Origin of the sequence: Serratia sp. szju (genome assembly GCF_044594185.1) — a bacterium.
Taxonomy (GTDB): domain Bacteria; phylum Pseudomonadota; class Gammaproteobacteria; order Enterobacterales; family Enterobacteriaceae; genus Serratia; species Serratia bockelmannii.
In genome coordinates this window covers 508805-1426998 of the sequence record NZ_CP172576.1, presented here as the reverse complement: position 1 = coordinate 1426998, position 918194 = coordinate 508805, and the positions used below count along the sequence as shown (strand labels likewise).

The window sequence follows — 918194 nt, the reverse complement described above, 5'->3', positions numbered from 1 at the left end:
ATCACATTCTTCACCGCGCCGCCAAGCTGCACGCCGATAAAGTCGGGATTGCTGTAGACGCGGAAGCTCTTGCCGCAGTGCAGCAGCTGTTGCAGATCGTCGGCGAACTGCGCATCGGTCGCCGCCAGCGCGATCGCCGTCGGCAGGCCGGCGGCCAGCTCTTTGGCGAACGTCGGCCCGGAGAGCACCGCCAGCGGGATCGCCTCGCCCAACGCCTCACGCGCCACGTCCTGCAGCAATCGCCCGGTTTCCGCTTCCAACCCCTTGGTGGCCCACACGATGCGGGCGTCCGGGCGCAGATGCGGCTTCAGCTGACGCAGCACGTCGCCAAACACGTGGCTTGGCACCACCACCAGCACGTCGCGGCTGGCCGCCAGCGCACGCGCCAAATCGGCCTCAAGCAGCAGGGTATCGGGGAAAGGAACGTCGGGCAGAAACGCCTGATTGCAGCGATCTTGCTGCAACGTTTGAATTTGCGCGGGGTTATGCCCCCACAGCACCACGGCATGGCCGTTACGCGCCAGCGTAATGGCCAATGCGGTGCCGTACGAGCCGGCACCGATAACAGTCATTGAAGCATTGACGGTGTTCATCAGGCATCCTGATGTGGTGCGGCACCTTCGCCTTCCGCCTGCTGCTGCAGATAGTTCATGAACAGCGCGTCAAAGTTGACCGGTGCCAGGTTCAGCTGCGGGAATGTACCGCGGGAAACCAGGCTGGTGATGCACTCGCGCGCATACGGGAACAGGATGTTCGGGCAGTATGCACCCAGGCAATGCGCCAGCTGCGTGCCTTCGATACCTGCTACCGAGAAGATGCCCGCCTGTTGCACTTCGCACAGGAACGCGGTCTCTTCGCCCAGGCTCGCCGTCACGGTTACGCGCAGTACCACTTCATACACTTCGTCAGCCAGCTGGCTGGACGCGGTATCCAGATCAAGTTTAACTTCCGGCTGCCATTCCTGCTGGAAAACCTGCGGCGCGTTCGGCGCTTCGAAGGAGATATCCTTGGTATAGATACGTTGGATCTGGAAAGCCATTTCGGTGCTGTTTTGTTCTGACATGTGAGTAATACCCTTGGTTAAACGTCCTTATTGACACTCGGTGAGCCGGCAAGCTGCTTAAAGCAGCGGATCCAGGCCGCCGCGAGCATCGAGTTCATATAAATCATCACAGCCGCCGATATGCCGGCCATCGATGAAAATCTGCGGCACGGTAGTGTGCCCGCTGCGCTCGATCATCACTTCGCGCTTGGCGCTATCGCCGTCGATGGCGATCTCGTTAAACGCCGCGCCCTTGCTGTTCAACAGCGCCTTGGCGCGATGGCAGAACGGACAGGTCGCTTTGGTGTAGATATCAATGTTAGCCATGGATTGCCACCTCAAATAGGTTAAACGGTTACTTACCGCGCACCAGCGGCAGGTTTTCTCCGCTCCAGCCGGCGATGCCGTCTTTCAGCATCGTCACCTTTTCAAAACCGGCCTTGCTCAGGTTCTCCGCCGGCTCGCGGGAGGCGGTGCCGTTGGCGCACACGACGATGATCGGCTGCGCTTTGTGTTTTTCCAGCTCGCCCAGGCTGCCGCTTTTGATTTCGCTGGCGGTCAGGTTGATGGCGCTGGCCAGGTGACCACGGCGGAAATCGTCGCGGCTGCGGGTGTCGACCACCACGGCTTCTTCTTTGTTGATCAGGCGGATAGCTTCACCGCGAGCGATCTCTTTGACCTTGGAGAAACGGCTTTTGAAGGTCATGACGATCACGGCGACCAGCAGAGCGATCCAAGCCAGGCTCAGAATCGGGTGTCTGCTTACGAATGGCATAATTTCTTGCAGCATGGGGTGTAACAACTCCCGTCAGTTAAGGGATAAATAAGTCAAGGTTCCAGAGTATACCTGCCGAGTGCGGCAAATACAGCCAATAAGCAAGCGCGATTGTAGAAACTGCGGGCTGCGCTGAGAAATTCCCGAGGTCAGAGCATAAAAGCCCGCGCGATTCGCCGCAACCTTGATCTCTTTGGGCTATTTCTCGCCGGCGGCGATGTAAAATCAGCCGGTTTTTCGAGGGCGAACAGCCATGCTTGCGGCGGGCGCATGGCTATTCGCAGCTTAAAAAGTTCATAAGAGGTCAATGCAATGTCGAGCAACAAAAAACCGATGGTACTGGTGATCCTGGACGGTTACGGCCACCGTGAGGAGCGGCAGGACAACGCGATCCTGAACGCCGGCACCCCGGTGATGGACCGTCTGTGGCGGGAGCAGCCGCATACGCTGATCGCCGCCTCCGGGCTAGATGTCGGCCTGCCCGACGGCCAAATGGGCAACTCCGAAGTCGGCCACGTCAACCTGGGCGCCGGGCGCATCGTCTACCAGGATCTGACCCGGCTGGACAAAGCGATCGCCGACGGCGACTTCTTCGCCAACCCGGTGCTGACCGCCGCGGTCGATAAAGCCGTAGCGGCCGGCAAGGCGGTGCATATCATGGGCCTGCTGTCGCCGGGCGGCGTGCACAGCCACGACGAGCACATTCTGGCCATGATCAAGCTGGCCGCCCAACGCGGCGCCAAAGCCGTTTATCTGCATGCCTTCCTCGACGGGCGCGACACGCCGCCGCGCAGCGCCGAAGCCCCGCTGCAACGCTGCCGCGACGCCTTCGCCACGCTGGGCGTTGGGCGCATCGCCTCGCTGATCGGCCGCTACTACGCGATGGACCGCGACAACCGCTGGGATCGCGTGCAGCTGGCCTATGACCTGCTGACCGCGGCCAAAGGCGACTACGTGGCCGACGATGCGATCGCCGGCCTGCAGGCCGCCTACCAGCGCGGTGAAAACGACGAGTTCGTCAAACCGACCGTCATTCGCGCCGCCGGTGAGGCCGATGCCGCGATGCAGGACGGCGATGCGTTGATCTTCATGAACTTCCGCGCCGACCGCGCGCGCCAGATCACCCGCGCTTTCGTGAACGCGGATTTCGACGGTTTCCCGCGCGCCAAGCGGGTGCAGTTCGGCGATTTCGTGATGCTGACCGAGTACGCCGCCGACATCGCGACCGCCTGCGCCTATCCGCCGGCGTCGCTGGCCAACACCTTCGGCGAATGGCTGATGAAGCACGACAAAACCCAGCTGCGCATCTCGGAAACCGAAAAATACGCCCACGTCACCTTCTTCTATAACGGCGGCGTGGAAGCGCCGTTCAAAGGGGAAGACCGCGTGCTGGTCAATTCGCCGAAGGTCGCCACCTACGATCTGCAGCCGGAGATGAGCGCCGCCGAGCTGACCGACAAACTGCTGAGCGCCATCCGCAGCGGCAAATACGACGCCATTATCTGCAACTACCCGAACGGCGACATGGTGGGGCATACCGGCGTGTATGAAGCAGCGGTCAAAGCGGTGGAGACGCTGGATGCCTGCATCGCCCAGGTGGTTGACGCGGTGCGCGACGTCGACGGCCAACTGCTGATCACCGCCGATCACGGCAACGCCGAGCAGATGCGCGATCCGGCCACCGGCCAGGCGCATACCGCCCACACCAGCCTGCCGGTACCGCTGATTTACGTCGGCAAACCGGCACGGGCGGTCGAAGGCGGCAAGCTTTCGGACATCGCGCCCCCCCTGTTAACGCTGATGGGAATGGAAATCCCGCAAGAGATGACTGGTAAGCCGCTGTTCATCGTGGAATAATCCTTCTCCATGAGGGAGAAGGCGTTTTTTGCACTATCAAGGGTAACCCGAAGCGCAAACGCAGGCAGCCGGCCGCTGCCTGAACGCACCGCGCCAAGGACGTTCACCGCCATGTGCGCCAGCGTATTTTGCGCTGGCGTCTTGCTGTTGCCGCTCGCCGGCCAGGCGGCGGAAGACAATAAATCCCAGCTGAAAGACATCCAGCAGAGCATCGCCGAGAAAGAAAAAGCGGTGAAGCAGCAGCAGCAGCAGCGCAGCTCGCTGCAGGATCAGCTGCGTCAGCAGGAAAAAACCATCGCCCAGGCCAGCCGCCAGTTGCGCGACACCCAGGGCACGCTCACCCAGTTGAGCAAGGATATTTCCGGCCTGAACGCCTCGATAGCCAAACTGCAAAAGCAGCAATCGACCCAACAAAACCTCCTCGCCAAACAGCTCGACGCCGCCTTCCGGCAAGGGCAGCACAGCGCCGTGCAACTGATCCTCAGCGGTGAAGAAAGCCAGCGCAGCGAACGTATTCTGGCCTATTTCGGCTATCTGAACGAAGCGCGCCAGAAAACCATCGAAGAGCTGAAACAGACCCGCGCCGAGCTGGCGAAGCAAAAAACCACGCTGGTGGCCAAACAGGGCCAGCAAAAATCCTTACTGAGCGAACAACAAACACAGCAGCAGAAGCTGGAGCAGGCGCGCGGCGCCCGCAAGAAAACGCTGACCGCGCTGGAAGCCTCGCTGGAAAAAGACCAACAACGCCTGGTGGAACTGCGCCAAAACGAAGCCCGCATGCGCGACAAGATCGCCCGGGCGGAGCGCGAAGCCCGTGCGCGCGCCGAACGCGAAGCGCGTGAAGCGGCCAAAGTGCGCGAACAGGTGCGCATCAAGGAACAGCAGGCGAAGAAAACCGGCACCACCTACAAACCTAGCGAAGCCGATCGCTCGCTGATGGCGCGCACCGGCGGTCTCGGTCGTCCGGCCGGCCAGCTGATGTGGCCGGTACGCGGCCGCACGCTGCACGGCTTTGGCGAACAGCAGCAGGGCGAACTACGCTGGAAAGGCATGGTGATTGAGGCCCGCGAAGGTAGCGAAGTGAAAGCCGTCGCCGATGGCCGCGTGCTGCTGGCCGACTGGCTGCAAGGCTATGGCCTGATGGTGGTGGTCGAACACGGTAAAGGCGACATGAGCGTGTACGGCTACAACCAAAGCGCGTTGGTCAACGTCGGGGCGCAGGTGCGCGCCGGCCAGCCGATCGCTCTGGTCGGCACCAGCGGCGGCCAGGGAACGCCGTCGCTCTATTTCGAAATCCGTCGTCAGGGACAGGCGGTTAACCCACTGCCGTGGTTGGGAAGATAGATTTGCACTATGTCAAAACCCGTACAGCTCTGTTAATCGGCTGTCTGCTGCAGGTTTACGCTGCGCAGGCAGGAAAACTCTCCATCGTCATCGATGACGTGGGCTACCGCCCTCACGAAGAAAACGCAGTGCTGCAAATGCCAACGGCGATCTCGGTTGCGGTATTGCCCAACGCGCCGCATGCCCGCCTGATGGCCACTCGCGCCCACAGCCAGGGCCGCGAAGTCTTGATCCACATGCCAATGGCGCCGCTCAGCAAGCAGCCGCTGGAGCGCGATACCCTGCAGCCAGCCATGAGCAGCGACGAGATCCAGCGCATCATCCGCAACGCGGTGAACAATGTGCCTTACGCGGTCGGCATGAACAACCACATGGGCAGCGCCATGACCTCCAGCCTGCCGGGCATGCAGAAAGTGATGCTGGCGCTCGAAAGCTACCGCCTGTACTTCCTCGACAGCATGACCATCGGCAACAGCCAGGCGACCCGCGCCGCGGCCGGCACCGGCGTGAAAGTGATCAAACGCAAGGTGTTCCTCGACGATACCGCGAACGAAGCCGACATCCGCCGCCAGTTCAATCGCGCGGTTGAATTGGCGCGGCGCAACGGTTCCGCCATCGCCATCGGGCATCCACGTCCGGCGACGGTGAAAGTGCTGCAGCAGATGCTGCCGTCGCTGCCCGCCGATATCGTGCTGGTCAAACCGAGCGCGCTGCTGAACGAACCGCAGGGCAACGGCGGCGGCAGCTACGTTCCACCGCCGGTCAAACCGCAAAAACCGCAGCCGAAAAATCCGTTCAGCGGTGGCATCAAACAGTGCAAGGTCAAACCGCCGAAGGAAAAAGCCAACGCCAGCACCGCGCTGGGCGTCATCGCCGACAGCATAGCCACCTCGCCGCCGGTGACCTTCATCAAGCGTCATTGGCAACACTGGACGCAAGCCAAACCGCAAGCATAAAAAAAGGCCGGAATTCCGGCCTTTTTCACGTCTGCCGAGATTAATCCCAGCTCAGCACCACTTTACCCGACTTGCCGGAGCGCATGGCGTCGAAGCCCTGCTGGAACTCGTCGATCGAGAAACGGTGGGTGATGATTGGGGTCAAATCCAGGCCGGACTGGATCAGCGCCGCCATCTTGTACCAGGTTTCGAACATTTCGCGGCCGTAAATCCCTTTGATAAACAGCCCTTTGAAGATGACCTGGTTCCAGTCGATCGACATATCCGAAGGCGGAATGCCCAGCATGGCGATACGTCCGCCGTGGTTCATGGCATTGAGCAGCGTGCGGAACGCCGGCGGCGCGCCGGACATTTCCAGACCGACGTCGAATCCTTCGGTCATACCCAGCTCGGCCATCACGTCGTTGAGGTTTTCCTTACTGACGTTCACCGCGCGGGTCACGCCCATCTTGCGCGCCAGTTCCAGACGGTATTCGTTAACGTCGGTGATCACCACATGGCGGGCGCCGACGTGTTTGCACACCGCCGCCGCCATGATGCCGATCGGGCCGGCGCCGGACACCAGCACGTCTTCCCCGACCAGATCGAACGACAGCGCAGTGTGTACCGCGTTACCGAACGGATCGAAGATCGAAGCCAGTTCGTCGGAGATGTTATCCGGGATCTTGAAGGCGTTGAACGCCGGGATCACCAGGTATTCCGCGAAGCTGCCCGGACGGTTCACGCCCACGCCGACGGTGTTGCGGCACAGGTGCGTGCGGCCGCCGCGGCAGTTGCGGCAGTGCCCGCAGGTGATGTGACCTTCACCGGACACGCGATCGCCGATGCTGAAGCCTTTGACTTCCTGACCGATCGCCACCACTTCGCCCACGTATTCATGGCCGACCACCATCGGAACCGGAATGGTTTTTTGCGACCATTCGTCCCAGTTGTAGATATGCACATCGGTGCCGCAGATCGCGGTTTTGCGGATTTTGATCATGATGTCGTTGTGGCCCAGCTCCGGCTGAGGCACGTCGGTCATCCAAATCCCTTCTTCCGCTTTCAGTTTTGACAGTGCTTTCATGGTTTTACCTTATGCAATAACGCCAAGATCCTTACCGATACGTGTAAACGCCGCCACTGCGCGTTCGATTTGCTCCGGGGTGTGGTCGGCGGACATCTGGGTACGGATGCGCGCCTGGCCTTTCGGCACCACCGGATAGAAGAAACCGGTCACATAGATGCCTTCCTTGAGCAACGCATTGGCGAATTCCTGCGCCAGCTTCGCCTCACCCAGCATGACCGGGATGATGGCGTGATCGGCGCCGGCCAGGGTGAAGCCGGCGGCGGTCATTTTTTCGCGGAACAGACGCGCGTTGGCCCACAGGCGATCGCGCAGGGCGTCGCCCTCTTCCAGCAGTTCCAGCACTTTGATCGACGCGGCGACGATCGCCGGCGCCAGCGAGTTGGAGAACAGGTACGGACGCGAGCGCTGGCGCAGCCACTCCACCACTTCTTTCTTGGCGGCGGTGTAGCCGCCGGACGCGCCGCCCAGCGCTTTGCCTAACGTACCGGTAATGATATCGACGCGGCCCATCACTTCGCAGTATTCATGGGTGCCGCGCCCGTTGGCGCCGACAAAGCCCACCGCATGGGAGTCATCCACCATCACCAGCGCCTGATACTCGTCCGCCAGATCGCAAACCCCTTTCAGGTTGGCGATTACGCCGTCCATCGAGAATACGCCGTCGGTGGCGATCAGAATGTGCCGCGCGCCGTCGGCTTTGGCCTGTTTCAGCTGCGCGGCCAGCTCGGTCATGTCGTTATTGGCGTAGCGATAGCGCTTGGCCTTACACAGGCGCACGCCGTCGATGATCGACGCGTGGTTCAGCGCATCGGAGATAATCGCGTCTTCCGGGCCGAGCAGGGTTTCGAACAGCCCGCCGTTGGCGTCGAAGCAAGAGGAGTACAGGATCGCGTCTTCCATGCCCAAAAAGGCCGCCAGTTTCTGTTCCAGCTGCTTGTGGCTGTCCTGGGTGCCGCAGATGAAGCGCACCGACGCCATGCCGAAACCGTGGCTGTCCATCCCCGACTTGGCGGCGGCGATGAGCGCCGGATGGTTGGCCAGGCCCAGGTAGTTATTGGCGCAGAAGTTGATCACATGGCTGCCGTCGGCAACGGCGATATCCGCCTGCTGCGCGGAGGTGATGATGCGTTCTTCCTTGAACAGCCCTTCACTGCGAGTGGCGGCAAGCTGTTGTTCCAACTGCTGATAAAAAGACGCTGACATTCGGTTATCTCCAGGATTGGGCTATTTACGGCATATTTTACTGATTTGTAACCAAACTGACGAGAATGCGCGGGAGAGAATATTAAAATTGCAGCAGATATCACGGCAAAAAGCGGACTTCAATGGCAATGCGGGATATTCGGAGCCCTTCCGCTGTTTGCCGCGGCATGAAATGCTATGATAACCGCCATTGAGCGTGGGGCATTGTGCCCCGCCAGCAGCTTAGCAGGGGTAACCCAATGATTATCGTCACAGGCGGCGCCGGCATGATCGGCAGCAACATCATTAAGGCACTGAACGACAAGGGATATCGCGATATCCTGGTGGTGGATAACCTGAAAGACGGCACCAAATTCGTCAACCTGGTCGATCTGGACATCGCCGACTATATCGATAAAGAAGACTTTATCGCCAGCATCGTGGCCGGCGACGATCTGGGCGAAATCGAAGCGGTGTTCCACGAAGGCGCCTGCTCCGCGACCACCGAGTGGGACGGCAAGTACATGATGGACAACAACTATCAGTACTCCAAAGATCTGCTGCACTACTGCCTGGATCGCGAAATCCCGTTCCTCTACGCCTCCTCAGCCGCCACTTACGGCGGCCGCGAAGAGTTTATCGAAGAGCGTCAGTATGAAGCGCCGCTCAACGTGTACGGCTACTCCAAATTCCTGTTCGATCAGTACGTGCGTGAGATCCTGCCGGAAGCGGACTCGCAGATCTGCGGCTTCCGCTACTTCAACGTTTACGGCCCGCGCGAAGGCCACAAAGGCAGTATGGCCAGCGTCGCCTTCCACCTGAACACCCAGATCAACCGCGGCGAAAACCCGAAACTGTTCGCCGGCAGCGAAAACTTCAAGCGTGACTTCATCTACGTCGGCGACGTGGCGGCGGTTAACCTGTGGTTCTGGGAAACCGGCAAATCCGGCATCTTCAACTGCGGCACCGGCCGGGCGGAAACCTTCCAGGCGGTGGCCGACGCGGTGGTGGACTTCCATCAGAAAGGCGCGGTGGAATACATCGAGTTCCCGGAAAAGCTGAAGGGCCGCTATCAGGCGTACACCCAGGCCGATCTGACCAAGCTGCGCGCCGCCGGCTACGACGCACCGTTCAAAACGGTCGCCGAAGGCGTGAAAGAGTATATGGCCTGGTTGAACCGCACCGCATAAGCTGAAGGAATTAACGCTGGGTATGAAAATACTGGTTATCGGCCCTTCTTGGGTTGGCGACATGATGATGTCGCAAAGTCTCTATCGCACCCTGAAGGCCGAATACCCGTCGGCGGAGATCGATGTGATGGCGCCGGCCTGGTGCCGCCCGCTGCTGGCGCGCATGCCGGAAGTCAATCAGGCGCTGGCGATGCCACTGGGCCACGGCGCGCTGGGGCTCGGCGAACGCCGCCGCCTGGGGCGCGCCCTGCGCGCCAACCGTTACGATCGCGCTTACGTTCTGCCCAACTCGTTCAAATCCGCGCTGGTGCCTTTCTTCGCCGATATCCCGCAGCGCACCGGCTGGCGGGGCGAAATGCGCTACGGCCTGCTGAACGACGTCCGCGTGCTCGACAAGGCCGCTTTCCCGCTGATGGTGCAGCGCTATGTGGCGCTGGCCTATGACAAAGGCCGCGTTCAGCGCGCCGACGATCTGCCGCAGCCGCTGCTGTGGCCGCAGCTGCGGGTGAGCGACGAAGAGATCGCCGAAACTACTTCGGCCTTCAACCTGACCGACAGCCGCCCGATCGTCGGCTTCTGCCCAGGCGCGGAGTTCGGCCCCGCCAAGCGCTGGCCGCACTATCACTACGCAGCGCTGGCTCAACGGCTGATCGAGAGCGGCTATCAAATCGCGCTGTTCGGTTCGGCAAAAGACCACGAGGCCGGCGAACAGATCCGCGCCGCGTTGCAGGAAGACGCGCGCGATTTCTGCCTTAACCTGGCCGGAAAAACCCAGCTGGAGCAGGCGGTGATCCTGATCGCGGCCTGCCGGGCGGTGGTCAGCAACGACTCCGGTTTAATGCACGTTGCCGCAGCGTTGAACAAACCGCTGATAGCCTTGTACGGCCCAAGCAGCCCCGACTTCACGCCGCCGCTCTCCGACAAGGCGCGGGTTATCCGCTTGATCAGCGGTTATCACAAGGTGCGTAAAGGCGATGCCGAGCAGGGATACCACCAAAGTTTGATCGATATTCAGCCGCAGCAAGTGTTGGATGCGCTGACGCCGTTACTTGTCGCCAGCGAGGAATAGTCATGCAGGTGTTAATCGTAAAAACGTCCTCGATGGGCGATGTGCTGCATACGCTGCCCGCCCTGACCGACGCGCTGCAGGCCATTCCCGATATCCGCTTCGACTGGGTGGTGGAAGAAGGTTTCAGCCAAATCCCCACCTGGCATCCGGCAGTGGATCGCGTGATCCCGGTGGCCATTCGCCGCTGGCGTAAAAATTGGTTCGGCAGCGACACCCGACAGCAGCGCTGCGACTTCAAGCGCGCGCTGCAAGAACGCCATTACGACGTGGTGATCGACGCGCAGGGCCTGATCAAAAGCGCCGCGCTGATCACCCGCGTCGCCAAAGGCAACAAACATGGCCCGGACTGCAAGAGTGCGCGCGAGCCGTTCGCCAGCTGGTTCTACAACGTGCGTCATGAGATAGACAAACAGCAGCACGCGGTGGAACGCACGCGCGAGCTGTTCGCCAAAAGCCTCGGCTACGATAAACCGGGCAGCTACGGCGATTACGCCATCGCCGCGCGTTTTCTCAGCCAGCCGCCGGTCGATGCCGGTCAATATCTGGTGTTTCTGCACGCGACAACCCGTGACGATAAGCATTGGCCGGAGCAGAACTGGCGCGAGCTGATCGCGCTGACGGCCGACAGCGGGCTGAAGATCAAACTGCCGTGGGGCGCAGAGCATGAACATCAGCGCGCGCTACGCTTGGCGGAAGGTTTTCCACATGTCGAAGTGCTGCCGAAGCTCAGCCTACAGCAGGTGGCCGACGTGCTGGCCGGCGCCAAGGGCGTGGTCTCGGTCGACACCGGACTCAGTCATCTGACCGCCGCGCTCGACAAACCGAATATCACGCTGTTCGGGCCAACCGATCCCGGCCTGATCGGCGGCTACGGGCAAAATCAGCACTCGCTGATTTCGCCGGAAAAAAGCATGGCGACAATTGACGCCGATACGGCATGGCAGGCGTTGCAAAAGGTTATAGCATGAAAAAACTGCACATTATCAACCTGGGTAAAATGGGCGGCGTCGAGCGCCTGTTCCTGCAGTACATCAACGATACCACCGACGGCAGCAACCAGGTCCTGTGCATCAGCGGCGACATTGGCGAAGAGATCCGCCGCCAGTTGCCTGCGCATCAGCCCGTCACCTTCGCCAACCGCCTGATCAATGCGCTGCCGCTGCGCTGCCCGCAGTTCCTGCGCAAATTTTTGCTGAAGTGGAAAATCGAGCGGGCCAACGCCGACGTGGTGATCGTCTGGGACCTGGTGCCGGGGCTGGCGGCCAAACCCAAGCGCGGCAAGCTGGTTTACTACGATCACGGCTGCTCCTGGCGTTACCCCAAGAATAAAAAGACGCTGCGTTTCTTCGCCATGCTGGACGGCGTCATTTCCGCCTCACACGCGTCGAAGCGAGTGATGGAGCTGCGCTTTAATCTGCCTTGCCCCAATCACGTGGTGATCAACCGCATCAAGACGCCGGCAGGGATCGACAACACACCGAAAACGCTGTCGCAGCCGGTCCGGATCGGCACGGCCTCACGCCTGGTCAGCCTGAAAGGCATCAGCGTTTCCTTATTGATGATGCAGGAGCTGCTGCGGCGCGGGCATGACGTCACGCTGGAAGTGGCCGGCAAAGGGCCGGATCGCGCGGCGTTCGAGGCGCTGGCGGATCGGCTTCAGCTCGGCGACCGCGTCACCTTCAGCGGTTATCAGGATGACGTCGCCGGTTTCTTCAATCGCACGCACATCTACATGAGCACGCCGATCACCGAGCCGTTCGGCTTGTCCTGCATGGAATCGCTCTATTTCGGCGTGCCGGTCATCTTCCCGCAGGTCGACGGCCAGCCGGAAGCGGTGAAAGACGGGGTCTGCGGCATTGGCCTGACGCCGTCGGTCACCATCGAACAGCACCGGCAGCTCACCGATATCGAGGTCGACTTCCCGCATGAGGTCTACGACCCGTTGACCGACAGCCTGGTAGCGCCCAAGCTGCTGTCGCATATCGACTGTGCGGATGCCGTTGAGAAATTGCTGGAGCGAGAAACCTACCAGACTCTGAGCCGAAATGCGCAGCGCTATCCTGCGGAGCATTTCAACTATGCTCAGTTCAAAGTTGAGTTCGACGACACGCTGCGCTCCTTCATCGCTTAATTAAAACGTGAGCCGGAAAACACGCCCAATGTTAAAACACAGAACACCGCACCCTGCCTTCAGCTATCTGATCTATCTGGGGTGCGCCATCGCTTTTTGCACCATCCCTTTCGGTTCCGCGACCGGACGCAATCTGTTTTACGTTTCCAGCTACATCGCCTTTATCGCCGTTTGCCTGTATCCGCGCTACTACTTCAGCAACGTTAGAAATCTGCTGCTGCCCGCGTTGATGTTCAGCGTCGGTATGGGAACCATCCTCTGGATGCATCACTTCAAACAGCCGGGTGACTACATCAATATCTATCGCTCTTATATGTCGACCGGCAAACTGCAGCTCGCGACCGCTTTCATCTTGCTGATTGCGCTCAATGAGCGGTTGTGCGTGCAGCGCCTGTTGATCGTTGTGGCTCTCGTCACCGGTCTGGCGATCAACGGTTATTCGCTCTATCAAGGGCTGCGTCTGGATATCCCGCGCGTAGAGCTCAACTTCGATCGCGCCACGGTCGCCGCCTACCTGATGACCGCCATCGATCTGGTCATGATGCAAGCCATCCTGATGCTGCGCACCCGCTACCGTCTGGTGTTGTACATTGCGGCATTCCTGCTGTCCTTCTCTGCGCTGGTGCTCACCGGCACCCGCGCGGCGATGCTGGTCTACCCGGTGGCGATTTGTCTGTCGCTGCTGGCCACCAAGCAACTGGTTTCCAGAAAACACAAGCTCGCGTTGATGGCCTCGGTACCGCTGCTGCTCGTAGCCTGCGGCCTGGTGTTTAAACCGCAGATAGAAGAACGCATTCAGGCCTTTGAGACCGATATGCGTCTGATGGATCAGCCACAGACTGAAAACTCGATCATTTCACGGCTGTCGATGCAAACGCTGGCATGGCGTACCGGCTCACAAGCCCCCTGGGGCCAATCCGCCGAACAGCGCGGCGAAGAGATCCGTGCGATGGTCGCACAGCAACCTCGCCTGTCTGGCGTTATGCCCTATATCAACGTCCACCTGCACAACGAGCTGCTGGAAACCTATTCGCTCAAGGGCGTCTGGGGCGTACTGCTGCTGCTGGCACTCTATGTCTGCCTGTTCTTCTCTTCGTTCCGGCCGCAGCGCAACGCGCTGTTGCTGAGCGTGAGCGCCAGCCTGTTCGTTTACGGGCTGAGCGACGTCATCTTCTTCAGCACAGAAGGCACCGCCATGTTCTGTCTGGCGCTGATCGCTGGAGTGCTCTCCGTGGCGAGACAGACTTCCACACAGGAGCAGGCCGCGTGAACATTCAGCCACCGCTGCTCAGCGTTATCGTGCCGTTTTATAATAACGAAGCGTTCATCATCGCTGCGCTGGATTCGTTATTTACGCAGATTTCTGATGATATTGAGGTGGTGATCATCGACGATGGCTCTACCGATGCGTCGGGGGCGCTGGTCAGCCGGTATCTGGCGCAGCGGCAGCATCCGCAGGTGGCTTTTATTTCTCAGGCCAACGGCGGTATTGCACACGCCCGCAATGTCGGCCTGCAGCAAGCCACCGGGCGCTACGTCACCTTTCTCGACGGCGACGATCTGCTAAGCGACGACTATCTGGCGATCCTGCATCCCCTGCTGATCGCCGGTGAGTATGACCTGATCGATTTTAATTATCAGAAGTTCACCGAACAACCGCCGAAATCCGAGAACCGCGCGACGCAGCCCGTAGCCTACGACTTTTCACAGTTGGGGCTGAGCTGCCTGCAACCGCTGTTCGCGCGCTCAATGTGGCATCTCTGGAGCCGGGTATATAAACGCACGCTGCTGGCAGGGGAAGCGTTCGAAGACGGCAGGCGCTATGAAGACGTGATTTTCACGCCTTTTCAGTATTTCAAAACTCGCCGCATCGCCCATCTTGAGTGCGAACTCTACTTCTATCGGGACAACAGCCAGGGCATCACTCGCAATATCAAACCCAAAGATATTGACGATCTGTTGTTCGCTATGGAGAAAATGCTGCGCTTTGTGGCGCAGCATTCTGGGGATGAGCCGCTGCGCCGGTTGGCCGCCCTGATGCTGGCCAACTGCTTTTCCGAGGTGAAAAGCATGTCGAAAGCGGTGTACGGGTATTATCATTACGCGCCGGCAACGCTGCACATTTTGCGCCGCGCCGCCGCTGTCTGCCGCAACAGCGACGTGCCGGGCAAAAAAGTCCGTCAGATGCGCTATGCGCGAGTGGATACCTTGCTTTCGAAGCTGCGCGGGCGCAGGCCGCGCTAACCGCATCGGCCTCGCGGCCGATGCGTCGCCGCACCTTTAGCGCGCTAAAGGCACGTGCGCGACCAGTTCGTCATAAATCCGCTGCGGTTGAATAACCCCCATCGGGCTTTCCGCCTCCAGCGGCATCGTATAGCCGGTACGCGACACCTGAATGATGCGGTGCAGTTCAGGATCCTGAATCGGCCCGGTGGAGCGTGAATCGGCGGTCACGAACAGGCTGATGGTTTTCACCTTCAACGCCACCGCCAGATGCAGCGGCCCGGTGTCGCCGGTGACAAGAACATGGAAACTGTCGAGCAACGTCAGCAAGCCTTGCAGCCCCGTTTTGCCGATCTGGTTATCCACGCAGGCCTGCGTTTGCGGGCCGATCAAGCTCATAAACTGTTTGGCCTTGCCGTCGTCAAACGGTGCGCCAATCAGCACGATGCGTACATTGGGGTGCTTCGCCACCAGCTCATCGGCCAGCCGCGCATAGTGTGAAACCGGCCAGCAACGCGACTCCGTAGATGCCCCCAATTGAAACCCGATGGTGGGGTGGTCGCTGCTTTTGACGCCGCGCTGATAATCCACGGGAATTTCCATCGTCGGATCGTCGCTGCGGCAACCCAAAATGGAAATCAGCTCCAGCTTGCGGCGCACGAAGTGGCCGTAATAATGGAAGACATAGTTGGTCAGCCAAGGCTCCAGCCCGCAAATGCCCGAGCTGTAGTTATCGCGGATAATGTACTTCGCCCCGGCCAGTACGGCGCTGATGATGTCATAAGGCAGATGGGAGTGCAGGATCAGCGCCAAATCCGGCTGATGTTCGCGCAGCGATTTCAGCAACGGGCGTATCGTCTTGATCTTGCTGTCCCAATACACCACGCGATCGTAATAGCGGCCGTTTTCCACCAGCTCGCGGTTTTTCTTGTGCACCACCAGCGTGATGTGCGCGTTGGGGTAGCGTTCCCGCATCGCCCTCAATGCCGGCGTGTTGAACATGAAGTCGCCCAACGCCGTGGTGGAATAGATGACGATATTGTCAAACTGCTGGGCGCCGTCGAACGTCGCCTTGTCCTGAAAACGGCCGTACTTCGCCGTATAGCGCCGCAAGAACCAGTCGGCAACCTTGATTTTCCATTTCTTCGACATGTGCGTGCTTAGTTCGCTTTAAGTTGATAATACTCGGCCAGCGTCATGCCCACCGTGCGCTGCTGCAGCCAGTCAAACAGCTGCTCCAGATCGCGGTACAGCACTTCGATATCCTGTTCAGTTTTGAACGTCGGGCTGCCGCCCGGCATAAACTCGGAGGAGTGCAGCATAAACTCGACGTAGTCATGCCCCTGCGCCAGCGACGTCTCGGCCACGCTGATCATCTTGGCCACGTTGCCGCCACTCGGCCGCAGCCAGTTGACGGACGGCGAACGGCGCTTGCCGCGCAGCCGATCATAGCCCTGCTTGAACGCATTCATCAGCGCCGAATGCTTGTACTGGATGCTCATCGGCACTTCCAGCAGCGCCGAAGCGCCCGGCTTGGCGATGTTCTGCGGATCGATGAAATAGGCCTGCGACGGGAACCGGCTGTAATCGGTACCGCCGTTGCCCTGCGGGTTACCCGGCGAAAACTGCCAGTTGACCCGCGGCGTCACCGAACAGTCCACCTGATAGCCGTATTCCAGCAGCAGTGAGGCATAGTATTCGTTGAACGCCCAACGACCGGCGCGATGGCTAAGCATTTTGGTCTGGAAGGCATCTTCCAGCAACTTGGTCATGTGATCGACCTTGGCGCGGATCTGATCGGCGGGATACTCGATCAAATAAGGCTTGTGGCGCCAGTCATCGTCGGTCAGCGGCGTCAACGGCGGGCTGTTCCAGGCGTGCAGGTGCATGCCGACCTCGCCGGCGTCGCGGGCGATCACGTCGCGCGCGAACTCGACGTAAGCCGGGTCCATCGCCATTTCATAGTTGGTGAGATAAACCGGCTTGAAGGCGTATTTCTCGCACAACGCCTGAAAGCGCGGCAAGAAACGCGTGTTTTCGGTCGCGATGCGATCGTGGTTTTGCCACAGATTATCGCCTTCGGTATCAATGGTGATGAGAAACGCCGGTTTAGTCATGAATATCGAGCCTGATATCAACAGAATGCACTATGTTACGCAGGCCGTTTCGCCAGGGCAAACGACTTTGCTGCCTGGTTTGGACAACGTTGAAGCGCATTCGTCCCCGGCTCGGCGATTTTTTTGCGGCCCGGCAAGAAAACCGTGCAACAGTAGCCACATGCGATCGGGTCATTTAGAATCAAAGATTGGTTTCCCAGAAAGCGACTCATGATGAACGACGCGCCAGCACTAACTTCCGCCCCATCCGTACAGCGTATTTTGATCATAAAACTGCGCCATCACGGCGATATGCTGCTGGTCACGCCGGTCATCAGCAGCCTGCGGCAAAACTACCCGCAGGCACAGATCGATGTGCTGCTGTATCAGGAAACGCAGGAGATGCTGGCCAGCAATCCGGAACTGTCGACGCTGTTCGCCATCGACCGCCAATGGAAAAAACTGGGCGCCCGCGCGCATCTGGGGCACGAGCTGGCGCTGCTGCGCCGCCTGAAGGCGCAGCGCTACGATCTGGTGGTCAACCTGGCCGATCAGTGGCGCAGCGCCATCATCACGCGCCTGACCGGGGCGCGCATCCGTCTGGGCTTCGATTTTCCCAAACGCCGCGGCTTCCTGTGGCGCCACTGCCACACGCAGCTGGTGCCGGTCGACAATCACGCCCACTTGCATACCGTCGAACAGAATCTTTCGTTGCTGGCGCCGCTGAACCTGCCCACGCTCAATGAGCATGTCACCATGAGTTACGATCCGCAGGATTGGCAGACCTGTGAGCAACGGTTGCAGAAACAGGGCGTCGCCGGCAGTTATATTGTGGTGCAGCCCACCTCGCGCTGGTTCTTCAAATGCTGGAGCGAAGAGAAAATGGCCGCCACCCTCACCGCCTTGCAGGCCGACGGACACCAGTTGGTGATCACCTCCGGCCCCGACGCCAGAGAACAAGCCATGGTAGAGCGCATTTTGGCGCTCTGCCCGCCGCAGGGCGTAATCTCGTTGGCCGGCCAGCTGACGCTGCGCCAACTGGCCGCCCTGATTGATCACGCCAAGCTGTTTATCGGCGTGGATTCAGTGCCGATGCACATGGCCGCCGCGCTGCAAACGCCGTGCGTGGCGCTGTTCGGCCCTTCCAAGCTGACTTTCTGGCGGCCGTGGCAGGCTACCGGCGCCGTGATCTGGGCCGGCGACTTCGGCGAACTGCCCGATCCGGACGCCATTGATACCGGCACCGACGAACGATATCTCGACCTTATTCCTACAGACGCGGTGATTGCAGCCGCGCGGAGCACGCTGGCATGAAAGCATTTCGTTTGGCGATCGTTCGCCAAAAATACCGCCCGGACGGCGGAGCCGAACGTTTCGTTTCCCGCGCCCTGGAAGCGCTGGAACAACAGGATCTCGATCTGAACGTCATCACCCGCGAATGGCAAGGTGACGCCAATCCCAACTGGCACATTCACCTGTGCAATCCGTTAAAGCTCGGCCGCATCAGCCGCGAACGGGGCTTCGCCGTGGCGGCCAGGGCGCTGTGGCAGAAAGAGCGCTTCGATCTGGTGCAAAGCCACGAACGCATTCCCGGCTGCGACATCTACCGCGCCGGCGACGGCGTACACCGCCGCTGGCTGCTGCAACGCGCGCGTTTACTGCCGGAATGGCGCCGCAAGTGGCTGTTCTCCAACCGCTATCACCGCTATGTGATGTGCGCCGAACGCGCCATGTACGCCGCGCCGGAGCTGAAAGCCGTCATCTGCAACGCCGAGATGATCAAGCAGGAAATCATCGCCGACTTTGGCGTGCCCGCCGACAAAATCACGGTGATCTATAACGCCATCGACAACCAAAAGTTCCCGCCCGCCGACGAGGCCCAGCGCCGGCGTCTGCGCGAGCAATATCAGATCCCGCAACAGGCGCACTGCCTGGTCTTCGTCGGCTCTGGTTTCGAGCGCAAAGGGCTGGCCGCCGCCATCCGCGCCGTGGCGGTGACCGACAGCCACCTCCTGGTGGTCGGCAAAGACAAGGCCGAAAAACGCTACCGGGCGCTGGCGCAGTCGCTGGGCTGCGGCGATCGCATTCACTTTATGGGCGTGCAGAAACAGACCTTGCCGTTCTATCAGGCCGCGGACGCGCTGCTGCTGCCGACACTGTACGATCCGTTCCCGAATGTGATTCTGGAAGCGATGTCCTGCGGCCTGCCGGTTATCACCAGCACCACCTGCGGCGGCGCCGAGTTTATCACCCCGGGCCAGAACGGCTTCGTGACCGACGCGCTCGACGTGCCGGCCATCACGGAGGCCATTCGGGCGCTGCCGCGCCAGGCGCTGGGATCATCCATGGGCGAAGCGGCAAGATTGCGTATTATGACGGCTACGCCGGCGCATCTCTCCGAACAGCTCATTTCCCTCTATAACCGGTTACTGGATTAGCTATGCGTATTCTGATGATCATCGATGGCCTGCCGGGAGGCGGCGCGGAAAAAGTGGTGTTGACCCTGTGCCAGGGCATGCAGCAACAGGGGCATAAAGTTAGTCTGATCTCGCTGCGCGACGTCTGCAATTACCCTATCCCGCCGGGCATTGATTATCAGGTGGTGGCCGATCGCAGCCGGGCCCCCTGGCGCAAGCTGACCGAGCTCTCACGCCGCGCCGCCGCGCTGGATCGGGCAATAGCCGAACACGAGCGCCAACACGGCGCGTTCGATCTGGTGTTCTCCAATCTGCATAAAACCGATCGCATCGTCAGCCGCAGCAAGCGGTTGGCCGCGGATCGCCTGTGGTTCTGCATTCACGGCATTCTCTCCACTTCCTACCTCGGCCACCGCAAAGGCCTGGATCGCTGGCTCAAGCAACGTAAAATCGCCAACGTTTACCAGGGGAGAAATATCGTCGCCGTTTCACAGGCGGTCGGCGACGATCTGCAGCAGAAGTTGCCGATCCGCCCGCGCCGCCTGGCGGTCATCAACAATCCGTTCGATATCGACACCATTCATCAACAGGCGGCGGCACCTTGCGAACTGGCCGGTCAGGACTATCTGGTGCACGTCGGCCGCTTTCACGCCACCAAGCGGCATGACCGCCTGCTGAAAGCCTATGTGCAATCCGGTATTCAGGCGCCGCTGGCTTTGATCGGCACCGGGGATGACGCCCGCGTCGCCGAGGTCAAGCGTCTGGCGGCAGACTTGGGTATCGCAGAGCGCGTGCTATTCCTCGGTTTCCAGGCCAATCCCTATCCGTTTATCCGCCATGCCTCGCTGTTGGTGCTCAGCTCCGATAGCGAAGGGTTTGGCAATGTGCTGGTAGAATCGCTGTTGTGCGGCACGCCGGTGGTTAGCACCCGCTGTCCGGGCGGCCCTGCGGAAATTCTGGAAAAAGCCGGCATGGCTAACGCGTTGGCGGAATTAAACGAAGCGTCGCTGGCAGAAAAAATGGCGGAAATTTACGCCAATCCGCCACAGATAAATCAACAGCAATTGCTGAACTATGGGCTGGACCCTATTTGCCGTCAATATATTGAGCTGAAAGAAAAATAATAAAAAAATAAATAAGGCAGGTGATACCTGCCTTATTTTCTTCGTTAGCTGAGTGCCTGCATTTTCTGCCAAACCTCATCGACAGAAACATCTTCACAGTGCCCCGACTCACTCTGCAAAATATGATGGCGGCCAGTCCATGGATGCCAGGACGTTTTATCGGTATCGCCAAAGAACACCACCATGTCCTTATTCAACGCGGCGGCAAGATGCATCTGCCCGCCGTCGCTGCACAGCACCCGGTCGCATAAATCAAACCCGCCCAACAGCTCGCGCACCGACGCCGTCGGATAAAGCGCGACGCGTTCGTTTTGGCACAGCGCCAGCAGCTGTTCGGCGCGCTGCCGATCGCCGATGTCGTCCGGCGCCAGCGTGCCCTGCGGCGACCAGAAGATCAGCACGCCGGTGTGGGGATCGGCGGTCAGACGGTTGATGATTTCGGCATAGCGTTCAACCGGCCAGCGTCTTTTCGGGCTGCGGCTGCTGATATGCACGGCGCATACCCGTTCGACCAACGGCAGACGTTCCTGCAGCCGCTGCACCGCCAATTGCCGCTCTTCCGGCGTCAGGAATACCCGCACCGGCGGGATCGGAATGGCTTGATCGGTGATCGCCGATAAATAGCTGTAGGTGTGTTCAACCTGATGGAGGCCGCGGAAATCGTCCTTGCGGAACGGGCGCTGAATCTCTTTCGTGCCCAGATCGGCACCGATGATATGGGTGGCGCCGGCCATTTTTGCTAAACGCAGGCTGTATTTGCAAGGCACCGGGTTGGCCAGAATGACCGCATCGAACTTTATTTTGCGCAGCTTCAGGAAGATCATCAGACGTTCGAAATAAACGCCCAACGTCGTTTCATTTTTCGCCTTGTGCTTGGCCTTTTTATAGACAAAGACTTTCTCGAGATGAGGGTTGTTTTTAACAACGTCCTGGCTGACTTTATTGATCAGCAGATAAACTTTTGCGTCTGGATAGGCAATTTTCACCCCTTCAATCAAGGGCGTAGTGCAAACAAGATCGCCGATGTTGTCGCGGCGAATAATTAAAATATTCTTCATTCCGAGCCTATCGGCGAAATCGCTCGCCGGTTGTCTGAAACTGACACCCAAGGTTACCAAATTAGCGCCTTTCCCTTCCAGTTATGGTACTATTCCGAATAACCCATATAAATGAAATTGATAGAATGTTGCTGCGTTTATATCAGGTACTACTCTACCTCATCCAACCCCTGATCTGGCTCCGCTTACTGCTGCGCAGCCGCAAAGCTCCAGCCTACCGTAAACGCTGGGCGGAACGCTATGGCTTCTGCGCCGGGAAAGTCGTGCCGGGCGGCATTATGCTGCATTCCGTCTCCGTCGGCGAAACGCTGGCGGCCATCCCGCTGGTGCGGGCGCTGCGCCATCGTTACCCCGCTTTGCCGATAACTGTGACCACAATGACCCCGACAGGTTCAGAACGCGTCCAGTCCGCTTTCGGCAAAGACGTGCATCATGTCTATCTGCCCTACGATCTGCCCGGTTCCATGAACCGCTTCCTCGACCAGGTGAATCCCAAGCTGGTGATCATCATGGAAACCGAGCTATGGCCTAACCTGATCAACGCACTGCATCAGCGGCAAATCCCCCTGGTGATCGCCAATGCGCGCCTGTCGGCTCGCTCCGCCGCCGGCTACAAGAAAATTGGCGGATTCATGCGCGATATGCTGCGCCGCATTACGCTGATCGCCGCACAGAACCAGGAAGACGGCGATCGGTTTATCGAACTGGGCCTGAAACGCTCGCAGCTGGCCGTAACCGGCAGCCTGAAATTCGATATCTCCGTCACCCCGGAGCTGGCCGCCCGCGCCGTTACATTGCGCCGCCAATGGGCGCCGCGCCGCCCGGTGTGGATCGCCACCAGCACCCATGACGGTGAAGAAACCATCCTGCTGGAAGCGCACCGCAAACTGCTGGAAAAACACCCCGACCTGCTGCTGATCCTGGTGCCGCGTCATCCGGAGCGCTTCCCGACCGCCAAGGAGCTAGTGCAGAAGGCCGGCTTCAGCTACACCCTGCGCAGCAGCGGCGAAATCCCGTCCGGCAGCACCCAGGTGGTGATCGGCGATACCATGGGCGAACTGATGCTGCTGTACGGCATCGCCGATCTGGCCTTTGTCGGCGGCAGCCTGGTGGAACGCGGCGGGCACAACCCGCTGGAAGCCGCCGCGCACGCCATCCCGGTGCTGATGGGCCCACATACCTTCAACTTTAAAGACATCTGCGCCAAGCTCTCGCAGGCCGAAGGCCTGATCACCGTGACCGACGTGGATTCGCTGGTGAAGGAAGTGGAAACCCTGTTGACCGACGAAGATTACCGTCGCTACTACGGCCGCCATGCGGTGGAAGTGCTGTATCAGAATCAGGGAGCGTTGCAGCGCCTGCTGCAGCTGCTGGAACCGCACCTGCCGCCCCGGAGTCACTGAATGAGCAGCCGCAAAAGCCTGTCGGTGGTGATGATCGCCAAAAACGAAGCCGGGCTGTTGCCGGACTGCCTGCGCTCTGTCGCCTGGGCCGATGAAATCATCGTGCTGGACTCCGGCAGCGAGGACGACAGCGTCGCCGTCGCCGAAAGTCTGGGCGCCAAAGTCTTCACGCACACCGACTGGCAAGGATTCGGCAAGCAGCGTCAGCTGGCGCAAAGCTACGCCAGTCATGACTACGTTTTGATGATCGACGCCGACGAACGCGTCACCCCCGAGCTGCGGCAATCCATCGAGCGGGTGTTGAACGCACCGGACGACGGCGCCGTCTACAGCTGTGCGCGGCGCAACCTGTTCCTTGGCCGTTTCATGCGCCACAGCGGCTGGTATCCCGACCGCGTCAACCGCCTGTACGCCAACCAACGCTATCGCTATAACGACGATCTGGTGCACGAATCGCTGAACATCGGCGACGCCAAAGTGATCCCCCTCAGCGGCGATATGCTGCACCTGACCTGCCGCGACTTCTTCGCCTTCCAGCGCAAACAGCTGCGCTATGCCGAAGAGTGGGCCACGCAACGCCACCGGGCCGGCAAGCGTTGCGGCTATCTGTCCATCCTGACCCACACGCTCGGTGCCTTCGTCAAAACCTGGCTGCTGCGGGCCGGTTTCCTTGACGGTAAACAGGGGTTGCTGTTAGCGGTGGTCAACGCGCAATATACCTTCAATAAATATGCCGCATTATGGGCATTGGGCCGCAACTACTCAGAGAAGTGAATCATGACCAGCAAAGCCATCTATCCCGGGACCTTCGATCCCATGACCAACGGCCACCTGGATTTAGTGACGCGCGCGTCGCTGATGTTCGATCACGTGATTCTGGCCATCGCCGCCAGCCCGAGCAAAAAGCCGCTGTTCAGCCTGGATGAGCGCGTGGCGCTGGCGACGCAGGTCACCTCGCATCTGGACAATGTGGAAGTGCTGGGTTTCAGCGAGCTGATGGCGCACTTTGCCGCTCACCAGAATGCCAATATCCTGGTGCGCGGCCTGCGGGCGGTGTCTGACTTTGAGTACGAATTGCAGCTGGCGAACATGAACCGCCATTTGATGCCAACGCTGGAAAGCGTGTTCCTGATGCCTTCCGAAGAGTGGTCGTTCATCTCCTCTTCACTGGTGAAAGAGGTCGCGCGTCACGGCGGCGATATCGCGCCTTTCCTGCCTGACGTGGTTACGCAGGCACTGATGGCGAAGCTCGCCGCCGAGTGATGCTCAGCGCTGGCAGCGCCGGCAAAAGAAGGTGCTGCGCTGCCCGTGCTTGGCGGATTCGATCGGCGTGCCGCACGCGCGGCAAGGTTCTCCCGCCCGCCCGTAAACCTGCAACTCCTGCGCGAAATACCCCGGTTTGCCGTCCGACTGCAAAAAGTCGCGTAATGTCGTACCGCCCTGCTCGATAGAACGCTGCAACACCGCCTTGATGGTCTTCACCAGCAGTTCCGCTTCGGCTTTGCTCAACGATCCCGCCGGACGATCGGGCAGGATCCCGGCGCTGAACAGCGATTCGCTGGCGTAAATATTGCCGACCCCGACCACCAGCTTGTTATCCATCAGCCACGGTTTAATCAACGTGCGCTTATTGCGTGATTTTTCATACAGGTAGTCACCGTTGAACGCTTCGCTCAGCGGTTCCGGCCCCAGGTGCGCCAACACGCTGCTGGTCGCCAAATCTTCGCACCACAGCCAGGCGCCGAAACGGCGCGGATCGGTATAGCGCAGGATCATGCCGTTGCTGATCACCAAATCGACGTGGTCGTGTTTGCCCGCTTCATCTTCGTTCTCCTCGCGCAGCATGCGCAGGCTGCCCGACATGCCCAGGTGCACGATAATCCAACCGTTCTCCAGCTCGATCAGCAGGTATTTGGCTCGGCGCTGCACGCTGAGCACCGGCCTATCGCTCAGCGTCAGGATCTGCTCGGAAACCGGCCAGCGCAGGCGCGCGTTGCGCACCACCGCATACTGAATGCTGTGGCCGACAAGATAAGGCTCTATACCGCGTCTGCTCGTCTCAACTTCCGGTAATTCAGGCATCTGGCTTCCCCTCCGACGTTTTCTACCCTTTATAAAACAAAAAACCCGGCCAAGGCCGGGTTTTTCATTAATCCACTAAAATTATTTAATTTTAGCTTCTTTGTATACTACGTGCTGACGGACAACTGGATCGAATTTCTTCAGTTCCAATTTTTCCGGCTTAGTACGCTTGTTCTTCGTGGTGGTATAGAAGTGACCAGTACCAGCAGAAGAAACCAGCTTGATCTTCTCGCGAACACCTTTAGCCATGATTCAGTTCCTTAATACTTCTCACCACGGGCACGCAGATCGGCCAGAACCGTCTCAATACCCTTCTTATCGATAACACGCATACCTTTAGCAGATACACGCAGAGTTACAAAGCGCTTCTCAGCCTCAACCCAAAAACGGTGTGAGTGCAGGTTAGGCAGAAAACGGCGTTTGGTCGCGTTCATTGCGTGGGAACGGTTGTTACCGCTCACCGGGCGCTTGCCAGTAACTTGGCAGACTCGGGACATGTCTATTCTCCAAAAATCAAATCAGCTCGAGCTTCGTATAGGGTATGGCCGCCTCGTCAGGCTTTTAGAGCCCATCTCAGCAAACTTCATACTGAGGAGACTCTCGTCATCAGGTAGAAACCACACATCAGGTCAGAAACCTGCTGAGATAGGCTCTTGCGCCAAACCCAAGATTCTCAAAGGTGGCGTAGTATACGCTCTGAAGCGTAAGTGCTCAAGTCCCGAACAGCTAAAGATCCCACAAGGATCGCGAAAAAATCGCTTAAAGCCATCCGCGCTCGGCAAAAGAGACGCATTCACCCCGACCGATCACCAAATGATCGAGCACTCGGATCTCCAATAACTGACAGGCTTTCACCACCTGTTCCGTTATCAAACGGTCGGCATGACTGGGTTCAGCCTTACCCGAGGGGTGATTATGCGCGAGAATCAGCGCGGCGGCATTAGCCTTCAACGCTTCACGCACAATTTCTCTCGGGTAGACGACGACGCTGCTGATGGTACCAGCAAACATCTCCTGATGGCGAATAACCCGGTGCTGATTGTCTAAAAACAATACCAAAAAGACCTCTCGCTCACGATGGGCCAGCAGGCTTTGCAGATAATGCTGGGTGACGCGCGGATTGAGCATGGCGTTTTCCTGCGACAAATGGCTGGAAAAGAAGCGCAGTGCCAGCTCGGCAATCGCCTGCAGCTGCGTATAGCTGGCATCCCCCAGGCCTTTTTGGCTACAAAAAGCCTGATGATCGGCCGACATCAGGTGATAAAGCGAGCCGAACCGGCGCAGCAGCTGCTCCGCCAGCTGCATCACGTGCACGCCGGGCAATCCGGTGCGCAAGAAAATGGCCAACAGCTCTGCGTCGGACAGCGCCGCCGCCCCCTGCATCAACAGCTTTTCACGCGGCGCCAGCGCGCCCGGCCAGCACGCCACAATCGGGTTGCTCATCGTGTTCCTCCCTGAAAGGGCTACAGCATGCCATGTGCTGCCCGGCGCGTTCGACAGGTGTTTGATAACATTGCGAAGTGTTTCGCAAAGCACAATGTAACGCCCTGCAGCCATTGCGGAATCACTCACCTGAACGGCGGATATGCTAAAATGGCGCATCTTTCGGCTTTCAATCGGACAATGATGATGACGGGACTTTCCGGCAAACATATTGTGCTTGGCATCAGCGGCGGCATCGCCGCCTACAAATGCCCAGAGCTGGTGCGCCGCCTGCGCGACAGGGGTGCAGAAGTGCGCGTGGTGATGACCCACGCCGCCAAGGCGTTCATTACGCCACTGACGCTGCAGGCCGTTTCCGGCTACCCGGTGTCCGACGATCTGTTGGATCCCGCCGCCGAAGCCGCCATGGGCCACATCGAACTGGGCAAGTGGGCGGATCTGGTGATTCTGGCGCCGGCGACCGCCGATCTGCTGGCGCGCGTCGCCGCCGGCATGGCCAACGATCTGCTGACTACCGTCTGCCTGGCGACCGACGCCCCTATCGCCGCCGCCCCCGCCATGAACCAGCAGATGTATCGCGCCGCCGCCACGCAGGCCAACCTGCAAACGCTGCAGACGCGCGGCATGCTGCTCTGGGGGCCGGACAGCGGCAGCCAGGCCTGCGGCGACGTCGGCCCGGGCCGCATGCTGGATCCGCTGGACATCGTCGACCTGGCGAACGCGCATTTCTCCGCCCCGCAGGATCTGCAACATTTGCAGGTTATGATCACCGCCGGCCCAACGCGTGAAGCGCTGGATCCGGTACGTTTCATCAGCAATCACAGCTCCGGCAAAATGGGCTTCGCCATCGCCCGCGCCGCCGCCGCCCGCGGCGCGCAGGTGACGCTGATCGCCGGGCCGGTCAGCCTGCCGACGCCGCCATCGGTCACCCGAGTGGACGTCACCAGCGCGCTGGAGATGGAGCAGGCGGTGCAACAGCGCGCGGCGCAGCAGCAGATTTTCATCTCCTGCGCCGCCGTGGCCGACTACCGCCCCGAGCAGATCGCCGATGAAAAAATAAAAAAACAGGGTGATGAAATCGTCCTCAAGATGGTAAAAAACCCCGATATCGTCGCCGGCGTGGCCGCGATGACCAAAAATCGACCGTTTGTCGTGGGGTTTGCCGCCGAAACCCAGAATGTGGAAGAATACGCGCGGCAAAAACTGGCGCGTAAGAAGCTGGATTTGATTTGCGCTAACGATGTATCGCTTGCAGAGCACGGGTTCAACAGCGACACCAATGCCCTGCACCTTTTTTGGCAGGATGGAGAAAAGCGCCTGGCGCTGAGCGACAAGGCACTCCTTGGCCAACGTTTAATAGACGAGATAGTCAGCCGTTATGATGAAAAAAATCGACGTTAAGATCCTCGACCCGCGTATCGGTCAGGATTTCCCGCTACCGACCTACGCCACGCCGGGCTCCGCCGGTCTCGACCTGCGCGCCTGCCTGGACAGCGCGGTAGAGCTGGCGCCGGGTGAAACCACGCTGCTGCCCACCGGCCTCGCGATCCACATCGCCGACGCCGGCCTGGCGGCAGTGATCCTGCCGCGCTCCGGCCTGGGCCATAAGCACGGCGTCGTGCTGGGTAACCTGGTCGGCCTGATCGACTCCGATTACCAGGGCCAGCTGATGGTGTCCGTTTGGAACCGCGGCCAGAAGCACTTCACCATCGAGCCGGGCGAACGCATCGCGCAGATGGTCTTCGTGCCGGTGGTGCAGGCCGAATTCAACCTGGTGGAAGAGTTCGACAGTAGCGAGCGCGGCGAAGGCGGCTTCGGCCACTCGGGGCGCCACTAAGCGCCACCCAATGCACGATGGCCGGCAGGGAAACGTCGCCTGAACCTTGCCTTTCCGGGGAGAAGGATGTCTCTGCGGCAAGGTTTTACCGCGACAATTGCAGCGCACACCAGGCAGCGCGGAAAAAGGCCGTTAAGGCCGCTGACCCCAGCATCGTAAAAAAGCTATCACATAAGCCGCACAGAGCCTGCTCTGCAGCGGCCGGTGCCCGGGTTTCCGTCAGTTAAGTTTTAGCAAGGGTCTAATCAGACATGGCAGAAAAAGAAAATACGAAAAGGAATCGGCGCGAGGAAATATTGCAGGCGTTAGCCCAGATGCTGGAATCCAGCGACGGCAGCCAGCGCATTACCACCGCCAAGCTCGCCGCGAACGTGGGTGTTTCTGAAGCTGCGCTGTACCGGCATTTCCCCAGCAAGACACGGATGTTCGACAGTCTGATCGAGTTTATCGAAGACAGCCTGATCACCCGCATCAACCTGATCTTGCAGGACGAGAAAGAGACGTTTAATCGTCTGCGCCTGATTTTACTGCTGATTCTGGGCTTTGCGGAACGCAACCCGGGGCTGACGCGCATCATGACCGGCCACGCGCTGATGTTTGAACAGGATCGCCTGCAAGGCCGCATCAACCAGCTGTTCGAACGCATCGAGGCGCAGCTGCGTCAGGTGCTGAAAGAGCGCAAATTGCGCGAAGGCAAAGGCTTCATCGTCGATGAAACGCTGTTGGCCAGCCAACTGCTGGCCTTCTGCGAAGGCATGTTGTCGCGCTATGTGCGTTCGGAATTCCGCTATCGTCCAACGCAGGAATTCGACGCCCGCTGGCCGCTATTGGCGGCACAGCTGCAATAACGAAAACGCCGGGCATGCCCGGCGTTTTTATTTATACCCCGAACTGCTCGCGGTAAGCGCGCACCGCCGCCAGGTGGTCCGCCATTTCCGGTTTCTCTTCCAGATAAGCGATCAGGTCCTTCAGCGTCACGATCGAAATCACCTTGCAGTGATAGTCGCGTTCCACTTCCTGAATGGCGGAGATATCCGCGCGGCCGCGTTCCTGACGGTCGAGGGAGATCAGCACCCCCGCCAGCGAAGCGCCGCTGGCGCCGATGATTTCCATCGACTCGCGGATCGCGGTGCCGGCGGTGATCACATCATCCACCAGCATCACACGCCCCTGCAGCGGGCTGCCGACCAGCGAACCACCCTCGCCGTGGGTCTTGGCTTCCTTGCGGTTAAAGCAGTAAGGCACGTCGCGCTCATGGTGTTCCGCCAGCGCAACCGCCGTGGTGGTGGCGATAGGAATGCCTTTATAGGCCGGGCCAAACAGCAGATCGAAATCGATGCCGGAGTCCATCAGGGCTTCGGCGTAGAAGCGCCCCAACAGCGCAAGATCGCGCCCGGTATTAAACAGGCCGGCGTTGAAGAAATACGGGCTGGTGCGGCCGGATTTCAGGGTGAACTCGCCGAATTTCAATACCTGCTTGTTAAGCGCGAACTCGATAAACTGGCGCTGATAGGCTTTCATTACTGCTTCTCCTCGTCTGAATCTGCTTGGGTCTTGTCATTACTGCCGCCCGATCGTCGGGCATAAAAAAGGCGACTTCTCAGTCGCCTTAAAAAATCAGTCCGCCAGCGCCGCTTTCTGCGCCTGGAAGATGGTTTCGATGCCCCCTCGGGCCAGCGCCAATAGCGCCAACAGCTCATCGTGGCTGAACGGCTCGCCTTCGGCGGTGCCCTGCACTTCAATCATGCGGCCGTCTTCCATCATCACCACGTTCATGTCGGTTTCCGCCGCGGAATCTTCCACATACTCCAGATCGCACAGCGCTTCGCCGTTGACGATGCCGACGGAAACCGCCGCTACCATGCCCTTCATCGGGTTGGCTTTCAGCTTGCCGTTGGCCACCAGGGTGTTCAGCGCATCGGCCAGCGCCACGCAGGCGCCGGAGATGGAGGCGGTGCGGGTACCGCCGTCGGCCTGCAGTACGTCGCAGTCGAGGGTGATGGTGAATTCACCGAGCTTTTTCAGATCCACCGCGGCGCGCAGCGAGCGCGCGATCAGGCGCTGGATCTCCAGCGTGCGGCCACCTTGTTTGCCTTTGGCGGCTTCACGTGCGTTGCGGCTGTGGGTGGAGCGCGGCAGCATGCCGTACTCGGCGGTGATCCAACCTTGCCCCTGGCCTTTCAGGAAGCGCGGAACGCCCTCTTCTACCGTGGCGGTGCACAAGACTTTGGTATCGCCAAACTCAACCAGCACTGAGCCTTCAGCGTGTTTGGTATAGTGACGGGTCAGTGTCAGGGGGCGAACTTGCTGTGGTGCTCTGCCTGCAGGACGCATGGGCTCTCTCCGGCTTCAAATCAACTATTGGCTGCGCATTATACGGGCTTCGTGACGTAATGCCTATCCTGCCCGCAGTCGCGACGCTATAATCGCCCCATCTTTTCCTATTACGGGTACGCATCAATGATCCGCAGCATGACCGCCTACGCCCGGCGTGAAATCAAGGGTGAATGGGGCAGCGCAGCCTGGGAGCTGCGTTCCGTTAACCAGCGCTACTTAGAAACCTACATCCGTCTGCCGGAGCAATTCCGCAGCCTGGAGCCGGTGATCCGTGAACGTATCCGTGGCCGCCTGACCCGCGGCAAAGTCGAATGCAACCTGCGTTTCGAACTGGATCCAAGCGCGCAAAGCTCGCTGATCCTGAACGAAAAACTGGCCAAACAGCTGGTCGAAGCCGCCAACTGGGTGAAAATGCAGAGCGACGAAGGAGAAATCAACCCGATCGACGTGCTGCGCTGGCCGGGCGTGATGTCCGCGCAGGAGCAGGATCTGGACGCCATCAGCGCCGAGCTGATGCAAGCGCTGGACGGCGCGCTGGATGACTTTATCGTCGCACGCGAGAGCGAAGGCGCCGCGCTGAAGACGCTGATCGAACAACGCCTCGACGGCGTCAGCGCCGAAGTGGTCAAAGTGCGCGCCCAGATGCCGAACATCCTGCAATGGCAGCGCGAGCGCCTGGTCAGCAAGCTGGAAGAGGCGCAGGTACAGCTGGAAAACACCCGCCTGGAGCAAGAGCTGGTGCTGATGGCGCAGCGTATCGACGTCGCCGAAGAGCTGGACCGTCTGGAAGCGCACGTGAAAGAGACGCACAACATCCTGAAAAAGAAAGAAGCCGTCGGCCGCCGCCTCGACTTTATGATGCAGGAGTTCAACCGCGAATCGAACACCCTGGCCTCCAAGTCGATCAATGCCGACGTCACTGCTTCCGCCATCGAGCTGAAAGTGCTGATCGAGCAAATGCGCGAGCAGATCCAGAATATCGAGTAATTTATCAGCATGTATCATGCTATATAAAATATTCATAAAAGCCCGTCACTTACGGGCTTTTTTAGTCTCATTCAGTCCCACTCCACCTACTCAAATCTCACCATTTTGATGTACCATAGACTGTACCAACCATGAAAATGGTACATACACTTTTGGTACAAGGTAGTTATTGAGCGTGGGCAAACTTACGGATATACAGATAAAAGCTTGGGTAAAGGCGGGGGAACGCTTCGAAGGCAGGGCCGATGGTAATGGTCTCTATCTTTGCTACCGCGATAGCTTCGCAACACCAAAATGGCGCTTCCGCTACAGTTTGGCAGGTAAAGCCCGAGCTATGTGGATCGGGTCCTATGGGGAGCTTTCCCTTGCTAAAGCGCGTGAAACAGTCAGGATGCTTTCCGCAAGAGTAGCTCTAGGGTATGACGTGGCCGGTGAGAAAAAAGAGCGTAAGGCTTCCGCCATTGCAAAGATCGAGGCTGACAAAAATGCACGCAAGGTATCAGATCTAGCAACTGAGTATTTTGAACGCCAAATCCTTGGTCGCTGGAAACATCCTGATATTCTCCGTCGTCGTATCGATAAGGATATCAATCCGCATATTGGTAATCTCAAAGCCGACGAAGTTAAACCACGGCATATAGATGAAATGCTACAAAATATCGTTTCACGTGGCGCCCCAACCGTAGCCAACGATGTCTTACGTTGGACTAAAAGAATTTTCAATTACGGGATTAAAAGACATATTCTTGAGGTAAACCCTGCCGCTGCATTCGAACTTGCGGATGCAGGTGGGCAAGAGAAATCGCGGGAAAGATTTCTTACTGATGACGAACTATCCCAATTATTCTCGGCAATGAAAAAAGCCAAAGGATTCGGCCGACAAAATGAGCTCACGTTTAAACTACTTTTACTCCTTTGTTGTAGGAAAATGGAGCTATGCTCAGCTCGATGGGAAAACATAGACTTAAATAATGCCATTTGGCACCTAACCGGTACAAAAAATGGTGATGATATTGATATTCCCCTCCCCGAGAATGCCATATTATGGCTAAATGAACTCAAGATTATGTCATGCAACAGTGAATGGGTTCTTCCCGCAAGGAAAATGCAAAATCGTATGATCCCCCATATTGTAGAAAGCACCCTCCCAGTTGCTCTTGCAAAGCTACGACCTCACTTACATGGCATTGATAATTTCACTATTCATGATTTTCGACGTACAGCCAGAACACACCTCGCCTCGCTTGGCGTTGACCCTATAGTTGCAGAGCGCTGTCTTAATCACAGAATCAAAGGTGTTGAAGGTATTTATAATAGGCATCAGTACTTTGATGAGCGCAAAAAAGCATTACTATTATGGCAAGATAAATTAATTAAGTTAGATATGGACTCTGATTAAATGAAAAGTTTTCAGCGGATGACAGAATTCGAAAGATTCGCAACCTTACCGTCTATTACTATCGATGAGCTCTCTAAATGTTTGGTCGGAGTATCACCATACGCAAGAAGAAAAGACATAGATGGTGAACATCTTGAGATAATCACTCATATACGAGTGAGAATAAAAAGAACTCTAGAAGAGATTTTCAAAAACGAAAAAATACCCAGGGTTACAAACTATGGTGAATACAAACCGCATCCGCACCCAATAGATATGGATGAGAAGGTAAAATCAGACATTATATTCTCAGTCGGATTTAACTGTCGGGATGATGTGACAACGCCAAGTGCAATCATTGATAGATGTAAAGTTGCCATTAGTAGTTTAGCAATGAACTCCAAAACAAGGTCACTTCTTCAATTCATTGGTGGCGAAGCTGAATTGCTGGGTAAGCAATTAGTTGCTAATAATAGAGGGCTATACAAAAAAGAAGAGGAAGTTGTTAGCCTAAATAAAATTATTGGTATAACCGTAAGCTTACTTGCGCAGGAGAAAAATAAGTCCAATCCATCAAAATGGCTAAAAAAAGACAACACTGTATGTGTTGAGCATGTTAAAGACTTAATTGATGACTTTGTCGAAAAAAATGGAATTTCCAGTGATGGGTTAAGAGCCTCTTCGATCAGAAGTAAAATATCAGCAGCCATAAAGACAATTTACGACTAAAATCAATATATTAACACTCACAAAACATACATGTGAGTGTTTTACCACCTTAAAAACCAACTCATCACGCTCCATCACCCTCCATCCCCCTCCCTGCGTATCCATGCAGCTCCCAAAGATTACCCATAAAAATAAAAACAAATAAAAATCAATTAGATACAAACAAAACAACACCACACCAACTCAATGAAATTGGTTTTGTTTTATTGGAATTAACATTGATTTTATGTAATTCCATTTTCGCTGGAACTACAACGCCGTGGGTTTTAATCTCGCATCATCTCATGGCATCACAGGTATCAACATGCAAACAACTAATTGTAATAATTACGGTTTTATACCTCAGACGGGTTTTGTTAGACAAAGAACGCTTATGCCTTGTTTGCCTTTTTCACACGCAACACTTTGGAGAAGGGTTTCAGCAGGAACATTTCCAAAACCAGTAAAAATTTCAGCGAAGATTACTGCATGGAAAGCAGAAGAAATCAGGGAGTGGATCAATGCTCAAAACGATCTTGCCTGATGCGGCCAGAACGCCGCATCAAACAAAGAATCAACCTTTGGGCTCGATACCACGGCGTTTTAATTCGTTTCTGGCTAACTCTTTGAACCAGTTTCCGAGGCTCATCTCGTCTTTGGCTGCTTCGGTGTTTAGCTGTTCTCTTAGGTCTGGCGGGATTCTAATTTGAAAAGTCGGAGAAAAACCTTCGCCTTTAGGACTTTTGTCTCGTTTTGCAGTTGACATGTACGTACATAACCTCTTAGTATCATCACCGTTATGTACGTACACTATCACGGCGTGCGTATTAAACACAACGGCTCTGAACAGTGCGGTAACACTGCCAGAGCCTCACCATTCACGTAAATTGAGAGCAACGCTATGGCTACATCAAAGTGTACCTACATCTTTGCCGCAATCAACCGCACCCAGCGCAAAGTCCGTCCGGTGATGTTGCGTATTACTGCCGGTGACGAACGCAGCGCCCGCCGCCAGTTGGCCGGTGACTACGTACTCCTGTTCGCTGGTCGCCTGCCACAGGGAGGCTGCCATGCGTGAGTTTCCCCAGCACGGCGAGCGCTATCGCCATCAGCAAGGCAGAACGGTGCGTATCCTGAGCCTGTATCGCGCCGATGAGGCAACGGCCCGTAACAACCCGGAGTTCGCCTATGAAGTGGTGTTTGAGTATGACCTGTCCGGCAACATGACTTCCATGCCGCTGCCGTGGTTCAGTGAGGTGTACCGCAAAATCGCCGATGCGCCGCGCAACCTTGCTCCCCGGCCAGCCGCCGGTCAGTCGCCGCTCAGGCTGCACCCGTCTGTAAAGGTGGTCTACAGCCGCCCGCGAGAGACACGACGGCCGACGCCGGAGCACAACGACACCCATTATTCCCGCTTCCTGTAACGCGGTTTATCACGCTTCATTTTCTTCGATTCTGACGGACAAAAATCATGACTTCATCACATGGGCAATCATCAGCTCAGGGCACGCTGTTGCCGCCATCCTGCCGCTACCTGTCTTACGGCATGACCGAAGACGCCTTTGAGAAACTTAATCGCGCCAAGCAGGCGTGTTCGCTGCTGGATATGTTGTTCGCCGGGCAGGCCGCCTCTACGCCGTTCCCGACCGGCATCACCACGCAGGAAATGGCCGCCATGGTGGCTTACCTGTCGGAGGATTTGGCCTTCGTTCAGGCGCAGTGCGCCGCAATTAACGGGGAGGTGGTCGCATGACGCTGGATAACGGTTCTGCCTCCTGCATTCCACTGGAAGTGCGCACCGCGCTGTTTCGTCGCGCGGTGGCCGAAGCCTATCTCGCCGCCTGTGCGGCGCAGGGCATGGCGCTTCCCCACACGCTGGACAGCCTGCAGATGCTGATTGCCAGCGACATCGAAGCGCTGTTTGTGAATCTGCACGGCGTTGACGAAGGCATGGCGATTGCCTGCTCGTTGCTGGGCGATATGGTGGCCCCGGACATTCTGCTGGCGGCACCGCAGCTCACGGCACAGGGCTGCAACATCATGGCGGAGCTGTGCGGCGTGGCGGTCACGTCCGGCCATCCGGCACCGACGCTGCATTAAGGGGGCGCAATGACCAAGTTAGAACAGACCAAACAGGCCGCCCGCGGCCGCTGGGACGTTATTTTTCCGCTGCTGGGGGTCACTGTCCCCCCTCACGGCCAGCACGGCCCCTGTCCGTCGTGCGGCGGCACCAAGCCGTTTCGTATGGACGACAAGAACGGCGACGGCCGCTGGATTTGCACGCACTGCACACACGGCGACGGACTGGACTTGGTGGCGAAGGTCAACGGCCTCAGCCTCGGTCAGGCCGTCAACGAAGTGGCCGACGTGCTGCAACTGAGTCAGGTGCAGCAACAGCCGCCCAAGCCCGCCAGAAGAGAAGCCGCCAAACCGGCACCGGCGGTGGCCGACACGGTAGCGCAGTGGCTGGCCGCCTGCACGGAGGGGCAAAGCGAGTATCTTACCAGCAAGGGGTTTGCCAGCCTGCCGCAGCCGCTGACCACCACGGCCCGCAAGAGCGGCGGCGTGGATTTTCCGCCGGGGTCGTTGCTGCTGGCGCTGACGGACATCCACGGCGCCGTGACGGGCGCGCAGTTGATTTCTCCGCTGGGTGATAAGCGACTGTTGCCGGGGACGGTGCAAAAGGGGGCATTTATCGCTCTCAGCACGGCCCCACTGAGCGACACGCCGCCGACGCAGGTGATTATCACCGAAGGCTACGCCACCGCGCTGACGGCCGCCCAGCTCGCCGCAGGCTGGGTGGTGGCCGCCATCTCGGCCAGCAACCTGCCGAACGTAGCGCAGGCGGTGCACGCCCGCTGGCCGCAGGCCCGTATCGTCATCGCCGGAGACAATGACTTCTACGACGGCAAAGAGAACACCGGCAAGGTCTGGGCGGAGAAAGCCGCCAAGGCCGTCAACGGCTGCGTGACGCTGCCGCCGACCCGCCATAAGGCGGACTGGAACGACTTTATGCAGGAGAACGGCCCGGCACGCGCCAAGGAGGCATTTAACGAAGAGCTGGTGCAACTGGGTAAGTCGGCGGTGAAACTGCCGCAGGGCTTCCGGCTGACGCAGGAATACCTGTGGTTCGACAAGCAGGTGCAGAAGTCGGACGGCGACACCGAAATCCGCAACATCAAAATCAGCAACCCGTTGCGGGTGACGGCCATCACCTGCGATGCCGACGGCGGCAACTTCGGCCGTTTGCTGGAATGGGAGGACACCTACGGCCAGCCGCGTAAATGGGCGATGCCGATGGAGATGCTGAGCGGCAGCGGCGAAGAGCTGCGCCGTATCCTGCTGGTCAACGGCCTGTCGTACATCAGCACCACCGGCGAGGCCCGCGCCCGGCTGATGGAGTACATCTCCCTGTGCAAGCCTGAGCGCAAAGTCACCTGCGTGAACAAAACCGGCTGGCACGGCGACGTCTATGTGTTGCAGGACGAGGTTATCGGCGACGGTGCGGAAGCGGTGATACTGCAAACCGCCAGCGTGCAGGGCAAAGATTTTCGCGTGGCCGGGACGCTGGACGACTGGCAGGAGCAGATTGGCCGGTACTGTGTCGGCAACTCCCGCGTGGCCTTTGCGGTCAGTCTGGCGTTTGCCGCGCCGCTGCTGCGACTGGTGGGAATGGACGGCGGCGGGTATCACCTCAAGGGCGAATCCACCGACGGTAAGACCACCACCATGAAGGCGGCCACCTCGGTGTGCGGCGGCCCGGATTACTGGCACACGTGGCGCTCCACCGGTAATGCGCTGGAAGGTACCGCCAGCCGCCGTAACGACGCGGCGATGATGCTCGATGAAATCCGGGAAGTGGACGGCCGCGAGGCCGGAAACATCGCCTATATGCTGGCGAACGGCCAAGGCAAGGGGCGGGCGGGCACCGACGGCGAGTTACGCGCCCGCAAGCAGTGGCGGCTGTTGTTCTTCTCGACCGGGGAACTGTCGCTTACCGAGCACGCCGCCCGCGCCGGCGAACGGACGTTTGCCGGGATGGAAGTGCGGATGCTCCAGATACCGAGCGACTCCGGTAAATACGGCGTATTTGAAAGCCTGCACGGGTTCGACAGCGGCAAGGCGCTGGCGGAACATTTTGAAGTTGCCACCGCGACGGTGTACGGCACGCCGTTCCGCGCCTGGCTGAAAGCCCTCACCGCCGACCTGAACGGCATGACGGCCAGCGCCAAGGCGCTGATGAAGGAGTACACCCAACTGCTGATGCCGGATAACGCCGGTAATCAGGTCGGGCGGGCTATTAACCGCTTTGCGCTGGTTGCCATGGCCGGGGAGCTGGCGACGCGACTCGGCATCACCGGCTGGCCGGAGGGGGAAGCACTGCGGGCGACCCAGACCTGTATGCGCGCATGGCTGGCTGACCGAGGTCACAGCGCCAATCAGGAAGACATTGCCGCGCTGGAACAGGTGCGCACCTTCTTCACGGCCGGGCAGTTCAGCCGCTTTGCCGACTGGCATAACGAGATGAACCGCCCCGGCAACATGGTGGGCTGGCGCAAGGTGGAGAAAGGCAACCATGCCCGGCAGGTGGAGGCGGTGACGACGTTCTATGTGATGCCGTCCGGCTGGAAAGAAATCTGCAAGGGCTACGATGCGCGGAAGGTGGCAAGGCTGTGTGCAGAGGCCGGTTTTCTGGTTCCGGCCAAGGACGGCAAAATGCAAACGGCCACCCGCCCGCCAGAGATGGGCGTCAAGAAGCTGTATGTCTTCACCAGTGACGTCTTAGGGTAAGGCTTTACGCGAGTCTTATTATTGAGGGGTAACAGAGGTAACAGGGGTTACATCTTTGTAATCACTAAAGAAAATCTGTTACCCTTTTTATTTGGTTTGGGGTAACAGGGGTAACAATATCGGCGTCGTTTTATCCTGTTACCCGTTGTTACCCCAACAATTCTCGCCGGGGTAACACATTTTTCCCTTTAAAATCATATCTGTAACCTGTGTAACCCCTGTTACCCCGCAAATCGATAAAGGCATAGGCCGATTTACCGAAACGCCCCTTCTCTGGCGGGCCATTTCTTCCCCCAAAGTGTCACCTAACCCATTGAAAAAAGGCCACGTTGTGTAGCCGGAGTGACAACCGTGTTTGATTGAGCGGTTGTGCCGGTTATCGGACACTGTTCACACAACATAACGAACTGGAGTTTTTTTCGATGACCACCAAGACCCCGCTTGTCGCACTGTCTGAACGCTTGTTGCAGCAACAACCCGGCTTTGATGACGCACGTAGCGGCTTTTACAAAAAGAAAACGGAGCTGAATGACATCCGTCAGGTTATTGCGACCACACATGATAAGAAACGCGCAGCGGAAGAGCAGGCCGTCATGGACGACAAAGGCTGGCGTAAGCGGTTCCGCAAGGCAAAAGGCGAACTGACTCCGGAGATGCAAGACCTGCATACCCAACGCATCATCAAACGTGAACTGGTGAATGAATACGACGGGCTGCTGGCCGAACTGGAAGATGATAAGGAAGAGGCGATGGTTGCGGTCTGCAACGCCGCCAGTGCTTATGACCTGAAGCACCGCACGCTTTTGCGCACCTACTCCGAAATGACGCTGGAGGTTGCGTTGGATCAAGCCTCAATCCTGATCCGCGCGGTTGCTTTGCGACTCCATGCCCAGTCGCGTCTCGGCCACGATGAACAGCAGTTCCATAACAACAACCTGTGCGCGCGAGATCCACACGGTGTCGTGATGCAGGAAGTTATGCAGGCACTGGTTGAACGCGCCACTAATTTCCACCTGAGTACAGAGGGCGACCCTATTCTTGAGGCGATTGGGTTGTACGGCCCGGATTTCAGTGGCCTTGACCAGAGGCTAATTAACAGTCCGGCCGCACGGATCAAACTCGGCAAGGAAATCGCTGCCCGCAAACAAGCCAAAGCGGAAGAGGAGGAATAACCATGATGCGCTGTCCTTTCTGCCGCAGCGGCGCACATACCCGCACCAGCCGCTATCTGACGGAACAGACCAAAGAGGCTTATTACCAGTGCCAGAATATTGACTGCTCCAGCACCTTTAAGACGCGGGAGAGTATCGAACACGTGATCCGCCAGCCATTGCCGCCACAACCGCTCATGGCGCCGGTGTCACCGCCACCACAGCAGCGAACGCTGAACCGCTACGGAAGCCACCACTACGTACATTGATACCTCCCGACCCGCCCCCTTCCCGGTGCGGGTTTTTTTATTACTTCACCCCCTCCCGTTTTGCGGCTTTTTCTCTGGCGGGCCTCTCTTTTTGAGCGTGCATGCATAGGGTGCATGATTTTGCATGCAGAAAAATGCATTTTTCACCCCCTCCCGCCCCAGTACTGACGCGGTTTGGAGCCGGTCATGCAACTGCATGAAAAGCGGTACATGAAGCGGGCAGGCGAGGCGGGGATAGCATTGCGCGCCGAGAGGTTTGAACGACTTTTCGTTCGCGGTATCAGCACGTCACTGAACTATCTACTTATACAATCATCCCATCTCGAGCATTGACACGATACATGTTGTGGCAACCCTCTGACTACGCCTGTGATGTATGGATTGGGCGGCTCTGAGATAATATTGCACTTTATGTTACAGTATTGAGAATCCTCTTAGAAAGAATGCAGGCACTACATATAGATGAATCGCCATTTTAAATATCTATATGTGCTCTCCATCAAAAAATATCAATGCCTTTCCTTGCTGAATGAAACAAGGTGGTGTAAAGGGTATATACAGGAATTGAAAAAAAACGCCGTAAAGGTATAATCACGCGGTTTTTTACGTGTCAAACGTTAAGGGAAAAACCATGTTAAGCTTAGTGCAGGTGGTGGAAAAAGAAAAAAATGAAAAGGAATCAGTTGGTTCCGAAGCCAACCGCATGCCTTATAACAACAATAACAATGTTGAATGCTTAGTTACCAGAAGAAATAATAAGGCTTTATCCAAAGCTAGGGATAAGGTTCTAAAGGCTGCTACCAAATTAAATTGGTAGAAATACTTAACAAAGAAATAATAAGCATACGAACACTATTTAAAAGGCTAATTTTTTAGCCTTTTTATTTATAAAAACTCTGGAGACTTTCATGGCAGATACTGCAGAAAATATTATCCCTGTAAAAACAGAATTCACTTCAAATAGTGATAGCATCCACGATATTAAAGGTAGAAGATCACAAGAGTTAATTGTCGGTTTATGTGGTGCTATAGGCTCAGGAATAAAAAGTCTAAAAGACCAATTACTACATTGCCTAACTCAAAATGGATATCATGTTGAACACATTAGAATTAGTGATCTTATTTCTGATTTTGGAAAGGTAAGTACTATTCATTTAGATAGTTACCAGCGTTACGACACGCTACAAAATGTTGGTGACACTCTAAGAAAAGAGCATGGTAACTTTATCTGCGCAGAATTAGCCGTGCTTTCAATTCAGGAGCGAAGAGAAGCCATTTATGGTGGTGAATCATCTGAACTAACAAAAAATACAAAGAAAACCGCCTATATCATAGACCAAATCAAACATCCGTCCGAAGTTGAATTATTTAACCAAGTTTATAAAAGTAATTTCTACTTAGTTGGACTTTTGAGAACCGTATCCGAAAGAATACAAAACCTAAAAGATGAAGCAATAGGTAATGATAATATTTCGAAAATAATTGAGCGAGATAGAAAATCAAAAGAAAAAAATGGTCAGCAAGTTGAAGAAACACTACAACTATCTGATTATTTTATAAAAAATCTTGACACAGACGTTATGAGAAGGTCAGTTCAAAGGCTTATAGATCTCATCCATGGCGTTAACCATATTACTCCGTCCAAAGATGAATCCGGAATGTACTCCGCTTATTCCGCCTCGTTAGGATCCGCTTGCCTTTCCCGCCAAGTTGGTGCATCCATAATGGATATAGAGGGTAATGTGATCGCAACTGGCCGCAATGATGTTCCTGCTTTTGGTGGTGGGTTATATACGTCTGAAAGTAGTAAAGATAAACGATGCTTTAATAAAAATGGATGTCATAATGATAGGCACAAAGCATTATTGAAAAATGAAATAAAATCAATCCTTCAAGAAAATGGTTTATTAAATGCCAATGAGCTTGCAGAAACAATCATGAAGGAAACTAAAGCGAAATATCTTATAGAATATTCTCGCGCAGTACATGCAGAAATGGATGCTATTATTGCATTAGCAAGAAATACTAACATCGGTACAACTGGAAACAGTCTATACTGCACTACATATCCTTGCCATGTGTGTGCTCGCCATATTGTTGCTGCCGGAATTAAACGAGTTGTTTACATTGAACCATACGAAAAAAGTTTAGCCCTCCAATTACATGACGATACCATCTGCCAACCAGACCATGCTCCATCACATGATAAAGTCTTGTTTGAAAATTTTGAGGGCGTCGCACCTAAAAGGTATGCAAAATTCTTCGGGTATAATAGGAAAAGGAAAAACGCTAATGGTAAGCCCATAAATTATAGCATTGAAGAGTCTTACCACGTAGATACCCAATACCTTGATAGTTATGGTGAGTATGAGTCAAAAGTAATAAGCAACATACGTTCAAAATTCAATCTTGGAAGTTGAATTTCAGAATGTACCAAAACGTGTACAAAAAACAAGAGAAAGAATAAAAAACATTATAAATCAACAACATGAAAAAATAAAATCATATAGATCCAGAATATCGAGTGATCCTGCCCCTTATGTCATCAAGCCCGCGCCACGCGGGCTTTTTTATGGCTGCAAATCAGCGATAGGCGGCCACCAGCTCCTCACCGATCAACCCCATTTTCTGCAGCTGCACCGCAATGCTCCAGGTTGAGCGCTCGAACTCATCGCTCAGCGCTTCCAGCGTCGCCCCGGCCGCATGGCTCTCGCGCAGCCGCAGTTTTTCCTCTTCCGGCCAGGGGAAGTAGGCATTGGCAGGTCGGCCCTCGACCAGATTCTTCTGCCGTTTCTCCTCCGGCGTCAACCGGGCTTTTTTCTGCAGTTCAGCCTCACCTCCAAACTCGTTAGCTAACGCGAACAGCAGCCGGATAGCCTCCGGTGCGCAGGCCGCTGAAGCCGGTTTCAACAGCTCGCCGGTGTCGGGATTAACGCCGTTGGCCAGCGCCCTGAGCAAAGTGCCGGTATTCATCGTTCGCCTCCTTGTCCGAGAAAATGCGCGCCGGTCACGGCGCCTGTTCCAAACATGTTTCTCTTCCTCAGCCAAGAAAACCACGCTTTGCGCCATGAAAAATCGCCGATTGCGAACCAGATTCCAGGCGTTTGCACATAAGTAACGGGGATTACATCAAGTTGCGAGCCGGCAGGCCTCTGGGGAGCCGGCTCACCGGGGGCTTATGAAAAACTGCCGAGCAGCGCGTGCGGATGACAATCGGCAAGATATCCCGCATGCCATAAGTATTTTGTTCTAATTATCACGCAAGGTAATGAAAGGATGGCGATGCTGTGGCTAAATGTGTTTTTTTCCTGCCCGTGAACCGTACGGACCGTTTATGCCACAAATTCTGCAATTTATTATGGCCCTGGTGGTGATCATCGCCCTGGCGCTGCTGGTCAGCAATAATCGCAAGAAAATCCGCCTGCGCTATATCATCCAGCTGTTGGTGATCGAAGGCGCGCTGGCCTATTTCTTCCTGCACTCCGCCAGCGGGCTCAGCGTGATCAAACACGTCGCCGGCTTCTTCGACACCCTGCTCGCCTACGCTGCCCAAGGATCGGAGTTCGTGTTCGGCGGCATGAGCAAGGATGGTCTGGCGTTCATCTTCCTCGGCGTTTTGTGCCCTATCATCTTTATTTCCGCCCTGATCGGCATTTTGCAGCATTTCCGCATCCTGCCGCTGATCATCCGCCTGGTCGGCACCCTGCTGTCCAAGGTCAACGGCATGGGCAAGCTGGAATCGTTCAACGCCGTCAGCACGCTGGTGCTGGGGCAGTCGGAGAACTTTATCGCCTATAAAGGCATCATCGGCGATATCTCGCCGCGCCGCATGTACACCATGGCCGCGACCGCCATGTCGACGGTTTCGCTCTCCATCGTCGGCGCCTACATGTCGATGATCGACGCGCAGTACGTGGTGGCGGCGTTGATCCTTAATATGTTCAGCACCTTCATCATCCTGTCGATCATCAACCCGTATCAGGTTGAAGACGAGCCGGAGCTGAAGCTGAACAAACTGCATGAAGATCAGAGCTTCTTCGAAATGTTGGGCGAGTACATTCTGGCCGGCTTCAAGATTGCGATGATCATCGCGGCGATGCTGATCGGCTTTATCGCGCTGATCTCCGCCGTCAATGCGCTGTTCTCTGCGGTGCTCGGCATCAGCTTCCAGCAGATCCTCGGCTACGTGTTCTATCCGCTGGCCTGGCTGATCGGCATCCCGGCGGAAGAGGCCCTGAAGGCGGGCAGCATCATGGCGACCAAACTGGTAGCCAACGAATTCGTGGCGATGATTGAACTGAAGAAGATCGCGGCGGAGCTGTCGCCGCGCGGGCTGGGCATTCTGTCGGTGTTCCTGGTGTCGTTCGCCAACTTCGCCTCCATCGGCATCGTCGCCGGCGCCATCAAAGGGCTGAACGAGCAGCAAGGCAACGTGGTTTCCCGTTTTGGCCTGAAGCTGGTTTACGGCTCGACGCTGGTGAGCCTGTTGTCGGCGGCCATCGCCGGCCTGGTGCTGTAATCCCCACTCCCGGCCGCAGGGCCGGGAGTTCGTTTTAAAACGCCACGCACACCGGCGCATCCACCCGCATTACCGAATCCTGCGCGAACTGCTGCTTATAGCCGCTGCGCAGCGCCTCGATATTCGCCTCGCTCTCTTTGTCCGGCGCATGAATCAGCAGCAGCGCCTTGCTGTTCTCGCGCGCCAGCTTGCCGTCGTGACCCAGCCACTGTCCTTTGGCATCAAAGACCGTCAGCCCGTCTTTAAAACGCGGCGTCACCTGGCTATCAACGAAGGTTTGCCACTCGGCGGCAGTGATCGCCGGCCCCGCAGGGCGGTTCAGGCCGAAGTAGAGCGTTGTTTGCATCATCGGATCGCCGGTACGGCAAGCCGGGATGGGTGACACAGCCTGGTGGCCTGGCGCCACGCAGCCGCTCAGCAACAGGGCGGCCACCACGGCGCCGGCGGCCAGTTTCGGGGGGTTTTTCATCTGCAGTCTCGGTTTCTCGGTTGAAGGATTAGCTGCAAAAAGCATAGTCAGCGATGGAAACCAGCGCGAAATTTCTAATGCTTTTATTAACAGCAAGATGTTAAAAAAGGCTGGTTATCGGCAATAAAAACGGAGTTTGGATTAGCTAAATTAATCCGAAACGCCATCAGTGAAAAAAACTCAGTGGCGCGCGTCCTCGGCGGCGATTACCCTGCCGGCCATCATTCTGAGGCAAGTACGCTGTGAACCCCTTATGTTACTGAGCATCCTTTATATCATCGGCATCACCGCCGAAGCCATGACCGGCGCGCTGGCCGCCGGCCGCCGTCAAATGGACATGTTCGGCGTGATCATCATCGCCTCTGTCACCGCAATCGGCGGCGGGTCGGTGCGCGATATGTTGCTCGGGCATTTTCCGTTGGGCTGGGTCAAACACCCGGAATACATCGTCATCGTCGCGGTAGCGGCGATCGTCACCACCTGGGTGGCTCCTCTGATGCGCCATCTGCGCCGCCTGTTCCTGGTGCTCGACGCCGTCGGCCTGATCGTCTTCTCCATCATCGGCGCGCAGGTGGCCCTGGATATGGGGCACAGCGCCATTATCGCCGCCATCGCCGCGGTGATCACCGGCGTCTTCGGCGGGGTGCTGCGCGATATGTTCTGCAACCGCATCCCGCTGGTTTTCCAGAAGGAGATCTACGCCGGCATCTCCTTCAGCGCCGCCTGGCTGTATATCGGCCTGCAGCACCTCAGCCTGCCGCACAATCTGGTGGTGATCCTCACCTTGGTCGCCGGCCTGAGCGCGCGTCTTATCGCCCTACGCTTCCGCCTCGGCCTGCCGGTGTTCAACTACCAGCATCCGGATCACTGATCTCGGGGCGGCAACGCGCCGCCGCCGAGGCCAAAACTGCAAAAATGTCGCCCTTCGACGCGCAAATTCGCCCTTTCGACGCTTTTTCCACGCAAAGCCGCGGGCAAAATGCGAGCTAACGCTGCACCCGGCGCGTTAGCCGTGTATACTGTGCGGAGAAAATACACATCCGCTGTTTTTGGCATATCAACCGTTATCAACGAACATCATCATGGCTCAAGGCACGCTTTATATTGTCTCTGCTCCCAGTGGCGCAGGTAAATCAAGTCTGATTCAGGCTTTGTTAAAGACGCAACCGCTGTACGACACGCAGGTTTCGGTTTCGCACACCACGCGCGACAGTCGCCCGGGTGAAAATCACGGCGAGCATTATTTCTTCGTCTCGAAAGACGAATTCCGCCGGATGATCGAGCAGGACGCGTTTCTTGAGCACGCCGAAGTGTTCGGCAACTATTACGGCACTTCGCGCGCCGCCATCGAACAAGTCTTGTCGACCGGCGTGGATGTGTTTCTGGATATCGACTGGCAGGGCGCGCAGCAAATCCGCGCCAAAATGCCGCAGGCGCGCAGCATCTTCATTCTGCCGCCGTCGAAGGAAGAACTGGGCCGCCGCCTGCGCGGGCGCGGGCAGGATTCCGAAGAGGTGATCGCCAAACGCATGGCTCAGGCCGTGGCGGAAATGACGCATTACGCGGAGTACGATTACCTGATCGTGAACGATGATTTCGATCTGGCGCTGTCCGATCTGAAGACCATCATTCGCGCCGAACGCCTGCGTTTGGGCCGCCAGTTGCTGCGGCATGACGCTTTAATCAGCAAACTATTGGCAGACTGAAGGCAGTTTCAGTATCATGCCCAGTCTTTTCGTCACCTGTGGAGTAGCACAAATATGGCACGCGTAACTGTTCAAGACGCTGTAGAGAAAATTGGTAACCGTTTTGACCTGGTGTTGGTCGCTGCTCGTCGGGCGCGTCAGATCCAGACCGGCGGCAAAGATGCACTGGTTCCGGAAGAGAACGACAAGTACACCGTTATCGCCCTGCGCGAAATCGAAGAAGGCCTGATCACCAGCCAGATCCTCGACGTGCGTGAGCGCCAGGAACAGCAAGAGCAGGAAGCCGCAGAGATTCAAGCGGTTACCGCGATTGCTGAAGGTCGTCGTTAATTAGACTGCGAGTCCGCCTTGTACCTGTTTGAAAGCCTGAATCTGCTGATTCAACGTTACCTGCCCGAGGAGCAGATTAAGCGCCTCAAACAGGCATACCTCGTCGCGCGCGACGCGCACGAGGGCCAGACACGCTCCAGCGGTGAGCCCTACATTACTCACCCGGTCGCCGTGGCCTGCATCCTGGCGGAAATGCGTCTCGATCACGAGACGCTGATGGCGGCGTTGCTGCACGACGTCATCGAAGATACCCCAGCCACCTATCAAGATATGGAACAGCTGTTCGGCAAGAGCGTCGCCGAACTGGTTGAGGGCGTCTCCAAGCTCGACAAGCTGAAGTTCCAGGACAAGAAAGAAGCGCAGGCGGAAAACTTCCGCAAGATGATCATGGCGATGGTGCAGGATATCCGCGTCGTGCTGATCAAGCTGGCCGACCGTACGCACAACATGCGCACCCTCGGTTCGCTGCGCCCCGACAAACGCCGGCGCATCGCGCGTGAAACCCTGGAAATCTACAGCCCCCTCGCCCACCGTCTGGGTATTCATCACCTGAAAACCGAGCTGGAAGAGCTGGGCTTCGAGGCGCTGTACCCAAACCGTTATCGCGTGATCAAGGAAGTGGTGAAAGCCGCGCGCGGCAACCGCAAAGAGATGATTCAAAAAATCCTCTCCGAGATCGAAGGGCGGCTGACCGAGGCCGGCATCGCCTGCCGCGTCAGCGGAAGGGAAAAACACCTCTACTCCATCTACCTCAAGATGCACCTGAAAGAACAGCGTTTCCATTCCATCATGGATATCTACGCGTTCCGGGTGATCGTGAAAGAGGTCGATACCTGCTACCGCGTACTCGGCCAGGTGCACAGCCTGTATAAACCGCGCCCGGGGCGGGTGAAAGATTACATCGCCATTCCCAAGGCCAACGGCTATCAATCGCTCCATACCTCGCTGATCGGCCCGCACGGCGTACCGGTCGAAGTGCAGATCCGCACCGAAGACATGGACCAGATGGCTGAGATGGGGGTGGCCGCGCACTGGGCTTACAAGGAAAGAGAACAGGGCGAAACCGGCACCACGGCGCAGATCCGCGCCCAACGCTGGATGCAAAGCCTGCTGGAGCTGCAGCAAAGCGCTGGCAGTTCGTTTGAATTTATCGAGAGCGTCAAATCCGATCTGTTCCCGGATGAGATTTACGTTTTCACCCCGGAAGGTCGCATAGTCGAGCTGCCCGCCGGCGCCACGCCGGTCGACTTCGCCTATGCGGTGCATACCGATATCGGCCATGCCTGCGTCGGCGCGCGCGTCGATCGTCAGCCATACCCGCTGTCACAGTCGCTGACCAGCGGCCAGACCGTCGAGATCATCACCGCACCGGGCGCGCGGCCCAACGCCGCCTGGCTGAACTTCGTGGTCAGCTCGAAAGCACGCGCCAAAATTCGCCAGATGTTGAAGAATCTCAAGCGCGATGACTCCGTTGGCCTCGGCCGCCGTCTGCTCAACCATGCGTTGGGCGGCAGCCGCAAGCTGGCCGAAATCCCGCAGGAAAACATTCAGCACGAGCTGGACCGCATGAAGCTGGCGACGCTGGACGATCTGCTGGCGGAAATCGGCCTCGGCAACGCCATGAGCGTGGTGGTGGCGAAGAATCTGCAGGGCGATCAGTCCAGCCTGGGCACCACCTCCGGCGTGCGTAACCTGGCCATCAAGGGCGCCGACGGCGTGTTGATCACCTTCGCCAAGTGCTGCCGTCCGATTCCGGGCGACCCGATTATCGCTCACGTCAGCCCGGGCAAAGGGCTGGTGATCCACCATGAATCTTGCCGCAATATTCGCGGCTATCAGAAAGAGCCTGAGAAGTTCATGGCGGTCGAGTGGGATAAAGAGACCGAGCAGGAGTTCATCGCCGAGATCAAGGTGGATATGTTTAACCACCAGGGCGCGCTGGCCAACCTGACGGCAGCGATCAACGCGGCCGAGTCCAATATTCAGAGCCTGAACACCGAAGAGAAAGACGGTCGGGTTTATAGCGCCTTTATCCGCTTGACCACCCGCGATCGCATCCATTTGGCAAACATTATGCGTAAAATCCGTATCATGCCGGATGTGATCAAAGTTAACCGCAACCGAAACTAGCGCTTATGAGTCCTGAACGCTATGCGCGGATTTGTGAAATGCTCGCGACCCGGCAGCCGGATTTGACGGTCTGCCTGGAGCAAGTGCACAAGCCGCATAACGTCTCCGCCATTATCCGCACCGCCGACGCCGTCGGCGTGCATCAGGTCCACGCCGTGTGGCCCACCACCCGCATGCGCACCCTGGTTTCCTCCGCCGCCGGCAGCAACAGCTGGGTCAGCGTTAAAACCCATCCCACCATCGGCGACGCGGTCGGTCACCTGAAAGCGCAGGGCATGCAAATTCTGGCCACCAACCTGTCTGCGCGCGCGGTCGATTTCCGCGAAGTGGACTACACTCGGCCAACCTGCGTGCTGCTCGGCCAGGAAAAAACCGGCATCACCGAAGAAGCGCTGGCGCTCGCCGATCAAGACATCGTCATTCCGATGATCGGCATGGTGCAATCGCTCAACGTCTCCGTGGCTTCGGCGCTGATCCTGTATGAGGCGCAGCGCCAGCGGCAAAACGCCGGCCTGTACCGCCGCGACAACTGCATGCTGGACGAAGAAGAGCAGCAGCGTCTGCTGTTCGAAGGCGGCTATCCGGTGCTGGCCAACGTGGCCAAACGCAAGGGGCTGCCGCGTCCGCAGATCGACGAACAGGGCCAGGTGGTCGCCAGCGCCGAATGGTGGGCGGCCATGCAGGCGACGGTGCGCAAATGAAAGGCCGCCTGCTGGATGCTGTCCCACTCACCACGCTTTCCGGGGTTGGCGCCAGCCAGGCGGGCAAACTGGCCAAGCTTGGCCTCGAGACCATTCAGGATCTGCTGCTGCACCTGCCGCTGCGCTACGAAGACCGCACCCGCCTCTACCCGATCAACGATCTGCTGCCGGGCATCTACGCCACGGTAGAAGGGGAAGTGCTGCGCAGCGACATCAGCTTCGGCCGCCGCCGCATGCTGACCTGCCAGATCAGCGACGGCACCGGCATCCTCACCATGCGGTTCTTCAACTTCAACGCCGCAATGAAGAACAGCCTAGCCACCGGCCGCCGCGTGACCGCCTACGGCGAGATCAAACGCGGCAACCACGGCGCGGAGATCATTCATCCGGAATACCGTATTCAGGGCGAAGCCAGCGAGGTCGAGCTGCAGGAGTCGCTGACGCCGGTCTACCCCACCACCGAGGGGGTGCGGCAGGCCACGCTGCGCAAGCTGACCGACCAGGCGCTGGCGCTGCTGGATACCTGCGCCATCGCCGAACTGCTGCCGCCGGAGCTGAGCGGCGGCCTGATGAGCCTGCCGCAGGCGCTGCACACCCTGCATCGCCCGCCGCCGGACATTCAGCTGGCGGATCTGGAACTGGGCAAACACCCGGCGCAAAAACGCCTGATCCTCGAAGAGCTGCTGGCGCATAACCTCAGCATGCTGGCGGTGCGCGCCGGCGCGCAGAGTTATCAGGCGCAACCGCTGCTGCCGGACGATCGGCTGAAAAACCGTTTTCTCGCCCAGCTGCCGTTCTCGCCGACCGGCGCGCAAACGCGCGTGGTGGCCGACATCGAAGCCGACATGCAAAAAGACTTCCCGATGATGCGGCTGGTACAGGGCGACGTCGGTTCCGGCAAAACGCTGGTGGCGGCGCTGGCGGCGCTGCGCGCCATCGCGCACAGCAAGCAGGTGGCGCTGATGGCGCCGACTGAGCTGCTGGCCGAACAGCATGCCAACAACTTCCGCCAGTGGTTCGAACCGCTGGGGCTGCAGGTCGGCTGGCTGGCGGGCAAACAGAAAGGCAAGGCGCGCATCGCGCAGCAGGAAGCCATCGCCAGCGGCCAGGTATCGATGGTGGTCGGTACCCACGCCATCTTCCAGGAGCAGGTGCAGTTCAACGGCCTGGCGCTGGTGATTATCGATGAGCAGCACCGCTTCGGGGTGCATCAGCGGCTGGCGCTGTGGGAGAAAGGCGAAGAACAGGGCTTCCACGCCCATCAGCTGATTATGACCGCCACGCCGATCCCGCGCACGCTGGCGATGACCGCCTATGCCGATCTCGATACCTCGGTCATCGACGAGCTGCCGCCAGGCCGCACGCCGGTGACCACCGTCGCCATTCCCGATACCCGCCGCGCCGACATCATTCAACGGGTGAAAAGCGCCTGTCTGGAAGAAGGACGACAGGCTTACTGGGTATGTACGCTGATCGAAGAGTCCGAGCTGCTGGAAGCGCAGGCGGCGGAAGCCACCTGGGAAGAATTGAAAGCCGCGCTGCCGGAGCTGAAGGTGGCGCTGGTGCACGGCCGCATGAAAGCGCAGGAAAAGCAGGCGGTGATGCAGGCGTTTAAACAGGGCGAGCTGCAGCTGTTGGTCGCCACCACGGTGATCGAGGTCGGCGTCGACGTGCCCAACGCCAGCCTGATGATCATCGAAAACCCGGAACGGCTGGGCCTGGCGCAGCTGCACCAGCTGCGCGGCCGCGTAGGGCGCGGCGCGGTGGCCTCACACTGCGTGTTGCTGTACAAAACGCCGCTGAGCAAAACCGCGCAAACGCGCCTGCAAGTGCTGCGCGACAGCAACGACGGCTTTGTCATCGCCCAGCGCGATCTGGAGATCCGCGGCCCGGGCGAGCTGCTCGGCACCCGCCAGACCGGCAGCGCCGAATTCAAGGTGGCGGACCTGCTGCGCGATCAGGCGATGATCCCCGAAGTGCAACGCGTCGCTCGCCATCTCCATCAGCACTATCCGGAACACGCCCTGGCGCTGATTGAACGCTGGCTGCCAGAGAAGGCGCGCTACTCCAACGCATAAAAAAGGGCGCCTGCGGCGCCCTTTTCGTCATGACTCGCGATATCACCCCACCGCCGGGAACACCGGCAGCAGCAAATACAGCTTAATGACGATGGCGTTGGCGATATCGATAAAGAACGCCCCCACCATCGGCACCACCAGAAACGCCAGATGCGACGGGCCGAAGCGATCGGTGATCGCCTGCATGTTGGCGATCGCCGTCGGCGTGGCGCCCATACCGAAGCCGCAGTGGCCGGCGGCCAGCACCGCCGCGTCGTAGTTCTTGCCCATCACCCGGTAGGTGACGAAGATCGCGTACAGCGCCATCACCAGCGTCTGCACCGCCAGGATCGCCAGCATCGGTAACGCCAGCGAAGCCAGCTCCCACAGGCGCAGGCTCATCAACGCCATCGCTAGGAACAGCGACAGGCTGACGTTACCCAGCACCGATACCGCCCGCTCAAACACGGTATAGAAACCGGTGAAGGCCAGCGTGTTGCTGAGGATCACCCCGACGAACAGCACGCAAACGAAGTTAGGCAGCTCAAACACCGTACCGTTCAGCAAGCCGGCAATCAGCTGCCCCAGGCTCAGACAGATGGCGATCATGGCGATGGTTTCGATCATCACCAGCGAGGTGATCAGGCGGCCGCTTTCCGGCTTCTCGAAACCGCTCGGCTGCACGCTGTCTTCCGGCGTGCCTTCCGGCGTAGAGGAGTGTTTGACCAGATAGCGCGCCACCGGGCCGCCGATCAGGCCGCCCAGCACCAGGCCGAAGGTGGCACAGGCCATGGCGACTTCCGTCGCGTTTTCAAAGCCGTAGCGCTCGATGAACAGCTTGCTCCAGGCCGCCCCGGTGCCGTGGCCGCCCGACAGGGTGATCGACCCGGCGATCAGGCCCATCAACGGATCCAACCCCAGCATTTTCGCCATGCCGATGCCGATGGCGTTCTGCACCAACAGCAGCCCCAGCACCACGAACAGGAATACCATCAGCGCCTTGCCGCCGGCGCGCAACCGCGCCAGGTTGGCATTCAGCCCGATAGTGGCGAAAAAGGCCAGCATCAGCGGATCCTTCAGCGACATGTCAAAGCTGATTTCCCAGTTGGCGAACTTTTTCAGGGCTAACAACAGAAGGGCCACCAGCAAACCGCCGGCGACGGGGGCAGGAATGGTATATTTTCGCAGCAGAGGAATGCTTCTGACGCACTTGCCCCCGAGGAGCAAAACCAGCGTCGCGGCGACTAACGTGCCATAAGTATCAAGATGAAACATCCAGGTACTCCATGTAAGGGAAAAGATCCAAATAAAAATAATAAGTTATAGAAAACCACTGAGTTTTTAAACTTGATGAGTGCAGGATTAGAAGTAAAAAACGCTAAGATGACAAGAAAAAATGAATGAAAATGCGACATAAACAGGAAAGTTGACAATATAATATTTAGGCGCAACCGTTTGCTTTTGCGGGGCGGCGCATTAAAATGCCTGCTTTGCCGTATCTGGAAACGCCACACCATGAGCATGTCATCCTCCGAGCTTGATGCCACACGCCAAGCCGCCTCAGAATCCCGCGCCAGCGAACTGATTTATCGCCTCGAAGACCGCCCGCCGCTGCCGCAAACGCTGTTTGCCGCCGGCCAGCATCTGTTGGCGATGTTCGTTGCGGTGATCACTCCGGCGCTGCTGATCTGCCAGGCGCTGGGCCTGCCGGCGCAGGATACCCAGCACATCATCAGCATGTCGCTGTTCGCCTCCGGCCTGGCTTCCATTCTGCAAATCAAAACCTGGGGGCCGGTGGGTTCCGGGCTACTGTCGATTCAGGGCACCAGCTTCAACTTCGTTTCGCCGCTGATCATGGGCGGTCTGGCGCTGAAAAACGGCGGCGCCGACGTGCCGACCATGATGGCCGCGCTGTTCGGCACCCTGATGGTCGCTTCTTGCACCGAAATTTTGCTGTCGCGCGTGCTGCATCTGGCGCGCCGCATCATCACCCCGCTGGTTTCCGGCATCGTGGTGATGATCATTGGCCTGTCGCTGATTCAGGTCGGTTTGACCTCGATCGGCGGCGGTTATGCCGCGATGAACGATCACAGCTTCGGCTCACCGAAAAACCTGCTGCTGGCCGGCGCGGTGCTGGCGGTCATCATCCTGCTGAACCGCCAGCGCAACCCTTACCTGCGCGTCGCTTCATTGGTGATCGCCATGGCGGTCGGCTATCTGTTGGCCTGGGCGATGGACATGCTGCCCGCCGACGCTCCGGCGGCACCCACGGCGGCGATCACTATTCCCACGCCGCTCTATTACGGCCTGGGCTTCGACTGGAACTTGCTGCTGCCGCTGATGCTGATCTTTATGGTCACCTCGCTGGAAACCATCGGCGACATCACCGCCACCTCTGATGTCTCCGAACAGCCGGTCAGCGGGCCGCTGTACATGAAGCGTCTAAAAGGGGGCGTACTGGCCAACGGCCTGAACTCGATGCTGTCGGCGGTGTTCAATACCTTCCCCAACTCCTGCTTCGGCCAGAACAACGGCGTGATCCAGCTGACCGGCGTCGCCAGCCGCTATGTCGGCTTTGTGGTGGCGCTGATGCTGATCGCGCTGGGGCTGTTCCCGGCGGTAGCCGGCTTCGTGCAGCACATCCCCGAGCCGGTACTGGGCGGTGCGACCATCGTGATGTTCGGCACCATCGCCGCCTCCGGCGTGCGCATCGTGTCACGCGAGCGCCTGAACCGCCGCGCCATCATGATCATGGCGCTGTCGCTGGCCGTCGGCATGGGCGTCTCCCAGCAGCCGCTGATCCTGCAGTTCGCGCCGGACTGGCTGAAAACCCTACTCTCTTCCGGCATCGCCGCCGGCGGCATTACCGCCATCGTGCTGAACCTGGTGTTCCCGCAGGAACACGAGAAAAAGTAACCCGCCCATTTGCGTTCAAACGGCCGCTTGCGGCCGTTTTTTATTGTCTATCAGACCATTGCCCTTGAGATGCCCGGCCAATTGCGGCATAAACAGGGTATCTTTTTTGACCGATGCGGATGTAGACGATGAAATTTATCGGAAAGCTGTTGCTGACGTTGCTGCTGCTGATCGTGCTGGCGGTGGTGGTGCTGTACCTGGTCGGGCAAACCCGCTGGGCGGCAGGCCGCCTGAGTGCCTGGATCAGCGACAACAGCGAATACCGCCTGTCGATAGGAAAAATCACCCATTCGTGGAGCCAACCGGACCAGATCGGTCTGGAAGACGTGCAGCTGGCGCGCAGCGGCCAGCCGCAGGCGCTGGTTGCCAAACGCGTCGATCTCGGCCTCAGCCTGCGCCAAATCACCGAGCCGCGCTATTTTCACAGCGTCACGCTGCGCGACGGCACGCTGAACGTGCAGCCACAGGCGGCGGCGTTGCCTGTACAGGCCGACGTGCTGCAGTTGAGCAACATGGCGCTGCAGTCCAACGATAACGAGTGGCAGCTCAACGCGCAGCAGGTCACTGCCGGCATCACGCCGTGGCGCCCGCTGGCCGGCCATCTGCTGGGGGACAACAACCAGTTTCAGTTCAGCGCCGGTTCGATGACGCTGAACGGCATCCCCGCCTCGAAGGTGTTGGTGCAGGGGGAGCAAAAGCAGGGCCAACTGCTGTTGAACAACTTCGGCGCCGATCTGGCGCAGGGCGACCTGACCGGCGTGGCCAGCCGCGCCGACGACGGCAGCTGGCGGGTGGATCGCCTGCGGCTGAGCGGCGTGCGCCTGCAGACCCCGTTGACGCTGGCGGAATTCATGCAGCGCTTTACCACTCTGCCGCCGGTCACCCTCAAGCGTTTCGATCTCATCGACGCGCGCCTGGAAGGCAAGGCATGGGCGGTTAACGATCTCGATTTGTCGCTGCAAAACGTCAGCGTCGAAAAAGGCGACTGGCGCAGCGAAGACGGCTCGCTCAACTTCAACGCCAGCGACGTGATCAACGGCGGTTTCCACCTGATCGATCCGATCGCCACCCTACGGCTCTCTTCCGCCGGCATCGCCATTCAGCAATTCACCACCCGCTGGGAAGGCGGGCTGCTGCGCACCTCCGGCAACTGGCTGCGCGCCGGCAAACGCCTGCAGCTGGATGAAGTGGCCATGGCGGCGCTAGAGTACACCCTGCCGATAGACTGGCGCGAGCTGTGGCTGAAACCGCTGCCGGGCTGGCTGGCGGAGGTGTACGTCACCAAGCTGACCACCAACCGCAATCTGATCATCGATATCAACCCGGCATTCCCATTCCAGATCACCGCGCTGGACGGTTACGGCAGCAACCTGCTGCTGGCGCGCGACCACCAGTGGGGCATTTGGTCCGGTTCGCTAAACCTGAACGGCAGCGAGGCCACCTTCAACAAAATCGACGTGCGGCGCCCTTCGCTGGCGCTGAACGCCGACGCCAACCAGATCACCGTCACCGAGCTCAGCGCCTTTATGCCCAATGGGTTGCTGGAGGCCAAAGCGACCGTCGATCAGCTGCCGGGCAAGCCGTTCCAGCTGATGCTGCACGGCCGTTCGGTACCGATCAATACCTTGCAGCAATGGGGATGGCAGCCGGTGCCGCTGACGGGCGACGGCAACCTTGAGCTGCAGTTGAAAGGGCTGCTGAACAGCGACGGGCCGTTCAAGGCCTCATTGAAAGGCAATCTGCAGGCCACCGCCGGCGACGGCCAAGCGGTGAACCAACAACTGCCGTAATGCACTGCGCGGCCCGCCCTCAGGGCAGGGCCGCCACCCTACTCTTCCAGCGCTTCAGAGCCACCCTGATCCAGCGGCACATCCGGCTCAGCCGGCAACACCATGTAGGTGCCTTCGAATACCGCGCCCTTATCCTCGTCGCCGAACAGATGCACTTCGGCGTGCACGCGCGCGCGGCGGCCGCGCGCCAGACGCGCCAAATCGCCGCTCAGCGAGCCCAGATCCGCCACCGCACGCGGCCTGCCGGTAATCGGTTTGCTGTAGCGAATGTGCGCGTCCGCCAGAATGATGGTGCCGCCGAGATGGCGCTCGCGCAGCAGCAGCCAAATCAGCCCCCAGGCGGTCAGCGTCGCCAGCGAGAACAGGCTGCCGGCGAACAGCGTGTGGTGCGGATTCTGGTTGCCGATCTCCGGCATGGTGGTGACGAAGCGCTGGCCGGTGTATTGGCTGATGCGCACGCCCATCTTTTCGCTCAGCGGAATGTGTTCATACCAGGCCTGCTGCAATTGGCCGCACCAATCAGGGCGATGCAGGATATCGTCCAGCGTCGCCACCGGTTTGATCATTAAAAAGTGACGGATCGGGGTGGTCTGCGGCGCGGTGATCTCGCCCTGATTGACGAAGCCCAGCTTGGCGAAGAAATCCACCGCGTCTTCACGGGCGCTGCACACCACCCGCTTCACGCCTTCCTGCCGCGCGACGGACTCCAGCGTTATCGCCACCAGCGTTCCCAACCCTTTATCCTGCAACGTCGGGTCTACCGCTAGAAAACGGATCGCCGCCTCGTTGTCAGCATTGATATACAGCCGCCCGATGGCGACAATTTTACCGGCCTCGTCCACCACCATTTGGTGATGGGCCATGGCGTCATAGGCATCCTTTTCCGAACCCACCGGCTGGTGCAGCGGCTTGCGCAGCATTTCCCAGCGAAACTGGTAATACTCCTTCAGTTCTTGCTCTGTTACGGGTACTCGTAGGTGATACATAGACGCCTATTCTCCGAATGCTTAGACCTGTAGCCAGAATGTCACCGGACCATCGTTGACCAGCGCCACCTGCATGTCGGCGGCGAACTCGCCGGTCTGGGTCTCTACGCCGCGTTCACGGCATTGGCCTACAAAATATTGATACAACCGATCGGCTTCCTGCGGCGCGGCGCCGCGCGAAAAGCTGGGCCGCATGCCCTTCTGGGTGTCCGCCGCCAGGGTGAACTGCGAAACGACCAGCACGCTGCCCCCGGCCTGCTGGACGTTGAGATTCATCTTGTCGTTTTCGTCGCCGAAAATGCGGTATCCCAACACGCGTTCGCACAGGCGCTGCGCTTTTTGCTCGTTATCGCCCTGCTCCACGCCCAATAACACTAACAAACCGGGGCCAATCTTGCCTACTGTCTCGCCACCCACCGTGACGCTGGCGTTTAACACCCGTTGAATCAACGCAATCATTCCTGCTGCCCTTCTGGTTTTTGTTCCTGTTGCTCCGCCTTCTGCCGACGGTAGTCGCGGTATTCGCCGATGGTCACGGTGATTTCCGCACCGAGTAACACGATACACCAGCTCCAGTAGACCCACAGGAATAAAATCGGGATCACCGCCAGCACGCCGTAAATCAGCTGATAGGAGGGGAACATGGTGACGTACAGCGCGAATCCCTTCTTGCCCAGTTCGAACAGCAATCCGGCCACCACCGCGCCAATCAGTGCATCTTTGGGCGGCACGCGCACCGTCGGCACGATGCAATACAGCAGCCAGAAGGAGATGCACGACAAAATCAGCGGGAAGATGCGCAGCACCTGATCCACCAGGCCATTGACGCCGGTCTGCGCCAACCAGTTGAGCGACAGCAGGTAAGAACTGATGGCCATGCTGGCGCCCACCAGCAGCGGCCCCAGCGTCAGCACCATCCAGTACACGGCAAAGGAGAAGACGATCGGCCGCTTGTTCTTGCTGCGCCAGATAGTGTTCAGCACGCTGTCCACCGAGGAAATCAACAGCAGCGCGGTAACGATCAGCCCGCAGGTGCCGACGGCGGTCATCTTGTTGGAATTGGCGACGAACTGTTCCAGGTAGTTCTGGATCACATTGCCGGCGGCCGGCACGAAATTGGAAAAGATAAAGCTCTTCAGCTGTTCGCTGATGTCGGAAAACATCGGGAAAGCGGCGAACAGGGCGAACACCACGGTGACCAGCGGCACCAGCGACAGCAGGGAAACGTAGGCGAGATGGCCCGCCAACATCGTCAGGCCATCGTGGTCGATGCGTTGGTACAGCAGCCGTCCGAAGGTGACGCTTGGCTTAATCGCAGAGGGCAGCTTCTTGCGGCGGAAAAACGACATGGTCACTCCTTGATGTCCGTTGATACGCCTTAAGCTTAACGCGCCCTGTGCTCATTGAGCAAAATAGGCCGGCACCACGTCGCGATCGGTGACGTGCACCGTCTTGATCCCCAGCGCCTGCGCGGCGAGGACGTTCGCCGGGTGATCGTCAAAGAACACCGCGTCGGCGGCAGCGGTGTTTTCCGCGGCCAGCACATGCTGGTAGATGTTGGCTTCCGGTTTGCGCATGCCGAGATCTTGCGACAAATAGAGATGATCGGCGGCGGCAGCCACTTCAGGGTAATGCTGCGGCCAGTAGTTGCAGTGCAGACGGTTGGTGTTCGACAGCACCACCACCCGGTGACCTTCGTTGCGCAGGCGCTGCATGATGTCGATCACCTCCGGGCGCAGCGCGACGAATACCGCCTGCCAACCGGTGGCGAACTGCTCAAAGCTGAGCGCGATGCCCATTTCATCGCACAGTTTGCCGGCGAAGTCTTCATCGCTGATTTCACCGCGCTCATGCTGCTGGAACACCTCACCCATGGTGAAACGATCGGACAGCACCGCCAACGGCGTGCCGCTCAAATTGCTCCACACGCCCAGCACACGCTTGAAATCGATATCGACGATCACATTACCTAAATCAAAGATATACAGCATAGTCCTCTCCTATGGGCCGGTGAGATTTCACTGTAGCGGGAAAAGGAACAGCTGAACAGGGAGCGAACGGAAAAGCGCATAGCGCGCCGCACAAACGGGGAACAACAGAGGAAAAAACTCAGGGCGCGAGAACCGCGCCCTAAGCATGAGACACTCAATCAGCGATTAAGCGTCTTTAGGACCGCGGCTGGCACGCTTACGATCGTTTTCCGTCAGGTGACGCTTACGGATACGGATCGAGGTCGGCGTCACTTCTACCAGTTCGTCGTCATCGATGAACTCCAGAGCTTGTTCCAGGGTCATTTTGATCGCCGGAACCAGGGTAGTCGCTTCGTCAGTACCGGAAGCACGCATGTTGGTCAGCTTCTTACCGGTCAGGCAGTTTACGGTCAGGTCGTTGGAACGTGAGTGAATACCGATGATCTGGCCTTCATACACTTCCGCACCGTGGCCCAGGAACAGCTTGCCACGATCCTGCAGGCCGAACAGCGCGAACGCGACCGCTTTGCCCTGGCCGTTGGAGATCAGCACGCCGTTCTGACGCTGGCCCACTTCGCCCGGACGCACGTCGTCGTAGTGGCTGAAGGTGGAGTACAGCAGACCGGTACCCGAAGTCATGGTCATGAATTCGTTACGGAAGCCGATCAGACCGCGGCTTGGGATCACGTAGTCGAGACGCACGCGGCCCTTACCGTCCGGATCCATGTTTTTCAGGTCAGCTTTACGCTCGCCCATCGCCTGCATCACGGAACCCTGATGCTGCTCTTCGATATCCAGCGTCACGTTCTCGAATGGCTCCTGCTTGCGGCCATCGATTTCGCGGAAGATAACTTTCGGACGGGAAACCGCCAGCTCGAAACCTTCACGGCGCATGTTTTCGATCAGCACCGACAGGTGCAGTTCACCACGGCCGGAGACGCGGAAGGCGTCCGCATCGTCGGTTTCTTCAACGCGCAGCGCCACGTTGTGCACCAGCTCTTTGTTCAGACGGTCAAGGATCTGACGCGACGTCACGTACTTACCTTCTTTACCGCAGAACGGCGAGGTGTTGACGTTGAAGAACATGGTGACAGTCGGTTCGTCGACGGACAGCGCCGGCAGCGCTTCTACGGCATTGGTGTCGCAGATGGTGTCGGAGATGTTCAGCTCGCCCAGGCCGGTGATGGCGATGATATCGCCCGCTTCCGCCAGGGTGCTGTCGATACGCTCCAGACCCAGGTGACCCAGCACTTTACCCACTTTACCGTTGCGAGTTTTACCTTCGCTGTCGATGATGGTGACCTGCTGGTTCGGCTTCACTTTACCGCGCTTGATGCGGCCGATGCCGATAACGCCCAGGTAGTTGTTGTAGTCCAACTGGGAGATCTGCATCTGGAATGGCGCTTCCAGCTCAACCTGCGGCGCAGACACGTGGTCGACGATCGCCTGATACAGCGGGGTCATGTCTTCCGCCATGTCGGTGTGATCGACGCCGGCGATGCCGTTCAGCGCAGAAGCGTAGATGATCGGGAAGTCGAGCTGCTCGTCGGTCGCGTCGAGGTTCACGAACAGGTCGAACACCTGATCCACAACCCAGTCAGGGCGCGCGCCAGGGCGGTCAACCTTGTTGATGACCACGATCGGCTTCAGACCGTTGGCGAAGGCCTTCTTGGTCACGAAGCGGGTTTGCGGCATAGGGCCATCCATTGCATCCACAACCAGCAGCACCGAGTCAACCATCGACATCACGCGCTCTACCTCACCGCCGAAGTCGGCGTGTCCTGGGGTATCCACGATGTTGATACGGTAACCATTCCAATTAATGGCGGTGTTTTTTGCGAGGATGGTAATCCCACGCTCTTTCTCCAAATCGTTGGAGTCCATTACGCGTTCGGTGGCTTCCGCACGCTCTCCGAAAGTACCGGATTGTTGCAGCAGCTTGTCAACCAGGGTGGTTTTACCATGGTCAACGTGGGCAATAATGGCGATGTTACGCAAATTTTCGATCACAGCTTTGCCTCGGGCATTAGAAATAGCGCGCTATTGTACACGTATTAAGCGAGGGACTAAACAAGATCACAACCATCTCTTATAAACAACCGCGTACCGGTCAGTTTGTGATCCCTTTCACGGTGCAAAAAGCCGCAATCGTTGCACTTTTGCACCATTTCGGTGCCCACGCTCACCCCAATTGCACCATGACGGTGCAATTTATCGCTGATGGTGCATACTGTGGCTGGGTAAAACCCGCGCAGAAAGGCGATGAACGCCTTTTTAAAAAGTTGGCACGCTTTTCGCTTTAGTCTTTTCAAGGCGAAAAAAAGCCAGTTCCACAGATTCGTTCCACGACGACGACAATGATAAACCGGGAGAGTTAAGTATGTCCGCTGAACACGTTTTGACGATGCTGAATGAGCATGAAGTGAAATTCGTAGACCTGCGTTTCACTGACACCAAGGGTAAGGAACAGCACGTGACTATCCCGGCTCATCAGGTAAACGCCGACTTCTTCGAAGAGGGCAAAATGTTTGACGGCTCCTCTATCGGTGGTTGGAAGGGCATCAACGAATCTGACATGGTACTGATGCCGGATGCCAGCACGGCGGTTCTGGATCCGTTCTTCGAAGAACCAACGCTGATCATTCGCTGCGACATTCTCGAGCCGGGCACCATGCAAGGCTACGATCGCGACCCGCGCTCCATCTCCAAACGCGCCGAAGACTTCCTGCGCTCCTCTGGCATCGCGGACACCGTCCTGTTCGGGCCAGAGCCTGAATTCTTCCTGTTCGACGACATTCGCTTCGGCAGCAGCATCCGCGGTTCCCACGTGGCTATCGACGACATCGAAGGCGCCTGGAACTCCGGCACCCAATACGACGGCGGCAACAAAGGCCACCGTCCGGCGGTGAAAGGCGGTTACTTCCCGGTTCCACCGGTCGACTCTTCGCAGGATCTGCGTTCCACCATGTGTTTGACCATGGAAGAGATGGGCCTGGTGGTTGAAGCGCACCACCACGAAGTGGCGACCGCCGGTCAGAACGAAGTGGCAACCCGCTTCAACACCATGACCAAGAAAGCCGACGAAATTCAGATCTACAAATACGTGGTGCATAACGTGGCACACGCCTTCGGTAAAACCGCGACCTTCATGCCGAAGCCTATGTTCGGCGACAACGGTTCCGGCATGCACTGCCACATGTCGCTGTCCAAGAACGGCACCAACCTGTTCGCCGGCGACAAATACGGCGGCCTGTCTGAAACCGCGCTGTTCTACATCGGCGGCATCATCAAGCACGCCAAGGCGATCAACGCGCTGGCCAACCCGACCACCAACTCGTACAAGCGTCTGGTACCGGGCTACGAAGCGCCGGTGATGCTGGCCTACTCCGCCCGTAACCGCTCCGCGTCCATCCGTATCCCGGTGGTCGCCAGCCCGAAAGCGCGCCGCATCGAAGCCCGCTTCCCGGATCCGGCGGCTAACCCATACCTGTGCTTCGCCGCACTGCTGATGGCCGGTCTGGACGGCATCATCAACAAGATCCACCCTGGCGACGCCATGGACAAAAACCTGTACGACCTGCCGCCGGAAGAAGAAGCCGAGATCCCAAAAGTGGCCGGCTCGCTGGACGAGGCGATGGCCGCACTGAACGAAGACCGCGAGTTCCTGACCCGCGGCGGCGTGTTCACCGACGATGCGATCGATGCCTACATCGAACTGCGCAAAGAAGAGATGGACCGCGTTCGTATGACGCCACACCCGGTTGAGTTCGAACTGTACTACAGCGTCTAAGCCCTACCCGCGCCGTCTGCGCAGGCGGACGGCGCCCATATTTTTGTTATCGCTTTTTTGTTGCCGTGGAAACTTTCAGCCCATCTTCGGATGGGTTTTTTTCTCCACCGTATTTTCTGCAAAACTATTCCATACCGCGCCGATCCCGGATGGAGTAGGATAGATGCACTAAAAAGGTGCAGGAGTCTGCTGTATGGCAACTGGCAAGCTGCCCGATGCTGGGCAGATCCTCAATTCACTCATCAACAGCATCCTGCTGTTGGATGACTCTCTGGCGGTTCACTACGCCAACCCGGCGGCACAGCAGCTGCTGGCGCAAAGCTCCCGCAAGCTGTTCGGCACGCCGCTGCCCGATTTGCTCGGTTATTTTTCGCTGAACGTCTCTCTGATGCGTGAAAGCCTGCGCGCCGGGCAGGGCTTCACGGACAACGAAGTGACCCTGGTGGTCGACGGCCGCGCGCATATCCTTTCCCTGACCGCTCAGGCGCTGCCGGAAGGCTATATCCTGGTCGAGCTGGCGCCGATGGACAATCAGCGCCGCCTGAGCCAGGAACAGCTGCAACATGCCCAACAGGTGGCAGCCCGCGATCTGGTGCGCGGTTTGGCGCACGAAATTAAAAACCCGCTGGGCGGCCTGCGCGGCGCAGCGCAGCTGCTGGCCAAAGCGCTGCCCGATCCGGCGCTGACCGAATACACCAAGGTGATCATTGAGCAGGCCGATCGGCTGCGTAATCTGGTGGATCGTCTGCTCGGGCCGCAGCGGCCCGGCCAGCATATTACCCAGAGCATTCATCAGGTCGCGGAGCGCGTCTGCCAACTGGTGTCCCTGGAAATGCCGGATAACGTCACGCTGGTGCGCGACTACGATCCGAGTCTGCCGGAAATGGCTCATGACCCGGATCAGATAGAACAGGTGCTGCTGAACATCACCCGCAATGCGCTGCAGGCGCTGGGCGAGGCGGGCGGCACCATCACGCTGCGCACCCGCACCGCGTTTCAGATTACGTTGCACGGTACCCGCTACCGCCTGGCGGCACGTATCGACGTCGAAGACGACGGCCCCGGCGTGCCGGCGCAGCTGCAGGACACGCTGTTCTACCCGATGGTCAGCGGCCGTGAAGGCGGTACCGGCCTGGGATTATCCATCGCCCGCAATCTGATCGATCAGCATTGCGGAAAAATTGAATTCAACAGTTGGCCAGGTCATACCGAATTCTCGGTCTACCTGCCCATTCGTCAGTGAGGTTTGCTATGCAACGAGGGATAGTCTGGATCGTCGATGACGATAGCTCCATCCGCTGGGTGCTTGAGCGCGCGCTCACCGGCGCGGGCCTGAGCTGCGCCACCTTCGAAGGCGGCAATGACGTGCTGGAAGCCTTGGCCACGCAAACCCCCGACGTGCTGCTATCCGATATCCGCATGCCGGGTATAGACGGTCTGGCGCTGCTCAAACAGATCAAACAGCGCCATCCAATGCTGCCGGTGATCATCATGACCGCGCATTCGGATTTGGACGCCGCCGTCAGCGCCTATCAGCAAGGGGCTTTCGACTACCTGCCGAAGCCGTTCGACATCGACGAAGCAGTGGCGCTGGTCGAGCGCGCCATCAGCCATTATCAGGAGCAGCAGCAGCCGGTGCGCAGCCAGCCGGCCAGCGATCCGGCGGCGGACATCATCGGCGAAGCGCCGGCGATGCAGGACGTATTTCGCATCATCGGCCGGCTCTCGCGTTCGTCGATCAGCGTGCTGATCAACGGCGAATCCGGCACCGGCAAAGAGCTGGTGGCGCATGCGCTGCACCGCCACAGCCCGCGCGCCAAGTCGCCGTTCATCGCCCTGAACATGGCAGCCATCCCCAAAGACCTGATCGAGTCGGAGCTGTTTGGCCACGAGAAAGGCGCCTTCACCGGTGCGAACCAAATCCGTCAGGGACGCTTTGAACAGGCCGACGGCGGCACGCTGTTCCTCGACGAGATCGGCGATATGCCGCTCGACGTGCAAACGCGCCTGCTGCGGGTGCTGGCGGACGGCCAGTTCTACCGGGTCGGCGGCTATGCGCCGGTGAAGGTCGACGTGCGCATTATCGCCGCCACGCACCAAAACCTGGAGCTGCGGGTACAGGAAGGCAAGTTCCGCGAAGACCTGTTCCATCGCCTGAACGTGATCCGCGTACACCTGCCGCCGCTGCGCGAGCGCCGGGAAGACATCCCGCGGCTGGCGCGCCACTTCCTGCAGATCGCCGCCAAAGAGTTAGGCGTCGAGGCCAAGAACCTGCATCCGGAAACCGAAACCGCGCTGACCCGCCTGCCCTGGCCGGGCAACGTGCGCCAGCTGGAGAATACCTGCCGCTGGCTGACGGTGATGGCCGCCGGGCAAGAGGTGCTGATTCAGGATCTGCCGAGCGAACTGTTCGAAACCGCCGCGCCGGAGAGCCCCAGCCACAGCCTGCCGGACAGCTGGGCCACGTTGCTGGCGCAGTGGGCCGATCGCGCGCTGCGTTCCGGTCATCAAAACCTGCTGTCGGAAGCGCAGCCGGAGATGGAGCGTACGCTGCTCACCACCGCCCTGCGCCACACCCAGGGGCACAAACAGGAAGCCGCGCGCCTGCTGGGCTGGGGGCGCAATACCCTGACCCGCAAGCTCAAAGAGCTGGGCATGGAATAGGAGCGTGGGTGGATGATGAAAAACGCAGTCCGGCGCACAAAAAAACGCCAACCTCAGGCTTTACAGCCGGAGCGGGCGCAGTATGATCGTGTCGCACACTCTGGAGGTTGACGATGCTGGACTCATTCATCGTGTTCATTTCTCAGGGCGCGGAGCTGGGCTCCGCCGCCAGCCACACCCCGCAGGCGGCGGTCGCCGCGGTGTTGTGCGCCGCGCTGATTAACTTCTTCAGTTAAAAAAACAGCCGCATCAGCGGCTGTTTTTTCATCCTCAGATCACCCGAGAGAACTGCTGGCTGCGCGCCTGTTGACGCAGATAGCGGTCGAAGCACATGCAGATATTGCGGATCAGCAAGCGCCCGCGCGGCGTGACGCGAATGCCTTGCTCGTCGCGCTCCACCAGCCCATCGCGTTCAAACGGCGCCAGCAGCTGCAGGTCTTCGGCGAAGTAAGCGGTGAAATCGATGCCGTATTGTCGTTCAAGCGGCTGATACGCCAATCGGAAGTTACAGATCAGCGTTTTGATCAGATCGCGCCGCAGGCAATCGTCGTCCGTCAGCGCCAGCCCGCGCCACAGCGCGTTGCCCTGCGCCTGCACGCTGTCATAGTAACGCTTCAGCTCTTTCTGGTTCTGCGCATAGCTGTCGCCGAGCATGCTGATGGCCGACACGCCCAGCCCCAGCAGATCGCTGTCGCCCTGAGTAGTGTAACCCTGGAAATTGCGGTGCAGCTTGCCTTCGCGCTGCGCGATCGCCAGCTCGTCGTCCGGGCGGGCAAAGTGATCCATGCCGATGAACTGATAGCCGGCGTCGGTCAGGAACGCGATGCTCTGCTGGAGGATATCCAGCTTCTGCTGCGCGCCCGGCAGATCGGCGTCTTTGATTTTGCGCTGGGCGGCGAACAAGTTCGGCATATGCGCGTAGTTGAACACGCTGAGGCGATCGGGATTCAGTTCAGCCACCCGCTGCAGCGTGAAAGCGAAGCTTTCCGGCGTCTGTTTCGGCAGGCCGTAGATCAGATCGATATTGGTCGAGCGGAAGCCCAGCGCTTTGGCCCGCTCAATCAGGGCGAAAATAAAGGCTTCGTCCTGCTCGCGATTGACCAGCTGCTGCACCTGCTTGTTGAAATCCTGCACCCCCATGCTCAGACGGTTAAAGCCTTCTGCACGTAAATGATCGAGCACATCCAGCTCTATCTCGCGCGGATCGACCTCGATCGACATCTCCGCATCGGGCAGGAAATCAAAGTGTTCGCGCAGCAACGCCACCAGCCGGCTGATTTGCGCTTTATCCAGGTAGGTCGGCGTACCGCCGCCCCAGTGCATCTGGCCGACTTTACGGCCGGCGAACAGCGGCGCACGGCTGGCGATCTCTTGCGCCAAAACGTTCAGGTATTCGTCGGCCTTGTGCGTCTGGCGCGTCACCAGCTTGTTGCAGCCGCAGAAGTAGCACAGCTTATGGCAGAAGGGGATATGCACGTACAGCGACAGCGGTCGCTCAGGATAGCGCGCAGCGGCGCGTTGAAACGCCGCTTCGTCGTAGCACTGGTTAAACTCCAGCGCCGTGGGGTATGAGGTATAACGCGGCCCTGAGTAGTTATATTTTTGGATCAGGGCCAAATCCCAGACAATCGTCTGCTCTGACATGCTCACTCCTTCCGATATCTTTTTCTACCGGGCCGGGAGAGAGGCGGTTGTCTGCGCTGTCTGGCCACGGAAGCACTGCGAAAACGCGCTTTGCGCTTAGACAGCCGCCATAGTTTACCGAATAACCACAGCAGATAACACATCAAGAGTAGGGCTATTGTCGGGATTAGCCACATGGCGCGTTAAAAAGCGTCTTTCGGATTGCCGCCTTTCAGCAGCTTCAGAATATCTTCCTGCTTCTCTTCTTCTTCGTCGTCGTCTTCACCCAGTTCGATACCCAACACGTCCATCAGCACATCGATGCGATCCAGCGTTTTGTCGACATAGGTCTGCTCTTCCGCGTTCAGCGTTTCGCCGTCGTCGATGCGATCCAGCAGCGCGTTCAGGCGCTCGTCATTTTCCAGCTTCGCCAACTCTTCTTCCGGCGACAGGCGTGGTTTCGCTTCGGCCTTCGGCTTCGGCTGCGGTTTGGCCTTCACTTTGGTTTCGTCGACCACCAGCGCAACCGGCACTTTACTGCCGATACGTGGATCTTTGGCTTCTGCCGCCGATTTGTTCTTCTGGCTGCCGGACTCGACCTGGGTGCGCGAACCGGAAGCGAGGCCGCGGCGCTTTTTCAAGCGTTTGCGCTCACGCGCTTCCTGATCGAGCTCCATACGGCTTTTCTTTTTCGTTTTTGACTTCGCCGCGCTGCCGCGAGGTGCTTTTGATGGCTGGTTCATAGCGTGTGCTCTTAGGTATGTAGATTCAGTATAGAATTGCGGCGGAATCTAGCAGAAAGCGGACAAAGAAAAAAGGCGGCAGGTTAAACCTGCCGCCTATTTCGCACCTTCTTGCGAAGGGTATTCCTGTTACGCGCTCCTTGCGTACATGCAACATCCCGGTTTTTCCTTCTGCTATAACCGCATTCCCTGCCACTACGTCCTTCATCCTGAAAGGAAAATCGTCCATGGCGCAATCCATTCGCATCCGCTCTTCCCGAGCGCGCTTCCTGCGGGCATCCAAACTGCCGATACTTCACCATCCGATGTGCCTGCCGCCTGTTCCGGTGCGAAAGGGTCACTTCCTTTTGCGTTCATCCTGGCACTCATTGCACACCCTGTGCATTCCCTGAGATTTGTCATCCTTCCCGGATGTTCCCTAATCCTGCGCAACCCTGCGTTAACGACTACTTTACGTTATTGTTGCGAAGGCTCAAGGCACCTGACGCCAATTTGAACGACATTTCCCTACAACGAAAAAACAACGCTTTGTTTTTAAAACAAAAACAAAAATATCACTTTCGAATAAAGCGACATTACCCGCGATTCGAATGGCAAATGTCTCACAACGCACGCGCGGCATAACTGCCGTTTTATCGCGTCCCGCCGCTTAAAAACGGAGAAACACGCCATTTTTACCGCTGATGCAGTTATAATCGCCAACCAGTTAGCCATCCTCACGGAGACGAAAAATTTTGACCAGCAAGAACTACAACTATCATGTGACCCATTTCGTCACCAGCGCACCCGATATTCGCCATCTGCCGGGGGATGCAGGAATTGAAGTCGCCTTTGCCGGCCGTTCCAACGCCGGTAAATCCAGCGCGCTGAATACGCTGACCAACCAAAAAAGCCTGGCGCGCACCAGTAAAACGCCGGGGCGCACCCAGCTGATCAACCTGTTCGAAGTGGAAGACGGCATCCGCCTGGTCGACCTGCCGGGCTATGGCTACGCCGAAGTGCCGGAAGAGATGAAGCGCAAATGGCAGCGCGCGCTGGGCGAATATCTGCAGATGCGCAACAGCCTGAAAGGCCTGGTGGTGCTGATGGATATTCGCCATCCGCTGAAAGATCTCGACCAGCAGATGATCCAGTGGGCGGTCGACGTCGGCACGCCGGTGCTGGTGCTGCTGACCAAGGCCGACAAGCTGGCCTCCGGCGCACGCAAGGCGCAGCTCAACATGGTGCGTGAAGCGGTGCTGCCGTTTATGGGGGATATCCAGGTCGAAGCCTTCTCATCGCTGAAAAAGATCGGCGTCGACAAGCTGCGCCAGAAGCTGGACACCTGGTTTAACGAGATCCCGCCGGAAGTGCTGCCGGAAGACGAAGCCGGCGAATAAGCCCAGGCCTAACGCCAGAGCCGATGCCTCACCGCATCGGCTTTTTTATCCCCGTCGAACGGCCGCAGACGAAATTTTTTGTTATCTAATTACAGTTTTGAAATAAAGCCATCATAAAAACTTATCGCCAGGGCTGGCTTATCTCGCCGGATTACGCGAGTCGAAAGGATGGAAGCAGGAACGAAAAGCGGTGCGGAGCGATAGGAAAAACGTATGGTTTGCTGCTGTTTTTACAATAAAAAACGCCCCAGTCAATACTGACTGGGGCGGCTAAATATTCAGCCAAATCCGATTACGTGAAGTAAAAGGTCTGAAAGATAGAACATCTTACCTCTGTACCCTACGCCTGTAACTCTACATCATTTTTTCGCAGGGCAAAAGAATTTTTTGTAGTTTACTTACACAATTTGCGGCGCAAGAACGGCGAAGTTGGGGAAACTATCGCCGAATCTTGTAGCTTAATTACGAAAAGTGCTTAGGTTATCGCCAGTTAGCGCATCCGGCGATAACCCGACGATCAGTGCGCCTCATCCCAGTTCATGCCGACGCCCACGTCAACCTTCAGCGGCACCGCCAAGGTCATGCTGCCTTCCATCAATTGGCGGATACGTTGGCTGGCTTCTTCGAGCACCGACTCGTGCACCTCAAACACCAATTCATCGTGCACCTGCATGATTGCGCGCACCAACGGCTTCTCCTGCCCTTGCAGCCAGGCGTCGACCTCAATCATCGCACGCTTGATGATATCAGCTGCCGTGCCCTGCATCGGGGCGTTGATAGCGGCGCGCTCGGCCGCCTTGCGGCGCATGCCATTGCTGGAGCGGACGTCCGGCAGGTACAGACGGCGACCATCCAACGTGCTGACATAGCCCTGTTCTGAGGCCTGCTGGCGGGTACGCTCCATGTAGTCCAGCACGCCTGGGTAACGCTCGAAGTAGAGATCCATATAGCGCTGAGCTTCCCCACGCGGGATCCCCAGCTGACGCGCCAGGCCGAAGGCGCTCATGCCGTAAATCAGGCCGAAGTTAATCGCCTTGGCGCTGCGGCGCTGCTCGCCGGTCACTTTATCCAACGGCACGCCGAAAACTTCCGACGCCGTGGCGCGGTGAATGTCTTTCCCTTCGGCGAAGGCCTTCAGCAGCCCTTCATCCTGTGACAAATGCGCCATGATGCGCAGCTCGATTTGCGAGTAGTCGGCCGCGACGATGCGGTAGCCTTCCGGCGCGATAAAGGCCTGGCGAATGCGTCGCCCTTCATCGTTACGCACCGGGATGTTCTGCAGGTTCGGATCGCTCGAGGAGAGACGGCCGGTAGCGGTCACCGCCTGATGGTACGAGGTATGTACCCGGCCGCTGACCGGATTGATCATCAGCGGCAGCTTGTCGGTATAGGTGGTCTTCAGCTTCGCCAGGCCGCGGTATTCCAGGATCACCTTCGGCAGCGGGTAGTCCAGCGCCAGCTCGGCCAGCACCTCTTCGTTAGTGGACGGCGCCCCGCCCGGGGTTTTCTTCAGCACCGGCAGCTTTTGTTTTTCGTACAAGATAGCCTGCAGCTGCTTGGTCGACGCCAGGTTGAACGGCTCTTCCGCCAGCTCATGGGCCTGCACCTCCAGTTCCGCCAAACGCTTGGCCAGCTCCTGAGAGTGGGCCGACAAAATGGCCGGATCGATCAGCACCCCGGTGCGTTCGATATGCGACAGCACCGGCAGCAGCGGCATTTCAATCTCATTGAATACCGTCAGCAGCTCCGCGCTCTGTTTCAGCTGCGGCCACATCGCCAGGTGCAGCTGCAGCGTGACATCCGCGTCTTCGGCGGCGTAAGGCGCCGCCTGCTCCAGCGCGATCTGGTTGAACGTCAGCTGGTTTTTACCCTTGCCGGCGATCTCTTCGAAGGTGATGGTTTTGTGGCCCAGATAACGATCGGCCAGGCTGTCCATATCATGACGGCCACCGACGCTGTCCAGCACATAGGACTCCAACATGGTGTCATAGGCGATACCGCGCATCTCGATGCCGTAGCGCGCCAGCAGGCTCATGTCGAACTTCAGGTTTTGCCCGACCTTGAGCGCCTTCTCGTCCTCCAGCAGCGGCTTGAGCGCTTCCAGCACGTAGGTGCGATCCAGCTGTGGCGGTGCATCCAGATAATCGTGTGCCACCGGCAAATAAGCCGCTTCACCCGGCGCGATCGCGAAGGACAGGCCGATCAGGTTGGCGGTCAGCGTATCCAGGCCATCGGTTTCGGTATCGAAGGCAAATACGTCGGCCTTTTTCAGCCGCGCCAGCCAATCGGTAAAGGTCGTTTCGTCCAGGATGGTGACATAACCGTCCTGAGACAGCTTGGCCTCCGCCAGCGCTTTCGGCGTTTCCGCAGCGATGGCCGATTTGGCGGCGCCGGCAGCTTTCGCGCCCGCGCCTTTCTTGTTTTCCAGCCAGACGCCGGCCTCCACGTCCGCCAGCCAGCGTTTGAACTCGTACTGTTTGAACAGCTGTTGCAACGTGTCGACATCCGGCGCGGAGACCGTCAGGTCCGCACAGGTCAGATCCAACTCGACGTCGGTTTTGATCGTCGCCAGCTTATAGGAGAGATACGCGACCTCTTTGTTCTGTTCCAGCTTGGCCGCCATGGTTTTGGCGCCGCGGAAGCTCAGCGTGGCGATATTCTCCAGATTGCCGTACAGCGCATCCAGCCCGCCGATCCCCTGCAGCAACGCCTGGGCGGTTTTCTCGCCCACGCCCGGCACGCCGGGAATGTTGTCCGATGAATCGCCCATCAACGCCAGGAAGTCGATGATCAGCTCCGGCGGAATACCATATTTATCGCACACTTCCTGCGGGCCGAGGATCGTGTTGTTCATGGTATTGATCAGGGTGACGTTCGGCGTCACCAACTGCGCCATGTCTTTGTCGCCGGTGCTGATCAGCACCGCGTGGCCGGCCTTTTCGGCCTCCAGCGCCAGCGTACCGATGACGTCGTCCGCCTCAACGCCGGGCGTCACCAGCAGCGGCAGGCCCATCGCCTTGACCATGCTGTGCAGCGGCTCGATCTGCGCACGCAAATCGTCCGGCATCGGTGGCCGGTGTGACTTGTATTCAGCGAACAGATCGTCGCGGAAGGTCTTCCCTTTAGCATCAAACACCACGGCAACGTGGCTCGGTTGATACTGCAGCAGCAGGCTGCGCAGCATATTCAGCACGCCATACATCGCGCCGGTTGGCTCGCCCGCCGAGTTGGTCAGCGGCGGGAAGGCGTGATAAGCGCGGTAGAGGTAGGAGGAACCGTCAACCAGGATTAGTGGGTTTTCTGCAATCTGGGCCATAGCGTTTCTTTATCGTGATCGGACATAGGGGTAAGCATGCCATAGCTGGCCGCCGGAGACGAACCTTAGCGTGCATTGCGGACGAAAATGATGTGATGGTGCGCGAGGATCCGCAAGATCTTACCTGTGGATAACTTTGTGCATAGAAAAGAGACCGAATTATAACGCTGTGATTATCGTTATAACGGCGAATAAAATTCCTATTTAAATCACCGCGTTAAAAGAACGAATTCCGGCGACGCTTTATTACTGGCTTTTATTGAATTTGTGGATATAACTTTCGCCGGATTTTAATCGCACTATTAATCAAATTCGGCGCCTCAATTACCCTAGCACAAGCTGGGAAAGTTGCACGAAAACTCAGCAAATGGTTATCCGATGAGACGAAAAACAGTGATTTTTAGCGGCGCTTTACCCCGACGATCTCTGTTAAAATAGGCTTTTGTTCATGCGCTTTGGCATGCAACGATGTTCCCAACAACCGTCAGCCCATAACCATGCCAAGATTGTTAACGCCTGTTATCTTTATCATTTCCGTCATACTCACCATTCTGGTGACGGTGTTGTGTTCCATCCCCATCACGTTGGCCGGCATCGTGAAACTCCTGGTGCCCATTCCCGCCGTCTGGCGATATATCTCGGCTTTCGCCGATTTCATGATGTGGTGTTGGTGTCAGGGGCTGGCGCTGTTATTGCGTATTAACGGGCAATTGCGTTGGGATATTGAAGGGCTGGAAGGGCTGGATCGTAAAAACTGGTATCTGCTGATCAGCAATCACGAAAGTTGGTCAGACATTGTCGTGTTGTGCGTGCTGTTCAGAAATCATATTCCAATGAATAAGTATTTCCTCAAGCAACAGCTCGCCTGGGTACCTTTCGTCGGCCTGGCCTGCTGGGCGCTGGATATGCCATTCATGAAACGTTACTCCCGTGCCTATTTGCTCAAGCACCCGGAGAAACGCGGCAAGGATATCGAAACGACGCGCCGTTCCTGCGAAAAATTCCGCCAGCGCCCAACCACCATCGTCAATTTCGTCGAAGGTTCGCGCTTCACCGAAGCCAAGAAAATTAAAAGCAATTCACCCTACCGCAATTTGCTGGCGCCCAAAGCCGCCGGCATCGCGTTTACCCTTAGCGCGCTGGGCAATCAGTTCGACAAAGTGCTGAACGTTACCCTGCTCTATCCGGAAAATAACCAACGGCCTTTTCTGGACATGCTGTGCGGTCGTCTGACGCGTATCGTAGTAAGAATTGAGACGTTGCCGATCGATGAAACCCTGCACGGGGACTACTTCAACGACAAGCTGTTCAAGCGGCGCTTCCAGCTATGGCTGAATACGCTGTGGCAGGAAAAAGACCGGTTGCTGGATAAATTGAAGCGGCAATATGGATAAAAAAAACGCCGGCAATGCCGGCGTTTTTCATGTTGAATCAGGCTTATTTCTGCTGGCTGAGGAATTTAACCACGTCGGCGAACTGCTTCACGTAAGCGTCCATCGAGCTGGTATCCAGGCCATCGTTTTTAACCATGTATTTGCCGTTCACAAATACCGCCGGCACGCCGCGCAGCTGCAGATCTTCCGCGGCTTTCTCCTGTTGAACCACCAGAGATTTCACCACGAAGCTGTTCCAAGCTGCGTCATAATCTGCGGCGGTCACGCCCGCTTTTACGAAGACGTTACGGATATCGTCCGGCGTTTGCACGGTCTGGGTTTTCTGCACCGCTTCAAACATCAGCGGGCTTACTTTATCTTCCACGCCCAGCGCCATCGCCACCGCCCACGCCTGAGTCAGCTGTTTGCCCAGTGGCCCCAGGAACTCCACGTGGTACTTGGTCATTTTGGTGCCGGCAGGCAGCGCCTTTTTCACGTTTTCGGACACGTGATAGACCTGCTCAAATTGGTAGCAGTGCGGGCAGTAGAAGGAGAAGAACTCCAGTACCTGCGGCTCGCCGGTCACCGGCTTGTCCAAGGTCACATACTGAGTGCCATCGCTAAACTGTGCCGCCGAGGCACTGAATGCCATCACCATGCCAACGAGCGCCAACCATATTTTTTTCATAAGACTAAACTCTCCATTGTGTTAAAGCTTCAATACATTGGCGTCAGCTGCAGAGGAGGCTCCTGCAACAGCTTAACCTGTTCGGTGAAGGCCGCAGTCTGAGACAACCAGAAATCAGACTCCGCCATCCACGGAAAACTCTTAGGGAAGGCCGGATCCTGCCAACGGCGAGCGACCCAGGCCAGGTAATACACCATGCGCATCGCCCGCAGGGGTTCAATCAACGCCAGCTCGCGCTGATCGAACTCGGCAAATTCGCCGTACGCCTCCAGCAAGACATCCAGCTGCATCAGTTGATCGCGACGTTCACCGTGCAGCAGCATCCACAAATCCTGCACCGCCGGGCCGTTGCGCGCGTCATCAAGATCGACAAACAGCGGGCCGTCGCGCCACAGAATATTGCCCGGATGGCAATCGCCGTGCAAACGACGCGGCTGCCAGTTCAGATGCCAGTGCGGCTTGATCGCCGCAATCAGGTTATCCGTCGCCTGCAGGAACGCTTCACGCTGCGCTGCCGGCAACAGCTCGCAATCGGTCAGCGCCTGACGCGGGGCAATAAGATACTCTTCAATCCCCATGGTCGGCCGCTCAGCAAACAAACGCTCACCGCCGACCTGATGGATACGCCCCAGAAAACGGCCTACCCATTCCAACTGATCCAGATTGTCTATCTCATATTGCCGGCCCCCCACGCTGGGGAACAGCGTAAAGAAAAAACCGCCGTGCATATGCAGCGTAGTGCCTTGCAGCGCCAGCGGCGCCACCGCCGGGATCTCCGCGCCGGCCAGATCCAGAGCGAACTGATGTTCCTCACCGATTTGTGCGGCACTCCAGCGCTCCGGACGGTAAAACTTCACCACGTAGCGTCGGCGATCTTCGTCCATAAACTGATAGACGCGGTTCTCATAGCTGTTCAGCGCCGTCAGGCCGGAATCAACGCGCAGGCCAATCCCTTCTAGCGCGTCCATAATCAAATCGGGCGACAGGGTGTCGAAATTAAAAGCAGAGTTATTCATAACGTTCGTTTGATCGCTGACAGCATGGTGCCGGGAATGAGAAATAGTAGCATTAATGACGCATTTCACGCGCTATGCTTTCTCGCACCGCACGAGGATCAGTCCTTGATAACGCCGCGAGCGCGCAACAGCGCCGTTTTAAAATCTTCTTCGTAATCTTTCTTCAGACCCGGGATCTGATCCGTGCCGGCGCTACCGCGCATTTTCAGGTGGTAAATAAGAATATCATCGCTCAATTCGGACAACTCGCCCTGGAAGCCCGCTTCCTTCGCCAGCTTTTGCAAAAACTGCATCAAATTGAGATCGGGATCTTCCTGCCAGGCCGGGTGCAACAGCTCGATCAACTCGTTTACGCGATGCGTTTTCATCTCAATATCGTCCAATAGCATGAATAAACTCACAAAGTAACAGGCTTACCCACGCAGTGAAAGAACCGGCTTGTCAATAAAGGTAAATCCTGATGTCGCGCTGGCTTTAGCGCTACAATCAGCGCATCGACAAGGCGGGATAAACGAGATGCATAAAGAAATCAGCGGCGTCATTTTGGCCGGCGGACGGGCCACGCGCATGGGCGGTGAAGACAAAGGCCTAGTGTCGATTGGCGGGATCGCACTCTATCAACACGTATTGGCTCGGTTACGCCCGCAGGTGGCCTCCGTCGCCATCAGCGCCAATCGCAATCAGGTACGTTACCAGGCGAGCGGTTTGCCGGTGATTGGCGATCTGACGCCCGACTTCGCCGGGCCGTTGGCCGGGATGCTCGCCGGGCTCACACAGGCTCACAGCGAATGGGTGGTCTTTGTCCCCTGTGATGTCCCCGACTTTCCCGCCGACTTAGTCGCACAACTCTGGCGGCAAAAAGGCGCGGCGCAGGCGGCCTTTGCCAGCGATGGTGAACGAGATCACCCTACGCTGGCGTTATTGCATAGCCAAATAGCACCGCAGCTGGCTGACTATCTGGCCCGAGGTGAACGCAAGCTGATGCTGTTCCTGCATCAAATTGGGGCACAACGCGTGGCGTTCTGCGGACAACAAGCGGCATTTCATAACCTGAATACGCCGGAAGACTGTCGGAATTGGCAGCAAGCACGAGAGCTAAAGTAATGAATCGTTCATTGCCCCCTTTGCTGGCCATCGGTGCCTATAGCGGAACGGGAAAAACCACCTTGCTCAAACAGCTGATCCCGCTGCTGAAACAGCGCCAGGTGCGGGTTGGGCTGATAAAGCATACGCACCACGATATGGATGTGGATACACCGGGTAAAGACAGCTATGAGCTGCGCAAAGCGGGTGCCGACCAAACGTTGGTCGCCAGCGATCGCCGCTGGGCATTGATGACCGAAACGCCGGAGCAACAACCTTTGGATCTACGCTACCTGGCAGAGCGTTTTGATGCCGATAAGGTCGACTTGATTCTGGTGGAAGGGTTCAAACATGAGCCGGTCAGCAAGATCCTGCTTTATCGGGCCGAGATCGGTAGGCCGTTGGAAGACATGTTGGATCAGTTTGTCGTGGCGGTAGCCAGCGACCGACCGCTATCTATCACTGCTAAGCAGTTGGATCTCAATCAACCGGAAAGCATCGCCGATTTTATTGTCGAGTGGTTGAAAGGCGCAGCGTAGCTGCGCTTTTTTACGTTTTACGCACAACAAAAAGCCCTGAACGTCAGTTCAGGGCTTTTTGCTTTATTTGATGCCTGGCAGTGTCCTACTCTCGCATGGGGAGACCCCACACTACCATCGGCGCTACGGCGTTTCACTTCTGAGTTCGGCATGGGGTCAGGTGGGACCACCGCGCTATTGCCGCCAGGCAAATTCTGTTTCATTCCAACCGCCTCACTTCCATGAAGCCATCAGAACCAATCTCGGAACTTCGCTGAAAATCTCTCTAAAAACACCTTCGGTGTTGTAAGGTTAAGCCTCACGGATCATTAGTACTGGTTAGCTCAATGCATCGCTGCACTTACACACCCAGCCTATCAACGTCTTAGTCTTAAACGTTCCTTCAGGGGCCTTAAAGGCCCAGGGAAGACTCATCTTGAGGCAAGTTTCGCGCTTAGATGCTTTCAGCGCTTATCTTTTCCGCACTTAGCTACCGGGCAATGCCATTGGCATGACAACCCGAACACCAGTGGTGCGTTCACTCCGGTCCTCTCGTACTAGGAGCAACCCCTCTCAATCTTCCAACGCCCACGGCAGATAGGGACCGAACTGTCTCACGACGTTCTAAACCCAGCTCGCGTACCACTTTAAATGGCGAACAGCCATACCCTTGGGACCTACTTCAGCCCCAGGATGTGATGAGCCGACATCGAGGTGCCAAACACCGCCGTCGATATGAACTCTTGGGCGGTATCAGCCTGTTATCCCCGGAGTACCTTTTATCCGTTGAGCGATGGCCCTTCCATTCAGAACCACCGGATCACTAAGACCTACTTTCGTACCTGCTCGAGCCGTCACTCTCGCAGTCAAGCTAGCTTATGCCTTTGCACTAACCTCACGATGTCCGACCGTGATTAGCTAACCTTCGTGCTCCTCCGTTACTCTTTGGGAGGAGACCGCCCCAGTCAAACTACCCACCAGACACTGTCCTCACCCCAGATTATGGGGCCGAGTTAGAACATCAAACATTAAAGGGTGGTATTTCAAGGATGGCTCCACGCAGACTGGCGTCCACGCTTCAAAGCCTCCCACCTATCCTACACATCAAGGCTCAATGTTCAGTGTCAAGCTATAGTAAAGGTTCACGGGGTCTTTCCGTCTTGCCGCGGGTACACTGCATCTTCACAGCGAGTTCAATTTCACTGAGTCTCGGGTGGAGACAGCCTGGCCATCATTACGCCATTCGTGCAGGTCGGAACTTACCCGACAAGGAATTTCGCTACCTTAGGACCGTTATAGTTACGGCCGCCGTTTACTGGGGCTTCGATCAAGAGCTTCGCCTTGCGGCTGACCCCATCAATTAACCTTCCAGCACCGGGCAGGCGTCACACCGTATACGTCCACTTTCGTGTTTGCACAGTGCTGTGTTTTTATTAAACAGTTGCAGCCAGCTGGTATCTTCGACTGGCTTCAGCTCCATCCGCAAGGGACTTCACCTACATGCCAGCGTGCCTTCTCCCGAAGTTACGGCACCATTTTGCCTAGTTCCTTCACCCGAGTTCTCTCAAGCGCCTTGGTATTCTCTACCTGACCACCTGTGTCGGTTTGGGGTACGATTTAATGTTACCTGATGCTTAGAGGATTTTCCTGGAAGCAGGGCATCAACTACTTCTGCACCGTAGTGCATCGTCATCACGCCTCAGGGTTAGTATGCAACCGGATTTACCAGGTCACACCCCCTACACGCTTAAACCGGGACAACCGTCGCCCGGCTAGCCTAGCCTTCTCCGTCCCCCCTTCGCAGTAACACCAAGTACAGGAATATTAACCTGTTTCCCATCGACTACGCTTTTCAGCCTCGCCTTAGGGGTCGACTCACCCTGCCCCGATTAACGTTGGACAGGAACCCTTGGTCTTCCGGCGAGCGGGCTTTTCACCCGCTTTATCGTTACTTATGTCAGCATTCGCACTTCTGATACCTCCAGCAACCCTCACAGGCCACCTTCAACGGCTTACAGAACGCTCCCCTACCCAACAACGCCTAAGCGTCGCTGCCGCAGCTTCGGTGCATGGTTTAGCCCCGTTACATCTTCCGCGCAGGCCGACTCGACCAGTGAGCTATTACGCTTTCTTTAAATGATGGCTGCTTCTAAGCCAACATCCTGGCTGTCTATGCCTTCCCACATCGTTTCCCACTTAACCATGACTTTGGGACCTTAGCTGGCGGTCTGGGTTGTTTCCCTCTTCACGACGGACGTTAGCACCCGCCGTGTGTCTCCCGTGATAACATTCTTCGGTATTCGGAGTTTGCATCGGTTTGGTAAGCCGGGATGGCCCCCTAGCCGAAACAGTGCTCTACCCCCGAAGATGAGTTCACGAGGCGCTACCTAAATAGCTTTCGGGGAGAACCAGCTATCTCCCGGTTTGATTGGCCTTTCACCCCCAGCCACAAGTCATCCGCTAATTTTTCAACATTAGTCGGTTCGGTCCTCCAGTTAGTGTTACCCAACCTTCAACCTGCCCATGGCTAGATCACCGGGTTTCGGGTCTATACCTTGCAACTAATCGCCCAGTTAAGACTCGGTTTCCCTACGGCTCCCCTATACGGTTAACCTTGCTACAAAATATAAGTCGCTGACCCATTATACAAAAGGTACGCAGTCACACCACGAAGGTGCTCCCACTGCTTGTACGTACACGGTTTCAGGTTCTATTTCACTCCCCTCGCCGGGGTTCTTTTCGCCTTTCCCTCACGGTACTGGTTCACTATCGGTCAGTCAGGAGTATTTAGCCTTGGAGGATGGTCCCCCCATATTCAGACAGGATGTCACGTGTCCCGCCCTACTCATCGAACTCACGACCTGTGCATTTTAGTGTACGGGGCTATCACCCTTTGCTGCGCGACTTTCCAGACGCTTCCACTAACACACAAGCCGATTCAGGTTCTGGGCTCCTCCCCGTTCGCTCGCCGCTACTGGGGGAATCTCGGTTGATTTCTTTTCCTCGGGGTACTTAGATGTTTCAGTTCCCCCGGTTCGCCTCATGCCACTATGTATTCATGACATGATAGTGTGTCGAAACACACTGGGTTTCCCCATTCGGGTATCGCCGGTTATAACGGTTCATATCACCTTACCGACGCTTTTCGCAGATTAGCACGCCCTTCATCGCCTCTGACTGCCTAGGCATCCACCGTGTACGCTTAGTCACTTAACCTCACAACCCGAAGATGTTTCCATCGTTCGTGCTGCAAACATTTGAGAGACTCTATGACAGGTTACTCTTCATCCCAATACATCTACGGAGGGATAAATTTCAGCCGTCATGTTTCAATTTTCAGCTTGTTCCAGATTGTTAAAGAGCAATATCTTAAACATGACTCGCAAGTCATCTTTAAGATTTTTTCGGTTATCGCTAACCGGTGATAATGTCTTTCACTCATTATCGGAATGGCGTCCCCAAGGGGATTCGAACCCCTGTTACAGCCGTGAAAGGGCAGTGTCCTAGGCCTCTAGACGATGGGGACCCGAAAATCCGATTAAACTGAATAACTTAATCGGTTCGTATCAGCATGAATGACTCATGGCATCAACAGGTAGCGCTTTGCTCGTTACTTTTTCATCAGACAATCTGTGTGAGCACGCCACTCGAACTAATATCTTTAGGTAAGGAGGTGATCCAACCGCAGGTTCCCCTACGGTTACCTTGTTACGACTTCACCCCAGTCATGAATCACAAAGTGGTAAGCGCCCTCCCGAAGGTTAAGCTACCTACTTCTTTTGCAACCCACTCCCATGGTGTGACGGGCGGTGTGTACAAGGCCCGGGAACGTATTCACCGTAGCATTCTGATCTACGATTACTAGCGATTCCGACTTCATGGAGTCGAGTTGCAGACTCCAATCCGGACTACGACATACTTTATGAGGTCCGCTTGCTCTCGCGAGGTCGCTTCTCTTTGTATATGCCATTGTAGCACGTGTGTAGCCCTACTCGTAAGGGCCATGATGACTTGACGTCATCCCCACCTTCCTCCAGTTTATCACTGGCAGTCTCCTTTGAGTTCCCGGCCGAACCGCTGGCAACAAAGGATAAGGGTTGCGCTCGTTGCGGGACTTAACCCAACATTTCACAACACGAGCTGACGACAGCCATGCAGCACCTGTCTCAGAGTTCCCGAAGGCACCAATCCATCTCTGGAAAGTTCTCTGGATGTCAAGAGTAGGTAAGGTTCTTCGCGTTGCATCGAATTAAACCACATGCTCCACCGCTTGTGCGGGCCCCCGTCAATTCATTTGAGTTTTAACCTTGCGGCCGTACTCCCCAGGCGGTCGATTTAACGCGTTAGCTCCGGAAGCCACGCCTCAAGGGCACAACCTCCAAATCGACATCGTTTACAGCGTGGACTACCAGGGTATCTAATCCTGTTTGCTCCCCACGCTTTCGCACCTGAGCGTCAGTCTTCGTCCAGGGGGCCGCCTTCGCCACCGGTATTCCTCCAGATCTCTACGCATTTCACCGCTACACCTGGAATTCTACCCCCCTCTACGAGACTCTAGCTTGCCAGTTTCAAATGCAGTTCCCAGGTTGAGCCCGGGGATTTCACATCTGACTTAACAAACCGCCTGCGTGCGCTTTACGCCCAGTAATTCCGATTAACGCTTGCACCCTCCGTATTACCGCGGCTGCTGGCACGGAGTTAGCCGGTGCTTCTTCTGCGAGTAACGTCAATTGATGAACGTATTAAGCTCACCACCTTCCTCCTCGCTGAAAGTGCTTTACAACCCGAAGGCCTTCTTCACACACGCGGCATGGCTGCATCAGGCTTGCGCCCATTGTGCAATATTCCCCACTGCTGCCTCCCGTAGGAGTCTGGACCGTGTCTCAGTTCCAGTGTGGCTGGTCATCCTCTCAGACCAGCTAGGGATCGTCGCCTAGGTGAGCCATTACCCCACCTACTAGCTAATCCCATCTGGGCACATCTGATGGCAAGAGGCCCGAAGGTCCCCCTCTTTGGTCTTGCGACGTTATGCGGTATTAGCTACCGTTTCCAGTAGTTATCCCCCTCCATCAGGCAGTTTCCCAGACATTACTCACCCGTCCGCCGCTCGTCACCCAGGGAGCAAGCTCCCCTGTGCTACCGCTCGACTTGCATGTGTTAAGCCTGCCGCCAGCGTTCAATCTGAGCCATGATCAAACTCTTCAATTAAAAGCTTGATTTGCTTCCACTCGAGAAGCGATGCTCAAAGATTTACTGCATGAATTTTACTTCAGTTAGTCACTCTTCAAGACTTGATATTTTTTTGCATCCGAAGATGCTGGATATCGTCTTGTGGAGTGCCCACACAGATTGTCTGATAAATTGTTAAAGAGCAGTGAGTTAGGCGCTTTCGCTTGCTAACTCGAGGTGGCGTATATTACGCTTTTCACCCGGAGAGTCAAGCGTTTATTTCGCTTTTCTCTCGCTGACCCGGCGGCTTGTCAGTCGTTGTTCCCGGTCAGTGGAGGCGCATTATAGGGAGTTCTCGGCGGGCCGCAACCCCTAAATGCAAAAAACTTTTCAAGCGCGGATTTTTTCGGCAAAAGGGCGAAAAAGCGACGAATTTATGTCACTTTTTCAGGCAAACAGCCATAAAAGCTGGCGATCGCTGGAGTAAAATAGAAATAACGATGTCAGTAAGGACCCGCAGCCATGCCGTTAAATGCACAACAACAGGCCGCCCAACGCAATCTTTCTTATCTGCTTGCAGAGAAACTCGGCCAACAAATTCTGGCGGGCGATTATCAGGCCGGCAGCATCCTGCCCGGTGAAATGGAACTGGGCGAGCAATTCGGCGTCAGCCGCACCGCAGTACGCGAAGCGGTAAAGATGTTAGCCGCCAAAGGCATGTTGCTACCGCGCCCGCGCATCGGCACCCGCGTGATGCCGCAGAGCCAATGGAATTTCCTCGATCAGGATTTACTGACCTGGTGGATGACGCGGGAAAACTTCGATCAGGTGATGCAACACTTCCTTATCTTGCGCACCTCGCTGGAGCCACAGGCCTGCGCGTTGGCGGCAAACCACGCCAGCCCGCAGCAAACCAAGCTGCTGGCGGAACTGATGGCGGAAATGCGCGCGCTGCATACCCAGTTTGATCGCGAGCGTTGGATCCAGGTCGATACCCAATTCCACCAGCTCATCTATGAGGCCAGCGGCAACCCGTTCCTGACCTCGTTCGCCAACCTGTTCAGTTCGGTGTACCAAAGCTACTTCCGCGCCATCACCGGTAATGAAGTGATCAAGCTGCGCCATCATCAGGCTATCGTCGATGCGATACTCGCCGGGGACAGCGCCGGCGCGCTCGTCGCCTGCCAGGTGCTGCTGAAAGAGAAAGACTAGACACGCTCCCCGCTTATATATAGAAGAAAGAGACGAGGGACAGACGACCATTTAACCAGGACCGACCATGACCCAATCCGCGCGCAGTATGGCAGGGCTACCGTGGATCGCCGCAATGGCGTTCTTTATGCAGGCGCTGGACGCCACCATCCTCAACACGGCGCTACCGGCGATCGCCCAAAGCCTGGGGCGATCGCCGCTGGCGATGCAATCGGCCGTCATCAGCTACACGCTGACGGTGGCAATGCTGATCCCGGTCAGCGGCTGGCTGGCGGACCGCTTCGGCACCCGGCGCGTGTTCATCTTCGCCGTCACGCTATTCACCCTCGGCTCGCTGCTGTGCGCCCTCTCCCCCACGTTGAGCGCGCTGGTCGCCTCTCGCGTGCTGCAGGGCATCGGCGGCGCGATGATGATGCCGGTCGCGCGGTTGGCGCTGCTGCGCGCCTACCCGCGCAGCGAACTGCTGCCGGTGCTGAACTTCGTCACCATGCCCGGCCTGGTCGGGCCGATTCTGGGGCCGCTGCTGGGCGGGTGGCTGGTCACCTACGCCACCTGGCACTGGATTTTCCTGATCAATATCCCTATCGGCCTGCTCGGCATCTTCTATGCGCGCAAATACATGCCGGACTTCACTACGCCCAAACGCCGCTTCGATTTTCTTGGCTTCATGCTGTTCGGCCTGAGCCTGGTGCTGATCTCCACCGGGCTGGAGCTGTTTGGCGAGCGGGTACTGGCAAGCTACGTTTCGCTGGGTATTCTGCTCAGCGGCTTTGTGATGCTGTTCGGCTACATCGCGCACGCCCGCCGTCACCCTCAGCCGCTGATCGGTCTCGACCTGTTCAAAACCCGTACCTTCTCGGTCGGTATCGCTGGCAACGTCGCCTCCAGGCTGGGCACCGGCTGCGTGCCATTTTTAATGCCGCTCATGCTGCAGGTGGGATTCGGCTATACGGCGATCGTCGCCGGTTGCATGATGGCGCCAACCGCCATCGGCTCGCTGATGGCGAAATCCACCGTCACTCAGGTGCTGCGCTGGTTCGGCTACCGTAAAACGCTGGTCGGCATTACCGTTATCATCGGAGTGCTGATCGCCCAGTTCGCCCTGCAAAGCCCGGGCATGCCGCTGTGGCTAATGATCCTGCCGCTGTTCGTGCTGGGCATGGCGATGTCCACCCAGTTTACCGCCATGAACACCATCAGCCTGGCGGATTTGAACGACGCCAACGCCAGCGCCGGCAACAGCGTCCTGGCGGTCACCCAGCAGCTGTCCATCAGCTTCGGCGTGGCGATCAGCGCAGCGGTGCTACGCTTTTACGAATCCCTGTCGTTAGGCACCATGATCGACCACTTCCATTACACCTTTATCACCATGGGGATCGTCACCGTGGCGTCGGCGCTGGTGTTTATGTTGCTAAGAAGGAAGGATGGCCGCAATTTGATCAGCGGCCAGGAAAGCAAGAAAGAAGCCAAGGCGGCCAGTTAACGGCGGCCCACCGAGGCGCGTTCCACCAGCTCGGGCGTCAGCACCAGCACCTGGGGCGCGCGCTCCGGGTTCTGCAGGCGGTTGATCAGCGCATCGATCGCCAGTTCGCCCAGCGAATCCTTCGGCTGATGAATGGTGCTCAGCGGCGGCGCCAGATAACGCGCCAACTCAATGTCATCGTAGCCCATCACCGCCATATCCTGCGGCACGGAAAGCCCGGCCTGATACAGCGCCTGATAAACGCCTACCGCCACCGCGTCGTTGCCGGCAAATACCGCATGCGGCGGCTCGTTCAGCGCCAGCAGTTGGCGCATGGCGTTCACCCCGCCCTCAAACTCAAAATCGCAATGCACTTCATACCCTGGCGAAACCGGCAATCCGGCGCGACGCATTGCGTTGCGATAGCCTTCCAGTCGGTGACGAGCGGTGGTTTTATCCTCCGGGCCAGCAATGCAGGCAATCTTGCGGTAGCCGCGGGCGATCAGATGATCGGTCGCCATCTCGCCGCCCAGCAGCGAGTTATCCTGAATAATGTCGTTGGCGCCCTCGAACGGCGCCCAGTCCATCATCACGATCGGCAATGACGGGTAGCGGCTCAGGGCATCTTGCGATGGCCGGTGGTTTTCGGTGCACATCAACAACAAACCGTCGACGCGCTTTTGCAGCAGCGTCTCCATGCTGCGGTTCATGCGCGCGGCGTCTTCTTCGGTATTGCACAGGATTAAACTGTAGCCACGTTCATAGCAGCTGCGCTCCACGCCGCGCACCACTTCGGCATAAAACGGGTTGTTGCTGGCGGTCACCAGCATGCCGATGGTGCGCGTCTGATTGAGCTTCAGGCTGCGCGCCAGCGCAGAAGGCGCATAGTTCAGCTGTTCCACGGCCGCCATGACCTTGTCGCGCACGCTGTCGCTGACAAAACGATTATTGTTGACCACATGCGACACGGTAGAGGTTGAAACGCCCGCCAGGCGGGCGACATCTTTCATGGTGGCCAAAGGATCACCCCTGCTGCTGCAAGAAGGCGTCGATCTCTTCACGCCAGGGCACCGAAGGTTGCGCGCCGGGGCGGGTCACGGCGATCGCCGCCGCCGCATGGGCGAAACGCACCGCATCGGCCATGATCTTGCCTTCCAACAGGGCGGTCACCAGCGCACCGTTAAAGGTATCGCCGGCGGCGATGGTATCCACCGCTTGCACCTTAAAACCGGGCACCCGTTTGCCGTTGCCGTTTTCGCTCAGCCACACGCCGCGGCTACCGAGGGTGATGATCACCGTCGCGATGCCCTTGTCGTGCAGCGCCTGCGCCGCACGCGCCGCATCCGCTTCGTTGTCCACGGCGATGCCGGTCAGGCGCTGGGCTTCGGTTTCATTCGGGGTGATCATATCGATCATGCCCAGCAGCTCGTCCGGCAGCTCACGCGCCGGGGCCGGGTTGAGGATCACCTGCGTTTGATGTTGTTTCGCCAGGCGGGCGGCGGCGATCACCGTCTCCAGCGGCGACTCGAGCTGCATCAGCAGGGCATCGGCGTCGATCACTTTTTGTTGGTAGCGCGCCAGATAATCCGGCGTCACCGCGGCGTTGGCGCCGGCATCGATGCCGATCACGTTCTCGCCTTCGGCGTTGACGAAGATCAGCGCCACGCCGGTGGTGCTGTCGGCGATGGCTTCAATCGGTTGGGTATCAATGCGATCGCTCGCCAGCTGCCGGCGGATACGCTCGCCGATATCATCGGCGCCTACGCAGGCGATAAAGGCGATCTCCGCCCCGCTGCGCCCGGCCGCCACCGCCTGATTCGCACCCTTGCCGCCAAACGCCACCTTATACTGTTTCCCGATCACCGTCTCGCCCGGGTGGGGGAACTGTTCAATATTGAGGATATGGTCGGCATTGATGCTGCCAAGAACCACCAGCTTACCTGTTTCCATCGCATTGATTCCTGAATTGCGCGCCATCGTAAACGCCCCGTTCCGATGGCGCTGGTATGACTTACTGAGTGACCAGTTTCAAATCGACCGGGATGGTCGCCGGCACTTTTTCGCCTTTCAGCACTTTATCGGCGGTTTCCACGCCGATCACGCCGATCTGATCGGGACGCTGCGCCACCGTCGCCGCCAGCTTGCCGCCTTCGACCGCTTTCACGCCGTCAGCGGTGCCGTCGAAGCCTACCACGATCACGTCGGTTTTACCGGCGGTTTGCAGCGCGCGCAGCGCACCCAGCGCCATTTCATCGTTCTGGGCGAACACCGCCTGCACATCCGGGTGCGCGGTCAGCAGGTTCTGCATCACGTTCAGGCCCTTGGTGCGATCGAAATCGGCCGGCTGACTGGCCAACAGTTTGAATTTATTCTGATCCAGCGACTGCTTGAAGCCTTCACCGCGTTCACGCGCGGCAGAGGTGCCAGCGATGCCTTCCAGCTGAATCACCTTGGCATCGGCGCCCGCTTTCTTGGCGATGAAATCACCGGCCATTTTGCCGCCCACGCGGTTATCCGAAGCGATGTGGCTCACCACGTCACCCTTGCTCGCCACGCGGTCCAGCGTGATGACCGGGATCTTAGCCTGGTTGGCCATCTTGATGGCGTTACCCACCGCATCGGAGTCGGTCGGGTTGATCAACAGCAGCTTGGGCGCCCGCACCATCAGATCCTGCACGTTGGCCAGCTCTTTCGCCGGGTTGTTCTGGGAATCCAGCACCACCAGGTTGTAGCCCAGCTTGTTGGCCTCTTGCTGCGCCCCATCCTTCATCGAGACGAAGAACGGGTTGTTGAGGGTGGACACCACCAGCGCAATGGTGTCTTTGGCCATGGCATTGGCGCTCAGGGTGGCGCTCAGCGCGATGGCGGAAGCTAAGGTTGCCAGTTTTTTCATTTTCATCATCGTGATTCCTGTAGGGGGAGGTTACTTGTTGCTTTTGTTATCTACCAGAACCGCCAGCAGTATCACCACTGCCTTCACGATCATTTGGTAGTAGGAAGAAACACCCAATAAATTCAGGCCGTTGTTCAGGAAGCCGAGGATCAGCGCCCCGATCAGCGTGCCGACGATGCGCCCCTTGCCGCCGGCCAGGCTGGTGCCGCCCAGCACCACGGCGGCGATGGCGTCCAGCTCATAGCCGGTGCCGGCGGTCGGCTGCGCCGACGACAGGCGCGCCACTTCGATCACCCCGGCCAGCGCCGCCAGCAGGCCGCACAGCGAGTAGACGATAATCTTCACTTTATCGACGCTGATGCCGGACAGGCGGGTCGCCGCTTCGTTGCCGCCCAGGGCATAAATATAGCGGCCCAGGCGCGTATGGTGCAGCATATACCAGGCGGCGATGAACACGATCGCCATGATCCAGATCGGCGTAGGCACGCCCAGCGGACGGCCGATGCCGAACCAGCCGAAGGTGTCGGCCACGTCGGTGAAACCGGTGTTGACCGGGCTACCGTTGGTGTACACCATGGTGACGCCGCGCAGCAGCAGCATCATCACCAGCGTGGCGATAAAGGCCTGCACTTTGCCTTTGGCGACGATCACCCCGGTGCAGGCGCCAATCGCAGCGCCCAGCGCCAATGCCGCCGCCACCGCCACCAGCGCGTTGACCTCAAAGCCGACGATCGACGCCGCCACCGCGCCGGTCAGGGCCAACAGCGATCCTACCGACAGATCGATGCCGGACGTGAGGATCACCAGCGTCATCCCCACCGCCATGATGGCGTTCACCGAAGTCTGCTGCAGAATATTGAACAGGTTGTTCAGGGTGAAGAAGTTCGGGCTCATGGAAGAGACCACGGCGATCAGCACCAGCAGCGCAATCAACGACTTCTGCTCTAACAGCCACTCTTTACTGAACCAGCGCTTGGCTGCGATAGTCTGGGAACTCATATCTGATTACTCCTGCTTTACGCCGTATTGCTTGCCGACGGCTGCCGCCATCAACGCTTCCTGGGTGGCCTGTTCAATCGGGAACTCGCCGCTGAGATGCCCTTCGTGCATCACCAGAATGCGATCGCTCATGCCCATCACCTCCGGCATTTCCGAAGACACCAGAATGATGCTCAGCCCTTCCTGCTTGAACTGGTTGATTAACTGATAGATCTCTTTTTTGGCGCCGACGTCGACGCCGCGCGTCGGCTCATCGAGGATCAGCACTTTCGGCCGGGTCATCAGGCCGCGGGCGATCGCCACTTTTTGCTGGTTGCCGCCGGAAAGCAGGCCGATCGACTGCTCCATCGACGGCGTTTTGATATTGAACAGGCGGATGAAATCCCCCACCGCCTGCCGCTCATCGGCCTGTTTCAGGCTGCCGTCGGCGCGGCTGAAGTAGCGCAGCGCGGTCAGAGACATGTTTTCCTTTACCGACATGCCCAGCACCAGGCCGTCGCGCTTACGGTCTTCCGAGATATAGACGATGCCGTTCGCCAACCCGTCCTGCGGCGAGTGGGTGACCACGTCGCGGCCGTCCAGGCTGACGGTGCCGGCCTTACGCGGCGCGGCGCCGTACAGGATCTTCATCAATTCAGTGCGCCCGGCGCCCATCAGCCCGGCCACGCCGAGGATCTCGCCGCGGTACAGCGTAAAGCTGACGTCTTCAACGCCGGGTCCGGAAAGGTGGCTGACGTCCAGCCGCTTTTCCCCGCGCGGCAAATCAAGGCGCGGGTATTGTTCTTCCAGCTTGCGGCCGACCATCATCTCTATCAGCGAATCTTCCTGCAGCTCGCTCACCGGCCGCTCGGCGATGAACTGCCCGTCGCGGAACACGGTCACGTCGTCGCAGATTTCAAAAATCTCTTTCAGGCGGTGCGAGATATAAACGATGCCGCGCCCTTCGGCCTTCAGCTCGTTGATCACCTTGAACAGCGAGGCGGTTTCGGTGTCGGTCAGCGCATCGGTCGGTTCGTCCATGATGATCACTTTCGATTCGAAGCTCAGTACCTTGGCGATCTCCACCATCTGCTGATCGCCGATCGACAGCTCCCCCACCAGCCGGTGGCTGCTGTAGCGCAGGTTGAGGCGCGCCAACAAGCGATCGGCCTCGGCGTACATGCGCTTCCAGTCAATGCGGCCGAAACGGTTGACGAACTCGCGGCCGAGGAAGATGTTTTCCGCAATCGTCAGCTGCGGGATCAGGTTCAGCTCCTGATGAATAATGCCGATGCCCGCTTCCTGCGAATCTTTAGGCCCGTTGAATACCACCTCTTTACCGAGAAAATACTGACTGCCGGCGTCTTTCTGGTAGATGCCGGTCAGCACTTTCATCATGGTGGACTTTCCGGCGCCGTTTTCCCCCACCAGCGCCATCACCTTGCCGGGATAAACGCTGAGAGCGGCGCCGGAAAGCGCCTTCACGCCGGGAAAGGCTTTATCAATCCCTTTCAGTTGCAGTAAAGGTTGCATAAACGCCTCAGAAAGTTACGCCTGCGCACAGGATCACGTTCGCGTAAGGCGAACACTCCCCACTGCGGATCACCGCCCGGCTGTGCTCGGTTTGCGCTTTAAACGCCTGATGGCTGATATAACGCACGCCGATGGTATTGCCCTGGCGTTGGCCCAGTGCGGTCAGTTCAGCCAACAATGCCTCGTGGAGCGACGGATTTTGTTTCACGATTTCTTCCGCCAGGATGGCGCTTTCTACCTGCATCTCTTGCGTGACCGCCGCGAACACCTGCATGAAGGTCGGCACGCCCTGCGTCAGCGCCAGATCGATGCGCTGCGTCGCCGCCGGTATCGGCAAACCCGCATCGCACAAGGTGAGCTGATCGGTATGCCCCAGCCGGGCAATCACGGCAGACACGTCGGAATTCAGTAATACGCCTTTTTTCATCTTCTCACTCCGCTAGCGAAACGTTTCGCTCTCTGGAGGAGTTTAAAAAAACGGCAGGGGAAGGCAACCGGGACAATGCAGAAGTGTGATCGCTATCGAAACGTTTCGTTCGCGCGTGGAAAAAGTGCAAACAAAAGGGGCTCAGCCATGCTGAGCCCCTGTCAGACGGGTTAGATCTCGACCTGCGTGCCGAGCTCGATGACCCGGTTCGGCGGGATCTCAAACTGATCCGGCGCCCGCAGCGCGTTGCGGCTCAGAGCGACGAACAGCTTGCCGCGCAGGTAGAGGTACCATGGCCGCTTGGTGAGGATCAGCGATTCATGGGACATGAAGAACGACGTCTCCGACATGCGGCACGGCAACCCTTCCAGCCCGCAGCGGTGGAACACTTCCTCCACGTTCGGCGTTTCGCGCCAGCCGTAGCTGGCCACCACCCGCCAGAAGGTCGGCGACAGCTGCTCGATGGTCACCCGGCGCACGTTGTGCACGTAAGGCGCATCCTCGGTGCGCAGCGTCAGCAGCACCACGCGCTCATGCAGCACCTTATTGTGTTTCAGGTTATGCAACAGCGCAAAAGGAATGACGTTGGTGGCGCGCGACAGGAACACCGCGGTACCCGGCACCCGCACCGGCGGCGATTTCTCCAGCGAGGCAATCATCGCCTCCAGCGAGTTGCCGTGCTCATGCAGACGGCGCAACAGGCGGAAACGCTCGCTCTTCCAGGTAGTCATAATGATGAACATTACCAGCGCCAGGGTCAGCGGCAGCCAGCCGCCGGAGAACAGCTTCAGGGCGTTGGCGGAGAACATCGGCACGTCGATGATCAGCAAGATGGTTACGATGCCGATCGCCAGGAAGCGGTTCCAGTGCCAGTTATTAATCGCCACCGAAGTGACCAGAATGCTGGTCAGCACCATGGTGCCGGTGACGGCGATGCCATAAGCCGCCGCCAGGTTGCTGGAGTGCTCGAACCCGATGATCACCAGCACCACCGAGATGTACAGCGTCCAGTTGATCACCGGAATGTAGATCTGGCCAGATTCCATTTCCGAGGTGTGAATGATGCGCATCGGCGACAAATACCCCAGGCGCACCGCCTGGCGGGTCAGCGAGAAGACGCCGGAAATCACCGCCTGCGAAGCGATCACCGTCGCCAGAGTCGCCAAAATCAGCAGCGGGATCAGCGCCCAGTCGGGCGCCAGCAGGAAGAACGGGTTTTTGATCGCCTCAGGGTTTTTCAGCAGCAGCGCCCCCTGGCCGAAGTAATTGAGCACCAGCGAAGGCAGCACCACGGTGAACCAGGCCAGGCGGATCGGGAACTTGCCGAAGTGCCCCATATCGGCATACAGCGCCTCGACGCCGGTGATGGACAGCACCACTGCCCCCAGCGCGAAGAACGACACCTTCTTATATTCCATGAAGAAGTTGAGCGCCCATTTGGGGTTCAGCGCCTGCAGCACTTCCGGGTTCGAAATGATGCTGCGCGCGCCCAGCACCGCCAACACGATGAACCACAGCAGCATTACCGGGGCGAACAGCTTGCCGACGCTGCCGGTGCCGTGTTTTTGGATAACGAACAGCAGCGTCAGCACCAGAATGGAGAGCGGGACGATATAGGCGTCGAGCGCAGGCGCGGCGATTTCCAATCCTTCTATCGCCGACATCACCGAGATCGCCGGGGTGATCACCACCTCGCCATAGAAGAAGCTGCCGCCGATCAGGCCCAGTATCACCAGCACCGCGGTGGTGCGCGCCGAGGTGTTGCGCCCGGCCAGCGACATCAGCGTCAGAATACCGCCCTCGCCGGCGTTGTCCGCACGCATCACGTAGGTGAGATATTTGAGGGAAACGATCACGATCAGCATCCAGAAAATCAGCGACAGGAAGCCGAAAACCACGTCTGGACGAACATCGAAGCCGTAATGGCCGGAGAAACACTCTCTCAACGTATAGAGAGGACTGGTGCCGATATCACCGTAGACCACGCCGATGGCAGCCAGGGTTACCGCCGATAGGGACTGCTTATGCTCTGCGCTCATAATTCGTTTCTTTATCAGAACATCCGTTAGCGATGCATCCGCATCAGGCAAAATACGGGCTCAAAGATCCGTCACGCCCACCAGAAAGCCGCACAGTATGCACCATTTATACGGCTTGCCTACCCTTATATCAGAGCCGAAAAATAAACAAAATGTGAACCGGATATCCGACTCAACTGAGAAAAATTTTACTAATCAATAAGCTATACCATTAAAAATAATGGTGGTTTATCATCGAATTATCGACCAAGATTGGCTAACTCTCGGACAATACGACGATTATATGACGCCATCATCCCTTCTGGCAGAACGAATTTCCCGCCTCAGCAGCGCGCTGGAGAGCGGCCTCTATGAGCGGCAAGAGGCAATCCGCCTGTGCCTGCTGGCGGCGCTGAGCGGCGAAAGCGTATTCTTGCTCGGCCCGCCCGGCATCGCCAAGAGCCTGATCGCGCGCCGGCTGAAGTTTGCCTTCCGCAACGCCCGCTCCTTTGAATACCTGATGACGCGCTTTTCCACGCCGGAAGAGGTCTTCGGCCCGCTCTCGATTCAGGCGCTGAAAGACGAAGGGCGCTATCAGCGCCTGACCGCCGGCTATCTGCCGGAAGCGGAGATCGTGTTTCTGGACGAGATCTGGAAGGCCGGCCCGGCGATCCTCAACACCCTGCTGACGGCGATCAACGAACGGCGCTTTCGCAACGGCAACAGCGAAGAACCGATCCCGCTGCGCCTGCTGGTCACCGCCTCCAACGAACTGCCCGAAGCGGACAACAGCCTCGAAGCCTTATATGACCGTATGCTTATCCGCCTGTGGCTGGACAAGGTGCAGGATAAACAGAATTTCCGCTCGCTGCTGGTCAACCGCCAGAGCGAAAGCCAAAACCCGGTGCCGGCGGCGCTGAGCATCAGCGACGAAGAGTTTCTGCAGTGGCAGCCGCAGATCGACAAGGTGGCGCTGCCGGAAGCCTGCTTTGAGCTGATTTTCCAGCTGCGTCAGCGGCTGGACGCGCTGGAGCAGGCGCCATACGTCTCCGATCGGCGCTGGAAAAAAGCCCTGCGTCTGCTGCAGGCCTGCGCCTTCTTCAGCGGGCGCGATGCCATCGCCCCGCTCGACCTGATGCTATTGAAAGACTGCCTGTGGCACGATCTCACCTCGCTGAAGCTGCTGCAACAGCAGATCGATCAGCTGCTGACCGAGTCGGCCTATCAGCAGCAGTCGATGCTGATCCAGTTGCAACAGATCCATACCCGCTGGCTGCAGGACCAGCAGCAGCAAAGCGATCGGCAGGCCATCAGCCTGGTGAAAAAGGGCGGCATGTTCAGCCGCAAACCGCAATATGCGCCGGCCACGCCGTTCGCCGGCGGCACCCTCACCCTGCTGCTGCAAAAACCGCTGCAGCTGCATGACATTCAGGTCAACCATCTGAGCATTGAGAGCAGCGTGCTGGATAACTGGCTGCAAAAAGGCGGCGACGTGCGCGCCAAGCTGAACGGCATTGGCTTCGCGCAGCCGATCGATTTGGACGTCGATGACCAACTGCACCTGACGGTGCTGGACGTCAGCCGCCAGCCTTCGCTGCTGGCGCTGCCGGGCAAACAGGCCACCGCCACGCCGCAGGCGCTGCTGGATGAAATGGACGCGTTGGCCCAGCGCCTGGCGGAGCAGCGCCGCGCCTTCAGCCAACATCAGCCCTGTCTGTTCACGCCTGCCGCTGGCCTGGCCAAGATCGAAGCCAGTCTGCTGCAAGTGGCGGAACAGGTTAAACAGCAACAGCAGCAAATGCGCGGCCAGTAACCATGCTCAGTCTGGAGACGCTCGATCTGCTTCTGGCGATCACCGAAGGCGAGATGATCGAGGAGATGATCGTCGGCATGCTGGCGGCGCCGCAGCTGTCGGTGTTCTTTAAAAAGTTTCCGGCCCTTCGCCGGGCGCTGGATCGCGATCTGCCACGCTGGAAACTGCAGCTCAAGGAGCGTCTGCAGGAGGCTATGGTGCCGCCGGCGCTGGCGCAGGAGTTTTACCGCTACCAGCAGTGCCAGCTGGAGAACAACACCCAGTTCTATCACAACCTCAATGACACGATGGAGCTTCTGCGTCAGCTGGTCTCGCCGTTTTATGAACAGGCACGCGCGCTGGTGGACGCCGCCGATCTGCCCAACCACCCGCTGGACGACAGCTTCCAAACCCTGTTCCTGCAGCGCTGGCGCATCAGCCTGACGCTGCAGGCCACCATGCTGCACCACCAGCTGCTGGAACAAGAGCGCGAGCAGCTGATGGCGGAACTGCAGGAGCGTCTGGCGCTGAGCGGCGCGCTGGAGCCGCTGCTGTCGGAAAACGACACCGCCGCCGGCAGGCTGTGGGATATGAGCAAAGGCCAGCTGCAGCGCGGCGATTACCAACGGCTGGTGGAGTACGGCAACTTTTTGCAGCAGCAGCCGGAGCTGAAAAAGCTGGCACAGCAGCTGGGCCGCAGCTACCAGGCCAAGGCGGTGCAGCAACAAGACGCGCAGCCGGAACCGTTCAGGGTCATGGTGCAGGTGCCGGCCACGCTGCCGGAAGAAGTAAATGGCATTCATCAGAGCGACGACATCCTGCGCCTGCTGCCGCCGGAGCTGGCGACGCTGGGGATTGAAGAGCTGGAGTTCGAGTTTTATCGCCGCCTGCTGGAAAAGCGACTGCTGAGCTACCGCCTGCAGGGCGACGTCTGGCAGGAACAGGTTCTGATCCGTCAGGTCACCCACCAGCAGCAGGATCAGCAACCACGCGGGCCGTTTATCGTCTGCGTGGACACCTCAGGATCGATGGGCGGCTTCAACGAACAGTGCGCCAAGGCGTTCTGTCTGGCGCTGCTGCGCATTGCGCTGGCGGACAACCGCCGCTGCTACATCATGCTGTTCGCCAACCAGATCGTGCATTACGAACTCACCGCCGCCAGCGGCATCGAGCAGGCCGTGCGTTTTCTCGGTCAGCAGTTTCGCGGCGGCACCGATCTGGCGGCCTGCTTGAACGCCACCGTCACCAAAATGGCGGAGAGCGGCTGGTTCGACGCCGATGCGGTGATCATTTCCGATTTTATCGCCCAGCGGTTGCCGGAGGAGGTAATAAAGAAGGTGAAACAACAGCAGCAAAGCCACCAGCAGCGTTTCCATGCGGTGGCGATGTCCGCCTACGGCAAACCCGGCATCATGCGCATCTTCGATCATATCTGGCGCTTTGATACCGGGCTGAAAAGCCGTTTAATGCGCCGATGGCGGCGCTAGGCGGTTAGAGCAGGCCTTCGACCGCCCCGCGCACTTCCGGCGACCACACGCCGCACTGCACCTGGCCGATATGCGACAGCTGCAACAGCAGCATCACCAAACGCGACTGACCGATGCCGCCGCCGATGGTCTGCGGCATATCGCCGCGCAACAGCGACTGGTGCCATTCCAGCTTCATGCGTTCTTCATCGCCGGTCAGCGCCAGCTGATGTTTCAGCGCCGTGGCGTCGACGCGGATGCCCATGGAAGACAGCTCGAAAACGTCCTGCAGCACCGGGTTCCACACCACGATATCGCCGTTCAGGCCCGCCAGGCCATCCGCCGTCGGCGTGGTCCAGTCATCATAATCCGGCGCCCGCACATCGTGCGATTTGCCGTGCGACAGCTTGCCACCGATGCCGATCAGGAACACCGCGCCCAATTCTTTGGCGATCGCCCGCTCACGCCCTTTGGCGTCCAGATCCGGATAGCGCTGCAGCAGGGTTTCGCTGTGTACGAAGTGGATCTGTTCCGGCAGGAACGGGGTCAGGCCATGCTCACGGCTGACTTCCGCTTCCGTCGCCTTGATCGCGGCGTAAATGCTGCGCACGGTGCTTTTCAGGTAGTCCAGGCTGCGCTCACCGTCGCCCATCACCCGCTCCCAGTCCCACTGATCGACGTACACCGAGTGGATTGGCGTCAGGCGGTCCTCATCCGGGCGCAGCGCCTTCATATGGGTATACAGGCCCTCGCCGGCGCCGAAATCGTAGCTGCCCAGGGTTTTGCGTTTCCATTTCGCCAGCGAATGCACCACTTCGAAGGTGGCGTCAGGCAGAGTTTTGACCTTAACCTGCACCGCTTTCTCGCTGCCGGAGAGGTTATCCTGCGTGCCGTCGCCCAAACGGCTGAGGATCGGCGCTTGCACTTCGATCAGGCCGAGCTGTTGCTCCAGCTGGCGGGAGAAGAAGGATTTGACCTGGCTGATTTGTTGTTGTTTTTGGATAAACTGTTTTTTCATTGCCGTATCTCTTGTAAACCTGTCTCTGTTGCCATCGATTAAGCAACAAAATGACACGCCAATTCAATATCCATTAATCAATATTGCCTTTTCACTTTTAATCGTTCATTTTTACCCGGACAGAATTCAACAATCGTTAATTAATGGGGGATTAAATGGCGGAAATTTATCAGATCGATAATCTCGATCGTGGCATCCTCAACGCCCTGATGGACAATGCGCGCACACCGTACGCCGAACTGGCGAAAAACTTCGCCGTCAGCCCCGGCACCATTCATGTGCGGGTGGAGAAGATGAAACAGGCCGGGATCATCACCGGCGCGCGCATCGACGTCAGCCCCAAACAACTGGGCTACGACGTGTGCTGCTTTATCGGCATCATATTGAAGAGCGCCAAGGACTACCCTTCGGCGCTGAAGAAGCTGGAAAGCCTGGAAGAAGTGGTAGAAGCCTATTACACCACCGGCCACTACAGCGTCTTTATTAAGGTAATGTGCCGATCGATCGACGCGTTGCAACAGGTACTTATCAACAAGATCCAGACTATCGACGAGATCCAGTCTACCGAAACGCTGATCTCGCTGCAGAACCCCATTATGCGCACCATCGTGCCGTAACCCGCCAAATTGCATACCCACATTATCCACAGGTAGATCCCAGCCGATTCACAGCGTACAATGCAGCCACTTTGAGTGAGAAGGTTGGGATCGTTGGTTCATGGCAGACATTACTCTGATCAGTGGCAGTACGCTTGGCAGCGCCGAATACGTGGCTGAACATTTGGCTGAAAAGCTGGAAGACGCGGGTTTCTCTACCGAGATGCTGCACGGCCCTGAACTGGATGAACTGCCGTTGACCGGCCGCTGGCTGGTGGTCTCTTCCACGCACGGCGCCGGCGAACTGCCGGATAACCTTCAGCCGCTGTTGGAACAGCTCGCTGAACAGCAGCCGGATCTTTCCGAGGTGCAGTTCGGCGCCGTCGGTTTGGGCAGTTCGGAATACGACACCTTCTGCGGCGCGATCAAACAGATCGACGATCTGTTGATCGCCAGAGGCGCTAAAAGGATCGGCGATCGTCTCGAGATCGACGTGACCGAGCATGAAATTCCCGAGGATCCGGCCGAGGAATGGGTAAAAACCTGGATTAATTTACTCTAATTCGTCTAAAGATCGCGCGAACGATTGTGGATAACTAAGCTTAAAAGCAGGGTAAAAGCCGTAGTTATCCCAATAACAACCGTAGTGCGCTTTTTGCCCTGTGCATAACAAGCCTTTTAGATCCCAGCTTATCTGCGTCGGGATCACCGATCATTCACAGCAAACGATCCTCCTTAATCTGCTGATCTTCATCGTGAATAGTCACTTATCCACAGAGGATCGCGATCCTAATAAGAGATCTAATAAAGAGATCTTTAAATAAAAAAGATCTTCTTTTAATTACCGACGATCCTGACCACTTGGTCGATCGTCTAAACTTGAGTAGAATCCCCGACCCCAGGGCAAATACGATCGTTCGCAATACGGCGAGGTGCAGTTCCATGTTTTATCCAGATCAATTTGACGTCATCATCATCGGTGGTGGCCATGCAGGTACCGAGGCCGCCATGGCCGCGGCACGCATGGGACGTCAGACTTTATTATTGACACACAATATCGATACGCTGGGACAGATGTCCTGTAACCCGGCGATTGGCGGTATTGGTAAAGGGCATCTGGTTAAGGAAATTGATGCACTCGGTGGCCTGATGGCAACGGCGATCGACCACGCCGGCATCCAGTTTAGGATACTAAACGCCAGCAAAGGCCCAGCCGTTCGTGCCACACGCGCTCAGGCGGATCGCGTACTGTATCGCCAGGCGATCCGTACCGCGTTGGAGAACCAGCCCAACCTGATGATCTTCCAACAACCTGTTGAGGATCTGATCGTCGAAAACGATCGCGTAGTCGGCGCCGTCACCCAAATGGGCCTGAAATTCCGCGCCAAGGCGGTGGTATTGACCGTAGGCACCTTCCTGGACGGCAAGATCCATATCGGTCTGGAAAACTACAGCGGTGGTCGCGCCGGGGATCCACCTTCGATCTCGCTGTCACAGCGTTTGCGAGAACTGCCGCTGCGCGTTAACCGCTTGAAAACCGGTACGCCACCGCGCATCGACGCCCGCACTATCGATTTCAGCGTACTGGCGCCACAACACGGCGATACGCCGGTGCCGGTATTCTCGTTCCTGGGCGATGCCAGCCAACACCCGGAACAAATGGCGTGCTACATCACCCACACCAATGAAAAAACCCATGACGTGATCCGCAATAACCTCGATCGCAGCCCGATGTATGCCGGGATCATCGAAGGGATCGGCCCACGTTATTGCCCGTCGATCGAAGACAAGGTCATGCGCTTTGCCGATCGCAACGCGCACCAGATCTTCCTCGAGCCGGAAGGCCTAACCAGCAACGAGATTTACCCTAACGGGATTTCCACCAGCCTGCCGTTCGACGTGCAGATGCAGATCGTCCGTTCGATGGAAGGAATGCAAAACGCGCGTATTATTCGCCCTGGTTATGCTATCGAGTACGATTTCTTCGATCCGCGCGACCTGAAGCCGACGCTGGAAAGCAAATTCATCCAGGGGCTGTTCTTCGCCGGTCAGATCAACGGCACCACTGGATATGAAGAAGCGGCTGCGCAGGGCCTGCTGGCCGGTCTGAACGCTGGGCGTTTCGCCGACGAACAAGAAGGCTGGGCGCCACGCCGCGATCAGGCCTACCTGGGCGTGCTGGTGGACGATCTCAGCACCCTCGGCACCAAAGAGCCGTACCGCATGTTTACCTCACGCGCCGAGTATCGTCTGATGCTGCGCGAAGACAACGCCGATCTCCGCCTGACGGAAAAAGGCCGTGAACTCGGCCTGGTGGACGACGTGCGTTGGGCACGTTACAGCGAGAAGTTGGAGCGAATCGAACGCGAACGCCAGCGCCTGCGCGACATCTGGATGCACCCGCACGCCGAGAACGTCGAACAGGTCAATGCGCTGCTGAAAGCGCCGCTGTCGCGTGAAGCGAACGGCGAAGAGCTGCTGCGCCGTCCGGAGATGGATTACGCGCAGTTGACCGGCACCGACGCCTTCGCGCCGCCGCTGGGCGACGTACAAGCGGCTGAACAGGTTGAGATCCAGGTCAAATACGAGGGCTACATCGCTCGTCAGCAGGAAGAGATCGAAAAACAGCAGCGCAACGAGAATACCTTGCTGCCGTTGGATCTCGACTACCGTCAGGTTTCGGGACTGTCGAACGAGGTGATCGCCAAGTTGAACGATCACAAACCGAACTCCATCGGCCAGGCTTCGCGCATCTCCGGCATTACGCCGGCGGCGATCTCGATTTTGCTGATCTGGCTGAAAAAGCAGGGACTGCTGCGCCGCAGCGCATAAATCTTGCATCCAGGCGGCCGTTTGTTCATCTCGTAGCCAAACGGCCGCTGACATCACTTGCGCCCTGAATTATCATAGTCGCCTCATTGCGCCAGCTAACCATCCGCTGGTCGTTCAGCGCCTGCCAGAGGATCCGTTGTGCAAAAAAAATTAGACTCGCTGCTTGCGGCGGCAGGCATTGAGCTGCCCGATCAGCAAAAACAGCAGCTGCTGGGTTATGTCGGCATGCTGGATAAGTGGAACAAGGCTTATAACCTCACGTCGGTGCGCGATCCGCAGCAAATGCTGGTGCGCCACATCCTCGACAGCATCGTGGTCAACCCGCATTTGCAGGGCTCACGTTTCATCGATGTCGGCACCGGCCCCGGCTTGCCGGGCATTCCGCTGGCGATCGTGCGCCCAGACGCGCATTTCACGCTGCTCGACAGCCTGGGCAAGCGCGTGCGCTTCCTGCGCCAGGTGCAGCATGAGCTGGGCCTGAACAATATCGAGCCGGTGCAGAGCCGCGTCGAAGCGTTTCCGGCCGAGCCACCGTTTGATGGCGTGATCAGCCGCGCGTTCGCTTCGCTGCAGGATATGCTGTCCTGGTGTCATCATCTGCCGGCGAAAGGGCAGGGGCGTTTTTACGCGTTGAAAGGCGTGCGCCCGGATGAAGAATTGGCGCACTTGCCGGAAGGCGTCAGCCTGGAATCCATTGTGCGGCTTCAGGTGCCTGAATTGGAAGGTGAACGCCATCTGGTGGTGCTTAAGGCAAACTGAGTTTGTTTTTGATCAAACAAGCGTGAATTAAAGGTAGTACTAAGCGTAAAGATAAGCAGGCTAATTAATTGGTCGCTTTTTTTAGTTAATTTACTTTCTATTAACACAAAAAACGCGGCTAATTAGCGACAATAGAGTAATTGCATTTGGAAATAGTCACGTTAGCAATCATGTGCGAAAGATTGGCCTTTGCTGCTAATGTTAATTGGCTGTTGGAATATTGCCTCGCTGCTTGTCAATAAAAGGTTTTCGTCGGGTATACGGATTGTTTTTGAACAGTTAACTGATAATGTTTTGATTTATATAATCTTTTGATCGCTCAAATTGCTAAAGACGGTTTGGTTGACCATCGGCTATAAATCAGGAAGGGGTATTACTGTGATCGGCTTCGCGTTTCTAAACGCAACGCTGGAATAATCAGACAATTAAATGCGTCCTATTATTCCGACCGTTTTCTTGTGAAAATAGGCTGGAATAGGGAAATTTAAATAATTGTTCACCTTTTCGCTACTTATCGATTGAATTCGTTGGTATGCCCCGTATAATTTGCTCGTTTTTTGCTGCTTGACTCAGGACAGCAAAAACAGTTGTATACGTCACTCAGCATACCCCCTCAGGGGTACGGAGAGAACAAACGTCATGTCTGTGTCCCTTTACAGCGGGAAAGTCGCACGCAAACTGCTGTTTTTGCAGTTAATGACTTTTGTTCTGATCAGCGTTGCTTTCTGGCTGAAAAGCCCGGAATGGAGCGCTTCGGCGCTGGCAGGCGGTCTCGCCGCCTGGTTGCCGAGTGCAATGTTTATGCTGTTTGCCTTGCGCCATCAGGCGCAAACGCCGGCGCCCGGTAGGGTTGCCTGGTCGTTCGCCATCGGCGAGGGGCTAAAGGTCGTGATCACCATCGTTTTGCTGATCGTGGCGCTGGGGGTGTTCAAGGCGGAGTTTATACCGCTTGGCCTGACCTATTTAGCGGTGTTAGTGGTGCAGATAGTGGCACCGGCCGTGATTAACAGTTACCGAAATTAACTAAATAAAGGGTAGAGGCATCATGTCTGCAGAGGGATACAACAGTCCACAGGAGTATATCGGTCACCACCTGACGCAGCTTCAGGTCGGGACTGGGTTTTGGTCGATTAACCTCGACTCGATGTTTTTCTCCGTCGTCCTCGGGGTTTTGTTCCTGGTGATTTTCCGCAAAGTGGCTAAAAACGCCACCAGCGGCGTGCCGGGTAAACTGCAAACCGCCGTGGAGCTGGTGGTTGGTTTCGTCGACAGCAGCGTGCGCGACATGTACCACGGCAAGAGCAAGGTGATTGCGCCGTTGGCGCTGACCGTGTTCGTCTGGGTGTTCCTGATGAACCTGATGGACCTGATTCCGGTAGACTTCCTGCCGTTCATCGGGGCGCATCTCGGTCTGCCTGCGCTGCGCGTGGTGCCTACCGCTGACGTGAACGTCACGCTGTCTATGGCGCTGGGCGTGTTTATCCTGATTCTGTTCTATAGCATCAAAATGAAAGGCGTTGGCGGGTTCGTTAAAGAGTTGACCATGCAGCCGTTCAACCACCCTGTATTCATTCCTATCAACCTGATTCTTGAAGGTGTCAGCCTGCTGTCCAAACCTGTTTCACTGGGTCTGCGACTGTTCGGCAACATGTATGCGGGTGAGTTGATCTTCATCCTGATTGCCGGCCTGTTGCCGTGGTGGTCACAGTGGGTCCTGAGCTTGCCTTGGGCTATCTTCCACATCCTGATCATTACGCTTCAAGCCTTTATTTTCATGGTTCTGACGATCGTCTATCTGTCGATGGCGTCTGAAGAGCACTGATTTTCTTAAAACACTTGCACTTTTAAACTGAAACAAACTGGAGACTGTCATGGAAAACCTGAGTATGGATCTGCTGTACATGGCTGCCGCTGTGATGATGGGTTTAGCGGCAATCGGTGCTGCGATCGGTATCGGCATCCTGGGTGGTAAATTCTTGGAAGGCGCTGCTCGTCAGCCTGACCTGATTCCTCTGCTGCGTACACAGTTCTTTATCGTTATGGGTCTGGTCGACGCCATCCCGATGATCGCTGTAGGTCTGGGTCTGTACGTGATGTTCGCCGTCGCGTAAGTAGAGTAACCCTCTACGACGTAACCAAACTATTAACTTTTAAAGAGGCATTGTGCTGTGAATCTTAACGCAACAATCCTCGGCCAGGCCATCGCGTTCGTTCTGTTTGTCTGGTTCTGCATGAAGTACGTATGGCCGCCGATCATGGCTGCCATCGAGAAACGTCAGAAAGAAATCGCTGACGGCCTCGCTTCTGCAGAGCGTGCCAAAAAAGATCTGGACTTAGCGCAAGCCAATGCGACCGACCAGCTGAAAACTGCTAAAGCAGAAGCTCAGGTGATCATCGAGCAAGCGAACAAACGCAAAGCTCAGATCATGGATGAAGCGAAAGCCGAAGCCGAGCAGGAACGTAACAAAATCGTGGCGCAGGCTCAGGCTGAGATCGAAGCCGAACGTAAGCGCGCTCGTGAAGAGTTGCGTAAGCAAGTCGCGATGCTGGCAATTGCCGGCGCCGAGAAGATCATCGAACGTTCCGTGGATGAAGCTGCTAACAGCGACATCGTTGATAAACTGGTCGCTGAACTGTAAGGAGGGAGGGGCTGATGTCTGAATTTGTAACTGTAGCTCGCCCCTACGCCAAAGCAGCTTTTGACTTTGCCGTTGAGCACCAAAGCGTAGAGCGCTGGCAGGAGATGCTGGCGTTTACGGCTGAAGTCACTCGCAATGAACAGATTTCTGAACTGCTGTCTGGCGCGGTTGCGCCAGAAACGCTGTCCAAGACGTTCATCGCGGTTTGTGGCGATCGGCTCGACGAACATGGCCAGAACTTTATCCGTGTAATGGCCGAAAATGGACGTTTACTGGTTCTTCCTGCCGTGCTGCAGCAGTTCATCGAACTGCGCGCCTCGCTGGAATCCACCGTCGAAGTCGAAGTGCTCTCTGCGAGCGCGCTGAGCGACGAACAGCAGGCGAAAATCGCCGCTGCGATGGAAAAACGTCTGTCACGCAAAGTTAAGCTGAATTGCAAAATTGACAAGTCTGTACTGGCCGGCATCGTTGTTCGCGCCGGCGATATGGTGATTGATGGCAGCGTTCGCGGTCGTCTTGAACGCCTGACAGACGTCTTGCAGTCTTAAGGGGACTGGAGCATGCAACTGAATTCCACCGAAATCAGCGAACTGATCAAGCAGCGCATTGCTCAGTTCAATGTAGTGAGCGAAGCTCACAATGAAGGTACTATCGTTTCCGTCAGCGACGGGATCATCCGCGTACACGGCCTGGCCGAAGTTATGCAGGGCGAAATGATCGCGCTGCCTGGCAACCGTTACGCAATCGCATTGAACCTGGAGCGCGACTCTGTCGGTGCCGTGGTCATGGGTCCGTACTCGGATCTGGCCGAAGGCATGAAGGTTAAATGTACTGGCCGTATCCTGGAAGTTCCAGTCGGTCGTGGTCTGCTGGGCCGCGTAGTTAACACCCTGGGCGCACCTATCGACGGCAAAGGCCCGATTGAAAACGACGGCTTCTCTCCGGTAGAAGCTATCGCGCCAGGCGTTATCGAGCGTCAGTCCGTTGATCAGCCGGTTCAAACTGGCTACAAATCCGTTGACGCCATGATTCCAATCGGCCGTGGCCAGCGTGAGCTGGTGATCGGTGACCGTCAGACCGGTAAAACCGCGCTGGCGATCGATGCGATCATCAACCAACGCGACTCCGGCATCAAATGCGTTTACGTGGCTATCGGCCAGAAAGCGTCCACCATCGCTAACGTGGTGCGCAAACTGGAAGAGCACGGCGCACTGGCCAACACCATTGTGGTGGTGGCGACCGCTTCCGAATCCGCTGCACTGCAATACCTGGCGCCATACGCCGGTTGCGCAATGGGCGAATACTTCCGTGACCGCGGTGAAGATGCGCTGATCGTGTACGATGACCTGTCCAAACAGGCCGTTGCTTACCGCCAGATTTCCCTGCTGCTTCGTCGTCCGCCAGGTCGTGAAGCTTACCCAGGCGACGTATTCTACCTGCACTCCCGCTTGCTGGAGCGTGCAGCGCGCGTTAACGCCGAATACGTTGAAGCCTTCACCAAAGGTGAAGTTAAAGGCCAAACCGGTTCACTGACCGCTCTGCCGATCATTGAAACCCAGGCGGGTGACGTTTCCGCGTTCGTTCCGACCAACGTAATCTCGATTACCGATGGTCAGATCTTCCTGGAATCCAACCTGTTCAACTCCGGTATTCGTCCGGCAGTTAACCCGGGTATCTCCGTATCCCGTGTTGGTGGCGCCGCGCAGACCAAGATCATGAAGAAACTGTCCGGTGGTATCCGTACCGCGCTGGCACAGTATCGTGAGCTGGCTGCGTTCTCCCAGTTCGCCTCCGATCTGGACGACGCGACCCGCAAACAGCTGAGCCACGGTCAGAAAGTGACCGAGCTGCTGAAACAGAAACAGTATGCGCCGATGTCGGTTGCACAACAGTCTCTGGTGCTGTTTGCCGCAGAACGCGGTTACCTGAACGACGTCGAAGTCGCCAAAGTGGTGAGCTTCGAAGCCGCGCTGGTCGCCTATGCGGACCGCGAGCACGCCGAACTGCTGAACCACATCAACCAAACTGGCAACTTCAATGATGAGATCGAGGGCAAGTTGAAAGACGTCCTCGAGACCTTCAAGAAAACCCAGTCCTGGTAACGCCGAACGGTCCTGCTGTTGAAAGACAGCAGGCCGTCTGGCACTGAGGAGAAGCAGAGATGGCCGGCGCAAAAGAGATACGTAGTAAGATCGCTAGCGTGCAAAACACGCAAAAGATCACTAAAGCGATGGAAATGGTCGCCGCCTCCAAAATGCGTAAATCGCAGGATCGCATGGCGGCCAGCCGTCCTTATGCAGAGACCATGCGCAAAGTGATTGGTCACCTTGCGTTAGGGAATCTGGAGTACAAGCACCCGTACCTGGATGAGCGTGACGTTAAGCGCGTCGGGTATCTGGTGGTGTCTACTGACCGTGGTCTCTGCGGCGGCTTGAACATCAACCTGTTCAAAAAGCTGCTGGCGGAGATGAAAGCCTGGTCCGAAAAAGGCGTCGAAACCGATTTGGCGCTGATTGGCTCTAAAGCGGCCTCTTTCTTTGGTTCCGTGGGCGGCAACGTGGTTGCCCAGGTGACCGGCATGGGGGACAAACCTTCCCTGTCGGATCTGATCGGGCCGGTGAAAGTGATGCTGCAGGCCTACGACGAAGGTCGTTTGGACAAGCTGTACATTGTCAGCAACAAATTTGTTAATACGATGTCCCAAGAGCCACAGGTGCTTCAGCTGCTGCCGTTACCGCCAGCCGATGACGAAGAGCTGAAGAAAACGCCTTGGGATTACCTGTATGAACCCGATCCAAAAGTGCTGCTTGATACCTTGCTGCGCCGCTATGTGGAGTCGCAGGTTTATCAGGGCGTCGTGGAAAACCTGGCCAGCGAGCAGGCCGCACGAATGGTCGCGATGAAAGCCGCAACCGATAACGGCGGTAGCCTGATCAAAGAGCTGCAGTTGGTATACAACAAGGCGCGTCAGGCCAGCATCACTCAGGAACTCACCGAGATCGTTTCGGGAGCCTCCGCGGTTTAAGCTAGGTTTACGAATTACGTAGAGGATTCAAGATGGCTACTGGAAAGATTATCCAGGTAATCGGCGCCGTGGTGGACGTCGAGTTCCCTCAGGATGCCGTACCAAAAGTGTACGATGCCCTTGAGGTAGAAAACGGCACCGAAAAACTGGTGTTGGAAGTTCAGCAACAGCTGGGCGGTGGCGTGGTTCGCTGTATCGCAATGGGGACCTCCGACGGTCTGCGTCGCGGTCTGAAAGTGAACAACCTGGACCACCCGATTGAAGTGCCGGTGGGTAAAGCTACCCTGGGCCGTATCATGAACGTATTGGGCCAACCGATCGACATGAAAGGCGACATCGGCGAAGAAGAGCGTTGGGCTATTCACCGCGCGGCGCCAAGCTACGAAGAGCTGTCCAGCTCCCAGGAACTGCTGGAAACCGGTATCAAGGTAATGGACCTGATTTGTCCGTTCGCCAAGGGCGGTAAAGTTGGTCTGTTCGGCGGTGCGGGCGTAGGTAAAACCGTAAACATGATGGAGCTGATCCGTAACATCGCGATCGAGCACTCCGGTTATTCCGTGTTTGCGGGCGTGGGCGAGCGTACTCGTGAGGGTAACGACTTCTACCACGAAATGACCGACTCCAACGTTCTGGACAAAGTATCCCTGGTTTACGGCCAGATGAACGAGCCACCAGGTAACCGTCTGCGCGTTGCGCTGACCGGTCTGACCATGGCGGAGAAATTCCGTGACGAAGGCCGTGACGTTCTGCTGTTCGTTGACAACATCTACCGTTACACCCTGGCCGGTACCGAAGTGTCCGCACTTCTGGGCCGTATGCCATCCGCGGTAGGTTATCAGCCAACGCTGGCGGAAGAGATGGGCGTTCTGCAAGAACGTATCACCTCGACCAAGACCGGTTCCATCACTTCCGTACAGGCCGTTTACGTTCCTGCGGATGACTTGACTGACCCGTCACCAGCCACCACCTTTGCGCACTTGGACGCAACCGTGGTACTGAGCCGTAACATCGCTTCTCTGGGTATCTACCCGGCCGTTGACCCGCTGGATTCTACCAGCCGTCAGCTGGATCCGCTGGTTGTTGGCCAGGAGCACTACGACGTAGCGCGTGGCGTGCAGTCCATTCTGCAACGCTACCAGGAACTGAAAGATATCATCGCGATCCTGGGTATGGACGAGCTGTCTGAAGAAGACAAACTGGTCGTATCCCGTGCGCGTAAGATCCAACGCTTCCTGTCTCAGCCGTTCTTCGTGGCAGAAGTCTTCACCGGTTCTCCGGGCAAGTTCGTATCGCTGAAAGACACCATCCGTGGTTTCAAAGGCATTATGGACGGCGACTATGACCACCTGCCGGAGCAGGCGTTCTACATGGTTGGCACCATTGAAGAAGCAGTGGAAAAAGCCAAGAAACTGTAACGCCTTGAGAGGAGGGTGATATGGCTATGACTTACCATCTGGATGTAGTCAGCGCGGAAAAACAGATGTTTTCCGGCCTGGTGCAGAAGATCCAGGTGACAGGCAGCGAAGGTGAACTGGGGATCTTCCCTGGCCATGCGCCGCTGCTGACTGCCATCAAGCCTGGCATGGTGCGTATTGTTAAGCAGCACGGTGAAGAAGAGTTCATCTACCTGTCCGGCGGCATCCTCGAGGTGCAGCCGAGCGTGGTTACCGTGCTGGCGGACACTGCTATCCGTGGTACTGACCTCGACGAAGCGAGAGCGTTGGAAGCTAAGCGTAAAGCTGAAGAACACATTCGCAGCTCTCATGGCGATGTCGACTATGCTCAGGCATCCGCTGAACTGGCGAAAGCGATCGCAAAACTGCGCGTTATCGAGCTCACCAGAAAAGCGATGTAATGTTTGGGTGCTCTGCACCCAACTTTAAGAAAGCGGCCTATAGGGTCGCTTTTTTTTTACTTTAAAATAAGCATTTCAGCCCGGCGGGCGGTGTGGTGTATAACCCCTGATATCGGGAAAGAAACGTCGCCGAACGCCGACAGTTTTTTCGTCCTGAAGCCGAATCAGCCATGATGGCGGCAGGCCAAGAGGCGCGCGGCCTGCGCCGGGTTCGTGATGAGAAATATGTAGTAATATCGTCGCTAAACGGTTTTACTTTCGTCTATCAAAATGGAGTTATCAGGTTGCTTATGTCGAACAGCGCAATGAGCGTGGTCATCCTCGCCGCGGGCAAGGGTACGCGCATGTATTCCGATCTTCCCAAAGTGTTGCATCCGTTGGCCGGTAAGCCGATGGTGCAGCACGTCATTGATGCCGCGATGAAACTGGGCGCGCAACATGTTCACCTGGTATACGGCCACGGCGGCGATTTATTGAAAAGCACGCTGACGGACGGCGCGCTGAACTGGGTGCTGCAGGCGGAGCAATTGGGCACCGGTCATGCAATGCAGCAGGCGGCGCCGCATTTTGCCGACGATGAAGACGTTCTGATGCTGTACGGTGACGTGCCGTTGATTTCCGTGGATACGCTGCAACGCCTGCTGGCGGCCAAGCCGCAGGGCGGCATCGGTCTGCTGACGGTCAAGCTGGACGATCCGAGCGGTTACGGCCGCATCGTGCGCGAGCAGGGCAACGTGGTGGGCATCGTCGAACACAAGGACGCCAGCGAGGCACAGCGCCAGATTAACGAAATCAATACCGGCATCCTGGTGGCGAACGGGCGCGATCTGAAGCGCTGGCTGGGGATGCTGAACAACGACAACGCACAGGGCGAGTTTTACATCACCGATATCATTGCGTTGGCCCATGCCGACGGCAAGAAAATCGAGGCTGTACACCCGTCGCGCCTGAGTGAAGTGGAAGGTGTGAACAACCGCCTGCAACTGGCGACCCTGGAACGCGTATTCCAGTCGGAACAGTCTGAAAAGCTGCTGTTGGCCGGCGTGATGCTGCTGGATCCGGCGCGTTTCGATTTGCGCGGGGAACTTGTTCACGGCCGCGACATCACTATTGATGCGAATGTGATTATCGAAGGTCACGTCAAGTTGGGCGATCGGGTGAAAATCGGCGCCGGCTGCGTGCTGAAAAACTGCGTAATCGGTGATGATTGCGAGATCAGTCCTTACAGCGTGCTGGAAGACAGCGTGCTGGAAGTCGGCTGCACCGTGGGGCCATTTGCCCGCCTGCGCCCAGGCGCGGAGCTGGCGGCAGGGGCCCACGTCGGCAACTTCGTGGAAATGAAAAAGGCGCGTCTGGGCAAAGGCTCCAAGGCCGGCCACCTCAGCTACCTGGGCGATGCCGAAATCGGCGATGACGTGAATATCGGCGCCGGCACCATCACCTGCAACTACGATGGCGCCAACAAGCACAAGACGCTGATCGGCGATGGGGTGTTCGTCGGTTCCGATACTCAGCTGGTGGCGCCGGTGTCGGTCGGCAAAGGCTCCACCATCGCCGCAGGCACCACGGTGACGCGCGATATTGCCGAGAACGAATTGGTGCTGAGCCGCGTCAAGCAGGTGCACATTCAGGGCTGGCAACGTCCGGTGAAGAAGAAGTCATAGTGTGTTTTGCGTTGGGCTCTGTTCACGAGCCCAATACAAAACATAATAACCCCCACCATCTACAGGCTCGGGGGACGCACGGTAAAAACCGGCAAAAATCAGGTCAAGGCATCGAAAGCGCCCATGAAGGGCGTTCATTAGGAATATAACTGATGTGTGGAATTGTAGGCGCAGTAGCGCAACGTGATATCGCAGAAATCCTGTTGGAAGGTTTACGTCGTCTTGAGTACCGCGGTTATGACTCCGCCGGTCTGGCGGTGGTCGATGAAAAAGGCAACGTCAGTCGCCTGCGTCGCGTAGGCAAGGTACAAAAACTGGCCGAAGCGGCGGAGCAAACCGATCTGCACGGCGGTACCGGCATCGCTCACACCCGCTGGGCAACGCACGGTGAACCGACCGAAGCGAACGCGCACCCGCATGTTTCCGACTACATTACCGTGGTGCATAACGGCATCATCGAAAACCACGAACCGCTGCGCGAGCTGCTGATCGAACGTGGTTACCGTTTCAGCTCCGAAACCGACACCGAAGTGATCGCGCACCTGGTGCACTGGGAACAGTTGCAGGGCGGTACGCTGCTGGAAGTGGTTCAGCGCGTGATCCCACAGCTGCGCGGCGCTTACGGCACCGTGGTGATGGACAGCCGCGATCCGAGCGTATTGGTTGCGGCGCGCTCCGGCAGCCCGCTGGTTATCGGCCGCGGCGTTGGGGAAAACTTCATCGCCTCCGATCAGCTGGCGCTGCTGCCGGTCACCCGCCGCTTCATCTTCCTGGAAGAAGGCGACGTGGTGGAAGTGACTCGTCGCACCGTCAACATCTTCGACAAGCAGGGCAACGCCATCGAGCGTCCTGAGATCGAATCCCAGGTGCAGTATGACGCCGGCGACAAGGGCGCTTACCGTCACTACATGCAAAAAGAGATCTACGAACAGCCGCTGGCGCTGAAAAACACCCTGGAAGGGCGTTTCAGCCATGGCCAAATCAACCTGAGCGAGCTGGGCCCGCACGCCGACGAGCTGCTGGCCAAGGTGCAACACGTGCAGATCATCGCCTGTGGGACTTCTTACCACTCCGGGATGGTGGCGCGCTACTGGTTTGAAGCGTTGGCCGGCGTGCCGTGCGACGTCGAGATCGCGTCCGAATTCCGTTACCGCAAATCGGCGGTGCGTCCGGGTAGCCTGATCATCACCCTGTCGCAGTCCGGCGAAACCGCCGACACGTTAGCGGCGCTGCGCCTGTCCAAAGAGCTGGGTTATCTTGGTTCGCTGGCCGTTTGTAACGTTGCGGGCTCTTCGCTGGTGCGTGAATCCGATCTGGCGTTGATGACCAAAGCGGGCACGGAAATCGGCGTAGCCTCGACCAAAGCCTTCACCACGCAGCTCACCGTGCTGTTGATGCTGGTGGCGCGCCTGGGCCGCCTGAAAGGCATGGCGGAAAGCGTGGAGCAGGAGATCGTGCACGGCCTGCAGGCGCTGCCGGCGCGTATCGAGCAGATGCTGTCGATGGATAAAGAGATCGAAGCGCTGGCGGAAGGCTTCTCCGACAAGCACCATGCGCTGTTCCTCGGCCGCGGCGATCAGTATCCGATCGCCATGGAAGGGGCGCTGAAGCTGAAAGAGATCTCCTATATTCACGCCGAAGCCTATGCGGCGGGTGAGTTGAAACACGGCCCGCTGGCGCTGATCGACGCCGATATGCCGGTGATCGTGGTGGCGCCAAACAACGAACTGCTGGAAAAGCTGAAGTCCAACATTGAAGAAGTGCGCGCGCGCGGCGGCCAGCTGTACGTGTTCGCCGATCAGGACGCCGGCTTTGTCAGCAGCGAAGGTATGACCATCATTCCTCTGCCGCACGTCGAGGAAATTGTCGCGCCGATCTTCTACACCGTGCCGTTGCAGCTGCTGTCTTACCACGTGGCGCTGATCAAAGGCACCGACGTTGACCAGCCACGCAACCTGGCGAAGTCTGTCACCGTAGAGTAATTTGCCGCAGGTAAACTGCAAAAGCCGGCCTTTGCGCCGGCTTTTTCATGAACGATCTTAAAGATGACAGCGCGACCGATTCGGCGATAAACGTTGTCATATTCAAGCGGATAGGCCGCACCCAAACGGTTTATTTATTGCTTGGAAAATGTGCTGCTTCACAGCTAACTTTTTGATTTATAGATAAAACAACAGCCATCAAACGCACTGTAATATAACTGTCATATTGCGTACATTTTTCTGTCACCAAACTGTCCTATTTTCCCTCCTGCAGCAATACTTACTCTGATTAAAACGACTCGAAGTCGATTTTAAGTATCCCATTAGGAGGGATTATGAAACTGATGCGTACCACCGTCGCCAGTATTGTGGCAGCGACCTTCTCCCTGACCGCCGTGTCCGCGTTCGCTGCTGCCAGCCTGACCGGTGCAGGTGCGACATTCCCCGCTCCGGTTTACGCCAAGTGGGCAGATTCTTATCAGAAAGAAACCGGCAACAAAGTTAACTATCAGGGCATCGGCTCCTCTGGCGGCGTGAAGCAAATCGTGGCCAACACCGTTGACTTTGGCGCTTCCGATGCTCCGCTGTCTGACGACAAACTGGCGGCCGATGGCCTGTTCCAGTTCCCGACCGTGATCGGCGGCGTGGTACTGGCGGTGAATATCCCGGGCATTAAATCCGGCGAACTGACGCTGGACGGTAAAACCCTGGGCGATATCTACCTGGGCAACGTCAAAAAGTGGAACGATCCGGCTATCACCAAGCTGAACCCTGGCGTGAAACTGCCTGACCAGAACATCGCCGTAGTGCGCCGCGCCGACGGTTCCGGCACCTCGTTCGTGTTCACCAGCTACCTGTCCAAGGCCAACGCGCAGTGGAAAGAGAAGATTGGCGCCGGTTCTACCGTTAACTGGCCGACCGGTCTGGGCGGCAAAGGCAACGACGGCATCGCCGCCTTCGTTCAGCGTCTGCCTGGCTCTATCGGCTACGTAGAATACGCTTACGCCAAACAGAACAACCTGGCTTACACCAAGCTGGTATCCGCCGACGGCAAACCGGTTAGCCCGACCGAAGAGAGCTTCAGCAACGCGGCCAAAGGCGTGGATTGGAGCAAGACCTTCGCTCAGGATCTGACTGACCAGAAAGGTGACAACGTGTGGCCAATCACCTCCACCACCTTCATCCTGGTGCACAAAGAGCAGAAAAACCCTGCTCAGGGCGCCGAAGTGCTGAAGTTCTTCGACTGGGCCTACAAAACCGGTGCAAAACAAGCTAACGAGCTGGATTACGCCACCCTGCCGACAGAAGTGGTTGAGCAGGTGCGCGCGGCCTGGAAAACCAACGTAAAAGACAGTTCAGGTAAAGCGCTGTACTAACAACGCAGGGGCGCGGGTTCGCCGCGCCCCACACAGTTCTTCAGGCTCCGATCCCGGTTGGGGCTGCCAGGGTTCAAACAGAGAGTAATCTATGGCTGAGTACAAGCCGACCATCAAAGCACCGGGCAAAAACGGTGACATCATTTTCAGCGCGCTGGTGAGACTGGCTGCGCTGATTACCCTATTGTTGCTGGGCGGCATCATCGTTTCGCTGATCTTCGCCTCCTGGCCAAGCATGCAGAAATTCGGCTTCGCCTTCCTGTGGACCAAAGAGTGGGATGCGCCGGCGGAGCAGTTCGGCGCGCTGGTGCCTATCTACGGTACCGTGGTCACCTCGCTCATCGCGCTGATCATCGCCGTGCCGGTGAGTTTCGGCATCGCGCTGTTCCTGACCGAACTGGCGCCGAACTGGTTGAAGCGGCCGCTGGGCATCGCCATTGAGCTGCTGGCGGCCATCCCAAGCATCGTCTACGGCATGTGGGGCCTGTTTGTGTTCGCCCCGCTGTTCGCCGAATACTTCCAGACGCCGGTGGGCGACGTGCTGTCGGGCATTCCTATCGTCGGCGAGCTGTTCTCCGGCCCGGCCTTCGGCATCGGTATCCTGGCCGCCGGGGTGATCCTGGCGATCATGATCATTCCTTACATCGCTGCGGTTATGCGCGACGTGTTCGAACAGACGCCGGTAATGATGAAAGAGTCGGCCTACGGCATCGGCTGCACCACTTGGGAAGTCATCTGGCGCATCGTGCTGCCGTTCACCAAAAACGGCGTCATCGGCGGCGTGATGCTGGGCCTGGGCCGTGCGCTGGGGGAAACCATGGCGGTGACCTTTATCATCGGCAACACCTACCAGCTCGACAGCGCTTCGCTGTACATGCCGGGCAACAGCATCACCTCGGCGCTGGCCAACGAATTCGCCGAAGCTGAGTCCGGCGTGCACACCGCCGCGTTGATGGAGCTGGGCCTGATTCTGTTTGTTATCACCTTTATCGTGCTGGCGCTGTCGAAACTGATGATCATGCGTCTGGCCAAGAATGAGGGGCGTTAACATGGCGACGATGGATATGCAAAACGCAGTCGTTCTGGCGGAAAGCCGCCGCAAAATGCAGGCCTGGCGCCGGCAGAAAAACCGCCTCGCGCTGTTCCTGTCGATGGCGACCATGGCGTTCGGGCTGTTCTGGTTGATCTGGATCCTGATCGCTACCGTCACCAAAGGCTTCGACGGCATGTCGCTGGCGCTGTTCACCGAGATGACCCCACCGCCGAATACCGCGGGCGGCGGCCTGGCCAACGCCATCGCCGGCAGCGGCCTGTTGATCCTGTGGGCGACCCTTTTCGGTACGCCGCTGGGCATCATGGCCGGCATCTACCTGGCGGAATACGGCCGTAAATCCTGGCTGGCGGAAGTGATCCGCTTTATCAACGACATTCTGCTGTCCGCACCGTCGATCGTGGTGGGCCTGTTCGTTTACACCATCGTGGTGGCGAAGATGGAACACTTCTCCGGCTGGGCCGGCATCGTGGCGCTGGCGCTGCTGCAGGTGCCGATCGTCATTCGTACCACCGAGAACATGCTGAAACTGGTACCGGATACGCTGCGCGAGGCCGCTTATGCCCTGGGTACGCCGAAATGGCGCATGATTTCCGCCATCACGCTGAAGGCGTCGGTGTCCGGCATCATCACCGGCGTGCTGCTGGCGATTGCACGCATCGCGGGGGAAACCGCACCGCTGCTGTTCACTTCGCTGTCGAACCAGTTCTGGAGCACCGACCTGATGCAGCCGATCGCCAACCTGCCGGTGACCATCTTCAAATTCGCCATGAGCCCGTTCGCCGAATGGCAACAGCTGGCCTGGGCCGGGGTGCTGTTGATCACCCTGTGCGTACTGTTACTGAATATCCTGGCGCGCGTGGTTTTCGCCAAGAAAAAGCATTCATAAAATTTTGAGCGCCGCTTTGGCGGCGCTGATGAAAAGAGAGAAGTCTTGATGAGTATGGTTACTGACGCTTCCAGCAGCAAAATTCAGGTACGCGATCTGAACTTCTACTATGGCAAATTCCATGCGCTGAAGAACATCACGCTGGATATCGCCAAGAACAAGGTCACCGCGTTTATCGGCCCATCCGGCTGTGGCAAATCTACCCTGCTGCGCACCTTCAACAAGATGTACCAGCTGTACCCGGAACAGCGTGCGGAAGGCGGCATCCTGCTGGACGGCCAGAACATCCTGACCGACAACTCGGATATCGCGCTGCTGCGCGCCAAGGTCGGCATGGTGTTCCAAAAGCCGACGCCGTTCCCGATGTCGATTTACGACAACATCGCCTTCGGCGTTCGCCTGTTTGAAAAGCTGTCGCGCGCCGATATGGACGAGCGCGTGCAGTGGGCGCTGACCAAGGCGGCGCTGTGGAATGAAACCAAGGACAAGCTGCACCAGAGCGGCTACAGCCTCTCCGGCGGCCAGCAGCAGCGTCTGTGCATCGCCCGCGGCATCGCCATTCGTCCGGAAGTGCTGTTGCTGGATGAGCCTTGCTCGGCACTGGATCCGATCTCCACCGGCAAGATTGAAGAGCTGATCAGCGAGCTGAAGGCTGATTACACCGTGGTGATCGTGACGCACAACATGCAGCAGGCGGCGCGCTGCTCCGACTCTACCGCATTTATGTATCTGGGCGAGCTGATCGAGTTCAGTGATACTGATAACCTGTTCACTGCGCCGCAGAAAAAGCAGACTGAAGACTACATCACTGGCCGTTATGGTTGATAGGAAGCATCATGGATAACCTGAATTTAAACAAACACATTTCCGGCCAGTTCAACGCAGAGCTCGAGCATATCCGCACCCAGGTGCTGACCATGGGCGGGCTGGTGGAGCAGCAGCTGACCGACGCCATCACCGCGATGCACAATCAGGATGGCGAGCTGGCCAAGCGCGTGATCGAAGGCGACGCCAAGGTCAACATGATGGAAGTGGCGATCGATGAAGCCTGCGTGCGCATTATCGCCAAGCGCCAGCCGACCGCCAGCGATCTGCGTCTGGTGATGGCGATCATCAAAACCATTTCCGAGCTGGAGCGCATCGGCGACGTGGCGGACAAGATCTGCCGCACCGCGCTGGAGAAGTTCTCGCACCAGCACCAGCCGCTGCTGGTCAGCCTGGAGTCGCTGGGGCGCCACACCGTGCAGATGCTGCACGACGTGCTGGACGCCTTCGCGCGCATGGATCTGGACGAGGCGATCCGTATTTACCGGGAAGATAAAAAAGTCGACCAGGAATACGAAGGCATCGTGCGTCAGCTGATGACCTACATGATGGAAGATTCGCGCACCATTCCGAGCGTGCTGACCGCGCTGTTCTGCGCCCGTTCTATCGAGCGTATCGGCGACCGCTGCCAGAACATCTGCGAATTTATCTTCTATTTCGTCAAAGGGCAGGATTTCCGTCATTTGGGCGGCGACGCCCTGGAAAAGCTGCTCTCCCCGGGCGGTAAAGACGAAAAAGATGACTAACCCTTTCCGGGTAATATCCTTCCAAGGCGCGGTTTCCCGCGCCTTTATTCCATCTTAAACGCGTAAAGATAAAAAGGTTATAAATATAGCTTTTTATATTATTTCCTGACCTATGTGGCGCTTGCTAGCTTATCCGCCAGCAGGACATCAACCACTTAGGAGCTTTCTATGAAACATCGCGCTTTGGCCTTAACGTTGTTAGCCAGTCTGACCGGTTTCGCCGCCGGCGCCGCGCACGCGGACAAACTTGACGATATCAAGCAAGCCGGCGTGGTGCGCATCGCGGTGTTCGACAGTAACCCGCCGTTCGGCTACATCGATCCGCAGAGCAAGAAGCTGGTGGGCTACGATGTGGACGTCGCCGACGCGATCGGCAAAGCGCTGGGGGTGAAAGTGGAGCTGCGCGCCACCAACCCGGCCAACCGCATTCCGCTGCTGGTGTCGAAGAAGGTTGACCTGATTGCCGCCAACTTCACCATTACCGACGAGCGCGCCAAGGAAGTGAACTTCAGCGTGCCGTACTTCGCCACTGGGCAGAAATTCATCGCCCGCAAAGGCGTGCTGAAAACGCCGGAAGACATCAAGAAACTGCGCATCGGCGCGGACAAGGGCACGGTGCAGGAAATCACCCTGCGCGAGCGTTTCCCGACGGCGAAAGTGATCTCCTACGATGACACCCCGCTGGCATTTGTGGCACTGCGCAACGGCAACGTGCAGGCTATCACTCAGGACGACGCCAAGCTGGTCGGCCTGCTCGGCAACCTGCCGGCGGCGCAGAAGGCGGAATTTGAAATTTCGCCGTTCAGCCTGACCAAAGAATACCAGGGCGTCGGCATTCCCAAGGGCGAAGATCGCCTGACCGCCGCGGTGAACGAGACGCTGATCAAGCTGGAAAAAGACGGCGAAGCGGTTAAGATTTACGATCGCTGGTTCGGGCCGGAAACCCAATCCGCTCAACCGCGCGGCGATTTCAAAATCGCGCCTTTGGATCAGCAACCAAAAGCCTGACTTAACCGCTTGCGGTGAGATAGGCACGGAGGGGCGCAGCTTGCTGCGCCCCTGATGCATTCTGCAAGACAAGGATTGAACATGAACCTGGACTGGCTGCTGGCGCCGCAATACCTGAGCTGGCTGTGGCACGGCTTTCTGCTGACGCTGTGGCTTTCCGCCTGCGCGGGCCTGGCGGCCACGTTGCTGGGCTTTGTGCTGGCGGCGATGCGCGACAGCAGCCTGCGGCCGTTGCGTTGGCTGGCGATGGGGTACAGCTCGCTGTTTCGCAATACGCCGCTGCTGGTGCAGCTGTTCTTCTGGTACTTCGCCGCCGGGCAGATCCTGCCGTCCGCCGCCATGCAGTGGCTGAACAGCTCACATCAGGTCGGCCCGCTTGAGTGGCCGTCGTTCGAGTTTCTCGCCGGTTTCTTTGGCCTGACGCTCTACTCCACCGCCTTTATCGCCGAAGAGATCCGCTCCGGCATTCGCGGCGTCGCCGGCGGGCAGAAATATGCCGCTCAGGCGCTGGGACTGACCGGCTGGCAGGCGATGCGCTACGTGGTGTTGCCGCAGGCGCTGAAAATCGCGCTGCCGCCGCTGCTGGGGCAATACATGAACGTGATCAAGAACTCGTCGCTGACCATGGCGATCGGCGTTGCCGAACTCTCTTACGCCTCGCGTCAGGTCGAAACCGAAACCCTGCGCACCTTCCAGGCGTTCGGCGTGGCGACGGTGCTGTATATCGCCATCATCGCGCTGCTGGAAGGTTGGGGCATGTGGCGACAACAGCGTAAACCGCTGGGAGGACATTGAGATGGATTTCAGCGTGATTCACGACAACCTGGGTTACCTGCTGTGGGGCACCTGGCCGGACGGGCCGCTGGGTGGCGCGGCGCTGACGTTGGCGATCAGCCTGATGGCCGGCGTGGCCTCGGCGGTGCTCGGCACCTTACTCGGCGTGGCGCTGGCGATGTCACGCGGCGTCGCCGCCGGGCTGCTGGCGGCGGTGTTGGGCTTTTTCCGCGCCATTCCGGTCATCATGCTGATCTTCTGGACCTATTTCCTGCTGCCGATGGTCTTTGGCGTCGAGATCCCGGAAATCACTACCGTGGTGTGCGCGCTGGCGCTGATCGCCTCGGCCTATCTGGCCCATGCAGTGAAGGCCGGCATCGCCGCGATCGGCCCCGGCCAGTGGCAGGCTGGGCTTTCTCTGGGGCTGACGCGTTGGCAGACGCTGCGCATGATCGTGCTGCCGCAGGCGCTGCGCATGATGGTGCCGTCGTTCATCAACCAGTGGATCTCTCTGATCAAGGACACCTCGCTGGCTTATATCGTCGGCGTTGGCGAACTGACCTTCCTGGCGACCCAGGTCAACAACCGCAGCATGGTCTATCCGATGGAAGTGTTCCTGTTCGTGGCGCTGGTCTACTTCGTGTTCTGCCTGGCGCTCGATCTGCTGGCCAACGCGGTCAACCGCCGCTTCGGCGCGCAAACCCGCGCGCTGAAACGGTCCTGGCGCTGGTGGCGCAACAAGCCGCCGTTGCCGGCCAGTTAATCGGCCGTGAGCCGCCAGCCGCGTTCGCGCCACAGCGCGGGCAATTGAGCCAGGTCGTCAAACGTGGTCACCAGCGGATGGTCAATCGGCGGGTTATGCGGGTCGGCGCAGAAGTAAAAGACCGGGATGCCGGCATGGATGCCGGCCTGCGCGCCGGCGGGCGAATCGTCCACCAGGATGCAACGCGTCACCGGCACCTGCATCTGTTCGGCGGCGTGAAACACGATCGCCGGATCTGGCTTCCAGCGCTGAATGTCATAGCCGCTGAACAACCGGTCATCAAAATAAGGCAGCATGCCGGTCAGGCCGAGCGAGTGCTGCATCTTGCTGACCGGCCCGTTGGAGACGGTGCAGACAGGCACCGTTATCTGCGCCAGCAGCTCGCGGGCGCCGGCAATCTGTTGCAGCTCGCTGTCGAACAACCGCGCCACTTCCTGCCGATACAGCGGCTCCAGCGTCTCTTTGGCCAGGTCAGTGCCCTGCTCGGCGTTGACCCGATCGATGATCTCGTACAGCTTCACCCCTTTGTATTTCTTGAATACCTCTTCCAGCGACAGATGAATGCCGTAGTGGGCGAACATGTGCACATAGGCTTTGCTGCACAGCACTTCGCTGTCTACCAGCGTGCCATCGCAGTCGAACAAAATGCAGTCAATCTGATTCATGCGGGACAGGTTCCTTCGGGTTAACGCCGCTGAGGCCGCTCAGCGATCATTTGATCAGGTTACGCGCCTTGAGATCGTGCAAAATTAGCGCGGCGACGTGTGAGCACTGCGGCAGATCGCGACTGTCGCACCACTTCAGCTCGGCGATTTCGGCGGCCGGCTGCAGCTGCCCGGTAAAGTCGGCCTGGTAGCAGCGAATGCGCACCTGGGTGCCGTCCTGCTTGCCGTCCGCCGGGCCGGTGAATTCGCCGTAAAACGCGATGGATTGCGACAGCAGCGCAACGGTCAGCTCTTCGTCGATTTCGCGGCACAGCGCCTGTTCGTCGGTTTCGCCCGCTTCGCGCTTTCCGCCCGGCATATAAAACAGCGTCTTATTGTGTGAGCGCACCAGCGCCACTTTGTCATCTTTCAGCGCGATCAACGCCAGCTTATCGATAAAGGTCGAAGACATGCGGATTCCTGTTTTTAACGGATAGGGATAGAGGGGCGATAGGCCATTTTATCGGCCGTGCCGGCAAACGGCAACGCAGCGGGCGGCAAGGGGGATGAATGCCTGTAAATACAAGCCGTTGACGCGTTTAGCCGTAAAGACGGCGAAAAAAACCTGTGACCGACATCAAAAGCCCCACTTTTTGTTATAGGATAGCCGGCGACTGTCCATTCCCATTTTCGGAATTCTGATAATGACCAAACCAGTATCTGGCCTTGACGCTGAGCAAGGCTTGCTTGGGCGCGTGTTTAAACTCAAGCAACATGGCACGACGGCGCGTACGGAAACGATTGCCGGTATCACCACCTTTCTCACCATGGTGTATATCGTGTTCGTTAACCCGCAAATTTTGGGCGCGGCGGGCATGGATACCCAGGCGGTATTTGTCACCACCTGTTTGATCGCCGCCTTCGGCAGCATCTTTATGGGCCTGCTGGCGAACCTGCCGGTGGCGCTGGCGCCGGCGATGGGCCTGAACGCCTTCTTCGCCTTCGTGGTGGTCGGCGCGATGGGCATCTCCTGGCAGGTGGGCATGGGCGCCATCTTCTGGGGGGCGGTCGGCCTGCTGTTGCTGACCATTTTCCGCATTCGCTATTGGATGATCGCTAACATTCCGGTCAGCCTGCGGGTCGGCATTACCAGCGGCATCGGTCTGTTCATCGGCATGATGGGGCTGAAAAACGCCGGCATCGTAGTGGCTAACCCGGACACGCTGGTGACCATCGGCAGCCTGACCTCGCACAACGTGCTGCTGGGGGCGCTCGGCTTCTTCATCATCGCCGTGCTCTCTTCGCGTAACTTCCACGCGGCGGTGCTGGTGTCGATCGTGGTCACCACCCTGATCGGCTGGATGCTGGGCGACGTGAAATACGGTGGCCTGTTCTCCCTGCCGCCGAGTATCACCTCGGTGGTGGGCCAGGTCGACGTGGCCGGCGCACTGAACATCGGGCTGGCCGGGGTTATCTTCTCGTTTATGCTGGTGAACCTGTTCGACTCTTCCGGCACCCTGATCGGCGTTACCGATAAAGCCGGCCTGACCGACAACCAGGGCAAATTCCCGCGTATGAAGCAGGCGTTGTACGTTGACAGCATCAGCTCAGTGGCCGGTTCGCTGGCGGGTACCTCTTCCGTGACCGCTTACATCGAAAGCTCGTCCGGCGTCGCCGTCGGCGGCCGCACCGGTTTGACGGCGGTGGTCACTGGCCTGCTGTTCCTGCTGGTGATCTTCCTGTCGCCGTTGGCGGGTATGGTGCCGGCTTACGCTGCCGCCGGCGCGCTGATCTATGTCGGTGTACTGATGACCTCCAGCCTGGCGCGGGTGAAGTGGGACGATCTGACCGAAGCGGTACCGGCATTTGTCACCGCGGTGATGATGCCGTTCAGTTTCTCGATCACCGAAGGTATCGCGCTCGGCTTTATCTCCTACTGCGTGATGAAGCTCGGCACCGGCCGCTGGCGTGAAATCAGCCCGTGCGTGGTGGTGGTGGCGCTGCTGTTCGTACTGAAAATCGTCTTTGTCGACGGCCATTGACAGCCAAAGGGCCGACGTCTGTCGGCCCTGAACGCTAGACTCCCGGCGTCGCGTCCGGCGCCTGGTCCAACACCCACTGCAACGGCCGCCTGAAGCGCGCCTGCCAACTACCGGCGGCATCCTCGCCCTGGGCGAAGTGCAGCGTCTCTACCTGGTTATCCTCTCCAAACAGATTGGCGAAGTGCAACGCCAGCGCCTGCTCACTGAAGTTCTGCCGATCGTAATACGCCATCACGATTTTCTTTTGCGCCGCCAGCGACTGCTGGGCCGGCTTGATCTCCCCGTTGGGGGCGATCAGGAGCGCGCCGGCGTAAAACTGCGGGTACTTCGCGATCAGGTTGGCGGCGTGCAATGCACCCTGGCCGCGGGCGCTGAGGTAAATCCGTTGGGTATTCAGCTTTAGCTGCGGAGCCAGCTGTTGCAGCGTACGCTGAATGGCGGTTTGGGTGCTCTCATCGCTGTAATTCGACCAGCGGAAGCTGTTTTCCGACAGCATCTGCGTGCCGTTGATCTCGATGTAGGCTACGCCCATTTCGCCGAACAGCAGCCGTTCTTCGGGGCTGATAGCGGCGGCTTTGCCGTAGGTATGCAGGAAGATCACCGTTGGCCAGCCTTCGGGCGGCGCTTCGCCGTCCGGCATCGCGTAGCTGGCTTTGCCTTCATAGCGGCGAGCGTGCTGCAGATAGCGCGCTTTGGTGGCGGCCAAAATGGATTGGTAGGTGGCGGAATGTTGAATGCTGTTGAAGGCGTCGTCCTCCAGCAGGTTGTAGTAGTACCACAGGCCGCGGTCGGCGCTCAGCTGCAGGTAGCGTTCCGCCAGCTCGGTTTGCCCTTTCTCTGCCGACGACACCGCCAACTGGTAGGGCGCCCAGACATTGCGGCCGTCTTCGCGCATCAGCGTCAGGTACAGCGACATGGCGCCCAGCTTTTTGTCTTCCTGGTTTTGCGCGGATCGCGACAGCTGGGCGTTGAGCGCACTGTGTGCCGGCAGCTCCAGCGGTTCTTCACCGGCGGGATAACGCATGTCTGCGGCGAAAGCGGGACTGGTGATGGAAACAAAAAATAACGCTAAAATGAAAAAATACATGATGCTATGGCTTTAATTTTCAATGAATTGACGGACTTCATGTCCTGTTGCGGCGCCCGGTGGGCGCCGCGAGACGGTCACTCCACGCGGCGAATAAAATCGCTGAACGCGGACAGCTGGCCGGTCAGGAAGTCCAGCGTTCCCTGATCGCTCAGTTCACCGGCCTGTTCATCGACCTTGCTCTGGATCACGCCGCCCATAAACTCAGGCTTGTTCATTACCATCGCATCGAGGAATACCAGGATCTGGCGCAGATGGTATTGGCAGCGCGCGCCGCCGATCGGCCCCATCGAGCTGGTTTGAATGGCGACCGGCTTGCCGGCCAGCGGCTGATTCGGCAAGCGAGACAGCCAGTCGATGGCGTTCTTCAACCCGCCGGGCACGGAATAGTTATATTCAGGGGTGACGATGATCACGCCGTCGGCCTGGCGGATCTGTTCGGCGATCGCCTCGACAGCGGCAGGGAAGCCTTCACCCTGTTGCATGTCGGCGTCGTACAGTGGGATATCGCGGATGGATGGTAGCGCTTCAATGGTGACGCCCTGCGGAGCCAGCCCTGGCAGGGCGCGGGCCACCATGGCGTTGTAAGAGCCTTTACGCAGGCTGCCGAGCAGAGTGACGATTTTTAAGGCTTGGTCTGACATGATGATTCTCCCTTTCGAATGAGCAGATTCAGCGTACAACATGGGCGAATAGTAGGCTAAAGCGCGGGTCGAGAATAGGCGATTGCTCAACATTTAGCTGTCTTTACAATTTAATCCAGCGACTCGAGCGGTAAAGACAGCGTTATCCGCTTTGCGCCGCGTTAACCGGGCGTCTTCAGGCCCGTCAGTTTAACGAAGCGCGAGGACGCCGCCGGGCTGCGCGGTGAGATTTCCCCGTCTTTGTGCAGTCCACCGCGCTCTTCGTAGCGCCAGCACAGCAGGCGATCCAGCCCAGGGCTGCCGGCGCAGGCCCAGCTCAGGTATTCGTCGGCGTCGCTCATCACCTGAACGTCCGGCGTGGCACTGGAGCGCAGGTGGCCGGAGAAGGGATGCAGACGCAGCGTAGACTGGCCGCTGTTACCGAGGCCGGAAATTTTCAGCACGCTTTGCCGGATGCTCCACAGCTGAGTTTCTGCCTCCAGCCGATCGTCCTGCGCACCGATCCAGGCACTTTCTGCCGGTGTCTGATGCGCGTGTTGCAGCGCGCTTTGCCGGGTGCCGCGCGCCCGCATCACTTCGATATCCAGTCCGACCTTGCCCTCGTCGCTAAGCAGTACGCCCACGGTGTTGCTGGCGTAGGCGAGGCTAAAATCGGGCAGCTGATGATCGGCGAAACAGGGGCGGCCGGTCGGCGTGGTGGCTATAGGGGGGAGCGTCGGCAAGCCGTACAGGTAGAACATCATTTCGGCGAGCAGAATGCGCCCTTGCAGGTAGCGCGTGCGGCGCTTAACGGAAAAGGTGCGGGTGGCGGCTATCACTTCGTCGGAGAGTCTCTGGGTATCCAGGACAGCGGAGGCCGGGGTCCATCGGGCAAAATGACACGCCATTGTTCACTCCATGACAGAGGGTCGCTAAGAACGCAGGGGTGTTAGATTAAGACTAAGTTGAGGATTTATCATCAAAAAACACTATGCGGATTATCCTATTTATTAACGATGGAAGAGGTATCGTCCGACGCGGCATCGCTCCACCATTGGATCATTGATGCGTTCGGTGCCAAATCAAAGTATGGCTTGCCCAGCAAGTGATTGAGGATGCGCGCTGAACGCCAGGCCATCAGGCTCAGTCCGCCTTCTGCGCTGCCGTGGCTGTGTATCCCGGCATTTACCGCATAAATTCGATTTTGCTCCGGCCCGAGCCATTCAAGATTAAAATTCGGCAGCAGCGGTAGATGCTGCTTCGAATCGAGCGGGATGCGTGGCACCAAGGGTTTCAGGTACGCGGGCAGAGAGGCGCGATAACCGGTGGCGAGAATGACGATATCAGCCCTGAAACTTTCCCGGCGATTTTCCAGACCGTGAAGCGTGCGCAGATGAAAAGCCTCATCCATTGATTCGACGGTCAGTAGAGTACGATGGGGCAGTAAACGCACATTGCGTGTCTGGCGCATCACGTCAAAACGCATATAAAGCTCACGGTACAAGGTTCGCAGCGTATGATTGCTGATGCCGTCTGCCGGCAATTTCTGTGTTTTGATTTCACGTGCGCGGATCTCGGCCGGCAGCGTATAGAAATAGTCGACGTATTCAGGAGTGAAATATTCGTTGGTGAAGGGGGACTCGTCCAGCGGCTGAAAATTGGGACGACGCGAGAGCCAATCCAGCTGTGCCGGCTCGCCCCAGTGTCCCTGCAACGCGTTCAAAAAAACATCGGCGCCGCTTTGGCCGCCGCCCACCACCATAACCCGCTTGCCGCTGAAGTCTGGATTGCGCAGGGCTATTTCGGCGGCATGCATGCAGTTTTCACCCAGCGCCGGGTAAAATGCTTCCGGCAACCAAGGGTCATGTCCGGTACCCAGACAGATATTTTTCGCCCACAGGGTCTGGTTGTGGGTACATACCTTGAACAAACCTTTTTCATCGTCGAAATCAATACGCTCTACGGACTGTGAAAACTGTAGCCCGTCTAACCTTTCGCAGGCCCAACTCAGGTAGTCGGAAAATTCTTCCCGGCTGATAATTTGCTGCTCGGTGATTAAAAAACGATAAATTTTTTTCTGTTCGACCAAGTAATTAATAAATGAAAATTGGCTGCGTGGGCTGACGGCGGTAACCAGATCTTGAAGTACATAGGTTTGCATATAAGCTGAGGGCAGCAGCATACCGGGATGCCAACGGAAGCTGGCGTTACGATCGAGAAAGGTATAATTGACGGCGCCGCTTTCGGCGGCCAGAGCGGCCAGACTGAGATTGAAAGGCCCCAATCCCACGCCGATCAAGTCTAAAGGTTCGTTCATGTAAGCTTATCTCTCACGCAGCAAAATTGATGAGATAAGCTTAGGTGAGTTTTGATGCCGCCGGGAGAAGTAACATGCGGGCGCCGAGTAGGATACGGCGCTCGCAGTCGATTATTTCCCGATACAGAAGCTTGAGAAGATACGGCCCAGCAGATCGTCGGAGGTGAATTCGCCGGTGATTTCACTTAGGGCCAGCTGCGCCTGGCGCAGTTCCTCGGCCAGCAGCTCCCCCGCGTAAGCGCTCACTAACTGTTCTTTACCCTGCACCAGGTGCTGTGCCGCCAATTCCAGCGCCTGCAGGTGGCGACGGCGCGCCAGAAAGCCGCCTTCCATATTGCTGGTGAAGCCCATGCTCTGTTTAAGATGATCGCGCAGCACATCGACGCCTTCGCCGGTGCGGGCCGACAGGCGAATAAGTGAGTGGTTATTCACTTCCGTCAGACCCAGCGTTTCACCGGTGATGTCGGCCTTGTTGCGCACCACGGTGATCGGCAGCGTGCCTGGCAGGCGCGCCATAAACTCCGGCCAGATCGCCGCCGGCTCGGTGGCGGCGGTGGTGGTGCCGTCAACCATAAACAGCACTCTGTCGGCCTGTTCAATCTCGTTCCACGCACGTTCGATGCCGATACGCTCTACTTCGTCGCTGGCATCGCGCAGGCCGGCGGTGTCGATGATGTGCAGCGGCATGCCATCGATATGGATATGTTCGCGCAAGACGTCGCGGGTGGTGCCGGCGATATCGGTCACGATCGCCGCCTCGCGCCCGGCCAACGCATTGAGCAGGCTCGATTTACCTGCGTTGGGGCGCCCGGCGATCACCACCTTCATCCCTTCGCGCAGCAGGCTGCCCTGGCGCGCTTCGCCGCGCACGTTGTCCAGATCCGCCATTACGTCGTTGAGCTGCGCCTCGATTTTACCGTCGGACAGGAAGTCGATTTCTTCGTCCGGGAAGTCGATCGCCGCTTCCACGTAGATTCGCAGGTGAGTGAGCGCTTCCACGAGCTGGTGGATGCGGGTGGAAAACGCGCCCTGCAGCGAGTTCATCGCCGAACGTGCCGCCTGCTCGGAGCTGGCGTCGATCAAATCGGCAATCGCTTCGGCCTGCGCCAAATCGAGTTTGTCGTTGAGAAATGCGCGCTCGGAGAACTCGCCGGGCCGTGCGATGCGCACGTTAGGGAGCGCCAGCACGCGCTTGAGCAACAGATCGAGGATCACCGGCCCGCCGTGGCCCTGCAGTTCCAGCACGTCTTCGCCGGTAAAGGAGTTCGGCCCCGGGAACCACAGCGCGATGCCCTGATCGAGGGTGGCGCCCGTGGCGTCGCGGAACGGCAGATAGTCAGCGTAGCGCGGCTTCGGCAGCTTGCCGAGCAACGCCTGGGCGACGTCTTTGGCCTTGCTTCCGGAAATGCGCAGAATGCCGACGCCGCCGCGTCCCGGCGGGGTGGCTTGGGCAACGATGGTATCGGTGGTGCTCATAACGGTTCTCTCTGACGATTAAGATGCAAAAAGGCGGTCTAATGACCGCCTTTGGGGTGACTGCAAGGGTCGGCGCGCCGAACCCCTACAATACGCTTAGCTTTTTTTCTTGTCGCGGCTGTGCAGACCGCGTTTTTCCAGACCACGGTAAATCAGCTGCTGCTGCAGGATGGTCACCAGGTTACTGACGATGTAATACAGCACCAGACCGGACGGGAACCACAGGAAGAACACTGTGAAGATCACCGGCATGAAGGTCATGATTTTCTGCTGCATCGGGTCAGTCACGGTGGTTGGCGACATCTTCTGAATGAAGAACATCGTCACGCCCATCAGGATTGGCAGGATGTAGTACGGGTCTTGCGCCGACAGGTCATGGATCCACAGGGCGAACGGCGCGTGGCGCAGCTCGACCGAGCCCATCAGCATGTAGTACAGCGCCAGGAAGATCGGCATCTGAATGATCAGCGGCAGGCAGCCGCCGAGCGGGTTCACTTTCTCCGACTTGTACAGCGCCATCATCTCTTGGCTCATGCGCTGTTTGTCATCGCCGATGCGCTCGCGCATCGCCTGCAGCTTCGGCTGCAGCATGCGCATTTTCGCCATCGAGGTGTACTGCGCCTTGGTCAGCGGGTACATGATGCCGCGCACGATGAAGGTGATGATGATGATGGAGAAGCCCCAGTTACCGATAAAGCCGTGGATGAACTTCAGCAGTTTGAACAGCGGCTGGGAGATGAACCACAGCCAGCCGTAATCCACGGTCAGGTCCAGGTGCGGCGCCAACTGGGCCATCTGATCCTGCAGCTCCGGGCCGACCCACAGGGTCGCGTTCAGCTGCTGCTGAGCGCCCGGCTGCACCACGACCGGGGTAGATTTGAAGCCGATGGTGGACAGGTTGTCACCCGGTTTGGCGGTGTAGAAGGTGTTGTCACCCTTGGTCGCCGGTACCCACGCGGTGGCGAAGTACTGCTGCAGCATGGCGACCCAACCGTCTTTGGTGGTGACGCTCAGGTTTTCGTCTTTGTCGAACGCGTATTTCTGGTACTTGTCCTCGCTGGACGAGTACGCCGCGCCGCGGAAGGTGTGCAACGCGAAGTTGCTGCTGCCGGTGTCGCGGTGCTTAGGCAATTCGGTGGTCTGCTTCAGCTGGCCGAACAGGGTCAGCTCCAGCGGCGTCGCGCCTTTGTTGTCGATGCTGTAATCCACGCCGACCGCATAGTGATTGCGTTTGAGCACGAAGGTCTTGGTGTAGATCGCGCCGTCTTTATCGGTGTAGGTCAGCGGGATGCGCAGCTCGTCCTGGCCTTCCGGCAGGGTGTAGCTGTCCTGCGCCGCCTGATACAGCGGGCGCTCGCCGTTGGCCGGGTTGTCCGGGCCGTTTTTACCGGTCAGGCCGCTTTGTGCCTGATAGACGAACGACGGAGTGGTTTCCAGCAGTTGGAACGGAGTCGATGAACCCAGAGTATCCGGGTAGGCCAACAGTTTAGCCTGCTCGATATCGCCACCACGGGTGTTGATGGTCAGTGACAGCACGTCGGTGTTCACGGTAATCAGCTTACCCTGACCACTGGCTGGCACGGCCTGGCTGGCGGCATCACCGGCTACTGCGTTCGAAGTCTGTTGCGTGGTCTGTGCGGCCGGCTGCGGAGCGTTGTCCGTTTGCCATGCCTGCCAGATCATGAAAGACACGAACAGCAGAGCGATGAGGAGAAGATTGCGTTGCGAATCCATCGTTAGTGTTCTCTGTTATCGTCGGTTTTTGGCGGCACCGGATCATCGCCACCTGGGTTCAAAGGGTGGCATTTTAATACGCGTTTCAATGCTAACCAACTGCCTTTTATCATGCCAAACCTGCTTAATGCCTCAATTGCGTAATGAGAGCATGTCGGCTGGAAGCGACAACGAGGCCCTAGCAGCGGACTGATGACGAGCTGATAGGCCCGCACCAGCCCGATCAGGATGCGGGAGCCTGGCGACAGTGGCGACGCCATAATTTATCCAAAGCTTCCGTCAGCGCGCGGTTATCCAAATCCGCTATCCCCTTTTTGGCCACCACGACAAAATCCATCGCCGGTAATTCGTGCTGACGCAGGCGGAAACTTTCGCGGGTTAGGCGTTTGATCCGATTACGCTCGTGCGCGCGTTTGACGTGTTTTTTGGCGACGGTAAGACCGATGCGGGGATGCCCCAGCTGGTTCAGGCGGCCGAGGATGGTGATTTGCGGCGTGCCAGCCCGTTGTGGCTGCTGGAAGACGAAAGTGAAATGAGTGGGAGTTAACAAACGTAACTCCCTGGGAAAAGCGAGCTTAACCACTCAGCGGGTTAGCTTTATTACTTAGAAACAGTCAGACGAGCACGGCCTTTCGCACGACGGCGGGCCAGAACTTGACGACCATTTTTGGTGGCCATACGAGCACGGAAACCGTGGCTACGGTTGCGCTTCAATACGGACGGTTGGAAAGTGCGTTTCATAGCGATTTCTACCTAAACTTAAAATAATTACTGATCAGTAAACGCGTTTGGCTACTCGGCGTGAAGATGACCGACGCCTCAATCGCAATACATAAAGAAGCGGGATTGTAATAATTGTACAGTCCTGAGTCAATTCGCATCGCGCCAGCCTACCTGGTTGTCTGCCAATAACGGAACAAAATCCGGTCTTGGCCCGTGGTCACCGCAGAATCCTGTCTGGCTAATGACGCACCATAAGGAACCAGGTATCACACGTAGGGCGAAGATTATACGGACTCGGGGTGAAATCGCAAGGATCCCCGTGAGATCCTTTGCGCGCGATCCCAGGATCCGACGTGGATAACAGGGTATAACCGGTTGACAATGTAAAAAACGCGGCGCAGCGGCCGGGATCTGCGCGGTCATTCGGCGTTGGCGGTGAAAAGATCGCCGCCGGCCGCGGCCTGTGGATAAAATGGATCTAATCTGTGAGGAAGGGGAGGATCTCTTGCTCGGATTGCGCTATGATCCGTCATTCCGATCGCGATCCCTCATGCCGGGATCGTGAGGGACACAAACCGTGAAAGGCGGTTCGCATCCCCCACAGGCAAACAGCCGATGCCGGGTATGTGTCAAAAATCATGAGTTATAAAAAAGTTGCCCGTTTCTTTTCTTTATTGATCTTGTTCGAGTGGAGTCCGCCGTGTCACTTTCGCTTTGGCAGCAGTGTCTTGCCCGATTGCAGGATGAGTTACCTGCCACAGAATTTAGTATGTGGATTCGCCCATTGCAGGCGGAACTGAGTGACAACACCCTGGCGCTGTACGCGCCTAACCGTTTTGTGCTGGATTGGGTTCGCGATAAGTACTTAAACAACATCAATGGTCTGCTGAATGATTTCTGCGGCACGGACGCGCCTTTGCTGCGTTTTGAAGTCGGCAGCAAGCCGATCACGCAGGTGATCAGCCAGACCGTGACCGCCAGCGTCAGCAGCGCCCCTGCGGCCCCGGCGGCGCGTACGGCTGCACCTTTGCGCCCGAGCTGGGACAACGCGGCGGCGCAGCCCGAGCTCTCTTACCGCTCCAACGTCAATCCTAAACACACCTTCGACAACTTCGTCGAGGGTAAGTCCAACCAGCTGGCGCGCGCGGCGGCTCGCCAGGTGGCGGACAATCCGGGCGGCGCCTACAACCCTTTGTTCCTGTATGGCGGTACCGGCCTGGGTAAAACTCACCTGCTGCACGCGGTCGGCAACGGCATCATGGCGCGCAAGGCCAACGCCAAAGTGGTCTACATGCACTCGGAACGCTTCGTGCAGGACATGGTCAAAGCGTTGCAAAATAATGCCATCGAAGAGTTTAAGCGCTACTACCGTTCGGTCGACGCCTTACTTATCGATGACATCCAATTTTTCGCCAACAAGGAGCGTTCGCAGGAAGAGTTCTTCCATACCTTTAACGCCCTGTTGGAAGGCAATCAGCAGATCATCCTGACCTCGGATCGCTACCCTAAAGAGATCAACGGGGTGGAAGATCGCTTGAAGTCCCGCTTCGGTTGGGGGCTGACGGTGGCGATCGAGCCGCCGGAGCTGGAAACCCGCGTGGCGATCCTGATGAAAAAGGCCGACGAAAACGACATTCGCCTGCCGGGCGAAGTGGCGTTCTTCATCGCCAAGCGCCTGCGTTCCAACGTGCGTGAGCTCGAAGGGGCATTGAACCGCGTGATCGCCAACGCCAACTTTACCGGCCGGGCTATCACCATTGATTTCGTGCGCGAAGCGCTGCGCGATCTGCTGGCGCTGCAGGAAAAGCTGGTCACCATCGACAATATCCAAAAGACGGTGGCGGAGTATTACAAGATTAAAGTCGCGGATTTGCTGTCCAAGCGGCGTTCGCGATCCGTTGCCCGCCCGCGCCAGATGGCGATGGCGCTGGCGAAGGAACTCACCAACCACAGTCTGCCGGAAATCGGCGATGCGTTTGGTGGCCGCGACCATACCACGGTGTTGCACGCCTGCCGGAAGATCGAGCAGCTGCGTGAGGAAAGTCACGACATCAAAGAAGATTTCTCCAATTTAATCAGAACATTATCTTCATAGCGCTATGAAATTTATCGTTGAACGTGAGCATCTGCTAAAACCGCTGCAACAGGTGAGCAGCCCGCTGGGCGGCCGCCCGACCTTGCCGATCCTGGGCAACCTGCTGTTGCAGGTGACGGAAGGCTCCCTGCTGCTGACTGGCACCGATCTGGAGATGGAGATGGTGGCGCGCGTCGCCCTGTCCCAACCGCATGAGCCGGGCGCGACCACCGTGCCTGCGCGCAAATTCTTTGATATCTGCCGTGGCCTGCCGGAAGGGGCGGAGATCGCCGTCACGCTGGAGAGCGAGCGCATGCTGGTGCGGTCCGGCCGCAGCCGTTTCTCACTGTCTACGCTGCCCGCGGCGGATTTCCCGAACCTGGATGACTGGCAGAGCGAGGTGGAATTTACCTTGCCGCAGGCGACGCTGAAGCGCCTGATCGAAGCTACCCAGTTCTCGATGGCCCATCAGGACGTGCGTTACTACCTGAACGGCATGCTGTTTGAAACCGAAGGCGAAGAGCTGCGCACCGTCGCGACCGACGGCCACCGCCTGGCGGTGTGCTCGATGCCGATCGGCCAGCAGCTGCCGTCGCATTCGGTGATCGTGCCGCGTAAAGGGGTGATGGAGCTGGTGCGCCTGCTGGACGGCGGCGATTCGCTGCTGCAGTTGCAGATCGGCAGCAACAACATCCGCGCCCACGTCGGCGATTTCATCTTCACGTCCAAGCTGGTTGACGGCCGTTTCCCGGACTATCGTCGCGTCTTGCCGAAGAACCCGGATAAAACGCTGGAAGCCGGCTGCGATCTGCTCAAGCAGGCGTTTGCCCGCGCGGCTATTCTCTCGAACGAGAAATTCCGCGGCGTGCGGCTGTACGTCAGCCAGAACCAGCTGAAGATCACCGCCAACAACCCGGAGCAGGAAGAGGCGGAAGAGATCCTCGACGTCAGCTACGACGGCGCGGAGATGGAGATCGGTTTCAACGTCAGCTACGTGCTGGACGTGTTGAACGCGCTCAAGTGTGAAGACGTGCGCCTGCTGTTGACCGACTCGGTCTCCAGCGTGCAGATCGAAGACGGCGCCAGCCAGGCGGCGGCCTACGTTGTCATGCCGATGCGGTTGTAGTCTCGTTACCTTGAATTACAGCACCGTCATCGGTAAAGAGATTGCATGGCTCTGACGCGTTTATTGATTAAAGACTTCCGCAATATCGAGGCGGCGGATTTGGCGCTAGCGCCGGGATTCAACTTCCTGGTTGGCGCCAACGGCAGCGGCAAGACCAGCGTGCTGGAAGCGGTGTATACGCTCGGCCACGGCCGTGCCTTTCGCAGCCTGCAGGCTGGTCGGGTGATTCGCCACGACCAACCGGAGTTCGTGTTGCATGGCCGCATCGAAGGTGCGGAGCGCGAGCTGTCGGTAGGATTGAGTAAGAGCCGTCAGGGTGACAGCAAAGTACGCATCGATGGCAGCGACGGCCACAAGGTGGCCGAGCTGGCGCAGCTGCTGCCCATGCAGCTGATCACCCCCGAAGGTTTTACCCTGCTGAACGGCGGGCCGAAATTCCGGCGCGCCTTCCTGGACTGGGGCTGTTTTCATAACGAACCCGGTTTTTTCACCGCCTGGAGCAACCTGAAACGGTTACTGAAGCAGCGCAATGCCGCGCTGCGCCAGGTGAGTCGCTATGCGCAGATCCGCGCTTGGGATCAGGAACTGATCCCGCTCGCGGAGCGCATCAGCGAATGGCGGGCGGAATACAGCGACGCGATCGCCGCGGATATCACCGCGACCTGTGCGCAGTTTCTGCCTGAATTCGGCCTGAGCTTCTCCTTCCAACGCGGCTGGGACAAAGAGAGCGACTACGGCGAGCTGCTGGAGCGCCAGTTTGAGCGCGACAGGGCGTTGACCTATACCGCGGTGGGGCCGCATAAAGCGGACTTTCGCATTCGTGCCGACGGCACGCCGGTAGAGGATTTGTTATCGCGCGGTCAGCTTAAGCTGCTGATGTGCGCGTTGCGCTTGGCGCAGGGTGAGTTTCTCACCCGGCAGAGCGGGCGGCGTTGCCTGTATCTGATTGATGATTTTGCCTCCGAGCTGGACACCGGCCGTCGCCGGTTGCTGGCCGATCGCCTGAAAGCCACCCAGGCCCAGGTTTTTGTCAGCGCAGTCAGCGCTGAACAAGTGACCGACATGGCCGGTGAAAAGGGCAAGATGTTCCGCGTGGAACAGGGTAAAATAGAGGTTCAACCACAGGACTAAAATGAGCGAGAAACGTTGATGTCGAATTCTTATGACTCCTCAAGTATCAAGGTATTAAAAGGGCTGGATGCGGTGCGCAAGCGCCCGGGCATGTATATCGGCGATACCGATGACGGCACCGGTCTGCACCACATGGTATTCGAGGTTGTGGACAACGCTATCGACGAAGCGCTCGCGGGCCACTGTAGTGACATTCAGGTCACCATCCATGCCGACAACTCGGTATCGGTGCAGGATGACGGCCGCGGCATTCCGACCGGCATTCACCCTGAAGAAGGGGTTTCAGCCGCAGAGGTCATCATGACCGTGCTGCACGCCGGCGGTAAATTCGACGACAACTCCTATAAAGTTTCCGGCGGCCTGCACGGCGTGGGCGTCTCGGTGGTTAACGCCCTGTCGGAGAAACTGGAGCTGGTGATCCGCCGCGAAGGCAAAGTGCACGAACAAACTTACAGCCACGGCGAGCCGCAGGCGCCGCTGAACGTGGTGGGCGAAACCGAGCAGACCGGCACCATGGTGCGCTTCTGGCCGAGCCACCAGACCTTCACCAATGTGACCGAGTTCGAGTATGACATTCTGGCCAAGCGTCTGCGCGAGCTGTCCTTCCTCAACTCCGGCGTGTCTATCCGCCTGAAGGACAAGCGTACCGACCGTGAAGACCACTTCCATTACGAAGGCGGCATCAAGGCGTTTGTCGAGTACCTGAACAAGAACAAAACCCCGATCCACCCGAACGTGTTCTACTTCTCGACCGTGAAAGACGACATCGGCGTGGAAGTGGCGCTGCAGTGGAACGACGGTTTCCAGGAAAACATCTACTGCTTCACCAACAACATCCCGCAGCGCGACGGCGGCACGCACCTGGTCGGTTTCCGTACCGCGATGACCCGTACGCTGAACAGCTACATGGAGAAGGAAGGCTACAGCAAGAAGGCCAAGGTCAGTGCCACCGGCGATGACGCACGTGAAGGCCTGATCGCCGTGGTCTCGGTGAAGGTGCCGGATCCGAAGTTCTCTTCTCAGACCAAGGACAAGCTGGTCTCTTCCGAGGTGAAAACCGCGGTTGAAACGCTGATGAACGAGAAGCTGGTGGATTACCTGATGGAGAATCCAGGCGACGCGAAAATCGTGGTCGGCAAAATCATCGACGCGGCGCGCGCGCGCGAAGCGGCGCGTAAAGCGCGTGAGATGACCCGCCGCAAAGGCGCACTGGATCTGGCCGGCCTGCCGGGCAAGCTGGCGGACTGCCAGGAACGCGACCCGGCGTTGTCCGAACTGTACCTGGTGGAAGGGGACTCCGCGGGCGGCTCTGCCAAGCAGGGGCGCAACCGCAAGAACCAGGCTATCTTGCCGCTGAAGGGGAAAATCCTCAACGTCGAGAAAGCGCGTTTCGACAAAATGCTCTCCTCGCAGGAAGTGGCGACGCTGATCACCGCGCTGGGTTGCGGCATCGGCCGCGACGAGTACAGCCCGGACAAGCTGCGTTATCACAGCATCATTATCATGACCGATGCCGACGTCGACGGTTCGCACATCCGTACGCTGCTGTTGACCTTCTTCTATCGCCAGATGCCGGAAATCATCGAGCGTGGCCACGTGTTCATCGCACAGCCGCCGCTGTACAAGGTGAAGAAAGGTAAGCAAGAGCAGTACATCAAAGATGACGAGGCGATGGATCAGTACCAGATCGCTATTGCGATGGACGGCGCTACGCTGCACACCAATGCCAGCGCACCGGCGCTGGGTGGCGAACAGCTGGAAAAACTGGTGGCTGAGCACTATGGCGTGCAGAAGCTGATCGGCCGCATGGAGCGCCGCTACCCGCGCGCGCTGCTGAACAGCCTGATCTATCAGCCGACGCTGAACGAAGGCGATCTCAGCGATGAAGCCAAGGTGAAAACCTGGATTGCTTCGCTGGTGCAGGCGCTGAACGACAAAGAGCAGCACGGCAGCAGCTATGACTTCGTTATCTTCGAGAACCGCGAGCGCCAGATGTTCGAGCCGGCGCTGCGCATCCGCACCCACGGCGTGGATACCGACTATAAGCTGGACTTCGACTTCATCCACGGCGGCGAATACCGCAAGATCTGTCAGCTGGGCGAGAAGCTGCGCGGGCTGGTCGAAGAGGGCGCGTTCATCGAGCGCGGCGAACGCCGTCAGCCGGTAGACAGCTTCGAGCAGGCGTTGGAGTGGCTGGTGAAAGAGTCGCGCCGCGGCCTGTCGGTGCAGCGTTATAAAGGTCTGGGCGAGATGAACCCGGAGCAGCTGTGGGAAACCACCATGGATCCTGAAAGCCGCCGTATGCTGCGCGTGACCGTCAAGGATGCCATCGCTGCCGATCAGCTGTTCACCACGCTGATGGGCGATGCGGTTGAACCGCGCCGCGCCTTTATCGAAGAAAACGCCCTGAAAGCGGCGAACATCGATATCTGATGCGTTAATGGCTGTGAAAATCCGCGCCGGGCGACCCGCGCGGATTTTTTTTGCGCCTTTTTTGGCGCTGACAGCCGAGGCTGAAACGCGTTAGCATGGGAAAAAACCACTGGGAGAAGCGTTGAATGGCTATTGAACTGATTGCGATCGACATGGACGGCACGTTGCTGGATCCGCAGCACCAAATCACGCCGGCGGTAAAGCAGGCTATCGCGGCGGCGCGGCGCAAAGGGGTGCACGTGGTGTTGGCCACCGGGCGGCCTTATGTCGGCGTGCAGGATTATCTGCGCCAGTTGGACATTCAGGGCCCCGGCGATTTCTGTATCACCTATAACGGCGCGCTGGTGCTGCGTGCGGTTGACGGCGCCTGCATTCTGCAAGAAACGCTGGGCTTTGAGGATTATCTGCACTTTGAGCAGATGGCGCGCGAGTTCGGCGTTCACTACCAGGCGTTTGATTTCGATACCCTGTATACCCCGAACAAGGATATCGGCAAGTACACCATACACGAGGCGGAAATGACCGGTATTCCGCTGAAATACCGCAGCGTGGAAGAGATGGATCGCCAGATGCGTTTCCCTAAAGTGATGATGATCGACGAGCCGGAGCTGTTGGACCGCGCTATCGCGCGCATCCCGGCGGAAACGCGCGAGCGTTATACCATCCTGAAAAGCGCGCCTTATTTCCTCGAGATCCTGCACAAGAACGTCGATAAGGGCGCCGGGGTGAGAATGCTGGCCGAGCATTTGGGCGTGGCGCGGGAAAACATCATGACGCTGGGGGATCAGGCCAACGATACGGCGATGATCGAATATGCCGGCGTCGGCGTAGCGATGGGCAACGCCATTCCCGAACTGAAAGCGGTGGCGCAGTTTGTCACCAGCGCCAATACAGAGGACGGCGTGGCGCGCGCTATCGAGAAGTTCGTGCTCAACGCCTGATAACGCGTGGGCGCTGCGGCGCCCCTTTATACTTTCGCCAACACCCCTTTGGCGATCTGCAGATCCTGAATCGCCAAGCCGGTGAGATCGGCGATGGTGATGTGCTGCGGCTCGCGTCGTACCCGCCCTCCCTGCGCCAAGACGGCGCCCATTTCGACGATTGGCGTTGAAATCAGCCTGTTTTGCCGATAAGCCGTCGCGATCTCACCATAGTCCGCGCACTGCGTCAGGGCATCGACCAGCAGCGCGTCTGCGTTGGCCACCAAATCGGTCGCCAGTTCCTGTTTGCCGGGCGCGTCGGCGCCCACGGCGGTGATGTGCGTGCCGGGCCGAATATCCGCCGCCTGCAATATCGGTTCGCGGCTGGGCGTGGTGGTCACGATCAGCCGACAGTGCGCTGCCAGTTCCGCCGCATTCTGCGTAACCCGCACCCGAAAACCCTCGGCTTCGGCATCGCGCCGATACGCCGCCAGCGCCTGTTCGTCTCGTCCCCACACCCATACGTCTCGGCAATCGGTCACCGGTTTCAGGCATTGCAGCTGCAGCCGCGCCTGCAGACCCGTGCCGACCATGCCGATCGCCTGAATATGCGGCGGTGCGCACAGCTCGGCGGCGATGCGGCCGGCCAGGGCGGTGCGCAACGCGGTCAGCCAACCTTCATCCTGCAGCAGCGCCTGCGGTTCGCCGGTCTGGGCGGAGAACGCCATCACCAGCCCCTGATTGCTCGGCAGGCCGTGTTCGGCGTTGCGATAGAAACCGGCGGAGATCTTGACCACGAACAGTTCGTCACCTTCCAGCCAGGCGGACTTGATGCAGCAGTCGCCGGCGGCACGCTCGAACAGGAAATGCTGCACCGGCGGTTGTTGCACTCGCTGTTGCGAGTAGGCGATAAAACCCTGCTTCAGCAGCGGCGTTATGGTCTCGGCGTCGAACGCGGCGAGGATTTGCTGCCGATTAAGGATGTGCATCGGCGATGGCCTTGAGGTATTTCTCCAGCACGATGTTCTTGCCGCACAGTACCACCGCCACCTTTTTACCCTGGTATTCCGGCGCCAGTTTGATCGCCGCCGCCAGCGCCACGCCGGCCGCGCCTTCGATAATCCAGCGATCGCTGGCGGCTATCCGGCGCATCGCGTGTTTGATCTCTGCCTCGCTAACCAGCACTTTGCGGTCGATCAGCTGTTGGCACAGCGGAAAGGTCACGGCGCCCGGCTCGACGCCGCCGGCGGTGCCGTCGGACAGGGTTTCTTGCTCTTCCACCGGGAAGATATGGCCCGCTTCCAACGCGCTGTACAGGCTGGTGGCGTTTTCCGGCCAGCAGGCGATAAGCTGCGTGTTCGGCGACAGTTGCCGCAGAACGGTGCCGATGCCGGCGATATAACCCCCGCCGCCGACCGCCACGAACACCGCGTCCAGATCGGTGAGTTGTTCAACCAGCTCCATGCCGCAGGTGCCCTGGCCGGCGATCACCTGCTCGTCGTTATACGGCGAGATATAGGTTTTTCCCTGTTCGCGTGCGGCCTGTTCCCCCGCCAGTTCGGCGTTCAGCGCATCGCCCGGCACCAATTCCACGGTGCCGCCCAGTGCACGAATGGTGTCGAGCTTGATGCTCGCGGCCGTCTCTGGCGCATAAACCGTGACGCCAACCCCCATCAGGTACCCCGCCAGGGCGACCGCTTGGCCGTGGTTGCCGGTTGAGGCGGCGATCACGCCGCGCCGGCGTTGCTCGTTATCCAGCAGCCGCAGCTTGTTGCTGGCGCCGCGAAATTTAAAGGAGCCGGTGTGCTGCAGATGATCGCATTTCAAATACAGCTCGCAGCCCAATTGCTGAGAAAGCAGTACGCTGCGTTCCAATGGCGTGACCCGAACCTGAGGGCGCAGTTGCTGATGGGCAGAAACAATGGCATCGAAGAGGGGATTCATACCGGCTCCAGAATATTTTGGACTTAAAAATCCATATTGTACTTTTTTGTATTGATTGTAAACCCTGCCATCCGACCGGCGGGTAAGCCGGCCAGCAAACGGCAATGGCCGGAGAAGAGCATCGGGTTGGCGGTGAAAGTAATCATTAACCTGTCGTTTAGCGACACGATTTTTTATTTATTTGCGTTAAGAAAGGCGCTGCCGCTGAATTATTTTGATCAAGTAAATGAGAATGAAAAAATAGCGCTCGCGGCATCTGCCTATACGGCATGGGCACCGCTGAGTTTCGCTGCCTGGAATACGGCCGCCTACCCGGGCGTTTATTTCCTGCCGGCGCCGCCGAGCGGCTTAAATGATAAGACGCTGAAAAATAATTGCGCCAAAATGCCCCCGGGCGCCTCTCGCTGGCCATATGAAACGCTGCCGCCGATCCGGTAAGATGGCCGTTCAGTGCCAGCATGCGCAGGAGAGCCGCCATGAGCCATCGGGAAAAACAACTGACTTTCGACCCACGCGGGCATCAGTTAACCAATATCAACGTCTGGACGCCGGATAGCCAATGGCTGGCTTATGACGTGCGCCCGCGCGGCGCCTCTTTCACCGGCCTTAGCATCGAGCGGGTCAACATCACCAGCGGCGCGGTGGAGGTGGTTTATCGCGCCCAGCACGGTGCCCACGTCGGCGTGGTTACGGTCAGCCCCGATGCGCCGGCGCGCTACGTCTTCATCCACGGCCCGGAACATCCGGACAGCGCCTGGCAGTATGATTTTCACCACCGCCGCGGGGTGATCGTCAGCGAACCGGATCGCGAGTTGGCCATTACCCTCGACGCGCTGGATATCACGGCGCCCTACACGCCCGGTGCGCTGCGCGGCGGCAGCCATGTGCACGTTTTCAGCCCGGACGGCAGCCGCCTCAGCTTTACCTACAACGATCACGTGATGCATGAATGCGATCCGGCGCGCGATCTGCGCAACGTCGGCGTGGCTGTGCCGCTGCACGGGGTCAATCCGCCGAAACAGCATCCCCGTGAATATGACGGCAGCCACTATTGCGTATTGGTCAGCGAGACCGTGCCGCAGCCGCAGCCGGGCAGCGATCAGATCAATCGCGCCTACGAAGAAGGCTGGATTGGCCGCGAAGGCTACCGTAAGGCCGACGGCAGCCGACAGCGCTGGGCGCTGGCGTTCATTGGCGATACGTTGTCCGCCGCCGGCGAGAAACTGCCGGAGGTGTTTATCGTCGATCTGCCGGAGAACGACGCCGACTACGCCAGGGCCGGCGCGGTGCCGCTGCAGGGGACGGAAAGCGAGCTGCCCGCGCCGCCGCTTGGCGTCAGGCAGCGGCGGGTGACCTTTACCGGTGAACGCCGTTTTCCGGGCGTGGTCGGTGCGCCGCGCCATTGGCTGCGCAGCTCGCCGGACGGCAGCCAGATAGCTTTTCTGATGAAGGATGACGGCGGCGTGGTGCAACTGTGGACGGTGTCGCCGAACGGCGGTGAGCCGTGCCAGGTCAGCCGCGGCGAGCATGACATCCAGTCGGCGTTCAGCTGGCACCCGCAGGGCGGGACGATAGCCCTGGTGTGTGACAACAGCGTGATGCTGTGTGAGGTCGCCAGCGGCCGCCTGCAGCGTTTAACGCAGCGCAGCGTGCAGCCGCCGTCGGGGGATGCCGTGGTGTTTTCGCCGGATGGCAAGAAAGTGGCATTTATGCGCGAGATTGCCGGATTCAACCAGATCTTTGTGGTTGAGGCGTAAGGCGGGCCTGATGGCCCGCTGCGTGCGTGATTAGTGTGTGGCGGTGCTGTCGTTGCCCTCGCCGGGGTTGCCGGTTGCCGCCAGATTCTGTTGCTCGCTGCGCAGGATGCGCGCTTTTGGCGAGTCTGCGGTGGCGTCATTGCCTGAACGCAGATAGTCGTAAGGCAGCAGCACGGTATCCATCACTGCGGAGAACGGCAGATCCAGCGCCACCAGCGGCATCATCGCCCAGCTGGTGTTGTCGTCCTTCAGCATGTCCACGCTGGCGCGGGTGCCGGGATAGTAACCCTGATTCGGGCCGGTATGGCTCATCACGCTGGAGCAACCGCTGGTCGCCAACAACATGCAGCCCGTCGCTATCGCTTTCATCGTCGTCATTAATCCATCCTGCAGGGTTGCTGTGCCCCTAAATTAAGCTGATTTATAACATCCTGTTGCTGCTTTAAAAGAAGCAAAATCCCGCTCTGTGGCGGCTCTCTCACTTTAGTGTAAGTGGTAAAAAAACTTTCACCTAACCGAAAAGCGCTTTTTTTGATCCTCGCCCGTTGAATTGATGAAATCAACCCCCATTTTATCATCAGAGCCGGATTGAGAATTTGCCGTAAGGGAATTCTGGCTTAATTAGCCTGTCCAGAATGGAAGGCGTATTTATTTCAACCTCGCTGAAGTGCCTTAGGAGGCTGTTTTATGCGTAATTTCGATCTTTCTCCACTATACCGTTCCGCCATTGGTTTCGATCGCCTGTTCAACGCGCTGGAGGCCGGCCAGAGCCAGGGCAACGGCGGTTATCCTCCTTATAATGTCGAGCTGGTGGACGAAAACCATTATCGCATCGCCATTGCAGTAGCCGGGTTTGCCGAGCAGGAGCTGGAGATCACCACGCAAGATAATCTGCTGATCGTGCGCGGTGCGCACAATAACGAACCGGCAGAAAAAACCTATTTATATCAGGGCATCGCTGAGCGTAATTTCGAGCGTAAATTCCAGCTGGCTGAACATATTCAAATTAAAGGCGCCAAACTGGAAAACGGCCTGCTGTATATCGATATGCAGCGCATCGTGCCGGAAACATTAAAACCGCGCCGTATCGAAATTAAATAATTCCCTTTTCGCCGGCAGGAACGCTGTCGGCAAATATGCAGTAACAATCCGCCTGCCGTCAGGGGGCTGAATAAACACATCTCGCTTAATGAAAGGAGTTGTTCCTATGCGTAATTACGATCTATCCCCGCTTCTGCGTCAATGGATTGGTTTTGATAAATTGGCCAGTTCAATGGGCGGCCAGGAACCCCAGGGGTTCCCGCCGTATAACATCGAGAAAAGCGATGACAATCACTACCGTATTTCTCTGGCGCTGGCCGGTTTCCGGCAGAGCGAACTGAATATCGAAGTGGAAGGGCCGCGGCTGACCGTCAGCGGTAAACCCACGCCGCCGGAAAAACAGGTCGAGTACCTGCATCAGGGGCTGGTGTGCAAAGAGTTCCAGTTGACCTTTACCCTGGCGGAACATCTGCAGGTGTCCGAGGCCAAATTTGAAAATGGCCTGCTGCACATCGATCTGGTGCGTCAGGTGCCGGAAGCCTTACAGCCGCAGCGCATCGCCATCGGTGCGACGCCGGAGCTGGAAGCCAAATAACCGACTGAAAAACGGTCATCATCATGCGGGGGAGATCCAGACGGATCTCCCCCGTTGCGTTATGTGGCGCACGCCACAGTCCCCCCGTCTGCCCGATGCCATAATCCTTGTTAATTGTGTGTCTTTGTCCGCAAATCCCATGTTCAACTTTGGCAAGGATGTGACCTATGAGCGATATCGCCCTGACCGTCAGCATGTTGGCGCTGGCGGCCGTCATTGGGCTGTGGATGGGGAACTGGAAACTGTACGGCGTCGGGCTGGGCATCGGCGGCGTGCTGTTCGGCGGCATTCTGGTCGGCCACTTTGCCCAGAGCGGGCAAATCAGCCTGAATGGTGACATGCTGCACTTTATCCAGGAGTTTGGCCTGATCCTGTTCGTTTACACCATCGGCATCCAGGTCGGTCCCGGTTTCTTCTCTTCGCTGCGCGTCTCTGGTCTGCGCCTCAACGCCTTCGCGGTGCTGCTGGTACTGACCGGCGGCGCAGTGGCGGCGGCGGTGCACAAGCTGTTCGACGTGCCGCTGCCGATCATCCTCGGCGTGTTCTCCGGCGCGGTCACCAACACCCCGGCGCTGGGCGCCGGTCAACAAATCCTGACCGATCTCGGTTCCGATCCGGCGTTGGTGGACGGCATGGGGATGGGCTACGCCATGGCCTACCCGTTCGGCATTTGCGGCATCTTGCTGGTGATGTGGCTGATCCGATTGGTTTTCCGCATCAACATCGAGCGCGAGGCGCAGGCGTTTGAAAACAGCCTGGGCAATCAGCGTGAGCTGCTGCACGCCATCAACGTGGCGGTGCGCAATCCCAACCTGCAGGGCATGGCGATTAAGCAGGTGCCGTTGCTCAACGGTGAAGCGATCGTCTGTTCGCGCCTCAAGCGCGGAGAGCTGCTGATGGTGCCGGCGCCGCACGAGCGGCTGGAACTTGGCGACTACCTGCATCTGGTGGGCAAGCGTGAAGATCTGGAGAACGCCCGGCTGGTGATAGGCGAAGAGGTGGACGCCTCGCTGTCGACGCGCGGCACCGCGCTGCAGGTGGTGAGGGCAGTGGTGACCAACGAGCAGGTGCTGGGCAAGAAAATCCGCGATCTGAACCTGAAGCAGAAGTATGACGTGGTAATTTCACGCCTCAACCGCGCCGGCGTCGAGCTGGTGGCCGGCAGCAACGTGACGCTGCAGTTTGGCGACATTCTCAACCTGGTCGGCCGGCCGGAGGCCATCGACGCGGTGACGGCAATCGTCGGCAACGCCCAACAAAAACTGCAGCAGGTGCAGATGCTGCCGGTCTTTATCGGCATCGGTCTCGGGGTGCTGCTGGGCTCCATTCCGCTGTTCGTGCCCGGCTTTCCGGCGGCATTGCGGCTGGGGCTGGCTGGCGGGCCGTTGGTGGCGGCGCTGATCCTGGGGCGCATCGGCAGTCTCGGCAAGCTGTATTGGTTTATGCCGCCGAGCGCCAACCTGGCGCTGCGCGAACTGGGCATCGTGCTGTTTCTGGCGGTGGTCGGTTTGAAATCGGGCGGCAATTTTATCGATACGTTGCTGCACGGCGAGGGGCTGACATGGATTGGTTATGGCGCGTTAATCACCGCCATTCCGCTGCTGAGCGTCGGTATTCTGGCACGCACGGTGGGCAAGATGAACTACCTGACGCTGTCCGGCATGCTGGCGGGATCGATGACCGATCCGCCGGCGCTGGCCTTCGCCAACGGTCTGCATCCCACCAGCGGCGCCGCCGCGCTGTCTTACGCCACTGTGTATCCGTTGGCGATGTTCCTGCGCATCATGTCGCCGCAGCTGCTGGCGGTGCTGTTCTGGACGCTGTAGTGCGGATCGTCTACAGCCGATAAGGCATCAACACGCCATTGTCAGTGCCGAAATCTTTGGGGTTGCGGGAGATGAGCATCCGGAATCCCACCTGCGCTGTGGCCCAGATAATGGCGTCTGGCAGTTTCACATGCTGTGAGTGGCGCAGTTCTACGGCGCGTTCAGCGACTTCATCGGTAATAGGCAGCAGCAGAAATTGCCCTAAAAACTGACGTGTTTTCAGCTCCAGTGCCGGACCCTGTTTTTTAGCACCTACCATCACTTCCATCCAGGTGATGGCGCTGATGGCCGGATTGATGTGATACTCGACCAGAACGTCCCTGGCTTGAGGAATGCCGTTGAGATAATCGATCAGGATATTGGTGTCGAATAACGCCCGTTGAGCCACCATTATTCCCACTCCTCGCGCTGACGATTTTCGTACTCCACGCCATCTCCCATCGCCCCGGACCAGAGCCCGAAAGCGTTGCTGGGATCTTCCACGTGGTTCTCCGTCAGATAGCGGGAGACTGCTTGACGAATGATCTCGGCCCGCGGAACGTGGCGGATATTTTTCAGATTATCGAGCTGCCGCAGGTCTTCTTCAGGTAAATCGATCACGATGCGAGTCATCGTTGGCCCTCCAAAAAAAGATATACGATATATGCATCGTATATCTTTGTCGGTCAATTTTCAATCAGTCGGCGTTAGCCTTTCTGATGTGCGCGCTCGATCTCTTCCGCCAGAATAGCCACGCCGCGCTCGATTTTCTCCGGATCGGGCACGTAGTTCATGCGCATGCACTGGTGGGTATGCGGCCATTCATGCTCCAACCCCGGGAAGAAGTAGTGGCCCGGCACCATCAGCACGCCGCGCTTTTTCAGGCGCTGATACAGCACTTCGGTGGTGATCGGCAGATCCTTGAACCACAGCCAGAGGAAGATAGCCCCTTCCGGTTTGTGGATCAGGCAGCGCTCCGGCGACAGGTAGCGGCGAATAATCTCGATGGTGTGCTCGACGCGCTGTTTGTAGAACGGGCGAATGACCTCGTTCGACAGGCGCAGCAGATCGCCGCGCGCGATCATTTCCGTCGCCATCGCCGGCCCCATGCTGCCTGGCGACAGGCTGATGATGCCGTTCATGTTGGTTAGCGCGGTGATCACCTTCTCGTCGGCGATCACGATGCCGCAGCGCGAGCCCGGCAGGCCGAGCTTGGACAGGCTCATGCACAGGATGGTGTTCGGGTTCCACAGCGGCGTGGCGTCGCTGAAGATGATGCCGGGGAACGGCACGCCGTAGGCGTTGTCGATCACCAGCGGAATATCACGCTGCTGCGCCAGCAGGTCGAGCTTCATCAGCTCTTCGTCGGTGATCACGTTGCCGGTCGGGTTGGTCGGCCGTGAAACGCAGATCATGCCGATGTCATCGCCGATGGTGAGATGTTCGAAATCGACGTGATACTTGAACTGGCCGTCCGGCAGCAGCTCGATGTTCGGTTTGGCGGAGACGAACAGCCCTTCGTCCAGCCCGGCGTCGGCATAGCCGATATATTCCGGCGCCAATGGGAACAGCACGCGGCGGCGCGAACCGTCGGCGTAGCGGCCGGCGAACATGTTGAACAAGTAGAAAAACGCGCTTTGGCTGCCGTTAGTCAGTGCAATATTCTGTGGCGAAATCTCCCAGCCGAGCTCGTCGCGCAGCAGATTGGCCAGCGCTTTCAGCAGCGCGTCCTTGCCTTGCGGGCCGTCGTAGTTGCACAGCGCCTCGGTCAGTTTGCCCTGGTCGAGCATCTCCTGGCACAGCTGTGTGAAGTAGGCTTCCATCTCTGGGATCTGCGCCGGATTGCCGCCGCCGAGCATGATGGCACCGGGGGTGCGCAGGCCTTCGTTCAGGTCGTCCATCAAACGGGTAATGCCCGCATAACGGGTAAATTTTTCGCCGAAAAGTGAGAAAGTCATAGGTGCAGCAGTACTGTTTCTTAGCAGGTAATCACCCACCATACCGCCAGACAAATCCCGCTGCAATGCGGCCGACAAATCGGCCAATGGGCACAAACTTCGCTCATTGGCCGATTAGCAGCATATTACGCTGGATTATTGTGACCGTTCGCCGGCCCACACCACCATCACCTTATCGTCGCCGAGCCGGCGGCTGAAGGCATAATAGGCGGCGTGCGCCTGCGGGGTTTGCACGCCGCCGCCGATCGCCGGGTGGCGAGCGCGGAACTGCCCCAACCGTTGCCAGTGGGCCAGCAGCGGGGCTTTTTCCCCCTGTAGCTCACGCCAGTTCATGTCGGAGCGGGTACCCTGCAGCGGATCGGAACCGGTTGGGCCGAGCGGGCGGCCGCTTTCATCGCCGTAGTAAATCTGCACCGCGCCCGGCGCCAGCAACAGCAGGTTCGCCGCCCGCTGTTGGCGAGGCAGCGAGCCTTTGGCGTCGCTGGCGAAGAACAGCCGGGTGTCGTGTGAAGAGAGATAGCTCAGCACGTTGAAATCCTGCAGCCGCTCGGCCATCTGCCGGTAGGTGGCATCGATGTCAGCAAAGCAGCCCAGCGCCTGCGACGCCTGGTCCTGGAAATCGAAGTTGATCATCGCGTCGAAGCCGTTTTGGTAATAGTCGCTTTTCATCACCCCGTGGCCCCAGGCCTCGCCAGTCATCCAAAACGGCGCATCATCCAACGCCTGCTGCGGATGCTCCGCTTTCCATGCCGCCAATGCCGCCGTGGCGCGCTGTTTCAACAGCGCCAGCGTCGGTTTTTCCACGTGCTTGGCGGTATCGACGCGAAAACCGTCGATGCCGTAATCGCGCACCCACTGGCTGAGCCAGACGGTCAGGTAATCGCGGGTGGTGGCGCCGGGCATGTCGCGCGCGGCGGTGTCGGGTTTGTGGCGATAGAACAGCGGCAGGCCGCTGGCGCCGGGCGCTTCGGTTTTGATATCCGGCAGGAAGGCCAGTGACATCGTCAGATCGTCATAGCCCGGTGCGTCATAGTCGCCGATGTCGGTGCGGATCCAATTTTTCCCCCACCATGGGCGCCAGCCCGCCTTGTCGCTGAAGTTGATGTAGTCGTTGAAGCTGTGCCAGTTTTGCCCTGGCCCGGGGCGCCAGTCGCTCCAGTTTTTCCCCAGGGTTTTCTCCACCTCTGCGCCTTGCAGATACAGCGAGCCGAAGTGGAACGTCTGCATATCCGCCAGCGTGGCGTAGCCGACGTGGTTCACCACCACGTCGAACAGAATGCGAATGCCGCGGCGATGCGCCTGCTCGACCAGCGTGCGCAGCTCCTGTTCGGTGCCCATGTTGGCGTCGAGGCGAGTCCAGTCCAGCGCGTAATAGCCGTGATAGGCGTAATGCGGGAAATCGCCTTGGGTGCCGCCGCCGACCCAGCCGTGGATCTGCTCCAGCGGCGAGCTGATCCACAAGGCGTTGACGCCGAGCTGCTGCAGATAATCCAGCTTCTGCGTCAGGCCGGCCAGATCGCCGCCGTGAAAGGTGCCTATTTCCTGCAGGCCGTCGCTGCGGCGCCCGTAGCTGTGGTCATTGGCCGGATTGCCGTTCTCAAAGCGATCGGTCAGCACGAAGTAGACCGTGGCGTTATGCCAGCTGAACGCCGCCGGTTTCGCCGTGGCGGCGGATTCCAGCAGCAACAGGCCGCCGCTGGCGGGGGCGGGCTGCAGCGTGATTTTTCCCTGGCTCACCTGTGCCGTTTGGCCGGAATAGAAATCGCGCAGCGTTTCGCCTTCGGTGAAGGTGGAGGTGACGTCGACCGTGACCGGCTTACCGTCCCAGCGCGGGCAGCTGCGGACGGCAACGGCGGCGCTTTCCGGCACGCTGCTCAGGCTGAGCTGCAGCGTCGGCGTGCCGCTGCGCGTATCGACGCGCACCTGATAGTCGCCGGCGCGGAACTGCCGCCAGCTGACCGGCGGGTTGGCGCCGCACGGGTGCAGCGACAGCGTCTGGTTAAGTTTTATCGCCTCCGCCGGTTGCCAGCAGTGGTTATCCTGATACAGGCGCAGCGGCAGCTGGCCTTTGGGCAGCGTGGCCTGGCTGGTGAACAGCCCGGCGGCCGTTTCGTCGAGGGCCGGGAAACCCGGCAGTGTCCAGCTGGCCAGCGCCGAAGGCGACAGCAGCATCAATAAGGGCAGGGGTAACAGTTTCATGGCTCTCCTTACGCGCGGCAGGAAGCGTTTTTCTCGCAGGGTAGCGCCCAGTGTGGCAAACGACGGAAAAATGGCCTCCTCCCTGCGAGGGTTTTTCGAGGAGGAGAGGAAGGGCGGAGCGTTTTCGGATTGATTCGGCTTGGCTTTGTGCGCGCGCTGCGGCAGATTAAACGGTGAACATCAAAGGAGGTTAGCGATGACGGACAAAAACTGGCGAGAAGAGATCGTTCAGGCAATTCAGGATGCCGAATTGCAGCACTTCGCCGAAGAACATCAGCTGCAGGCGCTGTTCGCGCCGCAGCAGGAAGAGCAGCACGGCCGGTTATCCTCAGACCACCGGCCGCGCTGAGTTATTTCCGCAACAGCTGCGGGTTGACGCAGTTTTCTTTCACCGTGCCGGTCAACGCGGCGATCAAATTATCCACCGCGCAGGCGGCCATGCCGTAGCGCGTTTCATGGGTGGCGGAGCCGATGTGCGGCAACGCCACCACGTTCGGCATGCTGAGCAGCGGCGAGTTGGCCGGCAGCGGTTCTTTCTCGAACACATCCAACCCCGCGGCGTGGATCACGCCGTTTTGCAGCGCTTCGATCAGCGCCTGCTCATCCACCACCGGTCCGCGGCCAGCGTTGATCAGAATGCCGCTTTTCTTCATCTTCGCCAACTGATCGCGGCCGATCAGATGGAAGGTTTGTTCGGTCAGCGGCAACGTGATGCAAACGAAATCCGACTCGGCCAGCAGGGTATCCAAATCGCAGCGACGGGCGTTGAAGCGTTGCTCCGCCTCTTCGTGCGTGCGGCGGGCGTTGTAGAGCACCGGCATGCCGAAGCCGAAGTGCGCGCGCTGCGCCAGCGCCAGGCCGATGCGGCCCATGCCGAGGATACCGATGGTTTTGTGGTGCACGTCGACGCCGAACCAGTCTGGCCCGATGCTGCCGCGCCATTCGCCGGCCTTGACCCGTTCCGCCACTTCCACCACCCGGCGCGCCGTCGCCAGCACCAGGCTCATGATGGTGTCGGCGACGGTTTCGGTCAGCACCGTCGGGGTGTGCATCAACAGCACGTTATGGGCGTTGAGCGCCTCGACGTCGAAGTTGTCGTAGCCGACGGAAACGGTCGAGGCCGCGCGCAGTTTGGGCGCCTGCTGCAGGAAGGCTTCGTCAATTTTACCGCCGGAACCGATGATCCCTTCGGCCTGCTGCAACGCCTGGCGCAGTTCCTCGCGGTTCTCCGGCTGCAGGCCGTTGAAGGCGTGCACGGTGAAGTGCTGTTCCAAGCGTTCACGCAGGTCGGCGGGCAGGCTTTTGTACAATACGATAGAAGGCTTCATCACGAACTCCAGCTGGGCCAAAGGGGGCATGGTGCCCCCCCGGTTGGGTTAACAGATAAAAAGTATAACCGGATCAAGCCAATTGCGGCTGGATCTCGTTGCGGGCGGGCTTGACGATCAGCGTCAGCACCACCGCCACCACCAGTGCGATGGCCATGAACATATAGGAAGCCGCCGGGCTGCCGGTGGCGCCATTCAGATAGCCGACGAACCACGAACCGAAGAACGAACCCAGCGCGCCCATGCTGTTGATCAGCGCCATGGCGCCCCCGGCAACGTTTTTCGGCAGCATTTCCGGAATGATGGCGAAGAACGGCCCGTAGGGGGCGTACATCGCGGCGCCGGCGACCACCAGCAGGCCGTAGGAGATCCAGAAATGGTTGGCGCCGACGGCGTAAGAACCGAAGAACGCCAGCGCGCCGATCAGCAGCAGCGGCCAGACAAACAGCTTGCGGTTTTGCATTTTGTCCGACGCCCAGGAGACCACGATCATGGCGATGGTTGCCGCCAGGTAAGGCACCGCCGACAGCCAGCCGGCCTCCACCATGCCCATCTGCATGCCGCTGCGCAGGATGGAAGGCAGCCACAGCACGAAGCCGTACACGCCGATGCTCCAGGCGAAGTACTGCACGCACAGCAGGATCACGTTGCGTGAGCGGAAGGCTTCGCCGTAGTTGCGCACGGCCTTGATGCCTTTTTGCTCTTCGTCCAGCTGCTGCTGCAGCGCCTGTTTCTCATCGGCGCTCAGCCAGCCGGCCTGCGCCGGTTTGTCTTTCGCCAGCACCCACCAGCAGAATGCCCAGATAACCGCCGGAATGCCCTCGATGATGAACATTTCACGCCAGCCGAAGGCGTGGATCAGGTAACCGGACACCACCGACATCCACAGCACCGTCACCGGGTTGCCGAGGATCAGGAAGGTATTGGCGCGTGACCGCTCCGATTTGGTGAACCAGTTACTGATGTAGATCAGCATCGCCGGCATCACCGCCGCTTCCACCACACCCAGGATAAAGCGGATGGCGGCCAGCATCGGAATATTGCTGACCACGCCGGTCAACGAGGCGCAGCCGCCCCACAGGATCAGGCACCAGAAGATCAGTTTTTTGACGCTGCGACGTTCGGCGTAGATAGCGCCGGGAATTTGGAAGAAGAAATAACCGAGGAAAAACAGCGCGCCCAGCAGCGAGGCCATGCCTTTGGTGATGCCGAGATCTTCATTGATGCCGGCGGCAGAGGCGAAGCTGAAGTTGGCGCGATCGAGATAGGCCAGGCTGTAGGTGATAAACACGATGGGCATGATGTACCACCAGCGTTTGGCCGCGACAGTCGCTTTGTTCATGTTCAGTATCCTTCAGTGGTGTTGCATCCCCTTCGCCCGGCACGCTGGGCGTGAAAGACGAAGGGGCAGATGCTCTCCCGACGCGTCCCGGTTGTAGGGCCAGAGGCTGACGTCATGCGGAGAAGTCGTTTTTTTTATTGTTATTCGGCCAGCGCCGCACGGGTCGGCAGGCCTTCGCTGTCGCCGATGGCCTGGATCGCCAGCGAGCCGATTTTATTGCCGCGCTGCACCGCCTGTATCAGCGTTTTACCTTCCAACAGGGCACTGAGGGTGCCAACGGCAAAGCCATCACCGGCACCGACGGTATCCACCACGTTGTCGACCCTGACCGCCGCCACCGCCGCCTTGTCGCCGGCGGCGGTTTTAAACCAGGCACCGTCCGGGCCGGTTTTGATGATCACCGCCTGCACGCCGCGCTCCAGATAGAAATCGGCGATGCCTTCCGGCGTCGACTGGCCGGTGAGGATCTGCCCCTCTTTCAGCCCCGGTAGCACCCAGTCGGCGGCGAACGCCAGCTGGTTCAGCTGTTCGATCATCACCTCGCGGCTGGGCCACAGCACCGGGCGCAGATTGGGGTCGAACGAAATGGTTTTACCCATGGCACGCATCTCGCGCGCCGCATGGTGGCACAGCGCCAGCGACTCGCTGGACAGCGCTGCCGCCACGCCGCTCAGGTGCAGGTGGCGCGCGGAACCGAAATACTCGCGGTTGAAATCGGCAATCGACAGGTGGCTGGCCGCCGAGCCCTTGCGGAAATACTCCACACTGGGATCGGTACCATCGGTGGTTTTGGATTTCACCTGAAAACCGGTGGGGTAGTGGCCGTCGACCGTCACCTGCCGGTAATTGATGCCTTCTTTTTTCAACTGCTGCAGGGTGAAGCGCCCGAACGAATCGTTGCCGACGCGGCTGACCCAGCCGACGTTCATACCCAGACGCGCCAGGCCGATCGCCACGTTCAGTTCGGCGCCGGCGATGCGTTTGGTGAAGGTTTCCACCTCCGCCAGATCGCCGGTTTGTGCCGCCACGAACATCGCCATGGCTTCACCCAGCGTGACCACATCCAGGGGCGCCTGCTGCGCCGTCGTTGCCGTTAACGTTGTCATCATGGGGTTACTCCGCACGCAAGATATTGACGTAATGGCGGGTGACGGCTTCCAGGTCATCGCCCTGCAACGGGAATTCGATACCGCGCGGCGCATCGTGCGGCAGGCGGGCCAACAGGTCGCGCCAGCTGCCGTCGGTCTCGTCCAGCGCGATGGCGCGCCAGCCGCGCGGGCCTTGGGTGGCGGCTTTGACGTGCACGTAACCGACGTGGCGGGCCAGGCGTTCGGCGGCGGCGAAGGCGTCTTGCCCCACCCACAGCCAGTTGGCCATATCGAAGGTCATGCTGACCGGCAGGTGGCTATCTTCCGCGGCGTGGAAAAAGGCGTTCAGCATCGACAAAATGCCGCAGTCCGGCGTTTGGTCGTTCTCGACCACCAGCTTGACCGGGTGTTGTTCCAGAGCCACTTTCAACTCGGTAAAATCAAAGCCGGGGCGGAAATGGCCGAGGGAGAGCTTCAGCTGGCGCGCGTTCAGCGCCTGCGCTTCCGCCAGCAGCGCCGACAGGTTGGGGTTCAGCGTATGTTGCGGTGTGAACAGCGCCTCAGGGGCGGAATAGACGGCGAACAGCTGCTGGCGATCGATCTCTTGCGCCAGCGCCGGCAGGCTGTCCAGTTCACCGGCGGTGAACAGTTCGCGGCGGATCTCCACTCCGTCGGCGCCCGCGCCGGCGATGATGGGCAACAGCGCGCGCTGGCCGCCGTGTTGTTTGACGGTATCGGTGCCGTAGGCGCCGGTGACCACGATGATTTCTGTTTTCATTTTGACTCCTGAGGCGGCATTGTCGCCGCCGCTGCTGTTACCGGTACGTTAAATGGAACCGGTTCCAGCGAAAAGCGACAGAGTGTAAAAATATGATCGCAATCACGAAGCTGAGCAAAAAACAGCCGATGCAGATAGAGGCGGGGCGGTCAACGGCCCCGGAGAAGGTGGATTAGCGGGTGGTGGAGCCGCGGACGATCAGCTCGCCGGAGAACATCTGCTCGCCGCTGGGGGTGGCCAGGCCCTGAATGCGCTGCACCAGCCGCTCCAGCGCCGCGTGTCCCATTTGGTAGGTAGGTTGTTTCAGCGTGGTGATGCCGACGCCCGCCAGCTCCGCCCACTCCAGCTCGTCAAAGCCCAGCAGGCCGATGTCGTTGCCCCACTGGATGCCGAGCCGACGCATGGCGCGCGCTACCTGCAGCGTCAGGGCGCCGTTGGCGGAGATCACCGCTTTGCGCATGCCGCGATGGCGGCCGCTGAAATCGCTCAGCACCTGCTCCAGCTTCTGCCGATCGTTGAGCGGCGTTTCGGCCTGCTCCGCCAACAGCGCGGGGTGCTGCGCCATGGTATGTCTGAAAGCGTGCAGGCGTTCGAGACGGGTATTAACCGTACCGAGCGGCTCGCTGAGGAACAGGATCGCTTCGAAACCTTGTTGCAGCAGGTGTTCGGTGGCGACGGTGGCGGCTTCGCGGTTGTTCAGGCCCACCACGTCGCAGGCGAAGTCGGGGATTTTTCGATCGATCAGCACCATGGGCAGCATCGACTGTTGCAGCGTGGATAATGCTTCCTCGCGCATGCCGACCGCGTTGACCACGATGCCTTCTACCCGGTAACTGCTGAGCAGCTGCAGGTAGTGCTGTTCCTGATTGACTTCGTTGTTGGTGTTACACACCAGCAGGGTAAAACCGTGTTGACGGCAGGCGGCCTCGATGCCGCGCATCACGTCCACCGAATAGGGGTTGGTGATATCGGCGAGGATCAGGCCGATCAGGCGGGTCTGGCCGCCCTTCAGGCTGCGCGCCATCTGGCTTGGCCGGTAGTCGAGCTGCTGGATAGCCTGTTCGATGCGCTGTTTGAGATCGTCGGAAAGCAGGTGCTGTTCACCATTCAGATAGCGCGACACGCTGGTCTTGCCGGTTTTGGCGATGCTGGCCACATCGCTGATGGTAGCGCGTCCTGAGGTGCGCGTTGCCTTGCCTGTGCTCACAGCCGATCCCTCCTGCGGTTAATTGCCAAGGAGACTACCATACCCGATGTGCGAGCGGGAATATTGAAGGATAAGGAGAAAGTCGGGAGGAAGCGGCGGGGCACCGGTGGCGCCCCGCACGGGATTACTGCAGCGGGCTGAGGGTGATCTCGACGCGGCGGTTTTGCGCCTTGCCTTCCGCGGTGCTGTTGGAGGCGATCGGGTTGTCCGGGCCGGCACCGGTGGTGCGGATACGGTTCGCCGCCACGCCCTGGGTGATCAGCGCGCTGGCTACGCCGTCGGCGCGCTGCTGCGACAGGTTCATGTTGAGCGAGCGGGAGCCGGTGCTGTCGGTGTAGCCGACCACGTTGACCGCGGTTTTCGGATACTCTTTCAGCACCATGGCGACGCCGGTCAGGGTGTTGGCGCCCGCCGGTTTGAGCGTGGCGCTGCTGCTGTCGAAGGTCACATTATTCGGCATGTTCAGCACGATGTTGTCGCCCTGGCGGGTGACGCTGACGCCGGTACCTTTCATCTTGTCGCGCAGTTTGGCTTCCTGCACGTCCATGTAATAGCCTGCGCCGCCGCCGAGGGCTGCACCGGCCGCTGCGCCGATCAGCGCGCCCTTGCCGCGATCTTTCTTGGAAGAGGACAGCACGCCGACGCCGGCGCCCAGTGCGGCACCGAGGCCCGCGCCGATGCCGGATTTACCGACTTCGGATTCGCCGGTGTAAGGGTTGGTGGTACAGGCCGACAGCGTGAGCGCGACGCTCACTGCGCCGGCAATAATTGCAATGCGTTTTTTCATGTTCTTGTCCTTAATGGCATCAATTCTGTACGCGCCGGCCCAACACGGGGGCGCAAAAAGTAGGCGACGCAGGTGGGGCCCGCATCACCGCGCTACTATGACGCGTTGGCTCGCCGGCAGTTCCGGAGAAAAACGTGACAAATGATGAGCGCGGGTAAGTGCTGGGGGAGTTATGCGATAAAACGCCGGGCGGCGCCATGCAGCGGATTCCTAATTGCGCGCCGCCAGGGCGCGAATGCGCCTTTTTTAACCGTAACCGGTTGAATTCTCGATTGCCGGCCAGTTCATGATCAGCGTATAGGCTTGGGTTTCGTCGTTAAACAGACGTTGCGTCACCTGAAAACTGTGCTTGTGGTAGAACGCGCAGGCTCGCAGGTTCTGCTGATACACCTCCAGGCTGAGCCCCCGGTAGCGCTGCTGCACGTGCGTCATCAGCGCCTGGGCGACGCCGCGGCCGTGATACGCCCGATCGACGAACAGCGCGCCGATGAACTGCTCGTCCAGCACGCTGATAAAGCCGACGATCTCGTCGTTATGCCAGCAGGCCCAGCTTTGCGCGCGCGGCAGGTAGTTTTCCCGCACCAGTGCGGCGCTCTCATGCCAGTATTTTTCCGCCACGAACGGATGGGCGGCGATGGTGCTGGGCAGCCACAGCGCCATCAGCCGTTCGATATCCTCCGGGCCACAGGGGCGGATCACCGTGGCTTTGGGTAGCACATGCACCCCGTGAGATGATCGTTCACCAGCCCGCTGGCCTGCATGAAGGCGTAACAGATCGTGGAGCCGATAAACTTGAAGCCGCGCTTTTTCAACGCTTTGGACATGGCGTCGGACTGCTCGGTTTTAGCCGGCACCTGGCTCAGCGCCTGCCAGCGGTTGAGCTGCGGCCGGCCGCCGACGAAGTCCCAGATGAAGGTAACGAAATTCTCGCCGGACGCCTCCATCGCCAGATAGGCTTTGGCGTTGGTGATGATGGCTTCTATCTTGCCGCGGTGGCGGATGATGCCGCTGTCCTGCAGCAGGTTTTCCACGTCCTGCTCGGTCATGGCGGCGACCCGCTGCGGATCGAAACCATGGAAAGCACGCCGGTAATTCTCGCGCTTTTTCAGGACGGTGATCCAGGAAAGGCCGGCCTGCTGCCCCTCCAGACACAGCATTTCAAACAGCTCGCGCGCGTCGGTGGTGGGCGCGCCCCATTCCTTGTCGTGATACTCGAGATACAACGGATCGGCCGTCACCCAACCGCAACGTTCGTCTGCCATCCTGACTGTCCTTATGCTGTGTTTATGAACAGTAATCATCGCTCGAAGCGCCGAACTTGGCAAGCCTCTGATTGTTTTGTCATCAGCCCGCTTGACGTGGTGAAAAAGCCGACAATAGTTACTACATGGCCGGTGGAAAACCGGCCAACGATAAAAACGACATTGCCTTCATTTGCAGGCTCTCAGGAGTCGATTCATGCCTCTAAAAATAACGTGCATGCCCCGCCCGGCGGCGCTTGCAGTGGCGTTGCTTTGCAGTATGACCCTTCCGGCTCAGGCGTACGATCAACTGTACGTCTTTGGCGATAGCCTGAGCGATACCGGCAACAACGGCCGGTTCACCTATGACGGCAGTCAGCATCTGCTGTACGACGAAGCGTTGGCGCAACGCATCGGCGCGGCGCTGGTGGCCTCGGACAACGGCGGTGAAAACTACGCCGCCGGCGGCGCCGTGGCGGTGCCGGGCCTGAACCCGGTCGACAACACCCAGGATCAGGTGCAGCGCTACCTGAATCGGGTTAACGGCCAGGCCGATGGCGACGGTTTGTATATTCACTGGATCGGCGGTAACGATTTGGCGGCGGCGGCGCTGAATGCCGCTACCGCGCCCGGCGTGGCCTATAACAGTGCCGCGGCCGCCGCCGCGCAGGTGCATTCGCTGCTGAACGCCGGTGCCGGCACGGTGATCGTGCCGACGGTGCCGAACATCGGCTCCACGCCGCAGCTGATGGAACTGATCATTCAGCAGGCGCTGCCGCCGGTACAGGGGGCGGCGATCCAGGCGGCCTATGCCACGCTCAATTCGGTGGCTACCCCGGACAACGCTTCGCGCACGCAGGCGATCCACGCGGCGTTGGCCGCCGCGGCGAAGCAGGGCAGCGCCATTCCTCAGGTGCAGCAGGCGATCGCCGCGCAGCTTATCGCGGCGTATGACAGCCTAAGCGCGCAGGCCGCTCAGCTGACCGATTTCTATAATCAAAGTGAAGACCGTCTGCTGGCGCAGGGGGGCGGCAATATCGTGCGGGTGGACGTCAACAAGCTGTTCGCCGAAGCGATCGCCAATCCGGCGCAGTTCGGCTTCGCCAACACGGCCGGCATGGCTTGCCCGGCGGGCGTTTCCTCGGCGGTTTGCCGTTCCGACATGCCCGGCTTCGACGCTGGCCAGTCCTATCTGTTCTCCGACCATTTCCACCCCAGCCCGCAGGCGCACCTGCTGATTACGGATTATATTCAGGCGGTGTTGGATGGCCCGGCGCAGGTGGTGGCGCTGAATCAGGCGACGGCGGCGATGGCGCGTGACAGCCGCGCCACGCTCGACAGCCGTTTCCAGCAGCTGCGCAACGGCGACAACCCGCAGGGCTCGCTGGGCGTGTTCGGCGGCTACGCCGGCCAGCACTACGACTATGCCGATAATCGGGCGGCGGGGGACGGCAACGCCACCACCCACAACCTGACCGTCGGCGTGGACTATCAACTGACCGACAGCTGGTTGATCGGTGCGTTGATCGCCGGTTCCAACGACGATCAGCATCCTTCCAGCCGTTTTGATTACAAGGCGCGCGGGCTGCTGCTGTCAGCCTTCAGTTCGCTGGCGCTATTCGAGCAGGGCTGGGTCAACGCCGATCTGCACTATGCGACGATGGACTATGACGACATCCGCCGCAGCATGCGGCTGGGGCCGCTGACGCGTACCGAAACCGGGTCGACCACCGGCAAGCAGTGGGGCGCGCGCGTGACCGCCGGTTATGACTTCCCGATCGCCTCTTACCTGACCACCGGGCCGGTGGCGCAGTTCGCCTGGGATTACAGCCGCGTTTCCGGCTACGGTGAAGACGGCGATGACAGCACCGCCATGCGCTTCAACGATCAAACCTATCACTCGCAGATCGGCGCGCTGGGTTGGCGGCTGGATACGCAATTCGGCGTGTTTAACCCTTATGCGGAAGTGAGTTATCAGCATCAGTTCGGCGACGACGTCTACCGCGCCGGCGGCGGCCTGAAATCGACGCAAACCTCGTTTACCCGCGACAGTGCGGGCCAGGACAAAAACTGGGTGGATGTCACGCTGGGGGCCAACATGCCGTTGACGGACAGGGTATCGGCCTTCGCCACCGTTTCGCAAACCGGCGGGCTGAGCAGCGGCGAGCAGTTTATGTATAACGTCGGCGTCAGCGCACGTTTTTGAATTGGCCATCGGCGCGCTCAAGGGCGCAGGATAGTCATAAGGTCTGATAAGGGATTTATGAGGAAGGCGGCCTGGGGTGAATTATGCGGGCCGCAATGACGTTGGCGGAAATACAAAAAAAAACTGATCCTATGAAAGGATCAGGTAGCCACTTGGCCAACACCAGGGAAAATTTTATTTATTATTGTATAACCAAAGATTAACTGTCAATTTGTTTCTGTGGCCCGTTAGCGCCGTCTTTCATCCCTGGCCGTTCCTCCCATGCCCCGACCGTCGGCACGCCGCGTGATATCGCCTTATTGTTCACGATAATAAGAAATAATCTGGCACTTGATCACATTATCTCTCGATGAGGGGAGTTTTTTAGTTGATAAAATTAACAAAAATAACATTGTCGCAACTTTATCTCGTGGCAAATATAAAGATACACGCACGGAAATCAGCCTGAATTTGACCGGCGAGGGGAGAAATAGCGTTCAGCTAATTGACTATTTAAACGGCGGCGAGTGATATTTTTGTTTAGATACTCTAATGTTTTTGCCGGGTGTGTCTTTCTGGACGGCGAGGCGACCGGCCGGCGCGTTGTCCTTCCCTCGGTGCCCGCCGCGTGAAAATCCAGCGCTTCTCACCCCGATTCGCACTTGTTGCCGGATTCTGGCTGTATATCTTACGGTCAAAGGGTATACTGGCGCATTCCATCTAAATCCACTTGTATCGCGTGCGAATTCAACATGCAAAAGTTTGATACCAAGACCTTCCAGGGCCTGATCCTGACACTGCAGGATTATTGGGCGCGCCAGGGCTGCACCATCGTTCAACCATTGGACATGGAAGTCGGCGCGGGAACCTCACACCCGATGACGTGCCTGCGCGCACTGGGGCCGGAGCCGATGGCGACCGCCTATGTGCAGCCATCCCGTCGCCCGACCGACGGCCGCTACGGCGAAAACCCGAACCGTCTGCAGCACTACTACCAGTTCCAGGTGGTGATTAAGCCATCGCCGGACAACATTCAGGAACTCTACCTGGGCTCGCTGAAAGAGCTGGGTCTGGATCCGACCATCCACGACATTCGCTTCGTGGAAGACAACTGGGAAAACCCGACGCTTGGCGCCTGGGGCCTGGGTTGGGAAGTGTGGCTGAACGGCATGGAAGTGACGCAGTTCACCTACTTCCAGCAGGTCGGCGGCCTGGAGTGCAAGCCGGTAACCGGCGAGATCACCTATGGTCTGGAGCGTCTGGCGATGTATATCCAGGGCGTGGACAGCGTATACGATCTGGTGTGGAGCAACGGCCCGCTGGGCGTCACCACCTACGGCGACGTGTTCCACCAGAACGAAGTGGAGCAATCCACCTACAACTTCGAATACGCCGACGTCGACTTCCTGTTCTCCTGCTTCGAGCAGTACGAGAAAGAAGCTCAATCGCTGCTGGCGCTGGAAAAGCCGCTGCCGCTGCCGGCCTACGAACGCATCCTGAAGGCGGGCCATACCTTTAACCTGCTGGACGCGCGCAAGGCGATTTCGGTAACCGAGCGCCAACGCTACATTCTGCGCATCCGCACGCTGACCAAAGCCGTTGCCGAAGCCTACTACGCTTCCCGCGAAGCGCTGGGCTTCCCGATGTGCAACAAGAAGAACGAGAACTAAGAGGCAGCCATGACTCAACAGACTTTCCTGGTGGAAATCGGCACGGAAGAGCTGCCGCCGAAGGCGCTTCGTTCCCTGGCGGAATCTTTCGCCGCCAACTTCACCGCCGAGCTGGACAACGCCGGCCTGGAACACGGTGACGTGAGCTGGTTCGCCGCACCGCGCCGCCTGGCGCTGAAAGTGGCCAACCTGAGCGCGGCACAGGCCGATCGCGAAATTGAAAAACGCGGCCCGGCGATCGCCCAGGCGTTCGACGCCGAAGGTAAACCGAGCAAAGCGGCCGAAGGCTGGGCGCGCGGCTGCGGCATCACCGTCGATCAGGCTGAACGCCTGGTGACCGACAAGGGCGAGTGGTTGATGTACCGCGCCCACGTCAAAGGTCAGTCGGCGCAACAACTGCTGGCCGGCATGGTCAGCACCGCGCTCGGCAAGCTGCCGATCCCGAAACTGATGCGCTGGGGCGATTCCGACGTGCAGTTCGTGCGTCCGGTGCACACCGTCACGATGCTGCTGGGCGCCGATCTGATCCCAGGCACCGTGCTGGGCATCGAATCCGCGCGCACCGTGCGCGGCCACCGCTTCATGGGCGAAGCCGAGTTCACCCTCGACAATGCCGACCAATACCCGCAGATCCTGCTGGAGCGCGGCAAAGTGGTCGCCGACTACGAAGCGCGTAAAGCCCTCATCAAGCGCGATGCCGAACTGGCGGCGCAGAAGATTGGCGGCAAGGCCGATCTGAGTGAAAGCCTGCTGGAAGAAGTGGCTTCGCTGGTGGAATGGCCGGTGGTGCTGACCGCCAAATTCGAAGAGAAATTCCTGGCGGTGCCGGCGGAAGCGCTGGTGTACACCATGAAGGGCGACCAGAAGTATTTCCCGGTGTACGACGCCGCGGGCAAACTGCTGCCGAACTTTATCTTCGTAGCCAACATCGAGTCGAAAGACCCGCAGCAGATCATCTCCGGTAACGAGAAGGTGGTGCGTCCGCGTCTGGCCGACGCCGAGTTCTTCTTCAACACCGACCGCAAGAAGCGTCTGGAAGACAACCTGCCGCGCCTGGAAACCGTGCTGTTCCAACAGCAGCTGGGCACCCTGCGCGACAAGACCGACCGCATTCAGGCGCTGGCGGGCTGGGTTGCCGGCCAGATCGGCGCTGACGTCAACCACGCCACCCGCGCGGGCCTGCTGTCGAAGTGCGACCTGATGACCAACATGGTGTTCGAATTCACCGACACCCAGGGCGTGATGGGCATGCACTACGCGCGCCACGACGGTGAGGCGGAAGACGTCGCCGTTGCGCTGAACGAGCAGTATCAGCCGCGCTACGCCGGCGATGCGCTGCCGCAGTCGCTGGTGGCCTGTTCCCTGGCGATCGCCGACAAGATGGACACCCTGGCCGGCATCTTCGGCATCGGTCAGCATCCGAAGGGCGATAAAGACCCGTTTGCGCTGCGCCGTGCCGCGCTGGGCGTGTTGCGTATCATCGTCGAGAAAAACCTGCCGCTGGATCTGCAGACACTGACCGAAGAGGCCGTGCGCCTGTACGGCAGCAAGCTGACCAATGCCAAGGTAGTCGACGAGGTGGTGGAATTCATGCTGGGCCGCTTCCGCGCCTGGTATCAGGAAGAAGGCCACGCGGTCGATACCATTCAGGCGGTGTTGGCGCGCCGTCCGACCAAGCCGGCCGACTTCGACGCGCGCGTCAAGGCGGTATCCCACTTCCGCACGCTGGACGAGGCGGCGGCGCTGGCTGCGGCTAACAAACGCGTCTCCAACATTCTGGCGAAGTCTACCGAAACGCTGAACGACAGCGTGCGCGCCTCGGTGCTGAAGGACGCGGCGGAAATCCAGCTGGCGACTCACCTGGTGGTGCTGCGCGACAAGCTGCAGCCGTACTTCGCGGCGGGCAACTACCAGGAAGCGCTGGTGGAACTGGCCGCGCTGCGTGAGCCGGTGGATGCGTTCTTCGACAACGTGATGGTAATGGCGGACGATGCGGAAGTGCGCGTAAACCGCCTGACGCTGCTGAGCAAATTGCGTGAACTGTTCCTGCAGGTGGCGGATATCTCCGTACTGCAGTAAGCGATTCTCTGCTGTGAAAAGGCGCCTGCGGGCGCCTTTTTTATTTCCGTTTCCTGGGTGCGAAGGCAAGGTCGCCTGGCGACTTGGGGGGCGACTTGGGGGGCGACTTGGGGAAATTGAAGCGTCCGGTCGCCGACGGCAATGAACCTCAGTGCGTTTTGCGCACGATGTTCAACCGCCTCCGGCCGAGACAATGTTCACCGCAAACGGAATCGCGTATCGGAACGCCGCCAGTTGATCTATTCTTATAGGCGCACGGAGTGCGCAAAAAGGGGCGGAGTCCAATGAAAAAGCAGGTTTATAACAGGAGTTATGTCACATGGCGGTAGGGATCCAGAGCAGAGGTTTCGCGCGTTGGTTGGCACCGGTATTGGCATTGTTGGTGGTCATGCAATTGACCGCCTGCGGCGATAAAGAGCCGGAACAGCGCAAAGCATTTATCGATTACTTACAGAATACCGTGATGCGCAGCGGGGCGAATATCCCCACGCTGAGCGAAGACCAGAAGCAGAAGTTCGGCAACTATGCCGGCGATTACGCGATTTTGGTCGGCTTTTCACAGCAGCTGTCCAAGTCGGTCGGCGCCAGCCTGACCCCGGCGTTGGATCAGATTAACCAGATCCGCACCGCGCAGGACTATCTGAACAAACGCGATGCGCTGCAGCAATCGGTCGGGGCGTTGAACCTGCTGGGCCAGCAGATCCAGTCGGCCAAATCGCAGGCGGATACTGCCCACGCGGCGCTGAAACAGCCTGACGATCTGAAGGCGGTGTACAACCAGGCCTATGACAAAATCGTCACCGCACCGGCCAACGCCTTGATGCCGGCGATCCCGACCACCGCCAGCTTTGTGCAGGATCTGGTGCAGGTCGGCGATTTCCTGCAGAGCCAGGGCAATCAGGTCAGCTTCAACAACAACGGCGTGCAGTTCCGCACCGCGCAGCAGGTGGCGCAGTACAACACCATGATGTCGAATCTGGTGGCCAAACAGCAGAACCTGATGAATGCGCAGAAGACCATTCAAAGCGTGACGCAATAATAACGCGTCCAGGCGCGAAACAGGCCGGCATTGCCGGCCTGTTTTATTTCCCCTCAGCGTTTCCAATAGCTTGCTGGTTTATTGCGCAGGCTTCTGTACTACACTTCAATTAATCCATTCATTAGGCAATGTAGTTTTCTTTCATTCATCACTTCGCTAGTTCCCGGCGGGATGAGTGCTCACAGGGAAGATCAAACAGAGCGTTGCGATCGGCGCTGCAGCTAAAAATAAATTGTGACTAATGTCACAATTCAAAAACAAAACGCCAATTTAAAAATGTGATCATAGTCACTTTATTGGGGGTTTTGTGGCGACTTTTTTCTCACTGTGCTTTTTTTACACGCCATAAATGTGATCTTTATCACTATAAATGAGGGTTTGTTGGGGTGTTGTATGTGACTTGTATCACAAAAAATTCGTGAAGTTCGCGTGACAAAAACAGCGTGATAGAGTCCGTTTCGCATACAGCGGCAACACGGCTGGATCGTCACAACAATAATCACGCGCTCTATTGTCAGCGCGTAACAATAGGGGTGTGTTTTATGTTTTCACCAGACATCAAGGTTAAAGTGCAAAACTTTGGCCGCTTCCTGAGCAACATGGTGATGCCCAACATCGGCGCCTTTATCGCCTGGGGGATTATCACCGCGCTATTCATTCCAACCGGCTGGCTGCCGAATGAAACCTTAGCCAAGCTGGTCGGCCCGATGATCACCTACCTGCTGCCGCTGCTGATCGGTTATACCGGCGGGCGGCTGGTGGGCGGCGATCGCGGCGGCGTCGTGGGTGCCATCACCACCATGGGCGTCATCGTCGGTGCCGACATGCCGATGTTCCTCGGCTCGATGATCGCCGGCCCGCTGGGTGGCTGGGCTATCAAGCATTTCGACCGCTGGGTGGACGGCAAGATCAAAAGCGGCTTTGAAATGCTGGTGAACAACTTCTCCGCCGGCATCATCGGCATGCTGCTGGCGATCCTGGCCTTCCTGGGCATCGGGCCGCTGGTGGAGGTGCTCTCCAAGCTGCTGGCGGCGGGCGTGCACGTGATGGTGAAGAACAACCTGCTGCCACTGGCGTCCATCTTCGTTGAACCGGCGAAAATCCTGTTCCTGAACAACGCCATCAACCACGGCATCTTCTCGCCGCTGGGTATCCAGCAGGCCACGGAAGCCGGCAAGTCGGTGTTCTTCCTGATTGAAGCCAACCCAGGCCCGGGCATGGGCGTGCTGATGGCCTACATGTTCTTCGGCCGCGGCAGCGCCAAGCAATCCGCCGGCGGTGCGGCGATCATTCACTTCCTGGGCGGCATCCACGAAATCTACTTCCCTTACGTGCTGATGAATCCACGTCTGCTGCTGGCGGTGATCCTGGGCGGCATGACCGGCGTATTCACCCTGACGATGCTGAACGGCGGCCTGGTTTCTCCAGCTTCCCCGGGTTCGATCCTGGCGGTGCTGGCGATGACGCCGAAAGGCGCCTACTTCGCCAACATTGCGGCGGTGTGCGCAGCCTTTGCCGTCTCCTTCGTGGTGTCCGCTTTCCTGCTGAAAACCTCCAAAGTGAAAGAGGATGACGATCTGGAAGCCGCGACCCGCCGCATGCAAGAGATGAAATCGCAGTCCAAAGGCGGCGCAGCGGCGCCAGCGTCGGTCGACGGCGATCTGAGCACCGTGCGCAAAATCATCGTCGCCTGCGATGCGGGCATGGGTTCCAGCGCCATGGGCGCCGGGGTGTTGCGCAAGAAAGTGGCGGACGCCGGGCTGAAGAACATCTCGGTGACTAACAGCGCCATCAACAGCCTGCCGGACGATGTGGATCTGGTCATCACGCACCGCGATCTGACCGAGCGCGCGATGCGCCACGCGCCGCAGGCCCAGCACATCTCGCTGACCAACTTCCTCGACAGCAAGCTGTACAGCGATCTGGTCGACCGTTTGGTAGCGGTCAACAAAACCACCGACAACCAGCAGAAGGTGCTGGGCGCGCTGGACGACAGCTTCGAAGCCGGGGAACCGAACCTGTTCAAGCTGAGCGAAAGCAATGTGTTCCTCAACCTGCAGGCTAGCGACAAAGAGCAGGCGATCCGTTTCGCCGGCGAGCAGCTGGTGAAAGGCGGCTACGTCGAGGCGGAGTACGTGCCGGCGATGCTGGAGCGCGAAAAGCTCACCTCCACCTACCTGGGCGAGTCGATCGCCGTGCCGCACGGCACCATCGAGGCCAAAGACCGGGTGCTGCGCACCGGCGTGGTGTTCTGCCAGTACCCGCAGGGCGTGCGCTTCGGCGATGAAGAGGATGAAGTGGCTCGCCTGGTGATCGGCATCGCCGCGCGCAACAACGAGCATATTCAGGTGATCACCAGCCTGACCAACGCGCTGGATGACGAGAGCGTGATTGAGCGGCTGGCGAATACCACCAGCGTCCAGGAAGTGCTGGACCTGCTCGGCGGCAAAAAAGCTGGATAACAGAATCATTTTAAAGGGTGCAGCTTGCTGCACCCTTCGACATTAAGAAGGTAGAGTTATGAAAGCATTACATTTTGGCGCAGGGAATATCGGCCGCGGTTTTATCGGCAAGCTGCTGGCGGACGCCGGGGTTGAACTGACCTTCGCCGACGTCAATCAAACGGTGCTGGATCTGCTGAACAGCCGTAAAAGCTACGCGGTGCACGTGGTGGGCGAGCAAGAACGCGTGGAGCGCGTCAACAACGTCAGCGCCGTCAACAGCGGCAGTGAGGCGGCGGTGGCGCTGATCGCCGAAGCGGATCTGGTGACCACCGCCGTTGGCCCGCAAATTCTCGCCAAAATCGCCGGCACGATCGCCAAAGGGCTGGTGCTGCGTCATCAGCAGGGCAATGTGCAACCGCTGAACATCATCGCCTGCGAGAACATGGTGCGCGGCACCAGCCAGCTGAAACAGCATGTGTTCGCCGCGCTGCCGCAGGATGAGCAGGCATGGGCTGAGCAGCATGTCGGCTTCGTCGATTCGGCGGTCGATCGCATTGTGCCGCCGGCGGACAGCAACGACCCGTTGGAAGTGACGGTGGAAACCTTCAGCGAATGGATCGTCGATCAGACCCAGTTCAAAGGCCAGCCTCCGGCGATCGCCGGCATGGAGTTGACCGATAACCTGATGGCGTTCGTCGAGCGCAAGCTGTTCACCCTCAACACCGGTCACGCCATCACCGCCTACCTCGGCCAACAGGCCGGGCTGCAAACCATTCGCGACGCCATTCTCGACCCGGCGATCCGCCGCGTGGTGAAAGGGGCGATGGAAGAGAGCGGCGCGGTGCTGATCAAGCGCTACGGCTTCGACGCCGACAAGCACGCCGCCTACATCAACAAAATCCTCGGCCGCTTCGAAAACCCGTATCTGCACGACGACGTCGAGCGCGTGGGCCGTCAGCCGCTGCGCAAACTGAGCGCCGGCGATCGCCTGATCAAACCGCTGCTGGGCACGTTGGAATACGGCCTGCCGCATGCCAACCTGATCCAGGGCATCGCCGCCGCCATGAGCTACCGCAGCGAACAGGATCCGCAGGCGCTGGAGTTGGCGGAACTGCTGAACACGCTCGGGCCGAAAGCCGCGCTGGCGCAAATTTCCGGCCTGCCGGCGGAAAGCGAGGTTGTAGAAGAGGCCGTTGCTGTGTATAACGCCATGCACAAGTAGAATCGTGATGATGAACACCCGAGCGCAGCTTGCTGCGCTCCTGCAACCCGAGTTCGGCATCGACGGCCCTCCCCACGCCTTTCGAAAAGCGACGATGGAAGAAGCACAGGCATTTGAAAACCAGGTTCTGGAAAAGCTGAACGCGGGCAAAACGGTGCGCAGCTTCCTGATCGCAGCGGTAGAGCTGCTGGCGGAAGCGCTCAACGTGCTGGTGGTGCAGGTATTCCGCAAGGATGACTACGCGGTGAAATATGCCGTCGAACCGCTATTGTCCGGCAGCGGCCCGCTGGGGGAGCTGTCGGTGCGCCTGAAGCTGATGTACGGCCTGGGGGTGATTTCCCGCCACGAATATGAAGATGCCGAGCTGCTGATGGCGATGCGCGAAGAGCTGAACCACGACGGGTCGGAATACCGCTTCGTCGATGACGAAATTCTCGGGCCGTTCGGCGAGCTGCACTGCGTGGCCGCGCTGCCGCCGGTGCCGACCTTCCTGCAGCCGGGCGAGGCGGATGAAGCGCTGATCGCCATGCAGCGCCAGCGCTATCAGCAGATGGTGCGCTCCACCATGGTGCTGTCCATTACCGATCTGATCGCCGGCATCGGCGCCAAACAACCTTCCCGACTCTCTCCTCTCGGCCGCGGCTAAGCAAAGGCCGCGCGCCACTCGTCGAACAACAGCCATAGCGCGGTGGCGGCCATCAGTCCGGACATCACGCCGTTGAAGGCGCGCAGTTTCCAGGTCACTCGCAGCGCGTTGCGCAACCGGTCGCCCAGCACCGCCCACAGCAGCACGCACGGCAGGTTCAGCAGCGCGAAACCGGCGATGACCGACAGCGTATGGACGAAGGTGGCGCCTTCGCGCGGGGTGAACAGGATCGCCACGTTGATCACCATCAGCCAGGCTTTGGGGTTGACCGCCTGAAACAGTGCACCGTTGAGCAGGCTCATCGGCTGCGCCTGCTCTTTGGCGTCCGGCGAGGCCGCCTGAAACAGCTTCCATGACAGCCACAGCAGATAGGCGCAGCCGATCACCGCCAGCGGGAGGCGGATGACGCCGGCCCAGCTCAACGCCAGCGCCAGCAGCGGGATAATGATCGCCAGCTGTACCGCACAACCGACACAGATGCCAAACAGCATCGGCAGGGTGCGGCGCAGGCCGAAGTTGACGCCCGACGAGGCCAGCAGCAGGTTGTTGGGGCCGGGGGTGATCGACATGACGGTGACGTAGCTGACAAAGGCGGAGTCCAGCATGGCAGGTTCCTTGAAAATGACGGTGATAACGAGAGGATCAGCATAATCGCTGCAATGGGATGGTGACAGAACCACAAATCGGATATTGTCATGGTTACAGTTGTGCAAAATGTAAACTGTACCCATTACCTGGAGAGAAACTGTGACCTTGCTCGATGAAACCCCGGATACCCGCTACCTGCAGCTGGCGGATACGTTGGCCGAGGCCATTCGACGCGGCACGCTGCTGCCCGGTGACCGCTTGCCTTCGGTGCGGCGCTGTGCGCAAACGCACCGCGTCAGCATCAATACCGTGGTGTCGGCTTACCGCACGCTGGAGGATCGCGGGCTGATCGAAGCGCGACCGCAGTCGGGGTTTTATGTCCGCAGCACGCTGCCGGCGCTGAAGATGGCCTCGGCGCCCAGCGGCCGCATCGAGCCGCCGGCGGACGACGTGCTGGCGCTGATCGATACGGTATTCGCCGCCCAGCAGAATCCGGCCTTCACTAACATTGCGCTGGCCTGCCCGCAGACCAGCGACTTCTATCCCGGCGGCAAGCTGGGGCGTATGTTGTCTTCTCAGCTGCGCCGCCAGCCGGATCTGATCGGGCAGTATCCGTTGCCGCCCGGCAGCCTACGGCTGCGCCAGCAGATCGCCCGCCGCTCGATGACGCTGGGCATGTTGCTGGAGCCGGGCGACGTAGTGCTGACCCATGGCTGCATGGAGGCGCTGCAGCTGGCGCTGCGCGTCACCACCAAACCGGGTGACTGCGTCGGGCTGGAGTCGCCAACCTATTTCTATCTGCTGCCGCTGCTGGCCAGCCTGGGGCTGAAAGCGCTGGAAATCCCCACCGATCCGCAGCTGGGGCTGTCGCTGGACGCGCTCGAGTTGCTATTGAACGAGAAGCGGCTGAACGCGGTGATCGCCATGCCGACGGTGCAAAACCCGTTGGGCTGTACCATGCCGCTGGCGGCGAAAAAGCGGCTGGCGCGGCTGATGAACGATCATCAGGTGCCGTTGATTGAAGACGGGCTGTATGCCGAGATCCAGTTCGGCGGCGCGCTGTCGCCGGCGGTGAAGGCGTTCGATCGCGACGGCTGGGTGCTGTTTTGCTCCAGCTTCACCAAAACGCTGGCGCCGGATTTTCGCGTCGGCTGGATCTGCGGCGGCCGTTTTCACGAGGCGTTGCGCAAGCTGAAGGCGGTGTCGTCGATGTCCGAGTCGCAGCTGCTGTCGGAAACGCTGGCGACCTTCCTGGAGAGCGGAGGCTACGATCACCATTTGCGCAACCTGCGCAAGCGCTATGCGGCGCAGGTCGACGAGGCGCGGGCGCTGATCGCCCGGCATTTCCCACGCGGCACGCTGGCCACGCAGCCGGCGGGCGGCTTCGTGTTCTGGGTCGAATTCCCTCCCGGCGTGGACAGCGTGGCGCTGTTCCATCAGCTGTTGGAGGAGCAGATCTGTTTGACGCCGGGCACCCTGTATTCGCCCAGCGGGCGCTACCGCAACGCGCTGCGGCTCTCCTGCTGCTACCCGTTCAACGCGCGCTACACCCAGGCGTTGGCCCGGCTCGGCGCCAAGGCCTGCGAGATGAGCGGCCTGCCGCCCGGTATTGCGCAGGACGGGTAACGGCGCGCGCCTTTTGCTACAATGCCGGTATCATTGATTAGCGTGCCATTTTGGGCACAACGGGCCAGAGACCATGAAAGAGAAAGAAAAGGCAGAGATCAAGCGCCTGAGCGACCTGCTGGACGCCTTGAACCACAAAGACGCCACCGTGATCCAACAGGGCAACCCTGAGTTGATCGCGCAGCACACCAAAGAAAAAGAGAAACTGGCGACGGAGATCGAGCGCCTGAAAGACGTGCGTGGCGAGAAGCTGAGCGCCGAAGCGCAGAAGCTGAGCAAGCTGCCGTTCAGCCGCGAGATCACCAAGAAAGAGCAAGCCGATATGGGCGCGCTGAAGAAAAGCGCGCGCGGGCTGATTGTGGTGCACCCGATGACCGCGCTGGGCCGCGAGATGGGCCTGAAAGCGGTCACCGGTTACGCCAAGAAAGCGTTCTGAACCCCCGGGCGTCAGACCTTGGTGGTGAAATACGCCTTGGTCTGATAGGGCACGGTGACCGTGTCCTGGCCCTGCAACTCCTCTTCTTCCGCCACCAGCTGGCGCAACCGATCGATAACCTGCTCCTGTTGCGCCTGTGGCAGTGCGGCGATAAAGCTGGTTGAACGTACCCGGTTGTAGATCACGTCCTCCACCGCGCCGCGGTGGCCCAGCATAAACACCTGCTCCTGCAGCGGTTCAAAGCCTTTGAACGGGAAGAATTTGCGCCATTCGCCGGTATAGAAACGCGGCGCATCGCCTTCGTGGCTATCGACGATCTGATTCAGTTTACGCACCCAACCGACGCGCGCATCGCGCATGTTCCACACCAGACCGAGTTTGCCGCCGGGCTTGAGAATACGCTGGATTTCCGCCAGCGCCTGCGGCGTGGCGAACCAGTGGAAGGACTGGGCGCACACCACGGCATCGACCGACTCGTCCGGTAGCGGGATCGCGTCGGCGGTGCCCGCCAGCGTTTTCACCTGCGGCAGCGCCGCCGACAATTTTTCCAGCATTTGCGGCACCGGTTCGACGGCGATCACCTGCGCGCCGGTTTCCAGCAGGCGCGGAGTGAACTTGCCGGTACCGGCGCCGAGATCGATGACCGTCATGCCGGCGTGCAGGCCGATAGACTCACGCAGCCAGGCGGCGATTTCCGGCGGGTAATCCGGCCGGCCTTTCACATAGCGATCGGCGTTGGCCTGATAGCCCTCGGCGGCGGCGTGATGAATCGAATGGGTCGGGGTGGTCATATACCTGGCTCCTGGCTGAAAAACACGCGGCTACAGTATATACCCGTCATACTTGAAGCTGCATCTGTGTTGACTGCGAGCGCTCACCCCAGTCACTTACTTGAGTAAGCTCCTGGGGACTCCCGCTCTTGCCGCCGTGATGCAACTCCAATTATTTAGGGTAATGGGCGGAAGAAGAGGGTTAACGCGGCATTCGGCGCACGTTTTTCATCTTTTCCGCCAGCGATTTCAACGGCCGAGCAGGCGACGGTTGAAGTCCTCGAGGCGCCCTTCGGCAAGCCGCGTGAGCATGGTCTTGCTCCAGCTGGCGGAGAGGCCGGCCACCGCCAACAGGCGGCGATATTGTTCCGCGTCGAACGGCATGTGCCAGGCGATGGCGATGGCTTCGGCCACCGACACGTCGCTGTTGCGCGCCGCCAGCTCCAGCGGACGATCGCCGCTGACCGCACCCGGCGAGACCACCCGATACAGCCAGCCGCAGCGGCCGCTTTGCTGCATCAGCACCGAAATATCCTCGATGGCGAAGTGGTAGTTGAGCTTGAAGCACGGCGAGCGCGGCTGGGTGACCTGGATCAGCGCTTCGCCCCAGCGGAAGATGTCGCCCATAAACACATTGTGTTCGGTCAGTCCTTCGGTGGAGATATTCTCGCCGAAGGCCGGGGCGCAAAACTGCTCGGCCTGCGCCGGAAACTGTTCGCGCCAGTGGGCATAATGCTCGCGCGGGTAGTGGCACAGCGCGCGATCCGGCCCGCCGTGGTAGCTTTTCTCGGCTTGCTCGTCGCCTTCCAGGCCGAGCGGCGTGAGCCGGATGGCGCCATCCACCTGGCGTTTGGCGATGGCGCTGGGGCGCCCGCCTTCATAGGGTTGAATATTGCCGATGTAAACGTCTGGGTGATGCATGTGCGCCTCCGTGTCTCGCGTCGAGGGCTCAGCATAGCCTGAGTTGTGTCAGGGGGACATAACAACCCGCCCGAAAATCCTCGGGCGGGGGCGTGGCGTCAGAAGGTGGTCCAGTTCTCCTCCGCTGCGGCGTTGGCGGCCGCGGTTTTTACGGCAGGCGCTTTCGGCGCGGCGGTTTTCACGGCGGTGGGTTCGGTCTGCTCCGCCAAACGGAACACCGAAACGCTCTGCAGCAGCATGTCGGCCTGTTCTTCTAGCGAATCGGCGGCGGCGGCGGACTCTTCCACCAGCGCGGCGTTCTGCTGGGTGGTGTGATCCATCTCGACGATCGCCTGGCCAATCTGGGCGATGCCGCGCGTCTGCTCATCGGAGGCGGCGGCGATTTCAGCCATGATGTCGCGCACGTGGGTGACCGAGCGGACGATCTGTTCCATGGTGTTGCCGGTGCTTTCCACCAGTTCGGTGCCGGTTTTCACCCGGCTGACCGACTCGGCGATCAGCCCTTCGATCTCCTTGGCCGCTTGGGCGCTGCGGCTCGCTAGGCTGCGCACTTCGCTGGCGACCACCGAGAAGCCGCGTCCCTGTTCGCCGGCGCGCGCCGCTTCCACCGCGGCGTTGAGCGCCAGGATGTTGGTCTGGAAGGCAATACCGTTGATCAGGGTGGTAATTTCAGCGATACGCTGCGAACTGCTGGAGATATCGCGCATGGTGCTGACCACGTTCTCCACCAGCTTGCCGCCCTGTTGCGCGGTCTGCGAAGCGTCGGTGGCCAGCTGATTGGCGTGATGGGCATTGTCGGCGTTTTGTTTCACCGTGGCGGTCAGCTGTTCCATGCTGGCCGCGGTTTCTTCGACCGCCGCCGCCTGCTGTTCGGTGCGGGAGGAGAGATCGGTGTTGCCGGCGGCGATTTCCGCGGAGGCGGTGGAGACCTGGCTGACCCCCATCTGGATCTTCTCAATCATGGTGCGCAGATTTTGGCTCATCGCCGCCACCGCGTTCAGCAGTTGTCCCAGCTCGTCGCGGCGGGTGCTGGTCTGCGCCTGGCGCAGATCGCCGCTGGCGATGCGTTCCGCCATCGCCAGCGTGCTGTGCAGCGGACGGGTGATCTGCAGCGTGATACGCCAGGCGATAAGTATCCCGGCGATGATGGCGATCAGGGTGGTGATGCCCATCTGCAGCTGCGCCAGGTTGATGTTGCTGCGCGTCTGCGCCAGTTCGTCCTGCATAAAGGCGTTCACCAGCGTGCCGATCTCATGCGCGCGTTCACCGAGCTGCCGGCTGATCTGCTGTTCGTGCTCATAGGCCGGCAGGTAGGCCGCGATGCGGTTTTTGTAATCGTCCAGGGCGGCCAGCAGCGGTTGCAGCTGCGGGCGCTGCGCGTCGCTGACCCGGCGGCTCAGGGCGTTGGCCGCGTCGCGTGCGTCGTCGATGGCCGCCATCAGCGGCGCTTCGGTTTCTTTGTTCAGGCTCAGCAGCAGACCGCGCGCGCCGTAGCGCACCTGGGTCAGCTTCTGGTTCAGTTGAATGAAGGCCAACTGCAGATCGCCGTTGGTGAGCTGGCGCTCCACCTGGCTCAGGCTGGCCTGCACTTCCGACATGTTCCAGCTCTGGCGCACCGCGTCTTTCGCCGAGACCGCCTGCTCAAAGATTTTTTGCTGTTGCTGATATTCCCCAATCAGCGTCACCAGACGCTGCAGATCCTTGCGGCTTTGGGCGTCCCAGTCCAACGCCTGGCCCTGGTCTATCAGTTTGACGGCGTTATCGATATTGGCGCGATTGTTCTGCAGATACTCCGGCTGGTAGGTCTGGCCGTACATGGCGCGGTTGTATTTGGCCTGGTTGATCTCCTCGTTCAGCCGGTTGCTGAAGTCGATGCGATCGGCGCGGGATTCGATGATGTGCAGGTATTGCGCCCCGGTGCCGGCGATGACGACCGCCAACAGCAGCAACAGCGCGAAGCCGAGGCCGAGCTTTTTACCTACGGTGAGATGAGTGAACTTTCCTGCTAATGCTTGCAATGCCGCCATAGCGTTTTTCCTTCTCCGGGCGAACGTCAATTGAACAAACCATCGGCAAGAAGTGGTCAAACTTTAGCGGATTTCAGGCAAAAAAATACCCGCCGGCGGCGGGCATCTTCATCAACGGGGGCGAATTACTTCTTCGCGGCGAAGCGTGCGGCGGCTTCGTCCCAGTTGACCACGTTCCAGAACGCCTTGATGTAGTCAGGGCGTTTGTTCTGGTATTTCAGGTAGTAAGCGTGTTCCCACACGTCCAGGCCGATGATTGGGAAACCGGAAGCGCCGGCGACGGCTTCGCCCATCAGCGGGCTGTCCTGGTTGGCGGTAGACACCACGGCCAGCTTGCCGTCTTTCAGCACCAGCCAGGCCCAACCGGAACCGAAGCGGGTGGCTGCGGCTTTCTCGAACTCTTCCTGGAATTTCTCAACGCTGCCGAAATCGCGCTCGATGGCCGCTTTCAGATCGCCGCCCAGCGTGGTGCCGGTTTTCAGGTTTTTCCAGAAGAAGCTGTGGTTGGCGTGGCCGCCGGCGTTGTTGCGCATGAAGGTGCGTTTGTCGGCAGGCACTTTATCCAGATCCTGGATCAGCTCTTCAACGCTGTATTTGGCCAGCTCAGGGTAGGCTTCCAGCACGGTGTTGGCGTTGTTGACATAGGTCTGGTGGTGTTTGGTGTGATGGATTTCCATCGTCTGCTTGTCGAAATGCGGTTCCAGTGCGTCGTAAGCGTACGGCAGGGATGGCAGTGAATAACTCATAATCATCATCTCCAGTGGTGTATGGGCGGCGCAAAGGGCGAGCACCGCGTAAGCAGTCGGATCATTATAGTTAATTAAATGATATTGAAAATGATTATCAATGCCCTGTGAAGTGTGTGGTTAATGTACAAATCGATGCGCTAACATACTGATAGGAGAGGGCGGCGGGTGGCCGCGTCAAGCCATCGCCCCGGTACGTGGGTTACTCTCTATACTGTAGAGAGCGCCAAGGTCGAAATGTATCGAAATGTGCCAATGCGTTCACTGAATGAGCACGAGTGTGTAACAACCACAAGCACGCTGTGGTAATATGGCCGGCGTTCGTAGCAAGCATAACAACAGTGACATTCGCGTTTGCCGCGCTAGCGGGGCAGGCGCATTTGAACAATGTGACAATCGAGAGTAAAGGAGACCCCCATGCAGGTCAGCAGAAGGCAGTTCTTTAAGATCTGCGCTGGCGGTATGGCAGGAACGACGGTGGCCGCGCTGGGCTTTGCCCCCGAAGTGGCGTTGGCGGAAACCCGGCAGTATAAACTGCTGCGCGCCCGTGAGACCCGTAATACCTGTACGTATTGTTCCGTCGGCTGTGGGCTGTTGATGTACAGCCTTGGTGATGGCGCCAAGAACGCCAAAGAAAGCATTTTCCATATCGAAGGGGATCCGGATCACCCGGTGAACCGCGGCGCGCTTTGCCCGAAAGGCGCCGGCCTGGTTGACTTCATCCACAGCGAAAGCCGCCTCAAGTACCCGGAATATCGGGCGCCGGGGTCGGACAAATGGCAACGCATCAGCTGGGACGACGCCTTCACCCGCATCGCCAAGCTGGTGAAAGAAGACCGCGATGCCAACTTCATCAAAACCAACGACCAGGGCGTTACCGTCAACCGTTGGCTGACCACCGGCATGCTGTGCGCCTCGGCCGCCAGCAACGAAACCGGTTTTCTGTCGCAAAAATTTAGTCGCGCTCTCGGCATGCTTGCCGTAGACAACCAGGCGCGTGTCTGACACGGACCAACGGTAGCAAGTCTTGCTCCAACATTTGGTCGCGGTGCGATGACCAACCACTGGGTTGATATCAAGAACGCGAATTTGATTATCGTCATGGGCGGTAATGCGGCGGAAGCGCATCCGGTGGGGTTCCGCTGGGCGATGGAAGCCAAAATACACAACAATGCCAAGCTGATCGTGATCGATCCGCGCTTTACCCGAACCGCATCGGTGGCGGACTTCTACACGCCGATCCGCTCCGGGACCGACATTGCTTTCCTGTCGGGCGTGTTGCTGTATCTGATGACCAACAACAAGTTTAATCGCGAGTACGTCGAGGCCTACACCAACGCCAGCCTGCTGGTGCGGGAAGACTTTGCCTTCGAAGACGGCTTGTTCAGCGGCTACGACGCGGAAAACCGCAAGTACGACAAAACCACCTGGAACTACCAGTTCGACGAGAACGGCTTCGCCAAGCGCGACGTCACGCTGCAGGATCCGCGCTGCGTGTGGAACCTGCTGAAGCAGCACGTGAGTCGCTACACGCCTGACGTGGTGACCAACATCTGCGGCACGCCGAAGGACGATTTCCTCAAGGTGTGCGAATACATCGCCGAAACCTGCGTCGCGGATAAGACCGCTTCGTTCCTGTACGCCCTGGGCTGGACTCAGCACTCGGTCGGCGCGCAGAACATCCGCACCATGGCGATGATCCAGCTGCTGCTCGGCAACATGGGCATGGCGGGCGGCGGCGTCAACGCGCTGCGCGGCCACTCCAACATCCAGGGTCTGACCGATCTCGGCCTGCTGTCGCAGAGCCTGCCGGGCTACATGACGCTGCCGTCGGAGAAACAGACCGATCTCGACACCTACCTGAAGGCCAACACGCCGAAGGCGCTGCTGCCGGGCCAGGTGAACTACTGGGGCAACTACCCGAAATTCTTCGTCAGCATGATGAAGACCTTCTACGGTGACAAGGCGCAGAAGGACAACAGCTGGGGCTTTGACTGGTTGCCGAAGTGGGACAAGGGCTACGACGTGCTGCAGTACTTCGAGATGATGGCGCAGGGCAAGGTCAACGGCTACTTCTGCCAGGGCTTTAACCCGGTGGCGTCGTTCCCGAACAAAAACAAGGTAGTGGCTTCGCTGTCCAAGCTGAAGTTCCTGGTGACCATCGATCCGTTGAACACCGAGACTTCCAACTTCTGGCAGAACCACGGCGAGTTCAACGAGGTGGATCCTTCGCAGATCCAGACCGAAGTGTTCCGCCTGCCGTCCACCTGCTTCGCCGAAGAGAACGGTTCGATCGTCAACTCCGGCCGCTGGCTGCAGTGGCACTGGAAAGGCGCGGACGCCCCGGGCGAAGCGCTGAACGACGGTGAGATCCTGGCGGGCATCTTCAGCCGCCTGCGCGAGATGTATGCGCGCGACGGCGGTGCGGTGCCTGAACAGGTGCTGAACATGACCTGGGACTACCTGACGCCGGACAACCCGGCGCCGGAAGAGGTGGCGCAGGAGAACAACGGCAAGGCGCTGGCGGATCTGCTGGATGCCGACGGCAAAGTGCTGGTGAAAAAAGGCGAGCTGCTCAGCTCGTTCGCGCAGCTGCGCGACGACGGCACCACCGCCAGCGGTTGCTGGATCTTCGCCGGCAGCTGGACGCCGGCCGGCAACCAGATGGCGCGGCGCGACAACGCCGATCCGTCCGGCCTCGGCAATACGCTGGGCTGGGCCTGGGCATGGCCGCTCAACCGCCGCATTCTGTACAACCGCGCCTCGGCGGATCCGCAGGGGAAACCGTGGGATCCGAAACGCCAACTGCTGGAGTGGGACGGCGCCAAGTGGGTCGGGGCCGATATCCCGGACTACAGCACCGCCGCGCCGGGCAGCGACGTCGGGCCGTTCATCATGCAACCGGAAGGCATGGGCCGCCTGTTCGCCACCGACAAGATGGCGGAAGGGCCGTTCCCTGAACACTACGAGCCGTTCGAAACGCCGCTCGGCACCAACCCGCTGCACCCGAATGTGGTGTCCAACCCGGCGGCGCGCGTGTTCAAGGACGATCTGGCGGCGATGGGCAAATCCGACAAGTTCCCGTACGTCGGCACCACCTATCGTCTGACCGAGCACTTCCACTACTGGACCAAGCACGCGCGGCTGAACGCCATCGCGCAGCCGGAGCAGTTCGTGGAGATCGGCGAAAAGCTGGCGGAGAAGAAGGGCATCAAGCAGGGCGATACCGTGAAGGTCAGCTCCAACCGCGGCTACATCAAGGCCAAGGCGGTGGTGACCAAACGTATTCGCACGCTGCAGGTGCACGGCCAGGAAGTCGACACCATCGGCATCCCGATCCACTGGGGTTACGAAGGGGTGGCGAAGAAAGGCTTTATCGCCAACACGCTGACGCCGTTCGTCGGCGACGCCAATACGCAAACGCCGGAGTTCAAGGCGTTCCTGGTCAACGTGGAAAAGGTGTAACGGAGACGAATCATGGCCATGCAATCTCAAGACATCATTCGTAAATCCGCCACCAATGGTTTCACGCCGGCGCCGCGCGCCCGTGACCACCAGGAAGAAGTGGCCAAACTGATCGATGTCACCACCTGTATCGGCTGCAAGGCCTGTCAGGTGGCCTGTTCCGAATGGAACGACATCCGCGACGAAGTGGGGCACAACGTCGGGGTGTACGATAACCCCGCCGATCTGACCGCCAAGTCGTGGACGGTGATGCGCTTCTCCGAGGTGGAGGAAAACGGCAAGCTGGAATGGCTGATCCGCAAGGATGGCTGCATGCACTGCGCCGATCCGGGCTGCCTGAAGGCCTGCCCGTCGGAAGGCGCGATCATTCAGTACGCCAACGGCATCGTCGACTTCCAATCCGAGCACTGCATCGGCTGCGGCTACTGCATCGCCGGCTGCCCGTTCGACGTGCCGCGCATGAACAAGGACGACAACCGGGTGTACAAGTGCACCCTGTGCGTCGACCGCGTGGACGTCGGCCAGGAACCGGCCTGCGTGAAAACCTGCCCGACCGGCGCCATTCACTTCGGTACCAAGGAAGCGATGAAGCAGGTGGCGGCGGATCGCGTCAGCGAGCTGAACACCCGCGGCTACCAGAACGCCGGTCTGTACGATCCGGCAGGGGTGGGCGGCACGCACGTGATGTACGTGTTGCACCACGCCGACAAACCGCAGCTGTACCACGGTTTGCCGGACAACCCGAGCATCAGCCCGGCGGTGACCTTCTGGAAGGGCGTGTGGAAACCCCTGGCGGCCATCGGTTTTGCCGCCACCTTCGCGGCCAGCGTGTTCCACTATGTCGGCGTCGGGCCTAACCGCGTCGACGATGAGGATGAGCACGACGAGTCGCATGACGAGGAGACGCGCAAATGAGAAAGGAAAAGCCCATTCAGCGTTACAGCGCACCGGAGCGCATCAACCACTGGATCGTGGCATTTTGCTTCGTGTTCGCCGCCATCAGCGGGCTGGGGTTCTTCTTCCCCTCCTTCAACTGGCTGATGAACATCTTCGGGACGCCGCAGCTGGCGCGCATTCTGCACCCGTTTGTCGGGGTCATCATGTTCGCCGCGTTCCTGCTGATGTTCCTGCGCTACTGGAAGCATAACCTGATCAACCGGGAAGATATCGTCTGGGCCAAGAATATCCACAAAATCGCCATGAACGAGGAAGTGGGTGACACCGGGCGCTATAATTTCGGCCAGAAGTGCGTGTTCTGGGCGGCGATTATCAGCCTGGTGCTGTTGCTGGCCAGCGGCGTGGTGATCTGGCGGCCGTATTTTGCGCCGTCGTTCTCCATCCCGCTGATCCGCATCGCGCTGCTGGTGCATTCGCTGGCCGCGGTCGGCCTTATCATCGTGATTATGGTGCACATTTACGCCGCATTGTGGGTAAAAGGCACCATTACCGCGATGGTGGAAGGCTGGGTGCCGGCGGCCTGGGCCAAGAAACATCATCCGCGCTGGTACCGTGAGGTCCGCGAGAAACGACAGGAAGATAAACCCTGATGAGTATCCGCATCGTTCCTAAAGAGCAGTTAGGGGCACAGCGTGAGAAGTCCACAACGGCGGAGAACATCCCGCCGTTACTTTTCGCCAACCTGAAAAGCCTGTACAGCCGCCGCGCCGACCGTCTGCGTCAGCTGGCGGTCGACAACCCGCTGGGCGACTACCTTAACTTCGCCGCCGAACTGGCGCAGGCGCAGCAGCATGCGCTGCACGATAATCCGCTGGCGCTCGATCTGAGCGAAGCGTTGGCGCAGGGCGCCGCCAGCGGCAAACCGCCGCTCGATCTGAGCGTGTTCCCGCGCAGCGAGCACTGGCGCAAGCTGCTGACGTCGCTGATCGCCGAGCTGCGCCCGCAGGCGCCGGAGCACATTCTGACGGTGCTGGACAACCTGGAGAAAGCCTCGGCGCACGAGCTGGAGCTGATGGCCGACGCTTTGCTCAACCGCGAATTCGGCAAGGTGGGCAGCGAGAAGGCGCCGTTCCTCTGGGCCGCGCTGTCGCTCTATTGGGCGCAGATGGCCAGCCTGATCCCCGGCAAGGCGCGCGCCGAATACGGCGAGCAGCGTCAGTTCTGCCCGGTGTGCGGCAGCATTCCGGTCTCCAGCATGGTGCATATCGGCACCGTCAACGGCCTGCGCTACCTGCACTGCAACCTGTGCGAAAGCGAATGGCACGTGGTGCGGGTGAAGTGCAGCAACTGTGAGCAGACCCGCGATCTCAACTACTGGTCGCTGGACAGCGAACAGGCGGCGGTGAAGGCGGAAAGCTGCGGCGACTGCGGCACTTACCTGAAGATCCTCTATCAGGAAAAAGACCCGCAGGTTGAAGCGGTGGCTGACGATCTGGCTTCGCTGGTGCTGGACGCCCGCATGGAAGAGGAAGGCTTCGGCCGCAGCAGCATCAATCCGTTCCTGTTCCCGGCGGAGTAACCGCCCGGCCCCGTTCGCGCGGGGCCGGACCCGCAATTTAAGAACGGGCTTCTGGCATTCGCCCGGGCGAGTTGCTACGTTTAGGCCATGACGCGCCAAGCGAAAGGAACCACGATGTTAAATACCCTGGCAAAACTGACCGCGGTCGCTGTGCTGGCGATGGGGCTGGCGGCCTGCGACAACAAGGACGACACCAAACCGGCGGTGCCGCCACCGGATACCAAACCGACCGTGACGCAGCCCGCGCCACCGCCGCCTGCGCCGGTAGAAACCCCGCCCGCGCCGCCGGGGCTGAACGTGTCGCTGCAGAAGGGCAAAATCACCTTCGAGTTGCCGCCAGGCTTTAGCGATCAAACGCTGAACAGCGGCATCGTCAATGACAGTACCTCCACCATCCAGCGCTTCCTCGATGGCAAGTCGCGCCAGAGCGCGGTTTCGTCCGAAGTGATCCCGCCGGACGGCATGAAGATCAACACCAGCGACAAAATGCTGAAAGAGCTGACGCAGAGCGCCATCACGGTGCTGGCCGAGCGCTATCAGAATATCCAGACCACCAAAGAAGAGAATTTCACCGTCGGCAAACAAAAGTTTCGCCGGGTGGATACCGAGCAGACCGTCAACGGGCAAAAGGTGGTTTCCACCCTGGTGTTGACGGTGTTCAACAAGCGAGTAGTGACGCTGCAAATGCTGTCGCCGGCCAAAACGCCGGAAGTGCATCAGGCGCTGGTGCAGCGGATTATCGATACTCTGGCGGTGAAGTAAGGGCATTGCGCCGCGGCCAGGACGAAGCGGAGGAGACCGGATGAAGCTTATCGGCAGTTACACCAGCCCCTTTGTGCGCAAGATTTCCGTGATGCTGCTGGAGAAGGGGATCGCGTTTGAATTCGTCAACGATCCGCCGTATGAGCCCGGCAGCCGGGTGAAGGAGCTGAACCCGCTCGGCAAAGTACCGGTGCTGATCGCCGATGATGGCGAGGTGTTTTACGACTCGCCGATCGTGGCCGAATACCTCGAGCTGCTGGCGGTGGAGCCGGCGTTTTTGCCGGCCGAACGCGCCGCCGCGTTGCGTGTTCGGCAGGTGGCGGCGTTGGCGGACGGCGTGACCGAAGCGGCGGCGACCCTGTTCCGCGAAAGCCGGCGCGCGCCGGAAAAGCAGGACGAAAACTGGATGCTGCGCCAGCGTGACAAGCTGACGCAGGGCCTGGACGCATTGGAGGCGCTGGCGCGGGAAAAAACGTGGCTCAATGCCGAGCTGCTGACGCTGGCGGATATCGCCACCGGCTGCGCGCTGGGTTACCTCAATTTCCGCCGCATCCTGCCCAACTGGTGCGTCGAGCGCCCGACGCTGGTCAAGCTGGCCGAACGCCTGTTCGCCCGCGAAAGTTTCGCCCGCACGGCACCGCCCTGAACGTTCTTTTCTCCCCGCCGCGGCGGGGTTTTGCTATGCCGATACGTCTAAATTGAAAACCGAGCGACCATGAGCACTGAATCCCACCTTCTTTACAGTCAACTGCCCGCCATCGACCGTCTGCTGCGTGAACCCGCGATTGAACCGCTGGTGGCTCAGCATGGCCAGACGCTGATCGGCGAACTGTTGCGCCGGCTGCAGGTCCAGGCGCGTGACGCTATCAAGCAACAGCAACGTTTACCGGCCTGGTGCGGCGACTGGCCGCAGGCGCTGCGGGCGGAGCTGGCCCGGCAGCAACGCCCGGCGTTATTGCCGGTGTTCAACCTCAGCGGCACCGTGCTGCACACCAACCTCGGGCGCGCCCTGCTGGCGCAGCCGGTGAAGGACGCGGTCAGCGCGGTGATGGGAGAGGCGGTGACGCTGGAGTACGATCTGGACGGCGCCGGGCGCGGTCATCGCGATCGGGCTGTGGCGAGTCTGCTGTGCCGGCTGACGGGCGCGGAAGACGCCTGCATCGTCAATAACAACGCGGCGGCGGTATTGCTGATGTTGGCGGCGATCGCCCCCGGCAAAGAGGTAGTGGTGTCGCGCGGCGAGCTGGTGGAAATCGGCGGCGCGTTTCGCATTCCCGACGTGATGCGTCAGGCCGGCTGCCAATTGGTGGAAGTCGGCACCACCAACCGCACCCATCTGAAAGATTACCGCCAGGCCATCAGCGAGCAGACTGGCCTGTTGATGAAAGTGCACACCAGCAACTACAGCATTCAGGGCTTTACCGCGGCGGTCGACGAGGCTGAACTGGCGCAGCTCGGGGCCGAACAGGGCGTGCCGACCGCCACCGATCTGGGCAGCGGCTCACTGATCGATATGGCGCAGTACGGCCTGCCCGCCGAACCGATGCCGCAGCGGCTGCTGGCCGCCGGCGTCGATCTGGTGACGTTCTCCGGCGATAAGCTGCTGGGTGGCCCGCAGGCCGGCATCATCGTCGGCAAAAAGGCGCTGATCGCGCGCCTGCAGCAGCACCCGCTCAAGCGCGCGCTGCGCGTCGGCAAGCTGACGCTGGCGGCCCTGGAGGCCACGCTGCGGCTCTATCTGCAGCCGGAAAAACTGGCTGAGCAGCTGCCGACGCTGCGGCTGCTGACCCGCCCGCAGCAGGAGATGCAACAGGCGGCCGAGCGGCTGCTGACGGCGCTGACGCCACGGTTTACCGCCGATTTCGATCTGCGCGCCGAACCGTGCTGGTCGCAGATTGGCAGCGGTTCGCTGCCGGTGGATCGCCTGCCCAGCTATGCGCTGACCTTCACGCCGCGCGACGGCCGCGGCGCCACGCTGGAAGCGTTGGCTGAGCGCTGGCGCCGCCTGCCGCAGCCGGTGATCGGCCGCCTCGGCGACGGCCGGCTGTGGCTGGATCTGCGCTGTCTGGAACAGGAAGGGGCGCTGATCGACGCGTTGAGCGCATCATGATCATCGCCACCGCCGGCCATGTCGATCATGGCAAAACCACCCTGCTGCAGGCGATCTCGGGGATCAATGCGGATCGCCTGCCGGAAGAGAAGCGCCGCGGCATGACCATCGATCTGGGCTACGCCTACTGGCCGCAGCCGGACGGCCGGGTGCTGGGCTTTATCGACGTGCCCGGCCACGAGAAATTCCTCGCCAATATGCTGGCGGGCGTCGGCGGCATCGACCATGCGTTGCTGGTGGTGGCCTGCGATGACGGCGTGATGGCGCAGACCCGCGAGCATTTGGCGATCCTGCGCCTGAGCGGGCGCCCGGCGCTGACGGTGGCGCTGACCAAGGCCGACCGGGTGGAGGCGGCGCGTGTTGACGAGGTACGCCGCCAAGTGCGTGATGAGCTGGCGCGCCAGGGCTGGCCCGATGCGCCGCTGTTTGTCACCGCGGCGGCGGCGGGAGAGGGCATCGAGGCGCTGCGCGCGCATTTGCTGGCGTTGTCGCCCGGCGAGCACGCGCTGACGCGCCGTTTTCGCCTGGCGGTAGACCGTGCGTTCAGCGTCAAAGGGGCGGGGCTGGTGGTGACCGGCACCGCGCTCGGCGGCCGGGTTAAGGTGGGGGATTCGCTGTGGCTGACTGGCGCCGACGCGCCGGTGCGGGTGCGCGGCCTGCATGCCCAGAATCAAACCGTGGAACAGGCGCAGGCCGGGCAACGCATCGCGCTTAACATCAGCGGCGATGTCGATAAAGAGCGGATCGCGCGCGGTGATTGGCTGCTGGCGCAGCGTCCGCCCGAAGCGGCGGAACGCATTCTGGTGGCGCTGGAGACGGATCGGCCGATCCGCCATTGGCAGCCGCTGCATCTGCACCATGCCGCCAGCCACATCACCGGGCGCATTTCGCTGCTGAACGACGGACTGGCGGAACTGATCCTCGATCGCCCGCTGTGGCTGGCGGAAAACGATCGGCTGGTGCTGCGCGATATCGGCGCGCGGCAAACGCTGGGCGCGGCCCGGGTGCTCAGGCTGAATGCGCCCAAGCGCGGCAAGCGTCAGCCGGACTATCTGGCATGGCTGCAGGCCTTGGCGCAGGCGCAAGACGACGTGCGGGCGCTGGTGCTTGAGTTGCCGCAGGGCGCGCTGTCTCTGGCGGCGTTCGCCTGGGCGCGTCAGTTGACCGACGACGGCCTGGCGGCACTGCTGGCGAACCGCGATCTGCTGATCGTCGGTGACCGGGCTCTGGCGCAGGATCAGGTGCAGCAGGCGGAAAGCCGCCTGCTGCAGGTGCTGGCGGAGTATCACCAACAGCACGCCGATCAGCTGGGCTTAGGACGCGCCCGCCTGCGGCGCATGGCGCTGCCTCAGCAGCCGGAAGCGCTGGTGTTTATGATGATCGATCGGCTGCTGAAGGCCGGCGCGCTGCGCAATACGCGCGGCTGGCTGCACTTGCCGGAACACGGCCTGGCGTTCAGCGCCGACGAGGCGCCGCTGTGGGCGCGCATCGAACCGCTGTTCGGCGACGAGCCGTGGTGGGTGCGCGATCTGGCGAGCGAACTGGGCGAGGAAGAGAGCCGGGTACGGGCGCTGCTGCGCAAGGCGGCTCAACTGGGCCATGTGACGGCGGTGGTGGTGGATCGCTACTACCTCAGCCGGCGCATCGATCAGTTCGCGGCGCTGATCCGCGAGCTGGATGCGGAGCGCGGGGGCGCCAACGCCGCCGATTTCCGCGATCGGCTCGGCGTCGGCCGCAAGCTGGCGATACAGGTGCTGGAGTTCTTCGATCGCAGCGGCTTTACCCGCCGCAAGGGCAACGAGCATCTGCTGCGCGACGGCGGGCTGTTCGGTAGCGAGTCCCCTACCCGATAAACCTGACGGCGGCCCGGCTGATGTCGGGCGTTTGGGCGGTGAGAAACGCCTGTAAACGTTCGATCAGCGGCCGTTTTGCCGATTCTTCCGGCCATACCAGATAGTAACCGTCGCCGGTACGCACGGCGGCGTCACAAGGCAGCGCCAATAACCCCTCCTCAATCGTCCGCAGGCTCAGCGCCAGATCGCCGATCGAAACGCCGTGCCCGGCGATGGCCGCCGCGTTGCCCTGTTCCAGTGAATCAAATACCTGGCCGCGTGTGAGATCGATCGGGGCTGCGATGCCGCTTTTTTGCAGCCAGCGTCGCCAGTCGCGCCGATCGGGCGAAGGATGGATCAGCGGGCAGGTGGCGAGATCGCGCTGCGCGTCGGCGAGCAGCGCGGGGGCGCAAATTGGGATCAGCCATTCGTCGAACAGCTTGGCGGCGGCGGTATTGGCGCCGAAATGGCCGTTGCCGAGCAGGATGGCGCAGTCGTAGGGTTCGCTGAAAAAATCCACGCTGTCGATGTCCATCCACACGCTGGCTGCCTGCACCTCGAACGCCTGCGCCGTTTGCCGGAATCGGCTCAGGCAGTCCAGCAGCCAGCGTAGGGTCAGGGTGGAGGGCGCCTTCATCCGCAGCAGATCGCGGTGGCTTCTGAACAGCTCGCAGGCTTGTTCGATGCGGCCAAACCCTTGCTGCAGCTCGGCGGCGAAGATTTTTCCCTGCGGGGTGACCTCGATGCGTGGGCCGTTGCGCTGGAACAGCCGACAGCCGAAGTGCTGCTCCAGCGTTTTGATGTGCTTGCTGACGGCGCTGGGGGTGAGATGCAGCTCGTCGGCGGCCAGCGTGAACGAGCCGGTGCGGGCGGCGCTCTCGAAGGCGCGCAGAGCGTAAAGCGGCGGAAGGGAACTGGCCATCGCGGCGTCTCTAAGAATGAGTCTGGCTCACAGTAAACGACAGGATTACTCCTTTTTCAAGGCGGGGGCTACGGCATCATAATGATCCGACGCCAACCGCCTGAATGTGAGTGAAATAAAGATGAACCTGTCGTTGCTGGCGGCGTATTTCGCCGCCATTTTCTTGCTGATCGCCACGCCAGGGCCGGTGGTGATGATGGTCGCCAACACCGCGGCGCGCTTTGGCGCCCGGCGCGCGCTGTTGACCGCGCTGGGCAGCAATGGGGCCTCTTTGTTGCTGATCGGTATTGCCGCGCTGGTTGTCACCGGGCTGTTCGCGGTGGATATGCGCTTGCTGCAGTGGATAGGCCTGCTGGGTTGCCTGTTTATCGGCCGCATGGCGATCGTCTCGCTGTATGAGGATTTATCCGCACGAACCCCCGATGCGCAGCCCGTTGCACCGTCGCAAAAACGCTCGGCGATCGCAAACGGTTTTCTGGTAGGCATCGCTAACCCCAAGGACATCATCTTCTTCGTCGCCTTTTTCCCGCAGTTCATCGCCGTCACTCCCTCGATCGGCGCCAGCCTGACGCTGCTGACCGCGCTGTGGGTGCTGGCGGATTTCGCCATCTTGCTGGCCTATATCACTCTGCTGTCGGGAACGGCGCTACAGCGCGCGCGGCGGGCGATCTCTGTCCTGTCGGCGTTGCTGCTGTTGGGGGTGGCGGTAGTGGGAGCGGGGTATGCGCTGTGGGAGCTGCTCGGCTGAGGCCGCATAAAAAAACGCCGGTCGGGAAACCGGACCGGCGTTTTATCGTCGCGTTTACACCGCGCCGGTCGGCTGCGGTGTGGGGTCGCCGTTGCGGCGTTTGCCGAGGAACAGCGCCACCAGCGTCAGCCAGCACAGGCCGCTGATGAGGTTGAACAGGTTGAACAGCCCGCTGCCGCCCCAGACGTAGGCGACCTTGGCCAGCTCGATGCCGACGGTGAATACCATCATGCTCAGCATGCCCATAGTGGCCGACACGGTGCCTTTGCTGACGTTGCTGGAGAACAGCGTCAGGCGGTACAGCCCGGCGTTGGCGAGGCCGATGCCGAAAGCGTACAGGCTCAGGCCGGCGGTCATCCACAGGTAGGCGTGGCTGGAGAACTGGGTTGCCAGCGCGGCGATCAGCAGCCCCAGCAGCATCGGGCCTGCGCCCAGCTTGATCAGGCGCTCCACGCTGTTCTTGCCGGTCAGGCGCGCCAGCGTCAGGTTGCCGAGGATCAGCGCGCCGAACACCGGGATTTGCAGCAGGCCGTAGTCCAGGGTCGACAGCGACTCCCCGCTGATCAGGATCACCGGCGACTGGGCGATCCAGGCCAGCAGCGGCAGGCTGGCGAAACCGATCGCCAGGGCGCCGCACAGGAAGCGGCGGTTGCCCAACACCTGGCGGTAGTCGCGCCATAGGTTGGCGGCGGAAAACGCCTCGCCCTGCAGCGTGGCGGTTTCCGGCATGGCTTTCCACAGGCCGTAGAAGGCGATGGCCGCCAGCGCCGCAAACAGCACGAACATGCTCTGCCACGGCGCGACGTGGATCAGCGCCGCGCCGGCCAGCGGCCCGAGCAGCGGGGCGATCAGCGCCACGTTGGCCATCAGGGCGGTGATTTTGATGCACACCGATTCTTCAAACGACTCCTGGATGGTGGCGTAGCCGACCGCGCCGATAAAGCACAGGCCGATGCCCTGCAGGAAACGCATGGCGATGAACTGCTCGATGGTGGTGACCAGCAGGATCGCCAGGCAGGAGACGATAAAGAACGCCACCCCGGCCAGCATCACTGGGCGACGGCCGCGGCGATCCGACAGCGGCCCGAGCAGCCACTGCAGGAAGATGCCGCCGGCCAGATAGGCGGTCATCGAGGTCGGTACCCACTCTTCGCCGGCGTTGAAATCCGCCACGACGGCCAGCATGCCCGGCTGAATCATATCGTTGCCGATATAGGTGGCGAACTCGAACAGCACCAGACAAAGAGGGAATAAAAGCGCCTGTCGGCCCAAACGTGCCGCAGGTGGTAATGTCGTTTTCATATTATTGTACTGATAGTAAAAGAGAAAAAGGAACTGCCAGGGCGGGAAGCGCAAACTGAGCGAGTTATGGCGGCTATTTTGCCGCCAATTGTTCACCTTCGCAATCATAAGGTGATGTTTAAGTGCATTCTGATATTTCGCTTTTGGGTTGTCGCCGAACGCCGTGCCCGATAACCTCTTCTTAACATATCAATATGACACAAGATCGGGCGAGCGTTTGAGCGAGAAAATCGGCTGGATAGACAACCTGCGGGCGATGGCGTGCATGATGGTGGTGATGATCCACGCCACCACCTATTACGTCACCAACGGCGTGGCAATAGGGTTGCACAACTGGGACATCGCCAACGTGCTGAACTCGCTGTCGCGCGTATCGGTGCCACTGTTCTTTATGATTTCCGGCTACCTGTTCTTCGGCGAAAAGAGCGCCGGCCGCCGGCATTTCACCCGCATCGTCTGCTGCATTCTGTTCTACAGCGCCATTGCGCTGATCTACATCGCGGCTTTCACTAAGATCGGTTTCTGGCCGTCGCTGCGCGGCATGTTGCAAAAGCCGGTGTTCTATCATCTGTGGTTTTTCTACGCTATCGCGGTGATTTACCTGCTGTCGCCGCTGATCAGCGTCAAACCGGTGTCGCGCCGCTACCTGGCCGCCGCGCTGGTGGTGTTGGCGGCGATCGCCAACCCGAATACCGATAAGCTGACCTTCGGCAACGCGCATCTGCTGCCGGTTAACCTGTATATCTACGGCGATACCTTCTACTACCTGCTGTATGCGTTGGCCGGACGGGCGATTGGCATGATGGAGGCGCGCGGGCGCGCCGTGGGCTGGTTGGCGGCGTTGGGATTTGCGCTGTGCGTGGCGCTGATCGCACGCGGCACCAAACATCAGCTGTTCATCAACGGCAACTTCGCCGATACCTACTACATCTACAGCGGCCCGCTGGTGTTTATGGCGGCGGTGGCGCTGCTGGTGTGGGTGAAACACTGTCTGCCGCAGCCGATCGGCTGGCTGAGCGTATTTTCCCGCCATTCGCTGGCGATTTACGGTTTTCATGCCCTTATCGTCAACGTGATGCGCAATCGGCACCTGGATTTCACCGGCCACCCGCTGCTGGATATCTTCTGGGTGTTCGGTGTGGCGCTGGGGGGCAGCCTGCTGCTGTCTGTCGGCCTGCAGCGGCTGGATACCCGCCGGCTGGTGTCATAGCGGCGAGCGCTGGCGCTGCTGAGCGCGGCGCAGCTGCCGCCCGGAAGAAAAACCGGCCGCCAGCGCGGCCTTCTCCAACCCATACCCTTGCTGCAGGCGCTGTTGCGCCACCGCCAGCCGCAGCTGCTCATGATATTCCCGCACGCTGATGCCGACGTGGCTGCGAAACAGCCGCGCCAGGTGGCGGCTGCTGACGTGAGCCTTCTCCGCTATCTGCGGCACCGACCAGTCGGCCTCCGGCTCGGCGGCCATCACGTCCTGCGCGCGGTGCACCGCCGGGTGCAGGTGGTTGCGGTAGCGCAGCCAGGGCGACAGCTGCGGATCGTCCCCGGCGCGGCGGAAATAGACCACCATATCGCGGGCGACGTCGCGCGCCCGGCCTGAACCGCAGTGGCGGTGGACCAGGTGCAGCGCCAAATCGATGCCGGTGGTGATGCCCGCGCTGGTGTAGACGCCGCGATCTTCGACGAAGATACGGTTCTCTTTCACCTGCGCCGCCGGCGCCTGCCGGCGGATACGTTCGATGACGTCGTGGTGGGTAGTGCACTGATAGCCGTCGAGCAGCCCGGCCTGCGCCGCCAGCAGCGCGCCGGAACAGATGCACACCAGGGTGATGCGCTGCCGCTGCAGATCGGGCCGCAGCGTCGCCAGCCAGCGGCGCGCCTGCTCGGCCTCTTCCCCGGCGAAATAGCGCTGCGAATCGCCGACGCCCGGCAGCACCAGGATGGCGCCGTCCTCCAGGCGTTCGGGCAACGGCTGCAGGCCGCTCAGCGTCATGCCGATGGAACAGACGACCTGCGGCGCCGGGCTGAGATAACGCAGGGTGAACTGCCCGGCGAGGCGCAGGGTTTCCGCCGGGCCGCTGACGTCCAGCGACAGTACGTTGGGCAACAGCAGAAAATAGACGGCCTGCGACATGATTACTCCTGTGCGAGTTGCGCCAGCGCCTCATCCACGCTGGCGATGCGGGCGAAACGATCGACCAGTACGGTTTCAGTATGCCGCTTCAACTGCGCGGGGGTAAAGATTTCACCGTCGGGATGGCGCATCGGGAAGGTTAACGTCGCCTCGGTGACGAAAGTCACCCGATAACCGAGATCGGACGCCACCCGGGTGGTGGTTTCGCAGCACTGCTCGGTGCGGATGCCGGAGACGATCAGATGGTTGATATCCCGCGCGCGCAGCCAGGCGTCGAGGCCGGATTCGGTCAGCGCATTGTGCACATGCTTGTGCACGGTGATATCCGCCTGGTGGGTGAGGAACGGCAGGCGCTGCACATGGCCTGAAGCCAGTGAGAACGGCCCCTGCGGCGAGACGTGCAGCACGTCGACCAGGGCCGCGCCGCGCTGTCGGCAGCCTGCGATCAGGCGGGTCAGCGCCTGTTGAAACGCCGGCAGATCGTCCTCCTGCCAGAATGGACGGTGCTGGAATGATTGCTGGACATCGATGATCAATAACGCGCTCTGTGACATTTTCGGCCCTCCGCCAGTGTGTGTTGCGACCATCTTGCGCCGCGCCTTACTCTGGCAGAAGGCCAAAAACGGCCATCATGATGACAACAACGGACCGACCTTAGGCTTTGCTCACCTGGCCGGCGACCAGGCGCCCCTGATGGAAGGTGGCGCTGCGCGCCGGCAGACGGGCGACCGCCTCGGCGGAACAGCTGGCGTTGACCAGCACGAACTCGGCGGCATCGCCGGCTTTCGGCCAGGCGCGCTGCCCCTTATCGTCCAGCGGCAGCACGCCGCCGGTGGAGATGGCCATGGCACGCGACAGGTGATACTCGTCGGAACCGCGGTACAGCTGGGCGTACAGATTGGCCTTCTCCAGGATGTCGCCGGTGCCGAACGGCGACCAGTGGTCGATCACGCTGTCGGTGCCGGTCATCACGAACACCCCTTTCTCGCTGAGCTGCGGCAGCGGCATCATCAGGCCGCCGATCGGTACCGTGGAGGCGATGGTGATCTGCTGCGCCGCCAGCCGGGTGGCGGTTTCCGCCAGTTCGCCCGGCGTCAGCGTGGTCAGGGCGAAAGCGTGGCTGATGGTGACCTTGCCGCGCAGCGCCGGGTTTTTCTCCACGGTGGCGATCATGTAGTTAATGGCGGCGACCCCAGCCGGGCTGGTTTCATGCAGGTGGATATCCACGCCTTTGCCGGTATCGAGGGCGATCTGGAACATGGCGTCGAGCGATTTCTCCATCGCACCGTCGACGTTGGTCGGATCGAGACCGCCGACGTACTGCACGCCCATCTGCATCGCTTCGCGCATCAGCGCATCGACCTTGGAGTGCAACAGACCGTGCTGCGGGAAGGCGACGATTTCACAGCTAAAATCCGCCCGGTGGTTTTCCAGCGCGCGCTGCAGGTGTTCCAGGCTTTTCAGGCCGCTGACCGGATCGATATTGCAGTGGCTGCGTGCCACGGTGCTGCCTTTGGACTGCAGCAGGGCGATCAGGTTTTCCGCCCGCTGCTGCGAGGTGGGCAGCAGTGTCGGGATCAGCGTCTGCTCCAGCGCGATCATGTCCATGATGGTCTTGCCCTGGCGCGGGCGCGGTGCCTGCCACGGGCCGCTGTAGAAGGTTTTGTCCAGATGGATGTGCATATCGCGAAACGCCGGCAGCAGCAGCTGGCCCTGTGCCTTATAGCGGGGCACGCCGGCGGGCAACGCGGCGTTGGCGGCGTGAATGGCGGCGATCTTGCCGTCTTTGATCTCAAGCGTATACAGCGCGGTGCGGGTGCCGATCACCGTTTCGCCGTCGTATTCAAAGCCGTCTTCCAGCCGCACCTCACTCAGGCAGTAGTGACGATCGGTCAGGGTCATCGGCGTTGGCGCACACGGCTCGCCGCCAGGCGAAGCGGCCTGCGCCATGCCGCCGGTCAGGCCGATCACCGCGCAGGCGGTGGTGAGTTTGCCGGTTTGGCTGAGGAAGGCTCTGCGGCCCGGTTGCTGAGGGTTTTCCACGTTCGGTTCCTTAATCCAGAGGTGAGGGAGTGAAAACATCCTCCAATTTAGGAGAGGAACCGACAGGTTGGCAGCGACATTTGCCACTGGTGACTATTCGATTTGGTAATGATCGGCGTCTGCCGGCGGAATGGTGCTCTTGGCTTGCTCTTTCGCAGCTTTAATGGCTACATTTGTAGTCATTAAAGCTACATTGAGGTCAGCGTGATGCACGATCCGATGCTCGAATTACTGTTCAGCGAATACCGTAGAAAAGTGCTAAGCCTGCTGTTTATTGAAGCCGGGCAGGCGTTTCATGTGCGAGAAATTGCGCGGCGCACCGCAACTCAGGCCGGGACTTTACATAAAGAGTTGAGCCGGCTGGCTGAAGGCGGCATCTTGCTCAGGCAGCGGCAGGGCAACCAAATTTGCTATCAGGCTAACGCCGATTGCCTGATTTTTCCCGAGCTGGCGGCGATTTTCCGCAAGACCTGCGGCCCGGCTGCGCGCTTACGGCAGGTGCTGGCAGGATTTGGGGAGGACATTGAACGGGCTTTCATCTTTGGTTCCGTCGCCAGTGGCAAAGCGACGGCGGCCAGTGATATCGATGTTCTGATCGTCGGTAAACTGTCTTTTGCGGATGTAATTCAGGCGGTTTATCCGCTGCAGGCAACGCTGGGTCGGGAAATTAACCCCAAACTGTACTCGCCGGAAGAGTGGCGAGCGGCTTTGGCCGAGAACTCCGCGTTTATTCAGGACATTATGCAGAAACCCCAACTCTGGATTGCGGGAGACAAGGATGACGCTGGACAATCTGGTCGGGCTGGGACTGGAGGTGATAACGCCTGACGCGGGGGCGATTAAAAACTTGCTGGCCGCCGCCGCTCGCAACCGACGCGATGCGGGTATCACTCAGCTCAGCAATGAGAGCCGTTTCGACACGGCATATAAAGCGGTCATGCAAATGGCGAATGCCGCTTTGCAAGCCAAAAGATACCGCACGCTGGCCAGCAGGCCTGGCCATCACCAGACCATGATCCAAACGTTGCCGCTCACTGTAGGGTTGCCGCGCGAGGCAATGATCTGCCTGGATGCATTGCGAAAACAGCGCAACGTGGCGGATTATTCCGGCGACTTGGTGACGGACGCGGCGGTACAAGCTTGCCTTGAGCAGACAGAAGCGCTATGGGTACGGACTATCGACTGGCTGCAGCGCGAACATCCGCAGATAGTGGCGTAAGCGGCCTCATTTCAACCCGCAAAACACCGTTAGCCGCTGGGCCAGCGCCAGCGTGGCGGCAGGGGCGCCGTCGCGGTAGTAGAGCGCCAGTTCGAAGCTGTCTATCGGCGGCAATCCTTCGGCCTCGCCCAGCACCCGGTGCGCGGGCAGACGGCAGCCGGCCGGCAGCAGGGTGACGCCCAGCCCGGCGGCCGAAGCGGCGGTCAGCGCCGCCAGGCTGGCGCTGCTGTAGCCGATGCGCCAGCGTTTGCCGAGGTTGTCGAGCGCCTGGCACAGCTCGTCGCGGTACAGGCCGTTGAGCGGGAACACCGCCAGCGGCACCGGCGATTGCACGATGGCCGGGAAGGCCAGGCTGTCCAGCCACAGCAGCGGTTCCGGCCGCGCGGCGCGCGGCGGTTGCCGGCGGCGCTGTTTCACCAGGATCAGATCCAGCTCTTCACGCGCGTAGGCGCTGTGCAGATCGGCGCTCAGGCCGCTGGCGACGTCCAGCCGCAGGTGCGGGTGCTCACGGCTGAAGTCGGCCAGCAGCTCGGTGGTGGGCACGGCGAAATCCTCCGGCATGCCGATCCGCAGCACGCCGTCGCGCCAGATGCCGGTCAGCGCGTCGTGGGCTTCTTCATTTAGCGCGATAATGCGGCGCGCGTAGCTCAACAGCTTGACGCCTTCTTCGGTCAGCAGCACCTGATGCGAGGAGCGCTCAAACAGCGGCTTGCCCAGCATCTCTTCCAGCCGGCGTACCTGCTGGCTAACGGTGGACTGCGACAAAAACACCCGCTCTGCGGCGCGGGTGAAGCTGTTGCTGTCGCACACGGCGACGAAGCTGAGCAGCAGCTGCGGATTGAACATCGGGTAGCGATTCATTTTCCCACTGTTGGCTATTTTATTATTTAATTTCCCAATACTAGCGGCGTTGCCTACAGTAACGCAACGCTGCGGCGATCGCGCTGTGACGCCGCACTCTTCATTTCGCAGTACCAGGAATATGCCGTGTTAAATCATTCTGTTAATTCACCTTCCCCGCGCCGCTGGCTCAACCCTCTGCTGCTGGCGCTGGTGTTGATCGGCCTGAACATGCGGCCGCTGTTGACTTCGATCGGCCCGTTGCTGCCGACGCTGCGCCAGGTCACCGGGCTGAGTTTTGGCGGCGCGGCGCTGTTGACCACGCTGCCGGTGCTGATGATGGGGCTGATGGCGCTGGCGGGCGGCACCATCAATCGGCTGTTCAGCGAACGCAGCGCCGTGACGTTGAGCCTGCTGGCGATCGGGCTGGGCGCGCTTTGGCGCGAACTGGCCCCCGGCAGCGTGCAACTGCTGATGAGCGCGGTGCTGGGCGGGCTCGGTATCGGGGTGATCCAGGCGGTGATGCCCGGCATCATCAAGCATCACTTCCTTAAAAGCATGGCGCTGGTGGCCGGGCTGTGGTCGGCGGCGCTGATGGGCGGCGGCGGGTTGGGGGCGGCGATCACCCCGTGGCTGATGAGCGTAGGGCACGACTGGCACAGCGCACTGGCCTGGTGGGCGTTGCCGGCCCTGGTGGCGCTGCTGGCCTGGTGGCCGGTCAGCCGCGGGCTGTCTCGCCTGGGCGCGGCGGGCGAAAACCGCGGGCCAGGCCTGCTGCGCAACCGGCGCGCCTGGCTGCTCGGCGCCTATTTCGGCCTGATCAACGGCGGTTATACCAGCCTGATTGCGTGGCTGCCGCCGTATTACATGCAGCTCGGCTGGCAGCCGCAGGCCAGCGGTTCGCTGCTGGCGTTGATGACCTTTGGCCAGGTCGTGGGCGCGCTGCTGCTGCCGGCGCTGGCGCGCAATCATGACCGGCGGCCGCTGCTGTTGCTGGCGCTGATGATGCAACTGATCGGCTTTATCGGCCTGATTTACCTGCCGCAGACGCTGCCGTGGCTGTGGGTGTTGGTTTCCGGGCTGGGGCTGGGCGGCGCGTTCCCGCTGTGCCTGGTGCTGGCGCTCGATCACCTGCACCAGCCGGCGGCGGCCGGGCGACTGGTGGCCTTTATGCAGGGCGTCGGCTTCCTGCTGGCGGGTGTGACGCCCTACCTTTCCGGCCTGCTGCGCGACTACAGCGGCGGCTTCGTGCTGGACTGGCAGATCCACGCGCTGCTGGTGGTGGTGTTGATCGCCATCACCTGGCGCTTCCATCCGCACAGCTACCGGCGGGCGTTCGCCGAATAATATTTCTGTCATTGCCGCTCCCTATAGTGGCGTTGCTTTTACTTCTGGGCGATAACAACGAAAAGGGACAATGACATGCACAACACCAAAACCCGGCTGGCGCTGCTGGTCGGCTGCATGGCGCTGAGCGCCAACCTGTGGGCCGACGCGCAGCCGGTGCAAGCGACGCTGGCCGGGCATGCGCTGCTGCCGGTGAAATCCGCCGTTTCCACACCGAAGGACGCGCCGAGCGATCTGCAGCAGAGCGGTAAGTACACCAGCGGCAAACGCGTCACCGAGCTGGGCAGCGTGGCGGGTAAATCCGCCGATCGCCTGACCGGCATCGGCCTGCCGATCAACGGCCAGCCGCTGCAGGGCCACTCCGGCATCAAACACATGCCCGACGGCACCTACTGGGTGCTGACCGACAATGGTTTCGGCAGCAAGGCCAACTCCCCGGACGCCATGCTGTACCTCAACCACTACAAGATCGATTTCAAAGACGGCACGGTCGCGCCGCTGAAGACGGTTTTCCTGCACGATCCGGATAAAAAGGTGCCGTTCCACATCATCAACGAAAGCACCGAGAAACGTTATCTGACCGGCAGTGATTTCGATCCGGAAAGCTTCCAGTTTGCCGATGATGCCTTGTGGATCGGTGAAGAGTTCGGGCCTTACCTGATCAAGGCCGACCTGAACGGCAAGGTGCTGGCAGTGTTCGACACCCAGGTAGACGGCAAGGTGGTGAAATCGCCGGACAACCCGACGCTAACCCTGCCGGGCGCGCCGGACGGCAAACAGAACTTCCAGGTGGCGCGTTCCAAAGGCTTTGAAGGCATGGCCGCCTCGCCGGACGGCAGCAAGCTGTACCCGCTGCTGGAAGGGGCGCTGTGGGATGGCGAGCAGTTCGAGAACGTCGGCGGCAAACGCTACCTGCGGGTGCTGGAGTTCGACGTCAAACAGCAGGCCTGGACCGGCCGCAGCTGGCAGTACGTGCTGGAAGACAACCAGAACGCCATCGGCGACTTCAACATGATCGACGCCACCCACGGGCTGGTGATCGAGCGCGACAACGGCGAAGGCACGCCGGATAAAGCCTGCGCCGCCGGCGCGCCGACCGACAACTGCTTCAGCCAGGTGGCCAAGTTCAAGCGGGTGTATAAAATCGCCTTCTCGGACGCCAACGTCGGCAAACCGGTCGAAAAACTGGGCTATATCGACCTGATGAACATTCAGGATCCGAACAAGCTGGCGCGCAAGCCGCTGAACGACGGCGTGCTGACCTTCCCGTTCTTCACCATCGAGAACGTGGACGTGGTGGACGCCAACCACATCATCGTCGGTAACGACAATAACTTCCCGTTCTCCTCCAGCCGCCAGCCCAATATGGCGGATGACAACGAGTTCATCCTGCTGGACGTGAAGGATTTCCTGAAGTAGCGCTCCCCGGCCGCCGAATCGCCGGCGGCCGCCATTTCCCGCTTAGCGCAACGAACAAACTGCGCTATAATCAGCGCCTTGCTTCTTCTCTTCTCCAAGGAAGATCCTCGTCCCCGGTGGGGCGGCCGGACTTCAAATCCGGTTGGGGCCGCCAGCGGTCCTGGGCAGGTTCGACTCCTGTGATCTTCCGCCAATCAATGTCTCCCACACTCTCCTTATCTCAACAAAACACCTGTAATTACTGGATTTAATGCTTACTATTGTCTCTGGGGCTCAACTGGATTCTACCTGCATCAATAAAACTTTGGGGGTGCTTTAGGGGGTGTAAAATTGTATGCTCTTTTTTGGCACCCCCAGACTATGTGGTAACCCCTGATTCCTCTGACTTGGCTGTGCCACACATACGCCGCTGCTTATATTTTCAATGGAGATGCTATGCCACTAACGGATATCAAGGTGAAAACGGCTAAGCCGACGGATAAGGCTTACAAGCTAACTGACGGTGGTGGAATGTATCTGCTGGTCAAGCCGAATGGTTCGAAATACTGGCGACTGAAGTACCGTTTTGTCGGCAAGGAAAAGATGCTGTCGATCGGCGTTTATCCGGACGTTTCTTTAGCTGATGCACGTCAGAAGAGAGATGAAGCGCGCAAAATCTTGGCTGCCGGTGGCGATCCTGGTGAGGTGAAGAAGGCGGATAAGCTGGCGCAAAAGCTCTCTACTGAGAACACGTTTGAGGCTATTGCCCGCGAGTGGCACAAACAAAAGGCCGATCGTTGGTCGTTACGCTATCGCTATGAAATCATTGATACCTTCGAGAAGGACATATTCCCTTATCTTGGTCGACGCCCGATTGCTGAGATTAAGCCAATGGAACTGCTCGAAACGCTCCGGCGCTTGGAGAAGCGCGGTGCGCTGGAGAAGATGCGTAAAGTACGCCAGCGTTGTGGTGAGGTATTTCGCTATGCCATTGTGACCGGGCGTGCGGAATACAACCCGGCTCCCGATCTGGCGACTGCCTTGGCAACGCCAAAGAAAACCCACTTTCCCTTCCTTACCGCAGAAGAACTTCCTTATTTCATCAAGGATCTGGCCGGGTACACAGGCAGTGTGATCACTAAAACGGCGACGCAAATCATCATGCAAACGGGGGTTCGTACTCAGGAACTACGTTTTGCGCGTTGGCAGGATATCGACTTTGAGAAGCGTCTCTGGGAGATCCCTCCTGAAGTGATGAAGATGAAACGGCCCCATATCGTTCCGCTGTCGGAGCAGGTTGTGGAGCTGTTTCAGTCGCTGAAGCCGATTACCGGAATGTATCCGTTGGTATTTATTGGAAGAAATGACCGGACAAAGCCGATCTCAAAGGAAAGCGTTAATCAGGTGATTGAGTTGCTTGGATATAAGGGAAGACTGACAGGGCACGGCTTCCGCCACACAATGAGTACTATCTTGCATGAGCAGGGGTTCAACTCTGCCTGGATAGAGACGCAGCTTGCTCATGTGGATAAGAACGCGATTCGTGGCACGTATAACCATGCGCATTACCTGGAGGGAAGGCGGGAGATGATGCAGTGGTATGGGGATTACATTGATGGACTGACGATAAATGAATCAGTTATAACCGGTTAATTTCACATAAAAACAAAGTATTAGAAAAATAAAACTATGGGTTTCCTGAACTCGTAATGTATTCATTTCGATACTTAAGCAGTCCTAAAAAGACAAATCACACAAATTATAACCAATTTTCATCGTCAATAATCCGATGCTAAACTTCCAAGACTTAATCTATAGAGTAAGTACTGCATTTATTTTAGTTGTTGACGGCTAATTTTTTTTGCTCCATCATAAACAAATCGACCACGCTTTTATTGCAGTACCATCTCTATAGATATTGGTGTGGTGGTGCGACAGGGTGCAACCTGTCGCGATGATATAAATCCCAACGTCGAAAATCAGGAGATAACATCTATGTCAGTATATCAAATCAACTACGATCTGCGTAAGCAGAAAGACTATTCCTCACTAATTGAGCGCATCAAGTCCTACGGAACTTGGTGCCATCCTCTCGAATCCGCTTGGATTATCGTTACAAACCAGTCGGCTGTGCAGGTACGTGATCATCTCAAAGCGGTTATGGATAGTGACGATGGTCTGTTAGTCACTCGTTTGCAGTGGGAATGGGCTGGATATGGGTTATCCAAAGAAATTTATGATTGGCTCGGGAGCCAATCAGTTACGACTGCTTTCTAAAAAAGTGCGCCAAGGGCGGTGCGATAACCAGAGGACTATATGCCGACACCCCTAAAGAAATTAGGTGAGATTGCAGATATCCGTTCAGGCTATACCTTACGTGAAGCAATAACTCCGGTGCCTGGAGGGGATGTCCGCATCTTGCAGATTAAAGATATTGAGCTGGATTGGCAGTGGGACCCTTATGTTTTGCCTGCAGTTTCATGGGAACAAAATGCCCTACCGCCGTTGTTGGAACACGGTCAGATTGTGGTTGCGGCTCGAGGGAATCGCAATACCGCTGCCGTTTACCGTGGGGATATTCCTGTCGTTGCAACCAATCAATTTCTGGTTATCACGCTTAAAAAGAAAGAGAGTGAATTTGTTCCGGAGTATTTGGGGTGGGCCCTCAATCAACCAATGATTCAACTGCAGTTTCAGCGTAGTGGTTCAAACATCCAGTTGATTACTAAAGCAGCATTAATGCAAGTCTCGATACCAGTACCTACGATAGAAACGCAGCATCAGATCGGCCAGCTTCAACGCATATGGCATCATGAAGACGATCTAATAAAGAAGTTACAGGACAACCGTCGCCAGCTTGAAGTTGGTATTTTGCAAAAATTGCTAAAGGATTAACACGTTATGACCAATATGATCGATCAGGACCGCATCAACCGAGTGCTGTGGGGGGTATGTGACACCTTCCGTGGCACCATTAGCCCTGATACTTACAAAGACTTCATCCTTACCATGCTGTTTCTGAAGTACATCTCGGATGTCTGGCAGGATCATTATGATGAGTATCAATCACAGTATGGCGATGAACCAGAGCTGATTGAAGAGATGATGAAGAACGAACGCTTTGTTCTACCGAAAGATGCTAGCTTTTATGCTCTCTATAAGCGTCGAAGTGAGGCAGGTAACGGTGAACGTATCGATGTAGCTCTACACGCAATTGAAGAAGCTAACGGCACTAAGCTGAAAGATGGTAGCAAAAGCGTGTTCCAAGAAATTTCATTTAATACGAATAAGCTTGGTGATGAAAAACAAAAGAATCTGATTTTGAAGCAGTTACTCGAAGATTTTACTCATCCAGAGCTGAATCTTAAGCCCAGCCGTGTGGGGGGATTAGATGTAATAGGTAACGCTTATGAATATTTGATTGGCAAGTTTGCTGCCAACAGCGGCCAGAAAGCCGGAGAGTACTATACGCCACCCGAAGTGTCAGATCTGCTCGCTGCGTTGCTTGACCCACAGCCAGGGGAATCTATCTGCGACCCAACCTGTGGTTCTGCTTCGCTACTGATGAAGTGTGGTAAGTGGGTAGCTCAAAAGCACCATAGTAAGAACTATGAACTTTACGGGCAGGAAGCCATTGGTTCAACCTGGTCGCTGGCTAAAATGAACATGTTTCTGCATGGCGAGGATAACCATAAAATCGAGTGGGGTGATACGATCCGCAATCCCAAGCTACTCGATAAAAATGCTAATCTGATGCTGTTTGATGTGGTCACAGCTAACCCACCTTTCTCATTGGAGAAATGGGGGATTGATGATGTGGCTGACGATCATTACGGTCGGTTCCGCCGTGGGCTTCCGCCTAAAACTAAGGGTGACTTTGCGTTTATCCTTCATATGATCGAAACCATGAAGCCGAAAACCGGACGTATGGGCGTGGTGGTTCCCCATGGCGTGTTGTTCCGTGGTTCCAGCGAAGGAAAAATTCGGCAGAAGTTGATAGACGAAAATCTTCTCGATGCGGTTATTGGTTTGCCAGAAAAGTTGTTTTTCGGCACAGGTATTCCAGCGGCGATTCTGATCTTTAAAAAGAGTAAAGTGGACGATAACGTATTGTTTATCGATGCCAGTCGTGATTTTCAATCAGGTAAAAATCAAAACCAGCTAAGTTCGGAAAATATTACCAAAATCGTTAAAACCTATCGTGAAGGTGATAATGTCGAAAAATATGCTTATCTTGCCAGTCTGCAGGAGATCCGCGACAACGACTACAACCTGAATATCCCCCGCTATGTCGATACCTTTGAAGAAGAACAGGAAATCGACTTGATGGCGGTCCGTGCCGAGCGTCAGCAACTGCAATCGCAATTGGCTGAACTAGAACTGGAGATGGTGAAATATCTGGGGGAATTGGGTTATGGTGCCTGAGGGATGGAAGAAAGTGCCACTCAAAACTATTGCGGAAGTAAGGTCTGGAGTAGCGAAGGGGAAATCTGGACTGAAAGATCCAATAACAGTTCAATATCTAAGAGTGGCTAATGTTCAAGATGGGCATATAAACCTTAATGATGTGAAGGATATTCAAGTTGAACGCCATCAACTTGAGCGTTATTCGCTCAAGTTTGGTGATGTTCTTATGAATGAAGGTGGGGACTTTGATAAATTAGGTAGGGGTGATGTTTGGCAGGCTCAGATTAAGCCATGCTTACATCAAAATCATGTTTTTGCGGTAAGACCAATACCGCAGGAAATGGACTCTTTTTATCTTGCTGCTTTAGCGGCAAGTAGCTACGGGAAAAAATATTTTCTAAGTTGTGCCAAGAGAAGCACTAACCTGGCAAGTATAAACTCTACACAACTAAAAGAATTTCCAGTACTTGTTCCACCACTGCCAGAACAGAAGAAAATCGCCAAAATCCTTTCTGCCTGGGATAAGGCGATTGCAACCTCTGAGCAACTGCTGGCCAATAGCCAGCAGCAGAAAAAAGCACTTATGCAACAATTGCTCAATGGCCATACACGCTTACCAGGGTTTAGTGACAGGTGGATGGGGGGAGTATTGGGCGACATTGCTACTATTGATTCGGGGTTTACTTTTAAAAGCAATACGTTCATTAATACTGATAATGGAATACCTGTCATTAGAATGAACAACCTGAAAAATGGAAGGCTGGATATCTCTGATTCTGTGAAAATCTCCCCAGAGATAACAAAAGGATTGGAAAAATTCTCATTGTTAGAGAATGATTTTCTATTTGGAATGTCTGGAAGTCTTAATAACTATGCTTGGGTTACAGCCAAAGATTTGCCATGCTATTTGAATCAGCGAGTTGGAAGGATTACTGCGAAAAATAATCACGACCAAACTTTTTTAACTTATTTGTACCTATCAGATAAGGTCCAGAAAAGTATCTTAGATAAGGCCGAGGGCGCAGCGCAACTTAATATTAGTATTAACGAGCTTAGAGAAACTCCTATTAATTATCCTGCACCGAAAGAGCAAAAGAAAATCGCTGAAATTCTCTTATCCGCTGATAATCACATTACAAAATTACAACAAAAACTCTACTACTTGAAACAAGAAAAAAAAGCCCTGATGCAGCAACTTCTTACCGGTAAACGCCGTGTGAAGGTGGACGTCGCATGACTGATAAACACTTACCTCAACCACCAGCAGGGGAATTCCTGTTGTTTCAAAGCGAGGATGGCCGTGCACGCGTTGAGTGTCGCTTTCAGTCAGACACGCTTTGGCTGACTCAGGCATCCATGGCTGAGCTATACGCTAAGGATGTTCGTACCATCAACGAACATCTGATCAACATCTTTTCAGAAGGCGAACTTGGTCAAAATTCAACTATCCGGAAATTCCGGATAGTTCGCCAGGAAGGAAAGCGTCAGGTTTCCAGAGAGATAGAGCACTACAGCCTAGAAGCTATACTGGCCGTAGGCTATCGCGTTCGCTCAGTCCGGGGGACTCAGTTCCGTCAGTGGGCCACGCAAACCCTGCAGGAATACCTGATTAAAGGGTTTGTGATGGATGACGAGCGATTGAAGAATCCGCCCGTCGGCTCTTCTGTGGTTCCCGACTACTTTGACGAGATGCTGGAGCGCATCCGCGATATTCGTGCCAGCGAGCGGCGAGTTTACCTGCGAGTGCGGGAGATTTTCGCGCTGGCCGCTGACTATCAACCCTCTCTGAAAGAGACCACGCTTTTCTTTCAGACCATCCAGAACAAGCTCCACTTTGCCTGCACCGGGCATACAGCCGCTGAGTTGATCCACCTGCGGGCAGATGCCAGCAAGCCCCATATGGGGCTCACCAGCTATAAAGGCAATGACGTGCGAAAAGGCGATGTCACGGTCGCTAAAAACTACCTGATCCAGAAAGAGGTCAGTGAGCTGAACCGTGTGGTGAATATGTGGCTGGACTATGCCGAAGATCAGGCTCTGCGCCGCCAGCAGGTCTTCTTACAGGACTGGCAGGATAAGCTGGATCAGTTCTTGCAGTTCAACGACCGCAATGTGTTGCAGGGAGCGGGCACTGTCAGTAAGAAAATGGCAGATGAAAAAGCTCAGGATGAATATGCACGATTTGCAGAGCAGCGGCGTTTGTTAAAAGAGGCCGAGGGTGAAAAGGATATTACCGAGCTACTGCACTGGAAAGCCGATAAAGATAAGGGAACATCATGAGCATGCAAATCGCGCCAAAATTCCAGGAAGAGTACAGCGCCAAGCTCCCGGCGCTGGCTCTCTTGAGCAATTTAGGCTGGAAATATATTTCACCTCAGCAAGCCTTGTCTGCGCGAGCAGGCAAGGCAGATCAGGTGGTTTTGAACCAGATTTTGCGTGAACAGTTAGCTAAGAGGACGTTTATCTTTGCCGGTAAAGAGCATGCCATTTCTGACAAAGCGATTGATAGCCTGGTTGCGGAGGTTAACAGTCCGGCATTAAATCAGGGTTTGATTACCGCCAATGAGCACCTGTACAACCACCTGTTGTACGGCATTTCAGTGACGGAATTTATCGATGGCAAACGGGCGAACCCAACAATCTCGTTGATCGACTGGAACAACCCGCATAACAACAGTTTTGTTTTCACCGAAGAGTTCAGCGTGACACGAGCTAACGGTATTGAGGCGCGTAGGCCCGATATTGTCTGTTTTGTGAATGGTATTCCGCTGGTCGTTATCGAGGCTAAGCGCCCAGACGGCAATGCTAAAAAAGGGCCGACTATTGACGAGGGGATCTCACAAAGCCTGCGAAACCAGCGTCATGATGAAATTCCGCGACTGTTTGCCTACAGCCAGATCTTATTGTCGATAAACGGCCATGATGGACGTTACGGGACTTGCGGAACACCGACCAAATTTTGGGCTACATGGCGGGAAGAAGATATCTCCGATCTGGAGATGCTTGCCATCAAAAACCGCAAGCTCACAGCACAGCAGATGGATTTAATCTTCAGCCACCGTCCGGTTGCCTGCCTGGAATGGTATCAACATCTGACAACAGCGGGCGATTTGGCTATAACGGGCCAGGACCAGCTGCTTATCAGTCTGCTTTTACCTGAACGTCTACTGGATATGGCTCGCTTCTTCACGCTGTTTGATAAGAAAGCCGGTAAGGTCATTGCTCGGTATCAGCAGGTTTTCAGTATCAAACGACTGCTACAGCGTATCGAAACGAAGAACCCTGATGGCAGCCGCAACGGTGGGGTTATCTGGCATACCACCGGTTCAGGTAAGTCACTGACGATGGTTTTCCTGAGCAAAGCGCTGATTCTGAGTGAAACTCTCAAGCAGTGTCGCATCGTCGTGGTGACCGATCGCGTCGATTTGGAAAACCAGCTCAGTCGTACCTTTATCTCAACAGGGGAACTGGCCGGTAAAAGGGATAAAGCTGATGCTATTGCCACCTCTGGCAAACGCCTGGCCGAACAGATTGGCAAGGGGACTGAGCGTATTCTCTTCTCGTTGATTCAGAAATTCAATACGGCCACCCGACTGCCTGAGTGCGTGAATACCAGCCCCGATATTATTGTGCTGATTGATGAAGGCCACCGCAGTCATGGCGGCGAGAGTCACCAACGCATGAAGCTGGCTCTACCCAATGCGGCCTTTGTTGCTTTCACCGGTACCCCATTGCTGAAAGATGATAAGACCACGAATAAATTTGGTCCCATCGTTCATGCTTACACCATGCAGCGTGCGGTGGAGGACAAGACCGTCACTCCACTTCTCTACGAGGAGCGCCCGCCCGAGCTGAACGTGAATGAACGAGCTATAGATACCTGGTTTGACCGTATCACCGAGGGGTTAACGGATAAACAAAAAGCCGATTTGAAGCGTAAGTTTGCTAATAAGGGACAGATCTATAACGCTGACGATCGCATCCACCTTATTGCGCTGGATATCGCCAACCATTTTGTCAAAAACATCGACGATGGCCTGAAAGGGCAACTCGCCTGTGACAGTAAAGCAGCAGCAATCAAATACAAAAAGTATCTTGATGAAGCCGGGCTGTTTGAGTCTGCCGTGGTGATCAGTTCGCCTGACACGCGTGAAGGGAATACCGAGGTGGATGAATCTGGTATCCCTGATGTGACCAAATGGTGGCAGGATAACGTCGGCTCTCAGGATGAGCAGGTTTATACGCGCAATGTCATTGATCGTTTTGATAAAGATGATTCGCTGAAGCTACTGATTGTGGTCGATAAGTTACTTACCGGTTTTGATGAACCCAAAAATGCCGTGCTTTACATCGATAAGCCTCTTAAAGGGCATAACCTGATTCAGGCAATAGCCCGCGTTAACCGCCTTCATCCTAAGAAGAAATTTGGTCTGCTAATCGATTATCGGGGCATCCTCAAGGAGCTGGATACCACCATTGAGGATTACCAGAAGCTGGCATCCCGCACGCAGGGCGGATTTGATATTGATGACTTGGTGGGGCTGTACGGCCAGATGAGTACGGAGTACAAGCGCCTTCCCCAGCTGTATAAAAATCTGTGGGTGATTTTCGCGGGTGTAAAAAATAAAAACGATATTGAGCAGCTGCGTCAGGTATTGGTGCCGCGCACGGAAGAAAAGTACGGCGAAATGGTTGATGTTCATCTTAAAGTTCGTGAAGACTTTTATGAGGCTCTCACACAATTTGCCAGCTGCCTGAAAGTGGCGTTGCAGTCGGCTACCTTCTTTGAGGATAAGAGTTTCAGCGAAGAAGATCGCCAGCACTATAAAGAGACGCTGAGGCAATTTACCAGCCTGCGCCAGTTGGTGAAGCAGGATGCCGGTGAGACGGTAGATTATGACCAGTACACGGAACAGGTTAAAAAGCTGCTGGATAAACACGTTGTTGGTGTAGAAGTCCGCGAGCCTGATGGAGTGTATGAAGTCAGCAAAATGGGACAACGGCCCGAAGAGTGGAGCGAGGATAAAACCCGCAACGAAACGGATATTATCAAAACCCGCGTAACCCGCATGATTGAGCAGGAGTTACGTGATGATCCTTATGCCCAGGAAGCCTTCTCGAAGTTACTGCGTCTGGCTATTGAAGAGGCGGAAAAACTGTTTGATCACCCTCTCAAGCAGTACATGCTATTTCGTGAGTTTGAGGAGCAAGTACAGGAGCGGCGGCTGAACGAAATACCTGATGTGTTTGCCGGTAATCACCATGCGCAAGCTTACTTCGGCGTGTACAAAAAAGTGTTGCCGGAGGTTTTTGCTGTTACCGATTCTCAGGTTATCGATAAATGGGTGAAGCTTGCTTTTGAAGTAGACCAGGCTGTTGATATCTCAGTGGCTGAGAATTCGATCAATCCGCAAAATATCGAGGCTGATATCCGCAAGAAGCTTCTACCGATGATGTTTAAAGAGTGTAAGGCAATCGGTGGCGGAATGGATCAGGCGAAAAAGATCGTGGAAATGATCGTCCAGATTACCCGTGTAGGGCTGAGCGGAGTTTAAATCGTGGGCGAAAGAGTAATGAGCTTCATTTACGGTGATGAACGAATTACCTTCGAGTGTAAACCCCGGCCGTTGGTGAATGGGCGCATTCTGATAAAAGTTCACCCTGACTGCCGGGTTGTGGTATCCGCGCCACAGGATACCGATGACCAACAGGTTCTGAATGCTGTTGAAAAGCGTGGGCGCTGGATCTATCAGCAGCTGAGGGATTTCCGCAAACAGCTGGAATATATTACGCCACGACAGTATATCAGTGGCGAGAGTCACTATTACCTGGGCAAACAGTACATGCTTAAGGTGATAGTGGCTCCCTCTGACGCTCAGGGCGTAAAAATGTTGCGCGGTAAGCTGGAAGTTACTTTACATCATAAAAGCGCTGAAAAGGTCCTGCAGTTGCTGACTGACTGGTATAAGGCCCGTGCACGGGAAGTATTCGCCAGAAGGCTGACCGCTATGCTGGAGCAAGCGCTATGGGTCAGTGACTCACCTCCATTGCGCATTCTTACCATGCAGACTCAGTGGGGAAGTTGTTCCCCCAATGGAAGGGTGACTCTGAACCCCAATCTGGTAAAGGCCCCGCGTGAGTGCATCGATTACGTTATCTTGCATGAGCTGTGCCATCTGGCCGAGCATAATCACAGTGAACGCTTCTACCGGCTCATGGGGCAGGTAATGCCGGAGTGGGAGAAGACCAAGAAGCGATTGGATGGGATGGCGGGGATGATATTTTCTGATTTATGATGTGGAGATGAGGTTTACCTTAGTCAGTTAAATTGGTAACAGTGGTGTACATATACATCTTCATCACGAGCTGGAAGTACACTTGGTTGCTAAGCTACCAACCTATCCAATAAAAACATTATCAGGGATGTTTCTATGGCTGTTCCTACCTACGATAAATTTATTGAGCCATTGCTACGCTATTTGGCTGATAAACCCAATGGCGTACCGGCTCGCGATGCGCACGAAGCCGCTGCTGATGCACTTAATCTTGATGATAATCAGCGGGCAGAAGTGATTGCCAGCGGTCAGTTAGTTTATAAAAATCGGGCTGGTTGGGCACATGACCGCCTGAAGCGAGCCGGTTTATCGCAAAGTTTATCCAGAGGAAAGTGGTGCTTAACGCCAGAAGGAGTTAATTGGGTACATGCCCATACCCAGCCACTCACTGACGGGGAAGTGAACCATCTGGCGTTTAATTTCATGAACGTGAAGCTAAAACAGCAGCCAGATGCTGTCGATCTTGATCCAAGACCAGCGGTACTGAATCAGGACGAGCTGGCAAAAAGCAGCCCGGATGATCGACTTGATCAGGCGTTAAAAGAGCTACGGGACGCGGTTGCTGACGAGCTGTTAGAAAATCTGTTGCAAGTCTCCCCAGCACGTTTTGAGGTTATCGTCCTGGATGTTCTTCATCGTCTGGGATATGGCGGACATCGGGATGACCTACAACGTGTGGGAGGCACCGGTGATGGTGGCATCGACGGTATCATCTCGCTTGATAAACTGGGACTCGAAAAGGTTTACGTACAGGCTAAACGCTGGCAGAACACAGTTGGCCGCCCGGAACTCCAGGCGTTTTATGGTGCGCTGGCGGGACAAAAGGCCAAACGTGGCGTGTTTATCACCACTTCCGGTTTTACTTCTCAGGCACGAGATTTTGCCCATTCCGTTGAGGGCATGGTTTTGGTTGATGGTGAACGCCTGGTTCATTTGATGATTGAGAACGAAGTCGGTGTTTCTTCCCGTTTGGTTAAAGTGCCCAAACTAGATATGGATTACTTTGAGTAATGAGTGAATCCGAGCCGGAGTGACAGCTCCGGCTATTTGTTTGGAAAGATTTTTCTTTGAGTGCTGGTCTTTGTGCTTCTGAATGGTCGACTTGAGTTGAATGCCTCTAGGATGACCCTGAAGAGGAGGGAAATGAACCTCATCACTGCAGGAGAAAATGTATCCCCTACACTTTGTTGGCTTATCTGACACTTCCTCCAAATGAACGGTCTTCCTTGCTGTAGGCCTTGGTGTGTTCTTTGGCAAAGTAGCTCAGGTGGCGTCGTAATCCCAAGTACTGCTGCCCAAAGCGGTCCACCCGAAGACTCTCCAGATAGTGTGGCGTGTTGTTGAAGGAAACTAGCGTTCGGTACTCAGGGAAATCGAGTAGACCTAATGCACTTAGCCAGGCCTCGCAGATGTAGCTCCCTAGGTTATGCTCTTCCTTCGAATAATCCCCTAAGCCATTGAAAGTATCTTTGTTAACGAATATCGCTGCGTGATAGTGAGATTTACCGCTGCTCCCCACCTCACGCACCCATACGTATCTCAGGTCCGTTGGACATACCTGGGACTTTACCCGTTTACGTCGTTGCTGATGGGCTGTTATACGCGCCCTCAGCGCCCCTGTGAAGCGTTCCATTAATCCGGGCTTCAGATTAGGGGCACAGGCAATACTGTCACCTGTATCACGGTACTCAGGCAGTCTGAGTACGAAGGTGAAAACGGATGTTCTGGCATGGGCTTTTGTTGCTTTGTTGATGATTTCAGTAATACGACTCATATAGTCAGGGTTCAGGGGGCCAAATTTACTGTTGGTCATTAAGATTGCTCCTGTGGGAATATTCCAGACGTGCGTAGGCCCTGCCAGAGCAAATGGCAGTGATGGATGCACGAATGAGAGTTAAGGTGTCATTAGGTAGAAAGGCATGGTGCTGTAGGGTATGTATCAACTGTCGCTAATGTGAAAATTGACAATAAATTCTCTTGCTGGTTTATATTTATGTGATACTGAATAGAGGTGGCTTTAGTGATTGTCGTTCATCATGCTTTAATGTCTTGTTATGAGCTATAGGCCGTTTTTTTACTATTTGTGGTGTTTGTAGTGGCCCGTAAATTACATTTTAACTGTGTCTTTTAGAGTGAGTGTATAATATTTAAATCAACATGATGAATATGATTTAACTTAATTTATTACTCTTTCATTGGTTGTCTTTCTTATGTTTAATTATCCATTTATTTATATCTTATATATAATATATATACTGTATTGAAATTGGTGGTAATTATTTTGCAGTGCCTTGTAGGGGGCGCTATGATATATTTTTTCTGCTTAGCTTTTACTCCAGGGTTATCAATTCAGAACATAAAATAAAACCTTGTTTTCTAAAAACAGGGAGCGCTAATTAAACCACTCCTGTTCAATCCATTTTTGGCTTCTGCCAGACCTTACTGGTGATGGCGCAGCCTTTCTTTTTTACAGACCTACGCAGTTACCACGCGAGTCAGTTATACGCTGCTGCATCCAGGTTTCCACTTCGCTCCTTAGCCAGCGGGAACTGCGGCCCAGCTTGATGGGTTTGGGGAATCGTCCTTCGCTGATGAGTTTGTAAAACCATTTATCACTGCATTGAGTGTAGGTCGTAATGAATGTCATATCGACAAGCTGGTCGTTAAGCAGAGTAGGGGATGTGTTCATGGGGATATCTCCTTTACGTTAAAAGTGAAAGGAGGAATGACTGGTTCTCAGTGTTGCGTTGCAGCCTTCCTCAGGTGATGGAAGGCTGTGTAAAAAAATAATGCGTACTCTGGAGGGCCCTGCCTGTCAGGCATTTCCAGGAAAGAGTCTCCCTTTGTCTGGATGCGCCCTGCCAGATGTTCAGAACCCGAACTTCCCACAGGAAGATATGTTCGGTGGATGACTAGGTGCTCGGGTTACAGAACAGAAAGACATTCTTAGGTCAGATTGTTCCGGTTGTGGTCTCAGGCCTTCAAGTCATGTATGGCTAAAAAGCGCCATACAACTTTTTTTGTATTGTATTGAATATAAACATTTTATTTAAAAGTGGCTCACCAGTAGTAACTTGCTTAATGAAATGGTACTTTTAATAAAGTAACCTACTTGTGATTGTTTTTTGTTCCTTGAGGGATGCTGATATATGGCGAGTAAGCACAAAATTACGGCTTATACTTCTGATACGCGCTTATACGAGTGGGCAACGAACGCGGCAGAAAAGAAGGGGATGAAAAGGTCTGCCTACCTTGAGTCGCTGATACGGGAGGAAATGCATAGGCAGAAGGTGGAAACAGGGGATACCTCATCCCGGCTAAAAGCACAGTTCACCATCTTTGAAAACTTCACTCCGCGAGAAGAAATACTGAGCGCCTATGCCAGCGTTAACTATGATGCAGACGCTGAGCTTCAGGCTAACTTTCTTATGCAACCAATGACTAATCCTCAGGAGAAGGCAAAAAACTTCCTTTCCTGGTTAGAACAAAAAGCCCATGAAAATATTTCTGCTGACTTTTACCTGGAAGCTTTAAATAAATATATTCGGGCACCTGACAGTGAGTATCGCACTGTTTTTTTGAAAACGTGCTTCAGGGGATGGATTATCAAAGATGAGAAAAAAACGTCATTGCTCTGTAACTCTCAGACAACCTATTTGCCGCTGCTTGTGACGGAGGCGTTATGGGATAAGTATGATGGGCGTTATGATTTCTTTAACATCCGGTACCTCAGGCAGGCGGATATGATTAAAAGGAAAACGGAAAGAATTTTTTCAGACAAGTATATCGGGGCCGCGCTCATATTTGAAAAACAACATCAGCATAAAGACTCTGGTGGCTTTTTTATCCCGGTATTACGTAACCCGGTTTCACTGAAGCAAAGGTTAATCTCACCACCTCTGATGAAGAGGTTTGGCAGCGCGAATTGTTTATTCACCGGTGTGGGAGCGGGCAATAACAAAGAAAGATTTTTCCTCAAGGGACTGGAACACATCAGGGAGCGTTAATCCGGAAATTTCAATAATTTTTCAGACCGACATTACCTTCATGAATACGGCAGTCAGTACAGCTGCCGCCTGATTATCTAATTCACGGAGGTCGATGTGTCAGATAGTACCCTTATCGGGAAAATTCCTGAGGTCACGAAACAATCCCTATCCCGTCTCCCCGGCGTTCTGTCGGATGAGCTGGTCGAACGTCTGCTCCAGTGTGTTCACTACGAACCTGTGATTGGCATCATGGGAAAGTCGGGAGCGGGCAAATCCAGCCTATGCAATACGCTTTTTAGGTTTCCTCCTGCCAACGTGGATGCGGTAAAGGGGTGTACCCGTCGTGCTCAACAGTACAAAACCTCTGATGGTCTGCATGCTCTCAACATTATTGATTTCCCAGGAATCGGTGAAACACCCACGCTTGATAAGATGTATGCCCGCTTGTACCAACATTGGCTGAATAAGCTGGACCTGATTGTCTGGGTACTGAAAGCTGATGACCGTGCCTGGAATGATGATACCCGGTGTTATCGGCAGTTGGTTTCACAGGGCGCAAAACCCGCCCACTTTCTGTTCGTCCTCTGCCAAGCCGATAAAATAGAGCCTTGCCGAGAATGGGATACTGCAACCCACCAACCTTCTCTGCGGCAGATGCAGAACCTGCAGGAGAAGGTGACTCAGGTGAATACCGTGTTTTCTCCCGTTCATCCTGTCTTGGCGGTTTCTGCCTCTGAAGGTTTCAATATACCTCGGTGGGTCGAAACCCTAATCACCGTTTTACCCGACAAAGCCAGCAGTGCGGTTACCCGTCAACTTGAGCCTGCGTATCGGACAGAGAAGGTGACCACCACGGCACAGGAGGGCTTTAGCCGCGTTGTAGGTGACATCTTTGACGAAAGCGTGGAGGCCCTGTTGGAATCACACGCACTCAGAACATGGTTAAAACAGGCCCGCTCTCGGCTGCTCTCTCTGGCCAAATTACTCTGGCATCGCTTCTTTTAACGCCTATCTAAAAACCTGCCCTGTGTTCGATCTGTTTCGCCGATAGAACATAGATTAATCATAGGTTTTTGCTATTGGTTATTACTTAACGATCGATAATAACGATAGATTTCAACGATCGGTTTCGGTTTATTGATCTTCACTAACGATTATCCCTCCTCTTTACATCCCGATACGATCCCCTCGCTGGGGAGGTCGTTTAATCCCACTGTTTTCTAATTAATTATTAATAAAGGAATATTTCTCTATGTTGAAACCTTACCCGTTTCTCAAGCAAGACACTTACGCCTGGTGTTTATCCATTGGCCTTCCGGTTATCTGGATACCCTTCGCCATTTTCTTTCCTAAAGAGATTGCCCTTGGCTTGTATATGGTGCTCTCGCTTATTTGGGTGCTGCTCGACCGACTTAACCTGATGAAGCAGGAGATCACGCCCCCTTCAATGGGATGGTTCTTGCTTCCGATGGTTTATCTCCGTCAACGTGACGAGCGTCAGAGGAAACCCTGGCGCTTGTTACAGGTATGGCTGATTTGCACCGTGTTGTCAGCCGTGGCCGGTAATCATTTTAAAACGCAATCGGGTACCGAACGGCTGGCGCAAAGCGCTTGCCCGGTGGTCACTAAAATCCTGCAGCGTCAGGGTATCGAGGAGCACTGTATCCGTATCACAGATATCAAGGAGGAGGTGGCAGGGCGTTTTTATCAGGCTCAGGTTTTGCTGAATACCGGCTCAAAAGAGCCGCTGACGATAGAAGTGCGCTCAGGCGGGAATATTTACGTCACGCTCACAGATTCGGAATAAGTTATTTTTATCAAGGAGATGATGAACATGAAAAAAATGATAATGATGTTTACCCTGTTGGTCAGTGTTCTGTTGAGTCAGGCCGTTTGCGCAGCGGCTTATGATCCCAAGCCGGTAGAATACCGGAATGTGGTGGCTGACAACGTACAGGTTGAGCATGACCGTATTATGGATGGCGTTGATGAATTTATCATCACGGGGAAGAAGGGGAAGGTCACTGAGAAATTCCGGCTTACCTGCAACGCTGATGAAGCGCGTTTGAATATCCTGTATTACCTGAAAGATATCTATGGTGATAAGGCTGATGGGGCAACGGGAATGACTCTGCAGTATTATCCGGCAGGGGCTCATCAAATGAATATCAGTATCGATCATCCCGATACGCTGATGGATAGTCTGCTGACAGCCAATTTGGCACAGGCTGTTTCAAAAATGCTGGATCACAAGACCGGAACCTTTGTTTTTCACTTCTACCATAATGACAGCAGCTTCGATCATGTCCCTCTGGCGTACAGCTTCCAATACCCTGCGAAATTGCTGGCCCCAGCCCTGGGGAAGGCATTGGTTGATGCTAAGGCTACATCATGCGACATCAAATCAGGCAATAGTCAGTTATCACCACTCAAACGTCTTGTTGATCACCAATAGCTAATTGAATAACGCCATCATTCTGCTACTCACTTCGAGCCCTGTCGCTGATCGCGATGGGGCTTTTTGTATTAAGGAGCCGAGATGACCTATTTCAAGCAGTTTCCTGCGCTACTGCTCAATGAGCCCTGAATACAGCGCCATCATGCATATGAACGACTGAAAACAACGGGAAAAAATTCATGAACTTAACCTTATCCCCGGTGGTCACTGAACTGCCATTAAGTACGCAGCGTACTGTCAAACGTGCTCTGTTCTTGCTGGAGACTCATCTGCGTGAACCGGGAACCTCATTCACTTCACTCGGTACCGTCAGCGATTGGCTGCGATTGCGAATGGCTAGACTGGAGCGGGAAGTGTTTATGGTGCTCTGGTTGGACAATCAACACCGATTGTTGGCCCACGAAACGTTGTTCACCGGTAGTATCAACAGTACCGAGGTCCACCCCCGCGAAATCGTGAAAGCGGCACTGCAACACAATGCTGCTGCGGTACTTCTGGCACATTGCCATCCCTCCGGCCACGCTGAGCCCAGCGTGGCCGACCGACAAATCACCGGCAAGATTAAAGATGCACTGGCACTAGTTGAGGTCAGGATGCTAGATCACTGTATTGTCGGCGGCATGACGGTGTATTCGTTTGCTGAGCACGGCTTGTTATAGGGGGAGACACGATGCCATCAATCACTACCCCAGCCTGGGGACTTAAACGCAACGTCACTCCGCAGTTTGGTGCCCGCCTGGTACAAGAAGGCGACCGGCTGCATTTTCTGGCCGACCGTGCCGATATCAGCGGGACCTTCAGCGACGCGCAGCTACGAGATGTAGATAACACTTTCCCGCAGTTCATCAACCACCTGGAACTGATGCTGCTCTCCGGTGAGCTCAACCCTCGCCACCAGCACTGTGTCACGTTGTATCGCAATGGCTTGACCTGTGAGGCCGATAGCCTGGGATCACAGGGTTATGTGTATCTCGCCATTTATCCTACTCCCCAATCAACTGCATAAATCTTCGCCTTTTATATCTATCGATCATCTAGCTAACTACGAGATAACCCACATGCAGACCTTACCTGTCACTCCGAAACAGGCGGCTTACGCTTGCCCATCACCCGTTGTTGTCTGGCAATCCATGCTCACGTATCTGCTGGAACAGCATTACGGATTGGCGCTTAACGATACCGAGTTCAGTGATGACGCGGTGATCCACGAACATATTGATGCCGGTATCTCTCTGGCTGATGCGTTGAATTTCACGGTAGAAAAGTTTGGCCTGGTTCGCATCGATCGCCGGGGGGTCTCCTGCCAGGAACAATCTCCCTTCATCACGGCTATCGATATTCTCCGTGCCCGTCGAGCCACCGGCCTGATGACCCGTCTGGGTTACCAGACCATCACCTCAGTTATCCGGGGCGAAAAGCAGACATGAGCCTGTCCGGATTACTGCTGGCATGTTGATTACCTGTCCACCCAGATTGGCAGATTTTGTTTTTTTGAGGGCAAGTTCGCATTCGATAGGCAATAAAGCTATTAGCCATCTAGGTTTTGCGAAACGCTTTCCACACTCTCTTTCCTGAGCTTTATCCCCTTTTTATCTGTTGCATAATACGTCTAACCGATTTGGTAGGCGTGTTTGCTTTTATGTAAGGATTACGATGATGCAAACTGAACCTGAAGTCATAGTTGAACAGAGCGAGGTGATTTGCTCGACCAGCGTAGCGCGAATCGTTGCTGGCCGTGATAGCGCTCTGAAACAGATAGAACAGCTGATCTATCAGCTTAGTGAAATATCTTCACTCACTTCTTCAATTGGTGGGGGGACTGCTGGCGAGTGGGCGATGAGACAAGGAAGCCGCTATGACTGCTGGTTAATGGAAGTGCCAGACAAAGCTATAAAGTTGATCACCAAAAATATCGATCGCAGTATTTGGCGTGATCTGATGATGAAATCTGGCATGCTGGCTCTCATGGATGCTGAAGCTCGCGAGCAGTGGTATAAAAATTTGGAAGAGGGCGACCTACCAGCTATCAATGAAGACAATATCCTCAGCACTTTTGAACAGCTACATCTGAATAAACAGGATGTATTTGAGCGCGGTGTTATCAATGTTTTCAGGGGACTATCATGGGAATATAAAACAAACAGCCCCTGTAAGTTTGGTAAGAAAATCATTGTCAACAATCTGGTAACGCATAACCGTTGGGGGTTCAGCTTAAGCTGGGGCTGGCGGCGGGACCAGTTAGTTGATTTGGAGCGAATGTTGTATCTGTTGGATGGTAAGCCCGTTCCTGACAATCGTGGGGATATCTCTGTGCGGTTAATGGAGTATATCCGGGATAACCCTCGTCAGCAGAGTTACGAGGATGAGCTGTTTGGTATCCGCTATTTTCAGAAAGGTACCGCGCATGTGATTTTCAAACGCTTGGATCTGGTGGAGAAAATGAACGATATCGTGGCGAAGCACTATCCAGGGATGTTAGCTCGAGAAGAGTATGCCCTCTATTCGTTTTGAGAAATAAGTGAGCCTGTTTACCAGATCAAAAATGGAGTAAAATCTGCAAGATCCATGAGTCATTTATTGCCTGTTTTTCATACAAAAATAAGCAAGCAAAAGCATTTGGGGGTGCTTGTGGGGGTTAATTAATTATCCATTTCAAATAACTCCTTTTATATCATATTAATAAGTCTCTTATGCGACTCCTGTGATCGCATCATCGTCTCCCTTGTTCTTCTGTGTTAGCCGAGCTCTGCAGCATAAATGACCGTCCACCTAGATGGATATGAGATCTTGCAGCCAGACAATGAGATTGTCCGGCTGCGCGAAGGATTACTACGGCTACTTATTGAATAGGTGCGTGCCGATGGATAAACAGCCGCTGAGTAAAAAAATGGATGACAGAACAGAAATGTAAATGAGTGACTTCATTCAGGCCTCTGACGATTAGAAAAGCGAAACGCAGCCGGATAACGCAAGCGTTGATGATAGGGTTAAAAGGTAATAGGCAATCTTTATAAACATAAATTCATCCTGTTTTACTGGGTTACCACTTTCGGTTTGATTATGTTCCGTACGTTCTGTAAAAATAAATAACTGCATATTTAATCCGGCTATCCGGGTGTGAAAGACCGGAGTATTTTCACTTTGGCGCCATGTTGAGCGTTTCTTTGCAGTGGATTGACACTGGGTTGATGATTTTTTGGCATGCTTTCCTTTTTGGTGAATAAACCATTCAAGACAGTTAAACTGTAATGAGGAAGGCCATCGTGAAAACCATGTCGTTAATTTTTTTACTGGTATCAATATTCATCACCGTGATTCATTGTCATGAAAGGCCATGCTCCAGCATTCAAAGTGGTATTGCCATACTCGGCAACGGAGCAGGAGCAATAACCTGTGATTTCAAGTCATGCTCTTCTCATGATCTACCGCAATGCGTTAATACCCCCAGGTTTTATATATTCAAACCGTTACTAAAACGTTTGAAAGCCGCGTTAAAACCCCAGTTTTTGACTTCATCAGTCAAATTTCCTTGAATCGTCGGTTGAAGAGTAATGAAACTTTAATTACAGCAAGCTGTTGAGTGGAGGATCTTTAAAGTCCCATTACTCTTCTGAACATCACTTTGCGGCTTCAGGTTTTTTGCACTGGCTTAGAACGTGTAGCTTATTGCCACGACTCCCGTTGTCCCCTCCTTTTGTTTAACGATAGGGCTATTGGCGGCGTTATCCCCCAGCCAGGTATGGTTAATGCCAACCCATCCACCCCAGGTTTCGGTAAACTGATGCGCCCACGTCAGGCTCACGTCGGTACCGTAATAACCGCCCGAGCTGTTATAACGTGAGTAACCCGAATTAGCGCTTTGCGTGCTATTAACGCCGTACCAGGTGTTCATATAGCGAGAGTCTGCAAATAATGCGCTGATTTTTAGCGCGACGGTATCCTCCTCATCCAGAACAGGAATGAAATCGACGGAGGTCGCGTAAGATATCCCCTGGCCATCACTCAGCGGCAGGGTGGCTTTTCCCTCTAAGACCAACCATGGCGTTACCGCCCATCCCAAGGCTAAGCCAGTGTTAACGGTTGCTGAAATATCCCCCATGCCTTTAAGCGCGTCAGAGCCTTTACGCCAACCTGAATCTTCATCGGTTCGCCCTGAATCATAGCCTATCGTTGGAATGAAATATAAACCGTTCTCGCTTTGGAAACGAAAACCAGCACCATTCATTGAATCGACAAAAAAGTTATCCTGTTGGAAATGAAATTGCGGTGCGGCTCCCCAGGTTTGCTCATTCGAACCACTGTATTTAGGCGATGATGCCGCGCCAAGGCTCACGGTAAATGCCGTTCCGCTGTTATCGTTATCGCTTGCATAGCTTGGGGAAATACTGGATATTATCAGCAGAGCCAACGTATTTTTAATGATTTTCTTTTCTAACATTATGAGCCTCGGTATTATGTGTATCGGTATGATAAGACTGTTCACGCAAGGCGGAGTATGCCGATGATTTGTCAATTAACCGTCAATGAATAATCAATAAATAGCCAAGATCCTTCAGGGGAATGAGATGCAAAATAAACGGGTTCTAGTCATTGAAGACGATGTCGATGCGGCAAATGTACTGGAGGCTTACCTTAAGCGTGAAGGCTATAATGTCGCGGTGGTGGGGAATGGGCTGATTGGTTTGAATACGGCTTTAACCTGGAAACCCGATCTCATATTACTAGATGTGATGTTGCCTGATATGAATGGAACGGAAATATTGGCGGCGCTCAGGCGCAAGGTGAATACGCCGGTTATCATGATCACGGCCATGGGGGAACCTCATGATAAAATTGGCGCTCTTCGTTATGGTGCGGATGATTATATCGTTAAACCCTATAACCCCGGTGAAGTTATGGCACGTGTGCAGGCAGTGTTAAGACGAAGCGGCGGAAGTCAGCTGGCTGGCGAAGAAATATTGCGCTGGGAAAGGCTCGAACTGGATATCGCTAATATGGTAGCGAGAGTCATCACGAGCGAGGACGGCGCCCATGTTCTGGATTTAACATTAACCGAATTTTCCATTCTCAGTACGTTAATGAAAGCGTCGACACGGCCACTGAGTCGTCAGCTATTACTTGAAAAATGTTTACCTGAAAGCGATGCGCTCGAAAGAGTGGTGGATACGCATGTTTATAATCTAAGACGAAAGCTTGAAGCGGCAGGCGTTGATAACGTGATTTTTAATGTGCGCGGCGTCGGCTATAGGTTTTGCAAATCATGAAAAGGAAAAATAAATCTCTTTTGTTTTGGGTGTCTGTTCGCATCGTCATCGTCGCCATCGTGACGCTTTTTACCATTATTCTGGCGATGTGGGGCATTTTTGCTGCCCAGTATTTTTATGTCATTCATGAAATGCCGGCATCGGTTTACGAAAGATTCTTGGTGCTGCGCGAGAACCCCAGCCTGGACATAGAGGCGTTTCATGAGATCGTCGATACGTATTGGGGGCTGGATTACAGTACACCTTCGCTGACTTCTTTAAATTGGGGATGGCTGCTTATTTTCCTGATCGTTGTCGTTCCATTGATAACGTTAATGTGCGTGCGCATCGCACGCCCTCTTACCGCCCAATTCCGAAATCTCACCGACGTTGCGGAAACCGTGGCTCAGGGAAATTTTAAGCAACAAGCCGAGCTGGTCCAGGCGTGTCCTGATGAAATAATAAGGTTCTCAATAAATTTCAATGAGATGGTCAATAAACTCGCTTTATACGAGCGTGAAATAAAAGCGTCGCATGTGGCGTTGGCCCATGAGTTGCGTTCACCGTTGACCGGGGCTATGGGCCGCCTTCAGGGCATGATAGACAACGTGTTTCCTGCAAGTCAGGCACAGCTGAATATGGTGATGACGCAATTAAAAAACCTGAGTTATTTGACTGACGATCTGTATTTCCTCTCTCTGGCCAGTGCGGGCCAACTGAAATTAAGTAAAAACGTTTTTACTATCAATAGCGTGTTAAAGGAGAGAGTCGCCTGGCTTAAACCTCAGTTGGAGGCTGCGGGCATGTCCATCTCTATCGAGGAGGGCGGGCCGCTTCATTTTATTGGGGATGAATTCAGACTAGGTCAGGTATTCAGCATACTTATCGAAAATATGCTTCGTTATTGTAGCCAGGGCGATCGAATGTGCATTCGTCTCGAACAGACCGCACAGGAAATCGTGTTGGCTTTTCAAGATACGGGGCCTGGCGTTGCACAGGATTATTTGCCGCAAATGTTTGAGCGTTTTACTCGCGGTGAGACTTCCCGCGCGCGCGATTCCGGCGGCAGCGGGCTCGGGCTCTCCATTGCGAAAGCGATTTGCGCTGCCCATCATGGAACGATAAAGGCCAGTCTGCCGGCCGGCAAAGGGCTGTTAATCACGATAAACTTGCCCCTGCCGGCAGTGTCATAATGCGCTGAAGGGGGCATTATGGGCGGCGAACCCCCTCACTCCCGCTGCAAAAAGAACTGCTTGATGGTCTGCCGCAGCCAGCGGTGCGCCGGATCGCGATCCAGGCGCGGGTGCCAGGCCTGGACGATAAACACCGATTCCAGCTCGAGCGGCAGCTCGAGCTCCGCCAACGGCAGGTGGATGTTGCTCACCCCCTGCAGCACGTGGCGCGGCAGCGGCAGGATAAAGTCCGATTTCATGGTCAGCATCATCGCCGAATGAAAGCCCGGCAGGGTCAGGGCGACGTTGCGCTGCAGGCCGAGATCGCGCAGCGCGTCGTCGATCGGCCCCTGCGTGCGTCCGCGGCGAGAAACGCTGATATGCGGGTAATGGGTCAGGGTTTCGGGCGTTACCCGGCCGATGATCGGGTGCCCAGGGCGCACCAGCGCCTGAAAGGTGCTGGTGAACAGGCTCTGCGTCTTGATTTCCGGGTGCCAGTCGCGTGAGGAACCGATCACCAGATCCACTTTGCCGCTGCGCAGCGCGTCATCCTCGCCGTCGCTTTCGGCGATGAATTTCAGGCCGCTCAGCGGCGCCGATTCCCGCAGCGTCTCCAGCAATCCGCCCGCCAGCGCGCCGATAAAGATATCGTTGGCGCGAATGGTGAAGGTTCTGGTCAGCTTGCCGGGTTCGAACGCATCACTCGGTGCGATCAGCGCAGTGGCCTGCTCGATGATGTCGCCGAGCTGGCGTTTCAACTCCAGCGCACGCGGCGTCGGCACCAGATGCTTACCGGCTCTGACCATGATCGGGTCGTCGAACTGCCGGCGGATGCGCCCGAGAATGCGGCTCATTGCCGGCGCGCTCAGATTCATCTTCTCGGCGGCGCCGCTCACGCTCCCTTCTTCCAGCAGCAGATTCAGCGCATAGATCAGGTTGAAATCAATTTTTTGCGGCATGGCCTCTCCGGGGGGGGTGCGCTCAATGGGTTGCGTTTTGTGCAACTAGTTAATTACATCATTTCATTTTAAACAATCGAAATAACTCCGGATACTGCCCACGACAACAAAGATTGAGGCTGAAACAGCAGGAGTGGGGAATGGTTGAGGTGTCTGTTACGCCGCACCACAAAAATCGATGGCTCGCCAGCGCCGGTGAAATCAACGGCCGTACCTGGCTGGGGGTGTTCGGCGTGTTTTTGGCGGTGATGGCCAGCGGCGTGGGGGAAAACGCCAGCAAGTTTGCGCTGGCGGATATACAGGGTGGCATGCTGCTGAGCTTCGATGTCGGCAGCTGGCTGACCACATGCTACGTCACCGGCTTTGTGATCGGTTCCGGGTTCACGCCCTGTTTTTGGCCGACCTTTTCGCTGCGCCGGGTGGCGTTGACGATGTGCGGCATTTACCTGGCCGGTGGGCTGTTGACGCCCTGGTTGGGAGATCAGTATGGCGTGCTGCTGGCGGTGCGCAGCCTGCAGGGCTTCGCCGGCGGCGCGTTGCCGCCGATGCTGATGACGGTGGTGCTGCGTTTTATGCCGCCGCTGATCAAGGTGCTGGGGCTGGGTGCCTACGGCTGGGGCTCGGCCTGGAGCGCTACGTTGGGCGCTACCGCCGCCGCCTTTGCCTTTCACTGGGGCTGGAGCGGGTATTTCTACTGGAACCTGCCGCTGATGGCGATCGCCGCCGTGTGCATCGGTTACGGCCTGCCGCAGGATCCGTTGCGGCTGGAGCGCCTGCGGCAGTTCAACTGGCGCGGCCTGCTGCTCGGCGGCATGGCGCTCGGCATGTTGACGGTGGGCATTTCACAGGGGGAGCGCCTCGACTGGCTGAACTCGCCGCTGATCTACGTTTTATTATTGGGCGGCGGCGGATTATTGGCGTTATTTCTGATTAACGAATGGTATCACCCGCTGCCTTTTTTTAATTTGCAGCTATTAAGCAAAAGGAATTTGTCTTTCTCCTTAATTACGCTGGGTGGCGTGCTGTTAATTATGGTGTCGCTGGTTAATATCACGTCGGGATATTTAGCCGCGATTCAGGGTTATCGTCAGGAACAAACCTCCGACTTAATGCTGTGGGTCGCATTGCCGCAATTAATTACGCTGCCGATCGTCGCCATAATTTGCAATACGCCGCGGGTGGATTGCCGCTGGGTGCTGGCGATCAGCCTGCTGTTGATGGCCACCGCCTGCGTGCTGGCGGCTCAGCTGACGCCGGAATGGAACGGCGACACGTTCCGCGTCATCGCGCTGTTGCAGGCGGTCGCTCAACCGATGGCGATCATCCCGTTGCTGATGCAGGCGACCGGCGGGCTGTTGCCGACCGACGGGCCGTTTGCGGCGGCCTGGTTCAACGCGGTGAAAGGTTTCGCCGCCACCGCTGCCGGCGGCGCCATCGCGCTGCTCAGCCGGCAGCGCGGGGATTATCACGCCGGTACGATCGCCGACGGCTTCGGCTCGGCCTACAGCCGCGCATCGGGGTCGGCGGAGCAGCTGGCGCAGCTTGCCGCCCGGCAGGGCCACGTGCTGGCCAGCGCCGATCTTTATCTGTTGGTTGCCGGCCTGGCGTTATTACTGACCGCGCTGATTTTAGTTATGCCGACCCGTATTTATCCGCCGCGTTCGGTCGCTGCCTGACATTTTATCATCAGAAATAAATATTAATTGGAGTCACTTTTATGGCTAACAAGAAAGTCGCCGTCGCCGTATTGGCGGTTGCCGTCATTACGCTGGGGTTATTAATCAATAAGTTCTTTATTAAAGAGACACAGCAGAATACCAACGACGCCTATATTCGCGCCGATATCTCGCGTATTTCTCCGCAGATTGCCGGTGAAATTGCGCAGGTGTTGGTCAGGGACAACCAGTGGGTCAAACAGGGGGAATTGCTGGCGGTGATCGATCCGCGTGAATTCAACTTCGCATTGGCGCAGGCGACGGCGCAGGAGCAATCCGCCCGCGCCCGCCAGGACGACGCCAGGGCCAACCTGACCCGACAGAGCGCGCTGATCGCCGCCGCGCAGGCGGAGCGGCAGGCGGCGCAGGCGGAGCTGGCGTTTGCGCGCCAGGAGCAGAACCGCTACCAGAGAATGGCCAGCAGCGGCGCGGGTTCACAGCAGGCGGCGCAGCAGGCGACAACGCGAGTGCACACGCTTTCCGCCAATGTGGCGCAGGCGGAGGCGACGCTTAAAGCGGCGCGAAACATGGAGCAGGTGCTGCAAGCCAAGCTGGCGGACAGCGATGCCGAGCTGATGCTGGCGCAGGCGAAGAAAGCGATGGCCGAGCTGAACCTGTCTTACACCCGCATCACCGCGCCGATCGGCGGCGTGATCGGCAAGAAAAGCCTGCGGGTCGGGGAGTTCGTCAAACCGGGCGATGCGCTGCTGGCCATCGTGCCGCAGGACAAGCTGTACATCATCGCCAACTACCAGGAAACCCAGTTGGAAAACATTGCGCACGGGCAGTCGGTGGACATCCATATCGATACCTTTCCCGGCCAAACGCTGAAAGGGCAGGTGGACAGCATCGCGCCGGCTTCCGGCGTCAGTTTCGCGGCCGTGGCGCCGGAGAACGCCACCGGCAACTTCACCAAGATCGTTCAGCGCATCCCGGTGAAAATTGTATTTGATATCAACAAAGAGCACGCCGCTTTGTTGAGCGCCCTGCGCGTCGGCATGTCTGCGGACGTCAGCATCAATACGCTGGACGGGGGCCTGCAATGAACAGAGCCGTGATCCCGCTGCTGTTGATTGCGCTGAGCGGCTGCCGGGCGGTGGGGCCGGACTACGCTCGGCCGCAGAACGCGCTGCCCGAGAGCTGGGGTGAGCAGGCCGGCGGCGGGGCGCTGCCGGTGGCCTGGTGGTCGATATTCAACGATGCGTCGCTGTCGCAACTGGTGCAGCGCGCGGCGGCCGGCAACCTGGATCTGCAGCTCGCCACGGCGCGCATGCAGCAAAGCCGCGCCTTGCTGGGCGTGACAGAGGCGGCGCTGATGCCGGATCTGAGCCTGGACGGCGCCTATCAGCGCCAGCGCGCCACCTCGGTGGGCAGCATGGATCCGTCCGGCAACGGCGGAGAGGCGGATTATAACCTCTGGCGCGGCGGATCCAGCGCCACCTGGGAGCTGGACATGTGGGGCAAGCTGCGTCGCGCGTCGGAAAGTGCGCGCGCCGGCTTTGCCGCTTCGCAGGAGAACCGGCGCGCACTGCTGACGTCGGTGACGGCGGAGGTGGCGAGCGACTATCTACGCCTGCGCGCCACGCAGCAACAGCTGGCGGTGGCGCAGGAAAACCGCGCCACGGCGCTGCGCACGCTGCAGCTGACGCAAAGTCGTTATCAGAGCGGCGCGGGCAACGAACTGGATGTCGATCAGGCGCAGGTGCAGTTGGCGCAGGTGGATGCCCTGCTGCCGGCGCTGTTCGATCGGCAGGAACGCTTGATCAACGCCATCAGCCTGCTGTTGGGCGAGCGGCCGGGCGCGCTGAAAGCGATGTTGGCGCCGACGAAGCCCCTGCCGACGCTGGCGCGCGCGGTGCCGATGGGCGTGCCGTCGGATCTGGCGCTGCGCAGGCCGGATATTCGCGAAGCGGCGGAGCGTTTGCATCAGGCAACCGCCGAGATCGGCATCGCCACCGCCGACTACTATCCGCGCATCACGCTGACCGGCAATGCGGGCTATCAGGCACTGGCACTGGCGGATATGGGCAGTTGGTCCACGCATACCTTCGCCATCGGCCCCGCCCTGTATTTGCCGCTGTTCGACGGGGGGAAAATCACCCAACGGGTGCGCCTGAGCGAATACCGGCAGCAGGAAATGGCCATCGCCTACCAGCAAACGGTGTTGCGCGCCTGGCACGAGATCGACGACGCGCTTTCCGGCTATCGCGCCCAGCAGCGCCGCCAGACGCACCTGACCGAGGCGCTGGCCGCCAACCGACACGCGTTTGCGCTGGCGCGCGACAGCTATCTGAACGGTGCGAGCGATTTTATCCACGTTCTGAGCACGCAGCGTGCGCTGCTGGATCTGCAGTCCGCGCAAATTGTTTCAGAGGAGGAGACGGCGATCGCCGTGGTGAATATCTATCGAGCGCTGGGCGGCGGCTGGGAACACACCTACCCGTCGGCGGCGCCACAGGAGAAGGCTGATGCACAACACGCTGAATAAGATTGTCGACGAGATGCTGGAAAGAGACACCCGCCGCAAACGGGAGGCCCGGGTGAGCGCCGTGCGGCAAGTCACCGCCCGGATCCGCCGCATCACGTTGAGCGGCGACGATGTGGATAAGTTTATCGCCGATCCGCGCGCGCAGGAGCCGGCCAGTTGGGTCAAAGTGTTCTTCCCGTGGCGCGACACGCTGGCCGGACGGGCTTACACCCTGAGCGGCATCGACAAACTCGCCCGCACTTTCGATATCGATATGGTGCTGCACGGCGAAGGCCCGGCGTCGAACTGGGCGCGCGACGCGATGCCGGGCGACAAGCTGGGGTTCGCCGGCCCTTGCTCCGGCGGCTTCCGGTTGTTGCCGCAAACTCGCTGGCTGCTGTTGCTGGGCGATGAGACCGCGTTGCCCGCCATGCGCACCATTCTCGCCTCGCTGTCCGACCCGTTGCCGGTGCTGTGGTTCGCCGAAGTGGGCGATGCGCAGGAGATTCAGGATGTCGATTATTCCTTTTTGCAGGTGAACAGCTGGCAAATTCGCACCCGACATTTTGACAGCGTGATGAACAGCCCGCTGGTGCAGGCCGTCAGCCATTGCGAACTGCCGTCCGGCGAAGGGCAGGTATGGCTGGCCTGCGAACACCAGATTGCCGCGTACCTGAAGGCGCGCTTTATCAACGAAATGGGTATCTCCCGCGCTGCGCTGTTTGCCAAGGGGTATTGGAAAAAGGGCGAAGCCAACTTCAAGGGCGCGATTTAACTCAGGCGAGTGAGGATGGTTATGATTGAGAGAGTATTATTGGCGGTGGACTGCTTTGAACACAGCGGCAATGCCCTGGATTTTATGGTGCGCCTGCAAGGCAGCATCGGCGACGTGATCGTGCTGACGGTGGTAGACAATGCCTTTACGCTCAGCCGCAGCGGCCTGCGTTTCGACAGCGATGAGCGCGAGGAGTACCCCGCCGCGCTACGGGAAGAGGCGCTGGCGGAAAAGCAGGTCGGTCAGGTGACGCGGGCGCTGAAGCAGCAGGGTTTCAACGCCCAGGGCTTGCTGGCAGCGGGGACGCCCATCGAGGTGATCCCGGAACAGATGGCGCTGTTCAACTGCGATTTGCTGATCATCTCGCACCGCCACCTGTCTTCGTTGGGGCGCTGGCTGAACGCCTCCGTCACGCGCGGCCTGCTGGATGAGATTGGCCAACCGGTATTGGTGATCCCGCGCTAAGCTATGGGTAAGGGCAGCCGCATGCGGCTGCGCGCGTTCGGCGACGAAGGCCGTACATACCGGAGGTCAACATGCGAAGTCTGGAAGATCAACTTGCCGCTTACGCCGCCTATCATCGTGATGCGCGCAATATCGTCACGCACTTTATCGGCATCCCCCTGATCGTCGTCAGCCTGCTGACGCTGCTCTCCCGGCCGGCATGGGGTGCGGGGTGGCTGCCGTTCTCGCCGGCCTGCGCGGTGGTTATCGTTTCGGCTCTCTATTACCTGCGGCTGAGCCTGCGCCTTGGCGTCATGATGTTGGCGTTGCTGCTGCTGTGCCTCGGGGTCGGCGCCTGGGTGGCGTCGCTGTCGACGGCGGCGTGGCTGAGCGTCGGCATCGGCGGCTTCGTCATCGGCTGGCTGTTTCAGTTTGTCGGGCATTTCTGGGAGGGACGAAAACCGGCGTTTATGGACGACGTGACGGGCCTGATCATCGGCCCGCTGTTCGTGCTGGCGGAAGCTTGCTTCCTGGCCGGCGGGCTGCGCGAACTGCAGCGGAACATCGAAATGCGCTCGGGCAAAGTGCGCAACGGGAGGGCATGAGGTGGCGCTGATTCCCACGGTGGCGGCATTTCCGCTGCAGCGGGCTTTTATCCCGCTGCTGGAAGCGCTGACGGCGGGGCTGCCACGCCAATTCCCGGCACTCATCCACAGCATTTACCTCTACGGCAGCGTCGCGCGTGGCGAAGCCCTTCCCGGCGTGTCCGATCTGGACATCACGCTGTTGCTCAACAAGCCAGCCGATAGTGAGGCGTTACAGCGCCTTGAGGCGTGGCGGCAAGCCTTTCAGCTGGAGCAGCGGATCGTGAGCAAGGTCGACTTTGATATCGGCAGCGTTGATGAGGCGTTGGCGCCGGAGCATCACGATTCCTGGGGATTTTGGCTGAAGCATCACTGCCGCTGCCTGTGGGGCGAAGACCTGTCCGCCGCTTTTCCGCTGTTTCAGCCCGATCGGCGCATCGCGTTGGCGGTCAATGCCGATTTGCCCCGCGTATTGGCGCGTTATCGGGAGCAACTGCTGCAGGCCAGGACGGTATCGGATGAGAGGCGCTTAAAGCGCGAAGCGGCCAGAAAACTGATCCGAGCCACCAATATGCTGCGCGCCGAGGGAAGCCCGTTCTGGCCGATAACGTTAACCGACTATGCCGAACAGCTGTTGGCGCTTTATGTAGAGCAGCGAGATGAAATGGACTATTGGTTAGCGCACGCGGTGGGAGAGGCGAATGACGCGGATTTTAGCGACAGAATGATGCGATTTCTCGACTGGATCGAAGCACAGAAAAAATAACGCCGGCTTGAGCCGGCGTTGTCGGCAATCGTTACCCGACCGTCGGGTAATCGGTGTAGCCTTCCCGGCTGCCGCCGAAGAATTTCTCTTTGATTGGCGCATTCAGCGCCAGCCCGTGTTGCAGGCGGTGGGGCAGATCCGGGTTGGCGATGAACGGGCGACCGAAGCCGATCAGATCCGCCCAGCCTTTGGCCAGCGCTTCTTCAGCGCGTTCACGCGTGTATTTGCCCGAGTAAATCAGCGTGCCGCGGAAAATCAGGCGCAGCGATTCTTTGAACGCTGCCGGCATCACCGGGGCATCATCCCAGTCCGCTTCGGCGATGTGAATGTAAGCGGCGCCGATATCGTTGAGCACGCTGGCCGCTGCCAGATAGGTGGCTTCCGGGGTATCGTCCTGCGAGCCCATCAGGGTGGTCAGCGGCGCCAGGCGCACGCCCAGTTTCTCTTTGCCGATGGCATCCGCTACCGCCTGCGCGACTTCCCGCAGGAAACGCAGGCGATTTTGCAGTGAACCGCCGTATTCGTCGTCGCGCTGGTTTTCCCGCGAGTCGATAAACTGATTGATCAGATAACCATTCGCACCGTGCAGCTCTACGCCGTCGAAACCGGCGGCGATGGCGTTGCGTGCCGCCTGAGCGTAGTCGTTAACGATCGCCGGAATTTCTTCCCGCGTTAAGGCGCGCGGTGCGGAGTGCTGCACCATTTCACCCACGCCATGTTCCGGCCCGCGACCTTCGACATCCACGAACACCTTGACCCCGTCGGCCTGGATGGCGGAGGAGGAGACCGGCGCGGCGTGGCCAGGCTGTAAAATGGTATGCGACACGCGGCCGACGTGCCAAAGCTGCGCGAAGATCTTGCCGCCGGCCTGATGTACGGCGTCGGTCACTTTTTTCCAACCGGCGATGTGTTCCGGGGAGTAAATGCCGGGTGTCCAGGCATAACCCTGGCCCTGCTGGCTGATCTGCGTGCCTTCGCTGACGATCAGCCCGGCGCTGGCGCGCTGGGCATAATATTCAGCCATCATGTCGGTGGCGACGTCGCCGGCGCCGGCCCGAGAGCGGGTCATTGGCGGCATGACGATGCGATTGTTCAGCGATAAACCGTTTAAAGAATACGAGTCAAAAAGCATGGCGCTTCCCTCTATGTGAATTAGGTCGTAGGGCATTGATGTTTTACTGAGGCCATTATATTTCGTCGTTTAATTCTAAAAACGCGCACAATAACAAAACACTTTTGCTCTGTGCTCAATAGTTGCGGTAGCCGCCGATGGGCCGGTATGGCGGCTTGCGCAGGTGGTGCGAATGAACCCGATGTGCGCTCGGGCGACGGCGGCTATTGCTTGTCGGTGCGTTGCTGAGATAGAGTCGGCGGCTGTTTTTCCCCACGATTTTTAACAAAATCGCAAAAGTCTTTTAGCCTCCTGCCTGCTTATCTTTGGTGTGATCAATGTCATACTTTTGGCATCTTAACTTTCCCGCGCTTCGGCAGCGGTTAACCGGAGTTGTTGAATGAAAATTAACTTTCCCTTATTAGCCCTGGCGGTGGGGGCGTTCGGCATCGGCACGACCGAGTTTTCCCCGATGGGGTTGCTGCCGACCATCGCCAAAGGGGTGGATGTCTCCATCCCGATGGCCGGCATGTTGATCAGCGCCTACGCCGTTGGCGTGATGGTCGGCGCACCGCTGATGACGCTGCTGCTCTCGCACCGGGCGCGCAGAAGCGCGCTGATCTTCCTGATGGCGATCTTTACCCTGGGTAACGTGCTGTCGGCCATTGCGCCTGACTACACCACCCTAATGCTGTCGCGCATCATCACCAGCCTGAACCACGGCGCGTTCTTTGGCCTCGGTTCCGTGGTGGCCGCCAGCGTGGTGCCGAAGGAGAAACAGGCCAGCGCCGTGGCGACCATGTTTATGGGGTTGACCATCGCCAATATCGGCGGGGTGCCTGCCGCGACCTGGCTGGGTGAAACCATCGGCTGGCGCATGTCGTTCCTGGCCACCGCAGGGTTAGGGGTGATCGCCATGTTGGGGCTGTGGTTCTCGTTGCCGAAAGGCAGCGCCGGCGCGCGCCCGGATGTGAAGCGCGAACTGTCGGTATTGGTACGCCCGCAGGTGCTGTCCGCCTTGCTGACGACCGTGCTGGGCGCGGGCGCGATGTTCACGCTCTATACCTATATCTCGCCGGTATTGCAGCACATCACCGATGCGACGCCGCTGTTCGTGACGTCCATGCTGGTGTTGATCGGCGTCGGTTTCTCCATCGGCAACTACCTGGGCGGCAAATTCGCCGACCGTTCCGAGAGCGCGACGCTGAAGGGCTTCTTGCTGCTGTTGGTGGTCATTATGCTGGTGATCCCGTTCCTGGCGCGCAGTGAAATCGGCGCCGCAGTCAGCATGGTGATTTGGGGCGCGGCGACCTTTGCCGTGGTGCCGCCGCTGCAGATGCGCGTGATGCGTGTCGCCAGCGAAGCGCCGGGCCTGTCGTCCTCGGTCAACATCGGTGCCTTTAACCTGGGCAATGCGCTGGGCGCCGCCGCCGGTGGCGCGGTGGTCTCCGCCGGGCTGGGATACAGCTTCGTGCCGGTGATGGGCGCAATTATTGCCGGATTGGCGTTGCTGCTGGTGCTGTTCACCCACCGTCAGGCCGAAAAAGTGGCCTACGCCAGCAACTAAGTTGTACCTGCACGGCGGAACTCTCCGCCGTGCTCACTCAAAGCCCAGCAGGCTGAACGCATCGTCCTGCGGGGCGTAGCCGAGCAGGCGTCGGGTCTCTTCCAGCGATAAACGTTTGTAGCGGTTGTTGGAAACCCCGTGCACCACCGCATATTGCACCCCTTCGACACGAATGCAGCGCTCCAGCAGATCGGCGGCGTCGCGATGGCTGAGAAAAGCGCTCATGTCGCGGGCGCTAAGCTGTTCGCCCCGGCTCAGGGTGGTGAAGTTGGCGATGCGCACCGACAGGGCGGAAAGCCCTTCCTGATGGGCGAAGTAGGCGGCGATGCCTTCGCCGAAGGCCTTGCTGGCGCCGTACAGGTTTTTCGGCTTTGGTGCGTCATCCGGGCGGATTTGATAGTCGAGCGGATAGCCTTCCACCGCCTGCGCGCTGCTGGCGAACACCACCCGGCGGCAGCCGGCGTCTTTCGCCGCGCGGAAGATATTGAAGGTGCCCAGAATGTTGTTGTCCATCAACGAACCGCAGAAGTCGGCATCGGGGGAGGGATCGGCCGCCAGATGCAACACGGTGTCGATATTGGCGCAGGCCGCGCGGCAGGCGTCGAGATCGGCGATGTTGAAGCTGATGACTTCGTCGCCGGGCTGCCGATCGCGCAGCAGGCTGACATCCCGTTCCGCCAACCGTAGCGAGTAGCGATCGCCCATCGCCTGACGAAACGCCGTGGCTACCCGGCCGCCGGCGCCGGTGATCAGAATCCGTCCTACATCAGTACGCAACACCATGGTGACTGCCATCCCTACTCTCGATTAAGCGTTGACCAGTAATAATCCCCTGCGTGACTTTTGTCCAGTATTTATATTAGTCATTCTGATGCTTTATGCCGGTAATGGGCACGTTGTGCCGAGCGTTTCGACCAGGAAATTCATCACCGCACGCACGGCTGCGGTGCGCGCTAAATCGGGATACGTCACCAGCCAAAGCTCACGCGTTGGCGCGGCGTTGGCCGTTGGCAATGCGACCAGATCCGGATCGCCATCGGCGACGAACGTCGGCAAAACGGCGGCGCCCAGCCCTGAACGCGCCGCCTGTTGCAGTGAAAACAGATCGCTGGCCTGAAAGACCACCGGACGCCCCTGCAACAGCTGCACCAACCATTGCTGATGCGGCTGCTGCCGATAGTGATGGTCATAGGCGAGAAAGCGGCGCGCCGCGTCGGGCAGAGCCGCGTGCTCCGGTGCGGCATACAGCGCGTAGCGCATCATGCCGATGCGCTGCGTCAACAGCTCCGGTTGCTGTGGGCGCACCATGCGCACGGCGATGTCGGCTTCGCCGCGATCCAGCTCGGCGAGCGCCGATTCACCCGACAGCGTGACGACGATCTGTGGAAAAGCCTGGTTAAATGCGGCAATGCGCGGCGCGAGAATATGCGCGGCGATCGACGGCGGCGCACTGATGCGCACCCCGGCCTGTGGCGTTGCGCCGGCGCTGCGCGCATGGCGGGCAATTGCCTGGCTTTGCGCCTCGATCTCCGCCGCCAGCCCGGCAATCGCCTGCCCGTCCTGGGTCAAGGGCGTGCTGCGTGGCAGACGCACGATCAAACGCAGGCCGAGCGCCTGTTCCAGCGCCGCTACGCGTCGCCCGACGGTGGCGTGATCGCAACCCAGCTCCCGCGCTGCCGCCGACAAGGAACCGGTACGCGCCAGCGCCACGAAGTGTTTTAAATCCTGCCAGTCAAACATCAGTGAATTCCTGCACGGTATCGACGTAATTTTCAGGAATATTCACACAGAGCGCGCCGTGATTCAATGTGTGAACGTTCCCTTTAAAATCGAAAAATTAGGTTAGGTTTTCTTATGAATTTACAGTTGCAACACCGTACGGCATTGGTCACGGGCGCCAGCGAAGGGATCGGTGCCGGCATGGTCAGGGTATTGGCTGCTCAAGGGGTCAAGGTGGTGGCTACCGCACGACGCGGTGATCGGCTGCAGGCGCTGGCGGATGAGGTTGAACGGCAAGGGGCGGTGCGCCCGTGGGTAGCCGTTGCAGACGTGACCGACCCCGACGCGATAACCCAGCTGGCGGCGCAGGCGCTGCGCCAGGCGGGGACAGTCGATATTCTGATCAACGCGGTCGGTGCGTTTCACCCCACGACGCTGAACGATAGCGATCGCAGCTGGGATGACGCCTTTGCTTTGAACTTCACACCGGCCCGGCGGTTGACTCAGGCGCTGTTGCCGGCCATGCAGGCGCAAGGCTGGGGCCGGGTGATCAATATCAGCGGATCGATGGAGCCGCGCAGCCTGAGCGCCGCCAGCGCCGCCAAGGGCGCGCTGCATCTGTGGGCCAAAGGATTGGCCAGCGACGTGGCTGCGCAGGGGATTACCGTCAATACGTTACAGCCGGGGCGCATCAACAGTGAACAGATCCGCGAGCGCTTATACGCTTGCGATGAAGCGCGCCGGGCGTTCATTGCGCAACATATCCCGATTGGCTACTTCGGCGAACCGGAAGATATGGCCTATCTGGCGGCGTTTCTTTGTTCCCCGCTCGCGCGATATATCACCGGCGCGGTGATCCCGGTAGATGGCGGCATGCATTATTTCGCGCATTGAGGCCGTTTTGCCCTCGCGATCACAGTTCGGCAATTTGCCGGCGCAAAGCCTTGCCCCGGCAAAATCCACGGTGTTAACGTCATAGCTCAACCGATTTAGGGTTGTTACTGCTGCGGCAGGCAAAACCTAAACCTCGCGTTTCTGTTCCCCGATGGGACAGAGGCCGCGAGGTTTAGGTTTTTTTTTGCGCCGCATTTCGCCCCGGCGCCAGGCCAGTGCGGGGAGGGGAGCGGCAGAACGCGAAGTCTAAGGATAACCGTATGAAATATGACACATTAGCCAGTGAGATTTTGGCCGGCGTCGGTGGCCGCGACAATGTGAAAAGCTTGGTGCACTGCGCCACCCGCCTGCGGTTCAAGCTGCGCGACGACAATCGTGCCAACGCGGCAGCGCTGAAGAAAAACCCGGGCGTCATCATGGTGGTGGAGAGCGGCGGCCAGTTCCAGGTCGTGGTGGGCAACCACGTGGCGGAGGTGTTCGACGCGGTCAATCGGGTCGGCGGATTGGCCGAGGGCGCGCCGAGCGACGACGCGGGCGGTAAAAAAGACAACCTGCTCAGCCGCTTTATCGATCTGGTGTCCGGCATTTTTACCCCGCTGCTCGGGGTGATGGCCGCTTCGGGGATCCTGAAAGGCTTCCTGGCGCTGAGCCTGGCCTGCGGCTGGCTGCTGGAGAGCGGTGGCACCTTCAAAATGCTGTTCGCCGCCAGCGACTCGCTGTTCTACTTCTTCCCGATCATGCTCGGCTACACCGCCGGGAAAAAATTCGGCGGCAACCCCTTCGTCACCATGGCGATCGGCGGCGCATTGACGCATCCGCTGATGATGGCGGCGTTCGAAGCGGCGCAGCAGCCGGGCGCGGTGCGCGAATATTTCTTCGGCATTCCGCTGACTTTTATCAACTACAGCTCGTCGGTGATCCCTATCATCTTTGCGGCCTGGGTGTCCTGCCGCCTGGAGCCGTTGTTTAACCGGGTGATCCACAGCGCGCTGCGCAATTTCATCACGCCGCTGCTGTGCCTGGCGATCACCGTTCCCTTGACCTTCCTGCTGATCGGCCCGGCGGCAACCTGGCTCAGCCACCTGCTGGCCAACGGCTATCAGAGCATTTACGCCTTTAACCCGATCATCGCCGGCGCCTTTATGGGGGCGATGTGGCAGGTGTGCGTGATCTTCGGCCTGCATTGGGGATTGGTGCCGTTGATGATCAACAACCTGAGTGTGCTGGGGCGCGACACCATGGTGCCGCTGCTGTTGCCGGCGGTGATGGGGCAGGTCGGCGCCACGCTGGGCGTGATGCTGCGCACCCGCGACGCCAAGCTGCGGGCGCTGTCCGCTTCAGCCATCGGCGCCGGGATCTTCGGCATCACCGAACCGGCGGTGTACGGCGTCACGCTGCCGAACAAACGCCCATTCATCTTCGGCTGCATCGGCGGCGCGCTGGGCGGTGCGGTGATTGGCTACTTCCATACCTCGGTCTACTCGTTCGGCCTGGTGAGCGTATTCACCTTTGCGCAGATTATCCCCGGCGGCGGCATCGACGCCACGGTATGGGGCGCGATCGGCGGCACCCTGCTGTCGTTCGTGTTCGCCGCGCTGGCCAGCTATCTGTTCGGCGTCGCACCGGCGGAAGAGACGGTACAGCCTGAAGCCGCCGCGCCGCTTAACCGCAAACAGGTCATTCTCAGCCCGATCGCCGGCGATATCGTGCCGCTGGATCAGGTGAACGACGCGACCTTCGCCAGCGGCCTGCTGGGGAAAGGGGTGGCGATTGCGCCGCAGCAGGGGCGCGTAGTGGCGCCGGTCAGCGGCAGCGTGGCGTCGCTGTTCAAAACCAAACACGCCATCGGCATCGAATCGGACGACGGCGCGGAGATTCTTATCCACGTCGGCATCGATACCGTGAAGCTCGACGGGGCGCATTTCACCGCCCACGTGCGGGAAGGCGAGCGGGTCGCCCCGGGCGATCTGCTGATCGAGTTCGACCAGGCGGCGATCCATGCCGCCGGCTATGACACCACCACGCCGATCATCATCAGCAACAGCGATGACTACGTGGACGTGTTGACCAGCGGCCTGTCTCCGGTGCAGGAACAGGCGCCGCTGCTGACTTTATTACGTTAATTGAGGAGCAAGCGATGAACGGCAAGTTTCCGCAACATTTTCTGTGGGGCGGCGCGGTAGCGGCGAACCAGGTAGAAGGCGCGTATCAGGCTGACGGCAAGGGGCTGTCGACCTCCGATCTGCAGCCGCAGGGCATCTTCGGCGCCATTACGCCGCGCACGGCGGGCGACAGCGGCATCAAGGACGTGGCGATCGATTTCTATCATCGTTACCCGGAGGACATCGCGCTGTTCGCCGAAATGGGCTTCAAGTGCCTGCGCACCTCGATCGCCTGGACGCGCATTTTTCCACAGGGCGACGAAGAGACGCCGAACGAAGCCGGGCTGGCGTTTTACGATCGGCTATTCGACGAGATGGCGAAATACGGCATTCAGCCGCTGATCACGCTGTCGCACTATGAGATGCCTTACGGTCTGGTGAAGCGCTACGGCGGCTGGGGCGATCGGCGCACCATCGATTTCTTCGAGCGCTATGCGCGCACCGTATTCGAACGTTATAAGCACAAGGTCAAACGCTGGCTGACCTTCAACGAAATCAACATGTCGCTGCACGCGCCCTTCACCGGGGTTGGCCTGCCGCAGGAGAGCGACAAGAGCGCCGTCTATCAGGCGATCCACCATCAGTTGGTGGCCAGCGCCAAAGCGGTGAAGGCCTGTCACGAGATCGTGCCGGAGGGCCAAATCGGCAACATGCTGCTGGGCGGCATTCTGTACCCGCTGAGCTGCAAGCCGGAAGATCTGCTGGAAACCCAGCGGCAAAACCGCGACTGGCTGTTTTTCGGCGACGTGCAGGCGCGCGGCTATTACCCGGCCTATATGCAGCGCTTTTTCCGTGAAAACGGCATTCAGGTGACGATCACCGAGGAAGATCGGCAAACGCTGCGCGAGACCATCGACTTCATCTCGTTCAGCTATTACATGAGCGGCTGCGTCACCGCCGACCCGGAGCAGTACGAGACGGCGCGCGGCAACATTCTCGATATGGTGCCGAACCCGCACTTGGCCAGCTCGGAGTGGGGGTGGCAAATCGACCCGATCGGGCTACGCTACCTGCTCAACGTGCTGTACGACCGCTATCAGAAGCCGCTGTTCATCGTCGAGAACGGGCTGGGCGCCAAAGACCGCGTCGAGGCGGACGGCAGTATCAACGACGACTACCGCATCAACTACCTCAATGACCATCTGGTGCAGGTGGCGGAAGCCATCGACGACGGCGTCGAGGTGATGGGCTACACCAGCTGGGGGCCGATCGATCTGGTCAGCGCCTCGAAGGCCGAAATGTCGAAGCGCTACGGCTTCATTCACGTCGACAGAGACGATGCCGGCAACGGCAGCCTCGAGCGCCGCCGCAAGAAGAGTTTCTACTGGTACCGCGATGTGATCCACAGCAATGGCGCCAGTCTGAAAGACCGACGCTAACCCTTCAGCCCGGCGGCAAGCGCCGGGCGTTAACCTAACGTTATTCGCTGCTGTTCATGATGGGAAATTCTCTCCCAGGGAATGCTGTTGCCCGCAGTCAGCCGTTATGCGGAGAAATATAATAATGATGAAAAGCTTATTACCTCGTTCCATGACCCTGGCGGCGCTGGCGCTGTGGTGCAGCCAGGCGCAGGCGGAAACGCTGCAAACCGGCAAGGACGTTGAAGCCCCCACCGCTAAATGGGAAGGGGTGGCGCTCGGTTTTGAACCGCCGCAGCCTGGGCTGTTGGGGGATATGCTGGGGATCAGGCCGATCCTGGAGGATCATGGCTTCCACTATAACCTCGGCTACCTCAGCCAGCTGTCGTATAACGCCGGCGGCGGTTACAACCACGATAAACAGGCGTCGTATATCGACCAATTTTCGCTGACCTTCAGCCAGGATTTGCAGGCGCTGACCGGCATTCCGGACGCGGCGATCGAAGGCAATATCGTCAACCGCAACCATGACAACAACCTGACCCGCGATCGGCTGCAGGATCCGCGCGTCGGCCTGACCGATCTGTCGCAAGAGAGCTATGGCGGACAGTCGATTACCCGGCTGGGTTGGTTGACCTTCAGCCGTTCTTTCCTCGACAGCCGGCTGCAGTGGCGCATCGGCATGATGAACAAGGTGCAGGATTTCGATCAGATTATCCCCTGCGATTTTCAGACGCTGACGCTGTGCGGCGGCAAGTCCGCCAACTCGTTGACCTGGTACAACTGGAACGTGCATTACTGGGGCACCACGCTGCAGTACAAGCTGACCGATGGCCTGACGCTCAAGGGCGGCGTGATGGAGCAGAACCCGAGCGCCCCCAGCCGCAGCCACGCCTGGAGTTGGTCCACCAAGGGCAGCAAAGGCTTCCTGTTGCCGATGGAGCTGGAGCTGAAAACCCACGCCGTCAACCAGCTGCCGGGGGTGTATAACCTGGGCGTGCTGTTCACCAACGCGCGCCAGAGCGATCTTTATGAAGGGGTGTCCGGCGGGCCGGGCGCCAGCGATCCGCAGGGCTATCGCAACCACGATCGCACCTGGTTCCTGTATACCGGTTTCAACCAGCAGGTGACGCGCCATGCGGATGACGTCAACCGCGGCTTGAGCGTGTTTTACAGCCTGGGGCTGGGAGATCAGCGCAGTAACTACCTGCACTGGTCTACCTCGACCGGCATTCGCTATCGCGGGCTGTTCGATGCGCGGCCGGACGACTGGCTGGGGCTCGGCGTCTCGGTGGTGAAACTGAGCGACCGCTATAAAGACAATCAGCGGTATCTCAACCAGATGAGCGGCATCAGTGATTATCACGATCCGAACTACCGGCCAGTGCCGGGCCACTCGGTGACGGCGGAGCTGTATTACCGCGTTAACGTCACGCCGTGGCTACAGCTGCAGCCGGGCCTGCAGTACTGGCATCACCCGGCGGGCGTCAGCGAGACGCAGGACGCCTGGGTGACGGCGTTGAAAACGGTGGTGACCTTCTGATCAGGCCGCGTCGCTCTCGCGGTAGCGCCGGCGGGCGTGTTCGAACCAGCTGGCCGGCACGTTGTGCGGTGGTTGCTGCAACCTGAGCAGCCCCTGTTCAACGATATGGCTGGCCTGGCGCCACAGCGTCGGGTCGCCTTCGGTCAGCACCTCCAGCAGGCGCTGTTTCTCGATCAGGTAGGTCTGGGCGAAGTGGCTGTCGTAGTCCAGCAGCGAGCGGGTGTTGTCGATTAGGTCCGCCAGCTTGATGGTTTTGGCCTGCGGCGACGCGCCGGCGCTGTGGCGCCGATCGCGGTTTTTACGCTCGAAGCGGTTGCCGTCCTCGGCGTGGCTGACGTTGGTCAACATCCGCACCAGTTCCGCCACTTTTGGCCCAAAGTGGCTGTCGATATCGCCGAGGGTGGTGGGTGTGTCTTCCACCGTATCATGCAGCCAGGCGGCCGCCAGCATCTCTTCGGTGTGCGGCACGCTGCGCACCAGCTCCATCACCGCCTGCGGGTGGACGATATACGGATCGTCGGTGTATTTGCGGCGCTGATCGATGGCCGCATGCGCCTTGGTAGCGTAGCGGCGCGCGCGTTCTACAAGCGTGTTCGTCATTTCCTTTCCCTCCGAGCATCCTCTGCATAAAAAAAGGTAGCATACCTCACAAGAAATAGCTTGCGATTACATCGTGCGCTATCTATATTCGTACACATGAAAAGCACCGATACCGAACAACCCAAGGCGAAGAACCTGCTACAGCTCGATCAGCAGCTCTGTTTCGCGCTGTACTCCGCCAACCTGGCGCTGCACAAAGTCTACCGCAAGCTGTTGAGTCAGCTCGAACTCACCTACCCGCAATACCTGGTGATGATGGTGCTGTGGGAACGCGATCGGGTGACGGTATCGGATATCGGTGAGCGGCTGTTCCTCGATTCCGCCACGCTGACGCCGCTGCTGAAGCGGCTGGAAACCGCCGGTTTACTGGTGCGCTATCGCGCCACCGCCGACGAGCGGCAGGTGATCATCGCACTCACCGAAGCCGGCCGCGCGCTGCGCGAGCGGGCGCAATCGGTGCCCGAGGCGGTGATGTGCGCTACCGACTGCAGCCTGGACGAGATCGTCTCGCTCAAACAGCAGCTGGAAAAGCTGCGCGGCAGCCTGATCGATCAGATTTGACCCGCCGCCGCCGGACGCAAGAACGGCACGGGTGGTCTACACTGGTTAATAAGTGTCAAAAATAAGTAGTGCGCGATTTAATCGCAAAAGATAAATATGTGACCGGCTTTACCTCGTGGAAGCCGTAGTCATCTCGCCAACCAGCAAGAAGGAATGAACGATGTCTATTGAGAAAGTGGTTTACCGCGCTCACGCCACCGCAACCGGCGGCCGCGACGGCCGTGCGACCTCCTCCGACGGCGTGTTGGACGTGAAATTGGGCGTTCCGAAAGAGATGGGCGGCGCCGGCGGCGAAGTCACCAACCCCGAGCAGCTGTTCGCTGCCGGTTACTCGGCCTGTTTCCTCGGCGCGTTGAAGTTTGTCGCGGCGAAGGAAAAGGTCAAAATCCCGGCCGAAGCCAAGATCGACGGCACCGTCGGCATCGGTGAGATCCCGAACGGCTTCGGCATCGAAGTGCAGCTGGATATCTCGCTGCCGGGCATCGAGCGCAGCGTGGCGGAAGATCTGGTGAAAAAGGCGCACGTGGTGTGCCCATACTCCAACGCTACCCGTGGAAATATCGATGTGACTCTGAACGTTAAGTAAGATTTTTGCCGAAATATGGAAAAAATGGAGGGTTTGTCCCTCCATTTTCTTGCGTGCCCTGCCTGAAAATCGTTCAAAAAAACGGTAAATTTTGTCCGTTTTGTGAGAATTCTCTTGATTATTACCCGCAAAATAACGCTTATTGCCGGTTGGCTGAACCAGAAGCCGCAATCAGTGTCTGACTGAGTCAGAACCGCTACACCGCCCCCGGAGCCACCGCGTTACATGAACAAAGTTAAATCGCTATCGCAGCAGAATTTATCGTTATTGTTAGCGATCTATATCGGCATCTTTCTCAACCTGTCCGTTTTCTATCGCCGTTTTGATTCGTTGGCGCATGGCATTCAGGGGATTAAGCTTATTTCGGCGGTGACGGAAGTCATCGCTATCGTCCTGTTCACATTCTTCATCATGCGGCTGGTATCGCTCGGCGGCCGGCTGTTTTATCGCATCGTCGCCTCGCTGCTGGTGTTGATTTCGGTGGCTGCCAGCTACTACATGACGTTTTTCAACGTGGTGATTGGCTACGGCATCGTGGTGTCGGTGATGACCACCGACATCGATCTGTCGAAAGAGGTGGTTGGCCTGCACTTTGTGCTGTGGATGGTGGCGCTCAGCGCCTTGCCGCTGCTGCTGATCTGGAAAAACAGCCTGCGTTACACCCTGATCGAACAGCTGAAAACCCCCGGCCATCGCATCAAACCGCTGCTGGTCTTGCTGGCGGTGGTGGCGTTGGTCTGGCTGCCGCTGCGCATGCTGGACGATGAGCAAAGCGTGCAAGAGAAGCTCTCCAACGTCGATCTGCCGAGCTACGGCGGCGTGGTAGCGCACTCGTATCTGCCGTCCAACTGGCTGTCGGCGCTGGGGCTGTTTGCCTACACCCGCTATGACGAAAGCCAGGACCAGAGCACGATGTTCGATCCGGGCAAACACTTCACTTATGTACCACCGGCGGATATCGACGATACCTACGTGGTGTTCATCATCGGTGAGACCACGCGCTGGGATCACATGGGCATGCTGGGCTATGAGCGTGATACCACGCCGCGGCTGTCTAAAGAGAAGAATCTGGTGGCGTTCCGCGGCGAGTCGTGTGACACCGCTACCAAGCTGTCGCTGCGCTGCATGTTCGTGCGCGAAGGCGGCACCGAAGACAACCCGCAGCGCACGCTGAAAGAGCAGAACGTGTTCGCGGTGCTGAAGGATCTGGGCTTCTCTTCCGAGCTGTTCGCCATGCAGAGCGAGGTGTGGTTCTACAACAACACCGAGGTGAACAACTATTCGTTCCGCGAGATGATCGCATCCGAGAAGCGCAACGACGGTAAGGCGGTCGACGATATGCTGCTGGTGGACGAAATGAAGGAGTCGCTGGCGCGTTATCCGAAGGGCAAACACCTGGTGATCCTGCATACCAAAGGCTCGCACTACCTGTACTCGCAGCGCTATCCGCGCAGCTATGCGCGCTATCAGCCGGAGTGCATGGGGGTGGATGATTCGTGCACCAAGGCCCAGTTGATCAACGCCTTCGACAATACGGTGCTGTATACCGACAGCTTTATCAGTAATGTGATCGACCAGGTGCGGGACAAGAAGGCCATCGTGTTCTATGCCGCCGATCACGGCGAATCGATCGGTGAGAATACGCACCTGCACGGCACGCCGCGCGAAATGGCGCCGCCGGAGCAATTTCGCGTGCCGATGATCGTGTGGGCGTCGGACAAGTTCCTCGAAAACCCGCAGCACCTCAGCGCCTTTGAGCAGCTGCAGGCGCAGCAGCGCATCGGCAAAACGCATCGCCATGTCGAGCTGTTTGACACCCTCCTTGGCTGCCTCGGATACACGTCTCCTGATGGCGGCATCGTGGATAAAAACAACTGGTGCCATCTGCCACAGGATAAAACGGCGCCAGCCCGTCTGTGATCCCTCCCGCCGGGTGCCTGCCTTGCGCACCCGGTAATTTCACCCAATACATTCTCTTCATCAATTATTCCGGTGTGTGCATACGGTATACTTGCGCACTTCCCCTTCTAACCGGAGATTTCCATGACCCTGCGCGTGGCGTTTATCGACGATCATGACATTGTGCGTTCGGGCTTTGTGCAGCTGCTGTCGCTGGAGGCCGATATTCAGGTGGTGGGCGAGTTCAGCAGCGCGGCACAGGCGCGCGCCGGCCTGCCGGGGCTGGAGGCGGAAATCTGCATTTGCGACATTTCGATGCCGGACGGCAGCGGGCTGGATCTGCTGGCGGACATTCCCTCCGGCATCCGCGTGGTGATGCTGTCGATGCACGATAACCCGGCGCTGGTGGAAATGGCGCTGGAACGCGGCGCCAGCGGTTTCCTCTCCAAGCGTTGCAAACCGGAAGATCTGATCACCGCGGTGCGCACCGTCGCCGGCGGCGGCGTCTACCTGATGCCGGAAATCGCGCAGCAGTTGGCGCGGGTGAAGGTGGATCCATTGACCCGCCGCGAGCGCGAGATCGCGCTATTGCTGGCGCAGGGCCAGGAGGTGCGCGAGATCGCCGCCGCCTTGGGGCTGTCGCCGAAGACGGTGCATGTGCATCGCGCCAACCTGTTCGCCAAGCTGGGCATCACCAACAACGTTGAGCTGGCCAGACGGATGCTGAACCTGTGACGCAGCGCCTGATCACCCAGTTGGCGCTGTTCTTCATCTATGCCGCCAGCGCGTTTTGCCTGTGGGGCATCGGCACCGCGCTGATCGACCCGCCCTGGCAGGCGCTGCTGTTGTTCCCGTTCGGCCTGCGCATGGGCATTTTGCTGCAGAGCCCGTACCGTTTCTGGCCGGGGATCCTGCTGGCCGACCTGCTGCTGATGGCGCTGCTGGCGGACCAGTTCGGTTACGGCCCGGCGCTGTGGGCGTCGGTGGCGGTGCTGGTGCTGACGGTGCTGCTCAGCCTGCTGGCCTCGCCGTGGCTGTTGCGCCATCAGCAGAGCGACAGCGAATGGCGATGGCCGCTGTTGCAGGGTGCGGTGGTCACCGCCGCCGCCTTGCTGCAGGCGCTGGTGTGGCAGCTGGTGAGCGGCGAAGGCGCCCGTGCGCTGCTGCTCGGCCTGACCGGCGGTTTCACCATCGCGCCGACCTGCCTGCTGTTGTGGCACTATCTGGCACGCCAAATCTGGGTGCCGCTGGAGCCGGGGCTGATCCACAAGCCGGTGGAGCTGCGTCTGGGCCACCTGGCCAGCTATCTGCTGCTGTTTGCATTCAGCATCTGGCTGCAGCAGCAGGTGAACGCCGCCGAGCTGCGGCGTTTCGCACCGTTCTGCCTGGCCATTCCTATCGTGTTCATGTCTTATCGCTATGGCTGGCAGGGCGCGTTGTTGGCGACGCTGCTCAACGGCGTGGCGCTGATGGTCAACGAGCCGCCGCAGCCGGAGTCGCACCGCGATCTGCTGCTGTCGCTGCTGGCTCAAAGCCTGACCGGGCTGCTGCTGGGCGCCGGCATTCAGCGCCAGCGCGAACTGAATCAACAGTTGCGGCTGCGGCTGGCGGAGAACCGCCAGCTGGCGCGGGCGCTGGTGACGGCGGAGGAGCAAACCCGGCGCGAGGTGGCGCGCGAGCTGCACGATGAAGTGGGGCAGACCATCACCGTGATCCGTACCCAGGCCAGCATCGTCAAACGCCTGGCGCCGGAACCGGCGGTGATCGGCTGCGCCGACACCATCGATGCGTTGGCGCTGCGGGTCTACGACGGGGTGCACGACGTGCTGACCCAGCTGTGGCCGGCGGCGCTGAACAACCTGCCGCTGTCGGCGGCGGTGGCGGCGATGCTGCGGGAATCGCTGCCGCAGGACGCGTCGCTGGTGAGCAGCCTGCAGTGGCAGGTACCGGACGAGCTGCTGGATGAAACGCTGAAAATCACGCTGTACCGGGTGTGTCAGGAAGGGGTGACCAATGTGTGCCGCCACGCCGGCGCCAGCCGCCTGGAGCTGGACGCACGCCTGCAGCCGCGCAAAGGCGCCGCGCCGCTGATCGCCCTGACCATCCGCGACAACGGCGTGGGCTTCGAGGCGGAAAACCATCAGCCGGGGTATGGCCTGCGCGGCATGCAGGAGCGCATCAGCGCCCTCGGCGGCAGCCTGCGGCTCACCTCGGAGCGGGGCGCCTGTTTGAGTGTGATCTTGCCCACAGTTTCACCGGAGCAAGCGCAAAACTAGGAAAAACTCCTAACTGCGTCGGGAATCCGGCGTAAGCCTCCCGCGCGCGCGGGGAGCATCATAGCGGCACTTTATTCAATCCTCTGAGGTTCCACATGTGGTCTTTCCTTAAAAGCCGCTCGGACGCGCCGCAGGTCACCGATCAACGGCAGATCGACGCCAGCTACAAATACTGGCGCATCCAGCTGATGTGCACCATGTACATCGGCTACGCTGCGTTTTACTTCACGCGCAAAAGCTTCAACTTCATCATGCCGGCGATGCTGAGCGATCTGGGTCTGACGATGTCCGACGTCGGTATCCTCGGCACGCTGTTCTACATCACCTACGGCTGCTCGAAATTCATTTCCGGCATGATCAGCGATCGCTCCAACCCGCGTTACTTTATGGGGTTGGGCCTGATCATGACCGGGGTGCTGAATATCTTCTTCGGCCTCAGCTCGTCGCTGCTGATGCTGGGCACGCTGTGGATCCTCAACGCCTTCTTCCAGGGTTGGGGCTGGCCGCCGTGCTCCAAAATCCTCACCAGCTGGTATTCGCGTTCCGAGCGCGGCAGTTGGTGGGCGATCTGGAACACCTCGCACAACGTCGGTGGGGCGCTGATCCCGCTGCTGGTGGGCTTTATCTCGCTGCACTTCAGCTGGCGTTACGGCATGATCATTCCCGGTATCATCGGCGTGGTGCTTGGCCTGCTGATGTGCTGGCGCTTGCGCGACAAGCCATCCACCCTGGGGCTGCCGAGCGTCGGCAAATGGCGTAACGACGCCATGGAGCTGGTGCAGGAATCGGAAGGCCAGGGGCTGAGCAATCGCGAGATCATCAAACGCTACGTGCTGACCAACAAGTACATCTGGCTGTTGGCGGTCTCTTACGTGCTGGTGTACATCGTGCGTACCGCGATCAACGACTGGGGCAACCTCTACCTGACGCAGGAAAAGGGCTATTCGCTGATGACCGCCAACTCGGCCATCTCGCTGTTTGAAGTGGGCGGTTTTATCGGTTCACTGGTGGCCGGTTGGGGTTCCGATAAGCTGTTCCGCGGCAACCGCGGCCCGATGAACCTGATTTTCGCCATCGGTATCTTCCTGTCGGTGGCGGCGCTGTGGCTGATGCCGGGCGTGACCTACCTGCTGCAGGCCTGCTGCTTCTTCGCCATCGGCTTCTTCATCTTCGGCCCGCAGATGCTGATCGGCATGGCGGCGGCGGAGTGCTCGCACAAGGATGCGGCGGGCGCGGCGACCGGTTTTGTCGGCCTGTTCGCCTACCTGGGCGCAGCGCTGTCCGGCTATCCGATTGCGCGAGTGATGGAAGTCTGGCACTGGAACGGCTTCTTCGTGGTGATTTCCATCGCCGCCTGCCTGTCGGCGCTGTTCCTGCTGCCGTTCCTGCGTGCGCAGACGCCGGCACTGAAACCGGCCAACGCCTGAGTAAAATACGCTGCGCAGCCCCCGGCGCAGCGCATTATGGCGCTTTTATCATCACTTGAAATGCAGGCGAAAAAAAGTGATTGACGCCTATAACCGCCAGCAGTAAGATGCGCCCCGCATCGGCGAGTAGCGCAGCTTGGTAGCGCAACTGGTTTGGGACCAGTGGGTCGGAGGTTCGAATCCTCTCTCGCCGACCACCATTCGAAAAACCTGCTTTTAAAGCAGGTTTTTTTTCGCCCGTAGTTTATGAGGATGAGTACCTCCGCAGGAGGTTCGAGCCTCGCGAAGCGAGACAACGTTGCTTTAGCAACGGCCCGCAGGGCGCGCATCAAAGATGCGCGTAATCCTCTCTCGCCGACCACCATTCGAAAAACCTGCTTTTTAAAGCAGGTTTTTTTTCGCCTGCAGTTTATGAGGATGAGTACCTCCTTCGCTACGACCGGCTTCGCTTTATGGCGTGCCTCAATCTGCCGTCCTCGTGAAATATATTTATCCTTTACGCTTAATTAATTCACATTCCTTATTCCCATTAGGTTCTTATTTTCATGTTTAAATAAATTCATGCTTGCCAAATAAAACCCGATTGATAGCGCTCTTGTTTTCACGTTTTTTTTACCTATAGTCTAAATGGACAACGCGGGAACTTTTATTCCCGTCGCGTGGGAAATACCGTGATTATTTATTAACGTTAATCTTCGTGGATTATTGCGGAATTTTTTCGCTTCGGCAATGCGTAGCGACGATTAACTCTTTTATGTTTATCCTCTCGGAATAAAGGAATCAGTTATGCGCAAATTTAATAAACCGCTGTTGGCGCTGTTGATCGGCAGTACGCTGTGTTCCGCGGCGCAGGCCGCCGCGCCGGGCAAGCCGACCATCGCCTGGGGCAACACCAAGTTCGCTATCGTCGAAGTCGATCAGGCGGCCACCGCTTATAATAATCTGGTGAAGGTAAAAAATGCCGCCGACGTTTCTGTCTCCTGGAATTTATGGAATGGCGACGCGGGCACGACGGCAAAAATTTTATTAAATGGCAAAGAGGCGTGGAGCGGCCCTTCAACCGGTTCTTCCGGTACGGCGAATTTTAAAGTGAATAAAGGCGGCCGTTATCAAATGCAGGTGGCATTGTGCAATGCCGACGGCTGCACCGCCAGCGACGCCACCGAAATTGTGGTGGCCGACACCGACGGCAGCCATTTGGCGCCGTTGAAAGAGCCGCTGCTGGAAAAGAATAAACCGTATAAACAGAACTCCGGCAAAGTGGTCGGTTCTTATTTCGTCGAGTGGGGCGTTTACGGGCGCAATTTCACCGTCGACAAGATCCCGGCGCAAAACCTGACCCACCTGCTGTACGGCTTTATCCCGATCTGCGGCGGCAATGGCATCAACGACAGCCTGAAAGAGATCGAAGGCAGTTTCCAGGCCTTGCAGCGCTCCTGTCAGGGCCGCGAGGACTTCAAAGTCTCGATCCACGATCCGTTCGCCGCGCTGCAAAAAGCGCAGAAGGGCGTGACCGCCTGGGATGACCCTTACAAGGGCAACTTCGGCCAGCTGATGGCGCTGAAGCAGGCGCATCCTGACCTGAAAATTCTGCCGTCGATCGGCGGCTGGACGCTGTCCGACCCGTTCTTCTTCATGGGCGACAAGGTGAAGCGCGATCGCTTCGTCGGTTCGGTAAAAGAGTTCCTGCAGACCTGGAAGTTCTTCGACGGCGTGGATATCGACTGGGAGTTCCCGGGCGGCAAAGGCGCCAACCCTAACCTGGGCAGCCCGCAAGACGGGGAAACCTATGTGCTGCTGATGAAGGAGCTGCGGGCGATGCTGGATCAGCTGTCGGCGGAAACCGGCCGCAAGTATGAGCTGACCTCCGCCATCAGCGCTGGCAAGGACAAGATCGACAAGGTGGCTTACAACGTTGCGCAGAACTCGATGGATCACATCTTCCTGATGAGCTACGACTTCTATGGCGCCTTCGATCTGAAGAACCTGGGGCATCAGACCGCGCTGAATGCGCCGGCCTGGAAACCGGATACCGCCTACACCACGGTGAACGGCGTGAATGCGCTGCTGACGCAGGGCGTCAAGCCGGGCAAGATCGTCGTCGGCACCGCCATGTATGGCCGCGGCTGGACCGGGGTGAACGGCTACCAGAACAACATTCCGTTCACTGGTACCGCCACCGGGCCGGTTAAAGGCACCTGGGAGAATGGCATCGTGGACTACCGCCAAATCGCCAGCCAGTTCATGAGCGGCGAGTGGCAGTATACCTACGACGCCACGGCGGAAGCGCCTTACGTGTTCAAACCTTCCACCGGCGATCTGATCACCTTCGACGATGCCCGCTCGGTGCAGGCCAAAGGCAAGTACGTGTTGGATAAGCAGTTAGGTGGCCTGTTCTCCTGGGAGATCGACGCGGACAATGGCGATATTCTTAACAGCATGAACGCCAGCCTGGGCAATAGCGCCGGCGTTCAATAATCGGTTGCAGTGCGTTGCCGGGGGATATCCTTTCGCCCCCGGCTTTTTCGCAGCCGAAAGTTTTTTTACGCCGCACAGATTGTGGGCCTGCCCGGTGCAAAACGCGCTCATCGGACTCACCCTTTTGGGTAATCCTTCAGCATTTCCTCCTGTCTTTAACGGCGATCACAAAAATAACCGTTCAGATATTCATCATTCAGCAACAAAGTTTTGGCGTTTTTTAACGGAGTTAAAAACCAGTAACTTTGTTAGGGTCAGACCAATGCGCTAAAAATGGCCGCTTAGCATAAATTTTCATGCTGGAACTGTTAACAAAAGGTTTTTTTTATGTTTGTTTGCTGTTTCTCACAGTCTGCGTAAATCCCCACTGGTTATATTGACGACACCCCAAACAGTTGGCAACTTGATAGCCTCAGGGGTAAGAGCGAGAGTTGTTTGAGTGAATTCCACGCGCTCAGACGTCCCCGCCGCGATGCGTTCCATCCGGCATTCTCTCCTCGTACGCCTTCTGCCTTCGGGCGCCGATCGCACAGGCCACGCAATAAAAAATACAGGTCTGGCGGCAATTACACACATCACATCACACAATGGAGCACTAACGATGACACGTTCCTTGGGTAAATCGGGGATTCTGAAATTCGGTATTGGGCTGATCGCGCTGACCGTGGCGGCCAGCGTACAGGCCAAGACGTTGGTTTACTGTTCTGAAGGTTCCCCGGAAGGGTTCAACCCGCAGCTGTTTACCTCCGGCACCACCTACGACGCCAGCTCGGTACCGATCTACAACCGCCTGGTCGAATTCAAAATCGGCACCACCGAACTGCAGCCGGGCCTGGCTGAGAAGTGGGACGTCAGCGAAGACGGCAAAACCTACACCTTCCACCTGCGCAAAGGCGTGAAGTGGCAGAGCAACAAAGACTTCAAACCGACGCGCGATTTCAACGCCGACGACGTGGTGTTCTCCTTTGAGCGCCAGTTGGATGCGAACAACGCCTACCACAAAGTGTCTGGCGGCAGCTACGAATACTTTGAAGGCATGGACATGCCTAAGCTGATCGCCAAGATTGAAAAAGTGGACGACAACACCGTGCGCTTCGTGCTGAACCGCCCGGAGGCGCCGTTCCTGGCTGACCTGGGCATGGACTTCGCGTCCATCCTGTCCGCCGAATACGCCGACGTGATGATGAAAGCCGGCACGCCGGAGAAAGTCGACCTGAATCCGATCGGCACCGGTCCGTTCCAGCTGCTGCAATACCAGAAAGACTCCAAGATCCTGTACAAGGCATTCGACGGTTTCTGGGGCACCAAGCCGAAGATCGATCGCCTGGTGTTCTCCATCACGCCTGACGCCTCCGTGCGCTACGCCAAACTGCAGAAAAACGAATGTCAGGTGATGCCGTACCCGAACCCGGCCGATATCGCCCGCATGAAGCAAGACAAGTCCATCAACCTGATGGAACAGCCAGGCCTGAACGTGGGTTACCTGTCGTTCAACGTCGAGAAAAAGCCGCTGGATAACCTGAAGGTGCGCCAGGCGTTGACCATGGCGGTCAACAAGCAGGCGATCATCGACGCGGTTTATCAGGGCGCGGGCCAGGCGGCCAAGAACCTGATCCCGCCAACCATGTGGGGCTATAACGACGCGGTGCAGGATTACGCTTACGATCCGGCCAAGGCGAAAGAGTTGCTGAAAGAAGCGGGCATGGCCGACGGTTTCAGCATCGACCTGTGGGCGATGCCGGTACAGCGTCCTTACAACCCAAACGCACGCCGCATGGCGGAAATGATCCAGGCCGACTGGGCCAAGATCGGCGTGAAAGCCAAAATCGTGACCTATGAGTGGGGTGAATACCTCAAGCGCGCCAAAGCGGGCGAGCACCAGACGGTGATGATGGGCTGGACCGGCGACAACGGGGATCCGGATAACTTCTTCGCCACGCTGTTCAGCTGCGCGGCGGCGAAAGACGGCTCCAACTACTCCCGCTGGTGCTACAAGCCGTTTGAAGATCTGATTCAACCGGCGCGCGCCGAATCCAACCACGACAAGCGCATCGAACTGTACAAACAGGCGCAGGTGGTGATGCACGATCAGGCTCCGGCGCTGATTGTCGCACACTCCACCGTGTACGAGCCTGTGCGTAAGGAAGTGAAAGGCTACGTCGTGGATCCGCTCGGTAAGCATCACTTCGAGAATGTCTCTGTAGACTGATTTCGACCGCTTTACCGGAGACGCACGAATGGACTTGCAGGGGCGCAACAGGTTTGCGCCCCTGCTGACCAGTCTCCGGCGTATGGCCGTCGAATCGTTCAAAGGCATGTGAGCGTTAATAAGCCTGGCGGACGATGAGCTGCCGGGCATTGATACAGAGAGTTCGGGATATGTTGCAGTTCATACTCCGACGTTTGGGGTTAGTTATCCCAACGTTTATCGGCATTACATTGCTGACTTTTGCATTCGTCCATATGATCCCCGGCGACCCGGTGACCATCATGGCCGGGGAACGCGGTATCTCCGCCGAGCGCCACGCGCAGCTGATGGCGGAAATGGGGCTGGACAAGCCGCTTTATCAACAATATTTCTCCTACGTGTCCAACGTGCTGCACGGCGATCTGGGCACCTCACTCAAAAGCCGCATCTCCGTCTGGAGCGAGTTCGTTCCGCGCTTTCAGGCCACGCTGGAGCTGGGCTTCTGCGCGATGCTTTTCGCTGTGCTGGTAGGCATCCCGGTCGGGGTGCTGGCGGCGGTCAAACGTGGCTCGGTCTTCGATCATACTGCGGTGGGCATCTCGCTGACCGGCTATTCGATGCCGATTTTCTGGTGGGGCATGATGCTGATCATGCTGGTGTCGGTGCAGCTTAACCTGACGCCGGTGTCGGGGCGCATCAGCGACACGGTATTCCTTGACGACAGCCAGCCGCTGACCGGCTTTATGCTGATAGACACCCTGATCTGGGGCGAGCCGGGCGACTTTATCGACGCGGTGATGCACATGATCCTGCCGGCCATCGTGCTGGGCACCATCCCGCTGGCGGTGATCGTGCGCATGACCCGTTCCTCGATGCTGGAGGTGTTGGGTGAAGACTACATTCGCACCGCCCGCGCCAAGGGCGTGAGCCGTATGCGGGTGATCGTCGTCCACGCGCTGCGCAACGCGCTGCTGCCGGTGGTGACGGTGATCGGGCTGCAGGTCGGCACCATGCTGGCCGGCGCCATTCTGACCGAAACCATCTTCTCCTGGCCGGGGCTGGGCCGCTGGCTGATCGACGCGCTGCAGCGCCGCGATTACCCGGTGGTGCAGGGCGGGGTGTTGCTGGTCGCCTGTATGATCATTCTGGTTAACCTGCTGGTAGACGTGCTCTACGGCGTGGTCAACCCGCGTATTCGCCACAAGAAATAAGGGGCGCTCTCATGTCTCAAATCACTGAGTCTGCAGTTAAAGGTGCGCCGAAGCCAATGACCCCGTTTCAGGAGTTCTGGCACTATTTCAAGCGCAATAAAGGGGCCGTGGTCGGCCTGGTGTATATCGTTCTGATGCTGGTGATCGCGCTCGGCGCCGGCGTGCTGGCGCCGCATGCGCCGGCGGACCAGTTCCGCGATGCTCTGCTCAAGCCGCCGGTGTGGCAAGAGGGTGGCAGCTGGCAATATATCCTCGGCACCGACGACGTGGGCCGCGACGTCCTGTCGCGCCTGATGTACGGTGCACGGCTGTCGCTGTTGGTCGGCTGCCTGGTGGTAGTGCTGTCGCTGATCATGGGCGTGATATTCGGCCTGCTGGCCGGTTACTTCGGCGGCGTGGTGGACGCGATTATCATGCGCGTCGTCGACATCATGCTGGCTCTGCCGAGCCTGCTGCTGGCACTGGTACTGGTGGCGGTATTCGGGCCGTCGATCGTTAACGCTTCGCTGGCGCTGACCTTCGTCGCCCTGCCGCACTATGTACGTTTGACGCGCGCGGCGGTGCTGGTGGAGGTCAACCGCGACTACGTCACCGCATCGCGGGTGGCGGGCGCCGGCGCACTGCGCCAGATGTTCGTCAATATTCTGCCTAACTGCCTGGCGCCTTTGATCGTGCAGGCTTCTCTCGGTTTCTCGAACGCCATTCTGGACATGGCCGCGCTCGGCTTTCTGGGCATGGGCGCGCAGCCGCCGACGCCGGAGTGGGGCACCATGCTCTCCGACGTGCTGCAGTTCGCGCAAAGTGCCTGGTGGGTGGTGACCTTCCCCGGCGTGGCGATCCTGCTGACGGTGCTGGCATTCAACCTGATGGGGGACGGTTTGCGTGACGCTCTCGACCCCAAACTCAAGCAGTAACAGAGGACGAGAGAGATGGCGTTATTGAATGTAGACAAGCTTTCGGTGCACTTCGGTGACGAAGGCACCCCGTTCCGCGCGGTAGACCGCATCAGTTACAGCGTGGAGCAAGGTCAAGTGGTCGGCATCGTCGGTGAATCCGGCTCCGGCAAATCCGTCAGTTCGCTGGCGATCATGGGCCTGATCGATTTCCCCGGCAAGGTGATGGCCGACAAGCTGGAGTTCAACGGCCAGGATCTGCGCAAGATCTCCGAAAAAGAGCGCCGCCAGCTGGTGGGCTCCGAAGTGGCGATGATCTTCCAGGATCCGATGACCAGCCTGAACCCGTGCTATACCGTCGGTTATCAGATCATGGAGGCGCTGAAGGTGCATCAGGGCGGCAATCGCCGCACTCGCCGCCAGCGTGCTATCGACCTGCTGACCCAGGTGGGCATTCCGGATCCGGCTTCGCGGCTGGACGTATACCCGCACCAGCTTTCCGGCGGCATGAGCCAGCGCGTAATGATCGCCATGGCCATCGCCTGTCGGCCGAAGCTGCTGATCGCCGATGAGCCGACGACCGCGCTCGACGTGACCATCCAGGCGCAGATCATCGAGCTGTTGCTGGACCTGCAGCAGCGCGAAAACATGGCGCTGCTGCTGATCACCCACGATCTGGCGCTGGTGGCGGAAGCCGCGCATCACATCATCGTGATGTACGCCGGCCAGGTGGTGGAATCCGGCAAGGCGGCGGAGATTTTCCGCGCGCCGCGCCACCCGTACACCCAGGCACTGCTGCGCGCGCTGCCGGAGTTTGCCGCCGACAAGGCGCGGTTGGCTTCGCTGCCGGGCGTGGTGCCGGGCAAATACGATCGCCCGACCGGCTGCCTGCTCAATCCGCGTTGTCCGTACGCCAACGAGCGCTGCCGTAACGAGGAGCCGGAACTGCGCAGCATTCCCGGCCGTCAGGTTAAATGTCACACACCGCTGGATGATGCGGGGAGGCCGACCGTATGAGCCAGAATCAACCTTTACTGCAGGCGATTGACCTGAAGAAGCATTACCCGGTGAAAAAGGGCCTGTTCGCGCCGGAGCGGCTGGTCAAGGCGCTCGACGGTGTGTCCTTCACCCTGGAGCGCGGCAAAACGCTGGCGGTGGTCGGCGAATCGGGCTGCGGCAAATCGACGCTCGGCCGCCTGCTGACGATGATCGAAGTGCCGACCGGCGGCGAGCTGTACTACCAGGGGCAGGATCTGCTGAAGCCGGACGTCTCGGCCGAGAAACTGCGACGCCAGAAGATCCAAATCGTGTTCCAGAATCCTTACGGATCGCTCAACCCGCGCAAGAAGGTCGGGCAGATCCTCGAGGAGCCGCTGTTGATCAACACGTCGCTCAGCGCCGCCGAACGGCGGGAAAAAGCGCTGGAGATGATGGCGAAGGTCGGCCTGAAGACCGAACATTATGACCGCTACCCGCACATGTTCTCCGGCGGCCAGCGCCAGCGTATCGCCATTGCCCGCGGGCTGATGCTGAATCCGGACGTGGTGATCGCCGATGAACCGGTGTCGGCATTGGACGTGTCGGTGCGCGCGCAGGTGTTGAACCTGATGATGGATCTGCAGCAGGAGCTGGGGCTGTCCTATGTGTTTATCTCGCACGATCTGTCGGTGGTGGAACACATCGCCGACGAGGTGATGGTGATGTACCTCGGTCGCTGCGTGGAAAAGGGCAGCAAAGAGGCGATCTTCAACAACCCGCGTCATCCGTACACTCAGGCGCTGCTGTCGGCGACGCCGCGGTTAAACCCGGATATGCGCCGCGAGCGCATCAAATTGACCGGCGAGCTGCCCAGCCCGATGAATCCGCCGCCGGGCTGTGCGTTCAATGCCCGCTGCCGCCGCGCTTTTGGCACCTGCGTACAGCTGCAGCCGCAGCTCAAACAGTACGGTGAGCAGATGGTGGCTTGCTTTGCGGTCGATCAGGACGAACATCCGGGGGCGTAAGGCGTCGAACGTCATCGCTTAAATTCACGCCGGCATCACGCCGGCGTTTTTTATTACTCAATCAAAGGGTTAGTCAGTAAACGATCGCGACAACTCATTTTTTAAATTATTCCCTTAACGTCATTCTGACAAATCGTTATTTTTTTAAGAATCTTCGCATGAAAATAATAATCGAATAATAGAATTCAACGGTTTGTTGTTAATAACATTCTGTCGGTCGAGCTGTTTCGCCATTTCTATTATAAAACCCTAATAAAAAAGCACGCCGGCGGCGTGCTTTAGGTTGATGAGGTCGCGCTTATTGCGGATAAGGCACCCAGTCGCCGCCGTTCAGGCGAATGTAAGGCTTGCCCTGATATTGCATCACGATAGCGTTGTCGTTTTCGGAGATGACCGGGGTCTGCGGCAGCGCCTGCGTCAGTGTCTGCCAATCGACGCTGGATTCGCTGAAGACCTTGCCGTCCACCAGGCGCGACACCAGTTCAGACAGCGCCAGATAGCTGCTCGGCGTTTTGATCTGCAGTGGACTGCCCTGATGCGGCGCCTTCATGCCCACCAGTTTGATGCCGACCGGCGTATGGGTGATGTTCGGGCTGGGGATATCGCGCAGGCCGGACATCTGCATCTTGTCACCCACTAACGCCGCCCCGTGTTCCGGCACGATCACTACCACCACTTTGCGGCCGGATTTTTCCAGCTGATCGAGGAAGGTGTTCAACTGATCGAACAGCTTCTGCGCGCGTGGCTGATAGTCGGCGCTCTTGTTGGCGCCGACGAAGCGGTTGCCGTCGTGCAGCGGGATGACGTTGAAGAAGGTAGCGGTGCGGCCGTCGCCGCCTTTTTGCTGCTGATCCAGCCAGCGGGTCAGCAATTCGAGATCGTTATAAATCGGCTCACCGTCGAACGACGTCAGCTCGTTGCCGATGCCGGCCTGCGACATTAACGGCGCCTGCATGTCGCCCTGTTCACGCAGCTCTTTCAGGTAGTTGCCGAATACCCCGGAGTGATCGAGCATCAGCTGTTCCTTGAAGCCGAGTTTTGTCAGGTTGTCGAACAGGTAACACTGCTGGTTCACCGGCTGGTACAAATCATGATGCGAAAGCTGGCCGCAGCTGGCGCGCAGCAACCGTATCGAGGCCGGGCCGCTGTAGGCAGTGGCCGAATTGAAGCTGTCGAACATGATATCCATCTTCGACCACAGCGGATGATTCTGCAGGTTGACCGCGTCCATATCGGCCCAGGCCAGCGAACAGATGTTGATCACCAGCAGATCGAACGGCTGGGCGTCGGCGGGCAAGGTGGTCGGGAACGCGGTGGCGCGGCCTTTTTCCCGGTCGTAGAACTGGTTCAGGTAGGCCGTCAGGTTGGCGCTGGTCGGCGGCAGGCTGTCCGCTGGCGCAGCGTTCCCCGCCGCCGGCGCGGCCGTGGCCGGCGTATTGGCGCTGCCGGCCGAGGCTGTGGAGGTCGCGGGCAGCAGTGAGACCGCCGGCCCGGCAATGTTGACGATATTGAGCCACACCAGCGCCGCCACGGTGAATACCGTGACGCGCACCCATTGCGCGACGAACAGGTAGGCGATAAACAGTACGAAGGCCGCGCCGATCATCTGCCAGTTGATAAAGCGGTTGACCAGTTCCAGCAGATACTGGGCGCTGAAGCCGGCCAGCTGCGACCCCTGGCTGAGAATGCTGTTGATGCCCGGCAGCCAGGTGTCGTGGTAGAACAAGGCGATGCCGATCGGGATGGCGAGGTAGTGGCGCCAGCGATGCAGGCGTTGCGAAGGGATCGGCATCAGCAGAAACGCCATGAACACCAGGTTCGGCAGCGCGTGGAAATTCAGGTAGCCGAACCACAGCAGGGCGAATTTAGCCAGAAAGTAAAGGTTCCAGCCACCCAGCCCACGCCAGTAGCGCCACAGAGCGTTATCGGATTGCGTATTCGAGTTTCGATTCATGGCTGCTTCTTACGTTTAATCTGAGATGAGGAGCCAGTGCGCACCCACAAACCGGCGGATTTCAAATAGCGCGGCGATAACAACAGGTTTTGCCAGTATTGACGCAAATGCGGAAAACGCCGGTGAAAGGCGTAACCCAGCGGAATGAAGATCAGCGCGCACAGCAGGATCAGTTGCACGATATCGTTAAGGTTCAGCATGCGGTTCCTCCTGCGGATCAAGCGACAGCGTGAAGGCGACCGGCTGCCGCCGTTCCACGGGTTCCTCGGCCACCGCCACGCTGGGGCGCGGCGCGGCGCCGGCGGTACCGGTAGCCGAAAGCTGCCAGTGCCCCTGGGCCATGCGTTTGATTTCCGAAACGATATCGACGTCCTGGTGCCACACCACCCGGTTGCTGAAGGCTTCATCCACCGGCAGCCGGAAGATGAACTTCAGCGCGGTATCCAGATCGTTGATGCGGCAGGTGGACAGGAACAGCACCAGCCGCCCCTGCACCACGGTCATCACGTCGCCGAACCGCCGCAGGTGGCACAGGGTCATCGCCTGTTCCGCGCGCAGACCGATGGCCGGGCGCAGCGCCACCATCACGCCTTTGCCATCCTCAGGCAGCAGCGTGTTGCCCATCAGCGAAAGCACCGCCTGGCTGAACGCTTCCGGCCGCATATAGCCTTTGAGCTGCAGCGGGCGCAAACCGGCCAGCAACGCATCGATGTCGGCGGGCACATGGCGTGAGAAACGCTGCCCCTGGATGCCCTCGAGCATGGTGAGAAAACGCGACAGCGGCGCGACGTGCGGCACGATCAGATTGGCGCCGCAGGCCAGCAGCAGCCGTTCGTCACTGTAGCGCAGGCTGGCGCTCATCTCGCGCACCGCGATTTTCAGGCCGCTGCCGCGGCTGCGTCGCAGGGTGTGGATCTGGTGCGCCAGGTGATCGATTTGGTCGCTTTGATACAACGCGAAAATCAACGTTGCCGAGAGTCTCAGCATGCCGTGCTGCGCCAGTTCGTCGTTGCTCTCCAACAGCTGCCAGTTGGCGGACAGCGGCGGCGCGCCCTCCAGAATGCTGCGTTCGGCCAGATACTGACCTTCGTCGCTGCGCAAGGCGGTGGGGGAGGGTTGACTATTTTCATCCTCGCCCTGCCAGCCGCCTTGCGCGGCGTACAACGTCAGCAGTTGATTGGCGTTGATGCCGTTTTCGGTGCTCCACCAGTTCACCAGATATTGCGCGCTATCCTGCTGCCATTGCAGGCTGGATAGGCCGTTCAGGATACGATGCTGTGCGCTGAGCTGCCCTTTAAGCTTATTGATGCCGCCGCCGTGGCTGAGGATCAACAGCGTGCAGCCCTGCCGCCGCAGCCAGGCGGCGAGGGTACGCGTCCACTCGCGCAGCTCTTCGGTGGTGAAGGTTTGCCACAGGCTGGCGTGGGCCAGCAGGATAAGCAAGCGATTCTGCGGCCGCAGGGCGCGCATCAGATCGTCGCTCAGCTGCGTCAGCGCGGCTTTTTTCTCTGGTAATTGATACAGCGGCAGCTTTTGCAAAGCGGGCGAAGCCAGCTCGGCCAGCAGGCTTTCGGGTTTGTCGCCGCTGCAGATCAGGGCGACTTTGTGAGTGGCCGGCTGGGCGGCGATCACCTGGCGACACAGCAACGCGGCGTCGCTTTGCCTGTCGATATTGATCCAATAGAGCCCCGGAGCCTGCATCACCGAGAGCTCTTCCCAAATCTGCCGAATGCCTAGAGAAAAAGAGTGCGCCATAGGATGTGTTCTACTTTCGTTGAAAGCCGACTAAAGGCGTTTATATTTAAAGATAGCCATTTTTACTCTGGCAATAACAAATATCCGACGCTATTCGGCAATATTTGTTGAGAATCATCTTATTGCCTGTCTCTTTTTGTATCGTTGCTATAGTTAATTAACATAGCCTATTTTCGCCAAGGCGGAAGAATGAATAACGCACCTACCCATTTTCGTGCAGCGGCACCTGGGGAGAGCCAGGATGACCTGCAGGCGCTCAGCCAGGCTTTTTCATTGCCGAAATTAAGCTATGTCGATATTTCGCGGCAGGAGCGGCTAACGCACATGATGACGCGCTGGTCACTGTTGGCCGAATTGGCGCAGACTGCGGGGAGCCATTGATCTATGCCGGTGATCGCGCTGCAAGGGCTGCGGGGTGGGATGGGGACGACGTCGGTCACGGCGGCGCTCGCCTGGGCGTTGCAGCAGCTGGGTGAGTCGGTGTTGGCGATCGATTTCACGCCGGATAATCTGCTGCGCTTGCATTTCAACACGCCGTTCGAACTGGCACGCGGCTGGGCCCGCGCGGAGCAGGACGGCGGCGGTTGGCAGGAAGGCGCGCTGCGTTATTGTGAAAACCTCGATTTTCTGCCGTTTGGCCGCCTGAATGCGGCGGAACGGCTGGAAGTGCAGCGTCAGTGTCAGCAGCTGCCCGAACGCTGGCGCGACAACCTGCGCCAACTGAGCGCCGGCGATCCGCAGCGCTGGATCCTATTGGATGTTCCGATCGGGGACGGCGCTCTGGCGCAGCAGGCGCTGCAGCTAGCCGACAGCGTGTTCATGCTGTTGAACCCCGACGCCAACTGCCAGGTACGGCTCCATCAGCAGACGCTGCCGAACGACTGCCGGTTCCTGGTCAATCACTACTCCTCCGCCAGCCAGCTGCAGCAGGATTTGCATCAGCTGTGGCTGCAAACCCTGAGCGGTCTGTTGCCGGTGGTGATCCACCGCGATGAAGCGCTGGCGGAAGCGCTGGCGGTCAAACAGCCGCTGGGCGAATACCGCCCCGAGAGTCTGGCGGCGGATGAAGTGCTGACGCTGGCCAACTGGTGCCTGATCAACCTCAAACGGGGTGTTGCGCCATGAGCCGGGTGCTGAGCCTGCTGCTGGTGCCGCCGGTGCGTCAGGCGGTGCAGGCGCGCTACCGCGGCTATCGCCGCAACGGCGCGTCGGCGCTGACCGCGTTTTTTGCCACGTTGCTGGTGGCGCTGGGGTGGATGCTGCTGCGCTTTGAATCACCGGCCTGGCAGCGTGTGCGTACCGGCCGCGCTTACTGGTTCCCGCATCTGTCCGCCGAACGCCCACGCCCGGCGGATGCGCTGCGCTATCTGCTGCAGGGCCTGTGGCTACTGCTGTTCCGCAGCGGCCGCGCGCCAGTGCAGCGTGACTATTTCGCTGGGTGGCGTCGGCTGCAGCAGCGCTACGCCGATTGGCTGCAGGGCCTGCCGCAGCGGCTGAAAAACGCCGGCGTGGAACAGCGTTCGGTAGAGCGCCTCGGCCGCATGAACCGTGGCATGCGACGCGCGCTGTTTATTCTGGTCGGCGTGCTGGCGGCGATCCTCGCCATGCTGTGCATCTCGCAACCGTTCGATCTGTCGGCGCAATTCGTGTTCGTCGTGCTGCTGTGGGGGATCGCGATGGTGGTGCGCCGGGTGCCGGGGCGCTTGCCTGCGCTGATGCTGATCGTGCTGTCGCTGACCGTCTCCTGCCGTTACCTGTGGTGGCGCTATACCGCCACGCTGAACTGGGACGATCCACTTAGCCTGGTGTGCGGCCTGTTGCTGTTGGTGGCGGAAACCTACGCCTGGGTGGTGCTGGTGCTGGGCTATTTCCAGACTATCTGGCCGCTTAATCGCCAGCCGGTGCCGTTGCCCGCTGACAGCGCGACCTGGCCAACCATCGATTTGATGGTGCCGACTTACAATGAGGACCTCGGGGTGGTGAAGCCGACCGTCTATGCGGCGCTGGGCATCGACTGGCCGAAGGAAAAGGTGAATATCTATATCCTTGATGACGGTAATCGCCCCGAATTCCGTGCGTTCGCCGCCGAAGTGGGGGTGAAATACATCGCCAGGCCGACCCACGAACATGCCAAGGCCGGCAACATCAACAACGCGTTGAAGCAGGCCACCGGCGAGTTCGTGGCGATTTTCGACTGCGACCACGTGCCGACGCGCTCTTTCCTGCAGCTGACCATGGGCTGGTTCTTCAAAGACAAAAAGCTGGCGATGCTGCAGACCCCGCACCACTTCTTCTCGCCGGATCCGTTCGAGCGCAACCTGGGGCGTTTCCGCCAGACGCCCAACGAGGGCACCTTGTTCTACGGGCTGGTGCAGGACGGCAACGACATGTGGGACGCCACCTTCTTCTGCGGCTCTTGTGCCATCTTGCGCCGCAGCGCGCTGGACGAGATCGGCGGCATCGCGGTGGAAACCGTCACCGAAGACGCCCACACCTCGCTGCGTTTGCACCGGCGCGGGCATACCTCGGCCTATATCCGCATTCCGCAGGCTGCCGGGCTGGCGACCGAAAGCCTGTCGGCGCACATCGGCCAGCGCATTCGCTGGGCGCGCGGCATGGTGCAGATCTTCCGGCTCGACAACCCGCTGCTGGGCAAGGGGCTGAAACTGGCGCAGCGCCTGTGCTACGCCAACGCCATGCTGCACTTCCTGTCGGGCATTCCGCGGCTGATCTTCCTCACCGCACCGCTGGCGTTTTTGCTGCTGCATGCCTACATCATCTTCGCGCCGGCGCTGGCGATCGCGCTTTATGTGCTGCCACACATGATCCACGCCAGCCTGACCAACTCGCGTATCCAGGGGAAATACCGCCATTCGTTCTGGAGCGAAATCTATGAAACGGTGCTGGCCTGGTATATCGCGCGGCCGACCACGGTGGCGCTGTTCAATCCGCACAAGGGCAAATTCAACGTCACCGCCAAGGGCGGGCTGGTGGAGGAGGAGCACGTAGACTGGGTGATCACCCGACCTTATATGTTCCTGGTGATCCTTAACCTGGCCGGGCTGGCGTTCGGCGCCTGGCGGCTGGCCTATGGCCCGACGGACGAGGTGATGACGGTGATCATCAGCCTAGTGTGGGTGCTGTACAACATGACCATTCTCGGCGGCGCGGTGGCGGTGGCGGTAGAGGCCAAGCAGGTGCGTCAGGCGCACCGCGTGGAGATCGCCATGCCGGCGGCGATCGCGCGTGCCGACGGCCACCTCTACCCCTGCACGCTGCGCGATTACTCCGACGGCGGCGTGGGCATTGAGATGCGAGTGGAAAACGCGTTGAAAGACGGCGACAAAGCCTCGCTGCTGCTCAAGCGTGGCCAGCAGGAGTACAGCTTCCCCTGCGTGGTGACGCGCGCCTTCGGCAACAAGGTGGGGGTGCGTCTGGTCAGTCTCTCTACCCGTGAACACATCGATTTCATTCAGTGCACCTTCGCCCGCGCCGATACCTGGGCGCTGTGGCAGGACGGGTTCCCTGAAGACCGGCCGATCGAAAGCCTGCGCGACGTGCTGGCGCTGGGCTTCCGGGGCTATGTGCGCATGGCGGACTACGCGCCGCCGCTGGTGCGCGGTTTGCTGGTCGGGGTCACGTCGCTGACCGCCTGGGTCGTGTCGTTTATTCCGCGCGGCGTCGGCAGGGATCCGACCTTGGGTCAACAAGAAACAGTGGGTTAGCTGCGAGTTCAACCGCCCGCTCACTCGCCCGGTGAACAGGCTCCAACATTGATGATGATACGATGACGCGAAAAATAACCTGGTTAACTGCTCTGGCCTTAGGCATCAGTACCCTGTCGCAGGCCGAAACCGCCACCGCGCCGACCGTGGCGGCCCAGCCGCCGATCGCCGCGGCGGCCGATACGGCGACCGCGCCACCGCTGGCCACCGCACCGCAGGATCCGAATGCGCCGGTGCGCGACGTATCGCTGTCGTTTGCGCAGATAGCGCCGCCGCCGGGCACCTTTGTTCTGCGCGGCACCCGGCCGGACGGACAGATCGAATTCGGCGTGCGCAGCGATGAGGTGGTCTCGCAGGCGATGCTCGATATGGAGTTTACGCCGTCACCGGCGCTGATCCCGGTGGAGTCGCACGTCAAGGTCTATCTGAACGACGAACTGATGGGCGTAACTACCCTCGCCAAAGAGCAACTGGGCAAGCCCAATCGCATCCAGATGGTGATCGATCCGCGCTATATCACCGATTTTAACCGCGTCCGGCTGGTGTTCGTCGGTCATTATCAGAACATCTGCGAAAACCCGGCCAGCACCTCGCTGTGGCTCGACGTCAGCAAGTCCAGCGCGCTGAAGCTGCGTTTCCAGACGCTGCCGGTGAAAAACGAGCTGTCGCACTTCCCTGAGCCGTTCTTCGACAGCCGTGACAATCGGCCGCTGACGCTGCCGATGGTGTTCGCCGGCCAGCCTGACCTCACCCAGCAGCGCGCGGCGGGTATTCTGGCCTCCTGGTTCGGCAGCAAGGCGCAGTGGCGCGGGCAATCCTTCCCGACGCTGTACAACGCGCTGCCGACGCAGCACGCGGTGGTGTTCGCCACCAACTCGCAGCGCCCGGATTTCCTGCGCGATTATCCGGCGGTCAACGGCCCGACGGTGGAGATGATCAGCCACCCCGACAATCCGTACGTCAAACTGCTGTTGATTCAGGGGCGTGACGACAACGATTTGATCACCGCGGTGAAGGGCATCGCGCAGGGCAACATTCTGTTCCGCGGCCAGAACGTGACGGTGGACAAGGTGGAACAGCTCGCGCCGCGCCAGCCTTACGACGCGCCGAACTGGGTGCGCACCGATCGGCCGATGACCTTCGCCGAGCTGCAGCAATATGCCGAACAGCTGCAAACCAGCGGCATCGAGCCTGGCCCGATTTCGCTGACCATGAACCTGCCGCCGGACCTGTTCCTGATCCGCAGCACCGGCATCGATATGCACCTGAAATACCGCTATACCGCGCCGCGCATTCAGGACGGTTCGCGGCTGAGCGTCAGCCTGAACAACCAGTTCGTGCAGGCGTACTCGCTGGTGCCGGAACACGAACAGGGCGCGCAGCTGCTGCGCCTGCCGTTGACGCAGGGGCTGCTCGACTCCGACAAGAACGTCAATATCCCGGCGCTGCGGCTGGGGGCTACCAACCAGCTGCGTTTTGACTTTGACTACACCACGCTGCTGGCCAGCGGCGCGGAAGGGCGCTGCGAAACCTATTCCTTCACGCAAAACCATGCGGTGATCGACGGTGCGTCTACCATCGATTTCTCCGGCTACCGCCACTTTATGGCGATGCCGGACCTGCGCGCCTTCGCCAACGCCGGCTTCCCATTCAGCCGCCTGGCGGATCTGTCGCAAACGCTGGTGTTGGTGAACCAGAAACCGCAGCCGGCGCAGGTCAGCGCGCTGCTGAACGCGCTGGGTGTGATCGGCGCGCAAACCGGTTATCCGGCGCTGGCCTTCACGCTGAGCGACGACTGGTCGCAGGCCAAGGATCGCGACGACGACATCCTGATGGTCGGCACCATTCCGCCGGCGCTGCGCGACGACAAGAAAATCAGTCTGCTGGTGGACGCGACCCAAAGCTGGGTGAAACAGCCGACGCGGCAGCCGCCGCTGCCGAGTGCGGAAGTGCTGGCAGAGGACACCAAGCCGGACAGCAAGACCACCGTCAGCTCCGAGGGCGCAATGTCGGCGATCATCGGCGTACAGTCGCCGTTCAACGACCAGCGCAGCATCGTGGCGCTGTTGGCGGACAGCCCGCGCGGCTATGAGCTGCTCAACAATGCCCTGCTGGACAGCGGCAAGCGCGCCGCGGTGTTTGGTTCGGTGGCGGTGATCCGCGAATCAGGGGTCAACAGCCTGCGCGTCGGCGATATTTACTATGTCGGCCACCTGCCGTGGTGGGAGCGGCTGTGGTATGCCCTCTCCACCCATCCGGTCCTGCTGGCGGTGATCGCGGTGGTGCTGGTGGTGATCCTGGGGCTGATGCTGTGGCGCGGCCTGAAGGCCTTCAGCCGGCGTCGTCTGGCGCCTGAAGATCGGGATTGACGGCGGTGAGCGCGATGCTGCAACGCCTGTCGCTCGGCATGCTGCTGCTGTGTGCGTTCAGCGCGGCGGCGGCCTGCGAGTGGCCGGGTTGGCAACAGTACAAGCAATTCTACATCAGCCCGCAGGGGCGGGTGATCGATCCGAGCAGTCCGAACAAGATCACCACCTCCGAGGGACAGAGTTACGGCCTGTTCTTCGCTCTGGTGGCCAACGACCGGCCGACCTTCGATCGGCTGTTGGCCTGGACGGAGAACAACCTGGCGGCGGGCGATCTCAGCGCCCGTTTGCCCGCCTGGCTGTGGGGCGAGAGCGACGACAAGCAGTGGAAGGTGCTGGACGCCAACTCGGCGTCAGATGCCGATCTGTGGATCGCTTATAACCTGCTCGAAGCCGGCCGCCTGTGGAAAAGCCGGCGTTATCAAACCCTGGGAACGCTGCTGCTGCAACGCATCGGCCGCGAGGAAGTGGCCGACATCCCCGGCCTGGGCCTGATGTTGCTGCCGGGCAAAGTCGGGTTTGTGGCGGAAGATCGCTGGCGGCTGAACCCCAGCTACCTGCCGCCGCAGCTGCTGGCGCGTTTTGCGGCGCTGAACGGCCCGTGGCGCGCGATGCGCCAGGTCAATCAGCGGCTGTGGCTGGACACCGCGCCGCACGGCTTCTCACCGGACTGGGTGGTGTGGCGAGTCGGCACCGGCTGGCAGCCGGATACCGTCAAGCCGAACGTCGGCAGCTACGACGCGATTCGGGTCTATCTGTGGGCCGGCATGCTGGCGGACGACGATGAGCATAAGGCGGCGCTGCTCGCACGCTTCCAGCCGATGGCGCAGCTCACCGCCAAACAGGGTGTGCCGCCGGAGAAAACCGATACCGCCAGCGGCAAAACCACCGGTGACGGCCCGGTCGGCTTTTCCGCCTCAATGCTGCCGATGTTGGCGACGCAGGCCGAGGCGCTGGCGACACAGCGGCAACGCATCAGCGAACATCCGCCGGGTGACGACGCTTATTTCAGCGCCTCGCTGACGCTGTTCGGTCAGGGGTGGGATCAACAACGTTATCGCTTTAATCGTCAGGGTGAATTGCAACCCTCGTGGGACGGCCAATGCACAACTTCAAAATAAACTGGCTGAATTTGATTCCGCTGAGCCTGGCGATGCTGCCGCAGGCGCGCGCCGCGGAGGCCGTGGCCCCGGAGCAGTGGCTGCTGGAGCAGGTGCGCATTGGCGAGGCCGGCAACAAGGACGATCTGGTGCGCCAGTCGCTGTACCGGCTCGAGCTGATGGATCCGAATAACCCGGACGTGATCGCCGCGCGTATGCGTTTGGCGCTGCGGCAGGGCAACATGGCGCTGGCGCAACAGCAGTTGGACAAGCTGAAAACCCTCGCGCCGCAGTCCAGCGCCTATCGCCAGGCGCAAATGAACATGCTGCTGACCCAGCCGGAAACCCGGCAAAAGCTGCAGCAGGCCCGCCTGATGGCGACCGCCGGCCGGCTGCCGGAGGCCAAGGCGCAGTACGATGCGCTGTTCCACGGCGAGCCGCCGACGCTCGATCTGGCGGTGGAGTATTGGCGGCTGGTGGCGCGTTTGCCGGGGCAGGAGGCGAAGGCGTTAAAGCAGTTGCAGGCGCTGGACCAGCAATATTCCGGCAACGTGGCGCTGCGCATGTCGCTGGCGCGCATGCTGTTCAGTCAGAATCAGGACGCGCAGGCCTATGAACTGCTGCAGAAGATCGCCGCCGATCCGGCCGGGCGCGGCGATGCCGCCGATCTGTGGCTGGACAAGGTCAAAGCGATGCCGGTCAACGCGCAAAGCGTGGCGGCGCTCAACCGCTTCCTCGGCGTGTTCGATACCGGCGATCAGGCGACCCGCGCCCGTGAAGAGCTGGCCAGACAGCAGAAACTGTTGGCCGATCCGGCTTATCAGGCGCGGGTGCGCGGCCTGGCGCAGGTGGATAAAGGTGGCAGCCGGGCGGCCATTCCGGCGTTGCAAAAGGCGCTGGCGGCAGCGCCGAACGACGCCGAGGTGCTGGGCGCGCTCGGCCAGGCCTATTCGCGCGCCGGTAACCGCCCGCAGGCGCTGAAGCTGTTTCGCCAGGCGCTGGCCGCCGACAAGAATGGCTACGGCAGCGGCAAATGGCAAAGCCTGATCAAGAGCACCGGCTACTGGCTGGCGATCGACGAGGGCGACAAAGCGCTCAAGGCAGGCAATCTCGCGCTGGCCCGGCAGAAATATCAGCAGGCGCGCCAGCTCGACGACAGCGACGGCGATGCGTTTATCGGCCTGGGCGATGTGGCGGTGGCGAGCGAGGATGACGCCGCGGCGGAAGGGTTTTATCAGCAGGCGCTGCGACGCGATCCCGGCAACGGCAGCGCGCTGCGCGGCCTGGTGAATATCTATCAACGGCAGTCGCCGGAAAAAGCGTTGGCCTACCTCAGCGGCCTGCCGCGCAGCCAACAGGCCAAGCTGCGCAGCACCTTCGACGGGCTGCGGCTCGACATGTTGAAACAGCAGGCGGAGACGCTGGCGCAGCAGCAACAGTGGCAACAGGCGGTGGAAATTTATCGCCGCGCCCAGGCGATGGATCCCGACGATGTCTGGCTGACCTATCGCTACGCGCAGGCGCTGCGTCAGGCTGGGCAGCCGCAGCAGGCGGACGCTCTGTTCCGGCAGCTGGCGCAGCGCCAGCACGCCAATCCGCAGCTGACCTACGCCTATGCGCTCTATCTTTCCGGCAGCGATCGCGACAGGCAGGCGCTGGCGCAGCTCAATACGCTGCCGGCGGCGCAGTGGAACGACAACATGCGCGAACTGGCGCAGCGGCTGAAAATGCAGGCGACGATCGCGCATGCTGAAGGGCTGCGGGCGGCCGGTGACGAACCGGCGGCGGAAGCCTATCTGCGCCGGCAGCCGGCGGACACGCGCATCGATTTGCTGCTCGCCGACTGGGCGCTGGCGCGCGGGGAGTATGCGGCGGCGCTGGACGACTATCAGCGGGTGAAACGGCGTGAACCGAACAATCCGGATGCGCAGCTGGGCGAGATCGAAGCCTATGTGGCGCAGGGAGATCTTGACGCGGCGCGCCAGCGGCTGAAAACCGAACCGCAGCCGCAAGACGCTTCGCTCAACAGCCAACGGCGGGTTGCCAACGCCTGGAGTGCGGTCGGCGATGCGCAGCAGGCCGACGCGCTCTTCGGCCGGCTGAAAACGGCGGCGGCTTCAGAACCCGTCGGGCAGACCAAGGCGCTGATCTACCGTGACGCCGCCCGTCTGGAGCGGGCTCAGCAACAGCCTGAGCGGGCGCAGCAGGATTTCCGGCAGGCGATGGTGGCCGGCGGCATCACGCCGACGCTGCCGCAGGATAATGACAGCTACACTTATTTGACGCGCAATAACGCGGGCGACGACTGGCTGAAACGCGGCATCCGCTCCGATGCCGCTGATTTGTATCGGCAGCAGGACGTGAACGTCACGCTCGATCACGATTACTGGCGCTCGAGCGGCACCGGCGGCATTTCCGATTTCAATGCGCACGACACCATGCTGCAGGTGGACATGCCGCTGTATGACGGGCGCGCCTTCTTGCGCACCGACACCGTGCAGCTGGATGCCGGCCGCTTCTCGACCGACGGCAGCGGCAAATACTACGAAACCTTCGGCACCTGCCACACGCAAGGGTGCCGCGGCGATGAACACCAGAAAACCACCGGCACCAGCGTGGCGGCCGGTTGGAAAAACGATCGCTGGGCCGCTGATATCGGCACGACGCCGATGGGCTTTGAGGTGGTCGACTGGACCGGCGGCCTGGCCTACAGCGGCGACTGGAACCACATCGGTTGGACGCTGGCGGCCTCGCGGCGGCCGATCTCCAGCTCGCTGCTGGCGTTCGGCGGTGCCAAAGATCCGAACACCGGTACCACCTGGGGTGGCGTGCGCGCCACCGGCGTCAGCCTGAGCGCCAGCTACGATCGCGGCGAGGCGAACGGCGTGTGGGCCGATCTCAGCGCGCACCAGATTACCGGCAAGAATGTGGCGGACAACCAGCGGCAGCGGTTGATGGCCGGTTACTACTACAAGCTGATCAACGAAGACAATCGCCGCCTGAGCGTCGGGCTCAATACCATGCTGTGGCATTACCAGAAGGATTTGAGTGGTTATTCGCTGGGGCAGGGCGGCTATTACAGCCCGCAGCAATATCTGTCTCTGTCGCTGCCGGTCAACTACCGTCAGCGCACCGAGAACTGGTCGTGGGAGCTGGGCGGTTCGGTTTCGCTGTCCCATTCTAAAACCGACAGCCAGCGCCGTTATCCACTGCAGGGGCTGATCCCGGATTCGTTGCCCGATAAGTTCGCCGTCGAGGACGGCAGCTCCGCGAGCGGCGTCGGTTATACCCTGCGGGCAATCGTCGAACGCCGTCTCAGTTCGCACTGGACGCTCGGCGCCGGCATCGACATTCAACAGGCGAAGGACTATACGCCGAGCCACGCGTTGATTTATCTGCGCTATTCCCTGGCCGGCTGGCAGGGGGATCTCGATTTGCCGCCGCAGCCGCTGACGCCTTACGCCGACTTTAAGTAGTCGGAAGGGGAAAGATTCGGAGTGTCGGACGCCGGGGAGTTTTGTTACCCTGTGTCCGGGTCGTGTTTGTTCGCTTTAGGAAAAGACTGAAACCCGCGATTTTCTTGGTTTTGCCTGCGGCATAGCCAGATAAAAACAGCCGATGATCGAGTATACTCAGCCCGGTTCGAGGGGGCGGGTGAGAGTCAGCCCCCTTTTTGTTTTAGCCCGATTTCACGGAGAGCAGGTTTGCGGGTCAGGCGTTCGTTAACGATTAAGCAGATGGCGACAGTGTCCGGCGTGGCGCTGGTCACGATCTGCATCTTTATCGTGATCCAGTTATTCCACTTTGTGCAGCAGCGCAGGGATGACTACGCCCAGCAACTGGAGAATATCGCTCACTCCGTGCGCCAGCCGCTGGCGGAAGCGGTGCTGCGGATGGACGTGCCGGAAGCCAAAAGGGTGCTGAACACCCTGTTGCCGGTCGGCATTCTCAGCCGGGCGGATATCGTCTTGCCGAACGAGTTTCAGGCGCTGCACGCCAATTTCCCGCCGGAGCGGCCGGTGCCGACGCTGATCGCCCGGCTGTTTGAACTGCCTATCCAAATTTCCGTGCCGCTCTATTCGCTGGAACGGGTGCCGGCCAACCAGCAGCCGCTGGCCTATCTGGTGCTGCAGGCCGATTCGTTCCGCATGTACCAGTTTATCCTCAGCATTTTGTCGACCATGCTGTCGACCTACCTGCTGCTGGCGCTGATCCTGTCGGTGGCCATCACCTGGTGCATGAACCGGTTGATGGTGCACCCGCTGCGCGCGATGGCCAAAGAGCTGGAGAACATCTCGCAGGACGAAGCGCCCTATCACCAACTGATGCTGCCGGCGCTGCACCAGGACGACGAGCTCGGCCTGCTGGTGCGCAACTACAACCGCAATCAACAGACGTTGGCCAAGGCGCATGCCGACATGAGCCGCCTGAGCACCCGCCACCCGGTGACCGAATTGCCAAATCCGGCGTTGCTGAACGCGTTGCTGGAACAGCATATCGCCTCCAGCCTGCGCCCCGAGCGTTTTAACCTGTTGGTGATCGGCATCGAGACGCTGCATGAAGCGTCTGGCGTGATGAGCCCGGCGATGCGTGAAGCGTTGCTGCTGGCGTTGGCGAAGAAGCTGCGCGGCTGCATCGACGAAAACGGCGTGCTGGCACAGCTGAGCAATACCGAATTCGCCATTCTGGCCAAGGGTATCGAGCGGCCGTTCCACGCCATGCAGCTGGCGCGGCGTATCATGGCGGAGATCAACGCGCCGTTGACGCTGGAAGGTTTGGCGCTGCGGCCCAACGCCAGTATCGGCATCGCGCACTACCTCAATCAGGGGGAGAGTGCGGAACAGCTGCTGCGCAGCGCCACCTCGGCGATGATGTCCGCACACCGCGAAGGAAAAAATCAGATCCTGTTCTTCGAGCCCAGCCTGACGGAACGCACGCAGAAGCGGTTGACCCAGGAGAGCGAGATCTTGCACGGCATCGAGCAGCGGCATTTCACGCTGTTCCTGCAGCCGCAGATCGACATGCAGTCCAACGAGGTGATCGGCGCCGAAGCGCTGCTGCGTTGGCAGCAGTATGACGGCAGCTATACCCTGCCGGCCGACGTTATCCCGCTGGCGGAAGAGCTGGGTGTGATCGTGCCTCTCGGCAACTGGGTGTTGGAAGAGTCCTGCCGCATCCTGGCGGACTGGCAGCAACGCGGCATTGCGCTGCCGCTGGCGGTCAACGTTTCCGGTATTCAGATGCAACATGAGGCGTTTGTTCCGCATCTGAAAAACCTGCTGGCGCAGTATCGGATCGATCCGCGCAAGCTGCTGCTGGAGATCACCGAGACAGTACGCATCGACGATCTCGACCACGCGCTGGCGCTGCTGCGTGAGCTGCACGATCTGGGATTGTCTATCGCGCTAGATGACTTCGGCATGGGCTACTCCAGCCTGGAGTATCTGAACCGGTTGAAATCCCTGCCGATCGATTTGATCAAAATCGACCGCAGCTTCATTCAGGGGCTGCCGGCCGACGATGCGATGGCGCGTATCGTCAGTTCGATCTCCGAAGTGCTGGCGTTACCGGTGATGGCCGAAGGCGTGGAAAACGCCGGGCAGCGCGACTGGCTGCTGCAGCACGGCATTCGCAGCGGGCAAGGATTCCTGTTCGCCCGGCCGCTGCCGCGCGAAGCGTTCGAAGCCGAGTTTTGCCGCGCGGCGCCGTGAGCGCCGCGTGACCTTTCCGGTACTTTTCCCCGTCCGAAAATCGCTATTCTTTATCTACCTCTTTTGCGTTAGTGCAAACAAAGGCTTACGCAATTTTCAGCTTTGCACCTCGACTGACGCGTTTCAGCTCTTAAATTCACATCAACCCTCAGGGGCGGGTGCAACAAATTATTTCCATGTTGTTAAGTGGGTGTTATTTTCCGCGCAAGCAATGAACAGGCTGGATTTTTAGACTGCTGCCTGGTGCGTGTCTTCCCCCCATAGGATGTTCATATGAAAACAACGATCTTTAAGAGCCTCTATTTTCAGGTACTGACGGCGATCACGCTGGGTATCCTGCTTGGCCATTTCTACCCTGACCTCGGCGCCGAGATGAAACCTCTGGGCGATGGCTTCGTCAAACTGATCAAGATGATCATCGCACCGGTGATCTTCTGCACCGTGGTGACCGGCATCGCCGGCATGGAAAGCATGAAGGCGGTGGGGCGCACCGGCGCCATCGCGCTGCTGTATTTTGAAATCGTCAGCACCATCGCGCTGATTATCGGTCTGGTGATCGTCAACCTGGTGCAACCGGGCGCCGGCATGAACGTCGATCCCGGCACGCTGGACGCCAAGGCGGTGGCGGTCTACGCCGAGCAGGCACAGCAGCAGGGCATCATTCCGTTCCTGCTGGACATCATCCCCGGCAGCGTGATCGGCGCGTTCGCCAGCGGCAACATTCTTCAGGTGCTGCTGTTCGCGGTACTGTTCGGCTTCGCCCTGCATCGTCTGGGCGACAAAGGGCAGCTGATCTACAACGTGATAGACAGCTTCTCGCGGGTGATTTTCGGCATCATCAACATGATCATGCGCCTGGCGCCGCTGGGGGCCTTCGGCGCTATGGCGTTTACCATCGGTAAATACGGTGTCGGCACCCTGGTGCAACTCGGCCAACTGATCGTGTGCTTCTATATCACCTGCATCCTGTTCGTGGTGGTGGTGTTGGGCAGCATCGCCCGCGCCAACGGCTTCAGCATCTTCAAATTCGTCAACTACATCAAAGAAGAGCTGCTGATCGTGCTGGGGACCTCGTCGTCCGAATCCGCGCTGCCGCGCATGCTGGATAAAATGGAGAAGCTGGGCTGCAAGAAATCAGTGGTGGGTCTGGTTATTCCGACCGGGTACTCCTTCAACCTGGACGGCACCTCTATCTACCTGACCATGGCCGCGGTGTTTATCGCGCAGGCGACCAATACCCACATGGACATCATGCATCAGATTACCCTGCTGGTGGTGCTGCTGCTTTCCTCCAAAGGGGCGGCGGGTGTCACCGGCAGCGGCTTTATCGTGTTGGCCGCCACCATCTCCGCCGTCGGCCATCTGCCGCTGGCCGGCCTGGCGCTGATCCTCGGCATCGACCGCTTCATGTCGGAAGCCCGTGCGTTGACCAACTTGGTGGGCAACGGGGTGGCGACCGTGGTGGTGGCAAAATGGTGTAACCAGCTGGATGAAAAACAGCTGAAAGACACGCTGAACAACAAAAACACCGGCGCGGACAAAACGCTGCCTTCCGCCTGATATCGGCGGTAAATCACCGGCCGCATCCGCGGCCGGTGAGGTTCTTCCCCTGCCTCGTAACGATTTTTTGCATTAAAAACCCCGCAATCCATTATTTTTCACTCTAATGAGTGACATCCGCAAAGGCGCGCGGTCTAACACGGTGGTACACTTTCTGCTTTCCGCCCCACCGTGAAACTCAGGGCGTATTTTTATGATTCCATTGAATGGAATACACGCATTTGCATAAGAAATTGGATAGTCATTAAGTAGGGGTTCACATGCAGGGCACCAGAATTCATCTTATAGTTGGTGGGTTGCTATTGGCTGCAGCCAGTAGCAGCGTGCAGGCTGAAGCACTACAACCCGACCCTGCCTGGCAGCAGGGGGCGTTGGCCAACGGGTTTTCATGGCAGATTCTCGATACGCCGCAGCGGCCGAGTGACCGCGTTGAACTGCGGTTGATCGTCAATACCGGCTCTTTGGTGGAGTCTTCGCAGCAGACCGGCTTTGCTCATCTGCTGCCGCGGCTGGCGTTGGCGCGTAGCGAAAGCTTCACGGCCCCGCAGCTGCGCGCCCTGTGGCAGCAGAGCGTGGACAACGAGCGGCCGCTGCCGCCGGCTATCATCTCGTATGATTTCACCATGTATAACCTCAGCCTGCCGAACAACCGGCCCGACCTGCTGAAAGAAGCGCTGGCCTGGCTGGCGGATACCACCGGCAAATTGGCGATCGACGAGCATACGGTGCATGCGGTGATGAATTCCAGCATCAATCCGGTCGGCACTTTCCCGCCTAATACCCAAGACGTCTGGTGGCGTTACCGCCTGAAAGGCTCGACGCTGCTGGCGCACGATCCGGCGCAGCCGGCAAAACGGCCGGTCAACCTCGAGCAGCTGAAGAAATTCTACCAACAGTGGTATACCCCGGATGCCATGACGCTGTTCGTGGTCGGCAAGGTTGACAGCCGCAGCCTGGGCGAGCAGATCAACAAGGCGTTCTCGCCGCTGCAAGGCAAACGTGAAACCCCGGCCCCGATGCCGACGCTGACACCGCTGCCGCAGCAGCCGGTGAGCCTGATCAGCGAGCAGGTGAAACAGGATACGCTGTCGATCATGTGGGATTCGCCGTGGCACCCGATTCGCGATTCGCAGAGCCTGCTTCGTTACTGGCGTGGCGATCTCGCCCGCGAGGCGCTGTTCTGGCATCTCCAGCAGACGCTGGAAAAAAGCGAACAGAAGAGCCTGCATCTGGGCTTTGACTGCCGCGTGCAGTATCAACGAGGGCAGTGCGCCATTCATCTGGATACGCCGAACAACAATCTGAACGGCAGCCTGGGCTTTATTGCCCGCGAGCTGGCCAACGTGCGTGACAACGGCCTGTCGAAAGAAGAATTCGATGCGCTGCTGGCGCAGAAAAACGATCAGCTGAGCAAGCTGTTCGCGACCTACGCCCGTACCGACACCGATGTGCTGATGAGCCAGCGTCTGCGCTCGCAACAGAGCGGGGTGGTGGATATCGCGCCGGAGCTGTATCAGAAGCTGCGCCAGGAGTTCCTGTCCAGCCTGACGCTGGAGACGCTGAATCAGGCGCTGAAGCTGCAGCTTTCTCAGGAGGCGACGCTAGTGCTGATGCAGCCGAAGGGCGAGCCGGAAATGAGCATGAAGCAGCTGCAGGAAACCTATGACGGCATCATGATGCCGGCGCCGGCGGTGGTGACGGAAGAAGCCAAGCCGGCCGACGCCGCGGTGGCAGCGCCGGCGACGGACGCCAGCGCGCAGTAATTCGCCGCAGGGGGACTCAGGCCCCCTCAGTTGCGGTACAGCACCTTGATGATGTGGTAACCGAACTGGGTTTTGACCGGGCCGTAAGGTTTGAGCAGCGGGATGCTGAACACCGCTTTATCGAACGCCGGCACCATCGCGCCTTTGTTGAACTCGCCCAGCGAGCCGCCGTTGCGTTTTGACGGGCAGCTCGAGTATTTGCGCGCCAGCGTGTCGAAGCTGACGCCGCGCTTCAGCTTGGCCAGCAGCTCGTTGGCCAGCTTTTCATTGTCTACCAGAATGTGCAGGGCGCACGCCGTTTTTGCCATGGTATTGCCTTTGTCGATGCGAAAATTGCGCTGATTATACCCGCTAAATCTCGTCGGCGCTTTCTGCTACAATTCCCTTCCACGTTTTACAGCCGAGCAAGCCAGCACCATGCGATTAAACCCCAGCCAACAACAAGCCGTCGAATTCGTTACCGGGCCCTGCCTGGTGTTGGCCGGTGCCGGTTCCGGCAAGACGCGCGTTATCACCAACAAGATAGCCCACCTGATCCACCACTGCGGCTACCAGGCGCGGCACATCGCCGCCGTGACCTTTACCAACAAGGCCGCGCGCGAGATGAAAGAGCGCGTGTCGCAAACCCTGGGGCGCAAAGAGGCGCGCGGGCTGATGATTTCCACCTTCCATACCCTGGGGCTGGAGATCATCAAGCGGGAATACGTGGCGTTGGGGATGAAATCCAACTTCTCGCTGTTCGACGACCAGGATCAGCTGGCGCTGTTGAAAGAGCTGACCGAAAAGTGGCTGGAAAGCGATAAAACGCTGGTGGCGCAGCTGATTTCGGCCATCTCCAACTGGAAAAACGACCTGATCGATCCCCAGCGGGCGGCGGAGCTGGCGCGCTCGGAGCGCGACAAGCTGTTCGCCCACTGCTACGGCCTGTACCACGCCCATATGCGGGCGTGCAACGTGCTGGACTTCGACGACCTGATCCTGTTGCCAACGCTGCTGTTGCAACGCAACGAAGAGGTGCGCGAACGCTGGCAGCAGCGCATCCGCTACCTGCTGGTGGATGAATACCAGGATACCAACACCAGCCAGTACGAGCTGGTGAAGCTGTTAGTGGGCAACCGCGCGCGCTTTACCGTGGTGGGTGACGATGACCAGTCGATCTACTCCTGGCGCGGCGCGCGGCCGCAGAACCTGGTGCTGCTGAAGGAGGATTTCCCGGCGCTGCAGGTGATCAAACTGGAGCAAAACTACCGTTCCAGCGAGCGCATTCTGAAGGCGGCCAATATCCTGATCGCCAATAACCCGCACGTGTTTGAAAAACGGCTGTTTTCCGAGCTGGGGTATGGCGAAGAGCTGAAAGTGGTGACCGCCAACAACGAGGAGCACGAAGCCGAGCGGGTGGTGGGGGAGCTGATCGCCCACCACTTCGTGAAAAAGACCAACTACGGCGACTATGCGATCCTGTACCGCGGCAACCACCAGTCGCGGGTGTTTGAAAAGATGCTGATGCAGAACCGCATTCCGTACAAGATTTCCGGCGGCACCTCGTTCTTCTCGCGTCCCGAGATCAAGGATCTGCTGGCCTACCTGCGCGTGCTGACCAACCCGGAGGACGACAGCGCCTTCCTGCGCATCGTCAATACCCCCAAGCGCGAGATCGGCCCGGCGACGCTGCAGAAGCTCGGCGAATGGGCCAACCAGCGCAACAAGAGTTTATTCCACGCCAGTTTCGATCTGGGGCTGAGCCAGCACTTGACCGGGCGCGGGCTGGAATCGTTGCAGCGCTTCACCCATTGGCTGGGCGGCATCGCTCAACAGGCGGAGCGTGAGCCGGTGGCGGCGGTGCGCGATCTGATCCGCGGCGTGGATTATGAAAGCTGGCTGTTTGAAACCTCGACCAGCCCGAAGGCCGCCGAAATGCGGATGAAGAACGTCAACACGCTGTTCGGTTGGATGACGGAGATGCTGGAAGGCAACGATTTGGACGAGCCGATGACGCTGACCCAGGTGGTGACGCGCTTCACCCTGCGCGACATGATGGAGCGCGGCGAAAGCGAAGAAGAACTGGATCAGGTACAGCTGATGACGCTGCACGCCTCCAAGGGGCTGGAGTTCCCTTACGTGTTCCTGGTGGGCATGGAAGAGGGCCTGCTGCCGCACCAGAGCAGCATTGACGAAGACAATGTCGACGAAGAGCGGCGTCTGGCCTATGTGGGGATCACCCGCGCGCAAAAAGAGCTGATCTTCACCCTGTGCCGCGAGCGCCGTCAGTACGGTGAGCTGGTGCGGCCGGAGCCGAGCCGCTTCCTGCTGGAGTTGCCGCAGGACGATTTGGCGTGGGAAACCGAGCGCAAAGTGGTGAGCCCGCAGGAGCGGATGCAGAAAGGGCAGAGCCATCTGGCCAATATCCGCGCCCAGCTGGCCAAGGCCAAAGGCGGGAATTAAAAAGACAGGGCGCTCATCGCGCCCTGGTCATTTCAACGTTGTTCTTCCAACCGCAGCGTCCAGTGGACGTAGCTCTGCCAGTGGCTTTCCTGCTCCAGCGCCTCGGCGCGCAGCGGATGCTGTTCCAGCCACCCCGGCGGCAAAATCACCGTCAGTTCATCGTCCTGATTGGCGCGTAAACGCACCGCCGGCAGCGTGTCATCGCGGCGGCGGCTGGCGAAGATGATCGCCAGGCGCAAAATGCGGCACAGACGCTGCGCGGTGCGCGGCGGCAGGGCGTTTTGCTGGTTCAACAGCGACAGGTCGAGAGGGTTGCTCTGGTTTTGCAGCAGGGTGGCCAGCAGTTTTTTCTGCGCCGGGGTAAAGCCGGGTAAGTCCAGGTGGCGGATCAGGTAGGCGGCGTGTTGCGGCGCCTGCTTGAAATCGACGCTGAGGCCGAGTTCGTGGATCAGGCTGGCACTGTGCAATAGCTCGCGACATCGTGCGTCCAACTGCCATTCGTTGGCGACCTGCTGCGAGAAATTGGCGGCGAGCTGGCTCACGCGTTCGGCCTGCTCGGTATCGATCAGGTAACGGCGCTGCAGGTTGCGGATGGTGCGGATGCGAATATCCTGCTCCACCGGCAGATGCAGCATGCCGTAAACCAGGCCTTCACGCAGCGCTCCGCCGGCCAGCATCATGCTCTCGATGCCGAGCTCCTGGAAAATGGCCAGCAGAATGGACAAGCCGCTCGGGAAGACCAGCGCGCGCTCCAGCGTCAACCCTTCGATCTCCAACTCTTCCAGCTTGCCGCACTGAATGGCACGCTGTTTCAACTGGCGCAGCTTGGGCAGGGTGATGCGTTCATCCATGCCTTGCGCCACCATGATCTCCTGCAGCGCTTGCACGGTGCCGGAAGCGCCGACGCAGATCTGCCAACCTTGCTGGCGCAGCTGCGGTGCGATCGGCCGCACCATTTCGCGCGCGGCCTGTTCGGCGCGCTCGAAGTTTTCTTGCCCGAGGTTGCGGTCGCTGAAGTAGCGCTCCAGCCAGGTAACGCAGCCCATCGACAGGCTATACAGCTGCGATGCCTGTGCGCCGGTGCCGGTGACCAGTTCGGTGCTGCCGCCGCCGATGTCGACGACCAGCCGCTGATCCGGCCCGCCGGTGGTGTGCGCGACGCCGTGATAAATCAGCCGTGCCTCTTCTTCGCCGCTGATCACCTGCACCGGGCAGCCGAGGATTTGCTCGGCGACCTGCAGGAACTCATCGGCGTTGGACGCCAGGCGCAGCGTGGCGGTGGCGACGACGCGGATCTGCTCGCGCGGAATGTCCTGCAGGCGTTCGGAGAACAGCCGCAGACACTGCCAGCCGCGCTGCATGGCCTCATGCGACAGGTGATTGTGCTGATCCAGCCCGGCCGCCAGGCGCACCTTGCGCTTGATCCGCGCCAGAGTCTGAATGCTGCCGGCCACCTCGCGCACCACCAACATGTGGAAGCTGTTGGAGCCGAGGTCGATGGCAGCATAAAGCGTGCTGGAGCTGAGCATGGCGATCAGCTCGGGCGTTTACGGTTGCTGCGCGGCGCGCCGCCGCGACGAGGCGCGGAGTTGCGACGTGGGCCGTTGCCGCCGCGCGGACGCGACAGGCGCTTCGGCGCCGGCAGATCGGTCAGCAGCGCATCGCTGTTGTACTTGCTCACCGGAATGCTGTGGTCGATATAGGTCTCGATCGCCGGCAGGTTGAGCGCGTACTCTTCACACGCCAGGCTGATGGAGTGGCCGCTGGCGCCTGCTCGGCCGGTACGGCCGATGCGGTGCACGTAGTCTTCGCAGTCGTCAGGCAGATCGTAGTTGAAGACGTGCGTGACGGCGGGAATGTGCAGACCGCGCGCGGCGACGTCGGTGGCGACCAGGATATCCAGGTTGCCCTTGGTGAAATCGTCGAGGATGCGCAGGCGTTTTTTCTGCGCCACGTCACCGGTCAGCAGGCCGACGCGGTGACCGTCGGCGGCCAGATGGCCCCAGATGTCTTCGCAGCGGTGCTTGGTGTTGGCGAAGATGATGGCGCGATCCGGCCACTCTTCTTCGATCAGCGTCTGCAGCAGACGCATTTTTTCTTCGTTGGACGGGTAGAACAGCTCTTCTTTAATGCGGTGGCCGGTTTTCTGTTCCGGTTCCACTTCAACATATTCGGCGTTGTTCATCTGCTCGAAGGCCAATTCGCGTACGCGATAGGACAGGGTAGCGGAGAACAGCATGTTCAGGCGTTGATCGGCCGTAGGCATACGGCGGAACAGCCAACGGATGTCTTTGATAAAGCCAAGATCGTACATGCGATCGGCTTCATCCAGCACGACAACCTGCATCGCGCCGAGATCGACATAGTTCTGCTTGGTGTAATCGATTAAACGGCCGGTGGTGCCAATCAGAATGTCCACGCCGCTTTCCAGCACTTTCAGCTGTTTGTCGTAGCCGTCGCCGCCGTAGGCCAGGCCCAGTTTGAGGCCGGTGCTCTGGGAGAGCGCTTCAGCATCGGAGTGGATTTGCACCGCCAGTTCACGCGTAGGCGCCATGATCAAGGCGCGCGGCTGATTGGTCTGGCGATCCTGTTTCGCCGGGTGAGTCAGCAAATAGTGAAAAGTAGACGCCAAAAACGCCAGCGTCTTTCCGGTACCGGTTTGCGCCTGACCTGCAACGTCACGCCCGGAGAGCGTGAGCGGCAATGCTAACGCCTGGATAGGCGTGCAATTGTGAAACCCTTTTTTCTCAAGGGCTTCAAGGACTAACGGGTGCAGGGCGAAGTCGGAAAACTTCTGTTCGGTCAAGTGTGTTTTGCTCATAGTGTGGTAGAATATCAGCTAACTATTGCTTTACGAAAGCACATCCGTTGAAATAAACGCGGTGCAATAAAATCACCTTGAGTTGGTTAATGCTACACCAACAAGGTAGACATAATCCTGTGGAGTAGAACATGAGCGATAAAATTATTCACCTGACTGACAGCAGCTTCGAAGCCGATGTGCTGAATGCGGAAGGGCCGATCCTGGTCGATTTCTGGGCTGAATGGTGTGGGCCGTGCAAGATGATTGCTCCGATTCTGGATGAGATTGCCGAAGAGTTCGAAGGCAAACTGACCATCACCAAGCTGAATATCGATCAGAACCCGGCTACCGCGCCTAAGTACGGTATCCGTGGCATCCCTACGCTGTTGCTGTTCAAGAACGGTGAAGTGGCCGCGACCAAGGTTGGCGCGTTGTCTAAAGGTCAGCTCAAAGATTTCCTGAACGCGAATCTGTAATCGGGCGGGAAGCCCAGTATCAGGTGCCTGGCGGTGATGTTCAATTCACCGCTAGACGCCTGCCAAGAAGCGTGTTAAGTTTAACCACACTGCATATAGAACTTGCCCGAAGTTTTAAATCTAAAGAGTTTGAATCTAAAGCTATACTCTGTGTCGAACCACTGGCGTTGAAAGTAAACTGAACTCAGCCCGTGTTTTGGCAATCAAACGGTTTTGCAAAAATCATTTTTAAGGTACCTTCGATCTTCAACCGTCAATGCGTGCGCCCGATGTAAGCCATTTCTTACCGCGACGGCTCTGCGCCCGGTGATCGAACGTCCAGTAAACAGGCACGCATCTCGCTGCCATACCATTCACGATACAAGTTCGAGACATACCCCGAGTTTAAGAACCCACCACTATGAATCTTACCGAATTAAAGAATACGCCGGTTTCTGAGCTGATTACTCTCGGCGAAAATATGGGGCTGGAAAACCTTGCCCGCATGCGCAAGCAGGACATTATCTTCTCCATTCTGAAGCAACATGCGAAAAGCGGAGAAGATATCTTCGGCGACGGCGTGCTCGAGATATTGCAGGATGGATTCGGTTTCCTCCGCTCTGGAGACAGTTCCTACCTCGCCGGTCCCGACGACATCTATGTATCCCCTAGCCAAATCCGCCGCTTCAACCTCCGCACAGGTGACACCATTTCCGGTAAGATTCGTCCGCCAAAAGAAGGCGAGCGCTATTTTGCCCTGTTGAAAGTCAACGAAGTCAACTACGACAAGCCGGAAAACGCCCGCAGCAAGATCCTGTTCGAGAACTTGACGCCGCTGCACGCCAATTCCCGTCTGCGGATGGAGCGCGGCAACGGCTCGACCGAAGACCTGACGGCGCGCGTACTGGACCTGGCGGCACCGATTGGCCGCGGCCAGCGTGGCCTGATCGTGGCACCGCCGAAAGCCGGTAAAACCATGCTGCTGCAGAACATTGCGCAGAGTATCGCTTACAATCACCCAGACTGCGTGCTGATGGTGCTGCTGATCGACGAACGTCCGGAAGAAGTGACCGAGATGCAGCGCCTGGTGAAAGGTGAAGTGATCGCATCGACCTTCGACGAACCGGCTTCGCGCCATGTACAAGTGGCCGAAATGGTAATCGAGAAGGCCAAACGCCTGGTTGAGCACAAGAAAGACGTGATCATTCTGCTTGACTCCATCACCCGTCTGGCGCGTGCCTACAACACCGTGGTACCGGCTTCCGGTAAGGTGCTGACCGGTGGTGTGGACGCCAACGCCCTGCATCGTCCGAAGCGTTTCTTCGGTGCGGCACGTAACGTGGAAGAGGGCGGCAGCCTGACCATCATCGCGACCGCGCTGGTTGATACCGGTTCGAAGATGGACGAAGTGATCTACGAAGAATTTAAAGGTACCGGCAACATGGAATTGCACTTGGCGCGTAAAATCGCCGAGAAACGCGTATTCCCGGCGATCGATTACAACCGCTCCGGTACCCGTAAAGAAGAGCTGCTCACCACCTCTGAAGAGCTGCAAAAAATGTGGATCCTGCGCAAAATCATTCATCCGATGGGTGAGATTGACGCGATGGAGTTCCTCATTAATAAGTTGGCGATGACTAAAACCAACGATGAATTCTTCGATATGATGAAACGCTCATAATTCGTTAAAAAATTCGCTGAACGCCACGCCTAGTCGTGGCGTTTTTCGCTTTTGGCGGATACGATAAGTAGCAGTAATGGAAAAGTAAGTTGTTTCCTCGACTTATTGAGAATTCATCTTGTTTGTCGGTCGGCGTTGCGTCGGTCGGCTTTGCTGCTGTCGTTTTGTCAGCCGATGCGAAGAAAATAGGCATGAATCACCGTTGTCATAGGAAATGACCGAAAGGTGGCGGGGGCCGATGGCACAAGCTATTGCCCGTGGTAAGCTGCCTTATCTTCTACAGAGATCTGTTAACTGTGAACTTACTCACTATGAGTACTGAAATTCTATTTGTTTTCCTGTTTTCTTTGGCTTTTCTCTTTGTTGCCCGCAAGGCGGCAAAACGTATTGGTCTGGTAGATAAACCCAATTATCGCAAACGCCATCAGGGGCTGATTCCTCTGGTCGGCGGTATTTCCGTTTATGCCGGATTGTGCTTCGCATTTTGGATCTCCGAACAGCCTATCGCGCACGCCAAGCTTTACCTCACCTGCGCCGGCATTCTGGTGTTTGTGGGCGCGCTTGACGATCGTTTTGACATCAGCGTTAAGATCCGCGCCCTGGTGCAGGCGTTGGTCGGCATCGCCATGATGGTGTTCGCCGGTCTGTATCTGCGCAGCTTCGGCCATGTGCTGGGCGACTGGGAGATGTTGCTGGGGCCGTTCGGCTATTTGGTGACGCTGTTCGCGGTATGGGCGGCGATCAACGCCTTCAACATGGTCGATGGCATTGATGGCCTGCTGGGTGGGCTGTCATGCGTTTCCTTCGGCGCGCTGGGTCTGTTGCTGTACCTGAGCGGTCACCATGAGATGGCGTTCTGGTGCTTTGCGATGATCGCCACCATCGTTCCCTATATTTTGCTCAACCTCGGCATCCTCGGCCGCCGTTATAAGGTGTTCATGGGGGATGCCGGCAGTACCCTGATCGGCTTTACCGCCATTTGGCTGCTGTTGCAAAGCTCGCAGGGCAAGGCACACTCGATTAACCCGGTGACTGCGCTGTGGATCATCGCTATTCCGCTGATGGACATGATAGCAATCATGTATCGTCGTTTACGCAAGGGGATGAGCCCCTTCTCTCCCGATCGTCAACATATTCACCACCTGATCATGCGCGCCGGCTTTACGCCACGGCAGGCTTTCGTATTGATCACCCTGGCGGCCGCATTGCTGGCGGCGGTGGGCGTGATCGGCGAACGCCTGACTTTTATCCCTGAGTGGGTTATGTTGGCATTATTCTTGCTTGCATTCTTCCTGTACGGTTACTGCATCAAGCGCGCCTGGCGGGTTGCGCGGTACATTAAGCGTATCAAGCGCCGGCTGCGGCGTTCGGGCGATAACAAGCAAGTACCTTAACCAGAGACCAGAGGCTTTTTGGCTGTGATGAATCCAGAAACAACGTCTGACAAGCATACCCCGGCGGTGGATAACGAACTCGATATCCGCGGCCTGTGCTGCACCCTGTGGCGCGGCAAACCGTGGATAATCGGCATTGCGGTGCTGTTCGCGGCGGTCGCGCTGATCGTCTCTTATCTGGTTAAGCAAGAATGGAGCGCGACCGCAATCACCGACAAACCCACGGTGAATGCGCTGGGCGGTTACTACTCCCAGCAACAGTTCCTGCGCAATCTGGATGTGCGCACGTTGCCGGCGACGGCGGGCGATCAGCCGAGCATCGCGGATGAAGCGTACAATGAGTTCATCATGCAACTGGCGGCTTACGATACGCGTCGCGATTTCTGGCTGCAGAGTGATTATTACAAGCAACGTCAGGAAGGGGATGCCCGCGCCGATGCGGCGCTGCTCGACGAGCTGATCAACAACATCCTGTTCACGCCGCGTGACGACAAAAAAGTCCCGAACGACGGCGTGAAGCTGACGGCGGAAACCGCCGCGGACGCCAACCGCCTGCTGCGTCAATACGTGGCTTTCGCCAGCCACCGCGCTGCCCTGCACCTGAACGAAGAGATCCAGGGGGCGTGGGCCGCTCGTACCACCTCGATGAAGGCACAGGTCAAGCGCCAGGAAGCGGTGGCGGAGTCGGTTTACAAGCGCGAGCTGAACACCACGCAGCAGGCGTTGAAAATCGCCGAGAGCCAGGGGATCAGCCGTACGCAAACCGACACCCCGGCTGAGCAGTTGCCGGATTCGGATCTGTTCTTGCTGGGCCGGCCAATGCTGCAGGCGCGTCTGGAAGGCCTGCAGGCCTCCGGCCCGACCTATGACCTGGATTACGATCAGAACCGCGCGATGCTGGCGACGCTGAACGTTGGCCCGACGTTGGATGAGAAGTTCCAGACCTATCGTTATTTGCGCACGCCGGAAGAGCCGGTAAAACGTGACAGCCCACGCCGGGTATTCTGGCTGATTCTGTGGGGCGCGATGGGCGCTTTGGTTGGCGCGGGTGTTGCCTTGGCGCGTCGGCCGCGTAGTTAAAAAATAATATAATAATCTGATGCAGGGCGCGTGAGCTCCCCATTCGCAGGCGGTGCCTGCGATTAACCGACCAAAAGAGATTCGCTGTGAAAGTGTTGACTGTTTTCGGCACCAGACCTGAAGCCATTAAAATGGCGCCGCTGGTACATGCACTGGCCCAGGATGAGGCCTTTGACGCAAGAGTCTGCGTAACGGCACAGCATCGTGAGATGTTGGATCAGGTATTGCGGTTGTTTGAGATCACGCCGGATTACGACCTGAACATCATGAAACCCGGCCAGGGGCTAACGGAAATCACCTGTCGCATCCTGGAAGGGTTGAAAGGGGTGCTGGAAGACTTCAAACCGGACGTGGTGCTGGTGCACGGCGATACCACCACCACGCTGGCGACCAGCCTGGCGGCGTTCTATCAACGCATCCCCGTTGGGCATGTCGAGGCCGGGCTGCGTACCGGCAATCTGTATTCTCCCTGGCCGGAAGAGGCCAACCGCAAACTGACCGGCCATCTGGCGATGTACCATTTCGCGCCAACCGAGAACTCGCGCCAGAATCTGTTGCGCGAGCTGCTGCCGGACAACCGCATTTTCGTGACCGGCAATACGGTAATCGACGCGCTGTTCTGGGTGCGCGACCGCGTGATGAGTGATGCTGCGCTGCGCGCGGGCCTGGCACAGCGTTACCCGTTCCTCGACGCCGACAAGAAACTGATCTTGGTCACCGGCCATCGCCGCGAAAGCTTTGGCGGCGGCTTTGAGCGGATTTGCAGCGCGCTGGCGGAGATCGCCAGCAATCACCCGGAAGTGCAGGTGGTGTATCCGGTGCATCTCAATCCAAACGTCAGTGAGCCGGTGAATCGCATTTTGAAAGGCATCGACAACGTCATGCTGATCGAACCGCAGGATTATCTGCCGTTTGTCTATTTGATGACCCAGGCTTACATGATCCTGACCGATTCCGGCGGCATTCAGGAAGAGGCGCCATCGTTAGGCAAACCGGTGCTGGTGATGCGCGACACCACCGAACGCCCGGAGGCGGTAGATGCGGGCACGGTGCGTCTGGTCGGCACCGATGTGGCCAAAATTGTTGAAGCGGTGACCCGGCTGTTGACGGACGAAAGCGAATATCACGCGATGAGTCGGGCGCACAACCCGTACGGTGACGGGCATGCCTGTCAGCGTATCCTCGAAGCTTTAAAGAATCATCAGGTGAAACTATGAGTTTTGACACTATTTCGGTTATCGGCCTGGGTTATATCGGCTTGCCAACGGCGGCGGCGTTTGCCTCCCGCAAGAAAAAAGTGGTGGGTGTAGATGTTAACCAACATGCGGTAGATACCATTAACCGCGGCGCGATCCACATCGTTGAGCCGGATCTGGATAAAGTGGTCAAGGACGCCGTCGACGGCGGGTTCCTGCAGGCGGTGACCAAACCGCTGGCGGCCGATGCGTTCCTGATCGCGGTGCCTACGCCGTTCAAAGGCGACCATGAGCCGGATCTGGCCTATGTCGAGGCGGCGGCGAAATCGCTGGCGCCGGTGCTGAAAAAAGGTGATTTGGTGATCCTGGAGTCCACCTCGCCGGTGGGCGCCACTGAACAGATGGCGGAATGGTTGGCGCAGGCGCGCAGCGATCTCAGCTTCCCGCAGCACGCGGGTGAAGCGGCGGACGTGAATATCGCCTACTGCCCGGAGCGCGTGTTGCCGGGGCAGGTGATGGTGGAACTGATTCAAAACGACCGCGTGATCGGCGGCATGACGCCGAAGTGCTCGGAGCGCGCCAGCGCGCTGTACAAGATTTTCCTCGAGGGCGAATGCGTGATCACCAATTCGCGCACCGCCGAGATGTGCAAGCTGACGGAAAACAGCTTCCGCGACGTGAATATCGCCTTTGCCAACGAACTGTCGCTGATTTGCGCCGAGCAGGGGATCAACGTCTGGGAGCTTATCCGCCTGGCAAACCGCCATCCGCGGGTGAATATTCTGCAGCCGGGGCCGGGCGTCGGCGGTCACTGCATTGCCGTCGATCCGTGGTTTATCGTGGCGCAGAATCCGCAGCAGGCGCGCCTGATCCACACCGCACGCCTGGTGAACGACGGCAAACCGCTGTGGGTGGTCGACCGTGTGAAAGCGGCGGTGGCCGATTGCCTGGCCGCCACCGACAAGCGCGCGTCCGAGGTGAAAATTGCCTGTTTCGGCCTGGCCTTCAAGCCGAATATCGACGATTTGCGTGAAAGCCCGGCGGTAGAGGTGGCGCACCTGATCGCCGAATGGCACGTCGGCGAAACGCTGGCGGTGGAACCGAACGTCGAACAGTTGCCGAAGTCGCTGGCGGGCCATGTGACGTTGACGCCGATTGCCGAGGCGTTGCAGCAGGCCGATGTGATCGTGATGTTGGTCGATCACCAACAGTTCAGGGCCATCCGGCCGGAAGAGATTAAGCAAAGCTGGATTGTGGATACCAAGGGGGTTTGGCGTTGAAGCGTATTTTAGTCACCGGTGGCGCCGGATTTATTGGTTCCGCAGTCGTGAGGCATATCATCGAGGCCACCGGCGACAGCGTGGTGGTGGTGGATAAGCTGACCTATGCCGGTAACCTCGAGTCGCTGGCGGTGGTGGCCGACAGCGATCGTTATGCCTTCGAGCAGGTCGACATCTGCGATCGCGCCGGGTTGGATCGGGTATTCGCCCAGTATCAACCGGATGTAGTGATGCACCTGGCGGCGGAAAGCCACGTCGATCGTTCCATCGATGGCCCGGCGGCGTTTATCGAAACCAACGTGGTCGGCACTTACACGATGTTGGAAGCGGCGCGCCACTATTGGCAGCCGTTGGCGGCGGAGAAAAAACAGGCTTTCCGCTTCCATCATATCTCTACTGATGAGGTGTACGGCGATCTGCATGGCTCCGACGATCTGTTCACCGAAACCACGCCCTATGCGCCGAGCAGTCCGTATTCCGCCTCCAAGGCGTCGAGCGATCATCTGGTGCGCGCCTGGCTGCGCACCTACGGTTTGCCGACCCTCGTGACTAACTGTTCGAATAACTACGGTCCTTATCACTTCCCGGAGAAGTTAATTCCGTTGGTGATCCTGAATGCCGTCGCCGGTAAACCGCTGCCGGTATACGGCAACGGCGCGCAGGTGCGCGACTGGCTGTATGTCGAGGATCACGCGCGTGCGCTCTATCAGGTCGTGACCGAAGGCGTGGTGGGCGAAACTTACAATATTGGTGGCCACAACGAGCGTAAGAATATCGAAGTGGTACAGACCATCTGCGATCTGCTGGAAGAACTGGCGCCAAACAAACCACAGGGCGTGGCGCACTACCGCGATCTCATCATTTACGTGAAGGATCGTCCGGGCCACGACATGCGTTACGCCATCGACGCCGGCAAAATTGATCGTGAGCTGGGCTGGCGGCCGCAGGAAACGTTCGAAAGCGGCATTCGCAAAACCGTGGTTTGGTACCTGAACAACGAGGTATGGTGGCGCCGGGTGCAAGACGGTTCTTATGCCGGCGAGCGTTTGGGGCTGTCCGAGTGAATGTAGCGCAGTGCTGTCCTTATAAGGCACTGCGGATTTGGGAGCAAGTATGAAAGGTATTGTACTGGCTGGGGGTTCCGGGACGCGTCTGCATCCGATTACCCGCGGAGTCTCGAAACAGCTGTTGCCGATTTACGATAAGCCGATGATCTATTACCCGATGTCGGTACTGATGCTGGCGGGGATCCGCGATATTTTGATCATCTCGACCCCGGAAGATCTGCCGTCCTTCGAGCGTTTACTGGGTAACGGCGAACAATTCGGCATCAATCTCAGCTACGCTGCGCAGCCTAAGCCTGAAGGCCTGGCCCAGGCGTTCCTGATCGGCGAGGAGTTTATCAACGGCGATTCTTGCTGCCTGGTGTTGGGCGATAACATCTTCTTCGGCCAATCTTTCAGCCCGAAATTAAAAACCGTCGCGGCCCGTACCGAGGGGGCCACCGTATTCGGTTATCAGGTCATGGATCCTGAACGCTTTGGCGTGGTGGAGTTTGACGATAACTTCCGTGCGTTGTCGATCGAAGAAAAGCCGAAGAAACCGAAATCCGATTGGGCGGTGACCGGTCTGTACTTCTACGATAGCCAAGTGGTGGAGTTTGCCAAGCAGGTGAAGCCTTCCGAGCGCGGCGAGCTGGAAATCACCAGCATCAACCAGATGTATCTGGAGCGCGGTGAACTGACCGTCGAGCTGTTGGGACGTGGTTTCGCCTGGTTGGACACCGGGACTCACGACAGTCTGCTAGAAGCCAGCAGCTTCGTGCAGACGGTCGAGAAACGTCAGGGCTTTAAAATCGCCTGTCTGGAAGAGATCGCCTGGCGCAACGGTTGGCTGGATGATGAGGGCGTCAAACGTGCCGCCCACTCCTTGTCCAAAACGGGCTATGGCAAGTATTTGCTGGATTTACTGCATGTGCGTCCACGCCATTATTGAGCCTTTGGCGTGGGAAAGCGAGTTTTTCGCGCTAGACAGCGCGAAACTCAGCTTCTCATCCTCAGCCCCGGTTCTGGCTGAGGCCGACTTGGCGGCTTATGCCTTGGTGCAGGCCAAAGTCCCCGCTCAGCACCTTGCGTTGGCGGACGGTCTGGCTGATTTGGGATTTCGCCTGGTTGAGGGCGAGGTCGATCTGGTTCTGGCTCTTGAGCATGATCACGTGGTTGAACCGGGTTTCGTCGCCCAGACGTCCCGCCTGGCGGCAGAAGCCGATATCCCGGCATTGCGCACCGCGGCGGCTCAGGCGTTCACCGTCAGCCGCTTTCGTACCCCCTGGTATCAACCTGATGACAGCGGCCGGTTTTATGCTTTGTGGATCGAAAAGGCCGTTCTGGGCACCTTCGATCATCAGTGCCTGTTGGCGCTGGACGAACAGGGGCGGCCAGAGGGATTTGTCAGCCTGCGTGACATTGGCGGCCAGGAAATGCGTATCGGCCTGCTGGCGGCTTTCCCCGGCGTATCAGGCCGGGGCATTGGCACTCGGCTGATGACTGCGGCGCTGGCCGAATGTCGGCGGCAAGGAATGCAGCGCCTGCGGGTCGCGACCCAGACAGGCAATATCGCCGCATTACGACTCTATCAACGACAGGGTGCCGTGATTGAAAGCACCGCGTACTGGTTATACAGAGGTAGACATGATTCCATTTAACGCTCCACCGGTTGTTGGCACTGAACTGGAATATATGCAGGCTGCCATGGGCAGCGGCAAATTGTGCGGCGACGGCGGCTTTACCCGTCGCTGCCAGCAGTGGATGGAACAGCGTTTCGGCAGCGCGAAAGTGTTGTTGACGCCTTCCTGCACCGCGTCGTTGGAAATGGCCGCCATCCTGCTGGATATTCAGCCGGGTGACGAAGTGATCATGCCGAGCTTTACCTTCGTTTCAACCGCCAACGCCTTTGTGCTGCGCGGTGCCAAAGTGGTGTTCGTCGACCTGCGTCCGGACACCATGAACATCGACGAAACCAAAATCGAAGCGGCGATCACCGATAAAACCCGCGCGATTGTGCCAGTGCACTATGCCGGCGTTGCCTGCGAGATGGATACCATCATGGCGCTGGCGAAGAAATATAACCTGTTCGTGGTGGAAGACGCCGCGCAGGGTGTGATGTCGACCTACAAAGGCAAGGCATTGGGCACCATTGGCCATATCGGCTGCTTCAGCTTCCATGAAACCAAGAACTACACCGCCGGCGGCGAAGGCGGCGCGACGCTGGTGAACGATCCGGCCCTGATCGATCGGGCGGAAGTCATCCGCGAGAAAGGCACCAACCGCAGCCAGTTCTTCCGTGGCCAGGTCGATAAATATACCTGGCGCGACATCGGTTCCAGCTATTTGATGTCTGACCTGCAGGCCGCTTACCTGTGGGGCCAGCTGGAAGTGGCGGAACGCATCAACCAGCGCCGTTTGGCACTGTGGCAGAAGTACTACGACAGCTTCCTGCCGTTGGCGAAGGCCGGCCGCATCGAACTGCCGAGCATCCCAGCCGACTGCGTGCATAACGCGCACATGTTCTATATCAAGCTGCGTGATATCGAAGAGCGCACGGCCTTTATCGACTACCTGAAGGAAGCCGAAATCATGGCCGTGTTCCACTATATCCCGCTGCATGACTGCCCGGCCGGCGAACAGTTTGGCCGCTTTGCCGGCGAAGATCGTTACACCACGCAGGAAAGTGCGCGTCTGGTGCGCTTGCCGCTGTTCTACAATATGTCTGATGTCAATCAGCGTACGGTAATCAATACCATCCTGAGCTTCTTTGCCTGATATGTCGTTGGCAAAAGCATCGATATGGACCGCCGGCTCCACGCTGATCAAAATTGGCGTGGGGCTCTTGGTGGTGAAACTGCTGGCGGTAGCGTTTGGCCCCAGCGGCGTGGGGCAGGCGGGTAACTTTCGCCAGTTGATCACCGTGCTGGGCGTGCTGTCCGGCGCGGGTATTTTTAACGGTATAACCAAATACGTTGCGGAGTACCATCAGGATCCGCAGCGTTTGCGCCTGGCGGTCGGTACCGCGTCGAGCATCGTGCTGGGCTTTTCGACCTTGCTGGCGCTGGTGTTTCTGTTCGCCGCCGAACCGATCAGCATCGGGCTGTTCGGGCATGCCGATTACGTCGGCGTGGTGCGCGCCGTCGCTTTCATTCAGATGGGCATCGCCTACGCCAACCTGTTCATGGCGGTGCTGAAAGGCTATCGCGACGCGATGGGCAATGCGCTGGCGGTGATCGGCGGTAGCCTGATCGGCGTGGTGGCATATTACCTGTGCTTCAAGCTGGGCGGCTATGAAGGTGCGCTGGCGGGGCTGGCGCTGGTGCCGGCGTTGGTGGTGCTGCCGGCCGGGCTGATGCTGTGGCGGCGCAAAACGCTGCCGCTGCGCTATTTGGCGCTGCGTTGGGACAAACGGGTGGCCGGTAACCTCGGCAAATTCACCGTCATGGCGTTGATCACCTCGGTGACGCTGCCGGTGGCCTACGTCATGATGCGAAACCTGCTGGCCGCGCATTACGGTTGGGATGAGGTGGGGATCTGGCAAGGCGTCAGCAGCATTTCCGATGCCTATCTGCAGTTTATCACCGCCTCGTTTACCGTCTATCTGCTGCCGACGCTGTCGCGGCTGACGGACAAGGGCGCCATCTCGCGGGAGATCGTGCGCTCGCTGAAATTCGTGCTGCCGGCGGTAGCGGCAGCGAGCTTTACGGTCTGGGTGCTGCGCGATTTCGCTATCTGGCTGCTGTTCTCGGATAAATTCGTCGCCATGCGCGATCTGTTTGCCTGGCAACTGGTGGGCGACGTGCTGAAAGTCGGGGCTTATGTGTTCGGCTATTTGGTGATCGCTAAAGCGTCGCTGCGCTTTTATATCCTGACGGAAGTCAGCCAGTTTCTGCTGCTGACGCTGTTCTCGCACTGGCTGATCCCGCAGCACGGCGCGCTGGGTGCGGCTCAGGCCTATATGGCAACCTACATCGTGTATTTCGCGCTCTGTAGCTGCGTGTTTCTTATTTATCGTAGACGAGTATGACCACACTGATTCACGTTCTGGGATCCGATATCCCGCATCATAACCAGACGGTGCTTCGCTTCTTCAACGACGTGCTGGCGCCGCGTTTGCCGGCTGAGCAGACGCGGCATTTTATGGTGGCGGCCAAGGATGTGGCGGCACTGGGGGATTTCCCCGCCCTGAATATTGAGCCTTACGCCGATAAGAAAAGCCTGGCGGCGGCGGTGATCGCCCGCGCCCAGGCCGATCGCGCTGCGCGCTTCTTCCTACACGGCCAGTTTAATCCGGGGCTGTGGCTGGCGCTGTTGAGCGGCAAGATCAAGGCGCGTCAGGTCAGTTGGCATATTTGGGGCGCCGATCTGTACGAAGACGCCACCAGCTGGAAATTCAGGCTGTTTTATCTGCTGCGCCGCATTGCCCAGGGGCGGGTGGGGAATGTATTTGCTACCCGCGGCGACGTGATTCACTACCAGCAGCGCCATGCGCGGGTACCTGCCTCGTTGCTGTACTTCCCGACCCGCATGGATCCGGCGCTGACCGACGTTCACGTCGAGAAAAATCTGGCCGGGCCGATGACGATTCTGGTGGGCAACTCCGGCGATCGCAGCAATCGGCATATCGAAGCACTGCAGGCGATCCATCAGCAGTTCGGCGCCGACGTGCGCGTGATCCTGCCGATGGGCTATCCGGCCAATAACGACGCTTACATCGAGCAGGTGCGTGCCGCCGGATTGCCGCTGTTCGGCGAGAAAAATCTGCAGCTGCTCACGCAGCAGGTGGCATTTGAAGACTACCTCAATATTCTGCGCGCCTGCGATCTCGGCTATTTCATTTTCAATCGCCAGCAGGGGATAGGCACCCTGTGCCTGCTGATTCAGTTTGGCGTGCCTTTCGTGCTCAGCCGGCAGAACCCGTTCTGGCAGGATTTGGCGGAACAGCACCTGCCGGTGCTGTTCTACGGCGACTCGCTCGACGAGGCGGTGGTGCGCGAAGCGCAGCGTCAGCTGGCGGCGGTAGATAAACAGACGATCGCTTTCTTCAATCCGAACTATGTCGACGGCTGGCAGCAAGCCCTGGCGCTGGCGGCGGGAGAGCACTCATGACGTTGGCGCAATTCGGCGGCCTGTTCGTCGTCTACCTGGTCAGCCTGACGTTTATTCTGACGCTGACCTACCAGGAGTTTCGGCGCGTGCGCTTTAACTTCAACGTCTTCTTCTCGCTGCTGTATTTGCTGACGTTTTATTTCGGCTTCCCGCTGACCTGTCTGCTGGTGTTTCAGTTTGACGTCGAGGTGGTACCGGTGGAGTTTCTGCTGTACGCCTTGCTGTCGGCGACGGCGTTTTACGCCATCTATTACGTCACCTACAAGACCCGGCTGCGCAAGCGCCGCTCTCAGCCGCGTGCGGCGCTGTTCACCATGAACCGGGTGGAAACCCATATGACCTGGGTGCTTCTGGCCCTGGTGGCGATCGGGACCGTGGGTATCTTCTTCATGCAGAACGGCTTCCTGCTGTTCAAGCTCAATTCCTACAGCCAGATCTTCTCCAGCGACGTGTCCGGCGTGGCGCTCAAACGGTTCTTCTACTTCTTCATTCCGGCGATGCTGGTGGTCTATTTCCTGCGGCAGGATCTGCGCGCCTGGTTCTTGTTCCTGGTGGCGACGGTGGCGTTCGGCATTCTGACCTACGTCATCGTCGGCGGCACCCGCGCCAATATCATCATCGCCTTCGCGCTGTTCCTGTTTATCGGTATCGTGCGCGGCTGGATCACGCTGTGGATGTTGGCGGCGGCGGGCATATTCGGTGTGGTCGGCATGTTCTGGCTGGCGTTGAAGCGCTACAGCCTGGACGTCAGCGGCGCGGAAGCGTTTTATACCTTCCTTTATCTGACCCGCGATACTTTCTCGCCGTGGGAAAATCTGGCGCTGCTGCTGCAAAATTACGACAAGATCGATTTCCAGGGCCTGGCGCCGATCCTGCGTGATTTCTACGTCTTTATCCCAACCTGGCTATGGCCGGGCCGGCCGGACGTGGTGCTGAACTCGGCCAACTATTTCACCTGGGAAGTGCTGAACAACCACTCCGGGCTGGCGATATCCCCGACGCTGATCGGTTCGCTGGTGGTGATGGGCGGCGCGCTGTTTATCCCGCTCGGCGCGATTCTGGTGGGCATGATCATCAAGTGGTTCGACTGGCTGTATGAGTTGGGTAAAACCGAACCGAACCGCTATAAGGCGGCCATTCTGCAAGGCTTCTGCTTCGGTGCGGTGTTCAACATAATCGTATTGGCGCGCGAAGGGGTGGACTCATTCGTGTCGCGCGTGGTGTTCTTCTGCATTATTTTCGGCGCCTGTCTGGTGCTGGCGAAGTTGCTGTATTGGCTGTTCGATACCGCCGGGCTGATCAAGGCCAGAGTGACGCGCGCCCGCGCGCTGGCGTCTCCGCCTCGGGCGAACGGTCTTTTGTAAGGGTAATGAGAACGATGGAAACAAAGATTTCGGTGCCGCAGTATGAGCTGCGCGGTTTCAGCCTGTGGGGCTTTCGCGATATGGCGCACTGCATGGACTTTCTGTTCGACGGCGGCCGGGTCAAACAGGGCACGCTGGTGGCCATGAACGCGGAAAAGATCCTGAAGGCGGAAGAGGACCCGGCGCTGCATGCGTTGCTGGATGAGGCGGAGTACAAGTACGCCGACGGCATCAGCATGGTGCGCTCGATTCGCCGCAAATACCCGGCGGCGGACGTTTCGCGCGTTGCGGGCGCCGATCTGTGGGAAGCCTTGATGCAGCGCGCCGGTCGTGAAGGCACGCCGGTCTTCCTGGTCGGCGGCAAGCCGGAGGTGCTGGCGGAAACCGAGCAAAAGCTGCGCAGCCAGTGGAATGTCAACCTGGTGGGTAGCCAGGATGGCTATTTCAAACCGGAGCAACGTGAGGCGCTGTTCGAGCGTATTCGCGCCAGCGGTGCCGCTATCGTGACGGTGGCGATGGGATCGCCGAAGCAGGAGATCCTGATGCGCGACTGCCGCAAGGTGCATCCGCAGGCGCTGTACATGGGCGTGGGCGGCACCTACGACGTCTTTACCGGCCACGTGAAGCGTGCGCCCAAGGTGTGGCAGAACCTCGGTCTGGAGTGGCTCTACCGCCTGCTCAGCCAGCCCAGCCGCATCGGCCGGCAGTTGAAGCTGTTGAAGTTTGTCGGCTACTACTACAGCGGCAAGATGTAACCTCTACATCCGGGGCGGAAAGTGCTGTTCCGCTCCGGTCTGCTGTACCAATAATCTGCTTTTGCACGTTTCTCCCGCATATCTATAACCCCCAGCCCTAAACGCAGCCGCATTTATTCCATAAAGTTTTAAATTGCGGTTTGCTTATAGCGGCGAAATGCGAAACGATACCGCCCGGAAATTATCCCCGGCCGCTGAAGCCTGACGCGACAGCGCTGAACGATGTTCTTCTCACGGTAACTTCGCTCCGACTACCCGTTGATGCCAACCCGAACGGCAGGGGATGATTTATTCTTTTAATAATGACAATAACGACCGGCAGCGGCCGGCAGGCAAACACAACCCGAGAAAAATTATTGAGGATTTATGGCACACAAAGAGAAACCGCAAGGGCTACACCGGGGCCTTGAGGCCCGGCACATCGAGCTTATCGCTCTGGGGGGCACCATCGGCGTCGGCCTGTTTATGGGTTCGGCCAGTACGCTGAAATGGGCCGGGCCGTCGGTGCTGCTGGCTTACATCATCGCCGGGCTGTTCGTGTTTTTTATTATGCGTTCGATGGGGGAGATGCTGTTCCTCGAGCCGGTCGCCGGGTCGTTTGCCGTTTACGCGCATAAGTACATGAATCCCTACTTCGGTTACCTGACCGCCTGGGGCTACTGGTTTATGTGGATCGCCGTTGGTATTTCTGAGATCACCGCCATCGGGGTGTATGTGCAGTTCTGGTTCCCGGAAATACCGCAGTGGGTGCCTGCACTGATCGCCGTGGCGATGGTGGCGCTGGCCAACCTGGCGGCGGTGCGCCTGTACGGTGAGCTGGAGTTCTGGTTCGCCATGATCAAGGTCACCACCATCATCGTGATGATTCTGGTGGGGCTGGGGGTGATCTTCTTCGGTTTCGGCAACGGCGGTGAGCCTATCGGTTTCGCCAATCTGACGGCGCACGGCGGTTTCTTTGCCGGTGGCTGGAAAGGCTTCCTGTTTGCGCTGTGCATCGTGGTGGCGTCCTATCAGGGGGTTGAGCTGGTAGGCATCACCGCCGGGGAAGCCAAGAACCCGCAGGTGACGCTGAAACGCGCGATCAACAATATCCTGTGGCGCATCCTGATCTTCTATGTCGGCGCAATCTTCGTCATCGTGACCATCTTCCCGTGGAACGGCATCGGCACCACCGGCAGCCCGTTTGTGCTGACCTTCGCCAAGATCGGCATCGTCGCCGCCGCCGGCATTATCAACTTTGTGGTGCTGACCGCCGCGCTCTCCGGTTGCAACAGCGGCATGTACAGCGGCGGCCGCATGCTGTACGCCCTGGCCAAGAACCGCCAACTGCCGGCGGCGTTGACCAAGCTTTCCGCCAGCGGTGTGCCGGTGAACTGCATCGCCGTCACCATCGCCTGTCTGTTGGTGGGGTCCGCGCTGAACTACATTATCCCGAATCCGGAGCAGGTGTTCGTGTATGTCTACAGCGCCAGCGTGCTGCCGGGCATGGTGCCGTGGTTCGTGGTGCTGATAAGCCAGCTCTATTTCCGCCGTGCCCATAAGGAAGCGATCAAAACCCACAGCTTTAAGTCGATCATGTTCCCGTATGTGAACTATCTGACCATCGCTTTTCTGGTTTGCGTGTTGGTCGGCATGGGAATCAACCCAGATACGCGAATTTCCCTGCTGGTCGGGGCGATTTTCTTAGCCGGCGTCAGCCTGTGCTACTTCGCTTTCGGTATGCATAAGAAACATCATCCGGCTGAAAATCGGGTAGAAACGCGGCAATAAACGGTGAAAAGGGGCTACGGAGTGCGCTTTCCTGCGCAGGAGTGAGCAAAGCGTAATCAAACGCAACATTTCTGCGAAAAAGCACTAGACAGGATTGGCGTAAATCCGTAGTATCCCCTCCCGCAACGGCGCTACGCGCCCGTAGCTCAGCTGGATAGAGCGCTGCCCTCCGGAGGCAGAGGTCTCAGGTTCGAATCCTGTCGGGCGCGCCATTAAGTTTGTGCGCAGGAGCTGCGGTGGTAATATTACCGCGTGAGTAAGAAGAAGTAGTAATGGTGGCTATAGCTCAGTTGGTAGAGCCCTGGATTGTGATTCCAGTTGTCGTGGGTTCGAGTCCCATTAGCCACCCCACTTCCTAACGAAGTGAAGATTTAGCAGTATTTTGTGACAGTGCGAAGGTGGCGGAATTGGTAGACGCGCTAGCTTCAGGTGTTAGTGTTCTTACGGACGTGAGGGTTCAAGTCCCTCTCTTCGCACCACGCAAAATATCTGATAAATATAAGATTTATATGGACAACGGTCTGATAAATCGGGTAGTATGAGCAACACAAATCGGCGAGTAGCGCAGCTTGGTAGCGCAACTGGTTTGGGACCAGTGGGTCGGAGGTTCGAATCCTCTCTCGCCGACCACATTCAAAGAAACCGACGCAAGTCGGTTTTTTTACGCCTGCAGTTTATGAGGATGAGTACCTCCGCAGGAGGTTCGAGCCTCGCGAAGCGAGACAACGTTGCTTTAGCAACGGCCCGTAGGGCGCGCATCAACGATGCGCGTAATCCTCTCTCGCCGACCACTTTCAAAGAAACCGACGCAAGTCGGTTTTTTTACATCTGCCGTTTATGAGAGCAAGTTTTCTCAGCATGACGAAGCTAATACCGACAAGCCCGTGCAGCAATGCGCGGGTTTTTTGCGTATCGAAGGATGGGCATTTTGTCTCTGCTGGCAAGCGTGTTGGTTTTCAGCGACAACGCCATCCAGCGCTGTCGTCAGGTTGAGACAAATAATTCATTGATTTAAAAAGATAAAGTTGGCTTTGGCTTAAGTCGTCGTTTTGAGGCGACATCCTGATAACGGCCGCTGGCAAGGAATGCCAGGAAGTGGTTTGCAACGCAAAGGATGGAATTAAATAAAAATCAATATTTTCAATATCTTGAATTCTATTTTCTTATGGGGATGGACTCAATATAAAAGTTGGCACGCCAAATGCTATATCTATAGCGTAGATGCTCATTCCACCTCTTATGTTCGCCTTAGGCTTCATAAACCCTGGGAATGACGCAGAGCCGATTTAGGGTGCCTATCGCCCACGAGAACGATGACTAACCCGTCATCACGCTCAGGGCAGAACGTTGAGTGAGGCACCGCCCCTGTTGTCCTAGACCTGATTGCTTCTTTATACACTTGCCATACGGCAAGTGTTTTTTTTTGCGCCACAGAAAAACCCTGAGCAAAAAAAAGCGCGGCATCGGGGCCGCGCTCTTCTCTCTCGGGCAGGGCGTTATTCGCCGCCGTTCTGTTTCAGCGTCAACATCAGCCCCTCACGCCGCATCTGCGCCGCTTCATCCGAACGATGCAGTTTCTCCAGCGTATCGGCCAGCCAGGCGTAATCGTAGGCGTCCGGACGCTGTTTCAGCGCTTCGCGGAAGGCGTCGGCCGCTTGCTGCCACTCGCCGTGCTTCATCAGCAGTTGCCCCAGCGTGCTGTTTAACAGCGGCGTCGCGCCGTGTTGTTTCATCTGCTGACGCAGCGCTTTCTCAAGCTGCTCGGGGTTGCCGGACTTCAGCCGCGGCAGCAACAGCACCAGGCGCTCGTCGTATTGGCGCTTCAGGCTGTCGAGCACAATCTCCTGCGCCAGCTCGTGGTCGTTGCATTCGATCAGGTGTTCCACCATCGCGATTTGCAGCGGCACCTCGTGACGCGTCTTGCGGCTCTGATCTTTCCACCAGCGCTTCAGGCCTTCGCTGCCTTCGTCCGCCATCGCCTGATTCATCAGACCGATGTAAGCCTGCTGCTGCAACGCCTGCAGCTGCTCTTCGCTGTGCAGTTCGATTTTACGCATCGACGGCAGCACTTCCAGCAGCGACGCGTAGGCGCCGGTGCGCAGATAGGCTTGTTCCGCCAGGCGCAGCACTTCCGGATGGCGCGGTGCCTGGTTCAGCAGGCGATCGACGCCGTGGCGCGCGGCGTGGTTCTCGCCCTGCGCCAGCTGGATGCGAACCCGGGTGATATCCACCGGCAGCTGATCGGTGTCGGCGGCTTCGGCGGCGCGTTCCAGATATTGATTGGTACGGAAGTCATCGCCGCGTTGCTGCGCGGCCTCGGCGGCCAGCAGGTAGTTCACCACCGGCTGTTCAGCGTGATCGGCGTTGCGCGTCATCAGCTTCTCAACCTGCTTATAGTCGCCTTCCGCCAGTTTGATCAGCGCGGCTTTGGTTTGCTGGCGCGCGCGGGTGCGCTTGCGGCCGATAAACCAACCGCGCGTGCGGGCGCCGGTACGGAAGATGCGGCGCAGGATCCACTCGATCGCCAGCAGCACCACGAACAGCAGCACCAACATGATCACCAGGCCGGTGACGCTGGTTTCGATATTGTAGTTATCGGTCTGGATCAGCACGTAGCCCTGATGCCCGGCCAACATCGGCCCGAGCACCACGCTGGCGATCACCACCAGGAACAGAAATAGCACGCGTAACATGGCTTAACCCTCCTGGTGAGCGGCAGGGGACTGGGTCATCAGGTTGCGCACCCGGGTCTGCATCACTTTTTCGAGCAGCGGCTGGCTTTTCAACTGATCCGGCACGTCCATCGAGATCGACTGTTGGCTCAGGTTATCCAGCTCTTCCAGGAAAGCCTTGGTCGCCGGATCGGTGGTGTCGAAATAGGCGCGCACCCAGGTGGAGACGGTTTCCAGCGATTGCTTGTAGGTCTCGTTCTGGTGGCGTGGGATGGCCTGTGCGGCCACCAGCAGGCGCGAACGGATATTTTCGCGCAGGTAGATGTCCTGGTTCGGCGCCAGCAGCGGTTCGGCGCTGGTATCGCGACGGCGGATGGTGATGAAGTCAGCCATGAAATTGTGCCAGCTCTTGGCCAGGTTCTGCCGCCATTCGCCGATCGAGCCGGAGAGCTCGCTGCTGTTTTGATCCATCGGCGCTTCGTCGGTGTCGTTATCGGCCAGGCGCAGGTTATCCACCTGGTTGGACAGCTGATTGACCTTGAGGATGATGCCGTCGTAATCGACCTGGGTCAGCGTAGAAAGCGTGCTGATGTCTTCGGTAATGGCGCGGCGCACGTCGAGCAGGCTAGGATCGTTCATGTCCGCCAGGCTGGCGTCGGCGCTTTTCAGCAACGCGGCGGCGCTGGTCACGTCTTGATCGCTCCACAGCTTGCGGCCGGCCATTTTCACCAGGAAATCGGCCTGCGCCAGCAGCCAGGTTTTGGCGTCGCTGCCGGAGATGGTCGCCACTTTTTCCTGCAGCTCGCTCAGTTGACGCGCCAGATTCGCCTGCTCGCGATCGGCGGCGTCCAGGGTTTTACCCTGCTGCTGCAGCAGGCCTTCCAGCGCATTTCTTTCCTGCTGTTGGCTCTGCTTCACGCCTTCAAGCTGCTGCTGCAGCGCCTGATTGGCGGCGATCAGCTGTTGTGCCTGCTTGTGCGTGTGGTAATAGCCGCCCGCACCGAGGGCGATGACCAGCACGATAGCGATCGCGCCGAGCACCGGGCCGGTGTTCTTGCCTTTGCGGCTGGCAGCGGCTGGCTGCTGGGAGCTCTCAACCGCGGTGGTTGGCTCTTCAACCGGGGCGGCTGGGGTATTTTGTTCCGTCATAGTGGCACATCCCATAGTCAGATTATTGTAGCGCGCGGATCAGCGCGTCATTATCGGCGTTGTCAGCTACCCGAATCGTACGCCAGCCCAAATCCCGGGCGAGGGTAGCCAGGCGTTCGCTCACTACTACCAGGCGGCAACGCAGCAGCCATGAAGAACGATAGTAATCAGGAACTAAAGTATAGAGCTGTTGTAACATTTCACCGCTGGTCACCACCAGCGTATCCACACCGGCACGCTGCCAGTGGGCGCTTTGCTCGCTGCCGTCGTAGTGCACCGGGCTGCGTTGATAGCATTCATAATAGCTGACGTCGGCGCCGCGCTCGCTCAGCGTTGTGCCCAGCAACTCGCGGCCGCCGTTGCCGCGTAAAATCAGCGCGCGTTTGCCCGCCAGTTTCTGCAGCGCCGGCAGCAGCAGCAGCGTTTCGCTGATCTCGCGCTCGCGCGGGTATTCCACCGGCAAACTGCTGATGCGGTGCAGCGCCAGCCCGGTGGTACGGCCAATGGCGTAATAGGCCAGGTGAGCGGGCCAGCTCAGTCCGGCGCGGCCGATGACCGAATCGGCATAGTTCACCGAATGCTGCGACAGCACGAATACCAGATCGCCGGCGTTCAACTGCTGCAACGCCTGCGGCAGCTGCGGCAGATCGCTGCCGGGGGCGAAGTCGATCAGCGGTGCATGATAGGCAACCCGGCCGAGTGCGCGCAGCCGGCTCACTAACCGCTCTCCCGAAGGCGATGGGCGGGTTACCAGGATCGTCATGCCGGCGGATTTCCCTGATAAACCTCGCGCAGGATCTCGCGCGCGCCGCGCGCCAGCAACTCTTCCGCCAGCTCAACGCCCATCCGTTCAGCCTCGGCGGCCGGGCCGCGGCGTTCGCCGCGCACCATCTGGCTGCCGTCCGGCGCGCCGACCAGGGCGCGCAGCCATAGGCTGTCGCCATCCAGTTCGGCATAGCTGCCGATCGGCACCTGGCAGCCGCCTTCCAGACGGGTGTTCATCGCCCGTTCGGCGCGCACGCGGGTTTCGGTAGCCGCATGGTTCAGCGGCGCCAGCAGCGCGCGGGTGACGCTGTCGTCGAGACGGCATTCAATGCCGACTGCACCCTGGCCGACCGCCGGCAGGCACTCTTCGGCACTCAGCGGGCTGCGGATGCGTTGCTCCAGCCCCAGGCGTTTCAGGCCGGCCACCGCCAGAATAATCGCGTCGTAGTCGCCGTTGTCCAGCTTGGCCAGGCGAGTGCCGACGTTGCCGCGCAGGTCGCGTACGATCAGGTCCGGGCGGCGTTCGCGCAGTTGGCACTGGCGGCGCAGGCTGGAGGTGCCGACCACGCTGCCCTGCGGCAGCTGATCGAGCGAGGCGAAACGATTGGAAACAAAAGCGTCGCGCGGATCTTCGCGTTCGCAAATGGTGGTCAAACCGAGGCCGGCAGGGAAATCGACCGGCACGTCTTTCATCGAGTGCACGGCGATGTCGGCGCGGCCTTCCAGCAGCGCGAGCTCGAGTTCTTTAACAAACAGGCCTTTACCGCCGACTTTCGCCAGCGGCGTATCCAGAATAACGTCGCCGCGCGTCACCATCGGCACCAACTCGACCTGCAGGCCGGGATGGCTGGCCATCAGACGTTGCTGCACATAATGTGCTTGCCAGAGTGCAAGCGGGCTTTGTCGGGTGGCAATTCGAATAATTTTGTCTAACATGCTTGTTACCGTTTTTATATTTCGCCATCCATCCTACCACTGAGAGCCAATACTGTCAGTGCAAGAAGCCGGAGGCGGAAAAAGGACAACGGAATCAAAGGGACGTGTGATGTGCTTTGGGGCAGTTAACACTGCGGGTAAATCGTTTAGGGAAGCGCTACAATAATTGTGAAGCGTTACCTCCTTTACGGTCAATCAGCAAGGTGTTAAATTGATCACGTTTCCAGCAATAAGTCGCCAAATATTCTTCTTACACTAACGGCGCTTATGGAATACGGGTTTTTTTCTAAACACCGGGATAATCAGGCGAGACGTCTTGTACCTCTACATCGAGACATTGAAGCAGAGACTGGATGCGATCAATCAGCTACGCGTCGATCGCGCCCTAGCGGCTATGAAGCCCGCGTTTCAACGGGTATACAGTCTGCTGCCCACCTTACTGCACCACCACCACCCGCTGATGCCGGGTTACCTGAACGGTAACGTTCCCCATGGCATTTGCCTCTACACGCCTGATGAAACTCAACAAGATTACCTGAACGATTTAGAAGACAAATGGGGCAGCCCGTTTGACAAGCCGGCCAGCGGCGAGCTGCCGATCACCGGCGTCTACTCGATGGGCAGCACCTCGTCTATCGGCCAAAGCTGCAGCTCGGATCTCGACATCTGGGTCTGCCACCAGTCCTGGCTGGACAACGAAGAACGCACCCGTTTGCAGCAAAAATGCAGCCTGCTTGAGAAGTGGGCCGCCTCGATGGGGGTGGAAGTCAGCTTCTTCCTGATCGACGAAAACCGCTTCCGCCATAATGAAAGCGGCAGCCTGGGTGGCGAAGACTGCGGCTCGACGCAGCACATCCTGTTGCTCGATGAATTCTATCGCACCGCAGTGCGCCTGGCTGGCAAACGCATCCTGTGGAACATGGTACCGGGCGAAGAAGAAGCGCACTACGATGAATACGTGCTGTCGCTGTACGCGCAGGGTGCGCTGACGCCGAACGAGTGGCTGGATCTCGGTGGCCTGAGTTCGCTGTCGGCGGAAGAGTACTTCGGCGCCAGCCTGTGGCAGCTGTACAAGAGCATCGATTCGCCTTACAAGGCGGTGCTGAAGACCCTGCTGCTGGAAGCCTATTCCTGGGAATACCCCAATACCCAACTGCTGGCGACGGACATCAAACACCGGCTGCATCAGGGTGAGATCGTCAGCTTCGGGCTTGATGCCTACTGCATGATGCTTGAGCGCGTGACCCGCTACCTGACCGACATCAACGACACCACCCGCCTCGATCTGGCCCGCCGCTGTTTTTACCTGAAAGTATGTGAAAAGCTGTCGCTGGCCAAGGCCTGCGTCGGCTGGCGACGCGAGATCCTCAGCCAATTGGTCAGCGAGTGGGGCTGGAGCGAAGAGCGTCTGGCGATGCTGGATAACCGCGCCAACTGGAAAATCGAGCGGGTGCGCGAAGCGCATAACGAACTGCTCGATGCGATGATGCAAAGCTACCGCAACCTGATCCGTTTCGCTCGCCGCAACAACCTCAGCGTCAGCGCCAGCCCGCAGGATATCGGCGTGCTGACCCGCAAACTGTACGCGGCGTTCGAAGCGCTGCCCGGCAAGGTGACGCTGGTGAACCCGCAGATCTCACCGGACCTGTCGGAAAACGATTTAACCTTTATTCACGTGCCGGTTGGCCGCGCCAACCGCACCGGCTGGTACCTGTATAATCAGGCACCGGCTATGGATTCGATCGTCAGCCATCAGCCGCTGGAATATAACCGCTACCTGAACAAGCTGGTGGCCTGGGCCTATTTCAACGGCCTGCTAACGCCGCAGACCCGCCTGCACATCAAGAGCGGCAACCTGTGCGACACCGCCAAACTGCAGGAGCTGGTGGCCGACGTTTCTCATCACTTCCCGCTGCGCCTGCCGGCGCCGACGCCGAAAGCGCTGTACAGCCCGTGCGAAATTCGCCATCTGGCCATCATCGTCAATCTGGAAAACGATCCGACCGCCGCCTTCCGCAATCAGGTGGTGCACTTCGATTTCCGCAAACTGGACGTGTTCAGCTTCGGCCAGCAGCAGCAGTGTTTGGTGGGCAGTATCGATCTGCTGTATCGCAACTCCTGGAACGAAGTGCGTACCCTGCATTTCAGCGGCGAGCAGTCGGTGCTGGAAGCGCTGAAGACCATTCTCGGCAAAATGCACCAGGACGCCGCGCCGCCGGAGTCGGTGGAAGTGTTCTGCTACAGCCAGCACCTGCGCGGCCTGATCCGCACCCGTATCCAGCAGCTGGTGTCGGAGTGCATCGAGCTGCGCCTGTCCAGTACCCGGCTGGAACCCGGCCGCTTCAAGGCGGTGCGCGTTGCCGGGCAGACTTGGGGGCTGTTCTTCGAGCGCCTGAGCGTGTCGGTGCAAAAGCTGGAGAATGCGGTGGAGTTTTACGGCGCCATCTCCAACAACAAGCTGCACGGCCTGTCTATCAAGGTGGAAACCGATCAGGTGCATCTGCCGCCGGTGGTGGACGGCTTCGCCAGCGAGGGGATCATCCAGTTCTTCTTCGAAGACACCTCAGACGACAAGGGCTTCAACATCTATATTCTGGATGAGTCGAATCGGGTGGAGGTGTATCACCACTGCGAGGGCAGTAAAGAGGAGCTGGTGCGCGACGTCAGCCGCTTCTACTCATCGTCGCACGATCGCTTCACCTACGGCTCCAGCTTCATCAACTTCAATCTGCCGCAGTTCTATCAGATCGTGCAACTCGACGGGCGCACGCAGGTGATCCCGTTCCGCAGCAACGTGCTGTCCAGCCTGTGCGTGACGGTGGCCGACGGCGCCGCTCAGCCGCTGAAACAGCAGTTCCAGCTGCATTGACGCCGCAAGGGCTCGGTTGCCGAGCCCTGCTTAGCCTCAGGAAAAATGCAGTTCCTCGCCGGCCTGCGCGCTGGCCGCTTCGCTGAGCAGCTGATAAAACGGCTGTCCGCTGCGATCGCATAGCCAAACGCCGTCGCGGTAGTTGAAGTGATAACCGCCGGCCTTGGTGGCGAGCCACACCTGGTGCAGCGGCTCCTGGCGGTTGATGACGATTTTGGTGCCGTTTTCGAAGCTCAGCGTCATTACGCCGCCATTGGTTTCGTAATCGATATCCGCATCGCCGTCAAAATCGTCCAGTGTCTCTTCAATATTCAGCATCAGCTGGTCGGCCAACTGGTGAAACTCACTGTCGTTCATATTCAATTCCTATTGCTTTTCATGATCCACCTGCGATTATAGAGACCTTGGACGCATGAATTACAGGCATTAATGCAAATGAAAAAACAACTACGCTATGCGCTGATGGCAGTTCTGGTTACCGGCCTCGCCGGCTGCGGTCTGAAAGGCCCGCTTTACTTCCCGCCTGCCGATCCCGCCAGCCAGAAACCGGCCAAGCCGCCGGTGCAAACGGGCGATCAGGTGCAAAAGAACCAGCAGGAGCAGTCTGGCTCTCAGCAAAAACCGTCGATGGTTGACCAGTAAACCCCGGTTTGCGGTAGCGAGCGCCACCGCAACATCAAGACGGATAGCGCGTCCAGATAGCGGAGTATGATATGCAGTTCTCCAAAATGCACGGTCTGGGCAACGACTTTATGGTGGTCGATGCCGTTACACAGAATGTCTATTTTTCACCTGAGCTGATCCGCCGGTTGGCCGATCGGCACCTGGGCGTCGGCTTTGACCAGATGCTGGTGGTAGAACCGCCTTACGATCCCGAACTGGATTTTCACTACCGAATTTTTAACGCCGACGGCAGCGAAGTGGCGCAGTGCGGCAACGGCGCGCGTTGCTTCGCGCGTTTCGTGCGGCTGAAAGGGCTGACCAACAAACGCGACATCCGTGTCAGCACCCAAACCGGGCGCATGGTGCTCAGTGTCACCGACGACGATCTGGTGTGCGTCAACATGGGCGAACCGAATTTCGACCCGCAGGCGGTGCCGTTCCGCGCCACTAAGGCTGAAAAGACCTACATCATGCGCGCGGCGGAACATACCGTGCTGTGCGGCGTGGTGTCGATGGGTAACCCGCATTGTGTTTTGCAGGTGGACGATGTAACAACTGCCAAGGTGGAGCTGCTTGGGCCGGTGCTGGAAGGGCATGAACGCTTCCCGGAACGGGCCAACATCGGCTTTATGCAGGTGGTGAGCCGCGATCACATCAAGCTGCGCGTTTATGAACGCGGCGCTGGTGAAACGCAGGCCTGCGGCAGCGGCGCCTGTGCGGCGGTGGCGGTGGGGATCCAACAGGAATTGCTGTCAGAAGAGGTGCATGTAGAACTGCCGGGCGGCAGCCTGCATATTCGCTGGAAAGGGCCGGGCAATCCGCTGTTTATGACCGGTCCGGCAACCCATGTCTATGACGGATTTATTCATCTATGAAAAGCGTAGAAGAACAGAGCGTCGCCGGCCTGGCGCTGGATGACGACACCGTGATGCAGTACCTGCTGCAGAACCCGGATTTCTTTATTCGCAACGCGCGCCAGGTTGAGCAGATGCGCGTGCCGCACCCGGTGCGCGGCACCGTTTCGCTGGTGGAATGGCACCTGGCCCGCCAGCGCAATCACATCGAACGGTTGGAAGAAGAGATCACGCTGTTGATGGAGCAGGCCAGCGCCAACGAAGGGCTGTTCGCCCGGTTGCTGCACCTGCAGGCCGATTTGGCCACCGCCGACAGCCTGCAGGACATGCTCAACCGGCTGCAGCGCTGGGCGCGCGGCTTCGGTTTGGCCGGTGCCACGGTTCGGCTGTTCGCCGAGCGCTGGAATATCGGCGCGCCTTCCGATTTCACCCACCTGGCGCTGACGCGTTCGGCGTTCGAGCCGTTCCGCATTCAGCGGCTGGGCAGCGAACAACACTACCTCGGTGGCCTGAACGGCCCCGAGCTGCTGCTGCTGTTGCCGCAGGCCAAACAGATCGGCCAGATTGGCTCGGTGGCGCTGTCGATGCTGGGCGACGACGGCGAGCTGGGCATGGTGATCTTCAGCAGCCGCGATACGCAACACTATCAGCAGGGCATGGGCACGGTGATGCTCAATCAACTGGCGCGCATGCTGCCGGCGCTGCTGGAACGCTGGATCGAACGAGCATGACGCCGATTGCGCCCAGCCTGCAGCAGCCGGTGGACGCGTTTCTGCGCTATCTCAAGGTAGAACGGCAACTCAGCCCGCTGACGCAGCTCAGCTATTCGCGCCAGCTGGCGGCGCTGATGCGCCTGGCGCAGGAGATCGGCGTCACCGACTGGGCGGCGCTGGACGCCGCCCGGGTGCGCATGCTGGCGGCGCGCAGCAAACGCGCCGGTCTGCAGTCCGCCAGCCTGGCGCTGCGGCTCTCTTCGTTGCGTAGCTTCCTCGATTGGCTGGTCAGCCAGGGCGTGCTGCACGCCAACCCCGCCAAGGGCATCCGCACGCCGCGCAGCGGCCGCCATCTGCCTAAAAATATCGACGTCGATGAAATGAACCAACTGCTGGAGATCGATCTCAACGATCCGCTGGCGGTGCGCGATCGCGCCATGCTGGAGGTGATGTACGGCGCCGGCCTGCGCCTCTCCGAGCTGGTGGGGCTGGATTGCCGCCATGTCGATATGGCCGCCGGCGAGGTGTGGGTGATGGGGAAAGGCAGCAAAGAGCGTAAATTGCCGATCGGGCGCACCGCCGTCACCTGGCTGGAACACTGGCTGGCAATGCGCGATCTGTTTGGGCCGCAGGACGATGCCATGTTCCTGTCCAATCAGGGGCGGCGCATCTCGACGCGCAACGTGCAAAAACGCTTCGCCGAGTGGGGCGTGAAACAGGGCGTTAACAGCCATATTCACCCGCACAAGCTGCGCCACTCCTTCGCCACCCACATGCTGGAGTCCAGCGGCGATCTGCGCGCGGTGCAGGAGCTGCTCGGCCACGCCAACCTGACCACCACGCAAATTTATACCCACCTCGACTTTCAACATCTGGCGAACGTGTACGATGCCGCGCATCCGCGTGCCAAACGGGGGAAATCCTGATGCATTTTTATCGCCCGCTGCGCCCGCTGGCGGCGCTGACTTTCGATCTGGACGACACGCTGTATGATAACCGTCCGGTGATCCGGCAAACCGAACAACAATCGGTGGCCTTCCTGCAGAGTTACCACCCCGGCCTGAGCAGCTTTCAGTCGGCGGATTTTCATCGCCTGCGTCAGGAGCTGCGCGAGCAGGAACCGGAGATCTACCATGACGTCACCCAGTGGCGCTGGCGCGCTATTCATCTGGCGCTGAGCCGGCAGGGGCTGCGCGACGCCGAAGCGGCGATCGGGGCCGATGCGGCGATGCAGAACTTCGCGCTGTGGCGCAGCCGCATCGAGGTGCCGGAAGCGACCCACGCCACGCTGAAGGCGTTGGCCGCGCGCTACCCGCTGGTGGCGATCACCAACGGCAACGTCGATCCGTCTCTGTGCGGCCTGGACGGTTATTTCCAGTTCGTGTTGCGCTCCGGGCCGGACGGGCGCGCCAAGCCGTATCAGGACATGTACCACCTGGCCGTTGAGCGGCTGGGCGTGGCGCCCGAGCAGATCCTGCACGTGGGCGACGATCTGACCACCGACGTGGCCGGCGCGCTGCGCGCGGGGCTGCAGGCCTGTTGGATCAACGATCGGCAACGCTGCCTGATGCAGGCTGCCGACAGCCGCTTGCTGCCGCATATTGAGATTTCGCAGTTGGCATCGCTGACAGCATTGTTATAATCCCTGCCAGAACTCTGTATAAATTTCCAGTGAAAAACCCGTCGCCGGCGGGTTTTCCCTTAACCATTAGTGGTGCCTATGGACGTCTCCGATCTGCTCGACAGCCTGAATGAAAAACAACGTGAAGCCGTGGCGGCGCCGCGCAGCAACCTGTTGGTTCTGGCCGGAGCGGGCAGCGGCAAGACGCGGGTGCTGGTGCACCGCATCGCCTGGCTGCTGTCGGTGGAGAACTGCTCACCGTATTCGATCATGGCGGTGACCTTCACCAACAAGGCGGCGGCGGAAATGCGCCACCGTATCGAACATCTGATCGGCACCAGCCAGGGCGGCATGTGGATCGGCACCTTCCACGGCCTGGCGCACCGCCTGTTGCGCGCCCACCACCTGGAGGCCAACTTGCCGCAGGATTTCCAGATCCTCGACAGCGACGACCAGCTGCGGTTGCTCAAGCGCATCATCAAGGCGCTGAACGTCGACGAGAAACAGTGGCCGCCGCGTCAGGCGATGTGGTACATCAACGGCAAGAAAGACGAGGGCCTGCGGCCACAGCACGTTGAGACCTACAACAACCCGGTAGAGGCCACCTGGCTGCGCATCTATCAGGCCTATCAGGAAGCCTGCGATCGCGCCGGGCTGGTGGATTTCGCCGAGCTGCTGCTGCGCGCGCACGAACTGTGGCTGAACAAGCCGCATATCCTCAACCACTACCGCGAGCGTTTCACCAACGTGCTGGTGGACGAATTCCAGGATACCAACAGCATCCAGTACGCCTGGATCCGCCTGCTGGCGGGCGGCAACAGCAACGTGATGATCGTCGGCGACGATGACCAGTCGATCTACGGCTGGCGCGGCGCGCAGGTGGAAAACATCCAGCGCTTCCTGAAGGATTTCCCCGGCGCGGAAACCATCCGCCTGGAGCAGAACTACCGTTCCACCAGCAACATCCTGAAAGCGGCCAACACCCTGATCGCCAACAACGACGGGCGCATGGGCAAAAATCTGTGGACCGAAGGCGGCGAAGGCGAGCCGATTTCCCTCTACTGCGCCTTCAACGAACTCGACGAAGCGCGCTTCGTGGTCAACCGCATCAAGACCTGGCAAGACAACGGCGGCGCGCTGAACGACTGCGCCATCCTGTACCGCAGCAACGCCCAGTCGCGCGTGCTGGAAGAGGCGCTGCTGCAGACGGCGATGCCGTACCGCATCTACGGTGGCCAGCGCTTCTTCGAACGCCAGGAAATCAAGGATGCGCTGGCTTACCTGCGCCTCATTTCCAACCGCAACGACGATGCGGCCTTCGAGCGCGTGGTCAACACCCCGACGCGCGGCATCGGCGATCGCACCCTCGACGTGGTGCGCCAGGCGGCGCGCGATCGCCAGCTGACGCTGTGGCAGGCGACGCGCGAGCTGATGCAGGACAAAGTGTTGGCCGGCCGCGCCGCGTCGGCGCTGCAGCGCTTTATCGAACTGGTGGAGTCGCTGGCGCATGAAACCGCTGACATGCCGCTGCACGTGCAGACCGACCGGGTGATCCGCGACTCCGGGCTGTTCATCATGTATGAGCAGGAAAAGGGCGAAAAGGGGCAGGCGCGTATCGAAAACCTTGAGGAACTGGTGACGGCGACGCGTCAGTTCAGCTATCAGGAAGAAGATCAGGATCTGATGCCGCTGCAGGCGTTCCTGTCGCATGCGGCGCTGGAAGCGGGCGAAGGTCAGGCCGACGCCTATCAGGACGCGGTGCAGCTGATGACCCTGCACTCGGCCAAGGGCTTGGAGTTCCCGCTGGTGTTTATCGTCGGCATGGAAGAAGGCATGTTCCCGAGCCAGATGTCGCTGGATGAAGGCGGCCGTCTGGAGGAGGAGCGCCGTCTGGCATATGTGGGCGTAACGCGCGCCATGCAGAAACTGACGCTGACCTATGCCGAAACGCGCCGTCTGTACGGCAAAGAGGTTTACCATCGGCCGTCGCGCTTTATCGGCGAACTGCCGGAAGAGTGTGTGGAAGAAGTGCGCCTGCGCGCCAGCGTATCGCGCCCGGTCAATCACCGCCGCATGGGCACGCCGATCAGCGAGAACGATACCGGCTACAAGCTGGGCCAGCGCGTGCGCCATCCCAAGTTTGGCGAAGGCACCATCGTCAATCTGGAAGGCAGCGGCGAGCACAGCCGGTTACAGATCGCTTTCCCGGGCGAGGGCATCAAGTGGCTGGTGGCGGCCTACGCTCGCCTGGAAACGGTATAAAGAGCGGGGAGAGTTGCAGGGGCAGGCCCCTGCAATCGTTCATTATCAGTGAGGGTAGCGATCGCCGACCTGCGCGGTGGCATACCAGCGCATCACCGCTTCGGTGCCTTCGCCGCCTTCCTGCGGTGCCCATTGCATGCAGTCCTCTTCGGTCAGCGCCTGATACGGGCCCTGCTTCACTTCGAACACCACGCCGCCGGCATCGACCGACAGCACCGCATGCCAGGTAAATGCCGGCATCTCCAGCACTTTGGTTTCTTCGCCGAGCAGGGTGCGCTGCATGACGACGCCGTCATCGTTGAACTGCAGCACCACAAAACGACCGCGCAGCGGCGTCAGCAGCTCCCAGGTTTGCGGGTGGCGGTGCGGGCGGATATAGGTGCCGGGCTCCATGGCGATCGCCAGGCGTTGCACCGGGTCGCTCAGCTCTTCGTGTAAGGTGCGGTGCGCGCGCAGGCGGGGCACGCTGGCGGCCTGTTCGCTCATCGCGGTCAGTTCATGGGCGGTAATCTGTTTCATCGTTTAAATCCGCATGCTTGTCGTACCATTAGGGTGATGTCATCTTAGCAACATTCTTGGTGGCGGTAAGCGATCGTCGCGACTTTTTCAGTACGGTTTAAGCGTCATTTCTGCCATTGATCATCGTGATGATTTGTTGCGCAATTATCCCGCCTAACGTGTTGACAGGCTTTTTCTTCTCGGCGTAACATGCGCGCACTATTATCATTGAGGACAGACGCCTTGGACACACCCAGTAGATACTGGCTCACTGACCTGCGCCGCAGGTATAACTTCTAAGGCTCTCCGTTTTTGCTGATAGCCTTCGTGGTTGTCGGCGACCCCGCAAAGTGTCGCTATGAGTCAGATCTCTTCATGGTCTGAAACAATCGGTGATACGCATCCCCTCTGTTTCTGTGCTTCAACGCGTTGTCCGCACCCGTTACCTTCACGGAGTTTTGGCACATGCTGAGCGCTTTTAAATTAGATAACCGCCGCTTGTCCCGTCTGGAACTGGACGACTCGGATGATCTCACGTCATCGCTGTGGGTTGATCTGGTCGAGCCGGAAGAGGGCGAGCGTGAGCGCGTGCAGAATGAGCTGGGACAAAGCTTGGCGACGCGTCCCGAACTGGACGACATCGAAGCCTCCGCCCGTTTCTTTGAAGACGAAGACGGTCTGCATATCCACTCCTTCTTCTACTTTGAAGATGCGGAAGATCACGCCGGCAACTCCACGGTGGCGTTCACCATTCGCGACGGCCGCCTGTATACCCTGCGCGAGCGTGAACTGCCGGCGTTCCGCCTGTACCGCATGCGCGCCCGCAACCAGACCATGCTTGAAGGCAACGCCTACGAACTGCTGCTGGATCTGTTCGAAACCAAGATTGAACAGCTGGCGGACGAGATAGAGAACATCTACAGCGATCTGGAACAGCTCAGCCGGGTGATTATGGAAGGGCATCAGGGCGACGAATACGACGCCGCGCTGTCGACGCTGGCGGAGCTGGAAGATATCGGCTGGAAGGTGCGTTTGTGTCTGATGGATACCCAGCGCGCGCTCAACTTCCTGGTGCGCAAGGCGCGTTTGCCGACCGGCCAGCTGGAGCAGGCGCGTGAAGTGCTGCGCGACATCGAATCCCTGCTGCCGCACAACGAATCGCTGTTCCAGAAGGTGAACTTCCTGATGCAGGCGGCGATGGGCTTCATCAATATCGAACAGAACCGCATCATCAAGATCTTCTCGGTGGTGTCGGTGGTATTCCTGCCGCCTACGCTGGTGGCCTCCAGCTACGGCATGAACTTCGAATTCATGCCGGAACTGAAATGGTCGTTCGGCTACCCGGGCGCCATCACGCTGATGATCCTGGCCGGCCTGGCCCCTTACCTGTACTTCAAGCGCAAAAACTGGCTGTAACCCGGCGGCGCCGGGCTTAGCGCAGCTTGCGTTGGGTGTAGAGCGCGTCGAGGGTGAACAGGATCAGCGCCGCCCAGATAAAGCCGAAGGTCACCAGCTTGTCCTGGCCGATGGTCTCACCGTAGAAGGTGACCGCCAGCAGGAACATCAGCGTCGGGCCGAGATACTGGAAGAAACCGAGCGTCGACAGGCGCAGCCGGGTAGCCGCCGCGGTGAAGCACAGCAGCGGTACGGTGGTGACGATGCCGGCGGCGACCAGCAGCAGGTTCAGCGACCACGGGTTGGCGCTCAGGTGGCTGGTGGGGCTGTCGGCGAACAGGAACAGATAGGCGGCCGCCACCGGCAGCAGCCATAGCGTCTCAATCAGCATGCCGGTCTGGGCGTCGATGGCGATTTTCTTGCGCAGCAGGCCGTAGAAAGCGAAGCTGAACGCCAGCCCCAGACCGATGATCGGCAACGAGCCGAACTGCCAGAGCTGCACCAGCACCCCGGTGAACGCCAGCGCCACCGCCACCCACTGCATGCGACGAAAGCGCTCGCCGAGAAACAGCATCCCCAGCAGCACGTTAACCAGCGGGTTGATGAAGTAGCCCAGGCTGGCTTCCAGCATATGGTGATTGTTCACCGCCCAGATGAACAGCAGCCAGTTGCCGCCGATCAACAGCGCGGTGACCGCCAGCAGCAGCAGTCGTTTGCGGTTTTGGCAGGCGGCGCGCACTTTAGGCCAGTTGCGGCCCAGCGTGATCAGCGCCAGCATGAAGAAAAACGACCAGATGATCCGGTGGGTGAGGATCTCATCCGCGGACACTTGCTGGATCAGTTTGAAATAAGCCGGGGCGATGCCCCACATAAAATAGGCGGCCAGGGCGAAGAAAATGCCCTGACGCGTTTGCTTTGCGTCCATGACGTCACTCTGGTGGGGAACTTAAGATGCGGTGAGTGTACTGAAGACGCTCACCGCACACAATCATCAGCCGACCAGATAGGTGGCGGTGGCGGTCGCGATATGCAGGCCGTCGTGGTTATGCAGTTCTACGCGCGCGACGGCGACTTTGTTGCCGCTGCGCAGCACGCTGGCGGAGGCGACGAAGTGCTCGCCGCGGCCGGGGCGCAGGTAGTCGACGCGCAGGTCGATGGTGCCCATGCGCGACAGTTTGGCGGCGATCTCTTCTTCGATCAGCGGCTCCAGGCGCGTCAGCACGCCGCCGGCGCAAGCCAGCCCGGCGGCGACGTCGAGTACCGCGGCAATCACGCCGCCGTGCAGAATTTCCTGTGCGGCGTTGCCCACCAGCTTGCGCTGGTTGGTGAAGCTCAGCTCGACGTAGTCATCGTCGAAGCGGCGCAGCTCCAGGCCAAGCTCGCGGTTGAACGGCATGTGGTAGACAAAGATTTCGCCGATCTTGCGGCGGGCGGCTTCCAGGGTCAGTGGTGTGGTCGACATAGCGGGTTTCCATTTTTCTTTTGCGTTTTAAGGGAGCTAACTGGTCAGTCCAGGTTAATGAGATGTTGATTTTATGCTTAACCTTTGTTGCTTTCCAGACTATTCCAATAAAACCGGCCTGCGCTGCGGTAAAACGCCCTTTGTGTGTAAAATGGCCTGATTTTTTCCGGGCTTGCCCTTTTTCGTTGGAGTGAGGAGAGGTTATGCGCATTTTGTCAGGGATCGTTTCCGCCACGCTGCTGATGCCGGCGCTGGCATTGGCTGAGGAAGCCAAAGAGCAGCAGATTCACGATAAGCCGGCGGTGCGCGGCAGCATTATCGCCAACCTGCTGCAGGAGCACGAGAATCCGTTCACGCTGTATCCTTACGATCCCAATTATCTGCTGTACACCGACACCAGCGATATCAACAAAGAAGCCATCAAGACGTACAATTGGGGCGACAAGGCGCGCAAGGACGAGGTGAAATACCAACTTAGCCTGGCGTTTCCGCTGTGGCGGGGCATTGCCGGCGACAACTCGGTGCTCGGCGCGTCTTATACTCAGCGCTCCTGGTGGCAATTGTCCAACCGCGGCGAGTCTTCGCCGTTCCGCGAAACCAACTACGAGCCGCAGCTGTTCGTGGGGTGGGCGACCGATTACCGTTTTGCCGGTTGGACGCTGCGCGATGTTGAAATCGGCGTTAACCATCAGTCTAACGGCCGCTCGGATCCGACGTCGCGCAGCTGGAATCGCGGCTATGCGCGGCTGATGGCGCAAAACGGCAACTGGCAGGTGGATCTCAAGCCCTGGTTCCGCTTCTCGGAGAGCTCGAGCAACGACGACAACCCGGACATCACCAAATACATGGGATACTACCGGTTGAAGGTCGGTTACGCCTGGGGCGACAGCGTGTTCAGCGTCGACAGCCACTATAACTGGAACAGCGGCTACGGCGGCGCGGAGCTGGGCTGGAGCTATCCGATCACCCGCAACGTGCGTTTCTATACCCAGGTATTCAGCGGCTACGGCGAATCGCTGATCGACTATAACTTCCGGCAGACACGGGTGGGCGTTGGTGTCATGCTGAACGATATTATGTAATCATACCCGCTGGGTGTGTACCGATGAAAAAATGGGGAAGTGTGTGTCAACCGCAGCAGTGATTAACAGAGAGTTGCTGGCCGAGCAGGTATTGCGCGATACCTTTGGCTATCAGCAATTCCGTCCGGGGCAGCAAACGATTATCAACGCCGCGATCGGCGGGCAGGATTGCCTGGTGGTGATGCCGACCGGCGGCGGCAAGTCGTTGTGCTACCAAATCCCGGCGCTGGTGATGGACGGCCTGACGCTGGTCGTTTCCCCTCTGATCTCGCTGATGAAGGACCAGGTCGACCAACTGTTGGCCTACGGCGTTTCCGCCGCCTGCTATAACTCGACGCAAACCCGCGAGGAGCAGCTGGACGTCATGGCCGGCTGCCGCAACGGTAACATCAAGATGCTGTACATCGCGCCGGAACGGCTGATGATGGAAAGCTTCCTCAACCTGCTCGACCACTGCCCGCCGGCAATGCTGGCGGTGGATGAGGCGCACTGCATCTCGCAGTGGGGCCATGACTTCCGGCCGGAATATCGCGCGCTGGGCCAACTGAAACAGCGCTTCCCGTCGATGCCGGTGATCGCGTTGACTGCCACCGCCGACGAGTCCACCCGCGGCGATATCGTGCGTCTGCTGTCGCTGCAGGATCCGCTGGTGCAGGTCAGTAGCTTCGACCGGCCAAACATCCGCTACACGCTGGTGGAAAAATTCAAACCGCTCGATCAGCTGTGGCGCTTCGTGCAGGATCAGCGCGGCAAGAGCGGCATTATCTATTGCAACAGCCGCGCCAAGGTGGAAGACACCGCTGCACGCTTGCAAAGCCGCGGGCTGAGCGTCGGTGCCTACCACGCCGGGCTGGACAACGATTGTCGCGCCCAGGTGCAGGAAGCGTTCCAGCGCGACGATCTGCAGGTGGTGGTGGCTACCGTCGCCTTCGGCATGGGCATCAACAAACCCAACGTGCGCTTCGTGGTGCATTTCGACATCCCGCGCAATATCGAATCCTATTATCAGGAGACCGGCCGAGCCGGGCGCGACGGCCTGCCGGCCGAAGCCATCCTGCTGTACGATCCGGCCGACATGGCCTGGCTGCGCCGCTGCCTGGAGGAGAAACCCGCCGGGCAGCAGCTGGACATCGAACGCCACAAGCTGAACGCCATGGGCGCGTTCGCCGAGGCGCAAACCTGCCGCCGCCTGGTGTTGCTCAACTACTTCGGCGAAGGCAAGCACGAGAACTGCGGCAACTGCGACATCTGCCTCGATCCGCCCAAGCGCTACGACGGGCTGGAGGACGCGCGCAAGGCGCTGTCCTGCGTGTACCGCGTCGGCCAGCGCTTTGGCCTCGGGTACATCGTGGAAGTGCTGCGCGGCTCCAACAACCAACGCATTCGTGAATACGGTCACGACAAGCTGCCGGTGTACGGCATCGGCCGCGATCAAACCACGGAGCACTGGACCAGCGTGCTGCGTCAGCTGATCCATCTGGGCTTTATCACCCAAAACATCGCCATGCACTCGGCGCTACAATTGACCGAGGCGGCGCGTCCGGTGTTGCGCGGCGAGGTGGCGCTGCAGCTGGCGGTGCCGCGTATTCAGAGCCTGAAGTCGCGCAGCAGCGCCAACCAGAAATCCTACGGCGGCAATTACGATCGCAAGCTGTTCGCCAAGCTGCGCAAACTGCGCAAATCGATCGCCGACGAAGAAAACATCCCGCCTTACGTGGTGTTCAACGACGCCACGCTGCTGGAAATGGCCGAACAGATGCCGATCAAGGCCGGCGATCTGCTGAGCGTCAACGGCGTCGGCCAGCGCAAACTAGAGCGTTTCGGCGCGCCCTTTATGGCGATGATCCGCGACCATCTCGACAATGATGAAGACTGAGGGCGATAAATCATGCTGATGCTGTTTCTCACCGTGGCGCTGGTGCATCTGATTGCGCTGATGAGCCCGGGGCCGGACTTCTTTTTCGTGTCGCAAACCGCCGCCAGCCGTTCGCGCCGTGAGGCGATGATGGGCGTGGTCGGCATTTCGCTCGGCATCGTGGTTTGGGCCGGCGTGGCGTTGATGGGGCTGCATCTGATCCTGCAGAAGATGGCCTGGCTGCATCAGGTCATCATGGTCGGCGGCGGCATTTACCTGTGCTGGATGGGGTGGCAACTGCTGCGTTCCGCGCGGGCGCAGCAAGCTGCTCCGGCGGCGGAGGCCCAGGTGGCGTTGCCGAAGGCCGGGCGCAGCTTTATTCGCGGCTTCCTGACCAACCTGTCCAACCCGAAAGCGGTGATCTATTTCGGCAGCGTGTTCTCGCTGTTCGTCGGTGACAGCGTCGGCGCCGGCGCGCGCTGGGGGCTGTTCTTGCTGATCGTCGCCGAGACCTTCGTCTGGTTCAGCCTGGTGGCGGTGGTGTTCGCGCTGCCGGCGATGCGCCGCGGCTATCAGCGGTTGGCCAAGTGGATCGACGGGGTGGCGGGCGTGCTGTTCACCGGCTTCGGGTTACACCTGATCTTTACCCGCTGACCGGCGGTGAGATGCCCAAGGCCGAGCAGCGATGCCCGGCCTTTTTTGTCAGGCTTTGCGGGCGGTCGCCAGCAGCCCCGCCACCAAAATGAACAGTGAACCGAACACCCTGTTAAGCAGCTGCATCTGGCGCGGCGTTTTCAGCCAGCCGGCGATGCGCGTCGCCAGGGTGGCGTAACCGATCATCACCAGAATATCCACCACCACGGTGGTGACGCCGAGCACCAGGTACTGCTCGGCCTGCGGTTGATTGGGCAAGATGAACTGCGGGAACAGCGCGGCGAGGAACACGATGCTTTTCGGGTTGGTCAGGTTGACCAGCACCGCGCGGCGGAACAGACGGCGGCGCGGCATGCTGCCCGCCAGCGCATGCAGATCCAGCGCGCCGGCGGCGCGCCATTGCTGGATACCGAGCCACACCAGGTAGGCGGCGCCCAACCATTTCAGCAGTTCGAACGCCAGCAATGATTGAGAAATCAGCGCGCCGAGACCGATGCCCACCAGCACGATGTGCGCGCTCAACCCGACCTGCAGCCCGGCGATTGACGCGGCGGCGCCGCGATAGCCGTGGCTGATGCCGGTGCTCATGGTGTTGATGGCGCCGGATCCAGGGGACAGGCTAAGGATAAGCGTGGTCAGCAGGTAGGTTAACCACCAGTCCAAGGTCATGGTTCTCGGCTCCCTGAAAGTGTCGTTTTGTGCCACAATGCGCCGAGGCGGCGCCGTTTTTTGTCAGAATTGAATCACAATACGCTAGTATGATTTCTTGTGCCAGCGGTCACATTTTCCGCCGGCTCCACAGGGAAAACGCTCTCGATGACCTCGTTCACTCTCAGCTCCGATGACTGGTTAACGCGTGAAACGCAGTTCGCTGCCTTCGCCACCGGGCCGCTGCTGGATTTCTGGCGGCAGCGCGAAGAAGGCGAGTTCAGCGGCGTGGACGGCGTGCCGATCCGCTTTGTGCGTTTCAGTTCCGCGCGGCATCAGCGCGTGGTGGTGGTCAGCCCCGGCCGCATCGAAAGCTACGTGAAATACCCCGAGGTGGCCTACGATCTGTTCCACTGCGGTTACGACGTGGTGATCGTCGATCATCGCGGCCAAGGGCGTTCCGGGCGTTTACTGGCGGATACGCACCGCGGTCATGTGGTAAACTTCGCCGACTACGTGGACGATTTCGAGCAGCTTTGGCAGCGCGAAGTCGAGTCGCGCGGTTACCGGCAGCGCTTCGCGCTGGCGCATTCGATGGGCGGCGCGATCCTGGCGCAGTTCCTGCAACGCCGGCCGCAGGCGTTCGATGCGGCGGCGTTTTGCGCGCCGATGTTCGGCATCCAGCTGCCGATGCCGGGCTGGCTGGCCGACCGCATCCTCGACTGGGCGGAGACCCGTCCGGCGATCCGCGACTACTACGCGGTGGGCACCGGCCAGTGGCGGCCGCTGCCTTATGTGGTCAACGTGTTGACCCACAGCCGCGAACGCTACCGGCGTAGCCTGCGCTATTACGCCGATTACCCCGAGCTGCAGGTGGGCGGACCGACCTACCATTGGGTGCGGGAGAGCATCCGCGCCGGCCGGCAGATTATCGCGCAGGCCGGGGAGATAACAACGCCGCTGTTGCTTTTGCAAGCCGGTGAGGAACGGGTGGTTGACAACCGTTCGCACCAGGCTTTTTGTCAGGCTCTGTCAGACGCGGGGCGCCCTTGCGAAGGGGGGCTTCCGTGGGTTATCAACGGCGCACGCCATGAGATCCTGTTCGAGCGGGACGCGATGCGCGCCGAAGCACTGAACGCAATCCTGCGCTTCTTTGCTCAACACTTAGGTGGCGCGCTGCCGCCGACAACTCCATCAGAGGTTAGAACATAACGCTATGTATCACGTCGTCGCTTCCGATTTAGATGGCACGCTGCTGTCTCCCGACCATACCCTGTCGCCGTACGCCAAAGAAACGCTGAAGTTGCTGACCCAGCGCGGCGTGCATTTCGTGTTCGCCACCGGCCGCCACCACATCGACGTGGCGCAGATCCGCGACAGTCTGGAGATCAGCGCCTTTATGATCACCTCCAACGGCGCGCGGGTGCACAACACGGCCGGCGAGCTGATCTTCAGCCACAACCTGGACGAGGATATCGCCCGCGATCTGTACGGCATGCTGCACGACGATCCGGAGATAACCACCAACGTCTACCGTAACGATGACTGGTTCATCAACCGCGAAAGCCCGGAGCAGGAAGAGTTCTTCCAGGAGTCGGTATTCAAATATCAGCTGTTTGAGCCGGGCCTGCTGGAAACCGACGGCGTCTGCAAGGTTTACTTTACCTGTGAAGATCATGAGCGGTTGCTGCAGGTGGAAGACGCCATCAACGCGCGCTGGGGCGATCGGGTCAACGTCAGCTTCTCGTTCCCGACCTGTCTGGAAGTGATGGCGGGCGGCGTGTCGAAAGGGCATGCGCTGGAAGAAGTGGCCAAGATCATCGGCTATACGCTGCAAGAGTGCATCGCCTTCGGCGACGGTATGAACGATCTGGAGATGCTGTCGATGGCCGGCAAGGGCTGCATCATGCGCGACGCGCATCAGCGCCTGAAGGATATGCTGCCGGAGCTGGAAGTGATCGGCTCCAATGTCGATAACGCGGTGCCGCACTACCTGCGCAAGATGTTCCTCTGAAATAACCAGGCCGTTTCTCTGAAATAATAAGGGCGCCTTGCGGCGCCCTTGGCATTACTTGTGCTGGCCCTGCTTCTGCAGGAACTGCACGCCCTTGTCCGGGAAGTCGGTGAACACGCCGTCGACGCCGGCCTGGTTGTAAATCACGTCATACAGCTGGTTTACGTCGGTCACGTACTTCGGCAGCGCATCGGCGCGGATGGTGAACGGATGCACCGCCAGCTTGCTGGCATGCGCTTCTTTCACCATGTCGGTCAGCACGATGTGGCCCGGCTTGGATTGATCCGCCACCACCAGCATGTGGTAGTCCGGCCCGATACCGTCGGCATACTGAGCGATTTTCTTCATCGCGTCCGGTTTGAACATCCAGTCGTAGTCGTATTCTACCCACTTGCCGTCGGCTTTCTGCTCGTAGGTTTCCTGCCAGTCGTTATAGGCGATCAGCTGCACCAGCTTCAGATCCATGCCCAGCTTCGGCTCCAGCTCGTTCTTGATGCGCTTGAGCTCGTTGGCGTCGAAGCACTGCAGGTAGACGTTGTCGTTCTTGCCGGTGTAGCCGTACTGCTTGAGCACCGCCAGCACTTTGCTGGAGATGTCTTTGCCTTCCTGCTTGTGGAACCAAGGCGCTTTGATTTCAGGATAGATGCCGATGTTTTTGCCGGTCGAATGGTTCAGACCCTGCACGAACTCGATCTCTTCCTGGAAGGTGTGTACGCGGAAGTCGGATTTGCCCATCGGGAAGCGGCCTGGGTAGCCCTGTACCTTCTTGCCGTTTTCGATGTCAAAGCCTTCGGTAAACTTCAGCGATTTGATCTCCGCCAGCGTAAAGTCGATGGCGTAATAACGGCCGTCTTTACGCGCGCGGTCCGGGAAGCGTTCGGCGACGTCGGTGACGCGATCGAGGTAATGGTCGTGCAGCACCACCAGCTCGTTGTCTTTGGTCATCACCAGATCTTGTTCGAGGTAATCGGCGCCCTGCGCGTAGGCCATTGCCTTCGCCGGCAGAGTGTGTTCCGGCAGGTAGCCGCTGGCGCCGCGGTGGGCGATCACCACTTTGTCCGCCGCCTGGGCGGCGCTGACCATTGAGGTGGCGAGAATGATCCCTGTCAGCAGGGCTTTGACTTGAGTCCGCATTCCGTTTTCTCCGTGTTGTTGGGGGCAGGGTAGTAAAAAGGCCGCAGGGCGGCCTTTAAATCATGCAAAAGTCGTGTGACGGTTAGCCGCGCTTGCCGGCAGCGATTTCCGCGTGGTGTTTCTTCTCGTTCAGCATGGTCAGCAGCAGCAGGATAACCGCCAGCACGCCGCCGCCGATCATCACCATGAAGCCGCCGTCCCAACCGAAGAAGTCTACGGTGTAACCGACGATGGCGCTGGCCGCAACCGAGCCGCCCAGGTAGCCGAACAGGCCGGTGAAGCCCGCGGCGGTGCCGGCGGCTTTCTTCGGCGCCAGCTCCAGCGCGTGCAGGCCGATCAGCATCACCGGGCCGTAGATCAGGAAGCCGATGACCAGCATACAGATCATGTCCACGGTCGGGTTACCGGCCGGGTTCATCCAGAACACCACGGTGGCGATGGTCACCAGCGTCATGAAGAACACGCCGGTGGCGCCGCGGTTGCCTTTGAACACTTTGTCCGACATCCAGCCGCACAGCAGGGTGCCCGGGATACCGGCGTATTCATACAGGAAGTAGGCCCAGGAAGACTTGTCCAGCGCGAAGTGCTTCACTTCTTTCAGGTAGGTCGGTGACCAGTCCAGAATGCCGTAACGCAGCAGGTAGACGAACACGTTGGCGACAGCGATGTACCACAACAGCTTGTTCGGCAGGATGTACTGCATGAAGATCTGCTTGGCGGTCAGCTCTTCTTCGTCTTTTTCGCTGTAGTCGTCCGGGTAGTCGTTTTTGTACTCTTCAATCGGCGGCAGGCCGCAGGATTGCGGGGTATCGCGCATCAGGGCGAAGGCGATCAGGGCCACCAGGATGGCGCCGAAGGCCGGCATGTACAGCGCCGCGTGCCAGTCGTTGAACCAGGCCATGCCCAGCAGGAACAGCAGCGGCGGCAGGCCGCCACCCACGTTGTGGGCGCAGTTCCAGATGGAGACGATGCCACCGCGTTCTTTCTGCGACCACCAGTGCACCATGGTGCGGCCGCACGGCGGCCAACCCATGCCCTGGAACCAGCCGCACAGGAACAGCAGAACGAACATCACCGCGATGCTGGAAGTTGCCCACGGTACGAAGCCCATGAACAACATCACCGCCGCCGCCAGGATCAGGCCGGCAGGCAGGAATACTCGCGGGTTGGAACGGTCGGAAACCGAACCCATGATGAATTTGGAGAAGCCGTAGGCGATAGAGATGCCCGACAGCGCGAAGCCGAGGTCGCCGCGGCTGAAGCCTTGTTCGATCAGGTAAGGCATGGCCAGGGTGAAGTTCTTACGCACCAGATAGTAGGCGGCGTAACCAAAGAAGATCCCCAGGAAAATTTGCCAGCGCAGCTTACGGTAGAGCGGATCTACCTTATCGCTCGGCACACGGGCGATGTGTGCGGCTGGCTTAAAAATACTCAACATGAGCGCCTCCGATGGCTTTATCTGTTATCACATCAATATGACCTTTTACGTTCATTTGATGATTGAGCGGATATCGAATGTGGTGTTTTTGTGTTCCATAACGAGCGCCATTGTCATCAAATACGCCTGGTGTCGCTGTGACGAATGGCGCAATTGTTACACTTTCATGAAACCACGGCGGATTTTGAGCGATTCGTTAACGTTATGAAATAGAAAAACGTCCAAAAATCGTGATTATGATCACATTGATGGTTTTTTGTGGTCATTTTTATTTCGTTTTATGTTCGTTATTGTTCCTTATCAAACAAAGACCCCAATAACCGTGGCTCAATAGGCTCATAACTACCGATCCTGAGGGAGCGACATGAGCAGCTATTTTGACGGCGGCGAAACGGATGTGATCATCATCGGCGGCGGCGCCACCGGCGCAGGCATTGCCCGCGACTGTGCGCGGCGCGGCCTGCGATGCATTTTGCTGGAGCGCCACGACATCGCTACCGGCGCCACCGGCCGCAACCACGGTTTATTGCACAGCGGCGCGCGCTACGCGGTGACCGACGGCGAGTCGGCGCGCGAGTGCATCGAAGAAAACCGCATCCTGAAACGCATCGCGCATCACTGTATCGAGCGCACCGACGGGCTGTTCATCACCTTGCCGCAAGACTCGCTGGACTATCAGCAGCAGTTTATCGCGGCCTGTCGCCAGGCCGACATCGACGCCGAAGCGATCGACCCGCAGCTGGCGCTGCGGTTGGAGCCGGCGGCTAACCCGGCGCTGATCGGCGCGGTGCGCGTACCGGACGGCACCGTCGATCCCTTCCGGCTGACCGCCGCCAACATGTTGGACGCGCGCGAGCACGGTGCGCAGATCCTGACCTACCACCAGGTGGTGGGATTGTTGCGCAGCGGCGATCGGGTAACGGGCGTGCGCGTTTACGACCATCAGAATCAGCGGCGCTATGAGCTGCACGCGTCGGTGGTGGTCAACGCCGCCGGTATCTGGGGCCAGCAGATCGCCGAATATGCCGATTTACGCATTCGCATGTTCCCGGCCAAGGGGGCGCTGCTGATCCTCGGCCATCGCATCAACAACATGGTGATCAACCGCTGCCGCAAACCGGCGGACGCCGACATCCTGGTGCCGGGCGACACCATCTCGCTGATCGGCACCACCTCGACCCATATCGACTACGACCAAATTGACAACATGCTGGTGACCCCGCAGGAGGTGGACATTCTGATCCGCGAGGGGGCGCTGTTGGCGCCCACCCTGGCGCAGACCCGCATTCTGCGCGCCTATGCCGGGGTGCGGCCGCTGGTCGCCAGCGACGACGATCCCAGCGGGCGCAACGTCAGCCGCGGCATCGTGCTGCTCGATCACGCCGCCCGCGACGGGCTGGAAGGGTTTATCACCATCACCGGCGGCAAGCTGATGACCTACCGCCTGATGGCGGAGTGGGCCACCGACAAGGTGTGCGAAAAGCTTGGCGTAAACCGTCCGTGCACCACCGCGCAGGACGCGTTGCCAGGATCCCGCCAGTCGGCGGAGGAAACGGTGCGCAGCGTGGTTTCACTGCCCGCCAGCATCCGTGGCTCGGCGATTTACCGCCACGGCGATCGCGCCAGCCAGGTGCCGGCGGCCGATCGGCTCGACACCAGCCTGGTGTGCGAATGCGAGGCGGTGACCGCCGGGGAAGTGCGTTATGCGGTCAATTCGCTGACCGTCAATAACCTGGTGGATCTGCGCCGCCGCACCCGCGTCGGCATGGGCACCTGCCAGGGCGAACTCTGCGCCTGCCGCGCCGCCGGGCTGCTGACGCGCTTTAACGTCAGCACGCCGCAGCAATCCATCGCGCAGTTGTCGCAGTTCCTCAACGAACGCTGGAAAGGCGTACGGCCGATCGCCTGGGGCGATGCGCTGCGCGAGAGCGAATTTACCAGCTGGGTTTACCAGGGATTATGCGGGCTTGAAGCCCAGGCCGACCAGGAGCAGGAGGCAGATGATGCGATTTGACGTCGTGGTGATTGGCGGCGGTCTGGCGGGCCTGAGCTGCGCCATTGCCGTGGCCGAACAGGGCAAGCGCTGCGCGGTGGTCAGTTCTGGCCAGAGCGCGCTCTACTTCTCCTCCGGCTCGCTCGACCTGTTGGCGAGATTGCCGGACGGCACGCCGGTCGAGATGCCGCTGGCGGCGTTGCCGCAGCTGGCGCAGCAGGCGCCGCAGCATCCGTATGCCCTGATCGGGCCCGGCCGGGTGGCGGCGCTGTCCGCTGCCGCACAGCGGCTGCTGGAGCGCTGCGGGTTGAACCTGCAGGGGGAGGGAACCAATAACCATCTGCGCATTACGCCGCTGGGCACGCGCCGCGCCACCTGGCTCAGCCCGCAGGCGATCCCGACGCTGCCGCTGACCGGCCAACTGCCGTGGCGGCGCATCGCGGTGATCGGCATCGAAGGGTTCCTCGACTTCCAGCCGCAGATGGCCGCCGATTCCCTGAGCCGCGAGCTCGGCGTGCAGACGGACGTGGCCTATCTGCACATGCCGGCGCTGGACAGATTGCGCAATAACCCCAGTGAGTTCCGCGCGGTGAACATCGCCCGGGTACTGGATTTGATGGAAAGCCTGCCGCCGATGGCCGAAGAGCTGCGGCGGCTGGCGGGCGAGGCCGAGGCGCTCTTCCTGCCGGCCTGTCTGGGCCTGGAGGACGATGCGTCGCTGGCGGTGTTGCAGGATGCGGTCGGCAAACCGATCCGACTGCTGCCGACGTTGCCGCCTTCGGTACCCGGCATGCGCTTGCATCAGGCGCTGCGGCGGCGTTTTCAGCAGCTGGGCGGCATTTTCATGCCCGGCGACAGCGTGCTGCGCGCCGAGAGCGAGGCTGGCCGCATCACCGGTTTGTACACCCGCAACCACGGCGATATTCCGCTGCGAGCGCAGCAGGTGGTGCTGGCCAGCGGCAGCTTCTTCAGCAATGGGCTGGTGGCGGATTTCGACGGGGTACGCGAGCCGATCTTCGGGCTGGACGTGCACAGCCGCGCCGATCGCGCCGACTGGAGCCAGCGCGAGCTGTTTGCACCGCAGCCTTATCTGCAGTTTGGCGTGCGCACCGACGGCAGGCTGCGGGCGATGAAACAGGGAATGCCGTTCGACAATCTGTATGCCATCGGCGCGGTCGCCGGCGGCTACGATCCGCTGCAGCAGGGCTGCGGCGCCGGCGTGTCATTGATCGGTGCGCTGCACGTCGCGCAGCAGATCGCCGCGGAGGAGTGCGTATGAGCCTGCATCAGGACCACAGCTTTGAAAGCTGCATCAAATGTACCGTCTGTACCACCTACTGCCCGGTCGCCAAAGTGAACCCGCTCTATCCGGGGCCGAAACAGGCGGGGCCGGACGGCGAGCGGCTGCGGTTGAAAGACCCGGCGCTGTACGACGAAGCGCTGAAATACTGCACCAACTGCAAGCGTTGTGAAGTGGCCTGCCCGTCCGACGTCAAAATCGGCGACATCATTCAGCGCGCCCGCGCCGACTTCGCCCAGAGCAAGCCGACGCTGCGCGACGCCATCCTCAGCCACACCGATATCATGGGCTCGCTGTCGACGCCGTTTGCGCCGATCGTCAACGCCGCTACCGGGCTGAAACCGGTGCGCAAGCTGTTGGACAAGGCGCTGAAGATCGATCACCGCCGTGAACTGCCGAAATATTCCTTCGGCACCTTCCGCCGCTGGTACCGGCAACAGGCGCAGGCTCAGCAGCGTTACGCCGAGCAGGTGGCGTTTTTCCACGGCTGCTTCGTCAACTATAACCATCCGCAGCTGGGCAAGGATTTGATCCGGGTGTTCAACGCGCTGGATATCGGCGTGCAGCTGCTGAAACGCGAGAAATGCTGCGGCGTGCCGCTGATCGCCAACGGGTTTATCGAGCAGGCTAAAAAGCAGGCCAGGGTCAATGCCGAATCGCTGCAGGAAACGGTGCTGGAGCGCGGCATTCCGGTGGTGGCGACCTCATCGAGCTGCACCTTCACCCTGCGTGACGAATACCCTCATCTGCTGGACGTAGACACCACTGCGGTGCGCGATCGGGTGGAGCTGGCGACGCGCTATCTCTATCGCCTGATCAATCAGGGGCGCAGCCTGCCGCTCAAGCGCACGCCGCTGCGGGTGGCTTATCACACGCCTTGCCATATGGAGAAGATGGGCTGGACCGCCTACACCCTGGAGCTGCTGCGGCAGATACCGGGGCTGGAGCTGGTGGTGCTGGATTCGCAGTGCTGCGGCATCGCCGGCACCTACGGGTTCAAATCGGAGAACTACGCCACGTCGCAAGGCATCGGCGCGCCGCTGTTCCGGCAGATAGAAGAGAGCGGGGTGGATCTGGTGGTGACCGACTGCGAAACCTGCAAATGGCAGATAGAAATGTCCACCAGCAAGCGCTGCGAACATCCGATCACCCTGCTGGCGCAGGCGCTGGTATAAAAACGAAAGGGCCGGCAAACCGGCCCTCTGTGGGATTACTGCTTCAGCTTCAGGGTGGAGATGATGCCTTCGGCTTCGGTCTGCGCCTGCTGCTGATTGTCCGCCGGCAGCGTCACCTGAATGGTCAGCATGTTGTTGTTCAGCGAGCCGATCAGGACGGAAGAATAAGCCTTTTCACCGCCGCTGGTGATGATACTGTCCAACTGACGCAGCGGCACGCCGTTGACGTCGAGCGCCTTGTTGGTGATCACCTGCAGGTTGGCGTCACGCGCGCGCTGGGTATTCTCCAGGCGTTTGGCCAGAGTCTCCAGGCTGTCGGCGGTCTTGTCGCCCAAGATGACGATCACCGCGCGCTGGCCGGTGCTGTCTGCGTAAACATGCATGTTGTTGGCCTGGTTGCCCAGCTTGCCGCTCTGATCCGCCATGCCGACCGGCAGGGTGAACGCCAGTTTACCGTCCAGCAGGCTTACCTGCTGCCCGGCCGGCGCGCTGGCCGCCGCGCCGTCTGGCGCTGCCTTGGTGTCTTTGGTGTTGCCGTCGCAGGCCGCGAGGCCAAGCGCCAGCAGGCTGATACCCATCAATTTCGCTACTTTACGCATCGGGCTTCCTTCTTCCTTTCCGGTAGGGATTCACTGTCGTATCGCAACCTATTCCAGGTTGAAATGCAAGGCAGATGTTGTCACAAGTTTTTTTCCAGTAATAGCCGATAATCAGCCACTTCGCCTTTCTTTTCCAGTTGAACAATCTGATAGTGGTGGGTGAGCAGCATCGTCAGCATGGCGCGGAACCGGTTACGGGTTTTGACCGTCAGTTGGCGATAGCCCTGCGCCCGAGCCCAGCGTTCCTGTTCGGCCAACAAGGCCTGCGCCACGCCGTGGCGACGGAATGCCGGCAGCACGCCACCCAGCCAGCTGTAAAACACCGTTTCCTGCCGTTGATAACCGAGTTTGAAACCGGCCGGCTGCCCGTCTATCTCGGCGATCAACAGGCTGGCGGGGGCGGTGCCGATGCGCTGCTGCAGATCGGCCAGGCTATGCAGGCCGCCGAATTCGGGGATGCGTTGATAAAGGCGGTGGATTTCTTCGAGCGTGGCGGTGCGGACGATTGGGGTCATGAGCGGCCTCCAAGGATAAGGCCGCCCAGAATAGCATGGCTCAGCTCGGCTGCAGGCTGCCGCTGCGCGCCGCGATGCGTTTGAGCAGCATGTTCAGCAACACGCCGTACATCGGCAAGAAGAACAGCAGGCAGATCATCACCTTGAAGCTGTAATCCACCAGCGCAATCTCCACCCAGTTGTTGGCCATGAAGGGATCGCTGCTCTTGTAGAAGGCGATGAAGAAGAACGCCAGCGTATCGCTGATGTTGCCGAGGAACATCGCCGCCGCCGGCGCCACCCACCAGGCGCTGCGTTGGCGCAGACGGTTAAATACGTGTACGTCGAGGATCTGGCCGAGCACATAGGCCATAAAGCTGGCCACGGCGATGCGCGCCACGAACAGGTTAAAACTGCTCAGCGCCGCGAAGCCCTGCCATTCTCCCTGATAGGTGACGGTGGAGATCACATAAGAGATGAACAGCGCCGGCACCATCACCGCCAGGATAATACGTCGCGCCAGCGGCGCGCCGAAGATGCGCACGGTCAGATCGGTCGCCAGGAAGATAAACGGGAAGGTAAAGGCGCCCCAGGTGGTATGGAAGCCGAAAACGGTGATCGGCAGCTGCACCAGGTAGTTGCTGGAGGTAATGATGGCGATATGAAACAGCGAAAGCCAGACCAACGCCGTGAAGCGCTGCTGTGCGGTAAACGAATACATGTTGTAGCCTTTTTAGCAGTGGGGTGAGGGAACCCAGTGTGTCTTGTCAAAACAGCAAAAAACGCTGCGCGGCGGCATGATACGCGTTTGCGCAACCAATGCAATGGTTAAATTTAACGCAAACGTTAACGCATCTTGCGCAGAAAAACTACCGGCGTAAACTAGGCGCTAATGAGATGCGGCGAGCGTTCGCCGATCGTTTTGAACGAGAAAAATTGCATGACTGACTTATTTGCCCAGGCAGACCAGACGCTCGACGCGCTGGGGCTGCGTTGCCCAGAACCGGTGATGATGGTGCGTAAAACCGTGCGCCATATGGACAACGGCGAAACGCTGCTGATTATTGCCGACGATCCGGCCACCACCCGCGATATCCCGGGGTTCTGCCGCTTTATGGAGCATACGCTGGTGGCGCAGGAGACCGAGCAGGCGCCATACCGTTATCTGCTGCGTAAAGGCGTATAACGGCGGCGCGGCCGAGTTAAAAGTTCCCTCCCCCAATGACAACGGGCGCGGTATGCCGCGCCCGTGTTTGTTTCAGAGCTTAGCTGCGCTTTCTCAACAGCCGCAGCGCGTTGGCGGTGACCAGCGCGGTGGCGCCGGAGTCGGCCAGCACCGCCAGCCACAGCCCGGTTAACCCCAGCAGGCTGGTGATCAGGAAGACCCCTTTCAACCCCAGCGCGATGGTGATGTTTTGCCGGATATTGGCGTGGGTGGCGCGCGAGATGCGGATCATTTCCGCGACGCCCACCAGTCGGTTGTGGGTCAGGGCGGCGTCGGCGGTCTCCAGCGCCACGTCGGTGCCGCTGCCCATGGCGATGCCGATGTTGGAGGCCTTCATCGCCGGGGCGTCGTTGATGCCGTCGCCGATCATCGCCGTCGGGCGCAGTTCGCTCAGTTCGGTGACCGCGCTGACCTTATCTTCCGGCAACAGACCGGCACGATAGTCGAGGCCCAGCTCGCCGGCGATCGCCGCGGCGGCGCGCGGGTTATCCCCGGTCAGCATCACGCCGCGAATACCCAACGCGTTCAGTTCGGCTATCGCCTGTTTGGCGTCGCTGCGTAGCGTATCACGCAGCGCCAGCAAGCCGATGGGCGCGCCGTCTTCCAGCACCACCACCGCCGTTTTACCGGCGTTTTCCAGCTTGTCTACCTGGCTCTGCCATTGTGTGGCGAGCAGGCCCGGCGCCAGCTTGCCCGGCGCACTGATCAGCACGGTCTTGCCGTCCACGATCCCTTCCACACCGACGCCGGCCAGCGCGCGGCGCGCCTGCGCCAGCGGCAGCTCAGCCCCGCTTGCGGCGGCGCGGTTGATGATCGCTTGCGCCAGCGGGTGATGTGAACCGGCCTCTACCGCGGCGGCAAGCTGCAACAGCCGTTGTTCGGTCAGCGCGCCGATGGGCAGCACGTCGGTGACCGTCGGCTTGCCTTCGGTCAGGGTGCCGGTTTTATCGAAGGCGATGGTTTGAATCTGGCCCAGTTGCTCCAGCGCCGCGCCGCCTTTAATCAGCGCGCCGCGCCGCGTGGCGGCCGCCAGCCCGGATGTGATGGCCGCCGGCGTCGAGATCACCAGCGCGCATGGACAGCCGATCAGCAGCAGCGTCAGGCCGCGATAGATCCAGGTCTCCCACGGCTGCGAGAACAGCAGTGGCGGTACCAGGATCACCGCGACGGCCAGCAGCATGATGGCTGGGGTGTAATAGCGGCTGAAGCGATCGAGGAAGCGTTCGATCGGCGCGCGGCGTTCTTCGGCCTCTTCAATCAGCTGCAAAATGCGGTCGATGGCATTTTTGCCGGGCTCGGAAATCACCTTCATCTGTGCCGCCTGATCGACGGACAGGCTGCCGGCGGCCACTTTTTCCCCTTGTTGACGCTCGACCGGCACCGATTCGCCGGTCAGGGCGCTTTCGTCAAAGCTGGCGAACGGATTGAGCAGCTCGGCGTCGGCCGGCAGGCGCCCGCCGGGCGCGATTTCAATCACATCGCCAGGGCGCAGGCTGGCGACCGGCACGCGTTTGCGTTCCGTGCCTTGCAGCAGCAGCGCATCTTCCGGCACCAGCTCCATCAGCGCCTTCACCCCGCGACGCGCACGGTTGGCGGCGTAGGATTCCAGCAGCTCGCCGACCATAAACAGCAGCAGCACCATCGCCGCCTCGGCGGTGGCGCCAATAAACAGCGCGCCGATGGCCGCCACGCTCATCAGCGTTTCGATGGCGAACGGCGTGCCGGAGCGAATCAGACGTAGCGCCTTGGCGGCGACCGGCGCCAACCCGACTAGCGTGGTGGCGATAAAGGCGATGCGACCCAGCTCCGGGTTAATCCGATCCAGCACCCAGCTGACCACCATCAGGGTAGTTAACAACAGCAGCGGCGCAAATTCGCCGAAGCGCGAGGCTTTTGGCGCGGCATCTTTGGCGGTCTGAGTGCCGAGCAGGGTAAAACCGGCCTGGGCGACCGCGTCCTGGATCCGCAGGCTGAGATCGGACTGTGCGTCGACTACCAGTTTTTCAGTGGCGAACAATACGCGTGCGCTGTCAACGCCGGGGAGCGCGGTGACGGCATTTTCGATTTTCTTGGCGCAGCTGGGGCAGTCCATACCGGTGACTTTCCAGCTGAAACGTTGGCTGCCGGAAGGGGGAGCGGCGGCCAGCCTGTCGCTTTCCTCGTCCGGATCGTCGGGGGCGGCGGTGCAGCAGCCGCTATCGCCATGATCGTGATGATGGTGGGCGTGTTCGGCCTGTACGGCTGCGCTTTTCGGCTCGCTGCTGCAGCCATGCTGCGTTTTGCTGTGGCTGTGGTTGCAGCCGCACCCGCCTTCGGCGTGGTGATGTTCCTGATGATTATGGTTTTGCTGATTGTGCATAACGTCCCCCTTCGGGCTGTTAAACGGGTTTGCTCAGCTGACTCTACACCCTGGAGTCCACTCCAGAGTCAAGCGCCGGATGAGAATTATTGCTAACGGCGTTCGGGCGTAGAAAAGGGGGATTCATTCAATAATGAATAATGCGAATTTAAATATATCGGCTTTTCTTATCCCCTATTTGGGCGAAAAGGCTCGCTGCCGTTAGTTTAAATAAGAAAATAATATTCCTATAGAAACTAAAAAATCGCCCGACCTAATAATAAAGAGTTATTAATCTATAACGCTTTAGCAAAATTTACCTTTTCCCCTGAGTAAAGCCAGCATGATTCGCTTGACTCTGCAGGCCGCGTTGCTATTGAAGTTTGGTGCCAACTTATCCTCATCAAGTTTCGTTTGCTTTGTAAAGAAGCCTAAAAAGCAGCATAACAAACTTTCGTTGCGATAATAAATGGTTGATTATTTTATGTGCAGTTTTACGGTCCTGCCTATAATTGGAATCGATTACCATTTTTAATGGTGATCTTATTTGCTGATATATATGCATTAATTCTACCTAACACACTGCCGGTAACGGCGCATAAGCCCCTTCCAGCAAGCTTGAGGTTCATTAACCGTGGCTTACGGGGAGGTTATGTCTATCTGTCTGATTGATATCAATCAGGTAATGAGTGGAATCGAACCAATGCAATCTACTAAAAAGGCAATTGAAATTACTGAATCCAGCCTCGCGGCCGCGACAACCGGTTACGATGCTGTAGACGACCTGCTGCATTATCATGAGCGGGGTAACGGGATTCAGATTAATGGCAAGGATTCATTTTCTAACGAGCAAGCTGGGCTGTTTATTACCCGCGAGAACCAAACCTGGAACGGTTACAAGGTATTTGGCCAGCCGATCAAATTAACCTTCTCCTTCCCGGATTATAAGTTCTCTTCCACTAACGTCGCCGGCGACACCGGGCTGAGCAAGTTCAGCGCGGAACAGCAGCAGCAGGCTAAGCTGTCGCTGCAGTCCTGGGCCGACGTCGCCAATATCACCTTCACCGAAGTGGCGGCCGGACAAAAGGCCAATATCACCTTCGGCAACTACAGCCAGGATCGCCCCGGCCACTATGATTACGGCACCCAGGCCTACGCCTTCCTGCCGAACACCATTTGGCAGGGGCAGGATCTGGGGGGCCAGACCTGGTACAACGTCAACCAGTCCAACGTCAAGCATCCGGCAACCGAAGACTACGGCCGCCAGACGTTCACCCATGAAATTGGCCATGCGCTGGGCCTGAGCCACCCGGGCGATTACAACGCCGGTGAAGGCAACCCGACCTACCGCGACGTCACTTACGCGGAAGATACTCGTCAGTTCAGCCTGATGAGCTACTGGAGTGAAACCAATACCGGTGGCGACAACGGCGGTCATTACGCCGCGGCTCCGCTGCTGGATGACATTGCCGCCATTCAGCACCTGTATGGCGCCAACCTGTCGACCCGCACCGGCGACACCGTGTACGGCTTTAACTCCAACACCGGTCGTGACTTCCTCAGCACCACCAGCAACTCGCAAAAAGTGATCTTTGCGGCCTGGGATGCGGGCGGCAACGATACCTTCGATTTCTCCGGTTACACCGCTAACCAACGCATCAACCTGAACGAGAAGTCGTTCTCCGACGTGGGCGGCCTGAAGGGCAACGTGTCGATCGCCGCCGGTGTGACCATTGAGAACGCCATTGGCGGTTCCGGCAACGACGTGATCGTTGGCAACGCGGCCAATAACGTGCTGAAAGGCGGCGCGGGTAACGACGTACTGTTCGGCGGCGGCGGGGCGGATGAGCTGTGGGGCGGTGCCGGTAAAGACATCTTCGTGTTCTCTGCCGCCAGCGATTCCGCACCGGGCGCTTCAGACTGGATCCGCGACTTCCAGAAAGGGATCGACAAGATTGATCTGTCGTTCTTCAACAAAGAGGCGCAGAGCAGCGACTTCATTCACTTCGTCGATCACTTCAGCGGCGCGGCCGGTGAAGCGCTGCTGAGCTACAACGCGTCCAACAACGTGACCGATTTGTCGGTGAACATCGGGGGTCATCAGGCGCCGGACTTCCTGGTGAAAATCGTCGGTCAGGTAGACGTCGCCACTGACTTTATCGTGTAACGCAGCAACGGAGCGCCCGGCGCAGTCTCGGCCGGGCGTGATGTGGGAGCCGGTATGAAAGGTACTTTAACGCGCGCCGCCCTGGCGGCGGGAGGCATGATGGTGACGAGTGCGGTGATGGCCGGCAGTCTGGCGCTGCCGACCGCGCAGTCGCTGGCGGGGCAATGGCAGGTAGCCGACAGCGAAAGGCAATGCCAAATCGAGTTTCTGGCCAATGAGCAAAGCGAGACCAACGGCTACCAGCTGGTGGATCGGCAGCGTTGTCTGCAAAGCGTATTTGCGGCCGAGGTGGTGGGCTGGCGCCCGGCGCCGGACGGCATCGCCCTGCTGCAGGCGGATGGCAGCACGCTGGCGTTCTTCTCGCGCGACGGCGATCTGTACCGCAATCAGCTGGGTGCGGGTGATGCCCTGACGTTGAAAGCGCTGGCTTGATGAAGAAACGGGTTCGGCGCGCCGAACCCGCGGCAGGTCTCTACAGGTAGAGCGAACGCACGATCAGGAAGTGGCCGGAAAAGTAACAGAAAGCCACGATGGCGTCCGCCGCGCGGAAGGTGAAGCGGTAACGGTTGAGCAGCCAAACCACGTTGGCCAGCAGCAGCAGCGAGGTGCCGGCCAGCAGCGAGAAGCCGAAATCGGTGCTGCGCAGGAAATATTGCTCGCCTGCCAGCCAGACCATCAGCAGCGTCATCGCCACGTAGGTGACGATTGGCCAGCGCATCTCTTCCAGCCGGGTCCAAAGGGTGGCCAGCAGCAATGCACCGATCGCCAGCAGCGCCAGCGGCAGCGGCCAGAACAGACTGAACGTCATCTGGCTGGCGAAACTCAGGGTGTACAGCAAGTGGGACAGGAAAAAGGCGCCGATGGCGTACAGCACTCGCTCGCGCGGCAGCAGGAGCAGCGCATCGCCGATCAGCGTCGCCAGCAGGCCGAGTACGATCAGATAACCCGCCGCGCTGAGCACCGGCGCCTGCCAGGCAAGCAGCAACAGCAGCAACAGCGTGACGGGTTTGAACACCCAACGCTGCCAGCGCGGCCCGCGGTAAGAGGCGTCGACGAACAGCCAACCGGAAAAGAATACGGCAAGGAACGGCCAACTCATTGATGTCATCCTTATGTAGGAGGGAGCCGCAACCACCGGCTCCAAACTGTCACCCATGTCACTTCTTATTTCAGTGTAGGTAGCCTGCCGACGATCGACAATGCTTTCTTGAGAATGCTATGTTTACGCCGATTTGGCCGTGAAGGAAATGGGAAACCGATGAGTAAGCCACCGTTATTTTTTGTCGCCGTCATTGCGTTGATCGCCGTGCTGGCCACGCAACGCTACTTCAAACAGCGCCAGCAGGAGGCGGAAAACGATCGTGCGCCGATGCGCAGTCTGCAGGTGACGGTGAGCGACAAGCGGAGCTTCCCGGTCGCCAAGACCCGTGCGCCGCAGCGCGAGCCGTTGGTCAACGAGCCGATGTATTACGAGGTGGTGTTCAGCCCGAACCAGGGCGGTGAAGACATTACGCTGCGGCTGAAGCAATGGCAGTACAACCCGATAGAAAAAGGCGCGCACGGCACGTTAAACATGCAGGGCACGCGCTTCGTCTCGTTCACCGTTCAGCCGTAGCGGTCACTTTTTCTTGATGGGCGGCTGTTTCTTTTGCCAGGCCAGCAGCTCAAACACGCCAAAGATAAAGATCTTGGCCTCTTGCCAGTAGCTGATCGGCTGATCCTTCGGCTGGGTGGATTTCAACAGCACCAGCTGCAGGCCGTGCATCACCACCATAAAAAACAGCGCCACGTCGATGAAATACTTCAGCGGCTTGGGAAACGGATGGAACAGGTTAGAGAGCAGGAAGCCCCATACGCACAGCATCAGCAGGCGGCCCAGATTAATCAGCATGGTCGGTTTTCTCTTTCGAACGAAGATAAAGGCGATAAGCCACCTGACCGGCGACCTTCTCCCGGTGCAACTGCCAGCTGGCAGGCACGTCCGCCGCGGCGCTTTCCGCCTCGGCTTCTACATAGATCCATGCCTCGTCGGCCAGCCAGCCACGCTGCTCCAGCAACAAGACGGTCTCCGCCAGCAGGCCTTTGCGAAACGGCGGATCGAGGAACACCACGTCAAACGGTTGACCGTCGCCCGCCAGCCAGCTCAGCGCGTTGGTGTTGATAACCACCCCTTTGCCCTGCAGCAGCGCCAGATTTTTTTCCAGTTGCTGAGCCACCGGCCGTTCGAATTCCAGCAGCGTGGCGCTGCCGGCATAGCGCGATAGCGCTTCCAGCCCTAGTGCGCCACTGCCGGCGAAGCAGTCCAGGCAGCGCGCGCCCTGAATCACCGGCGCCAGCCAGTTGAACAGGGTTTCACGCACCCGATCGGTGGTGGGGCGCAGCCCCGGGCTGTTTGGCACCGGGAGTTTGCGGCCGCGCCATTGGCCGCCGATGATGCGGATCTGTCCGGCTGCGGCCTGGGGCGGCTTTTTGGCCGCGGCCCGTGGCGAGAGTCTTGTCATAAGCGTTGTTTGATTTCTTTTGCGGCGCGGGGCCGCAGAGGTTAACGAAAAGTTGTCCCTATTCTACCGGTGACGGGCGTCGGGGGGAACGGTAAAACGTTGTTGTCTGATTTCACACCGGAAAGCATGCCGGATGCGTGTTGCTGCGCGAGGGAAAGTGATAGACTCGGCGGATTATTGTCAGCATATATCCTTCAGGTATGTAGGGTAAGCGAGCCTTCGGTACGGAGTAGAGTCATAACATGGCAAAAGATAAGAAACGTGGGTTTTTCTCCTGGCTGGGCTTTGGCCAGAAGGAAAAGGAAGAAGAGCAACAGCAACCTGAGCAGCCGGTAGAGCAGGCGGAACCTCAGGCCGCGGAGACGCCGGCTGAACCGGCCGCCGCCAAGCTGGATGACAAGCTCCCCGCCCAGGAATCTGAACCTGCCGCCTCCGTCGACACCCCGGGGGAGTGGGATAACGGTCAGGCCGGCGAGCAAATCGCGGAAAACCTGCCGGCGGCGGCTGAACATCCGGCGGCGCCGCAAGCGTTGGCTGAAGAGATCGTCAGCGTCACCGAGCAAGTGGTGGCGCAGCAGCAACCGGTGGTTGAACCTGAGCCGGTCGTCGAACCTGAGCCGGTCGTCGAGCCTGAGCCGGTCGTCGAACCTGAGCCGGTGGTTGAGCCTGAGCCGGTGGTTGAGTCCGAGCCGGTCGTCGAACCTGAGCCGGTGGTCGAGCCTGAGCCGGTGGTTGAACCCGAGCCGGTGGTCGAACCTGAGCCGGTCGTTGAACCCGAGCCAGTGGTTGAGCCCGAGCCGGTGGTTGAACCCGAGCCAATCGTCGAACCTGAGCCGGTCGTTGAACCCGAGCCAATCGTCGAACCTGAACCGGAGCCGGAAGAAGCGCCGCTTGAACCTGTGGTGCCGGCCGCTGCGCAAGAGCAGGAACGCCCGACCAAAGAAGGCTTCTTCGCTCGCCTGAAACGCAGCCTGCTGAAGACCAAGCAAAACCTCGGTTCCGGCTTTATGGGGCTGTTCCGCGGTAAAAAGATCGACGACGACCTGTTCGACGAGCTGGAAGAACAGCTACTGATCGCCGACGTCGGCGTGGAGACCACGCGCAAGATCATCACCTCCCTGACTCAGCACGCCAGCCGCAAGCAGCTGAAAGACGCTGAAGCGCTGTACGGCAAGCTGAAGGAGGAAATGTCCGAAATTCTGGCCAAGGTCGATCAGCCGCTGGATGTCAGCGGTAAAACCCCGTATGTCATCCTGATGGTCGGCGTGAACGGCGTGGGTAAAACCACCACCATCGGCAAGCTGGCGCGTCAGTTCCAGGCGGAAGGCAAGTCGGTGATGCTGGCGGCGGGGGATACCTTCCGCGCCGCCGCGGTGGAGCAGCTGCAGGTGTGGGGCGAACGCAACCGCATTCCGGTGGTGGCGCAGCATACCGGCGCGGATTCCGCTTCGGTGATCTTCGATGCGGTGCAGGCCGCCAAGGCGCGCGGCATCGATGTGTTGATCGCCGATACCGCCGGCCGTCTGCAGAATAAATCGCATCTGATGGAAGAGCTGAAGAAGATCGTCCGCGTCATGAAAAAACTGGACGACCAGGCCCCCCATGAGGTTATGCTGACGCTCGATGCCAGCACCGGCCAGAATGCGGTCAGTCAGGCGAAATTATTTAATGAGGCCGTGGGCTTAACCGGCATCACGCTGACTAAACTGGACGGTACCGCCAAGGGCGGGGTGATCTTCGCCATCGCCGATCAGTTCGGTATCCCGATCCGCTATATCGGCGTCGGGGAAGGCATCGAAGATTTGCGGCCGTTTAAGGCTGACGATTTTATTGAGGCACTTTTTGCCCGAGAGGATTAATACGGATGATTCGCTTTGAACAGGTCAGTAAAGCTTATCTGGGCGGACGGCAAGCGCTGCAGGGGGTTGATTTCCATCTGCGCCCGGCGGAAATGGCGTTTCTGACCGGCCATTCCGGCGCGGGGAAAAGTACCCTGCTGAAACTGATTTGCGGTATCGAACGGCCCAGCGCCGGCCACATCTGGTTTGGCGGGCACGACATCAGCCGTTTGAAAAACCGCGAGGTGCCGTTCCTGCGTCGGCAGATCGGCATGATCTTCCAGGATCACCACCTGCTGCTGGATCGCACGGTGTATGACAACGTGGCGATGCCGCTGATCATCGCCGGCGCCAGCACCGAAGATATCCGCCGCCGCGTTTCCGCCGCGTTGGACAAAGTCGGTTTGCTGGATAAAGCTAAAAACTTCCCGATTCAGCTGTCCGGCGGTGAGCAGCAGCGCGTGGGCATCGCCCGTGCGGTGGTGAACAAGCCGGCGGTGCTGCTGGCGGATGAACCGACCGGTAACCTGGATGATGCGCTGTCGGAAGGCATTCTGCGCCTGTTTGAAGAATTCAACCGCGTCGGCGTGACCGTACTGATGGCGACGCACGACACCGGGCTTATCGCCCGTCGCAATTACCGCATCCTGACGCTGAGCCAGGGCCGCATGCAGGGGGGCGCTCACCATGGCCAATAACGCAAAAACCGCCAAGAGCAAGGCGCTGCGCGGCGGCTGGCGCGAACAGTGGCGTTACGCCTGGATGAACGCCATCAAAGACATGCTGCGCCAGCCGTTGGCGACGCTGCTGACGGTGATGGTGATCGCCATCTCCCTGACGCTGCCGAGCGTGTGCTACATCGTGTGGAAAAACGTCAGCACCGCGGCCAGCCAGTGGTACCCGACGCCGCAACTGACGGTCTACCTGGATAAATCGCTCGATGACGACGCGGCGCTGAAAGTGCTCGACGCCATCAAGGCGGAAGCCGGCGTGGAGAAGGTGAACTACCTGTCGCGTGAAGAAGCGCGCGGCGAGTTCCGTAACTGGTCGGGCTTTGGCGGCGCGCTGGACATGCTGGAAGAGAACCCGTTGCCGGCGGTGGCGATCGTCACGCCGAAGATGAGCTTCCAGAGTTCGGACACCCTCAACACCCTGCGCGATCGCGTAGCGGCGGTGCAGGGCGTGGAAGAAGTGCGTATGGATGACAGCTGGTTTGCCCGCCTGGCGGCGCTGACCGGGCTGGCGGGCCAGATCGCGGCGATCATCGGCGTGCTGATGATCGTGGCAGTGTTCCTGGTGATCGGCAACAGCGTGCGTCTGAGCATCTTCAGCCGTCGCGACACCATCAACGTGATGAAGCTGATCGGCGCCACCGACGGCTTTATTCTGCGGCCGTTCCTCAACGGCGGGGCGATGCTGGGCTTTGCCGGCGCGCTGCTGTCGCTGGTGCTCTCCGGCGCGCTGGTGTGGCAGCTGGAGTCGGTGGTCGTCGGGGTCGCCAAGGTATTCGGCACCACCTTCACCCTGCACGGGCTGGGCTGGGATGAGGCGCTGTTGCTGCTGATCATCTCCGCGATGATCGGCTGGATCGCCGCCTGGCTGGCGACGGTGCAACATTTACGCCGATTTACACCACAGTAAGATTTTTTTGGTATACTCTTCTCCTGCTGCTTTTGATCGCGTTGCGGGAGAAGAGTGACCTCAAGCGAAGTCAGCACCATCCCTCTCTTCTTAGCGCACAAATTCCCTATCGGCCTGCACCCTCGTCACGTATTGTCAGCAACAATGCTTGCAAAAAAGGGTGAACTTATAGGGCGGAGTACGGTCAAAAATTGCAGCAAATGTTAAGGTGCCCGGCGTGTGGAACCGCTTTTGCTTCAGCAACTGCCGTAGAATCAATCATTTCCCCGCTGTAATAATCACCTGCATGATTTTGTATTCTCATAGAGAGGGTTTGAATGACCAAAGAAATGCAAACTTTAGCCTTAGTACCCCAAGGTAGCTTGGAAGCCTATATCCGGGCAGCCAACGCCTATCCGATGCTGACGGCAGAGGAAGAGCGGGAGCTGGCTGAACGGCTGCATTATCAGGGCGATCTGGATGCCGCTAAGCAGCTCATCCTGTCTCACCTGCGCTTTGTCGCTCATATTGCCCGCAACTATTCAGGCTATGGTCTGCCACAGGCGGATCTGATTCAGGAAGGCAATATCGGCCTGATGAAAGCCGTTCGCCGCTTCAACCCTGAAGTCGGCGTGCGTCTGGTTTCCTTTGCGGTGCATTGGATTAAGGCGGAAATCCACGAGTACGTATTGCGCAACTGGCGCATCGTGAAAGTGGCGACCACCAAAGCGCAGCGCAAGCTGTTCTTTAACCTGCGCAAAACCAAACAGCGTTTGGGCTGGTTCAACCAGGACGAAGTGGAACTGGTGGCCCGCGAGCTGGGCGTAACCAGCAAAGACGTGCGCGAGATGGAATCGCGCATGGCGGCGCAGGACATGACGTTCGATCCGACTCCGGACGACGAGGCCCGCGATGGCCAGTCGATGGCGCCGGTGCTGTACCTGCAGGACAAAAGCTCGGACTTCGCCGAAGGCATCGAGGAAGATAACTGGGAAAGCAACGCCGCAGACAAACTGGCCTATGCGCTGGAAGGTCTGGACGAGCGCAGCCAGCATATCATCCGCGCCCGTTGGCTGGATGATGACAACAAATCGACGCTGCAGGAGCTGGCCGATCAGTACGGCGTTTCCGCCGAACGCGTGCGTCAGCTGGAAAAGAACGCCATGAAGAAACTCAAAATGGCGATCGAAGCCTGAGTCGATGCGAGATTCGATAAAAAAAGCCCGGCAAGCCGGGCTTTTTAGTGCCTGAAATTCGGCGTTATGGCGCCACGGCGGTGAAGTCCGGCGCCGGGCAGCCGTAGCCGAATTTCGCCGCCCACGGATAACGGGTGCCGGTGTTGATATAGCGCTGATAAAGCGCACGGCCGGTTTTGGCATCACGCTTGATAACCCAGCTGGCAGCGTTACACAACACGGCGGCATAGGCCTGGCTCTTCGGCGGCAGCAGATCGGCCGCCTGTTGCGCCAGCCCCACCGCCTGCCAGCGATAGTGCAGGAAACGGTTGTCTTCCTCCGGTAGCGCCGCCTTGGCGCGCGCCGCTTCTGCGCTGTCGATCCAGCTTTTATGCTTTAGCTCGCGAGTATCGAACGCATCCCCCAGATAGGAATAGCCGGCGCCATAGATGGCGTAATCCGGCGTCATCTCATACCCGGTAAACTCCAGCCCCTGGGCGCGCAGCAGGTTGGCGGCGCGATAGTAAGCCTGCGCGCGCGTCAGCGGCGCGGCGGATTTGTCCTTGGCGGCCTTCAGTTCGTCGGCGAACTGCTGCGCCGCTTGCCGGTAGTTGGGGATATCGAAATAGGCCAGCGCTTCCGGCGCTCGTCCGACGCGCATCAGCCGCCGCGCCAGCAGTTCGCGCAGCTGCACTTCCGGCGTGATCTGCTGGCCGCCGTAGTCGTCCGGATTAACCGGCTTGAGCGGCGTCGTCGGCGCCGGGGCGTGCTTATCGACAAAGCCTTTCAACTCATCGACGGTCAGCACCCGCTCCGCCACGTCGGCCACGTCGGCCCAGTAGAGCGCTTTGCCGCGATACAGCAGGTCCATCGCCTGCAGATAGTCGCCGCGGTTCAGCGCCAGGATGGCCTGTTCGCCGGCCACCCGGCACTCGGGCACGATGGTTTCTGCGACGAAGTCGGCGTTGCGTTGTTCACCCCAGCTTTCGTCGGCGGGGAACGCGCTTGCCGCCTTGGCGTAGGCGGCAGTGGCGGCTTTCACGTCGCCGTCGCGCAGCGCCATTTTCGCGCGCAGCCACCACGCCAGGCCGCTGTCGCCGGCGTTTTTCAGCAGGCTCGCCGCCATCGGGTACTGCCCCGAACGGTAAGCCAACGCCGCCAGCCGATCGCTGCCGGCGAAGCCGCTTTTCACTGAGCCGTCCAGCAGCGTCAGGATCTGGCTGATGATCTGGGCGGAGCGGCCGTTGCCGTCGGTATCTGCCATTTGCAGGTTGCCGCTGCGCGCGAACAGCTCAATGGTCACCAACTGCTGGATCAACGGATCGCCGATAATCTGTTTCAGCGTGTCCAAATGGTCGGGGTTGACCAGGAGGCTGGAGACGTACTGCAGCGACTGCCCGCCGTTCGGATCGCCCTGCGCCGCCTGTTGCGCATAGAGGTGGGCGGCGGGGGCGACGTCACCCAGCCACAGGTGGATGCGCGCCTGCTGCCCAAGGCTGCTCAATGCCAACTGATCGGGATCGGCGGCGCCGCTTTTCACCCGGTCGATCACCTGCTGGAATGCCGTCAGCGCCTGTTCAAGTTCGGCTTTAGGCGGATGCTCGGCGGCGGGAACTGCTTCACCGGATTCATTCACCGGTGTACCGTGGTCAGCCATCAGGACGCGGCCAAGCGAATACTGCGCCCGCAGTCCCCAGTCGCTCTGCTCGGCGGCCGGTAGCTTCAGCACCTGCTGGAAATAGTCTGTGGCGCGCGGATCGTGGCTGGCGAAAGCGACGGCGCCCAGTTGATAGAGACGCGCGGCGTTGGACAACCCCTGCGTATTGACGGCGTCAGCCTCTTCCACCGTTTTGGCTGCGCGCATTTTACCGATCGCGATCGTTTCCGGCGATTGCGGCATCGGTTTCGGCGGCATCGGCGGCGGCGGAGCTTGCCAGTGCGGCAACTGTTTATCCATCGGCACCAGCCGGCCGGCTTCGAAGGCGAAATTGCCCTCCGGCATATACAGTAGGGTACCGTTGCGGTCGATCAGCAGCCGGTTAGGAAAATCCGGGCCGCAGGCATAGCCGCTCAGCGGCAGTGCGGCGCCGATCAGCATGGCCAGCGGAAGAAGGCGGCGGGTGTTCCGTGCCGCGCGCGAATCAAGGTGTGACAAGGGTGCCTCCTGGCGTCAGTTGTTGGCAGCGCAGCCAACCCAACGGCCGGGATTGCCCGGCGCGCAGTTGGTCGCTGCTGATGCGAATAAAGCGTTGCTGTTGCGGTGCGGATTCCAGCCGGTAGTTGCCGACCGCGTCCGCCGCCAGGCAGTCGTCGGCGCGGATGACCACCTCTTGCGGCAGCGGGGCATCTACCGGCCCGTTGTTATGAATTATCAGGTCATACAGCCCGTTTTGCTGTGGCTGGGGCCTAAATTTTACTTGCCAGTCGACATTCAGCGGCCGCCGTTCGATCACTGCTCGCAGCGTGGCGAGCGACCAGGCGCGCCGATCGTCCGCCAGCGGCAGTCGGAACCAGATAATGCCGCGCAGCCGGGGCGGCGTTTGCTGCGCCAGCGTTTGCAGAAAATCGGCGATCTGCTGCGGCGCGACCGTCAGCTCACGGCCGTTGCCCGCCACGCGCAGCGAGGATTCGCTCTCCACCTGCGCGCCCTGCGCATCAAACCCCAGCAGCGCCATGCCGTAGGCCGGCAGCGCGACGCGAAACGGCTTCGGTGTGACGGCAGCGTACTGCCGCACCCAGCGCAGCGCCAAGGGGCCGTCAAACAGCCCCTGCTGCGGCGAGAGCACCGCATGCACCTGCAGGACGGAACTGTCGGCCTGTTGCAGTACGCCGGGCAGGTTGGGTGAGCCGATCCAGGCCGGTAGGGCGGTGATGCCGAGTTGCAAAGCGGCGGGCAGCCGTTGGCGCAGCCGCTGCAGAAAGCGTTGGTAGTCCGGCAGGCGGGCGGTGGCGGCATCATGATCGATCTCGATGCCGGTGACGGGCAGCCCGGCCGCCTGCCAGCGCTGGGTGAGCGCCAGCAGGCGCTGGATAATGGCCTCTTGATCCAGCTGCGGCAGTTGGCCGTCGAGGCGGGCTACCAGCCAGAGTGGGTGGCCGTCCTGCTTCAGCAGGCTGAGATCGGCCGGGATTTCCCGCCAGCCTTCGCGTGGATGCACCTGCAGCGCCAGCACCCGCAGCCCGGTAAACAGATCGCGGCTGTGCGCCAGCGCATCGGCGTGTTGCGGCGTCCAAACTCGCTGCCAGACATAAACCTGCTGATCCCAGCCTGAGGCCAGGCGCAGCGCCTGCTGGCGCCCGGCGAACCAGGCCGCCAACCCCAGCGCAATCAAGACCAGCGCCGCCAGCCGGCGCTTCATTTTTGCCAGAGATCGCCTTGCGGTGCGAAGCCGCAGGCGCGCATGAAGTTATCGACTTCCCCACGTTCACGCGGCGCCAGGCCGGCGGTCGACAGCTGCCACTGGGCGACCTGCGGCAGCTGACGCTGTGCATCCTGCACCAGATAAAGACCGACGCCGCGGCGGCGCGTCACTTCGCGTACCAGCAGATCCTGCAGCTCGGCGCGGTCGTCCTGCAGCGCAATTTTCACCGCACCCAGCAGACGCTCGTTGAAGCGGGCGGCAAACAGCGCCTTGTCGTCGCTCAGCCAGCCTTGCCACTGTTCCGGCTGCTGGTGCGGCCAAATTTTACCGAGGTCGATAAGGTCTTGCGGGGACAGCGCGGTTAGGCGCTCGATGGTCAGTTTCATGCAGAATTTCCGCGCAGCTAAATGATGTCGACAGTGTAATAGATCTTGTGCAGAGCGTTGTGTAAGTTTTTCTGTACGATTACTGTGCAATATGTTTTTTGCACGGGGCATTTTCCGAGTAAATAGTTAGTAAACGGATTGTTAACCAGCACAACGCACTACGCCTAAAGGTAAAGAGCGCAGATTTAATTCGAATTTTATCCTGTTTACACCGCTTGTTTCTGCCAGATGAAGTTGATTTGCAGAAGAAAATTCCTGTTTAATGGCATGAAAAATAAAGTCTTATTAGAAAATAATGCCGACAAAACGCCTAAATCATTATTACTTATAACAAAAGCGGTCAATAACGATCGGGCGCAGGCAAACACAACAGGTACGTTCACAACGACAGATGGGGATTTGCGGATGAAATTAACAACAGGTAAGGCACTGCTGGCGGGTTGTATTGCGATGGCCATGAGCCAGGCGGCCATGGCGAAAGACATCAAGGTGGCGATCGTCGGGGCAATGTCCGGCCCGGTCGCGCAGTATGGCGACATGGAGTTTACCGGCGCGCGCCAGGCGATTGCCGACATTAACGCCAAGGGCGGCATCAAGGGCGACAAGCTGGTCGGCGTGGAATACGACGACGCCTGCGACCCGAAACAGGCAGTTGCGGTCGCCAACAAGGTGATCAACGACGGCATTCGCTACGTGATCGGCCACCTGTGCTCCTCATCCACCCAGCCGGCGTCCGATATCTATGAAGACGAAGGCGTGATCATGATTACCCCGGCGGCCACCAACGCGGATCTGACTACCCGTGGCTACAAGATGATCCTCCGCACCACCGGCCTGGATTCGGATCAGGGCCCGACCGCCGCCAAATACATCCTCAGCGACATCAAGCCGAAGCGCATCGCCGTGGTGCACGACAAGCAGCAATACGGCGAAGGCCTGGCGCGCTCGGTGCGCGACAGCCTGAAAAAACAGGGCACCGAAGTGGCGATGTTCGAAGGCATCACCGCCGGCGACAAAGACTTCTCCACCTTGGTGGCGCGCCTGAAGAAAGAAAATATCGACTTCGTGTACTTCGGCGGTTACTACCCGGAAATGGGGCAGATCCTGCGTCAGGCCAAGCAGGCCGGGTTGACCACTCGCTTCATGGGGCCGGAAGGCGTGGGCAACTCCTCGCTGTCCAACATCGCCGGCGCCGCCTCGGAAGGCATGCTGGTGACGCTGCCGAAACGCTACGATCAGGTGCCTGCCAACCAGCCGATCGTCGATGCGCTGAAAGCCAAGAAGCTGGATCCGACCGGCCCGTTCGTCTGGACCACCTATGCTGCGCTGCAGTCGCTGACCACCGGCATGGAGCGCAGCGGCAGCCAGGAGCCGGCGGACATCGTCAAGGATCTGAAAACCGGCAAGCCGGTGGAGACCGTGATGGGGCCGCTGACCTGGGATGACAAGGGCGATCTGAAAGGCTTCGAGTTCGGCGTGTTCGAATGGCATGCCAACGGCACGTCCACACCGATCAAATAAGCCATAATGATTAGGGTGGGGCGCGGCTTGTTGCGCCCGGCGGGCCGGCTTGCCGGCCCCGTCTCCCTTTACCCGCCGGTTCTGCGCCGGCGGGTTTCGCAGCCAAGGGTTCAGAGTATGTCAGAGCAACTCCTCTATTTTCTGCAGCAGATGTTCAACGGTTTAACGTTGGGCAGCACCTATGCATTGATCGCCATCGGTTACACCATGGTTTACGGCATCATCGGCATGATCAACTTCGCCCACGGCGAGGTGTACATGATCGGCAGCTATGTCTCCTTTATCGTTATCGCCGCCCTGATGATGCTCGGCATCGACGTCAGTTGGCTGCTGATCGGCGCCGCGTTCCTGGTCTCGATCGTTATCGCCAGTGCCTACGGCTGGAGCATCGAACGGGTGGCCTACAAGCCGGTGCGCAACTCCAAGCGCCTGATTGCGCTGATCTCGGCCATCGGCATGTCGATATTCCTGCAAAACTACGTCAGCCTGACGCAGGGCTCACGCGATCTGGCGCTGCCTAGCCTAGTGACCGGCCAGTGGGTGCTGGGAGAAAGCAACGGCTTCGCCGCCACCATCAGCACCATGCAGCTGACCATCTGGCTCGTGACCTTCCTGGCGATGCTGGCGCTGACGCTGTTTATCCGCTATTCACGCATGGGCCGCGCCTGCCGCGCCTGTGCGGAAGATCTGAAGATGGCCAGCCTGCTGGGCATCAACACCGACCGGGTGATCTCGCTGACCTTCGTTATCGGAGCGGTGATGGCGGCGGTGGCCGGGGTGTTGCTCGGCCAGTTCTACGGCGTCATCAACCCTTACATCGGGTTTATGGCCGGTATGAAAGCCTTCACCGCCGCGGTTCTGGGCGGCATCGGCAGCATTCCCGGTGCGATGATTGGCGGCCTGGTACTGGGCGTGGCGGAAGCGCTGACCTCTGCCTACCTGAGCACCGAATACAAAGACGTGGTGTCGTTCGCGCTGCTGATCGTGGTGCTGCTGATCATGCCGACCGGCATCCTCGGGCGTCCGGAGGTTGAGAAAGTATGAAACTCAATCTGCTCAATGCGCTGATCGCCACGGCGGTGCTGTTCGTGATGGCGTCGTTCCTGATGGGCATGCAGCTCAGCCTGGACGGCACCAAGCTGGTGGTGCACGGCGCGGCGGAAGTGCGCTGGATGTGGATCGGCATCGGCTGCGTCATCGTCTTTTTCTTCCAGCTGTTGCGCCCGCTGCTGCAGCAGGGATTGAAAAAAGTCTCCGGCCCGGCGTTCGTGCTGCCGAGCTTCGACGGCACCACGCCGCGGCAAAAGCTGCTGGCGGCTTTGCTCATCGTCGCGGCGGTCGCCTGGCCGTTCCTGGTCTCGCGCGGCACGGTGGATATCGCCACCCTGACGCTGATCTACGTGATGCTGGGCCTCGGCCTCAACGTGGTGGTGGGCTTGTCCGGTCTGCTGGTGCTCGGCTACGGCGGTTTCTACGCCATCGGCGCCTACACCTACGCGCTGCTGAATCACTATTACGGCCTCGGCTTCTGGGAGAGCCTGCCGTTGGCGGGTATCGTCACCGCCGCCTTCGGCTTCCTGCTCGGTTTCCCGGTGCTGCGGCTGCGCGGCGACTATCTGGCGATCGTGACGCTCGGCTTCGGTGAGATCGTGCGCATCCTGCTGCTGAACAATACCGAGATCACCGGCGGGCCGAACGGCATCAGCCAGATCCCGAAACCGACCTTCTTCGGCCTGGAGTTCAACCGCAGCCTGCGCGACGGCGGCTGGGATACCTTCCATAACTTCTTCGGCCTGAAATACGATCCGAGCGATCGCATCGTATTCCTGTACCTGGTGGCGCTGCTGCTGGTGGTGCTGACGCTGTTCGTCATCAACCGCCTGCTGCGCATGCCGCTCGGGCGCGCCTGGGAAGCGCTGCGCGAAGACGAGATCGCCTGCCGCTCGCTGGGCCTCAGCCCGACGCGCATCAAGCTGACCGCCTTTACCATCAGCGCCGCTTTCGCCGGGTTTGCCGGCACGCTGTTTGCCGCGCGCCAGGGGTTCGTCAGCCCGGAATCCTTCACCTTCGTCGAGTCGGCCTTCGTGTTGGCGATCGTCGTACTGGGGGGTATGGGCTCGCAGTTCGCGGTCATTCTGGCGGCAATCCTGCTGGTGGTGTCGCGCGAGCTGATGCGCGATCTGAATGAGTACAGCATGTTGCTGCTGGGTGCGCTGATGGTGCTGATGATGATTTGGCGGCCGCAGGGGCTGTTGCCGATGAAACGGCCGCAGTTGAAGCTGCAGGCGGCGGACATTCACGCGGGCAAGGGGGAACAGGCATGAGCGTTCAACCTTTACTGCAGGTAGAGGGCCTGTCGATGCGTTTCGGCGGGCTACTGGCGGTCAACAATGTGGCGCTGACGCTGAACGAAGGCGAAATCGTGTCGCTGATCGGCCCCAACGGCGCCGGTAAGACCACGGTGTTCAACTGCCTGACCGGTTTTTACCGCCCGACCGGCGGCACCATCAAATTGCGCGATCGCCACCTGGAAGGGTTGGCGGGGCAGGCCATCGCCCGCATGGGCGTGGTGCGCACCTTCCAGCATGTGCGGCTGTTCCGTGAAATGACGGTGATTGAGAACCTGCTGGTGGCGCAGCATCAGCACCTGAAAAGCGGCGTGTTCGCCGGGCTGCTGAAAACTCCGGCCTTCCGCCGCGCCGAAGCTGAGGCGCTGGCGCGTGCGGCGGAGTGGCTGGAGCGCGTCGGCCTGCTGGAGATGGCCAACCGTTCGGCGGGCAACCTGGCCTACGGGCAGCAGCGGCGGCTGGAGATCGCCCGCTGCATGGTGACCCGGCCGGAGCTGCTGATGCTGGACGAACCGGCCGCCGGCCTCAACCCGAAAGAGACCGACGAGCTGGATCACCTGATCGTCGAGCTGCGCGATCGGCATAAGGTCTCGGTGTTGCTGATCGAGCACGACATGAAGCTGGTGATGGGCATTTCCGACCGCATTTACGTGGTGAATCAGGGCACGCCGCTGGCGCAGGGCACACCGGCGGAGATCCGCAACAACCCGGACGTGATCCGGGCTTATTTGGGCGAAGAATAATATGTTGTCATTCAATCAGGTATCCGCCCATTACGGCAAAATTCAGGCGCTGCATCAGGTCAGTCTCACGATAAGTCAGGGCGAAATCGTGACGTTAATCGGCGCCAACGGCGCCGGTAAAACCACGTTGCTCGGCACCTTGTGCGGCGAACCGCGCGCCAGCGAAGGCAGCATCGTCTTTCAGGACCAGGACATCACCCAGTGGCAAACCTCGCGCATCATGCGCGAAGCGGTGGCGATCGTGCCGGAAGGGCGGCGCGTCTTCTCGCGCATGACGGTGGAAGAAAACCTGGCGATGGGCGGCTTCTTCGCCGATCGCCAGCAGTATCAACAGCGCATTGAACGGGTGTTCACGCTGTTCCCGCGCCTGCTGGAGCGCCGAAGCCAGCGTGCCGGCACCATGTCCGGCGGCGAACAGCAGATGTTGGCCATCGGCCGCGCGCTGATGAGTCAGCCGAAGTTGCTGCTGCTCGACGAGCCCTCGCTGGGGCTGGCGCCGATCATTATCCAGCAGATTTTCGACATCATTCAGCAACTGCGGGAAGAGGGCATGACCATCTTCCTGGTGGAGCAAAACGCCAATCAGGCGCTGAAATTGGCGGACCGCGGTTATGTGCTGGAAAACGGCCGCGTGGTGTTGGAAGATACGGGGGCTGCATTGTTAGCCAACGAAGCAGTGAGGTCGGCGTATCTGGGCGGTTAATCCGCCCCCCTACGAATTAAAATAATCAGGTACGAGAAGAAGAAATGAAGACAGAAGGGTTACTCGCGCAGCGCATCGTTAACGTAAAAAGTTCGGCCATCCGTGAATTGCTTAAGCACAGCAAGATGGAACACGTCATTTCGCTGGCGGGCGGCATCCCCTCTGATGCGCTGTTCGATTTCGAAGGATTGAGCATCGCCACCCAGCAGGCGATCACCGAACAGCCGAAAAGCGCGTTCCAGTATGGCCTGACCGAAGGCAGCCCGCTGCTGCGTGAGCGTATTTGCGCGCTGTGCGCCGAGCGCGGCGTCACCGCTGGCGCGGAAGAGGTAATGGTCACCGCCGGCTCTCAGCAGGCTCTGGATTTGGTGATGCGCGCCATCGTCAACCCAGGCGATGTGTTCGTGGTGGAGCGCCCGACCTACCTGGCGGCGCTGCAAACGCTGGAGCTGGCGGAGGCCAACATCATGTCGGTCTCGTCCGACAGCGACGGCATGGTGGTGGAAGAGCTGGCCGAGCTGCTGAAAACCCAGCGCATCAAGGGCGTGTACGTGGTGCCGAACTTCGGCAACCCCAGCGGCATCACCCTCAGCGCCGCGCGCCGTGAACTGCTGGTGAAGCTGGCTGCTGAACATAACTTCCTGATCATCGAAGACGATCCGTACGGCGAATTGCGTTTCACCGAAGAGCGCCACCCGACGCTGCATCAGGTGTCACAGCAGGTGCTGGGCAACACTGACCACATCATCTATACCTCGACCTTCTCCAAGATCCTGGCGCCGGGCCTGCGCTTGGGCTGGGCGATCCTGCCGCCGTTCCTGCTGCACAAAGTGGCGATCATCAAACAGGCGGCGGATCTGCACGCCAGCGCGTTGTCGCAGAGCATCGTCGAATGCTATCTCGGCCTGGATCGCCTGCCGGCGCAGATCGACAAGATCCGCGCCGCTTACAAGCAAAAGGGCGAGATCCTGGCCGGTTTGGTGGAGCAGGAGCTGGGCGACTACATCACCTTCGATAAGCCGAAGGGCGGCATGTTCCTGTGGGCGCGCTTCCGCCAGCCGTTCAACGCCACCGAATGGCTGAACACGACCTTGCAGCAGGGTGTGGTGTTCGTGCCGGGGGAATACTTCTTCTCCGACAACCCGGATCGTTCAACCTTCCGCCTGTCGTTCGCCACCGCCACCGAGCAGCAGATGCAAGAAGCGGCGGCGCGCCTGCGCCGTTCGCTGTAATCCTCGCGGCGGCGGAGCCCATGCCCGCCGCCGACATCAAACCGCCATCTTCACTTCACCTTGCCGTCATGTGGCTGTCATATAACGGTTATTTTTCTGTCATCCGCGCATGGCATGTTAGCTTCCGAACAAAAAACTGATTCTTTTCGCTCACGCGCTTTTACACCAGCTTTTTCAGGAGTTAGGCATGCTCACCTACGCTATTCGCAAAACCACGCTGTGCGTCGCGTTGACCCTGGCGGTCAGCACTCAGGCGCTGGCGGCGACAGAAATCCCGTTCTGGCATTCAATGGAAGGTGAACTGGGTAAGGAAGTGGATTCCCTGGCGGATCGCTTCAATCAGTCGCACAGCGACGTCAAGATTGTGCCGGTTTATAAAGGCAACTACGAACAGAGCCTGGCGGCGGGCATCGCTGCTTACCGCTCCGGCAAGGCGCCGGCGATCCTGCAGGTTTACGAGGTGGGCACCGCCACCATGATGGCCAGCAAAGCCATCAAACCGGTCTATGAAGTGTTTAAAGAGGCCGGCATCAACTTCGACGAGTCGGTGTTCGTGCCGACGGTGGCCGGCTATTACACCGACAACAAGAGCGGACATCTGCTGTCGCAGCCGTTCAACAGCTCCACGCCGGTGCTGTACTACAACAAAGATGCCTTCAAAAAGGCCGGCCTAAACCCGGACCAGCCGCCGAAAACCTGGCAGGAGCTGGCGGCGGATACCGCCAAGCTGCGTGAGGCCGGCATGAAGTGCGGCTACGCCAGCGGCTGGCAGGGTTGGATCCAGCTGGAGAACTTCAGCGCTTGGCACGGCGTGCCGTTCGCCAGTGAAAACAACGGTTTCGGCGGCACCAACGCCAAGCTGGAGTTCAACCAACCGCTGCAGGTCAAGCACATCGCGCTGCTGGAGGCGATGAACAAGAAGGGCGACTTTACCTACTTTGGCCGCAAAGACGAATCCACCGAGAAGTTCTATAACGGCGACTGCGCCATCACCACCGCCTCTTCCGGTTCGCTGGCGGACATCAAGCACTACGCCAAATTCAACTACGGCGTCGGCATGATGCCGTACGACGCCGACGCGAAAAACGCGCCGCAGAACGCCATCATCGGCGGGGCCAGTCTGTGGGTGATGAACGGCAAAGACGCCGCCACCTACAAGGGCGTGGCCGAGTTCCTGCAGTACCTGGCGCAGCCGGAAATCGCCGCCGAATGGCACCAGAAGACCGGCTATCTGCCGATCACCACCGCGGCTTACGATCTGACCAAGCAGCAGGGCTTCTACGACAAGAACCCGGGTGCCGACGTCGCCACTCGCCAGATGCTGAACAAGCCGCCGTTGGCGTTCACCAAGGGCCTGCGCCTGGGCAACATGCCGCAGATCCGCAGCGTGGTGGATGAGGAGCTGGAAGGCGTGTGGACCGGCAAGAAAACGCCACAGCAGGCGTTGGACGCCGCCGTACAGCGCGGTGACGTGCTGCTGCGCCGCTTCGAAGCATCGACCAAGTAACCCTGCGTCGCGAGCCCGACAGACCGGGCTCGCATCTTCACGCCGATCCTTCCTTACCCGATCAATGGTTTAACTGCTATGTCATCTTCCCGTCCCGGTTTCGGCTGCAGCTGGTTGCCCTATGCGTTGGTGCTGCCGCAGCTGCTGATTACCGCCGTCTTCTTTTTATGGCCCGCCGGCGAAGCGCTGTGGTATTCGGTGCAGAGCCTCGATCCGTTCGGCCTATCCAGCCAGTTTGTCGGGCTGGATAACTTTAAACAGCTGTTCCAGGATCCTTACTACCTCGACTCGTTCTACACCACGCTGATCTTCAGCTTCCTGGTGGCGGGCATCGGGCTGGCGGTTTCGCTGTTCTTCGCCGCGCTGGTGGACTACGTGCTGCGCGGCAGCCGCCTCTATCGCACGCTGATGATCCTGCCCTACGCGGTGGCGCCGGCGGTGGCGGCGGTATTGTGGATCTTTCTGTTCAACCCCGGCCTGGGGCTGATCACCCATTTCCTCAACGGGCTGGGCTATAACTGGAACCATGCGCAAAACAGCGGCCAGGCGATGTTCCTGGTGGTGCTGGCCTCGGTATGGCAGCAGATAAGCTATAACTTCCTGTTTTTCCTCGCGGCGCTGCAGTCTATCCCGCGTTCGCTGGTGGAAGCGGCAGCCATCGACGGCGCCGGCCCGGTGCGGCGCTTCTTCCATCTGGTGCTGCCGCTGATCGCGCCGGTGAGCTTCTTCCTGCTGGTGGTCAATCTGGTGTACGCCTTCTTCGATACCTTCCCGGTGATCGACGCCGCCACCGGCGGCGGGCCGGTGCAGTCCACCACCACGTTGATCTACAAGATCTACCGCGAAGGCTTCGCCGGGCTGGACCTCTCCAGCTCCGCCGCACAGTCGGTGATCCTGATGCTGTTGGTGATCGGCCTGACGGTGATCCAGTTCCGCTTCGTTGAACGTAAGGTGCGCTATCAATGATTGAGAATCGACGCGGGCTGGACATCTTCAGCCATGTGATGCTGGTTATCGGCGTGCTGGTGGTGCTGTTCCCGCTGTACGTGGCCTTTGTCGCCGCCACGCTGGATGACAAACAGGTGTTTCAGGTGCCGATGACGCTGGTGCCCGGCGGCCACCTGTGGGAGAACATTCGCAATATCTGGCAGGGCGGCGTGGGCAACCTCAAGGTGCCGTTCTCGCTGCTGCTGCTCAACAGCGTGATCATGGCGTTGGCGATCACCTGCGGCAAAATCGCGGTGTCGGTACTGTCGGCTTACGCCATCGTGTATTTCCGTTTCCCGCTGCGCAGCCTGTTTTTCTGGCTGATTTTCCTCACCCTGATGTTGCCGGTGGAAGTGCGCATTTTCCCGACGGTGGAGGTGATCTCCAACCTCAACCTGCTGGACAGCTACACCGGCCTGACGCTGCCGCTGATGGCCTCGGCCACCGCGACCTTCCTGCTGCGCCAGTTCTTCATGACGCTGCCGGATGAGCTGCTGGAGGCGGCGCGCATCGACGGCGCCGGGCCGATGCGTTTCTTCTGGGACATCGTGCTGCCGCTGTCGAAAACCAATCTGGCGGCGCTGTTTGTCATCACCTTTATCTACGGTTGGAACCAATATCTGTGGCCGATCCTGATCACCAGCGACGCTTCGATGGGCACCGCGGTGGCGGGCATCAAGAGCATGATCTCCACTTCCGGCGCGCCGACCCAGTGGAACCAGGTGATGGCGGCGATGATTCTAACTTTATTGCCACCGCTGGCGGTGGTGCTTCTGATGCAGCGCTGGTTTGTGCGCGGTCTGGTTGATAGCGAGAAATAACGACGATGGCAGGATTAAAACTACAGGCGGTCACCAAGTCTTACGACGGTAAAACGCCGGTGATCAAACAGATCGACCTCGACGTGGCGGACGGTGAATTCATCGTGATGGTCGGCCCGTCCGGCTGCGGCAAATCTACGCTGCTGCGTATGGTGGCCGGGCTGGAGCGCACTACCAGCGGCGATATCTATATCGATACCCGGCGCGTGACCGATCTGGAGCCCAAGGATCGCGGCATCGCGATGGTGTTCCAGAACTACGCGCTCTATCCGCACATGATCGTGTACGACAACATGGCTTACGGCCTCAAGATCCGCGGTTTCAGCAAGGAACATATCCGCCAGCGGGTGGAGGAAGCGGCGCGCATCCTGGAGCTGGAGCCGCTGCTCAAGCGCAAACCGCGCGAACTTTCCGGCGGCCAGCGCCAGCGGGTAGCGATGGGGCGCGCCATCGTGCGCGAACCGGCGGTATTCCTGTTCGATGAGCCGCTGTCCAACCTGGACGCCAAGCTGCGGGTGCAGATGCGCCTGGAGCTGCAACAGCTGCACCGCCGTCTGAAAACCACCAGCCTGTACGTGACTCACGACCAGGTGGAGGCGATGACGCTGGCGCAGCGGGTGATCGTGATGAATAAGGGCGTGGCGGAGCAGATCGGCACCCCGAGTGAAGTGTACCAACGGCCGGCTTCGCTGTTCGTCGCCGGCTTTATCGGCTCGCCGGCGATGAACCTGCTGCCCGGCACCCTGAGCGCCGACGGCGGCCAGCTGCTGTTGGCGGACGGCATGACGCTGCCGTTGCCGGCGGCCAAGCCGCAGTGGGCGGGGCGGCCGTTGACGCTGGGCATTCGGCCGGAGCATATTCAATTGGTGGCGCAAGGCCAGGGCGTGCCGCTGCAGCTGCAGACGCTGGAACTGCTGGGAGCCGACAATCTGGCGCACGGCCAGTGGGGCGGTCACGGGGTGATCGCGCGGCTGTCGCATGAAACCTTGCCGACGGCGGGCAGTACGCTATATTTGCAGCTGCCTGCTCAGGCGCTGCACTTCTTTGACACCCACAGCGGATTACGGATGGATTGATGACGAGACCCTGGCCTTACCCTCATATCGTTGCCCACCGCGGCGGCGGTTCTCTGGCGCCGGAAAACACCCTGGCGGCGATCGACGTCGGCGCGCGCCACGGCCACAAGATGATCGAGTTCGACGCCAAGCTGGCGCAGGACGGGCAAATTTTCCTGCTGCACGACGACACGCTGGATCGCACCAGCAACGGTTGGGGCGTGGCGGGCGAGCTGCCGTGGGACAAACTGGTGCAGCTGGACGCCGGCAACTGGTACAGCTCGGCCTTCAAGGGCGAGCGGTTGCCGCTGCTGTCGGAGGTGGCGGAACGCTGCCGGGAACACGGCCTGATGGCCAATATCGAGATCAAACCGACCACCGGCAGCGACGATGAAACCGGCCGGGTGGTGGCGCTGGCGGCGCGGTTGCTGTGGCAAGGGCAGACCGATCCGCTGCTTTCTTCCTTCTCGGTAGAAGCGCTGGCGGCGGCGCAGCGCACCGTGCCGGATTTGCCGCGCGGCCTGCTGCTGGAGGCCTGGGACGACAACTGGCGCGAGCTGACCGAACGCTTGGACTGCGTCTCGCTGCATATCGACCACAAAGTGCTGACCGCCGAGCGGGTGAAAGCGTTGAAAGACGCCGGGCTGCGTATTTTGGTGTATACCGTCAACCAACCGGATCGCGCGCGCCTGCTGCTCGACTGGGGCGTTGACTGCATTTGCACCGACCGGATAGATTTGATTGGCCCGGCTTTTTAATCCGGCGCCGATGAATCCCGCGACGACAAGCCTTGCCGCCGCACCACCGGAAGGAATGCGATGCCTGGCTTTATCCTGTCACTGTGGCACCAGATCGTGCTGTCTTTACCGCTGTTCGTCCTGATCGCATTGGGTTATGGGCTGATTCGCTGGGGGAAATGGCCCTCCAGCATCACCGATGGCCTGACGCGCTTCGTGTTTTCCCTCGCCTTGCCCGCCATGCTGTTTCGCATGATGTGCGACTTCTCGCAGCGCCCGGCGGTCGACGCCCGGCTGCTGATCGCGTTCTTTGGCAGTTGCCTGATCGTATTTGTGCTTGGCCGCCTGGTCGCCCGGCACCTCTTCCGGTTGGATGGCGTCGCCGGATCGGTGTTTGCGTTAGGCGGTATTTTCTCCAATAACGTGATGCTCGGTTTACCTATCGCCAGCGTAATGCTGGGGCAGGCGGCGATCCCGTCGGTGGCGCTGGTGCTGGTGTTCAACGGCCTGATCCTGTGGACGCTGGTGACGGTGTCGATCGAATGGGCGCGCAACGGCTCGCCGACGTTGAGTGGTTTCGCTAAAACCGCGCGCAGCGTGCTGACCAACCCGCTGATCGTCGGCATTTTGTCCGGCACGCTGTTTAGCCTGACCGGCTTGCCGCTGCCGGACTTCGTCGATCGACCGGTCAGCATGCTCGGCCAGGTGGCGGCGCCGCTGTCGCTGGTGGTGCTTGGCATGGGGCTTGCCGAGTACCGCATCAGCGAAGGCTGGCAGCTGAGCAGCGCCATCTGCGTGCTGAAGTTGCTGGTGCAGCCGCTAGTGATTTGGCTGCTGGCCTGGATGATGGATCTGCCGCCGATGGAAACCCGCGTTGTTGTGCTACTTGGATCGATGGCGGTGGGGGTGAACGTCTACCTGATGTCGCGCCAGTTCAATACGCTCACCGGCCCGGCCGCCACCAGCCTGGTGATGTCCACCGTGCTGGCGGCGATCACCACGCCGCTGATCCTCACCGTTATGGGCGTGCGGGCGTAGCCGGCATCGGCGCCTGCGGCACCGCCGGTGCGGTGCGATTGAACGGATCGCGCGGCTGGTTGCCGTTAGGCAGCAACTGCCCGCCGTTCGGCGTGGTTTGCATCAGCTGTTGCCGCTGATTGTCGAACTGCCGCTGTTGCTGCAGGCGGCGTTGATCCATCTGCCGGTTGTTCAACAAGCGCTGTTGCTGCGCTTGCTGGTTGTTTTGGTTGAGTAACTGCTGCTGTGAGCGCAGGTCGGTTACGCCGTTGGCCGCCGCCGCCAACCCAGGCAGCAACAGCAGAGCGAACAGAATGTGAGACGTTTTCATGATGGTTACCTCGCCTTTTTATTAAGCCTAACCCAGCGGTGAAATTTTGCCGGTAGTTTGTCTTTTGTTCAGATGTAAACTGCCTTTCATCCCCTTAGGCGTCCATCTTCCGTTACAATCGCCCTTTCGGTCTTTTTAGGGTGAACCCATCGTGCTGCTTTTGGTTATAACCACCATTCTGTGGGCATTTTCTTTCAGCCTGATTGGCGAGTACCTGGCGGGCCACGTCGACAGCGGATTCTCGGCGCTGGTGCGCATCGGGCTGGCGGCGCTGGTGTTTCTGCCGTTTCTGCGTTGGCGCAACATCAAACTCAAGGTGATCCTGCTATATATGCTGGTGGGGGCCTTCCAGCTGGGCATCATGTACCTGTTCAGCTTCCGCGCCTATCTCTACCTGACGGTACCCGAATTCCTGCTGTTCACCGTGTTGACGCCGTTGTATATCACGTTGATCTACGACTTGCTGAGCGGCCGACGCCTGCGTTGGGGCTACGTCTTCAGCGCGCTGCTGGCGGTGCTGGGCGCGGCGATCATTCGCTATCACCAACTGAGTGAACACTTCTGGTGGGGGCTGCTGTTGGTGCAGGCGGCGAATATCAGCTTCGCCATCGGCATGGTCGGCTATAAGCGCCTGATGGAAGTGCACCCCTTGCCGCAGCACACCGCCTTTTCCTGGTTCTACCTGGGGGCGGCGGTGGTGGCGGTGGTGGCCTGGTTCCTGTGGGGTAACCCGCAGCAGCTGCCAACCACCAACCTGCAGTGGGGCGTGCTGATCTGGCTGGGCGTGGTGGCGTCGGGACTGGGTTACTTCATGTGGAACTATGGCGCGACGCAGGTCGATGCCGGCACGCTCGGCATCATGAACAACATGCATGTGCCGGCCGGGCTGCTGGTCAACCTGGCCATCTGGCAGCAGCAGCCGCACTGGCCGAGCTTTATCATCGGCGGGGCGGTGATCGTCGCTTCACTGTGGGTGCATCGACGCTGGGTGGCGCCGAAGCAGCTCGGCTAAACGGGGGCCGGCAGTTTATACGCCGGCCGCCAACGCTTTGGCGCCGGTCGCGCCAGGGCGTGCGGCGTCGCGCACGAACGGCAGATGATCGCAGGCGTGCTGGCGGGCCGAGCGGATAAAGGCTTCGGTCACCGCCTGGCGCTGTTCACCGTCGCGCACGGCGGCGTACAGGCGGCTCCACAGGCCGTCACCCAGGGTTTTGGTCACCACCAGCCCCTGCCGTTCGAAACTCTCCACCACCCAGTGCGGCAGCGCCGCAATCCCCATCCGCGCCGATACCATCTGGATCAGCAGCAGCGTGTTATCGACGTTCTTCAATGCCGGGTTGACGCCCGCCGGCTGCAGGAAATGCCGCCAGATATCCAGCCGTTGGCGCTGCACCGGGTAAATCAACAGTGTTTCATCGCTCAAGTCTTCCGGCTCGATATGCGGCTTGCCGGCGAGCGGATGATCCGGCGCCAGCACCAGACGCACCTCGAAATCGAACATCGGCGAATAGTGCAGGCCGCTGCGCGGCAGAATATCCGACGTCATCACCAGATCCAGCTCGCCCTGTTGCAGGGCCGGCTGCGGATCGAAAGTGACGCCGGAGGTGAAGTCCATCACCACCTGCGGGAAACGCTGGCGGAAGTTGTCCAGCGCCGGCGTCAGCCACTGAATGCAGCTGTGGCATTCGATGGCGATGCGCAGCGTGGTCTGATGCGGCTCGTGGCAGGCCTGCAGCGCCTGTTGGATCTGCGGGAGGACCTGCTCCGCCAGCTGCAGCAGGATCTCGCCCTGGGCGGTGAAGCGCAAGGGCTGGCTCTTGCGTACGAACAGCTTGAAGCCCAGACGTTGCTCAAGATCGCTGAACTGGTGCGACAGGGCAGACTGCGTCTGGTGAAGTTGGGCCGCCGCCCCCGCCAGCGAACCGCTGTTGCGCAGGGCCTGCAGCGTCCGTAAATGTTTCAGTTCGATCATGAGAGTCCTTCACATTGACAGTGAATAAATTGCGCTTGTGGTTAATACAGTACCTGCTGATTATGGATGTGTAAACATCTGGACGGCTAAATGGGGAATATGACGATGGCAATTTTGAATCACACACTGGGTTTTCCTCGCGTTGGGCTACGACGTGAGCTGAAAAAAGCTCAGGAAAGCTACTGGGCAGGCAACTCAACGCAGGAAGAGCTGTTGGCGGTTGGCCGCGAGCTGCGCGCTCGTCATTGGCAACAGCAACAGCAGGCCGGGGTGGATTTGGTGCCGGTCGGCGATTTCGCCTGGTACGATCATGTGTTGACCACCAGCCTGCTGCTGGGCAACGTGCCGGCGCGCCATCAGAATGCGAATGGCTCTATTGATCTGGACACGCTGTTCCGCATCGGCCGTGGCCGCGCACCGACCGGCGAGCCGGCGGCCGCGGCGGAAATGACCAAATGGTTTAACACCAACTATCACTACATGGTGCCCGAATTCCAGCAAGGCCAGCAGTTCAAACTGGGCTGGACTCAGCTGTTGGACGAAGTGGATGAAGCGCTGGCGCTCGGCCATCGCATCAAGCCGGTGCTGCTTGGCCCGGTGACTTATCTGTGGTTAGGGAAAGTGAAGGGCGAGCCGTTCGACCGCCTGTCGCTGCTGAAAGAGATCCTGCCGGTTTACCAGCAGGTGCTGGCCGAGCTGGCGAAGCGCGGCGTCGAGTGGGTGCAAATTGACGAGCCTGCGCTGGTGCTGGAGCTGCCGCAAGCCTGGCTGGACGCGTTCAAACCGGCTTACGACGCGCTGCAGGGGCAGGTGAAGCTGCTGTTGACCACGTATTTCGACAGCGTAGGCCACAACCTCGACACCATTCGCACGCTGCCGGTGCAGGGGCTGCATGTCGATCTGGTCGCCGGTCATGACGATATCGCCACGCTGAGCGCCGCATTGCCGCAAGACTGGCTGCTGTCGCTGGGGGTGATCAACGGCCGCAACGTTTGGCGCGCCGATCTGAGCCGCTGGTTTGAACGTCTGCAGCCGCTGGTGGGCACCCGCCCGCTGTGGATTGGCTCCTCCTGTTCACTGCTGCACAGTCCGATCGACCTGAGCGTGGAAAGCCGTCTGGACGAAGAAGTGAAAAGCTGGTTCGCCTTCGCGCTGCAAAAATGCGCCGAGCTGGCGCTATTAAGCTCGGCGCTGAACGCGCCTGACACGACGAAACAGGCTGAACTGGACGCCTACAGCGCGCCGATCCGCGCCCGCCGTCAGTCGAGCCGCGTGCATAACCCACAGGTTGAGCGCCGGCTGGCCGCGATCACCGCGCAGGACAGCGAACGCCACAGCGCTTACGCCGAGCGCGCCAGGGCGCAGCGCGAGCGTTTCAACCTGCCGGCCTGGCCGACCACCACCATCGGTTCGTTCCCGCAGACCACCGAGATCCGCGGCCTGCGTCTGGACTTCAAACAGGGCCGTTTGGACGGCAACAACTACCGCACCAGCATCGGTGAGCACATCAAACAGGCGATCGTCGAGCAGGAGCGCCTCGGGCTTGACGTACTGGTGCACGGTGAAGCCGAGCGCAATGACATGGTGGAATATTTCGGCGAGAACCTGGACGGCTTCGTGTTTACCCAGAATGGCTGGGTGCAGAGCTACGGCTCCCGCTGCGTGAAGCCGCCGGTCATCATCGGTGACGTCAGCCGCCCGGAAGCCATCACCGTCGAATGGGCCAAATTCGCCCAGTCGCTGACCGACAAGCCGGTAAAAGGCATGTTGACCGGGCCGGTGACCATCCTGTGCTGGTCGTTCCCGCGTGAAGACGTGACCCGCGAAGTGATCGCCAAGCAGATTGCGCTGGCGCTGCGCGACGAGGTGGAAGATCTGGAAAAAGCCGGTATCGGCATCATCCAGATCGACGAGCCTGCGCTGCGCGAGGGGCTACCGCTGCGCCAATCCGACTGGGCCGCCTACCTGAACTGGGCGGTGGACGCCTTCAAATTGAACGCCGCCGTGGCGCAGGATGACACCCAGATCCACACCCACATGTGTTACTGCGAGTTCAACGACATCATGGACTCCATCGCCGCGCTGGACGCCGATGTGATCACTATCGAGACCTCGCGTTCCGATATGGATCTGCTGGAAGCCTTCAAAGAGTTCGAATACCCGAACGAAATCGGGCCGGGTGTCTACGATATCCACTCGCCGAACGTACCGAGCGTGGAATGGATTGAAGCGTTGCTGCGTAAAGCGGCGCAGAACATCCCGGCGGAACGTCTGTGGGTCAATCCGGATTGCGGCCTGAAAACCCGTGGCTGGCCGGAAACCCGGCAGTCGCTGGCCAACATGGTATTGGCGGCGCAGCGCCTACGCGAGCACGCGTGATGCCGTGCGGCGGGTAAACCGCCGCTTATAGATTTACTGGTGTGATGATTGGGCGCTTCGGCGCCCTTTTTTATGAGCGGGAAATTATTTGACGCCGTGCTGGGCGAACCACGCCAGCATGCGCTGCCAGCCGTCCTCCGCCGCTTCGGCGTTGTAGCTGGGGCGATAGTCGGCGTTGAATGCGTGCCCGACGCCAGGATATACCACGATTTCGGCCTCGGCGTTGGCGGCGCGGATCGCCTGACGCATGGTTTCCACCGTCTCCAGCGGAATGCCGCTGTCCTGCCCGCCATACAGCCCCAGCACCGGCGTTGACAGGTGGGTGGCGACATCGACCGGATGCTTCGGTGAATTCAGCGTTTTCTCGCCGACCAGTTTGCCGTACCAGGCGACCGCCGCCTTCAACTGCGGGTTGTGCGCCGCGTACAGCCAGGTAATGCGGCCGCCCCAGCAGAAACCGGTGATCGCCAGCTTGCCGGCGTCGCCGCCGTGGCGGATAGCCCAGTGCGCGGCGTGATCCAGATCCGACAGCACCTGACGATCCGGCACCTTGGTCACCAACTGCTGGAACAGTTCGCCGATATCGGTGTAGTCGTTGGCGTCGCCCTGACGGAAATAGAGCTCGGGCGCGATTGCCAGATAGCCCTGCTTGGCCAGGCGACGGCACAGATCCTGAATGTGCTCATGGACGCCGAAGATTTCCTGTACCACCAGCACGATGGGGAAGGGGCCGTTATGGTCGGCGGGTTTGGCGACATAGGCCGGCAGCGCGTCGCCCTGAGAAGGGATGGTCGTTTGCCCGGCGTGAATGCCCTGTTCGTCGGTGATAATCGCGGAGGCGGCCAACGGCGCGGCGGCCGGGGCGAATCCCCCCTGAGCCTGTTCTAATGTCATCACATGTTCGGTTTTCATTGCGGTCTCCGTGCAATAGAAAAAAGCGCTGAGATTAACTATAGGAAAGATTACCCATTATTGGCGCTGCGTGGCGCACTTTCGGACAAGTCGATAAAAAACGGCTAATTATCTGGCTTTGCGGCATTTTTAAGCGCTTTTTATCATGTTATTACGCGTTTTGGCCCACGTAAGTGCCATAAGGTGCGTTAGAGGGCTTTTTTGTCCCTAAGCAACCGATAAGATGGGGGTATTTCGAATTGATGAGCTAAATAGTTTCAGTCGGCAACCAACGGGCAGGGAGCGGCAAGGTTTGTCGGCTAGACTGAGATTTAGCGGTGCGTTCTGGATGCGTCATAGTGATTTTTTTCGTGATAAAAATCACAAAAAATATGTAGCATGTGATTTGTTTCTCTTTTCATAGTGACTATCGTCACGAAATTAAGCGGCGATTTTCAGTAGAGTGCTTTTTTGTTCCTCCCAATAAACATGATCCATGAGGAGTCTCGTATGTCTCAGTCTGATGTTTTTCATCTCGGCCTCACCAAGAACGATTTACAAGGGGCCCAGCTTGCCATCGTGCCGGGCGATCCGCAGCGCGTAGAGAAGATTGCCAAGCTGATGGAAAATCCGGTGCATCTGGCCTCCCATCGTGAATTCACCACCTGGCGCGCAGAGCTGGACGGCAAGGCGGTGATCGTCTGCTCCACCGGTATCGGCGGCCCGTCTACCTCTATCGCGGTGGAAGAGCTGGCGCAGCTGGGCATTCGCACCTTCCTGCGCATCGGCACCACCGGCGCCATTCAGGCCAATATCAACGTCGGTGACGTGCTGGTGACTACGGCGGCGGTACGCCTCGACGGTGCCAGCCTGCACTTTGCGCCGATGGAGTTTCCGGCGGTCGCGGACTTCGCCTGCACCACTGCGCTGGTGGAAGCGGCCAAGGCCAGCGGCGCGACCACCCACATTGGCGTGACCGCCTCTTCCGATACTTTCTACCCGGGCCAGGAACGTTACGACACCTACTCCGGCCGCGTGGTCAGCCGTTTTAAAGGCTCGATGGAAGAGTGGCAGGCGATGGGCGTGATGAACTATGAAATGGAATCCGCCACGCTGCTGACCATGTGCGCCAGCCAGGGCCTGCGCGCCGGCATGGTGGCTGGGGTGATCGTTAACCGCACCCAGCAAGAGATCCCGAACGCCGAAACCATGAAAAACACGGAAAGCAAAGCGGTGCAGATCGTGGTGGATGCCGCCCGCCGTCTGCTGTAATCACCTTCCCTCAACGGGCCGCTGACGCGGCCCGTTGAGGTTGATGACAAACCTCATGCCATTGCCGGGTTTGCAAAGAGCTGCGGATAACAAACAGGGAAAATCAATTCATTGATTTTCGGCTGATGACCACAAAGGAGGAAAAACCGCGTTTTTTCCTCCTTTGTCAACGAACTGAACGGGCCGCTGACGCGGCCCGTTTTTCCATTCGCGGCGAATCTGTTACGGTGATACTCCTCAGCGCTGCGCCGATGGCTGCCGCGCGTTGTCATAACAAAAACAACGAGGACGTTTATGACCGCCCAGATCCTGCTTCATCCTTCGCTTGCGCCGCTCGACGGTGGCATCAATTTCCGCGACTTCGGTGGCAACGGCGTGGCCGACGGGCGCCGCATCAAACGCGGCCTGCTGTTCCGCTCCGGTTCTCTCGAGCGGCTGACGGAAAACGACTGTACTTTCCTCGCTGGAGTGCCGGTACGTTCCGTGCTGGACTACCGCGATGCCGACGAGGTGCAGGCCAAACCGGATATTCTGTGGAATGGCGCCGACTATCACCACGTGCCGGCTAACCCGCTGAGCAGCGAAGTTAACGCCAACCTGGAAAAGCTCACCAACGAAACGCTGGCCGCTTTCGACGCCCGGGCGTTCATGCTGGAGCTGTATCGCCGCCTGCCGTTCGGCAATGCGGCCTATCAGCGGCTGGCGCAGCTGTTGAGCAACCCTGGCGGCGGCGCGATCGTGCAGCACTGCGCGGTCGGCAAGGATCGCACTGGCGTCGGTTCGGCGCTGGTGCTGTTCGCGCTGGGCGCCGACGAAGCGACGGTGCTGGAAGACTATCTGCTGACTGAAACCACGCTGGCCACTTTCCGCGAGCAGATGCTGGATCAGCTGTCTATCAAGCTGAATGCGGCGGCGCTGGAGCAATTCGCCTACGTGCTCAGCGCGCGCGAGGAGTTCCTGATGACGGCGCTGGGCTGCATCCGTCAGCAATACGGCTCCACTGACCGCTGGCTGGAAGCGGAATACGGCCTGGGCGCGGCCCAGCGCGAAGCGCTGCAGGCGTTTTACCTCGAGTAAATTACCGCGTGTTTAGCCGGGGTTTAACTCGCCCCGGCTTATCCTAGGCGGCGAACCATCGCGTATCAGGAGCCCTGCATTGAGCCTCAATGACGTTATCAACTGGGTCAGCGACGTCGTGCGTCAGCACGAAGGCTGGGCCATTCCCATCATCTTCTTCCTGGCGTTCGGTGAGTCGCTGGCGTTTTTGTCGCTGCTGCTGCCGGCCACGGTGATCCTGCTGGCGCTGGGCGCGCTGATCGGCGAAAGCGGCATCGCCTTTTGGCCGATTTGGGCCGCCGCCGCCGCCGGGGCGTTTTTCGGCGACTGGCTCTCTTACTGGATCGGCTATCACTATCAGGATCGCGTGGCCCATATGTGGCCACTGTCGCGCAATCCGCAGCTGCTGGCGCGCGGCCATGCCTTCTTTGAGCGCTGGGGCGTGCTGGGCATTTTCATCGGCCGCTTTTTCGGCCCGCTGCGCGCCGTGGTGCCGCTGGTGGGCGGCATTTGCGGCATGCCGCAGCGCTATTTCCAACTGGCCAACGTCACGTCGGCGATGATCTGGGCGTTCGGCATTCTGGCGCCGGGGGCATTCGGCATCAAGTGGCTCAGCCAGTGGCTGGGCTGATTTCTCGCTAAATTGCGTAGCGCCGCGCAATATTGTGCGCGGCGGGCAAAATCAGGCTGGACATCCATACAGCCTCCCCTTAACGTGACGGGCAATGGGCGTGCGAAACGCCGGAACGGCAAGGTGCAACAGGAGGCAGGGTGGATACCAGTCTGATTTATGGGATTGGCGGCGTCGCGATCGGCATGCTGTTGGGGTGGCTGATCGCCAGTCTGCGGGTGCAGCAGACGAATGCGCAACATGAAACCGAACTGCGGTTGCTGGAGCAAGCATTGCAGCAGGCGCAGCAGGAAACGGCCGTGCGGCAGGATACCCTGCAGCGCCACGAGCAGCAGTTGCGCCAGAGCGAGCTGGAGCTGCGCAACCTGCACAGCCAGCTGGCGGCCGGACATGAGAAGCTGCAACAGCTCAATCATTGGCGCAACGAATGCGAACTGCTCAATCAGGAGCTGCGCGCCCAGCGCGAGGTTAACAGCGCGCAGGAGGCCGAGCTGCGCGAAGTCACCATCCGTCTGGAAGAGACGCGTATGGCGGCGGAGGAGAAGCAACGCCTGCTGATCAACAGCGAACAGCGCCTCACCACCCAGTTTGAAAATCTCGCCAACCGCATTTTTGAACACAGCGGCCGCAAGGTGGACGAGCAAAATAAGCAAAGCCTGGATCGTTTACTGCTGCCGCTGCGCGAACAGCTGGACGGTTTCCGCCGCCAGGTTCAGGACAGCTTTGGCCAGGAGGCGCGGGAGCGCCACACGCTGACGCACGAGATACGCAATCTGCAGCAGTTGAACGCGCAGATGGCGCGCGAGGCGATCAACCTCACCAAGGCGCTGAAAGGTGACAACAAAACGCAGGGCAACTGGGGCGAGGTGGTGCTGAGCCGGGTGCTGGAAGCCTCTGGCCTGCGCGAAGGGCATGAGTATGAAACGCAGGTCAACGTGCGGGTGGATCACCAGAGCCGCATGCAGCCCGATGTGATCGTACGCCTGCCGCAGGGCAAGGATGTGGTGATCGACGCCAAGATGTCGCTGATCGCCTACGAGCGCTATTTCAACGGCGAGGATGAGGCGGAGCGCGAGGCGGCGCTGAGCGAACATATCGCCTCGCTGCGCGGCCACATCCGCATGCTGGGCCGCAAGGACTATCAGCAACTGCCGGGGCTGCGCTCGCTGGACTATGTGCTGATGTTCATTCCGGTCGAGCCCGCCTTCCTGCTGGCTATCGATCGCGAGCCGGAGTTGATCAGCGAAGCGCTCAAGCACAACATCATGCTGGTCAGCCCGACCACGCTGCTGGTGGCGCTGCGTACCATCACCAACCTGTGGCGTTATGAGCATCAGAGCCAAAATGCCCAGCGCATCGCCGATCGCGCGGCGAAACTGTATGACAAGATGCGGCTGTTCGTGGACGATATGTCCGCGCTGGGGCAGAGCCTGGACAAGGCGCAGGGCAGTTATCGTCAGGCGATGAACAAACTGAGCGAAGGCCGTGGTAATCTTATCGGCCAAATTGAAGGTTTCCGCGCGCTGGGGGTTGAGGTCAAACGGCCGATCAACCCGCTGCTGGCGCAGCAAGCCGGCGCGCAACACGATGACGCGGAAGAGGCGAACGACGATGATGTCGCCGCGCTGCCGCAGACGAAAGACGATGACGATACCGCCGGGGAGCCGGGCTTCGTTTCGCACGGCTGAGGCCGTGGCGAGGTGGGGTATTCCCCAGGCTTCTGGTACACTCATCAACACAAAATTGACTGAATAGCAGGCAGGACAATGGCAGATCAACCGCAGGAAACCACCGATTTCGGTTTTCGCACCGTCGCTAGAGACGAAAAACAGGCCATGGTGGCGGACGTTTTTCATTCGGTAGCGGCAAAGTATGACGTGATGAACGACCTGATGTCGTTCGGCATCCACCGTATCTGGAAGCGTTTCACCATTGACTGCAGCGGCGTGCGCCGTGGGCAGCGCGTGCTGGATCTGGCCGGCGGTACCGGCGACCTGGCGGCCAAGTTCTCCCGCATGGTCGGCGAGCAGGGGCAGGTGGTGCTGGCGGACATCAACGATTCGATGCTGAAGATGGGGCGCGAGAAGCTGCGCGATCGCGGCATCGTCGGCAATATCAATTACGTGCAGGCCAACGCCGAGGCGTTGCCGTTCCCAGATAACTACTTCGATTGCATCACCATCTCCTTTGGCCTGCGTAACGTGACCGACAAAGACAAAGCGCTGCGCTCGATGTTCCGCGTGCTGAAGCCGGGCGGGCGCCTGTTGGTGCTGGAATTCTCCAAGCCGCTGCTGGCTCCGCTGAGCAAGGCTTATGATGCCTACTCCTTCCATGTGTTGCCGAAGATCGGCGAGCTGGTGGTGAAAGATCCGGACAGTTACCGTTACCTGGCGGAATCGATCCGTATGCACCCCGATCAGGAAACCCTGAAAGGCATGATGGGCAACGCCGGTTTTGAAAACGTCACCTATTTCAACCTGACCGGTGGGATTGTCGCCCTGCATCGCGGCTTCAAGTTCTGAGAGGGAGATGCCGATGCTGTTTACCCCTCTGCTGACCGGTGCGCTGGAAACCTCGCTGAATAACCTGCTGTTTCGCGATCGCAGCATGAAAGCCGCTCGCCAACGCCTGGCGGGCAAGGTGCTGCGCATCGAACTGGAAGAGTTGGCTTCACCGCTGGTGCTGGTGTTCAGCGAACTGCGTGTGGACGTGCTGGGGCAGTCTGAAGACAGTGCCGATTGCACCGTGCGCAGCCGCATTCCCGCCTTACTGAAGCTGCGCGATCGCCAGCAGTTGCCAGTGCTGATGCGCAGCGGCGAATTGACGGTGGAAGGCGATATTCAGGTGGTGCAACAGCTGGTTGGCCTGCTCGATCTGGCGGAGTGGGATCCGGCGGAATGGCTGGCACCTTATATCGGCGATATCGCCGCTCAGGGCATTACGCAGGCGCTGGGCAAAGGCGCTTCGTTACTCAAGGCCGGATTGATGCGTCGGCAGCAAGACATGGCTGAGGCGCTGACTGAAGAGTGGCGTCTGGCGCCGGGGCCGCTGGAAGTGGTGTGGTTCAATGAAGAAGTGGATGCGCTCGCCCGCGGCGCGGAAGCGCTGATTGCCCGCATGGATAAGTTGGAGGGCAAGCGATGACCCCAGGCGAACTGCGTCGTTTGTATTTTATCGTCCGCGTTTTTCTCAGCTATGGGCTGGACGAGCTGATCCCGACAATGCGTTTGACGCTGCCGCTGCGCTTCGGCCGCCGGCTGCTGTTCTGGATGCCTAATCGGCACAAGGACAAACCGCTGGGCGAACGTCTGCGGCTGGCGCTGCAGGAATTGGGGCCGGTCTGGATCAAATTCGGCCAGATGATGTCGACCCGCCGCGATCTGTTCCCGCCGCACATTGCCGATCAGCTGACGCTGCTGCAGGATCGGGTGGCGCCTTTCGACGGTGCGCTGGCGCGCAAGCATATCGAGCTGGCGATGGGCGGCCCGCTGGAAGCCTGGTTCGACGACTTCGATCAGCAACCGCTGGCCTCTGCCTCGATCGCGCAGGTGCATACCGCGCGGTTGAAAACCACCGGCCAGGAAGTGGTGCTGAAGGTGATCCGACCGGATATCGGGCCGATTATCAAAGCCGATGTGCGCTTGATGTACCGGCTGGCCGGTTGGGTGCCGAAGCTGTTGCCGGACGGCCGCCGCCTGCGTCCGCGCGAAGTGGTACGCGAGTACGAGAAAACCCTGCTGGACGAATTGAATCTGCTGCGTGAAGCGGCCAACGCCATTCAGCTGCGTCGCAATTTCGACGGCAGCCCGATGCTGTACGTGCCTGAAGTCTACTCCGACTACTGCCGCGAAAGCGTGTTGGTGATGGAGCGTATCTACGGCATTCCGGTCTCGGACATCGCCACGCTGGAGCAGCAGGGCACCAACATGAAACTGTTGGCGGAACGTGGCGTTCAGGTGTTCTTTACCCAGGTCTTCCGCGACAGCTTCTTCCATGCGGACATGCATCCCGGTAATATTTTCGTCAGCTACGAACATCCGGAAGATCCCTGCTACATCGGCATCGACTGCGGCATCGTGGGTTCGTTGAACAAGGATGACAAACGCTATCTGGCGGAAAACTTCATCGCCTTCTTCAACCGCGATTACCGCAAGGTGGCGGAACTGCACGTCGACTCCGGTTGGGTGCCGCGTGACACCAACGTGGAAGATTTCGAATTTGCTATCCGCACCGTGTGCGAACCGATTTTCGAGAAGCCGCTGGCGGAGATTTCCTTCGGCAACGTGCTGCTGAATCTGTTTAACACCGCGCGCCGCTTCAATATGGAAGTGCAGCCACAGCTGGTGTTATTGCAGAAGACCTTGCTGTATGTTGAAGGACTGGGACGTCAGCTCTACCCGCAGCTGGATCTGTGGACCACCGCCAAGCCGTTCCTCGAGAGCTGGCTGCGCGATCAGGTCGGCATTCCCGCTGTGGTGCGTGCGTTGAAAGAGAAAGCGCCGTTCTGGGCGGAGAAACTGCCCGAACTGCCCGAGCTGTTTTACGACAGCCTGCAGCAGCATAAACTGTTGCAACAAAGCGTTGATAAGCTGACCAACCAGATGCAGGCTCAGCGGGTTCGTCAGGGGCAGTCACGTTATTTGTTCGGCGTTGGCGCTACACTGTTGGTAAGCGGCACGCTGTTGCTGCTGGGGCAAATCGAGGTGTTTCCCGCCTGGATGATGGCCGCCGGCATCGTATGCTGGGTGATTGGCTGGAAGCGAACCACCTGATTTAATTCGTTACTCTGGTAAAGTCGGCTCTATAATGCGGGCTGGCTTTAAAAGACCCTTTAAAATTAGAGGTAATTAAAATGGGCGGTATTAGTATTACGCAATTGTTGATCATCGCAGTGATCGTGGTGCTGCTGTTCGGTACCAAAAAACTGCGCACGCTGGGCTCCGATCTCGGCGCCTCGATCAAGGGCTTCAAAAAAGCGATCGGCGACGATACGCCGTCGACCCCCAATACGGCTGAAAAAAGCAGCCTGGATGATGCTGACTTCTCGGCCAAGCCTATTACCGATAAGCAGCCGGAAGTGAAACCGGAAGAGTCGAAGAACAAAGAGCAGGTATAAACCGTGTTTGACATTGGGTTTAGTGAGCTGCTGCTGGTGCTGGTGATCGGCCTGGTTGTTCTGGGGCCGGAACGCTTGCCGGTTGCGGTCAGAACGGTATCGGGCTGGATCCGCGCGCTGCGCTCGCTGGCGGCCTCGGTGCAGCACGAACTGTCTCAGGAGCTGAAGCTGCAGGAACTGCAGGACAGCCTGAAAAAAGCCGAACAGGCCGGCCTGCAGAACCTGACGCCGGAGTTGAAGGCGTCGATGGATGAGCTGAAAGACGCGACCGAATCTTTGAAACGCACCTACCGGGGCGAGAAAGAAGAGCTGGCGAACACCATTCATAACCCGCAGGCCATCGATCCGGAAGCTTTGCACGACGGCGTGACGCCGGCGGAAGCGGCAACCAGCGCCAGCGCGCCCGCCGCGGTGCCTAAACCGGCAGTGGAACCTGAAGCCGTCGTGGCGGCGCAACCGGCTAAAGCGCCGGTGGAAACCGTGCCTGCTCCTGTCGAACCTGTTGCGGATAAAACCCCAGCGTCTCACCAACCTAGTGGCGATCGTTAATACATGGCTGTTGAAGATACCCAACCCCTTATCAGTCATCTGATAGAGCTGCGCAAGCGGCTGCTTAACTCGATTATTTGCGTGCTGGCGGTATTCGTGGTGCTGGTGTTTTTCGCCAACGACATCTACCAGCTGGTCTCTGCGCCGCTGCTCAAGCAGCTGCCGGCCGGGGCGAGCATGATTGCTACCGACGTGGCGTCGCCGTTCTTTACGCCGATCAAGCTGACCATGATCGTCTCGGTGTTCGTCTCTGCGCCGATGATCCTGTATCAGGTGTGGGCATTCATCGCGCCGGCGCTCTACAAGCATGAACGCCGCCTGATGATGCCGCTGCTGGTGTCCAGCAGCCTGTTGTTCTACCTCGGCATGGCTTTCGCCTACTTCATCGTGTTCCCGCTGGCCTTCGGTTTCTTCGCCAAGACCGCGCCAATGGGGGTGACCATTGCGACCGATATCAAAAACTACCTCGATTTCGTCATGGCGCTGTTTATGGCGTTTGGCGTCGCTTTCGAAGTGCCGGTCGCCATCATTCTGCTGTGCTGGAGTGGCGTCACCTCGCCGGAAGATCTGAAGAAGAAACGGCCGTATGTGTTGGTTGGCGCGTTTGTGGTCGGCATGTTGTTGACGCCGCCGGACGTGTTCTCGCAAACCCTGTTGGCGATACCGATGTATCTGTTGTTTGAAGTGGGGGTGTTCTTCGCTCGCTTCTATACCGGAAAACGTCGCCCACAGGCGGAAGAAGAAGACGAGGGTGACGAACCCCCTGCCCCCTGATCCATCTTGATTGCTAAGCCGCCCATTGGGCGGCTTTTGCTTTGGAAAAAACCATGTTTGATATCGGCGTTAATCTCACCAGCAGCCAATTCGCCAAAGACCGCGAGACCGTGGTGGAGCGCGCTCGCACGGCGGGCGTTACCGGAATGTTGATTACCGGCACCGATCTGCCTGAGAGCCGCGAGGCCGCCAAACTGGCGCAGCAGCATGCGGGCTATTGCTGGTCCACCGCCGGTGTGCATCCGCATAACGCCAGCAGCTGGGATGAACACAGCGCCGAGCAGATTTATGCCCTGGCCGCCGGCCCAGAAGTGGTGGCGATCGGTGAATGCGGTCTGGATTTCAACCGCAACTTCTCGACGCCCGCGCAGCAGGAAGCGGCGTTCACTGCGCAGCTGGCGCTGGCGGCGGAGTTGGCACTGCCGGTGTTTCTTCATTGCCGCGACGCACACGCACGTTTTGCCGAGCTACTGACGCCGTGGTTGGATAAACTGCCCGCGGCCGTGGTGCACTGCTTCACCGGCACCGCCGAAGAATTAGCAAGCTGCCTGTCGCTAGGCCTGTCGATCGGGATTACCGGTTGGGTCTGCGACGAGCGGCGCGGCCTGGAGTTGCGTGCCCTGTTGCCGCAGATCCCGGCCGAGCGTCTACTGCTGGAAACGGACGCCCCTTATCTGTTGCCCCGGGATTTACAGCCTAAACCCGCATCTCGCCGCAACGAACCCTGTTTCCTGCCCCATATCGTGCATCAGGTCGCCGTCTGGCGACAGGAAGAGCCGCAATGGCTGGGGCAAAAAACTGATGAGAACGCCCGCCGGCTATTCCGGCTGGTTTGAGCTAGGAGAAAACTATGAGCTATGCATTTCCGGGTACCTTCCCTGGTCGTCGTATGCGCCGCGTGCGCCGTCATGACTTCAGCCGCCGCCTGGTCGCCGAGAACCAACTGACGGTCAATGACCTGATTTATCCGGTGTTTGTCATGGAAGGCAGTAACCGCCAGGAAGAAGTGGCCTCGATGCCGGGCGTATCGCGCATGACGATCGATCTGCTGATTAAGGAAGCGGAAACCATCGCCAAACTCGGCGTGCCGGTGATCTCCCTGTTCCCTGTGATCGAACCGGGTCTGAAATCGCTGCATGCGGAAGAAGCCTATAACCCGGAAGGGCTGGTACAGCGCACGGTGCGCGCGCTGAAAGACGCGGTGCCTGAGCTGGGCATTCTGACCGACGTCGCGCTCGATCCCTACACCACCCACGGGCAGGACGGGGTCATCGATGAGCAGGGCTATGTGATTAACGATGTGACCAAAGACATTCTGGTGCGTCAGGCGCTGTCTCATGCCGAAGCAGGCGCAGAAATCGTGGCGCCGAGCGACATGATGGACGGCCGTATCGGGGCGATCCGCGATCGTCTGGAACTGCAGGGTTTGGTGAATACCCAGATTATGGCCTACTCCGCCAAGTATGCTTCCTGCTACTACGGTCCGTTCCGCGATGCGCTGGGTTCCAGCGGCAACCTGAAGGGCGGCAACAAAAAAACCTATCAGATGGATCCGGCCAACAGTGACGAAGCGCTGCAGGAGATTGCGCAGGATCTGCAGGAAGGTGCGGACATGGTGATGGTGAAACCGGGCATGCCTTACCTGGACGTGGTGCGCCGCGTGAAGGATACCTTCGGTGTGCCGACTTTCGCTTATCAAGTGTCCGGCGAGTACGCCATGCACATGGCGGCGATTCAGAACGGCTGGCTGCAGGAGCAACCTGCGGTGATGGAGTCGTTGATGTGCTTCAAACGCGCCGGCGCCGACGGCGTGCTGACCTACTTCGCCAAGCGTGTCGCCCAGTGGCTGCACGACGACGCGATGCGCCGCTAAGCGGAACATGAGCCAACAAAAAGGCGCCTGAGGGCGCCTTTTGCATTACATCTTCTGGAACTGTCGGTTGTCGATGCTTTGACTGACCTGCTTGTTGATCAGGTTCAGCAACAACATGGAACGCGCCTCGCCGTCCGGCTCGGTGTAGATCGCCTGCAGCCCTTCGAACACGCCGTCGACGATCAGAACAGTATCCCCCGGCTGTGGGGTTTCCGGATCGACATAGGTTTCGCAGGCGTGCGTGCGCAGTTCATCGATCACCTTGCTCGGGATGACGCTCGGCAACGTGCCGAAACGCACGAAGTGGCTGACGCCACGGGTAGCGCTGATGGTGGTGGTGTGAATGCGCTCCGGGTCGAACTCCACAAACAGATAGTTGGGAAACAGGGGTTCGCTGACCGCGATGCGCTTACCACGCACGATCTTTTCCAGCGTGATGATCGGGCTGAGGCAGTTTACCTGCTGCCGCTCCAGATGTTCCTGCGCTCGCAACAGCTGACCGCGTTTGCAATAAAGTAGATACCAGGATTCCATAGTTTCACATGCCTTTCTGCCAGCCGGTAAGCATATCAAAAGCTATTCCGGATACATAGTGATGCAAGTTTCAGCGTGTAACATCACCTATCTCTATGAATCTGCGGCTATTAGCGAGGGGTCACACACTTATCGATACGGCGCTGGTATAACAGAGGGCTAAAAATTTGTTACCGTCACAGTATGGCAAGGCGTTGCGCTACCGGCTGTGACGCTATTCATCGTTTTCGACCGAGGGAGAAAGAAATGGAGCTGTTTCTGTTGAGCAACGGCAAGCTGTCTGGTGAAGCCGAGCTGCTGGGGTACGCTAAAAGCCAACTGCTGGCGATGATTGCGCGTCGTGGCATCAAATCCGCCGTCTTTATCCCTTACGCCCTGATCCGTTACGACTACGACCAGCGTGCGCAGGAACTGGCGCAAACGCTGGGCATCGAAGTCACCAGCATCCACCACGCCGCTTCACCGGCGGCGGCGATCGCGCAGGCGGAATGCATTTTGGTCAGCGGCGGCAATACCTGGTTGCTGAACCAAATGCTGCACGAGCAAGGCCTGATCGTGCCTATCCAGCGCGCGGTGCGCGAGCGTGAAGTGCCTTACGTCGGCTGGAGCGCCGGTTGCAATGTGGCCACGCCGAGCATTCGCACCACCAATGACATGCCGGTGCGCTGCAGCGTGGTGCTGTCGGCGCTGGGGCTGTTCCCGGTACAGATCAACCCGCATTACATCGACGCGCACATCAGCGGCCACATGGGCGAAACCCGTGACGAGCGCCTGGCGGAGTTCTGCGCGATCAACCCGAGCGAATCGGTGGTGGCGCTGCGGGAAGGCAGCCTGCTGCATGTTGAAGGCAATGCGCTGCGTTACTTCAGCGCTAATGGGCAGGGCTTCAAGGTGTTCCGCCATGGCGAGGAGACGCGCGAATATCAGGATACGCGCGCGCTGGCTGCGCTGGTGCCGTTCAACTGCGGCTGAGAGCCACCCGGCAGCGGGCGGCGTTAACAAAATTGCAGCAACAACCGTGAAGAGGGCTTATAATGCCCTCCCCACAGGCCGTTATAATGATCAGCATGAAATACCGTGACTTACGCGATTTCCTCTCGTTGCTGGAGAAGAGAGGGGAACTAAAACGCATCAGCCAGCCGATCGATCCTTACCTGGAAATGACGGAGATTGCCGATCGCACCCTGCGGGCAGGCGGCCCGGCATTGCTGTTTGAAAACCCGAAAGGGTACGACATGCCGGTGCTGTGCAACCTGTTCGGCACCGCCAATCGCGTGGCGATGGGCATGGGGCAGGAAGACATCAGCGCGCTGCGCGAAGTCGGCAAACTGCTGGCGTTTCTCAAAGAACCGGAGCCACCGAAAGGCTTCCGCGATCTGTTCGACAAAATGCCGAAGTTCAAGCAGGTGCTGAACATGCCGACCAAGGTGCTGGGGTCCGCGCCTTGTCAGGAGCAGGTATGGCAGGGTGAGGATGTCGATCTGGGCCGCATTCCGGTGATGCACTGCTGGCCGGAAGACGCCGCGCCGCTGATCACCTGGGGGCTGACGGTGACCCGTGGCCCGCATAAGGAACGGCAAAACCTCGGCATCTACCGCCAGCAGGTGCTGGGCAAGAATAAAGTGATCATGCGCTGGCTGTCGCATCGCGGCGGCGCGCTGGATTATCAGGAGTGGTGCCAGGCGCACCCCGGCGAGCGTTTCCCGGTTGCGGTGGCGCTGGGCGCCGATCCCGCCACTATCCTCGGTGCGGTCACGCCGGTGCCGGATACCCTGTCTGAATATGCCTTTGCCGGGCTGCTGCGCGGCAATAAAACCGAAGTGGTCAAGTGTCTTTCCAACGATCTGGAAGTGCCAGCCAGCGCCGAAATCGTGCTGGAAGGTTATATCGAGCCGGGTGAAATGGCGCCGGAAGGCCCCTACGGCGACCACACCGGTTACTACAATGAAATCGACCAGTTCCCGGTGTTCACCGTCACCCACATCACCCAGCGCCGCAACGCCATCTACCACTCGACCTATACCGGCCGCCCGCCGGATGAGCCGGCGATCCTGGGCGTGGCGCTGAATGAAGTGTTCGTGCCGATCCTGCAAAAACAGTTCCCGGAAATCGTCGATTTCTATCTGCCGCCGGAAGGGTGCTCGTACCGCCTGGCGGTAGTGACCATGAAAAAACAGTACGCCGGCCATGCGAAACGCGTGATGATGGGCGTCTGGTCGTTCCTGCGGCAGTTTATGTACACCAAATTTGTTATCGTCTGCGATGACGACGTCAATGCGCGCGACTGGAACGACGTAATTTGGGCGATCACCACACGAATGGATCCGGCAAGGGATACCGTTCTGGTGGAGAATACGCCGATCGACTATCTGGACTTCGCCTCGCCGGTTTCCGGTCTGGGTTCGAAGATGGGGCTGGACGCCACCAATAAATGGCCGGGTGAAACCGATCGCGAATGGGGCCGTCCGATTCAGATGGATGAAAAGGTACGTGCGCGCGTCGACGAAATCTGGGATGAGCTCGCAATCTTCAGTGACAGGGAACCGACGCTGTAGCGTCAGGCCCTGTTCTCAGCTTTGCATTGATGACCCGACAGAGGGAACGCATGACAATATTGAGCTGTAAAGTGACCTCGGTAGAGGCCATTACCGATACGGTTTATCGGGTACGTCTGGTGCCCGAGCAGCCGTTTTCTTTCAAGGCAGGGCAATATCTGATGGTGGTGATGGACGAGCGCGACAAGCGCCCGTTCTCGCTGGCATCAACCCCGACGCAGCAAGAGTACATCGAGCTGCATATCGGTGCTTCGGAGCTGAATCTGTACGCCATGGCGGTGATGGATCGCATCCTGAAAGAGCAGGCGATCACCGTTGACGTGCCGCATGGCGACGCCTGGCTGCGGGAAGAGGGCAGCCGTCCGCTGGTGCTGATCGCCGGCGGCACCGGTTTCTCTTACGCGCGCTCAATCTTGTTGACCGCGCTGGAGCAGCAGCCCGATCGCGACATTTCAATCTACTGGGGCGGGCGTGAGCTGAAGCACCTGTACGATTTGAGCGAGCTGGAAGCGCTGTCGTTGCAGCATCCGAATCTGAAGGTGATCCCGGTGGTCGAGCAGCCGGAAGCCGAATGGCGCGGCCGCAGCGGCACCGTGCTCAGCGCGGTGCTGCAGGATTTCGGTACGCTGGCGGAGCACGACATCTACATCGCCGGGCGTTTCGAGATGGCGAAAATCGCCCGCGAGCGTTTCTGCGCCGAACGCGGCGCGCAGGAAGCGCATATGTTTGGCGACGCGTTTTCGTTTATCTGACCGAGGCGATACGCAGTGAACGGGGTGGCCGAGGGTCGCCCCGTTTTTATTTGGGCGCCGGCAAACTTCAGGCATAAAAAACCCGCCCCTGACAGGCGGGAAGAACGGCAACTAAACTTGGCGGGATGCCGCGATTTGAAGTGGTGACGCGGTCATCCCAAGATAGACACAGCTAAACGCGTTCAAATACGGTGGCGATGCCCTGGCCTAGGCCGATGCACATGGTCGCCAGACCGAACTGTGCGTCGCGACGTTCCATGTTGTTCAACAGGGTGGTCGAGATGCGGGAGCCTGAACAGCCCAGCGGGTGGCCGAGCGCGATGGCGCCGCCGTTCAGGTTGATCTTGTCGTCGATACTGTCCATCAGCCCCAGATCTTTGATGCACGGCAGCGACTGGGCGGCGAACGCTTCGTTCAGTTCGAACAGATCGATGTCCTGCACGCTCAGACCGGCGCGTTTCAGCGCCAGCTTGCTGGCCGGCACCGGGCCGTAGCCCATGATGGAAGGATCGCAGCCGACGACCGCCATCGAGCGAATGCGGGCGCGGGCCTTCAAACCGAGCGCTTTGGCGCGCGACTCGCTCATCAGCAGCATGGCGGAAGCGCCGTCCGACAGGGCGGAAGAACTGCCAGCGGTGACGGTGCCGTTGACCGGATCGAACGCCGGACGCAGGGCCGACAGGCTTTCGACGGTGGTTTCCGGGCGAATGACTTCATCGAAATCGTAACGGGTCAGCACGCCGTCGGCGTCGTGGCCGTTGGTCGGAATGATCTCGTTTTTAAAGTAACCCGCCAGCGTCGCTGCATGTGCGCGCTGGTGGGAGCGGGCAGCAAACTCATCCTGCATCTGGCGGCTGATGTTGTGCATCTTGGCCAGCATTTCGGCGGTCAGCCCCATCATCCCGGCGGCTTTTGCCACGCTGCGGCTCAGCCCCGGATGGAAATCCACGCCGTGGTTCATCGGCACATGGCCCATGTGTTCCACGCCGCCGATCAGGCTGACGTGTGCGTCGCCAACCATGATGGCGCGCGCCGCGTCGTGCAATGCCTGCATCGAAGAGCCGCACAGGCGGTTAACGGTCACCGCCGGCACGCGGTGCGGGATTTCGGCCAGCAGTGCGGCGTTGCGGGCGATGTTGAAGCCTTGCTCCAGCGTCTGCTGCACGCAGCCCCAGTAAATGTCATCGATCTCGGCGGCGTCCAGCGCCGGGTTACGGCTCAACACTTCACGCATCAGGTGAGCGGAGAGATCTTCGGCGCGCACCTGGCGGAAGGCGCCGCCCTTGGAGCGGCCCATCGGCGTGCGTACGGCATCAACAATAACTACGTTTTCCATCTTTATGACCTCATGCCGGTTGGCGGGTAGCGACGTCGGACAGCGGTGTCGCCACCGGGTAGTAGCTTTCATTGCGCTCGGCCTTGGCGCGCAGACCGGCCGGCACCTGATACAGGGCGCCGAGGTGTGCGTAACGCTGGGCCAGCTCAACGTAGTTGGCGGTGCCGAGCGTATCCAGGTAGCGGAATGCGCCGCCATGGAACGGAGGGAAGCCGATGCCGTACACCAGTGCCATATCGGCTTCCGCCGGGCTGGCGACGATCTTCTCTTCCAGGCAACGCACCACTTCGTTGATCATCGGGATCATCATGCGCGCAACGATCTCTTCGTCGCTGATGGTCTGGCGCGGTTGGCTCACTTCGGCCAGCAGCGCATCGGTCTGCTCGTCGTTTTCCTTGCGCGGCTTACCTTTGTTGTCCTGGCTGTAGCGGTAGAAGCCCAGCTGGTTTTTCTGACCGAAGCGCTGGTTGTCGAACATCACGTCAATGGCATCGCGATAGTCTTTGCTCATGCGCTCCGGGAAGCCGGCGGCCATTACCGCTTGCGCGTGGTGTGCGGTGTCGATGCCCACCACGTCGAGCAGGTAGGCCGGGCCCATCGGCCAACCGAACTGTTTTTCCATCACTTTATCGATCTGACGGAAGTCGGCGCCGTCGCGCAGCAGCAGGCTGAAACCGGCGAAGTATGGGAACAGCACGCGGTTGACGAAGAAGCCCGGGCAGTCGTTCACCACGATCGGCGTTTTGCCCATGCGGCTGGCGTAGGCCACCACTTTGGCAATGGTCTCGTCGCTGGTTTGTTCGCCGCGGATGATTTCAACCAGCGGCATGCGGTGTACCGGGTTAAAGAAGTGCATGCCGCAGAAGTTTTGCGGGCGCTTCAACGATTTTGCCAGGTGATTAATCGGAATGGTCGAGGTGTTCGACGCCAGAACGGTCTCTTCGCCGATCAGGTTTTCCACTTCCGACAGTACGGCGGCTTTGACCTTCGGGTTCTCCACGACCGCTTCGACGATCACCTGCGCGCGCTCGATGCCGGCGTAGTCCAACGTTGGTTGAATGGTCGACAGCACCTGCGCCATTTTCAGGCCATCCAGTTTGCCGCGTTCCAGCTGCTTATTGAGCAGCTTGGCCGCTTCGTTCATGCCCAGCGTCAGTGATTTGTCGCTGATGTCCTTCATGATCACCGGCACGCCTTTCAGCGCCGATTGGTAGGCGATGCCACCGCCCATGATGCCGGCGCCCAGCACCGCCGCCTGTTTCGGCGCGTCCACATTCTTGGCCAGCTTTTTCGCCTGGCCTTTCACGAACTGATCGTTAAGGAAGATGCCGACCAGCGCACGCGCTTCGTTGGATCGTGCCAACGGCACGAAGCTGGCGGTTTCCAGTTTCAGTGCCTCATCGCGGCCCAGCTTGGCGGCGGCTTCAATGGTTTTCACCGCGGTCATCGGTGCCGGGTAATGTTTACCGGCGGTCTGCAGCACCATGCCTTTGGCGGTGGTGAAGCTCATTGCCGTTTCGATCGGGCTGAGCTTCAGCGGCTCCAGCTTAGGTTGACGCGCGGCGCGCCAGTCCAGCTTGCTGTCGATCGCCTGTTGCAGCATTTTCAGCGCCGCTTCGGCCAGTTTTTCCGGTGCTACCACCGCATCCACCAGGCCGACTTTCAACGCGTCTTTGGCGCTGACGTCTTTGCCGGCGGCGATGATTTCCAGCGCGCTGTCGTTACCCAGCAGGCGTGGCAGGCGGACGGAACCGCCGAAGCCCGGCATGATGCCCAATTTGGTTTCCGGCAGGCCGATGCGCGCGTCCGGTGAGGCGACGCGGAAATCGGTCGCCAGAATGCATTCGCAACCGCCGCCGAGTGCATAGCCGTTAATGGCCGAAATGGTCGGTACCGGCAAATCTTCCAGCCGGTTAAAGACGTTGTTGGCGAATACCAGCCACTCGTGCAGCTTTTCAGCCGGTGCGGCGAACAGAGAAAGGAATTCGGTGATATCGGCGCCGACGATAAACGCGGCTTTGGAGGAGCGCAGCAGCAACCCCTTGAGCTCAGGCTGGTTTTCCAGCACGGTGAGCGCTTCACCCAGGCTGGCGACGGTGCGGGTGTCCAGCTTGTTGACCGATCCTGATGCGTTGAACACCAGCTCGGCGATGCCGTTATCGAGCCAGTGCAGTTGTAATGTTTCGCCTTGGTAGAGCATGTCTATCTCCTGAATCAGCGTATGATCTGGTATGACCAGATGAAGAGGAGTGTGGTTTTTATGTTAAAAATATGCAAATGAGAGATTGCATATTTGCTGGTCGGATCACATGTCGCCAAGTTAGTTTTTTGATTTGAAACGAAGTTATATTTTATGTGCTATCGGCATTTGCTGGAGTGTGTCGACACTCATACACTTGCTCGCAGCGAATGAACATTCAGACGAGGTTACGCATGACTAAGGCGGCTTGTGTTAAACGCAGCGGCTTGTGGAGCATTCCCGCCAGAACCATGGCGCTGGCGTGTCTGTTGGTGTTTATGGCGCAAATGGCGACGACCGTGTATTTGCCTTCGCTGCCAACGGTGATGCGGGAGCTGGCGATGAGCCGGCGTGCCACCGAGCTGTCCATTTCAATCTTCGTCATCGGCGCCGCCTTGCCGGTGCTGTTTTGGGGCGCGGCCGCCGATCGCTTTGGCCGCCGCGCGCCCCTGACGCTGTCTTTGTTTCTTTTCATTGGCTGCAGCGGGCTGTTGGCGCTGTGCAGCAACGGCGCCCAATTGCTGACGCTGCGTGCGCTGCAGGGCGTGGGTGCCGGCGGTGCGGCGATCATCGCGCGTATCATCGTGCGGGATAACTGGAGCGGTGACGAGCTGGCGCGACGGCTGTCGGTGCTCTCCATCGCTTTTATCACCGCGCTGGGCGGCGGCCAGTTTGTCGGCGGCCTGCTCAGCCAATATTCACACTGGCAGATGGGCTTCGTCTTGATGGGCGCCACCGGTTTGGCCATTCTGGCGCTGATGGCGACGCTGCCGCTGGAGGCAGGGCGCGCTCGTGGGCCACGTCCGGCGATGGCGGCCACCTACTTCGCCATCCTGCGGCGGCCGGGATTTTTTTGGCCGGCCTGCGTCGGTGGGCTGGGTTTTGCCACCACGGTGACACTGCAGGAAGTGAGTCCGTTCGTCATGCAGCAGGGGTTTGGTCTCAACGTCACGGCGTTCGGCGCCCTGGGGCTGGTGATCGGCGTCGCCTACTTCAGCGGGGCGCTGACGGTGAACCGTACGGTGGCGCGTCTCGGCGGGAAAAAACTGATGCAGGCCGGCAGCGGCATCGTGGCGCTGGCGACGGCGGCGATCCTGCTGCTGTGGTGGAGCGGCGTCCTGGCCGGCCTTTCCGGTATGGCGCTGTTCATTGCGCTGTATTGCCTGACCATTTTTGGCCAGGCGGTGCTGTTTCCCAACAGCATGGCGATGGCGGTCAGCGATGCCAAAGAGTACGGTGCCTATGCGATGGCGCTGTGCGGCTTTCTGCAGCAGTGTCTGGCGGGCGTCGCCGCGGCCGGTGCGGTGTTGTTGGAACACCATGGCCTGTGGGCGCTGGCGATAGCGCTGCTTGGTTTGGGCGGCTGGTTAATGGTTAAGCTGCGGATGTAACGGCATTTGCAGGGAATTGCGAGCTGCTCCGCATGCCCAACGCGATGAGGTTGGAGCGTCGGAGCGCTGTGTTAAGATGACTTCTTTCGTGCTAAGGCATAAGGGTACTGTGATGGAAACGCTGGCTTCTTTGTATAACGACCACCTAGCAGAGCTGCAAAAACGCGCGCGCGAAGTGCTGGAGCGCAACAAGTTGGATGCGCTGCTGATTCACTCCGGGGAACTGCAAAAGGTATTTTTGGACGACCATAGCTATCCGTTCAAAGTGAACGCGCATTTCAAAGCCTGGGTGCCGGTGACGTCGGTGCCGAACTGCTGGTTGTGGATAGATGGCGTCAACAAGCCGAAGCTGTGGTTCTACTCCCCGGTTGACTACTGGCACAGCGTAGAGCCGCTGCCGGACAGTTTCTGGACCAAATCCCTCGAATTGATGCCGCTGGCCAACGCCGACGCCATCGCGCAGCAGCTGCCGCCGCAGCGTGAGCGCGTCGGCTATATCGGTTATGCCCAACAGCGCGCCCGCGATCTCGGCATCCCTTCGGAAAACATCAACCCGAAAGCGGTGCTGAACTACCTGGATTTCCACCGTTCGATTAAAACCGGCTATGAGCTGGCCTGCATGCGCGAAGCGCAGAAGACGGCGGTAACCGGCCATCGTGCCGCGCATGAGGCCTTCCTCTCCGGCATGAGCGAATTCGACATCAATCTGGCCTACCTGACGGCTACCGGCCACCGCGATACCGATGTGCCTTACGACAACATCGTGGCGTTGAACGAGCACGCTTCGGTGCTGCACTACACCAAGCTGGATCATCAGCCGCCGGCCGAGTCCCTGAGTTTTCTGATCGACGCCGGGGCGGAATATAACGGCTACGCCGCCGATCTGACGCGTACCTATGCGGCGCAAAGCGGCAGCGAGTTCGCTCATCTGGTGAAAGATCTCAATAGTGAACAGCTGGCGCTGATCGACACCATTAAAACCGGCGTGCGATATACCGACTACCATGTGCAGATGCACCAGCGCATCGCCAAGTTGCTCAAGAATCACAAACTGGTGAATGGCCTCAGCGAAGAGGCGATGGTTGAAACGGGCATCACCACGCCGTTCCTGCCGCACGGGTTGGGCCATCCGTTGGGCCTGCAGGTGCACGACGCCGCTGGCTTTATGCAGGATGAGCAAGGCACCCATCTGGCGGCGCCGTCCAAGTATCCGTTCCTGCGTTGTACCCGCGTGTTGCAGCCGGGCATGGTGTTGACCATCGAGCCGGGTCTGTACTTCATCGAATCTCTGTTGGCGCCGTGGCGCAGCGGTGAGTTCAAGCAGCACTTCGCCTGGGATCGCATCGATGCTCTGAAACCGTATGGCGGTATTCGCATCGAAGACAACATCGTGATCCATGAAAAGCGTATCGAGAACATGACGCGCGATCTGAACCTGGCCTGATGCGGCCGTACCCGATACCGGCGGAAGCAACCCGCTTTACCGAAGAAATAAAGAAGAGCCGTTTTATCACCCTGCTGGCGCCAACCAGCGGGGTAGAAGCGGCAAAGGCGTTTATTCAGCAGGTGCGGGATGAGCACCCGGCGGCGCGGCACCATTGTTGGGCCTTCGTCGCCGGTAGCCCCGATGACTCACAGCAGCTGGGGTTCTCCGACGATGGAGAACCGTCGGGCACCGCTGGCAAACCGATCCTCGCGCAGCTGATGGGTAGCGGTATCGGCGAAGTGACCGCCGTGGTCGTTCGTTACTATGGCGGCGTCAAGTTGGGCACCGGCGGGCTGGTGAAAGCCTATGGCAACGGTGTTCAACAGGCGTTGAAGCAGCTGGTGTTGGTAGAAAAGGTGCCGGAAGCCGAATATATCTTGCAGTGCGACTATGCGCAGTTGGCGCTGGTGGAGAACTTGCTGCAGCAAACCGCAGGTCGGATCCTGCAGGGCGAATACGGTGCCGCCGTCGTGCTGCATCTGGCGTTGCCGGCCACCGAGGTCGAGCTGTTTGGGAATAAATTGCGTGATCTCAGTCGCGGTAATTTGCAATTAACCCCCATTTCGCAATAATTCCTCCCAATTGAATTGCTAAGGATCGTGCTGAAATGCATTTTCGCGCCATAACCCGTATCGTTGGTCTGCTGGTCATCCTGTTCTCCGGGACGATGTTTATTCCCGGCCTGGTGGCATTGATTTATCGCGATGGGGCGGGGCGCGCGTTCAGCCAAACGTTCTTCGTGGCGCTGACCATCGGGCTGATGCTGTGGTGGCCGAACCGCAAGCAAAAACACGAGCTGAAGCCGCGTGAAGGCTTCCTGATCGTCGTGCTGTTCTGGACCGTGCTGGGCAGCGTGGGGGCATTGCCGTTCCTGTTTTCGGAACGGCCCAATTTGTCGCTGACCGACGCCTTCTTTGAATCCTTCTCGGGATTGACGACCACCGGTGCGACGACGCTGGTGGGGTTGGACTCGCTGCCGAAGGCTATTCTTTTCTATCGCCAAATGCTGCAATGGATGGGCGGCATGGGGATCATCGTGTTGGCGGTGGCGATACTGCCGATACTCGGCGTCGGCGGCATGCAGCTGTATCGGGCGGAAATGCCCGGGCCGCTGAAAGATAACAAGATGCGTCCACGCATCGCCGAAACCGCCAAAACCCTGTGGCTAATCTATGTGTTGCTAACCGTCGCCTGTGCGCTGGCGCTCTGGGGGGCTGGGATGTCGGTGTTCGATGCCATCGGCCACAGTTTCTCGACCATCGCCATCGGCGGTTTTTCTACCCACGACGCCAGTATCGGTTATTACGCCAGCCCGACCATCAACACCATCATCGCCGTGTTCCTGCTGATTTCCGGCTGTAACTACGGCCTGCACTTCGCTTTGCTGAGCGGCCGCAGCCTGAAGGTGTATGGGCGCGATCCTGAATTCCGCATGTTTATCTTCGTTCAGTTGACGCTGGTGGTGGTGTGTACGTTGGTGCTCTGGGGACATGGCGTCTATAAGAGCGGTATGGAAACGCTCAATCAGGCGTTCTTCCAGGTGGTATCGATGGCGACTACGGCCGGTTTCACGACCGACAGCATCGCCAAGTGGCCGCTGTTCCTGCCGATGTTGTTGCTGTGCTCGGCGTTCATCGGCGGTTGCGCCGGCTCGACCGGCGGCGGCCTGAAGGTGATCCGTATCCTGCTTCTGTACCTGCAAGGCTCGCGTGAGTTGAAAAGGCTGGTGCACCCCAACGCGGTCTATACCATCAAATTGGGCAACCGCGCGCTGCCGGAACGCATTCTGGAGGCGGTGTGGGGATTCTTCTCTGCCTATGCGCTGGTGTTTATCGTCAGCATGCTGGCGATCATTGCCACCGGCGTTGACGACTTTTCCGCGTTCGCCGCAGTGACGGCAACGCTCAATAACCTTGGCCCCGGCCTGGGCGTAGTGGCGGATAACTTCACCACGATGCCGGCGGCGGCCAAGTGGGTCCTGGTGGTGACGATGCTGTTCGGGCGCCTGGAAGTATTTACATTGCTGGTGCTGTTCACGCCAACCTTCTGGCGTGAGTAAGCCTGATATAAGGAGTACGCCATGAAGGCATTGATACTTTATTCGAGCCGTGACGGGCAAACACGTGCTATCGCTTCTTATATAGCAAGCAAGTTGCAGGACACGCTGCGTTGTGAGGTGATCGATCTGCTGCAGGCAGAACAGGTCGATCTTAGCCAATATCAGCAGGTGATGATCGGCGCTTCTATCCGTTATGGGCACTTTAACTCGGTGCTGGATAAATTCGTCAAGCGTCATGCCGAGCAGTTGAATCGGATGCCGAGCGCATTCTTTGCCGTCAACCTGACCGCGCGTAAACCGGAAAAGCGTTCGCCGCAAACCAACGCTTATACCCGCAAGTTTCTGTTGGCATCGCCCTGGCAGCCAAAACAGTGCGCGGTGTTTGCCGGCGCATTACGTTATCCGCGTTATCGCTGGTTCGATCGCATCATGATTCAATTCATTATGCGTATGACGGGCGGTGAAACGGATACCAGTAAGGAAGTGGAGTACACAGATTGGCAACAGGTCGACCGCTTTGCCCAGGAATTTAGCCAGATCCAGTACGAAAAGTGACAAAAACGCGGGTTTGGCCAGCGTTTTGCCGAAAAAAACCGCGCTTGAAAAGTTTTTTGCATTTAGGGGTTGCGGCCCGCCGAGAACTCCCTATAATGCGCCTCCACTGACCGGGAACAACGACTGACAAGCCGCCGGGTCAGCGAGAGAAAAGCGAAATAAACGCTTGACTCTCCGGGTGAAAAGCGTAATATACGCCACCTCGAGTTAGCAAGCGAAAGCGCCTAACTCACTGCTCTTTAACAATTTATCAGACAATCTGTGTGGGCACTCCACAAGACGATATCCAGCATCTTCGGATGCAAAAAAATATCAAGTCTTGAAGAGTGACTAACTGAAGTAAAATTCATGCAGTAAATCTTTGAGCATCGCTTCTCGAGTGGAAGCAAATCAAGCTTTTAATTGAAGAGTTTGATCATGGCTCAGATTGAACGCTGGCGGCAGGCTTAACACATGCAAGTCGAGCGGTAGCACAGGGGAGCTTGCTTCCTGGGTGACGAGCGGCGGACGGGTGAGTAATGTCTGGGAAACTGCCTGATGGAGGGGGATAACTACTGGAAACGGTAGCTAATACCGCATAACGTCGCAAGACCAAAGAGGGGGACCTTCGGGCCTCTTGCCATCAGATGTGCCCAGATGGGATTAGCTAGTAGGTGGGGTAATGGCTCACCTAGGCGACGATCCCTAGCTGGTCTGAGAGGATGACCAGCCACACTGGAACTGAGACACGGTCCAGACTCCTACGGGAGGCAGCAGTGGGGAATATTGCACAATGGGCGCAAGCCTGATGCAGCCATGCCGCGTGTGTGAAGAAGGCCTTCGGGTTGTAAAGCACTTTCAGCGAGGAGGAAGGTGGTGAGCTTAATACGTTCATCAATTGACGTTACTCGCAGAAGAAGCACCGGCTAACTCCGTGCCAGCAGCCGCGGTAATACGGAGGGTGCAAGCGTTAATCGGAATTACTGGGCGTAAAGCGCACGCAGGCGGTTTGTTAAGTCAGATGTGAAATCCCCGGGCTCAACCTGGGAACTGCATTTGAAACTGGCAAGCTAGAGTCTCGTAGAGGGGGGTAGAATTCCAGGTGTAGCGGTGAAATGCGTAGAGATCTGGAGGAATACCGGTGGCGAAGGCGGCCCCCTGGACGAAGACTGACGCTCAGGTGCGAAAGCGTGGGGAGCAAACAGGATTAGATACCCTGGTAGTCCACGCTGTAAACGATGTCGATTTGGAGGTTGTGCCCTTGAGGCGTGGCTTCCGGAGCTAACGCGTTAAATCGACCGCCTGGGGAGTACGGCCGCAAGGTTAAAACTCAAATGAATTGACGGGGGCCCGCACAAGCGGTGGAGCATGTGGTTTAATTCGATGCAACGCGAAGAACCTTACCTACTCTTGACATCCAGAGAACTTTCCAGAGATGGATTGGTGCCTTCGGGAACTCTGAGACAGGTGCTGCATGGCTGTCGTCAGCTCGTGTTGTGAAATGTTGGGTTAAGTCCCGCAACGAGCGCAACCCTTATCCTTTGTTGCCAGCGGTTCGGCCGGGAACTCAAAGGAGACTGCCAGTGATAAACTGGAGGAAGGTGGGGATGACGTCAAGTCATCATGGCCCTTACGAGTAGGGCTACACACGTGCTACAATGGCATATACAAAGAGAAGCGACCTCGCGAGAGCAAGCGGACCTCATAAAGTATGTCGTAGTCCGGATTGGAGTCTGCAACTCGACTCCATGAAGTCGGAATCGCTAGTAATCGTAGATCAGAATGCTACGGTGAATACGTTCCCGGGCCTTGTACACACCGCCCGTCACACCATGGGAGTGGGTTGCAAAAGAAGTAGGTAGCTTAACCTTCGGGAGGGCGCTTACCACTTTGTGATTCATGACTGGGGTGAAGTCGTAACAAGGTAACCGTAGGGGAACCTGCGGTTGGATCACCTCCTTACCTAAAGATATTGATTCGAGTGGCGTGCTCACACAGATTGTCTGATGAAAAAGTAATGAGCAAACAAAACCTTGTGGTATAGGTAAGTGCCGGGAGATTTGTGACTGTCCAGTGCAGTGACAAACGACAATGGCGCTCGATTTTTCACGAAAAATCTCACCTTTACCCGAAATTATCGAATCGGTGATTCGATAAGCCAATTTCGGGTCCCCATCGTCTAGAGGCCTAGGACACTGCCCTTTCACGGCTGTAACAGGGGTTCGAATCCCCTTGGGGACGCCATTCCGATAATGAGTGAAAGACATTATCACCGGTTAGCGATAACCGAAAAAATCTTAAAGATGACTTGCGAGTCATGTTTAAGATATTGCTCTTTAACAATCTGGAACAAGCTGAAAATTGAAACATGACGGCTGAAATTTATCCCTCCGTAGACGTATTGGGATGAAGAGTAACCTGTCATAGAGTCTCTCAAATGTTTGCAGCACGAACGATGGAAACATCTTCGGGTTGTGAGGTTAAGTGACTAAGCGTACACGGTGGATGCCTAGGCAGTCAGAGGCGATGAAGGGCGTGCTAATCTGCGAAAAGCGTCGGTAAGGTGATATGAACCGTTATAACCGGCGATACCCGAATGGGGAAACCCAGTGTGTTTCGACACACTATCATGTCATGAATACATAGTGGCATGAGGCGAACCGGGGGAACTGAAACATCTAAGTACCCCGAGGAAAAGAAATCAACCGAGATTCCCCCAGTAGCGGCGAGCGAACGGGGAGGAGCCCAGAACCTGAATCGGCTTGTGTGTTAGTGGAAGCGTCTGGAAAGTCGCGCAGTAAAGGGTGATAGCCCCGTACACTAAAATGCACAGGTCGTGAGTTCGATGAGTAGGGCGGGACACGTGACATCCTGTCTGAATATGGGGGGACCATCCTCCAAGGCTAAATACTCCTGACTGACCGATAGTGAACCAGTACCGTGAGGGAAAGGCGAAAAGAACCCCGGCGAGGGGAGTGAAATAGAACCTGAAACCGTGTACGTACAAGCAGTGGGAGCACCTTCGTGGTGTGACTGCGTACCTTTTGTATAATGGGTCAGCGACTTATATTTTGTAGCAAGGTTAACCGTATAGGGGAGCCGTAGGGAAACCGAGTCTTAACTGGGCGATTAGTTGCAAGGTATAGACCCGAAACCCGGTGATCTAGCCATGGGCAGGTTGAAGGTTGGGTAACACTAACTGGAGGACCGAACCGACTAATGTTGAAAAATTAGCGGATGACTTGTGGCTGGGGGTGAAAGGCCAATCAAACCGGGAGATAGCTGGTTCTCCCCGAAAGCTATTTAGGTAGCGCCTCGTGAACTCATCTTCGGGGGTAGAGCACTGTTTCGGCTAGGGGGCCATCCCGGCTTACCAAACCGATGCAAACTCCGAATACCGAAGAATGTTATCACGGGAGACACACGGCGGGTGCTAACGTCCGTCGTGAAGAGGGAAACAACCCAGACCGCCAGCTAAGGTCCCAAAGTCATGGTTAAGTGGGAAACGATGTGGGAAGGCATAGACAGCCAGGATGTTGGCTTAGAAGCAGCCATCATTTAAAGAAAGCGTAATAGCTCACTGGTCGAGTCGGCCTGCGCGGAAGATGTAACGGGGCTAAACCATGCACCGAAGCTGCGGCAGCGACGCTTAGGCGTTGTTGGGTAGGGGAGCGTTCTGTAAGCCGTTGAAGGTGGCCTGTGAGGGTTGCTGGAGGTATCAGAAGTGCGAATGCTGACATAAGTAACGATAAAGCGGGTGAAAAGCCCGCTCGCCGGAAGACCAAGGGTTCCTGTCCAACGTTAATCGGGGCAGGGTGAGTCGACCCCTAAGGCGAGGCTGAAAAGCGTAGTCGATGGGAAACAGGTTAATATTCCTGTACTTGGTGTTACTGCGAAGGGGGGACGGAGAAGGCTAGGCTAGCCGGGCGACGGTTGTCCCGGTTTAAGCGTGTAGGGGGTGTGACCTGGTAAATCCGGTTGCATACTAACCCTGAGGCGTGATGACGATGCACTACGGTGCAGAAGTAGTTGATGCCCTGCTTCCAGGAAAATCCTCTAAGCATCAGGTAACATTAAATCGTACCCCAAACCGACACAGGTGGTCAGGTAGAGAATACCAAGGCGCTTGAGAGAACTCGGGTGAAGGAACTAGGCAAAATGGTGCCGTAACTTCGGGAGAAGGCACGCTGGCATGTAGGTGAAGTCCCTTGCGGATGGAGCTGAAGCCAGTCGAAGATACCAGCTGGCTGCAACTGTTTAATAAAAACACAGCACTGTGCAAACACGAAAGTGGACGTATACGGTGTGACGCCTGCCCGGTGCTGGAAGGTTAATTGATGGGGTCAGCCGCAAGGCGAAGCTCTTGATCGAAGCCCCAGTAAACGGCGGCCGTAACTATAACGGTCCTAAGGTAGCGAAATTCCTTGTCGGGTAAGTTCCGACCTGCACGAATGGCGTAATGATGGCCAGGCTGTCTCCACCCGAGACTCAGTGAAATTGAACTCGCTGTGAAGATGCAGTGTACCCGCGGCAAGACGGAAAGACCCCGTGAACCTTTACTATAGCTTGACACTGAACATTGAGCCTTGATGTGTAGGATAGGTGGGAGGCTTTGAAGCGTGGACGCCAGTCTGCGTGGAGCCATCCTTGAAATACCACCCTTTAATGTTTGATGTTCTAACTCGGCCCCATAATCTGGGGTGAGGACAGTGTCTGGTGGGTAGTTTGACTGGGGCGGTCTCCTCCCAAAGAGTAACGGAGGAGCACGAAGGTTAGCTAATCACGGTCGGACATCGTGAGGTTAGTGCAAAGGCATAAGCTAGCTTGACTGCGAGAGTGACGGCTCGAGCAGGTACGAAAGTAGGTCTTAGTGATCCGGTGGTTCTGAATGGAAGGGCCATCGCTCAACGGATAAAAGGTACTCCGGGGATAACAGGCTGATACCGCCCAAGAGTTCATATCGACGGCGGTGTTTGGCACCTCGATGTCGGCTCATCACATCCTGGGGCTGAAGTAGGTCCCAAGGGTATGGCTGTTCGCCATTTAAAGTGGTACGCGAGCTGGGTTTAGAACGTCGTGAGACAGTTCGGTCCCTATCTGCCGTGGGCGTTGGAAGATTGAGAGGGGTTGCTCCTAGTACGAGAGGACCGGAGTGAACGCACCACTGGTGTTCGGGTTGTCATGCCAATGGCATTGCCCGGTAGCTAAGTGCGGAAAAGATAAGCGCTGAAAGCATCTAAGCGCGAAACTTGCCTCAAGATGAGTCTTCCCTGGGCCTTTAAGGTCCCTGAAGGAACGTTTAAGACTAAGACGTTGATAGGCTGGGTGTGTAAGTGCAGCGATGCATTGAGCTAACCAGTACTAATGATCCGTGAGGCTTAACCTTACAACACCGAAGGTGTTTTTAGAGAGATTTTCAGCGAAGTTCCGAGATTGGTTCTGATGGCTTCACGGAAGTGAGGCGGTTGGAATGAAACAGAATTTGCCTGGCGGCAATAGCGCGGTGGTCCCACCTGACCCCATGCCGAACTCAGAAGTGAAACGCCGTAGCGCCGATGGTAGTGTGGGGTCTCCCCATGCGAGAGTAGGACACTGCCAGGCATCAAATAAAGCCGAAAGCCCTGAACTGACGTTCAGGGCTTTTTGCTATGCGTAAAATAAATATACTGGCTGTATCTATTACTTTGAAAAATACCTTTTTGGCATATGTAGCTTATTCTTATAAGGAATAATAATGTTTTTTGCCAGAGAAATAGCCAGATTAATATATAATTGATAGCTTCAGATTATTATTTAAATAATAAAAATGCCTATTTATTAATGTGTTGATAAGAAATATCTGGCTATATCAAAGATAAATCTTAATTCTTTAGTGTATTATTCGATAAATTTCACGTTAATTAAAACAAATATTAGCCAGACGCCTCGAATCGAGTAGACTAGGCGAAAGATTATTTCCGTATAGGTACTGAACGTTATGTCTACTGAAAGCGCGTCTTTAAAAAACCACAATACGTTTGCGCTCCCGGTCAACGCAGCGCACCTGATCATGGCCGATAGAATTGAGCTGATGCTCAAGGTGTGGCAACAAACGCGCAAGCGTCAGGAGCCGCTGCTGATTCTCGGTGAAGGTAGCAACGTGCTGTTCCTGGAGGATTTCTCGGGCACGGTAATGGTCAATCAGTTGAAGGGTATCGATGTTCGAGAAGATAACGATGCCTGGTATCTCCACGTCAGCTCCGGTGAAAATTGGCATGACCTGGTGCAATATACGCTGCAGGCTGGGATCTGCGGCCTGGAAAACCTGGCGTTGATCCCTGGATTGGCCGGTTCCGCCCCTATTCAGAACATCGGCGCCTACGGCGTCGAATTGAAAGACGTCTGCGAGTATGTCGATTTGCTGGACTTCTCTACCGGCGCTATCGATCGCATCCCGGCTGCCGAGTGTGGTTTTGGCTACCGGGAAAGCATTTTCAAGCACCGTTTCCAAACTGGGCATGTCATTGTCGGGCTGGGTCTGCGTCTCAACAAACAGTGGCAACCCAAATTGAGTTACGGCGATCTGGCCAAGCTGGAGCCCACCACGGTGACGCCGCTTCAGGTATTTGAATCCGTATGTGCTATGCGTCGCAGCAAGCTGCCCGATCCGCGCGAAACCGGCAATGCCGGCAGCTTCTTCAAGAATCCTTTGGTGAACGCAGAGAAAGCCGCAGAACTCGTCGCCAAATATCCTGGCATGCCGCATTATCCGCAGCAGGATGGTCAGGTGAAGCTGGCCGCCGGCTGGCTTATCGACCAATGCGAGCTGAAAGGATATCGCATCGGTGGTGCTGCGGTACACCGCCAGCAGGCGCTGGTGCTGGTGAACATCGACAATGCCCACAGCCAGGATGTGGTGGCGCTGGCGCGCCACGTACGCAAGACGGTGGCCGATAAATTCGGTGTGTGGTTGGAGCCTGAGGTGCGCTTTATTGGCGCGACCGGTGAGCTGAATGCCGTGGCGGTGCTGTCATGAAAGATACCAAGGTTCCGTTAAAACTGATCGCGTTGTTGGCCGACGGCGAATTCCATTCCGGGGAACACCTCGGTGAGTCACTCGGCATGAGCCGTGCTGCGATCAATAAGCATATTCAAACCATTCGCGAGTGGGGGCTGGATGTCTTTACCGTGCCTGGCAAAGGGTACAGCTTGCCTGCCCCCATGCCGCTATTGGAGGCGGAACGCATTCTAAAAGGGTTGGACGACAAACGCGTTACCGTGTTGCCGGTAGTCGACTCTACCAATCAATATTTGCTGGATCGTATCGAAACACTACAATCTGGCGACGCCTGCATCGCTGAGTATCAACTGGCTGGCCGCGGTCGTCGTGGGCGCCAGTGGATTTCGCCGTTTGGCGCCAATTTATACCTGTCGATGTTTTGGCGATTGGAACAGGGGCCAGCTGCGGCGATGGGGCTGAGCCTGGTGATCGGCATGGTGATGGCGGAGGTCTTGCAGCGCCTTGGTGCTAAAGACGTACGGGTAAAATGGCCCAACGACCTCTACCTGAATGATCGCAAATTGGCAGGGATCCTGGTCGAGTTGACAGGAAAAACTGGCGATGCGGCTCAGTTGGTCATCGGTGCTGGCATTAATTTGGCGATGCGGGATACCAATGCCGGGGGGATCAACCAAGGTTGGATCAACCTGCAAGAAGCCGGCATTAACATCGATCGTAATGAGCTGACTGCTACTTTGCTCAATGAATTGCGGCAGTCGTTAAAACAATTCGAGATAGATGGGCTGGGGCCATTCATTGGTCGTTGGCGCACGTTGGATAATTTTATCGACAGACCGGTCAAACTGCTGATTGGTGAGCGGCAGATTGTAGGGATCGCACGAGGCATCGATTCGCAGGGGGCACTGCTGCTGGAACAAGATGGGGAGATCAAACCCTTTATCGGCGGAGAGATATCGCTGCGCAGTGCAGAATAGCGAGCGCAACCAAGGGGACGTTACCGTCCCCTTGAGCGATCGGTAGTCTTACTTTCTTAAGCGCACGCTTTCAACGGCATGGTTGGCGCTTTTGGTCATGATCAGGCTGGCGCGTTCGCGGGTAGGTAGTATATTCTGCTGCAAATTCAAGCCGTTAATTTCATTCCACAATTGTGTAGCGATATTAATCGCTTCCGGTTCCGGCAATTTTGAATAGTTATGGAAATAAGAATCGGGATTGGAAAATGCGCCCTGACGGAATTTCAGGAAACGATTGATATACCAGCTTTGCAATAGCGTCTCCGGGGCATCGACATATATGGAGAAGTCGACAAAATCGGAAACGAATACGCGATGAGGATCGTGCGGGTAATCCATACCGCTTTGCAATACGTTAAGCCCTTCCAGGATCAGAATATCCGGTTGCTCGATGACTTTATTACCCTCAGGTACAACGTCATAGATTAAATGAGAATAAACCGGAGCGGTAACGCGTTTGGCGCCGGATTTCACTTCTGACACGAATTTCACCAGGCTATGCATATCGTAAGACTGCGGGAAGCCTTTTTTCTTCATCAGGCCGCGTTCGTTCAGCACCTTATTAGGATGCAAGAAGCCGTCGGTCGTGATCAACTCAACGCTGCGGTGTTCCGGCCAGCGGCTCAGCAACGCCTGCAACAGACGTGCGGTCGTGCTCTTACCTACGGCTACGCTGCCGGCTATGCCGATGACATAGGGAATTTTTTGCCCGTCGGTGCCGAGGAATTGCTCGAGCACCGCCTGTCGGCGCAGGTTGGAACTGATATAGAAGTTCAATAGTCGTGACAGCGGCAGATAAATCTGCGCAACTTCTTCCAACGAGAGATCTTCGTTAATCCCTTTCAGCTTAACGATCTCTTCTTCCGATAACGTCAGCGGCACCGAATCTCGCAACGCAGCCCATTGGGTACGATCGAACTGTAGGTAAGGCGTTGCTAAAGATTGATCTCTTTTTATCATAAGCCAAATTCTGCCTGTTAACGCAGGTTGGGAAAGGCGCCGGACGCCAACTCCAGAGAATAAACAAGCTGCATATTATAGACAGCTTCGTTTTTGGCGTAGACTTTTTTCGCAAAAGTTGTCGATAGGCAGCAGTTTATGTCAATTGTGCGAAGCGGCGCGCAGTTGATAAGGCGGGGTTGCAAGGCGGTATCATCGGGGCCGGATACCGCTTGAAGGCTAGCAGGCAATGGCGCGCGAAGGTTGGTTTACGGTGAATAGACGTTTGTAATAAATGACGGTCGGATGATAATGCCCATCGGGGCCCGCTGCATAATCCGGTAGCTCGCCCAAACAGCGATAACCCAGGCTACGATAAAGCGCTTCAGCCGCTGAGCCAGCCTGCGTATCCAGGTACAATAGCCCGCGCTGCTGTTGCAGTGCCGCCTGCTCCAACGTCTTCATCAGCGCCAGACCTACGCCGTTGCGGCGAGCGCGGCTATGCACCAATAGCTTCACCACCTCCGCACGATTACGGCCATTCGGTTTCTGGCAGAGCTCGAGTTGCACGGTGCCAACGACGCCGCGTTCGTCGCGGGCAATCCACAATAGCAGCTCGCTTTTGGCCAAGGCGGGACGCAGGCTGTGGAAGTAACTCTCGGCGTCTTCATGCGGGATTAAGGTGTCGTAGCCCACTGAAGCACCGTGGGTGACCGCATGGGTCAACAGGCGAGCCAATTCATCGCGATAAATCGGGAGCGTAGCGGCGTTGATAGGCACTATTTTCATCGGTCATTCCTCCAGAGATGGGGGTAATGAAGATAAGCAATAACTGCGCCAGAACGACGAAAGGCATAGCCACGGCGAAAGAGCGAGCAATAAGTGTAGTTCACGCCACGAACCTGGGCAGCGATCCTCTTTTTGGTGCATCGATCCCGCTCACGGTTTACCGACGCAGGTTACGTGTTTTGAGAAGCCCGACACGGAGAAAGGGGCTCTCAATGCTTGCAAAAAGTGGATAAAATTGTAGAGAATGATTGCCGCAAGTGATGAATGTTTGCACGCCGCAGGCTGCGAATTGCATGACAGCATGCAAAATTGACTGATTTGTGAGCGAAAGTGCGCGTAAAGCAATTTTTTTGTTGCATAGGCCGTCCGCTCTACCTAGAATGCGCTGCACTTGATGCCGGCTTAGCTCAGTAGGTAGAGCAACTGACTTGTAATCAGTAGGTCACCAGTTCGATTCCGGTAGCCGGCACCATTCAAGTCACAAGTAGTTAAAATCTGGTGGGGTTCCCGAGCGGCCAAAGGGAGCAGACTGTAAATCTGCCGTCACAGACTTCGAAGGTTCGAATCCTTCCCCCACCACCAAATCTTGCCTTCGGCGATTAACTGAGATGCGATAAATACCGCAGCGGTTGATGGCGGGAGGAGAGGGCGAAAGCCTTCGGCAAGGTTCGAGCTGTGCAGCGCAAGGCGCAGCCGGCCCGAAGGATGCGAAGCGAGTGATGACTAGTCCTGCTCCATCCCAAAATTCTACAGAAAAATCAGGTAGCCGAGTTCCAGGATGCGGGCATCGTATAATGGCTATTACCTCAGCCTTCCAAGCTGATGATGTGGGTTCGATTCCCACTGCCCGCTCCAAGATGTGCTGATATAGCTCAGTTGGTAGAGCGCACCCTTGGTAAGGGTGAGGTCGGCAGTTCGAATCTGCCTATCAGCACCACTTCTTAATTTCTCGCCCCCTGATTTTCTTTCTGTTCTGGATTCAACGAGCAAATGCTTGGTTGATGTGGTGATACCACCGATTTATCCGTGTCTTAGAGGGACAATCGATGTCTAAAGAAAAGTTTGAACGTACAAAACCGCACGTTAACGTCGGTACTATCGGCCACGTTGACCACGGTAAAACTACCCTGACTGCAGCGATCACCACCGTTCTGGCTAAAACCTACGGCGGTTCTGCACGTGCTTTCGACCAGATCGATAACGCGCCAGAAGAAAAAGCTCGTGGTATCACCATCAACACCTCTCACGTTGAGTATGACACCCCGACTCGTCACTACGCGCACGTTGACTGCCCAGGGCACGCCGACTACGTGAAAAACATGATCACCGGTGCTGCTCAGATGGACGGCGCGATCCTGGTAGTAGCTGCGACTGACGGCCCAATGCCTCAGACTCGTGAGCACATCCTGCTGGGTCGTCAGGTTGGCGTTCCTTTCATCATCGTATTCATGAACAAATGCGACATGGTTGATGATGAAGAGCTGCTGGAACTGGTAGAAATGGAAGTTCGCGAACTGCTGTCCGCTTACGACTTCCCAGGCGACGACCTGCCAGTGATCCGCGGTTCCGCGCTGAAAGCGCTGGAAGGCGAAGCTGAGTGGGAAGCGAAAATCATCGAACTGGCCGAAGCCCTGGACAGCTACATCCCAGAGCCAGAGCGTGCTATCGACAAGCCGTTCCTGCTGCCAATCGAAGACGTATTCTCCATCTCCGGTCGTGGTACCGTTGTTACCGGTCGTGTTGAGCGCGGTATCATCAAAGTTGGCGAAGAAGTTGAAATCGTTGGTATCAAAGACACCGTTAAGTCTACCTGTACTGGCGTTGAAATGTTCCGCAAACTGCTGGACGAAGGCCGTGCTGGTGAGAACGTAGGTGTTCTGCTGCGTGGTATCAAACGTGAAGAAATCGAACGTGGTCAGGTACTGGCTAAACCAGGCTCCATCAAGCCGCACACCCAGTTCGAATCTGAAGTGTACATCCTGAGCAAAGATGAAGGTGGTCGTCACACGCCATTCTTCAAAGGCTACCGTCCACAGTTCTACTTCCGTACCACTGACGTGACCGGTACCATCGAACTGCCAGAAGGCGTAGAGATGGTAATGCCAGGCGACAACGTGAACATGGTTGTCACCCTGATTCACCCAATCGCGATGGACGACGGTCTGCGTTTCGCAATCCGTGAAGGCGGCCGTACCGTTGGCGCAGGCGTTGTTGCTAAAGTTATCGCTTAATCGCTGATAAAGTTTGACGCGACACGCGGTAAAAGGGCATCATTTGATGCCCTTTTTCTACGCTGTGAACTAGAACCTATCTCATCAGCGATTTTGCAGTCATAATCATTGGTGAGATGGGCTCTTAAACCGTATTGACTGAATACGTCATGGCGTAAAACACCGGGATATTGCTATTGCGGTATCCGATCGGTTTGGTTTGCCTCGCAATGCGAGGCAAAGTTGTTTGTTCTGAATCATCATTGTGACAGGTTGGTTTATGAGTGCGAATACCGAGGCTCAAGGGAGCGGACGCGGCCTGGAAGCGGCAAAGTGGCTGATCGTCGCCGTTCTGTTGGTTGTGGCTATTGTCGGTAACTATTACTACCGTGATTTAAGCCTGCCATTGCGCGCGCTGGCAGTTGTGCTGATCATCGCCGTTGCAGGTGCAGTGGCTCTGATGACCACCAAAGGCAAAGCCACCGTTGCGTTTGCCCGCGAAGCGCGTACCGAAGTACGTAAAGTGATTTGGCCAACTCGTCAGGAAACGCTACACACCACGTTGATCGTTGCCGCGGTAACCGCCGTGATGTCACTGATTCTGTGGGGACTGGATGGTATTCTGGTCCGTCTGGTGTCGTTTATTACTGGCCTGAGGTTCTAAAATGTCTGAAGCTCCAAAAAAACGTTGGTACGTCGTTCAGGCGTTTTCCGGTTTTGAAGGTCGCGTAGCGCAATCGCTGCGTGAACACATCAAACTGCACGATATGGAAGAGCTGTTCGGCGAAGTGATGGTGCCTACGGAAGAAGTGGTTGAAATCCGTGGTGGCCAGCGTCGCAAGAGCGAGCGTAAATTCTTCCCTGGCTACGTGCTGGTGCAGATGGTGATGAATGACGCCAGCTGGCACCTGGTGCGCAGCGTACCGCGTGTCATGGGGTTCATCGGCGGCACGTCTGACCGTCCTGCGCCTATCAGCGATAAAGAAGTTGATGCGATCATGAACCGCCTGCAGCAGGTTGGTGACAAACCGCGTCCGAAGACGCTGTTCGAGCCGGGCGAGCTGGTGCGCGTCAACGATGGACCGTTTGCAGATTTCAACGGCGTGGTCGAAGAAGTCGATTACGAAAAGAGCCGCCTGAAAGTTTCCGTTTCCATCTTCGGCCGTGCAACGCCGGTGGAACTGGACTTCAGCCAGGTTGAGAAAGGCTGATCGAATAATCAGCAATGAGTGGCGCGTTGCCGCTTGTCAAAGGCGCGAAATTGAACTACAATTTCGCGCCTTTTGTTTTTAGATGCCTTGCCTGATGCCTGTCTGGCGAGGTGAAACACGGGGAGCCTTTTGCGAGGCGATACTACCCAAACCGAGGAAATTTAAATGGCTAAGAAAGTACAAGCCTACGTCAAGCTGCAAGTTGCAGCTGGTATGGCGAACCCGAGCCCACCAGTGGGTCCAGCTCTGGGTCAGCAGGGCGTTAACATCATGGAATTCTGTAAGGCATTCAACGCTAAGACTGACAGCGTTGAAAAAGGTCTGCCGATTCCGGTTGTTATCACCGTTTATTCTGATCGCTCCTTCACTTTCGTTACCAAAACCCCGCCAGCAGCAGTTCTGCTGAAAAAAGCGGCTGGTATCAAGTCTGGTTCCGGTAAGCCGAACAAAGACAAAGTAGGTAAAGTGACTCGTGCTCAGGTACGTGAAATCGCAGAAACCAAAGCTGCGGACATGACTGGTTCTGACGTTGAAGCGATGACTCGCTCCATCGAAGGTACCGCTCGTTCCATGGGCCTGGTAGTGGAGGATTAAGAGATGGCTAAGCTGACCAAGCGCATGCGCGTGATCCGTGACAAAGTTGATGCTACTAAACAGTATGACATCACCGAAGCTGTTGCTCTGCTGAAAGAGCTGGCCACCGCTAAATTCGTAGAAAGCGTTGACGTTGCCGTTAACCTCGGCATCGACGCTCGTAAATCTGACCAAAACGTTCGTGGCGCTACCGTTCTGCCACACGGCACCGGTCGTTCCGTTCGCGTTGCCGTATTTGCCCAAGGCGCTAACGCTGAAGCAGCGAAAGCTGCCGGCGCAGAGCTGGTAGGTATGGACGATCTGGCTGACCAGATCAAGAAAGGCGAAATGAACTTCGACGTTGTTATTGCTTCCCCGGATGCAATGCGCGTTGTAGGTCAACTGGGCCAGATCCTGGGTCCACGCGGCCTGATGCCAAACCCGAAAGTGGGTACCGTTACTCCGAACGTTGCTGAAGCAGTGAAAAACGCTAAAGCTGGTCAGGTTCGCTACCGTAACGACAAAAACGGCATCATCCATACCACTATCGGTAAGGTTGATTTCGACGCAGACAAGCTGAAAGAAAACCTGGAAGCCCTGCTGGTTGCGCTGAAAAAAGCAAAACCTTCTCAGGCGAAAGGCATGTACATCAAGAAAGTTAGCCTCTCCACCACCATGGGTGCTGGCGTTGCTATCGATCAGAGCGGTCTGTCTGCTGCAGCGAACTAATCGCACTTGCGATTATCGCTTTGACTTGGGGCCGAGATTTGTCTAGAATCTTATGCCCCAAGGTTTTGCTACTGGCTATGCCGTAGGCAAAACAAAGATTTTTCGGTTGGAGCCTGGCCTATCCAGGCCTCCGTCCAAGACCGCAGGTGTATCGCAAGATACTTAATCCTTCCTGCGTAGACGGTGACAGAGCCTAAGAAAATTTTTCTTTTTTATAAAAGAATGTCTTTGCTGGATTCTGCTCACCGTGTTAAGCCGCTCGGCGTGGCGTTTTACAAAGCGCCGAGTGAAGTGAGTTCCGGGGGATTTTCCCCGGCTAATCCAGGAGCAAAAAGCTAATGGCATTAAATCTTCAAGACAAACAAGCGATTGTTGCTGAAGTCAGCGAAGTAGCCAAAGGCGCGCTGTCTGCGGTTGTTGCGGATTCCCGCGGCGTTACCGTAGATAAAATGACTGAACTGCGTAAAGCAGGTCGTGAAGCTGGCGTTTACATGCGTGTTGTTCGCAACACCCTGATGCGTCGCGTAGTTGAAGGCACTCCATTCGAATGCCTGAAAGACACGTTTGTCGGTCCAACCTTGATTGCATTCTCTCACGAACACCCGGGCGCTGCTGCTCGTCTGTTCAAAGAGTTCGCGAAAGCGAATGCAAAATTCGAGGTTAAAGCTGCGGCCTTTGAAGGTGAGCTGATCCCAGCGGCGCAAATCGACCGCCTGGCGACGCTGCCAACTTACGAAGAAGCGATCGCACGCCTGATGGCAACCATGAAAGAAGCCGCTGCCGGCAAACTGGTTCGCACTCTGGCTGCAGTACGCGATCAGAAAGAAGCGGCGTAAGCCACTCTTTCTTAGCCTTTGCTAACGTATTTAAACTATTTCTGAATTTTAGGAACAATTGTTATGTCTATCACTAAAGACCAAATCCTGGAAGCAGTTGCCGCTATGTCCGTAATGGACGTTGTTGAACTGGTTTCCGCTATGGAAGAAAAATTCGGCGTTTCTGCTGCTGCTGCTGTAGCTGTAGCTGCTGGCCCAGCTGAAGCTGCTGAAGAGAAAACTGAATTCGACGTTATCCTGAAAGCTGCAGGCGCTAACAAAGTTGCTGTTATCAAAGCAGTACGTGGCGCTACCGGCCTGGGTCTGAAAGAAGCTAAAGACCTGGTTGAATCTGCTCCAGCCGCTCTGAAAGAAGGCGTGAGCAAAGATGACGCAGAAGCTCTGAAAAAATCTCTGGAAGAAGCTGGCGCAGAAGTTGAAGTTAAATAAGCCAACCTTTCCGGTTGCAGCCTAGTCTTTTAGGCTGATGGCTGGTGACTTTTTAGTCACCAGCCTTTTTGCGCTGTAGGGCGCCAGTAGCGTTTCACACTGTTTGGCTGCTGGTTTCGCCTCCCAATGTTTGTTTCTGTTGACGACTTAATATACCGCGGTCTTTGCACTACCAGGAGTTCTGGGGGAAGACGCGATGAAATGGTTTAAGCGTGATAGCAAGAGACATTGCGGAAAGTGTTCCCGCTTTCCGGTCGACAAAACGGTGTTGCATGAACTGTCCCTAATCGGACGGACAGATTGGGTCACTGATCAGCGAGCTGAGGAACCCTATGGTTTACTCCTATACCGAGAAAAAACGTATTCGTAAGGATTTTGGTAAACGTCCACAAGTGCTGGACATACCATATCTCCTTTCTATCCAGCTTGACTCGTTCCAGAAGTTTATCGAGCAAGATCCAGAAGGGCAGTACGGCCTTGAAGCCGCATTCCGTTCTGTTTTCCCTATCCAGAGCTACAGTGGCAATTCGGAGCTGCAATACGTTAGCTACCGTCTTGGTGAGCCGGTCTTCGACGTCAAAGAGTGCCAGATCCGTGGTGTGACGTTCTCTGCACCGCTGCGCGTAAAACTGCGCCTGGTTATCTATGAGCGCGAAGCGCCTGAAGGTACGGTCAAAGACATCAAGGAACAAGAAGTCTACATGGGCGAAATTCCGCTCATGACCGAAAACGGCACCTTTGTGATCAACGGTACTGAGAGGGTTATCGTATCTCAGTTGCACCGTAGTCCTGGCGTATTCTTCGACAGCGATAAGGGTAAAACCCACTCTTCGGGTAAAGTGCTGTACAACGCACGCATCATCCCTTACCGCGGTTCATGGTTGGACTTCGAGTTCGATCCGAAAGACAACCTGTTCGTGCGTATTGACCGTCGCCGCAAACTGCCTGCGACCATCATTCTGCGCGCGCTGAACTACACCACTGAACAGATCCTCGACCTGTTCTTTGACAAGATCGTCTTCGAAATCCGCGACAACAAGCTGCAGATGGAGCTGGTGCCAGAGCGCCTGCGTGGTGAGACCGCTTCGTTCGATATCGAAGCCAACGGCAAGATCTACGTAGAGAAAGGCCGTCGTATCACCGCCCGTCATATCCGTCAGCTGGAAAAAGACGACATTCAGAGCATTGAAGTACCGGTAGAGTACATCGCGGGCAAAGTGGTCGCGAAAGACTATATCGATACCAATACCGGCGAACTGATCTGCGCAGCCAACATGGAGCTGTCGCTGGATCTGCTGGCCAAACTGAGCCAGTCTGGCCACAAGCGCATCGAAACGCTGTTCACCAACGATCTGGATCACGGCGCGTACATCTCTGAAACGCTGCGTGTCGATCCGACCAACGATCGTCTGAGCTCGCTGGTAGAAATCTACCGCATGATGCGCCCTGGTGAGCCGCCAACGCGCGAAGCTGCCGAAAGCCTGTTCGAGAATCTGTTCTTCTCCGAAGACCGCTACGATCTATCCGCGGTGGGTCGCATGAAGTTCAACCGTTCTCTGCTGCGCGACGAGATCGAAGGTTCGGGCATCCTGAGCAAAGACGACATCATCGAAGTGATGAAGAAGCTCATCGATATCCGTAACGGCAAGGGCGAAGTGGACGACATCGACCACTTGGGCAACCGTCGTATCCGCTCTGTCGGCGAAATGGCCGAGAACCAGTTCCGCGTAGGTCTGGTGCGTGTTGAGCGTGCGGTGAAAGAGCGTCTGTCTCTGGGCGATCTGGATACCCTGATGCCTCAGGACATGATCAACGCCAAGCCGATTTCGGCGGCGGTGAAAGAGTTCTTCGGTTCCAGCCAGCTGTCCCAGTTCATGGACCAGAACAACCCGCTGTCCGAGATCACGCACAAGCGTCGTATCTCCGCACTGGGCCCGGGCGGTCTGACCCGTGAGCGCGCCGGCTTTGAAGTTCGAGACGTACACCCGACCCACTACGGCCGCGTGTGCCCAATCGAAACGCCGGAAGGTCCAAACATCGGTCTGATCAACTCCCTGTCCGTGTACGCACAGACTAACGAGTATGGCTTCCTGGAAACCCCGTACCGCCGCGTGCGTGACGGCGTGGTGACCGATGAAATCAACTACCTGTCTGCTATTGAAGAAGGCAACTTCGTTATCGCCCAGGCGAACTCCAACCTGGATGAAGAAGGCCGCTTCGTAGAAGACCTGGTCACCTGCCGCAGCAAAGGCGAATCAAGCCTGTTCAGCCGCGATCAGGTTGACTACATGGACGTATCCACCCAGCAGGTTGTTTCTGTTGGTGCCTCACTGATTCCATTCCTGGAACACGATGACGCCAACCGTGCATTGATGGGTGCGAACATGCAACGTCAGGCCGTACCAACCCTGCGCGCTGACAAGCCGCTGGTCGGTACCGGTATGGAACGTGCTGTAGCGGTTGACTCCGGCGTAACCGCCGTTGCCAAACGCGGCGGTGTGATCCAGTACGTGGATGCTTCCCGTATCGTTATCAAAGTTAACGAAGACGAGATGTACCCGGGCGAAGCAGGTATCGATATTTACAACCTGACCAAGTACACCCGTTCTAACCAGAACACCTGCATCAACCAGATGCCGTGTGTGAGTCTGGGTGAGCCAATCGAGCGCGGTGACGTGCTGGCGGATGGCCCATCGACAGACCTGGGCGAACTGGCACTGGGCCAGAACATGCGCGTAGCGTTCATGCCTTGGAACGGCTACAACTTCGAAGACTCCATCTTGGTCTCCGAGCGCGTGGTGCAGGAAGATCGCTTCACCACCATCCACATCCAGGAACTGGCGTGCGTGTCTCGCGACACCAAGCTGGGGCCTGAAGAGATCACCGCCGACATCCCTAACGTGGGTGAAGCTGCGCTCTCCAAGCTGGATGAATCCGGTATCGTGTATATCGGTGCTGAAGTGACCGGCGGTGACATCCTGGTCGGTAAGGTAACGCCTAAAGGCGAAACCCAGCTGACGCCGGAAGAGAAACTGCTGCGTGCGATCTTCGGTGAGAAAGCGTCTGACGTTAAAGACTCTTCTCTGCGTGTGCCGAACGGCGTTTCCGGTACGGTTATCGACGTGCAGGTCTTCACCCGTGATGGCGTGGAAAAAGACAAGCGCGCGTTGGAAATCGAAGAGATGCAGCTGAAGCAGGCGAAGAAAGACCTGACGGAAGAACTGCAGATCCTGGAAGCCGGCCTGTTTGCACGTATCCACGCGGTGCTGGTTGCCGGTGGCATCGAAGCCGACAAGCTGAGCAAGCTGCCGCGCGATCGCTGGCTGGAACTGGGCCTGACCGACGAAGAGAAGCAAAACCAGCTGGAACAGCTGGCCGAGCAGTACGACGAACTGAAATCCGACTTCGAGAAGAAGCTGGAAGCCAAGCGTCGTAAGATCACTCAGGGCGACGATCTGGCGCCGGGCGTGCTGAAAATCGTCAAGGTTTATCTGGCCGTTAAACGTCAGATCCAACCGGGTGACAAGATGGCGGGCCGCCACGGTAACAAGGGTGTTATCTCCAAGATCAACCCGATCGAAGATATGCCTTACGATGAAAACGGCACGCCGGTAGACATCGTACTGAACCCGCTGGGCGTACCATCACGTATGAACATCGGTCAGATCCTGGAAACCCACCTGGGTATGGCTGCGAAAGGCATCGGTGAGAAAATCAACCAGATGCTGAAGCAGCAGCAGGAAGTGGCCAAGCTGCGTGAGTTCATCCAGAAGGCCTACGATCTGGGCGACGACGTTTGCCAGAAAGTTGACCTGAACACCTTCAGCGACGACGAAGTGCTGCGTCTGGCAGAGAACCTGAAAAAAGGTATGCCGATCGCAACGCCGGTGTTTGACGGTGCGAAAGAGACTGAAATCAAGAAGCTGCTGGAAATGGGTGGTATCCCGACCTCCGGTCAGATCACGCTGTTCGATGGCCGTACCGGTGAGCAATTCGAGCGCCAGGTTACTGTCGGCTATATGTACATGCTGAAACTGAACCACTTGGTTGACGATAAAATGCACGCCCGTTCAACCGGCTCTTACAGCTTGGTTACTCAGCAACCTCTGGGTGGTAAAGCGCAGTTCGGTGGTCAACGCTTCGGTGAGATGGAAGTGTGGGCACTGGAAGCATACGGCGCGGCTTATACCCTGCAGGAAATGCTCACCGTTAAGTCGGATGACGTTAACGGCCGTACCAAGATGTACAAAAACATCGTGGATGGCGACCACCGGATGGAGCCAGGCATGCCGGAATCCTTCAACGTACTGTTGAAAGAAATCCGCTCGCTCGGCATCAACATCGAACTGGAAGACGAGTAATCGTCATTCCGGCTCAGGCTCCCCGCCTAAGGGAGCCTGAGGGTGGTTGTTCAGGTCACACGGGTACCTACTGCGGTTGTGGGTACCCAACAGGTTTAACTCCGACAGGAGCCAATCCGTGAAAGACTTATTGAAGTTTCTGAAAGCGCAAACTAAGACCGAAGAGTTTGATGCGATCAAGATTGCTCTGGCCTCGCCAGACATGATCCGTTCGTGGTCGTTCGGTGAAGTTAAGAAGCCGGAAACCATTAACTACCGTACGTTCAAACCAGAACGTGACGGCCTTTTCTGCGCCCGTATCTTCGGGCCGGTAAAAGATTACGAGTGCCTGTGCGGTAAGTACAAGCGCTTGAAACACCGCGGCGTGATCTGTGAGAAGTGCGGCGTTGAAGTGACCCAGACCAAAGTGCGTCGTGAGCGCATGGGCCACATCGAGCTGGCTTCGCCGACCGCGCACATCTGGTTCCTGAAATCGCTGCCATCCCGCATCGGTTTGCTGCTGGATATGCCGCTGCGTGACATCGAACGCGTACTGTACTTCGAATCCTATGTGGTGGTCGAAGGCGGTATGACCAACCTCGAGCGTCGTCAGATCCTGACCGAAGAGCAGTATCTGGACGCGCTGGAAGAGTTCGGTGACGAATTCGACGCCAAGATGGGTGCGGAAGCTATTCAGGCCCTGTTGAAAAACATGGATCTGGAAGCCGAGTGCGAGCAGCTGCGTGAAGAGCTGAACGAAACCAACTCCGAAACCAAGCGCAAGAAGTTGACCAAGCGTATCAAGCTGCTGGAAGCGTTCGTACAGTCCGGTAACAAGCCGGAGTGGATGATCCTGACCGTGCTGCCGGTACTGCCGCCGGATCTGCGCCCGCTGGTTCCGCTGGATGGCGGTCGTTTCGCGACCTCGGATCTGAACGATCTGTATCGCCGCGTGATCAACCGTAACAACCGTCTGAAACGCCTGCTGGATCTGGCTGCGCCTGACATCATCGTGCGCAACGAAAAGCGTATGCTGCAAGAAGCGGTAGACGCCCTGCTGGATAACGGCCGTCGCGGTCGTGCCATCACCGGTTCCAACAAACGTCCTCTGAAATCTTTGGCCGACATGATCAAAGGTAAGCAGGGTCGTTTCCGTCAGAACCTGCTCGGTAAACGCGTTGACTACTCCGGCCGTTCCGTAATCACCGTAGGTCCATACCTGCGTCTGCATCAGTGCGGTCTGCCTAAAAAGATGGCGCTGGAGCTGTTCAAACCGTTCATCTACGGCAAGTTGGAGCTGCGTGGCCTGGCCACCACCATCAAAGCCGCCAAGAAAATGGTTGAGCGTGAAGAAGCCGTCGTTTGGGATATCCTGGACGAAGTGATCCGCGAACACCCGGTACTGCTGAACCGTGCACCAACCCTGCACCGTTTGGGTATCCAGGCGTTTGAACCGGTTCTGATCGAAGGTAAAGCGATCCAGCTGCACCCGCTGGTTTGTGCGGCCTATAACGCCGACTTCGATGGTGACCAGATGGCTGTTCACGTACCGCTGACGCTGGAAGCCCAGCTGGAAGCGCGTGCGCTGATGATGTCTACCAACAACATCCTGTCCCCAGCGAACGGCGAGCCAATCATCGTTCCTTCTCAGGACGTTGTACTGGGTCTGTACTACATGACCCGCGACTGTGTTAACGCCAAGGGCGAAGGCATGGTGCTGAACGGTTCCAAAGAAGCTGAGCGTGTTTACCGCGCCGGCCTGGCGTCTCTGCATGCGCGCGTTAAAGTGCGTATCACCGAAGACGTCAAAAACGCCGAAGGCGAATGGACTTCTCAGACCAGCATCATCGACACCACCATCGGCCGCGCCATCCTGTGGATGATCGTACCGAAAGGTCTGCCGTACTCGATCGTTAACCAGCCTTTGGGCAAGAAAGCGATCTCCAAGATGCTGAACACCTGTTACCGCATCCTGGGCCTGAAGCCGACCGTTATCTTTGCTGACCAGATCATGTACACCGGTTTTGCTTACGCAGCCCGTTCAGGCGCTTCCGTAGGTATCGACGACATGGTTATCCCGGCCAAGAAAGCGGAGATCATCGAAGAAGCGGAAACCGAAGTTGCCGAGATCCAGGAGCAGTTCCAGTCTGGTCTGGTTACCGCCGGCGAACGCTACAACAAAGTGATCGATATCTGGGCTGCAGCGAACGAACGCGTTGCGAAAGCGATGATGGAAAACCTGTCGGTAGAAGACGTGGTTAACCGTGACGGCGAAGTGGAACAGCAAGTTTCCTTCAACAGCATCTTTATGATGGCCGACTCCGGTGCGCGTGGTTCCGCCGCTCAGATTCGTCAGCTGGCCGGTATGCGTGGCCTGATGGCGAAGCCGGACGGCTCCATCATCGAAACGCCAATCACCGCGAACTTCCGTGAAGGTCTGAACGTACTCCAGTACTTCATCTCCACCCACGGTGCTCGTAAAGGTCTGGCGGATACCGCACTGAAAACCGCGAACTCCGGTTATCTGACCCGTCGTCTGGTTGACGTGGCGCAGGATCTGGTTGTGACCGAAGACGACTGTGGCACCCACGACGGCATCCTGATGACTCCGGTTATCGAAGGTGGCGACGTGAAAGAGCCGCTGCGTGAACGCGTTCTGGGCCGTGTGACGGCAGAAGACGTCCTCAAGCCGGGTACGGCGGACATTCTGGTGCCACGCAACACCCTGCTGAACGAGAAGGCGTGTGACCTGTTGGAAGAGAATTCTGTCGACAGCGTTAAAGTCCGTTCCGTAGTGAGCTGTGAAACCGACTTTGGTGTGTGTGCAAACTGCTACGGTCGCGACCTGGCACGTGGCCACATCATCAACAAAGGTGAAGCCATCGGCGTTATCGCGGCACAGTCCATCGGTGAGCCGGGTACACAGCTGACGATGCGTACGTTCCACATCGGTGGTGCGGCATCTCGTGCGGCTGCTGAATCCAGCATCCAGGTGAAAAACAAGGGTAGCCTCAAGCTGAGCAACGTGAAGTTCGTTATGAACGCCGCGGGCAAGCTGGTGATCACCTCGCGTAACACCGAACTGAAACTGATCGACGAATTCGGCCGTACCAAAGAAAGCTACAAGGTGCCTTACGGCGCCGTGATGGGCAAAGGCGACGGTGAAGAAGTTAACGGCGGCGAAACCGTTGCTAACTGGGATCCGCATACCATGCCGGTCATCAGTGAAGTCAGCGGCTTCATTCGCTTCGCGGATATGGTTGACGGCCAGACCATTACTCGCCAGACCGACGAACTGACCGGTTTGTCTTCTCTGGTCGTACTGGACAGCGCAGAGCGTACCGGTAGCGGTAAAGACCTGCGTCCGGCACTGAAAATCGTTGACGCTCAGGGCGAAGACGTATTGATCCCAGGTACTGATATGCCTGCTCAATACTTCCTGCCGGGCAAAGCGATCGTTCAGCTGGAAGACGGCATTCAGATCGGTGCGGGTGATACCCTGGCGCGTATTCCTCAGGAATCCGGCGGTACCAAGGATATTACCGGTGGTCTGCCGCGCGTTGCCGACCTGTTCGAAGCACGTCGTCCGAAAGAGCCGGCAATCCTGGCTGAAATCAGCGGGATTATCTCGTTCGGTAAAGAGACCAAAGGCAAACGTCGCCTGGTGATCTCTCCGCTGGACGGCAGCGACGCTTACGAAGAGATGATCCCGAAATGGCGTCAGCTCAACGTGTTCGAAGGCGAAGTGGTGGAACGTGGTGACGTCGTTTCCGACGGCCCAGAGTCTCCGCACGACATTCTGCGTCTGCGTGGCGTGCATGCGGTTACCCGCTACATCACCAACGAAGTGCAGGAAGTTTACCGTCTGCAAGGCGTTAAGATTAACGATAAGCACATCGAAGTTATCGTTCGTCAGATGCTGCGTAAAGGCACCATCGTTAGCGCTGGTGGCTCCGAGTTCCTGGAAGGCGAGCAGGCTGAAGTGTCTCGCGTCAAGATTGCCAACCGTCAGCTGGAAGCTGAAGGTAAAATCGCGGCAACCTTCTCGCGCGATCTGCTGGGTATCACCAAGGCTTCCTTGGCGACCGAGTCCTTCATCTCCGCTGCATCGTTCCAGGAAACGACGCGCGTTCTGACCGAAGCTGCCGTAGCCGGCAAGCGTGATGAACTGCGTGGCCTGAAAGAGAACGTTATCGTGGGCCGTCTGATCCCAGCCGGTACCGGTTACGCTTATCATCAGGATCGTATGCGTCGCCGTGCTCAGGGTGAAGCGCCGGTTGTTCCGCAAGTCAGCGCGGAAGAAGCGACGGCTAACCTGGCCGAGCTGCTCAACGCAGGCCTGGGCGGCAGCGACGACGAGTAATCGTCATCCGCGCCGCGGGCCCGGTACGCCGGGCCCATCGCCAGATAAACCGCCCCTTCGGGGGCGGTTTTTTTTCGCCTCGTGCCGGGTTAAGACAAACTTTGCTACTATGGTTCCAGCAGAAATTGACCGGCGCTTTTTATCTGACAATTAAGGACAGTGCGAAACATGGACCGCCTCATTACCTTCGAAAAATTGACGGCGCAACACCTGCCATACCTGTATGAGATCCGCTTTTCCGTTGAAGAAAACCTGCTGCATCCGCATCAGGTCGAGTATTTGCAGCGCAAACAGGCGCTGGAGGACATCAACCAGGGCGGCGGTTGGATCTGCAAGTATGGCGACGACTATGCCGGCGTTGGCTTCGGGTTATTCATCCCTGAACCGCTGATCGGCGGCCTGTTCGTGAAGCCGGAATACCAGTCTAAGGGGATCGGCTCTGCCTTACTGGCACGGGTCACTCACTGGATGTTTGAGCACGGCGCCGAAGCGATCCACTTAACCACCGATCTCGGCTCCAAGGCCGAAGGCTTTTATCAACGTCACGGCTGGGTCGTGGTCGGGCAGGATGAATTTGGCCAGGCTGAATTGGTGAAACGCAAAGAGGGTGAATGATGAAAATCAAAGGATTGATGACGTTACTGCTGCTTTCGCTGTTTAGCGCGCCGCTGTATGCGGCCGTTGACTATTTTTATCTGAAACCGCTCAACGGCGAGAAGATCAAAATCACCCGGCAGATGCTGGAGGCGATGCCGCCGCACACGATTAAAACCTCGACCAATTTCACCCCGGAAGATACGTTTACCGGCGTTGAGTTTGCTGAGCTGGTGAAAGCCTATCATCTGAAAGGCCAGTCGGTGCGCGCTTTCGCCTGGGACGATTACTCTTACTCGATGCCGATTGACGAGATGATTAAATACCGCGTGATTGTCGCCTATCTGCGCGGCGGTAAGCCGATCGACGTGGGGGAGCTGGGGCCATTCGCCATTATTTATCCGCGCGATGGCTACGCTGAGCTGAATAACCTGGATGTGAATGCGAAAACCGTCTGGCAAGTTAAACGGTTGGAGATGAAATAAGATGAGCAAAAAACTGATCGGTACTCTTATCGCGTTGGTTGCCATCTTCTCTTTATTGATTTTGTTGATTGCTATTAACTTCGGTGGCGTAAAAGAGCGCTATAAGCAGATCGAGCCCAATCTGGACAACTACTCGGTGGCCGAGATCCTCTTTCTGGCGTTTGAAAGGACCAAAACCGCGCTGCTGCTCAGTGAAAATAACGACTACGACGCTTTCCTGATCAAGAAGAAAATCTTTTACTCGAAGATTCAGATCCTGGAGAGCCGTTCGACCTTCAGCGACTCTTTTTATTACGACGACGAGTTCATCAAGAATGTTGCGCTGCTGAAGCAGCAGTACCGTACGTTGGACGATCTCTCCGCCGGCTTGCTGGTGGGGCAGAAAAACAAGGCGGATATTCTCTCTTATATGGATGATATCGAGGGCACGCTGGTCGATATCCAGGAAATTATTTATCGGATACAGATTAAAAACTTTACCGAAGTGAAAGGCATCATCCAGGACAACTCGAGTAAAGCCGAGATGTTTGCCCTCTTTTCGCTGATGTTGGTGTTCCTGATGATGTTCCTGGTGCTGAGAAATGCCTTCTCGTTAAAAGAGATCATCAAGAATAAGAACATCTTTATCTCTTCCATCTACCACGAGATCGCCGGCTCGACTCAGGCCATCGTCATTGCTGCGGATATCATGGAGCACGAGCTAGCGCAGGAAGAGTTGAAAAAAGAAGCTCGCCTGATCTCCTATCACGGCAATAAGATCACCGAACAAACGCGCGAGGTGATGGATTATTCGCGGCTAGAGATGGGGGAGGTCAAAGTGAATATATCCACCTTCCGTCTGAATGAGGTGGTGGACGATGCCATGACCAGTATCAGCGCCGGGCGCGGTAATCGCATCGTGGTGCGTCGTTCATCCTATGTTGGTTTGATTTGCTCCGACAAATATAAGCTCTACCGAATATTGGCCAATCTGCTCAGCAACGCGGACAAATTTACTCACCACGGTGCGATTATCCTCAATGTGAAGGTGTACCACGGCAATCTGTATTTATGGGTAAAAGACACCGGCATCGGGTTTAACGTCGATAATCTGGAACGATTATATAAGGCGTTCAATCAGGGGGTGGAAAGGGAAACGCGACAGGGATTGGGGCTAGGGCTGACCATTATCAAAAATTACGTCACGACGATGAAAGGCGCCATCAAGGTCAAATCCGTCGAAGGGGTTGGCTCGTCGTTTTTGATCCGCATCCCGGTCAAACTAATTAAAGAATAAGTTCGACAGCAGCAGCGAAGAGATAATCAGCGGTTTGGTCGGTTTTTCCACCAGATGCACGTCATAGTGCAGGATCATATCGCCGATGTTTTTCTCGTAGTGATTCAGCTGGCCGGTCAAAATGATGATGCGGGCATGCGGATCGAGGGTGTCCTTTATTTTCTTCACGACGCGTTCGGAAGTCTCGCCGAAGTCCAACAGCCAGTCCAAAATAAACGCCTCAAAAGACTGGTGCTCCAGCGCGGCCAGCATGGCGTCCGCCGTTTGAAAGGTCTCGGTCTCGATGCCGTAGCGGTAGGCGATCTTCTTCAACAATTCGAGAATATCACTGTCATTGTCCAGGATCGCGATACGCGGAGCCGGCAGAAAGTCTATCTTGTTGACTTTGTACAGTGGGGCATCGGCGGCATGTTCCCGGTTGGTGTTGATGATGAAAAGATCGTCTTTTTTGTAGGCGTAGGTTTCGTCGCTGTCTGCTTGCGTGGCCGGGCGCTCGTCGACCTCAATGTTGCAGCGCTTGTGAATGCTGTTCATGATAAAGACGCCGTTATGCGTCCTTTGGCCAGCAAACGGTTCGTTGAAATACTGAAAAACCTTTTTGATTTCATCGAGGGTGATGCCCCTTTTGCCATCCAGTTTTTGTTTGGCGCTGTTGTACTGAAGGTTCAGTATGTTGGCCATCGTGGAGGCATGTTTTCTGTCGCCAACTCCTTTCAGAGTGAGCAACGCGCTGATTGCATCGATATAATTTGGCGTTTTCTTCATGACAACCTTGGCTTTTTTGATGTTGACCGCGAGCGCTGAAAAACCTGCGCGAGAACCCGTGCTGGATTATAGATGATGCTCCGGTGGTTGCGGTGATATCAGTTTGATTTCCTTTGGCAAACTCAAAACATACTCGATACTAAATAAAAAAACACTCAAAAGACATTCACATTTAATCGTTTATGTGGTTAATTAGCGCACATACTGTGTGATTCGCGTCCTGGGGGGGTGCCTGTCTCACAAAATAAACCGCCTGCTCTTGTCCGTAAGCAGGGAGCAGGCGGCAAAAAAGATCTGCGGTCAACACCAGGGCTATTGGCTGCACCGGGGATGACCATTCGAACCTCTCTTCGTCGCTGTATCTTCTTTTTTCCTCGTTCCTCACTGTGCTGCCGCAATAGCGCCCTATGAATATCACTCCTAAGTGAATACCGAACGCAGATATCGTATCTTTCTGACAGCCCATTAACCGACAAGACAACCTATCCGTACGCCCTTACAGGCCGCGATACGGCATATGCGCGTTGCCGCGGACGAGGGCCGGAGTCGCGCAAGAGGATCTCCGGCGCGATCCGGGATGGGATAAGGCGGGGCCATCGAGAGGGTGACGGCCCCGGCCGACGCCGGGTTTGGCGGTCGGCAAGGCCACTATAGTCGGCGCGTTTGCCGGCGCCAGCGCTGCCGTTCGGCATTGCGCGGCCGCTCCAGCGTTTTCTTCACACGGCGGCAAACGTTGCTGTTTATTGCGCGCCGCGTCCCAGATAACCGTCCCAGTCTTTCCACACCGGCTGCAGCCCGGCGTGGCTGATGGCCTCGGCGACCTGCTGCGGCGTGCGGCCGTCGTGCGGTTCGAACTGTTCCAGCTCCGGCGGTACGTCATCGGCATAGCCGCCGGGCTGCGTCTTGGAGCCGGCGCTGACGCTGTTGATCGCCACCGGGATCATATGATCGCGGAAGTAAGGCGACTCCCGGGTAGACAGCGACAGCTCAACGTCTGGCGCGAACAGCCGGAAGGCGCAGATCAGCTGCACCAGTTGAGGCTCGCTCATGATCGACGCCGGCTCAATGCCACCGGCGCAGGGGCGCAGACGCGGGAACGAGATCGAGTAGCGGCTCTGCCAGTAGGTTTGCTGCAGGTAGAACAGATGTTCCGCCAGCAGGTAGCAGTCGGTGCGCCAACTGTTGGACAGACCGATCAATGCGCCGAGGCCGATCTTGTCGATCCCGGCGCGCCCCAGGCGATCCGGCGTGGCCAGGCGCCAATGGAAATCCTGCTTCTGGCCGCGCAGGTGGTGCTGCAGATAGGTGGCCGGATGGTAGGTTTCCTGGTACACCAGCACGCCGTCCAGGCCCAGCGTTTTCAGTTCGGCGTATTCCTCCTGCGCCAGCGGCTGCACTTCCATCATCAGCGAGCTGAAGTGCCGGCGGATCGCCGGGATGTGCTGGCGGAAATAGTCCATGCCAACCTTGGTCTGATGTTCGCCGGTGACCAGCAACAGATGTTCGAACCCCAGCGCCTTGATGGCTTCGCACTCGCGTGCGATCTCCGCCGCATCCAGCGTTTTGCGCTTGATGCGGTTGCTCATCGAAAAGCCGCAGTAGGTGCAGTCGTTGGCGCACAGGTTAGAGAGATACAGCGGCACATAGAAGCCGACGACGTTACCGAACCGCTGGCGGGTCAGCTGCTGTGCGCGCTGCGCCAACGGTTCCAGATACGGCGTGGCCGCGGGGGAGATCAGCGCCATAAAGTCGTCGCGCGTCAGCTTGTCGGCGTTCAACGCGTGCTCCACGTCGCGCGTAGTTTTGCCGTTGATGCGCAGCGTAATGTCGTCCCAGTCCAGCTGTTGCCAGCGGCTACTGAAATCGTCGGCCATCATTGCGCCTCCTCTGGCTGGCTGAGAAAAGCGGTCAGCGGGCTGGACGCGACCGCGCCGCGCTGGCTGGAGCCTAATCCGGCGCTGCGTGCCAGCTCGCCGGCCTCCAGCGCCAGGCGAAACGCCCGCGCCATCTGCACCGGATCGCGCGCCACGGCAATGGCGGTATTCACCAGCACCGCGTCGGCACCCAGCTCCATCGCCGCCAGCGCGTGGCTTGGCGCGCCGATGCCGGCGTCTACCACCACCGGCACCTTGACTTGCTCGATGATGATTTCGAGGAAGTCACGGGTGCGCAGACCGCGGTTGGAGCCAATAGGCGCACCGAGCGGCATCACCGCCGCACAGCCCACCTCTTCCAGCCGTTTGCACAGCACCGGATCGGCGCCGCAGTAGGGCAGCACCACAAAACCGTCTTTCACCAGCGTTTCCGCCGCTTTCAGCGTTTCTATCGGATCAGGCAGCAGGTATTTCACATCGGGATGGATCTCCAGCTTCACCCAGTGGGTGCCGAGCGCTTCACGCGCCAGCCGGGCGGCGAACACCGCCTCGGCGGCGGTTTTGGCGCCGGAGGTGTTGGGCAACAGCCTGACGCCCAACTGCTGCAGCGGCGCCAAAATGGCGTCGTTGCCGCCGCGCAGATCGACGCGCTTCATGGCCATGGTCACCAGCTGTGAGCCGGAGGCCGCCAGTGCCTCCAGCATCAACGCCGGGGTGGCGAACTTGCCGGTGCCGGTGAACAGGCGCGAGGTAAAAGTGGTATCGGCGATTTTCAGCATGTCAGCCTCCGGCGATCGCTTGAAACAGCAAAATGTCGTCACCGTCCTGCACCTGATGGTCGGCCCAGTCGGCGCGTGGGATGATGGTTTGGTTGATCGCCAGCGCGGTGCCCGGCTGGTGGCGTTCCAACTGGGTCAGCAGGGCGGCGACGCTGAGCGGCTGCGCCAGCTCAAGCGGTTGGTCGTTCAGCCGGATTTTCATGCTGCGCCTCCGCATACCGGGCAGGCGCGGGCCTGGCTCAGTTGCAGCGTGCTCCAGCTCTGCTGCTTACCGTCGAACAGCCGCAGTTTCCCGCTGAGGGAGGAAGGCATGCCGGCCAGCATCTTGATGGCCTCCAGCGCTTGCAGGGTGCCGATTACGCCGACCACCGGGCCGAGTACCCCGGCGGTGCGGCAGTTGCGCTGCGGTTCTTCCTGCTCCGGATACAGGCAGGCGTAGCAGCCGTGCGCATAGGGCGGCTCGAGCACCAGCAGCTGGCCGCTGAAACCGACCGCGCTGCCGCTGATCAGCGGCTTGGCGGCGGCGATGCAGGCGGCATTGACCTCATGACGGGTCGCCATATTGTCGCAGCAGTCCAGCACCAGATCGGCGCGGGCGACCGCGTCGCGCAGCGCTTGCCCCTGTAGCCGTTGCGCCAGCGGGATGGATTCCACCAACGGGTTCAGCGCCTGCAGATGGCGTTGCGCCAGCGCCGCCTTACCGGTGGCGGTATCGGCGCTGCGGTAGAGGATTTGCCGCTGCAGGTTGGTAACGTGCAGCTGGTCGTCGTCGGCCAGCAGCAGCGTGCCGACGCCGGCGGCGGCCAGGTACAACGAAGCCGGGGAACCGAGCCCGCCCAAACCGACGATCAACACCGTGGCGCGCTTGAGTTTCTCCTGGCCTTCCGGGCCGACGTCCTCCAGCAGCAGCTGGCGGCTGTAGCGCAGGAATTCCTGATCGTTAAGCATCGCTCGACCCCTCGCCTTCGATCAGCCGCAGCAGCTCGGCCGTCGCCGCGCGCCAATCCGGCGCCTGGGTGATGGCGCTGACCACCGCCACGCTGCCGACGCCGCACGCCAGCACTGCCGGTACGCGATCGATACTGATCCCGCCGATCGCCACCGTCGGGTAATCCGCCAGGCCGGCGATGTGGCGTTTCAACTCCGTCAGCCCCTGCGGCGCCGAAGGCATGTCTTTGGTTTGGGTGGGGAAGATGTGCCCCAGCGCGATGTAGGACGGTTTCACCGCCAGCGCGCGCGCCAGTTCGGCGTCGTCATGGGTGGACACGCCGAGCCGCAACCCGGCGCGGTGAATGGCAGCCAGATCGGTGGTATCGAGATCTTCCTGGCCCAGATGCACGCCGTAGGCGCCATGCTTGATCGCCAGCCGCCAGTAGTCGTTGATGAACAGCCGTGCCTGATAACGCTGGCCCAGCGCGATGGCGGCGGCGATATCCTCTTCGACCTGCTCGTCAGGCAAATCCTTGATGCGCAGCTGGATCGTGGTAACGCCGGCCTCCAGCAGGCGAGCGATCCATTCCACGCTGTCGACGACCGGGTAGAGTCCCAGCTTGTGGGGCGTTGCCGGGAAGGGGGTCGTGATATCAGTCATTGTTTGTCTCCTCTTGCAGGGTGCCGGCGCTGTGATACAGCTCGCTGCCGCGGGCACGGAATTCGGCGGACATTTTCTCCATGCCGGTCATCTGCACTTCGATCGGCTTGGCGGTCTCCTGGGCGGCGGCGTAGTCGCGCACCTCCTGCGAAATCTTCATCGAGCAGAATTTCGGCCCGCACATTGAGCAGAAGTGGGCGACCTTGCCGGATTCCTGCGGCAGGGTTTCGTCGTGATAGGCGCGCGCGGTGGCCGGATCGAGCGCCAGATTGAACTGATCTTCCCAGCGAAATTCGAAACGCGCCTTGGACATGGCGTTATCGCGGATCTGCGCGCCCGGATGGCCCTTGGCCAGATCGGCGGCGTGGGCGGCGATCTTGTAGGTGATCAGGCCCTGTTTGACGTCTTCTTTGTTCGGCAGGCCGAGGTGCTCTTTCGGCGTGACGTAACACAGCATGGCGCAGCCGAACCAGCCGATCATCGCCGCGCCGATGCCGGAGGTGAAATGGTCATAGCCCGGGGCGATATCGGTGGTCAGCGGGCCGAGGGTGTAGAACGGCGCTTCGTGGCAGTGTTCCAGTTCTTCGGTCATATTGCGGCGGATCATCTGCATCGGCACATGGCCCGGGCCTTCGATCATCACCTGCACGTCGTATTCCCAGGCGATTTTGGTCAGCTCGCCCAGCGTATGCAGCTCGGCGAACTGGGCTTCGTCGTTGGCGTCCTGAATCGAGCCGGGGCGCAGGCCGTCGCCGAGCGACAGCGAAACGTCGTAGGCGGCGCAGATCTCGCAGATTTCACGGAAATGCTGATAGAGGAAGTTTTCCTGATGGTGCGACAGGCACCATTTGGCCATGATCGAGCCACCGCGCGACACGATGCCGGTCAGGCGTTTGGCGGTCATCGGCACATAGCGCAGCAGCACGCCGGCGTGGATGGTGAAGTAATCGACCCCTTGTTCCGCCTGTTCCAGCAGCGTATCGCGGAACATCGCCCAGGTGAGGTTTTCCGCCACGCCGTTGACCTTCTCCAGCGCCTGGTAGATAGGCACGGTGCCGATGGGCACCGGGCTGTTGCGCAGGATCCACTCGCGGGTTTCGTGAATATAGCGGCCGGTGGAGAGATCCATCACGGTGTCTGCGCCCCAGCGGGTGGCCCACACCAGCTTCTCCACCTCTTCTTCGATCGACGACGTGACCGCCGAGTTGCCGATATTGGCGTTCACCTTCACCAGGAAATTGCGGCCGATGATCATCGGCTCCGCCTCCGGGTGATTGATGTTGGCAGGAATGATGGCGCGGCCGGCGGCCACTTCCTGGCGCACGAACTCCGGCGTGATGTTGTCCGGCAGGTTGGCGCCCCAGCCCTGGCCCGGATGCTGGTGGCGCAGCACCTCGCCGCGAATGCGCTCGCGCCCCATGTTTTCACGGATGGCGATAAACTCCATCTCCGGGGTGACGATGCCGGCGCGGGCATAGTGCAGCTGGGTCACGCACTTGCCCGGCAACGCCTTGCGCGGCAGCGGCAGATGTTCGAAGCGCAGGTGATCCAGCCCCTCGTCCGCCAGCCGCTGTTGGGTGAAGCCGGAACTGGCGCCGTTCAGGGTCGCAGTATCGCCGCGCGCGTCGATCCAGCCGGCGCGCAGCTTGGCCAGGCCGGCGTGCACATCGAGCTCGGCCTGCGGATCGCCGTAGGGGCCCGCGGTGTCATATACCGGGATCGCCTCGTTCTGTTCATACTGCGGGCTATCTTTGCTGCCGCCGACCAGGGTCGGACTGAGCTCAATTTCGCGCATCGGCACCTGGATATCGCGGCGCGAGCCCTGCAGGTAGATGCGGCGTGAGTTTGGGAAAGCCATGCCTTGCAGCGTGTCGATAAACTGCTGGGCGGCTTCGCGTTGCGCTTTACGGGCGCGCGGTGGATTAATGTTAGACATAGCAAGTTCCTACCAGTGTGTTGGGTTGGGAAAGTTGCTTGTCTGGAGCTCGGAGGGAGTAATGATGGTGGCCGATAAGGCAGGGCGCCCGCAAGGGGGAGGCCGTGCCTGTGGCGATAGATTACTCTTGTTCCCTTCGCGGGTATTAACCCGATCAGGTTCCGCGGATCCCGAATTAACGGTCTCAGCCTGGCTGATTCGATGAACAAATCAGGCGCTAGGCACTCCGACAAGATGCCCCCCAGTATAGGAGGGATATGAAAAAAAACTATAAAATTTTAACGCGCCGGATCCAGCGTCTGGTCCGGCAGCGGTTGCTGCGCGGCTTCTGCTTCCAACTGGATCAGCTTATCTTCCAGCGCAAAGCGCGCCGCCAGCGTTTCGCCGATATCCGACAAGGCCTGGTGGAATTCCAGACAAACCTCCTGATCGATATCCACTTCGGTATAGCGATCGTGGAACGCCATGATCTGTTCAGTATTGGCCCACAGCTTGGGATAGATGTTCACCGCCAGCGACATTTTCGGACTGGCTGCGCCTTCCACTTGTTTGATAATTCTGTCATAGATATGAAAATGCCCTGCGGAGAGATAATCCACCAGGTTGTGGCAAAAGTTCTCCAGCGCTTTTTCATTCAGCGGCGTATGCTTTTCTTTATTCGGTTTGAGGCCTACCAGCGTGCAGTAGGCGACCAGCAACTGCTTGCGGGCCTGAAGCCATTGATCAACTAATTCATTACTACCGCCAACGCGCTGAGTCAGCCTTTCCAAACGGTTGAGCATGTTTGACTCCGTGTAAGTAACAAAAGTAACCGGTAAGTTATTAAAATGTAACAAAGCCGATTTGTAGAGTGCCAGTGAAGCTGAGGTTGTGCAACAACGATATGGAACTTGCATTAACGGGCAATGAAAACGGCTGGTGGATCGTCAGCCATGAAAGCAAACTTTGGTTACCGAACGGTGAATTACCGTCGGGGACGGCCGCCGCCCTCGGGCTGCAGGGCCACATGGCGCGCACCATCGGTGAATGGGAGGGCGCGCCGGTCTGGCTGGTACGCCAGGCGATGCCGCGGGAGATGGGATCGGTGCGTCAGCTGTTGGATCAGGATCGCGGTCTGTTCCAGCTTGCCGGGCGCGGCGTTCAGTTGGCGGATTTCTACCGCTCTCATCGCTATTGCGGCTACTGCGGCCATGAGATGCACCTCAGCCGCTCCGAAAGCGCCTGCCTGTGCGGCCACTGCAAAGAGCGGTACTACCCGCAGATTGCGCCCTGCGTGATCGTCGCCATTCGGCGCGACGATCAGATCCTGCTGGCGCAACACGTGCGCCATCGCGGCGGCATCCACACGGTGCTGGCCGGCTTCGTCGAGGTGGGCGAAACGCTGGAACAGGCGGTAGCGCGCGAAGTGATGGAAGAGAGCAATATCGAAATCAAGAACCTGCGTTACGTCACCTCACAACCCTGGCCGTTCCCGCACTCGCTGATGATGGCCTTTATGGCCGATTACCATCAGGGTGACCTTCGACACGACCCCAAGGAGCTGCTCAACGCCGGCTGGTATCGCTACGACCAACTGCCACTGTTGCCGCCGCCCGGCACCGTGGCGCGCCGGTTGATTGAGGACACCGTGGCGCTGTGCCGGGCAGAATAATGTACAATGGCCGGCAGATTATTAAGGGAGCCCCATAAATGACTGAGTTGAAGAACGATCGCTACCTGCGCGCGCTGTTGCGCCAGCCGGTGGATGTGACCCCCGTATGGATGATGCGCCAGGCCGGTCGTTATTTACCGGAGTACAAGGCGACCCGCGCCCAGGCCGGTGATTTCATGTCGCTGTGCAAGAACGCGGAGCTGGCCTGTGAGGTTACGCTGCAGCCGCTGCGCCGCTATGCGCTGGACGCCGCCATTCTGTTCTCCGACATTCTCACCATTCCCGACGCCATGGGGCTTGGCCTGTACTTTGAAGCCGGCGAAGGCCCGCGTTTCAGCTCACCCATCACCTGCCGTGCTGACGTCGACAAACTGCCGGTGTTCGATCCAGAAGTGGAGTTGGGCTATGTGATGAACGCGGTGCGTACCATCCGCCGCGAGCTGAAGGGCGAAGTGCCGCTGATCGGCTTCTCCGGCAGCCCGTGGACGTTGGCTACCTATATGGTTGAGGGCGGCAGCAGCAAGGCCTTCACCAAGCTGAAGAAGATGATGTATGCCGAACCGGCCACGCTGCACCTGTTGCTGGACAAGCTGGCGGACAGCGTGATCCTGTACCTCAACGCCCAGATCAAGGCCGGCGCGCAGTCGGTGATGGTGTTCGACACCTGGGGCGGCGTGTTGACCGGGCGCGATTACCGCGAGTTCTCGTTGCACTACATGCACAAGATCGTCGATGGCCTGCTGCGTGAGAATGACGGCCGCCGCGTGCCGGTGACGCTGTTCACCAAAGGCGGCGGGCAGTGGCTGGAGGCGATGGCTGCCACCGGCTGCGATGCGCTGGGGCTGGATTGGACCACCGACATCGCCGACGCGCGTCGGCGCGTGGGCGATAAAGTGGCGCTGCAGGGCAACATGGATCCGTCGATGCTTTATGCTTCCCCGGCGCGCATCGCGGAAGAAGTGGAGACCATTCTGGCCGGTTTCGGCCACGGCAACGGCCATGTGTTCAACCTGGGCCACGGCATCCATCAGGATGTGCCGCCTGAGCACGCCGGCGCCTTCGTCGAGGCGGTGCACGCGCAGTCGGCGAAATACCACCGTTAAGGATTCGATGTGACCGATATGCAGGCTCTGCGCGCCGAACAGCTGCGGCGCGCGGCTGAAGTCATTCGCTACGACGATCTGCCGGCCGACCCGCCGGCCTTCATCGCCGGCGCCGACGTGGGCTTCGAGCAGGAGGGAGCGGTGACGCGCGCCGCCATCGCCATCCTGCGCTATCCGTCGCTGGAGCTGGTGGAGTATCAGGTGGCGCGTATCGCCACCGTCATGCCTTATATCCCGGGTTTCCTGTCGTTTCGCGAATACCCGGCGCTGTTGGCCGCCTGGGCTCAGCTGCGGCAAAAGCCGGGGTTGATCTTCGTCGATGGACATGGCATTTCGCATCCGCGGCGTCTCGGCGTCGCCAGCCATTTCGGCCTGCTGGTCGATGTGCCGACTATCGGCGTGGCCAAGAAGCGCCTGTGCGGCAAATTCGCACCGCTGGAGGCCGCCGTCGGTGCGCTGGCGCCGTTGGAAGATAAGGGTGAACAGCTGGGCTGGGTATGGCGCAGCAAGGCGCGCTGCAACCCGCTGTTCATCTCTACCGGTCACCGCGTGGGCGCCGACAGCGCGCTGGCGTGGGTGCAACGCTGCATGGCGGGCTACCGTTTGCCGGAGCCGACCCGTTGGGCTGATGCCATCGCGTCGCGCCGTCCGGCGTTTCAGCGTTGGTTGCAGCAGCATCCGGAGGTGTCGCCATGAGCGATTTCGGGTACACTGCGCGCAGATAACGCGTAAGAGAGTAAAGCATGCTACGTAACCCGATTCATTTACGTCTGGAACGGCACGAGGCTTGGCAACATTTGACCTTTATGGCCAGTTTGTGCGAGCGTATGTACCCGAATTACCAGATGTTCTGCAAACAGACCGAGTTCGGCGATCCGGCGGTTTATCGCCGCATTCTGGATTTGGTGTGGGAAACGCTGGTGGTGAAGGACGCCAAGGTCAACTTCGACAGCCAGCTCGAGAAGTTGGAAGAGGCGATTCCGTCGGCGGAAGATTACGATCTTTACGGCGTTTACCCGGCAATTGATGCCTGTATCGCATTAGGGGAACTGATCCATTCGCGGCTCGGCGGGGAGACGCTGGAGCACGCCATCGCCATCAGCGAAACATCGATTCGCACCGTGGCGATGTTGGAAATGACTCAAGCCGGTAAGGAAATGACCGACGAAGAGTTGGGCAGTTTGCCTGCGGTAGAGGAAGAATGGGACATTCAATGGGAAATTTTCCGCCTGTTGGACGCCTGTGAAGAGCGCGATATAGACCTGATCAAGGGGCTGCGATCCGACCTGCGAGAGGCCGGTGTCAGCAACATCGGGATAAATTTAGCGCAATAAGGCAGCAAAACGTGATTTAACGCCTGATTTGTCATGCCTTAAGGCTTCACATCCGCACCCTGTCTGGTCTACATTTGGGGGGCGTAAAAAAAGTGGCTATCGGTGCGTGTATGCAGGAGAGTGCTGTCAATCGGCATATCCGTCGCACTCGATGCTTTGCAAACGATAAACACACTGTAAGGATAACTTATGAACAAGACTCAACTGATTGATGTAATCGCGGACAAGGCTGACCTTTCCAAAGCACAAGCTAAACTGGCTCTGGAATCCACCCTGGCTGCTATTACTGAGTCTCTGAAAGAAGGTGATGCAGTACAATTGGTTGGCTTCGGTACTTTCAAAGTAAACCATCGTAGCGAGCGCACTGGCCGCAACCCACAGACTGGCAAAGAAATCAAAATCGCAGCAGCCAACGTGCCTGCGTTCGTTTCTGGCAAAGCACTGAAAGACGCTGTTAAATAAGACCGCGCCTCGGTGAAAAGATTAAACAGAGGGGCGATGGCGCCCCTTTTGTTTACTCGTCGGGTGCTCATGGCCGCCGGCATCGCCCTCGGTCTGAGCGCCTGCAGTTTCCATTCCGATATTCCCAGCTTTACCGCCAGCGGCTTTGTGGCCGATCAGGGCGTGATACGCCTGTGGCGTAAAGACGATGAGCAACATCGCCCGCAGGTGCTGGTCAGCGTCTATAGTCCCTACCGGGGGCCGGGTACCATCACCACGCTGTATACCTATCAGGGCGACGTGCTGCGCCAAATCAAACGCAACGACGCCGACGGCGATCGAGACTCCATTCAACTGCGCTTTGCCGACGACGGCACGGTGAGCTTTATGCAGCGCCAGCTGGCGACACGCCGCGAACCGCTGACCAGCGATGAAATCGCCCTGTATCAATATCAGGCGCGACGTATCCTCGAGGTCAGCAATGCGCTGCGCGCCGGCAAGGTCAAATTACTGCAGGGGCGTTGGATGCAGGGCGAGGTGCAAACCTGCGACGGCCAGCGCTTAAAACCCGGGTTGGATGCCACCGCCATCGGCTGGATCGAAAAACGCGCCCGCAGCAGCAGCCGGCCGGTGAGCGTCGCCTGGTTGGAAGCGCCGGAAGGCAGTGAACTGCTGCTGGTGGCGAACGACGACTTCTGCAGCTGGGAACCGAAAGAAGACCAGCTATAAAAAAGGCCCCGCACCGCGGAGCCTCTTGTCATGACCTTATCAGGTCAAATCACTTGCCGCGCGCAATCGCGCGATAACCGATATCTTTGCGGCAGAAGCTGCCCGGCCACTGAATGCCTTCCGCCAGCTGATAGGCGCGTTGCTGCGCCTGCGCCACGGTGTCGCCCAGTGCCGTCACGCACAGCACGCGGCCGCCGCTGGTGACGACGTCATCGCCCTGCAGGCGCGTACCGGCGTGGAAGACCTTACCGTCGGCGCTTTCCTGCTGCGGTAACCCCTGGATCACCTCGCCGTTGCGATAATCACCCGGATAACCGCCGGCCGCCAGCACCACGCCGAGCGCAGGGCGTTCGTCCCAGTCAGAACTTTTCTCGTTCAGGCGGCCTTCGGCACCCGCCAGGCACAGCTCCACCAGATCGGAGCGCAGGCGCAGCATGATCGGCTGAGTTTCCGGATCGCCAAAACGGCAGTTGAATTCGATCACCTTCGGCTGGCCGTCGGCGGAGATCATCAGGCCGGCATACAGGAAGCCGACGTAGGTATTGCCTTCCGCCGCCATGCCGCGCACCGTCGGCCAGATCACCTGGTCCATGGCGCGCTGGTGGATTTCGTCGGTCACAACTGGCGCCGGAGAGTAGGCGCCCATACCGCCGGTGTTCGGGCCGGTGTCGCCGTCGCCGACGCGTTTGTGGTCCTGGCTGGTGGCCATCGGCACCACGTTCTCGCCATCGACCATCACGATGAAGCTGGCTTCTTCGCCGTCGAGGAACTCTTCCACTACGATGCGATGACCGGCGTCGCCGAAGGCGTTGCCGGCCAGCATGTCACGCACGGCTTCTTCCGCCTCCTGCAGCGTCATCGCGACGATCACGCCTTTACCGGCGGCCAGGCCATCGGCTTTGATGACGATCGGTGCGCCTTTGCGGCGCACATAGGCGAGTGCCGGCTCCACCTCGGTAAAGTTTTCATATTCGGCGGTCGGGATGCGGTGGCGCGCCAGGAAATCCTTGGTGAAGGCTTTAGAGCCTTCGAGCTGCGCGGCGGCCTGCGACGGGCCGAAGATTTTCAGACCGGCGGCCTGGAAGGCGTCGACTACGCCGATCACCAGCGGCGCTTCCGGCCCGACGATGGTCAGACCGATGTCATGGCTCTGGGCGAACGCGACCAGGGCAGGGATATCTGTGGCGGCGATCGCCACGTTCTCCAGATTGGCTTCCAGCGCGGTGCCGGCGTTGCCCGGCGCAACGTAGACTTTGTCCGCCAGCGGAGACTGGGCGGCTTTCCAGGCCAGCGCGTGCTCGCGCCCGCCGTTGCCGATAATCAAAATGTTCATCAGGGGCTCCACGAATGGCGTGCGCCGGAGCGCACGCGGCAAAAGGAATTAATGGCGGAAGTGACGCATGTCGGTGAAGATCATCGCGATGCCGTGTTCATTGGCGGCGGCGATCACTTCGTCGTCGCGGATTGAGCCGCCAGGCTGGATCACGCAGGTGATGCCGACCGCCGCGGCGGCATCGATGCCGTCACGGAATGGGAAGAAGGCGTCGGAGGCCATGGCGGATCCTTTCACCTCCAGCCCTTCGTCGCTCGCTTTGATACCGGCGATCTTGGCGGAGTAAACGCGGCTCATCTGGCCGGCGCCTATGCCGATGGTCATATTGTCACGTGCATAAACGATGGCGTTGGATTTCACGAACTTGGCCACTTTCCAGCAGAACAGCGCGTCACGCAGTTCCTGCTCGGTCGGCTGGCGCTCGGATACCACGCGCAGATCGGCGGCGGTCACCATGCCGAGATCGCGATCCTGCACCAGCAGCCCGCCGTTGACGCGCTTGAAGTCCAGCCCCGCCACGCGTTGCTGCCACTGGCCGCAGGCCAGCACGCGCACGTTCTGTTTGGCGGCCAGCAGGGAGCGCGCTTCCTGGGTGACGTTTGGCGCGATGATCACTTCCACGAACTGGCGGCTGATGATCGCCTGCGCGGTGGCGGCGTCCAGCTCGCGGTTAAAGGCGATGATGCCGCCGAAGGCGGAAGTCGGGTCGGTTTGGTAAGCGCGCTCGTAGGCGGCCAGGATGTCGTCGCCGATCGCCACGCCGCAAGGGTTGGCGTGCTTGACGATCACGCAGGCCGGTTCGGCGAACTCTTTCACGCATTCCAGCGCGGCGTCGGTATCGGCGATGTTGTTATAGGACAGCGCTTTGCCCTGCAGCTGCTCGGCGGTCGCGACGGACGCTTCCTTTACCTCTTCTTCTATATAGAAGGCGGCCTGCTGGTGGCTGTTCTCACCGTAACGCATATCCTGCTTCTTGATGTAGTTGAGGTTCAGGGTTCGCGGGAAGCGGCCGGACGGCTGTTCGGTCTCGCCGTGGTACGCCGGCACCAGCGCGCCGAAGTAGTTGGCGATCATGCTGTCGTAGGCGGCGGTGTGTTCGAAGGCTTTGATGGCGAGATCGAAGCGGGTGGCATAGCGCAGCGAGCCGTCGTTGTTGTCCATCTCGGTAATGATGGCGGCGTAGTCGCTGCTCTTCACGACGATGGCGACGTCTTTATGGTTCTTGGCGGCGGAGCGCACCATGGTCGGGCCGCCGATATCGATATTTTCGACCGCGTCTTCCAGCGAGCAATCTGGGCGCGCCACGGTTTGGGCGAACGGGTACAGATTGACGACCACCATGTCGATAGGCTGGATGTCATGCTGATTCATGACCGCGTCGTCCTGGCCGCGGCGGCCGAGGATACCGCCGTGAACTTTCGGGTGCAGGGTCTTAACTCGTCCGTCCATCATCTCCGGGAAGCCGGTGTAGTCGGAAACTTCGGTAACGGGCAGACCGGCGTCTGCCAGCAGGCGGGCGGTGCCGCCGGTGGAGAGCAGTTCAACGCCGCGCTGGGAAAGCGCTTCGGCGAATTCAACGATACCGGCTTTGTCAGACACGCTGAGCAGGGCCCGGCGGATTGGACGAGGTTGTTGCATGGTTTTATCCCTTGGCTTTGAGTCGCAATTAAAGAGCGTTACGTGAATGTCCACCTCGTTCTCTCTATAAGGAAGGGTTTTTTGCCTTATAAAGGGAGGGTCAGGCACATATTCAGGTAGCGCCCCCATAAAAAGGGGGATCGTTTCGTCGCGGGGAATTGTAGCGAAAACGTTTGCGTGGCGCTCGTAAATTTTCCGTGCAAATCGCATCTGTGGATAACACTGTGCGCAAGTGGGTATAAGGCGGGGTTTTGCTGTGGAATGCAGCGAACGATCGTTTTTGCTGAAAATACCTGTTGCGGCCTGCGAGGAACTCCCTATAATGCGCCTCCATCGACACGGAACATGTGAACAACTTCACAGAGTATCCGGGGGTCGCAGAGAAAAAATCCTGAAAATTAGGGTTGACTCTGAAAGAGGAAAGCGTAATATACGCCACCTCGAGTTAGCAAGCGAAAGCGCCTAACTCACTGCTCTTTAACAATTTATCAGACAATCTGTGTGGGCACTCCACAAGACGATATCCAGCATCTTCGGATGCAAAAAAATATCAAGTCTTGAAGAGTGACTAACTGAAGTAAAATTCATGCAGTAAATCTTTGAGCATCGCTTCTCGAGTGGAAGCAAATCAAGCTTTTAATTGAAGAGTTTGATCATGGCTCAGATTGAACGCTGGCGGCAGGCTTAACACATGCAAGTCGAGCGGTAGCACAGGGGAGCTTGCTCCCTGGGTGACGAGCGGCGGACGGGTGAGTAATGTCTGGGAAACTGCCTGATGGAGGGGGATAACTACTGGAAACGGTAGCTAATACCGCATAACGTCGCAAGACCAAAGAGGGGGACCTTCGGGCCTCTTGCCATCAGATGTGCCCAGATGGGATTAGCTAGTAGGTGGGGTAATGGCTCACCTAGGCGACGATCCCTAGCTGGTCTGAGAGGATGACCAGCCACACTGGAACTGAGACACGGTCCAGACTCCTACGGGAGGCAGCAGTGGGGAATATTGCACAATGGGCGCAAGCCTGATGCAGCCATGCCGCGTGTGTGAAGAAGGCCTTCGGGTTGTAAAGCACTTTCAGCGAGGAGGAAGGTGGTGAGCTTAATACGTTCATCAATTGACGTTACTCGCAGAAGAAGCACCGGCTAACTCCGTGCCAGCAGCCGCGGTAATACGGAGGGTGCAAGCGTTAATCGGAATTACTGGGCGTAAAGCGCACGCAGGCGGTTTGTTAAGTCAGATGTGAAATCCCCGGGCTCAACCTGGGAACTGCATTTGAAACTGGCAAGCTAGAGTCTCGTAGAGGGGGGTAGAATTCCAGGTGTAGCGGTGAAATGCGTAGAGATCTGGAGGAATACCGGTGGCGAAGGCGGCCCCCTGGACGAAGACTGACGCTCAGGTGCGAAAGCGTGGGGAGCAAACAGGATTAGATACCCTGGTAGTCCACGCTGTAAACGATGTCGATTTGGAGGTTGTGCCCTTGAGGCGTGGCTTCCGGAGCTAACGCGTTAAATCGACCGCCTGGGGAGTACGGCCGCAAGGTTAAAACTCAAATGAATTGACGGGGGCCCGCACAAGCGGTGGAGCATGTGGTTTAATTCGATGCAACGCGAAGAACCTTACCTACTCTTGACATCCAGAGAACTTTCCAGAGATGGATTGGTGCCTTCGGGAACTCTGAGACAGGTGCTGCATGGCTGTCGTCAGCTCGTGTTGTGAAATGTTGGGTTAAGTCCCGCAACGAGCGCAACCCTTATCCTTTGTTGCCAGCGGTTCGGCCGGGAACTCAAAGGAGACTGCCAGTGATAAACTGGAGGAAGGTGGGGATGACGTCAAGTCATCATGGCCCTTACGAGTAGGGCTACACACGTGCTACAATGGCATATACAAAGAGAAGCGACCTCGCGAGAGCAAGCGGACCTCATAAAGTATGTCGTAGTCCGGATTGGAGTCTGCAACTCGACTCCATGAAGTCGGAATCGCTAGTAATCGTAGATCAGAATGCTACGGTGAATACGTTCCCGGGCCTTGTACACACCGCCCGTCACACCATGGGAGTGGGTTGCAAAAGAAGTAGGTAGCTTAACCTTCGGGAGGGCGCTTACCACTTTGTGATTCATGACTGGGGTGAAGTCGTAACAAGGTAACCGTAGGGGAACCTGCGGTTGGATCACCTCCTTACCTAAAGATATTGATTCGAGTGGCGTGCTCACACAGATTGTCTGATAGAAAGTAACGAGCAGAAATACCTTTATAGGCTTGTAGCTCAGGTGGTTAGAGCGCACCCCTGATAAGGGTGAGGTCGGTGGTTCAAGTCCACTCAGGCCTACCACTTCTCAGAAGTGGAAAAGGTACTGCACGTGACTGTATGGGGCTATAGCTCAGCTGGGAGAGCGCCTGCCTTGCACGCAGGAGGTCAGCGGTTCGATCCCGCTTAGCTCCACCATATAGTCCGGTATTTCAATACTTCAGAGTATATTGGCGACAGTATGCTGCGAAGTATTTTGCTCTTTAACAATCTGGAACAAGCTGAAAATTGAAACATGACGGCTGAAATTTATCCCTCCGTAGATGTACTGGGATGAAGAGTAACCTGTCATAGAGTCTCTCAAATGTTTGCAGCACGAACGATGGAAACATCTTCGGGTTGTGAGGTTAAGTGACTAAGCGTACACGGTGGATGCCTAGGCAGTCAGAGGCGATGAAGGGCGTGCTAATCTGCGAAAAGCGTCGGTAAGGTGATATGAACCGTTATAACCGGCGATACCCGAATGGGGAAACCCAGTGTGTTTCGACACACTATCATGTCATGAATACATAGTGGCATGAGGCGAACCGGGGGAACTGAAACATCTAAGTACCCCGAGGAAAAGAAATCAACCGAGATTCCCCCAGTAGCGGCGAGCGAACGGGGAGGAGCCCAGAACCTGAATCGGCTTGTGTGTTAGTGGAAGCGTCTGGAAAGTCGCGCAGCAAAGGGTGATAGCCCCGTACACTAAAATGCACAGGTCGTGAGTTCGATGAGTAGGGCGGGACACGTGACATCCTGTCTGAATATGGGGGGACCATCCTCCAAGGCTAAATACTCCTGACTGACCGATAGTGAACCAGTACCGTGAGGGAAAGGCGAAAAGAACCCCGGCGAGGGGAGTGAAATAGAACCTGAAACCGTGTACGTACAAGCAGTGGGAGCACCTTCGTGGTGTGACTGCGTACCTTTTGTATAATGGGTCAGCGACTTATATTTTGTAGCAAGGTTAACCGTATAGGGGAGCCGTAGGGAAACCGAGTCTTAACTGGGCGATTAGTTGCAAGGTATAGACCCGAAACCCGGTGATCTAGCCATGGGCAGGTTGAAGGTTGGGTAACACTAACTGGAGGACCGAACCGACTAATGTTGAAAAATTAGCGGATGACTTGTGGCTGGGGGTGAAAGGCCAATCAAACCGGGAGATAGCTGGTTCTCCCCGAAAGCTATTTAGGTAGCGCCTCGTGAACTCATCTTCGGGGGTAGAGCACTGTTTCGGCTAGGGGGCCATCCCGGCTTACCAAACCGATGCAAACTCCGAATACCGAAGAATGTTATCACGGGAGACACACGGCGGGTGCTAACGTCCGTCGTGAAGAGGGAAACAACCCAGACCGCCAGCTAAGGTCCCAAAGTCATGGTTAAGTGGGAAACGATGTGGGAAGGCATAGACAGCCAGGATGTTGGCTTAGAAGCAGCCATCATTTAAAGAAAGCGTAATAGCTCACTGGTCGAGTCGGCCTGCGCGGAAGATGTAACGGGGCTAAACCATGCACCGAAGCTGCGGCAGCGACGCTTAGGCGTTGTTGGGTAGGGGAGCGTTCTGTAAGCCGTTGAAGGTGGCCTGTGAGGGTTGCTGGAGGTATCAGAAGTGCGAATGCTGACATAAGTAACGATAAAGCGGGTGAAAAGCCCGCTCGCCGGAAGACCAAGGGTTCCTGTCCAACGTTAATCGGGGCAGGGTGAGTCGACCCCTAAGGCGAGGCTGAAAAGCGTAGTCGATGGGAAACAGGTTAATATTCCTGTACTTGGTGTTACTGCGAAGGGGGGACGGAGAAGGCTAGGCTAGCCGGGCGACGGTTGTCCCGGTTTAAGCGTGTAGGGGGTGTGACCTGGTAAATCCGGTTGCATACTAACCCTGAGGCGTGATGACGATGCACTACGGTGCAGAAGTAGTTGATGCCCTGCTTCCAGGAAAATCCTCTAAGCATCAGGTAACATTAAATCGTACCCCAAACCGACACAGGTGGTCAGGTAGAGAATACCAAGGCGCTTGAGAGAACTCGGGTGAAGGAACTAGGCAAAATGGTGCCGTAACTTCGGGAGAAGGCACGCTGGCATGTAGGTGAAGTCCCTTGCGGATGGAGCTGAAGCCAGTCGAAGATACCAGCTGGCTGCAACTGTTTAATAAAAACACAGCACTGTGCAAACACGAAAGTGGACGTATACGGTGTGACGCCTGCCCGGTGCTGGAAGGTTAATTGATGGGGTCAGCCGCAAGGCGAAGCTCTTGATCGAAGCCCCAGTAAACGGCGGCCGTAACTATAACGGTCCTAAGGTAGCGAAATTCCTTGTCGGGTAAGTTCCGACCTGCACGAATGGCGTAATGATGGCCAGGCTGTCTCCACCCGAGACTCAGTGAAATTGAACTCGCTGTGAAGATGCAGTGTACCCGCGGCAAGACGGAAAGACCCCGTGAACCTTTACTATAGCTTGACACTGAACATTGAGCCTTGATGTGTAGGATAGGTGGGAGGCTTTGAAGCGTGGACGCCAGTCTGCGTGGAGCCATCCTTGAAATACCACCCTTTAATGTTTGATGTTCTAACTCGGCCCCATAATCTGGGGTGAGGACAGTGTCTGGTGGGTAGTTTGACTGGGGCGGTCTCCTCCCAAAGAGTAACGGAGGAGCACGAAGGTTAGCTAATCACGGTCGGACATCGTGAGGTTAGTGCAAAGGCATAAGCTAGCTTGACTGCGAGAGTGACGGCTCGAGCAGGTACGAAAGTAGGTCTTAGTGATCCGGTGGTTCTGAATGGAAGGGCCATCGCTCAACGGATAAAAGGTACTCCGGGGATAACAGGCTGATACCGCCCAAGAGTTCATATCGACGGCGGTGTTTGGCACCTCGATGTCGGCTCATCACATCCTGGGGCTGAAGTAGGTCCCAAGGGTATGGCTGTTCGCCATTTAAAGTGGTACGCGAGCTGGGTTTAGAACGTCGTGAGACAGTTCGGTCCCTATCTGCCGTGGGCGTTGGAAGATTGAGAGGGGTTGCTCCTAGTACGAGAGGACCGGAGTGAACGCACCACTGGTGTTCGGGTTGTCATGCCAATGGCATTGCCCGGTAGCTAAGTGCGGAAAAGATAAGCGCTGAAAGCATCTAAGCGCGAAACTTGCCTCAAGATGAGTCTTCCCTGGGCCTTTAAGGCCCCTGAAGGAACGTTTAAGACTAAGACGTTGATAGGCTGGGTGTGTAAGTGCAGCGATGCATTGAGCTAACCAGTACTAATGATCCGTGAGGCTTAACCTTACAACACCGAAGGTGTTTTTAGAGAGATTTTCAGCGAAGTTCCGAGATTGGTTCTGATGGCTTCACGGAAGTGAGGCGGTTGGAATGAAACAGAATTTGCCTGGCGGCAATAGCGCGGTGGTCCCACCTGACCCCATGCCGAACTCAGAAGTGAAACGCCGTAGCGCCGATGGTAGTGTGGGGTCTCCCCATGCGAGAGTAGGACACTGCCAGGCATCAAATTAAGCCGAAAGCCCTGAACTGACGTTCAGGGCTTTTTGCTATGCGTAAAACGTAAAAAAGCGCAGCTACGCTGCGCTGCTCTCCCCAGTTTATCTCCGACAGACAGCCAGAGAAAAGGCCCCGAAGGGCCTTTGATTAGGGTGTGTTTGCTTTTTTTCACTTATTATTCGATTAATGCGAGCTGCCCTGAGAGATACCCAGCCCGGTTTGCGAACGGACAAACTGCGCCCGGAAGCGTTCCCGCTCCTGCTGCCCGGCCAGCGAGCTGTCGGTGATCGAGAACAGCCAGGTGCCGACAAAGGCCACGATCATCGAGAACAGCGCCGGGTATTCATACGGGTAAATCGGTTTTTCATGGCCGAGGATCTGCACCCAGATCGTCGGGCCGAGGATCATCAGAATCACCGCCGTTAACAGACCCAGCCAGCCGCCAATCATCGCGCCGCGGGTCGTCAAACGCGACCAGTACATCGACAGGATGATGATAGGGAAGTTACAGCTGGCAGCGATAGAGAACGCCAGCCCGACCATAAAGGCGATATTCTGCTTCTCGAACAAAATCCCCAGGGCAATAGCAACCAGGCCCAATACCACGACGGTGACCTTTGAGACCTTCAGCTCGTCACGCTCGGTCGCCTTGCCGTTTTTCATCACGCTGGCGTACAGATCGTGGGAAACCGCCGAGGCACCGGCCAGCGTCAGGCCTGCAACGACCGCCAGAATGGTGGCGAAGGCCACCGCCGAGATAAAGCCGAGGAAGAAGTTGCCGCCAACGGCATTGGCCAGGTGCACCGCCGCCATATTGGTGCCGCCCAGCAGCGCGCCGGTGGCGTCTTTGAACGCCGGATTGGCGCTGACCAGCAAGATGGCGCCGAAGCCGATGATAAAGGTCAGAATATAGAAGTAACCGATAAAGCCGGTGGCGTAGAACACGCTCTTGCGCGCTTCCTTGGCGTCACTCACGGTGAAGAAACGCATCAGGATGTGCGGCAGACCGGCGGTGCCGAACATCAGCGCCAGGCCAAGCGAGAGCGCAGAAATCGGATCGGACACCAGCCCGCCGGGGCTCATGATGGCGATGCCTTTCGGGTGCACCTTCACCGCTTCGGCAAACAGGGTATTGAAGTCGAAGTTAACCGACTTCATCACCATCAGCGCCATAAAACTGGCGCCGGCCAGCAGCAGCACCGCCTTGATGATCTGCACCCAGGTGGTGGCCAGCATGCCGCCGAACAGCACGTACAGCACCATCAGGATGCCGACCAGGATCACCGCCACATGGTAGTTGAGCCCGAACAGCAGCTGGATCAGCTTGCCGGCGCCGACCATCTGCGCGATCAGATACAGCGCCACCACCACCAACGAGCCGCAGGCCGAGAGGGTGCGGATCGGTTTCTGCTGCAGACGGTAAGAGGCGACATCGGCAAAGGTATAACGGCCGAGGTTGCGCAAGCGCTCCGCGATCAGGAACAGAATGATCGGCCAGCCGATGAGGAAGCCGATGGAGTAAATCAGTCCGTCATAGCCCGAGGTGTAGACCAGGGCGGAGATACCGAGGAACGAGGCGGCGGACATGAAGTCACCGGCGATCGCCAGCCCGTTTTGCAGGCCGGTGATGCGCCCGCCCGCGGTGTAGTAGTCCTGACGGGAACGGGTGCGTTTGGAGGCCCAATAGGTGATGTAGAGCGTGGCGCCGACAAACAGGATAAACATCACGATCGCCTGGATGTTCAGCGGCTGGCGATGCACCTCGCCGCCAATGGCGTCGGCGCAGGCCAGACCGGGCAGCAACAGCAGCGCGGCGGCGGACAATAAGCGCTTCATTGTTTCACCTCACGCAGAATCTCTGCGGTGAGGCGATCGAATTCGCCGTTGGCGCGAAACACGTAGATCCCGGTCAAGACGAAAGAGATCACGATCAGCCCGACGCCGACCGGGATCCCGCGGGTGATGGTCGATCCGGCGGCGATCGGCGTGCCGAGCCATTGCGGATCGAAGGCGATCAACAGAATAAAGCCGACGTACAGCGCCAGCGTAATCAGTGAAAGCAGCCAGGCGAACCGGCCGCGTTTTCTCACCAGCTCTTTAAAGCGCGGGTTTTCTTCAATCCCTTGATAAATGGTGTCATTCATCAGAGTGTCTCCAGTCGGTATTGAGAGAGTACGCCGCGCCAGGGCCGCTCAATGGCGCGTGATCCGAATGAGCGGCCTGAAGCGGCATAAATTATGACGGCACTTTCATTGATTGTTTTTCTTCCAACAGCTTGTCGACGACGGCCGGATCCGCCAGCGTAGAGGTATCCCCCAGGTTGCTGGTGTCGCCGGCGGCAATTTTGCGCAGGATACGCCGCATGATCTTGCCGGAGCGCGTTTTGGGCAGCGAATCTGTCCAGTGCAGTACGTCCGGCGTGGCGATCGGCCCTATCTCTTTGCGCACCCAGTTGCGCACTTCGGTATAGAGCTCCGGCGTCGGTTCTTCGCCGTGGTTCAGCGTGATGTAGGCGTAGATCGCCTGGCCTTTGATGTTATGAGGAATGCCGACCACTGCCGCTTCGGCGATTTTCGGGTGCGATACCAGCGCGGACTCAATCTCGGCGGTGCCCAGACGGTGGCCGGAGACGTTCAGCACGTCATCGACGCGGCCGGTGATCCAGTAGTAACCGTCTTCGTCGCGGCGTGCGCCGTCACCGCTGAAGTACATGCCTTTGAAAGTCGAGAAGTAGGTTTGCTCGAAGCGGTCATGATCGCCGAACAGGGTACGCGCCTGGCCCGGCCAGGAATCGACGATCACCAGGTTGCCTTCGCAGGCGCCTTCCTGCGGTGTGCCGACGTTATCGACCAATGCCGGCTGTACGCCGAAGAAAGGCCGCGTAGCAGAACCGGCTTTCAGCTCGGTGGCGCCAGGCAGCGGGGTAATCATGAAGCCGCCGGTTTCGGTTTGCCACCAGGTGTCGACGATCGGGCACTTTGCATTGCCTATCTTGTTGTAGTACCACTCCCAGGCTTCCGGGTTGATCGGCTCGCCGACCGAGCCCATGATACGCAGCGAATCGCGTCGTGTGCCCTCGATCGCCTTGTCGCCTTCGGCCATCAGGGCGCGAATGGCGGTCGGTGCGGTATACAGAATGTTGACCTGGTGCTTGTCGATCACTTGCGACAGGCGATTAACGCCCGGATAGTTAGGCACGCCTTCGAACATCAGCGTGGTGGCGCCGCAGGCCAGCGGGCCGTACAGCAGATAGCTGTGGCCGGTGACCCAGCCCACGTCGGCGGTGCACCAATAAATGTCGCCGTCGTGGTAGTCGAACACATACTTAAAGGTCATCGCGGCGTAGACCAGGTAGCCGCCGGTGGTGTGCAGTACGCCTTTCGGTTTGCCGGTCGAGCCGGAGGTGTACAGGATAAACAGCGGATCTTCGGCGTTCACTTCTGCCGGCGGGCAGTCGGCGGAGACGCCCTGGGTCAGCTCATGCCACCACAGATCGCGCCCTTCCTGCCAGTAGCCCGGTTTCCCGGTGCGTTGGAACACCACGACGTTGGCCACGCTGACTACGCCGGGATTTTTCAGCGCATCGTCGACGTTCTTTTTCAGCGGCACGGCACGGCCGGCGCGCAGGCCTTCATCGGCGGTGATCACCAGCCTGGCGTTGGAGTCGATAATGCGTCCGGCGACCGCTTCCGGCGAGAAGCCGCCGAAGATCACCGAATGTACGGCGCCGATACGCGCGCAGGCCAGCATCGCGACCGCCGCTTCCGGCACCATCGGCATATAGATAGCCACCACGTCACCTTTTTTCACGCCGAGCTTTTTCAGCACGTTGGCGAACTGGCAGACGTCATGGTGCAGCTGTTTGTAAGTCACCTTTTTGGATTGGGTCGGGTCGTCGCCTTCCCAGATAATGGCGGTCTGGTCGCCGCGCTCGGCCAAATGACGATCCAGACAGTTGGCCGCCAGGTTCAACGTGCCGTCTTCAAACCAACGGATGCTGACGTGGCCCGGATCGAACGAGGTGTTTTTGACTTTGGTATAGGGTTTGATCCAGTCCAGGATTTTGCCATGCTCACCCCAGAAAGCCTCTGGGTCTTGAACCGACTGTTGATAATACTGTTGGTATTGTGCCGGATTAATCAGGGCGCGTTCTGCAATTGCAGAAGGAATAGCGTGTTTATGCAGTTGGCTCATAGCTTTTCTCCTTGAAGTTGTTAATGATATGTCAACTGAAGGTTAAGTATAGTTTGCTACGATTCTTTGTTTCTTTTTTGCGCGGCAGATCACGCAACAAAGATATTGATTTGTAATCGTTCTGTCGCATTTGCAGGGCATATCTATCTATTTGGCGCTTAAATCCTCATAAACCCACGTTTTTAACCAAAAACACTTATCTAAAGAACAAAAAAGAATAAAAAAAGGCGAGGGTATTTGCCTCGCGCTTAATAAGGATGGGAGAGACCAGCATTATTTCGCGCTATAAATCTTTTTTGATTATTTTTCGCTATTAATATTCGAAGTTGGTATTAACGCGATATAACGATGGACGGCACATCGTGAAATAACGTTCTATTAATGCTTCATACCTGATGAAAACTCGGGAAATACCCTGTGGCATTCATCCTGCGGTATCGTTCGATTTTTAATCTAAATATAAAATGGCGCTGCATTTATGGGTGAAAATGTCACTCGGCCAACTCCCATTTATTTGACTTTTGAGTAACAAAATATAAACATTCGGTGCGGACTAAATATGCAGAATGGACGAAAAATAACGCATTTTAATCGCGTTCAAAAAAACGTCACCGGCGCGGTTATGTGCTTCATTATCTGAAAAATTATGTTTTTAATAACAAGCAATTATGCCATTTGAAATAGTTACGCGAAATTTTTGTGATTCGATTCAGCGCTCAACCCTGACAAATCAAGGCTTGCAGAGCATGCCGCCCGGATGATACAGATTTATACTGCGTCGCACCCAGGGCAGGTGAACGCTTCCACTGAATTAACATAAGCCTGTAATAAATGATTAAGTATTCTTTTCGCCGTGTTGCGACTTTGTACGGCGCAAAGAGTCTTTGAGGACTTTTTGGGTATGAAAAGTGTAAAAATTAGCCTGGCTTGGCAAATCCTGATCGCGTTGGTACTGGGTATTATTGTTGGCGCGGTATTGCACAACCAGACAGAATCTCGTGAGTGGCTGGTCAGCAATATTCTCAGCCCGGCGGGTGATATCTTTATTCGTCTGATCAAGATGATTGTGGTGCCGATTGTTATTTCCACGCTGATCGTCGGTATTGCCGGCGTAGGCGATGCGAAAAAGCTGGGCCGCATCGGATTGAAAACCATTATTTACTTCGAAGTGATCACCACCATCGCCATCGTGGTGGGGTTGACGCTGGCCAACGTATTCCAACCCGGCCACGGCATCGACATGTCGACGTTGACCACGGTGGACATTTCGCAGTATGAGAAAACCACCGAACAGGTGCAAAGCGGTTCGCACAGTCTGGTGGCGACCATTCTGTCGCTGATCCCATCGAACGTCTTCTCGTCGATGGCCAAGGGCGACATGCTGCCGATTATCTTCTTCTCGGTGCTGTTCGGTCTGGGGCTGTCGTCCTTGCCGAAAGAGACCAAAGAGCCGTTGCTGAAGGTGTTCAAGGCGGTATCCGAGAGCATGTTCAAAGTCACCCACATGATCATGCGCTATGCGCCGATCGGGGTGTTTGGCCTGATTTCGGTCACGGTAGCCAACTTCGGTTTCGCTTCGCTGCTGCCGCTGGCCAAGCTGGTAGCGCTGGTGTATTTCGCCATCGCGTTCTTCGCCCTGGTGGTGCTGGGGGCGGTCGCCCGGCTGTGCAACCTGCGCATCTGGACGCTGATCCGCATCCTGAAAGACGAACTGATCCTGGCTTATTCCACCGCCAGCTCGGAAACGGTGCTGCCGCGCATCATTGAAAAGATGGAGGCTTACGGCGCGCCCAAGTCGATCACCAGCTTTGTGGTGCCGACCGGCTACTCCTTTAACCTGGATGGTTCGACGCTGTACCAGAGCATCGCCGCCATCTTTATCGCCCAACTGTACGGCATCGAGCTGTCGTTGGGGCAGGAGATCGTGCTGGTGCTGACGCTGATGGTGACCTCGAAAGGGATCGCCGGCGTGCCGGGCGTCTCGTTCGTGGTGCTGCTGGCTACGTTGGGCAGCGTCGGCATTCCGCTGGAAGGCCTGGCGTTCATCGCCGGCGTGGACCGTATCCTGGATATGGCGCGTACCGCGCTGAACGTGGTGGGCAACGCGCTGGCGGTACTGGTGATCGCCAAGTGGGAGCACCAGTTCGATCGCAAGAAGGCGCTGGCTTACGAAACGGAGTTTCTGGCGCAGAAGGTGAAGCCGGCCAACCAGGCCTAATCACGAGTATCGCCGACGTTAAAAACGCCCCAGGCAGTTGTGCCGGGGCGTTTTGTTTTTATGGCCCTCCAACCCGCCACTTTCTTTTCTCTGCTCTACAGCGCGACTTGCATCCCCGCTTAACAAAATCTAAAGTGTTACCAAATTAATAGAAATGATAATAGATGTTATTATCATTTTCATTTGATGATGTATGGAGACACGCAAAAGCCGTTGAACAGTGGGGTTACGCCCGTTCGGCGTCTTTATTCGGGCTTATCAAAGGTAGGTAACATGTCGGACACCGCTTTGGCCTCTGAATGGTTGCCGCTGGCGCCAGCGCAGCTTGATTTCTGGGAAGAACACACCTTGCACCCTGGGCAGACTCTGTCCACCGTCGCACATTGCACCGAACTGTGCGGCGCGGTAGAGGAAGAGACGCTCTGCCGGGCGATCGCCACCACTCTCGCCGAGACGCAGGCGTTTGCCTTGCGCTTTGGTGAGCGGCATGGCGACTCTCCCCCGCTGTTACGTTACGATCCACAGCGCACGCCGCCATTGCAACGCATCGATCTGCAAACGCACGACGATCCCTGGCAGGCGGCGCAAAACCTGATGCGCGAAGATATCGCGCAGCGCCGGGCGCTGCACAGCGAACCGTTAGCTGCAGCCTGGCTGCTCAAGCTGGGGCCGGAGCGCTACCTCTGGTACGTGCGTGCGCACCATATTCTGGTTGATGGCTTCGGCATGGCCCTGATCGAACACCGCTGCGCCGCGTTATATGCGCACTATCTGGGTGAGGGCAGCGCAGGTATGCCTCTGGGCGCCTTCGACGTCTTTCAACAGGCCGAGCTGGCCTACGCTGATTCTGAGCGATGCGAGCGCGATCGGCGCTTTTGGCAGACCTATCTGCCGCCGTCGCAGGTGCTGCCGACGGTGCGCAAGGGTGGTGAGGCCTATGGCGTACGGCGTCTGAGCACCCACCACCGGCTGCCAGCGGCGGTGTCGCACTCTCTGGCGCAGTTGGCGGAGCGTAGCGGCATCAATTGGCCCGACTTGCTGGTGGCGCTGTCGGCGGCCTGGCTGTTTCAGGTGATGCCGCGCTGTGCCCGGCAAGGCGATACGCTGCCGATGTGGATGCCGGCGATGAATCGCCGTGGGCAGGCAGCCACTAACGTGCCTTCGCTGGCGGTCAACACTCTGCCGCTGCTGGTGTCACCGCCGCAAGCGGAGACGCTGGGGAGCTTTCTCACCACGCTGACGCAGCAGCTGCGGGAGCTGCGCAGCCACGCCGGCTACCGTCTGCGCCAATTGGCCGCCGATCGCGGTGTGGATCCGGGCTCGCGCTTCTTTATTTCCCCCTTCATCAACGTGCAACCCTTCGATGCGCCTCGTTTTACTGGCTGTCGCGGTACCCGCAGCGTATTGGCCGGCGGCTCGGGCGACGGTTTTAACCTGACGTATCGCGGCCGCACCGACGCCCGCGATCTGCAGGTGGATATAGATATTTATCTGGAACAGTTCCCGACGGAGGATGCGTTGGACTATGGCGAGGCGCTGCAAGAATTTCTGTTGCGTGCGCTGCAGCAGGAAGCCTGGGAGCAACCGCTGGCGGCCCTGACGGCGTTACCCGCCTGAGAAAATGCGGGCGGGGGATGTCCCCGCCCGAGTGGTATGGTTTCAGCTGGCCAGCAACGCCGCCACTTCGCGTGCGTTCTTGCATGGCAAGAGCGCACTGCTTACCAGACGGGTGCCGAAAGCGTCATTGAGGCGTGCCGCCACCTGTTTGATATGCGGCAGCTTCAGTCCCATGGCGATAAACGCCGTCTCTTCCCCCCATTCCGGGCGCGGCGTTACGCCAATCGCCTGCCAGTAAATGGTCAGGATCTCGGCGCTGCGCGCCACCGGTGCGTTCGGCGGCGGGGCCGCGCAGGCGTTCAACGCCGGCTCGGTTTGCTGGTGGCTCAGGTCGGCGCGGATGCGATGGCGATCGGTTTTACCGTTGGCGGACAGCGGCAGCGCCTCGGCATGGATAAAGCGCGTGGGAATATGGGTACAGGGCAGATAGCCGGTGGCGAAGGCGCGGATCTCGGACAGCGGCAGCGGCTTGCCGTCGCGGGTCAGATACAGGGCGCCGAGCGCTGCCTCGTTGTTCTCTCCGCTGGGATAATCCACCACTACCATATCCAGGATCGCCGGATGGCGGCGCAGCACGTCTTCGATTTCCGGCAGCGAGACGCGCACGCCGCGGATCTTCACATAGCCGTTCACCCGGGTGGCGAACATGATGTTGCCGTCCGCACGGTAATAGCCCTGATCGCCGGTGCGGAAAGCGCGCAGCGGTTGCCCGTCCGGTCCTTCGAGGGTAACGAAATCGTGCTGCTTCAGCTCCCCCTGCTCCAGATAGCCTAACGCCAGGTTCACCCCGGCGGTGTGAATGCGGCCGACCACGCCGGCCGGGCAGTGGCTGCCGTCGTCATGGCAGATGAAGTAGCGGTTAGCCGGCAGCGGGCGGCCGTAAGGCACGGTGCCGCTCTCCTGTGGGGCGATCGGGTGCCAGATGCTCCAGATGGTGGTTTCGGTCGGCCCGCCGAGTGAGAACAGCGCGAGATCCTGGTGCAGGGTACGCAGGGTTTGTACCGTCGCCGGCTTGATATAGTCGCCGCCTTGCGCCACCAGGCGCAGCGAGCGCAGGCTGTCGGCCGTTTTGCAGGTGAGCAGCATCTCCAGAATGGCGGGTACCGAACACCACAGGGTGACCCGATGTTTTTCCACCAGTTGGTTCCAGCTGATGGCATCCTTTTCCTGATGTGGCGCCGGCAGCACCAGCGTGGCGCCGGCGCACAGCGAACCGAACAGATCGAACATCGACATGTCATGGTGCGGCGGCGTGACGGAAATGAAGACATCGTCGGCGGTGACTCTCCAGCGCTGTTGGGTTTGGTGCACGACGTTGGCGGTGGCGCGGTTGTTAAGCACCACGCATTTAGGCTTACCGGTGGTGCCGGAGGTATACAGGTAGTAGCTCGCGGCCTGGCTGGCGCTGCGTTCAACCAGCGTCCGTTCATCCGGCAGCGCGGGTGCGCGATCCGCCTGCGCCAGCAGGGTCGCCGGCGTCACGCCGATCGGCGTTTCGAGATCGCCGCCGTGCACTACCAGCGTCGGCCGGCAATTCTCCAGCAGGTAGGCGGTGCGTTCCGGCGGCGAGTTGATATCGATAGGCACCCAGATCACGCCCTGCAGGGCACAGGCGAGGCTGAAGATGATCTGTTCCGGGCTGCGCGGCAGATACAGTGCCACCACGTTGCCCGGCTGCACGCCGCGGCTCTGCAGGTTGGCGATCGCCGTGGCGATCCGCTGGCCCAGCTCGCGGTAGGTTAGCGTCTGCTCGCCGCAGATCAGCGCATTGCCGCCGTCTTGCGCGCCGAACAGCCGCTCGGCCAGCTGCGCCAGATAAGGATAAGGCGCGTAATTCGCTTCGCTGTCGTTGTGGCGGTAATGCGCCAGATCGATGAAGTCGCGCGGCGCGATCGCCAGGTCGGCCCGTTGGCAACTGTGCAGGATGCGTCGCTGCAACGCCGCCAGCATCGCTTCTACCTGTTCGTCATGCAGCGCCTGCTCGGCGTAGTCCACGCACAGCTGCAGATTTTTTTCGCTGTCCAACGTCAGGCGGATATCGATGGCGACCTGCGGCGTTTGGGTCAGGCCGTCGTGAAAGCGCACCGGCGCCTCGGCTGGCAGCGTTTCCCAACCCAGGCAATTGGTCAGGATCACCGGCAGCGCCGGGCCGCCCTGGCTTTGGCCGAGCAACTGCCGCGCCAGATCGACGCCGGAAAACGCCAGGTGATCGAGCGCGCCGAGCACGTCGTCCTGCAAGGCTTGCGCGCGCTGGATAAAATCTTCGCCGTGGCGGGAATAGCGCACCGCCACGAAGCTGGAGGCGTTGCCCAGGGCGCCGTCGGCGGCGGGGAACGCCACCGGCACCCCGACACACAGCTCGCCGTCGGTGGTCCAGTGGGCCAGCGTATCGAGGATCAGCGCCGACAGCAGGCTGTTGCGCAGCAGCGCATGCGGCGATCCCAGACGGCCAAGCTGTTTAACCGTGTCGTGCGGCAACGTCAGGCTGGCGCGGCGATAGCGTGATGAGGTGAGATTGGCGAGCGGGGCGCGCCACGGCAACGCCGACGGGGTGGTGACATCCTGCAGCTTTTCGCGCCAGTAGGCGGCATCGGCCTGGCGTTGCGCCGCCGATGCGGCGGGGGGCGGCAAGGCGGCGGCGGTCGGCGCCAGAGGGCGATCGTCGAACAGGCGCGCGATCACGGTGGAGATCCCCTGGCCGTCTAAGATCAAGGCATCGAAGCTGGTAAAGATCAGCGTATCGTACGGCGATCCCGTCGGATCCTGCTGTTCGGCAAGTTGGATCACGGCGATGCGCCACAGCGGTTGGCTCGGATCGTGGCGCTGGTGGGAGTAACGCGCGCGCAGTTGTTCGACCTGGCGCTGCGCCGCTTCACCATCAAGGGCGCGCAGATCGTGGCGATCCAGATGCAGCGTGGTTTCCGGGCGTACGTGCTGCGTGCCGCGCGGCACATCGATGCAGGTGCGCAGTGCCGGGTAGTGTTGAACCAGCTCGGTCAGGCGCGCTTCAAGGCGCGGTACGTCCAGCTGCCGGGCGCGGTATTCGCGAAAGTCGTGCATCGCCACGCCGCCCAGCGGCCATCGATCGCTGCGGCCCAGAAGATAGGCCTGCTGCAGTGCGGTTAATGGTGTCTCCATGGTACTTCCCTATAGTCGCTAACCGATTAAATCTCAGTGCTGCGGCGCCAGCGCGGCGAGCAGCGTTTTCGCATTCCGTCCTGCCTCGGGCGAGCGTTGGCAGATCAATGCCGCCAGCGCCGCCGGAGAGGGATGCGCCGCCAGATCCTGCGCCGTCAGCGCCGCCGCCAGATATTTGTTGAGCACCGTCAGCAGCGCGTTCACCCCAGCATCCGGCAGGGCCAAGCGGTGGATATCGTCGTGGTCGTGCAAGCTGGCCTCGGGAGCCACCCGCGCCAGCAGCCGGTGCAGCACCTGGCGCACCGGTGCCTGCTGCGCCAGCGCGTCGGGTGTGCATTGCGCCAACAGCTGTGACAGCGGGCGATCGAACGCCTCCGTTTGCCGTGCGGCCAGGTGCAGCAGCGCACGATAACAGGCCAGCAGGCGCGGCAGCGCGTGCTCGGGGAATGCGTCCAGCCGCACGTCCCAGTTAATCAGAATGCCGTCGTCGACGTGGGCGACCTGCGCATCCAGCGCAACCTGCGGTCCTTGAGAGATGACCCAGCCGAGACGGCCGAAGGTGTCGGTGACCCGTTCGGAAAACAGCGTCTTGCCGCGGATGCCGAAACCGGCGGTAAACACCACCGGAGAAGGCTGCAGGCTGCCGTGCAGGCGCGACAGATCGCGCATCACGCTCACGCCGGGGTAATCCGCATGTTCGATAAGCTCTGCCAGCTGTGCCATCAGGCGCCGGCAGAAAGCGCTCAGGTTTTCCGTCGGGTTCAGCTCCACGCCGAGCAGCACCAGGTTAGAGAAATCGCCGATAAGACGATGCGCGTCCTCCCGTTCGCTTTCGCGGTGGAACAGCGGCACGTTGAGCCGGAAGCGCGTCATATTCCAACCCTGGCCGACGGCCAGTGCGAACAGCGCTAAAAACAGCGTAGAGAGGGAGGTGTGGTGCCGCTTGGCGACATTCTCCAGCGCGCGGCTTTCTTCTGCATTCAGCTGTACGGCCAGGCGATCGCTGCGGCAGCGGTCCGGCGTGCGCAGCAGGCGCGGCGCCGGGGGCACCTGCGCCAGGCGTTCACGCCACCAACGCTGGCCGCGTTCGCGCCGCTGGCGTAGCGCCTCGTCGGCGTCGCGTCGTTCGAGGTGATCAAAGTAGGCCGCTGGTGCGTCATCGGAGGGGGGCGGCGGACACCGGTGATAAAACGCCGTCAGATCCTCCATCAACAGGCGAAAGCTCATGGCATCGCCGGCGATCATGTCGAGATCGACATGCAGGCGGCTGCGCCCTTCCGGCAACAGGCTCAGGCTGATATCGCAGGGCACGCCCTGTTCCAGCGGCAGCAGCTGGGTGCTTTTTGCCTGGCGTTTGGCGGCGAGCGCGGCTGCCAGCGTTGCTTCATCGGCGTGCTGCCAATCGTCGAGATGCAAGGCGTGCCGAGGGCCGGGAGGCGCGATCGTCTGCCGGCCATCGTCGGTAATGCGCAGGCGTAACAGCGGATGGTGCAGGTACAGCGCCTCGACGGCCTGGCGCAGCCGAGCGGTATCCAGCTCGCCGCCGTCGAATTCCGCATACAGGTGGGCGGCCATGCCGCCGAGGGGAGGAGCGGACTGTCGGCCTACCCAATAGGCGGCCTGCATCGTGGTCAAAGCTTTCATCGGGTATCCATTTTGATTCAGCCAACGAGACTGCAAGAATATATCCAAATGTTAATAGGAATGAAAATTATTATTATTTGATCCATTTGGCGATCGGGTGCTATCTATAAGGCGTTTTAGCGACGCCGGGCAGTGAGGGCATTGGGTGTGAATAATTTATCTATATTATTCTTAGCATTGAAATGATTGCTTGTTATTGCAGCGCTCGTTTTTCCTGCGAAAGTATAAGGGTTTCTGGCAGTTATCTTGTCAGGCCTCACACCTTTGTTGATAATGATTTGCATTAGAAAATGCAAAATATTATCATTCTTAACATTATTTTACGTTTTTATACAAGCTGCCGGCCGCTCCGCCGGCGGCTTAGCCGTGGACGGGGCCGCGCCCGTCCGGCCGCGAAAGGCATGGGTTTGCCGCAGGGATAAGCAACAGCAAGGCCGGGAAGGCCGCAGCGTCATGGTCTGTGTGAGTGTCGATGTAGGTTGTGTAAAAAAAAATCAAATTTTGTGCACCTCTGGGATGAAAGGAGAAGACATCTATGGGCAAGCATTTTGCGGCTCAACGGCATGAAAGCGTAGGAAACGGGGAAAAGGCGGGGTTGAAAGCCATTGGGGCGTTTTCCTCCGTATTTTTAGGGGTTTGTTCACTGGCGATCGGTAACGTCAACGCGGCGGAAACCAAGAGCAACGAAACCTACCAGGACGCGGAAACGCTGCTGGTCACCGGTGAGAAGATCAAACGTTCCATTTTCGACACCGGCTCCAGCGTGCAGGTGTTCGACAGCAACCGCATCGCCTCGATGCCTGACGCAGTGCAGATCCCCGATCTGCTGCGCATGACCCCCAACGTGGTGGATCTAGGCATCGGCAACGAACTGCCGACCGTGCGCGGCATCGACGGTTCCGGCCCGAACGTTGGCGCCAATGCCTTCCTCAGCGGCACCCGTCCGCGCCTCAATCTGTCGTTGGATGGCCGTTCGCTGACCTATAACGAACAGGCTTTCGGCCCACAGTCGCTGTGGGATCTGGATCGCGTCGAAGTGTTCCTCGGCCCGCAAAGCTACATTCAGGGGCGCAACGCCATCGCCGGCGCCATCGTCATGGCCAGTAAAGATCCGACCTTCGAATGGGAAAGCGCCTTCAAGGGCGGGGCCGGCAACCAGCACTCTTCACAGCTGGCCGCCATGGCGTCCGGCCCGCTGGTGGAAGATCAGCTGGCGTTCCGCGTCAGCGTCGATCGCCAGCGCCGCCGCAGCGAAGCCGATCTGCCGGCCTATGCGCCGGTGGGCGATCCACGCGAAGTGGAAGCCACCACCGCCCGTGCCAAGCTGTTGTTCAATCCGGCCGGACTGCGCGATCTGACCACCAAGCTGACCTTTAACCACTTCGGCAGCACCGCGCCACAGAACGAAAGCCTCAACCCGCAGCCGCATCCGACCAACCCGCGCCACGATCCGCGCCGCGCCGTGTTCAAAAGCAACATGAACAGCACCATCTGGGATCTGGCCTGGGAGGCCTCTGATGCGCTGACGTTTGAAAACCGCGTTATCTATACCGATTTCAACATCAACCGTCCGACCGCTTACAACATCCAATACGCCGAGATCGACGGCCAGGAAGTTCACGTGGAGCCGGTGGTGCGCTTCGGCGGTGCGGACAGCCGCCTGCACGGGCTAGCGGGGCTGCGTTACTTCCACGGCACGCAGGATGAGTTCGTCAACATCTTCGGCGGATCGACCTTCAAAGATAAAACCGATACCCATTCGGCGTTCGCCGAGCTGACCTATGCGCTGACGCCGCAGGTGGACGTGACTGCCGCCAGCCGCCTGGAACGCGAACACCGTCGCCGCGACGGCGGCAGCCAGGCGGTGCGCATCGATTTCGACGAAACCTACACCGTGTTCCTGCCGAAGCTGGACGTGGCCTGGAAACCGACGGATACCCAAACCTACGGTGCCAAGATCGCCCGCGGCTATAACGCCGGCGGCGGCGGCATCACGATCGGCACGCCGGTGGTCAGCTACACCTACGGTTCCGAGTATGTCTGGAACTACGAGTTGTACACCCGCCATCACCTGAAAGACGCCAACGTGGTGCTGACAGGTAACATCTTCTACAACGATTACAAAGACATGCAGCTGCCGTACTCGCTGGGTGAGAACTCCAGCGTGATCCGCAACGCCGACAAGGTGGAAACCTACGGTGCGGAAATCGGCGCCACCTGGCAGCCGCGCTGGGATTTCGAGCTGTTCGGCAACCTCGGCCTGCTGAAAACCGACATCAAGAAGTTCTCGGGCAGCGGCGTGGAAGGGCATGAGCTGGCGCGCGCACCGGCTTACACCGCCAACATGGGGGCCAAATATCAGTTCCTGAAAGGATGGGAGCTGAGCAGCAACGTGGCGTTTACCGACTCCTACTATTCGCAATACGACAACGACTCGCGCGGGCGCATCGGCTCCTATTGGACGGCTAACGCCCAGCTGGCTTACACCTTCGACTACGGTCGCGCCACGCTGTATGCGAAAAACCTGTTTGATTCCGACCGTCGTGAGATGGTCAGAAGCAATGACATTTACACGGCGACTCTCCAGCGAGGCCGCCTGGTCGGCGCAGCGGTTGAGCTGAATTTCTAACGCTATCGCGATGATGGGGGACGAATGTCCCCCGTTTTATGCGCTATCCCGGCACGGCCGGGCAAAGGAGATAACGCAGTGATCGGTGATTTTGACAGCATTCTGAGCGATGAAGAGGCCCAGCGGCTGGAGAGCGCGTTTCAGGCGCTGGGCGCGCCGTCGGCGAACGGCGAGCGGCCGGTAAGCGAAGCCGAAGAACGGGCATGGTTTGCCCATCTGCAGCAGGGTGACGCACGCGGGCAGCGGGCGCTGGCCTGGCGCCTGACGGGAGAGGTGGATATCGCCCAACTGACGGCGGCGCTGCAAGCGCTGGTGCGGGAAACGCCGGGCGTGAACGTGCGTTACGTTTTTGATGACGAAAACGGTTTGGTTAAACGCGCTGCCGATTCGGCGCCGTTGCCGGTGAGCCTGCGTCAGGTGGCGGATGAACAACACGCCATTTGTCGTCTGCTGCAAGTGCAGGCGGCGCCATTTGAACTGGAAAGCGAAGCGCCGCTGCGCTGCCTGCTGTTGCTCACGCCTGCCGATGACGTGATTTTGGGCGTGGTATTGCATGACATCCTGGCGGAAGCGCTGCCGTGGCGCCATCTGCCGGCGATGCTGTCCGCCCGCTATAACGGAGATGCGATGCCTCTGCCTTTCGCGGCGGCGCCGGTCGAGCTGCCGGAAATCCCGGCGCCACAGCTGCCCTGGGCGCGCCAGGCGGTCTCGCTGCAGGATTACCGCAGCCCGGCGCAGCGTACTGAAGCGTTGCCGCCGGTGGGCGCGCGCGTGGTCACACGCATTGATCGCTCGCTGTTGCCCGCCAACGACACGCCGCGGGCCTTGCTGGCGGCGGTGGCGGCACGGTTTGCCGAGTTCGTCGCCGCGCAGGCCGGCGGCCAAGCGGTGCAGCTGTGCGTGCCGGCCGCAGAAACGGCAGAGTTCGCCGGCCTGGATCTGGGCCTGACGGCGGCGCCGCTGATGCGCCTGACCGTGCAGCATGGCGAGGGCGACGTCGGGCAGCGGCTGCTGGCGCAGGCCGTGGCTGAACAGCCGGATCCGCAGCGGGCGCAGTTGCTGGTGGCCTGGCGTGACGATCTGGCCGCAGAGTGGCGGCTGGAAGGCGTTCACGCCGAACGCCTGTTGCTGCCGCCGCTGCATACGCCGTTTGAACTGGCGCTGCTATTGGGCTTGCCCGAAGCGGAAGCGTTAACGCTGGAGCTGGTCACCGACCCGCGCCTGTCTCCGCACGCGGCGCCTTTCCTGCTGGAGCAGTTCAGCGCGTTCCTGGCCGGGCAGCGAATTGCCGTCGCATTGCCGGTGGCTGAGGCCGTTTCCCCGGCAATGGCCGCGCCGGCGGCGAACGGCGACGCCGACGAAAGCGTTGCGCCGCTGATTTTGCAGGAGTTCCGTGAGGCGCTGGTGGCGCCGGAAATGACCCTGGATGAAGACTTCTTCGATCGCGGCGGCCATTCGCTGGTCGCTACCCGGGTGATCGGCCGTTTGCTGAGCCTGCATCAGATCGAAATCAACATTAACGATCTGTTCAGCCATCCGACGGCGCGTGGGTTGGCGGGCTACGCCAAACGCCTGAACGTTGCGCAGCCGAATGCCGCGCTAGCCATCGCCGACGATCATGAGGGGGCGCAGGCGCCGCTGTCGCTGGCGCAGGAATCGCTGTGGAAGGTGTATGAAGCCTTCGGCCATGATGAGATTTTCAACCTGCCGTTCTCTCTGCGCTTCTTCGATGCTGTGGACGAAACGGCGCTGCACCAGGCGTTTATCGACGTCATGACTCGCCATACCGTGCTGCGTTCACGCTTCGTCGAGCAGCAGGGGGAGGTGGTGCAGGTGGTGGTGCCGGCCGCAGAACTGCCGGATTATCAGTGGTTCCGCTTCTCTCACGAGACGCCGGCGGGTAATGCCGCCGCCCTGTTGGCCGACGCCGGCCAGCACCGGTTCGATCTGGCCGCCGAGCTGCCGCTGCGCGCCACGCTGCTGCGCGATGCGGACAACGGCCAACAGCTGCTGTCGCTGCTGTTCCACCATGTGGTGCTGGATGAATGGTCGCTCAACCTGATGATGGACGAGCTGGGCGTCGCCTATCGCTATCGCGTCGTCGGCCAGGCGCCGCAGTGGAGCGGGCAGCCGCCGCAGTTCCACACCTTCGCCCGGCAACAGCGGGCCTCGGGGGTGCAGCAGCAACATCTGGACTACTGGCTCGATGCGCTGCGCGGCGCGCCGGTCGGCCAGCCGATCTTCCGGCAAGAAGCGTCCACCCACCCGGCGGTGCCGGCGCCGGCGGACGTCAACGGCGGCTGGCTGGAGTTCGAGGTCGATCCTGCCGTGGCGGAAGGCTTGTATCAGCTTGCCCGCCGCAACAACGCGTCGCTGTTCAACGTGGTGTATGCCGGGATTACCTCGGCGCTGCGTCTGCTGGGCGGCCCGGCGGATCTGCTGGTGGGCACCTCGACTTCCGGCCGTAACGACGCCGAGTTCTTCGATACCGTCGGCTACTTCACCACCGTGGTGGTGCACCGCGTGCGCTTCGACGAAGGGCTGACGGTGGCCGGGTTGGTCAGCCAGGTGAAAAACACCATCAATGGCTCGCTGCCGTACACCGACATTCCGATCGATCTGGTGGAAGAAGGGCTGTTCGGCGTGGAGGCCGACCGCAAGAACCACATGTTCGAAGTGTTCATCCAGATCCACAGCCGCATCAAGCTGAACGGCGAGTTCCGGCTGCAGGACGGCAGCACGATCGCCTACCGTCAGGTGGAGCCGGAGAAAGCCGAATCGTTGCTCGGCCTGCAGTTTGAGGTGATGGAAGACGATCTGGCCGGGAAGAAATCCCTACGGGTGATGATGACCTACCGTCAGGACCACTACAGCCGGGAGCAGGCCAATCTGATCGCCGATGGCGTTCAGCACGTCTTTACCCAGTTTGCGCAGCACATCGCTGGCGATATCGCTCTGGCGGCGCTGCCGCCCGGGCCGCAGGCATGACGTTGTTTCACTCTAACCGAAAGCATGATTTTCAAGGAGATAAAAGGATGTCTGGAACCCTAGCAACCCCGCGCGCGCTACTGTCGCTGCTGGTGGCGGCCTCTCTGGTGGTCGCCGGCGCCGCGCAGGCGGACGACGTTGGCATCAAACCGCAGGACATCAAGCGCGAGGCGCTATCGTCGACGGTGGTGGAGATGGCCTACAGCACCTCGCAACAGGCGCTGTTCGTCAGCGCGCCGGACTGGAAGGAAGAGGCGCGCTCCCGCGTGCTGCGGCTGGATCCCAACACCCTGGCGATCAAGGCAGAGATCCCACTGCAGGTGAAAGGCTTCGGCGTGGCGCTGAACGACGCGGGCAATCGCCTGTACCTGACGCAGGCCTTCAACGGCGAAGTCGGGGTGGTGGACACCACTACCAACCACGCGCTGGGCAGCATCAAGCTGCTGGACAAAGCGGTGCTGGAGCAGGCTTACAAGCAGGCGGGCATCAGCGGCAAGCGCCTGGACTTCCTGTTGGCGGAGCTGAAGAAATTCAAAATCACCGAGGACTACCTGTACCGCCTCCGCGAGCTCAAGTATGACGCGCAAAGCGGCCGTCTGTTCCTGCCGGGTCTGGGTTTCGGCGTCGACAGCGTGCTGTACGTGGTCGATACCAAAGCCGGCAAGCTGGAGAAAGTGATCCCGGGCTTCGGCTACAACGCGGTGGGCATCACGCTGGATGAGAAGGGCCGTCGGGTATTCGTTTCCAACATGCAGGGGCAGGTGATCACCCTTAACGCCGACACGCTGGCGATCACCGCCACGCACGAAGTACAGGCCGATCAGCTGCTAAACCTGGTGTATGACCCGGCGAGCAATCGCCTGCTGGGCGTCGATCAGGGCATCGATCGCGACGACTACCGTAACCATCATCTGGGGCACGACTACGTGAAGCGCAGCAGTGGCCACCGGGTGTTTGCGCTGGATGCGGACAGCGGCAAAGTGCTGGCCAGCGAGCTGACGGATGAGGTGCCGATCGGCCTGCTGCTCGACGAGCGCAGCCAGCGGCTGTATGTCGCCAACCGCAAAGGCGTGCGCGTGGATCACGGCGCCGGGACGCTGACGGTGTTCGACGCCAAAACGCTTAAACGCCTGCAAACCATAGACCTGCCGCCGCACCCTAACAGCCTGGCGTTGGATCCGAAAGGCGACGCGCTGTTTGTGACGGTGAAAAACGACGGCGCTTCCACCAAGGCCGGCAAGCCGGAAAGCGTGGTGCGTATTCAACTGCACACCAAATAACTGAATATAAAGATAAAAAAAAGGGCGCCGCGGCGCCCTTTCTAGTGGCTGACAAAGGAGGAAAAAGCGTGGATTTTCCTCCTTTGTGGTTATCAGCCGAAAATCAATGAATTGATTTTCCTTGTTTTCTATCTGTCGCCTAATGAAAGCCCGGCAACGTCATCCGCTTTGTCATTTACCTCAAGGGGTGCTGAGCCCCCCTTTGTCGTTGGGTCATGTCATCAGAAGTGGGTGTTGATGCTCATGTAGTAGGTACGGCCCGGTTCGTTGTAGGTGGCCGCGCCCGCGCCGGCGATGTTGATCGCGCCGGTAATCGGGTCGCCCACGTTCTGCGCGTTACCGGCGCGGAACTGGCGTTTGTCGAACAGGTTGTCGATGCCGGCAGTGACGCTGACGTTTTTGGTCAGGTCATAGGTCGCACTGGCGCCGACGACGGCGTAAGGGCTAACCTCGCGGGTTTCGCCGCCGGTGGCCGGTTTACCCTGGTAGTTGTACTTCTTCGGCTTCTGACGGCCGTACCAGGTCAGGGTGGACTGCATCGACAGATCCTGCGTAGCCTGCCAGCTGAGGGTCGAGTTGACGGTGAACTTCGGGATCACCGACAGGTAATCGCCGGTGGTCTTGTTCTTGTTCTCGATCATGTAGGTGGCGTTGTTGCTCCAGGTGACGGTCTCACTGACCGGCACGTTCAACGAGCCTTCCAGCCCTTGTACGACCGCTTTCGGTACGTTCTCCCACTGATAGACCGCCGTACCGGTGCTGCTGGTGGCGATGCGCGAGTTACCCGCTTCAATCTTGTTGTGGTAATCGTTGCGGAAGTAGGTGACGCCGGCCAGCCAGCCTTCGTTATGGAACTCCAGCCCGATCTCTTTGTTGACGCTGGTTTCCGCCTTCAGATCGTCGTTACCGAGCAGGTAGCAGCCGTTTCTGACATCGCTGCCCGCACACCCTTGGCCTTTGCTGTACAGCAGGTAGTTGCCGTTGGTCTGGTACAGGGTCGGCGCCTTGTAAGAACGGGCGATGCCCATTTTCAGCGTGAAGTAGTCGCCCAGTTCCTGCGACAGGTTCAGCGCCGGGCTCCAGTTGTTGCCGGATTCTGAATGCAGATCGTAACGCAGACCCGGCGTCAGCATGGTGGTGTCGGTCAGCTCGATGTTGTCTTCGGCGAACAGCGAGAAGATATGCGCGGAAGCGTAAGGGCTGCGCGTGCCGTTGCCCATGCCGGGAATAGTGCCGCCCATCAGCGTTTGGCTGGTGGACGTGCCGTCTTTCATCCGCTGTTGGGTCCACTCGGTACCCAGCGTAGCGGTTTGCGCGACGCCCAGCTCAAACGGCACGCTGACTTCGCTGTGCGCCAGGAAGTCGTCCAGCTTGGTGGTGCCGAAACCGGTGTTTTTGGTGTCGAAGATGCCTTCGGTGCCGCCGGCCAAGCCCTCGTTCAGGCGGGTATTGCGGGTGCGCTCGAACTGCACGTAGTTGTTGGTGCTCACGCCGTTGTCCCAGGCGCCGCGGTGGGTCAGGCCGAAGGTTTCACGGTAGATGCGGTTGGTCTCTTTGCCGTAGTTGCTCTGCACCAGGGCATTGGTGTTGGTGTTCTGGGTATCGCCAGAATACAGGTTGCCCTGGCGGCCGTAGGCATACTCGAACTCCAATGACTGCAGATGGGCGAAGTCCCAGTGCAGCAAGGCGTCGATGTTTTTATCGACCACCCCTTCACGCCCGGCGGGCAGGCTGTTGGCGTAGGCGCCTACGCGTTCGGACTTGTGTGATTCGTTAATGTCCCAGGCGTCGGCCTGCGTTTTGCTGTAGCCGCCGAACAGGCGGAAGCTCAGGGAGTCGCTCAGCGGGCCGGACAGGCTGAAGTCGGTGCGCTTGGTAGCGCCTTCCTGCTTGTGCTGCGGCACGTTGAAGTAGCCGTTCAGCGAGCCGTGCAGCGCATCACCGGCCTTCTTGGTGATGATGTTGACCACGCCGCCCGCGGCGCCGTTGCCGTAGCGCGCTGCGGCAGGGCCGCGCAGTACTTCGATGCGCTCGATCATTTCTGGCGGCACCCAGGCGGTATCGCCGCGCGAGTCGCGCTCGCCGCGCCAGCCCTGACGCACCGAGTTGCGGCTGGAGGCCGGTTTGCCGTCGATCAGAATCAGGGTGTTTTCCGGGCCCATGCCGCGGATATCGATCTGGCGATTGTTGCCGCGCTGGCCGCTGGTGGAGTTGCCGGTCAGGTTAACCCCGGGCATGGTGCGGATCAGTTCGCTGATGTCGCGCGCCGGCGGGCGTTTTTTGATCTCTTCGGCGGTGATGGTGGACACCCCCGGCGCCTGCAGGTTCTGCCGGGCGGCGGTCACGACGATGGTGTCTTCGCCGCGCGGCTTTTTATCCGCTGTGCCGCTGTTTTCTTCCGTGGTGGGGGTGTCGGTCTGCTGCGCGGCGTTGGCGAACGCGGACGCGCCCAATCCCAAGCCGATAAGAGTGGCTAAAGAATAACGTGATAGCTTGCTTTTCATTTGAGTGTCCTACCTTGCTGCCATCCCTCGCCGAACGGGGGGAAGGGCGGTTGTAGTTTTTGTGTAGTCGGAAATAGAAAATCGGCTGCGGCAAGGGATGCCATTGATGTATCCCCGATCCCTGTCCGTTGCGCGCAATACCAGCACGATCTCCAAGTCTTACACACTATTGCAAATGCAAATTATTATCAATAGTATTTGGCGTACAGTGCGTTCGGGCGGTGGCCGGCGATAGGGAAAAGTCGACGTTCCCGGTGCCGCCAACTACAAAATGGGTAGGCGTTGTGAATACAGAACTACAGTCAGAAAGCAGCAGATTATTGGCCAGCAGCAATGCGGGCAGTCCAGGGTGGTGGTTGACGGTGGCACGGCGCGGTACGCCATGGGTAGAACCGGCGGGTAACGGCCGGTGGCGCACCACCTTTTTCTGGCGCGATCCTCAGGGATGCGAATTGACCTCCGCCTACCGTCGCGTGTGGATTAACATTAACTGCTTGACCGACCATCACCAGCCGAATCCGCCGCAAAGCCTGCAGCGTTTGGCCGGTACCGACGTGTGGTACTGGCAGACCGAGCTGAGCGGCGCCTGGCGCGGCAGCTACTGCTTTATCCCCTGTTTTGACGAGCGGCCGCCGGCGTTCAGCGGCGACGATGCGCACGCCAACATGCACAACCTGCGCCACTGGTGGCATCAGGTGTTCGCCAGCGCCACCCCCGATCTGCTCAACCCTTATCGCTCCTGGCAAAGCGCCAGCGGCCACAGCGTCTCCGGCCTGCACATGCCGGATGCGCCGCCGCAGCCGGTATGGCGCTCGTTCGACGAGTATGAGATCGCCAGCGGGCGCTGCACGCCGCCGCTGCCGGCGCGTTTGCAGCGCCATACCTGGCGCAGTGAGCGCCTGGGCAACAGCCGCGATGTCTGGATCTACACGACCGGCGACAGTAAGCCGACCGAGCGCCCGCTCGCGATCCTGCTCGACGGCCAGTTCTGGGCGAAGCAGATGCCGGTTTGGGAGCCGCTGATGCAGCTGACCCGCGAGGGGGCGTTGCCGGAAGCGGTGTATGTGCTGATCGACATCATCGATCTGCCGCACCGGGCGCGAGAATTAACCTGCAAGGACGATTTCTGGCTGGCGGTGCAGGAAGAATTGATGCCGCAGCTGGCCGACTGGGCGCCGCACAGCGACAAACCGGCCGACACGGTGGTGGCGGGGCAAAGCTTTGGCGGCCTGGCTTCCCTGTATGCCGGGCTGCGCTGGCCGCAGCGCTTCGGCGCGGTGATCACCCAGTCCGGTTCCTATTGGTGGCCGCGGCGCGACATGCTGCAGCTGCCGAGCATTCCCGACGATGCCTGCTGGCTGATGCAGCAGGTGGAACGGCACGGTTTGGGCAACCACGGCGCGCTGAAGGTATTTATGGAAGCCGGTTCGCAGGAAAAGCTGGTGCACCGGGTCAGCGGCGAAATGGCGGTGCGCCTGAGTGACGCCGGCCATCGGGTGCACTACCGGGTGGTGGAAGGCGGGCACGACGCGCTGTGTTGGCGCAGCGGCCTGACCGATGGGCTGCAGGCGGTCTGGGCTTCCGCTTTCGCCACCGCTTACCCGGCATCGGCGACGGCACGAGGAACACATGATGGAAAGCCTGAATCCGTTCGATGATCAACAGCAGCGCAGCCTGGTGCTGCGCAACGTACAACAACAATACAGTTTGTGGCCGGATTTCCGCGCCATTCCGTCCGAGTGGACGATCGTCTTTGGCCCGGCGGCGCACACCGCGTGCGCCGAATGGCTGGAACAGCATTGGCAAGACATTCTGCCGGTCGCAGCACGCGAGGCGTGACCGGCGCCAGGTAATCACGGGAGCAATAAGCAGTGTCACACACCCCTAACTCTCTCAGCGGCCCGGCGCTTGCGGGCGAATGGCCGTTGGTCGCGGCGCAACCCGGCATCTGGGTCGCCGATCAAATCTCACCGCATCGCAATGCCTACGCGGTCGCACATGCCATCGAACTCAACGGCCCTGTTGCCGTGGAGCCTCTGCTGCAGGCCATCATCCAGGGCCTGAGCGAGGTGGACATGCTGCGTCTGCGTTTTGCGGAACGCGATGGCGTGCCGGTGCAATGGCTAGACGACGCGCTGGCGGTGCACGAGCCGGAACTTGTCGATCTGACGACGTCGCCGGACCCTGAAGCCGCCGCGCGTGCGCTGATGGACATCGATCTGGCGAGCGATCTGCGCGCCGGCAGCGGCGCACCGCTGTATCGCCATGTGGTGATGCGTTTGGCGGATGACCGTTGGTTCTGGTATCAGCGCTATCACCATCTGCTGGTGGACGGTTTCAGCTTCACCGCCATCGCTCGCCGTGTGGCGGCGATTTATACCCACCTTTGCCGCGGCGACGCGCTGGAGCCGACGCCATTTACGGCGTTCAGCGACGTGGTGGCGGAATACCAGGCTTACCGGCAGGCGCCGGCCTGGCAACGCGACGCCGATTTCTGGCTCGAAAAAGCGCGGCAGTTGCCGCCGCCGGCCACGCTCTGCCCGCAGCCGCTGGCTGGGCAAACGCCCACGCCGCGCATCCGTCGATTGGAACAGCGCTGCGATCCGCAGGCCTTCGCCGAACTGGTGCAGTGTGGCGCGCAGCAGAAGTTGAACGCCGCCGATATGGCGGTGGCGCTGGTGGCGCTGTGGGTATCGCGCCTGAGCGGCCAACCGAGCTTCAGCGCCGGTTTTATCTTTATGCGCCGCACCGGATCGGCCGCCCTGTGCGCTGCCGGCCCGGTGATCAACGTGTTGCCGATGGAGATGCACCTCGAGCCGCAGGCCACGCTGTATGAGGCTGCCACCCGCATCAGCCGCGAGCTGAAAACGGTGCGCCGCCATCAGCGCTACGACGCCGAACAGGTGCAGCGCGATCTGGGCCGCATCGGCGACGGCGAACCGCTGTACGGCACGGTCTTCAACTTCAAAATGTTCGATTACCAGCTGGATTTCGCCGGTATCGAAGGCATTACCCACGATCTGGCCTCCGGGCCGGTGCGCGATCTGGAGATTGCGCTGTTTATCGACGAACACCATCAGCTGAAGGTGGAGCTTCTGGCCAACGCCGAGCGTTACAGCCGCCAGGAACTGCAGGCGCACCTGCAGCGGTTGCCGTTGCTGCTGGCGCAGTTCGCCGCGCAGGCAACGTTGCCGATCGGCGAAGCCGATATGCTGACCGCCGACGATCACGCGCTGCTGGCGCGGGTCAACGACACGGCGCACCCGGTGCCGGCGAGCACGCTGAGCCAGTTGCTGGCGCAGCAGGCGCAAACCACGCCGGACGCACCGGCGCTGGCGGATGCGCATTTCAGCTTTACCTACCGCGAAACGCGCGAGCAGGTTACGGCGCTGGCGCGCGAGCTGGTGGCGCAGGGCGTGCGGCCGGGCGACATCGTGGCGGTGGCGCTGCCGCGTTCGGTGTTCCTGTCGCTGGCGTTGATGGCGATCGTGGAAGCGGGCGCCGCCTATCTGCCGCTGGACACCGGTTATCCGGACGAGCGGCTGGCGATGATGCTGGAAGACGCCGCGCCCCGGCTGGTCATCACTAACCCGGCGCAGCAGGCGCGTTTCGCCGACAAGGGCGAAATCTTGCTGTATGACGCGCCGCTGGCGGCCGATCACGCCGCCGGGGTGGCGATCGCGGGCCCGACGCCGGACCATGCGGCCTATATCATCTTTACCTCCGGCTCCACCGGGCGCCCGAAAGGCGTGCTGGTCGGCCATCAGGCGATCGTCAACCGCCTACTGTGGATGCAACACCAGTATCCGCTGGGGGCGGACGACGCGGTGCTGCAGAAAACGCCGTGCAGTTTCGACGTCTCGGTGTGGGAATTCTTCTGGCCGCTGATGGTCGGCGCTCGGCTGGTGATGGCGCCGCCGGAGGCGCATCGCGATCCGCAGCAGCTGCAACAGCTGATCGCACAACACCGCATTACCACGATGCACTTCGTGCCGTCGATGTTGGCGGCCTTCGTCGCTGCCCTGGACGACGACGCGGCGGTGGCGAACTGCGCCGCGCTGCGCCAGGTGTTCTGCAGCGGCGAAGCGCTGCCGGCGGAGCTGTGCCGCCTGTGGCAAAGCCGCACGGCGGTGCCGTTGCATAACCTCTACGGCCCGACCGAAGCGGCGGTGGACGTGACCTGGCATCCGGCCTACGGTGACGCGCTGGCGAAAGTGACCGGCGCCAACGTGCCGATCGGTCTGCCGGTGTGGAACACCGGGCTGCGCATTCTGGACGCGCGCCTGCGGCCGGTACCGCCGGGCGTGGCGGGCGATCTGTATCTGACCGGCGTGCAGCTGGCGCACGGCTACCTGGGCCGGCCGGATCTGACCGCCAGCCGCTTTGTCGCCGATCCGTTCGGCGAGGGCGGGCGCATGTACCGCACCGGCGACGTGGCGCGCTGGCTGCCGGACGGCACGGTGGAATATTTGGGCCGCAGCGACGATCAACTGAAGATCCGCGGGCAGCGTATCGAGCTGAGTGAAATCGATCACGCCTTGCTGTCGCTGCCGGGCGTGCGCCAGGCGGTGACGCACGCGCTGGTGCTGCAGGGCACGCCGGTGGACGCCGGCGGCGATGCGCGCCAGCTGGTGGGCTATCTGGTGATGCAGCCTGGCGCGAGCTGGGATGCGCAAGCCCTGCGCGCAGCGCTGGTCGACCGTCTGCCGCCGCATATGGTGCCGGTGGCGCTGGTGGAAATGAGCGATTTGCCGCTGAGCGCCAACGGCAAGCTGGATCGCAAGGCCTTGCCGCAGCCGCAGGGCGGTGAACGCAAAGCAGGACGGCCGCCGCAGGCCGGGCTGGAAAGCGAGATCGCGGCGGTATTCGCCCGTTTGCTGCAGCGCGAGCAGGTGTTCGCCGACGACGATTTCTTCGCGCTCGGCGGCCATTCACTGCTGGCGATGCGTCTGGCGGCAGAGCTGCGCCGCGATCTGGGCAAGGCGGTGTCCGTCGGCCAGGTGATGGTGGCGTCGCGCGTCGAGCAGTTGGCCGCCTTGCTGGCGGAAGATCGCACGCAGGAAGAGGCCGATCGCAGCGGATTCGACAGCGTATTGCCGCTGCGCGTCACCGAGGGGCCGACGCTGTTCTGCCTGCACCCGGCATCCGGTTTCTCTTGGCAGTTCAGCGTATTGCCGCGCTATCTCGATCAGCACTGGTCGCTGGTCGGTATCCAGTCGCCGCGGCCGGACGGCCCGCTGGCGCTGAGCGAAGATATGGATCAGGTGGTGGATGCCCACCTGCAGACGGTGTTGCAGGTCCAACCGCACGGGCCATACCACTTCATCGGCTACTCGCTGGGCGGCACGCTGGCCCAGGGCATCGCCGCCCGGCTGCAGGCGCGCGGCGAAGAGGTGGCGTTCCTCGGCCTGCTGGATACTTATCCGCCGGAGACCCAAAACTGGGACGTGATGCTGGACGACAACGTGTTGAAGGAAGTGCAGCGCGAGCGCGAGCAGTTTCTGGCGGTGTCGCAGGATACGCTCGATCCGGCGCTGGGCGAGACGCGCACGGCGATGTTCGACAACATCGAAGCCAACTACGCCGATTCGGTGCGGTTGCTGTCGCACACGCGTACCGCCCGTTTCCATGGACAGGCGACGCTGTTCGTCGCCAAACGTACGCTGCAGGAAGGGATGGACGTGCAGCAGACCTGGTCGCAGTACGTCGATGCGCTGCAGGCGCACGAGCTGGACTGCGCGCATGTCGATATCGTTTCGCCGGCGTCGTTCAAAGTGCTGGGGCCGCTGCTGAACCGGATCTTGCGCACGCTGTGATCGCGCCCGTCATCTCGCCGCCAGGCACGGGGATTACCCCGCGTGTGGCGGCGTTTCTTGCGGTTGCTCACAATTGAATATCAATGATTTTTATTATCATTATTGATTTCGTCATCTGTGCTAGCATAGCGGTCCGCAATTGCAGAATCCCCGTTTAAAGATGTGGTGAACAACCGATGAGTAGCAAACCCTCCATCCTGCTTGATTTCAGCCTGTTGAAAACTAACCGGGCTTTCCGCGCGGTGTTCTGCGCGCGCTTTATCTCCATTGTGGCGCTGGGGTTGATGGCGATCGCCATCCCGGTGCAGATCCAGGCGCTGACCGGTTCCACCCTGCAGGTCGGGTTGGCGGTGACGCTGGCCGGCGGCGGCATGTTCGCCGGGCTGCTGATGGGGGGCGTATTGGCCGATCGCTATGAGCGGCGCCGGTTGATCCTGTTCGCGCGATCCACCTGCGGCATCGGCTTCGTCGGCCTGTGCCTCAATGCCCTGTTGCCGTCGCCTTCGCTGGCGGCCATTTATCTGCTGGCGGTGTGGGACGGTTTCTTCGGCGCGGTGGGGGTGACGGCGCTGCTGGCGGCCACGCCGGCGCTGGTGGGCCGCGAAAACATCGTGCAGGCGGGCGCCATCAGCATGCTGACGGTGCGCTTCGGCTCGATTCTTTCCCCGGCGATTGGCGGCCTGGTGATCGCCCATATGGGCATTGCCTGGAACTATGGCCTGGCGGCGTTCGGCACCCTGCTGACGCTGCTGCCGTTGCTGAGCCTGCCGCAGCTGATGCCGCCGCCGCAGCCGCGTGAACACCCGCTGCGCGCGTTGGCGGGCGGCTTCTCCTTCCTGTTCCAGAACAAGGTGATCGGCATGGTGGCGCTGATCGGCGCGCTGCTGACCATGGCCAGCGCGGTGCGCGTGCTGTACCCGGCGATGGCGGAAAGCTGGCACATCGACGCTGCCCACCTCGGTTATATGTACGCCGCCGTGCCGCTCGGCGCGGCCATCGGTGCGTTCACCAGCGGGCGCGTGGCGCACGTGGCGCGCCCCGGCTGGGTGATGCTGCTGACGGCGATCGCGGCATTCGCCGCCATTGGCCTGTTCGGCCTGATGCCGTGGTACAGCCTGGCGTTGCTGTGCCTGGTGGCGTTCGGCTACCTGAGCGCGCTGAACTCGCTGCTGCAATACGGCCTGATCCAGAGCCTGACGCCGGACAACTTCCTCGGCCGCATCAACGGCCTGTGGACGGCGCAGAACGTGGTGGGCGATGCGCTGGGCGCGTTGCTGCTGGGGGCGATGGGCGCCTTCATGCTGCCGGCGATGAGCGCCAGCGGTTTCGGCTTCGGCGCCGCGCTGCTCGGCATCCTGTTGCTGTTCGCCATGACCGGTTTGCGCCAGGTGACGTTGCACAAACCGGAGCCGCAGCCCGCCACAGAAAAGTAGTCGAACGCGTTAAGACAACGCTGTGGGATCAAATAGCAATGCTTATCATCGGCATGCGTAAAACCCACAGCGTTTATGTCATGATTTCGAAATGAAAGAAGTGCTTACGTTTATTGACATAGCAAATATCGGCGAGTAATTTAGCGCGGAATTAACTCAAATGATAATCATTATTATATTGGTTATCACTTCAAAAGATGAGGGCGAAGCGATGGATACTGCCGTGAACGACATCAATCGAAAGGAAATGCAGGAGCGCGAAGAACACCGGTTCGCCGCTGATTTTTCTCCGGCGTCGGGCTTCTTCTTTACCTCCCCTTTCCGCAGCTTGACCACCACCGGTTGTTTCAGCCGCATTCGCCTGCCGGCCGCGGACGGCGCCGATCTTAACGGCGAGTTCCAGCGCAGCGTACGGCAGGCGTTTGCCGAAGCCCGTCAGGCCGGCATCAAAAAACCGCTGCTGTGCGGCGCCATCCCGTTCGATACCCGGCAGCCTTCGGCGCTGTTTATTCCGCAGCAGAGCCGCTGGTTCGATCGCGCCGCTTTTATGGCTGGCATTCGGCCGGCGGCGAACGGCCCTGAACTGGCCGGGGTGACGGAGCTGCCGCCGCAGCAGCCGTTTATGAACATGGTCAGCGACGCCGTCGACGCGATGAAGGCCGGTGAGCTGGATAAAGTGGTCTTGTCGCGCCTGCTGGAGATCGAAACGCGCCAGCCGGTGGATCGCCATGCGCTAATGGCGCGCGTGATTGCCCAGAACCCGCACGGTTTCCATTTCCATGTGCCGCTGGAGCAGGGCGCGCTGTTGGGCGCCAGCCCGGAGCTGCTGCTGCGCCAGGACAGCGGCCGTTTCTATTCCAACCCGCTGGCCGGTTCCGCCCGGCGCGAGGCCGACCCGCAGCGCGATCGCGAAGTGGGGGAGCGGCTGATGGCCTCGGCGAAAGATCGCCATGAGCATCGCATCGTCACCGAAAGCATGCGTGACGTGCTGGCCGGCCGCTGCCGCTATCTGAACGTGCCGCACACCCCTGAACTGCTGACCACCACCACGCTGTGGCATCTCTCCACGCCGATCGACGGCGAGGCGGCGTCTCCGGACGAAAACGCCCTGTCGCTGGCCTGCCTGTTGCACCCGACGCCGGCGCTGTGCGGCATGCCGACGGCCGAGGCGCACGCCCTGATCGGCAAGCTGGAGCCGTTCGATCGCGGCCTGTTCGGCGGCATCGTCGGCTGGTGCGACGACGAAGGCAACGGCGAGTGGGTTGTGACTATCCGCTGCGGCACCGTTGACGGCAACCGAGTGCGGCTGTTCGCCGGCGCCGGCATCGTGGAAGACTCTTCACCCGAATCTGAATGGCATGAAACAGGTACCAAACTCAGCACCATTCTGCGTGCCTTTGGTATGAATCAAGGATAACGACAAGATGAGCATTGCCTTTACCCCCTGGCCGGCGGAGTTCGCCAGCCGCTATCGCGAGCGCGGCTACTGGATTGACAAGCCGCTGACCGAGATCCTCGACCGCCAGGCCAATAACGACGCTCCGGCGATTATCGACGCCCAGGGCAGCCTGACCTACCGCGAGCTGCAGCAGCGCTCCGATCGCCTGGCGGCCGCTTTGCTGCGCCGCGGCGTGAAATCCGGCGACACCGCGCTGGTGCAGCTGGGCAACGTGGCGGAATTTTATATCGTGTTCTTCGCGCTGCTGAAAATTGGCGTGGCGCCGGTCAACGCGCTGTTCAGCCATCAGCGCAGCGAGCTGAACGCCTATGCCGAGCAGATCAAACCGGCGCTGCTGATCGCCGATCGCCGGCACGCGCTGTTTGCCGACGATCAATTCCTGAACGCCTTCCGCGATGCGCATCCTTCGCTGCGTGCCGTGACGCTGCGCAGCCAGCCCGAGGGCGAGCTGGCGCTGGCCGCCTGGCTGGAAGAAGCGAGCGACGGCTTTGTCGCGCAGCCTTCCGCGGCCGATCAGGTGGCGTTCTTCCAGCTTTCCGGCGGCAGCACCGGCACGCCGAAGCTGATCCCGCGCACCCACAACGATTACTACTACAGCATTCACCGCAGCGTGGAGATCTGCCGTTTCGACGCGCAGACCCGCTATCTGTGCGCGCTGCCGGTAGCGCACAACTACCCGATGAGTTCGCCGGGCGTGCTGGGCGTGTTTTATGGCGCTGGACTGGTGGTGTTCGCCGCCGATCCGGACGCCGCGCAGTGCTTCCGCCTGATCGAACAGCATCAAATCAACGTGACGGCGCTGGTGCCGCCGGCGGTCACGCTGTGGCTGCAGGCGATCGAAGAGTGGGGCGGCAATGCCCAGCTCGCCAGCCTGAAACTGCTGCAGGTGGGCGGCGCCAAGCTGGGCGAAACGCTGGCGGCGCGTATTCAGAATGAAATCGGCTGCCAACTGCAGCAGGTGTTCGGCATGGCGGAAGGGCTGGTGAACTACACCCGGCTGGACGACGACGAACGCCATATCCTGACGACGCAAGGGCGGCCGATGTCGCCGGACGACGAAGTGTGGGTGGCGGACGACGACGGCAATCCACTGCCGGCGGGTGAGATCGGGCGGTTGATGACGCGCGGGCCTTACACCTTCCGCGGTTACTACCAGAGCCCGGCGTACAACGCCGACGCCTTCGACGCCGACGGTTTTTACTGCTCCGGCGATCTGATCAGCATTAGCGAAGACGGTTACATCACCGTGCAGGGGCGGCAAAAAGACCAGATCAACCGCGGCGGAGAGAAAATCGCCGCAGAGGAGATCGAGAACCTGCTGCTGCGTCATTCGGACGTGATCAACGCCGCGCTGGTGTCGATGCCGGACGCGCTGATGGGGGAGAAGAGCTGCGCCTATATCATCGCCAACGCGCCGCTGAAGCCGGTGGTGCTGCGTCGCCACCTGCGCGAACAGGGCGTGGCGGACTTCAAACTGCCGGATCGCTTTATTCAGGTGGACAGCCTGCCGCTGACTCCGGTCGGCAAAGTGGACAAAAAACGGCTGCGCGAGCAGCTCGACGCGCAACTACAGACTCAGGCTCAGGGAGATTAATTGATGGCCATTCCAAAACTTAATGATTACGCGCTGCCGACGGCGGACGAACTGCCGCAAAATAAGGTCACCTGGCAGGTAGAACCGCAGCGCGCCGCGCTGCTGATCCACGATATGCAGCAGTATTTCCTCAATTTCTGGGGCGAAGACAGCGCGCTGATCAAACAGGTGGTGGAGAACATCGCCAACCTGCGCCGCTACTGCAAACAGCAGGGCATTCCGGTGTTCTATACCGCGCAGCCGAACCAGCAGAGCGATGAAGACCGCGCGCTGTTGAACGACATGTGGGGGCCGGGCCTGAACAAGCACCCCGAGCAGCAGGCGGTGACCGCCGCGCTGGCGCCGGACGAAGACGACACGGTGCTGGTGAAATGGCGCTACAGCGCCTTCCACCGCTCGCCGCTGCAGGAGATCCTGCAGGAGTCCGGCCGCGATCAGCTGATCATCTGCGGCGTGTATGCGCACATCGGCTGCCTGACCACCGCCATTGACGCCTTCATGCGCAACATCCAGCCGTTCATGGTGGCCGACGGCCTGGCGGACTTCTCGCGCGACGAACACCTGATGGCGCTGCGCTATACCGCCGGCCGCTGCGGCCGGGTGGTGACCACCGCGTCGCTGTTGCCGGCGGCAGGCATTGCCAGCATCGATGCGCTGCGTCAGCAGATCCTGCCGCTGCTGGACGAAGACAGCGAAGACATGGGCAACGATGAAAACCTGATCGATTATGGCCTGGATTCGGTGCGCATCATGGAGCTGGCGACCCGCTGGCGCAAGATCCGCGGCGACATCGACTTTATCGCGCTGGCGCGCAACCCGACCATCGACAGCTGGTGGGCGCTGCTTTCCGAAGAGAAAGCCTGATTTTAATAATGATGAGAGGGCGGCCGCTCGGCTGCCCCGTTGGCTCTATAAGGAGATTTCGATGAATGCTTTGATCACCAAGGGAAAACGCGCGGCATTCCCGCTGATGCTGCTGTCCACGCTGCTGTTCTCCAACTCGTTGCTGGCGCAGACTGCGCCGGAAGTGCTTCGCAAGCCGGTTGGCAAGGGCGCCTATGAAATGGCCTACAGCCCGAGCGAGAACGCGCTCTACCTGGCGACGTCGCAGAGCCGCAAGCTGGACAAGGGCGGCATCGTCTACCGTCTGGATCCGACCACGCTGGACGTGACCCAGATTATTCATAACGACATCAAGCCGTTTGGCGCCGCCGTCAACGCTAAAACCGGCACGCTGTTCTTCGGTAACACCGTCAATAACTCGGTGACCGCCATCGACGCCAAGACCGGCGAAGTGAAAGGCCGCCTGGTGCTGGACGCGCGCCAGCGCTCTGAGACCGTCAAGCCGCTGGCGCCGCGCGAGCTGGTGGCGGATGCCGACAGCGATACCCTGTACATTACCGGGCTGGGTGAATCCAGCGTGGTGTGGGTGGTGGACGGCAAGGATCTGACCCTGCGTGCCACCGTGACCGACACCGGCAAATACGGCACCGGCCTGGCGCTGGACGCCGCCGCTAAGCGCCTGTACGTCACCAACGCCGACGGCGAGCTGGTGACCATCGATACCCAGAGCAACAAGGTGCTGTCGCGCAAGAAGCTGGATGAGGCTAAAGAGCACTTCTTCCTGAACATCAGCCTGGATACCGCCACCCATCGCGCGTTCATCACCGATTCCAAGCAGCCACAGGTGCTGGTGGTGGATACCCGCAGCGGCAACATCCTGAGCAAGATCGACGTGCCGGAATCGCTGGCGGTGCTGTTCAACCCGGCGCGCAATGAAGTTTACGTGACCCATCGCCAGGCGGGTGAAGTGAGCGTGATCGACGCCAAGAGCTACAAGGTGCTGAACACCATCAAGACGCCGACCCACCCGAACAGCCTGGCGCTGTCGCCGGACGGCCAGACGCTGTACGTTAGCGTCAAGCAGGCTTCCAGCCGCGAGAAAGAAGCGACCGCGCCGGACGACGTGATCCGCGTAGCGCTGAAATAATCCCGCGCAGGGTAAACCCCCTCGAACAGGCGAAGCGGCTACGCTCCGCCTGTTTTTTTTTCGCCGTGAGATCTGCGGTATAAAGTGTGGATTGCCTTATTGATCCGAAGGAACGTGGGTTATGCCTGCCTCACGCACACCGCTGTTGTTGTCCGTTATCACCCTGCTGCTGCTGGCCGCGCTGATCCACAGCGGCATCAGCCCCTACGATCGCACCACCTGGTTGATGGAGGTGGCGCCGGTATTGATTGTTTTGCCGCTGCTGTGGCTGACCCATCGCCGTTATCCGCTGACGCCGCTGCTCTACACGCTGATTTTCTTCCATGCGCTGATCCTGATTTTCGGCGGCATGTACAGCTACGCTCGCGTGCCGCTGGGCTTTGAGGTGCAGCAGTGGCTGGATCTTGGCCGCAACCCGTACGACAAACTGGGGCATTTCTTCCAGGGATTGGTGCCGGCGCTGGCGGCGCGCGAGATCCTGCTGCGCGGCGGTTATGTGCAGGGCCGCAAGATGCTGGGCTTCGTGGTGTGCTGCATCGCGCTGGCGATCAGCGCGGTGTATGAGTTGATCGAGTGGTGGGCGGCACTGGCGCTGGGCCAGGGCGCCGACGAGTTTCTCGGCACCCAGGGCGACCCGTGGGACACGCAGTCCGATATGTTCTGCGCGTTGCTCGGCGCGATAGCCGGCCAGTGGCTGTTCGGTGGCTGGCAGGGTAGGCAACTGCGGCGTTTAAAAGAGTAAGCCTTGTTGCGTTAAGCCTAGTGAAAATAGCGACTTCTCGTGCCGCCCAGTATTTTCCGGGCGGCATTTTAATGTAGACATGATAAGAAATAGATAATCATCAGTTAAATGTTTGGCACCCTGTGATACAGCACAATGTTATTTCTTATATTTATGATTATTTAGCTTTTTATGCGTTTTTCTAGGAATTTTCTTAACTCGCGCCGTGTGCTACTATTCTCATGTTTAACAAGAGCTAATTATTATTAATTAGTTTTTTGAGCGGGGAATAATGAGATACATAATTAATAATAAGATTAAATATCATGAAGATAGATCAGAGTTGGTGGATATCAATGCTGAGCTACCGCCTCAACCGCTCACCGCCACCCTGAACCGCCTGCTGTCCGCATTGGTCAGAAACAATAACCTGGTGCTCTCCCGCGATACCCTGCTGACGCAGGTATGGGAAGCGCACGGCCAGGTGGCCTCCGGCAATAACCTCAATAACACCATTTCCATCCTGCGCAAGATGTTCGCCGCCCTGGGCGAGGACGACATTATCGTCACGCTGCCGCGCCAGGGATTTATGTTTACCGCCACTTCGTTGAAGACGACGGACAGCTTGGCGGAGAGTTCGCCGGAGGCGCCGATCCCGGCGGCTGCAGAAAGCGCCTTGCCGACCAAGCCGCTGCGAGCGCAGCGATTTAAGCGCCTCGGGTTGGCCGCGTTGCTGCTGTTGGCGGCGGGGAGCGGTCTGTGGGCCTGGCAGGACGCCGGCTATGCGCCGATCAGCACGGTAAGTGTAGGCAACATCGGCAGCTGTGAGGTGAAGTTTATCGCTTCTTATCATAAGACCGGTTCCGGCAAGGCGGATTTGGCGCACTTACAAACGTTGCTGGATAAACGAAATCATATTCACTGTAGTGAACCGGCGACGCTGCTCTATTACGACAGCCAGTCGGTGGTACCAGGCAGCGCAGAACGCGTGCGATCTTCTTACTTCTTTTATTGTCCGCAGACGGCGATGGCGGCGGGCAAAGCGCAATGCGAGAACTACTATGAAAGTCTGGAAAAATAACCGGATATGGCATTACCGTTACGCGCTGTTAGCCTTTGCGGCGCTGGCCTGCTGTTGCGCCGCCGCCTATGTGCTGTTCGCTATGCCGCAGGTGCCGGAATGCCGGGCGTCGATGCGGGTGCATAATCAGGATAAAGATGCGGCGATGGAGCGTGTGCTGCTGGTGAGCATCGTGCCTGAGGGCGCGCGAGAGCTCACTATGTTGATGAGCGGCAGTTTTTTTGATGGTGATACACGTTATGTGGTCGATCGCTCCGTGGAAATGAGTTACCAGCGTCGCGGCAGCAACTACACCATGTGGGTAACGAAAAATACCCGCAAGCCGCAGGACTCTGTTATTCGCGAGGATATGAATCGCCGGTTACCTATCGCCGGGCAGCAGCTGCATATGCGCATCGAGCGTATCGATCGGCATCACTATCTGTTTACTGATAACCATTCGCCGCTTTTTGTCTGCGTGACTGGCGCATAACGGTCACCCCCAGAATTACTGGGGGGGCCGATGTTGTCTCTGACCCTGGGTGTCAAGAGCGAAAAGATTAAGGTGGATTGCCAGCTATATAGTTATATTGATGCAAGGGCTGTTGCCGGTACGCGGGCAGTAGGTGACCTGCTGTTCATCCTGGTTAGTGCTCTCATTAAGAATGTTAGCGTAATAATAGACGTCGGCCCGCGTACGGCAATTGAAGCCCGCCTGTTGTATCACCTGCTTGATGTTCTCCAGGCTGCCTCCACCTAAAGTCATGCTGTACACCTGGCAGCTTTGGTAATTCCCAAGGGGATAAACGCTGATGCGCGTGCTGTTTTGATACAGCACAATGATGGCAAAAGGCACCAGGCAGGCAGCGGCAATCATTATTAAGCGTTGTAATGCTCGTCGGATGCCGGGGGGAGAAGTCCCGGGGGGCGGCGTAGACGCTATTTCCGTTTCACGATGCTTTTCTTCTCTATATATTTCCACCTTATTTTCATTCGCTTCATGAATATTTCTAGCAATGAATTTAAACCCCTGACGTGGATAGGTAACGATAATCTCCTCGGCGCCAAACTGCGCCAGTGATTTACGTAAACCGGAAACGTAATTGTTTAAGTTATTGTTGGAGGCTTTCAGCCCATGATCGACCCAAACATCATTAAGCAACCTCTCTCGCAACAACAGCTTGTTATTATTCTTGATGAATAACGAAAGCAGCCTGCTGGTCGGCTTCAGTAAAGCAATTCTATTGCTGGCATTATCGATATGCATCAATGTGCCCTCATCCTCATTATAGAGGATGCTCTCATTTATAATGAAAATCATTTTATTTACCCGTCAACTTTCCTGTCGAGAGATTATTCTGAGACCTGTTTGCGCTTTTTTCAATCCCTTTGGGTAGGGGTAAATAGGATTTTTCTCTCTTTCTCTATAATTGATATGAAATAGTTATATGCATACAAGTTTTTTAATATAAATATTGATAATTAAATTGTATTTTTCAGAATTTAAATCTATTTAAACAAAATTAATTCGCACGATAAACTGTGTTTTTGTATTTTTACGATATAACATTCCATTCTTGTGGTGGGGGATGTAAATTTGTTTCCACTGATACGGGGTGCGGAAACACAACGTATTAGCCACGGAAGCTACGCCCAGAAATAATCCGGCGCGTTGAAGATGTGACTCTAAGGATTTAATTTTTTTCCACTACTTACTAAGGAATGTAAGGGAACTCTATGAAACTGAATAAAATCATGCTGGCCGCCGTTATGGCTTTTGGTGTTTCTTCTCTGGCTCACGCTGCAGACCAGGGTCACGGTAAAGTGACCTTCTCCGGTTCTATTATTGACGCGCCGTGCTCTATTGCTCCTGAGTCAATGGATCAAACCGTTGAACTGGGCGCAATCTCTAATGTGGCGTTGAAAAACGGCGGTAAATCCACCCCACGCAACTTTAATATCAAGTTGGAAAACTGCGAGCTGACAACTGCCGCTCCTGGCAAGAACAACACCGTCTCACTGACCTTCACCGGCGCCGCTTCAGCCATTGACAGCAATCTCCTGGGCATCACCGGTACTGCTAAGGGTGCGGGCATCGCTATCACCGATGGTTCCGGTAACGATATCGTGCTGGGCCAGAAGACCAATGCGCAAACGCTGCAGAACGGCGCCAACACTCTGAGCTTTGCCGCCTACCTGCAGGGCGTTAAGGCTTCTACCGGGGTTGTTCCTGGCGAATTCCAGTCTGTTGCCGACTTCACCCTGGCTTACCAGTAATCATTCTCCCAATGATGGACGTCTGATTATCGGGCATGCGGGATCACCCGCATGCCATTTAGACCCCGTTACTTCACAGGGAAGGAAAAGACCATGATGAGACAAGGAACGGTGGCACCTTGCCTATTGTGCGCGTTGTTAGGTTTTAGCTCACAGGCTATTTCTGTCTCGCAGGGCTGGGGGCGCGTCAATATGCAAGGGGCTATTCTGGATACTGCCTGCGCAATTGCCACGGAGAGTCGCGAGCAAACAATCAATATGGAAGTAGTTCCTTTCGCCGATATTATTCGCGACGGGCAGGGGCGGGCTGTGCCGTTCAGCATTGAATTAGTGAATTGCGTACTGGAGCGAGCAGATAAAATGCTGCCGGACTGGAAACAATTTCAAGTCACCTTTGACGGTGCTGCCGACGGTGAATCATTCGGGGTAAAAGGCGAGGCTTCAGGAATCGCGCTGAGAATTACCGATGCTGCCGGAAATATAGCCAGGCCGGGCGCACCTATGCCGCCAATGAATCTCCTTCCGGGAAGTTATCGCCTGAATTACGCCATGACGTTAATCGGCAATAACCAACCACTAAAAGCGGGTGACTATTTCTCCGCGGTGCGTTTCAAAATGGATTACTACTGAGGCGAGCGTTATTTACAAGGACTCTAATAAATAAAAGGTTGTGGACATGATGTTTTTGCCTGCAGGGAAGCCGTTTCGTTTTCATCTTCTGAGCACCGGTGTAGCGCTGGCGTTGGGGAGCGTCTGGGCGCCTGTCGCTAACGCGGAGGAGATCCAGTTCAATACCGATGTGCTGGACGTCAACGATCGTAAAAATATCGACCTGAGCCAGTTTTCGCGTGGCGGCTTCATTATGCCCGGCAGCTACAGCATGGTGGTACACGTCAACAAGAACGATCTGCCGGAGCAATCGGTGGCGTTCTATGCACCGGACGACGATGCCAACGGCAGCCGCGCCTGCCTTACGCCAGCGCTGGTCGAGCAGTTGGGCATTAAGGACGACATGCTCAAAAAGCTGACCTGGTGGCGTGAGGGGGGGTGTCTGGACGAGGCCAGCCTGCCGGGGATGGAAACGCGCGGCGATCTGGCCACCTCGGCGCTGTACCTGAGTATTCCGCAGGCCTACCTGGACTATGTCTCGGAGGATTGGGATCCGCCGGCGCGCTGGGACGAAGGCATTCCCGGCATGCTGCTCGACTACAACCTGAACGCGCAGACACAGCGCCAGCTGAAATACGGCACGCAGGATTACAGCCTGAGTGGCAACGGTACGGCGGGGGCTAATCTGGGTGCCTGGCGGTTGCGCGCCGACTGGCAGGCCAATCTGCGCCACCAGACCGGTTCCGGTCAGCCGACGGACAAGCGGCTGGACTGGAGCCGTTATTACGCCTATCGGGCGATCCCGGCACTGCGTTCCAAGCTGACGCTGGGCGAAGACTATCTGGACTCCGGGGTGTTCGACAGCTTCCGCTTTGGTGGGGTGAGCCTGCGTTCCGACGACAGCATGCTGCCGCCCAACCTGCGCGGTTATGCGCCGGAGGTAACCGGGGTGGCGAAGAGCAACGCCAAGGTGACCATCAGTCAGCAGGGCCGGGTACTGTATGAAACCACCGTCGCCGCCGGGCCATTTCGCATCCAGGATCTCAATGATGCGGTCACGGGCGATCTGGATGTCCGCGTGGAAGAGCAGGATGGCAGCGTTCAGGAGTTCAAAATGAGCACTGCCAACGTTCCGTACCTTACGCGCCCCGGTTCGCTGCGCTACAAGCTGGCAACGGGGAAACCTTCGGATATGGATCACCGTTACCAGGGGCCATTATTCGGCACCGGCGAGTTTTCCTGGGGGGTGAGCAACGGTTGGTCGCTATACGGCGGCATGTTGCTCGGCGGGGACTATAACGCACTGGCGCTGGGTCTCGGGCGTGACCTGTTGCTGTTGGGGGCATTGTCGTTCGACGTCACCCAGTCGCGCGCCAAACTGCCATACAGCGACGAGACGCTGAGTGGCGGCTCGTATCGCCTCAGCTATTCAAAGACCTTCGATGAGCTGGACAGCCAGGTGACCTTCGCCGGCTACCGCTTCTCGGAACAGAACTTTATGAGCATGAGCGAGTACCTGGACGCCCGCCGATACGGGCAGCGGTACGGCAGCAGCAAGGAGATGTACACCATCACCTACAACCAGCAGCTGCGCGATCTGGGGTTGAGTGCCTACCTCAACTACAGCCACCAGACCTATTGGGACCGACCGGCCAACGATCGTTACAACCTGACGCTGTCGCGTTACTTCGATGTGGGAAACATCAAGAGCTTGAGCCTGTCGCTGTCGGCCTACCGCAACCGCTACAACGCGCGTAATGACGACGGCATGTATTTGGGGCTCTCGGTGCCGTGGGGTAATGGCGCCACGCTGAGCTATAACGCCACGCTGAACCGTGACGACAATACTCACCGCGTGGGGTATTACGATCGCATCGACGATCGCAGCAACTACCAGATCAGCGCCGGCGGTTCGCGCAGCGGCGCCAATCTGAGCGGCTACTACAACCGAGACGGCGATATGGCACGGATGAGCGCCAACGCCAGTTACCAGCAGGACCGCTACAGCGCATTCGGCCTGTCGGCACAAGGGGGCATGACGCTGACCGCTGAAGGCGGGGCGCTGCACCGGACCAGCAGGGCGGGCGATACTCGATTGTTGCTGGATACCGAAGGCGTGGCCGGGGTACCGGTACGCGGCTACGGCAGCGCGGTGGCGACCAACCGCTGGGGCAAGGCGGTGGTGACGGATATCAACAGTTACTACCGCAACAAGGCCAGCATCGATCTGGACAAGCTGGGCGACAACGCCGAGGCCATTAAATCGGTAGTGCAGGCGACGCTGACCGAAGGTGCCATCGGTTACCGCAAGTTTGCGGTGATCGCCGGGGAGAAGGCAATGGCGGTGATTAAACTGGCGGACGGCAGCGAGCCGCCGTTTGGTGCCACGGTGTTGAACGCCCGCAAACAGGAGACCGGTATCGTCAACGACGGCGGCAGCGTCTACCTGAGTGGCATCAACGCCGGCGAGCGCATGACGGTGCGCTGGGACGGAGCTGTGCAGTGTGAGGTGCAAATGCCGACGCCGCTGCCGGCCGAGATGTTGGCGACGAATTTACTGCTGCCGTGCCGGGCATTAAGCGCCGGTGCGAACGGCGAAGAACACTGAATTGAGGAGTTTTTATGATGAAGCAACGTAACGTTATCGGCCTGTTGGCCACAACCACTTTATTGGCCGGCGTCCTGGCACCGACGGCGCAGGCAGCCATCGCATTGGACCGTACCCGAGTGATCTTCGATGGCAGCGTACAGTCGGTGAGCCTGAGCGTGAGCAATCAGAACAAGCAGCTGCCGTACCTGGCCCAGGGCTGGCTGGAGGATGAGCAGGGCAACAAGATCCAGAGCCCGCTGACGGTATTGCCGCCGGTGCAGCGCATCGAACCGGGCAAGCCGAGCCAGGTGAAGATCCAGGCACTGCCGGCGGCGAAGCTGCTGCCGCAGGACCGCGAGACGCTGTACTACTTCAACCTGCGCGAGATCCCGCCGAAGAGCAATAAGCCGAACTCGCTGCAAATCGCATTGCAGACGCGTATCAAACTGTTCTACCGCCCGGCGGCGATCGCGCCGGAACGCAACGCGGCACCGTGGCAGGAACAGCTGACGCTGAGCAAGCAGGGTGACAAGTATATCGTCAACAACCCGACGCCGTATTACGTCACCATTGTGGATGCCGCCAGTCGTAAGGGGATGGAGGGTGCCAAAGGCTTCGAACCGTTTATGGTGCCGCCTAAGGGCAACGTACCGCTGACGATAAGCGCGGGCAGCGTGGGCGGCAGCCCGGTGCTGACCTACATCAATGACTACGGCGGTCGACCGCAGCTGAGCTTCAGCTGCAGCGGCAGCGCCTGCACGGTGGTACCAGATAAGAAGGCGTCCTAATAAGTCAGCCGGGCCAGTGAGGGGACGTAATGATGCAATCTGAAGGAAAACGCCCCGTATACCTGAATGGCGATATTTTTTGTGGCGAGCTGAGTGGATGAAAGGACTGGGCGAATGTTCGACGATGCGGGTTGATCTCCGTGTGTACTGCAGTGGCGTGAAATAACGATCTTTATCGAAGGACATCGGCAGCTATCGCTCGTTGTCACTGCTTAGGTATCCGTTCCGGTTCAACGGTGACGAAAGTCGAGATTATGGAGTGTTGGCCGGCAACGGCAATCAAGAGCGGTAAGGAGAAAGTGATGTTTGTGACAACCAGAGCCGCGCATTGGCTGGCTATCAGCGTGGGGTTACTGCTGGCAGGCGTGAGCGGCAGCGGTCTGGCGGCCGAAAACATGTATTTTCACGGTGCGCTGGTGGCGGAACCTTGCACGCTTAAACCGGGGGATGAAGATATCCAGTTGGATTTTGGTACGGTCATCGATAAGTACCTTTATGCCAATGGTCGTACGCCGACCAAGCCGTTCACTCTGACACTGCAAGACTGCGATCTTAGCCTGGGTAAAACGGTAAAGATTACCTTCAGCGGCAATAAGAGTCTTGAGCTGCCTGATCTGTTGGCACTGGATGGCGGCAGCCAGGCCAGCGGTATCGCACTGGGGCTGGAAACGGCGGCGGGCCAGCCGATAGCGCTTAACAAGCCCAGCCAGGAAATAACGCTGGCCAGCGGAGGCAACCACTTGGCGCTGCAGGTATATGTGCAGGGCGAGCCGAAGGCGCTCGCACAAAAGAACATCGGTCTCGGCGCATTTTCCGCCGTCGCCACCTTTGGCCTGGAATATGAGTAAACCGACAAGGAGAACGGCGGATGGCAGGGGAAATGACGGAAGTGGAAGAGTGGCGGCAGGTGCGCGGCGAGTTGCGCTACTATGCGGTGTTAGGCGGACTGGCGCTGATGGTGCCGCTGAGCCTGACTGCGCTGCTGTGGTTGTTGCCGGCGGCACAGGCGGTGGACAACTGGGAGGTAGAGGGGGCTAACGGTGTGCTCTACGTACATGGTTCGTTGGCGGTAAATGCCTGTCGTCTGGAGATGGACAGTGCGCGGCAGGACATTGCTCTGGGCGAAGTGACTACAGGGCGGTTGGCGCAGTTGGGCGATCGCGGCACACCGGTGCAGTTTGATCTGCGGCTGCGCGACTGCCTGAGCTCTCGGGCTGCCAGCCGGGATGAACGAACCGGAGCGCTGAGTTGGGCGGCGGATCAGCCGGCGGTGCGGGTGAGTTTTAAGGCGCCGGCCGATAAAGATGATTCGCACCTGGTGAAAGTGGCAGGGGCATCGGGGTTTGGCCTTCGACTGTTGGATCAATACGGCCGGGATGCCCGTTTAGGTAGCAGAGGGGCGCCGCTATGGGTAAGGCCGGGCACCGACGTTTTAACCTACACGATTATTCCTGAACGTACGCTGTCGCCGCTAAGGGCTGGTGCCTATCAGGCAAGAATAGATTTTAACCTTAGCTATGACTAAGCACGGTGGAAATAGCGTGCCTAATGCGGCAGACCGGACAAGGAGGACATGTGAAGACGCGTTTAAGTAGAAGAAGGCTTTGGTTTCCTTGCCTGCTGATGTTCACGGGCATGCTATGGGGGGGCAATGGTAATGCAGAAACTCCGGTAACGGTTAAAGTGACGATCATGGCGCCATTGCCTTGTGTGTTGAACGCGAAGAAACCGATAGACGTGGTTTTTAACGAGGTCATGACCACCCGCATTGATGGCACTGCATATCGTAAGCCAGTGGATTACGGCCTGGTGTGCAACGGGCAAACTAAAAATGCCATGAAGCTGCAAATAAAAGGGGATGGTGCGACCTATGATGGCACCGTGTTAAGAACCAGTAGGGATGGGTTAGGGATCGCTTTTGAACAACAGGCGGGAAAGAAGTTGCCGATCAACAATTGGGTGAATTTTAGTTATCCCAACATACCCGAGCTTTATGCTGTGCCGGTAAAAAAGAGTGGAACCGATTTAAAAACGGGAGAGTTTACCGCTTCCGCCATGCTGTATGTCGATTATCAATAACAAGGATAAGAGATGAATAAGAATGTAACGGCGGTTTTTATATTCTTTCTGGCAGCACCTTATACCTATATTGAGGCTGCGGAAGGGGTAAAGATGACGCTTCACGGCACGCTTATCGCCCCACCGCCCTGTACGATTAACGGCGGCAAGAAAATTGATGTTGACTTCGGTGAGCGGGTGGGAGTGAATAAGATTGATGGTCAGAACTATCGCCAGACTATCGATTATAGTGTTACCTGTGAACGCGGCGTTTTACCCTGGGAAATGACGCTGACGTTAAAAGGGAATGCCAGCTTTGAACGTGCTGCGCTACAAACTAACAAGCCCGAGCTCGGCATTCGAATTTACCAAAACGATATGCCGTTTATTATCAATACACCATTAAAAATTGTGCCCGGTAATTTACCGCTGCTAGAGGCGGTGCCGATAGCTAAGCCTGGCTCGACATTGATCGAGGGAGCGTTTTCCGCCGCGGCGACCTTGCAGGCGGATTATCAATAAGAAACTTTCCTTATGGACGGTCCCTTGCATTACTCGGCATCAGTTAAAATTCATAATTTAAATCAAAGATGTGTGTGATGTGTTTGGGAGTCAACTATCTTATGCTATTTGTGAGGGGTTATGAGAAAATTCGTGAAGTACATTATTATGATAAGCTCGCTGTTGTTAATATCTAATCAGGTAAGAGCTGCCTGGGAAGTAGATGTAAAATTTTATCCAACTCGCAAGCAGCACCTTGTAAAAATTATCCGTTGGGATGAGGATGATCAAACTAAGAATATACTTTATAGATGTAAGGTCGAAGGGCGGTGTATATTAGGTATTTATATGTATCATGAAGGCTCCTATGACTATACCGACGACTTCCCTATGCCGGAAAAAGTTTCCGATCTGCAGACGATGGGCGAGTTGGCTAAGGTATTTCGGGAGCAGGGATATTTGGGGAAAGAGGTTTGGTCCAAGATACGTCATTACCCATATGTTAATTACTGTTATTATCTTGGCTATTATCTTCGCTCTGGGCCAAGTACTACGTCGATGGTGCCAGTACCCGGTGGCGTATCGGATTGCCCTACCACTGAGATAATACCAACTTATTGCAGTATCGCGGAACCTTATATTGAGCTTGATCACGGTTCCTTAAGTAGTGACTCGGTTAACGGTAATACCGTCAGTAAACAAATTCATGTGACCTGCAACAATGATTTTAATTTAGCGATTAGGTCAAAAGATTCCCAAGGGAATTTGTCTCTTGGTCGTGGCTTGAACAGTCAGTTAAAAGTGAATGGTACCGATCTGGGTATTGGACATAGCGAGGTAGTTGGTCCGTCTGGAAAAACATTTACGCTCTCTTCCACCTTAAGCGGATATACCAGCGGAACAGGCGTTTTTCAGGGTTCAAGTGTGATCATCTTGGGCCTGCCGTAAAAGCAGATGACTGTGGTGGGAGTGCTAGGGAGTATAATACACCATTAGTTTTAAATAATTAAATGCTGTTCAGGCTAAAGTAAGGGCTAAATACCACTTAAAATTAAACTTAACTTACCATTTTTATAAATGAGTAAGGTGCTGTTTTACGCTAGGGGGATATTATGAATTCGATTAATTTTCTTATTGATGACGAGAACTGTTATTTCGCCGCTGGCCTGCGGCATAGCATTATGCAATATGCACAGGCTAACGAGAAGACGGTGTACTTTTTAACGTCGTGCGGTGAAGCGCAGCCGGATGTGGTAATCGCTTCCGCCCGGCGGCGGGCCCAGCGCTGGCGCAGAACTGGCTTTAGTGAAGCGTTAACGCCCGTCGTCACCATCAAAGAACGCAGTTTTCCCGCTTCTGAAGCACAATGGGTACTGTACCGTACCGATGATTGCCAACGCCTGTTTGAGCTGTTAGGTGAGACGTTGGAGAGTGAAGCCCCTATGAGCCGGCCTGAACGCCGTCTGCTCACCGCCCGTGAACGTCAGGTAGTGAATTATATGCGGTGCGGGTACGATCAGTCGCAGACCGCCAGAATGATGGGGGTGAGCGTTAAAACAGTTCACAGTCATAAGCGCTCCATCATGAGCAAGCTGATGCTGAAGCGGAATCATGACTTTATTTACTGGTTGCTGTCCTATGGGGGAGAATATTCCTAACTTTAATGAGGGGTATTTTCTTTTTTCAATTTTGTTATTCTCTCCCCTCACCTGTTTTTTGATGGTTATTTATTTTTAACTGTACTGATGAATAATATTTAGAGGATTGATTCATGGGGAGAATGACTGCTTCACTTATCGGCGCCTGCGTTTTGCTGGCATCCTATGCGCAGGCCGGTTTTAATGGTAATCAAAATATTCAGGGTAATCAGGGAAGCGCGAATGGTGCAGGCAGCAACGTTGGCCAATGTATAGAGGGTAAGGGGCAGAATGCTGGGCAATGCATCGGAGAAAATAACGGTTCAGCAAGGCCAAAAGAAAGTACAAAGAACGATAGACTCTACTCTATTTGCAACTCACCATTCATGAAAAAGTACATCGAAATATGTCAATAGATTGTTATTAGGAGAGGCAGGGGTTACCCTGCCTTTTTTGTGAGTTAATTTTTTATTAACCGAAAATTAATGGCTTTTTAAATTAATGAAGTGTCTTAGTGTATGAGATCTTTTTCTGCTGAATACACCCAAGGGACGGTGAAGTGGATCTGTTTTATCTGGCGCTACTATTATTTTTGCTGAGTATTTACTCCTTTTACAAACATGTGCAGCGCATGCGAAAGCGGCGATTGGCTATCCAAGACAATATTTCCCGCAGATTGGCTCGATGGTGGTGGCTATAATAGTCAATAAACCATAGATAACAGAGCAAGATCTTTGCCTGAATAATCGAACGCAGTTCGATGGAGAGTCCTGTTCCTGAAAAGCAAAAACCCAGCCATAGGCTGGGTTCTCTAAATAGTGGTGCCCGGACTCGGAATCGAACCAAGGACACGGGGATTTTCAATCCCCTGCTCTACCGACTGAGCTATCCGGGCAACGGGCAGCATTAAACCGTATTGGCCGAAAGCCGTCAACGGCTTTATGCGTGAAAGACGTTAAAATGCCTCCGGTTGCTGGCTTTTCAGGCAAAGGGCGCAAAAAATGCGCCTGTTCTGGCGATCACCTTGGGTTGGCTGTGCCGCCAACCCTGCCGATTCAGCTTAACGCCCCGTTGCGGCGGCACTGCGCCACCTGCAAGATGTCTTCCGCCAGCCGTTTGGCGACCGATACGTCCTGGAGCTGGCGTTTTACCAGCAGTTTGCTCAGGCAGCCTTCCTGAATCAATTCCATTTGCTGCGCCACCATGTCGGCGTCGTCGGCGTCCATGTCGCGCAGCAGTTCGCGGGTTAGCTCCAGTGAGGTCAGCTTTTGCTGCTCCGCCAGTTGGTGGATCGGATGATCCGTTTCCGGGAAGAAGCTGCAGGCGGCAATAAACAGGCAGCCGGGGTAGCGGTCTTGCTGCACGTATTCCGCCAGCACGTCATAGCGCGCCAGCAGCTTTTGCTGCGGGCTCAGGCTCTCGTCCAGCAGCAGCTGGCGGCGCCAGGTGTCGATCTGTTGGCCGTGGTAGCGCAGGCAGTCGTACAGCAGCGCTTCGCGATCTGGCCAGAACCGCTTGAGATCGCCGGGCTGAACGTCGAGTTTTTCCGCCAGCATCTCTAATGTGGCGGTCGCCAGGCCCTGTTGTTCCAACAGGCCCAGCGCGGTATCAAGGACGTGTTCACGTTGCACTTGTGCTTCCTCCTCTTCGGTTCAGAACCTCAGTGTTATTTATCACATCACTTTCTGCAAATGCGCGTTGAAGGCTGCCGCCTTCATAAAACCGGTGACCCGCTGTACTGTCAGTTCCTGGCCCGCCGGATCGAAGAACAGGATCGTCGGCAGCCCCAGCACCTTCAGGTGCTTCAGCAGCGCCGCCTGTTCCGCGCTGTTAGCGGTCACATCCGCCTGCAGCAGCACCGCGTTGGCCAGGCTTGCCTGCACCGCGGCGTCGCTGAAGGTGTATTTTTCGAACTCTTTGCAGGCCACGCACCAGTCGGCGTACAGATCCAGCATCACCGGCTTGCCCCGCGCCTGTTGCAGCGCGAGATCGAGCTGTTCGACGTTGTTGATGCGGGTAAAGGCCAGATGCGGTTGAGCCGCCTGCTGCGCCTGGTCGGTGCCGAAAGCCCAGTCTTGCAGCGGCCGCGCGGCGATCACCGCCGCCGCCAGCAACAGCAATTGCAGGGCACGCGTCCAGCCGCGTGTGCTTCTCAGGCTCAGGGCGAAGGCCCAGCCGAAGAACGCCAGGCCGAGCAGGCTCCACAAGCGCATGCCCCACAGGTCGCCGATCACTCGCTCCAGCAGGAACACCGGGAGCGCCAGAATGACGAAGCCGAAGGCCTCTTTCACGTACTGCATCCACGGGCCGCTGCGCGGCAGCAGGCGGTTGCCGAACAGGGTGACGATCACCAGCGGAATACCCATTCCCAGCGCGTACAGGTACAGCGTACCGCCGCCGGCCCACAGATTACCGCTCTGGGCGATATACAGCAGGATGGCGCTGAGCGGCGCGGTGGTGCAGGGGGAACAGATCAGCCCGGCCAGGGCGCCCATCAGGAACACGCCGGTCAGTGAGCCGCCGCGCTGGGTGTTGCTCCAGTTTGCCAGCCGGGTTTGCAGCGCCGAGGGCAACTGCAGGGAATAGAGGCCGAACATCGAAAGCGCCAGCGCGATGAACAGCACCGACAGGCCAATCAGGACGTAAGGATGCTGCAGCGCCGCCTGGAACTGCAATCCGGCGGCGGCCACCACCAAGCCCAGCAGGGTGTAGGTGAGCGCCATGCCCTGCACGTAAACCACCGCCAGCGCCAGAATGCGGCCGCTGCTTTGCGGCCGGTCGCGGCCGAGGATGATGCCGGAGATCAGCGGGTACATCGGCAGTACGCACGGGGTGAAGGCGATACCGATGCCGATCAGCAATGCCCACAGCGGCGAGAACGGCAGGCTGGCCGGTGCGGCGGGGGCTTCAGCCGGCGCAGAGGCCGAGAGCGGCGCGGCTGCGCTGACCGCGTCCAGCGGGATGGTTCGGGTTTCCGGCGGATAGCAGAAGCCGGCCTCGGCGCAGCCCTGATAGGTGACGCTGAGGCTGGCGTTGGCCGCCGCCTGTTGCAGCGGCACCTGCAGATTCAGCTGCTGTTTGAAAATCGCCACTTCGCCGAAGAATTCATCCTTGTGGCTCAGCCCTTCGGGCAGGGTAAACGCGCCGAGCGTCGCCTGCTGCGGCACCAGTTTGATCTGCTGACGATACAGGTAGTAGCCGGGGCGGATCTGCCAGTTCAGCGTTACCTGGTTGCCTTGCTGTTTGAAATCGAAAGTGAAGGCCTGATCGACAGGCACGAACTGGCTGCCGCCCTTCGGCGCGAACAGCGAAGCCTGTGCCGCCTGCGGCAGGAAGCACAGGCTGCACAGCAGCAAAATCAGTTTAAGGAAGCGTTGATCCATAACAGGTAGTCTTTATCTCCGGCCATCACCGGCAAGACCAGCAGCTCGGGCGTCTGGTAAGGGTGATGTTGTTTCAGGGTGTCGAGCAGGGCTTGCTGACGGCGGCGATCGCTTTTGAACAGCATCTGCACTTCGTATTCCTGTTCCAGTTTCCCTTCCCAGTAATACAGCGAGGTGGCGCCGGGCAGCAGCGTGGCGCAGGCCGCCAGCTTATCGCCCAAGACCCGCGCCGCCAGTTCCTGGGCGCTGGCTTCATCGGGTGCGGTACAGAGTATGACGACAGCTTCGCAATCAGACATCTTCAGCCCTCTCATCGGTTTGAATGGGCACTATACCCTGAAGGCGGATTGGCTAGAAGGCGAGTTTATCGCCAGAAGGAAAACCGGGGCCGCAGCCCCGGTCTAAGCCTTACAGCATGACGCTGCCGAGCAGGAAGCCGAATACCACCGCGAAAATCACGCCCATGGTGCCGGGAATGAAGAACGGATGGTTGAACACGAAGCGGCCGATGCGCGTGGTGCCGGTATCGTCCATCTGCACCGCGGCGACCAGCGTCGGGTAGGTCGGCAGGATGAACAGGCCGGAAACGGCCGCGAAGGAGGCGACGGCGGTCAGCGGCGACACGTTCAGCGCCAGCGCCATTGGCATCAGCGCCTTGGCGGTGGCGGCCTGCGAGTACAGCAGCGCCGAGCAGAAGAAGAAGATCACCGCCAGCAGCCACGGGTGCGCCTGAATGACGCTGCCGGCCGTCTCTTTGATCCAGTCGATGTTGGCCTGCACGAAGGTGTCGCCCAGCCAGGCGACGCCGAGGATACAGATACAGGCGCTCATGCCGGCCTTGAAGGTGCTGGAGTTCAGCACCATGTCGGTGTCGACGCGGCACAGCAGGGTGGTCAGCGTGGCGACGCTCAGCATGATGATCAGGATGGCGTTGGTGGTGTTCATCAGCGGCTTGGCCACCAGGCCCAGGCCCGGGCTGTTGATGATGGCGTAGGCGACCACGCACAGCACGCCCAGCAGGAACAGCAGCACCGAGGTTTTGGCGCGCGGTTTGATCGCCAGCGCGTTGTTGCCGCGCAGGGTGATCAGGCCTTCTTCCAGGCGTTTCAGGTACACCGGATCGTTAGACAGCTTGGAGTCGAACAGCCAGGTCACCAGCAGCGACATCACCAGCACGGCGCAGAAGGTGGATGGGATCACCACCATCAACAGGTGCAGGTAGCTGACACCGTGGCCTTCCATCACCGAAGACATGTACACCACCGCGGCGGAGATCGGCGAGGCGGTGATGGCGATCTGGGCGGAGACGACGGCGGTCGACAGCGGGCGGCAAGGCTTGATGCCCTGCTCTTTCGCCACCTCGGCGATCACCGGCAGTGCCGAGAGCGAGATGTTGCCGGTGCCGGCGAAGATGGTCAGGAAGTAAGTGACGATAGGGGCGAGAATGGTGATGTGTTTGGGGTTCTTGCGCAGCAGTTTTTCGGTCTGCTGCACCAGGTAGTCCATCCCCCCGGCGACCTGCATCGCGGAGATCGCCGCGATCACCGCCATGATGATGGAAATCACGTCGAAGGGAATGCTGCCTGGCTTGACGCCGATCAGCGCCAGGACCAGAACGCCCAACCCCCCCGCGAACCCGATACCGATACCGCCCAACCTGGCCCCTAAAAAGATGGCCAGCAGAACGATAACCAATTCTACGGCTAGCATAGTGTTTACTCCTTAAAATGAGAGAAATTGAAAATCAAACGTTAAAATTTTGTGGGCGCCGGAAAGTAAAAAGGCACGCTATCCAGAGGATTTAGCGTGCCTTTCAGGGCTACCGGGTAGGTCTGTTATTGTTCATTTTCATCCGTATAGCGTTTAGCTTTATAAGCCGGGTGCATCAGGTTCTCCACGGAGAAGATGTCATCCAGCTCGGCTTCGGTCAGCAGGCCGCGTTCCAGCACCACTTCGCGCACGCTCTTGCCGGTTTCGGCGCAGATCTTCCCGACGATGTCACCGTTGTGGTGGCCAATGAACGGGTTCAGATAGGTGACGATACCGATCGAGTTGAAGACGTAGTGTTCGCAGACTTCTTTATTCGCGGTGATGCCGTTAATGCATTTTTCCAGCAGGTTGTAGCAGGCGTTGGTCAGGATGTGGATCGACTCGAACATCGCCTGGCCGATCACCGGCTCCATCACGTTCAGCTGCAGCTGGCCCGCTTCGGCCGCCATGGTAACGCAAGTGTCGTTGCCAATCACCTTGAAACACACCTGATTGACCACTTCCGGCACCACCGGGTTCACTTTGGCCGGCATGATGGACGACCCCGCCTGCAGCTCCGGCAGGTTGATTTCGTTCAGGCCGGCGCGCGGGCCGGAGGAGAGCAGGCGCAGGTCGTTACAGATTTTGGACAGTTTCACCGCCAGGCGTTTGAGTGCGCTGTGCACCATCACGTAGGCGCCGCAGTCGGAGGTGGCTTCGATCAGGTCTTCCGCCGGTACCACCGGCAGGCCGCTGACTTCCGCCAGTTTTTGCACCGCCAGCGGCTGATAGCCTTCCGGGGTGTTGAGTGCGGTGCCGATGGCGGTGGCGCCCAGGTTAACTTCCAGCAGCAGCTCCGCGGTGCGGTGCAGGTTGCGGGTCTCTTCGTTCAGCAGCACGCTGAAGGCGTGGAATTCCTGGCCGAGGGTCATCGGCACTGCGTCCTGCAGCTGGGTGCGGCCCATTTTCAGGATGGTTTCGAACTCTTTCGCCTTGCGATCGAAGCCTTCACGCAGCTGGTTGATGGCGTCGATCAGTTTCTGGTTGGAGGCGTACACCGCGATGCGGAACCCGGTCGGGTAGGCGTCGTTGGTGGACTGGCACTTATTGAGGTGATCGTTCGGGTTCAGGTACTGGTATTCGCCTTTTTGATGGCCCATCAGCTCCAGGCCGATGTTCGCCAGCACTTCGTTGGTGTTCATGTTCAGCGAGGTGCCTGCGCCGCCCTGGAACACGTCCACCGGGAACTGATCCATGCACTTGCCTTTATCCAGCACCTCGTCGCAGGCCTGGATGATCACGTCGGCGATTTTGCGTGGGATGGTTTTGAGTTCTTTGTTGGCCATCGCCGCGGCCTTTTTCACCATCACCATGCCGCGAACGAACTCGGGGACATCGCTGATTTTGCTGTTGCTGATGTAGAAGTTTTCAATCGCACGCAGAGTGTGAACTCCGTAGTAAGCGTCTGCGGGGACTTCACGTGTTCCTAACAGGTCTTCTTCGATACGAATGTTGTTTGACATGAGAACCTTCTCTATGTGTTGCTGCCGAATTAATAATTTGTCAGGTCAAGGCTAGTAAGGGCACAGCCTAAATTAATGTTGCCGAAGGCTTGGGGCGTGAAACGATTAACCAAATCGCCCGTTGCTGCCCAGATCATATGCTGGTTGATAAGAAATGACTGAATCCAGATCACCTTATGGTGTTTAAGGATATGCCCTTTTCCGGTTCTGTGACTTCTTTCACGTTTGTGAACTTTAGCAATAAAAACCGGCTCTCGGTTGAAATGGTGGGGGGATGCCCTCATTGTAATGGTGTCGGCCGTTTACGGCCTCTTTTTTCGCGCCGTCGCCCCGTGGCGGCCGTGCCTTACCTACCGATAGGAGAACCAGGTGCGCTGGTTACCGCTACTGCTGATATTTCTGCTGGCTTACATAGAAATATCCATCTTTATCAAAGTCGCCGCCGTGCTCGGCGTGGCTGTCACCCTGCTGTTGGTGGTGTTCAGCTCCTGCGTCGGCATTTCGCTGGTGCGCAATCAGGGCATGAAAACCTTCGTGCAGATGCAGCAAAAACTGGCGGCCGGCGAAAGCCCGGCGGCGGAAATGGTGAAAAGCGTTTCGCTGGTGCTGGCGGGCTTCCTGCTGCTGATACCGGGCTTCTTCACCGACGTCCTCGGCCTGTTGCTGCTGCTGCCGCCGGTGCAAAAATCGCTGACGCTGAAGCTGATGCCGCACCTGTCGGTGTATCGCCCCGGCGGTTGGACGGGCGGCGACGCCGCCAACGGCAATACCTTCGACGGCGAATTCCAGCGCAAGGACGACGAACGCCCGGTGCTGGAACACCGCCCGGACGAGGATCGCAAACCTCACGATCGTTAAGCAAACGCGGCTCAGGCCGCGTTTTTCATCTCTGCGGCACTCGCCGAACCGAAAATGCGAAATTTTTTTTGTTCGCCCCCTTGAAGGGGGCTGGAACGCCCCCATCTCAAATGCCACGAGGCCGGTAATAACAACCATCCGGTGTACAACCCTAAATCTGATAGAGACCTTCTTACAGGAGAGCGTTCAATGAGTATTCGTCCATTGCATGACCGCGTTATCGTCAAGCGCAAAGAAGTTGAATCAAAATCTGCTGGCGGCATCGTCCTGACTGGCTCTGCTGCGGGTAAATCCACTCGCGGTGAAGTGGTTGCAGTGGGTAAAGGGCGTGTGCTGGAAAACGGCAACATCCAACCGCTGGATGTGAAAGTTGGCGATATCGTGATTTTCAACGACGGCTACGGCGTGAAAGCAGAGAAGATCGACAATGAAGAAGTGTTGATCATGTCCGAAAGCGACATTCTGGCAATTGTTGAAGCGTAATTGCGCTTTATCTTCTGAACTGAACGAGTTGAAGGGAAATACCAATGGCAGCTAAAGACGTAAAATTCGGCAATGACGCTCGCGTGAAAATGCTCCGCGGCGTGAATGTTCTCGCTGATGCAGTAAAAGTGACCCTGGGCCCGAAAGGCCGCAACGTAGTGCTGGATAAATCTTTCGGCGCACCGACCATCACCAAAGACGGCGTTTCCGTTGCGCGTGAAATCGAACTGGAAGACAAGTTCGAGAACATGGGCGCACAGATGGTGAAAGAAGTGGCCTCCAAAGCGAACGACGCGGCGGGCGACGGCACCACCACTGCAACCGTACTGGCTCAATCCATCATCACCGAAGGCCTGAAAGCGGTTGCTGCAGGCATGAACCCGATGGATCTGAAGCGCGGCATCGACAAAGCGGTTGTCGCTGCGGTTGAAGAACTGAAAAAACTGTCCGTACCTTGCTCCGATTCCAAAGCTATCGCTCAGGTCGGCACCATCTCCGCCAACTCCGACGAAACCGTGGGTAAACTGATCGCGGAAGCGATGGAGAAAGTGGGCAAAGAAGGCGTTATCACCGTTGAAGAAGGCACCGGCCTGCAAGACGAGCTGGACGTGGTTGAAGGTATGCAGTTCGACCGCGGTTACCTGTCTCCATACTTCATCAACAAGCCGGAAACCGGTTCTGTTGAGCTGGAAAGCCCGTTCATCCTGCTGGCCGACAAGAAGATCTCCAACATCCGCGAAATGCTGCCGGTGCTGGAAGCCGTTGCCAAAGCAGGCAAACCGCTGCTGATCATCGCTGAAGACGTAGAAGGCGAAGCGCTGGCGACCCTGGTGGTCAACACCATGCGCGGCATCGTGAAAGTGGCTGCCGTTAAGGCGCCTGGCTTCGGCGACCGTCGTAAAGCCATGCTGCAGGACATCGCTACCCTGACTGCCGGTACCGTTATCTCTGAAGAGATCGGTCTGGAACTGGAAAAAGCCACCCTGGAAGATCTGGGTCAGGCGAAACGCGTTGTCATCAACAAAGACACCACCATCATCATCGATGGCGTGGGCGACGAAGCGACCATCCAGGGCCGCGTTGCTCAAATTCGTCAGCAGATCGAAGAAGCGACCTCTGACTACGATCGTGAAAAACTGCAGGAGCGCGTAGCGAAACTGGCCGGCGGCGTTGCCGTTATCAAGGTTGGCGCAGCCACTGAAGTTGAAATGAAAGAGAAGAAAGCCCGCGTTGAAGACGCCCTGCACGCAACCCGCGCCGCAGTGGAAGAAGGCGTGGTTGCCGGCGGCGGCGTCGCGCTGATCCGCGTTGCAGGCAAAATCGCCTCGCTGAAAGGCGACAACGAAGACCAGAACGTGGGTATCAAAGTTGCGCTGCGCGCAATGGAAGCCCCTCTGCGTCAGATCGTGGTCAACGCCGGTGAAGAAGCTTCCGTTATCGCCAACCAGGTGAAAGCGGGCGAAGGCAGCTACGGCTACAACGCTTACTCTGAAGAATACGGCGACATGATCGCGATGGGTATCCTGGATCCAACCAAAGTGACCCGTTCTGCTCTGCAGTACGCGGCTTCCGTGGCTGGCCTGATGATCACCACCGAATGCATGGTCACCGACCTGCCGAAGGCTGACGCACCGGATCTGGGCGCAGCAGGCGGCATGGGTGGCATGGGCGGCATGGGCGGCATGATGTAATCATCCCCCACACGCTTGTGTGCTGAGAACCCCGGTCAACTGACCGGGGTTTTTTTTAGCTTAAAAATCAATTAAAAGGATGTTTTGTTAGCTTGTTATTAGTTTGGTGAATGAATAATTGCATTATTTTGTTTTTACCCTAAACCGTTGTCGTTTCGTACCGATATAGCCCCTACCAGGCGGGGAATTTCCCCTCGCCGGTGTGACTGTCAACGGAGACGACTTATGCTGAAAAATATGAAAATAGCCACCTGGCTGATGATGATGCTGTTGCTGCTGGGCTTGATGCCCATGGGAACTGGCGCCATTGCCTTCTATTTCATGCAGCAAAACGGCCACAGTATCGACAGGATGAGCACCTTCTCCGACGAGGAAGCGGCGCTGAACCGCAGTTGGCGTGCTTTGCTGCAAACGCAGACGCTGATCGACAACATGGCGTTCGAGCGCTGGGCGCAGACCAGCAGAGCCGATATTCAGCAGGGTATCGATGAGGCGCGAGGTGAGCTGCGCAGCGCCGACGTCGCGTTCAACCTGTTTTGGGAGACGCCGGGCCTGACGGTATCGCGCCCGGATCTGGGCGAGGCGATGAAAAAGGTTTACCTGGCGCAGCAGGCGGTGCTGAAGCAAGAACTGACGCTGTTGGCCGACACGCCACAGACGGCGCTGATCGAGCGGCTGCACGCCATGGCGGCAGAGAAGCGCCAGGTGCGCCAGCGGCTGGATAACCAGTTTGCCGACTACATGCGGGCCACGGTGGCCGCCCACCGTCTGGCAGTGGAAGAGGCGGAGCAGACCCAAAAAGTCTTCGCCCGCCTGCTGAGCGGCACCCTGGCAGCGATCCTGTTGCTGCTGGTCGCCGTGCAGCGTGATTTCCGCCGGCGCTTGATTCTGCCGCTGCGCCAGATCGCCGAACACTTGCAAAAGGTTGGGCGCGGCGATCTACGCAGCGAGATCGCGGTACGCAACAACAATGAGATCGGCATGCTGTTCGCCAGCCTACGGACGATGCAGCAGGAGCTGAGTGCGACCGTGCAGCAGGTGCGTGACGGTGTGGAGTCGATCAACCACGGTACGCACGAGATCGCCGTCGGCAACGCCGATCTCTCCAGCCGCACCGAAGAACAAGCCAGCGCGCTGACGGAAACCGCCGCCAGCATGGAGCAGATTACCGCCACGGTGCGGCAAAACGCCGATAACGCCACTCAGGCCGCCGGCATGGTCAATCAGACCGCCGGCATTGCCCGCAACGGCGAAACGCTGATGGCCAGCGCGATCGACAAGATGCGGGCGATCAACGACAGCGCGCGTCAGGTGGGGGATATTACCAGCGTGATCGACGGCATCGCCTTCCAGACCAACATTCTGGCGCTGAACGCCGCCGTCGAGGCCGCACGTGCCGGGGAGCAGGGGCGGGGTTTTGCGGTGGTAGCCGGCGAAGTGCGCAATCTGGCGCAGCGCTGCGCGACTTCGGCCAAGGAGATCAGCGGTCTGGTCGACGGCGTAACCGGCGATATCGCCGCCGGCGTGCGGCTGGTGGAACAGGCGGGCGAGACGATGAATGCCATCGTCGGCTCGGTGAACCAGGTGACGTCGCTGATGGATAACATCTCCTATGCGTCGGAAGAGCAAAGCAAAGGCGTCGAGCAGGTCGGGGTGGCGGTGACCCAGATGGATCAGGTGACCCAGCAGAACGCCGCGCTGGTGGAGGAGGTGGCGACCACCGCCGTCGGCGTGGAGGAACAGGCGGCCCTGCTGGCGCAGGCGGTGGCGGTATTCAAACTGGCGGAGGGGGAACCGCGCCAGGGCGACGTGGAGGCGCAGGCATCGGCGGCCGTTGCCGGTTGGGTATAACGCCGCCGCACTGTATTTGATGATATTTTTGCCGCCCGGGGCGATTTAGCTGGTAAACTGGTAAGTCATCAGCTGTCGCTCAAGACGTTGGCCCGCTCGCGCGGCAACGGATGCTTAAGAGATGGCATCGCTTTCTGATATACCCTATGAATTTCAAGTTGTAGCTAGGCGGCCAGCTCGTGAGTCCCCAGGCGCTTACTTGAGTAAGTAACTGGGGTGAGCGAGCGCAGTCAACAACGCTACAGCTTGAAAGGCGACGGGTAGAAGATTTTGCGTAATTCTCAACATCGAATGGGGAACAAGATGCGGATTAAAGCCTTACTGGGTCTTTCGGCAGCGATGCTGCTGGCGGGTTGCAGCACCACTCATGAACTGACCGCTGCGGGTCAGCAGATCAAGTTCACCGACAGCAAGCCGGCGGCGGAATGCCAGCTGCTGGGGGAAGTGACCGGCACCCAGAGCAACTGGCTGTCCGGCAACGGCGGTGAAGGCAGCTCCATGCGCGGTGCGGCCAACGATCTGCGCAACAAGGCGGCGGCCATGGGCGGCAACGTGATCTACGGCGCCAACAGCCCGAGCCAGAATCTGCTCTCCAGCTTCGCACCGCTGGACAGCAAAATGGTCGGCCAGGTTTACAAGTGCCCGTAAGGCGCTGAGACCGCAGTCGCAAAGAGATAAAAAAAGAGGAATGCCACGGCATTCCTCTTTTCGTTCCATCGGGCCATGTGGCGCGCGTCACTCCGGCATCAGGCGCAGGTCGATCGGCGTTTTGCTCGGTTCGCCGCCCACTTCACGCGTCAGGCGCGGTACCAGGTAACCGGACACCTTGCTCAGCAGCGCCTGCATGATGGCGCGCGCTTCATCGTCGCTGACCATGAAGTGCGCTGCGCCCTGCACCTTGTCCAGCACGTGGATGTAGTAAGGCAGGATACCGGCGTCGAACAGCGCGTTGCTGAGCGCCGCCAGCGTGTCGGCATCGTCGTTGACGTCGCGCAGCAGCACGCTCTGGTTGAGCAGCGTGACGCCGGCGAGGCGCAGCTGCGCCATGGCGCTTTGCAGGTCGCGGTCAATTTCGTTGGCGTGGTTGATGTGCGTGACCATCAGCACCTGCAGGCGCGAGGCCGACAGCAGGCGGCACAGCGCCGGCGTGATGCGCGCCGGGATCACCACCGGCAAACGGGTGTGAATGCGCAGGCGTTTCAGGTGCGGGATGGTCTCCAGTTCGCCAACCAGCCATTCCAGCTCGCTGTCTTTGGCCATCAGCGGATCGCCGCCGGAAAAAATGATCTCGTCCAGTTCCGGGTGTTGGCGGATATAATCCAGTGCCTGCCGCCAGTTGTTCTTATTGCCCTGATTATCCTGATAGGGGAAGTGGCGACGGAAGCAGTAACGGCAGTTGACCGCACAGCCGCCCTTGACCAGCAGCAGTGCGCGATTGCGGTATTTGTGCAGCAGGCCCGGCACCACGCTGCGCTGCTCATCGAGCGGATCGGTGGTGAACCCTGGGGCGTTGATGAACTCCTCTCTGGCGGTCAGCACCTGGCGCAGCAGCGGGTCGTTGGCATCGCCGGGGCGCATGCGCGCAGCGAAGGCGCGCGGCACGCGCAGGGCAAACAGCCGACGGGCATCGCGCCCCTGCGGCAGTTCCGGGTGCGTATTCAGTGACAAAAGCTGCAGTAATTCATCGGGATCGGTAATAACATCGGCGAGTTGATGCAACCAATCTTCTCTATGTGCCGTACTTTGGGTTATAATGTGTGCCATTTTTTTGGCTAAGCTACCAGTTCAAATATTCAGAGGGCCATCATGGCGACTTATTCTAGCAACGATTTCCGTCCGGGTCTTAAAATCATGTTCGAGGGCGAACCTTACGCCGTCGAAGCCAGTGAGTTCGTTAAGCCGGGCAAAGGCCAGGCGTTCGCGCGCGTGAAAATGCGTCGTCTGCTGACCGGCACCCGCGTGGAAAAAACCTTCAAGTCTACCGATTCTTGCGAAGGCGCAGACGTGATGGACACCAACATGAACTACCTGTACAGCGACGGTGAGTTCTACCACTTCATGCACCCTGAGTCTTTCGAACAGCATCAGGTTGACGGCAAAACCGTCGGCGACGCGGCCAAATGGCTGCAGGATAACGCAGAGTGCATCATCACCCTGTGGGATGGCCGTCCAATCGCCGTTCAGCCGCCGAACTTCATCGAAGCGGAAATCACCGATACCGATCCTGGCCTGAAAGGCGATACCGCAGGGACTGGCGGCAAGCCGGCAACCCTGAGCACCGGCGCCGTGGTGAAAGTGCCGTTGTTCGTCCAGATCGGCGAAGTGATCAAGGTTGACACTCGCTCTGGCGAATACGTCTCTCGCGTTAAATAAGTTTCAAAACAGAGGAACCCACGCGGTTCCTCTGTTTTATCCTATCCCCGTTCGTTGGCAGAAAATCCGCATGTTCAAGAAAACGTTGTTGGCCGTGCTCTCCCTGTTGTTCCTTTTCTCCCTCAGCAGTTGCAATACGTTTCGCGGTTTCGGCGAAGACGTTCAGCATCTCGGCGGCGCCATCTCCCGCACGGCCAGCTGATCCCGCCTTTAACCCGATGTATTTGCGCCACAAAGCCGGTCACGATCCCACACCCTCCGTCAATTTTGACTACGCTTAGAAAGCCGTACTTTTTCATCAACGACAAATAAGGACTTTCTTATGCTGAAGAAAAGTATTATCGCGATCTTCTCTTTGATGATTTTGAGCTCGCTGACCGCCTGCAATACCACCCGCGGTGTGGGTGAAGACATTCAGGCCGGCGGCAAGGCTATTCAGCGCAGCGCGGAATAATCCGTTCTCTACCCGGCGGCGTTCCGGCTGCGGAGAGCCGCCACATTTCTATCCCTTGCCTGAGCGTTAACGCTGCTGCTATCCTGCCGCAGTGCGGGTGAGGTTACCCGTCATGCGTCACCTCGCTAAACGGGACGACCCGTTTACGCGTCATTTTATCGGGGACGACCCCAGTGGTAGGGAGGCCGTCTCATGGCCTGGATTATTCTGCTTATCGCCGGTTTGCTCGAAGTGGTTTGGGCTATCGGTCTGAAATACACCCACGGTTTTACCCGGCTGACGCCGAGCATCATCACCATCGCTGCGATGGTGGTCAGCATGTTGCTGTTGGCCAACGCCATGAAAACGCTGCCCGCCGGCACCGCCTATGCGGTGTGGACCGGCATCGGCGCGGTGGGTGCAGCCATCATGGGCATGGTGCTGTTGGGTGAATCGACCAATATTGCGCGCATCATCAGCCTGTGCCTGATCGTGGTCGGCATACTCGGGCTGAAGTTCAGCAGTCACTGATCGGCGGACTGTTGCACCCAGATCAGCTTGTCGGTGGCGAAACCGTAGCCTTTGGCCGTCTGCAATAAGCTGTCGCGTACGCTGGCGTCAAGCGTCGGCGTGCGCGACAGGATCCACAGATAGTCGCGGTTAGGGCCGCAAACCAGCGCGTAGCGATACGCCGGGTCCAGGGCAATCACGTTATAGCCGCTGTAGAAGGGGCCGAAGAACGACACTTTCAGCGCCGCGACCTGGGGTGAACCGATAAAGTAGGCTTTGCCTTCGCTTTCTTGCCATTGCTGTTTTTGCGCATTGAAGCCGCGATTGATGACTTTCAGCCCGCCGTCGGCGCGCGGGCTGTAATGGGCGGTCACCTGCTGCAAACCGCGTTCAAAACGATGATCCAGACGAGCGATCTCATACCAGGTACCGAGATAGCGCTGGCTGTCAAAGGGGGTCACGACCTTGATGTCTTTAGGCGGGGAGACGCTGCAGGCGACGGAGAGCAGGGCGGAAAGCATGACGCAAAGCTTTGACCATAAACGCATCGGTGACTCCTGTTTACCGGGGGCGAGTAGACAGTGTAGCCGATGAGAAAAGGGCGGCCAACGGGCGTTGGCCACCCGAGCGGTTTACAGAGTGACGACGCCGATGACGGTGACGACGCTGAGGATTGCCGCCAGACCGTAGAACACCCACTTGCCGGCCGGCACGTGGATCTTCAGATCGTGCATCGCATGGTGGATGCGGTGCAGGCCGCACCACAGCGGCAGAATGATCATCAGCAGCAGGAACAGGCGGCCGATCAGGCTCTGGCAGAACGCCAGCACGCGCTCGTAACCCAGCGCTTCACCGGGGAACAGCCCCAGCGGCAGCAGAATGCCGACCAGCAGCACGATAGCCGGCGCGACGATCGCGCCCCACATGCCGCCAGCGCCGAAAAATCCCCAGAAAACTGGCTCATCGGAGCGTTTAGGTGCTTGATTTATCATGTTTCCTCCGGATTAGAACAGGGCCACGGCCAGGATGACCACGCTGACGACGATCGTGACGGCCCACAGCCCTTTCACGATGGGGCCCGGTCCCATTTTCTCGCTGTTGACCACAATATTGGCGGCCTTCGGCGCCAGATCGAACCAGGTTTTGGTGTGCAGCGCCGCCGCCAGCAATGCGACGACGTTGATTAACAGCACCAGCGGATTCTGCAAGAAACCGACGAAGCCGGCCCAGCTCTCGGCGCCGCCCTTCAGCGCGAACACGCCGTAGAGCAGCACGATGCTGAACCAGACCGCCAGCACCGAGGTGCCTTCGCGCAGCATGTAGAAACGGTAGAAGCCGAGCTTTTGCCACCAGGTGGGCGTCATGGTGCGCACATAGGGCTTACGTTGAGTTGTCATGGCAATTTTCTCCCTTATTGCGGCTTCAGCATGGCGATCATGAAGTCCTTGGCGCTCTCCACCTTGCCTTGCTGGATAGCGGCGGCGGGATCGACGTGTTTCGGACAGACTTCGGAGCAATAGCCGACGAAGGTGCAGCTCCAGACGCCGTTTTGGCCGTTGAGCTGCGGCATGCGCTGTTTCTTGCCGTGGTCGCGGTTGTCCAGGTTATAACGGTGCGCCAGCGTGATCGCCGCCGGGCCGATAAACTCGGGGTTGAGGCCGAACTGCGGGCATGCCGCGTAGCACAGGCCGCAGTTGATGCAGCCGGAGAACTGGTGGTATTTGGCCATCTGCGCCGGCGTCTGCACGTTTGGGCCATCCTCCGGTTTGCGATCGTTGCCGATGATGTACGGTTTGATCGCCTCCAGGCTTTCGATGAAGTGGGTCATGTCGACCACCAGATCGCGCTCGATCGGGAAGTTGCCCAGCGCTTCAACCTTCATGCCGCCGACGTAGTCGCGCAGGAAGGTTTTGCACGCCAACTTCGGCACGCGGTTGACCATCATGCCGCAGGAGCCGCAGATCGCCATGCGGCAAGACCAGCGGTAGGAGAGGTCCGGCGCCAGGTTATCCTTGATGTAGCCCAGTGCATCGAGCAACGAGGTCTGTTCGTCGTAAGGCACGGCGTAAGTGACGAAATGCGGCTCGGCGTCGCTTTCCGGGTTATAGCGCATGACGTCGATCTTCAGGGTTTGCATCTCAGCCATTTGCCTGCTCCTTATTCTTTTTCTCCTGCGCTTCGGCTTCTGCGCCGTAGACGCGTTTGGCCGGCGGCAGCTTGGTAATTTTCACGTCGCTGTATTCGAGACGCGGCGCGCCCTGCGGGTTATGGAACGCCAGCGTATGCTTGAGGAAGTTGACGTCGTCACGCTCGGTGCAGCCTTCGTCCAGGCGCTGGTGGGCGCCGCGCGACTCTTTGCGGTTAAACGCGGAGTGCGCCATGCATTCGGCGACGTCCAGGCCATAGCCCAGCTCGATGGTGTACAGCAGATCGGTATTGAAGACGCTGGTGTTGTCGGTGATGTTGACGCGCTTGAAACGCTCTTTCAGCTCGGCCAGCTTATCGATGGTTTTTTGCATCAGCTCCGGCGTGCGGTAGATGCCGCAGCCTTCTTCCATCGACAGCCCCATTTCGTCGCGGATCTTCGCCCAGTTTTCGTTGCCTTCCTGCTTCATCAGGTTGCTCAGGCGGGTTTCGACGTCGCGGGTTTGCGCATCCAGCGCGCTGCCGTTGGCCGGCGCGGTCTCGAGCGCGCGGCGCGCGGCGTGTTCACCGGCGACGCGGCCGAACACTACCAGTTCCGCCAGCGAGTTGGAGCCGAGGCGGTTGGCGCCGTGCAGGCCGACGGAGGAGCACTCGCCGACCGCGAACAGCCCCTTGATGCGGGTTTCACAGTTCTGGTCGGTTTCAATGCCGCCCATAGTGTAGTGCGCGGTAGGGCGCACCGGGATCGGATCTTTCACCGGATCGACGCCGACGTAGGCCTTGGCCAGTTCGCAGATGAACGGCAGCCGCTCCAGCAGCTTTTTCTCGCCCAGGTGGCGCAGATCGAGGTAGACCACGTCGCCGCGCGGGGTGGCGATGGTGCGGCCGGCGCGCCATTCATGCCAGAAGGCCTGGGACACTTTATCGCGCGGGCCCAGCTCCATGTATTTGTTCTTCGGCTCGCCCAGCGGGGTTTCCGGGCCCATGCCGTAGTCTTGCAGGTAACGGTAGCCGTCTTTGTTCACCAGGATGCCACCTTCGCCGCGACAGCCCTCGGTCATCAGGATGCCGGAACCGGGCAGGCCGGTCGGATGATACTGCACGAACTCCATGTCGCGCAGCGGTACGCCGTGGTGGAACGCCATGCCCATACCGTCGCCGGTAACGATGCCGCCGTTGGTGTTGTAGCGGTAGACGCGCCCGGCGCCGCCGGTGGCCATCACCACCGCGTTGGCGCGGATCTGCACGCGGGTGCCTTCCATCATGTTGAGCGCCACCAGACCACGCGCCTGGCCGTCATCCACCAGGATATCCAGCACGAAGTGCTCGTCGAAGCGTTGGATCTGCGGGTATTTCAGCGAGGTCTGGAACAGGGTGTGCAGCATGTGGAAGCCGGTCTTGTCGGCGGCGAACCAGGTGCGTTCGATCTTCATGCCGCCGAAGCGCCGCACGTTGACCGACCCGTCCGGTTTGCGGCTCCACGGGCAGCCCCACTGCTCGAGCTGGGTCATCTCGCGCGGGCACTGATGCACGAAGTGATCGACCACGTCCTGCTCGCACAACCAGTCGCCGCCGGCGACGGTGTCGTTGAAGTGGTAGTCGAAGGTATCGTGATCCTGGGTGACGGCGGCGGAGCCCCCCTCGGCGGCGACCGTGTGGCTGCGCATCGGATAGACCTTAGAGATCAGCGCGATTTTCAGTTGGGGATTGGCTTCCGCTGCGGCTATTGCTGCACGTAAACCAGCGCCCCCGGCCCCAATAATGGCAAGATCGGCGTTAAAGGTTTGCACTGCATTCCTCCAATGTTCTTGTTAAGAACGGCAAGTTAAATATCTATGCTTAAAATTTAGCGAACTCTTCGGGTGCTAACTAATTGAACCGATTAATGTTGCTTAAAGGTTAAGGATAGATATCTCCCACCAATAATGGGGAATTAACTATACCTAAAGTTAAGTAGTCGAAATTTGATGTGATCGATTGTTTTGTCGATTAACGCTCGACCAACAGGCTTGCCTGTTTTTTTGCGCGTTTGGCCTGCTTTACCCTTTTTAACGCGCTTTTGTCGCCCATTTATCGGAAATTGGCGTTATGGACGGTTGTGCATCGTGAAGAATTTGTTTGGCTGCAAGGATGCGAGTAGACTGCATCCCCTGTTTGATTTCGGAGTTAATTACCATGAGCGAAACGGCAAGCTGGCAGCCTAGTGCACCCATCGCCAATTTGTTGAAACGCGCAGCGATTCTGGCTGAGATCCGGCGTTTCTTCGCCGATCGTGGCGTGCTGGAAGTTGAGACGCCCACCATGAGCCAGGCGACGGTCACCGACGTTCACCTGTTCCCGTTCGAGACGCGTTTCGTCGGGCCGGGGGCGGCAGAGGGCCTGACGCTATACATGATGACCAGCCCGGAATATCACATGAAGCGCCTGTTGGCGGCGGGCAGCGGCCCGATCTACCAAATGGGGCGCAGCTTCCGCAATGAAGAAGCCGGGCGGCATCACAACCCGGAATTCACCATGCTGGAGTGGTACCGTCCGCACTACGACATGTACCGCCTGATGAACGAGGTGGACGATCTGCTGCAACAGGTGCTGGACTGCGAGAGCGCGGAGACCCTGTCCTATCAGCAGGCGTTCCTGCGCCATCTGGACATCGATCCGCTGTCGGCGGAGAAGGCGCAGCTGCGTGAAGCGGCAGCCAAACTCGATCTGAGCAACATCGCCGATACCGAAGAAGACCGTGATACGTTGTTGCAGCTGCTGTTCACCGTGGGCGTGGAGCCGCATATCGGCCGTGAAAAACCGGCGTTCGTGTACCACTTCCCGGCCAGCCAGGCGGCGCTGGCGGAGATCAGCACCGAAGACCACCGCGTGGCGGAGCGTTTCGAGGTGTATTTCAAGGGCATTGAGCTGGCGAACGGTTTCCGCGAGCTGACCGACGGCCGTGAACAACAGCAGCGCTTCGAGCAGGACAACCGCAAACGTGCGGAGCGCGGCCTGCCGCAGCAGCCGATCGACTACAACCTGTTGGCGGCGTTGCAGCACGGCATGCCGGAATGCTCCGGCGTGGCGCTGGGCGTGGATCGCCTGGTGATGCTGGCGCTGGGCGCCGAGAGCCTGAGCGAAGTATTAGCCTTCCCAGTCGGGATCGCCTGAGTTTCAGGCGGTAAGAAAAGCAAAAAAGGCCGGCATTTGCCGGCCCTTTTTTTATCGCGAGAAACGCTTACAGCCCCCCGGCGTCGCGCTTGGTGTTCGGCGCCGGCGTGGACGGCGGCGTACGGCCGTTGTTGGTCAACCGCGACAGCGTCTCGGTGCGCACCTGGAACGGCGGGTACGGCAGCGTGATGCCGTGCTCGCGGTAGCCCGCCAAGATCAACTGGTGGATCTCGTGACGCAGCGGCATACGGTGGCCCATCTCGGCGGCGTAAATACGCATCTCGAAGATCTGGATGCCCTGTTGCAGATCGACCAGGTAAACCTCCGGCGCCGGGTTATCCAGCACCAGCGAGCAGCGCTCGGCGGCGTTCATCAGGATCTTGGTCACTTCTTCGCTGTTGGCTTCGCCCGGCGCCGGTACGGTCAGCACTACACGGGTCAGGGTGTCGGACAGCGACCAGTTGACGAACTGTTCGGTGATGAAGGCTTTGTTCGGCACGATGATCTCTTTGCGGTCCCAGTCCGAGATGGTGGTGGCGCGGGTGTTGATCTTGGTGACGGTACCGGTCAGGTTGCGGATCGTCACGGTGTCGCCGATGCGGATCGGTTTCTCGAACAGGATGATCAGGCCGGAGATGAAGTTGGAGAAGATCTCCTGCATGCCGAAGCCCAACCCCAGACTGAGCGCGGTAACCACCCACTGCAGTTTCGACCATTCGATGCCGATCCAGGCGAAGCTGAGCACCGCGCCGAACACCAGCAACAGGTACTTGGTGATGGTGGTAATGGCGTAGCCGGTGCCCGGCGTCAGATCCAGGTGCTGCAGCACTGCCAACTCCAGCAGCGCCGGCAGGTTGCGCACCAGCTGCATGGTGATGATCAACACCAGAATGGCGATCAGAACCGCGCCGAGAGTGATTGGATGGGCGGTTTCCACGCCGTTCACCGTCGAGGTCACGTCCCACAGCGAGATGTTTTCCAGGAAGGCGAACGCGGAGTGGATCTCCGACCACAGCACGATCACCGACACCAGTGCGATCAGCGTCAGGATCGAGCGCACCAGCCGCAGCGACTGGGCGCTGATGGTGTCCAGATCGAAGTCCGAATCGTCCGGATCGATGGCGCCTTCAGTGCTGTTCGGGGTGTGCGAGGTTTCGTCTTCGCCGCGGGCGCGCTGGGCCAGGATGTCGGCGCGGCGCTGTTTGGCGCGATCGAAGGCGATGCGCCGCCGTTGGATCAGCATCCAGCGGCGGATGATGTGGTAGATGACCAGCAGCAGGAACCAGATCGCTACCGAGGTTTCCAGGCGCGCCAACAGCGCCTGCGCGGTGGTGAGGTAACCGACGGTCGAGGCCAGTGCTGCCAATAGCGGCGCCGACAGCAGCAGCCCCCAGAAGGCGCTGTTGAGCATGTTGTCGCCGGAGCCGTTTTTATCCAGATACAGCGGGATACCGGCGCGCTTCAGGCTGTGGGTGACCAGCGCCAGCGCCAGACACAGCAGGATGAAGCACAGCCGTCCCAGCGTGTTGGCGAACTCGCGTTCTTTCAGGCTATCGAAAGTGATCAGCGCCATGATCAGCGGCACGATCAGCCAGATCGACATCTTGTAGTAGCGCATGGCGCGCGAAACCTGCTTCGCCGGCCAGCGGAAGTGCACGATGAACAGCCCCTGAGGGTGGGCGAAGGCGGCGCAGATCATGCAGATCCACAGGATCGGCAGCGTGGCGGTCACCCCTTTGCCGATCGCTTCCGCCACCGGGTAGTTCCAGGCGCTCTGCAGGCCGTAACCGAGCGCGGCCCACAGCACTGGCAGCGGCATCGCCACCAGAATCGACCAGAATACGGTGCGCACCGTCAGGAAGAATTCGTCCTGCGTCACCTTGCCGACGCGGCTGCTGGCGCGCTCGAGGAAGGCGTGATAGTGCTTGCGCGAACTGATGCTGAAAATCACCAGCAGCAGGGCGCCGAAGATCGGGATCAGCGTTTCGCGGCTGGTCACCATCATCATGAAGGCGCCGCCGAGCTGCGACAGCGTGTCCAGCGACAGGACGCGGGTCAGATCGTGCGCCACGTTGAGCGGGTAGGAAAAGTTGATCGGATTAACGTCCGGCACCCAGAACAGATAGCGGTGGGTGGCGTCGCGGATCTCGTTCAACGCTTCGATCAGCTGGGTGTTGGCCACCTTCAGCTTGGTCAGCTCGAGGATTTGGGTGTCGCAACCGGACAGCAACGAGTTGAGCAGTTCGCGCTGGGTGCGCAGCTGAGCATCGACGATGCGCTGCTCTTGGTTGGTCAGCGCGCTGCCGTCGTCGCGTTTGAATTCGCGCTGCGACAGTTTTTCCAGTTGATTTTCAAACTGCAGGCGCTGCACGCGCAGCTGGGCCATGTCGCCGTCCAGCTGTTGCGGCTTGGGCATTTCCGGCAGCGTTGCCACCTGGGCGCGCAGGGTTTCCCCTAACGCCGACGACGAGCCGAGCCACTGGGCCTGTTCGATGATGGTGCTCAGCGCCTGGCGCACCTGCAGCGTCTGCGCCGCCGCCTGCCGCTGCTGCGATGAAATCAGATCCATGCGCTGCGCCTGGCTGTTCAGCGCGGCGGACAGTTCGCGGTTGATCTGCAGCTGTTGGCTGAGGCTTTTTGGCAAATCGCCGTTCTGCTCGGCCAGCTGCTCGGTTTTTTCCAGCGCCAGTTCCGCTTCGCGTTGGCGCTGGGCGTTGAGGTTGTTGCGCAGCGCCTGCAGCTGAATGTCTATTTTCTCGTGGCGCTTTTTATAGACCTCGGCGCGCATGCGCGCCAGCTCCTGACGGTTGTTGGCCGACAGCTGCGCCAGCTCCAGCTCGTCCACTTTGGCTTTGCGCGCCGCGGCTTCGGTCTGCAGCAGGGCCAGGGCGGCCTGCGCGTACGGGGTGGTCGGGTTGGCGGGCTGCGCCTGCAGACGGCGCTGCACTTCGGTCAGCGCGCGGCGGGCGTCGGTCTGCTGCTGCGGCAGCTGGCCGAGCGAATCGCTGATTTCCCGCGTGCGATCCTGCTCTTGCTGCAGCAGGCGCGCCTGTTCCAGCAGCAGGCTGCTGGTTTGCAGGATCTGCTGTTCCAGCTCGGCGGCCGGCAGATCGTCGCCGTTCGGCAGGATCTTGTTGCTTTCCAGCACCAGCTGACGGCGCAGCTCCTGCGTCATCTTAGGGAAATCGTCGATCACCCTCTGATACTGCTCGGAGCGAGTCTGCGACTCTTTACGCTCCGTCAGCCAGTTGAGGGCGCTTTGCAGCGCCTCGGTGGTTTCCGCCTGATTCGGGGCGTTTTTGCTGCTTTCCGCCTGCTTCAGCTCCTGTTTGAGCTGGTTCTCGGTCGGCACGGGGGCGGCCAGCGCCGGTTGCCACAGCAGGCAACCGAGCAAAAGCGTGATGATCAGGCGCACGGCGTCGATTCCTTTAGAGCGGGGTCTGTGGTGTTTCAGCGGCGGCCGGGATTTCGGCGAAGGCCTCACCCATGCGGGTGACGGTGCCGTTATGCAGCTGCGGCGCAAACTGCACGCTGCCTGCGGTAAACAGGTTGATCACCGTGGAGCCGAGTTTGAAACGGCCCATCTCGGCGCCTTTTTCCAGCGCGATGGCGCCTTCTTCGCCGGCGGCCGGGTAGGTCCAGCGTTTGATGATGCCTTCGCGCGGCGGCGTGACGGTGCCGGCCCAGATGGTTTCGATGCTGCCGACGATGGTGGCGCCGACCAGGATTTGCACCATCGGCCCGATGTCAGTGTCGAATACGCAGATCACGCGCTCGTTGCGAGCGAACAGGTTAGGCACGTTGGCGGCGGTGAGCGGGTTGACCGAGAACAGATCGCCCGGCACATAGATCATTTCGCGCAGTACGCCGGCGCACGGCATGTGTACGCGGTGATAGTCGCGCGGTGCCAGGTAGGTAGTGGCGAACAGGCCGTTGCGGAACGGCTCGGCCAACAGGTAGTTGCCGGCCAGCAGTGCTTCCAGGCTGTAGTGGTGGCCTTTGGCCTGGAAGATTTGATCCTCGCGGATCGGGCCGAGCTGGCTGATGGCGCCATCGGCAGGCAGCGCCAGCCAGTTGGCGTCGGCGATGATCGGGCGCGCGCCATCGCGCAGCGGGCGCACGAAGAAGTCGTTGAAGGTGGCGTAAGACGTCAGGTCCGGGTTTTGCGCTTCCTGCATGTCCACGCGGTAGTAGCGGGCGAAGGTTTTGACCACCAGTTGGGTCAGCCAGCCTGCCTGTTTGTCGGCGCCCCAGCCCGCCAGGCGGGTCAGCGCCAGCTTCGGTAGCCAATATTGCAGTTTAATCTTGATGCTATCCAGCACGTTAACCTCGTGAATCAGGGTAAAGGGCGCGCATTGTAACGAGGGCCTCGCCGTCGTCAATGCTCGCCCGTCAGTGTCAGTCTGCGGCGTCCGTGAAGTTCTTGCGAACCTTCACCTGAGCCATGCTTTCCAGAATGCGGTGATAGTTGTCGAAACGCTCTTCCGCGATATCGCCTTTCTCCATCGCCGCGCGGATGGCGCAGCCGGGATCGGTATCGTGGCGGCAGTCGCGGAATTTGCAACCGCCTAAATAATCACGGAATTCGACAAAGCCGCGGGTGATTTGTTCCGGCTCCAGGTGCCACAGGCCAAACTCGCGCACCCCCGGGGAGTCGATCACGTCGCCACCGTGCTGGAAATGGTACAGCCGCGCGGCGGTGGTGGTATGTTGCCCGAGGCCCGAGACGTCGGAAACCTGATTTACCAGAATTTGCTCTTCAGACGGCGGCAGCAGCGCGTTCAGCAGGCTGGACTTGCCGACTCCCGACTGGCCGGCGAAGATGCTGATGCGCCCGGCGAGCGCCTGTTCGAATTCCGCCATGCCTTCCCGCGTCTGGCTGGAGACTTCCAGCACCCGGTAGCCAATCTTGCGATAGATATCCATCATGCCGTCGACCAGCTTGCGCGCTTCGGCGTCCAGCAGGTCAATTTTGTTGAGCACGATCAGCGGCTCGACTTCGAGCGTTTCGCAGGCCACCAGATAGCGGTCGATGATGTTCAGCGACAGCTCGGGCAGGATCGCCGACACGATGACGATCTGATTGATATTGGCGGCGATCGGTTTCACGCCGTCGTAGAAGTCCGGGCGCGTCAGCACCGAGGTGCGCTCGTGTACCGCTTCCACAATGCCTTTTACCCCTTCATGGGTGCCCAGGCCGGGGCGCCACACCACGCGATCGCCGGTGACCAGCGAACGCAGCGTGCGGCGGATATTGCAGCGGTGCTGAGTGCCATCCGGCGCCTCAACGTCGGCGTGCATGCCGAAACGGCTGATGACGACGCCTTCCTGCGGCTCGCCCAGCTGGGAATCATCCGGTTCCGGTTTGTTATCAGCGCGTTTCAGACGGCGCTGATGGTTCGCCTGCACGCGGCGTTGCTGACCTTTGGACAGTTTGTTCTTACTCACTGCGCCTCACTTGAATCGGTTTTATACCTTTACGTATACGCACAGCTGCGGCGAGGGACTAGCCCCGGGCGCAGCCTTGAACCCGTCAGGGTATATGTCGCCGATGGCGACCAAAAAGACTATGATACACGCTATTTTATATTAAATAACCGTTGTTAGCCGCCGGCTGCGGCGCGTTGCCACCGGCGGCGCCCGTCGTCTCGTCCTCACAGCGTTTTTCTCTCGGCTTTTAGGCAGGAAACATCATGACAGGAAACGAAAATAACCTGATTTGGATCGATTTGGAGATGACCGGGCTGGATCCCGAGCGTGACCGCATTATCGAGATCGCCACGCTGGTCACCGACGCCAACCTGAACATCCTGGCGGAAGGGCCGGTGATCGCCGTGCACCAATCCGACGAGCAGTTGGCCTTGATGGACGAGTGGAACGTGCGCACCCATACCGGCAGCGGGCTGGTGGAGCGGGTGAAAGCCAGCCGTCAGGACGATCGCGCCGCTGAGCTGGAAACGATAGCCTTCCTGCAGCAGTGGGTACCGGCCGGCAAATCGCCGATCTGCGGCAACAGCGTGGGCCAGGATCGCCGTTTCTTGTTCCGTTATATGCCGGAGCTAGAGGCCTACTTCCATTACCGCTATCTGGACGTCAGCACGCTGAAGGAGCTGGCGCGCCGTTGGAAGCCTGAAATTCTCGGCGGCTTTAAGAAGCAGGGCACCCATCAGGCGCTGGATGACATCCGCGAATCGGTGGCCGAACTGGCTTATTACCGCGAACATTTCATTCAGCTTTAAGGCGATGACGGCCTCTGCGGGGAAAAAACGCCGTTTTTAGCCGCTTAATTCGCCAATCTGGCGCTTTAATCGGCAATCAAACAAAAATCGCGTTTTTTTGCTTTCAGGGGCTTGCGACAAAAAGGATTTCTCGTATAATGCGCACCCCGTACCGATGAAGAATTTCGTAACGTTCCACCATCGATACGCCGGGCGGGAATAGCTCAGTTGGTAGAGCACGACCTTGCCAAGGTCGGGGTCGCGAGTTCGAGTCTCGTTTCCCGCTCCAAATTCAACAATGTCGCGATGCGGCATGATGAATAAATAAAGCAGTATCAAGCAGTACCTATGCGACGCGGGAATAGCTCAGTTGGTAGAGCGCAACCTTGCCAAGGTTGAGGTCGCGAGTTCGAGCCTCGTTTCCCGCTCCAAAAATTCAAAGGTCACGCCAGTGTTTGGTGGCCGGATGCCAAAAGCATCTCAATGCGGGAATAGCTCAGTTGGTAGAGCACGACCTTGCCAAGGTCGGGGTCGCGAGTTCGAGTCTCGTTTCCCGCTCCAATTTTCTCTTCGTTTCAAACTCAAATCCAACGCCTTATCCGGCGCGGGTTTTTGTCCCGTTTTACACGCCTGGTAAAAATGTTGTAAACAGAGTTATCCACAGCCTCTGTACATAAACTCGCCTGCCTGAAAAATCAACGTCATACAAATTAAATATTTATCTATTTGATTTATATGCTTATTTATTTATCCCAAAACGTTATGCCGATCACTTGCTCTTTTTGTTGCAGTTGAAAGACAACGTGTTTTTATTTTTATGCACAAATCCACAGAGTGAGTCTTCCGGCGATACGCCTGAATGGCGTACGCCGTCAGGCATCCCTTGGCAAACCTTTTTCCACAGCCCGTATCAGCCGCTTTTTCTGCGCCGTCTGCACCTCGATACCCTGCGCTTCGCGGCGAGCGAGCTGTTGCGCCAGCGCCCAGTGGATATGTTCATCCAGCATGGCGTCTTGGCCCAAACGCGTGCGCAGTGCGAGCACGATGCTGTCTTCGTAGGGCGCATTGCCCAGCGCCACGGCGATATTGCGCAGCCAGCGCAGGTGGCCGATGCGGCGTATCGCCGAGCCTTCGGTGATGCGCAGGAATTTTTCTTCCGTCCAGTTGAACAGATCGAGCAGCTGCGGCGCATGCAGCGCGGCGCGGGGGCTGAAATCGTCTTCGTCGGTGAGCTGAGAAAAGCGGTTCCACGGGCAAATCAGCTGGCAGTCGTCGCAGCCGTAGATGCGGTTGCCGAGCAGCGGACGGAATTCTTCCGGGATCGCGCCTTCCAGCTCGATGGTTAGGTAGGAGATGCAGCGCCGGGCATCGACGGTGTAGGGCGCGACGATGGCCCCGGTCGGGCAGGTGGTGATGCAGGCAACGCAGCGGCCGCACTGCTCTTCCTGCGGCTGATCCACCGGCAATGGCAGGTCGATCAGCAGTTCGCCGAGGAAAAACCACGACCCGGCTTCACGGTTGAGAATTAGTGAGTGTTTACCAACCCAGCCAATGCCCGCTTTGGCGGCCAGCGCGCGCTCCATCACCGGCGCAGAATCGACAAAGGGGCGAAAATTCAACTCGCCGCAGTATTCCTGGATCTGATCGCCCAGCTTTTTCAGACGCTGGCGCAACAGCTTGTGATAATCGCGCCCCAGCGCATAGCGGCTGACGTAGCCCAATTGCGGGTTCTGCAGGGTGCTGGCGAACGCCGCCTTGGCCGGCAGGTAGTTCATGCGCACGCTGATCACCCGCAGCGTGCCCGGCAACAGCTCGTGAGGGCGTGCGCGCAGCATGCCGTGGCGCGCCATCCACTCCATCTCGCCGTGGTACTGTTTGTCGAGCCAGGCCTGCAGCTTCGGCTCTTCCAGGCTGAGATCGGTATCGCAGATGCCAACCTGCTGGAATCCTAGCGATTGCCCCCATTGCTTGATATGTTGGGCGAGTTGATGGAGATCGAGGGGGTGCGTCATGACGGGCCACAGTGAAAAAGCATACGCTGACAGTTTACCACACTCTGTCTGGCCTGCGGATTGGATCCGTCGTTCGGAACCTGCGGCGGCGGCCTCGCTCGGTCTTTCTCTTTACGATTTAATGCTGCGCGCCGGTCAGGCGGCCTACGTACTGGCGCGCGACACTTATCCCTCCTGCAACCACTGGCTGGTGCTCTGTGGCCACGGCAACAACGGCGGCGACGGCTATGTGGTGGCGCGTTTGGCGAAGGCGGCGGGCGTGCAGGTGACGGTGATCGCCTGCGAAGGCGCACGCCCTTTGCCGCCGGAGGCCGCAGCGGCCCGCGAGGCCTGGCTGGCTGCCGGCGGCGACATTCTGCCGGCGAACAGCCGCTGGCCGGCGTCTGTTTCGCTCATCATTGATGGCCTGCTAGGCACAGGCCTCGGCAGCGCGCCGCGTGCGCCCTACGACGCGCTGATCGAGGCCGTCAACCGCCATTCGGCGCCGGTGGTGGCGCTCGATATCCCGTCCGGCCTGCTGGCGGAAAGTGGCGCGACGCCGGGTCCGGTCGTGCGTGCCGCGCACACCATCACGTTCATTGGCCTCAAGCCGGGTTTGCTGACCGGGCAGGCGCGCGACTGGGTCGGGCAACTTCATCAGAATACGCTAGGCTTATCGGATTGGCTGGCGAAGCAACCGGAACAGATTCAGCGGCTTACCGCCGAGGCGTTGCCGCACTGGCTGCATCCGCGGCGCCCCTGCGCCCATAAGGGCGAGCATGGCCGTCTGCTGCTGGTGGGCGGCGACCGCGGATTCGGCGGCGCCATTCGCATGGCGGCGGAAGCGGCGCTGCGCAGCGGGGCTGGGTTGGTGCGAGTGCTTACTCACATTGAGCACGTCGCGCCGCTGCTGGCGGCCCGGCCGGAGCTGATGGCGCAGGCGCTGGACGAGGCGACGCTTCGGCAGGCGATGCAATGGGCGGATGTGCTGGTGATCGGTCCGGGGCTTGGCCAGGCTGAGTGGGGCAAAAATGCCTTGAACGTGCTGCAAACCAGCGATAAACCGGCCTTGTGGGACGCCGATGCGCTGAACTTGCTGGCATTAAATCCCGAGAAACGGCAGAATCGCGTGATGACTCCGCATCCTGGAGAGGCTGCGCGGCTGTTGAGCTGCAGCACTGTCGACATCGAGAGTGATCGCTTACTTGCCGTGCGTAAGCTGACGGCACGCTACGGCGGCGTGGCGGTGCTAAAAGGCGCCGGTACGCTGATCGCCGATGAGCAGGGGCAGATGGCGATCGCCGACGTCGGCAACGCCGGCATGGCCTCCGGCGGCATGGGCGATGTGCTGTCGGGCATCATCGGCGGTTTGCTGGCGCAAAAGCTCTCGCTGTATGATGCCGCCTGTGCGGGCTGCGTCGTACACGGCGCGGCCGGCGATCGCGTAGCGGAAAGACAAGGAACAAGAGGCATGTTGGCGACCGATTTACTGCCGGACATCCTTCATTTCGTTAACCCTGAGTGGGCAAAATAGACTTTATCGAATGAAAGAACTCGTTTTACCTCTGCCGGACGAGGCAGCGACTGTCGCTTTGGGCACCACTTTGGCCAAGGCCTGCGATCGCGCCAGCGTCATCTATCTCTACGGCGACCTGGGCGCCGGTAAAACCACCTTCAGCCGTGGTTTCCTGCAGGCGTTGGGGCATCAGGGCAACGTCAAAAGCCCAACCTACACGCTGGTGGAACCCTATGCCTTGCAGCCGCTGGCGGTGTATCACTTCGATCTGTATCGCCTGGCCGATCCGGAAGAGCTTGAATTTATGGGCATTCGCGATTACTTCGCGCAAGACGCCATCTGCCTGGTCGAATGGCCGCAGCAGGGCACTGGCGTGCTGCCGGAGCCGGATCTGGCGCTGCACCTCAGCTATCAGGGCGAGGGGCGAGAGGCGAAGATCGAGGCGATTTCCGCATACGGCAGCCAGCTGTTAGACCGCATTCATGGATCACAGGGATGATGCTGCAATGACGCATGTGTTGAAAAAATTTGCGGTCATCATGCTGATCGCCGTGCTGGGGCCGCTCGGCGCGTTGAACGCGCTGGCGGCGTCCTCGCTGTCCGATATCAAAGTGTCCAACGCCCAACGCGAAGCGACGGTGTCGGTGAGCTTCAATGGTCCGCCGGACTACGCGTTTTTCCCGCTGCACGGCCCGGAGCGCGTGGTGCTTGACGTCAACCAGAAAGGCAAGGTCGGCGGCCTGCCGCTCAATTTCAGCGGCCAAAACCTGGTGAAGAGCATTCGCTCCAGCGCGCCGAAAGACGCTCAGAGCGTGCGTTTGGTGTTTGATCTGACTCAGCGCGCCAAAACCCGCGTCGCCACCCGCCAGAACGGCGGCATGCACACCGTAGTGTTCACTATCACGGCCGAAGGCAGTGCCAATACCGTAGTGCGTAAAGCGCCGGTTGCGGTCAATCCACCGCCGCGTCAGGCGCCCGTCACGGTCAGCCAGCCACCGCGCCAGGCGCCGGTGGCGGTGCGTGAAGCGCCGGAGCCGCCGCTGCGCAAAGCGCCGACGGGATCGAATCCGTTTACCAATAAACAGACCGTGGTTGCAGGCACCGCCACCGAGGTGACGCCGCGCAGTAGCCGCGTTTCCGCCGGTTCCGGCGATCGGGTGGTGGTAGCGATCGACGCCGGCCACGGCGGCCAGGATCCGGGCGCCATTGGCCCGAGCGGACTGAAAGAAAAGAACGTCACCATCGCCATCGCGCGCCGCCTGCAGGCGATGCTGGACGCCGATCCGCAGTTCAAACCGGTGCTGACGCGTAACGGCGACTATTTCATCTCGGTCATGGGGCGTTCCGACGTTGCGCGTAAACAGGGTGCCAACGTGCTGGTCTCCATCCACGCCGACGCCGCGCCGAACCGCAGCGCCAGCGGGGCTTCCGTCTGGGTGCTGTCCAATCGCCGCGCCAACAGCGAAATGGCCGGCTGGCTCGAACAGCATGAGAAGCAGTCTGAGTTGCTCGGCGGCGCCGGCGATTTGCTGGCCAACAGCCAGGCCGATCCTTATCTGAGCCAGGCGGTGCTGGACCTGCAGTTCGGCCACTCGCAGCGCGTCGGGTACGATGTGGCGGTGAAGGTGCTGCAGCAGCTGCAGAGCGTCGGATCGTTGCATAAACGCCGGCCGGAACACGCCAGCCTGGGTGTATTGCGTTCGCCGGATATTCCCTCGCTGCTGGTGGAAACCGGATTTATCAGTAATAGCACGGAGGAGCGGCTGCTGGGCAGTAGCGCGTATCAGGAGAAGATTGCCAAGGCCATTCATAACGGCCTGCGCAGCTACTTCCTGGCGCATCCGCTGCAAGCCGACCCAAAGGTGGAAAACCGACCGCTGGACGTCGCAGCGGCGGTTAACACCTCAACACCAGACGTGCGCCAGCCGGAGCCTATCGTGAGCTCGGCCGGCGCGAGCCGCAGCGTAAGCGGCAAGACTCAGATCCATGTGGTGAAACGGGCGGAGACGCTGTCCGGCATCGCCGACAGCTACGGCACGACCATGGCGGCGCTGCGGGATCTGAACAAACTGAAAAAAGACGGCGTGTGGGTCGGGCAACGTCTGAAGGTGCCGGCGGGGAAAACCGCCGCCGTCACCGCCGTCGCCAAGGCGAAAACGCCGGCGAAGAAGCCGTCTAAACATAAAGTGGCCCGCGGGGACACGCTGTCCTCTATCGCTTCTCGTTATGGGGTCAGCGTCGGCGATCTGAAACGGGTCAATAATCTGAAGTCGGACGTCGCGCCGCTGGACCGGACGCTGACCATTCCGCAGGCCTAGCGCCACCGCTACAGGAGTCAGCATGCCTATCCAGGTGTTACCGCCACAGCTCGCCAACCAGATCGCCGCCGGAGAGGTGGTTGAACGCCCCGCGTCGGTCGTCAAAGAGCTGGTGGAAAACAGTCTGGACGCCGGTGCGACGCGCATCGATATCGATATCGAACGCGGCGGTGCCAAGCTGATCCGCATTCGCGATAACGGCTGCGGCATCGGCAAGGACGATTTGGCGCTGGCGCTGGCGCGGCACGCTACCAGTAAAATCAGCACGCTCGATGACCTGGAAGCGATCGTCAGCCTCGGTTTTCGCGGCGAAGCGCTGGCCAGTATCAGCTCGGTTTCCCGTTTGACCCTGACGTCGCGCACCGCCGAACAAAGCGAGGCGTGGCAAGCCTATGCCGAAGGGCGCGAGCAGGCGGTGACGGTCAAACCCGCCGCGCACCCGGTCGGCAGTACGCTGGAAGTGCTGGATTTGTTTTACAACACGCCGGCGCGCCGCAAGTTCATGCGTACCGAGAAAACCGAATTCGGCCATATCGATGAAGTGGTGCGGCGCATCGCGCTGGCGCGTTTCGATGTGGCGATCAACCTTAGCCACAACGGCAAACTGATCCGCCAATACCGGGCGGCGAAAGAAGAGAGCCAGCACGAACGCCGTTTGGGCAGCATCTGCGGCCCGGCGTTTTTACAGCATGCGCTGAACATCGACTGGCAACACGGCGATCTGAGCATCCGCGGCTGGGTGGCGGATCCGGCGGGGGCGCGCCAGCTGGGTGAGATGCAATACTGCTACGTCAATTGCCGCATGATGCGCGATCGCTTGATCAATCACGCGATTCGTCAGGCCTATCAGGATCAGCTAAAAGACGATCAGCAGCCCGCTTACGTGCTGTATCTGGAAGTCGACCCGCACCAGGTGGACGTCAACGTTCATCCCGCCAAGCACGAGGTGCGTTTCCATCAGGCGCGGCTGGTACACGATTTTATCTACCAGGCGGTGACCACCGTGCTGCAACAGGCCGGTCAGACACCGTCGCTGCCGCTGGCGGAAACGCCCGACGAAGCGCCCGCGCCGGTCTGGCAGCAGGAAAACCGCGTCGCCGCCGGCGGCAACCATTTTTCTCAGCCGGCGCTGCGTCGCGAAACGCCGTCATCGGCCGGCGCCGTCCGCGAGCGCGCGCCGCAGTCCGGTTGGCAAACGGCGGGCGGTTACCAGAAACGCGAAGGCGAGCTGTACGGCAAACTGATGCAGCCCGCCACCGAGCCACCGGCCGATGCGACGCCGGAAGTTTCGAGCAAGCCGCCGCTGTTCCCGCCGGCGAAAGCCGCCGTGGAAACGCCGTTGGCGAGCGGACAACACAGCTTTGGCCGGGTGCTGATGATCCATCCGCCGTGCTACGCGCTGATTGAACAGCGCCAGCAGCCGGCGTTGCTCAATCTGACGGTGGCCGAACGCTGGCTGCGCCAGGCGCAGCTCAATCCGCCGACGGAAGGGCTGCGGCCGCAACCGCTGCTGATACCGATCAAGCTAACGTTGGATAAGAACGAAGCGGCGGCCATTGCACGGCATCAGGCGCTGCTGACGATGATGGGGCTGGATCTGCAGACGGATCACGGCCGTGTGACGCTGCGCGCAGTGCCTTTACCATTACGCCAACAAAATTTACAAAAACTGATACCCGAACTGTTAGGCTATCTGGCCGAACATCAGGAGATGTCGCCCGCGGTGCTGGCCACCTGGCTCGCTCGCCGTCTTGGCAGCGAACATGAACAGTGGAACACCTCGCAAGCGATACAATTGCTGACCGACGTTGAACGACTTTGCCCACAGCTGGTCAAATCGCCACCGAGCGGACTTTTACAACCCGTTGATTTACAGGCCGCACTGGCGGCCCTCAAGCATGACTAACACTGAAATGACACCACGTCCCCCGGCTATTTTCATCATGGGGCCGACCGCCTCAGGCAAGACCGCGCTGGCGATCGCGCTGCGCGAACGCCTGCCGGTGGAACTGATCAGCGTCGATTCCGCGCTGATTTACCGCGGCATGGATATCGGCACCGCCAAGCCGAGCGCCGAAGAATTGGCGCAGGCGCCGCATCGGCTGATCGATATTCGCGATCCCGCCGAAGCTTACTCGGCCGCGGAGTTCCGCGCCGACGCGCTGAAGGAGATGGCCGATATCACCGCCGCCGGGCGCATTCCGCTGCTGGTCGGCGGCACCATGTTGTATTTCAAGGCGTTGCTGGAAGGATTGTCGCCGCTGCCCTCCGCCGATCCCGCGGTGCGCGAGCGCATCGAACGCCAAGCGGCGGAGCAGGGCTGGGAGGCGCTGCACCGTCAGTTGCAGGCGATCGATCCGGTCGCGGCAGTGAGAATTCATCCGAATGATCCGCAGAGACTGTCCAGAGCACTGGAAGTTTTTTTTATTTCGGGTAAAACTTTAACGGAACTGACTCAAATTTCGGGTGAATCGTTACCGTATCAAGTTCACCAATTTGCGATAGCGCCGACCAGCCGTGAGTTGATCCATCAACGCATCGAGCTGCGGTACCATCAAATGTTGGCGGCGGGTTTTGAGACGGAAGCGCGTGCACTTTTCGCACGGGGTGATTTGCATACGGACTTGCCCTCCATTCGCTGTGTCGGTTACCGCCAGATGTGGTCATACTTGTCTGGTGAAATTAGTTACGATGAGATGGTTTATCGTGGTATTTGCGCAACACGTCAGTTGGCTAAACGTCAGATGACCTGGTTACGGGGTTGGGAGTCGGTCCATTGGTTGGACAGTGAAAAGCCGGGAGAGGCTTTGGACTCGGTGACACAGGTTGTTAGTGCATAGGTTGGGTGATTGTGTACAATTGCTGAGTATTCAGCGCGCAAATTTTTTACGTCGTTTATTTTAGAGCCGACAGGTTCTTAGTTACAAACAACAAGCAAATAAGGAAAAGATAGAATGGCTAAGGGGCAATCTTTGCAAGATCCGTTCCTGAACGCATTGCGTCGTGAACGTGTTCCGGTTTCTATTTATTTGGTGAATGGTATTAAGCTGCAAGGCCAGATTGAGTCTTTTGACCAGTTTGTCATCCTGTTGAAGAACACGGTTAGCCAGATGGTGTACAAGCACGCTATCTCTACCGTTGTCCCGTCACGCCCGGTTTCGCATCACAGCAACAACCCGAGCGGCGGTTCAAGCAACTATCACCATGGCAACAATCCGTCTGCGCAGCAACAGCCGCAGCAGGAAAGCGATGACGCTGAATAAAGCGCGTTGCAAGTCAACCATGACGGGGAGCATAAGCAGCCGCGGGCTGTTTATGTCCCCCAAACTCACGGTGAGTGTCCGTTTGAGAGGTTGCACGCTTGTTTGACCGTTATGAAGCCGGTGAGCAGGCCGTACTGGTTCATATCTATTTCTCGCAAGACAAAGATACGGAAGACCTCAACGAGTTCGAATCGTTGGTTTCCTCAGCCGGTGTCGAAGCTTTGCAAGTGGTGACTGGTAGCCGCAAAGCCCCGCATCCGAAGTACTTTGTCGGCGAAGGAAAGGCCGAAGAAATTGCAGATGCGGTGAAAGCCAGCGGCGCGTCTGTTGTCCTGTTTGATCATTCCCTTTCCCCGGCGCAGGAAAGAAACCTCGAGCGCCTGTGCGAATGCCGGGTGATCGATCGCACCGGGCTGATTTTAGACATCTTCGCCCAGCGTGCCCGCACCCATGAAGGTAAGCTGCAGGTGGAGCTGGCGCAGTTGCGTCACATCGCCACGCGTCTGGTACGCGGTTGGACGCACCTGGAGCGGCAAAAAGGGGGGATTGGCCTGCGCGGGCCGGGGGAAACCCAGCTTGAGACCGACCGTCGCCTGTTGCGCGATCGCATCAGCTTGATTCTGCGCCGTCTGGAGCGGGTAGAAAAGCAGCGTGAACAAGGCCGACGCGCGCGGACCCGTGCCGATGTGCCGACCGTATCGCTGGTGGGCTACACCAACGCCGGCAAATCCACCCTGTTTAACCGAATAACGTCTGCCGAGGTGTATGCGGCGGACCAGCTATTTGCCACCCTGGATCCTACGTTGCGGCGCATTGACGTGCCGGACGTGGGGGATACCGTGTTGGCGGATACCGTAGGCTTTATCCGGCACCTGCCGCACGATCTGGTGGCCGCCTTCAAGGCGACGCTGCAGGAAACGCGCCAGGCGTCTTTGCTACTGCACGTCATCGATGCCGCAGATCCGCGCGTCGATGAGAACATCGAAGCGGTGAACACCGTGCTGGCGGAGATAGACTCGGATGAAATTCCTACACTGTTAGTGATGAACAAAATAGATATGCTGGACGATTTTGTGCCGCGTATCGACCGCAACGACGAAAACCTGCCGATCCGGGTGTGGCTGTCCGCCGCCAGCGGAGAGGGTATTCCGTTGCTGTATCAGGCGTTGACGGAGCGCTTATCGGGGGAGATCGCGCATTACGAATTGCGCTTACCGCCACGGGCAGGCCGTCTTCGCAGCCGTTTTTACCAGCTTCAGGCGATTGAAAAAGAGTGGAACGAAGAGGACGGCAGCATTGGCGTGGTGGTGCGAATGCCGATCGTCGAATGGCGTCGTCTCTGCAAGCAAGAACAGGACCTGATTGACTTTATCGTATGATCATATCCTGTTACATTTATGCTTCGCGAAAGCCTGAAGTACCCAATCACAGAATATGGAGCTAAAACATGGCGTGGAATCAGCCCGGTAATAACGGACAGGACCGCGACCCGTGGGGGAGCAGCAATAATAATGGCGGCAACTCTGGCGGTAACAACAAAGGCGGTCGTGATCAAGGGCCACCTGATTTGGACGATATCTTCCGCAAACTGAGCAAGAAATTGAGCGGTTTCGGCGGGGGCAAAGGCTCCAACAGCAATAGCGGCGGTACCGGCACCTCTGGTCCGGGCTTCAGCGGCCGCATTATCGGTATCGCGGCGGTTGCCGTGGTGGTGATCTGGGCCGCCAGCGGCTTCTACACCATCAAGGAAGCCGAACGCGGCGTTGTGACGCGTTTCGGTAAGTTCAGCCACCTGGTGCAGCCGGGCCTGAACTGGAAGCCGACCTTCATCGATGACGTGCGTCCGGTGAACGTGGAGTCCGTGCGCGAGCTGGCGGCGTCCGGCGTGATGCTGACCTCCGATGAAAACGTGGTGCGCGTGGAAATGAACGTGCAGTACCGCGTGACCAACCCGGAAGCGTACCTGTTCAGCGTCGTCAATGCCGACGACAGCCTGAGCCAGGCGACCGACAGCGCCCTGCGCGGCGTGATCGGCAAATACTCGATGGACCGCATCCTGACCGAAGGCCGTACCGTGGTGCGTAACGATACGCAGCGCATGTTGGAAGAGACTATTCGTCCTTACAACATGGGTATCACGTTGCTGGACGTCAACTTCCAGGCGGCGCGTCCACCGGAAGAGGTGAAGGCGTCGTTCGACGATGCGATCGCTGCGCGTGAGAACGAGCAGCAATACATCCGTGAAGCGGAAGCTTACGCCAACGAAGTTCAGCCGCGTGCGAACGGCCAGGCGCAGCGTCTGCTGGAAGACTCCAAGGCTTATAAAGACCGTACCGTCCTGGAAGCTCAGGGTGAGGTGGCGCGCTTTGCCAAGCTGTTGCCGGAATACAAGTCCGCACCGCAGATTACTCGCGAGCGTCTGTATATCGAAACCATGGAAAAAGTGCTGGGCCATACCCGTAAGGTGTTGGTGAGCGACAAAGGCAACAACCTGATGGTGCTGCCGCTGGATCAGATGCTGCGCGGTCAAGGCGCGGCAACGGAGAGCGGCAACAAGGATACCAGCCTGATTCGCCTCAATCCGAATCCTGCGCCGGCTGCCAACAGCAGCGCTCCGCGTACCAGCGGCGGTTCGATTATGGATCAGCGCCGGGCGAATGCGCAGCGTGACGACACCACTCGCGTAGGGAGAGAGTAATCAATGCGTAAGTCTTTTGTAGTTATTGTCCTCGCGGTGCTGGTGGTGCTGTACGCTTCGCTGTTCGTGGTGCAGGAAGGCCAGCGCGGCATCGTGCTGCGCTTCGGCAAGGTTCTGCGCGACGGCGAAAACAAGCCGCTGGTGTATGCGCCGGGTCTGCACCTCAAGATCCCGTTCATTGAGACCGTGAAGAACCTGGATGCGCGTATTCAGACCATGGACAACCAGGCCGATCGCTTCGTGACCAGCGAGAAGAAAGACCTGATCGTCGATTCCTATCTGAAGTGGCGCATCAGCGACTTCAGCCGCTACTATCTGGCGACCGGCGGCGGCGACGTCTCCCAGGCCGAAGTGCTGCTGAAACGCAAGTTCAGCGACCGTCTGCGTTCCGAAATCGGCCGTCTGGACGTGAAAGACATCGTGACCGACTCGCGCGGCAAGCTGATGTCTGACGTGCGTGACGCGCTGAACACCGGCACCGTGGGTGACGGCGAAGAAGTGGCGACCACCGAAGCCGATGACGCTATCGCCTCTGCGGCGGCGCGCGTTGAACGGGAAACCACCGGCAAACAGCCGCAGGTTAACCCGAACAGCATGGCGGCGTTGGGCATCGAGGTGATCGACGTACGTATCAAGCAGATCAACCTGCCGGCCGAAGTGTCCGACGCCATCTACCAGCGTATGCGCGCCGAGCGTGAAGCGGTAGCCCGTCGTCTGCGCTCGCAGGGCCAGGAAGAAGCTGAGAAACTGCGCGCCAGCGCGGACTACGAAGTGACCCGTACCTTGGCGGAAGCCGAGCGTCAGGCGCGTATCACCCGCGGTGAAGGCGATGCCGAAGCGGCTAAACTGTTCGCCAACGCGTTCAGCCAGGATCCGGACTTCTATGCCTTTATCCGCAGCCTGCGTGCCTATGAAGCCAGCTTCAAGGACAACCAGGACGTGCTGGTACTGAGCCCGGACAGCGATTTCTTCCGCTACATGAAGTCGCCTGATACCCTGCGCAAATAAGCGCGGCAGGCAATCTGACCGAGGGCCCGTTTACGCGGGCCCTTTCTCGTTTTTGGGGGATGCATGAACTCAACGATTTGGCTGGCGCTCGGGCTGGTCCTGGTGCTGGAAGGGTTAGGGCCGATGCTGTTTCCGCAGGCCTGGCGCAAAATGATTGTGGCGATGTCGCAGCTGCCGGACGCGACGCTGCGGCGATTTGGTGGTGGAATAGTGGTTGCGGGCTGCGTGATCTACTACATGTTGAGCGGCCGCACGGGTCTTTAAAGTCTAGCCCAAAATTTATGCAATCGTATGCTAAAAGTGCTGAAAATCGAAAATTACGGTGGTAGAATCCATTTTTAAGCAATCGGTGATTTTGAAAAATGGGTAAGAACGTCGTCGTACTGGGCACCCAATGGGGTGACGAAGGTAAAGGCAAGGTTGTAGACCTGCTGACTGAACGGGCTCAATATGTTGTGCGCTACCAAGGTGGCCATAACGCTGGCCACACTCTGGTAATCAACGGTGAAAAAACCGTCCTTCATTTAATTCCTTCAGGTATTCTGCGTGAAAACGTCACCAGCATCATCGGCAACGGTGTTGTTCTGGCGCCGGACGCGTTGATGAAAGAAATGGGTGAACTCGAAGCGCGTGGCATCCCGGTACGCGAACGTCTGTTACTCTCTGAAGCTTGCCCGCTGATCCTGCCTTACCACGTTGCGTTGGACAACGCGCGTGAGAAAGCGCGCGGCGCGAAAGCGATCGGCACCACCGGTCGCGGCATTGGCCCGGCTTACGAAGATAAAGTGGCTCGTCGCGGCCTGCGCGTCAGCGACCTGTTCAATAAAGAAACCTTCGCCGTTAAGCTGAAAGAGATCGTCGATTACCACAACTTCCAGCTGGTCAACTACTACAAAGTTGAAGCCGTCGATTATCAGGCGACGCTGGACTACGTACTGTCTATCGCCGACATCCTGACCGCCATGGTGGTTGACGTTTCCGAACTGCTGGACGGCGCGCGCAAGCGTGGCGACCTGATCATGTTCGAAGGCGCTCAGGGCACCCTGCTGGATATCGACCACGGTACTTATCCGTACGTGACCTCTTCCAACACCACCGCCGGCGGCGTGGCTACCGGTTCCGGCATTGGCCCGCGTTATGTGGACTACGTGCTGGGCATCGTGAAAGCCTACTCCACTCGCGTGGGTGCCGGCCCGTTCCCAACCGAACTGTTCGATGAAACCGGTGAGTACCTGTGCAAGCAGGGTAACGAGTTCGGCGCCACCACCGGCCGCCGTCGTCGTACCGGCTGGTTGGACGCGGTAGCGGTGCGTCGTGCCGTGCAGATCAACTCCCTGTCCGGCTTCTGCCTGACCAAACTGGACGTCCTGGACGGCCTGAAAGAAGTGAAGATCTGCGTGGGCTACCGCATGCCGGACGGCCGCGAAGTGGACACCACTCCGCTGGCGGCTGAAGGTTGGGAAGGCATCGAGCCTATCTACGAAATCATGCCGGGCTGGAGCGAAACGACCTTTGGCGTGAAAGAGCACAGCAAGTTGCCTCAGGCTGCGCTGAACTACATCAAGCGCATCGAAGAAGTGACCGGCGTACCGGTAGACATCATTTCTACTGGCCCGGACCGCAGCGAAACCATGATCCTGCGCGACCCGTTCGACGCATAATCAGGCTTTGCGGCATTAAACAAACCGGGCGCGTCCCGGTTTGTTTTTATCCTGACTCCCTCCGATTGCGGTTTCACGTCAAAAAATCCTTTCATAAACTCGCCTTAGGGCGCGGGATCCGCTAAATAATTAGCGACGAACTCTCCGGCTGGTTTATTATCCAATGAGTAATCTTTTGAATAGCGCCGAAAAGCGGCGTATCAGACGGGTAAAGTGATACCCAGAGGTAAGATGTGCAGTTAACAAGTTTTACTGATTATGGCCTGCGGGCGTTGATCTACATGGCCTCGTTGCCGCAGGACAAGATGACCAACATCTCGGAAGTGACTGAGGTTTATGGCGTGTCCCGCAACCATATGGTGAAGATCATCAATCAGTTGAGCCGGGTCGGTTTTGTCACGGCGGTGCGCGGCAAGCATGGCGGCATTCGTTTGGGTAAACCGGCCGAGAGCATTCGCCTCGGTGACGTCGTGCGGGCGCTGGAGCCGCTTGCGCTGGTTAACTGCAGCAGTGATTTTTGCCACATCACCCCTGCCTGCCGATTGAAGCAGGTGCTCCAACAGGGCGTACAGAATTTCCTTGAAGAGCTGGATAAGCATACGTTGGCCGACATGGTCGAAGACAATCCGCCGCTCTACAAGCTATTGCTTGTCGAATAAAACGACGTTGAGAAGACAAGGCTCAACGTCATCCTGCTGATGACAACGGAGGAACCGCAATGTCACAAGATCCATTCCTGGAACGAGAAGCAGAAAAATACGAATCCCCTATCCCCAGCCGTGAATATATCCTGGCCCATTTGGCGAAACGAGAAACGCCGGCCAGTCGCGAAGAACTGGGCAACGAATTGGGCCTCAGCGGTGAAGAGCAGCTGGAAGCGCTGCGTCGCCGCCTGCGCGCCATGGAGCGCGATGGCCAGTTAGTGTTTACCCGCCGCCAGTGCTATGCGCTGCCGGAGCGTTTGGATCTGCTGCGCGGCACGGTGATCGGCCACCGCGACGGCTACGGCTTCCTGCGCGTTGAAGGCAGCAAAGACGATCTGTACCTGTCTGCCGAACAGATGAAAATGGCGATCCACGGTGATGTGGTGCTGGCGCAGGCGCTGGGTGCGGACCGTAAAGGGCGCCGCGAAGCGCGCATCGTGCGCGTGCTGGTGCCGAAAACCAGCCAGATTGTCGGCCGCTTCTTCATGGACGCCGGTACCGGCTTCGTGGTGCCGGACGACAGCCGTCTGAGCTTCGATATTCTGATCCCAGCCGACAGCGTCAGCGGCGCGCGCATGGGCTTTATGGTGGTGGTGGAGCTGACTCAGCGCCCGACCCGCCGTACTAAGGCGGTCGGCAAGATCGTCGAGATCCTCGGCGATAAAATGGGCACCAGCATGGCGGTGGACATCGCGCTGCGCACCCATGAGATCCCGCATACCTGGCCGCCGCAGGTGGAAAAGCAGGTGGCCGATCTCAGCGAGCAGGTGCCGGAAGCGGCCAAGAAGGGCCGCGTCGATCTGCGCAAACTGCCGTTGGTCACCATCGACGGTGAAGATGCGCGCGACTTCGACGACGCCGTGTACTGCGAGAAAAAACGCGGCGGTGGCTGGCGCCTGTGGGTCGCGATCGCCGACGTCAGCTACTATGTGCGTCCACGCACCGCGCTGGATGACGAAGCGCGCAGCCGCGGCAACTCGGTCTACTTCCCGTCGCAGGTGATCCCGATGCTGCCGGAAGTGCTGTCCAACGGACTTTGCTCTCTGAACCCACAGGTCGATCGCCTGTGCATGGTGTGCGAGATGACCATCTCCGCCCAGGGGCGCCTGTCCACGGCCAAGTTCTACGAGGCGGTGATGAGCTCGCACGCCCGCCTGACCTACAACAAGGTGTGGCACATTCTGCAGGGCGATCAGGAGCTGCGCGAGCACTACCATCCGCTGGTCAAGCACCTGGAAGAGCTGCACGCCATGTACAAGGTGCTGGATAAGGCGCGCGCCGAGCGCGGCGGCATCGCGTTTGAAACCGAAGAAGCCAAGTTCATCTTCAACGCCGAACGCCGCATCGAGCGCGTGGAGCCGACGGTGCGCAACGACGCCCACAAGCTGATTGAAGAGTGCATGATCATGGCCAACGTGGCGGCCGCGCGCTTCGTCGAGAAACGCAACGAGCCAGCGCTGTACCGCGTGCACGATCGTCCGAGCGACGACCACATCTCCGCGCTGCGCAGCGTGCTGAGCGAGCTGGGGCTGACGCTGGGCGGCGGCAACAAGCCGCAGCCGAAGGACTATGCGGTGCTGATGGATGAAGTGTCCGAGCGCCCTGACCACGAAATGCTGCAAACCATGCTGCTGCGTTCGATGAAGCAGGCGATTTACGATCCGGAAAACCGCGGCCACTTCGGTCTGGCGCTGGCGTCTTATGGCCACTTCACCTCGCCGATCCGCCGTTATCCGGATCTGGCGCTGCACCGTGCGATCAAATACCAGCTGGCCAAAGAACACGGCGAGCCGAAAGAGCGCTGGACGCCGACCGGCGGCTGGCACAGCGAATTCGAAGAGATGCTGCAGCTGGGTGAGCACTGTTCGATGACCGAGCGCCGCGCGGACGAAGCGACGCGCAACGTCGCCGACTGGCTGAAGTGCGACTTCATGCAGGATCACGTCGGTGAAGTGTTCAGCGGCATCATCTCCAGCGTGACCGGCTTCGGCTTCTTCGTGCGCCTGAACGATCTGTTTATCGACGGGCTGGTGCACGTATCAACGCTGGATAATGATTACTATCGCTACGATAATATCGGCCAGCGCCTGATCGGCGAGTCTTCCGGCACGGTCTATCGCCTGGGGGATACGGTGGAGATCCGCGTGGATGCGGTGCATATGGACGAGCGCAAGATCGACTTCGCGCTGGTATCCAGCACCCGCAAAGCGCGCGGTGAAGGCAAAACCGAGCGCGATCGCGCCAAGAAGGGCGGCCAGCGCACGCTGCGCGACAACGGTAGCGCGGGGCGCGGCAAGCGCCGCGGCGGCAAACCGCCGGCCAACTTCGAACCGGACAGCGCCTTCCGCAAGCAGGATGACACCAAGCCTGCGGACAACGTGAAGAAGGCGAAAAAGAAAGCCAAGAAAGCGTCCGACAAAACGCGGAAAATCGCGGCGGCGACCAAAGCCAAACGCGCAGCCAAGAAGAAAGGTGCCGAGCAGGCTTAACCTGCCGCACATCGTTATCATCGGCCGGTTATCGCCGGCCGCACGAATTTAAAAGAGCATCATGAGCGAAATTATTTACGGCATCCACGCCGTCAAAGCCCTGTTAGAGCGCGATCCGCAACGCTTCCTGGAAGTGTTTATCCTGAAAGGCCGCGAAGATCGCCGTCTGCAACCGCTGATCGCCGAGCTGGAAGCGACCGGCATCGTGATCCAGGTGGCGAACCGCCAATGGCTGGATGACAAGGTTGAAGGCGCGGTGCACCAGGGGATCATCGCCCGGGTGCGCGAAGGGCGTCAGTATCAGGAGAACGATCTGCCGGGCCTGCTGGAAAGCGTGGCGACCCCGTTCCTGCTGGTGCTGGACGGCGTGACCGACCCGCATAACCTCGGTGCCTGCCTGCGCAGTGCCGACGCAGCCGGCGTGCACGCGGTGATCGTGCCGCGCGACCGTTCCGCCCAGCTGAACGCCACCGCCAAGAAAGTGGCCTGCGGCGCCGCCGAAAACGTGCCGTTGATCCGCGTGACCAACCTGGCACGTACGCTGCGTCTGCTGCAAGAGATGAATGTCTGGGTGGTGGGCACCGCCGGCGAAGCCGACCATACGCTGTATCAGAGCAAAATGACCGGCCCGATGGCGCTGGTGATGGGCGCGGAAGGCGAAGGCATGCGTCGCCTGACTCGCGAACACTGCGACGAGCTGATCAGCATCCCGATGGCCGGCACCGTCTCTTCGCTGAACGTGTCGGTCGCCACCGGCATCTGCCTGTTCGAAGCGGTGCGTCAGCGCGGCTGATTCTTCTGACGGGGGCCCCGTGCCCCCGTTAATTCCCCCTCTTGTGATCCCGCCTGCGGCAGAAATCTCTGCGCCGACCATACTTATCCCTGACGCTTTTTTCAGGGAGCACTCTCATGGTCTGGACTACGCACACCGTTTTTAACCAACCCAAGCCGCTGGGCAACAGCAACCTGTTTCTCTCCGATACGCCGCTGCGCGAAGCGTTGCAGCGTGAACAAGGCGGTTGGGACGCCGAGGTATTGGCCTCGCTGGGCCAGCAGCTCGGTACCCAGGAGTCGCTGGAGCTGGGGCGGCTGGCTAACGCCAACCCGCCGGAACTGTTGCGCTACGACGCCACTGGCCAGCGGCTGGACGACGTTCGCTTTCACCCCGCCTGGCATATTCTGATGCAGGGCCTGATCGCCAATCGGGTGCACAACCTGCCCTGGCAGGAGGATGCGCGCATCGGTTCCTTCGTGGCGCGCGCCGCGCGCTTTATGCTGCATGCGCAGGTCGAGGCCGGCACGCTGTGCCCGGTGACCATGACCTTCGGCGCCACGCCGCTGTTGCTGCAGGCTTTACCGGCCGAGTTTCGCTCCTGGCTGACGCCGCTGCTGTCGGACCGTTATGACGCTCACCTGCTGCCGGGCGGGCAAAAGCGCGGTCTGCTGATCGGCATGGGCATGACGGAGAAACAGGGCGGCTCCGATGTCTTGAGCAATACTACCACCGCCACGCCGCTCGGCGCGCGCGGGCCGGGCGAAGCCTACCGGCTGGTGGGGCACAAGTGGTTCTTCTCAGTGCCGCAGAGCGATGCGCACCTGGTGCTGGCGCAGGCCGAAGGCGGGCTGTCCTGCTTCTTCCTGCCGCGCATTTTGCCGGACGGCAGCCGCAACGCCATTCGCCTTGAGCGGTTGAAAGACAAGCTGGGCAACCGCTCCAACGCCAGCAGCGAGGTGGAGTTTCAGGATGCCACGGCCTGGCTGCTGGGCGATGAGGGCGACGGCGTGCGGCATATCCTGAAGATGGGCGGCCTGACCCGTTTCGACTGTTCGCTGGGCAGCCACGGCCTGATGCGCCGCGGGCTGTCGGTGGCGCTGTATCATGCGCTGCAGCGGCAGGCGTTCGGCAAGCTGTTGATAGAACAACCGCTGATGCGCCAGGTCTTGGCGCGCATGGCGCTGCGGCTGGAAGGGCATACTGCGTTGCTGTTCCGGCTGGCTCGCGCCTGGGAAAGCCGCAGCAATGAAGGCGAACTGATCTACAGCCGTCTGCTGACGCCGGCGGCCAAATACAGCATTTGCCGCCAGGGCATGCCGTTCATCGCCGAGGCGATGGAGGTGCTGGGCGGCATCGGTTACTGCGAGGAGAGTGAACTGCCGCGCCTGTACCGTGAAATGCCGGTGAACAGCATCTGGGAGGGCTCTGGCAACATCATGTGTCTGGACGTGTTGCGCAGCCTGCACAAACTGCCGGGCGCGCTCGAGATGTTGCAGTTCGAGCTGCAGCCGGTGCGCGGCCAGAATCGGTTGTTCGATCGCGCCTGGCGGCAGTGGCAGCAGCGTGCCCGGCAACCGCGTGAAGAGATGGGGCGGCTGCTGACCCAGCAGCTGTTCGACCTGTGCTGCGCCGCGCAGCTGCTGCAGCACGCCAGCCCGCAGATCGCCGACGCCTGGTGTCATCTGACGCTGGATCACCGTGGCGAGAGCCTGCTGTCGGCCGAGGTGTGCGAACTGCTGCTGAACCGCGCCATCGGCGGTTAGGGAAAAGGGTGGCGCCCGGCGGCGAAAACCTTTTTAATTCAGCCTCACTCTGACAGGAAAATGCACATGGATATTCTCAGCGCGTTGGCGGCGTTTGCCTCTTACTTCTTCAGCGGCTTCGCCATGATTTTGGTGTTTCTGTTCGTCTATACCCGTATCACCCCGCACGATGAATGGGCGCTGATCAAGGCTGATAATCAATCCGCCGCCTTTGCTTTCATCGGCGCCTGCCTGGGGTATGTGATCCCGCTGGCCAGCGCGGCGATCAACTCGATCAGCCTGCTGGATTACCTGCTGTGGGGCGTGGTGGCGCTGGTGGTGCAACTCTTGCTGTTCGCGGCCGTGAAGATCTACATGCCGCGCATCAGCGAAAAGATCGAAGCGAATCACCTGGCCGCCGGGATTTTCCTGGGGGGCGTCTCCGTTAGCGGCGGCGTGTTGAATGCGGCTTGCATGAGCTATTAAAGGTATAAGATGGCGGAGGCGCGCCAGCCAAGCGGGTGCGCCTGTTCTTCCATCCGCAGGATGCGGTAATAGCTGGCGCCGTGTTGGTCGGCGGTGCGGGCAATGGCCAGTTCCGCTTCCTGCGGCGAACCGGGCAGATCGTTGAAAGTGATCTCGGCGATTTCACTGAGCGGCGTCACGCGATCGGCGGGCGCCAGCTCGGCGGACTGTGCGCCGGTGCTGAGCAATCCCATGGAAAGCAAGAGGGAGGTGAGTGCGGTGGAGCGTTTCATGGCGTTCCCCTTCGTCAGATCCTGAATCGACACCCGCAACATGCGGCATGCTGTCCCTCAGTGTGCAACACCCTTCTTCAGCCAGTGCAAAGCCAGTGTAAATCTGCTTAAAAAATCCCCGCCTTAACGATACAGGATCGCCTGGGAATACCATTGGCCCGGCACGACGGTTTCGCTGTTCATGATGATCACGTAATAACGGGCGCCGGCGGCGGTGGCCTTGCGTTGGATCTCCGCTTCCACGTCCATCGGACTGCCGCGCACCACGGCGGTGATGGTGCCCATTTTCGCCAGTGCGGCGGTCTGCGCGCGGACGATCTCCTGCGCCTGTGCGGTGGGGGGCGGCGGCGGTTTCGGCGTGGTGGTCATGATGCCGCAGGCGGAAAGCTGTGCGGCCAGCGTCAGGGCGATGAGTGTGCGGACTAGCGTCATGGTGACCTCGAAAGAGCCGGTGCGATGGCTTCAGTGTAACGCAATATAAGCTGTAACAGATTGAGCTAACGCTGCTTCGCGCAAGTTTGTCATGATTAAGGCCAACAGGTGGAGTGAGGATGAACGGATGATCGAAATTCATGACGAGCGAGTGGGCGATATCGCGGTGATTCATGCGGTGCCGGCGGGGCAGTATCATCGGCCGCTGCCGACGGTGTTCTTCTGCCATGGTTATACCTCGTCGAAAGAGGTGTACGCCTACTTCGCCTATGCGCTGGCGCGTGCCGGTTTTCGGGCGGTGTTGCCGGATGCCGATCGGCACGGCGAGCGATTCGATGGCGATGAGGCGCAGCGCCTGGCGTCATTCTGGGAGATCCTGCGCAGCAATATCGACGAACTGCCGCAGATCAAGGCGCATTTCGAGCGGCTTGGCCTGATCGTCGACGGCCGCATCGGCGTCGCCGGCGCCTCAATGGGCGGCATGACCGCGCTGGGCGCCTTCGCGCGCTTTCCGTGGATCCGCGCGGCCGCCAGCCTGATGGGCTCAGGCTATTACCGTGCGCTGGCGCAAACGCTGTATCCGCCGTTGGGCGAAGAGGGCGAGGCACTCTCGCCGGCGGCGTTTGCGGCGCGCACCGCCGTGTTGGCGGAGTATGAGCTGGAGGGGCGTTTGGAGACGATCGCCGGGCGGCCGCTGCTGCTGTGGCACGGCGAGACGGACGACGTGGTGCCGGCGGCGGACAGCCTGCGTTTGGCGGCTGAACTGCGGCAGCAAGGCGCAGATGGCCGCTTGACGTCGCTCGTCGAGCCGGGCGTGAAGCACCGCATCACGCCGCTGGCGCTGTCCGCTACCACCGATTTCTTCCTCCGCGAGCTGTAATACGCATCCGGGCGCGATGCGTGGAATTGCGCCGCTCTCTGCGGGCTGTTTCGGTCATTGTTTGACGCATGGAGGAGGAGAATGTCAGCGTGAATTCTTTCAGGGCAGCAAGGAGCGGAGAGCATGATAAAGGGTATCAGCAATACGGCCGAGACAGCGCGCGGGCTGGTGGGAACGATGAAAGTGCGCGCCGATCTTAACTCAGCGGCCTTCAGCGAGATGTTGGGGGCAGCCGACGGCAAGGTGCGGCAAAACAAGGCGGATCCGCTGTCGCGCATCACCGCGCAGACGGTGCAAAACCTGACGGCGCTGTTTGCCTTCGCGCCGAAAGCGGCGGCCACTCACACCGCGGCGGCCGGTACGCTCTCCTTCGAGCAGCGGGTGACGCTGACGCAAAGCGCCGAGCTGTTGCAAACGCGGACAAACTATCTGCGGATGGCGCTGCAATTGCACAATCCGGGCAAAGCGTTCAGCGCGCCGGCGTTGCTCAAGCTGTGACAGGTGAGAAAGTGGAGCGCCCGACAAGCGGCGCTCCGGCGAGGATTGAGCGGGCTTTCTGATGAAGCCCTGGGGATTTCCCTGGCGTGGCGCGTCTTTTTAGCGGTACAGCTCGGCGCTGACGTGCATCGTGCTGTTGTCGCCCGGTTCGTGCAGGGCGATGATGCGATAAGAGGTCGCGCCGCGTTGATCGGCGATTTTACTGACCTGGCTGCTGGCGTCATCCGGCGAAACCACGTTCTGGTTCAGGGTGACGAAGCCAACGCTCTGGCGTTGATCGGCCTGGTGCGAGCTAATCTCCGTCGCGGCCATCACGTTGGCGGAGAATAGGGCGGCCAGCGCCGTCGCGAAAATAATGCGTTTCATAGTGCCTCTCTTAACCCTTTGCCGTTACGGCCTGACAGCGAGTGTCGCTGCGGCAAAAAGTCATTTATCTGCATTGAATAACCTGAAATCTTTTTCGTCGCGCTGTCTGCGGCGGATATGGTTAATTTTAGTCCGTTACTGCGGATTAAAAAGTGGGGTGTTTTGATGATCTCTTTCAAAAAAAATGAAATAGATTTGTGACTCAGCGCTGATTTCATTGAAAGATTTTTGAAACTCATGGATCGGCGTACATAGGTTCACCCACGAGCAAATCGTGCTATTTCCCATAGCGCCTCGCATTAACGCGAATAAAACCCACGCAGTCCTTGAGTTTCCCGCCCTGCGTCAGTATGATTACGCGTCATTTTTCAGCCGCACACTAAACACGTTCCTTGCTTCCATGGGCCGCGGTTGACCCTGACAGGAGGCTGAATAATCCGTAAGGAGCAATTCGATGCGTCATTACGAAATCGTTTTTATGGTCCATCCTGACCAAAGCGAACAGGTTCCGGGCATGATCGAGCGTTACAGTGCTACCATCACTAACGCGCAAGGTCAGATTCACCGTCTGGAAGACTGGGGCCGCCGTCAGCTGGCTTATCCGATCAACAAACTGCACAAAGCTCACTACGTTCTGCTGAACGTTGAAGCGCCGCAGGAAGCGATCGATGAGCTGGAAACTAACTTCCGCTTCAACGACGCCGTTATCCGCAGCATGGTTATGCGCGTTAAGCACGCGGTAACTGAAGCATCTCCGATGGTTAAAGCGAAAGACGAACGTCGTGGCGATCGCCGCGAAGACTTCGCTAACGAAACCGCAGATGATGCAGATGCTGGGGATTCTGAAGAGTAATTGCCGTCGTGACGGCTAATCGTCTGGTCTTGTCGGGCACTGTGTGCAAGGCGCCGGTTCGAAAAGTGAGTCCTTCCGGGATACCGCACTGCCAATTTGTGCTAGAGCACCGTTCGCAGCAGATGGAAGCCGGATTCAGCAGACAAGCATGGTGCCGAATGCCCGTGGTTGTCAGCGGACAACAGTCACAAGCACTAACTCAAAGATTAACGGTCGGCAGTCAGATTACCGTGCAAGGCTTTGTAAGCTGCCATCAAGGGCGCAACGGGCTGAGCAAATTGGTTCTGCATGCCGAGCAGATTGAATTGATAGATTCTGGAGACTAGCCAAATGGCACGTTATTTCCGTCGTCGCAAGTTCTGCCGTTTCACCGCGGAAGGCGTTCAAGAGATTGACTATAAAGACATCGCTACGCTGAAAAACTACATCACCGAAAGTGGTAAAATTGTACCGAGCCGTATCACCGGTACTCGTGCAAAATATCAGCGCCAGCTGGCCCGTGCTATCAAGCGCGCGCGCTACCTGTCTTTGTTGCCGTACACTGATCGTCATCAGTAATCGGCCACTGTCCATTAACGACTTTGAGAGGATAAGGTAATGCAAGTTATTCTGCTTGATAAAGTAGCAAACCTGGGCAGCCTGGGTGATCAAGTTAACGTTAAAGCGGGCTACGCTCGTAACTTCCTGGTACCACAGGGCAAAGCTGTTCCTGCTACCAAGAAAAACGTTGAGTTCTTCGAAGCACGCCGTGCGGAACTGGAAGCCAAACTGGCTGACGTTCTGGCTGCTGCTGAAGCTCGCGCAACCAAGATCAACGAACTGGGTTCAGTGACCATCGCTTCCAAATCTGGCGACGAAGGTAAACTGTTCGGCTCTATCGGCACCCGCGACATCGCTGACGCAGTGACTGCGGCAGGCGTTGAAGTTGCCAAGAGCGAAGTTCGTCTGCCGAACGGCGTTCTGCGTACCACTGGTGAGCACGAAGTGCACTTCCAGGTACACAGTGACGTGTTCGCACAGCTGAATGTAGTTGTGGTTGCAGAAGCGTAATTTACGCTGCTGTTAACCCGGTTAAAACGCCAGCCTCGCGCTGGCGTTTTGCTTTTCTGCGCCCGGCAAAACGCGCTACGCTTGAAGACGGGATGAAAAGGAGAGCGAGCGATGGCAAAGATTATGCTGCAGCGGGTTTATGACTTCAGCGCGCCGGCGCCGGAACACTGTTATCTGATAGACCGGCTATGGCCGCGCGGTATCAGCAAGGAGCGGCTGACGGGCGTGCAGTGGCTGAAACAGGTGGCGCCGGATGACGAACTGCGCAAGTGGTTCCATCAGCATACCGACCAGTGGACAGTCTTCGAAGAGCGTTACCGCCAACAGCTGGCTACCAACGACGCCTGGCAGCCGCTGGTGGCGCTCTTACGGCAGGGGAAAACGCTGACGCTGCTGTATGGCAGCAAGGACACCGAGCACAATCAGGGCGTGGTGCTGCGCGAGTTTTTGCTGGCGCAGCTGTAGGGATTAGCGTTCCCGGCGGTAGCTGCCGTCGGCCTGGCGGCGGAACAGCGCCTGGCTGTTGTCCACGGTGGTGACTGACAGCGCGTTAATCACGCCGTTAGCGTCGCGTTCGATACGCACTTCCTGGCCGGCTTTCATGTTGCTCAGCGGCTTGTCGCCGCCCTCCACCTGCGCCATGGCAAACACTTCATTTACCGGCAGATTGTTATCGCGAAACAGCTGGGCCAGGGTCTGACCTGGCTGGATTTGGTAACGCTGCCAGTTGCCCGCCGGCGTCGGTTCGCTGGCTGAAGTGGTACCGCCGCCGTTTTGCAGATCGGCCTGCAGTGGCACGCTGGTTTCTTGGTGGGAGACCGGGAACGGCTGTCTTTCGGGCGAATAGGGCCACAGCAACGCCAACAGCAGAATGATGCCAAAGATCAGCACCCAGCGGCGGTGAAAGTAGGGCAGCGGCTCCATCCAATGGAAACGGTCCGGCAGATGCCAGACTTTGGCCAGCAGCGCTTTGAGCTGCTGCATTTTGTCGTTGGCCGGCGGTGGCTCCGATGGCGGTTCCGCGCCTTCAGACGTGGGTGCGGCGCCCGGTTTCAGGCGCTGGCTGACGTTCAGCCAGGTGCGCAGCAGCGGCTGGTAGATGCGGGTGGTTTTCCTTCTCCTGGGCGCGATTCTGCCCATGGTGACCTCTCTTCGACGGCGTAATAATGAGCGCGGCGCGGCAAGCGCGTTGCCTGCCCGATATCCTGCTTTCAGTATAGTCCGCTAACTGATTGAAGTGAAAGGCGGCTGAGCGGCAGGGCCGGCGTTTGCGGCTGCGGGCGTTAACAGAAGGTTATTGTTTCTTTTTCTACGACAAAAGTCATCATTCTCCACACAAGATTTTACCCGGCATTGACGCGCTGTTATGCTGCGCTTTCGACTTTTTACAGACTTAAGGAAAACCCCATGACAACCCCTTCTTTTGACAGCGTTGAAGCGCAAGCAAGTTACGGGATTGGTTTACAGGTCGGCCAGCAGCTGCAAGAGTCCGGGCTGGAAGGTTTGCAACCGGAAGCTTTGCTGGCGGGTCTGCGCGACGCGCTGGAAGGGAATGCCCCGGCGGTTCCGGTAGACGTGGTGCACCGTGCGCTGCGTGAAATCCACGAGCGTGCGGATGCGGTGCGCCGTGAGCGCCAGCAGGCGATGGCCGTTGAAGGCCAGAAATTCCTGGACGACAACGCCAAGCGCGACGACGTGACGCTGACCGAGTCTGGCCTGCAGTTCTCCGTACTGGAGCAGGGCAACGGCCCAATCCCGTCCCGTCAGGATCGCGTGCGTGTGCACTACACCGGTCGTCAGATCAACGGCGACGTGTTCGACAGCTCGGTCGAGCGTGGCCAGCCGGCAGAATTCCCGGTCAGCGGCGTGATCCCAGGCTGGATTGAAGCGCTGACCCTGATGCCGGTCGGTTCCAAATGGCAGCTGTATATCCCGCACAACCTGGCCTACGGCGAACGTGGCGCAGGCGCGTCCATCCCGCCGTTCAGCGCGCTGGTGTTCGACGTCGAGCTGCTGGAAATCCTGTAATCCTACCGAAGATTGCTCTGGGCGCCTTTATGGCGCCCTTGTTTTATGCGCCGCTCAGCGCGCGCGGGAACAGCAGATTGTTTTCCAGGCTGATGTGCTCCATCAGATCGCCGATGAACTCGTCGAGGCCGTTGTACAGCGCCCGCCAGGTGGTGCAGGCGCCCTCCGGTGGCGTCACGTTATCGGTGAGGAACTTCACCACCTCCAGTTGTTCACCCGCCTCGTCATGCTCATGTTCCATCACTGAGATCGGTCCGGCGGCCTGCGGCCCCATGCCTTGTTTGATCAGCGGGAACAGGATCTGTTCCTCTTTCATCATGTGATTCTCCAGATCCAGGCGGATCAGGTTCAGCTGCTTCGCCAGTCCGCGCGGGCAGGTGGGTTTGTCACCGTGCACACGTTCGACTTTTTCCGCCATCAGCACCAGTTCGGCCAGCTGCTCGCGGTGCCGCTGATGAAAGCGCGGCAGAATGTAATCAATTACTTCACCGAGCGGCGCCGTGCGCCAGTCCCGACTCTGCTCCGGTGTGGCGGCCAGGGCGGCCAGTTCGTTTTCCAGTGTGTCGATATCCAGCCCTTTGCGTTCGGCGGCGCGTGCCAGCGATTGCCGGCCTCCGCAGCAGAAATCCAGCTGATGCTGGCGAAACAGGCGGGATGCCCGGGGAATGGCGATAGCGAGCGCGCCAAGGGATTGATTGCGGTAATCCATGGTAGTGCCTCTTTAAACGAAGGGATTTTATAACATGCATTTTAAATGCAATTTAAAGGGCGCGCCAGCGGGAAAATAGAGGTGATGGCCGGGGGAGTGCCCCGGCCTGGTGATTATTTCGCGCTTAAATCGATGCGATAGACCGCGAAACCGATACGGTCATTGCCTTCGGTGGTCATCGGGTATTGGGCGTGCTCTTTGATAAACGCCGTCGCTTTGTCCGAAGGCGAGGTCTCGAAGCGAATATCCAGCGGCTGCTTGCTGCTGAAGTTAGCCAAACGCCAATTGTTGTCCGCCTGCGGGCGCACCGCGCCATGCCGCTGGGTTTCGGCGCTGATGTAGGTCGCCAGCACCGAGCGGTTTTCATCCGGCGAAGCGAAGGCGATATGTTTGTCGCCGGTGCCGGCAAACTTGCCGCCGTAGGCGCGATAGTTGTTGGTGGCAACCAGGAAGGTGGCGTTCGGATCGATAGGCTTGCCGTTAAAGGTCAGCTGTTTGATACGCTCCGCCTTCTCGTTGATCAGCTGGCATTCGCCGTCGTAACGCGCCGGCTGGCTGACGTCGATCTGGTAGTTGACGCCGTCGATCACGTCGAAGTTATAGGTGCGGAAGCCGTCCCAGTTGATCAAGCCCTGCGGCTTGGCGCTGTTGACGTCGATCTGGTTGAACTGGCCGGCGGAGCACTCCAGCCACTCTTTCACCTCTTTGCCGCTGGCCTTCACCACCACCAGCGTATTGGGGTAGAGATAGAGATCGGCGGCGTTGCGGAAGGTGAGCTGGCCTTTTTCCACTTCGACGAAGCTGGCGGGATCGTTCTTGCGGCCGCCGACCTTGAACGGCGCCGCCGCCGACAGCACCGGCAGATCGGCCAGGTCCGGATCGCCCTGGATGTAATGTTCGACGTAGGCCTTCTGCGCATTGTTGACGATCTGCACCGTCGGATCGTCCTGCACCAGCGCCAGGTAGCTGTACATGTTGCCGTCGGATTTACCGATCGGCTGGCTGACGAACTCGCGCGTGCCTTTGTGATCGTCCGCCAACACCTTCACCAGCGCGGCATCTTCCGCCGCCAGCGATGTCTTGTTCTCTTTGTCATAGATCGGCCGTGCTTCCGCTTTGGCGGCGGTCACTTTCCAACTGCCGTTATCGTTGTTGAGCTGCAGATCGACCACGCCGAGATGATCGCCCCATTGGCCCGGCATCACCGCCGGTACGCCGTTCAGCAGGCCTTTGTCGATATCCGCGCCTTTGATGTTGGCGAAGTCTTTGCTCGGGAACACCGCATGGGCGTGACCGAACATGATGGCGTCGATGCCCGGCACCTGGCTGAGGTAGTAGACTGAGTTCTCCGCCATTGCCTTGTAAGGCTCGCTGGACAGCCCGGAATGCGGGATCGCCACCACCAGATCGGCGCCCTGTTTACGCATTTGCGGCACGTAGCGCTTGGCGGTGGCGGTGATGTCGTCCACCGTCACCTTGCCCTGCAGGTTGGCTTTGTCCCACACCAGGATCTGCGGCGGCACGAAGCCGATATAGCCGATGCGCAGCGTATGCGCCTTGCCGTCACGGTCTTTCACCGGCGTATCGACGATGATGTACGGCGTGAACAGCGGTTTTTGCGTTTTGGCGTCGATGACGTTGGCGTTGATATACGGGAATTTGGCGCCGGCGATGGCGTTCTTCAGATAGTCCAGCCCGTAGTTGAACTCATGGTTGCCGATGTTGCCGACGACGTAGTCCAGCGTGTTCATCGCCTTATAGACCGGGTGCACGTCACCCGGTTTCAGCCCCTTGGCTGCCATGTAGTCGCCGAGCGGGCTGCCCTGAATGATGTCGCCGTTGTCCACCAACACCGCGTTGGCGGCCTGCTGGCGCGCCTGTTGGATCAGGCTGGCGGTGCGCACCAGGCCGAATTTGTCGGTCGGCGTGTCCTTGTAGTAATCGAAGTCCATCATGTTGCTGTGCAGATCGGTGGTTTCCAGCACGCGCAGATCGACGGTCGCCGCCTGCGCCGAGGCGCACACCAGCAGCGCAAGCGCGGACAGCGTCAGTGGATGCTTCATCATTTGGGGTTCTCTCCATTCCATTATTCGAGTGTTATCGCAGAGGGAAATGTAATTAACACTGCTTGCCACAGTAAACTGTGAAGTGTGGCAGAAAACGGGAGCAGGTAACGCGGGGAAGTTCACAGTTGTGCCCAACAAGATCTGAGGATTTCCCGTGGTTTAGCCGGTTGAGATGGATATTCGGCGTAAAAAAAACTAGTCTGCTAGCAGAGACAGAGGGAAATTTCCCACGGAGATGCAGAGTTGAGGTGCATGATGTTAGAGCGAATTTGCCAACTGTCCCGCGAGGCGGGGGCGGCGATCATGGCGGTGTACGACGGTGAACAACCGCTTGATGTCGCACAGAAAAAAGATGACTCACCGGTGACGGCGGCCGATCTGGCGGCGCATCACATCATCAAGCGCGGCCTGGCGGCCCTGACGCCGGAGGTGCCGCTGCTGTCGGAAGAGGATCCGCCGGCGTGGGAAGAGCGCCGCAGCTGGACGCGCTACTGGTTGGTCGATCCGTTGGACGGCACCAAAGAGTTTTTGCACCGCAACGGCGAGTTCACGGTCAATATCGCCCTGATTGAAGACGGGCAGGCGGTGATGGGCGTGGTGTATGCCCCGGCGATCGACGTGTTGTATCTGGCGGAGCGCGGCAAGGCCTGGAAAGAAGAGAAGGGCGTGCGGCAGGCGATCGGCGTCAGCAACGCGCATCCGCCGCTGGTGGTGGTGAGCCGCTCGCATATCGACGACGAGCTGAAAGATTACCTTCAGCAACTGGGCGAGCACCAGACCGTGTCCGTCGGTTCCTCGCTGAAGTTTTGCCTGGTGGCGGAAGGCAAGGCGCAGCTTTATCCGCGCTTTGGGCCGACCAACATTTGGGATACCGCCGCAGGGCATGCGGTGGCGGTGGCTGCCGGGGCGCAAATTCACGATTGGCAGGGCAAGCCGTTGCTCTATACCCCGCGTGAATCTTTCCTCAACCCCGGCTTCCGGGTGTCGCTGTTCTGAGTTAGTTCGCCAACAGCTGGTGCAGTTTGGATATCACCTGCTGCATCTCTTCCGGCGTCAGCGCGCCGTCTTTAGCAAACTGAATGCGCCCTTGCTTATCCAGCACCACGATGGCTGAGCCTTTCGGCTGCAAATCCCAGGCCTTGCGCACGTTACCGTCGCTGTCGACGATAAACTGCGACCACGGGAACTCCTTCTTGCTGTCTTCAATGCTGCTGCGCACGAACATCGCGGTGCCCATCAGGGCATCGTCGGTGTTGACGATTGTCGTCGTTTGGTAACGATCGTGTGGTAGCTTCGCTTTCTTGATCGCTTCAATCAGTGGGTCGTTCATGTCTTTGGCGGAGCTGCGGCCGGCAATATGTTGTATCACTCGCACTTTTCCACTGAGCTGCGCGCTGTTCCAGTTTTGGTAGCTAAAATTACCGTCAGCGTAGTTGAGCTCTCCTTTGTCGCTGACGCCAACCGGCGCTACGCGCTGCTGGAGCTGGAAGTTGTGCGCGGAAGCGAAAAGTGGGGCGAGCAGCAGGGATACCATCAGCATGCGACTTGTTTTCATGCTTTCTCCTTGTAATGGGGGGAATTTGTGCGACAGCACTTCGACAGCCTAAAGCATAGGATGTGATAAGAGGTCTGTCCTGTTAACCGGATCGCAGATTTTCCCTTGGTTCGCTAATCATCAGATTTTGAAGGGATATCCTGAAAACGTTATAAATTATCATATACAATTCTGTCAAAAAGTGTAAATCCAGCGTAGATAACCAGGCAGAAGTGAACGTTCTGGTCTTTACTGGGTCTACTACATGCAATCAAGTTGCGTTCTGAATTTCGAGGCTGCCACCTTTGGCGGCTCGCTGAGCGCATGGATCAACGGGAGGAGCGTAAAAGAATGAGAATCTTCCAGCGTTATAACCCTTTGAAAGTGGCAAAGTACGTTAAGACCCTGTTTCGTGGAAGGCTGTATATCAAGGACGTAGGCGCATTTGAATTCGACGAAGGGAAAATCCTGCCGCCGAAGATTCGCGACAAGCGCCATTTCAGCGTGATGTCTGAAGTGAACCGTCAGGTGCTGCTGTTGCAGACCGAGATGGGGTGAACACCTCGCTGACAGCGGTAAAAAAATGCGGCCCCGATGGGGCCGCTGATGTTTCTGTCCTTCGCGCCGTCAGGCCGCCGGGGTGTCGTCTGGCGCTTTCGGCAGCACCGCCGCCGGTTTGTCGCTCAGCCGGGTGACCAGCAGCTGGTCTATCTTGTAGCTGTCGATATCCACTACCTCGAACTTGTAGCCGGCGTATTTGACGAAGTCGGTGCGTTTCGGGATCTTGCGCAGCATATACATCATAAAGCCGCCGATGGTCTCGTAGTTGCCCGCCTGCGGGAATTCGTCGATGTCCAGCACGCGCATCACGTCGTCGATCGGCGTGCCGCCTTCAATCAACCATGAGCTTTCGTCGCGCGCCACGATCTGTTCTTCCTGGCCCTGGCCGACCAGATCGCCCATCAGCGTGGTCATCACGTCGTTAAGGGTGATGATGCCCACCACCAACGCATATTCATTGAGGATCACCGCGAAGTCTTCGCCGGCGGTTTTGAAGCTTTCCAGCGCTTCGGACAGCGTCAGCGTATCCGGCACGATCAGCGCCGAGCGGATCTGCACGCCGCTGCTCAGCACCAGGCTCTGGTTGCCCAGCACGCGGTTCAGCAGGTCTTTGGAATCGACGTAACCCACCACCTGATCGATATGGCCGTCGCACACCAGGAACTTGGAGTGCGGATGGGTCGAGACCTTCTCCTTGATGCTCTCTTCGCTTTCGCGCAGATCGAAGTACACCACGCTTTCGCGTGAGGTCATCGAAGACGGCACGGTGCGCGATTCCAGCTCGAACACGTTTTCAATCAGCTCGTGCTCCTGCTTGCGCAGCACGCCCGCCAGGGCGCCGGCTTCCACCACCGCGTAGATGTCATCGGAGGTGATATCGTCCTTACGCACCATCGGCAGCTTGAACATGCGGAAGATCAGGTTGGCCATGCCGTTGAAGAACCACACCAGCGGGCGGAAGATCATGATGGAGAAACGCATCGGGTTGATGATCCGGACGGCGACCGTCTCTGGTGCAATCATACCGATGCGCTTCGGGGTCAAATCGGCGAACAGGATAAACAGGCTGGTCACCAGCACGAAGGAGCAGATGAAGCTGACCTGTTCTGCCAGTTCAGGCGACAGGAAGCGATCGAACAACACCTTGAAGGTGGGAGAGAAAGCCGCGTCGCCGACGATACCGCCGAGGATGGCCACGGCGTTCAGGCCGATCTGCACCACGGTGAAGAAGATGCCTGGGGTTTCTTGCAGCTTGAGCACTCTGGCGGCGTTGACGTTACCTTCGTCGGCCATCAGCTTCAGTTTGATCTTGCGCGAGGCGGCCAGAGAGATTTCCGACAGTGAGAAGAACGCACTCACCGCGATCAGAAAAAGAATCAGTAAAATACTGTTTAACATAATCTATCCATACGTGCCGACGGGATGACGGCGCTCTTGAGGAAGGGTAGTACATAGTAAAAAAAGCAGCGATAACAACCAGAAGGGAAGCTATCGGGCCGCAGAAGCGGCCCGCATAGTATAGCAGTTGCCCCACAGGGGCCGCCAGCGGTTAAAAAAGTGCCGCCGGCTGGCATCGGATCAGCCCTGCGGCGGCAGGCAAACGCCGATGCCGCCCAGCCCGCAGTAGCCTTCCGGGTTTTTGAACAGGTACTGCTGATGATCGTCTTCCGCATAATAGAACGGCAGCGCCGGCGCGATCTCGGTGGTGATGACGCGCTTGTCGCCCGCCGCGTCCATCGCCTGCTGGAAGCGTTGCAGGCTGCTTTCCGCCTCGGCCTGCTGCTCTGGGCTCAGCGTATAAATCGCCGAGCGGTACTGAGTGCCGACGTCGCCGCCCTGGCGCATGCCCTGCGCCGGATCGTGATTTTCCCAGAATACCTGCAGCAGCTGTTTGTAGCTGACGACCTGCGGATCGAACACCACGCGCACCACTTCGGCGTGGCCGGTCTGGCCGCTGCACACTTCGCGGTAGGTCGGGTTCGGCGTATAGCCGCCGCTGTAGCCGGCGGCGGTGCTGTAGACGCCCGGCTGCTGCCAGAACAGACGCTCAACGCCCCAGAAACAGCCCATGGCGAAGATCGCCACTTCCATGCCTGCCGGCACCTGGGTCATCGAGTGTTCGGTGACCACGTTGAGCGTTGCGACAGGCATTGGCGTGGTGCGGCCAGGCAGCGCGCTTGCCTTATCGACGGTTTGTGATTTATCAAAAAATGGCACCACGGTTGACTCCTGTTGTCACAGTAAGAATTGACCCTACATGGCGGCGGTTCGGTTGTATCTCACCGCGTCTTTGCCCACAATAAGTGGCAAGTTGGATTTTGTATAAGCTTAACGCAGTATTTTGAGCGCCAAAAGTGAAGAATTCGCCTGTTGCGCGGCGGTGGCAAAGCGCGGCGGGCGGCGTCCGGAATAAGGTTGAAGAGGGCTGCCGTCATGATAGCGCGGAGTCTGCCCTGGCCCCGGAGCAAACACCATAACAGGAAAGTAAAATCAATAAGGAGAACACGTGCCAAAGTACCCGGTCATGTGCTTGATATCTGTGTTGCTTGCGGCACCTGCGGCCTATGCGGCGAACGTGCGGCTGCAGGTGGAGGGGTTAAGCGGAGAGTTGGAAAAAAACGTCCGGGTGCGCCTGTCGTCGATCACGCCTGAAGAGGTCGGCACCGACGGCCGCTTCCGCGCGCGGGTGGATGAGGCGGTGCGCCAGGGGCTGCGCGCGCTCGGCTATTACCAGCCGACCATCGAGTTTACGCTGGACGACCGACCGGGAATGTCGCGCCCGGTGCTGCATGCCAAGGTCAATCCGGGCGAGCCGGTGCGTATCGCCGGCGCCAATATCGTGCTGGAGGGCGGCGCGAAGACCGATGAAGACTACCTGACGCTGGTAAAGAAGGGGCGGCCGACCATCGGCGAGATCCTCAACCACGGCAAGTATGACAGTTTCAAAGGCTCGCTCACCGGCCTGGCGCTGCGCAAAGGCTATTTCGACGCCGACATGACCAAAAGCCAGCTCGGCGTGGCCGAAGATCTGCACAAGGCGTTTTGGGACATCGATTTCAACAGCGGCGAACGTTACCGCTTCGGCAAGGTGAAATTCACCGGTTCGCAAATCCGCGAAGACTATCTGCAAAATCTGGTGCCCTTTCATCAGGGGGATTACTACAGTTCGGAGGATTTGGCCGAGCTGAACCGCCGTTTGTCCGCTACCAACTGGTTCAACTCGGTGGTGGTGTCCCCTGATTTCAACGATGCCAAAGAGAACAAGATTTTGCCGTTGGACGCGCTGGTAACGCCGCGTACGCGCAATACCATCGAAACCGGTATCGGTTACTCCACCGACGTCGGCCCGCGGGTGAAAGGCACCTGGAAAAAGCCCTGGCTCAACGATCGCGGCCACAGCCTGGAAACCAGCGCCAGCGTGTCGGCGCCGGAGCAGCAACTGGATCTGACCTATAAGATCCCGCTGCTGAAGAATCCGCTGGAGCAGTATTACCTGCTGCAGGGCGGGCTCAAGAACGTCGATCTTAACGACACCAAATCCGTGACCTCCAAAGTGGTGGCCTCACGCAACTGGGATCTCTCCAGCGGCTGGCAGCGGGCGATCAACCTGACCTGGCGCTGGGATAACTTTACCCAGGGCAACGTCAGCAACACTACCATGCTGTTGTACCCCGGCGTCAGCTTCAACCGCACCCGCTCACGTGGTGGCCTGATGCCGACCTGGGGCGACAGCCAACGCTACTCCATCGACGTGTCCGACACCACCTGGGGCTCCGGCGTGGACTTCGCGTTGATGCAGGCGCAAAACGTCTGGATCCGCACGCTCGCCGACAAGCATCGTTTCGTGGCGCGCGGGCAGGTGGGATGGATAGAAACCAACGACTTCGACAAGGTGCCGCCGGATTTGCGCTTCTTCGCCGGCGGTGACCGCAGCATTCGCGGCTACAAGTACAAAGACATTTCGCCGCGCGGCGACGACGGCAAGCTGACCGGCGCCTCCAAGATGCTGACCGGCTCGCTGGAGTATCAATACAACGTGACCGGCAAATGGTGGGGGGCGATGTTCGTCGATTCCGGTGAAGCGGTGAACGATATCAAGAAAAGCAACTTCAAGACCGGCGCCGGTGTCGGCGTGCGCTGGCAGTCGCCGGTGGGGCCGGTGAAGTTGGATATCGCCGCGCCCGTGGGGGACAAGGACACTCACGGGATGCAGTTCTACATCGGTTTGGGGCCTGAACTATGAGCCTGGTTAAAAAGATTTGTCTCGGATTTCTGGTCGTCCTGCTGTTGCTGATCGGCGGGCTGGCCTTTCTGGTGGGCACTACCACCGGTTTGCATATGGTCATCAACGGCGCGGCGCGTTGGGTGCCGGGGCTGGAGATCGCCGGCGTCAGCGGCGGCTGGCGCGATCTGACGCTGAAGGGCGTGAAGTATCAGATGCCGGGCGTGACGGTCAACGCCGGGCAGTTCCATCTGTCCCTCGATCTCTCCTGCTTTAAGCGCAGTTCGCTGTGCGTCAATGCCTTGACCGCCCAGGACGTGGATGTGGCGGTGAACACCAAAGAGATGACGCCCTCCGCGCCGGTGGAGGAGAGCAGTGAGCCGACCACCAATCTCAGCACCCCTTATCCGATCACCCTGCGCCTGTTGGCGCTGAACAACGTCAAGGTCACCGTCGACGACACCGCCATTTCTCTGGCCGAGTTTCGCACCGGCGCACAGTGGCAAGAGCGCGCTCTGACGCTGATGCCAACCAAGATCGGCTCGTTGCTGATCGCCTTGCCGAAAACGCCGCAAAATCCGTTGCCGGAAGCGGTGCAACCGGCGGTTGAGGTAGCGAAAAAGGTCGGTGAGCAGGTTACCGACGCGGCGAAACCGGCGCCGCAGCCGGAAGAGAAGCCGCTCGGCGAAACGCTGAAGGAACTGTTCGCCAAACCGCTGTTGCCGGATCTGCCGGACATCCGCCTGCCGCTGGATATCACCGTCAAAGAGATCAGCGGCGAACAGCTGCGCTTGACCGGCGATACCGATGTGCTGATCACGAGTCTGTTGCTGCAGGCCAGCACGCAGGATCAGCATATCCAACTGGACAACTTCGACGTGAAGTCGCCGCAGGGCACGCTGTCGGTGCAGGGGCAGGCGACCCTGACCGGCGACTGGCCGGTGGCCCTGACCGCCAACAGCGCGCTGAACATCGAACCGCTGAAGGGCGAGAAGGTGAAGCTGAACATCGGGGGCGGGTTGCGTGACGAGCTGAAAGTCGCGCTGAACCTGTCCGGCCCGGTCGGCGCCCAGCTCGATGTGCAAACCCGGCTGGCCGAAGCCGGCTTGCCGCTGGCGCTGACGTTGCAAAGCAAGCAGCTGAAATGGCCGCTGAGCGGCGAGGCGCAGTACCAGGTCAACGATTTTCGCCTGCGCTTTAACGGCAAGGCGACCGACTATGCGCTGTCGACACGCGCCAATCTGAAAGGCCAGGATCTGCCGCCGGCGGTGCTGACGCTGGACGGCAAAGGCAACGTTGAGCAGTTCAAGCTGGAGCGCCTGCGGCTGGCGGCGCTGCAGGGCAATACCGATCTCACTGCGCTGGTGGACTGGAGCAAGGCCATCAGCTGGAACTCGCAATTGACGCTGAGCGGCATCAATACCGCCAAGCAGTGGCCGGAATGGCCGGCGAAGCTGGATGGCAAGATCACCACGCGCGGCAGCCTGCACGGCGGCAGCTGGCAGCTGCAGGTGCCGGTGCTGCAGCTGGACGGCAACGTGAAGCAGAACAAGGTCACGGCGCGCGGTACGCTGAGCGGCAACGCCGCCGGGCAGTGGAAAATCCCCGGCATCGATCTGACGCTGGGGCGCAACCAGCTGAACGTCAAAGGGCAGCTGGATGAGAAAAGCTGGAACCTGGACGCCAACATCGACGCGCCGCGTCTGGACGGCGCGCTGCCGGGCCTGGGCGGCACCGCCAAAGGGCTGTTGAAACTGCGCGGCAATCTGCAGGCGCCGCAGCTGCTGGCGGATTTGACCGCCTCCGGCTTGCAGTGGCAGGCGCTGCGCATCAACCGCGTGAAAATAGACGGCGACGTGCGCTCCACGGATCAGATCCAGGGGCAGTTGGCGGTACGCGTCGAGCAGCTGAAGCAGGACGCGCTGGAAGTCAGCCTGCTGACCCTCGACGCCAAAGGCAGCGAGAAGCAGCATCAGCTGCAGTTGAAGATCGACGGCAAACCGGTCTCCGGCCAGCTGGCGCTACAGGGCAGCTTCGATCGTCAGCAGCAGCGCTGGCGCGGCAATCTGAACAATACCCGCTTCGATACGCCGGTAGGGGAGTGGCGCCTGACGCGCGCCATCGCGCTGGATTACCTGAACACCGCGCAGAAAATCAGCATCGGGCCGCACTGTTGGCAGAACCCGAACGCCGAGCTGTGCGTGCCGAAGACCATTGAAGCCGGCCAGAGCGGCCAGGCTAGCGTGGTGCTCAATCGGTTCGACCTGGCGATGATCAAGCCGTTTCTCGGCCCGGAAACCGCCCTGAGCGGCGTGTTCACCGGCCGGGCCGACGTCAGCTGGAAACCGGGCGGCGCGCTGCCGGAGGCGAAAGTCACGCTGGCCGGCAACGGCGTCAAGGTGGTACAGCAGGTGCAGGGCAACGCGCTGCCTATCGCTTTCGATACGCTGACCCTCAACGCCGGCCTGAACAACGGCCGCGCGCAGGCCGACTGGCGGATCAAACTGACCAACAACGGCCAGTTTGACGGCAATATCCAGGTGGTGGATCCGCAGGTGCGGCGCACCATCAGCGGCAACGTCAATATCACCAACATCTCGCTGGCGCTGATCAACCCGGCGCTGATGAAGGGCGAAAGTGCAGCGGGCATGCTGAACGCCAACCTGCGTCTGGGCGGCAGCGCGCAGAAGCCGCTGGTGTTCGGGCGTCTGGCGTTGGATCGGGCGAAGGTGCAGGGGCACTGGATGCCGTTCGATATGACCGACGCGCGGCTGGCGGTGAATTTCAACGGCATGACCTCGACGCTGGAGGGGCTGCTCAGCACCACCCGCGGCCAGCTGAATCTGGCGGGCGATGCCGACTGGCGTGACATCAACGCCTGGCGTGCGCGCATTGCCGCCAAGGGCGACAAGCTGCGGGTGACGGTGCCGCCGATGATCCGCATCGACGTGTCGCCGGATCTGGTGTTCGAAGCCACGCCGCAGCTGTTCTCGCTCAACGGCAAGGTCGATATCCCTTGGGCGCGCATTACGGTGCAGGAGCTGCCGGAAAGCGCGGTGGGCGTCTCTTCCGACGAGGTGATGCTGGACGATCAGCTGAAGCCGATTCAGCCGAAGACCGCCTCGATCCCGATCAACAGCAACCTGATGATCCACGTCGGCAACGACGTGCGGCTGGACGCCTTCGGCCTGAAAGCCCGCTTGAAGGGCGATCTGAAGGTGGTGCAGGACAAGAAAGGGCTGGGCCTCAACGGCCAGATTGACATCCCTTCCGGTCGCTTCCATGCTTATGGTCAGGATTTGATCGTGCGTAAAGGGCAGCTGATGTTCTCCGGCCCGCCGGATCAGCCGCTGCTCAATATCGAAGCGATCCGCAACCCGGAATCCACCGAGGACGACGTGACTGCCGGCGTGCGCGTGACCGGCCTGGCGGATGCACCGAAGCTGGAAGTGTTCTCCGATCCGGCCAAATCGCAACAGGAAGCCTTGTCTTATCTGCTGCGCGGCCAGGGCTTGAGCAGCTCCGGCGCCGACGGCAACGCCATGACGTCGATGTTAATCGGCATGGGGGTTGCACAAAGTGGTCAACTTGTGGGTAAAATCGGCGAGGCATTCGGCGTGAGTAATTTGGCTCTGGACACTCAAGGGGTTGGCGACAATTCCCAGGTTGTCGTGAGCGGCTATGTCCTCCCAGGCTTACAAGTAAAATATGGGGTGGGCATTTTCGACTCGCTGGCCACGCTGACGTTGCGTTATCGCCTGATGCCTAAGTTGTATCTTGAAGCGGTGTCTGGTCTCGACCAGGCATTAGATTTGCTCTATCAGTTTGAGTTTTAGCGATGCGAATAATTGTCTACGGCAGTTTACGGCGCAAACAGGGAAACAGCCATTGGATGACCAACGCCCAATGGCTCGGCGAGCACGAGCTCGAAGGCTATCAGATTTATAATCTGGGCCATTACCCGGCGGCGATCCCTGGAGAGGGCACGATACATTGCGAGGTGTATCGTATTAACTCATCGATTCTGGCAGAGCTGGACGAACTGAAAAGCAACACCAAGGACTATAAGCGCGAGCTGATTCAGACGCCTTATGGGAGTGCGTGGATCTACCTGTACAAACACAGCGTGGACGGTTACCCGCGGATTACCAGCGGTGACTGGCTGAAGCGTCTCGAAGAACAGTAAGAAAAAAAACACCGCTCAATGAGCGGTGTTTTTTCATCGGACGGCGGCTGGAATTACTTCTTGGCAGCGCGTTCGAAGGAGGCGATGATTTCCGCTTTAGCCGCGGCAGCGTCTGCCCAGCCTTCCACTTTCACCCATTTGCCTTTTTCCAGATCTTTGTAGTGCTCGAAGAAGTGAGCGATCTGGGCTTTCAGCAGTTCCGGCAGGTCGTTCACGTCTTTCACGTGATCGTACTCTTTGGTCAGCTTGCTGTGTGGTACCGCAACCAGCTTGGCGTCTTCACCGGCTTCGTCGGTCATCTTCAGTACGCCAACCGGACGGCAGCGGATCACGGAGCCCGGCTGCAGCGGGTATGGGGTTGGGACCAGTACGTCAACCGGGTCACCGTCCAGAGACAGGGTGTGGTTGATGTAGCCGTAGTTGCACGGGTAGAACATCGCGGTGGACATGAAACGGTCAACGAACAGCGCGCCGGTTTCTTTGTCGATTTCGTATTTGATTGGATCGGCGTTGGCCGGGATTTCGATTACTACGTAGATGTCTTCCGGCAGGTCTTTGCCAGCAGGGACCAGATTCAAGCTCATGTCGGTTTCCTTTAATCATCAAACCAGAAATGGAGTGGCGGCTATTATAGCGGACTCTTTTGCGATTTCCTGCCCTTTTCATCGTCGAAAACCCAGTGTGCCGGCGCAGGGATAATTTCCAGATTAATCCCGCCGCGGCATGAAGTTTTGCCTTCGCCTGCCGATAACTTCAACAAACAATAATGAGCTAGCAAAGCTGGCTCCGCGTTTTGCCACCCCTACTACGTCTGATCTCACAATTTCTGAAGCCGGGAAGAACTCATGCTAAAAAAGATTACGGTGAAGGCTGGGCTGATCGCCCTGCTGAGCCTGATGACCATGTTGCTGATCATGGTCAGCGTTATTGGCGTCAACGCGATTAACGAAGGATCGCGATCGATCCATACCTTGAACCAGATCCTCGGTGAAGAGCTGGGCTCGCTGGCCAACAGCTCCAACCTGACGCTGCGCGCCCGAACCGCCGCTTCGTTGGCGGTGCGCCAACGGGAGATCGGCCAGATCGATGTGTCCGACGCCACCGTGGGCCGCATCTACGGTTACCTCGATCAGTCAAACAAGGAAATGGCGCGCTTTGTCGGCGTCGGCACCGTGACCGATCGCGGCCGCGAACTCTCCAATCGTCTGCAAAACAGCTATCGCGCCTACCTCGAGCAGGGCGTGAAGCCGATGGCTGCCGCCATCAAGGCCGGCAAAATCGATGAGTATTACCATATTCAGGAGACCCGCATCTCTGCGCTGAGCATCGCGTTTGAAAAGGATCTCAGCGATTTCCGCAGCTTTGCCATGAAGCTCGGCGAAAAGCAGGTGTATGACGCGGAAAACAACGCCAGCACCAAGATTTCGCTGATCGTGGTGGCGGGCCTGCTCAGCGTGCTGCTGGCGGTGCTGGCCTGGTTCGCGCTGCGCGTGATCATTTTGCGCCCGTTGGACGAGTCCATCGCGCAGTTGGAACACATCGCCGGCGGCGATCTGACCCATGAGATCCGCGGTGAGGGTGATACCGAGATGGGCCGCTTGGTGCGGGCGATGCAGCGTATGCAGCAGGCGTTGGCCAGTTCGGTCAGCAAAGTGCGCGATGCCAGCAGCCAGATCGACACCGGTTCACGCGAACTGGCGGCCGGTAACCTGCATCTGGCGCAGCGTACCGAAGAGTCGGCCGCTTCGCTGGAAGAGACCGCCGCCAGCATGGAACAGCTGACTTCGACGGTGAAAATGAACGCCGAGAACTGCGAGCAGGCCAACCAACTGGCGCTGAGCGTGTCCGATATCGCCAACCAGGGCAGTGACGTGGTCAGCCAGGTGATGAGCAAGATGCAGGCGATCACCGACAGTTCGCGCCGCATCGCCGACATCATCAGCGTGATGGACGGCATCGCCTTCCAGACCAATATCCTGGCGCTGAACGCGGCGGTGGAAGCGGCGCGTGCCGGCGAGCAAGGCCGCGGTTTCGCGGTGGTGGCCGGTGAAGTGCGCAGTCTGGCGCAGCGTAGCGCCCAGTCGGCGAAAGAGATTAAAGGGCTGATTGAAGCGTCGCAGAACAGGGTGCAGGAAGGCGAACAGATGGTGGCGTCGGCCGCGCAGACCATGAGCGGCATCACCGGTGAAGTGGGCCGGGTGACGGCGTTGATGCGTGAGATCTCGGCGGCGACGCGCGAACAAAGCAGCGGTATCGAACAGGTAAACCTGGCGGTGGCGCAGATGGATCAGGTGGCGCAGCAGAATGCGGCGCTGGTGGAAGAGTCGGCGGCGGCAACGCGCTCGCTGGAAGATCAGGCTCAGCTGCTGGCGCAGAGCATGGCGGCGTTCAAGCTGTAAGGCGATAAGGGTTCGGCGCGGTGCCGAACCCTTGCCAGAAACGCGTTACTCGTCCGGGTTTTCGGCGATGAAGCGTTCTGCGTCTTCTACCATCGACTTGGTGCCGACGAAGAATGGCGCGCGCTGGTGCAGTTTCACCGGCGTGATGTCCAGAATGCGGTTTTTGCCGTCGCTGGCTTTACCGCCGGCCTGTTCGGCCAGGAACGCCATCGGGTTGCATTCGTACAGCAGGCGCAGCTTGCCTTGCGGATGGCTGGCGGTGCTTGGGTAGATGTAGATGCCGCCTTTCAGCAGGTTGCGGTGGAAGTCCGCCACCAGAGAACCGATGTAGCGCGAGGTGTAAGGGCGCTGCGTCGCTTCATCCTGCTCTTGGCAGTACTTGATGTATTTCTTCACGCCGAGAGGGAACTTGATGTAGTTGCCTTCGTTGATGGAATACATGTTGCCGCTCGCCGGGAAGCGTACTTTCTCGTGGGAGAGGCAGAACACGCCCAGAGACGGGTCGTAAGTAAAGGCGTGGACACCGTAACCAGTGGTGTACACCAGCATGGTGGACGAACCGTAAACCACATAACCCGCTGCGACCTGGGCGCTGCCCGGCTGCAGGAAGTCTTCTTCGGTCACCGGCGTGCCGACCGGCGTGATGCGACGGTAGATAGAGAAAATCGTACCGACCGAGACGTTGACATCGATGTTGGACGAACCGTCCAACGGATCCATCAATACGACATACTTGGCATTTTCAGCACGCTCGCCGTCGAATATCACGATTTCATCTTCTTCTTCGGAAGCGATACCCGCAACTTCACCACGCGCTTTCAACGCCGCTTTCAGTTTTTCGTTCGCGTACAGGTCCAGTTTCATCTGAACTTCGCCCTGTACGTTGGACACCCCGCTGGTCCCCAGAATATCAACCAGGCCAGCCTTGTTGATGTCGCGGTGGATGATTTTGGCGCCCAGTTTAATGGCAGAAAGTAACGCGGTCAGCTCGCCGGTGGCGTGCGAGAAGTCGTGCTGTTTCTCGACGATAAATTCGCCTAACGTTTTCATGACACAATCCCTGAATCTACGGATGGATAGCGGCCTGTTAACAAACCGCCAACGTTTTCGCGAGCAGTGTAGCCCAAAGATGCGCGCCATTCATAGGCAAATCCATTTCTTCTGGACGATTCTGAGCGTTAGAATATGCCGACATTCGATGCACTCACATGAGAAACCTATGCGCATTCACATTCTTGGGATCTGTGGCACCTTTATGGGCGGGTTGGCGATGCTGGCGCGTTCACTGGGGCATGACGTCACCGGTTCGGACGCCAACGTCTATCCGCCGATGAGCACGCTGCTGGAGAACCAGGGGATCGATCTTATTCAGGGTTATGATCCAGCCCAGTTGGATCCGGCGCCGGATCTGGTGATCATCGGCAACGCCATGACGCGCGGCAACCCGTGCGTGGAGGCGGTGCTGGAGCGTGGCATCCCTTACGTTTCCGGCCCGCAGTGGCTGCACGACGCCGTGTTGCGCGATCGCTGGGTACTGGCGGTCGCCGGTACCCACGGCAAAACCACCACCGCCGGCATGGCGACCTGGATCCTCGAGGCCTGCGGTTACCAGCCCGGCTTCGTCATCGGCGGCGTGCCCGGCAACTTCGACGTATCGGCGCGCCTCGGCGGCAGCCCGTTCTTCGTGATTGAGGCCGACGAGTATGACTGCGCGTTCTTCGACAAGCGCTCCAAGTTCGTGCACTACAGCCCGCGCACGCTGATCATGAACAACCTGGAGTTCGACCACGCCGATATCTTCGACGATCTGAAAGCCATCCAGAAACAGTTCCACCACTTGGTGCGCCTGGTGCCGGGCAAAGGCAAGATCATCCTGCCGGACAACGACAGCCACCTGAAGCAGGTGATGGCGATGGGCTGCTGGAGCGAACAGGAGCTGGTGGGCGAAGAGGGGACCTGGCGTGCGCAGAAGCTGACGCCGGACGCCAGTCATTACGCGGTGTTCCTCGACGGCGAGCAGGTCGGCGAAGTGAACTGGGCGCTGGTGGGCGAGCACAACATGCATAACGGCCTGATGGCCATCGCCGCGACTCGCCACGTTGGCGTGCAGCCGGCAGACGCCTGCCGCGCGTTGGGCGATTTCATCAACGCCCGCCGCCGCCTGGAGCTGCGTGGCGAAGCCAACGGCGTCACGGTTTACGACGACTTCGCGCACCACCCGACCGCGATCCTGGCCACCCTGGCCGCGTTGCGCGGCAAGGTCGGCGGCACGGCGCGCATTCTGGCGGTGCTGGAACCGCGATCCAACACCATGAAAATGGGCATCAGCAAAAACGATCTGGCGCCTTCGCTCGGCCGCGCCGACGAAGTGTTCCTGTTCCAGCCGCATCACATTCCATGGCAGGTAGCGGAAGTGGCTGATGCCTGTGTGCAGCCGGCGCACTGGAGCGCGGATCTCGACACGCTGGTGGACATGGTGGTGAAAACCGCACAGCCGGGCGACCACATTCTGGTGATGAGCAACGGCGGTTTTGGCGGCATTCACGATTGCCTGCTGGACGCGCTGGCGAAAAAGCAGGAGCCGAAGGTGACCTACTGATTGTTCAGTAGCATAAGCCACTCTAAGGGCCGCATTTGCGGCCTTTTTTACGCCCATAAAAAAGCCCTCGCGAGCGAGGGCAACGGGGTTCGTCGGATAGGACGACGAGAGGGTCTCTGGGAAATCGGCGTTTGCGTCAGAACTCGGCAGTGGCAGTGACGAGGGTAATCAGCTCTGCAAAGCCGTTCCCAGAGTTGTTATTTGTAAATCTCGGCGGTGGCGTGGTAGTTGCCTTCGTTACGCGCTTCGATCACGCGGTAGGCGGTCGCGCCTTTAGCGTCGGCTTTCTCCGACAGCGCCTGGCGAATGTCGGTCGGTGCGCCGTCGATACCGCTGACGGTAATGGTGCCGATAGATTGCAGATTGGCGGTCTGATCGTTAGTCACCAACTGGGCGGCAGATGCGCCGAAGGAGATGACGGACAGCAGACCGAGTGCAGCAAGCGTAGTTTTCATGTTCATGATAGCGATCCTTGGTCATAACAGCCTGGAAGGGCTTGGCAGCGATTTTTATTCTTGAAGGCCGTTATGACAGCGTTTGATTCCAGAGATGTATTGCCCGTTGCCGGGTAATGTCGTTACTTATTTGTAGATTTCAGCGGTCGCGTGGAAGTTGCCGTCGTTACGCGCTTCGATCACGCGGTAAGCGGTCGCCCCTTTGGCGTCAGCTTTGTCAGACAGTGCCTGGCGGATGTCGGAAGGCGCAGCGGCGACGCCACTCACGGTGATCACACCGGCGGGTTGCAGTTGTGCGGCCTGGGTTGCATCAACAGATTGTGCTGCGAATGCACCAAATGAAAGCATGGACAGAACGCTCAGGGTTGCAACGGTAGCTTTAATTTTCATTATCTCACCTCATCGTATTCTTTTATCAGTTCCAACGAACTGTGATTCAGTTCACGAAAATGAGTATACAGCTAGTAACGCGAAAAATTAATAGTTCGCTAACAGTTGCTAGTGAAACTTTAACCTTATGATCCTTATTTTTTATAACTGTAAGGAATAAAAAACGCTCATAAAACGATCTTTTGATGTTAAATTTATGTAATTTCAATAAGGTAAGTGCTTTTAACCAAAAGTGCGGAAGATCACAGTGGGTACTGCTGGTTACATGGCGATGTCATGGAAATGTGTTGTTGCGGGATAAAAAAGCAGTGTTAAACGCGGTTAAAGGCCGGGGAGGTAACGCGAGGGTTAAAGAAGCGCTAACAAAATGCGGAAGGTAGCCGCACTTTGTTAGCGCCAGGTTTCACAGCTCTTGCTCAAACACGCCCAGGATCGCTTCATGCAGCTTCTGAGCGGTAAAGCCGCTGGACGGGGTGACGAAAATGGTATCGTCGCCGGCAATCGTGCCGAGGATGCCCTGGGATTTACCCAGTGAGTCGAGCAGGCGGGCGATCAGCTGCGCGGCGCCCGGGCTGGTATGGATCACCACGACGGCGTCGTTATGGTCGACGTCCAGCACCAGATTCTTCAACGGGCTGGTGGTGGTCGGCACGCCGAGTTCGGCAGGAAGGCAATACACCATTTCCATTTTGGCATTGCGCGTACGTACCGCGCCGAACTTGGTCAGCATGCGCGATACTTTGGATTGGTTAATGTTTTCGAAGCCTTCTTCTTGCAGCGCCAAAACGATCTCGCCTTGAGAACTGAATTTTTCTTCTTTCAATAACGCTTTGAACGTCTTGATCAGATCTTCCTGTTTTGCGGGATTACGCATTTTGCACCGTGGAATGTTGATAGTGGAAGTCATGATTATGCATATAGATGAATTTTTATGCAACAAAGGCCGCCCCAAAGAAAATAAAAAAGACCGGGCGGCGAGGAAAGGGCGGCATTTTAACAAAATCCGGCCGCGATGAATATGCCCTTTTGACGACGGAAAATCGGCCTACGGTGGTAAATAAAATGTTATTAAAATGATGTTGTTCTGATGTTGCGTAAGGGTGTAATGTAACGGCCGGTTAACTTGCTCGTGAATAACCTCGCACTATTTTTGATTAGTGTGCGCTATGCCCTTCATGCGCAAGCGATTTAATCTAAAATGGGCGCGACAGCGGCCGTTTTATTACACCTGCAGGCAAGAATTGGCTAATTTATTGTTTTAAAAGGTGTAATGACTCAAGGTCCGTAACCAACACATTCACGGCGCTTTATATATTTAAGATAATAAAGGAGTATAGGATGAAAGTTGCAGTTCTCGGTGCTGCTGGCGGTATCGGCCAGGCCCTCGCCCTTCTACTCAAAACCCAGCTTCCTTCAGGTTCTGAACTCTCTCTCTACGACATTGCCCCCGTTACCCCAGGCGTTGCCGTCGACTTAAGCCACATCCCAACCGCAGTTAAAATTAAAGGCTTCAGCGGCGAAGACGCGACCCCGGCTCTGCACGGTGCGGACGTGGTGCTGATTTCCGCCGGCGTGGCCCGTAAGCCAGGCATGGATCGCTCTGATCTGTTCAACGTTAACGCCGGCATCGTGCGTAACCTGATTGAGCAAGTGGCGAAAACCTGCCCGAAAGCCTGCATCGGCATCATCACCAACCCGGTTAACACCACGGTCGCCATCGCGGCGGAAGTGCTGAAAAAAGCCGGCGTTTACGACAAGAACAAACTGTTCGGCGTGACTTCGCTGGATATCATCCGTTCCAACACCTTCGTGGCCGAGCTGAAAGGCAAGCAGCCGGAAGAGCTGAACGTGCCGGTTATCGGCGGCCACTCTGGCGTGACCATTCTGCCTCTGCTGTCGCAGATCCCTGGTGTGAGCTTCACCGATCAGGAAGTGGCGGATCTGACCAAACGCATTCAGAACGCCGGTACCGAAGTGGTAGAAGCCAAAGCCGGCGGCGGGTCTGCAACGCTGTCCATGGGCCAGGCGGCCGCACGTTTCGGTCTGTCTCTGGTGCGTGCGCTGCAGGGCGAAAAAGGCGTTGTGGAATGCGCTTACGTTGAAGGCGACGGCAAATACGCTCGCTTCTTCGCGCAGCCGCTGGTGCTGGGCAAGAACGGCGTTGAAGAGCGTAAAGATATCGGCACCCTGAGCGCCTTCGAGCAGAAAGCGCTGAACGAGATGCTGGACGTGCTGCACAAAGATATCGAACTGGGCGAGAAGTTCATCAATAACTGATCGATACCGAGAGTCAGCCGATAAACGCCGCCGGACGCTGTTCCGGCGGTTTTTTTTTGTTCCGCGTTCACGACTTGATGCGTGCTTTGCGATCCAGCAGGCAATCGCTGTGCGGATCGTAATAACGGCTTGGCCAGATCTCCGATGGGTGAATGCCTATCGCTTCGGCGATCAGCCATTCCCCCTTCGGCCACGGGCGCGACAGCGCATTGGCCAGCGTCGATGAGCTCAATCCGGCCTTGCGCGATACCGCCGCCAGCGTGGTGCCCTGCTTGCGTAGCGCCGCGATGATATCTGCCGGGTGCCAATCTGGGTTCCTTGAATTCATGTTTACATTCCTTTTCTGATTAGCCAAAGTTGCGTTAGTGGTATAACTAACGAGTCAAAGTTAAGCGTTTGAACAACGTGAAACGTTTATTCGGAAACCAGAATACCATTAAATTTCCTAAAAAATACCCAGGTAATTTCCAAAAATGACGTTGCCCACTATTGCCCAGAGATGATGGCCATGAAAAACGAGTGGTTTGCCGCCAAGGAACTGACAGGCATCGCAGGATTACCCTCCTCACCACAGGGAATCAATTTGATGGCCCGGCGCGAAGGCTGGATCAGCCGCAGGCGTAAAGGCGTGCAGGGAAAAGCGTTGGAATACCATATCGATAGCCTGCCTTCAGGTGTGCGTAACCTGCTGGTGCTGAAGGAAGACGGGGCGGCCTATGACGTAGAACGCCAGGATCCGTTGGCGGTCTGGATCGAGTATTACTACCATTTGACGGAGAGCGAGCGCGAGAAAATGGTGGCTTTCCTGATGCGGGAAGGGATTGGCGGCCTGCTGGCGCGTATCGACGAAGAGAGCAATACCTAAGCAGGCCCGCGTACGCGGGCCTGATGAGTGTATTGCGAAATCACGATTTCTTAAAAATCGCGTTGCACCGCTAAATGGGCCAGGCCTTCCAGCGCCGTGCGGTGCTCCGATGCCGGCAACACCTGCAGCGCGGCGATCGCCTTGTCGGCCTCTTCCTCGGCGCGTTGGCGGGTGTATTCCAGCGAACCGCATTGCTGCATCGCCTGCAGTACCGGCTCCAACAAATGACGGCCGTTGCCTTGCTCAATTGCGCCACGGATCATGTCACGCTGGGCGTCGTCGCCGTTGTGCATCGCGTGCAGCAGCGGCAGGGTCGGCTTCCCTTCGTTCAGATCGTCGCCGGTGTTTTTGCCCAGGGTGCTGCCGTCGGCGCTGTAGTCGAGCAGATCGTCGATCAGCTGGAAAGCGGTGCCGAGGTAGCGGCCATAATCTTGCAGCGCCTTCTCTTGTTCGGCGCTGGCGCCGGACAGGATCGCCGACGATTGCGCCGCCGCCTCAAACAGACGGGCGGTTTTGCTGTAGATCACCCGCATATAGCTTTCTTCGCTGATGTCGGGATCGTGCACATTCATCAACTGCAGCACTTCGCCTTCGGCGATGACGTTGACCGCCTCCGACATCAGCGCCAGCACGCGCAGGGATTCCAGGCTGGTCATCATCTGGAAGGCGCGGGTATAGATAAAGTCGCCGACCAGCACGCTGGCGGCGTTGCCGAACGCCGCGTTGGCGGTGGCTTTGCCGCGGCGCATGTCCGATTCGTCGACGACGTCGTCATGCAGCAGCGTGGCGGTATGAATGAATTCGATCAGGGCGGCGACGGTGACGTGCTTGTTGCCTTCATAGCCCAACGCCCGCGCCGCCAGGACGGCGATCATCGGCCGGATGCGCTTACCGCCACCGCTGATAATGTAATAGCCAAGCTGATTGATGAGCGTGACATCGGAATTCAGCTGTTCGAGAATTGTTGCGTTCACGGCCGCCATATCTTGCGCGGTTAACTCGGTAATTTGCTCTAGGTTCATTGTGTTTTTTTCAGCTGTGTTTCTCTTCACCGCGTTGAGATCGCTGCTCACATCGGTACATGGCGGTAACTGTCCCTATGATTGTACTTGAAAAACGGTTCAGATAAACGCCACGAAAGAAACTGCGCTTTTTTTCTTCTTTTTTCTTGTTCTGGTCTTATTCTGCTCTTGTCATACGCTGCTTTTTTGCGTAGAATTCGCGCCCTATTGTGAATATTTATAGCGCGCTCTGAACTAACACAGTCGGGCACGCGGAAAGCGGAGTTTTATATGTACGCGGTTTTCCAAAGTGGTGGTAAACAACACCGAGTAAGCGAAGGTCAGACCGTTCGCTTGGAAAAGCTGGACATCGCAACTGGTGAAGCGGTTGAGTTTGACCAGATTCTGATGATCGCTAATGGCGAAGATATCAAAATCGGCGTTCCTTTCGTCGATGGCGGCAAGATCAAAGCTGAAGTTGTTGCTCACGGTCGTGGCGAGAAAATTAAAATTGTTAAGTTTCGTCGTCGTAAACACCACCGTAAGCAGCAGGGCCACCGTCAGTGGTTCACTGACGTTAAAATCACCGGCATCAGCGCTTAAGTTAGGAGAGCGGATTAATGGCACACAAAAAGGCTGGCGGCTCGACTCGTAACGGTCGCGATTCAGAAGCTAAACGTCTGGGCGTAAAACGCTTTGGCGGCGAAGCAGTACTGGCAGGCAGCATCATCGTTCGTCAGCGCGGCACCAAATTCCACGCTGGTACCAACGTGGGTTGCGGCAAAGACCACACTCTGTTTGCTTTGAAAGACGGTAAAGTCAAATTCGAAGTTAAAGGCCCGAGCAATCGTAAATTCATCAGCATCGAAGCTGAATAATTTTTCGAGCCTTACGAAATAGATGTAAGCCCCGCAATTCGTTGCGGGGCTTTTTACATTTATGGGTTGCCTGAGGGCAGGCCCGTCAGCGTTGACGAAGGTGATATGGATACGAAGCAGCAGGTCGGCGTTGGCATTTCTCTGGCGTTAACCACGGCGGTTTGCTGGGGCGCGTTGCCGATCGCGATGAAAGAAGTGTTGGTCGTGATGGAGCCGTTTACCGTTGTCTGGTATCGCTTTACCATGGCCGCCATCGGTTTGGGCGTGATCCTCGCGGTACGCGGCAAGCTGCCGCGGCTGACGATGTTCCGCCAGCCGCGTTGGCTGCTGCTGTTGGCGATCGCGACGGCGGGGCTGCTAGGCAACTTTGTGTTCTTCAGCTCCTCGCTGCAATACCTGAGCCCGACGGCGTCGCAGGTGATTGGCCAGCTGTCGCCGGTGGGCATGATGTTCGCCAGCGTGCTGATTTTAAAAGAACGTATGCGCATCACCCAGGTTATTGGCGCCCTGATGCTGATTTGCGGACTGATGCTGTTTTTCAACGTCAGTTTGATAGAGATCTTCACCCGGCTGACGGACTACACGCTGGGCGTTATGCTGGGCGTGTGCGCGGCGATGGTTTGGGTGAGCTACGGCGTGGCGCAGAAGGTGTTGCTGCGCCGACTGGCTTCGCCGCAGATCCTGGTTATGTTGTACACTTTATGTGCGATAGCGTTGTTCCCTCTGGCCAAACCCGAGGTGATTTTCCAGCTGAGCGGCTGGCAATTGGCGTGTCTGCTATTTTGTGGCGCCAACACGCTGATCGGCTACGGCGCGTTGGCAGAGGCGATGGCACGCTGGCAGGCGGCGCAGGTGAGCGCGTTGGTGACGCTGACCCCGCTGTTTACCCTGCTGTTTTCAGATTTATTGGCGCTGGCCTGGCCCCAGGCATTCGCTGCGCCGACGCTGAACATCGTCGGCTATGTGGGTGCGTTTGTGGTTGTGGCGGGCGCCATGTTTTCCGCAATTGGTCACCGGTGGTGGCCGCGACGGGCAGAACCCCCCCTGGTTGCTCCTTTGAAGCAGCCCGGTGAATGATTTACGGAGACGGTAAATGAAGTTTGTAGATGAAGCAGCGATTCTGGTCGTTGCAGGCGACGGCGGCAACGGGTGCGTCAGCTTCCGCCGCGAAAAATATATCCCGAACGGTGGGCCTGACGGCGGTGACGGCGGTGACGGCGGCGACGTTTACCTGCTGGCGGATGAGAACCTCAACACCCTGATCGACTACCGCTTTGAGAAGTCTTTCCGCGCCGAGCGCGGCCAGAATGGCCAGAGCCGCGATTGTACCGGCAAACGCGGTAAAGACGTCATCATCAAGGTGCCGGTCGGCACGCGCGTGAAGGATCAGGGCACCGGCGAGATCCTCGGCGACATGACGCGTCACGAGCAGAAGCTGATGGTCGCCAAAGGCGGCTGGCACGGTCTGGGCAACACCCGTTTCAAATCTTCGGTCAACCGCGCGCCGCGTCAGAAGACGCTGGGTACCGCGGGCGAAGCGCGTGACCTGTTGCTGGAGCTGTTGCTGCTGGCCGATGTGGGCATGCTGGGGCTGCCGAACGCCGGTAAATCGACCTTCATCCGCGCGGTGTCTGCTGCCAAACCTAAGGTGGCCGATTATCCGTTTACCACGCTGGTACCGAGCCTGGGCGTGGTGCGCATGGACCACGAGCAGAGCTTTGTGGTTGCCGACATTCCGGGGTTGATCGAGGGGGCCTCCGAAGGGGCGGGCCTGGGGATTCGCTTCCTGAAACACCTGGAGCGTTGCCGCGTGCTGTTGCACCTGGTGGACATCGCACCGATCGACGAAACCGATCCGGTGGAAAACGCCAAAGTGATCATCAACGAGTTGAACCAATACAGCGAAAATCTGGCGCAGAAGCCACGCTGGCTGGTGTTCAACAAAATTGATGTGATTGGTGAGGAAGAAGCTGCCGAACGCGCCAAAGCGATTGTGGAAGGCATGGGTTGGGAAGGGAAGTACTACATGATCTCCGCCGCCAACCGTGAAGGCGTCAACGCGCTGTGCTGGGACGTGATGAACTTCATCAACACTCAGCCGAAAGCGATGGCGATCGAAGAAAGCGCGCCGGAAAAAGTCGAATTCATGTGGGATGACTACCACCGAGAGCAAATCGCGGAGGTGGAAGCCGAAGCGGAAGATGACTGGGATGACGACTGGGACGAAGACGACGACGAAGGCGTCGAAATCATTTACCAGAAGTAATTCGGTGATAAAGGGCTCAGCAACGCTGGGCCCTTGTTATTTGAGCGCCTTTTCCGGCAACCAGCACTGGGCGTTCAGGCCGCGCGCATCGCGGCGGTTTTCCAGCGTCAATCGCCCCTGGTGCAGTTGCGCGATGCGGATCACGATATTCAGGCCCAGTCCGCTGCCGCCGTAGCGTTGATCCATGCGGCGAAACGCCTGCGTCAGTTCCCCAACCATCTCTTCCTTGATCCCAGGGCCATCGTCGATGACCTGCAGCAGATAGCCGCTGTCTTGCGACGTTAACCGCACCTGTATCGCACCGCCTTCCGGGCCGTAACGGTGAGCGTTTTCGACCAGGTTGCGTAGCAGCAACCGCAGCAGCACCGGATCGCCGTTCACTGCGGCGACGGCCGGCAATTGCCAATCCAGCGTCTGTCCGCGTTGGGCGGTCATTTCGCCGAGTTCTTCCTGCAGCGGCTGAATCACATCGGCCACCCAATCGAAATGCTGGTAATGGCCGCTGGCGAAGTCTTGCCCGGCGCGCGACAGCATCAGCAACTGCTCGACGGTGTGCATCAGCTGATCGATGCGGGCGATCAGCGCATGGCTGCCCTTGACGCCCTGCTTTTCCATCAGTTCCAGGTGCAGGCGGATGCCGGCCAGCGGCGTGCGCAGCTCATGGGCGGCGTCGGCGGTGAACAGGCGTTCCTGTTGAATGGTGTTATCCAGCCGTGAAAACAGCTGATTGAGTGCATTGGTGACCGCCACCATTTCCTGGCTGTCGCTGGTGATTGGCAGCGGCGTCAGGTTATCGGCAGAGCGTTTTTCCAGCCGCTGCTGCAATTGGTTGAGCGGGCGAATGATCCAGCTGATGGCCCAAAATGACGCCAGCAGCGTGACGATCATCATGATCAGCGAAGGCGCTAACAGCGACGCGATGGCCTCGGCGATCTCGGTATCGACGCGTTCGGTACGCACTTTGGCGGACAGCGTTTCGTCCACCAGGAAGCTGATCTGCTCCTGGCTTTCGTGCCACAGCCAGAAGGCGCTGATGAGTTGCGTGACCAGCAGGATCAGCGCCAGCATCAGCAGCAGGCGGCGGCGCATGCTGATCATGACGAGGGTTCCAGGCGGTAGCCGATGCCGCGCACGGTGCGGATTCGATCCTTGCCCAGTTTGCGGCGCAGGTTGTGGATGTGTACTTCCAGCGTGTTGGAACCCAAGTCGTCCTGCCAGGTGTAGAGATCCTGCTGCAGGAGTTCACGGTTTACCGTTTGCCCGGCACGCATGATAAGACGCGCCAGAATGGCAAACTCTTTTGGCGTGACCTCCACCGGCTGCTGCTGCAGGTAGACCTGCTGGCTCGAGAGGTTCAGCTGCAGGTCATCCACCTGCATCAGATTGTCGCTGTGGCCCTGGTAGCGCCGCAGAAGGGCGCGCACGCGCGCCTGCAGCTCGACCAGCGCGAAGGGTTTGACCAGGTAGTCGTCGGCGCCGGCGTCCAACCCATCGACGCGATCTTCCAGGGCGTCGCGGGCAGTCAGGATCAGCACCGGCAGATCGATCTGCTGGCGGCGCCACTGCCGCAGCAGCGCGGCGCCGTCCATGTCCGGCAGACCGAGATCCAGGATCACCATGCTGTATTGGCTGGTGATGAGCAGGCTGTTGGCCTCCGCCGCCGTGGCGGCGCAGTCGCAGACGTAACCTTCGCCGGTCAGCGCCAGCGCCAGCCCCTGTTGCAGCAGTTCATCATCCTCAACGACCAACAGCTTCATGACGATCCTCAGTTGTTTTGGTAAATATCCCGATACAGGCGGCTTTCGAAGCGCACCAGCGGGGCGCGGCGCTGTTTCTGATCTTCCGGCGGCACGGCGTAGCCGGAGAGATACTGCACGAAGGCCATGCGCTGGCCGCTGGCGGTGGTGATGAAGCCCGCCAGGTTGTAGACGCCCTGCAGCGCGCCGGTCTTGGCCGACACTTTGCCGTCGACGCCGGCTTCGTGCAGGCCGCCGCGGTAACGCAGGGTACCGTCATAGCCGGACAGCGGCAGCATCGAGATGAAGTTCAGCTCGTTATCGTGCTGAGCGATGTACTGCAGCGCCTGCATCATGGTCGCCGGCGCCAGCAGGTTGTGGCGCGACAGACCGGAGCCGTCGGCGATGATGGTATTACCCAGATCGATGCCGGCCTTCTGGCGCAGCACCTGCCGCACCGCATCGGAACCCGCTCGCCAGGTGCCCGGCACGCCGAAGCGTTCGTGGCCGATGGTGCGGAAGACGGTGTCGGCGATCATGTTGTCCGATTTCTTCAGCATGATCTTCAACAGATCGTGCAGCGGCGCCGACTGGGTTTGCGCGATCACCGTGCCGGTGATGCCAGGGCGCGTCTGGCGCTTCAAGTGCCCATCGATCTGGATGCCGGCCTGGGTCAGTTCGTCTTTCAGGATGGCACCCGCGTAGCTGGCACCGTCCTGGATGGCGAAGGCCAACGGCAGCGGTTCGCTGCGCTGCGTCAGGCAGCCGGTCAGGGTAAAGCGGTTCAGCTCGCCCGGCACCACGTCCAGCTCGCAGTACTGCGCGTCTGCTGAACCGCGCGCCAGGGTGCGCACCTGGCTAAACATATTGACCGGATAATAGGAGGCGACGCGGATAAACGCCATGTCGCCCGGATTCGGCGCGCTGTACAGCGAGACCGAGAAACAGTTGCGATCGACGATGGCGGCGGCCGGTGGCGCGCTGAAGCACTGTGTCAGATCGTTCCACGGCCAGCCGGGCGCTTTGTCATGGCTGGCGAAGACCGAGGTATCGACCAGGACGTCGCCGCTGATTTGGCGCACGCCCTGTTTCTTCAGGACGGCCACCATATTGCGCAGGCTCTGGCGCTTGAAGGTCGGATCGCCGCTGAAGCGGGCGATCAGGTTGCCGCGCAGCACGCCGTCGCGGATATCGCCCTGGCTCTCCAGCGTGGTGGTGAAACGGTAATCGGGCCCGAGTTGCAGCAAGGCCGCCAGCGCCGTCAGCACTTTTTGGGTACTGGCCGGCAGCGCCATCTGCTGAGAGTGATAATCGATCGTCGGCGCGCCGGCACCGATTTTCTGAACGACCAGGGCAAGGTTGGCCCCATCAGGCAGATATTGTGTGTACTCTTCAACCGGGGCCGCATTCGCATTCAGAACAAATGCGCAAGCCAATGCACTGACAATTCGTGAAAAACGCATAATCTCGGGATAACAGCTGGATAACGTGCCGTCATACTACGGTGCAATCAGGGAAAAAGTAAACGATGACCCTCAAGGAACTCTAGGCTAAAATGCGTATCAAAATGCAAAACCAATCTTGGCTTGGGCCTCGTTCCGAGTCAGGTTTCTTTTGTTTGTCGCCTGGAGGCGGGTGGCGGTATGCCAACCGTGTTTTCATACGAATACGTCAGGATGACGGTTATTTGAACAGGAAAGATTTAGAGGTATTTATACGATGAACCAAATTCCGATGACCTTGTTTGGCGCTGAAAAACTGCGCGAAGAGCTCGAATATCTGAAAAGCGTGCGCCGCCCGAAAATCATTGCGGATATCGCTGACGCCCGTGAGCACGGCGATTTGAAAGAGAATGCCGAGTACCACGCCGCCCGCGAACAGCAGGGTTTCTGCGAAGGCCGCATTCAGGAAATCGAAGCCAAGCTGTCCAATGCTCAGGTGATCGATATCACCAAGATGCCGAACACCGGCCGGGTGATCTTCGGCGCCACCGTATCGGTGATGAATCTGGACAGTGAAGAAGAAGTGACTTACCGCATCGTTGGCGACGACGAGGCCGATTTCAAGAAAAATCTGATTTCGGTAAACTCGCCGATGGCGCGCGGCCTGATCGGCAAAGAGCAAGACGACGTGGTGGTGATCAAAACCCCTGGCGGCGACGTGGAATACGAGATCCTGAAGGTCGAGTATCTCTGATCGAGGCCGTTGGTCATTAATGCGCCAACGTTTTGTAAAGATAGGAAAAAGGCCGCAAGCGGCCTTTTATCTTCGTCAGGCGCATGGCACCTTTTCGTTAACCTGATGGTTATTAACGCGGTAGACTGATCTTGCGCTCTTTCGACGGGCGGTAAAGAATAAGCGTACTGCCGATAACTTGCACATTGCAGGCGCCCGTTTCACGCACGATAGCGTCGGCGATCAGGGTTTTGGTTTCGCGATCTTCAGCGGCGATTTTTACCTTGATCAGCTCATGATGCTCCAGAGCCTGTTCAATTTCAGCCAGCACCCCTTCGGTAAGACCGTTATTGCCCAGCATTACCACCGGTTTTAACGGATGCGCCAGGCCTTTCAGGTGCTGTTTTTGTTTATTATTCAGATTCATTGTCTTTTTTGCTTAAGTTGGGATTGAAAACGGTACATTCTACCGCCATCTCATGTATATCACCAAATCGGTCTTCACCGGTGTGAGTCTACGTGAGCAGCGACCCTGACATAAGACTCTTTTTATGATAGTTGGAAAACGAGATGGCTAATAAAAAGCGTTCGGCTAGCTCCAGTCGCTGGTTACAAGAACACTTTAGCGATAAATATGTGCAGCAGGCGCAGAAAAAGGGACTGCGTTCCCGTGCCTGGTTTAAACTTGATGAAATACAGCAGAGCGACAAACTGTTCAAACCGGGAATGACCGTGGTTGATCTGGGCGCCGCACCGGGCGGCTGGTCGCAGTATGTGGTCACCCAAATCGGCGGTACCGGGCGCATCATCGCCTGTGATATTTTGCCAATGGATCCTATCGTTGGCGTCGATTTCCTTCAGGGCGATTTTCGTGATGAACTGGTGCTGAAGGCGCTGTTGGAACGAGTAGGCGAGAGTAAGGTTCAGGTGGTCATGTCCGATATGGCCCCGAATATGAGTGGCACCCCGGCGGTCGATATTCCAAGGTCGATGTATCTGGTGGAGTTGGCGCTGGATATGTGTCGTGATGTCCTCGCACCAGGCGGAAGTTTCCTGGTGAAGGTGTTCCAGGGAGATGGCTTTGACGAGTACCTACGGGAAATTCGCTCCCTGTTTACGAAGGTTAAGATTCGTAAGCCAGACGCTTCCCGCGCCCGTTCGCGCGAAGTGTACATTGTAGCGACAGGGCGCAAACTGTAGTACCCTAACGCTGTTTGTTAACACAGTTGTAAGATGAGGTTAATCCCTTGAGTGACATGGCGAAAAACCTAATTCTCTGGTTAGTCATCGCGGTAGTGTTGATGTCTGTATTCCAGAGCTTTGGGCCCAGCGAGTCGAATGGCCGTAGGGTGGATTACTCTACCTTCATGTCCGAACTGACCCAGGACCAGGTTCGCGAAGCGCGAATCAACGGACGTGAAATTAACGTTACCAAGAAAGACAGTAACAAATACACGACCTACATCCCTGTCAACGATCCTAAGTTGCTGGATACGTTGTTAACGAAGAATGTGAAAGTTGTCGGCGAGCCGCCTGAAGAGCCGAGCCTGCTGGCTTCTATCTTTATCTCTTGGTTCCCGATGCTGTTGCTGATTGGGGTCTGGATCTTCTTTATGCGGCAAATGCAGGGCGGCGGCGGCAAGGGCGCGATGTCCTTCGGCAAGAGCAAGGCCCGCATGCTGACGGAAGACCAGATCAAGACCACTTTCGCCGATGTCGCCGGTTGTGACGAAGCGAAAGAAGAGGTGAGCGAACTGGTGGAATACCTGCGCGAACCGAGCCGTTTCCAGAAGCTGGGCGGCAAGATCCCGAAAGGCGTGCTGATGGTTGGCCCGCCGGGGACCGGTAAAACGCTGTTGGCGAAAGCGATCGCCGGCGAAGCGAAGGTACCGTTCTTCACTATTTCCGGTTCCGACTTCGTCGAAATGTTCGTCGGCGTGGGTGCATCCCGCGTGCGCGACATGTTCGAACAAGCGAAGAAAGCCGCGCCGTGCATCATCTTCATCGATGAAATCGACGCCGTCGGTCGCCAGCGTGGCGCCGGCCTGGGTGGCGGTCACGATGAGCGTGAGCAGACCCTGAACCAGATGCTGGTTGAGATGGACGGTTTCGAAGGCAACGAGGGCATCATCGTCATCGCGGCGACCAACCGTCCAGACGTGCTTGACCCTGCGCTGCTGCGCCCGGGCCGTTTCGACCGTCAGGTCGTGGTCGGGCTGCCGGATGTGCGTGGCCGTGAGCAGATCCTGAAGGTGCACATGCGTCGCGTGCCGTTGGCTGCCGACATCGACGCCTCCGTCATTGCGCGTGGTACGCCGGGCTTCTCCGGTGCCGACCTGGCCAACCTGGTCAACGAAGCGGCGCTGTTCGCCGCCCGCGGCAACAAGCGCGTGGTGTCGATGGTGGAGTTCGAAAAAGCCAAAGACAAGATCATGATGGGTGCGGAACGTCGCTCCATGGTGATGACCGAAGCGCAGAAAGAGTCGACCGCGTATCACGAAGCGGGCCACGCCATCATTGGCCGCCTGGTTCCTGAACACGATCCGGTACACAAGGTCACCATCATTCCTCGTGGTCGGGCGCTCGGTGTGACCTTCTTCCTGCCGGAAGGGGATGCGATCAGCGCCAGCCGTCAGAAGCTGGAGAGCCAAATCTCCACCCTGTACGGCGGTCGTCTGGCGGAAGAGATCATCTACGGGCCGGAAAAAGTCTCTACCGGTGCGTCGAACGACATTAAAGTGGCGACCTCCATTGCCCGCAACATGGTGACCCAATGGGGCTTCTCCGAGAAGCTGGGGCCGCTGTTGTATGCGGAAGAAGAGGGTGAAGTGTTCCTGGGCCGTTCCGTGGCCAAGGCGAAGCACATGTCGGATGAAACCGCGCGTATCATCGACCAGGAAGTGAAGTCGCTGATCGAACGTAACTACACGCGTGCTCGTTCGCTGTTGATGGAAAATATGGACATCCTGCATTCGATGAAGGATGCGCTGATGAAGTATGAAACTATCGATGCGCCGCAGATCGACGATCTGATGAACCGCAAAGACGTGCGTCCGCCGGCGGGCTGGGACGATGCGAACAAAGGCAACAGCTCCGACAACGGTGGCACTCCGAAAGCCCCGACGCCGGTAGATGAGCCGCGCACCCCAACGCCGGGCAACACCATGTCCGAACAGCTCGACAAGTAACAGTGGCTGTGTAATAACATCAAACCCCGGTACGCCGGGGTTTTTTTTTGCCCGGCGGGCAGTGAACCAGGCAACAGTAAGGTGGACCAACCATGCAGTTAACCGTGCGCGACATGACGCTCAACCTCTCCTATCCGCAGGTGATGGGTATCCTCAATGTGACGCCGGATTCGTTTTCCGACGGCGGCCGTCACAACACCCTGAACCAGGCGCTGCTCCACGCGCATGCGCTGATTTCGGCCGGTGCCACGATGATCGATATCGGCGGCGAATCGACAAGGCCGGGGGCAGCTGAGGTGAGTGAAGAGGAAGAATTGGAACGGGTCGTGCCGGTGGTGGAAGCGCTGGCGCAGCGCTTCGAAGTCTTCATCTCGGTCGATACCTCGAAAGCGGGCGTGATCCGCGAATCGGCGCATGCAGGCGCACATCTGATTAACGACATTCGTTCGCTGCAGGAGCCGGGTGCCCTGGCGGCGGCGGCGGAAAGCGGTCTGCCGGTCTGTCTAATGCATATGCAAGGGCAGCCGCGCACCATGCAGCAGGCGCCGCATTACGATGACCTGATTACCGATGTTCAGGCGTTTTTCGAGCATCATATTCAGCGCTGTAACGAGGCGGGGATAACAAATCAGAAATTGCTGCTCGACCCAGGCTTCGGTTTCGGTAAAAATTTGGCGCACAACTATCAGCTTCTGGCACGGTTGTCGGAGTTTCATCGTTTCGGTTTGCCGCTATTGGTCGGCATGTCGCGTAAATCGATGATTGGGCAACTGCTGAACGTGCCGCCGGATCAACGGGTTATCGGCAGCGTGGCCTGCGCGGTAATCGCGGCGATGCAGGGTGCGCAGATTGTCAGAGTGCATGACGTTAAAGAAACCGTCGAGGCGATGCGTGTCGTCGAGGCAACACTTTCAGCTAAGGGACAGTAGAGACATGAGCGAGCGCAAATATTTTGGCACCGACGGCATCCGTGGCAAGGTCGGGGACAGCCCCATCACGCCGGACTTCGTGCTGAAGCTGGGCTGGGCGGCCGGTAAAGTGCTGGCGCGTCACGGTTCCCGCAAGATCATCATCGGTAAGGATACGCGCATCTCCGGCTATATGCTGGAGTCCGCTCTGGAAGCCGGTCTGGCGGCCGCTGGATTGTCCGCCTCCTTCACCGGGCCGATGCCCACGCCGGCGGTGGCCTACCTGACGCGTACCTTCCGTGCCGAAGCAGGCATTGTCATTTCCGCTTCGCATAACCCGTTCTATGACAACGGTATCAAGTTCTTCTCAATCGACGGCGCCAAACTGCCGGACAACGTCGAAGAGGCAATTGAAGCCGAGATGGAAAAACCGCTGACCTGCGTGGAGTCCGCCGAGCTGGGTAAAGCCAGCCGTATCATCGACGCCGCCGGCCGTTACATCGAATTCTGCAAAGGTACCTTCCCGAGCGAGCTGAGCCTGAAGGGGCTGAAAATCGTGGTCGACTGCGCCAACGGGGCGACTTACCACATTGCGCCGAGCGTGCTGCGCGAACTGGGCGCCACGGTGATCGCCATCGGTGTTGAGCCGGACGGTATGAATATCAACGAAAAATGCGGTGCTACCGACGTGCGTCAGCTGCAGGAGCGCGTGCTGCAGGAAAAAGCGCACGTTGGCCTGGCGTTTGACGGCGACGGCGACCGCGTGATGATGGTGGATCACCTCGGCAACAAGGTGGATGGCGATCAGATCCTGTACATCATCGCCCGCGAAGGCCTGCGTCAGGGGCAGCTGCGCGGCGGCGCGGTCGGTACCCTGATGAGTAATATGGGGCTGGAGCTGGCGCTGAAACAGCTGGGTATTCCGTTCGCTCGCGCCAAAGTGGGCGACCGTTACGTGCTGGAGAAACTGCAGGAACTGGGCTGGCGCATCGGTGCGGAAAACTCCGGCCATGTGATCCTGCTGGACAAAACCACCACCGGCGACGGCATCGTGGCCGGGCTGCAGGTGCTGACTGCCATGGTGCGCAACCACATGAGCTTGCATGACCTGTGCAGCGGCATGAAGCTGCTGCCGCAGATCCTGGTCAACGTCCGCTTCGCCGGCGAGCATAATCCGCTGGAGTCTGAAGCGGTGCGTAAGGTCACCGAGCAGGTGGAAACCGAGTTGGCCGGCCGTGGCCGGGTGCTGCTGCGTAAATCGGGCACCGAGCCGCTGATCCGCGTGATGGTGGAAGGCGAGGACGAGCAGCAGGTGACCGCGCTGGCGCATCGCATCGCCGATGCGGTGAAATCAGCAGGTTAAAACAGACAGTTAGCCATCGGGCTTGGCATCGCTGAGCCCGAATAGATGATTGTTGGCGTTTTTTTCCGCAAACGCGCCGGCGGCAGCAAATTGCCCTTGCGTGGGTTGGCGGCTTTGGTTAGTATTCACACCCGCTTCAGTAGGCAGTTTGTAAAAACGCCTGCTTGATGAGTGTGAAGCATTTGGCATGCGGTGAGGCCGCAAGGATACGGGTACTACTATGTACGAAGCTCTTCTGGTAATTTTCCTGCTGATCTCAATCGGGCTGGTTGCTCTGATTATGCTACAGCAAGGTAAAGGCGCTGATATGGGAGCCTCTTTCGGAGCAGGTGCATCAGGCACATTGTTCGGTTCGAGTGGTTCCGGTAACTTTATGACCCGCATGACTGCTGTGTTGGCGACGCTGTTCTTCGTCATCAGCCTGATTCTGGGCAACCTCAGCAGCAACCAAAGCAAGAAAGGCAGTGAGTGGGAAAACCTGGGTCAGCCAGTGAAAACTGAGCAGACGACCGCGCCGGCAGCACCAGCTAAGCCGAGCAGCGACATCCCGCAGTAAGCCGCAAAAAGTTTGTAAACGGTGGTTGTGAACTCGAAGGAACAACGGCCGTTAGCAGTAAGAATCAGTACCGAGGTGGTGGAATTGGTAGACACGCTACCTTGAGGTGGTAGTGCCCTAACGGGCTTGTGGGTTCGAGTCCCATCCTCGGTACCAAATCCCAGAGATAACTTGCAATTTTGCGATTATCGGCGTAGTATTTGCCACGTTTTCGGACGCGGGGTGGAGCAGCCTGGTAGCTCGTCGGGCTCATAACCCGAAGGTCGTCGGTTCAAATCCGGCCCCCGCAACCACTTTCCTTTAAGTGTTTATTTTCAAATACACTTTTCGATTGAAATCCGCTTTTCTCGATCAACATTTGAAAATGACACTTGCTCGAAAGTTGTACCGAGGCCGCCTAGCGGCAAACAGGGTCCAGTTGCATAAAGCCCCGATTTTTCGGGGTTTTTTGTTATTTGGCAACAGAATCACTGGGCTATTTAGCCCTTTTTTTATGTCTTGGGGGTGGGCTTGTCCACATTAGAGCAACAGTTAACAGAGATGCTTTCGGCACCCGTAGAAGCGTTGGGCTTTGAGCTTGTAGGCATCGAATTCATTCGTGCGCGCCAATCGACGCTCCGCATCTATATTGATAGTGATAACGGCATCAATGTTGATGATTGCGCTGATGTCAGCCACCAGGTCAGCGCTGTATTGGACGTCGAAGATCCAATCACGGTCGCTTACAACTTGGAAGTCTCCTCTCCTGGCCTTGATCGCCCGATGTTCACCGCAGAACACTATACGCGTTACCTCGGTGAAGAAGTCAGCCTGGTCCTGCGCATGGCGGTACAGAACCGTCGCAAGTGGCAGGGTATTATCAAGTCTGTCGAAGGCGAGATGATCACGGTTACTGTGGAAGGGAAAGATGAAGTGTTCGCGCTGAGCAACATCCAGAAAGCGAACCTGGTACCCCACTTTTAAAGTTTGGAAGAGGCAACTAGGATGAACAAAGAGATTCTGGCTGTTGTTGAAGCAGTTTCCAATGAAAAATCCCTTCCGCGCGAGAAGATTTTCGAAGCGCTGGAAACTGCATTAGCCACCGCAACCAAGAAAAAATACGAGCAGGAAATCGACGTGCGCGTCAGCATTGACCGTAGAACCGGCGATTTCGACACCTTCCGCCGTTGGGTCGCCGTAGACGAAGTGACTCAGCCGACGCGTGAAATCACGCTGGAAGCCGCTCAGTTTGAAGATCCGAGCATCGAGCTCGGCGGCTACGTCGAAGATCAGATCGAATCCGTGACCTTTGACCGTATCACCACCCAAACCGCCAAGCAGGTTATCGTGCAGAAAGTACGTGAAGCCGAGCGTGCGATGGTGGTCGACGCTTTCCGTGAACACGAAGGTGAGATCGTCACCGGCGTGGTGAAGAAAGTGAACCGTGACAGCATCGCGCTGGATCTGGGCAACAACGCCGAAGCGGTGATTGGCCGTGAAGACATGCTGCCGCGCGAAAACTTCCGTCCGGGCGATCGCATTCGCGGCGTACTGTACGCCGTGCGTCCTGAAGCTCGCGGCGCGCAGCTGTTCGTCAGCCGTTCCAGCTCGGAAATGCTGAAAGAACTGTTCCGCATCGAAGTGCCGGAAATCGGCGAAGAAGTGATCGAAATTAAAGCGGCAGCCCGCGATCCAGGCTCTCGCGCGAAAATTGCAGTGAAAACCAACGACAAGCGCATCGACCCGGTCGGCGCCTGCGTAGGTATGCGCGGTGCGCGCGTTCAGGCCGTGTCGAGCGAGCTCGGCGGCGAACGCATCGACATCATCCTGTGGGATGATAACCCCGCGCAATTCGTCATCAACGCCATGGCGCCGGCCGACGTCGCGTCGATCGTGGTAGACGAAGATAACTGCACCATGGATATCGCCGTTGAAGCCAGCAACCTGGCACAGGCGATCGGCCGTAACGGCCAAAACGTGCGTTTGGCTTCCCAGCTGCTGAAACAACACCGCGGCGACGATCGTTGGGAACTGAACGTGATGACGGCGGACGACCTGCAGGCCAAGCACCAGGCCGAGGCTCATGCCGCTATTGATACCTTCACCAAGTATCTTGATATCGACGAAGATTTCGCCACCGTACTGGTTGAAGAAGGCTTCTCCACGCTGGAAGAGCTGGCCTACGTGCCGATCAAAGAGCTGTTGGAAATCGACGGTCTGGATGAAGATACGGTTGAAGCATTGCGCGAACGCGCCAAAGCTGCATTGACCACGCTGGCCCTGGCACAAGAAGAAAGCCTGGGCGACAACAAACCGGCCGACGATTTGCTCAACCTGCCGGGTCTTGAGCGCAGCATGGCCTTTAAACTGGCCGCGCGTGGGGTTTGTACGCTGGAAGATCTTGCCGAGCAGGGTGTTGACGATCTGGCTGATATTGAAGGGCTTAGCGATGAGCAAGCCGGTGAGCTGATCATGGCTGCACGCAATATCTGTTGGTTTGGCGACAACGCGTAATAACTGTAGCAGGAAGGAACAGCATGACGACAGATGTAACCGTAAAATCGCTGGCAGCAGAGATTCAGACTCCGGTTGATCGCCTGGTACAGCAGTTTGCTGATGCAGGGATCAACAAGTCCGAGTCGGACTCTGTTACCCAGCAAGAAAAAGAAACATTGCTGGCGCACCTGAACCGTGAACACGGCAGCGCGCCAGGTAAACTCACTTTGCAGCGCAAAACGCGCAGCACCTTGAATATCCCGAGCACCGGCGGTAAAAGTAAATCGGTGCAAATTGAGGTCCGCAAGAAACGCACTTATGTAAATCGCGATACGCAGGAAGCCCAGTTGGCTGAAGCGGCAGAGCAGGCACAGCGTGAAGCGGAAGAGCAGGCACGGCGCGAAGCGGAAGAGCTCGCAAAACGCGAAGCGGAAGCGAAGCGCGCAGCCGAAGAGCAAGCCAAACGTGAGGCCGCGGAGATTGCTAAGCGTAATTCAGCGGAAAAAGAAAAAGTGACCAATCAACATACCGACGAAATGACCAAGCCAGCTCAGGCGGAAAAAGCACGCCGTGAAGCCGAAGCCGCTGAACTGAAACGTAAAGCGGAAGAGGAAGTGCGCCGCAAGGTTGAAGAGGAAGCCAAGCGCGTGGCGGAAGAAGCCCGTCGCATGGCCGAAGAGAACGGCGAGAAGTGGGCCCAGGCCGACGCGGCAAGCGCTGCGGTTGAAAGTGCCGACTATCACGTGACCACCTCTCAGCATGCGCGTGCCGCAGAAGACGAAAACGACGCCAAAGTTGAAGGCGATCGTCGTAGCCGCACCCGCGGCGGCAAAGCGACCAAGCAGAAGAAAGGCAACAAGCTGTCCGAATCCAAAGCGGATCGCGAAGAAGCGCGTGCCGTTACCCGTGGCGGTAAAGGCAAACGCAAGCCTAGCGCTCTGCAGCAGGGCTTCAACAAGCCGGCGCAGGTGGTTAACCGTGACGTGGTGATCGGTGAAACCATCACCGTGGCCGAGCTGGCCAACAAGATGGCGGTAAAAGGTTCTCAGGTCATCAAAGTGATGATGAAGCTGGGCGCGATGGCCACCATCAACCAGGTTATCGACCAGGAAACCGCACAGCTGGTTGCCGAAGAGATGGGCCACAAAGTTATTTTGCGTCGTGAAAACGAGCTGGAAGAAGCGCTGATGAGCGACCGTGATACGGGCGCTGCGGCCGAGCCGCGCGCGCCGGTCGTGACCATCATGGGCCACGTTGACCACGGTAAAACCTCTCTGCTGGACTACATCCGCTCCACCAAAGTGGCGGCGGGCGAAGCCGGCGGCATTACCCAGCACATCGGTGCCTACCACGTAGAAACCGAGAACGGCATGATCACCTTCCTGGATACCCCGGGCCACGCCGCGTTTACCTCGATGCGTGCTCGTGGTGCTCAGGCGACTGACATCGTGGTTCTGGTGGTGGCGGCCGACGACGGCGTGATGCCACAGACCATCGAAGCTATCCAGCACGCGAAAGCGGCGCAGGTGCCGTTGGTGGTTGCGGTGAACAAAATCGACAAGCCGGAAGCCGATCCGGACCGCGTTAAGCAGGAACTGTCTCAGTACGGCGTTATGCCGGAAGAGTGGGGCGGCGAAGCGCAGTTCGTTCACGTGTCCGCGAAAGCCGGTACCGGTATCGACGAGCTGCTGCAGGCTATCCTGCTGCAGGCCGAAGTTCTGGAACTGAAAGCGGTACGCAGCGGCATGGCGAGCGGCGTAGTGATCGAGTCCTTCCTGGATAAAGGCCGTGGCCCAGTGGCTACCGTACTGGTTCAGGAAGGTACGCTGAACAAGGGCGACATCGTCCTGTGCGGCTTCGAATACGGCCGTGTGCGTGCGATGCGTGACGAGCTGGGCCGTGAAGTGACCTCTGCCGGTCCGTCTATCCCTGTGGAAATCCTGGGTCTGTCCAGCGTGCCTGCAGCGGGTGACGAAGCGACCGTGGTGCGCGACGAGAAGAAAGCGCGTGAAGTGGCGCTGTATCGTCAGGGCAAGTTCCGCGAAGTCAAACTGGCGCGTCAGCAGAAGTCCAAGCTGGAAAACATGTTCGCTAACATGACCGACGGCGAAGTGTCTGAGCTGAACATCGTACTGAAGTCCGATGTGCAGGGTTCTTGCGAAGCGATCAGCGACTCGCTGCTGAAACTCTCTACCGACGAAGTGAAGGTGAAGATTGTCGGCTCCGGCGTAGGTGGGATCACCGAAACCGACGCGACGCTGGCTGCGGCTTCCAACGCCATCATCCTGGGCTTCAACGTGCGTGCCGACGCTTCTGCGCGCCGCGTGATCGAAGCGGAAAGCCTGGATCTGCGTTACTACTCCGTGATCTATAACCTGATCGACGAAGTGAAGCAGGCGATGAGCGGTATGCTGGCGCCGGAATACAAGCAGCAGATCATCGGCCTGGCCGAAGTGCGCGACGTGTTCAAATCGCCTAAGTTCGGCGCTATCGCCGGCTGTATGGTTACCGAAGGGACCATCAAGCGTCACAACCCAATCCGCGTACTGCGCGACAACGTGGTTATCTATGAAGGCGAGCTGGAATCCCTGCGCCGCTTCAAAGATGACGTTAACGAAGTCCGTAACGGCATGGAATGTGGTATCGGCGTTAAGAACTATAACGACGTGCGCGTCGGCGACATGATCGAAGTGTTCGAAATCATTGAGATCCAACGCACCATCGCTTAACGATTGCACATCTGCTTATATCTGTTTACGGGGGGCCTTTGTGCCCCCCGATTTGTCTGGAGAATCCAAAATGGCAAAAGAATTCAGCCGCGGTCAACGCGTGGCGCAAGAGATGCAGAAAGAGATTGCGATCATTCTGCAGCGTGAAGTTAAAGATCCGCGCGTCGGCATGGCGACCGTTTCCGGCGTGGAAGTGTCCCGCGACCTGGCGTATGCCAAGGTTTACGTCACCTTCCTGAACGTATTGACCGAGAACCACGATCCGGATCTGGTCACCAACGGCATCAAAGCGTTGCAGGACGCTTCCGGCTATATCCGTACCCTGCTGGGCAAAGCGATGCGCCTGCGCGTGGTGCCGGAGCTGACCTTCGCTTACGACAACTCCCTGGTGGAAGGCATGCGCATGTCCAACCTGGTGACCAACGTGGTGAAGAACGACGCCGAGCGCCGTTCCGCCTCAGGCGATGACAAGGAGGATTAATGAGTCGCCCTCGTCGCCGCGGCCGTGACATCCACGGCGTGCTGTTGCTGGACAAGCCGCAGGGGTTGTCGTCCAACGATGCGCTGCAAAAAGTAAAACGTCTGTACAACGCCAACCGAGCGGGCCATACCGGCGCGCTCGATCCGTTGGCGACCGGCATGCTGCCTATTTGCCTGGGCGAAGCGACCAAGTTTTCGCAATACCTGCTCGATTCCGACAAGCGCTATCGGGTGATCGCCAAGCTGGGGCAGCGTACCGATACCTCCGACGCCGACGGCCAGATCGTGCAGGAGCGCCCGGTGAATTTCACCCAGGCGCAGCTCGACGCGGCGCTGGACACCTTCCGTGGCGACATCCAGCAGGTGCCGTCGATGTATTCGGCGTTGAAATACCAGGGCAAGAAACTCTACGAGTATGCGCGCCAGGGGATTGAAGTGCCGCGCGAAGCGCGCAGCATCACGGTGTACGAGCTGCAGTTTATCCGCTGGGAAGGGGATGAGCTGGAGCTGGAGATCCACTGCTCGAAAGGCACCTACATCCGCACCATCACCGACGATCTCGGCGAGCTGCTGGGCTGCGGCGCGCACGTGATCTATCTGCGCCGCCTGCAGGTGGCGACTTATCCGATTGCGCGCATGGTGACGCTGGAACAGCTGAACGCTTTGCTGGCGCAGGCGCAGGAACAAGAAATCGCGCCCGGCGAGCTGCTCGATCCGCTGCTGATGCCGATGGACAGCCCGGTTGAGAACTATCCGGAAGTGAATTTGCTGCCGGTGGTTGCGGGTTACGTCAAGCAGGGGCAACCGGTGCAAGTCGCCGGCGCGCCGGCTTCCGGCCTGGTGCGTATCACCGAGGGTGAAGAGCGAAAATTCATCGGCGTTGGCGACATCGCCGAGGATGGTCGCGTGGCGCCGCGCCGCCTGGTGGTCGAGCATTTCGACTGACGGCGGGGCACTGCGTCGCCTTGCGATCGCACTGCGCTAAGAGTAGAATGGCGCAGCTTATGCATTGGGTTGCTGAATTAGAGATCGGCGCCTGTTTTTATTATCTATAATCTGGAGTATTACAATGTCTCTAAGTGTTGAAGCTAAAGCTCAAATCGTAGCTGATTTCGGTCGTGGTACTAACGACAGCGGTTCTACCGAAGTTCAGGTTGCCCTGCTGACTGCGCAGATCAACCATCTGCAAGGCCACTTCTCTGAGCACAAAAAAGATCACCACAGCCGTCGTGGTCTGCTGCGTATGGTTTCTCAGCGTCGTAAGCTGCTGGACTACCTGAAGCGTAAAGATGTAGCACGTTACACCAGCCTGATCGAGCGTCTGGGTCTGCGTCGCTAATCTAGCAAGTTTCAGTGGAAAGGGGCCTATTTTGGCCCCTTTCTTCTAGGAAGCATAAGCAAATCAGGTTAATGTATTACTGATGTTTCCAAACAGGTTCTTCCGTTACAGAGGTTCGCGCGGCTAATGAGAGGCTTTATCTCCTGCCTGAGATAAGGATTGTCATTAGTCGCGAGGATGTAGTGAGAAGGCAAATCGAGTCACAGGCGTGTCGAGTCGTCAATGCGATTGCGCGCCGCTAATCAAGGATATAATTTTGCTGACACCGATCATTCGCAAATTCCAGTATGGCCAGCATACCGTCACCATCGAAACCGGTATGATGGCTCGTCAGGCCACCGCCGCCGTTATGGTGAGCATGGATGACACCGCCGTATTCGTTACCGTCGTTGGCCAGAAAAAAGCCAAGCCGGGCCAGAGCTTCTTCCCGCTGACCGTTAACTACCAAGAGCGTACTTACGCCGCCGGCCGCATCCCGGGCAGCTTCTTCCGTCGCGAAGGCCGTCCGAGCGAAGGCGAGACCCTGACTTCCCGTCTGATCGACCGTCCGATCCGTCCACTGTTCCCGGACAGCTTCCTGAACGAAGTTCAGGTGATCGCGACCGTGGTTTCCGTTAACCCGCAGGTGAACCCGGACATCGTCGCGATGATCGGCGCCTCTGCCGCCCTGAGCCTGTCCGGTATTCCGTTCAACGGCCCAATCGGCGCAGCGCGCGTAGGTTACATCAACGATCAGTATGTGCTGAACCCGACAACTGACGAGCTGAAAGAAAGCCGTCTGGATCTGGTGGTTGCCGGTACTGCAGGCGCGGTGCTGATGGTTGAATCCGAAGCGGAAGTGCTGAGCGAAGATCAGATGCTGGGCGCCGTGGTGTTCGGCCACGACCAGCAGCAAGTGGTTATCGAAAACATCAACTCCCTGGTTGCCGAAGCCGGCAAGCCGAAGTGGGATTGGCAGGCCCCTGCGGTCAACGAAGCGCTGCACGCGCGCGTGGCTGAACTGGCCGAAGCTCGCCTGGGCGACGCTTACCACATCACCGAAAAACAAGAGCGTTACGCTCAGGTTGACGCGATCAAAGACAGCGTGGTTGAAACCCTGCTGGCGCAGGACGAAACGCTGGACGCCGGCGAAATCCAGGACATCCTGGGCAACGTCGAGAAGAACGTGGTGCGTAGCCGCGTACTGCGTGGCGAGCCGCGTATCGACGGCCGTGAAAAAGACATGATCCGTGGCCTGGACGTGCGCACCGGCGTACTGCCGCGCACCCATGGTTCCGCGCTGTTCACCCGTGGCGAAACTCAGGCGCTGGTTACCGCGACCCTGGGTACCGCGCGCGACGCACAGAACCTGGACGAGCTGATGGGCGAGAAGACCGACAGCTTCCTGTTCCACTACAACTTCCCTCCGTACTCCGTAGGCGAAACCGGCATGGTCGGTTCTCCTAAGCGTCGTGAAATCGGTCACGGTCGCCTGGCGAAACGCGGCGTATTGGCTATGATGCCTAAACCGGAAGATTTCCCGTACACGGTTCGCGTCGTGTCTGAAATCACCGAATCCAACGGTTCTTCTTCCATGGCTTCCGTGTGCGGCGCATCTCTGGCGCTGATGGACGCCGGTGTGCCAATCAAGGCTGCCGTTGCGGGCATCGCGATGGGCCTGGTGAAAGAAGCCGATAACTTTGTGGTTCTGTCCGACATTCTGGGTGACGAAGATCACCTGGGCGACATGGACTTCAAAGTGGCCGGTAGCCGCGACGGTATCACCGCGCTGCAGATGGACATCAAAATCGAAGGCATCACCCGCGAGATCATGCAGGTGGCTCTGAACCAGGCCAAGGGCGCGCGTCTGCACATCCTGGGCGTGATGGAACAGGCTATCAGCTCCCCACGCGGCGATATCTCCGAATTCGCACCGCGTATTCATACTATCCGCATCAACCCGGATAAAATAAAAGACGTGATCGGGAAGGGCGGTTCCGTTATCCGCGCACTGACCGAAGAGACTGGAACTACCATCGAAATTGAAGATGATGGTACAGTTAAAATCGCTGCGACCGACGGTGAGAAGGCGAAATTCGCTATCCGTCGTATCGAAGAGATCACGGCAGAGATCGAAGTGGGCCGTATCTACCAGGGTAAAGTGACCCGTATCGTTGATTTCGGCGCATTCGTCGCTATCGGCGGTGGTAAAGAAGGTCTGGTGCACATTTCTCAGATCGCCGACAAGCGCGTTGAGAAAGTGACCGACTATCTGCAGATGGGTCAGGAAGTGCCGGTTAAGGTACTGGAAGTTGACCGTCAGGGCCGCGTGCGTCTGAGCATCAAAGAAGCGATGGCGCCGGAAGCAGGTTCACCTGCGCCTGAAGCAGAATAACTGTATAGATAGTTTTACAGCTCCCCGCCATGGGGTTGGGAGCTGTTCGTATCGCGCGGGTAGGATACCCGCGTTTTAGCAAACGGAGGACAGGACGTTCATCCAATGTTTGTCTTCGGGAGTGGGAAATGAAGCCTTTCTTGCGCTGGTGTTACGTTGCGACAGCACTCATGCTGGCAGGATGCAGCAACCATGATTGGCGTAAAGACGAAGTTTTGGCAATCCCGTTGCAGCCTACGTTGCAGCAGGAAGTGATCCTGGCGCGCATGGAACAAATTCTTGCCAGCCGGGCACTGACGGATGACGAACGCGCACAGCTTTTATATGAGCGCGGTGTGCTGTATGATAGCCTCGGGTTACGTGCATTAGCGCGCAATGATTTCTCGCAGGCGCTGGCGATACGTCCCGACATGCCGGAAGTTTTCAACTACCTGGGCATTTACTTAACGCAGGCAGGCAATTTTGATGCTGCCTATGAAGCGTTTGATTCTGTACTAGAGCTTGATCCAACTTACAATTACGCGCGTTTAAACCGGGGCATCGCACTGTATTATGGCGGCCGCTTCCCGTTGGCGCAGGATGATCTGCAGGCGTTTTATCAAGACGACCCAAACGATCCCTTCCGTTCGTTATGGCTGTATCTGGTGGAGCGAGAAATCGATCCCAAGAAGGCCGAAGTAGCGCTTCAGCAGCGCTATGACAAATCGGACAGAGGGCAATGGGGATGGAATATTGTCGAATTCTACCTGGGCAAGATCAGCGAAAAAACGCTGATGGAACGCCTCAAGGCAGATGCAACGGATAACACTTCGCTCGCTGAGCATCTCAGTGAAACTGACTTCTATTTGGGTAAACACTACCTGAGTCTGGGGGACAAGGACACCGCTTCGGCGCTGTTCAAACTGACGGTGTCTAACAACGTTCACAACTTCGTTGAGCACCGCTATGCATTGTTGGAATTGGCGCTTTTGGGCCAAGAGCAAGACGACCTATCGGAATCGGACCAGCAATAGCTGACGAACACCTATCAGCCTGATGAACATTGGTTTTTAACCAAAGTTATCGCCTTAACGGGCGAGGGCTTTTTTGTTCGTTTTATAATCTAATTTGAGCCGGTTCACACTTTTCAATGAAAATGACTGAAAATTTTCTCGACGAGTTATGTAGACTGGCTGCCATTATTAATGAGGCACGTGTACATGACGACTGAGTTTGAAACCTCTTTTGCTGATCTGGGGCTGTCTGCTCCAATCATTTCCGCCCTGAACGATCTGGGCTATGAAAAACCATCTCCGATCCAGGCTGAGTGTATTCCTCACCTGTTGAACGGCCGCGACGTGCTGGGCATGGCACAGACCGGTAGTGGTAAAACCGCAGCGTTCTCGCTGCCGCTGCTGCACAACCTGCAGGCAGACCTGAAAGCACCTCAGATCCTGGTGCTGGCACCGACCCGCGAACTGGCGGTTCAGGTTGCCGAAGCGATGACCGATTTCTCCAAACACATGAACGGCGTCAACGTGGTAGCCCTGTACGGCGGCCAGCGTTACGACGTACAGCTGCGCGCTCTGCGCCAGGGCCCGCAAATCGTTGTGGGTACCCCAGGTCGTCTGCTGGACCACCTGAAGCGCGGCACCCTGAACCTCTCTAATCTGAGCGGTCTGGTGCTGGATGAAGCCGACGAAATGCTGCGCATGGGCTTTATCGAAGACGTAGAAACCATCATGGCTGAGATCCCGGCAGAACATCAGACCGCGCTGTTCTCCGCCACCATGCCGGAAGCGATCCGTCGCATTACCCGCCGCTTCATGAAAGAGCCGCAGGAAGTGCGCATCCAGTCCAGCGTGACTACCCGTCCGGACATCAGCCAGAGCTACTGGTCGGTCTACGGCATGCGTAAAAACGAAGCGCTGGTGCGTTTCCTGGAAGCCGAAGACTTTGACGCGGCGATCATCTTCGTCCGTACCAAGAACGCGACCCTGGAAGTGGCCGAAGCGCTGGAGCGCAGCGGTTATAGCAGCGCCGCGCTGAACGGCGACATGAATCAGGCGCTGCGTGAGCAGACCCTGGAGCGCCTGAAAGACGGTCGTCTGGATATCCTGATCGCGACCGACGTTGCGGCCCGTGGCCTGGACGTTGAGCGCATCAGCCTGGTTGTCAACTATGACATCCCGATGGACTCCGAGTCTTACGTTCACCGTATCGGCCGTACCGGCCGTGCGGGTCGCGCCGGCCGTGCGCTGCTGTTCGTGGAAAACCGCGAACGCCGCCTGCTGCGCAACATCGAACGCACCATGAAGCTGACCATCCCTGAAGTGGAGCTGCCAAACGCAGAACTGCTGGGCGAGCGTCGTCTGGCCAAGTTCGCCGCGAAAGTTCAGCAGCAGCTGGAAAGCAGCGATCTGGATCTGTACCGCGCACTGCTGACCAAACTGCAGCCGGAAGAAGAGCTGGATATGGAAACCCTGGCCGCAGCGCTGCTGAAAATGGCTCAGGGCGAACGTCCGCTGATCCTGCCGCCGGATCCGGTCTTCAAACCGCGCCAGCGCCGCGAGTTCAACGACCGTGACGATCGCCGCGGCGACCGTCGCGACAGCCGCGATAGCCGTGACGGCGACCGTCCGCGTCGTGAACGTCGTGACGTTGGCGAAATGCAGCTGTACCGTATCGAAGTGGGCCGTGACGATGGCGTTGAAGTCCGTCACATCGTTGGCGCTATCGCTAACGAAGGCGACATCAGCAGCCGTTACATCGGTAACATCAAGCTGTTCGCTTCCCACTCCACCATCGAGCTGCCAAAAGGCATGCCGGGCGAGATCCTGAATCACTTCACTCGCACTCGCATCCTGAACAAGCCGATGAACATGCAGCTGTTGGGCGATGCACAGCCGTTCGAACGTCGCGAGCGTCGTGACGGTGGCAACGGTGGCGAGCGTCGTGGCAACGGTAACGGCCGTCCGTTCAACGGCGAACGTCGCGAAGGCGGCCCACGTCGTTCCTTCGGTGAACGTCGCGAAGGCGGTAACGGCGGCGAGCGTCGTGGCGGTAACTACAACCGTGACGGCAAGCCGGCGCCACGCCGTGATGACAGCGCACCGGCAGCACCACGTCGTCGTTTCGGCGACGCGTAATCGCTGATTCACCGTCCGCGGTGAAGCACTCTGAAAAACCAGCCTGCGGGCTGGTTTTTTTATGCCTGAAAATTGCCGTCAAATGCCCCTGAATGGCGTATCATTCATAAGGTTTTTTCTTATGGATGATATGCACGGGAGATGCCATGAGTTGGCAGCAGTTCAAATCTCAATACCTGGTGCGCTTTTGGGCACCGCTGCCGGCGGTGATCGCTGCCGGGATCCTTTCTACCTACTACTTCGGCATGACCGGCACCTTCTGGGCGGTGACCGGGGAATTCACCCGCTGGGGCGGCCATGTGCTGCAGTGGTTCGGCCTGCACCCCGAGCAGTGGGGCTATTTCAAGGTTATCGGCCTGCAGGGCACGCCGCTGGAACGCATCGACGGGCGCATGATCATCGGCATGTTCGCCGGCTGCATCGCCGCCGCGCTGTGGGCCAACAACATCAAGCTGCGCCAGCCGCAGCACCGCATTCGCATCGTGCAGGCACTGCTGGGCGGCATCATCGCTGGTTTCGGCGCGCGCCTGGCAATGGGCTGTAACCTGGCGGCCTTCTTCACCGGTATTCCGCAGTTCTCGCTGCACGCCTGGTTCTTCGCGCTGGCGACCGCCGCCGGCTCCTACTTCGGCGCCAAATTCACGCTGCTGCCGATGTTCCGCATCCCGGTCAAATTGCAAAAGGTTAAGGCTGCCGCGCCGCTGACGCAGAAACCTGAGCAGGCGCGCCGCCGCTTCCGGCTGGGCATGGCGGTCTTCGGCCTGGCGGTGGCCTGGTCGCTGTGGACGCTGTTCGATGCGCCGAAGCTCGGCATCGCCATGCTGTTCGGTATCGGCTTCGGTCTGCTGATCGAACGCGCGCAGATCTGCTTTACCTCGGCGTTCCGCGATCTGTGGATCACCGGCCGCACCCACATGGCGAAAGCCATTATCATCGGCATGGCGGTGAGCGCCATCGGCATCTTCAGCTACGTGCAGCTTGGCGTGGCGCCGAAGATCATGTGGGCCGGCCCGAATGCGGTGCTGGGCGGCTTGCTGTTCGGCTTCGGCATCGTGCTGGCCGGCGGTTGCGAGACCGGCTGGATGTACCGCGCGGTGGAAGGGCAGGTACACTACTGGTGGGTGGGGCTGGGCAACATCATCGGCGCTACGCTGCTGGCCTATTACTGGGACGATCTGGCACCGGCGCTGGCGACCGACTACGACAAGATCAACCTGCTCGACACCTTCGGCCCGGTCGGTGGCCTGCTGGTGACCTATCTGCTGCTGGCGCTGGCCTTCGCCGCCATGCTGTGGTGGGAGAAACGCTTTTTCCGCGCCCGGCCTGAGGCGCAGGTGGTGAACTTGAGGAGCATGTCATGAAAGAGACGACGATAGTGCCGGACTACCGGCTGGACATGCTGGGCGAGCCTTGCCCGTACCCGGCAGTGGCGACGCTGGAGGCGATGCCGCAGCTGAAGCCGGGGGAGATCCTGGAAGTGATCAGCGATTGCCCGCAGTCGATCAACAACATCCCGCTCGATGCGCGCAACCATGGCTATAAGGTGCTGGATATCCAGCAGGACGGGCCGACCATCCGCTACCTGATCCAGCGTTAACGCCGAGGCGGTGGGGTTCCCCACCGCCTTTTCGCTTTTTATCCCTTCACGATGTCGCCCTTCACGCCGGCAACAATCTCGAACGAACGCAGCCGTGCCTGGTGATCGAAAATCTGGCCGTTGACCATGATCTCGTCGGCATCGGTTTCACGCAGCAGCGTTTGCAGCCCGTGGCGCACCGTTTTTTCATCGCCGACGATCGACATCCGCAGCGCCTGTTCGACGCCGTATTGTTCACCGGCGGTCCACAGCGCGTGGATGTTATCCACTGGCGGCGGCAGCGGACCGGGCGAACCGCGGCGCAGATTGATGAACTGCTGCTGCATCGAGCTGAACAGGAAGCGTGCATCGCTGTCGCTCTCGGCGGCGATCACGTTGACGCATACCATGGCGTGCGGCTGCGCCAGCTGTTTGGACGGTTTGAAGTTCTCGCGGTACAGCTGCAGTGCCTGGAACAGCATATCCGGGGCGAAGTGCGAGGCGAAGGCGAACGGCAGGCCGAGCTGTGCCGCCAGCTGCGCGCTGTAGAGGCTGGAACCGAGCAGCCAGAGCGGCACGTGCAGCCCCTGGCCCGGCACCGCCTGCACCGGCTGGCCGGGCTGCGCATCGCAGAAATAGTTTTGCAGTTCCTGCACGTCGCGCGGGAAGGTATCCACGTCGCCGGACAGGTGGCGGCGCAGCGCCATCATGGTGCGCTGATCGGTGCCGGGCGCTCGGCCCAACCCCAAATCGATGCGCCCTGGGTAGAGCGACTCCAGCGTGCCGAACTGCTCGGCAATCACCAGCGGCGCATGGTTCGGCAGCATCACACCGCCGGAGCCGAGGCGAATGCTTTGGGTGCCGGCGGCCAGATAGCCCAGCAGCACTGAGGTGGCGGCGCTACCGATGCCGGTCATGTTGTGGTGCTCGGCCAGCCAGTAGCGCTGGTAGCCCCAGCGTTCGGCGTGCTGCGCCAAATCCAGCGAACAGTGGAAAGCGTCGCGCGCTTTGGCCCCTTGCGGGATTGGCGATAAATCCAGTACCGACAGCGGTACCGCAGTGTGTTCAGTCATGACATCGTCCATCAGAGAGTGGATCGCTTAAAGGGCGATTGCAGGAGTCTGCATACCAAAAAGCCGAAAAAAGATGCTTTTTAGTGTTAAAAGCATAATCCAATTTATAGTTATAAAAGAGGAGATATGTGCTTGTGATATCCTCATGAGAGCAATGGTGTTTTTTGGAGCAATTTGAGACATGGAAATGATGATCCCCGCCCGCCGCTTACCGTTCCGGGAGCTGACATAATGAAAAAAAAGACGCTGTTTACCCTGTTGCTGATGTTGGCGGCGATCGCATTGGCGATCCTGTTCCGCGCGCACAATCAGGATCTGTTGCTGCAGGGTGAAGTGGATGCCCCCGAAGTGATCGTCGCATCCAAGGCGAAAGGCCGGGTCGTTGAACGCCTGATCGAACGCGGCGACGACGTGAAAAGCGGTCAGCTGATCATTCAGCTCGATAGCCCCGAACTGATGGCGCAGCTGCGTTCCGCGCAGGCGACGCGCGACGAGGCCAAGGCGCAGCTCGAGCTGTCGCTGCACGGCACCCGTGAAGAGAGCATCCGCAACCTGCGCGCCAACCTGGCGCAGGCCGAGGCGCAGTACCGCAATGCGCAAAATGACTACAACCGCAACCTGAGCGTGGCCGGCAAGGGCTATATCTCGAAGTCCGAGCTGGACGCTTCGCGCCGGTCGCGCGACACCGCCTTCCAGCAGGTACAGGCCGCCAAGGCCAATCTGGATGAAGGCATTAACGGCGACCGCGTCGAGCAGCGGCAGCAATATGCGGCGGCGCTGCGGGCGGCGGAAGAGAATCTGCTGCAGATCCAGGCGCAGAGCGACGATCTGCAGGTGAAAGCGCCGGTGGACGGCGAAGTGGGGCCGATCCCGGCCGAAGTGGGCGAATTGCTGAACGCCGGCAGCCCGCTGGTGACGTTGATCCGGGTGCCGGACGCCTACTTCGTGTTTAACCTGCGTGAAGACATCCTGGCCCACGTGCGCAAAGGCGACAAGGTCACGCTGCGGGTACCGGCGCTGAAGGACAAAATGATCGATACCGAGGTGCGCTACATCGCGCCGCTGGGGGATTACGCCACCAAACGCGCCACCCGCGCCACCGGCGACTTCGACCTGAAAACCTTCGAAGTGCGCCTGTATCCGTCACAGCCGGTGGACGGCCTGCGTCCGGGGATGAGCACCTTATGGCAATGGAAAGAGTAAGGGCCGGCTGGCGCTGCTTCAGTCACGCGTTCGACAAAGAGTGTCGCGTCGCCTTTCGCAGCCCGGTGGTGCACTGGCTGAGCTGGATCTTTCCGCTGATCCTATTTGCGCTGATCAGCAGTAACTTCTCCGAAGGCACGCTGCTCGATCTGCCGGTCTCGGTGGTGGACAGCGATCACAGCCCGCTGTCCAAATCGCTGACGCGGCGGCTGGACGCCGGTTCGCATGCCCACGTCGAGGCATATGGCGGCGGGCTGCCGGAGTCGCTGAGCCGCCTGCGCAGCGCGCAGGATTACGCGTTGCTGTATATCCCGCCGGACTTTGAGGCTAACGCGCTGTCAGGCAAACAGCCGAGTGTGGTGATGTACTACAACGCGCTGTTCTACGGCGCCGGGCTGTACTCCACCCAGGACTTTGGCGGCCTGATGAACGAAATCAACGCCAGCACCCGCAGCATCATCGCCACCGAGATGGGTAAAACGCTGCCGCCGTTGGCGGACGTGACGCTCTCCTACGGCAGCCTGTTCAACGCCAGCGGCAGCTATATCTATTACCAGCAGTTCGCCGCCACCATCCACCTGCTGCAGCTGTTCGCGGTGACCTGCATGATCTACGTGCTGGCGCGCAGCAAGTCGCTGCTGCAGGCCAAGCCGTTCAGCCTGGCGCTGCTCGGCAAGCTGGCACCGTACACGCTGTGTTTCACCACCCTGCTGATGGTGGAGATCGCGGCGCTGGTGGGTATCTTTGACGCCCGCGTCAGCGGCAATCCGCTGTTTATGCTGATGATCGGCCTGTTCTACGTGATGGCGGCTCAGAGCATCGGCCTGCTGCTGTACACCTTTACCGGCAGCACCATCACCGCCTACAGCCTGATTGGTATTTTGGTCAGTATCGCGATGACCTTCTCCGGCATGGCGGTGCCTGAGCTGTCGATGCCGCTGCCGGCGCGCATCATTTCCAACATCGAACCGCTGACCCACGCGCTGTACGCGATGTTCGACGTGTTCCTGCGGCAGGTGCACGCCAGCGCCATCTTCAGCGTGTGCGCGCTGCTGGCGGTCTATCCGCTGGTGGCCGCGCTGCTGGTGCGCAATCGCCTGCCGGCGCGGCTGGCAAAAGAGGGGAACGCCGGATGAAGCTCTATTGGCAAACCTTCGTTAAGGTGTTGCTCGGCATGCTGGAGCGGCCGGTGTGGCTGATGCTGATCCTGTCGCTGTGCATCATGAGCCTGGTGTACGCCAACCGCACGGTGTGGGATCTGCCGGTGGGGGTGGTCGATCAGGACCACAGCACCGCCAGCCGCCAGCTGATCCGCCAACTGGACGCCACCTCCAAGATAGCGATTGAAACCTACGACAGCCTGGAACAGGCACAGCGCGATCTCAGCTGGCGCAAGCTGTTTGCGGTGATCATCATGCCGGTGGATCTGGAGAAGAAGATCCTCAGCGGGCAGAACATCGTGGTGCCGGTGTACGGCGACGCCACCAACCGTCTGGCCAACGGCCAGATCCAACAGGACGTGGTGGCGGCCTATCAGCAGCTGCTGACGGAGTACAACAACGGGCTGCTGCTGCGCAGCGGTTTCAGCGAACGGCAGGCGCAGATACTGCTGACGCCGATACTGGGGCAAACGCTGGACGTGTTTAACCCCGGCATCAGCTTCGCGGCGATCATCTTCCCCGGCCTGTTGGTGATGCTGTTGCAGCACTCGCTGCTGATCGCCTGTATCCGCGTCAATATCGCCATGAAGAGCATGCCCGGCGGCAAAGCGCCGCTGGCGGCGCACCTCGGCGGGCTGACGGCGCTGCTGCCGATCTGGCTGTTCCTGTCGATCGTGCTGTTCGTGCTGTGGCCGTGGGTATTGGGCTATCGGCAGACGGCGAACATCGCCGAACTGCTGCTGCTGACCTTCCCGTTCCTGCTGGCGGTACTGGGGCTGGGCAAGCTGGTGACCGAGTGCCTGCGCAGCGTCGAAATGATCTACCTGACGCTGGCGTTCATCACGACGCCGGTCTTCTACCTGTCCGGCACCATCTGGCCGCTGCAGTCGATGCCGGCCTGGGTGCGCGCCATCTCGTACAGCATTCCCTCCACCTGGGGCACCAAGGCGATCGCCGGCGTCAACCAGATGGGGCTGTCGCTGAATGAAGTGTGGGGCGACGTGGTGATGATGCTGGTGCTCGGCGTGGTCTACACCCTGCTGGGCTTCGGTGTCGGCTTCTTGCGCAACAGCGTGGCGCTGCGCGGGATGTTCAGGAAACGGCGGGCGAGTTGATTGAAAACTCCCCTCGGTGAGGAGGGGAGCGAGGATCACCCCACCAACTCCAACCCCGCCACGCGGCGCCAGTAGCCGTTGCAGTCGACGTGGTTGGTCAAGGCCAGCGGCTGCTCGCCGCGCTCGTTGGCGCGGAAGGCGTCGATCTGTGCCAGCGTCTCGGCGCCCTGCGGCGACAGTCGCACGATGTCCACCAGCCCCTGCATGCTTGGCAGCTCGTTGCCGAGGTTGTAGCAGTAACCGCTCATGGTCTGGATGCCGTTGAGTACGAACACCTGCTGCTGTTCCTGGGAGCGCATCATGCGACCCTGCGGATACTTGATGCAGCAGGTTTCGCACTCGTCCTTGCCGCGGTTTTCCGAGCGGGCGGTGAAGCAGCGCGCCGAATAGGCCAGCGGCAGATGGCCGTAGCTCAGCACCTCCACCTCGAAGTCGTGGCGGAAGCCCAGCTCGTCGCACTGCGTCAGCAGATTGGCCAGCCAATCGCGTGACAGCTCGACCGGCATGCACCAGCGCATCATGCCCTGGCGGCGCAGCAGGCGCAGAGTATAGGCGTTGTAGCAGTTCAGCGCATGGCCGGCGACGAACGGCAGACCGCGTTCCGCCGCCATGTTCACTGCGCCCAGATCGTTAGCTTCAAACAGGAACTCGCCGTTCTCCACATAGCGTTTCAGCTCATTCAGTTCGGACGGCGCCTGCAGCAGCGCCAGAGTGGAGATCACCACCTGCTTGCCGCTGCGGGCGATGTCGCGCGCCAGCGCCAGCCAATCGCCGACCTTCATCTCGCGCCGCTTGGTGCAGACGCTCTCGCCGAGGTAAATGATGTCGGCGTTACTCTCCGCCGCCTGCTGATAGAACGCCGCGATGTCGTTTTTCGGCCAGTAGTAGAGTACCGGCCCCAGTGCGTATTTCATGTTTCCTCCGGCTACTGCCATTTGCGGTGATAGGCGCCCAGCGTGGTCTGGGTGCCCTCGGACATCGCGCCCAGCGTCTCCATCCAGGCGGCGTCGGCGCGGTAGGCGGCCGGATCGGCCTGGCAACGGTCGATCGCCTGGCGCCATACGCGTGCCACCTGGCTGACGTAAGCCGGGCTGCGCTGGCGGCCTTCGATCTTCACCGAGGCAATGTTGGCGGCCAGCAGCTCCGGCAGCAGCTCCAACGTATTGAGGCTGGTGGGCTCTTCCAGCGCGTGGTAGCGCACGTCGTCCACCAGATAGCGGCCCTTGCACAGCGTCGGGTAACCGGCGTTTTCATGGTCCTGGTAGCGGTCGATCAGCACGTCGTTCAGGCGCGACTCCATGCCCTGTGCGGTTTGCTGCCAGCGCACGAAACGCGCCGGCGAACAGGCGCCGACGGTGTTCGGCGACTCGCCGGTCAGGTAGGAGGAGAGGTAGCAGCGCCCTTCGGCCATGATGCACAGGCTGCCGAAGGCGAACACTTCCAGCGGCACCGGGCTGGTGCGCGCCAGCTGTTTCACCTGGTGCATCGACAGCACCCGCGGCAGCACCACCCGGCCGACCTCGAAGTTGCGCTGGTAGAAACGGATCGCCTCCTCATTGGTGGCGGAAGCCTGCACCGAAACGTGGCGTTCCAGCTGCGGGTAGCGCTGGGCGGCGTATTCCAGCATCGCCAGATCCGCCAGAATCAACGCGTCGGCGCCCAGTTGGGCGGCCATATCCACCGCGCGCTGCCAGCGGGCGTAGCCGTCGGGATGGGCGAAGGTGTTGATGGCGATATGCAGTTTGCGGCCGTGGCGATGCACGTAATCGACCGCTTCCTGCAGCTTTTTCTCGGTGAAGTTAAGGCCGGCGAAGTGGCGCGCGTTGGTATCGTCTTTCAGACCGATGTAAACGGCATCGGCGCCGTTATCCACCGCGGCCTTCAGGGCCGGCAGGTTGCCGGCGGGACAAAGCAGCTCCATAGATTTATCCTGGCTTAGCCGTGCGCCCGGCCGGGCGCACGCTGTCTTTAAAGGTTGCCGGCGGCGGTGTTCCGCCGGCAAATGCGAATCGGGGAGGTCATTTTAGGCAATGGGGCACACACAGGTTTTGATTTGAGGCAGCTTATGGCGTATTGATAAACATGGCGGTGAAATGCACTATTTGTTGATATAGACCGCTGAAGCCGCGCGTCAGTGTGGCAAAATAGCGGTAGTCCGTATTGAAAGGAGTGGATGACCGTGTTGGAACAACTACGAGCACGCCTTGTGCGCCAGGGGCCGTCGCTGCTGCGCATCCCGCTGAAATTCACGCCGTTCGCTCTGCAGCGTCAGCTGCTGCAACAGGTGCTGAGCTGGCAGTTCCGCCAGGCATTGGCGGATGGGGATCTGGAGTTTCTCGAATCGCGTTGGCTGAAGATCGAAGTTCGCGATCTGGCGCTACAATGGTTTATGACGGTAGAAAACGACAAACTGGTGGTCAGCCAGCACGCCGAAGCGGACGTCAGCTTCAGCGGCGACGCCAACGATCTGATCCTGATCGCGGCGCGCAAGCAAGATCCGGATACGCTGTTCTTTCAGCGTCGGCTGCAGATTGAAGGGGATACCGAATTGGGCCTGTATGTGAAAAATTTGATGGACGCCATCGAGCTGGAAAGCATGCCTGCGCCGCTGCGCATGGGGCTGTTGCAGTTGGCTGATTTTGTCGAAGCAGGGTTGCAGGAGGGCACGGCGTCGGCTTCCCGTGTGGCGGTATCATGCTGATCCGCGTAGAGATCCCGGTAGACGCGGCGGGCATCGACACCTTGCTGCGCCGCGCCTTTGGCCGCGACGACGAAGCCGATCTGGTGCAGCAGCTGCGCGAAGACGGCCTGCTGACGCTGGGCGTGGTCGCCACTGACGACGAAGGCGGGGTAGTGGGTTACGCCGCGTTCAGCCCGGTAGACGTGGCCGGCGAAGACCGCCAATGGGTGGCGCTGGCGCCGCTGGCGGTAGACGAAAGCCTGCGCCGCCAGGGGCTGGCTGAAAAGCTGGTGTACGAAGGCCTGGATTCGCTGAACGAATTCAGCTACGCCGCGGTGGTGGTGCTGGGCGATCCGGCCTACTACGGCCGCTTCGGCTTTAAACCGGCCGCCACCTATGGCCTGAACTGCCGCTGGCCGGACACGGAAAGCGCGTTCCAGGTGTATCCGCTGGCGGAAGACGCCCTGAATGGCGTCAGCGGCGAAGTGGCTTTTTCGGCGCCGTTTAATCGCTTTTAACGACCGGCAATAGATACGCCAACGACAGCGGCGGGTGATTCACCAGCCGCTCTTTTTGTATTTTGCTCAGCTGTTTGACGCGGTATTCCAGCTTCAGCGCCGTTGAGCGATCCCCCACCTGGCAGTGAAACGCCAATGTCAGTTCCCCTTTACCGCGCAGCGCCTTGGCGCCTTTGCCGGCTTGGTGCTGTGCCAGTCGGCGCGCCACGTCGGTGGTGATGCCGGTATACAGCATGCCGCTCGGTAAACGCAGCATGTAGAGGTGCCAGGGAGTGGGGGTAGTGTCGGTCATCGTACGCCGTTTCGGTGGCCAGGGTCGGCGTATGATGGCATGTTCGCCATCACAATCCCATCCCCGGCCGCCGGAGCCTTACCGCTTTACCCCTTTTTTCCCGCCAGCTCGAAGCGCGGCGAGACGATGCCGTACAGCGTCCAGCCGAGGAAGGTGGCGATGGCGCCCCACATCATCGCTTCTTCACCGGAGCTGTAGAGCGCATAGAAGCTGTACAGCGCGCCAATGCCGGCGATGATATTGGCGATGCGCGCCTTGTTGTCCGGCACCTTCGCCACTTTCTGAATAATGACCAGCGCCGCCATCGACAGGATGTAAGGGATGATGTTGGTCACCACCGCCAGGTTCACCAGCACGTTGAACTGCTTGTTCAGCGACGGGCTGATGGTCATCAGAGACAAACCACTCTGGATGACGACGATGGTCAGCATGCCTTTAACCGGCGCGTCGGCCTTGCTCAGCTTGGAGAAAATTTTCGGGAAGAAGCCGCTGTCGGCGGAGGATTTGAACACCTGAGCGATGGTGAACTGCCAGCCGAGCAGCGAGCCGACGCAGGACATGACCATCAACGCCATGATGATCTTGCCGACCGTCGGGTTGAACATGTGGGAGAACGCCAGCCCGAACGGGGCGGTGGAGTTGGCCAGATCCATGTTCGGCACGATGCCGGCGATCACGTTGGTCGAAATGATATAGATCACCGCCGCGCTGAGGGTGCCGCCCAGTACGGCGATCGGCACGTTGCGCTCCGGGTTTTCCACCACGTCGGTGTTGGCGCAGGCGGATTCCAGCCCCAGGAACGCCCACAGGGTCATTGAGATCGAGGCGCCGATGGCTTCGAAGGCCGGTACCTGATGCGGGTTCCAGGCGGCGACGTAGGCGCTGCCGCTGAACCAGTACCAGCCGATGACCGAGATGCCCACCACCGGAATGATCACGCCCCAGACGGTGATGCCGCTGATTTTGCCGGTGATGCGCGCGCCACCGAAGTTGGCGACGGTCGCCAGCCACAGCACGCCGATGGTGGCGATACAGATCCCGAGCGGGCTGAGCGTGGTGTCGAACAGCTCGGTGCCGTAGCCGACGGCGGAAATGGCGATGGCGATGTTGGCGATCAGCAGCGAAACGCCGTAGGTGTAGTTCGCCATGAAGTTGCCGGATTTACCGAAGGCGTATTCGGCGTAGCCGCCCATGCCGCCGGATTTACGGCTGAACATGCCGCATTTGGCGAAGGCGTAGGCCAGCGCCATCGAGCCGACAGCGGTCACCAGCCAGGAAACGATCGAAATCGTGCCCACTTCGGCCAGCTTGGTCGGCAGCATAATTATGCCGGAACCCATCATATTCACGGCGGTCAGGATCGTTAATTGCACGACCCCCATTTTATTATTGGACTTACTCATGATCATTTTCTCTTTTAGGATGCGATCCGGGCGGCGGGAATCATCGCCGCCCCGTAAGGTGATTAATTTTTCATGACGTAGCCGTAAGCACGGTTCCAGCCGTCCTCATCCTGTTGGATATAAACGCCCTGTAATTCCGGCGCGAATCCTGGCAATAAATTGATGCCTTCTTCCAGTGCCAGGAAATAACGCTGCGCGGCGCCGCCCCAAATTTCACCGGGCACGACGCACAGCACGCCTGGTGGGTAAGGCAGGGCGCCCTCGGCGGCGATGCGGCCCTCGGCCTTGGCCAGCGACACCAATTCCACATTGCCGCGCACGAACTCGGTATTGGCATCCTGCGGATTCATTACCACGCGCGGGAAATAACTTTTGCGGAACATCTCTTTTTGCAGTTCTTTAACGTCATAGCTGACGTAAAGGTCGTGCATTTCCTGGCACAGCTGGCGGATGGTGTAGTTTTTGTAGCGCTGCTGGTGGTTTTTATAGACCGCAGGCAGCACCTCGCTGAGCAGGGAGTTTTGCTCGATGTGCTTCTCGAAGCGGGCGATCAGGGCCACCAGGTGCTGCATCTTGGCGATGTCTTCCGCCGGCGTCAGCAGGAACAGGATCGAGTTGAGATCGCATTTTTCCGGCACGATGCCGTTTTCGCGCAGGTAGTTGGCCAGAATGGTCGCCGGGATGCCGAACTCGCTGTAGCTGCCGGTCGCGGTATCGATACCCGGCGTAGTGAGCAGCAGTTTGCACGGATCGACGAAGTACTGCGACTCGGCATAGCCCTCAAAGGCGTGCCACTTCTCGCCGGGCACGAAGTTGAAGAAGCGCAGATCGTTGGCCATCGCCGCGGTGTCATAGGCCTGCCACGGCTTGCCGTCGATCTGATCCGGCACGAACGGTTTGATCATCGTGCAGGTATCCAGCAGCATTTTGCGCGCTTCGATGCCCACGCGCACACATTCTTGCCACAGGCGCTGGCCGCTCTTGCCCTCGTGCATCTTGGCGTTGACGTCCAGCGCGGCGAACAGCGGATAGAACGGGCTGGTGGAGGCGTGCAGCATAAAGGCGTTGTTGAAGCGCTTGTGGTTGCAGTAGCGGCTCTGCCCCTTGATATGCTTGTCTTTTTTGTGGATCTGCGAGGTTTGCGAGAAGCCGGCCTGCTGTTTGTGCACTGACTGGGTGACGATGATGCCGGGATCGTTCTCGTTCAGCTCCAGCAGCAGCGGCGAGCAGTCTTTCATCATCGGAATGAACTGCTCATAACCCACCCAAGCGGAGTCGAACAGGATGTAATCGCACAGGTGGCCAATCTTGTCGACCACCTGACGGGCGTTGTAGATGGTGCCGTCGTAGGTGCCGAGCTGGATGATCGCGAGGCGGAACGGGCGGGCTTCGTTGGCGCGTTCCGGCGCCACTTCGCGGATCTGCTGGCGCAGGTAGCGTTCGTCGAAGCAGTGCGCGTCGATGCCGCCGATAAAGCCGAACGGGTTGCGGGCAGTTTCCAGATACACCGGCGTGGCGCCGGCCTGGATCAACGCGCCGTGGTGGTTGGATTTATGGTTGTTGCGGTCAAACAGCACCAGATCGCCGCGCGTCAGCAGGGCATTGGTCGCCACCTTGTTCGAGGCCGAGGTGCCGTTGAGCACGAAGTAGGTCTTGTCGGCGTTGAACACCTTGGCGGCGTGCTGCTGTGCCGCGCAAGGCGCGCCTTCGTGGATCAACAGATCGCCCAGTTTGACGTCGGCGTTGCACATGTCGGAGCGGAAAAGCGTTTCGCCGTAGAAGTCGAAGAACTGGCGGCCCGCTGGGTGTTTGCGGAAGAACTCGCCGCCCTGGTGGCCGGGGCAGGCGAAGGTGGCGTTGCCCATTTCTACGTATTGCGTCAGCGTGTTGAAGAACGGCGGCAGCAGCTCGCTTTCATACTTGGCGGCGGCGGCCTCCAGCTGTTTGCCGTAGAACTGGGTATTCTTGCCGCACAGCTCAAACACACCGTGCAGCGCCGGCAAGACGGCGTTATCCAGCTCTTCTTCGCAGCAGACGGCGACGAACAGCGGAATGTTCAGGCCGTGCTCTTCGATGCGCGCCACCATGCCTTGCGCGACGTCTTCTACCGATAGCACGATGGCGGCGACGTCATTGAAATCGCTGTGGTGCACATCGACGATGTCGCGTTCGGTTTCAAAGCAGCCGAGGGTTTGGGTGTTGGCGGCAATTTTTAATTTTTTCATTTTTCTCATTCTTCAGGCAAAGGCATTCCGCCGGCAAATAATTCCATTTGCCGTTAACGCCTTCACGAAAATAAAGGTGTGCGAGAACCCAGTGATGCCGAAAGGCATTAACTGTGTTCGCTGTTTTATTTAGCTTGGATGCGCTTGGCCGAAATTAAAAATGAATTGCGTGTCCTTCCCGGTTAGCGAGAAAGAGATATTATCACCGGCGTGCGGAGAATAAATAAAACGCAATGACACTCTTATCAACGGCGTAAGAGCGAGGGGGAGGGTTATCTGTAGTTGAAGAATGCGAAACTAAAGCAGCTGCGATGAGCCATCATCATAATATGGGTTGTGCGCCTGATGTGCGCCATTTTTCGGTTATTGTTTTCCATTTTCTAATCCACCTTGCTGAGTGAAAAGATGGCGCTATTTTAACGCAAGATGGGCTAAAAATCGTGATGAAAGTCACATAAATGCCGGTGTTTATAAATAACTATTCACCTGTTATGCAATGAATTGCATAAGTATCATCCGGGTCCAGAGGTTGGCATGTAAATGAATTGCTAATGCTCGCGGCCCTTAAGCGCTTAATTTCAATGGCGCTCGGAAAGGAATAAAAAAAGCGGTCAAATAACCGGCTGCATAACGATCAAATAAATCCGCTTTGTGTTTTTTATGTTATCAATCTGCTTTATGCAAAAATAAATAAAAATTCATTATTGTTGTGTTTATATTCATGTGTGATTTTTGATGATTATCGTTATTTGTGACTCGCCTCAACAACGCAGGGTAAGATGAAGTGAGTGAACCGGGAGGCGAGTAACCTTGAATACCTCAGAACAACGGCAACAGATTGCGGATTTCATCGGCAAGCAACATGTCTTAACGCTGTGCGCCGGCGACGGCCTCGACATGTGGTGCGCCAACTGTTTTTACGTGTTCGACGCCGCGACGATGGCGCTGTGGCTGATGACCGAACCGCACACCCGCCACGGCGGGCTGATGCTGAACAACGGCCGGGTGGTCGGCACCATCGCGCCGAAACCGAAAAGCATCGCGCTGATCCGCGGCGTGCAATACCGCGCCGAGGCGGTGCTGCTGAGCGGTGAAGAAGCCGAGGCGGCGCGCGCGCGTTACTGCAAGCGCTTCCCGATCGCCAGGGCGATGAAGGCTTCGGTTTGGCGGCTGGATCTGCACGAGGTGAAGATGACCGACAACACCCTCGGCTTCGGCAAGAAGCTGCACTGGGCGCGGTCTATACTTTAAGTCGACGTATTGATTACAACGGGAGATTGCATGGCGCGAGCACTGTTAGTCGGCGCAACCGGGCTGGTGGGGCGCGAGTTGCTGCAGCGGTTGCAAAGCGATCCGCAGATAACGGCCATCGTGGCGCCGACGCGTGCGCCGCTGCCGCCGCACGGCAAGCTGACCAACCCGGTCGGCGATGCGCTGTTCGAGCTGCTGAGCGGCCTGCAGCAGCCGGTCGATCTGGTGTTCTGCTGCCTGGGCACCACCCGCCAGGCGGCGGGCAGCGCCGATGCCTTCCGCTACGTCGATTACCAACTGGTGGTGGAGAGCGCGCTGACCGGCCGCCGGTTGGGGGCACAGCACTGTCTGGTGGTGAGTGCGTTGGGCGCCAACGCGGATTCCACCTTCCTGTATAACCGCACCAAAGGCGAAATGGAGCAAGCGCTGCGCGAACAGCGCTGGCCGCGCCTGACGCTGGTGCGGCCTTCCATGCTGGTAGGGGAGCGCCCTGCGCCGCGCCTGATGGAGCGCCTCACGCTGCCGCTGTTCAGGCTGTTGCCCGGCAAATGGCGCGCCGTCTCCGCCAAAGACGTGGCGCAGACGCTGCTGCAGCAGGCGTTCACGCCGGGCGAAGGGGTCAGGGTGCTGGAGTCGGATCGGCTGCACTGCTACCGAGGCTCACGCTGAGGTGATCGAACGCCAGCTCCAGCCCGGCGGGCAGTTCATTGTCCAGCAGCCACCGATCGAGATGATGGCTGATGTGCGTCAGCAGCGTGCGTTTGGGCTGCAGCAACCGCTGCGTCTCCTGCGCGCGGGTCAGGTCATTGTGGTTACGCGGCGCCTGCGGCTGAGGCGGCAGGCTGCAATCGAGCACCAGCAGATCCAGCGCCACGTTCTGCAGATAGTCGGCGGTGGCTGGCGGCAGGCCGACGGTGTCGGTCAGGTAGGCCAGCGCAGCGCCCGCCGCCTGGATCAGATAGCCGTGGGTCAGTTTGGAGTGTTGCAGCGGCAGCGGGGTGATACGCATGCCGCCGAGCTCGACGGGAACAAAAGGCGCCAGCGGCGGCTGAAACGTCAGAATACCGGGGTGTTTGAACAGGTCGTCGCAGCCCTGTTCATCCGGCGGGCCATACACCGGAATGGAATTTCCGCACCCCCAACGCAAAGGAAATAACCCCTGAACGTGATCCATGTGGTAATGTGTCAGTAAAAAACGTTGAATTTGCCCCGCCGAAAATCGCCGCTCCAAAGCCGGCAATCCCGCATCCAATAAGGTCGTTTCTCCCTGATAGTTAAGCATGGCGCTGCACGCGCGCCGCCGAAATGCCGGCTCGCGCCGCGCCCGTTGGCAGCTCAGGCAGTCGCAGCCGAACACCGGCACCTGCTGCGCGCCGCCGGTGCCGAGAAAGGTCAGTTGCATCGCTTCCCTCTCCATTAAAGGTACTTCTGCGCAAAGCGGTGGATGTCGCGAAAATCCGCCAGCCGCGCCTGCAGCGTAGCGTGATCCCAGTGCCACCACTGGCTGCGTTCGATACGCTCGATCAGCGCATCGTCGAAGCGCATGCCGATCTTTTTGGCCGCCACGCCGACGACGATGCTGTAAGGCTCCACGTCCTTGGTAACCACCGCCGCGCTGCCGATCACCGCGCCGTTGCCGACGCTGACGCCCGGCATCAGAATGGCGTTATGGCCGATCCACACGTCGTGGCCGACGGTGACGTGGTGCTCGCGCCGCCAGTCGAAGAACGCCGTGTCGTCTTCCCCCAGCCCGTATTCGGAAGCGCGATAGGTGAAGTGGTGCTGCGCAATGCGCTGGTAGGTCGGGTGGTTGCCGGGATTGATGCGCGCATAGGAGGCGATGGAGACGAACTTGCCGATTGTGGCGTAAAAGATCTGGTTGTGCCCGGCGGTGTAGGAGTAGTCTCCCATCTCCACCTCTTCCAGGATCGCATCGTCGGCCAGATGCACATACTGGCCGAGCCGGGTGCGGTTAAGGGTCACGTTGTCGCCGATTTTCGGCTGGGCAAAGTCGTTCATGGCGTCGCATCCTGAGCTTGTCGGGTGGCGGTTGGCAGCAGCGCCAGCAGCGCCGCCAGGGTATCGTCGAGTGGGCCGTCGTTGTGCAGCACCCGGCAGCCGGCGGGCAGACTCTGCTGATATTCCGCCGCCCGCGCCAGCCGCTGCTCGATCTGTTCAGCGCTTTCCCGCCCCCGATCCTGCAGGCGCCGGCGCAGGATCGCGGCGTTGACCTGCAGGCATACCGGCAGCAGCTGCGCACCGTAGCGCTGCTGCGCCTGCGGCAGGTGGGCGCGCGAACCGTTGACCGCCACGTCGATCCCCTGCAGCAGCCAAAGATCCACTTCGATCCCGAACGCGTAGCGCTGCTGGTGGGCCTGCCAGTCGAGCGCGAACAGCCCCTTGGCGCGGCGGCGCAGAAATTCCGGTTCGCTCAGCGCGATGTGATTCTCGCAGCCGGCGTCCGCCGGCCGGGTGATGTAACGGTGCGCCACCAGCGGCGCGCGGTCGGCGTCGGCCCGCAGCGCGGCCAGCAGGCTGTCCTTGCCTGCGCCGGAAGGCCCCATCAGATAGATGAGCCGCGCCATCAGAACACCTGCCTGCCCTGGCGCCAAACATTCTGCACATAAACGTGCTCGCCGTGCGGCCGCGCCAGCACCAGATCCGCCCGCAGCCCTTCGGCGAGGGTGCCGCGATCCTGCAGATCCAGCGCCCGCGCCGGGTTGCGGGTGATCATGCGCACCGCCTGGGGCAGATCGTAGGCGTTGCGTTCGTCCGCCGCGAGGCGAAACGCCGCATCCAGCAGGCTGGCCGGGTAATAATCGGAAGAGAGAATGTCCAGCACCCCCAGCGCCGCCAGGTGGTGCGCCGCCACGTTGCCGGAGTGGGAGCCGCCGCGCACGATGTTCGGCGCGCCCATCAGCACCTGCAGGCCCTGCTGGTGCGAAGCGCGGGCGGCCGCCTCGGTGGTGGGGAACTCGGCGATCGCGCTGCCCAGCGCGCAGGATTCGGCCACGTGCGCGGCGGTGGCGTCGTCATGGCTGGCCAGCGAGATGCGGCGCGCGCGGCAGTGGGCGGCGATCGCCTCGCGGTTCGGCGCGGCCCAGCGGGCGGACAGGGCGACCTGCTGCTCCTCGTACTCGCTCATCTGCTGGTCGTTGAGGTGGTATTTGCCCTGATAATATTCGCGGTACTTTTCGCGCGAGGCGAACTGGCGCTGGCCCGGCGAATGGTCCATCAGCGACACCAGCGACACGCCTGGCTTGTCCATCAGCTGTTCGAACAGCGGCAGCGTGCTCTCGTGCGGCAGCTCGCAGCGCAGATGCAGCCGGTGCTCGGCGCGGTTCACCCCGGCGCGCTGGCTGTGGATCACCGCGTCGATCATCTTCTGCAGGTTTTCCAGCCGGTGGCCGCCGTCGCGCACGTCGCCGATCGCCACCGCGTCCAGCACCGTGGTGATGCCGTTGGCCACCATCAGCGCATCGTGGCTGCTCATCGCCGAATGGGCCGGCCAGTCGACGTTCGGGCGCGGGGTGAAGAACTTGTCCAGGTTGTCGGTATGCAGCTCGATCAGCCCCGGCAGCAGCCAGCCGCCGTCGCCGTCCAGCGCCTGCGGCAGCCGGCTCGGGCCGTCGGCGAAGCTGCGGATCACGCCGTCCTGCATCTCCAGCGAGCCTTGCACCACCTGGTCATCCAGCACCAGCTTAACGTTATTGACGATCATCAGAGGGCCTCCAGCGCCTGCGGCGCCTGCATGTCATAAAGCCGGTCGGCGACCTGTCGGCGGACGCCTTCATCATGAAAAATGCCGACGATCGCCGCGCCGCGCGCCTTGGCGCGTTCGATAAGCTGCACCACCGCCGCGCTGTTGCGGCTGTCGAGCGAGGCGGTCGGTTCATCCAGCAACAGAATGGGGTAATCGACGATAAAGCCGCGCGCGATGTTCACCCGCTGCTGCTCGCCGCCGGAGAAGGTGGACGGCGCCAGCGGCCACAGGCGCGGCGGCACGTTGAGCGCAGCGAGCAGCGCTTCGGCGCGGTCGCGGCACTCGGCGCGCTCGACGCCCTGTTCCAGCAGCGGCTGCATCACCACCTCCAGCGCGCTGATGCGCGGGATCACCCGCAGGAACTGGCTGACCCAGCCCAGCGTATGGCGGCGCACCGCCAGAATCTGGCGCGCGTCGGCGCTGACCATGTCCAGCCAGTCGCCCTGGTGGTTGATCCAGATATGGCCGCTGTCCGGCAGGTAGTTGGCGTACAGCGAACGCAGCAGGGTGGATTTGCCGCTGCCGGAGTGGCCGTGCAGCACCACGCATTCGCCGCCGTGGACCGTCAGGTTGGCGTCGTGCAGCACCGGCAGGCGGGTGCCGTACTGCTGATGCAGCACAAAGGTTTTACTGAGATGTTCAACTCGGATTTGCATAGTCATCTGTTATCGCCTTGGGTTACGACAGCACCGAAGAAACCAGCAGCTGGGTGTAAGGATGGTGCGGATCGTCGAGCACCCGATCGGTCAGGCCGCTCTCCACCACTTCACCCTGTTTCATCACCAGCAGGCGGTGGGCCAGCAGCCGCGCCACGCCGAGATCGTGAGTGACGATCACCGCCGCCAGCTGCATCTCCACCACCAGGTTGCGCAGCAGATCGAGCAGGCGCGCCTGCACCGACACGTCCAGCCCGCCGGTCGGCTCATCCATAAACACCAGCTTGGGGTGGGTGACCAGATTGCGGGCGATCTGCAGCCGCTGCTGCATGCCGCCGGAGAAGGTGGTAGGCAGATCGTCGAGGCGCGACAGCGGGATTTCGACGTCTTCCAGCCACTGGCCGGCCTGGCGGCGAATGTCGCCATAGTGGCGCTGGCCGATGGCCATCAGCCGCTCGCCGATGTTGCCGCCGGCGGAGACCTGCGGCCGCAGCCCGTCGAGCGGGTGCTGGTGCACCACGCCCCAGTCGGTGCGCAGCAGGCGGCGGCGATCGCTCTCCGCCATGGCGTACAGATCCTGTTCCTGGCCCGCCTGCGGGCGGTAAAGGATCTGCCCGCGCTGCGGCGCCAGCCGCGCCGAGATCGACTTCAGCAGCGTGGTTTTGCCGGAGCCGGATTCGCCGACGATGCCCAGCACTTCACCGGGGTAGATGTCGAACGACACGTCGCTGAAGCCCTTGCCGGGGGCGTACAGGTGGGTGAGCCGGTTCACCGACAGCAGCGGGGTGGTGCTCAAAGGGGTGGAAGTCATCAGTGCTGCGCCTCTTGCGAAGATTGCGCCAGCTGCTGCCGGCAGTAGTCGGTGTCCGAACAGACGAACATGCGGTTGCCCCGATCGTCGAGCACCACCTCGTCGAGATAGCTGTGGCGCGAACCGCACAGCGCGCAGGGTTCGTCCCACTGCTGCACGCTGAACGGATGGTCGTCGAAGTCCAGGCTCTCCACCTTGGTGAACGGCGGCAGGGCGTAGATGCGTTTCTCGCGCCCGGCGCCGAACAGCTGCAGCGCTGGCATCATGTGCATTTTCGGGTTGTCGAATTTCGGGATCGGCGACGGATCCATCACGTAGCGATCGTTGACCTTTACCGGGTAGGCGTAGGTGGTGGCGATATGGCCGTAGCGCGCGATGTCTTCGTACAGCTTCACCTGCATCACGCCGTACTCCTCCAGCGCGTGCATCTTGCGGGTCTCGGTTTCGCGCGGTTCGATAAAGCGCAGCGGCTCCGGGATCGGCACCTGATAGATCAGGATCTGGTCTTCGCGCAGCGCGGTTTCCGGAATGCGGTGACGGGTTTGGATCAGCGTAGCCTCCGGCGTGCGTTCGGTGGTGGCCACCCCGGCGACGCGCTGGAAGAAGCGACGGATCGACACCGCGTTGGTGGTGTCGTCGGCGCCCTGGTCGATCACCTTCAGCACGTCAGCGCGGCCGATGACGCTGGCGGTGAGCTGAATGCCGCCGGTGCCCCAGCCGTAGGGCATCGGCATCTCGCGGCCGCCGAACGGCACCTGGTAGCCGGGGATCGCCACCGCCTTCAGGATGGCGCGGCGGATCATGCGCTTGGTCTGTTCGTCCAGATAACCGAGGTTATAGCCGGTCAATACTTCACTCATCGCGGGCCTCCTGACGCTCGCTGTATTCCTGCCGCAGCCGCTTGAGCAGCTCCAGTTCGGCCTGGAAGTCGACGTAGTGCGGCAGCTTGAGATGGGAGACGAAGCCGGCGGCCTCGACGTTGTCGGCGTGGGCCAGCACGAACTCTTCGTCCTGCGCCGGGCCGGCGACGCCTTCGCCGTAGTCCGGGCTCTGCAATGCGCGATCCACCAACGCCATCGCCATCGCCTTGCGTTCGGCGCGGCCGAACACCAGCCCGTAACCGCGGGTGAAGTGCGGCGGATGGTCCTTGGGATCGACGAAGCCGTTGACCATTTCGCACTCGGTCAGCAGGATTTCGCCGATATCGATGGCGAAGCCGAGCTCTTCAGGCACGATCTCCACCGAAACGTGGCCGGTGCGGATCTCGCCGGCGAACGGGTGGTTGCGGCCGTAGCCGCGCTGGGTGGCGTAGCCGAGCGCCAGCAGAAAACCTTCGTCGCCGCGCACCAGCTGCTGCAGGCGCGCCGAGCGCGAGCAGGGGTAAACCGGCGGATTGCGGGTGATGTCGTCCGGCGCGCTGCCGTCGTCCTGTTCCTCCCGCGCCAGCTGCTGGCGACACAACAGATCGAACACGTGGCTGCAGTTGTCCGGCAGCGGTTCGTCGGCCTGCGGCGCGCGCGGCGCCTCGCCTTCCGCCAGCAGCGCGAAGTCCAGCAGCCGGTGGGTGTAGTCGTAGGTCGGCCCCAGCACCTGCCCGCCGGGCAAGTCCTTGTAAACCGCCGAGATGCGCCGCTCCAGCCGCATGTTTTTGCTGGCCAGCGGCTCGCTGACCGCCAGGCGCGGCAGGGTGGTGCGGTAGGCGCGCAGCAGGAAGATCGCCTCCACCAGATCGCCGCTGGCCTGTTTGATGGCCAGCGCCGCCAGCTCGCGATCGTAGATGCCGCCTTCGGTCATCACCCGATCCACCGCCAGCCCCAGCTGCTGTTCGATTTGTTCCGCGCCGAGCGCCGGCAGCGCGTCGTCGCCGCGCCGCAGCTGTTCCTGCAGCTGATGGGCGGCCTCAATGGCTTTTTCGCCCCCTTTTACCGCTACGTACATCAGCACACCTCCACGCGGGTGGTCCGCGGGATCGCCAGCAGGCGATCGCCGCAGGTCAGCAAAATATCCAGCCCCAGCGGGAAGCGCTGTGGGCGGTTGACCAGGTAATCGAGCAGCGCCGGCGGCAGGCGCGGCGCAATCAGGCGTTGGCTCTCGATGCCGGGGCCGGTCAGGCGCAGCGCGGCGCCGTTCTCCAGCTCAGCAAGCTGCACCACCACCGTGGCGCCGCATTCCGGCGAGATTTCCGTGCCGTGCGGCAACGCCTGCAGATCGGCGGCCTGCAGCTGCTCATCGAACAGGGCAAAACAGACCTCCTGCGCCGCGGTGGCCAGCGGCGCGCCGCTGTGAAAACGAATGTTTGTTAGCACTTGCTCACTTTTGAGCGCCGCACACAGCTGCAGCGGCGTTTCCTGATCGGCCAGCGTCAGCAGCGCGGCGGTGCTGGCGGCGTTCAGCGGCGCCCAGGCCGGGCCGGCCGGCAGCGTCACCCGGTGGCCCGGTTCGCTCAAGGCTTTAAGAATCAAACGAAAAGCGTGCTGCGATTGATCTATCGGTTGTTCAAAACCGGTCAATAAACTCATGGCTTAATCCCCTCGCACCAGCGTAAAGAAGTCCACCCGGCTGGCGGCGATCGCCCGGGCGCGCAGCTGGCGCTGTTCGTGCTGCAGCGCGGCCAGCGGCGCGATCAGCTGTTGTTGCAGGCGTTCGCCGTGTTCCGGCTGTTGCAGCAGCGCATCGGCCAGCGCGCACAGCTCGGCGTGCGCCTTGTCGCGCCCGGCGATATAGCTGTAGCCGTAGCCGCCGTTGTCCAGCTGCACCACCGCGCGGGTGACCGTCATGTCCCCCAACACGAAGCGGCGGCCGGTGGCGCCCATGCGCCCCTGCAGCTGGGCCAGGCCGATTTCCGGCGCGCGGATGCTGCGGTAACCCGGGCTGAGGTTCAGCGCCTGCCAGTGGCTGCGCAGCTGCTCGGGCCGGCTGTGCGCCAGCACCGACATCCAGCGTTGTCTCGACTCTAAGGCTTGCATTCAGTGCTCCATCGTCAGTTCAATCATGTCGGCGCGGGCCAGGCTGACGGAGTATTCCGCCACGTCTTCGCCGCCGCTGCGGACGTTAAGGGTGCGCACGCACAGCAGCGGCGCGTGGGTGGCGATCTCCAGCAGCCGGCTCTCTTTGGCCTGCGCGCGGCGCGCGCTGATGCGCGTCTGGCGGCGGGTCAGCGGCTGCTGGAGGTGCTGTTCGATAAACTGGTGCAGCGAACCGCTGTGGAACTGCTGCAGCGCCGGCCACCAGTCCAGATCGGGCAGATAGTGGTCGATCACGCTCATCGGTACGCCGTTGACCCGGCGCAGGGTGCGCAGGTGGATCACCATTTCGCCTTCTTCACGCGAGAGTGCGCTGGCGACATGCCCATTGCACGGGCGCAAGACAGCGAGTAAGCGCTCACTGGTGGGATGGCTGCCCTGCTCGAACAGGTTCTGGCTGAAGCGGGTATTGGCGTGCAGCGGGTAGTCGTAAGGCCGCATCAACACCAGGATGCCGACGCCGTGGCGGCGCTGCAGCCAGCCGCGCTCCACCAACTGATCCACCGCGCGGCGCAGGGTGTGGCGATTGACCTGGTAACGCTCGGCCAGCTGCTGTTCCGAAGGCAGGTAGTCGCCGCAGCGGTACTGCGTGCGCAGCTCCTGTTCCAGCTGCGCGGCGATCTGCTGATAGCGGGTGGGGTAAGTGGTCGGATGTCTAGATAACTCCATCATAATAAAAACCTCGTCATACCGATGGCTGTGCGATGAAGGCGGAAGCGGTGCGTTTCATCGGGCGTCTACCCTGTGGTTTTCACGTTGGCATCATGGTGCCGGGCGCAGATGACAATCGCGTTACGCCTCGGTGGCGAACAGATGAACTATTTAGGACAGCCCAGGCGTGCACGGGCGGCGACGGCGCGCTATGCTGGCGCCTCTGTTGACTCACTCTGGCCGCTACCATGCCGCAACCTCTGAACGCCCCTGAACCCGCCCCACGCGCCTGGCCGCTGTGGAAACCGATCCTGTTTCTGCTGGTGGTAGCCGTCGGCCTCTACTACGTCAAATGGCAGCCTTACTATGGCAAGGCCTTCGTGGCGGCGGACAGCCACTCGATCGGCAAATCGATCCTGGCCGACGGCGCCGCGAGCCCCTGGCTGGCGGCCTGGCAGTACGCGCTGGTCTACTTCACCGCGGTGTGGAAGGCGGCGCTGCTCGGGGTGTTGTTAGGTTCGCTGGTGCAGGTGCTGATCCCGCGCGACTGGCTGGCGCGCACGCTCGGCCACCGGCGTTTTTCCGGCACCGTGCTGGGGGCGCTGATCGCGCTGCCGGGCATGATGTGCACCTGCTGCGCCGCACCGGTTGCCGCCGGCATGCGCCGCCAGTCGGTGTCCAGCGGCGCCGCGCTGGCCTTTTGGCTCGCCAACCCGGTATTGAATCCGGCGACGCTGGTGTTTATGGGATTTGTGCTCGGTTGGCCATTCGCCGCCATCCGCCTGGTAGCGGGCGTGGTGATGGTGCTGGGCATCGCCTGGCTGGTGCAGCGCGTAACCGCCCAGGACCCGCAGCCCGCCGCGCCGCAGCCGCCGGTGATGACGGCGCAGAGCGACGAACGGCCGTTTCTCGCCCGCTGGGGCAAAGCGCTGTGGGCGCTGTTTTGGTCGACCATCCCGATCTACGTACTGGCGGTGCTGGCGCTGGGCGCTGCGCGGGCCTGGCTGTTCCCGCACGCCGACGGCGCCGTCGACAATAGCCTGCTGTGGATCATCGGCCTGGCGATCGTCGGCTGCCTGTTCGTTATCCCCACCGCGGCGGAAATCCCGATCGTGCAGACCATGATGCTGGCGGGCATGGGCGCAGGCCCGGCGCTGGCACTGCTGATGACCCTACCGGCGGTCAGCCTGCCTTCGCTGTTGATGCTCAACAAGGCCTTCTCCGCCCGGGCGCTGTGCCTGACGGCGGCGCTGGTGGCGCTGTGCGGCGTACTGACCGGCGTGGTGGGGATGGGGTTGGTGTAACTTACCGTTGCTGATGAGTGGTTCGATGCTGTCTCAAGGAGGAGATGGAAATGGAGCAGCGGAATAAACCTGAAATGGACGTAGAGGCGATGTTGCTGGAGCAAGCGTTGCGTGAAAGGGTGGATGCCGCCTTTGAACGCTTAAGAAACGGCACCGCGGTTTATCTAAGCCATTCGGAGGTAGAAAAACGAATGGCTGTATTCAAGAAGAAAATCCGGGAACGTTATCGGTGGGGATGTTTAGGAGTGGTTCAGGGCTGGGCTGACGGTCTCTACGGGGAGTAGGTCACAGGTCGTCAGTTTTGAGCGACATGCAGTCCATGTAACGGAGCCAGCGTCATCCCGGATCCTATCAATGTTTGAATGGTATCAGCACTCGACGTCCTAGCAGCCAGTTCTGCTCACTATGAGTCTGTCATGTAAACCAAAACGTGACATCATAGCAACCATGGTGGGTTAGATGGTTTACTGTATCGGCTGAAAGTCTATGATAAATTTGGAGTAAAACCTGCCATACAGATTTGGTAGAACAAAAATAGATACTCAGGAACCTATATAATGCTAACCAGGCAAGTCAGGCAAATCTATCCTCTACAGGAAAAAGATACCCAAACTGTGGTATTTAGTGATTATTTTCACTTTCCGAATATTGTACTGCTTGGTGATCCTGGTGCTGGAAAAACGCACCTCTTCAAACAGTTTGCGGCATTGCAAGAGGCAAAATATCTGACAGTACGTCACTTCTTAAGTGGCGTACCTATTGATAATCAGAAAACGTTGTTCATCGATGCATTAGATGAGAAGAGGAGTGCCAGTAACAGTAGTGACGTTGTAGATGACATCGTCCGTAGGCTTTTTTCCCAAACGCCACAAAATGTCAGAATTTCTTGTCGCTCTCAAGATTGGTTAGGCGAATCAGACTTGTCAGCATTTTTACCCTATTTTGAGCAGACGGGAGGCTATGTTGTTTTACATTTGCAGTCACTCTCAAAAGAAGAGCAAACTGCAATTCTACAAGCTAATGGTGTAGAACACCCCGAAGCGTTTCTGGCTGAAGCAGAAAAACATGATGCCAGCGAATTTCTTTACAACCCACAAAATCTGCTAATGCTGGCTGAAGCCGTTAAAGAAGGAAACTGGCCCCGAACAAGGTCTGAACTTTTCCACTCTGCGACACAGTTCCTTTTAACTGAACATAGCCAAGAGCATACGCGGCTAACTTCAGGAATTTATACCTGCGACGAATTAGAGTATCCTGCTGGATCAATTTGCGCGTTGCGCATATTGAGTGATGTTTCCGGGGTTTCTCTACTTCCGAACGATATCCGACCAGAATACCCCAGTTACAGAACCATCTCGTTCTTCTCACATGAAATAATTAGAGCGGCGTTATCGAGGCGGGTTTTTTCTGCCGGAGATGAGCTTGAAACTGTTGAGTACAGCCACAGGACAATTGCTGAGTATTTAGCGGCAAAATGGTTAGCCGGGATCGTTGACAAAGGGCTACCCATGGGGCGTTTGAGAAGTATGCTGGGATTTGAGGGGTATCCGTCTTCAGAATTGAGAGGTTTACACGCATGGCTAGCGGTCTTTTTACCGCAATACGCCCAGGTATTCATTGAAGCCGATCCTTATGGCGTTCTGACCTATGGCGATGCAGCTTCATTACCGATAGCGGAAAAACAAAATCTACTTGTGGCGCTGTCAAAACTTTCAGAACGTGATCCCTGGTTTAGAAATCACGGTCTCAATTCATATCTGAATGGCTTTGCGACAGTAGAAATGGAAACTCTGTTACGACAGATAATCCGCGATCCTCATTCGTCATTTTCTCTGCGCATGATCGTTTTGGAATCCTTATCGGTAACAACACCGATAGTCGCATTGAGTGATGACTTAATCAATATTGTCAAATCAGAGGATTCCTCGTATGCGGAAAAAGAAGAAGCAATAACAGCATTAATCCATTTTGGAGTACCTGGCCAGAAATTTTCGGTGCGTTTATTTGCGGAGTTAAAAGACAAAAATCACGATAGCATCCGGTTGCGTAACCATATCATTCAGTTGCTTTATAAAGATTACTTTACACCGCAGGATATAGCACAACTGCTGGTTGATACATTAAACATAACCAGTGAGCGATTACCGATAGGCGCATTATGGCGACTGAATGATATTGTACCGACAGCTGATCTGCTCGCTATATTTGAGTATCTTGAACAGTACCATAACGATCACAGTAAAGATTGGGATTCCTCACCTAAGAATCAATATGAAATTGTGCATTTTCTCGAAGCTGGCTTATTGCACATACTGAGCAAGGATAGTAATTATAGTGCGGATCAGATATGGTTGTGCCTAAAAACGTTCTATAGCTACTCCCGTTATCACCACTATCGCAGTTATGATGATTTGCAGAAATCTATCGTTCATGAGATAAAAAATCGTAGCTGGCAATATGAAGATATTATAGATGCCGCCATTCTCTCATTTACACGCCATGATACTCGATACTTGTTCTTACATGAATTTACTGAAAGCACCTTTCATCTTGTCCCTGATGAGCTTTTGCTGGCTCGTTTTATCCACTATTTATCCCATGCTGACGCTGGTTCAGATAAAACTGAATGTATTTATCGACTGACATTTGCGGTCCTTTACCGATGTGCCAAGCCATCCCAAGAAGCGTTTGAGTTTCTTTCCGCGTACTGCCATTTAAATGTAAAGTTGACGACTGTGTTTGAGACCTCCATCGTCTGCGAGATTGACGATTGGCGAGTAAAACATAATATTAGACAAATAGCGTATGAGAAAGAACGAAACGCGGCGCGTTATGAAGATAGGCACAGTTTCGAGTTATGTCGTCAGGAAATTGTGTCGGGCCAACATTTGGGGTGGCTCAAACATATTTCCTATATTTACTATTCGAAATACAGCGATGTTGATGACAAATTGACGCCAGTGCAGCGCTGTGAAGACATATTAGGTGCCGAAAACGTCATTGATGCGATATCCGGTCTTTTAGCGATTTTAAATCGTTCAGATCTGCCCACTATTGACGAGTTGAATTGTGCTTTGCTGAAGAGGGAGTATTACGGATGGTGGTATGCAGTACTGGCAGGAAGCGATGAGTTATTTAAAAAACATCCTGATGTTACACAATGGAACGAAGGTTTATTAACAACGCTATTGACTCTGGATGTTATATTAGCACTTTTCACCAAAGACAATAATGTTGTAAGTGATTATTCATTACCGTGGAAAAGGGATGTGATACTTAACAAAACAGCATTTTTCATCAAAACCTATTACCACATTATCAATTTCTGCATTAGTAATCAGTTGCAACATATCCGTGCACTTAACTATCTGTTAAATGATACCTGCATTCCAATCGACTATACCGTTCCTTTAGTTATGAGACTCGCTAAAGAGCACCCTGATGATGTTCTCCACTTACAAAACCTGGTGGAGTGGTTGTTAGCGCATCCTGAGAGTCATGCAGAGTTATTGCAGTTATCTGAGTTGATGGTAGCGCAACCCTCAAAACTCAAAAATCCAAGTTATCAAATTTGGCTGGTATGTACTTATTTATTCGTTCCAAACCAGTGTCAGGATCTATTTTTATCTGAATCAAAATCCGCGCCGGAAATGATAGCGCTCCTTCGTCAACTATCAGGTAAGGCGAAAAGAGGCCGTGGCAGTAGTGAGCAGCGTTTATCACTAACACAATTGGAAGCGATCATCACTGCCTCTGCTACTCATTTTCCTAATGCAGATCGCGTTGCAAGAAACGACTCTAACTCAGCAACCAATTGGGAGTATGCTGATTTTATCAAAAGATTGATTGATGACGTTTCTTCTTTTTCCTCATACGATGCCGGTGAAGTATTTGAACGTTTATTATTACTGCCAGAATGTACAAGTTACCAGGATTATCTCTTGCACGCCCAAAGCAACCAGAAGGTGCGGTATCGGGAATCACAGTTTCAACACACTAACTGGAAGCAAGCGTTGAATACGCTTAAAAATCAGACCCCAGCTAATGTAATGGATCTCTATGAGTTATTGTTAGATCATTTGCGGGATATCGCTAACCGAATTACTTATGAAAATACCGATATTTATAAACAGTTCTGGAATGAGAATGGCAATGGTCAAATTTTAGTGCCTAAGCCTGAAGAGAGCTGTCGGAATTTTTTTCTGGAGCTGCTTAGAGCACGACTCCATCCGTTACAAATAATCTGTGAGCCAGAAGGCCACATGGTTTCGAGTAAAAGGGCTGATATCATCATTTCACTTCCAGGAATAAAGATCCCCATTGAGATAAAGCGTGATTATCACCGGGACGTCTGGAGAGCACTTAACGAGCAACTTGACCAACTTTATACTACCAATCCCGATGCCGCAGGCTACGGCATCTATCTTGTGTTCTGGTTTGGTGCTTCTCGACCAAACGCTATCCCTCGCCCGGAGAAAGACACACCACCCCCAGTAAACGCCACGACAATGGAGGACATTCTTAATGAAGCTGTGCCAATGGTTAAGCGAAACCGCCTGTCTGCGATAGTAATTGACGTATCAGGTGAGGCTCATTCGACTATTGAAACGCAAAAATCATCTATGTAAGGAAAGTGGATCATGATTACAAAAGAACTTGTAGATGAAAGTCTCAATATTCACCGACTGGTTGATAGTGGTGATTTTGACCTGGCATACCAGCAATCCGTTGTATTCCTGGAAAAACTGGGGGAAATAACGGTCAAAGGTGAAAATTATTTTATTGTGCTGGGGAATGTGGCTGGCAGTCTTGTTGATATTGGGCAAATGAGCAACCATAAAAATGCAGCAGAGCTTGGTTTTAAGCTGATGGATGATAACAAGGAAGCATTAGCACATGTACAAGGAGAGAGCCATTTTTATTATAATTATGGTAATTCCTTGTCTAATAAGATAAGTGTCGATAATCCTCACGACCACACATTCCAGTCAATAGAAGAACTTGTTTCGTTAAAAAACATCTACTGGCGAGCCTTTAGATTCTCCTCACAAGAGAGCGAAGAGTTTCAGGCGGAACTGTCCGTTAATCTGGCCAATTCGCTAAGAAGCCAATTTAGGCTGAGTGAGGCACTGAGATATTATGATCTCACTAATCGCAAGGGATTAGATATACCACAGTCTTGGGTCAATCGTTCTGCCGCGCTCATTGAGCTAAACCTTGTTTCATCTTCATACTCCATTAAGCAACTGAAGGAGATACGAAAAGGTTATATTAATGCATCTGTTTCCAAAAAAATTCCTCCACAATGGGAATCATTTTATCTTGGTCGTATAGCACAAATGAACGATAAAATAGAAAAATGTGTATCAGCAGACGGCGACACGGACGAGCATGATGACATGCTCACGCAACAGGAGTTTGGCGCATTAAGTGCATATAGGCAATTCTGCCTAATAAATTATCTGACGCTGTCCGAGCACGGTCTTTATTGCCCCTACGTGGGGAGTGCCACCGATGATCTTGTCATCTCTTCTTCTGGTGTAACCGGTGATTTTATTATTCCAATGGAGATGGCATTAAACCGCTTTAAATCGGAGTTTTCACTTGCCCGCCATCTCTATTTTGATTACCTTTATCCTCAGGATACGGATGCTATCAAAGAAGAATGCCATTTTCTGGAGTTACATAATGACGAGATCTTAGGAATTGATATTGAGAAGATCAGAACGGCATTTCGTCTCTGCTTTGGTATTCTCGATAAGATTGCGTTATGTATCTGTGAACTTCACAAAGTTTATCCACCTGCAAAGAAGGGTGGGTTACAGAAAAATATCTATTTTCAAAGCTTCTGGCAGTTAGACGTTGATAACAGAAGACAACGGTTTGAAGATATAAAGTCACCTGGACTTTTAGCATTGTACAGCATTGCTACTGACCTGAATAAAAATAAAGGTGGCGAATTGGCTTTTTATAAAGAGTGGCGAAATGGTCTAGAGCATAAATTTTTGGTGGTACATAAAAGTGATAAAGCAGAAGATCTTTATCAGTCTTATAAATTGATTAAAGATATTCTTTTTATCAAAGAGGATGAGTTTATTCACCATTTCGGTCAGTTGATTCAGATTACCCGTTCAGCAATATTTTCATTTGCTTTTATGGTTAGACATGAAGGTAAGAAACAAAAAAAAGAGAATGTTCCTTATATTACCAATGAACTGCATATGAGAAAGTATTCGTCAGAACCTAAGTAAAAGGCAGCAAGCGAAGCGCTATGTAAACACCCCTGCAAAACTACCCATCCACTATTAGAGAGTCTTTGGCACTCCAGCTTCCGCTTTTGGCACAAAGCCGCCTATCAGATCAGGTTTAGTTCTGTGCCGTAGCCGCAGCTGTGCCAGGCCTACTTTGGATTAACACGTGTCGAGACACGTATACCGCTAGCTCAACGCAACCTATGCACCACCTGGTTGCTGCTGCCGCGCCAGATCAGCGCCGGGTCTTTCAAATCCTGCACGAACTTGCCGTCGATCAGCACGTTGATCCTGTCCACTACCTGCATTTGCTGCGTGTCCAGCTCCGCCAGCCGGTAGCCGGTCCACAGCCAGATATCCTTGCCGGGGCATTCGGCGCGTACCCGTTTCACCAGTTGCAAGATGCTCGGCACGTTGGCCGGGTGCAGCGGATCGCCGCCGGAGAGCGACAGCCCCTGGCGCGGCACGCGCGTATCGTTCAGGTCGGCGATGATGCGGTCTTCCAGCGCTGGGGTAAACGGCTGGCCGGAGTTGAGCCGCCAGGTGCTTTTGTTGTAGCAACCGGGGCACTGGTGCACGCAGCCGGCGACAAACAGCGTGCAGCGGGTGCCGGGGCCGTTGACGACGTCGATCGGGTAATACTGGTGATAATTCATGTGAGGCCTGCCCATCAGGCTATTTTATTGGCCATTTTGCCTCCGGGCAGTGCTCCCAATCCTCACGTACTGCGTGTACGCTCCGGTTGGTGCGCGCTGGCCGAAGGCAAACCGGCTGCGACAATCACGCCTGATGAACAGGCTTCTGCCTAGGTTGCACGGCGTTTCTCAGCCGAGCTGCCCGTTGCCGAGGTGTTTCACCCGGCGTTTCACCTCTTCCTGCTTGCCGGCGTTGAACGGCCGGGCATCGGGGCTACCGAGGTAGCCGCACACCCGGCGGGTGACCGAGACCTTGGCCGAGTCGTGATTGCCGCATTTCGGGCAGGTGAAGCCTTTGCTGGTGCAGGAGAATTCACCGGTGAAGCCGCATTCGTAGCACTCGTCGATCGGCGTGTTGGTGCCGTAGTAAGGCACCCGGGTGTAGCTGTAGTCCCACACGTCTTCCAGCGCCTTCAGGTTGTGCTGCAGGTTCGGGTATTCGCCGTAGCAGATGAAGCCGCCGCTGGCCAACGGCGGGTAGGGCGCTTCGAAGTCCAGCTTGTCGTACGGATTGACCTTCTTCTCCACGTCGAGGTGGAAGCTGTTGGTGTAATAGCCCTTGTCGGTGACGCCCGGCACTACGCCGAAATCGGCGGTGTCCAGTCGGCAGAAGCGATCGCACAGGTTCTCGCTCGGCGTGCTGTAGAGGCTGAAGCCGTAGCCGGTCTCGTCTTTCCAGGCGTCGACGGCGGCGCGCAGCCGCGTGACGATCGCCACCGCTTTGGCGCGCAGCGCCTCGTCGTCATACACGTGGTTTTTGCCGCCGAACAGCGCGTTGATGGTCTCGTGCAGGCCGATGTAGCCCAGCGAAATCGAGGCGCGGCCATTCTTGAAGATATCCGCGATGTTGTCGTCGGCCTTGAGCCGCACGCCGCAGGCGCCTTCCATGTACAAGATTGGTGCCACCCGCGCCTTGATGCCTTCCAGCCGGGCGATGCGCGTCATCAGGGCCTTTTTCGCCAGCTGCAGGCGCTGTTCCAGCAGCGCCCAGAAGCGCGACTCATCGCCCATCGCCTCCAGCGCGATGCGCGGCAGGTTGAGGCTGATGACGCCGATGTTGTTGCGGCCGTCGTGCACCAGTTCGCCGTCCTGCTCGTAGGTGCCGAGGAAGCTGCGGCAGCCCATCGGCGTTTTGAACGAGCCGGTGACTTTAACCACTTGATCGTAGTTGAGGATGTCCGGGTACATGCGCTTGCTGGCGCACTCCAGCGCCAGCTGCTTGATGTCGTAGTTCGGATCGCCGTACTGGTGGTTGAGGCCGTCGCGGATGGCGAACACCAGTTTGGGGAACACGGCGGTCTTGCGGTTTTTGCCCAGCCCGGCAATGCGGTTTTTCAGGATCGAGCGCTGGATCAGGCGCGACTCCCAGCTGGTGCCAAGGCCGAAGCCGAAGGTGACGAACGGCGTCTGGCCGTTGGCGGTGTGCAGGGTGTTGACCTCGTACTCCAGCGACTGGAAGGCGTCGTAACACTCTTTCTCGGTGCGCGCCATGGCATAGCCTTTGGCATCCGGGATCTGCCATTCTTCCACCACCTGCAGGTGTTTGCGGAAGCTCTCGTCGACGAACGGCGCCAGAATTTCATCGATGCGGTTGATGGTGGTGCCACCATAAATATGGCTGGCGACTTGGGCGATGATCTGCGCGGTCACGGCGGTGGCGGTGGAGATCGACTTCGGCGGCTCAATCTCGGCGTTGCCCATCTTGAAGCCGTTGGTCAGCATGCCTTTCAGATCGATCAGCATGCAGTTGAACATCGGGAAGAACGGCGAGTAGTCGAGATCGTGGTAGTGAATTTCGCCGCGTTCATGGGCCAGCACCACGTCGCGCGGCAGGATGTGCTGCTTGGCGTAGTGTTTGGCGACGATGCCCGCCAGCAGGTCGCGCTGGGTGGGGATCACCTTGCTGTCCTTGTTGGCGTTTTCGTTCAGCAGCGCGCGGTTGCTCTGCTCGACCAGGCCGCGAATTTCCTGGTTCAGGCGGCCGCGCAACTCGCGCGCCACGTCGCGATCGTGGCGGTATTCGATATAGGCGCGCGCCAGCTGTTTGTATTCACCGGCCATCAGCTGGTTTTCCACCGCCTGCTGGATCTCGTGGATATCGACGCGCGGCTGTTGCTCCATGCGCTGAGCGACCACGCGGGCGACGGTGGCGCAGTAGTCGGCGTCGACCACGCCCACCGCCAGCGCGGCGCGCTCGATGGCCTGCGCGATGCGCGCTTCGTCAAAAGGTACCTGGCAACCGTCCCGCTTAATCACTACTGGTTTCACGTTGTACTCCTTGTTCCCCGAGGGAGCGTTCATACCCGCCTGGCGTGGCGAGCAACCGTCAAATTTCGCTTATCCACAGGGCAAAGCCGCAGCGCGTAAGGGCTGTGGCGACGTGTGGATGATTTTGTGGATAACTACTATATATAGGTGTTCGTAATTCTTAATGCACTATATATAGATATTGGCGAGATTCTTTTGATGTAGAACAAGGAAAACGGAAGAGCGTGTGCAAGCTGAACAGACGTCAATCGCCGGTTGGCCGATCGCGAAAATGCGCCAGCAGAAAATCGACCCAGACGCGCACCCGCGGCGGCAGATCCGCCGAAGCGTAATAGAGCCACAGCTGCACCGGGCGCGGCCAGCATTCTGCCAGCACCGGCCGCAGCGTGCCCTGTTCGAAGTGTTTGTCGAGATACCAGCGCGCCAGGTTGACGATGCCCAGCCCGGCCAGCGCCGCATCCAGCAACATCTCCGGGCGGCTGACCACCAGCCGGCCGTTCAGATCCAGCGCCAGGGTTTCACCTTGATGGCGCAGCTGCCATTTGACGTGGCGGCCGTTGGCCGGGTTGCGGTGCAGCAGGCAGTCGTGCCGCAGCAGATCGTGCGGCGTTTGCGGTTCACCGCGCCGCGTCAGATAGTCGGGTGACGCCGCCAGCACCATATGCATCGGGTAGAGCGGGCGGGCCACCAGCCGGCTGTCGGGATCGACCCGGCTGCCGATGCCGACGTCGAAACCTTCGCCCACCAGATTCACCACCCGCGCATCCAGCGACAGATCGAGATCGATCTGCGGGTAGCGTGCCAGAAATTGCGGGATCAACGGCATCAGCATCTGGCGGCCGAAGCCGGGGATCATCGTGACGCGCACCACCCCGGCAGGCGCCTGCCGTTCACCGCCGGCGCTTTCCAGCGTCGCCGCCAATGCCTGCCACAGCGGCGCTACCTGCGCCAGCAGCGCTTTGCCCTCGTCGGTCAGCAGCACGTTGTGGGTGTTGCGCTGAAACAGCCGCAGCGCCAGCTTCTCTTCCAGCGCGCGGATGTTTTTGCTGACCGCCGCCGGCGTCACGCCAAGCTGGCGAGCGGCGGCGGAGAAATTTTGCGCCTGCGCGGCGGCGAGGAAGGCCGGCAACAGGCGATGCACGTCAAAGGGCAGCGACATAGTGGTTGATACTTTCGGTTGAAATTGAAGTGACCTCTAACAGCCTACACCCGAAGCGGCGGAAATGGAAAAATGCCTCATCTTCTTATGACCGAGGAATCGTTATGCCACGCATTTTAGTGTTAACTGCCCACCGCACCCCCGACGAGTCGCGCATTAATAAGGCGCTGATCGAGGCCGTACGCCCGCTGCCTAACGTTACCGTACATGAGCTGATCCGCGCGTACCCGGATTACCGCATCGACGTGGAGCGCGAACAGGAGTTGCTGCAGAGCCATGATGCGGTAGTGATGCTGTTCCCGTTTTACTGGTACAGCTCGCCGGCGATCCTCAGCGAATGGCAGGATGCGGTATTAACCTACGGTTTCGCCTACGGCAGCGAGGGCACTAAACTGCACGGCAAGCCGTTGCAGCTGGTGGTGAGCACCGGCGGCGACGCGCAGGCTTATACGGCGCAAGGGTATAACCGTTATCCGGTGCAGGATCTGCTGCTGCCGTTCCACGCCATGGCCAACCTGACCGGCATGGATTACCTGCCGCCGCATTTGGTGCAGGGCGTGTTCGACATGAGCGATGAACGCCTGGCGCAAGAGGCCGCCGGCGTGGTGGCGCTGCTGGGGAAATGGTAGGGCGCAGCGCTCGCCGCGCCCTGCGGGGTTAGTCTTCGAGCAGCCACCACACCGCTTCGAACGGCCGCAGCGTCAGCGCCTGCGGCTGGTCTGCCGAGTCGCTGTAATTGCTCATCAGCGGGCGCCACTGGGCGGAAGGCTCCACGCCTGCCGCCGCCCAGGCCAGCGGCTCGCGGCTCAGGTTGGCCACCACCAGCAGGCGCTGGCCGTTCCAGCTGCGCTGATAGCACCACAGCGCCGGGTGTTCCGGCGCCAGATCCTGATAGTCGCCGTGGGTCAGCAGCGGGTACTGCTTGCGCAGGGTGATCAGCTGGCGATAGGCGTAAAACACCGAGTCGAGGTCGGCCAGCGCCGCGTCGGCGTTGATCTGCGGGTAGTTCTCGGCGCAGCCGATCCACGGCGTGCCGGTGGTGAAACCGGCGTGCGGTGCGGCGCTCCACTGCATCGGGGTGCGGCCGTTGTCGCGCGATTTGTCGGCCAGGATCGCCAGCAGCTCGGCGTCGCTGCGGCCCTGGGCGCGCAGTTCGGCGTACATGTTCAGGCTTTCCACGTCGCGATACTGCTCGATGGCGCGGAAGCCGGGGTTGGTCATGCCGAGTTCTTCGCCCTGATAGATATAAGGCGTGCCCTGCATGCCGTGCAGCACCATCGCCAGCATTTTGGCGGCCGGCACCCGCAGTGCGCCTTCATCGCCGAAGCGCGACACGATGCGCGGCTGATCGTGGTTGCACCAGAACAGCGCGTTCCAGGCGCGGTTATGCATCCCTTGCTGCCAGTGGCGGAAGATCTGCTTCAGTTCCACGTAATCCGGCACCGCCCGCGTCCATTTTTCACCGCCGGCGTAGTCCACCTTCAGGTGGTGGAAGTTGAAGGTCATCGACAGCTCTTCGCCGCTCTGCGCCGCGTAGCGCTGGCAATGCTCAAGCGTGGTGGAGGACATCTCGCCCACCGTCATCAGGCCGCGTGGTTGGAACACCTCGCGGCTCATCTCCTGCAGGAACTCGTGAATGCGCGGGCCGTCGGTATAGAAGCGGCGGCCGTCGCCCTGGCTGTCGGACGGGAAGTCCTGCTGCTTGGACACCAGGTTGATCACGTCGAGGCGCAGGCCGTCGACGCCTTTGTCCGCCCAGAACTGACACACTTTCTTCAGCTCTTCGCGCACCGGCGGGTGTTCCCAGTTGAGATCCGCCTGCTCGGCGGCGAACAGGTGCAGGTAGTACTGGCCGCTGTCGGCGTGCCACTGCCAGGCGTTGCCGCCGAACTTGGAGCGCCAGTTGTTCGGCGGCGTTTCACCGTCGCCGTCGCGCCAGACGTAGAACTGACGATACGGGCTGTGGCGATCCTGCGCGGCCTTGAACCACGGGTGCTCGGTCGAGGTGTGGTTGAACACCATGTCCATCACGATGCGGATACCGCGCTGGTGGGCGGCGGCGATCAACTGCTCGAAGTCGGCCATCGTGCCGTAAGCCGGATCGATGGCGCAGTAGTCCGCCACGTCATAGCCGTTGTCCACCTGCGGCGATACGTAGACCGGCGTCAGCCAGATGGCGTCGACGCCCAGTTCCTGCAGATAGTCCAGCCGCCGGGTCACCCCGGCCAAATCGCCGTAGCCGTTGCCGGTGCTGTCCTGAAAACTCTTCGGATAAATTTGGTAGATGACGCCGTTCTGCCACCAGGGGGTTGGGTTGCTCATAGTTCAATACCTTTGAATCGTGACAACGAGCCCGCGTGAGCGGGCCCCTACATTCATCTTGCGTCAATCAAACCGGCAGCTCGCCGCGGGCGGCCTTGCGTTTGTAGACCATGATGGTCAGCACCAGCGGGATGACGATCGCCACCAGAATCGCCAGCGAGTAAATCAGCCAGAACTGCGGCTTGATGGACAGGATGCCCGGCAGGCCGCCGACGCCGATGCCGTTGGCCATCACGCCGTCCAGCCCGCAGATAAGGCCGGCGATCGCGGAGCCGATCATCGCGCACAGCATTGGGAAGCGGTATTTGAGGTTGATGCCGTACATCGCCGGTTCGGTCACGCCGAGGTAGGCGGAGATCGCCGCCGGCACCGAGATTTCACGCTCGTTGGCCTTGCGGCTGATGATGATGATGCCGAGCACCGCCGAGGCCTGCGCGATGTTGGACAGCGCAATCAGCGGCCACACCGGGGTGCCGCCCATGCTCTGGATCATCTGCATGTCGATAGCCAGCGTGGTCTGGTGCACGCCGGTGATCACCAGCGGCGCATACAGGAAGCCGAACAGCGCGGCGCCCACCGGCGCGAAGCTGCCGGTCATCACCGCTTTCACCGCCCAGGCGACGCCGTCGCCGATCATGCGGCCGAACGGCCCGATCAGCGCGTGTGCCAGGAACACCGCCAGCAGCAGCGAGACCACCGGCACCACCACCAGATAGAGATAGTCGGGAACGATCTTTTTCAGCCGGGTTTCGATCCAGCCCAGCGCCATGCCCGCCAGGATCGACGGGATCACCTGCGCCTGATAGCCCACTTTCTGGATCACGAACCAGCCGAAGTTCCACACTTCCGGCGTTTGCTGGCCGAGCAGGTAGGAGTTCATCAGCTGCGGCGACACCAGGGTGACGCCCAGCACGATGCCGAGCACCGGCGTGCCGCCCATCTTTTTCACCGTCGACCAGCAGATGGCCACCGGCAGGAACATGAAGATCGCTTCACCGAGCAGCCACAGGAAGTCGTAAACGGTTTTCCACGCCGGGTGCATCTGCGCCAGCGTTTGGCCGTCGGACATCGGGATGTCGCCGATCACGTTGCGGAAGCCGAGGATCAGACCGCCGCTGATCAGCGCCGGCAGCAGTGGGAAGAAGATCTCGGCGAAGTGGGAGATGGTGCGCTCAGTCCAGGTCATGTTCTGGCGCGCGGCCACCTTGGCCTGCTCCTTGTCGGCCTCGTTGACGCCGGTGCTGGCGATCAGCGCCTGATAGTAGTCGCCGACGTCGGTGCCGATCACCACCTGGAACTGCCCGGCGTTGGTGAAGCAACCCTTGACCATCGGCAGCGCTTCGATCTCTTTCGGTTTCGCCTTGTTGGGATCGTTGAGGACGAAACGCAGCCGGGTAATGCAATGGCTGACGGTGGCGATGTTCTCGCGGCCGCCGACCAAAACAATCAGGCGATCAATATCCTGCTGTTTTACTTTGCTCATTATGGGATACCTGCAGAGGTGTTGACTGAGTAATGATCAAAGCTTAGCCACTCGGCTTTTTGAATGAAATGGGAACGTTCCCGGATTGGGGCGAGGATCACAAAATGACAAAAAATGGTCAACTTCTCATCAGGTCGTCAGGAAAGTTTGCTGGGCACCACCAGGCGGCGGATCCCCTGCTCGCCGCTGAGCTGCGCCAGCAACTGCTGCGCGGCCAGCAGGCCGGCGCTGCCGTAGCCGAACTCCACCGACAGGGTGTCGGGGAACAGGAAGCTGAGCAGCGGGGTGTTGCCGATGGCGCATACCTGGATGGCGCGCGTCGGCTGTTGTTGCAGGTATTTGATTGCCCCCAGGGCGATGCTGTCGGAGGCGCAAATCAGCGCGCTGGTGTGCGCGTCAATCACTTCGGCGGCGTGCTGGAAACCGCTCTGGTAACTCAGCTCGCCCAGCGTGGCGCGCGGCGTGAGCGTGAGGCGTTCACAGGCGTCGAGATAGGCCTGATAGCGGCGCTGGCCGGTGGTGGCGTCGCTGAGCTGCACCCCCAGATAGCCGATATGCCGATGCCCTTGCTGATACAGGCGATCCATCAGCAGGTTTACTGCTCCGGCGTCGTCGTAACAGACGGACGAGAAGCCGTCGTATTCACGCACCATCACCACCATTTTTTCCTGCCACGGCTTGAGCATCGCCGCGGTCAGGCCGGTGAAGCCAAACAGGATCACGCCGTCGACGTTGCGCTGATGCAGCACGTGCAGATGCTCCTGCACCAGGCGAGTTTCGAACTGGCTCTCCATCACGATCGGATCGAAGCCCTGCTGGTACAGCAACGGCAGCATGGTGCGCACCGCCTGGTTTTCCGACGGCGAATCGAGACGGGAAACGATAATGCCCACCACTTTGTCGCTCTGGCCGCGCATGGCGCGTGCCGACTTGGAGGGGGTAAACCCTTGCTGACGGATCACCGCTTCCACCCGTTCACGGGTTTGCGGGCTCACGCTGCCTTCATTGTTCAACACGCGTGAGACGGTGGATTTACCTACGCCGCTCAGGCGTGCGATGTCCTTGATGGTCAGCCGGTTTTGCATGGTTTACTTTTCGTTGAAGTGGACAGGCGTAACATAACGGCCTGTAAAACAATGCCCGTCAGCATAGCTCATTTTCCGACGCGGATCTTGATGCAAAACGGGATTGTTGCACTGCGCTGAACGGCCGCTCCTGCCGCTCTGTTTTTCCCTTTACCGGAGGTGATCCCCCATATGGACCCCGACCCGACTGCTTTAGACACTCACTCGGTTCTCCGGTAAAACCTCTCCGCCTGGCGCTGCTGTTTTACCGGTGAAGTACATCACGGTAACCGGTAGCGCGCGCTTCGTCGTTCGCTCCTGCTGCTGAAAAAAAGAATAAGGATCTGCGTTGGCAGAGGCTTTTGGGCGCACCCGCCATCCGCCCGGCCGATGACGATCCCCGTTTACCCGCTGCCGTGAGGCACCGGGCGACGAGGTGCGAACCATGAAACTGAAAAAACTCCCCCGTCAGCTGCTGGGCCTGTTTGCCCGCGGCCTCCCGCGCCGTTTGGTGCGTCGCGACAGTCTGCTGGACGGCGTCGGCGGCGCTGCGCGCGACATGCCGGCCGGCCTGGCGCAGCAGCGGCTGGAATGCGCCGCCGCGGAAACGATGCAGCTGTTTGAGCGTTTCCACAGCCACCCGGAAGGCATTACCGCCCATGAGGCGGAGCAGGTGCGCCAGCGCTGCGGCGAGAATGTCATCGACGATCAGCAGAAAGAGGCCTGGTGGCAACACCTCTGGCACTGCTACCGCAACCCGTTCAACCTGCTGCTGACCGCGCTCGGCATGATCTCTTACGCTACCGAGGATCTCACCGGCGCGTTGGTGATCGCGCTGATGGTGCTGATCTCCACGTTGCTGAACTTCATCCAGGAGGCGCGCTCCAACCGGGCGGCCGACGCGCTGAAGGCCATGGTGAGCAACACCGCCACGGTGATCCGCAGCGATGCGCTCACCGGCAAGAGTGAGCACGTGGAGCTGCCGATCGCGCAGCTGGTGCCGGGCGACATCATCAAGCTGGCGGCCGGCGACATGATCCCGGCGGATCTGTGCGTGCTGTCGGCCAAGGATCTGTTCATCAGCCAGGCGGCGCTGACCGGCGAATCGCTGCCGGTGGAAAAATCCGCGGCGCCGCAGGCGTTGGCGGCCGATCCGCTCGACTGCCAGAACCTGTGCTTCATGGGCACCAACGTAGTCAGCGGCACCGCGCTGGCGATGGTGATTGGCACCGGCGGCGGCACCTATTTCGGCCAGTTGGCGCAGCGCGTCACCAGCCAGGATGAGCAGCCGAACGCCTTCCAGAGCGGTATCAGCAAGGTCAGCTGGCTGCTGATCCGCTTTATGCTGGTGATGACGCCGATCGTGCTGCTGATCAACGGCTACACCAAGGGCGATTGGTGGGAGGCGGCGCTGTTCGCGCTGTCGGTGGCGGTCGGGTTGACGCCGGAAATGCTGCCGATGATCGTCACCTCGACGCTGGCCAAAGGGGCGGTGAAGCTGTCGCGCCAGAAGGTGATCGTCAAACGCCTGGACGCCATTCAGAACTTCGGCGCGATGGACATTCTGTGCACCGACAAGACTGGCACCCTGACCCAGGACAAGATCGTGCTGGAGCGCCATACCGACGTGTTCGGCGCCAGCAGCGAGCGGGTGCTGCGCTACGCCTGGCTGAACAGCTTCTACCAGACCGGGCTGAAAAACCTGCTCGACGTGGCGGTGCTGAGCTGCGCGGAGCAAAATCAGCAGCCGCAGGCGCTGCAAAACTACCGCAAGGTGGATGAGATCCCGTTCGATTTCGTCCGCCGCCGCATGTCGGTGGTGGTGGCCAAAGACAACGAGTATCACGAGCTGGTGTGCAAGGGCGCGCTGGAAGAGATGCTGGCGATTTGCAGCCACGTGCGCCACGAAGACGAGGTGATCCCGCTGAGCGAGGCGCTGCTGGCGAGGATCCGCCGCATCACCGACGATCTCAACCAGCAGGGGCTGCGGGTGGTGGCGGTGGCCAACAAGATCCTGCCGGCGCAAACCCATGAATACGGCGTGGCGGACGAGTCGGATCTGATCCTCGAAGGCTACGTCGCCTTCCTCGATCCGCCGAAGGAAAGCACCGCGCCGGCGCTGGCGGCGCTGAAACAGAACGGCGTCACGGTGAAGATCCTCACCGGCGACAACGAACTGGTGGCCGCCAAAGTGTGCCGTGACGTCGGGCTGGCGGCCGATCATCTGCTGCGCGGCAGCGAGATCGAGCAGATGGACGACGAGCAGCTGGCGCAGGCGGCGGTGCGCACCACGGTGTTCGCCAAGCTGACGCCGCTGCACAAGGAGCGCATCGTCAAACTGCTGCGCCGCCAGGGGCACGTGGTGGGCTTTATGGGCGACGGCATCAACGACGCGCCGGCGCTGCGCGCGGCAGATATCGGCATCTCCGTCGATTCGGCGGTGGATATCGCCAAGGAAGCGGCGGACATCATCCTGCTGGAAAAAAGCCTGATGGTGCTGGAGCAGGGGGTGATCGAAGGGCGCCGCACCTTCGCCAACATGCTGAAATACATCAAGATGACCGCCAGCTCCAACTTCGGCAACGTGTTCAGCGTGCTGATCGCCAGCGCCTTCCTGCCGTTCCTGCCGATGCTGCCGCTGCATCTGTTGATTCAGAACCTGATGTATGACATCTCGCAGATCGCCATCCCGTTCGATAACGTCGACGACGATCAGATCACCCAGCCGCAGCGCTGGAACTCCGCCGATCTGGGGCGGTTTATGGTGTTCTTTGGGCCGATCAGTTCGATCTTCGACGTGCTGACCTTCAGCCTGATGTGGTGGGTATTCAAGGCCAACACGCCGGAAATGCAGACGCTGTTCCAGTCCGGCTGGTTCGTGGAAGGGCTGCTGTCGCAAACGCTGATCGTGCACATGATCCGCACGCGCAAAATTCCGTTTATCCAGAGCCGCCCGTCCTGGCCGCTGTGCATCATGACGCTGGCGGTGATCGCCACCGGCATCGGCCTGGTGTTCTCGCCGCTGGCCGGCTTCCTGCAGCTGCAGGCGCTGCCGCTCGGTTACTTCCCGTGGCTGGTGCTGATCCTCGCCGGTTACATGGTGCTGACCCAGTGCGTGAAAGGCTGGTTCGTGCGCCGCTACGGCTGGCAATAACCCGCTCGCCCCCTCCGGCCGGGAGGGGGCAACTGTGATCCCGTCCGCTTTTTCACCGCAACGGTTGGACATCTGTTCTGTGCTGAGTCTTTATCTACAGCGTTGGCTGTTTTCCCCTGCGCCTTTCAAGCCACCGCGTTGTTGTTTATCGCCTAGCGGTGGTTTGAAATTCATTGGGGATATTTTTTTTTTTTCCTCTGAGGAATTTCCGATGCACAGACCTTTCCGTTATACGCTACTGGCTTCATCGTTATGGTTTTCTTGCGGCGTGCTGGCGCAGCCGGCGGGTGATTTGCCGCTGATGCCCTGGCCGCAGCAGGTGGAAGTGACGCAACCGGCGGGCAAGCTGGTGCTGGATCGCCGATTGTCTCTGACGCTGCAGGGTGATGATTTGGGCGACGCGCTGCCGCGCTGGCGCCAGCGCATCGAGTTGCAGACCGGCTGGACGCTGGCGCTGAGGGAAGAAGCAAACGGCGCGGCGATCAAAGTGGTGATCAAGGACCGGGTGGCGGCGCAGCCGCTGCCGGGCAGCGATGAGAGCTACCGGCTGGCGGTCACGCCACAGGGCGCCACGCTGACCGCCAATACCCGCTTTGGCGCGCTGCGCGGCATGGAGACCCTGCTGCAGCTGCTGCAGACCGACGGGCAAAACACTTTCCTGCCATTGGTGGATATTCGCGACGTGCCGCGTTTTCCGTGGCGCGGCGTGCTGCTGGATTCGGCGCGCCATTTCCTACCGCTGCCGGACATTCTGCGCCAGCTTGACGGCATGGCGGCGGCCAAGCTCAACGTATTCCACTGGCACCTGACCGACGATCAGGGCTGGCGCTTCGCCTCCGAGCATTACCCCAAATTGCAGCAGCAGGCCAGCGACGGCCAGTTCTACACCCGTGAGCAGATGCGGCAGGTGGTGGCTTACGCCACGGCGCGCGGCATTCGCGTGGTGCCGGAGATCGACATGCCGGGGCACGCCTCCAGCATCGCGGTGGCCTATCCCGACCTGATGAGCGCGCCGGGGCCGTATCGCATGGAGCGCGAGTGGGGCGTGCATAAGCCGACGCTCGATCCGACCCGCGACGAGGTTTATCAGTTTGTCGATACGATCGTCGGCGAGCTGGCGGCGATCTTCCCCGATCCTTATCTGCACATCGGCGGCGACGAAGTGGACGCCAGCCAGTGGCGGGCATCGCCGTCGATTCAGGCGTTTATGCAGCAGAACGGGCTGGCGGATACCCATGCGCTGCAGGCCTACTTCAACCAGAAGCTGGAAAAGATCCTCGAGAAACACCAGCGGCAGATGGTCGGTTGGGACGAGATCTACCATCCGTCGCTGCCGCGCTCGATCGTCATTCAATCCTGGCAGGGGCAAGACTCGCTGGGCGCCAGCGCGCAGGATGGCTATCAGGGCATCCTCTCCACCGGTTTCTACCTCGATCAGCCGCAAAGCACCGCCTATCACTACCGCAATGAAATTCTGCCGCAGCCGCTGGGGGTTGAGACGGCGGTGCAACCCGGCGAGCAGGCGCAAAGCTGGCGTTTCAGCATGCCGCGTCTGAAGGGTAGCGCGGTGGAGGGCAGCTTCACGCTGATCGAGGGCAAGCAGGGCTGGCGCGGCTTTATCGATTTCAACGGCAAGTCGCGCCGCGCGGTGCACGACATCGTCTGGCGCACGCCGCAGCAGGTGACGTTCCGCGTCGATACCTGGATGGGCGACACGCGGCCGGTGTTCACGCTGCAGCAGGACAAGCTCAGCGGCTATACGCTGGTCGGCAACGTGCGTTACCCCACCCAGGGCGAGAAACTGGCGGCGGCGCCGGCGGGCAAGATGCCGGTGGTGCCGGACGAGAAAGGGCAGGCCAATATTCTCGGCGGTGAAGCGGCGCTGTGGGCGGAAAACGTGCGCGCGCCGCTGATCGATCTCAAGCTGTGGCCGCGCGCCTTCGCGGTGGCGGAGCGGCTGTGGTCGGCGCAGGACGTTACCGACGAAAGCAACATGTACCGGCGGCTGGCGGCGATCGACGCCTGGTCGGTGGTGTCGGTCGGCCTGCAGCAGCATGCGGAAACGGCGCGCGAATTCACCCGGCTGAGCAACAGCGTGCAGATCGCGCCGCTACAGATCCTGGCCGAGGCGGTGGAACCGGCGCAGTATTACACCCGCCAGCACCTGAAGTTCCAGGCCGGCAACTATCACCAGTTCGAACCGCTGAACCGCTTTGCCGATGCGCTGCCGCCGGAGAGCGGCGCGGTGCGTGACATGCATGCCCAGGTCGCGGCTTTGCTGAAGGATAAGCGCGATAAGGCGGCGGCGCAGGCGCTGCGCGAACGGCTGCAGCGCTGGCAGGCGAACGGCGCGGCGCTGCAAACGGCGATCGCGGGCAACCGCACGCTGCGGGAGCTGGCGCCGGTGGCGCAGGACGTCGATGCCCTGGCCGTATTGGGGTTAACGCTGCTGGATCGCCATCAGCAGGACAAACCGCTGAGCCGGGCCGAGGCCGAACAAGCGCAGCGCCGGCTGGATGCGGCGGCGCAGACGCGCGACGAAGTGGTGATTGCCGCGGTGTACCCGCTGGAGGCGCTGCTGCGGGGGCTTAAAACGGAGTGAGGGTGACGGGGCTCGGCCAGTTGAGCCCCGGTTTCATTACGCCTGTAGCGACAGCGGCGCATACCCGATGGCGTGCTGCAGGTAATTCAGCAGCAGCTGGCGGGTGAAGCGCGGCTCATCGATACCGCTGCCCTGCAGGAAGCGTTGCAGGTTGCTGCAGTCCCACCGATAGGTGTCTTGATAGAGCTCCACCGTCGATAGCTCGTCCACCATAGGATCCTTGAACAGGCTGAGCAGCGGGTACAGCGGCGCGTCGCTGTCGTTTTCCCATTGGGCCCGCCACTGTGCGAAGGGCAAGGGACGAAAACGATAACCGAACTCGCGCTCCAGCAGGCTGAAAAACTCACGCAGCGTCAGATTATTGTCACCTTGATGGATCAGGTTGAATTTCTGCCCCAGCGCCTGCGGATTGCGAGAGACGTGGGCGATGGCCCGGGTCATGTAATCCACCGTGGTCAACCCTTCGCGCATATCCCGTAAATCCGGCACCGTGCCGCTGCTGATGCAGGTTTTCACCAGCCGTCCCCACCATTGATAATCGGCGTTGACGCCGGTACGGCTGTGGCAGGTGGCGTAGCCCAGGCGGAAGGTCATCAGCGGCAGGCCTTGCGCCGCCGCCAAATCGGCAATTTTCTCCATCACCCATTTGCTGCGCACGTAGCCGATATCGCGGCTGACCGCCGGCAGGTTTTGGTCGATATCGTCGCTTTCCCGCATCACCCGCTTGCCGGTGTGCAGATGCCCCCAGCTGTATACGGAGATGGTCGACAGCAGCATCAGCGGCTTGGTGCGGCTATGCGCCGCGAAGCGAATGATTTCCCGCAGGCCCTGCACGTTGTCGCGCTTCATGTAGGCGTAAGGCTGGATAAAATTCACCGCGCTGGCCGAATGGTAAATCAGATCGATATCTCGGCTTAACGCCCTGTAGGCCGCCGGCGTAAGCGAAAAGTCGTGTTCCGCTACGTTGCCAGGCACGATATGAATGCGCGCGTGCTGGCTGGCGTTCAGCGCGATCCGGTAGCGCTGCAGCACCGCCTCCAGCCGCTGTCTCGGCGGCAGTTTGGCGCCGTCGCGCACCAGACAGTACAGCTCGGCGTCGGTGGTGCGCAGCAGATCGGCCAACAGATGCGCGCCGACGAAGCCGGTGGCGCCGGTCAGCAAAATGGCGCGCGGCGCGCTGATTTGCCGCGGATCGAACGTCGGATCGATGACGAGATCCGACGGCAAATAAACATCATCCTGCAAGGCACGCGCTTCGCCTTGCCGCTGTGTCGGTTGCCGGTCTCTGCGTTGTGCCAGTGCCTGCGCCAGGGCGCCCAGAGTGGGATATTCATAGATGTCGTGCACCGAAGTCTCGACGGCAAATGCCTCGGCCAGCGCCGCCATCAGTTTGGCCGCCAACAGCGAATGGCCGCCCAGCGAGAAAAAATCATCGTCGGCTGCGGGCTGTTCCACTTTCAGCAGCGAGCGCCAGAGATCGGCGACGACGCGCTGGTCGGCGGTCAGCGGCTGCGCAACGCCGACACTGACGCTGACCGGTTGGTAATGCGCCAACAGAGCCGCTTTGTCGATCTTGCCGTTGTTGTTCAGCGGCATGTGTTCCAGTAAACGATAATCGGCGGGCAGAAATGCGGTGGGCAGCGTTTCTTTCAGTTTCTGTCGGACGCGTGCGGTCACGTTTTCGCTGTCACTCTCCGCGATCAGAAACGCCACGATTTTCTTGCCCAGTGGATCGTCAGCCATTGCCACGGCGGCCACCGCTTTACGGACGCCCGCAACCTGCAGCATGGCGTTTTCGATTTCGCCCAGTTCAATGCGATTGCCGCGGATTTTGACCTGATCGTCGATACGGCCCAGATATTGAATGCGGCCATCCGCCAGCCAACGAGCCCGATCGCCGCTGCGGTACAGGCGCAATCCGGCGAAGTGAGGCGGGGTGATGAAGCGCTCGGCGGTCAACGCCGGATTGTTCAGGTAGCCACGGGCCAGACAGCGACCGCTGATATACAGCTCGCCGGGGCGATCGCCGATCACGGGCTGCAGTCGGTCATCGAGGATGAAGATTTCGGTATCGCCGATGGGCTGCCCAATGCTGGCGGGCGGGTTTTGCGTGGCGCAAGCCACCCGGTTGCAGGTGGCGAATATGGTGGCTTCCGTCGGGCCGTAGTAATCGATCAATGAATAATCGATGCCGCGCAGATCGACCGGATGAAGTTTCTCCCCTGAGCTGAACAGATATCGCAGCGCCAGATTGGCCGGTTGCGGCGCGCCGACCACTTCGGCAACCAGTACGGCGGGCAGGCTGGCGTGGGTAATGCCCTGTTCGGCAAAGTAGGCCAGCAGGACTTCCGGCTGCAGGCGAGCGTCTTCCGGGGGCAGATACAATGTGCCGCCGCTGGTCAGAGGCGACCAGATCTCCCATTGCGCGACGTCGAAACTCAAGCCGGCGATCAGCGTAGAACGACTTTCGGCATCCATGGCGAATTGCTTGTTATGCCAGAGAATTAAATTCAGCAGTGACTGATGTTCTATCAGCACACCTTTCGGTTTGCCGGTGGTGCCTGAAGTGAAAATGAGATAAACGATGGCATCGGGGGACGGAGAAATTAACGTTATATTCTCCTGCGAAGAAGTTGATATATTATCAATATAAATAATATCCTCGCTGAAGTTATTTTCCGAAAGCGCTATCGTCGCGTTGCTGGCGAGTATTAAAGGGGAACCGCTTTGCGTGACGATATCCTGTATTCTTTTTTCCGGGTAACGGGCGTCGATGGGAATATAGCCTGCGCCGGCTTTGACGATCGCCAACATACCGATCAGCATTTCCGGCGTGCGCAGCGTGACGAGCGGCACATAGCTGCCGGGCGCTACGCCCCGCCGTAGCAACAGCGTGCACAGTGCGCTGCTGGCTTCATCCAATTGACGGTAGGTCAAGCGCTTATTATCGCCGACGACGGCAAGTTTTTCCGGATAACGGGAAACTTGTTGGATAAAATAATCCAATACGCTAGGTGCCATGGTTATCTCCTGTCATTATTCACGAAGTGAACGAAATGAAACAGCAATGACCCGGCCGGGTGAAAAACAATTATAGGCGTATTTTTATTGAGGAATTGTAAATGTGAACGATATTACGCTATCGCTATAAATTAATTGGGTTAATAAAATGATTATCAATAAAAACGGCCAGTCTGCACTGGCCGTGATTCGCATGCGTGTCGATTAACGACGCACGGCGATGGCTTCGATTTCGATCTTCACGTCTTTCGGCAGACGCGCCACTTCTACGCAAGAGCGGGCCGGGAACGGCGCGCTGTGCTCGGTGAAGAAGGCTTCGTACGCGGCGTTGACGGTGGCGAAGTCGTTCAGGTCTTTCACGAATACGGTGGTTTTCACGATGTCGGCAACGATCAGGCCGGCGGCTTCGACGATCGCTTTAACGTTTTCCAGCGACTGGCGCGCCTGTGCGGCGACGTCGTCGGCGACGGCGCCGGTTTTCGGATCGACCGGGATCTGGCCGGAAGTGATGATCATGCTGCCCAGATCAACGCCCTGCACGTAAGGACCAATGGCTGCCGGGGCGAGTTCAGTGCTGATATTACGTGACATGTTTTCTCCTGATAGACCCGTTGTCTTTCACGCCGCCGCGCGGTCGGCCGCAGCGTAAAATTCGGTGGGTAGCAACGTGGGTAGAGTAATTTTCAGAGGTCCCATTATAGGACGTCACCGGGAGAATGACAGCGCCATCTCCCGGCGCCCATGCCGGGCTTAGTCTGCCTGCAGTACCACCTGATGCTCGAACTCTTTTTCGCAGTAGCGGCATTTCAGGTGCACTTCGCCGCCGCGCGATTTGACGCTGAAGCTCGACGCCACCGGCTCGCTGCGGCTGATGCAGTTGCCGTTCGGGCAGGTCAGCACGCCGTCGATGTGGTCCGGCAGGCTGAGGGTCAGCTTGCGTACCACTTCATAGTTGTCGATGCGGTTTACCGTGGCCTTCGGCGCGTACATCGCCAGCTGGTTAGCCTGCTGCTCGGTCAGGAAGGTGTTCTCGATCTTGATCAGATCCTTGCGGCCCAGCTCGTTGGAGGGCAGGTTCAGGCCGATGGTGATGCGCTGGTCGGTGGCGGTCAGCTTGAACAGCGTCAGCAGTTTGAAACCGATCTGCGCCGGAATGTGGTCGATCACCGTGCCGCATTTGATCGCTTCGACCTGCAGTTTGTTGTCGTGAGTCATGGCGGTTCCCCCTTAAAGATCCAAATCTGCGTTGAGCACCAGCGCCAGCAGCGCCTGGCGGGCGAAGATGCCGTTGCCCGCCTGCTGGAAGTAGTAAGCGTGCGGCGTTTTATCCACGTCGGTGGCGATCTCGTCGATGCGCGGCAGCGGGTGCAGCACCTTAAGGTTGGTGCGCGCGCCGGCCAGATCCGCGGCGCGCAGCACGAACTGCGCCTTCACGTTGGCGTACTCGGAAGGATCGAGGCGCTCTTTCTGCACCCGGGTCATGTAGAGAATATCCAGCTCCGGCACCACTTCTTCAATGCTGCTGTGCAGGCTGTACTCGATGCCTTTCTCTTCCAGCATTTTCAGGATGTAGGCCGGCATCGCCAGCGCGTCCGGGGCGATGAAGTAGAAGCGGTTGCCTTCGAATTTGGCCAGCGCCTGGGTGAGCGAGTGCACGGTGCGGCCGTATTTCAGGTCGCCGACCATGGCGATGCTGAGGTTGCTCAGGCGCCCCTGGGTTTCCTGGATGGTGAACAGATCCAGCAGGGTCTGGGTCGGGTGTTGGTTGGCGCCGTCGCCGGCGTTGAGCACCGGCACGTTGCCGGAGAATTCCGAGGCCATGCGCGCTGCGCCTTCCTGCGGATGGCGCATCACGATGGCGTCCACATAGGTGCTGATCACCGAGATGGTGTCGGCCAGGGTTTCGCCTTTTTTGCCGAGCGAGGTGTTGCTGCCGTCGGCGAAACCGACCACCGAGGCGCCGAGGCGGTGCATCGAGGTTTCGAACGACAGGCGGGTACGGGTCGAGGCTTCAAAGAAGCAGCTGGCGATCACCTTGTGTTTCAACAGCTCCGGCTGCGGGTTGGCTTTCAGACCGGCGGCGGTGCGCAGCACCAGCTCCAGATCCTCGCGGCTGAGATCGTTAATAGAGATGATGTGTTTGTGATACAGCGGGTTGGCCATTTTTCACTCCTCCTCGACGCGTGCCCGTGGCGCGGGACTTTTTAAGGCAAAAAAAAGCCCCTCAATGAGGGGCTTGAAAAGATCGGTTTAGCAACAGGAGAAACAACGGCAGCTGGCCGCCGATAGGCAGTCGGTTTTGTCGATTGCGGCTAACAAAACAAACGTCGTTTTTCATGCTTTCTCCTGGCAAATTGTGGCGCATTATACTCGCGCTTTTCGCCACTGCAAGCGTTAAAACGCCGTTTTTTGCCTCCCCCGCAATCGATTGGCCGGCGATGGCCGCTCGCCGGCTATTTGCTGACGCGATCGTAGTAGACCATGTCGGCGTTCAACCCTTGTTGATAGCCTTTGACGTTGTCGCGCAGCACCACTTCGGTTTTAGCCTGATCGATAAACACGTACGGCGAACTGCGCTGCAGCTCCTGTTGCATGGCGGTGTACAGCGCGCGGCGCTTGGCTGGATCGGCTTCGGCCAGCGCCGCCAGCGTCTGCTTATTCAACTGCGGGATCTGCCAGCCGTTCAGCCCGGCCACCGTGCTGCTTTTGCCGTCGTTGTAGGCGAAGGCGCTGGCGTTGGAGTGGGCGTCGAAATAATCCGGGATCCACAGGCGGATCGCCGCCTGATGCTGCCTGGCGCGCACGCGGGAGTAAACCTGGCTACCCGCGGCCGGCAGCAGCTCGACCTTCACACCGGCGGCGGCGAAGCTGCCCTGCAGCGCCTGCGCGATGGTGATGAACGGCGGCTTGTTCTCTACGTCCAGCGTAAAGGCGGCGTGGGTGATGCCCGCCTTGGCCAGGATGGCTTTCGCCTTAGCCGGATCGTAGCTGAATGGGTTGGTCTCCAGCGCGCCCGGCAGCCCGACCGGCAGGAAGCTCTGGTGCACGAAGTATTGGCCCTTCAGCAGATCCTTCGTGATGCCCTGATAATCCACCAGATAGCGCGCCGCTTCCCAGAAGGCCGGGTTGTTCAGCAGCGGATTGGCGCCGTTGCCGGTGTTGAACACCAGGTAGTTTTGCTCGGCGGACGGGATCTCCAGCACCTTGACGCCCGGCTGGTTCTTCAGCGTGTCGGTCTGATCGGCGCCGAGTTCGCGGGCGATATCAGCGTCGCCCTGCTGGATCAGCAGGCGGCGGGTGGCCGGATCCGGTACGTTTTTAATGATGATGTTTTTCAGCTGCGGCTTGTCGCCCGGCGAGGTGGGGTTGGCGTCCAGCACGATCGCCTGATGCGGCTGATAGACGCGCATCTTGAACGGACCGCTGCCGGCGGAGTGCATCTTCAGCCAGGCGTTGCCGAAGTCGCCGTCTTTGACGTTGGCCAGCGCCGCCTTGCTGTCGACGATCGAGGCGATCGGCGTCGAGAGGATATTCAGCGCCACCGCCGGGCTGACGTCCGCCGTCCAGCGCAGCTGCACGGTATGGTCGTCGATCTTCTTCAGCTGCGCGTCGATGTTGTCCGGCTGCCAGCCGAGCACGTTGAGGATGAACGCCGGCGACTTGTTCATTTTCACCGCGCGGCTGTAAGAGAAGATCACGTCGTCGGCGGTCAGCGGATTGCCGGAGGCAAACGCCGCCTGCGGCCGCAGTTTCACCGTCAGCGTTTTAGCCGCCGCATCGCCCTGCCAGCTTTCCGCCAGCACCGGCGCCACCTTGGCCGGATCGTCGCGGTCCGCCTGCACCAGACGCTGATACAGGCTGGGCACCGTCTGGATACTGGAGAGTTCGTTGGCTTCCGCCGGATCGAGGCTGACGATGTCATCCAGTGATTGCACCACCACCAGCGTATTCGGCGGCGTGGCGGCTAACGTGGCGGCGGGCAGGGCGGCGAGCAGGAACAGCGGCAAGAGTTTGGCTTTCATCGGTGTGTATCCCCTGAAAGCGCCGCAAGGCGGCGCTGAGAACGGTTTGTTATCGTTGGTTTTTACGGCGCGGGCGCCGTCGGCCTGTCACGGTAGAACCTTTGCCGGCGGCGGGCAAAGGTTAATCCGCTATTTGATATTCCAGGAATATATTAGCCGCCCTGGCCGGGGGCGCCAGGGCGGAGGGGGAGGCGTGTCAGAGGGTTTCGCTCAGCGTGGCGACCAGCACCGCCTTGATGGTGTGCAGCCGGTTTTCCGCCTGATCGAACACCACGCTGTGCGCCGATTCGAACACCTCGTCGGTCACTTCCATGCCGCCGTGCAGGTCGTACTGCTGCGCCATCTGCTTGCCGAGCGTGGTTTGGTCGTCGTGGAAAGCCGGCAGGCAGTGCAGGAACTTCACGTTCGGGTTGCCGGTCAGCTTCAGCATCGCCATGTTGACCTGATACGGCCGCAGCAGCGCGATACGTTCCTGCCAGGTCTCTTTCGGTTCACCCATCGACACCCACACGTCGGTGTAGAGGAAGTCGGCGTCTTGCACCCCTTCGGCGATGTCTTCGGTCAGGGTGAGTTTCGCGCCGGTTTGCTGCGCCAGCGCCTGGCATTCGGCCACCAGCTCCGGCTGCGGCCAGCAGGCCTTCGGCGCCACCAGCCGCAGATCCATACCCGCCAGCGCGGCGGCTTCCAGCAGCGTGTTGCCCATGTTGTTGCGCGCATCGCCGACGTACGCCAGCTTCACCTCACTCAGCGCCTTGCCCGGCAGGTGTTCCTGCACGGTGAGCAGATCCGCCAGCAATTGGGTGGGGTGGAACTCGTCGGTCAGGCCGTTCCACACCGGCACGCCGGCGTGCTGCGCCAGGGTTTCTACCAGCGCCTGGCCGTAGCCGCGGTATTGAATACCGTCGTACAGGCGGCCCAGCACCCGGGCGGTGTCTTTCATCGACTCTTTATGGCCGATCTGGCTGCCGCTTGGGCCGAGATAGGTCACCTGCGCACCCTGATCGAATGCGGCAACTTCGAAAGAGCATCGCGTGCGGGTCGAGTCTTTTTCGAAGATGAGCGCAATGTTTTTGCCCTGCAGCCGGCGCTGTTCCTGCCCCTGCTTCTTGGCCTGTTTCAGATCGGCCGAAAGCCGCAGCAGCGCCTGCAGCTCGGCGGGGGTGAAATCCATTAACCTCAGAAAGTGACGTTGGTAGAACGCATTGCCGGTGCTCATAGTCCGATTCCCTGATTGTGTAATTGAATTAAAATTCACTTTATATGTATGAATATTCAATTTCAACCCCAGCGAGGAAATCTTTCACGTTTATCGTGGAAGCAATGTCGGCGGTGTGTGAAAATAGAAGGAATGAAGGCCATTTGACTTGAGGATATAGGCATGGCAAACCGCGAATTGCTGGAAGAACAACGTGAAGAGACCCGCCTGATCATCGAAGAACTGCTGGAAGACGGCAGCGATCCGGACGCGCTCTACACCATCGAGCACCATCTGTCCGCCGAGAAATTTGAGGTTCTGGAGCAGGCCGCCGTTGAAGCCTTCAAGCTGGGCTACGAAGTGACCGACGCCGAAGAGCTGGAAGTGGAAGACGGTTCGATGGTGATGTGCTGCGACGTGATCAGCGAAGTCGGCCTGAACGCCGAGCTGATCGACGCTCAGGTAGAACAGCTGGTGGCGCTGGCGGAGCGCTGCGGCGTCAACTACGACGGCTGGGGCACCTACTTCGAAGATCCGAACGGTGAAGACGGTGAGGATGACGAAGACGGCGACTACATCGACGAAGACGACGACGGCAAACGCCACTAATTAACCCCGCTTATTCACATGGGCCGGTTCTCGCCGGCCCCTGATATCCCCGTCGTCTTTCAAGCTGCAGCGTTGTTGGCTGCACTCTCTCACCCCAGTCACTTACCTGAGTAAGCTCCTGGGGATGAGTGAGCTGGCCGCCTAGCTGCAACTTGAAATACATAGGGCAATGAAGCCGATGACATACCAATCCCTGTTAGCCCCGATTTTAAGCTTCCTGCACTGTGAAACTCCCGACGCCTGGATCGACGCCGCGCGCCGTCCGGAAAACCTGCAGCTGTTGCTGACCGACCACCTGGTGTGCGAGCTGAAGGCCGCGCAGACCGGCATGTGGCTGATCCGCCGCTATGTGGCGGACAAAGAGAGCGGCGACGCGCTGTTGGCGCTGCTGCGGCCCTACGAGGCGTTTCTGCACGAGGCGCAGGGCGCGCCGGACACGCTGTTCCGCCAGGGCCAGTTCACCCGCAAGATCCTGCCGAAAAACGGCTCGGCCTACGGCCAGGATCTGGCGGATCGCATGGTGCTGTTGATCAAGGAAGAGCTGCATCACTTCTCGCAGGTGCTGGAGATCATGCAGACGCGCGGGATCCCGTATCGCAAGATCACCGCCAGCCGCTACGCCAAGGGCATGATCCGCGAGATCCGCACTCACGATCCGGCGACGCTGATCGATAAACTGATCTGCGGCGCCTACATCGAAGCGCGATCCTGCGAACGCTTCGCCAAGCTGGCGCCACACCTGGATGACGAGCTGAACCGCTTTTACGTTTCGCTGCTGCGATCCGAAGCGCGGCATTACCAGGACTACCTGACATTGGCCGAGCAGATCGCCGGCGGCGACATCAGCGAACGGGTGGCGCATTTCGGCCGCCTCGAAGCTGAGCTGATCCTGTCGCCGGACAGCGAGCTGCGCTTCCACAGCGGCGTGCCCGCCGCCGCATGACGTTGAGGGGCGCCCCTACTGCGGCGCGCCCAGCAACAGATCCACCGCCTTTTCCGCCAGCATGATGGTCGGCGCATTGGTGTTGCCGCTGGTGAGCTGCGGCATCACCGAGCAGTCGATCACCCGCAGCTGTTCAAAACCGTGCACCCGCAGCTGCGGATCGGTCACCGCGTCCTGCGGCGACGGCCCCATGCGGCAGCTGCCCACCGGGTGATACACCGTCTTGCAGAAGTTGCGCACGAACTCTTCCAGCTGCGCATCGTCGCGCGTCCACTCCGGCTGCGGCATCAGCAGATCTTTGATCAGCGGCTTCAGCGCCGCGGTTTGTAGGAAGCCCAGGCCGAACTTCACCGCGCGCACGCTGCCGGCCAGATCGTCCGGGTGACCGAGGTAGTTGGCGTGCAGCCTGACCGGATCGCGCGGGTTGCTGCTGCGCAGCTGCACTTCGCCGCGCGCCTTCGGCTGCAGGTAGCCGACCTTGAGCGTGAAGCCGTGAATGTTCGGCAGCGGCTCGCCGGGCACGTCGTCCCAGCTGTCCAGCAGCGGCAGGAAGTGGATCTGCACGTCCGGCCGGCCGTCGCCCTGGCTGTCGGTGAAGGCGGCGCCTTCCAGCACGTTGGATGAGAGCACCCCGCTGCGAAACGCCAGCCACTGCGCGCCGTGGCTCAGCGCCTGCAGGCCGCGATCGGCGCCGAACAGGCTGATCGGCTCGCGGGTGCTGACGTTGATCGACATGTGCAGATGGTCGTGGAAGTTTTTGCCCACCGGCAGATCCGCCCGCACCTCGATGCCCAGCTGCTGCAGGTGGTCGCGCGGGCCGATGCCGGACAGCATCAGCAGCTTCGGCGAACCGACCGCGCCGGCGCTGACGATCACCTCTTTGGTGGCGCGCGCGGTGACTTCGGCGCCGCCGTTCTGGCTGTAAACCACGCCGGTGGCGACGTTGCCCTCGAAGGTCAGCCGGTGCGCCAGGGCGTTCAGTTTCACCACCAGCCGCCGTTCGTCGCGCACTGCCTTCAGGTAGGTGCGGGCGGTGCTGGCGCGCTCGCCGTTGCGGGTGGTGGTTTGGTAGAAACCGACGCCGTGCTGGCTGTCGCCGTTGAAGTCGTTGCGATAGGGCAGGTTCAACTCCTGGCCGGCGCGGATAAACGCCATGCTCAGCGGGTGGCGGTAGCGGTTCTCGCTGACCGGCAGCAGCCCGTCGGCGCCGTGGTAGTCGTCGGACAGGCTTTCGTTGGCCTCGGCGCGTTTGAAGTAGGGCAGCACCTCCCGGTAGCTCCAGCCGGTGCAGCCGTAGCGTTCGGCCCAGTCGTCGTAGTCCTGCGGCTGGCCGCGCAGGTAGATCATACCGTTGACCGAACTGCTGCCGCCCAGCACCTTGCCCTGCGCGATCTGCATGCGGCGGTTATTTGCATGAGGTTCCGGTTCCGTCTCGTAGGGCCAGCTTTTTTTGGCGATGATCTTGGCCACCCCGGCCGGCATCTTGATAAACAGGTTATTGTCGTCGCCGCCGGCTTCCAGCAGCAGCACCCGCGCCTGGGTGCGGCGGATCAGCTGCGCCGCCAGCACGCAGCCGGCGGAACCGGCGCCGACGATGATGTAATCAAAGGTATTTTCCGACATGACAGCTCTCCGTGCGCGATTGGGATACTGGCAGAGTAGCGCGGGGGGAAAAACGGTCAATTTGCGATCGTTAATTTATTAACGAACTTCACATTAAATTTACATCATGGTTTTTAACGTCAGTTTATCTGCTTGAAAAACGGCGTTATAGCGAGTTTTACTGATTGATTGCGATATTAATAAAATGGCGCAGCACGCTGCGCCATGATAGAGAGGCGGGGGACGATTACAGCGTTTTCAGCATGGTGACTTCGCAATCGACGTGGCCGGTGGCGCCCATCGCGTGGTCGATGTGTTCGAAGCCCAGGTGTTCGTACAGCGCAACGGCCTGCGTCAGGCTGGCGGTGGTCTCGAGGTAACAACAGCGGAAGCCGTGCTGGCGGGCGAAATCCAGCGCCTGCAGCGCCAGGCGTTTCGCCAATCCCTTGCCGCGCAACACCGGCAGGAAATACATCTTCTGCAATTCGCAAATATCGTCTGCGCCGCCCTGCAGCGGCGCGATGCCGCCGCCGCCGGCGACCTGGCCGTCCACCTCGATCACCCAGTAAGCGCTGCGCGGCAGGCTGTAGAGCTGATACAGGGCGTCCAGATTGGGATCGGAGACGGTATAGCCTTTATCCGCCGTCAGGCCGTGCTCGGCGGAGACTTCGCGAATGACGTGAGCAATGGCGGGATTGTCTTCCGCCGTGATGGGGCGCACCAGCAGGCGCGCCGGGGTTGCTGTTGTCATGTTTACACTCGCCATTGAAAGAGACCACGTTCGTTTTCGTTTTTATCGCAGCACGAAACGCGCCGGGGATTATTTCCCGGCGGCGTCCCTGCAGCAGTAATATCTTGTAATAACATCTAACCCGGCCCGGATGCAACGGCGATAAAAAAACAGCGGGGAAGACCCCGCTGTTTTTCAGGCGTTGGCGTGAGCCGGTGGATTACAGTGCGGCGATGGTCGCCTGCTGTTCCTGCAGCTTCACTTTGCCTTCTTTGCAGGCCGCCAGACGATCGCGTTCTTTGGCGACCACCGCCTCCGGCGCGCGTGCCACGAAGCCTTCGTTCGCCAGCTTGCCTTCGATCGAAGCGATTTCCGCATCCAGTTTACCCATCTCTTTCGCCAGACGCGCGATCTCGGCGTCCTTGTCGATGAAGCCGGCCATCGGGATCAGCAGCTCGGCGCCGTCCACCAGCTTGGTGACGGAGACCGGGCCTTTCTCACCGGCTGGCAGCAGCGCGATGGATTCCAGGCGCGCCAGACGGGCGATAAAGCTTTGGTTCTCCTGCACGCGGCGCTGGGCGTCGGCGCTGCAGTTGCGTAGCAGCACGTCGAGCGCTTTGCTTGGCGCGATGTTCATCTCGGCGCGGATGTTGCGCACGGCGATGATGGTTTGCTTGATCCACTCCAGATCGTTCAGCGCCTGCTCGTCTTCCAGCGCGGCGTCGTAGGCCGGGAACGGCTGCAGCATGATGGTGTCTGCGGTCGTGCCGGTCAGCGGCTTCACGCGCTGCCAGATGGTTTCGGTGATGAACGGAATGATCGGGTGCGCCAGGCGCAGCAGCGCTTCCAGCACGGTGATCAGCGTGTGGCGGGTGCCGCGCTGTTCCGCTTCACTGCCGTTGCTCACCACCGGCTTGGTCAGCTCCAGATACCAGTCGCAGAACTGGTTCCAGGTGAATTCGTACAGGATGTTGGCCGCCAGATCGAAGCGGTAGGTGTCCAGCGCTTCGCGGTAGGCTTTCACCGTGCGGTTGAATTCGGCCAGGATCCAGCGATCCGCCAGCGACAGCACTTTCTCGCCGCCGTTGAAGCCGCAGTCGTGCGCTTCGGTGTTCATCAGCACGAAGCGGCTGGCGTTCCACAGCTTGTTACAGAAGTTGCGGTAGCCTTCCAGGCGCTTCATGTCCCAGTTGATGTCGCGGCCGGTCGAAGCCAGCGCCGCCAGGGTGAAGCGCAGGGCGTCGGTGCCGTGCGGCTCGATGCCGTTCGGGAACTGCTTCTCGGTGCGCTTGCGGATTTTCTCCGCCAGCTGCGGCTGCATCATGTTGCCGGTGCGTTTTTCCAGCAGATCTTCCAGCGAGATGCCGTCGACCATGTCCAGCGGATCGATCACGTTGCCTTTCGACTTGGACATCTTCTGGCCTTCGTCGTCGCGGATAAGGCCAGTCATGTAGACGGTCTTGAACGGCACCTGCGGCTTGCCGTTTTCATCCTTGATGAAGTGCATGGTCAGCATGATCATGCGCGCGATCCAGAAGAAGATGATGTCGAAGCCGCTGACCATCACGCTGGTCGGGTGGAAGGTTTTCAGCGCCTCGGTCTGCTCCGGCCAGCCCAGGGTGGAGAAGGTCCACAGGCCGGACGAGAACCAGGTGTCCAGCACGTCTTCGTCCTGGGTCAGCACCACGTCAGCGCCCAGGTTGTTCTCGCTGCGCACTTCTTCTTCGCTGCGGCCCACGTAGACTTTGCCGTTCACGTCGTACCAGGCCGGGATGCGGTGGCCCCACCACAGCTGACGCGAGATGCACCAGTCCTGAATGTCGCGCATCCAGCTGAAGTACATGTTTTCGTACTGCTTCGGTACGAACTGGATGTCGCCCTGTTCGACCGCTTCCACCGCCACTTTGGCCAGCGGCGCGGTGCGCACGTACCATTGATCGGTCAGCATCGGCTCGATCACCACGCCGCCGCGGTCGCCGTAAGGCACCGTCAGGTCGTGCGGTTTGACCTCGTCCAGCAGGCCCAACTGATCGAAGGCGGCAACCACCGCTTTACGCGCCGCGAAGCGCTCCAGGCCGCGGAACTCGGCCGGGATTTCGTTGCAGTAGTCGGTGCAGACTTCGCCCAGGGTGTTGAACACTTCCGCTTCCTGACGGATGTCGCCGTCGAAGGTCAGAATGTTGATCATCGGCAGGCCGTGGCGTTTGCCGACTTCGTAGTCGTTGAAATCGTGCGCCGGGGTGATCTTCACGCAGCCGGTGCCTTTTTCCATATCGGCGTGTTCGTCGCCGACGATGCGGATGCGGCGGCCGACCAGCGGCAGAATGATCTCTTTGCCGATCAGGTCTTTATAGCGTGGATCTTCCGGGTTGACGGCCACGCCGGTATCGCCCAGCACGGTTTCCGGACGGGTGGTGGCGACCACCAGATAGTCTTTGCCCTCGGCGGTTTTCGCGCCGTCGGCCAGCGGGTAGCGCAGGTGCCACATGGAACCTTTGGACTCGCGGTTTTCCACTTCCAGATCGGAGATGGCGGTGCGCAGCTTCGGATCCCAGTTCACCAGGCGCTTGCCGCGGTAGATCAGGTCTTCTTTGTGCAGACGGACAAACACTTCGCGCACCGCGTTCGACAGGCCTTCGTCCATGGTGAAGCGCTCGCGCTCCCAGTCCACGGAGTTGCCCAGACGGCGCATCTGGCGGGTGATGGTGCCGCCGGATTCCGCCTTCCACTGCCAGATTTTGTCGATGAACGCGTCACGGCCGTAGTCGTGGCGGGTTTTGCCTTCTTCCGCGGCGATCTTGCGCTCCACCACCATCTGGGTGGCGATGCCGGCGTGGTCGGTGCCCGCCTGCCACAGGGTGTTTTTGCCCTGCATGCGCTGATAGCGAATCATGGTGTCCATGATGGTCTGCTGGAACGCGTGGCCCATGTGCAGGCTGCCGGTGACGTTCGGCGGCGGGATCATGATGCAGAAGCTTTCCTGGCTGGTGTCGCCGTTCGGCTTGAAGTAACCCTGATTCTCCCAGTGATCGTACAGCTTCTGTTCGATCTGTTTTGGGTCGTATGCGGTGTCGAGCTGACTGTTTGTCTTTTCCATTCTTTATCGTATTCAGTGAGTTGGCGGCGTAGCCGTGGTCAAATGGAAGCCGACGCTGCGATAGGCCTTGTAACGGTCGCGCGCCAACTGTTTCAGAGTGTCTTCGTAAGGAACGAAGTCTACCACTTCATGGAAAGCGGTAGCAAAATCGGCAAACTGCGGCAGCAGGGCGATCAGCAGATCGCGCGGGGCGTTGCCGCGCTTGCCGGGCCAGCACAGTTCCACCGGCGCGCCGTAGTGCGGCCCTTCGCCGGCCAGGTTGTGCGGCACGAATTCATGCGGCTCGCGCTGCCACAGCGCTTCGTCCAGCCGCTGGGCCTGCTCCTGGCTCTCGCAGGCGATCAGCACCCGCTTGCCGGCACGCCAGCGTTCGGCGGCAACGGCGCAGGCCACGGCCTCATGGGCGCTGAGCGCACCAGACGGTTCCGCGTTGTCGAGCAAATAAAACGTCGCCTGTTTCATTAAGGATCCACCGCTGCCGATAAAAAAATGTAGGGGCACAGCATGCTGTGCCCCTTGGGATTATACCTGAATTACCGCTCAGATTTAATCGTCGCCGTTCAGACCTGCACGGTTGAGCAAGAACTGAGACAGCAGCGCCACCGGGCGGCCGGTCGCGCCCTTGGCTTTACCGGAGCGCCAGGCGGTGCCGGCGATATCCAGGTGCGCCCAGGTGTACTTGCGGGTGAAGCGCGACAGGAAGCAGGCGGCGGTGATGGCACCGCCAGGGCGGCCACCGATGTTCGCCATGTCGGCGAAGTTGGAGTCCAGCTGCTCGTAGTACTCGTCGGCCATCGGCAGGCGCCAGGCGCGGTCGCCGGCCTGCTCGGAAGCGCCCAGCAGCTCGTGCGCCAGCGGGTTGTGGTTCGACATCAGGCCGGTGATGTGGTGGCCCAAGGCGATCACGCAGGCGCCGGTCAGGGTGGCAATGTCGATCACCAGCTCCGGCTCAAAGCGCTCGACGTAGGTCAGGGTGTCGCACAGCACCAGGCGGCCTTCGGCGTCGGTGTTGAGCACCTCGACGGTCTGGCCGGACATGGTGGTCAGCACGTCACCCGGACGGTACGCCCGGCCGCCCGGCATGTTTTCACAGCCGGCCAGCACGCCGATCACGTTCAGCGGCAGATTCAGCTCCGCCACCACGCGCATCACGCCGTACACGGTTGCTGCGCCGCACATGTCGTATTTCATCTCGTCCATGCCGTCGGCCGGTTTGATCGAGATGCCGCCGGAGTCGAAGGTCAGCCCTTTGCCTACCAGCACGATCGGCTTAGCGTCCGGATTTGGGTTGCCCTTATATTCCATCACCGACATCAATGATTCGTTCTGCGAACCGGCGCCGACCGCCAGATAGGCGTTCATGCCCAGCTCTTTCATCTGCTGTTCGCCGATGACGCGGGTGGTGATGTTGGTGCTGAAGGCGTCCGCCAACTGACGGGCCTGCGAGGCCAGGTAGCCGGCGTTACAGATGTTCGGCGGCATGTTGCCGAGATCTTTGGCCGCCTTGATGCCGGAAGCCACCGCCAGGCCGTGCTGGATAGCGCGCTCGCCGCTGGTGAGCTCACGGCGGGTCGGCACGTTGAACACCATTTTGCGCAGCGGACGACGCGGTTCCACCTTGTTGCTTTTCAGCTGATCGAAGGTGTAGAGCGTCTCTTTGGCGGTTTCTACCGCCTGACGCACTTTCCAGTAGGTGTTGCGGCCTTTCACGTGTAGCTCGGTCAGGAAGCAGACCGCTTCCATCGAGCCGGTGTCGTTGAGGGTATTGATGGTTTTCTGGATCACCTGCTTGTATTGGCGCTCATCGAGCTCGCGCTCTTTGCCGCAGCCGATCAGCAGGATGCGCTCGGAGAGAATGTTGGGCACATGGTGCAGTAGCAGCGTCTGCCCGACCTTGCCTTCCAGTTCGCCACGGCGCAGCAATGCGCTGATATAACCATCACTGATTTTGTCGAGTTGTTCTGCGATAGGGGACAGGCGGCGCGGTTCGAAAACGCCGACTACAATACAGGCACTGCGCTGTTTTTCCGGGCTACCGCTTTTTACACTGAACTCCATGCACTCTCCTGAATCTTAAAGACAAAGGCGGACGCTACGGCTAGAATAACCGACTCCGTAACGATCTCCTGCCATTTGAGTTAACGGATTATGTTAACCTGAACGGCATAAATTGCTCTGTTTTGGCGACTATAAGCAAGTTCCTATAGGACACCCAAACGGCTTGATGTTGTAATACTATTTTAGCTGTGAAGGTTGCCATATGATGAGAATAAATGGCGGATTAACGATGAAATTATCGATTTTCCTGCAAAAAGACAAGTTTTCACAGGCGTAATAAGCGTGATCATCATAAGATATCTGGTACGGGAAACGCTCAAGAGCCAAATCGCCATCCTGTTCATCCTGCTTCTGATCTTCTTTTGTCAGAATTTGGTCAGGGTGTTGGGCGACGCGGTGGACGGCAATATCCCGACAAACTTAGTACTCTCTCTGCTCGCGTTGGGCGTGCCGAAAATGGCGCAGCTCATCCTGCCTTTGAGCCTGTTTCTCGGCTTGCTGATGACGCTTGGGCGGTTGTATACCGAGAGCGAAATCACCGTTATGCACGCCTGCGGGCTGGGCAAGCGCACCCTGATTATCGCCGCCATGATCCTGGCGCTGCTCACCTCTGCGATCGCGGCGGTGAACGTGTTTTGGGCCGGCCCCTGGGCTTCGCGCTATCAGGACGTGGTGGTGAACGAAGCCAAGGCCAACCCGAGCATCGCCGGGCTGGCGGAAGGGCAGTTCAAACCCTCGCAGGACGGCAACGCAGTGCTGTTTATCGGCAACGTGAAGGGCAGCACCTTCAACGACGTGTTCCTGGCGCAGCTGCGACCGAACGGCAACCAACGCCCGTCGGTGGTGGTGGCCGAGCACGGCAACATCGTGCAGCAGAAAGACGGCTCGCAGGTGGTGACGCTCGACAAGGGTACCCGCTTTGAAGGCACCGCGCTGCTGCGCGACTTCCGCATTACCGACTTCACCGACTACAAGGCGGTGATTGGCCACCGCACCGTGGCGGCCGATAACACCGAATCCGAACAGATGTCGATGCAGACGCTGTGGGAGTCCGACGATCCGGACGCGCGCGCCGAGCTGCACTGGCGCCTGACGCTGGTGGTCTCGGTGGCGCTGATGGCGCTGCTGGTGGTGCCGCTCAGCGTGGTGAACCCGCGCCAGGGCCGCGTGCTGAGCATGCTGCCGGCCATCCTGCTGTATCTGATCTTCTTCCTGCTGCAGACCTCGCTGCGCTCCAACGCCGGCAAGGGCAAGCTGGATCCGATGCTGTGGCTGTGGCTGGTTAACGGCGTTTACTTCGCGATCGCGCTGGCGCTGAACCTGTGGGATACCGTGCCGATGCGTAAGCTGCGCGCACGCCTGAGAGGAGCGGCCTGATGTTTGGCGTATTAGACCGGTATATCGGTAAAACGATTTTCAACACCATCATCATGACGCTGTTCATGCTGGTGTCGCTGTCCGGCATCATCAAGTTCGTCGATCAGCTGCGCAAGGTCGGCCAGGGCGAGTACACCGCGCTGAGCGCCGGCATGTACACCCTGCTGAGCGTGCCGAAAGACATCGAGATCTTCTTCCCGATGGCGGCGCTGCTTGGCGCGCTGCTCGGCCTGGGCCAACTGGCGACGCGCAGCGAACTGGTGGTGATGCAGGCTTCCGGCTTTACCCGCCTGCAGATCGCCGGCTCGGTGATGAAAACCGCCATTCCGCTGGTGCTGCTGACCATGGCGATCGGCGAGTGGGTAGCGCCGCAGGGCGAGCAGATGGCGCGCAACTACCGCGCCCAGCAGATGTACGGCGGCTCGCTGCTCTCCACCAAGAGCGGGCTGTGGGCGAAGGACGGCAATGACTTCATCTACATCGAGCGCGTCTCCGGCGATAAAGAACTCTCCGGTGTGAACATCTACCACTTCAACGATCAGCGTCGCCTGGAAACGGTGCGCTATGCCGCTACCGCCAGCTTCGAGAACGGCCTGTGGCAGCTTTCGCAGGTGGACACCTCGGATCTGACCAACCCGAAACAGGTGACCGGCACCCAGACGCTGGCCGGCGAATGGAAAACCAATCTGACCCCGGACAAGCTGGGCGTGGTGGCGCTGGATCCGGATTCGCTCTCCATCAGTGGGCTGCACAACTACGTGAAGTACCTGAAGCAGAGCGGCCAGGAATCCAACCGTTACCAGCTCAACATGTGGAGCAAAATCTTTTCGCCGCTGTCGGTGGCGGTGATGATGCTGATGGCGCTGTCGTTCATCTTCGGCCCGCTGCGCAGCGTGCCGATGGGTATCCGCGTGGTGACCGGCATCAGCTTCGGCTTCCTGTTCTACGTGCTGGATCAGATCTTCGGCCCGCTGAGCATGGTCTACAGCATGCCGCCGGTGCTGGGCGCGCTGCTGCCGAGCATGCTGTTCCTGCTGATCAGCGTGTATATGCTGCTCAAACGCAAGTAGCGGGGCGATCGGTAGTGAAGAAAGGCGTGGCCGTGGGGCCGCGCCTTTTTTACTGGGAGGATTAGCTGACGCTCAGCAGCGCGATGCCGGCATCCTGATAGGCCTGCGCATCTTCCGGCAGGCGATCCAGCACCAGGGTATCGATCTGTGCAGGGGAGGCGAACTGCGCCAGCGAGGTGTTGCTCAGCTTGGAGTGATCGCACACTACGATCACTTGATTGGCATGCTCCACCATCGCGCGCTTGGTTTCGGCCAGCATGATGTCGGCCACACAGGCGCCTTGTTTCAGCGACAATGCGTTGGCACCCATAAACGCCTTGTCGATGTTCAGCGTATCAAGCAGCGAACGGCCGTTGATGGCGACCGCGCAGTGATAACCCTTTTTGACGATGCCACCCAGCAGGATGATCTGGATCGATTCGACGTCTTCCAGACTCTTGGCGATCATGAAATCGTTGGTGACCACGGTCAGGTTGCGGCGCTGGCGCAGATGGCGGGCGATCTGCAGGGTGGTGGTGCCGGTATCCAATACGATGATGTCGCCGTCTTCCACCAGGCCGGCGGCCAATTGACCGATTTGCTCCTTGGCGCTGAGGTTCACCTCTTCACGCTGATCAGAGCCGACCTCGAAGCTGGCGCGGGTGCGCAGAATGGCGCCGCCGTGGGTGCGTGTCAGCATACCGGCGTCTTCCAGAATGCGCAGATCGGTGCGGATGGTGGCGCCGGAGACGTTAAAGCGCGAGCTCATTTCCCCCACGGAGAGCTTGCGCTTCTCCTTGAGAATGGCGAGGAGTTTTTCCTGGCGCTCTTCTGCGAACATGCTCACTCATTCACTCCTGACAGGCACAATGGACGTGCGGCTAATATACCCCGCGTATCGGCGGCAGGCAAAGCGCTTGCCGGCCACCGAGGGCAATATTCCACCGGGCATTATCCGTGCGAGATGTGAAGGTTACGGCGCGTCGATCCTTTTTGGTATAGTCTACCCAGCAGCGTATTGGGTAGCGGGGCAGGCAGTTAATGGAATATGAAGAGAATATCAGTCACATTATCAGCAAGCATCTGGAAGCGGCATTAGGCGATTTCGGCGAGCTTATCTGGGCCTACGTGGTGTTATCCAAGAAAGATATGTCATGTATCTTTGGCGTTACCAATTATCCCGGTGAATGGGTAAAGCAATATAAAGAACAAGGGCTACAATATACCGATCCGGTAGTCATTACGGCGCTCAATCGCCTGACGCCTTTTGCCTGGGATGAAAATCTGATGGCCGGTGCCGGCTTCCGCTTTTCTGAGTTGTTCGAGCAAGCACGCGAATTCGGCGTAGCCGACGGCTATACCTTCGTGTTGCATGATTTTAATAATAATCTGGTGACCCTTTCCTTTACCCTCGCTGCCGAGCGCAAGGCGGAAACCATGCAGATGCTGAATCAGCATAAAGGCGATATTTCGTTGCTGCTGGCATCGACCCATGAGATGTATTTGACGCTGACTTCACTGTCCGAAAAAAACACCGCGCGCCAAGAAAAAAACGCCCGTTTTACCGAGAGAGAAAACGAGATCCTCTATTGGGCCAGCGTAGGGAAAACCTACCAGGAAATGGGTATGATCCTGGGGATCAAAACCTGCACCATCAAGTTTCATATGGGGAACATTGTCAAAAAGCTGGGGGTGGCGAATGCCCGGCATGCTATCCGTTTAGGGATGGAACTTCAGCTGATTAAACCGGTGGGGTGATTAGAATGCAGGTTCGTCGCTCAACGGCCAGGCGTTTAGCATGTGCTCGTCTTGCGTATTCAACTTTTTGAATATTTTGTTTTTTAATGCCTCCTGGCTCTGACGATCAACGTGGCCCAACAGCAAATGAACGGGCTCGTTCTTTTCCGATATGCCTGTCTTCAGCAGCGTGACGTTCCAGCCGGAGCTTTTGATGATATGCAACATCGGATGGCTGGAGACGGCCAGTATGCCGTCATAGCCGTGTTGCCGCGCATAGTTGATCAGCGATAAGAACAGCGCCAGAGTCACAGGGAACCGGCGACCCAGCAGTGACTGGGTTCTTTCTTTATCGACGAAAAAGCGTGTGGATTCGATGAAATTCCCTTCTGGAATGACGATGTCATGAAAGAAAGAGGAAAATGCGCTGTTCAGCATATTCTTGTGTTTCATATCAATCATCCTGGTACCACAAACTATCATGTTGTCCTTTACGCCAAATATATAGTTTGTCTTATCATTATCAAACTCATCCAGTTCCTTGCCGTCTGAACAGTTCACGGCCCATTGCAGCCTGTCTTTAAAGACATTTTTCCTTAAAACATAAAGATCTGCTGATTTTTCGGTGCTCATTGATGCGTAGTTGGTGCTGTAAATATTAAACATAATGTTACCTTTGAATAAATTAAGAGAAATAACTTTATCCAGTAACATCAGCGAAGTTTCACTACGAGCATGCCGGTGCGTGAGAATGATAAGGCTTTTTAAGCGATCGGCGCTAACCTTATTATGCCGTGCCGCGAGGCAGTTTCAGGGCAATGGCACAGTGAACACAGCAGGCCGGCGAAATTGAACGGCCTGGCCGATTAAAGACAGGAGAGGATTCCAGAATTGCTATCATGGGCTGCCCGGCCTTGTCTGCCATGGCGAAATATTAACTGGTGATTTTATAATGAATGGTGTCTTAATTATTTTAATAGTGAATTGGTGATATTTTCCTACTGAAGATTTGCCTATAAGGCATGACTTCGTCGTCCCGCAGAGGAATAAGCGTGAAAATGGCGGCCAGTGTGATTTTTACAGTATGTCCTCGGACCTGTACTCCTGCGTGACCAAGTCCGCTCTTAAAAAATATCTGATAGAGATCACATTATTGTAATGACAGGAACGGTGCTATTTCGTGATGGTTCTGCGGGTATGTTGGGCTGCTGGGTGAAATGAGCAATGTGTGGTGGTCTTGATAGAACGCCGTGGCGGCTGAGATACAGAGCGAAAAATAGTGCTAGCACCCGATTTCCGCTATGTGAAATAATAACCCAACTGAACTGATGAAGGTCTAGTAGGGTACTATACTTTAGTCTAACTAGCTTCTAACTCCCTAAGGCGATACACTTTTCTAGTCAATTTTTGATGAAAAAAACATAAAAAAAACCTGACCTCGTAGGGTCAGGCTGCCAAGATCGGCCAACACCAGGGAAAATTTTCTTACACCATCTTAAAGCTATCAACTCAGCAGAGGCAAGTGTTCTCTGCTGGTTTTTAGCTTTGGGTTGCTGTTTTGTTACGTATGCACGCTATTTTCTGTTGGTTCTAGATAAAATCCCATATCAAGAAATAACATCTCTCCCCTGACAACCCCGTTCCCATTGACTTATTCCAGTTATGACTGCCGTAGATGAAAAAATAGTGTTGTCGAAATGTTGTGCAAACATATTTTTTATTGGCTGAATTATTGTGATGCAATTATTTTCAGCATTGTTATCCCGGTTCGGGATTATTTGGCATCGTTTACATAGATCGGGGGAGTAACAAGCATAACCCGACAAGCGGCGAGCCAAGGTTATAAAGACGCGTGAGCTGACAAAAAAGCGAATGAGGCCTGATGGCTTATAACAGCCATCGGGCCTTGTGCTATGTGGGAAGAAACATTACAACGGTTGGCTGAACTCCACCCGCTCACCGTCCGGCCCGGCGATCATCAGATAGCGCACGCCGTTGGCGCCGCTGGGCTGCAGCGTCGGCCCTTCAATCACCGGATAGCCCAGATCCGCCAGCCAGCGTTGCGTGGCCGCCAGATCGGTGACCCGCAAAGCGATGTGGTCGATACCATAGGCGCTGGCGGGGCGAGTCAGCCCTTCGGCGGGTAGCTGGTATAACTCCAGCGTTAACTCACCCAACTGCAAAAACTGTACGGTGACGGGGCCGCTGAGCGCCAGCGTTTGCCGGGGTTCGAAACCGAGTGAACGATAGAAGCCGGCGGCTCGTTCGATATTGGCGCAGCGCAAACCGACGTGCATCAGCCCGTTAATCCGATGTGCCATATCAAATCCCCTTGCGCGCGCAGTAGAAGCCATAGAAGGCGACGTAGGCGAAGCAGACCAGCGGCACCGCGAAGGCGATCTGCATATCGCCGCCGTTGAGATCGGAGATGATGCCCATGATTAACGGCACCACCGCGCCGCCGATGATCGACATCACTACGATCGAACCGGCCACCTGAGTTTCTTCGCCCAGCCCTTTGATCGTCAGGCCAAAGTTGGTTGGCCAGCACAGCGCCATGCAGAAGTTGACGCCCATGATCGCCACCACCGCCAGCAGGCTTTGGATGTTGACGGCCAACAGCAACAGCAGCACGCATACCGAGCAGAACACGCCGAGCAGCCGCGCCGGGCTGAACTTTTTCATCAGCGCGGTGGTGACCACCTTGCCGGCCGAGTAACAGACCAGCGTGGCCAGCAGCCAGTAGGTGGCTGAATGCTCGGTTGCTCCCTGTTCAATCATCTGCACAAAACGAATGGTGAAACTCCACAGCCCTACCTGCGCGCCGACATACAGGAACTGCGACAGCACTCCCAACCGGAAGCGCGGCAGCGCCAGCAGGATCTTCAGCGATTGCATCAGCGGCTTGCCCGCTCCCTGGTGCGAGCGCTGGGTTTTGCAGGCGGGGAATTTCACCGCCACGAAGATCAGCGCCAGCACGATCAGCACGCTGCCGATGATCAGATAAGGTGTGACCACCTGTGACACCATCTGGGTGCGTGCCGCTTCGGCCGCCGCCGGTGGCATCTGCAGCAGTTCGGCGTGGCTGGGATCGTTTTTGCCGAACACCAGCTGCTGGCCGATCAATACGCCAAAAATGATCCCCAGCGAGTTGAAGATCTGCGAAAAGTTGATGCGCTGGGTGGAGGTTTCCAGCGGCCCCAGCAGGCTGGAGTAGGTATTGGCGGAGGTTTCCAGGAACGACAGCCCGGTGGCGATCACCCCCAGGCAGGCCAGGAAGGCGCCGTAGGTCATGATCTGCGCTGCCGGGATAAACAGGAAACAGCCGAGCGCGTACAGGCACAGGCCGATCACGATCGCCACCTTGTACGAGTAGCGTTTGATCACCGCTGCGGCGGGCAGCGCCATCACGAAGTAGCCGAGGAAGAAGATCGACTGCACCAGTGCGGTTTGGGTATCCGACAGATCGAAGCCTTTTTTGAACTGGGCGATCAGAATATCGTTCAGGTTGCCGGCCATGCCCCACAGGGCGAACAGGCAGCAGACCAGCATCAGCTGCAGCCAGGGCGTGGCGGGCAGATAGGCGCTGCGGTCGATACTTTCGGCCGCGGCGTGCTGCGCGATGTCGCCCTTGTTAATCAGAGAGTCGCTCATTGCGGTGTTCCTTCATCCGGAGAAAAAGAGAACGAGCTAATAACGTCAAGCTGTTCGTAGAGGGGTTGCGCCTGGCGGTAGAGCTGTTCGAACAGCTCGAAGCAGCGCAGGTAGTGCTCGTGCTGGCGTGGATCGGGAGTAAATTCGCGCTCGATGCTGACGGTGCGGCTCACCCCCTGGGCGAAACTGCTGAACAGCCCGACGCCGACCCCGGCAACGATCGCGCAGCCGGTGGTGCCGTTCTCCTGATTGCGCGTCTGCAGCAGCGGCAGGTTATAGACCGAGGCTTTGATCTGCAGCCACAGCGGGCTGCGTGCGCCGCCGCCGGAGGCGATCATTGCCTCCGGCTCCTGTGCGTGGCGCCTGAGCTGCTGCAGATTACGCAAGGAGGCCAGCGCTACGCCTTCCAGCACCGCGCGGTAGAGATGCGGCTGCCCATGCTTGCGCTGCAGGCCGAAGAACTGCGCGCGCGAGTTGGTGTGTTCCGCCAGCCGCTCGCCGGTCAGGTAGGGCAGGAACAGCAGCCCCTCGGCACCCGGCGGCACCTCGGCCGCCATATCGAGCATCTGTTGGTGGCTGAGTTGGCCGGCGCTTAGCGCCGAACGCGCCCAGCGCATGGCGTCGCCACCGGCATCGAGCAGGGTAAAGCCGCCCCAGGCCGAGTTGGCCAGGTGCAGGTTGTTGACGCTGGCAGAGAGCAGCGGGTGTTCCGAGACCACGGTGAGCAGCGTGGAGGTGCCGGTGCTGTCGGAGGCGATGCCAGCCTGATAGACGCCGGAACCGAGCAGGGTAGCGGCCATATCCGCCGTGCCCGCTACTACCGGCACGCCCGGCGGCAGACCGGTAACGCTTGCCGCTGCGGGCGTAATGTGGCCAATCACCTCGCTGGAGAGGTGGATGGCGGGCAGCTGATCGGCGCGCAGCCCGAACTGCCGTAGCGCCTCTGGCGACCACTGCAGCGTGGCGCTGTCCATCAGGTAATAGCAGGAGGCTTCACTGTAGTCGGTGGCGCGTACGCCGCAGAGCCGGAAATTGACGTAATCCTTAGGCATCAACACCGTGGCGATGCGCTCCCACTGCGATGGGTGATGCTCACGCAGCCAGGCCAGCTTGAACGCCGGCCAGGCGGCGGTGGGGGGATTGTTCAACAGTTCGAGCCAGGGCTGCGGCGGCTGTTGGTGGCTAAAGCGCGCCACCTGCGGCTGCGCGCGTTTGTCGTTCCACAGCATGGCGCGATCGACGACCAGCTCGCCGTCGGCATCGAGCAAGACCGTGCCGTGCATCTGCCCGCAGGCGCCGACGGCGGCGATACGCGGCCAGTATTCGGCGTAGCGCGCGTACAGCTCCTGCGTACACTGGCAGACACTCTGCCACCACAGTGAAGGCGGTTGTTCCGACCAACCGGCCTGCTGCGTGATCTGTTCGTACTCACGCTGGGCGAAGCCAAGGATTTCCCCGGTGTTGGTGACCAGCCCGGCGCGGGTGCTGCCGGTGCCGATATCAAGGGTAAGAAGTAAATCTTTCATTGTTATCACTCCCGTGGCGGATGGTGCGGGCCACCCGCAGAAGCGTGCGCTGGGATCGCGCAAGATTAGTTATCGTTCAGCTCTGGGAACAGGCCTGGCTCCTGTTCGAGCTGCTCCAGCACGCGCTGGGTGGCCGCCGCGCTCATGCCAAAGCGGCGTACGCCCAGCCGATACAACGCGCGCACCGTGTCCAAATCGCGAATGCCGCCGGCCCCTTTGATCTGGATGCGGCCACGCAACTGATCGGCGATGATCGCCACTTTCTCTACCGTGGCGCCGGTCGGTGCCCAGCCGGTGGAGGTTTTCACCCAGACCATGCCGACTTCGACGGCGATATCGCACACCCGACGGATCTGCTGCTCGTTCAGATAGTGCGTCTCCAGAATGACTTTGGCCGGCACCGGTGCGGCGGCCTCGACTACTCGGCGCAGATCTTCACGCACGTAGCCGTAATCCCCCGACAGCACCTTACCGATGTTCACCACCATATCGACCTCGCGCGCGCCCTCGGCGATCAGCTGGCGCACCTCCTGCACCTTGAGATCGGTGGTCTGCCCACCGCCGGGAAAGCCGACCGGCCCGCCAATCATCACGTCCGCCTGGCCGTGCTCCGGCAGCAGGGTACTGAGGAAACGCGTCCAGCACGGCAGCACGTGCACCGAGATGATGCGATAGCGGCTGGCCAGCGCGGCGCAGTGGCGCACGTCTTCCTCGGTATTGGTGGCCTGCACCGCGCTCAGATCGATCAACCTGGCCATGCGTCTGGTTGTTTCATTCATTGCGTTTATCCTTCTTTTATTTTCATTTGATTTTATTTATTCACCTTATTCTCTTTCATATGGCTTTAAAATCATCATTTGGTGAAATTGTGATCGGATCTGCGGTTTTGTGGTGAGGGGCGTGAAAGTGCGGGAGGAAGATGCGGTAAACGCCGCAATAAGAGGGTAAATGGGGATTGTGACGCTTTTTTCGACATTTAACTCATTGAATGCCTGATAACTCTTGCGCACCGATCGCGGGAAGGTATAATGCACCCGTTTTCCGCATACTACTTCAGTGCCGAAGTGGCGAAATCGGTAGACGCAGTTGATTCAAAATCAACCGTAGAGATACGTGCCGGTTCGAGTCCGGCCTTCGGCACCATTAAGTACCGCGCGAACAAGAAGCCACCGAGAGGTGGTTTTTTTGTGCCTGGAATCTGCCTACCGCAATTACCTACCCACTTTACTGTATTGACACATTCCCCATCCCCGTAAAAACCGGATATTCCTGATGTTTTGCTAATTCCTATCTAATTGATATTGAATATCAAAATTGCGTTCTATTGGGAACTGTTGGCTCAAGGCATTCCAGGATGGAGGTAGGGATCACGCGGGTATTAATGCGACCTGCGCTGATGAGCACTAGAGAAGGCCGCCAATGCCCCGGAATAAATTTTGTCAGGGCTATCGCATATGGTGTAAACGTCCGCACTCCGTTCCGCAGCTAGCTTGCTCTTCAAATTAACAGCTTATAAGCTGTATTGATTGTAAAACACCCTATGAGCTGTATTTTGCATTTACAGCCTGTAAGGTGTAACGTGGGCAAAACAGCCTATAATCTGTACACAGCGATAAGCCAGCGAGCCGCTATTTATGAATACCGTCTATCCGTTAAAAACACTGAGCCAGCTACGCCCTTTGCTGGTGGGGTTTCGTAAAGCAAAAGGTCTGACGCAAAAAGACGTTTCGGAGAGGCTGGGCGTCACTCAACAGACCTATGCGCGCCTGGAGTCAAACCCTGCATCAGCCAGTCTGGAGCGCCTTTTTAGGGTGTTTAATGTGCTGGGGATTGAAATTGTGTTTTCCTCAGAGCTTGCCTCTCCGGGATGTGAAACGGAAGAAATCTCTACAATTCATATAGACTCGCCGGCAAGACGGGAACAGTGGTGACGAAATGCGTCGTTCGCAACAACGGTTAGCTATCTGGATGAACGGTATTCCGGTGGGATACTGGGAAAAGCGTAAAGGCGAAGATCGGCTGGAGTATCTGCCTGAGTGGATTGCAGATAGTCAGGGGAGGCCTTTGTCGCTTTCTTTGCCTTTCACGCCAGGGAATCAGCCTTATCGCGGTAGCGTGGTACGCGATTATTTCGATAACCTGCTGCCGGATAGTGAGGGGATCCGCCGACGTTTGGCTATGCGCTATCATGCCGACAGTCTGGACCCTTTCGATTTATTGGCCGAACTGGGTCGCGACTGTGTTGGTGCCATACAGCTTCTCGATATCGGTGAGCAACCTGCTGATATCTTTTCCATCAGGCAGCGTCCGCTTGCAGAGGCGCAAATCGCCGAAATGCTCCGCAATACTGCCACGACGTTACCGGGGCTGCAGGGACAGGATGACGATCTGCGTTTATCCATCGCCGGCGCTCAGGAAAAAACGGCGCTGCTGTGGCATGACAACCAGTGGTGTTTACCTGAGGGAAATACGCCGACCACGCATATTTTCAAATTAGCGCTAGGCCTGGTGGGAAACATGCGGGCCGATATGCGCACGTCCATCGAGAATGAATGGCTCTGCTCCATGATTGTTGAACACTATGGTGTGCCGGTAGCAAGTACCCATATTGCGCAGTTTGAAGATCAAAAGGCACTGATCGTTGAGCGTTTTGACAGAAAATTATCAAGCGACAAACAGTGGTGGATCCGCCTGCCGCAAGAGGATATGTGCCAGGCTCTGGGCGTTTCGCCGCTGAGGAAGTATCAATCAGATGGTGGCCCCGGTATTACCGATATTATGGAAATTCTGAGTCGCTCGGAACAGGCTGAAACAGATCGCAGGCACTTCTTTAAAGCGCAGATTATTTTTTGGCTGCTGGCCGCGACAGATGGCCACGCAAAGAATTTCAGTCTTGCACATTTACCGCAAAATCGTTACCACCTGACGCCATTGTACGATGTGCTATCGGCCTGGCCGCTGATTGGCCCGGGTAATAACCAGATAGCCTGGCAGAAGTGCAAACTGGCGATGGCCGTTCGCGGGAGCAGTAACCATTACCTGCTTAGCCAGATCCGACGCCGCCACTGGATAAAACACGGTGAAATAACTGGGTTAGGCCAACAGGAGGTTGAATCCATTATTGAAGAGCTGCTGGCAGCAACCCCGGGAGTGATTGATTGTGTCATTGGACTGCTACCTGATTCGTTCCCAGCCGAATTAGCGGAATGCATTTTTGATGGTATCAGGCAGCAGTGCGCGCGGTTGGCAGGGCGATAGTGATATAGTGCTCGGTGCGGGCAGGGCCATGCAGAGCATGTTACTGAAGCTGATCTGTTAGTTTCTGATTATTGTGGGAAGCATCAATAATGTGCCTGGCTTTCGGTTAAAGTATTTCCTGGGGAAAGATTTTGATTGTTATTCCGTAACTCATCACCCTAAAGCCGAGCACCTTTGGCTAATGTTCGGCTTTAGGTTAACTTACAGGTTTACTTTAAATTAAATGTGAATTTTTATATTCATTAATAAAATCAATGTCATGTAATTCTACACTGGTTTCCCTGCGTATGGCTAACCGCTGCCACTCTTCCCTTTCGCAATGGCGTCGATAGCCATGAGAGAGCCAATTCCAACTGCCCAGAATCACTCGTTCACCGTCGATGATAATCAGTTTCTCGTGTGTCCCTTCCGGTAGACGAATGACGTTATCGTGGCCTAACAATTCGCAATACTGTGCGACTAACGCCGGTTCGCTATCCTCATTCTGGTAGTTCTGTCGGTAGTAGCCGTAGTAAACTTTCACATTAACGCCGCGGCGCTGAGCTTCAGCCAATAGTTTTAGCTGCGGTGGTTGGCCAAATCCGCCTTTTTCCCCATAGCGAATCCACGGTGAAATCACGATTAACTCTTTTTCGCACATGGCAGCTTGGGCGGTAAAGGCCGCTATGTGCTCGCAATCGTGATAATAGGCTAAGCGATGCGGACTATTTTGCAAGGTATCGAACTGCGGGTGCTGTGAGCCGAATTCCAGTAAGAAATCTTCCGCTGCCGCATTGGCCAGTGTTTTTAAATAGCCCCCGGCTCTGACCAATCGCTGATAATTGCCAACGATAATGAATTGTTGTTTTGCACGTGAGACCGCTACGTTCAACATATTTGGCGCTTTATTCTGGAAAATTTCACCATCGCGGGCGTGATAAATTACCGGACTATAAATGATTACTTCAAAACCTACCCCCTGAAATTGATGCACGGTGCCGATTCGGGGGGAGGTATAGTGATCCAGTCTTTTCCCAATTCTATGTATTAACATCATTTTCTGATTGGAGTACGGGGTAACGATACCGATATCTTGTGTCAGGTCATAGCCGGCGTCTTCCAGTTTATCGAGCAACTGTTCGATGGCATCGACTTCATCCATGTTGGTATTGACCGCACTGCCTTTTTGCCCTTCGACGCTATAGAACATCAAATGATGCTCGCCCATTTCTTTAAAGGCCCCGCTAATGCGAGTTTTGGCTGGTGCCGTTTCAATACTGATGCCGCGATAACCTGCTAACTTACAGAACAGATTGGCGATCGGCGTTTGGCAGCGGCGATGTTCATCCAGGACAATGCCGTTGCCAATATCGCTGACTTGTCCCGATTGCGTGCCGGCCGCACGGTGATAAGCGGTGACTGTCATTGGTGAGACCCGTTCGAAAAGTGTGTTGTCCTGAGCGAAATATTTCTCACGTATCTGGTTTTGCCCTGCTTCAGATAAATTGCGTATCGGCTCGATCTGCAGTGGGTCACCGACCACCATAGCACGCTCACAGCGGCTTAACAGGGGAACTAATGATTCTGCGGACATCATCCCTGCCTCATCGCAAAGCGCTAAATGCCATGGCTTATGGCCGTTAAGATCGTTAAGCCATTGATAGCCTGCGGCCTTGCGTGCGGAAACCAATGTGGTAGCCATTACCGGGTAAACGAGCGACAACAATCGGTAGAACTGGTCGAAGCGATCTTTCCACCAAAAAAATTTTGGGGCCTTGCCATTGCCAAGCAAGCTTCGCCAATGGCTTAACACGTCTTCCAGCTCATTTTTCCGCTTTAACTGCTCTTGCCAGAGATAGCCAATGGAGGCGGCGAACATACTACGATGGGTTTTGATAAAGCGCTGACGAAGGATGTCGCACCACGAGCCTTCCGGAAAATGCGTTTGCAGTGCATTGGCCTTTTGCCGGGCGGTTTCAAGCTGTATCTGGAGATCGATGACCGCCTGTACGTCTTCCCTCAATGCATCCAGCGCAGCGCTGTGCTGTGGGTCCGTAGCAGGTTCTTGCAGAGTATTTAAATGGGCACATAATTCTGCGTTGTTTTCCAGCGAGTTTGTCGCCGTAACCAGTTGCGCAAGAACGGTATGGGGCTGGTCCGCCAATTTAAAATAGTGGAATTCTTCCGGATAAAAGCTTTCCAGTTTTTGACGGATTGCCGTCTGGCGTGCAGAGAAAAACCGGGCGAACAGGGCGGCGAGGCCCGTTTGAGGATAACTGCTGTAGCCCTGTTCCAGCGGCGAACGCAGTGGGCTTGTTTGCATCCACTGAACTATTTCATTCCAGCTATGGGGCAATGGCCACGTCGCTTCTAACGCTTTCGCGTGTTTTTCGGCATCGATGCGTTTGGTATATTCGCGAGCAATGCTTTCCTGATGAGCTTCAACCTGAACCAGCAGTTCCGTTAAATACTGGGGGCCTGATGCTGTGGAACTCAATCCATGCTCGTTAGCCACAGTAGAGAGCTGTTGCAGGCGTTGCTCGAAATAGGCCCGGAACGCCGTCAGATCGGGAAACGAGAGCAAGGCCTGTTTGGCTTGCTCGACGCTATCGTGATATTGGGTAAAACAGTGGAGGATTTCCGCCTGACCTGTTTTCAACACGTTGGCATGGGCCGTTTGCAGTTGTTCTTCATACACTTCGCTTTGCCATGAATGCAGTAAGGCGTCCAATCGCAGTAATTCTTTATTGATTTGCTCTTTAGAACCAGCCTGGAACCACAACCAATTCAGATCCTGCGTAAGCGGGTCTTGGCGTAAGTCGTCGATGATATTTTCAACCGCTTTAATGGCCGTTGACGTGACCAGCATACCCAGATTGACATCATCATCGTTTATCAACCGAAGCGCTCTTTCGACAATCTTTTGCGCAATCAGCGATTTAAATAATGTCGTTTTACCCGTGCCGGGGGCGCCTTGCACGGCAACCAGAAGCTCATCCTGATTAATGGCCTGGATAGCCTGCATTTGCCCATGGCCCAACGGCCAGGTCTCTTCAAAGAGGCCGCAGGTCGCGACATCCCGATAATGAACAGGATGTTGTTCGTCATGGCTGTAGGTCAAATACCGTTCCAGCGGCGGATAGTCATACTTGTTATCGCTGTCGCACAGCGCTTCGTAGTCTTTGCCGTCACTTTTCGTTTGTCCATCGTCGTTGTGAAGCGGGGCGATGAGCAGATTGAAGCCGGATTCCGGAACGGCATAATGGTGGTTGGAAAGTTTACTTTTCAACCACTCTTCCAGCGTGCTGAAGGCTGAAAAGAAGCTCTCGAACTTGGTGCTGGTCAGGGCGCCGACCAGGCTCATCATGTGCCGGTTTTCACCCAGCTCGGCAATGTCGGTGTTCAAAATTTCCCGGAAAGCGTAAGGCATGGCTTGAACACGCAAACCGTCCTTTACCGGGAGCAGGATTTTATCGGTAGTTTCATCACGAAAAAGCGACTCGGGGAGTTGGGCCATAAACAGCGGCAAAAAGCGAGCGTGTTTTTGATTTCTTGTCTTTTCTTTAATGCGCAGGATGGGGAACATAATTTGCAAAGGTTCAATATGCTCTATATTCCCTTTCCCATCTTTCTTGACGAAGCGCTTGCGCAGGTAGGCAAGGGTTGCCGGTGGCAGGGTGATAAAAACGCCGCGCTCATTCTCATCGCAATCTTGCGCAGACAGCATTAACTGTTGTGACTCGTGCAGTTCACTAGCTGATATTTTGCTTTTTTCGACACCGTTTAGCTTTATATACTCTTGCCATGCTTCCAGAACGATTCGTGAATCTTTACTTATCATTGTGAGCGTTCCTTGCACAAAAACTTCCTTTTTAGTCCCTGCGCGTCATCATATCAATAAAAATATTTTATATAATACGTGCTGTATTGAGGCTTGTGAAGTTTGGGTTTTTAGTATTTTGCCTAGCTAGGCATTGTTTGGGGTGGCGTTCGGCGTCAGTAGAGTCAGACACTTTTCCTGTTTGATCGACTGCACAGGAGGGCTACTACGTTGTTACGAGCGTGGGGTCAGTCCAGCTAGTTCAGGAAACTGACCAAAACCAAAGGGGCTTTCCCAGAAAACAGTTTGTTGAAGCTGCTTTATCTGTGACTGATGAACGCACAGGAGAAATGGACAATGCCCATCCAGGACTGGAATTTGACATTGTCGCAGTTAGCCATTTATTTTGAGGGGCGAATGAGTAATGTGATGACGCTGTAGAATTTTTAACGTAACACAGAATTCTGAACGCTCTCGAATTTTTCGCTGCCTCCCCTGAACAGGCAGTGACGAACTTCAGATTAATTCGATAAGATGCGAGTATCCCAATTTTAAATTACCCTACACACGGAGTATGTGATGGTTCAGGATTCGTCGGCATTGGCCCCTTTCTTTCGTTCTCATATCGCAAAAAACAATCAATACAACCCAAACTGGGGCAAGCACTATCGCCAACTTGTAGAACAGATCCAAGCTGAAAAGCCCAACTTCTCTGCTGAGACGATTCGGCAGATTTGGTACGAACGTAGTAATGGCATTTCCAGCCTCAGGCAGGGTGGTATGTCCCAGTTAGAATTCGAAATGGCGCAAAAACAGCTGCTCGCTCTCACCCGTCAGATGGCAGAGGAGTGTACGCAGGAGAACTATGACCGGGTGATTAATCGCCTTGTTAAACTTAAAACAGACGGGATATTAAACAAAGTGTATTGGGCACTTTGCCATCGCGCTTTTGCTGCGCTCTACCCGTCGAAAATTACCAACGTCGTGAATGTCAGCAACTTTTTCAGCAGTTACAACTATTGCAATAACCATTTTCAACTAGGCCTTTCTGAGGCTCAGGAGTGGTTCGCTCGCAACCTTGATCTCAAGAAAGCGTTGCACCGAGCATTGGGCGATGATGTCGATCCTATCGAACTGAATATGTCGCTCTGGCATCTCTACACGCAGGTGATACAGAAGAAGAATGATATTGCGTTAATCGGTAGTGAGACTGCCTTGCCGGAGGACGAGCAAGACGAGGAGCTTACCACCCCGCAACTGCCAAAAAATACTATCCTCTATGGACCTCCAGGTACCGGTAAAACTTACCGTACCATCGAGCTAGCCGTACGCGCCTGCGAACCAGCAGCCTACTCGCTGCAGGAAGGCAAAGAGGAGAACGAAAAACGCCGTGAGCTGAAAAAGATTTATGACCGCCTGATTGCTGAAAAGCGGGTGCGCTTTATCACCTTCCATCAGAGTTTTGGCTATGAAGAGTTTATCGAAGGGCTAAGAGCAGAGACCACCGATGATGGTAATGTACGCTACGAAATCAAAGCGGGCATTTTTAAGCAAATTTGTGAAGATGCTGCTTTTGGTCACGCCGGTGTTCAGCAGAAGCTTGACGAGGCGCTTGCCCGCCTACAAGAACGTTTATCTGAAAGTGGAAGCATTACCCTTGAAACGCTGCAGGGCAAAGCCTTCCAACTGGCTTACAAGAGCCAGACCACCTTTGGTATCTTCCCGTCGCAATCAAAAAAAGAGGATTTAGGGCAGGGCTACAATGCTTACCTCAAGAATATCAGTCTGGTTTACCAAAACCCTCAGGCAAAGGTACACAATCCTTCATATGTACGTAGTATCCTTAATTACCTCATTAAACAGGAAGGTTTGCCTTCCAACCCACAGGAATCTGTATCTGAAAAACGGCAAAACTACGTTCTGATTATTGATGAGATTAACCGTGGCAACATCTCCAAAATCTTCGGCGAACTGATCACCCTGATAGAAACCTCTAAACGTGCCGGGGAACCGGAGGCGCTTAGCGTGATGCTGCCTTACTCTTCCAGCTCGTTCAGCGTACCGAATAATCTCTATTTAATCGGCACCATGAACACTGCTGACCGCTCGCTCACCGCACTGGATACCGCCCTGCGTCGCCGATTCGAGTTTGAAGCGATGCTGCCGGATATCACGGTTCTGAAAGAAACTGTTGTCAAAGGTATTGATCTGCCACGTTTACTGCAGACCTTGAATGACCGCATTGAGGTGCTGTACGACAGAGAACATACACTTGGCCATGCCTTTTTCATCCCAGTAGTTCAGGTAAAAGAGGACGAAGACCTGGCATTTGAAAGGCTCAAGCGGATCATGCGAAACAAGGTGCTGCCTCTGTTGGAGGAGTACTTCTACAACGACTGGCAAAAAATTCGTATGGTGTTGGGCGACAATCAGAAAAGCGGAAACCCGCAGCTACAGTTCGTGTGCGAGGTGAAAGACCAGAAACAGTTTGCCGATCTTTTTGGCAATAACGGAACTGAAGATCTGCATGATATAGGTGCCAGTTTCCATCTAGCCCCTGAGGACGACAAGGTTTGGGATAATCCGCTCGCCTGGCAACAAATTTATGCGCCACATAAAGGTAACCCGGTGAGTGGGGAATGAAGTCACGTAAGGACTTTACCGTCTTCGAATATGGGCACCTGATTAGCGACAAAGACAGTGGCCGCATAAATAATGCGGTTTCTCTGCCTCTGCAGCTGTTTGAGTGGCTTGAGCAACGTTGCCTGAAAGATGACGCGGATAACACTCACCGTCTGCTCACCCTTGGAAGTCGGGGGGGCGTAAAAACGCTGCAGGTAAAAAACTATGCTGGTGTTATCTCTCTTCCGGGTAATGCGTTTATTGAAGTGTTGCCAAAAACGGGGCGGCGTGATGATAACATTGATATCGCACGTCAGCAGCTTTTGATGATGCTACGCACGCTAAAATCATTTCGCCATATAGCCACTTCAGCATCCAGAGTCCGAACCTCAAAGATGCCGCTGATGGATGTGTTTATTCAGCAGTTTGTCGATAGCGTACAGCAGATTGTGCGCCAGGGTCTAAAGCGTGACTATTTACACCAGCAGGACAATCTGCCCTGGATGAAAGGGAAGTTACGGGTCTCCGCTCAATTAAGCAAAAACTGTGTGCGTCGGGATCGCTTTCAGGTGGAGTTTGACGATTACAGCGCCGAACGTCTGGAAAACCGGATACTGAAAACTGCCATCGATAAAATCCGCCGTCAGATCAGTAACCCGCAGCTACTACTACAAGTTAACTCTTTGCAGGTGCACTTTGAGGATATTGCGCCTGTTGGTGATGCCCGCATCGCCTTCGACCAGGTACATCTCGACCGACATATGCGTCACTATGAACTTGCCTTAGCCTGGGCGCGGCTGATTTTGATGGGGCAGTCGCCTCACTGCATGCAGGGCGACGCCAACGCCATTTCACTGCTCTTTCCAATGGAAGCTGTATTTGAGTCTTTTGTGACTGCGTGGATGCGTCATCGTTATGACGATAACTGGCACGTGGAGGCACAGGTGGATTCACACACCTTGGTTCGTCTCAACGGCAACGGATTATTTAAGCTTAGACCTGATATCCATCTACGGCCTCGTGGGGAGAATTGGGAGCAGACGATGATTTGTGATGTTAAATGGAAAATGGTGGATAGCGGAAAGGCGACGCTCGAACAGTCGCAGGCTGACCTCTACCAGATGCTGGCTTACGGTGTGAACTATCAGGAGGGAATAGGAGATATGCTGCTGATTTATCCTTCGCATGAGGGTTTTAGTCAGCCATTACCTCATCCATATGAATTCAACCATCAAAAGGATAACCCGCTGCGTTTATGGGTTGTGCCATTTTTCATTGGCGAAAGTTTGCAAAGTTCTGGTCTGCGTTTCCCTGATGGGAAAACATTGATTTAAAAGTGTTATTCTCTTGCATACGGTTAGGTATATTGGTGCTGTACTAGTATGATATCTTACCCGCCTGTGGCGTCTATTTTTTGTACGGATTTTAACTTGTGGGTACAAGTGCGGGTATAATTATACGCGACTATTTATAAACAATAATTATATCAGTATGTTGTCTGTTATATGCGAGTCCGGCCTTAGCACCATTAAGTACCGCGCGAACAAGAAGCCACCGAAAGGTGGTTTTTTGTGTCTGGAATCTGCCTGCTGTAACTGCCTGCCTATTTTCACTCTGTATTGACGTATTTCCCATTTCAGTAAAAACCGGATCTTCCTGATGCTTTCCTAAGGCCTATCTGATTGACCTTAAAGGCTAAAATGGTTTTTCATTGAACCCTTTCAGATCAAGGAGTTCCCGGATGGAGCCACAACAGGAAGGGATCACGCGGGCGTTAACGCCGGGCGAAGTCAATCTGGCACGCTCGGTGTTTGGCAGCACCATTTTCTATCAGAGCGTGTTGGTTCACTGCGACAGCTACCTGCCGTTTGGGCTGCAGAATCAGTACACGGCGATGAGCCCGAATGGGGAGCTTTACTTTCGTAGGTCACTCTATGAAAGAGATTATGCGAGCCAGGATCCTGAAGCTCAGCATCTTTTCATTCATGAGATGGCACACGTTTGGCAGCACCAGAAGGGCATGTGGGTACGCACCCGTGGGCTTCTCAGTTGGGCAGTGAGCTATCAATATCGGCTTGATCAACCTTTGCTGCGCTACTACAGCATGGAACAGCAGGCATCGATAATTGCGGACTATTTCATTCTCAAGAGATATGGGGCGAATACCTTCTTCCGCTTGCCAAACAGGAAACTCATCGGGATAGTGGACAGAAGGACATTGTCACAATTTCACCCCATAATCAGAAGCGCAGGGCTGCCATTATGAGAAAATATTTATTCCTTCTTCTTCCTCTTTTTATCTCAGGTTGCCCAACCGGTGACAGGTTTAATCTCTATCAAGTACAAAGTAAGATCGTAGATGGTAAAGTCTGCGTCTTTTTTAATGAGAACGATATCGTAAAAAACGAATCTATACTGAATATTGCCATCTGGAAACAAGGAGGCGATGACTACGTATATGAAAAATCATATGCTTACAGCCCGATAACGTTGGAAGCCAAAAAGTGTGTACCAGGTATCGGTGAGTTTAATTTTATCGCCGGTGAAGGATACACAGTGTTGGTAAGAACACCGCTGAATTCATATCGAACCAGTTTTGTTGTGATGAAGAAAGGTAAAAGTATTATGTTGAAGCCCGATTAGATTGCAATGAGATGTTTTAACTAAATATTATCATGAGAGTAATTTATTAATTCTATAGAAATTACAATCTGTAATGGGAAGCATAGGGCTGCCACTATGAAAAAACTCCTCTTACTATTTATTCCTCTTTTTATCTCTGGTTACTCGATGTATGATAGGTCTATCCTCTATTAAGCGAAAGTAATGCTTCAGAAGACAAAATAGGTTTTTTAATGAAAAATAACCCTCCTATATCCATGTAAGTGACATAGGAGAATTATTTTCTATGCGTTTAATCTATATGAAATCGGCCTCTTTCACCTCCAACTTCACCATCAACTTCTTATTCACCTCCTTCCCATCCACCCCGCTATGAATCCGTCGATGGCAAGTCGGGCAGATGGCGCCCACCCACTGCGGGTGATCGGGACCTTCATCGGCTAGGCGCTTGGTGTGGTGGGGTTCGAGGTAGGGCTCGCCGTTCCTTTTCTTGAACGGGGCCGGCTGCTCGCAGGCTTCGCAAATGCCATTGGCGCGCTTGAGCACATATTTTTTTACGTCTTCGCTGCGTTTGAACCAGGATTTTTTGCTGTCGCTCTGTTGGCGCTGGCCAGATTGCTGTGAGGACTGCAGTGCCTTCTTGCGTAACTGTTCGAGTGTTTCTGTCTGCGTATCGGCTTCATCGGTTTCTGCTTCTTCTTCGACCGCGTGCAGTGATGAGACTTTGAACAGGTTAAAGGTGATGCCTTGGCGCATGTTATTTTCGAAATCTAAGCACTGAATGTGATCCCAAGAATCGCACTCGAACATGCCAAGATAGCGCACGCCTTTTTCTTTCTTGTTGTCTTCAAACAGGAAGATGTCTTTGCCGTCTTTTTTATGGTCGCGGATGGATTTATTACCCCGAATAAATTCCATAGGGCCTTTTTGGCCTTCTCCTGTATAAGAGAAGCTGCCTTCGGCTGTCCATCCATCTTTATAGCCGTAGGTTTCGCCGCTTTCTCCGGTGAAGATAAAGATCACCGGGAATTCCCGCGGGGTCCAGATACCGCCTTGCAGCTGCCCACCGTAAAGCTCGATAAGCGCTTTGCGTGTGTACAGTTTGCCTTCGGTTAAATAGTCAAAAGGATGTGGTGTTTCGACGATCTCAAAGCCGAGACCTTTGAGAAATTGGATGGCTTTTTCCGTGCCGCTATCGGCGTTGATTCCTTTAAACGGATAGCCATGCTGCTCACTGTATGCTCTAGCGGCAATGCCGCGGATATCGTACTTCTCGCTATTATAAAGAAGGGTGTATTTTTTAAATCGTTTTATTTCATGTTGTTTTAAGAATTCATCTCGGCCAATTTTTTTATATTCTTCGATGGCTTTTAAAACGGATTCTTTTGAAGATAACGCCTCTATTGCAGTTGTCAAAACCACTCCCTCACATTGCCGAGTTGGCTCTGAGCAATGTGCTTGCTGACGAGAGCAGTATGCATCAATACCCAGCAGTTAACTCATCGATTTACCGAATGCGTTAACTATGCCAGGTAGGGAAGGAAATGCCTACCTTGATGAATGCTTTTGTTGTGATATGTCAGTCAGATCTATTGGAAATCGTGGGTGGGAAGGGCGATGAGTGCAGGCATCGCCCTGATTGTCGCTTACGTTAGCTGCTGGCTTCCATTTCCCGCAGCGCCCGCCCGTAAAGATTACATAGCGCAGGAACCAGGTGCGCCGTGGCGTTGAGGTAGCGATTCATCTGCTCCCAGTCCTCGGTATCCAGCTGTGGGGGCCTTTGCAGCAAATGACCGAACAGCATCAGCCCGTGGCACAGCCCTTCCGCCTGTTCGGCAGAGAGGGCGGCCAGGTCTAGGAGTTCTGAGGGATTGAAAGCGCTAAGATCGAGGTGGTTAAACAGTTGGCGATAGAGAGTAAGGGTACTTGTGGTGTTTTCGGAGATGGCGACATTTTCCATGTGTCTTTATCCTTAGTGTGTCGTATGCGTACTACCACATGAGACGCTAAACCCATGGTGGTAGCCCAAGCGGAGTTAGCGTTACCGGACACGAAGGAAACCGGCGCTTCTTGCGAAGCCCCCACTTGGGCCACCATAATTCTGGATGTTTAAAGCCCCAACATTATATACATAATGCTGCCTTGTGTAAGTGTTCGGAACGCTAACTCCGGCTGCGGATTTGGCCGCAGCGAAAAAACTATAGCGTTATCAGTAAAAGGAAAAAATAAGCTGTATGGAATTACAGGCTGTTTACTCATGAGGTTGGAATGCAGATCGCAGTTATTAATTTGTAATTCTGACCAATCAATTAGGATTATTCATTTTATAAGTGAATTATTAATTGTGTGAATTTAGTTATCAAGGAACACGTTGGAGTGAATGAATGCAAAAAGAATGGTTGAATATTTATCCTGAGTGCCTTGAGTGCTATTATTAACCTCTTTGTTAATGCTCGCGGTAGTGAGTTTTTTTAAATAATGACAGGGATGCACTACGATGGAAAAGAAAGAGAGGGCTTTAAGGCTATTAACCTCCGGGGAGATCGGCCTTGCGAAGTCGGTATTTGGTGGTTCAATTATTTATGGGAAAGTCTGGGTTCATCACGATAGCTATTTCCCCTTTGGCTTACAAAATCGAAACACTGCGATGTCACCCAATGGTGAGCTGTATTTTAGAGACTGGTACGTGCCCGATTTCTCAAAGGAAGGGTATAGTCATAAACATCTTTTCATCCATGAAATGGTTCATGTATTGGCAATACCAGCGTGGTATGTGGGTTAAGACTCGAGGCCTCTACAGTTGGTTGGCAAATTACAGTTATGAACTGGATGGATCCAAACATCTAAAGAACTACGCTATGGAGCAACAGGCTCAGATCGTTGCTGATTATCATTTGTTGACCTCTTCAGGTTATGCTGTTTGGAGAAATCGCTTCGGCAAGGAAGTGACTTATAGCGGTAATGACTATGCCGATGTGAGAAAAGTAAAAGAAAAATATGAGAAAGTGTTAGTCGGTTTTCCTTACAAGTAAGAGGATTGATTATGAAGGCGAGATTGTTCTGTGCCGTTGTTGGTGTGACCTTGCTAAGCGCCTGCATTGGCGATCGTCTCGATCAACGCTATGCGCCAGATATCCCTATCACCGTCCATGCTAAAGCGAATGGTGACATCTGCATCTATCCGTCACCAAAGGAAAACGAGAGGCAAGATACGCTCTATCTCACTGGTGATACGGATGAGAAATTGATTGAGGTGGGGAATCAGGATCTGAAAAAGGGTATTTGCGTTACGCAGAACGATTACCCGTTTCAGGAAAATCATACCTATAGCATGAGGCTAAATTTTGTGCCGATTGAGAAGCGCAGAAACCTGCAGGATGTTTCCGGCAGGGCCTTTATTGCTCACTTCAAAGTGACAAAGCTCAATGATGTCTACGAAATTGAAAATATCACACAGGACAGCAGATAACGCAGGGACAAAAATGAAACGGATCTTCCCCCACACATTCCCCTTCCTGCTCGCCGGCTGTCCGTCGATAGGCGATCGTATCCCCGTAGACTATCCCGCCACCGCCAACCTGCGTGAGGGCAAAGTATGCATCACCGTTCAGTCGCAGGGAGACGAAAAACTCGCGGGCATCTCGATCTACCGATTGGATGAGGCGCAGAGCCGCACGTTCAAATTCTTCGATCCGCTGCGGGATATCGCCTCCAATCAGTGCGTCCCTGATGAGGGCTACGTATTTACGCCGGGGCAGCAATACCATTTCTCCGCGAAGCTGGTCTCCATCAAGAAACAGCAGGCGGGCGAGTTTCCCTCTGCGCGTGAATTCGTCGCCGAATTCGTTGTACAGCAGGAGGGCAATCAACTGAGGTTGGAAGCCTCCGGCACCCCACGCTAAACCCCACCGCCCAAACCTACCCCAAATCCCCCCATTGCTGGCACGATTCACTTTCTTATACCCATGTCCAGAACGATTTTTTGCGAGTGCGGGCGAGGGTGCCGTTGCCCTGGTCGTCGCGGTCGACGTAGACAAAGCCGTAGCGCTTGCTCATTTCGCCAGTCGAGGCGGCCACCAGGTCGATGCAGCCCCAGGTGGTGTAACCCAGCACCGACACGCCGTCGGCGATGGCGTCGGCCATGGCGCGGATGTGTTCGCGCAGGTAGCTGATGCGGTAGTCGTCCTCAATCTCGCCTGCTGCATTGAACTCGTCGTGTGCGCCCAGACCGTTTTCCACCAGGAACAGCGGCTTTTGGTAGCGGTCGTACATCATGTTCATGGTGATGCGCAGCCCCAGCGGATCGATGCCCCAGCCCCAGTCGCTGCGCGGCACGTGCGGGTTCGCCAGCGATTTCACCACGTTGGCGGCGCTGCTGTTGTTGTCGTTCATGTCGGCGGAGGCGCAGCGTGAGGCGTAGTAGCTGAAGGAGACGAAGTCGACGGTGTGCTTCAGGATGTCGGCGTCTTCCGGTTCCATCGCGATGCTCACGCCTTTCTCGCGGAAGACGCGGGCAGCGTAGGAGGGGTAAGCGCCGCGCGCCTGCACGTCGATAAAGAACAGGTTCTCGCGGTCTTTCTCCAGCGCGGCCCACACGTCTTCCGGCTTGCTGGACCACGGGTAGAAGTTGCCGCCGGCCAGCATGCAGCCCACCTGGTTGGCGGGGTTCACTTCGTGGGCGATGCGCGTCGCCAGCGCGCTGGCCACCAGTTCGTGGTGCGCGGCCTGGTATTTCACCTGTTCGGGGTTTTCGTCCGCTTCAAACACCAGCCCCGCGCCGGAGAACGGGCTGTGCAGCAGGATGTTGATCTCGTTGAAGGTCAGCCAGTATTTCACCAGCCCGTCGAAGGCTTCGAAGCAGGTGCGGGCGTAGCGGGTGAAGAACTCCACCATCCTGCGGCTGCGCCAGGAGCCGTATTCGGTCACCAGGTGCATCGGCACGTCGAAGTGGCACAGGGTCACCAGCGGCTCGATGCCGTATTGGCGGCATTCTTCGAACAGGCTGCGGTAGAAGGCGATGCCTTCGGCGTTGGGCGTCAGCTCGTCGCCGTTGGGGTAAATCCGGCTCCAGGCGATGGAGGTGCGGAACACGGTAAAGCCCATCTCCGCCATCAGCGCGATGTCGTCGCGGTAGCGGTGGTAGAAATCGATGGCGTCGTGGCTGGGGTAAAACTCGTCGTCGCGCAGGTTAAAGCGCTTCTCCAGCCCGAGTTTGACCGCCATGCGGTTGGCGCCGTGCGGGAGCATATCGACGGTGGTCAGCCCTTTGCCGCCCTCGCGATAGCCGCCTTCCGCCTGGTTGGCGGCTAAAGCGCCGCCCCATAAAAATCCTTTAGGGAATGTTGAGTCAGACATGCAATCCTCAATACCCGTCATACTTGAAGCTGCATCCGTGTTGGCTGCGTTTAGTTACGTGGCCCGTCCATGGGCCACGCCCCTTCGGGGCCGCTGCAAGCAGCGTTCAAATCTGCTCCTGGCAGATTTGTCACCCGAATCACTTACTTGTGTAAGCTCATCGGGATTCGCTCTCTTGCCGCCTTGATGCCGCTCCAATTATTTAGGGTATAAATATACGTTAATGCGTTGCGCTGGCGGCGTTCGCCGCCGGTGCGGTTTGGCCGGGCGCGGCGGCGTTTTCCGGCAGATCCTCGAAGCCCAGCATCAGCGTGAGCGCGAACGACAGCACCACCGAGAGCGCCATCACCGCCACCACCCACACGATGCTCATCGGGTTGGCCGGATCGAAGAACTGCACGCTGGTGAACAGCCCGGGCGAGGCCATCGAATGGCTGGCCAGCCCGCCGATGCCGGCGACCGCGCCGCAGACGAAGCCGCTGATCAGGCTGGCGACCAGCGGCCGCTTCAGGCGCACCGCCACGCCGTACAGCGCCGGTTCGGAAATCCCCGCCACGATGGCGGAGGCGGCGGCGGCCAGCGCGGTCTGGCGCAGCTCGCGGTTCTTGGTTTTCAGCGCCACCGCCAGCGAAGCGCCGCCCAGCGACAGGTTGGCGCCGATCTCCGAAGGCATCACCATGCCCTCTTTGCCGGTCTCGGCGATGGTCTGGATGATGGTCGGGGTGAACACCCGGTGCATGCCGGTGATCACCAGCAGCGGCCAAATCGCCCCCATGATGGCCACGGAAAGCCAGCCCAGGTAGCCGTGCACGGTGTAGACCAGCGCAGAGATGCCGCTGCCGATCCAGATGCCGAGCGGGCCGATAAGTAGAATGGCGATCGGCGCGGCGATCAGCACGATCAGCATCGGCTTGAGGAAGTTCTTGGTCACCGCCGGGGTGATGCGATCCACCCCCCGTTCGATGTGCGACAGGATCCAGGTCATCACCAGCGCCGGGATCACCGTGTAGGTGTATTTCACCGCCGTCACCGGGATGAAGGCGAATTCCACCGCCTGGCCCTGCGCCGCCTTGGCCATCAGATCGATAAAGTTGGGATGCACCAGCACCCCGGCGATGGCGATCGCCAATGACATGTTGGTTTTGAACTTCAGCGCCGCCGAGGCGGCGACCATCACCGGCAGGAAGAAGAACGCGCCGTCGCCGATCACGTTGAGGATGACGAGGGTCGAGGAGCCTTTCTCGAATACCCCGGCCATATCCAGGATCATCGCCAGCAGCTTCACCATCGAGCCGCCGATGATGGCGGGGATCAGGGGCGACATGGTGCCCACCAGCGCGTCGAGAATGCCGGCGCCGATGCCCTTCAGGGTGAGCTTGCGCTTCACCGGGGCGGCGGGGGCCGCCGCGCCCGGCATGCCGAGCGCCAGCACCGCCTGATAGGCCTTGGCCACCTCGTTGCCGATGATCACCTGGCACTGCTCGCCGCTGTGCACCACGCCCAGCACGCCGTCGATGGCCTTCAGCGCCGGCGTGTCGATCCGCGCTTTGTCTTTCACCACGAATCTCAGGCGGGTCATGCAGTGGGTCACGGCCTCGATATTGCCCGTGCCGCCCAGGGCGGCCACGATGGTGTGCGAGATCTCTGCGTAGTTCTTCGGCATGGCGTGTCGTCTCTCAGATAGCAATTCGGATAGCCCAAAGGCGAATATTTACTGCCTGGGCGATCCGTCGTTCCATCCGTATGAAACGCCCATAAGAAACCGGTTTCACAAAATCATGTATTGGCGTTTTATGGTTGGCAAGAACTATGATTTTTGGCGTTTCGTTTTCGTGATCTGGATCGTCAGGGATAAGTGAGTGCCGACGCGCAGGGGCGTGAAAACGTTCCAAACGCCGGGCGTCTTGGGTAGACTGCGCTGAACCCATGGATTTTGGCGGCGCACAGATGGCAACGATACTCGAGGTGGCGAAAAAGGCCGGCGTTTCAAAGGCGACGGTGTCGCGCGTTTTGTCCGGCAGCGGCTATGTCAGCGAGGAGAAACGCGCGTTGGTGGATAAAGCCATCGCGGAAACCGGCTATCGGCCCAACCTGCTGGCGCGCAGCCTGGCGACCAACACCACCCAAACCCTCGGTCTGGTGGTCACCAACACTCTCTACAGCGGCAACTATTTCAGCGAACTGATGGCGCAGTCGGCGCGCATCATGGAGGCGAACGGCCGCCAACTGATCCTGGCGGACGGCAAGCACACCGCCGAAGAGGAGCGGGCCGCCATTCAGTTTTTGCTGGATCTGCGCTGCGACGGGGTGATTATCTATCCGCGTTTTCTGTCGATCGCGGAAATGGACGAGATCGTCTCCCAACACCGCCAGCCGATTCTGGTGATCAACCGGCGGCTGCGGCTGAACGACAGCTACTGCATCTTCAGCGATCAGCACGCCGCCGGCGCGGCGGCGGTGGCGCACCTGATCGCGCGCGGCCATCGCGACATCGCTTTTATCACCGGCTCGCTCGATTCCCCCACCGGGCTGGAGCGGCTTTCCGGCTACAAGTCCGCGCTGGCGCAGCAGGGCATTGCGGTTAACGAGGCGTTGATCGTCGAAGGAAAATGGCACGCGCAAAGCGGCGTGGCGGCGGTCGATGCGCTGCTGGCCGGCGGGCAGCCGTTCAGCGCCATCGTCGCCGGCAACGACGAGATGGCCATCGGCGCGATGAAGCGGCTGGCGGAGCGCGGCGTGGCGGTGCCGGAGGCGGTATCGGTCATCGGCTTTGACGACATCCCGCTGGCGCCCTATACCGTGCCATCGCTGTCGAGCATGAAGATGCCGGTCACCGAGATGATCCAGGAGACCATCAACCGCCTGCTGTCGATGCTGGACGGCGGCGAGCTGAGCAAGCGCCCCAGTTTCCCGGCCAGCCTGATCGAGCGCGAGTCGGTGGCGGCGGGGCCGTATTGGGTTGGTAACTGATCTGCCGATTTTTCATCCATCGCCTCAATAGACAAACCCGTCGGCCGGCCTTATATTGCTAATGAGAATCACTATCAAAAACCTCGCCGACGTCGGCGTCATCACTCACAGGCAGGGCGAACATGTCTACGTCCCCTCAACGGTTACTGCAGGAATATCATCAGCAAGCGCAGGACTATGCGCTGTCGGACATGCTGCGCGCGCGGCGCGGCGTGTTGGCCGCCGACGTCGATATCGAGCTGGATGAACCCCACCGCGCGGGCCTGAAGATCGTGGTGATCCGCCGCGGGCGTCTGCGCTGTGAAAGCGGAACGGGGCCGCAGGTGGAGCTGAACGGCCCTTCGCTGTTGCTGGCCGCCGGGCGGGACGACTTCGTGTTGAACAACCTGTTCCAGGCCGGCGAACCGCTCGATTACACCCTGTTGCAGTTCTCCGCCGCCTGGCTGGAACAGAACGATGTCCGCCTGCCGCCCGGCCTCGATGGGCGGCGGCATGCGCAGTTGGTGCCGCTGGCGGCGCCGGCAGCGCTGATTGGCCAGGCCCGGCAGCTGTTCGCCTGCCCGTTGCACGAGTCTCAGCGCGGGCTGTGGTTCAGCGCCAAGGCCAACGAACTGGCGGCGCATTGCCTGCATCAATGCTGGAACCACAGCGCCGCCGCGCCGTCCGTTGGCGTGCGCCTGGCTGCGCGGGACGTGGCGCGCCTGCAGCTGGCGCGTGAAATCCTGTTGGCGGAGATGGAGCAGCCGCCGAGCCTGGATCGACTGGCGCAACGCGCCGGGTTGAATACCCGCAAACTCACGCAAGGGTTCCGCCAGCTGTTTGGCGCCAGCGTGTTCGGCCTGCTGCAGGAGCACCGGCTGCAAACCGCCTGGCGCTTGCTGAGCGAGCAGGATCTGCACGTTTCCACCGTCGCCTGGCAGGTGGGTTATACGCCGGCGCACTTCTCCGTCGCTTTCCGCAAGCGTTTTGGCGTCATGCCCTGCGACGTCAAAAAGCGTTAGCCACGCAATCGAAAGAAAAAGTCCCGCCGACGAAAGCCTTTGCGGATGAAGGCGCCCGCCGCTTGTGGCTACAGTAGGCGCCTTTGCCGTGGAGGATCTCATGCTGAGTGACCTGCGGGCGCTGACGCGTCCTTTCCGCATCATGTTGTATTCCGCGCTGGCGCTGCAGGCGCTGGCCGGCGTCAGCTCGCTGTTTCCCTGGCTGGCGATCGCCCGGCTGGTGGACGCCTCACCGGTGGCCTATCCCTTCTGGCTCGGCGTCGCCGCCGGTGGCCTGGCGCTGTGGCTGTTCGCCCAAACGCTGGCGCTGCATCTGACTCATCTGCTTGACGCGCGTTTGTGCCACCGGCTGCGCAGCCAATTGGCCGCCAAGCTGGCACGCCTGCCGCTGAACTGGTTTGTGCGACAGGGCGAGAGCGGCGCCGCCCGGGCGCTGTCGCAGGACATTCAGGCGCTGCATCAGCTGGTGGCCCATGCGCCGGCGGAACTGGTGCAGCTGGCCGTCGTGCCCGGCTGCGCGCTGGCGCTGCTGGCGGCGGTGCAGTGGCCGCTGCTGCTGTTCGCGCTGATACCTTTGCTGGCGGCCGCGCTGCTGTTTCGCGTCATCCGTTCGCCGCGCCTGCGGCCGGCGTTTGAACAACGCGATCGGGCGTTTCGGCAGTTGAACGACGATTATCGGCAGCTGGCGGCGCATCCGCTGTTGGCGCGCCAGTTTCCCGGTGCGGGCATCGAAGCGCGCGCCCGGCAGAGCCTGCGGGACTTTCTCGCCGCCTTTCACCGCTGGCTGCGGCGTATCGGCGCGCTCGGCGCCGTGACCCAATTGCTGCTCAGCGCCGCGCTGTCGGCCGGCTGGCTGTTGCTCGGCGCCCGCTGGCTGGCGCCCGATCTCACGCTGGCGGAGCTGGCGCTGTTCGTGTTGCTGTTGCGCAGCGTGTCGCAACCGGTGATGGCGATGGGGCACGGCGGCGATGCATTGCGCGCGGCGACGCTGGCCGCCGGCCGCATTCGGGCGCTGCTGGCGCATCCCGAAATACGCTGGGGAGAGCGCTCGGCGATCGCTTCGGCGCCGCAGGGGGCGGCGCTGCGGCTGAGCGATCTCGGTTGCCGACAGGACGAACGCTGGTTGTTGCAGGGCGTCAATCTGGCCGTCGAACCGGGGGAATGGCTGGCGATTGTCGGGGCGTCGGGCAGCGGTAAAAGCACGCTGCTGCGGTTGATCGCTCGTTATAGCGAGCCGGATAGCGGAACGGTATCGCTCAACGGCGTGCCCGCCGACGCGTTTTCGGCGCAGGCATTCAATCAGATGGTGGCCGTGGTGCCGCAGGAGCATGCGCCGCCGGCGATGTCGCTGCGCGACAACCTGACGCTGTTCGCCGCCGGGGCGGAGGCGGCGCAGCTGCGGCGCGTGCTGGCCGCGCTGGGGCTGGCGGCGCGTTTGCAGGAGCGGTTGGATGAGGCGCCGTCGCTTTCCGGCGGGGAGGCGCAGCGTCTCGCCATTGCCCGGGCGTTGCTGGCGCGGCGGCCGCTGCTGTTGGCCGACGAACCGACTTCGGCGCAGGATCGGCAGAGTCGCGAACGCATCCTGACGGCGCTGGCGCAGCTGCCCGCCACTCGGCTGGTGGCAACGCACGACGCGGAACTGTGCCGCCGCGCCGATCGGGTGGCGGTGCTGGCGGAGGGGCGGTTGCTGGCGGTCGGCACGCCCGCCGCGCTGGCGCAACATCCGGCGCTGCTGGCGGCGTTGGCCGAGCGCCGGGAGGTGGACGATGAAGCGTGAGCTGGCGCAGGCGCTAGCCCCGGCGCTGTTGTTGATGGCGTTGGCCGCAGCGCTGGAGGGCGTCTGCGCCTTGCTGCTGGCGGCGGCGGTGGCGAGCTGGCGGCAAAATCCCGGCCATTGGTTAGGGTTGCTGGCGCTGGCCACGCCCCTCGCGCTGGCGGTGCAGTATGCGGCGGCCACCCGCGGTTTCTTCGCCGGCGGCGCGGTGATGAACGCGTTGCTGCGGGCGCTGTTCCGCCGTCTGCCGCGCGCGCTGTCGCCGCAGGAGCAGACGCCGGGCCTGTTGACCGGGGCGATCGGCCAGGCGATGTCGGCGCCGGCGCACCTGCTGGCGCCGCTGGTTGGCGCGATCGTCACGCCGTTGACGCTGGTCGCCGGGCTGACCTGGCAGAGCCTGGGAATGGCGCTGGCGTTGCTGGCGGCCGGCGTGCTGTTGGCGCTGGTGTTGCGCGGTTCGGCGGTCCGGCTGCACCGGCGAGAGCGGGAGCTGGGGGAGGCCAACCAGAATATCGAAGGGGCGCTGATGCAGTTTGCCCGTCATCAGGCATTGCTGCGCTTCGGCTACGGGCAGGCCGCCGCCGCCGAAGCGCTGACGCAGCGGTTGGATAGCCATCATCGAGCGCATGCCGCGCTGCTGCGCCAAAGCCTGCCGTATCATCTGCTGTTCAGCGCCGGGTTGCAGCTGACGCTGTTGGCGGCATTGTGGTTCGGCGCCCATGAGGTGTTGGCGCAGCGCCTGAACGCCGCCCAATGGCTGGCGCTGATGATTGTTCTGGCCCGCTCGTTGGAGCCGCTGCTTCAGCTTTCTCACCTCGATCAGGCGCTGCGTCAGTTGAAGAACGGCTGGGGCCAACTGCGCCAGACGCTGGCGGCGCCCGCGCTGCCGTTGCCGGAGCGGGACAGCCCGGCGCCGCAGGACGACGGCATCGCGCTTGAGGCGCTGAGCCTGGCGGCGGCGCACGGCGGTTGGCGGTTGCGGGAGATAGGCGGAGCCTGTGCCGCCGGAGAGATGTTGGCGATCGTCGGCCCTTCGGGCGCCGGCAAAAGCAGCCTGCTGAGCCTGATGGCTCGCACGCAGGATCCGACGGCGGGGCGGGTGTTCTACGGCGGCGGTGACGTGCGCGCGCTGTCAGCGCGGCAATTGGCGAGCGGGCGTGGCGTGATGTGGCAAGACAATCGCCTGCTGCGCGGCAGCGTGCGCTGGAATCTGACCCAGGGGCGAACGGATATCGGCGATGAGCGTCTGCTGGCGCTGTTGGCGGCGCTGGATCTGCCGCCCGACGTGCTGGAAGAAGAGGTCGGCAGCGACGGCGATCGTTTCTCCGGCGGGCAGAAGCAGCGGCTGTGCCTGGCGCGCACGCTGCTGCAGGGGGCTCCCCGGCTGCTGTTGGATGAACCGGGCGCCAGTCTGGATCGGCGCAACGCCGAGCGCGTGGCGGCCCTGCTGGCCGGCTGGCCCGGCACGCGGGTTGTCGTCACCCACGATCCCGCGTTGGCCTGTCGGGCGGATCGGGTGTGGGTGCTGGAAGGCGGGCGGCTGACGGCGGCGGGCAGCCCGGATGCGCTGCGCGAGGCGGGGGGATGGTTCGCCCGTTTCTGCCAGGCGAAAATGACCGGCGATCGATAGAGAAACTCCGGCAATCGAAAAAGTCGCGGCGGCCGTTTTGTTAGATTGATAACGATTATCATTTAACAATAACAACCAGGGAAAAACATGCGACTCATTCACCTCTCACCAGTGGCGGCCGCGACGCGCCGCGGCGCGTTGCTGTGCGCGCTGTGCGGCACCGGGGCGCTGGCGCAGGATGCGCCGGCCAAAACGGACGTAAAAGAAGATACCCTCACCGTGACCGCCGGCGCGGCGGCGCGGGATGACTATGTGGCTCCCGGCGTCACCACGCTGGGGAAAATCCCGCTGAAACCGCGTGAAGTGGCCCAGTCGGTCAGCGTGATCGATCGCCAGCAGATGGACCAACAGAACCTCACTTCGCTGGACGCGGTGATGACGCGCGCCACCGGCGTCACCAGCGCCCCCTTCGTGTTGCTGACCACCGCGTGGTATGCGCGCGGCTTCAAGATCGATTCGTTCGAACTGGACGGCGTGCCGACGCTGCTGGGCAATACCGCCAGCTCGCCGCAGGACATGGCGGTGTACGAGCGGGTGGAGATCCTGCGCGGCTCCAACGGCCTGCTGCACGGGCTCGGCAACCCGGCGGCCACGGTCAACATGGTGCGCAAGCACGGGCTGGCGCAAAACCGCACGCAGTTTACCGCCAGCGCCGGGAGCTGGAATCAGTATCGCGGCGAAGCGGATGTGGGCGGCCCGCTGAACGCCTCGGGCAGCGTGCGCGGCCGGGCGGTGATGGCATGGGAAGATCGCGATTATTTCTATCGCGTCTCGGATCAGAAAACCCGTTTGCTGTACGCCACCGTTGATGCCGATCTGACGCCGGACACGTTGCTGCGCGTCGGCGCGCAGTACCAGACCATCGATTCCGTCACCAACATGGCCGGGGTGCCGATGGGGAAAGACGGCAGCGATCTGCACCTGCCGCGCAGCACCTATCTGGACGTGGACTGGGATCGCTTCAAATGGGACACCACGCGGCTGTTCGCCGCCGTGGAGCAGCGGCTGAACGACGCCTGGCAGCTCAAGCTGAGCAGCGATTATCTGTATGCCAAGTCGCGGCTGCTGTATGCCGGCGCCTGGGGCAACGTCGATCCGGCCACCGGCGACGGCGCGGCGCTGATGGGGGGCGCCTATCGTTTCCGCAACCGGCAGCTGGGGCTGGATGCCAGCCTGAACGGCAAGATCGACGCCTGGGGACGACAGCACGAGCTGATCGTCGGCGCCAGCTACACTCATGCCGAAGAGGAGCAGTTCACCGCGCAGTTAGATCCGGCGTTTCAGGTGCCGGTTAACGTCTATCGCTGGGATCCGCACGGCGTGCCGAAGCCGGCGATCGGTGCCTACGGTTCGCCGGGATCGACCAAAACCATTCAGCGCGGGGTGTACGGCATGGGCCGCATCAAACTGGCGGAACCGCTGACGCTGGTGGCGGGCGCGCGTGAGAGCTGGTGGCAGCTGCGTTCACCCAGCGACAGCCTGGAGGAGAACGCGCGCCTGACGCCCTACGGCGGCCTGATCTGGGACTTCGCCGAAGACTGGTCGTGGTATGCCAGCTACGCCACGGTGTTCCAGCCGCAGACCGGCAAAACCTGGAGCGGGCAGATGCTGAAGCCGGTTGAAGGCCGCACGCTGGAAAGCGGGGTGAAGGCGTCGCTGATGCACGGCGCGCTCAACCTCTCGGCGGCGGCGTTCCGCATCGATCTGGAGAACAATCCGCAGGTGGACCCCGATCATCCGGGCGGCGGTTTCGATACCTGGTACATCAGCGGCGGCAAGGCGCGCAGCGAAGGCTTCGAACTGGAAGGGCGCGGCTATCTCACGCCCTGGTGGGACGTCACGCTCGGCTACACCTATACCGACACGCGCTACACCCGCGACGTCAGCAACCAGGGGCGCGCCTACAACAGCCTGACGCCGCGTCATATGCTGCGGCTGTGGAGCGATTACGATCTGCCGTGGGATCAGCGCAAGTGGAGCATCGGCGGCGGCATCCAGGCGCAGAGCGCGTTCAGCAGCGCCAACGGCGCGACGACGCTGCGTCAGGGCGGCTATGCGCTGGTCAACGCCCGGCTGGGGTATCGCATCGACGAGACCTGGTCGGCGGCGCTCAACGTCAACAACCTGTTCGATCGCCGTTACTACGCCGGGCTGTTCTCGCCGCAGTGGAACAACCGTTACGGTGAACCGCGCAACCTGATGTTCACCGTCAAGGCCGAGTTCTGATGAGCCCGCGCGTATGGGCGGCGTGCCTCGGCAGCGCCATGGGGGGCGTTACCCTGGCGCTGCTGTTGGCGCGCGGCTACCCCTCGGCCGACCCGCTCGATCGGCTTTACGGCGCGCTGTTTCTGGCGCTGTTCGGCGGCATCGCGTTGCTGACGTATAGCCTGCTGGCGCCGGACTGGCGTCGCACGCTGCTGCGCGCCTGGCTGTGGTGGCCGCTGCCGCTGGCGTTGCTGGAGGCGTGGCGATGAACGCCGTCGCGCGACGGGCGTTGGCGGCGCTGCATCGGGGCTGCGGCGCGCTGTTCGGCTGCGCGCTGTTCGTGATCCTGTTCACCGGCTGCTGGAGCCTGGCCGGCGACAGCTTCACGCTGTGGTGGAACGGCGTGACGATGAGCGGCGAGCAACGGCCGTTGGCGCAGCTGCTGGACGACGCGAAAGCCTACGGTGAAGACGGCGCGGCGCCTTACGTCATACTGCCGAGCGTGCGTTATCCGGTGATTCGCTTTTGCCGCGCCCCGGACGACTGCGCCCTTGCGCTGAGCGCCGTCAGCGGGCGGCCGATCAGCCTGACGGCGCCGACCACGCTGTTGGTGACGCTGCACAAGAACCTGTTTCTCGGCTTTCCCGGTCGGGTGTTTCTCAGCCTGTTCGGCATTGCGTTCACTGTGTTGCTGATCAGCGGGATTGCGCTGCATGGCCGACGGCTGCGCCAGCTGTTGCAGCTGCGGCGGCGTCAGGGGCTGCGGGTGCTGCTGTTCGATCTGCACAATCTGTTGGGGCTTTGGTGCTATCCGTGGCTGATGATGTTCGCTTTGACCGGCGCGCTGTCCGGCCTCGGCGCGCTCGGTACGGTGCTGCTGGCCGACCGCGTCAGCCCCGGTGCGCCACAGCGGGTGATGGCGCAGCTGATGGGCGGCACGCAGCCCGCGCTGCCGATGCCTGACGCCGGGCGTACTCCCGCGCAGACGCTGGCGGCGCTGCGGCGCCAGGCGCCGGAATTTACGCCGCAAACCCTGCAGCGCGCGCCGGATGGCGCACTGCTGGCGGTGGGCGGCGTCACCCGCGGCATTCCCAGCAGCGCGCTGTTCGAGCAATTTCGTTTCGGCAGCGGCGAGCAGCCGGCGCTGATGCGGCGCAGCGCCGCTCGTCAGGGGCCATGGACGCGCGCGTTCATCGCCGTACAGCCGTTGCACTATGGCCAATACGCCTGGTTGCCGCGGGCGGCGGCGGCGGTGAGCGCATTGCATTTTCTGGCCGGGTTCGGCGCGGCGACGCTGGCGCTGAGCGGGCTGGGATTGTGGTGCCTGCGGCAGCCGCAGCGCCGTGCCGCGCGCTTTATCACCGGCGTCTGCTGCGGTCTGACGGTGGCGGGAAGTTTGCTGTTGGCCGCCCGGCCGCTGGCGGCGTTCCCTGCCGCCTGGCTGTTTTGGGGAATGTGGGGCGCGGTGGCGCTGTCGGCGTGGCGGGTTTGGCCGGGGTGGCTCTTGTTCGGCAGCGGAATGGTCGGCGGCACGGCGCTGCTGGCGGCGGCGCTCGGCCATATGCTCAGCGCCGGCCCCGGCCTGTACTGGCTGGACAGCGCTTTATTGTTGGTCAGCGCGGCCCTGTTCGCCGCCGGCGCCTTGTTATGGCAATCGCGCGGCGCCTGGCCGCGCCAATCGGAGTAAAATATGCGACAACTATTGCAACATCGGCATCTGGTGCTGACCCTGGGGCTGCTCTATTTCAGCCAGGGCATCCCGATCGGCATCGCCATGGATGCGTTGCCGACCCTGCTGCGCCATGACGGCGCCAGCCTGCAGGCGCTGGCGTTTTTGCAGCTGGTGGGGCTGCCCTGGGTGGTGAAGTTTCTTTGGGCGCCGCTGGTGGACAATCACTGGTCGCCGCGCTTCGGACGCCGCCGCAGTTGGATTATTCCGCTGCAGTGCGTAGTGACGCTGTGCCTGATCCTGCTCAGCGCGGTCGGCATTTCCGCAGCGGCGGCCGGGCTGTGCGTCGCGCTGCTGGTCGTCGCGTCGCTGGCCAGCGCTACGCAGGATATCGCCACCGACGGCATGGCGGCGGAACACGTCAGCGGTGAGTTGCTGTCGCGCGTCAATGCCATTCAAATCGCCGGGGTGATGAGCGGCTTCTTCGTCGGCGGGGCGGGCATGATGATGCTGAGCGCCAGAGTCGGCGTGCAGGGTGCGCTGCTGGCGATGGCGATCTTCCCTGCCGCCAGCCTGCTGGCGATTGGCCGCTTCCGGCAACACGCCGATCTGCCGCCCGAACGCGCCGCTTCGCGTCCGGCCAGCCTGCTGCGCACGCTGCGCCGTCGCGGCGCGGCGCGGTTGCTGACGCTCACGCTGCTGTCGGCGGTGACCGCGGTATCCGGCTTCGGGTTGGCCAAGCTGTTTTTAACCGATCACGGTTGGACGCCGGCGCAGATCGGCCAGATAGGCATGGCCGGCGGCATGGTGACGCTGGTGCTCGGGTGCGGCGGCGGCGCCTGGCTGGTGAGCCGGCTCGGGGTGTGGAAGGCGTTCGCGGTTGGCCTGGGTTGCGCGCTGGGCGCCGCGTTATGCTGGCTGGCGATGGCCAACTGGGGCCTGCAATCCGGTGGCGTGATCGCCGCGGTGATGGGCGGCGCGCTGGCTTCCGGCGTGACCTCGGTCGCTATCATGACTGCCGGCATGCAGTTCGCCGCGCAGGGCGATCAGGCGGGCACTGACATGACCATGGTGCAAAGCTCGCGCGATATCGGGGAAATGGTCAGCAATATGCTGATGGTGGGGATGACCGCCAGCCTCGGTTACCGTTTCTCCTTCGGGTTGGCGGCCGCGCTGGCCGTGCTGCTGCTGGGCATCAACCTGGCCAACTACCGGCGCCATGCGGGGGCGCAGCGGCAAGAAGAGTAGAGGCGATCGCTGGGGCCGGTTAAGCCCGGCCTCGATGTTTAACCGCGAAACGGTCCAGTTTCCCGGCCGGCCAGAGCCAGCGTGGTTCGGTGGCGGCCGGGCCGTATTTTCAGAAGGGGGCGAGGTAGCTGAGGACGTCTTCGATGCTTAGTTAGAATGAAAGATGTTCTGCCCTTTTTATTTCATTGGGATCTTTGCGCTCCCAACCCCCCAATCCTTCCCCGAATCTCCTCCTCCGGCAGGTCCACGCCGATAAACACCAGCGTACTCTTGCGCTCTTCCTCCGGCAGCCATTCCCGATCCCAGTCGGCGTTATACAGCCGCTGTACGCCCTGGAACAGCAGGCGGCGCGGTTCGTCTTCGATGGACAGAATGCCTTTGTAGCGCAGCAGGTTGTCGGCGTATTCCAGCAGCAGGCCTTCCATCACGTCGGAGATTTGCATCAGCGGCAGCGGCCGTTCCAACGTTACCACGATCGAGCGGATGTCGCTCTGCGGCTGCGGGATGCGGCGGAACAGCGGGGCCGGCGGCGTCAGGTTCAGTTTGTCGTTCAGCGTAAAGCCTTCGATGTCGAACAGCACGCTCAGATCGATATCGCCGTGAGTCACCTTATACACCGGCGCGCGGGCGTTCATCCGCTGCAGCCGCTGGATCAGAGCCTCGCAGTCCGGCGCCACGTCGGTTTTGGTCAGCAGGAGGCGGTCGGCGTAGCCCACCTGCGCCTGGGCGATGCTGAACTGGCTCAGCTGCTGCTCGGCGTGCGCCGCGTCCACCAGGGTGATGATGCCGTCCAGCAGGAAGCGCTCGCACAGGATCTCGTGCGAGAAAAAGGTCTGGGTAATCGGGCCGGGATCGGCCATGCCGGTGCATTCGATGATCAGCCGGTCGAACGCCAGCTGGCCGCTGTCGACGCCGTCCAGCAGATCCAGCAGTGCGTCCGCCAGTTCGTTGGACTTGCTGCAGCAGATGCAGCCGTTACTCAACGTGGTGATGCGGCTGGCGCGATCGCCGATCAGCGCGTCGTCGATCGGCACTTCGCCGAACTCGTTCTCGATGACCGCGATTTTATAGCCGTGTTCGGCGTTCAGGATGTGGCGCAGCAGGGTGGTTTTGCCGGCGCCCAAAAAGCCGGTCAGGATGGTGACTGCAATGGGTTTCATACGGATCCTTGTGACTGCGGGTTAACAGCAGCGCATGCCGCCTTTACCGTCGCCGCCGTAGCGCGCTTGCTGGCGCTCGCGGAAAAATTCTTTATAGGTCATCACCGGCTTGTCCGGGTGGTTGTCTTTCATGTGCTGGACGTAGGTATCGTAGTCAGGCACGCCCACCAACATGCGCGCCGCCTGCCCGAGATACTTCCCCGCCTGGCCGAGATTTCCGAACATAAGCCTTCTCCAACTTTACCCTGCATCACTACAGCGCTTGCTTAAGCCTGATATTAGGGGAAGCCGGGGGATGGGGTTCCCGCAGGGATGCCCCACCTCCGGGTCACCCCGGGTATCTCGATTGCATCGCGCCGCACGCCTGGCATCTTGCGATACGTAGGCCGTGCGGCTTTGGGTACTACTTAACGTTTATTATGCAGGGTATCCGTTAAATCACATCAATGCTGGGTCGAAACTTTGACTTCCCCCTCAGTTACGCCGTCGGCGGGCGCGGCCTGCGGCACCGGCACGTAAGGCGTTTCCTGGTCGGTGCGTTTCGGGTTCTTGTGCGCCGCCATCGCGGTTTTCACCCCGTAGAAGATGATGCTGTACACCACCAGCAGGAACAGAATGCTCAGCCCGGCGTTAGTGTAGTTGTTCACCACGATGTGGTTCATGTTGGCGATCTGCTGGGCGCTCAGCTCGGCGCCGCCTTCGGCGATCTTGCGCTTGTACTCGCCGGCCAGGAAGAAGAAGCCTTCCAGCTGCGGGTTGTCGCTGAACAGCTTCAGGCCCAGCGCGTAGGTGGTGCAGATCAGCAGCCACACCGCCGGCAGCACGGTCACCCAGATGTATTGGGTGCGCTTCATCTTAATCAGCACCACGGTGCCCAGCACCAGCGCCACGGCGGCCAGCATCTGGTTGGAGATGCCGAACAGCGGCCACAGGCTCTTCACGCCGCCGAGCGGATCGACCACGCCCTGATACAGCAGGTAGCCCCACAGCCCGACGCAGCCGGCGGTGCCGATGATGCCGGCCACCAGCGAGTCGGTTTTCTTCAGGAACGGCACGAAGTTGCCGAGCAGATCCTGCAGCATAAAGCGGCCGGAGCGGGTGCCGGCGTCCAGCGCGGTCAGGATGAACAGCGCCTCGAACAGAATGCCGAAGTGATACCAGAAGCCCATGTTGGCGCCCGGAATGATCTGGTGGAACACGTGGGCGATGCCCACCGCCAGCGTTGGCGCGCCGCCGGCGCGGTTCAGCACCGAAGGTTCGCCGATGTCGGTGGCGGTCTGCAGGATCTGTTCCGGGCTGATGACGAAGCCCCAGGAGCTGACCGCCGCCGCCGCGTGCACGGTGACGTCCTTCAGCGAGGCCATGATCATCGGCGCATCTTCGGTGCCCAGGCGGTGCAGATCCGGCATGGTGATGCCCAGCGCCGCCGGCGGGGTGTTCATGGCGAAGTACAGGCCCGGTTCGATGATGGACGCCGCCACCAGCGCCATGATGGCGACGAAGGACTCCATCAGCATCGCGCCGTAGCCGATAAAGCGTGCGTCGGTCTCATTGGCCAGCAGCTTCGGCGTGGTGCCGGAGGCGATCAGCGCATGGAAGCCGGAGACCGCGCCGCAGGCGATGGTGATGAACAGGAACGGGAACAGGGTGCCTTTCCATACCGGGCCGGTGCCGTCGACGAACTGGGTGACCGCCGGCATTTTCAGCTCAGGGTTGAGGATCACGATGCCGATCGCCAGCCCGACGATCACGCCGATTTTCAGGAAGGTGGCCAGGTAGTCGCGCGGCGCCAGGATCAGCCACACCGGCAGCAGGGCGGAGACGAACGCGTAGCCGATCAGCGTGAAGGTGATGGTGGTGTCTTTAAAGGTCAGCGCCGGGCCCCAGTACGGGTCGTGCGCCACTACGCCGCCGAACCAGATGGCGGCCACCAGCAGCACGATGCCGATGATTGACACTTCACCCACGCGGCCGGGGCGCAAGTAGCGCATGTAGATGCCCATAAACAGCGCGATCGGCACGGTGGAGCAGACGGTGAACACGCCCCACGGGCTTTCCGCCAGCGCTTTCACCACGATCAGCGCCAGCACCGCCAGGATGATGATCATGATCAGGAAGCAGCCGAACAGCGCGATGGTGCCCGGTATCGGCCCCATCTCTTTTTTAATGATCTCACCGAGCGAGGCGCCGTTGCGGCGCGAGGAGATGAACAGCACCATAAAGTCCTGCACCGCCCCCGCCAGCACCACGCCGCCCAGCAGCCACAGCGTGCCGGGCAGGTAGCCGACCTGCGCGGCCAGCACCGGCCCCACCAGCGGCCCGGCGCCGGCGATGGCGGCGAAGTGGTGGCCGAACAGCACGTTCTTGTTGGTCGGCACGTAGTTCAGGCCGTCGTTGTTGACCACCGCCGGGGTGGCGCGGCCGGCGTCCAGCTTCATCACCCTGGTGGCGATGTACAGGCTGTAGTAGCGGTAGGCCACCAGATACACCGCCACCGAAGCGACGACGATCCACAGCGCGCTGATGTGTTCGCCGCGGCGCAGCGCCACCACGCCGAGGCAGGCTGCGCCGAGTATCCCCAGCAGCATCCACGGAATGTGCTTTAAAATCCCCTCTCGTTTCATGAGGTATCCTTAATTCCAGTCTGCAAAATATGAATGAACTCATCCGCTTGTAAGAGATGTCAGAGTGGCGCGGTGAGCCGTAGCGTCTTTCCCGAGGTAAGGCGGGTTTAGGAACAGCTCATCATCGCCGGGGGTAAGGGGGGAAGACAGGCGTATTTCGGTCAGCGGTCAGATCCGCCGGGTGAACGGTTGGATTGGCGGGGTGAGCGGTTTGTTGCATAACCAACAGCCGCCCGTCAGCCGCTGTTGCCAATGCAGCACCCGCCCGAACTCGCTGGCTTTAAACGCCCGGTTTTTCAGCCAGATGCCTTAATGCGGCGGTTGGCACACATCCTGCTATCGGTTTTATAACCAAAACAATATTTTCAATATTTGTAAGTCAATAATGGTTATATGCGCGCCGCATAACGGCGCCGACGGTCAGAGGGAGAGAAGCATGTCAGCAGCAAACCACTCGCAGCAGCCGATTCAGTTCGCCTACTGGGTGCCGAACGTTTCCGGCGGCCTGGTGATCAGCAATATCCCGCAGCGCACCGGTTGGGACATCGGTTATAACCGCAAGCTGGCGCAGATCGCCGAGCGCGCCGGTTTCGACTACGCGCTTACCCAGATCCGCTTCACCGCCGGTTACGGCGCGGAAAACCAGCACGAATCGGTGTCGTTCTCACAGGCCCTGTTGGACGCCACCGAGAAACTGAAAGTGATCGCCGCGCTGCTGCCGGGGCCGTGGAACCCCACGCTGGCGGCCAAACAGATCGCCACCATCAGCCATCTTTCCAACGCGCGCATTGCGGTGAACATTGTCAGCGGCTGGTTCCGCGGCGAGTTCAAGGCCATCGGCGAGCCGTGGCTGGATCATGAGGAGCGCTACCTGCGTTCGGAAGAGTTTATCCGCTGCCTGCGCGGCATCTGGACTGAGCCCAGCTTCACCTTCGCCGGCGATTTCTACCGTTTCCGCGACTACTCGCTGAAGCCGAAGCCGCTGGCGCCGTTGCCGGAAATTTTCCAGGGCGGCAGCTCACGCGCGGCGCGCGACATGGCGGCGCGGGTCTCGGACTGGTATTTCACCAATGGCAACAGCGTGGAGGGCATTCGCCGGCAGGTGGAGGACATCCAGAGCAAGGCGCAGGCCAATCACCATCGGGTGAAGGTGGGGGTTAACGGTTTCGTCATCGCCCGCGAGAGCGAACAGGCGGCGCAGGCGGTGCTGCAGGAGATCATCGATCACGCCAACCCGGAGGCGGTGCAGGGCTTCGGGCACGAGGTGAAAAACGCCGGGGCGGCCTCGCCCGAGGGCGAGGGCAACTGGGCCAAATCCACCTTCGAAGATTTGGTGCAGTATAACGACGGGTTTAAAACCAACCTGATCGGCACGCCGCAGCAGATCGCCGAGCGCATCATCGCGTTGAAAGACGCCGGGGTGGATCTGCTGTTGCTGGCGTTTCTGCACTTCCAGGAAGAGGTGGAGTACTTCGGTCGCGAAGTGATCCCGCTGGTGCGCGAACTGGAGCGCCAGCGGGCAGCGGCCTGAGCGTTCAACCCGTTTGCAGGGTTTGCAGCAGGTGGATAAAGGCGGCGCTGAGCGGCGGCGTGGCCGGCTCATGGCGGGTAAAGACGTAAAAGCGCGCGCTGATGTCGATCTCGTGCGTCGGGATTTTCTGCAGGTGCAGCTGCGGGGCGTAGTGCGCGACCACCCGATCGCTCAGCAGCGCGATATAGCCCTGCTGCCTGACCAGGCACCAGGTCGCCAGAAAGGAGTCGGTCTCGACGATCTGGCCATGCGGCGTGTAACGCTCGGCGATCTCGCGGATGGCGGCGTGCCCCACCGAGCAGGAGCGCGGCACCACCCATTTGGCTTCGGCCGGCGGCTGCCCGGCGGCGGTCAGGTCGCCCCCTTGATAGAGCGAGAAGCGCTCGCTCTTCAGCGCCTGCATGGCCAGATCGGCGCCGCCCGCCGCGCCGTTCAGGCTGCTGACCGCCAAATCCAGCTCGCAGTTTCTCAGCCGGGCGAGCAGGCCTTCCGGGCCGTCTTCCACCACCGTCACCCGGGTATGCGGGTAGCGGCGGTTGAAGCCTTCGAGCACCTGGGGCAGGTAGCACAGCAGCGGATCGACGCTCATCCCCACCCGCAGGCGCTTCTCGCCGCCGGCGCTCATGCCGCGCAGCTCGTCAAACGCGCTGAGCAACTGATTGGTGGCGGCGTCTATCCGCCGGTAAAACAGCTCACCGAGCGCCGTCAGGCGCACGCCGCGGTTGCTGCGCTCCAGCAGCCGCGCGCCGATGGACATTTCCAGCTCTTTGAGCACCCGGCTTAGCGTCGGTTGCGAGACGGCCAGTTTTTTCGCGGCATCGTGCAAACTTCCGCAGTGAACGATGTCTTTGAACATCGTCAGATGAGCCAGTTTTGGCATGGTTTTCATGGTGGATCTCCCTGGAAGTGAACGGCATTAGCCGGAGCCGGCGATGCGGCTGTAATAGGCCTGTTTCATCATGCTGTCGTTCAGCAGTTTATTGATGGTCTGGTCGAGCACCGGCGTGGTGACGGAGGCCGGCATCAGCGTGGCGGTGATCTCCACGTCGTCGTCGCCAAAGGGTTCGATATCCAGATGCGAGATAAAGCAGTTTTCTCCTTGCAGCACCTGTTTGAATTTGGCCAGCGCTTCACGCTGTTCATGCTCGAAGGCAATGACGCAAATCTGGTAGGTGGATTCGCCGTTAACGTCATTGAAGGGCTGTTTGTTGACCATATTGACCAGCGGGCGCAGCAGGGTGTTGGCGGCGAGCACGAACAGCGTGGCGGCTAGCGCATCGCCGTACAGGCCGCAGCCGGCGCAGGCGCCGACCGCCGCGGAGCCCCAGAGCGTGGCGGCGGTGTTCAGGCCGCGGATGTTCATCCCTTCTTTCATGATGGCCCCGGCGCCGAGAAAGCCGACGCCGGAGACCACGTAGGAGATGACCCGCACCGCGCCGCCGCTGCCGTCGATGGTCATGGCCAGGTGGACGAAGATCGCCGCGCTGGTGGCCACCAGCGTATTGGTGCGCAGCCCGGCGGTGCGCTGGCGGAATTGTCTTTCGTAGCCGATGGCGGCGCCCAGGACGGACGCGGTCAGCAGCGTCAGCAGTGTATGAATGAAATGCATGATAATAACTCGATGTATTATCCGCTTATCATGAGCCACCCGTGGCGGGGTAACTCTTGATAAACAGGTAGTTAAGTTGGCGGGACTCGTCCCGCCAGGCCAGGCCAGGGCGGCGCTCAGTGCGCGGCGGCGATCTGCCGGCTGAGCGTCTCGCTGATTTTGTCCGTCAGCGGCTGCATCCCCTCGCGGGTGCGCGTCTCGCGGCGCTGCGCGATGTGATAGCAGCCGTCGAGGGTGCCGGCGCCCAGCAGGAGGATGCGATCAGACATCATCACCGCTTCCTCTACGCTGTGGGTCACCAGCACGATGGAGCGGGTTTTGATCTGGCGCGTGCTCCAGATGCGCAGCAGATCGCTGCGCAGGTGTTCGCCGGTATAGACGTCCAGCGCGGAAAAGGGCTCGTCCAGCAACAGCAGCATCGGTTCTACCGCCAGCGCGCGCGCAAAGCCGACCCGTTGGCGCATGCCGCCGGAAAGCTCGCGCGGGTAGGCGTCGCGGTAGGGCGCGAGACCGACCAGATCGAGCATTTTCAGCGTCTGGGTTTCGACCACCTGCGGCGGCAGATCCTGCGCCTGCAGCCCGAAGGCGATATTTTGATAGACGTTCAGCCACGGGAAAATGGCGAAGGTCTGGAACACCATGTTGATCTGCGGATTCGGCCCCGAGACTTTTTTATCCCCCAGCATCACGGTGCCCAGATCCGGCGCGATCAGGCCGGAAAGTATGCGCAGCAGGGTGGATTTGCCCGAGCCGGACTGCCCCAAAATGCTGACGACCTCGTTATCGTAGAGGCGCAGGTTGATTTCATTCAGCACCAGGCGTTTTTCTTTACCGGTAGGCTGAACGCTTTTGCTGACGTTATTAACCGTCAGCAACGTGGTTTTTTTTACCATCATGATGTTTCTCCACTCAATTAAAAATATGAGCATGGAAAAATGACCGATAGTTATCGCCGCGCAGGGGTAAAATAAATGCGAGCGCAAATAATCCTGAGCGTTATCGGACTGTTAATAAGCGTATGCTGGAAGGATTAGCCTGTCAGGCGCGCCGGAGCGGCGTACGCGGAGGCCATGTGCTGAAGGGGTAAAGCGAAGGGATGTGGTAACTGACGCATATCCTGACACTTTCAGGATGCAATGGGATGACTATTGCTCCTGTGACCTCAGCGATTCCAACAATAAAATAAACAACCAACTGTCGCCGTCCATATCATTTCCCCGTTATTTTTCGTGTGGCCATAATACGCGTGATATTGCCTGTGATTCAATGTGGTTAGGCGGAATTATCGCGGCAAAATGTAATTTAATATGAATGCGGGAAAGTTTTTCTTTATTTATTAAACGGGGCGTCAACGAAAATCATGAGAATGAATATAGGCGTTATTTTATGGAAATATAAACCTGAATTAAACGAGAGAATAACAGGGCGGGCGCAAGACAAATAATGAACCGGCCGCAGCGCGCGCTGCGGCCGGTATCGGGTCAGAACTGATACATGATGCCGGTTTCGACAATGTCGTCGGCGCCGGCGCCGACGGCGTTCTGCCGTTGCAGCAGGTTGAGCTTGTACTCCACGTAGGTCGACATATTGGCGTTGAAGCTGTAGTTCAGCGCCAGATCCAGGTATTTGACCAGATCGGCGTCGCCGATGCCGGGCAGGTTACGGCCGCGCGTTTGCAGGTAGGCTACCGAGGGCGTGACGCCGGAATCGAAGTGATACTGCGCGACCGCCTCGACGGCGTCCGCGCGGGGGGCGAAGCCGGCGTAGCGATCGCCGTTGACGTAGGTCATGTTCTCGGTGCGCGCGTAGCTGGCCGCCAGGTAGAGGTTGTCCTGGTCGTATTTCAGCCCCAGGGTCCAGGCCCGGGCGCGATCGCCGTCAGCCAGGCCGAAGCGCTGTTGCGCCAGCGTGCGCGCAGAGTTGGCGTAGGCGCCGCCAACGTTGAGCCCCACGCCGGTGTCGTAGGTGGCGGAAAAGGCGTAGCCATCGCCGTTTTGCGTCTGGATATCCTTCGCCCTTTGAGCGTCGTCCCCCCGATTCTTCCCCTGATATTGCAGGCCGAGATCCAGGCCGTCGACCAGGCCGCCCAGGCTGCGGTTGTGGTAGGTTAGCAGGCCGTTGGCGCGGCCGGTCATAAAGTTGTCGGCCGCTTCGTAGCTGTCGTTGCCGAATTCAGGCAGCACGTCCGTCCAGCCGGCCACGTCATACAGCAGGCCGTAGTTGCGGCCGTAGTCCAGGCTGCCCCAGTGGCCGAACGTCAGCCCGGCGAAGCCCAGCCGGGTATAGCTATTGCCCGGCCCGGCGCTTTCCGGCTGATCGAGCCCCGCCTGATATTCCCATTGGCCATACCCTGTCAGCCCGTCGGCGATCTGCGTCTCGCCTTTGAAACCGAAGCGGGTATAGGAGCGGTCGCCGTTATTGTCGGCGTCGCTGCTGAAGTAATGCACGCCGTTCAGCTGGCCGTACAGATCCAGTTTATTGCCGTCTTTATTGATGATTTCCGCGCCGGCGGCGGCGGCCGGCAGCAGGATGATCAGCGTCATCAGCACGCTTTTATGGTTCATTTCAGTTCCCCAAGTGGATGAAAACAGGGCCGTTAACCGGCCGATTGCGCTTGCGCGATTTTTTTGTATAGGCAGCTGCGGATCCGATCGGTGAGGTGCCGCAGGCTTTCCCGGTTGCGCGCCGCACGCGGGATATTGACGCTGAATTCGTCATCGATCCGTTTGCTGGTCGCGTCCAGGATCAGCACCCGATCGGACATCAGCACCGCCTCTTCGACGTCGTGGGTCACCATCACCATGGCGCGCGTGCGCAGCCGGTTGTCTCCCCACAGCGCCAGCAGATCGCTGCGTAGTTTTTGCGCGGTAAAGATATCGAGGGCGGAGAAGGGCTCGTCCAGCAGCAAGACATCGGGCTCTACCGCCAACGCCCGGGCGAAGCCCACGCGCTGGCGCATGCCGCCCGAGAGCTCGCGCGGCCAGGCGTGCTCATAGCCGCTCAGCCCCACCAGGCGCAGCAGCGCCCCCAGCCGCTCGGCGATCGTCTGCGGCGGCAGCCGTTGCGCCAGCAGCCCGAAGGCGATGTTGTCGTACACCGTTAGCCAGGGATAGAGCGCGTAGGACTGAAACACCATGCCGGCGTTCGCGCTCGGGCCATTGATCGGTTTGCCCGCCAGGGTGAGCGTGCCGCTGTCCGGCGGGATCAGCCCGGCCAGCATGCGCAGCAGCGTGGACTTACCCGAACCGGATTGCCCCAGAATGGTGACGAACTCGCCGGCGTGCACGGTCAGCGACACGTCGCGCAGCACGGGGGTGGGGCGCTTGTTTTCGCCGATAAACGTCTTGTTCAGCCGGCGGGCGCTGATAATTACCTCTTGAGTCAGCATGTTGTTCCCCCTTGATCAGTCATATTTGAATTTGGTTTCCGCGATGCGATACAGCGGTTGCCAGACGAAGATGATGCACAGCGCCACCAGCGCACACATGGCGGCGCAGCCCAGCGCAGACTCCGGGTTCTTACCGGCGTCGGTGACGACGGAAATGAACGCACCCAGCCCGGTGGCGCTGAGGGTGGTGCTGCCCCACTGGATCACTTCGGCGGCGATGGCGCTGTTCCAGGCGCCGCCGGCGGCGGAGATGATGCCGGTCACGATGTAGGGGAAAATTGCCGGCAGCATGTAGTAGCGCCACCAGCGGAAACGGCGCAGCCCGAAGGTTTCGCTGACCTCGGTGATCTGCGTCGGAATGGCGGAAACGCCGGCGATCACGTTGAACAACACGTACCACTGGGTGCCCAGCATGATCATCGGGATGGCCCACCAGCCGAGATCCTGATGATAAATGGCGATAAAGGCGGCGATCAGCGGGTAGAAAATGTTGGGCGGAATGGCCGCCAGGATCTGGATGATCGGCTGGAAGATCTTCACCAGCCGTGGATTCATGCCGATCCACACCCCCAGCGGCGTGAAGATCGCCACGCTAAGTAGCATGGCCGCAGCCACGCGCGCGGTGGTAAGCAGCATCCATTCCGGCAGCATGGCGAAGTACTGTTTGGGGAAGTATTCCCACAGCCGGTAACCGAACCAGACGCAGGCCAGCACCACGCCGAGATACCACAGGCTGCGCCACAGCCAATTGCCTTTGGCGGCGAGGCGAAACAGGCGGTGCAGGCCGAGGGCGTACCACAGCCGCGGCAGCTTGAACAGCCACAGGTCAGCCAGCGCGCGCAGCGTGCGGCCGAGCGCCGCGCCGACGTGCGAGAAGGCCAGGCTGTTGTAAAACCACGGATTGCCGAGCGGGCGATTGGCGGTGACGTCTTCGTATTTGAAGCGGGCGGTGTAACGCACCAGCGGGCGGAAAACCAGCTGATCGAGCAGCACGATGTTGGCGGCCAGCGCGACGATCGCATACAGGATCGCCGGCACGTTCTGCTGCGCCAGCGCTTCGGCGATATAGGAACCGACGCCGGGCAGTTCGACCGAGCGATCGCCGACCGGAATGGCTTCGGAGGCCACCAGGGCGAACCAGGCGGCGGATTGCGACACCATGGCGTTCCACAGCAGGCCCGGCACCGAATAGATGAATTCCAGCCGCCAGAAGCGTTGCCACGGGTTGTAATTGAAGCTGCGGGCGGCTTCATCCAGCTCCTTGGGCACGATGCGCAGCGTCTGATACAGCGTCAGCATCATGTTCCAGGCCTGGCCGGTAAACACCGCGAAGATGGCGGTGCACTCCAGCCCCATCACGCTGTGCGGGTAGAGGTTGAGAAAGTACACGGTCGTGAAGGTCAGGAACCCCACCAGCGGCACCGACTCCATAAAGTTGACGAAGGGCAAGATCACCCGGCGCAGCGGCGCATAGCGCGCGGCCAGCACGGCGAATACCACAGAAAACAGCAGCGACCAGGCCATGCCGAGGAGAAAACGCATGCTGGTTCTGAGCGAATAATAAAGCAGGTTCCAGGCATCGAGACTAATGGCAGAGACGTTTTTTTCATTAAAGTCGCCGTGCATGTCGCCCCACGCGCGAATAAAAAAGGCAATGAAGAAAACGCCGATGGCGATAACGATAAAGTCATTTAAATAAGACTTTCTGAAAATAGATGTACCCCGGTTATTTTGCATAACGCAATACCTTATTTTTCCCATAAGAAATCCGTCGCCGCTCGGGTAATAGACCCGGCGACACCAGATAAATACCGCTGTAGCGGTTGAGACAGACGTTGTTTTCGCAGCGGGGCGATGGGCGGGCAGGCAGAGCGGGAAAGGCCGTCAGAAGGGGAGCGGTTGCCGCATTCCGTATCTTTCAGAATGCAACGTGGATGGCATTACTGAAAGGTGCCCAATAGCATTAGCATAAAACTAAAACTTTCATCGCCCATAGGGCCCTCCTCGGTTTAAATATGGCCCGGAGAGGGTAATGTGTTTTGCTAATAAAAAGCAATTGGCGGCGTAGGGTTTTTACGGTTGATATGTAACAGGATGAATATTCATTTTTTAATCGCTATATTCAGAAAATAAAATAACCTATTTTGATGGCGGTAAATACGGTGAAAATAAATCACGGCGAAATAAAACGGCGCGCCCGAAGGGGGCGCACCGCCGTAAATTAATAAACCTGCCTGCCGTTGATGCCGGCGGGGAAAATGCCGGTGGCGAACAGATGCCCGTTGGCCTGGATCTGATCGTCGGGCAGCATCTCCAGCGGGAATTCGCCCGCCAGACAGCTGAGAAAGGCGTTGCGATCGTCGGTGGTGGTAAAACCGATCAAATCGTAGAACAGCAGCGACGCGATCAACTGGCGATGTTCCGGGATGCGCCGCAGCAGCGCCGCCGACGGAAACGGCAGGTGGAAGAAGAACGCGCAGTCGTTCAGCAGCCCTTGTTCCTTCAGCGCCTGGGCGCAGGGCAGCAGTTGGTAATCGTCGATGCAGACGATGTCGCCCGGGCACAGGTGTTCGCAGGCGATATCGGCGAAACGGCGATTCAGCTGCCGGTAGGCGCGGTAGTTTTCCGGCGTGAAGTGCGCTTTCTCCGGCTGGTTGTGGAACACCGGCCACAGGCCGTCGTGGTAGTAGCCCTGATAGTGGCGGCGGAACTCTTCGATCGACAACGGGAAGGTCACCTGATCATAACCGGCACGTTGGCGGCAACTGATCGGGCGCTGCGCGAAATTCTGCACGTCGCCGTTCCAGCCGAGCCACAGCCCCGGTTCGGCGTCGGCCGCCAGCGTCTGGCCGGCGCAGGCCAGATCCTTGCCGTCGCACTGCTTGTTGGAAATCAGCACCAAACGAGACATGAGGGTCTCCTTATCAGTGAAGGGCACGCAGGGCGTGCGCCGAACCATCGGCGCGCCAGGGCGCTTGCAGAGCGGGCAGCGTGACGCGCAGGCCGCGCAAAGCCGGGTGCGCAAGGCAGCAGCGCGTCAGCCAGCTTCCCAGCCCGACGCCGCGGTACTCGGCGCTGACGAACAGTTCGCTCACCGAGGCGAAGGTGGCGTAGTCGGTCACCATGCGGGCGAAACCGAGCAGGTGGCGCTTGCGGTACAGCCCGAAGCACAGGCCGTGGTGTACCAGGCGCTCCGCCGCCGCCCGATCCTGCAGGCTGAGGAAACGCTGGATCGCGTCGATATCCAACAACTGCCGATCGGTGCTGATATGAAAAACGCCTTTGCGCCAGCAGAGCAGCGGCTGCATGGACGCCCGTTGCGGTTGCATGTTCATGATTATCCTTAGGTTAACGAATCGGAGGTCGGTTACAGCATCCAGCCGAGTTCGGCGGCGGTGACCTGTTCCTCGAAGCGGCGCAGTTCGGCGCTTTTGCAGGTGTGCCACAGGGTGCAGAACGCCGGGCCGAGCAGCTCACGCAGCGGATCGCTGTGGCGGAACAGCGCCAGCGCCTCCTGTTGGCCGAGCGGCAAGGGCGCGGCGTTATCGCTCTCGCAGCCGTTGGCGGCGGGCGGCAGCGGCAACGGGTGTTCCAGCCCGTGCAACAGGCCGCCGAGCATCACCGCCAGCGCCAGATAAGGGTTGGCGTCGGCGCCGGCCAGGCGGTATTCGATACGCTGGTTGGCGCTGTCGGCGCAGGGCAGGCGCAGCGCCACCGTGCGGTTGTTGTGGCCCCAGGAGGCGCGCAGCGGCACGTGCATGCCGGGGCGGAAGCGGCGAAACGCGTTGATGTTGGGCGCCAGGATCGCCATCGATGCCGGCATCAGCGCCAGCATGCCCGCCATCGCCTGCTGCATGTTATCGCTCAGTTCGCCCGGCGCGCCGGTCAGCAGGTTCTCGCCGTGCTCGTCCTGCAAGCTGATATGGAAATGTAGCCCGCTGCCGGCGGCGTGGGCGCAGGGCTTGGCCATAAAGCAGGCGTGCTGGTGATGCTGCTCGGCAATCTGCCGCGTCAGGCGTTTCAGCGCCATGATCTGGTCGCAGGCTTCCAGCACGCGCCGGCTGTGATGCAGATTCAACTCGTATTGGCCGGAAGCGGCTTCGGCCACCACGCCGGTCAGCGGCAGGCTTTGCAGCCGCGCGTGCCGTTCGATGTCGCTCAGCAGCGCATGGTGGCGCTCGGGCGCATCCACCGCGAAGCTCTGCGTCGGGCAGGCTTCCGCCTCGGCGGGGTGCTGCGGATCCTGCAGGTAGAACTCCAGTTCGGCCGCCACCACCGGGAAGCAGTTGCGCTCGTGCAGGCGCTTCAGCACCCGTTGCAGCACCACGCGCGGCTCCAGCTCGCAGGCGTCGCCGTCGGCGTTTTGCATCGTCAGCAGCAGCTGGGCGTGGCGTTCGGGATCGCGCGCGCAGGGGCGCAGCGTGCCGGGCACCGGCAGGCACAGCCGATCCGGCTCGCCCGCCCGTTGCCCCAGCCCGCTTTCTTCAATCACCCGGCCGTGCAGATCCAGGGCGTAGATCGACAGCGGGAAGTAGCAGCCTTTTTCCAGGCCAAAGGCTTCGGCGATCGGCAGGCGCTTGCCGCGCAGCTGGCCGTTCAGATCGTGCAGATAAATATCCAGCTGTTCGGTATCCGGATAGCGCTGCAGGTAGTGTTCCAGCTCTTTGCGGAAGGTGCGCGTCGGCGATGCGGGCAGCTCCGCCAGCAGAGGATTGAAGCCGATGATATTAGCATGCATGGCGCGCTCCAGAACGAAGACCGGTCACGGCCAGAGGCAGGGATAAACGCATGAGACAACTCTCTTTTGAGGCCATAGCGGCGATGTGAAAAGGGTATCTGCGGCGGCAAAAACTGTCTGTAAAAACGCCGTAACGTTAACGGGGCGCGGAATAAAAATGCCGTAAAGAGCGCGGCGGGTTGGCTGCGCCGGCACGGTCTATACTGGCGAGACGGGGCGTAGAAGGAGAGATAACGATGAAGAGAATAGGGCTGCTTATCGCCGCGCTGGCCGCGTTCCACGCCACCGCGTCTTCCCCACAGGCGTGGGCCGAGAGCGAACGGGCGATGCGCGCCGCCTGCCTGAAAGCCAGCGGGCTAAAAAACGCCAGGGTGGAAGGGGAGATTATTCACTACGGTGATGACGTCGGCTATTCGGCGCTGTTTATCGGTGGGCGCTACCCGCAGCCGTTTATGAAAAACCAGCCGGGCAGGGAGCTGTGCTTATATCAGCGCGCCACGCAGAAGGCGGCGATGCAGGCGGTGGCGGGGGAATAAATAATCCCAGTCTACTTACTGTAGCTGTATTTCTCCCTTGGGATTAATTATTAAGTTGAATTCTTTCATGTATTTACGCCTTTCCGTGTCGTTATTCATCGAGACGCCGAGCAAGACCGAGTATTCTCCCGCAGCCCAGTTTACCTGCGGATAGGTGACGCATTGCCCTGGTTTCAGGTCGGGCAACGGAGTGACTTCTGGTGAGGCCCAGACGATATGCCATTGCTGTTGTTCCTGTCGTGAGACGATCACCCCCCGGTTTTGCAGGCTGTCACCGCTGCGAACGCTGTTGATAGGCACGGCAAAGCAAGGTTGGTTGTCTTTGAGCGAGACGTCTAACGGATGGTACCAAGGCTGAGTGGATTGGCAGCCGTTCAGCAGCAGTGCGCACAGTAAAGAGAGATAAGGTCTTGTCATAGCAAGGTGTTCCGGTTCTTTGGATTGTGCAGGAAAGCTCGCAATACCCATTCATAACGTTTTTTGATGTCTGGCCCAATAATGCCGCTGTAGTTGGTGGCTACGTGGAAGCGATGGGCGGCACGCTGCGCCTGGACGTTGAGCTGCCGGGCGGCAAGCACGTCGGGTTTACGGTTTAAGCGCAGGCTGCCCGCCACTCCCCGCCATTTCCCGTTCGATCACCGTCGCCAGCGCCTGCGCGGCGGAAGAGAGTTGGTGCTGCGCCAGGCGGATCAGGCCCACGCGCCGTTCGATGATCGGGCCGATCAGAGGCACGCAGACCGCCCCCAGCTCATCCATCTGTTTCTCGCACAGCGCCGGCACCGCGCTGGCACCGAGGCCGTTGGCCACCATGCGCCCGACCGTCACCAGCTGGTGGCTTTCAAACGCCACCTCCAGCGTTCGCCCGCTGCGGGCCAGTTCCTGCTCCAGCAGCAGCCGCACCGCCGATGGCCGCTGCAGGGTGATGAAATCCAGCGTCAGCAGCTCCTTCCAGCTGACCTGCGCCTTGCGCGCCAGCGCCGAATCCTTCGGCACCACCGCCAGAAAGCGATCGCGGCACAGCGGGGTGAAGTGCAGGGTGTCGCTCGGCTCCGGTTCGAAGGCGATGCCCATCTCTACCCGCCCTTCACGGATCATTTCAAACACCTGTTCGTTGATGACGTCATGCACCGCCACGTTGATGCCGGCATAGCGATCGCGAAACGCCTTGAGGATCGGCGGCAGCGGGTTGCCGGCGAACGACGGCATGGCGGCGATCGCCACCTTGCCCATCTGCAGGGTGAAGCGCTGACGCATCGCCTCTTCCGCGTTGTCCCAATCCGCCAGCAGCTGGCGCGCCATCGGGAAGAAGGTTTCTCCCTCCGGCGTCAGCGTCACCCGGCGGGTGGTGCGCAGCAGCAGCTGCCCGCCCAGCGCGTCTTCCAGCCCACGGATCGCCAGGCTGAGCGCCGGCTGAGAAATATTCAGCCGCTCGCTGGCTTGGGCGAAATTCAGAGTGTGAGCTACCGCTAAAAACGCACGTAACTGTTTGATGCTCATTTTCATTTTGGTTGGCGTTAACTCTTTGTTAATTGTCGGTTAACGAGTGATTAATAAAAATTCTAAATGAATGCGGCATAAAAACAAAATTAACAAATCATTTTTGTGACCTGAAGATGCCCTCACGCAAGGCAGGGCATTTCGCCCTGCGCCGCAACATGCAGGGGCAACGATATGGCAGGGCTCGACAAACGCGTCGGCAGCTACCAGGAAGCGCTGGCAGGCCTGACGGACAACATGACGGTGCTGGCGGGCGGCTTTGGCCTGTGCGGCATCCCGGAGAATCTGATCGAAGAGATCCGCCGGCGCGGCGTGCGCGGGTTGACGGTGGTTTCCAACAACTGCGGCGTCGACGGGTTCGGCCTCGGGCGGCTGCTGGAAACCCATCAGATCCGCAAGGTGGTGGGATCTTACGTCGGTGAAAACGCGCTGTTCGAGCAGCAGGCGCTCAGCGGCGAGCTGGAGGTGGATCTCACGCCGCAGGGCACGCTGGCGGAGAAGATCCGCGCCGGCGGCGCCGGTATCCCGGCGTTCTTCACCGCCACCGGTTACGGCACGCCGATCGCCGAAGGCAAAGAGGTACGCGAGTTCAACGGCCGCCCCTACATCATGGAAACCGCTATCACCGGCGATTTCGCCATCGTGAAAGGCTGGAAGGCCGATCACTTCGGCAACGTCATCTACCGCCACACCGCGCAGAACTTCAATCCGCTGATGGCGACCGCCGGGCGCATCACGGTGGTGGAAGTGGAAGAGATCGTGGCGCCGGGCGAGCTGGATCCGGCGGCGATCCACACCCCAGGCATCTATGTCGATCGGCTGATCCAGGGCACCTTCGAGAAGCGTATCGAACAACGCACCCTGCGGGCATAAGGAGAATTCGCATGCTTACCCGTGAACAAATGGCGCAGCGCGTGGCGCAAGAGCTGAGGGACGGTTACTACGTCAACCTGGGCATCGGCATTCCGACGCTGGTGGCCAACTACGTGCCGGCGGGCATGGACGTGATGCTGCAGTCGGAAAACGGCCTGCTGGGGATGGGCGAGTTCCCGACCGAGCAGCAGCTGGACGCCGACATGATCAACGCCGGCAAGCAGACGGTCACCGCGCGCCTCGGCGCGTCGATCTTCGATTCGGCGCAGTCGTTCGCCATGATCCGCGGCGGCCACGTCGATCTGACCGTGCTGGGGGCGTTTGAAGTGGACATCGAGGGCAACATCGCCTCGTGGATGATCCCCGGCAAGATGGTCAAGGGCATGGGCGGCGCGATGGATCTGGTGGCGGGGGCGGAGAACATCATCGTGGTGATGACCCACGCCTCGAAGGGCGGCGAGTCCAAGCTGCTGCCGCGCTGCACGCTGCCGCTGACCGGGGCCAACTGCATCCGCAAAGTATTGACCGATCTGGCCTATCTGGAAATAGAAGACGGCGCCTTCGTGCTGCGCGAACGCGCGCCCGGCGTCAGCGTGGCGGAGATTGTCGCCAAAACCGCCGGCCGGCTGATCGTGCCAGAGCAAGTGCCGGAAATGCGTTTCTGAAAAGGGAGGTGAATGTGCAACAACGTGAAGTGGTGATCGTGGGGGCGACGCGCACGCCGGTCGGCAGTTTTCACGGCGCGCTGGCGCCGCTGACGGCGGTGGAACTGGGCACGGCGGCGGTGCAGGGGCTGCTGACGCAAAGCGGTGTGCCGCCGCAGCAGATCGATGAAGTGATCCTCGGCCAGGTACTGACCGCCGGCTGCGGACAGAATCCGGCGCGTCAGACCGCGCTGAACGCCGGGCTGCCCGTGACGACCCCGGCGCTGACCATCAACAAGGTGTGCGGCTCCGGTTTGAAGGCGGTACATCTGGCGGTGCAGGCGATCCGCAGCGGTGACGCCGACGCGGTGATCGCCGGCGGCCAGGAAAGCATGAGCCAGTCGCCTTACCTGATGGCCGGTGCGCGCGCCGGCCTGCGCCTCGGTCACGCGCAGATGGTGGACAGCGTGATCCACGATGGCCTGTGGGACGCGTTCAACGACTACCACATGGGCATCACCGCCGAGAACCTGGCGGAGAAATACGCCATCAGCCGCGCCGAGCAGGACAGCTTTGCGCTGTGCTCGCAGCAGAAGGCGCAGGCGGCGCAGCAGGCCGGGCGTTTTGCGCAGGAGATTACGCCGGTGACGGTGCCGCAGCCGAAGGGCGAGGCGCTGCGGGTAGAGCGCGACGAACAGCCGCGCGACACCAGCCTGGAGGCGCTGGCGCGGTTGCGCCCGGCGTTTCGCAAAGAGGGCACGGTGACCGCCGGCAACGCCTCGTCGCTCAACGACGGCGCCGCCGTGGTGTTGCTGATGAGCGCGGAAAAAGCCGCCGCGCTGCGCTTGCCGGTACTGGCGCGCATCGCCGGTTACGCCTCGTCGGGGGTCGATCCGGCGATCATGGGCATCGGCCCGGCGCCGGCCGCGCGCCGCTGCCTGGAGAAAGCCGGCTGGCGGCTGGAGGACGTCGATCTGATCGAGGCTAACGAAGCCTTCGCCGCGCAGGCGCTGGCGGTGGGCAAAGAACTGGGCTGGGAGGCGGAGCGGGTCAACGTCAACGGCGGAGCGATCGCGCTGGGGCATCCGATCGGCGCCTCCGGCTGCCGCATTTTGGTGTCGCTGCTGTACGAAATGCAGCGCCGCGAGGTGAACAAGGGGCTGGCGATGCTGTGCATCGGCGGCGGGCAGGGGGTGGCGCTGGCGGTAGAGCGCCCGTAAACAACCGAGGAGGGCACCATGCAGTCATCTGACTATGCGGTACTGGGCGCCGGGCTGATGGGGGTGGGTATCGCCACCCACTTTATTCGCCACGGCCATGAGGTGTTGCTGTATGACCCGGATCCGCAGCGCCTGGCGGAAGCGCCGGCGGTAGCGAGCGGCATTCTGGCCGAGCTGAGCGACGTCGGGCAGTTTGATCGCGGTGAGCGCGACGCGGCGCTGGCGCGCCTGCGCGTGACCGGCGATCTGAATGGCGTGGCGCGCGCCCGGCTGCTTATCGAGGCGATCCCGGAACGGCTCGAGCTGAAGCACGCGCTGTATGAGCAACTGGAGGGGCTGATCGCCGACGACGCGGTGATTGCCAGCAACACCAGCGGCCTGCCGCCGGACGAGCTGGCGGCGCGCATGACCCATCCGCAGCGGCTGCTGATCGCCCACTTCTGGCACCCGCCGCACCTGATCCCGCTGGTGGAGATCGTGCCCGGCCGCGCCACCGATCCGCGCCATCTGGCGGCGGTGCAGGCGCTGCTCGGCGGGATGGCGCTGGAGGCGGTGCTGCTGGAACGCGCCGCGCCGGGGTTTGTCGGCAACCGGCTGCAGTTTGCGGTGCTGCGCGAGGCGCTGCACATCGTCCACAGCGGCATCGCCAGCGCCGAGGTGGTGGATCAGGTGATGCGCGCCTCGCTGGGGCGGCGCTACGCCATGGTCGGCCCGCTGGAGGCCGCCGACATGACCGGGCTGGCGACGGTGGCGGACATCGCCCGCCACCTGTTCCCGGAACTGGCGACCGGCGACGAGATGATGGCGCTGGTGGAACAGCGGCTGCGGCGCGGCGATACCGGCCAGCGCAGCGGCCGGGGATTTTATCTTTGGGATGAAGCGCGCAGGGAACGCATTCAACGGCGACGGGCGCATCAGCTGCGCTTTGCGCTGAAACCGTAATTTCGCACGCCGTACCTGACAATAACAACGATAGCGAGGTGCCTGATGAGCGTTTTGATTGCCCTGGCAGCACTGGGATTACTGATGCTGGCCGCCTACCGCGGCTACAGCGTGATTTTGTTCGCCCCGATCGCCGCGCTGGGCGCGGTGCTGTTGACCGATCCCGGCGCGGTGGCGCCGACCTTCACCGGGCTGTTTATGGAGAAGATGGTCGGCTTCGTGAAGCTCTACTTCCCGGTGTTCCTGCTGGGGGCGGTATTCGGCAAGCTGATCGAGCTGTCCGGCTTCTCCCGTTCGATCGTCGCGGCGGCGATCCGTATTCTCGGCCGACGCCACGCCATTCCGGTGATCGTGCTGGTGTGCGCGCTGTTGACCTACGGCGGGGTGTCGCTGTTCGTGGTGGCGTTCGCGGTCTATCCGTTCGCCGCCGAGCTGTTCCGCCAGAGCGGCATCCCCAAGCGGCTGATCCCGGCCACCGTAGCGCTCGGCGCCTTCTCCTTCACCATGGACGCCTTGCCCGGCACGCCGCAGATCCAAAACATCATCCCGACCAGTTTCTTCGGCACCAATGCCTGGGCTGCGCCCTGGCTGGGGCTGATCGGCTCGCTGTTCATCATCGCGGTCGGTCTGCTGTATCTTGAACGCCAGCGGCGCAAGGCGCAGCTGAAGGGGGAGGGTTACGGTACCGATCTGCTGAACGAGCCGGAAACCCCGGACGACATCAACCTGCCGAACCCGCTGATCGCCATCCTGCCGTTGATTTTGGTCGGGGTATTCAACCTTGGCTTCACCCATTGGATCCCGCAGTGGTACGGCGCCAGCCACGACCTGACGCTGCCGGGGCTGGCCAAGCCGATCACCACCGATGTGGCGAAGATCACCGCCATCTGGGCGGTGGAAGCGGCGCTGGTGTCGGGTATTCTGCTGGTGGTGGTGTTCGGCTTTCGCAATATTCGCGGCCGGCTGGCGGAAGGCAGCAAGACGGCGGTCGGCGGCGCAATTCTGGCGGCGATGAACACCGCCTCCGAATACGGCTTCGGCGCGGTGATCGCCGCGCTGCCGGGCTTTTTGGTGCTGTCGCAGGCGCTGTCGGCAATCCCCAACCCGCTGCTGAACGAAGCGATCAGCGTCACCCTGCTGGCCGGCATCACCGGTTCGGCCTCCGGCGGCATGAGCATCGCGCTGGCGGCGATGTCCGACAGCTTTATCGCCGCCGCCCATGCGGCACACATTCCGCTGGAGGTGCTGCACCGGGTGGCCTCGATGGCCAGCGGCGGCATGGACACCTTGCCGCACAACGGCGCGGTGATCACCCTGCTGGCGATCACCGGCCTTAGCCACCGGCAGGCCTATGGCGGCATCTTCGCCATCACCCTGATCAAGAGCGCCGCGGTGCTGTTCGTGATCGGCGTGTTCTACCTGACCGGCATTGTTTAAAGGAGCGATACCATGAGTGTACAAGGCAAAACCGCGCTGGTGACCGGCTCGACCAGCGGCATCGGCCTCGGGATAGCATCCGTGCTGGCCGCCGCCGGCGCGCGCGTGATCCTCAACGGCTTCGGCGACGTGGAGCAGGCGCAAATGCAGGTCGCGCAGCTGGGCGCCGCGCCGGGGTATCACGGCGCCGATCTCGGCGATGCGGCCCAGATAGCGGACATGATGCACTATGCCGAACGCGAGTTCGGCGGCGTGGATATTCTGGTGAACAACGCCGGCATTCAGCACGTGGCGCCGCTGGATCAGTTCCCGGTGGAGAAATGGAACGCCATTCTCGCCATCAACCTGTCGGCGGTGTTCCATACCTGCCGATTGGCGCTGCCGGGGATGCGCGAGCGCAACTGGGGGCGCATCATCAACGTGGCGTCGGTGCACGGGCTGGTGGCGTCGAAAGACAAGTCGGCCTATGTGGCGGCCAAGCACGGCGTGGTGGGGCTGACCAAGACGCTGGCGCTGGAGACCGCGCGCACGCCCGTCACCTGCAACGCCATCTGCCCCGGCTGGGTGTTGACGCCGCTGGTGCAGCAGCAGATCGACAAACGCATTGCCGCCGGGACCGATCCGCAGCAGGCATGCGATGAGCTGTTGGCGGAGAAGCAGCCTTCGCAAGCGTTCGTCACGCCTGAGCAGCTCGGCGAGCTGGCGCTGTTCCTGTGCAGCGACGCGGCGGCGCAGGTGCGCGGCGCCGCCTGGAACATGGACGGCGGCTGGCTGGCGCAGTAGTGAATTCTCTCTCCCGGAGCGCGCAACGCGCTCCGTCGTTATTTCCCGCCTTTAGTTAATTCCCCTGCGTGACGGTTTACCTGCGGCAATAATATTTATTTGTTATTTGCTATCTTTATTCCCGGATAATCACGCCGGGTTATTTTGGATAAAAGATGCGGATTGGTTTATTTCGTGCTGCAGTTATTACATTGTTTTTCTTCGCGTTACAGATGAACACGTTTATGCTGAAAATAAAACCAACCTGGAATAATGGCAGATTATGACGTGAATTTTTATATCTTGCGTGCGCTGTTTACATCGGGTAATTATTTCCGCGTGGCTTAAGACCACCGTGTTTATAACAATAATTTTTTCGGGCAGGGGTAATAATGAGAAAAAATACAACGCCAATATTCATTGGCGGTGTCTTGCTGTCGGCGTTATCCGCCGGCGCACAGGCCGAGATCACCATTCTGGATAAAAACCCGCAGAGCAATGTGTTGCTGGCGCCGCTCAGTTTAAAGGTGGGCGGCAGCATTCGCCCCGAGTGGATCTTCAATAACGGCCCGGAGCCGGGCTATAACAAAAACGGCCACGACGGCGGCACGCGTTTTCGCTTCAGCGGCGACTATGCGCTGACGCAGGACACCTCGATCATCGGCTATTACGAGTGGGGCGTGGATCTTGCGCACGCGCTCAGCTGGGACGGGCACTATAACGAAGACGGCAAGCGCGACTATCAGCGCCAGCTGTACGCCGGTTTCAAGGACGATCGTTACGGCACCCTCACCTACGGCCATCAATACGGCATCTATTATTCGGTGGTCGGCATCAAAAGCGACGTCTGGGATAACGATGGCCATGCGGGCGGCACCGGTATCGGTATTTCCGGCGACTACGACGGCGGCAATAAACCGAAAAACAGCATCAAGTACACCAATGATTTCGGGCCGGTGACGCTGTATGCCAACTATTTATTGCCGGAAGACGATCTGCACACTGCGGATAACCTGATTTACCGCCGCAAGGGCGGAGGTGGGTTGGGCTTCGATTACAAGGTGACGAAAGACTTCACCTTCAGCGCGGCCTACAGTTATACCGATGCGAAGATCAAAGACAATCTGTACAGCGAAAAGGATTATCACCAGCAGCTGTCCGGCACCGCGTTGACCTGGCAGCCGAACAACTGGTACATCGTCGGCACCGCCAGCTATTACAAAGACTATGTGCCGAGCACCCGCCAGCGCACGCTGTCGCACTTCTTCGCCGGTGACGGCTACGGGCTGGAAGGTTTTGTTGGTTACACCTTCAATATCGACAAGCCGTTCCTCAAATCGATCCAGCCTTACGTGGCGGCGGACTCGCTGCGGCTGAAGGGTGACGAGGCGTATCACGCCAACCACGTTTACCTTGGCGCGGGCACCACCATTGGTTACGGTCTGTCGGTGTATGTGGAGCGCACGCTGGCCAACAGCAGCGACAACGAGCCGGACTCCACCTGGATTACGGTGTTCTACGACTTCTGATCCGCCTCTTGCCAGGCCGGCATACGCCGGCCGTTCACATGCTGATCGCGCCGCCCAGGGGCTGCCCGGAGGCGTTGCGCTCCGCCAGATAACGCGCCGGCGGTTTGCCCACCGCCTTTCTGAACATGGTGACGAAGCCGCTGGCGCTTTCATAGCCCAGATCCAACGCTACCGTCTGTACGCTCTCGCCCTGCGTCAAGCGCTGCAGCGCCAGCATCACGTGCAGCTGGCGCCGCCAGTGGCCGAAGCTCATGCCCATCTGCTGTTGCAAGGTGCGGCTGAGGGAGCGCTCGCTCATGCCGATGCGCTGCGCCCACTGCCCGAGGGTGGATTTGTCCGCCGGGCAGCTCAGCATGCCTTCGGTCAACTGCCGGATGCGCGCGTCGTCTGATACTGGCAGGTGCAGATTCTCGATCGGCGCGGCCACCAGCTGATCCAGCAGTACCGCCGTCAGGCGCCCTTCGGCGCCCTGTTCGTCGTAGAGCGGCTCGAAGGTGGTGGCCTGCAGCAGCAGTTCGCGCAGCAGCGGCGAGACCGACAGCGTGCAGCAGCTTTGCGGCAAGCCTGCGACGACGTGTTGATCGACGAACAGGCAGTAAGCTTCCGTTGAGCCGGCGCCTTGGGCGTTGTGCAACACGTTGCCCGGCATCCACAGCGCGCACTGCGGTGGCACCAGCCACAGGCCGTTTTCCACTTCGCAGCGGATCATGCCGCGCACGGTATAGATCAGCTGCGCCTTTTGATGACGGTGCGGCTCGACTTCCCAGTCCTGTTCGATAGTGGAACTCTGTACGGCGAACAGCGGGCGCGGCACCTGATCGATATCGAGATTGCGGCGAGGGATCTGTACTTTCATGAGAATAATTCTCAATTTGGCGGAATTGAAAAGTATTATGTCCTGATTGCGCAATGTGGTCTAGCGTCGGTGCCGATAAAGTAAGCGCCAGTCCTAAAACCCTTTCGCGAGGAAACTGATTATGTCACTCGATACCGCCACTTTTCCGCTGGTGTGGATGCGCCGAAACGGGCGCGATACCCAGGCCGAGCTGGCTGAATTCAGCACGCTGTTGGCGCGCGCCGAACCCTTTGTCTTGATGACCGACCGCAGCGTCGGCGATGAAGGTGAAGAGCACGATCGCGATGCCCGCACCCAGGTGGCGCTGTGGAAACGCGATAACCGCGAGGCGCTGAAGCAGTGGGTGAAAGGCATGATCATGCTGGAGCCGGACGACGCCAAACGCGCGGCGGCGGAAGAATTCGCCGAATACGGCGCCAAATTCTGGGGTTATCCGATACTGGTGGCCACCGATGAAGCCACAGGCCGGATGCTGGCGCAGACATTACTGAGCAAATAAGGGGAATACCATGCACCAGCAACAGGTGATTGAACAGCTGCTGGCCTGGATCGAGCAGAGCCTGGATCAGCCGCTGACGCTGGACGACATTGCCGCCAAGTCCGGCTACTCCAAGTGGCATTTGCAGCGGATATTCAAGCAGCATACCGGCCATATTCTCGGCACTTACGCGCGCCGCAGAAGGCTGACCGCCGCCGCGCGCGAACTGCGCCTGACCGGCACCAGCGTGGCCTGCATCGCCGATACTTACCAGTTCGATTCACAGCAGACCTTCACCCGCTGCTTCCGCAAGCAATTCGGTTTGCCGCCGGCCAGCTATCGCCGCAGCCAGGATTGGTCGAGCTATGGCCTGCAGCCGCCGCTGCGGCTGACCGAAGCGCCGTTGCCGCAGGCCGACATCGTGACGCTGCCCGCCATGCAGCTGGTGGGCAACACCCAGCGCCGCAGCTTCACGCTGGGGCAGTTGGCGGACTCCAAGTGCGAGCTGCGCCGCCATGCCTGGCGGCAACTGCTGCGGCCGCAGGCGCTGCCGGAGGTGGTGTACGGCCTTACCAGCCTGGAGGTCGACAGGCAACGCCGGGGCTGCCCGCGTATGGCGTATACCGCCGCTTTGCCGGACGAAGGGGCGATGGGGGAGCGGGTGACTATCGAACAGGGAGAGTATGCCCGTTTCACCTATCAGGGGCAGGCGGAAGGGTTACAAAACTTTATTGTCCGATTGTATGACACTGCCATGCCGCAGATGAACGCCATCCGCCGGCCGGGGCAGGATATCGAGCGTTTCTACCCGGCGCAGGAGGGCTGTTGCCCGCTCGGCGGCGCGGCGATCCGCTGTGAATATCTGATCCCCATTCGGCGGGGGGAAGCGTTGGCCGCCGCCAGTTAGGCGGCGGTTCTCGCAAAAAATCGCCTTCGTGGCGCGTCAGGTTACAAAAAATTGCGATATTACATCGGTAATGGTTCACACTTTGATTGATGTGCACATATAATGCGCATCCGGTCAAACCCCCCTGGCTTTTCAGGCCGCAGCGCCGTTGGCTGTCGGCTGAAATTCAACGGGGTAAAGTGGCCGTAGAAACCGATATCCCTAATCGCCAGTGGCCTTGACCAACACGAAGATGAAAATGAGCATTCGCGCGTTATTAACCCTGTTTACGGCACTGGTTGCTTTCAGCCAGGCTGCCTTCGCCGTCGTTTACCCGTTGCCGCCAAAAGACAGCCGTTTGGTGGGCGAGAATATCCAAATCACCGTACCGGAAGACAGCAAACTGCCGCTGGAGAGCTTCGCCGCCCAGTATCAGATGGGGCTGAGCAACATGCTGGAGGCCAACCCGGGCGTGGATCCGTTCCTGCCGAAGGCCGGCAGCACCCTGACCATCCCGCAACAGCTGATCCTGCCGGACGCGCCGCGTGAAGGCATCATCATCAACAGCGCAGAGATGCGTCTGTACTACTACCCGAAAGGTTCCAACACCGTGGTGGTGCTGCCGATCGGTATCGGCCAGTTGGGTAAAGACACCCCGCTGAACTGGACCACCACCGTGCAGCGCAAGAAAGACGGCCCGACCTGGACACCGACCGCCAAAATGCGCGCCGAATACGCGGCTGACGGCGAAATCCTGCCTGCGGTGTTCCCGGCCGGCCCGGACAACCCGATGGGGCTGTATGCGCTGTATGTTGGCCGCCTGTATGCCATCCACGGCACCAACGCCAACTTCGGCATCGGCCTGCGCGTGAGCCACGGCTGCGTGCGTCTGCGCGCCGACGACATCAAGTACCTGTTCGAAAACGTGCCGGTCGGCACCCGCGTGCAGTTCATCAATGAACCGATGAAAGCCACCGTCGAACCGGACGGCTCGCGCTATGTGGAAGTGCACAACCCGCTGTCGGCCAACGAAGAGCAGCTGCAATCGAAAGATCCGGTGCCGCTGACCATTTCCGCGCCAGTCGGCAAAGTGCTGATGGACGCCGGTGTTAACCAGAGCGAAGTGGACGCGGCGATCAAGGCCCGTTCCGGTATGCCGGTGAAAGTGAACTGAAAGCCTTCCGGCCTCAGTGAAAATGCCAAGAAGACGCCTGCGGGCGTCTTTTTTTATGCTTGTAAAACATGTTGTTGCGTGTGCGTTCGCAATGATGCCCTCAGCATTGCACAGAAAGAAGTCATGATGCGCGCCATCATGCAAATCGGGTTTCCCATGGTGGCCATCATCGACGTTTGAGGTGATGCTGGCGAGAAGGAATGCTCTGGAAAAGTGTTTCACTCAGTGCTATGTTTCATGGGGAAGTCATTGCAATGCGTACATTTAAAACTCGTTGGTTTAGCAAGAAGGCTCAGGCGCACGGCATTACCGATAAGGCATTATGTCGGGCGGTACACGATGTACAACGGGGTTTGGCTGTGGATTTAGGCGGTGGTGTATTTAAAAAACGTCTTAATCACAATCGGGACCGTGCGTTGGTATTAGCGAAAAACGGTCGGCATTGGGTGTATGTTTTTTTGTTTGCCAAGCAGGTCCAGGCCAATATCTCTGGGGCGGAATTGCAAGCTTTTCGCAAGTTGGCGGTGCATTTTGGCGCGTTGAGCGACGAAATGCTCCAATCCTTGGTCGTAAAGAACGAATGGATGGAGATTTGCCATGAAGAAGGAAAAAACGTTTCGGAGTCCGGCCTTTGAGGCGATTCACAGCGCGGCTGAAGGATTGCATCGTACTGGCGCCATTTCTCTGGAAACCCTACGCAGTTTCGACGAGTCTTGCCTTGCTCCGGTCGAGATGTTACAGCCCCAAGAGATCAAAGCCTTGCGTGAGCAGCTATGTTTAAGCCAACCGGTTTTTGCCCGTTATCTGAATACCAGCGTGTCGACCATACAGAAATGGGAGACGGGGGTGAAGCGGCCGGGCGGCGTGTCGCTTAAGCTGCTTTCGATCGTACGCAAGCACGGGCTTGAGGTCTTGTTGTAGTGACCGTTTGGGCTGTCACTATTCTCACATTATCCTCTCTGGCTTTGGCTCTCTGAAATGCCCGAATCGCAATTATTCCAATAAAAACTATCGCTAATTAATAAGTTATATCTTCTCCCTTATCGCCTGCCATTGAAAAAATTCTCGCAAAAAAAACCACGCTGTGAAAATAAGATCACACAAGCGTAACAAAAGGTAAACAAACCCCTCCTATATTGGCTGCTTCGCTTTTGTGAGGGAGTGTCATGCGTAACTGGAACGAACCGAAAAAGAACAAAGCGCACATCGAACTGATCCCGATGATCGACGTGATGATGTTTTTATTGGTGTTTTTCGTCTTGATCAGCCTGAACGTCATTCCGGCGCTCGGGCTGAAAACGCAGCTGCCGTCCGCCGGCAGTGCGCAGCAGCTGAAACCGCAGAAGAAAGCGATTATCACGCTGGGGGCCGACGAACAGCTGCAGCTGGATGGCCAGCCGATCGCGCTCGGCGCGTTGGTCACTACGCTCAAGCAACAGCAGCAGGCCAACCAGACCACCACCATCATCGTCAACAGCGACAAGGGCGTGGCGGTCGAGCGGCTGGTGGCGGTCATGGACAACCTGCGCCAGGGCGGTTTCTTCTCCGTCTCCATCGCGACACGGAAGCTGTGACATGTATCTGCTCTATCGCTCACGTCATCTTTTCAGCTGGCTGCCGGCGCTGATTGTCGCCGGTTGCCTGCTGTTCGCCAGCCAGCAGGCGGCGCTGAAGATCCAGCCGCGCTACGACGAAACTGCCATCGAACTGGCGCTGGTGGAGCCTGAACCGGCGCCTGAACCTCAACCGGAAACGCCGCCGGAACCTCAGCCCGAACCGCCGCCGCCCGAGCCGGAGCCGATCCCCGAACCGGTGGTGCCGGCGCCGGAACCGATCGTGGAAGCCAAGCCGGTGCCGAAACCGCAGCCGAAGCCAAAGCCCAAGCCGGTAAAAGAGAAAGCCAAACCGGTAGAGAAACCTAAACCGACGCCGGCGCCCGCCGCGCCGCGCGCGCTGGTCAGCAAACCGGCGGCGCAGCCCGCACCGGCCGCCCCCGCGGCGCCGAAGGTGAACGCGCAGGCGATTGAAAACGGCTATCTGCTGGCCTTGCGCCGCGAGCTGGAACAGCGCAAGCGCTACCCAAGCGGGCGTCAGGCCTCACTCGAGCGCCCGCAGGGCAACGTCGAAGTGTGGCTGGAGGTCGATCGCAGTGGGCGGGTGCTCTCTTCCGGCATCGCCAACAAAGCCGCCAGCATGCTGCTGAACCGCGCGGCGATGAGCAGCCTGCAAAGCATCAGTTCAGTGAAGCCGTTCCCGAGCGAGGCGTTCGCCGGGCAAACAACCAAAAGATTTACCGCGACGTTCAATTATCAGGCGCCTTAGCGCAAGGGTTAATCGTTTGATTTTTATGGGATGCACACAATGAAATCGTTTAATCGTTCTGGGATCTATCTGGCGGTGATGTCGGCGATGCTGCCGGGCGCCGCGCTGGCGGCCGACGCCACCGATGTCGGCACCATCAGCGTCAAGGGGCAGTCGCTCGGCGGCGGCATGATGGTGCAGGATGACAGCGCCAAGGCGCGTTCTACCGTCACCAAAGAGGCGATGGACAAAATGCCGTCGGCGGCCAACGCCATCGACAAGCTGAAATACACGCCGGGCCTGAACGTCAACAGCAACGACGCCAGCGGCCTGAGCGGCGTGGACTACACCATGCGCGGCATGAACTCGGATCAGATCGGCCTGTCGATGGACGGCATTCCGATCAACGACTCCGGCAACTACGCGGTATACCCGAACCTGCTCGGCGATGCGGAAAACCTGGAGGAGGTGTTCGTCACCCAAGGGTCTTCCGAAGCGGACGGCCCGCACATCGGCTCCAGCGGCGGCAACATCGGCCTGGTGACGCGCCGCCCGGCGAAAGACTTCGGCGGTTTCGTCAAGCAAACGCTGGGCAGCAACAGCCTGAGCAAAACCTTTGCCCGCCTGGAGACCGGCGAGTACAACGGCTTCAGCAACTGGCTCTCCTATTCGCACACCGAGGCGAAGAAGTGGCGCGGCGAGGGGCGACTGTATTCCGACAAGTTCGAGATGAACTCGCTGTACGAAGACGGCAACGGCAACAGCAGCAACCTGGTGATGAAGTACAACCGCCAGAACAACACCAACTACAACACTCTGAGCAAGGCGCAGTTCCAAAACGACGGCCGTGACACCGACTACGTCACCACACCGGAGTACAACAGCAAAGGGCAGTTGAACAAGTACTACAAGATTGAACGCAACCCGTTCGAAACCTTCACGCTGTCGTTCACCCAGAAGCTGCAGCTGCGCGATAACCTGTCGCTGACTCTGCAACCGTATTACTACTGGGGCAACGGCGGCAGCTTCAACGGCCAGACGGCCTCGGTGCTGTCCAGCACGTCGGACAAGGCCGGGCAGTATGACCTCAGCAACCTGCAGTCCAACACCTATTACCGCCCGTCGTGGACCCAAACCTGGCGGCCGGGCATCACCACCAAGCTGAAGTGGGACATCAACGATCAGCACAGCCTGGACATCGGTTACTGGTACGAGCGCGCGCGCCAGCTGCAGACCCAACCGTTCATCAGCATCAAAGATGATGGCAATCCGGCGCAAATCTCGGGCAAACCGGGCGGATCCGATCAGGTGAAGGACGCCAACGGCAATACGGTGCAGGGGCGCAACCAGTACACCATCACCCCGGCGCAGAAGGTGTGGCTGCAGGACACCTGGTTCGCCACGCCGGACTGGACCTTCGTCGGCGGCCTGGCCTATCAGTACGTGGAGCGCAAAGGGGACAACCGCGGCAGCCTGTACAACGTGCCGGAGAAGCGCAAAGCCACCTATCACGAATTCCTGCCGAACTTCAGCGCCAGCTATAAGGTGAACCAGGAAAACCAGGTGTTCTACAACCTGACGCGCAACATGCGCACGCCGCCAAACTACGTGCTGTACAACGTCGGCGACTCGCTCAGCACCAAGCCGGAACTCAGCTGGAACCACGAACTGGGCTGGCGTTTCCAGCAAGAGGACATGCTGCTGAGCGCCACGCTGTTCTACATGCGCTACAGCGATCGCCAGATCTCCACCACCAACTCGGCCGGCGATTACGAGATGATGAACATCGGCAATGTGGAGAACAAAGGGCTGGAGCTGGAGTGGAGCGGCCAACTGCCGCATAACTTCAACTACTACACCTCATATACCTATACCCAATCGAAGCAGAAGAGCGACATCGTCAGCAACGGCGGGCAGCCGCTGCCGACCTCCGGCAAAGAAGTGCCGAACGTGCCGAAAAACCTGCTGAACATGACGTTGGGTTATGACGACGGGCTGTATTACGGCAGCGTCAGCGGCAAGTACGCCAGTGCGTTCTACGGCGATCTGACCAACGACGAGAAGATCGGCGGCCGCACGGTGTTCGATCTGGCGGCGGGGGTGCATCTGCCCGTGGACAAGAAAATCGTCAAAAGCGCCGCGCTGCGCTTTGGCATCAGCAACCTGTTTGACAAGGAATACCTGACCTCGGTGCGCACCACCACCTTCAACGCGGCGCCGTACGGCGGCGTGAAGGCCAGCACGCCGTATTACAACGTCGGCGAAGAACGCACCTTCAGCGTCTCGCTGGAAGCCACCTTTTAACTGAATACCCCGCCGCCTGCCCGGCGGCGGGGAAGAGGAGCCCTGTATGGACGCCAATCTGTTGCACGACATTATTTTCTACGTGATGTACGCCGCGCTGGCGATCGCGCTGGTGATCATCATCGAACGCACGCTGTACTTCGCCTATACCCAACGCCAGGCGCGCCGGCTGGAGCAGGCGCTGACGCCGGACGTGCGCCGCGCCGCCGATCTACCGGACGAGCTGACCCAGCGCAACAGCTTGCCGATGGCGGTGATCGCGCCGGTATTGGCGCAGAAGCACCGCGCCGGCGATCGTGAAACGATCGGCGATCTGATCGACGCCCAGTACCTGCTGAGCAAGCCGCCGATGGCGCGCGGCCTGTGGCTGCTGGAAACCGTGGTCACCGCCGCGCCGCTGCTGGGGTTGCTCGGCACGGTGATGGGGATCATCGAAACCTTCAAGGCGCTGGCCGCCTCGGGGGTGTCCGAGCCGAGCCTGGTGTCGGCCGGGATGGGCACCGCGCTGTACGCCACTGGCCTCGGCATCGCCATCGCGCTGCTGTGCCTGGTGGCCAACAACTTCCTGCAGAGCCGCATGGAGCGCATCAACGAGCTGCTGAAGGTGCTGCTGATCCGCGCCGGTCAGCCGACCAGCCGCCCGGAGAACGGCAGCGGCGAACAATGGGTTGACAGCGGAGCGCCGCGCTATGCCTAATGGCCATCCAGTACGGCGGCCGCTCGGCCGCCTTTATGCGGCATTGTGGAGCGGTTGTTTGTTGATGTTGAGCCAGAGCGCTGCGGCGCGTTTTGCGATTCCCGGCTATGAGCTGGTGTACACCGCGCCGGTGGAAACCGCGCTGCAGGCCGACGACCTGCGCAACACCGCCGAGGTGTGGCGCGAGATGTTCGACGCGGCGAAAACCCGCATCGACCTGGGGCAGTTTTACGTGGCGAATCAGGACGGTTCGCTGCTGGACGGTGTGCTGCAGCACCTGAAGGCGGCCGGTGAGCGCGGGGTGAAAATCCGCTTTTTGGTGGAAGAGAAGGGCATTCGCATTTCTACCGCCGAAACGCTGGAACAGCTGAAGGCGATCCCCAATCTGGAGCTGCGCATCATTCCTTACCAGAAGCTGAGCGGCGGCATCCTGCACGCCAAATATCTGCTGGTGGACGGCGAGCAGGCGTTTGTCGGCAGCCAGAATTTCGACTGGCGCGCGTTGGAGCATATTCACGAAACCGGGCTGCGCATCAGCGATGCTAAAGTGGTGGGGCAGATCCAGGCGATCTTCGAACAGGACTGGCGGGCGCAGGCGCTGCTGGCGCAGGATAAGCCGGTGCCGGCATTGCCCGATTCGCCGCCGACGGCGCAGCCGCAGGGCAACTATCTGGTGGCCAGCCCGCGGGCCTACAACCCGGCGGGGGTGATTGACTCGCAGGCCGAGCTGCCGCGCTTGCTGGCCGGCGCCAAACGGCGGGTGCGGGTGCAGGTGATGGACTACGCGCCACTGTCGTTTGGCCCGGAGCGCAGTCGCCCCTTCTACGCGGTCATCGACAACGCGCTGCGCAGCGCGGCGGCGCGCGGCGTGCAGATCGAGCTGATGGTGGCCAACTGGAACACCAAAAAGCCGGATATCGCCTGGCTGAAGAGCCTGGCGCTGGTGCCGAACGTGCAGATCAAGGTGGTGACCATTCCGCCGGCCAGCAGCGGCTTCATTCCGTTTGCCCGCGTGATCCACAGCAAGCTGATGACCATCGACGATGAGATTGCCTGGGTGGGCACCAGCAACTGGACCGGCGGCTATCTGGACAACTCGCGCAATCTGGAGCTGGTGATGCACAGCGCGGCGATGAGCGGGCGGTTGGACCAGCTATACCAACAGCTGTGGAACAGCGTCTACGCCGAACCGTTGCGGCTGGATTACGACTACCCGACGCCTAAACCGGGCGGCGAATCCTGACGGTCAGGGCGCGTTAACCCGCGCCCCGCGTTGTTTATCGCCGCCAGCCGGCCTTCTCCAGCGCCGTCACCAGCTGTTCGGCGCTTAACCCTTCCGCCCGATGGCCGTTGCCGCTGACGGTATTGGCCGCCAGCAGCGCATTGACGATCGCCTCTTCCACCGCTTCCGCCGCCGCGGCGAACAGCGCCGAAATGTAGTCGTTGTTCACCATGCGCAGCGGTGTGGTAAAAGCGCCTTTATTGGCGTAGTCGGCGGGCGGCAGGCCGTCGTTGCCGGTGGCGAAGGCGATAAAGATATCGCCGCTCGAATCCTCGGTGCCGCCGCCGGTGCGGGCGATGCCGATGCTGGCGCGCTGCGCCAGCCGCGCGCACTGGTGCGGCAGCAGCGGCGCGTCGGTCGCCAGCGCCACCACGATGGAGCCCATGCCGGGATGCGGCAACTGCGGCGTGAACGGCGAGGGGAGATGCCCCAGATGCCGGCCCACCGGGTAACCGCCGACCAGCAGCGACTCGCGCTTGCCGTGGTTGGCCTGCACGATAGCGCCCACCGTCCAGCCGCCTTGATCGGCAGGCAAGCGGCGCGAGGCGGTGCCGCTGCCGCCTTTGAATTCATGGCAGATCATGCCGCTGCCGCCGCCGACCGCGCCTTCCCGCGGCAAGCCGCCCTGGGCCGCCTGCTGCGCCTCGCGCACGTGCTCGGCCTTGACGTGAAAGCCGTTGATGTCGTTGAGCAGGCCATCGAAGGTTTCCATCACCACCGGCATATTCCAATACACCGCGTTGTCGCCTGCGGGCAGCGCTTCACGCTCCAGCGCGATCAGCGCATCGCGCACCACGCCCACGCTGTGGGTGTTGGTGAAGGCGATCGGGCTGGTCAGCAGGCCCGCTTCGCGCACCCATTCCAGGCCGGTGGCGTCGCCGTTGCCGTTCAGCACGTGCACGCCGGCGAAGCAGGGCGCGTGGCGGGCGGAGCCGGGGCGCGGTTCGATCACCGTCACGCCGGTGCGCACGCTGCGCCCGTCCGCCAAGTCGGCATGAATGCTGGCATGGCCGACGCGCACGCCGGGCACGTCGGTGATGGCGTTCAGCGGGCCGGGCGTGCCCTGGCCGATGATGATGCCCAGATCCTGAGCGCGCTGCGTCATGGTTATTCTCCTTCTATTGAGGGGGCGGCGAGGGGCGCCGTCTGGCGGCCGCGCAGATGGTTCAGCGCCAACCCGAAGCCGATGATGCCGGCAATGATAATAAAGTCTTTCAGGCTGCTGGCGATCAAAATCGTCCACAGCACGTACAGGCAGCACAGCAGCGCCACCACCACCGGCAGCGGCCACAGCGGCATCAGGTACGGGTGGTGGAAGTGGCGGCGACGGCGACTGATCAGCGCCGCCACCGCCATAATGATGTACACCAGCAGCAGCAGGATCACGGTGAACGAGGTCAGCGATTCGAGATCGGAGCAAAACGCCAGCAGCGCCGACGGCACGCCGAACAGCAGGGTGGCGATCCAGGGGGTGCCGAAGCGCGGGTGGATGATTTTCAGCGCTCGGTTGAACGCCGGCAGCCAGAAGCCGTCACGTCCGCTGGCGAACATCATGCGGCTGAACTGCGCCACGATGGCGATAATGGCGTTGAACACCGACAGATAGATTGCGCCACTCACTACCCGCGCCAGCGTCGGGCCGCCGAGCTGGGTGACCACGTAGCCGACCGGATCGGCCTGTTTGGCCATCTCCGTCAGCGACGGCGAGCCGATCAGCAGGGCGGTGAACGGCACCAGTTCCACCAGCACCACGATGACCAGCGTCAGCATGATCGCGATCGCCATCGGCCTGCCCTGTTCGCGCATGTCTTCCGCCATGTACACCGCCGCGCCGTAGCCGTTGTAGGAGAACAGCGCGACCCCGACCATGGCGACGATCAGCGGCAGCGACACCGGCGCCAGGCTGCCCTGCGCGTCCAGCATCACCGGCGCGGTGAGGATCTCTGTACTTTGATGCGGGTGGCTGAAGCCGAGCCAGGCGATCAGCGCCAGCACCGCCACTTCCACCACCAGGAAGGCGCCGGTCAGCAGGGCGTTGGCTTTGATGTTGAAAATGGCGCAGATACCACCGACCAGCACGGTGAGCATGCCGGCGGTCGAGGCGTCGAACTGGGTGCCCAGCGCGGTGTTCAGGTAAGGCACTGCGCCGGTGGCCAGTACCGCCGGCACGAACAGCGAGGCGCTGAGGATAAACAGGTAGGTCTGCAACCCGCACAGGGTGCCGAACAGGCGCTTGATGATGCTGTATTCACCGCCGGCGCTGGGGTGTGCGGCGCCGAGCTCGGCATAGCACAGCGCGATGGCGGCGGCGACGCAGGCGGCGATCAGAAACGACAGAAAGGCGCCGCTGCCGGCGTTGGCGATCGCCAGCGGCGCGATAACGAAGATCGAACTGGCCGGCGTCACGCCGGACGCGGTGATCATCACCACGTCGAGGACGCTGAGATTGCCTTTGAAGGTGTGTTCAGGGGCGGACTCTTTCATGGGATAACGACTCCATTAACGTGTGAGTGAGTTATTGTTTTGCTGCACAGGCTGTACGCAGGAATCAAATGGAGCGCGCTAAATGCCGGGGAGCGTTGCTCCCCGGAAGTTTATTGTTCTTATGTGTTACCCCTGCCCCGACGGGAAGCTGAAGCTGGCGCGGCGGGCATCGCCGGAGGCCGGCCAGCGCTGGGTCACGGTCTTGCGTTTGGTGTAGAACCTGACGGCGTCCGGGCCGTAGGCGTGCAGATCGCCAAACAGCGAGCGCTTCCAGCCGCCGAACGAGTGGTAGGCCACCGGCACAGGCAGCGCCACGTTGATCCCCACCATGCCGACCTGAATACGGCTGGAAAAGTGGTGCGCCGCTTCGCCGTCGCGGGTGAACAGGCAGGTGCCGTTGCCGTATTCGTGGGCGTCGATCAAGGCCATCGCCTCCGGCAGCGAGGCCGCGCGCACCACGCCGAGCACCGGGCCGAAGATCTCCTCCTGATAGATGCGCATGCCGGGCGTCACGCGATCGAACAGCGTCGGGCCGAGGAAATACCCCTGGCTGGGGCGGCCGTCGGCGCCGATCACGCTCAGCTCGCGGCCGTCCACCAGCAGCTCGGCGCCTTCGGCTACGCCCTGCTCGATATAGCCTTTCACCTTCTGATAATGCTGCTGGGTCACCAGCGGCCCCATGTCGTTGCGGTTGTCGCTGCCGGGGCCGACGCGCATGGCGGCCATCTGTTGCCGCAGCCCGGCGATCAGCGCGTCGGCGGTGTCGTCGCCCACCGCCACCACCAGCGGGATGGCCATGCAGCGCTGGCCGCAAGAGCCGAACGCCGCGCCCATCAGCGCGCCGACCGCGCCGGGGATATCGGCGTCCGGCAGCACCACCGCGTGGTTTTTGGCGCCGCCCAGCGCCTGCACCCGTTTGTTCTGGCCGCAGCCGGTGTGATAGATATGCTCCGCCACCGGCGTCGAACCGACGAAGCTGATCGCTTTGACGCGCCCGTCATGCAGCAGCGTCTCCACCGCTTCGCGGTCGCCGTTGACCACGTTGAGCACCCCCGGTGGCAGCCCGGCTTCCGCCGCCAGCCGGGCGATATACAGCGCGGCGGAAGGCACTCGCTCGGAAGGTTTCAGCACGAAGGTGTTGCCGCAGGCGACCGCCATTGGCCACATCCACAGCGGCACCATCGCCGGGAAGTTGAACGGGGTGATGCCCGCCACCACCCCCAGCGGCTGAAACTCGCTCCAGCTGTCGATGCCCGGGCCTGCCTCTTTGCTGTGTTCACCCTTCAGCAGTTCCGGCACATAGCTGGCGTATTCGATATTCTCAATGCCGCGCTGCAGTTCGCCCAGGGCGTCGCTGAGCACCTTGCCGTGCTCGGCGGTGATTAACTGGCAGATGGCGTCGGCGTGTTGCTCCAGCAGATCCTTGAGCTTCATCATGATGCGCGCGCGCTTCAGCGGAGGGGTATCGCGCCAGGCGGGATAAGCCTGTTCGGCGGCGGCGATGGCGCGCTCCACCGTGGCGCGGTCGGCCAACTGCACCTCCTGCGCCGATTGGCCGGTGGCCGGGTCGTAAACCGGCTGGCTGCGTTCGCCGCCGGCGGCGGGCTCGCCGTTGATCCAATGGGTGATGGTCATGGTTCTCTCCTTATTCGGTGGCGTTGAGGGCGTCGCCCACGGCGTTGATCAGCGCATCGATCTGCGCTTCGCTGCTGATGAACGGCGGTGCCAGCTGCAGGGTGTCGCCGCCGTAGCGCACGTAAAATCCGCTTTCCCAGCAGCGCATCGCCGCCTCGAAGGGGCGCCGCGCCGGCTCGCCGGGCCGCGCCGCCAGCGTGATGCCGGCCGCCAGGCCGATATTGCGAATGTCGGCGACGTGTTTGGCCCCCTGCAGGCTGTGCACCGCGCGCTCGAAGTAGGGCGCCAGCGCCTGTACGCGCTCCACCATCTGTTCGCGCTGCAGGATGTCCAGCGTCGCCAGCGCGACCGCGCAGCTGACCGGATGGGCGGAGTAGGTGTAGCCGTGCGGGAATTCGAGCTGGTAGTCCGGCTCGCCGCCGTTCATGAAGGTGTGATAAATCTCCGGCCGTACCACCACCGCGCCCATCGGCTGCGCGCCGTTGGTCACCTGTTTGGCGATGTTCATGATGTCCGGCGTGACGCCGAACGCCTCGGCGCCGGTCATCGCACCGCAGCGGCCGAAGGCGGTGATCACTTCGTCGAAGATCAGCAGGATGTCATGCTGGGTACAGATTTCGCGCAGGCGCTGCAAGTAGCCGACCGGCGGCACGATCACCCCGGCGGAGCCGGAGAACGGTTCGACGATCACCGCGGCGATCGTCGAGGCGTCGCGCAGCGCGATGATGCGGTTGAGCTCTTCCGCCAGCTCCGCCCCCTGTTGCGGCATGCCGCGCGAAAAGGCGTTGCCGGCCAGCAGGGTGTGCGGCAGGTGGTCCGCCTCGGCGCCGGCGCCGAACGTCTTGCGGTTGCCGGCGATGCCGCCGACCGAGATGCCGCCGAAGTTAACGCCGTGATAGCCCTTTTCCCGGCCGATAAAGCAGGTTTTGCCCGCCTGGCCTTTGGCGCGCCAGTAAGCGCGCGCCATTTTCAGCGAGGTGTCCGCCGCTTCCGAGCCGGAGCCGGTGAAGAACACGTAATCCAGCCCCGCCGGCGTCAGCGCCTTGATTTTGTTGGCCAGCTCGAACGACAGCGGGTGGCCGAACTGAAACGCCGGCGAGTAATCCAGCGTCGCCAGCTGGCGCTGGGCGGCGTCGGTGATTTCCTGCCGGCCGTGCCCCAATCCGCAGCACCACAATCCGGACAGGCCGTCGAAAATCTTTCTGCCGTCGTGGCTGGTGTAATACGCCCCTGCGGCCTGAGTAATGATGCGCGGCTGCGCTTTAAAATTACGGTTGCCGGTAAAAGGCATCCAATGGGCCTCTAACCCTTCGGCATCGAGACGATTAAGCGAATAATTTTCAGCGGCCATGTTTTCCTCCGGGCAGGAAAATAAGTGCGATTAATTAAATAAAATGAGTTGTTAACGAATTGTTGTGCGAAATTGACTATGTACCGCTTGTTCTCTACTGTGAATAATCATATGTCGAAACTTACTTAAGGTTTTATGCAAGTAAAAAAGCGCGCGCTGTTAGGGCAATTGTCGGATATGGATCTGCGTTTGCTGCGGGTATTCAAGGCCGTGGTCGACTGCGGCGGCATGAGCGCCGCCGAACTGGAGCTGAATATCAGCCTGTCGACCATTAGCAAGCACATCAAGGATCTGGAGCAGCGGCTGGGCCTGACGCTGTGCCAGCGCGGGCGCGAGGGTTTTGCGGTTACCGACGAGGGGCTGTTGATCTATCAGGAAACGGTCAACCTGCTGGCGGCCACCGAGGCGTTCCGGCGCGGGGTGGACGAGGTGCACCAGCGCATGGGCGGGCAGCTGCACGTGGCGATATTCGACCATACGGTCAGCAATCCGCAGGCGCAGATCGGCCGGGCCATCGCGTTATTCAGCGAGCGTGCGCCGGAGGTTTCTTTGCAAATGTACGTGGAGCCGATTAATACCATTGAACGCGGCGTCATTGACGGGCAATTTCAGGTTGGCGTTATTCCCATGCACCGCAGCGCGGAAAGTTTATCTTATCATTCGTTATTCAGTGAGAGGATGTTCTTATATTGCGGCGCGCAGCATGAATTATTTTCCGGCCCCCATGAAACATTAAATTGGGATCTGCTGCACAATTATGCCTTCGCCGGATTAGGCTATCATTCGCCGAATATGGAACTGAGCCTGCAGCAACATTTGCATCGCAAGGCGACGGGGTTTGCGCAGGAGTCGATCGCCACGCTGATCCTGTCCGGCAAATACGTCGGCTTTTTGCCTGATCACTACGCGGCGTTTTTCGTGGCGCAGAATATGATGCGGGCGATCAAACCGGCGCTGTTCCGCTATCACTGTGAATACTCCAGCGTGCTGCGCCGCTCGCCGGTGCCGCAGCGGGTGGTGAAGCTGTTCCATGAGTGCCTGCTGGCGGCCCACGGAACAGCGTGACGCTTACTGCTCTTTCTTCTTGCCGAAGATCCTGATCAGCGCGCCGACCAGGATGCCGACCGCGATGCCGGCGAAGATCCAGCCGATGATGCCCATTTTCTTAACTCCTGCTAGTGCGTTGATCTGATTATATAATCATTCGACGCGAAACGCCTCTTCGATCATCCGTTGCCGCTGCGCCGGCGCATAGTCGATCCAGGAATTCTTGCTGTTGGATTTCTCCAGCGCCACCGCCAATTCCTGGCCGGAAATCGGCAAATCGTCCTGCCAGAACGGCGCAATGGCGTGGCGGGTGATGAAATCGGTCAGGTAGCTCTCCGGGCTGCCCTGCCAGTGCGGGTACAGGCGCGCGGCCAGCTCGGCCATCAGCGCGCGTTGCTGCGGCTGTTCGCTGGTTTCCAGCAGGGCGAGGAACGGCAGCAGCAGGCGGCCACAGACTTGGCCGTGGTGGTAGTCGCGCAGCGCGCCGATCTCGCCGGCGATGCCGTGAATGACCCCCAGCCCGGCGGCGCTCAGCGTCAGCCCGCCGAGGTAGGAAGCCTGCATGATCGCCTCGCGCGCCGCATCGCTGCGGTTGAGCGCCGGCCAGGCGGCGAGGAAGTGGCGTATGCCGTTCAGCGACATGTCGCGCGTCATGGCGCCGGCGGTTTTCGACAGATAGGCCTCGAACAGGTGGGTGAAGGCGTCGATAGCGCAGTAGGCCAACACTTTGTCCGGCGCGCCCGCCAGCAGCTGCGGATCGAGAATGGCGGTGTGCGGCACGAAGTTATTGTGGCGCAGCGAGGCCTTCACTTTGCTGACCTGGGTGTCGGTGATCACCGCGTTCTGCGTCACCTCGCTGCCGGTGCCGGCGGTGGTGGGAATGGCGATCAGCGGCAGGGTGGCGCCGCTGATTTTGCTGTCGCCGACTTTTTCCATATAGCGCAGCGTCGGCAGCGGATGCTCCACCAGCGCGGAGAACGCCTTGGCGGCGTCCAGCACGCTGCCGCCGCCGATGGCCACTACGCGCCGCGCCTGGCCGCGCCAGCGCGCCACCCAGGCGTCTATTTCCTGCGGCGACGCCTCGTGGCTGACGATCTCCGTGCCGATAAGCAGCGGCGTCAGCGATTCGCGCAGGCCGGCATACACCGGGCCGTTGAGAAAAGATCGACAGCTGAACAGCAGCGTCGGCTGCGGGTCGGCAAGCAGCAGCGGCGGCAGCTGCTGGATGCTGCCGTGGCCGAACCAGGTCTGGCGATTGGCGATGATGTGGCTGACGGACATGAGATCTCCTTGACGACGTTGCAGAGCGCGATGCCACAGCATAAGCCAGCGGGCGCGGAGCGGCCACCGCTTTCCCCGCCGCGGCAACCTGTGAGTTGTTTAACATGTAAACGATCGCGTTCTTGCATTTCGGCGTTTTGGGTGCTTTTTTTAACAGTACCGGCCGTCGTGCGGCCAACCCCATCCGAAATCGGTAGATTGTTAATGTGTTAATAATGGCGAGGCGGGTATGGAAATTCAGGTTGAACGCTTGTCTGCGGTGATCGATGCGGTGGCTAGCCCGCGTTTTTATCCCAGCCTGTTGAATTGGCTGGAGGGATTTTTCGCCTTCGACAACGCCATCGTCTATGCCTTCGAACGCGGCCGGCCGCCGCGCTGCCTGATCAAAACCGAGCGGGAAAACAGCGATGCGGTCAATCAGATCTACCAACAGGGCGCCTACCTGCAGGATCCGTTTTACCGCGCGCTGAGCGACGGCGGCGAAGGCGAGGTGCTCACGCTGCGCCAGCTGGCACCCTGCGGGTTTTATCACAGCGATTATTACCGTAATTTTTATCGCAAGACCGGCTGGCACGACGAGGCCGGCGTGCTGCTGCAGCTGACGCCGGAGCGCGGGCTGGGGGTATTCTTCGGCTCGGTGCGCCGCACGGTGGCGGTACGCTATCCGCAGCGGGCGGATCTGCGCAGTGCGCTGACGCTGGTGAAAAGCGTGGCGCGGCTGCACGGCGAAGTGGTGGCGGCACCGGCCGAGGCCGCGACGGTGAACGATGACGGCGCCCAGGCGCGCTATCTGCTGACGCCGCGCGAGCGCGAGATCGTCGATCTGATCCTCGCCGGCTGCGGTTCGCAGCAGATTGCCGACCGGCTGTTCATCAGCCTCGGCACGGTAAAAAATCACCGCAAGAACATCTACGGCAAGCTGAACATCGGCTCGCAGGCCGAGTTGTTTAGCCTGCTGCTGACCGCCCCGCAGCGGCGCAGCGCGTGAATGTTAATTTTTTGTAGCGAATGTCCCTAAGGGGACATAGCGAACGATCCCACTGCTCCCGATAATCCGATGTCATGGCATAGGCAATCGGGAGTGCGGCAGTGAACAACGAAATCGAGTCCTTAACCTACTACGCGGCGACCAAAAAATACGATCTGCGCTTCCCGACGCTGGAAGAGGATCTGGACGTCGACGTGGTGATCATCGGCGGCGGCTTCTCCGGCATCAACACCGCGCTGGAGCTGGCGGAGAAGGGCATCACCAACATCGCCATTCTCGAAGGCCGCTATCTGGGTTACGGCGGCACCGGGCGCAACGGCGGCCAGGTGATGGCCGGCATCGGCCACGATCTGGAGAAGATCAAGCGCCACGTTGGCCCGGCCGGGCTGGAAACCATCTTCAAAATCAGTAACCTCGGCGCCGGCATTATCCGCGAGCGCATCAAGAAATATGACATCGACGCCGACTTCTGCTTCGGCTACGGCTATCTCGGCAGCAACGCGCGCCAGGAGAAGACCCTGCGCGGCTGGCTGAAGGAGTTCAAGGCGGTAGCGCCGCAGGAGGAGATTGAGCTCTACACCGGGGCGGAGGTGAAGCAGGTGGTGGGCTCAGACGCCTACACCTGCGCGCTGAAGCACATGGGCGGCGGCCACGTACATTCGCTCAACCTGCTGCTGGGCGAGGCCAAGGCGCTGAGCGGCTACGGGGTGAAAATCTTTGAGAACAGCAGCGTGCTCAACGTGGAGTATGGCCCGCGCATCACGGTGCGCACCGCCATGGGCTCTGTGCGCGCCAACAAGATGCTGTGGGCCTGCAACGGCTTTCTCAACGGCATGGAGCCGCAGATCTACCGCAAGACCATCAATACCTACGCCTTCCAGCTGGCCACCGAGCCGCTGTCTGACGATCTGATCCGTCAGATCAGCCCGATCCGCGGCGCCTACAGCGACATCCGCCCGGTGATCGATTATTACCGGGTGACCAACGAGAACCGGCTGCTGTTCGGCAGCGCCACCCGCCTGATCGAATATTTCCCGTCGGATCTCAAGGCCTGGAACCGCAACCTGATGCTGAAGGTGTTCCCGTACCTGAAAGACGTGAAGATCGATCTGGCCTGGGGCGGTCCGCTGTGCTGCAGCGCCAACTTGTTCCCGCAGATCGGCACGCTGCCGGATCGCGACAACGTGTTTTACGTGCAGGGCTACTCCGGCTTCGGCGTGACGCCGAGCCACATCGTATGCAAGGTGCTGGCGGAGGGCATGAGCGAAGGATCCGATCGGTACGATCTGATGAGCTCGATCCCGCACGTCAACATCTTCGGCAAGGACAAGCTGCGGCGGGTGATGACCACCGCCGGTAAGGTTTGGCACCAGACATCCGGCTACTGGAAAGGCCGCCGTTAACCCTCAGAGGAGAATCACATGAAACCGTTATTGCTTAAACAACCGCTGCCGGAACTGCTGGAGATCGGCAGCGTCAGCAACCTGGGCGCCACGGTGATCGCCGGCACGCCGACCGTCGGCGTGGCCAGCATCTTCGGCGAACCGACCGACAACCTGAACTGCGGCGTGTTCAGCTGCACCCGCGGCAGCTTCGTGATGGAGTATCCGTTCGCCGAGCACGCCACGGTGTGGGAAGGCAGTGCGACCCTGACCAACGAACGCACCGGCGAATCGGTGCAGTATCAGGCCGGCGATTCCTGGTTCGTCGAGAAAGGCACCCCGGTGCGCTGGGACATCACCTCGGATCGCTTCGTCAAACACTACCTCGCCATCGTCGAAGGCTGACGCCGTCATGCCCCCCTCAGCAGGCTGAATGCCGAGGGGGAGCGCCTTAGCCTAACGCCCGCGTAATAAAATCAGTCACCCGCTTGAGGATCTGATCCTTATTGGTTTCGTTAAAGCTCTCGTGCCGCCCGCCCGCATTGATCATCCGTTCGAAATCGTCGCCGCGCAGACGATCGAGCGCGGTTTGCGTTTCGCTCATCAGCACCAGCCGATCGTCGTCGCCGTGGATCCATAGCGTGGGCAGCGCGCCGAAGCCCGGCCCGGCGTTGATGGCGGCGAGGATCCGCTGCATGGCGCGCAGGGTGGGACGCTTGAACGGCCCGTGCCACACCAGCGGATCTTCCTGATACGTCGCGCCAACCGCCGGATCGCGCGCCAGGGTCGCGGTATCCAGCGGCGCGTCGGGGATCGTCGGCAGTTCAGCCAGATCGGAAATCGCCGTTCTGTCGCCGAGCAGCGGGCCGGACAGCACCAGCGCGCGTACCTCCTCGCCATGGCGCTGCACGTAGCGGGTGGCGATCATGCCGCCCATCGAGTGGCCGATCACCACCAGCGGCAAGGTGGGGTATTGCTGCCGGAAATGGCTGACCACGCGCTGCACGTCGTCGACCACGGCGTCATAATCTTCGATCAGCACGCGCTCGCCCTGCGACAGGCCGTGGCCGAGATGGTCGGGGCCGAACACCCGCGCGCCCTGCGCCTGCAGCGTGCGCGCCACGTATTGATAGCGGCCGAGGTGCTCGCCGTAGCCGTGCACCAGCAGCGCCAGATAGCGCGGCTTGTCGTTTCCCCAGTCGTGCACGGCGATGTCGCCGTGACGGCCTTTGATAAAGCTGACGGTTTGTTCGGACATGTTATTGTTCTCATGGTGGTAGGGTTGCCTTTCAGCGTAGCGGCTGGCGGCGAGGTTGTCAGGGGCGCCGGGTGCGGCGCCCGCAGAGAGGGGATTACAGGCCGAACTGACGCGCCAGCTCGTCGAGCGCTTCGCGCTGGAAGCGGTTGAAGGCGTCGCGCGGCTGCTGCTGTTGGATGAACGTCAGCAGCGGATCCTGCACTTCAGTGCGCACGCCGCTTAGCTGTTCCATCACCGCCAGCCCGCAGAACGGCACGTAGGATTCGGCGTAGCCGCCTTCATGCACCATCACCAGTTTGCCGCCGCACAGGCGGTCGGCGGCCTCCTGCACCAGCGCGGTCATGGCGCGGAAGCTGTCGCTGTGCAGCTGCATGCGCGCCAGCGGATCGAGGGCGTTGGCGTCGTAACCGCAGGCGACGATGATCAGCTCCGGCTCGAATTTTTCCAGTACCGGGATGATGATGCGCCGCATGGCGTGCAGGTAGCCGTCGTCGCCGGCGCCGGCCAGCATCGGCACGTTAACGTTGCAGCCCGCCCCGTCGCCTTCGCCGCGATCCTGCTCGCCGGAATAGCCCGCCGGGAAGCAGCCGTCCTGATGCAGCGACAGCGTCAGCACGTCGCCGCGCTGCCAATAGATGTGCTGGGTGCCGTTGCCGTGGTGCACGTCCCAGTCGAGCACCGCGACTTTGCCGAGGCCGTAGCGGGCCTTGGCGCGCTCGATGGCGATGGGAATATTGGCCAGGAAGCAGAAGCCCATCGATTGATCCGGCAGGCAGTGGTGGCCCGGCGGGCGCGACAGCGCATAGGCATTATCCAGCTCGCCCTGCAGCACCGCCTCCACCGCCGCGCAGGCCAGCCCGGCGGAGAGTTTGGCGATTTCATAGCTGCCCGGCCCCAGCGGCGCTTCCTCCCCCAGCAGGCCGCCGCCGCTGTCGCTCACCTGTTTGAAGCGCTGCAGGTAGTGGGCGGGGTGGATGCGCAGCAGGTCTTCTTCCGTCGCCGGTTCGGCGCTCAGCAGGGTGAGCTGGCGCGACAGGCCGGATACGTCCATCAGGTTCTTCATACGCCGTTTGGTTTCCGGCGATTCGGCATGGCCGGCGCCCGAGGGCGGTTGCACCCAGCCGCCGACCGGCAGGGTGGTGGCGTGCAGACCGGTGCTGTGCCAGAAACAGCGTTCATCAAACAAGAAACCGGTTGTTCTTTTCACCTTTCTCCTCCTGTTATACGGCGCGGTGCGCGCGGTGAAGCCAGCGAAATCAACAGCAGCGACAGCAGCGCGCAGCCCAGCGCGCCGAACAGCAAGGCGTTGAAACCGCCGGAAGATTCGATCAGAGAGCCGGCCAACGTCGGGCCGATGGCCATGCCGCCGCCGATCACCAGGTTGATGCCGTTCATCAGCTTGCCGTCGTTATCCAGCCCGGCGACCCGCGCCAGAATGAACGGCAGCACGAAGGTCCAGGTGAATTTGAACAGCAGGGCGGCCAGGGCGAAGCGCAGGAGCAGGGGCTGGCCCGTCAGCAGCGCCACGCTGGCCAGCAGCAGGGCGTACCCCAGCACGATCAGGCGTCCGCCGCCGAAGCGCGCGCCGATCAGCGCCGCGGCCCCCGCGCCGACGATGCCGAGCAAGGTGGCGACGGCCAGCACCTGGCCGCTGTGGGCCGGCGACAGCCCGGCGCCGGCGGCGATGCCGCCGATAAAGGTCCAGACCGCGCTCAGGCTGATGTAAAAGGTCAGCACCGCCAGCACGGCGCACAGCTTGCGCGCCAGCGAGGCGGCGGGGCCGCTGCGGGCGGTGCGGGCGGCGGTGAAACCGTTGGGGAACGCCGGGATGAGCGGCAGGCAGCACAGCATGATGGCGGCCAAAATCAGGTAGACCGCCATCAGGCCGAAGTGCGCAAACAGCGGTGGCAGCACCAGCAGCCCGACCGCGCCCAGCACCAGCTGGCCGAGCACCCAGAAGGCATAGACGCGGCTGGGATTGGCGGTGCCGGCAGCGCAGGTGATGCACAGGATCATCAGGGTGCCGCCCGCCAGCGAGGCGATAAAGCGCAGCGGTAGCAGCAAGGTAAAATCTTGTACCAGCGCCGAAGCCAGGTTGCCGGCGATAAACACCAGCGCCGACAGCGTAGCGACCCGCCGCCAGTTGATGCGCCCGATCCACCACCACGCCGGCAGCGTGGCCAGGCTCATGGCGCCGAGTTCGGTGGAGAACAGGTGGCCGATCTGCGCCGGGCCGAGCTGCCACTGAGTAGCGAGCTGGGCGGCCACGGCGGGGGCGGTCATCAGAATGCCCGGCGCGATGGCGGCGAAGACGATAATGGCGGTCAACAGCCGCGGCGGGCAGGGGAGCGCCGCGCCGACGGCGGGCGCGGAAACCGAATCACTGGACATAAACCTTTTCCCCAAGCGTTGAGTGACGATGAAATATCCCTCCCGGCCCGATTGCGGGCAGGGGGAGGCCGCGCCATAAATGGCGAATACGTTTTGGCGTTATTTTCCGGCCGTCGGCAGCGGCGGCCGTTATCGGGCGTTAACCGTGGGCGAGAAAGCCGCCGGCGACCAGTTCGGTGCGGTTCACCACGTCGGTTTTGGCGAAAATATTGCGCATATGGGTTTTCACCGTGGACAGCGAAATGCCCAGCTTCAGGGCGATGCGCTTATTGCTGGCGCCTTCGCGAACCAGGTTGACGATCTCTTGCTCTTTGGCGGTCAACAGCTGCGCCTCGCCGTCGGGCAGCAGATCGCGCGTCGCTAGCTCGATCAGCGGCAGCACCGCGCGCAGGCGGCCGCGCTCCACTTCGGTAAACGGCGTATCGCGGATCAGCGATACCCCGGCGACGATGCGCTTGCGTTGGCGGATGAAGATCTCCGTCATGTCGCGCATGTCGTTCGGCAACATAAAGTCGTGGTAATAGCGGCGGTTGCCGGCGATCGCCGCCGGGCTCATGCCGACCATGGTGATGTCCTGGCGATGGAAATTGGCCGGCTGCAGCGGATCTATCTGCTGGAAGTGGTTCAGGTACTGCTGGTGCGTTTTATCGGGCATGCCGTGCAGGATGTAGTGATCCGGCCGCAGGTCGCGATCGACCAGATAAAACACCCCGGCGGACACCGGGATCAGGTGCGTAATGGTCGCCAAACAACTGTTGATAAAGGCATCGGATGCGGTGCTGTGCATGATTCGTGTTCCTCCCTTTATCGTTCAATCTGGAGAATGTTGGCGGTCAATATATGAACGATACAAGCATAGTTGTAGCAATTTGGCAACACAATAAAAACATATTAACAACGTGAGGCCGATTGCAATAAAACACATAAATAACAAGATGACACTGCGTTAATCAGGGCTTTTCAGAGCGGATTTTCCGCGATTTTCATTAATAGGTTAATGAAATAATTCGCCGCTTTTCCCGCTGAATTTACAGCGCTTTTCACTGCTTGCCTGGGCGAGGCTCTCGCCGCTCTGCGCGTGCTACAACCGGCGCGACCGTCGCCGTCCCTCGTTCTTAAGAACGATAGCCAGGCTTTTCCACCGCTTCCTACACTGCGAATTGAAGATAGCGCCAGGCGGCGCCAAACGTATAAGACGAAAAAATGATGACCTTTCTCGGGCTGAGGCGTCGGGTTGTTCAGTCCGCATGACCATACGGGGAACGAACGATGCAGAAAAAAACGTTGGCGGTGGCGTTGAGCGGCGCCTTATCGGGCCTGGCACAGGGGGCGGACGCCGATCGCCCCAATGTGCTGATCATTCTGGTGGACGATATGGGCTACTCCGACATCAGCCCGTTCGGCGGCGAGATACCGACCCCCAACCTGCAGGCGCTGGCCGAGCGGGGCGTGCGCATGAGCCAGTACTACACCTCGCCGATGTCGGCGCCGGCGCGGTCGATGTTGATGACCGGCAACACCAACCAGCAGGCCGGCATGGGCGGCATGTGGTGGTATGAGAGCACCGCGGCGCAGCCGGGCTATGAAATGCGGCTGACCGACCGCGTGACCACATTGCCGGAGCGCTTTCGCGACGCGGGGTACGCCACCATGATGGCGGGCAAATGGCACCTGGGCTATGTCGACGGCGCCAAACCGACCGATCGCGGCTTCGAGCGCGCCTTCGCCTTCATGGGCGGCGGCACCAGCCATTTCGACGATGCGAAACCGCTGGGCACCGTGGAGGCGTTCCACACCTTCTACACCCTGAACGGCAAACGCGTGTCGTTGCCCAAAGATTTCTACTCCAGCAAGGCCTATGCCGATCAGCTGGAACAGTGGATCCGCGATACACCGCAGAATCAGCCCGTCTTCGCCTATCTGGCGTTCACCGCGCCGCACGATCCATTGCAGGCGCCGGATGACTGGATCGCTAAATTCGACGGCAAATACGACGCCGGCTATCAGCAGGCCTATCAGCAGCGCATTCAGCGCCTGAAGGCGCTGGGGTTGATTTCCGATCGCACGCCGATGCCGACGCTGGCGTTGGATAAGGCCTGGAACGCGCTGACGCCCGAGCAGCAAAAATATGAAGCCAAGACCATGCAGGTATACGCGGCGATGATTGCCTATATGGACGATCAGGTCGGCGCGGTGCTGAACACCCTGAAGCAGACCGGCCGTGACCAAAATACGGTGATCGTGTTCGCCACCGACAACGGCGCTAACCCGGCCAGCGGCTTCTACTACGGCTCGAAGCCGGAGTATTGGCGGCAGTTCGACAACAGTTACGCCAACCTCGGCCGCAAGGGATCGTTCATCTCTTACGGGCCGCACTGGGCCAACGTCAGCAATGCGCCGTACGCCAACTACCACAAAACCACCAGCGCACAGGGCGGCATCAATACCGATTTCATCATCTCCGCGCCGCGGCTGAAGGGGCGCGGCGGCATCGACCGCACGCCGATGGCGGTGTATGACATCGCCCCGACGTTGTATGACTATGCCGGCATCGACGCCAACAAACCGCTGAAGGCCAAACCGACGCTGCCGATGGTCGGCGTCAGCTTCAAGCGCTATTTCAGCGGCGAGGCCGACGGTGTGCCGCGCGCGACCTACGGCGTGGAGTTGCATAACCAGGCCGCCTATGTAGACGGCATCTGGAAGCTGCGGCGGTTGGTGAAGGCCGGGCCGACGGCGCAGATGGCACCGTGGGGGCTGTTCAACCTGCATGACGATCCGCTGGAAACGCGCGATCTGGCCGCCGCCAACCCGGAACGGGTCAAACGGCTGAGCGAAGCGTATCGCCGCTTTGCGCAGCAGAGCATGATTATTGAAGCCAAAGGCGCAGCGATCGACTATCTCGGCGTTGACGCCAGCACCGGTGACTACATCGGCTTGGATCCGCAGACCCACAAACCGTTGCCGCAGGCGGCACCATGAACCTGGCCCAACTGCGTGCGCAGCAGATCCCGGTGGAGAGCGAACCGCGCGCGGCGGCGCCTTTTCATTTGCTGGTGAAGCCGATCGGCGCCGGCTGCAACCTGGGTTGCCGCTACTGCTACTATCCGCAGCGCCAGGAAGAACGGACGCGCAAGATGGACGACGACCTGCTGGCGGAATTTATCCGCAGCTACATCGCCGCCCAGCCGCGTTACAGCCGCGAGATCAACTTCGTCTGGCAGGGCGGTGAGCCGCTGCTGGCGGGGATCGGTTTTTACAAGCGGGCGCTGGCGTTGCAGCGCCGCTATGCGCCGCCGGGCGTGCGGATCAGCAACAGCCTGCAGACCAACGGCACTCTGCTGAACGACGCCTGGTGCCGGCTGTTCCGGCAACATCACTTTATCCTCGGCGTCAGCCTGGACGGCGATCGCGAGGTGCAGGACGCCCATCGGCCGGACAAGCGCGGCGGCGCCAGCTATGACGCCGCGCTGCGCGGCATTGCGTTGTTGCAGCGCCATCAGATCGACTTCAACCTGCTGATGGTGGTGCACGAGGGCGTCGCGGATCGCGCCGAGGCGATCTACGATCATGCGGTGGCGATCGGGGCGCGTTATCTGCAGTTTCAGCCGCTGATGCTGGAAGGGGATGCGCCCACCGCCGGTTACGGACTGAGCGCCGCCAACTGGGGGCGCTTTATGCTGGCGGTATATCGCCGCTGGCGCAGCCGCGGGCATATCGGCCAGGTCTTCGTGATGAACATCGAACAGGTCTACGCGCAGTATTTCACCCACGTCAGCCCCAGCTGCGTGCACGCCGAACGCTGCGGCGGCAATCTGGTGATGGAGCCGGACGGGCGGCTTTACGCCTGCGATCATCTGATCAATGCGCAGCATCTGCTCGGCCATGCCGATCGCCACACGCCGCTCGCCACCCTGGCGGCAAGGGCGGCGGAGATGCCGTTCGGTAAAAACAAGAGCCTGCGCCGCGAGTGCCAACGCTGCAGCGTGAAAAGCGTCTGCCAGGGCGGCTGCCCGGCGCATGTGGGCGAAGATCGCTATAACCGGCTGTGTGCCGGTTATTACGCCTTCTTTTCCGCGCTGCTGGCGCCGCTGCGCGCCTACCCGCGCAGCCCGCAGGGGGCGATGCAATGGCGCGCCGCCGTGAGCGCCGCCGCAGGTTGAAACCGTCTCGTCCTTAAGGACGATAGTCAGCATTTTCCTTTCCTCTCTATAGTGAGATTACCGCCGCTGGCGGTGAAAAACCTGCAAGCACCTGCATGCATCAGGCCAAAACTATAAGAGGAAATAACCATGAACCTGTCGTCGCGGTTGCACGCCCACCTGGCTAGAGGCAAGGTCGGCTTTCCCACCACCCTGGCCAGTTCGGTCGGGGTGATCATGGCCAGCCCGGTGATCCTGACGGTCACCAGCGGCTTCGGCATCGGCGGCGACACCTTCGCGCTGGCGATGCTGATCGCCTTCATCATGATGCAGGCGCAGCTCACCACCTTCTCCGAAGCGGCGTCGCTGCTGCCGACCTCCGGTTCGGTTTACGACTACATCTCCTGCGGCATGGGGCGCTTTTTCGCCATCACCGGCGCGCTGTCGGCCTACCTGATCGTGCATATCTTCGCCGGCACCGCCGAGACCATTCTTTCCGGCATCATGGCGCTGGTGAACTTCGAGCACCTCAACACCCTGATGGAAAGCCACAATGCCTCCTGGATGGTCGGCGTCGGGCTGGTTGTCGTGTTCGGCCTGCTCAACGCGTTTGGCATCGAGGCCTTCGGCAAGGCGGAGATCGTGCTGACCTTCGCCATGTGGAGCACGCTGGTGATTTTCGGCATCGTCGGGCTGCTGTCGCCGCATGCGGTGCCGCTCGAGGGCTGGTTCGGCAGCACGCTGAGCCTGAACGATCCGTTCGCGGTGTTCAGCCTGATCGGCATGGCGATGTTCATGTTCGTCGGCTGTGAGCTGGTGACACCGATGGCGCCGGAGATCAAACGCTGCGATTGGGTGATCCCGCGCGCGATGGCGCTCGGGCTGTGCGGCGTGGCGGTGTGCATGGCGCTGTATGGCGCGGCGCTCAGCCACCAGGTGGAAAACGTGGTGATCGACGCCGCCAGCGGCACGCGCCTGCTGGAAACGCCGATGGCCATCCCGGCGTTCGCCGGCCAGGTGATGGGCCAGTTCGGCAAATACTGGCTGGGCGTCGGCCTGCTGTTGGCGGGCGCGGCGACCATCAACACGCTGATGGCGGCGGTGCCGCGCATTCTGTACGGCATGGCGCTGGACGGCGCGCTGCCGCGCATGTTCGCTTATCTGCACCCGCGCTTTAAAACGCCGGTGGTCGGCATTTTGGTGGCGGTCCTGATCCCCTGCGTACACGCCTTCGCCATTCAGGGCAACCTCGACAGGATCATTCCGCTGGTGCTGGCGGCGGTGTGCGCCTGGGGCGTGGCCTACCTGCTGGTGACCTGTTCGGTGGTGATCCTGCGCGTGCGCCGCCCCGACCTGCCGCGCGCCTATAAATCGCCGTGGTTCCCACTGCCGCAAATCGTTTCCAGCGTCGGCATCGTGCTGGCCATCGTCTACATCACGCCGCCGGGGATGAACCCGAGCGACATCTACATTCCCTTCGGCTGGATGATCGGCCTGACCGCCGCCTATGCGCTGTTCTGGACGCTGTGCGTGCAGAAAGTGAACCCGTTCAAGCCGGTGCCGGTCGAGCAGGTGCTGGAGAACGCATTTGCCAAGGGTGAAAACGAGGAGGCGCAGTTTGATCGGCTTACTTCCCTCACTTAATCGCGCCTGGCGGCGCGCGCCGTCGGGCTATCGGCCGGGCGCCGCGCTGGATCGTCTGGCGCGCAATCTGGAACCCTACGCGTGCGAACGCCTGGCGCCGGGCCTGCTGCGGCTGACGCTGCCGCAGGGGCCGCAGATCGAGATCGGCGAACAGGTGCAGGGGCTGTTTATGGCGCATATCGTCAGCCACCGTTTTCGGTTGCAGGGCGCATGCGCAGCGCAGCCTCCGCTGACGCTGGACGTGGTGACCGGCGGCTGGCTGCGGCGGCGCGGGGTGCGCTATCTGTTGCGCCAACGCCATGCAGCCGCGCAGCGAGTGCTGGAAGGGCTGCAGCGCTACCCGCAGATCGGCGAGACGCTGGCGCAGCTGGATTTTCGCCGCGTGCGGCTGACGGTGAACGACGGGCGCTGGCAGGTGGATATCGAGCATTTCGCCGCGTCGGAGGTGGTCAGCCGTTTGCCGGCCGGCCGCCGCTATCTGCGGCTGGATGCCGAACAGCGGCGGCTGCTGTTGAGCAGCCTGCTGATGATCGGCCAACTGATGGAGAAGCTGAATCATGAATAGAGTGGTTGTGATTACCGGCGGCGGCACCGGCGTCGGCGCCGCCTGCGCCCGTCTGCTGGCGGCGCAGGGCGATCGGGTGTTCATCATCGGCCGCCGCCCGGAACCGTTGGCGGCGCTGGCGCAAGAGATCGGCGCGCAGGCTTTGGTGGGCGACGCCGCCAGCGGCGAGAGCTGGAACCACACGCTGCTGCCGGCGATTCTGCGCGACGCCGGGCGCATCGACTGCCTGATCGGCAGCGCCGGCGGCATGGGCTTCAAGCGCATTACCGAGATGACCGACGCGCAGTGGCAAGGGGCGATGGACAGCAACCTCAACAGCGCTTTCGCCAGTGCGCGCGCCTGCCTGCCGGAGCTGATTAAAAGCGGCGGCAACCTGCTGTTCGTGGCCTCGATCGCTTCGCTGGCCGCCGGGCCGGAGGTCTGCGGCTACGTTACCGCCAAACATGCGCTGATCGGGCTGATGCGCTCCATCGCCCGCGACTATGGCCCGCTGGGCGTGCGCGCCAACGCGGTGTGCCCGGGCTGGGTGACCACGCCGATGGCGGACGAAGAGATGCAACTGCTGATGGACGCCCATCAGATTTCGCTGGAGCAGGCCTACCAAATGGTCTGTCGCGACGTACCGCTGCGCCGGCCGGCCAGCGCCGAGGAGATCGCCCGCGTCTGCCGTTTCCTCTGTTCCAGCGAAGCTTCAATCATAACCGGCGCGGCGCTGGTGGCCGACGGCGGCTCCACCATCGTCGATGTGCCGACCCTGGCTTTCACTTCCCTGTAAGGAGCATTTCCATGAGTTCAGAAGCGGTATTCATTCAGGTTGGCGCGCTGGCGGAAGGCTTTGCGCCGCACAGCAATACGTTGGAACGCCAGCACGGCCTGGCGGGCACCATGCTGACGCTGCGTTTTAGCGACGGTGCGACGCAGCGCTGTCGGTTTACCGACGAGCAGACGCTGGAGTGGGGGGAGCGGCGCGGCGTCGCCTATCGCGCTACCAGCATTCGCCCTGGCGTGTTGTTCATCGATTTTCTCGATCCTGCCCGCGCTAACGCCAGCATTACGCTGGTATGCGACCGTAATCAAGGCAACTTCACTGCGGTATACGGCCAACTGCCGGACGAAGCGCAGACGCGGCTCGATGCCTTCAGCCGGGTGGAGCAGGGGCTGCCGCTGACCGCGGTTGAGGCCGAATTCCGCTTCGGCACGCTGGACGACGCCGACGCGGCACCGCCGGGCTTTACCGACGAGCTGATCGGCATGCGCAATATGTACACCTACAGCCCGACCGAGCGGTACGAGCACATCTACCTGAACGACAACTTCTACGCCTGGCAGTGTCTGGACGGGGTGGAGAAAGGGCTGGCGGACGTCGATCGCTGCCACTACGTGAAGGTGGCGGAGCAGCTTTATCTGTTCGTCTGGCGCGAGAAGATCATCCCGACGCTGGGCGTGGTGATGATCGATCTGCAGGGCATGCGCACCGACGGTAAGATCCTCGGTTATCAGGGCAGCGATTTCAGCGCGCTGAGCAACTTTGCGGTCGGCGCCCACGCGCAGGTGCTGAACACCACGCACCACCCGCGAGGATAGGCCGATGAGCGCAACCTATGCGGCCAATGCCTTCGCGGGGCAGGTGGTGCTGGTGACCGGCGGCGCTCAGGGCATTGGGCTGGCGATCGTCAGCGCCTTTGCCCGGCTGGGCGCCGAGGTGACGATCGCGGACGTGCAGCTGCCGCAGGCGCAGGCGGCGGCGCAAACGCTGCGGGACGAAGGGCTGAGCGTACAGGCGCTGGCCTGCGATCTGGCCGAGCCGGGGCAGATTGCCGAGTTGGTGGCGGCGGTGGGCGAGCGGCACCAACGGCTGGACGTGGTGATCCACAACGCCGCCTATTTTCCGCTGACGCCGTTCGCCGCCATCGACGCGGCCCTGTTGCAACGCACGCTGAGCGTCAATCTGATGGCGCCGTTCTTTCTGGCGCAGGCGGCGCTGCCGTGGATGCGCCACCGGGGCGGGGGCTGCATTCTGGTGACCTCGTCGGTGACCGGCCCGCGGGTAGCCTACCCGGGGCTGGCGCACTATGCCGCCTCCAAGGCCGGGGTGAACGGGTTTATTCGCGCGGCGGCGCTGGAGCTGGCGGCGGAGAACATTCGCGTCAACGGCGTGGAGCCGGGGATGATCCGCACGCCGGCGATGGCCAACCTGGGCGACGCGCAGGTGAATCAGGCGATCGCCGCCTCAGTGCCGCTCGGGCGGCTGGGGGAACCGGCAGACATCGCCGCGGCGATGGTGTTTCTCGCCTCGCCGGCGGCGGCCTACATCACCGGCCAGACGCTGGTGGTGGACGGCGGCGCGCTGTTGCCGGAAACGAATTCTCTGCTTACTTGACGCTGCAGCGTTGTTGGCTGCAACGCCAATTAATTTGAGCATTCCGGTTGGTTAAATCACTGCTTGGCGGGATGCGCGGCGACGTTGGCAGGCAGGCTGTCACCCAGGGTGATCAGCTCGTCCAGCAACGTCATCAGCTGGTCCATTTTCTGCCGCGAGAAAGCGGCTTCAATCTCGGCGTAGCCCTGTTCCACCTGGTGGCGCGCCACTTCATACAGATCCTGGCCCTGCTGGGTCAGCGACACGTACAGCTTGCGCTGATCGTTAACCGGCTTGAGGCGGAAGATCAGCTTATCACGCTCCATGCGCGACAGAATGCCGGTCAGGCTGGGGCGCAGGATGCAGGTTTCCGCCGCCAGTTCGTGGAATTCGATCGAACGGCTGTTGGCCAGCACGCGGATGATGCGCCACTGCTGCTCGGTCAGGTTATGGCTTTTCAGGATCGGGCGAAAGAACCCCATGGCGGTTTCGCGCGCCTGCAGCAGGGCGATGGTTAACGATTCATGCATAAGTTTGGCCTTAGCTATCAAGGTGTTCGTTGTCACGGCGCTTACCGCAGGGCTATTACCCCGCTAGGCCCGATTTTGTTAATAACTTAATAGTAGCCAAAGTTACCCGCAGGGATAAAGCAAAAATGCGCGGCGCAGCGAAAAATGGTGAGAAAAATGATTAATACGCTGAATAATCACGCTAATGTTCGTTGTTTGTGAATATTTTGTTATCACGATCACAAATCACTCCAAGCGCGTTGCGTAAAAGCTGCACAGCGTATAAAAGTAATCATTAATATGTTAATGAATGCCGGTTGTCATGTTTTGCCATTGGAGGAGTTCGCATGAAAGGCACCGTATTTTCCGTTGCGCTGAACCACCGCAGCCAACTGGACGCCTGGGATCAGGCGTTTCACCAGCCACCGTATCAAACCCCGCCCAAAACCCCGGTGTGGTTTATCAAACCGCGCAACACCCACCTCGCCAACGGCGGGGCGATCCCGTTTCCGGCCGGTGAAACCGTGCAAAGCGGCGGCACGCTGGCGGTGATCATCGGCGATACCGTGCGCAAGGTGCCGGCGGCGCAGGTGAGCCGTTATCTGGCCGGTTACGCGCTGGCCAACGACGTCAGCCTGCCGGAAAGCAGCTTCTACCGCCCGGCGATCAAGGCCAAATGCCGCGACGGGTTCTGCCCGCTGGGGGAGATTGGTCTGCTGGAGAATGCCGATCGGCTGGAGATCGTCACCGAGATCAACGGCGTGGAGCAGGACCGCTGGTCCACCGCCGATCTGGTGCGCTCGGTGCCGGAACTGATCGCCGCCATCAGCGATTTCATCACCCTGCAGCCGGGCGATGCGGTGTTGATCGGCACCCCGCACCAGCGGGTGGCGATCAAACCGGGGGATGAGGTGACGGTGCGCGCCGCCGGCCTGCCCACTCTCACCAACCGCGTCACCCAGGCAGGAGCCGCATCATGAAACATGCCCGTATTCGCCATCATGGCCAGATCGTCAACGTTCAGGTGGACGACCAGCTGCGCGTCACGCTGCCGAACGGCGAGGTGCTGCAGGAGCGCGAAGTGGAATGGCTGCCGCCGGCGCAGGGCACGGTGTTCGCCCTGGGGCTGAACTATGCCGACCACGCCAGCGAGCTGGAATTCAAGGCGCCGGAAGAGCCGCTGGTGTTCCTCAAGGCGCCGAACACCCTGACCGGCCACCGTCAGGTGTCGGTACGCCCGGCCGGCGTGGAGTATATGCATTACGAAGCCGAGCTGGTGGCGGTGATCGGCAAGACCGCGCGCAACATCAGCCGTGAGCATGCCATGGAGTACGTGGCGGGTTACACCTTGTGCAACGACTACGCCATCCGCGATTACCTGGAGAACTACTACCGGCCGAATCTGCGGGTGAAGAGCCGCGATACCCTGACGCCGATCGGGCCGTACATCGTCGATCGCGACGACGTCGCCGATCCGCACCGCCTGGCGCTCAGCACCTATGTCAACGGTGAGCTGCGTCAGCGCGGCAGCACCGCCGACATGATTTTCGACATTCCGTTCCTGATCGCCTACCTGAGCGAATTCATGACGCTGCAGCCGGGCGACATGATCGCCACCGGCACGCCGAAAGGGCTGGCCGACGTGCAGCCGGGCGATGAAGTGGTGGTGGAGATCGAAGGCATCGGCCGTTTGGTTAACCACATTATCAGTGAAAAAGATTACGAGGAGAGCCTGCGATGAAAACCATCAACCACTGGATCAACGGTAAGAACGTCGCCAGCAAAGAGTATTTCACCACCACCAACCCGGCGAACGGCGAGGTGCTGGCGGAAGTGGCCTCCGGCGGCCAGCTGGAGATAGACCAGGCGGTGGCCGCGGCGAAAGAGGCGTTCCCCAAATGGGCCAACACGCCGATGAAAGAGCGCGCGCGCCTGATGCGCCGCCTGGGGGAGCTGATCGACCAGAACGTGCCGCAGATCGCCGAAATGGAAACCGCCGATACCGGTCTGCCTATCCATCAGACCAAAAACGTGCTGATCCCGCGCGCCTCGCACAACTTCGAATTCTTCGCCGAGGTGTGCCAGCAGATGAACGGCAAGACCTACCCGGTGGACGACAAGATGCTCAACTACACGCTGGTGCAGCCGGTGGGGGTATGCGCGCTGGTGTCGCCGTGGAACGTGCCGTTCATGACCGCCACCTGGAAAACCGCGCCTTGCCTGGCGCTGGGCAACACGGCGGTGCTGAAGATGTCCGAACTGTCGCCGCTGACCGCCGATCGCCTGGGCGAGCTGGCGCTGGAAGCCGGCATTCCGGCCGGGGTGCTGAACGTGGTGCAGGGCTACGGCGCCACCGCCGGCGACGCATTGGTGCGCCATAAAGACGTGCGCGCGGTTTCCTTCACCGGCGGCACCGCCACCGGCCGGCGCATCATCGAAAGCGCCGGGCTGAAGAAATTCTCCATGGAGCTCGGCGGCAAGTCGCCGGTGCTGATCTTTGAAGACGCCGACATCGAGCGGGCGCTCGACGCCGCGCTGTTCACCATCTTCTCGATCAACGGCGAACGCTGCACCGCCGGTTCACGCATCTTCATTCAGGAGAGCATCTACCCGGAATTCGTCAAACGTTTCGCCGAGCGCGCCAACCGTCTGCGCGTCGGCGATCCGCAAGATCCCAACACCCAGGTGGGCGCGTTGATCAGCCCGCAGCACTGGGAAAAAGTCTCCGGCTATATCCGCCTCGGGGTGGAAGAAGGGGCAACCCTGCTGGCCGGCGGCCCGGACAAACCGGCCGGTTTGAGCCACGGCAACTTCCTGCGCCCGACGGTGCTGGCGGATGTCGATAACCGGATGCGCGTGGCGCAGGAGGAGATTTTCGGGCCGGTGGCCTGCCTGCTGCCGTTCAAGTCGGAAGAAGACGGCCTGCGCATGGCCAACGACGTGGAGTACGGCCTGGCGTCGTACATCTGGACGCAGGATGTGAGCAAGGTTCTGCGCCTGGCCCGCGGCATTGAAGCGGGCATGGTTTTCGTCAACACCCAAAACGTACGCGATCTGCGCCAACCGTTCGGCGGCGTGAAAGCCTCCGGCACCGGCCGCGAAGGCGGCGAATACAGCTTCGAAGTGTTCGCCGAAATGAAGAACGTGTGCATTTCCATGGGCGACCACCCGATCCCGAAATGGGGCGTTTGAGCCTCAGGCCACAATAATAACGAAAGAGATGAGAACAATGACGACAAAACTTACCACTGATGCTGTCCCTGCTCCCGACGTCGTGCGCTGTGCCTACATGGAAATTCAGGTCACGAACCTTAAAGCCGCACGCGAATTTTACGTCGATATCCTCGGCCTGGTCGTGACCGCCGAAGAGGATAAAACCCTCTACCTGCGTTCGATGGAGGAGTTTATTCATCATAACCTGGTGCTGCGCGAAGGCCCGGTCGCCGCCGTGGCGGCGTTTGCTTTCCGCGTGCGCACGCCGGAAGACGTCGATCGCGCCGAAGCGTATTTCAAGGCGCTTGGCTGCCGTACCGAGCGTCGGGTGAACGGGTTCGCCAAAGGCATCGGCGATGCGGTGCGGGTAGAAGATCCGCTCGGTTTCCCGTATGAGTTTTTCTACGACGTGCAGCACGTCGAGCGCCTGGCCTGGCGCTACGATCTGTATACGCCGGGCGCGCTGGTGCGCCTCGACCACTTTAACCAAATCACCCCTGACGTGCCGCGCGCCGTGGAATACATCCAGGGGCTGGGCTTCCGCGTGACGGAAGACATCCGCGATGAAGACGGCGTGGTTTACGCCGCCTGGATGCGCCGCAAGGCGACGGTGCACGATACCGCGATGACCGGCGGCGCCGGGCCGCGCATGCACCACATCGCCTTCGCCACCCATGAAAAGCACAATATTTTGGCCATCTGCGACAAGCTCGGCGCGCTGCGCAAATCCGATTTGATCGAACGCGGCCCCGGCCGCCACGGCGTCTCCAACGCGTTCTATCTCTACCTGCGCGATCCCGATGGCCACCGGGTGGAAATCTACACGCAGGATTACTACACCGGCGATCCGGACAACCCGACCGTGACCTGGGACGTGCATGACAACCAGCGCCGCGACTGGTGGGGCAATCCGGTGGTGCCGAGCTGGTACACCGAAGGATCGCTGGTGCTGGATCTCGATGGGCAGCCGCAGCCGGTCATCGAGCGCAGTGCGCCCAGCGAAATGGCCGTCACCATCGGCGCAGACGGTTTTTCCTATACCCGCGAGGGCGATACGGAAAAAGGTTTCAAACTTGGCAATACGCTGTAAATGCCGCTGCGCGGGCCTTGCCCGCGTCTATGCGCCGTCTGGAGAACGTTATGCCCCATTTTTACGCTGAATGTACCGACAACATCCGCCGCGAGGCGGATTTGCCCACCCTGTTCGCCAAGGTCAACGAGGCGCTGGCGGCGACCGGCATCTTCCCGCTGGCCGGCGTGCGCAGCCGCGCCATCTGGCTCGATACCTGGCAGATGGCCGACGGCAAGCAGGATTACGCCTTCGTGCACATGACGCTGAAGATCGGCCACGGCCGCAGTCTGGAAAGCCGGCAGCAGGTGGGCGAGATGCTGTTTGCGCTGATCAAGGAACACTTTGCCGCGCTGATGGCGCAGCGTTACCTGGCGCTCTCTTTCACCATGGAAGAGCTGGATCCGGTGCTGAATTACAAACAGAACAATGTCCACGCGCTGTTCAACAAGGCGTGAATAAGGGGTCGTAAATGCTGGATAAAGAGCAGGTTAACCGCGCCGTGCAGCGCCTGCATCAGGCGGAAAAGAGTCGTGAGCAGATCCGCGCGCTGTCGCTCGATCATCCCGAGATCACCATTGAAGACGCCTATGCCATTCAGCGGCAGTGGGTGGCGCTGAAGATCGCCGAGGGGCGCACGCTCAAAGGCCACAAGATCGGCCTGACGTCGCGCGCCATGCAGGTAAGCTCGCAGATCACCGAGCCGGACTACGGCGCGCTGCTGGACGACATGTTCTTCAACGACGGCAGCGACATTCCGATCGACCGCTTTATCGTGCCGCGGGTGGAGGTGGAACTGGCGTTCGTGCTGGCCAAGCCGCTGCGCGGGCCGAACTGCACGCTGTTCGACGTCTACAACGCCACCGACTACGTCATTCCGGCGCTGGAGATCATCGACGCGCGCAGCCACAACGTCGATCCCGAGACGCAGCGGCCGCGCAAGGTGTTCGACACCATCTCCGACAACGCCGCCAACGCCGGGGTGGTGATGGGCGGGCGGCCAATCAAGCCGGATGCGCTGGATCTGCGCTGGATCTCCGCGCTGCTGTACCGCAACGGCGTGATTGAAGAGTCCGGCGTGGCGGCTGCAGTGCTCAACCACCCGGCCAACGGAGTGGCCTGGCTGGCCAACAAGCTGGCGCCGTATGAGGTGGAGCTGGAAGCGGGGCAGGTGATCCTCGGCGGTTCCTTCACCCGGCCGGTGCCGGCGCGGCGCGGTGATACTTTCCACGTCGATTACGGCCCGATGGGCTGCATCAGCTGCCGCTTCGTCTAATAAGCCGGCTCGGCGAACCGGGCCGCAATAATCGGGCGGGGGCCACGCGCCGCGCCCGCTTGTCAGGGAGAATGCGATGTTAACCAACCACTTCAAGCGAGCGCTGCAGGAAAAACGCCCGCAGATCGGGCTGTGGCTCGGGCTGTGCAGCAGCTACAGCGCCGAGCTGCTGGCCGGCGCCGGTTTCGACTGGCTGCTGATCGACGGCGAACATGCGCCCAACAACGTGCAAACGGTGCTGGGGCAGCTGCAGGCGGTCGCGCCTTACCCGAGCCAGCCGGTGGTGCGCCCGCCGTGGAACGACGCGGTGATCATCAAGCAACTGCTGGACGTCGGCGCGCAAACCTTATTGATCCCGATGATTCAGAATGCCGAACAGGCGCGCGACGCGGTGCGCGCCACGCGCTATCCGCCGCACGGCGTGCGCGGCGTCGGCAGCGCCCTGGCGCGTGCTTCGCGCTGGAACCGGGTGCCCGATTACCTGCAGCAGGCCGATGAGCAGATGTGCGTGCTGGTGCAAATTGAAACCCGCGAAGCGGTGAAAAACCTCGACGCCATTTTGCAGGTGGAAGGGGTGGACGGCGTGTTTATCGGCCCAGCGGATCTCAGCGCCGACATGGGCTTTGCCGGCAATCCGCAGCACCCGGAGGTGCAGCGCACCATCGACGACGCCATCGCGCGTATCCGCGCCGCCGGCAAGGCGCCGGGCATTTTGATGGCCAACAAGGTACTGGCGCAGCGCTATCTGGAGGCCGGCGCGCTGTTCGTTGCGGTGGGGGTGGATACCACCCTGCTGGCGCGGGCGGCGGAAGCCCTGGCGGACGAGTTCAAACAGGGCGGGGCGCAAGCGCCTTCATCGGGAGTCTACTGAACCATGAACCACGTCGATTCGCTGCCGCCGGCCAACCCGGCGCAGCAACATAAAGCGTTAACCGCCGCCGAGCAATCGGTGATTAAAAAGTTGTTTCGGCGCCTGATCATTTTCCTGTTCGTGTTGTTTGTTTTCTCTTTCCTCGATCGTATCAACATCGGCTTCGCCGGGCTGACGATGGGCAAAGATCTCGGCCTCAGCTCGACCATGTTCGGGCTGGCGGCGACGTTGTTCTATGTCACCTACGTGATCTTTGGCATACCGAGTAACATGATGCTGAGCCGGGTCGGTGCGCGGCGCTGGATCGCCACCATCATGGTGCTGTGGGGCATTGCCTCCACCTGCACCATGTTCGCCACCGGGCCGACCAGCCTGTACGTGCTGCGCATGATCGTCGGCATCACCGAGGCCGGCTTCCTGCCGGGCATTCTGGTGTACCTCACCTACTGGTTCCCGGCGTTTTACCGCGCCCGCGCCAACGCGCTGTTCATGATCGCCATGCCGGTGACCATGGCGATCGGCTCGCTGGTCTCCGGCTATATCCTGGCGCTGGACGGGGTGATGAACCTGAAGGGCTGGCAGTGGCTGTTCCTGCTGGAAGGCATTCCATCGGTGCTGCTGGGCGTGGTGGTGTGGTTCTATCTCGACGACACCCCGGCCAAGGCCAAGTGGCTGACCGACGAGGAAAAAGCCAGCCTGCAGGCGATGATGGAGGCCGACAAGCTGCAGCTGGTGCAGCCCAACGGGCCGAGCAGCCACCGCGCGCTGCAGCAGCGCAGCCTGTGGCGTGAGATCTGCACGCCGATTGTGCTGATGTACACGCTGGCCTATTTCTGCCTGACCAACACCCTGAGCGCGATCAACATCTGGACGCCGCAGATCCTGCAGAGCTTCAACCAGGGCAGCAGCAACGTGACGATCGGCATTCTGGCGGCGATCCCGCAGATCTGCACCATCGCCGGCATGGTGTGGTGGAGCAAACGATCCGACAGGCTGCAGGAGCGCAAGCATCACACCGCGCTGCCGTACCTGTTCGCCGCCGCCGGCTGGCTATTGGCGTCCGCCACCGATCACAGCCTGATCCAGCTGCTCGGGATCGTGATGGCCTCGGTCGGCTCCTTTACCGCCATGGCGATCTTCTGGACCACGCCGGATCAGTCGATCAGCCTGGAAGCGCGGGCGGTGGGGATCGCGGTGATCAACGCCACCGGCAACATCGGATCGGCGCTCAGCCCGCTGCTGATCGGCTGGTTCAAGGATCTGACCGGCAGCTTCAACTCCGGGCTGTATTTCGTTTCGGCGCTGTTGATCGTCGGCGCCGTGCTGGTGTGGCGCATTCCGATGAAGGATTCGCGCCCGAGAGCGACGCCTTGATGCGCAAGTGGGCATGATTGCAGGAGGTCATGAGGTGCGGAAAAGTACCGGCTTTATCGCCAACATCGATATTTGCAAAGAGTATGACGCGCGCTACGCCGCCGACGAGGTGCACTACGAAACCTTCGCCGGGCTGGCGGCATTCTTCGGCCGCGACATGCAGGTGCACTGGCACGACTGCTTCTTCCAGGTGCATTTCCTGGAGACCGGCAAGATAGAGCTGCAGCTCGACGATCAGCACTATTCGGTGCAGGCGCCGCTGTTCATCCTCACGCCGCCGTCGGTGCCGCATGCGTTCTTCACCGAACCGGACAGCGACGGCCACGTGCTGACGGTGCGCCAGGAGCTGATTTGGCCGCTGCTGGAGCGCCTGTATCCCGGCAGCAATCTGGCGCTGGACATGCCGGGCATCTGCCTGTCGCTGGCCGATGCGCCGCAGGAGCTGACGGCGCTCAGCCACTATTGGGCGCTGATCCGCCGCGAGTTCGCGCAGAACCTGGCCGGGCGCGAACAGACGCTGGCGCTGTTGGCGCAGGCGGTGTTCACGCTGCTGCTGCGCAACACCGCGCTGGAAGACAGCGCCAACAGCGGCGTGCGCGGCGAACTGCAGCTGTTTCAACGGTTTAACAAGATGGTGGACGAGCGTTTCCGCGAGCATCTGCCGGTGCCGGAGTATGCGCAGGCGTTGGGCGTGACCGAATCGCGGCTCAACGACCTGTGTCGGCGCTTCGCCAACCGGCCGCCCAAACGGCTGATTTTCGATCGGCTGCTGCGCGAGGCCAAGCGCATGCTGCTGTTCAGCGCCTGCACGGTGCATGAAACCGCTTACAGCCTCGGCTTCAAGGATCCGGCCTATTTCGCCCGTTTTTTCAATCGGCTGGAAGGCTGTTCCCCCTCGACCTACCGCGCGGCGCAACACGCCCTTTCGTAACCGCGATCACAGTTTGCCGCGAAAGCGGCAAACTGACCTGAAAAGTACCGGCGATTGCCGCAAAAGTCTCTTCTCGAAACCGGCTTTGGCAGCTTCAATTAAGCAACCAAAAGAAAACATTATTTTAACAAATGGCCGACTCCACGGCCTGAAAAATGCCGATGACGAGGAAGACCCGATGAAACCAGAAGACTTTCGTGCCGACAGCAAACGCCCGTTCACCGGCGCCGAATACCTGAAAAGTTTGCAGGATAGCCGCGAAATCTACATTTACGGCGAACGCGTAAAAGACGTCACCACCCACCCGGCGTTCCGCAACGCGGCGGCGTCGGTCGGCCAGCTGTACGACGCGCTGCACGATCCGGCCAGCCAGGATCGCCTGTGCTGGAACACCGACACCGGCAACGGCGGCTATACCCACAAGTTCTTCCGCTATGCCCGCAGCCCGGAAGAGATGCGCCAGCAGCGTGACGCCATCGCCGACTGGTCACGCCAAAGCTACGGCTGGATGGGGCGCACGCCGGATTATAAGGCGGCCTTTGGCTGCGCGCTGGGCGCTTATCCGGAGTTCTACGGCCAGTTCGCCGATAACGCGCGCCACTGGTACAAACGCATTCAGGAAACCGGGCTCTATTTCAACCACGCCATCGTCAACCCGCCGATCGATCGTCATAAGCCGGTCAATGAGGTGAAGGACGTCTACATTCAGGTGGAGAAAGAAACTGACGCCGGTATCGTGGTCAGCGGCGCCAAAGTGGTGGCTACCAACTCGGCGTTGACCCACTACAACTTCATCGGCTTCGGTTCGGCGCAGGTGATGGGCGATAATCCGGACTTCGCGCTGATGTTCGTGGCGCCGATGGACGCCGAAGGAGTGAAGCTGATTTCGCGCGCCTCCTACGAGCTGGTGGCCGGCGCCACCGGATCGCCGTTTGACTATCCGCTCACCAGCCGCTTCGACGAGAACGACGCGATCCTGATCATGGATCATGTGCTGATCCCGTGGGAAAACGTGCTGATCTACCGCGATTTCGACCGCTGCCGCCGCTGGAGCACCCAGGGCGGTTTCGCCCGGCTGTTCCCGCTGCAGGCCTGCGTGCGCTTGGCGGTGAAGATGGATTTCATCACCGCGCTGCTGCAAAAGAGCCTCTCGTGCACCGGCGTGCTGGAGTTCCGCGGCGTGCAGGCCGATCTGGGCGAAGTGGTGGCCTGGCGCAACCTGTTCTGGTCGCTGAGCGACGCGATGTGCGCCGAAGCCACGCAATGGGAAAACGGCGCCTACCTGCCGGATTCCGCCGCGCTGCAAACCTACCGCGTGATGGCGCCGATGGCCTACACCAAGGTGAAACACATCATCGAGAAGAACGTCACCAGCGGCCTGATCTACCTGCCGTCCAGCGTGCGCGACATGAACAACCCGGAGATCGACAAGTACCTGGCGCGCTACGTGCGCGGATCGGACGGCATGGATCACGTCGAGCGTATCAAGATCCTCAAGCTGATGTGGGACGCGATCGGCAGTGAGTTCGGCGGGCGCCACGAGCTGTATGAGATCAACTACGCCGGCAGCCAGGATGAGATCCGCCTGCAGTGCCTGCGCCACGCGCAGGGATCCGGCAACATGGATCGCATGATGCAGATGGTCGACAAGTGCCTGGCCGATTACGATCAGCACGGCTGGAAGGTGCCGCACCTGCGGAACAATGACGATATTAATCAGTTGGATAATCTGCTGAAGTAATTCAGGAGGAGGTTGTATGTCTCAGGAAAATGAACAGCGCCTGCGCTTTCGCGACGCCATGGCCAGCCTGTCGGCGGCGGTGAATATCGTCACCACCGACGGCCCGGCGGGGCGCTGCGGCATCACCGCCACGGCGGTGTGCTCGGTAACCGATACGCCGCCGACGCTGCTGGTGTGCATCAACCGCAACAGCGCGATGAACCCGGTGTTTCAGGAAAACCGCAGGCTGTGCGTCAACGTGCTCAACCATGAGCAGGAGCTGATGGCGCGCCACTTCGCTGGCATGACCGGCGTCAGCATGGAAGATCGTTTCCGGCTGGAAGAGTGGCAGCTCGGCGCACTGGGGCAGCCGGTGCTGCGCAATACCCTGGCCAGCCTGGAAGGGGAAATCGAGCAGATCCAGAGCATCGGTACCCACCAGATGTACCTGGTGCAGATCAAGCAGATCGCGTTGAGCGAAGCCGGTAACGGCCTGATCTACTTCAAGCGCAACTTCCATCCGGTGATCCATCAGATGGCGGTGCTGGCCTGAGACGTGGGGGCGCAGCCAGCTGCGCCCCACATATCAACTCTTGTTGGCTGCCAGATCGCTCACCAGGCGGTTGACCGGATCGCTCATGTTGGTGAACTTACTCAGCTCCGAACGGGTCACCACCACGAACACCCCGACATTTTTCGCCGGGATCATCGCCATGTAGGTGATGAACCCGCCGCCGCCGCCGGTCTTCTGAATGATGCCCGGCAGCCCGTCCTTCGGCGCCATATACACCCAGCCTAACCCCAGCGCATCTGCTTGCCCCGGCACGTCCATGCCCTTCAGCGACACCAGATCGTGGCGCTGGAAGTACATGGTTTGTTCGCTGGCGGCGGTGGCTTTGCGCGGGCCGCTGGCGCTGGAGGAGAGGAACTGCTGCATCCAGCGCTGCATGTCGCGTGGGGTGGAGTAGACGCCGCCGCTGCCGGCTGCGGCGGTGGTGTCGCGGCAGGCGCTCGGGCCGGCCGCCGCCACCATCAGGCGCGAACACTGTTCAGGGCTCGGCGTCAGCGTGGTATCCACCATGCCGAGCGGCGCGGTGATTTTCTCTTTCAGCAGCGCGTTGTAGGGTTTGCCTGCGGCGCGCGACAGCGCATCGGCCAGCAGATCGTACGCCAGATTGGAATAAGCGGCGTGTACGCCCGGCGGCACCGTGACGTTGGCATGCGCCAGCCATTGCCAGCGCTGGGCTTTGGTCGGCCAGGTGAAGACCGGCGTTTTAGGCGGCTTCTTGCCCGGCTGCTCGCGCGGCAGCGCGCTGGTGTGGGTGGCCAGGTTCAATAAGGTGATCGGCTGGCCGGCGTTGTAAGCCGGCACATAGGCGCCTTTGGGAGCGTACTTGCGCAGCGGATCGGTCAGTTTGACCTGGCCTGCCGCCGCCATTTTTACCATCACTTCACTGGTCATCAGCTTGGTGATCGACGCGATGCGGATCAGCGAATCCGGGCGCGGGCGCAGGTTGTTGCCGGGCTTGGTGTCGCCGAAGCTGCGGTTAACCACCTGATTGCCGTCGATCACCACCAGCGCCATGCCGGTGGCGCCGCTGTTGTAGAAAATATGTTCGGCATACTGGTCGACGATTTGCGAAGCCAGCTGCGGGGGCGCGGCCTGCACGGCCAGCGGCGCGGCGCACAGGCCCAGCGCCAGCAATAAAGCGGAGACAGAGTTCTTCAACGGTCGTTATCCATTTAACAATGCAGCGGGGAAAGGGCTTATTCGTCGCCCAGTGTAATGCCCCCAGGCCCCGGCTGCATGTAGAAAAAAGAGCGGTGGCGATAAAATTTTTTCACCGCCGGCGGCCTACTGCGCGCGGGCGAAAATGGCGATCACTTCGTCCAGGTGCGCCTTCATCGCCTTGCGGGCGCCGCGCACGTCGCGCGCTTCGATCGCCGCCAGGATCGCCCGGTGTTCCAGCTCGGAGCGGTGCGGCATGTCGTCCGGCGTATAGTGGCGCTGCAGCACGCGGAACATGCTGCCGTAACGGTGGCCGAGCAGGTGGCCGATGATGAACGCATAGGCCGGGTTGCCGCTGGCCTGGGCGATGCGGATGTGGAACAGCCGATCGCCGGGGTGGGTGGCGGAACCGGCGCGGTTATCGCGGCAGTTCTGTTCATAGGCGGCGCGGATACCCGCCAGCTCTTCGTCGGTGGCGTGGCGCGCGGCCAGCGCGGCGGTCTCCGGTTCGATCAGCAGGCGGGTTTGCAGCAGAGAAAACGGCGGCAACTCGGCGTTGAAATCCAGCTCGATGTTCAGTTCGTCGTCGATCTCCGCCCACTGGTTGCGGCCGGCTTGGGCCATCACCGGCTCCTGCGACGGCGCCAGCGGCGTTGGCGAGCGCACGATCACCCCGTTGCCGACCTTGACGTCTACCAGGCCGATCACTTCCAGCGCGATCAGCGCCTCGCGCACCGACGCGCGGCTGACCTGCAATTGCTGGGCGAGATCGCGCTCCGAGGGCAGACGGCTGCCCGGCGGAAATTCGTTATTTTCGATCAGACGTTTGAGTTGGTCAGCTATCTGTCTGTAAATTCTTGGGTTTTCCAGTCGGGTAATCGGCATTTTTGACCTTTGACGATTCGGCGTTCAGTGATTTGGCGCACAATTATGCGATAAGGCGCTTGAGTAATCGTTATTCAAGTGTAAAAAAATGGTTAATTGAAATGCGGTTTCAAGGCTGTTTTTATTAACTTCTTCCCCCAACGATAACGCGTAAAGCGTCTTTTGTCATGTTAGAGGCCTGACCTTTAACCGCCTTTAGTGGCCTGACCATTAGACCTTTAGGCCGAGGAGTCAAGATGGATTTAACCGGGAAACGCGTACTGATCACCGCCGCCGGGCAAGGGATCGGATTCACCACCGCCAGGCTGTTCGCCGCCGCCGGCGCTGAAGTGATCGCCAGCGACATCAACCTCGAGCGCCTGCAGGGCTCCGCCGGGATCCGCGCGCTGACGCTGAACGTCACCGATCCGGCCGCCATCGCGGCGGCGGCGGAAGCGATCGGCCCGATCGACGTGCTGTTCAACTGCGCTGGCGTGGTGCACAGCGGATCGATCCTCGACTGCAGCGAAGATCAGTGGGCGTTCGCGCTCGATCTCAACGTCACCGCGATGTTCCGCATGATCCGCGCCTTCCTGCCGGGCATGTTGGCGCGCGGCAAAGGCTCGATCATCAACATGTCTTCGGTGGCCTCGAGCGTGAAAGGGGTGCCGAACCGCTTCGCCTACAGCGCCAGCAAGGCGGCGGTGATCGGCCTAACGCGCTCGGTGGCGGCGGATTACGTCACCCAGGGCATCCGCTGCAACGCCATTTGCCCCGGCACGGTGGAATCGCCGTCGCTGCGCCAGCGCATCGCCGAGCAGGCGCGCGAACAGGGGCGCAGCGAGCAAGAGGTGTATCAGGCGTTCGTCGCCCGTCAGCCGATCGGGCGCATCGGCACCACCGAGGAAATCGCCCAATTGGCGCTGTATCTGGCCTCCGACGCCAGCTCGTACACCACAGGAACGGTGCAGATCATCGACGGTGGCTGGAGCAACTGAGCCGCCAGTTTTGAGAGAGGAACGCATGAAACTTTTACGTTATGGGGAACCCGGGCAAGAGCGCCCCGGCATGTTGGATGAGCAGGGCCGCCTGCGCGATCTGTCGCAGCATATCGCCGACGTGGGCGGCGCCGCGTTATCGCCGGCGTCGCTCGCCAAACTGCGCACGCTGGACAGCGCCGCATTGCCGCTGGTCGAGGGGCAGCCGCGTCTCGGCGCCTGCGTCGGCGGCATCGGCAAGTTCATCTGCATCGGCCTGAATTACGCCGATCACGCGGCGGAGACCGGTGCGGCCATTCCTGAGGAACCGGTGGTGTTCAACAAATGGACCAGCGCGGTGGTCGGCCCCTACGACCGGGTGGAGATCCCGCGCGGATCGCAGAAAACCGACTGGGAAGTGGAGCTGGGCGTGGTGATCGGCCTGGGCGGGCGCTACATCAGCGAAGCGGATGCGATGCGCCACGTCGCCGGTTATTGCGTGATCAACGACGTCTCAGAACGCGAATATCAAATTGAGCGCGGCGGCACCTGGGACAAGGGCAAAGGCTGCGACACCTTTGGGCCGATCGGCCCCTGGCTGGTGACCGCCGACGAAATCGCCGATCCGCACAGCCTGAACCTGTGGCTGGAGGTGGACGGCAAGCGCTATCAGGACGGCAACACCAGCACCATGATCTTCCGCATTCCGCAGATCGTCAGCTACCTCAGCCGCTTTATGAGCCTGCAGCCGGGCGACGTGATCTCCACCGGCACGCCGCCGGGCGTCGGCATGGGGCAGAAACCGCAGCCCATCTACCTGCGGGCGGGCCAGACGATGCGTCTGGGCATTGAAGGGCTGGGCGAACAGCGCCAGCAAACCGTACAGGCTTAACCGGGAGCGCCGCCATGACCACCATTACCGCACTGCGGGTTGAAGACATTCGTTTCCCCACGTCGCTGGGGCTGGACGGATCCGACGCCATGAATCCGGATCCCGACTATTCCGCCGCCTACGTGATCCTGGAGACCGATCGCGCGGATCTCAGCGGCCACGGACTGACGTTCACCATCGGCCGCGGCAACGAGATCTGCTGCGCGGCGATCCGCGCGCTGGAGCATCAGATCGTCGGTGAGCGGCTGGAGACGATCGCCGCCGATATGGGCGCCTTCTGGCGGCGCTTCACCAGCGACAGCCAGCTGCGCTGGATCGGGCCGGACAAAGGCGCCATTCACCTGGCGACCGGCGCGGTGGTCAACGCGGTGTGGGATCTGTGGGCCAAATCGGTCGGCAAGCCGGTGTGGCGGCTGGTGGCGGAGATGACGCCGGAGGAGCTGGTGCGCTGCATCGACTTCCGTTACATCACCGACTGCATCACGCCGCAGGAAGCGCTGGCGCTGCTGAAACAGCGGGCCGAGGGCAAAGAACGGCGCCTGGAGCGGCTGCTGCAGGAGGGGTATCCCTGTTACACCACCTCCGCCGGCTGGCTGGGCTACCCGGACGACAAGCTGCGCCGCCTGTGCCAGGAAGCGGTCGACGCCGGTTTCTCCTACCTGAAGCTGAAGGTCGGGCGCGATCTGGAAGACGACATCCGCCGGGTGCGCATCGCCCGCGAGGTGATCGGCCCAGATCGCCGGCTGATGATCGACGCCAACCAGGTGTGGGAAGTGGACGAAGCCATTCCGTGGGTGAAGCATCTGGCGTTCGCCAAACCCTGGTTTATCGAAGAGCCGACCAGCCCGGACGACGTGGAAGGGCATCGCCGCATCCGCGAAGGGGTGGCGCCGGTCAAGGTGGCCACCGGTGAGATGTGTCAGAACCGCATCATGTTCAAGCAGTTCATCATGCGCGGCGCGGTAGACGTGGTGCAGATCGACGCCTGCCGTCTCGGCGGCGTCAACGAAGTGCTGGCGGTGATGCTGATGGCGGCCAAATACCAGCTGCCGGTCTGCCCGCACGCTGGCGGCGTCGGGCTGTGCGAGTACGTGCAGCACCTGTCGATGATCGACTACCTGTGCATCGCCGGCACCCACGAAGGCCGGGTGATCGAGTACGTCGATCATTTGCATGAACACTTTGTCGATCCCTGCGTGATCAACGGCGCGGCCTACATGCCGCCGAGCCGTCCCGGCTATTCGATCGAGATGCATCCGTCGTCGATCGAGCAGTATCGGTTCCGCGGGTGAGGCGGGAGGATCGCATGCCGCGCATCGACGCGCATCAGCACTACTGGCGCTATCACCCACGGCACTACCCGTGGATCGACGAGCGGATGCGGGTGCTGCGGCAGGATTTCGATCCGCCCCGGCTGCGGCCGCTGTTGCAGGAACACGGTTTCGACGGCGCGCTGGCGGTGCAGGCGCGCCCCAGCGAGGACGAGACGCTGACCCTGCTGGCGCTGGCTGAGCAGAGCGAGGGCGTATGCGGCGTGGTGGGCTGGCTGGATATCGCCGCGCCGCAGCTGGCGCAGCGCCTGGAGGCCTTGCGGCCTTACAGCGCGCTGCGCGGGGTGCGCCATCAGGTGCAGGACGAAGCGGATCCGGCGGCCTGGTTGGCGCGGCCGGAGGTGGAACGCGGCATGCAAACGCTGCAGCGCGCCGGGTATGTGTACGAGATCCTGGTGACGCATCGGCATCTGGCGGCCGCGGCGGCGTTCGCCGCCCGCCATGACGAACACTGGCTGGTGCTGGATCACCTCGGCAAGCCGGACATCGCGCGCGGCGTGCGGCACTGGGCGCAGCAAATCCGGCCGCTGGCGGCGCTGCCGCACGTGGCCTGCAAGCTATCGGGGCTGATCACCGAGGCGCCGGGCGGCCGGTGGCGGGCGGAAGAACTGCTGCCGTTCTTCGACGCCGCGCTGGAGGCGTTCGGCCCGGAGCGGCTGATGTTCGGCTCCGACTGGCCGGTGTGCCTGCTGGCCGGCGACTACCGCCAGGTGGTGCAACTGTGCGAACGGGCGCTGTCGACGCTGGGGGCCGCCGAGCAGGCGGCGATTTGGGGCGGCACCGCCTGGCGAATTTACGGTTTAACGGAGTCTGGTTATGGATCTGTATCTGCAAGATAAGGTGGTGCTGGTCACCGGCGGCGGTGCCGGCATCGGCGCGGCGATTGCTCATGTGCTGGCCGAGGAGGGGGCGATCCCGGTGCTGGTCACCAACGCCGCGCCGGAGGCGGCGCTGCTGGCCGATTTGCAGCGGCTGCAGCCGCGCACCGAGGTGATCCTCACCGAATTGTGCGACGAGGCGGCCTGCCGCCGGGCGGTCAGCCAGACGCTGGCGACCTTCGGCCGCATCGACGGACTGGTGAACAACGCCGGGGTCAATGACGGCGTCGGGCTGGAGGCGGGGCGTGAAGCGTTCGTCGGCTCGCTGGAGAAGAACTTGGTGCACTACTACCTGATGGCGCACCTGTGCCAGGCGGCGCTGCAGGAAAGCCGGGGCGCCATCGTCAACATCGCCTCTAAGACCGCGCTCAGCGGGCAGGGGGGCACCAGCGGCTACACCGCCGCCAAGGGCGCGGTGCTGGCGCTGACGCGCGAATGGGCGGTGTCGCTGCGCCATGACGGGGTGCGGGTGAACGCGGTGGTGCCGGCGGAGGTGATCACCCCGCAGTACCAGCGCTGGCTCAACACCTTCGCCGAGCCGCAGCGGCAGATGGAGAAAATCACCGCGCGCATTCCGCTCGGGCAGCGCATGACTACGCCGCAGGAGATCGCCGATACCGTGGCGTTTCTGCTGTCGTCGCGGTCATCGCATACCACCGGGCAGTGGCTATCGGTGGACGGCGGCTACCTGCATCTCGATCGGGCGCTGACGTGAGCGGCGCGGCGGCAGGGCGGCGCCGTTTCTGCCAGGCGCTCGATCTGATTGACTCACCGGCGCTGATTGCGGAGTACCAGCAGCATCATCAGCGCATCTGGCCGGGCATCGCCGCGCATTTGCGCAAGCACGGCATTCTGGACATGGAGATTTACCGGTTGGGCACCCGGCTGTTCATGATCGTGGAGGTCAGCGCCGATTTTGACGCCGCGCGTTTTGACGCCGCCAGCCTGAACAACCCCGAAGTACAGCGATGGGAAGCGCTGATGTGGCACTACCAGGCCGCCACCCCCTGGACGCCGCAGGGCGAAAAATGGGTGGAAATGGCGCGGATTTTCTCTCTGCAACAGCAATAACGCCAACATCATCATCGCCAGACGATACGAGGGTATCACCATGCTTGCTGAAAAAAGTGCGGCCTCCGCGCAGCCGGGCGTCCCCGTGACCGCCAATCTGCGCTGGGCCTTTATCCTGGTCACCAGCCTGTTCTTCATGTGGGGGCTGTCCTATGGCCTGCTGGACGTATTAAACAAACATTTTCAGGAGACGTTGCACGTCACCAAGGCGCAGTCGGGGCTGCTGCAGGCGGCCTATTTCGGCGCCTATTTCCTGGTGGCGCTGCCCGCCGGGTACTTTATGGATCGCAAGGGCTATAAGGCGGGCATTCTGGTCGGGCTGTGCCTGTATGCGCTGGGGGCGCTGCTGTTCGTGCCGGCGGCGTCGGCCAACAGCTTCGGCGTATTCCTGTTCGCGCTGTTCGTTATCGCCAGCGGCCTGGGCTGCCTGGAAACGGCGGCCAACCCGTACGCCACGGTGCTGGGCGATGCGCAGGGCGCCGAACGGCGGCTGAATCTGGCCCAGTCGTTCAACGGCCTCGGGCAGTTTATCGGCCCGCTGATCGGCGGCACGCTGTTCTTCTCCGCCAGCCAGTCCACCGGCGGCGGCGATCAGAGCGCGGTGAAGATGACCTATGTGGCGATCGCCGCGCTGGTGCTGCTGATCGCGCTGTTGTTCAGCCGCACACGGCTGCCGGCGATCCGCGAAGAGGAAAAACCGGTGCACGGCGTGATAGCGCAAGGATTGTGGCAGCATCCGCATTTCGTCGGCGGGGTTATCACACAGTTCTTCTACGTGGCGGCGCAGGTGGGCGTCGGGGCGTTCTTCATCAACTACGCCACCGAGCACTGGCGCGAGGTGTCTAACCAGAGCGCCTCTTACCTGCTGTCGATCGCCATGATCTGCTTTATGGTCGGACGCTTCTTCAGCACCTGGCTGATGGGGCGAGTCAAACCGGCGACGCTGCTGGCGGCCTATGCGCTGATCAACATCGCGCTGTGCGGCGTGGTGATGCTGAGCGTCGACGGCGTATCGGTGGTGGCGCTGATCGCGGTGTTCTTCTTTATGTCGATCATGTTCCCGACCATTTTCGCCCTGGGGGTGAAAAATTTGGGTAAACACACCAAGCGCGCCAGCTCCTTTATGATCATGGCGATCGTCGGTGGTGCCATCATGCCGTACTTTATGGGGGCGCTGGCCGACCGTTACAGCACCGCGCTCTCTTATCTGCTGCCGCTGCTGTGCTTCGCGGTGGTGCTGGTTTACGGCCTGCGGCAGCGCCGCGCCTGATTCAACCCGGCGGCGAATCGGCCTTCGCCGCCGTTGCCAGCGCCTGCGGGCGGGTTCGTATCAGGATCGTCAACGCCAGCAGCAGCACCATGCCGGACAGCACGCCGTTTATCGTCAAGCCTCCGGCATCCACCACCAGCCCACCCGCCAGCGAACCGCAGGAAATCGCCAGATTAAACAGCGCGATATACAGCGAAGAGGCGACCTCGACCGCATCGGGGGCCGCCTTGAGCATCCACGCCATCAGCGAAACGGAAACGCCGCCGTAGGCGATGCCCCACAGCAGGAGGAAGGCACTGCCGCTCAGCGGCGCGTGGCCCAGCAGCGGCAGCAGCAGGACCGCGAGCGCCAGCCCGAGGGCGATCAGCGCCAGGGTGCGGCGCAGCCGCTTGGCGGCGGCCTGGCCGGCGATGAAATTCCCGGCGATACCGGCGACGCCGTAGGCGAACAGCAGCGGCCCCACCCAGCGGCCCTCGATGCCGGCGACCGTCTGCAACAGCGGGCGGACAAAGGTGTAAGCCATAAAGTGGCCGGCGACCAGCAGAAACGTCAGCAGCAGTCCGAGGAGCAGTCGGCGATTCGCGCGCTGCGCGGTGAACGACCGCCAGCTTATCGCCTGCGTGACCGGCAGCGACGGCAGCACGCACAGCAGCAACAGCAGGGTCAGCGCCGCCAGGACGGCGACGGCCAGAAACGCCATGCGCCAACCCAGCGCTTCGCCGAGGAACACCCCGAGTGGCACGCCGAACACCGAGGCCGCCGCTACGCCGCCGAAGATGACGGACAGCGCCAATCCGACGGAGGCCGGCGGCACCAGGCGTTCCGCCAACCCGCCGGCGATGGCCCAGATACCGCCGATGCAAAAGCCCAGCAAGGTGCGCGCGGCGAACAGCAGGGCCAGGGAGGTGGCAGCGGCGGCCAGCAGGTTGGCGGCGATCAGCAGCAGCAGAAAGCCCACCAACAGGCTGCGGCGATCCGTGCGCCGGGCGCCCAGCACCACCAGCGGGGCGAACAGCGCGGCGAACAGGGCCGGCAGGGAAATTAGCAGCCCGGCACGGCCTATCGATGCGTTCAAGGTGCTGACGATCGGAGTCAGCAGCCCGACGGGCAGCATTTCTGCGGTGACGACGGTAAAGGTGGACAGGCCGACCGCGAAGGTCGCCAGCCAGGGTTTTGCGCCGCCGTCGGCGTGTAAGGCATTCATAAGGATCCTCCCAACAGATGAATAACCTCAGTGTATCCGCGCCAAAATGGCTGATAAACTGGCCTGATTGCGCAACATTGGGGACAAATCGTGGCTAATTTACCGTCTATGCCGTTGGATAACCTGACAGACCTGCTGGTGTTCATCCGCGTCGCCGACGCCTGCAGCTTCACGCTGGCGGCCGAGAGGCTGGGCATCTCCCGATCGGCGGCGGGCAAATGCGTGAACCGATTGGAGGAGCGATTGGCGACCCGGCTGCTGCAGCGCACCACGCGCAGCGTCAGCCTGACCGAAGACGGCGCGGTGTTTTACGAGTATGCGCAGCGCATCCTGTCGCAGGCCGAAGAGGCGGAAACGGCGCTCAATACGCGGCGGCAAACCCCGCGCGGGCGGCTGCGGTTGGATCTGCCGGTCTCGCTGGGGCGGTTGCATATCCTGCCGATTTTACGGGAGTTTTTGGCACAGTGGCCGGAGGTGGACGCCGACGTCAGCTTCTCCGATGAGTACAGCGATCTGGTGCGCGACGGCATCGACGTAGCTATCCGGGTCGGCGGCAGCGACGACAGCCGGCTGGTGCGGCGAGTGCTCGCGCCGCATCGCCTGATCACCTGCGCGGCGCCGGACTATCTGGCGCGGCACGGTACGCCTGCAAAACCGGAGGCGTTGGGCGATCACGAGACGCTGGTTTTCAGCCATCAGGGGCTGCCGGCGCCCTGGCGCTATTTGGTCAACGGCCAGCTGCACGAACAGCCGGTGCGCGGCCGGATGCGTTTCAACAACGTCGAGGCCTTGCGGGATGCGGCCGTCGCCGGGGCGGGTCTGTGCCAAGTGGGGGCGTTTCTGGTCGGCGAGCAGATTGCGGCCGGCACGCTGGTGCCGGTGCTGGAGCGCTATTGTCGCCCGGGGCCGCCGATCTGCGCCGTCTATCCCAGCCGGCGCCATCTCTCCCCCAAGGTGAAACTGTTTCTGACGGCGATCGAACGGCGCTGGCAGGGCAAGGCGATTTGGGAAACCGCTTAGCGCGGGCGATTCACGCCGCTTTCAAGGCCAGCGTTCGCTGCATTAAGCGGTAGCCGCCGGCCGCCACCAGCAGTACGACCAGGCCGGCCGTGAGCGTGACGCCAAAGCCGGCCGTTATCCCCGCAGCGTCGATCGCCAGGCCCGCCAATGCGGCGCCGAGTGCCACGCCTATCCCCAGGCCGGTGACCATCCAGGTCAATCCTTCCGTCAGCCGGGAGGGCGGCACGATGTTTTCAACCAGCCCCATGGCAACGATCATGGTCGGCGCAAAAAACAATCCGGCGACAAACATCGCCGCCGCCAGCGTTAAGACATTGTGCACCCACAGCAGCGGCAAGGTGGTGAAAGCGGTGGCGAACGCCGCGTATAAGAACAGACGAGGCAAGGGGACGGGGATCTTCATTGCGCCGAAAATCAGCCCGGCCAGGCAGGAGCCGAACGCGTAAACCGACAGTACGATGCTGGCGGCGGCCGGCTGCCCTTGCTGCTCGGCGAAGGCCACGCTGATGACGTCCACGGTGCCGACGATGGTGCCGAGGGCGATCAGCGCCAGCACCAGGATCTGCATCGACGGCATGGTCAGGATGGCGCGCTGCCGCTGGTTATTGTGGGCGTAAACCGGGGGCTGGGTGCTTTTTTGCGCGGCGAATGCCCCAACGCCCGCCACCAGAAGCAGCGCGGCCACCAGAGGGCCGGCCTCTGGGAAGAGTGAAACGCTAAGCCCCACGGCGATCGGTGGGCCGACGATAAAGGCCACCTCGTCCAATACGGACTCGAATGAAAATGCCGTGTGCAGCTGTGGCGTGCCGCGATAAATTTCGCTCCAGCGGGCCCTGACCATCGCGGAGATGCTGGGCATGCCGCCCGCGAGCGCGGCGAAGACAAACAGAGTCCAGTCCGGTGCCCGATAGTGGGTGCAGAGCAACAGCAGCAAGAGGGCGATCGCGCTGATCCCGGTGGCATACGGCAACACGCGGCTTTGGCCGTGACGATCCGCCGCGCGCGCGATTTGCGGCGCAAGCAGCGCCATGGAAAAGGCGAACGTCGCTGCCACCGCGCCCGCCAGCCAATAGGAACCGCGTACCTGCGAGAGCATGGTGATGATGCCGATACCGGTCATCGAGACCGGCAGGCGCGCGATCAGCCCGGCAGAGGAAAACGCCTTGCTGCCCGGGGCGTTGAACAGTTTGAAATAAGGATTTGCCATGGAAAGGGCTCCGGAATGTTGGCGGCTCGGTATTCGCTCAATGTCCATCATTGACATACGCCACGTATGTTACGTTAATTGACATACATGGCGTATGTCAATTATAACGTCATCAATAACGAGGCGGAGTGGACCCATGGCACGTAAAGCGCGCACCGAAATGATTGAAGAAACCCGACAAAAGCTGGTGGCGGCGGCCCGCCGGCAGTTTGGCAGCGTGGGGTATGCCGAGACGGTGATGGATGATCTCACCGCCCAGGCCGGCCTGACGCGCGGCGCGCTCTATCACCATTTTGGCGATAAAAAGGGGCTGTTCCTGGCGGTGGTGCAGGCGATAGACGCGGAGATGGATGCGCATCTGGCTGACATAACCGCGAGTACTGCGGATGACTGGGAGGCTTTTGCGGCGCGTTGCCGCGGTTATCTGATCATGATGACGGAGCCGCAAGCGCAACGCATTCTGTTGCGTGATTCACCTTCGGTGCTGGGAGCTGAATATCTGCGGGCCAGCAAGCTGGCGTGTATCAGCTGGATGACGGGTGCATTGCAGGCCTTGATGGCGCAGCGGCGCATCGCCGTCGCCGAGCCGGAATCGCTGGCGCATTTAATCAACGGCGGCCTGATGGATGCCGCGCTGTGGGTCGCCCATCATCCGGAAAAAGACGTGGGGCTGGAACAAGCCTTGGTCAGTTTGAATCTGTTGCTGAACGGGCTGCGTTCCACCGCCGTATAGCCGTATAAGTGTTGATGTCAGCCGCCGCGCCGTTACGGCGGCGGCTTAAGGGTGAACGGCGGCGGGCTCGACGTTTTGCGCCAGCTGAATATTGTTGCGGCCGCTGTGCTTCGCCAGATAGAGCGCGGCGTCGGCCGCGCCTATCGCCGATTCGACGTCCAGTTTTTCCAGCGCGGAGATGCCGGCGCTGAGCGTCAGCGTGCCGCTGTGCTGCGGACTGGCGCCGTGCGGGATGTTCAGCTCCGCCACGCGTTGACGCACCCGTTCGGCCAGCTGCGCCGCATAGCCTTCGTGCACGTTGGTCAGCAGCACCAAAAACTCTTCCCCGCCGTAACGCACCACGATGTCGCGCGAACGCACCGCATCGCGAATGGCGACCGCTACCTGCACCAGAGCCCGGTCGCCCATGGCGTGGCCGTAGCTGTCGTTGTAGACCTTGAAGTGGTCGATATCCAGCAGCAGCACGTAGTGGCGGCCGGTTTGCGGTTCCAGCAGCATAGTGATCTTATTTTCCAGGCCACGCCGGTTATAAAGGCCGGTCAGGGGATCGAGCATGCTCAAATTATTGAATTTGTCCCGCTCGTTATACAGGTTGGCCACCAGCGCGTGGGTAAAGATTTCACTGCGTTTCAACATCAGGTGATGAATGGAGAAAGCGATAATAGGTAATAGCGTGGTGAATAATATCCGCAGGGTATTATGCATGCCGTCTAAAGCCAGGATCACCATTGCGGAAGGCACGGCGTGTAAACAAAAGGCGGTAAAGTTATCCGTCAGAGAAATAGCGCTGATAAAAAAGATGCTGAACAAACTAATTAATAAAAAATCTTGGTTATTCGGCAAGCAATATTGACTTTTAACGTAAATATGTGCGGCCCACAGCAGGCCAAGCACGCTGGAGAACAGGTTGAGTTTGCACAAATATTTACGTGGCGTTTGCAGAGAAAATAGCGCTGCTACCAGACAAAATAGCGGTATACATAATAAAGGTAGGGTAAATGCGGGCGTATCCCTAAAAGGGAACAATAATGTAAATACGGAAGAGGCGGCATTCATTATCAGAAAAAGAAATAATGCCAGGCGCTGCTTGCTGTTCAGTAATTCCTGATAAGAACGGGCGTTCATACGGAGGTCACTCTTTGCAAAGTCGTTCTGTCGAATAATTAAGGTTGAGAAGCATTCCCTTGGCGCGAATATCCACTTGAATTGCATGGTTGAGGATTGTGATTATTATCATGCAAACAGGACTAGGAATTTTCTTATGTCAAATTATCATTTTTTCCTGCTGGTGTCATCTGAGTTTGGTCAGCGCAGTGAAAATGATGCGGCGGCCAAAAAAGTGTTATATGATATTGGTTATCATTATCACTTGAGGAGGGTTGTCATGCTCACTGCCATGATTGCCGCGTGCGGACTGTGGGGCGTCAGTTGGTGCCTCGGCGATCGCCTGGCCAGCGCCTGGGGCGTTTTGCTGCCTTGTGCGTTGATGCCGCTGTTGGCCCTGATCAACCTGGATATGCTGCAGTTGCGCACCCTGATCGTGATAGCGATGTTGGCCACGCTGGTGATGCTGTTCAACAGCCGGCTGCGCCACTATCTGCTGCTGCCTTCCTGTATGGCGCTGGCGGGCGGCCTGGCGGCTGTCAGCCTAAACTTCAGCTTCGCGTAAACGCTGGAAACGGTAAAACCACGCTTAAGCGTGTTGTTCATCAATGCGTTGGGATTTTTTCGGGGAGACTACCGGAGAGAACATCAATTGGTGCGAAGAGAGGGACTTGAACCCTCACGTCCGTAAGGACACTAACACCTGAAGCTAGCGCGTCTACCAATTCCGCCACCTTCGCACAGTCGATGTTGTTGCTTTGATTTATATTACGTCGCCAGCGTGGTGCGAAGAGAGGGACTTGAACCCTCACGTCCGTAAGAACACTAACACCTGAAGCTAGCGCGTCTACCAATTCCGCCACCTTCGCATCGATGCTGAGTGCAATATAAATCATGTGGTTATTTGGTGCGAAGAGAGGGACTTGAACCCTCACGTCCGTAAGGACACTAACACCTGAAGCTAGCGCGTCTACCAATTCCGCCACCTTCGCGTACCAGAAACATTACCGGAGTAACGTTACCACGGAGGCGAATTCTAGAGATTTTGGCGGACACGTCAACAGTTATTTCCCCGCTTTGCGGGCGTTTGCTGGAAAAACAGCCATATCGCCGCTTTTCTGCTGGTCAAACAGCCAAATCAGCCAATCAATCAACACTCTGACCCGCGGCGCCAGGAAACGGCCGGGCGGATACATGATGTAAATCGGCATCGGCGGGGGCGGCGTGTCCGTCAATACTTCCACCAGTTCGCCCTGTTCCAGCCAAGGGGCAAGCGAATAGCGCGCCGCCTGTATCAATCCCATGCCGGCGCGCGCGCCGGCGATATAGGCGTCGGCGCCGCTGACGCTCAGCCGGGCGGGCAGTTCGCGCAGTTCCAGCTTGCCGCCGCGGCAGAACTCCAGCGGGTAATCGCGGTTGCTGGCCAGCGAAAAATACCCCACCGCGCGGTGCGGCGCCAGGCTATCGATGTCGAGCGGCGTGCCGCAGGCCTGCAGGTAAGCGGGGGAAGCGCAGGTGATCTGTGGCAACTGGGCGATGCGCCGCGCCACCAGGCTGTCGTCTTCGGTTTCCCAGGCGCGCAGCACGCAGTCAACGCCTTCGCGCAACAGATCGACGTGGGTGTCGTTGGCACCCAGCGCCAGGGTGATGTCGGGATAACGCTGGTAAAAGTCGTCCAACGCCGGAATGACGATCTGGCGCGCCAGCGAATGGGGCATATCGATGCGCACCTTGCCGGACGGCTGCAGCTTATGGTGACTGAACAGCGTGTCCGCCTCCTCCAGTGCCCCCAGCAACTGCACGCAGCGTTGATAGTAGAGGCTGCCTTCGCTGGTCACCTGTACCTGGCGGGTGGTGCGGATCAGCAGGCGAACGCCCAGCCGCTGCTCCAGCCGTTTTAACGCGTTGCTGACCGTGGCGCGCGGCAGCTGCAGGCGTTCGGCCGCCCGGCTGAAGCTGCCCAGTTCGACGATGCGGGTAAAAATGCGCATGGCTTGAACCTGATCCATGTCCACTCCGGATTGTTGGTGATTTTTGAACAGTGATGTGCAATCTGCATTATTTATCTTTGTAGTGTAAACAACCAGACTTTGCTGCGTTATCCATTCACCGCATGAGGGCAGCACAATGCAACAACGTAAACTGGGTTCCCACGGTCCCGTCGTCTCCGCCCTGGGGCTGGGATGCATGGGCATGAGCGACTTCTACTCCACCGGCGCCGATCGGCAGGAAGCCATCGCCACGCTGCACCGGGCGCTGGAGCTGGGCGTCACGCTGCTCGACACCGCCGACATGTATGGCCCGCACACCAACGAAGCGCTGGTGGGGGAAGCGATCAAAGGCAAACGGCAACAGGTGTTCCTGGCCACCAAGTTCGGCATCCTGCGCGATCCGGCGGATCCTTCGGCGCGCGGCGTCAGCAGCCGCCCCGAGTATATCCGGCGCTCCGTCGAGGGCAGCCTGCGGCGCTTGGGCGTGGAGGAGATCGATCTTTATTATCAGCACCGGGTCGATCCGCAAGTGCCGATCGAAGACGTCGTCGGCACGATGGCGGATCTGATCCGCGAGGGCAAGATCCGCCATATCGGCCTGAGTGAGGCGTCGGTGGCCACGCTGGAGCGGGCGCACAAGGTACATCCGATCACGGCGCTGCAGACCGAGTATTCACTGTGGACGCGCGACGCCGAGCAGGGCGTGCTGGCGGCCTGTGAGCGACTGGGGATCGGCTTTGTGCCTTACAGCCCGTTAGGGCGCGGTTTCCTCACCGGCGCTATCCGGCGGCCGGAGGATCTGGCCGAGGACGATTTCCGCCGAGGCAACCCGCGTTTCCAGGGGGAAAACTTCGCCCGCAACCTGGCGCTGGTGGAGAAGGTGGGCGAGCTGGCGGCGCAGAAGGGCGTCAAACCTTCGCAGCTGGCGCTGGCCTGGGTGTTGGCGCAGGGCGAGCACATCGTGCCGATCCCCGGCACCAAACGCCGTCGCTACCTGGAAGAGAACGTCGCGGCGGCGGAGATAACGCTGAGCGCGGCTGAGCTGGCGGCGATCGACGCGGTGTTCCCACTGAGTGCGGCGGCCGGCGAACGCTACGGCGCCGAGTCGATGACCTATATCAACGGCTAAAAAAAGCGCGGCCTCAGGCCGCGCTCTGTCGTTTTCCGCCAACGGCGAATTATTTCTTCTTCGGCGCGCGCGGCGGGCGGCCGACGGTGGCCTGATACACCTTGAAGCGGCCGTTCTGCGCCAGCACTTCATGGCTGCCGAAGGTGGCGTCCAGAATGTCCGGGTACGGCAGGAAGGCGTTGGCGACGATGCGCAGCCTGCCGCCGATCGGCAGGTGCTTCACCGCGCCGCGGATCAGGGTTTCAGCAGCGGTCAGGCTGGTCTGCAGCCCGTCGTGGAACGGCGGGTTGGAGATGATCATGTCGAAACGGCCGGTGATGTCGGAGTAAACGTTGCTGACGATCACTTCGCCTTCGATGCCGTTGGCGGCCAGCGTTGCGCGGCTGGATTCCACCGCGGCGGCGTTGACGTCGCTGAGGGTCAGTTTCACCTTCGGCGACAGCTTGGACATTACCGAGGCCATGACGCCGGCGCCGCAGCCGATGTCCAGCACCTTGCCTTTCATGTGTTTTTCCAGCGTCGACAGCAGCAGCGAGCTGCCGACGTCCAGACCGTCGCGGCTGAACACGCCCGGCAGCGTTTTCACTTCCAGATCGTGCAGCTGATAGCTGTCCCACCAGTCGTTCAGGTCGAACTCGGTCTGCGCGTCCAGGCGGCCATGATACAGGCCGCAGCGGCGCGCACTGTCGATTTTCACCAGCGTGGCATGGCCTTCCAGCGTTGGCTCGGCGCTGCGCACGCCGCTGCGGTTTTCACCGACCACGAACACGTCCGCGCCCACCGGCAGCAGCGCCAGGAGGTTGCACAGCTGGAATTGCGCTTCCTGCTTGCTCTTCGGCCAGTAGTAAACCAGCGTGTCGCAGTCGGCGACGAAAGCGGGATCGACGGTCAAACCGAACTGCACGTTATCGCCCATCGTCCGGTTCAGTAACTGCCAGTGATGGTATTGCTGAGTGTGGACGCGCACGTCCGCGGCCTCGAATTGGGCCGGCAGGCTGTCCTGCAGGTCGCCGGCAAACAGCACGCGGCGTTCGATAAATTCATCACTGTGGCGCAGCATGACTTCACTGGCGGGGGTTAATGCAGACATCAGATATTGGCTCCTGGAAATGAGACCGGGGATTATAGAGCTTTGTGGCGATATGTTCGACGGGTTTGTTGGCGCGGGCTGCGCGGGTTTGTTAGCATAGCGCGGCGCATGGCAGGCATGGCGCACCACAACGGGTAGGAATCGGCATGGCATCAAAACGCGACTGGCTGTTACAACAACTGGGTATTACGCAGTGGACATTGCGCCGCCCGAGCGTGTTGCAGGGCGAAGTGGCAGTCAGTCTGCCGCCCGAGGCGCGCCTGCTGGTGGTGGCGCAGACGCTGCCCGCACCCGACGATCCGCTGTTTTGCGACGTGCTGCACAGCCTGGGGCTGACGCCGGCGCAAACTTACAGCCTGACGCCGGAACAGGCGGCGATGCTGCCTGAAGAGACCGCATGCAACAGTTGGCGGCTGGGCGTGGCGGAACCGCTCGCGGTCGCCGGCGCGCAGCTACACAGCCCGGCGCTGGCCGAGCTTTCCCAAGACGCGGGGGCCAAACGCGCCCTCTGGCAGCAGATTTGTCATCATGAACACGATTTCTACCCTGACGGCGGCCGATCTGGCCACGGCCTTCACCATTGAGCAAGCCAGCCACGCTTTTCCCTGGACGGAAACCACCTTCGCCAGCAATCAGGGCGATCGCTACCTTAACCTGAAGCTGAGCGCCGACGGGGCGATGGCGGGGTTCGCCATCACGCAGATCGTGCTGGACGAAGCCACGCTGTTCAACATCGCCATCCATCCGCAGTATCAGCGCCGGGGCTTTGGCCGCCTGCTGCTCAACGCGGTGATCGAACAGCTGGAGAGCCGCGGCGTGGTTACGCTGTGGCTGGAGGTGCGTGCTTCCAACCAGGCGGCGATCGCGCTGTATGAAGATCTCGGTTTCAACGAGGTCACCGTGCGCCGCAATTATTACCCGAGCGCCCACGGCCGCGAAGACGCGATCGTGATGGCGCTGCCGCTGGGGTAATCAGCCCGGCCGGAAAAAGCATTGATTGTCACCGGTTGGCAAATCGGCGAAAATGCCCGGCTGTTATCTTTTATTCACCGCTTTGCCCGGCGCCGCGATCGGCGCGTTCTGATGATGTCGCAGGGCGGACTAACCGTAGAACCTGAAAACCATGTCTCCTAGTGAATTTGCCCGCGAAGTCTCCAAAAGAAGAACTTTCGCCATCATCTCGCACCCCGATGCCGGTAAAACCACCATTACCGAAAAAGTGCTGCTGTTCGGACAGGCGATCCAGACCGCCGGTACGGTAAAAGGCCGCGGCTCCAGCCAGCACGCCAAATCCGACTGGATGGAAATGGAAAAGCAGCGTGGGATCTCGATCACCACCTCGGTGATGCAGTTCCCGTATCGCGACAGCCTGGTCAACCTGCTGGATACCCCGGGGCACGAAGACTTCTCCGAAGATACGTATCGCACCCTGACCGCCGTCGACTGCTGTCTGATGGTGATCGACGCCGCCAAGGGCGTTGAGGATCGTACCCGCAAGCTGATGGAAGTTACCCGTCTGCGCGACACGCCGATCCTGACCTTCATGAACAAGCTGGACCGCGACATCCGCGATCCGATGGAGGTGATGGACGAAGTCGAGCGCGAACTGAAGATCGCCTGTTCGCCTATCACCTGGCCGATCGGCTGCGGCAAGCTGTTCAAAGGCGTTTACCACCTGTACAAGGATGAAACCTACCTGTACCAGACCGGTAAAGGCCACACCATTCAGGAAGTGCGCATCGTCAAAGGCCTGAACAACCCGGAACTGGATATCGCCGTGGGCGAAGATCTGGCGGCGCAGCTGCGCGATGAGTTGGAACTGGTGCAGGGCGCTTCCCACGAGTTCGATCAGGAGGCCTTCCTGAGCGGCGAGCTGACGCCGGTGTTCTTCGGTACCGCACTCGGCAACTTCGGCGTGGATCATATGCTGGACGGCCTGGTGGCCTGGGCGCCGGCGCCGATGCCGCGTAAAACCGACACCCGTGAAGTAACGGCGGCGGAAGAGAAATTCACCGGTTTCGTGTTCAAGATCCAGGCCAACATGGATCCGAAGCACCGCGACCGCGTGGCCTTTATGCGCGTGGTGTCCGGCCGTTACGAGAAAGGCATGAAGCTGCGCCAGGTGCGCACCGGCAAAGACGTGGTGATCTCCGACGCGCTGACCTTTATGGCCGGTGACCGTTCGCACGTGGAAGAAGCCTACCCGGGCGACATCATCGGTCTGCACAACCACGGCACCATTCAGATCGGCGATACCTTCACCCAGGGCGAAGACATGAAGTTCACCGGCATCCCGAACTTCGCGCCGGAACTGTTCCGCCGCATTCGCCTGCGCGATCCGCTGAAGCAGAAACAGCTGTTGAAGGGGTTGGTGCAGCTGTCCGAAGAGGGCGCGGTGCAGGTGTTCCGCCCGATCGCCAACAACGATCTGATCGTCGGTGCGGTCGGCGTGCTGCAGTTCGACGTGGTCGTGGCGCGTTTGAAGAGTGAGTACAACGTGGAAGCGCTGTATGAGTCGGTCAACGTGTCGACGGCACGCTGGGTCGAGTGCGACGACGTGAAGAAGTTCGAAGAGTTCAAGCGCAAGAACGAGATCAACCTGGCGCTGGACGGTGGGGACAACCTGTCCTACATCGCGCCGACCATGGTGAACCTCAACCTGACGCAGGAACGCTATCCTGACGTGACCTTCCGCAAAACCCGCGAACACTGATAATTCTGCAGGGCGCCCAGTGCGCCCTGCATGCTTCTCCTATCCTCACTGCGCTAATTAATAAATCTTCCTCATATTTTATCCTGCAAACCGTTATCGCCAGGCGATGTTCGTTCGGCCTGCGTTTTCCGTCTGATGGTCTATCTTTAACGAGATGTCCGCACATTGCTTGAGAGTAAATCACTGTAATACGTTGCTTGTTTGGTGAGTTATTCTGATGTGTTGCCGATAGGAGACAGTCAGTATCTTTAAATATCAATGAGATAGCTATATTTCAGTTTTGTGTAACTTAGCCTGTCGCCAATAGACGACAGTTTTTTGGCTAAAAATCCGACTTCTGGATTTTTTTCTTTGATTTTTAAAGTGTTTTTTGAGTTGGCACGGCCGTTGCAATACTCCTGTCGTGAACGCTTAATCGTATAGCGATGATGAAGTATTTACCGAGAGGCCGCGTGAAGGTGGCTGAAGGGTTCCGGCACTCTGGCGCTGCGGGCCCCCAACAAAAGGAAGAGATCGATGAAAAAGACCAAATTTGCACACTCGCTGATGGCTGTTGTTTTGGGTTCTGCTTTGGTGAGCGGCACTGCGCTAGCCGAAGACAGTCTGCTCAACAAGGCGTCTAACGCCGCGGACAGTGCCGGTGCCAAAATCGATAGCTCCATGAAAAAAGTTGACGGTTACATGGATGACAGCGCGATAACGGCTAAAGTTAAAAGTGCGTTGGTGGACGATAAGACCATCAAAAGCACTGACATTTCGGTGAAAACCGAAAAAGGCACCGTGATCCTGAGCGGGTTTGTCGGCAGCCAGGCGCAGGCGGAGCATGCAGTTGCGGTTGCCGGCAAGGTGGAAGGCGTCAAAACCGTTAGCGACAAGCTGCACGTGAAAGATGAAGCCAACCAATCGATCAAATCGTATGCCGGCGACACCGCCACCACCAGTGAGCTGAAAGCCAAGCTGCTGGCTGATGACATCGTGCCGTCGCGCAATGTGAAAGTGGAAACCACCGATGGCGTGGTGCAGCTTTCCGGTGAAGTGAAAACGCAGGCGCAGTCTGAGCGTGCCGAAAGCATCGCCAAGGCTATCGATGGCGTGAAAAGCGTGAAAAACGACCTGGTGGTTAAGCAGTAATTCTGCCAGGCGCCCGTAACAAGTAACAACAAGCCGCATCTGTCGGGCCGTCAAGGCGGCCCGACGTGTACCACCAAAAAAAGAAACTGATTTGCCGTCGATGTCCCGTTGTCGGGGCGGTAGACGGCAGCGAATTTTTTCACAATGGTAAGGAGAAGCTTATGTTTCGTTGGGGCATTATCTTTTTAGTTATCGCGCTTATCGCTGCGGCACTGGGGTTCGGTTCGCTGGCGGGCACCGCCGCCTGGGCGGCTAAAATCGTGTTCGTTGTCGGCATCATCCTGTTCCTGGTCAGCCTGTTCACCGGCCGCCGGCGCCCTTAGCCGGCCGGCATTTTCCCGTAAACTGTAACAAAGCTTAACTCCTTTTCTCACGTCGGGGAGGGCCGGACATGAACAGCGACATCATCGTCGGGCGCTGGAAACAGCTGAAAGGCCAGGTATGGCAGGCGTGGGCCGAATGGTCCGGCAGCGATTGCGCCTGGCTGGCCGGCAGCAACGATTTCCTCGCCGGCGTACTGCAAGAGGATTACGGAAGAGAGCGAGACGCGGTATCCTCGGAGAAAACGTCTCACTGAGGATGCCAAGTTGGGATACAGAATACCCATCACGCTCGGCAATATAGAACCGCTGGCGTCTAAACCCTTTCGGCCAGGCAAAATGGCGCTGGTCTGCGAAGGCGGCGGCCAGCGCGGCATTTTCACCGCCGGCGTGCTGGACGAGTTTCAGCGCGCCGGCTTTAACCCTTTCGATCTGTTGATCGGCACGTCGGCCGGCGCCCAGAATCTGTCTGCCTATATCTGCGGGCAGATGGGCTACGCGCGCCGGGTGATCACCCGTTACACCACTTCGGCACAGTTCTTCAATCCGCTGCGCTTCGTGCGCGGCGGGCATCTCATCGATCTCGATTGGTTGGTCGATACGGCAGCGGCGCAGATGCCGCTGGCGATGGACGTGGCGGAACAGCATTTTACCGACGGGCGCGAATTCTTACTGTGCGCCTGCCGCAGCGACGATTTCGAGCCGACCTATCTGCCTGCGCAGCGCGAACGCTGGCTGCCGGCCATCAAGGCATCCAGCGCCATTCCCGGCTTCTATCGCCAGGGCGTGGAGCTGGACGGCGTCAGCTATCAGGACGGCGGCATCAGTGATGCGATCCCGGTGGAAGAGGCCTATCGCCGCGGCGCTGACACTATCGTGGTGATCCGCACCGTGCCTTCGCAGATGTACTACACCCCGCAGTGGATGAAGCGCATGGAGCATTGGCTGAGCGACAGCAGCCTGCAGCAGATGGTGCGCATCCTGCAGCATCACGAGCAAAGCTATCACCGCATCCAGCGCTTTATCGAAAAGCCGCCGGGCAAGCTGCGCATCTTCGAGATCTTCCCGCCGAAGCCGCTGGCCAGCAATGCGCTGGGCAGCCGATTGGGAGCGCTCAATCAGGATTATCACCTGGGGCGCCGCTGTGGCCGCTACTTTCTGGCCACCGTCGGCCAGTGGATGGCACAGCCGGAGCCCGACGGCATCAAGGTGCGAAAAGCGTTGTCGCGCCGCCTGATCCAGCCGGAGAACGTCAGAATGCCTTCGCCGATCGTGACCGACATCGCCATGCCCACCGAGCGGGCGGCGCAGCCGGAGGCGGCGGTAGCGGCGCCGAAAATCATCCTGCCGGGCGATCTGCCGCCGGGTGAAGGGGGAGCGCTGTGAGTTACGCCTTTACTGACACCCACTGCCATTTCGATTTTCCGCCCTTTACCGGGCATGAAGCCGAGAGCCTGGCGCGGGCGGCAAGCGCCGGCGTGCAGCGCATCATCGTCCCGACGGTCACTGCCGATCGCTTCGCGCGGGTGTTGCGGCTGGCGCAGGATCACGCGCCGCTGTTCGCCGCGCTGGGTCTGCACCCGCTATATATCGCGCAGCATCATGAGCCGCAGCTGGAACAGCTGGCGATGCTGTTGGCCGAGCGGCCGCACAAGCTGGTGGCGGTGGGGGAGATCGGGCTCGATCTGTATATGGACAACCCACAGTTCGAGCGGCAGCAAAGCCTGCTGCTGGCCCAGTTGAAGCTGGCGAAACAATATGACCTGCCGGTGATCCTGCATTCGCGCCGCACCCACGATCAGTTGGCCGCCGCGCTGCGGCGCATGCAACTGCCGCGTCGCGGTGTGGTGCACGGCTTTGCCGGCAGCCTGTCGCAGGCGCAGGCGTTTATTCGCCTCGGCTATTACATCGGCGTGGGCGGCACCATCACTTATGAGCGGGCGCAGAAAACGCGCGGCGTGATGGCGCAGCTGCCGCTAGAGGCGTTGCTGCTGGAGACCGATGCGCCGGACATGCCGCTGGCCGGCTATCAGGGGCAACCGAATCGCCCCGAGCGCGCCGCCGAGGTGTTTCAGACGCTGTGTGAACTGCGGCCGGAGCCGGCCGACGAGATCGCCGCCCACCTGCAACGCAATACCCAAACGCTGTTCGCCATGCCAAATTGAAGTCAACATAACGTGACTTGTATCACGTTATAAGATTTTCATTTGCGTCTCGTTGTATACATTTGTGACATAAATCGGTGCGAGGGTGACCTCGCTCAGTATAATCCCCCCGAAACTCTCCAATAGCAGACCTCTCTTCATGAGCAGGGATGTATTTTATTTTTTGCAACAGGGAAACTTTGCATGCAACTCATCATGAGTCTGGTTGGCATGGCGGTGCTGATCGCCATTGCGGTGCTGCTCTCCAGCAACCGCCGGGCCATCAAATTGCGCACCGTCGTGTGGGCGTTCATCATTCAGATCGGCATCGGCGCGCTGGTGCTCTACGTGCCGCTGGGCCGCAGCATCCTCGGCAGTATGTCTAACGGCGTGGCAAACGTTATCGCCTACGGCAATCAGGGCATTTCGTTCATCTTCGGCGGGCTGGTGTCCGACAAGATGTTCGAAGTGTTCGGCGGCGGCGGCTTCGTGTTCGCGCTGCGCGTTCTGCCGGTGATCGTGTTCTTCTCCTCGCTGATTGCGGTGCTGTACTACCTCGGCATCATGCAGTTGGTGATCCGCGTGCTGGGCGGCGGCCTGCACAAGCTGCTGGGCACCTCGCGCACCGAATCGCTGTCGGCGACCGCCAACATTTTCGTTGGCCAGACCGAAGCGCCGCTGGTGGTGCGCCCGTATATCGCCACCATGAGCCAGTCAGAACTGTTCGCCGTGATGTGCGGCGGCCTGGCCTCGGTGGCCGGTTCGGTGTTGGCGGGGTACGCGCAGATGGGCGTACCGTTGGAATACCTGATCGCCGCGTCCTTCATGGCCGCGCCGGGCGGGCTGCTGTTCGCCAAGCTGATGGTGCCGGAAACCGAGCAGACCCACGATAAAGACGATGCGATGAAGCTGATCGCCGAAGAAGAGCGTCCGGCCAACGTGATCGACGCGGCGGCTTCCGGCGCGGCCTCCGGCATGCAGCTGGCGCTGAACGTCGGTGCGATGCTGTTGGCGTTTATCGCGCTGATCGCCTTGCTCAACGGCATTCTCGGCGGCATCGGCGGCTGGTTCGATTACCCGCAGCTGTCGCTCGAACTGATCCTCGGTTGGGTGTTCTCACCGATCGCCTTCCTGATCGGCGTGCCGTGGAGTGAAGCGATGACCGCCGGTTCGTTTATCGGCCAGAAGATCATCGTCAACGAGTTTGTCGCCTACATGAACTTCGGCGCCTATCTGCGCCCGGACGATGTGGTGGCGGCGGAAGGCCTGCAGGTGCTGTCAACGCACACCAAGGCGATCATCTCCTTTGCACTGTGCGGTTTCGCCAACCTCTCCTCGGTGGCGATCCTGCTGGGCGGTTTGGGCAGCATGGCGCCCAACCGTCGCCATGACATCGCGCGCTTCGGTCTGAAAGCCGTGGCGGCGGGCACGCTGTCCAACCTGATGAGCGCCACCATCGCCGGTTTCTTCCTGGCGCTGTAAGCCTTCACGGAGCCCGCGACGGCGCGACCGATCGCGGGACTCCGCCTATACTCTAAGCAACGTGGGTGTTTGTCGCACCCGCGATCTTCAGCCGCTTCTTTAGCGAATTTGTGAACGATATCGCGTTATTTTGTGATGTTCTTCACATATAATTCCGGTCTGTTACAGTGCTATTTCATATAGTGTGACGATGAACGCGAATCGCCCTCGGCATTCGTGTTCAAATAGCTATTACTGGCCGGCCGCAAGGCGGGTGGCCATGTGCGGTGAGAAGGATCTCAGTTGCCGCCGCGGGAACGCCGTTCCCCTGCGCTATCTTCATGGAACCAAGTCCGCTCGCCAACACCCAGGTACTCAGTTGGAGAGTTTTATGACCGAATTAACCGCAGCAGCGCAACGTGCGCTGAACTTGATGGATTTAACCACGCTGAATGATGATGACACCGACGAGAAAGTGATCGCCCTCTGTCGTCAGGCCAACAGCCCGGCCGGCCACACGGCGGCCATCTGCATCTACCCGCGTTTTATCCCGGTGGCGCGTAAGGCGCTGCGCGAGCAAGGCACGCCGGACATCCGTATCGCCACCGTGACCAACTTCCCGCATGGCAACGACGATATCGACATCGCGCTGGCGGAAACCCGCGCGGCCATCGCCTATGGCGCGGATGAAGTGGACGTGGTGTTCCCTTACCGCGCGCTGATCGCCGGCAACGAACAGGTCGGTTTCGAGCTGGTGAAACAGTGCAAGCAGGCATGCCAGGCGGCCAACGTGCTGCTGAAAGTGATCGTCGAAACCGGTGAGCTGAAGCAGGCCGATCTGATCCGCAAAGCGTCCGAGATCGCCATCAAGGCCGGGGCTGACTTTATCAAGACCTCCACCGGCAAGGTGCCGGTCAACGCCACCCTGGAGAGCGCCGAGCTGATGATGTCGGTGATCCGCGATATGGGCGTGGCGAAGACCGTGGGCTTCAAGCCGGCCGGCGGCGTGCGCACCGCGGAAGACGCGCTGCATTATCTGCAACTTGCCGATCGTATTCTGGGCGAGGGGTGGGCCGACGCGCGGCATTTCCGCTTTGGCGCTTCCAGCCTGCTGGCCAGCTTGCTGACCGCGCTGGGCCACCAGACCCAGACCGCCGGCGGCGGTTACTGATCGATTTCGTTGGCGGGCGCCAGGCGCGCCCGTCTGCACCGACTCTCGGCGACACAGGGGGATGCCTTGTTCCTGGCTCAAGAAATTATTCGTAAGAAACGCGACGGCCAGCCGTTAAGCGAAGCGGAAATCCGCTTCTTCATCAACGGCATTCGCGACAACGTGGTGTCGGAAGGACAGATCGCCGCGCTGGCGATGACCATTTATTTCCATGACATGAGCATGCCGGAGCGCGTGGCGCTCACCATGGCGATGCGCGATTCCGGCACCGTGCTGGACTGGAAGAGCCTGGCGCTGAACGGCCCTATCGTCGACAAGCATTCGACCGGCGGCGTGGGCGACGTGACCTCGCTGATGCTCGGCCCGATGGTGGCGGCCTGCGGCGGCTATGTGCCGATGATCTCCGGCCGCGGCCTGGGGCATACCGGCGGCACGCTGGACAAGCTGGAAGCCATTCCGGGCTTCAATATTTTCCCGGACGATAACGCCTTCCGCAAAATTATTCAGGACGTCGGCGTGGCGATCATCGGCCAGACCAGCTCGCTGGCGCCGGCGGACAAACGTTTCTACGCCACCCGCGATATCACCGCCACCGTGGATTCGATCCCGCTGATCACCGCCTCCATTCTGGCCAAGAAGCTGGCGGAAGGGCTGGATGCGCTGGTGATGGACGTGAAGGTGGGCTCGGGCGCCTTTATGCCGACCTATGCCCTGTCGCAGGATTTGGCGCAGGCGATCGTCGGCGTAGCCAACGGCGCGGGCTGCAAGACCACCGCGCTGCTGACCGACATGAACCAGGTGCTGGCTTCCAGCGCCGGCAACGCGGTGGAAGTGCGCGAAGCGGTGCGCTTCCTGACCGGCGAATACCGCAACCCGCGCCTGCTGGAAGTGACGCTGGCGCTGTGCGTGGAGATGCTGCTGTCCGGCGGCCTGGCGCAAGACGAGGCCGATGCGCGCGCCAAGCTGCAGGCGGTGCTGGACAACGGCAAAGCGGCTGAGGTGTTTGGCCGCATGGTGGCAGCGCAGCAAGGGCCGATAGACTTCGTCGAACGTTATGATAGCTATCTGCCGGCGGCAACGCTGAGCAAGCCGGTGTATGCTGAAAAGCCGGGCATCATCAGCGCCATGGATACCCGTGCGCTGGGTATGGCGGTGGTGTCGCTGGGCGGCGGCCGTCGCCGGGCGAGCGATGCCATCGACTACAGCGTTGGCCTGACCGAGGTGGCACGCCTGGGCGATAAGGTGGATACCCAGCAACCGCTGGCGATGATCCACGCCAACGATGAAGAGAGCTGGCAGCTGGCGGCCGATGCGGTGCGCAGCGCAATGACGCTGAGCGACAAGGCGCCGGAAGCGACGCCGGTGGTGTATAAGCGCATCACGGAATAACCCAAGAATCAGGAACGACCGCGGCTTTTTCGCGGCCGTCCAAAGCGTGAGAACACGCAGGAGAGCACAGATGAAACGTACATTTATTATGGTATTGGACTCCTTCGGTATCGGTGCCAGCGAAGACGCCGAACGTTTTGGCGATCGGGGTTCCGACACCCTGGGCCATATTGCCGAAGTTTGCGCGCGTGGTGAGGCCAACGTGGGCCGCCAGGGCCCGCTGACGCTGCCTAACCTGAGCCGTCTGGGCCTTGGCAAAGCGGCGGAAGAGTCCACCGGCAACTTCCCGCAGGGGCTGGATCGCAACGCCGATATCATCGGTGCTTACGCTTACGCCAGCGAACTCTCTTCCGGTAAAGACACGCCGTCGGGCCACTGGGAAATCGCCGGCGTGCCGGTGCTGTTCGACTGGGGTTACTTCAAGGACGAGCACAACAGCTTCCCGCAGGCGCTGCTGGACAAACTGGTCGAACGCGCCAAGCTGCCGGGCTACCTGGGCAACTGCCACTCATCCGGCACCGTGATCCTCGATCAGCTGGGCGAAGAGCACATGAAAACCGGCAAGCCGATTTTCTACACCTCCGCTGACTCGGTGTTCCAGATCGCCTGCCATGAAGAAACCTTCGGCCTGGATCGTCTGTATGAGCTGTGCGAAATTGCGCGTGAAGAGCTGACCGAAGGCGGTTACAACATCGGTCGCGTGATCGCGCGTCCGTTCGTCGGCGATAAGCCGGGCCACTTCCAGCGCACCGGCAACCGTCACGATCTGGCGGTAGAGCCGCCGGCGCCGACCGTGCTGAAAAAGCTGGTGGACGAGAAGGGCGGCGAAGTGGTGTCGATCGGTAAAATCGCCGACATCTACGCCAACGTTGGCATCACCAAGAAGGTGAAGGCGACCGGCATCGATGCGCTGTTTGACGCGACCCTGATTGAAATGGAAAAGGCCGGCGATAACACCATTGTGTTCACCAACTTCGTGGACTTCGACTCCTCTTACGGGCACCGCCGCGACGTGGCGGGCTACGCCGCCGCGCTGGAGCTGTTCGACCGCCGCCTGCCGGAGCTGCTGAAGCTGGTGAAAGACGAAGACATCATCATCTTCACCGCCGACCACGGCTGCGACCCAACCTGGCCGGGCACCGACCACACCCGCGAGCACATCCCGGTGCTGGTTTACGGCCCGAAAGTGAAACCGGGCTCGCTGGGCCACCGCGAGACCTTCGCCGACATCGGCCAGACCGTCGCCAATTACTTTGGCCTGTCGCCGATGGATTACGGTAAGACCCTGTTCTAAGCTCTGTCTTTCAAGCCGTAGCGTTGTTAGCTTCACGCGTGAACCCCAGTCGCTTACTCAAGTAAGCGACTGGGGATTCACCCGCTAGCTGCCTGGCTGCAACTCGACATTCAAGGCTTAGATGTTTGACGTTTTTATTAAATAAGATTTCTAAAGGAAGAAAATTATGGCTACGCCGCACATTAATGCTGAGATGGGTGATTTCGCTGACGTAGTACTGATGCCGGGCGACCCGCTGCGCGCAAAATACATCGCCGAAACCTTCCTGGAAGGCGCGGTGGAAGTGAACAACGTGCGCGGCATGTTGGGCTTCACCGGCACCTACAAAGGCCGCCGCATCTCCGTAATGGGCCACGGTATGGGCATCCCGTCCTGCTCCATCTATGCGCGCGAGCTGATTGCCGAATTCGGCGTGAAGAAGATCATTCGCGTCGGTTCCTGCGGCGCGGTGCGTGACGATATCAAACTGCGCGACGTGGTGATCGGCATGGGCGCGTGCACCGACTCCAAGGTGAACCGTCTGCGCTTCAAGGACAACGACTACGCGGCGATCGCCGACTTCGACATGGTGCGCAACGCGGTCGACGCGGCGGCGGCGCAGGGCATCCCGGCGCGCGTGGGCAACATCTTCTCCGCCGATCTGTTCTACACCCCGGATCCGGACATGTTCCAGGTGATGAAGAAGTACGGCATCCTGGGCGTGGAAATGGAAGCGGCCGGCATCTACGGCGTGGCGGCGGAGCTGTACGAAGAGTTCGGCTGTAAGGCACTGACCATCTGCACCGTGTCCGACCACATCCTGCGTCACGAAGCGACCACGGCGGCGGAACGCCAGACCACCTTTAACGAAATGATCGTTATCGCGCTGGAATCCGTGCTGCTGGGCGACAAAGCGTAATACCGCGGCGGGCGTCGTCATGGCGCCCGCCTGTCAATCTATTCATTCCGCACGGCCATTTTTGGCTAACGCTTTACCTTTCAATTGGTTGTGGATCCCGTTGTTACGGACAATCTATTCACCGAAAGGACAAGAAAACGGCACGAGCGCATTCAACGCCTGGCCTGAGTTATTCCTTCTTCGGCGTTTCCTGCTTTGTCTCCGGCGCATCCTCTTCGTCGTCTTCCACCGTATTGCCTTCTGCCAACGGCGTGTTGGCGGTCAACAGGTACGGCGACTGCTGCCAGCGGCTGCGGCGGTGTTGCAGCAGGGTGCGCGCCAGAATGATGCCGATCGCCAGCGCCAGCAGGATCATCAGGCGCAGCAGGTTGGTGGTGTTGTCCACCTGCTTGGATTCGGTCGCCAGCACGTGGGTGTCGAGGGTGATGCGGATAAAGCCGATCGGGCCGTCTTTGCCCTGAATGGATTCGACCAACTGGTGGTTGAAATAGCTGCCGGCGCGCTTGCCGTCGAGCGACAGGCGATCGCGTATACTTATCTGTTCCCCGGCGTGGGAGACCAGCGTGCCATCCTGCTGATACACGCTGACGTCGAGAATGCGGCTGTGATCGGTGAGCTGCTTGAGGATGGCGTCGATGCGCGGGGTGTTGCCGTCGTCGTCCAGCAGCGGCGCCAGGCTGTAGGCGACCTGTTTGGTCAGCGTCTGCGCCAGCTCTTCCACCTGCTCGGATCGCGCCATTTGGTGACTCAGGCTAAAATAAGAGGCGCCCTGCATCAGCAGCACCAGCAAAGCCAGGCAAATCAGGATAATAGCGGTGCGGTGCAGGCGAAATTTCAGTTTAGCGCGAGCCATGCAGGTTCCTTGGGCATCGGGGACACTTTATGTTGCCAGAACCGCTGGCGATAGGATAGCTTGATGCGTCGTTTTATCATGCAGCGTTTTTGTCCATTCAGGAGTCAATGATGTCAAACAGTCTGACCTATTGCGATCTTCCGGCGGAGATCTCTCAATGGCCGGGTCTTCCCCTTTCGCTCAGCGGCGACGAAGTGATGCCGCTGGACTACCGGGCGGGTAATACCGGGTGGCTGTTATATGGCAGAAAGCTGGACAAGGCGCGCATTACCCAATTCCAACGCAAGCTGGGCGCGGCGATGGTGATCGTCACCGCCTGGGGCGTGGACGACTATCAGGTGGTGCGGCTGGCGGGAACCTTGACGCCGCGCGCCAAGCTGCTGGCGGCGGAGAGCGGGCTGGATGTGGCGCCGCTCGGCAAAATCCCGCACCTGCGCACGCCGGGGCTGCTGGTGATGGATATGGATTCGACGGCGATCGAGATCGAGTGCATCGATGAGATCGCCAAGCTGGCGGGCGTCGGCGAGCAGGTGGCGGAAGTCACCGAACGCGCGATGCGCGGCGAACTGGATTTTACCGCCAGCCTGCGCCAGCGCGTCGGCACGCTGAAAGGGGCTGACGCCAATATCCTCAAGCAGGTGCGCGACGAACTGCCGTTGATGCCGGGGCTGACCAGCCTGGTGGGCAAGCTGCAGGCGATGGGCTGGCATGTGGCGATCGCCTCCGGCGGTTTCACCTACTACGCCGAATACCTGCGCAACCGGCTGCGGCTGGTGGCGGCGGCGGCCAACGAGCTGGAGATCCGCGACGGCAAGCTGACCGGCGAAGTGCTGGGGCCGGTGGTGGACGCACAGTTCAAAGCCGATACGCTGCTGCGGCTGGCGGAGAAGCTGGAGATCCCGCTGGCGCAAACCGTGGCCATCGGCGACGGCGCCAACGATTTGAAAATGATGCAGGCGGCGGGGTTGGGCATCGCCTACCACGCCAAGCCGAAAGTGTATGAAAAAGCGCAGGTGGCGATCCGGCATGCGGATCTGATGGGCGTGCTGTGTATTCTCACCGGCAGCCTGAAACACGAAGTGCGATAACGAAAGATTGAGGTAAGACGTGGCAAAAGCGGCAAAACGGGCATTTGTGTGCAATGAGTGCGGGGCGGACTATCCGCGTTGGCAGGGGCAGTGCAGCGCCTGCCATGCCTGGAACACCATCACGGAAGTGCGTTTGGCCGCGTCGCCCGCAGCGGCGCGCAACGATCGCCTCAGCGGCTATGCCGGCGACGCCGGCGTCAGCAAGGTGCAGAAGCTGTCGGAAATCAGCCTGGAGGCGCTGCCTCGCTTCACTACCGGCTTTCTCGAGTTCGACCGCGTGCTGGGCGGCGGCGTGGTGCCCGGCAGCGCCATTCTGATCGGCGGCAACCCCGGCGCCGGCAAAAGTACCCTGTTGCTGCAGGTGTTGTGCAAACTGTCCGAACAGATGAAAACCCTGTACGTCACCGGCGAGGAATCGCTGCAGCAGGTGGCGATGCGTGCTCACCGTCTGGGGCTGCCGACCGGCGGCCTGAACATGCTGTCGGAAACCAGCATCGAGCAGATCTGCCTGATCGCTGAGCAGGAGCAGCCGAAGCTGATGGTGATCGACTCGATTCAGGTGATGCACATGGCGGACATTCAGTCTTCGCCGGGCAGCGTGGCGCAGGTGCGGGAAACCGCCGCCTATCTGACGCGCTTCGCCAAGACGCGCGGCGTGGCGATCGTGATGGTCGGGCACGTCACCAAAGATGGCTCGCTGGCCGGGCCAAAAGTGCTGGAACACTGCATTGACTGTTCGGTGCTGCTGGACGGCGACGCCGATTCCCGCTTCCGTACCCTGCGCAGCCACAAGAACCGCTTCGGCGCGGTCAACGAGCTGGGCGTGTTCGCCATGACCGAACAGGGGCTGCGCGAAGTCAGCAACCCTTCGGCGATCTTCCTTAGCCGCGGCGATGAAGTCACTTCCGGCAGCTCGGTGATGGTGGTGTGGGAAGGCACCCGGCCGCTGCTGGTGGAGATCCAGGCGCTGGTGGATCACTCGATGATGTCCAACCCGCGCCGCGTGGCGGTGGGCCTGGAGCAGAACCGGTTGGCGATCCTGCTGGCGGTGCTGCACCGGCACGGCGGGCTGCAGATGTCGGATCAGGACGTGTTCGTCAACGTGGTCGGCGGGGTGAAGGTCAGCGAGACCAGCGCCGATCTGGCGCTGCTGATGTCGCTGGTCTCGAGCCTGCGCGATCGGCCGCTGCCGAACGATCTGGTGGTGTTCGGCGAAGTGGGGCTGGCGGGGGAGATCCGCCCGGTGCCGAGCGGCCAGGAGCGCATCTCCGAAGCGGCCAAGCACGGCTTCAAGCGCGCCATCGTGCCGCACGGCAATATGCCGAAGAAGCCGCCGGCCAACATGCAGGTGTTCGGGGTCAAGAAGCTGGCGGACGCGCTGGACGTGCTGGAAGAGTTTTATTAATGTCGCTGACGGCGAGCAAGATATGCTATTTTGTTTAGCATATTAAACGGAGGTGGCCATGCCGCAATTTGATTACCTGAAGACGTCCATCAAGCAAAAGGGTTGTACTCTGCAGCAGGTGGCGGATGCCAGCGGCATGACCAAGGGCTATCTGAGCCAGCTGTTGAACGACAAAATCAAAAGCCCGAGCGCGCAAAAGCTCGAGGCGCTGCACCGTTTTCTCGGGCTGGAGTTCCCGCGCAAAGAGGTTAAAGTCGGCGTAGTGTTTGGTAAATTTTACCCGCTGCACACCGGCCACATCTATCTGATCCAGCGCGCCTGCAGCCAGGTGGACGAGTTGCACGTTATTTTGTGCCACGACGAACCGCGCGACCGCGAGCTGTTCGAGAACAGTTCGATGTCGCAACAGCCGACGGTCAGCGATCGCCTGCGCTGGCTGCTGCAGACCTTCAAGTACCAGAAAAACATCCATATCCACTCGTTCGACGAGCAGGGTATCGAACCCTATCCGCACGGCTGGAACTTGTGGAGCGACGGCATGAAGGCCTTTATGGAACAGAAGGGCATCGTGCCGAGCTTTATCTATTCCAGCGAAGCGCAGGATGCGCCGCGCTACCGCGAGCATCTGGGCATCGAAACCATTTTGGTCGATCCCGAACGGTCGTTCATGAACATCAGCGGCAATCAGATCCGCCAGGATCCGTTCCGCTATTGGGATTACATCCCGACCGAGGTGAAGCCGTTCTTCGTGCGCACCGTGGCGATCCTCGGCGGTGAGTCGAGCGGCAAGTCGACGCTGGTCAACAAGCTGGCCAACATCTTCAACACCACCAGCGCCTGGGAATATGGCCGCGATTACGTGTTTTCGCACCTGGGCGGCGACGAGATGGCGCTGCAGTACTCCGACTACGACAAAATTGCCCTCGGGCAGGCGCAATACGTGGACTTCGCAGTCAAATATGCCAACAAGGTGGCGTTTATCGATACCGATTTCGTGACTACGCAGGCGTTTTGCAAAAAGTACGAAGGGCGTGAACACCCCTTCGTGCAGGCGCTGATCGACGAATACCGTTTCGATCTGGTGATCCTGCTGGAAAACAACACGCCGTGGGTGGCGGACGGCCTGCGCAGCCTCGGCAGCAGCGCCGATCGCCTGGCGTTCCAGCGCCTGCTGGAGGAGATGCTGCGCGCCAACAACATCGAGTACGTGCACGTTGAGTCCAGCGATTACGAAGAGCGCTTCCTGCGCTGCGTCGAGCTGGTGCAACAGCTGCTGGCGGCGGACGCCGGCCGGCTGGCGAATGCGCCCGCCCATCGCCACGCCGCAGGCTGAGGGAAATTAGCGTAATGTGCGATCGCGGCGGCAGAAACGGCCGCCCGGGCGCACATTTAACGGCTTGTTTAAACATGGTTCATTCGACAGCGACTAAGTTAAGATTTTCTTTACAATAACGCTCAGAAGAAGTCATGTCTTATCGCTTACTCGCTCTCTGGTTGGTCTGCTATGCCGCAGCCTGGACGCTGCTGACCGTTCATCTCGATCCTACCCTGCCTTACGACGCCGTTGAGGCGCTCAACTGGGGCCTCAACGGCGAATGGGGCTCACCGAAAAATCCTTGGTTGGTCGGTGCGGCGATGCAACCGGCGATCGGGCTCTCGTGGCTGCCGCTGAACGTTTACTGGTACGGCGGCCACTTCATCGCCATCGCCATCGGCATGTTGGGCGTCTGGCTATTGGCGCGCCGCCTGAGCGGCAGCACCTCGCTGGCCTGGATGGCGCTGCTGACGCTCAACCTGTCCGGCATCATCAATTTCGACATCATTCCCTACAACGACAACTACCTGTTGGTGATGCTGTGGCCGTGGATGGCGCTGTTCTTCCACCTGGCGATCTCGCGTTCGGCCAACTGGTGGCCGGCCTTCGCATTGGCCGCCGGGCTGGCGATGATGGCGAAGTACTCGACCTTCGCCTTCGTCTATTTCGCGGCGCTGTCGACGCTGTTCGTACCGCAGATCCGCCGCTGCTACCGCCAGCCGCAGTTCTATCTAGCGGTGGCGATCTGGTTGGCGCTGGTGCTGCCGAACGTGTTCTGGCTGTGGAATCACGACTTTGCCGCCTTCAAATGGGTGGATTCGCAGATCAAGATGCAGCTCAATCTCGACATGCTGCAGTCGCTGCTGCTGGTGTTTTATCCGTCGCTGGTGCTATGGGGGATCCTGCGGCGCAGCGGGGCGGTGCTGGCCTGGCCATCGGCCTTGCCGATGCGGGTGTTGCTGTGGGTCTACCTGTTGCCGCTCGGCATCATTACCTTCTGGTTCTCTTTCAACGTCGGCGGCCGGCTGACCGAATGGCTGCAGCCGTTCTTCATGCTGGCGCCCGCGCTGCTGGTTGGCTGCGTGCGTCAGCCGCCGGTGCGTTCGCTGCGCGCGGCGACCCTCGGGCTGATGTGCGCAGCGCTGGCGGTCTATCTGGGGTATGCCGCGGTGATGCTGGGCAACGTGCGCAACGCCGGCCAGAAGATGGTGGGTATCAAGGCGTTCAGCGCCGGGGTGGAGCGGCTGTGGCAGGAGCGGTATGGCGTCGACCTACGCTACGTCGGCGGCGAATACCTGTCGCAGTGGATGACGGTGTACGCCGGTTCCCGGCCGCAGACCATTACGCGCTGGTCCAATCATACGCGGCCGAATATCTACAACGTCAACATCAGCTATCCGCAGATTGCGCAGCACGGCGTCGCCCTGTTCGGGCGGTTGGGTGAAGACTGCGCGCATAGCGATTTCGGCGGGGAGCTGGCCCACTGGCCGAAACTGCGCCTCGACTGGCAGCAGACGCTAACCTTCCGCGCCGATCCGCAGGCCGATGAGCAAACGCTGTGCGTCGGTTTCGTTCGTCCGCAATAACGGCGGCGCAGAACGCCGCCGCGATGCGAACTTAGTAAGCGATAACCAGCTTGCCTTGCATGTGGCCGCCGAGTAGCTGTTGATGTGCGGCGGTCAGCGTGTCTACCGACAGCCCGTGCAGGGTTTCGCTCAGCGTGGTGCTCAGCTTGCCCTCGTCCAGCAGCTGCGCCACTTGCTGCAGGATCTTGCCCTGTTGCGCGATGTCCGGGGTGGTGAACATGCTGCGGGTGAACATGAACTCCCAGTGCAGCGCGGCGCTTTTCAGCTTCAGCGCGTTTTGATCCAACGGCTGCGCGTTCTCGACGATGGTGCAGATATGGCCGAGCGGCGCGACCAGCTCGGCCATCGCCGGCCAGTGGCCGTCGGTGTCGTTCAGACACAGGATGTAATCCACCTGCTCGATGCCCTGCTGCGCCAGGTTGCCCTTCAGATCGCGGTAATCCACCACCAGATCGGCGCCGCGCTCACGGCACCAGGCGGCGGATTCCGGTCTTGATGCGGTAGCGATTACTTTCACCTTGCTGCGCAATGCGGCCAGCGGAATGGCCAGCGAGCCGACCCCGCCGGCGCCGCCGATGATCAGCAGCGTCTTGTGCTCCGGCGCGTCCTGAATGTTCAGGTGTTCGAACAGCGCTTCCCAGGCGGTGAGGGCGGTGAGCGGCATGGCGGCGGACTCGGCCCAGTTCAGGCTGCGCGGTTTGTGCGCGGCGATGCGTGAGTCGATTAGCTGGTGGCTGCTGTTGCTGCCGGGCCGGGTGATGTCTCCGGCGTACCACACTTCATCGCCGGGCTTGAAGCCGCTGACGCTGCTGCCCACGCCCACCACGATGCCGCTGGCGTCCCAGCCAAGGACGCGTGGCTGCTGCAGGCCGCTTTTCTGCAGACCGGCGTGCACTTTGGTGTCCACCGGATTGACCGACGCCGCTTTCACTTCCACCAGCAGATCGTACTGACCGGGTACCGGCATCTCCGGTGAGATTTCGATGAAACCGGCGGGGTTCTGCGGGTCTACGGCAATGGCTTTTATCGACATGATTGTACTCCTTTCAAATGATGCCCCCAGTGTAGACCCGCAGCAGTGGAGTGATAAGATGGACAATATCTAACGGAGTGTTCGTTTAAGGTAAACAATGGAATTCAAACAGCTGCAGGACATGGCGCTGTTCGCGCTGGTGGCGGAGTGCGGCAGTTTTACCGCCGCCGCGCAGCGCGTCGGGCTGCCGAAGTCCAGCGTCAGCCAGCGTATCAGCCAGCTCGAACAAACGCTGGGGCTGCGATTGCTCAATCGCACCACGCGCCAGCTGAACCTGACCTTCGCCGGTGAGCGTTATCTGGAGCATTGTCAGGCGATGATGTCCGCCGCCGAACGCGCCGATCTGGCGCTGCAGCGGCTGCGCGATAACCCGAGCGGCCGCCTGCGCATCTCGACGCCTGCCGGGCTAGGGGCAACCCTGGTGGCGCGGCTGGCGGCGGATTTTCAGCGCCAGTACCCGGACGTTTCGCTGGAGGTGTCGGTGTCCGACGCCATGGTGGATCTGGTGCAGGAAGGTTACGACGCCGCACTGCGTACCGGCAAGCCGCAGGATTCTTCACTGATCGGCCGCCGCCTCGGGTACGCGCCGCGCTATCTGTTGGCTGCGCCGTCCTATCTGGCGCAGCATCCGCCGATCGAACACCCGCAGCAACTGCAGCAGCATCGTTGCATCGCCCATCGGGCTTGGACGGCCTGGAACCTGCGCTGCGGCGACGATTATTACCGCTGGCAGCTGCCGCTGGCGCACACCACCGACAACCTGCTGTATGCACGCGAATGTGCCATTGCCGGTGCCGGCATCACGCTGCTGCCGGCGTTTCTCAGCCGCGAGGTGGTGGCGCAGAAGCTGTTGGTGGAGGTGTTGCCGGCGTGGCGTGCGGAAGGGAACGAGCTGTATCTGGTCTACCCGAGCCGCAAGCTGAATTCCCCGGCGCTGGCCTGTTTCATCGATGTGGTGCTGCAGCATCCGGCGTTCGACGACTACGCGCGCGAGTTGGCGCGGGAATGATGGCCGGGGCGCGCAGAGCCTTCTCTTCAGACGGAGGGCCGCGCCACCTGAACGATGCGCTTCCCTCTATTTTTGCCCGCCAGCAGGCCGACCAGCGCAGCGGGCAGCAGTTCGAAACCGGTGATCAGGTCTTCGATGACCGCAAGTTTTCCTTCAGCGATCCAGACCGTGAGCGCCGCCAGCGCCTGTTCTTGGCGGTGAAGGAAATCGGCCAACAGGAACCCACGCATCGTCAAGCTGTTGACGATCAACACACCGGGGATCCCGGCAGGTGCTGCCGGCGGAGAGGCCGTATCGTACTGCGATACCGCGCCGCAGCAAACGATGCGCCCCTGTTTTGCCATGTGCTGCAGACTGGTCGCCAAAATATTGCCGCCGACGTTGTCGAACAGCACATCGATGCCGTTGGGGCACGAGCGGCGCAGGGCGTCATGCAGATTTTCCGCTTTATAATCTATCGCCGCGTCGAACCCCAGCCTGTCCGTCAGCAGAGCCGTTTTGGCGCCGCCGCCGGCAATGCCCACCGTGCGGCAGCCGTGAAGCCGGGCGATTTGTCCGGCGAACATGCCTACCGCCCCCGCGGCGGCGGATACGACGACGGTTTCACCGGCCTTGGGGCGTCCGCATTCCAGCAGGCCGAAGTAAGCGGTGAGTCCAGGCACGCCGTAAACGCTGAGCAAGTGCGTATGCGGAACGATATCCGACTGCTTGAGCGCGCCTGCCGCCGGTACGACTGCGAAGGTTTGCCAGCCGGTTTCTGCCAGCACTAAATCTCCGGCGGCCAGCAGGGGAGAGCGCGACTCGACGACTTCGGCCAGCACGGTCGCAGCCATGACGTCTCCCGCCTGCAGTCCGGAACGATAGGTGACGCCCTGCATCCAGGCTCGGCTGGCCGCATCCAGAGGCACGTAAAGCGTGCGCAACAAAACCTCTTCAGGGCCGGGGATCGGCATGGGGGCCTCCCGAGTCTGAAAACAATCGACGGTCAGTTTTCCTTGCGGGAGTTTGACGAGGATGATTTGGCGATTCTGCATCGGTGGGCTCCTGATTAAATCTTGCCGAAGGCATCGACGCCGGTGAGTTGCGCCGAGAGTTTCCACAGGCGTTGGGCCTGTTCAGGATCGACGGCGTAGCTTTTTACGCCGCTGAAGGAAAAGCCGGTGTCATCGTTGCGCCGGGCGACATCGCAATCTTCGCAATACAGTCCGCCAAGGCCATTGAGTTGGGGCGATGTCGCCGCCCAGACCTGGGTTGCCGCTCCTTGTTGCGGGGTCTTCAGCATTTCCGGGTGGGCGGGTTTGCCGTTGGCGTCGATCCAGTCCAATGCGAGCATCTCTTCCTGCGAGAGATAGCGCTGTAGCGGCGTTGGGATCATGCCGGGATGCAGCGAGAAGGCGCGCACGCCGGCGTTTTTCCCCAGCTTGTCAAGCTGGAGGGCGAAGAGCGCGTTAGCGGTTTTCGATTGGCCATAGGCCAGCCACTTGTCATAGCCGCTGTGAAACTGAACGTCATTCCAGCGTATGGCGCTGGCATGGTGACCGGAAGAGGAGATGACGACAACGCGGGCGCCGCCCGCCAATGCCGGCCAGAGGTGGCTCACCAGTGCGTAATGCCCCAGGTGGTTGATCGCGAATTGTGCCTCCCAGCCTGGGCCGATACGGGTTTCAGGACAGGCCATAATGCCGGCACCGCAGATCAACATATCGAGGTGGACGCCGGTCGCCAGAAGTTGTTGCGTGAACTTTCTGATGTTGCTCAGGTCGGCCAAATCAAGCTCATAAATGTCGATGTTGCTGATACCGGCGATGGCCAGACGGGTACGGGCGATGACGGGATTGCGGGCGGCGACGATCACCTGTGCTCCCGCTTGCGTCAATGCGCGAGTCGTTTCCAATCCCAGGCCGGAATGACCGCCGGTTATCAGCGCCGTCATGCCGGCCAGTTGCCGATCTTTGAGCACGTCGGCGGCGGTGGTGGTGGCGTTAAAGCTGGTGTTGAGGGGCATTTGTCGGTTCATTGGGCGTTCCTCGCTGCGGTTGGCTGTGACACTGGGAGTGTAAGTCGGCTCTATCAGCGGCTGAATGCAACAAAAACCTAATTTCTGTCGCCATCGTCCTAAGGCCTTTGGCTGGAGCATCGCACGGGCTATGCTCTTGAAAGGGCCTTGGGGGGAGAGGGTATGGATCCTTTATCGGAAGTGCTGGCGCCACTGAACAGCCAGAATGCGTTTTTCGGCGGCCTGAAGGCCGGCGGCGACTGGGCCGTTCATTTTCCCGCTCCGCAAGGCGGGAAGTTCAACGCGGTGGTGCGCGGCGGCTGTTGGCTGGCGGCGGAAGGGCAGGCCGAGCCGCTGTGGCTGGCGGCCGGCGACTGTTTATTGCTGACTCGCAGCCTGCCGCTGACCGTTGGCAGCGACTTGTCACTGCCGGCGCTCGACGCCGACGCGCTCTATCTGCAGGCGAAAAACGGCATGGCGAGCTGCGGCGAGGGGGAAACGTGCCTGTTTATCGGTGGCCGCTTTAGCTTCGGCCAGGAAGTGGAACGGCTGTTTGGCAGCCTGCCCGCGCTGATGGTGATCCGCGGAGGCACGGAAGAGGCTGCCGTGCTGCAATGGGCGTTGCAACGGCTGGCGGATGAGCTGGTTAGGCCTTCGCCGGGCAGTACGTTGATGACGCATCATCTGGGGCAAATCATGTTGACCCAGGCACTGCGGATTTACCTGATGGGGGAGGAAAGTGCGGCGTCGGGTTGGCTGCCCGCCTTGTTCGATCCGCGCATCGGCGCCGCGATGCTGGCGGTGCACGCCGATCCCGCCCGGCGCTGGACGGTGGCGGCGTTGGCCGACGCGGCGAGCGTTTCCCGTTCGACGTTGGCGCTGCGCTTCAAGCAGAAGGCCGGCATGGCACCGCTTGAATACGTGTCGCGCTGGCGCATGTTGCTGGCGGCGCGGGCTTTGCGTACCGGCAGCGAACCGGTGTCCGTCATCGCGCAGCGTTTGGGATACGACTCAGACAGCGCGTTCAGCCACGCCTTTAAGCGCATGATGGCATGCTCGCCGCGCGACTATCGGCGGGCGCGGGCATAAAAAAAGGCGCCGCATGCGGCGCCTTTCGTATTACTTGGCGATCTTCTTGTACTTGATGCGGTGCGGCTCGAGCGCGTCGGCGCCCAGCGTACGCTTCTTGTACTCTTCGTACTCGGTGAAGTTGCCTTCGAAGAATTCCACCTTGCCCTCGTCCTGGTAGTCCAGGATGTGGGTGGCGATACGGTCGAGGAACCAACGGTCGTGCGAGATCACCATGGCGCAGCCAGGGAATTCCAGCAGGGCGTTTTCCAGTGCGCGCAAGGTTTCGATATCCAGGTCGTTGGTCGGTTCATCGAGCAGCAGCACGTTGCCGCCAACCTGCAGCAGCTTGGCCAGGTGCAGACGGCCACGCTCACCGCCGGACAGCTCGCCCACGCGTTTGCCCTGATCGACGCCCTTGAAGTTGAAGCGGCCGACATAGGCACGGCTCGGCATCTCGGTGTTGCCGATGCGCATGATGTCCTGCCCGCCGGAGACTTCTTCCCACACGGTTTTCGAACCGTCCATGCTGTCGCGGAACTGATCGACGGACGCCAGCTTGACGGTATCGCCCAACACGATGCTGCCGGAATCAGGCTGCTCCTGACCGGACATCATGCGGAACAGCGTGGATTTACCCGCGCCGTTCGGGCCGATGATGCCGACGATTGCCCCTTTCGGCACCGAGAACGACAGGTCATCGATCAGCAGGCGGTCGCCGTAGGACTTGCGCAGGTTGCTGACTTCGACCACTTTATCGCCCAGGCGCGCGCCAGGTGGGATGAACAGTTCGTTGGTTTCGTTACGTTTCTGGTATTCGGTGTTGTTCAGCTCTTCGAAGCGGGCCAAACGGGCCTTGCCTTTGGACTGACGGCCTTTGGCACCCTGACGCACCCACTCCAGCTCTTTCTCGATCGACTTGCGACGAGCGGCTTCGGCGGACGCTTCCTGCGCCAGACGCGCGTCTTTCTGCTCCAGCCAGGACGAGTAGTTGCCTTCCCACGGGATGCCTTCGCCGCGGTCCAGTTCGAGGATCCAGCCGGCCACGTTATCCAGGAAGTAACGGTCGTGGGTGATCGCCACCACGGTGCCTTCGAAGTCGTGCAGGAAGCGTTCCAGCCAGGCCACGGACTCGGCGTCCAGGTGGTTGGTCGGTTCGTCCAGCAGCAGCATGTCCGGTTTTTCAAGCAGCAGGCGGCACAGCGCGACGCGGCGGCGTTCACCCCCGGACAGGTGGGCGATTTTGGCGTCCCAGTCCGGCAGGCGCAGCGCATCGGCGGCGCGTTCCAGTTGGGCGTTGAGGTTGTGACCGTCGTGCGCCTGAATGATCTCTTCCAGGCGGCCCTGTTCGGCGGCCAGCTTGTCGAAGTCTGCGCCTTCTTCCGCGTACAGCGCGTACACTTCGTCCAGGCGTTTCAGCGCGCCGACCACTTCCGCCAGCGCTTCTTCCACCGATTCACGCACGGTGTGTTCGAGGTTAAGCTGCGGCTCCTGCGGCAGATAACCGATCTTGATGCCCGGTTGCGGGCGCGCTTCCCCTTCGATATCGGTATCGATGCCGGCCATGATGCGCAGCAGGGTGGACTTACCGGCGCCGTTCAGGCCCAGTACGCCGATTTTTGCCCCAGGGAAGAAGCTCAGGGAGATGTTTTTCAAAATATGACGCTTCGGCGGTACTACCTTGCCGACGCGGTGCATGGTATAGACGTATTGAGCCACGTTGCTCTAAGCCTCTCTATATCAGTATTTATAGGATGTCTGGCGGCATGAGTGTAGCCCGTTTCGATCTCGGATCCCAGACATCGCTCAGCGATCGCTAAGTATAACCGTTTATGCGCCGATAAAGGCGCATATTGGTGGCTTATGGCGTGACGACGATCGCGACGCGGCGGTTTTCCGCGCGGCCGCTGGAGGTGCGGTTATCGGCAACGGGGTCGCGTTTGCCCATGCCGCGAGTTTCGATATTGGCGCGCGGAATGCCGACGCTGGCCAGCAGATCGGCCACCGCATCGGCGCGGCGCAGGGATAGCTGGTCGTTGTAGCTGTCTTCACCGTAGTTGTCGGTATGGCCGTCCAGGCGGAACTTGGTGATGCCGACGCTCAGCAGCGCACGGCCCATCTTCTGCACCGTCTCGGTGCTTTCCGGGTTCAGCTTGCCGATATTGTTGCCGAACAGCACTTTATCCGACAGGCCGAACTCCCAGCCGTTATCGGTCAGTTTGAAGCCCTGCGATTGCAGCAGCGCAACCTGCTCGGGCGTCAGGCCCTGCGGTTTGCTCTGGCAGCCGGCGAGCGCCAGCAGGGCGACGAACGTTATCGCCAGCAGTGAAAAACGACCTTTAAACAGTTGCTGTATCATAGTCAAAATCCCTAGTTCAAGTGTTATAGCCGGGGCTCTTATTTATGTATAGCCAGCCGCCAGCCTCCGTTATAACGATGCTTTGCCTGATACATCGCATCGTCAGCTTCGTGCAAAAGACCCTGAGGCGTTGACGCGTGATCAGGGTACAGCGCAATACCGATACTCAGAGAGGTAATGACCGTCTCGTCGTTCGGCAAAATGACCGGTTGCGTCATGCAGTCGATGATGTTGTCAGCGATCTGCAAGACATCTTCCGTGCCGTGTACCGGCGCCAGCAGCACGGCGAATTCATCCCCTCCCAGGCGTGCGACCAGATCGGTTTCGCGCAGCTGCGCGCGAATGCGCCCGGCAATGGTGGTCAGCACCGCATCGCCTGCGGCGTGGCCGTAACTGTCGTTCACCTCCTTGAAACGATCGCCGTCGATAAACAGCACCGCCAATTTCGCCGGCGATTCGATATCGCCCAGCGCCCGGCTCAGTCGCCCTTCGAAGAAGGCGCGGTTCGGCAAACCGGTCAGGCTGTCGTGCGTTGCCCGGTGCGCCAGCGAGTCGTTCTCCTGCTTCAGATGGGCCTGCCAGGCCTCCAGCTCGTCGAGCAAGCCGTTGAAATCGTTGCTGAGCTCATGCAACTCGGCGATAGGCGCCGACGGCACCCGCAGGCCGAAGGTGCGATCGCGGCGCACCGCATGCGCCACATTGGCGATGTCGTCCAGCGAACTGACGATGCCGACCAGCATACGGCGCGACAACACCAGGGCGCACAGGGTGCTGAGCACCAGGCAGGCGATCATACCGACCATGCCGCGCAACAGGAAACGCAGCAGGCTGCCGCCGTTACCGCTCAGCCAGACCTGACCGACCTGCTTGCCCTCGTGGGTGATAGGCAGAATGACCGGCTCGGGCAGCGCCCAGTGCGCGACGATCTGCTCAAGGCCATGCAGCGGCCCATCGGTGGGATGGCGCCAGTTGGCTAGCATCTTGCCGTTGTTGTCGAGGATCCGCACGTCCGATACCTCTTCGTTGGAGGCGATCAGCATCAGCGCCTCGCGCGCGGCAGTGCGATCTTCAAACACTACGGCGGCTTCGACGGTATAGCTGATGGAGCGCGCGATCAGGTGCAGGTTGTGATTGGCATAGGCGCGCAGCGCAAACAGCGCCACCAGCGTCAAAAAGATGCCGGCGGTGCCGACGGCGATCAGCGCCAGCCCAAGATGCACCCGCTGCAGCACTCGGCCCAGCGTCGGGCGCGCATTGCCGGAGCGGTTTCTACGCAACAGCCTCATAGCGGCGGCGCCTGTTTGCGTGCCAGCTGCAGCACGTTGGGGTGAACGCGCACGCCGCTGCGCGCCAGAGCGTCCAGGTTGACCTTGAAACTGGCCTGGTCCCCATCGATCTGCAGGCAAAAAGCGCTGCCGGCGGAGCATTCGCTATCGTTTTCGCTGATGCTGAGAATGGAGTTGCCGGAAATGCGCTGCATGAAATTTTGTCTCTGCGCGGCGGTGATGTTCCCTAAGTAGATGACATCGCAGCCGGTACTCAGCGTTGGGCTGTCGAACGGCACGCGCTCGGCTTTAATCGGGCGCGGCGCGCTCAGCAGGATCGGATCGAACAGCCCTTCGGCATACTGGGTGGGCGCGGTCACGCACAAGCGGATCGGATTGGGTTCACGCGACCAGCGGGCGTAGCTGATGATGCCTACCACCACGGTCGTCACGGCGTGCGTGCGCTTTTGATAGGGATCATCGGCGGCGTGCGCAGGCCCGGACAACGTCAGCAGCGCTAACAAAACGATCAGCAGCAGGCGACCGATATTCAGGCGTGCGCCAAGGAAGCCCGGCTCGGGGCTTTTTGCGCAACGCATTGCTATCGCGGTCTTATTCGCCATCTTCACCCGCCATTCCGGCCTGATCCACCGCCCGCAGGCCGTGGCCTGACAAGGAAAAATCCGGCCCGCTTGAAGGGACTATCGTTTTGCTGAAAGCTGTCAGTCGCACTGCCTAATGAACACTATCTAACCCATAATTGGCGCGGATTGTATTATAAGATGTCTTCGTTGGGCGCTTTATGTGCTGTTTTCTCGGAATTATCCTACTTATTTTTGATAGTATAAAAATGCCTACCCGGGTTTGCCACCGCTTTTCTGCAAAGTTGGCGCGTTTGGCCAGCTGTCAGGCGATTTGCGCAACGGCGGGCTCATATCTCAAATGAAATAATGTGATAGCTAATAATTAAAAAGCATTTTACTTCTTTCATAAACACCGGGCCGGTTAATAAAAATCCGGTAACTGGAAATATCCCGGCGACCTGATTTGTCAGTCAAAGTAAACGTTTTTTACCTGGCTCCCGTCATGGCGATACACTTCTTCTTCTACAGTATTGAATGGATAAGCGATTGCGCTGTCTATGGTAGATATCTGCGTCCGGGCCGTGCGCCCGGCTTTATTTTGTCCCGCGGCGCCGTGCGCGGCGGTCACCGGGGGGGCTGGGCGGCTCCCTCGGTACAACCAGTGAGGAAAGAGCGAGGATGGTCAAGGTGGACAAGCGACGGCTGTTGGCAATGGGGCTGTGCCTGACGGCGTTTTCAGGCGCGGCGCTGGCGGATTCTCTGGATGCGCAACGTCAGCGCTACCAGCAGATCAAACAGGCGTGGGACGGCAATCAGATGGACGTGGTGGCGCAGCTGATGCCGACGCTGCGTGATTATCCGCTTTATCCTTACCTGGAATACCGCGAGCTGACACAGGATCTTAGCCAGGCGGGGTTCTCCGAGGTGAACGACTTTATCAAGCGCAACCCTACGCTGCCGCCGGCGAAATCGCTGGCGCCGCGCTTCGTCAATGAGCTGGCGCGGCGCGAAGACTGGCGCACCCTGCTGGCCTTCAGCCCACAGCCGCCCAAACCGGTGGCGGCGCGCTGCAACTATTACTACGCCAAATGGGCTACCGGCGACCAGCAGGCGGCCTGGAGCGGCGCCGATGAACTGTGGTTGAACGGCAAAACGTTGCCGAGCGCCTGCGATCGGCTGTTCAGCGTCTGGCGCGGCGCAGGCAAGCAAACGCCGCTGGATATTCTGGCGCGTATGAAGCTGGCGCTGAAAGAGGGCAACAGCTCGCTGGTCAGCAACCTTTACAGCCAACTGCCGGCCGACTATCAAACCATGGGCAACGCCCTGGTGCGCTTGCAAAACGATCCGACCACCGTGGAAGCCTTCGCCCGCAGCGTAGGGCCGACCGACTTTACCCGTGCCGCCACCGGCATCGCCTTTGAACGCCTGGCGCGGCAGGATGTGGAAAACGCGCGGGCGATGATCCCGACGCTCGCGCGGCTGCAGAAAATGAGCGACGACGAGCGGCTGGGGCTGGAAGAGTCAGTGGCCTGGCGCCTGATGGGCAGCGACGCTACCTATGAACAGGCGCAGTGGCGCGATCAGGTGATTCTGCGCAGCCGTTCGCCTTCGCTGCTGGAGCGCCGGGTGCGCATGGCGCTGGGTAACGGCGATCGGCAGGGCGTCGCGACCTGGCTGGCCCGTCTGCCAGAAGCGTCGCGCAACAAGGATGAGTGGCGCTACTGGCGCGCCAGTCAGCTGATGGACGAAGGCAAACGCGCCGAAGGCGAGGAGATGTTGCGCAACCTGATGACCGAACGCGGTTTCTATCCGATGGTGGCGGCGCAGAAGCTGAACGCCACTTATCCGGTGATGGTGGCGGTGGCGGCCAAGCCGCGCACGTCGCTGGTCGACGGGCCGGAGGTCGCCCGGGTACGCGAGCTGATGTACTGGAATATGGACAACCTGGCCCGCAGCGAATGGGGCTCCTACGTCGCCAGCCGCAGCCGGCCGGAACAAGAGGCACTGGCGCGCTACGCCTTTGAGCAAAAATGGGCCGATCTGAGCGTGCAGGCGACCATCGTCGGCAAACTGTGGGATCATCTGGAGGAACGCTTCCCGGTCGCTTGGCCACAGGAGTTCCGCCGCGCCACCGATGACAAGGGGATCACCAGCAGCTATGCGATGGCGATCGCGCGCCAGGAGAGCGCCTGGAATCCGAAGGCGCAGTCGCCGGTCGGTGCCGCCGGCCTGATGCAGGTGATGCCGCGCACCGCGCAGCATACGGTGCAGATGTTCAATATTCCCGGCTATGTCGGCCCGAGCCAACTGTTCGATCCGCAGACCAATATCACCATCGGCACCAGCTATCTGGAGTCGGTCTATCAGCAGTTCGGCCGCAACCGCATTCTGTCGAGCGCCGCCTATAATGCCGGCCCGTCGCGGGTGAATACCTGGCTGGGCAACAGCGCGGGGCGGATCGATCCGGTGGCGTTCATCGAAAGCATTCCGTTCTCTGAAACCCGCGGCTACGTCAAGAACGTGCTGGCTTATGATGCGTTTTACCGTTATCTGACGCACCGGCCGGCCAAGGTGCTGACCGACGCCGAGTGGCAGAGACGTTATTGATTTTGACGGCCCTATGGTATGCTGCTGTACTAGTTAAATAGTATGGTGGCTGCCATGACGCAATTATCGTTAAACGACCCCGCTCTTTCAGAACAAGGCAATGAGGATTGGCTGCGCTTCGTCGCGCTGCTGCAGAATTCGTTTGCGCAAGAACTTCATCAACCGCTGTTGCAGCTGATGTTGACGCCGGACGAGCGCACCGCGCTGGGCACCCGGGTGCGGATCATTCAGGAATTGATGCGTGGCGAGATGAGCCAGCGCGAGCTGAAAAATGAACTGGGCGCGGGGATCGCCACCATCACCCGCGGTTCTAACAGCTTGAAAGCGGCTTCACCCGCGCTGAAACAGTGGCTTGAGCAGCAGTTGCTGCACGACGCGCCCTAGTAGACTCAGCGTTATTGCTGATAGATGGCGTTGTGGAACGGCACCAGCGCCAGCAGCAGCGCCTGGTGGTAAACGCTGGTGCGGCTCAGCCGGCCGTCAGTGAAGACGCCGATGGCGCCGCCCTGACGTTTCACCTCGGCGTTGCCGGTGATCGCCGCCATTTCGCTGCCCAATTCGCGACCGGCGCGAATACCTTGTAAGATGACTTCCGGCAGCATCAGGCTCGCCGAGCGGGATTCGCCACGGATGTGCGGGTTCTCGATGGTCATCCAGGCGAAGGTCATATTCTCTTCAATCCCGGCTTCCACGCCGACCCAAAAATCGGCCTCGGGCCTGACCTGGCGCGCTTCCATCACGCGTTGACGCGAACCGGTGCGGGTTTCGTGGTTGCCTATCGGCTGCAGCGAGACGCCGCTGGCGACGTCAACGGATTCAATGCGGTATTGGCCCGCGCCAAAGACGTCATCGAAGGCGAGTTGAATAGCCTTGATCTTTGCCGGGTTGGTAGTTGCAGCGACAACATGGTACATAACGGGTTTGATATCCTTCTGGCCGATACGCCGGGCAGCGGCAAAAGCGCCGCCGGGCCGGGGATAAACGCAAATTTCACGCAGTATAACGGAAAACAAAAATGTTACAGGTATACCTCGTTCGCCATGGCGAAACGGAATGGAACGCGGCTCGCCGCATCCAGGGTCAGTCCGACAGCCCGTTAACCGCCATGGGTGAACACCAGGCCCGTCTGGTCGCCAGGCGGGTCAGCAAAGAAGGCATTACGCACATCATTACCAGCGATCTGGGGCGCACGCGCCGCACCGCGCAAATCATCGCCGAAGCCTGTGGCTGCGAAGTGATTGGCGATCCGCGTTTGCGTGAGCTGCACATGGGGGTTCTGGAAGAACGCCTGATCGACAGTTTGACGCCGCAGGAAGAGCAGTGGCGCAAACAGATGGTCGATGGTACTCCTGACGGCCGTATCCCTCAAGGCGAATCCATGGAGGAACTCGGCGAGCGCATGCGCGCCGCGCTGGAGAGCTGCCTGATGCTGCCGGAAGGCAGCAAGCCGCTGCTCGTCAGTCATGGCATCGCTTTGGGGTGTTTGATCAGTACGGTGCTGGGGCTGCCGGCCTATGCGGAACGCCGCTTGCGCTTGCGCAACTGCTCACTGTCGCGCGTCGATCATCAGCAGAGCCCGTGGCTGGCTTCCGGCTGGATCGTGGAAACGGCGGGCGATGTCACGCACCTGGACATGCCCGCGTTGGACGAACTGCAGCGTTAACGCCGAATCGGGATCAGGTAATCGCACTTGATCTCGATAGGCGCCTGATGCGGACGGCGCTCGCCTTTCGGGTAGAAGCGTTCGATGTCGTGCCCTTTGCGGCGCGTCAGTTGGAGCGCCGGCAGGCAGGTGCCGTACACCGTCAGAATAAAGTCTTGCAGGTTCTCGGTTGGCCCTTCGTAGCTGAACATCGCAAACTCACCGCCCGGCAACACCAGCGGCTGGCCTTCCTGTACCTTGTCAGGCACCTGATCCGGCTCCAGCGCCGTGGTATACAGCACTTCCTGTTCGTCGTCCTTCTCCTGGCTTGGGCGCGAGTGGTGCAGCCCGTACAGCACCGGCGGCAGGGTTTCGACGTCACCGAGGAACTGACGCCAGAACTGCGAGCGCAGTTCAGTGCGCACGGTGGTGATCTGTTCCAGCGTACAGGAGTAGCTTTGGGTCAGGCCGACCAGGTGTTTGTCTGGCAGCGAGACGAATTCCGGCTGCGGCAGAGTGAAGGCCCCCAGACGGATCGGCGGACAGATGCCGAACGCATTCCAGTCCTCGGCGCGGCGGTACAGCGCCGGCGTTTGCGCAAACTGTTTTTTGAAGGCGCGGGTGAAGGTCTGCTGCGAGTCGAAACGATATTGCAGGGCGATATCCAAAATCGGCCGGCTGGTCAGACGCAGCGCGACGGCGGCTTTGGACAGTCTCCTTGCCCGGATGTAAGCACCGATGGCATTACCGGTAATATCTTTGAACATCCGTTGCAGATGCCATTTGGAGTAGCCGGCCTTGGCCGCCACGTTATCCAGCGACAAGGGTTGGTCCAAATGGCTTTCCAGCCAGCTAAGCAGATCACGAATGATACCGGCTTGATCCATAGATCTTCCTCGTAAAGCTTGGGGGTAGGAACCCGAACTGTTGATTCGTCACGCTGGTGCTGCGCTATCAGACCGATCCATGAGCCATTATGCGTTGCACTCTTTGCCTCTGCTGCGCATGCCGCGCCAGAGTTGGATTGGGGTACACCGTAGTGGGCGCAAAGAAATAACGACGCCGCATCATAGCAACTTTTTTACTCCGCGACTCTCAAAGATTTTTGTCACGCTCTGTGCTAAAACGGACGGTGCGGACCCGTATAAAACCGATTCCGTGAGCTTAGACATAAATAATGGCGATCGCCGAACCTATTTTTGCGGCAAGGTTATATCGGAGTTAAGTAAATGAAAAAAAGCTGGATATTTTTATTCGGTTTGGTTTGCGCAACCGTGGGAAGCGCACAGGCGGAGCAAGTGGGTTCCGTTGATACGGTGTTTAAATTGTTGGGACCGGACCACAAAATCGTGGTCGAAGCGTTCGACGATCCGGATGTTAAAAATGTAACTTGTTATATCAGCCGCGCCAAAACCGGCGGCATCAAAGGGGGCCTGGGGCTGGCGGAAGACACCGCCGACGCGGCCATTTCCTGCCAGCAGGTCGGGCCTATAGAGCTGAGCGACAAGATCAAAAACGGCAAGGCGGAAGGCGATGTGGTGTTCCAGAAACGCACTTCGCTGGTGTTCAAGAAACTGCAGGTGGTGCGCTTCTACGACGCCAAGCGCAATTCACTGATCTACCTGAGCTATTCAGACAAGGTGATCGATGGCTCGCCGAAAAATGCGCTGAGCGCGGTGCCGATCATGCCGTGGGCTGAGACGAAATAAAAAAAACGGGGTTCAGCATGCTGAACCCCGTTTTCATGACGGCAGGCGGGAGTTACTCTTCCAGCTCGCCGCAGAAGCGGTAGCCTTCGCCGTGAATGGTGGCGATGATTTCCGGCGTGTCCGGCGTCGATTCGAAGTGTTTGCGAATGCGACGGATGGTGACGTCCACGGTGCGGTCATGTGGCTTCAGTTCGCGACCGGTCATCTTCTTCAGCAGTTCGCCGCGGGATTGGATCTTGCCCGGGTTTTCGCAGAAGTGCAGCATGGCGCGGAATTCACTGCGCGGCAGTTTGTACTGTTCGCCGGCCGGGCTGATCAGCGAGCGGCTGTTGATGTCCAGTTCCCACCCGTTGAACTTGTAGCTCTCGACCAGGCGGCGCTCTTCGCCCAGGCTGCCCAGATTCATGGTGCGCGACAGCAGGTTACGTGCGCGGATAGTCAGCTCACGCGGGTTGAACGGCTTGGTGATGTAATCGTCGGCGCCGATTTCCAGGCCGAGGATCTTATCCACTTCGTTATCGCGGCCGGTCAGGAACATCAAGGCGACGCTGGCCTGTTCACGCAGTTCGCGCGCCAACAGCAGGCCGTTTTTGCCTGGCAGGTTGATGTCCATGATGACCAGATTGATATCATTTTCAGACAGGATATTGTGCATCTCTGCACCATCATTGGCTTCATGAACAATGTAGCCTTCCGCCTCGAAAATGCTCTTCAGGGTGTTACGAGTGACTAACTCGTCTTCGACAATCAGAATGTGCGGGGTCTGCATATTTGCTACCTAAAATTGCCAACAAAATAGAAAATAGGAAGTACAGAAGTCTCTGTTTTCTTAGAGGAGGGCAGAGATAGCGCCACGTTCCCTCTCAGCAAATGACTAAAGTACGTAAACTCGTTCTTGATGCACTTTCCATCTCATGTCAACAAGATCGCTAGCCTGGTGGGGATGCTGTTCCCTACAACCCCTGGGGTGCCAAATCGGCGCATATCCTAACCCCATTAACAGCAATATAACAGCGCGTGCCGAATTCATCACCCAACAAAACTACGCTTTGTTGACATATATCAAATTCAATTGTAGCACGTTAACAGATTTGTGAAAAACACTTACAGAAATGCCAGTTTAAGTCACAGAACCTCAAATTCTGTGAACGATTCAGCATTATCGGGCCCGATAGGATACAATTATTCGCTTATTGATCATCGTCTTGTTTTAACTCATTGATAAATAAATACAGTAAAACATAAGCATGAATAATGACTGTTACGGCGGATTTATTAGCTCAACGAGCCGTTTAATCTTGTTTGTTGCTATTAACGCGTTTATTGTTACGCAATTGTAAATATAAGCGGGCGCTGCGATACCGTCAAAAGCGCAGGCCCGCCTTCGGTGGAAGAGTGATGCAGCTTCATATTGTTTTAGTGGCTCCGGCGCGGCCGGAAAACGTCGGCGCGGCGGCGCGCGCGATGAAAACCATGGGCTTCGCTTCGTTGCGCATCGTCGACAGCGAGGCGCACCTGCAGCCGGCTGCACGCTGGGTGGCACACGGGGCCGGCGAGATCCTCGACGGCGTGCAAACGTTCGCCACGTTGGAACAGGCGCTGGCGGATGTAGACTTCACGGTCGCCACCACCGCCCGCAGCCGCGCGCGTTTTCACTACTACTGCACGCCGCCTGAGCTGCTGGAACAGCTGAGTGAGCGTAAGCAGTGGGTCGGCCAGGCCGCGCTGGTGTTCGGCCGCGAAGATTCCGGCCTGACCAACGAAGAGCTGGCGCTGGCAGATTTGCTGACCGGCGTGCCGATGCAGGCGGACTACCCGTCGCTTAACCTGGGCCAGGCGGTGATGGTGTACTGCTACCAGTTGGCGAGCCTGATGGGCGTCAGCACGCCGCAGGAAAAGGTGGCGTCGGAAGGGCAACTCAAAGCGCTGCGCCACCGCGCCGATGCCTTGTTGAACGCTTTGGATGTCGGCGATGACCAAAAATTGCGCGATTGGCTGCATCAGCGCCTCGGGGCGTTGCAACAGCGAGACACGGCGATGTTGCATACGCTGCTGCACGACATCGAAAAAAAACTCGCCAAGTGATAGCGGCTCCATCAGACGGTTACCCAGCGTGATCCACTAGTAAATCGGCTTTAAGTTGTTTTTTTGTTCTGTCGTTTTGCTTTTCACCTCCGATATCGCGCAATGTCGCCGCTGAACGGAAAATAAGCAAAAAAAAGAAATAGTTTGACTTGGGATAGCGATTGCTTTAACCAATAGAGGGGACAGAGTATTTCATGAGACAGACAGACAACATGCGCAACATCAGCCTGAAAACCACAATTATTACCACCACCGATACCACAGGTAACGGGGCGGGCTGACGCGCACAGGAAACACAGAAAAAAGCCCGCACCTAATCAGTGCGGGCTTTTTTTTCGGCTTAAATTCGGAGAGATGACACATGCGAGTGCTGAAATTTGGCGGAACCTCGGTAGCGAATGCGGAACGTTTTCTGCGCGTCGCCGACATCATGGAAAGTAACGCGCGTCAGGGACAGGTAGCCACGGTCTTGTCCGCCCCCGCAAAGATCACCAACCATCTGGTGGCGATGATCGACAAGACGGTGGCGGGTCAGGACATTCTGCCGAATATCAGCGACGCCGAGCGGATCTTTGCCGATCTGCTGAGCGGCCTGGCGCAGGCGCTGCCGGGCTTTGAATACGATCGCCTGAAAGGCGTGGTCGATCAGGAGTTCGCGCAACTCAAGCAGGTGCTGCACGGCGTCTCGCTGTTGGGGCAGTGCCCGGACAGCGTGAACGCGGCGATCATCTGCCGCGGCGAAAAACTCTCCATCGCCATCATGGAAGGGGTGTTCCGCGCCAAGGGCTATCCGGTCACGGTGATCAACCCGGTGGAGAAGCTGCTGGCGCAGGGCCACTACCTGGAGTCTACCGTGGACATCGCCGAGTCCACGCTACGCATCGCCGCCGCGGCGATCCCGGCCGACCACATCGTGCTGATGGCCGGTTTCACCGCCGGTAACGACAAGGGCGAGCTGGTGGTGTTGGGCCGCAACGGCTCCGACTATTCCGCCGCGGTGCTGGCCGCCTGCCTGCGCGCCGACTGTTGCGAAATCTGGACCGACGTCGACGGTGTGTATACCTGCGATCCACGCACCGTACCGGACGCCAGGCTGCTGAAATCGATGTCGTACCAGGAGGCGATGGAGCTCTCCTACTTCGGCGCCAAAGTGCTGCACCCTCGCACCATCACACCGATTGCCCAGTTCCAAATCCCTTGCCTGATTAAAAACACCTCTAACCCGCAAGCCCCCGGCACGCTGATCGGCAAAGACAGCACCGATGACGCGATGCCGGTCAAAGGCATTACCAACCTGAACAACATGGCGATGATCAACGTCTCCGGCCCGGGCATGAAAGGCATGGTCGGCATGGCCGCGCGGGTGTTCGCCGTGATGTCGCGCGCCGGCATTTCGGTGGTGTTGATCACCCAATCCTCTTCCGAATACAGCATCAGCTTCTGCGTGCCGCAGGGTGAACTGCAGCGCGCCCGCCGGGCGCTGGAGGAGGAGTTCTACCTGGAGCTGAAAGACGGCGTGCTGGATCCGCTGGACGTCATGGAACGCCTGGCGATCATCTCGGTGGTCGGTGACGGCATGCGCACCCTGCGTGGCATCTCCGCGCGCTTCTTCTCCGCGCTGGCGCGCGCCAACATCAATATCGTCGCTATCGCCCAGGGCTCTTCCGAGCGTTCAATTTCGGTGGTGGTCAGCAATGATTCCGCCACCACCGGCGTGCGCGTTAGCCACCAGATGCTGTTCAACACCGATCAGGTGATCGAAGTGTTCGTCATCGGCGTCGGCGGCGTCGGCGGGGCGCTGATCGAGCAAGTCTACCGCCAGCAGCCGTGGCTGAAGCAAAAACATATCGACCTGCGGGTGTGCGGCATCGCCAACTCACGCGTGATGCTGACCAACGTGCACGGCATCGCGCTGGACAGCTGGCGCGACGAGCTGGCCGGCGCGCAGGAGCCGTTCAATCTCGGCCGCCTGATCCGGCTGGTGAAGGAGTATCACCTGCTGAACCCGGTGATCGTCGACTGTACCTCCAGCCAGGCGGTGGCCGATCAATACGTGGACTTCCTGGCGGACGGTTTCCACGTGGTGACGCCGAACAAAAAGGCCAACACCTCGTCGATGAACTATTATCAGCAACTGCGCGCGGCCGCTGCCGGTTCGCACCGCAAGTTTCTCTACGACACCAACGTTGGCGCCGGTCTGCCGGTGATTGAGAACCTGCAAAACCTGCTGAACGCCGGCGATGAGCTGGTGCGCTTCTCCGGCATCCTGTCCGGGTCGCTGTCCTTTATCTTCGGCAAGCTGGACGAAGGGATGTCGCTGTCGGCCGCGACCCTGCAGGCCAGGGCCAACGGCTACACCGAACCGGATCCGCGCGACGACCTGTCCGGTATGGACGTGGCGCGCAAGCTGCTGATCCTGGCGCGCGAGGCCGGTTACAAACTGGAACTGAGCGATATCGAGGTTGAGGCGGTGCTGCCGCCGTCCTTCGACGCGTCGGGCGATGTGGATCAGTTCCTGGCGCGGCTGCCGGAGCTGGATAAAGAATTCGCGCGCAACGTGGCCAACGCCGCCGAGCAAGGCAAGGTGCTGCGCTATGTCGGCCTGATCGACGAAGGGCGCTGCAAGGTGCGCATCGAGGCGGTGGACGGCAACGATCCGTTGTATAAAGTGAAGAACGGCGAGAACGCGCTGGCCTTCTACAGCCGCTATTATCAGCCGCTGCCGCTGGTGCTGCGCGGCTACGGCGCCGGTAACGATGTGACCGCAGCGGGCGTGTTTGCCGATCTGCTGCGCACACTGTCATGGAAGTTGGGAGTTTAATATGGTTAAGGTGTATGCACCGGCCTCGATCGGTAACGTCAGCGTCGGTTTCGATGTGCTGGGCGCGGCGGTTTCGCCGATCGACGGCACGCTGCTGGGCGACTGCGTCAGCGTCGAAGCCGCCGAAACGTTCAGTTTGCAGAATGCCGGGCGCTTCGTCAGCAAGCTGCCGGCCGAGCCGAAAGAGAACATCGTTTATCAATGCTGGGAGCGTTTCTGCCAGGAGATCGGCCGCGAAGTGCCGGTGGCGATGCGCTTGGAAAAGAACATGCCGATCGGATCGGGGCTGGGTTCCAGCGCCTGTTCGGTGGTGGCTGGGCTGATGGCGATGAACGAATTCTGCGATCGGCCGCTGGATAAGACGACGCTGCTTGGCCTGATGGGCGAGCTGGAAGGCCGCATTTCCGGCAGCGTGCATTACGACAACGTGGCGCCATGCTATTTGGGCGGCCTGCAGCTGATGCTGGAAGAAGAAGGCATCATCAGCCAGGAGGTGCCGTGCTTCGACGATTGGCTGTGGGTCATGGCCTATCCCGGCATCAAGGTGTCCACCGCCGAAGCGCGCGCCATTTTACCCGCGCAATACCGTCGTCAGGATTGCATCAGCCACGGCCGCTACCTGGCCGGCTTTATTCACGCCTGCCACACCCGGCAGCCGCGGCTGGCCGCCAAATTAATGCAGGACGTGATCGCTGAACCGTACCGCACCCGGCTGTTGCCGGGCTTCGCCGAAGCGCGCAAGGCGGCGCAGGACATCGGCGCGCTGGCCTGCGGCATCTCCGGCTCCGGCCCGACGCTGTTCGCCGTCTGCAACGACGGCGCCACCGCGCAACGCATGGCCGCCTGGCTGCAACAACACTATCTGCAAAACGACGAAGGTTTTGTTCATATTTGCCGTCTGGATACTGCAGGCGCTCGACTACTGGGATAACGCATGAAACTGTACAACCTTAAGGATCACAACGAGCAGGTCAGCTTCGCGCAGGCGATCAAACAAGGCCTGGGCAAGCAGCAGGGGCTGTTTTTCCCGCTGGAGTTGCCGGCGTTCGAACTGACCGAGATCGACCAGCTGCTGGAGCAGGATTTTGTCACCCGCAGCAGCCGCATTCTGTCGGCCTTTATCGGCGAAGAGGTGCCGGAAGCGGCGCTGAAGAAACGCGTACAGGCCGCCTTTGAGTTCCCGGCGCCGGTGGCGAAAGTGACGGAAGACGTCTCCTGCCTGGAGCTGTTCCACGGCCCGACGCTGGCGTTCAAAGACTTTGGAGGCCGCTTTATGGCGCAGATGCTGGCGGAAGTGGCCGGCGATCAGCCGGTGACCATTTTGACCGCCACCTCCGGCGACACCGGCGCCGCCGTGGCACACGCCTTCTACGGCCTGAAAAACGTCCGGGTGGTGATCCTGTATCCGCAGGGCAAAATCAGCCCGCTGCAGGAAAAGCTGTTCTGCACCCTGGGCGGCAACATTCATACCGTGGCGATCGACGGCGACTTCGACGCCTGTCAGGCGCTGGTGAAGCAGGCGTTCGATGATCAGGAGTTGAAAGATGCGCTACACCTGAACTCGGCCAACTCGATCAACATCAGCCGCTTGCTGGCGCAGATCTGTTACTACTTCGAAGCGGTGGCGCAGCTGCCGCAGGAAGCGCGCAATCAGCTGGTCATTTCGGTGCCGAGCGGCAACTTCGGCGATCTGACCGCCGGGCTGCTGGCCAAGTCGCTGGGTCTGCCGGTGAAGCGCTTCATCGCCGCCACCAACGCCAACGACACCGTGCCGCGCTTCCTGACCAGCGGCCAGTGGCAGCCGCACGCTACGGTCGCGACGCTGTCCAACGCCATGGACGTCAGCCAGCCAAACAACTGGCCGCGCGTGGAAGAGCTGTTCCGTCGTAAGGTCTGGCAACTGAAAGAGCTGGGTCACGCGGCGGTCAGCGATGAGACCACCAGGGAAACGATGCGTGAACTGGCCGAGCTGGGCTATATCTCAGAACCACACGCGGCCATTGCCTATCGCGCGCTGCGCGATCAGCTGCAGGAAGGAGAGTTCGGCCTGTTCCTCGGCACCGCGCATCCGGCCAAGTTTAAAGAGAGTGTGGAAGCGATCCTCGGCCAGGAGCTGCCGTTGCCGAAAGCGCTGGCGCTGCGGGCTGAGCTGCCGCTGCTGTCGCACACGCTGCCGGCCAACTTCGGCGAGCTGCGCACGTTCCTGATGGGGCTGCCGGCCTGAAGTTCGGCAGGCTAAAATGCGAAAGCCGTCTTGCGACGGCTTTTTTTTATGCCTGCTCCGGGCGTTTGAACACCAGTTCATTGCCTTGCGAGGCGGCTTCGTCGAAGGCGTAGCCTTCCAGGTTGAAGTCCACCAACTGTTCGCTGCGCGTCAGGCGGTTCTTGATGATAAAGCGGCTCATCAACCCGCGCGCTTTCTTGGCGTAGAAACTGATGACCTTGTACTTGCCGTTCTTCTCGTCGAGGAACACCGGTTTGATCAGCGCGCCGTGCAGTTTGGCTGGCTTCACCGCCTTGAAATACTCGTCGGACGCCAGATTGACCACCACGTCATCGCCCTGTTGCTCCAGCGCTTCGTTGAGCTTTTTGGTGATCTGATCGCCCCAGAAGCTGTACAGGTCTTTGCCCTTCGGGTTTTCCAGCTTGATGCCCATCTCCAGCCGATACGGCATCATCAGATCGAGCGGGCGCAGTACGCCATACAGGCCGGACAGCATGCGCAGATGCTGCTGGGCGAAGTCGAAATCGGCTTCGCTGAAATCCTGCGCCTGCAGGCCGGTGTAAACGTCGCCTTTGAACGCCAGCAGCGCCTGACGGGCATTGTCCGGGGTAAATGTCGGCTGCCACTCGCTAAAGCGCGCGGCGTTCAGCCCAGCCAGCTTGTCGCTGATGCTCATCAGGCTGGCGATTTGCGCCGGCGTCAGCTCGCGGCAAATTTTGATCAGCTGTTTCGACTTGTCCAGCAGTTCGGGCTGCGTGAAGCGTTCTGTCGCCAGCGGGCTTTCGTAATCGAGCGTTTTTGCAGGGGAAATAATAACGAGCATGGCCAGATCCTGTTTATCCAAGTGCGGATACTGTAGCAAAAAGCGCGGGAAAAAGGGGCAATCGGTCCAATAGGCCGGGGCGCGTATCGCAGGCGCCCCGGAAAACTCAGCGCGGCGGCTTTTGGTCGTCCCACACGCCCGGCTCCAACTGCGACTTCAGCTCCGGATAACGGGTGGCGTCGAAGGTTGGCAGCTTGCCCAGGCGGCGTTGGCGATGGTAGTCGTCGGCCAGTTTCAGCGCCACCCGCGACAGCAGCAGGATCGCCGTCAGGTTGGTGATCGCCATCAGGGCCATGGAGGTATCTGCCATTTTCCACACCAGCGGCAGCTCCGCCAGCGCGCCGAACATCACCATGCCCAGCGCCACGCAGCGGAAAATCAGCAGGCCGCCCGGGTGGTTGTGCTCGAGGAACACCAGGTTGCTCTCGGCATAGGCATAGTTGGCGATGATCGAGGTGAAGGCGAAGAAGAAGATGGCGATGGCGACGAACGGTGCCCCCCAACTGCCGACGGCGGTTGACAGCGCGCGCTGGGTCAGATCGATGCCGCTGATGCTGTCGGTCGGCTGATCGAGTATGCCGGAAGAGAGGATGATCGCCGCGGTGGCGCTGCAGATGACGATGGTATCGATAAACACCCCGAGCATTTGCACATAGCCTTGCGAAGCCGGATGCGGCGGATAAGGCGAGGCGGACGCCGCCGCGTTGGGCGCCGAGCCCATGCCGGCTTCGTTGGAGAACAGGCCACGCTGCACGCCCTGAGTCATCGCCTGGGAAATACCGTAACCGACGGCGCCGGCCGCGGCTTCCTGCAGGCCGAAGGCGCTTTTGAAGATCAGCGCCAAGATCGCCGGCATGTGTTCGATGTTATGGCCAATCACCCAGAGAGCCAACAGCAGGTAGGCGCCGGCCATCAGCGGCACCACCAGTTCGGCCACTTTGGCGATGGAACGGATGCCGCCGAAGATCACCACGCCGCTCAGCAACACCAGGCCGATGCCGACGTGCAGCGGCTGCAAATGGAAGGCGACGGCGGAGGCCTGGGCGATGGAGTTGGCCTGTACGGCGTTGAACACCAGACCGAACGCGATGATCAGGAAGATGGAGAACAGCACGCCCATCCAGCGCATGCCGAGACCTTTTTCCATGTAATAGGCCGGGCCACCGCGGTAGTTGCCGTTATCGTCTTTGGTTTTGTAGAGCTGAGCCAGCGAGCTTTCCACAAAGGAGGTGGCCATGCCGATAAACGCCACCACCCACATCCAGAAGATGGCGCCGGGGCCGCCGGCGGTGAGGGCAATGGCGACGCCGGTCAGGTTACCGGTGCCGACGCGCGCCGCCAGCGTGGTACAGAGCGCCTGAAAAGAGGAGATGCCGGCGCTGTCGCTTTTATTGCTGTTTTTCAACACCGAGAACATGTGGCTGAAGTGGCGAAGCTGGATAAAGCGGGTACGCAACGTGAAGTAGATGCCGGTGCCGAGCAACAGATAAATCAGCACTGACCCCCACAAAATGTTGTTTATAAAATTCATCAGGTCCGTCAAGGGATCCCTCCTCTTATCGAAATGTCATGCGCACCTGGCAGCATCCACCGCAGGTGAAAAACATTGGCCTATTTTTTACAAGAGCTTAGCTGGAATCGGTCCGGCGTCAGTCGATTAAGATTTTTCGCAGATTAGCGGACGAATTGCATCAATTTTTTCGAATTTAACATAATTTATTCGGGCGATAGCACGTTATTGCCTTTCCATCCGCTCGGTTATGGCGAAAGATATCGGCGTAAACGGTTGCTCGCCCAAGGATAAAACAGATGCTTGCGCGCCGCGGTTTTCCAGCCTTGCGCCGGGCTTGGCGCATGTTATTATCAGGGCAGGGCATGGTTGAACAATGCCAAAAGTTCATGCACAAACGATGAGATAATGCCAACATGACCGACAAATTAACTTCCCTGCGCCAGCTGACTACAGTGGTTGCAGATACGGGTGATATCGCGGCAATGAAGCTGTATCAACCGCAGGACGCCACAACCAACCCTTCGCTGATCCTCAATGCAGCCCAAATTCCTGAATACCGCAAACTGATTGACGAAGCCATCGCCTGGGCGCGCGGCCAGAGCAGCGATCGCGAGCAGCAGATCGCCGACGCCGCCGACAAGCTGGCAGTCAACATCGGTCTGGAGATCCTCAAACTGGTTCCGGGCCGCATCTCCACCGAGGTTGACGCGCGTCTGTCTTACGACACCGTTGCCAGCGTGGCCAAGGCCAAGCGCCTGATCAAGCTGTACAACGAAGCCGGCATCAGCAACGATCGCATTCTGATCAAACTGGCCTCGACCTGGCAGGGCATCCGCGCGGCGGAGCAGTTGGAGAAAGAAGGTATCAACTGTAACCTGACGCTGCTGTTCTCCTTCGCTCAGGCTCGCGCCTGTGCCGAAGCCGGCGTTTACCTGATCTCGCCGTTCGTTGGCCGTATCCTCGACTGGTACAAAGCCAACGGCGACAAGAAAGAGTTCGCCCCGCATGAAGATCCGGGCGTGATCTCCGTGACCGAAATTTACCAGTACTACAAACAGCACGGTTACAACACCGTGGTGATGGGCGCCAGCTTCCGTAACGTCGGCGAAATCATCGAACTGGCCGGCTGCGACCGCCTGACCATCGCGCCTGCGCTGCTGAAAGAGCTGGCGGAGAGCGAAGGCGCGCTGGAGCGCAAACTGTCTTACACCGGTGAAGTGAAGGCGCGTCCTGCCGCACTGACCGAACCTGAGTTCTACTGGCAGCACAACCAGGATCCGATGGCGGTTGAGAAACTGACCGATGGCATCCGCAAGTTCGCCGTAGACCAGGGTAAACTGGAAAAAATGATCGCCGACCTGCTGTAATTCCTGCAGATCGCGCAGTAAAAAGGTGGCTCAGGCCACCTTTTTTTATGCCTGGCGCTCCCGCCGGCGGGGGAAGCCCTTATACTCTCGGCAATGACAACAGAGCGGGAGACGAACCCGTTCGAACCCCATCAGGCTGTAGAGGTTACGCATGGATATTTTACGTATTGGTTTGGTTTCCGTTTCTGACCGCGCTTCCGGCGGCGTTTACCAGGATAAAGGCATTCCGGCGCTGGAGGAGTGGCTGGCCGGCGCGCTGGCGACGCCGTTCAAGCTGGAAACCCGGCTGATCCCCGATGAGCAGACGCAAATTGAACAAACGCTGTGCGAGCTGGTGGACGAAATGGGCTGCCATCTGGTGCTGACCACCGGCGGCACCGGGCCGGCGCGCCGCGACGTCACCCCCGACGCCACGCTGGCGATCGCCGATCGCGTGATGCCCGGCTTCGGCGAGCAAATGCGTCAGATCAGCCTACACTATGTGCCAACGGCTATTCTTTCTCGCCAGGTGGGAGCGATCCGCAAGCAGGCGCTGATCATCAACTTGCCCGGCCAACCGAAGTCGATCAAAGAAACGCTGGAAGGGGTAAAGGATGAGCAGGGCAATGCGGTGGTGCACGGCATCTTCGCCAGCGTGCCTTATTGCATTCAACTGCTCGACGGGCCTTACGTCGAAACGCACGCCGCGGTGGTAGCAGCATTTCGGCCAAAGAGCGCGCGTCGCGAGATAAACCTCTAAATTTCAGCGTTCTGCGAGATCGGCTTCAGCCCGTCTGGTGTGAAAATAATTTGCCGTTATAGTAAGGATTCTTTTACAGAAAGCCTGCGGCTTTTATTTTTACAGCCTTTACCGACGGTGCCCTATGCCTCACGACACTAATCGCCGGCTGAACCGGCAAGACTACAAAACGCTGACGTTGGCCGCGTTGGGCGGTGCGCTGGAGTTTTACGACTTCATCATCTTCGTGTTCTTCGCCGCCGTGGTCGGCGATCTGTTCTTCCCGGCGGACATGCCGGAGTGGCTGCGGCTGGTGCAAACCTTCGGCATCTTCGCCGCCGGCTATCTTGCCCGCCCGCTGGGCGGCATCGTGATGGCGCACTTCGGCGATCTGGTCGGCCGCAAAAAGATGTTTACCCTGAGCATTCTGCTGATGGCGTTGCCGACGCTGGCGATGGGTCTGCTGCCGACCTACGCCAGCATCGGCATCGCCGCGCCGCTGCTGCTGCTGTTGATGCGCGTGCTGCAAGGCGCGGCGATCGGCGGTGAGGTGCCGGGCGCCTGGGTCTTCGTCGCCGAACACGTGCCGCGCCGGCGCATCGGCTTCGCCTGCGGCACGCTGACCGCCGGGTTGACGGTAGGCATCTTGCTGGGTTCGGTGGTGGCGACGGTGATCAACACCACGCTCAGCCCGCAGAGCATCGCCGGCGGCGGCTGGCGTATTCCTTTCCTGTTGGGTGGCATGTTCGGCTTGGTGGCGATGTACCTGCGCCGCTGGCTGCAGGAAACGCCAATCTTTATCGAGATGCAGGCGCGTAAAGCGCTGGCCGAAGAGCTGCCGCTGAAATCGGTGGTGCTCAATCACAAACGGGAAGTGGTGGTGTCGATGCTGCTGACCTGGTTGCTCTCTGCGGGTATCGTGGTGGTGATCCTGATGACCCCAACCTATCTGCAAAAACAGTTCGCCATTGCGCCGGCTTTGACGCTGCAGGCCAACAGTATCGCCACCATCATGCTGATCGCCGGCTGCATTGTCGCCGGTTTGTCGGCCGATCGCTTCGGCGCCAGCAAAACGCTGGTGGTCGGCAGTGTGCTGCTGGCCGGCTGCAGCTGGCTGTTCTATCAAACGGTGGGCGTGCGCCCGGAAATGTTGTTCGCCTGCTATGCGCTGGTGGGCTTCAGCGTAGGCGTGGTGGGGGCCGTGCCGTATGTGATGGTGCGGGCCTTCCCGGCGGAAGTGCGGTTTACCGGCATCTCGTTCTCATATAACGTCTCGTACGCTATTTTTGGCGGTTTAACCCCTATTTTTGTGACGCTGATCATGAAATTGACCCCATTAGCGCCCGCTTACTATGTGCTGGCGCTGTCGCTCATCGGGCTGCTGCTCGGCGTCTACCTGCATCGCGACCTGAACAGCGAAGCCGGCGAGCGGCGAGCCGATTCCTACAGCTAAAAAAAAGCCCTGCACTGCAGGGCTTTTTCGTCAGGGAAGGGCGATTACGCCGTGACCGGCGAGGCCGCGACGCGGGCCGGAGCCGGCTCGCCAATTGGCAGCACGGTGCGGCCGTATTGCTCGTTGAGCACTTCGGCCATCGCCAGGTAAATGGCGCTGGCGCCGCAGATGATGCCCTCATAACCGGCGAAGGTCAGCAGCGCGTGATTGCCGGTGATGTTGCCGACGGCCAGCAGGGCGAACAGCAGCGTGAGGCTGGCGAACACGAACTGCAGCACGCGGTTGGCGGCCAGGGTGCCGAAGAACATGAACAGGGTGAAGACGCCCCACAGCGCCAGGTAGATGCCCAGCACGTGCGCCTCGGTGGCTTCAGCCAGGCCCAGACGCGGCAGCAGCAGCAGGCCGACCAGGCTCAGCCAGAAGCTGCCGTAGGCGGTGAACGCCGTCATGCCGAAGGTGTTGCCCTTCTTGTACTCCAGCAGACCGGCCAGGATCTGGGCCAGGCCACCGAAGAAAATCCCCATGCTGATGATGGCGGAGTTCAGTGGGAAAAAGCCCGCGTTGTGCAGGTTCAGCAAGACGGTGGTCATCCCGAAGCCCATCAGGCCGAGAGGGCCGGGATTCGCCAACTTGTTGGTGTGCATAAGTCCTCTGCGATAACAGAAAATTAACGGAAACAGCGAAGTAAAATCATAAATGGTCTGAATGGCCAAAAAATCGAAGTTTTCCACCAGAGCGCGCGCATCATAATGATCCCCGCAGCCGGAAACAATGATCTGAATGACGATAAAAAAAGAAATTTTTTTCGCCTTGCCCCTTGATGCCGGACGGGATGGCCCCATCTTATTTGCAACCGCAGCTGCTAACCGCGGGTCGCACTGAGATATCGGGCAGTTGAAAAGCAAAAAATCGCCCGCATATAGGTTAGCAACCTGACTGATTATGAATTTTTTAGTGGAGACGTTTAGATGGGCAAAATTATTGGTATCGACCTGGGTACTACCAACTCTTGCGTAGCAATTATGGATGGTGCCAAGGCACGCGTGCTGGAAAACGCCGAGGGCGACCGCACCACTCCTTCTATTATCGCATATACCCAGGACGGTGAAACTCTGGTTGGCCAGCCGGCTAAGCGTCAGGCAGTGACCAACCCTGAAAACACCCTGTTCGCCATCAAGCGCCTGATCGGTCGCCGCTTCCAGGATGAAGAAGCGCAGCGCGACAAAGCGATCATGCCGTACAAAATCGTCGAAGCCGACAACGGCGACGCCTGGCTGGAAGTGAAAGGCCAGAAAATGGCTCCGCCGCAGATCTCTGCGGAAGTGCTGAAAAAAATGAAGAAAACGGCGGAAGATTACTTGGGCGAACCGGTAACTGAAGCGGTTATCACCGTACCGGCTTACTTCAACGACGCCCAGCGTCAGGCGACCAAAGACGCCGGCCGCATCGCGGGTCTGGAAGTCAAACGCATCATCAACGAACCGACCGCTGCGGCCCTGGCCTACGGCCTGGACAAAGAAGTCGGCAACCGCACCATCGCGGTTTATGACCTGGGCGGCGGTACTTTCGATATCTCTATCATCGAAATCGACGACGTTGACGGCGAAAAAACCTTTGAAGTGCTGGCGACCAACGGTGACACCCACCTGGGTGGCGAAGACTTCGACAGCCGTCTGATCAACTACCTGGTGGAAGAGTTCAAGAAAGATCAGGGTATCGATCTGCGCAACGATCCGCTGGCGATGCAGCGCCTGAAAGAAGCCGCTGAGAAAGCGAAGATTGAACTGTCTTCCGCTCAGCAGACCGACGTTAACCTGCCGTACATCACTGCAGACGCGACCGGTCCAAAACACATGAACATCAAAGTGACTCGCGCCAAACTCGAGTCTCTGGTTGAAGATCTGGTTGCGCGTTCTATCGAGCCGCTGAAAGTGGCGCTGAAAGACGCTGGCCTGTCGGTTTCCGACATCCAGGACGTGATCCTGGTGGGCGGCCAGACCCGTATGCCAATGGTGCAGAAGAAAGTCGCAGACTTCTTCGGCAAAGAACCGCGTAAAGACGTGAACCCGGACGAAGCGGTTGCCGTAGGCGCTGCGGTACAGGGCGGCGTGTTGGCCGGTGATGTGAAGGACGTTCTGCTGCTGGACGTGACCCCGCTGTCGCTGGGTATCGAAACCATGGGCAGCGTGATGACGCCGCTGATCACCAAAAACACCACGATCCCGACCAAGCACAGCCAGGTGTTCTCTACTGCGGAAGACAACCAGTCTGCAGTAACCATCCACGTGCTGCAGGGTGAGCGTAAGCGCGCCAGCGATAACAAATCTCTGGGCCAGTTCAACCTGGACGGCATCCAGGCGGCACCGCGCGGCATGGCGCAGATCGAAGTGACCTTCGATATCGATGCCGACGGCATCCTGCACGTGTCTGCCAAAGACAAGAACACCGGTCGTGAGCAGAAGATCACCATCAAGGCATCTTCTGGCCTGAACGAAGACGAAATCCAGAAAATGGTGCGCGATGCCGAGCTGAACGCTGAAGCTGACCGCAAGTTCGAAGAGCTGGTACAGACGCGTAACCAGGCGGATCACCTGATCCACGGTACTCGCAAGCAGCTGGAAGAAGCGGGCGACAAACTGCCGGCGGAAGATAAAACGGCGATCGAAGCGGCGCTGAAAGATCTGGAAGCGGCGGTGAAAGGCGAAGATAAAGCCGAGATCGAAGCGAAGACTCAGGCGCTGGTGCAGGTTTCCGGCAAGCTGCTGGAAATGGCTCAGGCGCAGCAGGCTCAGCAGGGTGCTGACGCCGGCGCGGACAACGCGGCGCAGAAAGACGACGACGTGGTTGACGCTGAGTTCGAAGAAGTTAAAGACAAAAAATAATCGCCCTTAAGCGGGCACGGGGCGGCCGAGATGCCGCTACCGGAAACCAGCACGGGCGTCGAGGCAACTCTGCGCCCGTGCACGCATGTTAAGGGTAAGCGAAAGAATGGCGAAGAAAGACTATTACGAGATTCTCGGCGTCAGCAAGACGGCGGATGAACGTGAGATCAAAAAGGCGTATAAACGCCTGGCGATGAAATACCATCCTGACCGCAACCAGGAACAAGACGCCGAAACCAAGTTTAAAGAAGTTAAAGAAGCTTACGAAGTCCTGACCGACGACCAGAAACGCGCGGCCTACGACCAGTATGGCCACGCGGCCTTTGAACAGGGCGGCATGGGCGGCGGCGGCTTTGGCGGCGGTGCCGACTTCAGCGATATCTTTGGCGACGTGTTTGGCGATATCTTCGGCGGAGGCCGCCGTCAGCGCGCCAGCCGCGGTTCTGATCTGCGCTATAACATGGAGCTGACCCTCGAGGAAGCGGTACGTGGCGTCACCAAAGAGATCCGCATCCCGACGCTGGAAGAGTGCGACGTCTGCCACGGCAGCGGCGCCAAGCCGGGCAGTTCACCGGTCACCTGCCCAACCTGTCACGGTCAAGGCCAGGTGCAAATGCGTCAGGGCTTCTTCACCGTGCAGCAGGCGTGTCCACACTGCCATGGCCGCGGCCAGATCATCAAAGATCCGTGCAACAAGTGCCACGGCCACGGCCGGGTTGAGAAATCCAAAACGCTGTCGGTGAAAATTCCGGCCGGCGTCGATACTGGCGACCGCATCCGCCTGGCGGGTGAAGGCGAAGCCGGCGAGCACGGCGCACCGGCGGGCGATCTGTACGTTCAGGTGCAGGTGAAGGCGCACCCGATCTTCGAGCGTGAAGGCAACAACCTGTACTGTGAAGTGCCGATCAACTTCGCCATGGCGGCGCTGGGCGGCGAGATTGAAGTGCCGACGCTGGATGGCCGGGTGAAACTGAAGGTGCCTTCGGAGACCCAAACCGGCAAGCTGTTCCGCATGCGCGGCAAGGGTGTGAAATCGGTGCGTGGCGGCAGCCAGGGCGACCTGCTGTGCCGCGTAGTGGTGGAAACACCGGTCAATCTGAACGACAAGCAGAAGCAACTGCTGCGTGAGCTGGAAGAGAGCCTGGGCGGCCCATCCGGCGACAAGAACAGCCCGCGCTCGAAGAGCTTCTTCGACGGGGTGAAAAAGTTCTTTGACGATCTGACTCGCTAACCTTCTGTTTCTGTTGGTTTATGTTAGAACCCCGGGCATTTGCCCGGGGTTTTTATTTGCGTGCTACAACGCTCATTCCCTAAGAATAATGTGATTTACTCGTGCTTTTGATCGGTTTTTTCGAGTTATTTAGCATTTATAAACTTATTTTTTCGAACTAAAACGCCCTCTATACTCACTTCATGACTGTGGTTCGCAGGGCGCTACGTCCTGCACAGATTTGGAGAGACGTACTGTGACCAACATCATTCGTCAATTTTTACGTCAGGAAGCCGCGGGCGGCATCATTCTGATCGCGGCGGCGATCGTCGCCCTGATCATGGCCAACAGCCCGGCGCAGGGGATCTATCAGGCATTTCTTAACCTGCCGGTGATGGTGAAAATTGCTTCGCTGGAGATCGCCAAGCCGCTGCTGCTGTGGATCAACGACGGCCTGATGGCCATCTTCTTCCTGGTGGTGGGGCTCGAGGTCAAGCGCGAGCTGATGCAAGGCTCGCTGTCCGGGCGTGACAAGGCGGTGTTTCCGGCGATCGCCGCACTGGGCGGCATGCTGGCGCCGGCGCTGATTTACCTGCTTTTCAACGGCGCGGATGAAGTCACTCGCCAGGGTTGGGCAATCCCGGCGGCGACCGATATCGCCTTCGCGCTGGGCGTAATGGCGCTGCTGGGCAACCGCGTGCCGGCTAGCCTGAAAGTATTCCTGCTGGCGTTGGCGATCATCGATGACCTGGGCGTGATTATCATCATCGCGCTGTTCTACACCCACGAAGTGTCGATGGTGGCGCTGGGCGTGGCAGCGGCGGCGACGGTGCTGCTGGCGGTGATGAACTGGCGTGGCGTGGGAAAAACCTCGCTGTATATGATGGTTGGCCTGGTGTTGTGGGTGGCGATCCTCAAGTCCGGGGTGCACGCGACGTTGGCCGGGGTGATCGTCGGCTTTATGATCCCGCTGAACGTCAAGAAGGGGCCATCGCCATCGGAAACGCTGGAGCATGAGCTGCACCCATGGGTCGCGTTTATGATCCTGCCGCTGTTCGCTTTCGCTAACGCCGGGGTCTCTTTGCAGGGCGTATCGCTGGAAGGATTGACGTCGCTGCTGCCGGTCGGGATTGCGGCTGGCTTGTTTATCGGTAAGCCGCTGGGGATTTTCCTCTTCAGCCTGCTGGCGGTGAAAATGGGCATCGCCCGTTTGCCTGAAGGCATCGGCTTCAAACAGGTATTTGCCGTTTCGGTGCTTTGCGGTATTGGTTTCACCATGTCGATTTTTATCGCCTCGCTGGCGTTCGGCGAGGCGGATATGGCGCTCAGCACCTATTCCCGTCTGGGGATCCTGTTGGGCTCGACGGCTGCGGCGGTGGTAGGGTATGGATTGCTGCGTCTGGCGTTGCCGCGCGTACGTTAATCCTGAATGTGCCCGGTAAGGGCACATAATAAAATGGCTGGTCGGAGCTGTACGGTATAAAATATGTGCAGCTTCGGCCGTTCTTCGTTGGGACTAATGGGGCTATACGTTGTCTGAAGCAGGGAAAGGAAGTTTGTCGCTCGTCACGGCACACCGTTTGCCGCTGCGAAACGTTGTTAAGGAGAGCCGCTCGTGAGGATGTCGCATATCAACTTTAATCACCTTTACTATTTCTGGCAGGTCTGCAAGGCCGGTTCCGTGGTCGGTGCCGCTGAAGCGTTGTTTCTGACGCCGCAGACCATCACCGGCCAGATCAAGGCGCTGGAAGAGCGGTTGGACGGCAAGCTGTTCAAACGCCAGGGGCGCGGGTTGGTGCCTTCGGAGCTGGGGCAGTTGGTGTTCCGCTATGCTGACAAGATGTTTATGCTCAGCCAGGAAATGCTGGATATCGTCAACTATCGCAAAGAGTCGAATCTGCTGTTCGACGTCGGCGTGGCGGACGCGCTGTCGAAGCGCCTGGTCAGCCAGGTGTTGGAAACGGCGGTGGTGGTGGACAACGAACAGATCCACCTGCGTTGTTTTGAATCGACGCACGAGATGCTGCTGGAGCAGCTCAGCCAGCACAAGCTGGATATGATCCTGTCGGATTGCCCGGTGGACTCCAGCCAGCAGGAAGGGCTGTTCTCGCTGAAGCTGGGCGAGTGCGGCATCAGCTTCTTCTGTCGCCAGCCGGCGCCGGAGTTGCCGTTCCCGGCCTGCCTGGAGCAGCGCAAGTTGCTGATCCCCGGCCGCCGTTCGATGCTGGGGCGCAAACTGCTCAACTGGTTCAATACGCAGGGCATCCAGGTGGAGATTCTGGGCGAGTTCGACGATGCGGCGCTGATGAAGGCTTTCGGCATGTACCACAACGCGATCTTCGTGGCGCCGACGCTGTATGCGCAGGATACCTACAACGATGATAACGTGGTGGAGATTGGACGTATAGACAGCGTGCAGGAGGAGTATTACATCATCTTCGCCGAGCGCATGATCCAGCATCCGGCGGTGCAGCGCGTCTGCAACAAAGACTTCTCGGCGCTGTTTTCCTGCTAGCGGTTCACTGAACGCAGGGCGTAAAAAAACCGGCCTGAGCCGGTTTTTTTATCAAGCAGATAACGAAATGCTTACTGCATTGCGTTGATGCGTGCAGTCAGGTTTGACTTATGACGCGCTGCTTTGTTTTTGTGGATCAGGCCTTTAGCTGCCTGACGGTCCACCAGTGGCTGCATTACCAGGAATGCATTTTGTGCTGCTTCTTTGTCGCCAGCTGCGATAGCTGCGTCTACCTTCTTGATGAAGGTACGCACCATTGAGCGACGGCTTGCGTTATGCTTGCGGCGTTTCTCAGACTGTACGGCGCGTTTCTTAGCTGATTTGATATTAGCCAAGGTCCAACTCCCAAATATATTCTATTGAGGACAATTCAAAGGCCGAGGAATATGCCCTTTTAGCCTTCGTTTGTCAATGGATTTGTGCAAATAAGCGCCGTTTGTACAGGCGGCACTCGCTACGTTGTGATGGCGCAGGATTTTACCAGCTTCGCTCTTGGGAATACAGTGTTTCGCGAGAAAATTCGCCAATGTTTTGCCGCGGCGGACGCAAGCCGTTGGCCGCGGTCGAGAATCGGCCCGGTGGCGCCGGATAAACTGCGGCGAAGCCGTTTCACGCGCAGATTATCTCCGGTATGGTATGTCTATTACATAAAGGCACCAATCGCGGGTTAACCTTACCGGCTGTACAAGGTATAATCCGCCGATTTCCACTGTTTTGAGCCAGCTATGGAGCTAATTCGCGGCATTCACAATATCCGGGCGCGCCACCATGGTTGCGTGCTCACCATCGGCAACTTCGACGGCGTACATCGCGGTCATCAGGCGTTGCTGGAGCAGTTGAAGCAACAAGGGCAACGCCTCGGGCTGCCGGTGATGGTCATGATCTTTGAGCCGCAGCCGCTGGAGATGTTCGCCGCAGACAAGGCGCCGGCCCGTTTGACGCGCCTGCGCGACAAGGCCAACTACCTGGCGCAGGCGGGCGTCGATTACCTGCTGTGCGTCAAGTTCGATCCGCGTTTCGCCGCCAACACCGCGCAGGCGTTCGTCGCCGAGCTGCTGGTGGAAAAACTGGGCGTCAAATTCCTGATGGTGGGGGATGATTTTCGCTTTGGCGCCGGGCGTCAGGGCGATTTTCCGCTATTGCAGCAGGCCGGAAAAGAGTACGGCTTCGACGTGGTCAGTACCCCGACCTTCCGCGAAGGCGAGCGGCGCATCAGCAGCACCGCGATCCGCACCGCGCTGAGCGAGGACGATCTGCCGCTGGCAGAGACCCTGCTGGGCCACCCGTACAGCATCTCCGGGCGCGTGGTGCACGGCGATGAGCTGGGCCGCACCATCGGCTTCCCGACCGCCAACCTGCCGCTCAAGCGCCTGGTGGCGCCGGTGAAAGGGGTGTATGCGGTGGAGGTGTACGGCCTGGGGCCGCAGCCGCTGCCGGGCGTGGCCAACATCGGCACGCGTCCGACCGTCGCCGGCGTGCGCCAGCAGCTGGAAGTGCATCTGCTGGATGTCACAATGGATCTTTACGGGCGCCATATTGAGGTGGTGCTCCGCGCAAAATTGCGCAATGAACAACGGTTTGCTTCGCTCGATGCCCTGAAGCAGCAAATCGCCAATGATGTGGTGACGGCCCGGAAGTTCTTCGGGCTACAGACACCGGTTTAATCTCTATAGCCGAAAACGGAACCGAGAATCTAATGAGTGACTACAAGAATACCCTGAACTTGCCGGAAACAGGGTTCCCGATGCGCGGCGATCTCGCCAAGCGCGAACCTGGCATGCTGCAACGTTGGTATGAACAGGATCTGTACGGGATTATTCGTACTGCCAAAAAGGGCAAAAAAACCTTCATTTTGCATGACGGCCCTCCGTATGCGAACGGCAGCATTCACATTGGTCACTCGGTTAACAAGATTCTCAAAGACATTATCATCAAGTCGAAAGGGATGGCCGGCTTCGACTCGCCTTATGTGCCGGGTTGGGATTGCCACGGCCTGCCGATCGAACTGAAGGTGGAACAGCTGTACGGCAAACCGGGCGAGAAGCTGACGGCGGCCGAGTTCCGCCAGAAGTGCCGCGAGTACGCGGCCGAGCAGGTTGAAGGTCAGAAGAAGGACTTCATCCGCCTGGGCGTGCTGGGCGACTGGGATCGTCCCTACCTGACCATGGATTTCAAAACCGAAGCCAACATTATCCGCGCGCTGGGCAAGATCATCAGCAACGGCCACCTGCTGAAAGGCGCCAAGCCGGTTCACTGGTGCACCGACTGCGGCTCATCGCTGGCGGAAGCGGAAGTGGAGTACTACGACAAGACTTCGCCGTCTATCGACGTGACCTTCCATGCGGCCGACGCGGCTGCCGTGGCGGCCAAGTTTGGCGTGAGCCACTTCAACGGCGCCATCTCGCTGGTTATCTGGACCACCACCCCGTGGACCCTGCCGGCCAACCGGGCGATCTCGCTGCACCCGGACTTCACCTATCAACTGGTGCAGGTTGACGGCCAGTGCCTGATCCTGGCGGCCGAACTGGTGGAAAGCGTGATGAAACGCGCCGGCATCACCGAGTGGACGGTGCTGGGCAGCTGCAAAGGCGCCGATCTGGAGCTGTTGCGCTTCAAACATCCGTTCATGGACTTCGACGTGCCGGCGATCCTCGGCGAGCACGTGACGCTGGACGCCGGTACCGGTGCGGTGCACACCGCGCCAGGCCACGGCCCGGACGACTTCGTGATCGGCCAGAAATACGGCCTGGAAGTGGCCAACCCGGTAGGGCCGAACGGCTGCTACCTGACCGGCACCTACCCGCTGCTGGACGGCAAGTTCGTCTTCAAGGCCAACGATCTGATCGTCGATCTGCTGCGTGACAAAGGCGCGCTGCTGCACGTCGAGAAGTTCTTGCACAGCTATCCGTGCTGCTGGCGCCACAAGACGCCGATCATCTTCCGCGCCACGCCGCAATGGTTCATCAGCATGGATCAGAAAGGCCTGCGTCAGCAGTCGCTGGAAGAGATTAAGGGCGTGCAGTGGATCCCGGATTGGGGCCAGGCGCGCATCGAAATGATGGTGGCCAACCGCCCGGACTGGTGCATCTCGCGTCAGCGCACCTGGGGCGTGCCGATGTCGCTGTTCGTGCACAAAGAGACCGAGCAACTGCACCCACGCACCGTTGAGCTGATGGAAGAAGTGGCCAAGCGCGTCGAGCAAGACGGCATTCAGGCCTGGTGGGATCTGGACGCGGCCGACATCCTCGGCGCGGAAGCCGCCGACTACGTGAAAGTGCCGGATACGCTGGACGTGTGGTTCGATTCCGGTTCTACCCACGCCTCTGTTGTCGATGTGCGCCCTGAATTCAACGGCCACGGCGCCGACATGTATCTGGAAGGCTCCGACCAACACCGCGGCTGGTTCATGTCATCGCTGATGATCTCCACCGCGATGAAGGGCAAGGCGCCTTACAAGGAAGTGCTGACTCACGGCTTCACCGTCGACGGCCAGGGCCGCAAGATGTCCAAGTCGATCGGCAACACCGTCAGCCCGCAGGACGTGATGAACAAGCTCGGCGGCGACATTCTGCGTCTGTGGGTGGCGTCGACCGATTACACCGGCGAGATCGCGGTATCCGACGAGATCCTCAAGCGTTCCGCCGACTCTTACCGCCGCATCCGCAACACCGCGCGCTTCCTGCTGGCCAACCTGAACGGGTTCGAGCCGAGCACCGACTGCGTGGCGCCTGAAGACATGGTGGTGCTGGATCGCTGGGCGGTCGGCCGCGCGCTGGCGGCGCAGCAGGATATCGAACAGGCTTACGCCAACTACGATTTCCATGAAGTGGTGCAGCGTCTGATGCAGTTCTGTTCGGTCGAGATGGGCTCCTTCTACCTGGATATCATCAAGGATCGCCAGTACACCGCCAAGAGCGACAGCGTCGCCCGCCGCAGCTGCCAGACCGCGCTGTATCACATCGTGGAAGCGCTGGTGCGCTGGATGGCGCCGATCATGTCGTTCACCGCAGACGAGATCTGGGGCTTCATGCCGGGCAAACGCGCGCAGTACGTGTTCACCGAAGAGTGGTACGACGGCCTGTTCGGGCTGGCGGAAGGCGAGCCGATGAACGACGCTTTCTGGGCTGAGCTGCTGAAAGTGCGCGGCGAAGTGAACAAGGTGCTGGAGCAGGCGCGTGCCGACAAACGCCTCGGCGGTTCGCTGGAAGCGGCGGTGACGCTGTATGCCGACAGCGAGCTAGCGGCTCGCCTGAACAGCCTGCAGGATGAGCTACGCTTTGTGCTGCTGACCTCCGCGGCAAGCGTTGCGCCATTGGCGGATGCGCCGGCCGACGCGCAGACCTCCGAGCTGCTGAAAGGGCTGAAGATCGCCTTCAGCACGGCGCCAGGTGAGAAGTGCCCGCGCTGCTGGCATTACACCACCGATATCGGTCTGGTGGCGGAGCACGCAGACATCTGCGGCCGCTGTGTGAGCAACGTCGCCGGTGACGGCGAGAAGCGTAACTTTGCCTGAGAACTCGCGCCTGATGAGTAAACCAATTTGTTCGACCGGCCTGCGTTGGCTGTGGGTTGTAGTGGCGGTGCTGGCGCTGGATTTCGGCAGCAAGCAGTGGATCCTCGCTAACTTTACGCTGGGCCAGTCCCAGCCGTTGATCCCGTCGTTCAACCTGTTTTACGCGCGCAACTACGGCGCTGCGTTCAGCTTCCTGGCCGATCACGGCGGTTGGCAGCGCTGGTTCTTCGCCGGCATCGCCATCGCCATCGTCGCGGTGCTGCTGGTGATGATGTACCGCAGCGCGGCGCAGCAGAAGCTGAACAACATCGCCTACGCCTTCATCATCGGCGGGGCGTTGGGCAACCTGTTTGATCGCCTGTGGCACGGTTTTGTGGTCGATTTCATCGACTTCTACGTCGGTGACTGGCACTACCCGACCTTCAATCTGGCGGACAGCTTTATCTGCGTGGGTGCGGCGATGATCGTGCTGGAAGGTTTCCTGTCGCCGGCGAACAAAGGCGCAAAGAGTAAAGGTGAGTAACATGACGGCTCAGATTATCAGTGACAGCGCGGTGCTGGTTCACTTTACGCTGAAACTGGAAGACGGTTCGACCGCCGAATCTACCCGCAGCAGCGGCAAACCGGCGCTGTTCCGTCTGGGTGACGGCAGCCTGTCGGCGCCGCTGGAAGCGCAGCTGCTCGGCCTGCGAGCGGGCGACAAGTGTGCCTTTACCCTGCAGCCGGAAGCGGCGTTCGGCGCGGAGAACCCGGATCTGGTCCAGTTCTTCTCGCGCCGCGACTTCGCGGAAACCGGCGTGCCGGACGTGGGTACCATTATGCTGTTTACCGCCATCGACGGCAGCGAAATGCCGGGCGTGGTGCGCGCGGTGGCGGAGGATTCAATCACCGTCGATTTCAACCATCCGCTGGCGGGCCATCCGGTGACCTTCGACATTGAAGTGCTGGAGATCGATCCGCAGCAGGAGGAGACGCATGCAAATATTGCTGGCTAACCCGCGTGGCTTCTGCGCCGGGGTTGATCGTGCGATCAGCATCGTGGAACGTGCGCTGGAGCTGTATGGCGCGCCGATCTACGTACGGCATGAAGTGGTGCACAACCGCTACGTGGTTGACAGCCTGCGTGAGCGGGGCGCCGTGTTTATCGAAGAGATCGCCGAAGTGCCGGACGGTTCTATCCTGATCTTCTCGGCGCACGGCGTGTCTCAGGCGGTACGCGCCGAAGCCAAGGCGCGCGATCTGACCATGTTGTTCGATGCCACTTGCCCATTGGTGACCAAGGTGCATATGGAAGTGGCGCGCGCCAGCCGCCGCGGCACCGAAGCGATTCTGATTGGCCATGCCGGTCATCCGGAGGTGGAAGGCACCATGGGCCAGTACAGCAACCCGAAGGGCGGCATGTACCTGGTCGAATCGCCGGAAGACGTGTGGAAGCTGCAGGTGAAAGACGAAAGCAATCTGTGCTTCATGACGCAGACCACGCTGTCGGTTGATGATACCTCGGACGTGATTGACGCGCTGCGTCAGCGCTTCCCGAGTATTATCGGTCCGCGTAAGGATGACATTTGCTACGCCACCACCAACCGTCAGGAAGCGGTGCGTAACCTGGCCGGCGATGCGGATGTGGTGCTGGTGGTGGGGTCAAAGAACTCTTCCAACTCTAACCGTCTGGCTGAACTGGCGCAGCGCGTGGGCAAACCGGCTTATCTGATCGATTCGGCGGCGGATATTCAGGAGAGCTGGCTGAGCGAAGCGCGCAATATCGGCGTTACCGCCGGCGCCTCGGCACCGGACGTGCTGGTGCAGGAGGTGATCTCTCGCCTGAAAGCGCTGGGCGGCCTGGACGTGCATGAAATCAGCGGGCGTGAAGAGAACATCGTGTTTGAAGTGCCTAAAGAGCTGCGGGTGGACGTTCGTCAGATTGACTGACATGCGCCGGCGGATGACAGCGGGGAGCTTAGGCTTCCCGTTTTTTTTGGAATCGTGCCGCGTTAAAAATAACATGCCATGCATATTCAAATTTTCTGCTAACTAAAGTCAAATTTATTCTGAGTATTTGAAATAACGTCGATGTAATTAATTATAAAGGCTGGCGAAAAGTCATTAATCAGAATATCATTAGGCTGCAATCTAAATGAGGCCCGGTGTTGGCAAAGTGATTACAATAATTACAATAATGGACGTTGCAGATGTTTCTTATTTTATTCCTGTCGAATATGTTCTACGGCCGTTAATCCCTTCTCCTGCAAATAGAGTTTCATATGTTCCAGCAACCGTCTGACTTTTAATGGCTGGATCTCCCTGCGCGGCATAATGGCATAGCAATTAATTTCCGGTAACCGCCAATCAGGCAATATTTCAATCAGCTCACCGCTGCGCAATTCACGTTCAACGTTGGCGAAGAAATTGCGAATGATCCCCTTGCCGGTCAGCGCCAACTCTTTCATCGCCATACCGCTGTTGGTGAACAAACGCCCCGTCATACGCATGCGGTGTTCGCCGCCGTCGCGATGGATAAGACGGACAAACTGCGGGTTGCCGAGCGGTGTAAAGGTGACCCAGTGGTGATGGCTCAGCGCCTGCGGTGAATCCGGCACGCCGTGGTGTGCCAGGTAGGCCGGTGAGGCGCATAACACTTCACGGCAGCGCGCCAGCCGCGTGGAAACGTAGCTGGAGTCGGCCAGCACGCCGCCACGTATCGCCAGATCGATGCGTTGCGTGATGAGGTCTATCTTCTCATCGTGGATTTCCAGTCGCAGCGTAAGCTGCGGGTGTTCATCGAGGAAGCTTTGCAGCGCCGGCACCAGATAGTGGGTGGCGAATTCAGTGGAGGTGGCGACACGCAGTTCGCCGACCAGCTCGCCACGCAGCGCGGCGATCCGTTGTTGGCCACGTTCGGCTGCGTGGATCATCAGCAGGCAATCTTCATAAAAACACAATCCTGCTTCGGTCAGACTCAATGAACGCGTCGATCGCAACAGTAATTGAATGCCCAGATGTTCCTCCAGCTGGCGAATATGTTGGCTGACGGCGGAGGTCGTCATGCCCAATTCTTTTGCCGCCATGCTGAATGCGCCGCAATCGACCACTTTTGAGAAAATGGCCATGCGTTTTAAAATATTGCTCATAGTTTGTTAAGCACAACTTAACCAAGATTGTGAATTATACGGGCTAATAATATAGCACCATCTCTTCTATATTGCCTGAAGCATATAAACGCCGGGCTGATTATTATTTTGCAGAGATTTTTTCTCTTTTTGATAAATCTTATTGCGCTTATCAATAATACACCCGCGCCACATCGCAACAGGAGCTCATTGTGGACAGCGCTCAGAAAGAAGAAATATCGTTAAAGATCCTACGTGAATTATTGCAATACCGCCGCCGTTTCCCCGGCGACGACACCTCGATCGCCGAAGAAGAACGGCGGGTCACTCAGGTGCAATTGCCGCGTATTCGGGCATTCATCGAAAACGAGCAACGTATCGAATTCGTGCTGCCGGCCTTCCCGACCAAGTCGCCCAACACCAACAAGGTGATCGGTGCGGTGCCGGACATGGCGGAGCGGCTGTCGCTGATCTTCCTCAACTCGCTGTGCCAGCGCATTCAGCTCTATTACCCGCCGGGGGCGCATATCGTTATCTGCTCCGACGGTCACGTGTTCGGCGATCTGATCCGCGTCAGCGACGACGCGATCAACCACTATCAGCGCGAGATTGAAAGCCTGCTGCATGAAGTGGGCGCGACATACCTGAGCGTGTTCAACCTCGGCGATGTCAAAGGCCTGGCGGAGCATACCGATGATTATGATCTGCTGCGCCGATTGTTGGTGGAGGGCTATGCCGAATCGGAAGAGGCGATCAAACAGCAACTGATGCAGGACGAACAGGGCCTCTTGCTGTACCGCGCCATCACGCGCTTCCTGTATGAAGACAGCCAACTGCCGGGCTACAGCGGTTCCAACGCCGCGCTGCAGAAAGACGCCAAACAGCGCGCTTGCGGCGTGATCCAGCGCAGCTGGGCCTGGGGCAATCTGCTGGCGCAGCACTTCCCGGCGGCGATCCGTCTGTCGATTCACCCGCAGCCGGTCGACAGTCTGAAAATGGGTATCCACATGATGCCGACCAAAGACGACTGGCTGACGCCGTGGCACGGCGTGGCAGCCAACGTGAACGGCCAGTTCGTGCTGATGAAACGTAAAGACGCGCAGAGCCTGGACGGCGAGCTGGTAGAGATCCGCGGCACGCCGAGCCATTACCTGATCGAACAACCGCAGATGGCCTGAGGCCGCTGCATGCTTTTGCGCCCGAAATCCTGACGGGCGCGTTTTTGACGGCACGTTGCCGTGTGAGCAGCACATTCGATGCAAGGAGAATACTGATGAACAACCAACCGCTTAATTGCCATATCCAACCGAATACCCCGTTCGGCGCGATCCTGACGCCGCAGCATCCGGGGCAAAAGATCGGCGAGCTACCGGTGGCGGCGCTGCGAGCGCTGGCGCAGGAGCACCACTTGCTGGTGCTGCGCGGATTCGACTCCGGTTTCAGCGATGGGGAGGTTCTGACGCGCTACGCCGAGCAGTGGGGCGAGATCATGATGTGGCCGTTCGGCGCGGTGCTGGACGTGAAGGAACATCCTGACGCCAAGGATCATATTTTCGACAGCAGCTACGTCCCGCTGCATTGGGATGGCATGTATAAGCCGACCATCCCCGAGTTCCAGCTGTTCCACTGCGTGGCGGCGCCGTCGCAGGACGAAGGCGGGTGCACTACCTTCGTCGATACCACGCGGTTGCTGGCCAATGCGGACGAAGCGTTGCTGGATCAGTGGCTGTCGGTGTCGATCACCTACCGCATCAAGCAGGTGGTGCATTACGGCGGAGAAGTCTGTTCGCCGTTGGTGGTGCAGCACCCGAACGGCAGGGGCTTGATCATGCGCTACAATGAACCGCCGACGGAGGGGAAAAAATTCCTCAACCAGCATGCGCTGGAATATCACGGCGTGCCGGAACAACAGCAGGAACAGTTCCATCACACTCTGCAGCAGCACCTGTACGATCCGCGTCACTATTATGCCCATCAGTGGCAACAGGGCGACGTGGTGGTGGCGGACAATTTCTCGCTGCTGCACGGCCGTGAGGGCTTTACCGCCCGTTCCGCGCGTCATTTGCAGCGCGTGCATATTCAGAGCAACCCGGTGTGCGCCAATCTGGCGCTGAAGCCGGCCAACGCAGAAGCGTAAAGGAGCATTATGGCAAGGATACTGATGGCGGCGGTCGCCACTCCGGGGCACGTCTACCCGATGTTGGCCATCGCTCGCCACCTGGTTGCCCAAGGGCATCAGGTGCGGGTGATGACCGGCGCGCTGTTCCGCGAACGCGCCGAAGCGGCTGGGGCGAGCTTCGTGCCGTTCGACGCGCAGGTGGATTTCGACTATCGCCACCTGGAGGAGCATTTCCCCGAGCGCGCCGCGCTGCCGCCGGGCAATGCGCAGATGGCGCTGGCGCTGAAAGATTTCTTCGCCGCGCCGATCCCACAGTTGGATCGTCAGCTGCGTGCGGCCATCGCCGCCGAAAAGACCGATCTGCTGATGGTGGAGAACTGCTTCTACGGCGTGCTGCCGCTGCTGCAGTCCGCCGAACGGCCGCCGGTCTTCGGGATCGGCGTCACGCCGCTGTCGTATTCTTCGCGCGACGCCATTTTCTATGGCCCGCGCATCCCGCCGGCGCTGCTGCCGCGGGCGCTGACCCGCGAGCAATTGGTGGATGAAGCGACGCGGGTGTTGCTTGATGAGGTGCAGCAAAGCTTTGATGCCGCGCTGGTGCAAGCGGGCGGGCGGCCGCTGAATCGCCCGTTTACCGATGCGCTGATCGGCGGCTGCGAGCGTTTCCTGCAGTTGGCCACCACGGCGCTGGAATATGAGCGCGACGACCTGCCGAGCGGTGTGCGCTTCGTCGGGCCGCTGCGCAGCGGTGGTCAACCGGCCGCGGAAGAGGCGCTGTGGGAGGAGGACGATCGTCGGCCGCTGGTGATCGTGTCTCAGGGCACGCTGGCCAATGTCGATCTGCATCAGCTGATCGTGCCGACGCTGCAGGCGCTGGCGCATCTGCCGGTGCGGGTGTTGGCCACCACCGGCGGGCGAGCGACCGAAGGGCTGATGGACGCGTTGCCGGACAACGCCCGAGTGCGGGCGTTCATCTCCTTCGAACACTGGTTACCGCAGGCGGCGCTGCTGATCACCAACGGCGGTTACGGCTCGATCAACTATGCGCTGGACAGCGGCGTGCCGCTGATTGTCGCCGGCACCGGCGAGGACAAGCTGGAGGCTGCCGCGCGCGTGGTGGCCGCCGGCTGCGGCATCAGTCTGCACACCAGCACGCCGAGCGCAGAACAGATCCTGGCGGCGGCGTCGCGTATTCTGCAGCAGCCGATCTATCGGCAACGCGCAGCGCTGGTGCGTGAGGACTATGCCCGCCACGATGCGCTCACGGCGATCGCCAACGAAGTGGCCGCCATTACCGCCTGACCTCGCAGTGTTCCTTTCCCCAGGCGCCGTTTTCGGCGCCTTTTTTCTGCATTTTCTTGCCATGGAAACTGCATGATTATGTACAATCGTCGCAGGCCGCCAAATCGGTTGAATGTTAATCTCACGACAGCGCCGCTGATGAAAGCGGGGGAATATCATAATTTTCTAATTATGAAATGAATCCTCTGGCGACGCTGAAGTGGGACGGTTACCCTGAATCGATAGCCTAATGGGATAGGCGTCAAAACAAGAAGAGAGCAAGCATGAGTGATTCACAAATCCGCATTGCGATTGCGGGCGCCGGCGGCCGGATGGGCCGTCAGTTGATCCAGGCGGTGCAGCAGGCGGAAGGCGTGGTGTTGGGAGCGGCGCTGTCGCGCCCGGGTTCAAGCCTGATCGGCGTCGACGCCGGCGAGCTGGCGGGCATCGGCGCGCTGGGCGTCAAGGTGAGCGACAGTCTGGATAACGTGGCGAGCGAGTTCGACATTCTGATCGACTTCACCCGCCCTGAAAGCACCCTGGGCTACCTGGAATTTTGCGTGGCGCACCATAAGGCGATGGTGATTGGTACCACCGGCTTTGATGACGCCGGCAAGCAGGCGATCCGCGATGCGGCGCAGCATATCGGCATCGTGTTCGCCGCCAACTTCAGCGTCGGCGTCAACCTGGTGCTGAAACTGCTTGAGAAGGCCGCGCAGGTGATGGGCGACTATACCGATATCGAAATCGTTGAGGCGCACCATCGCCACAAAGTGGATGCGCCGTCGGGCACGGCGTTGGCCATGGGCGAAGCGATCGCCGGCGCGCTGGGGCGCGATCTGAAAAGCTGTGCGGTCTATGCGCGCGAAGGCCATACCGGCGAACGCGATCCGAAAAGCATCGGCTTTGCCACCATTCGCGCCGGCGACATCGTCGGCGAGCACACCGCGATGTTCGCCGACATCGGTGAACGGGTGGAAATCACCCATAAGGCCTCAAGCCGTATGACTTTTGCCAGCGGCGCGGTGCGCGCGGCTTCCTGGTTGCATAACCGGGATAAAGGCCTGTTTGATATGCGCGATGTGCTAAGTTTGGACCAGATATAACTAAATTGAATACCATCGTGATGTGGTTGTGTTGATCATAATGCTATGATAATAGGGCAATAATTTTATTGTCCTTTTTTTTAACATGATAAATATTATGTTTTGTTTACTTTGTCATTGAAGTTGTTATTTTTGTGTGTTTATCCTGCTGATTACCTCCGTTTTTTCCACTTACAGCTTTTTTAGCGTCTTTTTCGTCCCATTCTGGCCGCGTTTTCCGTCATTCTTCCCCGCAACCGTTTCCTAGCCCCGGTTTTCTGTGTTTTTATCGCCGCTCACGCCGCATGAGCGCCGAGAACTGCAAAAATAAAACAAAAAATGGCAGTTTGGGTAGACAAGCCAGGCACTCATCATTAAAATGCGCCCAATTTGCCAAAAATTGGCCTCGCGGACGGTTTTTGCATTGATTTAGATCGCGATATCTGAATTAATATGCAAATATTGTGATTGATTATTCCTCGGAGGATGTTTTGATAAAGTCAGCGCTATTGGTTCTGGAAGACGGAACCCAATTCCACGGTCGGGCCATCGGGGCAGAGGGAACGGCAGTGGGGGAAGTGGTCTTCAATACGTCGATGACCGGTTATCAAGAAATCCTCACTGATCCTTCCTATTCCCGCCAGATCGTTACTCTTACTTATCCTCATATCGGCAATGTCGGCACCAATGCTTCCGACGAAGAATCCTCCGCAGTACACGCCCAAGGCCTCGTCATTCGTGACCTCCCGCTGATCGCCAGCAACTACCGCAGTGAAGAAAGCCTGTCCGACTACCTCAAGCGTCACAACATCGTGGCGATCGCCGATATCGATACCCGTAAATTGACCCGCCTGCTGCGCGAAAAAGGCGCCCAGAACGGCTGCATCGTTGCCGCCGATTCGCCGGACGCCGCGCTGGCCCTGGCCAAGGCGCAAGGCTTCCCGGGGTTGAAGGGCATGGATTTGGCGAAAGAGGTCACCACTCAAGAGGCCTACAGCTGGCAGCAAGGCAGCTGGACGCTTGAAGGCGATCTGCCGGAAGCCAAAACCGCCGCGGAACTGCCGTTCCACGTGGTGGCTTACGACTACGGCGCCAAGCGCAACATCTTGCGCATGCTGGTGGATCGCGGCTGCCGCCTGACCGTGGTGCCGGCGCAGACCCCAGCCGACGAAGTGCTGAAAATGAATCCGGACGGCATCTTCCTGTCCAACGGCCCGGGCGACCCGGAGCCGTGCGACTACGCCATCGCCGCCATCAAACAGTTCCTGGAAACCGACATTCCGGTGTTCGGCATCTGCCTGGGCCACCAGTTGCTGGCGCTGGCCAGCGGGGCGAAAACCATGAAGATGAAGCTCGGCCACCACGGTGGCAACCACCCGGTGAAGGATCTGGACAACAACACCGTGATGATCACCGCGCAGAACCACGGCTTTGCGGTAGATGAAAACAACCTGCCGGCGAACCTGCGCGTGACGCACAAATCGCTGTTCGACCATACGGTGCAGGGCATTCACCGCACCGACAAGGCGGCGTTCAGCTTCCAGGGGCACCCGGAAGCCAGCCCAGGCCCGCACGACGCCGCGCCGCTGTTCGATCACTTTATCGAACTGATTGAGACTTACCGTTCTAACGCCAAATAATCAGGAGCAGTAAAAAATGCCAAAACGTACAGACATAAAAAGCATCCTGATCCTCGGCGCGGGTCCGATCGTTATCGGCCAGGCGTGTGAGTTCGACTACTCGGGCGCCCAGGCGTGTAAAGCGCTGCGCGAAGAGGGCTACCGCGTCATTCTGGTCAACTCCAACCCGGCGACCATCATGACCGACCCGGAGATGGCCGACGCGACCTACATTGAGCCGATCCACTGGGAAGTGGTGCGCAAGATCATTGAAAAAGAGCGCCCGGATGCGGTGCTGCCGACCATGGGCGGCCAGACGGCGCTGAACTGCGCGCTGGAGCTGGAGCGTCAGGGCGTGCTGGCCGAGTTCGGCGTCACCATGATCGGCGCGACCGCCGATGCCATCGACAAGGCCGAAGACCGCCGCCGTTTCGACGTGGCGATGAAGAAAATCGGTTTGGATACCGCGCGTTCCGGCATCGCGCACACCATGGAAGAAGCGCTGGCGGTAGCCGCTGACGTCGGCTTCCCGTGCATTATCCGTCCTTCCTTTACCATGGGCGGCACCGGCGGCGGCATCGCCTACAACCGCGAAGAGTTCGAAGAGATCTGCGAACGCGGTCTCGACCTGTCGCCGACCAAAGAACTGCTGATCGACGAATCGCTGATCGGTTGGAAAGAGTACGAGATGGAGGTGGTGCGCGATAAGAACGACAACTGCATCATCGTCTGCTCCATCGAAAACTTCGACGCCATGGGCATCCACACCGGCGACTCGATCACCGTTGCGCCGGCCCAGACCCTGACCGACAAGGAATACCAAATCATGCGCAACGCCTCGATGGCGGTGCTGCGTGAGATCGGCGTTGAAACCGGCGGCTCCAACGTGCAGTTCTCGGTTAACCCGAAAACCGGCCGCCTGATCGTCATCGAGATGAACCCGCGCGTGTCGCGCTCTTCGGCGCTGGCGTCGAAAGCCACTGGCTTCCCGATCGCCAAGATCGCCGCCAAACTGGCGGTGGGCTATACCCTCGATGAGCTGATGAACGACATCACCGGCGGCCGCACTCCGGCGTCGTTCGAGCCGTCCATCGACTACGTCGTGACCAAGATCCCGCGCTTCAACTTCGAGAAGTTCGCCGGCGCCAACGATCGCCTGACTACCCAGATGAAGTCGGTCGGCGAAGTGATGGCCATCGGCCGCACTCAGCAGGAGTCGCTGCAGAAAGCGCTGCGCGGTCTGGAAGTGGGCGCCACCGGCTTCGATCCGAAAGTGAGCCTGGACGATCCGGAAGCGCTGACCAAAATCCGCCGCGAGCTGAAAGACGCCGGTTCCGACCGCATCTGGTACATCGCCGACGCCTTCCGCGCCGGTCTGTCGGTCGACGGCGTCTTCAACCTGACCAACGTCGATCGCTGGTTCCTGGTGCAGATTGAAGAGCTGGTGCGCCTGGAAGAGCAGGTAGCCGAAGCGGGCATCAATGGCCTGGACAAAGACTTCCTGCGCACGTTGAAGCGCAAGGGCTTCGCCGATGCGCGTCTGGCCAAGCTAGCCGGTGTCGCCGAGAGCGAAATTCGCAAGCTGCGTCACAGCCACGGTCTGCATCCGGTGTACAAGCGCGTGGATACCTGCGCGGCGGAATTCGCCACCGACACCGCCTACATGTACTCCACCTATGAAGAAGAGTGCGAGTCCAACCCGACCAACGACCGGCCGAAAGTGATGGTGTTGGGCGGCGGGCCGAACCGTATCGGCCAAGGCATCGAGTTCGACTACTGCTGCGTGCACGCCTCTCTGGCGCTGCGCGAAGACGGTTACGAGACCATCATGGTCAACTGTAACCCGGAAACCGTCTCCACCGACTACGACACCTCGGACCGCCTGTACTTTGAGCCGGTGACCCTGGAAGACGTGCTGGAAATCGTGCGCATCGAGAAACCGAAAGGCGTTATCGTACAGTACGGCGGCCAGACCCCGCTGAAGCTGGCGCGTGAGCTGGAAGCCGCAGGCGTGCCGATCATCGGTACCAGCCCGGACGCCATCGACCGTGCCGAAGACCGCGAACGCTTCCAGCAGGCGGTCAACCGCCTGGGCCTGAAGCAGCCGGCCAACGCCACCGTTACCGCCATCGAGCAGGCGGTCGAGAAGGCGGCGGGCATCGGCTATCCGCTGGTAGTGCGTCCTTCCTACGTGCTGGGCGGCCGGGCGATGGAAATCGTCTATGACGAAACCGACCTGCGCCGTTATTTCCAGACCGCGGTCAGCGTGTCCAACGATGCGCCGGTGTTGCTGGACCGCTTCCTGGACGACGCGGTGGAAGTGGACGTCGATGCTATCTGCGACGGCGAGCGCGTGCTGATTGGCGGCATCATGGAGCACATCGAGCAGGCGGGCGTGCATTCCGGCGACTCCGCGTGCTCACTGCCGGCGTACACCCTGAGCCAGGAAATTCAGGACGTGATGCGTCGCCAGGTGGAAAAACTGGCGTTCGAGCTGCAGGTGCGCGGTCTGATGAACGTACAGTTCGCGGTGAAAGACAACGAAGTCTACCTGATTGAAGTCAACCCGCGCGCCGCGCGTACCGTGCCGTTCGTGTCCAAAGCGACCGGCGTGCCGCTGGCCAAAGTGGCCGCGCGCGTGATGGCGGGCAAAACGCTGGTTGAGCAGGGCGTGACCGAAGAAATTATCCCGCCGTACTACTCGGTGAAAGAAGTGGTGCTGCCGTTCAACAAATTCCCGGGCGTCGACCCGATTCTGGGGCCGGAAATGCGCTCTACCGGGGAAGTGATGGGCGTAGGCCGCACCTTCGCGGAAGCCTTCTCCAAAGCGATGCTGGGCAGCAACTCGGGCATGAAGAAGCAGGGCCGCGCGCTGCTGTCGGTGCGCGAAGGCGATAAAGCCCGCGTGGTCGATTTGGCCGCCAGCCTGCTGAAGCAGGGCTTCGAGTTGGATGCCACCCACGGCACCGCGGTGGTGCTGGGCGAAGCGGGCATCAACCCGCGTCTGGTCAACAAGGTGCACGAAGGGCGTCCGCACATTCAGGACCGTATCAAGAACGGCGAGTACACCTACATCGTCAACACCACGGCAGGCCGCCAGGCGATTGAGGACTCCAAGCTGATTCGCCGCAGCGCCCTGCAGTACAAGGTGCACTACGACACCACGCTGAACGGCGGCTTTGCCACCGCGATGGCGCTGAAAGCGGATCCGACCGAGCAGGTGACTTCGGTGCAGGAAATGCACGCGCGTATCGGCAAGTAACCGCGTGAGAACGTTATGCCAGGGCGCTGCAGATGCAGCGCCTTTTTTTATTCAGCGAATTTGTCGGCTGGCGTTAAAAATTTCCGCTATCAATCAGTGGGCAAACTGTCACTCTGTGTGATTGGTATATGCTTGGTGTATTGGCAAGAAACGAAGGAACGACGATAACAATGATTCTGATAATTTATGCTCACCCGTATCCCCGGCATTCGCATGCCAATCAGCGCCTGCTGCAGGCGGTGAGGGATCTCCCCGAGGTAGAGGTGCGCTCGCTGTATGAGCTGTACCCCGATTTCAATATCGATATCAACGCCGAGCAACAGGCGCTGGAGCGCGCCGACCTGGTGGTGCTGCAGCATCCGATGCAGTGGTACAGCTTCCCGCCGCTGTTGAAGCTGTGGATCGACAAAGTGCTGGAGCACGGCTGGGCCTACGGCCACGACGGCAATGCGCTGGTGGGTAAAGACTGCCTGTGGGCAGTGACCAGCGGCGGCGACGAGCACCACTTCGAGCTGGGCGACTTTCCTAACTTCGCTACGCTGGCGCAGCCGCTGCAGGCTACGGCGATCTATTGCGGCATGAACTGGCAACCTTATTTCGCCGTGCACAACACCTTTACCTGCAACGAGCCGGCGCTGCTCGCCGCCGGCGAAGCCTACCGCCAGCGGTTGGTTGACTACCTGATGGAACATGCCGAAGCGGAAACCCGGGAGGCCAGCCATGGATAACCATCACATGATGATCGAGGGACTGATCTACCTCGGCTCCGCGGCGCTGTTCGTGCCGATCGCGGTGCGCCTGGGGCTGGGCTCGGTGCTTGGCTACCTGATCGCCGGCTGTATTATCGGCCCCTGGGGGCTGAAGCTGGTGTCGGATGCCGAGTCGATCCTGACCTTCGCCGAGATCGGCGTGGTGCTGATGCTGTTTATCATCGGCCTGGAGCTGGATCCCAAGCGGCTGTGGACGCTGCGCGCCTCGGTGTTCGGCGGCGGCAGCATCCAAATGGTGGGCTGTGGCCTGGCGCTGAGCGCCTTCTGTTACTTCCTCGGCCTCAACTGGAAAGTGGCGCTGCTGATCGGTTTGACGCTGGCGCTTTCATCTACCGCCATCGCCATGCAGGCGATGAGCGAACGTAATTTGACGCCGTCGCCAATCGGCCGCAGCGCGTTTGCGGTGCTGCTGTTCCAGGATATCGCGGCGATCCCGCTGGTGGCGATGATCCCGCTGCTCGCCAGCAGCGGCGCCACCACCACGCTGGGCGCTTTCGTACTGTCGGCGGCCAAGGTGGTGGGCGCGTTGACGATGGTGGTGCTGCTCGGCCGCTACGTCACCCGCCCGCTGCTGCACTTTGTCGCCCGTTCGGGCATGCGCGAGGTGTTCAGCGCCGTGGCGCTGTTCCTGGTGTTCGGTTTTGGCATCCTGCTGGAGATGGCCGGACTGTCGATGGCGATGGGGGCGTTCCTCGCCGGGGTACTGCTGGCGAGCTCGGAATACCGTCACGCGCTGGAGAGCGATATTCAGCCGTTCAAGGGGTTGCTGCTGGGGCTGTTCTTTATCGGCGTTGGCATGTCGATTGACTTCGGCACCCTGTTCCATCACCCGCTGCTGATCGCCTCGCTGCTGCTGGGCTTTATGTTGATCAAGGCGGCGCTGCTGTGGCTGATTGGGCCGCTGCTCGGGGTGCCGAAGCGCCAGCGCGGCCTGTTCGCCATTCTGCTGGGCCAGGGCAGTGAGTTTGCCTTTGTGATTTTCAGCGCCGCGCAGTTGGCCGGCGTATTGCCGGTCGAATGGGCCAAGTCGCTGACGCTGGCGGTAGCGCTGTCGATGGCGGCCACGCCGCTGTTGTTGGTGATCGCCGCGCAGCTGGAAAAAAATGCGCCGAAAGAGGAGCGCCCGGCTGACGTCATCGACGACGAGAATGCCAGCGTGATCATTGCCGGCTTCGGCCGTTTCGGCCAGATCGCCGGCCGTTTGCTGTTGGCCAACGGCGTGCACACCGTGGTACTGGATCACGATCCGGACCATATTGAAACGCTGCGCAAATTCGACACCAAGGTGTTTTACGGCGACGCCACGCGGGCCGATCTGCTGGAGGCCGCCGGCGCCGCTCACGCCAAGGTGCTGATCAACGCCATCGACGATGTGGAAGACAGCCTGGCGTTAACCGAGCTGGCCAGGCAGCACTTCCCGCATCTGAAGGTGGTGGCGCGGGCGCGCGACGTCGATCACTGGTATCAGCTGCGGCAGCTAGGGGTGGAAAAACCGGAGCGCGAAACTTTCGAAAGCTCGCTGCGCATCGGCCGTGAAACGCTGGAACTGCTGGGGCTGGACGCCTATGAGGCGCGCGAGAAGGCGGACACGTTCCGCCGCTATAACCTGAAGATGCTGGAAGACACGCTGGAGAATTATCAGGATACTGAATTCCGTATCGCCAGCCTGCAGCGAGCCAAGGAGATGCTCAGTGCGGCCATCGAGCAGGATCAGAATCGGCTGTCGCGGGTGCAGCAGACCGGCTGGCGCGGCAGTATCGACGGCAAGGCGCCGGAAGATGAGGTGGTGGAAGCCAAAGGATAACAGCAGGGGCGCCGTAATGGCGCCCCGTTTTTTTGCTTAGCTCAACGCGACCTTGATCCCTAAGGCGATCAGCATGCCGCCCAGCAATTTGTCGACGACCTTCTGCGTCTTTTCCAGCCCGCGGCGCACCGGCCCGCTTTGGATCAGGAACACCAGCAGCGGCCACCAGATGACCGACAGGCCGAGAATAATCCCCGCGTACCACAGCTTGTCGCCCAGGCCGGAATCGATCTGCAGCACCTGGGTAAATACCGCCAGGAAGAACAGGGTGGCTTTCGGGTTCAGCAGGTTGCACAGGTAGCCTTGCGCAAAGGCGCTCTTCAGGCTGACCTGCTGCTGCGGCAGATTGCTGACGTTCATTTTGCCGCCGCCGCGCGACAGCAGCGCCTGGATGCCGATCCACACCAGATAGACCGCCCCGGCGTATTTCAGCAGGTTAAACAGCCACGGCGTGGTGGTGATCACCACCGCCAGCCCGGCGACGCAGTAGGACATGTGGGTGGCGACACCGCATATCACGCCGAATGCGGTCATCATGGCGGCTAGCCGAGGATAGCGGGCGGCGTTTTTGATCACCAGGAAAAAATCCGGGCCGGGGGAGAGCATGCCGAGGGCGGCAATGCCGGCGACGAACAGCGAAGTTTCAAGCATGGGAGCGTCTCGCGCAAAAGACAGAGTTCTGGCGATAATAACGCCGCTTCCTCTGATGCGCATCAACCCAATGAGGTATTGTTAGGCTCTATGATAATAATTCATCTACCGCCAGCGACGGAGCACCATGCAGCAGACTACCGCCACAGAGAGGCCGGAGCCGCACCGGCAACAGCGTGAAATTACCCGCTTGTGCATTCAATGCGCGCTGCTGCTGTTGCAGCACGGCGCCGAGAGCACGGTGGTGGAACAGCTGTCGACCCGCCTGGGGTTGGCGCTGGGGATGGACAGCGTGGAAAGTTCAATCTCCGCCAATGCGGTGGTGTTGACCACCCTCAGCCACGGCGCCTGCCTGACCACCACCCGCAAGAATGTCGATCGCGGCATCAATATGCAGGTGGTGACCGAAGTGCAGCATATCGTGATCCTCGCCGAGCATCGCCTGGCGGATGCGCACGACGTGGCGCGTCGCTTTGAAAGGATCCGGCCGCTGCGCTACCCGCGCTGGCTGGTGGTGCTGATGGTGGGGTTGTCCTGCGGGTGTTTCAGCATGCTCAACGGTGGCGGCGGCGACGCCTTCCTGGTGACCTTTATCGCCAGCGGCGCGGCGATGCTGGTGCGCCAGATCCTCACCGCCCGCCAGATGAATCCGCTGATCAATTTTTGCCTGACGGCGTTTGTCGCTACGTCGATATCTGGGCTGCTGCTGCGCCTACCGGCGTTTAAAGAGACCTCGAGCGTGGCGATGGCCGCCAGCGTGCTGTTGCTGGTGCCGGGCTTCCCGCTGATCAACGCAGTGGCCGATATGTTTAAGGGGCACGTCAACACCGGGCTGGCGCGCTGGGCGATGGCCAGCCTGCTGACGCTGGCGACCTGCATCGGGGTGGTGATGGCGATGTCGCTGTGGGATCTGCGGGGGTGGTCATGAATCTGCTGTGGGCATTGTTGCAGGAGATGCTGTTGGCGGCGGTACCGGCGCTGGGCTTCGCCATGGTGTTCAACGTACCGCTGCGCGCGCTGCGCTATTGCGCGTTGCTCGGGGCAATCGGGCGCGGCTCGCGCATGTTGATGATGCACGCTGGCATGAATATCGAGTGGGCGTCGCTGCTGGCGGCGATCCTGATCGGTATCATCGGCATCTACTGGTCGCGCTGGCTGTTGGCGCATCCGAAGGTATTCACCGTGGCGGCGGTGATCCCGATGTTCCCCGGCATTTCCGCCTATACCGCGATGATAACTGTGGTAGAGATCTCGCATCTTGGCTACAGCGAAGCCTTGATGGAGACCATGATCACCAACTTCCTCAAGGCCAGTTTCATCGTCGGCGCGTTGTCGATCGGCCTGTCGTTACCGGGCCTGTGGCTGTATCGCAAACGCCCCGGCGTGTGAAATTTCCCGGCGGGCGATCGTTGGTTATTAGATATGCTGATAAGAGCTATCTTATATATTCATCTTGCTTGATTAGCCTATCGACGGCACTCAGGCCTTTACGTATAGTGTCACCAATTTTGCTGCCTACACAGGGTTAAACAATGATTATCAGCCTGATCGCTGCCTTGGCGGCGGATCGCGTTATTGGCATGGAAAACGCCATGCCGTGGCACCTGCCGGCGGACCTGGCGTGGTTTAAACGCAACACGTTGAATAAGCCGGTTATTATGGGCCGCAAGACCTTCGAGTCCATCGGCCGCCCGCTGCCGGGCCGCCACAATATCGTTTTGAGCAGCCGCCCAGGTAATGCCGCCGGGGTGACCTGGGTGACCTCGCTGGATGAGGCGCTGGCCGCCGCGGGTGAGGTGGAAGAAGTGATGGTGATCGGCGGTGGGCGCATCTATACCCAGCTGCTGCCGCGCGCCGATCGCCTGTACCTGACGCACATCGACGCCGAAGTCGGCGGCGATACTCACTTCCCGGATTACGAGCCGGACGAGTGGGAAACCACGTTCAGCGAATTCCACGACGCCGACGAGCTGAATTCGCACAGCTACTGCTTCGAAATCCTGCAGCGCCGCTGATTTCAGCGCGTTAGCCAGCTATCCCCGGGGGCGCAAGCAATTGCGCCCCCGGTCTTTTTGCGCCGGTCATTCGTAACCTTTCCGTCACATTACCTGATTAGTATGAAGCCCAACTCCGAGCGCCACGGCAACTCTGGTGAATCTTGACCGCGGCGCCATAACTAAAAAGGTAACCACGTTATGACCAAGCAAATTGAGCAATTAGACGCCGACCGCCTGATCGATCCCACTCGCCGCAAGCTGCTGCTCGGCAGCGCCGGCGCCGTCGGCCTGGCCGGTTTTCTCGGCGGCGGCATCTGGTCGGTCTCCGCCGAGGCGTTAGCCGAGGATCTGCCGCCGAACACGCTGCTGGGTTTCCGGGGCATCGCCGCGTCTACCGCCGATGAAGTGACGATAGCGCCAGGCTACCGCGCCGAGGTGCTGATCTCCTGGGGCGAGCCGCTGGTGGACGGCGCGCCGGCCTTCGATCCGCAGGGCAACAACAGCGCCGCCGATCAGGAAAAACAGTTTGGCGACAACAACGATGGCATGAGCTTCTTCCCTATCGATGACAATCACGGCGTGATGGCCATCAATAACGAATACGTTAACGAGCAGTACCTGTTCGCCCACGGCGGCGCCAAGGCCACCAGCCTGGAAGAGGTGCGCAAATCGCAGGCGGCGCACGGCGTCTCCATTGTCGCGGTCAAGCGGGTCGGCGACGGCCAGCGCTGGGCGGTGGAGCGCCCGTCGCGCTATAACCGCCGCATCACCGCCAACAGCGAGATGCAATTCAGCGGCCCGGCCGCCGGACATCCGCTGTTGCAGACCGCCGCCGATCCGAGCGGCCGCAAGGTGCTGGGCACCTTCGGCAACTGCGCCAACGGCAAGACGCCGTGGGGCACCTACCTGACCTGCGAGGAAAACTTCGACACCTATTTCGGCACCCGTCAGGCCGATTATCGAACCACGCCGGAACAGAAGCGCTACACGCTGAAGGTCAACGAACCGGAGCGCAACTGGCCGGACTATGACGAGCGCTTCGATGTGGCGAAGAATCCCAACGAATTCAACCGCCACGGCTGGATCGTCGAGATCGATCCGTTGAATCCGACCTCGACGCCCATCAAGCACACCGCGCTCGGCCGCTTCAAACATGAAAACGCGGCGGTGACCGTGGCCAAAGACGGCCGTCTGGTGGTGTATATGGGCGACGACGAGCGCGGTGAACATATCTATAAGTACGTTTCCAAAGGCGTGGTCGACGCCGCCAATCCGGCCAACAATCGCACGCTGCTGGACGAGGGAACGCTGTACGTGGCGCAGTTCGACGGCGACGAAGCCGGCACGCCGCTGAAGGGCAAAGGGCGCTGGATTGCGCTCGAGTTCGGCAAGAACGGCCTGACGCCGGAGAACGGCTTCCGCGACGAGGCCGAAGTGCTGATCTTCGCCCGCAAGGCGGCGCAACAGGTCGGCGCCACCAAGATGGATCGCCCTGAGTGGATCGCGGTCAACCCGCATGACGGGCGCGCGTACTGCACGCTGACCAACAACAGCAAGCGCGGCGAGGAAGGGATGCCGTTGAACGCCGCCAACCCGCGACCGAACAATATCTACGGGCAAATCATTCGCTGGGACGAGGGCGGCGACGCCACCGCCGACGTCTTCGCCTGGGACATCTATGCGTTGTGCGGCAACCCGATCGCCCACCCCGAAGGCGTCAACCGCGGCACGCCGAATATCACGGCGGAAAATACCTTCAACAGCCCGGACGGGCTGGGCTTCGATCGCACCGGCCGCCTGTGGATCCTCACCGATGGCAAGTACAGCAACAAGGGCGATTACGTCGGGCAGGGCAACAACCAGATGCTGGTGGGCGATCCGGTCAGCGGCGAGATCCGCCGTTTCATGGTGGGGCCAAAGTCCTGCGAACTGACCGGCATCACCTTCACCCCGGACTACAAGACGATGTTCGTCAACGTACAGCATCCGGGAGAAGAGGGCGATTCGCACTTCCCGAACAACAGCCCGCGCCCGCGTTCATCGGTGTTGATGATCACGCGTGAAGATGGCGGAGTGATTGGAGCGTAAGGCGGCAATCAATACAGAACAAAGGCGGCCACCGGGCCGCCTTTATCGTTTCAGGATGCGGCTAATCTGCCGGCGTGGTCAGGCGCTTCGCCGCGATTGGCGGGTTGCGTGAAGTAACGGCGGTCTTCCCAGCGCAGCATCGTCAGATCGCCGCCCCAGCAGCAGCCGGTATCCAGCCCGATCACGCCCTCCGGCGTACCCTTGCCTTCCAGCGAGGCCCAGTGGCCGAAGATGATGGTGTATTCCGGATCCACCAGGCGCGGCAGCTCGAACCACGGTTTCAGCGGCGCCGGCGCGCTGCCCGGCGCATCTTTGCAGATCATGTCGAGCTGGCCGTTGGGGAAGCAGTAGCGCATGCGCGTCAGCGCATTGGTGCTGAAACGAAGGCGCGCCAGGCCGCTCAGCTCCGGCGCCCAGTTGTTCGGCATGTCGCCGTACATGGCGTCGAGGAACAGCGGATAGCTGTCGCTGCTCAATACCGCCTCCACTTCGCGAGCACACATTTTCGCGGTGTCGATGTCCCACTGCGGGGTGATGCCGGCGTGGGCCATCACCAGCTTTTGCTCATCATCCACCTGCAGCACCGGTTGGCGGCGCAGCCAATTGATCAGCTCGTCGGCGTCCGGCGCTTCCAGCAGCGGCGTGATGCGATCTTTGGGTTTGTTGCGGCTAATGCCGGCGTAAACCGCCAGCAGGTGCAGATCGTGGTTGCCCAGCACCATGCGCACCGCCGGGCCGAGCGAGCGCACATAGCGCAGCACGTCCAGCGAGGCGGGGCCGCGCGCCACCAGATCGCCGGTCAGCCACAGTTGATCGCGCTCGGGATCGAAAGCAGCCTGAGCCAGCAGCGACTTCAGTTCATCGAAACAGCCGTGAACGTCGCCGATAAGGTATGTCGACATAGTTAATGGATCAGCGTTGGAATGGCTAAGCGGAACACGGGAATAGCGGTGCGGAACGGCTGACCCTGATGGTCCACCATTTCGTAATGGCCTTCCATGGTGCCCAGCGGCGTTTCCAGAATGGCGCCGCTGGTGTACTGAAACTCGCCACCGGGCGGAATGACGGGCTGTTCGCCGATCACGCCTTCGCCCTGGACTTCGGTCTGACGGCCGTTGCTGTTGGTGATCAGCCAGTAACGGCCCAACAGTTGCACGTCGGTCCGCCCCAGATTGCGGATGGTGATGGTATAGGCGAAGACATAACGCTCTTCTTCAGGGATCGACTGTGATTCCACATAGATGCTCTGAACCTGAATACACACGCGGGGCGAATCAATCATGACAACAACTCCTTATTGCTGCGGCGCCGGATTGGCTGACAGCCAGTTCGCCAGCTTGCAGTACTGCGCCACAGAAATATTTTCTGCTCTGAGCGAAGGATCGACGCCCAGCTCCGTCAGCTGCTCCGGCGTGAACAGGTCGCCCAGGCTATTGCGGATGGTTTTCCGCCGCTGGTTGAATGCCTGCGTGGTGATGCGGCTCAGCATGCGCACGTCGCCCACCGGGTTCGGCAGCTCGGTGTGCGGCACCAGACGCACCACGGCGGAATCGACCTTCGGCGGCGGCGCGAACGCGGTCGGCGGCACTTCCAGCACCGGAATGACGTTGCAGTAGTACTGCGCCATCACGGTCAAACGCCCGTAGGCCTTGCTGTTCGGGCCGGCCACCAGACGGTTGACCACCTCTTTTTGCAACATAAAGTGCATGTCGCGGATTGCCTGAGTATAGCTGAAAAGGTGGAACATCAGCGGCGTCGAAATATTGTACGGCAGGTTACCAAATACGCGCAGCGGTTGGCCAGCTTCCTCGGCCAGTTCGGCGAAATTCACCGTCATGGCGTCCTGCTGGTGGATGGTCAGCTTGTCTTTCAGCCGCGGGTGGTTCTCCAGCCGGGTGGCCAGATCGCGGTCCAGTTCGATCACCGTCATGCGGTCCATGCGCGCGCCGACCGGCTCGGTCAAGGCGCCGAGGCCGGGGCCGATCTCGACCACCGCTTCGCCCGGCTGCGGGTGAATGGCGGAGACAATGCTATCGATGACAAACTGATCGGTTAAAAAGTTTTGTCCAAAGCGTTTGCGGGCAAAGTGCCCTTGGTGGACTCTGTTATTCATTACAATTAATTATCATTTTAATGGCGAGATTCAGGGCCGTTTGGAAACTGCCGACATCGGCGGTGCCGGTGCCGGCCAGTTCCAGAGCGGTACCGTGGTCGACCGAGGTGCGTATGAAAGGCAAACCGAGGGTGATATTCACCGCGCGGCCGAACCCTTGGTATTTTAGCACCGGCAGCCCCTGATCGTGATACATCGCCAGCACCGCATCGGCATCTTGCAGATATTTGGGCTGGAACAGGGTGTCCGCCGGCAGCGGGCCGACAAGATGGATGCCGTCAGCGCGCAGCGCGTCGAGCGCCGGGATGATGGTGTCTATCTCTTCGCGCCCCATATGGCCGCCTTCCCCGGCGTGGGGATTCAGACCGCAGACGTAAATGTGCGGCTGGGCGATGCCAAATTTGGTTTTCAGATCGTGGTCGAGGATGCGAATGACTTCGAATAGGCTCTGCTGCGTGATGGCGCCCGGCACCGCCAGCAGCGGCAGATGGGTGGTCGCCAGCGCCACGCGCAGCTCTTCGGTCGCGAGCATCATCACCACGCGATCGCAGCGGCTGCGATCGGCAAAGAATTCGGTATGGCCGATAAACGGCACGCCGGCGTCGTTGATCACGCCCTTGTTCACCGGGCCGGTGATCAGCGCCGCGAACTCGCCGTTCAGGCAGCCGTCGCAGGCGCGCGCCAGGGTTTCCACCACGTAGGCGCTGTTGCCGACGTTCAACTCACCGGCGGTAACCGGGTGAGCGAGCGGGACCGGTAGCACGGTCAGCGTGCCGGCGCGTTGCGCTTCGGCCGGTTGCTGCGGCTTGTAGTCGCGCAGCGTCAGCGGCAGGCCCAAACGTTGGGCGCGTTCAAGCAGCAGGGCCGGATCGGCGCACACCACCAGCTCAACAGGCCAATCCTGTTGCGCCAGCGCGGCTACCAAATCCGGCCCCACCCCGGCGGGTTCGCCGGGGGTAATGACGACGCGTTTATTGCTGTGCATCGCTGCCATCGAGGATCTTCACGTAAGCCTGGGCGCGCTGTTCCTGCATCCAGGTCTGCGCTTCTTCAGCGAACTTACGGTTGAACAGCATACGGTAAGCACGGTCTTTTTGCGCAGCGTCGGTCTTATCCACCTGACGGGTATCCAGCAGCTGGATCAGGTGCCAACCGAAGGAGGAGTGGACCGGCGCGCTGATTTCACCCTTGCTCAGCTTCAGCAACGCATCGCGGAAGGCCGGATCGTAGATGTCCGGGGAAGCCCAGCCCAGATCGCCGCCTTGCATCGCAGAACCCGGATCTTGCGACAGCTGTTTGGCTTCGTCGGCAAACTTGGCGCGGCCGCTCTTGATCGCTTCCGCCACGGATTGCAGTTTGGCGCGAGCCTGGTCGTCGGTCAGCACCACTGAAGGTTTCAGCAGGATGTGACGGGCGTGCACTTCGGTGACCGACACCGACTGGCTGGCGCCGCGAATGTCGTTCACTTTCAGGATGTGGAAGCCGACGCCGGAACGGATTGGGCCGACGACGTCGCCTTTCTTGGCGCTCACCAGACGTTCCGCGAACAGGGTCGGGATTTCTTGCAGTTTGCCCCAGCCCATGTTGCCGCCTTTCAGCGCCTGAGAGTCGGCGGAGTAGGTGATCGCCAGCTTGCCGAAGTCGGCGCCGCTGTTGATCTCACCCACCAGACGTTTGGCCAGCTCTTCGGCTTTGTCGACCTGCTGCTGCGACGGGTTTTCCGGCAGCGGGATCAGGATGTGGCTGATGTTCATTTCGGTGTCGCTGCCGTTCTGTGCGCCCACCTGTTTGGCCAGTGCGTCCACTTCCTGTGGCAGGATGGTGACGCGGCGGCGCACTTCGTTGTTACGCACTTCGGAGATCAGCATCTCTTTGCGGATCTGCGCGCGGTAGGTGTTGTAGTTCAACCCTTCGTACGACAGGCGGCTGCGCAGCTGATCGACGCTCATCTTGTTTTGCGCGGCGATGTTGGCGATCGCCTTGTCCAGATCGGCATCGGACACGGTGATGCCCATTTTCTTGGCCATCTGCAGCTGGATGTTATCCATGATCAGGCGTTCGATGATCTGATGGCGCAGCGTCTTGTCGTCCGGCAGCTGTTGGCCGGCCTGCTGGGCGTTGAGCTTGACTGACTGCAACAGACCGTTGACGTCGCTTTCGAGTACCACGCCGTTATCCACGACGGCGGCGACTTTATCCACTTCTTGGGGTGCTGCGAACGCGGCATTGGCGCAAACCACCAATCCGAGAATAAGCGTTCTCCAGTTCTTCATACTTTTCCCATTATGTAATCCGCAAATGCGGGTGAAAGTTCTCGTTTTCAAAGTGTTGCAAAGCGTCAGAATGCGCGCTGATACGGCAGAATGCCGGAGCGCAGCATTTCTGCGGAGCCGAGACTATGATCGCTGCTCAGGCCGCGCAGTTCGACGTTGAACGAAACTCTGTTGTCGTAAACGCTGGTATTGTTGCTGTTGTTCCAGTCGGTGATCTTGCGCTCATAGCCCAGCGTCACCGCCCAGCAGCAGGTGTTGTACTTCAGCCCCACCAACTGATCGGCGGATTGTTTGGCGCGGGTGTCGTAGTAGTACGCCCCGACCACCGCCCAACGATCGGCGATCGGCCAACTGCCGGTGATGCCCACCTGCGAGATGCCGTCCTGGAAGGCCGGAACCGTTTTGGTGTTCAACGCCGTCTGGATATATTCCGGCGTGGCGTAACGGTAGTTCAACTGCACCACGCGCTCGGCGTCCTGGCGGTATTCCACCACGCCGTTGCCCAGCGAGACGCTGTTCAGGCGGGTGTCGTACTGCAGGCCGCCGCGCAGGCCCCAACGATCGTCGATTTTCCAATAGGTATCGCCGGCCCAGGCTACGCTGCCGGTATCGTCGTTGTTGTCGTAACCGGTCATCTGGTCACCGGTACGCGAACGGCTGAAGTAGTAGATTTGACCCACGGAAGCGTTAAAACGTTCAACCAGGGCGTCATCATAAATGCGGGTGGTCAAACCGGTAGAGACGCGGTTCTGCGAAGCGATGCGATCCAAGCCGCTGTAGGTGCGATCGCGGAACAGGCCGGAGTAGTCGGTCTGCAGCAGCGTGGTGTCGTAGGTGTAGATGTTGCTCTGGTCGCGGTACGGCACATACAGGTACTGCACGCGCGGCTCCAGCGTCTGGGTAGCGCCCTCGGCCCAGATCATCGGCCTCTCGAACACCAGCTTGCCGTCGACTTTGAACTGCGGCAGTACGCGGTTGACCGAATCATCGAGCTCCGGCGCGGCAGCGTTTTTGCGGCTCTGGTAGTTGGCAGCGAAACCGTCAGGAATATCCTGCTGGTAGTGGGTCGCCATCACCTTGGCTTCGGTGTTCAGGCTGGCCCAGCCGTTAGTGAGCGGCAGACTCAGCGTCGGCTCCATGTGCAGACGGGTGGCGTCAGGGCTATATGGGTTGACGCTGGTGAACTTGGCCGCCTGGCCGTAAATATGGAAGTCGAACGGGCCGATGTCGTTCTTGTAGTAGTTCAGGTCCAGCTGCGGCTGAACTTTATACGAGTCCGACTGTGAACGATCGGTGTCGTCGTAGATCTGGAATTGTTTGGAGCTCAGCGTGGCGTTCCAGTTTTCGTTGGCGTAGCCGAGGCTGAATTTCTGCGTGGCGTAGCCGTCGGTGGTGGAACCGTATTTGGAGTCCAGATCGGTGAAGTATTTGGAATCGCTGACCTTGGTGTAGTCGACGTTGAAGCGCCATACCTGATCCATGACGCCGTTATGGTTCCAGTAGAACAGCCAGCGTTTGTTGTCGTCATGATCTTTGCCGTATTCCTTGTCGTCCGGCAGCCAGTCGAACTCCATCAGGCCGAGGCCCGGCTGCACCAGATAACGGAACTCGGTCTGCCACTGCAGGCCGCGCTTGGACATATAGTGCGGCGTGATGGTGGCGTCGTAGTTCGGCGCGATGTTCCAATAGTACGGCAACATGAACTCGAAGCCATTGTTGCTGCCGTACTTGGCGTTCGGGATCAGGAAGCCGGAACGGCGCTTGTCGCCGACCGGCAATTGCAGGTACGGGCTGTAGAACACCGGCACGCCGCCGATGCGGAAGCGGGCGTTCCAGATTTCCGCCACCTGCTCTTCGCGATCGTGGATCACTTCGGAACCGACCACGCTCCAGCTGTCGTCGCCCGGCAGGCAGGAGGTAAAGGTGCCGTTTTCCAGGATGGTGTAACGGTTGGCGCCGCGCATTTTCATCTTGTCGGCGTCGCCGCGACCCTGACGGCCTACCATCTGGTAGTCGCCTTCATAGACGTCGGTATCTTTGGTATTCAGGTTCGACCAGGCCTTCGGGCCTTTCAGTTTGATCTGATTGTCGCTGTAGTGCACGTCGCCGGTAGCGGTGACGGTGCGCACCGGATCCGTCTGGCCGGGGTTTTCCGTCTGGTTCAGCTCAACTTCTTTGGCGGTCAGGGTGCTGTTACCCTGCTCGATATGCACGTTGCCGCTGAACAGAGCGCTTTTCGGGTAGTCGGCGCGCGAGTCATCGGCATTGATGGTCACCGGCTGGCTGTTCGGATCGCCGCTGACCAAAGGCTTGTCGTAAACGGGAACGCCAAGCATGCATTGCTCGGCCAGATCAGCCAGCGCATGCTGACTGTAGAGTGCCGTCCAAATCATCGTGGCCAGCAGTGTTGGGAAACTTTTTTTCATACGCGGTTTTGGTGTTCCGTCATCAGAGGCGTCGTGTCCGGCAAACGGTCAGAGACTATATTACTCATCTGCGTTGCGCTAGTGCTAAATCCAGCCGTTTACTTGCGTCGTCGTTAGGCGCAAAGATAAATGACAGGTATGATAATCCAAATTCTAGGAAAAATCGCCTGCGCCCTTTCCTGAAACGGAGGAGAGCGGGCGGCTTTCGGCATGATAATTGAGGAGTATATGCAGTATTGGGGAAAACTGCTCGGCGTCATCGTCGCCATCTGGTCTGGCGCGGGATTCTGGGGTGTAGTTCTGGGGCTGATTATCGGTCATATGATCGATACGGCGCGCAGCAACAAGCGCAGTCGGGGGTTTTTCACCGACCAGCAAACGCGGCAAACGCTGTTTTTCCGCACCACTTTTCAGGTGATGGGCCACCTGACCAAATCCAAAGGACGCGTCACCGAGGCGGATATTCAGATCGCCAGCCTGTTTATGGATCGCCTTCAGCTGCACGGCGAAGCGCGCACCGCGGCGCAGCAGGCGTTCCGCGAGGGCAAACAGAGCCAGTTCCCGCTGCGTGAGACGCTGCAGCAGTTCCGCAGTATCTGTTTCGGCCGCTTCGATCTGATTCGGATGTTTCTGGAAATTCAGATACAGGCGGCGTTCGCCGACGGCTCGCTGCACCCGAACGAACGTCAGGTGCTGTATGTCATCGCCGAAGAGCTGGGCATTTCGCGCGCGCAGTTCGATCAGTTCCTCAGCATGATGGAGGGCGGGCGTCAGTTCGGCGGCGGTCAGCAGGGCGGGTATTCGCAGGGCGGCTATCAGCAGGCTCAGCGCGGCCCGACGCTCGACGATGCGTGCAAGGTGCTTGGCGTGCGCAGCAGCGACGATGCCGCCACCATCAAACGCGCCTACCGCAAGCTGATGAGCGAACACCATCCGGATAAGCTGGTGGCGAAAGGCTTGCCGCCGGAGATGATGGAAATGGCCAAGCAGAAAGCGCAGGAGATCCAGGCGGCGTACGACCTGATCAAACGCGAGAAAGGTTTTAAATAAGCGATGAAAGCGGGCCCGGCATGCCGGGCCCGTTTAACATGGGGTTCAGAAATCCGGCTCGGCGCGAAAGTGCATCGGCGTCTGGAAGGCGGGGTGGGTGATGCGCAACTCCTGCGCGTGCAGCTGCAGCCGCGGCGCCATCGCTTTGGCTTCCGGCGGGGCGTAGAAACCGTCGCCGAGGATCGGGTGTCCCAGCGCCAGCATGTGCACCCGCAGCTGGTGCGAGCGGCCGGTGATCGGCGTCAGCTTCACGCGGGTGCTGCCGTCGGCGTCGCGCGACAGCACCCGATATTCCGTCTGCGCCGCTTTGCCGGTGTCGAAACACACTTTTTGCAGCGGCCGGTTCGGCCAGTCGCAGATCAGCGGCAAATCCACTAACCCTTCATCATGCGCCATATGTCCCCAAACGCGGGCGATATAGGATTTCTTCGGTTCGCGTTCGCGAAATTGACGCTTCAGCTCACGCTCGGCGGCCTTGTTGAGCGCCACCACGATCACCCCGCTGGTGGCCATATCCAGCCGGTGCACCGATTCGGCGGCCGGATGATCGGCCTGAATGCGGGTCATCAGGCTGTCTTTGTTTTCCGGGGCGCGGCCGGGTACCGACAGCAAGCCGCTGGGCTTGTTGACCACCATGATGTGTTCATCCTGATACAGGATGTGCAGCGGGTCCTGCGGGGGATTGTAGGGTTCCATCTTGGCTCCGCGAAAAGGGCCGAACGGGGAGACGGTGGCCTCCCCGCATCGCGCCGGTTATTGGTGGGTGACCACCACCAGTCGAATGGCGTCGAGACGCCAGCCGGCTTCATTGAGGTTGGCCAGCACCTGACGGCGGTTGAACTCCAGCGTCTCGACTTCGTCGTCGCGGATGTTCGGGTTGACCGCCTTCAGCGCTTCCAGACGCGCCAGCTCGGCGCTCAGCTTGTCGTCCGCCTCTTGCTTCGCCTGTTCGATAAGCTGGCGCGCCTGCGCTTCCACCAGGCTTTCCGCCTGCTGCAGCATGGCGTGCACGTCTTGTTGCACGGCATTGACCAGCTTGCTGGAGGTGTGGCGGTTGACCGCGTTCAACTGACGGTTGAAGCTTTCGAACTCGACCTGCGCCGCCAGGTTGGTGCCCTTGCGATCCATCAGCATGCGGATCGGCGTCGGTGGCAGGAAGCGGGTCAGCTGCAGGTGTTTCGGCGCCTGGGCCTCCACCACATAGACCAGTTCAACCAGCAGGGTGCCAACCGGCAGCGCTTTGTTTTTCAACAGGGACACCGCGCAGCTGCCGGTATCGCCGGACAGGATCAGATCCAGGCCATTGCGGATGATCGGGTGCTCCCAGCTGACGAACTGCGCGTCTTCGCGCGACAGCGCCTGATCGCGGTCGAAGGTCACGGTGCAGCCGTCCTGCGGCAGGCCCGGGAAGTCCGGCACCAGCATATGGTCGGACGGCGTCAGCACGATCAGGCTGTCGCTGCGGTCTTCCTGATTGATGCCGACAATGTCGAACAGGTTGAGCGCGAAGCCTACCAGGTTGACGTCGTTATCCTGCTCGGCGATGGCGGCGGCCAGCGCCTGGGCTTTGTCGCCGCCGTTGGAGTGCATCTCCAGCAGGCGGTCGCGGCCCTGTTCCAGTTGCGCTTTCAACTGATCGTGCTGCTGGCGGCAGGCGTGGATGAATTCGTCGAAGCCTTCTTGTTCAGTCGGCGCGGCCAGATAGCCGATCAACTGCTCGTAGCAGCTGTCGTAGATGGTGCGGCCGGTTGGGCAGGTGTGTTCGAAGGCGTCCAGCCCCTCGTGGAACCAACGGCCCAGCACCGCCTGCGCGGTGTGCTCCAGGTAAGGCACCATGATCTGGATATCGTGCATTTGGCCGATACGGTCCAGACGGCCGATACGCTGTTCCAGCAGATCCGGGTTGAACGGCAGATCGAACATCACCAGCTGGCTGGCGAACTGGAAGTTGCGGCCTTCGGAGCCGATCTCGGAACACAGCAGCACCTGCGCGCCTTCCTCTTCGGAGGCGAAGTAGGCGGCGGCGCGGTCGCGCTCGATGATCGACAGCCCTTCGTGGAACACCGCGGCGCGGATCGCTTCACGTTCGCGCAGCACCTGCTCCAGCTGCAGCGCGGTGTCGGCTTTGGCGCAGATCACCAGCACTTTTTCGTTACGGTTGGCCAGCAGGTAGTCCAGCAACCATTCGACGCGCGGGTCGAAGTTCCACCAGGTGGCGTTTTCGCCTTCGAATTCCTGGTAGATCTGCTCCGGGTACAGCATATCGCGCGCGCGCGCTTCGACGGACTTCTTGGCGCCCATGATGCCGGAGACTTTGATCGCGGTCTGATACTGGGTCGGCAACGGCAGCTTGATCTGGTGCAGGTTGCGGTGCGGGAAGCCCTTCACGCCGTTACGGGTGTTGCGGAACAGCACGCGGCTGGTGCCGTGGCGATCCATCAGCATGGAAACCAGCTCCTGACGCGCCTGCTCGGCGTTGTCGCCTTCGCTGTTGGCCGCTTTGAGCAAAGGTTCGATGTCCTGTTCGTCGATCAGCTCGCCCAGCAGGTTCAGCTTGTCGTCGGCCAGGCGTTCACCGCTCAGCAGCAGGGTGACGGCGTCGGCCACCGGACGGTATTTCTGCTGTTCGGCGACGAACTCGCCGTAGTCGTGGAAACGGTTCGGATCGAGCAGGCGCAGGCGCGCAAAGTGGCTCTGTTGGCCCAGCTGCTCCGGGGTGGCGGTCAGCAGCAGCACGCCGGGGATATGCTCGGCCAGCTGTTCGATCACCTGATATTCGCGGCTCGGCGCTTCTTCACTCCAGGCCAGGTGGTGCGCTTCATCGACCACCAGCAGATCCCACTGGGCGTCCGCCAGCTCTTCCAGGCGCTGCTTGTTGCGGCGCACGAAGTCCAGCGAGCAGATCACCAGCTGTTCGGTCTCGAACGGGTTGCTGCTGTCGAGCTTAGCTTCGGCGTAGCGGCTGTCGTCGAACAGCGAGAAGTAGAGGTTGAAGCGGCGCATCATCTCCACCAGCCACTGGTGCTGCAGCGTTTCCGGCACCACGATCAGCACGCGTTCGGCGCGGCCCGCCAGCAGTTGCTGGTGGATGATCATGCCGGCTTCGATGGTTTTGCCGAGGCCGACTTCGTCCGCCAGCAGAACGCGCGGCGCATGGCGCTGGCCGACTTCATGAGCGATGTGCAGCTGGTGCGGGATCAGGCTGGCGCGCATGCCGCGCAGGCCGGCGAACGGCAGGCGATACTGCTCGCTCTGGTATTTGCGGGCGCGAAAACGCAGCGCGAAACGATCCATGCGGTCGATTTGGCCGGCGAACAGGCGATCCTGCGGCTTGCTGAAGGTCAGTTTGCTGTCCAGCAGCACTTCGCGCATCGCCACGCCGCTTTCCTGGGTGTCCAGGCGGGTGCCGATATAGGTCAACAGACCGTTTTCCTCTTTCACCTCTTCCACCTGCAGCTGCCATCCCTCGTGGCTGCTGACGGTATCGCCCGGGTTGAACATCACGCGGGTGATCGGCGAATCGTTTCTGGCATAGAGGCGGTTTTCACCGGTGGCGGGGAAAAGCAGGGTAATCATGCGCGCATCCAGCGCCACGACGGTGCCCAGTCCTAATTCGCTTTCCGTGTCGCTGATCCAGCGTTGACCAAGAGTAAAAGGCATATATTGTCGGCTCGATTCTTTGTAAGTAAGTCTTGTTACCGGGCGGGAAGGGCCGCGGCACCTGTACTGAACATCGGTTAATCCCGGTTTGTTTTAAATTTGACGGGCAATAGCCGTTCACGCCATGCAGACGTCGCTAGACGGCAGGGCTAAGCGTGGTTCAGTTTTGGGAAGGGCGCTATGGTAATGGAAGGCGGCGCGTTCGTCACCTGCAAAACCGGATGATTTTTCTTAACCTGGCGCAATCTCAAAACAGTCCCATCTGCCCGGTGACCAGCGTGGTGAAGTCGTCGTGCAAGAAAGGGAGTATAGCGTCTGCCACCGGTTGCAGCTGACGTTCGAGGTAGTGCTGATAATCGATGGGCGAATGGCGGGTTTCCAGCGGTTCCGGCCCGGCGACGGTCATCACGTAGCTGATCCAGCCGCCGTTCTGATACTGCAGCGGCCGCCCCTGACTGCGGTTGTAGTCGTCGGCGATGCGCGCGGCGCGGGCGTGCGGCGGCACGTTGCGCTGATAGTCGTCGAGCTTTCTGCGCAGCCGTTTGCGGTACACCAATTGATCGTCGAAGTCGCCGTTCAGGGTTTTGCCGACGTAGTCACGCACATAGTCCTGGTAGGGCTGTTGTTTGAAGATGCGCTGATAGAGCTGCTGCTGGAACTGCTGCGCCAGCGGCGTCCAGTCGGTGCGCACCGTTTCCAGGCCTTTGTACACCATCTCTTCCTGGCCGTCGGCGCGCGCGATCAGGCCGGCGTAGCGTTTCTTGCTGCCCTGCTCGGCGCCGCGAATGGTCGGCATCAGGAAGCGGGAATAGTGGGTTTCGAACTCCAGCTCCAGCGCGTTCTCCAGCCCGAACTGCTGCTGCAGATGCTGCTGCCACCAGGCGTTGACCCGTTGCACCAGCGCCCGGCCGATCTGCGCCGCCTGTTGCTCGTCATGCGGCTGTTTCAGCCAGACGAAGGTGGAGTCGGTGTCGCCGTAAATCACCTGATAGCCTTCGGCTTCGATCAGCTCGCGGGTTTGGCGCATGATCTCGTGGCCGCGCAGGGTGATCGACGACGCCAGCCGCGGATCGAAGAAGCGGCAGCCGCTCGATCCCAGCACGCCGTAAAGTGCGTTCATGATGATCTTCAGCGCCTGCGACAGGGGCTTGTTGTGCTGGCGTTTGGCGGCCTCGCGCCCTTGCCAGATCTGCTCGACGATCGCCGGCAGGCAGTGTTTGCTGCGCGAGAAGCGGGCGTTGCGAAAGCCGGGCACCGAGTCGGCGTCGCTGGGGTGGCGCATGCCTTCCACCAACCCGACCGGATCGATCAAGAAGGTGCGGATGATCGACGGGTACAGACTTTTATAGTCCAGCACCAGCACCGAGTCGTACAGGCCGGGCCGGGAATCCATCACAAAGCCGCCGGGGCTGTGTTCCTCCGGCTGTTCGTCGAGGTTGGGGGCGACAAAGCCCAGGCGATGCATGCGCGGCATATAGAGGTGGCTGAAGGCCGCCACCGATCCGCCGCTGCGATCGGCCGCCAGCCCGGTGACGGTGGCGCGCTCCAGCAGGAAGTTGAGCAGGTCGGCCTTGGCGAAAATCCGCGTCACCAGCTCGCAGTCTTTCAGGTTGTAGCGGGCCAGCGCCGGCTTGTCTTCGGCGAAGCGCCGGTCGATCTCCGCCATGCGCTGATAAGGGTTGTCGATCGCCTTGCCTTCGCCCAGCAGTTCCTGCGAAACGTATTCCAGGCTGAAGGAGGGAAAATTCCAGGTGGCGGATTTCAGCGCCTCGATGCCGTCGATGATCAGGCGGCCGGCGGCGGCGGCGAAAAAGTGATTCTGCTTGAAACCATGCTCGCGCCATTCCAGCAGGTTGCCGCCGCGCCCCAGCCGCAGCGGGATTTGGTAGCGCTCGGCGTGCTTTTGCAGCACCCGCAGATCGAACTGCACCAGGTTCCAGCCGATGATGGCGTCGGGATCGTGACGCTCCAGCCACGCGTTCAGTCGTTCCAGCAGTTGAGGGCGGCTGGCGCAATATTCCAGATCGAAATCCAGCGGCTCATCGCCGCCGTTGGCCGGCCCCAGCATGTAGACCTGCCGCTGGCCGCAGCCTTCCAGCGCGATGGAGTAAAGCTCGCCGTGGGCGGTGGTTTCGATATCCAGCGACACCAGTTTTAGCGTTGGGCGGTACTCCGGCGCCGGCTTCATCTGGCCGCTGAGCAACGGCCCATTGCCGTCGCCCAGGCCGTTGAACCATACCGGCGCGGTAATGAAGCGTTCCATCAGGTAGCGCTCGGGCGGGCGAATGTCGGCCTCGTAGACCGCAACGCCGCCTTCCCGCAGCAGTTTTTCCAGCTTGATGAGCTGACGGTGCTGGCGGCAGTACAGCCCCAGCATCGGGCGGTGATGAAAATCCGTCAGCGCCAGCGGTTTCAGTTCGACTTGCCGCTCTTCGCGCAGCAGCAGTTCCGCGCGCTGCCTTTGTTCGGCGGGGATAAATGCCACCGAGGTTTGCGGCGGCAGACGCAGCTGGCGCGGGCCCGCGTCGGTCGCCAGCCAAAATTCGACCTCGGTGCCGGCGGGCGTGTCGCGCCAGTGGCGAGTGAGCAGGAACCCCTGTTGCAGTGCTGTCATAACCCCTTCGTTTTCCGCCGGGCGGCGTGTGCGACGTTCAGCGTGATGTCGGTTTTGGCGCTAATATAGATAAATTACAGTATGGGTTTTTATACAGTCATTGTCCATTGCCGCGCGCGTTGCCAAATACGCATACAATTCATCGATTGACTCGCCAGCGGCGGCGCTGGAAAATCCTCGGCCCCGTTTGGCCCGAATAATCCACAGAGGTGTAATGGAAGCCTATTTACAAGATTTGATCACCCAGTCACTGGCTTTCACTCTGATGGTCGTTCTGCTGGTCGCTTTTCTGGAGTCGTTGGCGCTGGTGGGGCTGCTGTTGCCCGGCACGGTGATGATGGCCAGCATCGGCGCGCTGATCGGCAGCGGCAAGGTGGATTTTTACTACGCCTGGGCGGCGGGCATCGTCGGCTGCCTGCTCGGCGATTGGATCTCCTATTTCGTCGGCCGCGCCTTTAAGGGGCCTTTGCATCGCTGGTCGTTTCTGAAGAAGAACAAAGCGCTGCTCGACAAAACCGAACATGCCTTGCACCAGCACAGCATGGCGACCATTTTGATCGGTCGCTTCGTTGGCCCGACGCGCCCGCTGGTGCCGATGGTGGCCGGCATGCTCGATTTGCCGCCGTACAAGTTCGCGTTGCCGAACATCATCGGTTGCCTGACCTGGCCGCCGGTCTATTTCTTCCCCGGCATTCTGGCGGGGGTGGCGATCGATATCCCCGCCGACGCCAACAGCGCGACGTTCAAGTGGCTGTTGCTCGCGGCGGCGCTGCTGGTCTGGCTGGCGGTGTGGCTAAGCTGGCGCTGGTGGCGCGAGGGCAAGCGCAGCGCCGATCGGCTGAGCCGTTGGCTGACACCGCTGCGGCTGCGCGTGGTGTGCGGATTGAGTTGGCTGGCGGCGTTGGCGGTCGGCTATTTGCTGAGCCAACAGCCGCTGATGCCGGTGTACCGGCACCTGCTGTGGAAAGTGCTGTCCGGGCAATGATTGCGGGGGCATTAGCCCCCGTTCGCCTTACTGGAAGAACGCTTCCAGCTGTTCAAATACCCGCACGTCTTCGCTGTGGCGCTTCACCCGCAGCACGTCTTCCAGCTTTTCCACCTGGCTTATCATTTGTTCCAGCCGCTGATCGTCGGCGACCAATAGCCAAATGCGGCTCTGTTGGCCGTCTTTCAACGGCAGACACAGAATGCCTTCGACGTTGAACGCGCGGCGGGCGAACAGCCCGCAAACGTGCGACATCACGCCGGGATGGTTGCGCACCGCCAGCTCCAGGATCACCTGTGGTTTATCTTGTGGTTGCAGCATGGCTTATTCTCCAATCATGTCGATGTTGGCGGCGCCCGGCGGCACCATCGGGAACACTTTTTCGTTGATATCGATCAGCGCGTGGATCAGGCAGGGACCCGGGCGCTGGATCGCCTCAGCCAGCGCCGCCTGAGGATCTTCCGCGGCGTTCAGATCGCAGGTATCCAGCCCGAATCCGGCAGCGATTTTCAGGAAGTCGGTACGCTTAGGATAGGCGGCGGCGAAGATGCGCTGTTGGTAGAACAGGGTTTGCTGCTGGTGCACCAGCCCCAGCGCCTGGTTGTTCATCAAAATGATTTTCACGTCCAGATCGTGCTCGACCGCGGTGGCCATTTCCTGAATGTTCATCATCAGGCTGCCGTCGCCGGAGAAGCACAGCACTTTACGTTCGGGCTCCGCCAACGCCGCGCCGATCGCCGCCGGCAGACCGAAGCCCATGGTGCCCAGGCCGCCCGACGTCAGCCACTGGCGCGGCCGGCTCAGCGGATAGGCCTGCGCTACCCACATCTGATGCTGACCCACGTCGGTGGTGATGATGGCGCTGTCGTCCACGCAGCGCGCGGCGGCCAGCACCAGGCCGTAATGGCTCAGCGGATCGTCGGCGTTCGGCATGTTGAACGGGAATTCGCGCTTCAGATCGTTGACGGTGTTCAGCCACGCGCTGCGCGGTTGCGTGTCGATCTGCGGCAGCAGCTGTTGCAGCACCTGGCCGACGTCGGCATGGATCGCCACGTTGGCCTGTTTGACCTTGCCCAGCTCGGCGCGGTCGATATCCACATGAATGATGGCGGCGTTAGGGCAGAACTGCTCGGTTTTGCCGATTGCCCGATCGTCGAAGCGCGCGCCCAGCACGATCAGCAGATCGGCCTCCTGCAGAATGAAGTTGGTGCTGCGCGCGGCGTGCATGCCCAGCATGCCCAGTGACAGCGGGTGTTCCACCGGCATCGCGCCCAGCGCCATCAGCGTCATGGTGGTGGGCAGACCGGCGCGCTCGGCCAGCTCCAGCGCCTGCCGGTGAGCGTCGGCGCAGATGATGCCGCCGCCCAGGTAGAGGATGGGGCGTTTCGCCTGATTGATCATCGCGGCGGCCTGCGAAACCAGCGCCGGATCGAAGCTCGGGGCGGCGTCCGGCACGGCGATCGGCGGCAGCTCTTCCAGGGTGATGGTGGCGGTTTGCACGTCTTTCGGCACATCGATCCAGACCGGGCCGGGACGGCCGGACTCGGCGATGCGGAACGCGTCGCCAATCACCTGCGGCAGCTCGCGGATATCGCGCACCAGATGGTTGTGCTTGGTGATCGGGATGGAAATGCCGTAGGTGTCCACTTCCTGGAAGGCGTCGGTGCCGATCATCGAGGAAGGCACCTGCCCGGTGATGCACACCAGCGGAATGGAGTCGAGCTTGGCGTCGGCGATGGCGGTGACCAGGTTGGTGGCGCCCGGCCCGCTAGAGGCGATGCACACCGCCGCCTTGCCGTTGGCGCGCGCCATGCCTTGCGCCATAAAGCCCGCGCCCTGTTCGTGGCGCGCCAGCACGTGGTGAATGCGGGTGCTTTGGCTCAGCGCGTCATACAGCGGCAGCGCCGCACCGCCAGGGATGCCGGCGACGGTGGTGATGCCCTGACGCTCCAGCAAATGAACGATCAATTGTGCGCCGGTAAAGCGGGTACTCGGTTGAGGCGTGCCCGAAGTTGCCATGTTCCTGTCCTTTCTCAAGGCCGGTGAGCTTTGCTGGGCAGGGTGCTAAAACAAGAAACCCCGCCCGGTTTGCGCCGGCGGGGTTTGGGAATCGATGCGTTGATTCGGACCCTACGGCGCATTGCCGACGACCACCACCACACGCACGACGACCACCGCGGCTGGTAGCGCGGTAACTAGTAGGGTCGAAGTCAGCGAGGATGCGATCACAGGGAACCTTATCATCAGTAAAAAAAGTCAGGTTTTTATAAAAACACAGGCGCAAAATTCGCACAACAGGTTTATTGGCGCAGCATAAAAAACGCGCGTCAGATCACGCTTTACCCGAAATGCCCAACACGCGCGCTTCCGGTGCGCTGCCGTCCAGCAGGGCCTGCGTCGGGCCGTCGTAGTAGATGCGGCCGTCGACCACCAGCAGCGTGCGCGGTGCGATGCGTGCGGCGTCGTCGAGATTGTGCGACACCATCAGCAGCGTCAGATTACGCTGTTCGCACACCGTCTGCAGCAGCTGCAACATCTCGTTGCGCAGCGCCGGATCGAGCGCCGAGAAGGGCTCGTCGAGCAGCAGGATCGGCCGTTGGCGAATCAAACAGCGCGCCAGCGCGGCGCGCTGACGCTGGCCGCCGGAAAGCTGCGACGGCAGGCGCTCCAGGTGCTCCTCCAGGCCGACCTGACGGGCGATATGCGCCCGCTGTTGGCGCTGTTGTTCAGTCAGGCGCAGGCCGGGATCCAATCCCAGCCCGATGTTCTGCGCCACCGTCAGGTGCGCGAACAGGTTGTTCTCCTGAAACAGCATCGACACCGGCCGTTTGGCCGGCGGCGTGGCGGTATGATCTTCGCCGTTCAGCAGCAGCCGGCCGCTGGCCGCCGGCAGAAAACCGGCGATCAGGCTCAGCAGGGTGCTTTTACCGGCGCCGCTGGGGCCGAGCACCGCGACGCGCTCGCCCGGCTGGATGCGCAGATCAAAGCGCATCGGCAGGTGTTCATACAGGTAGGTCAGTTTTTCAAGCGTCAGCATGGCGCCCCGGTAAGCGTTCGATCAGGGTAAACAGCAGGAAGCACAGCAGCAGCAGCAGCAGCGCGGTCACCGCCCCGTCGTTGCTGCGGTAGGCGCCAATCTGCTGATACAGGTAAAAAGGCAGGGTACGGAAATGCTCATTGCCAAACAAGGCGACCACGCCGAAATCGCCGATCGACAGCACGCAGGCGAAGGCCAGCGCCTGCGCCAGCGGGCGGCGCAGCGCGCGCAGTTCGATCAGCCGCAGCCGCTGCCAACCGCGGATATCCAGCGACAGGCACAGCGGGTTGTAACGTTCGGCGAGGTCGCGCATCGGGTTCTCCAACACCTTCAGCGCATAGGGCACCGCCATCAGCGCATTGGTGAGGATCACCAGCGCATAGGGCGACTGCGGCAGCCCAATCGTATCGCTCAGCAGCAGGAAGAAGCCAGTGGCCAGCACGATGCCCGGCATCGCTAGGATCACCATGCCGCTCAGCTCCAGCGCCTGGCCGCCGCGCAGTTGCTGTCGCAGCTTCAGCTCGCGGCTGCTCCACAGCAGCATCATCGTGAGCGCCACGCACAATAGCCCGGCGCCGAGGGCGATGCGCAGCGACGTGAACAGCGCCTGCCACAGCACCGGCTGGCGCAGCACGCTGACGACGGCCTGATTGGCGCCGTCGGCAATCACCGCCAGCAGGGGCGGCAGCAGCAGCAGCAGCGCGGCGGCGATCAGCAGAAAATCGCTGATGCGCCGCCACCGGCTGTCTTCCGGGTTGCGCCAGCGCTGGGCGTGGGTATGGCCCACCGGCAGCACCTGGCTCAGGCGCTGGCTGATCAACACCAGCCCCAGACAACAGCTTAACTGGATCAGCGCCAGCATGGCGGCGCGGCCCAGATCGTAGTCGTAACTCAGCGCCTGGTAGATCGCCAGTTCGATGGTGGTGGCCTGCGGTCCGCCGCCCAGCGACAGCACGGTGGCGAAGCTGGCGAAACACAGCATGAAGATCAACGCGCCGCTCGGCAGGATCTGGCGGCGCAGCGCCGGCCATTCGACGAAGCGGAACTGCTGCCAGCCGCTCATACCCAGTTGGGCGGCCAGTTGGCGCTGCTCCACCGGAATGTTCTCCAGCGCCTGCAGCAACAGGCGGGCGGCCAGTGGCAGGTTAAAGAACAGGTGCGCCAGCAGAATGCCCTGCAGCCCGTAGGGCGAGAAGCCATATTCGACGCCCAGCCAGCCGCACAGCGTCGCCAGCCAGCCCTGGCGCCCATAGACGCTGAGCAGGCCGAACACCGCCACCAGCACCGGCAGCACCAGCGTCATGGCGCACAGCCGCAGCAACAGCTGCCGGCCGGGGAAACGGCGGCGATAGAGCGCGCGCGCCAGCAGAACGGCGGGCAGCACCGAAATCAGCGCTGACAGCAGCGCCTGCCAGAAGGTGAAGCGCACCACGTGCCACAGGTAGCTGTCCTGCCACAGGCCGCGCCAGTCGCTGTCCGGCGCATGGCGCCACAGCGAGCCCATCGCCAGTGCGGCGACCAGCAGGATCACGCCGGCGGCCAGCAGCCCCGGCCAGAGCCAGCGGGGGATCAGCGGCTGACGGCGGTTTGCCATGCCCGGATCCAACCGCCGCGTTGTGTGGCCACCTCTTCGGCGCTGTATTGCAGCGCGGTCTGCGGCACGTTCATCTGCTCAAAGCCGACGGGCAGCGGGGTGTTGATCACCGGATACATCCAGTTGCCGGTCGGGATGGTGTTCTGGAACGCCGGCGTCACCATGAACCGCATGAAACGCTCGGCCAGCTCAGGCTGTTTGGCGGCCTTCAGCTTGCCCGCCACTTCCACCTGCAGGTAGTGGCCTTCGCTGAACGTGGCGGCGGCGTAAAGGTCTTTTTTCTCTGCGATCAGGTGATAGGCGGGAGAAGTGGTGTAGCTGAGCACCAGATCGCCTTCGCCTTTTAGGAACAGGCCGTAGGCCTCGCTCCAACCTTTGGTGACGGTGACGGTCTTCTTCGCCAATTGCTGCCAGGCGGCCGGCGCCTTGTCGCCATACACTTTTTGCATCCACAGCAGCAGGCCGAGGCCCGGCGTGCTGGTGCGCGGATCTTCGTAAATCACCTTCCAGTCGCGATCGCTGCTGATCAGCTCCTGCAGGCTTTTCGGTGGATTCTTCAGTTTTTCTTTGTTGTAGACGAAGGCGAAGTACCCGTAGTCGTAAGGCACGAAGGTCGTATCCTGCCAGCCGCCCGGCACCGTCAGTTTGGCGGTGTCGACGCCGCTCGGCGCGAACAGGCCGGTTTGCTGCGCCGCCTGCAACAGGTTGTTGTCCAGCCCCAGCACCACGTCGGCGGCGCTGTTCTTGCCTTCCATGCGCAGGCGGTTGAGCAGTGAGACGCCGTCTTCCAGCGCCACGAACTTCAGCTCACAGTCGCACTCGGCTTCGAAGGCTTTTTTTACCGCCGGGCCAGGGCCCCAGTCGGCGGCAAAGGAATCGTAGGTGTAAACCGTCAGCGTCGGCTTGGCGAACACCGGCGCGGCGCATAGCAGCAATAAGCAGGGCAGATATTTTTTGACCACGTTGCACTCCTGAAAAATAAGGGGGCAAGGGTATCTGAGGGGGCGAGGCGGCGTCGCCGGTTCGCTGGGCTCAAATCCCTCCGCCGGTATTGACCGGATCAGGTTCGACGGGTGTGCTCTCAGCGGAAAATCGGGCTTATGCACACGGCCCGACTCACCGCACCCCGTTGAGACGGCGCTATTGTAAAGATTAACCGACCCGGGCGAAAGGCGCTTATGCCTCCGGCGGGGCAAACCAGGCTGACTTGAAGTCGAACCAGCCGAGGGTGTTCATTCGCACGCCGCGCATGCTGCGCTGGCCGTGCAGCTGCAGCCAGTGGTGGAACAGCGGATGTAGCTGGTGGTTGCTGACTAGCCGCTGGCAAAACTCCGCCAGCGGCAAGCGGTTGGCGCGCCATAACTCCGCGTCCTGCGCCAGATCCTCGTTCATGCAGTGCTGCATCAGCGGCAGTTCGTACAGCGTGGCGAACAGCGAAAACTCCAGTGGCAGATAGAAGTTGGCGCTGCCGAGCCACAGATCGCTGCGCGCGTCGCCCTGGTGCCAGGTGGCGTAATCCACGCTTTGCACGATCAGGCGGATGCCGTGCTGCGCCAACAGCGGTTCGATCGCCTGGCGAATGGCGTGAAACTCCGAATGCTCATTGAAGTGGGTCATCGTCAGTTCAGTCAGCCCCGCCGGTTTGGGTTGCTGCGCCAGCGTGCGGTTGTGGTGCCAGCGCGGCAGCAGGCCGTATGCCGGCGACCAATAGCGCTGGTAGAGCGGCCCGGCGTGGCTCAGCAATGAAATGGGGTTGATCAATTCGCACAGCCAGCTGCGAATGGCGGGGTCGGCGGCCAACGTGGAACGCTGATCGAACAGCAAGAAATAACAGCCCTCTTCCAGTCGGCTTTCCAGTTCGTTTTTGCCGGTTTCATCGCCCTGCAGCTGCACGCCGGAGTGCACCAGCTCTTCGGAGAACTCCGGCAGCACCCAGATGTTCACCTCGTCGATCAGCGCCCGGTAGCCGAAATAGTCGTCGAAGGCGTGGATCTTCATCTGGCTGGGAAGATTGCGCACCACGCGGTAGGGGCCGGTGCCGACCGGATGGCGGGCAAAGTCCGGCAGTTCGCGCCATTCGCGCGGCAGGATCATGGCCTGCACGCTGCCCAGCAGCCAGGGTAGCCAGTGGTCGGGGCTGCGCAAATGCACGTCGATAACGAACGGCGTCGGCGAGGTGACGCTTTCGATATGTGAGAACAGCGGTTGCGAGGTCAGACGCGAGAGGGAAGTGATGACGTCTGCCATCTCCAGCTCGCGGCCGTGATGAAAATGGATCGCCGGGCGCAGGTAAAACCGCCAGTGCAAGGGCGTCAGCGCCTGCCAATGGTGGGACAGATCGGACTCCAGTTCCCCGTTTTCCTCATTTATGCGCGTCAGGCCGTTGAAGATCTGGCGCGCCAAATGGGTTTCCGAACGCCGCAGCGCCGAGCCGGGCAGCAGGTTGTACAACTGCCGGTAGTAGAGCACCCGCAGGATGTGTTTACCCTGGCGGAAGCTGCGCCCCAGCTGCGACAGCAGCATTTGGCGCACCACGTTTTTGTCGCCCACCAGCTGCACCAACTGATCGATGCGATCCTGTTCCAACAGCTCCTCGGCCCGCTGTTGCTGCAGCGCCAGGCCGGTGTAGTGGAAGGTTAACCGTGAACGCTTGCCGCGCCCCGACTCCGCCTGCCAGGTGAGCCAGCCTTCCCGCTGCATGGCGCTCAGCAGGGAGCGCACGTGGCGCCGCGAGCAGCTGAGCACCTCCGCCAGATCCTGCAGGGTGGTGTCGGTGGTTTCACCGTGGCAGCGCTGCCACAGGCGGATGAACTGTTGCTGCAATCTGGACGTGGACATAAAAGAGGAACGCTCCCGCCTCAACTCGTCAATTTTTCTTTCCCTATATTACGCCGATAATTTTCATCAATGAAAGGGGAGGGCGTAATCATGAAAGCTTTCTTATCCAAACAGTTCTATCAGCGCTATTTCAGCGCGGTGCGCCGTCAACGCGCCGACTGGCTGAGCGTGGTGCCCGAACAGGCGCGGCTGGCGATGCTGGCACACCTGACGCAATGGGACATCAAAGAGATGACCGATAAGCAATATCGCGAGCACCTGTAGGGGCTGCGGCAACAAGTTTCTGAGTAATGGTGCTGTTTCACCAGCCAGTGGGGCAACCCACTGGTTTTTTTATGCATGGACATGGCGATGCGCTTGCATTTTTCTTGCCGTGGCCTAAGGTTCTTTCTTCTGCTTTGAGGTCAGGGAAGACGATATGCAACGCCTGAGCCGGTTGTCACTGCGCATTAACCCCATCTTTGCCGCATTCCTACTGATCGCTTTTCTCTCCGGCATCGCCGGCGCATTGCTGACGCCGACGCTCAGCCTGTTTCTGACCACCGAAGTTAAGGTGCGGCCGCTGTGGGTCGGGCTGTTTTACACCGCCAACGCGGTGGCCGGCATCGTCGTCAGCTTCCTGCTGGCCAAACGTTCCGACACTCGCGGCGATCGCCGCAGGCTGATCCTGCTGTGCTGCCTGATGGCGGTCGGTAACTGCCTGTTGTTCGCCTTTAACCGCGACTACCTGACGCTGATCACCGCCGGGGTGCTGATGTCCGCCGTTGCCAACACCGCCATGCCGCAGATCTTCGCGCTGGCGCGGGAATATGCCGATAGCGAGGCGCGTGAAGTGGTGATGTTCAGCTCGGTGATGCGCGCCCAGCTTTCGCTGGCGTGGGTGATCGGCCCGCCGCTGTCGTTTGCGTTGGCGCTGAACTACGGATTCACCGTGATGTTCCTGATTGCCGCCGTCACCTTCGCGGTTTGCGTGCTGCTGGTGGGGTTTATGCTGCCTTCGGTGCCGCGCGCGGCGGAAAATGAGGAGCTGCAGGGTAGGGTGTCTGCGCCGATCGCGCCCGCCAGTGCCTGGCGCAATCGCGACGTGCGGCTGCTGTTCATCGCCTCAATGCTGATGTGGACCTGCAACACCTTGTATATCATCGATATGCCGCTGTATATCACCGCCGATCTCGGCCTGCCGGAAGGGTTGGCCGGGGTGTTGATGGGCACCGCCGCCGGGCTGGAGATCCCGGCGATGCTGCTGGCCGGTTACTACGTCAAACGTTTCGGCAAGCGCAACATGATGCTGCTGGCGGTGGTGGCAGGCGTGCTGTTTTACCTCGGGCTGACGGTACTGGAGAGCAAGCCGGCCCTGATCGCGCTGCAGCTGCTCAACGCGGTGTTTATCGGTATCGTCGCCGGTATCGGCATGCTCTATTTTCAGGATTTGATGCCGGGCCGACCGGGCGCCGCCACCACGCTGTTCACCAACAGCATCTCGACCGGGGTGATCCTGGCCGGGGTGCTGCAGGGCGCGCTGGTGGAGAACCTCGGTCATGGCTCGGTGTATTGGATGGCGGCGCTGTTGGCGCTGGCGGCGCTCGGGATGAGCGCCAAAGTGCGTGAAGTGTGAGGTTAAACGACGGCATTCTTGATGCAAGTCATTGAGAAGGCTGAAGCGGACGCCCAAGCTGAAGGCATATGGAGCGCGATCGTTGCGCCCACGCCCGTCTCGCTATTGAGATGCCGCCTTGTTGTTTAGAACAGTGGGAACGTTATGGATAAACTCACACCGCTCAAACCGCTTCCTTCCCTGTGCGCCCTCGCCGCCACGCTGATTATCTGGTTCCTCATTCCCGTGCCGGAGGGCGTTGCGCCCAACGCCTGGCAGCTGCTGGCGCTGTTTATCGGCACCATCATCGCCATTATCGGCAAAGCGATGCCGATTGGCGCGGTCTCGGTGATCGCCATCGCCCTGGTGGCGGTGACCGGCGTCACTAATCCCGGCAAGCCGGGGGCCGCGCTGGACGATGCGCTCAGCGGTTTTTCCAACCAGCTGATCTGGCTGATCGGCTTTTCGATCATGATCTCCCTCAGCCTGAACAAAACCGGGCTGGGCGCGCGCATCGGCTACTATTTTATTTCGCTGTTCGGCAAAAAAACGCTGGGCATCGCCTATGCGCTGACGCTGGCGGAAACCACGCTGGCGCCGGTGACGCCGAGCAACACCGCGCGCGGCGGCGGCATCATTCACCCGATCATGAAATCGATCGCCGACAGTTTCGGTTCAAAACCGGAGCTCAATACCTCCGGCAAGATCGGCCGCTACCTGTCGCTGGTGAACTACAACATCAACCCGGTCACCTCGGCGATGTTTATCACCGCCACTGCGCCTAACCCGTTGATCGTCAGCCTGATCGCCAAAGGCACCCATGGCAGCTTCGAGCTGTCCTGGTCGATGTGGGCGATTGCCGCCCTGGTACCTGGGCTGTGTTCGCTGCTCGTGATGCCGCTGGTCATCTACCTGCTGTATCCGCCGGAGGTGAAAAGCACCCCGGACGCGCCGCGCTTCGCGCGCGAAAAACTGCAGGCGTTGGGGCCGGTGACGCTGCCGGAAAAAATTACCCTCGGGGTGTTCGCGCTGTTGCTGATACTGTGGGCCGGCATTCCGGCGATGATCTTCGGCCCGGCGCTGGCGGTCAATCCCACCACCGCGGCGCTGATCGGCCTGGCGGTGTTGCTGGCCACTGGCGTGCTGAGCTGGGAGGATGTGCTGAAGCATAAAGGGGCCTGGGACACCGTGGTGTGGTTCTCGGCGCTGGTGATGATGGCCAGTTTCCTCGGCAAGCTGGGGCTGATCGGCTGGCTGTCGCAGACCGTGGGCAACGGCATTGACCATATGGGCATGAGCTGGGTGGGCGGTACGATCTTGCTGACTCTCATCTACTTGTATTCGCACTATTTCTTCGCCAGCACCACCGCACACGTGACGGCGATGTTCGCCGCCTTCTTCGCCGCCGGCATCGCGCTTGGCGCGCCACCGGCGCTGCTGGGCCTGATCCTGGCGTTTTCTTCTTCGCTGATGATGTCGCTGACGCATTACGGCACCGGCACCGCGCCGATCATCTTTGGCTCCGGCTATGTGACGCTGGGAGAATGGTGGAAAGCGGGATGGGTGATGAGTGTGGTTAACCTGCTGATCTGGATGCTGATCGGCGGGGCGTGGTGGAAGCTGCTGGGCTACTGGTGAGGAAAAAATTCACCCGCCGGGCGGCGGGTGAAGGGGATTAATTCAGAAACGCCGGCTGCTGCGCTTCGTAGCGGGAGATGTCCACTTCGTGCTGCAGCGTCAGGCCGATGCTGTCCAGCCCGTTGATCATGCAGTGGCGGCGGAAGCTGTCGATTTCGAACGGATAGCTTTTGCCGCCGGCGTTGACCGTCTGGTTCTCCAGATCCACCACGAACTCCGTCCCTTCGTTGGCGTCTACCAGTTTGAACAGTTCATCCACCTGCTGCTCGCTCAGCGTTACCGGCAACAGCTGGTTGTTAAATGAGTTGCCGTAGAAGATATCGGCGAAGCTCGGTGCGATCACCACTTTGAACCCGTAGTCGGTCAGCGCCCAAGGGGCGTGTTCGCGCGAGGAGCCGCAGCCGAAGTTCTCCCGCGCCAACAGGATGCTGGCGCCTTTATAGCGCGGTTTGTTCAGCACGAACGCCGGGTTCGGTTGCTGGCCGGCATCGTCGAGGAAGCGCCAGTCGTTGAACAGATGCTGGCCGAAACCGGTGCGGGTGACCTTCTGTAAGAACTGCTTGGGAATAATGGCGTCGGTGTCGACGTTGGCCGCATCCAAAGGCACCACTAAGCCGGTATGTTGAGTAAATTTAGCCACGTTAGCCCCTTAGTGAATATCACGGATGTCGGCGAAGTGACCGGCGACGGCGGCCGCGGCCGCCATCGCCGGGCTGACCAGGTGGGTGCGCCCACCGCGGCCCTGACGCCCTTCGAAATTACGGTTGCTGGTGGATGCGCAGCGCTCGCCCGGATTCAGACGGTCGTTGTTCATTGCCAGACACATTGAGCAACCCGGCAAACGCCATTCGAAACCGGCTTCGATAAAGATTTTGTCCAACCCTTCGGCTTCCGCCTGGGCCTTCACCGGGCCGGATCCCGGCACCACGATGGCCTGCACGCCGCTGGCGACCTTGCGCCCCTTGGCGATCGCCGCCGCCGCGCGCAGATCTTCGATGCGTGAGTTGGTGCAGGAGCCGATGAACACTTTGTCGATCGGCACGTCGGTCAATTTGATGCCCGGTTTCAAATCCATGTAGGCCAGCGCTTTCTCGGCGGAGGCGCGCTCGACCGGATCGTTGAACGATTCCGGCGCCGGGATCGCCTGATTGACGGCGATCACCTGGCCGGGGTTGGTGCCCCAGGTGACCTGCGGTGCGATCTCTTCGGCGCGCAGCGTCACCACGGTATCGAACTGGGCGTCGGCGTCGGACTTCAACGTGCGCCAGTAAGCGACCGCCTGCTCCCAGTTTTCGCCGGTTGGCGCGAACTGGCGCCCTTTCAGGTAGGCGAAGGTGGTGTCGTCCGGCGCCACTAAGCCGGCTTTGGCGCCCATTTCGATCGCCATGTTGCACAGGGTCATGCGGCCTTCCATGCTCAACGCTTCGATCGCTTTGCCGCAGAACTCCACCACGTGGCCGGTGCCGCCGGCGCTGCCGGTTTTGCCGATCACCGCCAGCACGATGTCTTTGGCGGTGATGCCCTCGGCGGCGTCGCCGGTGACTTCAATCTTCATGGTTTTGGCCCGGCCCTGCTTCAGGGTTTGGGTCGCCAGCACGTGTTCCACTTCGGAGGTGCCGATGCCGAACGCCAGCGAGCCGAAAGCGCCGTGGGTGGCGGTGTGCGAGTCGCCGCAGACGATGGTCATGCCCGGCAGCGTCATGCCTTGCTCAGGCCCGATCACGTGCACGATGCCCTGGAAGGGGTGATTCAGGTCATACAACGAAACGCCGAATTCCGCGCAGTTCTTGATCAACTCCTGCATCTGGATACGTGCCATCTCGCCGCTGGCGTTGATGTCTTTGGTCTGGGTCGACACGTTGTGATCCATGGTGGCGAAGGTTTTGCCGGGCTGGCGTACCTTGCGGCCCATGGCGCGCAGGCCGTCGAACGCCTGCGGCGAGGTGACTTCGTGCACCAGGTGACGGTCGATATACAGCAACGGCGTTTCGTTCGGCGCTTCGTATACCACGTGGGCGTCGTACAGCTTCTGATATAAGGTCTTGGCCATGTTATGCCCCCTGAGCTACAAAGCGAGCGATGATGTCGCCCATTTCATCGGTGCTGACGGCTTTGCCGTCACCGGCCAGATCGGCGGTGCGGTAGCCCTGTTCCAACGCCTGGTTGATGGCGCGCTCCACGGCGTCGGCCGCTTCATCGGCGCCCAGGCTGTAACGCAGCAGCAGGGTGGCGGACAGGATCTGCGCAATTGGGTTGGCGATGCCTTTGCCTGCAATATCCGGCGCGGAACCGCCCGCCGGCTCGTACAGGCCGAAGCCTTGCTCGTTCAGGCTGGCGGATGGCAACATGCCCATCGAGCCGGTGATCATCGCGCATTCGTCGGACAGGATGTCGCCGAACAGGTTGGAGCACAGCAGCACGTCGAATTGGGACGGATCCTTGATCAGCTGCATGGTGGCGTTGTCGATATACATGTGCGACAGCGACACGTCCGGGTAATCCTTGGCAACCTGATTGACCACTTCACGCCACAGGATGGAGCTTTGCAGTACGTTGGCCTTGTCGATCGACGTCACCTTGTGGCGGCGCTTGCGGGCGGATTCGAAGGCGATGCGTGCGATGCGTTCAATCTCGAAACGGTGATACACCTCGGTATCGAAAGCGCGCTCCTGCATGCCCTGGCCTTCGCGGCCCTTCGGTTGGCCGAAGTAGATGCCACCGGTCAGTTCGCGCACGCACAGAATGTCGAAGCCGCGGGCGGCGATGTCGGCGCGCAGCGGGCAGAATGCCTCCAGCCCTTGATACAGGCGGGCCGGGCGCAGGTTGCTGAACAGTTTGAAGTGCTTGCGCAGCGGCAACAGCGCGCCGCGTTCCGGCTGCTCGGCCGGCGGTAGGTGTTCCCATTTCGGGCCGCCCACCGAGCCGAACAGGATGGCGTCGGCCTGCTCGCAGCCGGCGACGGTCGCCGCCGGCAACGGGCTGCCGTGGCGATCGATGGCGATGCCGCCGACGTCGTACTCGGCGGTGGTGATGCGAATATCAAAGCGTTGACGCACCGCGTCCAATACTTTGCGCGCCTGAGCCATTACTTCCGGGCCGATGCCGTCTCCGGGCAAGACGGCAATGTGATAAGTCTTCGTCATGTTCACACCGTTTCCTGATTATTTTGATGTTTGTTTTGCTGCAGGCGCTGCTTTTCTTTTTCTACCTGCTGTGAGCGCCAAATATTGTTCAACACGTGCACCATTGCCTTGGCAGAGGATTCGACGATGTCGGTCGCCAGGCCTACGCCGTGGAAGCGGCGGCCGTTGTAAGAGACGACGATATCCACCTGGCCCAGCGCGTCGCGGCCATGGCCCTTGGCGGTCAACTGGTACTTCACCAGCTCGATCGGGTAATCGGTGATGCGATTGATCGCCTGATAGACCGCATCGACCGGGCCGTTGCCGGTGGCGGCTTCGGCTTTCTCTTCGCCGCCGCAGATCAGTTTCACCGAGGCGGTGGCCATGATGCTGCTGCCGGACTGCACGCTGAAGTAGCCCAGGCTGAAGTGCTCCGGCTCTTCCTGCTGTTTATTGATGAAGGCCAGCGCCTCCAGGTCATAGTCGAACACCTGGCCTTTTTTGTCGGCCAGCTTCAGGAAGGCGGCATACAGGGTATCCAGGTTGTAGTCCTGCTCCTGGTAGCCCATCTCTTCCATGCGGTGTTTCACCGCCGCGCGGCCGGAGCGGGAGGTCAGGTTCAACTGCACGTCCTTCAGGCCGATCGACTGCGGGGTCATGATTTCGTAGTTTTCGCGGTTCTTCAGCACGCCGTCCTGGTGAATGCCGGAGGAATGGGCGAAGGCGTTGGCGCCGACGATCGCCTTGTTGGCCGGAATCGGCATGTTGCACAGCTGGCTGACGATCTGGCTGGTGCGGAAGATTTCCTGATGATTGATGTTGGTGTGCACGTTCATGATGTCCTGGCGCACTTTAATCGCCATGATCACCTCTTCCAGTGAACAGTTGCCGGCGCGCTCACCGATGCCGTTCAGGGTGCCTTCCACCTGACGGGCGCCGGCCTGGACCGCGGCAATGGAGTTGCCGACCGCCATGCCCAAATCGTCGTGGCAGTGTACGGAAATGATGGCTTTGTCGATGTTCGGCACGCGGTCATACAAGGTGGTGATGATGCCGCCGAACTGGTTCGGCGTGGTGTAGCCGACGGTGTCCGGAATATTGATGGTGGTGGCGCCGGCGTTGATGGCGGCTTCGACCACGCGGCACAGATTGTCGATCGGCGTGCGGCCGGCGTCTTCACAGGAGAACTCTACGTCGTCGGTGTAGTTGCGGGCGCGTTTGACCGAGCGCACCGCCATCTCCAACACTTCGTCGAACGAGCGCTTCAGCTTCGATTCGATATGCAGGGTGGAGGTGGCCAGGAACACGTGGATGCGGAACGCTTCGGCGACGCGCAGCGCTTCGGCGGCCACGTCGATGTCTTTGTCCACGCAGCGGGCCAGGCCGCAGACGCGACTGTTCTTGATCTGGCGCGCGATGGTTTGCACCGATTCGAAGTCGCCCGGCGAAGAGACCGGGAAGCCGACTTCCATCACGTCAACGCCCATTCTTTCCAGCGCCAGCGCAATCTGAATCTTCTCTTTTACGCTCAGACTGGCCTGCAATGCCTGTTCGCCGTCACGCAGCGTGGTATCGAAAATAATGACTTGTTGGCTCATCGGTGCATTCCTTATCGTGTTGATTTCACGCTAAGCGGGCAAAAAAAAACCCGCGCAGTAGCGCGGGTTTCTTATGGGTGATCGGCTGAGTCAGCTCCGAACTTCATCCACAGGCATACCGCGCAAACAAGATGCGTTGAGTAGTAGGCCTAGTAGACGGTGGGTACGGATCATAAGGGTTCAGCTTCTCTTAAATTGGGTGTCTGCCTAATTTGATACGTGATTGGCCTGGCGATGTCAACACCTGATTGAATGCGGGGACAATGCACCGGCTAAGTGGCCAAACAGAGGAACATTCGGTAAAAATGCGGTGCTCTAGAGAAAAAGTGGGGCGCAGTTTGCGCGTTGCTTAGCATAAACGAATCGAATAGAGACTGCGCTAATTGCTTCTGGATTTTGTTGGGTTAAGATTTGTGATGAAAATTAAGAGAGATTAATCACGGGAGGCAACAAAATAACATTTTTAATTCAAATGATTGAAATTGGATTCATATGATTAATTGATTGTTTTAGTCATAATATAACAAAATAATGCGATTTTACACAAAGTGAGCAGTGTTTTTAGATGGTTTGATTGCTTATGATGTGTTTTTATAGTTTGTCTCATACAGTGCGGTTACGTTGTTTAATTGTATTAATCATTGTTAATACCTAATTGTTGGTACCACCCAGGTAGCATTCTTCCTGCTGACGGGATAAGTGACTGACATGCATTCCATATACGACTTATATCGTGTCGATAACACGAGGTTTTTTATCGGCTCATGACGGTAATAGCAGGATTTGTCGTGCAAAGATAAGACAATGCGGCGTTTCATTGTTTTTCGAGCATAAGGATTAGATTATCTACACAGGATTTAGTGGAGTGAAATATGGCTGAATATGATTCAGAAATCGCCATGGTCAAAGAGCCGGCGGACATCCATTTGCGCAGCGTCGATCTTAATTTGCTGACGGTGTTTGACGCCGTGATGCAAATGCAAAATATTACGCGAGCCGCTAATTCGTTGGGGATGTCGCAGCCGGCGGTGAGTAACGCGGTGGCGCGCCTGAAGGTGATGTTCAACGATGAACTGTTTGTGCGCTGCGGGCGCGGGATTCAGCCCACTATGCGCGCCAGGCAGCTGTTCGGGCCGGTGCGGCAAGCGCTGCAGCTGGTGCAAAATGAGTTGCCGGGATCTGAGTTTGAGCCGCTGACCAGCACGCGAGCGTTCTCCTTGTCGCTGTGCAGCCCGCTCGATTTACGTCTGGGCGCTGGAATAATCAATCACGTCAAACAGATCGCGCCGCAGCTTAACCTGCAAATAAAGTCATACATTAACAATAATATCGAACATCAATTGCGTTATCAGGACGTCGAGTTTGTCATCGGCTACAGCCGTTTCGAGTCGGCGGAGTTTCGCAGCCTGGCAATGTTCGACGACGAATTAGTGCTGGCGGTCGCGCAGGCGCACCCGCGAATAGGGGAGGAGGTGACGCCGGAGAAAATGTTGGCCGAACAGCACGCGGCAGTTTCCCTGGAAAGTTTTGGTTCTTTCAGTAAACCTTTTTATTTAGAGGAACCGATGCTGCGCACCGTGACACAACAGTGCACGGATCTCTACAGCGTGTTGAATATGGTGTCGCAAACGGACATGGTGGCGATTGCGCCCGCCTGGCTGGTGCGGCAACAGACGGAAGCGTTGAAAATAAAGTCGGTTCCTTTATGTGGCAACGATAATAAAGCTACTTGCTATCTCTCCTGGCATGAATCCTCCGAGCGGGATAAAGGCCACCAGTGGATGAAATCCGTTCTGATTGAGGCCGGTAACCCAAAGTAACGCGATAAAAAATGGGGTCATACAAAAATAATATTCAACTGAGCGTTTTTTTCTCATGATAAAAGCTAAGAACTATCTGGGTTTTTATTAAGATGTTTCTTGGTTTTGCGGCGATAAAATAACTTATTTTCAGGGTGGGTTGGTTCGTTTACCAAAAATAATTAATATAAATTAATATTCTGATTTTTACTTTTCGGCTGGTATTTTAAACTAATTCGATGCGGCGGCCCGGATGGGCCGCGTTTTATTGCTGCCACCCAACCTTTTCCTTCCCGTTCTGTCCAACCCATGAAAGCACGAAAGCCGGCCTGAGTTTTGGCTCACACTTCTACGCTGAAATCACTTTTCCCTCTGCCTGAGAGTAGGTAGACTGCGCGGAAAAAAGTAAACACGTGTAAGCTGAGATGAGGGCCGCAAGGCGTCGTTCAGGCTTAACTGTATGATTCATTTCAGGCTTAGAGCACTATGATCACTAATCTGCTGCAATACCATCTTATCCATCGTATACAGCATCAAATCACCCATCGAGCCGATCGCACAGCTTTTCGCCAATGGTCGCCCAACGGCGAGTTTCAACTGACCTGGGGAGAGGCTGCCACCCGCATCGATCGCATTGCCGCCGGGCTGTTGGCCCTTGGGGCCGAAGTGCAAGAGCGCATAGGTATATTCGCCAATAACGGCATAGCCTGGTCGTTGGCCGATCTCGCTATCCTGCATCTGCGCGGCGTCAGCGTGCCGCTGTATTCCACCAATACGCCGGCGCAGGCGGCATTTGTCATCAACGACGCCGACATCCGTATACTGTTCGTCGGCGAGCAGGCGCAGCTTGACGCCGCCATCGCGCTGCGCGGCGTTTGCCCACAGCTGCGCCATATTATCGTGTTTGACGAGGATGCCGATCTGCGCGGCTGCGAGATCGCACAGCATCTGAGCGCCTTCGAGCGTGCCGCCGATCCGGCGGCTTTTATCGTTCAACGTCGGCAGCGCATTGAAGAGTGCGACCTTCAGGATCTCTTCACCCTGATCTATACCTCGGGCACCACCGGTGAGCCTAAGGGGGTGATGCTGGACTACCGCAATCTGGCGGCGCAGCTCTACCTGCATGATGAAAGGCTGACGGTCGGCGAAGAAGATGTGTCGCTCAGTTTCCTGCCGTTGTCGCACGTGTTCGAGCGTGCCTGGAGCTTCTTTGTGATGCATTCCGGCGCGCAGAACGTCTTCCTGCCGAACACCGACTGGGTGCGGGAAGCGATGGGGCAGGTCCGCCCGACGCTGATGTGCGCGGTACCGCGTTTCTACGAGAAGATTTTCAGCGCGGTGCATGAAAAAGTGGCGCGCGCCCCTTGGCTGCGCCGCGCGCTGTTCCACTGGGCGATCGTCTGCGGGGAGCGCAAGTTCCTGCAGGAGCGGGCCGGCAAACCGTTGGGCAAACTGTTCGAACTCTCCCATCGCTGGGCCGACAAGCTGGTATTGAGCAAGCTGCGCGGTATCCTCGGCGGCCGGGTGCGCTTTCTACCGGCGGCGGGTGCCAAGCTGGATGACAATGTGATCCTGTTCTTCCAGGCGATGGGCGTCAACATCAAGTACGGCTACGGCATGACCGAAACCTGTGCGACCGTGTCCTGCTGGGAAGAAGGGCATTTCCGTTTCGGCTCCATCGGCAAACCGCTGCCGGAGGTCGAGGTGCGCATCGGTGAAGAAAATGAAATCCAGGTGCGAGGGCCGATCGTGATGCGCGGCTATTTCAACAAGCCATTGGAAACCGCCGCGACCTTTACCGCAGACGGCTGGCTGAAAACCGGCGATGCCGGGGCGATCGATGAAGAGGGCAATCTGTTCATCACCGAGCGCCTGAAGGATTTGATGAAAACCTCCGGCGGCAAATACATCGCGCCGCAGATGCTGGAAGGTACGCTGGCGCAGGACCGTTTTATCGAACAGGTGGCGATCATCGCCGATGCGCGCAAGTTCGTTTCCGCGCTGATCGTGCCGTGCTTTGAGTCGCTGGAAGAGTACGCGAAGTCAGTCAACCTGAAGTACCAAGATCGTCTGGAACTGCTGCGCAACGGTGAAATTCTCGAGATGTTCGAAAAGCGTCTGCGCGAGATGCAAAAGGAGCTGGCGCGCTTCGAACAGGTGAAGAAGTTCACTCTGCTGCCGGCGGCCTTTTCCATGGAGCTGGGAGAGCTGACGCCAACGCTGAAGCTGCGCCGCAAAGTGATCCTGCAGCGCTATCAGCGTGAAATCGACTCAATGTACCAGGAACAGGCTTGACGCCGCCGCCGGATCGCGCGTCCGGCGAAAAAAACGGCATATACCTCGCCTGATTTAGTTCTGTAATTTTCCCTCTGTTCGAAACAATGCCTAGCCTGACGCCTCTGGGGCTAGCGCATTGTTTTTATAAAGCCGCGATCTCCAGCCGCTTGGCAATAACCCCGCCACTGTTAAGCCATTTTGCCGTTTGCCTGCCCCATCTTCTGACGTTATGTTAATTCGATAGCGACAACCCATAAAAATTTAGGGGCATTGCCCCGCAGCAGGCGCTACGTTCCGGCGCCAGAGAAGAATAAGCAAGCCTGGAGGCAAACCCATGGAGATGTTGTCAGGAGCCGAGATGGTCGTCCGATCGTTGATCGATCAGGGCGTTAAGCATGTATTCGGCTATCCCGGCGGGGCGGTGCTCGATATCTACGACGCCCTGCATACGGTCGGAGGGATCGATCATATTCTGGTGCGCCACGAGCAAGGTGCGGTGCACATGGCCGACGGTTACGCGCGCGCCACCGGTGAAGTGGGCGTGGTGTTGGTGACCTCAGGCCCCGGCGCCACCAACGCCATTACCGGTATCGCTACCGCTTATATGGACTCGATCCCGATGGTGGTGCTGTCGGGACAGGTGCCCAGCTCGCTGATCGGCTACGACGCCTTCCAGGAGTGCGATATGGTGGGGATTTCGCGTCCGGTGGTGAAGCACAGCTTCCTGGTAAAACGCACCGAAGACATCCCGGCGGTGTTGAAGAAGGCGTTCTACCTGGCCTCCAGCGGCCGCCCCGGCCCGGTAGTGATCGATCTGCCGAAAGATATTGTCGGTCCGGCGGTGCGGATGCCTTATGCCTACCCGCAGGACGTGAGCATGCGTTCTTATAACCCGACGGTGCAGGGCCACCGCGGGCAGATCAAACGCGCGTTACAAACCATTCTGGCGGCCAAAAAGCCGGTGATGTACGTCGGCGGCGGCGCGATCAACGCCGGTTGTGAAGCTGAATTACTGTCGTTGGCGGAGCAGCTGAACCTGCCGGTAACCAGCAGCCTGATGGGATTGGGCGCTTTCCCCGGCACCCATCGTCAGAGCGTCGGTATGCTCGGCATGCACGGAACCTATGAAGCCAACAAAACCATGCACCATGCCGACGTGATCTTCGCCGTAGGCGTGCGCTTCGACGATCGCACCACCAACAATCTGGCTAAATACTGCCCGGACGCCACCGTGCTGCACATTGATATCGATCCGACTTCGATCTCCAAAACGGTGGACGCCGATATTCCGATCGTCGGCGATGCCAAGCAGGTGTTGGTTCAAATGCTGGAGCTGCTGGCGCAGGATGAGAAAGCGCAGGATCACGATGCGCTGCGCGACTGGTGGCAGTCTATCGAGCAGTGGCGTGCCCGCGACTGCCTGGGTTACGACAAGCACAGCGGCACCATCAAGCCGCAGGCGGTGATCGAAACCCTGCACCGCCTGACCAAAGGCGACGCCTACGTCACCTCGGACGTGGGCCAGCACCAGATGTTCGCCGCGCTCTATTATCCGTTCGACAAACCGCGCCGCTGGATCAACTCCGGCGGCCTCGGCACCATGGGCTTCGGCCTGCCGGCGGCATTGGGCGTCAAGCTGGCGCTGCCGGAAGAAACCGTGGTGTGCGTGACCGGCGACGGCAGCATTCAGATGAATATTCAGGAGCTGTCCACTGCGCTGCAATATAACCTGCCGGTGGTGGTGGTGAACCTCAACAACCGCTATCTGGGCATGGTGAAGCAGTGGCAGGACATGATTTATTCCGGCCGTCACTCGCAGTCCTACATGGATTCGCTGCCGGACTTCGTCAAGCTGGCCGAAGCTTACGGCCATGTCGGCATCGCCATCCGCACGCCGGATGAGCTGGAAAGCAAGCTGGCGCAGGCGCTGGCGGAAAAAGAGCGGCTGGTGTTCGTCGACGTGACCGTCGATGAAACCGAACATGTTTACCCGATGCAGATCCGCGGCGGAAGCATGGACGAAATGTGGCTTAGCAAAACGGAGAGGACCTGATCATGCGCCGTATTTTATCTGTCTTGCTGGAAAACGAATCCGGCGCGTTGTCGCGCGTGGTCGGGCTGTTCTCCCAGCGCGGTTATAACATCGAGAGCCTGACGGTGGCACCGACCGACGATCCGACGCTGTCGCGCATGACTATCCAGACCGTCGGCGACGAGAAAGTGCTGGAGCAGATTGAGAAACAGCTGCACAAGCTGGTGGACGTGCTGCGCGTCAGCGAGCTGGTGCAGGGTGCTCACGTCGAGCGCGAGATCATGCTGGTGAAGCTGCAGGCCAGCGGCTACGGCCGTGAAGAGGTGAAGCGCTGCGCCGACATTTTCCGCGGCCAGATCGTCGATGTGACGGCGACGCTGTACACGGTACAGCTGGCCGGCACCAGCGACAAGCTCGACGCCTTCCTGAGCGCGGTGCGTGAAGTGGCGGAGATCGTGGAAGTGGCCCGTTCCGGCGTGGTTGGCGTGTCGCGCGGCGACAAAATCATGCGCTGAGTGCGGTCTGGCGGCGAATAATCGGGGGCGCGGCGTGGCTGCGCCCTTTGTTTTTCGGTATTTTTTGCCCGATTGCTGGCACCTTTCGGCAAAAGCGGTTGCTAGGCAGTGTTTTCTGCTGTTAGATCGCAGAGGCTGGATTGAATAACCGCACGGGATGTCATGGTTAATCCGAGCACAGCCTTCACTTCTATTTTCAGCGTCATTAAGGGGTTAATGTGAAACTGGATGAAATCGCGCGTCTCGCGGGCGTTTCGCGCACGACGGCCAGTTACGTCATCAACGGCAAGGCGAAGCAGTATCGTGTCAGCGATAAAACCGTCGAGAAAGTGATGGCCGTGGTCAGGGAGCATAACTATCACCCGAATGCCGTCGCGGCGGGGCTGCGTGCCGGGCGTACCCGTTCTATCGGTCTGGTGATCCCGGATCTGGAAAATACCAGCTATACCCGCATCGCCAACTACCTGGAACGCCAGGCGCGCCAGCGTGGCTACCAATTGCTGATCGCCTGTTCCGAAGATCAGCCGGACAACGAAATGCGCTGTATTGAGCACCTGCTGCAGCGCCAGGTGGACGCCATCATCGTCTCCACCGCCTTGCCGCCGGAGCATCCTTTCTATCAACGCTGGGCCAACGATCCGCTGCCGATCATCGCGCTGGACCGCGCGCTGGATCGCGAGCATTTCATCAGCGTCGTCGGGGCCGATCAGGAAGACGCCTTTGCGCTGGCGCAGGAGCTGCGCACCTTCCCGGCTGAATCGGTGCTGTATCTGGGCGCCTTGCCGGAGCTTTCGGTGAGCTTCCTGCGTGAGCAGGGCTTCCGTCAGGCCTGGCAAGAAGATCCCCGCCACGTCGATTATCTGTACGCCAACAGCTATGAACGTGAAGCCGCCGGCGCGCTGTTTGCCGAATGGCTGAAAACGCACCCGATGCCGCAGGCGCTGTTCACCACGTCGTTCTCTTTATTGCAGGGCGTGATGGACGTGACGCTGAAGCAACGCGGCCGTTTGCCGACCGATCTGGCGATTGCCACCTTCGGCGACCATGAGCTGTTGGATTTTCTGGAGTGCCCGGTGCTCGCGGTAGCGCAGCGCCATCGCGACGTGGCCGAACGCGTGCTGGAGCTGGTGTTGGCCAGCCTGGACGAACCGCGTAAACCCAAACCGGGACTGACGCGGATCCGCCGTAATCTGTTCCGCCGCGGTAGCCTGAGCCGCAAATAGGCCGCTCTACAGGAGCCCGCGTTGTCGGGCTCCTGGTTTAGACGTAACCCGCGACCCGAAACAGCCGTCGGCAATATTCCAGGAAATAGCCATACACCACGCCCATCGCCATGGAGACCAGCGCATTGCTGGTCACCGCCGCCAGCATTTGTTGGCCGTCGGCGCCCACGCTCCACAGAATGGCGGCATAAACCGGCGACTGGAAACTGACGTAAGCCAGCAGATCGGCGAGGTTGCGCAGTAGGAATTGGCCGCGTGGGCAGCGGCGTGCCGTGCGGATAAACAGATCGCGATAGCGGCCGTAAGGCCAGGCGATCAGGATGTTGACCGGGATCGACAGCAGGCGCGAAGAGAGGGATTGCTGGAAGCTCATGCCGGAGATCAACACTTCTATCGCCATGCCGGCGATAAAGCAGTACACCACCAGTGCGAACGTATCGGCAGCGGCGCTACGCCAGTGAGGGGCGGGCGAAAGCATGCACTCTCTCCTTTTTTTGGTTAATGTTCTGTTAAATTATTTATTTGTAGTTGTTAGTTCTGGTTTTTTGCGCTTCATATAGTGTACTAATCTGTATTGTGTTTTTTAACTGGATTTAAATTTTTATTTTTAACATTTGTTCGGTTTTTGTCCCGCAGAACAGGGGCACAGGATGGGACAGGGAGATTAAAATCGGTGAATTTAAATAAATTCATTAAAAACATGCAGTTGCGATTTTTGGTGTTTGAAGAGGTTTTTTTCCGGCAAAAATTGTGGAAATAAAGGTGTAAGAAAATGAAACCATAATTGTAAACAGGTATTTTGGGAATAATCTTACCAAATTGATTTAAATCGAAATTACTTCTGCTCGTAATATCCGAGCCATTTATTTTTATCGTGCTCTCATCATGGCGGGACAAATTGAAGTAAAATAGCGCGCAGTTTCACGGTGAATAACGATTGAGCGTTATTAACTCAAGGGGTTATGGCCTTATTCTTCGGTCGATTCGCCAGGCGCTGAGCCTTGGCGGGCGCGGGGCGGCAGCGGTTACAGCCCTGAGATTGCCGAGCTGAAAAATGAGACATGGCTTGCAGAAGGAAGTAATGAGTTAATTAATCGCCAGTTCGTCAGGTTTTTAATCAGATTCTTTCCGCTTAGAAAATTCTCTCCGTTTATCATGGTGTTAATTTTTAATCGTCGAATAATCAGAGTTTCTTTCGCGAGTCAGCTCCCAAAATGACCAGAGAAATATTGCCAAAGCGCTGGCGCTCTGGCTTGACAAGGTTTTCATACCCTCCGTAAACTCCATTGTGTGGGAATTTGTGGGGTAAAGTGGTGAAAACGGTCACTAAGGGGTAGCTCAGGAATGTTCCGTGGAGCGACGATGGTCAACCTCGACAGCAAAGGGCGGCTCGCCGTACCTACCCGATATCGGGAATTGCTCAACGAGGAATCGCAAGGCCAAATGGTCTGTACCATTGACCTCCATCAGCCCTGCCTGCTGCTTTATCCTTTGCCCGAATGGGAAATTATTGAACAAAAATTATCACGTCTGTCGAGCATGAATCCCGCCGAGCGCCGCGTTCAGCGCCTGCTGTTGGGGCATGCCAGTGAGTGTCAGATGGATAGTGCCGGTCGTTTGCTGCTTGCCAATACGCTGCGGCAACACGCCGGGCTCACAAAAGAAGTGATGCTGGTCGGTCAGTTCAACAAGTTTGAACTGTGGGATGAACAGACCTGGTATCAACAAGTCAAGGATGATATTGACGCTGAACAGTCGACTCAGGAACCGTTGTCTGAGCGGCTACAGGACTTGTCGCTATAAGCATGTTGGAAAACTATAAACACACCACCGTCCTGCTGGACGAAGCCGTCAACGGCCTCAACATCCGCAGCAACGGCATATATATCGACGGTACTTTTGGTCGCGGTGGCCATTCTCGTCTGATTCTGTCCCAGCTGGGGCCGGAAGGGCGCTTGCTGGCAATTGACCGTGACCCTCAGGCGATTGCAGCCGCCAAATCTATTGAAGATCCTCGTTTTACCATCGTACACGGCCCATTTTCCGAGTTGTCGCACTATGTGCGGGAGCGCGAACTGGTCGGCAAGATCGACGGCGTTCTGCTCGATCTGGGCGTTTCCTCGCCGCAGCTTGACGACGCAGAGCGCGGGTTCTCCTTCATGCGCGACGGTCCGCTGGACATGCGCATGGATCCGTCCACCGGCCTGTCCGCCGCGGATTGGCTGATGAAGGCCGAGGCGGACGATATCGCCTGGGTGCTGAAAACCTTTGGCGAAGAGCGTTTCGCCAAGCGCATCGCACGCGCCATCGTCGAAAGAAACCGCGTGGAGCCGATGACGCGCACCAAAGAGTTGGCGGATCTGATTGCCGATGCCAGCCCGTTCCGTGAAAAGCACAAGCATCCGGCGACGCGCAGCTTCCAGGCGATCCGCATCTATATCAACAGCGAGCTGGAAGAGATCGAGCGTGCGCTCGACGGCGCGCTGGAAGTGCTGGCCCCACAGGGCCGTTTGTCGATCATAAGTTTCCACTCGCTGGAAGACCGCATCGTCAAACGCTTTATGCGTCACCACAGCCGCGGCGCTCAGGTGCCGGCGGGCATTCCGTTGACCGAAGAGCAACTGCGCAGCATGGGCGGACGAACGCTGAAAGCGCTGGGCAAAATGATGCCGTCGGAAGCGGAAGTGGCGGACAACCCGCGTGCGCGCAGCTCGGTGCTGCGTATTGCTGAGAGGATGCCCGCGTGATCGGCAACGAACGTCACGGCCTGGTCGGGGTGATTGGCGGCGATCTGCTGCGCAACGCCAAGATCCCCATGATTTTACTGATTGCGTCACTGGTCTCCGCGGTTTTCGTGGTGACCACCGCGCACCGCACCCGCCTGCTGACCGCCGAGCGCGAACAGCTGGTTCTGGAGCGTGATGCGCTGGATATCGAGTGGCGCAACCTGATTTTAGAAGAGAACGCCCTCGGCGATCACAGCCGGGTTGAACGTATCGCGACAGAAAAACTGCAGATGCAACATGTTGATCCATCGCAGGAAAATATCATCGTTAAACAATGAATGGTTTAACCGGAATAATGACACGGAGTAGAAAGGAAACGCATGAAAGCAGCGCGCCCCGGTAAGTTGAGACGCCAGGAAGATCAGGCCAGCTTTGTCAGCTGGCGTTTTGCGTTGCTGTGCGGCTGCATTTTGCTGGCGATGGTTGGCCTGATGCTGCGCGTCGCGTACCTGCAGGTCATCAACCCCGATCGTCTGGTGAAAGAAGGCGACATGCGTTCGCTGCGCGTGCAGGAAGTGCCGACCGCGCGCGGCATGATCAGCGATCGCGCCGGCCGTCCGTTGGCGGTCAGCGTGCCGGTCAATGCGGTGTGGGCGGATCCGAAAGAGCTGAACGAGCGCGGCGGTATCACGCTGGACAGCCGTTGGAAAGCGCTTTCCGATGCGCTGAACATCCCGCTGGACCAACTCTCCAACCGCATCAACGCCAACCCGAAAGGGCGCTTCGTTTATCTGGCGCGCCAGGTGAACCCGGCGATCGGCGACTACATCCACAAGCTCAAGCTGCCGGGGATCTACCTGCGGCAGGAGTCGCGCCGGTACTACCCGGCGGGGCAGGTGACGTCGCACATCATCGGCGTGACCAACATCGATGGGCAAGGCATTGAAGGCGTCGAGAAGAGCTTCGACCGCTGGCTGACCGGGCAACCGGGCGAGAGAACGGTGCGTAAGGACCGCTTCGGCCGGGTGATCGAAGATATCTCCTCCGTCGACAGCCAGGCGGCGCATAACCTGGTGTTGAGCGTCGATGAGCGCCTGCAGGCGCTGGTGTATCGCGAGCTGAACAACGCCGTGGCGTTCAACAAGGCCGAATCGGGCACTGCGGTGCTGATCGACGTGAACACCGGCGAAGTGCTGGCGATGGCCAACAGCCCGTCTTACAACCCGAACAACATGGCCGGTACGCCGAAAGAGACCATGCGTAACCGTGCTATCACCGATATTTTTGAACCCGGTTCAACCGTGAAGCCGATGGTGGTGATGACCGCGCTGCAAAACGGCGTGGTGAGAGAAAACAGCGTGCTGAACACCATCCCGTACCGCATTCAGGGCCACGAGATCAAAGACGTGGCGCGGTACTCGGAGCTGTCATTGACCGGGATCTTGCAGAAGTCGAGTAACGTCGGTGTTTCAAAGCTGGCGTTAGCGATGCCGTCCTCAGCGTTAGTAGATACTTACTCTCGTTTTGGGCTGGGAAAAGCGACCAATTTGGGGCTGGTCGGAGAAAGCAGTGGCATATACCCAAAAAAACAACGGTGGTCTGACATAGAGAGGGCCACCTTCTCTTTCGGCTACGGGCTGATGGTAACTCCGTTACAGTTGGCGCGAGTCTATGCAACGATCGGCAGCCTGGGCGTGTATCGCCCATTGTCGATCACCAAGGTTGACCCTCCGGTCGCCGGCGAACGCGTTTTCCCAGAACCTCTGGTGCGCACAGTGGTGCACATGATGGAAAGCGTGGCCTTGCCGGGCGGCGGCGGCGTGAAAGCCGCCATCAAGGGATACCGTATCGCCATCAAAACCGGTACCGCGAAAAAAGTGGGCCCGGACGGCAAATACGTCAACCGATACATCGCTTATACCGCCGGCGTCGCGCCGGCAAGTAACCCCCGTTTTGCCCTGGTGGTCGTCATCAACGACCCGCAGGGTGGGAAATACTATGGTGGTGCAATCTCCGCGCCGGTGTTCGGTGCCATCATGGGCGGCGTATTACGCACCATGAACGTCGAGCCTGACGCGTTGCCTACCGGTGACAAAAGCGAATTAGTGATTAACAAGAAAGAGGGTTCAGGTGGCAGATCGTAATTTGCGCGACTTACTCGCCCCGTGGGTGCCGACGGCACCCGGGCGCGCGCTGCGGGAAATGACATTAGACAGCCGTGTGGCGGCTGCCGGGGATCTGTTTGTCGCCGTTGTCGGCCATCAAACGGATGGACGCCGCTATATTCCGCAGGCCATCGCGCAGGGCGTCGCCGCCGTGATCGCCGAAGCTGACGGTCAGGCCGAAGACGGCGCCATCGTTGAGATGCACGGCGTGCCGGTGATCTACCTGAGCCAACTGAACCAGCGCCTTTCCGCGCTGGCCGGGCGTTTTTACCACCAGCCGGGCGAGCGTCTGCGTCTGGTCGGCGTGACCGGCACCAACGGCAAAACCACCACTACGCAGCTGTTGGCGCAGTGGAGCCAACTGCTGGGCGAAACCAGCGCGGTGATGGGCACCGTCGGCAACGGCCTGCTGGGCCAGGTGTGTCCGACCGAGAATACCACCGGTTCTGCGGTGGATGTTCAACACGTATTAAACGAGTTGGCGGAACAGGGCGCGACCTTCGCCGCCATGGAAGTTTCTTCCCACGGTCTGGTGCAACACCGGGTGGCGGCGCTGCCGTTCGCCGCGGCGGTCTTTACCAACCTGAGCCGCGATCACCTGGATTACCACGGTGACATGGCCAATTACGAGGCGGCCAAATGGTCGCTGTTCGCCGCCCACAGCGTGGGGCAGGCAATCATCAACGCCGACGATGAAGTCGGTCAGCGCTGGCTCGGCAAGCTGCCGGATGCGGTAGCGGTGACGATGCAGGGCAACCTGCAGCCGGGCGGCCACGGCCGCTGGCTGAAAACCACGGCGGTCGATTATCACGACAACGGCGCCACCGTTCGTTTCAGCTCCAGCTGGGGCGACGGCGAGATCGAAAGCCGCCTGATGGGCGCGTTCAACGTCAGCAACCTGCTGTTGGCCTTGGCCACGCTGCTGTCGCTGGGCTATCCGCTGGAGGCGCTGGTGGAAACCGGCAGCCGCCTGCAGCCGGTCTGCGGCCGCATGGAAGTGTTTAACGCGCCGGGCAAACCGACGGTGGTGGTGGATTACGCCCACACGCCGGATGCGCTGGAGAAAGCGCTGGAAGCCGCGCGCCTGCACTGCCAGGGGCAGCTGTGGTGCGTCTTCGGCTGCGGCGGCGATCGCGACAAGGGCAAGCGTCCGCTGATGGGCGGTATTGCCGAGCAGTTCGCCGATCGCGTGGTGATCACCGATGACAACCCGCGTACCGAAGAGCCGCGCGCAATTATCAACGACATCCTGACCGGATTGCTGGACGCCGGGCAGGCGCTGGTGATCCACGGCCGCGCCGAAGCGGTAACCAGCGCCATCATGCAAGCGCAGGCGCAGGATGTGGTGTTGGTGGCGGGCAAGGGCCATGAAGATTATCAGCTGGTGGGCAACCGCCGCCTGGATTACTCCGACCGCACGACGGTCGCCCGACTGCTGGGGGTGCTGGCATGATCCCTGTCTCTCTTCAGACACTGGCTGAGGTATTGAGCGCTGAACCGATCGGCGCCGATTGCCAAATTGTCGAGGTGACGACAGACACCCGCAAGGTGACCGCCGGTTGCCTGTTTGTGGCGCTGAAAGGTGAGCGTTTCGACGCTCACGACTTCGCGGCGGATGCCGTAGCCGCAGGCGCCGGGGCGTTGCTGGTCAGTAAGCGCTTATTGGTGGACGTGCCGCAGCTGGTGGTGGAAGACACCCGTTTGGCGCTGGGGCAGCTTGGCGCCTGGGTGCGTCAGCAGGTGCCGGCGCGCGTGGTGGCGCTGACCGGCTCCTCGGGCAAGACATCGGTGAAAGAAATGACCGCCGCCATTCTGCGTGAATGCGGCGAAGTGCTGTATACCGCCGGTAACTTGAATAACGACATCGGCGTGCCGCTGACGCTGTTGCGTCTGGAGCCGCAGCATGATTTTGCCGTGATAGAGCTGGGCGCTAACCACATTGGCGAAATCGCTTACACCACCGCATTGACGCGTCCGCAGACCGCTTTGGTGAATAACCTGGCGGCGGCGCACCTGGAAGGCTTCGGCTCGCTGGCCGGCGTCGCTCAGGCGAAAGGTGAAATCTTTACCGGCCTGCCGGCCGACGGCGTGGCGATCATCAACGCCGATAACAACGATTGGCCGCACTGGCAGAGCATGCTGGTCGGCAAAACCGTCTGGCGCTTCTCGCCGCAGGCCGCCGAAGGTGTGGACTTCTTCGCGGACAACGTGCGGGTGAATGGCGCAGGTACGCAGTTCACGCTGCACAGCCCGTTCGGCACCGCCGAGATCGCACTGCCGCTGCCGGGGCGCCACAACGTGGCCAACGCGCTGGCGGCCACGGCGCTGGCGATGTCGGTGGGCGCGACGCTCGAAGCGGTGCGTCAGGGGTTGAAACAATTGCAGGCGGTGCCGGGGCGCTTGTTCCCGGTGGCGCTGGCCGAAGGCAAGCTGCTGCTGGACGACAGCTATAACGCCAACGTCGGGTCGATGACCGCGGCGGCGCAGGTGCTGGCGGAAATGCCGGGCTACCGCGTGATGGTGGTCGGCGATATGGCCGAGCTGGGCGCAGAAGCGGAAGAGTGCCACCGTCAGGTGGGTGAAGCCGCCCGCCTGGCCGGGGTCGATAAAGTGATCAGCGTCGGCGGGTTGAGCCGCGTGCTGAGCGAAGCGTCCGGCAACGGCGAACATTATCAGGACAAGACAGCAGTGATCGCGCGCGTGGCGGAATTACTGTCGGAACATGCGGTCATCACCGTGTTAATCAAAGGTTCACGTAGTGCCGCAATGGAGCAGGTAGTACGCGCGTTACAGGAGAAAGCACCATGTTAGTTTGGCTGGCCGAACATTTGGTCAAGTATTACTCAGGCTTCAACGTCTTTTCTTATCTGACGTTCCGAGCCATTGTCAGCCTGCTGACCGCGCTGTTCCTGTCACTGTGGATGGGCCCGCGGGTGATCAAGCGCCTGCAAGAAATGTCCTTCGGTCAGGTGGTGCGCAACGACGGCCCCGAGTCGCACTTCAGCAAGCGCGGCACGCCGACCATGGGCGGCATCATGATCCTGACCTCCATCACCATTTCGGTGCTGATGTGGGCCTACCCGTCCAACCCATATGTCTGGTGCGTGCTGTTTGTGCTGGTGGGTTACGGCATCGTCGGCTTCGTTGACGACTACCGCAAGGTGGTGCGTAAGGACACCAAAGGGCTGATCGCCCGCTGGAAGTATTTCTGGCAATCGGTGATTGCGCTGATTGTCGCATTCGCCATGTACGCCGTAGGAAAAGACACGCCAGCCACCGAGCTGGTTGTGCCGTTCTTTAAGGACGTGATGCCGCAGCTGGGCCTGCTGTACATCCTGCTGGCCTATTTCGTCATCGTCGGCACCAGCAACGCGGTCAACCTGACCGACGGCCTGGACGGCCTGGCGATCATGCCGACGGTATTCGTGGCGGCCGGCTTCGCGCTGGTGGCCTGGGCGACCGGTAATATGAACTTCGCCAACTACCTGCACATTCCGTATCTGCGTCATGCCGGTGAGTTGGTGATCGTGTGTACCGCCATCGTCGGTGCCGGCCTCGGGTTCCTGTGGTTCAACACCTACCCGGCTCAGGTGTTTATGGGCGACGTCGGTTCACTGGCGCTAGGCGGCGCGCTGGGCACCATTGCGGTGCTGCTGCGCCAGGAGTTCTTGCTGGTGATCATGGGCGGCGTGTTCGTGGTAGAGACGCTGTCGGTGATCCTGCAGGTGGGGTCGTTCAAGCTGCGCGGACAACGCATTTTCCGCATGGCGCCGATTCACCACCACTATGAATTGAAAGGCTGGCCGGAACCGCGCGTGATCGTGCGCTTCTGGATCATTTCGCTGATGCTGGTGCTGATTGGCCTGGCAACGCTGAAGGTGCGTTAATCATGGCAGACTATCAGGGTAGAAAAGTCGTCATCATCGGGTTGGGCCTCACCGGCCTGTCCTGTGTCGATTTCTTCATGGCGCGCGGCGTGACGCCGCGCGTGATGGATACCCGTATCGCGCCGCCAGGGTTGGACAAACTGCCTGAAAGCGTGGAGCGCCATCTGGGCGATCTGAATCAAGACTGGCTGCTGGCGGCGGATCTGATCGTCGCCAGCCCGGGCGTCGCGCTGGCGACCCCGGCATTGAGCGCCGCGGCTGACGCCGGCGTCGAAATCGTCGGCGACGTCGAACTGTTCTGCCGCGAGGCGCAGGCGCCGATCGTGGCGATTACCGGCTCCAACGGCAAGAGCACCGTCACCACCCTGGTGGGCGAGATGGCGAAAGCCGCCGGTTGGGCGGTGGGCGTGGGCGGCAATATCGGCCTGCCGGCGCTGAGCCTGTTGCGTCAGGAATGTCAGCTTTACGTGCTGGAGCTGTCCAGCTTCCAGCTGGAAACGACGTATAGCCTGCGGGCGGCGGCGGCGACCATCCTGAACGTGACCGAAGATCATATGGATCGCTATCCGTTCGGTCTGCAGCAGTATCGCGGTGCCAAGCTGCGCGTGTATGAAAACGCCGCGGTGTGCGTGGTGAACGCGGACGACGCGCTGACCATGCCGGTGCGCGGCGCCGACGAACGCTGTGTCAGCTTCGGCGCGGACGTAGGCGACTATCACTTGAACCGCCAGCAGGGGGAAACCTGGCTGCGGGTGCGCGGTGAGAAGGTGCTGAATACGCGCGAAATGAAGCTGACCGGCCGCCACAATTACACCAACGCCCTGGCGGCGCTGGCGTTGGCGGATGCGGTCAATATCCCGCGTGCGTCCAGCCTGAAGGCGCTGACCACCTTCACCGGCCTGGCACACCGCTTCCAGCTGGCCTGGGAGCACAACGGCGTGCGTTGGATCAACGATTCCAAAGCCACCAACGTCGGCAGCACCGAAGCTGCGCTGAACGGCCTGCAGGTGGACGGCACGCTGCATCTGCTGCTGGGCGGCGACGGCAAGTCCGCCGATTTCTCGCCGCTGGCGCGCTATCTGCAGGGCGACAACGTGCGTCTGTATTGTTTTGGCCGTGACGGCGCTCAGCTGGCACAGCTGCGGCCGGAAGTGGCGACGTTGACCGAGACCATGGAGCAGGCGATGCGCACCATCGCCGGCCGCGTAATGCCCGGCGATATGGTGCTGTTGTCGCCGGCTTGCGCCAGCCTCGATCAGTTCCGTAATTTTGAAGTGCGCGGCGATGAGTTCGCCCGCTTGGCGCAGGAGCTTGGCGGATGAAACTACGCTTGCCGAACTTCGGGCTGACAGAACGGCTGAAAGACTGGGTGACCGGCGCGCGCGACAACGACGCGGTCAACATGGTGCTGTACGATCGCACCCTGCTGTGGTTGACCTTCGGCTTGGCGATCATCGGCTTCGTGATGGTGACCTCGGCCTCGATGCCGATCGGCCAACGCCTGGCGGACGATCCGTTCCTGTTCGCCAAACGTGACGCGCTGTACCTCGGCCTGGCGTTCGGCCTGTCGCTGGTGACGCTGCGCATCCCGATGGAAATTTGGCAGCGCTACAGCAACGTGATGCTGCTGATGTCGATCGTGATGCTGCTGATCGTCCTGGTGGTGGGGAGCTCGGTAAACGGGGCCTCGCGTTGGATCGCACTCGGCCCGCTGCGTATTCAGCCCGCGGAGCTGTCCAAGCTGTCGCTGTTCTGCTACCTGGCGAGCTATCTGGTGCGCAAGGTGGAAGAGGTGCGCAGCAACTTCTGGGGCTTCTGCAAGCCGATGGGCGTGATGGTGGTGCTGGCGGTGCTGCTGCTGGCGCAGCCGGACCTCGGTACCGTGGTGGTGCTGTTCATCACCACGCTGGCAATGCTGTTCCTGGCCGGTGCGAAAATGTGGCAGTTCCTGGCGATCATCGGCTCCGGCGTGTTCGCCGTGGTGCTGCTGATCATCGCGGAACCGTACCGTATGCGCCGCGTGACGTCGTTCTGGAACCCGTGGGCCGACCCGTTCGGCAGCGGCTACCAGCTGACCCAGTCGCTGATGGCGTTCGGCCGCGGCGAGTTCTGGGGGCAGGGGCTCGGCAACTCGGTGCAGAAACTGGAGTATTTGCCGGAAGCGCACACCGACTTCATCTTCTCCATTTTGGGGGAAGAACTGGGCTATATCGGTGTGGTTTTAGCCCTGTTAATGGTATTCTTCGTCGCTTTTCGCGCGATGTCCATCGGGCGCCGCGCGCTGGAGATCGACCAACGCTTCTCCGGCTTCCTGGCCTGCGCGATCGGCGTGTGGTTCAGCTTCCAGGCGCTGGTTAACGTCGGCGCCGCCGCGGGCATGCTGCCGACCAAAGGTCTGACGCTGCCGTTGATCAGTTACGGCGGTTCGAGCTTGCTGATTATGTCGACGGCGATCGTGCTGTTGCTGCGAATTGATTATGAAACGCGCCTGACCAAGGCTCAGGCGTTTGTGAAGAGGTAAGGGATGAGCGGGAAACCTAAGCGTTTAATGGTGATGGCAGGCGGTACCGGTGGGCACGTGTTCCCGGGGCTGGCGGTCGCGCATCATCTGATGGCGCAGGGCTGGCAGGTGCGCTGGCTCGGAACCGCAGACCGAATGGAAGCCGATCTGGTGCCGAAGCACGGGATCGAGATCGATTTTATCCGCATCTCCGGCCTGCGCGGCAAGGGCCTGAAGGCTCAATTGACCGCACCGCTGCGGATCTGGCAGGCGGTGCGTCAGGCAAAAGCCATTATGCGCAGCTATCAGCCGGATGTGGTGCTGGGAATGGGCGGTTACGTCTCCGGTCCCGGCGGCCTGGCAGCCTGGCAGTGCGGCATCCCGGTGGTGCTGCACGAGCAGAACGGCATCGCCGGTTTGACCAACCGCTGGCTGGCGCGCATCGCCGCCAAAGTGATGCAGGCCTTCCCCGGCGCGTTCCCGAACGCCGAGGTGGTGGGCAACCCGGTGCGTACCGACGTGTTGGCGCTGCCGTTGCCGGCAGAGCGGTTGCAAGGGCGCGAAGGCCCGATCCGCGTGCTGGTGATTGGCGGAAGTCAGGGCGCCCGCGTGCTGAATCAGACAGTTCCTGAAGTCGCGGCGCGTTTGGGCGATAGAATTACGCTCTGGCATCAGGTTGGCAAGGGCGCGCTGGAAACGGTGCTGCGCGACTACGAAAGGGTAGGGCAGACGCAGCACAAAGTGACCGAGTTCATCGACGACATGGCCGCCGCCTATGCCTGGGCCGACGTGGTGGTCTGCCGCTCCGGCGCGTTGACCGTCAGTGAAATCGCGGCGGCAGGGCTGCCGGCGATCTTCGTGCCGTTTATGCACAAGGATCGTCAGCAGTACTGGAACGCGCGTCCGCTGGAAGAAGCCGGCGCGGCGAAGATTATCGAACAGCCGCAGTTTAACGCCGATGTGGTGGCCGAACTGCTGGCGAGTTGGGATCGCAAGACGCTGCTGGCCATGGCCGAGAAAGCGCGTGCGGTCGCCATTCCGGATGCCACCGAGCGCGTGGCGGCGGAGCTGGTGCGGCTCGCCAAGTAACGAGTGCAGGGGTTCGGCGCGCCGAACCTGAATAAAAGCAATGTGATGTAGGGCCGGGGTACCGGATCCGGATTAGAGAGAGTGATGAATACACAACAACTGGCGAAACTACGTACTATCGTGCCCGAGATGCGTCGCGTCCGGCACATTCACTTTGTCGGCATCGGTGGTGCCGGCATGGGTGGTATCGCCGAAGTGTTGGCAAACGAAGGGTATCAGATCAGCGGCTCCGACCTGGCGCCGAATCCGGTCACCCAACAGTTGAGCGCGCTCGGGGCGACGATTTATTTCAATCACCGTCCGGAAAACGTGCTGGATGCGAGCGTGGTGGTGGTGTCTACCGCCATCTCCGCCGACAACCCGGAGATCGTCGCCGCTCGTGAAGCGCGCATCCCGGTGATCCGCCGCGCTGAAATGCTGGCGGAGCTGATGCGTTTTCGCCACGGTATCGCTATCGCCGGCACGCACGGCAAAACCACCACCACGGCGATGGTCTCGAGCATTTACGCCGAAGCCCGCCTGGACCCGACCTTCGTCAACGGCGGGCTGGTGAAGGCGGCGGGGACCCACGCACGACTGGGGTCCAGCCGTTATCTGATCGCGGAAGCGGATGAGAGCGATGCGTCGTTCCTGCATCTGCAGCCGATGGTGGCCGTGGTCACCAACATCGAAGCCGACCACATGGACACCTACCAGGGCGACTTCGAGAACCTGAAACAGACGTTTATCAATTTCTTGCACAACCTGCCGTTCTATGGCCGCGCAGTGATGTGCATCGACGATCCGGTGGTGCGCGAGCTGTTGCCGCGCGTGGGTCGCCATATCACCACCTACGGCTTCAGTGAAGATGCCGACGTGCGCATCGAAGACTACCGGCAGATTGGGCCGCAGGGGCACTTTACCCTGAGCCGTCAGGACAAACCGTTGCTGACGGTGACGCTGAACGCGCCGGGCCGCCACAATGCGTTGAACGCAGCGGCGGCGGTGGCGGTAGCGACCGAAGAAGGCATCGACGACGAAGATATCCTGCGCGCGCTGGCGGGCTTCCAGGGCACTGGGCGCCGCTTCGATTTCCTCGGCGAGTTTCCGCTGGAGCCGGTCAACGGCAAAGCGGGCAGCGCGATGCTGGTGGACGATTATGGCCACCATCCGACCGAAGTGGACGCCACGCTGAAAGCGGCGCGCGCCGGCTGGCCGGACAAGCGTCTGGTGATGATCTTCCAGCCGCACCGCTACACGCGTACTCGCGATCTGTACGACGATTTCGCCAACGTGCTGTCGCAGGTGGATGTGCTGCTGATGCTTGACGTGTACGCCGCCGGTGAAGCGCCGATCCCGGGCGCGGACAGCCGCTCGCTGTGCCGCACCATCCGCAGCCGCGGCAAGCTGGATCCGATCCTGGTTTCCGATGCCGATACCGTGCCGGAAATCCTGGCGCAGCTGCTGCAGGATGAAGACCTGGTGCTGGTGCAGGGCGCCGGCAACGTGGGCAAAATCGCCCGTAAACTGGCCGAGCTGAAGCTGCAGCCGCCGAAGAAAGAGGAGGAGCACCATGGCTGATAAAGTTGCAGTTCTGCTGGGCGGCACCTCCGCTGAACGTGACGTTTCTCTGCAGTCCGGCGCCGCGGTGCTGGCCGGGTTGCGCGAAGCCGGCATCGATGCGCACGGCGTCGATACCCGCGATTTCCCGGTGACCCAGCTGAAAGATCAAGGGTTCACCAAAGTGTTTATCGCGCTGCACGGCCGCGGCGGCGAGGATGGCACCCTGCAGGGGCTGCTGGAGTTCCTCGAGCTGCCTTATACCGGCAGCGGCGTGATGGCCTCGGCGCTGACCATGGATAAATGGCGGACCAAGATGGTGTGGCAGTCGATGGGCTTGCCGGTGGCGCCTTACGTGGCGCTGAATCGCCAGCTGTATCTCGGCGCCGAAAAAGCGGCGCTGCTGGCGCGCGTGGCGGATCTCGGCCTGCCGGTGATCGTCAAGCCGAGCCGCGAAGGCTCCAGCGTCGGTATGAGCAAGGTCACCGAAAGCGCTGCGTTGGAAGCCGCGCTGGAAGAAGCCTTCCGCCATGACGACGATGTGCTGGTGGAGAAGTGGTTGAGCGGGCCGGAATACACCGTGGCAATGCTGGGCGACCAGGTGCTGCCGTCTATCCGTATCCAGCCGGCCGGCGTGTTTTACGACTACCAGGCCAAGTACATTTCGGACGATACGCAGTACTTCTGCCCGAGCGGTTTGAGCGCCGAGCAGGAAGCCGAGATGGCGGCATTGGCGCTGCGCGCCTACCGCGGTCTGGACTGCAGCGGCTGGGGCCGCGTCGACGTGATGCAAGACAGCGATGGCAGCTTCTATCTGCTTGAGGTGAACACCTCTCCGGGCATGACCAGTCATAGCCTGGTGCCGATGGCGGCGCGCCAGTTTGGATTAAGCTTCTCGCAGCTAGTGGCGAGAATTTTGGAGTTGGCCGACTGATATGTCGCAAGCTGCCCTGAATGCGCGCGATCGCGAGGTGGATAACGGCCCGCGCCGCAGCAATGGAACCCAGTTGGCGGGAATGATTTTCCTGCTGATGGTGTTGGGAACGGTCGTGTGGAGCGGTTGGGCGGTGCTTGGCTGGATGAAAGACGCCAGTCGCCTGCCGCTCTCAAGGCTGGTGGTGACCGGCGAACGCCACTACACCACCAACGATGATATTCGTCAGGCGATCCTGGCGCTGGGCGCCCCCGGCACCTTTATGACGCAGGATGTGGACGTCATCCAGCAGCAGATCGAACGTCTGCCGTGGATCAAACAGGCCAGCGTGCGCAAACAATGGCCGGATGAGCTGAAGATCCATCTGGTGGAGTACGTCCCGGTGGCGCGCTGGAACGATTTGCACATGGTGGACGCCGAGGGCAAAGCGTTCAGCGTGCCGGCGGAGCGGGCGGGCAAGCAGAAGTTGCCGCTGCTCTACGGGCCGGAAGGGAGCGAGCAGGATGTGCTGGAGGGCTATCGGGCGATGAGCGCCACGTTGGCGGCCAGCAAATATACGCTGAAAATGGCGGCGATGACCGCGCGCCATTCCTGGCAGCTGGCGCTGGACAACGATGTCCGGCTTGAGCTGGGGCGCGATGACCGCAACGGGCGTTTGCAGCGGTTTATTGAGCTTTACCCGGTATTGCAGCAGCAGGGCCAGGCGGAGAGCAAGCGTGTCAGCTATGTCGATCTGCGCTACGAGTCCGGCGCTTCGGTAGGGTGGGCTCCGGTGTTGGTCGATCCGCAGGCGCTTGGCGGTCAGCAAAACAGTAATCAGCAACAGAATCAGGCACAGGCAAAACAACAATGATCAAGTCGACGGACAGAAAACTGGTAGTTGGACTGGAGATCGGTACTGCAAAAGTCTCCGCGTTGGTAGGGGAAGTTCTGCCCGATGGCATGGTCAACATTATCGGGGTGGGCAGCTGCCCGTCTCGCGGCATGGATAAGGGCGGCGTAAACGACCTGGAGTCGGTGGTGAAGTGCGTACAGCGCGCCATCGATCAGGCCGAGCTGATGGCGGACTGCCAGATCTCGTCGGTGTACCTGGCGCTGTCGGGCAAGCACATCAGCTGCCAGAACGAAATCGGCATGGTGCCGATCTCGGAAGAGGAAGTGACGCAGGACGACGTGGAGAACGTGGTGCACACCGCCAAATCGGTGCGCGTGCGCGACGAACACCGCATCCTGCACGTGATTCCTCAGGAATACGCCATCGATTATCAGGAAGGCATCAAAAACCCGGTTGGGCTGTCCGGCGTGCGCATGCAGGCCAAGGTGCATCTGATTACCTGCCATAACGATATGGCGAAGAACATCGTCAAGGCCGTGGAACGTTGCGGCCTGAAAGTTGACCAACTTATTTTCGCCGGTCTGGCCGCGAGCTACGCGGTGCTGACCGAAGATGAACGCGAACTCGGCGTTTGCGTGGTGGATATCGGCGGCGGCACCATGGATATGGCGGTGTACACCGGCGGTGCGCTGCGCCACACCAAAGTGATCCCTTACGCCGGGAACGTGGTCACCAGCGATATCGCTTACGCCTTCGGCACGCCGCCGACCGACGCGGAAGCGATTAAAGTTCGACACGGTTGTGCGCTTGGGTCGATTGTTAGCAAGGATGAGAATGTAGAGGTGCCTAGCGTCGGGGGACGTCCTCCGCGCAGTCTGCAAAGACAGACGCTGGCTGAAGTCATTGAGCCACGCTACACCGAACTGTTGAATCTGGTTAACGATGAAATTTTGCAATTGCAGGAGCAACTGCGTCAGCAAGGGGTGAAGCATCATCTGGCGGCAGGTATCGTGCTGACCGGTGGCGCCGCCCAGATTGATGGCCTGGCAGCCTGTGCGCAACGGGTGTTCCATACCCAGGTACGCATCGGCCAACCCTTGAACATCACGGGTCTGACGGATTATGCGCAGGAGCCTTACTACTCGACGGCGGTAGGTCTGCTGCACTATGGAAAAGAGTCTCACCTGAGCGGTGAGACAGAGGTAGAAAAACGCGCCTCGGTGGGCAATTGGTTTAAACGCATCAATAGCTGGCTGAGAAAAGAGTTTTAATGTTTCAACAAAGAGATCATGCTGAGTAATCTTTTTATGATCTCGCAGCGACAGGCACAAAACGGAGAGAAACTATGTTTGAACCAATGGAACTAACCAATGACGCGGTGATTAAAGTCATCGGCGTCGGCGGCGGCGGTGGCAACGCCGTTGAACACATGGTGCGCGAGCGCATCGAAGGTGTTGAATTCTTCGCTGTGAACACGGACGCCCAGGCGCTCCGCAAAACGGCGGTTGGCCAAACCATCCAGATTGGTAGCGGTATTACCAAAGGTCTGGGTGCGGGCGCGAACCCTGAAGTGGGTCGCAATTCAGCGGAAGAAGACCGCGAAGCCCTGCGCGCAGCGCTGGACGGCGCAGACATGGTCTTCATCGCAGCCGGCATGGGCGGCGGTACCGGTACCGGTGCGGCGCCAGTGGTGGCTGAAGTGGCTAAAGATTTGGGTATTCTGACCGTGGCCGTGGTGACCAAGCCTTTCAACTTCGAAGGCAAGAAGCGCATGGCATTCGCGGAGCAGGGTATCGCTGAACTGTCCAAACACGTGGACTCGCTGATCACCATCCCGAACGACAAATTGCTGAAAGTTCTGGGTCGCGGCATCTCTCTGCTGGACGCGTTCGGCGCGGCCAACGACGTGCTGAAAGGCGCGGTGCAGGGTATCGCCGAGCTGATCACCCGTCCGGGCCTGATGAACGTCGACTTCGCCGACGTGCGCACCGTGATGTCCGAAATGGGCTACGCGATGATGGGTTCCGGCGTGGCTTGCGGTGAAGACCGCGCCGAAGAAGCGGCCGAAATGGCGATCTCCAGCCCACTGCTGGAAGACATCGACCTGTCCGGCGCGCGCGGCGTGTTGGTCAACATTACCGCTGGCTTCGACCTGCGTCTGGATGAGTTCGAAACCGTGGGTAACACCATCCGCGCGTTCGCTTCCGACAACGCTACCGTGGTTATCGGTACCTCGCTGGATCCAGAAATGAACGACGAACTGCGCGTAACCGTGGTTGCAACCGGTATCGGTATGGACAAGCGTCCTGAAATCACCCTGGTGACCAATAAGCAGGCCAGCCAGCCGGTGATGGATCACCGTTATCAGCAGCACGGCATGTCGCCTCTGCCGCAGGAAGTGAAACCTGCCGCGAAGGTGGTCAACGACCAAGCTGCGCAGCCGAATAAAGAGCCCGACTATCTTGATATTCCAGCCTTCCTGCGTAAGCAGGCAGACTAAGAATATCCTGAGAATTTGGAATCTCCGCTCTTTGTGCTAAACTGTCCCGCCAGCCATGCTGTATGCTTGGCTGGTAGGATGGATAACATTGCGAGATAAAACGATGATCAAACAAAGGACATTAAAACGTATTGTTCAGGCGACTGGCGTCGGTTTGCATACCGGCAAGAAAGTCACGCTGACAATGCGCCCAGCGCCGGCTAATACCGGGGTCATCTATCGTCGCACTGACTTGAATCCACCGGTTGATTTTCCGGCTGATGCAAAATCCGTGCGTGATACCATGCTCTGTACTTGCCTGGTGAATGAGCATGACGTGCGTATTTCGACCGTTGAGCACCTCAACGCCGCGCTGGCTGGGCTGGGCATCGACAACATCGTCATTGAAGTCGACGCCGCTGAAATCCCAATCATGGACGGCAGCGCCAGTCCGTTCGTGTTCTTGCTGCTGGATGCCGGCATCGAAGAACTGAACTCGGCGAAGAAATTCCTGCGTCTGAAAGAGACTGTGCGTGTTGAAGATGGCGATAAATGGGCCGAGCTGTCCCCGCATAACGGGTTCCGCCTGGACTTCACCATCGACTTCAACCACCCGGCTATCGACGCCAGCTCTCAGCGCTATCGCCTTGATTTCTCGGCTGAGTCTTTCGTGCGTCAAATCAGCCGCGCGCGCACCTTCGGGTTTATGCGTGACATCGAATACCTGCAGTCCCGTGGCCTGGCCCTGGGCGGCAGCTTCGATTGCGCCATCGTGGTAGATGATTACCGCGTGCTGAACGAAGACGGTCTGCGTTTCGAAGACGAATTCGTACGTCACAAAATGCTGGACGCCATCGGCGACCTGTTCATGTGCGGCCACAACATCATTGGCGCGTTCACCGCGTTCAAGTCTGGCCACGCGCTGAACAACAAACTGCTGCAGGCCGTGTTGGCCAAGCAGGAAGCGTGGGAATACGTGACCTTCCAGGACGAAGCCGAAATGCCATTGGCATTCAAGGCACCGTCTACCGTATTGGCGTAAGGTCTGAATTCCTCGCCTGCGAATAACGGCAGGCGCATCTCCTGAGAGCCTGAGCATTCAGGCTCGTGATGCCGTCTGGTGTTTTGCAGCTGTGTCGCTGATTACTTATCACGACTGGTTGTGTTGGTACCCTCTCCGGCCAATGCAGCCAGCCGTTCCAATATCTTGCGCAGCTTTTCCGGGCTACGGCTCGCCAATCCTTTCAGTTCCTTCGCACTTTCCAGACTCAAATGCCGCATTGGCACGGGTTTTTCAGGCGCTTTTTCGGCGTTTTGCACCTGGTTGCTGCCTTTCGCCATCAAGGCCGGATTAATCCTGATGTCGATCGACGACAATGATGGTAGAATTTGCGCTCGTAGTGCAGACAGCAAAGCGGGTTGTTCGTAGCGCAAGCGCATCATCCAACTGGCATTTGCCGTTTCGAGCACTAAAATACCCTGTCGGAAATTCGCGACGCGGCACCAGGGATGCAGGGGAGCGGGCAACAGGCCCTTCACTGCACGGTTAAGCTTGAGCAGCGCCACCGCGCGTTGCTGGACGTTTTGCAGCGTCCCTTTGCTGCCGGCAGACGCGTCGTCGAACAGGACATCTAATAATTGTGGACGGCTATCGCGCATAATGGGCTCCGGCGGATTATAAACTCGTGATCGGTATTCTAAATCGTTGGCGACAATTTGGCAGACGTTATTTCTGGCCCCATCTCCTGTTAGGGATGGTTGCGGCCACGCTTGGCGCACCTTCCAATTTGTCCGGCGCCCCCGATCAGGCCGCACTGCCGAGCACATCGTCCAGCCTTAACCGGCAAAATTCGGCCAACGGCACCTTCAACAGCCTGGCCCTGCTGCAGGACGCACATCGCCGTCCTACCTTCAGCGTAGATTATTGGCAGCAACATGCGCTGCGCACCGTCATTCGTCACCTCTCTTTCGCGCTGGCGCCGCAGGCGGTTTATGCGCGGGTGCAGGAAAGCGAAGCCGAAGCGGAACCCCCTTTGCAGGTAGCGCAACTGGCGCTGCTTTCTACTCTCAACGCGCTGCTGACGCACGAGCCGAAGCCGCCGACCATCATTCGCCACACCCACCTTGAGGTGCTGCCCACGCTGGCGCGCCACCAGACCGGCCTGTGGGTGGCGCAGGTGCAGGGCATTCGCGCCGGGCCAGCCGCTCTCGTCTGACTTCGCCCTTCGGGCACAAAAACCATAAATAATAGCAAGTTGACTGCCGTGTTCGGCCGTCATGACAGAGATATCAAACATCATGTTAGTGAAATTATTAACCAAAGTTTTTGGCAGCCGTAACGATCGTACCCTGCGCCGCATGCGCAAAGTGGTTGAGCAGATCAACCGCATGGAACCGGACATGGAAAAACTGTCCGATGACGAGCTGAAAGCGAAAACCAACGAGTTCCGCGCGCGCCTGGAGAAAGGCGAGTCGTTGGACAGCCTGATCCCGGAAGCCTTCGCCGTGGTGCGTGAGGCGAGCAAGCGCGTGTTCGGCATGCGTCACTTCGACGTGCAGCTGCTGGGCGGCATGGTGCTGAACGATCGCTGCATCGCCGAGATGCGCACCGGTGAAGGTAAAACCCTGACCGCGACGCTGCCGGCTTATCTGAACGCCCTGAGCGGCCGCGGCGTGCACGTCGTGACCGTCAACGACTATCTGGCGCAGCGTGACGCCGAAAACAACCGTCCGTTGTTCGAGTTCCTCGGCCTGAGCATCGGTATCAACCTGCCGGGCATGCCGGCGCCGGCCAAGCGTGAAGCTTACGCCGCCGACATCACCTACGGTACCAACAACGAATACGGCTTCGACTACCTGCGCGACAACATGGCGTTCAGCCCGGAAGAGCGGGTGCAGCGTAAATTGCACTATGCGTTGGTGGATGAGGTGGACTCCATCCTGATCGATGAAGCGCGTACGCCGCTGATCATCTCCGGCCCGGCAGAAGACAGCTCCGAGATGTACATCAAGGTCAACAAGCTGATCCCTAAACTGATCCGTCAGGAAAAAGAAGACTCCGACACCTTCAAGGGTGAAGGGCACTTCTCGGTGGATGAGAAGGCGCGCCAGGTCCACCTGACCGAACGCGGCCTGATCCTGATCGAAGAGATGCTGGTGGAAGCTGGCATCATGGATGAAGGCGAATCGCTGTACTCGCCGACCAACATCATGCTGATGCACCACGTTACCGCCGCGCTGCGTGCCCACGTGCTGTTTACCCGCGACGTGGACTACATCGTGAAAGACGGCGAAGTGATCATCGTCGATGAGCACACCGGCCGTACCATGCAGGGCCGCCGCTGGTCCGACGGTTTGCACCAGGCGGTGGAAGCCAAAGAAGGCGTGGAGATCCAGAACGAGAACCAGACGCTGGCTTCGATTACCTTCCAGAACTACTTCCGTCTGTACGAGAAGCTGGCCGGGATGACCGGTACCGCCGATACCGAAGCCTTCGAATTCAGCTCGATCTACAAGCTGGACACCATCGTGGTGCCAACCAACCGTCCGATGATCCGTAAGGATATGCCGGATCTGGTGTACATGACCGAGAAAGAGAAGATCGGTGCCATCATCGAAGACATCCGCGAGCGTACCGCCAAAGGCCAGCCGGTGCTGGTGGGTACCATCTCAATCGAGAAATCCGAAGTGGTTTCCCATGAGCTGACCAAAGCGGGTATCGAGCACAAGGTGCTGAACGCCAAATTCCACGCCATGGAGGCGGACATCGTCGCCCAGGCGGGTCAGAGCGGTGCGGTGACCATCGCCACCAACATGGCGGGCCGCGGTACCGATATCGTGCTGGGCGGCAGCTGGCAGGCCGAAGTGGCGCTGCTGGAAGAACCGACCGAAGAGCAAATTGAAGCCATCAAAGCCGCCTGGAAAGTGCGCCACGATGCGGTGCTGGCTGCGGGCGGCCTGCATATCATCGGCACCGAGCGCCATGAATCGCGCCGTATCGATAACCAGCTGCGCGGCCGTTCCGGTCGTCAGGGCGACGCCGGTTCATCCCGCTTCTACCTGTCGATGGAAGATGCCCTGATGCGTATCTTCGCCTCGGATCGCGTGTCTGGCATGATGCGTAAACTGGGTATGAAAGAAGGTGAGGCGATTGAGCACCCGTGGGTGACCAAGGCGATTGCCAACGCTCAGCGCAAGGTGGAGAGCCGTAACTTCGATATCCGTAAGCAACTGCTGGAATACGACGATGTCGCCAACGATCAGCGCCGCGCTATCTACAGCCAGCGTAACGAATTGCTGGACGTGTCCGACGTGAGCGAAACCATCGCCAGCATCCGCGAGGACGTGTTCAAGAGCACCATCGACAACTACATCACGCCGCAGTCGCTGGAAGAAGAGTGGGACATTCAGGGGCTGGAAGAGCGCCTGAAGAACGACTTCGATCTGGAGATGCCAATTGCCCAGTGGCTGGACAAAGAGCCGGAGCTGCACGAAGAGACGCTGCGCGAACGTATTCTGGAGAACGCCAAAGAGCAGTACCTGCGTAAGGAAGACGTGGTCGGCAGCGAAATGATGCGCAACTTCGAGAAGGGCGTGATGCTGCAGACGCTGGATTCCCTGTGGAAAGAGCACCTGGCGGCGATGGACTACCTGCGTCAGGGCATCCACCTGCGCGGCTATGCGCAGAAGGATCCGAAGCAGGAGTACAAGCGCGAATCCTTCAACATGTTCGCCACCATGCTGGAATCGCTGAAATATGAAGTGATCAGCGTGCTGAGCAAGGTACAGGTGCGGATGCCGGAAGAAGTGGAAGCGCTGGAACAGCAGCGCCGTGAAGAGGCTGAGCGCCTGGCGCAGCAGCAACAGCTGAGCCACCACGACGAGAACGCGCTGGTGACCGAAGATCCGAACGCGCCGGCGACCGCCGAGCGCAAAGTGGGCCGCAACGATCCTTGCCCATGCGGTTCCGGCAAGAAATACAAGCAGTGCCACGGCCGCCTGCAGTAATGCCGGCTGCGGTTAACCGATAACACCCAGGGGTTCAGCTTGCTGAGCCCCTGTTTTTTGGCACCCATCAGGAGGGTGAGATGAAACATCTGAATATCGCCGTGGGCATCATCCGCAATGCTCAACGGGAGATCTTTATTACCCGCCGCGCCGCTGACACGCACATGGCCGGATTTTGGGAGTTTCCCGGCGGCAAGATCGAACCGGGTGAGACGCCGGAACAGGCCCTGAGCCGCGAGTTGCACGAAGAGACCGGTATCGAAGCCGAGCGGGCCGAACTGTTGGAGGTGGTGGAACATCGTTTCAGCGATCGCATCGTGACACTGAATTTTTATCTGGTGGAGCGTTGGGCGGGCGAGCCGTTTGGCCGTGAGGGGCAGCCGATGCGCTGGGTAAAACAGGCCGATCTGCGTGAAGACGAGTTCCCGGAAGCCAACGTCGGCATTATTCAACTGCTGGTAGCGCAGGCGAACGCCGCGCAATAACAAGATTGGCCTGGCGTCCGCCAGGCCTTCAACCGGCGACTAGCGATCGTCGAGTTCGCTCCAGTCTTCGCTTTCCGACAGATCGCTGTTGCTCGGAATGCGCTTCTCTTCATCGGCCCACTCGCCAAGATCAATCAGCTGGCAGCGCTTGCTGCAAAACGGCCGGAACGGGCTGACTTCACCCCAAACCACGCCGGTGCCACAGGTTGGGCATTTCACTACGGTCGTCATAACGGTTCCTTACGCCTTCTGTCAGTGCTGAGAAGGCTTGCTTTCATGAGTTCAACAACAGGCCAATTCGAACGTCAGGCGTTCAGGCACCACGCCATTTTCGCTGTCCAGCGGCAGGAAACGAATGGCATAACGCGTCTTGTGGCCAGAAATCTGCGGATAAAGCTGCGGCGCCAGATGGAGGCGCAGGCGTAGCAGATCCGCCCCTTCGGCGTTGTCCTGGAAAAAGCCGTTCAGGCTGATTTGATTGCGGAACGGCCCCGACTGACGGATCAGATCCAGCACCATGATCAGCGCCTGGTTCAGCGGATCCAACGATTGCAGCCAGGCGGCGACGTCGGCGTCGCGATCCTGCTGCGGCGCGTGCATCCACATGTGCAGGGTTGGCAGATCGAAGCTGCAGCAGCCGCCGGGAATGTTCAGCCGCTGGCGCACCAGGCCGATCAGCCGGTCTTCACGCAGCGCCTGACCGAGGCGCGGCGCCGCCATCAGCGCCGATGAGCGCGACTTCAACTGGCCGCGCAGCTGATCGATCAGCGCCATATCCACGCCCGGCACATCGGCCCAGGCCAACAGTTTTTGCTGCTGGCGCTCCAGCTCTTTGAGCAGTTCGGTGCGCACTTCGCCGCGCTCCAGCACGTCCAGCAGGTCGGAGACGGTGCGAAAGAAGGTAAGGGCGATGGCGGTTTCGCTCAGGGCGCGCTGGCCGTGTAGCTGTTGCAGCAGAAATTCGATGCGCAGCCAGGTGCGCATTTTTTCGTTAAGCGGGTGTTCAAAGAGAACGGTTGGGGAAACATCACTCATGCAGTTTAATCCTGTTGGGGCGCTGTTGCCGCCAGTTCAAGGTAGCGACGATGCAGTGCGGCGACCTGTGGCTCTATCCCCTGAGCGGCGCCGCTGTTGTCAATAATGTCATCCGCCACGGCGAGGCGCTGCTGGCGCGTGGCCTGGGCGGCGAGAATGCTCTGCGCTTGCTCGCGGCTGACGCCGTCGCGCGCGATGGTGCGAGCCAACTGGGTCTCAGCGTCGACATCGATCACGAGCACCCGATCGGCGCGATCCTGCAGGCGGTTTTCCACCAGCAGCGGCACCACCCACAGTGCGTACGGGCTGGCAGCCTGCGCCAGTTGGCGTTGGGTCTCGCGGTGTATCAGCGGATGCAGTAGTTGGTTCAGCCAGGTTTTGTCATCGGGGTGGCTGAAGATGCGCTGACGTAGCGCAGCGCGGTTCAACGCACCGTCCGGCAGCAACATTTCATTACCAAATTGTTCGGCGATCGCGGCCAACGCAGGGGTGCCCGGCTCGACGACCTGACGGGCGATCACGTCGGCATCGACAAGGGTTGCGCCGTGGCGCGCAAAGGCGTTCGCGACGGTCGTCTTGCCGCTGCCTATGCCCCCGGTCAACGCAACAATGTAGGCCATGGTGTTAGGTGCATCCGATGTTCATAAAAAAATAATAGACGAATCATAAAGCGATCGCGCAGAAGTGCAAGTCGGCAGGCGGCGCTTGCGCGTCGGCCCCGTTCGGGCGGCGAGAAAAAGCGCAGCGGCACGGCAAAAATGAGCGGGCAATCACACTGCGATTATGCAGGTAAATTTGTCGGATTGTAGCGTAAATAAAGGCGAATTCGCAGTCTTGTTCGGCGATTATTAGCGCGTATTATAACGTCACTGGAACTGGCATTAATCTCGCCGCCGTCTTTTTGCGCCACTGGAAAGCCGTCGGGCAGAGGTTCGAACATCCTCCTTGCGATCCGTCGCCATTAACCAGGAAATCATAAGTCATGCGTATTGAAGAAGATTTGAAGTTGGGTTTTAAAGACGTGTTGATCCGCCCTAAGCGCTCCACGCTGAAAAGCCGTTCCGAGGTTGAACTGGAACGTCAGTTTACCTTCAAGCATTCAGGTTGCAGCTGGTCCGGCGTGCCGATTATCGCCGCCAACATGGACACAGTGGGTACCTTTCGCATGGCCGAGGCCCTGGCTTCTTTCGATGTTCTCACCGCCGTACACAAACATTACAGCGTCGAGCAATGGGCTGATTTCGTGCAGCGCATGCCGGAATCGGTGCTGCGCCACGTGATGGTGTCCACCGGCACTTCCGAAGCCGACTTCACCAAAATGCAGCAGATCCTGGC

At 59.4% G+C, this 918194-nt stretch carries 811 protein-coding genes, 24 tRNA genes, 9 rRNA genes, 3 other RNA genes, 3 pseudogenes, 2 riboswitches and 1 other annotated feature (2 of these 853 running past the window's edge); of the genes and pseudogenes, 551 read left to right on the top strand and 299 right to left on the bottom strand.

Annotation, left to right across the window (positions count from 1 at the left end; genetic code table 11):
- The 4 genes in view from gpsA to RE418_RS06780 are tightly spaced (at most 57 nt apart) and all read right to left on the bottom strand, a layout consistent with a single transcriptional unit that may run on beyond the window.
- Positions 1-593 carry the 5' portion of an NAD(P)H-dependent glycerol-3-phosphate dehydrogenase gene (gpsA, locus tag RE418_RS06795; protein WP_060448503.1) on the bottom strand. The gene continues 427 nt to the left of window position 1, outside the view, so 593 of the gene's 1020 nt are visible here — the first part of the coding sequence; its start codon is at positions 591-593; the stop codon falls past the left edge of the window.
- A complete protein-coding gene (gene secB, locus RE418_RS06790) occupies positions 593-1063 on the bottom strand; it encodes a protein-export chaperone SecB (RefSeq protein WP_025304678.1) in 471 nt (156 codons plus the stop codon). Before secB ends, gpsA begins: the two co-directional genes overlap by 1 nt.
- A 57-nt stretch (positions 1064-1120) precedes the next feature.
- Complete coding sequence (grxC, locus tag RE418_RS06785) at positions 1121-1369, bottom strand: glutaredoxin 3 (protein WP_089181447.1); 249 nt, start codon at positions 1367-1369, stop codon at positions 1121-1123.
- A gap of 28 nt (positions 1370-1397) precedes the next feature.
- Positions 1398-1832 carry a rhodanese-like domain-containing protein gene (locus RE418_RS06780; protein ID WP_016929700.1) on the bottom strand — a complete coding sequence of 145 codons (435 nt, stop codon included), beginning with the start codon at positions 1830-1832 and terminating at the stop codon, positions 1398-1400.
- 297 nt (positions 1833-2129) lie between these two features.
- On the opposite strand from RE418_RS06780, the gene gpmM reads away from it, so the two are divergent.
- Genes gpmM through RE418_RS06765 form a run of 3 tightly spaced genes read left to right on the top strand, consistent with a single transcriptional unit; the run spans position 2130 to position 5974 of the window.
- Positions 2130-3674, top strand: a complete 1545-nt coding sequence (gpmM, locus tag RE418_RS06775; protein ID WP_399675983.1) for a 2,3-bisphosphoglycerate-independent phosphoglycerate mutase — start codon at positions 2130-2132, stop codon at positions 3672-3674.
- Positions 3675-3683: 9 nt separating this feature from the next.
- Entirely contained in the window at positions 3684-5018 is a 1335-nt protein-coding gene (envC, locus tag RE418_RS06770; RefSeq protein ID WP_025304680.1) for a murein hydrolase activator EnvC, read from the top strand.
- A 2-nt stretch (positions 5019-5020) separates the two neighbouring features.
- On the top strand, positions 5021-5974 hold the full coding sequence (locus RE418_RS06765) for a divergent polysaccharide deacetylase family protein (RefSeq protein ID WP_089181449.1): 954 nt from the start codon (positions 5021-5023) through the stop codon (positions 5972-5974).
- 40 nt (positions 5975-6014) lie between these two features.
- Here RE418_RS06765 and tdh read toward each other — a convergent pair whose 3' ends face one another.
- Together tdh and kbl are read right to left on the bottom strand one after the other, a co-directional pair.
- Positions 6015-7040 carry an L-threonine 3-dehydrogenase gene (gene tdh / locus RE418_RS06760; RefSeq protein ID WP_025304682.1) on the bottom strand — a complete coding sequence of 342 codons (1026 nt, stop codon included), beginning with the start codon at positions 7038-7040 and terminating at the stop codon, positions 6015-6017.
- A 9-nt stretch (positions 7041-7049) separates the two neighbouring features.
- Complete coding sequence (gene kbl / locus RE418_RS06755; protein WP_004931154.1) at positions 7050-8246, bottom strand: glycine C-acetyltransferase; 1197 nt, start codon at positions 8244-8246, stop codon at positions 7050-7052.
- A 239-nt stretch (positions 8247-8485) separates the two neighbouring features.
- On the opposite strand from kbl, the gene rfaD reads away from it, so the two are divergent.
- From rfaD to RE418_RS06725, 6 genes are read left to right on the top strand one after another with little or no spacing between them, the layout of a single operon-like run.
- The gene (gene rfaD / locus RE418_RS06750; RefSeq protein WP_025304683.1) at positions 8486-9415 is read left to right on the top strand and encodes an ADP-glyceromanno-heptose 6-epimerase; all 930 of its coding nucleotides are present in this window, start codon (positions 8486-8488) and stop codon (positions 9413-9415) included.
- Positions 9416-9437: 22 nt separating this feature from the next.
- Positions 9438-10484, top strand: coding sequence for an ADP-heptose--LPS heptosyltransferase RfaF (gene rfaF, locus RE418_RS06745; RefSeq protein ID WP_025304684.1), 1047 nt, complete (start codon positions 9438-9440; stop codon positions 10482-10484).
- 2 nt (positions 10485-10486) lie between these two features.
- Positions 10487-11452, top strand: a complete 966-nt coding sequence (gene rfaC / locus RE418_RS06740) for a lipopolysaccharide heptosyltransferase RfaC (RefSeq protein WP_025304685.1) — start codon at positions 10487-10489, stop codon at positions 11450-11452.
- Positions 11449-12615, top strand: a complete 1167-nt coding sequence (locus RE418_RS06735) for a glycosyltransferase (protein WP_089181450.1) — start codon at positions 11449-11451, stop codon at positions 12613-12615. The genes rfaC and RE418_RS06735 overlap by 4 nt, the downstream gene beginning before the upstream one ends.
- 28 nt (positions 12616-12643) lie before the next feature.
- Positions 12644-13885 (top strand): O-antigen ligase, encoded by a 1242-nt coding sequence (locus RE418_RS06730; RefSeq protein WP_089181451.1) that lies wholly within the window; start codon positions 12644-12646, stop codon positions 13883-13885.
- Positions 13882-14859 (top strand): glycosyltransferase, encoded by a 978-nt coding sequence (locus tag RE418_RS06725; protein ID WP_060448507.1) that lies wholly within the window; start codon positions 13882-13884, stop codon positions 14857-14859. The genes RE418_RS06730 and RE418_RS06725 overlap by 4 nt, the downstream gene beginning before the upstream one ends.
- 36 nt (positions 14860-14895) lie before the next feature.
- Here the strand turns inward: RE418_RS06725 and RE418_RS06720 are convergent, their stop codons facing one another.
- Both RE418_RS06720 and RE418_RS06715 read right to left on the bottom strand, forming a co-directional pair.
- Entirely contained in the window at positions 14896-15990 is a 1095-nt protein-coding gene (locus RE418_RS06720; protein ID WP_025304689.1) for a glycosyltransferase family 9 protein, read from the bottom strand.
- Between the two features lie 8 nt (positions 15991-15998).
- Complete coding sequence (locus RE418_RS06715) at positions 15999-16955, bottom strand: polysaccharide deacetylase family protein (protein WP_025304690.1); 957 nt, start codon at positions 16953-16955, stop codon at positions 15999-16001.
- 210 nt (positions 16956-17165) lie between these two features.
- On the opposite strand from RE418_RS06715, the gene rfaQ reads away from it, so the two are divergent.
- Genes rfaQ through RE418_RS06700 form a run of 3 tightly spaced genes read left to right on the top strand, consistent with a single transcriptional unit; the run spans position 17166 to position 20475 of the window.
- Positions 17166-18248, top strand: a complete 1083-nt coding sequence (gene rfaQ / locus RE418_RS06710) for a putative lipopolysaccharide heptosyltransferase III (RefSeq protein WP_089181452.1) — start codon at positions 17166-17168, stop codon at positions 18246-18248.
- On the top strand, positions 18245-19372 hold the full coding sequence (locus RE418_RS06705) for a glycosyltransferase family 4 protein (protein WP_043141035.1): 1128 nt from the start codon (positions 18245-18247) through the stop codon (positions 19370-19372). The genes rfaQ and RE418_RS06705 overlap by 4 nt, the downstream gene beginning before the upstream one ends.
- Positions 19373-19374: 2 nt before the next feature.
- Positions 19375-20475, top strand: coding sequence for a glycosyltransferase (locus RE418_RS06700; protein WP_089181453.1), 1101 nt, complete (start codon positions 19375-19377; stop codon positions 20473-20475).
- 44 nt (positions 20476-20519) lie between these two features.
- On the opposite strand, the gene RE418_RS06695 is transcribed toward RE418_RS06700, so the two are convergent.
- Positions 20520-21533 carry a glycosyltransferase family 9 protein gene (locus tag RE418_RS06695; RefSeq protein ID WP_089181454.1) on the bottom strand — a complete coding sequence of 338 codons (1014 nt, stop codon included), beginning with the start codon at positions 21531-21533 and terminating at the stop codon, positions 20520-20522.
- 125 nt (positions 21534-21658) lie between these two features.
- Between RE418_RS06695 and waaA the strand changes: the two genes are divergently transcribed.
- Genes waaA through coaD form a run of 3 tightly spaced genes read left to right on the top strand, consistent with a single transcriptional unit; the run spans position 21659 to position 24199 of the window.
- Entirely contained in the window at positions 21659-22936 is a 1278-nt protein-coding gene (gene waaA / locus RE418_RS06690) for a lipid IV(A) 3-deoxy-D-manno-octulosonic acid transferase (protein WP_025304695.1), read from the top strand.
- Positions 22937-23710 carry a glycosyltransferase family 2 protein gene (locus tag RE418_RS06685; RefSeq protein ID WP_025304696.1) on the top strand — a complete coding sequence of 258 codons (774 nt, stop codon included), beginning with the start codon at positions 22937-22939 and terminating at the stop codon, positions 23708-23710. It abuts the gene before it with no gap.
- Positions 23711-23713: 3 nt separating this feature from the next.
- Positions 23714-24199: a pantetheine-phosphate adenylyltransferase gene (gene coaD, locus RE418_RS06680; RefSeq protein ID WP_004931181.1), complete on the top strand. Its 486-nt coding sequence runs from the start codon at positions 23714-23716 to the stop codon at positions 24197-24199.
- A 3-nt stretch (positions 24200-24202) separates the two neighbouring features.
- On the opposite strand, the gene mutM is transcribed toward coaD, so the two are convergent.
- From mutM to radC (RE418_RS06660), 4 genes are all read right to left on the bottom strand, one after another.
- On the bottom strand, positions 24203-25018 hold the full coding sequence (mutM, locus tag RE418_RS06675) for a bifunctional DNA-formamidopyrimidine glycosylase/DNA-(apurinic or apyrimidinic site) lyase (RefSeq protein ID WP_004931185.1): 816 nt from the start codon (positions 25016-25018) through the stop codon (positions 24203-24205).
- An 81-nt stretch (positions 25019-25099) separates the two neighbouring features.
- Complete coding sequence (rpmG, locus tag RE418_RS06670; protein ID WP_002442576.1) at positions 25100-25267, bottom strand: 50S ribosomal protein L33; 168 nt, start codon at positions 25265-25267, stop codon at positions 25100-25102.
- Positions 25268-25278: 11 nt separating this feature from the next.
- A complete protein-coding gene (rpmB, locus tag RE418_RS06665) occupies positions 25279-25515 on the bottom strand; it encodes a 50S ribosomal protein L28 (RefSeq protein ID WP_004931195.1) in 237 nt (78 codons plus the stop codon).
- Between the two features lie 262 nt (positions 25516-25777).
- Positions 25778-26461 (bottom strand): DNA repair protein RadC, encoded by a 684-nt coding sequence (radC, locus tag RE418_RS06660; RefSeq protein ID WP_025304698.1) that lies wholly within the window; start codon positions 26459-26461, stop codon positions 25778-25780.
- A gap of 183 nt (positions 26462-26644) precedes the next feature.
- On the opposite strand from radC (RE418_RS06660), the gene coaBC reads away from it, so the two are divergent.
- The 3 genes from coaBC (at position 26645) to slmA (ending at position 29146) form a co-directional block, all read left to right on the top strand.
- Positions 26645-27862: a bifunctional phosphopantothenoylcysteine decarboxylase/phosphopantothenate--cysteine ligase CoaBC gene (coaBC, locus tag RE418_RS06655; protein ID WP_038630299.1), complete on the top strand. Its 1218-nt coding sequence runs from the start codon at positions 26645-26647 to the stop codon at positions 27860-27862.
- Complete coding sequence (gene dut / locus RE418_RS06650; RefSeq protein WP_016929680.1) at positions 27840-28298, top strand: dUTP diphosphatase; 459 nt, start codon at positions 27840-27842, stop codon at positions 28296-28298. The genes coaBC and dut overlap by 23 nt, the downstream gene beginning before the upstream one ends.
- A 251-nt stretch (positions 28299-28549) precedes the next feature.
- Positions 28550-29146, top strand: a complete 597-nt coding sequence (gene slmA / locus RE418_RS06645) for a nucleoid occlusion factor SlmA (RefSeq protein WP_025304700.1) — start codon at positions 28550-28552, stop codon at positions 29144-29146.
- 31 nt (positions 29147-29177) lie between these two features.
- Here the strand turns inward: slmA and pyrE are convergent, their stop codons facing one another.
- Positions 29178-29819 carry an orotate phosphoribosyltransferase gene (pyrE, locus tag RE418_RS06640; RefSeq protein ID WP_049205345.1) on the bottom strand — a complete coding sequence of 214 codons (642 nt, stop codon included), beginning with the start codon at positions 29817-29819 and terminating at the stop codon, positions 29178-29180.
- Between the two features lie 96 nt (positions 29820-29915).
- Positions 29916-30632, bottom strand: coding sequence for a ribonuclease PH (gene rph, locus RE418_RS06635; RefSeq protein ID WP_025160305.1), 717 nt, complete (start codon positions 30630-30632; stop codon positions 29916-29918).
- 126 nt (positions 30633-30758) lie between these two features.
- On the opposite strand from rph, the gene RE418_RS06630 reads away from it, so the two are divergent.
- The 4 genes from RE418_RS06630 to RE418_RS06615 all read left to right on the top strand — a co-directional run bounded on the left by RE418_RS06630 (position 30759) and on the right by RE418_RS06615 (position 34252).
- A complete protein-coding gene (locus RE418_RS06630; protein WP_015379441.1) occupies positions 30759-31622 on the top strand; it encodes a YicC/YloC family endoribonuclease in 864 nt (287 codons plus the stop codon).
- A gap of 175 nt (positions 31623-31797) precedes the next feature.
- Positions 31798-33021 carry a site-specific integrase gene (locus tag RE418_RS06625; protein WP_043148440.1) on the top strand — a complete coding sequence of 408 codons (1224 nt, stop codon included), beginning with the start codon at positions 31798-31800 and terminating at the stop codon, positions 33019-33021.
- Positions 33022-33729: a hypothetical protein gene (locus tag RE418_RS06620; RefSeq protein ID WP_308354171.1), complete on the top strand. Its 708-nt coding sequence runs from the start codon at positions 33022-33024 to the stop codon at positions 33727-33729. It abuts the gene before it with no gap.
- Positions 33730-34033: 304 nt separating this feature from the next.
- Positions 34034-34252: an AlpA family transcriptional regulator gene (locus tag RE418_RS06615; RefSeq protein WP_072010297.1), complete on the top strand. Its 219-nt coding sequence runs from the start codon at positions 34034-34036 to the stop codon at positions 34250-34252.
- A 30-nt stretch (positions 34253-34282) separates the two neighbouring features.
- Here the strand turns inward: RE418_RS06615 and RE418_RS06610 are convergent, their stop codons facing one another.
- Positions 34283-34474 (bottom strand): toxin-antitoxin system HicB family antitoxin, encoded by a 192-nt coding sequence (locus RE418_RS06610; RefSeq protein WP_149571885.1) that lies wholly within the window; start codon positions 34472-34474, stop codon positions 34283-34285.
- 135 nt (positions 34475-34609) lie between these two features.
- On the opposite strand from RE418_RS06610, the gene RE418_RS06605 reads away from it, so the two are divergent.
- The 9 genes from RE418_RS06605 to RE418_RS06565 all read left to right on the top strand — a co-directional run bounded on the left by RE418_RS06605 (position 34610) and on the right by RE418_RS06565 (position 42339).
- Entirely contained in the window at positions 34610-34786 is a 177-nt protein-coding gene (locus RE418_RS06605; protein ID WP_164053487.1) for a host cell division inhibitor Icd-like protein, read from the top strand.
- On the top strand, positions 34779-35132 hold the full coding sequence (locus RE418_RS06600) for a hypothetical protein (RefSeq protein WP_306686074.1): 354 nt from the start codon (positions 34779-34781) through the stop codon (positions 35130-35132). The genes RE418_RS06605 and RE418_RS06600 overlap by 8 nt, the downstream gene beginning before the upstream one ends.
- 47 nt (positions 35133-35179) lie before the next feature.
- Positions 35180-35461: a hypothetical protein gene (locus tag RE418_RS06595; RefSeq protein ID WP_043148424.1), complete on the top strand. Its 282-nt coding sequence runs from the start codon at positions 35180-35182 to the stop codon at positions 35459-35461.
- A complete protein-coding gene (locus tag RE418_RS06590) occupies positions 35458-35808 on the top strand; it encodes a DUF5375 family protein (RefSeq protein WP_193168780.1) in 351 nt (116 codons plus the stop codon). Before RE418_RS06595 ends, RE418_RS06590 begins: the two co-directional genes overlap by 4 nt.
- Positions 35809-35817: 9 nt before the next feature.
- Positions 35818-38499 carry a TOPRIM and DUF927 domain-containing protein gene (locus RE418_RS06585; protein ID WP_193168779.1) on the top strand — a complete coding sequence of 894 codons (2682 nt, stop codon included), beginning with the start codon at positions 35818-35820 and terminating at the stop codon, positions 38497-38499.
- 422 nt (positions 38500-38921) lie between these two features.
- A complete protein-coding gene (locus RE418_RS06580; RefSeq protein WP_342095379.1) occupies positions 38922-39671 on the top strand; it encodes a hypothetical protein in 750 nt (249 codons plus the stop codon).
- A 2-nt stretch (positions 39672-39673) separates the two neighbouring features.
- Positions 39674-39919 (top strand): ogr/Delta-like zinc finger family protein, encoded by a 246-nt coding sequence (locus tag RE418_RS06575; protein WP_164099042.1) that lies wholly within the window; start codon positions 39674-39676, stop codon positions 39917-39919.
- 631 nt (positions 39920-40550) lie between these two features.
- Positions 40551-40736, top strand: a complete 186-nt coding sequence (locus RE418_RS06570) for a hypothetical protein (RefSeq protein WP_342095380.1) — start codon at positions 40551-40553, stop codon at positions 40734-40736.
- A 91-nt stretch (positions 40737-40827) separates the two neighbouring features.
- Positions 40828-42339, top strand: coding sequence for an anti-phage dCTP deaminase (locus tag RE418_RS06565; RefSeq protein WP_043148429.1), 1512 nt, complete (start codon positions 40828-40830; stop codon positions 42337-42339).
- Positions 42340-42502: 163 nt separating this feature from the next.
- Here RE418_RS06565 and RE418_RS06560 read toward each other — a convergent pair whose 3' ends face one another.
- Positions 42503-42892 (bottom strand): hypothetical protein, encoded by a 390-nt coding sequence (locus tag RE418_RS06560; protein ID WP_089181455.1) that lies wholly within the window; start codon positions 42890-42892, stop codon positions 42503-42505.
- A gap of 361 nt (positions 42893-43253) precedes the next feature.
- On the opposite strand from RE418_RS06560, the gene RE418_RS06555 reads away from it, so the two are divergent.
- Entirely contained in the window at positions 43254-44438 is a 1185-nt protein-coding gene (locus RE418_RS06555) for a NupC/NupG family nucleoside CNT transporter (RefSeq protein ID WP_004931212.1), read from the top strand.
- 34 nt (positions 44439-44472) lie between these two features.
- On the opposite strand, the gene RE418_RS06550 is transcribed toward RE418_RS06555, so the two are convergent.
- Positions 44473-44907, bottom strand: coding sequence for a DUF3574 domain-containing protein (locus tag RE418_RS06550; protein ID WP_049205349.1), 435 nt, complete (start codon positions 44905-44907; stop codon positions 44473-44475).
- A gap of 253 nt (positions 44908-45160) precedes the next feature.
- On the opposite strand from RE418_RS06550, the gene RE418_RS06545 reads away from it, so the two are divergent.
- From RE418_RS06545 to recG, 6 genes are all read left to right on the top strand, one after another.
- A complete protein-coding gene (locus tag RE418_RS06545; RefSeq protein WP_089181707.1) occupies positions 45161-45778 on the top strand; it encodes a trimeric intracellular cation channel family protein in 618 nt (205 codons plus the stop codon).
- A 211-nt stretch (positions 45779-45989) separates the two neighbouring features.
- Complete coding sequence (gene gmk, locus RE418_RS06540; RefSeq protein ID WP_033636481.1) at positions 45990-46613, top strand: guanylate kinase; 624 nt, start codon at positions 45990-45992, stop codon at positions 46611-46613.
- Positions 46614-46667: 54 nt separating this feature from the next.
- Positions 46668-46943 (top strand): DNA-directed RNA polymerase subunit omega, encoded by a 276-nt coding sequence (gene rpoZ / locus RE418_RS06535; RefSeq protein WP_004931221.1) that lies wholly within the window; start codon positions 46668-46670, stop codon positions 46941-46943.
- Between the two features lie 18 nt (positions 46944-46961).
- Positions 46962-49073, top strand: coding sequence for a bifunctional GTP diphosphokinase/guanosine-3',5'-bis pyrophosphate 3'-pyrophosphohydrolase (gene spoT, locus RE418_RS06530; protein WP_015379445.1), 2112 nt, complete (start codon positions 46962-46964; stop codon positions 49071-49073).
- Positions 49074-49078: 5 nt separating this feature from the next.
- Positions 49079-49774 (top strand): tRNA (guanosine(18)-2'-O)-methyltransferase TrmH, encoded by a 696-nt coding sequence (gene trmH, locus RE418_RS06525; RefSeq protein ID WP_399675973.1) that lies wholly within the window; start codon positions 49079-49081, stop codon positions 49772-49774.
- Positions 49771-51852, top strand: a complete 2082-nt coding sequence (gene recG / locus RE418_RS06520; protein ID WP_089181456.1) for an ATP-dependent DNA helicase RecG — start codon at positions 49771-49773, stop codon at positions 51850-51852. Before trmH ends, recG begins: the two co-directional genes overlap by 4 nt.
- A 42-nt stretch (positions 51853-51894) precedes the next feature.
- On the opposite strand, the gene gltS is transcribed toward recG, so the two are convergent.
- Positions 51895-53106: a sodium/glutamate symporter gene (gene gltS / locus RE418_RS06515; protein WP_025304708.1), complete on the bottom strand. Its 1212-nt coding sequence runs from the start codon at positions 53104-53106 to the stop codon at positions 51895-51897.
- Between the two features lie 240 nt (positions 53107-53346).
- On the opposite strand from gltS, the gene RE418_RS06510 reads away from it, so the two are divergent.
- Together RE418_RS06510 and RE418_RS06505 are read left to right on the top strand one after the other, a co-directional pair.
- On the top strand, positions 53347-54747 hold the full coding sequence (locus tag RE418_RS06510) for an NCS2 family protein (RefSeq protein WP_025304709.1): 1401 nt from the start codon (positions 53347-53349) through the stop codon (positions 54745-54747).
- A 128-nt stretch (positions 54748-54875) separates the two neighbouring features.
- Positions 54876-56537, top strand: coding sequence for an AsmA family protein (locus tag RE418_RS06505; protein ID WP_060435245.1), 1662 nt, complete (start codon positions 54876-54878; stop codon positions 56535-56537).
- Positions 56538-56575: 38 nt separating this feature from the next.
- Here the strand turns inward: RE418_RS06505 and fabY are convergent, their stop codons facing one another.
- From fabY to typA, 5 genes are all read right to left on the bottom strand, one after another.
- Positions 56576-57523 (bottom strand): fatty acid biosynthesis protein FabY, encoded by a 948-nt coding sequence (gene fabY / locus RE418_RS06500; RefSeq protein WP_025304711.1) that lies wholly within the window; start codon positions 57521-57523, stop codon positions 56576-56578.
- 21 nt (positions 57524-57544) lie between these two features.
- Positions 57545-57982: a D-aminoacyl-tRNA deacylase gene (dtd, locus tag RE418_RS06495; RefSeq protein ID WP_025304712.1), complete on the bottom strand. Its 438-nt coding sequence runs from the start codon at positions 57980-57982 to the stop codon at positions 57545-57547.
- Complete coding sequence (locus RE418_RS06490) at positions 57979-58872, bottom strand: virulence factor BrkB family protein (protein WP_025304713.1); 894 nt, start codon at positions 58870-58872, stop codon at positions 57979-57981. Before RE418_RS06490 ends, dtd begins: the two co-directional genes overlap by 4 nt.
- Positions 58873-58923: 51 nt before the next feature.
- Positions 58924-59514 (bottom strand): glucose-1-phosphatase, encoded by a 591-nt coding sequence (yihX, locus tag RE418_RS06485; RefSeq protein ID WP_025304714.1) that lies wholly within the window; start codon positions 59512-59514, stop codon positions 58924-58926.
- 165 nt (positions 59515-59679) lie between these two features.
- Positions 59680-61503 carry a ribosome-dependent GTPase TypA gene (typA, locus tag RE418_RS06480; protein WP_004931243.1) on the bottom strand — a complete coding sequence of 608 codons (1824 nt, stop codon included), beginning with the start codon at positions 61501-61503 and terminating at the stop codon, positions 59680-59682.
- A 370-nt stretch (positions 61504-61873) separates the two neighbouring features.
- Here typA and glnA point away from each other — a divergent pair, with 370 nt between their 5' ends.
- From glnA to RE418_RS06460, 4 genes are all read left to right on the top strand, one after another.
- Positions 61874-63283 carry a glutamate--ammonia ligase gene (gene glnA / locus RE418_RS06475; RefSeq protein ID WP_033645173.1) on the top strand — a complete coding sequence of 470 codons (1410 nt, stop codon included), beginning with the start codon at positions 61874-61876 and terminating at the stop codon, positions 63281-63283.
- A gap of 193 nt (positions 63284-63476) precedes the next feature.
- Positions 63477-64526, top strand: coding sequence for a nitrogen regulation protein NR(II) (gene glnL, locus RE418_RS06470; RefSeq protein ID WP_004931246.1), 1050 nt, complete (start codon positions 63477-63479; stop codon positions 64524-64526).
- A gap of 8 nt (positions 64527-64534) precedes the next feature.
- Positions 64535-65947, top strand: a complete 1413-nt coding sequence (gene glnG, locus RE418_RS06465; protein WP_025304716.1) for a nitrogen regulation protein NR(I) — start codon at positions 64535-64537, stop codon at positions 65945-65947.
- A gap of 113 nt (positions 65948-66060) precedes the next feature.
- Entirely contained in the window at positions 66061-66183 is a 123-nt protein-coding gene (locus tag RE418_RS06460; RefSeq protein ID WP_015379453.1) for a YshB family small membrane protein, read from the top strand.
- 34 nt (positions 66184-66217) lie between these two features.
- Here RE418_RS06460 and hemN read toward each other — a convergent pair whose 3' ends face one another.
- Together hemN and yihI are read right to left on the bottom strand one after the other, a co-directional pair.
- The gene (hemN, locus tag RE418_RS06455) at positions 66218-67591 is read right to left on the bottom strand and encodes an oxygen-independent coproporphyrinogen III oxidase (RefSeq protein ID WP_049209085.1); all 1374 of its coding nucleotides are present in this window, start codon (positions 67589-67591) and stop codon (positions 66218-66220) included.
- Positions 67592-67773: 182 nt separating this feature from the next.
- A complete protein-coding gene (gene yihI / locus RE418_RS06450; protein WP_072008264.1) occupies positions 67774-68313 on the bottom strand; it encodes a Der GTPase-activating protein YihI in 540 nt (179 codons plus the stop codon).
- 734 nt (positions 68314-69047) lie between these two features.
- On the opposite strand from yihI, the gene yihA reads away from it, so the two are divergent.
- On the top strand, positions 69048-69692 hold the full coding sequence (gene yihA / locus RE418_RS06445) for a ribosome biogenesis GTP-binding protein YihA/YsxC (RefSeq protein WP_019452177.1): 645 nt from the start codon (positions 69048-69050) through the stop codon (positions 69690-69692).
- 517 nt (positions 69693-70209) lie between these two features.
- Here the strand turns inward: yihA and polA are convergent.
- Complete coding sequence (gene polA, locus RE418_RS06440; RefSeq protein WP_038630023.1) at positions 70210-73008, bottom strand: DNA polymerase I; 2799 nt, start codon at positions 73006-73008, stop codon at positions 70210-70212.
- Between the two features lie 497 nt (positions 73009-73505).
- Between polA and RE418_RS06435 the strand changes: the two genes are divergently transcribed.
- Positions 73506-74402 carry an acyltransferase gene (locus RE418_RS06435; RefSeq protein ID WP_025304720.1) on the top strand — a complete coding sequence of 299 codons (897 nt, stop codon included), beginning with the start codon at positions 73506-73508 and terminating at the stop codon, positions 74400-74402.
- Positions 74403-74445: 43 nt separating this feature from the next.
- Here the strand turns inward: RE418_RS06435 and dsbA are convergent, their stop codons facing one another.
- The 3 genes from dsbA to RE418_RS06420 form a co-directional block, all read right to left on the bottom strand.
- A complete protein-coding gene (dsbA, locus tag RE418_RS06430) occupies positions 74446-75069 on the bottom strand; it encodes a thiol:disulfide interchange protein DsbA (RefSeq protein WP_025304721.1) in 624 nt (207 codons plus the stop codon).
- A 29-nt stretch (positions 75070-75098) separates the two neighbouring features.
- Complete coding sequence (locus RE418_RS06425) at positions 75099-76085, bottom strand: serine/threonine protein kinase (protein ID WP_089181457.1); 987 nt, start codon at positions 76083-76085, stop codon at positions 75099-75101.
- Between the two features lie 98 nt (positions 76086-76183).
- Positions 76184-76453, bottom strand: a complete 270-nt coding sequence (locus RE418_RS06420) for a YihD family protein (RefSeq protein WP_004931268.1) — start codon at positions 76451-76453, stop codon at positions 76184-76186.
- Between the two features lie 148 nt (positions 76454-76601).
- On the opposite strand from RE418_RS06420, the gene mobA reads away from it, so the two are divergent.
- Positions 76602-77189: a molybdenum cofactor guanylyltransferase MobA gene (gene mobA / locus RE418_RS06415; RefSeq protein ID WP_049209083.1), complete on the top strand. Its 588-nt coding sequence runs from the start codon at positions 76602-76604 to the stop codon at positions 77187-77189.
- Positions 77189-77707 (top strand): molybdopterin-guanine dinucleotide biosynthesis protein MobB, encoded by a 519-nt coding sequence (gene mobB, locus RE418_RS06410; protein ID WP_060435241.1) that lies wholly within the window; start codon positions 77189-77191, stop codon positions 77705-77707. Before mobA ends, mobB begins: the two co-directional genes overlap by 1 nt.
- A 72-nt stretch (positions 77708-77779) precedes the next feature.
- Here mobB and rrf (RE418_RS06405) read toward each other — a convergent pair.
- From rrf (RE418_RS06405) to RE418_RS06390, 4 genes are all read right to left on the bottom strand, one after another.
- Positions 77780-77895: ribosomal RNA gene (gene rrf, locus RE418_RS06405) — 5S ribosomal RNA — on the bottom strand.
- A gap of 99 nt (positions 77896-77994) precedes the next feature.
- Positions 77995-80902 (bottom strand): 23S ribosomal RNA (locus RE418_RS06400).
- Positions 80903-81136: 234 nt separating this feature from the next.
- Positions 81137-81212: transfer RNA gene (locus RE418_RS06395), tRNA-Glu, on the bottom strand.
- A 140-nt stretch (positions 81213-81352) separates the two neighbouring features.
- A 16S ribosomal RNA gene (locus RE418_RS06390) occupies positions 81353-82894 on the bottom strand.
- Between the two features lie 483 nt (positions 82895-83377).
- Here RE418_RS06390 and RE418_RS06385 point away from each other — a divergent pair.
- Together RE418_RS06385 and mdtD are read left to right on the top strand one after the other, a co-directional pair.
- Complete coding sequence (locus RE418_RS06385) at positions 83378-84067, top strand: FadR/GntR family transcriptional regulator (protein WP_033636503.1); 690 nt, start codon at positions 83378-83380, stop codon at positions 84065-84067.
- A 67-nt stretch (positions 84068-84134) separates the two neighbouring features.
- Positions 84135-85550 carry a multidrug transporter subunit MdtD gene (gene mdtD, locus RE418_RS06380; RefSeq protein WP_025160302.1) on the top strand — a complete coding sequence of 472 codons (1416 nt, stop codon included), beginning with the start codon at positions 84135-84137 and terminating at the stop codon, positions 85548-85550.
- Here the strand turns inward: mdtD and rbsR are convergent.
- The 7 genes from rbsR to kup all read right to left on the bottom strand — a co-directional run bounded on the left by rbsR (position 85547) and on the right by kup (position 93399).
- A complete protein-coding gene (rbsR, locus tag RE418_RS06375; RefSeq protein ID WP_043140692.1) occupies positions 85547-86548 on the bottom strand; it encodes a ribose operon transcriptional repressor RbsR in 1002 nt (333 codons plus the stop codon). The genes mdtD and rbsR overlap by 4 nt on opposite strands.
- A 4-nt stretch (positions 86549-86552) precedes the next feature.
- Positions 86553-87479, bottom strand: a complete 927-nt coding sequence (gene rbsK / locus RE418_RS06370; RefSeq protein WP_089181458.1) for a ribokinase — start codon at positions 87477-87479, stop codon at positions 86553-86555.
- 61 nt (positions 87480-87540) lie between these two features.
- Positions 87541-88428: a ribose ABC transporter substrate-binding protein RbsB gene (rbsB, locus tag RE418_RS06365; protein WP_025304729.1), complete on the bottom strand. Its 888-nt coding sequence runs from the start codon at positions 88426-88428 to the stop codon at positions 87541-87543.
- A gap of 24 nt (positions 88429-88452) precedes the next feature.
- On the bottom strand, positions 88453-89421 hold the full coding sequence (gene rbsC, locus RE418_RS06360; RefSeq protein WP_025304730.1) for a ribose ABC transporter permease: 969 nt from the start codon (positions 89419-89421) through the stop codon (positions 88453-88455).
- Between the two features lie 6 nt (positions 89422-89427).
- A complete protein-coding gene (gene rbsA, locus RE418_RS06355; RefSeq protein WP_043140703.1) occupies positions 89428-90933 on the bottom strand; it encodes a ribose ABC transporter ATP-binding protein RbsA in 1506 nt (501 codons plus the stop codon).
- Between the two features lie 7 nt (positions 90934-90940).
- The gene (gene rbsD / locus RE418_RS06350) at positions 90941-91360 is read right to left on the bottom strand and encodes a D-ribose pyranase (RefSeq protein WP_033645162.1); all 420 of its coding nucleotides are present in this window, start codon (positions 91358-91360) and stop codon (positions 90941-90943) included.
- 170 nt (positions 91361-91530) lie between these two features.
- The gene (gene kup, locus RE418_RS06345) at positions 91531-93399 is read right to left on the bottom strand and encodes a low affinity potassium transporter Kup (RefSeq protein ID WP_015379467.1); all 1869 of its coding nucleotides are present in this window, start codon (positions 93397-93399) and stop codon (positions 91531-91533) included.
- Positions 93400-93682: 283 nt separating this feature from the next.
- Between kup and ravA the strand changes: the two genes are divergently transcribed.
- Positions 93683-95191, top strand: a complete 1509-nt coding sequence (gene ravA / locus RE418_RS06340; protein WP_025304733.1) for an ATPase RavA — start codon at positions 93683-93685, stop codon at positions 95189-95191.
- A 2-nt stretch (positions 95192-95193) separates the two neighbouring features.
- On the top strand, positions 95194-96657 hold the full coding sequence (gene viaA / locus RE418_RS06335; protein ID WP_025304734.1) for an ATPase RavA stimulator ViaA: 1464 nt from the start codon (positions 95194-95196) through the stop codon (positions 96655-96657).
- A gap of 4 nt (positions 96658-96661) precedes the next feature.
- On the opposite strand, the gene asnA is transcribed toward viaA, so the two are convergent.
- Positions 96662-97654 (bottom strand): aspartate--ammonia ligase, encoded by a 993-nt coding sequence (gene asnA / locus RE418_RS06330; protein WP_089181459.1) that lies wholly within the window; start codon positions 97652-97654, stop codon positions 96662-96664.
- 155 nt (positions 97655-97809) lie between these two features.
- Here asnA and asnC point away from each other — a divergent pair, with 155 nt between their 5' ends.
- The 23 genes from asnC (at position 97810) to RE418_RS06215 (ending at position 120438) form a co-directional block, all read left to right on the top strand.
- A complete protein-coding gene (gene asnC, locus RE418_RS06325) occupies positions 97810-98271 on the top strand; it encodes a transcriptional regulator AsnC (protein WP_004933786.1) in 462 nt (153 codons plus the stop codon).
- Between the two features lie 100 nt (positions 98272-98371).
- The gene (mioC, locus tag RE418_RS06320; protein WP_049204643.1) at positions 98372-98812 is read left to right on the top strand and encodes an FMN-binding protein MioC; all 441 of its coding nucleotides are present in this window, start codon (positions 98372-98374) and stop codon (positions 98810-98812) included.
- Between the two features lie 380 nt (positions 98813-99192).
- A complete protein-coding gene (gene mnmG, locus RE418_RS06315; RefSeq protein ID WP_089181460.1) occupies positions 99193-101082 on the top strand; it encodes a tRNA uridine-5-carboxymethylaminomethyl(34) synthesis enzyme MnmG in 1890 nt (629 codons plus the stop codon).
- Positions 101083-101220: 138 nt separating this feature from the next.
- Positions 101221-101841 carry a 16S rRNA (guanine(527)-N(7))-methyltransferase RsmG gene (gene rsmG, locus RE418_RS06310; protein WP_025304738.1) on the top strand — a complete coding sequence of 207 codons (621 nt, stop codon included), beginning with the start codon at positions 101221-101223 and terminating at the stop codon, positions 101839-101841.
- 639 nt (positions 101842-102480) lie between these two features.
- Positions 102481-102864 carry a F0F1 ATP synthase subunit I gene (gene atpI, locus RE418_RS06305; RefSeq protein ID WP_025304739.1) on the top strand — a complete coding sequence of 128 codons (384 nt, stop codon included), beginning with the start codon at positions 102481-102483 and terminating at the stop codon, positions 102862-102864.
- A 22-nt stretch (positions 102865-102886) separates the two neighbouring features.
- On the top strand, positions 102887-103663 hold the full coding sequence (atpB, locus tag RE418_RS06300; protein ID WP_025304740.1) for a F0F1 ATP synthase subunit A: 777 nt from the start codon (positions 102887-102889) through the stop codon (positions 103661-103663).
- A gap of 49 nt (positions 103664-103712) precedes the next feature.
- The gene (atpE, locus tag RE418_RS06295; RefSeq protein WP_004093904.1) at positions 103713-103952 is read left to right on the top strand and encodes a F0F1 ATP synthase subunit C; all 240 of its coding nucleotides are present in this window, start codon (positions 103713-103715) and stop codon (positions 103950-103952) included.
- Positions 103953-104009: 57 nt separating this feature from the next.
- Positions 104010-104480 (top strand): F0F1 ATP synthase subunit B, encoded by a 471-nt coding sequence (atpF, locus tag RE418_RS06290; RefSeq protein WP_004933804.1) that lies wholly within the window; start codon positions 104010-104012, stop codon positions 104478-104480.
- Between the two features lie 14 nt (positions 104481-104494).
- Complete coding sequence (gene atpH / locus RE418_RS06285) at positions 104495-105028, top strand: F0F1 ATP synthase subunit delta (RefSeq protein WP_025304741.1); 534 nt, start codon at positions 104495-104497, stop codon at positions 105026-105028.
- Positions 105029-105040: 12 nt separating this feature from the next.
- The gene (gene atpA / locus RE418_RS06280; RefSeq protein ID WP_025304742.1) at positions 105041-106582 is read left to right on the top strand and encodes a F0F1 ATP synthase subunit alpha; all 1542 of its coding nucleotides are present in this window, start codon (positions 105041-105043) and stop codon (positions 106580-106582) included.
- A 59-nt stretch (positions 106583-106641) separates the two neighbouring features.
- A complete protein-coding gene (gene atpG / locus RE418_RS06275) occupies positions 106642-107505 on the top strand; it encodes a F0F1 ATP synthase subunit gamma (protein ID WP_004933811.1) in 864 nt (287 codons plus the stop codon).
- 32 nt (positions 107506-107537) lie between these two features.
- Positions 107538-108920, top strand: a complete 1383-nt coding sequence (gene atpD, locus RE418_RS06270; RefSeq protein WP_004933813.1) for a F0F1 ATP synthase subunit beta — start codon at positions 107538-107540, stop codon at positions 108918-108920.
- 20 nt (positions 108921-108940) lie between these two features.
- Positions 108941-109360: a F0F1 ATP synthase subunit epsilon gene (locus tag RE418_RS06265; protein ID WP_004933814.1), complete on the top strand. Its 420-nt coding sequence runs from the start codon at positions 108941-108943 to the stop codon at positions 109358-109360.
- Between the two features lie 290 nt (positions 109361-109650).
- Positions 109651-111024, top strand: a complete 1374-nt coding sequence (gene glmU / locus RE418_RS06260; RefSeq protein WP_049207102.1) for a bifunctional UDP-N-acetylglucosamine diphosphorylase/glucosamine-1-phosphate N-acetyltransferase GlmU — start codon at positions 109651-109653, stop codon at positions 111022-111024.
- Between the two features lie 152 nt (positions 111025-111176).
- Positions 111177-113006, top strand: a complete 1830-nt coding sequence (gene glmS, locus RE418_RS06255) for a glutamine--fructose-6-phosphate transaminase (isomerizing) (RefSeq protein WP_043140722.1) — start codon at positions 111177-111179, stop codon at positions 113004-113006.
- A gap of 335 nt (positions 113007-113341) precedes the next feature.
- Complete coding sequence (pstS, locus tag RE418_RS06250; RefSeq protein ID WP_043140725.1) at positions 113342-114382, top strand: phosphate ABC transporter substrate-binding protein PstS; 1041 nt, start codon at positions 113342-113344, stop codon at positions 114380-114382.
- Positions 114383-114473: 91 nt separating this feature from the next.
- A complete protein-coding gene (gene pstC, locus RE418_RS06245) occupies positions 114474-115430 on the top strand; it encodes a phosphate ABC transporter permease PstC (protein WP_016929615.1) in 957 nt (318 codons plus the stop codon).
- A 1-nt stretch (position 115431) separates the two neighbouring features.
- Positions 115432-116322: a phosphate ABC transporter permease PstA gene (gene pstA / locus RE418_RS06240; protein WP_025304746.1), complete on the top strand. Its 891-nt coding sequence runs from the start codon at positions 115432-115434 to the stop codon at positions 116320-116322.
- 54 nt (positions 116323-116376) lie between these two features.
- Positions 116377-117147 (top strand): phosphate ABC transporter ATP-binding protein PstB, encoded by a 771-nt coding sequence (gene pstB, locus RE418_RS06235; protein WP_016929614.1) that lies wholly within the window; start codon positions 116377-116379, stop codon positions 117145-117147.
- Between the two features lie 11 nt (positions 117148-117158).
- Positions 117159-117893, top strand: a complete 735-nt coding sequence (gene phoU, locus RE418_RS06230) for a phosphate signaling complex protein PhoU (RefSeq protein WP_004933833.1) — start codon at positions 117159-117161, stop codon at positions 117891-117893.
- 168 nt (positions 117894-118061) lie between these two features.
- Positions 118062-118901, top strand: coding sequence for an ABC transporter substrate-binding protein (locus tag RE418_RS06225; protein WP_015376136.1), 840 nt, complete (start codon positions 118062-118064; stop codon positions 118899-118901).
- 81 nt (positions 118902-118982) lie between these two features.
- Complete coding sequence (locus RE418_RS06220) at positions 118983-119696, top strand: amino acid ABC transporter permease (protein WP_025304748.1); 714 nt, start codon at positions 118983-118985, stop codon at positions 119694-119696.
- Between the two features lies 1 nt (position 119697).
- Positions 119698-120438 carry an amino acid ABC transporter permease gene (locus RE418_RS06215; RefSeq protein WP_004933841.1) on the top strand — a complete coding sequence of 247 codons (741 nt, stop codon included), beginning with the start codon at positions 119698-119700 and terminating at the stop codon, positions 120436-120438.
- Here the strand turns inward: RE418_RS06215 and yieH are convergent.
- Together yieH and RE418_RS06205 are read right to left on the bottom strand one after the other, a co-directional pair.
- Positions 120435-121103, bottom strand: a complete 669-nt coding sequence (gene yieH, locus RE418_RS06210; RefSeq protein ID WP_025304749.1) for a 6-phosphogluconate phosphatase — start codon at positions 121101-121103, stop codon at positions 120435-120437. The two genes, RE418_RS06215 and yieH, sit on opposite strands and share 4 nt — an antisense overlap.
- A 46-nt stretch (positions 121104-121149) precedes the next feature.
- Complete coding sequence (locus tag RE418_RS06205) at positions 121150-121554, bottom strand: NUDIX domain-containing protein (RefSeq protein ID WP_016929609.1); 405 nt, start codon at positions 121552-121554, stop codon at positions 121150-121152.
- 232 nt (positions 121555-121786) lie between these two features.
- On the opposite strand from RE418_RS06205, the gene RE418_RS06200 reads away from it, so the two are divergent.
- On the top strand, positions 121787-123124 hold the full coding sequence (locus RE418_RS06200; protein ID WP_004933851.1) for an NCS2 family permease: 1338 nt from the start codon (positions 121787-121789) through the stop codon (positions 123122-123124).
- A 34-nt stretch (positions 123125-123158) separates the two neighbouring features.
- On the opposite strand, the gene RE418_RS06195 is transcribed toward RE418_RS06200, so the two are convergent.
- From RE418_RS06195 to rpmH, 9 genes are all read right to left on the bottom strand, one after another.
- A complete protein-coding gene (locus RE418_RS06195; protein ID WP_025304751.1) occupies positions 123159-124211 on the bottom strand; it encodes a hypothetical protein in 1053 nt (350 codons plus the stop codon).
- Positions 124212-124288: 77 nt separating this feature from the next.
- Positions 124289-124855: an NADPH-dependent FMN reductase gene (locus RE418_RS06190; RefSeq protein WP_025304752.1), complete on the bottom strand. Its 567-nt coding sequence runs from the start codon at positions 124853-124855 to the stop codon at positions 124289-124291.
- A gap of 161 nt (positions 124856-125016) precedes the next feature.
- Complete coding sequence (locus RE418_RS06185) at positions 125017-125742, bottom strand: 4'-phosphopantetheinyl transferase superfamily protein (RefSeq protein ID WP_025304753.1); 726 nt, start codon at positions 125740-125742, stop codon at positions 125017-125019.
- Positions 125743-125837: 95 nt separating this feature from the next.
- Entirely contained in the window at positions 125838-127151 is a 1314-nt protein-coding gene (locus tag RE418_RS06180) for a lysine N(6)-hydroxylase/L-ornithine N(5)-oxygenase family protein (RefSeq protein ID WP_025304754.1), read from the bottom strand.
- 111 nt (positions 127152-127262) lie between these two features.
- The gene (gene mnmE, locus RE418_RS06175) at positions 127263-128627 is read right to left on the bottom strand and encodes a tRNA uridine-5-carboxymethylaminomethyl(34) synthesis GTPase MnmE (protein ID WP_089181465.1); all 1365 of its coding nucleotides are present in this window, start codon (positions 128625-128627) and stop codon (positions 127263-127265) included.
- Between the two features lie 96 nt (positions 128628-128723).
- The gene (yidC, locus tag RE418_RS06170) at positions 128724-130361 is read right to left on the bottom strand and encodes a membrane protein insertase YidC (RefSeq protein WP_025304756.1); all 1638 of its coding nucleotides are present in this window, start codon (positions 130359-130361) and stop codon (positions 128724-128726) included.
- A 2-nt stretch (positions 130362-130363) separates the two neighbouring features.
- Positions 130364-130621, bottom strand: a complete 258-nt coding sequence (gene yidD / locus RE418_RS06165; protein WP_004933881.1) for a membrane protein insertion efficiency factor YidD — start codon at positions 130619-130621, stop codon at positions 130364-130366.
- Positions 130585-130944, bottom strand: coding sequence for a ribonuclease P protein component (gene rnpA / locus RE418_RS06160; RefSeq protein WP_004933883.1), 360 nt, complete (start codon positions 130942-130944; stop codon positions 130585-130587). The genes yidD and rnpA overlap by 37 nt, the downstream gene beginning before the upstream one ends.
- A gap of 17 nt (positions 130945-130961) precedes the next feature.
- Positions 130962-131102, bottom strand: coding sequence for a 50S ribosomal protein L34 (gene rpmH, locus RE418_RS06155; protein WP_000831330.1), 141 nt, complete (start codon positions 131100-131102; stop codon positions 130962-130964).
- 682 nt (positions 131103-131784) lie between these two features.
- Between rpmH and dnaA the strand changes: the two genes are divergently transcribed.
- From dnaA to yidA, 5 genes are all read left to right on the top strand, one after another.
- Positions 131785-133179, top strand: a complete 1395-nt coding sequence (gene dnaA / locus RE418_RS06150) for a chromosomal replication initiator protein DnaA (RefSeq protein ID WP_071826153.1) — start codon at positions 131785-131787, stop codon at positions 133177-133179.
- 4 nt (positions 133180-133183) lie between these two features.
- A complete protein-coding gene (gene dnaN, locus RE418_RS06145; RefSeq protein ID WP_004933892.1) occupies positions 133184-134284 on the top strand; it encodes a DNA polymerase III subunit beta in 1101 nt (366 codons plus the stop codon).
- 45 nt (positions 134285-134329) lie between these two features.
- Entirely contained in the window at positions 134330-135415 is a 1086-nt protein-coding gene (recF, locus tag RE418_RS06140) for a DNA replication/repair protein RecF (protein WP_025304758.1), read from the top strand.
- Positions 135416-135433: 18 nt separating this feature from the next.
- Positions 135434-137848, top strand: coding sequence for a DNA topoisomerase (ATP-hydrolyzing) subunit B (gyrB, locus tag RE418_RS06135; RefSeq protein WP_025304759.1), 2415 nt, complete (start codon positions 135434-135436; stop codon positions 137846-137848).
- A gap of 125 nt (positions 137849-137973) precedes the next feature.
- Positions 137974-138789: a sugar-phosphatase gene (gene yidA / locus RE418_RS06130; protein WP_025304760.1), complete on the top strand. Its 816-nt coding sequence runs from the start codon at positions 137974-137976 to the stop codon at positions 138787-138789.
- Positions 138790-138815: 26 nt separating this feature from the next.
- On the opposite strand, the gene RE418_RS06125 is transcribed toward yidA, so the two are convergent.
- Entirely contained in the window at positions 138816-139757 is a 942-nt protein-coding gene (locus tag RE418_RS06125; RefSeq protein ID WP_025304761.1) for an ornithine cyclodeaminase family protein, read from the bottom strand.
- Positions 139744-140712 (bottom strand): threonine/serine dehydratase, encoded by a 969-nt coding sequence (locus tag RE418_RS06120; RefSeq protein ID WP_089181466.1) that lies wholly within the window; start codon positions 140710-140712, stop codon positions 139744-139746. Before RE418_RS06120 ends, RE418_RS06125 begins: the two co-directional genes overlap by 14 nt.
- Positions 140713-140748: 36 nt before the next feature.
- On the opposite strand from RE418_RS06120, the gene RE418_RS06115 reads away from it, so the two are divergent.
- A complete protein-coding gene (locus RE418_RS06115; protein WP_145956986.1) occupies positions 140749-141150 on the top strand; it encodes a hypothetical protein in 402 nt (133 codons plus the stop codon).
- 38 nt (positions 141151-141188) lie between these two features.
- On the top strand, positions 141189-142469 hold the full coding sequence (locus RE418_RS06110) for a DUF3748 domain-containing protein (protein ID WP_089181467.1): 1281 nt from the start codon (positions 141189-141191) through the stop codon (positions 142467-142469).
- 30 nt (positions 142470-142499) lie between these two features.
- Here RE418_RS06110 and RE418_RS06105 read toward each other — a convergent pair whose 3' ends face one another.
- A complete protein-coding gene (locus RE418_RS06105; protein ID WP_016929593.1) occupies positions 142500-142847 on the bottom strand; it encodes a YceK/YidQ family lipoprotein in 348 nt (115 codons plus the stop codon).
- A gap of 309 nt (positions 142848-143156) precedes the next feature.
- Between RE418_RS06105 and ibpA the strand changes: the two genes are divergently transcribed.
- The 3 genes from ibpA to RE418_RS06090 all read left to right on the top strand — a co-directional run bounded on the left by ibpA (position 143157) and on the right by RE418_RS06090 (position 145931).
- Positions 143157-143570 (top strand): small heat shock chaperone IbpA, encoded by a 414-nt coding sequence (ibpA, locus tag RE418_RS06100; protein WP_004933919.1) that lies wholly within the window; start codon positions 143157-143159, stop codon positions 143568-143570.
- 106 nt (positions 143571-143676) lie between these two features.
- Complete coding sequence (ibpB, locus tag RE418_RS06095) at positions 143677-144105, top strand: small heat shock chaperone IbpB (protein WP_004933922.1); 429 nt, start codon at positions 143677-143679, stop codon at positions 144103-144105.
- Positions 144106-144272: 167 nt separating this feature from the next.
- Positions 144273-145931, top strand: coding sequence for a putative transporter (locus RE418_RS06090; RefSeq protein ID WP_089181468.1), 1659 nt, complete (start codon positions 144273-144275; stop codon positions 145929-145931).
- Between the two features lie 10 nt (positions 145932-145941).
- On the opposite strand, the gene RE418_RS06085 is transcribed toward RE418_RS06090, so the two are convergent.
- The 4 genes from RE418_RS06085 to RE418_RS06070 form a co-directional block, all read right to left on the bottom strand.
- Positions 145942-146322: a type II toxin-antitoxin system VapC family toxin gene (locus RE418_RS06085; RefSeq protein ID WP_025304766.1), complete on the bottom strand. Its 381-nt coding sequence runs from the start codon at positions 146320-146322 to the stop codon at positions 145942-145944.
- Positions 146322-146543 (bottom strand): ribbon-helix-helix domain-containing protein, encoded by a 222-nt coding sequence (locus RE418_RS06080; RefSeq protein ID WP_025304767.1) that lies wholly within the window; start codon positions 146541-146543, stop codon positions 146322-146324. Before RE418_RS06080 ends, RE418_RS06085 begins: the two co-directional genes overlap by 1 nt.
- Positions 146544-146617: 74 nt before the next feature.
- Positions 146618-147868, bottom strand: coding sequence for a valine--pyruvate transaminase (locus RE418_RS06075; protein WP_399675956.1), 1251 nt, complete (start codon positions 147866-147868; stop codon positions 146618-146620).
- A 135-nt stretch (positions 147869-148003) separates the two neighbouring features.
- Positions 148004-150067: an alpha-amylase gene (locus RE418_RS06070; RefSeq protein ID WP_089181470.1), complete on the bottom strand. Its 2064-nt coding sequence runs from the start codon at positions 150065-150067 to the stop codon at positions 148004-148006.
- A gap of 196 nt (positions 150068-150263) precedes the next feature.
- Here RE418_RS06070 and RE418_RS06065 point away from each other — a divergent pair, with 196 nt between their 5' ends.
- Complete coding sequence (locus tag RE418_RS06065) at positions 150264-150416, top strand: hypothetical protein (RefSeq protein ID WP_162837931.1); 153 nt, start codon at positions 150264-150266, stop codon at positions 150414-150416.
- A 1-nt stretch (position 150417) separates the two neighbouring features.
- Here RE418_RS06065 and ghrB read toward each other — a convergent pair whose 3' ends face one another.
- The 8 genes from ghrB to RE418_RS06025 all read right to left on the bottom strand — a co-directional run bounded on the left by ghrB (position 150418) and on the right by RE418_RS06025 (position 157859).
- Positions 150418-151395, bottom strand: coding sequence for a glyoxylate/hydroxypyruvate reductase GhrB (gene ghrB, locus RE418_RS06060; RefSeq protein ID WP_089181471.1), 978 nt, complete (start codon positions 151393-151395; stop codon positions 150418-150420).
- Between the two features lie 73 nt (positions 151396-151468).
- Positions 151469-152737, bottom strand: a complete 1269-nt coding sequence (locus RE418_RS06055; RefSeq protein WP_033639091.1) for an MFS transporter — start codon at positions 152735-152737, stop codon at positions 151469-151471.
- Positions 152738-152877: 140 nt separating this feature from the next.
- Positions 152878-153843: a sugar kinase gene (locus tag RE418_RS06050; protein WP_043140921.1), complete on the bottom strand. Its 966-nt coding sequence runs from the start codon at positions 153841-153843 to the stop codon at positions 152878-152880.
- Positions 153844-153850: 7 nt separating this feature from the next.
- The gene (locus RE418_RS06045) at positions 153851-154603 is read right to left on the bottom strand and encodes a sugar phosphate isomerase/epimerase (RefSeq protein ID WP_025304773.1); all 753 of its coding nucleotides are present in this window, start codon (positions 154601-154603) and stop codon (positions 153851-153853) included.
- Positions 154604-154775: 172 nt separating this feature from the next.
- Complete coding sequence (locus RE418_RS06040; protein WP_025304774.1) at positions 154776-155810, bottom strand: LacI family DNA-binding transcriptional regulator; 1035 nt, start codon at positions 155808-155810, stop codon at positions 154776-154778.
- 124 nt (positions 155811-155934) lie between these two features.
- A complete protein-coding gene (locus RE418_RS06035; RefSeq protein ID WP_016929583.1) occupies positions 155935-156597 on the bottom strand; it encodes an OmpA family lipoprotein in 663 nt (220 codons plus the stop codon).
- 246 nt (positions 156598-156843) lie between these two features.
- Positions 156844-157296: an N-acetyltransferase gene (locus tag RE418_RS06030; RefSeq protein ID WP_089181472.1), complete on the bottom strand. Its 453-nt coding sequence runs from the start codon at positions 157294-157296 to the stop codon at positions 156844-156846.
- Positions 157293-157859 carry a DNA-3-methyladenine glycosylase I gene (locus RE418_RS06025; RefSeq protein WP_025304776.1) on the bottom strand — a complete coding sequence of 189 codons (567 nt, stop codon included), beginning with the start codon at positions 157857-157859 and terminating at the stop codon, positions 157293-157295. Before RE418_RS06025 ends, RE418_RS06030 begins: the two co-directional genes overlap by 4 nt.
- A gap of 196 nt (positions 157860-158055) precedes the next feature.
- Here RE418_RS06025 and RE418_RS06020 point away from each other — a divergent pair, with 196 nt between their 5' ends.
- From RE418_RS06020 to RE418_RS05990, 7 genes are all read left to right on the top strand, one after another.
- Positions 158056-160044, top strand: a complete 1989-nt coding sequence (locus RE418_RS06020) for an autotransporter outer membrane beta-barrel domain-containing protein (protein ID WP_089181473.1) — start codon at positions 158056-158058, stop codon at positions 160042-160044.
- 731 nt (positions 160045-160775) lie between these two features.
- Entirely contained in the window at positions 160776-161693 is a 918-nt protein-coding gene (gene glyQ, locus RE418_RS06015) for a glycine--tRNA ligase subunit alpha (RefSeq protein ID WP_043140757.1), read from the top strand.
- A gap of 9 nt (positions 161694-161702) precedes the next feature.
- The gene (gene glyS, locus RE418_RS06010; protein WP_049207117.1) at positions 161703-163772 is read left to right on the top strand and encodes a glycine--tRNA ligase subunit beta; all 2070 of its coding nucleotides are present in this window, start codon (positions 161703-161705) and stop codon (positions 163770-163772) included.
- A gap of 319 nt (positions 163773-164091) precedes the next feature.
- Positions 164092-164811, top strand: a complete 720-nt coding sequence (locus RE418_RS06005) for a DUF3053 domain-containing protein (protein WP_025304780.1) — start codon at positions 164092-164094, stop codon at positions 164809-164811.
- A 542-nt stretch (positions 164812-165353) separates the two neighbouring features.
- Positions 165354-167273 (top strand): PTS mannitol transporter subunit IICBA, encoded by a 1920-nt coding sequence (locus RE418_RS06000; protein WP_025304781.1) that lies wholly within the window; start codon positions 165354-165356, stop codon positions 167271-167273.
- Between the two features lie 58 nt (positions 167274-167331).
- Positions 167332-168477, top strand: a complete 1146-nt coding sequence (locus RE418_RS05995) for a mannitol-1-phosphate 5-dehydrogenase (protein WP_049209024.1) — start codon at positions 167332-167334, stop codon at positions 168475-168477.
- A gap of 94 nt (positions 168478-168571) precedes the next feature.
- Positions 168572-169123: an MltR family transcriptional regulator gene (locus RE418_RS05990; RefSeq protein WP_016929575.1), complete on the top strand. Its 552-nt coding sequence runs from the start codon at positions 168572-168574 to the stop codon at positions 169121-169123.
- Here RE418_RS05990 and RE418_RS05985 read toward each other — a convergent pair.
- A complete protein-coding gene (locus RE418_RS05985) occupies positions 169120-169728 on the bottom strand; it encodes a LysE family translocator (RefSeq protein ID WP_025304783.1) in 609 nt (202 codons plus the stop codon). The genes RE418_RS05990 and RE418_RS05985 overlap by 4 nt on opposite strands.
- Before the next feature lie 142 nt (positions 169729-169870).
- Between RE418_RS05985 and RE418_RS05980 the strand changes: the two genes are divergently transcribed.
- Both RE418_RS05980 and RE418_RS05975 read left to right on the top strand, forming a co-directional pair.
- On the top strand, positions 169871-171337 hold the full coding sequence (locus RE418_RS05980; RefSeq protein ID WP_025304784.1) for a PLP-dependent aminotransferase family protein: 1467 nt from the start codon (positions 169871-169873) through the stop codon (positions 171335-171337).
- A gap of 73 nt (positions 171338-171410) precedes the next feature.
- Complete coding sequence (locus RE418_RS05975) at positions 171411-171773, top strand: YibL family ribosome-associated protein (RefSeq protein ID WP_025304785.1); 363 nt, start codon at positions 171411-171413, stop codon at positions 171771-171773.
- An 11-nt stretch (positions 171774-171784) separates the two neighbouring features.
- Here the strand turns inward: RE418_RS05975 and RE418_RS05970 are convergent, their stop codons facing one another.
- The 4 genes from RE418_RS05970 to sodA all read right to left on the bottom strand — a co-directional run bounded on the left by RE418_RS05970 (position 171785) and on the right by sodA (position 176237).
- Complete coding sequence (locus RE418_RS05970; RefSeq protein WP_043140768.1) at positions 171785-172564, bottom strand: class I SAM-dependent methyltransferase; 780 nt, start codon at positions 172562-172564, stop codon at positions 171785-171787.
- 228 nt (positions 172565-172792) lie between these two features.
- The gene (gene yiiM, locus RE418_RS05965) at positions 172793-173464 is read right to left on the bottom strand and encodes a 6-hydroxyaminopurine reductase (RefSeq protein ID WP_025304787.1); all 672 of its coding nucleotides are present in this window, start codon (positions 173462-173464) and stop codon (positions 172793-172795) included.
- Between the two features lie 98 nt (positions 173465-173562).
- Positions 173563-175491: a methyl-accepting chemotaxis protein gene (locus RE418_RS05960; protein WP_025304788.1), complete on the bottom strand. Its 1929-nt coding sequence runs from the start codon at positions 175489-175491 to the stop codon at positions 173563-173565.
- Between the two features lie 125 nt (positions 175492-175616).
- Positions 175617-176237, bottom strand: a complete 621-nt coding sequence (gene sodA / locus RE418_RS05955) for a superoxide dismutase [Mn] (RefSeq protein ID WP_004934003.1) — start codon at positions 176235-176237, stop codon at positions 175617-175619.
- 417 nt (positions 176238-176654) lie between these two features.
- Between sodA and fdnG the strand changes: the two genes are divergently transcribed.
- From fdnG to selB, 8 genes are all read left to right on the top strand, one after another.
- Positions 176655-179702 carry a formate dehydrogenase-N subunit alpha gene (gene fdnG, locus RE418_RS05950; RefSeq protein ID WP_144334737.1) on the top strand — a complete coding sequence of 1016 codons (3048 nt, stop codon included), beginning with the start codon at positions 176655-176657 and terminating at the stop codon, positions 179700-179702.
- A 12-nt stretch (positions 179703-179714) separates the two neighbouring features.
- Entirely contained in the window at positions 179715-180617 is a 903-nt protein-coding gene (fdxH, locus tag RE418_RS05945; RefSeq protein WP_033649532.1) for a formate dehydrogenase subunit beta, read from the top strand.
- Positions 180614-181249, top strand: coding sequence for a formate dehydrogenase cytochrome b556 subunit (gene fdoI, locus RE418_RS05940; protein WP_004934017.1), 636 nt, complete (start codon positions 180614-180616; stop codon positions 181247-181249). Before fdxH ends, fdoI begins: the two co-directional genes overlap by 4 nt.
- Positions 181249-182178 (top strand): formate dehydrogenase accessory protein FdhE, encoded by a 930-nt coding sequence (fdhE, locus tag RE418_RS05935; protein WP_043140774.1) that lies wholly within the window; start codon positions 181249-181251, stop codon positions 182176-182178. The genes fdoI and fdhE overlap by 1 nt, the downstream gene beginning before the upstream one ends.
- A gap of 114 nt (positions 182179-182292) precedes the next feature.
- Positions 182293-182940: a DcrB-related protein gene (locus RE418_RS05930; protein WP_089181476.1), complete on the top strand. Its 648-nt coding sequence runs from the start codon at positions 182293-182295 to the stop codon at positions 182938-182940.
- Positions 182941-182980: 40 nt separating this feature from the next.
- Entirely contained in the window at positions 182981-183586 is a 606-nt protein-coding gene (locus tag RE418_RS05925; protein ID WP_049295028.1) for a glutathione S-transferase, read from the top strand.
- Positions 183587-183655: 69 nt separating this feature from the next.
- A complete protein-coding gene (selA, locus tag RE418_RS05920; protein ID WP_089181477.1) occupies positions 183656-185050 on the top strand; it encodes an L-seryl-tRNA(Sec) selenium transferase in 1395 nt (464 codons plus the stop codon).
- Complete coding sequence (gene selB, locus RE418_RS05915) at positions 185047-186903, top strand: selenocysteine-specific translation elongation factor (RefSeq protein ID WP_089181478.1); 1857 nt, start codon at positions 185047-185049, stop codon at positions 186901-186903. The genes selA and selB overlap by 4 nt, the downstream gene beginning before the upstream one ends.
- Here selB and RE418_RS05910 read toward each other — a convergent pair.
- Positions 186893-187804: a LysR family transcriptional regulator gene (locus RE418_RS05910; protein WP_164068297.1), complete on the bottom strand. Its 912-nt coding sequence runs from the start codon at positions 187802-187804 to the stop codon at positions 186893-186895. The genes selB and RE418_RS05910 overlap by 11 nt on opposite strands.
- Before the next feature lie 121 nt (positions 187805-187925).
- Between RE418_RS05910 and RE418_RS05905 the strand changes: the two genes are divergently transcribed.
- Complete coding sequence (locus tag RE418_RS05905) at positions 187926-188552, top strand: LysE family translocator (RefSeq protein WP_089181480.1); 627 nt, start codon at positions 187926-187928, stop codon at positions 188550-188552.
- Positions 188553-188606: 54 nt separating this feature from the next.
- Here the strand turns inward: RE418_RS05905 and RE418_RS05900 are convergent, their stop codons facing one another.
- Complete coding sequence (locus tag RE418_RS05900) at positions 188607-189854, bottom strand: MFS transporter (RefSeq protein ID WP_049204735.1); 1248 nt, start codon at positions 189852-189854, stop codon at positions 188607-188609.
- A gap of 217 nt (positions 189855-190071) precedes the next feature.
- On the opposite strand from RE418_RS05900, the gene RE418_RS05895 reads away from it, so the two are divergent.
- A complete protein-coding gene (locus tag RE418_RS05895) occupies positions 190072-191064 on the top strand; it encodes an acyltransferase (RefSeq protein ID WP_089181481.1) in 993 nt (330 codons plus the stop codon).
- On the opposite strand, the gene RE418_RS05890 is transcribed toward RE418_RS05895, so the two are convergent.
- The 3 genes from RE418_RS05890 to RE418_RS05880 all read right to left on the bottom strand — a co-directional run bounded on the left by RE418_RS05890 (position 191059) and on the right by RE418_RS05880 (position 194025).
- Positions 191059-191982: a GlxA family transcriptional regulator gene (locus RE418_RS05890; protein ID WP_089181482.1), complete on the bottom strand. Its 924-nt coding sequence runs from the start codon at positions 191980-191982 to the stop codon at positions 191059-191061. The two genes, RE418_RS05895 and RE418_RS05890, sit on opposite strands and share 6 nt — an antisense overlap.
- Positions 191983-191984: 2 nt before the next feature.
- Positions 191985-192536, bottom strand: a complete 552-nt coding sequence (locus tag RE418_RS05885) for a cysteine hydrolase family protein (protein ID WP_089181483.1) — start codon at positions 192534-192536, stop codon at positions 191985-191987.
- 100 nt (positions 192537-192636) lie between these two features.
- Positions 192637-194025, bottom strand: coding sequence for an amidohydrolase family protein (locus tag RE418_RS05880; protein ID WP_033652292.1), 1389 nt, complete (start codon positions 194023-194025; stop codon positions 192637-192639).
- Positions 194026-194232: 207 nt separating this feature from the next.
- On the opposite strand from RE418_RS05880, the gene RE418_RS05875 reads away from it, so the two are divergent.
- Both RE418_RS05875 and RE418_RS05870 read left to right on the top strand, forming a co-directional pair.
- The gene (locus tag RE418_RS05875) at positions 194233-194853 is read left to right on the top strand and encodes a nucleotidyltransferase domain-containing protein (RefSeq protein ID WP_060448354.1); all 621 of its coding nucleotides are present in this window, start codon (positions 194233-194235) and stop codon (positions 194851-194853) included.
- On the top strand, positions 194804-195244 hold the full coding sequence (locus tag RE418_RS05870; protein ID WP_049204702.1) for a hypothetical protein: 441 nt from the start codon (positions 194804-194806) through the stop codon (positions 195242-195244). The genes RE418_RS05875 and RE418_RS05870 overlap by 50 nt, the downstream gene beginning before the upstream one ends.
- Before the next feature lie 6 nt (positions 195245-195250).
- Here RE418_RS05870 and RE418_RS05865 read toward each other — a convergent pair whose 3' ends face one another.
- A complete protein-coding gene (locus tag RE418_RS05865) occupies positions 195251-196105 on the bottom strand; it encodes a LysR family transcriptional regulator (protein ID WP_089181502.1) in 855 nt (284 codons plus the stop codon).
- 210 nt (positions 196106-196315) lie between these two features.
- On the opposite strand from RE418_RS05865, the gene RE418_RS05860 reads away from it, so the two are divergent.
- From RE418_RS05860 to RE418_RS05805, 12 genes are all read left to right on the top strand, one after another.
- Complete coding sequence (locus RE418_RS05860) at positions 196316-197431, top strand: cyanate transporter (RefSeq protein WP_272932652.1); 1116 nt, start codon at positions 196316-196318, stop codon at positions 197429-197431.
- Positions 197432-197506: 75 nt separating this feature from the next.
- Positions 197507-198850: an esterase-like activity of phytase family protein gene (locus RE418_RS05855; RefSeq protein WP_089181504.1), complete on the top strand. Its 1344-nt coding sequence runs from the start codon at positions 197507-197509 to the stop codon at positions 198848-198850.
- A gap of 98 nt (positions 198851-198948) precedes the next feature.
- A tRNA-Sec gene (locus tag RE418_RS05850) sits at positions 198949-199043 on the top strand.
- A gap of 242 nt (positions 199044-199285) precedes the next feature.
- Positions 199286-200482 carry a tyrosine-type recombinase/integrase gene (locus tag RE418_RS05845; protein ID WP_399675948.1) on the top strand — a complete coding sequence of 399 codons (1197 nt, stop codon included), beginning with the start codon at positions 199286-199288 and terminating at the stop codon, positions 200480-200482.
- 342 nt (positions 200483-200824) lie between these two features.
- Entirely contained in the window at positions 200825-201106 is a 282-nt protein-coding gene (locus tag RE418_RS05840) for a hypothetical protein (protein ID WP_399675946.1), read from the top strand.
- Positions 201107-201145: 39 nt separating this feature from the next.
- Positions 201146-201724: a restriction endonuclease subunit S gene (locus RE418_RS05835; protein WP_399675944.1), complete on the top strand. Its 579-nt coding sequence runs from the start codon at positions 201146-201148 to the stop codon at positions 201722-201724.
- Between the two features lie 6 nt (positions 201725-201730).
- A complete protein-coding gene (locus RE418_RS05830; RefSeq protein WP_399675943.1) occupies positions 201731-203254 on the top strand; it encodes a type I restriction-modification system subunit M in 1524 nt (507 codons plus the stop codon).
- A complete protein-coding gene (locus RE418_RS05825) occupies positions 203244-204473 on the top strand; it encodes a restriction endonuclease subunit S (RefSeq protein ID WP_399675941.1) in 1230 nt (409 codons plus the stop codon). Before RE418_RS05830 ends, RE418_RS05825 begins: the two co-directional genes overlap by 11 nt.
- A complete protein-coding gene (locus RE418_RS05820) occupies positions 204470-205516 on the top strand; it encodes a virulence RhuM family protein (RefSeq protein ID WP_399675940.1) in 1047 nt (348 codons plus the stop codon). The genes RE418_RS05825 and RE418_RS05820 overlap by 4 nt, the downstream gene beginning before the upstream one ends.
- Positions 205513-208791: a type I restriction endonuclease subunit R gene (locus tag RE418_RS05815; RefSeq protein ID WP_399675938.1), complete on the top strand. Its 3279-nt coding sequence runs from the start codon at positions 205513-205515 to the stop codon at positions 208789-208791. The genes RE418_RS05820 and RE418_RS05815 overlap by 4 nt, the downstream gene beginning before the upstream one ends.
- 18 nt (positions 208792-208809) lie before the next feature.
- The gene (locus RE418_RS05810) at positions 208810-209532 is read left to right on the top strand and encodes a M48 family metallopeptidase (protein ID WP_399676261.1); all 723 of its coding nucleotides are present in this window, start codon (positions 208810-208812) and stop codon (positions 209530-209532) included.
- 135 nt (positions 209533-209667) lie between these two features.
- Positions 209668-210582: a restriction endonuclease gene (locus RE418_RS05805; protein ID WP_025160286.1), complete on the top strand. Its 915-nt coding sequence runs from the start codon at positions 209668-209670 to the stop codon at positions 210580-210582.
- 181 nt (positions 210583-210763) lie between these two features.
- Here the strand turns inward: RE418_RS05805 and RE418_RS05800 are convergent, their stop codons facing one another.
- Both RE418_RS05800 and RE418_RS05795 read right to left on the bottom strand, forming a co-directional pair.
- Positions 210764-211384, bottom strand: a complete 621-nt coding sequence (locus tag RE418_RS05800; protein ID WP_073439306.1) for an inovirus Gp2 family protein — start codon at positions 211382-211384, stop codon at positions 210764-210766.
- Positions 211385-212038: 654 nt separating this feature from the next.
- Complete coding sequence (locus RE418_RS05795) at positions 212039-212260, bottom strand: AlpA family transcriptional regulator (RefSeq protein ID WP_043140846.1); 222 nt, start codon at positions 212258-212260, stop codon at positions 212039-212041.
- 460 nt (positions 212261-212720) lie between these two features.
- On the opposite strand from RE418_RS05795, the gene RE418_RS05790 reads away from it, so the two are divergent.
- The 8 genes from RE418_RS05790 (at position 212721) to RE418_RS05755 (ending at position 218529) form a co-directional block, all read left to right on the top strand.
- A complete protein-coding gene (locus tag RE418_RS05790) occupies positions 212721-213578 on the top strand; it encodes a hypothetical protein (RefSeq protein WP_399675935.1) in 858 nt (285 codons plus the stop codon).
- A 96-nt stretch (positions 213579-213674) separates the two neighbouring features.
- Positions 213675-214565 carry a GTPase family protein gene (locus tag RE418_RS05785; protein ID WP_399675934.1) on the top strand — a complete coding sequence of 297 codons (891 nt, stop codon included), beginning with the start codon at positions 213675-213677 and terminating at the stop codon, positions 214563-214565.
- A gap of 247 nt (positions 214566-214812) precedes the next feature.
- Positions 214813-215367 (top strand): hypothetical protein, encoded by a 555-nt coding sequence (locus RE418_RS05780; protein ID WP_399675932.1) that lies wholly within the window; start codon positions 214813-214815, stop codon positions 215365-215367.
- Positions 215368-215394: 27 nt separating this feature from the next.
- Positions 215395-216015 carry a hypothetical protein gene (locus tag RE418_RS05775; protein ID WP_261277481.1) on the top strand — a complete coding sequence of 207 codons (621 nt, stop codon included), beginning with the start codon at positions 215395-215397 and terminating at the stop codon, positions 216013-216015.
- A 182-nt stretch (positions 216016-216197) separates the two neighbouring features.
- On the top strand, positions 216198-216677 hold the full coding sequence (gene radC, locus RE418_RS05770; protein WP_004707123.1) for a DNA repair protein RadC: 480 nt from the start codon (positions 216198-216200) through the stop codon (positions 216675-216677).
- 11 nt (positions 216678-216688) lie between these two features.
- The gene (locus RE418_RS05765) at positions 216689-217024 is read left to right on the top strand and encodes a type IV toxin-antitoxin system YeeU family antitoxin (protein ID WP_399675930.1); all 336 of its coding nucleotides are present in this window, start codon (positions 216689-216691) and stop codon (positions 217022-217024) included.
- 52 nt (positions 217025-217076) lie between these two features.
- Positions 217077-217445, top strand: a complete 369-nt coding sequence (locus RE418_RS05760; RefSeq protein ID WP_399675928.1) for a TA system toxin CbtA family protein — start codon at positions 217077-217079, stop codon at positions 217443-217445.
- A gap of 229 nt (positions 217446-217674) precedes the next feature.
- Positions 217675-218529: a DUF4942 domain-containing protein gene (locus RE418_RS05755; protein WP_399676259.1), complete on the top strand. Its 855-nt coding sequence runs from the start codon at positions 217675-217677 to the stop codon at positions 218527-218529.
- Between the two features lie 1138 nt (positions 218530-219667).
- On the opposite strand, the gene RE418_RS05750 is transcribed toward RE418_RS05755, so the two are convergent.
- Positions 219668-220456, bottom strand: coding sequence for a MipA/OmpV family protein (locus RE418_RS05750; RefSeq protein WP_049204724.1), 789 nt, complete (start codon positions 220454-220456; stop codon positions 219668-219670).
- Between the two features lie 127 nt (positions 220457-220583).
- On the opposite strand from RE418_RS05750, the gene RE418_RS05745 reads away from it, so the two are divergent.
- A complete protein-coding gene (locus RE418_RS05745; protein WP_043140865.1) occupies positions 220584-221282 on the top strand; it encodes a response regulator in 699 nt (232 codons plus the stop codon).
- On the top strand, positions 221279-222454 hold the full coding sequence (locus RE418_RS05740; RefSeq protein WP_025304813.1) for a cell wall metabolism sensor histidine kinase WalK: 1176 nt from the start codon (positions 221279-221281) through the stop codon (positions 222452-222454). Before RE418_RS05745 ends, RE418_RS05740 begins: the two co-directional genes overlap by 4 nt.
- A gap of 35 nt (positions 222455-222489) precedes the next feature.
- On the opposite strand, the gene RE418_RS05735 is transcribed toward RE418_RS05740, so the two are convergent.
- The gene (locus tag RE418_RS05735; RefSeq protein WP_025304814.1) at positions 222490-223392 is read right to left on the bottom strand and encodes a LysR family transcriptional regulator; all 903 of its coding nucleotides are present in this window, start codon (positions 223390-223392) and stop codon (positions 222490-222492) included.
- A 140-nt stretch (positions 223393-223532) separates the two neighbouring features.
- On the opposite strand from RE418_RS05735, the gene RE418_RS05730 reads away from it, so the two are divergent.
- The 7 genes from RE418_RS05730 (at position 223533) to RE418_RS05700 (ending at position 230143) form a co-directional block, all read left to right on the top strand.
- Entirely contained in the window at positions 223533-225068 is a 1536-nt protein-coding gene (locus RE418_RS05730) for an MFS transporter (protein ID WP_089181515.1), read from the top strand.
- Between the two features lie 41 nt (positions 225069-225109).
- Positions 225110-226153, top strand: a complete 1044-nt coding sequence (locus RE418_RS05725) for an HlyD family secretion protein (protein WP_089181516.1) — start codon at positions 225110-225112, stop codon at positions 226151-226153.
- On the top strand, positions 226150-227595 hold the full coding sequence (locus RE418_RS05720) for an efflux transporter outer membrane subunit (protein WP_049204730.1): 1446 nt from the start codon (positions 226150-226152) through the stop codon (positions 227593-227595). Before RE418_RS05725 ends, RE418_RS05720 begins: the two co-directional genes overlap by 4 nt.
- Complete coding sequence (locus RE418_RS05715; protein ID WP_025304817.1) at positions 227576-228349, top strand: siderophore-interacting protein; 774 nt, start codon at positions 227576-227578, stop codon at positions 228347-228349. The genes RE418_RS05720 and RE418_RS05715 overlap by 20 nt, the downstream gene beginning before the upstream one ends.
- Before the next feature lie 21 nt (positions 228350-228370).
- Positions 228371-228814, top strand: coding sequence for a universal stress protein (locus RE418_RS05710; protein WP_089181708.1), 444 nt, complete (start codon positions 228371-228373; stop codon positions 228812-228814).
- A 71-nt stretch (positions 228815-228885) separates the two neighbouring features.
- Positions 228886-229398: a DUF962 domain-containing protein gene (locus RE418_RS05705; RefSeq protein WP_049205736.1), complete on the top strand. Its 513-nt coding sequence runs from the start codon at positions 228886-228888 to the stop codon at positions 229396-229398.
- Between the two features lies 1 nt (position 229399).
- Entirely contained in the window at positions 229400-230143 is a 744-nt protein-coding gene (locus tag RE418_RS05700) for a nucleotidyltransferase domain-containing protein (RefSeq protein WP_149570502.1), read from the top strand.
- 31 nt (positions 230144-230174) lie between these two features.
- On the opposite strand, the gene RE418_RS05695 is transcribed toward RE418_RS05700, so the two are convergent.
- The gene (locus RE418_RS05695; protein WP_025304821.1) at positions 230175-231275 is read right to left on the bottom strand and encodes an alkene reductase; all 1101 of its coding nucleotides are present in this window, start codon (positions 231273-231275) and stop codon (positions 230175-230177) included.
- Positions 231276-231654: 379 nt separating this feature from the next.
- Between RE418_RS05695 and RE418_RS05690 the strand changes: the two genes are divergently transcribed.
- Positions 231655-232821, top strand: a complete 1167-nt coding sequence (locus RE418_RS05690) for an MFS transporter (protein ID WP_025304822.1) — start codon at positions 231655-231657, stop codon at positions 232819-232821.
- Positions 232822-232854: 33 nt separating this feature from the next.
- Here the strand turns inward: RE418_RS05690 and RE418_RS05685 are convergent, their stop codons facing one another.
- Both RE418_RS05685 and RE418_RS05680 read right to left on the bottom strand, forming a co-directional pair.
- Entirely contained in the window at positions 232855-233604 is a 750-nt protein-coding gene (locus RE418_RS05685; RefSeq protein WP_399676258.1) for an NAD-dependent epimerase/dehydratase family protein, read from the bottom strand.
- Between the two features lie 93 nt (positions 233605-233697).
- A complete protein-coding gene (locus RE418_RS05680; protein WP_141996985.1) occupies positions 233698-234561 on the bottom strand; it encodes a LysR family transcriptional regulator in 864 nt (287 codons plus the stop codon).
- Positions 234562-234675: 114 nt separating this feature from the next.
- Here RE418_RS05680 and RE418_RS05675 point away from each other — a divergent pair, with 114 nt between their 5' ends.
- The 4 genes from RE418_RS05675 (at position 234676) to RE418_RS05660 (ending at position 240497) form a co-directional block, all read left to right on the top strand.
- Entirely contained in the window at positions 234676-235434 is a 759-nt protein-coding gene (locus RE418_RS05675; protein WP_043142316.1) for an SDR family NAD(P)-dependent oxidoreductase, read from the top strand.
- Positions 235435-235694: 260 nt separating this feature from the next.
- Entirely contained in the window at positions 235695-237557 is a 1863-nt protein-coding gene (gene bglF, locus RE418_RS05670; RefSeq protein ID WP_043142315.1) for a PTS beta-glucoside transporter subunit IIABC, read from the top strand.
- Positions 237558-237571: 14 nt separating this feature from the next.
- The gene (locus tag RE418_RS05665) at positions 237572-238975 is read left to right on the top strand and encodes a glycoside hydrolase family 1 protein (RefSeq protein ID WP_049295046.1); all 1404 of its coding nucleotides are present in this window, start codon (positions 237572-237574) and stop codon (positions 238973-238975) included.
- 151 nt (positions 238976-239126) lie between these two features.
- Positions 239127-240497 (top strand): carbohydrate porin, encoded by a 1371-nt coding sequence (locus RE418_RS05660; protein ID WP_373408032.1) that lies wholly within the window; start codon positions 239127-239129, stop codon positions 240495-240497.
- On the opposite strand, the gene RE418_RS05655 is transcribed toward RE418_RS05660, so the two are convergent.
- Positions 240498-241097, bottom strand: a complete 600-nt coding sequence (locus RE418_RS05655; RefSeq protein ID WP_025304829.1) for an HD domain-containing protein — start codon at positions 241095-241097, stop codon at positions 240498-240500.
- A 96-nt stretch (positions 241098-241193) separates the two neighbouring features.
- Between RE418_RS05655 and RE418_RS05650 the strand changes: the two genes are divergently transcribed.
- From RE418_RS05650 to dppF, 14 genes are all read left to right on the top strand, one after another.
- The gene (locus RE418_RS05650) at positions 241194-241658 is read left to right on the top strand and encodes a MarR family winged helix-turn-helix transcriptional regulator (RefSeq protein WP_049209001.1); all 465 of its coding nucleotides are present in this window, start codon (positions 241194-241196) and stop codon (positions 241656-241658) included.
- A 160-nt stretch (positions 241659-241818) separates the two neighbouring features.
- Positions 241819-242244 (top strand): organic hydroperoxide resistance protein, encoded by a 426-nt coding sequence (locus tag RE418_RS05645; RefSeq protein WP_004934114.1) that lies wholly within the window; start codon positions 241819-241821, stop codon positions 242242-242244.
- Between the two features lie 225 nt (positions 242245-242469).
- Positions 242470-244164 (top strand): kdo(2)-lipid A phosphoethanolamine 7''-transferase, encoded by a 1695-nt coding sequence (gene eptB, locus RE418_RS05640; protein WP_025304831.1) that lies wholly within the window; start codon positions 242470-242472, stop codon positions 244162-244164.
- Positions 244165-244287: 123 nt separating this feature from the next.
- Entirely contained in the window at positions 244288-244878 is a 591-nt protein-coding gene (uhpA, locus tag RE418_RS05635) for a transcriptional regulator UhpA (protein ID WP_033645065.1), read from the top strand.
- On the top strand, positions 244875-246419 hold the full coding sequence (gene uhpB, locus RE418_RS05630; protein ID WP_043142285.1) for a signal transduction histidine-protein kinase/phosphatase UhpB: 1545 nt from the start codon (positions 244875-244877) through the stop codon (positions 246417-246419). Before uhpA ends, uhpB begins: the two co-directional genes overlap by 4 nt.
- Before the next feature lie 95 nt (positions 246420-246514).
- Entirely contained in the window at positions 246515-247846 is a 1332-nt protein-coding gene (locus RE418_RS05625) for an MFS transporter (RefSeq protein WP_025304834.1), read from the top strand.
- A gap of 120 nt (positions 247847-247966) precedes the next feature.
- A tRNA-Pro gene (locus RE418_RS05620) sits at positions 247967-248043 on the top strand.
- Positions 248044-248078: 35 nt separating this feature from the next.
- A non-coding RNA gene (locus RE418_RS05615) (RtT sRNA) lies at positions 248079-248207 on the top strand.
- A gap of 425 nt (positions 248208-248632) precedes the next feature.
- Positions 248633-250324 (top strand): glycosyl hydrolase family 18 protein, encoded by a 1692-nt coding sequence (locus tag RE418_RS05610; RefSeq protein ID WP_049203656.1) that lies wholly within the window; start codon positions 248633-248635, stop codon positions 250322-250324.
- Positions 250325-250925: 601 nt separating this feature from the next.
- Positions 250926-252533 carry a dipeptide ABC transporter periplasmic-binding protein DppA gene (gene dppA / locus RE418_RS05605; protein WP_025304836.1) on the top strand — a complete coding sequence of 536 codons (1608 nt, stop codon included), beginning with the start codon at positions 250926-250928 and terminating at the stop codon, positions 252531-252533.
- Between the two features lie 170 nt (positions 252534-252703).
- On the top strand, positions 252704-253723 hold the full coding sequence (gene dppB, locus RE418_RS05600) for a dipeptide ABC transporter permease DppB (RefSeq protein WP_038630050.1): 1020 nt from the start codon (positions 252704-252706) through the stop codon (positions 253721-253723).
- Between the two features lie 11 nt (positions 253724-253734).
- Complete coding sequence (dppC, locus tag RE418_RS05595) at positions 253735-254637, top strand: dipeptide ABC transporter permease DppC (protein WP_025304838.1); 903 nt, start codon at positions 253735-253737, stop codon at positions 254635-254637.
- Between the two features lie 15 nt (positions 254638-254652).
- The gene (gene dppD, locus RE418_RS05590; protein WP_004934132.1) at positions 254653-255633 is read left to right on the top strand and encodes a dipeptide ABC transporter ATP-binding protein; all 981 of its coding nucleotides are present in this window, start codon (positions 254653-254655) and stop codon (positions 255631-255633) included.
- Positions 255630-256619 (top strand): dipeptide ABC transporter ATP-binding subunit DppF, encoded by a 990-nt coding sequence (dppF, locus tag RE418_RS05585; protein WP_015376237.1) that lies wholly within the window; start codon positions 255630-255632, stop codon positions 256617-256619. The genes dppD and dppF overlap by 4 nt, the downstream gene beginning before the upstream one ends.
- A gap of 298 nt (positions 256620-256917) precedes the next feature.
- Here the strand turns inward: dppF and bcsG are convergent, their stop codons facing one another.
- The 3 genes from bcsG to bcsE are packed head-to-tail and all read right to left on the bottom strand — an operon-like array spanning position 256918 to position 260328.
- The gene (bcsG, locus tag RE418_RS05580; protein ID WP_169540734.1) at positions 256918-258573 is read right to left on the bottom strand and encodes a cellulose biosynthesis protein BcsG; all 1656 of its coding nucleotides are present in this window, start codon (positions 258571-258573) and stop codon (positions 256918-256920) included.
- Positions 258570-258773 carry a cellulose biosynthesis protein BcsF gene (gene bcsF / locus RE418_RS05575; RefSeq protein WP_004934139.1) on the bottom strand — a complete coding sequence of 68 codons (204 nt, stop codon included), beginning with the start codon at positions 258771-258773 and terminating at the stop codon, positions 258570-258572. The genes bcsG and bcsF overlap by 4 nt, the downstream gene beginning before the upstream one ends.
- On the bottom strand, positions 258760-260328 hold the full coding sequence (gene bcsE / locus RE418_RS05570) for a cellulose biosynthesis protein BcsE (RefSeq protein ID WP_049203654.1): 1569 nt from the start codon (positions 260326-260328) through the stop codon (positions 258760-258762). The genes bcsF and bcsE overlap by 14 nt, the downstream gene beginning before the upstream one ends.
- A gap of 189 nt (positions 260329-260517) precedes the next feature.
- Between bcsE and bcsR the strand changes: the two genes are divergently transcribed.
- The 9 genes from bcsR to RE418_RS05525 all read left to right on the top strand — a co-directional run bounded on the left by bcsR (position 260518) and on the right by RE418_RS05525 (position 276553).
- Positions 260518-260709, top strand: a complete 192-nt coding sequence (bcsR, locus tag RE418_RS05565; protein ID WP_025304843.1) for a cellulose biosynthesis protein BcsR — start codon at positions 260518-260520, stop codon at positions 260707-260709.
- Between the two features lie 3 nt (positions 260710-260712).
- Positions 260713-261453 carry a cellulose biosynthesis protein BcsQ gene (gene bcsQ / locus RE418_RS05560; RefSeq protein ID WP_025304844.1) on the top strand — a complete coding sequence of 247 codons (741 nt, stop codon included), beginning with the start codon at positions 260713-260715 and terminating at the stop codon, positions 261451-261453.
- The gene (bcsA, locus tag RE418_RS05555; RefSeq protein WP_060434820.1) at positions 261450-264053 is read left to right on the top strand and encodes a UDP-forming cellulose synthase catalytic subunit; all 2604 of its coding nucleotides are present in this window, start codon (positions 261450-261452) and stop codon (positions 264051-264053) included. Before bcsQ ends, bcsA begins: the two co-directional genes overlap by 4 nt.
- 62 nt (positions 264054-264115) lie before the next feature.
- On the top strand, positions 264116-266422 hold the full coding sequence (bcsB, locus tag RE418_RS05550) for a cellulose biosynthesis cyclic di-GMP-binding regulatory protein BcsB (protein ID WP_089181522.1): 2307 nt from the start codon (positions 264116-264118) through the stop codon (positions 266420-266422).
- Between the two features lie 5 nt (positions 266423-266427).
- A complete protein-coding gene (gene bcsZ, locus RE418_RS05545) occupies positions 266428-267540 on the top strand; it encodes a cellulose synthase complex periplasmic endoglucanase BcsZ (RefSeq protein ID WP_080433042.1) in 1113 nt (370 codons plus the stop codon).
- Positions 267522-270995: a cellulose synthase complex outer membrane protein BcsC gene (gene bcsC / locus RE418_RS05540; RefSeq protein WP_399675917.1), complete on the top strand. Its 3474-nt coding sequence runs from the start codon at positions 267522-267524 to the stop codon at positions 270993-270995. Before bcsZ ends, bcsC begins: the two co-directional genes overlap by 19 nt.
- A 228-nt stretch (positions 270996-271223) precedes the next feature.
- Entirely contained in the window at positions 271224-273230 is a 2007-nt protein-coding gene (gene hmsP / locus RE418_RS05535) for a biofilm formation regulator HmsP (protein WP_025304849.1), read from the top strand.
- A gap of 273 nt (positions 273231-273503) precedes the next feature.
- On the top strand, positions 273504-274790 hold the full coding sequence (locus RE418_RS05530) for a dicarboxylate/amino acid:cation symporter (RefSeq protein ID WP_016929514.1): 1287 nt from the start codon (positions 273504-273506) through the stop codon (positions 274788-274790).
- 260 nt (positions 274791-275050) lie between these two features.
- Positions 275051-276553 carry a pitrilysin family protein gene (locus RE418_RS05525; protein ID WP_025304850.1) on the top strand — a complete coding sequence of 501 codons (1503 nt, stop codon included), beginning with the start codon at positions 275051-275053 and terminating at the stop codon, positions 276551-276553.
- A gap of 26 nt (positions 276554-276579) precedes the next feature.
- On the opposite strand, the gene ppiC is transcribed toward RE418_RS05525, so the two are convergent.
- A complete protein-coding gene (gene ppiC, locus RE418_RS05520) occupies positions 276580-276861 on the bottom strand; it encodes a peptidylprolyl isomerase PpiC (RefSeq protein ID WP_004934175.1) in 282 nt (93 codons plus the stop codon).
- 109 nt (positions 276862-276970) lie between these two features.
- Here ppiC and rep point away from each other — a divergent pair, with 109 nt between their 5' ends.
- On the top strand, positions 276971-278995 hold the full coding sequence (gene rep, locus RE418_RS05515; RefSeq protein ID WP_025304851.1) for a DNA helicase Rep: 2025 nt from the start codon (positions 276971-276973) through the stop codon (positions 278993-278995).
- Between the two features lie 32 nt (positions 278996-279027).
- Here rep and ppx read toward each other — a convergent pair whose 3' ends face one another.
- Both ppx and rhlB read right to left on the bottom strand, forming a co-directional pair.
- Complete coding sequence (gene ppx / locus RE418_RS05510) at positions 279028-280524, bottom strand: exopolyphosphatase (RefSeq protein ID WP_043142260.1); 1497 nt, start codon at positions 280522-280524, stop codon at positions 279028-279030.
- 5 nt (positions 280525-280529) lie between these two features.
- Positions 280530-281816, bottom strand: coding sequence for an ATP-dependent RNA helicase RhlB (gene rhlB / locus RE418_RS05505; protein ID WP_025304853.1), 1287 nt, complete (start codon positions 281814-281816; stop codon positions 280530-280532).
- 131 nt (positions 281817-281947) lie between these two features.
- On the opposite strand from rhlB, the gene trxA reads away from it, so the two are divergent.
- The 20 genes from trxA (at position 281948) to RE418_RS05405 (ending at position 299719) form a co-directional block, all read left to right on the top strand.
- Positions 281948-282274, top strand: a complete 327-nt coding sequence (gene trxA, locus RE418_RS05500; RefSeq protein ID WP_025304854.1) for a thioredoxin TrxA — start codon at positions 281948-281950, stop codon at positions 282272-282274.
- A 400-nt stretch (positions 282275-282674) separates the two neighbouring features.
- Positions 282675-283934, top strand: coding sequence for a transcription termination factor Rho (rho, locus tag RE418_RS05495; protein ID WP_004934188.1), 1260 nt, complete (start codon positions 282675-282677; stop codon positions 283932-283934).
- A gap of 296 nt (positions 283935-284230) precedes the next feature.
- Positions 284231-285328 carry a UDP-N-acetylglucosamine--undecaprenyl-phosphate N-acetylglucosaminephosphotransferase gene (wecA, locus tag RE418_RS05490; RefSeq protein ID WP_025304855.1) on the top strand — a complete coding sequence of 366 codons (1098 nt, stop codon included), beginning with the start codon at positions 284231-284233 and terminating at the stop codon, positions 285326-285328.
- Between the two features lie 27 nt (positions 285329-285355).
- Positions 285356-286408 carry an ECA polysaccharide chain length modulation protein gene (gene wzzE / locus RE418_RS05485; RefSeq protein WP_033631474.1) on the top strand — a complete coding sequence of 351 codons (1053 nt, stop codon included), beginning with the start codon at positions 285356-285358 and terminating at the stop codon, positions 286406-286408.
- 86 nt (positions 286409-286494) lie between these two features.
- Positions 286495-287625: a non-hydrolyzing UDP-N-acetylglucosamine 2-epimerase gene (wecB, locus tag RE418_RS05480; RefSeq protein ID WP_043142254.1), complete on the top strand. Its 1131-nt coding sequence runs from the start codon at positions 286495-286497 to the stop codon at positions 287623-287625.
- Positions 287622-288884, top strand: a complete 1263-nt coding sequence (gene wecC / locus RE418_RS05475; RefSeq protein ID WP_089181524.1) for a UDP-N-acetyl-D-mannosamine dehydrogenase — start codon at positions 287622-287624, stop codon at positions 288882-288884. The genes wecB and wecC overlap by 4 nt, the downstream gene beginning before the upstream one ends.
- Positions 288881-289948: a dTDP-glucose 4,6-dehydratase gene (rffG, locus tag RE418_RS05470; RefSeq protein WP_060448402.1), complete on the top strand. Its 1068-nt coding sequence runs from the start codon at positions 288881-288883 to the stop codon at positions 289946-289948. Before wecC ends, rffG begins: the two co-directional genes overlap by 4 nt.
- A gap of 49 nt (positions 289949-289997) precedes the next feature.
- Positions 289998-290879, top strand: coding sequence for a glucose-1-phosphate thymidylyltransferase RfbA (gene rfbA, locus RE418_RS05465; protein WP_049295055.1), 882 nt, complete (start codon positions 289998-290000; stop codon positions 290877-290879).
- A complete protein-coding gene (rffC, locus tag RE418_RS05460; RefSeq protein ID WP_060448379.1) occupies positions 290857-291588 on the top strand; it encodes a dTDP-4-amino-4,6-dideoxy-D-galactose acyltransferase in 732 nt (243 codons plus the stop codon). The genes rfbA and rffC overlap by 23 nt, the downstream gene beginning before the upstream one ends.
- Positions 291575-292705, top strand: a complete 1131-nt coding sequence (gene rffA / locus RE418_RS05455) for a dTDP-4-amino-4,6-dideoxygalactose transaminase (protein WP_089181525.1) — start codon at positions 291575-291577, stop codon at positions 292703-292705. The genes rffC and rffA overlap by 14 nt, the downstream gene beginning before the upstream one ends.
- A 1-nt stretch (position 292706) precedes the next feature.
- Positions 292707-293957: a lipid III flippase WzxE gene (gene wzxE / locus RE418_RS05450; protein WP_025304863.1), complete on the top strand. Its 1251-nt coding sequence runs from the start codon at positions 292707-292709 to the stop codon at positions 293955-293957.
- Complete coding sequence (locus RE418_RS05445) at positions 293954-295039, top strand: TDP-N-acetylfucosamine:lipid II N-acetylfucosaminyltransferase (RefSeq protein WP_089181526.1); 1086 nt, start codon at positions 293954-293956, stop codon at positions 295037-295039. Before wzxE ends, RE418_RS05445 begins: the two co-directional genes overlap by 4 nt.
- Complete coding sequence (gene wzyE, locus RE418_RS05440) at positions 295036-296403, top strand: ECA oligosaccharide polymerase (RefSeq protein ID WP_043142238.1); 1368 nt, start codon at positions 295036-295038, stop codon at positions 296401-296403. Before RE418_RS05445 ends, wzyE begins: the two co-directional genes overlap by 4 nt.
- 14 nt (positions 296404-296417) lie before the next feature.
- Entirely contained in the window at positions 296418-297158 is a 741-nt protein-coding gene (wecG, locus tag RE418_RS05435) for a lipopolysaccharide N-acetylmannosaminouronosyltransferase (RefSeq protein ID WP_025304866.1), read from the top strand.
- Between the two features lie 366 nt (positions 297159-297524).
- Complete coding sequence (locus tag RE418_RS05430) at positions 297525-298928, top strand: amino acid permease (protein ID WP_025304867.1); 1404 nt, start codon at positions 297525-297527, stop codon at positions 298926-298928.
- Positions 298929-299063: 135 nt separating this feature from the next.
- Positions 299064-299140: transfer RNA gene (locus tag RE418_RS05425), tRNA-Arg, on the top strand.
- Between the two features lie 63 nt (positions 299141-299203).
- A tRNA-His gene (locus tag RE418_RS05420) sits at positions 299204-299279 on the top strand.
- A gap of 41 nt (positions 299280-299320) precedes the next feature.
- Positions 299321-299407, top strand: a tRNA-Leu gene (locus RE418_RS05415).
- Positions 299408-299481: 74 nt separating this feature from the next.
- Positions 299482-299558 (top strand) — tRNA-Pro (locus RE418_RS05410).
- A 32-nt stretch (positions 299559-299590) separates the two neighbouring features.
- Positions 299591-299719: non-coding RNA, RtT sRNA (locus RE418_RS05405), on the top strand.
- 705 nt (positions 299720-300424) lie between these two features.
- Here the strand turns inward: RE418_RS05405 and hemY are convergent.
- Genes hemY through hemC form a run of 4 tightly spaced genes read right to left on the bottom strand, consistent with a single transcriptional unit; the run spans position 300425 to position 304450 of the window.
- The gene (gene hemY / locus RE418_RS05400) at positions 300425-301621 is read right to left on the bottom strand and encodes a protoheme IX biogenesis protein HemY (RefSeq protein WP_004934228.1); all 1197 of its coding nucleotides are present in this window, start codon (positions 301619-301621) and stop codon (positions 300425-300427) included.
- A 3-nt stretch (positions 301622-301624) separates the two neighbouring features.
- On the bottom strand, positions 301625-302749 hold the full coding sequence (hemX, locus tag RE418_RS05395; RefSeq protein WP_399675910.1) for a uroporphyrinogen-III C-methyltransferase: 1125 nt from the start codon (positions 302747-302749) through the stop codon (positions 301625-301627).
- Between the two features lie 22 nt (positions 302750-302771).
- Positions 302772-303512: a uroporphyrinogen-III synthase gene (gene hemD / locus RE418_RS05390; RefSeq protein ID WP_025304868.1), complete on the bottom strand. Its 741-nt coding sequence runs from the start codon at positions 303510-303512 to the stop codon at positions 302772-302774.
- Complete coding sequence (gene hemC / locus RE418_RS05385; protein WP_041037210.1) at positions 303509-304450, bottom strand: hydroxymethylbilane synthase; 942 nt, start codon at positions 304448-304450, stop codon at positions 303509-303511. Before hemC ends, hemD begins: the two co-directional genes overlap by 4 nt.
- A gap of 316 nt (positions 304451-304766) precedes the next feature.
- On the opposite strand from hemC, the gene RE418_RS05380 reads away from it, so the two are divergent.
- Positions 304767-307319, top strand: coding sequence for a class I adenylate cyclase (locus RE418_RS05380; protein WP_019452546.1), 2553 nt, complete (start codon positions 304767-304769; stop codon positions 307317-307319).
- A gap of 36 nt (positions 307320-307355) precedes the next feature.
- Here the strand turns inward: RE418_RS05380 and cyaY are convergent, their stop codons facing one another.
- A complete protein-coding gene (gene cyaY / locus RE418_RS05375) occupies positions 307356-307676 on the bottom strand; it encodes an iron donor protein CyaY (protein ID WP_004934237.1) in 321 nt (106 codons plus the stop codon).
- Positions 307677-307754: 78 nt separating this feature from the next.
- Between cyaY and RE418_RS05370 the strand changes: the two genes are divergently transcribed.
- From RE418_RS05370 to uvrD, 6 genes are all read left to right on the top strand, one after another.
- On the top strand, positions 307755-307961 hold the full coding sequence (locus RE418_RS05370; protein WP_004934241.1) for a lipoprotein: 207 nt from the start codon (positions 307755-307757) through the stop codon (positions 307959-307961).
- A 71-nt stretch (positions 307962-308032) separates the two neighbouring features.
- Positions 308033-308857 (top strand): diaminopimelate epimerase, encoded by an 825-nt coding sequence (gene dapF / locus RE418_RS05365; RefSeq protein WP_025304871.1) that lies wholly within the window; start codon positions 308033-308035, stop codon positions 308855-308857.
- On the top strand, positions 308854-309567 hold the full coding sequence (locus RE418_RS05360; protein WP_025304872.1) for a DUF484 domain-containing protein: 714 nt from the start codon (positions 308854-308856) through the stop codon (positions 309565-309567). Before dapF ends, RE418_RS05360 begins: the two co-directional genes overlap by 4 nt.
- Positions 309564-310475, top strand: a complete 912-nt coding sequence (xerC, locus tag RE418_RS05355) for a tyrosine recombinase XerC (protein ID WP_021504817.1) — start codon at positions 309564-309566, stop codon at positions 310473-310475. The genes RE418_RS05360 and xerC overlap by 4 nt, the downstream gene beginning before the upstream one ends.
- Positions 310475-311191, top strand: a complete 717-nt coding sequence (gene yigB / locus RE418_RS05350; protein ID WP_025304873.1) for a 5-amino-6-(5-phospho-D-ribitylamino)uracil phosphatase YigB — start codon at positions 310475-310477, stop codon at positions 311189-311191. The genes xerC and yigB overlap by 1 nt, the downstream gene beginning before the upstream one ends.
- 78 nt (positions 311192-311269) lie before the next feature.
- Entirely contained in the window at positions 311270-313432 is a 2163-nt protein-coding gene (uvrD, locus tag RE418_RS05345) for a DNA helicase II (RefSeq protein WP_025304874.1), read from the top strand.
- Between the two features lie 45 nt (positions 313433-313477).
- Here uvrD and RE418_RS05340 read toward each other — a convergent pair whose 3' ends face one another.
- On the bottom strand, positions 313478-313951 hold the full coding sequence (locus RE418_RS05340; RefSeq protein WP_025304875.1) for a WbuC family cupin fold metalloprotein: 474 nt from the start codon (positions 313949-313951) through the stop codon (positions 313478-313480).
- Between the two features lie 444 nt (positions 313952-314395).
- Between RE418_RS05340 and corA the strand changes: the two genes are divergently transcribed.
- Positions 314396-315346 carry a magnesium/cobalt transporter CorA gene (gene corA / locus RE418_RS05335; protein ID WP_004934262.1) on the top strand — a complete coding sequence of 317 codons (951 nt, stop codon included), beginning with the start codon at positions 314396-314398 and terminating at the stop codon, positions 315344-315346.
- A gap of 16 nt (positions 315347-315362) precedes the next feature.
- Here corA and rarD read toward each other — a convergent pair whose 3' ends face one another.
- Positions 315363-316250 carry an EamA family transporter RarD gene (rarD, locus tag RE418_RS05330; RefSeq protein ID WP_025304876.1) on the bottom strand — a complete coding sequence of 296 codons (888 nt, stop codon included), beginning with the start codon at positions 316248-316250 and terminating at the stop codon, positions 315363-315365.
- Positions 316251-316316: 66 nt separating this feature from the next.
- The gene (locus RE418_RS05325) at positions 316317-316787 is read right to left on the bottom strand and encodes a thioesterase family protein (protein WP_016929489.1); all 471 of its coding nucleotides are present in this window, start codon (positions 316785-316787) and stop codon (positions 316317-316319) included.
- A gap of 203 nt (positions 316788-316990) precedes the next feature.
- On the opposite strand from RE418_RS05325, the gene pldA reads away from it, so the two are divergent.
- Genes pldA through rhtC form a run of 3 tightly spaced genes read left to right on the top strand, consistent with a single transcriptional unit; the run spans position 316991 to position 320378 of the window.
- On the top strand, positions 316991-317869 hold the full coding sequence (pldA, locus tag RE418_RS05320; protein WP_025304877.1) for a phospholipase A: 879 nt from the start codon (positions 316991-316993) through the stop codon (positions 317867-317869).
- Positions 317870-317912: 43 nt separating this feature from the next.
- Positions 317913-319745, top strand: coding sequence for an ATP-dependent DNA helicase RecQ (gene recQ / locus RE418_RS05315; protein WP_089181527.1), 1833 nt, complete (start codon positions 317913-317915; stop codon positions 319743-319745).
- Positions 319746-319757: 12 nt separating this feature from the next.
- Positions 319758-320378: a threonine export protein RhtC gene (rhtC, locus tag RE418_RS05310; protein WP_049203601.1), complete on the top strand. Its 621-nt coding sequence runs from the start codon at positions 319758-319760 to the stop codon at positions 320376-320378.
- A gap of 48 nt (positions 320379-320426) precedes the next feature.
- On the opposite strand, the gene rhtB is transcribed toward rhtC, so the two are convergent.
- Positions 320427-321047: a homoserine/homoserine lactone efflux protein gene (gene rhtB / locus RE418_RS05305; RefSeq protein WP_060434791.1), complete on the bottom strand. Its 621-nt coding sequence runs from the start codon at positions 321045-321047 to the stop codon at positions 320427-320429.
- Between the two features lie 147 nt (positions 321048-321194).
- Here rhtB and pldB point away from each other — a divergent pair, with 147 nt between their 5' ends.
- Together pldB and yigL are read left to right on the top strand one after the other, a co-directional pair.
- A complete protein-coding gene (pldB, locus tag RE418_RS05300; RefSeq protein WP_043142212.1) occupies positions 321195-322238 on the top strand; it encodes a lysophospholipase L2 in 1044 nt (347 codons plus the stop codon).
- Between the two features lie 4 nt (positions 322239-322242).
- Positions 322243-323040, top strand: a complete 798-nt coding sequence (gene yigL, locus RE418_RS05295; RefSeq protein ID WP_025304881.1) for a sugar/pyridoxal phosphate phosphatase YigL — start codon at positions 322243-322245, stop codon at positions 323038-323040.
- Positions 323041-323094: 54 nt separating this feature from the next.
- On the opposite strand, the gene glpQ is transcribed toward yigL, so the two are convergent.
- Positions 323095-324174 (bottom strand): glycerophosphodiester phosphodiesterase, encoded by a 1080-nt coding sequence (gene glpQ / locus RE418_RS05290; RefSeq protein ID WP_089181528.1) that lies wholly within the window; start codon positions 324172-324174, stop codon positions 323095-323097.
- Positions 324175-324256: 82 nt separating this feature from the next.
- Positions 324257-325612, bottom strand: coding sequence for a glycerol-3-phosphate transporter (gene glpT / locus RE418_RS05285; protein ID WP_025304883.1), 1356 nt, complete (start codon positions 325610-325612; stop codon positions 324257-324259).
- 364 nt (positions 325613-325976) lie between these two features.
- Between glpT and glpA the strand changes: the two genes are divergently transcribed.
- The 3 genes from glpA to glpC are packed head-to-tail and all read left to right on the top strand — an operon-like array spanning position 325977 to position 330080.
- Positions 325977-327626, top strand: coding sequence for an anaerobic glycerol-3-phosphate dehydrogenase subunit A (gene glpA / locus RE418_RS05280; RefSeq protein ID WP_025304884.1), 1650 nt, complete (start codon positions 325977-325979; stop codon positions 327624-327626).
- A complete protein-coding gene (glpB, locus tag RE418_RS05275; RefSeq protein WP_025304885.1) occupies positions 327616-328884 on the top strand; it encodes a glycerol-3-phosphate dehydrogenase subunit GlpB in 1269 nt (422 codons plus the stop codon). The genes glpA and glpB overlap by 11 nt, the downstream gene beginning before the upstream one ends.
- The gene (glpC, locus tag RE418_RS05270) at positions 328881-330080 is read left to right on the top strand and encodes an anaerobic glycerol-3-phosphate dehydrogenase subunit GlpC (protein WP_089181529.1); all 1200 of its coding nucleotides are present in this window, start codon (positions 328881-328883) and stop codon (positions 330078-330080) included. Before glpB ends, glpC begins: the two co-directional genes overlap by 4 nt.
- A gap of 35 nt (positions 330081-330115) precedes the next feature.
- Here glpC and RE418_RS05265 read toward each other — a convergent pair whose 3' ends face one another.
- The 3 genes from RE418_RS05265 to RE418_RS05255 form a co-directional block, all read right to left on the bottom strand.
- The gene (locus tag RE418_RS05265; protein WP_025304887.1) at positions 330116-330679 is read right to left on the bottom strand and encodes a DcrB family lipoprotein; all 564 of its coding nucleotides are present in this window, start codon (positions 330677-330679) and stop codon (positions 330116-330118) included.
- An 80-nt stretch (positions 330680-330759) separates the two neighbouring features.
- Positions 330760-331194: a GNAT family N-acetyltransferase gene (locus RE418_RS05260; RefSeq protein ID WP_043142199.1), complete on the bottom strand. Its 435-nt coding sequence runs from the start codon at positions 331192-331194 to the stop codon at positions 330760-330762.
- A gap of 40 nt (positions 331195-331234) precedes the next feature.
- Positions 331235-331894, bottom strand: coding sequence for a 7-cyano-7-deazaguanine/7-aminomethyl-7-deazaguanine transporter (locus tag RE418_RS05255; RefSeq protein WP_025304889.1), 660 nt, complete (start codon positions 331892-331894; stop codon positions 331235-331237).
- Positions 331895-332113: 219 nt separating this feature from the next.
- Here RE418_RS05255 and tusA point away from each other — a divergent pair, with 219 nt between their 5' ends.
- Positions 332114-332359, top strand: a complete 246-nt coding sequence (gene tusA, locus RE418_RS05250) for a sulfurtransferase TusA (protein ID WP_025304890.1) — start codon at positions 332114-332116, stop codon at positions 332357-332359.
- Between the two features lie 79 nt (positions 332360-332438).
- Here the strand turns inward: tusA and RE418_RS05245 are convergent, their stop codons facing one another.
- The gene (locus RE418_RS05245) at positions 332439-334757 is read right to left on the bottom strand and encodes a zinc/cadmium/mercury/lead-transporting ATPase (RefSeq protein WP_060448389.1); all 2319 of its coding nucleotides are present in this window, start codon (positions 334755-334757) and stop codon (positions 332439-332441) included.
- A gap of 682 nt (positions 334758-335439) precedes the next feature.
- Here RE418_RS05245 and RE418_RS05240 point away from each other — a divergent pair.
- The gene (locus RE418_RS05240) at positions 335440-336903 is read left to right on the top strand and encodes a serralysin family metalloprotease (RefSeq protein WP_025304892.1); all 1464 of its coding nucleotides are present in this window, start codon (positions 335440-335442) and stop codon (positions 336901-336903) included.
- A gap of 54 nt (positions 336904-336957) precedes the next feature.
- Positions 336958-337335: an AprI/Inh family metalloprotease inhibitor gene (locus tag RE418_RS05235; RefSeq protein WP_025304893.1), complete on the top strand. Its 378-nt coding sequence runs from the start codon at positions 336958-336960 to the stop codon at positions 337333-337335.
- A gap of 40 nt (positions 337336-337375) precedes the next feature.
- On the opposite strand, the gene RE418_RS05230 is transcribed toward RE418_RS05235, so the two are convergent.
- Positions 337376-338002 (bottom strand): lysoplasmalogenase, encoded by a 627-nt coding sequence (locus RE418_RS05230; protein WP_025304894.1) that lies wholly within the window; start codon positions 338000-338002, stop codon positions 337376-337378.
- 159 nt (positions 338003-338161) lie between these two features.
- Between RE418_RS05230 and RE418_RS05225 the strand changes: the two genes are divergently transcribed.
- The gene (locus tag RE418_RS05225) at positions 338162-338518 is read left to right on the top strand and encodes a DUF2500 domain-containing protein (protein WP_025304895.1); all 357 of its coding nucleotides are present in this window, start codon (positions 338162-338164) and stop codon (positions 338516-338518) included.
- A 3-nt stretch (positions 338519-338521) separates the two neighbouring features.
- On the opposite strand, the gene RE418_RS05220 is transcribed toward RE418_RS05225, so the two are convergent.
- On the bottom strand, positions 338522-338794 hold the full coding sequence (locus RE418_RS05220) for a DUF1145 family protein (RefSeq protein WP_004934327.1): 273 nt from the start codon (positions 338792-338794) through the stop codon (positions 338522-338524).
- A complete protein-coding gene (gene rsmD / locus RE418_RS05215; protein ID WP_025304896.1) occupies positions 338784-339404 on the bottom strand; it encodes a 16S rRNA (guanine(966)-N(2))-methyltransferase in 621 nt (206 codons plus the stop codon). Before rsmD ends, RE418_RS05220 begins: the two co-directional genes overlap by 11 nt.
- Before the next feature lie 242 nt (positions 339405-339646).
- On the opposite strand from rsmD, the gene ftsY reads away from it, so the two are divergent.
- From ftsY to rpoH, 4 genes are all read left to right on the top strand, one after another.
- Positions 339647-341263 carry a signal recognition particle-docking protein FtsY gene (gene ftsY / locus RE418_RS05210; RefSeq protein WP_089181530.1) on the top strand — a complete coding sequence of 539 codons (1617 nt, stop codon included), beginning with the start codon at positions 339647-339649 and terminating at the stop codon, positions 341261-341263.
- 5 nt (positions 341264-341268) lie between these two features.
- Positions 341269-341940, top strand: coding sequence for a cell division ATP-binding protein FtsE (ftsE, locus tag RE418_RS05205; protein ID WP_004934337.1), 672 nt, complete (start codon positions 341269-341271; stop codon positions 341938-341940).
- Positions 341930-342883 (top strand): permease-like cell division protein FtsX, encoded by a 954-nt coding sequence (ftsX, locus tag RE418_RS05200; protein WP_025304898.1) that lies wholly within the window; start codon positions 341930-341932, stop codon positions 342881-342883. The genes ftsE and ftsX overlap by 11 nt, the downstream gene beginning before the upstream one ends.
- Before the next feature lie 317 nt (positions 342884-343200).
- The gene (gene rpoH / locus RE418_RS05195) at positions 343201-344058 is read left to right on the top strand and encodes an RNA polymerase sigma factor RpoH (protein WP_004934345.1); all 858 of its coding nucleotides are present in this window, start codon (positions 343201-343203) and stop codon (positions 344056-344058) included.
- 64 nt (positions 344059-344122) lie between these two features.
- On the opposite strand, the gene RE418_RS05190 is transcribed toward rpoH, so the two are convergent.
- The 3 genes from RE418_RS05190 to panM are packed head-to-tail and all read right to left on the bottom strand — an operon-like array spanning position 344123 to position 347785.
- Positions 344123-346135 (bottom strand): hypothetical protein, encoded by a 2013-nt coding sequence (locus RE418_RS05190; protein WP_399676257.1) that lies wholly within the window; start codon positions 346133-346135, stop codon positions 344123-344125.
- Positions 346136-346178: 43 nt separating this feature from the next.
- Complete coding sequence (locus tag RE418_RS05185; protein WP_089181532.1) at positions 346179-347396, bottom strand: DUF3142 domain-containing protein; 1218 nt, start codon at positions 347394-347396, stop codon at positions 346179-346181.
- Positions 347393-347785 carry an aspartate 1-decarboxylase autocleavage activator PanM gene (panM, locus tag RE418_RS05180; protein ID WP_025304901.1) on the bottom strand — a complete coding sequence of 131 codons (393 nt, stop codon included), beginning with the start codon at positions 347783-347785 and terminating at the stop codon, positions 347393-347395. Before panM ends, RE418_RS05185 begins: the two co-directional genes overlap by 4 nt.
- Positions 347786-348190: 405 nt before the next feature.
- On the opposite strand from panM, the gene RE418_RS05175 reads away from it, so the two are divergent.
- From RE418_RS05175 to RE418_RS05120, 12 genes are all read left to right on the top strand, one after another.
- Positions 348191-349306: a branched-chain amino acid ABC transporter substrate-binding protein gene (locus RE418_RS05175; protein WP_025304902.1), complete on the top strand. Its 1116-nt coding sequence runs from the start codon at positions 348191-348193 to the stop codon at positions 349304-349306.
- A 117-nt stretch (positions 349307-349423) separates the two neighbouring features.
- Complete coding sequence (gene livH, locus RE418_RS05170) at positions 349424-350350, top strand: high-affinity branched-chain amino acid ABC transporter permease LivH (protein WP_089181533.1); 927 nt, start codon at positions 349424-349426, stop codon at positions 350348-350350.
- Entirely contained in the window at positions 350347-351630 is a 1284-nt protein-coding gene (locus RE418_RS05165) for a high-affinity branched-chain amino acid ABC transporter permease LivM (protein ID WP_025304903.1), read from the top strand. Before livH ends, RE418_RS05165 begins: the two co-directional genes overlap by 4 nt.
- Complete coding sequence (gene livG, locus RE418_RS05160; RefSeq protein WP_025304904.1) at positions 351627-352397, top strand: high-affinity branched-chain amino acid ABC transporter ATP-binding protein LivG; 771 nt, start codon at positions 351627-351629, stop codon at positions 352395-352397. The genes RE418_RS05165 and livG overlap by 4 nt, the downstream gene beginning before the upstream one ends.
- 1 nt (position 352398) lies before the next feature.
- On the top strand, positions 352399-353100 hold the full coding sequence (gene livF / locus RE418_RS05155; protein ID WP_025304905.1) for a high-affinity branched-chain amino acid ABC transporter ATP-binding protein LivF: 702 nt from the start codon (positions 352399-352401) through the stop codon (positions 353098-353100).
- A gap of 44 nt (positions 353101-353144) precedes the next feature.
- A complete protein-coding gene (locus RE418_RS05150; RefSeq protein WP_089181534.1) occupies positions 353145-354332 on the top strand; it encodes a PLP-dependent aminotransferase family protein in 1188 nt (395 codons plus the stop codon).
- A gap of 187 nt (positions 354333-354519) precedes the next feature.
- Positions 354520-355839 (top strand): sn-glycerol-3-phosphate ABC transporter substrate-binding protein UgpB, encoded by a 1320-nt coding sequence (gene ugpB, locus RE418_RS05145; RefSeq protein ID WP_089181535.1) that lies wholly within the window; start codon positions 354520-354522, stop codon positions 355837-355839.
- 78 nt (positions 355840-355917) lie between these two features.
- Positions 355918-356805: a sn-glycerol-3-phosphate ABC transporter permease UgpA gene (gene ugpA, locus RE418_RS05140; RefSeq protein ID WP_015376293.1), complete on the top strand. Its 888-nt coding sequence runs from the start codon at positions 355918-355920 to the stop codon at positions 356803-356805.
- On the top strand, positions 356802-357647 hold the full coding sequence (gene ugpE / locus RE418_RS05135) for a sn-glycerol-3-phosphate ABC transporter permease UgpE (protein WP_025304908.1): 846 nt from the start codon (positions 356802-356804) through the stop codon (positions 357645-357647). Before ugpA ends, ugpE begins: the two co-directional genes overlap by 4 nt.
- Before the next feature lie 5 nt (positions 357648-357652).
- Entirely contained in the window at positions 357653-358723 is a 1071-nt protein-coding gene (locus tag RE418_RS05130; RefSeq protein WP_399675894.1) for a sn-glycerol-3-phosphate import ATP-binding protein UgpC, read from the top strand.
- Positions 358723-359460, top strand: coding sequence for a glycerophosphodiester phosphodiesterase (gene ugpQ, locus RE418_RS05125; RefSeq protein ID WP_089181537.1), 738 nt, complete (start codon positions 358723-358725; stop codon positions 359458-359460). The genes RE418_RS05130 and ugpQ overlap by 1 nt, the downstream gene beginning before the upstream one ends.
- Before the next feature lie 60 nt (positions 359461-359520).
- Positions 359521-360477, top strand: a complete 957-nt coding sequence (locus RE418_RS05120) for an AEC family transporter (RefSeq protein WP_025304911.1) — start codon at positions 359521-359523, stop codon at positions 360475-360477.
- Here the strand turns inward: RE418_RS05120 and RE418_RS05115 are convergent.
- Positions 360458-360787, bottom strand: a complete 330-nt coding sequence (locus RE418_RS05115; RefSeq protein ID WP_025304912.1) for a hypothetical protein — start codon at positions 360785-360787, stop codon at positions 360458-360460. The two genes, RE418_RS05120 and RE418_RS05115, sit on opposite strands and share 20 nt — an antisense overlap.
- A gap of 151 nt (positions 360788-360938) precedes the next feature.
- Here RE418_RS05115 and RE418_RS05110 point away from each other — a divergent pair, with 151 nt between their 5' ends.
- Positions 360939-361799, top strand: a complete 861-nt coding sequence (locus tag RE418_RS05110; protein WP_025304913.1) for a carboxylate/amino acid/amine transporter — start codon at positions 360939-360941, stop codon at positions 361797-361799.
- Positions 361800-361814: 15 nt separating this feature from the next.
- Here RE418_RS05110 and metR read toward each other — a convergent pair whose 3' ends face one another.
- Positions 361815-362759: an HTH-type transcriptional regulator MetR gene (gene metR, locus RE418_RS05105; RefSeq protein ID WP_016929455.1), complete on the bottom strand. Its 945-nt coding sequence runs from the start codon at positions 362757-362759 to the stop codon at positions 361815-361817.
- A 90-nt stretch (positions 362760-362849) separates the two neighbouring features.
- On the opposite strand from metR, the gene metE reads away from it, so the two are divergent.
- Positions 362850-365138, top strand: coding sequence for a 5-methyltetrahydropteroyltriglutamate--homocysteine S-methyltransferase (metE, locus tag RE418_RS05100; protein WP_185958046.1), 2289 nt, complete (start codon positions 362850-362852; stop codon positions 365136-365138).
- An 84-nt stretch (positions 365139-365222) separates the two neighbouring features.
- On the opposite strand, the gene RE418_RS05095 is transcribed toward metE, so the two are convergent.
- Positions 365223-366050 (bottom strand): dienelactone hydrolase family protein, encoded by an 828-nt coding sequence (locus RE418_RS05095; RefSeq protein ID WP_025304915.1) that lies wholly within the window; start codon positions 366048-366050, stop codon positions 365223-365225.
- 489 nt (positions 366051-366539) lie between these two features.
- Between RE418_RS05095 and udp the strand changes: the two genes are divergently transcribed.
- The 12 genes from udp to hemB all read left to right on the top strand — a co-directional run bounded on the left by udp (position 366540) and on the right by hemB (position 377300).
- Entirely contained in the window at positions 366540-367301 is a 762-nt protein-coding gene (gene udp, locus RE418_RS05090) for a uridine phosphorylase (RefSeq protein WP_004934432.1), read from the top strand.
- A 294-nt stretch (positions 367302-367595) separates the two neighbouring features.
- A complete protein-coding gene (locus tag RE418_RS05085) occupies positions 367596-368378 on the top strand; it encodes a tyrosine-protein phosphatase (protein ID WP_049209368.1) in 783 nt (260 codons plus the stop codon).
- A 79-nt stretch (positions 368379-368457) separates the two neighbouring features.
- Positions 368458-368988: a DedA family protein gene (locus RE418_RS05080; protein WP_004934438.1), complete on the top strand. Its 531-nt coding sequence runs from the start codon at positions 368458-368460 to the stop codon at positions 368986-368988.
- A 140-nt stretch (positions 368989-369128) separates the two neighbouring features.
- A complete protein-coding gene (gene rmuC / locus RE418_RS05075) occupies positions 369129-370676 on the top strand; it encodes a DNA recombination protein RmuC (protein WP_049209369.1) in 1548 nt (515 codons plus the stop codon).
- 78 nt (positions 370677-370754) lie between these two features.
- A complete protein-coding gene (gene ubiE / locus RE418_RS05070) occupies positions 370755-371510 on the top strand; it encodes a bifunctional demethylmenaquinone methyltransferase/2-methoxy-6-polyprenyl-1,4-benzoquinol methylase UbiE (RefSeq protein WP_025304918.1) in 756 nt (251 codons plus the stop codon).
- Between the two features lie 13 nt (positions 371511-371523).
- Positions 371524-372132: an SCP2 domain-containing protein gene (locus RE418_RS05065; protein ID WP_025304919.1), complete on the top strand. Its 609-nt coding sequence runs from the start codon at positions 371524-371526 to the stop codon at positions 372130-372132.
- Positions 372129-373760, top strand: coding sequence for a ubiquinone biosynthesis regulatory protein kinase UbiB (gene ubiB, locus RE418_RS05060; protein WP_025304920.1), 1632 nt, complete (start codon positions 372129-372131; stop codon positions 373758-373760). The genes RE418_RS05065 and ubiB overlap by 4 nt, the downstream gene beginning before the upstream one ends.
- 80 nt (positions 373761-373840) lie before the next feature.
- Entirely contained in the window at positions 373841-374104 is a 264-nt protein-coding gene (tatA, locus tag RE418_RS05055; protein ID WP_004934452.1) for a Sec-independent protein translocase subunit TatA, read from the top strand.
- 3 nt (positions 374105-374107) lie between these two features.
- Positions 374108-374653 carry a Sec-independent protein translocase protein TatB gene (gene tatB, locus RE418_RS05050; protein ID WP_025304921.1) on the top strand — a complete coding sequence of 182 codons (546 nt, stop codon included), beginning with the start codon at positions 374108-374110 and terminating at the stop codon, positions 374651-374653.
- 3 nt (positions 374654-374656) lie between these two features.
- Positions 374657-375427 (top strand): Sec-independent protein translocase subunit TatC, encoded by a 771-nt coding sequence (gene tatC, locus RE418_RS05045; protein ID WP_004934456.1) that lies wholly within the window; start codon positions 374657-374659, stop codon positions 375425-375427.
- A 53-nt stretch (positions 375428-375480) separates the two neighbouring features.
- On the top strand, positions 375481-376263 hold the full coding sequence (gene tatD / locus RE418_RS05040; protein ID WP_089181709.1) for a 3'-5' ssDNA/RNA exonuclease TatD: 783 nt from the start codon (positions 375481-375483) through the stop codon (positions 376261-376263).
- 14 nt (positions 376264-376277) lie between these two features.
- Positions 376278-377300: a porphobilinogen synthase gene (gene hemB, locus RE418_RS05035; protein ID WP_025304923.1), complete on the top strand. Its 1023-nt coding sequence runs from the start codon at positions 376278-376280 to the stop codon at positions 377298-377300.
- A 45-nt stretch (positions 377301-377345) separates the two neighbouring features.
- On the opposite strand, the gene rfaH is transcribed toward hemB, so the two are convergent.
- Complete coding sequence (gene rfaH, locus RE418_RS05030) at positions 377346-377834, bottom strand: transcription/translation regulatory transformer protein RfaH (protein WP_025304924.1); 489 nt, start codon at positions 377832-377834, stop codon at positions 377346-377348.
- A gap of 246 nt (positions 377835-378080) precedes the next feature.
- Here rfaH and pepE point away from each other — a divergent pair, with 246 nt between their 5' ends.
- The 3 genes from pepE (at position 378081) to fre (ending at position 381141) form a co-directional block, all read left to right on the top strand.
- Entirely contained in the window at positions 378081-378806 is a 726-nt protein-coding gene (gene pepE, locus RE418_RS05025; RefSeq protein ID WP_025304925.1) for a dipeptidase PepE, read from the top strand.
- An 86-nt stretch (positions 378807-378892) separates the two neighbouring features.
- Positions 378893-380389, top strand: coding sequence for a 4-hydroxy-3-polyprenylbenzoate decarboxylase (gene ubiD, locus RE418_RS05020; RefSeq protein ID WP_025304926.1), 1497 nt, complete (start codon positions 378893-378895; stop codon positions 380387-380389).
- A 50-nt stretch (positions 380390-380439) separates the two neighbouring features.
- The gene (gene fre, locus RE418_RS05015) at positions 380440-381141 is read left to right on the top strand and encodes an NAD(P)H-flavin reductase (RefSeq protein ID WP_025304927.1); all 702 of its coding nucleotides are present in this window, start codon (positions 380440-380442) and stop codon (positions 381139-381141) included.
- A 172-nt stretch (positions 381142-381313) separates the two neighbouring features.
- On the opposite strand, the gene fadA is transcribed toward fre, so the two are convergent.
- Both fadA and fadB read right to left on the bottom strand, forming a co-directional pair.
- Positions 381314-382477, bottom strand: a complete 1164-nt coding sequence (gene fadA / locus RE418_RS05010; RefSeq protein WP_025304928.1) for an acetyl-CoA C-acyltransferase FadA — start codon at positions 382475-382477, stop codon at positions 381314-381316.
- A 10-nt stretch (positions 382478-382487) separates the two neighbouring features.
- Positions 382488-384677 (bottom strand): fatty acid oxidation complex subunit alpha FadB, encoded by a 2190-nt coding sequence (gene fadB / locus RE418_RS05005; RefSeq protein ID WP_089181539.1) that lies wholly within the window; start codon positions 384675-384677, stop codon positions 382488-382490.
- Between the two features lie 233 nt (positions 384678-384910).
- Between fadB and RE418_RS05000 the strand changes: the two genes are divergently transcribed.
- From RE418_RS05000 to birA, 11 genes are all read left to right on the top strand, one after another.
- On the top strand, positions 384911-386107 hold the full coding sequence (locus tag RE418_RS05000) for an MFS transporter (RefSeq protein ID WP_043137482.1): 1197 nt from the start codon (positions 384911-384913) through the stop codon (positions 386105-386107).
- Between the two features lie 112 nt (positions 386108-386219).
- A complete protein-coding gene (pepQ, locus tag RE418_RS04995; protein WP_025304931.1) occupies positions 386220-387551 on the top strand; it encodes a Xaa-Pro dipeptidase in 1332 nt (443 codons plus the stop codon).
- Positions 387551-388165, top strand: a complete 615-nt coding sequence (locus RE418_RS04990) for an IMPACT family protein (protein WP_016929437.1) — start codon at positions 387551-387553, stop codon at positions 388163-388165. The genes pepQ and RE418_RS04990 overlap by 1 nt, the downstream gene beginning before the upstream one ends.
- Before the next feature lie 35 nt (positions 388166-388200).
- Complete coding sequence (gene trkH, locus RE418_RS04985) at positions 388201-389652, top strand: Trk system potassium transporter TrkH (protein WP_025304932.1); 1452 nt, start codon at positions 388201-388203, stop codon at positions 389650-389652.
- A gap of 21 nt (positions 389653-389673) precedes the next feature.
- Positions 389674-390207: a menaquinone-dependent protoporphyrinogen IX dehydrogenase gene (hemG, locus tag RE418_RS04980; protein ID WP_089181541.1), complete on the top strand. Its 534-nt coding sequence runs from the start codon at positions 389674-389676 to the stop codon at positions 390205-390207.
- Between the two features lie 399 nt (positions 390208-390606).
- Positions 390607-392148: ribosomal RNA gene (locus RE418_RS04975) — 16S ribosomal RNA — on the top strand.
- 206 nt (positions 392149-392354) lie between these two features.
- Positions 392355-392430 (top strand) — tRNA-Glu (locus RE418_RS04970).
- Positions 392431-392664: 234 nt separating this feature from the next.
- Positions 392665-395572 (top strand): 23S ribosomal RNA (locus RE418_RS04965).
- 99 nt (positions 395573-395671) lie between these two features.
- Positions 395672-395787 (top strand): 5S ribosomal RNA (rrf, locus tag RE418_RS04960).
- 376 nt (positions 395788-396163) lie between these two features.
- A complete protein-coding gene (murB, locus tag RE418_RS04955) occupies positions 396164-397201 on the top strand; it encodes a UDP-N-acetylmuramate dehydrogenase (protein ID WP_025304934.1) in 1038 nt (345 codons plus the stop codon).
- Positions 397198-398160, top strand: a complete 963-nt coding sequence (birA, locus tag RE418_RS04950) for a bifunctional biotin--[acetyl-CoA-carboxylase] ligase/biotin operon repressor BirA (RefSeq protein WP_025304935.1) — start codon at positions 397198-397200, stop codon at positions 398158-398160. Before murB ends, birA begins: the two co-directional genes overlap by 4 nt.
- 48 nt (positions 398161-398208) lie before the next feature.
- On the opposite strand, the gene coaA is transcribed toward birA, so the two are convergent.
- Both coaA and RE418_RS04940 read right to left on the bottom strand, forming a co-directional pair.
- Positions 398209-399159, bottom strand: a complete 951-nt coding sequence (gene coaA / locus RE418_RS04945) for a type I pantothenate kinase (protein ID WP_025304936.1) — start codon at positions 399157-399159, stop codon at positions 398209-398211.
- Between the two features lie 219 nt (positions 399160-399378).
- Positions 399379-399927, bottom strand: coding sequence for a GNAT family N-acetyltransferase (locus tag RE418_RS04940; RefSeq protein WP_089181542.1), 549 nt, complete (start codon positions 399925-399927; stop codon positions 399379-399381).
- Positions 399928-400323: 396 nt separating this feature from the next.
- Here RE418_RS04940 and RE418_RS04935 point away from each other — a divergent pair.
- The 17 genes from RE418_RS04935 to RE418_RS04855 all read left to right on the top strand — a co-directional run bounded on the left by RE418_RS04935 (position 400324) and on the right by RE418_RS04855 (position 416973).
- A tRNA-Thr gene (locus RE418_RS04935) sits at positions 400324-400399 on the top strand.
- Between the two features lie 25 nt (positions 400400-400424).
- Positions 400425-400509 (top strand) — tRNA-Tyr (locus RE418_RS04930).
- A gap of 46 nt (positions 400510-400555) precedes the next feature.
- A non-coding RNA gene (locus tag RE418_RS04925) (RtT sRNA) lies at positions 400556-400671 on the top strand.
- Positions 400672-400707: 36 nt separating this feature from the next.
- Positions 400708-400782, top strand: a tRNA-Gly gene (locus tag RE418_RS04920).
- A gap of 6 nt (positions 400783-400788) precedes the next feature.
- Positions 400789-400864, top strand: a tRNA-Thr gene (locus RE418_RS04915).
- Between the two features lie 109 nt (positions 400865-400973).
- Positions 400974-402158, top strand: coding sequence for an elongation factor Tu (gene tuf / locus RE418_RS04910; protein WP_015376315.1), 1185 nt, complete (start codon positions 400974-400976; stop codon positions 402156-402158).
- A gap of 259 nt (positions 402159-402417) precedes the next feature.
- The gene (gene secE / locus RE418_RS04905) at positions 402418-402801 is read left to right on the top strand and encodes a preprotein translocase subunit SecE (protein ID WP_004929916.1); all 384 of its coding nucleotides are present in this window, start codon (positions 402418-402420) and stop codon (positions 402799-402801) included.
- A gap of 1 nt (position 402802) precedes the next feature.
- On the top strand, positions 402803-403348 hold the full coding sequence (gene nusG, locus RE418_RS04900; RefSeq protein WP_004929914.1) for a transcription termination/antitermination protein NusG: 546 nt from the start codon (positions 402803-402805) through the stop codon (positions 403346-403348).
- A gap of 165 nt (positions 403349-403513) precedes the next feature.
- Positions 403514-403942, top strand: coding sequence for a 50S ribosomal protein L11 (gene rplK / locus RE418_RS04895; protein ID WP_015376316.1), 429 nt, complete (start codon positions 403514-403516; stop codon positions 403940-403942).
- Between the two features lie 3 nt (positions 403943-403945).
- On the top strand, positions 403946-404650 hold the full coding sequence (gene rplA, locus RE418_RS04890) for a 50S ribosomal protein L1 (protein ID WP_019456443.1): 705 nt from the start codon (positions 403946-403948) through the stop codon (positions 404648-404650).
- A 338-nt stretch (positions 404651-404988) separates the two neighbouring features.
- Positions 404989-405486, top strand: coding sequence for a 50S ribosomal protein L10 (rplJ, locus tag RE418_RS04885; protein WP_004929905.1), 498 nt, complete (start codon positions 404989-404991; stop codon positions 405484-405486).
- Positions 405487-405549: 63 nt separating this feature from the next.
- Entirely contained in the window at positions 405550-405915 is a 366-nt protein-coding gene (gene rplL, locus RE418_RS04880; protein WP_004929903.1) for a 50S ribosomal protein L7/L12, read from the top strand.
- A 332-nt stretch (positions 405916-406247) separates the two neighbouring features.
- Positions 406248-410276, top strand: a complete 4029-nt coding sequence (gene rpoB, locus RE418_RS04875) for a DNA-directed RNA polymerase subunit beta (protein WP_025304938.1) — start codon at positions 406248-406250, stop codon at positions 410274-410276.
- A gap of 118 nt (positions 410277-410394) precedes the next feature.
- Positions 410395-414618, top strand: a complete 4224-nt coding sequence (rpoC, locus tag RE418_RS04870) for a DNA-directed RNA polymerase subunit beta' (RefSeq protein ID WP_025304939.1) — start codon at positions 410395-410397, stop codon at positions 414616-414618.
- 168 nt (positions 414619-414786) lie between these two features.
- A complete protein-coding gene (locus RE418_RS04865) occupies positions 414787-415233 on the top strand; it encodes a GNAT family N-acetyltransferase (RefSeq protein WP_399675885.1) in 447 nt (148 codons plus the stop codon).
- Complete coding sequence (locus tag RE418_RS04860) at positions 415233-415697, top strand: oxidoreductase (RefSeq protein WP_025304941.1); 465 nt, start codon at positions 415233-415235, stop codon at positions 415695-415697. Before RE418_RS04865 ends, RE418_RS04860 begins: the two co-directional genes overlap by 1 nt.
- Position 415698: 1 nt before the next feature.
- Positions 415699-416973, top strand: coding sequence for a sensor histidine kinase KdpD (locus RE418_RS04855; protein ID WP_049208543.1), 1275 nt, complete (start codon positions 415699-415701; stop codon positions 416971-416973).
- On the opposite strand, the gene RE418_RS04850 is transcribed toward RE418_RS04855, so the two are convergent.
- The 8 genes from RE418_RS04850 to RE418_RS04815 all read right to left on the bottom strand — a co-directional run bounded on the left by RE418_RS04850 (position 416959) and on the right by RE418_RS04815 (position 424700).
- Positions 416959-417654, bottom strand: a complete 696-nt coding sequence (locus tag RE418_RS04850; RefSeq protein ID WP_233494412.1) for a response regulator — start codon at positions 417652-417654, stop codon at positions 416959-416961. The two genes, RE418_RS04855 and RE418_RS04850, sit on opposite strands and share 15 nt — an antisense overlap.
- Before the next feature lie 824 nt (positions 417655-418478).
- Positions 418479-419612 carry a 2-iminoacetate synthase ThiH gene (thiH, locus tag RE418_RS04845; protein ID WP_049295079.1) on the bottom strand — a complete coding sequence of 378 codons (1134 nt, stop codon included), beginning with the start codon at positions 419610-419612 and terminating at the stop codon, positions 418479-418481.
- Positions 419612-420391, bottom strand: a complete 780-nt coding sequence (locus RE418_RS04840; protein ID WP_049206076.1) for a thiazole synthase — start codon at positions 420389-420391, stop codon at positions 419612-419614. Before RE418_RS04840 ends, thiH begins: the two co-directional genes overlap by 1 nt.
- A gap of 1 nt (position 420392) precedes the next feature.
- Positions 420393-420593 (bottom strand): sulfur carrier protein ThiS, encoded by a 201-nt coding sequence (gene thiS, locus RE418_RS04835; RefSeq protein ID WP_016929423.1) that lies wholly within the window; start codon positions 420591-420593, stop codon positions 420393-420395.
- Positions 420590-421339 (bottom strand): HesA/MoeB/ThiF family protein, encoded by a 750-nt coding sequence (locus RE418_RS04830; protein ID WP_004929883.1) that lies wholly within the window; start codon positions 421337-421339, stop codon positions 420590-420592. Before RE418_RS04830 ends, thiS begins: the two co-directional genes overlap by 4 nt.
- Positions 421332-421982, bottom strand: a complete 651-nt coding sequence (gene thiE / locus RE418_RS04825; protein WP_049206077.1) for a thiamine phosphate synthase — start codon at positions 421980-421982, stop codon at positions 421332-421334. Before thiE ends, RE418_RS04830 begins: the two co-directional genes overlap by 8 nt.
- A complete protein-coding gene (gene thiC, locus RE418_RS04820; protein WP_089181543.1) occupies positions 421975-423918 on the bottom strand; it encodes a phosphomethylpyrimidine synthase ThiC in 1944 nt (647 codons plus the stop codon). The genes thiE and thiC overlap by 8 nt, the downstream gene beginning before the upstream one ends.
- Positions 423919-424032: 114 nt before the next feature.
- Positions 424033-424157: riboswitch (TPP riboswitch) on the bottom strand.
- Positions 424158-424196: 39 nt separating this feature from the next.
- Complete coding sequence (locus RE418_RS04815) at positions 424197-424700, bottom strand: Rsd/AlgQ family anti-sigma factor (RefSeq protein WP_016929420.1); 504 nt, start codon at positions 424698-424700, stop codon at positions 424197-424199.
- 101 nt (positions 424701-424801) lie between these two features.
- Here RE418_RS04815 and nudC point away from each other — a divergent pair, with 101 nt between their 5' ends.
- From nudC to RE418_RS04785, 6 genes are all read left to right on the top strand, one after another.
- Complete coding sequence (nudC, locus tag RE418_RS04810) at positions 424802-425569, top strand: NAD(+) diphosphatase (protein ID WP_025304948.1); 768 nt, start codon at positions 424802-424804, stop codon at positions 425567-425569.
- Positions 425570-425607: 38 nt separating this feature from the next.
- Positions 425608-426672: a uroporphyrinogen decarboxylase gene (gene hemE / locus RE418_RS04805; RefSeq protein ID WP_025304949.1), complete on the top strand. Its 1065-nt coding sequence runs from the start codon at positions 425608-425610 to the stop codon at positions 426670-426672.
- Positions 426673-426681: 9 nt separating this feature from the next.
- Positions 426682-427368: a deoxyribonuclease V gene (gene nfi / locus RE418_RS04800; RefSeq protein WP_049206080.1), complete on the top strand. Its 687-nt coding sequence runs from the start codon at positions 426682-426684 to the stop codon at positions 427366-427368.
- Positions 427369-427415: 47 nt separating this feature from the next.
- On the top strand, positions 427416-428006 hold the full coding sequence (locus tag RE418_RS04795) for a YjaG family protein (RefSeq protein ID WP_025304951.1): 591 nt from the start codon (positions 427416-427418) through the stop codon (positions 428004-428006).
- A gap of 189 nt (positions 428007-428195) precedes the next feature.
- On the top strand, positions 428196-428468 hold the full coding sequence (gene hupA, locus RE418_RS04790) for a nucleoid-associated protein HU-alpha (RefSeq protein WP_004929874.1): 273 nt from the start codon (positions 428196-428198) through the stop codon (positions 428466-428468).
- Positions 428469-428504: 36 nt separating this feature from the next.
- Positions 428505-429176, top strand: a complete 672-nt coding sequence (locus RE418_RS04785) for a DUF1481 domain-containing protein (RefSeq protein WP_080271274.1) — start codon at positions 428505-428507, stop codon at positions 429174-429176.
- A gap of 49 nt (positions 429177-429225) precedes the next feature.
- On the opposite strand, the gene purD is transcribed toward RE418_RS04785, so the two are convergent.
- Together purD and purH are read right to left on the bottom strand one after the other, a co-directional pair.
- Positions 429226-430509, bottom strand: a complete 1284-nt coding sequence (purD, locus tag RE418_RS04780) for a phosphoribosylamine--glycine ligase (RefSeq protein WP_015376331.1) — start codon at positions 430507-430509, stop codon at positions 429226-429228.
- 48 nt (positions 430510-430557) lie between these two features.
- Entirely contained in the window at positions 430558-432147 is a 1590-nt protein-coding gene (gene purH / locus RE418_RS04775) for a bifunctional phosphoribosylaminoimidazolecarboxamide formyltransferase/IMP cyclohydrolase (protein WP_089181545.1), read from the bottom strand.
- 637 nt (positions 432148-432784) lie between these two features.
- Between purH and RE418_RS04770 the strand changes: the two genes are divergently transcribed.
- The 5 genes from RE418_RS04770 to rrf (RE418_RS04750) all read left to right on the top strand — a co-directional run bounded on the left by RE418_RS04770 (position 432785) and on the right by rrf (RE418_RS04750) (position 437921).
- Positions 432785-434326: ribosomal RNA gene (locus RE418_RS04770) — 16S ribosomal RNA — on the top strand.
- Positions 434327-434400: 74 nt separating this feature from the next.
- Positions 434401-434477 (top strand) — tRNA-Ile (locus tag RE418_RS04765).
- A gap of 38 nt (positions 434478-434515) precedes the next feature.
- A tRNA-Ala gene (locus RE418_RS04760) sits at positions 434516-434591 on the top strand.
- Positions 434592-434798: 207 nt separating this feature from the next.
- A 23S ribosomal RNA gene (locus RE418_RS04755) occupies positions 434799-437706 on the top strand.
- A gap of 99 nt (positions 437707-437805) precedes the next feature.
- Positions 437806-437921, top strand: a 5S ribosomal RNA gene (gene rrf, locus RE418_RS04750).
- A 178-nt stretch (positions 437922-438099) separates the two neighbouring features.
- Here the strand turns inward: rrf (RE418_RS04750) and actP are convergent.
- From actP to acs, 3 genes are all read right to left on the bottom strand, one after another.
- Positions 438100-439752, bottom strand: a complete 1653-nt coding sequence (actP, locus tag RE418_RS04745) for a cation/acetate symporter ActP (protein ID WP_089181546.1) — start codon at positions 439750-439752, stop codon at positions 438100-438102.
- On the bottom strand, positions 439749-440060 hold the full coding sequence (locus RE418_RS04740; RefSeq protein WP_004930047.1) for a DUF485 domain-containing protein: 312 nt from the start codon (positions 440058-440060) through the stop codon (positions 439749-439751). The genes actP and RE418_RS04740 overlap by 4 nt, the downstream gene beginning before the upstream one ends.
- 91 nt (positions 440061-440151) lie before the next feature.
- Positions 440152-442110, bottom strand: a complete 1959-nt coding sequence (acs, locus tag RE418_RS04735; RefSeq protein WP_025304955.1) for an acetate--CoA ligase — start codon at positions 442108-442110, stop codon at positions 440152-440154.
- Positions 442111-443011: 901 nt separating this feature from the next.
- On the opposite strand from acs, the gene gltP reads away from it, so the two are divergent.
- Positions 443012-444328, top strand: a complete 1317-nt coding sequence (gene gltP / locus RE418_RS04730) for a glutamate/aspartate:proton symporter GltP (protein ID WP_025304956.1) — start codon at positions 443012-443014, stop codon at positions 444326-444328.
- 273 nt (positions 444329-444601) lie between these two features.
- Positions 444602-445945 (top strand): condensation domain-containing protein, encoded by a 1344-nt coding sequence (locus RE418_RS04725; protein WP_025304957.1) that lies wholly within the window; start codon positions 444602-444604, stop codon positions 445943-445945.
- A gap of 42 nt (positions 445946-445987) precedes the next feature.
- Here the strand turns inward: RE418_RS04725 and RE418_RS04720 are convergent, their stop codons facing one another.
- Together RE418_RS04720 and RE418_RS04715 are read right to left on the bottom strand one after the other, a co-directional pair.
- The gene (locus tag RE418_RS04720; RefSeq protein ID WP_089181547.1) at positions 445988-449083 is read right to left on the bottom strand and encodes an amino acid adenylation domain-containing protein; all 3096 of its coding nucleotides are present in this window, start codon (positions 449081-449083) and stop codon (positions 445988-445990) included.
- A gap of 33 nt (positions 449084-449116) precedes the next feature.
- Positions 449117-450727: a condensation domain-containing protein gene (locus tag RE418_RS04715; RefSeq protein ID WP_049207227.1), complete on the bottom strand. Its 1611-nt coding sequence runs from the start codon at positions 450725-450727 to the stop codon at positions 449117-449119.
- 535 nt (positions 450728-451262) lie between these two features.
- Between RE418_RS04715 and RE418_RS04710 the strand changes: the two genes are divergently transcribed.
- From RE418_RS04710 to RE418_RS04700, 3 genes are all read left to right on the top strand, one after another.
- Entirely contained in the window at positions 451263-453356 is a 2094-nt protein-coding gene (locus RE418_RS04710; protein WP_025304960.1) for a TonB-dependent receptor, read from the top strand.
- Positions 453357-453434: 78 nt separating this feature from the next.
- Positions 453435-456344, top strand: coding sequence for a condensation domain-containing protein (locus RE418_RS04705; protein ID WP_089181548.1), 2910 nt, complete (start codon positions 453435-453437; stop codon positions 456342-456344).
- A gap of 47 nt (positions 456345-456391) precedes the next feature.
- Positions 456392-457624, top strand: coding sequence for a YncE family protein (locus RE418_RS04700; RefSeq protein WP_043142366.1), 1233 nt, complete (start codon positions 456392-456394; stop codon positions 457622-457624).
- A 221-nt stretch (positions 457625-457845) separates the two neighbouring features.
- Here RE418_RS04700 and RE418_RS04695 read toward each other — a convergent pair whose 3' ends face one another.
- Positions 457846-460128 (bottom strand): TonB-dependent siderophore receptor, encoded by a 2283-nt coding sequence (locus tag RE418_RS04695; protein ID WP_089181549.1) that lies wholly within the window; start codon positions 460126-460128, stop codon positions 457846-457848.
- Positions 460129-460412: 284 nt separating this feature from the next.
- Between RE418_RS04695 and fes the strand changes: the two genes are divergently transcribed.
- From fes to RE418_RS04640, 11 genes are all read left to right on the top strand, one after another.
- Positions 460413-461786: an enterochelin esterase gene (gene fes / locus RE418_RS04690; RefSeq protein ID WP_075200634.1), complete on the top strand. Its 1374-nt coding sequence runs from the start codon at positions 460413-460415 to the stop codon at positions 461784-461786.
- Complete coding sequence (locus RE418_RS04685) at positions 461761-461967, top strand: MbtH family protein (protein WP_025304965.1); 207 nt, start codon at positions 461761-461763, stop codon at positions 461965-461967. Before fes ends, RE418_RS04685 begins: the two co-directional genes overlap by 26 nt.
- 32 nt (positions 461968-461999) lie before the next feature.
- Complete coding sequence (locus tag RE418_RS04680; RefSeq protein ID WP_089181550.1) at positions 462000-465944, top strand: enterobactin synthase subunit F; 3945 nt, start codon at positions 462000-462002, stop codon at positions 465942-465944.
- A 176-nt stretch (positions 465945-466120) separates the two neighbouring features.
- Entirely contained in the window at positions 466121-467377 is a 1257-nt protein-coding gene (gene entS / locus RE418_RS04675; RefSeq protein WP_089181551.1) for an enterobactin transporter EntS, read from the top strand.
- A 211-nt stretch (positions 467378-467588) separates the two neighbouring features.
- The gene (locus RE418_RS04670; protein ID WP_089181711.1) at positions 467589-468794 is read left to right on the top strand and encodes an isochorismate synthase; all 1206 of its coding nucleotides are present in this window, start codon (positions 467589-467591) and stop codon (positions 468792-468794) included.
- Between the two features lie 7 nt (positions 468795-468801).
- Entirely contained in the window at positions 468802-470430 is a 1629-nt protein-coding gene (locus RE418_RS04665; RefSeq protein ID WP_399675875.1) for a (2,3-dihydroxybenzoyl)adenylate synthase, read from the top strand.
- 3 nt (positions 470431-470433) lie between these two features.
- Entirely contained in the window at positions 470434-471294 is an 861-nt protein-coding gene (locus RE418_RS04660; protein WP_004930014.1) for an isochorismatase, read from the top strand.
- Positions 471295-471355: 61 nt separating this feature from the next.
- Positions 471356-472420, top strand: coding sequence for a YncE family protein (locus RE418_RS04655; protein ID WP_043142387.1), 1065 nt, complete (start codon positions 471356-471358; stop codon positions 472418-472420).
- A 121-nt stretch (positions 472421-472541) separates the two neighbouring features.
- Positions 472542-473162 carry a DUF2238 domain-containing protein gene (locus RE418_RS04650; protein ID WP_049204134.1) on the top strand — a complete coding sequence of 207 codons (621 nt, stop codon included), beginning with the start codon at positions 472542-472544 and terminating at the stop codon, positions 473160-473162.
- Positions 473163-473487: 325 nt separating this feature from the next.
- Positions 473488-474222 (top strand): winged helix-turn-helix domain-containing protein, encoded by a 735-nt coding sequence (locus RE418_RS04645; RefSeq protein ID WP_227257846.1) that lies wholly within the window; start codon positions 473488-473490, stop codon positions 474220-474222.
- A complete protein-coding gene (locus tag RE418_RS04640; RefSeq protein ID WP_089181554.1) occupies positions 474203-474694 on the top strand; it encodes a hypothetical protein in 492 nt (163 codons plus the stop codon). The genes RE418_RS04645 and RE418_RS04640 overlap by 20 nt, the downstream gene beginning before the upstream one ends.
- 84 nt (positions 474695-474778) lie before the next feature.
- Here RE418_RS04640 and RE418_RS04635 read toward each other — a convergent pair whose 3' ends face one another.
- Positions 474779-475522 carry a winged helix-turn-helix domain-containing protein gene (locus RE418_RS04635; RefSeq protein ID WP_089181555.1) on the bottom strand — a complete coding sequence of 248 codons (744 nt, stop codon included), beginning with the start codon at positions 475520-475522 and terminating at the stop codon, positions 474779-474781.
- A gap of 416 nt (positions 475523-475938) precedes the next feature.
- Between RE418_RS04635 and RE418_RS04630 the strand changes: the two genes are divergently transcribed.
- From RE418_RS04630 to RE418_RS04580, 11 genes are all read left to right on the top strand, one after another.
- Entirely contained in the window at positions 475939-476478 is a 540-nt protein-coding gene (locus RE418_RS04630; RefSeq protein WP_049209693.1) for a fimbrial protein, read from the top strand.
- 96 nt (positions 476479-476574) lie between these two features.
- Positions 476575-477108: a fimbrial protein gene (locus RE418_RS04625; RefSeq protein WP_089181712.1), complete on the top strand. Its 534-nt coding sequence runs from the start codon at positions 476575-476577 to the stop codon at positions 477106-477108.
- Between the two features lie 46 nt (positions 477109-477154).
- Positions 477155-479695 (top strand): outer membrane usher protein, encoded by a 2541-nt coding sequence (locus RE418_RS04620; protein ID WP_089181556.1) that lies wholly within the window; start codon positions 477155-477157, stop codon positions 479693-479695.
- Between the two features lie 17 nt (positions 479696-479712).
- Positions 479713-480465 (top strand): fimbria/pilus periplasmic chaperone, encoded by a 753-nt coding sequence (locus RE418_RS04615; protein WP_049295096.1) that lies wholly within the window; start codon positions 479713-479715, stop codon positions 480463-480465.
- Positions 480466-480767: 302 nt separating this feature from the next.
- Entirely contained in the window at positions 480768-481313 is a 546-nt protein-coding gene (locus RE418_RS04610) for a fimbrial protein (RefSeq protein ID WP_053085971.1), read from the top strand.
- Between the two features lie 20 nt (positions 481314-481333).
- Positions 481334-481990 (top strand): fimbrial protein, encoded by a 657-nt coding sequence (locus RE418_RS04605; RefSeq protein WP_225735556.1) that lies wholly within the window; start codon positions 481334-481336, stop codon positions 481988-481990.
- A 50-nt stretch (positions 481991-482040) separates the two neighbouring features.
- The gene (locus RE418_RS04600) at positions 482041-482544 is read left to right on the top strand and encodes a fimbrial protein (RefSeq protein WP_225735555.1); all 504 of its coding nucleotides are present in this window, start codon (positions 482041-482043) and stop codon (positions 482542-482544) included.
- A 12-nt stretch (positions 482545-482556) separates the two neighbouring features.
- Positions 482557-483045: a fimbrial protein gene (locus RE418_RS04595; protein WP_049295088.1), complete on the top strand. Its 489-nt coding sequence runs from the start codon at positions 482557-482559 to the stop codon at positions 483043-483045.
- A gap of 132 nt (positions 483046-483177) precedes the next feature.
- The gene (locus RE418_RS04590; RefSeq protein ID WP_142591012.1) at positions 483178-483972 is read left to right on the top strand and encodes a hypothetical protein; all 795 of its coding nucleotides are present in this window, start codon (positions 483178-483180) and stop codon (positions 483970-483972) included.
- A gap of 164 nt (positions 483973-484136) precedes the next feature.
- On the top strand, positions 484137-484682 hold the full coding sequence (locus RE418_RS04585) for a response regulator transcription factor (RefSeq protein WP_049209690.1): 546 nt from the start codon (positions 484137-484139) through the stop codon (positions 484680-484682).
- Between the two features lie 113 nt (positions 484683-484795).
- Positions 484796-485077, top strand: coding sequence for a hypothetical protein (locus RE418_RS04580; RefSeq protein WP_399675870.1), 282 nt, complete (start codon positions 484796-484798; stop codon positions 485075-485077).
- A 403-nt stretch (positions 485078-485480) separates the two neighbouring features.
- Here the strand turns inward: RE418_RS04580 and RE418_RS04575 are convergent.
- From RE418_RS04575 to aspA, 6 genes are all read right to left on the bottom strand, one after another.
- Positions 485481-485556 (bottom strand) — tRNA-Phe (locus tag RE418_RS04575).
- Positions 485557-485716: 160 nt separating this feature from the next.
- Complete coding sequence (locus RE418_RS04570; RefSeq protein ID WP_004929655.1) at positions 485717-486292, bottom strand: transcriptional regulator; 576 nt, start codon at positions 486290-486292, stop codon at positions 485717-485719.
- Between the two features lie 42 nt (positions 486293-486334).
- Positions 486335-488044, bottom strand: coding sequence for a protein-disulfide reductase DsbD (locus RE418_RS04565; RefSeq protein ID WP_049295090.1), 1710 nt, complete (start codon positions 488042-488044; stop codon positions 486335-486337).
- Complete coding sequence (gene cutA / locus RE418_RS04560) at positions 488020-488343, bottom strand: divalent cation tolerance protein CutA (protein WP_004929657.1); 324 nt, start codon at positions 488341-488343, stop codon at positions 488020-488022. The genes RE418_RS04565 and cutA overlap by 25 nt, the downstream gene beginning before the upstream one ends.
- A gap of 109 nt (positions 488344-488452) precedes the next feature.
- Positions 488453-489754, bottom strand: coding sequence for an anaerobic C4-dicarboxylate transporter (locus RE418_RS04555; RefSeq protein ID WP_016929379.1), 1302 nt, complete (start codon positions 489752-489754; stop codon positions 488453-488455).
- Between the two features lie 125 nt (positions 489755-489879).
- Positions 489880-491316, bottom strand: a complete 1437-nt coding sequence (gene aspA, locus RE418_RS04550) for an aspartate ammonia-lyase (RefSeq protein ID WP_004929659.1) — start codon at positions 491314-491316, stop codon at positions 489880-489882.
- Positions 491317-491685: 369 nt separating this feature from the next.
- Between aspA and RE418_RS04545 the strand changes: the two genes are divergently transcribed.
- The 5 genes from RE418_RS04545 (at position 491686) to RE418_RS04525 (ending at position 496847) form a co-directional block, all read left to right on the top strand.
- A complete protein-coding gene (locus RE418_RS04545; protein WP_089181558.1) occupies positions 491686-492174 on the top strand; it encodes an FxsA family protein in 489 nt (162 codons plus the stop codon).
- Positions 492175-492363: 189 nt separating this feature from the next.
- Positions 492364-492657, top strand: coding sequence for a co-chaperone GroES (locus tag RE418_RS04540; RefSeq protein ID WP_004929661.1), 294 nt, complete (start codon positions 492364-492366; stop codon positions 492655-492657).
- Positions 492658-492701: 44 nt separating this feature from the next.
- Entirely contained in the window at positions 492702-494348 is a 1647-nt protein-coding gene (gene groL, locus RE418_RS04535) for a chaperonin GroEL (RefSeq protein WP_025305005.1), read from the top strand.
- 225 nt (positions 494349-494573) lie between these two features.
- On the top strand, positions 494574-496199 hold the full coding sequence (locus RE418_RS04530) for a methyl-accepting chemotaxis protein (protein WP_049295091.1): 1626 nt from the start codon (positions 494574-494576) through the stop codon (positions 496197-496199).
- A gap of 303 nt (positions 496200-496502) precedes the next feature.
- Positions 496503-496847, top strand: a complete 345-nt coding sequence (locus RE418_RS04525; protein ID WP_025305007.1) for a DUF4156 domain-containing protein — start codon at positions 496503-496505, stop codon at positions 496845-496847.
- Between the two features lie 87 nt (positions 496848-496934).
- Here RE418_RS04525 and epmB read toward each other — a convergent pair whose 3' ends face one another.
- Positions 496935-497963, bottom strand: a complete 1029-nt coding sequence (gene epmB, locus RE418_RS04520; RefSeq protein ID WP_049295092.1) for an EF-P beta-lysylation protein EpmB — start codon at positions 497961-497963, stop codon at positions 496935-496937.
- 42 nt (positions 497964-498005) lie between these two features.
- On the opposite strand from epmB, the gene efp reads away from it, so the two are divergent.
- The 4 genes from efp (at position 498006) to sugE (ending at position 499536) form a co-directional block, all read left to right on the top strand.
- Positions 498006-498572, top strand: coding sequence for an elongation factor P (gene efp / locus RE418_RS04515; protein ID WP_004929666.1), 567 nt, complete (start codon positions 498006-498008; stop codon positions 498570-498572).
- Between the two features lie 70 nt (positions 498573-498642).
- A complete protein-coding gene (locus RE418_RS04510; RefSeq protein WP_004929667.1) occupies positions 498643-498774 on the top strand; it encodes an entericidin A/B family lipoprotein in 132 nt (43 codons plus the stop codon).
- 120 nt (positions 498775-498894) lie between these two features.
- Positions 498895-499026, top strand: coding sequence for an entericidin A/B family lipoprotein (locus tag RE418_RS04505; protein ID WP_004929668.1), 132 nt, complete (start codon positions 498895-498897; stop codon positions 499024-499026).
- A 192-nt stretch (positions 499027-499218) separates the two neighbouring features.
- Positions 499219-499536, top strand: a complete 318-nt coding sequence (gene sugE / locus RE418_RS04500) for a quaternary ammonium compound efflux SMR transporter SugE (protein ID WP_004929669.1) — start codon at positions 499219-499221, stop codon at positions 499534-499536.
- Here the strand turns inward: sugE and blc are convergent.
- From blc to frdA, 5 genes are all read right to left on the bottom strand, one after another.
- Positions 499530-500063: an outer membrane lipoprotein Blc gene (gene blc, locus RE418_RS04495; protein ID WP_089181560.1), complete on the bottom strand. Its 534-nt coding sequence runs from the start codon at positions 500061-500063 to the stop codon at positions 499530-499532. The two genes, sugE and blc, sit on opposite strands and share 7 nt — an antisense overlap.
- Before the next feature lie 84 nt (positions 500064-500147).
- Positions 500148-500507: a fumarate reductase subunit FrdD gene (frdD, locus tag RE418_RS04490; RefSeq protein ID WP_089181561.1), complete on the bottom strand. Its 360-nt coding sequence runs from the start codon at positions 500505-500507 to the stop codon at positions 500148-500150.
- Positions 500508-500519: 12 nt separating this feature from the next.
- Entirely contained in the window at positions 500520-500912 is a 393-nt protein-coding gene (gene frdC / locus RE418_RS04485; RefSeq protein WP_025305010.1) for a fumarate reductase subunit FrdC, read from the bottom strand.
- A 14-nt stretch (positions 500913-500926) separates the two neighbouring features.
- Positions 500927-501661, bottom strand: coding sequence for a succinate dehydrogenase/fumarate reductase iron-sulfur subunit (locus RE418_RS04480; protein WP_004929676.1), 735 nt, complete (start codon positions 501659-501661; stop codon positions 500927-500929).
- The gene (gene frdA / locus RE418_RS04475) at positions 501654-503450 is read right to left on the bottom strand and encodes a fumarate reductase (quinol) flavoprotein subunit (protein ID WP_049209616.1); all 1797 of its coding nucleotides are present in this window, start codon (positions 503448-503450) and stop codon (positions 501654-501656) included. Before frdA ends, RE418_RS04480 begins: the two co-directional genes overlap by 8 nt.
- A 385-nt stretch (positions 503451-503835) precedes the next feature.
- Here frdA and epmA point away from each other — a divergent pair, with 385 nt between their 5' ends.
- The gene (epmA, locus tag RE418_RS04470) at positions 503836-504813 is read left to right on the top strand and encodes an elongation factor P--(R)-beta-lysine ligase (RefSeq protein WP_025305012.1); all 978 of its coding nucleotides are present in this window, start codon (positions 503836-503838) and stop codon (positions 504811-504813) included.
- A 67-nt stretch (positions 504814-504880) separates the two neighbouring features.
- On the opposite strand, the gene mscM is transcribed toward epmA, so the two are convergent.
- From mscM to rsgA, 3 genes are all read right to left on the bottom strand, one after another.
- Positions 504881-508228 (bottom strand): miniconductance mechanosensitive channel MscM, encoded by a 3348-nt coding sequence (mscM, locus tag RE418_RS04465; protein WP_089181562.1) that lies wholly within the window; start codon positions 508226-508228, stop codon positions 504881-504883.
- A gap of 13 nt (positions 508229-508241) precedes the next feature.
- Complete coding sequence (gene asd / locus RE418_RS04460; protein WP_025305014.1) at positions 508242-509135, bottom strand: archaetidylserine decarboxylase; 894 nt, start codon at positions 509133-509135, stop codon at positions 508242-508244.
- A 76-nt stretch (positions 509136-509211) separates the two neighbouring features.
- Positions 509212-510261, bottom strand: a complete 1050-nt coding sequence (gene rsgA, locus RE418_RS04455; RefSeq protein ID WP_004929686.1) for a small ribosomal subunit biogenesis GTPase RsgA — start codon at positions 510259-510261, stop codon at positions 509212-509214.
- 245 nt (positions 510262-510506) lie between these two features.
- Between rsgA and orn the strand changes: the two genes are divergently transcribed.
- From orn to RE418_RS04435, 4 genes are all read left to right on the top strand, one after another.
- A complete protein-coding gene (gene orn / locus RE418_RS04450; protein ID WP_004929689.1) occupies positions 510507-511052 on the top strand; it encodes an oligoribonuclease in 546 nt (181 codons plus the stop codon).
- A gap of 192 nt (positions 511053-511244) precedes the next feature.
- Positions 511245-511320: transfer RNA gene (locus tag RE418_RS04445), tRNA-Gly, on the top strand.
- A 66-nt stretch (positions 511321-511386) separates the two neighbouring features.
- A tRNA-Gly gene (locus RE418_RS04440) sits at positions 511387-511462 on the top strand.
- Positions 511463-511516: 54 nt separating this feature from the next.
- A tRNA-Gly gene (locus RE418_RS04435) sits at positions 511517-511592 on the top strand.
- A gap of 311 nt (positions 511593-511903) precedes the next feature.
- Here RE418_RS04435 and queG read toward each other — a convergent pair.
- On the bottom strand, positions 511904-513043 hold the full coding sequence (gene queG / locus RE418_RS04430) for a tRNA epoxyqueuosine(34) reductase QueG (RefSeq protein WP_025305015.1): 1140 nt from the start codon (positions 513041-513043) through the stop codon (positions 511904-511906).
- On the opposite strand from queG, the gene nnr reads away from it, so the two are divergent.
- From nnr to RE418_RS04350, 16 genes are all read left to right on the top strand, one after another.
- Positions 513042-514556, top strand: coding sequence for a bifunctional ADP-dependent NAD(P)H-hydrate dehydratase/NAD(P)H-hydrate epimerase (nnr, locus tag RE418_RS04425; protein WP_213928277.1), 1515 nt, complete (start codon positions 513042-513044; stop codon positions 514554-514556). The genes queG and nnr overlap by 2 nt on opposite strands.
- A 10-nt stretch (positions 514557-514566) precedes the next feature.
- Positions 514567-515037, top strand: coding sequence for a tRNA (adenosine(37)-N6)-threonylcarbamoyltransferase complex ATPase subunit type 1 TsaE (gene tsaE, locus RE418_RS04420; RefSeq protein WP_025305017.1), 471 nt, complete (start codon positions 514567-514569; stop codon positions 515035-515037).
- 7 nt (positions 515038-515044) lie between these two features.
- On the top strand, positions 515045-516856 hold the full coding sequence (gene amiB, locus RE418_RS04415) for an N-acetylmuramoyl-L-alanine amidase AmiB (protein ID WP_089181564.1): 1812 nt from the start codon (positions 515045-515047) through the stop codon (positions 516854-516856).
- A 22-nt stretch (positions 516857-516878) separates the two neighbouring features.
- A complete protein-coding gene (mutL, locus tag RE418_RS04410) occupies positions 516879-518762 on the top strand; it encodes a DNA mismatch repair endonuclease MutL (protein ID WP_399675862.1) in 1884 nt (627 codons plus the stop codon).
- Positions 518755-519696 carry a tRNA (adenosine(37)-N6)-dimethylallyltransferase MiaA gene (miaA, locus tag RE418_RS04405; RefSeq protein ID WP_025305020.1) on the top strand — a complete coding sequence of 314 codons (942 nt, stop codon included), beginning with the start codon at positions 518755-518757 and terminating at the stop codon, positions 519694-519696. The genes mutL and miaA overlap by 8 nt, the downstream gene beginning before the upstream one ends.
- Positions 519697-519810: 114 nt before the next feature.
- Positions 519811-520119 carry an RNA chaperone Hfq gene (hfq, locus tag RE418_RS04400; RefSeq protein ID WP_004933678.1) on the top strand — a complete coding sequence of 103 codons (309 nt, stop codon included), beginning with the start codon at positions 519811-519813 and terminating at the stop codon, positions 520117-520119.
- 98 nt (positions 520120-520217) lie between these two features.
- On the top strand, positions 520218-521498 hold the full coding sequence (hflX, locus tag RE418_RS04395) for a ribosome rescue GTPase HflX (protein WP_004933675.1): 1281 nt from the start codon (positions 520218-520220) through the stop codon (positions 521496-521498).
- A 68-nt stretch (positions 521499-521566) separates the two neighbouring features.
- A complete protein-coding gene (hflK, locus tag RE418_RS04390; RefSeq protein WP_025305021.1) occupies positions 521567-522817 on the top strand; it encodes an FtsH protease activity modulator HflK in 1251 nt (416 codons plus the stop codon).
- A 3-nt stretch (positions 522818-522820) separates the two neighbouring features.
- Positions 522821-523825 (top strand): protease modulator HflC, encoded by a 1005-nt coding sequence (gene hflC, locus RE418_RS04385; protein WP_004933669.1) that lies wholly within the window; start codon positions 522821-522823, stop codon positions 523823-523825.
- A 63-nt stretch (positions 523826-523888) separates the two neighbouring features.
- Positions 523889-524089 (top strand): DUF2065 domain-containing protein, encoded by a 201-nt coding sequence (locus tag RE418_RS04380; protein WP_004933666.1) that lies wholly within the window; start codon positions 523889-523891, stop codon positions 524087-524089.
- Between the two features lie 98 nt (positions 524090-524187).
- On the top strand, positions 524188-525486 hold the full coding sequence (locus RE418_RS04375) for an adenylosuccinate synthase (RefSeq protein ID WP_025305022.1): 1299 nt from the start codon (positions 524188-524190) through the stop codon (positions 525484-525486).
- A 233-nt stretch (positions 525487-525719) separates the two neighbouring features.
- Entirely contained in the window at positions 525720-526145 is a 426-nt protein-coding gene (gene nsrR, locus RE418_RS04370; protein WP_025305023.1) for a nitric oxide-sensing transcriptional repressor NsrR, read from the top strand.
- 59 nt (positions 526146-526204) lie between these two features.
- The gene (rnr, locus tag RE418_RS04365) at positions 526205-528679 is read left to right on the top strand and encodes a ribonuclease R (protein WP_049208605.1); all 2475 of its coding nucleotides are present in this window, start codon (positions 526205-526207) and stop codon (positions 528677-528679) included.
- A 61-nt stretch (positions 528680-528740) separates the two neighbouring features.
- On the top strand, positions 528741-529472 hold the full coding sequence (rlmB, locus tag RE418_RS04360) for a 23S rRNA (guanosine(2251)-2'-O)-methyltransferase RlmB (protein WP_025305025.1): 732 nt from the start codon (positions 528741-528743) through the stop codon (positions 529470-529472).
- 116 nt (positions 529473-529588) lie between these two features.
- Positions 529589-531217 carry an isovaleryl-CoA dehydrogenase gene (locus RE418_RS04355; protein ID WP_025305026.1) on the top strand — a complete coding sequence of 543 codons (1629 nt, stop codon included), beginning with the start codon at positions 529589-529591 and terminating at the stop codon, positions 531215-531217.
- 66 nt (positions 531218-531283) lie between these two features.
- On the top strand, positions 531284-531682 hold the full coding sequence (locus RE418_RS04350) for a DUF350 domain-containing protein (RefSeq protein ID WP_016929354.1): 399 nt from the start codon (positions 531284-531286) through the stop codon (positions 531680-531682).
- On the opposite strand, the gene RE418_RS04345 is transcribed toward RE418_RS04350, so the two are convergent.
- Both RE418_RS04345 and bsmA read right to left on the bottom strand, forming a co-directional pair.
- Positions 531679-531954 (bottom strand): DUF1471 domain-containing protein, encoded by a 276-nt coding sequence (locus RE418_RS04345; protein ID WP_025305027.1) that lies wholly within the window; start codon positions 531952-531954, stop codon positions 531679-531681. The genes RE418_RS04350 and RE418_RS04345 overlap by 4 nt on opposite strands.
- A gap of 123 nt (positions 531955-532077) precedes the next feature.
- Positions 532078-532386 (bottom strand): biofilm peroxide resistance protein BsmA, encoded by a 309-nt coding sequence (gene bsmA, locus RE418_RS04340; protein WP_025305028.1) that lies wholly within the window; start codon positions 532384-532386, stop codon positions 532078-532080.
- A gap of 127 nt (positions 532387-532513) precedes the next feature.
- On the opposite strand from bsmA, the gene yjfP reads away from it, so the two are divergent.
- On the top strand, positions 532514-533266 hold the full coding sequence (yjfP, locus tag RE418_RS04335) for an esterase (protein WP_025305029.1): 753 nt from the start codon (positions 532514-532516) through the stop codon (positions 533264-533266).
- A gap of 123 nt (positions 533267-533389) precedes the next feature.
- Positions 533390-533764 carry a hypothetical protein gene (locus RE418_RS04330; protein WP_025305030.1) on the top strand — a complete coding sequence of 125 codons (375 nt, stop codon included), beginning with the start codon at positions 533390-533392 and terminating at the stop codon, positions 533762-533764.
- Between the two features lie 99 nt (positions 533765-533863).
- On the opposite strand, the gene RE418_RS04325 is transcribed toward RE418_RS04330, so the two are convergent.
- Complete coding sequence (locus RE418_RS04325; RefSeq protein WP_089181566.1) at positions 533864-534130, bottom strand: DUF1471 domain-containing protein; 267 nt, start codon at positions 534128-534130, stop codon at positions 533864-533866.
- Between the two features lie 454 nt (positions 534131-534584).
- Here RE418_RS04325 and rpsF point away from each other — a divergent pair, with 454 nt between their 5' ends.
- From rpsF to RE418_RS04300, 5 genes are all read left to right on the top strand, one after another.
- Positions 534585-534983 carry a 30S ribosomal protein S6 gene (gene rpsF, locus RE418_RS04320; protein WP_004933634.1) on the top strand — a complete coding sequence of 133 codons (399 nt, stop codon included), beginning with the start codon at positions 534585-534587 and terminating at the stop codon, positions 534981-534983.
- A gap of 8 nt (positions 534984-534991) precedes the next feature.
- Positions 534992-535309, top strand: a complete 318-nt coding sequence (gene priB / locus RE418_RS04315) for a primosomal replication protein N (protein ID WP_049233092.1) — start codon at positions 534992-534994, stop codon at positions 535307-535309.
- A 4-nt stretch (positions 535310-535313) separates the two neighbouring features.
- Positions 535314-535541 carry a 30S ribosomal protein S18 gene (rpsR, locus tag RE418_RS04310; RefSeq protein ID WP_000135199.1) on the top strand — a complete coding sequence of 76 codons (228 nt, stop codon included), beginning with the start codon at positions 535314-535316 and terminating at the stop codon, positions 535539-535541.
- Between the two features lie 39 nt (positions 535542-535580).
- A complete protein-coding gene (rplI, locus tag RE418_RS04305; RefSeq protein ID WP_004933629.1) occupies positions 535581-536033 on the top strand; it encodes a 50S ribosomal protein L9 in 453 nt (150 codons plus the stop codon).
- Positions 536034-536144: 111 nt separating this feature from the next.
- Positions 536145-536498: a DUF488 domain-containing protein gene (locus tag RE418_RS04300; RefSeq protein ID WP_025305032.1), complete on the top strand. Its 354-nt coding sequence runs from the start codon at positions 536145-536147 to the stop codon at positions 536496-536498.
- Positions 536499-536501: 3 nt separating this feature from the next.
- On the opposite strand, the gene RE418_RS04295 is transcribed toward RE418_RS04300, so the two are convergent.
- Positions 536502-537173, bottom strand: a complete 672-nt coding sequence (locus RE418_RS04295; RefSeq protein ID WP_089181567.1) for an OapA family protein — start codon at positions 537171-537173, stop codon at positions 536502-536504.
- 267 nt (positions 537174-537440) lie between these two features.
- Here RE418_RS04295 and RE418_RS04290 point away from each other — a divergent pair, with 267 nt between their 5' ends.
- Positions 537441-538061: a peptidylprolyl isomerase gene (locus RE418_RS04290; RefSeq protein WP_399675854.1), complete on the top strand. Its 621-nt coding sequence runs from the start codon at positions 537441-537443 to the stop codon at positions 538059-538061.
- Positions 538062-538104: 43 nt separating this feature from the next.
- Here RE418_RS04290 and ytfE read toward each other — a convergent pair whose 3' ends face one another.
- Positions 538105-538770: an iron-sulfur cluster repair protein YtfE gene (ytfE, locus tag RE418_RS04285; protein ID WP_025305034.1), complete on the bottom strand. Its 666-nt coding sequence runs from the start codon at positions 538768-538770 to the stop codon at positions 538105-538107.
- Between the two features lie 113 nt (positions 538771-538883).
- Positions 538884-540836, bottom strand: a complete 1953-nt coding sequence (locus RE418_RS04280) for a bifunctional 2',3'-cyclic-nucleotide 2'-phosphodiesterase/3'-nucleotidase (RefSeq protein ID WP_164063739.1) — start codon at positions 540834-540836, stop codon at positions 538884-538886.
- 255 nt (positions 540837-541091) lie between these two features.
- Between RE418_RS04280 and cysQ the strand changes: the two genes are divergently transcribed.
- Complete coding sequence (gene cysQ, locus RE418_RS04275; protein ID WP_004933611.1) at positions 541092-541832, top strand: 3'(2'),5'-bisphosphate nucleotidase CysQ; 741 nt, start codon at positions 541092-541094, stop codon at positions 541830-541832.
- Position 541833: 1 nt separating this feature from the next.
- On the opposite strand, the gene RE418_RS04270 is transcribed toward cysQ, so the two are convergent.
- The gene (locus tag RE418_RS04270) at positions 541834-542391 is read right to left on the bottom strand and encodes a YtfJ family protein (RefSeq protein ID WP_089181569.1); all 558 of its coding nucleotides are present in this window, start codon (positions 542389-542391) and stop codon (positions 541834-541836) included.
- A 330-nt stretch (positions 542392-542721) separates the two neighbouring features.
- Between RE418_RS04270 and RE418_RS04265 the strand changes: the two genes are divergently transcribed.
- Positions 542722-542928 (top strand): DUF1107 domain-containing protein, encoded by a 207-nt coding sequence (locus RE418_RS04265; protein WP_004933604.1) that lies wholly within the window; start codon positions 542722-542724, stop codon positions 542926-542928.
- A gap of 69 nt (positions 542929-542997) precedes the next feature.
- Here the strand turns inward: RE418_RS04265 and RE418_RS04260 are convergent, their stop codons facing one another.
- Positions 542998-544329: a hemolysin family protein gene (locus tag RE418_RS04260; protein ID WP_004933603.1), complete on the bottom strand. Its 1332-nt coding sequence runs from the start codon at positions 544327-544329 to the stop codon at positions 542998-543000.
- Positions 544330-544509: 180 nt separating this feature from the next.
- Positions 544510-545151: a peptide-methionine (S)-S-oxide reductase MsrA gene (gene msrA / locus RE418_RS04255; RefSeq protein ID WP_043139288.1), complete on the bottom strand. Its 642-nt coding sequence runs from the start codon at positions 545149-545151 to the stop codon at positions 544510-544512.
- Between the two features lie 304 nt (positions 545152-545455).
- Between msrA and RE418_RS04250 the strand changes: the two genes are divergently transcribed.
- From RE418_RS04250 to RE418_RS04240, 3 genes are read left to right on the top strand one after another with little or no spacing between them, the layout of a single operon-like run.
- Positions 545456-547174, top strand: a complete 1719-nt coding sequence (locus RE418_RS04250; RefSeq protein WP_169540592.1) for an autotransporter assembly complex family protein — start codon at positions 545456-545458, stop codon at positions 547172-547174.
- Complete coding sequence (locus RE418_RS04245) at positions 547171-550989, top strand: translocation/assembly module TamB domain-containing protein (protein WP_043139281.1); 3819 nt, start codon at positions 547171-547173, stop codon at positions 550987-550989. The genes RE418_RS04250 and RE418_RS04245 overlap by 4 nt, the downstream gene beginning before the upstream one ends.
- Before the next feature lie 2 nt (positions 550990-550991).
- Positions 550992-551339, top strand: coding sequence for a gamma-glutamylcyclotransferase (locus tag RE418_RS04240; protein ID WP_025159589.1), 348 nt, complete (start codon positions 550992-550994; stop codon positions 551337-551339).
- A gap of 53 nt (positions 551340-551392) precedes the next feature.
- Here the strand turns inward: RE418_RS04240 and ppa are convergent, their stop codons facing one another.
- Positions 551393-551923, bottom strand: coding sequence for an inorganic diphosphatase (gene ppa / locus RE418_RS04235; RefSeq protein ID WP_004933594.1), 531 nt, complete (start codon positions 551921-551923; stop codon positions 551393-551395).
- Between the two features lie 261 nt (positions 551924-552184).
- Between ppa and RE418_RS04230 the strand changes: the two genes are divergently transcribed.
- Positions 552185-553738, top strand: a complete 1554-nt coding sequence (locus tag RE418_RS04230; protein WP_089181570.1) for a methyl-accepting chemotaxis protein — start codon at positions 552185-552187, stop codon at positions 553736-553738.
- Between the two features lie 45 nt (positions 553739-553783).
- Here RE418_RS04230 and fbp read toward each other — a convergent pair whose 3' ends face one another.
- On the bottom strand, positions 553784-554788 hold the full coding sequence (fbp, locus tag RE418_RS04225) for a class 1 fructose-bisphosphatase (protein WP_004933587.1): 1005 nt from the start codon (positions 554786-554788) through the stop codon (positions 553784-553786).
- A 169-nt stretch (positions 554789-554957) separates the two neighbouring features.
- On the opposite strand from fbp, the gene mpl reads away from it, so the two are divergent.
- On the top strand, positions 554958-556337 hold the full coding sequence (mpl, locus tag RE418_RS04220) for a UDP-N-acetylmuramate:L-alanyl-gamma-D-glutamyl-meso-diaminopimelate ligase (RefSeq protein ID WP_089181571.1): 1380 nt from the start codon (positions 554958-554960) through the stop codon (positions 556335-556337).
- A 197-nt stretch (positions 556338-556534) separates the two neighbouring features.
- On the opposite strand, the gene yhcN (RE418_RS04215) is transcribed toward mpl, so the two are convergent.
- The 3 genes from yhcN (RE418_RS04215) to argR all read right to left on the bottom strand — a co-directional run bounded on the left by yhcN (RE418_RS04215) (position 556535) and on the right by argR (position 558056).
- Entirely contained in the window at positions 556535-556798 is a 264-nt protein-coding gene (gene yhcN / locus RE418_RS04215) for a peroxide/acid stress response protein YhcN (protein WP_025305042.1), read from the bottom strand.
- 120 nt (positions 556799-556918) lie between these two features.
- On the bottom strand, positions 556919-557182 hold the full coding sequence (gene yhcN, locus RE418_RS04210) for a peroxide/acid stress response protein YhcN (RefSeq protein WP_025305043.1): 264 nt from the start codon (positions 557180-557182) through the stop codon (positions 556919-556921).
- Between the two features lie 403 nt (positions 557183-557585).
- Complete coding sequence (argR, locus tag RE418_RS04205) at positions 557586-558056, bottom strand: transcriptional regulator ArgR (protein ID WP_016929335.1); 471 nt, start codon at positions 558054-558056, stop codon at positions 557586-557588.
- A 464-nt stretch (positions 558057-558520) separates the two neighbouring features.
- Here argR and mdh point away from each other — a divergent pair, with 464 nt between their 5' ends.
- Positions 558521-559459: a malate dehydrogenase gene (gene mdh / locus RE418_RS04200; protein ID WP_004933569.1), complete on the top strand. Its 939-nt coding sequence runs from the start codon at positions 558521-558523 to the stop codon at positions 559457-559459.
- 67 nt (positions 559460-559526) lie between these two features.
- On the opposite strand, the gene RE418_RS04195 is transcribed toward mdh, so the two are convergent.
- Positions 559527-559787 (bottom strand): helix-turn-helix transcriptional regulator, encoded by a 261-nt coding sequence (locus RE418_RS04195; protein WP_004933567.1) that lies wholly within the window; start codon positions 559785-559787, stop codon positions 559527-559529.
- 180 nt (positions 559788-559967) lie between these two features.
- On the opposite strand from RE418_RS04195, the gene RE418_RS04190 reads away from it, so the two are divergent.
- Complete coding sequence (locus tag RE418_RS04190; protein ID WP_025305044.1) at positions 559968-560324, top strand: DNA-binding protein; 357 nt, start codon at positions 559968-559970, stop codon at positions 560322-560324.
- Positions 560325-560374: 50 nt separating this feature from the next.
- Here RE418_RS04190 and ispB read toward each other — a convergent pair whose 3' ends face one another.
- Positions 560375-561346, bottom strand: coding sequence for an octaprenyl diphosphate synthase (gene ispB / locus RE418_RS04185; protein WP_025305045.1), 972 nt, complete (start codon positions 561344-561346; stop codon positions 560375-560377).
- A gap of 270 nt (positions 561347-561616) precedes the next feature.
- Here ispB and rplU point away from each other — a divergent pair, with 270 nt between their 5' ends.
- The 4 genes from rplU to cgtA all read left to right on the top strand — a co-directional run bounded on the left by rplU (position 561617) and on the right by cgtA (position 564469).
- A complete protein-coding gene (rplU, locus tag RE418_RS04180; RefSeq protein ID WP_004933561.1) occupies positions 561617-561928 on the top strand; it encodes a 50S ribosomal protein L21 in 312 nt (103 codons plus the stop codon).
- Positions 561929-561945: 17 nt separating this feature from the next.
- Complete coding sequence (gene rpmA / locus RE418_RS04175; RefSeq protein ID WP_004933559.1) at positions 561946-562203, top strand: 50S ribosomal protein L27; 258 nt, start codon at positions 561946-561948, stop codon at positions 562201-562203.
- 105 nt (positions 562204-562308) lie between these two features.
- Positions 562309-563280, top strand: coding sequence for a DMT family transporter (locus RE418_RS04170; RefSeq protein ID WP_043139276.1), 972 nt, complete (start codon positions 562309-562311; stop codon positions 563278-563280).
- 16 nt (positions 563281-563296) lie between these two features.
- Positions 563297-564469 carry an Obg family GTPase CgtA gene (gene cgtA, locus RE418_RS04165; RefSeq protein ID WP_025305047.1) on the top strand — a complete coding sequence of 391 codons (1173 nt, stop codon included), beginning with the start codon at positions 563297-563299 and terminating at the stop codon, positions 564467-564469.
- A gap of 36 nt (positions 564470-564505) precedes the next feature.
- On the opposite strand, the gene pmrB is transcribed toward cgtA, so the two are convergent.
- Genes pmrB through dacB form a run of 3 tightly spaced genes read right to left on the bottom strand, consistent with a single transcriptional unit; the run spans position 564506 to position 567668 of the window.
- Complete coding sequence (gene pmrB / locus RE418_RS04160) at positions 564506-565567, bottom strand: two-component system sensor histidine kinase PmrB (protein WP_089181572.1); 1062 nt, start codon at positions 565565-565567, stop codon at positions 564506-564508.
- On the bottom strand, positions 565564-566226 hold the full coding sequence (gene pmrA, locus RE418_RS04155) for a two-component system response regulator PmrA (RefSeq protein ID WP_019453348.1): 663 nt from the start codon (positions 566224-566226) through the stop codon (positions 565564-565566). The genes pmrB and pmrA overlap by 4 nt, the downstream gene beginning before the upstream one ends.
- Positions 566227-566234: 8 nt before the next feature.
- Positions 566235-567668 (bottom strand): serine-type D-Ala-D-Ala carboxypeptidase, encoded by a 1434-nt coding sequence (dacB, locus tag RE418_RS04150; protein ID WP_025305050.1) that lies wholly within the window; start codon positions 567666-567668, stop codon positions 566235-566237.
- A gap of 256 nt (positions 567669-567924) precedes the next feature.
- Here dacB and greA point away from each other — a divergent pair, with 256 nt between their 5' ends.
- Complete coding sequence (gene greA / locus RE418_RS04145; protein WP_025305051.1) at positions 567925-568401, top strand: transcription elongation factor GreA; 477 nt, start codon at positions 567925-567927, stop codon at positions 568399-568401.
- 112 nt (positions 568402-568513) lie between these two features.
- Here greA and yhbY read toward each other — a convergent pair whose 3' ends face one another.
- Positions 568514-568807: a ribosome assembly RNA-binding protein YhbY gene (gene yhbY, locus RE418_RS04140; RefSeq protein ID WP_004933536.1), complete on the bottom strand. Its 294-nt coding sequence runs from the start codon at positions 568805-568807 to the stop codon at positions 568514-568516.
- A gap of 143 nt (positions 568808-568950) precedes the next feature.
- Here yhbY and rlmE point away from each other — a divergent pair, with 143 nt between their 5' ends.
- From rlmE to yedF, 19 genes are all read left to right on the top strand, one after another.
- Positions 568951-569580: a 23S rRNA (uridine(2552)-2'-O)-methyltransferase RlmE gene (gene rlmE / locus RE418_RS04135; protein WP_004933533.1), complete on the top strand. Its 630-nt coding sequence runs from the start codon at positions 568951-568953 to the stop codon at positions 569578-569580.
- Between the two features lie 56 nt (positions 569581-569636).
- Positions 569637-571568 carry an ATP-dependent zinc metalloprotease FtsH gene (gene ftsH, locus RE418_RS04130; protein ID WP_004933529.1) on the top strand — a complete coding sequence of 644 codons (1932 nt, stop codon included), beginning with the start codon at positions 569637-569639 and terminating at the stop codon, positions 571566-571568.
- A 92-nt stretch (positions 571569-571660) separates the two neighbouring features.
- The gene (gene folP / locus RE418_RS04125; RefSeq protein ID WP_025305052.1) at positions 571661-572497 is read left to right on the top strand and encodes a dihydropteroate synthase; all 837 of its coding nucleotides are present in this window, start codon (positions 571661-571663) and stop codon (positions 572495-572497) included.
- A gap of 4 nt (positions 572498-572501) precedes the next feature.
- Positions 572502-573839, top strand: coding sequence for a phosphoglucosamine mutase (gene glmM, locus RE418_RS04120; RefSeq protein WP_025305053.1), 1338 nt, complete (start codon positions 572502-572504; stop codon positions 573837-573839).
- A 220-nt stretch (positions 573840-574059) separates the two neighbouring features.
- Positions 574060-574395, top strand: a complete 336-nt coding sequence (gene secG / locus RE418_RS04115; RefSeq protein ID WP_004933519.1) for a preprotein translocase subunit SecG — start codon at positions 574060-574062, stop codon at positions 574393-574395.
- Positions 574396-574464: 69 nt separating this feature from the next.
- A tRNA-Leu gene (locus tag RE418_RS04110) sits at positions 574465-574551 on the top strand.
- A 60-nt stretch (positions 574552-574611) separates the two neighbouring features.
- Positions 574612-574688: transfer RNA gene (locus RE418_RS04105), tRNA-Met, on the top strand.
- 217 nt (positions 574689-574905) lie between these two features.
- Entirely contained in the window at positions 574906-575358 is a 453-nt protein-coding gene (rimP, locus tag RE418_RS04100; protein ID WP_004933515.1) for a ribosome maturation factor RimP, read from the top strand.
- 21 nt (positions 575359-575379) lie between these two features.
- Positions 575380-576888, top strand: a complete 1509-nt coding sequence (gene nusA, locus RE418_RS04095) for a transcription termination factor NusA (protein WP_019453340.1) — start codon at positions 575380-575382, stop codon at positions 576886-576888.
- A 23-nt stretch (positions 576889-576911) separates the two neighbouring features.
- A complete protein-coding gene (gene infB / locus RE418_RS04090; protein WP_004933511.1) occupies positions 576912-579599 on the top strand; it encodes a translation initiation factor IF-2 in 2688 nt (895 codons plus the stop codon).
- Positions 579600-579669: 70 nt separating this feature from the next.
- A complete protein-coding gene (gene rbfA, locus RE418_RS04085) occupies positions 579670-580080 on the top strand; it encodes a 30S ribosome-binding factor RbfA (protein ID WP_004933508.1) in 411 nt (136 codons plus the stop codon).
- Positions 580080-581024 carry a tRNA pseudouridine(55) synthase TruB gene (truB, locus tag RE418_RS04080; RefSeq protein ID WP_025305054.1) on the top strand — a complete coding sequence of 315 codons (945 nt, stop codon included), beginning with the start codon at positions 580080-580082 and terminating at the stop codon, positions 581022-581024. The genes rbfA and truB overlap by 1 nt, the downstream gene beginning before the upstream one ends.
- A gap of 124 nt (positions 581025-581148) precedes the next feature.
- Positions 581149-581418, top strand: a complete 270-nt coding sequence (rpsO, locus tag RE418_RS04075; RefSeq protein ID WP_004933502.1) for a 30S ribosomal protein S15 — start codon at positions 581149-581151, stop codon at positions 581416-581418.
- A gap of 256 nt (positions 581419-581674) precedes the next feature.
- On the top strand, positions 581675-583792 hold the full coding sequence (gene pnp, locus RE418_RS04070) for a polyribonucleotide nucleotidyltransferase (RefSeq protein WP_025305055.1): 2118 nt from the start codon (positions 581675-581677) through the stop codon (positions 583790-583792).
- Between the two features lie 128 nt (positions 583793-583920).
- Positions 583921-584805, top strand: a complete 885-nt coding sequence (gene nlpI, locus RE418_RS04065; protein WP_025305056.1) for a lipoprotein NlpI — start codon at positions 583921-583923, stop codon at positions 584803-584805.
- Between the two features lie 116 nt (positions 584806-584921).
- Entirely contained in the window at positions 584922-585002 is an 81-nt protein-coding gene (gene yrbN / locus RE418_RS04060; RefSeq protein ID WP_099032700.1) for a protein YrbN, read from the top strand.
- The gene (locus RE418_RS04055; RefSeq protein ID WP_049203330.1) at positions 584992-586920 is read left to right on the top strand and encodes a DEAD/DEAH family ATP-dependent RNA helicase; all 1929 of its coding nucleotides are present in this window, start codon (positions 584992-584994) and stop codon (positions 586918-586920) included. Before yrbN ends, RE418_RS04055 begins: the two co-directional genes overlap by 11 nt.
- 146 nt (positions 586921-587066) lie before the next feature.
- Positions 587067-588281: a selenium metabolism membrane protein YedE/FdhT gene (yedE, locus tag RE418_RS04050; RefSeq protein ID WP_213928279.1), complete on the top strand. Its 1215-nt coding sequence runs from the start codon at positions 587067-587069 to the stop codon at positions 588279-588281.
- Positions 588278-588517, top strand: a complete 240-nt coding sequence (gene yedF, locus RE418_RS04045; protein WP_004933486.1) for a sulfurtransferase-like selenium metabolism protein YedF — start codon at positions 588278-588280, stop codon at positions 588515-588517. Before yedE ends, yedF begins: the two co-directional genes overlap by 4 nt.
- Before the next feature lie 38 nt (positions 588518-588555).
- Here the strand turns inward: yedF and RE418_RS04040 are convergent, their stop codons facing one another.
- Positions 588556-589569: an LLM class flavin-dependent oxidoreductase gene (locus tag RE418_RS04040; protein ID WP_025305059.1), complete on the bottom strand. Its 1014-nt coding sequence runs from the start codon at positions 589567-589569 to the stop codon at positions 588556-588558.
- Between the two features lie 231 nt (positions 589570-589800).
- Here RE418_RS04040 and RE418_RS04035 point away from each other — a divergent pair, with 231 nt between their 5' ends.
- The 3 genes from RE418_RS04035 to RE418_RS04025 are packed head-to-tail and all read left to right on the top strand — an operon-like array spanning position 589801 to position 593047.
- Entirely contained in the window at positions 589801-590772 is a 972-nt protein-coding gene (locus RE418_RS04035) for an HlyD family secretion protein (protein ID WP_025305060.1), read from the top strand.
- Positions 590754-591908, top strand: a complete 1155-nt coding sequence (locus tag RE418_RS04030; protein ID WP_044029869.1) for an ABC transporter permease — start codon at positions 590754-590756, stop codon at positions 591906-591908. Before RE418_RS04035 ends, RE418_RS04030 begins: the two co-directional genes overlap by 19 nt.
- Positions 591905-593047: an ABC transporter permease gene (locus RE418_RS04025; protein ID WP_142590994.1), complete on the top strand. Its 1143-nt coding sequence runs from the start codon at positions 591905-591907 to the stop codon at positions 593045-593047. The genes RE418_RS04030 and RE418_RS04025 overlap by 4 nt, the downstream gene beginning before the upstream one ends.
- Before the next feature lie 35 nt (positions 593048-593082).
- Here the strand turns inward: RE418_RS04025 and RE418_RS04020 are convergent, their stop codons facing one another.
- Together RE418_RS04020 and RE418_RS04015 are read right to left on the bottom strand one after the other, a co-directional pair.
- Positions 593083-593961, bottom strand: a complete 879-nt coding sequence (locus tag RE418_RS04020; protein ID WP_099817053.1) for a U32 family peptidase — start codon at positions 593959-593961, stop codon at positions 593083-593085.
- An 11-nt stretch (positions 593962-593972) separates the two neighbouring features.
- Entirely contained in the window at positions 593973-594968 is a 996-nt protein-coding gene (locus tag RE418_RS04015) for a peptidase U32 family protein (RefSeq protein ID WP_033641666.1), read from the bottom strand.
- A gap of 252 nt (positions 594969-595220) precedes the next feature.
- Here RE418_RS04015 and RE418_RS04010 point away from each other — a divergent pair, with 252 nt between their 5' ends.
- Together RE418_RS04010 and RE418_RS04005 are read left to right on the top strand one after the other, a co-directional pair.
- Positions 595221-595748 carry an SCP2 domain-containing protein gene (locus RE418_RS04010; protein ID WP_170311425.1) on the top strand — a complete coding sequence of 176 codons (528 nt, stop codon included), beginning with the start codon at positions 595221-595223 and terminating at the stop codon, positions 595746-595748.
- Positions 595742-596245, top strand: coding sequence for a GNAT family N-acetyltransferase (locus RE418_RS04005; RefSeq protein ID WP_043139248.1), 504 nt, complete (start codon positions 595742-595744; stop codon positions 596243-596245). Before RE418_RS04010 ends, RE418_RS04005 begins: the two co-directional genes overlap by 7 nt.
- Here the strand turns inward: RE418_RS04005 and RE418_RS04000 are convergent.
- The 4 genes from RE418_RS04000 to speFL all read right to left on the bottom strand — a co-directional run bounded on the left by RE418_RS04000 (position 596232) and on the right by speFL (position 600542).
- Positions 596232-596537 (bottom strand): GIY-YIG nuclease family protein, encoded by a 306-nt coding sequence (locus RE418_RS04000; RefSeq protein WP_025305084.1) that lies wholly within the window; start codon positions 596535-596537, stop codon positions 596232-596234. The genes RE418_RS04005 and RE418_RS04000 overlap by 14 nt on opposite strands.
- An 86-nt stretch (positions 596538-596623) precedes the next feature.
- A complete protein-coding gene (potE, locus tag RE418_RS03995) occupies positions 596624-597940 on the bottom strand; it encodes a putrescine-ornithine antiporter (RefSeq protein WP_399675840.1) in 1317 nt (438 codons plus the stop codon).
- 62 nt (positions 597941-598002) lie between these two features.
- Complete coding sequence (gene speF / locus RE418_RS03990; protein WP_016929309.1) at positions 598003-600165, bottom strand: ornithine decarboxylase SpeF; 2163 nt, start codon at positions 600163-600165, stop codon at positions 598003-598005.
- Positions 600166-600437: 272 nt separating this feature from the next.
- Positions 600438-600542 (bottom strand): leader peptide SpeFL, encoded by a 105-nt coding sequence (gene speFL, locus RE418_RS03985; RefSeq protein ID WP_004933443.1) that lies wholly within the window; start codon positions 600540-600542, stop codon positions 600438-600440.
- A gap of 433 nt (positions 600543-600975) precedes the next feature.
- Between speFL and RE418_RS03980 the strand changes: the two genes are divergently transcribed.
- The gene (locus RE418_RS03980) at positions 600976-601416 is read left to right on the top strand and encodes a YhbP family protein (protein WP_025305087.1); all 441 of its coding nucleotides are present in this window, start codon (positions 600976-600978) and stop codon (positions 601414-601416) included.
- A gap of 30 nt (positions 601417-601446) precedes the next feature.
- Positions 601447-602085 carry an NAD(P)H-binding protein gene (locus RE418_RS03975; RefSeq protein ID WP_142590989.1) on the top strand — a complete coding sequence of 213 codons (639 nt, stop codon included), beginning with the start codon at positions 601447-601449 and terminating at the stop codon, positions 602083-602085.
- Here the strand turns inward: RE418_RS03975 and phnP are convergent.
- From phnP to phnF, 11 genes are read right to left on the bottom strand one after another with little or no spacing between them, the layout of a single operon-like run.
- Entirely contained in the window at positions 602036-602818 is a 783-nt protein-coding gene (gene phnP / locus RE418_RS03970) for a phosphonate metabolism protein PhnP (protein WP_342116751.1), read from the bottom strand. The genes RE418_RS03975 and phnP overlap by 50 nt on opposite strands.
- Before the next feature lie 14 nt (positions 602819-602832).
- Entirely contained in the window at positions 602833-603435 is a 603-nt protein-coding gene (locus RE418_RS03965; RefSeq protein WP_213928282.1) for a DapH/DapD/GlmU-related protein, read from the bottom strand.
- A complete protein-coding gene (gene phnN, locus RE418_RS03960; protein WP_016929305.1) occupies positions 603432-604001 on the bottom strand; it encodes a ribose 1,5-bisphosphokinase in 570 nt (189 codons plus the stop codon). Before phnN ends, RE418_RS03965 begins: the two co-directional genes overlap by 4 nt.
- Positions 604001-605137 carry an alpha-D-ribose 1-methylphosphonate 5-triphosphate diphosphatase gene (phnM, locus tag RE418_RS03955; RefSeq protein WP_015376433.1) on the bottom strand — a complete coding sequence of 379 codons (1137 nt, stop codon included), beginning with the start codon at positions 605135-605137 and terminating at the stop codon, positions 604001-604003. Before phnM ends, phnN begins: the two co-directional genes overlap by 1 nt.
- Positions 605137-605841: a phosphonate C-P lyase system protein PhnL gene (phnL, locus tag RE418_RS03950; RefSeq protein ID WP_048325882.1), complete on the bottom strand. Its 705-nt coding sequence runs from the start codon at positions 605839-605841 to the stop codon at positions 605137-605139. Before phnL ends, phnM begins: the two co-directional genes overlap by 1 nt.
- 16 nt (positions 605842-605857) lie before the next feature.
- On the bottom strand, positions 605858-606646 hold the full coding sequence (gene phnK, locus RE418_RS03945; RefSeq protein ID WP_038879071.1) for a phosphonate C-P lyase system protein PhnK: 789 nt from the start codon (positions 606644-606646) through the stop codon (positions 605858-605860).
- Entirely contained in the window at positions 606646-607506 is an 861-nt protein-coding gene (locus RE418_RS03940) for an alpha-D-ribose 1-methylphosphonate 5-phosphate C-P-lyase PhnJ (protein WP_016929301.1), read from the bottom strand. Before RE418_RS03940 ends, phnK begins: the two co-directional genes overlap by 1 nt.
- A complete protein-coding gene (locus tag RE418_RS03935; protein ID WP_399675837.1) occupies positions 607499-608584 on the bottom strand; it encodes a carbon-phosphorus lyase complex subunit PhnI in 1086 nt (361 codons plus the stop codon). The genes RE418_RS03940 and RE418_RS03935 overlap by 8 nt, the downstream gene beginning before the upstream one ends.
- On the bottom strand, positions 608584-609165 hold the full coding sequence (gene phnH / locus RE418_RS03930) for a phosphonate C-P lyase system protein PhnH (RefSeq protein WP_308380847.1): 582 nt from the start codon (positions 609163-609165) through the stop codon (positions 608584-608586). Before phnH ends, RE418_RS03935 begins: the two co-directional genes overlap by 1 nt.
- Before the next feature lie 3 nt (positions 609166-609168).
- Positions 609169-609612: a phosphonate C-P lyase system protein PhnG gene (gene phnG, locus RE418_RS03925; protein ID WP_019453314.1), complete on the bottom strand. Its 444-nt coding sequence runs from the start codon at positions 609610-609612 to the stop codon at positions 609169-609171.
- Positions 609613-610341: a phosphonate metabolism transcriptional regulator PhnF gene (gene phnF / locus RE418_RS03920; RefSeq protein ID WP_015376439.1), complete on the bottom strand. Its 729-nt coding sequence runs from the start codon at positions 610339-610341 to the stop codon at positions 609613-609615.
- 227 nt (positions 610342-610568) lie between these two features.
- Here phnF and RE418_RS03915 point away from each other — a divergent pair, with 227 nt between their 5' ends.
- From RE418_RS03915 to RE418_RS03900, 4 genes are all read left to right on the top strand, one after another.
- Entirely contained in the window at positions 610569-611624 is a 1056-nt protein-coding gene (locus RE418_RS03915; RefSeq protein WP_399675835.1) for a permease, read from the top strand.
- A gap of 44 nt (positions 611625-611668) precedes the next feature.
- Entirely contained in the window at positions 611669-611908 is a 240-nt protein-coding gene (locus RE418_RS03910; RefSeq protein ID WP_323712004.1) for a hypothetical protein, read from the top strand.
- Positions 611909-612181: 273 nt separating this feature from the next.
- A complete protein-coding gene (locus RE418_RS03905; protein WP_399675833.1) occupies positions 612182-616252 on the top strand; it encodes an NACHT domain-containing protein in 4071 nt (1356 codons plus the stop codon).
- A gap of 12 nt (positions 616253-616264) precedes the next feature.
- Positions 616265-617875 carry an LA2681 family HEPN domain-containing protein gene (locus RE418_RS03900; protein ID WP_049208810.1) on the top strand — a complete coding sequence of 537 codons (1611 nt, stop codon included), beginning with the start codon at positions 616265-616267 and terminating at the stop codon, positions 617873-617875.
- Positions 617876-618066: 191 nt separating this feature from the next.
- Here RE418_RS03900 and nrdG read toward each other — a convergent pair whose 3' ends face one another.
- The 3 genes from nrdG to RE418_RS03885 form a co-directional block, all read right to left on the bottom strand.
- Positions 618067-618531, bottom strand: a complete 465-nt coding sequence (gene nrdG, locus RE418_RS03895; RefSeq protein ID WP_089196460.1) for an anaerobic ribonucleoside-triphosphate reductase-activating protein — start codon at positions 618529-618531, stop codon at positions 618067-618069.
- 168 nt (positions 618532-618699) lie between these two features.
- Positions 618700-620838, bottom strand: coding sequence for an anaerobic ribonucleoside-triphosphate reductase (gene nrdD / locus RE418_RS03890; RefSeq protein WP_311271546.1), 2139 nt, complete (start codon positions 620836-620838; stop codon positions 618700-618702).
- A gap of 244 nt (positions 620839-621082) precedes the next feature.
- Positions 621083-621997, bottom strand: a complete 915-nt coding sequence (locus RE418_RS03885) for a LysR family transcriptional regulator (RefSeq protein WP_323712006.1) — start codon at positions 621995-621997, stop codon at positions 621083-621085.
- 104 nt (positions 621998-622101) lie between these two features.
- On the opposite strand from RE418_RS03885, the gene RE418_RS03880 reads away from it, so the two are divergent.
- Positions 622102-622626, top strand: coding sequence for an NAD(P)H-dependent oxidoreductase (locus RE418_RS03880; RefSeq protein ID WP_049294748.1), 525 nt, complete (start codon positions 622102-622104; stop codon positions 622624-622626).
- Positions 622627-622654: 28 nt separating this feature from the next.
- Here the strand turns inward: RE418_RS03880 and treC are convergent, their stop codons facing one another.
- The 3 genes from treC to treR all read right to left on the bottom strand — a co-directional run bounded on the left by treC (position 622655) and on the right by treR (position 626887).
- On the bottom strand, positions 622655-624319 hold the full coding sequence (treC, locus tag RE418_RS03875) for an alpha,alpha-phosphotrehalase (RefSeq protein WP_049294749.1): 1665 nt from the start codon (positions 624317-624319) through the stop codon (positions 622655-622657).
- Positions 624320-624386: 67 nt separating this feature from the next.
- Positions 624387-625802: a PTS trehalose transporter subunit IIBC gene (treB, locus tag RE418_RS03870; RefSeq protein ID WP_025305107.1), complete on the bottom strand. Its 1416-nt coding sequence runs from the start codon at positions 625800-625802 to the stop codon at positions 624387-624389.
- 137 nt (positions 625803-625939) lie between these two features.
- Positions 625940-626887: a trehalose operon repressor TreR gene (gene treR, locus RE418_RS03865; protein WP_042783558.1), complete on the bottom strand. Its 948-nt coding sequence runs from the start codon at positions 626885-626887 to the stop codon at positions 625940-625942.
- Positions 626888-627311: 424 nt separating this feature from the next.
- On the opposite strand from treR, the gene mgtA reads away from it, so the two are divergent.
- Both mgtA and RE418_RS03855 read left to right on the top strand, forming a co-directional pair.
- Positions 627312-630020, top strand: coding sequence for a magnesium-translocating P-type ATPase (gene mgtA / locus RE418_RS03860; protein ID WP_273853061.1), 2709 nt, complete (start codon positions 627312-627314; stop codon positions 630018-630020).
- A 211-nt stretch (positions 630021-630231) separates the two neighbouring features.
- A complete protein-coding gene (locus RE418_RS03855) occupies positions 630232-632622 on the top strand; it encodes a beta-N-acetylhexosaminidase (protein WP_399675829.1) in 2391 nt (796 codons plus the stop codon).
- Between the two features lie 36 nt (positions 632623-632658).
- Here the strand turns inward: RE418_RS03855 and RE418_RS03850 are convergent, their stop codons facing one another.
- The 6 genes from RE418_RS03850 to argF all read right to left on the bottom strand — a co-directional run bounded on the left by RE418_RS03850 (position 632659) and on the right by argF (position 640881).
- On the bottom strand, positions 632659-635643 hold the full coding sequence (locus RE418_RS03850) for a non-ribosomal peptide synthetase (protein ID WP_188016059.1): 2985 nt from the start codon (positions 635641-635643) through the stop codon (positions 632659-632661).
- A 204-nt stretch (positions 635644-635847) separates the two neighbouring features.
- Positions 635848-636234, bottom strand: a complete 387-nt coding sequence (gene ridA, locus RE418_RS03845) for a 2-iminobutanoate/2-iminopropanoate deaminase (RefSeq protein WP_004933379.1) — start codon at positions 636232-636234, stop codon at positions 635848-635850.
- 159 nt (positions 636235-636393) lie between these two features.
- Entirely contained in the window at positions 636394-636858 is a 465-nt protein-coding gene (gene pyrI / locus RE418_RS03840; protein WP_004933377.1) for an aspartate carbamoyltransferase regulatory subunit, read from the bottom strand.
- 12 nt (positions 636859-636870) lie between these two features.
- Positions 636871-637806 (bottom strand): aspartate carbamoyltransferase, encoded by a 936-nt coding sequence (pyrB, locus tag RE418_RS03835; RefSeq protein ID WP_089181590.1) that lies wholly within the window; start codon positions 637804-637806, stop codon positions 636871-636873.
- A gap of 290 nt (positions 637807-638096) precedes the next feature.
- The gene (locus RE418_RS03830) at positions 638097-639665 is read right to left on the bottom strand and encodes an ABC transporter substrate-binding protein (RefSeq protein WP_089181591.1); all 1569 of its coding nucleotides are present in this window, start codon (positions 639663-639665) and stop codon (positions 638097-638099) included.
- A 196-nt stretch (positions 639666-639861) separates the two neighbouring features.
- Positions 639862-640881 carry an ornithine carbamoyltransferase gene (gene argF / locus RE418_RS03825; RefSeq protein ID WP_060448228.1) on the bottom strand — a complete coding sequence of 340 codons (1020 nt, stop codon included), beginning with the start codon at positions 640879-640881 and terminating at the stop codon, positions 639862-639864.
- Positions 640882-641043: 162 nt separating this feature from the next.
- Between argF and rraB the strand changes: the two genes are divergently transcribed.
- Together rraB and miaE are read left to right on the top strand one after the other, a co-directional pair.
- Complete coding sequence (rraB, locus tag RE418_RS03820) at positions 641044-641469, top strand: ribonuclease E inhibitor RraB (protein ID WP_025305115.1); 426 nt, start codon at positions 641044-641046, stop codon at positions 641467-641469.
- A gap of 178 nt (positions 641470-641647) precedes the next feature.
- Positions 641648-642412 carry a tRNA isopentenyl-2-thiomethyl-A-37 hydroxylase MiaE gene (gene miaE / locus RE418_RS03815; protein WP_049294757.1) on the top strand — a complete coding sequence of 255 codons (765 nt, stop codon included), beginning with the start codon at positions 641648-641650 and terminating at the stop codon, positions 642410-642412.
- 15 nt (positions 642413-642427) lie between these two features.
- Here the strand turns inward: miaE and RE418_RS03810 are convergent, their stop codons facing one another.
- The 5 genes from RE418_RS03810 to pepA all read right to left on the bottom strand — a co-directional run bounded on the left by RE418_RS03810 (position 642428) and on the right by pepA (position 649899).
- Positions 642428-644035, bottom strand: coding sequence for a GMC family oxidoreductase (locus tag RE418_RS03810; RefSeq protein ID WP_089181593.1), 1608 nt, complete (start codon positions 644033-644035; stop codon positions 642428-642430).
- Positions 644036-644261: 226 nt separating this feature from the next.
- Positions 644262-644765 (bottom strand): GNAT family N-acetyltransferase, encoded by a 504-nt coding sequence (locus RE418_RS03805; protein WP_004933360.1) that lies wholly within the window; start codon positions 644763-644765, stop codon positions 644262-644264.
- Positions 644766-644964: 199 nt separating this feature from the next.
- Positions 644965-647841, bottom strand: a complete 2877-nt coding sequence (locus tag RE418_RS03800; protein WP_049294759.1) for a valine--tRNA ligase — start codon at positions 647839-647841, stop codon at positions 644965-644967.
- 12 nt (positions 647842-647853) lie between these two features.
- Complete coding sequence (locus RE418_RS03795; RefSeq protein ID WP_019453292.1) at positions 647854-648303, bottom strand: DNA polymerase III subunit chi; 450 nt, start codon at positions 648301-648303, stop codon at positions 647854-647856.
- 84 nt (positions 648304-648387) lie between these two features.
- Entirely contained in the window at positions 648388-649899 is a 1512-nt protein-coding gene (pepA, locus tag RE418_RS03790; protein WP_004933352.1) for a leucyl aminopeptidase, read from the bottom strand.
- A 282-nt stretch (positions 649900-650181) separates the two neighbouring features.
- Between pepA and lptF the strand changes: the two genes are divergently transcribed.
- Positions 650182-651276: an LPS export ABC transporter permease LptF gene (gene lptF / locus RE418_RS03785; RefSeq protein WP_043139168.1), complete on the top strand. Its 1095-nt coding sequence runs from the start codon at positions 650182-650184 to the stop codon at positions 651274-651276.
- Entirely contained in the window at positions 651276-652346 is a 1071-nt protein-coding gene (gene lptG / locus RE418_RS03780; RefSeq protein WP_089181594.1) for an LPS export ABC transporter permease LptG, read from the top strand. The genes lptF and lptG overlap by 1 nt, the downstream gene beginning before the upstream one ends.
- A 61-nt stretch (positions 652347-652407) precedes the next feature.
- Here lptG and RE418_RS03775 read toward each other — a convergent pair whose 3' ends face one another.
- A complete protein-coding gene (locus RE418_RS03775) occupies positions 652408-653166 on the bottom strand; it encodes a DeoR/GlpR family DNA-binding transcription regulator (RefSeq protein ID WP_033636877.1) in 759 nt (252 codons plus the stop codon).
- Positions 653167-653366: 200 nt separating this feature from the next.
- On the opposite strand from RE418_RS03775, the gene RE418_RS03770 reads away from it, so the two are divergent.
- Positions 653367-654083: a LuxR family transcriptional regulator gene (locus RE418_RS03770; RefSeq protein ID WP_033636878.1), complete on the top strand. Its 717-nt coding sequence runs from the start codon at positions 653367-653369 to the stop codon at positions 654081-654083.
- Here the strand turns inward: RE418_RS03770 and RE418_RS03765 are convergent, their stop codons facing one another.
- The 5 genes from RE418_RS03765 to deoC (RE418_RS03745) form a co-directional block, all read right to left on the bottom strand.
- Positions 654084-654728, bottom strand: coding sequence for an acyl-homoserine-lactone synthase (locus RE418_RS03765; protein ID WP_043139423.1), 645 nt, complete (start codon positions 654726-654728; stop codon positions 654084-654086).
- Positions 654729-655990: 1262 nt separating this feature from the next.
- The gene (locus tag RE418_RS03760) at positions 655991-656383 is read right to left on the bottom strand and encodes a VOC family protein (RefSeq protein ID WP_043136290.1); all 393 of its coding nucleotides are present in this window, start codon (positions 656381-656383) and stop codon (positions 655991-655993) included.
- Position 656384: 1 nt separating this feature from the next.
- Complete coding sequence (fucP, locus tag RE418_RS03755; RefSeq protein WP_049271155.1) at positions 656385-657716, bottom strand: L-fucose:H+ symporter permease; 1332 nt, start codon at positions 657714-657716, stop codon at positions 656385-656387.
- A complete protein-coding gene (locus RE418_RS03750) occupies positions 657713-659242 on the bottom strand; it encodes an FGGY-family carbohydrate kinase (RefSeq protein WP_049294761.1) in 1530 nt (509 codons plus the stop codon). The genes fucP (RE418_RS03755) and RE418_RS03750 overlap by 4 nt, the downstream gene beginning before the upstream one ends.
- A 65-nt stretch (positions 659243-659307) precedes the next feature.
- On the bottom strand, positions 659308-660021 hold the full coding sequence (gene deoC / locus RE418_RS03745) for a deoxyribose-phosphate aldolase (RefSeq protein WP_212637134.1): 714 nt from the start codon (positions 660019-660021) through the stop codon (positions 659308-659310).
- Between the two features lie 279 nt (positions 660022-660300).
- On the opposite strand from deoC (RE418_RS03745), the gene RE418_RS03740 reads away from it, so the two are divergent.
- From RE418_RS03740 to RE418_RS03730, 3 genes are all read left to right on the top strand, one after another.
- A tRNA-Leu gene (locus RE418_RS03740) sits at positions 660301-660385 on the top strand.
- 491 nt (positions 660386-660876) lie between these two features.
- Complete coding sequence (locus RE418_RS03735) at positions 660877-661173, top strand: helix-turn-helix domain-containing protein (RefSeq protein WP_089181608.1); 297 nt, start codon at positions 660877-660879, stop codon at positions 661171-661173.
- A gap of 4 nt (positions 661174-661177) precedes the next feature.
- A complete protein-coding gene (locus RE418_RS03730; protein WP_089181609.1) occupies positions 661178-662500 on the top strand; it encodes a type II toxin-antitoxin system HipA family toxin in 1323 nt (440 codons plus the stop codon).
- 214 nt (positions 662501-662714) lie between these two features.
- Here RE418_RS03730 and RE418_RS03725 read toward each other — a convergent pair whose 3' ends face one another.
- Entirely contained in the window at positions 662715-666320 is a 3606-nt protein-coding gene (locus RE418_RS03725; protein WP_217429012.1) for an AAA domain-containing protein, read from the bottom strand.
- A 240-nt stretch (positions 666321-666560) separates the two neighbouring features.
- Between RE418_RS03725 and RE418_RS03720 the strand changes: the two are divergent.
- From RE418_RS03720 to RE418_RS03700, 5 genes and pseudogenes are all read left to right on the top strand, one after another.
- Positions 666561-666740, top strand: a pseudogene (locus tag RE418_RS03720) (IS256 family transposase); the annotation flags it as partial.
- Positions 666741-666878: 138 nt separating this feature from the next.
- Positions 666879-668942 carry an McrB family protein gene (locus RE418_RS03715; RefSeq protein ID WP_089181610.1) on the top strand — a complete coding sequence of 688 codons (2064 nt, stop codon included), beginning with the start codon at positions 666879-666881 and terminating at the stop codon, positions 668940-668942.
- Positions 668939-670255 carry an McrC family protein gene (locus tag RE418_RS03710; protein ID WP_089181611.1) on the top strand — a complete coding sequence of 439 codons (1317 nt, stop codon included), beginning with the start codon at positions 668939-668941 and terminating at the stop codon, positions 670253-670255. Before RE418_RS03715 ends, RE418_RS03710 begins: the two co-directional genes overlap by 4 nt.
- Before the next feature lie 407 nt (positions 670256-670662).
- Complete coding sequence (locus tag RE418_RS03705) at positions 670663-671187, top strand: type IV secretion protein Rhs (protein WP_089181612.1); 525 nt, start codon at positions 670663-670665, stop codon at positions 671185-671187.
- Positions 671184-671564, top strand: a complete 381-nt coding sequence (locus RE418_RS03700; protein WP_089181613.1) for a putative T6SS immunity periplasmic lipoprotein — start codon at positions 671184-671186, stop codon at positions 671562-671564. Before RE418_RS03705 ends, RE418_RS03700 begins: the two co-directional genes overlap by 4 nt.
- A gap of 276 nt (positions 671565-671840) precedes the next feature.
- Here RE418_RS03700 and RE418_RS03695 read toward each other — a convergent pair whose 3' ends face one another.
- The 3 genes from RE418_RS03695 to RE418_RS03685 form a co-directional block, all read right to left on the bottom strand.
- A complete protein-coding gene (locus RE418_RS03695) occupies positions 671841-672965 on the bottom strand; it encodes an HNH endonuclease signature motif containing protein (protein WP_346402165.1) in 1125 nt (374 codons plus the stop codon).
- A 229-nt stretch (positions 672966-673194) separates the two neighbouring features.
- Positions 673195-673503 (bottom strand): hypothetical protein, encoded by a 309-nt coding sequence (locus RE418_RS03690; protein ID WP_089181615.1) that lies wholly within the window; start codon positions 673501-673503, stop codon positions 673195-673197.
- Positions 673398-673640, bottom strand: coding sequence for an ash family protein (locus RE418_RS03685; protein WP_089181616.1), 243 nt, complete (start codon positions 673638-673640; stop codon positions 673398-673400). The genes RE418_RS03690 and RE418_RS03685 overlap by 106 nt, the downstream gene beginning before the upstream one ends.
- A 400-nt stretch (positions 673641-674040) precedes the next feature.
- On the opposite strand from RE418_RS03685, the gene RE418_RS03680 reads away from it, so the two are divergent.
- The 4 genes from RE418_RS03680 (at position 674041) to RE418_RS03665 (ending at position 675445) form a co-directional block, all read left to right on the top strand.
- Positions 674041-674325: a hypothetical protein gene (locus RE418_RS03680; RefSeq protein WP_399675819.1), complete on the top strand. Its 285-nt coding sequence runs from the start codon at positions 674041-674043 to the stop codon at positions 674323-674325.
- Between the two features lie 76 nt (positions 674326-674401).
- The gene (locus RE418_RS03675) at positions 674402-674575 is read left to right on the top strand and encodes a hypothetical protein (protein WP_315902317.1); all 174 of its coding nucleotides are present in this window, start codon (positions 674402-674404) and stop codon (positions 674573-674575) included.
- An 11-nt stretch (positions 674576-674586) separates the two neighbouring features.
- The gene (locus RE418_RS03670; RefSeq protein ID WP_089181618.1) at positions 674587-675012 is read left to right on the top strand and encodes a putative T6SS immunity periplasmic lipoprotein; all 426 of its coding nucleotides are present in this window, start codon (positions 674587-674589) and stop codon (positions 675010-675012) included.
- Positions 675013-675025: 13 nt separating this feature from the next.
- Positions 675026-675445, top strand: a complete 420-nt coding sequence (locus RE418_RS03665; protein WP_399676253.1) for a putative T6SS immunity periplasmic lipoprotein — start codon at positions 675026-675028, stop codon at positions 675443-675445.
- Between the two features lie 30 nt (positions 675446-675475).
- Here the strand turns inward: RE418_RS03665 and RE418_RS03660 are convergent.
- Positions 675476-676898 (bottom strand): annotated as a pseudogene (locus RE418_RS03660) (6-phospho-beta-glucosidase); the annotation flags it as partial.
- A 220-nt stretch (positions 676899-677118) separates the two neighbouring features.
- Entirely contained in the window at positions 677119-678561 is a 1443-nt protein-coding gene (gene ascF, locus RE418_RS03655) for a PTS cellobiose/arbutin/salicin transporter subunit IIBC (RefSeq protein WP_089181621.1), read from the bottom strand.
- A 284-nt stretch (positions 678562-678845) separates the two neighbouring features.
- On the opposite strand from ascF, the gene RE418_RS03650 reads away from it, so the two are divergent.
- From RE418_RS03650 to RE418_RS03615, 8 genes are all read left to right on the top strand, one after another.
- A complete protein-coding gene (locus RE418_RS03650) occupies positions 678846-679868 on the top strand; it encodes a LacI family DNA-binding transcriptional regulator (protein WP_145956992.1) in 1023 nt (340 codons plus the stop codon).
- A gap of 122 nt (positions 679869-679990) precedes the next feature.
- Positions 679991-680869: an AraC family transcriptional regulator gene (locus RE418_RS03645; RefSeq protein WP_089181622.1), complete on the top strand. Its 879-nt coding sequence runs from the start codon at positions 679991-679993 to the stop codon at positions 680867-680869.
- A gap of 100 nt (positions 680870-680969) precedes the next feature.
- Positions 680970-682646, top strand: a complete 1677-nt coding sequence (locus tag RE418_RS03640; protein ID WP_089181623.1) for an ABC transporter ATP-binding protein — start codon at positions 680970-680972, stop codon at positions 682644-682646.
- The gene (locus tag RE418_RS03635; RefSeq protein WP_089181624.1) at positions 682636-684273 is read left to right on the top strand and encodes an ABC transporter ATP-binding protein; all 1638 of its coding nucleotides are present in this window, start codon (positions 682636-682638) and stop codon (positions 684271-684273) included. The genes RE418_RS03640 and RE418_RS03635 overlap by 11 nt, the downstream gene beginning before the upstream one ends.
- 87 nt (positions 684274-684360) lie before the next feature.
- Positions 684361-686499: a TonB-dependent siderophore receptor gene (locus RE418_RS03630; protein ID WP_199559658.1), complete on the top strand. Its 2139-nt coding sequence runs from the start codon at positions 684361-684363 to the stop codon at positions 686497-686499.
- Positions 686499-686747, top strand: a complete 249-nt coding sequence (locus RE418_RS03625; RefSeq protein WP_049279053.1) for a hypothetical protein — start codon at positions 686499-686501, stop codon at positions 686745-686747. The genes RE418_RS03630 and RE418_RS03625 overlap by 1 nt, the downstream gene beginning before the upstream one ends.
- Positions 686744-688165 carry a PepSY domain-containing protein gene (locus RE418_RS03620; RefSeq protein ID WP_233494372.1) on the top strand — a complete coding sequence of 474 codons (1422 nt, stop codon included), beginning with the start codon at positions 686744-686746 and terminating at the stop codon, positions 688163-688165. The genes RE418_RS03625 and RE418_RS03620 overlap by 4 nt, the downstream gene beginning before the upstream one ends.
- 3 nt (positions 688166-688168) lie before the next feature.
- Positions 688169-689395: a RhtX/FptX family siderophore transporter gene (locus RE418_RS03615; RefSeq protein ID WP_213928181.1), complete on the top strand. Its 1227-nt coding sequence runs from the start codon at positions 688169-688171 to the stop codon at positions 689393-689395.
- 182 nt (positions 689396-689577) lie between these two features.
- Here the strand turns inward: RE418_RS03615 and yjiA are convergent, their stop codons facing one another.
- From yjiA to RE418_RS03600, 3 genes are all read right to left on the bottom strand, one after another.
- Positions 689578-690555 (bottom strand): GTPase, encoded by a 978-nt coding sequence (gene yjiA / locus RE418_RS03610; RefSeq protein WP_089181627.1) that lies wholly within the window; start codon positions 690553-690555, stop codon positions 689578-689580.
- A gap of 21 nt (positions 690556-690576) precedes the next feature.
- On the bottom strand, positions 690577-690780 hold the full coding sequence (locus RE418_RS03605; protein WP_004953088.1) for a YbdD/YjiX family protein: 204 nt from the start codon (positions 690778-690780) through the stop codon (positions 690577-690579).
- 218 nt (positions 690781-690998) lie between these two features.
- On the bottom strand, positions 690999-693179 hold the full coding sequence (locus RE418_RS03600) for a carbon starvation CstA family protein (protein WP_033631682.1): 2181 nt from the start codon (positions 693177-693179) through the stop codon (positions 690999-691001).
- Positions 693180-693615: 436 nt separating this feature from the next.
- On the opposite strand from RE418_RS03600, the gene sfnG reads away from it, so the two are divergent.
- Positions 693616-694710 (top strand): dimethylsulfone monooxygenase SfnG, encoded by a 1095-nt coding sequence (gene sfnG, locus RE418_RS03595; protein WP_025305137.1) that lies wholly within the window; start codon positions 693616-693618, stop codon positions 694708-694710.
- Between the two features lie 4 nt (positions 694711-694714).
- On the opposite strand, the gene RE418_RS03590 is transcribed toward sfnG, so the two are convergent.
- From RE418_RS03590 to RE418_RS03550, 9 genes are all read right to left on the bottom strand, one after another.
- Positions 694715-695599: a LysR family transcriptional regulator gene (locus tag RE418_RS03590; RefSeq protein WP_089181628.1), complete on the bottom strand. Its 885-nt coding sequence runs from the start codon at positions 695597-695599 to the stop codon at positions 694715-694717.
- A gap of 27 nt (positions 695600-695626) precedes the next feature.
- Positions 695627-696319, bottom strand: coding sequence for an MgtC/SapB family protein (locus RE418_RS03585; protein WP_019453282.1), 693 nt, complete (start codon positions 696317-696319; stop codon positions 695627-695629).
- A gap of 116 nt (positions 696320-696435) precedes the next feature.
- Entirely contained in the window at positions 696436-697215 is a 780-nt protein-coding gene (locus RE418_RS03580; RefSeq protein ID WP_033641721.1) for an ABC transporter ATP-binding protein, read from the bottom strand.
- 585 nt (positions 697216-697800) lie between these two features.
- Positions 697801-698883 carry a porin gene (locus RE418_RS03575; protein WP_089181629.1) on the bottom strand — a complete coding sequence of 361 codons (1083 nt, stop codon included), beginning with the start codon at positions 698881-698883 and terminating at the stop codon, positions 697801-697803.
- 32 nt (positions 698884-698915) lie between these two features.
- The gene (locus tag RE418_RS03570; protein WP_043136251.1) at positions 698916-699707 is read right to left on the bottom strand and encodes an ABC transporter ATP-binding protein; all 792 of its coding nucleotides are present in this window, start codon (positions 699705-699707) and stop codon (positions 698916-698918) included.
- A gap of 15 nt (positions 699708-699722) precedes the next feature.
- Positions 699723-701444: an ABC transporter permease subunit gene (locus tag RE418_RS03565; RefSeq protein WP_233494374.1), complete on the bottom strand. Its 1722-nt coding sequence runs from the start codon at positions 701442-701444 to the stop codon at positions 699723-699725.
- Positions 701445-701928: 484 nt separating this feature from the next.
- Positions 701929-702618 carry a trehalose-6-phosphate synthase gene (locus RE418_RS03560; RefSeq protein WP_089181630.1) on the bottom strand — a complete coding sequence of 230 codons (690 nt, stop codon included), beginning with the start codon at positions 702616-702618 and terminating at the stop codon, positions 701929-701931.
- A gap of 13 nt (positions 702619-702631) precedes the next feature.
- Complete coding sequence (locus RE418_RS03555; RefSeq protein WP_089181631.1) at positions 702632-703042, bottom strand: GNAT family N-acetyltransferase; 411 nt, start codon at positions 703040-703042, stop codon at positions 702632-702634.
- Positions 703043-703074: 32 nt separating this feature from the next.
- Positions 703075-704445: a glutamine synthetase family protein gene (locus RE418_RS03550; protein ID WP_049207777.1), complete on the bottom strand. Its 1371-nt coding sequence runs from the start codon at positions 704443-704445 to the stop codon at positions 703075-703077.
- Between the two features lie 236 nt (positions 704446-704681).
- Here RE418_RS03550 and RE418_RS03545 point away from each other — a divergent pair, with 236 nt between their 5' ends.
- Complete coding sequence (locus RE418_RS03545; protein ID WP_399675812.1) at positions 704682-704981, top strand: hypothetical protein; 300 nt, start codon at positions 704682-704684, stop codon at positions 704979-704981.
- 15 nt (positions 704982-704996) lie between these two features.
- Here the strand turns inward: RE418_RS03545 and RE418_RS03540 are convergent, their stop codons facing one another.
- Positions 704997-705398, bottom strand: coding sequence for a putative T6SS immunity periplasmic lipoprotein (locus tag RE418_RS03540; protein ID WP_089181633.1), 402 nt, complete (start codon positions 705396-705398; stop codon positions 704997-704999).
- Between the two features lie 101 nt (positions 705399-705499).
- Here RE418_RS03540 and RE418_RS03535 point away from each other — a divergent pair.
- A pseudogene (locus RE418_RS03535) lies at positions 705500-705577 on the top strand (transcriptional regulator); the annotation flags it as partial.
- Here the strand turns inward: RE418_RS03535 and RE418_RS03530 are convergent.
- The gene (locus RE418_RS03530; protein WP_089181634.1) at positions 705567-706484 is read right to left on the bottom strand and encodes a LysR family transcriptional regulator; all 918 of its coding nucleotides are present in this window, start codon (positions 706482-706484) and stop codon (positions 705567-705569) included. The pseudogene RE418_RS03535 and the gene RE418_RS03530 sit on opposite strands and share 11 nt — an antisense overlap.
- 168 nt (positions 706485-706652) lie before the next feature.
- Between RE418_RS03530 and RE418_RS03525 the strand changes: the two genes are divergently transcribed.
- From RE418_RS03525 to RE418_RS03495, 7 genes are all read left to right on the top strand, one after another.
- Positions 706653-707351, top strand: a complete 699-nt coding sequence (locus tag RE418_RS03525; protein ID WP_004933280.1) for a CoA transferase subunit A — start codon at positions 706653-706655, stop codon at positions 707349-707351.
- Between the two features lie 11 nt (positions 707352-707362).
- Positions 707363-708016 (top strand): CoA transferase subunit B, encoded by a 654-nt coding sequence (locus RE418_RS03520; RefSeq protein WP_049204566.1) that lies wholly within the window; start codon positions 707363-707365, stop codon positions 708014-708016.
- Positions 708017-708030: 14 nt separating this feature from the next.
- Positions 708031-709215 carry an acetyl-CoA C-acetyltransferase gene (locus RE418_RS03515; protein WP_089181635.1) on the top strand — a complete coding sequence of 395 codons (1185 nt, stop codon included), beginning with the start codon at positions 708031-708033 and terminating at the stop codon, positions 709213-709215.
- A gap of 18 nt (positions 709216-709233) precedes the next feature.
- Positions 709234-710157 carry a 3-hydroxyacyl-CoA dehydrogenase family protein gene (locus RE418_RS03510; protein ID WP_089181636.1) on the top strand — a complete coding sequence of 308 codons (924 nt, stop codon included), beginning with the start codon at positions 709234-709236 and terminating at the stop codon, positions 710155-710157.
- Between the two features lie 42 nt (positions 710158-710199).
- On the top strand, positions 710200-711594 hold the full coding sequence (locus RE418_RS03505; protein WP_197791184.1) for a GntP family permease: 1395 nt from the start codon (positions 710200-710202) through the stop codon (positions 711592-711594).
- A 12-nt stretch (positions 711595-711606) separates the two neighbouring features.
- A complete protein-coding gene (locus RE418_RS03500) occupies positions 711607-712377 on the top strand; it encodes a 3-hydroxybutyrate dehydrogenase (protein WP_089181637.1) in 771 nt (256 codons plus the stop codon).
- A 371-nt stretch (positions 712378-712748) separates the two neighbouring features.
- A complete protein-coding gene (locus RE418_RS03495) occupies positions 712749-713885 on the top strand; it encodes a porin (RefSeq protein ID WP_089181638.1) in 1137 nt (378 codons plus the stop codon).
- A 34-nt stretch (positions 713886-713919) separates the two neighbouring features.
- Here the strand turns inward: RE418_RS03495 and RE418_RS03490 are convergent, their stop codons facing one another.
- Positions 713920-714741 carry a helix-turn-helix transcriptional regulator gene (locus RE418_RS03490; protein WP_049204574.1) on the bottom strand — a complete coding sequence of 274 codons (822 nt, stop codon included), beginning with the start codon at positions 714739-714741 and terminating at the stop codon, positions 713920-713922.
- A gap of 121 nt (positions 714742-714862) precedes the next feature.
- Here RE418_RS03490 and RE418_RS03485 point away from each other — a divergent pair, with 121 nt between their 5' ends.
- From RE418_RS03485 to RE418_RS03440, 10 genes are all read left to right on the top strand, one after another.
- Positions 714863-715240, top strand: coding sequence for a hypothetical protein (locus RE418_RS03485; protein ID WP_025305158.1), 378 nt, complete (start codon positions 714863-714865; stop codon positions 715238-715240).
- A 10-nt stretch (positions 715241-715250) separates the two neighbouring features.
- Positions 715251-716126, top strand: coding sequence for a helix-turn-helix domain-containing protein (locus tag RE418_RS03480; protein ID WP_043136214.1), 876 nt, complete (start codon positions 715251-715253; stop codon positions 716124-716126).
- 232 nt (positions 716127-716358) lie between these two features.
- Positions 716359-717279 carry a L,D-transpeptidase family protein gene (locus tag RE418_RS03475; RefSeq protein WP_025305160.1) on the top strand — a complete coding sequence of 307 codons (921 nt, stop codon included), beginning with the start codon at positions 716359-716361 and terminating at the stop codon, positions 717277-717279.
- Between the two features lie 254 nt (positions 717280-717533).
- Complete coding sequence (locus RE418_RS03470; RefSeq protein ID WP_033641319.1) at positions 717534-717914, top strand: type II toxin-antitoxin system RelE/ParE family toxin; 381 nt, start codon at positions 717534-717536, stop codon at positions 717912-717914.
- A complete protein-coding gene (locus RE418_RS03465; protein ID WP_049207794.1) occupies positions 717877-718200 on the top strand; it encodes a DNA-binding transcriptional regulator in 324 nt (107 codons plus the stop codon). Before RE418_RS03470 ends, RE418_RS03465 begins: the two co-directional genes overlap by 38 nt.
- Positions 718201-718445: 245 nt before the next feature.
- Positions 718446-718853 carry a biopolymer transporter ExbD gene (locus tag RE418_RS03460; protein WP_049207797.1) on the top strand — a complete coding sequence of 136 codons (408 nt, stop codon included), beginning with the start codon at positions 718446-718448 and terminating at the stop codon, positions 718851-718853.
- Position 718854: 1 nt separating this feature from the next.
- Complete coding sequence (locus tag RE418_RS03455) at positions 718855-719601, top strand: energy transducer TonB (protein ID WP_033636946.1); 747 nt, start codon at positions 718855-718857, stop codon at positions 719599-719601.
- 39 nt (positions 719602-719640) lie between these two features.
- Positions 719641-721884 carry a TonB-dependent receptor gene (locus RE418_RS03450; protein ID WP_213928204.1) on the top strand — a complete coding sequence of 748 codons (2244 nt, stop codon included), beginning with the start codon at positions 719641-719643 and terminating at the stop codon, positions 721882-721884.
- Between the two features lie 46 nt (positions 721885-721930).
- Positions 721931-722581 (top strand): MotA/TolQ/ExbB proton channel family protein, encoded by a 651-nt coding sequence (locus RE418_RS03445; RefSeq protein WP_025305167.1) that lies wholly within the window; start codon positions 721931-721933, stop codon positions 722579-722581.
- Positions 722574-723824, top strand: a complete 1251-nt coding sequence (locus RE418_RS03440) for a phospholipase D-like domain-containing protein (RefSeq protein ID WP_089181641.1) — start codon at positions 722574-722576, stop codon at positions 723822-723824. The genes RE418_RS03445 and RE418_RS03440 overlap by 8 nt, the downstream gene beginning before the upstream one ends.
- 34 nt (positions 723825-723858) lie before the next feature.
- On the opposite strand, the gene RE418_RS03435 is transcribed toward RE418_RS03440, so the two are convergent.
- From RE418_RS03435 to RE418_RS03420, 4 genes are all read right to left on the bottom strand, one after another.
- Positions 723859-724968, bottom strand: a complete 1110-nt coding sequence (locus tag RE418_RS03435) for a P1 family peptidase (RefSeq protein WP_213928205.1) — start codon at positions 724966-724968, stop codon at positions 723859-723861.
- A gap of 2 nt (positions 724969-724970) precedes the next feature.
- Entirely contained in the window at positions 724971-726347 is a 1377-nt protein-coding gene (locus RE418_RS03430) for an APC family permease (protein ID WP_025305170.1), read from the bottom strand.
- A gap of 126 nt (positions 726348-726473) precedes the next feature.
- Positions 726474-727982 carry a CoA-acylating methylmalonate-semialdehyde dehydrogenase gene (locus RE418_RS03425; RefSeq protein WP_089181643.1) on the bottom strand — a complete coding sequence of 503 codons (1509 nt, stop codon included), beginning with the start codon at positions 727980-727982 and terminating at the stop codon, positions 726474-726476.
- Between the two features lie 10 nt (positions 727983-727992).
- Complete coding sequence (locus RE418_RS03420; RefSeq protein WP_025305172.1) at positions 727993-729333, bottom strand: aspartate aminotransferase family protein; 1341 nt, start codon at positions 729331-729333, stop codon at positions 727993-727995.
- 135 nt (positions 729334-729468) lie between these two features.
- On the opposite strand from RE418_RS03420, the gene RE418_RS03415 reads away from it, so the two are divergent.
- Positions 729469-730398 (top strand): LysR family transcriptional regulator, encoded by a 930-nt coding sequence (locus tag RE418_RS03415; RefSeq protein ID WP_025305173.1) that lies wholly within the window; start codon positions 729469-729471, stop codon positions 730396-730398.
- Positions 730399-730533: 135 nt separating this feature from the next.
- On the opposite strand, the gene RE418_RS03410 is transcribed toward RE418_RS03415, so the two are convergent.
- Positions 730534-731661 carry an iron-containing alcohol dehydrogenase gene (locus RE418_RS03410; protein WP_043136185.1) on the bottom strand — a complete coding sequence of 376 codons (1128 nt, stop codon included), beginning with the start codon at positions 731659-731661 and terminating at the stop codon, positions 730534-730536.
- 229 nt (positions 731662-731890) lie between these two features.
- Between RE418_RS03410 and RE418_RS03405 the strand changes: the two genes are divergently transcribed.
- The 3 genes from RE418_RS03405 to RE418_RS03395 all read left to right on the top strand — a co-directional run bounded on the left by RE418_RS03405 (position 731891) and on the right by RE418_RS03395 (position 734436).
- The gene (locus tag RE418_RS03405; protein WP_089181644.1) at positions 731891-732649 is read left to right on the top strand and encodes a helix-turn-helix transcriptional regulator; all 759 of its coding nucleotides are present in this window, start codon (positions 731891-731893) and stop codon (positions 732647-732649) included.
- Between the two features lie 101 nt (positions 732650-732750).
- The gene (locus tag RE418_RS03400; protein WP_033636959.1) at positions 732751-734052 is read left to right on the top strand and encodes an FAD-binding oxidoreductase; all 1302 of its coding nucleotides are present in this window, start codon (positions 732751-732753) and stop codon (positions 734050-734052) included.
- 18 nt (positions 734053-734070) lie between these two features.
- Complete coding sequence (locus RE418_RS03395; protein WP_019454941.1) at positions 734071-734436, top strand: cupin domain-containing protein; 366 nt, start codon at positions 734071-734073, stop codon at positions 734434-734436.
- Positions 734437-734482: 46 nt separating this feature from the next.
- Here RE418_RS03395 and RE418_RS03390 read toward each other — a convergent pair whose 3' ends face one another.
- The 4 genes from RE418_RS03390 to RE418_RS03375 form a co-directional block, all read right to left on the bottom strand.
- Complete coding sequence (locus tag RE418_RS03390) at positions 734483-735289, bottom strand: alpha/beta hydrolase (protein ID WP_049294792.1); 807 nt, start codon at positions 735287-735289, stop codon at positions 734483-734485.
- Between the two features lie 94 nt (positions 735290-735383).
- Positions 735384-736496 (bottom strand): class II histone deacetylase, encoded by a 1113-nt coding sequence (locus tag RE418_RS03385; RefSeq protein WP_060448198.1) that lies wholly within the window; start codon positions 736494-736496, stop codon positions 735384-735386.
- Positions 736493-737680, bottom strand: coding sequence for an MFS transporter (locus RE418_RS03380; RefSeq protein ID WP_043136167.1), 1188 nt, complete (start codon positions 737678-737680; stop codon positions 736493-736495). The genes RE418_RS03385 and RE418_RS03380 overlap by 4 nt, the downstream gene beginning before the upstream one ends.
- 139 nt (positions 737681-737819) lie before the next feature.
- Positions 737820-738467 (bottom strand): response regulator transcription factor, encoded by a 648-nt coding sequence (locus RE418_RS03375; protein WP_049204607.1) that lies wholly within the window; start codon positions 738465-738467, stop codon positions 737820-737822.
- 482 nt (positions 738468-738949) lie between these two features.
- On the opposite strand from RE418_RS03375, the gene RE418_RS03370 reads away from it, so the two are divergent.
- The 7 genes from RE418_RS03370 to RE418_RS03340 all read left to right on the top strand — a co-directional run bounded on the left by RE418_RS03370 (position 738950) and on the right by RE418_RS03340 (position 746411).
- The gene (locus RE418_RS03370) at positions 738950-740662 is read left to right on the top strand and encodes an arylsulfatase (protein WP_049204609.1); all 1713 of its coding nucleotides are present in this window, start codon (positions 738950-738952) and stop codon (positions 740660-740662) included.
- Positions 740659-741843, top strand: a complete 1185-nt coding sequence (locus RE418_RS03365) for an anaerobic sulfatase maturase (protein WP_089181645.1) — start codon at positions 740659-740661, stop codon at positions 741841-741843. Before RE418_RS03370 ends, RE418_RS03365 begins: the two co-directional genes overlap by 4 nt.
- Positions 741844-741972: 129 nt before the next feature.
- Positions 741973-743466 carry an APC family permease gene (locus RE418_RS03360; RefSeq protein ID WP_049204613.1) on the top strand — a complete coding sequence of 498 codons (1494 nt, stop codon included), beginning with the start codon at positions 741973-741975 and terminating at the stop codon, positions 743464-743466.
- Positions 743441-744031, top strand: a complete 591-nt coding sequence (locus RE418_RS03355) for a DUF3156 family protein (protein WP_043136151.1) — start codon at positions 743441-743443, stop codon at positions 744029-744031. The genes RE418_RS03360 and RE418_RS03355 overlap by 26 nt, the downstream gene beginning before the upstream one ends.
- On the top strand, positions 744024-744806 hold the full coding sequence (locus RE418_RS03350) for an SDR family NAD(P)-dependent oxidoreductase (protein WP_043136148.1): 783 nt from the start codon (positions 744024-744026) through the stop codon (positions 744804-744806). The genes RE418_RS03355 and RE418_RS03350 overlap by 8 nt, the downstream gene beginning before the upstream one ends.
- Positions 744807-744817: 11 nt before the next feature.
- Positions 744818-745615: a MoaF C-terminal domain-containing protein gene (locus RE418_RS03345; protein ID WP_049204614.1), complete on the top strand. Its 798-nt coding sequence runs from the start codon at positions 744818-744820 to the stop codon at positions 745613-745615.
- A 4-nt stretch (positions 745616-745619) separates the two neighbouring features.
- Positions 745620-746411: an SDR family oxidoreductase gene (locus tag RE418_RS03340; RefSeq protein WP_089181646.1), complete on the top strand. Its 792-nt coding sequence runs from the start codon at positions 745620-745622 to the stop codon at positions 746409-746411.
- 56 nt (positions 746412-746467) lie between these two features.
- Here RE418_RS03340 and hpaR read toward each other — a convergent pair whose 3' ends face one another.
- The gene (gene hpaR, locus RE418_RS03335; RefSeq protein ID WP_049204618.1) at positions 746468-746920 is read right to left on the bottom strand and encodes a homoprotocatechuate degradation operon regulator HpaR; all 453 of its coding nucleotides are present in this window, start codon (positions 746918-746920) and stop codon (positions 746468-746470) included.
- Positions 746921-747246: 326 nt separating this feature from the next.
- On the opposite strand from hpaR, the gene RE418_RS03330 reads away from it, so the two are divergent.
- From RE418_RS03330 to hpaC, 11 genes are all read left to right on the top strand, one after another.
- Positions 747247-747879, top strand: a complete 633-nt coding sequence (locus RE418_RS03330) for a fumarylacetoacetate hydrolase family protein (protein WP_089181647.1) — start codon at positions 747247-747249, stop codon at positions 747877-747879.
- The gene (locus RE418_RS03325; RefSeq protein ID WP_089181648.1) at positions 747876-748640 is read left to right on the top strand and encodes a fumarylacetoacetate hydrolase family protein; all 765 of its coding nucleotides are present in this window, start codon (positions 747876-747878) and stop codon (positions 748638-748640) included. The genes RE418_RS03330 and RE418_RS03325 overlap by 4 nt, the downstream gene beginning before the upstream one ends.
- Positions 748637-750091: a 5-carboxymethyl-2-hydroxymuconate semialdehyde dehydrogenase gene (hpaE, locus tag RE418_RS03320; protein WP_025305185.1), complete on the top strand. Its 1455-nt coding sequence runs from the start codon at positions 748637-748639 to the stop codon at positions 750089-750091. Before RE418_RS03325 ends, hpaE begins: the two co-directional genes overlap by 4 nt.
- A 37-nt stretch (positions 750092-750128) precedes the next feature.
- Positions 750129-751202 (top strand): 3,4-dihydroxyphenylacetate 2,3-dioxygenase, encoded by a 1074-nt coding sequence (gene hpaD, locus RE418_RS03315; protein WP_089180517.1) that lies wholly within the window; start codon positions 750129-750131, stop codon positions 751200-751202.
- A gap of 50 nt (positions 751203-751252) precedes the next feature.
- Positions 751253-751639 (top strand): 5-carboxymethyl-2-hydroxymuconate Delta-isomerase, encoded by a 387-nt coding sequence (locus tag RE418_RS03310; protein WP_004933172.1) that lies wholly within the window; start codon positions 751253-751255, stop codon positions 751637-751639.
- 14 nt (positions 751640-751653) lie between these two features.
- On the top strand, positions 751654-752457 hold the full coding sequence (gene hpaH, locus RE418_RS03305) for a 2-oxo-hept-4-ene-1,7-dioate hydratase (protein WP_049204624.1): 804 nt from the start codon (positions 751654-751656) through the stop codon (positions 752455-752457).
- Between the two features lie 76 nt (positions 752458-752533).
- Positions 752534-753328 (top strand): 4-hydroxy-2-oxoheptanedioate aldolase, encoded by a 795-nt coding sequence (hpaI, locus tag RE418_RS03300; RefSeq protein WP_099816600.1) that lies wholly within the window; start codon positions 752534-752536, stop codon positions 753326-753328.
- Between the two features lie 3 nt (positions 753329-753331).
- The gene (hpaX, locus tag RE418_RS03295; protein WP_087762954.1) at positions 753332-754702 is read left to right on the top strand and encodes a 4-hydroxyphenylacetate permease; all 1371 of its coding nucleotides are present in this window, start codon (positions 753332-753334) and stop codon (positions 754700-754702) included.
- Between the two features lie 34 nt (positions 754703-754736).
- Positions 754737-755633: a 4-hydroxyphenylacetate catabolism regulatory protein HpaA gene (gene hpaA / locus RE418_RS03290; RefSeq protein WP_004933161.1), complete on the top strand. Its 897-nt coding sequence runs from the start codon at positions 754737-754739 to the stop codon at positions 755631-755633.
- 178 nt (positions 755634-755811) lie between these two features.
- Entirely contained in the window at positions 755812-757374 is a 1563-nt protein-coding gene (gene hpaB, locus RE418_RS03285) for a 4-hydroxyphenylacetate 3-monooxygenase, oxygenase component (RefSeq protein WP_043136111.1), read from the top strand.
- A gap of 16 nt (positions 757375-757390) precedes the next feature.
- Complete coding sequence (gene hpaC, locus RE418_RS03280) at positions 757391-757906, top strand: 4-hydroxyphenylacetate 3-monooxygenase, reductase component (protein WP_025305188.1); 516 nt, start codon at positions 757391-757393, stop codon at positions 757904-757906.
- A 33-nt stretch (positions 757907-757939) separates the two neighbouring features.
- Here the strand turns inward: hpaC and ampH are convergent, their stop codons facing one another.
- Both ampH and RE418_RS03270 read right to left on the bottom strand, forming a co-directional pair.
- Positions 757940-759082, bottom strand: a complete 1143-nt coding sequence (gene ampH, locus RE418_RS03275; RefSeq protein ID WP_197771535.1) for a D-alanyl-D-alanine-carboxypeptidase/endopeptidase AmpH — start codon at positions 759080-759082, stop codon at positions 757940-757942.
- Positions 759083-759208: 126 nt separating this feature from the next.
- Positions 759209-759967 (bottom strand): FadR/GntR family transcriptional regulator, encoded by a 759-nt coding sequence (locus RE418_RS03270; protein ID WP_025305190.1) that lies wholly within the window; start codon positions 759965-759967, stop codon positions 759209-759211.
- 236 nt (positions 759968-760203) lie between these two features.
- Here RE418_RS03270 and RE418_RS03265 point away from each other — a divergent pair, with 236 nt between their 5' ends.
- Genes RE418_RS03265 through fucP (RE418_RS03235) form a run of 7 tightly spaced genes read left to right on the top strand, consistent with a single transcriptional unit; the run spans position 760204 to position 766365 of the window.
- Positions 760204-760944 carry an SDR family oxidoreductase gene (locus RE418_RS03265; RefSeq protein ID WP_043136107.1) on the top strand — a complete coding sequence of 247 codons (741 nt, stop codon included), beginning with the start codon at positions 760204-760206 and terminating at the stop codon, positions 760942-760944.
- Positions 760945-760969: 25 nt separating this feature from the next.
- A complete protein-coding gene (locus RE418_RS03260) occupies positions 760970-761815 on the top strand; it encodes a fumarylacetoacetate hydrolase family protein (RefSeq protein ID WP_043136103.1) in 846 nt (281 codons plus the stop codon).
- 14 nt (positions 761816-761829) lie between these two features.
- Positions 761830-763107, top strand: coding sequence for an L-fuconate dehydratase (locus RE418_RS03255; protein WP_025305193.1), 1278 nt, complete (start codon positions 761830-761832; stop codon positions 763105-763107).
- A 14-nt stretch (positions 763108-763121) separates the two neighbouring features.
- Entirely contained in the window at positions 763122-763985 is an 864-nt protein-coding gene (locus RE418_RS03250) for an amidohydrolase (RefSeq protein WP_089196494.1), read from the top strand.
- Positions 763963-764739, top strand: coding sequence for an SDR family oxidoreductase (locus RE418_RS03245; RefSeq protein ID WP_043136096.1), 777 nt, complete (start codon positions 763963-763965; stop codon positions 764737-764739). Before RE418_RS03250 ends, RE418_RS03245 begins: the two co-directional genes overlap by 23 nt.
- Positions 764736-765095 carry an L-rhamnose mutarotase gene (locus RE418_RS03240; protein ID WP_043136092.1) on the top strand — a complete coding sequence of 120 codons (360 nt, stop codon included), beginning with the start codon at positions 764736-764738 and terminating at the stop codon, positions 765093-765095. The genes RE418_RS03245 and RE418_RS03240 overlap by 4 nt, the downstream gene beginning before the upstream one ends.
- Before the next feature lie 40 nt (positions 765096-765135).
- Positions 765136-766365, top strand: a complete 1230-nt coding sequence (gene fucP, locus RE418_RS03235; RefSeq protein ID WP_049207862.1) for an L-fucose:H+ symporter permease — start codon at positions 765136-765138, stop codon at positions 766363-766365.
- Between the two features lies 1 nt (position 766366).
- Here fucP (RE418_RS03235) and RE418_RS03230 read toward each other — a convergent pair whose 3' ends face one another.
- Complete coding sequence (locus RE418_RS03230) at positions 766367-767569, bottom strand: MFS transporter (RefSeq protein ID WP_089181651.1); 1203 nt, start codon at positions 767567-767569, stop codon at positions 766367-766369.
- Positions 767570-767677: 108 nt separating this feature from the next.
- Between RE418_RS03230 and RE418_RS03225 the strand changes: the two genes are divergently transcribed.
- Entirely contained in the window at positions 767678-768589 is a 912-nt protein-coding gene (locus tag RE418_RS03225; RefSeq protein ID WP_025305199.1) for a LysR family transcriptional regulator, read from the top strand.
- A 10-nt stretch (positions 768590-768599) separates the two neighbouring features.
- Here RE418_RS03225 and RE418_RS03220 read toward each other — a convergent pair whose 3' ends face one another.
- Positions 768600-769796 (bottom strand): MFS transporter, encoded by a 1197-nt coding sequence (locus tag RE418_RS03220; protein WP_399675798.1) that lies wholly within the window; start codon positions 769794-769796, stop codon positions 768600-768602.
- A 136-nt stretch (positions 769797-769932) separates the two neighbouring features.
- Here RE418_RS03220 and RE418_RS03215 point away from each other — a divergent pair, with 136 nt between their 5' ends.
- The gene (locus tag RE418_RS03215; RefSeq protein WP_016929176.1) at positions 769933-770529 is read left to right on the top strand and encodes a TetR/AcrR family transcriptional regulator; all 597 of its coding nucleotides are present in this window, start codon (positions 769933-769935) and stop codon (positions 770527-770529) included.
- Positions 770530-770574: 45 nt separating this feature from the next.
- Here RE418_RS03215 and RE418_RS03210 read toward each other — a convergent pair whose 3' ends face one another.
- Positions 770575-771654, bottom strand: coding sequence for a GGDEF domain-containing protein (locus RE418_RS03210; protein WP_089181652.1), 1080 nt, complete (start codon positions 771652-771654; stop codon positions 770575-770577).
- A gap of 259 nt (positions 771655-771913) precedes the next feature.
- Here RE418_RS03210 and RE418_RS03205 point away from each other — a divergent pair, with 259 nt between their 5' ends.
- A complete protein-coding gene (locus tag RE418_RS03205; RefSeq protein ID WP_049204639.1) occupies positions 771914-772198 on the top strand; it encodes a DUF1435 domain-containing protein in 285 nt (94 codons plus the stop codon).
- A gap of 88 nt (positions 772199-772286) precedes the next feature.
- Here the strand turns inward: RE418_RS03205 and RE418_RS03200 are convergent.
- The 4 genes from RE418_RS03200 to RE418_RS03185 all read right to left on the bottom strand — a co-directional run bounded on the left by RE418_RS03200 (position 772287) and on the right by RE418_RS03185 (position 773642).
- Positions 772287-772373: transfer RNA gene (locus RE418_RS03200), tRNA-Leu, on the bottom strand.
- Between the two features lie 42 nt (positions 772374-772415).
- A tRNA-Leu gene (locus RE418_RS03195) sits at positions 772416-772502 on the bottom strand.
- Between the two features lie 36 nt (positions 772503-772538).
- Positions 772539-772625, bottom strand: a tRNA-Leu gene (locus RE418_RS03190).
- Positions 772626-772697: 72 nt separating this feature from the next.
- The gene (locus tag RE418_RS03185) at positions 772698-773642 is read right to left on the bottom strand and encodes a LysR family transcriptional regulator (protein WP_043136071.1); all 945 of its coding nucleotides are present in this window, start codon (positions 773640-773642) and stop codon (positions 772698-772700) included.
- 118 nt (positions 773643-773760) lie between these two features.
- On the opposite strand from RE418_RS03185, the gene RE418_RS03180 reads away from it, so the two are divergent.
- Positions 773761-774753 (top strand): aldo/keto reductase, encoded by a 993-nt coding sequence (locus tag RE418_RS03180; RefSeq protein WP_025305204.1) that lies wholly within the window; start codon positions 773761-773763, stop codon positions 774751-774753.
- A gap of 49 nt (positions 774754-774802) precedes the next feature.
- On the opposite strand, the gene rsmC is transcribed toward RE418_RS03180, so the two are convergent.
- Positions 774803-775843, bottom strand: a complete 1041-nt coding sequence (gene rsmC / locus RE418_RS03175) for a 16S rRNA (guanine(1207)-N(2))-methyltransferase RsmC (protein ID WP_089181653.1) — start codon at positions 775841-775843, stop codon at positions 774803-774805.
- Positions 775844-775989: 146 nt separating this feature from the next.
- Here rsmC and RE418_RS03170 point away from each other — a divergent pair, with 146 nt between their 5' ends.
- The 13 genes from RE418_RS03170 (at position 775990) to deoD (ending at position 788364) form a co-directional block, all read left to right on the top strand.
- Positions 775990-776427 (top strand): DNA polymerase III subunit psi, encoded by a 438-nt coding sequence (locus RE418_RS03170; RefSeq protein ID WP_060434175.1) that lies wholly within the window; start codon positions 775990-775992, stop codon positions 776425-776427.
- Complete coding sequence (gene rimI / locus RE418_RS03165; protein ID WP_049294806.1) at positions 776372-776815, top strand: ribosomal protein S18-alanine N-acetyltransferase; 444 nt, start codon at positions 776372-776374, stop codon at positions 776813-776815. The genes RE418_RS03170 and rimI overlap by 56 nt, the downstream gene beginning before the upstream one ends.
- Positions 776816-776966: 151 nt before the next feature.
- The gene (gene prfC / locus RE418_RS03160; RefSeq protein ID WP_025305208.1) at positions 776967-778556 is read left to right on the top strand and encodes a peptide chain release factor 3; all 1590 of its coding nucleotides are present in this window, start codon (positions 776967-776969) and stop codon (positions 778554-778556) included.
- Positions 778557-779072: 516 nt separating this feature from the next.
- Positions 779073-779687, top strand: a complete 615-nt coding sequence (gene osmY, locus RE418_RS03155) for a molecular chaperone OsmY (protein WP_025305209.1) — start codon at positions 779073-779075, stop codon at positions 779685-779687.
- A 161-nt stretch (positions 779688-779848) separates the two neighbouring features.
- Positions 779849-780010, top strand: a complete 162-nt coding sequence (locus RE418_RS03150; protein ID WP_004857650.1) for a DUF1328 domain-containing protein — start codon at positions 779849-779851, stop codon at positions 780008-780010.
- 68 nt (positions 780011-780078) lie between these two features.
- Positions 780079-780264, top strand: coding sequence for a stress response protein (locus RE418_RS03145; protein WP_025305210.1), 186 nt, complete (start codon positions 780079-780081; stop codon positions 780262-780264).
- 10 nt (positions 780265-780274) lie between these two features.
- Positions 780275-781393, top strand: a complete 1119-nt coding sequence (locus RE418_RS03140) for a patatin family protein (protein WP_025305211.1) — start codon at positions 780275-780277, stop codon at positions 781391-781393.
- Positions 781390-782172, top strand: coding sequence for a TatD family hydrolase (locus tag RE418_RS03135; protein ID WP_089181654.1), 783 nt, complete (start codon positions 781390-781392; stop codon positions 782170-782172). Before RE418_RS03140 ends, RE418_RS03135 begins: the two co-directional genes overlap by 4 nt.
- A gap of 183 nt (positions 782173-782355) precedes the next feature.
- Positions 782356-783633 (top strand): NupC/NupG family nucleoside CNT transporter, encoded by a 1278-nt coding sequence (locus RE418_RS03130; RefSeq protein WP_038630188.1) that lies wholly within the window; start codon positions 782356-782358, stop codon positions 783631-783633.
- 370 nt (positions 783634-784003) lie between these two features.
- The gene (gene deoC / locus RE418_RS03125) at positions 784004-784783 is read left to right on the top strand and encodes a deoxyribose-phosphate aldolase (RefSeq protein WP_025305214.1); all 780 of its coding nucleotides are present in this window, start codon (positions 784004-784006) and stop codon (positions 784781-784783) included.
- A 66-nt stretch (positions 784784-784849) separates the two neighbouring features.
- Complete coding sequence (gene deoA, locus RE418_RS03120; protein WP_043136047.1) at positions 784850-786172, top strand: thymidine phosphorylase; 1323 nt, start codon at positions 784850-784852, stop codon at positions 786170-786172.
- Positions 786173-786242: 70 nt separating this feature from the next.
- Positions 786243-787466, top strand: coding sequence for a phosphopentomutase (deoB, locus tag RE418_RS03115; RefSeq protein ID WP_043136044.1), 1224 nt, complete (start codon positions 786243-786245; stop codon positions 787464-787466).
- A gap of 166 nt (positions 787467-787632) precedes the next feature.
- Positions 787633-788364 (top strand): purine-nucleoside phosphorylase, encoded by a 732-nt coding sequence (gene deoD / locus RE418_RS03110; RefSeq protein WP_004933059.1) that lies wholly within the window; start codon positions 787633-787635, stop codon positions 788362-788364.
- A 169-nt stretch (positions 788365-788533) separates the two neighbouring features.
- Here the strand turns inward: deoD and RE418_RS03105 are convergent, their stop codons facing one another.
- A complete protein-coding gene (locus tag RE418_RS03105) occupies positions 788534-789217 on the bottom strand; it encodes a YtjB family periplasmic protein (RefSeq protein WP_089181655.1) in 684 nt (227 codons plus the stop codon).
- A gap of 110 nt (positions 789218-789327) precedes the next feature.
- On the opposite strand from RE418_RS03105, the gene serB reads away from it, so the two are divergent.
- The 4 genes from serB to RE418_RS03085 all read left to right on the top strand — a co-directional run bounded on the left by serB (position 789328) and on the right by RE418_RS03085 (position 794611).
- A complete protein-coding gene (serB, locus tag RE418_RS03100) occupies positions 789328-790305 on the top strand; it encodes a phosphoserine phosphatase (RefSeq protein ID WP_016929162.1) in 978 nt (325 codons plus the stop codon).
- Between the two features lie 19 nt (positions 790306-790324).
- A complete protein-coding gene (gene radA / locus RE418_RS03095) occupies positions 790325-791710 on the top strand; it encodes a DNA repair protein RadA (RefSeq protein ID WP_025159617.1) in 1386 nt (461 codons plus the stop codon).
- 58 nt (positions 791711-791768) lie between these two features.
- Positions 791769-793043, top strand: coding sequence for a multifunctional transcriptional regulator/nicotinamide-nucleotide adenylyltransferase/ribosylnicotinamide kinase NadR (nadR, locus tag RE418_RS03090; protein WP_213928214.1), 1275 nt, complete (start codon positions 791769-791771; stop codon positions 793041-793043).
- A gap of 134 nt (positions 793044-793177) precedes the next feature.
- Positions 793178-794611 carry a glycosyltransferase family 39 protein gene (locus RE418_RS03085; RefSeq protein WP_025305220.1) on the top strand — a complete coding sequence of 478 codons (1434 nt, stop codon included), beginning with the start codon at positions 793178-793180 and terminating at the stop codon, positions 794609-794611.
- Positions 794612-794642: 31 nt separating this feature from the next.
- Here RE418_RS03085 and RE418_RS03080 read toward each other — a convergent pair whose 3' ends face one another.
- Positions 794643-795644 (bottom strand): zinc-binding alcohol dehydrogenase family protein, encoded by a 1002-nt coding sequence (locus RE418_RS03080; RefSeq protein WP_049205434.1) that lies wholly within the window; start codon positions 795642-795644, stop codon positions 794643-794645.
- Positions 795645-795741: 97 nt separating this feature from the next.
- On the opposite strand from RE418_RS03080, the gene RE418_RS03075 reads away from it, so the two are divergent.
- Positions 795742-796653 carry a LysR family transcriptional regulator gene (locus RE418_RS03075; protein WP_025305222.1) on the top strand — a complete coding sequence of 304 codons (912 nt, stop codon included), beginning with the start codon at positions 795742-795744 and terminating at the stop codon, positions 796651-796653.
- Positions 796654-796679: 26 nt separating this feature from the next.
- Here the strand turns inward: RE418_RS03075 and RE418_RS03070 are convergent, their stop codons facing one another.
- Positions 796680-797687, bottom strand: coding sequence for an NADP-dependent oxidoreductase (locus tag RE418_RS03070; protein WP_060434188.1), 1008 nt, complete (start codon positions 797685-797687; stop codon positions 796680-796682).
- 14 nt (positions 797688-797701) lie between these two features.
- Positions 797702-798670, bottom strand: coding sequence for an SDR family NAD(P)-dependent oxidoreductase (locus RE418_RS03065; RefSeq protein WP_089181657.1), 969 nt, complete (start codon positions 798668-798670; stop codon positions 797702-797704).
- 162 nt (positions 798671-798832) lie between these two features.
- On the opposite strand from RE418_RS03065, the gene RE418_RS03060 reads away from it, so the two are divergent.
- Positions 798833-799738, top strand: a complete 906-nt coding sequence (locus RE418_RS03060) for an AraC family transcriptional regulator (protein WP_089181658.1) — start codon at positions 798833-798835, stop codon at positions 799736-799738.
- A gap of 30 nt (positions 799739-799768) precedes the next feature.
- On the opposite strand, the gene ettA is transcribed toward RE418_RS03060, so the two are convergent.
- The 4 genes from ettA to RE418_RS03040 form a co-directional block, all read right to left on the bottom strand.
- Complete coding sequence (gene ettA / locus RE418_RS03055) at positions 799769-801436, bottom strand: energy-dependent translational throttle protein EttA (RefSeq protein ID WP_025159620.1); 1668 nt, start codon at positions 801434-801436, stop codon at positions 799769-799771.
- A 142-nt stretch (positions 801437-801578) separates the two neighbouring features.
- Positions 801579-802076: an OmpA family protein gene (locus RE418_RS03050; RefSeq protein ID WP_049294810.1), complete on the bottom strand. Its 498-nt coding sequence runs from the start codon at positions 802074-802076 to the stop codon at positions 801579-801581.
- A gap of 38 nt (positions 802077-802114) precedes the next feature.
- The gene (locus tag RE418_RS03045; RefSeq protein ID WP_025305223.1) at positions 802115-803362 is read right to left on the bottom strand and encodes a diguanylate cyclase domain-containing protein; all 1248 of its coding nucleotides are present in this window, start codon (positions 803360-803362) and stop codon (positions 802115-802117) included.
- On the bottom strand, positions 803359-803970 hold the full coding sequence (locus RE418_RS03040; RefSeq protein ID WP_025305224.1) for a YfiR/HmsC family protein: 612 nt from the start codon (positions 803968-803970) through the stop codon (positions 803359-803361). Before RE418_RS03040 ends, RE418_RS03045 begins: the two co-directional genes overlap by 4 nt.
- A gap of 633 nt (positions 803971-804603) precedes the next feature.
- On the opposite strand from RE418_RS03040, the gene sltY reads away from it, so the two are divergent.
- Both sltY and trpR read left to right on the top strand, forming a co-directional pair.
- Positions 804604-806532: a murein transglycosylase gene (gene sltY / locus RE418_RS03035; protein ID WP_038630194.1), complete on the top strand. Its 1929-nt coding sequence runs from the start codon at positions 804604-804606 to the stop codon at positions 806530-806532.
- Between the two features lie 54 nt (positions 806533-806586).
- Positions 806587-806916, top strand: coding sequence for a trp operon repressor (trpR, locus tag RE418_RS03030; protein WP_016929152.1), 330 nt, complete (start codon positions 806587-806589; stop codon positions 806914-806916).
- Positions 806917-806927: 11 nt separating this feature from the next.
- On the opposite strand, the gene yjjX is transcribed toward trpR, so the two are convergent.
- Positions 806928-807446 (bottom strand): inosine/xanthosine triphosphatase, encoded by a 519-nt coding sequence (yjjX, locus tag RE418_RS03025; protein WP_004933015.1) that lies wholly within the window; start codon positions 807444-807446, stop codon positions 806928-806930.
- A 101-nt stretch (positions 807447-807547) separates the two neighbouring features.
- On the opposite strand from yjjX, the gene gpmB reads away from it, so the two are divergent.
- Positions 807548-808195: a 2,3-diphosphoglycerate-dependent phosphoglycerate mutase GpmB gene (gene gpmB, locus RE418_RS03020; RefSeq protein ID WP_025305227.1), complete on the top strand. Its 648-nt coding sequence runs from the start codon at positions 807548-807550 to the stop codon at positions 808193-808195.
- Here gpmB and robA read toward each other — a convergent pair.
- A complete protein-coding gene (robA, locus tag RE418_RS03015) occupies positions 808192-809061 on the bottom strand; it encodes an MDR efflux pump AcrAB transcriptional activator RobA (protein ID WP_025305228.1) in 870 nt (289 codons plus the stop codon). The genes gpmB and robA overlap by 4 nt on opposite strands.
- 342 nt (positions 809062-809403) lie before the next feature.
- On the opposite strand from robA, the gene creA reads away from it, so the two are divergent.
- Positions 809404-809883 carry a protein CreA gene (gene creA / locus RE418_RS03010; RefSeq protein ID WP_004933005.1) on the top strand — a complete coding sequence of 160 codons (480 nt, stop codon included), beginning with the start codon at positions 809404-809406 and terminating at the stop codon, positions 809881-809883.
- A gap of 52 nt (positions 809884-809935) precedes the next feature.
- On the opposite strand, the gene arcA is transcribed toward creA, so the two are convergent.
- A complete protein-coding gene (gene arcA / locus RE418_RS03005; RefSeq protein ID WP_025305229.1) occupies positions 809936-810652 on the bottom strand; it encodes a two-component system response regulator ArcA in 717 nt (238 codons plus the stop codon).
- Between the two features lie 629 nt (positions 810653-811281).
- Here arcA and RE418_RS03000 point away from each other — a divergent pair.
- The 5 genes from RE418_RS03000 (at position 811282) to thrC (ending at position 817013) form a co-directional block, all read left to right on the top strand.
- Positions 811282-811968 (top strand): tRNA/rRNA methyltransferase, encoded by a 687-nt coding sequence (locus RE418_RS03000; RefSeq protein ID WP_025305230.1) that lies wholly within the window; start codon positions 811282-811284, stop codon positions 811966-811968.
- 194 nt (positions 811969-812162) lie between these two features.
- Positions 812163-812249 (top strand): thr operon leader peptide, encoded by an 87-nt coding sequence (thrL, locus tag RE418_RS02995; RefSeq protein WP_071525951.1) that lies wholly within the window; start codon positions 812163-812165, stop codon positions 812247-812249.
- Positions 812188-812305, top strand: a sequence feature (Thr leader region). Its footprint overlaps the gene before it by 62 nt.
- Before the next feature lie 24 nt (positions 812306-812329).
- Complete coding sequence (gene thrA, locus RE418_RS02990) at positions 812330-814789, top strand: bifunctional aspartate kinase/homoserine dehydrogenase I (RefSeq protein WP_043136016.1); 2460 nt, start codon at positions 812330-812332, stop codon at positions 814787-814789.
- Position 814790: 1 nt separating this feature from the next.
- Entirely contained in the window at positions 814791-815720 is a 930-nt protein-coding gene (gene thrB, locus RE418_RS02985; RefSeq protein ID WP_089180551.1) for a homoserine kinase, read from the top strand.
- A gap of 3 nt (positions 815721-815723) precedes the next feature.
- Positions 815724-817013, top strand: a complete 1290-nt coding sequence (gene thrC, locus RE418_RS02980; protein WP_060448179.1) for a threonine synthase — start codon at positions 815724-815726, stop codon at positions 817011-817013.
- Between the two features lie 46 nt (positions 817014-817059).
- Here the strand turns inward: thrC and yaaA are convergent, their stop codons facing one another.
- Complete coding sequence (gene yaaA, locus RE418_RS02975; protein ID WP_060448178.1) at positions 817060-817836, bottom strand: peroxide stress protein YaaA; 777 nt, start codon at positions 817834-817836, stop codon at positions 817060-817062.
- A gap of 106 nt (positions 817837-817942) precedes the next feature.
- Entirely contained in the window at positions 817943-819379 is a 1437-nt protein-coding gene (locus RE418_RS02970; RefSeq protein WP_025301518.1) for a sodium:alanine symporter family protein, read from the bottom strand.
- 383 nt (positions 819380-819762) lie between these two features.
- Between RE418_RS02970 and tal the strand changes: the two genes are divergently transcribed.
- The 3 genes from tal to RE418_RS02955 all read left to right on the top strand — a co-directional run bounded on the left by tal (position 819763) and on the right by RE418_RS02955 (position 822887).
- The gene (gene tal, locus RE418_RS02965; protein ID WP_004932982.1) at positions 819763-820716 is read left to right on the top strand and encodes a transaldolase; all 954 of its coding nucleotides are present in this window, start codon (positions 819763-819765) and stop codon (positions 820714-820716) included.
- Between the two features lie 151 nt (positions 820717-820867).
- Positions 820868-821455 carry a molybdopterin adenylyltransferase gene (mog, locus tag RE418_RS02960; protein ID WP_015376607.1) on the top strand — a complete coding sequence of 196 codons (588 nt, stop codon included), beginning with the start codon at positions 820868-820870 and terminating at the stop codon, positions 821453-821455.
- A 124-nt stretch (positions 821456-821579) separates the two neighbouring features.
- Positions 821580-822887, top strand: a complete 1308-nt coding sequence (locus RE418_RS02955) for an MFS transporter (protein ID WP_049207242.1) — start codon at positions 821580-821582, stop codon at positions 822885-822887.
- A 44-nt stretch (positions 822888-822931) separates the two neighbouring features.
- Here RE418_RS02955 and satP read toward each other — a convergent pair whose 3' ends face one another.
- The gene (gene satP / locus RE418_RS02950) at positions 822932-823531 is read right to left on the bottom strand and encodes an acetate uptake transporter (RefSeq protein WP_025301520.1); all 600 of its coding nucleotides are present in this window, start codon (positions 823529-823531) and stop codon (positions 822932-822934) included.
- Positions 823532-823855: 324 nt separating this feature from the next.
- On the opposite strand from satP, the gene dnaK reads away from it, so the two are divergent.
- From dnaK to nhaR, 4 genes are all read left to right on the top strand, one after another.
- Positions 823856-825769, top strand: coding sequence for a molecular chaperone DnaK (dnaK, locus tag RE418_RS02945; RefSeq protein ID WP_004932972.1), 1914 nt, complete (start codon positions 823856-823858; stop codon positions 825767-825769).
- Between the two features lie 106 nt (positions 825770-825875).
- Positions 825876-827000 carry a molecular chaperone DnaJ gene (dnaJ, locus tag RE418_RS02940; protein ID WP_004932969.1) on the top strand — a complete coding sequence of 375 codons (1125 nt, stop codon included), beginning with the start codon at positions 825876-825878 and terminating at the stop codon, positions 826998-827000.
- A gap of 235 nt (positions 827001-827235) precedes the next feature.
- The gene (gene nhaA, locus RE418_RS02935) at positions 827236-828402 is read left to right on the top strand and encodes a Na+/H+ antiporter NhaA (RefSeq protein WP_089180552.1); all 1167 of its coding nucleotides are present in this window, start codon (positions 827236-827238) and stop codon (positions 828400-828402) included.
- A 192-nt stretch (positions 828403-828594) separates the two neighbouring features.
- Entirely contained in the window at positions 828595-829494 is a 900-nt protein-coding gene (nhaR, locus tag RE418_RS02930; protein ID WP_004932962.1) for a transcriptional activator NhaR, read from the top strand.
- Positions 829495-829565: 71 nt separating this feature from the next.
- On the opposite strand, the gene rpsT is transcribed toward nhaR, so the two are convergent.
- Positions 829566-829829, bottom strand: a complete 264-nt coding sequence (gene rpsT, locus RE418_RS02925; RefSeq protein WP_004932960.1) for a 30S ribosomal protein S20 — start codon at positions 829827-829829, stop codon at positions 829566-829568.
- 390 nt (positions 829830-830219) lie between these two features.
- Between rpsT and ribF the strand changes: the two genes are divergently transcribed.
- From ribF to ispH, 5 genes are read left to right on the top strand one after another with little or no spacing between them, the layout of a single operon-like run.
- Complete coding sequence (gene ribF, locus RE418_RS02920; protein ID WP_025301522.1) at positions 830220-831158, top strand: bifunctional riboflavin kinase/FAD synthetase; 939 nt, start codon at positions 830220-830222, stop codon at positions 831156-831158.
- A 32-nt stretch (positions 831159-831190) separates the two neighbouring features.
- The gene (gene ileS, locus RE418_RS02915; protein ID WP_089180553.1) at positions 831191-834007 is read left to right on the top strand and encodes an isoleucine--tRNA ligase; all 2817 of its coding nucleotides are present in this window, start codon (positions 831191-831193) and stop codon (positions 834005-834007) included.
- A 13-nt stretch (positions 834008-834020) separates the two neighbouring features.
- Complete coding sequence (gene lspA / locus RE418_RS02910) at positions 834021-834530, top strand: signal peptidase II (RefSeq protein WP_025301524.1); 510 nt, start codon at positions 834021-834023, stop codon at positions 834528-834530.
- Position 834531: 1 nt separating this feature from the next.
- On the top strand, positions 834532-835002 hold the full coding sequence (fkpB, locus tag RE418_RS02905; protein ID WP_038628869.1) for an FKBP-type peptidyl-prolyl cis-trans isomerase: 471 nt from the start codon (positions 834532-834534) through the stop codon (positions 835000-835002).
- A complete protein-coding gene (ispH, locus tag RE418_RS02900; protein ID WP_025301526.1) occupies positions 834983-835936 on the top strand; it encodes a 4-hydroxy-3-methylbut-2-enyl diphosphate reductase in 954 nt (317 codons plus the stop codon). The genes fkpB and ispH overlap by 20 nt, the downstream gene beginning before the upstream one ends.
- A 272-nt stretch (positions 835937-836208) precedes the next feature.
- On the opposite strand, the gene RE418_RS02895 is transcribed toward ispH, so the two are convergent.
- Entirely contained in the window at positions 836209-837114 is a 906-nt protein-coding gene (locus RE418_RS02895) for a LysR family transcriptional regulator (RefSeq protein WP_225735560.1), read from the bottom strand.
- Positions 837115-837326: 212 nt separating this feature from the next.
- On the opposite strand from RE418_RS02895, the gene pvcA reads away from it, so the two are divergent.
- From pvcA to kefC, 8 genes are all read left to right on the top strand, one after another.
- Positions 837327-838292 (top strand): L-tyrosine isonitrile synthase, encoded by a 966-nt coding sequence (gene pvcA, locus RE418_RS02890; protein WP_025301528.1) that lies wholly within the window; start codon positions 837327-837329, stop codon positions 838290-838292.
- 95 nt (positions 838293-838387) lie between these two features.
- The gene (locus tag RE418_RS02885; RefSeq protein WP_049207249.1) at positions 838388-839251 is read left to right on the top strand and encodes a TauD/TfdA family dioxygenase; all 864 of its coding nucleotides are present in this window, start codon (positions 838388-838390) and stop codon (positions 839249-839251) included.
- Positions 839252-839275: 24 nt separating this feature from the next.
- Complete coding sequence (locus RE418_RS02880) at positions 839276-840535, top strand: glycosyltransferase (protein WP_089180554.1); 1260 nt, start codon at positions 839276-839278, stop codon at positions 840533-840535.
- Between the two features lie 263 nt (positions 840536-840798).
- Positions 840799-841620 (top strand): 4-hydroxy-tetrahydrodipicolinate reductase, encoded by an 822-nt coding sequence (gene dapB, locus RE418_RS02875; protein WP_025301531.1) that lies wholly within the window; start codon positions 840799-840801, stop codon positions 841618-841620.
- A gap of 470 nt (positions 841621-842090) precedes the next feature.
- Positions 842091-843239: a glutamine-hydrolyzing carbamoyl-phosphate synthase small subunit gene (gene carA, locus RE418_RS02870; RefSeq protein WP_071826157.1), complete on the top strand. Its 1149-nt coding sequence runs from the start codon at positions 842091-842093 to the stop codon at positions 843237-843239.
- A 16-nt stretch (positions 843240-843255) separates the two neighbouring features.
- On the top strand, positions 843256-846480 hold the full coding sequence (carB, locus tag RE418_RS02865; protein ID WP_089180555.1) for a carbamoyl-phosphate synthase large subunit: 3225 nt from the start codon (positions 843256-843258) through the stop codon (positions 846478-846480).
- A gap of 170 nt (positions 846481-846650) precedes the next feature.
- Positions 846651-847208 (top strand): glutathione-regulated potassium-efflux system oxidoreductase KefF, encoded by a 558-nt coding sequence (gene kefF / locus RE418_RS02860; protein ID WP_025301534.1) that lies wholly within the window; start codon positions 846651-846653, stop codon positions 847206-847208.
- Positions 847201-849054, top strand: coding sequence for a glutathione-regulated potassium-efflux system protein KefC (gene kefC, locus RE418_RS02855; protein ID WP_025301535.1), 1854 nt, complete (start codon positions 847201-847203; stop codon positions 849052-849054). Before kefF ends, kefC begins: the two co-directional genes overlap by 8 nt.
- Before the next feature lie 36 nt (positions 849055-849090).
- On the opposite strand, the gene RE418_RS02850 is transcribed toward kefC, so the two are convergent.
- Positions 849091-849705, bottom strand: coding sequence for a LysE family translocator (locus RE418_RS02850; protein WP_025301536.1), 615 nt, complete (start codon positions 849703-849705; stop codon positions 849091-849093).
- 127 nt (positions 849706-849832) lie between these two features.
- Between RE418_RS02850 and RE418_RS02845 the strand changes: the two genes are divergently transcribed.
- The 5 genes from RE418_RS02845 (at position 849833) to RE418_RS02825 (ending at position 853790) form a co-directional block, all read left to right on the top strand.
- The gene (locus RE418_RS02845) at positions 849833-850633 is read left to right on the top strand and encodes a threonine/serine exporter ThrE family protein (RefSeq protein ID WP_025301537.1); all 801 of its coding nucleotides are present in this window, start codon (positions 849833-849835) and stop codon (positions 850631-850633) included.
- Positions 850630-851094 (top strand): threonine/serine exporter, encoded by a 465-nt coding sequence (locus tag RE418_RS02840; protein ID WP_015376621.1) that lies wholly within the window; start codon positions 850630-850632, stop codon positions 851092-851094. Before RE418_RS02845 ends, RE418_RS02840 begins: the two co-directional genes overlap by 4 nt.
- Positions 851095-851237: 143 nt before the next feature.
- Positions 851238-851720, top strand: coding sequence for a type 3 dihydrofolate reductase (gene folA / locus RE418_RS02835; RefSeq protein ID WP_025301539.1), 483 nt, complete (start codon positions 851238-851240; stop codon positions 851718-851720).
- Between the two features lie 223 nt (positions 851721-851943).
- Positions 851944-852042, top strand: coding sequence for an MYXO-CTERM sorting domain-containing protein (locus tag RE418_RS02830; protein ID WP_225735559.1), 99 nt, complete (start codon positions 851944-851946; stop codon positions 852040-852042).
- 65 nt (positions 852043-852107) lie between these two features.
- The gene (locus tag RE418_RS02825) at positions 852108-853790 is read left to right on the top strand and encodes a PhoX family protein (RefSeq protein ID WP_380830706.1); all 1683 of its coding nucleotides are present in this window, start codon (positions 852108-852110) and stop codon (positions 853788-853790) included.
- A gap of 50 nt (positions 853791-853840) precedes the next feature.
- Here the strand turns inward: RE418_RS02825 and apaH are convergent, their stop codons facing one another.
- From apaH to lptD, 6 genes are all read right to left on the bottom strand, one after another.
- On the bottom strand, positions 853841-854692 hold the full coding sequence (gene apaH / locus RE418_RS02820; RefSeq protein WP_043135986.1) for a bis(5'-nucleosyl)-tetraphosphatase (symmetrical) ApaH: 852 nt from the start codon (positions 854690-854692) through the stop codon (positions 853841-853843).
- 2 nt (positions 854693-854694) lie between these two features.
- On the bottom strand, positions 854695-855072 hold the full coding sequence (gene apaG, locus RE418_RS02815) for a Co2+/Mg2+ efflux protein ApaG (RefSeq protein ID WP_016929119.1): 378 nt from the start codon (positions 855070-855072) through the stop codon (positions 854695-854697).
- Positions 855073-855084: 12 nt separating this feature from the next.
- Positions 855085-855903 carry a 16S rRNA (adenine(1518)-N(6)/adenine(1519)-N(6))-dimethyltransferase RsmA gene (gene rsmA / locus RE418_RS02810; protein ID WP_025301542.1) on the bottom strand — a complete coding sequence of 273 codons (819 nt, stop codon included), beginning with the start codon at positions 855901-855903 and terminating at the stop codon, positions 855085-855087.
- Positions 855896-856888: a 4-hydroxythreonine-4-phosphate dehydrogenase PdxA gene (gene pdxA, locus RE418_RS02805; protein WP_025301543.1), complete on the bottom strand. Its 993-nt coding sequence runs from the start codon at positions 856886-856888 to the stop codon at positions 855896-855898. The genes rsmA and pdxA overlap by 8 nt, the downstream gene beginning before the upstream one ends.
- Positions 856875-858176, bottom strand: coding sequence for a peptidylprolyl isomerase SurA (surA, locus tag RE418_RS02800; protein WP_025301544.1), 1302 nt, complete (start codon positions 858174-858176; stop codon positions 856875-856877). Before surA ends, pdxA begins: the two co-directional genes overlap by 14 nt.
- 65 nt (positions 858177-858241) lie before the next feature.
- A complete protein-coding gene (gene lptD / locus RE418_RS02795) occupies positions 858242-860602 on the bottom strand; it encodes an LPS assembly protein LptD (protein WP_025301545.1) in 2361 nt (786 codons plus the stop codon).
- Positions 860603-860830: 228 nt separating this feature from the next.
- Between lptD and djlA the strand changes: the two genes are divergently transcribed.
- Complete coding sequence (gene djlA, locus RE418_RS02790; protein WP_025301546.1) at positions 860831-861652, top strand: co-chaperone DjlA; 822 nt, start codon at positions 860831-860833, stop codon at positions 861650-861652.
- Positions 861653-861697: 45 nt separating this feature from the next.
- On the opposite strand, the gene rluA is transcribed toward djlA, so the two are convergent.
- The 3 genes from rluA to RE418_RS02775 all read right to left on the bottom strand — a co-directional run bounded on the left by rluA (position 861698) and on the right by RE418_RS02775 (position 867926).
- Entirely contained in the window at positions 861698-862348 is a 651-nt protein-coding gene (gene rluA / locus RE418_RS02785) for a bifunctional tRNA pseudouridine(32) synthase/23S rRNA pseudouridine(746) synthase RluA (RefSeq protein ID WP_043135978.1), read from the bottom strand.
- A 57-nt stretch (positions 862349-862405) separates the two neighbouring features.
- Positions 862406-865312, bottom strand: a complete 2907-nt coding sequence (gene rapA / locus RE418_RS02780) for an RNA polymerase-associated protein RapA (protein WP_049205418.1) — start codon at positions 865310-865312, stop codon at positions 862406-862408.
- Between the two features lie 247 nt (positions 865313-865559).
- Positions 865560-867926 (bottom strand): DNA polymerase II, encoded by a 2367-nt coding sequence (locus RE418_RS02775; protein ID WP_399675778.1) that lies wholly within the window; start codon positions 867924-867926, stop codon positions 865560-865562.
- A 214-nt stretch (positions 867927-868140) separates the two neighbouring features.
- On the opposite strand from RE418_RS02775, the gene RE418_RS02770 reads away from it, so the two are divergent.
- Positions 868141-868911 (top strand): DedA family protein, encoded by a 771-nt coding sequence (locus RE418_RS02770; protein WP_046898113.1) that lies wholly within the window; start codon positions 868141-868143, stop codon positions 868909-868911.
- A gap of 27 nt (positions 868912-868938) precedes the next feature.
- Here RE418_RS02770 and ilvN (RE418_RS02765) read toward each other — a convergent pair whose 3' ends face one another.
- From ilvN (RE418_RS02765) to sgrR, 7 genes are all read right to left on the bottom strand, one after another.
- Complete coding sequence (gene ilvN, locus RE418_RS02765) at positions 868939-869232, bottom strand: acetolactate synthase small subunit (RefSeq protein ID WP_033641839.1); 294 nt, start codon at positions 869230-869232, stop codon at positions 868939-868941.
- Positions 869233-869235: 3 nt separating this feature from the next.
- A complete protein-coding gene (gene ilvB, locus RE418_RS02760) occupies positions 869236-870930 on the bottom strand; it encodes an acetolactate synthase large subunit (protein WP_042783677.1) in 1695 nt (564 codons plus the stop codon).
- Positions 870931-871041: 111 nt separating this feature from the next.
- Positions 871042-871155, bottom strand: coding sequence for an ilvB operon leader peptide IvbL (ivbL, locus tag RE418_RS02755; protein WP_154747116.1), 114 nt, complete (start codon positions 871153-871155; stop codon positions 871042-871044).
- 88 nt (positions 871156-871243) lie between these two features.
- Positions 871244-871948, bottom strand: coding sequence for a thiamine ABC transporter ATP-binding protein ThiQ (gene thiQ, locus RE418_RS02750; RefSeq protein WP_025301552.1), 705 nt, complete (start codon positions 871946-871948; stop codon positions 871244-871246).
- On the bottom strand, positions 871935-873542 hold the full coding sequence (gene thiP, locus RE418_RS02745; protein WP_089180558.1) for a thiamine/thiamine pyrophosphate ABC transporter permease ThiP: 1608 nt from the start codon (positions 873540-873542) through the stop codon (positions 871935-871937). Before thiP ends, thiQ begins: the two co-directional genes overlap by 14 nt.
- The gene (gene thiB, locus RE418_RS02740) at positions 873518-874504 is read right to left on the bottom strand and encodes a thiamine ABC transporter substrate binding subunit (RefSeq protein ID WP_089180559.1); all 987 of its coding nucleotides are present in this window, start codon (positions 874502-874504) and stop codon (positions 873518-873520) included. The genes thiP and thiB overlap by 25 nt, the downstream gene beginning before the upstream one ends.
- A gap of 57 nt (positions 874505-874561) precedes the next feature.
- Positions 874562-874681: riboswitch (TPP riboswitch) on the bottom strand.
- A gap of 37 nt (positions 874682-874718) precedes the next feature.
- Positions 874719-876380: an HTH-type transcriptional regulator SgrR gene (gene sgrR / locus RE418_RS02735; RefSeq protein ID WP_089180560.1), complete on the bottom strand. Its 1662-nt coding sequence runs from the start codon at positions 876378-876380 to the stop codon at positions 874719-874721.
- A gap of 90 nt (positions 876381-876470) precedes the next feature.
- Between sgrR and sgrT the strand changes: the two genes are divergently transcribed.
- From sgrT to RE418_RS02720, 3 genes are all read left to right on the top strand, one after another.
- On the top strand, positions 876471-876644 hold the full coding sequence (sgrT, locus tag RE418_RS02730; RefSeq protein ID WP_071826098.1) for a glucose uptake inhibitor SgrT: 174 nt from the start codon (positions 876471-876473) through the stop codon (positions 876642-876644).
- 154 nt (positions 876645-876798) lie between these two features.
- Entirely contained in the window at positions 876799-877995 is a 1197-nt protein-coding gene (locus tag RE418_RS02725) for a sugar efflux transporter (RefSeq protein ID WP_089180561.1), read from the top strand.
- Between the two features lie 144 nt (positions 877996-878139).
- Complete coding sequence (locus RE418_RS02720; protein WP_025301557.1) at positions 878140-879612, top strand: DASS family sodium-coupled anion symporter; 1473 nt, start codon at positions 878140-878142, stop codon at positions 879610-879612.
- Between the two features lie 37 nt (positions 879613-879649).
- Here the strand turns inward: RE418_RS02720 and leuD are convergent, their stop codons facing one another.
- From leuD to leuA, 4 genes are read right to left on the bottom strand one after another with little or no spacing between them, the layout of a single operon-like run.
- Positions 879650-880252, bottom strand: coding sequence for a 3-isopropylmalate dehydratase small subunit (gene leuD / locus RE418_RS02715; RefSeq protein ID WP_043135950.1), 603 nt, complete (start codon positions 880250-880252; stop codon positions 879650-879652).
- A gap of 9 nt (positions 880253-880261) precedes the next feature.
- Positions 880262-881662, bottom strand: a complete 1401-nt coding sequence (gene leuC, locus RE418_RS02710; protein WP_025301558.1) for a 3-isopropylmalate dehydratase large subunit — start codon at positions 881660-881662, stop codon at positions 880262-880264.
- A 1-nt stretch (position 881663) separates the two neighbouring features.
- Positions 881664-882755 (bottom strand): 3-isopropylmalate dehydrogenase, encoded by a 1092-nt coding sequence (leuB, locus tag RE418_RS02705; RefSeq protein ID WP_025159635.1) that lies wholly within the window; start codon positions 882753-882755, stop codon positions 881664-881666.
- A 2-nt stretch (positions 882756-882757) separates the two neighbouring features.
- A complete protein-coding gene (leuA, locus tag RE418_RS02700) occupies positions 882758-884332 on the bottom strand; it encodes a 2-isopropylmalate synthase (protein ID WP_033641848.1) in 1575 nt (524 codons plus the stop codon).
- Between the two features lie 872 nt (positions 884333-885204).
- Here leuA and leuO point away from each other — a divergent pair.
- From leuO to cra, 5 genes are all read left to right on the top strand, one after another.
- Positions 885205-886152 (top strand): transcriptional regulator LeuO, encoded by a 948-nt coding sequence (gene leuO, locus RE418_RS02695; protein ID WP_025301560.1) that lies wholly within the window; start codon positions 885205-885207, stop codon positions 886150-886152.
- A 465-nt stretch (positions 886153-886617) separates the two neighbouring features.
- Positions 886618-888426 (top strand): long-chain fatty acid--CoA ligase, encoded by a 1809-nt coding sequence (locus RE418_RS02690; RefSeq protein ID WP_025301561.1) that lies wholly within the window; start codon positions 886618-886620, stop codon positions 888424-888426.
- A 316-nt stretch (positions 888427-888742) separates the two neighbouring features.
- Positions 888743-890461, top strand: a complete 1719-nt coding sequence (gene ilvI, locus RE418_RS02685) for an acetolactate synthase 3 large subunit (RefSeq protein WP_043135936.1) — start codon at positions 888743-888745, stop codon at positions 890459-890461.
- A 2-nt stretch (positions 890462-890463) separates the two neighbouring features.
- Positions 890464-890955 (top strand): acetolactate synthase small subunit, encoded by a 492-nt coding sequence (ilvN, locus tag RE418_RS02680; protein ID WP_004932806.1) that lies wholly within the window; start codon positions 890464-890466, stop codon positions 890953-890955.
- A 218-nt stretch (positions 890956-891173) separates the two neighbouring features.
- A complete protein-coding gene (gene cra, locus RE418_RS02675) occupies positions 891174-892178 on the top strand; it encodes a catabolite repressor/activator (protein WP_004932801.1) in 1005 nt (334 codons plus the stop codon).
- 37 nt (positions 892179-892215) lie between these two features.
- Here the strand turns inward: cra and RE418_RS02670 are convergent, their stop codons facing one another.
- Positions 892216-892656, bottom strand: a complete 441-nt coding sequence (locus RE418_RS02670; protein ID WP_025301564.1) for an L-alanine exporter AlaE — start codon at positions 892654-892656, stop codon at positions 892216-892218.
- A gap of 866 nt (positions 892657-893522) precedes the next feature.
- On the opposite strand from RE418_RS02670, the gene mraZ reads away from it, so the two are divergent.
- The 16 genes from mraZ to lpxC all read left to right on the top strand — a co-directional run bounded on the left by mraZ (position 893523) and on the right by lpxC (position 911374).
- Positions 893523-893981, top strand: coding sequence for a division/cell wall cluster transcriptional repressor MraZ (gene mraZ, locus RE418_RS02665; protein ID WP_025159638.1), 459 nt, complete (start codon positions 893523-893525; stop codon positions 893979-893981).
- A 2-nt stretch (positions 893982-893983) separates the two neighbouring features.
- Positions 893984-894925 carry a 16S rRNA (cytosine(1402)-N(4))-methyltransferase RsmH gene (gene rsmH / locus RE418_RS02660; RefSeq protein WP_025301565.1) on the top strand — a complete coding sequence of 314 codons (942 nt, stop codon included), beginning with the start codon at positions 893984-893986 and terminating at the stop codon, positions 894923-894925.
- Entirely contained in the window at positions 894922-895242 is a 321-nt protein-coding gene (ftsL, locus tag RE418_RS02655; RefSeq protein WP_025301566.1) for a cell division protein FtsL, read from the top strand. Before rsmH ends, ftsL begins: the two co-directional genes overlap by 4 nt.
- A 42-nt stretch (positions 895243-895284) precedes the next feature.
- Positions 895285-897048, top strand: a complete 1764-nt coding sequence (locus RE418_RS02650; protein ID WP_004932790.1) for a peptidoglycan glycosyltransferase FtsI — start codon at positions 895285-895287, stop codon at positions 897046-897048.
- The gene (gene murE, locus RE418_RS02645) at positions 897035-898522 is read left to right on the top strand and encodes a UDP-N-acetylmuramoyl-L-alanyl-D-glutamate--2,6-diaminopimelate ligase (protein ID WP_049204795.1); all 1488 of its coding nucleotides are present in this window, start codon (positions 897035-897037) and stop codon (positions 898520-898522) included. Before RE418_RS02650 ends, murE begins: the two co-directional genes overlap by 14 nt.
- A complete protein-coding gene (gene murF, locus RE418_RS02640) occupies positions 898519-899880 on the top strand; it encodes a UDP-N-acetylmuramoyl-tripeptide--D-alanyl-D-alanine ligase (protein ID WP_089180562.1) in 1362 nt (453 codons plus the stop codon). The genes murE and murF overlap by 4 nt, the downstream gene beginning before the upstream one ends.
- Positions 899874-900956, top strand: coding sequence for a phospho-N-acetylmuramoyl-pentapeptide-transferase (gene mraY / locus RE418_RS02635; RefSeq protein ID WP_004932782.1), 1083 nt, complete (start codon positions 899874-899876; stop codon positions 900954-900956). The genes murF and mraY overlap by 7 nt, the downstream gene beginning before the upstream one ends.
- Before the next feature lie 2 nt (positions 900957-900958).
- Positions 900959-902278 carry a UDP-N-acetylmuramoyl-L-alanine--D-glutamate ligase gene (gene murD, locus RE418_RS02630; protein WP_049204793.1) on the top strand — a complete coding sequence of 440 codons (1320 nt, stop codon included), beginning with the start codon at positions 900959-900961 and terminating at the stop codon, positions 902276-902278.
- Complete coding sequence (gene ftsW, locus RE418_RS02625; RefSeq protein WP_025301570.1) at positions 902275-903477, top strand: cell division protein FtsW; 1203 nt, start codon at positions 902275-902277, stop codon at positions 903475-903477. The genes murD and ftsW overlap by 4 nt, the downstream gene beginning before the upstream one ends.
- 3 nt (positions 903478-903480) lie before the next feature.
- On the top strand, positions 903481-904545 hold the full coding sequence (murG, locus tag RE418_RS02620) for an undecaprenyldiphospho-muramoylpentapeptide beta-N-acetylglucosaminyltransferase (protein WP_004932773.1): 1065 nt from the start codon (positions 903481-903483) through the stop codon (positions 904543-904545).
- 84 nt (positions 904546-904629) lie between these two features.
- Positions 904630-906105: a UDP-N-acetylmuramate--L-alanine ligase gene (gene murC / locus RE418_RS02615; protein ID WP_089180563.1), complete on the top strand. Its 1476-nt coding sequence runs from the start codon at positions 904630-904632 to the stop codon at positions 906103-906105.
- Complete coding sequence (locus tag RE418_RS02610; protein WP_025301572.1) at positions 906098-907018, top strand: D-alanine--D-alanine ligase; 921 nt, start codon at positions 906098-906100, stop codon at positions 907016-907018. Before murC ends, RE418_RS02610 begins: the two co-directional genes overlap by 8 nt.
- A gap of 1 nt (position 907019) precedes the next feature.
- Complete coding sequence (gene ftsQ, locus RE418_RS02605; protein WP_004932761.1) at positions 907020-907871, top strand: cell division protein FtsQ; 852 nt, start codon at positions 907020-907022, stop codon at positions 907869-907871.
- Positions 907868-909124 (top strand): cell division protein FtsA, encoded by a 1257-nt coding sequence (gene ftsA, locus RE418_RS02600; RefSeq protein WP_004932758.1) that lies wholly within the window; start codon positions 907868-907870, stop codon positions 909122-909124. Before ftsQ ends, ftsA begins: the two co-directional genes overlap by 4 nt.
- Before the next feature lie 74 nt (positions 909125-909198).
- The gene (ftsZ, locus tag RE418_RS02595; RefSeq protein ID WP_004932757.1) at positions 909199-910353 is read left to right on the top strand and encodes a cell division protein FtsZ; all 1155 of its coding nucleotides are present in this window, start codon (positions 909199-909201) and stop codon (positions 910351-910353) included.
- A 103-nt stretch (positions 910354-910456) separates the two neighbouring features.
- Positions 910457-911374, top strand: coding sequence for a UDP-3-O-acyl-N-acetylglucosamine deacetylase (gene lpxC, locus RE418_RS02590; RefSeq protein ID WP_004932754.1), 918 nt, complete (start codon positions 910457-910459; stop codon positions 911372-911374).
- Between the two features lie 101 nt (positions 911375-911475).
- Here lpxC and RE418_RS02585 read toward each other — a convergent pair whose 3' ends face one another.
- A complete protein-coding gene (locus RE418_RS02585) occupies positions 911476-911991 on the bottom strand; it encodes a DUF721 domain-containing protein (protein WP_089180564.1) in 516 nt (171 codons plus the stop codon).
- 26 nt (positions 911992-912017) lie between these two features.
- On the opposite strand from RE418_RS02585, the gene secM reads away from it, so the two are divergent.
- The 3 genes from secM to mutT all read left to right on the top strand — a co-directional run bounded on the left by secM (position 912018) and on the right by mutT (position 915824).
- Positions 912018-912548 carry a secA translation cis-regulator SecM gene (gene secM / locus RE418_RS02580; RefSeq protein WP_049204789.1) on the top strand — a complete coding sequence of 177 codons (531 nt, stop codon included), beginning with the start codon at positions 912018-912020 and terminating at the stop codon, positions 912546-912548.
- 82 nt (positions 912549-912630) lie between these two features.
- Positions 912631-915339, top strand: a complete 2709-nt coding sequence (secA, locus tag RE418_RS02575) for a preprotein translocase subunit SecA (RefSeq protein ID WP_025301576.1) — start codon at positions 912631-912633, stop codon at positions 915337-915339.
- Positions 915340-915419: 80 nt separating this feature from the next.
- Positions 915420-915824, top strand: coding sequence for an 8-oxo-dGTP diphosphatase MutT (gene mutT, locus RE418_RS02570; RefSeq protein WP_049204788.1), 405 nt, complete (start codon positions 915420-915422; stop codon positions 915822-915824).
- A gap of 39 nt (positions 915825-915863) precedes the next feature.
- Here the strand turns inward: mutT and yacG are convergent, their stop codons facing one another.
- From yacG to coaE, 3 genes are read right to left on the bottom strand one after another with little or no spacing between them, the layout of a single operon-like run.
- Positions 915864-916055, bottom strand: a complete 192-nt coding sequence (yacG, locus tag RE418_RS02565) for a DNA gyrase inhibitor YacG (RefSeq protein ID WP_025301578.1) — start codon at positions 916053-916055, stop codon at positions 915864-915866.
- 51 nt (positions 916056-916106) lie between these two features.
- Positions 916107-916859 (bottom strand): cell division protein ZapD, encoded by a 753-nt coding sequence (gene zapD, locus RE418_RS02560; RefSeq protein ID WP_025301579.1) that lies wholly within the window; start codon positions 916857-916859, stop codon positions 916107-916109.
- 5 nt (positions 916860-916864) lie between these two features.
- Complete coding sequence (gene coaE / locus RE418_RS02555) at positions 916865-917479, bottom strand: dephospho-CoA kinase (RefSeq protein ID WP_089180565.1); 615 nt, start codon at positions 917477-917479, stop codon at positions 916865-916867.
- A 362-nt stretch (positions 917480-917841) separates the two neighbouring features.
- Between coaE and RE418_RS02550 the strand changes: the two genes are divergently transcribed.
- Positions 917842-918194: the beginning of a GMP reductase gene (locus RE418_RS02550; protein WP_049204784.1), read on the top strand. Its footprint extends 691 nt past the window's final position; 353 of the gene's 1044 nt are visible here — the first part of the coding sequence; its start codon is at positions 917842-917844; the stop codon falls past the right edge of the window.

What these genes read in the sequence shown, in the direction of transcription:
- RE418_RS04580 (WP_399675870.1), top strand. Translation starts at nt 484,796, where the DNA reads ATGGGGAGAATGACTGCTTCACTTATCGGCGCCTGCGTTTTGCTGGCA.
- RE418_RS03145 (WP_025305210.1), top strand. Translation starts at nt 780,079, where the DNA reads ATGAACAGCGACATCATCGTCGGGCGCTGGAAACAGCTGAAAGGCCAG.
- rfbA (WP_049295055.1), top strand. Translation starts at nt 289,998, where the DNA reads ATGAAAGGTATTGTACTGGCTGGGGGTTCCGGGACGCGTCTGCATCCG.
- dppD (WP_004934132.1), top strand. Translation starts at nt 254,653, where the DNA reads ATGGCGTTATTGAATGTAGACAAGCTTTCGGTGCACTTCGGTGACGAA.
- ytfE (WP_025305034.1), bottom strand. Translation starts at nt 538,770, where the DNA reads ATGGATTACCGCAATCAATCCCTTGGCGCGCTCGCTATCGCCATTCCC.
- cutA (WP_004929657.1), bottom strand. Translation starts at nt 488,343, where the DNA reads ATGTCTGATTGCGAAGCTGTCGTCATACTCTGTACCGCACCCGATGAA.
- wecG (WP_025304866.1), top strand. Translation starts at nt 296,418, where the DNA reads ATGGAAACAAAGATTTCGGTGCCGCAGTATGAGCTGCGCGGTTTCAGC.
- RE418_RS04595 (WP_049295088.1), top strand. Translation starts at nt 482,557, where the DNA reads ATGAATAAGAATGTAACGGCGGTTTTTATATTCTTTCTGGCAGCACCT.
- arcA (WP_025305229.1), bottom strand. Translation starts at nt 810,652, where the DNA reads ATGCAGACCCCGCACATTCTGATTGTCGAAGACGAGTTAGTCACTCGT.
- RE418_RS06705 (WP_043141035.1), top strand. Translation starts at nt 18,245, where the DNA reads ATGAAAGCATTTCGTTTGGCGATCGTTCGCCAAAAATACCGCCCGGAC.
- RE418_RS05855 (WP_089181504.1), top strand. Translation starts at nt 197,507, where the DNA reads ATGCACAACACCAAAACCCGGCTGGCGCTGCTGGTCGGCTGCATGGCG.
- RE418_RS05765 (WP_399675930.1), top strand. Translation starts at nt 216,689, where the DNA reads ATGCCATCAATCACTACCCCAGCCTGGGGACTTAAACGCAACGTCACT.
- rsmC (WP_089181653.1), bottom strand. Translation starts at nt 775,843, where the DNA reads ATGTCTGCATTAACCCCCGCCAGTGAAGTCATGCTGCGCCACAGTGAT.
- glnL (WP_004931246.1), top strand. Translation starts at nt 63,477, where the DNA reads ATGGCAACTGGCAAGCTGCCCGATGCTGGGCAGATCCTCAATTCACTC.
- RE418_RS03965 (WP_213928282.1), bottom strand. Translation starts at nt 603,435, where the DNA reads ATGAACGACTTTGCCCAGCCGAAAATCGGCGACAACGTGACCCTTAAC.
- RE418_RS06180 (WP_025304754.1), bottom strand. Translation starts at nt 127,151, where the DNA reads ATGAACGAACCTTTAGACTTGATCGGCGTGGGATTGGGGCCTTTCAAT.
- coaD (WP_004931181.1), top strand. Translation starts at nt 23,714, where the DNA reads ATGACCAGCAAAGCCATCTATCCCGGGACCTTCGATCCCATGACCAAC.
- RE418_RS06555 (WP_004931212.1), top strand. Translation starts at nt 43,254, where the DNA reads ATGCCACAAATTCTGCAATTTATTATGGCCCTGGTGGTGATCATCGCC.
- tuf (WP_015376315.1), top strand. Translation starts at nt 400,974, where the DNA reads ATGTCTAAAGAAAAGTTTGAACGTACAAAACCGCACGTTAACGTCGGT.
- yrbN (WP_099032700.1), top strand. Translation starts at nt 584,922, where the DNA reads ATGAAAATGACTGAAAATTTTCTCGACGAGTTATGTAGACTGGCTGCC.
- RE418_RS04040 (WP_025305059.1), bottom strand. Translation starts at nt 589,569, where the DNA reads ATGACTGAACACACTGCGGTACCGCTGTCGGTACTGGATTTATCGCCA.
- rbsB (WP_025304729.1), bottom strand. Translation starts at nt 88,428, where the DNA reads ATGAAAATGAAAAAACTGGCAACCTTAGCTTCCGCCATCGCGCTGAGC.
- RE418_RS03370 (WP_049204609.1), top strand. Translation starts at nt 738,950, where the DNA reads ATGCAGAAAAAAACGTTGGCGGTGGCGTTGAGCGGCGCCTTATCGGGC.
- RE418_RS04670 (WP_089181711.1), top strand. Translation starts at nt 467,589, where the DNA reads ATGGATACTGCCGTGAACGACATCAATCGAAAGGAAATGCAGGAGCGC.
- hflC (WP_004933669.1), top strand. Translation starts at nt 522,821, where the DNA reads ATGCGTAAGTCTTTTGTAGTTATTGTCCTCGCGGTGCTGGTGGTGCTG.
- RE418_RS03520 (WP_049204566.1), top strand. Translation starts at nt 707,363, where the DNA reads ATGCTTACCCGTGAACAAATGGCGCAGCGCGTGGCGCAAGAGCTGAGG.
- RE418_RS05755 (WP_399676259.1), top strand. Translation starts at nt 217,675, where the DNA reads ATGCAAACTGAACCTGAAGTCATAGTTGAACAGAGCGAGGTGATTTGC.
- RE418_RS03765 (WP_043139423.1), bottom strand. Translation starts at nt 654,728, where the DNA reads ATGTTTAATATTTACAGCACCAACTACGCATCAATGAGCACCGAAAAA.
- RE418_RS05130 (WP_399675894.1), top strand. Translation starts at nt 357,653, where the DNA reads ATGGCAGGATTAAAACTACAGGCGGTCACCAAGTCTTACGACGGTAAA.
- groL (WP_025305005.1), top strand. Translation starts at nt 492,702, where the DNA reads ATGGCAGCTAAAGACGTAAAATTCGGCAATGACGCTCGCGTGAAAATG.
- ubiE (WP_025304918.1), top strand. Translation starts at nt 370,755, where the DNA reads ATGGCAGATCAACCGCAGGAAACCACCGATTTCGGTTTTCGCACCGTC.
- RE418_RS03225 (WP_025305199.1), top strand. Translation starts at nt 767,678, where the DNA reads ATGCCGTTGGATAACCTGACAGACCTGCTGGTGTTCATCCGCGTCGCC.
- uvrD (WP_025304874.1), top strand. Translation starts at nt 311,270, where the DNA reads ATGGACGTCTCCGATCTGCTCGACAGCCTGAATGAAAAACAACGTGAA.
- RE418_RS05735 (WP_025304814.1), bottom strand. Translation starts at nt 223,392, where the DNA reads ATGCCGCAAAAAATTGATTTCAACCTGATCTATGCGCTGAATCTGCTG.
- RE418_RS03640 (WP_089181623.1), top strand. Translation starts at nt 680,970, where the DNA reads ATGCTGAGTGACCTGCGGGCGCTGACGCGTCCTTTCCGCATCATGTTG.
- RE418_RS06570 (WP_342095380.1), top strand. Translation starts at nt 40,551, where the DNA reads ATGTTAAGCTTAGTGCAGGTGGTGGAAAAAGAAAAAAATGAAAAGGAA.
- RE418_RS05220 (WP_004934327.1), bottom strand. Translation starts at nt 338,794, where the DNA reads ATGCTGATTAATCTGGGCCGCCTGCTGATGCTGTGCGTATGGGGCTTC.
- bsmA (WP_025305028.1), bottom strand. Translation starts at nt 532,386, where the DNA reads ATGACGCTAGTCCGCACACTCATCGCCCTGACGCTGGCCGCACAGCTT.
- hemY (WP_004934228.1), bottom strand. Translation starts at nt 301,621, where the DNA reads ATGTTACGCGTGCTATTTCTGTTCCTGGTGGTGATCGCCAGCGTGGTG.
- dsbA (WP_025304721.1), bottom strand. Translation starts at nt 75,069, where the DNA reads ATGAAAAAAATATGGTTGGCGCTCGTTGGCATGGTGATGGCATTCAGT.
- RE418_RS05985 (WP_025304783.1), bottom strand. Translation starts at nt 169,728, where the DNA reads ATGCTGGACTCCGCCTTTGTCAGCTACGTCACCGTCATGTCGATCACC.
- RE418_RS06435 (WP_025304720.1), top strand. Translation starts at nt 73,506, where the DNA reads ATGCCAAGATTGTTAACGCCTGTTATCTTTATCATTTCCGTCATACTC.
- bcsG (WP_169540734.1), bottom strand. Translation starts at nt 258,573, where the DNA reads ATGAATCGAAACTCGAATACGCAATCCGATAACGCTCTGTGGCGCTAC.
- RE418_RS06510 (WP_025304709.1), top strand. Translation starts at nt 53,347, where the DNA reads ATGAGCATGTCATCCTCCGAGCTTGATGCCACACGCCAAGCCGCCTCA.
- lptD (WP_025301545.1), bottom strand. Translation starts at nt 860,602, where the DNA reads ATGAAAAAAAGTTTCCCAACACTGCTGGCCACGATGATTTGGACGGCA.
- RE418_RS04230 (WP_089181570.1), top strand. Translation starts at nt 552,185, where the DNA reads ATGCTAAAAAAGATTACGGTGAAGGCTGGGCTGATCGCCCTGCTGAGC.
- rsmH (WP_025301565.1), top strand. Translation starts at nt 893,984, where the DNA reads ATGTTGGAAAACTATAAACACACCACCGTCCTGCTGGACGAAGCCGTC.
- RE418_RS04350 (WP_016929354.1), top strand. Translation starts at nt 531,284, where the DNA reads ATGGATATTCTCAGCGCGTTGGCGGCGTTTGCCTCTTACTTCTTCAGC.
- RE418_RS03725 (WP_217429012.1), bottom strand. Translation starts at nt 666,320, where the DNA reads ATGATAAGTAAAGATTCACGAATCGTTCTGGAAGCATGGCAAGAGTAT.
- zapD (WP_025301579.1), bottom strand. Translation starts at nt 916,859, where the DNA reads ATGAGTGATGTTTCCCCAACCGTTCTCTTTGAACACCCGCTTAACGAA.
- RE418_RS06195 (WP_025304751.1), bottom strand. Translation starts at nt 124,211, where the DNA reads ATGTATTTTTTCATTTTAGCGTTATTTTTTGTTTCCATCACCAGTCCC.
- sfnG (WP_025305137.1), top strand. Translation starts at nt 693,616, where the DNA reads ATGTCAGCAGCAAACCACTCGCAGCAGCCGATTCAGTTCGCCTACTGG.
- RE418_RS02885 (WP_049207249.1), top strand. Translation starts at nt 838,388, where the DNA reads ATGAACAACCAACCGCTTAATTGCCATATCCAACCGAATACCCCGTTC.
- RE418_RS05860 (WP_272932652.1), top strand. Translation starts at nt 196,316, where the DNA reads ATGCGGCCGCTGTTGACTTCGATCGGCCCGTTGCTGCCGACGCTGCGC.
- RE418_RS03900 (WP_049208810.1), top strand. Translation starts at nt 616,265, where the DNA reads ATGATTACAAAAGAACTTGTAGATGAAAGTCTCAATATTCACCGACTG.
- acs (WP_025304955.1), bottom strand. Translation starts at nt 442,110, where the DNA reads ATGAGCCAACTGCATAAACACGCTATTCCTTCTGCAATTGCAGAACGC.
- phnK (WP_038879071.1), bottom strand. Translation starts at nt 606,646, where the DNA reads ATGACTTCCACCCCTTTGAGCACCACCCCGCTGCTGTCGGTGAACCGG.
- rfaC (WP_025304685.1), top strand. Translation starts at nt 10,487, where the DNA reads ATGCAGGTGTTAATCGTAAAAACGTCCTCGATGGGCGATGTGCTGCAT.
- RE418_RS03050 (WP_049294810.1), bottom strand. Translation starts at nt 802,076, where the DNA reads ATGATACAGCAACTGTTTAAAGGTCGTTTTTCACTGCTGGCGATAACG.
- RE418_RS06070 (WP_089181470.1), bottom strand. Translation starts at nt 150,067, where the DNA reads ATGAAACTGTTACCCCTGCCCTTATTGATGCTGCTGTCGCCTTCGGCG.
- RE418_RS05705 (WP_049205736.1), top strand. Translation starts at nt 228,886, where the DNA reads ATGCGAAGTCTGGAAGATCAACTTGCCGCTTACGCCGCCTATCATCGT.
- selA (WP_089181477.1), top strand. Translation starts at nt 183,656, where the DNA reads ATGAGCACTGAATCCCACCTTCTTTACAGTCAACTGCCCGCCATCGAC.
- RE418_RS03670 (WP_089181618.1), top strand. Translation starts at nt 674,587, where the DNA reads ATGAAGGCGAGATTGTTCTGTGCCGTTGTTGGTGTGACCTTGCTAAGC.
- nlpI (WP_025305056.1), top strand. Translation starts at nt 583,921, where the DNA reads ATGAAGCCTTTCTTGCGCTGGTGTTACGTTGCGACAGCACTCATGCTG.
- RE418_RS04245 (WP_043139281.1), top strand. Translation starts at nt 547,171, where the DNA reads ATGAGCCTGGTTAAAAAGATTTGTCTCGGATTTCTGGTCGTCCTGCTG.
- RE418_RS03605 (WP_004953088.1), bottom strand. Translation starts at nt 690,780, where the DNA reads ATGTTCGGAAATCTCGGCCAGGCGGGGAAGTATCTCGGGCAGGCGGCG.
- sugE (WP_004929669.1), top strand. Translation starts at nt 499,219, where the DNA reads ATGGCCTGGATTATTCTGCTTATCGCCGGTTTGCTCGAAGTGGTTTGG.
- entS (WP_089181551.1), top strand. Translation starts at nt 466,121, where the DNA reads ATGAGTAGCAAACCCTCCATCCTGCTTGATTTCAGCCTGTTGAAAACT.
- RE418_RS04860 (WP_025304941.1), top strand. Translation starts at nt 415,233, where the DNA reads ATGAAAATCAAAGGATTGATGACGTTACTGCTGCTTTCGCTGTTTAGC.
- mnmG (WP_089181460.1), top strand. Translation starts at nt 99,193, where the DNA reads ATGTTTTATCCAGATCAATTTGACGTCATCATCATCGGTGGTGGCCAT.
- glpC (WP_089181529.1), top strand. Translation starts at nt 328,881, where the DNA reads ATGAGCCTGCATCAGGACCACAGCTTTGAAAGCTGCATCAAATGTACC.
- RE418_RS02690 (WP_025301561.1), top strand. Translation starts at nt 886,618, where the DNA reads ATGATCACTAATCTGCTGCAATACCATCTTATCCATCGTATACAGCAT.
- glyS (WP_049207117.1), top strand. Translation starts at nt 161,703, where the DNA reads ATGACTCAACAGACTTTCCTGGTGGAAATCGGCACGGAAGAGCTGCCG.
- RE418_RS03105 (WP_089181655.1), bottom strand. Translation starts at nt 789,217, where the DNA reads ATGGCTCGCGCTAAACTGAAATTTCGCCTGCACCGCACCGCTATTATC.
- ftsY (WP_089181530.1), top strand. Translation starts at nt 339,647, where the DNA reads ATGGCAAAAGATAAGAAACGTGGGTTTTTCTCCTGGCTGGGCTTTGGC.
- RE418_RS04260 (WP_004933603.1), bottom strand. Translation starts at nt 544,329, where the DNA reads ATGTTAAACAGTATTTTACTGATTCTTTTTCTGATCGCGGTGAGTGCG.
- RE418_RS04815 (WP_016929420.1), bottom strand. Translation starts at nt 424,700, where the DNA reads ATGCTCAACCGTTTGGAAAGGCTGACTCAGCGCGTTGGCGGTAGTAAT.
- RE418_RS06185 (WP_025304753.1), bottom strand. Translation starts at nt 125,742, where the DNA reads ATGGCGTGTCATTTTGCCCGATGGACCCCGGCCTCCGCTGTCCTGGAT.
- RE418_RS04195 (WP_004933567.1), bottom strand. Translation starts at nt 559,787, where the DNA reads ATGAATTCAAGGAACCCAGATTGGCACCCGGCAGATATCATCGCGGCG.
- yieH (WP_025304749.1), bottom strand. Translation starts at nt 121,103, where the DNA reads ATGAATCAGATTGACTGCATTTTGTTCGACTGCGATGGCACGCTGGTA.
- yjfP (WP_025305029.1), top strand. Translation starts at nt 532,514, where the DNA reads ATGATCGAAATTCATGACGAGCGAGTGGGCGATATCGCGGTGATTCAT.
- RE418_RS04785 (WP_080271274.1), top strand. Translation starts at nt 428,505, where the DNA reads ATGGCGCCCCTTTTGTTTACTCGTCGGGTGCTCATGGCCGCCGGCATC.
- hpaI (WP_099816600.1), top strand. Translation starts at nt 752,534, where the DNA reads ATGTTAACCAACCACTTCAAGCGAGCGCTGCAGGAAAAACGCCCGCAG.
- RE418_RS03450 (WP_213928204.1), top strand. Translation starts at nt 719,641, where the DNA reads ATGAAATCGTTTAATCGTTCTGGGATCTATCTGGCGGTGATGTCGGCG.
- RE418_RS05175 (WP_025304902.1), top strand. Translation starts at nt 348,191, where the DNA reads ATGAAATTAACAACAGGTAAGGCACTGCTGGCGGGTTGTATTGCGATG.
- RE418_RS03310 (WP_004933172.1), top strand. Translation starts at nt 751,253, where the DNA reads ATGCCCCATTTTTACGCTGAATGTACCGACAACATCCGCCGCGAGGCG.
- amiB (WP_089181564.1), top strand. Translation starts at nt 515,045, where the DNA reads ATGACGCATGTGTTGAAAAAATTTGCGGTCATCATGCTGATCGCCGTG.
- ravA (WP_025304733.1), top strand. Translation starts at nt 93,683, where the DNA reads ATGACGCCATCATCCCTTCTGGCAGAACGAATTTCCCGCCTCAGCAGC.
- RE418_RS04325 (WP_089181566.1), bottom strand. Translation starts at nt 534,130, where the DNA reads ATGAAACGCATTATTTTCGCGACGGCGCTGGCCGCCCTATTCTCCGCC.
- RE418_RS03470 (WP_033641319.1), top strand. Translation starts at nt 717,534, where the DNA reads ATGCGTACATTTAAAACTCGTTGGTTTAGCAAGAAGGCTCAGGCGCAC.
- RE418_RS05930 (WP_089181476.1), top strand. Translation starts at nt 182,293, where the DNA reads ATGTTAAATACCCTGGCAAAACTGACCGCGGTCGCTGTGCTGGCGATG.
- RE418_RS05835 (WP_399675944.1), top strand. Translation starts at nt 201,146, where the DNA reads ATGCCGACACCCCTAAAGAAATTAGGTGAGATTGCAGATATCCGTTCA.
- RE418_RS05340 (WP_025304875.1), bottom strand. Translation starts at nt 313,951, where the DNA reads ATGAAACAGATTACCGCCCATGAACTGACCGCGATGAGCGAACAGGCC.
- RE418_RS03590 (WP_089181628.1), bottom strand. Translation starts at nt 695,599, where the DNA reads ATGAAAACCATGCCAAAACTGGCTCATCTGACGATGTTCAAAGACATC.
- kefC (WP_025301535.1), top strand. Translation starts at nt 847,201, where the DNA reads ATGGATAACCATCACATGATGATCGAGGGACTGATCTACCTCGGCTCC.
- phoU (WP_004933833.1), top strand. Translation starts at nt 117,159, where the DNA reads ATGGATAACCTGAATTTAAACAAACACATTTCCGGCCAGTTCAACGCA.
- livH (WP_089181533.1), top strand. Translation starts at nt 349,424, where the DNA reads ATGTCAGAGCAACTCCTCTATTTTCTGCAGCAGATGTTCAACGGTTTA.
- livG (WP_025304904.1), top strand. Translation starts at nt 351,627, where the DNA reads ATGAGCGTTCAACCTTTACTGCAGGTAGAGGGCCTGTCGATGCGTTTC.
- RE418_RS06600 (WP_306686074.1), top strand. Translation starts at nt 34,779, where the DNA reads ATGCGTGAGTTTCCCCAGCACGGCGAGCGCTATCGCCATCAGCAAGGC.
- rplL (WP_004929903.1), top strand. Translation starts at nt 405,550, where the DNA reads ATGTCTATCACTAAAGACCAAATCCTGGAAGCAGTTGCCGCTATGTCC.
- surA (WP_025301544.1), bottom strand. Translation starts at nt 858,176, where the DNA reads ATGAAGAACTGGAGAACGCTTATTCTCGGATTGGTGGTTTGCGCCAAT.
- RE418_RS03440 (WP_089181641.1), top strand. Translation starts at nt 722,574, where the DNA reads ATGCCTAATGGCCATCCAGTACGGCGGCCGCTCGGCCGCCTTTATGCG.
- fkpB (WP_038628869.1), top strand. Translation starts at nt 834,532, where the DNA reads ATGACGGCTCAGATTATCAGTGACAGCGCGGTGCTGGTTCACTTTACG.
- RE418_RS03690 (WP_089181615.1), bottom strand. Translation starts at nt 673,503, where the DNA reads ATGGAAAATGTCGCCATCTCCGAAAACACCACAAGTACCCTTACTCTC.
- apaH (WP_043135986.1), bottom strand. Translation starts at nt 854,692, where the DNA reads ATGTCGACATACCTTATCGGCGACGTTCACGGCTGTTTCGATGAACTG.
- hfq (WP_004933678.1), top strand. Translation starts at nt 519,811, where the DNA reads ATGGCTAAGGGGCAATCTTTGCAAGATCCGTTCCTGAACGCATTGCGT.
- RE418_RS05820 (WP_399675940.1), top strand. Translation starts at nt 204,470, where the DNA reads ATGACTGATAAACACTTACCTCAACCACCAGCAGGGGAATTCCTGTTG.
- dtd (WP_025304712.1), bottom strand. Translation starts at nt 57,982, where the DNA reads ATGATTGCGTTGATTCAACGGGTGTTAAACGCCAGCGTCACGGTGGGT.
- greA (WP_025305051.1), top strand. Translation starts at nt 567,925, where the DNA reads ATGAACCAAATTCCGATGACCTTGTTTGGCGCTGAAAAACTGCGCGAA.
- RE418_RS03345 (WP_049204614.1), top strand. Translation starts at nt 744,818, where the DNA reads ATGAGTTCAGAAGCGGTATTCATTCAGGTTGGCGCGCTGGCGGAAGGC.
- RE418_RS04830 (WP_004929883.1), bottom strand. Translation starts at nt 421,339, where the DNA reads ATGCTTAACGATCAGGAATTCCTGCGCTACAGCCGCCAGCTGCTGCTG.
- ilvB (WP_042783677.1), bottom strand. Translation starts at nt 870,930, where the DNA reads ATGGCAACTTCGGGCACGCCTCAACCGAGTACCCGCTTTACCGGCGCA.
- RE418_RS06580 (WP_342095379.1), top strand. Translation starts at nt 38,922, where the DNA reads ATGACCACCAAGACCCCGCTTGTCGCACTGTCTGAACGCTTGTTGCAG.
- RE418_RS06720 (WP_025304689.1), bottom strand. Translation starts at nt 15,990, where the DNA reads ATGTCGAAGAAATGGAAAATCAAGGTTGCCGACTGGTTCTTGCGGCGC.
- tsaE (WP_025305017.1), top strand. Translation starts at nt 514,567, where the DNA reads ATGAAAGAACTCGTTTTACCTCTGCCGGACGAGGCAGCGACTGTCGCT.
- rplI (WP_004933629.1), top strand. Translation starts at nt 535,581, where the DNA reads ATGCAAGTTATTCTGCTTGATAAAGTAGCAAACCTGGGCAGCCTGGGT.
- RE418_RS05265 (WP_025304887.1), bottom strand. Translation starts at nt 330,679, where the DNA reads ATGCGTAAAGTAGCGAAATTGATGGGTATCAGCCTGCTGGCGCTTGGC.
- pstS (WP_043140725.1), top strand. Translation starts at nt 113,342, where the DNA reads ATGAAACTGATGCGTACCACCGTCGCCAGTATTGTGGCAGCGACCTTC.
- atpG (WP_004933811.1), top strand. Translation starts at nt 106,642, where the DNA reads ATGGCCGGCGCAAAAGAGATACGTAGTAAGATCGCTAGCGTGCAAAAC.
- RE418_RS02845 (WP_025301537.1), top strand. Translation starts at nt 849,833, where the DNA reads ATGCAGCAGACTACCGCCACAGAGAGGCCGGAGCCGCACCGGCAACAG.
- satP (WP_025301520.1), bottom strand. Translation starts at nt 823,531, where the DNA reads ATGCACACCAACAAGTTGGCGAATCCCGGCCCTCTCGGCCTGATGGGC.
- lpxC (WP_004932754.1), top strand. Translation starts at nt 910,457, where the DNA reads ATGATCAAACAAAGGACATTAAAACGTATTGTTCAGGCGACTGGCGTC.
- rpmG (WP_002442576.1), bottom strand. Translation starts at nt 25,267, where the DNA reads ATGGCTAAAGGTGTTCGCGAGAAGATCAAGCTGGTTTCTTCTGCTGGT.
- thrL (WP_071525951.1), top strand. Translation starts at nt 812,163, where the DNA reads ATGAGACAGACAGACAACATGCGCAACATCAGCCTGAAAACCACAATT.
- dnaN (WP_004933892.1), top strand. Translation starts at nt 133,184, where the DNA reads ATGAAATTTATCGTTGAACGTGAGCATCTGCTAAAACCGCTGCAACAG.
- hupA (WP_004929874.1), top strand. Translation starts at nt 428,196, where the DNA reads ATGAACAAGACTCAACTGATTGATGTAATCGCGGACAAGGCTGACCTT.
- RE418_RS05260 (WP_043142199.1), bottom strand. Translation starts at nt 331,194, where the DNA reads ATGACCCCAATCGTCCGCACCGCCACGCTCGAAGAAATCCACCGCCTT.
- eptB (WP_025304831.1), top strand. Translation starts at nt 242,470, where the DNA reads ATGAACAAAGTTAAATCGCTATCGCAGCAGAATTTATCGTTATTGTTA.
- glpB (WP_025304885.1), top strand. Translation starts at nt 327,616, where the DNA reads ATGCGATTTGACGTCGTGGTGATTGGCGGCGGTCTGGCGGGCCTGAGC.
- efp (WP_004929666.1), top strand. Translation starts at nt 498,006, where the DNA reads ATGGCGACTTATTCTAGCAACGATTTCCGTCCGGGTCTTAAAATCATG.
- RE418_RS03665 (WP_399676253.1), top strand. Translation starts at nt 675,026, where the DNA reads ATGAAACGGATCTTCCCCCACACATTCCCCTTCCTGCTCGCCGGCTGT.
- murF (WP_089180562.1), top strand. Translation starts at nt 898,519, where the DNA reads ATGATCCCTGTCTCTCTTCAGACACTGGCTGAGGTATTGAGCGCTGAA.
- yacG (WP_025301578.1), bottom strand. Translation starts at nt 916,055, where the DNA reads ATGACGACCGTAGTGAAATGCCCAACCTGTGGCACCGGCGTGGTTTGG.
- djlA (WP_025301546.1), top strand. Translation starts at nt 860,831, where the DNA reads ATGCAGTATTGGGGAAAACTGCTCGGCGTCATCGTCGCCATCTGGTCT.
- hpaE (WP_025305185.1), top strand. Translation starts at nt 748,637, where the DNA reads ATGAAAACCATCAACCACTGGATCAACGGTAAGAACGTCGCCAGCAAA.
- RE418_RS03410 (WP_043136185.1), bottom strand. Translation starts at nt 731,661, where the DNA reads ATGTCCGTCAGCCACATCATCGCCAATCGCCAGACCTGGTTCGGCCAC.
- yedF (WP_004933486.1), top strand. Translation starts at nt 588,278, where the DNA reads ATGAAAGAGACGACGATAGTGCCGGACTACCGGCTGGACATGCTGGGC.
- bcsF (WP_004934139.1), bottom strand. Translation starts at nt 258,773, where the DNA reads ATGCTGAACCTTAACGATATCGTGCAACTGATCCTGCTGTGCGCGCTG.
- RE418_RS03390 (WP_049294792.1), bottom strand. Translation starts at nt 735,289, where the DNA reads ATGTCCGAACAAACCGTCAGCTTTATCAAAGGCCGTCACGGCGACATC.
- RE418_RS04565 (WP_049295090.1), bottom strand. Translation starts at nt 488,044, where the DNA reads ATGGATCAACGCTTCCTTAAACTGATTTTGCTGCTGTGCAGCCTGTGC.
- RE418_RS05185 (WP_089181532.1), bottom strand. Translation starts at nt 347,396, where the DNA reads ATGAAGCGCCGGCTGGCGGCGCTGGTCTTGATTGCGCTGGGGTTGGCG.
- pepQ (WP_025304931.1), top strand. Translation starts at nt 386,220, where the DNA reads ATGGAAACGCTGGCTTCTTTGTATAACGACCACCTAGCAGAGCTGCAA.
- RE418_RS03230 (WP_089181651.1), bottom strand. Translation starts at nt 767,569, where the DNA reads ATGAATGCCTTACACGCCGACGGCGGCGCAAAACCCTGGCTGGCGACC.
- RE418_RS05430 (WP_025304867.1), top strand. Translation starts at nt 297,525, where the DNA reads ATGGCACACAAAGAGAAACCGCAAGGGCTACACCGGGGCCTTGAGGCC.
- RE418_RS04865 (WP_399675885.1), top strand. Translation starts at nt 414,787, where the DNA reads ATGGACCGCCTCATTACCTTCGAAAAATTGACGGCGCAACACCTGCCA.
- RE418_RS03260 (WP_043136103.1), top strand. Translation starts at nt 760,970, where the DNA reads ATGAAACTTTTACGTTATGGGGAACCCGGGCAAGAGCGCCCCGGCATG.
- RE418_RS05830 (WP_399675943.1), top strand. Translation starts at nt 201,731, where the DNA reads ATGACCAATATGATCGATCAGGACCGCATCAACCGAGTGCTGTGGGGG.
- ilvN (WP_004932806.1), top strand. Translation starts at nt 890,464, where the DNA reads ATGCGCCGTATTTTATCTGTCTTGCTGGAAAACGAATCCGGCGCGTTG.
- RE418_RS04605 (WP_225735556.1), top strand. Translation starts at nt 481,334, where the DNA reads ATGGCAGGGGAAATGACGGAAGTGGAAGAGTGGCGGCAGGTGCGCGGC.
- RE418_RS05065 (WP_025304919.1), top strand. Translation starts at nt 371,524, where the DNA reads ATGCTGTTTACCCCTCTGCTGACCGGTGCGCTGGAAACCTCGCTGAAT.
- RE418_RS03540 (WP_089181633.1), bottom strand. Translation starts at nt 705,398, where the DNA reads ATGACAAGACCTTATCTCTCTTTACTGTGCGCACTGCTGCTGAACGGC.
- apaG (WP_016929119.1), bottom strand. Translation starts at nt 855,072, where the DNA reads ATGATTGATTCGCCCCGCGTGTGTATTCAGGTTCAGAGCATCTATGTG.
- RE418_RS03445 (WP_025305167.1), top strand. Translation starts at nt 721,931, where the DNA reads ATGGACGCCAATCTGTTGCACGACATTATTTTCTACGTGATGTACGCC.
- RE418_RS03645 (WP_089181622.1), top strand. Translation starts at nt 679,991, where the DNA reads ATGTCTACGTCCCCTCAACGGTTACTGCAGGAATATCATCAGCAAGCG.
- RE418_RS05660 (WP_373408032.1), top strand. Translation starts at nt 239,127, where the DNA reads ATGACCCTGGCGGCGCTGGCGCTGTGGTGCAGCCAGGCGCAGGCGGAA.
- dppC (WP_025304838.1), top strand. Translation starts at nt 253,735, where the DNA reads ATGTCTCAAATCACTGAGTCTGCAGTTAAAGGTGCGCCGAAGCCAATG.
- trpR (WP_016929152.1), top strand. Translation starts at nt 806,587, where the DNA reads ATGACGCAATTATCGTTAAACGACCCCGCTCTTTCAGAACAAGGCAAT.
- RE418_RS03525 (WP_004933280.1), top strand. Translation starts at nt 706,653, where the DNA reads ATGGCAGGGCTCGACAAACGCGTCGGCAGCTACCAGGAAGCGCTGGCA.
- RE418_RS06025 (WP_025304776.1), bottom strand. Translation starts at nt 157,859, where the DNA reads ATGGCAGACGAACGTTGCGGTTGGGTGACGGCCGATCCGTTGTATCTC.
- RE418_RS03530 (WP_089181634.1), bottom strand. Translation starts at nt 706,484, where the DNA reads ATGAAAATGAGCATCAAACAGTTACGTGCGTTTTTAGCGGTAGCTCAC.
- RE418_RS04610 (WP_053085971.1), top strand. Translation starts at nt 480,768, where the DNA reads ATGTTTGTGACAACCAGAGCCGCGCATTGGCTGGCTATCAGCGTGGGG.
- pdxA (WP_025301543.1), bottom strand. Translation starts at nt 856,888, where the DNA reads ATGCACAGCAATAAACGCGTCGTCATTACCCCCGGCGAACCCGCCGGG.
- leuA (WP_033641848.1), bottom strand. Translation starts at nt 884,332, where the DNA reads ATGAGCCAACAAGTCATTATTTTCGATACCACGCTGCGTGACGGCGAA.
- rplK (WP_015376316.1), top strand. Translation starts at nt 403,514, where the DNA reads ATGGCTAAGAAAGTACAAGCCTACGTCAAGCTGCAAGTTGCAGCTGGT.
- RE418_RS03210 (WP_089181652.1), bottom strand. Translation starts at nt 771,654, where the DNA reads ATGAACGCCCGTTCTTATCAGGAATTACTGAACAGCAAGCAGCGCCTG.
- metR (WP_016929455.1), bottom strand. Translation starts at nt 362,759, where the DNA reads ATGATCGAACTGAAACATTTACGGACGCTGCAGGCCCTGCGCAACAGC.
- RE418_RS05970 (WP_043140768.1), bottom strand. Translation starts at nt 172,564, where the DNA reads ATGACCACCCCGACCCATTCGATTCATCACGCCGCCGCCGAGGGCTAT.
- RE418_RS05445 (WP_089181526.1), top strand. Translation starts at nt 293,954, where the DNA reads ATGACCACACTGATTCACGTTCTGGGATCCGATATCCCGCATCATAAC.
- hemB (WP_025304923.1), top strand. Translation starts at nt 376,278, where the DNA reads ATGAGCTATGCATTTCCGGGTACCTTCCCTGGTCGTCGTATGCGCCGC.
- RE418_RS05745 (WP_043140865.1), top strand. Translation starts at nt 220,584, where the DNA reads ATGCAAAATAAACGGGTTCTAGTCATTGAAGACGATGTCGATGCGGCA.
- RE418_RS05190 (WP_399676257.1), bottom strand. Translation starts at nt 346,135, where the DNA reads ATGCTGATCGGCGCCGCACTGCCGCTGAGCGGCTATGCCTGCGGCCCG.
- RE418_RS04300 (WP_025305032.1), top strand. Translation starts at nt 536,145, where the DNA reads ATGGCAAAGATTATGCTGCAGCGGGTTTATGACTTCAGCGCGCCGGCG.
- RE418_RS06000 (WP_025304781.1), top strand. Translation starts at nt 165,354, where the DNA reads ATGTTTTCACCAGACATCAAGGTTAAAGTGCAAAACTTTGGCCGCTTC.
- RE418_RS05115 (WP_025304912.1), bottom strand. Translation starts at nt 360,787, where the DNA reads ATGAAAACGTCTCACATTCTGTTCGCTCTGCTGTTGCTGCCTGGGTTG.
- argR (WP_016929335.1), bottom strand. Translation starts at nt 558,056, where the DNA reads ATGCGTAATCCCGCAAAACAGGAAGATCTGATCAAGACGTTCAAAGCG.
- ftsA (WP_004932758.1), top strand. Translation starts at nt 907,868, where the DNA reads ATGATCAAGTCGACGGACAGAAAACTGGTAGTTGGACTGGAGATCGGT.
- infB (WP_004933511.1), top strand. Translation starts at nt 576,912, where the DNA reads ATGACGACAGATGTAACCGTAAAATCGCTGGCAGCAGAGATTCAGACT.
- RE418_RS03170 (WP_060434175.1), top strand. Translation starts at nt 775,990, where the DNA reads ATGGCATCAAAACGCGACTGGCTGTTACAACAACTGGGTATTACGCAG.
- RE418_RS03360 (WP_049204613.1), top strand. Translation starts at nt 741,973, where the DNA reads ATGAACCTGTCGTCGCGGTTGCACGCCCACCTGGCTAGAGGCAAGGTC.
- rpmH (WP_000831330.1), bottom strand. Translation starts at nt 131,102, where the DNA reads ATGAAACGCACTTTCCAACCGTCCGTATTGAAGCGCAACCGTAGCCAC.
- wzyE (WP_043142238.1), top strand. Translation starts at nt 295,036, where the DNA reads ATGACGTTGGCGCAATTCGGCGGCCTGTTCGTCGTCTACCTGGTCAGC.
- RE418_RS04840 (WP_049206076.1), bottom strand. Translation starts at nt 420,391, where the DNA reads ATGCTGAAAATCGCCGATACCACTTTTACCTCGCGCCTGTTCACCGGC.
- rplU (WP_004933561.1), top strand. Translation starts at nt 561,617, where the DNA reads ATGTACGCGGTTTTCCAAAGTGGTGGTAAACAACACCGAGTAAGCGAA.
- RE418_RS03205 (WP_049204639.1), top strand. Translation starts at nt 771,914, where the DNA reads ATGCTCACTGCCATGATTGCCGCGTGCGGACTGTGGGGCGTCAGTTGG.
- aspA (WP_004929659.1), bottom strand. Translation starts at nt 491,316, where the DNA reads ATGTCAAACAACATTCGTATCGAAGAAGACCTGTTAGGAACACGTGAA.
- RE418_RS04630 (WP_049209693.1), top strand. Translation starts at nt 475,939, where the DNA reads ATGAAACTGAATAAAATCATGCTGGCCGCCGTTATGGCTTTTGGTGTT.
- RE418_RS04640 (WP_089181554.1), top strand. Translation starts at nt 474,203, where the DNA reads ATGAAAGTCTGGAAAAATAACCGGATATGGCATTACCGTTACGCGCTG.
- RE418_RS03490 (WP_049204574.1), bottom strand. Translation starts at nt 714,741, where the DNA reads ATGAAAGTACAGATCCCTCGCCGCAATCTCGATATCGATCAGGTGCCG.
- RE418_RS05665 (WP_049295046.1), top strand. Translation starts at nt 237,572, where the DNA reads ATGAACGGCAAGTTTCCGCAACATTTTCTGTGGGGCGGCGCGGTAGCG.
- RE418_RS06085 (WP_025304766.1), bottom strand. Translation starts at nt 146,322, where the DNA reads ATGGTGGCTCAACGGGCGTTATTCGACACCAATATCCTGATCGATTAT.
- rffA (WP_089181525.1), top strand. Translation starts at nt 291,575, where the DNA reads ATGATTCCATTTAACGCTCCACCGGTTGTTGGCACTGAACTGGAATAT.
- RE418_RS05810 (WP_399676261.1), top strand. Translation starts at nt 208,810, where the DNA reads ATGAGCTTCATTTACGGTGATGAACGAATTACCTTCGAGTGTAAACCC.
- RE418_RS03600 (WP_033631682.1), bottom strand. Translation starts at nt 693,179, where the DNA reads ATGAAACGAGAGGGGATTTTAAAGCACATTCCGTGGATGCTGCTGGGG.
- RE418_RS03935 (WP_399675837.1), bottom strand. Translation starts at nt 608,584, where the DNA reads ATGTACGTAGCGGTAAAAGGGGGCGAAAAAGCCATTGAGGCCGCCCAT.
- RE418_RS05000 (WP_043137482.1), top strand. Translation starts at nt 384,911, where the DNA reads ATGACTAAGGCGGCTTGTGTTAAACGCAGCGGCTTGTGGAGCATTCCC.
- wecC (WP_089181524.1), top strand. Translation starts at nt 287,622, where the DNA reads ATGAGTTTTGACACTATTTCGGTTATCGGCCTGGGTTATATCGGCTTG.
- RE418_RS05085 (WP_049209368.1), top strand. Translation starts at nt 367,596, where the DNA reads ATGACCGCCCAGATCCTGCTTCATCCTTCGCTTGCGCCGCTCGACGGT.
- RE418_RS03705 (WP_089181612.1), top strand. Translation starts at nt 670,663, where the DNA reads ATGGAGCCACAACAGGAAGGGATCACGCGGGCGTTAACGCCGGGCGAA.
- rfaQ (WP_089181452.1), top strand. Translation starts at nt 17,166, where the DNA reads ATGATGAACGACGCGCCAGCACTAACTTCCGCCCCATCCGTACAGCGT.
- folP (WP_025305052.1), top strand. Translation starts at nt 571,661, where the DNA reads ATGCAGTTAACCGTGCGCGACATGACGCTCAACCTCTCCTATCCGCAG.
- RE418_RS03455 (WP_033636946.1), top strand. Translation starts at nt 718,855, where the DNA reads ATGTATCTGCTCTATCGCTCACGTCATCTTTTCAGCTGGCTGCCGGCG.
- phnF (WP_015376439.1), bottom strand. Translation starts at nt 610,341, where the DNA reads ATGATGGAGTTATCTAGACATCCGACCACTTACCCCACCCGCTATCAG.
- RE418_RS05655 (WP_025304829.1), bottom strand. Translation starts at nt 241,097, where the DNA reads ATGACGAACACGCTTGTAGAACGCGCGCGCCGCTACGCTACCAAGGCG.
- RE418_RS03750 (WP_049294761.1), bottom strand. Translation starts at nt 659,242, where the DNA reads ATGAAAGATTTACTTCTTACCCTTGATATCGGCACCGGCAGCACCCGC.
- purH (WP_089181545.1), bottom strand. Translation starts at nt 432,147, where the DNA reads ATGCAACAACCTCGTCCAATCCGCCGGGCCCTGCTCAGCGTGTCTGAC.
- tatD (WP_089181709.1), top strand. Translation starts at nt 375,481, where the DNA reads ATGTTTGATATCGGCGTTAATCTCACCAGCAGCCAATTCGCCAAAGAC.
- nnr (WP_213928277.1), top strand. Translation starts at nt 513,042, where the DNA reads ATGACGGGCCACAGTGAAAAAGCATACGCTGACAGTTTACCACACTCT.
- kbl (WP_004931154.1), bottom strand. Translation starts at nt 8,246, where the DNA reads ATGTCAGCGTCTTTTTATCAGCAGTTGGAACAACAGCTTGCCGCCACT.
- hpaD (WP_089180517.1), top strand. Translation starts at nt 750,129, where the DNA reads ATGACGACAAAACTTACCACTGATGCTGTCCCTGCTCCCGACGTCGTG.
- RE418_RS04620 (WP_089181556.1), top strand. Translation starts at nt 477,155, where the DNA reads ATGATGTTTTTGCCTGCAGGGAAGCCGTTTCGTTTTCATCTTCTGAGC.
- deoB (WP_043136044.1), top strand. Translation starts at nt 786,243, where the DNA reads ATGAAACGTACATTTATTATGGTATTGGACTCCTTCGGTATCGGTGCC.
- leuO (WP_025301560.1), top strand. Translation starts at nt 885,205, where the DNA reads ATGGCTGAATATGATTCAGAAATCGCCATGGTCAAAGAGCCGGCGGAC.
- rbsA (WP_043140703.1), bottom strand. Translation starts at nt 90,933, where the DNA reads ATGCAACCTTTACTGCAACTGAAAGGGATTGATAAAGCCTTTCCCGGC.
- hemX (WP_399675910.1), bottom strand. Translation starts at nt 302,749, where the DNA reads ATGACGGAACAAAATACCCCAGCCGCCCCGGTTGAAGAGCCAACCACC.
- pmrA (WP_019453348.1), bottom strand. Translation starts at nt 566,226, where the DNA reads ATGAAGCTGTTGGTCGTTGAGGATGATGAACTGCTGCAACAGGGGCTG.
- glnA (WP_033645173.1), top strand. Translation starts at nt 61,874, where the DNA reads ATGTCCGCTGAACACGTTTTGACGATGCTGAATGAGCATGAAGTGAAA.
- RE418_RS06205 (WP_016929609.1), bottom strand. Translation starts at nt 121,554, where the DNA reads ATGTCTTCGACCTTTATCGATAAGCTGGCGTTGATCGCGCTGAAAGAT.
- RE418_RS05360 (WP_025304872.1), top strand. Translation starts at nt 308,854, where the DNA reads ATGAAAAGCGTAGAAGAACAGAGCGTCGCCGGCCTGGCGCTGGATGAC.
- RE418_RS06545 (WP_089181707.1), top strand. Translation starts at nt 45,161, where the DNA reads ATGTTACTGAGCATCCTTTATATCATCGGCATCACCGCCGAAGCCATG.
- treC (WP_049294749.1), bottom strand. Translation starts at nt 624,319, where the DNA reads ATGAGCAACCCAACCCCCTGGTGGCAGAACGGCGTCATCTACCAAATT.
- RE418_RS05645 (WP_004934114.1), top strand. Translation starts at nt 241,819, where the DNA reads ATGTCTATTGAGAAAGTGGTTTACCGCGCTCACGCCACCGCAACCGGC.
- uhpA (WP_033645065.1), top strand. Translation starts at nt 244,288, where the DNA reads ATGACCCTGCGCGTGGCGTTTATCGACGATCATGACATTGTGCGTTCG.
- RE418_RS02850 (WP_025301536.1), bottom strand. Translation starts at nt 849,705, where the DNA reads ATGCTTGAAACTTCGCTGTTCGTCGCCGGCATTGCCGCCCTCGGCATG.
- RE418_RS06055 (WP_033639091.1), bottom strand. Translation starts at nt 152,737, where the DNA reads ATGAACAAAGCGACTGTCGCGGCCAAACGCTGGTGGTACATCATGCCC.
- RE418_RS03770 (WP_033636878.1), top strand. Translation starts at nt 653,367, where the DNA reads ATGGAATATGAAGAGAATATCAGTCACATTATCAGCAAGCATCTGGAA.
- RE418_RS05990 (WP_016929575.1), top strand. Translation starts at nt 168,572, where the DNA reads ATGGAAGAAGCACAGGCATTTGAAAACCAGGTTCTGGAAAAGCTGAAC.
- RE418_RS03270 (WP_025305190.1), bottom strand. Translation starts at nt 759,967, where the DNA reads ATGCCGATTACCCGACTGGAAAACCCAAGAATTTACAGACAGATAGCT.
- RE418_RS03430 (WP_025305170.1), bottom strand. Translation starts at nt 726,347, where the DNA reads ATGAAAGAGTCCGCCCCTGAACACACCTTCAAAGGCAATCTCAGCGTC.
- RE418_RS05150 (WP_089181534.1), top strand. Translation starts at nt 353,145, where the DNA reads ATGAAGACAGAAGGGTTACTCGCGCAGCGCATCGTTAACGTAAAAAGT.
- RE418_RS03570 (WP_043136251.1), bottom strand. Translation starts at nt 699,707, where the DNA reads ATGCTGACTCAAGAGGTAATTATCAGCGCCCGCCGGCTGAACAAGACG.
- RE418_RS02610 (WP_025301572.1), top strand. Translation starts at nt 906,098, where the DNA reads ATGGCTGATAAAGTTGCAGTTCTGCTGGGCGGCACCTCCGCTGAACGT.
- glmU (WP_049207102.1), top strand. Translation starts at nt 109,651, where the DNA reads ATGTCGAACAGCGCAATGAGCGTGGTCATCCTCGCCGCGGGCAAGGGT.
- RE418_RS04480 (WP_004929676.1), bottom strand. Translation starts at nt 501,661, where the DNA reads ATGGCTGAGATGCAAACCCTGAAGATCGACGTCATGCGCTATAACCCG.
- coaA (WP_025304936.1), bottom strand. Translation starts at nt 399,159, where the DNA reads ATGATAAAAAGAGATCAATCTTTAGCAACGCCTTACCTACAGTTCGAT.
- RE418_RS03910 (WP_323712004.1), top strand. Translation starts at nt 611,669, where the DNA reads ATGGAAATGGAGCAGCGGAATAAACCTGAAATGGACGTAGAGGCGATG.
- RE418_RS03495 (WP_089181638.1), top strand. Translation starts at nt 712,749, where the DNA reads ATGAGAAAAAATACAACGCCAATATTCATTGGCGGTGTCTTGCTGTCG.
- RE418_RS06605 (WP_164053487.1), top strand. Translation starts at nt 34,610, where the DNA reads ATGGCTACATCAAAGTGTACCTACATCTTTGCCGCAATCAACCGCACC.
- rsmD (WP_025304896.1), bottom strand. Translation starts at nt 339,404, where the DNA reads ATGACAAGACTCTCGCCACGGGCCGCGGCCAAAAAGCCGCCCCAGGCC.
- ilvI (WP_043135936.1), top strand. Translation starts at nt 888,743, where the DNA reads ATGGAGATGTTGTCAGGAGCCGAGATGGTCGTCCGATCGTTGATCGAT.
- RE418_RS05870 (WP_049204702.1), top strand. Translation starts at nt 194,804, where the DNA reads ATGACGCTGGACAATCTGGTCGGGCTGGGACTGGAGGTGATAACGCCT.
- ugpB (WP_089181535.1), top strand. Translation starts at nt 354,520, where the DNA reads ATGCTCACCTACGCTATTCGCAAAACCACGCTGTGCGTCGCGTTGACC.
- RE418_RS02955 (WP_049207242.1), top strand. Translation starts at nt 821,580, where the DNA reads ATGCCTCACGACACTAATCGCCGGCTGAACCGGCAAGACTACAAAACG.
- RE418_RS06585 (WP_193168779.1), top strand. Translation starts at nt 35,818, where the DNA reads ATGACCAAGTTAGAACAGACCAAACAGGCCGCCCGCGGCCGCTGGGAC.
- ppiC (WP_004934175.1), bottom strand. Translation starts at nt 276,861, where the DNA reads ATGGCAAAAACGGCGTGCGCCCTGCACATTCTGGTAGACAATGAAAAG.
- RE418_RS03675 (WP_315902317.1), top strand. Translation starts at nt 674,402, where the DNA reads ATGGAGCAACAGGCTCAGATCGTTGCTGATTATCATTTGTTGACCTCT.
- mnmE (WP_089181465.1), bottom strand. Translation starts at nt 128,627, where the DNA reads ATGAGCACCACCGATACCATCGTTGCCCAAGCCACCCCGCCGGGACGC.
- RE418_RS04010 (WP_170311425.1), top strand. Translation starts at nt 595,221, where the DNA reads ATGACCGTGTTGGAACAACTACGAGCACGCCTTGTGCGCCAGGGGCCG.
- phnP (WP_342116751.1), bottom strand. Translation starts at nt 602,818, where the DNA reads ATGCAACTGACCTTTCTCGGCACCGGCGGCGCGCAGCAGGTGCCGGTG.
- thrC (WP_060448179.1), top strand. Translation starts at nt 815,724, where the DNA reads ATGAAACTGTACAACCTTAAGGATCACAACGAGCAGGTCAGCTTCGCG.
- fdxH (WP_033649532.1), top strand. Translation starts at nt 179,715, where the DNA reads ATGGCCATGCAATCTCAAGACATCATTCGTAAATCCGCCACCAATGGT.
- RE418_RS04555 (WP_016929379.1), bottom strand. Translation starts at nt 489,754, where the DNA reads ATGCTAGCCGTAGAATTGGTTATCGTTCTGCTGGCCATCTTTTTAGGG.
- RE418_RS05240 (WP_025304892.1), top strand. Translation starts at nt 335,440, where the DNA reads ATGCAATCTACTAAAAAGGCAATTGAAATTACTGAATCCAGCCTCGCG.
- thiQ (WP_025301552.1), bottom strand. Translation starts at nt 871,948, where the DNA reads ATGCTGACGCTTGAAAAACTGACCTACCTGTATGAACACCTGCCGATG.
- RE418_RS03800 (WP_049294759.1), bottom strand. Translation starts at nt 647,841, where the DNA reads ATGGAAAAGACAAACAGTCAGCTCGACACCGCATACGACCCAAAACAG.
- tusA (WP_025304890.1), top strand. Translation starts at nt 332,114, where the DNA reads ATGACTGACTTATTTGCCCAGGCAGACCAGACGCTCGACGCGCTGGGG.
- RE418_RS03585 (WP_019453282.1), bottom strand. Translation starts at nt 696,319, where the DNA reads ATGCATTTCATTCATACACTGCTGACGCTGCTGACCGCGTCCGTCCTG.
- pmrB (WP_089181572.1), bottom strand. Translation starts at nt 565,567, where the DNA reads ATGATCAGCATGCGCCGCCGCCTGCTGCTGATGCTGGCGCTGATCCTG.
- RE418_RS03575 (WP_089181629.1), bottom strand. Translation starts at nt 698,883, where the DNA reads ATGAACCATAAAAGCGTGCTGATGACGCTGATCATCCTGCTGCCGGCC.
- orn (WP_004929689.1), top strand. Translation starts at nt 510,507, where the DNA reads ATGACAGGAAACGAAAATAACCTGATTTGGATCGATTTGGAGATGACC.
- RE418_RS03435 (WP_213928205.1), bottom strand. Translation starts at nt 724,968, where the DNA reads ATGACGCAGCGCGCTCAGGATCTGGGCATCATCATCGGCCAGGGCACG.
- RE418_RS05995 (WP_049209024.1), top strand. Translation starts at nt 167,332, where the DNA reads ATGAAAGCATTACATTTTGGCGCAGGGAATATCGGCCGCGGTTTTATC.
- rpmB (WP_004931195.1), bottom strand. Translation starts at nt 25,515, where the DNA reads ATGTCCCGAGTCTGCCAAGTTACTGGCAAGCGCCCGGTGAGCGGTAAC.
- RE418_RS05865 (WP_089181502.1), bottom strand. Translation starts at nt 196,105, where the DNA reads ATGAATCGCTACCCGATGTTCAATCCGCAGCTGCTGCTCAGCTTCGTC.
- RE418_RS03710 (WP_089181611.1), top strand. Translation starts at nt 668,939, where the DNA reads ATGAAGTCACGTAAGGACTTTACCGTCTTCGAATATGGGCACCTGATT.
- RE418_RS03060 (WP_089181658.1), top strand. Translation starts at nt 798,833, where the DNA reads ATGGATCCTTTATCGGAAGTGCTGGCGCCACTGAACAGCCAGAATGCG.
- rbfA (WP_004933508.1), top strand. Translation starts at nt 579,670, where the DNA reads ATGGCAAAAGAATTCAGCCGCGGTCAACGCGTGGCGCAAGAGATGCAG.
- mutM (WP_004931185.1), bottom strand. Translation starts at nt 25,018, where the DNA reads ATGCCTGAATTACCGGAAGTTGAGACGAGCAGACGCGGTATAGAGCCT.
- RE418_RS06615 (WP_072010297.1), top strand. Translation starts at nt 34,034, where the DNA reads ATGCAAACAACTAATTGTAATAATTACGGTTTTATACCTCAGACGGGT.
- RE418_RS03130 (WP_038630188.1), top strand. Translation starts at nt 782,356, where the DNA reads ATGCAACTCATCATGAGTCTGGTTGGCATGGCGGTGCTGATCGCCATT.
- RE418_RS05225 (WP_025304895.1), top strand. Translation starts at nt 338,162, where the DNA reads ATGAGTAAGCCACCGTTATTTTTTGTCGCCGTCATTGCGTTGATCGCC.
- recF (WP_025304758.1), top strand. Translation starts at nt 134,330, where the DNA reads ATGGCTCTGACGCGTTTATTGATTAAAGACTTCCGCAATATCGAGGCG.
- RE418_RS06780 (WP_016929700.1), bottom strand. Translation starts at nt 1,832, where the DNA reads ATGCTGCAAGAAATTATGCCATTCGTAAGCAGACACCCGATTCTGAGC.
- RE418_RS05800 (WP_073439306.1), bottom strand. Translation starts at nt 211,384, where the DNA reads ATGACCAACAGTAAATTTGGCCCCCTGAACCCTGACTATATGAGTCGT.
- RE418_RS03080 (WP_049205434.1), bottom strand. Translation starts at nt 795,644, where the DNA reads ATGTCGATAAAAGCCATTGCCGTAGACCCGCAGAACCCCGCCGGTTTC.
- RE418_RS05885 (WP_089181483.1), bottom strand. Translation starts at nt 192,536, where the DNA reads ATGTCACAGAGCGCGTTATTGATCATCGATGTCCAGCAATCATTCCAG.
- mobB (WP_060435241.1), top strand. Translation starts at nt 77,189, where the DNA reads ATGAATCGTTCATTGCCCCCTTTGCTGGCCATCGGTGCCTATAGCGGA.
- RE418_RS06610 (WP_149571885.1), bottom strand. Translation starts at nt 34,474, where the DNA reads ATGTCAACTGCAAAACGAGACAAAAGTCCTAAAGGCGAAGGTTTTTCT.
- tal (WP_004932982.1), top strand. Translation starts at nt 819,763, where the DNA reads ATGACCGACAAATTAACTTCCCTGCGCCAGCTGACTACAGTGGTTGCA.
- ispB (WP_025305045.1), bottom strand. Translation starts at nt 561,346, where the DNA reads ATGAACCTAGAGCAAATTACCGAGTTAACCGCGCAAGATATGGCGGCC.
- corA (WP_004934262.1), top strand. Translation starts at nt 314,396, where the DNA reads ATGCTGAGCGCTTTTAAATTAGATAACCGCCGCTTGTCCCGTCTGGAA.
- RE418_RS03855 (WP_399675829.1), top strand. Translation starts at nt 630,232, where the DNA reads ATGCACAGACCTTTCCGTTATACGCTACTGGCTTCATCGTTATGGTTT.
- cysQ (WP_004933611.1), top strand. Translation starts at nt 541,092, where the DNA reads ATGTTAGAGCGAATTTGCCAACTGTCCCGCGAGGCGGGGGCGGCGATC.
- RE418_RS06620 (WP_308354171.1), top strand. Translation starts at nt 33,022, where the DNA reads ATGAAAAGTTTTCAGCGGATGACAGAATTCGAAAGATTCGCAACCTTA.
- dppB (WP_038630050.1), top strand. Translation starts at nt 252,704, where the DNA reads ATGTTGCAGTTCATACTCCGACGTTTGGGGTTAGTTATCCCAACGTTT.
- RE418_RS06035 (WP_016929583.1), bottom strand. Translation starts at nt 156,597, where the DNA reads ATGAAAAAACGCATTGCAATTATTGCCGGCGCAGTGAGCGTCGCGCTC.
- RE418_RS06700 (WP_089181453.1), top strand. Translation starts at nt 19,375, where the DNA reads ATGCGTATTCTGATGATCATCGATGGCCTGCCGGGAGGCGGCGCGGAA.
- fdhE (WP_043140774.1), top strand. Translation starts at nt 181,249, where the DNA reads ATGAGTATCCGCATCGTTCCTAAAGAGCAGTTAGGGGCACAGCGTGAG.
- RE418_RS06045 (WP_025304773.1), bottom strand. Translation starts at nt 154,603, where the DNA reads ATGAAAACAGAAATCATCGTGGTCACCGGCGCCTACGGCACCGATACC.
- RE418_RS06735 (WP_089181450.1), top strand. Translation starts at nt 11,449, where the DNA reads ATGAAAAAACTGCACATTATCAACCTGGGTAAAATGGGCGGCGTCGAG.
- ascF (WP_089181621.1), bottom strand. Translation starts at nt 678,561, where the DNA reads ATGCCGAAGAACTACGCAGAGATCTCGCACACCATCGTGGCCGCCCTG.
- RE418_RS06215 (WP_004933841.1), top strand. Translation starts at nt 119,698, where the DNA reads ATGGATTTCAGCGTGATTCACGACAACCTGGGTTACCTGCTGTGGGGC.
- RE418_RS05245 (WP_060448389.1), bottom strand. Translation starts at nt 334,757, where the DNA reads ATGCACAATCAGCAAAACCATAATCATCAGGAACATCACCACGCCGAA.
- RE418_RS04710 (WP_025304960.1), top strand. Translation starts at nt 451,263, where the DNA reads ATGGGCAAGCATTTTGCGGCTCAACGGCATGAAAGCGTAGGAAACGGG.
- yhcN (WP_025305043.1), bottom strand. Translation starts at nt 557,182, where the DNA reads ATGAAAATTAAAGCTACCGTTGCAACCCTGAGCGTTCTGTCCATGCTT.
- RE418_RS05775 (WP_261277481.1), top strand. Translation starts at nt 215,395, where the DNA reads ATGAAAAAAATGATAATGATGTTTACCCTGTTGGTCAGTGTTCTGTTG.
- RE418_RS03545 (WP_399675812.1), top strand. Translation starts at nt 704,682, where the DNA reads ATGAAGAGAATAGGGCTGCTTATCGCCGCGCTGGCCGCGTTCCACGCC.
- RE418_RS05910 (WP_164068297.1), bottom strand. Translation starts at nt 187,804, where the DNA reads ATGGCCAGTTCCCTTCCGCCGCTTTACGCTCTGCGCGCCTTCGAGAGC.
- glmM (WP_025305053.1), top strand. Translation starts at nt 572,502, where the DNA reads ATGAGCGAGCGCAAATATTTTGGCACCGACGGCATCCGTGGCAAGGTC.
- glyQ (WP_043140757.1), top strand. Translation starts at nt 160,776, where the DNA reads ATGCAAAAGTTTGATACCAAGACCTTCCAGGGCCTGATCCTGACACTG.
- hpaR (WP_049204618.1), bottom strand. Translation starts at nt 746,920, where the DNA reads ATGCATGAATCGTTAACCATCGCCCTGCTGCAGGCGCGCGAAACCGCC.
- carB (WP_089180555.1), top strand. Translation starts at nt 843,256, where the DNA reads ATGCCAAAACGTACAGACATAAAAAGCATCCTGATCCTCGGCGCGGGT.
- RE418_RS05740 (WP_025304813.1), top strand. Translation starts at nt 221,279, where the DNA reads ATGAAAAGGAAAAATAAATCTCTTTTGTTTTGGGTGTCTGTTCGCATC.
- RE418_RS03460 (WP_049207797.1), top strand. Translation starts at nt 718,446, where the DNA reads ATGCGTAACTGGAACGAACCGAAAAAGAACAAAGCGCACATCGAACTG.
- RE418_RS03805 (WP_004933360.1), bottom strand. Translation starts at nt 644,765, where the DNA reads ATGACAACAGCAACCCCGGCGCGCCTGCTGGTGCGCCCCATCACGGCG.
- RE418_RS03070 (WP_060434188.1), bottom strand. Translation starts at nt 797,687, where the DNA reads ATGCAGAATCGCCAAATCATCCTCGTCAAACTCCCGCAAGGAAAACTG.
- RE418_RS04240 (WP_025159589.1), top strand. Translation starts at nt 550,992, where the DNA reads ATGCGAATAATTGTCTACGGCAGTTTACGGCGCAAACAGGGAAACAGC.
- murB (WP_025304934.1), top strand. Translation starts at nt 396,164, where the DNA reads ATGTCTACTGAAAGCGCGTCTTTAAAAAACCACAATACGTTTGCGCTC.
- rluA (WP_043135978.1), bottom strand. Translation starts at nt 862,348, where the DNA reads ATGGAACCCTACAATCCCCCGCAGGACCCGCTGCACATCCTGTATCAG.
- phnM (WP_015376433.1), bottom strand. Translation starts at nt 605,137, where the DNA reads ATGATCGTCAATAACGTTAAGCTGGTGCTGGATGACCAGGTGGTGCAA.
- RE418_RS05960 (WP_025304788.1), bottom strand. Translation starts at nt 175,491, where the DNA reads ATGGCGGCATTGCAAGCATTAGCAGGAAAGTTCACTCATCTCACCGTA.
- RE418_RS04795 (WP_025304951.1), top strand. Translation starts at nt 427,416, where the DNA reads ATGCTACGTAACCCGATTCATTTACGTCTGGAACGGCACGAGGCTTGG.
- RE418_RS03485 (WP_025305158.1), top strand. Translation starts at nt 714,863, where the DNA reads ATGTCACTCGATACCGCCACTTTTCCGCTGGTGTGGATGCGCCGAAAC.
- trxA (WP_025304854.1), top strand. Translation starts at nt 281,948, where the DNA reads ATGAGCGATAAAATTATTCACCTGACTGACAGCAGCTTCGAAGCCGAT.
- RE418_RS04850 (WP_233494412.1), bottom strand. Translation starts at nt 417,654, where the DNA reads ATGGCCAACATACTGAACCTTCAGTACAACAGCGCCAAACAAAAACTG.
- RE418_RS04740 (WP_004930047.1), bottom strand. Translation starts at nt 440,060, where the DNA reads ATGAATGACACCATTTATCAAGGGATTGAAGAAAACCCGCGCTTTAAA.
- kefF (WP_025301534.1), top strand. Translation starts at nt 846,651, where the DNA reads ATGATTCTGATAATTTATGCTCACCCGTATCCCCGGCATTCGCATGCC.
- pstB (WP_016929614.1), top strand. Translation starts at nt 116,377, where the DNA reads ATGGTTACTGACGCTTCCAGCAGCAAAATTCAGGTACGCGATCTGAAC.
- thiP (WP_089180558.1), bottom strand. Translation starts at nt 873,542, where the DNA reads ATGGCAAACCGCCGTCAGCCGCTGATCCCCCGCTGGCTCTGGCCGGGG.
- yihX (WP_025304714.1), bottom strand. Translation starts at nt 59,514, where the DNA reads ATGCTGTATATCTTTGATTTAGGTAATGTGATCGTCGATATCGATTTC.
- RE418_RS02895 (WP_225735560.1), bottom strand. Translation starts at nt 837,114, where the DNA reads ATGGCCATTTTCTCAAAAGTGGTCGATTGCGGCGCATTCAGCATGGCG.
- RE418_RS04990 (WP_016929437.1), top strand. Translation starts at nt 387,551, where the DNA reads ATGCGGCCGTACCCGATACCGGCGGAAGCAACCCGCTTTACCGAAGAA.
- RE418_RS04585 (WP_049209690.1), top strand. Translation starts at nt 484,137, where the DNA reads ATGAATTCGATTAATTTTCTTATTGATGACGAGAACTGTTATTTCGCC.
- purD (WP_015376331.1), bottom strand. Translation starts at nt 430,509, where the DNA reads ATGAACATTTTGATTATCGGCAACGGCGGGCGCGAGCACGCGCTGGCC.
- RE418_RS03630 (WP_199559658.1), top strand. Translation starts at nt 684,361, where the DNA reads ATGCGACTCATTCACCTCTCACCAGTGGCGGCCGCGACGCGCCGCGGC.
- ibpA (WP_004933919.1), top strand. Translation starts at nt 143,157, where the DNA reads ATGCGTAATTTCGATCTTTCTCCACTATACCGTTCCGCCATTGGTTTC.
- deoC (WP_025305214.1), top strand. Translation starts at nt 784,004, where the DNA reads ATGACCGAATTAACCGCAGCAGCGCAACGTGCGCTGAACTTGATGGAT.
- yigB (WP_025304873.1), top strand. Translation starts at nt 310,475, where the DNA reads ATGCATTTTTATCGCCCGCTGCGCCCGCTGGCGGCGCTGACTTTCGAT.
- dapB (WP_025301531.1), top strand. Translation starts at nt 840,799, where the DNA reads ATGAGTGATTCACAAATCCGCATTGCGATTGCGGGCGCCGGCGGCCGG.
- bcsC (WP_399675917.1), top strand. Translation starts at nt 267,522, where the DNA reads ATGCACAACTTCAAAATAAACTGGCTGAATTTGATTCCGCTGAGCCTG.
- RE418_RS04510 (WP_004929667.1), top strand. Translation starts at nt 498,643, where the DNA reads ATGTTCAAGAAAACGTTGTTGGCCGTGCTCTCCCTGTTGTTCCTTTTC.
- hemD (WP_025304868.1), bottom strand. Translation starts at nt 303,512, where the DNA reads ATGACGATCCTGGTAACCCGCCCATCGCCTTCGGGAGAGCGGTTAGTG.
- nudC (WP_025304948.1), top strand. Translation starts at nt 424,802, where the DNA reads ATGGAACTTGCATTAACGGGCAATGAAAACGGCTGGTGGATCGTCAGC.
- RE418_RS05750 (WP_049204724.1), bottom strand. Translation starts at nt 220,456, where the DNA reads ATGTTAGAAAAGAAAATCATTAAAAATACGTTGGCTCTGCTGATAATA.
- RE418_RS03265 (WP_043136107.1), top strand. Translation starts at nt 760,204, where the DNA reads ATGGATTTAACCGGGAAACGCGTACTGATCACCGCCGCCGGGCAAGGG.
- truB (WP_025305054.1), top strand. Translation starts at nt 580,080, where the DNA reads ATGAGTCGCCCTCGTCGCCGCGGCCGTGACATCCACGGCGTGCTGTTG.
- RE418_RS04330 (WP_025305030.1), top strand. Translation starts at nt 533,390, where the DNA reads ATGATAAAGGGTATCAGCAATACGGCCGAGACAGCGCGCGGGCTGGTG.
- blc (WP_089181560.1), bottom strand. Translation starts at nt 500,063, where the DNA reads ATGCGTTTATGGTCAAAGCTTTGCGTCATGCTTTCCGCCCTGCTCTCC.
- ftsE (WP_004934337.1), top strand. Translation starts at nt 341,269, where the DNA reads ATGATTCGCTTTGAACAGGTCAGTAAAGCTTATCTGGGCGGACGGCAA.
- RE418_RS03375 (WP_049204607.1), bottom strand. Translation starts at nt 738,467, where the DNA reads ATGCACAGCACCGCATCCGATGCCTTTATCAACAGTTGTTTGGCGACC.
- dnaK (WP_004932972.1), top strand. Translation starts at nt 823,856, where the DNA reads ATGGGCAAAATTATTGGTATCGACCTGGGTACTACCAACTCTTGCGTA.
- thiH (WP_049295079.1), bottom strand. Translation starts at nt 419,612, where the DNA reads ATGGCCGACGATTTCAGTAGCCGCTGGCAACAGCTGGACTGGGACGAC.
- RE418_RS03760 (WP_043136290.1), bottom strand. Translation starts at nt 656,383, where the DNA reads ATGGCACATCGGATTAACGGGCTGATGCACGTCGGTTTGCGCTGCGCC.
- RE418_RS03365 (WP_089181645.1), top strand. Translation starts at nt 740,659, where the DNA reads ATGAACCTGGCCCAACTGCGTGCGCAGCAGATCCCGGTGGAGAGCGAA.
- glpT (WP_025304883.1), bottom strand. Translation starts at nt 325,612, where the DNA reads ATGTTGAGTATTTTTAAGCCAGCCGCACACATCGCCCGTGTGCCGAGC.
- RE418_RS02880 (WP_089180554.1), top strand. Translation starts at nt 839,276, where the DNA reads ATGGCGGCGGTCGCCACTCCGGGGCACGTCTACCCGATGTTGGCCATC.
- RE418_RS03465 (WP_049207794.1), top strand. Translation starts at nt 717,877, where the DNA reads ATGAAGAAGGAAAAAACGTTTCGGAGTCCGGCCTTTGAGGCGATTCAC.
- RE418_RS04280 (WP_164063739.1), bottom strand. Translation starts at nt 540,836, where the DNA reads ATGATGAAGCATCCACTGACGCTGTCCGCGCTTGCGCTGCTGGTGTGC.
- treB (WP_025305107.1), bottom strand. Translation starts at nt 625,802, where the DNA reads ATGAGCAAAGTAAAACAGCAGGATATTGATCGCCTGATTGTTTTGGTC.
- selB (WP_089181478.1), top strand. Translation starts at nt 185,047, where the DNA reads ATGATCATCGCCACCGCCGGCCATGTCGATCATGGCAAAACCACCCTG.
- hemE (WP_025304949.1), top strand. Translation starts at nt 425,608, where the DNA reads ATGACTGAGTTGAAGAACGATCGCTACCTGCGCGCGCTGTTGCGCCAG.
- RE418_RS05890 (WP_089181482.1), bottom strand. Translation starts at nt 191,982, where the DNA reads ATGTCGCAGGCCGTCTATTTTCTGCTGTTGCCCAACGTACTGTCGCTG.
- polA (WP_038630023.1), bottom strand. Translation starts at nt 73,008, where the DNA reads ATGGCCCAGATTGCAGAAAACCCACTAATCCTGGTTGACGGTTCCTCC.
- RE418_RS03220 (WP_399675798.1), bottom strand. Translation starts at nt 769,796, where the DNA reads ATGGCAAATCCTTATTTCAAACTGTTCAACGCCCCGGGCAGCAAGGCG.
- RE418_RS04530 (WP_049295091.1), top strand. Translation starts at nt 494,574, where the DNA reads ATGCTGAAAAATATGAAAATAGCCACCTGGCTGATGATGATGCTGTTG.
- pldA (WP_025304877.1), top strand. Translation starts at nt 316,991, where the DNA reads ATGCGCATTTTGTCAGGGATCGTTTCCGCCACGCTGCTGATGCCGGCG.
- RE418_RS04655 (WP_043142387.1), top strand. Translation starts at nt 471,356, where the DNA reads ATGAATGCTTTGATCACCAAGGGAAAACGCGCGGCATTCCCGCTGATG.
- gmk (WP_033636481.1), top strand. Translation starts at nt 45,990, where the DNA reads ATGGCTCAAGGCACGCTTTATATTGTCTCTGCTCCCAGTGGCGCAGGT.
- mgtA (WP_273853061.1), top strand. Translation starts at nt 627,312, where the DNA reads ATGAAACTGAAAAAACTCCCCCGTCAGCTGCTGGGCCTGTTTGCCCGC.
- atpD (WP_004933813.1), top strand. Translation starts at nt 107,538, where the DNA reads ATGGCTACTGGAAAGATTATCCAGGTAATCGGCGCCGTGGTGGACGTC.
- serB (WP_016929162.1), top strand. Translation starts at nt 789,328, where the DNA reads ATGTCAAACAGTCTGACCTATTGCGATCTTCCGGCGGAGATCTCTCAA.
- prfC (WP_025305208.1), top strand. Translation starts at nt 776,967, where the DNA reads ATGTCTCCTAGTGAATTTGCCCGCGAAGTCTCCAAAAGAAGAACTTTC.
- ibpB (WP_004933922.1), top strand. Translation starts at nt 143,677, where the DNA reads ATGCGTAATTACGATCTATCCCCGCTTCTGCGTCAATGGATTGGTTTT.
- RE418_RS03325 (WP_089181648.1), top strand. Translation starts at nt 747,876, where the DNA reads ATGAAACATGCCCGTATTCGCCATCATGGCCAGATCGTCAACGTTCAG.
- dppA (WP_025304836.1), top strand. Translation starts at nt 250,926, where the DNA reads ATGACACGTTCCTTGGGTAAATCGGGGATTCTGAAATTCGGTATTGGG.
- trmH (WP_399675973.1), top strand. Translation starts at nt 49,079, where the DNA reads ATGAGTCCTGAACGCTATGCGCGGATTTGTGAAATGCTCGCGACCCGG.
- yhbY (WP_004933536.1), bottom strand. Translation starts at nt 568,807, where the DNA reads ATGAATCTGAATAATAAACAAAAACAGCACCTGAAAGGCCTGGCGCAT.
- dut (WP_016929680.1), top strand. Translation starts at nt 27,840, where the DNA reads ATGATGAAAAAAATCGACGTTAAGATCCTCGACCCGCGTATCGGTCAG.
- RE418_RS06420 (WP_004931268.1), bottom strand. Translation starts at nt 76,453, where the DNA reads ATGAAAACGCATCGCGTAAACGAGTTGATCGAGCTGTTGCACCCGGCC.
- deoD (WP_004933059.1), top strand. Translation starts at nt 787,633, where the DNA reads ATGGCTACGCCGCACATTAATGCTGAGATGGGTGATTTCGCTGACGTA.
- kup (WP_015379467.1), bottom strand. Translation starts at nt 93,399, where the DNA reads ATGAGCGCAGAGCATAAGCAGTCCCTATCGGCGGTAACCCTGGCTGCC.
- ugpE (WP_025304908.1), top strand. Translation starts at nt 356,802, where the DNA reads ATGATTGAGAATCGACGCGGGCTGGACATCTTCAGCCATGTGATGCTG.
- thiS (WP_016929423.1), bottom strand. Translation starts at nt 420,593, where the DNA reads ATGAAAATCCGGCTGAACGACCAACCGCTTGAGCTGGCGCAGCCGCTC.
- ridA (WP_004933379.1), bottom strand. Translation starts at nt 636,234, where the DNA reads ATGTCACGTAATATCAGCACTGAACTCGCCCCGGCAGCCATTGGTCCT.
- rpmA (WP_004933559.1), top strand. Translation starts at nt 561,946, where the DNA reads ATGGCACACAAAAAGGCTGGCGGCTCGACTCGTAACGGTCGCGATTCA.
- tatC (WP_004934456.1), top strand. Translation starts at nt 374,657, where the DNA reads ATGGCTGTTGAAGATACCCAACCCCTTATCAGTCATCTGATAGAGCTG.
- RE418_RS04505 (WP_004929668.1), top strand. Translation starts at nt 498,895, where the DNA reads ATGCTGAAGAAAAGTATTATCGCGATCTTCTCTTTGATGATTTTGAGC.
- RE418_RS03215 (WP_016929176.1), top strand. Translation starts at nt 769,933, where the DNA reads ATGGCACGTAAAGCGCGCACCGAAATGATTGAAGAAACCCGACAAAAG.
- ftsX (WP_025304898.1), top strand. Translation starts at nt 341,930, where the DNA reads ATGGCCAATAACGCAAAAACCGCCAAGAGCAAGGCGCTGCGCGGCGGC.
- RE418_RS06590 (WP_193168780.1), top strand. Translation starts at nt 35,458, where the DNA reads ATGACGCTGGATAACGGTTCTGCCTCCTGCATTCCACTGGAAGTGCGC.
- thiC (WP_089181543.1), bottom strand. Translation starts at nt 423,918, where the DNA reads ATGTCTAACATTAATCCACCGCGCGCCCGTAAAGCGCAACGCGAAGCC.
- RE418_RS05685 (WP_399676258.1), bottom strand. Translation starts at nt 233,604, where the DNA reads ATGGTGTTGCGTACTGATGTAGGACGGATTCTGATCACCGGCGCCGGC.
- RE418_RS06715 (WP_025304690.1), bottom strand. Translation starts at nt 16,955, where the DNA reads ATGACTAAACCGGCGTTTCTCATCACCATTGATACCGAAGGCGATAAT.
- treR (WP_042783558.1), bottom strand. Translation starts at nt 626,887, where the DNA reads ATGCAAAACCGGCTGACCATCAAGGACATCGCACGCCTGAGCGGCGTA.
- glpQ (WP_089181528.1), bottom strand. Translation starts at nt 324,174, where the DNA reads ATGCGGACTCAAGTCAAAGCCCTGCTGACAGGGATCATTCTCGCCACC.
- RE418_RS03565 (WP_233494374.1), bottom strand. Translation starts at nt 701,444, where the DNA reads ATGCAAAATAACCGGGGTACATCTATTTTCAGAAAGTCTTATTTAAAT.
- thrA (WP_043136016.1), top strand. Translation starts at nt 812,330, where the DNA reads ATGCGAGTGCTGAAATTTGGCGGAACCTCGGTAGCGAATGCGGAACGT.
- rbsC (WP_025304730.1), bottom strand. Translation starts at nt 89,421, where the DNA reads ATGAGTTCCCAGACTATCGCAGCCAAGCGCTGGTTCAGTAAAGAGTGG.
- RE418_RS05370 (WP_004934241.1), top strand. Translation starts at nt 307,755, where the DNA reads ATGAAAAAACAACTACGCTATGCGCTGATGGCAGTTCTGGTTACCGGC.
- rsmA (WP_025301542.1), bottom strand. Translation starts at nt 855,903, where the DNA reads ATGAATAACAGAGTCCACCAAGGGCACTTTGCCCGCAAACGCTTTGGA.
- RE418_RS03330 (WP_089181647.1), top strand. Translation starts at nt 747,247, where the DNA reads ATGAAAGGCACCGTATTTTCCGTTGCGCTGAACCACCGCAGCCAACTG.
- RE418_RS06385 (WP_033636503.1), top strand. Translation starts at nt 83,378, where the DNA reads ATGCCGTTAAATGCACAACAACAGGCCGCCCAACGCAATCTTTCTTAT.
- RE418_RS04660 (WP_004930014.1), top strand. Translation starts at nt 470,434, where the DNA reads ATGGCCATTCCAAAACTTAATGATTACGCGCTGCCGACGGCGGACGAA.
- gltP (WP_025304956.1), top strand. Translation starts at nt 443,012, where the DNA reads ATGAAAAGTGTAAAAATTAGCCTGGCTTGGCAAATCCTGATCGCGTTG.
- RE418_RS03915 (WP_399675835.1), top strand. Translation starts at nt 610,569, where the DNA reads ATGCCGCAACCTCTGAACGCCCCTGAACCCGCCCCACGCGCCTGGCCG.
- glpA (WP_025304884.1), top strand. Translation starts at nt 325,977, where the DNA reads ATGAGCAGCTATTTTGACGGCGGCGAAACGGATGTGATCATCATCGGC.
- osmY (WP_025305209.1), top strand. Translation starts at nt 779,073, where the DNA reads ATGAAAAAGACCAAATTTGCACACTCGCTGATGGCTGTTGTTTTGGGT.
- potE (WP_399675840.1), bottom strand. Translation starts at nt 597,940, where the DNA reads ATGAGTAAGTCCAATAATAAAATGGGGGTCGTGCAATTAACGATCCTG.
- speF (WP_016929309.1), bottom strand. Translation starts at nt 600,165, where the DNA reads ATGAAAAAATTAAAAATTGCCGCCAACACCCAAACCCTCGGCTGCTTT.
- RE418_RS04025 (WP_142590994.1), top strand. Translation starts at nt 591,905, where the DNA reads ATGAAGCTCTATTGGCAAACCTTCGTTAAGGTGTTGCTCGGCATGCTG.
- RE418_RS05720 (WP_049204730.1), top strand. Translation starts at nt 226,150, where the DNA reads ATGAACAGAGCCGTGATCCCGCTGCTGTTGATTGCGCTGAGCGGCTGC.
- cgtA (WP_025305047.1), top strand. Translation starts at nt 563,297, where the DNA reads ATGAAGTTTGTAGATGAAGCAGCGATTCTGGTCGTTGCAGGCGACGGC.
- hpaB (WP_043136111.1), top strand. Translation starts at nt 755,812, where the DNA reads ATGAAACCAGAAGACTTTCGTGCCGACAGCAAACGCCCGTTCACCGGC.
- gpmB (WP_025305227.1), top strand. Translation starts at nt 807,548, where the DNA reads ATGTTACAGGTATACCTCGTTCGCCATGGCGAAACGGAATGGAACGCG.
- pstA (WP_025304746.1), top strand. Translation starts at nt 115,432, where the DNA reads ATGGCGACGATGGATATGCAAAACGCAGTCGTTCTGGCGGAAAGCCGC.
- wzzE (WP_033631474.1), top strand. Translation starts at nt 285,356, where the DNA reads ATGAATCCAGAAACAACGTCTGACAAGCATACCCCGGCGGTGGATAAC.
- RE418_RS06575 (WP_164099042.1), top strand. Translation starts at nt 39,674, where the DNA reads ATGATGCGCTGTCCTTTCTGCCGCAGCGGCGCACATACCCGCACCAGC.
- actP (WP_089181546.1), bottom strand. Translation starts at nt 439,752, where the DNA reads ATGAAGCGCTTATTGTCCGCCGCCGCGCTGCTGTTGCTGCCCGGTCTG.
- nadR (WP_213928214.1), top strand. Translation starts at nt 791,769, where the DNA reads ATGCCGCAATTTGATTACCTGAAGACGTCCATCAAGCAAAAGGGTTGT.
- dnaJ (WP_004932969.1), top strand. Translation starts at nt 825,876, where the DNA reads ATGGCGAAGAAAGACTATTACGAGATTCTCGGCGTCAGCAAGACGGCG.
- RE418_RS04380 (WP_004933666.1), top strand. Translation starts at nt 523,889, where the DNA reads ATGAACTCAACGATTTGGCTGGCGCTCGGGCTGGTCCTGGTGCTGGAA.
- thrB (WP_089180551.1), top strand. Translation starts at nt 814,791, where the DNA reads ATGGTTAAGGTGTATGCACCGGCCTCGATCGGTAACGTCAGCGTCGGT.
- glnG (WP_025304716.1), top strand. Translation starts at nt 64,535, where the DNA reads ATGCAACGAGGGATAGTCTGGATCGTCGATGACGATAGCTCCATCCGC.
- RE418_RS05795 (WP_043140846.1), bottom strand. Translation starts at nt 212,260, where the DNA reads ATGAACACATCCCCTACTCTGCTTAACGACCAGCTTGTCGATATGACA.
- rpoZ (WP_004931221.1), top strand. Translation starts at nt 46,668, where the DNA reads ATGGCACGCGTAACTGTTCAAGACGCTGTAGAGAAAATTGGTAACCGT.
- creA (WP_004933005.1), top strand. Translation starts at nt 809,404, where the DNA reads ATGAAAAAAAGCTGGATATTTTTATTCGGTTTGGTTTGCGCAACCGTG.
- RE418_RS03150 (WP_004857650.1), top strand. Translation starts at nt 779,849, where the DNA reads ATGTTTCGTTGGGGCATTATCTTTTTAGTTATCGCGCTTATCGCTGCG.
- RE418_RS03340 (WP_089181646.1), top strand. Translation starts at nt 745,620, where the DNA reads ATGAGCGCAACCTATGCGGCCAATGCCTTCGCGGGGCAGGTGGTGCTG.
- ghrB (WP_089181471.1), bottom strand. Translation starts at nt 151,395, where the DNA reads ATGAAGCCTTCTATCGTATTGTACAAAAGCCTGCCCGCCGACCTGCGT.
- RE418_RS04020 (WP_099817053.1), bottom strand. Translation starts at nt 593,961, where the DNA reads ATGAAATACGCACTGGGGCCGGTACTCTACTACTGGCCGAAAAACGAC.
- RE418_RS02670 (WP_025301564.1), bottom strand. Translation starts at nt 892,656, where the DNA reads ATGCTTTCGCCCGCCCCTCACTGGCGTAGCGCCGCTGCCGATACGTTC.
- RE418_RS05675 (WP_043142316.1), top strand. Translation starts at nt 234,676, where the DNA reads ATGAATTTACAGTTGCAACACCGTACGGCATTGGTCACGGGCGCCAGC.
- RE418_RS06560 (WP_089181455.1), bottom strand. Translation starts at nt 42,892, where the DNA reads ATGAATACCGGCACTTTGCTCAGGGCGCTGGCCAACGGCGTTAATCCC.
- RE418_RS04525 (WP_025305007.1), top strand. Translation starts at nt 496,503, where the DNA reads ATGCGGATTAAAGCCTTACTGGGTCTTTCGGCAGCGATGCTGCTGGCG.
- mobA (WP_049209083.1), top strand. Translation starts at nt 76,602, where the DNA reads ATGCATAAAGAAATCAGCGGCGTCATTTTGGCCGGCGGACGGGCCACG.
- rlmB (WP_025305025.1), top strand. Translation starts at nt 528,741, where the DNA reads ATGAGCGAAATTATTTACGGCATCCACGCCGTCAAAGCCCTGTTAGAG.
- RE418_RS06050 (WP_043140921.1), bottom strand. Translation starts at nt 153,843, where the DNA reads ATGACAACGTTAACGGCAACGACGGCGCAGCAGGCGCCCCTGGATGTG.
- RE418_RS03650 (WP_145956992.1), top strand. Translation starts at nt 678,846, where the DNA reads ATGGCAACGATACTCGAGGTGGCGAAAAAGGCCGGCGTTTCAAAGGCG.
- ubiB (WP_025304920.1), top strand. Translation starts at nt 372,129, where the DNA reads ATGACCCCAGGCGAACTGCGTCGTTTGTATTTTATCGTCCGCGTTTTT.
- bcsR (WP_025304843.1), top strand. Translation starts at nt 260,518, where the DNA reads ATGAATAACGCACCTACCCATTTTCGTGCAGCGGCACCTGGGGAGAGC.
- RE418_RS03700 (WP_089181613.1), top strand. Translation starts at nt 671,184, where the DNA reads ATGAGAAAATATTTATTCCTTCTTCTTCCTCTTTTTATCTCAGGTTGC.
- RE418_RS03685 (WP_089181616.1), bottom strand. Translation starts at nt 673,640, where the DNA reads ATGGTGGCCCAAGTGGGGGCTTCGCAAGAAGCGCCGGTTTCCTTCGTG.
- RE418_RS03475 (WP_025305160.1), top strand. Translation starts at nt 716,359, where the DNA reads ATGAAAATGAGCATTCGCGCGTTATTAACCCTGTTTACGGCACTGGTT.
- frdC (WP_025305010.1), bottom strand. Translation starts at nt 500,912, where the DNA reads ATGACAACTCAACGTAAGCCCTATGTGCGCACCATGACGCCCACCTGG.
- RE418_RS02585 (WP_089180564.1), bottom strand. Translation starts at nt 911,991, where the DNA reads ATGCGCGATAGCCGTCCACAATTATTAGATGTCCTGTTCGACGACGCG.
- ileS (WP_089180553.1), top strand. Translation starts at nt 831,191, where the DNA reads ATGAGTGACTACAAGAATACCCTGAACTTGCCGGAAACAGGGTTCCCG.
- yidD (WP_004933881.1), bottom strand. Translation starts at nt 130,621, where the DNA reads ATGGCGTCGCCACTGTCGCCAGGCTCCCGCATCCTGATCGGGCTGGTG.
- fadA (WP_025304928.1), bottom strand. Translation starts at nt 382,477, where the DNA reads ATGGAAAACGTAGTTATTGTTGATGCCGTACGCACGCCGATGGGCCGC.
- RE418_RS06695 (WP_089181454.1), bottom strand. Translation starts at nt 21,533, where the DNA reads ATGAAGAATATTTTAATTATTCGCCGCGACAACATCGGCGATCTTGTT.
- rplJ (WP_004929905.1), top strand. Translation starts at nt 404,989, where the DNA reads ATGGCATTAAATCTTCAAGACAAACAAGCGATTGTTGCTGAAGTCAGC.
- bglF (WP_043142315.1), top strand. Translation starts at nt 235,695, where the DNA reads ATGAAATATGACACATTAGCCAGTGAGATTTTGGCCGGCGTCGGTGGC.
- RE418_RS02775 (WP_399675778.1), bottom strand. Translation starts at nt 867,926, where the DNA reads ATGACAGCACTGCAACAGGGGTTCCTGCTCACTCGCCACTGGCGCGAC.
- RE418_RS06065 (WP_162837931.1), top strand. Translation starts at nt 150,264, where the DNA reads ATGACGGACAAAAACTGGCGAGAAGAGATCGTTCAGGCAATTCAGGAT.
- rpoH (WP_004934345.1), top strand. Translation starts at nt 343,201, where the DNA reads ATGACCAAAGAAATGCAAACTTTAGCCTTAGTACCCCAAGGTAGCTTG.
- secE (WP_004929916.1), top strand. Translation starts at nt 402,418, where the DNA reads ATGAGTGCGAATACCGAGGCTCAAGGGAGCGGACGCGGCCTGGAAGCG.
- RE418_RS04015 (WP_033641666.1), bottom strand. Translation starts at nt 594,968, where the DNA reads ATGGAGCTGCTTTGTCCCGCCGGCAACCTGCCGGCCCTGAAGGCCGCG.
- RE418_RS04940 (WP_089181542.1), bottom strand. Translation starts at nt 399,927, where the DNA reads ATGAAAATAGTGCCTATCAACGCCGCTACGCTCCCGATTTATCGCGAT.
- RE418_RS03045 (WP_025305223.1), bottom strand. Translation starts at nt 803,362, where the DNA reads ATGAGGCTGTTGCGTAGAAACCGCTCCGGCAATGCGCGCCCGACGCTG.
- RE418_RS06595 (WP_043148424.1), top strand. Translation starts at nt 35,180, where the DNA reads ATGACTTCATCACATGGGCAATCATCAGCTCAGGGCACGCTGTTGCCG.
- RE418_RS03185 (WP_043136071.1), bottom strand. Translation starts at nt 773,642, where the DNA reads ATGGATCAGGTTCAAGCCATGCGCATTTTTACCCGCATCGTCGAACTG.
- RE418_RS05120 (WP_025304911.1), top strand. Translation starts at nt 359,521, where the DNA reads ATGCCTGGCTTTATCCTGTCACTGTGGCACCAGATCGTGCTGTCTTTA.
- leuB (WP_025159635.1), bottom strand. Translation starts at nt 882,755, where the DNA reads ATGACGAAGACTTATCACATTGCCGTCTTGCCCGGAGACGGCATCGGC.
- rpsR (WP_000135199.1), top strand. Translation starts at nt 535,314, where the DNA reads ATGGCACGTTATTTCCGTCGTCGCAAGTTCTGCCGTTTCACCGCGGAA.
- rlmE (WP_004933533.1), top strand. Translation starts at nt 568,951, where the DNA reads ATGGCTAATAAAAAGCGTTCGGCTAGCTCCAGTCGCTGGTTACAAGAA.
- RE418_RS03810 (WP_089181593.1), bottom strand. Translation starts at nt 644,035, where the DNA reads ATGTCGGAAAATACCTTTGATTACATCATCGTCGGCGCCGGTTCCGCC.
- RE418_RS04250 (WP_169540592.1), top strand. Translation starts at nt 545,456, where the DNA reads ATGTGCTTGATATCTGTGTTGCTTGCGGCACCTGCGGCCTATGCGGCG.
- RE418_RS04005 (WP_043139248.1), top strand. Translation starts at nt 595,742, where the DNA reads ATGCTGATCCGCGTAGAGATCCCGGTAGACGCGGCGGGCATCGACACC.
- RE418_RS04190 (WP_025305044.1), top strand. Translation starts at nt 559,968, where the DNA reads ATGAAAAACGAGTGGTTTGCCGCCAAGGAACTGACAGGCATCGCAGGA.
- wzxE (WP_025304863.1), top strand. Translation starts at nt 292,707, where the DNA reads ATGTCGTTGGCAAAAGCATCGATATGGACCGCCGGCTCCACGCTGATC.
- yhcN (WP_025305042.1), bottom strand. Translation starts at nt 556,798, where the DNA reads ATGAACATGAAAACTACGCTTGCTGCACTCGGTCTGCTGTCCGTCATC.
- secB (WP_025304678.1), bottom strand. Translation starts at nt 1,063, where the DNA reads ATGTCAGAACAAAACAGCACCGAAATGGCTTTCCAGATCCAACGTATC.
- radC (WP_004707123.1), top strand. Translation starts at nt 216,198, where the DNA reads ATGAACTTAACCTTATCCCCGGTGGTCACTGAACTGCCATTAAGTACG.
- fucP (WP_049271155.1), bottom strand. Translation starts at nt 657,716, where the DNA reads ATGAGCGACTCTCTGATTAACAAGGGCGACATCGCGCAGCACGCCGCG.
- RE418_RS04290 (WP_399675854.1), top strand. Translation starts at nt 537,441, where the DNA reads ATGACAACCCCTTCTTTTGACAGCGTTGAAGCGCAAGCAAGTTACGGG.
- RE418_RS06090 (WP_089181468.1), top strand. Translation starts at nt 144,273, where the DNA reads ATGAGCGATATCGCCCTGACCGTCAGCATGTTGGCGCTGGCGGCCGTC.
- fucP (WP_049207862.1), top strand. Translation starts at nt 765,136, where the DNA reads ATGCTTGCTGAAAAAAGTGCGGCCTCCGCGCAGCCGGGCGTCCCCGTG.
- viaA (WP_025304734.1), top strand. Translation starts at nt 95,194, where the DNA reads ATGCTCAGTCTGGAGACGCTCGATCTGCTTCTGGCGATCACCGAAGGC.
- RE418_RS05710 (WP_089181708.1), top strand. Translation starts at nt 228,371, where the DNA reads ATGATTGAGAGAGTATTATTGGCGGTGGACTGCTTTGAACACAGCGGC.
- argF (WP_060448228.1), bottom strand. Translation starts at nt 640,881, where the DNA reads ATGAGCACCGGCAATGCGTTCTACCAACGTCACTTTCTGAGGTTAATG.
- yjiA (WP_089181627.1), bottom strand. Translation starts at nt 690,555, where the DNA reads ATGAAACCCATTGCAGTCACCATCCTGACCGGCTTTTTGGGCGCCGGC.
- RE418_RS03415 (WP_025305173.1), top strand. Translation starts at nt 729,469, where the DNA reads ATGCAAGTAAAAAAGCGCGCGCTGTTAGGGCAATTGTCGGATATGGAT.
- rpsF (WP_004933634.1), top strand. Translation starts at nt 534,585, where the DNA reads ATGCGTCATTACGAAATCGTTTTTATGGTCCATCCTGACCAAAGCGAA.
- mraY (WP_004932782.1), top strand. Translation starts at nt 899,874, where the DNA reads ATGTTAGTTTGGCTGGCCGAACATTTGGTCAAGTATTACTCAGGCTTC.
- lspA (WP_025301524.1), top strand. Translation starts at nt 834,021, where the DNA reads ATGAGTAAACCAATTTGTTCGACCGGCCTGCGTTGGCTGTGGGTTGTA.
- fabY (WP_025304711.1), bottom strand. Translation starts at nt 57,523, where the DNA reads ATGTATCACCTACGAGTACCCGTAACAGAGCAAGAACTGAAGGAGTAT.
- RE418_RS05690 (WP_025304822.1), top strand. Translation starts at nt 231,655, where the DNA reads ATGAAAATTAACTTTCCCTTATTAGCCCTGGCGGTGGGGGCGTTCGGC.
- miaE (WP_049294757.1), top strand. Translation starts at nt 641,648, where the DNA reads ATGACATACCAATCCCTGTTAGCCCCGATTTTAAGCTTCCTGCACTGT.
- ugpA (WP_015376293.1), top strand. Translation starts at nt 355,918, where the DNA reads ATGTCATCTTCCCGTCCCGGTTTCGGCTGCAGCTGGTTGCCCTATGCG.
- rhtC (WP_049203601.1), top strand. Translation starts at nt 319,758, where the DNA reads ATGCTGATGCTGTTTCTCACCGTGGCGCTGGTGCATCTGATTGCGCTG.
- slmA (WP_025304700.1), top strand. Translation starts at nt 28,550, where the DNA reads ATGGCAGAAAAAGAAAATACGAAAAGGAATCGGCGCGAGGAAATATTG.
- RE418_RS04030 (WP_044029869.1), top strand. Translation starts at nt 590,754, where the DNA reads ATGGCAATGGAAAGAGTAAGGGCCGGCTGGCGCTGCTTCAGTCACGCG.
- dapF (WP_025304871.1), top strand. Translation starts at nt 308,033, where the DNA reads ATGCAGTTCTCCAAAATGCACGGTCTGGGCAACGACTTTATGGTGGTC.
- phnN (WP_016929305.1), bottom strand. Translation starts at nt 604,001, where the DNA reads ATGGCGCGGCTCATCTATCTGATGGGGCCTTCCGGCGCAGGCAAGGAC.
- ugpQ (WP_089181537.1), top strand. Translation starts at nt 358,723, where the DNA reads ATGACGAGACCCTGGCCTTACCCTCATATCGTTGCCCACCGCGGCGGC.
- coaBC (WP_038630299.1), top strand. Translation starts at nt 26,645, where the DNA reads ATGATGACGGGACTTTCCGGCAAACATATTGTGCTTGGCATCAGCGGC.
- hemG (WP_089181541.1), top strand. Translation starts at nt 389,674, where the DNA reads ATGAAGGCATTGATACTTTATTCGAGCCGTGACGGGCAAACACGTGCT.
- pldB (WP_043142212.1), top strand. Translation starts at nt 321,195, where the DNA reads ATGACCTCGTTCACTCTCAGCTCCGATGACTGGTTAACGCGTGAAACG.
- RE418_RS03500 (WP_089181637.1), top strand. Translation starts at nt 711,607, where the DNA reads ATGAGTGTACAAGGCAAAACCGCGCTGGTGACCGGCTCGACCAGCGGC.
- ftsQ (WP_004932761.1), top strand. Translation starts at nt 907,020, where the DNA reads ATGTCGCAAGCTGCCCTGAATGCGCGCGATCGCGAGGTGGATAACGGC.
- RE418_RS05805 (WP_025160286.1), top strand. Translation starts at nt 209,668, where the DNA reads ATGGCTGTTCCTACCTACGATAAATTTATTGAGCCATTGCTACGCTAT.
- mutT (WP_049204788.1), top strand. Translation starts at nt 915,420, where the DNA reads ATGAAACATCTGAATATCGCCGTGGGCATCATCCGCAATGCTCAACGG.
- RE418_RS04055 (WP_049203330.1), top strand. Translation starts at nt 584,992, where the DNA reads ATGACGACTGAGTTTGAAACCTCTTTTGCTGATCTGGGGCTGTCTGCT.
- rraB (WP_025305115.1), top strand. Translation starts at nt 641,044, where the DNA reads ATGGCAAACCGCGAATTGCTGGAAGAACAACGTGAAGAGACCCGCCTG.
- lptG (WP_089181594.1), top strand. Translation starts at nt 651,276, where the DNA reads ATGTTTGGCGTATTAGACCGGTATATCGGTAAAACGATTTTCAACACC.
- RE418_RS04355 (WP_025305026.1), top strand. Translation starts at nt 529,589, where the DNA reads ATGGTCTGGACTACGCACACCGTTTTTAACCAACCCAAGCCGCTGGGC.
- tdh (WP_025304682.1), bottom strand. Translation starts at nt 7,040, where the DNA reads ATGAAAGCACTGTCAAAACTGAAAGCGGAAGAAGGGATTTGGATGACC.
- rbsD (WP_033645162.1), bottom strand. Translation starts at nt 91,360, where the DNA reads ATGAAAAAAGGCGTATTACTGAATTCCGACGTGTCTGCCGTGATTGCC.
- bcsA (WP_060434820.1), top strand. Translation starts at nt 261,450, where the DNA reads ATGAGCCGGGTGCTGAGCCTGCTGCTGGTGCCGCCGGTGCGTCAGGCG.
- rpsO (WP_004933502.1), top strand. Translation starts at nt 581,149, where the DNA reads ATGTCTCTAAGTGTTGAAGCTAAAGCTCAAATCGTAGCTGATTTCGGT.
- rarD (WP_025304876.1), bottom strand. Translation starts at nt 316,250, where the DNA reads ATGGACGCAAAGCAAACGCGTCAGGGCATTTTCTTCGCCCTGGCCGCC.
- RE418_RS04345 (WP_025305027.1), bottom strand. Translation starts at nt 531,954, where the DNA reads ATGAAACGCTCCACCGCACTCACCTCCCTCTTGCTTTCCATGGGATTG.
- RE418_RS05650 (WP_049209001.1), top strand. Translation starts at nt 241,194, where the DNA reads ATGAAAAGCACCGATACCGAACAACCCAAGGCGAAGAACCTGCTACAG.
- rplA (WP_019456443.1), top strand. Translation starts at nt 403,946, where the DNA reads ATGGCTAAGCTGACCAAGCGCATGCGCGTGATCCGTGACAAAGTTGAT.
- hpaH (WP_049204624.1), top strand. Translation starts at nt 751,654, where the DNA reads ATGCTGGATAAAGAGCAGGTTAACCGCGCCGTGCAGCGCCTGCATCAG.
- RE418_RS06685 (WP_025304696.1), top strand. Translation starts at nt 22,937, where the DNA reads ATGAGCAGCCGCAAAAGCCTGTCGGTGGTGATGATCGCCAAAAACGAA.
- atpH (WP_025304741.1), top strand. Translation starts at nt 104,495, where the DNA reads ATGTCTGAATTTGTAACTGTAGCTCGCCCCTACGCCAAAGCAGCTTTT.
- RE418_RS05095 (WP_025304915.1), bottom strand. Translation starts at nt 366,050, where the DNA reads ATGAAAACCGAACATGTGATGACATTAGAACAGGCTCAGGGGGGATTC.
- rimI (WP_049294806.1), top strand. Translation starts at nt 776,372, where the DNA reads ATGAACACGATTTCTACCCTGACGGCGGCCGATCTGGCCACGGCCTTC.
- murG (WP_004932773.1), top strand. Translation starts at nt 903,481, where the DNA reads ATGAGCGGGAAACCTAAGCGTTTAATGGTGATGGCAGGCGGTACCGGT.
- thiE (WP_049206077.1), bottom strand. Translation starts at nt 421,982, where the DNA reads ATGACTGATATCACGACCCCCTTCCCGGCAACGCCCCACAAGCTGGGA.
- RE418_RS05925 (WP_049295028.1), top strand. Translation starts at nt 182,981, where the DNA reads ATGAAGCTTATCGGCAGTTACACCAGCCCCTTTGTGCGCAAGATTTCC.
- RE418_RS06020 (WP_089181473.1), top strand. Translation starts at nt 158,056, where the DNA reads ATGCCTCTAAAAATAACGTGCATGCCCCGCCCGGCGGCGCTTGCAGTG.
- yaaA (WP_060448178.1), bottom strand. Translation starts at nt 817,836, where the DNA reads ATGCTCGTTATTATTTCCCCTGCAAAAACGCTCGATTACGAAAGCCCG.
- RE418_RS04685 (WP_025304965.1), top strand. Translation starts at nt 461,761, where the DNA reads ATGGAAAGCCTGAATCCGTTCGATGATCAACAGCAGCGCAGCCTGGTG.
- RE418_RS03680 (WP_399675819.1), top strand. Translation starts at nt 674,041, where the DNA reads ATGGAAAAGAAAGAGAGGGCTTTAAGGCTATTAACCTCCGGGGAGATC.
- RE418_RS03550 (WP_049207777.1), bottom strand. Translation starts at nt 704,445, where the DNA reads ATGCATGCTAATATCATCGGCTTCAATCCTCTGCTGGCGGAGCTGCCC.
- RE418_RS06075 (WP_399675956.1), bottom strand. Translation starts at nt 147,868, where the DNA reads ATGACTTTCTCACTTTTCGGCGAAAAATTTACCCGTTATGCGGGCATT.
- epmB (WP_049295092.1), bottom strand. Translation starts at nt 497,963, where the DNA reads ATGGCACACATTATAACCCAAAGTACGGCACATAGAGAAGATTGGTTG.
- rpoB (WP_025304938.1), top strand. Translation starts at nt 406,248, where the DNA reads ATGGTTTACTCCTATACCGAGAAAAAACGTATTCGTAAGGATTTTGGT.
- murD (WP_049204793.1), top strand. Translation starts at nt 900,959, where the DNA reads ATGGCAGACTATCAGGGTAGAAAAGTCGTCATCATCGGGTTGGGCCTC.
- hpaC (WP_025305188.1), top strand. Translation starts at nt 757,391, where the DNA reads ATGTCTCAGGAAAATGAACAGCGCCTGCGCTTTCGCGACGCCATGGCC.
- RE418_RS05530 (WP_016929514.1), top strand. Translation starts at nt 273,504, where the DNA reads ATGAAAACAACGATCTTTAAGAGCCTCTATTTTCAGGTACTGACGGCG.
- queG (WP_025305015.1), bottom strand. Translation starts at nt 513,043, where the DNA reads ATGACGCACCCCCTCGATCTCCATCAACTCGCCCAACATATCAAGCAA.
- trkH (WP_025304932.1), top strand. Translation starts at nt 388,201, where the DNA reads ATGCATTTTCGCGCCATAACCCGTATCGTTGGTCTGCTGGTCATCCTG.
- RE418_RS05230 (WP_025304894.1), bottom strand. Translation starts at nt 338,002, where the DNA reads ATGAGTTGGCCGTTCCTTGCCGTATTCTTTTCCGGTTGGCTGTTCGTC.
- pyrB (WP_089181590.1), bottom strand. Translation starts at nt 637,806, where the DNA reads ATGGCCAACCCGCTGTATCACAAACACATCATCTCTATTAACGATCTC.
- RE418_RS06460 (WP_015379453.1), top strand. Translation starts at nt 66,061, where the DNA reads ATGCTGGACTCATTCATCGTGTTCATTTCTCAGGGCGCGGAGCTGGGC.
- RE418_RS04665 (WP_399675875.1), top strand. Translation starts at nt 468,802, where the DNA reads ATGAGCATTGCCTTTACCCCCTGGCCGGCGGAGTTCGCCAGCCGCTAT.
- RE418_RS04270 (WP_089181569.1), bottom strand. Translation starts at nt 542,391, where the DNA reads ATGAAAACAAGTCGCATGCTGATGGTATCCCTGCTGCTCGCCCCACTT.
- RE418_RS03255 (WP_025305193.1), top strand. Translation starts at nt 761,830, where the DNA reads ATGACCACCATTACCGCACTGCGGGTTGAAGACATTCGTTTCCCCACG.
- RE418_RS06105 (WP_016929593.1), bottom strand. Translation starts at nt 142,847, where the DNA reads ATGACGACGATGAAAGCGATAGCGACGGGCTGCATGTTGTTGGCGACC.
- RE418_RS05845 (WP_399675948.1), top strand. Translation starts at nt 199,286, where the DNA reads ATGCCACTAACGGATATCAAGGTGAAAACGGCTAAGCCGACGGATAAG.
- RE418_RS06120 (WP_089181466.1), bottom strand. Translation starts at nt 140,712, where the DNA reads ATGAATCCCCTCTTCGATGCCATTGTTTCTGCCCATCAGCAACTGCGC.
- RE418_RS04615 (WP_049295096.1), top strand. Translation starts at nt 479,713, where the DNA reads ATGAAGCAACGTAACGTTATCGGCCTGTTGGCCACAACCACTTTATTG.
- RE418_RS03880 (WP_049294748.1), top strand. Translation starts at nt 622,102, where the DNA reads ATGCCACGCATTTTAGTGTTAACTGCCCACCGCACCCCCGACGAGTCG.
- RE418_RS05825 (WP_399675941.1), top strand. Translation starts at nt 203,244, where the DNA reads ATGGTGCCTGAGGGATGGAAGAAAGTGCCACTCAAAACTATTGCGGAA.
- RE418_RS04720 (WP_089181547.1), bottom strand. Translation starts at nt 449,083, where the DNA reads ATGGAGACACCATTAACCGCACTGCAGCAGGCCTATCTTCTGGGCCGC.
- RE418_RS04540 (WP_004929661.1), top strand. Translation starts at nt 492,364, where the DNA reads ATGAGTATTCGTCCATTGCATGACCGCGTTATCGTCAAGCGCAAAGAA.
- phnG (WP_019453314.1), bottom strand. Translation starts at nt 609,612, where the DNA reads ATGCAAGCCTTAGAGTCGAGACAACGCTGGATGTCGGTGCTGGCGCAC.
- RE418_RS03425 (WP_089181643.1), bottom strand. Translation starts at nt 727,982, where the DNA reads ATGACCATCACCCATTGGATCAACGGCGAGCCCGCCGCCGGCGGCGAA.
- RE418_RS05975 (WP_025304785.1), top strand. Translation starts at nt 171,411, where the DNA reads ATGAAAGAGAAAGAAAAGGCAGAGATCAAGCGCCTGAGCGACCTGCTG.
- rfaD (WP_025304683.1), top strand. Translation starts at nt 8,486, where the DNA reads ATGATTATCGTCACAGGCGGCGCCGGCATGATCGGCAGCAACATCATT.
- gpmM (WP_399675983.1), top strand. Translation starts at nt 2,130, where the DNA reads ATGTCGAGCAACAAAAAACCGATGGTACTGGTGATCCTGGACGGTTAC.
- gyrB (WP_025304759.1), top strand. Translation starts at nt 135,434, where the DNA reads ATGTCGAATTCTTATGACTCCTCAAGTATCAAGGTATTAAAAGGGCTG.
- hflK (WP_025305021.1), top strand. Translation starts at nt 521,567, where the DNA reads ATGGCGTGGAATCAGCCCGGTAATAACGGACAGGACCGCGACCCGTGG.
- atpA (WP_025304742.1), top strand. Translation starts at nt 105,041, where the DNA reads ATGCAACTGAATTCCACCGAAATCAGCGAACTGATCAAGCAGCGCATT.
- recG (WP_089181456.1), top strand. Translation starts at nt 49,771, where the DNA reads ATGAAAGGCCGCCTGCTGGATGCTGTCCCACTCACCACGCTTTCCGGG.
- rep (WP_025304851.1), top strand. Translation starts at nt 276,971, where the DNA reads ATGCGATTAAACCCCAGCCAACAACAAGCCGTCGAATTCGTTACCGGG.
- RE418_RS03075 (WP_025305222.1), top strand. Translation starts at nt 795,742, where the DNA reads ATGGAATTCAAACAGCTGCAGGACATGGCGCTGTTCGCGCTGGTGGCG.
- RE418_RS05875 (WP_060448354.1), top strand. Translation starts at nt 194,233, where the DNA reads ATGCACGATCCGATGCTCGAATTACTGTTCAGCGAATACCGTAGAAAA.
- miaA (WP_025305020.1), top strand. Translation starts at nt 518,755, where the DNA reads ATGACTAACACTGAAATGACACCACGTCCCCCGGCTATTTTCATCATG.
- RE418_RS05790 (WP_399675935.1), top strand. Translation starts at nt 212,721, where the DNA reads ATGGCGAGTAAGCACAAAATTACGGCTTATACTTCTGATACGCGCTTA.
- rph (WP_025160305.1), bottom strand. Translation starts at nt 30,632, where the DNA reads ATGCGTCCTGCAGGCAGAGCACCACAGCAAGTTCGCCCCCTGACACTG.
- RE418_RS04375 (WP_025305022.1), top strand. Translation starts at nt 524,188, where the DNA reads ATGGGTAAGAACGTCGTCGTACTGGGCACCCAATGGGGTGACGAAGGT.
- RE418_RS03620 (WP_233494372.1), top strand. Translation starts at nt 686,744, where the DNA reads ATGAACGCCGTCGCGCGACGGGCGTTGGCGGCGCTGCATCGGGGCTGC.
- RE418_RS03560 (WP_089181630.1), bottom strand. Translation starts at nt 702,618, where the DNA reads ATGTCTCGTTTGGTGCTGATTTCCAACAAGCAGTGCGACGGCAAGGAT.
- RE418_RS05525 (WP_025304850.1), top strand. Translation starts at nt 275,051, where the DNA reads ATGCAGGGCACCAGAATTCATCTTATAGTTGGTGGGTTGCTATTGGCT.
- RE418_RS06125 (WP_025304761.1), bottom strand. Translation starts at nt 139,757, where the DNA reads ATGCACATCCTTAATCGGCAGCAAATCCTCGCCGCGTTCGACGCCGAG.
- RE418_RS04695 (WP_089181549.1), bottom strand. Translation starts at nt 460,128, where the DNA reads ATGAAAAGCAAGCTATCACGTTATTCTTTAGCCACTCTTATCGGCTTG.
- radC (WP_025304698.1), bottom strand. Translation starts at nt 26,461, where the DNA reads ATGAGCAACCCGATTGTGGCGTGCTGGCCGGGCGCGCTGGCGCCGCGT.
- tatA (WP_004934452.1), top strand. Translation starts at nt 373,841, where the DNA reads ATGGGCGGTATTAGTATTACGCAATTGTTGATCATCGCAGTGATCGTG.
- fdoI (WP_004934017.1), top strand. Translation starts at nt 180,614, where the DNA reads ATGAGAAAGGAAAAGCCCATTCAGCGTTACAGCGCACCGGAGCGCATC.
- bcsE (WP_049203654.1), bottom strand. Translation starts at nt 260,328, where the DNA reads ATGGCGCACTCTTTTTCTCTAGGCATTCGGCAGATTTGGGAAGAGCTC.
- RE418_RS06730 (WP_089181451.1), top strand. Translation starts at nt 12,644, where the DNA reads ATGTTAAAACACAGAACACCGCACCCTGCCTTCAGCTATCTGATCTAT.
- yihI (WP_072008264.1), bottom strand. Translation starts at nt 68,313, where the DNA reads ATGAACCAGCCATCAAAAGCACCTCGCGGCAGCGCGGCGAAGTCAAAA.
- RE418_RS03250 (WP_089196494.1), top strand. Translation starts at nt 763,122, where the DNA reads ATGCCGCGCATCGACGCGCATCAGCACTACTGGCGCTATCACCCACGG.
- hemC (WP_041037210.1), bottom strand. Translation starts at nt 304,450, where the DNA reads ATGTTAGACAAAATTATTCGAATTGCCACCCGACAAAGCCCGCTTGCA.
- nusA (WP_019453340.1), top strand. Translation starts at nt 575,380, where the DNA reads ATGAACAAAGAGATTCTGGCTGTTGTTGAAGCAGTTTCCAATGAAAAA.
- hemN (WP_049209085.1), bottom strand. Translation starts at nt 67,591, where the DNA reads ATGTCAGAGCAGACGATTGTCTGGGATTTGGCCCTGATCCAAAAATAT.
- RE418_RS03405 (WP_089181644.1), top strand. Translation starts at nt 731,891, where the DNA reads ATGGAAATTCAGGTTGAACGCTTGTCTGCGGTGATCGATGCGGTGGCT.
- rfaH (WP_025304924.1), bottom strand. Translation starts at nt 377,834, where the DNA reads ATGGAATCCTGGTATCTACTTTATTGCAAACGCGGTCAGCTGTTGCGA.
- RE418_RS03625 (WP_049279053.1), top strand. Translation starts at nt 686,499, where the DNA reads ATGAGCCCGCGCGTATGGGCGGCGTGCCTCGGCAGCGCCATGGGGGGC.
- RE418_RS06550 (WP_049205349.1), bottom strand. Translation starts at nt 44,907, where the DNA reads ATGAAAAACCCCCCGAAACTGGCCGCCGGCGCCGTGGTGGCCGCCCTG.
- RE418_RS04650 (WP_049204134.1), top strand. Translation starts at nt 472,542, where the DNA reads ATGCCTGCCTCACGCACACCGCTGTTGTTGTCCGTTATCACCCTGCTG.
- RE418_RS03065 (WP_089181657.1), bottom strand. Translation starts at nt 798,670, where the DNA reads ATGAACCGACAAATGCCCCTCAACACCAGCTTTAACGCCACCACCACC.
- ftsH (WP_004933529.1), top strand. Translation starts at nt 569,637, where the DNA reads ATGGCGAAAAACCTAATTCTCTGGTTAGTCATCGCGGTAGTGTTGATG.
- murC (WP_089180563.1), top strand. Translation starts at nt 904,630, where the DNA reads ATGAATACACAACAACTGGCGAAACTACGTACTATCGTGCCCGAGATG.
- RE418_RS04000 (WP_025305084.1), bottom strand. Translation starts at nt 596,537, where the DNA reads ATGACCGACACTACCCCCACTCCCTGGCACCTCTACATGCTGCGTTTA.
- RE418_RS05695 (WP_025304821.1), bottom strand. Translation starts at nt 231,275, where the DNA reads ATGCTTTTTGACTCGTATTCTTTAAACGGTTTATCGCTGAACAATCGC.
- RE418_RS06190 (WP_025304752.1), bottom strand. Translation starts at nt 124,855, where the DNA reads ATGTCAGACCAAGCCTTAAAAATCGTCACTCTGCTCGGCAGCCTGCGT.
- ilvN (WP_033641839.1), bottom strand. Translation starts at nt 869,232, where the DNA reads ATGCTGCAACCACAAGATAAACCACAGGTGATCCTGGAGCTGGCGGTG.
- phnL (WP_048325882.1), bottom strand. Translation starts at nt 605,841, where the DNA reads ATGACTATGCAAATCCGAGTTGAACATCTCAGTAAAACCTTTGTGCTG.
- xerC (WP_021504817.1), top strand. Translation starts at nt 309,564, where the DNA reads ATGACGCCGATTGCGCCCAGCCTGCAGCAGCCGGTGGACGCGTTTCTG.
- ribF (WP_025301522.1), top strand. Translation starts at nt 830,220, where the DNA reads ATGGAGCTAATTCGCGGCATTCACAATATCCGGGCGCGCCACCATGGT.
- RE418_RS03000 (WP_025305230.1), top strand. Translation starts at nt 811,282, where the DNA reads ATGCAGCTTCATATTGTTTTAGTGGCTCCGGCGCGGCCGGAAAACGTC.
- rffC (WP_060448379.1), top strand. Translation starts at nt 290,857, where the DNA reads ATGTGCGTCCACGCCATTATTGAGCCTTTGGCGTGGGAAAGCGAGTTT.
- RE418_RS05165 (WP_025304903.1), top strand. Translation starts at nt 350,347, where the DNA reads ATGAAACTCAATCTGCTCAATGCGCTGATCGCCACGGCGGTGCTGTTC.
- rbsK (WP_089181458.1), bottom strand. Translation starts at nt 87,479, where the DNA reads ATGGAAACAGGTAAGCTGGTGGTTCTTGGCAGCATCAATGCCGACCAT.
- livF (WP_025304905.1), top strand. Translation starts at nt 352,399, where the DNA reads ATGTTGTCATTCAATCAGGTATCCGCCCATTACGGCAAAATTCAGGCG.
- RE418_RS05680 (WP_141996985.1), bottom strand. Translation starts at nt 234,561, where the DNA reads ATGTTTGACTGGCAGGATTTAAAACACTTCGTGGCGCTGGCGCGTACC.
- RE418_RS04715 (WP_049207227.1), bottom strand. Translation starts at nt 450,727, where the DNA reads ATGAAAGCTTTGACCACGATGCAGGCCGCCTATTGGGTAGGCCGACAG.
- fbp (WP_004933587.1), bottom strand. Translation starts at nt 554,788, where the DNA reads ATGAAAACGTTAGGCGAATTTATCGTCGAGAAACAGCACGACTTCTCG.
- RE418_RS04855 (WP_049208543.1), top strand. Translation starts at nt 415,699, where the DNA reads ATGAGCAAAAAACTGATCGGTACTCTTATCGCGTTGGTTGCCATCTTC.
- RE418_RS03715 (WP_089181610.1), top strand. Translation starts at nt 666,879, where the DNA reads ATGGTTCAGGATTCGTCGGCATTGGCCCCTTTCTTTCGTTCTCATATC.
- rapA (WP_049205418.1), bottom strand. Translation starts at nt 865,312, where the DNA reads ATGCCTTTTACTCTTGGTCAACGCTGGATCAGCGACACGGAAAGCGAA.
- fadB (WP_089181539.1), bottom strand. Translation starts at nt 384,677, where the DNA reads ATGCTCTACCAAGGCGAAACATTACAACTGCACTGGCTCGATAACGGC.
- RE418_RS04295 (WP_089181567.1), bottom strand. Translation starts at nt 537,173, where the DNA reads ATGGGCAGAATCGCGCCCAGGAGAAGGAAAACCACCCGCATCTACCAG.
- pstC (WP_016929615.1), top strand. Translation starts at nt 114,474, where the DNA reads ATGGCTGAGTACAAGCCGACCATCAAAGCACCGGGCAAAAACGGTGAC.
- rhlB (WP_025304853.1), bottom strand. Translation starts at nt 281,816, where the DNA reads ATGAGCAAAACACACTTGACCGAACAGAAGTTTTCCGACTTCGCCCTG.
- RE418_RS04725 (WP_025304957.1), top strand. Translation starts at nt 444,602, where the DNA reads ATGTCGGACACCGCTTTGGCCTCTGAATGGTTGCCGCTGGCGCCAGCG.
- RE418_RS06265 (WP_004933814.1), top strand. Translation starts at nt 108,941, where the DNA reads ATGGCTATGACTTACCATCTGGATGTAGTCAGCGCGGAAAAACAGATG.
- RE418_RS03180 (WP_025305204.1), top strand. Translation starts at nt 773,761, where the DNA reads ATGCAACAACGTAAACTGGGTTCCCACGGTCCCGTCGTCTCCGCCCTG.
- gltS (WP_025304708.1), bottom strand. Translation starts at nt 53,106, where the DNA reads ATGTTTCATCTTGATACTTATGGCACGTTAGTCGCCGCGACGCTGGTT.
- RE418_RS03245 (WP_043136096.1), top strand. Translation starts at nt 763,963, where the DNA reads ATGGATCTGTATCTGCAAGATAAGGTGGTGCTGGTCACCGGCGGCGGT.
- RE418_RS03580 (WP_033641721.1), bottom strand. Translation starts at nt 697,215, where the DNA reads ATGATGGTAAAAAAAACCACGTTGCTGACGGTTAATAACGTCAGCAAA.
- pyrE (WP_049205345.1), bottom strand. Translation starts at nt 29,819, where the DNA reads ATGAAAGCCTATCAGCGCCAGTTTATCGAGTTCGCGCTTAACAAGCAG.
- yidC (WP_025304756.1), bottom strand. Translation starts at nt 130,361, where the DNA reads ATGGATTCGCAACGCAATCTTCTCCTCATCGCTCTGCTGTTCGTGTCT.
- hpaX (WP_087762954.1), top strand. Translation starts at nt 753,332, where the DNA reads ATGAACCACGTCGATTCGCTGCCGCCGGCCAACCCGGCGCAGCAACAT.
- RE418_RS03795 (WP_019453292.1), bottom strand. Translation starts at nt 648,303, where the DNA reads ATGAAACAGGCGACGTTTTATTTGCTCGACAACGCGGAACCGTCTGGT.
- leuC (WP_025301558.1), bottom strand. Translation starts at nt 881,662, where the DNA reads ATGGCCAAGACCTTATATCAGAAGCTGTACGACGCCCACGTGGTATAC.
- RE418_RS05235 (WP_025304893.1), top strand. Translation starts at nt 336,958, where the DNA reads ATGAAAGGTACTTTAACGCGCGCCGCCCTGGCGGCGGGAGGCATGATG.
- RE418_RS06110 (WP_089181467.1), top strand. Translation starts at nt 141,189, where the DNA reads ATGAGCCATCGGGAAAAACAACTGACTTTCGACCCACGCGGGCATCAG.
- mdtD (WP_025160302.1), top strand. Translation starts at nt 84,135, where the DNA reads ATGACCCAATCCGCGCGCAGTATGGCAGGGCTACCGTGGATCGCCGCA.
- bcsB (WP_089181522.1), top strand. Translation starts at nt 264,116, where the DNA reads ATGACGCGAAAAATAACCTGGTTAACTGCTCTGGCCTTAGGCATCAGT.
- RE418_RS05760 (WP_399675928.1), top strand. Translation starts at nt 217,077, where the DNA reads ATGCAGACCTTACCTGTCACTCCGAAACAGGCGGCTTACGCTTGCCCA.
- RE418_RS05900 (WP_049204735.1), bottom strand. Translation starts at nt 189,854, where the DNA reads ATGAAAACGACATTACCACCTGCGGCACGTTTGGGCCGACAGGCGCTT.
- secA (WP_025301576.1), top strand. Translation starts at nt 912,631, where the DNA reads ATGTTAGTGAAATTATTAACCAAAGTTTTTGGCAGCCGTAACGATCGT.
- pepA (WP_004933352.1), bottom strand. Translation starts at nt 649,899, where the DNA reads ATGGAGTTCAGTGTAAAAAGCGGTAGCCCGGAAAAACAGCGCAGTGCC.
- yedE (WP_213928279.1), top strand. Translation starts at nt 587,067, where the DNA reads ATGAGTTGGCAGCAGTTCAAATCTCAATACCTGGTGCGCTTTTGGGCA.
- RE418_RS05610 (WP_049203656.1), top strand. Translation starts at nt 248,633, where the DNA reads ATGCGCAAATTTAATAAACCGCTGTTGGCGCTGTTGATCGGCAGTACG.
- RE418_RS03735 (WP_089181608.1), top strand. Translation starts at nt 660,877, where the DNA reads ATGAATACCGTCTATCCGTTAAAAACACTGAGCCAGCTACGCCCTTTG.
- panM (WP_025304901.1), bottom strand. Translation starts at nt 347,785, where the DNA reads ATGAAACTGACCATCGAGCGCCTAACCGCGCTGTCCCCGCAAGACCTT.
- dacB (WP_025305050.1), bottom strand. Translation starts at nt 567,668, where the DNA reads ATGCGTTTTTCACGAATTGTCAGTGCATTGGCTTGCGCATTTGTTCTG.
- sgrT (WP_071826098.1), top strand. Translation starts at nt 876,471, where the DNA reads ATGAAAGCTTTCTTATCCAAACAGTTCTATCAGCGCTATTTCAGCGCG.
- atpI (WP_025304739.1), top strand. Translation starts at nt 102,481, where the DNA reads ATGTCTGTGTCCCTTTACAGCGGGAAAGTCGCACGCAAACTGCTGTTT.
- pyrI (WP_004933377.1), bottom strand. Translation starts at nt 636,858, where the DNA reads ATGACTCACGACAACAAACTGCAGGTCGAAGCGATCAAATGCGGCACG.
- glmS (WP_043140722.1), top strand. Translation starts at nt 111,177, where the DNA reads ATGTGTGGAATTGTAGGCGCAGTAGCGCAACGTGATATCGCAGAAATC.
- RE418_RS04700 (WP_043142366.1), top strand. Translation starts at nt 456,392, where the DNA reads ATGTCTGGAACCCTAGCAACCCCGCGCGCGCTACTGTCGCTGCTGGTG.
- dppF (WP_015376237.1), top strand. Translation starts at nt 255,630, where the DNA reads ATGAGCCAGAATCAACCTTTACTGCAGGCGATTGACCTGAAGAAGCAT.
- RE418_RS06490 (WP_025304713.1), bottom strand. Translation starts at nt 58,872, where the DNA reads ATGTCGTTTTTCCGCCGCAAGAAGCTGCCCTCTGCGATTAAGCCAAGC.
- RE418_RS03905 (WP_399675833.1), top strand. Translation starts at nt 612,182, where the DNA reads ATGCTAACCAGGCAAGTCAGGCAAATCTATCCTCTACAGGAAAAAGAT.
- rhtB (WP_060434791.1), bottom strand. Translation starts at nt 321,047, where the DNA reads ATGACCTTGGACTGGTGGTTAACCTACCTGCTGACCACGCTTATCCTT.
- envC (WP_025304680.1), top strand. Translation starts at nt 3,684, where the DNA reads ATGAGGGAGAAGGCGTTTTTTGCACTATCAAGGGTAACCCGAAGCGCA.
- RE418_RS05255 (WP_025304889.1), bottom strand. Translation starts at nt 331,894, where the DNA reads ATGTATTCGTTTACCGCACAGCAGCGCTTCACGGCGTTGGTCTGGCTT.
- RE418_RS03730 (WP_089181609.1), top strand. Translation starts at nt 661,178, where the DNA reads ATGCGTCGTTCGCAACAACGGTTAGCTATCTGGATGAACGGTATTCCG.
- RE418_RS03480 (WP_043136214.1), top strand. Translation starts at nt 715,251, where the DNA reads ATGCACCAGCAACAGGTGATTGAACAGCTGCTGGCCTGGATCGAGCAG.
- RE418_RS06200 (WP_004933851.1), top strand. Translation starts at nt 121,787, where the DNA reads ATGACCAAACCAGTATCTGGCCTTGACGCTGAGCAAGGCTTGCTTGGG.
- metE (WP_185958046.1), top strand. Translation starts at nt 362,850, where the DNA reads ATGGGGAATATGACGATGGCAATTTTGAATCACACACTGGGTTTTCCT.
- ivbL (WP_154747116.1), bottom strand. Translation starts at nt 871,155, where the DNA reads ATGATAAGGTTCCCTGTGATCGCATCCTCGCTGACTTCGACCCTACTA.
- RE418_RS02840 (WP_015376621.1), top strand. Translation starts at nt 850,630, where the DNA reads ATGAATCTGCTGTGGGCATTGTTGCAGGAGATGCTGTTGGCGGCGGTA.
- RE418_RS06005 (WP_025304780.1), top strand. Translation starts at nt 164,092, where the DNA reads ATGGCGGTAGGGATCCAGAGCAGAGGTTTCGCGCGTTGGTTGGCACCG.
- yjjX (WP_004933015.1), bottom strand. Translation starts at nt 807,446, where the DNA reads ATGTACCATGTTGTCGCTGCAACTACCAACCCGGCAAAGATCAAGGCT.
- ppx (WP_043142260.1), bottom strand. Translation starts at nt 280,524, where the DNA reads ATGCTCAGCTCCAGCACGCTTTATGCTGCCATCGACCTCGGCTCCAAC.
- mdh (WP_004933569.1), top strand. Translation starts at nt 558,521, where the DNA reads ATGAAAGTTGCAGTTCTCGGTGCTGCTGGCGGTATCGGCCAGGCCCTC.
- mraZ (WP_025159638.1), top strand. Translation starts at nt 893,523, where the DNA reads ATGTTCCGTGGAGCGACGATGGTCAACCTCGACAGCAAAGGGCGGCTC.
- mog (WP_015376607.1), top strand. Translation starts at nt 820,868, where the DNA reads ATGGATATTTTACGTATTGGTTTGGTTTCCGTTTCTGACCGCGCTTCC.
- asnC (WP_004933786.1), top strand. Translation starts at nt 97,810, where the DNA reads ATGGCGGAAATTTATCAGATCGATAATCTCGATCGTGGCATCCTCAAC.
- RE418_RS03555 (WP_089181631.1), bottom strand. Translation starts at nt 703,042, where the DNA reads ATGAACATGCAACCGCAACGGGCGTCCATGCAGCCGCTGCTCTGCTGG.
- atpB (WP_025304740.1), top strand. Translation starts at nt 102,887, where the DNA reads ATGTCTGCAGAGGGATACAACAGTCCACAGGAGTATATCGGTCACCAC.
- coaE (WP_089180565.1), bottom strand. Translation starts at nt 917,479, where the DNA reads ATGGCCTACATTGTTGCGTTGACCGGGGGCATAGGCAGCGGCAAGACG.
- RE418_RS05730 (WP_089181515.1), top strand. Translation starts at nt 223,533, where the DNA reads ATGGTTGAGGTGTCTGTTACGCCGCACCACAAAAATCGATGGCTCGCC.
- ispH (WP_025301526.1), top strand. Translation starts at nt 834,983, where the DNA reads ATGCAAATATTGCTGGCTAACCCGCGTGGCTTCTGCGCCGGGGTTGAT.
- RE418_RS04170 (WP_043139276.1), top strand. Translation starts at nt 562,309, where the DNA reads ATGGATACGAAGCAGCAGGTCGGCGTTGGCATTTCTCTGGCGTTAACC.
- RE418_RS03350 (WP_043136148.1), top strand. Translation starts at nt 744,024, where the DNA reads ATGAATAGAGTGGTTGTGATTACCGGCGGCGGCACCGGCGTCGGCGCC.
- yigL (WP_025304881.1), top strand. Translation starts at nt 322,243, where the DNA reads ATGTATCACGTCGTCGCTTCCGATTTAGATGGCACGCTGCTGTCTCCC.
- RE418_RS06630 (WP_015379441.1), top strand. Translation starts at nt 30,759, where the DNA reads ATGATCCGCAGCATGACCGCCTACGCCCGGCGTGAAATCAAGGGTGAA.
- mutL (WP_399675862.1), top strand. Translation starts at nt 516,879, where the DNA reads ATGCCTATCCAGGTGTTACCGCCACAGCTCGCCAACCAGATCGCCGCC.
- ppa (WP_004933594.1), bottom strand. Translation starts at nt 551,923, where the DNA reads ATGAGCTTGAATCTGGTCCCTGCTGGCAAAGACCTGCCGGAAGACATC.
- mioC (WP_049204643.1), top strand. Translation starts at nt 98,372, where the DNA reads ATGGCAGACATTACTCTGATCAGTGGCAGTACGCTTGGCAGCGCCGAA.
- bcsQ (WP_025304844.1), top strand. Translation starts at nt 260,713, where the DNA reads ATGCCGGTGATCGCGCTGCAAGGGCTGCGGGGTGGGATGGGGACGACG.
- RE418_RS02770 (WP_046898113.1), top strand. Translation starts at nt 868,141, where the DNA reads ATGGAAGCCTATTTACAAGATTTGATCACCCAGTCACTGGCTTTCACT.
- RE418_RS03885 (WP_323712006.1), bottom strand. Translation starts at nt 621,997, where the DNA reads ATGTCGCTGCCCTTTGACGTGCATCGCCTGTTGCCGGCCTTCCTCGCC.
- yiiM (WP_025304787.1), bottom strand. Translation starts at nt 173,464, where the DNA reads ATGCATCACCCAGACGTTTACATCGGCAATATTCAACCCTATGAAGGC.
- RE418_RS03380 (WP_043136167.1), bottom strand. Translation starts at nt 737,680, where the DNA reads ATGTCCAGTGATTCGGTTTCCGCGCCCGCCGTCGGCGCGGCGCTCCCC.
- secG (WP_004933519.1), top strand. Translation starts at nt 574,060, where the DNA reads ATGTACGAAGCTCTTCTGGTAATTTTCCTGCTGATCTCAATCGGGCTG.
- RE418_RS05780 (WP_399675932.1), top strand. Translation starts at nt 214,813, where the DNA reads ATGTTGAAACCTTACCCGTTTCTCAAGCAAGACACTTACGCCTGGTGT.
- udp (WP_004934432.1), top strand. Translation starts at nt 366,540, where the DNA reads ATGTCTCAGTCTGATGTTTTTCATCTCGGCCTCACCAAGAACGATTTA.
- RE418_RS03635 (WP_089181624.1), top strand. Translation starts at nt 682,636, where the DNA reads ATGAAGCGTGAGCTGGCGCAGGCGCTAGCCCCGGCGCTGTTGTTGATG.
- fre (WP_025304927.1), top strand. Translation starts at nt 380,440, where the DNA reads ATGACAATATTGAGCTGTAAAGTGACCTCGGTAGAGGCCATTACCGAT.
- RE418_RS05815 (WP_399675938.1), top strand. Translation starts at nt 205,513, where the DNA reads ATGAGCATGCAAATCGCGCCAAAATTCCAGGAAGAGTACAGCGCCAAG.
- RE418_RS02725 (WP_089180561.1), top strand. Translation starts at nt 876,799, where the DNA reads ATGCAACGCCTGAGCCGGTTGTCACTGCGCATTAACCCCATCTTTGCC.
- ftsW (WP_025301570.1), top strand. Translation starts at nt 902,275, where the DNA reads ATGAAACTACGCTTGCCGAACTTCGGGCTGACAGAACGGCTGAAAGAC.
- RE418_RS03085 (WP_025305220.1), top strand. Translation starts at nt 793,178, where the DNA reads ATGTCTTATCGCTTACTCGCTCTCTGGTTGGTCTGCTATGCCGCAGCC.
- rnr (WP_049208605.1), top strand. Translation starts at nt 526,205, where the DNA reads ATGTCACAAGATCCATTCCTGGAACGAGAAGCAGAAAAATACGAATCC.
- pepE (WP_025304925.1), top strand. Translation starts at nt 378,081, where the DNA reads ATGGAGCTGTTTCTGTTGAGCAACGGCAAGCTGTCTGGTGAAGCCGAG.
- nrdG (WP_089196460.1), bottom strand. Translation starts at nt 618,531, where the DNA reads ATGAATTATCACCAGTATTACCCGATCGACGTCGTCAACGGCCCCGGC.
- asnA (WP_089181459.1), bottom strand. Translation starts at nt 97,654, where the DNA reads ATGAAAAAACAGTTTATCCAAAAACAACAACAAATCAGCCAGGTCAAA.
- frdD (WP_089181561.1), bottom strand. Translation starts at nt 500,507, where the DNA reads ATGATAAATCAAGCACCTAAACGCTCCGATGAGCCAGTTTTCTGGGGA.
- birA (WP_025304935.1), top strand. Translation starts at nt 397,198, where the DNA reads ATGAAAGATACCAAGGTTCCGTTAAAACTGATCGCGTTGTTGGCCGAC.
- folA (WP_025301539.1), top strand. Translation starts at nt 851,238, where the DNA reads ATGATTATCAGCCTGATCGCTGCCTTGGCGGCGGATCGCGTTATTGGC.
- sltY (WP_038630194.1), top strand. Translation starts at nt 804,604, where the DNA reads ATGGTCAAGGTGGACAAGCGACGGCTGTTGGCAATGGGGCTGTGCCTG.
- RE418_RS03775 (WP_033636877.1), bottom strand. Translation starts at nt 653,166, where the DNA reads ATGTTCGCAGAAGAGCGCCAGGAAAAACTCCTCGCCATTCTCAAGGAG.
- RE418_RS06220 (WP_025304748.1), top strand. Translation starts at nt 118,983, where the DNA reads ATGAACCTGGACTGGCTGCTGGCGCCGCAATACCTGAGCTGGCTGTGG.
- rho (WP_004934188.1), top strand. Translation starts at nt 282,675, where the DNA reads ATGAATCTTACCGAATTAAAGAATACGCCGGTTTCTGAGCTGATTACT.
- grxC (WP_089181447.1), bottom strand. Translation starts at nt 1,369, where the DNA reads ATGGCTAACATTGATATCTACACCAAAGCGACCTGTCCGTTCTGCCAT.
- RE418_RS04035 (WP_025305060.1), top strand. Translation starts at nt 589,801, where the DNA reads ATGAAAAAAAAGACGCTGTTTACCCTGTTGCTGATGTTGGCGGCGATC.
- phnH (WP_308380847.1), bottom strand. Translation starts at nt 609,165, where the DNA reads ATGAGTTTATTGACCGGTTTTGAACAACCGATAGATCAATCGCAGCAC.
- deoC (WP_212637134.1), bottom strand. Translation starts at nt 660,021, where the DNA reads ATGAATGAAACAACCAGACGCATGGCCAGGTTGATCGATCTGAGCGCG.
- cyaY (WP_004934237.1), bottom strand. Translation starts at nt 307,676, where the DNA reads ATGAACGACAGTGAGTTTCACCAGTTGGCCGACCAGCTGATGCTGAAT.
- RE418_RS05840 (WP_399675946.1), top strand. Translation starts at nt 200,825, where the DNA reads ATGTCAGTATATCAAATCAACTACGATCTGCGTAAGCAGAAAGACTAT.
- RE418_RS02720 (WP_025301557.1), top strand. Translation starts at nt 878,140, where the DNA reads ATGGATAAACTCACACCGCTCAAACCGCTTCCTTCCCTGTGCGCCCTC.
- ftsZ (WP_004932757.1), top strand. Translation starts at nt 909,199, where the DNA reads ATGTTTGAACCAATGGAACTAACCAATGACGCGGTGATTAAAGTCATC.
- speFL (WP_004933443.1), bottom strand. Translation starts at nt 600,542, where the DNA reads ATGGAAAACAATAACCGAAAAATGGCGCACATCAGGCGCACAACCCAT.
- RE418_RS03940 (WP_016929301.1), bottom strand. Translation starts at nt 607,506, where the DNA reads ATGAGTGAAGTATTGACCGGCTATAACCTCGGTTATCTGGACGAACAG.
- RE418_RS05715 (WP_025304817.1), top strand. Translation starts at nt 227,576, where the DNA reads ATGCACAACACGCTGAATAAGATTGTCGACGAGATGCTGGAAAGAGAC.
- rfaF (WP_025304684.1), top strand. Translation starts at nt 9,438, where the DNA reads ATGAAAATACTGGTTATCGGCCCTTCTTGGGTTGGCGACATGATGATG.
- ubiD (WP_025304926.1), top strand. Translation starts at nt 378,893, where the DNA reads ATGATCAGCATGAAATACCGTGACTTACGCGATTTCCTCTCGTTGCTG.
- sgrR (WP_089180560.1), bottom strand. Translation starts at nt 876,380, where the DNA reads ATGTCCACGTCCAGATTGCAGCAACAGTTCATCCGCCTGTGGCAGCGC.
- RE418_RS03395 (WP_019454941.1), top strand. Translation starts at nt 734,071, where the DNA reads ATGAAACCGTTATTGCTTAAACAACCGCTGCCGGAACTGCTGGAGATC.
- RE418_RS03850 (WP_188016059.1), bottom strand. Translation starts at nt 635,643, where the DNA reads ATGGCACCTAGCGTATTGGATTATTTTATCCAACAAGTTTCCCGTTAT.
- RE418_RS04635 (WP_089181555.1), bottom strand. Translation starts at nt 475,522, where the DNA reads ATGATTTTCATTATAAATGAGAGCATCCTCTATAATGAGGATGAGGGC.
- RE418_RS04625 (WP_089181712.1), top strand. Translation starts at nt 476,575, where the DNA reads ATGAGACAAGGAACGGTGGCACCTTGCCTATTGTGCGCGTTGTTAGGT.
- RE418_RS03420 (WP_025305172.1), bottom strand. Translation starts at nt 729,333, where the DNA reads ATGGCCGCTGAAAATTATTCGCTTAATCGTCTCGATGCCGAAGGGTTA.
- RE418_RS05325 (WP_016929489.1), bottom strand. Translation starts at nt 316,787, where the DNA reads ATGTCGACCACACCACTGACCCTGGAAGCCGCCCGCCGCAAGATCGGC.
- RE418_RS06565 (WP_043148429.1), top strand. Translation starts at nt 40,828, where the DNA reads ATGGCAGATACTGCAGAAAATATTATCCCTGTAAAAACAGAATTCACT.
- RE418_RS03510 (WP_089181636.1), top strand. Translation starts at nt 709,234, where the DNA reads ATGCAGTCATCTGACTATGCGGTACTGGGCGCCGGGCTGATGGGGGTG.
- RE418_RS06080 (WP_025304767.1), bottom strand. Translation starts at nt 146,543, where the DNA reads ATGACTCGCATCGTGATCGATTTACCTGAAGAAGACCTGCGGCAGCTC.
- nusG (WP_004929914.1), top strand. Translation starts at nt 402,803, where the DNA reads ATGTCTGAAGCTCCAAAAAAACGTTGGTACGTCGTTCAGGCGTTTTCC.
- epmA (WP_025305012.1), top strand. Translation starts at nt 503,836, where the DNA reads ATGAGCGAAACGGCAAGCTGGCAGCCTAGTGCACCCATCGCCAATTTG.
- RE418_RS06425 (WP_089181457.1), bottom strand. Translation starts at nt 76,085, where the DNA reads ATGAATAACTCTGCTTTTAATTTCGACACCCTGTCGCCCGATTTGATT.
- sodA (WP_004934003.1), bottom strand. Translation starts at nt 176,237, where the DNA reads ATGAGTTATTCACTGCCATCCCTGCCGTACGCTTACGACGCACTGGAA.
- RE418_RS04265 (WP_004933604.1), top strand. Translation starts at nt 542,722, where the DNA reads ATGAGAATCTTCCAGCGTTATAACCCTTTGAAAGTGGCAAAGTACGTT.
- RE418_RS03975 (WP_142590989.1), top strand. Translation starts at nt 601,447, where the DNA reads ATGGCGCGAGCACTGTTAGTCGGCGCAACCGGGCTGGTGGGGCGCGAG.
- RE418_RS03830 (WP_089181591.1), bottom strand. Translation starts at nt 639,665, where the DNA reads ATGAAAGCCAAACTCTTGCCGCTGTTCCTGCTCGCCGCCCTGCCCGCC.
- RE418_RS05725 (WP_089181516.1), top strand. Translation starts at nt 225,110, where the DNA reads ATGGCTAACAAGAAAGTCGCCGTCGCCGTATTGGCGGTTGCCGTCATT.
- RE418_RS05625 (WP_025304834.1), top strand. Translation starts at nt 246,515, where the DNA reads ATGTGGTCTTTCCTTAAAAGCCGCTCGGACGCGCCGCAGGTCACCGAT.
- atpE (WP_004093904.1), top strand. Translation starts at nt 103,713, where the DNA reads ATGGAAAACCTGAGTATGGATCTGCTGTACATGGCTGCCGCTGTGATG.
- RE418_RS06225 (WP_015376136.1), top strand. Translation starts at nt 118,062, where the DNA reads ATGAAACATCGCGCTTTGGCCTTAACGTTGTTAGCCAGTCTGACCGGT.
- waaA (WP_025304695.1), top strand. Translation starts at nt 21,659, where the DNA reads ATGTTGCTGCGTTTATATCAGGTACTACTCTACCTCATCCAACCCCTG.
- RE418_RS03615 (WP_213928181.1), top strand. Translation starts at nt 688,169, where the DNA reads ATGCGACAACTATTGCAACATCGGCATCTGGTGCTGACCCTGGGGCTG.
- robA (WP_025305228.1), bottom strand. Translation starts at nt 809,061, where the DNA reads ATGGATCAAGCCGGTATCATTCGTGATCTGCTTAGCTGGCTGGAAAGC.
- RE418_RS05905 (WP_089181480.1), top strand. Translation starts at nt 187,926, where the DNA reads ATGAACCTGTCGTTGCTGGCGGCGTATTTCGCCGCCATTTTCTTGCTG.
- mpl (WP_089181571.1), top strand. Translation starts at nt 554,958, where the DNA reads ATGCGCATTCACATTCTTGGGATCTGTGGCACCTTTATGGGCGGGTTG.
- RE418_RS06505 (WP_060435245.1), top strand. Translation starts at nt 54,876, where the DNA reads ATGAAATTTATCGGAAAGCTGTTGCTGACGTTGCTGCTGCTGATCGTG.
- RE418_RS02650 (WP_004932790.1), top strand. Translation starts at nt 895,285, where the DNA reads ATGAAAGCAGCGCGCCCCGGTAAGTTGAGACGCCAGGAAGATCAGGCC.
- yidA (WP_025304760.1), top strand. Translation starts at nt 137,974, where the DNA reads ATGGCTATTGAACTGATTGCGATCGACATGGACGGCACGTTGCTGGAT.